This is a genomic window from Arthrobacter sp. ov118 (genome assembly GCF_900116495.1).
In the GTDB taxonomy this organism is placed as follows: Bacteria; Actinomycetota; Actinomycetes; order Actinomycetales; family Micrococcaceae; genus Arthrobacter.
The window spans coordinates 285,422-1,178,667 of the sequence record NZ_FPAY01000001.1; the positions used below are offsets into that span (position 1 = coordinate 285,422).

Below are 893,246 nucleotides of genomic sequence, written 5' to 3' on the forward strand. Positions count from 1 at the left end.
CAGCGAAACGGGGAACGGGGCCCGCCTAGGGTGGGACAGCCGGGTCCCTGCGTGGCGACGAAGTCGACACGAAAGGGCCTGCCCCAACCTCCGCCCCAATCTTCAGTGGTCGAAGAACACCAGGCTGGAGTTGATGAGTTCGGCGATCACTTCGGCGTCGTAGGCCCGGCGGAGGGACTCCCGGAAGGATTCCTTCGACAGGGAGCGTGCCAGCGTCGCGAGCACTTCAAGGTGGTCCGAAAAGGAACTCGCCGGGGTGGCGATGAGCAGAATCACAGTGGCAGGGCCGTCGGCGGCGCCAAAGTCCAGCGCCTTTCCGTACTTGGTGATGCCGACCGCGATGGAGGTCTGGGAGACCAGTTCGCTGCGGGCGTGCGGCAGCCCCACCCCGCCGGGCAAGCCGGTGGCGAGCTGGTGTTCCCGGGCGTTGACCTGCTTGAGGAAGCCCTCCAGGTCGGAAATCCGCCCAGCTTCGTACATGCGCTCCGCGAGCTGGGACGTGGCGTCGAGCTTGCCGGTGGCGTCCATTTCGAGGATCACCATCTCGGGTGTGGTGAGCTCGGCGTCGTACCGGTCCAGTGGTTCCGCCAAGAGTAGTCCCTTCGAAGTGGCGTCAGTGCCCGCCGGCCGGCAGTCCTGACCCCCATTGTGGTCCGCACCGCCGGCCGGCTGGGTCTCAGCGCAAAGGGACGATGTCCTCCACGCCCATCCGCGCGGCGTCGGCGGATTCGTCGTCCGGCTGCTGCTGGCTCAGGCGCTCGGCGTCGACCCGGGCCAGATAGTGCTTGACTTCGCTCTCGCGCTGCGCATCACTCCAGCCGAGAACGTCTCCGATTAGTTTAGCGACTACCGGAGCGGCGGACACACCCCGGTCCCACGCCTCGATCGAAATCCGGGTGCGGCGGGTCAGGACGTCCTGAACGTGGCGGGCGCCTTCATGCGTGGCCGCGTAGACGGCCTCGGCGCCGAGGTAGTCGTCCGCGCCTGGCAGCGGCTCGGCAAGTTCCGGGTTGCCGGCGATGGGGGCCAGCACTTCGGGAACCATGGCGCCGTACCGGTTGAGCAGGTGTTCGATCCGGGCCACGTGGACGCCGGCCTCCTCCGCCATCCGGTTCCGCTGGTTCCACGCGGCTTTGAAACCGCTGGCCCCCAGGAGCGGGATGGACTCCGTGCAGCTGGGCGGGACGCGTTCGTCCATGCTGCGCGTTGCCTCATCGACGGCGTCCTTGGCCATGACCCGGTAGGTGGTCCATTTCCCGCCGGCCACCACCACGAGTCCCGGCACGGGGTGGGCCACCACGTGTTCCCGCGAGAGCTTGGCGGTGGAGTCGCTTTCCCCGGCCAGGAGCGGACGCAGGCCGGCATAGACGCCCTCGACGTCCTCGCGGGTGAGCGGTCGTTTGAGGACCGTGTTCACGTGCTCCAGCAGGTAGTCGATGTCCTTGCTGGAGGCCGCCGGGTGGGCCTTGTCGAGGTGCCAGTCCGTGTCGGTGGTCCCGATGATCCAGTGCCGGCCCCAGGGGATCACAAACAGCACGGATTTCTCAGTCCGCAGGATCAGCCCCACCGTGGACTGGATCCGGTCGCGGGGCACCACGAGGTGGATGCCCTTAGAGGCGCGCACCTTCAGCTGACCGCGGTCCGTCACCATGGCCTGGGTCTCGTCGGTCCAGACGCCCGTGGCGTTGATGACCTGCTTGGCCCGGATCTTGAAGCTCGAGCCGTCCTCGTGGTTGACCACTTTGGCGCCGACCACACGCTCGCCTTCGCGCACGAAGTCAACGACCGACATCTGGCTGACGGCGTGGGCGCCGTAATGTGCAGCGGTCCGCACGAGGTTGGCCACGTACTTCGCGTCGTCCACCTGGCCGTCGTAGTACCTGATGGATCCCACGAAGGCGTCGTTCTTCAGGCTCGGCGCGGCCCGCAGGGTGCCGCGGCGGCTCAGGTGCTTGTGGAAGGGCACGCCGCGGCTGTGCCCGCCGGTAATGGACATGACGTCATACAGCGCGATGCCGGCGCCGACATAGGGCCGCTCCACCACATGTTTGGTGAGCGGGTAGAGGAACGGCACAGGCCGGGCCAGGTGCGGGGCGAGGACGGAGAGGATGAGCCCGCGCTCGTGCAGCGCCTCCTTGACCAGGGCGAAGTCGAGCATTTCGAGGTAGCGCAGGCCGCCGTGGATGAGCTTGGAGGACCGTGAGGAGGTGCCGGCTGCCCAGTCGTTGGCCTCGACGATGCCGACGCTCAGCCCGCGCGTGACGGCGTCCAGGGCGGCGCCGGCGCCGACGATTCCTCCGCCCACGATCAGGATGTCGAGTTCCCTGCCCGGGTCCGCGGTGCCCTTGAGGAAGGCGATGGACGCTTCACGCTCCGCGGGGCCCAGGGCACCTCCGGCCGCGGAAGAACTGCCGGGAAAACTGTTCATGTTACGCCTCCATCCGGATCGTACCTCGTAGGGCACCAGACTACTTCCAAGTCTTCCCGATGGGCAGGGCCATTCCACCGCCGGCGGAGCGCACAGTTTTTCCGCTTAGTGCTCAGTTTCCGGCGTAAGGCGAGACGACGACGTCGACGCGCTGGAATTCCTTCAGGTCCGAGTAGCCGGTGGTTGCCATCGAACGGCGCAGCGCCCCGATCAGGTTGGAGGTGCCGTTGGTGTGGTGGCCCGGCCCGAACAGAACCTCTTCCAGCGGACCCACGGTTCCGACGTTGACCCTGTCGCCGCGGGGCAGTTCGAGGTGGTGGGCTTCCTGGCCCCAGTGCCAGCCCCGGCCGGGCGCTTCCTCGGACCGGGCCAAGGCACTGCCCAGCATGACGGCGTCGGCGCCCATGGCGATGGACTTGACGATGTCACCGGAACTGCCCATGCCGCCGTCGGCGATGACATGCACGTAGCGTCCGCCGGATTCATCCATGTAATCCCGGCGGGCGGCCGCGACGTCGGAGATGGCGGAGGCCATCGGCGAATGGATGCCGAGGGCGCGGCGGGTGGTGGTGGTGGCTCCCCCGCCGAAACCGACCAGGACGCCGGCGGCGCCGGTGCGCATCAGGTGCAGGGCCGGCGTGTAGCCGGCGGCCCCGCCGACGATCACGGGGACGTCGAGTTCGTAGATGAACTGCTTGAGGTTCAGCGGCTCGTGGTCTTTGGAGACATGCTCAGCCGAGACGGTGGTTCCGCGGATGACGAAGATGTCGACGCCGGCGGCCACCACGGTCTTGTAGTGTTCCTGCGTGCGCTGCGGGGTCAGCGAGCCGGCCACGGTGACTCCGGCGGCGCGGATCTCGGCGAGACGGGTCGTGATCAGCTCGGGCTGGATCGGCGCCTGGTAAAGCTCCTGCATCCGCCGGGTGACGGCGGGGCTGTTGGTCTCGTCCGCGAGGCCGGCGATTTCGTCCAGCACTGACTGCGGGTTCTCGTACCTGGTCCACAGGCCTTCGAGGTCGAGCACGCCGAGTCCGCCGAGGCGGCCCAGGGCGATGACGGTTTCCGGCGACATGGCCGAGTCCATGGGCGCAGCGATGACCGGCATGTCGAACTTGTAGGCATCGATCTGCCAGGAGACGGAGACGTCCTTGGGGTCACGGGTGCGTCGGTTGGGGATGATCGCAATGTCATCCAGGGAGTAGGCACGGCGCCCACGCTTGCCTCGGCCAATCTCAATCTCGTAAGTCACTGCTCTAGGTTATCCCAGCACGCGGTTTTACCCGCGACGCGTCACGGCGGACAGCGCAACGGCCCGTGCAGACGCAAGGCGACGTAAGGTGGCCGCATGGGCATGCGGTGGATCTTCGACGGCCACATCGCCGGCATCGGCACGGCGTCGGGCCTGCGTGCCGTGGTGGGGCTGTGGCAGGAGTCCCCGTTCGGGCCATTCGCCGATGTCATGGTGGAACTGCCCTCGGGGCGGCGCATCCTGCTGGCTCCGACGGCCGAGGTGGAGGGCTTCATTGCCGCGGTCTACAACTTTGATGAGACGCACGTCGTGGCCGTTGCCGCCCGCGACGCCGGCGGAGCGCTGACGGTGGAGGCCGGGAACCTGCGGCTCCGGGCTGCCCTCGGTGCCCGGACGGCACTCGGCGCGGCAGCGCGCCTCATCCCCCGGCCCCTGGCGGTGCACCCGACGTGGCTCCGCGCCGTGAGCCCGGTCGCGGGCCTCCTCAGCCCGGGGATCCGCACCGCCGGCACCGCCGGGGGCGGACGGCGGGAATACTACGGCGTCACTGATCTCCACCGCATCGATGCCGCCACGGTCAGCTGGGACGGGGTCGACGCCGGTCCGCTGGCAGCGGTCCGGCCCGCCGTCGGGTTCGGCTTCAGCAGCGTCCCGCCACAACCCGGAATCGTTCGCGTTCGCACCACCGTGGAAGGCGATCCCGTCACTCCCCGCTGATCTCCTCCGCCTCCGGAACGCTCAGCTGGGATTCGAACATCCGGAAATAGCGGCCCCGCAGCGCCACCAGTTCCCGGTGGGTGCCTTGTTCCACGATCCGGCCGTCCTCCAGCATGTAGACGACGTCGGCCTTTTCGATCGTGGCAAGGCGGTGGCTGATGGCGATGATGGTGCTGCTGCGGTCGGCGAAAAGCCGCGTGAAGATCCGGTGCTCGGCCAGCGCGTCGATGGCCGACGTCGGCTCGTCCATCACCATGAACGACGCGCTGCGGTAGAAGTTCCGTGCCATCGCCAGCCGCTGCCACTGCCCGCCGGAGAGGCCCGATCCCTTCCGGCCCCGTGGGTCTTCCATCCAGTTGCTGACGTGGTTGTCCAGGCCGTTGGGCAGTTTGTTGATGAATTCGAGGGCCTCGGCGTCCGCCGCGGCCCGCCGGATCCGCCCGTCGTCGCGGGCTGAGTCGACGTCGCCGAAAAAGATGTTCTCCGCCGCCGTGGCGAACTCATATTTGAGGAATTCCTGGCTGAGGACGGCCAGGTGCCGGTGCCAGCTGGTCACGTCGACGGCGGCGAGGTCGACGCCGTCGAGCATCACCTGCCCCGAGTCGGGCCGGTAAAGGCCGGCCAGGATGCGGATGAGGGTGGACTTTCCGGCGCCGTTCTCCCCCACGATCGCGATGTGCTGGCCCTGCCGGATGGTCAGGGAGATGCCGCGAATGACCTCCAGGTCGCTGCCGGTGTAGGTAAAGCGGATGTCCCGCAGTTCCACGGTCTTCGGCGCCTGCAATAGGGGCGGGGCGTGGCCGGCGTTCACGGGCAGTGCCATGAACAGCTCGTAGTCCTTGAGGTTGGCCAGGTCCTCGTCGATCGAGCTGAGCGAGGACACGAGGCTGTTGGCCGTGGACAGCGCCCGGCTGACGATCTGCTGGACGTAGAGGAACTGCCCCACCGGCTGCGCCCTGGCGATGATCTGGCCGACAACCCAGATCAGGGACACTACTTCGGCGCCGTACTGCAAGGCATCGGCCGCGAGTTGTTTGGGGATGTAGCGTTTCTGGAAGTCCAGCCGGCGCTTTTCGTCGGCGTCCCGGAGCCGGGAGCGCAGCCCCATCAGGTACCCGACGATCCCGTAGAGCCGCATCTCGGCAATATGCTGCGGGCGCAGGAGGTTGGTTTCGATCATCCTCCGCTGCCGCCGCGAATCGACCTGCGTATTCCAGTGCGCGATTTGTTCGCGCGAGAGCTTGAACTGCAGGTAGACGCTGGGGACGATCGCGACCAGGACGATCGCGGCGATCCACCAGCTGACCAGCAGCAGCGCGCCGATGGCCAGGATCACGGACACGAGCTGGGTGAAGATCGCCGCGATCCGGTCCAGGACCCGGGAGTAGGAATCGGAGAAGCGCTTGGCGCGGTCGTAGAGGTCAACCGTCTCCTTGTCGTCGTAGCGCCAGAAGTCCAGGCTCAGGAAGCGCTCGTACATCAGATCGCCGACGATCGCGCCGACCCGGAAGCTCATGAGCTGCTGGATGTAGCGGTCCACGCTGCTGAACGATCCCCAAAAGAGCCCGAGCACCGCGGTGATGATGACGTAGACGATGGCCTGTCTGCCCGCCTCGGCGTTGCCGGCGTAGGCGGCGGCAAGCGCCGTGGTGGTCAGGGCGGCAAAGTAGGTGGTGACGAGCGGCAGCAGTGCCGAGATCAGCGAGCCAAGGACCTTCATGATGACGGCCGCGGGTGAGGCCCGGAAGCTTACGCGCAGCACCTGCGCCACGGCGCGGGCGTAGGGCTTCAGCGCGAGCTTGCGTTTCGGCTCGCGCGCGGGCACAAGTTCAGACATGACTCCAGCCTAGTTGCGGGGCCCGGAACCGGTGTGAGGGGGCGCCGCGAACCGTGGGGCGCCCTGTTGGGGAGAAAACGGTGAGGCAGAAACGCATGAGCCCGCCGAACTGGCGTTCGGCGGGCTCATGCGTTTTGGCGGAAGAATGCTAGCGCGAACCGTAGTTCGGCGCTTCCACCGTCATCTGGATGTCGTGCGGGTGGGACTCCTTGAGTCCCGCCGCGGTGATGCGCACGAACTTGCCGCGGGCCTTCAGCTCGGCGACGGTCGGGGCGCCGGTGTAGAACATGGTCTGGCGGAGGCCGCCGACCAGCTGGTACGCCACAGAGGACAACGGGCCGCGGTAGGCGACGCGGCCTTCGATGCCTTCCGGGATGAGCTTGTCATCGCCGGAGACGTCGGCCTGGAAATAGCGGTCCTTGGAGTAAGAGGTGTTCTTGCCGCGGGTCTGCATGGCCCCGAGGGAGCCCATGCCGCGGTAGCTCTTGAACTGCTTGCCGTTGACGAAGATCAGCTCGCCCGGCGATTCGTCGCAGCCGGCCAGAAGGGAACCGAGCATCACGGTGTCGGCACCCGCCACGAGCGCCTTGCCGATGTCGCCCGAGTACTGCAGGCCGCCGTCGGCGATCAGCGGGACGCCGGCCGGGATGGCCGCCTTCGCCGACTCGTAGATGGCGGTGATCTGCGGGACGCCGACGCCGGCGACGACGCGGGTGGTGCAGATGGAGCCGGGACCGACGCCGACCTTGATGCCGTCCGCGCCGGCGTCGATCAGCGCCTGGGCACCTTCGCGGGTGGCGGCCTGGCCGCCGATGATGTCAACGTGCGCCGCGGCAGGCTCGGCCTTGAGCCGGCTGATCATTTCCAGCACGCCCTGGGAGTGCCCGTTCGCGGTGTCCACGAAGAGTGCGTCCACGCCGGCGTCGATGAGCGTCATGGCGCGCTCCCAGCCGTCGCCGAAGAAGCCGATGGCCGCGCCGACGCGCAGGCGGCCTTCTTCGTCCTTGGTGGCGAGCGGATACTGCTCGGCCTTGGTGAAGTCCTTGGTGGTGATCAGGCCCTTGAGCCGGCCCTGCTCGTCAACAAGCGGGAGCTTCTCGATCTTGTTCGTGGCCAGCTTGTGCGAGGCTTCCTCGCGGCTGATGCCGACGTGTCCGGTAACGAGCGGCATCTTGGTCATGACGTCGCTGACCAGCCGGAGCGGGAAGTCCGATTCCGGCACGAAGCGGGTGTCGCGGTTGGTGACGATGCCCAGCAGCCTGTTGCCCTCGTCCACGACCGGCAGCCCGGAGACGCGGTAGCGTGCGCAGATGCCGTCCAGTTCGGCCAGCGTGGCCTGGGGGCCGATGGTCAGGGGGTTGGTGATCATGCCGGATTCGCTGCGCTTGACCCGGTCCACCTGGTCGGCCTGGTCCTCGATGGAGAGATTGCGGTGCACGACGCCGAGGCCGCCCTGGCGCGCCATGGCAATCGCCATCCGGGACTCCGTGACGGTGTCCATGGCCGCGGACAGCAGCGGGGTCTGGACCGTGATGCGCTTGGAAATCCGGGAGGACGTGTCCGCTTCCGAGGGAATCACGTTGGTGTGGCCGGGCAGGAGCAGGACGTCGTCGTACGTCAGGCCGATGAAGCCAAAGGGATTGTGTTCGGGCTGGGTCATGAGTGCGCCTCTTACCTTGGGTTACGGGGTTCACGGGTAGGGGTTGCAGCTGATGACCAGCCCGTCATTACGGGTCTGGCCTGTGCAGAAGGTGGTGCAGACGTGTTGAATAAATAGTAGAACCTCGGCGGCGATAGCCATATTCCGGGGAGGCAACCTGCGCGCGAATGTGAGCCATCCCATGCGCGCGACGGGACCCCGGCCTATCTCCAGCCGGTGGTGGCGAGCAGCCGCTTTTCGAACATGGGGACCATCGTCTGCACGTACGTCTTGGTCAGGTGGTTGTCGTCCTTGTAGACGTACACGTTGCCGACCACGGCCGGGCAGGTTCCGCCGGCGCAGATGAAATCGCTCATGTCCATGAGGTGGAGCCCGGGCACCTTGCCGCGGTAGGCGTCCAGCGGAGAGGATCCCGCGAGCGACTCCTGTTTCGGCACGTTGCACTCGGCTGCGCCGGCCCCGTTCTTCTGGACGCACTCCGGCATGTTGATGTTGAAGCGCGGGTTGTCCCGGATGCCCACCACGTCCATGCCGGCGTCGGTGAAGGGTCTAATGCCCTCCAGGTACTGCGGCACCTCGGTCTCATACGGGGCATCCTTGTGGGTCAGGGACGCGACCGTGAAGACGGCGTCGGGCCGGTGGTCCAGGACGTACCGGGAGCTGGCCGCGTTGAACGCGTTGCAGTCCGCGTCCCGCTCCGGGGACTGCCCGCCGAAGCGGCAGTTGCCCTTCAGGAGCGTGACAACTTCCCAGCCATGGCTCTTCGCGATGGGGCCGAGCGCCGCCATGTACTGCTGGGCGTGCGAGTCGCCGAGCACCACGATCCGCTTGGTGACTTTCTCCGGCTTGTTGTTCTGCAGGCAGCCCTGCAGCAGCGGGTCGGCGGGGACATTCTCGTCCGTGCACAGCCCGTCAATATCGGCCCACTCGTTCTTCATCGCCGCCGGCGCGGGGATGATTTTGGCCTCAGGGGTGGGTTTTCCCGCGTTTTCCGGCGCCAGGGCGGCCGCACCGGGGGTCAGTTCCTTCGGCTGGGACGCAGCCGCCGCCTCCTCGGCGGTGAGCTGGCCCTGCCAGAGGGTGACGGGACCGGCTAGCACGGCACCGCAGGTGGCAATCACGACGGCGGTGCGCCAGGCGCGGCGTTTGGGCCAGTGCCACCCGCGCAACGGCATCTCCACGTAGCGTGTGGTGAGCACCGCCAAAGCGACGGACGCGGCGACGATGCACAGGCCCTGGACAAGGTTCGGCGCCGTGATGCCCGCCCCGGCGAGGGCCAGGACCAGCAGGGGCCAGTGCCAGAGGTAGAGCGCATACGAGTTGTCCCCCAGCGCCACCAGGGGTTTCCAGGTCAGGAGGCGGTCGACGCCGAACCGGCTGCCGCTTTGCCCGGCGCTGATGATAGCGGCGGCGGCCAGCGTGGGCCACAGCGCAATGAAGCCGGGGAATGACCGGTCCACGGTCAGCAGGAGCCCGCAGGAGAGCATGGCCGCCAGCCCGGCCCAGCCCAGCACGACCCGCGCCAACTTGCCGGGCTTCACGTAGGGCAGGGCGAGGGCCAGGAGCGAGCCGAGGGCGAATTCCCAGAGCCGGGCCCCGGTATCGAAGTAGGCGTGGGCCTGGTTGGTGGCGGTCTGCCCGATCGAGTAGGTGAGCGACACGGCGAAGATGGCGCCGAAGGCCACGGTCAGCAGCGGCCGGCAGCGGAACAGCGCGCGGTCCTCGCCGGTCCAGCGGCGGAGCAGCCGGGAAAGAAGCGCGGTGCCGGCAAAGACAAGCGGCCAGAGCACGAACACCTGGCCCTGGATCGACAGCGACCAGAAGTGCTGCAGCGGGCTCGCGCCGGCATGATCCTGGGCGTAGTAGTCCACTGCGTTGTCCGCCAGGAGCCAGTTCTGCCGGTACAGCAGCGACGCCCAGGCCTGGTCGAGGATGTCCGGCCACCGGCTTTGCGGCAGGATCGCCCAGGTGCCGGCGAGGACGCCGAGTACCACCACGACGACGGCGGGCAGCAGGCGCTTGAGCAGGTGCAGCCAGTGGCTCAGCAACCGCAGCGGCGTGCCGCTTTCGATCTTCCGCGTGAAGCTGAGCGTCATCAGGAAAGCCGAAATGAGAAGGAAGACGTCCACGCCGCCGGAGACCCGCCCCAGCCACACATGGTAGGTGACCACCATCAGCACGGCGAAGGCCCGCAGGCCTTGAACTTCGGGGCGGTAGTTGGCCTTTCGGTTCGCCGGTGAACCTGCGTCCGCACTAGGCAAAGTGGCTGCGGTTCGCTCGTTCGACACAAAAACCCTTCCGGACAGCTTGCAAAAACATCAATGTTATCGAAACGTAATTTCCTTGACCAATCGACGCTACCCCGGGCCGGGCAGCCGCGCGCGTCGCCCACGGCGCCGCCTCGGGCCACCGGCCGGCGGCTCGGAGGCTAGGCTGATAGGAGTCTGAGGAGGCCGCGAAGTGATCGTTCAGCTGCGCATTTGTATCCCGGGTGATTTGTCCGGTGTTGTGGTCGAAAACTGTGCCGGCCAGGTCGGCGTCGCGGAAGTGACCCTGGACAAGGGCGCATCCGTCATGCCGCCCGGGGACGTTGTTCAGGTCCTGCTCGCCCGCGAATCCGTGGAAGGACTCGTGGAGAAGCTCCACGCCCTCGATGTCCAGAAGCGCGGATCAATAGCAGTCATCACGCCGGACCTGGTGCTCTCGGACCGGGCCGACCGGGCAGAGGCCGAGGCCCCCGGGGAGGGCGCGGACGCCGTGATCTGGGACGAGGTGTTACGGCAGAGCGGCGAAGATTCCCGCCTGACCTGGAGCTACCTGACGTTCCTGGTCCTGGCCACCCAGTTGGCGGCCATCGGTATTGTCACGGACTCCACGATCGCCATCGTCGGCGCCATGGCCGTCGGCCCCGAGTTCGGGCCGCTGGCCGCACTGGCCGTGGCCCTCGTCCAGCGCCAGCGTCGGCTCGGACGCGACGCAGCGCTGGCCCTCGGCGTCGGCTTTCCCGTCGCGATGCTGGCAGCTGCCCTTGGCGCCTGGCTGTCCGTACCCCTCGGGCTGTTTCCCCCGGACGTGCTGGACCGCGGTTCGGCGGTCGAGTTCATCTACCATCCGGGCCCCTACTCGCTGATCGTCGCCGTTCTGGCCGGAACGGCCGGGATGTTGTCGGTCATCAGCCGGCGCTCGGCCGCACTGATCGGCGTGTTCATCTCCGTCACCACGGTGCCGGCAGCGGGGTTTGTGGCCGTGGCGCTGGTCCTGGGCGAATATCAAAAAGCCGCAGGCTCGGCCCTGCAGCTGTTCCTGAACCTGGTGGGAATCGTCGTGGCCGCCGTCGGGGTGCTGTTGTTCTACCGGCTGGTGACCAAGCGGCTGCCGTCGGATGCCGCGCGTCGGCTGCGGCGCAAAGCAGCTCGCATCCAGGGCTGACGGGTGCCGCCGGGGTTCCTCGCCCGGGCCGTCCGGCGTCGGCCGGGAGAGCCGGGCCGTCCGGCGGCTTGCCGGGAGAATCTGGGCAGAAATAAGGGCGGCCCGGCAAGTTGCCGGGCCGCCCACACGGGCCGACCTTAGTGCTGGTGGCCTGCGTGCTCGTCTTCGTCGGCCGGCTTCTCGACCACGAGGGTTTCCGTGGTGAGGACCAGCGCAGCGATGGAGGCCGCGTTGCGCAGGGCAGCACGCGTCACCTTGACGGGATCGATCACGCCGGCGGCGATCAGGTCTTCGTAGTCGCCGGACTTGGCGTTGAAGCCTTGGTTGACGGCGGACTCGGCGACCTTGGAAACCACCACGTAGCCGTCGAAACCGGCGTTCTGGGCGATCCAGCGCAGCGGCTGGGTCAGGGCCCGGCGTACGATGCCGACGGCGGCAGCCGCGTCACCTTCGAGCGCCTGGACAGCCGCGTCCTCGTCCAGCGCCTTCAGCGCGTGAATGAGGGCCGAGCCGCCGCCGGCGACGATGCCTTCTTCAAGGGCAGCGCGGGTCGAGGACACGGCGTCCTCGATGCGGTGCTTCTTTTCCTTCAGCTCAACCTCGGTGGCAGCACCGACCTTGATGACGCCGATGCCGCCGGCCAGTTTGGCCAGGCGTTCCTGCAGCTTTTCCTTGTCCCAGTCGGAGTCCGTGCGGGTCAGCTCGGCGCGCAGCTGGGCAACGCGGGCGGCGACGTCCTCGGCCGAACCGGCGCCGTCGACGATCGTGGTGTTGTCCTTGGTGACCGTGATGCGGCGCGCGGTGCCGAGCACCTCAAGTCCGACGGTGTCCAGGCTCAGGCCCAGCTCCGGGGAGACAACCTGTGCGCCCGTGAGGGTAGCGATGTCCTGGAGCATGGCCTTGCGGCGGTCGCCGAAGCCCGGTGCCTTGACGGCCACGACGTTCAGCGTGCCGCGGATGCGGTTGACGATCAGCGTGGACAGGGCCTCGCCCTCGACGTCCTCGGCAATGATGAAGAGCGGCTTGGAGCTCTGCAGCGCCTTTTCCAGCAGCGGCAGGAATTCCTGAACGGAGGAGATCTTGCCCTGGTTGATCAGGATCAGGGCGTCCTCGAGGACAGCTTCCTGGCGTTCTGCATCGGTGACGAAGTACGGGGACAGGTAGCCCTTGTCGAACTGCATGCCCTCGGTGAGGACCAGTTCGGTCTGGGTGGTGGAGGATTCCTCGATGGTGATCACACCATCCTTGCCGACCTTGCCGAAGGCCTCGGCCAGGAGCTCGCCGACCTCGTCGCTCTGCGCGGAGATGGCGGCCACGTTGGCAACCTGGGTACCTTCGACCGGGCGTGCGTTCTCCAGCAGGCGGGCAGCGACGGCCTCGACCGAAACCTCGATGCCGCGCTTGATCTCGCCCGGCGCGGCGCCTGCCGCAACGTTGCGCAGGCCTTCCTTGACCAGGGCCTGGGCCAGGACGGTGGCGGTGGTGGTGCCGTCACCGGCAACATCGTTGGTCTTGGTGGCGACCTCCTTGGCAAGCTGCGCGCCAAGGTTCTCGTACGGGTCGTCCAGTTCGACTTCACGGGCGATGGTCACGCCGTCGTTGGTGATCGTGGGGGCGCCCCACTTCTTGTCCAGCACGACGTTGCGGCCGCGCGGGCCCAGCGTCACTTTGACCGTGTTGGCGAGCTTATCGATGCCGGCTTCGAGCGACCGGCGGGCAGCGTCGTTAAACGCAAGCTGCTTTGCCATGGTTTTGTCCTTTCAAGACAGAACCCCGCGCAACTGATCCGTTCATGGCGAAGGATCGGCTGCGCGGGGTCCAAGAGAGTTACTTTACGACGATCGCCAGAACGTCGCGGGCGGAGAGCACCAGGTACTCGGCGCCGCCGGTCTTGACTTCGGTTCCACCGTACTTGGAGTAGATAACGACGTCGCCAACGGCAACGTCAACGGGAACGCGGTTGCCGTTGTCATCGAAGCGGCCGGGGCCGATTGCAACAACTTCGCCTTCCTGCGGCTTCTCCTGCGCGGAGTCCGGGATAACCAGGCCGGAAGCCGTGGTCTGCTCGGCTTCGAGCGGGCGGACAACAATACGATCCTCAAGAGGCTTAATAGAGACCGACACTCGGACCTCTCCTTTTCGTCAGCAAATTCGTGGACTATGAAGCGGTGATGCCATGGCGTACAGACCGTCGTCGCGGTGCCGGCAGCATGCCTGGCGGAAGGTGCTTCATGTGTTAGCACCCTCCTAGGGAGAGTGCTAACGATGACTCTATGTAACCGGTTAGCACTCGGTCAAGGCGAGTGCCAGAAATTCATTCCAGGTGAACAGGCCCGGGCCCAAAACCGGGGGGACATGTCCAGTCCTGACAGCGGGCATCGGACATATGAGTGCCATGCCCTTTCCTGACCGCGACCGCTGGACATGTCCCGTGGAGCGAGCGCACATGTCCAGGCTTGGCGGGAACCGCTGGACATGTTCCGTGGAGCGGGAGCACATGTCCAGGCCCGGCGCGCAGCACGGGACATGTTCCGACTTCACCGCGGGAATTCGACATACCCAACCCGTCTGCAGGCTTCGCACGGACGCAAAGGGACATGTCCGGGATTGGCTTGGAAGACTTGACATGTTCCGTCTTCACCCTGGGCGTCCGACATATCCGAACCGGTTCCAGGCGTGGCACGGACCCGAAGGGACATGTCCAGTCCTGACCGCGGGCATTGGACAAATCCGAATCGGCTCCAGGCTTGGCACGGACACAAAGGGACATGTCCAGTCCTGACCGCGGGCGATGGACATATGAGTGTTATGTCCAGGCGTGGCGCTGTGCCCCGGACATGCCCCGTGGAGCGCGCGCACATGTCCGGTCTTGACGCTCACCTCTGGACACGCCCACGGTTGGCGCGGACCACTGGACATGTCCCGTGGTGCGTGGGCACATGTCCACTCTTGACGCGCATCTCGGGACATGTCCGGTGGGGCATGATGGCACGCCCAGGCTTGGCGCGGACCAGTGGACATGTCCGGTGGGGCGGAGCGTGCGGCTACTCGCCGGTGAGGTCTTCGAAGTCCACGTCCTCGCCGCCCTCGTCCCGGCGCCCGTCCTCGTCGTTCCGGTGCCGGTACAGCAGCCATCCGCCGGCGGCGGCCAGCAGGACGCCAAGGATCAGGAAGATGAGCCCGCCGAGCCGGGCGGTGGTGTAGGTCTCGCGGATGGACCGCGCCTCGTCGGTGGCGTCCTGGACGCTCTTGCCGCCGACGGAATACACGGTGGCATTGAACGAGTCCAGGAAGAAAATGATAACCAGCAGCGCGATGCTCACAACGGCGATCACGGCCCCTGCGATCAGCGCCGGCCGGGCGTAGCGGGCCAACCCCTGCGGGCTGCGGCGCTCCTGCCCGGCGTCCTCCCGGCCGGAGTCCTCTCGCCCGGCGTCGTTCTCTGACGTGCTGTCGCCTGTACCGCTGTCATCCATGCCGTCAAGCCTAGCCTCCGTGCACCGGTCAGCCCGCCCCCGGCCCTGAACTACGCTGGATGGCATGACTGACGCACCGCAGGAACACATCGCCCCGATCCTCACCCCCGAGGGCTGGGAGCTGCTGGCGTCGCTGGGCCCTTACCGCGAGGACGACGCCTTCCGCCTCACCGCGGAGCTGCGCAAGGCCGGCCACTCCCCCGAACTGGTTTCGGCGGTGCTCACCCAGTCCCGGCTGCGGACCAAGGCCGAGGCCAAGTTCGGCGAGTTCGCCCGGCAGATGATTTTCACTCAAGCCGGCCTGGAGCAGGCCACCCGGCTCACCGTGGCGGCCCGGCACGCGCAGCGGTTCGTGGAGGCAGGGGTCGGCCATGTCGCGGATCTTGGCTGCGGGCTGGGCGCGGATGCGATGGCCCTGGCGTCCATGGACCTGGTGGTCACGGCCGTGGAAATGGATGAGACCACGGCCGCCTGCGCCACGATGAACCTGATCCCGTTCCGCAACGCCAGCGTGGTCCATTCAGATGCCACGTCGGTGTCGCTCGAGGGTGTCGACGGCGTCTGGCTCGACCCGGCCCGGCGCACCACCTCGACGTCGGGAACCAAGCGGATCTGGGATCCGGAGGACTTCTCCCCGCCGCTGTCCTTCGTGGAGTCGCTGGCCGGCTCGGGGCGCGCCGTCGGCGTGAAGATGGGGCCGGGCATGCCGCACGATTCCGTGCCGGCCGGCTGCGAGGCGCAGTGGGTGTCCGTGGCCGGGGACGTGACCGAGGTGGCCCTGTGGTTCAACGCGGTGCGGCGGCCCGGGGTGCGGCGCGCGGCCCTCGTACTCGGAGCCCTTGGGGCGGCCGAGCTCACCAGCGGCGAGGACTTCGACGGCGGCCCGGCGGCACCCCTGGGACCGGTGGAGGGGTACCTGTACGAGCCAGACGGAGCAGTCATCCGCGCCGGGCTGGTGGCCGACGTGGCCCTCCAGCTCGGCGGGCACCTCGTGGACGAGCACATTGCCTACATCTGCGCGCCGGAGTTGCACAACACCCCCTTCGCCAAGGCCTACAAGGTCCTGGAGGTGATGCCGTTCAACGTCAAAGCGCTCAAGTCCTGGGTCAAGGACCAAGGAATCGGCGTGCTGGACATCAAGAAGCGCGGCATGGCCGTCACCCCGGAAGAGCTGCGCAAGCAGCTCCTGCCCGGCGGGAAGCCGGCCGGCGCGAAGGGCAAGAGCAAGAAATCAGCCACCCTGGTCCTCACCAGGATCGGCGAGGACCGGGTGGCCGTCTCGGTGGAACCCGTCGAGCTCCAGTGACGCGGGGACCCTCCTACTGCGCCCGCATGAACTCCTCGGCGGCCCGGACCTGGCCGTCGGTCGGCCGGATCCCCGTGTAGAGCACGAACTGTTCGAGGGCCTGGATGGTGGCCACCTCGGCGCCGGTGATCACGTTCTTGCCGGCCGCGCGGGCGGCCCTGATCAGCGGCGTCTCGGCCGGGAGGGCGACGACGTCGAACACCACCTTGGCGGCGTCGATGGCTTCCTGGGGGAAGGACAGCGCCTCGGCCTCCGGGCCGCCGGCCATGCCGACCGGCGTGACATTGATGATCATGTCGGCGGCGGGATTCGCAGAACCCAGTTCGGCGCTCCACGCGAACCCGTACAGATCGGCGAGGCCGCGGCCCGTGGCCTCGTTGCGGGCAACGACGGTCACGTCCTCGAAGCCGGCATCCCGCAGGGCGGCCACCGTCGCCTTCGCCATGCCGCCGGAGCCCAGGACCAGCACCGAGTAGTCGGTCGGGACGGCGTTGCGTTGCAGGAGCTGCTCGATCGCGGTGTAGTCGGTGTTGTAGGCGGTGAGCCGGCCGCCGTCGTTGACGATGGTGTTCACCGAATCGATGGCCTTCGCCGACGGGTCCATCACGTCCACCAGCGCGATCACGTCCTCCTTGTAGGGCATGGACACCGCGCAGCCGCGGATGCCGAGGCCGCGCACTCCGGCAATCGCCTGCGCGAGGTCGGTGGGGGCAAAGGCCTTGTAGATCCAGTTCAGGCCCAGCTGTTCGTACAGGTGGTTGTGGAAGCGGGTCCCGTTGTTGCTCGGCCGGGCCGAGAGCGAGATGCACAGGGTCATGTCTTTGTTCAGTATGGGCACAGGTCCATTAAACGCGAGGAGCACTCAGGCGCCCCGCAGCTCCGCCCAGTCCGTCCGGGATTGCGCGGCCATGACTCGGACCCGGGAGGTGCGGCGTGTGAAAACACTCACGCCTCAGCGGTAACTTTGGCACCGTTCGGCAGCTACCCCTGCACTAGACTTGGACCACCGTTGCCCTGCCAGCCGCCGGCCGGCGCCCCGGTGTGAGATGGCACCTGTCACCGCCGGCGGCAGGTCCAGAAGCACGCCCGGCGTGTGAACCAGCGCATCTGGCACCCACGACGGCCACGGACAGCAGAACAGTGAAGGGACCACATGAAGATCGAGTTCGCTTCATCCAGGCAGTCGACTCTTGGCGTGGAATGGGAACTGGCGCTCGTCGACGCCGAGACCGGCGAACTGGCCTCCGTGGCGAACGAGGTGCTCCGCGGAGTCGCCGCCCGGCACCCCGAACTCAATGAGGATGACGAGCATCCGCACATCAAGCAGGAACTGCTCCTGAACACCGTGGAACTCGTGACCGGCATCTGCACCACTGTGGCGGAGGCGAAGGCGGACCTGAGCAGTTCGCTCGCGGCGGTCCGCGACGTCACCGATCCCATGGGCGTGGAGGTTTTTTGCGCCGGGAGCCACCCCTTCAGCCCGCCCCAGCTGCAGCCGGTCACGGACAAGGAGCGCTACGCCAAGCTCATTGACCGGACCCAGTGGTGGGGCCGGCAGATGGTTATCTACGGCGTCCACGTTCACGTCGGACTCGACAACCGGGACAAGGTCCTTCCGGTGCTGGATGGCCTGGTCAATTACTTCCCGCACTTCCAGGCGCTGTCCGCGTCCAGCCCGTTCTGGGGCGGCGAAGACACCGGCTACGCCTCGCAGCGCGCCCTCATGTTCCAGCAGCTGCCCACCGCCGGCCTGCCGTTCCAGTTCGCCAACTGGGAGGACTACGAGTCCTACGTGCAGGACATGTTCACCACGGGCGTGATCGACACGCTCTCCGAGATCCGGTGGGACATCCGTCCCGTTCCGGCCCTCGGCACCATCGAGATGCGCATCTGCGATGGCCTGGCGACCCTCGAGGAAGTCGGAGCCATCGCCGCCCTGACCCAGTGCCTGGTCGACGAATTTTCCACCACCCTGGACAACGGCGGCACCATTGCGACCATGCCGCCCTGGCACGTCCAGGAAAACAAGTGGCGTGCGGCCCGGTACGGCCTGGACGCGATCATCATTCTCGACGCCGAAGGCAATGAGCAGCTCGTCACCGAGCACCTGCGCGAGACGCTGAAGCGGCTGGAACCCGTCGCGGCGAAGCTGGGCTGCAGCGCCGAGCTTGCCGACGTCGAGAAGATCATCCAGCGCGGCGCCGGCTGCCAGCGGCAGCGCCGGGTTGCCGCCGAGCACGGCGGGGACCTGCGCGCCGTCGTCCTGGACCTCGTCAAGCAGATGCGGCAGGGGCCGGAAGCTTAGTTCCGGAGCAGCACCCGAGCTCCGGGGCGCCAGGCCGGTTGGGCGCGTCGCCTCAGGCGGACACGGTGGTGACCGGCATCGAGGAATCGGGGGCGAACCCGATCCCGCTGGGCTCCACCCCGGCCATCACCAGTTGCGCCCCGAGGGCCGCCACCATGGCGCCGTTGTCAGTGCACAGCGACAGCGGCGGCACCGTCAGCCGGATCCCCGCGGCCGTGCAGCGCTGTTCGGTGAGCTGGCGCAGCCGCGAGTTCGCCGCGACGCCGCCGCCCAGGAGAACCTCCGTGATGCCGTTTTCGCGGCAGGCCAGCACCGCCTTGGCCGTGATCACATCCACCACGGCCTCCTGGAAGGCTGCGGCGATGTCGGCGACGGGAACGTCCTCGCCGCGGGCCTCGAACTGTTCCACGCAGCGGGCGACGGCGGTCTTGAGCCCGCTGAAGGACCAGTCATAGCGGTGCGGCCCGGGTTCCTCGGCCGTGCCCATGTACTTCGGCTGGGTCAGGCCGCGCGGGAAGCGGATGGCTTTGGCGTTGCCGGTGCGGGCGAGCTTGTCGATGGCCGGGCCGCCCGGATAGCCCAGGCCCAGGAGCCTGGCCACCTTGTCATACGCCTCACCGGCGGCGTCGTCGATCGTGGAGCCCAGCAGCTCGACGTCGTCGGTGATGCTGCGGATCCGCAAGATCTCGGTGTGACCGCCGGACACCAGGAGCGCGCCCATGTTCTCCGGCAGCGTTTCCGCTCCGGTCCCGGGGGGCGTCGCGCCGGACGGCGCCGCCGTGCCGGTGCCCGGCTGGAGGAGCCCGACGCCGACATGGGCGACCAGGTGGTTGATCGCGTAGAGCGGTTTGCCGGTGGCGACGGCGAGCGCCTTGGCCGCGCAGACCCCCACCATGAGGGCTCCGGCCAGGCCCGGGCCGGAGGTGACGGCGATCGCGTCAATGTCCGCGAGCGAAACGTCGGCCTCCGCGAGCGCCTCGTGCAGGGTAGGGACGAAGGCGTCCAGGTGCGCGCGGGAGGCGATCTCGGGAATGACCCCGCCGAAGCGGACGTGTTCGTCCATGGAGGAGGACACGGTGTCCGTCAGCAGGGCGGTGCCGCGGACAATGCCGACGCCGGTCTCGTCGCAGGAGGACTCGATGCCGAGCACGAGCGGCTGGGTGCGGTTCATGGTCGGCCTGCTTCCTTGGGCTGGGGGCTGAGCGGCTCGCGGGGCAGCTGGAGCCGCATGATCAGGGCGTCGACGCCGTCGCGGTAGTAGCGGGGCCGGATGTGGATCTGTTCGAAGCCGAAGCGCCGGTAGAGCTGCTGCGCCCGGGGGTTGTCCGCCCTGACTTCCAGCAGCACGTCCTGGGCGCCGCGGCGCCGGCTTTCCAGGATCAGCTCGGTCAGCAGGGCCGAACCGATGCCCTTGCCTTCCTGTTCGGGCACAACGGCGATGGTCTGGACATCCGAGATCGGCTCGATGCACATCAGGCCGGCATAACCGACGACGCCGCCGTGCAGCTCCGCCACAAGGTAGCGGCGGGTATCGGTCTGCGCGAGCTCGTCATGGAACATCTGCAGCGGCCACGCATCCACCGGGAACAGCCGGCGTTCCAACTCGTGGACGGCCGGGATGTCCGCGGCGTCCATGTCCCGCAGGGTGACGCCGCCGGGGAGCCGGTGCGGCGTGGCGTGCCCGGCGCTCACAGGGCACGCTTCCGGGGTCCGGGCACCTGGGCGTCCGACTCGCGCAGGTACAGCGGCGTGGAGTCCAGCAGCTGCTCCCCCGCCTCCAGCCGGGCGAGGGCGAACTGGCCCAGCGAGAGCGCCTCGGGCTGCCGGGTGCTGAATTCGGCGACGGCCTTGACGACGTCGGAGTACATCCCGGCTCCGGCGCCGTAGACGGGCAGCTCCGGCAGGTCCGCGGCGAATCCCACGTGCGGGCCGTCGGCCAGGTGCGGCAGCTGCGCATCGGAGAAGGTATACCGGGCCCAGTACACCTCCTTGCGGCGCGCGTCCGTGGCCACAATGAACTCCGCGGCCGAGTCGGTGGATTCGGCCACTTCCAGGGCGATCGCGTCCAGGCTCATGACGCCGTAAAGCGGCTTGTTCCAGACGAAGGCGAGGGTGCGGGCGGTCACGATCCCGGAGCGCAGTCCCGTGAACGGTCCGGGACCGACGCCGGTGACAATTGCGTCGACGTCGTGCCCGCTGACGCCGGCGTCGGCCAGCAGGGCGTCGATCCCCGGGGCCAGGACCTCCGCGTGCGTGCGCGTGTCCTCGGTGGCGAAGCTGGCCAGCACGGATTCCGGGGTTTCATCGGAGACCAGCGCAGCACTGGCGACGGCGGAGGTGTCGATGGCGAGAATCAGCATCAGGAGTTCCGTTCCGGGGTCTGGGGTGTGGTCGCCGATGTAGTCGCCGGATGGGGCTGGCTTCCGGGGCGCGGTTCACTTCCGGGCCGGGGTCCGCTTCCGGGAATGCGGCCGGCGCCCAGGGCGGCGGGCGGCTCGGCCCAGCGCGGGCCGAAGCCGCGGACCACCACGGTGCGCGGTTCGTCGTCGTCGTCCGTGTCGAAATCCAGCACGCTGGAGTGGGCAGCGGGATCGACGGCGTGGCCGGTGGCGGGCACGCCGTCGGCGCCTCCCCGGCTGCGGTGGAGTTCCACCTCCAGCCGGCTCTCGCTCAGGTGTTCAACCCGGCCGCGGCCCCACTCGACCACCGTCACCGCGCTGTCCATGGTGTTTTCAAGATCGATGTCATCGATTTCGGCGGCCGACTCCAGCCGGTAGGCGTCCACGTGCACCAGGTCCGGCCCACCTGGGCGGGGTCCGTCCGCCAGGTTGGGGTGGATGCGCACCAGGACGAACGTCGGAGAAATGATGCCGGGCCGGACGCCCATCCCCTCGCCCAGCCCCTGCGTGAAGGTGGTCTTCCCGGCGCCCAGTTCGCCGGTAAGGACCAGCAGGTCGCCGGGCTCCACGACGGCGCCCAGCGCGGCCGCGAGCTCGTGCGTCTGGGCAGCGGTCAAGACCTCGATGCTCCGTTCCCACACGGGCCCGTTCCCAGGCACCTTCTCGGGCCCGTTCACGGGCGCTCTTCGCCGGTGTCGGGTTCTTCGTTGAGGTAGCGGCGCGGCACCCGCGGGCTGATCCGGGTGACGATCTCGTAGTTGTTGGTGCGGGCGGCCCGAGCCCAGTCGTCGGCCGTGGGTCCGCCGTCGGCGCCGTCGCCGAACAGCACCGCCTCGGCCCCGAGGATGCTCCGCCCTCCGGCCGCCACGTTGCGGGGACCGAGGTCGATGACCATCTGGTCCATCGCTATGCGCCCTACCACCGGATAGTTCACGCCCTCGACGCGGACCGGGCCGCCGGTGGCGATGCGCGGCACGCCGTCGGCATAGCCCAGCGGGATGAGCCCGAGGGTGCTGACCCCCTCCGTGTGGTAGTTCAGCCCGTAGGAAACACCCTGGCCGGCGGGCACGTCCTTGCAGTGCGAAACCACTGTGCGGACGGTCATGGCCGGGCGCAGCCCGAGCTCGGACGGGCTTTGCCCTTCGAAGGGCGACAGCCCGTAAAGGCCCAGCCCCACGCGGACCAGGTCAAAATGCGTATCCGGCCGGGAGAGGGTGGCCGGGGTGTTGGCCAGGTGCCGGACTTCCGGGTCCACTCCGGCGTCCTGGGCGACGGCGAGGATCTGGCGGAACACGGCAAGCTGCTCGTCGGTTTCGGGGCGTTCGGGCTCGTCGGCGACCGCGAGGTGGGAGAAGATCCCCACCACCCGCAGCAGTCCCTGGTCCTGGTATTCCATGGCTTCACCCACCAGGCTGTCCCAGGCGTCAAGGGGGGCGCCGTTGCGGCCGAGCCCGGTGTCGACTTTCAGGTGGATGCGGGCGGGCCGTTCCTGCTCGCGGGCGGCGGCAACGATCCGGTCCAGTTCCCACCCCGAGCAGCCGATGTCGATTCCGGCGGCCACAGCGGCGGCGAAGTTGCTGTCCGGAGTGTGTAGCCAGGCCAGCAGCGGCGCCTCGATCCCGGCCGCGCGCAGGGTCAGGGCCTCAGAAATGTGGGCGACGCCCAGCCAGCTGGCTCCCGCGCCGAGGGCCGCCCGGGCCACCTGGATTGCACCGTGCCCGTAGGCATCGGCCTTGACCACGGCCATGATTTTGGCGGGTGAGGCCACCGCCGCGAGATGGCGGACGTTGTGCCGGATGGCGTCGAGGTCGATCACTGCCGAGCGCTCCTCCGCGCGGACCGGCGCTGCCGACGAACCGGGAGGAAAATCGCCTGTTGATACTTGGTAAGTCACCTAACGATTCTAGGCGCGGCGCCGCGGGCCGAATAATCCGCCTGCCCGCCCCGCCACTGGACATGCCCTCCCTCCCCGCGGGACATGCTCATTCCTCGCGGCCAGGACCGCCCACAACGGGTACCTGCCCACTCCTTAACCCAGGGGGAGGACATGTCCAGTGGTACCCGCGAATGTGGCCCGGTCTGATCCAGTACCCGCGGTGGGACATGCTCATTCCTCGCGGCTAGGCACGCCCACAACGGGTACCTGCCCACTCCGTAGCCCAAGGGGAGGACATGTCCAGTGGTCCAGGAAACCCGGTAGGCCCTTCCGGGACTCAGCTATGCGTCGGAGAGGTGCGCGATGGTCGCCGACGCCCGCCGCTGCGCACCGGGGGGAACATCGCGCACGATCTCGGCCAGGAAACCGTAGCGGCGCAGCCACTGGCTGCCCTGGCGTTCCTTCCGGGCGTTGGCCCGCTGCCACCAATCGGCGAGGTCACCCCAGCCGGGCGCCGCGAGCGAGCCGCCAACCTCCTGCACGGCCAGGGCGGCGCACAGGTTGGCGAAGCGGAGCCGGTCTCCGAGCGGCCAGCCGGCCAGGCAGCCCACGATGAACGCGGCTCCGAAGCAGTCACCGGCCCCGGTGGGATCGTAGGCCCGGACAGGCAGGGACGGGACCCACTCCTCCTCCCCCGTTTCAGAATCCACGGCCATGGACCCCTGCGGGCCGAGCGTGACCACCGCCACGGGAACTTTGTCCGCGAGGGAGTACAGGGCGGACCAGGGATCGTCGCGGCCCGTGAAGGCCATGGCTTCGCGCTGGTTGGGCATGAACGCGTGGAAGTGCTGCAGGTTGTCCAGCCGGGCGGGGGCCCACACGCCGGTGGGGTCCCAGCCGACGTCGCCGAAGAGCCGGACGCCGTTCTTGTGCGCCTCGAGGGCCCAGGGTTCCAGTTCCTCCCCCAGTTCCGCCACGGCTGCGAGCGCCGGGGGCGGACAGCCGACCAGTTCGGTGGTGGACACCGGCGCCGGGTGGCCGTGCGTCACCATGGAGCGGTCTTTCTCGACGCTCAAGGACACGGTGACGGGCGAGTGCCAGCCCGGCACCCGCCGGGACAGGGAAAGGTCCACGTGCTCCTGGCCGGCCAGGATCTTCCAGTTGTAGTCACCGTAGCCGTCGTCGCCGAACACGGCGGCCAACCCTGTCCGCAGTCCGAGCCGGGACGCGGCAATGGCCTGGTTGGCGACACCGCCCGGGCAGCTGCCCATCCCATCGCTCCAGATTTCCGTTCCGGGCTGGGGTGCGTGCGGCAACCCGGTAAAGATGATGTCCTGGAAGACGGTGCCGGTCAGGAAGAGGTCGAGCCCGCCCGCCGCCGTGCTGCGGACGGCAGACAGCGGGTCAAACCGCCGCGTCGGGATCGGGTCCATATATGGCAGGTTACGCTGTACCGCTGTCGAGGGAAACCGTGGGGAGAAGCGCAAGGCCGGTGCGCCGTCCCCGTGGAACCGCTTCAGACGCAACGGCCGGATCTGCGGAGAATAGACTGTCCGGATGCGGCTCACAATCGTCGGCGGGGGCGGGTTCCGGGTCCCGCTGATCTACCGGGCGCTCGCCGCCGGCCCCTTCGCGGGACTGGTGCGGGAGCTGGTGCTGTACGACGTCGACGCCGGCCGGCTGGCTGCCATCGAGGCAGTCCTGGCGTCCCTGGCCCTGCAGGATCCGCCGGGCCCGGGCCCCCGGGTCCGGGCCGTGTCCGCCCTTTCCGAGGCCCTCGAGGGTGCGGACATGGTTTTCGCCGCCATCCGGCCCGGGGGGACCGCGGGACGGATTGCCGACGAACGGATCGCCCTGGACCTGGGGCTTCTGGGGCAGGAAACCACCGGGGCCGGCGGCATCTCCTACGCTCTGCGGTCCATTCCGCCGATGCTGGCTCTAGCCGCGGACATGCGCAGCCGTTGCCCCGGAGCCTGGCTGCTGAACTTCACCAACCCGGCCGGCATAGTCACCGAGGCCCTGGTCCCCGTACTCGGGCAGCGGGTGATCGGGATCTGCGATTCCGCCGGCGGGCTGGTGCACCGTGCCGCGCGGGCCGCCGGCGCCGCGCTGCCGGAAGGGAGGCTCGACGGCGTCGGCTACTACGGCCTGAACCACCTGGGCTGGCTGTACCGCCTGCAGTCCGAGGGCCGGGACGCGCTGCCGGAACTGCTGGCGGACCCGGCGGCGCTCGCAGAATTCGAGGAGGGCCGGTTGTTCCCGCCCGCGCTGCTCGCCGGGCTTGGCTGCCTGCCGAATGAGTACCTCTTTTACTACTACGAGACCGAACGCGCGCTTGCCGGCATGCGCGGCGCGGGCCTGACCCGGGGTGAGTCCATCGCACGGCAGCAGGCCGAACTGTATCCCCGGCTGGCGGCCGCCGGGCCGCAGGCCTTTGCGCTGTGGGAGGCCGCCCGCCGGTCCCGCGAGGAGGGCTATCTCGCGGAGGCGCGCGGCGCGGGCGAACATCGGGACGAGACCGACCTCGCCGGCGGCGGTTATGAACGGGTGGCTCTGGCGGCCATGCGGGCCCTGTCCGGCGGCGGCCCGGCCGACCTGATCCTCAATACGGTCAACACCCTCCCCGGTCCGGACGGGAACGCCGACGGGAACACCACTGGGTCCCCGGCGCCGGCGATCCCGGGGCTGCCGGCGGACGCCGTCGTCGAGATTCCCTGCCGGGTGACGACCGACGGCGCCGTGCCGCTCCCGCAGGATCCCCCGGGACCGGCGCAACTGGGTCTGATGCGCCGCGTCAAGGACGTCGAGCGGCTCGTCGTCGAGGCGGTTACCACCGGGTCCCGGGACGCCGCCCTGGCCGCGTTCGCCAGGCATCCGCTCGTGGATTCGGAGGTCCTGGCCGGCAAACTGCTCGCCGGATACGAGGCCGCGTTCCCGGGGCTGGGTCACCTGTGGCGCGGCCGGCCGTAGCGGCCGCGCTCCGGGATCGCCCGGCACGCGGGGCCCCGTGCGAAACAGACTGAGGAACGGCCTGTGAACCGGCCGCCACTTCAGGAGTAGTGTTTTATCGAAGCGCAGTCTGCAGAGGAAAGGGGAACCGTGTCGCTGATCCGTCGCGTCGCCTTCCTTTCCCTGCACACCTCACCCATGGAGCAGCCCGGCTCCGGGGACGCCGGCGGAATGAACGTCTACGTCCGGGCGCTGGCGGCGGCCCTCGCCGAGACGGGCGTGGAAGTCGAGATCTTCACGAGGTCCACCTCGGCCTCGCAGCCCGCCGTCGAACACCCCTCCCCTGGGGTGTGCGTCCACAACGTCCTCGCCGGTCCGCCGCGGAAGCTGCCCAAAGAGGAGCTCCCGGAGCTGTTGCACAGCATGGTTGCCGAGATCGACCGGATCCGGCACCTCCAGCCGCACGGCCGGTACGACGTCATCCATTCGCACTACTGGGTGTCCGGGGTGGCCGGGCTGGAACTCGCCGAACTCTGGCGGCTGCCCCTCGTGCACACCATGCACACCATGGCCAAGGTCAAAAACCAGCTCCTCGAATCCGGCGAACAGCCCGAACCGCGGCGGCGTGAGGACGGCGAGCACCGCATTGTCGACGGCGCCGCCCGGCTCATCGCCAATACCGGCACCGAAGCGGCGGAGCTGGCCTCGCACTACAACGCCGACGTCGACCGCATCGACGTCGCACCGCCGGGCGTGGACCTGGCAATCTTCACGCCGTCGTTCAGGAACCGCGCACGGGCCGGGCACGGCATCGCCCCGGGCAAGTTCCATCTGCTGTTCGCGGGCCGGATCCAGCGGCTCAAGGGCCCGCAGATCCTGATCAAGGCCGCGGCGCTCCTGCGGTCCCGGCGCCCCGACATCGACCTGCAACTGACCATCCTGGGTGCGGTCAGCGGGGCAAAGGACTTCAACCTCAAGGCGCTGATCAGAGCCGCCGGAATGGACGACGTCGTCACCCACCACCCGCCGGTCGACGCCGCGGAGCTGGCCGGCTGGTACCGTTCGGCCGACGTCGTAGTGATGCCCTCCTACAGCGAGTCTTTCGGCCTGGTGGCTCTGGAGGCCCAGGCCTGCGGGACGCCCGTGCTCGCCACGAAAGTCGGCGGGCTGTCCCGGGCCGTCAGGGACGGGTTCACGGGCATGCTGGTCGAGGGGCACAAGGCCGGCGACTGGGCTGACGCCCTCGAAGCACTGTTCGACGACCCCCAGACACGCACCGACATGGGGCGCGCCGCCGCGCGCCACGCCCAGGATTTCGGCTGGCAGCGCACCGCCGCAATCACGCTGGAGAGCTATCACACCGCCGTGAGCCAGTATTTTGGCAACCTGACCCTCCCGGTGGCCCACGCACCCTGAACCCCCCTCCCGGCGCCGGACCGGCACACGGGACAGGCATACGCGACCGGCAACACCCACGACGCCCCGAGCCAAAGGACAACGATGTCTGAGACCACCACCCCCGGGAACAACGTACCCAGCGACCTGGAGATTGCCCGGCAGGCAGTCATCAAGCCGATCGAGGAGATCGCGGCGGCGGCCGGCATCAATTCCGACGCGCTGGAGCTCTACGGACCCTACAAGGCAAAGATCGATCCGGCGAAGCTTACCGCCGCCGCGGACGCCGCCGCTGGAGTCCCGGGCCGCCCGGGACGAACCCCCGGCAGAGTGGTCCTGGTCTCGGCGATGTCCCCTACCCCGGCGGGCGAGGGCAAGTCCACCTTAACGGTCGGGCTCGCCGATTCGCTGGCCCGTGCCGGGCACAGAGTGATGGTCGCGCTGCGCGAACCCTCGCTCGGGCCCATCCTCGGCATGAAGGGCGGCGCCACCGGCGGCGGCTACTCCCAGGTGCTGCCGATGGACCAGATCAACCTGCACTTCACCGGGGACTTCCACGCCATCACCTCGGCGAACAACGCCCTCATGGCGCTCGTTGACAACCACATCTTCCAGGGAAACGAGCTCAACATCGATCCCCGCCGGATGACGTTCAAGCGGGTCCTGGACATGAACGACCGGTCACTGCGCGAGGTCGTCATCGGACTCGGCGGTCCGGCCCAGGGCATTCCGCGGCAGGACGGCTTCGACATCACCGTGGCTTCGGAGATCATGGCGGTCTTCTGCCTCGCCACGGACCTCGACGACTTGCGCGAGCGGCTGGGGCGGATCACGTTCGGGTACACGTACGACCGCCGGCCCGTCACCGTGGCCGATCTCGGCGTTCAGGGCGCCCTGACCCTGCTGCTCAAAGAAGCGATCAAGCCCAACCTCGTGCAGACCATCGCCGGCACCCCGGCTCTGGTCCACGGCGGGCCCTTCGCCAATATCGCGCACGGCTGCAACTCCCTCATCGCTACCCAGACGGCCCGCAGCATCGCGGACATCGTCGTCACCGAGGCGGGCTTCGGGGCGGACCTCGGTGCCGAGAAGTACATGGACATCAAAGCCCGGATGGCCGACGTCGCCCCCTCCGCTGTCGTGATCGTGGCCACCGTGCGGGCGCTCAAGATGCATGGCGGCGTCGTGAAGGACCGGCTCAAGGAACCCGATGTGGAGGCCCTTGCCGCCGGCGTCGCGAATCTTCAGCGCCATATCCGGAACGTCGAGAAGTTCGGCATCACCCCGGTCGTCGCCATCAACAAATTCGCCACCGACACCGCCGAGGAGCTGGACTGGCTGCTGCAGTGGTGCGCGGCCGAGAACGTCCAGGCCGCGGTGGCCGACGTCTGGGGCCGCGGCGGCGGCGGTGACGGCGGTGATGAGCTCGCGGCGAAAGTTGCTGCCGCGATGGACACCCCGCGAAGCTTCCGGCACCTGTACCCGCTGGACATGTCCGTCGAGGACAAGATCCGGACCATCGTGCAGGAAGTCTACGGCGCCGACGGCGTGGACTTCTCCGTGCCCGCGCTCAAACGGCTCGCGGAGATCGAGAAGAACGGCTGGTCCGGGATGCCCGTGTGCATGGCGAAGACCCAGTACTCCTTTAGCGACGATGCCTCCCTGCTCGGCGCGCCCAAAGGCTTCATCATCCATGTCCGGGACCTCATTCCCAAGACCGGCGCCGGGTTCATCGTGGCCCTGACCGGCGCGGTCATGACCATGCCTGGCCTGCCCAAGGTCCCGGCAGCGATGCGCATGGACGTCGACGCAGCCGGCAACCCCGTCGGCCTCACTTAACCCGGTTGCGCTATCACTTGTGGCTGCCATTTCCCCCGAATATCGGCGAATGGCGACCACAAGTGATAGCGCATCGGAGGCTTGTGGATAACGGGAGCGGGGATCCGTCGATCGGATCAGAATGGTCGGCATGCACCCACCAGCGGCCCTGCCAGCCCACCTCGCCTCAGCCCCGTTCACCGTCTACGAGGCGCGGGCTGCCCGCCTGGGCCGGTCGCGGCTCCGTGCGTCCGATCTCGCGGCGGCCGGCCGGTTGCTCTATCTGCCCACCAGCTGGGAGTTCGAACTTCGTAGCCTGCCCGTGCCCTGTCAGCCGCGACGCCGGGCGCGTGGATTTCGCACCTCACGGCCGCGGCGTTGCTGGGGCTCTAGCTTCCGTCATGGTTTCGTGGCTGCCGGGAACTGCATGTGAGCAAACCCAATACTCTGCCACCGGTCCGGCGTGCGGGTGTGGTGGGGCATACCGTCCTCGCGTTCGACGACGAACTCATGATCTGGGACGGAATCCGGATTTCAACGTCTGCCAGAACCTGGTTGGACCTTGCCCGCATCCTGCCGCTGGAGGACCTGGTGGCAGTGGGCGACCAATTGGTGCGACAACCCCGCCATGAGCTGGAGGGCCGCCAGCATCAGCTCCAGGAGCTGTTCCGTGGGCAACGCTTCCCCACCTCACGGTAATGCTCACACGGCACCCGAAACTCAAAGGAATCGTGAAAGCGCGTCAGGCCCTGGAACTCATACGGCCCGGCTCCGATTCCGCACCCGAAACGTTTCTGCGACTGGCACTGACTGCTGCCGGGTTGCCGGAACCCGAGTTGCAGGTCCGGGTTGTGCCGGGCGACCCCCACTCCCCCGCTGCGGACCTGGGCTACCGGAAACAAAGGGTGGCAATCCAGTATGACGGCGGGCACCACCTGACGCGTGAACAGCAGTCCCGGGACAACCGCCGCGACGAGTCCTTCAATGCCGCCGGGTGGCGCTATTTCAAGTTCAACGCCGACGACCTTGCAGGAGACTTCCGGGGCGCGGTTCAAAGAGTGCGGGCCGCCCTTCGCACCCTTTAACCCCCGGTTGCCCTATCACTTGTGGCGCTCAAACCAGAGGTTTGGGGACCATAAGTAATAGGGCAACCGGGGGGGAAGGGGGGCCGGGAGGGTTAGCGCTCCAGGTCGCCGCGGATGAAGGCCTCGACCTTTTCACGGGCGAGGTCGTCGTTGAACTGCTCCGGCGGGGACTTCATGAAGTAGCTCGACGCCGACACCAGCGGGCCGCCGATGCCGCGGTCCAGGCCGATCTTGGCGGCGCGGATGGCGTCGATGATCACGCCCGCGGAGTTGGGCGAGTCCCAGACTTCGAGCTTGTATTCCAGCGACACGGGGGCGTCACCGAAGTTGCGGCCCTCGAGGCGCACGAAGGCCCATTTGCGGTCATCGAGCCACTGGACGTAGTCCGACGGGCCGATGTGGACGTCCTTGGCGGCGAGCTCGGCCTCGACGTTGGAGGTGACGGCCTGGGTCTTGGAGATCTTCTTGGACTCGAGGCGGTCGCGCTCCAGCATGTTCTTGAAGTCCATGTTGCCGCCGACGTTCAGCTGGTACGTACGGTCCAGGGTGACACCGCGGTCCTCGAACAGCTTGGCCATCACGCGGTGCGTGATGGTGGCGCCAATCTGGCTCTTGATGTCATCGCCCACGATCGGCACGCCGGCCGCGGTGAACTTGTCAGCCCACTCCTTGGTGCCGGCAATGAAGACGGGCAGGGCGTTGACGAACGCCACGCCGGCGTCGATCGCGCACTGGGCGTAGAACTCGGCAGCTTCCTGGGAGCCGACCGGCAGGTAGCAGACCATGACGTCAACCTTGGCGTCCTTGAGGGCCTGGACTACGTCGACCGGCTCCGCCGGGGACTGCTCGATGGTCTCGAGGTAGTACTTGCCGAGGCCGTCCAGGGTGTGGCCGCGCTGGACGGTCACACCGGTCGGGGGGACGTCGGCGATCTTGATGGTGTTGTTTTCGCTGGCCAGGATGGCAGCGGAGAGGTCCTGGCCTACTTTCTTGCCGTCGACGTCGAACGCGGCGACGAACTCGACGTCGCCGACGTGGTACTGGCCGAACTCCACGTGCATCAGGCCCGGAATCGTGGCCTGGGGGTCGGCATCCTTGTAGTACTGGACGCCCTGGACCAGCGAAGCGGCGCAGTTACCTACGCCGACGATTGCAACACGAATCGGATGTGAAGACACGGAACTCCTTTTGAGCAGGGTGACCGGCGCGGCCGCACTCTGGTGTACTGCATCAGTTGTGCGGGCGGCTGGCGGACACGGCGCCGTAAGGCGCCCTTAGTAGTCTAGCTAACAGCGCCGGGGCCGCGGTTGTTCCCTGCGGCCCCGGCTCTTATGTGTCAGGCGAGGGGGCGGGCTACTTCTGGGCCCACAGGTTGATGTCGGATTCGACGGCGAACTCATCGATCGCGCCGATCTCGTCGGCCGTGAACTCCAGATTGTTGATCGCGGACAGCGTGTCCTCCAGCTGCCGGACGCTGGACGCCCCGACCAGCGCGGACGTCACGGACGAGCCCTTGCCCTGCTCGCGCAGGATCCAGGCGATCGCCAGCTGCGCCAGCGTCTGCCCGCGGCCCTCGGCGATCCGCTGCAGCCCGCGGACGCGGGCCAGGTTCTCATCGCTGATCATGCCTTCGTCCAGGGACTTGCCCTGCGCGGCCCGCGAGTCGGCCGGGATGCCCTTCAGGTAACGGTCGGTGAGCATGCCCTGCGCCAGCGGCGAGAACGCGATGGACCCGGCGCCCACCTGTTCCAGCGCCTCGTAGAGGTTCGGGCTGCCGTTCTCGGTCCAGCGGTTCAGCATGGAGTAACTGGGCTGGTGGATCAGCAGCGGGGTGCCGAGGTCCTGGAGGATCCGCGCCGCTTCGAGGGTCTGTTCCGCGGTGTAGGACGAAATGCCGGCGTAGAGCGCCTTGCCGGAACGCACGGCCTGGTCCAGGGCGCCCATGGTCTCCTCCAGCGGCGTCTCGGGGTCCGGCCGGTGGCTGTAGAAGATATCCACGTACTCCAGCCCCATCCGGCCCAGCGACTGGTCCAGGCTGGCCAGCAGGTACTTCCGGGAGCCGAAGTTGCCGTAGGGGCCCGGCCACATGTCGTAGCCGGCCTTGCTGGAGATGATCAGTTCGTCCCGGTACGGTGCGAAGTCGTCCTTGAGGTGGCGGCCGAAGTTGGTTTCGGCGCTGCCATAGGGCGGTCCGTAGTTGTTGGCGAGGTCGAAGTGGGTGACGCCCAGATCGAAGGCGCGGCGCAGGATGGCGCGCTGGACCTCGAACGGCTTGTCATCGCCGAAGTTGTGCCACAGGCCCAGGGAAATGGCCGGGAGTTTCAGCCCGCTGCGCCCCACGCGGCGGTAGGGCATCGCGTCATAGCGGGTCTCGGCTGCCGTATACGTCATGCGTTCTATCCTTCTTGAGTTCCTGGGAACCCTCGGGTCCCGGGGAATCCCTTAGTTCGTGAGAATCGCGGCGCTGTGGCCGGGGAGGATTAGCTGGCCGGCGGACCCGCCGGACTCAAGCCGAACGCCGTCGTCGGTGGCCAGGGCGAGGGAACCCCCGCGGACGGCCACCTGCCTCGCCTCGGCGGAGAAGTTCAACGCCACTTCGGTGCGGCCACGGCGCAGCACCAGCCAGCCCTCGTCCTCGCTGACGACGGCGCCCGTGTCCTCGAAACCGGGCTCTGTCAGGTCCGGCGTCTTGCGGCGCAGCGCGATCAGCGCCCGGTACAGATCCAGGAGACGGGCGTGCTCCCCCTCCGCGGCCTCGGCCCAGTTGAGTTTGGACCGGCTGAAGGTCTCGGGGTCCTGCGGATCGGGCACGACGGCGGGGTCCCAGCCCATGCGCTCGAACTCCTTGATCCGGCCTTCTGCCGTGGCCTTGCCTAGTTCCGGCTCCGGGTGGGAGGTGAAGAACTGCCACGGGGTGCTGGCCCCGTATTCCTCGCCCATGAACAGCATGGGCGTGAACGGCGAGGTCAGGGTGGCGACGGCGGCCAGGGCGAGCTGGCCGTAGCCCAGGGTCTGCGAGAGCCTGTCCCCGGTGGCCCGGTTGCCGATCTGGTCGTGGTTCTGGCTGCACACCACCAGCGCGGCGGGGTGCACCCGGGCCGGGTCGATGGGCCGGCCATGGTGGCGGCCCCGGAAGCTGGAGTAGCTGCCGTCGTGGAAGAATCCGCCTTCCAGGACCTTGGCCAGCGCCCCGAGCGAGTCAAAGTCGGCGTAGTAGCCGGTGGCCTCGCCGCTGACGTTGACGTGGACGGCGTGGTGGAAGTCATCGCTCCACTGCCCGGCCAGCCCGTAGCCGTTAACGTCCCGCGGGTAGAGCAGGCGCGGGTTGTTCAGGTCCGACTCCGCGATCAGCGTGGCCGGGCGCCCGGTCTCCGCGGAAATTTCATCCGCGAGGGCGCCGAAGTCCTCCAGCAGGTGCACGGCGCGCTCGTCCTTGAAGGCATGCACGGCGTCCAGCCGCAGGCCGTCCACATGGTAATCCCGCAGCCACATCGCGGCGTTGTCCAGGATGTAGCGGCGGACCTCGTCGGAGTCCGGCCCGTCCAGGTTGACGGAGTCGCCCCACGTGTTGCCCTCCCCCGACTTCAGGTAGGGCCCGAACCGCGGCAGATAGTTTCCGCTGGGGCCCAGGTGGTTGTAGACCACGTCCTGGATGACGCCAAGGCCGGCGGCGTGGGCGGCATCCACGAAGCGCTGGTACGCGGCGGGACCGCCGTAGCCTTCGTGCACTGTGTACCAGAGCACGCCGTCGTAGCCCCAGTTGTGGGTGCCGTTGAACCCGTTGACCGGCAACAGCTCCACGAAATCGACGCCAAGCTCCGCCAGGTACTGCAGTTTCCCGGTCGCGGCGTCCAGCGTTCCCTCGGGGGTGAAGGTACCCACGTGGAGTTCATAGATGACCGCGCCCTTGAGCTCGCGCCCGCCCCACTGTCCGTCCGCCCACTGGTGGCTCCCGGCGTCGAACGTGCGGGAGAGCGCGTGCACGCCCTCGGGCTGGCGGCGGGAACGCGGGTCCGGCAGCGGCGTGGAGTCCCCGTCCACCAGGTAGCCGTAGTCCACGTCGCCGGAGGCCGGTGCCCCGGCCGCGGTCCACCAGCCCTCCCGCTCGGCGCCGGCGCGCGCCATCGGATAGTGCACCCCGTCAGCGAGGAGCGTGACCGCCCCTGCTTTCGGTGCCCAGAGATCAAAACGTTCGCTTCCGTGTGCAGGCGAAGTCATGGCATTCTTCCGTTCCCCAAGTCGGTTTTGTCAGGTTTGCTCGGTTTTGTCAGGTGTGCTCAGGCCGTCGGCACCAGCAGGGCCACCGGGTAGGCGGCCAGTATGTCTGCCACCTTCACGGTGCCCGGGCCGAAGGCGTTGCCGGTCAGTTCATCCACCACGGCGCCGCCGAGGCGGACCACGGTGTCCTGCCAACCGCCGCGCTGTTCGAGCCCGCGGGGCAGCCGGGTGGCCAGCGTCAGCGCGCCGGGAGCGCCTGAGTCCGGTGCGCCGCGGTCAAACGCGAGCAGGTGCGCCGCCGCCGGGCCCGTGGCCACAACCGGAGCGTAACCGGTGAACAGCTCGGGCCGGTCCCGCCGCAGGCGCAGGGCGCGCGAGGTGACGAGGAGTTTGGCCGAGTCGTCCAGGAACAACGCCGGACGCTCGCCGGCGTCGAGCGCGGCAAGGGCGCGTTGGCGCGCACCGAAGTCGAACGGCCGCCGGTTGTCCGGATCCGTCAGTGACCGGTCCCAGAATTCCGTGCCCTGGTACACGTCAGGCACCCCCGGCATGGTGAGCTGGACCAGCTTGGCCGACAGGGCGTTGGAGGCGCCGTACGGCTCAAGCAACGACACGAGGTCTTCGAGTTCCGCGCGGACGGCGGGATCATCGAACGCAGCGTCGACGGCGGCGGCCAGCTTCTGCTCGAAATCCCGGTCGGGGTCGATCCAGTTCGTCGAGTTGCCGGCTTCCCGTGCGGCCTTTTGGGCGTAGGACTGCAGTCGGTCGCGGTCCGCCGGCCAGACCCCGGCGAGCGCCTGCCACAGGAGGTTGGCCAGGGGGCCGTCGGGCAGAGGCGCCAGCTTCTGCAGCCGCCGCAGGGAGGCCTGCCACTCCGGCGCCAGCTCCGCGAGGACCGAGATCCGGGCGCGGGTGTCTTCGCTGCGCTTCGTGTCGTGGGTGCTCAGCGTCGTCATGGACAACGGGATCTCGGCCTGGCGCCGCGCCATCCGGGCGTGGAACTCTTCGGGCGCTATGGCGAATTCCGTGGGCTCGGCGCCCACTTCGGTCAGCGTACCCAGCCGGGTGTAGCGGAAGAACGCCGTGTCCTCGACGCCCTTGGCCATGACCATGCCGGAGGTCTGCTGGAACCGGCGTCCCAGCTCCGCCTCGGGCTCGAGCCCGGCGTCAAGCAGCAGCGGCAGCAGCAGCCGGATGGCGCGGTCCAGTTCCGGCCGGCGGCCCGCCGCGAGTTCGCAGGCTTCCTTAAGGACATCCGCCCCGTCCGGCAGGTAGCTGCGGTACACCGGAAAGGCCGCGATGATCTCGGACAGCGCATCCGCCGCCTCGTCTTGGGCTAACCCGGCATCGGCGGGCACCAGCCGCGCCAGCCGGAGCACTTCCGAATGCAGGATCCCGTCGGTAATGCGGCGCTTGGTGCCCCGGATCATCTCTTCGTAGTCCGCGGCCTGCCCGTCGCGCAGTTCAGTGTCGAGGGCATCGAGGACCGCCTGGCCGCCGGCGTCCACAAACACCCGGTCCACGTCCGCGAGGGCGTCGTAGCCGGTGGTCCCGTCGCAGTCGAAACCGGACGGAAGCTGCTCCCCCGGCTCCAGGATCTTCTCAATCAGCACATAGCTGCCGCCCGTGGCCTCCAGCAGCCGGCGCAGGTAGCCTGCCGGATCGGCGAGCCCGTCCGGGTGGTCGATCCGCAGGCCGTCGGCAAGGCCCTCGCGGAACCAGCGGAGAACCTCCGCGTGGGCTTCATCAAAGACCTCGGGAAGCTCTACCCGGATTCCGGCCAGACTGTTGACGGCGAAGAACCGGCGGTAGTTCAGCTCATTGTCGGCCCGTCGCCAGCCGACCAGCTCGTAATGCTGCCGGTCGTGGACCTCGCGCGGGTCATCGCCCGTGGAGTCACCTACGGTGTACGTCCCCTCGGCGAGGGGAAAGCGGTGGTCGTAGTAGCGCAGCTCGCCGTCGCGGATCTCCAGGGAGTCCACGTCCGAGTCGTCGCCCAGCACAGGAATCCGGACGCGGCCGCCGCCAAAGTCCCAGTCGACGTCGAACGCCTGGGCATAACGCGACTGCCGCCCCTCCTTCAGGAGCGACCACCACCACGGGTTCTGCGCCGGAGTTGCGACGCCGACGTGGTTGGGCACGATGTCAATGAGAACGCCCATGCCCGCGGCCCGCGCGGCCTGGGATGCTGCCAGCAGCCCTTCCGCGCCGCCCCTTTCGGGGTCGACGGCGGACGGGTCGGTGACGTCGTAGCCGTGGTCCGAGCCCCGCTCCGCCGTCAGGATCGGCGAGAGGTAGATCCAGTCCACGCCCAGCGATTTCAGGTAGGGCACGATCTCCGCGGCGTCCTGCAGCGTGAAGCCGGAGCGGATCTGCAGACGGTAGGTCGAGACAGGCGTCCTCATGATGCCGGTCCCTTCTTGGTCCGGGGCTTCTTGGCAGGGGCGGCCTTTGCGTCCTTGGCCTTCGAATCCTTGGCCGCCGAGTCCTTGGCGGAGCCGTCCTTCGCCGGGGCGGCCTTCGCAGGCTTCTCCTCGGCCGGGGTCTGCGCGGTAGCCTCGGGTTCGCCGGCCGGCTTCTCCGCTTCCGGCTCAGCCGGTTTCTCGGCTTCCGCCTCCGCCGGCTTCTCGGCTTCGGCCTCCGCGGGCTTCTCCGCGGCAGCCTCCTGCGCAGCCTCAGCCTCGGAGACCTCTGCCATGGCAGCCAAGGACGCGGCGGCGGAGTAGTCCACCTCCACCTCCGGGCCCGAGTAGGCGCGCAGGACCACCATCGATTTAGCCGCCAGCGTCAGGACGTGTCCTGCCTTGAGCGGTTCGGTGGTCTCGCCGGTGGCGGCGGTGTCCACTAGGAGGTCCCAGAAGGGTGAGTACTCCTCGGCCGGGAGCAGGAACTCCACGTCGCCGTCATGGGCGTTGAAGGCCAGCAGGAAGCTGTCGTCGGTGATGCGGCGCCCGCGTGAATCCTGTTCCTGGATGCCGTGGCCGTTGTAGAACACGCCGATGGTCCGGCCGAAGCCGCTGTCCCAGTCCTCGGGCAGCATTTCCTTGCCGTCGGTGTTCAGCCAGACGATGTCCGGCAGTTTCTCGCCTTCGCCGCGGCGCACCGGCCGGCCGTCGAAGAAGCGGCTGCGCCGGAAGGTGGGGTGGTCGCGGCGGATCTTGTTGACCATGGACGTGAACTCCACCAGGGGCTGGTCCATGGTTTCCCAGTGCACCCAGCTGAGCTCGGAATCCTGGCAGTAGGTGTTGTTGTTTCCCTGCTGGGTCCGGCCCAGTTCGTCGCCGTGCAGGATCATCGGGACGCCCTGCGATAGCAGCAGGGTGGCGATGAAGTTGCGCTGCTGGCGGGCGCGCAGGGCGAGCACCTTGTCATCGTCCGTGTCGCCTTCGGCCCCACAGTTCCAGGACCGGTTGTGGGACTCGCCGTCGTTGTTGCCTTCGCCGTTGGCGTCGTTGTGCTTCTCGTTGTAGGACACGAGGTCCCGCATCGTGAAGCCGTCATGGGCGGTCACGAAGTTGATGGAGGCCACCGGGCGCCGGGCAGAGCTCTCGTAGAGGTCGGCGGACCCGGTCAGCCGCGAGGCGAACTCGCCCAGCGTGGACGGTTCCCCGCGCCAGAAGTCACGGACGGTGTCCCGGTATTTGCCGTTCCACTCCGTCCACTGCGGCGGGAAGTTGCCCACCTGGTAGCCGCCGGGACCGACGTCCCACGGCTCGGCGATCAGCTTGACCTGCGAGACGATCGGGTCCTGCTGGATGAGTTCGAAGAAGGTGGACAGCTTGTCCACATCGTAGAACTCCCGGGCCAGGGTGGAGGCGAGGTCGAAGCGGAACCCGTCCACGTGCATTTCCGTGACCCAGTACCGCAGGGAGTCCATGAGCAGTTGCAGGGAATGCGGGTGGCGGACGTTAAGCGAGTTTCCGGTGCCCGTGTAGTCCATGTAGTGCTTCTGGTCGCCGTCGACCAGGCGGTAGTACGCCGCGTTGTCGATGCCTTTGAAGGACAGGGTGGGTCCGAGGTGGTTGCCTTCGGCGGTGTGGTTGTACACCACGTCCAGGATCACTTCGATGCCGGCCTTGTGCAGGTCGCGCACCATGGCCTTGAATTCCTGGACCTGGTGTCCGACGTCGCCGGTGGAACTGTAGGTGTTCTGCGGGGCGAAGAAGCCGATGGTGTTGTAGCCCCAGTAGTTGTTCAGGCCCTTCTCCACGAGTGTGCCGTCATTGACGAACTGGTGGACGGGCATGAGCTCGATCGCCGTGACGCCGAGCTTCTGGAGGTGCTCGATGACCGCCGGGTGCGCGACTCCGGCGTAGGTGCCACGCTGCTCCTCCGGGACTTCGGGGTGCAGTTCGGTCAGGCCCTTGACGTGGGCTTCATAGATGACGGACTCGTGGTACGGGACGCGCAGCTGGCGGTCGTTGTCCCAGTCGAAGAACGGGTTGATGACCACGCCGTGCATGGCGTGGGGGGCCGAATCGGCGTCGTTCCGGGACAGCGGGTCGCCGAAGTTGTAGGAGAACAGCGCCGGGTCCCAGTCGATCTGCCCCTGGATAGCCTTGGCGTAGGGGTCCAGCAAAAGCTTGTTGGGGTTAAAGCGGTTCCCGCTGTCCGGATCGTAGGGGCCGTGGACGCGGTAGCCGTACTTTTGACCGGGCTGGATATGCGGCAGGTAGCAGTGCCATACGTACCCGTCCACCTCGGTGAGTTCGATCCGGGTTTCCGTCAGGTCATCGGCCAGGAGGCACAGTTCCACACGCTCCGCGCGTTCGCTGAACAGGGCAAAGTTGGTGCCGGTGCCGTCAAAAGTGGCTCCCAGCGGGTAAGCCGTTCCGGGCCAGACTTCCATTTGTTCTCCTCTTGGATGGCGGATGATCTCTAGACAGACTACTTGTAAGTAGGGTTAGCATTTGTCGCGAAACACTGGACGCGGTATTTGTTACACGTTTCGCAGCACCTCCCGGGCGGCTTCGGCGATGCCGCTTGCCGTGACCGGCCCGCCGCCTGAGGCCAGGACGCCGGCCCGGCCGTGCACGCTGGCCGCCATCGCGGCAATGGCCGCCCATCGTTCGTCGGGATCGATGCCCCGCTCCCCGAAGCGCCCGACGTCGGCACCCAGTTGCGCAAGCAGTGCACCAATGATTCCGGCCAAGACGTCGCCGCTGCCTGCCGTTGCGATCCAGGCCGTGCCGTCGGCCTGGCTGTAGAAATCCTGGAAGGGGGAAGCAACCAGGGTGGTTGCTCCCTTGAGCAGCACGGTGGCTTCTGTCAGGCTCGCGGCCTGCCGTGCGGCGCTGAGCGTGGATGCTTCTACCGCGGCCCGGTCCAAGTCAACGCCGAGGCGTTGCAGCAAGGCCGCCAGTTCGCCGGCGTGCGGCGTCAGGATGACTTGCGGGGCCAGCACATCAGGCAGGGCCGGCAGGGCGCCGGCGTCGGCGACCGTCGGCAGGCCCGAGTCTGCGGCGTCGCGGGCACGCTGGAGCTGGACCTCGTCGGAGTCATCCAGCCCCGGGCCCACGAGCCAGGCCTGGACGTGCGCATCGGCCACGGTCCCTGCACCGCACACAACCTCGGGGCACGCCTGGCGGACGAGGTCGGCGACATCCGGCGGCCCAAGGTAACGCACCATCCCGACGCCGGCCGCCAGGGCGCCCTTGCACGCCAGCACGGCCGCGCCGGGATAGGCAGCGGAGCCCGCGACCACCCCCAGCACGCCCCTGGTGTACTTGTGCGCCCGCCGCTGCGGGCGCGGGAGCAGGGCGGAAAGATCCCCGGCCTCCAACCGACGCAAGGCCGGCCAGGGGAGCGCTTCCTCGATCCCGATGGGAATGACACGGATGCTGCCTGCGAAGTCCGCGCCGGGGTCCGCGAGCAGTCCGGCCTTGGCGGCACCGAAGGTCACGGTCAGATCAGCGGCCAGGACAGGGGCATGGGCCTCCCCGGTGTCCGCGTCGACGCCGCTCGGGACGTCGCAGGCCACTACGAAGGCGGGCCGGGAGCGGTTCATGCCCACACGGTTCTGGGCCTCACGGTTCTGGTTTTCACGGTTCAGGTTTTCACGGTTCAGGGCCTCCACCAGCGCGGCGGCGTGCCCCCGCAGCCCGCCCTCGGCCCCGGTCCCAAGGACCGCGTCGATCACGACGTCGGAACTGGCGGCCAGCGCGGCGAGTTCGGCCACGTTGTCCCCGGCTAGGACCACCGCGTGTCCGCCGGCCTTCCGGAACGCAGCGAGCCCGGCCTCATGAGCGGCGCCGGCGGTGAGCACCGCCGTCGTCCGCATGCCGCGGCCGGCCAGCAGTGCGGCGGCGAAAAGCCCGTCGCCGCCGTTGTTGCCCTTGCCCACCAGCACCGCCACGCTGGAGCCGTACAGCCGCTGCCCGCGGCCGCGCAGGCCGCTGACGACGGCGTTGGCTAGGCCGTAGGCTGCCCGCTGCATAAGAACAGCGCCCGCACCGGAGCCCCGGACGTCGTCGAGATAAGGCTTCTCGGCCTCTCGAACCTGGGTTCCGGTGTAGGCGCTGATCATGGTTTCACTCCATTCGCGGTGCAGTCGCTGGGAAGTGCCTGGGGCGCAGGCCGGGGCTGTCCGGCCCGCCGGCGATCAACTTTCGGCGATAACCGTCGCTGTGGCGATCCCGCCGTCGTGGCTCATCGACAAGTGCCAGCGCTTGACGCCCTTGGACTCCGCAACGGCCAGCACGGTGCCCTTGACCTGGACTGTGGGGCCGTTCTGGTCCAGCCCGATCCAGCAGTCCTGCCAGTTCATGCCGGCCGGCGCGCCCAGCACCTTCGCCACAGCCTCCTTGGCCGCGAACCGGGCGGCGAGGGAGCGCGTGTTCAATTCCCGCTCGGCAGGCACGAACAGCCTGTCGCGCAGGCCAGGGGTACGCTCGAGCTGGCGCCCGAACCGGTCAATGTCTACGACGTCTACGCCAATGCCTACGATCATGGCGTTACTCTACGGTCACGCTCTTGGCCAGGTTGCGTGGCTGGTCCACGTCGTAACCCTTGGCCGAGGCGAGAGCGAGGGCGAAGATCTGCAGCGGAACCGTGGCGAGCAGCGGGGCCAGGAGCGTGGGGGTCTCCGGGATGTAGAAGACGTGCTCGGCGTAGGCCTTGACGGCCTCGTCCCCTTCTTCCGCGATGACGATCGTCTTGGCACCCCGGGCGCGGACCTCCTGGATGTTGGAGACCACCTTGGCGTGCAGCGAGTCGCGGCCGCGCGGGGACGGGACCACGACGAAGACCGGCTGGCCTTCCTCGATCAGGGCGATCGGGCCGTGCTTGAGTTCTCCGGCGGCAAAGCCCTCGGCGTGGATGTAGGCGAGCTCCTTGAGCTTCAGGGCGCCCTCCATCGCCACCGGGAAACCGACGTGGCGGCCTAGGAACAGCACGGACTTGGCGTCGGCCATGGACTGGCCAAGTTCCTTGATCTGGGCCTCGTTGTCGAGGATGCGCTGGATCTTGGCGGGGATCTTGCCCAAGTCGGCCAGAATGTCCTTGATCTCGCCCTGGAACTTGTTGCCGCGCAGCTGTGCCAAATAAAGGCCCAGCAGGTACGCGGCCGTGATCTGGGCGAGGAACGCCTTGGTGGAGGCCACGGCGATCTCCGGTCCGGCGTGGGTGTAGAGCACCGCGTCCGATTCCCGCGGGATGGTGGATCCGTTGGTGTTGCAGATCGAGACGGTCTTGGCGCCTTGTTCCTTGGCGTAACGGACTGCCATGAGGGTGTCCATGGTCTCGCCGGACTGGGAGATGGAGACGATCAGGGTGTTCTCGTCAACGATTGGATCCCGGTAGCGGAATTCGTGCGAGAGCTCCACCTCGGTGGGGATCCGGCACCAGTTCTCGATGGCGTACTTTGCCACCTGGCCGGCGTACGCTGAGGTGCCGCAGGCCAGGACGATGATCTTGTCCACGGTCTTGAGCAGTTGCGGATCGATGCGGAGTTCATCGAGGGTCAGTTTGCCGTGGATGTCGGAGCGGCCCAGCAGGGTCTGGAGCACGGCGTCGGGCTGGTCGTGGATTTCCTTTTCCATGAAGGAGGGGAAGCCGCCCTTTTCGGCGGAGGCCGGGTCCCAGTTGACTTCGTATTCCTTGCCCTGGGCGGGGGCGCCGTAGAAGTCCGTGATGTCGACGGCATCGGCGGTGATCGTGACGATCTGGTCCTGGCCCAGTTCCACCGCGCGCCGGGTGTAGTCGATGAAGCCGGAGACGTCGGAGCCGAGGAAGTTCTCTCCCTCGCCAAGGCCCACGACGAGTGGGGAGTTCCGGCGGGCTGCGACCACCACGTCTGGCTGGTCGGCGTGGACGGCGAGCAAGGTGAAGGCGCCTTCGAGCCGCTGGCAGGCGAGCTGCATGGCCCGGGTCAGGCCGCCCTTGGCTGCGTCACCGCCGAGCTGGTTGCGGTAAATGTCGCCGAGCAGTGCGGCCGCCACTTCGGTGTCCGTCTCGGACTGGAAAGTGACGCCCTTGGCCAGGAGTTCCTGCTTGAGCTCGGCGAAGTTCTCGATGATGCCGTTGTGGATCAGGGCCAGCTTGCCGCCGTCGGCCAGGTGCGGATGCGCGTTCTGGTCCGTCGGGCCGCCGTGGGTTGCCCAGCGCGTGTGGCCGATGCCCGTGAGCGACTCCGGCAGCGGTCGCGCCTCCAGCTCGGAGATGAGGTTGTTCAGCTTGCCGGACTTCTTCCGGGAAGAAATAGTGCCGTCAGCGACCACCGCAATGCCCGCGGAGTCGTAGCCGCGGTATTCCAGGCGCCGCAATCCTTCGAGGACAACGTCCAAGGCGTTGTGTCCAGCATTTACCCGGCCATCTGAGTGGCCCACATATCCAACGATTCCACACATGGACTCAAGCCTAGCGGGTTTCCCGGAGGCAGGACGTGGGACAGGGCCGTTTCGCGCGTCCGGGTGGGTGGCTGGTGCCGGCACGCCTCGGGGCTGCGGAGCGTCCATCGCGGCTCCCACCGGCCCGTCCATTTCGCTCTCGGCGCCGTGAAGGGCAGAATCTCAGGTGTGACTTTGCAACGCAACGAAGCGACCGGGGAAGGTGTATCCCCGTTCGTGGAGCTGGACCGGCAGACCTGGTCCCGGCTCGCTGCCCAGATGGAGCAGCCCCTCAACGAGGAGGACGTGTTCCGCCTGCGTGGCCTCGGCGACCCCCTCGACATCAAGGAAGTGCGGGAAGTCTATCTGCCCCTGTCCCGCCTCCTGCACCTCTACGTGGAGGCGGCCGGTCAGCTGCACGCGGCCACCACCACCTTCCTCGGCGAGACTACGCAGCGCACGCCGTTTGTGATCGGTGTGGCGGGTTCGGTGGCCGTGGGCAAGTCCACCATCGCCCGCGTGCTGCGGGAAATGCTCCGGCGTTGGCCGGGCACCCCCAACGTGGAGCTCATCACCACTGATGGATTTCTCTATCCGCTGGCGGAGCTCAAGCGCCGGCAGTTGCTGGAGCGCAAGGGTTTTCCGGAGTCCTACGACCGGCGCGCCCTGCTGCGCTTCGTGAGCGAGATCAAGGGCGGCGCCGAGGAAGTCCGTGCCCCGTGGTATTCCCACGTCACCTACGACATCGTCCCGGGCAAGGAAGTAGTGGTGCGCCGGCCGGACGTGCTGATTGTTGAGGGACTGAATGTCCTGGCCCCGGCGCGGCCGCGGCACGATGGCCGGCAGGGCCTCGCCCTCAGCGATTTCTTCGACTTCTCCATTTACGTTGACGCCAAGACGTCCTATATCGAGGAGTGGTACGTGGACCGCTTCCGCAAATTGCGTAGCACAGCCTTCGCCCAACCCGAATCCTACTTCCACCGCTACGCCACGCTCTCCGATGCCGAGGCCGAGCAGACAGCCCGTGAGATCTGGAAGCGCATCAACGAGCCCAACCTCGAGGAAAACGTCCTTCCTACCCGGGGCCGGGCACAGCTGGTTCTCACCAAGGAAGCCGACCATTCCATCCGGCGGATGTTGCTGAGGAAGGTCTAGCACGCATGTGCCACAACGGTTCGGACGAGACCTCTGGATGGCAGCCAGCCGGCCAGGCGGGCGGCTGCGAAACGAGCCGCCGGGCTTTCGGGCGTTTCCTCGTGGCGGGCGCTGGCCTCGCGGCCCTGAGCGCCTGCACCCCCGACCAGCCTGCCGCGCCCTCGGGCGCGCCAGGGCCCACACCGGGCCCCGGCAGTTCCACGCCGACGGCCGCGGCTTCAGCGTCAGAGTCCGCAGCCGGGACGCCGCCCGCACCGCAACAGAGAAGTCCGTCGTCGGCGCCCCCGACGCCCGCGGCTCCCCCCGCCGCTGCGGCGTCCGCAACACCGCCATCAGCCGCGGCACCGGGACGGCAGCATTCACTCTCGGACCCCACCAGCCCCTGGGTGGTGGTCAACAAGCACCGGCCGCTCTCCCCCGCCACCTTCGTGCCGCCGGACCTGGTCCGGCCGGGCGTCCGGCTGGTCACCTCCGGGGAGGCGGCGCTGCTGAACAGCACGACGGCGGCCGCGGCGGAACGGATGTTCGCTGCCGCGGCCGCGGCCGGCGTCATCATCACCCTGGCCAGCGGCTACCGCTCGTTCGCGACCCAAAAAGTCACCTACAGCGGCTGGGTGAGGGCGCAGGGGCAGGCAGCGGCGGACACTGCCTCCGCCCGGCCGGGTTATTCCGAGCATCAGACGGGCTGGGCGTTCGATATCGGCGACGGCAGCGGAGCGGACGCTTTCCAGCCCAATTTCCGCTCCCGGCCGGCGGCCTTATGGGCAGCGGCGCAGGCCCACCGTTTCGGCTTCGTCGTGCGATATCCCTGGACGTTCCACGAAATCACCGGCTATTTTTACGAACCTTGGCACCTGCGTTATATCGGCATCGAGGCGGCAACGGACATGTTGTCCCGCGGCATCGCCACCCTGGAGCAGTACTTCGGCCTGGAAGCCGCGCCGGGCTACCGGTAGGCTGCCGGAACCTCCCCGGGTGCTAGTCGGCGACGAGCGCCAGGGCCAGTTCGGTCCGGACCACCTGGGCCAGGCGCTCCGCGACGTCCTGGGCGGTGTCTTGATCTCCGGCTTCAACCATCACGCGCACCACGGGCTCAGTGCCAGAGGGCCGCAGCAGGACCCGTCCGGTGTCGCCGAGCTCGGCTTCGGCGCGGGCAACGGCTTCGGCTACGGCCGCGTCGTCCTTAACTCGGGCGCGGTCCACGCCCTTGACGTTGATGAGGACCTGGGGAAGCTTCGTCATGACCGTTGCGAGGTCCTTGAGCGAGCGGCCGGTGAGGGCCACCTGGGCTGCCAGCTGCAAACCGGTGAGCACACCGTCGCCGGTGGTCGCGTGGTCGGCAAAAATGACATGTCCGGACTGCTCTCCGCCCAGGCTGAACCCGCCGTCGCGCATCTCCTCGAGTACGTAGCGGTCCCCCACGCCGGTTTCGCGCAGGCTGATCCCGGCCTCGCGCAGGGCGATCTTCAGGCCGAGGTTGCTCATCACGGTGGCCACGAGAACATCATCTTTGAGCTTCCCGGAGGCTTTGAGTGCGAGGGCGAGGATCGCCATGATCTGGTCGCCGTCCACCTCGTTCCCTTCGTGGTCCACGGCGAGGCAACGATCGGCGTCGCCGTCGTGGGCGATGCCAAGGTGCGCCCCGTGCTCGACGACGGCGCGTTTGAGCGGGCCAAGGTGTGTGGAGCCGATGCCGTCGTTGATGTTGAGGCCGTCCGGCTCGGCGCCGATGACGACCACATCCGCGCCAGCGTCCGCGAACACCTGGGGAGAACAGCCGCTGGCCGCGCCGTGGGCGCAGTCGAGGACCACCTTCAGGCCGTCCAGGCGGTGCGGGAGCGTCCCGAGCAGGTGCACGATGTAGCGGTCCTCGGCGTCGGAGAAGCGCTGGATGCGGCCCACCTCGCCGCCGACGGGCCGGACAGGCTCCTGGCCGAGCTGGGATTCGATGGCGTCCTCGACGTCGTCGGCGAGCTTCTGGCCACCCCGCGCGAAGAACTTGATGCCGTTGTCAGGCGCCGGGTTGTGCGAGGCGGAGATCATGACGCCGAAGTCGGCGTCCAGGTCCGCCACGAGGTAGGCGGCCGCCGGGGTTGGGAGCACGCCCGCGTCATAGACGTCGATGCCGGAACTCGAGAGGCCGGCCTCCACAGCGGCCGCGAGGAACTCGCCACTGGCCCGCGGGTCTCGTGCCACCACGGCGCGCGGCCGGTTCCCGGTTGCGTTTCGGTCATGGCCAAGTACGACGGCGGCGGCCTGAGCCAGCTGCAATGCGAGCTCGGCGGTCAGCAAACCGTTCGCCAAGCCCCGGACTCCGTCGGTTCCAAATAATCTAGACATCGGGTCAAGTTTAGTCGATGGCAGGGGTAAGTCCGATTTAAGCGGCGAAAGCCCGTCCCGCCGAGTGGCGGAACGGGCTTTCGTGGAGCGCTTTGCAGCGACCGGAAGCGGGATTGGCGCTTCCGGGAAGGCGCTTTTTTAGCGCTTGGAGTACTGCTGGGCCTTGCGGGCCTTCTTGAGACCGGCCTTCTTACGCTCGATGACGCGAGCGTCGCGGCGCAGGTATCCGGCCTTCTTCAGGGTGGCGCGGTTGTTCTCGGCGTCGATCTCGTTCAGCGAACGGGCGATGCCGAGGCGCAGGGCACCGGCCTGACCGGAGATGCCGCCACCGTGGATGCGGGCGATGACGTCGTAAGCGCCGTCAAGATCGAGGATCTTGAAGGGCTCGTTGACGTCCTGCTGGTGCAGCTTGTTCGGGAAGTAGTTCGCCAGCTCGCGGCCGTTGATGGTCCACTTGCCGGAGCCCGGTACAACGCGAACGCGTGCAACGGCTTCCTTGCGACGGCCAACTGCAGCGCCGGCGACGGTCAGTGCCGGGCGTTCCTTCTTCGGCGCAGCTGCTTCTGCAGCACCGCTTTCCGAGGTGTAGCTGGTCAGGTTTTCCTCAGCCTCGACGGCTTCGGTGGTCAGTTCTTCGTTCTGAGCCACGATTCTCCTTGATAAAAAGTTGGTTGGTGGCCAGGACTACTGGGCGACCTGGGTGATTTCGAAAGTCTTGGGCTGCTGGGCGGCGTGGGGGTGCTCGGCACCGCGGTACACCTTCAGCTTGCCCAGCTGCTGTGCAGCGAGGGAGTTCTTCGGGAGCATGCCCTTGATGGCCTTCTCCACGGCGCGGACCGGGTTGGATTCCAGCAGCTCCGCGTAGTTGACGGAGGTCAGGCCGCCCGGGTAACCGGAGTGGCGGTATGCGCGCTTCTGCTCCAGCTTGGCGCCGGTGAGGGCAACCTTTTCAGCGTTGATGATGATGACGAAGTCGCCCATGTCCATGTGGGACGCAAAGGTGGCCTTGTGCTTGCCGCGCAGCAGGATTGCGGTCTGGCTGGCAAGACGACCAAGGACAACGTCGGTGGCGTCAATGACGTGCCACTGGCGGTTGATATCGCCGGGCTTCGGGGTGTACGTACGCACGGTGTTTGCCTCGTTCTTGTTCTGGCGTTCTTGTTTTAGGCGTCACGCTAAAGGTGCACCTACTATCTATGCGTTACCGGAACAGAGGTGAGGGCTCTATGTAACCAGTCATCCTGAGGTCTCGAATGTGCACGTTGAGTAGTTATCCTGCAACCGGATTCTCAAGCGGGCACGCACCATCGAGTAGGACACGCACAACGACTACCAAGAATAGCCGATGACGTGTCACCGGGTCAAAATGGGGTGCCCGGAGGCGTACAGTCCGGATGCGTACTGTAGGGCTTGCCGCCCACCGCCGTCCCATCGCATTCTGGAGGAACCGTGTCCGATCCCGCCGCCGCCGGCCCCGTGTCGCTGCTGTTTGTCCTGGAAATCGGCGCCGCCGGAACGGCCCTGGGATTGCTGGCCGACCTCCTTGTCCGGCGCACACTCCCCCACCTTGGCAGCCCACTGACAGTACGCATGCGAAGTACGACGGCGGCGGCCACGTTCGCGCTGTCCGCCCTACTTGCTTGGCGCTTCGGACCCTCCCCCGAGCTTCCCGCCTACGTATTGCTGGCTGTTGCCGGCGTCCAGCTGGCGCGAATCGACCTGATCCACCACTTACTGCCGAACCGGATGGTACTCCCGCTGCTGGGGACGGGGCTGGTGTTCCTGGGAGCCGCCGCGGGAGCCACCGGGGAGGCAGGAAGCCTGTTGCGCGGACTCGGCGGCGCCTTCATTTTGTTCGTTCTATACCTCTTTTTAGCTCTGACCAGCCGAAACGGCCTCGGAATGGGTGACGTGAAGCTCGCCGCACCGCTTGGCCTGTACTTGGGCTACCTAGGCTGGGCCCACCTGTTCTACGGCGGGGCCCTGGGCTTCGTCCTGGGCGGCGTCGCCGCCGCGGTCACGGCGCTCAAAAACCGCGAAAACAAGCCAAAAGAAGTGGCTTACGGGCCCTCGATGCTCGCGGCCGGCCTGGCCGTCATTTTGCTGCTGCCCTAAGCACAGCTCAAACTCGCGGCGCATCCGACTCCCGGGCCGCGCCTACAGGCAGCGGCGCCCGCTAAGCGCAGTGTGGGCGCAGGGAACCCACAGGAAACGTGCAGTTTGGGAAGCCTTAGCACAGGATGCGTCAAATCCTAATCCCCGGCGTGTCGGCGCTTGCTACGTTTCCCTAAGTGCTGGTGCAGGGCCAGCCCCGAACTCGCTCAGGAGTCCCCCATGCGTTCCTTTCTCTCCGCTTTCGCAACCCGCCTTCGCCGCGACCAGCACGGCGCCACCGCCGTTGAATACGGCATTATGGTCGCCCTCATCGCCGTCGTGATCATCGTGGCCGTGACGACTCTCGGCGGCACCTTGAACGACATGTTCACCCAGGTGCAATGCCAGCTGGCCGGCGGCACGGCAGAGGCTTGCGCTCCCTAGCGGGCTCGTTCGAATCGGGCTCTGACTGTGTGGTGGCGGCCTCGAACCGCCACCACACAGTCGTCTCAAGCAACCAGCGCGGGAAGGCGGTCCCCATGTCCAAGACATCCGAACGGGGCGCCGTCGCGGTGGAATTCGCGCTCCTGGCTCCAGTCTTGGTCATGCTGCTGCTGGGCATTATGGAATTCGGGCGCGCGTACAACGCCCAGATCACGCTCTCTAGCGCCGCTCGCGACGGTGTACGGGTGATGGCCATCGCTAACAGTCCCGTTGCAGCTCGGACGGCGGCGAGAAATGCTGCCGCCACACTCAATCCAGCTGTGACCAACGCGAACATCACGATCACCCCCGCCACCTGCGCTGCTGGAGCCCAAGTGACCTTCACAATCACCTATTCGCTCTCCACTATGACCGGCATCGCCGGCCCGTTCGCGATGGAAGGCCGAGGAGTCATGCTGTGCGGAGGCTAGGCACGAGTACCGCGGACGGCGAGCGCGGGGCCGTCAGCGTCCTGGTCGCCATCCTCATGGTGGCGCTGCTCGGTTTCGCAGCCCTAGCGGTCGATGCGGGCATGCTCTACGCGGAACGGTCCCAGCTACGCAACGGGGCGGACGCCGCCGCGCTGGCCATCGCCCAGAAGTGCGCCAAGAACATCAACGATGCCGACTGCTCCACCACGTCCACCCTCGCCCGCACCCTCGCCAACGGCAACGCCGGTGACGGCGCGAGCAACGTCGCGGACCTTGTACTGGATAAAGCGGCTGGAACAGTGCAAGTCACAACCGGGGCCCAGGAAGCCGGCGAAGCCCCCAACCGCGTTTCGCTCTTCTTCGCCCGTGCCCTCGGGATCAACGACGCCACCGTCACCGCCGGCGCCACCGTCCAGTGGGGCCGCCCGGTGGCAGGGCCGACGGCGTTCCCCATCGCCTTCTCCATCTGTCAGGTGAAGTTTCACGTCGACGGCGGCTTGCAACTACTGGTGAGCCACGGCAGCAAGACCGAGGCAAGCTGCAATTACGGGCCGTCCGGAGCCGTCGTTCCGGGCGGCTTCGGCTGGCTCAATCGCCCCTCCGGTACCTGTGCAGGAATCGTCAACGCCACGGGTTGGGCCCCCAGCGATCCTGGCAACAGCTACCCCGGCGTGTGCGATGACCAGTTGCGCGCCTGGGCCGCAGACATCACGGCCGGAAAGGACGTGACGGTCCTGCTCCCGATCTTCGATCAGGTGGCCGGTACCGGCTCCAGTACCACCTACAAACTCATGTCCTTTGCGGCCTTCCGGGTCAAAGGATGGAGCTTCAACGGCAACAAGTTCCCCATCACGTTTAACAACAAGCCTCCCGCCGTCGACGCCGCCTTGACTTGCGACGGCAGCTGCACCGGCGTCATCGGCAGCTTCATCCGGTATGTGTCTCTGGACAGCGCCTACACCCTAGGGACGCCGGAGGACTTCGGCGCCGGCATCATCAGGCTCACCCAGTAGCACCGAACTTCGCCACACCGTCCATCCACCAGTTCAGGAGCAGTTTTTGAAGTCACGCTTATTGGCCGGCATTGCAGCCCTGGTGCTGGCCGTCGTCGGCGCAGTCCTGGTGGTCAGCTATGCCCAGGGCGCCGACAGCCGCGCAGTACAGGGTCTGGCCCCTGTCACGGTCCTGGTGGTGAACAAGGCCGTGCCGGCAGGCACTTCGGTGGCCGCGCTGAAGGCCTTCGTCGCCCCTGAGGAGCTGCCCGGCACGGCGGTGGCCAAGTCCGCGCTCCCCAACCTGGACGGGCTGGCCGGCAAGGTCACCGCCGTCGACCTGCTGCCCGGCGAACAGCTCGTGGCTGAACGTCTAGTAGAGCCGGAAGAGCTGAAGACCAGCGGTGCGGTGGATGTCCCCAAGGGTCTGCAAGAGGTTTCCTTCCAGCTCGAACCGCAACGGGTGGTGGGCGGCCGGATCGCAGCCGGTGACCACGTGGGCATCTTCATCAATCTGGATAGCGGCGGGCTCGAGGCCAAGCCAGAGAAACCGACCACGCAACTGACCATCCACAAGGTCCTTGTGACCTCCGTGCAGCGGGCGCCTTCGCCCGAGGCATCAGCGCAGCCCTCCCCCGGCGCCACGGCCCCCGCGGAGGACACTTCGCTTCCAACCGGGTCGTTATTGCTAACTGTCGCCGTCAACGACGTGAATGCCGCAAAGGTTGTCTACGCGGCGGAATTCGCCAAGATCTGGCTGAGCAAGGAGCCGCTCGACGCTACTGACAGCGGACGGCCCGGCATCATGACCAACCCGGAGGTCTACAAGTGAGCCGCTTTGTCCTGATCACGCCGAACACCGACTTCGATGCCCGCGTCCGGCAGGCGCTGGCCGGAGGTCTCCCGGGAGGCCTGCAGACCTTCGCCTTCGTTGATCCCGCGAACCCCGCAGAGCTCTTCACAAACTTGAACCAGGAACGCCCCGAGGTTCTGATCCTCGGCCCTGATGTGCCGGTGGAGGATGCCCTACGCTTGGCCACGGTCTTCGACGTTCAGCTTCCCGAGCTGAGCGTCGTCCTGGTGGGAGAGGCGGACCCGGCCTTCGTTCTGCTCGCCATGCGGGCCGGCATCCGGGACATCCTCAGCCCGGCGGCCGAGCCGGCGGAAATCCGCGTGCTGCTGGAACGGGCCTGCCAGTCCTACGCGAGCCGCACCCGCACCGCCGCCGTCAAGAGCCCGAACGCCCCAAAGGGCCTGGTGATCGGCGTCTTCTCGCCCAAGGGCGGCGTCGGCAAAACCACCATTGCCACCAACATCGCCGTTGGGTTGGGAAAGGTCGCACCCATGGGCGTGGTCATCGTGGACCTTGACCTTCAGTTCGGCGACGTGGCGTCCGGGCTGTATCTCAACCCCGAACACACCGTGACCGACGCCGTGTCCTCCTCGGCCAGCCAGGATTCCCTGGTGCTCAAGGCATTCCTGACCGTGCACCCCAGCAACATCTATGCCCTCTGCGCCCCGAAGACGCCCGTAGAGGCGGATGACATCACGCCGCAGCACGTCACCCGCCTGCTCGAACAACTGGCCGAACAGTTCCAGTACGTCGTCGTCGACACCGCCCCCGGGCTCCCGGAGATCGGCCTGGCCGCCCTCGAGCAGTGCACGGATGCCGTCTGGGTGACCGCCATGGACGTGCCCAGCATCCGGGGTCTCCGTTCCGGCCTCGAGATCCTGCGGCGCCTGGACCTGTTGCCCGAAACCCGCCACGTTGTGCTGAACATGGCGGATTCCAAATCCGGCCTGAGCGTTCAGGACGTCGAATCCACCATCGGCGCCCCGGTGGACGTCAGCATCCCGAGGTCCAAGGCCGTGGCGTTCTCGACCAACCGCGGCGTCCCAGTGCTCCAGGACGGGCGGAAGGACCCGGCGGTCAAAGGCTTGCGGCAGCTTGTGGCCCGGTTCGACCCGGCCTGGCGCGCCACCGCGCAGAAGAAGCTGCACCGGCGGGTGGTGGTCTGATGAAGCTCTCCGAACGCCTTTCCGCGGCCGAGTCCGCGTCCATCCCGCCTGCTCCGGCGGTTTCGGGGTCCCAGCACGGACCGGCGACGACGGCGGCACCGGCCGCCGCCGTCGTGCCCTCCCCCAGCACCACTCCGGGCACTCCGACGGGCAGTCTCCCCGGTGGTCCCGGCGGGCACCCGGAGCCCGTCCGCGGCAGGGGCCAGCAGCCCGTGGACGCGTTTGCAGCCCTGAAGCAAAGGGCCGCCACCGCACTCTTCGAACGCATGGGCACCCGTTTCAATGATTCCGCCACCAAGGAAGAAGACCTTCGCACTTGGGCGCGGGAAGAGCTGATCCGCATCATCGACGCCGAACAGGTCCCGCTGTCCGCGGAGGAGCGCTCCCGGCTGGTCCGGGATGTGGCCGACGATGTGCTCGGCTACGGCCCGTTGCAGCGGCTCCTGGATGATCCCGACGTCACCGAAATCATGGTCAACCGGATGGACCAGATCTACGTCGAACGGAAAGGAAAACTGACCCTCACAGAGTCGCGTTTCAGCTCCGAAGACCACCTGCGCAAGGTCATTGAGCGCATTGTCTCCAAAGTGGGCCGGCGCATCGACGAGTCCTCGCCGCTCGTGGATGCCCGGCTTGAGGACGGTTCCCGGGTCAACGCGGTCATCCCGCCCCTCGCCGTCGGCGGGTCTTCGCTGACCATCCGGAAGTTCAGCAAGGTTCCGCTGACTGTACGGAACCTCATCGACTTCGGCACGCTGACGCCGGACATGGCCGAGCTCCTCAACGCGTGTGTCCGTGCCAAGCTCAATATCATCGTGTCCGGCGGCACCGGCACGGGAAAAACGACGCTCCTGAACGTCCTGTCCTCCTTCCTCCCGCACGACGAGCGCATCGTAACCATCGAGGACGCCGTCGAGCTCCAGATCCAGCAGCAGCACGTGGTCAGGCTGGAAAGCCGGCCCCCCAATACGGAGGGGAAGGGCGAGGTCACCATCCGCGAGTTGCTGCGGAACTCGCTGCGCATGCGGCCGGACCGGATTGTGGTGGGCGAGGTCCGTGGCGGTGAATCGCTGGACATGCTGCAGGCCATGAACACCGGCCACGACGGTTCGCTCTCGACCGTGCACTCGAACTCGCCGCGCGACGCCGTCGCACGGCTGGAGACCCTGGTACTGATGGCCGGGATGGACCTGCCGCTGCGCGCCATTCGGGAGCAGATCGCCTCCGCCGTGAACCTGATTGTCCAGATCTCGCGGTTGCGTGACGGTACCCGGCGGATCACCCACGTTACGGAAGTCCAGGGCATGGAGGGGGACATCGTCACGCTCCAGGACGCGTTCGTCTTCGATTACTCCGCGGGCGTGGACGCCCACGGCCGCTTCCTGGGGCGGCCGGTTCCCACCGGTATCCGCCCGCGCTTCATCGACCGGTTCGAGGACCTGGGCATCCATGTTTCCCCCAGTGTGTTCGCGGCCCCGCTGACGCCGGCCGGAAGGGTGTCATGACCCTGCTGCCCATCGGAGTGGGCCTGCTGTTCACTTCAGTGCTGCTGCTCGGCTTCGTCCTCCTGGCCGCGGGCGGAACCAGCGTGCCGCTGGACCGGCGGCGGCCGGTCCAGGATCAGCCCGATTCCCACCTGAGCCGGTTCGCCGGGTCCGCGGTCCACCTGTTCGACGGGTTCTTTGCTCGGCATAGAATCCGGCTCTTCAACCGGGAGGCACTCGACGACGCCGGCCTCCGGCTCAGTCAGGCGGACTTCTTCGTGCTCGTGCTGGCCGGCGCGTTTGTCGGAGCATTGGCCGGCCTCGTCGTCGCCGGACCGCTACTGGCAATCTTCCTGGTCCTCCTGGCTCCCTTTGTGGGCCATCTGGTGCTTGGCATCCTCGCCGGCAAACGCCGGAACGCGTTCGACCAGCAGCTGAGCGACACCTTGCAGCTGCTGGCCGGCGGCCTCCGGGCCGGGCACAGCATTCTCCGGGCGATTGACGCCGCGGCCACGGAGTCCCAAAGCCCCACCTCAGAAGAGATGCGCCGTGTGGTCACCGAGACGAGTCTGGGCCGGGACCTGCTGGCCTCGCTCAACGACACGTCCGAACGGATGCGGAACGAGGACTTTGTCTGGATCGCGCAGGCGATCCAGATCAACCGGGAGGTGGGCGGAAACCTGGCCGAGGTCCTGGACCAGGTCAATGAGACCATCCGCGAGCGCAGTGAAATCAAGGGTCACATCAAGTCCCTCGCGGCGGAGGGCAAGTTCTCCGCCTACATCCTCATGGCCATGCCGGTCGGGATCGTGGCCATGCTGATGCTGGTCAACCCCGGCTACATGAACGTCATGTTCACGCACCCGCTGGGCTGGGGAATGATGGCGGCATCCGTCATCCTGATGACGATCGGTGGTCTGTGGATGCGCAAGATCATCGACCTGAAGTTCTGAGGGCCCCATGGATCCCCGGGTACTACTCGCCAGCTTGCTGGTCTCGCTGCCGCTTGGATACCTCGCCTGGTCACTGCTCTCCGTCGACCGGAAATCGCTGCGCGCCACCCGCGAGATCCTCGCCATCGGCGCCGGCAGCGCCGAAGTCGCGGACCGCCGGCAGCGCAACCTGCTGGAAGCCCTCGCCTACCGGCTGACGCCGCCCGGCTATGTCCGCAAACTCGACAGGCTCCTTTCCCTCGCCGGCCGCCCTTCGTCGCTGCCGCTCGGTCGTGTCTTGGCGGCCAAGCCGGTCCTGGGCCTGGTGGGAGCTTTGCTGGGCTTGTTCCTCAGCACCAGCTCGCCGACACCGATTCTCAAGCTCGTGGGCATCTTTGTGCTCCTGCTGGGGTACTTCATCCCTGACCTCCTGCTCTACAGCAGGGGCCAGGAACGCCAGAAGACCATGCAGCTGGAATTGGCCAACACGCTGGACCAGATGCTGATTTCGGTCGAGGCAGGCCTGGGCTTTGAAGGGGCCATGGCCCGGGCCGGCGAGAACGGCAAGGGCCCCCTGGCGGAGGAACTCGTCCGCACCCTGCAGGACATGCAGGTAGGCCGCAGCCGGCGCGAGTCCTACCAGGCGCTGGCCGAGCGGACAAACATCCCGGAACTGCGCAGCTTCGTCCAGGCGGTGGTCCAGGCGGACACGTACGGAATCGCCATCAGCCGGGTGCTTCGAATCCAGGCCAAAGTGATGCGGGTCAAGCGCAGGCAGCGGGCCGAGGAGAAGGCCATGAAGCTGCCTGTCACCATTCTTTTTCCGCTGCTTTTCTTCATCTTTCCGGTGTTGTTCATCGCTATTCTGGGTCCGGCCGTCATCAACGCGATCGACACGTTCAGCGGCCGGTAGCGCCTGCCGGGCCCACCCCGGGGATAGCCGCAAGGTTTGCGCAAGATAGGCCGGAGTCACCGGGATCGGCCGTGTGAGCAAGTAGCGTGGGTTTCATGCCTTCTCCCAGCGCTTACCCCGACGACGGAAGTGCGGGCCTCGTCCTCGCCCCCGATGCCGCTTCCAGCGTGCCGGCAGGCCTCCCGCCCATCCCGGACATAGCAGCAGCCCCCGGCCTCGCCGAGGCTCTGACGCTCGCGGCCGTCCAAACAACACACCCGAGCGACGCGGGCGCGTTGGAGGACCCCTCCCCGCTCATGGACCCCGCCCCGGCCGTGGACCCCGCCCCGCTCGTGGACCCGGCCGCGCTCCAGGACCTCGGCGACCAACTGGAGAACCCGGCCTTGGCCAAGGGTTTCGCCCGGGACTACGCCAAGATGTGGGACCAGCGTTACGCTGCCCTGGCTTCGGCGCTTGAACGCCGCGATCTCCCCGGGTCGCTGGACGCCGTGCTGAGCCTGAAGACGTCCTCGGCGATGGTAGGCGGTCTCCGGCTGGCCAGGCTCGCCGGCGAGCTTGAAGGCGTCCTCAGGGCGGGCGACATGGACCGTGCGCTCTCGTTGCTGCTCGACGTGGCCCAGCGCGGTGTGGAGACCGTGGATGAACTGCAGTTCAGCTATGTCCTCTGGGATAGCTAGGCGCAGAACGCCGGCCGGCCCGGCCGCTACCGCTGCGGAGTCAGCCGGTAGCCCACTCCCCTGACAGTCTGCAACCAGCGGGGCTGCAGCGGATCCTCTCCAAGTTTCCGCCGGAGGTTACCGATGTGCACCTCAACGGCGCGTTCATCGGATTCGCTGATGTAGGCGTCCGTCCGGTAGTAGTCGCCCCGCACCACCCGCACGAGGTCGGTTTTGGACCGCACCGCGCCGGCTCCCTTGACGAGGGCATGCAGAAGATCGAACTCGCTGCGGGTCAGGCCGACGGCCGCGCCGTCGACGCCCACGGTGCGCGTCTCCGGGTTCAGCTCAAGCCCGTTGTGGCGCAGCACGGGGCTCTGGGACGCCGGAGGTGCAGCCGGGGCGCTGGGTTCCGCCCCGGCTGCCGGCACCGTCTGGGCGTCCTGCCGGGGCCGGCGCATCATCGCGGTGACGCGGGCGCGCAATTCCCGCGGCCGGAACGGCTTAGCCAGGAAGTCATCAGCTCCGGTGTGAAACGCGGTCAGGGTGTCGAGTTCGTCGGTGCGAGCCGTCAACATGACCACGTACGCGTCGCTGAACTGCCGGATCCGCCGCAGCACCTCGAAGCCGTCGATATCGGGAAGGCCCACATCCAAGGTGACGACGCTGGCCTCCTGCTGGCGGACGACGTCGACCCCTTCGCGGCCACCGGACGCGGAATGCACCTCGAAACCCGCCTGGCTCAGCACAGCTTCGACAAGGTTTCGGACATCTTCGTCGTCCTCAACTACGACGGCGACTCCCAGATCAGTCATGGCCCCCCTCACATCTGCACACTTCACTGCCGGCCGCGGGTGCGGCAGCAGATCAATAGTTCGTCGGCCCCCACCGGCATTGCCAGAATACCCACGTCAGAGGCCAAAACAATGACAATGCAGTAACAGAAGGCGCAAATCTCGGTTTTAAGTCAAGTTCTATGACACAAGGTGTAAAACTGTAGCAAGGGGAAAGGGGCGCCGCGTCTTTGAGTAGACAGCAGCTGGTCCGGCGTGCGGACCGATTCGCTAAGGCCTTGGGGCCGCGCACGCGGGTCCTCATGTGCCAACTGCCGTTCGCACTCCTGATGACGGCCGTGGTGGCGGCCTCCCCTGCAGCGTGGCCGGGAATGCTCGCAAGCGGGCAATGCCACTATGCCATCGGGCTGCATGCCCTGCTCCTCGCGGCCTGCGTCCTCGTGCCCTGGCGGCGGTTCGGGCCCTCGGCCCCGCTCCTCATCCCGGTGCTGGATTTTGCGCTGGTCGGCCTGGCTCTGGACAGCGGCGTGGCCGGACTGCCGGACCTCGGCGTGCTCTCGGTCCTGCCAGTCGTGTGGATCTCGGCGTCCCGCCTCTCCGCCGTCGCGTGCCTGTCACTGAGCTTTTTCGGCCCGTTGCTGGCAGGGCTGCTGCCGTGGTTTCTCATGAACCGAGCGGAACGGCCCCTGACAGGTCTCGCCGAGGCCCTGCTCCTGTCGCTCATGATGCTTGCCGTCTCAATGGCGATGCGATTGGCGCGGTTCCGCCTACGGCACGAGCAAGGGCGGATCCAGTCCAAGGAATCAGAGCTGCAGGTCCTGCTCGCCGCCAGCCGGGAGCGTGAACGGCTCCTACACACCATTCTGGACACGGTCGACGTCGGGATCGTCGCAGTTGACGCCGCTGGCCGCCGCCTGCTGACCAACAGCTGGCAATCGGCGTTGGAGGACACCGCAACCGCCGTCCGCCGCCCCGGCAGGCCGGAGGACGAAGCGGAACCGGTGCTGACCGGGCAGGACAGAGCCACCCCGCTGCCCGCCGAGCGCAGTCCCATCCGGCGGGCGCTGAGCGGGGAAGCGTTTGCCGACTACCTGGTCTGCTTCGGCGAGGCGGCGGAGGGCAGGGTCGTGTCCACCGGGGCCCGGCCGCTGAAGGACGAGGCCGGCGAGTTCCGCGGCGCGGTGGTGGTCTTCAACGAGGTCACCGACCTTGTCGATGCACTCGCGGCCAAGGACGACGTCGTCTCCACCGTTTCGCACGAATTCCGCACTCCGCTGACCTCGATCATTGGAAATCTCGATCTGGTACTCAGCGACAACGAGGGCCTTGCCTGTCCCGCGGTCCGCCGCGTCGAAGTCGCGCAGCGCAACGCGGAGCGTCTTTTGGCTTTGGTTTCTGACCTGCTCATGTCCGCCAGCTCCGCGGTCCACGTGCACCCGCGCCGCACGGATCTAGCCGGGCTCGTGGAGGCCAGCCTCGGATCCGCGCAGGCGCACGCCCAAGCGTCCAGCATCTCGCTGGCCATGGACGTCCCCGGCCCGCTGTGGGCGCACGTGGATCCACTGCGGATCGGGCAGGCGCTGGACAACCTCGTCTCCAATGCGATCAAGTACTCACCGGCCGGCGGCTCGGTCCGGGTGTCCGCCACCAGCGGAGACGGCCGGGTACGGCTTCACGTTGAGGACACCGGCATGGGCATGACCGCTGCCGATGCCCTCCGGGTCTTTACGCGCTTCTTCCGCTCTCAGGCCGTCCGCGAAGGTTCGATACCGGGCGCCGGCCTGGGGTTATCCATCACCAAGGCCATCGTGGAACGGCACGGCGGGTCGATTTCCTGCCGCACACAGCCCGGGCAAGGCAGCATCTTCACCCTGGAACTCCCCGCCGACGGCCCCCCGGAGGCGTTCTAGCGTCACGGGGGGACGGTGGCAGCGGGGTTTCCCCACGTTTGGAGGCCCCGGCCAGCGGGTTGCGCCGAACCGCCGCCGTCTAGCGGTGTGGTGGCGTTGAAGGTGGGGAAAATCCGCGGCCTTACGCGCGCAGGGCCCTCGTCAGCTCGGCCCGGGCCAGCAGGCCCGCGTCAGAAGGGTAGGCCACTTCCTCAAGCACCAGCGGATGCGGGGCGGCCAGTACCGAGCGGGCATCGCGCTGGCGTTCAAGCAGGCGCTCGTAGAGCCACCCCGGAGCTTCCACGCCTTCCCCCACATATACCGCCGAGCCAATCAGGGAGCGGACCATGTTGTGGCAGAACGCGTCCGCCTGCACGGTGGCGACAATGACGCCGTCCGTGCCGCGGGCGAACTCGAAGCGCTGCAGCTCCCGGATGGTCGTGGCGCCCTCACGGGGTTTGCAGTAGGAGCGGAAGTCCTGGAGACCGAGCAGCTGCGCGGCCCCTGCGTTCAGGAGCCCGACGTCCAGCGGGGCCTTGTGCCAGAGGGTCGAGGAACGCCCCAGCGGGTCCCACAGGGCGGGGCCGTCCGCGATGCGGTAGGAATAGCGGCGCCAGAGGGCGGAAAACCGGGCATCGAAGCCAACGGGCGCCACGGTGGCCCGGTGCACCTCGATCGCCCCGCTGAGGTCTCCCAGTCCGCGGCTCAGGGCACCGCGCAGGCGGCGAAGCAGGGCGACGGCGGGATCAAGTTCAGCGCCCCGGTTCAGCCCGCGCCACTCGGCTTCGGTGAGGTCCAGGTGGACCACCTGTCCCCGGGCATGCACGCCGGCGTCGGTCCGGCCGGCCACGGTGACCCGCACGGGGCGGCGAATCAGCAGTTCTAGGGCCTCCTCCAGGACGCCCTGGACCGTGCGCAGCCCCGGCTGCACCGCCCACCCGCTGAAGGGGCCGCCGTCGTACGCCAAATCCAGCCGGATACGCAAAAACCCGCCGCCCCCCAAAACGGGGGCAGCGGGTTTGAGCTCGTTCATAGACTTAAGTCTATAAGAAGGTTTTAGCGAATTACTTCGCGTCCTTCTCGGACTCAGCAGCAGCTTCCTCAGCGGCCGGAGCCTCTTCGGCAGCTTCAGCTTCGGCGGCCGGAGCGGTCTCGGCAGCCTCAGCGGCGGGAGCCTCTTCGGTCTCGGCAACCTCGGTCTCAGCAACCGGAGCAGCTTCGGCCTTCTCGGCGTCCGACTTGTCAGCATCGCGCTTGGCAGCGGACGTAGCCTCGGCTACGACGGCCTGCTTGGCGGAAACCGGCTCGAGGACCAGTTCGATGACAGCCATGGGAGCGTTGTCGCCCTTGCGGTTGCCGATCTTGGTGATGCGGGTGTAGCCGCCATCGCGGTTCTCCACTGCCTGTGCAATGTCGGTGAACAGCTCGTGGACGACGCCCTTGTTGCTGATCAGGCCGAGTACACGACGGCGGGACGCGAGGTCGCCGCGCTTGGCGAAAGTCACCAGGCGCTCAGCGTACGGCTTCAGGCGCTTGGCCTTGGTCACCGTGGTGGTGATCCGCTTGTGCTCGAACAGTGCTGCGGACAGGTTCGCGAGCATCAGGCGCTCGTGAGCCGCTCCGCCGCCGAGGCGCGGACCCTTAGCGGGGGTAGGCATAATAGTTTCTCCTCATATGGAAGCCGTTGGGCTGCGCACACCAGGTGCATCCAGCCGGCTGGCCAAGATCTGTTGGTTAGAGCTCGTCGTCGCTGAACGCGGCGTCGTCCTCTTCGATGGCTGCGGCGCGTGCTGCGAGATCGAAACCGGGAGGGGAGTCCTTCAGGGACAGGCCCAGTTCGACCAGCTTGGCCTTGACCTCGTCGATGGACTTCGCACCGAAGTTACGGATGTCCATCAGGTCAGCCTCGGAACGGGCAACGAGTTCACCCACGGTGTGGATGCCCTCACGCTTGAGGCAGTTGTAGGAACGGACCGTCAGGTCCAGATCCTCGATCGGCAGGGCCATGTCGGCTGCCAGGGCAGCGTCCGTCGGCGACGGGCCGATCTCAATACCTTCAGCTGCGGTGTTCAGCTCGCGGGCCAGACCGAACAGTTCCACCAGGGTGGTACCGGCCGAAGCAACGGCGTCGCGCGGGGCGATCGCCTGCTTGGTCTCGACGTCGACAATGAGCTTGTCGAAGTCGGTGCGCTGCTCAACACGGGTAGCTTCCACGCGGAAAGTAACCTTCAGAACCGGCGAGTAGATGGAGTCGACCGGGATGCGGCCGATCTCGGAGTCGCCGGACTTGTTCTGAGCTGCCGAAACGTAGCCGCGACCGCGCTCGATGGTCAGTTCGAGTTCGAACTTGCCCTTCGAGTTCAGCGTGGCAATGTGCAGATCCGGGTTGTGGAATTCGACGCCGGCCGGCGGAGCGATGTCCGCGGCGGTGACGATTCCCGGGCCCTGCTTGCGCAGGTACGCAACAACCGGCTCGTCGTGCTCGGAGGAAACCGACAGGTTCTTGATGTTCAGGATGATCTCAGTGACATCTTCCTTGACACCCGGAACCGTGGTGAACTCGTGCAGCACGCCGTCGATCCGGATGCTCGTGACAGAGGCACCGGGGATCGAGGAGAGCAGGGTACGGCGGAGGGAGTTTCCGAGGGTGTAACCAAAGCCCGGCTCCAGCGGTTCGATGATGAACCTGGAGCGGTTTTCGGAGACGACCTCTTCGGAGAGGGTGGGGCGCTGTGCAATGAGCACTTAGGTTTCCTTTCGGCGAGCATCCGCTATATGACGCAACACAGGTGGTGGAAAGATCGGTCTGAGGACTTAACGCGGCCGGGCTTGCCCGGACCGGTGAGGGTCCGGGCAAGCTCCTGGGCGTGGAAAGCCTTAGACGCGGCGGCGCTTCGGGGGACGGCAGCCGTTGTGGGCGCTGGGGGTGACGTCCTGGATGGAGCCAACCTCGAGGCCAGCGGCCTGCAGCGAACGGATGGCGGTTTCGCGACCGGAACCCGGTCCCTTGACGAACACGTCAACCTTGCGCATGCCGTGCTCCTGTGCACGCTTTGCGGCGGCTTCAGCGGCCATCTGGGCAGCGAACGGGGTGGACTTACGCGAGCCCTTGAAGCCAACCTCACCGGAGGAAGCCCAGGAGATGACAGCACCGGTCGGGTCCGTGATGGACACGATGGTGTTGTTAAAGGTGCTCTTGATGTGCGCCTGGCCCAGCGCGATATTCTTCTTGTCCTTCTTACGCGGCTTGCGAACCGCGCCACGAGTCTTCGGGGGCATTTTTTCTCCTACAGAAAGTTATTGGGTGAAAGCGAACGCTTGATCCCACACTTGCCGGGTTCCTGGAAATCGCATCTGCGATTTCAAGGAGGCAAATGGGTTTAGCGGGCCTTCTTCTTGCCGGCGACGGTACGCTTCGGGCCCTTGCGGGTACGGGCGTTGGTCTTTGTACGCTGTCCGCGCACGGGCAGGCCCTTGCGGTGACGCAGGCCTTCGTAGCTGCCGATCTCAACCTTGCGGCGGATGTCAGCGGCTACCTCGCGGCGAAGGTCACCCTCAACCTTGTAGTTGCCTTCAATGTAGTCACGCAGCTGGACAAGCTCAGCGTCGCTCAGGTCCTTGACCCGGACGTCTGCGCTGATGCCGGTGGCAGCCAGGGTTTCGTGTGCACGGGTCTTGCCCACGCCGTAGATGTAAGTAAGCGCAATTTCCAGCCGCTTTTCGCGGGGAATGTCTACGCCAGCGAGACGAGCCATAGTGGCAGTGCTCCTTGTATAAACCGGAGGTCGTAGGCAGTACACCCGCACGTTCCGTGCGGCCCCAGCCTCCGACCGGGGGTTAGCTGTCCGGGCCCATACGTCCCAATTCAGCTTGTGCTGCCTTTTCTATTTACTTGCGTGGGTTAGCAACCCAGGGTCTTCCCGGAAGGGAAATTAGCCCTGGCGCTGCTTGTGGCGCGGGTTCTCGCAGATCACCATGACCCGGCCATTACGGCGGATCACTTTGCACTTTTCGCAGATCTGCTTGACGCTCGGCTTGACCTTCATGGCGTTCCTTTGCGTGTTGCAGTTGGTCGGCTGACCGGCCTTGGCTGTTGCTCTGGCCGCCCAGTGTTTACTTGTAGCGGTAGACGATACGACCACGTGTCAGGTCGTACGGGCTCAGCTCCACCACTACGCGGTCCTCGGGGAGGATTCTGATGTAGTGCTGGCGCATCTTTCCAGAGATGTGTGCCAGAACGATGTGCTTGTTGGTGAGCTCAACGCGAAACATCGCGTTGGGCAGCGCCTCGGTCACAACGCCCTCGATCTCAATGACCCCGTCCTTCTTGGCCATACCCTCCGCTAACTGTTGTTGCCGCAGCCTCCCGGATTGCACCGGTCATGACCGCGGACGTTTTTGATTGATTGGTTGGTGCCTCCCGGCCACAAAAGGGCACAACGGGGCAGACAACCAACAGACAACACTACGGCATTACACCCCGATTGTTAAATCCGCAGTTAAAACCAGCCATCGTAGCGCACTCAGCGTCCGTACGCACCTAGCATCCCGGCCGGCGTGGTCACTTCCTCCGCGCGAGCGATCCCGTCGAGGATGGCCAGCCGGACGACGTCGGCGACGGCGCTCTGCAGGGTGATGAGGCTGATTTGCCGGGCCACTGGGGTGCTGCGGTCAAGTTCGACGGCGCCCGTAGCCAGCGCGAAGACGGTGTCGCCGTCGGCCAGGGTGTGGCTCGGATTAAGGGCCCGGGCCAGGCCGGCATGGGCAGCCGAGGCCGTCCGCTTGCACTCCGCCTTGTCCAGCAGGGCGTTCGTGGCGACGACGACGAGCGTGGTGTTCAGCGGTGGGGCCCCGGCTGGCGGCCCCGACTCGGGGACCTGCGCGGCTTTCGCCGCGCTGGGGGCCGGGGCGGCTTTCGCCGCGCTGGGGGCCGGGGCGGCTTTCGCCGCAACGGGCGAAAGCCTCTGCGTGCTCGCTCCCTCGTCGCTTAGACGCACGCTGCCGGCTTCCTCCCGCTCCGGCGATGTGCCCCACGGCAGTCCCAGCGCGTTGACTACTGCAATGGCACCCACCACCACCGGCCCGTCTTTTGAGATGTTTTCTAAAGTGAGGGAGGCTGTGCCCACTCCCCCTTTGTATGTGCCTCGGCCGATTGCTGCTCCGGTGCCGGCGCCGACGTTGCCGCGTTCGACGTCGTGCCCTTCTGCTTGTGCGGCGGCGGCGGCCGTTGCCGCGTAGCCCATCGCCTCGCCGGGGCGGGCGGAGAAGTCCCCGCCCCGGCCCAGGTCAAAGATCGCGGCGGCGGGCACGATCGGAACAAGGCCGCCGGTGACGGCGAAGCCGCGGCCGTTCTCCTCGCACCAACGCTGCGCGCCGTGGGCGGCCGCGAGGCCATAGGCGCTCCCGCCCGTCAGAACCACAGCATCCACGGTCGAGGTCAATGTGGTGGGATCCAGGGCGTCGGTCTCATGCGTTCCCGGGCCGCCGCCGCGAACGTCCACCGAGCCCACCGTCCCGGGCGGCGGGAGGACCACCGTCACCCCGCTCAGCCAGCCGTCGCCGGACTTCTGGACATGACCTACCCGGATCCCGGCGACGTCGGTGATCGCTCCCGTTGCTCCCATGGCTCCATTGTGCGCCCCGCCGTCCCTGCTGCCGGTCAGTTGGGTGTAGGTGGGCGGAACGAGTCAGGGAATGGGCACGGGCACGACCCCGAGCGGCTCGAGTTTCGCCGCTCCCCCGTCCGGCGCGGAAAGGACCCAGATCCCCTTCTCGTGCACGGCCACGGAGTGTTCCCACTGGCAGGAGCGCTTGCCGTCGGTGGTGACAACCGTCCAGTCGTCCTCGAGGACAGCGGTGTCGATGCTGCCGCGGACCAGCATGGGCTCGATCGCGAGGCACAGGCCCGGGCGGATCTTTGGCCCGCGATGGCTGGTGCGGTAATTGAGCACGTCCGGGGCCATGTGCATCTCGGAGCCGATCCCGTGGCCGACATAGTCCTCCAGGATGCCCAGCGGCTTGCCGGGCACCGAGGAAACGTAGTCATCCACGGCATTGCCGACATCGCCCACGAACTTGCCGGTGGCCAGGGCCGCAATGCCCCGCCACATCGCTTCCTCAGTGACCTGGGACAGGCGCACGTCCTCGGGATCCGGCGTGCCCACAATGACTGTCCTCGCGGAATCGGAGTGCCACCCGTCCACGATCGCGCCGCCGTCGATCGAGATGATGTCGCCGTCCGCCAGGACCCGGCCGCCGGGGATGCCGTGCACCACCTCCTCGTTCACCGAGGTGCAGATGGTGGCCGGGAAGCCGTGGTAGCCGAGGAAGTTGGACTTGGCGCCGGCGTCCTGGAGCACCGCCGCGAACACCTCATCCAGCCGGGCCGTGGTGACGCCGGGAGCAGCGGCGGCAACTGCCGCATCCAGTGCCCGGCTCAGGACCAGACCGGCCTCGTGCATGGTGCGCATCTGGGCGTTGGTCTTGTATTCAATGCGGGGCTGGCCGAATGCCATCGATACCTCAGTGCTTCGTCTCGCGGCCGGGGCGTGTTTCGTCCCGGGCCTTCACTACGGGTGTTTTGTCCAAGTGTTCTGCTTCTATTCTCCCGCACCGCCGCGGCCGTCCTGAACGGGGCCGCGGGCCGCGGGCCGCGGGCCAGGGCAACCAATGGCCTAGGCAGCCGCCGGCGCATACAGCGAAAGGCGCGTCCCGTACACGATGGTACGGAACGCGCCTTTCGGGGAGCACCGGTGCGGATCAGGCAGCCTGGGCCGACTTGATCGCTTCCATGACGCGCTCTGTGACTTCGTCGATGCCGCCGATGCCATCGACCTGGGTCAGGATGCCGCGCTCAGCATACTTCGCCACGACGGGCTCGGTCTGCTCGTGGTACAGGTCCAGCCGGTGACGGATAACGCCTTCGTTGTCGTCGCTGCGGCCGGTCTCCTTGGCGCGCCCCAGGAGGCGTTTGACCAGTTCTTCATCGTCCGCGGTCAGCTGCAGGACGACGCCGAGCTTCTGATCCGCGTCGGCGAGGATCGAGTCGAGGTACTCCACCTGCGCGGTGGTGCGGGGGTACCCGTCGAGCAGGAAGCCGTCCTCGACGTCGTTCTCGCCGAGCCGGTCGCGCACCATCTTGTTGGTGACGCTGTCCGGAACGAAGTCGCCGGCGTCCATGTACTTCTTGGCCTCGACGCCCAGCGGCGTCTCACCCTTGACGTTGGCACGGAAGATGTCCCCCGTGGAGATCGCAACGACGCCGAGGCGTTCGGAAATGCGCTCCGCCTGGGTTCCCTTGCCGGAGCCGGGAGGCCCGATAATCAACATTCTCGTCATCGCAAAAGCCCTTCGTAGTGACGTTGCTGTAGTTGCGCATCAATCTGCTTCACGGTCTCCAGACCGACGCCCACCATGATCAGGATGGAGGTGCCGCCGAACGGGAAGTTCTGGTTAGCGTTGATCAGAACCAGTGCAACCAGCGGGATCAGTGCCACGAAGCCAAGGTAGAAGGCGCCGGGCAGGGTGATCCGGGATAGGACGTACTGAAGATAGTCCGCCGTCGGCTTGCCGGCGCGGATGCCCGGAATGAAGCCTCCGTACTTCTTCATGTTGTCCGAGACCTCTTCCGGGTTGAATGTAATCGCAACATAGAAGTAGGTGAAAAACACAATCATGGCGAAATACAGCGCCATGTAGATCGGGTGGTCGCCCTTGGTCAGGTTGTTGTTGATCCACTCAACCCAGGGGGCCATCTGCTCGCCGGCCTTGGGCTGGTTGAACTGTGCGATCAGTCCCGGCAGGTACAGCATGGACGAGGCGAAGATGACGGGCACTACGCCGGCCATGTTCACCTTGATGGGGATGTAGGTGCTGGTGCCGCCGACAGTGCGGCGCCCAATCATGCGCTTGGCGTACTGCACCGGGATCCGGCGCTGGGACTGCTCCACGAAGACCACGAGGGCCACGGTGAGCAGGCCGATGATCAGGACCAGGAAGAACGTGCCGGGGCCCTGGGCCTTCCAGATCGCGCCGAGCGAGCCCGGGAAGCCTGCCGCGATGGACGTGAAGATGAGCAGGGACATGCCGTTGCCGACGCCCTTCTCGGTCACGAGCTCGCCCATCCACATGATCAGGCCCGTGCCGGCCGTCAAGGTGATGATGATCAGGACCGTGGTGACAATCGAGTCGTCCGGGATGATGGGCAGCTGGCAGTTCGGCAGCAGCTGGCCTGACCGTGCCAGCGACACCAGCGTCGTGGCGTTGAGCAGGCCGAGAGCGATCGTGAGGTAGCGGGTGTACTGGGTCAGCTTCGACTGACCGGACGCCCCCTCCTCATACAGCTGCTGGAAGCGGGGAATGACCACCCGGAGCAGCTGGACGATGATGCTCGCCGTGATGTAGGGCATGATGCCGAGGGCAAAAATGGAGACCTGCAGCAATGCACCGCCGCTGAACAGGTTGACGAGCTGGTAGATCCCGCCCGAGGTCTGACCGTTCTGCAAGCACTGCTGGACATTCTGGTAGCTCACACCGGGCGAGGGGATGAAGGCACCCAAGCGGAAGATTGTGATGATTCCCAGCGTGAACAACAACTTGCGCCGCAGATCAGGCGTGCGAAAGGCCCGGCCAAATGCGCTAAGCAAGCGTCCTCCTGAGTAATAAGTAAAGTCGTGTGAGACAGGTCAAATAAACCCAACAACCGAGTCTAACGGTTGGATGCGCCCGGCGAACAATCGGTGAGGCCGGGAAATGGAAAAAACTCCCGGTACCGGGGGCCTGAGCCCCCGGTACCGGGAGTCGCAACAACGGGCAACTGCCCCGCCGCCTCGTCAGAGGGCGGTGGTGCTTCCGCCTGCTGCGGCAATCTTTTCAGCGGCGCTGGCCGAGAATGCGTGGACGGTGACGTCAACCTTGACGGTGATGTCGCCGGTGCCCAGCACCTTGACGGGCTGGTTCTTGCGAACGGCACCCTTTTCGACCAGGTTCTCCACGGTGACTGCGCCACCTTCCGGGAACAGCTCGTTGAGCTTGTCCAGGTTTACCACCTGGTACTCAACCCGGAACGGGTTCTTGAAGCCGCGCAGCTTCGGCAGGCGCATGTGCAGCGGCAGCTGGCCGCCGGCAAAGCCAGCCTTGATCTGGTAGCGGGCCTTCGTACCCTTGGTACCGCGACCGGCGGTCTTACCCTTGGATGCTTCACCACGACCAACACGGGTCTTGGCGGTCTTGGCACCCGGGGCGGGACGCAGGTGGTGAACCTTCAGTGCGTTCTGCTTCTCAGCGGCGCCCTGTGCCTTTTCGGCGGTGTTCTTCTCTGCCATTTACTTCGCCTCCTCTACCTTTACCAGGTGCGGAACCGTGTTGAGCATTCCGACGGTCACGGCGTCGGCAGTGCGGACAACGGTGTGTCCGATCCGCTTCAGGCCGAGGGACCGCAGGGTGTCGCGCTGGTTCTGCTTGCCGCCAATGGCGGACTTGATCTGAGTGATCTCCAACTGAGCGTCGGAGGGAATCAGGTTCTTAGCCATGACTCAGACACCTGCCTTCTGGTTCAAGAGAGCCTTCACCAGTGCCGGCGGAGCGATCTCGTCGAGGGGCAGGCCGCGGCGTGCTGCCACTGCTGCCGGCTCTTCGAGGCGCTTGAGCGCATCAACGGTCGCGTGAACGATGTTGATGGCGTTCGAGGAACCGAGCGACTTGGAGAGGATGTCGTGGATGCCCACGCACTCCAGTACTGCACGGACCGGGCCGCCGGCGATAACACCGGTACCGGCGGAAGCCGGACGCAGCATTACGACGCCTGCAGCGGCTTCACCCTGAACACGGTGCGGGATGGTGCTGCCGACGCGGGGAACGCGGAAGAAGGACTTCTTGGCCTCTTCAACGCCCTTCGCAATAGCGGCAGGAACTTCCTTAGCCTTGCCGTAGCCGACGCCGACCATGCCGTTTCCGTCACCGACGACGACGAGGGCGGTGAAGCTGAAGCGACGACCACCCTTGACGACCTTGGAAACGCGGTTGATGGTTACGACGCGCTCTACGAACTGGCTCTTTTCGGCTTCGCGGCCGCCGTCACGGCCACCACGGCCGCCACGGTCGCCACGGCCCTGGCCGCGGTCGCCGCGCTCACCACGACGAGCGCCACCACGGCGGTCATCGGTGGTCGCAGGCGCAGCGGTCTCAGTTGCCGGAGCAGCTACAGCTTCAGTCACCTGAATGTCCTTTTCGTTATTTTCGGTCACAGTGCCAGCCCACCTTCACGTGCGCCGTCGGCGACGGCGGCGATCCGGCCGTGGTACTTGTTACCACCGCGGTCGAAGACGACTGCTTCGATACCGGCAGCCTTGGCACGCTCGGCGACCAGTTCGCCCACGCGCTTGGCCTTGGCGGTCTTGTCACCGTCGAATGCACGAAGGTCGGCTTCCAAAGTGGAGGCGCTTGCCACGGTCAGGCCCTTGGTGTCATCGACAACCTGGACGAATACGTGACGTGCGGAGCGGTTGACGACCAGACGAGGGCGTACAGCCGTACCGGAGATGCGCTTGCGGATACGAAGCTGGCGGCGGCTGCGCTGGGCAGACTTGCTCTTGTTCGTACGCTTCTTGTTAATTGCGATCGCCATGGTTACTTACCAGCCTTTCCGACCTTGCGGCGGATGACTTCGCCTGCGTAACGGATGCCCTTGCCCTTGTAGGGGTCCGGCTTCCGCAGCTTGCGAATGTTGGCAGCAACCTCGCCGACCTGCTGCTTGGAGATGCCTGAAACAGAGAGCTTGGTCGGGGTCTCAACTGCAAAGGTGATGCCGTTCGGTGCCGAGACGTTGACCGGGTGGCTGTAGCCCAGAGCGAACTCCAGGTCCGCACCCTTGGCCTGAACGCGGTAACCGGTACCGACAATCTCAAGCTTCTTCTCGTAGCCTGCCGTGACGCCCTCGATCATGTTGGCGATCAGGGTGCGGGTCAGGCCGTGCAGCGAACGTGAGGCGCGCTCGTCGTTCGGGCGGGCGACAGTCAGGGTGCCATCTTCCAGGGAAACCTCGATCGGGCTGGCCACAGTGTGGCTCAGCTCGCCTTTGGAACCCTTGACGCTGACGACAGAGCCGTCAACCTTGACCTCAACGCCGGCAGGAACGGTGATGGGGAGACGTCCAATACGTGACATTATTCTCTTCCTTTCCCGTTACCAGACGTAAGCGAGGACTTCGCCGCCCACGCCCTTCTTGCCGGCCTGCTTGTCAGTCAAGAGGCCGGAAGAGGTGGACAGGATTGCGACACCCAGGCCACCGAGCACGTGCGGCAGGTTGGTGGACTTTGCGTAAACGCGCAGTCCCGGCTTGGAAATACGACGAACGCCAGCGATGGAACGCTCGCGGTTCGGACCGAACTTGAGCTCGATGGTCAGCTTCTTGCCGACCTCCGCGTCCTCTTCCTTCCAGGAGGCGATGAAGCCTTCAGCCTTCAGGATGTCGGCAACGCGTGCCTTGAGCTTGCTGTACGGCATGCTCACGGTGTCGTGGTATGCCGAGTTAGCGTTGCGCAGACGCGTAAGCATATCTGCGACAGGATCTGTCATAGTCATTTGGGCTCTTGCCCTTCCTCATAACGGTTTCCGCCACAGCGCAGGTGAACGTTGTTCAGGGAACATCGTTCGGTAACGGCGCGGCCGGACCTTTTATGTAGCTAGATTAGTCTTCGGTCTTGAACGGGAAGCCAAGCGCCTTGAGCAGCGCGCGGCCTTCGTCGTCAGTCTTGGCAGTGGTCACGACAGTGATGTCCATGCCGCGTACGCGGTCGATGGAATCCTGATCGATTTCGTGGAACATAACCTGCTCGGTCAGACCGAAGGTGTAGTTGCCGTTGCCGTCGAACTGCTTGCCGCTGAGGCCGCGGAAGTCGCGGATACGGGGCAGTGCCAGCGTGACCAGACGGTCCAGGAATTCCCACATGCGGTCGCCGCGCAGAGTCGCGTGCGCACCGATCGGCATGCCTTCGCGCAGCTTGAACTGTGCGATCGACTTGCGGGCCTTGGTTACCTGCGGCTTCTGGCCGGTGATCAGGGTCAGATCGCGGACAGCGCCGTCGATCAGCTTGGAGTCCTTGGCGGCATCTCCAACACCCATGTTCACAACGACCTTGACCAGGCGGGGAACCTGGTTGACGTTCTGGTACTTGAATTCCTCAGTCAGCGTGTTCTTGATGGAATCGGCGTACTTGGTCTTCAGACGAGGAACGATCTTGCTTGCCGGAGTCTCGAGAGTCTCAGTCATTAGATGTCCTTCCCGGAGCTCTTGGCCACGCGGACGCGCACTTCACGCTTCACGCCATCGCGCTCAACGGTCTCGGTGCGGAACCCGACGCGGGTGGGCTTCTTCGTGGACGGGTCAACCAGAGCCACGTTGGAGATGTGGATTGAAGCCTCTACGACCTCGATGCCACCGGTCTTGGTGCCGCGCTGCGACTGACCGACCTTGGTGTGCTTGGTGACGCGGTTGATGCCTTCGACCAGCACGCGGTTGGTCTCGGGGAACACGCGCAGAACCTTGCCCTGCTTGCCACGGTCGCCGCCGCGCTCAGCCTTGGCGCCAGTGATGACCTGAACCAGGTCACCCTTCTTGATCTTAGCCATGGACTAGAGCACCTCCGGAGCCAGAGAAACGATCTTCATGAACTTCTTGTCGCGAAGTTCACGACCAACCGGTCCGAAGATACGGGTACCGCGGGGGTCCCCGTCGTTCTTCAGGATGACGGCTGCGTTCTCGTCAAACTTGATGTAGGAACCATCCGCACGGCGGCGTTCCTTCTTGGTACGGACGATGACAGCCTTGACGACGTCGCCCTTCTTTACGTTGCCGCCCGGAATTGCATCCTTGACGGTAGCGACGATCACGTCGCCAATGCCTGCGTAGCGACGGCCAGATCCACCGAGAACGCGAATGGTAAGGATTTCCTTAGCACCCGTGTTGTCGGCGACCTTGAGTCGCGACTCCTGCTGAATCACTATTTACTCCTTGCGTCGCGCTGGTTCTCAGACCGAAAATCTTCCTACGGAATGAGCCTTGCGGAACGGTTGATCGGGGTGTCTCTTGACCTGCCTGGATTTTGCCAGACCAGGCCTAAACTCCCGTGCCAGCAACATTTGCTTCCCAGGCGGATCCCGACGGATCGGGGCGCAAGGGGGCACTATGCCGTGGCACGATTGTTTACGAGGTTGGTGATGGCGCGCGAAAGGCGCCATACAAACTCAAAATCTTAGCACGTTTTGGGCCTGAGCCAGAATCGGCCATTACCACAGTCCGGGTCCCCCATGGCAAACGGACGACGGCGTCACGCAGGACAGTCTTTCGGCCTGCCAGCCGCCCCACTTCCCCGGAAAGCCGGCGGGCCGCCGTCGTACGCCGCCCGAAAGCCTGCTCCCCGTGACGCCGCCAGCGCGGCGACAGCACCGCAAACGAGGAAACCCCCGCTCCCAAGGGGGTGCGGGGGTTTCCAGGGCAGCAGGGCTGCAGGTGTTACTTGGCCTTTTCGAGGATCTCGACCAGACGCCACCGCTTGGTAGCGGACAGCGGGCGGGTCTCGGCGAGGAGCACGAGGTCGCCGATGCCGGCGCTGTTCTCTTCGTCGTGAGCCTTGATCTTGGCGTTGCGGCGGATGACCTTGCCGTAGAGGGCGTGCTTCACGCGGTCTTCGACCTGGACAACGATGGTCTTTTCCATCTTGTCCGAGACGACGTAGCCGCGCTTCGTCTTACGGTAACCGCGCTCGTCAGCCTGGGCTGCGCCGGAAACAGTTTCCGTCACGTTCTCGTCCTTTTCACTCACTTGGCATCCTCCTCGGCTTCAACCGCTTCGGCCTTTTCGGCCTTCTTGGTTGCAGCCTTCTTGGACTTCTTTTCTTCCTTGGCTTCCACAACCGGTGCGGCAACCTCGGCACGAATGCCCAGCTCGCGCTCACGGAGAACGGTGTAGATGCGGGCGATGTCCTTCTTTACCGCGCGCAGACGACCGTGGTTCTCCAGCTGACCGGTGGCGGACTGGAAACGCAGGTTGAACAGCTCTTCCTTGGCCTTGCGGAGTTCTTCAACGAGACGCTCGTTGTCGAAACCGTCCAGCTGTGCGGATGCAAGTTCCTTGGATCCTACTGCCATTTCTACTCACCACCTTCGCGACGCACGATGCGTGCCTTCAACGGCAGCTTGTGGATTGCCAGGCGCAGGGCCTCGCGAGCTACCTCTTCATTGACACCGGAGAGTTCGAAGAGAACCCGGCCCGGCTTGACGTTGGAGACCCACCATTCCGGAGAACCCTTACCGGAACCCATGCGGGTTTCGGCAGGCTTCTTGGTCAGCGGACGGTCCGGGTAGATGTTGATCCAGACCTTACCGCCACGCTTGATGTGGCGGGTCATCGCGATACGGGCAGATTCGATCTGACGGTTCGTGACGTAGGCCGGGCTCAGCGCCTGGATGCCCCACTCACCGAAGGAGACCTGGGTGCCGCCCGTAGCAGCGCCGGAACGACCCGGGTGGTGCTGCTTACGGTGCTTGACTCGACGTGGGATAAGCATTTAAGCCTGTCCTCCTTCTGCTGCCTGTGCCGGTGCGGCGGAGGCTGCCTCAGCTGCCGGAGCTTCAGCGGCAGCGGGAGCTGCCTCAGCTGCGGGGCGGTCGGTACGACGACGGCGGTCGCCGCGGTCAGCGCCACCCGGGCGGCCCGGGCGGTCGCCGGCACGGCCGCGGGACGGAGCAGCAGCTGCCTGCTGAGCCAGTTCCTTGGCGGTGACGTCGCCCTTGTAGATCCAGACCTTCACGCCGATGCGGCCGAAGGTGGTCTTGGCCTCGTAGAAGCCGTAGTCGATGTTCGCACGCAGGGTGTGCAGGGGCACACGGCCTTCGCGGTAGAACTCCGAGCGGGACATTTCAGCGCCGCCCAGTCGACCCGAGCAAGCGATACGGATGCCCTTGGCACCGGCACGCTGTGCGGACTGCATGGCCTTCTTCATCGCACGGCGGAAAGCCACGCGGGAAGTCAGCTGCTCTGCAACACCCTGGGCAACAAGCTGGGCTTCCATCTCGGGGTTCTTGACCTCGAGGATGTTCAGCTGGACCTGCTTGCCGGTGAGCTTTTCGAGCTCGCCGCGGATGCGGTCTGCCTCGGCGCCGCGGCGGCCGATAACGATGCCCGGACGTGCCGTGTGGATATCCACGCGGACACGGTCGCGAGTGCGCTCGATCTCGACCTTGGCGATGCCGGCGCGCTCCATGCCCGTGGACATAAGCTGGCGGATGCGGATGTCTTCGCGAACGAAGTCCTTGTACCGCTGGCCGGACTTGGTGCTGTCAGCAAACCAGTGCGATACGTGATCGGTGGTGATGCCGAGTCGGAACCCGTGCGGGTTTACTTTCTGTCCCACTTAGCGAGCCTCCTCTTTCTCCGGGGTAGCGACTACCACGGTGATGTGGCTCGTGCGCTTCTTGATCTGAAATGCACGACCCTGGGCGCGCGGCTGGAACCGCTTCATGGTCGGGCCTTCATCAACAAACGCTTCGCTGATGATGAGGTCACCTTCGTCAAACGCCACGCCGTCGCGGTCCGCGAGGACCCGGGCGTTGGAGATTGCCGACTGAACTACCTTGAATACCGGCTCCGAAGCTGCCTGGGGGGCAAACTTCAGAATTGCCAGAGCCTCATTCGCTTGCTTACCACGAACAAGGTTGACGACGCGCCGGGCCTTCATAGGCGTTACGCGGATGTGACGCGCAATTGCCTTGGCTTCCATTGCTTTCCTTCTCTCGTCTTTGACGTAAGTGCAGGCGCCTAGCGGCGCTTGCCCTTACGGTCGTCCTTGACATGGCCGCGGAATGTCCGCGTAGGAGCGAATTCGCCGAGCTTGTGCCCGACCATCGACTCAGTGACAAACACGGGGATGTGCTTGCGTCCGTCGTGGACGGCGATCGTGTGGCCGAGCATGTCGGGGACGATCATCGAACGGCGGGACCAGGTCTTGATGACGTTCTTGGTGCCCTTTTCGTTTTCCCTGGCTACCTTCACAAAGAGGTGCTGGTCAACGAAAGGACCTTTTTTCAGGCTGCGTGGCATGTGTCCAGGCTCCTATCGCTTGTTCTTGCCAGTACGACGGCGACGCACAATAAGGTTGTCGCTCTCTTTGTTGGGGCGGCGGGTACGGCCTTCAGGCTTACCGTTGGGGTTGACCGGGTGACGACCACCGGAGGTCTTACCTTCACCACCACCGTGCGGGTGGTCAACCGGGTTCATGGCGACACCACGGACGGTCGGGCGGACGCCCTTCCACCGCATACGGCCGGCCTTGCCCCAGTTGATGTTCGACTGCTCAGCGTTGCCGACCTCGCCGACGGTTGCCCGGCAGCGCACGTCAACGTTGCGAATTTCGCCGGAGGGCAGACGCAGCTGGGCGAAACGGCCTTCCTTGGCGACGAGCTGAACGGAAGCGCCAGCGGAACGGGCCATCTTGGCGCCGCCACCCGGACGCAGTTCAACTGCGTGGATAACGGTACCGACGGGGATGTTGCGCAGCGGCAGGTTGTTGCCGGGCTTGATGTCAGCGTCGGCGCCGGCCTCTACGAAGTCGCCCTGGGACAGCTTGTTCGGGGCGATGATGTAACGCTTGGTGCCATCAACGTAGTGCAGCAGTGCGATGCGAGCCGTACGGTTCGGGTCGTACTCGATTTCGGCAACGCGGGCGTTGACGCCGTCCTTGTCGTGGCGACGGAAGTCGATCAGACGGTACTGGCGCTTGTGGCCACCACCCTTGTGACGGGTCGTGATCTTACCGGTGTTGTTACGGCCACCCTTTTTCGGGAGGGGACGTACCAACGACTTTTCCGGCGTCGACCGCGTGATTTCAGTGAAGTCCGCTACGCTCGAGCCACGACGGCCCGGGGTAGTCGGCTTGTATTTACGGATTCCCATAATTTATTTCCTCGTTAAAGTGGTCTCCGCTTAGGAAAGCGGACCGCCGAAGATGTCGATAGTGCCTTCTTTGAGGCTCACAATGGCACGCTTGGTGCTCTTGCGGGTACCCCAGCCGAATTTGGTGCGCTTGCGCTTACCGGCACGGTTGATGGTGTTGATCGATTCGACCTTGACGGAGAAGATTTTCTCCACGGCCAGCTTGATCTCGGTCTTGTTCGAGCGGGGGTCCACCAGGAAGGTGTACTTGCCCTCGTCGATCAGGCCGTAGCTCTTTTCCGAAACGACGGGTGCAAGCACGACGTCGCGCGGGTCTTTGATGGTGGCTGCACTCACTTGGCATCCTCCTCGTTCTTTGCAACCTTGTCAGCAACGAATGCTTCGTAGGCAGCCTTGGTGAAGACTACGTCGTCGGAAACGAGAACGTCGTAGGTGTTCAGCTGGTCTGCGTACAGAACGTGAACTTCCTCGAGGTTGCGCACGGACAGTGCAGCAACATCGTTGGCGCGCTCAATGACAACGAGCAGGTTCTTGCGCTCGGAAACTCCGCGCAGGGTTGCCAGTGCTTCCTTGGAGGACGGCTTGGAGCCGGCAACCAGTTCAGCAACGACGTGGACGCGGCCGTTGCGGGCGCGGTCCGAGAGTGCGCCGCGCAGTGCAGCAGCAATCATCTTCTTGGGGGTGCGCTGGCTGTAGTCACGCGGCGTGGGGCCGTGGACAACGCCACCACCGGTCATGTGAGGAGCACGGATGGAACCCTGACGGGCGCGGCCGGTGCCCTTCTGCTTGAACGGCTTGCGGCCTGCACCGGAAACCTCGGCGCGGGTCTTGGTCTTGTGGGTACCCTGGCGAGCAGCAGCGAGCTGGGCAACGACAACCTGGTGCAGCAGCGGCACGTTGGTCTGTACGTCGAAGATCTCTGCAGGCAGGTCAACCTTGACAGTGCTAGTCATTGAACTAGGCTCCCTTCACGGCGGTGCGTACGAGTACGACCTGGCCGCGGGCACCGGGAACGGCGCCCTTGATCAGGAGCAGCGACTTCTCGACGTCAACCGCGTGGACCGTGAGGTTCAGCGTGGTGTGACGAACGGCGCCCATGCGGCCGGCCATTTTCATGCCCTTGAAGACGCGGCTCGGGGTGGATGCTCCACCGATAGAACCGGGCTTACGGTGGTTCTTGTGGGCACCGTGGGAAGCTCCAACGCCGTGGAAGCCGTGACGCTTCATAACACCGGCGAAGCCCTTACCCTTGGTGGTGCCAACGACGTCGATCTTCTGGCCGGCTTCGAAGAGCTCTACGGAGAGCTCCTGGCCCAGCTCGTAAGAGTCAGCATCTGCAGTGCGCAGTTCTACGACGTGGCGGCGAGGCGTGACGCCTGCCTTTTCAAAGTGACCAGCCAGCGGCTTGGTGACCTTGCGGGGATCGATCTGGCCGTAGCCGATCTGAACGGCGACATAGCCATCAGTTTCTGCATTGCGCAGCTGCGTGATGACGTTTGAGTCAGCCTGGACCACAGTGACGGGGATGAGCTTGTTGTTCTCGTCCCAGACCTGGGTCATGCCGAGCTTCGTGCCCAGCAGGCCCTTTACGTTACGGGTTGCGGTCATAGTCTCTCAGCACCTCCCTACAGCTTGATTTCGATGTTCACGTCGGCCGGCAGGTCGAGACGCATGAGCGAGTCAACAGCCTTGGGCGTGGGGTCGATGATGTCGATCAGACGCTTGTGCGTGCGCATTTCGAAGTGCTCGCGGCTGTCCTTGTACTTGTGCGGAGAGCGGATAACGCAGTACACGTTCTTCTCCGTCGGCAGCGGCACGGGGCCAACTACCGTTGCGCCTGCGCGCGTGACCGTCTCAACGATCTTCCGTGCTGAAACGTCAATGACCTCGTGGTCGTATGACTTCAGCCGGATGCGGATTTTTTGTCCCGCCATGTCGCCTGACTCTCTTTCAGTCTGTGCTTCCCCTGTTTGGGGCTGCCCTGTTTACTTACGCGTTGTATGGCTGCCGAAGCATTTGAAGTCGTAACTACCACCCGCCGCACAAGCTGAATCCGGGAAATCCCGGGTTCCTCAACCTGCCGACGTAACCGACCCCCGCGGTCGGGCGTGTCGCACAATTTCGCACGTGCGCGCCCGCAATTCCGGAGGGAGTGGGTTATGTTTGGTCTCTCACCTGGACCCTGGCACCCGGCATTATCCGGATCGGGACGCGAAAGAGCGCTTGAACAACTCATCTAGTATGCCGGAATTTACGGGCAGAAGCGAATCAGCCCTTGAAGCGGCCGGTTTGGCATTGTCCTGCGCCGCCCGCGAATGGATGATAGGGCCATGACTGTGCAGGATGCTGTAGCAGTTCAGGCCCTCGCCGCACGCCTGAGCCCCGGATTCACCCTGGGAGTTGCCTCCGCGGCCTTCCAGATCGAGGGTAGCCTCGCGGCCGGCGGCCGCGGGCCGTCCGGGTGGGACGCGTTTGCGGAGAAGCCGGGGAACATCCTGCACGGGCACTCCCCCGCCGTCGCCTGCGACCACTACAACCGCGCGGCCGAAGACGTCGGGCTCATGCGCGAGCTCGGGATTGACTCCTACCGGTTCTCGATCTCCTGGCCCCGGATCCAGCCGGAGGGCACCGGCCGCTTCAATGCGGCGGGCCTGGACTTCTACGACCGCCTGATCGACCGGCTGCTGGCCGCCGGCATCTCCCCCATGGCCACCTTGTACCACTGGGACACCCCGCTCCCCCTTGAGCACCGGGGCGGCTGGATGAGCCGCTCGACGGCGGAACGGTTCGCCGAGTACTGCGCAACCGCCGCCAGGCGGTTCGGCGACCGCGTGGCGCAGTGGGTGACGCTGAACGAACCCGCTTCAGTCACCCTCAACGGCTACGCCCTGGGGGTCCATGCACCCGGGCGCGGGCTGCTCTTCGACGCCCTGCCCTCGGTGCACCATCAGCTCCTGGGCCACGGCCTGGCCGTGCAGGCCCTGCGGGCGGCAGGCGTCCGCGGCGCCGTCGGCGTCACGAACCTCCATGCCCCCGTCCGGCCGGCATCAGGGTCGCTGGCCGATCGGCTGCTAGCCGGGATGTTCGATCTCGTCCTGAACCGCCTCTATGCGGACCCGATCCTCTTGGGCCGTTTTCCCCGGCCCCCGCTGATCGCCAGGCCGTGGTTCCGTTCCCTGGGCCGCATCACCGATGCGGACCTGGCCACCATTCACCAACCGCTGGATTTCTACGGCCTGAACTACTACTACCCCGTCAAGGTGGCCGCCGGGCGCCGCGTCGACAGTCCCACCGGTAAAACGGAGGCGATGCTAAAAGTGCCGTTCCATTTCGCCGCGTTCCCGGAATACGAGCTCACGGGGTTCGGCTGGCCGGTCGCTCCGGACCACCTGGGAATCCTGCTCCGCGAACTGAAGGACCGCTACGGCGAGTCGCTGCCGCCGCTGTACATCACCGAGAGCGGGGCGAGCTTCCCCGAACCGGACCACGTCACCGGCCCCATCCCCGATGCCGGGCGGATCAGCTACCTCGCCGCCCACCTCGGCCAGGCAGTGGAGGCCACCTCCCCCGGGGGCATAGCGCACGACGTCGATCTGCTCGGCTACTACGTCTGGACCCTGATGGACAACTTTGAATGGGCAGCCGGGTACTCCCAGCGCTTCGGCCTGGTCCACGTGGACTTCACGACGCTGCAGCGCACCCCGAAGGATTCGTACTACTGGTACCAGGCGCTGGCGAGGGCACGGAAGCGGCGGCGGACGTGATGTGCCCGGCCGCTTCCGGCTGGAAACCGCAGAAGGTTACTGGTCGCGAGCCGCGGGCAGCTACTGGTCGCGGTTCAGCCGATTGATGCGCTTGGCGCGCTCGATCTCCTGGCGGAAGTTTTTCTTCACCCAAAAGAAAACGACCACTGCGGCGACGACGAGCAGCAGAAAAATGAACCAGCCCATGGTGAGCTCCTTTCCCCTCTCTGCAAAGGTAGCAGGAACTTAAACGAAAGGGCCCCGCTGCAGGTGCAGCGGGGCCCTTCCTTAGTTTTCCGTGGCCGTCAAGCAGCCAGGATAACCGTGATCAGCAAGTACTACTTGATGATGTTGGTGACGCGTCCCGAACCAACAGTGCGGCCGCCTTCGCGGATAGCGAAGCCGAGGCCCTCTTCCATTGCGATCGGCTGGATGAGCGCAACGGTCATCTCAGTGTTGTCGCCCGGCATAACCATTTCCGTGCCTTCCGGCAGGGTGATAACGCCGGTAACGTCCGTGGTGCGGAAGTAGAACTGCGGGCGGTAGTTGGAGTAGAACGGGTTGTGACGTCCGCCTTCGTCCTTGGAGAGGATGTAGACGTTAGCCTCGAAGTCGGTGTGCGGGGTGATGGAACCCGGCTTGACGACAACCTGGCCACGCTCGACATCGTCGCGCTTCAGACCGCGGAGCAGGAGGCCACAGTTCTCGCCGGCCCATGCTTCGTCGAGCTGCTTGTGGAACATCTCGATACCGGTAACCGTGGTCTTCTGGACCGGGCGGATGCCGACGATCTCGACCTCGGAGTTGATGGCGAGGGTTCCACGCTCGGCGCGGCCCGTAACAACGGTGCCACGGCCGGTGATCGTGAAGACGTCTTCGATCGGCATCAGGAACGGCTTGTCGCGGTCACGTACGGGGTCCGGAACGGACTCGTCCACAGCTGCCATCAGGTCCTCAACGGACTTGACCCAAACCGGGTCGCCTTCCAGAGCCTTCAGGCCCGAAACGCGGACAACCGGAGCTTCGTCGCCGTCGAAGCCCTGCGAGCTGAGCAGCTCACGAACTTCCATTTCGACGAGGTCGAGGAGTTCCTCGTCGTCGACCATGTCAGCCTTGTTCAGCGCGACCAGCAGGTAGGGAACACCAACCTGGCGGGCGAGCAGAACGTGCTCACGGGTCTGGGCCATCGGGCCGTCAGTGGCGGCAACCACGAGGATTGCACCGTCCATCTGGGCTGCGCCGGTGATCATGTTCTTGATGTAGTCAGCGTGACCCGGAGCGTCTACGTGTGCGTAGTGGCGCTTCTCGGTCTGGTACTCAACGTGGGAGATGTTGATGGTAATGCCGCGCTGACGCTCTTCGGGAGCAGAGTCGATCGACGCGAAGTCACGCTTCTCGTTGAGAGTCGGGTACTTGTCGTACAGCACCTTGGAAATGGCGGCCGTCAGCGTCGTCTTACCGTGGTCAACGTGACCAATGGTACCGATGTTAACGTGCGGCTTAGTCCGCTCGAACTTTGCCTTTGCCACAGGTTCCTCCTAGAACGTTTTCAAATGACTTACCCTTCGACCGCGCTTGTCGCGGCAGAAACTCCAGTAAGTCTACTTGGGGGGCTTTGGATTGGTGAAATTGCAGATTCAGGTACTAATGCTAGTGCCTAGAGCCTGTTCGTGCAGGCGGCCGAACTCCGGCCTTGCCGGACTACAGCTGACCGGAGTCCGGCCACTTGCACCAGATGAGTCTCCGCTGGCGGAAACGCATCCAAGTTTTTGCTGCTGCGATGTGCCCTAGGGACTACTCGCCGCGGCTCTTCTGGATGATCTCGTCGGCAACTGCCTTCGGGACCTCGGCGTAGCTGTTGAACGTCATGGAGTACACAGCGCGGCCCTGGGTCTTCGAGCGCAGGTCACCGATGTAGCCGAACATGCCGGACAGCGGAACGTGCGCACGAATAACCTTGACGCCCTGGGCATCCTCCATGGACTGCATCTGGCCACGGCGGGAGTTGAGGTCACCGATAACTTCACCCATGTATTCCTCAGGGGTGCGGACCTCGACATCCATCAGCGGTTCGAGCAGGACAGGGTTCGCCTTGCGTGCGGCTTCCTTGAAAGCCATACGGCCGGCGATCTTGAACGCCATTTCCGAAGAGTCCACATCGTGGTAGGCGCCGTCAATCAGCGTCGCCTTGATGCCGACAACCGGGTAACCGGCCAGGACGCCGTCGTTCAGCGCATCCTGGATACCGGCGTCAACGGACGGGATGTACTCGCGCGGAACGCGGCCACCGGTGACCTTGTTCTCGAACTCGTACAGCTCGCCTTCGGCGGTGTCCAGCGGCTCGATCGCGATCTGGATCTTTGCGAACTGCCCCGATCCACCGGTCTGCTTCTTGTGCGTGTAGTCGTGACGCTCTACAGTCCGCTTGATGGTTTCGCGGTAAGCAACCTGCGGCTTGCCAACGTTAGCCTCGACCTTGAATTCGCGGCGCATGCGGTCCACCAGGATGTCCAGGTGGAGCTCGCCCATGCCGGCGATGATGGTCTGGCCGGTGTCTTCGTTGAGGGAGACCTGGAAGGTCGGGTCCTCAGCGGAGAGCTTCTGGATGGCCGTGGAGAGCTTCTCCTGGTCACCCTTGGTGTTCGGCTCGATGGCAACAGAGATCACGGGCTCCGGGAAGCTCATGGACTCCAGCACGATCTGGTTGCTGGAATCGCACAGGGTGTCACCGGTGGTGGTGTCCTTGAGGCCGATCGCTGCGTAAATGTGCCCCGCGGTAGCGCCCTCGACGGGCATTTCCTTGTTGGCGTGCATCTGGAACAGCTTGCCGATGCGCTCCTTCTTGCCCTTGGTGGAGTTGACCACCTGCGCGCCTGCTTCCACGTGACCGGAGTACACGCGGATGAAGGTGAGCTGGCCGAAGAAGGGGTGTGCAGCGATCTTGAAGGCCAGTGCGGAGAACGGCTCTTCGGAAGAAGGCTTGCGGGTCAGTTCCTTCTCTTCGTCGCGCGGATCGTGACCGATCATCGGCGGGACGTCGAGCGGGTTCGGCAGGTAGTCAACCACTGCGTCGAGCATCGGCTGGACACCGCGGTTCTTGAATGCGGAACCACAGAAGACCGGGTAGAGCTCGGAGTTGATCGTCATCTTGCGGATGCCGGCCTTGAGCTCATCGATGGTGATCTCTTCGCCCTCGAGGTACTTCTCCATGAGTTCCTCGGAGGACTCGGCAACAGTCTCGACGAGAGTTGCGCGGTACTCTTCGGCCTTCGCCTGGAGGTCAGCCGGGATCTCGCGGATCTCGTACTTGGCACCCATGGTGACGTCACCCTTGGCGTCGCCGGGCCAGACCAGCGAACGCATGTAGAGGAGGTCGACGACGCCGATGAAGTCGTTCTCGGCGCCGATCGGCAGCTGCATGACGAGCGGCTTGGCACCGAGACGGCCGACGATGGTGTCGACGGTGAAGTAGAAGTCAGCGCCGAGCTTGTCCATCTTGTTGACGAAGCAGATGCGCGGAACGTTGTACTTATCGGCCTGGCGCCAGACAGTCTCGGACTGCGGCTCCACACCTTCCTTGCCATCGAACACGGCGACTGCGCCGTCGAGGACGCGCAGGGAGCGCTCAACCTCGACCGTGAAGTCAACGTGGCCGGGGGTGTCGATGATGTTGATCTGGTTGTTTTCCCAGAAGCAGGTCACGGCGGCAGACGTGATGGTGATGCCGCGTTCCTTTTCCTGTTCCATCCAGTCAGTCGTCGAAGCGCCGTCGTGCGTTTCGCCGATCTTGTGGTTCACACCCGTGTAGAACAGGATGCGCTCGGTAGTGGTGGTCTTGCCGGCATCGATGTGGGCCATGATGCCGATGTTGCGGACCTTGCTAAGGTCGGTAAGCACGTCCTGTGCCACGGTGTCTCCCTTTCGGATGGACTGCACGTTCGCCGCCGGCTCGGTTGAGCCGGCGGCGTCCGGGAAGTATTACCAGCGGTAGTGTGCGAAGGCCTTGTTGGACTCGGCCATCTTGTGGGTGTCTTCGCGACGCTTCACAGCGGCACCGAGACCGTTGGAGGCATCCAGAATCTCGTTCTGGAGGCGCTCGGTCATCGTCTTTTCGCGGCGGGCCTTGGAGTAGCCGACCAGCCAGCGCAGGGCGAGGGCAGTGGAGCGGCCGGGCTTGACCTCAACCGGAACCTGGTAGGTGGCGCCACCAACGCGGCGGGAGCGAACCTCAAGCGAGGGCTTGACGTTGTCCATGGCCTTCTTGAGGGCTGCAACGGGGTCGCCGCCGGACTTGGCGCGAGCACCTTCGAGGGCACCGTAGACGATGCGCTCTGCGGTGGACTTCTTGCCGTCAACCAGCACCTTGTTGATGAGCTGCGTGACCAGCGGGGAGCCGTAAACGGGATCTAGAACGAGCGGCCGCTTGGGGGCCGGACCCTTGCGAGGCATATTACTTCTTCTCCATCTTTGCGCCGTAGCGGCTGCGGGCCTGCTTACGGTTCTTGACACCCTGGGTATCGAGGGCGCCACGGACGATCTTGTAGCGGACACCCGGAAGGTCCTTCACGCGGCCGCCGCGGACGAGCACAATGGAGTGCTCCTGCAGGTTGTGGCCTACACCGGGGATGTAAGCGGTGACTTCAATGCCACCGTTGAGGCGCACACGTGCAACCTTACGCAGAGCCGAGTTCGGCTTCTTCGGGGTGGTCGTGTAAACGCGGGTGCAAACACCGCGGCGCATCGGGCTGCCGTTAAGCGCGGGGGCCTTGGTCTTTTTGACCTTCGGCGTGCGGCCCTTGCGGACCAGCTGGTTAATCGTAGGCACTCTCGTGTTCTCCGTTTTATCCGGAGCGGCCGTTGGCGGCCGCTCTCTTGTCGCTGCGCCTCGCCGCCCGAGCTTTGAAGTTCTCTCCAGAGCAGCTGAGGCGAAGCCTTAATAGTCGGACCGCACGCCGGGACTCCAGGACTTTCGACCCGAACTGTCCCTAGGCATGCGAAAATGTGGCATACGTTGCACAAGAACCCTGCAAACCGGAAACGTCGTCCTGGCCCAGCCCTGCAGCTACAAGCTGTCTGACTGAAACCGGCGCACTCATCCACTGCCACAATAACAATTAGTCTCCAGTCTACCACGGGCCGCTCCCAGCCCTTAATCGGCGGGGTTTCCGGTTGCTACGGCCCGGCCCTTAAACACCAACGCGGGGTCACTTCGGGCCCAATCCATGGTGCGGATTGGGCCGTAGGTGACCCCGCGTTGCTGTTAGCCGTTAGCGGAAGTCGCTGCCGAGATCGTAGTCATCCAGCGGGATGGCGTGGAACTCGGGAGCCCCGTCGCCACCCAGGGTGTCGTAGGAGAAGTCACTGAATGCGCTGGGGCCAGTAAAGAGGTTGGCCTTTGCTTCTTCAGTGGGCTCCACGGTGACCTCGGTGTAGCGCGGCAGACCGGTGCCGGCCGGGATGAGCTTACCGATGATGACGTTTTCCTTGAGGCCGAGCAGCGGGTCGCTCTTTCCTTCCATGGCCGCCTGCGTCAGGACGCGGGTGGTCTCCTGGAAGGAAGCTGCGGACAGCCAGGACTCGGTCGCCAGGGACGCCTTGGTGATACCCATGAGCTCGGGACGGCCTGAGGCCGGCGCCTTGCCCTCGGACACAACGCGGCGGTTGGCATCTTCGAAGCGGCTGCGTTCGGCAAGCTCGCCGGGCAGCAGATCCGAATCACCGGACTCGATGACCGTGACGCGGCGCAGCATCTGGCGGACGATAACCTCGACGTGCTTGTCGTGGATACCAATGCCCTGGCTGCGGTACACGCCCTGGACCTCGTCCACCAGGAACTTCTGCGCGGCACGGGGACCCATGATGCGCAGCACCTGCTTGGGATCGACCGGGCCGTTGATGAGCTTCTGGCCGACGCTGACGTGGTCGCCGTCTTCGATGAGCAGACGTGAACGGCGCAGCACCGGGTAGGCGATCTCTTCGGATCCGTCGTCCGGGGTGATCACCAGGCGCATCTGCCGCTCGGTCTCCTCGATGGCGATGCGGCCGGCTGCTTCAGCAATCGGTGCAACGCCCTTCGGAGTACGGGCTTCGAAGAGCTCCTGGATACGGGGCAGACCCTGGGTGATGTCGTCGCCGCCGCCGGCGGAAACTGCACCACCGGTGTGGAACGTACGCATGGTCAGCTGGGTACCGGGCTCACCGATGGACTGTGCGGCGATGATGCCCACTGCCTCACCTATGTCGACGGTCTTGCCCGTGGCCAGCGAACGGCCGTAGCACAGGGCGCAGGTGCCGACGCTGGACTCACAGGTCAGCACGGAGCGGACCTTGACCTCGGTGATGCCGGCTGCGAACAGCTCGGCAATGACGACGTCGCCGCAGTCAGTGCCGCCGGCTGCCAGGACCTTGCCCGTGGCGTCGACGACGTCCACGGCCAGGGTGCGGGCGTACGCGCTGTTCTCGACGTTTTCGTCCAGGACCAGCTCGCCGTTGGCGTCTGCGACGGCGATTGCGGTCATCAGGCCGCGCTCGGTGCCGCAGTCCTCTTCGCGGACAATGACGTCCTGCGAAACGTCCACCAGACGACGGGTCAGGTAACCCGAGTTGGCGGTACGCAGGGCGGTGTCGGCCAGACCCTTACGGGCACCGTGGGTGGCGATGAAGTATTCCAGCACCGACAGGCCCTCACGGTAGGAGGACTTGATCGGACGCGGGATGATTTCGCCCTTCGGGTTGGCCACCAGGCCACGGATACCCGCGATCTGACGGACTTGCATCCAGTTACCACGTGCACCGGAGGACACCATGCGGTTGATGGTGTTCATCGGCGAGAGGCTGTCGCGCATCGCTTGGGCGATTTCGTTGGTTGCCTTGTTCCAGATCTCGATCAGTTCCTGGCGACGCTCGTCGTCGTCGATCAGGCCCTTGTCGTACTGGCCCTGGATCTTGGCGGCCATGGTCTCGTAACCGGCGAGGAGCTCCGGCTTGGACTTGGGCACCTCGATGTCGGAGATGGCAACGGTGACCCCTGATCGGGTTGCCCAGTAGAAACCGGCATCCTTCAGGTTGTCCAGCGTTGCCGCGGTGACAACCTTCGGGTAGCGCTCGGCGAGATCGTTGACGATCCGGGACAGCTCGCCCTTGTCGGCAACATCCTCCACCCACGGGTAGTCCGCGGGCAGCGTCTGGTTGAAGATGACCTGGCCGAGCGAGGTTTCGACCAGTGCGGTCTGACCGGGCTCCCAGTCCTCCGGTGCTTCCCAGCCGGCGTAGGGCACGAAGCCCTCGAGGCGGATCTTCACCTTGGAGTTCAGGTGCAGCTCGTGCAGGTCGTAGGCCATGATGGCTTCCGCAACCGAGGAGAAGATCCGGCCTTCGCCAGCTGAACCGACACGCTTGGTGGTCAGGTGGTAGAGGCCGATGATCATATCCTGCGACGGCAGGGTCACCGGGCGGCCGTCGGACGGCTTCAGGATGTTGTTCGAGGACAGCATCAGGATGCGGGCCTCGGCCTGGGCCTCGGGGCTCAGCGGCAGGTGGACTGCCATCTGGTCGCCGTCGAAGTCGGCGTTGAAGGCGCCACAAACCAGCGGGTGAAGCTGGATTGCCTTGCCTTCGACGAGCTGCGGCTCGAACGCCTGGATGCCGAGACGGTGCAGGGTAGGTGCACGGTTCAGCAGCACGGGGTGCTCGGTGATGATCTCTTCGAGGACGTCCCAGACCTGCGGGCGGTAACGCTCGACCATGCGCTTGGCCGACTTGATGTTCTGTGCGTGGTTGAGGTCAACCAGGCGCTTCATCACGAACGGCTTGAAGAGCTCCAGGGCCATCTGCTTGGGCAGACCACATTGGTGCAGCTTCAGCTGCGGGCCGACAACGATGACCGAACGGCCGGAGTAGTCGACGCGCTTGCCGAGGAGGTTCTGGCGGAAACGACCCTGCTTGCCCTTGAGCATGTCGCTCAGGGACTTCAGCGGACGGTTGCCCGGTCCGGTGACCGGGCGGCCGCGGCGGCCGTTGTCGAAGAGGCTGTCAACAGCTTCCTGAAGCATGCGCTTCTCGTTGTTGACGATGATCTCCGGGGCACCGAGGTCAAGCAGGCGCTTGAGGCGGTTGTTGCGGTTGATCACGCGGCGGTAGAGGTCGTTGAGGTCGGAGGTCGCGAAGCGGCCACCGTCCAGCTGGACCATCGGGCGCAGTTCCGGCGGGATCACCGGGACGGCGTCCAGCACCATGCCGAGCGGGCTGTTGTTGGTGGTCAGGAAGGCGTTGACCACCTTGAGCCGCTTCAGGGCGCGGGTCTTGCGCTGGCCCTTGCCGTTGGCGATGATGTCGCGCAGCATGTCCGACTCGGCCTGCATGTCGAAGCTCTCAAGACGCTTCTTGATGGCTTCGGCACCCATGGAGCCCTCGAAGTACATGCCGTAGCGGTCGCGCAGTTCGCGGTACAGGCCTTCGTCACCTTCGAGGTCTGCGACCTTGAGGTTCTTAAAGCGGTCCCAGACCTGCTCGAGGCGCTCGATTTCGGCGTCGGCACGCTTGCGCACGTTCGCCATCTGGCGGTCGGCGGAGTCACGGGCCTTCTTCTTGTCGGCAGCCTTGGCGCCTTCGCCTTCGAGGCGGGCGAGCTCGTTCTCGAGGTCGCGGGCGATCGTGGCGATGTCGGAGTCGCGGTTGTCGATCAGCTGCTTCTTCTCGATGTCGTGCTCAACCTGGAGGTTGGGCAGTTCTTCGTGGCGGCTGTCGGCGTCGACGCTCGTGATCATGTAGGCGGCGAAGTAGATGACCTTCTCGAGGTCCTTCGGTGCCAGGTCCAGGAGGTAGCCCAGACGGGAGGGCACACCCTTGAAGTACCAGATGTGCGTGACCGGGGCGGCGAGCTCGATGTGGCCCATGCGCTCACGACGCACCTTGGCGCGGGTGACCTCAACGCCACACCGCTCACAGATGATGCCCTTGAAGCGCACGCGCTTGTACTTGCCGCAGTAGCATTCCCAGTCGCGGGACGGGCCGAAGATCTTCTCGCAGAAGAGTCCGTCCTTCTCGGGCTTGAGCGTGCGGTAGTTGATGGTTTCCGGCTTCTTAACCTCGCCGTACGACCAGCCGCGGATGTCTTCCGCGGTGGCGAGGCCGATCTGCATGAGGCCGAAGGAGGATTCGCTGGACATATGGTCCCTGTTCTCTCTTGTTCTCTAAATTCTGAAGTCTTGGTTACGGGAAGAGGGAGGATCCGACGGCGGACGGGGTGCCGCCCGCCGTCGGGCCCTGCTAAACCTCTTCTACGGAACTGGGCTCTGCACGAGACAGATCGATGCCCAGTTCTTCCGCAGCCGTGAAGACTGCGTCATCAGAGTCACGCATTTCAATTGTGGTTCCGTCCGTGGAAAGCACTTCCACGTTCAGGCACAGCGACTGCATTTCCTTGATCAAGACCTTGAAGGACTCAGGAACGCCCGGCTCCGGGATGTTCTCGCCCTTGACGATGGCTTCGTAGACCTTCACGCGACCGTGAATGTCATCCGACTTGATCGTGAGGAGTTCCTGGAGCGTGTAGGCGGCGCCGTAAGCTTCGAGCGCCCACACTTCCATTTCACCGAAGCGCTGGCCACCGAACTGTGCCTTACCACCCAGCGGCTGCTGCGTGATCATGGAGTACGGGCCGGTGGAGCGTGCGTGGATCTTGTCGTCCACCAGGTGGTGGAGCTTCAGGATGTACATGTAGCCGACCGAGATCGGATCCGGGAACGGCTCGCCGGAGCGGCCGTCGAACAGACGGGTCTTGCCCGAGGAGTTGATCAGGCGGTCGCCGTCGCGGGTGACGTTCGTGGAATCGAGCAGGCCCGTGATTTCCTCTTCACGCGCACCGTCGAAGACCGGCGTTGCGACAGTGGTCTGGCCACTCTCGCGCGGCAGGTTCGGCAGCTGCTTGACCCATTCGGGCTCGCCTTCGATCTTCCAGCCGGTCTTGGCAACCCAGCCGAGGTGCGTTTCCAGCACCTGGCCGACGTTCATACGGCCCGGAACACCCAGCGGGTTCAGGACGATATCAACGGGGGTGCCGTCGGCAAGGAAGGGCATGTCCTCGATGGGGAGGATCTTGGAGATAACACCCTTGTTGCCGTGACGGCCGGCGAGCTTGTCGCCGTCGGTGATCTTGCGCTTGGCAGCAACGTACACGCGCACCAGCTGGTTCACGCCCGGGGGCAGCTCGTCGTCGTTGTCGCGGTCGAAGACGCGGACACCGATCACGGTGCCGGACTCGCCGTGCGGAACCTTCAGGGAGGTGTCGCGCACTTCGCGGGACTTCTCACCAAAGATGGCGCGGAGCAGGCGCTCTTCCGGGGTCAGCTCGGTCTCGCCCTTGGGGGTGACCTTACCGACCAGGATGTCGCCGGCCTCAACCTCGGCACCAATGTGGATGATGCCGCGCTCGTCCAGGCCTGCCAGGACTTCCTCAGACACGTTGGGGATGTCACGGGTGATTTCCTCGGCACCAAGCTTGGTGTCGCGGGCATCGATCTCGTGCTCCTCGATGTGGATGGAGGACAGGACGTCCTCGGCCACGATGCGCTGGGACAGGATGATGGCATCCTCGAAGTTGTGGCCTTCCCATGACATGAATGCCACGAGCAGGTTCTTACCGAGGGCGAGCTCGCCCTGGTCCGTTGCCGGGCCGTCAGCGATGATGCCGCCGACTTCCAAGCGCTGGCCTTCGTTCACCAGGACACGGTGGTTGTAGCAGTTGCCCTGGTTGGAGCGGGCGAACTTGTTGATGCGGTAGTTGGTTTCCGTGCCGTCGTCGTTGAGCATAATGACCAGCTCAGCCGAGACCTCGGTGACCACACCGGCCTTCTTCGCGATGACAACGTCACCGGCGTCGACGGCGGCGGCGCGTTCCATGCCGGTACCGACGAACGGTGCCTCGGAACGGACCAGCGGCACGGCCTGGCGCTGCATGTTGGCACCCATGAGTGCACGGTTGGCATCGTCATGCTCGAGGAACGGGATCAGGGCGGTAGCCACGGACACCATCTGGCGCGGGGAGACGTCCATGAACTCGACGTCGGCGGCGGGAACCAGCACGGGCTCGCCTCCACCACCGCGGGCACGGACCAGGACGGTCTCTTCGGCGAAACGCTTGTTCTCGTCGAGGGGGGCGTTGGCCTGGGCGATCAGGACCTCGGCCTCGTCGTCGGCCGTGAGGTACTTGACCTCATCGGAAACGACGCCTTCGGCGACCGTACGGTACGGGGTCTCGATGAAGCCGAACGGGTTGATGCGTCCGTAGGAAGCCAGCGAACCGATCAGACCAATGTTCGGGCCTTCAGGAGTTTCGATGGGGCACATGCGTCCGTAGTGGGACGGGTGCACGTCACGGACTTCCATGCCTGCACGGTCACGGGACAGACCGCCCGGGCCCAGCGCGGACAAGCGGCGCTTGTGAGTCAGGCCGGAGAGCGGGTTGTTCTGGTCCATGAACTGGGACAGCTGGGAAGTTCCGAAGAACTCCTTGATGGCTGCCACCACGGGACGGATGTTGATCAGGGTCTGCGGCGTGATGGCCTCGACGTCCTGGGTCGTCATGCGTTCGCGGACAACGCGCTCCATGCGGGACAGGCCGGTGCGGACCTGGTTCTCGATGAGCTCGCCGACAGCGCGGATGCGGCGGTTGCCGAAGTGGTCGATGTCATCGATCTCGACGCGCAGCTCGTGGTCCTGGCCGTCGCGCTTGCCCATGAGGGTCTTCTCGCCGGCGTGCAGCGCAACCAGGAACTTGATCATGGCCACGATGTCTTCAACATGCAGGACCGAAGCTTCCTTGTCGCCAAGGGAGCGGTCGATGCCGAGCTTGCGGTTGATCTTGTAACGGCCGACCTTGGCCAGATCGTAGCGCTTGGAGTTGAAGTACAGGTTGTCCAGCAGGGACTGGGCAGCCTCAACCGTGGGCGGCTCGCCCGGGCGCAGCTTCCGGTAGATGTCCAGCAACGCGTCTTCGCGGGTTTCGGTGGCGTCCTTCTCCAGCGTGGCACGCATGGAGTCGTACTGGCCGAATTCCTCGAGGATCTGGCCTTCGGTCCAGCCGAGGGCCTTCAGCAGTACGGTAACGGACTGCTTGCGCTTGCGGTCAAGACGGACGCCGACCTGGTCGCGCTTATCGATTTCAAGTTCGAACCAGGCGCCGCGGGAGGGGATGATCTTCGCGGTGAAGATGTCCTTGTCACTGGTCTTGTCCGCGGTGCGCTCGAAGTAGGCGCCCGGGGAGCGGACCAGCTGGGAGACAACGACACGCTCGGTACCGTTGACGACGAAGGTGCCCTTCTCGGTCATCAGCGGGAAGTCACCCATGAACACGGTCTGCTGCTTGATTTCGCCCGTGTTGTTGTTCATGAATTCGGCCTTGACGTACAGCGGAGCCGAGTACGTTGCGTCCCGGTCCTTGCACTCGGCCATGGTGTACTTGGGGTCAGCGAACTCCGGCTCGGAGAAGCTCAGGGACATGGTGCCCTGGAAGTCTTCGATCGGGGAGATCTCTTCGAAGATGTCAGACAGACCCGAGGTGGTGGCGACGCTGAGGTCGCCTTCTTCGACGGCCTTCGCCACGCGCGCCTGCCAGCGTTCGTTTCCGACCAGCCAGTCAAAGCTGTCAGTTTGCAGGGCGAGCAGATTCGGAACATCAAGGGGTTCGTGAATCTTTGCGAATGAGAGCCGGCGGGTTGCACCGTCGGTGCTGTCGGCATTGATAGCGGTAGCGTTGTTTACATTAGAGGTGCTCGAGGCGACCAAGAGGGATCCTTCCACAGACCTTCAGGCGTTGTCAGATCTCCCCCGTTATGTACGCTGCGGAATGACTCCGCAGTGCTACCAGTCCGGTTCCGCTATATGACCCGGGACCCGCACCGCCCATGCTGGTGCACGTTATAGACGGCACATTGATGGAACAGCTGTCAGGCTAAGCCCACCGCTATATGAAGGCTGAAGGTAAACAGGGAAGACGCAAATATCTACGATACGGCAAAGCAACCTACTTGTCTACCCCACTTCCGGCGGGATTGCAAGCACAAAGTTTTGGCCGGCGGTCCCCAGGCTCGACGGCGGGACCGCCGGCCGGATCGGGCGGCCGGGTTGCCGGAGGTGCTGCCGTAGTGCTGGACGAGCGCCGTGGCAACGCCGGGCGCCCCCGGCCACCATCGAATGGATAGGTGATCGGGCTCACGATAACGTATGTAATAAGTCGTTCGTAGATCGGAAGAGAAGACCATGAGCAATCCTGCAGACAACAACGATGTTGTAATCCTCGCCGCCGCCCGCACTCCCCAGGGACGCCTGAACGGACAGCTGGCGACCTTCACCGCCGTCGAACTTGGGACCCATGCCATCCGGGCGGCCCTAGCCGCCAGCGGCGTCAAAGCGGAGCAGGTGGACACTGTGATCATGGGCCAGGTCCTGCAGGCCGGAGCCGGCCAGAACCCGGCGCGCCAGAGCGCCGTCGGTGCCGGCATCGGCTGGAACGTTCCCACGGTCACCATCAACAAGGTCTGCCTCTCGGGCCTGACCGCGGTGATCGACGCCGCCCGGATGATCCGCAGCGGGGACGCCACCGTGGTGGTGGCCGGCGGCCAGGAGTCCATGACCCGGGCCCCGCACCTGCTGCCGGGTTCCCGCCAGGGCTGGGCCTACGGCACGGTCCAGGCGCTCGACGCTGCCGCGCACGACGGTCTGACCGACGCCTTCGATGGGCAGTCCATGGGGCTGTCGACGGAGAGCAAGAACCTGGTCCTCGGCATCGACCGGGCTGCCCAGGATGAAGTGGCGGCCGCGTCGCACCAGCGGGCCGCCCGGGCCGCGAAGGACGGCGTCTTTGACGGCGAGATCGTCGCGCTGAGCGTCCAGCAGCGCAAGGGCGACCCAATCGCCGTCACGTCCGACGAGGGCGTCCGGCCGGACACCACTGTTGAATCGCTGGCCGGGCTGCGCGCGGCGTTCGCCACGGACGGAACCATCACCGCTGGCAACTCCTCTCCCCTGTCCGACGGCGCTGCCGCCCTGGTGCTCAGCAGCCGGAAGTTCGCCGAGGATCACGGCCTCGACTACCTCGCGGTGGTCGGCAAGCCCGGCCAGGTCGCCGGGCCGGACAATTCGCTGCACTCCCAGCCGTCCAATGCCATCAAGAGCGCCCTGGACAAGGCCGGCTGGTCCGCCGCCGACCTCGATTTCATTGAGATCAACGAGGCCTTCGGCTCCGTGGCGGTGCAGTCCCTGAAGGACCTCGACTACCCGCTCGAACAGTGCAACATCCACGGCGGCGCCATCGCCCTGGGCCACCCGATCGGCGCTTCCGGCGCCCGGCTGGCCCTGCACGCGGCCCACGAACTCAAGCGCCGGGGCGCCGGCAAGGCGGCCGTGTCCCTGTGCGGCGGAGGCGGCCAGGGCGAGGCGCTGCTGCTGTACCGCGACTAAACCGTCAGCGGCGCCAGAGCAGGGAACCGGCGCAGGAGGAGCCAGGGAGAGGTTTTGACCGGAATGGCAGAGCAGAGGACAACAGGCGGCGGCCGCGAGCGGTTCTTGGCCGACGCCGCGGCCCGCGGCCTGGAAGTCGAGATCGTGGAACGCCTTGGGGCCCGCAGCCTTGAGGAAGCGGCCGGGATCCTCGGGATCCGCCCCTCGGACATCGTGAAATCGCTCGTGGTCAAGCACAAGGACGGCAGCTTCCTGTTCGCCCTGGTCCCGGGCGACCGGCAGATCTCCTGGCCCAAGCTGCGGGCGCTGCTGGGCGTCAACAAGCTCTCACTCCCCGCGGCGGACACCGCGTTCGAGGCCACGGGGTACGAGCGCGGGACGATCACGCCGCTGGGCAGCAGCCGCCCCTGGCCGGTGTACGCCGACCTGACCATCACGGGCCGGCGGATCTCCATGGGTGCCGGGGAACACGGCTACAGCGCGTTCGTGGACGCCGACGCCCTGACGGCGGCGCTGGGCGCCGTCGTCGCTGATATCACCGAACCCAACTAACCCAACTAACCCACGCGTACTAACAGCAACGCGGGGTCACCTACGGCCCAATCCGACGCCTGGATTGGGCCGTAAGTGACCCCGCGTTGCTGTTAGCCGCGGGGCTGCTCGTCGCATCGCTGTGGGCCAGACGCAGGAAACCCCGCCCACCTGAGGTGGACGGGGTTTCCTGTAAGCAGTGCGGACCGCGAAGGATCCGGACGGCAAAAGTTACTTGAGGGTAACGGTGGCGCCAGCTTCTTCGAGCTGAGCCTTTGCCTTCTCGGCAGCTTCCTTGGTGGCGCCTTCGAGAACAGCCTTGGGTGCGCTGTCAACCAGGTCCTTGGCTTCCTTGAGGCCCAGGGAGGTGATGGCGCGAACTTCCTTGATCACTGCGATCTTCTTGTCGCCAGCAGCTTCGAGGATGACGTCGAAGTCGGTCTTCTCTTCGGCTTCCTCAGCGGCAGCGCCACCGGCGGGGCCGGCGACTGCAACAGCAGCAGCGGTAACTTCGAAGGTCTCTTCGAAGAGCTTGACGAACTCGGAGAGCTCGATGATGGTCAGTTCCTTGAAAGCTTCAATGAGCTCTTCGTTGCTGAGCTTCGCCATGGTGTGGCGTCCTTCCTATAGTGGTGCCCGGCGGCCTTGGGGCTCGCTGTCGCACCGGAGTCTTTTGGAGAAGAGGTTTAGTTCTCTTCGGGGGCTGCGGCTTCGGCCGGTGCTTCGGCCTCGGCTGCTGCATCTGCTGCGGGAGCTTCTTCAGCGGCGGGTGCTTCGGCAGCTGCCGGTGCACCGTTCTCTTCTTCAAGCTTGAGGCGCAGTGCGTCGATGATGCGTACAGCAGCGGCAGCGGGAGCCTTGAGGACCCCTGCAACCTTGGCGAGCTGCAGCTCACGGGACTCGAGTGCTGCCAGGGCAGCAACTTCGCTGGCGTTCAGTGCCTTGCCCTCGAAGTAACCGGTCTTGATGACCAGCTGCTTGTTGGTCTTGGCAAAATCCGTCAGGCTCTTGGCAGCGGCAACTGCGTCACCCTTGATGAACGCGATTGCAGTGGGGCCGGCAAGCTGACCGTCGAATGCTTCGACACCAGCTTCCTTGGCTGCAATGGCGGTCAGGGTGTTCTTGACGACCGAGAACTTGGTTTCCTGGCCGAGAGAAACACGCAGCTGCTTGAGCTGTGCAACGGTGAGCCCGCGGTATTCGGTCAGGACAGCGGCGGTCGATTCCTTGAAATCGTTAGTGATCTCAGCTACTGCTGAAACCTTGCTAGGCGTTGCCATAACCCTCCTTCCGGGGATAGTGCCGGTGTGTCCGGGTCCCCGCTCAAGAGAGCTAAAACTAAAAACGCCCCGCGCAGATGCACGGGGCTTGTCTCGACGCAGTCCATGACCGCGGAGCTTTGCTTCGTTCACCTGCGCCGGCCGCCCTATGTTCAGGGTCCTTCGTCCGGAAAGCCACTGCGTTCTCCCGGCGCGGCTGCAGAGGTGAGCTTTGCTTGGGAGAGTGGATTTCCAACAACCGACGGTCTTTGGTAGTTCAAGCTTACGGGACACGCGCGTGTGGTCCAAATCGGGGCCGGGCACCCGCTCTCTCCTGACAGAGCCCTCAGTTGACAGAGCCCTCAACTGACAGACGGGCCGAAGTCGGGCAGTTCTTTCTGCCAGAGCCCTGTCACGCCGGCCGTGGTGAAGCCGAGCTGCTGGTTGACCTTCAGGAGGTAACGGTTCTCCGGGGCGTTCCAGGTGTACAGGACGCGCGCGTCCGGGAACTGTTCGCTGAGCCGTTCCATGTTGGCGACCTTGATCAGCAGGCCGAGCTTGTTGCCGCGGTGTTCCTGCAGTACCACGGTGTCGTCCTGGAACACGACGTCGGGGCGCAGCGCCAGGACGCTGATGGTGGTCAGGCCCACCAGCGTTCCGCTGGCGATGTGTTCGACGGCGGTTACCACCGTCCGGCGCCCTTGCGCGATGGCGACCTCTTCCGCTTCCCGGAGGATGCCGCCGTCGAACACCATCTCCTTGGCGTCTGGCCCCGGCACTTCATCCTCGCCGGCCTGGTTCTCGAGGGCGGCAACGGCCTCGAGCCACTGGTCGGGACAGCGGTCCGTCCAGTGGTGCAGCCGGTAGCGGCCGGCGTTGGCTTCCTCGGCTTCAGTCTCCAGTTCGGCGACAAGTTTGCTGTCCAGCGGCAGCGAGCAGGAACTGAACTGTTCAATGTGCTGGAGGGTGTAGCCGGTGTGGCGGGCGAATTCCACCTCGCGGCTTCCCAGGGGGACGAACCCGACGCCGCTGCCGGGCACGAGCTGCTCGGCATCGGGATCCGTCAGCGTCGATCCCGGGTGGTTGGTGTCGATCAGGATCGTGTGGCGGCCTTCGTCCCGGGCGAGATGCTCCGCGGCCTCGAGCAGCTGCCGCCCCACTCCCTGGCGCCGGAATTCCGGAAGGATATCGAGGGTGAACTCCGCGAGGTCGAGGTTGTCCACGAGCGGCAGGGCGATGTCCGCCGTCCCGACGATCTGGCCGTCGACCTTGGCCACGAGGATCACTTGGCGTTCGTAGGGGTCCGCCATCTCCAGCAGCTTCTCCAGCGGCGCGTACGCGAGGTCATCGGTGCCCCAAGTCTGCATCCGGACCCTGCGTCCCACCTCGACTGCGGCGAGAAAGTCAGCGGCATCGGGTCCATCGAGGGAATCGGGGATCCACAGCTGCTCAATCCGTACATCGCTTGCCATAGAGGGCACCACCCCAGCCGTTCTGCCGCCCACCACCGGTTCGGCCCGGCACGAACCGGGCCTTCAACCGCCAGCATATGCCGGTTTGGTCCCCTATTCCATTGGTACCCCTCCATTAGTGATCCTCCGTGGTGGCGCCGGGCAGTTTCCGCGGCCGGTGCCCGGTCGCTGCGGGCATCAGTCCGGGGCGTGCCCATCAGTGGCGGCCGTAGTCCGTTGCCATTCCCCGTCGTAGCCGGCGGGTTTGAACCCCAGCGCAACGTTGATGCCGAGCATATGGTCGTTTTCGGCGGCGTTGAAGGTGATGACACGCCGCACGGCGGGGTGGCCGTTCCGCAGCCGGCGCAGATTGAGGATCTTGATCAGCATGCCCAGCCGGTGGCCCCGGTGGCCGGCCGCGACAAGGGTGTCGTCCTGGTCTGCCAGCCAGGGTTTGTCGGCCGCAACCTGGAGGACAGTGTAGGCGGCCAGCTCGCCCGTGGACCGGTGCCGGGCCGCGGCCACGAGGGAGGACTGGCCCGCCTGCCGCCACGTGTCCTCGACGTGGCGTACGCGCGCGACGTCCCAGATTTCCGGCTCGTAGCTCAGCGCACCGGTGGGGGCGTCCGTGCTCATGCGGGACATCAGCACGGCGAGCTGGGCGACGTGTTCATCCGGGCAGGCATCGGTCCAGTGCAGGAGTTCGTAGTCCCCTGCGCGGGTAAGGGCGTCCCGCTCCAAGGCGTCAAGGTCCGCGGCGGGCGGGATCTCCAGGGAGCTGAAGCGCTCCACCTGCTCCAGGCGGTATCCGGCCTGCTCGGCGAACCTGGCGCCGCGGGCACCGGCAGGAAGCGCCCCGGTCCCGGTCGCGGGTTTGATGAGGTTAGGGCCGTCGACGTCGAAATCGGCCGGGTGCTCCGTGAAGGTCTGCAGAATCGTCCGGCCCTCGGCCGCGGCCAGTGCTTCGGCGTGCTCCAGCAGTGTCCGGCCGATCCCCCGCCCGGCGAAGGAATCGAGGACGTTGACTTGCAGGAGGGCGCTGCTGAGGTTGTCCTGCAGTTCGCAGCGGATCCATGAGCTGCCCGCCATGCGCCCGTCGACCCGGACGAAGTGGAGGCGCACCCGGCTGTAGGGGTTGTCCCGCCAGTGCTGCAGGCGTGCCGCCGGGGACGATGATCGGTCCAGGTTTCCCCAGGTCTGCAGGACGAGCTCGTCCGCGAGTTCCATGAATTCAAGGAACTCCGCTGCGTTGGCAGCAACATCACCGGCCTCCAGGCCCGCAGGCAAGGTCAGCTGTTCCACGAGGTACGACGGCCTAGTCACCGGGACAGCCTAACCGGCAAGCCGGGAGGCGCCAAGGGTGGTGCGGACGGCGTTCATCCAACACTCATTCCGGCGCAGCCGCATTCGCCGCATGCGGCGAAAGGCCGCCCCGCGGTAGCGGGACGGCCTTTCGCTTGGTACGGCAGACGCCGTCGGTCCTTTGAGGCTTAAGCCTCGGTCAGGACCTTGGTGACGTTCGGGTCAACTGAGATGCCGGGGCCGAACGTGGTGGCCACGGTGGCCTTCTGGATGTAGCGGCCCTTGGCAGCGGACGGCTTGAGGCGCAGGACCTCTTCCAGTGCCGCGGCGTAGTTCTCGGCCAGCTTGAGGGCGTCGAAGGAAACCTTGCCGATGATGAAGTGCAGGTTCGAGTGCTTGTCGACGCGGAAGTCGATCTTGCCACCCTTGATGTCGTTGACGGCCTTGGCGACGTCAGCGGTCACGGTGCCGGTCTTCGGGTTCGGCATCAGGTTACGCGGACCCAGGACCTTACCGAGGCGGCCAACCTTGCCCATGAGGTCAGGGGTGGCTACGGCGGCGTCGAAGTCGGTCCAGCCGCCGGCGATCTTTTCGATCAGGTCATCGGAACCAACGAAGTCGGCGCCGGCTGCGATTGCTGCCTCGGCCTTGTCGCCCGTTGCGAAAACGAGGACGCGGGCGACCTTACCGGTGCCGTGCGGCAGGTTGACGGTGCCGCGGACCATCTGGTCGGCCTTACGCGGGTCGACGCCGAGGCGGAAAGCTACCTCAACGGTGGCATCGAACTTGGACGGGTTGGTGTCCTTGGCGAGCGTCACTGCCTCGAACGGCGCGTAGAACTTCTCCGCGTCGATCTTGGCGGCGGCTGCCTCATATGCTTTGCTGCGCTTTGCCATGCTGCTTATTTCTCCTTGTGCAGTTGTGGTCTGCGGACCGCGCTGGGCCCTGCCACAGGCGGGATTCCGGCTGGTCTATCCATTCCGGGTTCCCGCTTTTCAATGTTTAGGTGGTGCCGGTTGCCCGGCGGGGAAGGCAATTAGCCTTCGACGGTGATACCCATGGAGCGGGCGGTGCCGGCGATGATCTTCGCTGCGCCTTCGAGGCTGGTGGCGTTGAGGTCTTCCATCTTGGTGGAGGCGATCTCGTTGACCTGGGCCTGGGTCAGCTTGGCAACCTTGACGGTGTGCGGGGTAGCCGAACCCTTGGCGACGCCTGCAGCCTTCTTGATGAGCTCTGCAGCCGGCGGGGTCTTGGTGATGAACGTGAACGAACGGTCCTCGTAGACCGTGATTTCCACGGGGATAACGTTGCCGCGCTGGGCTTCCGTTGCAGCGTTGTACGCCTTGCAGAATTCCATGATGTTGACACCGTGCTGGCCAAGCGCAGGACCGATCGGCGGGGCCGGGTTAGCGGCACCTGCCTGGATCTGCAGCTTGATGAGGCCGGTGACCTTCTTCTTGGGAGCCAATGTAGGTCCTTCTCTCAAATACGTCCTGGGACACAGGAGCGTGCCTCAGGTTGGTGGCCACCATGGCAAGGCGGCCGGCCGCTCCGCGGCTGCTAAGCGGGCAGCCCGGGGCGAATTCTAGGGGATCAGCTAGATCTTGCTGACCTGGTTGAACGCCAGGGTGACCGGAGTCTCACGCTCGAAGATGGAAACCAGCACCACAAGGGTCTGGGAATCGATCTTGATCTCGGAGATCGTGGCGGGGAGGGTCTCGAACGGGCCTTCCTTGACGATGACGGATTCGCCAACCTCGAAGTCGACGTCCACCTGGGCGGCCGCGTGCTTGACGGGCTTGCCCTTCTCGGCCTGCTCTTCCTCGAAGACCGGGGCGAGCATGGAGAAGACCTCATCGAGGCGCAGCGGGACCGGGTTGTGGGCGTTGCCCACGAAGCCGGTGACGCCGGGAGTGTGGCGGACGGCGCCCCAGGAAGCGTCCGTCAGGTCCATGCGGACCAGGACGTAACCGGGGATGCGGACACGGTTGATGACCTTGCGCTGAGCGTTCTTGATCTCAACGACTTCCTCCATCGGAACCTGAATTTCGAAGATGTAATCTTCCATGTCCAGGGTCTGGATGCGGGTCTCAAGGTTGGCCTTGACGCGGTTCTCGTAGCCGGCGTAGGAGTGGATGACGTACCAGTCACCCTCCTGGCGGCGCAGCTTGCCTTTGAACTCCTCGGCGGGGTCGACGTCGGCCTTGGCGGCCGCCGCTGCCAGCACGTCGGTGTCCCCTTCAGCGTCGGCGCCTTCTTCAGCGTCGACGTCGTCGGTTTCTGTAGTCTCTGCGTCTTCGTCCGCGGCTACGGCCTCGTCAGTGACGTCGGATTCGGGCGCAGCAGACACGGCCTCGGACTCTTCGACGACTTCCGCCGCCGCGTCCTGGCTTTTATCCAGCTCAGTCTCAGTTACCTCGAGCTCCTGCTCAGACACTTGGTCTCCTGCTTCCTCATTGCCTAACATGCCTATTTAAATGGCTCAATTCCGCACACCCCGCGGAATTTCCGGTTTCCCGGGGCCTCCACGCGGTCTGCGGACCGGTCGCCTTAGCTGTTCGTGGGGCCGCTGCCGCCGAAGACCCAGCTGACCGCGGTCCCGAAGGCCAGGTCCAGCAGGGTGACGATCACCATCATGATGGTCACGAACACCAGCACCACGAGCGTGTAGTTGATCAGTTCTTTGCGGGTCGGTGCGACGACCTTCTTCAGTTCGCCAATGACCTGGCGGATGAAGATCGCGATGCGAGCGAAGAAGCCGGGCTTGGCGGCGTTCTTGGCGGGGCGGCCTTTGGAGCTGCTGGCAGCTGTTTCGGTCACCTGGTCCTCACTCATCCTCGCAATGATCGGATACCCGGCTCTGAACTGAACCATGGTTGCTGCGCTTGCTCCGGTTGATCCGGAACAGCATGCGCAGGGCAGACAGGACTCGAACCTGCAACCTGCGGTTTTGGAGACCGCTGCGCTACCAATTGCGCCACTACCCTTCGGGACGAAAATCCGCTCCGGCCGATACGTTCCGCAGGCTTCCCTGAGGCGCAGACCATCATCGTGTTTTCAACACCGGAGAACCAGTCTACGCAACAACTGCGCCTACGTCGAACCGGCCCTCATACGGACCCCTGCACGCCTCCGAAAAACCAACCAACAACCGTCAGTCACATTTCCGTTTTGGCGCCGCGGGGGATCCGGTGAACAGCATAGAGTAGATTCCGTCGAATCCCACATCCAGCCTTCCAGCTGCAAGCGAAGAACGGACCCGCCCATGTCTGCTGCCCGCATCTCCCAGCGCATTTCCGCTATTGCCGAATCCGCCACTCTGGCTGTCGATGCCAAGGCGAAGGCGCTGAAGGCAGCTGGCCGTCCGGTCATTGGCTTTGGCGCCGGAGAGCCCGATTTCCCGACCCCCGGCTACATCGTGCAGGCCGCGATCGAGGCCGCGAGCCAGCCGAAGTACCACCGCTACTCCCCCGCCGGCGGCCTGCCGGAGCTGAAGCAGGCCATCGCGGAGAAGACGTTCCGCGATTCCGGGTACAAGGCCGAGGCCTCCCAGGTGCTGGTAACCAATGGCGGCAAGCAGGCCGTTTACAACACGTTCGCCACCCTCTTGGATCCGGGCGACGAGGTCATTGTTCCCACGCCGTTCTGGACCACCTACCCGGAGGCCATCCGGCTGGCCGGCGGCGTGCCCGTGGAGGTCTTCGCGGGCCCGGAACAGGAATACCTCGTCACGGTGGACCAGCTGGAAGCCGCCGTCACCGACCGCACCAAAATCCTCCTCTTCGTCTCCCCCTCCAACCCCACCGGCGCCGTGTACTCGCCGGAGCAGGTCACGGCGATCGGCCAGTGGGCGGCCGCCAAGGGCCTTTGGGTTGTCACGGACGAGATCTACGAACACCTGACCTACGACGGCGTGCCGTTCACCTCGATCGCCACTGCGGTTCCCGAACTGGGCGACAAGGTGGTCATCCTTAACGGCGTGGCTAAGACCTACGCCATGACCGGCTGGCGCGTGGGCTGGATGATCGGGCCGGCGGACGTCATCAAGGCCGCCACCAATCTGCAGTCCCACGCGACGTCGAACGTGTCCAACATTCCCCAGGTCGCCGCCCTCGCCGCAGTGTCCGGGCCGCTGACCGCCGTGGATGAAATGAAGGTGGCCTTTGACCGCCGCCGCAAGGCGATCGTGGCGGGCCTGAACGCCATTGAGGGCGTTGAATGCCCGACGCCGAAGGGCGCCTTCTATGTGTATGCCGACGTCCGCGCGCTGCTGGGCAAGGAGTTCCCGTCCGCGAACGGTCCGGTCCGCCCGGCCACGTCGGCTGAACTCGCGACGCTGATCCTCGACGAGGTCGAGGTGGCAGTGGTTCCGGGCGAGGCCTTCGGCCCGTCCGGCTACCTGCGCCTGTCCTACGCCCTGGGTGATGATGACCTGGCCACCGGCGTCAACCGCCTGCAGGACTTCCTCGGCAAGGCGAAGTAGCCCGCCCCAAACCGCCGATGCGCTATCACTTTGGGTCCTCATCACCGCACCATGAGGACCAAAAGTGATAGCGCATCCTTGGGTTAAAGGAGGCGGCGCTCGGCGGCCCACCGGGTGAGCTCGTGGCGGCTGGAGAGCTGGAGCTTACGCAGCACCGCCGAAACGTGGGTTTCCACTGTCTTGATCGAGATGAACAGTTCCTTGGCCACTTCCTTGTAGCTGTAGCCACGGGCAATCAGGCGCATCACTTCGAGCTCCCGCGCCGAGAGCTTGTCCAGCTCGTCGTCCGCGATGTCGGCGGGGGCCGTGCCGAAGGCGTCCAGGACAAAGCCGGCCAGCCGGGGTGAGAAAACGGCGTCGCCACCTGCGACGCGGCGGACGGCGGCACTGATCTCCTCCCCGGAAATCGTCTTGGTGACATAGCCGCGGGCACCGGCCCTGATCACGGACACCACATCTTCCGCCGCGTCGGAGACGCTCAGAGCCAGGAACCGTGTGGCGCCCAGCAGCGGCGCCGAGCCCGCCAGCACCTCTCTGCCGCCACCGCCGCGTCCGCCGGGAAGGTGGACGTCCAGGAGCACGACGTCGGGGCGCTGGGCTGCGATGACGGCAATGGCCTCTTCCACGGTGCCGGCCTCACCCGCGACGACGATGTCCGGATCAAGATCCGCCTTCAGCCCGGAGCGGAAGATGGCGTGGTCGTCCACGATCACCACCCGGGTCGGGCGAGGGTTCCCGGCTGTGGGCGTTCCGGCACGGGTTTCCGGGGCTGGGCTGGTCACGGTTTGGCCTCTCCGTTGGTGTGGTTGGCGACGGCGGGTGCGGCGGTGACGGGCAGCCTGAGCCGCACCTCGGTGCCGTCCGGGCTGCTGATGATGGCGGCGGTGCCGCCGTGGCGGTTCATCCGCCCGATGATCGACTCCCGCACGCCAAGCCGGTCAGGAGGAACCGAATCCGGGTCGAAGCCCGGGCCCCGGTCCTTGATGAAAACTTCCGCGGCGTCGTCGACGACTTCCAGGTAGACGGACACGGTGCCGCCGCCGTGGCGGGCGGCGTTCAGCATGGCTTCGCGGGCTGCCTGGACGAGGGCATCGTGGCGTTGGGTCATGACGCAGTCGCCCACGCTGACCACTTCGACCGCCTGCCCCAGAGCATCTTCGACTTCCGCCGCCGCGGCCTTGACGCTTTCGGACAGCTTGCCGGATTCCTTGTCCGCATCCTGGTACAGCCAGGCCCGCAGTTCGCGTTCCTGGGCCCGGGCCAGCCGGATAACGTCGTGCTCATTGCCGGCCCGGCGCTGAATCAGGGCGAGGGTCTGGAGCACGGAGTCGTGCAGGTGCGCGGCGATCTCGGCGCGCTCGGTGGCGCGGACACGTCCCGCGCGCTCGGTTTCCAGGTCCCGCCAGAACTTCAGCCCCCAGGGCAGCAGTACCAAGGCCACGCCGCCGAGTACGGCCACAGAGGCCAGCAGGGCCAGCCAGGTCTGTTCCCAGGATCCCGAGCCGGACACCATCACCAGCACACCAGCCACCACCAGCGCGAGTCCGGCCGCTAGTCGCGCCCAGCCGCCAGCCTGGTCCGCCTTGGTTTTGTCGACGAGCCCGGCCCGGCGCGTCTCGTCCAGTTGCATCCAGGCGATCGCGGCGCCGCCCAGGATGGCGGCTACCGGGATCAGGGTGCCCAGTGGCACGTCAACTCCGAGGAGCCGGGCAATCAGAATTCCGGCCGCCAGCAATAGCCCCGCGCCCAGCAGAATCTCTTTGCCGAAAGGCATGCCCGGGGCCTTGGACCACCATGACCCCTGTGACACTGCCCCCTGTGACTCTGCCCCCTGCGGCCCGGGCCCCGGCGGTCGAGTTTCCCGCGGTCCAGTTTCCTGCGGTCCCGGCACGTCCGGTCCGCTCCAGCGGCCGCCGGACGAGCCGGAGCCTATGGGGGCGGCGGGGGCGCTGACTGCCGGAGCGATGGGCGACGCCGGACGGCGGGCGTTGCGCCTGGCGTTTTCGTCCGCGGTGGGGACCATGATCCAGAGCCAGCCGTAAAAGGCCACCCCGGCCCCGCCGGCGAGCGCGGCCACCACCATGCCGATCCTGACCATGTGCACGGGCCAGCCCAGATGGTTCGCCAGGCCGGCGCAAACGCCGGCGATGACGCGGTCGCCGCTGCGGACCAGCGGCGGGCGGGCAGGCGCGGTTGTCATGCCTCAATCCAAGCACGGATCGGGGTTCCCCGGACGCGTTTAGCGGCTGAACCGGGGACCACTCAGGGACGGTTCAGGGTATCCCCCAGTAGAGCCGAACACCGGGAACGGGAAGGATCGAAGTATGAACCCGCACAGCCCGCACCCCGATGAAAACCGGTCATCCGCAGACCGGCAACGCACGGATCCCACAGATCCAGACCTTCCGGACACAGGCCAGCCCGGCCCCTCCCAGCCCAACGCTGGCTCTTCCGATGCAACTCAGCCCGCCGGCTCCCCAGCTGGCGGAGCAGCGTCGCCGGAGCCGCCCCGGCTCTACCAGCCCGGCGACCCGAGCGCGCCCTACGCCCCGCCGAACTATGGCCAGGGCCCCTACCAGGACGAACCAGCGCAAGGCATGCCAGGTCCGCACGAACACGTGCACCAGGCAGCCCCGCCGCAGAACTTCTTCGACTGGATCCGCCGCCAAGGTATCAACCGCGGCCGTGACCGGTGGATTGGGGGCGTGGCCAGCGGCATAGCCCACCGGCTCGGCGTCGATCCCCTGATTATCCGCGGCATCCTGATCGTCCTGACGATCTTCGCCGGAATTGGCGTCCTCGCCTACGGCCTCGCCTGGGCCCTGCTGCCGGAACCCGACGGCCGGATCCACGTCCAGGAGGCTGCCAGAGGCCGGTGGACTGCCGGCATGACCGGCGCCCTCATCACCACGGTCCTCGGCTTGCCGAGCCTCGGCACCGGCGTCTGGGGCTGGGACCGCTTCGGCCTGGGCGCATTCATCTGGACCGTCTTCTGGGTGGGCGGCGCGATTGCCCTGGTCTACTACTTGACTCAACGCAACAAGGCCGGGAATGGAGCCGCTCCCATGTCACCGCGTTACGAATTCGGCAGCCCGGCCGGGACCGCGCCATTTGCGGGCACTGCCTCCGCCGACGCTCAGCAGTCCACCGGGCAGCGCTCCCCCTCGGGCGTCGGTCCGGCGTGGGGCTCACCGTCCGGTGCAACTCCGCCCGACGGTCCCCACGACGGTCACGGTGACTACAATCCGAGCGATTACCGTTCCGGTGACTACGGTCCTGGTGGCTACGGTGCTGGTGGCTATGGTCCTGGTGGCTACGGCGCTGGGGCCACTCCTCCCCCGCCGGCAGCGCCGCGCAACCCTGGCCCCGGCACTCCGGCCGTCGCCGTCACCGTTGGCTCCGCCCTCCTCGTTGGCGGCGGCATCAAGGCCCTGGACGCTGCCAACGTCATCGATCTCGGCGATTCCGGCAACGCCCTGGTCTGGGCCGTCGGCGCAGCCATCGTGGGCCTCGGCATCCTGCTTTCAGGGCTGCGGGGCCGGACCTCGGGAATCCTCGGCTTCTTCGCCGTGGTGGCCCTGCTGGTCAGCGCAGTCTTCAGCGTGGTCCCGCACGGTGACCGGTTCCGTTTCCAGGACGCGGACTGGACGCCGGCCAGCATTGAGCAGGCCAGCGGCGGCTTCGAGATCACCGGCGGCGCCGGAACGGTGGACCTGACCAAGCTGGCGCTGAAGCCGCCGTTGGGCTCCGACGTCGTCGTTCCGATCGACGCGACGGCCAGCAACCTCACCGTCATCATCCCCGCCACTGTCCCCGTACAGGTCCAGGCGGACATGACCATGGGCAACCTCCACGACGGCAACCAGGACCGAGGCGGTATTACGAAGCAGCAAAGCGACTACAACACCTCGAAGCCGGGCGCCCGGCTGGTCCTGCAGATCTCCGGCACCGTCAGCAACGTGACCATCCAGGAAGGCAACTGACATGAGCAGCTATGACGACTCCCGGCTGGCCGCCGGCGAGGACCCGGAAAGGGCGGGTTCCCCCGCCCGGGTGGGCACAGTGGTCTGGGGCCTGATCGTAGTGGCACTGGCCGCGCTGATCATCATCTCCCAGCTCGGCATCGTGGCCCTCAACGGCACCTACGTGCTGATCGGCCTGATGATCGGAGCGGGGGCCGCCCTGATAGTGGGCGGCCTGCTCTCGGCGCGCAGGCGTGACAACAAATCAACTACAGGGAAGTCTTGAACCATGGAAAAATTCTTCAACACCGTCCGGGGCCTGGGCCTGAAACGTGGTCCCCAGCGCTGGGTGGGTGGCGTCTGCGGCGGAATTGCCGACAAACTGAACGTTGATGTGGCCTACGTCCGGATCGCCTACCTGCTGCTGAGCCTGCTGCCCGGCCCGGCCTTCGTCTTCTACGTCGTGGCGTGGCTGCTCCTTCCGGACCAGCGCAACCAGATTGCCCTGCAGACCTTGCTCGCGGGGCGTTCCGCCAGGCCCTAGCCGGCCGGCGCCAACGGCGCAAAAAGCAGCGCAAAAACAGCGCAACTACAGCGCTGAGAAGGTGCCCCTGCCGTCGCGGCGGGGGCACCTTCCTGTAACCGTTTGTGTCCTTCCCCACACCCGCCACTAGACTCTACGGTGAGCTCAGCGTGGCGCTCTGCCTGTAAACCTTCAAAACCAGGATTTGAGCCAAGACATGAAAATTGGAATCCTCACCAGCGGCGGAGACTGCCCCGGACTGAACGCCGTCATCCGTGGCGCCGTCCTCAAGGGCATCGCCGTCCATGGCCAGCAGTTCGTGGGATTCCGGGATGGCTGGCGCGGCGTTGTGGAGGGTGACATCGTCGAGATCCCCCGCACCATGGTCCGCGGCATCGCCAAGCAGGGCGGCACCATCCTCGGCACGTCCCGCACCAACCCGTTCGAGAACGGCGGCGGCCCCGAAGTCATCAAAGAGAACATGGACCGGCTCGGGATCGACGCCATCATCGCCATCGGCGGCGAAGGCACCCTGGCCGCCGCGAAGCGCCTCACCGACGCCGGCCTCAAGATCGTGGGCGTGCCCAAGACGGTCGACAACGATCTCGACGCCACCGATTACACCTTCGGCTTCGACACGGCCGTGGAAATCGCCACGGAGGCGATCGACCGGCTGCGCACCACCGGAGAGTCCCACCACCGCTGCATGATCGCCGAGGTCATGGGCCGGCACGTGGGCTGGATTGCCCTGCACGCCGGCATGGCCTCCGGCGCCCACGCCATCCTGATCCCGGAGCAGAAGGCGTCCATGGACCAGATCGCCGAGTGGGTTGTCTCGGCCCGCGACCGCGGCCGCGCCCCGCTTGTTGTGGTGGCCGAAGGATTCGTGCCCGAAGGCCAGGAATCTCCGCACTCGGAGCGGGGCCTCGACACGTTCGGCCGGCCGCGCCTCGGCGGCATCGCCGAGATGCTGGCGCCCGAGCTCGAAGCCCGCACCGGGATCGAGACCCGGGCCACGGTCCTTGGCCACATCCAGCGCGGGGGCGTCCCCACAGCGTTCGACCGCGTCCTGGCCACCCGCTTGGGCATGGCGGCCATCGATTCGGTGGTGGATAACCGCTGGGGCACCATGGTTTCGCTGCACGGCACGGACATCGTGCACGTCGGTTTCGACGCCGCGCTGGGCAACCTCAAGTCAGTGCCTGAGAGCCGCTACGAAGAGGCCGCTGTCCTCTTCGGCTAAACGGCCGGTGGGTGCACGCCACGTGCGGCCGTGGCCCGGGCGGCGATGGGTAGGGTTGATGCATGACTCTTGAGCCCGGTTCCGCCGAAATCGTCCAGCTCGCCTGGGCGCGCCGCTTGGGGTTCGACGACGGCGCCTTCGCGGCCGCCGCGGGGGAACGCCTCACCCGGGCCGACGAGTCCGCCCGGGCGGTGCAATTCATCCGCCTGTTCGGCAACTCCGCCCTCGTAGGCCCGCAGTGGGCGCTCGATGCCGCCGCCGGCTACGCCGATGAGGAGCTCGCCCAGCACGTGACGCTGCTGACCATCACCCGCGGCCACGGCGGCCACGGGTTGGGCGCGGCCGCGCTCTTCTTCGCCGACGACCTCCCCCTGCAGCAGCCTTCCGAAGAGCTGACCGTCTCGCACGGCAACCCGGAGGCGATCGAACTGGAGACATTCTGCCCGCCCGACGACATCAATGAGGTGGGCCTCGCGGACCTCGAACACCGCTTCACGGTCATGCACCTGGACGACGGGCGCCGGACCCCCGTGGCCTGCGGCGCCTACACCGAGTGGGAAGGGCTCCTGGCCCACTTGGGGGTGCTGGTGGCACCGGACTGGCGGCGCCGCGGCCTGGGGAAACTGGCCGCCTCGATAGCCGCCCACGAGGCCCTGGCTGCCGGGCTGACCCTGCAGTGGCGCTCCGAGGTCAGCAACAAGGGCTCGCTCGCGTTGGCCCGGAGCCTGGGCTTCTCCGCTGGCGGCATCCAGACCAGCGTGCTCCTGGGCTGATCGGAAGCCCGGCCGGGGTCAGCGGCCCGGCCGGGCCAGGACGCAGGCTTGGCCAGCGACGCCCGCCGGGTCAGCGGTGATCTGCGCTGGCCTGCTGTGCCTCAGCCTGCTTTGCCTCAGCCTGCTTCGCGTCCGCAGTTCCCCCGGCAGCCGCCCCTTCAGGCGCACCCCAGCCCTGGACCGCCTTGGGCTTGGCGAAGAAGAGAGCCACCGCCGCGCCGAGCAGGATAACTGCCGCCGGCAGCAGGATGGACTGGCCCATCGCCGTCGAGAATCCCTCATGCAGCGCCTCGGGCAAGGCACCGCCGAAGCCCATCGGGCTGACCTCCCCGCCCGCTCCCGGACGGGCGGGAAGCTCGGCAGCCAGCCGCGCCTGGATGAGGACGGCGATGGCGGCACTGCCGAGCACTGCGCCGATCTGGCGGGTCGTGTTGTAGACACCCGAGCCCGCCCCCGCTTGCCTGGGCGGCAGGTTGCGGGTCGCGGTGGAGCTCAACGGCGCCCAAATGCCGGCATTGGCGAAGCCCAGCACGGCGCTCGGAAGCAGGAACAGCCAGATGGGCGTGTCCGGGTGCATGAGCAGCGAGTTCCAGAACAGCGCCACGGACATGAGGACCAGGCCGGTCGCGGCGATGAATTTCGGGTTGACCCTGTCGATGATGCGGCCGACGACGGGGGCTAGGCCGCCCGAGATCAGGGCCATCGGCACCATCATGAGCGCCGACTGGGTGGGGGTCAGACCGCGGACGATCTGGTAGTAGAAGATCAGCGGCAGGCCGAATGCCGTGACGGTGAAGCCCACGGTGGTGATTGCGATGTTGGCGAGCGAGAAGTTCCGGTCCTCGAAAAGGGACAGGGGCAGCAGCGGCTCACCCTTGTTGAACCGTTGCCACAGGACGAAGACCACCAGCACGGCGATGCCGCTGATGATCAGGCCCCAGACTGTGATGGGTCCGGCGATGGTGCCCCAGTCATACGTCTCGCCCTCCTGGATGCCGAAGACCAGGAGGAAGAGTCCGAGGGCGCTGAGCAGCACCCCGGGGATATCGAACTTGTGCGGGTGGGTGCTCAATGTCGGGACGTAGCGCACGGCAAGGATGAAGCCGGCAATGCCGACGGGAATGTTAATGAAGAAGATCCATTCCCAGCCGAGGCCGTCCACGAGGACGCCACCAAGGATCGGGCCGACCAGGGTGGCGACGCCGGCCGTGGCACCCCAGATGCCCATGGCCGCTCCGCGGCGGTCCGGCGCGAAGATCCGGGTGATGACGGCCATGGTCTGCGGTGTCATCATGGCCGCACCAAGCCCCTGGACCACGCGGGCTGCGATGAGGGTCTGAACATCCCCGGAGAGGCCGCACCACAGCGAGGCCAGGGTGAACACGACCAGTCCGGACAGGTAGAGCCTCTTCGGCCCGAAGCGGTCGCCGAGCCGGCCGGTGATCAACAGCGGCACGGCGTAAGCGAGCAGGTAGGCACTGGTGACCCAGATGACCGAGTTGATGTCAGTGTTGAGGCCCTCCATGATGCTCGGGTTGGCCACCGAGACGATGGTGGTGTCGATCAGGATCATGAAGAAGCCGATCACCAGGGACCAGAGTGCCGGCCATGGCCGGGCTACGTTTTCCACGGGGTTCCTTAAGGTCTGGATGCTGGGTGGTCTGTGTTGCTGGGTGGTCGAAGTTGGTAGGCGGCCGGGTTATGGCCGGGACCGGGCAAAGGCCGTCACCACGGCAGGTCCCCGGAGCGGAACTGGTCCTGCAAGCCACGGATCCAGGCGATTTCGGCCTGCAGCATGCTCTGCTGGTACTGGAGGTCGATCCAGTACTTGTGCTCCACGCCCTTCTTCCGGAGCAGTTGCTCGCCGGAGCCCAGATCGTCGAGCTGCTCCTGCAGCGCTTGGATACGTCGGTCTACGAGTTCGACGACGACGCTGGCGGGCAGGTTGTAAGCCTCGGAGATGGCGAGCGGGAAGGACGGGTACTCGTTGACCGGGACGGCGAGCATTTCCTGCAGCCAATTCGTGAACGCTTCACGGCCGGCGGCTGAGATCTCGTAGGTGGTGCGCTCCGGGCGGTTGCCTCCCCGGTCCGTTCCCGTCGCCGCAACGAGGCCCTGGTCTTCGAGCCGACCGACGGCGTGATAGAGCGTTCCGGGCCGGACTTTGACCAGCCGGTCCTCGTGCCGGGAAACCAGGAGCTGGTACATCTCGTAGGGATGCATCGGCTCTTCCACGAGCAGGGAGAGGGCGGCGACGCCCAGCGGTGTCAATGCGGTTGCCCGGGCCATTGTCCGTGTCCTCCTCGGGTGCGGCGTCGTCTTGGGTCGGAGTTGTCCCGGCCGGGTCATCCTGGGTCGAGGGGCGACCGGTCTCGACGGCGATGCTGCGCGCGACTACTCCGCACCGATTATTCCACGCGGAGTATTTGGCGGCAACCTTGCCCTGCACCTGGCGGCCCCGGCCCCGGGTGCCGGGCTTCGTCAGCCGAGCAGGGCCAGGATGTCCGTCCGGGCAAACATCTGCGCGGCGGCCCGCGCGGACGGAGTGCCGGCGTCGGGGTCGGCCCCGGCGTCCAAGAGTTCGCGGACCACGTCCGTGTAGCCCTTAAAGACGGCCCCGGCCAGCGGCGTCTGGCCACGGTCATTAGGCATGTTGGCGTCCCCGCCGTGGTCCAGAATAAGCCGGACCGTGCCGGCATGGCCGTGGTAGGCCGCCAGCATGACGAGCGAGTCGCCGGCGGAAGTGGTCAGCGTGGCCGGCGCACCGGCGGCCAGATAGCTGCCCAGCAGCTCGGAGTTGCCTTCACGGGCCGCGTCCAGGAGTGCGTGGGCCAACGCCAGCGTGGCGTCGTCCGGCGCGGCGCCGGAGTTGCCGGGCGCGCCGCCCGAGTTGTCTGGCACTTCCCCCTCCAGCGGGGACCCGGCGCTCATCGGGGACCCCGCAGGAAACCGGTCTGGCGGCCCACCACTTGGCCGGCGTCGGGGGCCACGATGAGTTCCTGGGCCGCGGCGTAGACCTCGGCGCCGTCGACGACGGTCAGCTCCTCAGCCGGGCCGACCGAGCGCTTGATGACGGCCAGAGCCACCGGGCCCATCTCGTAGTGCTGCGCCACCGAGGTCACAGCACCCACTTTGCGGTCGCCGACGCGCACTTCGCTGCCGACGGCCGGCAGGGTGTGCTGCGACCCGTCGAGCTGGAGGAACACGAGCCGCCGCGGCGGATGTCCCAAATTATGGACGCGGGCAATCGTCTCTTGGCCCTTGTAGCAGCCCTTGGCCAGATGCACGGCGGTGCGCAGGAGGTCTAGCTCGTGCGGGATGGTCTTGTCGTCGGTTTCCGCGCCCCACCGGGGCCGCCAGGCGGCGACGCGCAGCGCCTCGGCCGCCATGGAGCCGGCGAGGGCCCGCTCCCCCACCGTGGCGGCCAGCTCGGCCGCGGGCACGAGGTACTCGAACCAGGGCCGTTCCAGTCCGGGGTGGGCGTCCTCGCCCACCACCGCGTAGGAGTAGCCGCCCGCAGCTACGTGCGGCCACGGGTCCTCCCAGACCAGCAGCTGCGCCCACTCCGGAATCCGGCGCGTGGATCCCAGTACTGCCCAGTCGGCGGAAACGTCGGCGACCTCGACCCGGAGCATGAACTTCATCCTGGTCAGCCACTCGGCAAGGGGCGGCGCCTCGGCCCCTTCGACGATCAGCCAGGTGGTCCCGCCGTCGTCCACGACGCGGGCATCGAATTCAATCCGGCCCTGGACGCTCAGCAGCAGCAGTTCGGTGGACTGGCCGGGGGCCAGACCGGTGAGCTGCTGGGACGAGAGGGTGTTGAGCCAGCTGAGCCGGTCCGGCCCGCTGACGGTCACAACGCCGCGGCTGGAGAGATCGACGACGGCGGCGCCGGCGGCCAGGGCGCGCTGCTCCCGCAGCGGTTCGCCGTAGTGGGCGGCGACGCCGGCGTCGGCACCGGCGGCCTCAACGGCGGCAGCGCGCGACAACAGCGGGCTCTTGATAGTCATATTGAGACCAACGTCCTTAACTCTGTGCGTATTCCGGTCCGAGGTTCGAAACAGCCGGCCCGGCCCTGCCGGTGCAAACTGCCGGGCTGTCCTAGCGGTATTCGGGGTTTTCAAAGTCGAAGCGGGTGCCTGATTTCCAGGCCTCGGGGAGGTTCCCGTAGGCCGGAATGCCGCCGGCGTCCTTGAGCATCCGTGCCAGGTGCAGCATGTTCCAGGTCATGAAAGTGGTGTTGCGGTTGGTGAAATCACTCTCCGGGCCACCGGACCCCTCGTCCAGGTAGCTTGGTCCGGGCCCCACGGGTCCGATCCACCCGGCGTCGGCCTGGGGCGGGACCGTGAAGCCGATGTGCTGAAGGCTGTACAGGACATTCATGGAGCAGTGCTTGATGCCGTCCTCGTTGCCCGTGATGAGGCAGCCGCCCACTTTTGGATAGAACGCCCACTGGCCTTTGGCGTTCAGCTGCCCCGAGTGGGCGTAGAGGCGCTCAATGAGCTTTTTGGTCTGCGAGGAGTTGTCCCCGAGCCAGATGGGCCCGGCGACGACGACGATGTCCGCTTCCTCAACGGCCGGGTAGATTTCCGGCCATTCGTCGGTGGCCCAGCCGTGTTCGCGCATATCGGGGTAGACCCCGCTGGCGACGTCGTGGTCCACGGTACGGATCACTCGGGTGGCGACGCCCTGCTTTTCCATGATCCGGCGGCTCACGTCAATCAGGCCCTGGGTATTGGACAACTCCGGGGACCTCTTGAGGGTGCCGTTGAAGTACACGGCCTTGAGGTCGGCGTAACCGGTATCACCGGTGCCATTCCCTGCGGCTGTGTCGTTCCCTGTCTCGTTGCCTGCGGCTGCATGGTTCACGTCGTTTCTCCCTGGTCGGTGCGGACAACGGAAAAATCAGTGAGACCGTGCGCCTTAGCGTACTTTGGCGAGGATCGCCGAGGCGTGGGCTTCCAGGCCGCCGCCGGACGACGAGGTTTTGCCCGTGGCCACATCCCAGCGCCACAGCAGGTTTCCTTCCACGAGACCGAAGATCCGGGTGGCCGCCGTGTACTCCTTGGAGTGGCTCCCGCGCATCACCATGTCGGTGCTGAGCTGGATCTGGGGTCCCTTGATCTGGCCGTAGTAGAGCTCGGAGATGCCGCCAGGATGGGCGATGGAGACCGAGATGTCGAAGCCGCCGTCGCTGTTGCGCAGGGTCTCGACCTCGTCGGCGCTCTTGAGCACCGGGACGATGTCCGCCGGGATCAGGCCGGGGCCGCCGTCCTCCTCACGCTGCTTGCGCTCCAGCGCCCAGAAGCCGGTCTCGACCGTCAGGGGACGCAGCTTGGTGCCCTCGTCATCGGTCAGCCAGCTCTCGGCACGGTACTGCAGGTACGGCAGGCCGTTGTGCGTAAACGACACGTGCTGCAGGAAGTGCTCCGAGTCCTCATCCCCGGCTCCCAGCCGGCCGCGGCCCTCCCACTCACCAATGAGCCAGGACAGCGGAACGATTTCGGGGGTCAGATCAGTAGGAATTTCAATCGGCACAGCAACTACCTCTGGAAACTACGGGGTCTGGAAAGTACGCGGTTACTTCTGGCCTCTGAAGAGGCGGTAGACGACAAAGCCAGCAAACCACGCCATGGACAGGCTGGCCACGCCGAGCAGGACAAGGAAGAAGATCTCATATGCAAGTACGGACATGATGCCATCCTAACGCCTAGTAGATGAGTAATTTGTCTATGAAGTAAGCCAGGGAACCGACCGCCGACACCGGGCCCAGCCCCATGCCCACGGCCGCCAAAACGGTCAGGCCTTCGCCGCTGAGGATCACGAGACGGCGGAAACTCACCAGCACCGCGCCCACGACGGCGCCGGCGAGGGCCGCGGGCAACACGGCGATATCGGAGAACACCAGGCCCGCCAGCGGTCCGGCGAGCGCGGCACTGACGATGCCCAGCGGCGCGACGATCCGGTCAGGCCAGCGGATCAGCCCTGCCAGCAGGGCGATCGCAGCGCTGACGGCTGCCACGAGGAGCATCTCGCGGACTCCGTTGAAGCGCGAACTCGCAATCCAGCCGGCGCCCAGGCAGGACAGCAGGACGCCCGCGCACGAGCCGAGGGTGGATTCGAGGCGCTGGGCCTGGCCCGTGCCCCGGATGAGCTGCATGACGAAGATTGCCATGACGCCCACCGCCAGGAACGACGGCGTCCAGTCCAGGAAGGCGGGAGCGGGAAGATAGGTTGCGGCCACCGCCGAGCCCACGCCCGGCAGGCCAATCAGTGCTGCCAGAGTCTTCTTGGCAGGGATGCCAAGGAAATAGGGCCAGCCGATGCCGATGCCGGCGGCCGTGAGGGCAGCAACTGCCAGGAGGACCTCGGGCGAGGAGTAGGCGCCGGCGACGATGGCTGCGAGACCGGCCAGGCCGACGATCCCGACGCTCCACGGCTTCACTGTTGCCTCACCGCCGGCAGACCCGCCATGGTCATACCTTCGCTCACTGCGGACCCCAATTCGACTCGGCTAAATTTCGACGGGCCGCGGCCCTGACCATTCAATCCTGCCCTATGTGAACCGTATGTGTCGCAAAAGGACTGGCCGGACGTGACGGGACCATGGCCGGAAAGGGGCCTTTAGGTATACTCGAGGTCAGCACCACCGACGCCCAACGATGCGCGGACACCCCTTGGAGGAACAATGTCGCACATCCTGCTTTTGACCAACAGCACCGGAACATCCGTGGACGTCCTGCCTGCTCTTGAACTGCTGAACCACCGGGTGCACATCCTGCCGGCCGAGCCCACTGCCTTGCTCGAGACCGATCCCTGCGACATTGTGCTGCTGGACGCCCGCAAGGACCTGGTCGGCGCACGTTCCCTTACCCAGCTGCTCAAGGCCACCGGCCTCAGCGCCCCGTTGATGCTCATCCTTACCGAGGGCGGCATGGCAGCAGTCTCCTCGGCATGGTCCGTGGACGACATCCTCCTGGAATCCGCGGGACCGGCGGAGGTCGAGGCCCGGATCCGCCTCGGCGTTGCGCGCGCAGTTCCCGATCAAGAGGAAGCTCCGAGCGAAATCCGCGCCGCCGGCGTCGTGATCGACGAGGCCAGCTACACGGCACGGGTGAACGGCGCGGCGCTCAACCTGACCTTCAAGGAATTCGAACTGCTGAAATACCTGGCCCAGCACCCGGGCCGGGTTTTCACCCGCCAGCAGCTGCTCACCGAGGTCTGGGGCTACGACTACTACGGCGGCACCCGCACGGTGGATGTCCACGTCCGGCGGCTCCGGGCCAAGCTGGGCGCCGACCACGAGAACCTGATCAGCACCGTCCGCAACGTCGGCTACCGCCTGACCCTGGTCCGGCAGCCCGAGGACGAACTCAGCGAAGCCTGAGCGGGACGGCAAAGGCCCCGGGCACCGAAACACCGAAGGCCCCGGGCTCTGATTCCAGAGTCCGGGGCCTTCGTGGTGAGTGGAGGACATACGGGTCGAACGTATCGAGGCCACCCCAGCGGTGGATCCCCCTCGCATCCGGCGCAACGCCGGACGAGATAACGACTATACGCCCCGGCCTGAATTGAACCAAATCGGCCGCTGATAGCCTTGGGCCATGAGTCCTGCGCACCCGGAAAACTGGCCCGTACTTGCCCTCAAGGGAACCGTGGAGGGCGGGCTGCTGCGGGACATCGCTGCCCTCGTCGTCGCGGCCGAGGAGTCCGACGGCAATCCGCCGCTGTCCGAACAGACCCTCGTCACGCTTCGCGCCGCCGACTCCGGCGACCATTCGGTCCTGGCCCTTGCCTTGTACGCCCCGGACGAGGCCTCGGATCCGGCGACGGCACAGGACCTGGCCGGCGTCGCCGTCGTCATTGACGAACCCGACGGAACCGGGATCCTGGAGATCGCCGTCCACCCCAGCTACCGCAACCAGGGTGTGGGCGACCGTCTGGTGGGGGAACTGAAAAGCATCCGCGGCTTCGCGGGGCTGAACGCCTGGTCCCACGGCAACCACGAGGCCGCGGCCGACCTCGCGGCCCGTTACGGCTACGGCGCGGTGCGCGAACTGTGGAAAATGCGGCTCATGACGGCGACGGCAGCGCTGCCGGAGGTCAAACTCCCTGAGGGCGTACGAGTCCGGGCCTTCGTGCCCGGCCGGGACGAGGACGCCTGGCTGGCCGCCAACAAGGCCGCCTTCGCCCACCACCCGGAGCAGGGCAACCTGACCCGCGCCGACCTGGACGCCCGGATGGCCGAGCCCTGGTTTGATCCTGCAGGCTTCCTGCTGGCCGTCGACGCCGAGGACCGGATTCTCGGCTTCCACTGGACCAAGGTGCACCCCCGGCGCGGCGACCACCCGATGATGGGCGAGGTCTACGTGGTGGGCGTGACCCCCGAGGCCCAGGGCTCCGGGCTGGGCAAGGCCCTCACCGTCGCCGGCATCAGGCATCTGCAGGGCCTGGGGCTCCACGCCGTAATGCTTTACGTCGACGCCGACAACGTCCCCGCGCTCGCGCTGTACCGCCGCCTCGGCTTCACCCGCTGGGACGTCGATGTCATGTACGCCCCGCTCCCCCGCGACTGATTCCAGGCTGCGGTCCGGCCCGCGGACGGGCGTTGGCCCCGGCGACGGACCCGGCCCGTCCGGGCCGAAATCTCGGGTCATCGGCCCGTATTGCTTGTAAGGTTGAAGCTACATCGCGCCAGCATAGAGGAGACACCATGCCACGGGACACTGCCCGGACATCCACGTCTGAACCCGCTACGTCGGATAAGGGGGCGCGCCCGGTGCGTGCCCGCTTTGGTTCCTCCGAAGTGCCGGCCTCACGCGCCACGCAGGACCGGATCGACATTCCGGAGTTCGCGCCGAACCTGGAGCCGGAAGGCGACATCAGCCCGGACCGGTTCCTGGACCGCGAACTGAGCTGGCTGGCCTTCAACGCGCGGGTTCTGGAACTGGCCGAGGACCCCAGCCTGTACCTGCTGGAGCGGGTCAGCTTCCTGTCCATCTTCGCCTCCAACCTGGACGAGTTCTTCATGGTCCGGGTGGCCGGGCTGAAGCGGCGGATCGCCACGGGCCTCGCGGTCCCCTCCCCCGCCGGGCTGAGCCCCGTGCAGGTGCTGGAGCAGATCGGCGAGGAAGCCCACCGGCTCCAGGAACGCCATGCACGCGTCTACGCCGAGCAGATCCGCCCGGCCCTGGCCTACGAGCACATCCACCTCATGCACTGGGAGGAGCTCGATTCGCAGGCCAAGGACCAGCTCAGCGCCATGTTCGCGGAGAAGGTCTTCCCCATCCTGACCCCGCTGGCCGTGGACCCGGCCCACCCCTTTCCGTACATTTCGGGGCTCTCCCTGAACCTGGCCGTGGTGGTCCGCAACCCAGTCAGCGACAAGGAACTCTTCGCCCGCGTCAAGGTCCCCGACCAGCTGCCGCGCCTGATCTCGATTGACGGTGCCCGCGCCGGCTCCGTGCCCGGGCGCGTGGCACGGTTCATCGCCCTCGAAGAGGTCATTGCCGTACACCTGGACCAGCTGTTCGCCGGCATGGAGGTCCTGGAGCACCACACCTTCCGCGTGACCCGCAACGAGGACGTCGAGGTCGAAGAGGACGACGCCGAGAACCTGCTGCAGGCCCTGGAGAAGGAGCTCCTGCGCCGCCGGTTCGGCCCTCCCGTCCGGCTCGAGGTCACCAACGACATCAACCCGAACATCCGGGCCCTGCTGATCCGCGAGCTCGGCGTCGAGGAATCCGAGGTCTACTCCGTCCCGGCACCGCTGGACCTGCGCGGGCTGTCCGTGATTTCCGGGATTGACCGGGCGGACCTGCACTACCCCAAGCACGTCCCGCACACCTCCCGGCACCTCAACGAATCCGAGACGTCCAAGGCGGCCAACGTCTTTGCCGCCATGCGGCGCCGGGACATCCTCCTGCACCACCCCTATGACTCCTTCTCCACATCCGTCCAGGCGTTCCTGGAACAGGCGGCCGCGGACCCGAAAGTCCAGGCCATCAAGCAGACGCTGTACCGCACGTCCGGTGACTCTCCGATTGTCGATGCGCTGATCGACGCCGCCGAAGCCGGCAAGCAGGTCCTGGCCCTCGTGGAGATCAAGGCCCGCTTCGATGAGCAGGCCAACATCTCCTGGGCCCGGAAACTGGAACAGGCCGGCGTCCATGTGGTGTACGGCATCGTCGGTTTGAAGACCCACTGCAAGCTTTCCCTGGTGGTCCGCCAGGAAGTGGACGGCCTGCGCCGCTACTGCCACATCGGCACCGGAAACTACCACCCCCGCACGGCCCGCTACTACGAGGACCTCGGCCTGCTCACAGCCAACGAGCAGGTGGGCGAAGACCTCTCAAAGCTGTTCAACCAGCTTTCCGGCTACGCGCCGAAGTCCACGTTCAAGCGGCTGCTCGTCGCACCGCGCTCGGTCCGGTCCGGCCTGATTGACAGGATCGAAACCGAGATCAGGAACGCCAGGGCCGGCATCCCCGGCCGAGTCCAGATCAAGGTCAATTCGATGGTGGACGAGACCATCATCGATGCCTTGTACCGCGCGTCCCAGGCCGGGGTGCAGGTGGACGTCATTGTCCGCGGCATCTGCTCCCTGCGGCCCGGCGTTCCCGGCCTGAGCGATAACATCACGGTCCGCTCCGTGCTGGGCCGCTTCCTGGAGCACTCGCGCGTCTTCGCCTTCGCCAATGCCGGCGACCCGGTGGTCTACATCGGCTCGGCCGACATGATGCACCGCAACCTGGACCGCCGGGTGGAGGCCCTCGTGCAGCTCACCGGCGGCGCGGACACGAGCTATGTCCTGGACCTGCTCGACCGCTACATGGATCCCGAAACCGCCAGCTGGCACCTGGACAACCAGGGCGTCTGGACCCGGCACCACCTCGCAGAAGGGGACGGTCGTAGCCTCGACGACGTCCAGTCCTGGCTGCTGGCCTCCCGTTCGCGTCAACGTTCGACGAGCCTGCGGTAGGGTCCGTGAGTGTGAGCAGTGATTCTCTGGTCGCGGACCAGACCGACCATCCCGGCGAAGAGATTGCCGTCACGGCGGCTGGCGCCATCCCCTGGCGCCTCAACTCGGCAAACGAGGACGAGCTGGAGGTCCTGCTGATTCACCGTCCGCGGTATGACGACTGGTCCTGGCCGAAGGGCAAAATCGACTCCGGCGAGACCATCCCGGAATGCGCCGTGCGCGAGGTGGAGGAAGAGATCGGGCTCGTCGCTCCGCTCGGGATTCCGCTGCCGCCCATCCACTACCACGTGGCCGCCGGGCTGAAGGTGGTCCACTACTGGGCGGTCGACGCCGACGGCGCCGCGCTGCTGCCGGACGGCAGGGAAGTGGACAGCGTCATGTGGTGCACGCCGGAGAAGGCCGCCCGCCTGCTGAGCAACCCCGGCGACGTCGAGCCGCTGCAGCACCTCGCGGACGCCCACGCCCGCGGGGAACTGGAAACGTGGCCCCTGCTGGTCCTCCGCCATGCCAAGGCCAAGCCCCGCTCCTCCTGGACCAAGGCCGAAGGGGACCGCCCGCTCGCGGCCACCGGGGTTCGGCAGGCGCAGGCCGTGGGCCGGCTCCTGAGGGCCTGGAAGCCTGTCCGGATCGTTACAAGCCCGTGGCTGCGGTGCGTGGCCACCATCGCGCCCTACGCCAAGGCGGCCGAGGTCAAGGTGAAGCTCAACGAGTCCCTCACCGAGCACCGGCATAACCGCAGCCCGCACAAGACGGCCGCCGCCGTCGAGGGCCTGTTCGACAAGCAGCGGGCCGTGGCCCTGTGCACGCACCGCCCGGCGCTGCCGACCGTCCTGAAGCAACTGGCAAAACACATGAGCGGCCGGCTCCGGGACGAACTGCCCGACTCGGACCCGTTCCTGGCCCCTGGCGAAATGATCGTGTGCCACGTGGCGCGCGGCGGCAAGAAGAAAGTGGTGGCCGTGGAGCGGTTCAGGCCGTTCGACGACTGAGGCCTATGTTGCCCGCGTCAGCTACACGAAGAGGCGGCCCGGGCAGTTCTCAGTAGACTGGAACCGTGAGCATTCCTACGCCCTATGAAGACCTGCTGCGTGACGTCCTCGAGCACGGCACGCATAAATCGGACCGGACCGGCACCGGCACGCTGAGCGTATTTGGCCGCCAACTGCGCTTTGACCTGAGCAAGAACTTTCCGCTCATCACCACCAAACGGGTCCACTTTAAGTCCGTGGCCGTGGAGCTGCTGTGGTTCCTGCGCGGCGACACCAACGTCAAATGGATGCAGGACCAGGGCGTGACGATCTGGAACGAGTGGGCCGACGCCGACGGCGAACTCGGTCCCGTGTACGGGGTCCAATGGCGCTCCTGGCCCACGCCCGACGGCGGCCACATCGACCAGATCGCCGAACTCGTGGAGAACCTCAAGTCCAACCCGGACTCCCGCCGGCACATCGTCTCGGCGTGGAACGTGTCCGAACTCAAGGACATGGCCCTGCCCCCTTGCCACGCGTTTTTCCAGTTCTACGTGGCGGACGGCAAGCTCTCGTGCCAGCTGTACCAGCGCTCCGCGGACACGTTCCTGGGCGTGCCGTTCAACATCGCCTCCTACGCGCTGCTGACCTGCATGCTGGCCCAGCAGACCGGCCTGGAACCGGGCGAATTCGTCTGGACCGGCGGGGATGTCCACATCTATGACAACCACATGGACCAGGTCCTCAAGCAGCTCGCCCGCGAGCCCTATGACTACCCCCAGCTGAAAATCACCCGCAAACCGGACTCCATCTTCGACTACACCCTCGAGGACTTCGAAGTGGTCGGATACCAGCACCACCCGACGATTAAGGCCCCGATAGCCGTATGAGCAACGACAGCACCCCGGGCCCGCAGCCCGGCGACTTCACTGAGCAACTCCGAGCGTCCACTACCGGTCTGGGGCTCGTCTGGGCCCAGACCACGGACGGCGTGATCGGCAAGGACGGCGACATGCCGTGGCACCTTCCCGAGGACATGGCGCACTTCACCCGGCTGACCAGCGGGCATCCGGTGATCATGGGCCGCAAGACCTGGCTTTCCTTCCCGGACAAGTACCGTCCGCTGCCGGGCCGCACCAACATTGTGGTCACCCGGCAGGAAGGCTGGGGTCAGACCGCCGAGGCGGAGGGCGCCCTGGCGGTGAAGTCGCTCGACGACGCGCTGCTGGAGTCCCAGTTCGCTCCCGGCCACGAGACGGTGTGGGTGCTGGGCGGCGGGGAAATCTTTGCCCAGACCGTGGACGTCGCCGACGTCGCGGTGGTGACGTTCATCGATTCCGCGACCGAAGGCGACACCTACGCGCCCGAACTCACCTACGAATGGAAGCTGGCGGCCAGTGAGCCGGCCACCGGCTGGCTCACGTCCGCCAGCGGAACGCGGTACCGGTTCACACTGTGGCGCCGGACGGAGACCAAATAATGCTGAGGAAACCCGAGACACTATTTGTCCTGGGCTACATGCTCCTGCCCCTGCTCGCGCTGCTCTCGGCCATCGTGGGGTTGACCATGATCCTGGGCGGCAACAAGATCCTCGGCGCGATTGTGCTGGTGGTCGTGACACAGGTCTTCACCTTCGGGGCAGTCTTCGCGCTGCGCCGGCGCAAAGCGGCGCTGCTCGAGGAGCCGCGCGCCGAGTAGCGGCCAGCCGCGCCCGCGAACAGCGCGCGTCGCGAAACAGCAGGCGTGACGTAATCGACTGCGCCCTGACGCAGGTGTTGTCTAAACTGGGCCCATGACTACAGCAGCTACCCCGTCCGTCGGCCTGGTCGGTTGGCGCGGCATGGTCGGTTCCGTCCTGATGCAGCGCATGCAGGATGAGGGCGACTTCGCCAACATCAACCCGGTCTTCTTCTCCACCTCGAACGTGGGCGGCGCTGCCCCGGCCATTGCCGGTGCCGCCGCCGGCGCCGCCGGCAAGCTCGAGGACGCCTTTGACCTCGAAACGCTGGCGAAGCTGCCCATTATTGTCACCGCCCAGGGCGGCGACTACACCAAGCAGGTGCACGGCGAGCTGCGCAGCCGCGGCTGGGACGGCCTCTGGATCGATGCCGCCTCCACCCTGCGCATGAATGATGACTCCATCATCGTGCTGGACCCCATCAACCGGGACGTCATCGACGCCGGCCTTTCCGGCGGGGTGAAGGACTACATCGGCGGCAACTGCACCGTCTCCTGCATGCTGATGGGCCTGGGCGGATTGTTCAAGAACAACCTGGTCGAGTGGGGCACATCCATGACCTACCAGGCCGCATCCGGCGGCGGGGCACGCCACATGCGTGAACTGCTGAACCAGTTCGGCACGCTCAACGCCGAAGTCAGCAGCGAACTGAGCGACCCGGCGTCGGCCATCCTGGAGATTGACCGGAAGGTCCTGGCGCACCAGCGCACCGAAATCGACGCGACGCAGTTCGGCGTCCCGCTGGCCGGTTCGCTGATCCCCTGGATCGATGCGGACCTCGGCAACGGCCAGTCCAAAGAGGAATGGAAGGCCGGGGTAGAGACGAACAAGATCCTTGGCACCTCCTCCGAGGACCGCGTCATCATGGACGGGCTGTGCGTCCGGATCGGCGCGATGCGCTCGCACTCCCAGGCCCTCACGCTGAAGCTGCGCGAGGACCTCTCCGTGGGCGAGATCGAGAAGCTCCTGGACACGGACAACGAGTGGGCCCGCGTGGTGCCCAACACCAAGGAAGCCTCGATGGCGGAGCTCACCCCGGTGGCGGCGTCCGGCACCCTGGACATCCCGGTGGGCCGGATCCGCAAGCTGGAGATGGGCCCGCAGTACATCAGCGCGTTCACCGTCGGCGACCAGCTGCTGTGGGGCGCTGCCGAGCCGCTGCGGCGCATGCTCCGCATCGCCACCGGGAACCTCTAGGGAAGCAACCGCCTCTTCAGGCACCAAGGAATCTGCGGTACTTCGCGGCCTGCAACTCAAAGGACTTTTGAGCGGCAGGCCGCAGCCCGTTAAAGGCATCGAACGGTTCCGGCGCGACGCCGACGCCGCTGCGGGCGCCACGGCCGCCCGGCGCTCCCGCCCAGGTGCCGATCACGCCGCCGCCGGCCACTATGGTCTTCTTGAACACGCCGTTGCCGCCGGGGACCACCTTGCCGGCGTGCACCGGAGGCAGCACGAGGGACCGGTCCGCGTAGCCCAGCAGGAATTCATCGAACCCCGGCAGCGCCAGCACCGTGCGCTGTCCCGGGACGCCGTCGTCGAGCAGCGCCGCAGTTTCGGGAGATAGCCAGTAGCTTGTCCCCGCGAACTCCAGCCGCACCAGCCGGTCCTGCACCTGGGCCAGGGCCGCGCGGACCTCCGTGAGGGGAATGCCTGACCACCAGGCAAAATCGCGTTCCGTGGCGGGGCCGTGGCTGCGCAGGTAGCGCAGCAGCCACTCGGCGATGCCGTCAGCGCGGGCCAGGGTCCGCGAGGCGGTGATCCAGTCGCCGAAGGCCACCACCAGCTGCTGGTTGCCTGCCAGCGGGCCCTGCACCAGCAGGCCCCGCTGGCACAGGATTCCCAGCAGATGAATGCCGCGCTGGCCTGCCGTGGACTGTCCCGCCCGCTCGAATGCTTCGAACAGCTCCGCCCGACTGGCTCCTCCCCCGGAAACCAGCCGCAGCGCCGCCCCCGCCGCGGCGTCCGCGTCCGCGTCAGTGATGCCCAGCTCCCGGTGACGCCCGGCCATGCCCCGGATCAGCCGGTCAGAGGTAATGGCCAGCATCCATTTCAAGTCCTCGGGAGCGAGCACGTGCAAGGTGCCGCGCATCGGCCAGGAACGGACTATTTCGCCGCGGTCGAGGGCGCCGCGGACGTCGTCGATGCGGGAACCGGGCACACGCTGGCCCACGGCCCAGAGAACGGCCTGCAGGTCCTGGGCCTGCATCGCCGTCATCCAGCGCACGGCTTCCGGGACCGTCCGAAACCCCGGTCCGAGCAGGCCCTGCGCGGTGAGCCGCAGCCTGCCGATGACTCCGGGGCTGAGCCGGGCGCCCCTCACTTCTGCCATGGACTAATGGTAGGGCGCCGGCTGCCAGCTGCCGGGCTGTTGCCCGGCAGTTCCCAGCCGCCGTCCAGCGGGCCTCTTTACCCTTGATGCATGACTATGAGTGAGGTGTGGCCGCTGCTGCGGCCCCTGTGCCGGAAGCTGGCCCTGCTGGGCTGGGCCTCCAGCGCCGCCGGCATGGCTGCCGGGCTCGCCGTCGCCATTGCCAGCGGAACCCGGCTTTCGCCCATGATGAGTACGCTGCAGCTGGTGGCCGGAATGTCCATGGCCGTGTCCGTGGGAAGTTTCGTCATGGCGGCCGCCCTGCAGCCCCGCGCCCGGGTCCCGGAAGGCGTCAGCGCCGGTGGCCTGGCGCCGCGGGGCCAGGAGTTCCCGCTGGACTCTGCCGCCGAATTTCCGGCCACCGTCCAGGCTTTCCTGCTCGGCGCGCTGGCCTTGCTCGCCGGCGCCGTGGCGTTCGCGTGCGCCGGGCTGGTGCTGCAGAGCGGGCCCAGCGTGCAGTCCGTGGCGTTCTGCCAGGTCTTCCTGCTCGGCGCCACAGCCTCCGGTTTCACGTTCATGATCTTCAGCAAAGTGGTCCCCCGCCGGGTGGACCGGTAGGCGCGGCTTCCGGCTAACGGGCGTCGCGCTCGGAGCGGCCGGCCTTCGCGCTAGGAGAGCGCGACGCCGATCAGCAGCGGCTCCGGGTGCAGTTCGATCCCGAAACGCTCGACGACGCCGTGCCGCACCTCGCGGGCAACGGCCAGCATGTCCGCCGTGCTCGCCCCGCCCCGGTTGGTGATGGCGAGCGTGTGCTTGGTGGAAAGTGATGCCCGGCCGCCCGAGACACTGTCCGGTTCCAGGCCGAAGCCCTTGGCGAACCCGGCCTGGTCGATCAGCCACGCCGCGGAGAGCTTGGTCAGCCCGTCCGCGCCGCCGGGATAGCGCGGGGCCTCCGTCGGCAGCAGGGCCGCGACGTCTTCGGGCACGATTGGGTTCGTGAAGAAGGAGCCCGTGGAGTACGTGTCGCGGTCCGCCGCGTCCCAGACCATGCCCTTGGACGCCCGGAGCCGCAGCACTTCGCGGCGGACGTCGTTGGCGTAGGCCCGCTTGCCCTGTTCGACGCCGAGCGCCCGGGCGAGCTCGGCGTAGCGGATCGGGGCGCTCATTCGGCCGAGCGGGAGCTGGAATTCCACGGTGAGCACCACATAGCGCGGCGAGCCGTTGACGGTGGACCGCTTCAGGACGGAGTCCCGGTAGCCGAACTTGAGTTCGGAGTTCGTGAAGGTCTTCACCGCGTTGCGTTCCCGGTCCCAGGTGCGCACGGCGGCGATTGTCTGCGAGACGTCCGCCCCGTAGGCTCCGACGTTCTGCACCGGGGTGGCACCCGTGGCGCCGGGGATCCCGGAGAGCGCCTCGACGCCGGACCAGGCATGCTTCACGGCGTGGTCAACGAACGCGTCCCAGTTGTGCCCGGCCTGCACCACCACGGCCACGCCGCCGCAGGAGTCCTCGGCATTGACCGTAAAGCCCTCCGATGCGATCTTCAGCACCGTGCCGGGGAAACCGTCGTCGGACACCAGCAGGTTGGAACCGCCGCCGATGATCAGAAGGGGCTGGCCGGCAGCATCCGCCGTGCGCACGGCGTCGATGATTTCGGCCTCGCTCCGGGCCTCGAGGTAGCTGCCGGCGGGGCCGCCGACAGCGGAGGTGGTCAGGGCGGAGAGCAGAATCTGGGTCACCTGACCAGCCTAGCCGGGATCAGGCCCTCACCTGATACCGGCCCCCACGGACCGAGCAGCCGCGGGGAGTTTGCGCGCCACCGGGGAGAGCAGGAAGCTGGCGACGAGCATCACCATGACGGCGAGCAGCGAGTGCAGGATGCCCACGTGTTCCGCCAGCAGGCCCAGCAGCGGCGGACCGCAGAGGAACGCCCCGTAGCCGATCGTGGACACCACGGACACCCGGGCAGCGGCCCTGACGGGATCGTCGGCTGCGGCGGACATGCCCACCGGGAAACCCAGCGAGGCGCCAAGTCCCCAGATGGCCAGGGCGACGTAGGCCAGCCACGGAACCGGGGCGAAGACGAACAATCCGAGGCCCAGGACCGCCAGTGCCGCGCACCAGCGCATCACCGGGACGCGGCCGAAACGGTCCAGGACCACGGTGCCAGCGAAACGGCCAACGGTCATGAACGTGACGAACAGGCCGTAGCCGGCCGCTCCGGCGGCGTCCGTCTGTCCGTGGCCGTCCGCCAACGCCAGGGCCACCCAGTCACCGGCCGCCCCTTCGGCGAGAGCAAGCCCGAGCACCAGCACGCCCAGAAGCAGGGTCCGCCGGTCACGCCAGGCCAGCGCAATCTGGCGTTTGCTGTCCAGCGGCTGCTCAGGGACCGCGTCCGTCTGCCGGACGATCGGGATGGGCCCGGTGGAGGGGTCCTCGAAGGTGTCCGTCCCGGAGGCCGTGAAAGGGCGTTCCCCCTGGACCGGGGTGATGTCGGCACGGAACCAGGCGGCGGCCGTCGCCACCGAACCGGCCACCACGAGTCCGCTGGCCGCCAAGTGCCAAAAGACCGGGACCCCGGCACCGGCGGCCCAGGCACCCAGCCCGGCTCCTGCCACGGTGCCCAGGCTGAAGGAACCGTGCAGCCGGGGCATGATGTGCCGCCGGACGGCACGTTCCACCGCGGCGCCTTCGACATTAGACGCGGTGTTCCAGCTCGCGGTGCCCAGCCCGATGACGGCCAGTCCTGCGGCGACCGCCACCGGGCTGGCCAGCACGGACGTGCCGAAGCCTGCCAGCAGGAGTCCGAGCCCGACCATGATGCTGCCGATCTGGATGGTGCGCTTGGAGCCGAGCCGAAGCACGATCAGGCCCGAGGCGGACACCGACAGGAAGGACCCCGCCGTCATGCAGAGCAGGAGCAGCCCGACCGTGCCGGGCGTCAGGTCCAGGCCGTCACGGATGGCCGGCAGCCGGGACACCCACGTGGAGAACGCGATTCCGCTGGCCCCGTAGGCCACCACCACCGAGTTCCGCCAGCGTGTGATCTCGGCGGCGGGGGCGAAGACAGCGTTGGTCACTGCGGTTCGTTGAATTGCTGCGCCACGGGCTAGGCCAGCCTAACGAGGGCCTGGGCCTTGACGAGGACTTTTTGCCCGGCAGCGGCGACCGTGAGGTCGATGCGGGCGGTGCCGGCGTCGGCGTCGAGCGCCCCGACGGCGCCGCGGACCTCGATCACGGCACCGGCGTCGGGCGTGCCTGTGGTGTCGGCGACGGGGACCGGCTTGGTGAAGCGGGTCTGGAAGTCGACGACGGCGGCCGGGTCGCCCGCCCAGTCGGTCACGAGCTGGACGGCGGCGCCCATGGTGAACATGCCGTGGGCGATTACGCCCGGCAGGCCCACGCCTGAGGCGAAGGCTTCGTTCCAGTGGATCGGGTTGAAGTCGCCGGAGGCGCCGGCGTACTTGACGAGGTCGGCGCGCGTGACGGCGATGCTGCGGCTGCCGATGTCCTGGCCGACCGTGAGTTCTGCGATGTTGATGCTCATGACTACTGTCCCTCTCCGCGGACCAGGATGGACGAGGTGGTGGTGGCGACGGGCTCGCGGGCGCCGGCGGCATCAGTGGCATCGCCGGGGGCAAGCGCGAAGATTTCGGAGCGGGTGGTGATCATGGCCCCGCCGCCCATGGCGCGGACGCCGTCGACGTGCAGTTCAGCGACCAGCCGGTCCCCGGCGACGATGGGGCGGTGGTGGCTGAACCGCTGGTCGGCGTGGACCACGCGGGAGAAGTCGATGCCGGATGCCGGATCCTCGATCAGCTGCGCGTCGGCGCGCTGGGCCACGATGATGGCGAAGGTCGGCGGCGCGACTAGGTCGCGGTGTCCCAGGGCGCGGGCGGCGGTGACGTCAAAGTGTGCGGGGTGGGTGGCCTGGACCGCGCGCGCGAACTCGCGGATCTTCTCGCGGCCGACGTCATACACCTCTGCGGCAGGGTAGCTGCGCCCCTGCAGATCCGGATTGATAGTCATGGTTCCACCCTATCGCCACGTCCGGGGCCGCCCGGCTTCGTGACAGGTTGGCGCGGGGCCCGCGCAGGCATGACGGGACGGGTATTGACGCCAGCGATATGATGAAAACATCAATCCATCAATCCGTGAAGCAGCCCTGTCCGGCCGGACAGCGCCGCGAATGGATGCGAGAAAGTGTCCTCCTCCTGCCATGATCTCCGCCGCGCAGACCCCCCTGTACGAAATCAAAGCCAATCTGTTCAAGGCCCTGGCCCACCCGGCCCGGATCCGTATCCTCGAGCTCCTGGCGGCAGCACCGGATACGGCAGCGCCGGTCAGTTACCTGCTCGCCGAGACGGGCCTGGAGCCCTCGCATCTATCCCAGCATCTGGGGACGCTGCGCCGGCACGGTGTGGTGACGTCGGTCCGGACCGCGAATGTGGTGACTTACCGGCTGGCCCATCCCAAGATCAAGGAGCTGCTCGCGATCGCCCGGGTCTTCCTGCTGGACACCCTGGCCGGTTCCAGCGAACAGCTCCGGATAGCGCAGGAGCTGCCGGCCGGCCACCTCCACCGTGCAGGCGGCGTCGACAGCACGGCCCACCTTGACAACACGGCGCCGTGAGCGCGGATCCGGCATCCAGTCCGGCCGGGATACCTGACACGCTCCGCAGACGCCTAGCCCGGTTTGTGCCGTCCCGCCGCGACTACGAGCTCTTGAGGTCTGCCTGGAAGACGGACCTGTTCGCGGGCATGACGGTGGGCATTGTGGCGCTCCCCCTGGCACTGGCCTTCGGGGTGAGTTCCGGCGTCGGGGCGGAGGCCGGACTCATCACCGCGGTGGTGGCAGGGCTTGTCGCCGCCGTCATGGGCGGATCCAACGTCCAGGTCTCCGGCCCGACCGGCGCCATGGTGGTGGTCCTGGCCCCGGTGGTCGCCGCCCACGGCGTCGGCAGCATTGCCCTGGTCTCTGTACTGGCCGGACTGCTCGTCATGATCCTGGGAGCCAGCGGGCTGGGCCGGGCCGTCGCGTTCATCCCGTGGCCGGTCGTGGAGGGTTTCACGCTGGGCATCGCCTCCATCATTTTCCTCCAGCAGGTTCCGCTGGCCACGGGCACCGAGGGAACGCCGGGCCACAACACCCTCCTGGCCGCCGTCGAAAGCGCGTCACAGGCAACCATGCCCACTGTGCTGCAGACACTCGCCGTGGTGGCGGGTGTCGCGGCCGTGATGTACCTGCTGCCCAAGCTCAACAAGTCCCTGCCTGCAAGCCTGATTGCGGTGTTGCTCACCACCGCGGCGTCGGAGATGCTGGCGCTGGACATACCTCGGATCGGCGCGCTTCCACATTCCCTGCCCGCGCCTTCGATGCCTTCGGTCGATCCGGCCGCGCTGGGCGGTCTGCTGATGCCTGCCGTGTCCATCGCGACGCTCGCCGCCATCGAATCCCTGCTCTCGGCCCGGGTGGCCGCCGGCATGGTCGGCCCTGACGGCCGTCCGTCCGGCGCATACAGCCCGGACCGGGAGCTCACCGGCCAGGGACTGGCCTCGATCGCTGCCGGATTCTTCGGCGGCATGCCCGCCACCGGCGCGATCGCCCGAACCGCCGTGAACGTCCGTTCCGGGGCCAAGACCCGGCTCTCCGCGGTGGTGCACGCCCTGGTGCTGCTGGCCACCATCTACCTGGCGGCGGGGCTCGTCGGCAGGATCCCGCTGGCGGCGCTGGCCGGCATCCTCATGGTCACGGCGGCCCGCATGGTCTCGCGGCACACCGTGACGGCGATCCTGCGCTCTACCCGGGCCGACGCCGCGGTGTTCGTGATCACAGCCTTCATTACCGTCGCCTTCGATCTCATTGTGGCCATCCAGATCGGACTCGCCGCGGCAGCCGTGTTCACGCTGCGGACGTTCGCTTCCCTGAGCGGGGTACGGCGCGAAGACATCCCGGGGCCGCCGGTTCCGGGTGACGAGCACATCGCAATCTTCCGGCTGGACGGGGCCATGTTCTTCGGCGCCGCGGAGCGGGTCCTGCAGGAGATCAGCCAGGTCAGGGACATTCAGGTGGCCGTTATCCGGCTGTCCCAGTTGCGGATGCTGGACGCCACCGGCGCCCACATGCTCGTTGAGGTGGTCTCCGCGCTGGAGCTGCGAGGGGTCACGGTCCTGCTGAAGGGGGTCCAGCCGCAGCATCTGGAGCTCGTGACCAATGTGGGGGTCATCCGGTCATTGCGGCATCACAAGCACCTGTTCACATCCCTCCCGGACGCCGTGGAGCATGCCCGGAGCCACGTGGTGCGGAACGCGGCCGCTAGCGCTTGAGGTTTTTCCGGATCGCCTGGCCGCGGACCACAAGCCCGGCAATGTGCAGGATCAGGCCCAGCCCGATCACTGCCAGTGAGGCGAGGGCCAAGGCCTGATTGCCCGTGCTGTTGCCCACCACGCTGAGGATGATGCCTAGGGCGATCAGGCCCATGGCGCCGAAGACGAGCATCTTGTAGGCGGTTGACGCGGTGGCCCAGAATTCATTCAGCACCGTGCCAGTCTACCGGGGCGGGCGGACAACGCCGCGAGCCGCTAAATTCCTGGCGACACTCAAATCTCCTGGCGACGCCGGTATACGGGCGCGTCCGGTAATTTGCGCGTCACGGGGCATTTCCAGCGTCAGAACAGGGATTCCTGCACGGCCGGGACGTCCGAGCCGTGGTCACCGAGTTCGATCACCCGTGCCTTGAGCTGCCCCAGGTTCACCACGAATTCCAGTCCGCTGCCATCCAGCGCCGCGAGCGCAATGCTGCCGCTCAGCGAGTCGATCCGGAACCCGTGCGCTCCGGCCCCCAGGTCGTGCGGATAGGCATGCCGGGCGGCCGGGGCGCAGGCCTTCGCCGAGAGCTCCGGCCGGACCCACCGCTCATCCACCACCGCGAAACCCTCCCCGCCGGCACCGGCGAGCACGCTCCGGGCCTCCCCCGCCAGCCGTCCGTTCACGGCGTCGAGGTCGACGGCGGCTGCCGGGGCGACGAGTGCAGCGGCTTTGGCGGCGGCGCGGACCTGCTGCGGCAGCCCGGCGTCGCGCGTGATCATGTCCTCAAGGAGGCGGACCACGCGGCCGTCCTCGGCACGGGCAATGTACCGGGCGACGACGGCGCCCTGCTCGGCGAGCCGGTTCCATTTGCGCGGGTGGGACGCGGTGCCGACCTTGCTGGCCCCGTTGGCGAACGTGGCGACGTAGAGCCAGTGCGGCTGCATCAGGTACGCGCGAAGGCCAGGCGGGACCCGGCCGCCGCGGTGGAAGTCGTGGATCAGCCGGGAGTCATCCAGCACGAAGCACCGCTCGCACTGGCTGCCCTTGGCGGCGGCAGCCCGGTCGGGGCACAGGACGTGGTCCCTGTCCGCGGGTCCGTGCACCAAATGGCGCCCAAGGCAGTGTTTCCCCGCGGCGGCGAGCCGGAAACCAAGGCGGGTGCCGGCGTCGAGCGTCAGTGCGGTGACGGCGCCGTCAGGGTCCTGCAGGCGCATCGCCGGAGGCCTGCCGCGGGACGCTGCGGAGGGCCCGGGTCCCGGACCATCCCAAAAGACCCCGTGAACCAGATAGCGCGTATCGGTCACGGGGTCTCCTGACGTGGGGGCGGCGGTGGCGCGGCGGCTACAGGGCCGGCTGCACCCCGAAGGCTACCGCGAGCTTCATGATCTTCTCGGCCCGGCCCAAACGGGGCAGGTCCGAGCCGTCGCGGATCACGCGGCCGTTGGCTTCGAAGTCGGCCATGAAGTCCGTGGCCCAGGCGACGTCGGACGGGGTGGGGCTGATGACTTCGTTGATGACCGGGGTCTGGTCGATCGCCAGGCAGAGTTTGCCGGTCATGCCCATCATCACGGTGATGCCGGTCTGTTCGCGCAGGATCGGGTGGCTGGTTCCCACGGTGGGGCCGTCGATGGGGCCCGGCAGGTTGCCGACGCGGCTGGCCACCACGAGCTTGGCGCGCGGGTAGGCCATGGCCTCGGCGGTGGCGGCCATGCCGGTGTCGCGGCGGAAGTCACCGGAGCCGAAGGCCAAGCGGAAAGCGCCCTGGGCCTTGGCGATGTTGTTGGCTTCCTCGATGCCGACGGCGGACTCCACGAGGGGGATGACCGGCGTCTTGCCGTCCATCCGGTGGAAGCTCTCCGTGACCTGGTCGGCGGATTCGGTCTTGGCCAGCATGACGCCGAGCAGTCCGGGGGTGCCGCGCAGCCCGGCGAGGTCGTCGGCCCAGAAGGGGCTGGTGGCGTCGTTGATCCGGACCCAGGCCTGGCCGCCGGAGGTCAGCCAGTTCACGACGTTGTCGCGGGCCGCGTCCTTCTGCGAGGGGTCTACGGCGTCCTCGATGTCCAGGATGATTGAGTCCGCGCGCGATACAGCAGAGACGTCAAAAAGCTCGGGCTTCATTGCATTGACCAAAAGCCACGAACGGGCGATTTCGGCGGGGATGTTACGTTCGGGCCGGACAGTCTCGACGGCGGCGGAGATAGAGGTCATACCTCTACCGTATCCGCCCGGAGCGCCCAAACGCTAAGCAGCAGCCGTCTGCCCGGCGAACAATACGGGGAACAATACGACCAAAATCCGGCAAGGGGCCCGCCCCGTCCCAACTGCGTCGCAGTCAGGGACGTTCTGAGCGCTCAGAACGGCCCCTGCTGCGACCCAGTTGGGTCTGGGGGGTCAGGGAATGTTACTGCCCCGAGCGGTGACCCAGAGCCTGTACCACTGGGCGCGGGTCATCTCGGCCGCCACCCGGGCCGCCCCGGCGCAGGCCCGGATCCGGTCCGGGTTCGCCGAACCGATCACGGGCGCAATCCGGGCCGGGTGCCGCATCAGCCATCCGAGGAGGACGGCCTCGACGGTGGTTCCCCTCGCCGCCGCCATCTCGGCCACGAGCACTGCCGTGGCGGCCTCGGCCGGCGTCGGGCTTTCCGGCGGGGCTCCGCTGTAGTGGCCCCGGGCCAGCGCCCCGTACGCCTGCAGGGTGATCCCGTGCTGGCCGCAGAACTCCACGGTGCCGTGCGGGAAGCTGTGGTCCAGCCCCTCCGCATGGTTGACCAGCACGGTGCTTTCCAGCCAGGCCCGTTTCAGCAGGCTCATTTCCAGCTGGTTGGCAACCACCGGGGTTTCCAGGTGGTCCTGCAGCGCCTCGATCTGCGGGCCGGACATGTTGGACACACCAACCTGCCGCACTTTGCCTTCCCGCATCAGCTGCCCGACGGCGGACGCCACCTCCGCGGGGTCCGCCAAGGGGTCGGGGCGGTGCAGCAGGAGGACATCGACGTAGTCGGTCTTCAGCCGCTTCAGGCTGCCGTTGACCCGTTCGAAGATGCCGTCGCGGCTCAGGTCGTAGTGCGTCTGGAGTCCCTGCTCGCCCAGCCGGATGCCGCACTTGGTCTGCAGCCGGATCTTCTCCCGCAGCCCCGGCGTGGAGGCAAGGACTTCGCCGAAGACGGCTTCGGACTTGCCGCTGCGGTAAATGTCCGCGTGGTCGAACAGGGTGATGCCCGCGTCCAGGGCAGCCTCGAGAGCGGCGGCCGCCTCGTCCACATGCACGGACGAGTATGGCTCCGCGGACCAGCTTCCGCCCAGGCCCATGCAGCCATAGATCAGCTCCTGGCCGGAGCTTGCCACCGGGGTGCCGGAGCGATCCTGCGCTGTGGGGCTCAACGCAGCCAGACGGTCGTGTTCGCCGGCAGCAGTCCGCCGTCCAGCGGGCCGCTGCTGACCAGCACCTCGCCGGCGGGCAGCTCAACCGGGGCGTCACCGAAGTTGGTGACCGTCTGCCAGTTGCCGGGGCGGGTGAACTGCAGGACGTCGGCCCTGCCGGATTCCTGCCATTGAAGTTCCTCGGAGGTCTGCAGTTCGCGGCGGAGCTTCAGGGCCTTGCGGTACAACTCCAGGGTGGAGCCTTCCACGCCGTCCTGGGCTGCCACGGCGTAGCGGCCGAACCAGTCCGGCTGCGGCAGGTGTGCGCCGCCGTCGCCGAAGCCAAACGAGGAGCCCTCCGGGGCCCAGGGCAGCGGGACGCGGCAGCCGTCGCGGCCGATCTCCACGCCCTTGTTCCGGAAAAAGGTGGGGTCCTGGCGCTCGGCGTCGGGGATCTCGGTGACTTCCTGCAGGCCCAGTTCCTCGCCCTGGTACAGGTAGGCCGAGCCCGGCAGGGCCAGCATCAGCAAGGTGGCCGCGCGTGCGCGACGCAGGCCGAGTTCGACGTCGAGCTCCTCGGCGGGGGCGCCGGCCAGCAGCCAGCCCTTGCCGTCCTGGCCCTGGGCGTGCTTGCCGCCGCCCCTGGGCAGCCCGTAGCGGGTGGCGTGGCGGACGACGTCGTGGTTGGAGAAGACCCACGTGGAGGACGCACCGGATTCGGTCGCCTCGGCGAGGTTCCGGGTGATGATTTCGCGGAACTCGGCGGCGTCGAAGTCGGCCTGCAGGAGGTCGAAGTTGAAGGCCTGGCCCAGGCCCTCCGGGCTGGCGTAACGGGCGCGGCGGGTGGCGTGCACCCAGGCCTCGGCGACGGCGGTGCGCGGCGGGTTGTACTCGTTGAACACCTCACGCCATTCGGCGTAGACCTCGTGGACTTCATCACGGTCCCAGAACGGGTGCGACCCGTCCGTGAAGCCGTCCGTTCCCGTGTTGGCGGCGCTCAGCTCCACCTTGGAGATGAGGGGTTCGGTGAGGTCCTTGGTCAGGGCGTGCGCCACGTCCACCCGGAAGCCGTCCACGCCGCGGTCGGACCAGAAGCGGAGGGTCTTCAGGAAGTCGTCGCGGATCTCGCGGTTGGCCCAGTTCAGGTCCGGCTGCTCTTTGGCGAAGATGTGCATGTACCACTGGCCCGGCGTGCCGTCGGGCTCGGTGATGCGCTCCCAGGCGGGGCCGCCGAACACGGATTCCCAGTCCGACGGCGGGATCTCGCCGTTCTCGCCCTGGCCGTCGCGGAAGATGTAGCGGTCTCGGGCGGCGGACCCGCGCGGGGAGGCCAATGCTTCCCGGAACCATTCGTGCCGGTTGGAGGAGTGGTTGGGGACGATGTCCGCGATGAGCTTGATGCCCGCGGCGTGCAGCGCGGCGGACATTTCGTCGAAGTCTTCCAGGGTGCCGAGCTTGGGGTCGACGTCGCGGTAGTCATCGACGTCGTAGCCGCCGTCGGCCAGCGCCGAGGGGTAGAACGGGGAGAGCCAGACGGCGTCAATGCCGAGCTGTTTCAGGTACGGGACCTTGGCGGTGATGCCCTTGATGTCGCCCAGGCCGTCTCCGTTGGAGTCGGAAAAGCTCCGCGGGTAGATCTGGTATACCGAGGCTTGGCGCCACCAGTTGGGGTCGGCAGCGAGGTCGGAACCGGACAGGGTTGCCAGCGTGGCGGTGTTGGACAAGGGGATGATCCTTCGGGGCTGGGAGAGGGCTTCTGGTAATTTAGATACAAGCTAAATCTATTGCCTGAACAATTATGTGTCCGTGGACAGAAGAGGTCAAGAAGTGATGCCGCACGCAGCCGCCGCCACCCCGCAGCTGCTGCGCCGCGTCAACGCCCACGCCGTGCTGCGCCATCTCCGGGGCGCCGAGGCCGCGACCGGGACAGAGCTGATGGCGCTGACCGGGCTGACCCGGGCCTCGGTGATCGCCGTCTGCGAGGACCTCATCGGCCGGGGCTGGATCGTGGAGCTGGAGCAGCCCCATGCCAACCCCGACCCCGCCAACCCTGACAAGGCCCGGAAGGGCCGCCCGGCGCGCCGGTTCGCCTTCAACCCGGAGGCCGGCTTCGTGCTGGGCCTCGACATTGGCGCAGCAACCACCACCGCCGCCGTGGCGGACCTCCGCGGCACCGTCATCGGCCGCTCCAGTGAGGGCTTCCGCGCAGCGGACATTCCCGCGCGGGAGCGGATCGCCGTCGTCGATCTCGCCTGCCGCCAGGCTCTGGAGTCGGCAGGGACAGACCCGGGCAGCATCCTAGCCGTGGGCGCCGGGATCGCTGCGCCGGTGGACCGGGACGGCAACGTTCTGGTGACCCAGCGGTTCTGGAGCCTGTTCGACGTCGGGCTCCGCTCCGCGCTGAAGGACCTGCACGGCTGGACGGTGCTCCTGGAAAACGACGCCAACCTGGCCGCCCTCGGTGAGCGCTGGCGCGGGTCCGGCGCGGGTGTGGACGATCTGGTGGTGCTCCTCGCCGGCGAACGCCTCGGCGCCGGGGTCATGGAATCCGGGCGGCTGCTGCACGGCCGCGGCGGGGCGGCCGGCGAAATGGGCTACCTGGACATGGTGGAGGGCGTCGGCTCCAGCGACGGCATCGCTGCCCTGGCGAGGCAATGGTCCGCGGCAGACGGCGGACCGTCGGCCGGCGGTGCCGCCAGCGCCCCCCGCGTGTTCGCGGACGCGGCGCACGGAGATGCGGCGGCGCTGGCGATCCTGGGCCGGATTTCGGAGCGCATGGCGCGCGTCATCGCCTCGATTGCGAGCTTGATCAACCCCGAGCAGGTGGTGATCGGCGGCGCCGTCGCCGAGTCCGCCGGCGTCCTCCTGCCGGAGATCGCGGCACTGCTCCCCCGCTTCACCGCGACGCCGCCGCGGGTGACGGCCTCCCCGCTTGGCGATGCGATCGTGACGGTCGGCGCGGTCCGGCATGCCCTGGACTACGTCGAGGCGAACGCGCTGGAACTCGAACTGACCCGTTGAGGGCTTGTCCTGCGCTGCCAGCCGTTTCTCAAGATTCGGCAACGATTGGATACGCAAGCCCAAAGTTTGGCGCAAGTTTCCCGTTATTGCGGCCTGCCATCCGTAGACTGACCTCACTCTTTGGTCTCTTGCGGCCGTCCAGCTGACTCGTCGGCTGGACGGCCGTCTCATGAAAGATAAACGTGAACTCTTTACGGATGAAGACTGCGCTGTTTGCCGCGCTTGTCCTTGGCTTGGCGACGGTCCCGGCTACCGGCACGGTGCCGGCCCACGCTGAGCAGTCGCCGACGCCCGTCTCGACGGATACCGCAACGGCTTCGGCAGCCCCGGCAACTCCGACCGCAACGCCTACGCCGGCTCCGACGGCTGCCACTGCTGCCCCGGCTCCCAGTGCTGCACCGGCTCCCAGCTCGGTGACGGTCCAGCCGACGCCAAGCCCCTCCGCCACTGCCAAGGACAGCCCGTCGCTCACGACGGTTGAATCGCTCCCGGTGGAAGGTTCCGACGAGCCCTTCATTGCGCACACGTTCGAAAACCCGCCTCCGGTGGGCAAAAAGGGCGCACCGGCCGGCGCCTCCGCGACGGCACGGACCACGGAGTCCTATTCGCTGACCCGCTCCGGCGATATCAAAGTACGCCTGGTCCTGGTCCAGCTGGCCGACAGGAAGGCAACCATCCCGCAAGCCGCCGCACAGGCTGCCATCACCACGAGCAGTAACTACTGGAAGACCATGTCCAACGGCCGGTTGTCGATGACCGTGACAAAGGTGGAGAGCCGCGACAGCAAGGCCACCTCAACGCAGCGCTACCCGGACATGATGAACACCATTGCCGGGGAACTCGGGTGGACGCCCAGCCCCAATACCGCCCTCGTGGTCTTCGTCTCCACGCCCACGCTCTCCGACGGCGCGTATGGCGCCGGCTGGAGTTATCAGGGCACCAGCGGGCGGGTCATCATGCCGCTCCCGGCGACCTTAACCAACAGCGTCCTGACGCACGAATTCGGGCACGTGCTGGGCCTCATGCACGCAAACAGCCTTCAGTGTGGAAGCGGCGCCCAGGACGTCGCCACGAACTCGGACGGGACGTTCGCCGATTCCAGTTGCTACATCCGTGAATACGGCGACAGCCTGGACCTGATGGGCATCTCCCAGCGCAGCCAGCCCGCCATCAGCTCAACGCTTTGGGCCTACGGGGGGTTTGGCCGCGGCGACGAAATCGTTGACGCGGGAAGCCTCAACGGCGCGAAGAAATTCACCCTCAAGGCATGGGCCGGTACCGAGGCAAACCGGGCTGTAAAGTTTACGGATCCCCTCAGCGGCGAAGTCTATTTCCTTGAGCTGCGGCTGCCTGTCAGTTATGACACCACCGAGGCTGTGGATCTGAATAGCGGCGTCAAAATTGTCCAGCAGTTGGGGGCCGGCTCGCTGGTGCTGCTGCCGGATTCCAAACCGTTCTCCGGTTACTACAATCCCCGCCAGACATGGCAAGCGGGAGAAACCTTTACCACCCACGCTGGCACCCGGGTACGTATTGACGGGACCACCTCCAGCTCCGCAAGCGTTACGGTCGAGTCGATACTCGCAATAGCCGGCAAAGCGATCGACTCTGTCGCTCTAGCCACACCCGCGCTGGGAAGCCCGGCATCCTCCGTCGCGTGCGGGCTAAGGTCCGGCGGGTGCTACAGAAGTTTCCAGGGCGGTTCTGTGCACTGGACACCAGGCACCGGCGCAGTCGCCACGGTCGGGGCGATCCGCGCCTCCTGGGCCGCTTTGGGCTACGAAAACGGCAAACTTGGCTACCCCACCGGCAAGGAAACTTGCGGGCTGGTCGGGGGCGGCTGCTACCAGACGTTCCAGGGCGGCACGATCCACTGGTCGTCCGGCACCGGCGCTTTCGCCACCCTCGGCGCGATCCGCACGGCCTGGGGCAGCGTGGGCTACGAGAACGGCAAGCTCCGATACCCCTTGGCCAACGAGGTCTGCGGGCTGCTTAACGGCGGCTGCTACCAGACATTCCAAGGCGGCACCATCCACTGGTCGCCCGCCAGCGGCGCGTTTGCAACCTGGGGTGCCATCCGCGCCACGTGGGCGAGCCTGGGCTACGAAAAGGGAAGGCTCGGCTACCCCACGGGTAAGGAAACTTGCGGGCTGGTGAATGGCGGCTGCTACCAGACGTTCCAAGGCGGCACCATCCACTGGTCATCCGCCACCGGCGCGGTCGCCACGTGGGGCGGCATCCGCGCCACGTGGGCAAGCGTGGGCTACGAAAAAGGCAAACTCGGCTACCCCACCGCCAAGGAAACCTGCGGACTGGTCAACGGCGGCTGCTCCCAGACGTTCCAAGGCGGCACCATCCACTGGTCACCCGCCACCGGCGCCTTCGCCACCTGGGGCGGCATCCGCGGCACGTGGGGAAGCCTGAGTGCCGAAAAGGGCAAACTCGGCTACCCGACCGGCAAGGAAACCTGCGGCCTAATCAACGGCGGCTGCTACCAGACATTCCAAGGCGGCACCATCCACTGGTCGCCCGCTACCCGCGCCTACGCCACCTGGGGCGGCATCCGCGCCACATGGGCAAGCCTGAGCTTCGAAAAGGGCAAACTCGGCTACCCGACCGGCAAGGAAACCTGCGGCCTAATCAACGGCGGCTGCTACCAGAAGTTCCAGGGCGGCACCATCCACTGGTCATCCGCTACCGGCGCTTACGCCACCTGGGGTCCCATTCGCACAACCTGGGGCAGCCTTGGGTACGAAAGGGGACGGCTTGGCTATCCGACCTCAGCGGAGAACTGTGACCCGGTCAACGGGGCATGCAGCCAGCGATTCCAAAACGGCACGATCATGTGGTCTGCGGCGCAGGGCAGCGTGGTACTCCCCTGATGTAGTACTCCCCTGATGTGTGGTTCGCGCCTGTCGCGGGCGTGGGAGGCGGTCCCGGGCTGGGTTGTCCGGGGCCGCTTCCGTTTTAGTGGGCGGTCGGGCATTGGTTTTGCAACGGGTCATCACTCCGGCATGATCATCGTGCGCAGGTCCAGCTGGCGCAGCACACGGTCGGCCACCTCCGGGTCCATGCCCGGCTCGTTCCGGGCGGCCACGACTTCCCGGCGGGCGGCGTCGAGGGCAATGGTCTGGACGGCGATGGCCAGTTCGCGGCCCCGTTGGCGTTTCTCCCCCGCGCTTTCATTCTTCAGGCTGCCATCCAGCAGCTCGGCGTGCAGCCGGGTCATTTTTTCCTTCACCAGCGCCACCTTCTCCGCCGGCAACTCCCGCATGAGCTCGTGGTCTTTGAGTGCCGCGATCGCAGCCTGCTGCGCCCGGCGGGCCAGCACCCGCGCGGCGTCGCGCTCTTCCGAGCCGTCCTCGGAAGCCTTGAGGACCCGCATGAGCCACGGCAGCGTCAGTCCGGGCAGCACCAGGGTGGCCAGCAGGACCGCGCAGGCGATCACCAGCAACTGGCTCCGGGCCGGGAACGGCGTGCCGTCCGCAATCGTCAGCGGAAGGGCCAGCGCCAGCGCCAAGGTGGCCAGGCCCCGCATCCCGCACCAGGTCAGGATCAGCACGTCCTTTGCGGACGTCGGGCGCAGGACGTCCCGTCTGGCGCGCGACAGGCCGGACATCATGGCCAGCCAGGCGAACCGGGCAGCGAACACGAGCACGCAGACCACTGCGGCGCTCCCGACCATGCCAAACACGGCGTTGCCTTCGTCATGGATGACCTGCCGTACTTCCAGCCCCACGAGCCCGAACGCCAGCCCGGTGATCAGCAGTTCCACGACGTCCCAGAACGCCGTCCGGGTGACTCGCTCAGCGGCGTCCTGCGGCCGGGAGTGGCGCTGGATTTCCAGGGCCGTAACGACGACGGCGATCACGCCGGAGGCGTGCACTTCCTCGGCCAGAATGTAGGCGGCGAAGGGCACCACAAGCGTGACGGCGCTGCGGGCCACCATGGAGGCCACCAGACGGGTGATCAGACTCGTAAACCAGCCCATGCCGATCCCCACCAGCACCGCAAGCGCGGCTCCGAGGACGAACTGGGGGACGACGTCGGAGGCGATCTTGGTGCCAGCCACGGCGGCCGCCACGGCCGCCTGGAAGATGACGATGGCGGCGGCGTCGTTGAAGAGTCCCTCGCTCTGCAGAACATTGATGAGGCGCCGCGGCATGTGCACCCGGCTGGCGATCGAGTCCACGGCCACGGGATCCGGCGGGGCCACCATGGCGCCAAGGGCGATCGCAGCTGGAATGCCGATGCCCGGGATCATGAGCCACGCCGCCCCGGCCACCACTGCGGTGGAAACCACCACCAGCGCGACTGCCAGCATGAGCAGGGTGCGCCAGCGGACCCTGAAGACGGCCCATGAGCTGCGCTGGGCCGTTGCGAAAAGCAGCGGCGGAAGGAAGATGGGCAGGATCAGCTCCGGCGGGATCTGCACCTCCGGAAAGCCCGGGATGAACGTCAGGCCCACCGCCAGCAGCAGCATCAGCACGGGGTAGGGCAGCCTGAGCCGGTCCCCCAGGCCCACCGCTGCCACAGTGGCCAGCAGCAGCCCGACGATCAGTGCCAACTGGTCCATGTGCCTGCTCCCCCCGGATGCGGGCCGCGGGCACCCCTTGTGGATGCACGGACGGCCCCTACTACCCTATCGGGAGGAGCGCGGTCGCTATTCCCCGGACCCCAGGGCTGCGGCGAGCGGCAGGGTGCCGTCCCGGAACTCGATGGTGCGCCCGATCGTGGCGGGCAGTCCCAGGACCGCTGCCGCCACCAGCGCGACGTTGGCGCGGGCGGTTTCGGTGCCGCCCGACGTGTCGGCAGGGTCGACGTCGATCATCCCGTTCCCGGGCCCCGACGTCAGCGTGCCCGGTCCCAGAACGGTCCAGTCAAGGCCCGAGCCGCGCAGGTAGGCGTCCGCGGCGGCTTTGGCCTCGGCGTAGGCGAAGAAGCCGTTGTCAGCGGGAACGCCGTGCTGCGGCCCGGCACCGAAGTAGGAGACCATGATGTACCTTCGGACCCCGGCCTCGGCTGCGGCGTCCATGGAGCGGATCGCCGCGTCCCGGTCCACGGCGTAGGTCCGCTCGGGGTTCCCGCCGCCGGCGCCGGCTGACCACACGACGGCGTCGTGGTTCCGGAGCGCATCGGCGATCTGCGCCGTCGACGCGTTCTCCACATCCAGGACCGACGGCGTGGCGCCGGTGGCGGCGACGTCGGCCGCGTGGTCCGGGTTGCGGATCAGGGACGTGACTTCCTGCCCGTCCGCCGCGAGGATTCTGGACAGTTCCAAAGCCACTTTGCCGTGGCCGCCGATGATTGCGATACGCGTCATGGACCCATTCTGTCCCAAGGAACGAAAAACTGCTGCCCACACCGTTGCGCTATCACTTTTGGTCGTTTCGGAGCGTCCATGAGCGCCAAAAGTGATAGCGCAACGGCGTCACCGTCCGCCGGCCACCAGCCCGCGGCGCCTCGCGGGGCCCTTGCCATCCCCCCGGCCGTTCGGGATGATGCCTAGGCGCGGTGCTTTAGCGCCTAAGCCGAAAGGAACGCCGATGCTGGAGGCATTTGGCTGGGGTCTGCTTGCCGGGTCCTCGTACTTCCTGGGCGGACTGCTCGCCCTGCGGTGGCGCGTCGGCAACAGCGTCCTGCTCGGCATCCTGACCGGGATCGGTGCCGGCGCCCTGCTCTCGGCCGTCGCCTACAAGCTCGTCGCCGAGGCCGGCCGGCTGGCCGGCGGAAGCGGTTATGTCGGGGTGGGACTGATCGGCGGGGCCGTGGCGACGGCGTGGGTGGTGACGGGCGCCGTGCGCGGCCGGCGGCTGTCCGCACCTCCTGTCCACGAGCCCAAGTTCCTCGTGATCGGGCTGTCCGTGGTCGCCGAAGCGGTTGTTATCACCGGGGCGCTACTCAGTGGCTACGGCATCAGTGCCGCGGTGCTTGCCGCTGTCTTCCTCTGCGGCGTGCCCGAGGCCATGGCCGACACCGGACCGCTGCGCAAGTCGGGCATGACCACCCGCCACGTCATGTCCGCCTGGCTGGCCATGACGTTCTTGTGCGCCGCGTCGGTGGCCGTCTTCATGGTGCTGCTGCGGGCAGCCCCGCCCGAGGTGGTGGCCTTCGCGCTGGCCTTCGCCGGCGGCGGCATCCTGACGAACGTAACGGTCCGCATGGTGCCGGAGGGGCTCCGGGACGCCGGCGCCGCCACCGGCATCGCGATCGCCGTCGGCTTCGGCCTCTCGTTCGCCCTTGTGGAGATCCTCGGCGGGCACTGAGGCCGCGGCCGCCGTTGCGGGCTGCCATGCGGGGGCTCGTTGTCGCGGCGGAAGTCAACGCCGGCAATTATCCAACAGAACAGAAAACCCCCGGAATCTTGCGGGTTCCGGGGGTCTATCTGTAGCGGTGGGGAGGCTCGATCTCCCGACCTCACGATTATGAGTCGTGCGCTGCTTCCTTATCAAGGCGGGAGTTTTAGGGACAAAAACATCTATAAACCATCTATCCGTCGAGAACTGGGGTTCACGCGGGTACCCCTTCCGAGCTCAACGAAACGAGGTTCAGCAGTCCTTCCACCGCCTGCGCCGATGATTGGAGGTCGTCGTCGTAGACGTGTGCGTAAACGTCCATGGTTGTCACGGCCGATTTGTGCCCTGCGATCTGCTGGACCACTTTTGGGTTGGACCCCCCACTGATGGTCAGGCTAACGGCCGTTCTGCGGAGGTCGTGAAACACGATGTTCGGAAAACCTGAGTCTTCTACTCGGCACCGGTCAATCGCAGGATGAAGGATGCGCCGGGCAAAGTTCGACGACCGCAGCTCCTTGCCGTTGGGCGATGTAAACACTGCTTCGCCAGGCCCCAACCCCTCAATGTGAAGCGCAAGCGACTCGGCCACAGATTCGGGGATCGCTACCGTGCGCGGTCGACGGCCTTTGGTCGTTTCTCGAAGCTGCAGACGACCGTCCACCGGAACCAGAGTGCTCCGCACTACGACCCGAGGCCTGTCATCCAGTGTCAGCGACGATACACGCAGTCCGGCGATCTCCGACCACCGGAGTCCAGTTGTACCTGCGAACAGTATCAATAGCCTGTACGCCTCGTGCGACTGCCCGTTGTACCGGCCACCTCGCGCACACTCTTCCGCCAGGTTTTTCAACTGGCTCGCAGTCAGCGGCGAGGGTTCCCTCGTAGGTTCGGGCTTGGGTATGTTATTGACGGTTGGGTTCCGCGCCACGTTGGCAGCCAGGTACCCCCGATCGACACCATGCTGGAGCATCCGACCCAGCTGACCGTACGAACGGCGGCGAGCGTCGTTGGACTTGAACGATTCCAACCAGCCGTTGACCACCGCCAGCGTAATGTCAGCAAGACGGCGGTGCTCGAAATGTGGCTGGATGTGATTCCGATAAATCCTACGGTAGCCGGCGACAGTCACGGGCGACGCTGGACGCGAACCGTCAGCGCCCGATGTTTCAATGCGCGTGATCCACTCCTCATAGAGGTCGTGAAACTGCATCCTGCCGCCACTGCGGGTATCGATCAAAGTACCCCCCGCCTTGGCGGCCTGCACACTTAGAAAATGCTCTTTAGCTGCGCGGTGGGTCGGGAAGCGCTTGAACACGCGCTTCTTATCTATGTAGTAGTCGACCTGATACTTTCCGTTTTCAAGCTTTTTGATCGCCACGCGAGACGTATCCTTCCCTAGTTGTTGGGGCTGTCGGCCGGCGGTGGATTATCCGACGCCCTGGCAGCCCCATCCGACAAGCGGGCCCTCACGTCCCGTTCGAGGTCCTTGAAGTCTGGTGAGATGTGCGCGTGCCGCCCACGGCCCACTAGGATTCCCTTAGCCCGCGCCCTTTGCAGTCTGGCCGACCAGGTTGGGGCCTTGACACCGGTCCACTCGTTCAGCCGCCGGATGGGTTCAGCCGACGGCCCCGTCACGAGCTCGACGTAGGCGCACGCTACGTGCATGTACTCCGCGTCAGTTTCGATGCGGATCGGAATCGGCAGGAACCTTTCCTGCACCAGACGGACGGATAGCTGTTCGTATGGCGCTCGGAGATGCTGCCGGGCGTGGGCCATCGGAATTGACCGAAGGAGTGGCTTAGTTACACCGTTGTACATCTCCGGCTTGATGTCAGGCCCACCTAACAGGAATTCGCTGAGGGGCTCCTCCGGGCTAATTTCCACCCGGTCTGGCGCCTTGAAGTAGTTCGGCGGGCTTACGGTCCATCCGATTTTCAGCCCGAGCCCGTGCATCCGGTATTCGATCTCAACAGCCGGCAGGCCACGCACCGTCACCTCTCTGGGGCCGGAGTGGAACTCAACGCCGCCGGGAAGATTTGGCTCTTCAGATTCAGTCATGGCATGACCATAGCATAATCCCCATGCCACCATGACTATGCCCGGCACAATTGACATGGCATGCCAACCCGATTACGTTTTCTTCAGCAGCATAATCAAGGTGCCACGCCAACTGGATCAATCGAAGCAGGAGAGCACATGTCCATCACCCTCACCCGCCCCGCCTCGCGCATGACAATCGCCGAGGTGCGTCAGCTAACGGGAAGCATTTACTTAGATCGGAAAGAGACTGCCGTGTACATGGGCGTCAGCGAGAAGTTTCTCGCCACACACTTACGAGACGGGCCCAAGCGGATGCGCGTAGGAAGCAAAGTCCTGTACCGGTTGTCCGATGTCGAAAGCTACATGCGCCAGATGGAGGTCCGATAATGAATCCCTACCGCATCCAATGGATAACTCGAATCCGAGCTGACGGCTACCTGAGTGCCGATGCGAAATCCTTGGCGGAAATTTTGGTCGCTGCAGGGGTCTTTGGCCGAGTCGCTTTGACTAACTGGCGGAAGCTGAATCTTGCCCTGGGGAAGTCGGCCGGCGACACGAAGGTGCTTGATCACATCAAGGAGCTGCAGGCCGCGGGATACCTCGGCCGCTACCAAGGCAACAAGTACAACCAGAGCCGAGGGTGGAGTCTGTACCTCCCCGAAGAGGAATCGAACCTGCTGGAATTCATGGACCAGGCCGCATGACTGCCACAACTGATCTCGACCAAGGGCAATTCCGGGCGTATACCTTGGCTGAGTCATTGACCATGGCGAAACCGACATGGCTGGTTGAGGGGCTGATCTCGGCGTCCATCACCTTGGTGAGCGGAAAGCCGAAGTCAGGCAAGAGTGCGCTCCTTACCGCACTTATTGCCTCTGTCCTTAGCGGCAGCCGGTTCCTCGGCCGGGAGGTGAGCCACGTTGGGCGCGTCATTGTCGCGGGCACCGACGCAGGCGCATTGGATGAGTATCGCGACAGACTCCTGGCGGCCGGGGTGACCGCAGATCTTGCTGGGGAACGCTACCGGTTTGTGCCAGCGGTGCGTCTCGATCATCAATTCTGCAGTGAACTGAGCGAAAAGCTGCGCCCCGGGGCCGGCGATTTGGTGGTCTTTGACCATCTGTCCGACATGACAGGGGACTTTAACTCGCAGGCTGACGTGTCCAATGCCTTCGCGGCCATCCGCGCCGCGTCCGGAGAAGCCGCAGTTGTCGTACTCGCACACTCAAGCACTGCCACTGGACCAAACGGGTTTTCGTCCAAGAAACCGCTCGGCTCCACGGTGATTGCTGCCAAGGCCCGGTGGCTGGTTCATGTTGAGAGACGAGGTGACGACCGTTGCGTTGTGACGACGAGCGGCAATGGGGCGGCGGGCGAGACCCTGAGGCTTGATGTCGGAAACCACGTCAGTGACTTCTCGATAACAGACGTGTTGTCCTCGGAAGCGAAGTCAAGAAAACGACGGGAAGGTAGCAAGAAGACGCTCGATGCTCGGGCCGAGCAGGCCTCGTGGTATGAGGAAAACTGCCGAGGTCTTTCGAACGCTGCAGCCGCCCGCAGGCTGGCTGAAAAGTTTGGGGGCAAACAGGGGACGTGGGAAAACCATCTTTCTCGTCAAGGGTGGCTCCGGCTACTACTCGAGTCACGGTCTCACAGTCTCACGACCTCACCCCCTATTACGTGAATGCTGACGCATCCACTCAACCCCACTAGTTCGTATCGAACTCTCTCCTAGGCGGAAGGGTTCTGTAGCTTCAGCGGAAGAACCCCGGCCTCCGCCCTCAGGGCTGCGGCCAAACCCGCGGAGGCCCCAGCCGCAGCGGGTCTCCGCTGGAGCTTCGACCCACCAGTGGGCCATTTGCTTACGGCAGCATTGGCAATTTTGCTCACCGGCACGCAACAGGGACACGAGAGCCCAGGCAATTACAACCAGCCCCTGGTTCCCATCGAACCCGCACCAAAGGAAGCATCATGTTCAAACTCCAACCCACAGCCAGCTACAACGATGTCGTCATCCCGTCGTCGGTCAGTCCAATCCAGATGGAGCCCGTAGGGCTCCTCCGGCCAGTCAGGCCACTGGCCGGCTATGGTCCGCAGAGGCGGAAGAGCGAAGAAAACCCGAAACGATTTGGCAGGCCCGTACCTGGGACGCAACAAAACGCCACTACACCTCCCTTGGCCTATGCAGGATCTGTGCGTCCCAAGCTGCATGGGGCCACCAGCTAGGATTCACCACGGTGGTTCCGCCCTGCCGATATTGTTTGCCTGTGGTACTTACTTTTCCCGTCAACGAGCCGGGCGAGTGGCGCTCGAACTCTCCTCGTCGCGGGGCTCCCCTCTCGGCCGAGTTGACAGCTCTTCGGCGCTAAACGCGGGGCACGTCCGTTAGGGATGGCGTTGATCGAAACACTTGGATAGGGGCTCGACCAACGGGAGAACCAATCTCGTTTAGGGCCCGCTCGATCCGCGGAACAGGCGCTCTAAAGGGATCTGAAGCCAATCCGCTGACAACGCCAACCGGCAACAGGGCGCACACCGCCAACGGACCCAAAGTATCAGCAGAATTAACTGCACATGCCGCTTAGCGGTGACCATACGGGGCACCAAACAGAGGCGCGGCGTCCATCCACTCGTTCTCACGGGTGCGGTCGTTCACCACGCGGGGCACCCCTGTGGCAAGGGGTGCCCCTATCGGATAGCCGCTCAAGGAATCGGGGATGGACCCGGATCGCGTGCAGCCAACTCTCCGTGATCCACCTCGGGTCATGCGGCGGCGGATTTCGTGAGGGTGTTCAGGACCATCGGCCAAAGCACCGTCGGAAAACGTCGCCGCCCTAGAAGACTACCTTCACGTTGCGAGGAGGAAGCTCCTACGTTTCTTGCCTTCCTTTCGCGCCTCGCGGCGCGCCAGTCTTCGACGGTGCTGTCGCGCTTCGACTGGTTGCAGGAGCCGCAGGCCGGGGTCACGTTGCTGAGGCAATGGGGACCTCCCTTCGAGAGCGGGATGACATGATCCATTTGCATGTCGTAGGTCCGATCTTCACAGTAGGTACAGCGGAAATCCGCGGCCACGAGCACCGCGAACCAGTCTGCGGCGGTGAACTGTTCGTAGCCAGGATTATTGACTTTCCTTGCCCGGCGGTCCCCTTCACGTTTGTTTTTGTTGATCCTGGCACGCACAGGCTCAGTCATCTGGAGATCAATCATCCACGCCTTTACCTGATGCTCGGGTGTGCAAGCCTTCTGATTGGAGCGGCCGCGGGATATGTCGATCCCGCAGCCCTCAAGTACGCAGAAGCGGGGGCCCGCCGACTTGGCGCGCTTGTCCGCGCGAAGGTTGCTGAGATAGTGCTTATTGCACATGCCGGCCCTGAACTGGCCTGAAGGATCCTCGTCGTAGGTGACGCCGCAATCCTCGAAGCTGCAGACCGGAGGATCAACGGTTCCATAGTTCTTCATCCACTCGCGGTGCTTGCGGCACACGCCATCGTAAAGACGTTTTGCGTGGCCGCAACCGTGTACGTCGCATTGTCCTTGTAGGCCAAGCAATGTCCAGAGCTCAGAAAGCCCTGTCCCTACGAGCTTCCCGCTGGTGGGCCACTGTTCGGGGCCGATAGAGGTGGGTGCCGTCAGAGAATCTGTGTCATCCACGAGGGTCGAGTACCACCCGTGGGGCGGAAGATCCCATGAATCCACTGCTTGGGGCCAGTGCGCTGGCCCGGCCCCGGAGGCTCGCTCGCCCATCTTCCGTACCTCGACTTCTCAGGTAGTCATCTGCATGTATCACTAGTAGAGCAGACAGACTTACAATTTTGGTTGGCATTGATTCATGCCCACTCGCCCGCGCCAGTCCTCCGAAGAGCAGACGCTCCGATGGGCTGCTCGCAGGGAGAGCGTGGGGGCGCGCATTAGAGAAATCCGCTTGGCACAGGACTTGTCGCAGGAAGCGCTGGCTCTAGAGTCAGGACTCAGCCGCAACATGATCATCGGGATTGAGTGGGGCCGAAAGAGCGTCGCCTATGAACGGCTATGGGACATCGCGGCAGTCTTGGATGTGCCGATCTCATCACTTTTAGCGGCGCCAGGATCCAAGCCCGTCACAACACCGTATCGAGGCGGCAGCCGGTCAATGGAGCCTAGACCGTAGGCGTGCTGACCTTGGCTTCGGCTTGCCCCCGGAAGGCTTACGACGTTTCTGAGCGGAACGATTTGAACGGCATACAGAGTTTGAAAAATGTCGCCGCCGCCACGGGACCATAGACAGAGGTGGACCCCCGGGCTATCTTGAGCAAATGAGTTGGCCGGGACGTCCTTGGAATTCCATTAGTGACTGTCCAGTTGGCCCGATGATCGGAGCCATTTTCTCAGCGCTGGCCCTATCGCTAGCGATGGTTCTCGTCGGTTGCTCAGCCGGCCCTGGAAGTGTTACCGACCCTGCCACGAGATCAGCAGCGGGACCCACGACTTCCCTCTCAAGCCCTGCTCCGGCACCGAGCCCAACCGAAACGCCCACGTCATCACCCGGATCAGCCGTAGCGCAGGCCTCCCCTCCTGAACGGTTAACCCCAAAAGTTAGTCTCAAGACTTACGCTCACAATCAGGTGTCGTTCAGTTATCCCGCCGATTGGACCGTTGTGCGGGAATCGAGTACTAGTGTCCTGGTCCTCGATGAGCACCAGCAAAGGATCGCATCATTCAATGCCGATATTCCACGTGGCGCCAGCCCTTGCGGCGGAGTGGAGCCTGCTCGAATAATAACTCTAGAGGTAATTCCACTCGATCTACCAGTTTCACCCAGCATTAAGGGCACGGCATACGTGCAGACCCAGTTTGCTTTCACTCTAATTGAAGGCAAAGAGCTTTGGGCAACAATGGCCATAACCGGGTTTCAAAGAAGTGCCGATGGAACCGGTTGTTACATTACAAATGAAGTCCGGGGACCTGAAGATTCCACAGGCGACTACTCATTCGGCGACTGCGTGGTCTTAACTATGGACGGTGCTCGCATGGGTAGAACGGGCGCAGTTGCAACTACGCTTCCAGACTTTCAAAGCGTCGACGAAGCTAGGGAATTTATGAAAACGCCCTTCTATTCAAACTTTAAAAATATGCTCATTTCATTGAGGATTGCAACTCGATAGAACGTAGTTATCATGAATTTATTGCCTTAAACGGCAGCTAATAGGGGCAAGTTCCGAGGCCAACCTTTGTGGAGTCAAATCCCGCAGGCCATAAAGTTGTGGAATCGAAGCACACCTTATCGAACTTGGCGCTTCCCGCGCCTGTCGAGCCTCGAAAAGACGCAGAGCGCAAGTCTGCCCCGTCAAAGTCAGCGCCCGCGATATTTGCTCCGGAAAGATCAGCGCCAATAAAGTTACTTCTACTTAAGTTTGCATTGGTCACATCCGCCCTGCGGAGAATTGCTCCAGTTAGATTTGCACCCGGCAGGTTGGCGTCGATTAGCTTAGAGCCGGTGAGATTAGCGTTCGATAGATTTGCATTAGGAAGATTTGCGCCGGAGAGATCCGCTTCCTTCAGGAGAGTTTTGGACAGGTTCGCTTCAGTCAGGTCGGCGTTCATCATCTTTGAATTGCCTGCATCGGCATTCGGCATGCTGACATGACTCATGAAAGCATCCTCAAGATCTGTGAATACGAGAGTCGACGATGAAAGATCTGCATTTTGAAATTTTGCATTCTTGAGGAATGCATATGACATATCGACCCCGGTTAAAGAGGCTTCTCCAAAATCCGCCCCTTCGAGCTGCAGGCCTGGAAGTTTCTGGTCGGTGAGATCGATGCTGACAAATGAACGGGGTACTAGAAGAGGGGAAGCATGATCACGTACAAATCTCAGATTTTCGCGGCGGTCGGCCAAAGTTGCCGCTACAGCGGCCGCTGCCCTCTCCCTTTCGGCACGGGCGTCATCAACCCAGGCTTGGGATGCAAAGAGCGCTCCAGCAAGCAGACCAGCTACCACAATGTCGCGGAGCCACCACGGAGGGTCGCCCTTCGAGCCCGTTTGGGTAACTTGTCCAGCATGCCGATTTTGTATGCCACGCGAGCGAATCCTACTCGCTCGCCATTTCTGGCTCAGACGATGCACCAATCGCACGTGGCCAGCTTTGCCAGCAGTGGGTGGCCGGCCCACCGAGGCGTCGACCTCCACTGGGCGCCTATGTTTAGGCGAATGCACCATGGGGGAAGCATAGCTGAGCCGGCAGGGGCCATCCCGAATACTGGCGTCCCCAAATGGGCTAGGAAGAAAGCTTCCAGACCCGTTCGCAATAAAGGGCGCTAACCACCACCGGGGATCGGCGTCCCCTCTCGGGAGTCCCTCCCCCGCCCCCTCCTTGGACTACAGCATTGGTTACTTCAGTGGCACTTGGAAGGTCGCTCACCGGTAAAGCGGCCCATCATCGACGGCTACCGGCACACGCTGGCAGGCCTGTCGTCAGCCACGGTTGCGGCCAAATTGGCCGCGCTCTCCAGCTTCTACCGTTACGCGGTATCCGCTGACGTGATCGCGGGCGGTAATCCGGTGGAGTTGGTGAAGCGTCCCAAGGTGGATGCTGACCACTCCAGCACTGAGGGCATGACGAAAGATCAGGCGCGGGCTCTGCTGGCGGCGGCACGGGCTGACGGCCCGCGCTCCCATGCTCTCGTGTCCCTCCTGCTGTTCACCGGGATCCGGCTCAGTGAAGCGCTGAGTGCCAGCACGGCGGACTACGGCCACGACACCGGACACCGGACGCTGAGCATCCGGCGCAAGGGTGGCAAGGATGGCAAGGTGGCCGTGCCGGCCCCGGCTGTGGAAGCGCTGAACACCTACCTCGGAACCACCGGCCGTGAGCTGGTGGCCGGCGCGGCAGGTGCTGTCCTGCCGCTGTTCACCACGGCTACCGGGAAACGGTGGGCGGCGTCGGAGGCATTCCGCACCGTGCAGCGGCTGGCCAAGCGTGCCGGGATGGAGGGCAGGATCAGTCCGCATTCACTCCGTCACACGTTCGCCACGATTGCACTGGATGCAGGGACTACCCTGCATGACCTCCAGGACAGCATGGGTCACGCTGATCCCCGCACCACTCGGCGTTATGATCGGGCGCGGAGCACTCTGGCAAAGGCAGCTGGCTACGACGTGGCGCGGGCCTTGGCCTGACTTCCTTGGGGCGAATGTGGGCGGTGGGAGGTTTCTAAAGCAAATCTAGCGAGGACATCACTCTCGCCCACATAGTTAGGTGCGCGCAGGACTCTTCCGCTCGTCGTACAACCTTCTGAGGTGCGGAGAGTCTTTGAAGGGCCAGCCTGAAATCGCTGGCGTCTCGCTCGAGTTCCTCGATTACCTGAGGGGTCGGCATGTCGAGCCATTTCTCGATCTCGGCTGCCCGTACGCGGACGGAATGCTGCATCAGACCGTGGTAGTCCATGTCACTCGGGGAGAGTCCGGAGCATTCCACGCACTCGCAATCTATAAGCTCAGGAAACTCACGCCAAATAATTTCAGCTATGTCTACGCCTATGTACCTGTGGAGTTTGGGTACGTAGTATCGGGCGGGCGGAGCACCCGACGTGGGCAGTTCGACCCAATCTCTATATTCACCAAAGCCGATGCCATGAGAAGAGCCGGAAAGGCCATGCCGAGAAAACAATACTGAAAGGAACCCGCCGTACAGCGCGAATACACGCTGGTTCCGAGATGCGCATTCCCGCAGTGCAGCACCGTAAGAAACTAGCTCAGATTCGCTACTTACCCTGAATTCATCGAGGCCGCTTATCCAGGCTACGAGTTCGCCGTCGCTATGCTTAGAGGCCAGGCGGCCCCACGTCCTGGCGGAACTGGCGGCGATAACCCGGCGAAGCTTAGACGCAACGCCTTTAGCATGGGCATATTCTACGGAGGCAGTCCATAGGCGGTCGGAAACGTCGGCCCAACCGTCGCCTTCGCTGTCAACCATTGTGTAAGGCGGCAGAACGAACGCGGGGTCCTGTCGGTCCTGAGGGAGGACAGGCTCTTTAAGTCGGGCCGCGTACTTCTCAAATGTCTTGACTTGAACATTCTCGAAGCCCACGTTGAAGTCGATCCAATGTGAGGCAACATTCTTAATCAGTCCATCGTGGAAGTCACGAGGACTTGGGGCAAAACTACGATTTATGAGTTCAGGAGCCCCGAGTACGTCTGCCAGCATGACATGGGACTTCTTCGGCGTACCGAGCCGGTTTTGAAAAAGCGGAAACCGAGGATCAATGACGTATGGATCGTTCGATCGAGCGGAAAGACTGAGAACAAATCCTCGCGTCCCTTCTGCTTGAAACGCGGCGATAGTCCCAGGAACAATAAGCCCGTCAAAGTAATCCGACAGTTCCCGAACGGTCTGTTGGTCAGTGGAACCGTAGCTCAAGTAATGCTGAAACCGACTAAACATGAATGTCCCCACTCTCCATGAGCTTTTGCCGCGCACGTTGGCGAGAATGTCCCCCGCAAACCGCTGATCCTGGGCGCAACAATACCGCTGGTTTCGACTCGCCTACGACGATGACGCCAACACCAAAGCGCTGCGCTTGCTCTAAGTTCGCTTGTCTTGGGTGGTGTCCAATCACAATCCACGATTTGTCGAACGTCTGTCGGTTGTAGACGGCTTGCTCGAGCACTCGTCCGAAGCCGCCCAATTTCAGCTCGAAAGCGGACATAACGCCAGATTTAGTCATCGTCACGAGGTCCACGCGTCGTCCGTTGACAGGCACCTCGCGCATCACAACAGAGTCCGAGCGAACCCACCGGTTGCGCTGCAGCCACTCTACGAGCGGTGGCATCATGCGAGACTCCCCGCTCGTATCGAAAGCCTTGTCGTCGTCAAGGAAAAGCATCATCTCAGCACCACGCCCGCGTCGGCAGCGACTGGTTTCGATTTTTCGATAGCGCCATCAACACGAGCAACAAGGGTTGCGTAGGTTCCCCCGAAAATTAATGAGCCAAGGACTAGCCCGCCAGTGACTTTCAAAAGCAACTGCCACAACCAAGCCTCGGCAAAGAAGAACTGATAGGTGGCTGTCGTAGCACCTAAGGCAATCGTGGCGGACAAAACAAAGTACTTCAATATGCTACAAACCCTTAGTAGCCACCAGAATTCACGTTTAACCTGATGACGTTCTCGAAGAAGTCTAATGCTAACCTTGGCCGGCTTTATCACAGTTGACGGGTCGGCGATCACATCCAAAGGATCGAAATCTACGCCAGTATCGGGCAGAAGGCCATCAATGTGAGACTTGAGTCGCTCAAGAGACGAAAAGGCCTTACCGGTCAATGACTCGTGCGCAATGTCTATGTCAGACCACAACCGTGTGACGGTTTTCCCTCGAAGGTGGATAAGTCCGACCGACAAACCGCAACCCGCAATGAATAACGCAACTCCTATGCCGGTGGTCAGGTCCAGATTTGGCTTGTCCGCTTGTTCGACAACATTTTCGAGCGCCCGCATTATCCGCCGGGACCAAGCACTTGATCTCGAATGAGGGACTTAGTCGTGTACTGTTCGTATCGCGAATACACGTAGCGGATAAGTTGCCGAAGCGGCAGATAAGCAAATCTCTTTTTGAATTCAGAGAGTTCCTTCAGAGATTCTGGCGTGAGCTCTTGCTTCAAAGCCTCGAAGTAACGCCAACCGCGTTCTGTTAGGTGGAAGTCACGCGTGGTGTAGGGGTTGCCGCCAGAACCAGTGCCACCATTGCTGCCGATTAGTTCGCGCTGTTCCCACGAGTCTGACGCATCGGTGGTGAGGGAAGAAGAATCCTCGATCAGTTCTGCAGCTGCAAGAGTGTCGACGGCCTGATAGATCTTCTGTGAGAAGGGGCCAAAATTGTAGGCCTCGAAGTCGGCCTTCTGTTCAAGCCATTTGTGACTCGAGGTTTCACGCTCCAGGAGGAAGATCATTTTTTCGAGCCGTGTGATCCCCTTGATCTCTCCGGCTGGCATCTCTCCTGATGCCGGACTCCCAAGCAAGAGGACGATGGCATCATCGATCTCTATGGGGTTTCCCATGACTATCCCTCCTGGCGCCTACGTAACCGTGAGACTGGCATCTACCCCTGACTTTGGGTTGACTGCGGCTTTCCTGGCAACCCTCACGTTAGCCCTAGCCTAGCGTGTCTCTTTGGGTCTTAGGCGCGTATGCCGGACCACTCGGCGTGGCCCCGGCGAGGGGCTAGCCGTCCGCAGGAAGGCTCGTGAGTTCGAAAGCTAGCCTCGACACGTAGGTGACGAAAAAGTGACGAACATGTCGGGAAAGCATCGAAATAACCGGGAAAGCTTAGGAAGGCCGGCTTGTCAAGGACTAAGCAGAGAACCCCCGGAAATCGTTATTTCCGGGCGTTCTTCTCGAGCTTCCTGCCAGAATCGAACTGGCGACCTTCTCATTACGAGTGAGACGCAGTCAAGTGCAACTTTGCCTGGACCGACCCCCATCCGGTCACGATGAGCGAGGGCGCAGAACATCGTCCTCTCAACGCTTCTAGTCCAATACAGAACGTAGGATTCGAGCAGGCGTGGGCGGGGTCACCATGGGCACCATCGGATACGTCAGGGTGAGCACGGCAGGGCCGTCCGCCGAGCTTCAAACAAGGGCGCTGCGGGAAGCCGGCTGTGACCGGATCTTTACAGACCACGGCGTGAGTGGGACGCGCGGGCCAGTCGGCCCGAGCTCGACAAGATGTTGGACCACCTGCGTAAAAGTGACGAGCTAGTGATCTGGAAGCTAGACCGCGGACGAAAGGCGGGGCGACGGCAGGTTACCCCTGATGATGAAAATGTGGCGAAGGCCAAGGCTTACTTACCAGGCCAAAGGCAACAGCGTGGCAGAGATCCAAAAGCTTGTCGGGGTTTCACGCGCAACCGTGTACCGCTACCTGAGCATAGAGGGGGACGTGACGGCCTGACTAGCCGATGTTGACTTTTCTATGCCGTCGCCTTCATGGCAACTGAACTGACATTGGGCGTCCTGTCGCGGATATCCGTTTCGTCTTTGAGAGGAATTGCGCCGGAAGGATCGAAGTCACCCGACACAGTCACACTCAAGCCGTAAAAACGGACCGGGGAGTCGGGCACTGCAGTCAGCGTCGAAAGATCGAGTTCGCCCTTATGGGGCCAGAGCTGGACAAGTGTCCCTTCCTGCACCCCTGGTAGGTCTGCTGACCAACCAGGATGGAAGCTGATGATCAGCCCCATTTTTTCGAACTCAACGGCAGCTACGTAGCTTGGGAAGGTGCCGTTATCTGCATGAACCTCAGGAATGGGAAATGAAACGTCCCCTATTCCTTCGGCGGAGCGATCGACTTTGTACGCGTAGACGCATAGCCCGTTTGGTGCGGGCAATGCGTGAGTCATCCAGTGGTAGAGGTTCTTATGCTGTCGCGGCCAAGCGATCACACCAACTCCGGTCGATTCACCCATAACTTTGAGTTCAGTCGCTTCAGGATGAACTAGTAGCAGCAACGTCTTTAGCCACCACTCTCCTAGCACCGCTGCTTCGCCTGATGTGAAGTGACGTAGGCTGGCAACACTGTCATAGCCAATGCCGGCCATAGCCTGCTCGAATCTTGTGTTCAGTTTGCCATTACAATCGGCGCAACAAGGCACACAAGTCTCATAAAACTTCTCCAAGCCTACCGTTTTACCAGACGGCCACTTCATGACCACGCCATTTTTTTCTACAGTGTAGACGTCGACCGCATCGGAGTTCTTGGGAATGGTTCGGTCGATGAACCACAAGGGCAACACGTGCTCGCCCTTGTTGCCCGAAACACCATTCTCGCAGAGCACACAATCTCGACCACTCAGGCTCACACAGTTTCCTTACTGTAATGTTCTTGGCCCAATACCGCTACTTGCGAGGGCCCTAGGATTGCACTTCTTGTCTACTCTCGGGCGTCGCATTTGCCCGCCCTGTTCGCAACGGTTACAAGAGGATGGCACCGTCTCGGCCTTTAGGGGACGTGGCCAGCAGGGGCACTCTCAGTTACCCTCAATCCTTCGGTCGTTGCGCGTTTTCATCCGGTGTCGCCAATCCGAGTGTTGCCCGTTGCCGATGGAACTCGACCCAGGAGTCACTCAAAGCCTGGTCTTCCAGCAGTTCACCCAAGGAGCGCTCCGCCTGCCTCGTCAGAACTGCTGCATAGCCGCCGTGAACAGCCACGAATTCATCGACAAGTCTGCCCCATCTCGGCGAATCATGAACTACATCAATCGGTTGTGTACGGTCCAAAACCTCGCCGGTAAGGCAGGAAGTCAACGGCTCGCCGGAAGACAACCGGTCCGGCGAGAAATTGGTCGGTACGGTGTCGTATGGCGTTTCGAAGCGCCCGCTCTACGCGTCGTCTGTCCTGTCGATCATTGCTAGGGTCGGCAATCCATTCAATGACTCCTCCATAACCAAAATCAACGAGCTCGCGGTTGCCTTCTTGCTTGATCCATATGCCTAGATTGCCCGACCTGGCGCCCAACACGCTGTTGCTTGCTACTTCGAAGTGCCGGATGCCCTTGCCCACCTTCGTCGCACTGTTTCGGTGCTCTGAGACAAGCGCTCTAAGGAACGCTTCATCGTCTGGGTCGGAAACTCGTTCCCCCGGAGAATACTTATCCCGAATCCTCTTACACTCAGCCTTGGCTTTGCTCACGGACGGGAAGCTGTACTTGCTGAAGTTAACCGGTCGAGATGGCACGCTGCTCCTCTGACTAATCCTGTGATGTTACCCGAGGGCGAGTGTAGCGCTTCCTTACAACCTCAGGACATCTGCGAAGATGTGAAGTACGAAATCTGGGCGACAACGATGCATAAAGCAGCAGGGGAAATTCGCTATGAGCAACATAGACAACTTGGGCAGGTACGGGGAATTCAGCCGAGACGCGGATAAGTACATCAAGCAGCTTCAATCCGATGCCGTGGATGACGCCGCTCTTAAACAGCATGCCGAAGGCCTTGTCGTTGGTGTAGCGCTTGTGGCCGTGGCCGTGGGCTGTGTTAAGTTCAGCAATTACGTCGTGACCCAGTACAAGTCCAGGTCTGAGGAACGCAAAGTGAGCACAGCGACGGCAAAGGAAAAGTTGAAGGCTGCTTTCAAGAAGATGCAGAACTCAGATGATCCTGACGATGCTGTTGATGAACCCGGTGAAACCGGTGGACAGACGCCTGAGAGTGGCGCCGAGAACTAAAGGTAAAGCCTCGCGTGACAGGGGCATTTCACTTAGCTGGCCTTTCGGTTACCGAACGGGATTCGCCCGTACTTATCCATGAAGGCCAGAATCATGGCCGTTTCCAATCTATCTTCGGTTTTGTCAGGCACGACTTTCCACGCCACTCGTAGGTCACGTGCATCCGCCAATTGCCAGATGCGTTCGCCGCCGCTGTGGCTGTGTGTCTGGCCTCGGTGTCCGGCCTTCTCGTATTCGCTGATGCGACCCCACAAGCCATCAAGCCTCTTGCGCTGGCTGGCCTTACCGATGTAGACCACCGAGGCCCCCGGAACCCACTTGGCAGCCAACTCGGCAACCGGCACGTTTGCCTTCTTGGCTTTGTGCGTGCCGCCGAAGCCTCTGGTCAGGAACGACGGAGGGTCCGTGCTCGGACGAACAACTACATAGACGCCCGGTGACATAGGTATCCCGCCGTCGCCCTGTGAATATTGCTGACGGATGCTGCCGAATGGAACGAATCCATCAAAACCGGCTCCCATCAGCTCCGCCACAGCGAAGTGTCTCAGCTTGGCCAATCTCGCCTCTCCCCCGGTGCCTTTCCTTATTCCAAGATCTCGAGTTCCGGTAGCGCTGCCACGATCCTATTCGTCTCCACCGACACCGTGACAATCCGTTCGATCAGGTCCAGGATGTAGCGGGGGTCGCCGACTTCGCGGCAGTAGTCGTTGGGATCGTTGGTGATCTGGGAGTCCTTGTGGGTGGTGACCTGGTAGCGGTCGATGATCCATTCCAAGGCGGATTTGCCGTTGACCTGGTAGTCGAAGGCCTCGTCCGGGATGCCGGCCAGCGTGATCCGCGAGTTATAAGTAATCCGCGAGTGGTCCTTGCGGGCGCCGAAGGACAACTTGTTCACCCGGTAGAACTCGAAAAGGTCGCCGATAGGTTCGCCCTGCACGATTTCGTCGAGTGCGTATGGCTCGACGGTTTCGTAGTTCAGGTGAAGGTCCGACAGGGCACGTCCGGCTTTGCTGAAGCCCCAGAAGTCTTTGACCTTGGGGATTCGCGGCAGCATCTTCATCAGGTCCGCCCTGTACTGCTCCTTATACGCGGGGCTGTGAAGCAGGCCGTAGACGTAGTAGAAAATGTCTTCTTTGCTGATAGCCGGGTCTTCGTAGAAGCTGCGGTAAGCAGTCAGCGTCGCGTCAGTGATGTTGTCCTTGCGGACATAACCATCGACGACGTCGGAATCGGCCGCAGCGAACAGGTCACCTTGGGCTTCAGCTGAGGCGGGTTCGTAGGTATAGAGGCTGAAGACTTGGTTGCCGCCGTTTGGAGTCAGCGCTGGAACGGTGTCGTTCATCAGGACAGAGAATGTCGCAGCAGAGCCGCCCTGAGGCATGACGATGGCAAGGTTGGGGTGGGAGGCTGTGGGGAACAGCTTGGGCAGCTGGCTCTGGTCGTTGTTCAACTCCTTCGCGAAGTAGATCACCTGGCGCGTGAACGGGCGGTACGCCGAACCCCTCAGTGCTGCAGGCGCGAATTCTAGCGATCGTTTCCGTCGAAGTTCCGTACGAAGCGAACGATCCCAGCTGATTACCAGTGGGTCTTGGTCCACGAACCCGAGCACTCCGGCATCATCTAGGTTGAGCCCGGACTCCTTGTAGCGCGTGACCTCCGAGTTGTATGTGTTCAGCATGCGGCGCACGTTGGCCTCGCCGGCGCTACGGCTGAAGTTGTAGCACCAGGCATCGCGGTTAGTCTTCAATCCCGAGGAGTAGTTTTCGAAGATCCCGGGCGTGCTGGGTTTGCCTTTGGTGGTCTTGTCACCAATGGGCTGGAAGGCGTCGTAGCGCTCGTCGCGGTGGTTGACCCAGTCACCGTGTTCGTTGGGGGTGATAGCTTCCCAGTCGGTGCCTTCGAGGGACTGCTCCATGCTGAGGATGTCGAGCTTCTGTTCGCGGGTGAGGTAATCGCCGATGTCCCGGTACTGGATGTCCGCCGGGCCGGTCTTCGCCGACTTCTTTATCAAAATACAGATAGCCACCTGGGTACGAGAGCCACTGCCGAAGACTTTGCCACCTTCCTTGCGGGATTGCTCACCCGAGGTGCGCTGGTTACCCCGAAGGTTGTAGACAAAGATCCTGCTGAACTCGATGGCGAAGGTTTTGCGGATGCCGTCGGCGGTGTTGCCGTCGATGAAGCTGCCGTTGGAAACGAAGGCGATGACGCCGTCGTTCGTGATGCGATTGGAAGCCCAGCGGATGCCGCGAATGTATGAATCGTAAAGGCTGTTCTTGTTCGTTCCGGTGGAAAGCTTGGCGTAACTCTCGGCGATGGATGCGTCCAGGACCGGATATGCCTGGTTCTGGTTGTTGTCATTCGCGCTCGACTGGCCGGCAGAATACGGCGGGTTCATCACGATGACGCGGATGTCTTGGTTTTTCTGCCGGATGACCCTGGCATGGTTTTCGGGGAAGATTCCCGTGGCCTCCAGTTGGCCATCGCTTTCATTCAGCTGAAAAGTATCCGTCAGGGCGATCCCGTCGAACGGCACGTACCCCGCCTCAGCGCCCGCAGCCGCTGCGACCTCTGAATAGACCGTCTCGACGTTGATGGCGGCGATGTAGTAGCTGAGCAGCACGATCTCGTTCGCAAACATCTCCTGCGTGTACTTGCGGTGCAGGTCCCCAGGTTTGATCAGCCCGATCTGCAGCAGCCTGGTCAGGAAGGTCCCAGTGCCCACAAACGGTTCGAGGATGGAGACGCCCTCGTCGGACAGAGACTTGCCGAACTCCAGGCGCAGCGCCGCGTCAGCAGAACGCAGGATGTAGTCGACAACCGGCACTGGGGTGAACACGATGCCAAGTCGATCTGCCACGCGGGGGAAGGCGTTGCGGAAGAAGTTGTCGTAGAGCTCCACGATGATGGCCTGCTTGGCCGCCGCATTGTCGATCTTGGACACTCGCGCCCGGACTGACTCGTAGAACTTTTCCAGGCCTTTGCTTTCCTTCTCAAACACGGCGTTTGAGCCGAGTTTGTCGAGAATGTTCTGCATCGCCCGCGAGACCGGGTTGTGCTCTGTGAAGTTCGAGTCGGCAAACATGGCGTCAAAGACCGGCTTGGTGACCAGGTGCTGGGCGAGCATCTCCACTGCCTGGGCGTCGTCGATCTCCGGGTTCAGGTTCTCCCGCAGGCCGGCGACGAATCCGTCGAAGGCTATCCGGTGGCTCGGATCAGCGTCTTCGAGCAGGTCGTTGATGAGATCGATGTGCTTCTTGGCGATGGAGGCAATGTCTTTGGACCAGTCCTCCCAGTACATGCGGTTGCCGCACTTGTCGACGATCTTCGCGTAGACGGAGTCCTTCCACTCCTCCACCGGGAACGTCAGGGTTTCCTGCGTTCCCGGGCCCACGGGTCCTGGCCCGGGCTCCACGTCCGGATCCGGGGAAGGGGATGGGTCGATAACCGGGTCTTTCTTCTTCGGCGCCAAGTCGATCCTGTCGACGATGATGGACTCGGGCGCCTTGTTGTTCAGCTCGATCTGGTTGATGGACGAGTCCATGCGCTCGTCATGGGCGCGGAGGGCCTGCAGCACCTGCCAAACCACCTTGTAGCGATTGTTGTCCCTCAGTGCCTCTGAGGTCGACATGCCCTCCGGGATGGCGATCGGCAGGATGATGTAGCCGAATTTCTTGACCTCGCCGGTCTCGGCGTCCACGTGGTTGCGCATAACCCTGCCAACGGCCTGGATCACATCGACCATGGAGTTGCGCGGGTTCATGAACAGCACCGCATCCAGCGACGGGACGTCAACACCCTCGGTGAGGCAGCGGGCGTTGGTCAGGATCCGGCACGTCGGCTGCTCCTTCTTCGGCCACGACCCGTTGGCGTTGCGCGGCGCGGTCCGGTCGTCGACCAGGATGACGTCAGCATCCTCCTTCAACCAGTCCAGCCGCTCCCCGCGACGGACGGCATTGAAGCCGCCGTCGATGTGCTTGACCTCTACCCGCAGGTCATCAGTCGGATCGTCGTTGGTCAGGTCAGTGAGGTGCAGGCGGGTGAGGTCTTGGAACTCTGCCTCGATAACCTGTGAGGCCTTGATGGAGCGGTTGAACGCCACTGCCCGGCGCATGGGCTGCCAGTCCTGGCCGAAGCCGTCCTGGAACTCGCCGGCGCGCCTTTTGGCCAATCCGTTCCAGACACCCACGAGCTTGGCAATGTCGTCAATGTTCAGTTCGCTGTTGCTGTCGGCCAACTGGTCCTGGAACGTGGTCCGCACCTGCGTCTCGTCCACGCCCAGCACTAGCACTTTGTAGTCGGTCAGCAGCTTCTGCTCGACGGCCTCACCAAATCCGATCCGGTAGAACACCGGCCCGTAAATGGACTGATCGTCCATGGAGCAGAGGACCGCGTCCTTCTCCCGGGCGGCGTCCTTCGTGTTGTCGTTGAAGATCCGCGGCGTCGCGGTCATGTAGACGCGCTTGGTGCCGGAAATCCAGTGGTTGTCGTGGATCTTCACGAAGTGCGACTCACCGTCACCGGCCAGCGTGGCGCCGGTGGTGCGGTGTGCCTCATCGCAAATGATCAGGTCGAAGTCGGGCAGCCCGGCCTGCTGGGCGGCACGCACGGCGTCAATGGACTGATAGGTCGAGAACACCACCGTCATGCCCTCATCCAAGGTGCGCGAGTTCATGGCCTCAATGAGCCGAGCACCGTCTGTCGTGGCGGGAATCTGCAAGTCGTGGAGCGCGACGTCGGTCAAGTCGGTGTCCTTAACGCGGCCGACCTTATTGTCCGAGCACACCGCGTATGCGTGCATGGGCTGCTCGGTCTCGTCTGACCATTCCTTCAACGACTGGGACATCAGCGCCAAGGACGGCACCATGAACAGGATCCGGGCGTGGCCCAAGTCTTCGGCGATCCGCTCGGCCAGCTTCAAGGACGTGAAGGTCTTTCCGGTGCCGCAGGCCATGATCAGCTTGCCGCGGTCATTGGCCTCGAAACCTTTCAGCGCCGCCTGGACCGCCTTGTGCTGGTGTGGGCGCAGCTGCTTCTTGTCGAACAACTTCGGCGTTGTGGGCGCCATCAGATCGTAGGTCGACCAGTCAATGTTTGAGTGCCGGAAGTCGCTCAAACCGATCCGCTGCACAGGCACGTGCCTGTTTTCGAGCATCTCCAACGCGTTGGTTGACCAGTCACCCTCGGTGGTGTCCACGACGACCGCGTTCGTGAAGGGCTTCTTCGAAGATGCTGACAGGAACGAGTCAATGTCGTGCTTCTGGATCCTGTAGCCAGGCGCGTAAAACTTCACTTGGATGGCAGTCAGTCCACCGTCGGTACGGGCGGCAACCAAGTCGATGCCATTGTCCTTGTTGGTGAAGTTCTCCGGACGGTCCGGCCAGTCGCGCCACAGCCACACGTCTGTGTACTGAGGTGCGTGAACACCGTCGTTCTCCAGATACTGCTCGACCAGCTGTTCGAGGTAGCTGCCTTTCATCCGTTCCGAATCCGCAAGATCGCGGTACGAATCAAGAAGCTGATCAAAAGTAGTCGACACAAAGGCCCCCAGAGACGAGAAAGCATAGGAAGCCGGCCCACGCCGGCGCTTCTGATCATATTGGTATTTGAAGGCTGGACCATGCAGCGATGACGGAGCCCGATCGCCCGGCGTCCGACTTACGGGCCAGTACGACGAGTTTCGCTTCGGTAAGTAAAGGGCGTCCGTTCGCGCCCGCTGACTGTCCATGCGACTCTCGCTCTTCCCCAGCCAGCGCTTGCAATGAGTGCGAGGGCTAGTCGCAGCCGATGGCACTGCCCCACGGCTGCGCAGAGCGCCTGAACAGCCCGCGAGGCTCAACAACCCCGGCGCGTCCAAAGAGGCGCTCAGATCGGACCCTGCGGTAGTCGGTGCAGATCTGTTCACTACTGAGCGGCGACAGTTCATAACATCCAAAAAACATCCACCACCTAGAGAAAGGGGTGGATTTCAGGAGATTCTGAAGGAAGCGCCCGAATCCCCACTTCTACTTGCACACAGAAAAACCCCCGGAATCTCCAAGGATTCCGGGGGTCTTGCCTGTAGCGGTGGGGAGGCTCGATCTCCCGACCTCACGATTATGAGTCGTGCGCTCTAACCAACTGAGCTACACCGCCATAAATGAGGAAAACCTGCGCTCAGCCGGTCAAAAACCGCCTTGACACAGGCCCTCATTCAGAGCCCCCCACCGGAATCGATCCGGTGACCTCGTTCTTACCAAGAACGCGCTCTACCACTGAGCTAGGGGGGCAACGAGTAAATACTCTACCGGAAGATTCGCCCACCAACAAATCGGCACCCGCACGACGGCGGAGCCGCCGAAAGCGGCGGAAATCCGGGCTTTCGGGCCGCCTGGGAAGCCCGAATCGGGCGCCGCGGGGGGCCGTTTGCACGGGGTGTGACGAAGCGAACACAGCGCCGGACCGCTTGAATTCTTAAACAAGAACGGGCCGGCTCAGATGCCGGCCCGTTCTCAGATGGAGTTATCAGATGGAGCTAGTGGTTACCACTTGTTGCGGGGCTTGAAGCCGCCTTCGTGGCGGGGCTTGCGGGTGTCGGCGCCGAAGCTCCGCTCGGAACGCTCGCTGTAGGAGCGGCCGCCGCGGTCCGCGGAAGACCGCTCGCCGTCGTTCTTGCGGAATTCGCGCTTGAAGCCGCCGTTGCCCTTGAAGTTGCCGCTGCCGCCCGAGTAGCCGCCGCGGTCCCCACGGTCCCCACCGCGGGTTCCCTGGTAGGCGCCGCGGTCACCGGAAGGCTTGCGGCCGTTGTCCAGCTCGAGGTGGATCAGCTCGCCGCCGATCCGGGTGCGGGACAAGGCCTTCAGCTGATCGGGGCTCAGGTCGGCCGGGAGCTCCACGAGGGAGTGGTCCGAGCGGATGTCGATGCCGCCGATCTGGGCCGAGGAGATGCCGCCTTCGTTGGCAATGGCGCCGACGATGGAACCCGGCATGACGCGCTGGCGGCGTCCGACGGCGATCCGGTAGGTGGCGTTGCCCTCGGTCAGGGTGCGGGTCGGGCCGCGGGAGCCGAAGCCGTCCTTGGAGCGCTCGCGCTTCTGGAATTCCGGAGCTGCCGGGAGTTCCTTGACCAGCAGCGGCTGTCCGCCCTGGGCCATCACGGCCAGGGCGGCGGCGATCTCAGCGGCGGGCACGTTGTGCTCTTCCTCGTAGGAGGCGATGAGGTCGCGGAAGGCCGCAACGTCCTCGGATTCGAGCGTCTCGGTAATCTTCTCGGCGAACTTGCCGAGGCGCAGGGTGTTGACGGTTTCGGCGGTGGGCAGGTGCATCTGCTCCACCGGCTGGCGGGTGGCCTTCTCGATGGAACGGAGCAGATACTTCTCGCGCGGCGTCATGAACAGGATCGCGTCGCCGGAACGGCCCGCGCGGCCGGTGCGGCCGATGCGGTGCACATAGGACTCGGTGTCGTGCGGGATGTCGTAGTTGACCACGTGGCTGATGCGTTCCACGTCGAGGCCGCGGGCTGCGACGTCGGTGGCCACCAGGATGTCGATGCGGCCTTCCTTCAGCGCATCAACGGTCCGTTCACGCTGCTGCTGCGGGATGTCACCGTTAATGGCTGCTGCCTGGAAACCGCGGGCGCGGAGCTTGTCGGCGAGGTCCTCGGTGGCCATCTTGGTGCGCACGAAGGCGATGACGCCGTCGAACTCTTCCACCTCGAGGATGCGGGTCATCGCGTCGAGCTTGTGCGGGCCCATGACCTGCAGGTAGCGCTGGCGGGTGTTGGCGCCGGTCGTGGTCTTGGACTTGACCTGGACCTCGGCGGGGTTGTTCAGGTACTGCTTGGACATCCGGCGGATCTGGCTCGGCATGGTGGCCGAGAACAGAGCAACCTGGCGACTCTCAGGGGTCTGCTGGAAGATCTGCTCAACGTCTTCGGCGAAGCCCATGCGGAGCATTTCGTCGGCCTCATCCAGCACGAGGTACTGGAGTTCGGAAAGGTCCAGGGACCCCTTGGCAATGTGGTCGATGACGCGGCCGGGGGTACCGACAACAACCTGGGCGCCGCGGCGCAGGCCGGCCAGCTGGGGCCCGTAGGCGGAGCCGCCATAAACTGGGAGGACGGTGAAGTCATCAATGTGCTTGGCGTAGGAGGTGAAGGCCTCGGCAACCTGGAGCGCGAGCTCGCGGGTGGGGGCCAGCACCAGGGCCTGCGTCTTGCGGGACGGGCCGTTGAGGTCGTGGAGCTCGGCCAGGCGGGACAGCGCCGGTACTGCGAATGCTGCAGTCTTACCGGTGCCGGTCTGGGCCAGGCCCACGACGTCGCGGCCTTCGAGCAGCAGCGGGATGGTTGCTGCCTGGATCGGGGACGGCTTCTCGTAGCCGACGTCCTGCAGGGCGGCCAGGACGCGGCCGTCGATGCCGAGGTCGACGAACTTGACGCCCTCATCCTCGGCGTCCTCAGCCTTGGACTCCTCGTTCTTGGACTGGGCAGGCTTCGTGTCAGCCTTGGGGTCGGTGCCAGCGGCCTCGGCGGCAGCCGGGGCCTCGGTGATGGCAGGAGCCTCGGTGAATTCCGGGGCGGAGCCGGCTGCGGGGGCAGCCGCTTCAGAAGTCTCGACGACGGCGGCGGTCTCGGTCGTTTCGGAGCTGTTCTGGTTTTCGGGCATAGGGGATTTCTTCCTCATCCATAGGGGCCAAGCGGCACAACCCGAGGTGAGCGGAGCCGCAGTACGCGTGACACGAGCTGCCGGGCGTACGTTGACCGGCGGGTCACATAGAAGTCCGGCGCTTTCGCAATCCCATGGCAGGACTTCCCGCTGCATCTCTTGGCTGCTATCCCAGCAGTCTGTACAGCGTTTTCTTTTGCCGGCTCTCCCTATGAAAATGCCCGCAACACAATTTGCGGGCCCCAACACTTGCCAGTCCTGCCTCAAGAATTGGGCAGGAATAAGGGATTTCCGGAGTGGGGGATAGTTCAATCATAGGCCATGGATCAGCACGGCGGTAACTGAGGGCCCGACGTCGGCCGGTGAGCTTGCGCACACCGGTGTCCGGAACCTAGACGCCGAGCCGGCGCTGCAGCTTCTCGAAGCGCTCGTGATACTCGGGCTGGAGGCGGATCTCGCCGTCGGCGTCGGCGTCGCGCAGGGCCTCCATGTCCTCCAACGTGGGGTCGCTGAACCACTTGGCGATGGTCACGCCGTGGGCGGGGACAAAAATCCTGTGGATGTGGTTCCCGGCCTCAATGCTTCCCGTCCGGACCACACGGAGGTATGTGCCCACCTTCCCGGCCTCGGTGAACCTCTGGACCCAGTGCGGCTCCCCCATCCGCCGCTGGAACGTGGCGCACGGGACGCGCGGAGACGTGACTTCAACCTCGACGTCCAGTCCGAGCTTCCAGCGTTCGCCGATCACGGCCTCGGAGGCGTCGATCCCGGTGATCCGCAGGTTTTCACCGAAGATGCCCGGCGGCAGCTCCCGGCCGAGCTCGGCAGTCCAGTAATCGGCGTCATCCTGCGAGTACGCGTAGAGGGCCTGGTGCTCGCCGCCGTGGTGGATCCTGCTGGCCTGGATGTCGCCGTGCAACCCCAGTTTATGGACCCGCACCGGACCGTCCACGGCGCGCTTGTCGATCGCGGTGACGCCGACGCTGCCGGGATCCGCGAGCAGCTGGTGGACCCGGCAGACTGCAAGCACAGATGCGGTTTTCATGGCTCCAGTCTAGGCCTGCGGCCCGCCGGGGCGGGAAAGCAAAGCCCCGGCCCATTCCCGGCCATAATTGCTGCCTGCAGCCGGTAGTCCGGTTAGGCTGGCATCAAATTTCAGAACCGCCTTGGCAGGCAGCGGCCGCTGCGCGGATTGCACGGCGGGTCATCGGGCGGAATCAGGGGGGAGCGCATGGATCAGCACGGGCACGAGGGCAAGGAACAGCCCACTAGGGGCGGCGAGCCGAAGCCTCCGCCGTGGCAGGTGCCCAAACCTGAGCTCCGGCCCGAGCTGCAGAACCTTCCCGGTCAACCCGCCCGCGCCGGGGACGGCGAACCCGGCGAACCCGGGGATAGCGCGCCGGGCGCCATTTTTGACCCGTTCGAACGCGAACGGGAGCGAGAGTTGGCCGCTGCGGCCGTGCGGAAGAAGCGCTCGCAACGCCGCACCGTCGTCGTCGGGCTGGGCGTCACGGCGCTCCTGGCCGGCACCATCACGGCCATGGTGGCCAGCAGCAACGAGGAACCCGACTACGCCCAGGTGTGCTTCAACGACGACACCGGCGAGCGCGTCGAGGACACCCGGTGCGATAACAGCAGCACGGACGGGCGCAGCTCCGGCATCTACGCCTGGTACTTCTATTCCCGTGGCGCCAGCGTGCCCGGCGTGGGCCAGAACCGCTCCGGTTACCCCAGCTACACCAGAACCGTCCCCACCGGCGCCCGGACGTCCACGGGGTACAGCGCCAAGGGCGGCACCGTCAGCAGGGGCGGCTTCGGCGGTAGCTCCAAGGGCGGAAGCATAGGAGGCTAGGGATGAAACGACTGCAATCCGAGCCGAGGCCGGACTGGAAAGCGCGGATCGAAGAGCAGGGACTGGTCTTCTCCACCACCACCCTGCCGGACGGGACGAATATCGAGTACTGGCACGAGGCCGCGTATTACGAATTCACGATGGCCGAGGTGGAAACCCTCGAACAAAACGCCGAGGACATGCACCGCATGTGCCTCGAGGCCGCCAGGTTCCTCGCGACCGGCGCGATGGGCACCATCGGGATCGGGCCGCAGGCACTCGAACTGGCGGCCCAATCACTGCAGGCCGGTGACGTGGACGTGTACGGCCGCTTTGACTTCGTCTACGACGGCCAGGGCGGCCCGGCCAAGATGCTCGAGTACAACGCCGACACGCCCACCGGACTCATCGAGGCCGCCGTCGCCCAGTGGTTCTGGCTGCAGGACGTGTTTCCGGACAAGGACCAGTGGAACGGCATCCATGAGGCGCTCATCCGGCAGTGGAAGAAGCTGCAGTACCGCACCGGCATGAGCACCCTCCACGTCGCCCACTCCGAGGCGGAGCAGTCCGGCGAGGATTGGATGACGGCGGCCTACATGCGCGATGTCGCCAGCCAGGCCGGCTGGACCACCATCGGCATCAACATGTCGGACATCGGCTGGGACCCCAACCTCAACCGTTTCGTGGACCTGGACAACTTTCTGATCAGCACCATGTTCAAGCTCTACCCGTGGGAAGTGATGATGAAGGAGCCGTTCGGGCAGCGGCTGCTCCAGCGCGCCCACAATCCGCGCTGGGTCGAGCCTGCCTGGAAGATGCTCCTGTCCAACAAGGCCCTGCTCGCGGCACTGTGGCACCTCTACCCGGACCACCCCAACCTCCTGCCCGCTTACCTGGACGGGCCGGGCCCGCTTGCGGACTGGGTGGCCAAGCCGCTGCACGGGCGGGAAGGGGACAACATCAGGATCCACGCGCCCGGCATCGAGCTTGAACAGCCCGGCGACTACGGCCGGGAAGGCTGGTGCTACCAGCAGTTCCAGGCCCTGCCCGACTTCGACGGCAACCGCCCGGTGCTCGGACTGTGGGTGGTCGACGGCGAATCGGTCGGTTGCGGCATCCGCGAATCCGACGGCCCCGTTACCGACTACTTCTGCCGGTTTGTCCCCAACACGATCGACGCTCCGGCTCCCGAATTCACCACCTCACGTCAGTCCGACTCCGGCAAGGCAGGTATCGCCCTATGAGCGCCCAAACCACGACGGCGGCCGGCAGCCCGGCACCCACTCCGGCCAAGGGGCTGCGGGCCGGAATCCTGGACCTCGGTGATTCCGTCATGCTGGGGCTGGCCTCCACCGCGCCGGTCTACTCCCTCGCGGCGACCCTGGGCCTGATCGTGGCCGTCAACGGCACCTACACTCCCCTGATCCTTGTCCTGGGCTTCGTGCCCGTGCTCTTCATCGCCTACGCCTTCCGCGAATTGAACAGCGCCCTGCCGGACTGCGGGACCACGTTTATCTGGGCCCGCAACGCCTTCGGCCCGTGGGCCGGCTGGCTGGGCGGCTGGGGCGTCGCCCTGGCCGGCGTCGTGGTCCTTGCCAACCTGGCGCAGGTGGCCGGGCAGTACCTGTGGCTGCTGGTCGGGGACGGTTCCCTGGCCCACAACAGTCTGGTCGTCACCGCCACCGGGGTGCTGTTCATCGCCCTGATGACGTTCGTGAACTACCGCGGCATCCGGCTCGGGGAGCACGTCCAGCGCGTCCTGACCTACGTGCAGTACGTCTCGCTCGGCATCTTCGCGGTGGCCCTCGTGTTCCGGATCGCCGGTGGTGTACCCGGCGGGGCCGCGGGCCAGGCCTTCGACGCCGAATGGTTCAACCCCGCCGGCGCGTTCGCCGATCCGGGCGCCGCCGTGCACGGAGCCCTGCTTGCCCTGTTCATCTACTGGGGCTGGGACACCTGCCTTGCGGTGAACGAGGAGACGGAGAACCCGGCCACCACCCCCGGCCGTGGTGCGGTCATTTCGGCGTTCGTGCTGGTGGCCATCTACGTCTCGATGGCCCTGCTGGTGATGATGTACGCCTCGGTGGGCACGGAAGGAATCGGCCTCGGAAACGAGGCGAACCAAGGCGATGTCTTCCTCGCCATGAAGGATACGGTGCTGGGCCCCTGGGGCTGGCTGATCGTCGTCGCGGTGCTGGCCTCCGTGCTGTCCTCGACCCAGACCACCATTCTCCCCACTGCCCGCGGCACCCTGTCTATGGCCGTGCACGGGGCCATCCCGCCGAAGTTCGGCACAGTCCACCCGCGCAACCAGACGCCTGGTTTCTCCACCCAGATCATGGGGGCAGCCGCCATCGGCTACTACGTGCTGATGAGCGTTTTCAGCGAAAACCTGCTGGCGGACTCCATCAGCTCGATCAGCCTTTTCATCGCCTTCTACTACGCCCTGACCGGCTTCGCCTGCGTCTGGTACTTCCGCGCCACCCTTCGCAGTTCGGCCCGCAACTTGTGGTTCCGCGGGATCCTGCCCCTGCTCGGGGCCCTCCTGCTGACCGCGGCCTTCGTCGTCTCGGCGGTGCAGATGTGGGATCCGGGCTACGGCGACACGCAGATCTTCGGCGTCGGCGGCGCGTTCGCCAGCGGGGTGGTGCTGCTGGCGCTGGGCGCGGTGCTGGCCGTCGTCTGCCGGTTCGCGCCGTCAACCCGGGGGTACTTCCTGCAGCAGCCCGCCCCGGCGCACCCCGGCGGAAGCGGCCCGGCGCACCAGAGCCCTGCGCAGCAGCCCGGCCCGGCGCACCCCGGCGGAAGCGGCCATAGGATGCTCCCATGAGCAACGCCGCCGCAGCTTCCGATGTTTCCGATGTCCTCGCAATCGATTCGCTCCTGAGCGCCGGCGAACTGGCCGTGCGCGAGCGGGTTCGCGACTTCACCGACCAGCGGATACGTCCGGGGATCGCTGGCTGGTTCGAGGACGCCGAGTTCCCGCTCGAGCTTGCCCCGGAACTGGGTGAACTCGGCGTGCTGGGCATGCATCTGGAGGGCTACGGCTGCCCCGGCCGGTCCGCCGTCGAATACGGCCTCGCCGCCATGGAGCTCGAGGCCGGGGATTCCGGCATCCGCACGTTTGTCTCCGTGCAGGGCTCCCTCGCCATGACGGCCATCCACAAGTGGGGCTCCGAAGACCAGAAGCAGGAGTGGCTCCCCCGGATGGCCGCCGGCGAGCTGATCGGGGCTTTTGCCCTGACCGAACCCACCGCCGGCTCGGACCCTGCCTCGATGCAGACCTTCGCCCGCCGGGACGGCTCCGGCGAGGACGCCGGCTGGATCCTGGACGGCGCCAAACGCTGGATCGGGCTCGCGTCGGTGGCCGGGGTCCTGGTGGTGTGGGCCAGAACCGACGACGGCGTGCGCGGTTTCCTTGTCCCCGCCGGCACCCCGGGCGTCACCGCGACGCCGATCGGGCAGAAGCTCTCGATGCGCGCCTCCATCCAGTGCGACATCACCTTCGACAGCGTGCGCCTCGGCCCGGAGGCGCTGCTGCCGGCGGCTCAGGGACTGCGGGGCCCCTTCACCTGCCTCAACGAGGCCCGGTACGGCATCGCGTGGGGCGCGATGGGCGCTGCCCGGGATTCCTACGAGGCCGCCCTCGCCTATGCCCAGGAGCGGTTGCAGTTCGGCAAGCCGCTGGCCGGATACCAGCTGACCCAGGAAAAACTGGTGAACATGCTCCTGGAAATCCAGAAGGGTACCCTGCTGGCCTTGCACCTGGGCCGGCTCAAGGACGCCGGTACGCTGCGCCCGGAGCAGATCTCGCTCGGCAAGCTGAATAACGTGCGGGAGGCGCTCGCCATTGCCCGGGAGGCCCGCACGATCCTTGGCGGCAACGGCATCACCTTGGACTATTCCCCGCTGCGGCACGCCGCCAACCTCGAATCCGTCCGCACCTACGAGGGCACCGACGAGGTTCACACCCTAGTCCTGGGCCAGCACATCACGGGACTCCCCGCCTTCCGCTAGCTCTGCCCCGAGATGGCACTTCACGGCAGTGCCGTGAAGACATAGCCGTGAAATGCCATCTCGGCGGGGTACCGGGTAGAAGTTCCGCGGGCTTAGGCGGAGAAGCCGCCGTCGGCCTTGACCAGCTGTCCGGACACCCAGCGGCCCTCGGGCGAAAGCAGGAACGCCGCCGTTCCGGCCACGTCGGCCGGAGTGCCCAGCCGCCCGCCGGGCTGCCGCCTGCCCAGCTCGCTCCGGAGCGTGTCGTCCATCCAGCCCGTGTCGACCGGCCCCGGGTTAAGGACGTTGGCGCTGATGCCCAGCGGGCCGAGCTCCCGCGCCGCCGCGATCACGATCCGGTCCAGCGCGCCCTTCGATGCTCCGTAGGGCACGTTGTAGGCGGTATGGTCACTGGTCAGGGCCACGATGGCCCCGCCGTCGGGACCAGCCTGCCGGGCAAAGGCGGCAATCAGCTGCCAGCTGGCGCGGGTGTTGACCGCGAAGTGCCGGTCGAAGCTCTCCAGGGTGGTGTCCAGGATGCCGGAGTCCACGGATTCGGCATGGCTGAGGACCAGAGCTTGCAGGGTTCCGGCTTCGGCCGCGGCAGCGGCCATCAGCCGGTCCACGGCGTGCGGATCTTCGAAATCTGCCGGCAGTGCCACGACGGCGGCACCGATCGCCTGCAGCTCGGCGGTGAGGCGTTCGACGTCGTCCGGCTGGACGCCCCACGGCATCCGGGCATCGTAGTCCTGCCAGGAGGTCAGTACGAGGTCCCAGCCGTCGGCGGCGAGGCGGCGCGCGATGCCGGCGCCGATTCCGGCGAGCCGGCCGACTCCGGTGACGAGGGCGGTCTTGCGGGGCGAGGAGGAGCTCATGCCGACCAGCCTAGTCTCGGGCGGCAGCGGCTCCGGTGAGCTTTCGGCACGTGCTGTGACGGCATTCGTGCCGTGCGTCTTTCGTACACTGAGCTTCATGACATCCCGTATCAGCGAACTGGTCCTCAACTGCGCCGACCCCGAACGGCTCGCACGGTTCTGGAGTGCGGTCCTGGGCTACGTCGAGCTCGACCGGGAGGATGGGGCGATCGAGATCGGCCCGCCCGACGCCGGGTTCGGCGGCCTCCAGCCCACCATCATCCTGAGCCCCAGCAGCGACCCGCGGACCGGAAAGCTCCCCCTGCATATCGACGTCAACCCCGTCGACCGGGACCAGGATGCCGAGCTGGAACGGTTGCTCGCCCTCGGCGCCCGTCCCGCCGACGTGGGGCAGACCGGCGACGAGCAATGGCACGTCCTGGCCGACCCTGAGGGCAACGAGTTCTGCCTCCTGCGCAAGCGGCTTGAGCCCTAATCAGGGCGCAGCTGAGGAGGCAAGCTCAAGTTCCGGCGCCACGGAGTTGCGCCGCAGGGCGATGAGCCAGCACGCCAGGAGCGCCACGGCGCAGAAGACCCCGGCGCTGGAGGCCGATATCCAGAGGCCGGGCGTCTGGATATCGAGGTTTTCCGCGCCCAGGGCTTTGCCGATGGTCTTCGGCGAGAACAGGAACACCAGGAGTGAAATGCCCAGCGCCCCGCCCATCGTCCAGCGCATCCGGGCGTAGCGGCGCGGAGTTTCCCGCAGGGTCCAGGCGAAGGCCGGAAAAACCGCGGCGACCCAGACCCAGTGGTGGGACCACGACACGGGGCTGACCAGCAGCATGGTGAGCGCCGTCGCCGACACCGCGACGACCCGGGCACCCTGATCGCTGGCGGCCTTGATGACGCTTGCCCCCAGGGCCACCACCATCAGGCTCAGCACCAGCCACGGCACTGTGACGGAGGCTTCCGGGACGCCGAAGTGCAGCAGCGCACCCTTGAGGGACAGGTTGTCCACATAGCCCGCTCCGCCCAGACGGGACGTGTCCGGCAGCATCTCGAACCAAAACTGCACGGACTCGACGGGACGCAGCAGCCAGCCGAGTACCACCGTGGCGGTGAAGCCGGCGGCCATGTTGAGCAGTCCACGCCAGTCCTTGCGGACCAGGTAGTACAGGCCGAACGCCAGGGGCGTGAGTTTGATGCCTGCGGCGACGCCCACCAGGAAGCCGCTGCCCGGGAAGCCGCGGGTCCAGCGCCGGTTGCGGGCCAGCAGATCCGCGGCCATGAGGCCCATGAGTAGGACATTGATCTGGCCGAACATCAGGGTCTCCCGCCACGGGCCGAGATTCAGCACCGCCAGGACCAGCACCGCGGCGGCCCAGCAGTTGCCCGGGGACCGGAAGGTGGCGCGCCAATCGCCTTTGGCGTTCCAGTAGCGGACCGTGCGGACGGCGGCCAGGACCGCCACGATCGCGCCCGTGGCGTTGAACAAGGCCAGGGCGGTCGCTTGGGGCAGCCGGGCCAGCTGGCTGAACAGCACGGCGGCGAAGGGCGGATAGGTGAACTTCAGCGCCGGTCCGCCGGCCCAGTCCACATTTCCCGCGTACAGGCCCGACGGCGCCGCCCCGGCGTCATTGAGGATTTTCCCGGCGTACCAGTAGACGCTGAAGTCCAGGCCCTCTTTGCCCCAGACGCCCAGCGACATCCAGATGAAGTAGCCGACGGCAACGACCACCGCACCGGCGGAGAGCCAGGCTAGCGTTCCCACGGCCGACTTCGGCATGGGCAACTCCGGAACGGGCAACTTCGGAACGCGCCGTTGCGGCACGGGGGCGGTCCCGGCGGTGGTCGGCTGCGCGTGGCTGTCTTCGGAATCGAGCACTGACATGTTTTCCCCGATCGGGCTGCTGGTGTAGACGCTGGCCGCTGGTCGGTTTCGTCCGGGCGGCGAAACGCGCCCTCGCTGTCGGTCAGTCTACAGAACAGCTAAGCCGGAACCGGGACCGTGTCCGTTTCCCGGGCGTGCTTGCGGATGGTTGCGCTGATGACGGCGGCGATCGTGCACATGGCAGCGGCTGCAAACCAGGCGTAGGTGTACTGTCCGGTGGCGTCACGGATGGCGCCGGCAGCCAGGGCGGCGGCCGCCGCACCGAGCTGGTGGGCCGCGAACACCCAGCCGAACACAACGCTGCCGTCGGCGCCGAACACCTGGCGGCAGATGGCGGCGGTCGGCGGCACCGTGGCAACCCAGTCCAGGCCGTAGATGACCACGAACACGATCATGCTGGGCTGAACCGTGGCGCTGAGCAGCAGCGGCAGGACCAGCAGCCCGATCCCGCGGAACTGGTAGTACACGGCCAGCAGGATCCGGGGGTTGAAGCGGTCCGTGAGCCAGCCGGAAGCGATGGTGCCGGCGATGTCGAAGATGCCGACGACGGCGAGCAGGCCTGCCGCGGTGGTCTCCGGCATGCCGTGGTCATGGGCGGAGGGGATGAAGTGGGTGCCGATCAGCCCGTTGGTGGTTGCGCCGCAGATCGCGAACCCGGCCACGAGGGCCCAGAAGGTACGGACCTTGCTGGCGCGTTTGAGCACCTGCAGGGCCCGGACGGCCGCGTTGCGGCGCGGCTCCGCCGAGGCCCGATCCGCCGAGGCCGGTTCCGCGGAGACCGGCTCCGTCGGCGCCGGGTCAGCGGGCCCGGCGACGGCGGCCGGCGTGGCCCCGTACGGCAGCACGCCGACGTCGGCCGGGGAGTTCTTCAGGAACATCAGCACGAGCGGCACCACGGCGAACGCGCCGGCGGCGATGAGGAGCGAGGCCTGCCGCCACCCCGAGTCCTGGGCCAGGACCGCAATGAAGGGCAGGAACACGAGCTGCCCGGCGGCACTGCCGGCGGTGAGGATGCCGATCACCAGGCCGCGGCTCTTGGCGAACCAGGTGTTGGCGATGGTGGCGGCGAAGACCAGGGCCATGGACCCGGTGCCGAGCCCGATCAGCAGCCCCCAGGTCAGCAGGATCTGCCAGGACTGGGTGACGAAGACCGTCAGGGCGCTGCCGGCGCCGATCAGCACGAGGGCCACGGCCGTGACGGCGCGGATGCCGAAGCGTTCCATCAGGGCTGCCGCGAACGGTGCCGTGAGCCCGAAGAGCACGAGGTTGATGCTGACCGCGGCAGAGAGCACGGTGGTGGACCAGCCGAACTCGTCCTGCAGCGGCACCATCAGCACGCCCGGCGCTGCCCGGAACCCGGCGGCGCCGACGAGCGCGAGGAAAGCCACGGCGGCGACAGTCCACGCCGGGTGGATGCGGCGGCGGACCGGTGCGGGGGTCTGCGTGGTTTCGGGGGCGCTCATGCGGCGGTTCCGTTCTGGACAGGGGTCCCGGTGCCGGCCGAGGCCAGGGGCACGGGGTCCGCGGTGCGGGTGAGGCTGTGCCAGCTCGTGTTGGCGGCCGTCAGCGGTTCCCCGCAGGCCGAACACGTATCCGCCGAGGAAGTCCTCTCCCCGCAGCCGCTGTGGATGACGAACATGTGAGCCTGCCCGGAAGGAGCCGGGAGGTGCTTTTCGGCCCAGATGACGACGGCGTTGAGCACCGGGAGCGCGTCTTCGCCCTTGGGGGTGAGGACGTATTCCTGCCGGGTGCGGCCGCCGTCGTCGTAGGGCCGCCGGGTGAGGAGGCCGGCCTCCACGAGCCCGGCGAGCCGCCGGGTGAGGACGGAATCGGCCGCCCCGAGGCGGGCCTTCATGGCCTCGAAGCGGCCGTTGCCGAAGAACACTTCCCGCAGGACCAGCATGCTCCAGGGATCGCCGAGGATGTCGAGGCCGCGGGCCATGCTGCAGGTCCGCTGGGACCAGTCGGATCGAAGTGCCATGCGGCCACCCTAGCTGACTCTCTTAGAGAAAGCTAGGGTGGCCGATTCTGCCGCTAGACGGCGTCTAGCTGCCGGCGTCCAGGGCGGAAAGCGCGGCCTCGAGGTCCGCGATGAGATCCTCGACGTCCTCGATGCCGCACGAGAGCCGGACCAGGTTGACCGGCACGGCCAGTTCGGTGCCCTTGACGGACGCATGCGTCATTTCCGAGGGGTAGTTCATGAGCGATTCGATCCCGCCCAGGGACTCGGCGAGCGTGAACACGGAGGTCGACTCGGCCACCTTGCGCGCCGCGGCCTCGCCGCCCTTGAACTGTACGGAGATCATGCCGCCGAACTTCTTCATCTGCTTTTTGGCCAGCTCATGGCCGGGGTGGGAGGGCAGGCCCGGGTACAGAACGGCCTCCACTTCGGGCCGCTCCAGCAACCACTCGGCCACGGCCTGGGCGTTGTCACTGTGCCGGTCCATGCGCACCCCGAGGGTTTTCAGCCCGCGGGTGGTCAGGAACGCGTCCATCGGCCCGGACACGGCACCGACGGCGAACTGCACAAAGCCGATCTTCTCGGCCAGCTCGGGATCGTTGACCACAATCGCACCGCCCACGACGTCGGAATGCCCGCCGATGTATTTCGTGGTGGAGTGCACCACGACGTCCGCGCCGAAGGCCAGCGGGGTTTGCAAATACGGGGAGGCGAAGGTGTTGTCCACGACAAGGAGGGCGCCGGCGTCGTGTGCCACCTTGGCGAGGGCCTCGATGTCGGTGATCTTCATCATCGGGTTGGACGGGGTCTCCACCCACACGAGGCGGGTCTTCCCGCCGGCTGCGGCGCTGGACGCGCCTCCGGCCGCGACGGCCTTGGCGACGGCGTCGACGTCGGACATGTCCACCGGGGTGTTCCCGATGCCCCACTCCCCCAGGACGCGGCTGATGAGCCGGTACGTTCCGCCGTAGGCGTCATTGCCCAGCACGATGTGGTCGCCGGGCCGGGTGAGGGCGCGGATCATCGAGTCCTCGGCGGCCAGGCCGGAGCCGAAGGAGAACGCCGCGGCCCCGCCCTCCAAGGCGGCGAGCTGCTCCTGCAGCGAGTCACGCGTGGGGTTGGTGCCCCGGCCGTACTCGTACCCGGCACGCAGGCCGCCGATGCCGTCCTGGGCGTAGGTTGAGGAGAAGTGCACGGGCGGCACCACGGCGCCGGTGCGCGGCTCGAAGGCCTGGCCGGCGTGCACGGCGCGGGTGTTAAAGCCGGCGTTCTTCGCGGATGAGCTTTCTGGCTGGGTCATGGGGCTCCTTGAACTGGTCAGTTGCTGAGGTAGGCGAGGAGGTCGTGGCGGGTCAGGATCCCCACCGGGGCACCGACGAACGTCACCATGAGGGTGTCGGCGTCGGAGAGGAGTTCGCGGGCGGTCGAGATCGATTCGAGCGAGCCGATCACGGGCAGCCGGGCCTCCATATGTTCGGAGATCTTGTCCGAGAGCTTGGCCTCGCCCCGGAAGAGCTTGGCCGTGAGCGTGCGCTCGTCCACAGCGCCCAGCACCTCGCCCATGACGACGGGCGGCTCCTGGGACAGGACGGGGATGTGTGAGACGCCGAACTCGTTCATGATGTTGATGACATCGCGGACGGACTCGTTCGGGTGGATGTGGACCAGGTCCGGGAGTTCACCGGTCTTGGCCTTGAGGACCTCGCCCACGGATGCCTCGTCGCCGCTGGCCAGGAAGCCGTAGGAGCGCATCCACTGGTCGTTGAAGATTTTCGCCAGGTAGCCGCGGCCGGAATCCGGCAGGATGACCACCACGACGGCGTCCGCCGGGAGATCCTGGGCGACCTGCAGCGCGGCCACGACGGCCATGCCCGAGGAGCCGCCTACCAGCAGGCCCTCTTCGCGGGCCAGCCGGCGTGTCATCGCGAAGGAATCGGCGTCGCTAACGGCAATGACGTCGTTCGGGACCGACTTGTCGTAGTTCGCAGGCCACATGTCCTCCCCGACGCCCTCGACGAAGTAGGGCCGGCCCGTGCCGCCGGAGTACACAGAGCCGGCGGGATCGGCACCGATGATCTTCACGACGCCGCCCTCGGCCTCGGGCCGTCCGGCGGAGACCTCTTTGAGGTACCGGCCGGTGCCGGTGATGGTGCCGCCGGTACCGGCGCCGATCACGCAGTGCGTGATCCGGCCGTCGGTGTCGTGCCAGATCTCGGGACCGGTGGTTTCGTAGTGGCTCGCCGGGGCGGCCGGGTTGGAGAACTGGTCCGGCTTGAACGCTCCGGGGATTTCGGTCACGAGCCGGTCGGAGACGCCGTAGTAGCTTTGCGGGCTGTCCGGCGGGACGGCGGTGGGCGTGACCACCACTTCGGCGCCATAGGCCTCGAGCACGGCGCGCTTGTCTTCGCCGACCTTGTCCGGCACGACGAAGATGCAGCGGTAGCCCTTCTGCTGGGCCACCAGCGCCAGGCCGACGCCGGTGTTGCCCGACGTCGGCTCCACGATGGTGCCGCCGGGCTGCAGTTTGCCCGTCCGTTCGGCCTCGTCGATCATCTTGGCCGCGATGCGGTCCTTGATCGAACCGCCGGGGTTCAGGTATTCCAGTTTCACCAGGACGGTGGCTGCGATGCCATCGGTCACGTGGTTGAGTTTGACGAGCGGCGTGCGGCCGATGAGGTCCAGAACGGACTGGGCGTACTTCATAGGTACAAAGCTACCGTCTCCGGCGGGCATGCTGCTGGCAGGTGCGCGGCGCCTCACGCGCCGTGCCTTCAGGCGCCGATGTCGTTCGCCGGGTTCGCCGCGGCCGCGCCGCCCTCCGGCGCCGCGTTTTGCCACAGCCCCACGATATTGCCCTCGGTGTCGCGGAAGTAGGCGGCCCAGCCCATGGTGCCCACCTCCTGCCGGGGACTGACTGTGGCGCCGCCAAGGGACTCGATTTTCTCCAGCGCCGCATCGATGTCGTCAACGTCGATGGTGATGACGGGGGAAGTGACAGTGCCTTCCCGGCGGAACATGCCGCCGTTGATCGCTCCCGGTTCCGAGGGCATGCCCGATTCGTCCGTCTGCGTGGTGGTGATCGTGGTGTAGCTCAGCTCCGGCACCGGATTGACCTTCCAGCCGAACGCCGAACTGTAGAACTTCCCCGCGCGGACCTCGTCGTCGGCGGGGATTTCGAAGTGCACAACTCCTCGGGCCATGACGCTCACCTGACATTTCCGGGGTGTGGGACCAATGTGGGACCAAGGGCCGGGGCGCGGGCGGTCCACGCCTCAACCGGATTGTAGCCCCGCCGCGGGCTGCGGGTTAAGGGCCGTCCTGCCCGGTCTTTTCGGCCCGACGCGGCCGCTGTCACGGGGGCGTGGGAACATGTTCGGGTGACCATCGCAGACGTCCCCGCCGGCCTTGCCGCCGCGGCGGACGCCTCCCTGCGGTGGCATCCCGGCGGCCCCTTCGATCTTCTCCAGACCATCGGACCGCTGCTGCGGGGCCAAGGGGACCCGGCAATCCGGACGGCCCCGGACGCCGTGTGGCTGGCGTTCACGACGCCGGCCGGTCCCGCGACGCTGCGCCTGGCAACTACGGGGCCGAGGGCGGATCCGGCGGTTGACGCGCAGGCCTGGGGGCCCGGGGCTGCCGACGCCGCAGGCTCTGTCCCGCGCCTGCTGGGCCGCGACGATGACTGGACAGCCTTCGACGAACCCGCCTTCCACGCCACGCTCCCCCGGATGGTCATCGAAGCCCGGCGACGGAACGTGGCGGTGCGGCTGCCCGCAACCGGCCGGATGATCGACTCGCTCGTGCCGACAATCCTGGAGCAGAAGGTCACCGTGATTGAGGCCCGCCGCGGCTACCGGTACCTGATGTACCGCTTCGGGACGGCTGCGCCGGGCGCCGGGTCGGTGGCTCCGGCCAACCTCCTGCTCCAGCCCACCCCGGCCCAATGGCTCCGCATCCCGTCCTGGGAATGGCACAAGGCCGGAGTGGGACCCCAGCGCTCGGCGACCGTCATGCGCGCGCTGCGCTCCGCCGTCGGCCTCGAACGGCTCGCCGTCCTGCCCGCCGCGGAAGCCGGGGCGAAGCTGCAGACCATCCCGGGGATCGGCGTGTGGACAGCCGCCGAGGTGGTGCAGCGCACGCACGGCTGCCCGGACTCGATCGCGGTGGGCGACTACCACCTTGCGGCCTACGTCGGCGCGGCCCTGACCGGCCGCCGCACGGACGACGCCGGCATGCTCAGGCTGCTGGCCCCGTGGGCGGGTCACCGGCAGCGGGTGGTCCGGATGCTGGGTCTCAGCGGCTTCCGCAAGCCCACCTTCGGCCCGCGGATGACCATCCAGGACCACCGCGGCCACTGAGCCCCGCCAACACACTGCAACGCGGGGTCACCTACGGCCCATTGGAGGCCCACTATTGGGCGCGATGTGACCCCGCGTTGGAACGGCGGGCCAGGAAACGCGGGTCAGGGAACGCGACGAAGAATCGACTTCATGCGGGCGATCAAACCTTCGAAGCGCTCGGCAAGGTCATCGGCGTTGACCTTGAAATAAGCCCACCCGGCACCGCGGAAGGCTTCGTCGCGACGGTTGTCCCGGGACTGTTGTTCCCGCGTGAGGTGATGGGCGCCGTCGTACTGAACAGCGAGCCGAAAGCGCCGGTATCCCAGGTCGGCGGCGGGGGAGCAGTCATCATGCGGATCGAGCCTCAGCTGCAGCTCCGGTTCGGGCAGGCGCGCGTCTATCAGCGCGAGTCGCAAGAATGTTTCCGGGAACGAATCCGCTCCCACGCGCATCTCGTCCAGGGCCAGCCGCGCCTTCTCCACACCTTTCATGTTGGGGTGCTGACGGATGAGCAGCCGCAGGCCCTCCTTGTAGGCGTAGGGCTCGGACCTGTTTTCAAGTCCCGGGCGCGGGATGCGGATCAGCTGGTCGCCCATGGCGATGAGGTAGTTCAGCGGCAGCACGGCGGCCAGATCCAGCCAGGTCCGCGGGGGCGCGGTCACAGGGATGCCGCCGATGTCGGTCAGCTCGCCGGGGATCAGGCGCACGCGGTGGCCGGTGACGCCTGAGCGTCGCACCCGGGGCAGTTCATGCGGCTTGCTGAGATGGATGGTGAGGCACTGGCCCATCCATGGCGGCAGGCCAAGCGGTGTCAGGACGGCGGCGGTTTCGTGGGACACCCAGGCTCCCGGGGTCGCGGCCGCCAGGACCCGGGCCCGTTCGATGACCTCAAGCGGCCGGCCTGCCGGCAGATAGATGAGCCGGCCGCCGTCGGACAGGTTCTTGGCCCGCAGCCGCTTCGGCGGGACAGCGAGCGCTCGGGACTCGTAGACGGTGAACGGCGCCCGGCCAAGTCCTTCCGGGAGTGGCGTGCTGCGGACCATGGGCACCATTGTGACCCCGCGCCTCGGACCGTGCAGGAGTTATCCACAGGAGCCCGGAGTTCCTGCAACGCGGGGTCACTTACGGCCCATTCAGGGGGAATTATTGGGCGCTAAATGACCCCGCGTTGCTGTTCGTGGCCACGCTAGAGCCCGAGTCGGGCCGCTGCCTCCCGGCGCATGTCGACCTTGCGGATCTTGCCGGAGACGGTCATCGGGAAACTCTCCCGGACGTCCACGTACCGCGGAATCTTGTAGTGCGCCAGCTTGCCGCGGCAGAACTCCGCCAGGCTCGCCGCATCCAGCGGCCCGGCCCCGGGTTTCAGAATGATGCAGGCCATCAGTTCCTCGCCATACTTTGCGTCCGGGACGCCGATCACCTGCACGTCCTGGATATCGGGGTGGGTGTAGAGGAACTCCTCGATTTCGCGCGGGTAGACGTTCTCGCCGCCGCGGATCACCATGTCCTTGATCCGGCCCTCGATCACCAGATATCCCTCCTCGTCCATGCGGGCGAGGTCCCCGGTGTGCATCCATCCGTCGGCGTCGATCGCCTCGGCGGTTTTGTCCGGCTGGTCCCAGTACCCGCGCATGACGGCGTAGCCGCGGGTGCACAGTTCGCCGATCGCGCCGCGCTCCAGCACCTCCCCCGTGGCCGGGTCCACCACCCTGCTCTCCAGGTTCGGCATGGTCCGGCCCACGGTCACGGTCCGCTGGGCCATGGTGTCCACGCTGCGCGTCATCGTGGAGACCGGCGAGGTCTCCGTCATGCCGTAGCAAATGGCGACGTCGGACATGTTCATTTCGGTGATGACCCTGTTCATCACCTCGATCGGGCACAGTGATCCGGCCATGACGCCCGTGCGCAGTGTGGAGAGGTCGTAGGAGGCAAAGTCGGGCAGGGCGAGCTCGGCGATGAACATGGTTGGCACCCCGTACAGCGAGGTTCCGCCAAAGTCCTGCACCGCCTCCAGCGCCGCGGCGGGCGTGAACGCCCGGCCCGGGAGGATCGTGGCGGCGCCGTGGCTGAGCGCCGCCAGGTTCCCGATCACCATGCCGAAGCAGTGATAGAAGGGCACCGGGATCACCACCCGGTCGTGTTCCGTGTAGTCCAGCAGCTCCCCGATCGAGTAGCCATTGTTGAGGATGTTGTGGTGCGTCAGCGTGGCGCCCTTCGGGAAGCCCGTGGTGCCGGAGGTGTACTGCAGGTTGATCGGATCATGCGCATCCAGCTCCGCCATGCGCGCCTGCAGGGCAGAATGTCCGACGTCGTCAGCCCGCTTGAGCAGCTCGGCGTACGTGCGCTCCGCCTTACTTTGCGGCTCTCCGGCGGTCAGCCCGTCCGCCCCGGCGTCCGGGAGGAAGACCAGCTCGCGCAGCTCCGGGCAGGACGCCAGGGCCTGCCGGCCCATCGCGGTGTAGTCGCTGTTGCGGTCCGACGGCGCGGTGACCAGCATGCGCATGCCGTTCTGCTTGACCACGAACTCAAGCTCGTGGCTGCGGTAGGCGGGGTTGACGTTGACCAGGATGGCCCCGGCCTTCGCGGTGGCGTACTGCAGGATGGTCCATTCGGCGCAGTTGGGGCTCCAGATGCCGATCCGCTCGCCCTTCGCGACGCCCAAGGCGAGGAGCGCACGCGCCAGGCGGTCAACGTCGTCGTTCAACTTGGAGTAGCTCCACCGCCGGGCCTCTTCGCCGGGCACCGCCGCCGCCTCGATCAGGGCATCGTGGTACGGGAACCGCGCCGCGATCCGTTCGAAGTTCGCGCCGATGGTGTCCTCGAGCAGCGGAACGTCAGTGTCCCCGGCTGTGTAAGCAAGCATGATGTGACGCTACCAACTGGCCGGAGGCAAAAGAAGGGCAAAGCTTGGAAGCCCTATGAAATTTTCCGGTCATCTTCCGACGCCGGCGCGGGCGCCCGGTAGGGTAATTGGCATGAGCGCACCCATTGACCTGCTGGCCACCTTCATCCCCAACGACGGCGAATTCTTCCGCGTGAAGCTCGCCCTGGAGATCGCGATAGACGAGGTGGTCAACGAGCCCGGTTGCATCCGCTACGAACTCACGGAAGCCACCGCGGACAAGCTGGTGCTGACCGAACGGTGGGCAAGCCAGGAGGATCTGGATAAGCACTCCAAGGGCACCGCCCTCCAGGATCTGAACGAATCGCTCAGCGCACTGCTGGCCGAGCCGGTCAAGGTCGAAAAGCCCTAGGCACCCGCGTCTCAGCAACGGCGCAACAAACGCGGGGTCACTCCGCGCCCATCCTTGGAGGATCCATGGGCGCGGAGTGACCCCGCGTTGCCTTTAAGCCGTGGGGGTTCAGGCGCCCGGGATCTGGGTGCCGTCCTGCTTGCCCGCCGCTGCGGCGGCCTCGGCCTGGGAGCGGGCCACGTGGGCGTGGACTTCGTCCATGTCCAGTGCCTTGACGGCGTCGACCACCTGCTCCAGCTGCTGGGCGTTCAGGGCGCCGGGCTGCGAGAACACGAGGACCTTTTCGCGGAAGGCCATGAGCGTGGGGATGGACGTGATGCCAGCCTCCGCAGCGAGCTGTTGCTCGGCTTCGGTGTCCACCTTGGAGAAGACAACGTCCGGGTGTTTCTCTGAGACTGCTGAGTACGTGGGGCCGAACTGCTTGCACGGGCCGCACCATTCGGCCCAGAAATCGACAAGGACGATGTCATTATCCTCGACGGTCGATGCGAACTGTTCACCTGTGATGTCTACGGTAGCCATGAGTCAACGGTACGGGTCCAGTCGTGGAATGTCTCCGGCATTTCGCTGTTGGCACATCCGGGCAGGCGGGCCGATTCCTCAGGTCCAGGCGTGCGGCGCCGGACGCCGGGCACCGGGCAGGGCGTTGGATTCACGCCATTCATGGATCCACCCGGGCAGTTCCAGATCCGCCGGCGGGGCGCCGAATTCGCGGAGGATTTCCGCCTGACTGACGGGCTGGCCCTTGCTGAGGAGCCGGGTGGCGATGTGGGCGCGGGCGTAGACCTCGCCGTCCACCACCATCCTCTGTTCGAAGTAGATGGCTTTTGAATCCAGGCCGATGATCCTGGATTCAATGGTGTACCGCTGCCAGAGTTGCAGCGAACGGCGGAAGGCGATGGTCTCCCCCGCCGCCACCGGGGTCCAGCCCCGGCGGCGCATCTTTTTCCACGCTCCGCTGCGGGCCATGAGGTCGAAGCGGCCAAGGTCCATGAGCGAGAAGTACATGCCGTTGTTCACGTGCATGGCGATGTCGATATCCGTGGGGCAGGACCCGCAGCGGAAGCGAGGAGCTGTCCCAGATACTCAGGGGAGGCCGGCGGGAGGACGTGAACAGCAGCAGGAGGGTCCGGAGCAGAAGGTGCATGCGATCATGTTACCCGCGAGTAACAACGGTGCCAAGGGATATTGACCGCCCGGTGGGTGAGGAACATAATCGGAATCGGTACTAGCTTCTGACACGACTGCGCCGACCACGAGGCCGACGGCAGAGCATTCAAACGGAAAGCGGTCGTCCTTATGAGTACTGCCCATCATCATCCTGTCGCTTCGACTGGCTGGACCGGTTGGGTCCGCTTCGCCGGAGTCATTCTGATCATCAACGGCGTCTTCACCGGCCTCCAGGGTCTCGTGGCGCTCACCGGTCCCGATACGTACTACTTGTCGGCGCCGGGCACGCTGTTCCTCTTCGATGCGAAGGGGTGGGGCTGGTGGAATTTGGCGATCGGGGCCGCGTTGATCCTCACCGGTGTCGCGCTCTTCTCCGGTGCAACGTGGGCTCGGGTCGTTGGTGTCATCGTGGCTGGCGTCAGCGCGGTGGTGCAACTGATGCTCATCCCCGAACAGCCGTGGTGGTCCTTCATTATCATCGCCATGAACGTGCTGATTATCTACGCGATCATCGCCCACGGCGAGGAACTAAGGGCGGAACAAACGCCTCCGGCAAGCACCCCTTAGGACGCCGGTACAGCATCCGCCAGTACAGGATTCTTTCGTCAGTACAGGATCCGTTGAAACAACACGTGGTCCTGCCATGATCCCGCGATCTTGAGGTAGGCCGCGGCCCGGCCGATTTCCTCGAACCTGGTCCGCTTCAGGATCCGCTGTGACGCGGCGTTCTGTGGCAGGGTGGCAGCCTGAAGCCGGTGCAGCCCCAACTCTGTCCGGGCGGCCTCGACGGCGAACTCGACGGCGGCCGAGCCGATCCCCCGCCCGGTCATCTCCTTGTCCACCCAGTAGCCGAGGTGGCCGCTGAGGAACGGGCCTCGGACAATCCCGCTGAGGTTCATCACACCGACCACCCGGGCTCCTTCGACGAGGACCCAGGGCACGTCCGACCCCGCGACGAATAACCCGAGCTTGGATTCGATGCTGGCTGCCTGTCCGTCGACGGTGAAGAATTCATCCGACCGCGTAGGCTCCCAGGGCGCCAGGTGCTCACGGTTCCGCAGATAGGCATCGGCGAGGCGGCCGGCGTCGGACCGGCGCAGCACCCGCATCCGCACAGTACCGGTCAAAGGGACACTGTTCTCGGTCATCCGCAGAATTCTAAAGGATCATCCGGAACGGCGCAGATGTCCTGCTGCCAGGCCGGCAGCGCCGCAATGAACGCGTCCACCCGGGCGTCTCGCCGCGTCAGGTTCTCAGGAGCTGACGTCATCATCGTCCTCGTTCGGATCCGCGCCGAGGAGGGTGACACTGGTCACCCCGGGCACTTCCATGAGGGACGGGACAAGTTCGCGCAGCGGGACAGAACCATGGAAACGGATGTTCATGAGAACGATCGGTTTGTCTTCATCGCCCGATTTCTTGGTGCTGAGGATTGATGAGCTGAAACCCATGCTCGTGGCGAGCTCCAGCACCTGCCGCAGCACACCTTGGTTGTCGGCATAGCCCAGATGCAGGACCCGGTTGGTGTCCGGCGTGGGTATCTTCCGGACCGCGGGAGACACCACATACAAGGTGATCAGGTGGAAGGCAGTCAACGACACTGCAAGGGAAAGCATTCCTGCCCCGCACGCCATGCCGACGGCGGCAGACACCCAGATGCTGGCGGCCGTTGTGAGCCCCCGGACAACGTTCCGCCCCTTAAAGATCACCCCCGCGCCGAGGAACCCGATGCCGCTGACAATCTGGGCCGCGATGCGGGTCGGGTCCAGTGTGCTGCCTGGTTCCTGAACGTAGGAGAAGCCGTACGCAGAGATCAGGGTGAAGGTGCACGATCCCAAGCCAACCAGAACATGGGTGCGGTATCCCGCGCTTTTTTGCCGGACCTGCCGCTCGACGCCGATCAGGGAACACAGGAAGAATGTCGCCAGCAAAAGCAAGACTTCCACCAGTGTGGTCCCGGTGAACAGTCCATATGCGTCGCGCATCCCGCCCTCCGACTCGGCCCGAGTGGCGTCGGCTAACTCTGAAGTGCCCCAACCCCGCGGTGCGCCAACGGCCCTCGAGGTTGATACTACCGCCGCACTATGACGGGGAGTAGGGGCGGTCCTGCTCCGCTCAGGAGGCTTTCCCCTGCACCGGATCGGTGCTTGGATGGAGGCGGCAGTCGTCCGGAGGAGGAAACCATGGAGGATCTCTATGACCTTCAACGCTTTGTCGATGCCCAGGACGGGGGCGGAACCTATGCTCAGGCTCTGGCAGAACTCCGGCAGGGCTCCAAGCGCAGCCACTGGATGTGGTTCGTCTTTCCGCAATTGGCAGGATTAGGGCGGAGCGCGACCTCGCGGAAGTACGCCATCGCCACCCTTGCTGAGGCGGCCGCCTACCTGCGGCATCCGGTCCTCGGCCCGCGCCTGCTGGATTGCACCGCCGCCGTGGCCGCCGTCGAAGGCCAGAGTTCCGAGGACATCTTCGGCGGCATCGACTCGCGGAAGCTGCATTCGTGCATGACGTTGTTCCACCGGGCGGCTCCGCATGAGCCCCTGTTCCAGCGCGTGCTGGAGCAGTACTTCGGCGGATTGCCCGATCAAGTTACCGAGCAACTCCTCGAGCCGGGATCGTAAAAACGGTCCTAAGCACGGTCCTGTGCACTGTTGCCGGGCCCCGTCTGGCCCGTTTCCGGCCTATCCGGTGGCGGCTGTCAGCGCAGTAATCAGGCGTTCCATCCGGGCGACGCCGGCGAACCGGCCGGCGTTGTCCGTCACCAGCAGGGGCTCGAAGCGGCTGGCGGCCGGCCGCGTCATGGACCGCGCCAGGGCGTCCCGGATGGGCGTATCGAGATTGACGCGCATCCCGGCGGTGACCACGCCCAGCGCGGCGTCTTCGGCGTTGAGCACCGCGATCGGCCGCAGGTAGTCCCCCATCAGCACCACCGACTGCAGCGCCGGGTTCTCGGCGAACACGGCGGCGGCGGTTTCGGTGCTCATAGCGGTTGTCGCCGGTTCCAGGACGTCCCTGACGGTCGTGTTGTGTGCCACGGGGGCTTTCGCCGCGAGCCGGTGGGCCACGTCCACGTCGATGCCCGCCCACGGCGCAGCGGGTCGGCCCAGGCAGTAGCCCTGAACCAGGGGGACGCCGAGCGACACGAGCGCATCAAGCTCCTCGACGCGCTCAACACCCTCCGCCAGGATCCAGGCATCGACCCGGCTGGCGAACGCGCCGAGCATGCCGATCAAGGCCCGCTTCGCTTCGTCACGGTCGACATCCTGGATGAGTTCGCGGTCAATCTTGATCAGCGCGGGCCGCAGCGACAACAGGTGCCGCAATCCCGCGTAGCCGGCCCCGGCGTCGTCGACGGCGATCAGGGCGCCGGCGGCGCGCAGCTGGTTCAGGTCCGGCTCCAGGTCCACGTAGGAGTCGATGGGCGTCTGCTCGGTCAGTTCGATGACCAACCCGGCCAGGTTCCCTTCGTTGCGCCAGACGCTCCGGATACTTTCGGTGGGCAGCAGTTCCGGCGAGACGTTGAGCGTCAGGAAGCAGTTGGGCGGAAGTGTGCCGCGTGCGGCCAGCGCGGTCCGGATGGCAGCGGACTCCAGCTCTTCTGCCTTGCCATGCCGCCGCGCGGCGGCGAACCACGCCTCGGGGTTCTTTTCGGCGAAGCCGGGGAACCGTGCCAGCGCTTCGTAACCGACCACGGTGCCACGCGCCGTATCGACGATCGGCTGATACGCCGCGGCCAGTCCTTCACCGCGGCAGGCGGCCGCCAAGAGCTCGTTCCAGTCGGGTGCGGCAACTTCGCCGGCGCCGGGAGGGCGACCGTCTGCCGCAGGACTCAACTAACCGGCACGATGGCTTTGTGCACTGCCTGGACGACATCGGCCGGCAGTTCGACCAGGCCGTGCGTTTCGGCGGCATGGGTTGCTACGTTAACCAGAATCTCGTCGTCGGTGCTGCACACCCAACGGGCCTCGCAACCGGGGACTACATCACCACAGGCGAACGATTTCACTATGCTCCTCAGAACTGACACAAACCGGGATTGACACGAACTGCTCCACCCTACTCCCGCGTAACCCAAAACGTGGCCCAAAACACGCTGCGAGATTCTGGGGCCGAAATTCTTCACTGGGACCGACTAGGACCCACCAGGTCCGACCTGGATTATGACCGGTTGGACTCGGACCCGCTGGACTAGGAACCGCTGGACTAGGACCCGCTAGTCGGGGCCGCTTTGGCCGCAGCTTCAATGCGGCGCCGGTGCGCGGCCCATCCTTCGGCCGTGCGGTCCGAAAGATTCGGATCCCCGGGGCGCATGCCGGCGTTCCCGTCGATGAGTTCGCGCAGAATATCCGCGTGGCCGAGGTGGTGTGCCGTCTCCACGCACATGTGCACGAGGATTTGGTGCAGGGTCACATGCCTGCGCTCCTCCGGCCACCAGGGCACCTCGCCCGGTGCGTCGAGGGCGAGCGCTTCGATGGTGGCGTCGGTGTGGGCGGCCGAAAAGTGGTGCAGTTCCACGATCTGCTCCCGCGTCTCGCCGGGGGCCGCCCACATGTCGGCGTCCGGCTCTGCGTCGTCGGCGAGCCACGGCAGCTCCAGCTCGGACGGGCGGCCGAAGACTTCCCCGAAATACCCCAGTTCCACGCTGGCCACGTGCTTGACCAGGCCCAGCAGGTTCGTTCCGGTCGGCGTGAGGGGCCTCCGCGCGTCGTACTCGCTGACGCCGTCGAGCTTCCCCAACAGGCCCTCCCGCCGGGTGCGCAGGTAGTGGTGCAAGATCGCCTTGTCGTCCATGACGGGCACTATACCCAAACAAAGGAAATGCCTCCGGAACCTATCGGTTCCGGAGGCTTTCCAAGGGTGGCAGATGAGGGATTCGAACCCCCGTAGGCGTTGCCAGCTGATTTACAGTCAGCCCCCTTTGGCCGCTCGGGTAATCTGCCGAACTTCAAAAGAAGATCACTCGCGGTTTCCAGTTTCGGACGGCCTGTTTCCAGTCCGTTCCGCTTCCAGCACCCGCGGGCAAGACAACTTTACAGAACTTCTGCCGAAGAATCGAATCGGCGCTCTGGCGGGCCAAAATGCCCCGAAAGTCAGGCGTCTCCGAGAAGGCGCCCCGCCAGTCTGGCCTCGAACCGCGCTGCCTGCTCCGGAGTGACCTGGTTGAGCTGGACGGCGCGGGCCAGATCGGCGTGGACTCCGTCCATGCGGGCCGACGCATCGGCGGCCGGGCTCAGAATAATGGAGGCCGCGAGCGCGGCGGCGGCAATGGAAGTCGCCCTCACAGCCAGGCTGCCGGCAGCGGCGGCGGTAGTGCGGGTGACGTAGCGGACGGCCTTGCGGTGCATGTTCCTGCCTTTCAGCATTGGTTCCAACTTTTGCAACCTTTCCCGGCCCGGCTTCGTTCCCGCCGTGATTGAGCTATGAGCGGACTGTGAAACCGGAGCGCGCCGGCCGGCCTCCAGATCCGGGGCATCCGTACTAGGCTGGAACGCAGACATCCCGGCCTCACCTTAGGCACCCGGCAACCATCAGGAGGACAGTCATGGCAGGCGAATCCACGTTCGACGTCGTCAGCAAGGTAGACAAGCAGGAAGTCGCCAACGCGCTGAACCAGGCGCAGAAGGAAATCGCCCAGCGCTACGACTTCAAGGGGGTCGGCGCCGAGGTTGATTTCAGCGGCGAGAAGATCCTCATGAAGGCCAACTCCGAAGAGCGGGTGCTGGCAGTGCTCGATGTCCTGCAGTCAAAGCTCATCCGCCGCGGCATCTCGCTGAAGTCCCTCGACACCGGCGAGCCTTTCGCTTCCGGCAAGGAGTTCCGGCTCGAGGCCTCCATCAAGGAAGGCATTGCCCAGGATCTCGCTAAGAAGATCAACAAGCTGATCCGGGACGAGGCCCCCAAGTCAGTAAAGTCGCAGATCCAGGGCGATGAGCTGCGGGTGACGTCCAAGTCCCGCGACGATCTCCAGGAGACCATGGCGCTGCTGAAGAACTTCGAGGAAGCCGACCTGCAGTTCGTCAACTTCCGCAGCTAATCACGGTTCCACCGCATGATTACAGGGGCCTTGCTTCCCCAGTCCGCACAGAGTCCGCAGAATCCCCGAGGACCGCAGCGATCAGCCTTGATCCTGCGGTCCTCGTCTTGTCTTCGGCAGTGGGCCAGAGGTGGGAGTACGTGTTCAAGGTGATCGACGGCGCGGCATGGCCTAGAGCCCGCTGCACGGTAACGACGTCGCACCCATCAGCGATAAGACCGGAGGCGTAGAAGTGCCGGAGATCGTGAAGGGTGAACTCGCCTATGCCGGAGGCCTCGCGGACCTGCCGCCAGCGGTCTGCCGCTGAGTTGCGGTTGAAAATAGGTTCCGCCCAACCCAAACAGCCATCTCTCATCACCGAAGACGCCGACTGTTTGCACATGCAGGGCTAAGACCTGGATCAGTTCATCAGCCACGTAGACCACCCGCTCTGAGCCATGCTTGGGCGGGACTACCTCAGCGTTAGCTTTGGTGCTTCCTTGGATTTGCCGAGAGACGCTGATGGTCCTGCGCAGGAAGTCCACGTCCGCCAACTGCAAACCCGCCGCCTCGCCCAGCCGCAGCCCCGCGAACGCGCAGACGGAGACGAAAGGGGCAAACCAGTCCGGAGCTGCCTCCAGCGTAGCTACGGACCGGGATCCGCCGGCCCCGCTCAAATCCTCGGCGCAGCCATGACCTATAACATCGAGTAGCCTTCCGAACTCGGCATGTACAGAATGGACTCACGGATCCAATCCCTCGCCGAATCGGACGGCTGACGTACGGGCCATACCGCCGCTCGACAGAGAAAGCCCCCGCGGCACAAATAATCAGCCGCGGGGGCATCCGTTAGGAACGTGGGGCCTGCACGATTCGATTACTCCGAATCGCCCTTGGCCTGACGTTCGCGAATGTTCTTCGCGATCTCGTCAATCTTTTCTTTCACGATCTTCCCGGCTTCCGAGAGGCTCTTTTCCGCGCTGGCCAGCGGATCTGCCTGCAAATAGACGTTCTGACCAATGGGCAGATCATACTCATCCTTCAAATGGGTGCCGCCGGCGACCCCAAGGAGAGCTAGATATACCTGCGCCTCAGTTTTTGCAATGCCGGCGATCGTACCGAAAACGACGGTGAATTCATTGGACTGAAAGCTGACCGTCTGGCCGACATGCCGCCGATCAAGCTCACCGGCCGGCACGGCCTTCTCTGACTGACTTCCGATGTAGTTCATAGACTTCTCCAGTTCGTCGAGGACACGTACCAGAGCAGTCTATAAGCGGCTCCGCGGCATTACCGGCGCCACCCAACACGACCCGATCAGTTGAGTCGGAAGGACAGCATGGCGACCTCGTTGAGCGAGCCCCGTTCGAGGAGTTGGAGCCCGGCTATGAGTTCATGCGGACCCCCGTGTGCGGCTGTAACTGCCATCAGGGTGGTTGGAATCGAGGCCACGACAGAGACGCCCAGCGAGGATGATCCGAACCGTAAACTTCCGCAGCTGACCGGAGTCGACAGCCGGTTCCGGCGTCGCGTCGTGGGTTCCCTGCAGGCGGTGCGTCTACTGCAGAGGCCTGCCGGCCATCCGCTCCAGCCGGCCGATCCGTTCGGCCATCGGCGGGTGGGTGGAGAACATCTTGGCCACGCCTCCGCCGCGGAACGGGTTGGCGATCATCATGTGGGAGGCGTTGACCAGCCGCTGGTCCTGCGGCAGTGGCGCCGCTTGCACGCCCTGTTCGATCTTGCGCAGGGCGGAGGCGAGTGCCAGCGGATCTCCGGTGAGCGCGGAGCCGTCTTCGTCGGCGTCGTACTCCCGCGTCCGCGAGATGGCCATCTGGATCAGGGACGCGGCGAAAGGGGCCAGCAGCGCCATCGCGATCGCGGCGAACGGGTTCGCGTTGCGGCGGTCCCCGCCACCGAACAGCAGCATCATCTGGGCCACCGAGGTAATGACGCCGGCGACGGCGGCGGCCACCGACGCCGTCAGGATGTCCCGGTTGTAGACGTGCATCAGTTCATGGCCCAGGACGCCGCGGAGCTCGCGGGCGTCCAGCAGCCTCAGGATGCCCTCGGTGCAGCAGACCGCCGCGGTCTGCGGATTCCGGCCGGTGGCGAAGGCGTTCGGCGCCATGGTGGGCGAGATGTAGATCCGCGGCATCGGCTGGTTGGCCCTGCCGGACAGTTCCCGGACGATCTGGTACAGCTGAGGCGCCTCGGCCTCCGTGACGGGAAAGGCCTGCATGGACCGGATGGCGAGCTTGTCGCTGTTCCAGTACCCGTAGGCGGTGGTGCCCACGCCGATCAGTGCCATGATCCAGATCGGCGCGGCGCTGCGGGTCCCGGCTGCGATGAAGGCCCCCATGCCAAGCAGCACCGCCCAGAGCACTCCGAAAAGGGCCGCAGTCTTCAATCCGTTGTGATGCTGGTGCACGGGTCCTCCTGATGCCTAACTTCAACTACCAAGAAAAACGAACCGCTACGGTACCGGGTTCCGCGCATCGTACTGCAGGAACCCCGACTGCTCCCGGGCTCCCGGCTGCAGGCGGCCGCCCGACTGCAGGTGGGCCACGGTCCAGGCCACGGCAACGCACAGCACGCCGCCGAGCACCAGGACCCAGCCCTCGTTCAAAAGTTTAGTCGCGCCGCCTGCAAGCATGTCCCCGATCCGGGGTCCCCCGGCCACCACCACGACGAATACCCCCTGCAGCCGTCCGCGCAGGTGGTCCGGTGTGGAGGCCTGCAGGATGGTGGTCCGGAAGACGGCGCTCACGGAATCCGCGATTCCAGCCAGCGCGCAGCACACGGCGGCGGGCAGCAGCCACACCGTCACGCCCCCGCTGCCGGATTGGCCTGCGAAGACGACCATCAGGCCGAAGGCTGCAATCGAGGCGCCCCAGCCCATCACCGACCAAACGACGGCGGCGCCCTGCCGGCAAACACCGCCCAGCGGCCCCGAAAACAGCCCGGCCAGGAACGCCCCCACGGCCGTGGAGGCCAGCAGGATGCCGACCGTCGCCTCGCCGCCGCCGATCATCAGCGCACCGATGGCAGGCAGCAGCGCCCGGGGCTGGGCGAAGATCATTGCCACAAGGTCGATCACGAACGTCATCCGGAGGTTGGGCCGGGTGCCAAGGAACCGGAAGCCCTCCAGCACCGATCGCAGTCCGGCCGGCCTGGCGTGTTCGCCGGGCGGCATGGACGGCAGTTTCAGGAGCGCCCAGAATGCAAAGGCGAAACTGACGACGTCGATTGTGTATGTCCAGCCGAAGCCGATCCAGGCCACGAGCACGCCGGCCAGCAGCGGGCCGGCGGTCATGGTCAGTCCGAAGCTCATCATGTTCAGGGCGTTGGCGGCCGGCAGCAGTTCCTTGCGCACCAGGACCGGGATGATGGCGCTGCGGGCCGGCTGGTTGATGGCCTGCGCGCCGCTCTGCACCGCCACCAGCGCATACAGCAACCACACGTTGCCCAGTTGCAGCCAGGCCTGCAGGGCGAGCGCGGCTGTGGTCAGCCAGAGGACGGACGAGGCCAGGAGGGCTACTGTGCGGCGGTCGTGCGCGTCGGCGATGGAGCCGCCCAGGAGGCCGCCGAATACGAGCGGCACGAGGGCAAAGATGCTCAGCAGGCCGACGTAGAGGCTGTCCTGGGTGAGCCGGTACACCTCCAGGCTGACCGCCACCAGGGTCAGCTGGCTGCCGAGTGCGGAGACGGCGGACCCGAGCCACAGGCGACGGAAGGCCGGACTTTCGCGCAGCGGCGTGACGTCCGCCAAAAATTTCCCCACCGTGCAACTCTAGCGGCGGGCAAAGCTAGCGGAGCGCAACGCTAGCGGCGCGCACCTACAGCGGCGGAGCGCGGGGACCCGTGACACGGACGGACTAATTAGCCTCACCTTATTGTGAGACAGTCAAAATAAGTGCTTGAATGAGACCATGACGGATTCCTCGGGCACCCACGACGCATGGGCGGCCGCCCTGCGTGCCCACGGTCGCCGGGTGACCAAACAGCGCCTGGCGGTGCTGGCCGCCGTCGAACATCACCCGCATTCGCCGGCGGAGGCGATCCTTGCCGCCGCCCGGCAGGAATTGCCGGAGCTGACCGCCCAGTCCGTCTACGTGGTCCTGGGTGACCTCACCGATCTGCACATGCTGCGCCGCTTCGAGCCACCGCACTCCCCCGCGCTCTATGAGACCCGGGTGGGAGACAACCACCACCATGCCGTGTGCATCAGTTGCGGCCGCGTGGAGGACGTCGAATGCGCCGTGGGCCACGCGCCCTGCCTCACCCCGCACTGGGACGCCAACGCGAAGCCAATGACCATCCAGATCGCGGACGTGCTGTACCAGGGCATCTGCCAGGACTGCCAGCGCGCCCAACAACTTCCTTCCGAACAAAACTAAGAAACCCAACCAAAGGAGAAAGATGACTGAGAGCATCTCTGCGCCCGCCGTGTCCACCACACAATCCGGCGCGCCCGTCACTTCCGACGCCCACTCGAAGTCCGTCGGCGCCGACGGAGCCATCATCCTCACCGACCACTACCTGGTCGAGAAGCTTGCCCAGTTCAACCGCGAGCGGGTTCCGGAGCGTGTTGTGCACGCCAAAGGCGGCGGCGCTTTCGGCACCTTCAAGGCCTCCGAGGACGTCTCGAAGTACACCAAAGCCGCGTTCCTGCAGCCCGGTGTCGAGACGGACATGCTCATCCGCTTCTCCTCCGTCGCCGGCGAGAACGGCTCGCCCGACACCTGGCGTGACCCGCGCGGCTTCGCAGTGAAGTTCTACACCACCGAGGGCAACTACGACCTCGTGGGCAACAACACCCCCGTCTTCTTCATCCGCGACGGCATCAAGTTCCCGGACTTCATCCACTCGCAGAAGCGCCTCCCGGGCAGCCACCTGCGCGACGCCGACATGCAGTGGGACTTCTGGACCCTCTCCCCCGAGTCCGCCCACCAGGTCACCTGGCTCATGGGCGACCGCGGCCTGCCCGCGTCCTGGCGTGAAATGCAGGGTTACGGCTCGCACACCTACCAGTGGATCAACGCCGAGGGCGAGCGCTTCTGGGTCAAGTACCACTTCAAGTCCAACCAGGGCGTCAAGAACATCACCGGCGACGAGGCCGAGGCCCTGGCCGGCTCGGACGCGGACTTCTACATCCGCGACCTGCAGGAAAACATTGCCGCCGGCAACTTCCCCTCCTGGGACCTGCACGTCCAGGTCATGCCGTACGAGGACGCCAAGACCTACCGCTTCAACCCGTTCGACCTGACCAAGGTCTGGCCGCACGCGGATTACCCGCTGATCAAGGTCGGCACCATGGAACTGAACAAGAACCCGGAGAACTACTTCGCGCAGATCGAGCAGGCCACCTTCGCGCCGTCGAACTTCGTGCCCGGCATCGCCGCGTCGCCGGACAAGATGCTGCAGGCCCGCATCTTCTCCTACGCCGACGCGCACCGCTACCGCGTGGGCACCAACCACGCCCAGATCCCGGTGAACCAGCCGAAGAACCAGGTGAACAACTACAGCCAGGACGGCGCCGGGCGTTACCACTTCAACGCCCCCTCTGTTCCGGTTTACGCGCCGAACTCCGTCGGCGGCCCGGCCGCCGTGGAGCCGCAGAACCCGGCCGGCGGCTGGGAGAACGACGGCGCGCTCACGCACTCCGCGCACTCCCTGCACGCCGAGGACAGCGACTTCGGCCAGGCCGGCACCCTCTACCGCGAGGTCTACAACGAGGGCGAGAAGGCCCGTCTGCTGGAGACCGTCACGGGCGCCGTCAGCGGCGTGAAGAGCCCGGGCATCAAGGAACGCGCCATCCAGTACTGGACCAACGTCGACGCCGAGTTCGGCGCCAAGCTCCGCGCCAACCTGGGCGCAGGGCAGACCGAGTCCGACGCCGAAGCAGCAACGAAGTACTAATTGCTTCAGCCGGTCACGAGACCGGCTAATCGCTTCAACCGGTGAAAAGGAACCCCGCCGCGGCAAAGCCCGCGGCGGGGTTCCTTGCGTCTGCGCCCTTCACCAGGCGTTGTGGTGACGGAAATGACGGGCGGGCGTCCGTCTCCGTCTAGGATCAAACGTGTGAAGCAGGCGTAATAGCGCAGAGCCTAACCGCTGGTCACGGCGACAAAACGGGAGCACCACTGATGGCGGCAAAAGATGAACTAGGGACCGACAGGGATCCGGACGCGCAGGGCGGGGGCGTGCAGTCCGTGGACCGGGCCCTGCAGATCATGGAAATCCTCGCCCGGGACGGGCACGCGGGCGTGAGCGAGATCGCCGAGGAAATGGGCGTGCACAAATCCACCGTCTCCCGGCTGCTCGGCTCCCTGGTCTCCCGGGAGATCGTGCGGCAAAACAGCGACCGCGGAAAATACCAGCTCGGCTTCGGCATCCTGCGCCTGGCCAGTTCCATCCCGGGCCGGCTGAGCCTGGTCCACGAGGCCCGCCCCGTCCTGGAACGCCTCGCGGACGAATACAAGGAAACCGTCAACCTCGCCGTTCTGCGTTCGAACTATGCGGTGAACGTAGACCAGGCCATGGGTCCGTCCACCCTGGCCACCTACGACTGGGTCGGCAGCCTCACGCCCCTGCACGCCACCTCCAGCGGCAAGGTGCTGCTCGCAGCACTCCCGGCCGAGGAACGCGCCGGAATCCTCAAAGCGGTCGGCCTTCCGGCCCGCACCCCGCGCACCATCACGGACCGCGACGCCCTGGAAACCCAGCTCCTCGACGTCTCCCGCGACGGCTACGCCGTGGTCCACGAGGAATTCGAAATCGGGCTCACCGCCATCGCCGTGCCCGTCTACAACCACCTCGGAACCGTCATCGGCGCCGTCAGCATCTCCGGCCCCGCCTTCCGCTTCGACCCGGAAAACACCCCCGGCCTCATCGAATCCCTCCGCGACGCCGGCCTGGGCATCAGCGCCAAAATGGGCTACACGCGCCGATAACCCCGGGCGGGCCGTAACTCCTTTTGGGGAAAATGCTGCCCTCTATCGTCCCCTCCCCGCCGCCGGTGCGCTAGGCCATGATCGGTTGTGCCCACCCGAAAGGGTAGGGGTGGGCGCTTCCTCCACCCTTGGGCGCCGGGCGAGTCATGTTCTTGACAATATGTGTGACGTCGCGCACTCTGTTGCATAAACCGAAACGCGTTGTTTAATGCGGAACACGAAGGATCCAGGTGTTCCGCGCCTCCTGACGAAAAAGGTGCTTCGCGCACACGCCCTGTCCGCTGGGGGCTCACTCCCCGGCGGTGTCGGCCCACACGCGCACCGTGCTTGGTTCCTGCCCCGCGGGGGTAGCCCTAGCTCGCCGTGCCTGAAGCCCCCAAGCATTCAGTAAGGAACCCTTTATGCCAACCAAAGGTGACGTCGCTCCCGATCAGGGCAGCAAAGGCAGACAATCGCCCCGCCGGCTCACGATGTCCGATATTAACGTCGTGGACCGGAAAATGCTCAAGAAGGCCCTTGGCGGCACGATCGTGGGCAACACCATGGAGTGGTACGACGTCGGTGTGTTCGGCTATTTGATCACCACCATGGGCCCCGTCTTCCTCCCGGAAGCGGACAGGACCGTCCAAACCCTGTTCCTACTCGGTACCTTCGCGGCAACCTTCGTCGCGCGCCCCATCGGCGGCATCGTGTTCGGCAGGCTGGGTGACAAGGTCGGGCGGCAGAAAGTGCTCGCGGCGACCCTCATGCTGATGGCGGCCAGCACCTTCGCCGTCGGCCTCCTGCCCGGCTACGCACAGATAGGCGCTTGGGCGGCCGCGCTGCTTGTACTCCTCAAGCTCGTGCAGGGCTTCTCCACTGGCGGCGAGTACGCCGGTGCCACCACGTTCGTGTGCGAGTATGCCCCGGACAAGCGGCGCGGCTTCTTCGCCAGCTTCCTGGACATGGGCTCCTACATCGGGTTTGCCCTGGGTGCCGCCCTGGTGTCCGTCCTGCAGGTCACCCTCGGCCAGGCCGCCATGGAGGAATGGGGCTGGCGGCTGCCGTTTCTGGTCGCCGGACCGCTGGGCCTGGTCGCCATTTACTTCCGGAACAAGATCGAGGAATCGCCCCAGTTCCAGGCAACCCTGGACGCGCAGGAGTCGGCCGCTGTCAAGGCGGCCGCAGCTGAAAAGGCTGCAGCCAAGGGATCGATGGGCATCATCAAGACTTACTGGCGCCCGATCGTGCTGGCCATGATCCTCGCCTGCGCGGCCAACACCGTTGGCTATGTCCTGACGTCCTACATGCCGACATACCTCACCGAATCCAAAGGCTACGATCCCATCCACGGCACGCTGCTGACCCTTCCGGTACTCGTGGTGATGTCCCTGTGCATCCCGCTCACGGGGAAGCTTTCGGACCGCATCGGCCGCCGGCCGGTGCTATGGATCGGCGCCGGGAGCACCGTTCTGTTCGCCATGCCTGCCTTTGTCCTGATTGGAATCGGTGACACCTGGTCCACCTTGGCAGGCCTTGCCCTGGTGGCCTTCCCCGTGACGTTCTATGTGGCCAACCTCGCCTCAGCACTGCCGGCGCTGTTCCCGACTTCGAGCCGCTACAGCAGCATGGGCATCGCCTACAACTTTTCCGTGGCGATCTTCGGCGGTACAACGCCCTTCCTCATCCAGGGCCTCATCAACGTCAGCGGCAACGACATGGCCCCGGCCTATTACCTCATGGCGACCTCGATCATCGGCGCGGCCGCCATCTATTTCCTCCGCGAATCCGCCCGCCGCCCGCTGCCAGGTTCCATGCCGAGTGTGGACACCGTGGCCGAGGCGCAGGAGCTGATCGCCTCCCAGTACGTGAACCCGCCCATCCGTTTGGATGACCTGCCCCGTGAGAAGTCGGGCGCGTCCTCAGCGGCGTGATCCCGGCAGGCCCCCGACCATCTTTGCAGCGGCGCCCATTTCGCACACTTCCGACTTCAGCCTCAACCAACCCAGGAATGGACAAATGATCGGTTCAGAAACTCTCAATGACTACCTCGGCAGGCTTGCATCACGGCAGCCCACCCCCGGCGGCGGCGCGGCCGCCGCTCTCCACGCGGCCCAGGGCGCGGCCCTGGTGGCGATGGTGGCACGCTTCAGCACCGGCGGCAAATATGAGCAGCACGCAGAGACAACGTCCAGGATCATCGGCGCCGCCGACGGCCTCATCGGCGAGACACTAGGGCTGGCCGACGCCGACGAAGCTGCCTTTCAGGCTGTCATCGCCTCTTACAAGTTGTCAGCGGCAAACGACACCGAGCGTGCGGCGCGGGCCGCGGCCATCAACGACGCACTTGCCCAGGCTGCCCAACCGCCGGCCCGGCTGATCCAGCTGTCAGGCGCCATCGTGGATCTTGCAGCCGAACTTCTGGACATTGCGAACCCAAATGTCATCAGCGACATTGCCGCAGCAGCAGACGCGGCCAGGGCCGCGGCGACCACAGCCCGCGTCAACATCGACATCAACGTCACCGCCATCAAGGACGCCCAGGCGCGCGCTGCCCTGGCCGAACAAACTGACGGCCTCGAAGAAAAAGTCGTGCTGGCGGCAGACTCGCTCGCACGCCAGGTACGGGAAAGGATCCTCCGATGACTGCATCCCTGCTCTCCGGCAAGCCCCTGGCCAAACTGATTCAGCAGCAGGTCCAAACCGAAACCAAGGCCCTGGCCGAAGAGGGCTCTTGCCCAACCCTCGCCGTTGTGGTTGCGACGGAGGACAGCTCGACGCACTGGTACGTGCGCTCCATCGAGCGCGCTTCTGAAAACGCCGGCATCAACTGCAGGATCATCGACGTCGGCCACGCCGCGACCGAACAGGTGCTCATTGCCGAGCTGGAGGACCTCAGTTCGCAGCCCTCCGTCCATGGAATCATCCTGCAGACCCCCTTACCCCCCGGAGTCAGAAGCCAGGAACTGGTCAAGCACATCTCTCCGGAGAAGGACATCGACGGGGCAAATCCGATGAGCCTGGGACTTCTCGCCGTGGGACAACGCGCGTTCGCCCCCGCCACGGCGCGCGCCGTCGTGGAGCTGCTGGACCATTTTGAAATCCCGCTAGCGGGCCGCAATGTCGTGGTGGTGGGCCGTTCCACCGTGGTCGGCAAGCCATTGTCCCTGTTGCTGCTGCAAAAGGACGCCACCACCACCGTCTGCCACTCGAAGTCCGGCCCTCTCCGGAAATATACCAGGGCCGCCGACGTCGTTGTTGTTGCGGCGGGCCGCGCCGGGCTGCTCACCGGGACGGATGTTTCGGAACATGCAGTCGTCATCGATGTGGGAACAAACGTCCTTTCCGACGGCTCCCTCGCCGGGGATGTCGATCAAGCCAGCGTCCACGCAGTAGCTGCCGCATTGACACCCGTTCCCGGCGGTGTCGGTTCAGTCACCACTGCCCTCCTTCTGCTCCACACCGCCGAAGCGGCCCGGGAACAGTTGCGGGCCGCCCGGATGCCGGTAGTCACACGGTGACGGAGGTGAAAAGCGGTATACAACCACCTGGGTGCCTTGATCGGAGCCATCAGCATTTCCGGCCCGGCCTTCCGTTTCGATCCGGAAAAGACCCCGGGACTGATCGAAGCCCTCAAAGACACGGGGCTGCAGGCTAGCGCCGGGATGGGCTACACCGGCTGTTAAGGCATCAGCGTCCATGGGGAGGCTAAGGAAGCTGCCGGACGCCAGGACGCACGCCGCACGCCGGCAGCGCTCAGAGGTCCTCTCCGAGCCGGTTGGTGAGGATCCGGTTGGCGTTGACCTGCAGGATGCCCAGCGATTCTTGGATCAGGGGTGAGGCGATGCTGCCCCTGCGCACCGCGGCGACAATGCGGCGCGTGGGTTTCGCCTTGCCGGTGATGCGTAGCCGAACCACGTTTTCGGCGCCATTCAAAGGCGCCAGCCGCGGCAGCAGGCCGACGCCCAGCCCCGCACCCACGAACGCGATGTGGGTTTCCCATTCAACGGCTTCATGGGCAATCCGCGGTGTCACTCCGACTGCCGTGAACGCCGCGGTGAAGAGGGTGTGGTAGGTGGAACCGGCGGCCGCCGTGATCCAGGGTTCCGATGCCAACTCTTCAAGCGTCGCTGTTTGCCGTGATGCCAGCGGATGGTCACCGGGAATGATCACGTCCAGTGGATCGTCGAGCAGGACTCTCTGCTCGAAGCGCGGATCGTCCTCACCATAAGTGTCGGACTGCATGGCGACGATAACTGCCAGGTCGATTCGTTCGGCAATCAACAGGTCGAAGCAGCGGGCGGGATCAGCCTCAAGAACCTGCACCTCCAGCAGGGGGTGTGTCGAGCGCAGGGTGGCGGCCAGCGGTGCGAGCAACTGGGCGGCTGCAGAGGAGAATCCGCCGAGACCAAAGTGGGACTGCACCTGGTCGCCGGCCTCCATGGCTGCGGCGCGCAGGCTCTCCCACTGGGCAATGAGCGGATCCGTGCCCGCCACGAGAAAGCGTCCCGTGGCGGTAAGCCGCAGGCCCCGGCCGTCTTTCGTCAGCAGCTGCATTCCGAGCACGCGCTGGAGCTCCCGCAGTTGCGCGGAGACGGCAGAGGGAGAATAACCCGTGAGCTCCGCGGTGGCGCCTATGGTGCCGCACCGGGCGAATACGCGGAGTGTGATGAGCCTCGCATCAATCATGCACCTATTCTGCACGGTTATCTTCAAAAGTTTGCGCTTTTGTTGCAGCTAATGCGTCCCTAATCTCATCAGTACAAGCTCTTCGATCACGTCGCTAGCACCCATGCATCAGCACCCATGCACCCGTGGTCATCACGCAACACCCACTACCCAGGCCTCCCGGGAGGAAACCCATGACTGCTTCAGTGAACGTGCCCCTCAATTCACGCGGAAAACTCGCTGGATCATTGCCTGCCGAGCAGCTGGCAGAAATTACCGCGTTGTTTGAGTTCCGGCGCACCGGCTACTCCCTCGATGCCCCCTTCTACACCGACCCGACGATATTCAAGATCGACATGGAAGCCATTTTCGGCCAGCACTGGATCTTTGCCGCCAGCACCGCCGAACTTCCGGAGCCGGGCGACTACGTCACCGTCGACTACGGGCCCTACTCCCTGATTGTGCTGCGCAACGACGACGGCGGCGTGAACGTCCTGCACAACGTATGCCGCCACCGCGGCGCCCGCGTTCTCACCGAAGCCGCCGGGTCAACCGGGAACCTGGTTTGCGGCTACCACTCCTGGACCTACTCCCCGGAGGGCAACCTGATCCATGCCTCCGCGCCGGGGGAAACGAAGTTCGACAAGAGCTGCTTCGGCCTCAAGCGCGCCCACGGCCGCGAGGTCGCCGGACTTATCTTCGTCTGCATTGCGGATGAACCGCCGGTGGACTTCGACGAAACCGCAAAGATCTTTGAGCCCTACCTCGCGCCCCACGATCTCTCGAAGACAAAAATCGCCTACCAGCAGAACATCATCGAAGAGGGCAACTGGAAGCTCGTCATGGAGAACAACCGTGAGTGCTACCACTGCGACGGCCACCCTGAGCTCGCCTGCTCCCTCTTTCCCACCTGGGGCCTGACGGAGGGCCTGATCCCGCCCCATCTTGAGGAAGTGTGGAACCGGAACAAGGAGGCCCAGTCCTCGCTCGAGGAGCGGTGCCGCCGCTATGGCCTTCCCTATGAGGTCGTCGAGCAGCTTGACACGCGCATCGCGGGAATCCGCATCTCTCGGGAATCACTCGACGGAGACGGTGAATCGTTCTCGCCCGACGGGCACAGGCTCTCCAAGAAGCTGCTCGGCGACTTGCCCGACTTCCGCCTTGGCCGCTGCTCGATGCACCTGCAGCCCAACAGCTGGTTCCACTTCCTCGGCGACCACGTCATCACGTTCGGCGTCTTCCCCATCAACGAACACCAGAGCCTCGTACGCACCACCTGGCTGGTGGCTGACGACGCCGTGGAAGGCGTCGACTACGACCTGGAGAAACTCACCTACACCTGGAAGCAGACGAACCTGCAGGACAAGGCGTTCGTGGAGCTGTGCCAGCAGGGCGCCGGCAGTCCCGCCTACGAGCCCGGTCCCTACATGAAGAGCGAATACCAGGTCGAGGCATTCATCAACTGGTACGTGCAGCGCGTCCAGGAGCACTTGGCATGATTGAACTCCTCACTGAAACGGCCACCCAGGAACCACAGCGGATTCGCGGTCTTGAAATGCCGTGGAACAGGGTGATGGGCAGCAACGAGGGACCCGCCCGGGCAGCCCGCGCATTGGGGCCCTGGCATCCGCAGGAGTTCATGGCCGAATGCGTCGAGACCGTTCCCGAGGCCGGCGCGATGATGACCTTCGTGTTCCGCCGCTGCGACGGTGCGCCCCTGGCGTTCCGTGCGGGCCAGTACGTGAACGTCGCATTTCCCGTCAATGGCGAGGACCAGGAGCCGGTGGACCGCAGCTACTCGCTGTCCAGTTCGCCTACCGAGCCGTGGACCTTCAGTATTACCGTCAAGTGCGACTCCACGGGGCTGGTCTCGCCATGGGCGCACGCGAACGTCAAACCCGGCACCGTTCTTGAGATGCTGGGACCGGTGGGAGCATTCCACCTGCCCGATGCCGACCGCCGGGCCCGGTACCTCTTGCTTGCCGCCGGCGCAGGCATCACTCCCATCATGTCCATGGTGCGGACCATCCACGCCCTGCCCGGACACGCCGATGTTGTGGTGCTCTATCACGGCTCGGATGCTGGAGGCTTTGCCTTCCACCGGGAACTGGCCTATATCGCCTCCGTGGACTCACGCATCAAGGTCTACTACTCCCTGGGCGACCGCGGTGTACCGGAGGGGTGGGAAGGACTCAGCGGAAGGCTGACGGCGGCCATGCTCGAGGAGGTGGCCCCGGACGCCAACGGCCGCCACGTGTACGCATGTGGTCCTGAGGGTTACCTGAACACCGCCACCGAGCTCCTCAAGAAGGTCGGTGTGGACGACACATCCATCTACATGGAGTTCTTCTCCGGAGACCGCCAGACCCTCCTTGAATACCAGGCGGAGGTGGCTCTCGCGGCCGACTTCGCGGAAGAGATCGCCGAGGAGATCGCCGAATCCGCCGAGGACTACTTTGAAAGCCAGCCCGCTGCGTTCGGCCTCTACGAGCCTGGTTACGACGCCGACGGAACCCTGCAGGCCGCGGGGCTGCCGCTGGAAATCGTCGACCCGAAGGCGCCCGGCTCCGACGCCTCCGCCGAGACCGCGGGCGGGGAGCCGGAAGCCGGTTCACCTGATGCCTCGAGCTTCGACACCGTGGGTACAGGCAGCCTCACCATGTCCTTCACGCGTACCGGCATCAATGTGCGGATCGACCCCAGCGAGCGCATCCTCGAGGTGGCCCAGCGTGCAGGCGTCAGGATTGGCGCGAACTGCAAGGAAGGCATGTGCGGCTCCTGTAAGGTCGTCAAGCTTTCAGGGGAGATCGAGATGAACCACCAGGGCGGGATCCGGGCACGGGAAATCTCTGCAGGCAAGTTCCTGCCCTGCTGCTCCATCGCGCAGACGGACCTGGTGATCGATGCCTAACCCCTGTTCGGGCCCACTGTCAAGGCGCAGCCGAAACCCCTGAAATAGGGCTAAAAAATTCGGAAAAACATTGACAGGTCACTGTGATTCGCGCCACGCTGTTGCTTATTACGAGACGTGTTGATCTTTGCGGAACAACCGGCTCGATCAAAAGCGAAGCCCACTCTGGTTACCGATTGCCAGGAAGCTCAACCTTCCGCCCGGCCGGGGGACGCCGGGGTACAACGCCAGCCCATGAATTCAACCCAAAGGACTTGACATGGCTTTGAACAGCGACATCCGCCCGGATGCCCAACCCCCCCTGGAGCTGGAGGAGCACACACTCGTTCCTGCGCCGCAGAACCTTCCTCCCTCCCACGACTCACACGACGCGGAGGACACCCAGCAGATCCTCCAGGAACTCCGACAGAGCAAGACTGAACGCGCGGTGACGGAACGTCGCAACCGCACGCTTGTGCTGGACAAGTGGACCTTCGGCATCACCGGCGTCATCGCCCTGGCCTTCGTCGCGTGGGGCTTCCTCGGCCGGGACAGCCTGGCCGCGGTCTCCACGGATGTCCTTGGCTGGGTCATGGAATACACTGGCTGGCTCTTCATGGTTCTGGCCTCGCTCTTCGTCGTCTTCGTCCTGTGGCTTGCACTCGGCAAGTTTGGAAACATACCGCTGGGCAAAGACGGGGAGAAGCCTGAGTTCCGGACCATTTCCTGGGTAGCCATGATGTTTGCGGCCGGCATGGGCATCGGGCTCATGTTCTATGGCGTGGCAGAACCGCTGTACCACTACGTCTCGCCGCCGCCCGGGACAGTAGACGGACGGACCCCGGCGGCCATCCAGACCGCCATGGCCACTTCCATCTTCCACTGGACCCTGCACCCCTGGGCCATGTACGCCGTGGTTGGCATTGCCATGGCCTACGGCACTTACCGTCTCGGCCGCAGGCAACTCATATCGGCCGCGTTCACCTCGCTCTTTGGCATCAGGATGGTCGAGGGGCCGGTCGGCAAGTTCATCAATATCCTGGCCATTTTCGCCACCTTGTTCGGCACGGCCGCGTCCCTTGGCCTCGGTGCTCTCCAGATCGGCAGCGGCCTCACCTCCAACGGCTGGGTCGGAGAGATCGGCACGCCCGTGCTTGTGGTGATCGTCGCCATCCTCACCTCCTGCTTTGTGGCCTCTGCAGTTTCCGGCATCAGCCGCGGCATCCAGTGGCTGTCCAACATCAACATGGTCCTGGCCGTCCTCCTCGCCGTCATCGTCTTCGTGGCCGGGCCCACGCTGTTCATCCTTAACCTGATTCCCGCCGCCGTGGGTGACTACGCGCGGGACCTGGCGACAATGTCCTCGCGGACGGAAGCCGTGGGTGACGAGGCATTGCGTACATGGTTGTCGGGCTGGACCATCTTTTACTGGGCCTGGTGGGTGTCCTGGACGCCGTTTGTTGGCATGTTCATCGCCCGTATCAGCCGCGGACGCACCATCCGCCAGTTCGTCACCGGCGTTCTGCTGGTTCCCAGCATTGTCAGCGTGATCTGGTTCGGAATCTTTGGCGGTACCGCTTTCGGCATCCAGCAGCAGGCCGACAAGACGGACAACCCTGCCGATGGGCTCGTCTCCCTGGTCGACGGCGCCCCGTCCATCGACTTTGATGGCGCCCTCTTCGACCTGGTCAAGAATCTCGGCCTGCCGGCCGGGGCCACGGCTGCGGTCATCATCCTGGCCATGGTCCTGGTGGCAATCTTCTTCATCACCGGCGCCGATTCGGCCTCCATCGTCATGGCCTCCCTGAGCTCCAACGGTTCCAACGAACCTCGCCGCGGCCTGGTCATCTTCTGGGGCGTGCTGACCGGCGCAGTTGCAGCAGTCATGCTGATGGCCGGTGGAGATGAGCCGTCCGAAGCGCTGTCCGGGCTGCAGCGCATCACCATCGTTGCTGCCCTGCCCTTTGTGCTGGTCATGCTGCTTCTATGCCTCGCCTTGGCCCGCGACCTGCGACGGGATCCGCTGGCCCTGCGGCGCAGGCTCGCCACAAGCGTCGTCGAGCGGGCCATCCGGACCGGCGTGGACCAGCACGGCGGCGTCCATTTCGACCTTGTGACCAAACATGAATGCGGCCAGCGCTGTTCGGACGACGGCCCCTGCGCCGCTTCGCCCGCTGATACCCAAGTCCCCGCAAAGAACCAGGAGTAGACCATGACCACAGTCCTCGAGGGCCGCCCCACCGGTAACGCGACGGCGGAAGCCGGCGCGGTCCCCAGCGTCCGCAGTACTGGCACCGCACAGTACGTCCTCACCCTTGCGTGCCCGGAGCGCCCCGGAATCGTCCGGGCCATCACCGCATTCCTCGCTGATCGCGGCTTCGACATCGTTGAACACCAGCAGTTCGATGATCACATGAGCGGCAAGCTCTACCTGCGCACGGCCTTCACTCCGGGAGACAAGGAAGTTTCCGCGGAAGGCCTCAGTGCGGAGTTCGCAGCCATTGCCGATGAATTCGACATGGATTTCCGCATCCACGACGGCCGCCCGCAGCGGCTGCTGGTCATGGTGTCGAAGTTCGGCCACTGCCTGAACGATCTCATCTTCCGCTGGCGGGCCGGCAGTCTGGGTGCGGAGATCGCCGTCGTGGTTTCCAACCACGAGGACCTCCGGGCCATGGCCGAGGCGGCCGGCCTCCCGTTCATCCACGTGCCGGTGACGGCCGGCACCAAGCCGGAAGCCGAGGCCCGCCTGCTCGAGCTGGTGGCCGAATACCAGGCCGACCTCGTGGTGCTGGCGCGCTACATGCAGGTGCTGTCCAATGACCTGTGCAGGGAACTTCGCGGCCGGGCCATCAACATCCATCACTCGTTCCTGCCCGGCTTCAAGGGTGCCAAGCCGTACCACCAGGCCTACGACCGCGGAGTAAAGCTGGTCGGCGCCACCGCCCACTATGTCACCGCGGACCTCGACGAGGGACCCATCATCGAGCAGGAGGTCTTCCGGGTGGACCACGCCCTGGACCCGGACGCGCTGGTGACAGTGGGCAGGGACGCGGAGACCCAGGCGCTCTCCCGCGCGGTGAAGTGGCACTGCCAGCACCGCGTCCTGCTCAACAAGACCCGCACCGTCGTATTTCGTTAAATTCCCGCTAGCGCGAACCAGGAGAACCACACACCATGAGCGCATCACCACGCGTCGTCATCATCGGAGCCGGCATCGTCGGCACCAACCTCGCGGATGAACTGTCCAGCAGGGGCTGGAACAACGTCACCGTCGTCGAGCAGGGCCCGCTGGAATTGGCCGGCGGCTCCACCTCGCACGCCCCCGGCCTGGTGTTCCAGAACAATCCGTCCAAGACCATGACGGAATTCGCCACGTACACGGTCAACAAGCTGCTCTCCCTGAGCCAGGACGGCCAGTCCTGCTTCAACCAGGTGGGCGGCCTGGAACTGGCAACCACTGCCGAGCGCCTCGCCGACCTCAAGCGCAAGATGGGCGTGATGAGCTCCTGGGGCGTCGAAAGCCGGATCGTCGACGCCGACGAATGCGAAAAGATCTACCCGCTGCTCAACACTGGCAAGCTCACCGGCGGCCGCGAGGTCCTGGGCGGCCTGCTCATCCCCACCGACGGGCTGGCCCTGGCTGCCCGTGCCGTGCAGTTGCTGATCGAGCGCTCCCGCGAGCGCGGCGTGACCTTCCGCGGCTCCACCACCGTCACCGGCATCTCCCAGTGGGGCGGTCAGGTCACCGGCGTCGAGACCTCCTCCGGCGTGATTCCCGCCGACATCGTGGTCTCGTGCGCAGGCTTCTGGGGCCGTGAGCTCGGGAAGATGATTGGCCTCGAGGTTCCGCTGCTGCCGCTGGCCCACCAGTACGTCAAGTCCACTCCCCTGCCCGAACTCAAGGGCGTGAACGAACTTCCCGACGGCGCCGAGAAGCCTATCCTCCGATACCAGGACAAGGACCTGTACTACCGCGAATGGGGCGAGCGCATCGGCATCGGCAGCTACGCCCACCGCCCGATGCCGGTGGACATGTCCGCCCTGCCGAAGGTGGCCGCTGAGGAGATGTCCGACCACCGCATGCCTTCGCGCCTGGACTTCACCCTGGAAGACTTCGTGCCCGCGTGGGAAGACAGCCAGGACCTGCTGCCGGCACTGCGCAGCGCCGCGATCGAGGACGGCTTCAACGGCATCTTCTCCTTCACGCCCGACGGCGGCCCCCTGATCGGCGAAGCCCCTGACCTCTCCGGCTTCTTCGTTGCCGAGGCCGTGTGGGTGACGCACTCCGCAGGTGTGGCCAAGGCCGTGGCGGAGCTGCTCATCGAGGGCCGTTCCCGCACCGACCTGCATGGCACCGAGCTCACCCGCTTCGAGAAGGTGCAGACGTCCGACGACTACGTCAGCGAGACCTCGCAGCAGAACTTCGTGGAGATCTACGACGTCCTGCACCCTCTGCAGCCCAAGGAGTCCCCGCGGGACCTGCGCGTCAGCCCGTTCAACGTCAGGCAGAAGGAACTCGGCGCCTTCTTCCTCGAGTCCGCCGCCTGGGAGCGCCCGCACTGGTTCGAGGCCAACCGCGCGCTGCTGGACGAACTGCCCGCCGAATGGCAGGCGCCGGAACGCGAGCCCTGGGCGGCCATGTTCTCCTCCCCCATCTCCGCGGCCGAAGCGTGGAAGACGCGTACCGCCGTCGCGCTTTACGACATGACGCCGCTGAAGCGGCTGGCCGTCAACGGACCCGGCGCCCAGGCGCTGCTGCACCGGCTGAGCACCGGCAACATCGCCAAGAAGCCCGGCGCCGTCACCTACTGCCTGCTGCTGGAGCACGACGGCGGCATCCGCAGTGACGTGACCGTCGCCCGGCTCGGGGAGGAGGACTTCCAGCTCGGTGTGAACAGCAACGTGGACTTCGACTACCTGCGCGTTGAGGCCCGGAAGCAGTCGGCCGCCGATCCCGCGCAGTGGGTGCACGTCGCCGACATCACGGGCAGCACCTGCTGCATCGGCCTGTGGGGACCGCTGGCCCGCGAAGTCATCGGCAAGGTCAGCGCTGACGATCTCACCAACGACGGCCTGAAGTACTTCCGCACCAAGGAAATTTCGGTGGGCGGCATCCCCGTCACGGCCATGCGGCTGTCCTACGTGGGTGAACTCGGCTGGGAGCTGTACACCACCGCCGAATACGGACTCAAGCTCTGGGACCTGCTCTTCGAGGCGGGCCAGGAGCACGGCATCATCGCCGCCGGCCGCGGTGCCTTCAACAGCCTGCGCCTGGAGAAGGGCTACCGCCTCTGGGGCACGGACATGACCACCGAGCACCACCCGTACCAGTCCGGCCTCGGCTTCTCGGTGGCCAAGGACAAGGAAGGCTACGTCGGGGCGGGCGCTCTGGTGGCCCGCAAGGAACAGCCCGCCGAGAAGGTACTGCGCTGCCTGACGGTCGACGACGGCACGTCCATCGTGCTGGGCAAGGAACCGGTGTACGTGGGCGGCGAGGCGTCCGGCTACGTCACCAGCGCGGCGTACGGCTATTCGATCCGCAAGCCGATCGCCTACGCCTGGCTGCCCGCAGCCGTTTCCGAGGGCGACGCCGTGGAGATCGAGTACTTCGGCCGCCGGGTGGCCGCCACGGTCACTGCGGAGCCCCTGTTCGACCCGGGCATGGAGCGCCTCCGCGGCTGACCGTCCAGCCACCCGTGACAGAACGGCCCCGCTTCCGAAAGTGAACTGCTCCCCGGAAGTTGGACTGAGAAATTCAGTTCCGACTCCCGGGGAGCAGTTTTATGTGTGCAAGCAGGTCGTTATCGGAGAATCAGCGCGAGACCGCTGTAGCGTGGTTTGAGAAGGGCCTTGCTGACACGGCGACTGCCAGGTTGCTGGGCGTGTCTCGCTGGCCGATCAGAAAACTGTATCGGCGGTGGAGGATTCATGGTCAAGGAGCGCTGGTGACTAAGCCGACGAAACAGTCGTACTCGTTCGACTTCAAGCTCGCGTTGGTGATGCGGTTCATATCGGGCGAGGCCGCGTCAGATCTCGCTGCCGAGGCTGGGTTGTCTTCTCCGGATCTGGTGAAAACGTGGGCTCGCGTGTATCGCCGCGATGGTGCTGACGCGTTGCGCCCGAAGACCAAAGGCAGGCCTCGGAAGCCGGACAGCCCACCTCCTACGGAAACATCAGAGTTAGAGCGGTTGCGGCGGGAGAACGAGCGCTTGCGGGCGGAAGTTGCCTACCTGGGAAAATTGCGGGCCTTGAGGGCTCAAAAACAACGGTGAAGGTCCAGGCCCTCATCGCCCTCAAGGCTGACTTCCCGCTTCCGGTTCTTCTGCAGGTCTCAGGTCTTGCCCGGTCAACGTTTTTCTATCACCAGGCCCGCCTTCAGGCCCCTGACCCGCAAGAGGAACTCAAGTCCTCCATCACGGACATCTTCAAGAAGAACCATGGCCGGTACGGGCACCGCCGCGTGCACAGGGAACTGTTCAACCAGGGCTGGACAATCGCGAAGAAGACCGTGCTGAAGCTGATGCGGGGACTCGGGCTGCTCTGCAAGGTCCGGCGGAGGAAACGCTACAACTCCTACAAAGGCGAGCAAGGCACGACTGCACCGAACCTGCTGAACCGGGAGTTCGACGCCGCTGCCCCGAACCAGAAGTGGGTCACTGACGTGACAGAGTTCAGCGTCGGAGACCGCAAGCTCTACCTCTCCCCGGTCATGGACCTCTTCGACCGGCAGATCATCTCCCACACCATCGGCACATCCCCGAACCTGGCTCTGACCAACACTTCGTTGCGTGAAGCCCTGACCTGTCTGGAGCCCGGTCAGCAGCCGCTCGTGCATTCGGACCAAGGCTTCCAATACCGCCACGGCTCGTGGCGGAGCCTCCTCGAGGGCGCCGGCGCAGTCCAGTCAATGTCCCGCAAGGGCAACTGCTACGACAACGCTGTGATGGAGAATTTCTTTGGCCACCTCAAGGAAGAGCTCTTCCACCACGTCAGGTTCCTCAGCACCGATGCACTCGAAGCAGCGCTGCACGAGTACATCCGTTGGTACAACAACGAAAGGATCTCGACAAAGCTCGAGGGCCTGAGCCCGGTGCAATACCGAACTCAGGCCCTCGCGGCCTAGGCTTTATCTAAACCAGTCCAACTTCCGGGGACCAATTCAAAGGAAGCGGGGCCGTTCTGTTGGGAACGCCTTTAGCGCGCAGCGGCCGCCTCGGGAGTCGCTGCCTCGCCGGCCGCGGCGGACGCTGCCCCGGCGGCGTGCGGCTCGAAGCGGACGAACATGGCCTTGAAGCCGGGCGTGTTGGATACCCGGGCCACGTTTTCCTTGTGGACCAGGGCGTTGGCCTCGGGGAAATACGCCGCGGCGCAGCCCTTGGCCGTCGGGTAGGCCACCAGCCGGAACTTCTCGGCCCGCCGGTCCGCGCCCTGGAAGGTGCTGACCACATCGACCAGATCCCGGTCCTGGTAGCCCTGCTCAGCCAGGTCCTCCGGGTGCACCAGAATGACCCGGCGGCCGTCGGAGATCCCGCGGTACCGGTCATCGAGGCCGTAGAACGTGGTGTTGTACTGGTCGTGGCTGCGCATGGTCTGCAGGACCAGGTGCCCGGCCGGCGGCGTCAGGTACTCGAGGGGGCTGACCGTGAACCGGCCGCGTCCGATGTCCGTCGCAAACGACCGCGTGTCCCGGGGCGGATTGGGCAGCACAAAACCGTTCTTCGTCCGGACCCTGGCGTTGAAGTCCTCGAACCCCGGAAGGACCCGGGCGATGTGGTCCCGGACGACGTCGTAGTCCTCGGCCATGGCCTTCCAGTCCACCGGATGGCCGGGGCCGAACGTGGCTTCGGCCATCCTGGCCACGATGACCGGCTCGGCAAGGAGGTGCTCAGACACCGGCTGCAGCCTGCCCTGGGTCGAGTGGACCACGGACATCGAGTCCTCCACGGACAGGAACTGGGCGCCCTTCGGGTGCTTGTCGTCCTTGTCCGTGCGGCCCAGCGTGGGAAGGATCAGCGAGGTGCGGCCGTGCACCACGTGGGACCGGTTGGGCTTGGTGGAGATGTGCACGGTCAGTCCGATCCGCTGCATCCCGGCTTCGAGGGTCTCCGTGTCCGAGCACGCCAGTGAGAAGTTGCCGCCCATGGACACAAAGACGTCCACCTCGTCGCGCTCGAACGCCTCCATGGATTCGACGGCGTCGTGGCCGTGGTGCCGGGGCGAGGCGATGCCGAACTCGTTGTCCAGCGCCGCCAGCAGCCATTCCTTGGGCTTTTCCCAGATGCCCATGGTCCGGTCGCCCTGGACGTTGGAGTGTCCGCGCACCGGGCAGGCGCCAGCGCCGGGCTTGCCGAAGTTGCCCTGCAGCAGCAGGACGTTGACCATTTCCTTGATGGTGTCCACGGAGTGCGGCTGCTGGGTGACGCCCAGCGCCCAGCAGAAGATGCTGGCCTTGGACGCCAGCAGCATCGCGGCGACGTCCTCGATCTGCTGCCGGGCCAGGCCGGTGGCGCGCTCCGTCTCTTCCCAGTCCAGTTCCCGGCGGGCCTCCCGGTAGGCGGCGAAGCCGTCGGTCTGCGCCTCGATGAAGGCATGGTCGACGACGGTCCCCGGGTTTTGCTCCTCGGCCGCCAGCAGCAGGTGGCCGAGCGCCTGGAACAGGGCCAGGTCGCCGCCCACCTTGATCTGGAGGTACTCGTCGGCCAGCGGCGTGCCGCCGCCCACCACGCCGGAGACTGTTTGCGGGTCGCGGAAGTTGAACAGGCCGGCCTCGGGCAGCGGATTCACCGCCACCACCTTGCCGCCCTTGTCCTTGCACTCCTTCAAAGCGGACAGCATCCGGGGATGGTTGGTGCCGGGGTTCTGCCCCACGACGAAGATCAGTTCTGCGTCGTGGATGTCGTCCAGTGACACCGTGCCCTTGCCGATGCCGATGGTCGGGTTCAACGCGGAACCGGAGGACTCGTGGCACATGTTGGAACAGTCCGGCAGGTTGTTGGTGCCTACGGACCGGGCGAAGAGCTGGTACATGAACGCGGTCTCATTGGCCGTGCGGCCCGAGGTGTAGAAAACGCAGCGGTCGGGCGTGCTCGCCCGGATGTGCTCGCCGATGAGGTCGAAGGCGTCCGCCCAGGAGATCGGCGAGTAGTGTGTCTCCCCCTCCCGGATCACCACCGGTTCGCTGAGCCTGCCCTGGTTGCCCAGCCAGTACTCAGTCTTTTCCGACAGCTCCGCGATGGAATGCTTCGCCCAGAATTCCGCCCCGACCGTCCGAAGGGTGTTCTCCTCGGCCACAGCCTTGGCGCCGTTCTCACAGAACTCGGCGGTCTTGCGTTTCTTGTCCGACTCCGGCCAGGCGCAGCCGGGGCAGTCGAAGCCGCCGCGCTGGTTCAGCCTGAGCAGCGAATGCGCCGTACGGGTGACGCCTGCCTGCGCCACGGCGCGTTCCAGCGCCACCATCACGGCCTTGACGCCGGCGGCTTCGGTCTTCGGCTTGTGGACCGCCAGTTCGTCCTCGTTGATGTCCGCGACAGGGGCGGGCTGTTTCCCGAACTTCATTGTTCCAACTTTCCTAACCGCTAATATCCAGCTTGTTCGATCGCCAAGTATGGCGCGCGCCAGGCTTTCCTGGCGCGCCTTACTTGATGGTTGTTACTTAGGAACCCCGGCTACTGGGACACCTTGGCCAGCGTTTCGCGTTCGGCGGCGATGGTGGTGTTGTCGCCGTGCCCGGTGCGGACCACGGTTTCCGCGGGAAGCGTGAGGAGGCGTTCGCGGATGGAGGTCAGGATGGTCGGGTAGTCACTGTAGGACCGGCCGGTGGCTCCGGGACCGCCGTTGAACAAGGTGTCCCCGGTGAACACGGTTCCCTCCTGCTCGAGGTGGAAGCAGGTGGAGCCGGGTGAGTGGCCGGGGGTGTGGATCGCCCGGAGCGTGGCGCCGCCGACCCGGAACTCGTCCCCGTCGGCGATGTCGGCATCCGGTGTGGCATCCGGGTAGACCTGTTCCCAGAGGATCTGGTCCTCGAGGTTCAGGTGGATCGGGGCGCCGACGGCGTGGGCGACCTCGCGGGCGGCGCCGATGTGGTCGTTGTGCGCGTGGGTGAGCAGAATGGCCAGGACCTTCCTGCCCCGCACGCCGCTGATGATCGCGGCCGCGTCGTGCGGGGAGTCGATGATCACGCATTCCTCGTCATTGCCCACGATCCAGACGTTGTTGTCCACGTCCCAGGTGCCGCCGTCGAGGGAAAACGTGCCCGAGGTGACGAGGTTCTCGATGGTGACGCTCATGCCGGCGTCGCCGCGGACTCGATTTCAACGACGGAGCTGATTTCGACAACTGAACGGAGGACCTTGCCCTCGTGCATCTTCTCGAAGGCCTCCTCGACCTGGTCAATGGAGATGCGTTCGGAGACAAACGCGTCCAGGTCCAGGTTGCCCTGCTTGTAGTGCTGGACCAGCATCGGGAAGTCACGGGAGGGCAGGCAGTCGCCGTACCAGGAGGACTTCAGCGAACCGCCCCGGCCAAATACGTCCAGCAGCGGCAGCTCAAGCTGCATCTCCGGCGTCGGCACACCCACCAGGACCACGCGGCCGGCCAGATCGCGGGCGTAGAAGGCCTGCTTGTACGTCTCGGGCCGGCCGACGGCCTCGATGACGACGTCGGCCCCGTTGCCGCCGGTCAGTTCCCGGATGGCCTCGACCGGGTCGGCGGTGCGGGAGTTCACGCCGTGGGTGGCGCCGAGGGACCTGGCCATCTCGATCTTGTTGTCATCGATGTCCACTGCGATGATCGTCGTGGCGCCGGCGAGCTTGGCCCCGGCGATCGCCGCGATGCCCACCCCGCCGCAGCCGATCACGGCCACCGACTCGCCGCGCTTGACACCGCCGGTGTTGATCGCGGCCCCGATGCCCGCCATCACACCGCAGCCCAGAAGCCCGACGGCGGCCGGGTCGGCGTCCTCGTCGACCTTGGTGCACTGACCGGCAGCGACCAACGTCTTCTCCGCGAACGCGCCGATGCCCAGCGCCGGTGACAGCTCGGTGCCGTCCTCCAGAGTCATTTTCTGGGTGGCGTTGGCGGTGTTGAAGCAGTACTGCGGCTGGCCCTTGGCACACGCCCGGCACTGCCCGCAGACCGCACGCCAGTTCAGGATGACCCGGTCGCCCGGGGCTACCTCCGTAACACCCTCACCCACGGACGAAACCACGCCGGTCGCCTCATGGCCCAGCAGGTAAGGGAACTCATCACCGATGCCGCCCAGCTTGTAATGCAGATCGGTATGACACACCCCGCACGTCAGGATGTCCACCAAAGCTTCCCCTGGCCCCGGATCGGGCACCAGGATCGTCTCCAACGACACCGGAGCGTTCTTCTCCCTGACCACCACTGCCTTGACTTTATGAACCATCAGCTGGTGTTCCTTTCCTGAGCCCGCAGGCTCGTTGGTGACGGCACCTCGGCCAATCTAGCCGACTGGTCGGAGTTCAGAGTCCGCATACGCACATCGGCCCCTCCCGTTCGGGCATGAGGCGTGGACACGGTGGGACATTACTTCCAGCGCAAGTCACTTCAATTGCGTATTACACAACGAGATGCACACAGTGCGTACGAGCAATATGGCAGTCATCACATTTCGTGTCAAGGAATATGAAGTTCCCGGCCTAGCCTGAGGGACCCGACGGGTCGCCCGCGGCGCGGCGTCTTGCCGTTATCCACATGGCCCCACGCGCCCTCGCCACTGTGTATCACTGATACGTAGGATTTGGGCATGACCGCATTTGCAGGCATTCCGGACGACGCCTTCCGGTTCTACTCCGACCTTGAACAGAACAACAACCGGGACTGGTGGCTGGAGCACAAACCCGTCTACGAGGCCGCGGTGAAGGAGCCGCTGACCGGGCTGCTGGCCGAGCTGGAGCCACGGTTCGGCCCGGCCAAGATCTTCCGGCCCAACCGAGACGTCCGTTTCTCGCCGGACAAGTCGCCCTACAAAACCGCGCAGGGGGCCTTCGCGGCGCTGGACGAAGGGGTTGGCTTCTATCTCCAGATCAGCGCCGACGGCCTCCTCATCGGCGGCGGTTGCCACACCCACACTCCCGCCCAGCTGACACGCCTTCGCAGCGCCGTGGACAACCCTGCCAGCGGCGAGGCCCTGCAGAAGATCGTGCGCGAGGTTGAAGCGGCAGGGTTCGCGGTGGAGGGCGAACGACTGAAGTCCGTCCCGCGGGGCTTCGACAAGGACCATCCCAGGGCGGAGCTTCTCAAGTACAAATCCCTCACGGCCGGAGCCAACGTCGGCCGGCCCGGGTGGCTTGCCGGACCCGGAGCGGTAGAGGAGGTGGCAAAGCGCTGGGAGGAATTGCGCCCCCTTGTGGAGTGGGTGGGGCGCTACGCCGCTCCCTGACAGGCAGGTCCCTGACATACATCTTCTCTGATATTCCGCTCAGATGTGCTGGCCGTCCGTGGCGAGCCGCCGGTCGAGGTTGTTGAAGAAGACCAGCATCATCAGCTCAAAGGCCTGGCTGGCTTGCTCGGGCTGGTTATTGACGACGAAGTCGAACTGCAGCCCGTAGAACGCGGCGGTAAAGAGCCGGGCGTCGGTATCGGCAAAGTCCGGCCGGATCCCCTGGAGAACGAGCCAGTCGCGGGACTTCTCATGCAGCATCCTGAAGTGCTCCTGAGCCGTGCCGCGCGGCACCGCCGCCACCACGTCCTGGGCCGTTGCCTCGAATTCCAGCCGGGCCAGGTGCCGGTTGCGCTGCGCCATGGTCCACTGCCAGGACTGGAGGAGGAAGGCGCGCCAGGCGTCCCGATCGATGTCCCTCACGTCAGTGGCCCGGATGCTGTCCAGCCGGGACTCGATGCCGCGGATGATCTCGTTGATCAGCTGTTCGCGGTGGCCAAAGTGGTACACCAGGACGTAGCTGCTGACCCCGAGCCCGTCGGCGAGGCTCCGAAAGGTCAGCTCCGCCAGCGACTTGTCCATGAGGTACTCGAGGATCGCAGACAACAACTCAGATTTGCGTTCAGGTCGTGCTGGGCGGGCCATGTCCCCATCTTAGGGAGCCGGCTGCCCCTTGTGTCGTCCGCTTCCAGGAGGGCCAAACGCCGAAATCGCCGGAACCGTACGAGTTCGCCGGAAGTTTCCGGCGAAGTCGCGCGTTTCCGGCGATTTCGGTAATGCAGGACCGGGCTAGGAGCGGGTGAGCGCGTCCGCGTCAGATTCTGCGTCGGGTGCCGGGGCGGCATTCGACCCAGCGCCGACGGCATTGCTTTGGGCCGGAGCAGGCGCGCCGTTGACCGATGCCTTGGCCGCGGCGAACTTCTCGTTCAGCCGTGAGTGGCGCTGGCCGTAGGCGAAGTAGATCGCGATACCGATTACCAGCCAGATGGCGAAGAAGATCCAGGTTTCAACGGCCAGGTTGGTCATGAGGTAGAGGCACAGGACGGCCGAGACGATCGGGAGCACCTTGCCGAACGGGACGCGGAAGCTCGGCTTCAGGTCCGGGCGCTTCTTGCGCAAGACCAGGATGCCCAGGCTCACCATCACGAACGCGGAGAGCGTGCCGATGTTGATCATTTCTTCCAGCAGGTCCACGTTGGTCAGCCCGGCGACGAGGGCCACGCCGGCGCCGCAGATGATCTGGAGGCGGGCCGGCGTCGCACGTGTGGCGCTGGTCTTGGACAAGGAGCGAGGCAGTAGCCCGTCTCGGCTCATGGCCAGCACAACGCGCGAGAGGCCCATGAGGAGCACCATGATGACGGTGGTGAGGCCCACGAGGGAGCCGAAGGCGATGACCTTGGCGGCGTCGGTGTTGCCGACGGCCTCGAAGGCGGTGGTGAGGGTCGGGCTCTTGGCCTCGGCCAGCTTTGTGTACGACACCATGCCCGTCAGCGCCAGGGACACCAGGATGTAGAGCAAAGTGACGATGGCCAGGCCGCCGAAGATGCCGCGGGGCAGCGTCTTCTGCGGGTTCTTGACCTCCTCGGCGGAGGTGGCGACGACGTCGAAGCCGATAAAGGCGAAGAAGACCAGGGCGGCGCCGGCGAAGATGCCGAGCGTTCCGTACTGGGCCGGGGCCGCGCCGGTGAGGAAGCCGAAGAAGGACTGCTTGAGGACGTCGGCGGCACCGGTGCCACCGGTCGGCTGGGACGCCGGCACGAACGGTGCGTAGTTCTCGAACTTCACATAGGTGAAACCAACGACGATCACGAAGAGCACGACGGCGATCTTGATGAGCGTGAAGATGTTGCCGACCCGGGCGGAGAGCTTGGTCCCGAGGACCAGCAGCACGGTGAAGATCGCGACGATCAGGAAGGCGCCCCAGTAGAGGTCGACCCCACCTAGGGAAATCGACGGCGGGATGTCCACGCCCATGAGCGCGAAGACCTTACTGAGGTAGATGCCCCAGTACTTGGCGATGACAGCGCCAGCCGTGAAGAGTTCCAGGATCAGGTTCCAGCCGATGATCCAGGCGAGGATCTCTCCCATGGTCGCGTAGGTGAAGACGTAGGCGGAACCGGCCACCGGGATGGCCGTGGCAAATTCGGCGTAGCACATGATGGCGAGCGCGCACGTGACGGCCGCGATCGCAAAGGAGATGGTCACGGCGGGGCCGGCGAAGTTCGCTGCAGCCTTGGCGCCGACCGAGAAGATGCCAGCGCCGACGGCAACCGCGACGCCCATAATCATGAGGTCCCACGTGCTGAGCGAGCGCTTCAACTTGCGTCCGGGTTCATCGGCGTCGGACATGGACTGCTCGATGGATTTGGTCCGGAAAAGGTTCATAGGAAAGTCCGCAATCTCGATAACTGGGTTTGGAAACAGACCTATCCATAGTAGTGTCCATCCACTGGACGGCCTGATTTGTCCCACATTGTGAGATGGCGAGTTGGCCAGGGGCTGCTGCGGACGAGGCCCAGGACAGGCCTTGACCTGCCTGAGCCGCGTCTTGAGGTCCGTCAGACGGGCCAGTCCATCAGCGTCGAGCGGATCAGGAAGCGCTTGCCTTCCGGCGCTTCCACCGAGAAACCGCTTCCCCGGCCCGGGACGACGTCCACGGTCAGGTGGGTGTGGCTCCAGTAATTGAACTGCTCCCGCGACATCCAAAATTCCAGCGGCTGCGGTTGCAGCCCGTCAGAGATGTCGAACAGGCCCAGCAGGACGTCGGAATCGCCGGTCAGGAATTCCCCGGCGGGGTAGCACATCGGCGCGGACCCGTCACAGCAGCCGCCGGACTGGTGAAACATCAGGGGCCCGTGCTGCGTCCACAGCTTGCGGAGCAGCCCGGCGGCTTCAAGGGTGAGCGCCACGCGGGAGAAGTCCTCGCCTTCGCGGGTGACGGCGGCGTCGAGCCTGGTGTGGGGCATCAGTGTTTCCTCGGTTCGGCTGCGGGCAGGAACGGCGGGTGGTGCGGGCGGGGCGGATCACCAGAATCCGGCGGATCACTAGAATCCGGCGGATCACTTCAGTCCGCCCCGCCCGGTCAATCCGGCTTAGAAGAAGCCGAGCTTGTTCTCGTTGTAGCTGACCAGAAGGTTCTTGGTCTGCTGGTAGTGGTCCAGCATCATCGCGTGGTTCTCGCGCCCGATGCCGGAGGACTTGTACCCGCCAAACGCGGCCCCTGCCGGGTAGGCGTGGTAGTTGTTGACCCACACCCGCCCGGCCTGGATCTCGCGGCCGGCCCGGTAGGCAACATTTCCGTTGCGGGACCAGACGCCGGCGCCGAGGCCGTACAGGGTGTCGTTGGCGATCCCCATGGCGTCGTTGTAGTCGCTAAAGCGCGTCACGGACACCACGGGCCCGAAGATCTCCTCCTGGAAGATCCGCATCTTGTTGTGGCCTTCGAAGATGGTGGGCTGCACGTAGTAGCCGCCGGCCAGATCCCCGGCGAGCTCGGCGCGGGCGCCGCCGGTCAGGGCCTTGGCGCCTTCCTGCTTTCCGATATCGATGTAGGACAGGATCTTCTCCAGCTGGTCATTGGAGGCCTGGGCGCCGAGCTGCGTCTCGGTGTCCAGCGGGTTGCCCTGGATGATCTTCTGGGTGCGGGCCAGCGCATCGGCCATGAAGGAGTCGTAGATGCCTTCCTGCACCAGGGCGCGGGAGGGGCAGGTGCAGACCTCGCCCTGGTTGAAGGCGAAGAGCGCGAAGCCTTCAAGGGCCTTGTCGTAGAAGGCGTCGTTGTTCTCGGCGACGTCGTTGAAGAAGATGTTCGGGCTCTTGCCGCCGAGTTCCAGGGTGACCGGGATGAGGTTCTGGCTCGCGTACTGGCTGATCAGGCGGCCGGTGGTGGTTTCGCCGGTGAAGGCGATCTTGCGGATCCGGGAGCTGGAGGCCAGCGGCTTGCCGGCCTCTACGCCGAAGCCGTTGACGACGTTGACAACGCCGGCCGGCAGGAGGTCGCTGATCAGTTCCATCAGGACCAGGATCGAGGACGGCGTCTGCTCGGCCGGCTTCAGCACAACGGCGTTGCCGGCGGCGAGGGCGGGGGCGAGCTTCCATACGGCCATGAGGATCGGGAAATTCCACGGAATGATCTGGCCCACGACGCCGAGGGGCTCGTGGTAGTGGTAGGCGGTGGTGTCGTCGTCGAGCTGGGAAAGCCGGCCCTCCTGGGCACGGACGGCGGAGGCAAAGTAGCGGAAGTGGTCGGCGGCGAGCGGAATGTCGGCGTTGAGGGTTTCGCGGATCGGTTTGCCGTTGTCCCAGGTTTCGGCGACGGCAAGCATCTCCGTGTTTGCCTCGATCCGGTCTGCGATCTTGTTCAGGATCGCGGCACGCTCGGCCACGGAGGTCTTGCCCCAGGACGGCGCAGCCTTGTGCGCGGCGTCCAGCGCCAACTCGATGTCCTCGGCCGTGCCGCGGGCGACCTCGCAGAATGCCTTGCCGGTCACCGGGGTGATGTTCTCGAAGTACTGGCCCTTGACCGGGGCCACCCATTCCCCGCCGATCCAGTTTTCATAGCGGTCCTGGAAGGTAACCTTCGAGCCCTCGGTGCCGGGCTGGGCGTAAACAGTCATTGCTAGCTCCTTTGCTGTGCAAGTTCGGGGGCAGCAAGGCGCTTCCGGCCCCCGTTGCACCCAGCGTAGGGAGACAAGGGTTGCAGTCAGGTTGCAACCGTGTGAGCCCTGTCACTGGCAGGCGGCGACACCAAGGCTTAGAGGCCCAGTTCGCGGTCCAGCCGTTCCAGATCGGCGACGACGGCGGTCCGCTTGGGCGAGCGGGGCGGCAGCAGCTTGAGGGCGGCTCTCCGGATCTCGACGTCGTCCCTTGCCTCGGGCAGCTCGGCGTACTTCAGCAGCGATTCCGCGCTGCCGTCGGTCAGCAGTGCTTCGCGCATGAGCGCGGAGACCCTGGCCCGCAGTTCCACAATGCCGGGGGCTTCGGAGCGCGGCAGCACGGCGCCGCGGTAGATTTCAAGCGCTATCCGGTGCGCGCCGCGCTGCAGGCAGTTCAGCACCTGGCCGGCGTCCGGAACAACGTCCAGCGGCAGCCGGTAGGGGCGTGATTCCGGGACGGCGCCGGGACTGAGCTCCAGGAGGACCTTGCGCAGTCGCACCATCTCCGCACGCAAAGTCATGGTCGAGGCGTCCTTGGCGTAGAGGAGGGCGCCCAGCTCGCCGGCGTTCAGCCCTCCGGGGTGGGTGCTGAGCAGGGCCAGAATCTCGCTGTGCCGGGCGGACAAGGCCACGGTGCGGCCGTCGATGCTCAGCAGTGCCTGGTCGCGGCCGAGCAGCTGGAGGCTGTTGCGGTACAGGCTATTCGGCCCCGCCGGTTTCGGTGCGGCCGGGCTCCGCCGCCGGGACGGCGGGGCGTGACGCGCGGCGGCCAATTGCAGCCGTTCCACCCGCAGATGCGCCTGGGCAGCGGCCACCGTGGCTTCAACCAGCGATAACGTGTGGGGGGCGACCGCCGATTCCGTGCCGGTGATGTCCACCACACCCAGCAGGGCGCCGGAATCCGGATCATGGAACGGCACGGCCGTGCAGCTCCACGGATGCACCGACCGCTTGTAGTGTTCCGCGCCGGAGATCTGGATGCCGCGGCCAAGGGCCAGCGCGGTGCCCGGGGCGCTGGTGCCGACTTTCGCTTCGGACCAGTCGGCACCGGGGACGAACATCATGCCTTCGGCCCGGCGCTGCAGGCCGGCGTCGCCTTCCACCCAGAGCAGCCTACCGACCTCGTCCCCCACTGCCACCAGCATCCCGCTGTCGTGGCTGGGCAGGACCAGGAGCTTGTGGATCACTGGCATGATGGCGGCCAGCGGATGCTGGCGGCGGTACTCCTCGAGTTCTTCGCGGTCCATGGCCAGCGGGGCCTCGGGGTGGTCCGGGTTGGCCTGCAGTTCCACCGACCGCTGCCACGATTCCTGGACCAGCCTGCTGAGCCCGGACAGGCGCAGGCTTGCGGGGAAATCAGGTCCGCGCGAGTCCAGTGCCTCGTGCCCGGCGCTGGCATGCCGCTGGCGCAGCGCTGCGGTGACCCCGCCTGATGGCGGTAACAGTGCTGCCGGACGGACCAGATTCGTCATTGAACTCCCACCGGACGGGCTCGACGGCGCGCCGGAGGCCGCCTCGTCCGGCCCAGTGTAGTGCCGCGTGGGACGTTTGGAAACGCGGCGCAGCCAGGGGGTTTGTCATCGCGGCAACTTCCCATCGCGACTTCGTCATGCCGACCTTCACTAAGTTGGCTCGACGAGCAGCTTCCTGATCTCGGCGAGCTTGGCTTCGGACTCCTCGAGGCGCAGGCGGAGTCCTTCGACCGTCGCGGGACTGGCGTCGACCGCCGGCACGGGAGCCTTGGGCGACAGGAAGAAGTTGGCCAGGTAACCGGTGAACGTGCCGAAGATACCGACGCCGACGACGATTATGCCTGCCCCGATGATGCGGCCCGCATCGGTGACCGGATACTGGTCACCGTATCCAACTGTCGAGATAGTGACGATCGTGTACCAGATTGCGTCCGAGGCACTCGTGATGTTGGCCCCTCGGGCGCCCTGCTCGACGCGGAGCATCGTGAGGCTTCCGAATTCCAGGACGAAAATGCCCATGACCAGCAGTACGTACAGCGAACTGCCAGCCCGGTCTTTGATCAGCGCGCGGCCGACCGTGCGGATGCCGACCTCGCGGAGCAGGCGGTATACGCGGATCAGCCGGAAAACGCGCAGGATCTTGAATTGCGCCAAAGGCACGCTGGCCAGCAGGTCGGCCCAGCCGAAGTGCTTGAAGAAATAGGCGGCCGCCGATGGCGCGGTGAAGATCCGGTAGAGGAAGTCGGCAACAAAGATCACGCTGAAAACGGCGTTCATCACCGTAAGCACGGTGTCGAGGGACTGCTCCTGCACCACATACAAGAGCACGAGATTGACGATCGACAGGATCGAAAGGATACCGATGAAGATCTCGTATCCGATGCTCTTCAGTTCACTGCGTTCCTTGATCATGAAAGGATTCTGGCACGTAAGCAGCTGCGAAGCCGATGCTTTTCGCCCGGCAGACAAGCCCTAGCCGCGGGAAATCTCGATCATGTCCTCACGCGGCACAACCTTGATCCGCTCCCGCGCGATCCCGTTGGCGGACTCCGCTGCGGACCACTCCGCACCGAGGGCGAGCTCGTGCGCGTCGAGCTTGATCCACCCTTCCCACGTCGTGTACTCGATGCCCCGCTCCTGGAGCAGGTCGATGATGGCCTGCGGGTCGGGGTTCTGCGCCGGCGGCAGCGTCAGCCGGTCCTCCAGCAGGCAGCCGATGGTCTCCAGAGCGTCGCCCTTGGTGTGGCCGATCAGCCCGACCGGGCCGCGCTTGATCCAGCCCGTGGCGTAGATCCCGGGGACAGGGTTTCCCTCAGCGTCGAGCACGCGGCCGCCCTCGTTGGGGACAATGCCGCGGCGGGCATCGTATTCGAGTTCGTCCAGCGGCGACCCGTGGTAGCCGATCGCCCTGTAGACCGCCTGGACCGGGTAGTCGATGAACTCCCCGGTGCCTTTGACGTTCCCGGTGCCGTCCAGCCGCATGCGTTCGAACTTGATGCCGGCGACTTTGCCGGGATTCTCGGCGTCGTCATGGATCTCGACGGGGCTGTGCAGGAAGTGCAGGTGCAGCCGGCGCGAGGACGGCTCGTCGGCCTCGGCATGCTCCTCGACCAGCCAGTTCGTCAGCGTGTTGACCATGGTCCGGGTCTGGTTGTTGCTGCGGATGGCCTCGTCCGAGGCCTCGTCGAACTCGAAATCCTCCGGATACAGGACGATGTCCACGTCCTTGGCGTGGCTGAGTTCGCGCAGCTCCAGCGGCGTGAACTTCACCTGGGCCGGCCCGCGGCGGCCGAACACGTGGACGTCCGTGACCGGAGAGTCCTTCAGGGCGCGGTAGACGTTGTCGGGGATTTCCGTGACCAGGAGTTCGTCTGCGTGCTTGACGAGCATGCGGGCGACGTCCAGGGCCACGTTGCCGTTGCCGATCACGGCGATATCCTTGGCCTCCAACGGCCAGTCCCGCGCCACGTCCGGGTGCCCGTCGTACCAGGAGACGAAATCGGCGCCGCCGAAGGACCCCTCGAGCCCGATCCCGGGGATGTCCAGGTCCGCGTCCTTGATGGCCCCGGTGGAGAAGATGACGGCGTCGTAGAAGGCCCGGAAGTCGTGCAGGGTCAGGTCGCGGCCGTAAGTGACGTTGCCCAGGAAGCGGATGTCCCCGCGGTCTAGGACCTTGTGCAGTGCGTTGACGATCCCCTTGATCCGCGGATGGTCAGGAGCCACGCCATAGCGGATCAGGCCGTACGGGGCCGGGTAGGCCTCGAAGAGATCGATACTGACCTCGACGTCGCCTTCTTTGACTTCATTGGACTTCGTCAGGATGTCTGCAGCGTAGACGCCGGCCGGCCCCGCGCCGACAATCGCAACACGGAGGGGACGAGGGAATGTGGATTCGGCCGAGTTGGACACCGGGAGCCCTTCTGAGTCTTAGGACAGCGCCAGTAGATACAGCGCACAGGCACCTATTCTAATGTCGCTGGGCCGTGTGGGTCCCGTTGGCAGGAATAGGGTCCGTGCAAGTGGTGTTATTGCTCTTGTGCCTAAACCCGAAGGATCCTTCTCCCCAGCTCCGCCGGCCGCCTTGCGCGCCTCACCCTCTGCAGCGCTGTCGCCAGCGGGACCAAAACGGGTGCCGCCCGCGGGACCGGCACCGGTAGACAAGGAAACGACGGCGGGGATCCTGTTCGGGATCGGCGCCTACGGGCTGTGGGGCCTGCTGCCCCTCTACTTCTTCGTGCTCCATCCGGCGGGGGCGGTGGAAATCGTCGCCAACCGGGTGGTCTTCTCCCTGGTGTTCTGCGTCCTGCTGATTACCGTCACGCGGTCCTGGCGGGTGCTGGCGGCAGCGTTCCGGAACCGCACGGTGATCGGCCCGCTGTCCATCGCCGCGGCGCTGATCGCGGTGAACTGGTTGACCTACACCTACGGCGTCACCACCGGCCAGGCCGTCGAGGCCTCCCTGGGCTACTTCATCAACCCGCTGGTCTCCGTGCTGCTGGGGGTCTTTGTCCTGAAGGAAAAACTGCGTCCGCTGCAGTGGGCCGCCGTCGGCATTGGTTTCATTGCGGTGGGCGTCCTCACCGTCTCCTACGGCAAACTCCCCTGGATCGCCCTAACGCTGGCGGTGAGCTTCGGCCTGTACGGTTTCGTCAAGAAGCGCGTCGGCCCGCGCGCGGACGCGCTCACCAGCCTGACCGTGGAGACGGTGGTCCTGGCGCCGCTGGCCGGGGCAACCATGATCTTCCTCGCGGTCAGCGGGGCGGCCACGCTGACCACCAACGGCGCCGGACACTTCTGGCTGCTGGCGGCGTCGGGCGTCATCACCGCCGTGCCGCTGCTGTTCTTCGGGGCCTCCGCGCGCCGGCTGCCGATGACCACCATCGGACTGCTGCAGTACTTCGCACCCGTCCTGCAGTTCATTGTGGCGCTCGTGGTGTTCAAGGAAACCATGACGCCGGACCGCTGGATCGGTTTCGGCGTCGTCTGGCTGGCCCTGCTGGTGCTGACCGTGGACATGCTGTGGACCGCCCGGAGAAACTCCGTGACCCGGAAGCTGGCCCGCGCCGGAGTCCATTAGGGTCATTGCGCTAGTGTCATTATGAACGGACACGGCGGGGCGGAATTGAGGGTTTTGGTGTCAGAAAAGGATCTTGGAAGTTCCAACGGGCAGGACATCTCTTCCCTGGGCTTCGACAGCGATGGCATCCTGCGCCTCGAGTGGACCCGGGGCGTCGTCATTGATGCCCCCAGCGCCCAGCTGGCCATGGACCGCGTCAACGAGATGTGCGGCGGCCGGCCCACGCCACTGCTGATCGACATGGCCACGACGGAGTCCGTCAGCCGGGCCGCCAGGGCCGTGTTCGCCAAGCGCTGCGACGCCTCTGCAATCGCGCTCCTCGGGTCGTCCGCCGTCGACCGGGTGCTCGCCAACTTCTTCCTGGGCGTCAATGCGGCACCGGTTCCGACGCGCTTTTTCACCGACGACGAAGAGGCGGTCCGCTGGCTAGCCTCACAGGGCCATGACGGCGCCTGATGATGAACGCCGCCTCGAGGAACTCGTAGACGGCATCGTTGTACTGTCCTCCGGCGATCTGTCCAACCGCCTGCAGGTCTCGCCGGCACGCGACGGCATTGACGCCGTCACGACCGGCATCAACCTGCTCGCCGACGAACTCCAGAGCATGTATGAAGAGCTGGAAGTCCGCGTCGCCCAGCGGACTGCGCTGCTGGAAGCGGCCAAGGCGGAACTCCGGCGCGTGATCAACACCGACGAACTGACCGGGCTGGCCAGCCGCTCACTCCTGCAGGAAAAAGTCGCTGAAGCCGTCGCCGGCGCCCATGGGGGCCGGCAGCCCGCGCTCATACTGCTGGACCTCGATTCATTCCAGCTCATCAATGACAGCCTGGGCCACGCTGCCGGGGACACGGTCCTGCGGGAAGCGGCCCTGCGACTCAGCGCGGCCGGGCCCGGCCACCTGATTGCACGCCTTAGCGGCGACGAGTTCGCTGTCCTCGTTGTGGACCAGGAACCGGATGCGGTGCTGGAGACCGCGGCCCGGCTCGGCGAATCGCTGAAGGACAGGATCGATGCCGGCGGCATCGCGGTCGCCCTCACCGCGGGAACCGGAGTCCGGCTGGGCGAACCCGGGCTGCGTGGCGAGGAGCTCATCCGCGACGCCGACATCGCGATGCACGAGGCCAAAAAGCGCGGCCGGGACACCCTTCGGGTGTTTTCCGGGGCCATGCACGAGGCGGCCAAACAGCGCGTCCACCTGGTGGCCGAGCTCAGGACGGCGCTGGCTGCGAACGAGCTCGAGCTGGAGTACCAGCCCATCATCGATCTGCGCACCGGTAAGATTGCCGGCGCTGAGGCCCTGATCCGCTGGCAGCACCCGGACTTGGGTCTGCTGGCGCCGGCCACGTTCCTCGACGCTGCCGACGAAGCCGGGCTCACCGGCGAAATCGGCCACTGGGTGCTCCGGAACGCCATCGCGCAAACCGGCCGCTGGAAGGCCAATCCCGGGATTCCGGCGGACTTCCGCACGCATATCAATCTTTCACCGGCAGATCTGCACCACGTCGATCTCGCGCCGTTTATCGAAAGCCTGCTGGTCGGGCACGGCGTCGAACCCAGTCATATCTCGATCGAAATCACCGAAACCGCGATCATGCGCGGCGGACCGGAAGTCGCGGCCACCATGCAGTCGCTCAATGACCTCGGTGTCCGGATCGAGATTGACGACTTCGGCACGGGCTATTCGTCCATCAGCTATCTGCGTGCACTGCCCGCAGCGCAGGCGAAGATCGACAAGTCCCTGCTGGACGGGCTGACCACGGACCGGCAGCAGGAGGAGTTCGTGGCGGCCATCCTGCAGTTGATCCATTCGGCCGGACTGGGCGCCGTCGCAGAGGGCATCGAGGACCGCGAGCAAGCGGACAGGCTGCGGCAGCTCGACTGCGAGTTCGGCCAAGGGTACTTCTTCAGCCGGCCGCTGTCCGTTGCCGACATGACGGAACTGCTGGCGGGCAGGGACGCCGCATGAACGGACCCGTTCGGGCTGGGGACACAGTCCGGCTCGTGGCCCGGGTTGCGGCACTGTCGCTGCACCGGCCCCGGCGCCCGGACCGGCGGTGGGACGACTTCTGGCGCGGGGTGTCGCAGGGATCCCTCGCGGAACCGATTATCTGGGACGCCGCCGGTGCCGGGCACGACGAGACCCGGAGTCACCTGCGGGCCATGGCGGACCTGATGGACACCAGCCTTCCCATGGTCGATCTCGGCTGCGGGAACGGCGCCATCTCCCGGCAGCTCACCGGCCTCTTCCCCTCGGTGCTGGGCGTCGACGTCTCCCCCGAGGCCGTGGCCTCAGCGCGATCCGCCCACGCGCGTGTTCCGGGCCTCAGCTTCCGGAGCCTGGATGCCACGCGACCGGCCGCCGCCGCCGGGCTCGCACACGAAATCGGCGACGCCAACGTTTTTGTCCGCGGCGTTTTCCATGTGCTCAGCCGCCGGCGGCAGGCAAGCCTCGCGGGCTCGGTCGAGGCGCTGCTCGGCGCCCGAGGACGGATCTATCTGGTGGAGACGAACGTCCCGGGCGGTGCGCTGAGCTATCTTCGAAGCCTGGGCGCCACAGGCGACCGGATTCCAGGACCGCTCCGCCAGGCCATTTCCGCCCTGCCGAAACCCGGCCACTTCGGCGCCCGGCAACGCTCGCGCGTCTTCCCCGCCAGCCGCTGGACCCTCGTTGCCGAGGGTTCCACCTTCCTCGCAACGGTGCCGATGGAACCCGGCGGACCGCCCGGCAACGTGCCGGCGTACTGGGCGGTCCTGGGCCGCAGGCCGCCGGGAGGGTCCGCCCGGCCCTAAACCTCCGGGAAGCTATCCACCCGCTGGTAGTCGCGCGGGATCACCACCATCGGAACCGGGAGAGCCCGCAGCACCTTGTTGGCGGTACTTCCGATGAAAAGCTTGTACTTCTCCGCCAGGCGAGAGGACCCCACGATCATGACTTCGTCGTCGTCCCACTCCAGGCCCTCGATCGCTTCCTCTATCGTGCGGCCGTGGGCGACTTCGACGGTGACCTGATGGCCCTCGGGCAGACGATGCGCGGCGGCGGTAAGGACGGTGTTGGCGTGGATGTGCGCGGCATTGACGTTCTCGCCGCTCTCGCCCTCGACGTCGAGCTCCACCAGGGAGACGAGCCGAAGCGGCACACCGCGGCGCTCCGCGGATTCGATCGCGACGTCGATGGCCGCCTCTGCTCCGACGCGCTGCCCCACGGCGAGGGTCAGGCGCCTGATGGCTTCGGTCCGGCGGTAGCCGCGCGGCGCCAGTGCCACCGGCACCGTGGCCGCGTGCAGGAGTGCGTTGGCCACGCTGCCCAAGGAGTGTCGCTTGAACAGGCCGTTGCTCGCGGCGCCGACCACGATCAGGCCGGCCCGGTATTCCTGGGCGGCGTCGATCAGCCCGGCAGCGAGTGAGTCGGCCTGGCGGACGTGAAAGTCCGCCTCCAGACCTTCCGGGACCAATGCCAGGCCCTCGCGTTCAGCCGCAAGGACCCGCTGCTCTGATGCGCTCCCCCCGGGGGTGCGCCGGTCCGCTACATAGACAAGGTCGAGATGCGCTCCCTGCGCCCGGGCCATGGCAGAAGCCAGCGCTACGGCGTCCGCGCCGCATTCTGTGGGCGTATAACCGACTACGTATCGCATGTATGAACCCCTTATGGGTTTGTAGCAGCGGCCAGTGTCGCCCGGGGGTACCGGGCGACGTCGGCCGGTCTGCGTTCCTGCAGTGGATAGGAACGACTCTAGTCCAGCCGACCCCCAAAAGGGGGTGACTTATGTCCCTGAGCAGGGCAATCTTCCACTCCAACGCCCAGCGGGCCAGCCAACTCCCCCGCAGCGGCCGGCGATGCTGAGCTCGACGCGACCCCCTCGCAGTAGGGAGAGGGTCGCGTGGCTTCCTTCAGCGGCTCGGGGCCTAGGCGTTCGCCTTGATGGCCGCGGCCAGGACCTCGAGGCCGTCCAGCAGCAGTTCGTCGCTGATCACCAGCGGCGGCAGCAGGCGGATGACGTTGCCGTAGGTGCCGCAGGTGAGGATGATGACGCCCTCCTTGAGGCAGGCCGCCGCGACAGCCTTCGTCAGCTCCGGGTTCGGCTCCTTGGAACCGGCCTGGACGAGTTCGATAGCCAGCATGGCGCCGCGGCCGCGGACGTCACCGATCACAGACTGCTCAGTTGCGAGTTCGCGCAGCTTGCCCAGCGCAATATCCTCGATGTGGCGGGCACGGGCGTTGAGGTCGTACTGCTCCATTGAGCCGATCGATGCCAGGGCGGCGGCGCACGCCACCGGATTGCCGCCGTAGGTGCCGCCGAGGCCGCCCGGGTGGACGGCGTCGAGCAGGTCGGCGCGGCCGGTGATCGCTGAGAGCGGCATGCCGCCGGCGATGCCCTTGGCCATGGTGAGGATGTCCGGCACAACACCTTCGTGGTTCACCGCGAACCATTCGCCCGTGCGGCAGAAGCCGGACTGGACCTCATCGGCGATGAAGACGATGCCCTTTTCCTTGGCCCAGGCCGCCAACGCCGGCAGGAAGCCCTCGGCCGGGACAATGAAGCCGCCTTCACCCTGGATGGGTTCGATGATGATCGCGGCAACCTGCTCCCCGCCGATCTGCTTCTCGATCATGGTGATGGCCCGCTTAGCGGCCTCGGCACCGGTGATCTCCGGGTTTTCCTCGCGGAACGGGTAGCTCATGGGCATGCGGTAGACCTCGGGCGCGAAGGGGCCAAAGTTGGTCTTGTACGGCATGGCCTTGGCGGTCAGCGCCATGGTCAGGTTGGTGCGGCCGTGGTAGGCGTGGTCGAAGGCGACCACGGCGTCCCGGCCGGTGGCGAGGCGGGCCACCTTGACGGCGTTTTCGACGGCTTCGGCGCCGGAGTTGAAGAGCACGGTGCGCTTCTCGTGGTCGCCCGGGGTGAGCCGGTTCAGCTGCTCGGCGACGGCGACGTAGCCTTCGTAGGGCGTGACCATGAAGCAGGTGTGGGTGAAGTGCTCCACGGCTTCCTTCACGGCGCCGACGACGGCGGGGTCAGAGGCGCCGACGCTCGTCACGGCGATGCCGGAGCCGAGGTCGATGAAGGAGTTGCCGTCGACGTCGTGGATGATGCCGCCGTCGGCGTCGGCGACGAAGACCGGAACGCTGGATGCGACGCCGGCGGCGACAACGGCCTTGCGGCGCTCGGTCAGGGCAACGGACTTGGGGCCGGGGAAGTCGGCCTGGACGCGGCGCTTCTGCTCGAGCCGGTAGGTGATGTCATGCGCGGTGGTGGTCATGGGAAGGCCTTTCTAAGCGTGCGGTTGCGGGGCGCGAGCTATGCGTCGGGTGGAGTGGCGCCGCTGAGTCATGCGGTTGCGTTATGCGTCTGCGTTATGCGTCGAGCGCACTCATGACGTGCTTGATGCGGGTGTAGTCCTCGACGCCGTACATGGACAAGTCCTTGCCGTAGCCGGACTGCTTGAAGCCTCCGTGCGGCATTTCGGCGGTGAGCAGGATGTGGGTGTTGATCCAGACGGCGCCGAAGTCGAGGTCCCGGCTCAGGCGCATCGCCGTGCCGTGGTTCGAGGTCCAGACGCTGGAAGCCAAGGCGTAGTCGACGTCGTTGGCCAGTTCCACGGCCTCGTCCTCGGTGCTGAACTTCTGCACCGTGATGACCGGGCCGAAGGTTTCCTTCTGGACGATGTCGTCGCTCTGCTTGGCGCCGGTGACGATGGTGGGCTCGAAGAAGAAGCCCTTCTCCCCCGCGCGGTGCCCGCCCGTCTCGATCTTGCAGTTTGCCGGCAGGTGCTCCACGACGGAGGTCACCGCGTTGAAGTGGTTGATGTTGTTCAGCGGGCCGAAGTAGTTGTCTTCGTCGTTCTGCGAGCCGGTGTGCAGGGTCTTGGTGTGCTCGACCATCGCGGCGACGACGTCGTCGTGCACCGAATCCTGGACCAGGACGCGGGTGATCGCCGTGCAGTCCTGCCCGGCGTTGAAGAAGGCGAACTCGGCGATCGCCGCGGCGCTCTTCTTGATGTCGGCGTCGGCGAACACAATGGCAGGGGCCTTGCCGCCGAGTTCCAGGTGGGCGCGCTTGAGCCCCTTGGCTGCGCCGGAGGCGACGGCAATGCCGGCGCGGACGGACCCGGTGATGGAGACCAGGCCCGGGACCTTGTGCTCCACCATCATGGCGCCGGTCTCGCCGGTGCCGAGGACAACGTTCAGGACGCCGGCCGGGAAGATCTCGCCAGCAAGCCGGGCCAGCACCAGGGTGGATTCGGGGGTGGTGTCCGAGGGCTTGAGGACAACGGTGTTGCCCGCGGCCAGGGCCGGCCCGATCTTCCAGATGGCCATGAGGAACGGGTAGTTCCACGGGGCCACCTGGGCCACGACGCCGATCGGTTCGCGCCGGACGTAGGAAGTGTGCCCTTCGAAGTACTCGCCAGCGGACTTGCCTTCGAGGACGCGGGCGGCACCGGCGAAGAAACGCAGCTGGTCGGCGCCGGCGGCCACTTCCTCGGCGGCGATCAGGGAGCGGACCTGGCCGGTGTTGCGGTGCTGGGCCTCCACGAGCTCGTCGCTGTTGGCCTCAACCGCATCGGCGAGCTTGAGCAGCATCAGCTGTCGCTGACCCGGCGTGGCGTGCTTCCAGGTCTTAAAGGCGTTCTGGGCAGCGGTCATGGCGGCGTCGACGTCGGCCTGCACCGAGATCGGCGACTGGGCCACGACTTCGCCGTTCGTCGGGTTCACAATGGGCAGCAACCCGGTGCCGGCGGGGGTGACGAACTCGCCGTTGATGAAGTTCTGCAAGGTTTGAACCACGGTGTACAACCTCTTTCCTACTGCCAATGACTGCCAACGACGGATGTGTGACTGGTCACGAGCCTATGCCAGGCGCCCGGGCCAGGGAATAGGCACCTGCACACCGGGCCCGCAATACTTTAGTGCGCTTGACCAGCACGCGGTTATCCTGACTTCATGGCCATTTCACTCGCCGCCCTGCTGGGGGTTCCGTCACTAAAACTCGCCAAGGCCGGCCTCGCCGAAACCACCTGGCACGAGGACATCCTTTGGGTAGCCGTCACCGAACAGGAGGATCCACAGCGGTTCCTCAACGGCGGGGAGCTGATCCTGACCACGGGGATGCGGCTCAGGAGCGCCGCGGAGCAGCGCCGCTTCGTCCGCCAGGTCCAGCGGGCCGGCGCGGTGGGGATCGGTTTCGGCGTCGGCCTGAGCCACGACGCCGTGCCGCAGGCCCTCATCGCAGAGGCCAACCGCTGGGGACTGCCGGTGGTGGAGGTGCCCTACGAGACGCCCTTCATCGCCATCGGAAAGCTGGTGGCCGACGCCCAGTCCGCGGACCACTTCGTCAAGCTGGAACGGCTCATCGCCGGGCACCAGATCCTGGCCCGCGCCCTGCTGACCGGCGGCGGCCTCGCCGAACTCCTGAAACACCTGGGTTCGATGCTGCGCACCGAGATTGTCCTGACCCAGTTCACCGCCCAGCTGTACAACAGCGTTCCCGGCCATCCGGCGCCCACGGCCGAGGGCTGGGCGTCCTACCCGATCCCCACGGGCCGCCGCGATGCCTGCACGCTGTGGGTGAAGCAGCCCTTCGAGGACTCGGGCATTGTGGGCTACGCCCAGAACCTGATCAGCGTCGAGCTCAACAACATGGTCAAGCAGCGGCAGGCCCAGCGGGCGCTGGCCGGACAGGTCCTCGACGACGTCATCCACGGGACGCTGGAGACTTCCGAAGCGACGCGCCGCCTGGCCGGCGTCGGCATCAACAGCACCCGCAAGAACGTGGTCCTGCTCGCCGAATCGGCGGCCCACCACAAACAGCTCGGGAGTTCCTCCCTGCCCCAGCCGCTTGAGGCGGCGGTGAGCGCCGTCGTCGGGAAAGACCTCGTGGTGGTCATGCCCGACGACGGCAGCGGCGCCAGCGCCCTCGCCCGCAGTCTCAGCGGCCATCTCGCCGAGGCCGGGATCCATGCCACGATCGGCATCGGGGGGGCCTACACCAAGCCGAACGGCCTGCGCTGGAGCTATTTCGAGGCCCGCGACGCGGTCACCCACGGCCTGCCGGTCAACGAACCCGAACGTCTGAGCCTGACGTCGCTGCTGCTGGCCAGCGAAGACGTTCCGCTCTCGGACATGGCCAACGAATCGTTGAACCCCCTGCGGACCTTTGACGCGACGCATGGGGCCGAACTTATGGCCACGCTGGAAAGCTACCTCAACAACAACGGCTCAGTGGCGGCCGTGGCCGAGGAACTGACTCTCCACCGCAACACCGTCCGTTACCGGTTGGCGCAAATCACGGAACTCACCGGCTACGACCCCGCCCAGACAGCCGACCGGGTGCAGCTCTGGCTCGCCCTGGCGGTGCAGCGGCTCAGCGCCCGCCATCCGAACTGACCGCCGCCCCAAGCAACGCGGGGTCAGATAACGCCCATTCCGGACCCGTTATTGGGCGTCATCTGACCCCGCGTTGCTTTAAGGGCGCGGACATCATGACGAGACGTTCGCCACTAAAGAGTGGGCCCCAGACATCAAACGTCTAACCTTTAGGTATGGCAAGCAGCACGGCGGTTTCCGCCCTCCCCCAGACAGCACCGCCCGGCGCCGCGCGGCCACGCGCCGTGTTCGTCGCCGGCGTCCTGGCCCTCGTGCTGATCGGCCTCAACCTGCGCGCCGGCATCACCGGCGCGGCCGCGCTCTTCCACGACCTGCAGGCAGTCCTGGGCTACGGCCCGCTGATCGCAGCCGTGCTCCCCTCGATCCCCACCCTGTGTTTCGCGGTGGCCGGCGCAGCCACGTCCTGGCTCACCCGGCAGCTGGGCCTGGAAAAAGCCATCCTGCTCTCCCTCGTGATGCTGGCCGCAGGGCTGCTGCTGCGGGGCGTTCCGTCCACCGGAATGCTGCTCGCCGGGACCGTGGCGGGGATGTCCGGGCTGGCCGTCTGCAACGTGGCGATGCCTGCCTTCATCCGGGTCCACTTCGCGGACCGCACGTCGCTCATGACAGCTCTCTACACGGTAACCATGACCACCGGCGCCACCGTCACGGCCGTGCTGATCGTGCCGGTGGCGCAGGCCCTGGGCTCGCCCTCTGCGGGCGTAGGGTCAATCGGCATCCTGGCGCTGTCCGCCTGTCTCGGCTTCCTCCCGATTGTGCTGCATGCCCACCGCAATGCAGCCGCCGGCAAGGCTGCCCGGGTGTCCCCGTGGCCGCTGCTGCGGACCCGGACCGGCGCCCTGATCACCCTCGGCTTCACGGTGCAGGCGCTCCTGGCCTATGCCATCCTCAGCTGGTTTCCCTACATGCTGGTCACGATGGGACTCACCGCCTCCGGAAGCGGGTTGATGTTCGGACTGATGCAGCTCGTCTCCGTCCCGGCCGGCATGGTGCTCGTGGCCATCGGCTCACGTCCGCGGATGCTGCGGACCTCGTTTTACCTGGCCACCGTGACCATGGCGCTTGGCGTCCTGGCGATGCTGGTCCTGCCGGTGGACTGGGCCCCGCTGACCGCGGTGCTGCTGGGCTTCGGGCTCGGCATCTTCCCCCTGGTCATGGTGATGATCAGTCGCAGCGGCCGCACCACGGCCGAGACCACCGCGTTGTCCACTGTGGCCCAGTCCGCCGGGTACCTGCTGGCGACCCTCGGGCCGTTCGGCATGGGTCTGCTGCACAGCGCCACCAACTCCTGGACGCTGCCGTTGGCCCTCCTGTTGGCAGTGGCCGCAGCGCAGATCGCCGTGGGCCACCTGCTGACGGCCCGGCCCGCAGAAGGGAGCCGGCGATGACCCTCACCGCATCGCACCGACCGCCGCTGGCGGAGGAAATCACCGCCAAGCTGCGGGCGATGATCCACTCGGGCGAGTGGGCGCTGCAGCAGCGCATTCCGGCTGAACCGGAGCTCATGGCCGCGTTCGGCGTCTCGCGCGGCACCTTGCGCGAAGCCGTCAAGGCCCTTGCCCACAGCGGCATGCTCGAGGTCCGCCGCGGGGACGGTACCTACGTGCGCGCCACCAGCGAGATCGCCGGGGCCACGCAGCGGATGTATGCGGACCATTCCCAGGAGCACATCCTCGAGGTCCGCGTCGGGCTGGACACCCAGGCCGCCCGGCTCGCCGCCCGACACGCCAGCGCCGACGACGTCGCCGCCATGCGCGGGCTGCTCACCGAACGCCGCGCCGCGTGGCTGGCCGAAGACTACGCCGCCTGGGCCCGGGCCGACTGGGACTTCCACGTAATGGTGGCGCAGGCCTCCACCAACCCGCTGCTGCATGAGCTGTATGTCAGCTTCGGCGCCGTCTTCCATAACGACCTGCTTCGGCAGCAGCGGCGGGGCGGCTTCAACGGCCTCCCCCATGAGGGCCACGACGAACTCGTCGATGCCATTGCCGCCCGGAATGAGGCAGCCGCCGTCGAGAGCGTCACCCGGAACCTGAATTCCTGCGCCGAGTGGCTGCAGGAGTAACTTCTCAGGGTTTTCCCAAGGTGGCGGGAAGATGCTCAGTCCCAGCCGTCCCCTTGCGCCCAGCAGCAGGGCCACGGCAAGTCAGAGGCCCCCGGGCCGGAACCAACGTTCCGGTCCGGGGGCCTTTGCGGTGCTCCCTACGCCATTTCCGGGCCTGGGCTGGCTCCTCAATAGGGACTTAGTGCTGTAGACCCGGCCCTGGCGGGGGTCAATACTGACAGTTGCAGGACGCGAGCGTGCACGCGTTGGCGGGACGTGCCGTTCCGCCCCTGCGGACAAACCTGTCCGGACGAACGCGTGCGGACGAAAGTGCCGGACTCGCCGGATCTCGCAGTGCGGCGTCGGATTCGCCCTAGCAAGGACTTGGCGTGGAGGTCGATGGTGGGCAAGAAGAAGAAAAAGAAGAACACCGGCGACGCGGCGGGGCCGGACGGCCGTGCCGGAACAAAGATGGGCCGCAAAGAGTACGAGGCGCAGATGTCCGACCTGCAAGGCGAACTGGTCGCCCTGCAGGAGTGGGTCAAGTCCACCGGCGCCAAGGTCTGCGTCGTCTTCGAGGGACGCGACACGGCGGGCAAGGGTGGCACGATCAAGCGCATCGTTGAGCGGGTGAGTCCCCGGGTGTTCCGGGTGGTGGCGCTTCCCACCCCGACGGAGCGGGAGAAGTCCCAGATGTACCTCCAGCGGTATATGTCCCACTTTCCGGCCGCTGGCGAGGTGGTTATCTTCGACCGCAGCTGGTACAACCGTGCGGGCGTCGAGCGCGTGATGGGCTTCTGCACACCGGAGCAAACCCAGAAGTTCCTCGACCTGGCACCGCAGGTTGAGAAGGCGATGGTTGACTCCGGCATCATCCTGCTTAAATACTGGCTCGAGGTCAGCCCGGACGAGCAGACCCGGCGACTCAAGAGCCGCATGGACGATCCGCGCAAGACGTGGAAGCTCTCGCCGATGGATCTGTTGTCCTACAGCCGGTGGTACGACTATTCGCGGGCCAGGGACGCCATGTTCGAGGCAACGGACACCGCGTGGGCACCCTGGTACGTGGTGAATAACGACGTCAAGAAGCGTGGCCGGCTCAACATCATCAGCCACCTGCTCAGCCAGGTGCCCTACGAGTCGTTCCCGGGCCTCGACGTCGAACTACCCAAGCGCCAGAAGGCCGGCGACTACCACGAGCCGGCCCTGGCGGTACGGCGCATTCCGACCCCGTTCTGAGCTCCGCGCCCGCCATCAGGAGGAAGCCATGAATGACAAGACCGGAGTAGCACCAGCAGGGGTGGCCCCGGCCGAGGCGGACGCAGCCTGGTACGCGTTCTCCCCTTCGGACGTCGCAGGGCGGCTGGCCGTTGATCCGACCCGCGGGCTGACCACCGCCGAGGCGCAACAGAGGCTGCAGGAGCACGGCCCCAACGCACTGGCCGAGGCCAAGCCGGAACCGGTGTGGGTACGGTTTTTCAAGCACTACCGCGACTACATGCAAATTGTCCTCGTGGGCGCCGCGCTGGTCAGCCTGCTGATCGAGGAGTATGGCACCGCCATAGGGCTCGCGGTGCTGACGCTGTTCAACGCGTGGTTGGGCTATCACCAGGAGGGCAAGGCTCAAGCGGCCGCAGCCTCGCTGGGGGCGATGATGAAGTCGATGGCCAAGGTGCGCCGCGACGGTGACGTTGTGGAACTTGCCGCGGACGAGATCGTGCCCGGGGACATTGTGGTGGTGGACGCCGGCGACCGTGTCCCGGCCGACGGCCGGATCATCATCGCGGCTACCCTTCAGATCGAGGAGGGCGCCCTGACCGGCGAGAGCGTCGCGGTCGAGAAGGACACCGTGCCCATCAGGCGCCACGACGTCGGCATCGGAGACCGCCTGAACATGGCGTTCATGAACACCAACGTCACCCGGGGCCACGGCGAGATCCTGGTCACCACCACCGGCATGGGCTCGGAGGTCGGCCACATCGCCAACATGCTGTCCGGCCAGAAGGTGGAGAAGTCCCCGCTGACCAAGCAGGTGGACCGGCTCACGATTTTCATCATCCTCGCGGCACTGTTCGCCTTCATTGCCATTGTTGTGATGGGCCTGGCCCAGGGCGAGTCCTTCACGGTGCTTTTCGGAATCGGTGTGGCGCTGGCGGTCGGCTCGATCCCGGATGCGCTGCCCGCCGTGGTCACTACGATCCTTTCCGTCGGTTCGGTCAACATGGCCAAGAAGAACGCCATTATGAAGGTCCTGCCCGCCGTCGAAACGCTGGGCTCCACGTCGGCGATCAACTCGGACAAGACGGGCACCCTGACCCTGAACCAAATGACGGTGCGAGAGATCACCACGGTGCAACACCACTACACAGTGGGCGGTGAGGGCTACAGCTTCGAGGGCCAGGTCCAACGGACCACCGGCGACGCCGAGCGGGACCTGGACTACGTGATGTTCTCCTGCGCATTGTGCAACGACTCCGACATCCAGGACGGCGAGGTCGTCGGGGACCCCACGGAGGCCGCGCTGTACGTGCTCGCGCAGAAGGGCGGCGTGGACGTCAGGGAGTTCCGCCGGAACAACCCGCGCGTGGCGTCGGTACCCTTCGACTCCGACTACAAATTCATGGCCACATTCCACCTGATGCCCGGCGCCGACGGCAAACCCGTGGTCCGCGCCTACGTGAAGGGGGCGCCCGATGTCCTCCTCGGCAGGTCATCGTTCGCCCGGATGCCCGGCGGCAGGGCCGAACCGCTCACCGAGGAGATGCGCGCGAAAGTGCTCGCCGAGAACGAGCGCATCGCGGGTCAGGGCAGGCGGGTCCTGGCACTGGCGCAGCGCGAGTTCGATCCGGCGAGGTTCGATCCGTCGGGCGACCTCATGGGGCTCATGCTGGATCTGGAACTTTCGGCACTGATCGGCGAGGTCGACCCGCCGCGCGCCGAGGCGGTGGCCGCGATCGCCAAGGCCAAGCACGCCGGCATCCGGGTCCGGATGATCACCGGTGACCACGCCGTCACCGCGGCCGCGATCGCCGAGGAACTGGGCATCAGGGGCCGCGCGGTGACCGGGGCCGAGTTCGCGGCCATGAGCGATGCCGAGGCCGAGAGCGAGGTGGACGGAATCGGCGTGATCGCCCGGGTGGCCCCCGAGCATAAGGTCAGGCTGGTCCAGGTGCTCAAACGCAAGGGCAACGTCGTCGCCATGACTGGTGACGGCGTGAACGACGCGCCAGCGATCGCGGCGGCAGACATCGGGATCGCGATGGGCATCACGGGCACCGACGTTGCCAAGGGCGCAGCCAAGATGATCCTGGCCGACGACAACTTTGCCACCATCGTGGCCGCCGTTGAAGAGGGCCGGCTGGTGTATGACAACCTGCAGAAGTTCATTCGGATCCAGGTCGCCAACCTGTTCATGTTCATTCTGGCGTTCATCGGGTCATCGGCGTTCGCGATCGCCGGCACGGCCCTTCTCAGCCCGGCCCAGGTGCTCTGGATCCACATGGCGATCGTCGCGCCCATCGGCGCGGTGATGGGGCTGGACCTCGCGACGCCCGGCATCATGGACCGCAAGCCGCGGCCCTTCAACCAGCCGATCATTGTCCGGTCAATGATGGTGCGCCTGTTCATCGTCGGGCTTTTCATGGCGGCGGCGACGCTGATCCTCGTGCAGATCGGCAAGACCACCTTCGGTTCACTCGAGATCGGCCAGACCATGGCCGTCGTGGGTCTGGGGCTGATGAACATCTTTGTCGCGCTCAACCTCCGGTACCCCACGGAGAGCGCCTTCGGGCCGGCCACCTTGTCCAATCCCAAACTGCTCTGGGCGTTCGCCTGGGCCGTCCTTGGCTCGATGCTCATCAGCCAGATGCGGGTGCTGCAGGAGGTGTTCGGCACCCAGCCGCTCACCGGACAGCAGTGGCTGATCTGCCTTGTGCCTGGCGTGGTGCTGCTGCTCCTCGGCGAGCTCTTCAAGATCGTCCTGCGGGCCAGGCGGCAAAGCGGGAGAACCAAAGTCGTGGCCCCGGCCGTTCCCGCGTGAGGCAGCGAAACCCCGGCCGGCTGCAGCCGGCCGGGGTTTCGCTGCCTCCTGCTCCTCGCGGCTTACTCGGTCCGGTTACTTGGTCCGGGCGGGACGGGTGCGGACCAGGGCCGTGACGCCGGCGGCAAGACCCAGCAGTCCGGCCACCAGCCCGATCCAGCCAGCCGCGGAGCCGGCATCACCGGAGTCCGAAGTGCTTTCCGCGGCGGCCGGCGACGCCGGTGCTGCCGCCGCGGCGTGGCCGGTCTCTGCGGCTGTGGTCACGAACGAGGGTGCCGGGTGTCCGGGTTCGGCCTGGCCTTCAGCCGTTTTCTCATCCCATTTCACCACTGTCCCGTCGGTGTACGTCTGGGCCACGGGCAGGACCACGGTGGTCCCGGCATCCGGAAGGACGCCGACGGAGAGAGCGAACGCCTGGTACTCGTTCTGGCCGATCTGGTGTGCCTCGTCGGCCGTCCAGACGACAGAACTGGGCGCCTTGGTGACAGTGGCGCCAGAGACGGTGACGGGCTTGGGCAGATCAGTCGTGGTGACGACGGCTTTCCAGCCCTCGACCGGCTTCACCGACACTGAGGTGAGCGGGGTGTCCGTGGGCAGGGCGACTTCGAGCTTGCTGGTCTTGGCCGTGGGGGATTCGTTGGGCACGTTGAAGGTCAGGTGGGTGTAGCCGCCGGCGGTGGTGTCGTCCGGATCGACGTGGACGTGGGCCGAGGCGGCTGCGGCGCCGACGGCGAGCAGGCCGGCGGTCATCGTGGCGGCTGCGGCAGTCTTGAGGGTACGGCGCAGGGAGGTCTTCATGGCAGGGTGCCTTTCACAAACGGGGCGGGAAACGGCCGGCGCAGTGTCCGGCCTGGAAGCAGGCTGCCGCCCCCACTCCCTGTCCACAGCGTGAACGGCGGGATGGTCTTAGGCGGCGGGAAGGCACTCCGGAGGTCCGCGCCGGGCGGGGAGGCGCCGGCCGGCACGTCCCAGCGGGACGGTTCTGGAGGCCATGCAGGGCCAGGTGGGAGCGGGCACGATCGCGACGGGCTCCGGCGTGCAGATCAGCGGCCAGAACCATGAGGCTATGGCTGCCAGCGCCCGCTCTCCGCGGGCCAGCAACAGGGCAGTGCCGAGGGTTGCCGCCGCATGCGCAGCGAACATGGCGGCGTCCATGCCCGCGGCAGTAGCGGGCATGACGGCGTCGAACACATCCGGCGACAGCGCGGCGGCCGCATGACCGGAATGGACATGCGCCGCGGGTTCCGGGACCGCCACAGGCCGCCCGGCTGAGAGCGCACCGAATGACCAGTGAAGCCAGGCCTGCCCGGCGGTGAGCAGCCCGGTCAGGACAGGAAAGGACAGCCGGAACCGGGTCAGGAACGCCGTCGGGACCATGGCCACGGCACACAGCGCCGTCAGGATCACCGGATGCGGGAGCTGCCCGCCGCCGGCCAAGTGCCCACCCGCGGCCAGCGCCAGAATGACGGATCCGATGAGGCAGGTGCGGAACAGCCGGAAGGAGGCACGCGTCATGCTGGGCGGTCCTTTCCGGGTTCTTGGCTCAAGGTTGGAATCCGCTTAACATCCTACCGATCGGCCGACACGCACCACTCCCCCGACCGGGCATGATGCGACTCGGATGACCACCCCTGAGTAAACTCGGCAACATGGAATTTTCGGCGGCGGAGAACGAGCCCCCGTTTCTGCGGGAAACCGGCCTCGCAGCAGACAGTGGCGGGAAGCCTGCCGGGGAGGCAGCCGTTGACACCGCCGAGGCGGTGTCGAACAACCGCGTGCTCGACGCCGTCGCCCGTGCCGGTTTCGCCGTCATGGCGCTGCTGCATGTGGTGATCGGGGCCATCGCCGTCGCCCTGGTTCTGGGCGCTCCGGGCCAGGCCGACGCCACCGGCGCCATCGAACAGCTCGCCGCCAATCCTTGGGGTCCGGCTGTGATGTGGGCAGCGTTTGTCGGCTGCGCGGGACTCTCCATCTGGCAGCTGTGTGAAGCGACGCTGCGGGCACGCCGGCTCCCCCGCGGCCAACGGCTCGGCAAGCTTATTTCCTCCGGTTTCCTCGGCATCGCGTACGGCAGCATCGGACTCAGCTTTGCCGGCTTCGCGCTCGGCCGGCCCGGCGATTCCGGCGACTCCACACGGGACTTCAGCACCGCCGTCGTGCACAGCCCCTTCGGCGTACCGCTCCTGATCGGTCTTGGCCTGACGATCATCGGCATCGGCATCTACTTCATCGTCAAGGGCTTCGGCAAGAAGTTCAAAGAGGAGCTGCACCATTTCGAGGGGACCAGGCGCGGACGGCTGGTCAGCGCGCTCGGTGTCACCGGCCACGCGGCCAAAGGAGCGGCACTGATCCTCACCGGACTGCTGTTTGTCATCGCCGCGGCCACCAACAACCCGGGCTCCTCCACCGGGCTGGACGGGAGCCTCAAGGCCCTGAGGGACCATCCCTTCGGCCCGTACCTGCTCCTGGCGATCGGCGCAGGCTTCATCGCCTACGGCGTGTTCGCGCTGGTCAGGGCCCGCTTTGGCCGGATGTAGCGCCCCGTAGCTGGACGCTGAGGTTGCGGCCCGACGGCCGCGCGCGTTTTAAGCCCCCAGGGGGACAACGTCCTCGCCCTGGTAGAGCAGGGCCCGGATTTCGGATTCGGCCGAGTCCCGGCGTTTGGGGTCGATGGTCTCCCCGGCGGCGAAATGGTCCAGCAGCCGGGGATCGACGTAGCTCTTGCGGGCGATCGACGGCGTGTTTCCCAAAACCGCGGCGGCATCGACCATGGCGCGGCTCACCGCCCGCTTGCGCTTTGCGGTCTTGGCCTGCGGCCCGCTCTGCGCGAGGCTGACGGCAGCCGCTACGGTTCCCCGCAGGGTGCGGAAGTCCTTGGCCGTGAAATCCTCCCCCGTGCGCTCTTTGACGTACTCGTTGATGTCAGCGCTGGACACCGGGTGCCAGCGGCCCTTGGCTTTGTAGGCCAGCAGCCGGGCGTTGCCGCCGCGCCGCTTGAGCTGGCGCACGACGGCGGCGAGGTCGGCGTCCTCGATCCGTGATTCCCAGGTCTTGCCGCTCTTGGCGGGGAAACTCAGCCGGATCTCGTCCTTGCGCACGCGGACGTGGGCGCACAGCAGGGTGGCGAGGCCGTGGCTGCCGTTCTCGTTCGTGTAGCGCTCGGAACCCACCCGGAGCGAACCGCTGTCCAGCATCCGGAAGGCGGCCGCCAGCACCCGCTCCCGGCTGAGCCCCTCGGAACGCAGGTCCATGGTCACGAGGCGGCGGGCAGTAGGGAGGGTTTCGGCAAGCTGGAGGGCCCGGTCGAACTTGAGCCGGTCCTTCTTCTCGCGCCAGCCCGGATGGTAAATGTACTGGCGGCGGCCCACCGCGTCCAGTCCCGTCGCCTGGATGTGCCCGTTGTCGTACGGGGCAATCCAGACGTCGGTCCAGGCCGGCGGAATGCCGATTTGTTCGAGCCGGTCCCGCACCGGGCCGGGCGGCAGCGTGGACCCGTCCAGGTCCTTGTAGCTAAAGCCGGTGCCGGCGCGAACCCGGCGGTAGCCGCGGCCGGATGCGTTGCTGCGACGGAGCCTCATGACGCTAAGCCTACTGACTACCGCCGGTTTCCGCCCATACACAGCAACGCGGGGTCACTTCGCGCCCCTAAATCCTTGTGGATTGGGCGTGAAGTGACCCCGCGTTGTTTGGTGTTGGGGTTAGAGCTGGGCGGCGACTCCGCCGCGGGAAATGGCCACCATCTCCTCGCGCGGGACCACCTTGACGCGTTCGCGGGCCACCTCAACCCCGTGTGAGGTGCCGGCCGCCGTCGCCGTCTCGCCCAGGGCACGCTCGTGCGCGTCGAGGGCCAGCCAGCCCTCCCAGGTGGTGAACTCCACTCCGCGGCTCTCCAGGAGTTCGACGACGGCCTCCGGGGCCGGCGCCGCGGCCAGCGGCAGGGTCTCGCGGTCCTCGAGCACGTAGGTCACGGTTTCGAGGGCGTCGCCCTTGGTGTGGCCGATCAGGCCCACGGGTCCGCGTTTGATCCAGCCGGTCGCGTAGAGCCCGGGGACGTGGGTGCCGGAGGCATCCAGGACGCGGCCGCCGTCGTTTTGCACAACGCCCTTGCTGTGGTCGAACTCGACGTCGGGCAGGGCGGAGCCGAAGTAGCCGATGGCGCGGTACACGGCCTGGACCGGGTAGTCGACAAACTCGCCGGTCCCCCGGGCGTTGCCGGTGCCGTCCAGTTCGGTGCGCTCAAACTTGATCCCGGCGACGCGGCCGGGGGTCTCGGCGTCGTCGTACACCTCCACGGGGCTGTGCAGGAAGTGCAGGTGCAGCCGGCGGGATGCTGTGAGTTCGGAGAGGTCCTCGGGCTGTTCGGCGATCCAGTTGGTGAGCGTGCCCACCATGGTCTTGGTCTGGTTGTTGCTCTGGATCTGCCGGTCGGATTCGGCGTCGAACTCGAAGTCTTCCGGGTAGAGGATGATGTCGACGTCCTTGGAGTGCGAGAGTTCGCGCAGCTCCAGCGGGGTGAACTTGACCTGGGCCGGTCCGCGGCGGCCGAAGACGTGCACGTCGGTGACCGGAGAGGACTTCAGCCCGGCGTAGACGTTGTCCGGGATTTCCGAGACCAGGAGGTCATCGGCGTGCTTGGAGAGCATGCGGGCCACGTCGAGGGCCACGTTGCCGTTGCCGATCACGGCGATTTCCTTGGCCTCCAGCGGCCAGTCACGCGGTACGTCCGGGTGGCCGTCGTACCAGGAGACGAAGTCAGCGCCGCCGTACGAGCCCTCGAGTTCGATGCCCGGGATGTTCAGGTCCGCGTCCTTGATGGCGCCGGTGGCGAAGATGACGGCGTCGTAGTGGGTGCGCAGGTCCTCGATGGAGAGGTCCGTGCCGTAGTCAACGTTGCCGAAGAACCGGATGTCGCCGCGGTCCAGGACCTTGTGCAGGGCGTTGACGATGCCCTTGATGCGGGGGTGGTCGGGGGCCACGCCGTAGCGGATCAGGCCGTAGGGTGCCGGGTAGCGGTCAAAGAGGTCGATGCTGACGGTGAGTTCACCGCTCTTGACGGCCTCGCTCTTGGTCAGGATGTCCGCGGCGTAGACGCCGGCGGGGCCGGAACCGACGACGGCGACGCGCAACGGGCGGGCAGCGGTTCCTACGGTGGTGCTAGTTGACACGGCTGTGTTCCTTTTTCTTCTGCATCCGTTGCTCCATAAACGCGGTTTTGGGGCTCTTGATAAGGGCCGTTATGGAGCAATCGACGGGTGTTAGGGGGTCAGTACGCGGGTCTTGGCAGTGCGGGGTTTGTTCGGGGCGGTGGTGCTGTAGTCCGCGGTCTTGAAGTGCGACGGCGCGAACGGGCTGACGCGGACCACGTCGCCGATCACGATCACGGCAGGGTTCGCGACGCCGACGGCCTCCGCCTGGTCCGCGATGGTCCCCAGCGTCCCGATGGTTACCCGCTGGTCGGGCAGGTATCCATTCTCTACGATGCCAACCGGCGTGCCCGCTGGCAAACCGGCCTGCGCCAGGGAGGCCGCGGAATCACGGAGCTGGCCCACGCCCATGAGCAGGATCACGGTGTGGTCGGCGCGGGCCGGGACCTCGGAGAGCTCTTCGTGGCCGGTGACCACGCTGAAGCCCTTGGCCAGCCCGCGGTGCGTGACGGGGATGCCGGCCGCGGCCGGGACGGAGGTCGCGGAGGTCACGCCGGGGACCACTTCAACGTCCACGCCGTTGTGACGGCAGAACTCGGCTTCCTCACCGCCGCGGCCCAGGACATACGGGTCACCGCCCTTGAGTCTGACCACGCGGTGGCCCTGACGGGCTTCGTCGACCAGGATCCGGTTGATCTCGGCCTGCGGGACCGGGTGGTGGCCGGGGGTCTTGCCGACCTCGACGACACGGACGTCGGGGGCGAGTTCGCCCAGCAGCTCGCGCGGGCCGAGGCGGTCTGCGACCACGACGTCGGCCTGGCCCAGGAGCCGGCGGCCGCGGACCGTGATGAGCCCGGTGTCGCCGGGCCCGCCGCCGACAAGGGCCACACTGCCGGTGGAAGCCCGGCGCCGGCGCAGCGGGAGGTCTCCGGCGTCCAGGGCGGTGGCGACGGCGTCGCGCAGGGCCATGGCCCGGCGCGGGTCTCCCCCGGCGTTGACAGCGATCTTGACGTCATCGACGACGGCGACGGCGGGCGTCCAGGCTGCGGAGGCTTCGTGGTCGGAGGCGTTGACGCACCAGATGCGTTGCGCCTCGGCGTCGGCGGAGACGCGCGCGTCCACGGCGGGATCGCCGGTGGCGGTCTGGACGAACCAGACGCCGTCGACGTCGGACGGACCGTACCGGCGGGGCTCCCAGCTCAGGAGACCGGCGCCGGCAAGTTCAGCCATTGCAGGTGAGGCATCGGGGGCCACGACGGTGACGCGGGCGCCGGCGTCGAGCAGTCCCTTGGCGCGCCGCGCGGCCACGGGGCCGCCGCCGACCACCAGCACGGGACGGCCGAGGAGGCGCAGCGCCGTGGGGTAAATGTCCTGAATTGCCATGCATCGACGATAGGGCGGCGTCACATTGCGGAACAACGGTACGGAAACACCAGTTCACGCAAGGTAACGCCGCGTCACATAGTTGGGGGCACCGTGCTTACTTCACCGCAATGAGTTCGACCAGTTTGATGTCGGGGTCCTTGGCCAGCAGGGCGGGGCCGTGTTCGCCGAGGGCGGCCGGGATGGCACCGCTGAGGTGGGCCTGCCGGTCCTCCTCGGTGTCAAAGCTGTCGAAAATGCCGAAGGTGTTCTCGCTGACCCGGAAGGCGTACCAGGTCCGGGTCCCCGGCTCGTTGAGCACGATCTCCCGGCCCCCATTGAGGAAGTCCCAGACGTCCTGTTCCTTTCCCGCTTTCGCTTCGACCAGGGCCAGCACGCCAAATTTTGCCGCCACAGCGACCTCCTTGTAATCAGTCGTGGAATCGCGCTTGGAATGGGCCGCAATCCGGCCTCTAGGCGCGAGTGTAGGCCTGTGCCTGAGCCCGGGCAAGGGCCCCGCAACCAAAGCAACGCGGGGTCACTTACGGCCCAAAAACCCGAAGGAATTGGGCGGTAAGTGACCCCGCGTTGCGGTAGATGCGGCGGGTCGGGGGGTGTCGGCTGAGCGGGTTGCCGGGCCTAGCGGGTGCTGCCGGCGAGGAGGCCGCGACGGCGGAGCAACCGCTTTTCGACCGGGGCGAAGACGAGCAGTTCGATCAGGATGCCGACGGCGAGGATCAGCAGGATGGCGCACATGACGATGGTCATGTCGGACAGGACCCGGCCCTGGTCCAGCAGGGAACCGAGGCCAAAGCCGATGGTGCCGCCCACGGCAATGATTTCCGCGGCCATGAGCGACCGCCAGGAGAAAGCCCACCCCTGCTTCAGGCCGCCGAGGTAGCCGGGCAGCGCGGCCGGCAGGATGATTTGCAGGGCGAGCTGGAGCCGGGAGGCGCCCAGGACCTTCCCGACGCTGCGGTACTGCGGCGGGATCTGGTCCACGCCGGAGATCAGCCCGTTGATGATCGAGGGAATGGCACCCATGAACACCACGAAATACACCGTGGCATCAGTGATCCCGAACCACAGAATGGCCGCCGGCACCCACGCCACGGACGGCAGCACCTGCAGCCCGGAAATCAGCGGGCCGAAGGCCCGCCGAAGCGGTGCCACCTGGGCCAGCAGCAGGCCCACGGGGGTGGCGATCACCACGCTGATGAGGAAGCCGACAACTCCGCGCTGCAGCGAGGTCCAGACGGCCTCCTGCAGCTTGCCCTCGCCCCACAGGATGCCGATCTGGCCGAGGACGTCCAGCGGTCCGGGCACGACGTCCCGGCGCTTGAAGCCGAGGGAGACGTAGAGCTGCCACGCAACCAGCAGCACGGCCAGGGCCGCGACCGGCAAGAGGATCCGGCTCCAGTCGATGCCGGCCTTACGCCCGGCATCGGACTGGAGGGAATCGAGCCCGGACTCCAGCTCGCGCAGGTCTTCCTTGCCGCTGGAGGAACGGGTCAGGGCCGCGTGCACTTTGCGGGTCTCGGCCGGGGCTTCCACCACGGGGAGTTGGTTACTTGGCATGGCGGCGGATCTCCTCGCGTAGCCGGGCCGTGATGACGCCGGTGAGCTCGCCGGCCAGGCCGGCGTCGGTGCGGTGTTCTTCGGTGACGTGCCATTCCTGCACCACCCGCCCAGGCCGGGAGGAGAGCAGCAGCACCCGCTGGCCAAGCCGGACGGCCTCGCGGACATTGTGCGTGACAAAGACGATGGTGCGGCCGGTTTCCTTCCAGATGCGTTCGAGCTCGTCGTGGAGCAGGTCGCGCGTGATCGCGTCCAGCGCCGCGAAGGGCTCGTCCATCAGCAGCAGCTGCCGGTCCTGGGCAAGCGAACGGGCCAGGGATACCCGCTGGCGCATCCCGCCGGACAGTTCGTGGGGCCGCTTGTCCCCCGCGCCACCCAGGTGCACCAGCTCCAGCAACTCCGCCGCCTTGACGCGGCGGTCGGCTTTCCCGACGCCGCGCAGTTTCAGGGCCAGTTCGATGTTTTCCCGGGCGGTCAGCCAGGGAAAGAGGGCAGCGTCCTGGAACATGAAGGCAGCACCGTCGCTGGGCACTTCGAGAGCGCCCGACGTCGGGGCCTCCAGCCCCGCCATGATGTTCAGAAGCGTGGACTTGCCGCAGCCGGAGGCACCGAGGAGGGCAACGAACTCGCCCTGCCCGATGGTGGCGTTGACGTCGTCCAGCACCGGGGCGCCGTCGCCGAAGCGCTTGCCCAGGTTTTCCAGTACGACTGGCATGGTCAGGTCCTTACTGTTGTGGCGGAACTGTTGTGACGGATGGCTGGAGGCCCGGAAGCTAGTCCTTGCCAAGCCCTTCGGCGGAGATCTTCGTGTCGGACACACTCTCGCCCAGGACGCTGTTGAGCGCCGTGAGGTCGAAGATGCCGTTGATGTCGGCCTGCTTGGTGGTGCCGGCGTCGACGCCGTCCTGGAGCAGCTTCTTGTACGTCCCGGCGAGCGGGTCGACGGTGAAGTTGATGTTCTTCAGGGAGCGGGCGATCACGTCGGCCGGCAGGGCCTTGCCGGCGGCTGCCTTGAGTGCGTCGTTGAGGACCGTGGCCTTCTCCGCGGCGGGCGCCGCCTTGAGCCAGTCCACGGATTCAACATGGCCCTTCAAGAGTGCCTTGACCGTCTCCGGGTGCTCGGCCGCGAACTTCTTGTTGACGATCAGGACGGTGGTGACGAACTCGCCCTTCTCCCAGAGGTCTTTTTCGTCAACCAGGACCTTCGCTCCGGCCTGCAGGACCAGGCGGGAGGCCCAGGGCTCCGGCAGCCAGGCGCCGTCGAGCTTGCCGTCCTGGAACAGCTTGAGCGTCTGCGCATTTTCGGTGGGGTTGATGGCCACGTCGCCGCTGCCGTCGGTCGAGGTCTTGAAGCCCTGCTTGCCCAGCCATGCGCGCAGGGCCACGTCCTGGGTGCCGCCAAGCTGCGGGGACGCGAGCGTCTTGCCCTTGAGGTCCGCGGCGGAGTTGATGCCGGGCTTGACCACCAGCTGAGCGCCGCCGGCCGCTGCGCCGGCGATGATGTTGATCGACTGGCCGTTGCTCTTGACGTAGGAGTTGATGGCCGGGTTGGGCCCGATGTAGGTGGCGTCGATGGCGCCTGCGTTGAGGGCCTCCACCGCGGCCGGGCCGGCGTTGAAGACCTGCGTGCTGAGCTTGGTCTGGCCCAGTTCCTTGGCGATGAGGCCCTTGCTGACGCCGACCAGGGCCGGCGCGTGCGTGATGTTGCCGAAGTAGCCGAGCTTGAGCTCGGCGGCGGGGCCCGTATTCGCGGCCGCCGGGGCGGGCTCCGGACCGCGGGACAGCGTGGAGGCCACGGCTGCGCCGGCGCCGATCAGGAGCACAAGCCCCGCGATCAGGACGATTTCGAGCGTGCGCTTGCGCTTGGGTTTGGAGTTCTGGCCGGCGACGATCCGCGTGGTGCCGGGCTGCGGCCCGGGCTGCGAACCGGGCTCGGGGTTTTCGGGGGTGCGTGACATGGGGGAAGTCCTGTTCTGGGGGTGAGTTCGGAAGGGCCGGGCGGTATGGTCAGCGCCGGCGACATCGCCCGTGGAGGTTCCTGCGGGGGCGGCTAAAGAACCGTTCCGTTGTCTTCATTCGTTCACCATAGGGAGTGTCATAAACCCGGTTCAACGGTCCGGAAACCGGGGGTCACGCGGGTTCATGCAGCGTCACATTCGTGAAACACGGGGCAAGGCCCTTCCCACCCACACAGGGTTCCGGCAGCCATTGCTGACCAGGCAAGGGACTGCCATTCTTGCTGGACCGGCACCACCGGCCATACCGGCACCACCGGTATGAAGGAAAGGACGAGACGATGCCGCTTTATCTGTCGAAGTTCAGTTACACACCGGAGACCTGGGCCAGGCTGATCAACAGCCCCGAGGACCGCAGAAAGGCCGCGCAGGCGTACATCGAGTCGGCCGGCGGGAAGCTGCACGGCTTCTGGTACGCGTTCGGCTCCCACGACGGCTTCAACTTGTGGGAGGCCCCGGACAACGTGTCCATGGCCGCGGTTGCGCTGGCGATCAGCGGAGGCGGCGCGCTGAGCTCCTTCGAAACGACAGTGCTCCTGACCGTCGAGGAGACAATGGAGGCCCTGCGGCAGGCCGAGCAGATCAAGTACCGGCCTCCCGGCGCTTAATGGTCACGGCACCTAATGGCCACCGCGCTTAGTGGTTGACGGCGCAGCCAACCTGCAGGAAGCCCCCGTCCGGTGGGTTGCGGACCGGGGCTTCCTGCGTCAATCAAAGAACGGCGGATCAGACCGGCAAACTAGATCGAGTAGCGCTCGTCCTCGTGGTCACCGGGGTGGTCCTTGACCAGGCCGGCGGCCAGGGTGTTGCCGTCCAGCGGGTCGATCACGAGGAACGCCCCGGTGCGGCGGTGGTGGAGGTAGTTCTCCAGCGGCAGCGGGGCCGAGAGCCGCAGCTGCGCGTGCCCGATGTCGTTCAGCTCCAGCGTGGTGGTCGGCTCCAGGCCGAAGCTGGCGAGGTCCAGCTTGCCCGTCACATTACGGACCAGGGCCTGGACCGTGCGGGTGCCGTGCTTGACCAGCACCTTGGCGCCTTCCCGGAGCGGTTTCGGGGACAGCCAGCAGAGAGCGGCATAGAGGTCCGCGCTGCTTTCGCGCACGGTGCCGGCCGCCGCGATCGTGTCGCCGCGGGCGACGTCGAACTCATCGGCCAGGCGCAGCGCCACGGACTGCGGGGCGGCCGCCTCGGCGAGCTCGCGGCCGGCGAAGTCGATTCCCGTGACTGTGGTGGTGCGCGGGGCCTGGCCCGGTGTCAGGACGCTGACCTGGTCACCGAGCTTCACGGAGCCTTCGGTGATCTGGCCGGCATAGGCGCGGTAGTCCCGGTACGCCTCGGGATCGAGGCCGCCGGCGACGGCGTCGGGAGCCAGGGCGCCCTGCGGCCGGATGACCAGCTGGACCGGGAAGCGGAAGCTTTCCAGGTGGCTTTCGAGTTCGTCGGCGGCCGGCAGGGTCTCGAGGACTTCCAGCAGGGCCGGGCCCTCGTACCACGGGGTCCGCGCCGAGCGGTCCACGACGTTGTCGCCGTCGAGTGCGGAAACGGGGATGACGAAAAGATCGGCCACCCCGCCTGTATTTGATTCTTCACGACCCAATCCGAGTTCGCGGCCGACCTGCTGGACGTCCGCCTCGATCCCGCGGAACACGTCCTCGCTGAAGTCCACGAGGTCGATCTTGTTGACGGCCACGATCACGTGCGCCACCCGCAGCAGCTGCAGCACGGACAGGTGCCGGCGGGTCTGCTCCAGGACACCCTTGCGGGCGTCGATGAGCACGACGACGGCGTCCGCGGTGGACGCGCCGGTCACCGTGTTCTTGGTGTACTGCACGTGCCCGGGGCAGTCCGCGAGGATGAAGCTGCGCCGGTCCGTGGCGAAGTAGCGGTAGGCGACGTCGATCGTGATGCCCTGCTCGCGTTCGGCGCGCAGGCCGTCGGTCAGCAGGGCCAGGTCAATCGCTCGCGTGCCGGTGGCCCCTTCCCCGCCGAAGCCGCGGTCGGCGGAGGTCCGGGCGACGGCGTCGAGCTGGTCGGCGAGGATCGCCTTCGAGTCGTGCAGCAGCCGGCCCACGAGGGTGGATTTGCCGTCGTCGACGGAGCCGGCCGTCGCGAAGCGGAACAGGGTCGAAGACAGAAAGCGTGAAGCGAGCGGGGCTTCGTCCAGGAGCGCCGCGGCGCGGGCGGTGTCAATGTCGGTAGTCATTAGAAGTAGCCGTCCTTCTTGCGGTCTTCCATGGCGGCCTCGGAGATGCGGTCATCGGCCCGGGTGGCGCCACGTTCGGTGATGGTGGAGGCGGCAACTTCGATCACGACGTCGCGCACGGTGGCGGCGGCGGATTCCACGGCGCCGGTGCAGGACATGTCCCCCACGGTCCGGTAGCGGACCGTCTTGGTGAGAACTTCCTCGTGTTCGCGCGGCTGGGAGACCTCGCCGACCGCGCGCCACATGCCGTCGCGGGCGAAGACCTCGCGGTCGTGGGCGTAGTACAGGCCCGGCAGCTCGATGTTTTCGCGCTCGATGTAGCGCCAGACGTCCAGCTCGGTCCAGTTGCTGATCGGGAAGGCCCGGACGTGCTGGCCCACGGTGTGCCGGCCGTTGTACAGGTTCCACAGCTCGGGGCGCTGGTTGCGGGGGTCCCATTGGCCGAATTCGTCGCGCAGGCTCAGGATCCGCTCCTTGGCCCGGGCCTTGTCCTCGTCCCGGCGGCCGCCGCCGAAGACGGCGTCGAACTTGTTGCGCTGGATCGCGTCCAGCAGCGGGACCGTCTGCAACGGGTTGCGGGTGCCGTCGGCACGTTCGGCCAGCTCACCGGAATCGATGAATTCCTGGACGGAGCCGACGACGAGCTTGAGGCCCAGCCGCTCCACCGTGCGGTCACGGAAGTCGATGACCTCGGGGAAGTTGTGGCCGGTGTCGACGTGCAGCACCGGGAAGGGCACCTTTCCCGGCCAGAAGGCCTTGGTGGCCAGGTGGAGCATGACCACGGAGTCCTTGCCGCCGGAGAACAGCAGTGCCGGCTTCTCGAACTCGGCAACGACCTCGCGGATGATGTGGATGGCCTCGGACTCGAGGGTGTCCAGGGAGGACAGGCGGGCGGTGGAGGTCGGCGTCTTTGTCGCGTCGGTTTCCAGCACAGACAGCTCCAGGTCCTCGTGGGTGATTTGAGTGCTCATACGTGTAGTCCGCATTCTGTCTTGTCGGTTCCTGCCCAGCGGCCGGCGCGGGGATCGTCGCCGGGCGCCACCTTGCGGGTGCAGGGCTGGCAGCCAATGGACGGGTAGCCCTGGGATAGCAGCGGGTTGACGGGAAGGAGGTTGTCATCGGAGTACTGCACCAGCTGGTCGAAGCTCCAGGCCGCCACGGGGTTCACCTTGACCAGTCCGTTGGCCTCGTCCCAGGTGATGAGCGGGGTGTTGGTGCGGGTGGGCGCCTCGTCGCGGCGGACTCCGGTGAACCAGAGCTCGTAGCCGGCGAGGGTACGCCGCAGGGGCGCCACTTTGCGCAGGGCGCAGCACTGGGCGGCGTCGCGGGCGAAGAGGTCCTTGCCCAGGAGCCGGTCCTGCTGCTCGACGGTGTTCTCCGGCAGGACGTCCACGACGTTGACGCGCAGGTTGGCCGCGACCTCGTCGCGGGTCGCATAGGTTTCCGGGAAGTGGTAGCCGGTCTCCAGGAAGAGAACGTCGACGCCGGGAAGCTGGTCCGCGACGAGCGCCGGCAGGACGGCGTCGGCCATGGAGCAGGCGACGGCGACGGCGGGCAGCTCGAAATTGCGGGCCACCCAGGCGATCACATCGCGGGCCGGGGCGTCCCAGCCGAGCTCGGCGGCACCGGACTCGGCCAAGGCCTTGAGCTCATCGTGCGAGCGGAGCACCGCAGGCGGCTGAACGTCGGTCACTGGAGTGCCTCCTCATCCGCTGCGTGGGCCCATTCGGCGAAGGTCTGGCCTTCGACGCGTTCCGCCACGAACTTGCGCACCACGCGTTCGACGTAGTCCGGCAGGTCCGCCACGTACACCTTCAGACCGCGGACGGTGCGTCCCAGGCCGGCCTCTTCACGGTCCGAGGAAGCCAGCCCGCCGCCAAGGTGGACCTGGAAGCCGGGGGTCGGGTCGCCGTCGGGCGTCGGGAGCATCATGCCCTTGAGGCCGATGTCCGCCGTCTGGATCCGGGCGCAGGAATTGGGGCAGCCGTTGATGTGCAGGGACAGCGCCTGGGGCAGCTGCTTGCTCGCGGCGAGGTCGGCCAGACGGCGCTCCAATTCGGCAACGGCTGTGGCCGCGGTGACCTTGGTTTCGACAATCGCGAGCTTGCAGAACTCGATGCCGGTGCAGGCAATGGTGCCGCGGCGGAACACGGAGGGCCGGGCGGACAGGCCCAGGGCATCGAGCTCGGCTACGAGCGGCTCCACCTGGTCCTTGGCCACGTCGAGGACCACGATCTTCTGGTGCGGGGTGGTGCGCAGGCGCCGGGAGCCGCGGGTCTCCAGGGTGTCCGCGAGCTTGACGAGTTGGCTGCCGGAGAGGCGGCCGGCCAGCGGGGTGGCGCCGATGAAGAACTTGCCGTCCTTTTGTTCATGGATGCCGACGTGGTCGCCGGGCGTGGACGGCTTGGGCGCCGCGGGGCCGTCGGAAAGCTTGAAGCCGAGGTATTCGTCCTCGAGGATCTGGCGGAACTTCTCCGGGCCCCAGTCGGCCAGCAGGAACTTCAGGCGCGCCTTGGTGCGCATGCGGCGGTAGCCGTAGTCGCGGAAGATGCTGGTTACGCCGAGCCAGACCTCCGCGGCTTCCTCGGGCTTGACGAACGCGCCGAGCCGCTTGGCCAGCATAGGGTTGGTGGAGAGTGCCCCGCCCACCCAGAGGTCGTAGCCGGCGCCGAGTTCGGGGTGGACCATGCCCACCAGGCCGAAGTCGTTGATCTCGTGGACCACGTCCTGGCTGGGGTGCCCGGTGATGGCGGTCTTGTATTTCCGGGGCAGGTTGGCCAGCTCCGGGTCACCGATGAAGCGCTCCGAGAGTTCCTGGATCAGCGGCGTGGGGTCGATGATCTCGTCCTTGGCGATGCCCGCAACCGGGGACCCGAGGATCACGCGCGGGACGTCGCCGCAGGCTTCGGTGGTGGACAGCCCCACGGCCTCAAGCCGGCGCCAGATTTCCGGCACGTCTTCGACCCGGATCCAGTGCAGCTGGATGTTCTGGCGGTCGGTGAGGTCGGCGGAGTCGCGGGCGAAGTCCACGGAGATCTGGCCGATGACGCGCAGTTGCTCGGTGGTGAGGGCGCCGCCATCGATCCGGACGCGGAGCATGAAGTACTTGTCTTCGAGTTCGTGCGGCTCCAGCGTGGCCGTCTTGCCGCCGTCGATCCCGGGTTTGCGCTGGGTATACAGGCCCCACCAGCGGAAGCGGCCGTGCAGGTCCGTGCCGTCGATGGAGTCGAAGCCGTGCTTGGCGTAGACGGACTCGATACGCTCGCGGACATTGAGGCCGTTGTCTTCCTGTTTCCAGGTCTCGTTGGCGTTCAGCGGCGCAGTGCCGTCCACTTTCCACTGCCCGTGCGGCTTTGCGGCCGGACGTGAGGTGGGGCGCTTGGCACGGCCGGCGGCAGCCGCGTCCGTGGACGCTCCGGCTAGAGCTGTATCAGTCATGCATCGACTGTAGGGCGGGCCGTAATGCCGTCACAAAGGGTCAGAAACGGGAGGTCACCTAGGGAAATATTTCGTCACGAACCGCCGTAAAACCTTGAACAAGCCCCGCCGCTGTGCATCGGACGGGACGCTACGGCCCGGGCCGGGAGGCCGCCGCGAGGGCCGCATCGTAGCGTTCCAGCGCAATCTCGGCGAGCACCGGCGACGGCAGCAAGGGCTCCGTCACGAGGTCCGCACCGGCCTTGCCGAGCTGGTCGTGGAAGAAGCCGTGGGCCAGCAGGTAGGAGGCAATGACCACGCGGCCGCCGAGGTCCACTGCCCCGGCCGACTCCCCGGCACCGGCCCCACCGGCCGCCTCTTCGCGAAGCATGGCTACGGCCTCCGGGACCGAGGGTTTGGCGGAAGCGCCGTAGGCGGCCACGATCCGGTTGGACCGCAGCGCCCGCAGCTGGTCGGCGAGTTCCTCGACGTTCCGCGACGCATTGGGGTCGGAGGACCCGGCAGCGGCGAGGATGACGGCGTCGTTGTCGCTCACGCCGGCCTCGCGCAGGCGCTGGTCCAGCAGGGCGGCGAGCCGGGGGTCCGGACCCAGCGGCGCGGCGGCACGGGTGTCCGGCCGGCTCTTCACGGCCCGGGCGATGTCCACCTTCACGTGGTAGCCGACGCTGAGCAGCAGCGGCACCACGACGGCGGACTCCCCCGCCGGAAGCCCGGCCACGACGGCCGGCAGCTCCGGTTCCTGCACGTCGACATAGGCCTCGCGGACGTCCAGCCCGGGCCGGAGCGCGGCGATGCCGTCCCGAAGTGCATTGACCTCCGCGGCGCCGAGGGGGCTGGACGTGCCATGGGCGCAGGCGATCAGGATGGGGCTATTCATAGCGGCTAGCGTAACCTTGGAGCCGCCCTATCCGCCCTCTTGCTATCGACCGGGACGCTCCATGACCTTCTCCTTCAGCTTTGTCCTGGTCTGGCTCGAACTCGCCGGAGTCTTCTTCTTCGCGGTCTCCGGATCGCTGCTCGCGGCTCGGAAACAGTTCGACCTCATCGGCTCGCTGCTCCTGGCCTCGGTGGTGAGCCTGGGCGGCGGCGTCATCCGCGACATCATCCTGAACACCGGGCCGCCCGCCGCCTTCACCAACCCCGCCTATCTGGCCCCTCCCGTCCTTGCCGTGGTGCTGGTTTACTTCCTCTTCTCCAGCGTCCAGCGCTTCACCTCGCTGCTGGTGCTCTTCGACGCCGGCGGCCTGGCCTTGTTCTGCATCACCGGAACGCTGAAGGCCCTGTCCGCGGGGATGAATCCGGTGGCTGCCGTGCTGCTGGGAGTTACGACGGCGGTGGGCGGCGGCCTGCTCCGGGACATCACCGCCAATGAGGTGCCGCAGCTTTTCGACCCGCGCGATCTGTACGCCGTTCCGGCGTTCGCCGGGGCGACTGCGACCGTGGTCCTGTCCCTTACGGGGGCCTTCACCGGCGTCTCGGCCTGCGTCGTCGCCGCCGTCGTCTTCGCCCTCCGGATCACCGCCTGGCGGCTGCACTGGCACTTTCCCCTGGCGGTGCGCGGCTGGCACCGGCTGGGCCTGGACGCGGCGGAAAGCGACAGCTGAACTTTGACTAGGATAAGACCATGACTGACATGTTCCTCGAGAAATTCCGCGCGCTTGTCCCGAAGTATCTCGAAGACGAATGGCAGGAAGAGGATGGCCTCGCGGCCGATGAACTCGACGCCGCACTGGCCGAGCACCAGTTCCAGATCCCGCTGGTCCTGCGCGAGTTTTACCTCGCGATCGGCGGCTGCGAGGACCTCATGGAGGCCTACCACTACTTCTGGGACCCCGAAGAGCTCGAAGTCGATGACGAGGGTTTCCTGATGTTCCTCGAGGACGAGGAAGAACAGTTCACCTGGGGATTCCGCGTGGGCGATCTCAGCGTCCCAGATCCGATCGTGTACCGCCGCAATAACGCCCGCGCCCAGTGGAAGAGCGAGGAAGGGACCTTCTCCGAGTTCGTCTTCGACATGTTCGAGTGGGCCTTCAACGACGAGGACGAAGACTAGGCCGGCTGCCGCTCCGCCCCCGGCTTCGCGCTTCCCGCTTCCCGCCGGGTCTCCCCATGTTTGGCCGCCTTCAACTGGTGTCGGGGACGAACCGCCGGCATTCCGCGGCGTGGGAAGTTCATACCCGGGGAAACTCAGCGGATGACGCGACCGCGGAGCACCTGCCACACCTCATCGACGATCTTCTGGGGGTTGTAGACCACGTCCGCATACCCGTAACGGAGCACCGCGTAGCCCCCTAGGGTGCTGGCATTGTTCCGGCCTCGGTCCTTCTTGACCTAGGCACGCTCAAAATGGGTGCTTCCGTCGATCTCCACGATCAGGAATCCTTCCAGCAGGAAGTCCACCAGGCCGATCCCGGGCAGGTCCACCTGCGTCTCGGTGTAGATTCCGTGGTTCCGGAACAGCAACCGGGCAACGACCTCTATTGCCGAGTCCGCCGTACCGTCGATCAACTCCAAGATTCCACGGGCGGCCCCGTTTCGGTTTCCGGGCAGCCGCTGCCTGAGGTAGGGCAGTGTGGTGCGGCCCTGGAGCAAGGCGCTTTCCACCATGACGGCGGCCTCCACAGGTGGCCGGCACCGCAGCGCATGCAGCAGCGTGTCTGTCAATCCGGCCACCGGCCGCGGGAACTCCGGCGGCACTACGCTACCGCGGTGAATGACCGCACCGGCCCCTGCGCCATGCCTGCAAAGAAGATGCAGCCGCTCGGGGGCATGGAGCTGCCAGATCCCATGGTGCGGTGCCGCAGAGGCGCAGCTCAACAGGCCGTTGGCCAGAACCGCGGCAACCAGATCAGGCCGCAGCGCCCGGCAGGGCCACGATGCCGTGGCGTAGCCGCGCCATTTCCCCTGCAGCAACAGCGTTCCTGATGCTCCGCTCAGAGAAGCCTGCCCGCAATAGCGTCCCGGTCCGGGCCACGGAACCGGCGTATGTCAGATAGCTCGTGAGGTCCATGGACCCAGCACAGTCCCGAACTGACCTCACCGACAGCCGTCTGGGCCCCTATGTGGAAACGCAGGCGCTGGGTCTCCCCAGGTTTGGGACTCCCCTGCGGCGTGCCCCAACGGTTTCCGGCGTCGGCGGCTCGAAACCTGGGGAGACTCCGCCCTGGGCGGTAGCGGGTACCTCCCGCGGCGCCCATCAAACCTGCGACAACTAATTTACAAAAAGTGCTGGACAGCATGACAAAACTGTCATAGTCTCTTTCTTGGGTTCACCAAATGCCTCCGGTGGATCTGATGCGAACGGAGAAATGGCCCCGGTTCGGCACAACGGAAGACTCGAACGTTGTGAGGAACCGGGGCCATGCCGTTTAAGCAGCCGGAGCCAGCAGGCGGGGATGCCCACCAGCCGGAGCCAGCAGGCGGGGATGCCCACCAGCGGGAGCCTGCAGGATGCCGGCTAACGGAAGCCGGGGAAGCCTAGCTGCTGCGGTCCACCACCGCGTGCGCGAAGCTGGTCAGCGAGGCCTTGACGACGCCCTCGGGCAGGGGCGCCAGGGCGGCAATTGCCTCGTCGGCCCAGGTGCGTGCCACCACCCACGATTGTGCGGTGACGGGGTGTTCCCGAAGCCCGGCCACGGCAGCCGCCAGGGCCTCATCGGAGCTGAGGTCGCCGTCGATCAGCGTCAGGAGTTCGACGGCGGACTGGTCACCGTCGCGCGCGGCCTTGCGCAGCAGCAGCACGGGCAGGGTGGGGACGCCTTCGCGCAGGTCGGTGCCCGGGGACTTGCCGGACTTGACCTTGATCCCGGTGACGTCGATGACGTCGTCGGCGAGCTGGAAGGCAACCCCCACCTTTTCGCCGTACTCCACCAGCAGGGCCTCGTAGGCCTCGTCGGCACCGGAGAAGATGGCGCCGAACTGCCCGGAGGCCGCCACGAGCGAGCCCGTCTTGTCCGCGATGACGGAGAGGTAGTGCGCCAGCGGGTCCTCGTCCGGACGCGGCCCCACGGTCTCGTGCAGCTGGCCGAGGCAAAGGCGTTCGAAGGTCCGCGCCTGGATGCCCAGGGCCCGGGACCCGAGCTCCGAGACCAGGATGGAGGCGCGCGCAAAGATGAGGTCGCCGGTCAGGACGGCGACGGAGTTGCCCCACACCTCGTGTGCCGTGGGTGCGCCGCGGCGGAACGGTGCAGAGTCCATGACGTCGTCATGGTAGAGCGTGGCGAGGTGCGTCAGTTCAACGACGACGGCGGCCTGCACCACGGCGGGCAGGGAGGCGTCACCGAGGTGGGCGCACAGCAGCGTCAATAGGGGCCGGATCCGCTTGCCGCCGGCTTCCACGAGGTGACGCGACGTTGCGTCAGCCAGCGGATCGGAATTGGCAATGGCTTCGCGCAGCTTCTTCTCGACCCGGGCCAGGTTGGTGGTGATCGCGGGGCCGAGTTCGGGGTCCCCCGCAATGGCTGCGAAGCCTGTCGGCAACTGGAGTCCGGTGGCGATCGCCGTGGTGTTAAGGTCGGGTTCAGAGCTCGGCAGGCCGTGTCCGGCGTGCTCCCAGCTTTGGTCTGCAGAGTTGGTCACGGGTTAACCCTAACTTTTGTTGCGGAAACCGCGGAGTTGGTGCCGGTGTGCGGAGCGCTGTCCGTGGCCGGGTTGGTCTGGTTGGACGTTGCGGGCACCAGGGATTCCAGGACCCGGATGGCCCTGTCCTCGAACCCCTTGGCGGCCGGATCGGTGAGATTGGCCAGCATCCGGACCACGAACCGCATGAGCACCGGGATGGGCATGCCGGTGCGGAGGGCAAGTTTCATTACGGCGGGTTTGCCGATCAGGGCGGCGAATGCCCGGCCCAAGGTGAAGTGTGAGCCCCACTGCTGCTGCACGTAGCCGGCATACCGCGCGAGGTGCGCGTCGGCGGCCCTGGCAGCCTCCGTCCCGGAACCCCAGCCGGCCGAGGCGGACCGGGCGGCGGCGTCGGCAATGAATTCGGCCGCGAAGCGGGCGGACTCCATGGCATAGGAGATGCCCTCGCCGTTGAACGGGGACACCATTCCGCCGGCGTCGCCGAGCAGGAGCAGGCCCGGAGAGTAGTGCGGCGTGCGGTTGAAGCCCATGGGCAGTGCGGCGCCGCGGATTTCCCCCACCTGGTTTTCCGGGGTGAAGCCCCATTCGGCGGGCATGCCGGCGGTCCACTCGCGCAGCACCTGCTTGTAGTCCAGCTTGCCGAAGTCCTTCGAGGAGTTCAGGATGCCCACGCCCACGTTGGAGGTGCCGTCGCCGACGCCGAACACCCAGCCGTAGCCGGGGAGAAGACTGCCGTCACGGCCCAGGGAACCGGCCCGGGCCCCGCGCCAAGCTTGCGAGGTGGGGGAAGCCGGCGAACGAAGCTCGAGCCAGCCTTCCATCCAGTCGTCGTCATGCCGCGGCGAGGTGAAGTAAGTTCGCACGGCCACGCCGAGCGGGCGGTCGTCGCGTTTTCGGATGCCCAGCGAGACGGCGGTGCGGGTCGAGTTGCCGTCCGCGGCGAGGACGACGTCGGCAGTGAAGTCGCGCGTTTCGCCCGTCTTCCGCCCGGCGTCGTCGAGCAATGCGGCGCGGACGCCCGTGACGCGGCCGTCCTCGGCACGCAGGGCTTCGCTGACGCTGTGGCGCTCCAGCACGACGGCGCCCGCCGACTCGGCGTGCCGGGCCAGCTGTTCGTCAAAGCCGAGGCGGGTCCGGATCAGCCCGTACTGCGGGAAGTCGGAGACCTCCGGCCAGGGCAGTTCGATCGTGCGGCCGCCGGCGATCAGGCGCAGGCCCCTGTTCCGCCGCCACCCCTCGGTTTCGGGATGCGGCAGACCGAGCTTTTGGATCTCGCGGACCGCGCGCGGCGTCAGGCCGTCGCCGCAGACCTTCTCGCGCGGAAAGCTGGTCTTCTCCAGCACAGTGACGTCAATGCCGGCCTTGGCAAGGTAGTAGGCGGCGGTGGATCCGGCCGGGCCCGCCCCGACAATCAGTACATTCACAACAGGTATCGGCTAACGCCCGGGCCGGGCGATGTTGCGGCGCAGTTTGGCCACGGGCCCGGTGTGCGCGCCCGCGGCAGGGTCAGCGGCGGCGCCGGAGAGCGGCTTTTGGGCGCGGTGCACGGCGACGATGCCGCCGCTGAGGTTGCGGTAGGTGACGGATTCCCAGCCGGCTTCCTGCAGCCACGCGGCCAGGTGGTCCTGATCCGGCCACGCACGGATGGATTCGGCAAGGTAGACGTAGGCGTCCGGGTTGGAGGAGACCTTGACGGCGATGGCCGGCAGGGCCCGCATGAGGTACTCGGTGTACATGGTGCGCCACAGCGGCACCACGGGCTGGGAGAATTCCGCGATGACCAGCCGGCCGCCGGGCTTGGTGACCCGCAGCATCTCAGCCAGGGCCTTCTTGGGCTCGTTGACATTGCGCAGGCCGAAGGAGATGGTGCTGGCATCGAAGGTGTCGTCGGCGAACGGCAGGCGGGTGGCGTCCCCGGCGATGAAATCAATGTCCGGGCGGCGGCGCTTGCCGACCTTGAGCATGCCAAGGGAGAAATCACAGGCGATGACGTTGATCCCGGCGTCCGCGTAGGGCTCGCTGGACGTGCCGGTGCCGGCGGCGAGGTCCAGCACGCGCTGGCCGGTCGTCACCCCCACGGCGTCGACAACAACCCGGCGCCAGCGGCGGGTCTGCCCCATCGACAGGACATCGTTGACGACGTCGTATTTGGGCGCCACGTCGTCAAACATCGTGGCTACTTCGTCCGGACGCTTATCCAAGGATGCTCGGTTCACCATGCAATTGTCTCAAATGATCGGCGCCCCCACGAACCACGCCCTGAGCAGGGAGTCGGAGCGCCGGTTGTCACCGCCCAGCCCTGAAACCCGGCGGTGAAACGCAGTAGTAGTGTTGTGCCATCATGACGAGCACGTTCCGCACCTTGACAGTCCCCCTCGATGCCGAAACTTTCCCCGGGGGGCTGCCGTCGTTTCTGGTCCGGGACGATGTCCTCTGCTGGACGCGACGCGAGGCCGGGCTGGTGGGCTTCGGTGAGATTGCCCGGTTCACGGCCACGGGCCCCGAAAGGTTTCTGGAAGCAGACATCTGGTGGCGCCACCTGGTCCTGGAAGCGGACATCGAGGATGCCGTGGACTGCCCCGGCACCGGCCCGGTTGCCTTCGGCTCCTTCGCGTTCTCCAAAGTATCCGACCATGAGTCCCGTCTGCTGGTCCCGGAAATCGTCGTGGGGCTCCGTGACGGCCAGGCGTGGCTGACCCAGCTGACGTTCGACGACGGCGAGCTCACCGAGGCCGGCGCCCGCGCCGCGCTGGACCGCTGGCTTAGCAGCGTCAGCGTCGACGGTGGCAGTGCGATCGGCGGCAGTGCCATCAGCGCCGACGCCGATGCCGACGTCGTGGACCCTCCGGCGCCGGGAGCCGCGCAGGCGGGCGCCGCCGTCGTCCGTCCGCTGCCGCTGGCGGCCGGGGCAACGCTGCACACCGGCTCACTCAGCGAGGAAGACTGGATGGCCGCCGTCGCCGCCGGGGTCGACGAGATCCGGACCGGAGCGCTGGAGAAACTGGTGCTGGCGCGGGACATCGTGGCCACCGTGCCCACCGGCGTGAATGCGGCGCAGGTGCTGCGGGAGCTGTCCGCGCGGTACCGCGAATGCTGGACGTACGGCGTGGACGGTCTGGTGGGAGCAACACCGGAGATGCTGATCCAGGTGGAGGGCCGCACCGCCCAGGCCCGCGTCCTGGCCGGCACCCTCGACCGCCGCGACGCCGACGGCATGGCCGGGTCTCCGCTGGAATTCGCCGAACGCGTGCTGGCCGGTTCCGAGAAGCAGCGGCATGAACACGACATCGCCATCCAGTCCCTGACCACGCAGCTGGCCCCGTTTTCCGAGGCCATGAACGCGCACAGCGAGCCGTTCATCCTGGAGTTGCCTAATGTGTGGCACCTGGCCTCGGATGTGAAGGCCGAGCTGGCCGAAGTCGAGGGCCACGTTCCCACGTGCCTGGCCCTGATCAATGCGCTGCACCCGACCGCCGCCGTCTGCGGCACTCCCACCTCCGTGGCGGGCGCCTTGATCCGCAAGCTTGAGCATTTGGACCGCGGCCCGTACGCCGGGCCGGTCGGCTGGCTCGACGCGGCCGGCAACGGCGAGTGGGGCATCGCGCTGCGGGGCGCTGTCATCGAATCCCCGCAGACGGTCCGGCTTTACGCGGGCTGCGGCGTGGTGGATGGCTCTGTGCCAGAGACCGAACTCGCCGAGACGTGGGCGAAGTTCCGTCCCATGCTGGAGGCACTCGGCATCAGCAGCTAGCCTGCTGCCGGGAGCGAGCTTGGCGGCCCGCCGCCGAGAGCGACCCCGGCACGGATCCGGCATCACAGACAGCCGGCGCGCTGGCGGCATTGCAATCGGGTCTGATTTAGTTATCCAATAGTGAAACTTAGTTTTCTGTGACGTACATCTCCTGTTCGGCGCTACACTATAACCGGCCTCGTTACCATCCCTCCGGCAACAAAAGGTAAGAAAATGCAGATCTCCCGTTCGCTCCTGAGCCACCCCGCGCTGAAGACCGCCACGGTCCTCGCCGTGAGCGCATTGGCTTTGTCAGCCTGCACGAACGCCTCCGAGACCGGCACCACCGGCGCGGCTTCCGCGTCCGGCAGTGCCGCGGCCAGCTTTGACCCCAGCAGCGTCCAGAAGGACGATGCGCTGGCGGCCATGGTGCCCGAGGCGGTCAAGTCCAAGGGCACTCTCACCGTAGGCTCGGACACCTCCTACGCGCCCGCAGAATTCCTCGCCACCGACGGCCAGACCCCCGTGGGCTACGACGTCGACATCGCCAAGGCGATCGGCGCCGCCCTGGGCCTGAAGGTCCAGGTCCAGACGTCCGAATTCACCGGCATCCTTCCGGCCCTGGGCCCGAAGTACGACCTCGGCATCTCTTCCTTTACCATCAACCCGGAGCGGCTCGCGGCAGTGAACATGGTGAGCTACTACCAGGCAGGTACCGGCTGGGCCGTGCAGAAGGGCAACCCGAAAAAGGTCTCCCTGGATGACCTCTGCGGCAAGTCCGTCGGTGTGCAGACCGGCACCATCCAGGAGGATCCGGACGTCGCGGACCGCAACAAGAAGTGCACCGCCGAGGGCAAGCAGCCCATCAACGTTGTGACGCTCAAGACCCAGACGGATATCACCACCCGCCTGGTCAACGGCAGCATCGATGCGATGGCAGCCGACTCCCCCATCATCGGCTACGCGCTGACCCAGACCGGTGGCCAGCTCGAAAAGCTCGGCGACGTCTACGACGCAGCGCCCCAGGGCATCGCCGTCGCCAAGTCCGACAAGGCCCTGGCGGACGTTATCCAGAAAACCGTCACCAAGCTGATGGAAGACGGCTCTTACAAGAAGATCCTGGACGGCTGGGGCGCCTCTGACGGTGCCGTCACCAAGTCCGAGGTCAACCCGGCGGTAACGTCTTGAGCCTTCCCACAACCGGTCACGCAACGGGTGGACAGATGGACAGCCGTCAGGGCAGTCACGCCGCGCCGGTACTGAACAAAGCGGTTCCGGTCCGTCACCCGGGCCGCTGGATCAGCGCCGTGGTCATTCTCGGCGCTTTGGCTCTCTTCCTGCAGAGCCTGGTCACGAACCCCAACTTCCGCTGGGACGTCGTCGGCGCCTACATCCTGGACACCAAGGTGGTCCAGGGCGTTGCCTGGACCCTGGTCCTGACGGTTGCCTCCATGGTGCTGGCGATCATCCTGGCCATCCTCCTGGCCTTCATGCGCCAGTCGGAGAACCCTGTGTTCCGGTGGTCCAGCTGGGTCTGGGTCTGGTTCTTCCGCGGGACCCCGGTCTACACCCAGCTGATTTTCTGGGGCCTGATCGCTGTCCTTTACCCCAAAATCAGTGCCGGCGTACCGTTCGGTCCGGAGCTGTTTAGCGTCGACACCAGCACTGTGGTCACCGCCACGGTGGCGGCGATCCTGGGGCTTGGCCTCAATGAGTCTGCGTACCTGGCGGAAATCTTCCGGGCGGGCCTCAGTTCCGTGGACCGCGGCCAGATGGAAGCCGCCGAGGCCCTGGGCATGGGCAAGACCAAGATCATGTGGCGGATCATCCTGCCGCAGGCGATGCGTGTGATCGTGCCGCCCACCGGGAACGAAACGATCGGCATGCTGAAGACCACGTCGCTGGTCCTCGCCGTGCCGTTCACCCTGGACCTGACCTTTGCGACCAACGCCCTGGCGAACCGGACGTACCTGCCGGTGCCCCTGCTGATCGTGGCGGCGATCTGGTACCTCGTTATCACGAGCCTGCTGATGGTGGGCCAGCACTTCATCGAGGCGTACTACGGCAAGGGCGTGGACAACCGGGCTCCCGCAATTAACCCCGCGGCCGCCAAGGCTGCTGCGGCCGGCGCTCCGAGCGCCGACGCCGAGCCGGCCCTCAAAATGGAATTCCCCGGGGAGGACTCAAAATGACCGTCACCACTGAAAAACCGCTGGTGCAGATCGAGGGCCTTCACAAGTACTACGGCGACCACCACGTGCTGCGCGGGATCGACCTGGCGGTCAACCAAGGCGAGGTGTCGGTGGTGATCGGGCCGTCCGGTTCGGGCAAGTCCACCATGCTCCGCTGCGTGAACCTGCTGGAGACCATCAGCGCGGGACGCATTTCCGTGGGCGGCGAGCTGATCGGCTACCGCGAGGTCAAGGGCAGGCTCCACGACCTGAAGGCCAAGGAAATCGCCGCCCAGCGGCGCGAGATCGGCATGGTGTTCCAGCGCTTCAACCTGTTCCCGCACAAGACGGCGCTGCAGAACATCATGGAAGCCCCGGTCCAGGTCAAGGGCCAGTCGAAGGCAGCGGCCCGGAAGCGCGCCCTGGAGCTGCTGGACCGGGTGGGGCTGGGCGACCGGGCCGGGCACTACCCGTCCCAGCTGTCCGGCGGCCAGCAGCAGCGTGTTGCGATTGCACGGGCCCTGGCCATGGACCCGGAGCTCATGCTGTTCGACGAGCCCACGTCCGCACTCGATCCTGAACTCGTGGGCGATGTCCTTAACGTGATGAAGGACCTCGCCAAGTCCGGCATGACGATGATCGTGGTGACCCACGAGATCGGCTTCGCCAGGGAGGTCGGTGACCGCCTGACGTTTATGGACGGCGGCGTCGTTGTGGAGTCGGGCGACCCCCGGGAGGTCCTGGCCAACCCCCAGCACCCCCGCACCAAGGAGTTCCTGAGCCGGGTGCTGTAATTCCGGCATTTCGCGCCGATTTCGGACAGCCGCTACGTGGATCCACGTAGCGGCTGTCCGTTTTCGTAGCGGCTGTCCGAAGGGGTAGCGGAAACGGACCGCTAGGCCTGCGGGAGGCCTTCCACGGCGGTGGCGACTGCGGCGCGGATGGCCCGGTGCAGTTCCCCGAGCCGGTGCCGGTCTGTGCGCACTTCGATGATGCTGCGGCCTTCCACCGGGGCGGACAGCGCGTCGGTGAGTTCCGCGGTCGTCCCGACGCGGCGGTGAGCGATGCCGTAGGCCGCGGCCAGCGCGGCGAGGTCCACTTGCTGCGGGGTGGCGAAGAGGCGTTCGACGGCGTTGCCGTAGCGCCCGGACGCGGCCACTGCGCCGTGCTCCAGGAGCCCGAAGATGGCACCGCCCGCGTCGTTGAGCACCACGATCCGCAGCAGCGGTTCGGCCTCCCCGGCCCCGAGCAGGAGTCCGCCGGCATCATGCAGGAACGTGACGTCCCCCATGAGCACGGTGGTTTCCTGCCGGCCCCCGAGCGCGATGCCCGTGGCGGTGGACGTGGTGCCATCGATCCCGGCGAGGCCGCGGTTCGCAAACATGGTCGCCTGCGGTTCCGCCGGCGGCGCCCCCGCGAGGTCGACGTCGCGGATCCCGTTCGAGGAACCCAGGACCAGCTGCCCGCGGCTGTGCTTCCAGACCTCGGCGCCGGCGGACGGTCCGGTCGCGCCGGAGGTCCCGGCGAGGACCAGGTCGACGGCGTGTTGCGCGGCGGCCCCGGCCAGCAGCCAGGCATCGAGCCACGCGGCGGGCCCGCGGCCGGCGAAGTCGGCCAGATCCGCGAGGGTTTCCAGCGGCAGTTCGGTCCGGCGCCCGGGTTCGTACCAGGCGACCGGCACGGGCTGGTACAGGGCCGAGGGCACATCGGCCCTGGCCAGCAGCTCGGTGACCGGGCGGGACAGGGTCGGCCGGCCGAACAGGACCACACGTTCGATCGGCTGGGCCGCGTCCGGGCCGAAGTGCTCCAGCAACAGCCGGTAGGGTCCTACGGCGTTGGGGCCGAATCTGGCATTGGAGGAGGGCTCGGCCAGCAGCGGCAGGCCGTGCGCGCGGGCGAACGCCTCGGCGACCGGGCCGGCGTCGTGTCCGGCCAGCACCACGGTGCGCCGCTCCGGCAGGGCCGCTGGCGCCGCCGGAAAGTCCAGCGCCAAGGGGTTCCGCGCCACCCGGTACACGCTGCGCCCCGCGGCGGCGGGCAGGCTGTCTGCCGCGGCCGGGACCAGCGGGTCACGGAAGGCCAGGTTGAGCTGGACCGGCCCGGGCGGCGTGTCCACGAAAGCTCCGGTGGCTGCGCTGAGGGCCGTTTCCACGGCGCGCCGCGGATCGCTGCCGGCCGGCACGTCGACGGCGAAGCGGACGTGCTCGCCGAACAGGTCCAGCTGCACGGTGGTCTGGTTGGCCCCGGTCCCCCGCAGTTCCTCCGGCCGGTCCGCGGAAAACACCACCAGCGGCACGGCGGCGTGGTTGGCCTCCATCACGGCCGGCATGAGGTTGCCGACGGCGGTGCCGGACGTGGTGAGGACGGCGGCCGGGGCTCCGGTGGACAGGGCCAGGCCGAGGGCCGTGAAGCCGGCAGAGCGCTCGTCGGTCCGGACCAGCAGCTCCACGCGTCCGGCGGCGTCGGCCTCGGCCAGGGCGTAGACCATGGGCGCCGAGCGCGAGCCCGGGGACACGACGACGTGGCGCACGTCGGCGTCGAGCAGGGTATCGACGGCGATCCGCGCCGCCTCAACCGCGGCCAGGCCCCCCGAGGCGGACGACGCGGCAACCGGTTCGGCCGGGCTCACATGTTCTCCGGCGTCTCGATGCCCAGCAGGTCCAGCCCGAGTGACAGGCGGCGCAGCACGAGCGCGCACAGGGCCAGCCGCGAGTTCCGGACGGATTCCTCTGCTTTGAGCACCGGGCACTGGTCGTAGAAGGTCGTGAACAGCTGTGCGAGCTCGAAAAGGTAGCCGCAGAGCCGGTGCGGCTCGAGCGTGTCCCGCACCTTGTTCAGCGTCGTGGCGAATTCCAGCAGGTGCAGCGCCAGGGCGCGTTCCGCGGGTTCGACCACGGCGATCGCCTTGGCCGGCCCGTCGGCCCCACTTTCCGTGGCGCCGCCGCTGGTGAACCGTTCCAGCACGCCTGCTTTGCGCAGGATGGAGCGGATCCTCGCGGCGGCGTACTGCACGTAGGGCCCGGTGTTGCCGCTGAGGGCGAGCATGCGGTCGAAGTCAAAGACGTACTCGGTGTCGTGGCCGGTGGAAAGGTCGGCATACTTGACGGCGCCGATGCCCACCTGGCGGGCGGTCACGGCGCGTTCCTCGTCGCCGAGTTCGGGACGGCTCGCATCAATGACGGCGCGGGCGCGTTCCACAGCTTCTTCGAGCAGGGCCATGAGCTTCACCGGGGCGCCCGAACGGGACTTGAGGATCTTCCCGTCCTCGCCCAGCACGTTGCCGATCTGCACGTGCACGGCCTCGACCGTGTCCGGCAGCCAGCCGGCGTCGCGGGCGGTGGCCATGACCATCCGCAGGTGGACGTTCTGCGGGGCGCCCACGACGTAGAGGATCCGGTCGGCCTGCAGGTCGCGGACCCGGTAGCGGATGGTGGCCAGGTCGGTGGTGCCGTAGCCGTAGCCGCCGTCGGACTTGCGGATGATGAGCGGCAGTGGCTGCCCGTCGCGGCCGGTGAAACCTTCGGGGAAGGTGCACAGGGCGCCGTCGCTGGTCCGGGCGAGGCCGCGTTCCTCGAGTTCCTGGCACAGTTGTGCCAGATGCGCGTCGTAGGAGCTTTCGCCGGCGATGTGGTCGTCGGTGAGGCTGATGCCCAGCGTGGAGTAGATGGCGTTGAAGTACCGCTTGGACTGGGCAACGAGCCGCTGCCAGACGGCGAAGGTCTCCTGGTCACCGCCCTGCAGGGCCACGACGCGGAGCCGGGCACGGGTGGCGAAGCCGTCCACGTCGGTGGCGGAGGCATCGAACTTGGCCCGGGCGGCCTGGTAGAACGCGCTGGGGTCCTCCACAAGGAGTGCCGCCTCCGGGGAGTCCTCGCCGATCTCGAGCCAGTGCTCGATCAGCATGCCGAAGGGGGTACCCCAGTCGCCGATGTGGTTTTGCCGGATCACGGAGTCGCCGAGGGCTTCGAGCACCTTGACGAGGCTGTCGCCCACCACGGTGGTGCGCAGGTGGCCCACGTGCATTTCCTTGGCGACGTTCGGGGAGGAATAGTCGACGACGACGCGCTGCGGTGTTGCGGCGGCCGGGACGGCAGTGGCGGGGGACGCCGCTTCAGCCGATTCCGAGTTGAGCAGTTCCTCGATCCAGGTGCCGTCGTAGCTCAGGTTGATGAAGCCCGGCCCGGAAATTTCCACGCCGGTGCAGATACCGTCCAGGTCCAGGGCGCCCACGATCTTTGCGGCGGCGTCCCGCGGCGGCAGGCCGGCCTTCTTGGCCAGGGCCATAGCGGCGTTGATCTGGATGTCGGCGAACTGGGAGGGCCTGACCACCGGGTCCGCCTGCCGGAACTCGTCGCCGAACGCGGTGGCAATTGCAGCCTGGACTCTGGGGACAACCAATTCGGCCGGATTATTCACAGTCCCAAATTATCAGTTCGCACCTTCCCCGCCCCAAGAAGCAACGCGGGGTCAGATCGCGCCCATCCGAGGGTCCGGATTGGGCTCAATCTGACCCCGCGTTGCTGGGAGCTTAGGCGTCGGTGCGGAACACCTGGACCACGGACGGGCGCGGGGCGCGGACCTGGCCCGGCCGCGGCGTGGCGCCCGCGGCAACATAGTCCGGGAAGTACGAGTGCTGCTCGGCGAACGTGCCTTCCTCGCCCGGGTGCTGCACGGCAACAAAAACGGTCCGTTCGTCGTCGTGGATGACAGGGCCGCAGGTCTCGGCGTCGCGCGGGACGGCGAGGAACTGCTCCACCTTGCCGCGTTCCGCACCGTCCAGGGTCACTTTGAAGAGCCCGTCGGCGTAGCCGACGGTGGAGGGTGCGCCGTCGGTGGAGATCCAGAGGTTGCCGACGGAGTCGAAGGCGACGTTGTCGGGGCAGGAGATCGGGGAGACCTGGTCTGCCGGGAAGCCCGCGAAGTAGGTCGCCGTGTTCTTCGCCGGATCGCCGCAGACCATCAGCAGATTCCAGCCGAAAGTGGTGGATGCCTGGTCCCCGGTCTCGGTGATTTCCACGATGTGGCCGTCGCGGTTGAGGTTGCGCGGGTTGACCTCCGTGGCGGCCTCCTTGCCCACCTTGCCGCGGTCCGTGTTGTTGGTGCACACGACGTATACCTTGCCCGTGTGCAGGCTGGGCTGGACGTCCTCGCACCGGTCCATCTTGGTCGGGCCGACCTTGTCTGCGGCGAGGCGGGTGTAGACCAGCACTTCGTCCACGGACATCCCGGCCACCTTCGACTGGCCGCCCACGACGAGCGGCAGCCATTCCCCGCTGCCGTCAAAGGCGCCATCGGCCGGGAGCTTGCCCGAGCCGTCGATCTCGGCCGGCGCGGCGTTGCCGGTGAACCTGGCGACGTAGAGGTCGCCCGCCGACAGGAGGGTCAGGTTGTGCTGGCGGTCGCCTTCCCGGTACGTGTCCCTGGAGACGAACTTGTACAGGTAGTCGAAGCGCTCGTCGTCGCCCATGTAGGCCACCACGTGGCCGGACTCGGCGACGATCACGTTGGCGCCCTCGTGCTTGAAGCGGCCCATCGCCGAGTGCTTGCGGGGGGTGGACGAGGGGTCGAACGGGTCGACTTCCACGATCCAGCCGAAGCGGTTGGCCTCGTTCGCGTACCCGGTGTTGCGGGTGTCGAAGCGCGGGTCATCCAGTTCCCACTGCCGCGCCGTCGGCTTGTTGGTCAGGCCGTAGCGCCTGTCGGCGTCGGAGGTCCCGGGCGCGGCGAAGTAGCCGTTGAAGTTTTCCTCGCCCGAGAGGATGGTGCCCCAGGGGGTGGTGCCGCCGGAGCAGTTGCCCAAGGTGCCCTTGATGGCGCGGCCGGACGGATCGGCGATGGTCTTCAGGAGCGCGGATCCTGCGGCGGGACCGTCGAGTTGGTACGTGGTGTCGGTCAGGTAGCGGCGGTTCAGGCCGGCGCCCTTGACGTAGCTCCACGGCTTGTTTTTGTTTTTCCGTTCCAGTTCGACGACGGTGAGTCCGTGCGCGGCACGGCCGATGGCGCGGGTTTCGGCGGGGTCGAAGCCGGCTGGCACCATGATGAGCTCGTTAGTGTACTCGTGGTTCGTGAAGAGCACGGCCCGGCGGTCCTTGGCGCCTTCGATCGGCAGAATGTCTGTGTAGTCGTTGTTGTAACCGAACTGGCGGGCCTGCGCTGCCGCGCTCTGGTGCTCGATGTCGAAGGCCGGCGAGTCGTTGAACAGCGGGTCGCCCCAGCGGATGACCGGCTGCCAGGTGAACCCGGCGGGGACTGTCAGCTTGTCCACGGCGGCGTCCACCGGTGCGATGGCGGTGAACTGCAGTTTCGAAGCGCCAAAGCCGTTCCTGGCGGCGGCGGCGAGGCCGGGACCGCCGTCGGCAACGGCCGTTCCGGTGGACGTCACGGCGTTGCCGAGCACGACGGCGAGCGCGCCGGCGGCGCCGAAACCCAGGGCGGCGCGGCGGGACATTGTGGCGGAGGCGATGTCACGGAAGTAGCTGTTGGTGCTGGTGTTGCAGACCTCGCCCGAGCAGGCGTTGTCGCACTTCAGGGCACACGTGACGGGGCTGCGCTTGCCCTTCGTGTGGCCGAGCATGGGGAGCAGGGAAAACTTGCGTTCGGAGGATACCGACATGGAGAGACCTTCCATGGGAGTGAGATGCTGTCGCGCTCACCCTTCCAGCCGCCGGCTACCGAGAGACGTCTCCTAGATGAAGAGCCGGTGAACGCTTCCCCCTGCTCGGGAATCCCTCCGTCGCCCCGTAAAAGCCCTGTTCAGCCCGCATAAGGGCCGTTATGGAGCAGACGACCCGGCCAGCACGGCGTGTACGCGCCGCAGCCGGTCCAGCCACCAGTGCCGGCGCTCCGGGGATGCCGCGTGTTCGGCCAGGAGTTCTGGTGCCGGGCGGACGTCTCGGAGGGCGATGGCGCCGTCGTCGGGAACCAGGGAATCCTGCGTGACGTCGGCGGCGAGCAGCGACACAGTGCCGAGCCCGCAGGCGTACGGTAGCTCGGGCAGGGCGGCGGCGAGGGCCAGCCCGGCCCGGATCCCCACCGAGGTGTCCAGCGCTGAACTCACGACGGCGGGAAGGCCCGCCTGCGCCACGATGTTCAGGGCGCGCCGCACTCCCCCCAGCGGTGCGGTCTTGACGACGATCAGGTCTGCGGCGCCGGCGCGTGCCACTTTGAGGGGATCATCCTCCTTGCGCACGCTTTCGTCCGCGGCGATCAGCACGGGGACGCCCGAGGCCCGCAGCTGCCGCCGGACTTCGGCCAGGCCCGCGATGTCCGGCGCGGGCTGTTCGGCGTATTCGAGTCCGACGGCGGCGAGCCGGGTCAGTGCCGTGACGGCCTCCGCGACGTCCCAGCCGCCGTTCGCGTCCACCCGGATGGCGGCGTCCGGGAGCACCTCCCGGACGGCGGCCACCCGGGCGGCGTCGTCGTTCAGGCTCTGGCCGCGCTCGGCCACCTTGACCTTGACCGCGTCCACTCGGCCGAAACGGGCCAGGACTTCCGGGACCCGGTCTGCGGGAACGGCAGGCACCGTGGCGTTGACCGGAATGCTGTCCCGCAACGGCGCCGGGAACCCGGACCAGCCGGCCTCGACGGCTGCGGCCAGCCAGCGGGACGCCTCGGCGTCCTCATACTCCGGGAAGGGTCCGAATTCGCCCCAGCCCAGAGGTCCGCGGAGCAGCAGGGCCTCACGCTGCAGGATGCCCCGGAACTTCACCCTCATCGGCAGGCTCACAACATGGGCACCGGCGAGGAGCTCGTCGAGGCCGGGCAGGGCCGCGGCAGGAGGTGTGACCGGGTCCAGTGGGTGCGCGGGGTTACGTGGGTCCAGGGGAAGTGCGGGCATGATGCCACTGTACTGGGAGGCCTCCTGGGAGGCAGTGGCAAGCGTGGAGGGTACTCGCCCTTTCCGGGCTCTACAGTCCTGGCAGCGCGCCGCGTCCATCAGGTGGCGTGCAGGGTTCTGTGCGACCCTTGATGCCATGACTTTTCGGCAGGAACGCACCCCACGGGACCCGTCTGCCCAAGTCCACGAGACTCGGGTCCTCACTACGCCGGTCCCCGAGACTCAGGTTCTCAAAAGGCAGGCCCCCAGCGCACGGGCCAGCGCGGCGCCGGTGCCGCGCGTGGAGTGGTCCCCGGGCAAGGGCACGGCGGCGCTGTTCGCGCTGGCCACGGTCGTGTGCGTCGCCGCGCTCGCCGCCACGTACGTCTTCTTCGTGCGCACCACCACAGGCCAGTTCATTGACGAGTCGGCCCTGGTGGAAGCGGTGGAGCTCAGCGGCACCGCGGGCAAAGCTGCCACCAAGTTGTTGGACTGGCTGCCGGTGCTTTCCGTGGTGATCGCGTCGGTGGTGGTCATCTTCGTCACCATCCTGAGGCGCCGGTGGGCCGCGGCGGGAATCGCGGTGGCGGCCTGCGTGGGCGCCAACCTGGCCACGCAAATCCTGAAGGACCTGCTCCCGGTCCGGCCGTACCGCGGTGTCGAGACTCTCGAGCTGAACTCGCTGCCCTCGGGCCACACCACCATGGCGGCCTCGGCCGCGGCCGCCGTCTTCCTCATGGTTTCGCCGCGCTGGCGGCCGCTGGCCGGTTTTCTGGGCGGCAGCTTCGCCGTTGCCACGGGGGTATCCACCCTGATCAACCAGTGGCACCGGCCAGCCGATGTGGTGGCAGCCTTTCTGGTGGTAGGGGCCTTCATGCTGCCGGCCGGCTGGCTGATCATCCGCAGAGGCAGTCGCTGGAACGTCTGGGCGGGCTACAACGAGCACTGGGCCTCAGCCAGGGTGTGGCTGGTGCTTCCAGTGATGATCGGCCTCGCCGCGGCCGCCGTTGCCGGCTACGCGTTGCTGAGCATCTCCGGCGGCACGGGCCTGGAAGGCAGCAGCACGCACTATTTCTGGGCCGGTACCGCGCTGATCGTCATCGCAGGCTACCTCGCCATGGTCGGCGGCCTGTGGCTGTTCGGGTATGCGGCGCACGACAGGGACGCATAGCAGCAGCGCGGAGGGGCCGTCCACGCAACGGACCCAGCGCACCGTCCGGGAGCACTTTGACACGGACACGCTAGCCTGTCTGGTCAGTAGTTCCGGCGGTGTTTGAGGCGCGGAATGGTCACGGCGAACACGGCGGCTGCGGCGAAACCAATCACACCGGTCGCCGCCACGCCGGCGCCCAGGAACGCGACGGCGGTGACGGCCGAGAGCAGGACCGGCCCACCGGTAGCACCGGCATCGGCCATGAAGCGCCAGATGCCGAGGAACTGGCCGCGGCCGTTGTCCGGCGAGAAGTCAGCGCCGAGCGTCATGTTCAGGCCGGAGCTGATCCCGTTGCCGAAGCCGACCAGGAGCGCCGCCAGCATGAGCGAGACGAAGCCCGTGCTGAGCGGGATCAGCATCATGGCTGTCCCCATGATGAGGGTGGACGGCACAGCCACCCACAGCCGGCCCTTGCGGTCCATCAGTTTTCCCGCCGGGTAGAACACGAGCATGTCAATGGCGCCGGAGATGCCGTAAATGAGGGCGGCCTGGGTGGCGTCCATGCCCAGGTGATCGGCCCACAGCGGGATGACCGCCTGGCGTGAGGCCCGCAGCGCGCTCAGCAGCAGGACCCCCGCGCCGACGGTCAGGAAGACGCCGGCGTGGGAAACCGCGACGCTGCGCAGGGTGGGCTGTTTCGGCGAAACGCCGTCGGGCGGGGCCGGCACCTCAAGATCCGGGATGCTGAGGGATACGGCCGCCGCCGCGGCCATGGCCACGACGCCGACCCAGTAGGCCCCGGTGATGCCGGCAAGCTGCATCACCGCGGCACCGACGAACGGACCGATGAAAATGCCGATCCTGGTGACGCCGCCGAGGGTGGACAGGGCCCGCGCCCGCAGCACGACCGGGACAGCTTCGGTCAGGTATTTCTGCCGGGCCAGGCTGAAAACGCTGGCGGCCATGCCGACGACGACCATCGCCGCCGCCAGCACCCAGATCCCGCCGGGGAAGAGGGGTGCTAGGGCCGCGCCGGCGAGGGCGACGGCGCTCGCGGCCGCAGCCCCCACGATCGCCCAGCGTTCGCCGAATTTTAGGGTGATTATCGACGCCGGCAGGTTGAAGAACCAGGATCCGAGTCCGATCAGCGTGACTATCAGGGCGGCACCGGCCACGGAGGCGCCGAGGTCACGGGCCGACAATGCGACCACGGGCAGGATCGCCCCTTCGCCAAGGCTGAACATGAGGGCCGGTCCGAACGCAGGAACGGCGATGCTGCGGAGGCTGAAGGGGGCGAGGCTTGTTGTGGTCATCCCCTTCATCCTAGGGCCGGCCGGCACTCTGCCCGGAACTGCTACGCGTGCCATCCCCCCCCCGGGGTTACGCGTCGAAGTGGGTGCGGACTTCCTCGTTCGTGAGGTGCAGGAGCACGTCCGCGGCGACGTCCCGCAACTTTTGGTTCCGGTTGCTGGAGACCTTGGTCAGGATGGCCATGGCCTCGTCCTGCGAACACCGGTTTTGCGCCATGATTATGCCGCAGGCCAAATTGATCGACGTGCGGTGCTCCATCGCGGCCTGCAGATCCTCGGCCCGTGATTGCATGGTTCCCATCCGGACGGCGAGGCGAAGGGCCCGGCCGGCCAGGTCAGCGAATCCGGCGGCCTCCGCGATGGCCTCCTCGGTGAACACCCCCGTGTCCGCGGCGAAGAAGTTCAGGGCGGCCGCGGCGTCCTGGCCGATTTCCAGCGGAACCCCCAGCGTGCTGCGGCAGCCGTGGTCCGCGAGTTGCCGCTGGTATTCGGGCCAGCGGGGATCCGCGTCCACGTCCGCCAGGACGACCATTGCTTTGGTCCGCAGCGCCAGGATGCAGGGACCGTCACCAACGCCCTGCTCGATTCGGTCAAGGGTGACCGCGCGGGGGCTGCTGCCCGCAACCGTCATGGTTCGCTTCCGCCGCTGCAGGGTTACCCCGCATTCGATGGCCGCCCCGGTGCTGCGGTTCAGCGTCCACGCCGAAAACTCCGCAAGACGCCCTAGGAAGTCCTCGACGTTGTCTGTCGCCATGAGCAGATCCTGAAGCTGCAAGGCGGCATCGTCCGCGGCATAGTTGTTGACCATGCCTAAATCTAAGGCGGAGTCCCGCGACCGGACAACCCGGACCACCGGCGTTACGCGTTCGGCGCATTCCAGGGCGACGGGCCTTTCGGGAGCGGCGGCATCTTTGACCTAGACGTAGCCGTCCACGATCGCGGCGGCAATTTCCCGGTAGGCGCGCCGCGTTTCGGGCCGGAGCACATCCAGGGTCACAAGGTCGCCGTCGGCCACGCCGCGGTCATGCGGGACCGCGATCAGCTGGCGGCAGATGCCGGACAGGTGTTCCTCGATGGCGTCCTTGTCCACCCGGCTGGAGACCTCATCCTTGTCCGTGATGACCACGATGGCGTTGCTGGCGAGGTCGGCGTAGCCGTGGCTGGCCAGCCAGTGCAGCGTGCTGCGGGCCCGCTTGGCGCCGCTGACGGCGTAGCCTGCCGCGATGATCAGGTTGTCCGCCGACTGCAGGATGCCGCTCATCGCGTTATGCGTGACCCCGGTGCCGCAGTCAATGAGCGCCACCGAGTAGTAGCCGGAGATGAGCTTGCGGATCCTCAGGTACTCCGCGGCCGTCAGGGAGTCTGAAACCTCGGGATCCTGTTCGCCGGCGATGAGGTGCAGTCTGCCGGCATGGTGCATGTACCGGGCCAGGGCAGTGAGGGAATCGATGGATTCGATGTTTTTGAGCAGGTCCGTGATGGTGCGCGGGCTCTGCTGCTGGTAAATCCCCTCGCCGAGGGCACGCTCCACGAGGTCCCCGGAGTCGGGGTTCGCGTCAATCGCGCACGGCGGATCGCCGCGGAATTCGGCCAGGGTGAGGCCGACGCCGACGGTGGTGGAAGTCTTGCCGATCCCTCCCTTGAGGCTCAGGACGGCCGTGTTGTAGCTGCCCTGGAGCTGACGGGAGATCCGCCGTGCCAGCTCGTCTTCTTCGCGCTGCCGGGCGCTCGGGCCAAGGTTCAGGCTGCCGCCGGTCAGGTTGTAAAGGGCGCCGCGGAATCCGCCGATGGGGCGCGGTTTCTGCTCGCGGACGAAGAGCCCAGGGGAACTGATGAAGTCGGGCACGGGCGCCTCGGCGAGAGCCGCCGACCGGCTGGCCGAACGCGTGGAACGGCTCGGCTGTGCAGGCACGGCGGGCGCAGCCCCGGGGGCCGGCGGCGTTCCGACCGGATCCTTGGACGGCTTGGCAGGCTGCGGGCGCGCGGGGGCGTCGGCTGCGGCGGCGGCCTCCGCCCAGGAACTGCTGGGGGCGGTTGGGCGCTGCTCGGCCTGGTCGCTGGAAATGATCGGCATGGTTCCTGTCCAGGCGTCGGAGTCGTCGCCGCGGCGGCGGTCTCGCCGTCGCGGGAGCTGGGCCTGCTCTGCGGCTGCTTGAGCGTCGGCAAGGGCGTCGGCGGTCTTGTTCTCGACCGGTTCTGGCATGTTCGTTCCCCCCGGGGATCACAGCGCAGACCGCTGCAGTGCTCGATTGACATCGTTCAAGGAACAAGTCTAGGGGCAATGATGAGCACCCTTACCATCGGATGCCCAATCCCGCCCCTAGTGGTTCGCCCGCGTTTCCTGCAGGCGTTTGATGAACCAGCGCGACTGCTCGGGCCCGTATGGCAGGATCGGGATCGCCTTGGTTGCGTCATCCGGAGTTTCCCGGGTGGCCTGGGTTGCCTGCCGCACCGCAGTGGTCATGGTGTCCGCCATGGTCTTGACGAACTCGTCCGAGCACGGCTCGCCGTGGCCTGGGATCAGGAATTCGTAGCGGTGCCGCAACGCGGACAGGTGCCGGAGGGCGTCCGCCCAGTCTTCCGGGAAGGAGTCCTCGAAGGAAGGGTGCGAACCCTGTTCCACGAGGTCACCGGCGAAGAGGGTGCTCGCCGTGCCAACAAGGAGATCGCCGTCGGTGTGGCCGTTGCCCAGATAGAACAAGGTGACGGTCTGCCCGCCCAGGTCCACGAGGACCGGCTGGTCCTTCACGATCGCGTTCGGAACCACGAGTTCGACGTCGGAGCCCTGCCCCGCGGCCATCTCAGGCTCATCCGAGGCCACGAGCCGGCGCTGCTCATCGCCGTTCTCCTCAATCTCCGCCGCACAGTTCTCGTGCGCCCAAAATTCCGTAACGCCGTCGGCGGCAAAGACGGCATTGCCGAAGAAGTGGTCGTAGTGGGCATGCGTATTGACGACGACGAGCGGCAGCGCGGTCTTTTCGCGCACCGCGTCCAGGATCTCTCGGCCCTGCCGGGGGCCGCCGCCGGTGTCGATCACCATGGCGCGCTCAGTGCCGACCACCAGGCCCGTGTTGAGCCAAGAACCTTGAGTTGTCAATACGTAGTTGTCCGGACCGACCTCGAGCCAACGTGACATTAAATCTCCGTAATTCCGACGCTTTTCTTGTTCCTTGGTGCGATGTTCAGGCCTCGATTCTATCCACGTCCTGCGGGCGATGCCCGGAGGCGGCGCCGCTGAAAGCCATCGCCGTGCGTCCCCGGACCGTGTAGCGTGTGGGCTACCTTAATTGATCCGCCATGTGCTCCACCGAACGATCGAAAGGTGGCTCCCGTTGGACTCCGGCTCATCTCTGGAGCGGCTGGTGTACTTCAGCGATGCCGTCTTCGCCATCGCCCTGACCCTCTTGGCATTGGACTTGAAGCTGCCCGAGGGTATTCCGGCGGCGGACTTGGATGACGCCCTGCTGGAGGCTTGGCCGCAACTGTTTGCGTATGCGCTCTCATTCCTCATCGTCTCCAGGACGTGGATGTCCCACAGGGCTGACTTCGCAAGGATCCAGCATTTCAGCGTGAACCTGGCCAGGCTGAATCTGGCTCTCCTGTTCTTCATCGCCATGCTTCCCGCGCCCACGTCCATCCTCAGCGACTACGGTGACGACCCCACGCCCTGGCCAAGCGTGCTGTACGCCACCAATATCGCAGCGGTTTACCTCACGATGGCGGCCATCTGGAGCTACGCCGACCGGGCCGGGCTGATGGAGCCGGAGATGGTTCCGCAGGTCCACCGGCCCGTACTCAACGCCCGGATGGTCGGCGCCGCAATCTTCCTGCTCTCGATTCCGGCGGCGTTCGCGCTCAACTCCTATACCCCGCTGCTGTGGCTGCTGCTCCTGCCGGCGCCATGGGTGACGCACCGGGTTTCAGCACTCCGCCACGCGCCGAAAGGGACCGCACAGGGCTGACTGTGCGGTCCCTCCGCGCGGCCCTCCAGCCGGACTCACAGGTCCGCGAGCGCCGTTCCCGGGTTCTCGATCGCGTCGGCGACGTAGCGCAGGAAACCGCCTGCTGTGCCGCCGTCGCATACGCGGTGATCAAAGGTCAGCGTCAGCTCGGTGACCTTGCGGACGGCGAGTTCACCGTTGACCACCCAGGGCTTGTCGATGATCCGTCCGACGCCGAGGATTCCCACCTCTGGGTGGTTGATGATCGCGGCGGAGCCGTCGACACCAAACACGCCGTAGTTGTTCAGTGTGAACGTGCCGCTGCCCAGTTCCGCCGGCGTCGCCTTGCCTTCGCGGACGACGGCGGTGAGGCGCCGGATCTCGGCGTCCAGTTCGCGGGCGCTGAGCTTGTCCGCGTTGCGCACGGACGGAACCATCAGTCCGCGCTCGGTCTGCGCCGCGAACCCGAGGTTGACGCCGTCGAACTCGACGATCTCCTGGGATGCCCCGCCGGTGGTGTCTTCGGTGGTCACGATCCGGGTATTAAGCGCGGGGTACTTCTTCAGCCCGGCGGTCACGAACCGCGCGATGAACGCCAGCAGTCCCGGCGTGTGGTGCGGGTCCTGTTTCTTCAGCGCGGCCCGCATCTCCACGAGGGCCGTGGCGTCCACGTCCACCCACACCGTGGCTTCCGGGATCTCGGACCGGCTGCGCGTCATGTTCGCCGCGACGGCCTTGCGCACGCCGCGGACGGCGGTCCGCCCGGCAATGCCCAGCCCGGTGCGCGCATCGGTGCCGGACGCCGAGGCCGGCGCGGCCGGCTCCACCGCCGGGCGCTCTACCACCGGTGACGGCTTGATGACGGCTTCGACATCGCGCCGCATGATGAGCCCGCTGGCCCCCGACCCTTGGAGTTCCCCCAAATCAACCCCATGATCGCGAGCCATCCGGCGAACCAGCGGAGAAATAACCGCCCCCAGCTTCCCGGGAACCCGGGTCCGCAGCAGCACCAGGTCATCGGCAGCCTTCTCGGCAGCAGACACCCCGCTGACAGACTCAGCCATCGCGGCCCGCTTAGGAGCCCGGGTCCGCCGGGCAACCCCATGCCCGCCCGGAGTCCCATAACCGATCAGGACATTCCCAGACCCAGCCTTCTCCTCCTCACGGTAAACCTCAGCGGCAACAGCGGCCGGCGAGTCAACAGCGGTCCCGGCCGGCGCGGATGATGCCGCCCCGGGAGTGGCATCGGGCCTGACGGAGCCGGCAGCATCGTCCGCAGGACGAATGCTGTCCGGCGAAGGGGCGGGGGCGGCATCATCTGCGGCGGCCCCACCAGCGGAAACACCAGCGGAGACGGCGGTCCCAAGAGGAGTCACCGAGATCAGCGGCTTGCCGACGTCGAGCGTCTGGCCAGGCTCGCCATGCAGCACGGCCACGGTGCCGGCGTACGGGGAGGGCACCTCCACCATGGACTTAGCCGTCTCCACCTCGGCAATCGGCTGGTCCACGCGGATCTCGTCCCCCACCGCCACGAGCCAGCTGACGAGTTCGGCCTCGGTCAGTCCCTCACCGAGGTCCGGCAGGAGGAATACTTTAGGTTCGCTCATGGTCAGTCTTCCCACTGGAGATCGTCAACGGCGTCGAGGATGCGGTCCACGCCGGGCAGGTAGTAGTGCTCAAGCTTCGGCGCCGGGTACGGCACGTCGAAGCCCGTGACGCGGCGGATTGGCGCGGCGAGATGGTGGAAACAACGTTCCTGGACCCGCGCCACGATTTCCGAGGCCACGGAGGCGAAGCCGTGGGCCTCCGCGATGACCACGGCACGGCCGGTCTTGCGCACCGAGGCGCAGACCGTCTCGTCGTCGAACGGCACGATCGAGCGGACGTCGATCACCTCCAGCGAGCGGCCTTCCTCCGCGGCGGCGGCAGCGGCGGCGAGCGCGGTCGGGATGGAGGGCCCGTAGGCGATCAGGGTGGCGTCGGTGCCGGGGCGGGCGACGGCGGCGCGGCCTTCGGAGGACGTGCCCCGCTCGGTGTTGGCGGCGTGCTCGGCGCGCAGCGCTGCCAGGTCCACCTGGTCCTTGGACCAGTACAGCTTCTTGGGCTCCATGAACATGACGGGGTCGTCGGAGTCGATGGCTTCGCGGAGCATCCGGTAGCCGTCGGCGACCGTGGCCGGGGTGAACACCTTCAGGCCCGCGGTGTGCGCGTAGTAGGCCTCGGAGGAGTCGCAGTGGTGCTCCACTCCCCCGATGCCGCCGGCGTACGGGACCCGGATGACCATGGGCAGCTTCACGGCGCCCTTGGTGCGGTTGTGCATCTTCGCGACGTGGCTGACGATTTGTTCGAAGGCCGGGTAGGCGAACGCGTCGAACTGCATCTCGATGACCGGGCGCATCCCGTTCATCGCCATGCCCACGGCCATGCCCACGATCCCGGATTCGGCCAGCGGGGTGTCGAAGCAGCGGGTCTGCCCGAACGTCTCGGTGAGCCCGTCGGTGATGCGGAAGACGCCGCCGAGCATGCCGACGTCCTCGCCGAAGACCAGGACCGACGGGTCCGCGTGCATGGCGTCGGCCATGGCGGTGTTCAGGGCCTTGGCCAGGGTGATGGTCTGCGGGCCGGTCATGTCTGTGTTTTGCGCTGCCGCGCCTGCAGCCTTGGCGGCTGCGCGGGCCGTGGCGGCGCTGACGTTGTTGTTCGCTTCGGAGGACGTGGTGACGGTGGGGCTCATTTCCCGGCCTCCGTTGCGGTGGATGCGGCGTCGCGGGCCAGTTCGTCGGCGAGCATGGCGGACTGCTCCTTCAGTTGCTGGGTGGGCGTCGAGAAGACGTGGTTGAACAGATCCTGCGGGTCCACCGGGACGTCTTCGCCGAGGCCGTCGCGCAGTTGCGTGGCTACGGCCTCGGCCTTCCCGGCGATCCGGTCGGCGGCGTCGTCGTCGAGCAGGCCGCGGCCGGTCAGGTAGGTCTGCGTCCGGCTCAGCGGGTCCTTGGCGACCCATTGGGCGACTTCGCTGTCCTGCCGGTAGCGGGTGGCGTCATCGGCGTTGGTGTGCGCCTGCATCCGGTAGGTGTGGGCCTCCACCAGGAGCGGGCCGGAGCCTTCGCGTGCGAGCTTGACGGCGCGGCCGAGCACGGCGAGCAGCGCGACGACGTCGTTGCCGTCCACGCGTTCACCGGCCATACCGTAACCCACGGCCTTGTGCGCCAGCGAGGGGGCGACCGACTGGTGCGCGAGCGGCACGGAAATGGCGTACTGGTTGTTTTGGACGAAGAAGACCACCGGCAGGTGGAAGACGGCAGCGAAATTGAGGGCTTCATGGAAGTCGCCCTCACTCGTGGCACCGTCGCCGCACATGGCCAGGACCACGGTGTCCTCGCCGCGCAGCTTGGCGGCATGGGCCACGCCGACGCCGTGCAGCAGTTGGGTGGTCAGCGGGGTGCACTGGATGCCGACCTTGTGTTCGGTGGGGTCATAGCCGCCGTGCCAGTCGCCGCGGAACAGCGTCATGGTCTGGACGGGGTCCACACCGCGGGCCATCACGGCCACGGAGTCGCGGTAGGTCGGGAACAGCCAGTCGCCCTCGGCGAGGCACAGCGCCGCGGCGACCTGGCAGGCTTCCTGTCCATGGCTCGAGGGATACACGGCCATCCGGCCCTGGCGGACCAGCGCGGAGTTCTGGTCATTGACGCGGCGTCCGACGACGAGCTGCTCGTAGGCGGCCAGCAGTTCAGCATCGCTGGGGAGGCCGTATTCGTGCCCGGGCTGCGTGCCCTGCTCAGTGTGGGGGTTCAGCGTCCCGTCGGGGCCGACCATCTGGATCGGGTGGCGGGCAGGGAGCATGTAGTCCTCGGCCGTGATGCCGAACTTGCGCACGGCCTCGCTGGCTGGATCTTGCGACCCGGCCTGTTGCCCGGCCGGCTGCGACGCCGTCTCTTTGGCCGCAGGCTCCTGGGCGTCCTTGGTCGCAGGCTCTTGGGCGGTGTGGTCCGCGGAGATCGTCATTGGTCCGTCCTTCTGTTGCCACTAATCTTTCCCAGTATGCCGCCAGCCCATGTTTCGTATCCACCTTTGCCGCGAATCGTGGAGAAGTCCCAAAATTTGCCCTAGTCTGGAAGACAAATCGTAAGTGTGAGCTGGATTACGGGCAGAGGTTGTGGACGAAATGGCAGAGCTTGAGGCGGACCAGGCCGCGGTGCCACTGGACGATGTGGACCGGAACATCATTGCGGAGCTCACCCGGGACGGCAGGATGTCCGTGACGCAGGTGGCGGAGAACGTCCACATTTCGCGTGCCCACGCCTACACCCGGATAGCCCGGCTCACCGGCGAAGGCGTCCTGACCAAGTTCACCGCGCTGGTGGATCCGATCAAGGCCGGCCTGAAGTCCTCCGCCTACGTCACGCTGAAAGTGCGGCAGCATTCGTGGCGGGAGCTGCGCGAACTCCTGCGCGCCATTCCCGAGGTCCACCACATCGCCCTGGTGGGCGGGGACTTCGATGTCATCCTGCTGGTGCGCGCCGTGGACAATATCGACCTTCGCCGGGTGATCTTCGATCAGCTGCAATCCATGCCGGGCGTCCTGGACACCCAGACGTTCCTGGTATTTGAAGACGTCGATACGCGCTAGTTGACGAACTCTTTCATCCAAGCCCGGAGCTCTTCACCGAACTCCACCCGGTCAGCGGCGATCGAAAGGACCGCCTTGAGGTAGCTCAGTTTGTCCCCGGTGTCATACCGGCGGCCCTTGAAGACCACCCCAAACACGCCGCCGCCTTCGCAGTCGGATACGGCGAGGGTCTGCAGCGCATCGGTGAGCTGGATTTCGCCGCCGCGACCGGGCGGGGTGTCCTCCAGGACGTCGAAGATCTCCGGATGCAGGACGTACCGACCGATCACCGCCAGATTGGACGGGGCATCGGCGACGTCGGGTTTCTCCACGAGGCGGTTGATCCGTACGTGGTCTTGGCCAGGCACTGCCGAAATGTCGACACATCCATAGGCGCTGATTTCCGCCGGGTCCACCTCGATCAGCGCGACGACGGAGCCTCCCGTCCTGGCCTGGACCTCGATCATGGCGGTCAGCAGTTCGTCCCGCTCATCGATCAGGTCATCGCCCAGCAGGACGGCGAACGGCTCGTCGCCCACATGCTGGCGGGCGCACAGGACAGCGTGGCCCAGCCCCTTGGGGTCGCCCTGACGCACGTAGTGCAGCGGGCCCAAGCTGGAAGCGTGGCGGACGGCTTCCAGCCGGTCAATGTCGCCTTTAAGTTCGAGAGTCCTCTCCAGCGAGGGCTCCCGGTCGAAGTGGTCCTCCAGGGCACGTTTCTGGCGTCCCGTCACCATCAGCAGATCGGTCAGCCCGGCCCGGACGGCCTCTTCCACCACATATTGGATGGCCGGCTGATCAACCACCGGAAGCATCTCCTTGGGCATGGCCTTCGTCGCCGGCAGGAAGCGCGTTCCCAGTCCTGCGGCGGGTATGACAGCCTTAGTTACAGTTTTCCCCAGAGTCATAACCGAACTTTACAAGCGGCTTCCGGAAATGAGAATGCCTCGGAGTAAAGACAGGTAGTGCTTCAACCCGCGGTCCCCCACCATCTGCAGGCGCTTCCTGTCAGCCCTTGAAAACCGGGCTGCGCTTCTCCTGGAAGGCGCGGAAACCCTCGGCATAGTCCTCGCTCTTGCACAGCCGCGCCTGCTCCGCGTTCTCTTCTTCCATGGCCGCCCACAACCCCAACCGCTGGTCCCGGATGTGCGCCACGAGCTCCTTGCTGGCCCTGAACGCCCCCGTGGCGCCGGTGGCCACCGTGGCCACGATCGACCGGGTGGCCTCGAGCAGGTCCGCGGCGGGCATGGCCCGGCTGAACAGGCCCTGCGCCACGGCATCGGCGCCGCTCATGAGCTCGGCCGTATAGATCAGGTCCAAGGTCCGGTGCATGCCGAGGCGTTCGGTGAAATACCAATGCCCGCCGGAATCGAGAGTGGCGCCGAGCTTCGCGAACGGTGAGCCGAACTTGGCGTTCTCCGCCACGTACACCACGTCCGTGGCCAGCAGCAGGCCGAGCCCGACGCCGAGGCAGGCGCCCTGGGCAGCGGCGAAGGTGGGAGCGGGGAAGGCGCTCATTTTCTTCAGCAGGGGCTGGACGAGACCGCCCAGGTAGGCCTGCGCGTCGTCGCTTTCGGGGGTCACGCCCGCGATGTCGCGGCCGGCGCAGAAGGCGCGCCCCTCGCCGCGCAGCAGCAGGGCCCGCACGTCGCCGCGTTCGGCGGCGTCAGCGGCGTCGTCGTACGCCCGCGAAAGATCCGCCAGAGCCTTCTCGTCGAGGGAGTTCAGCTTGTGCGCTGCGTCGAGCACTATCTCGGCGACGCCGCCGGCGATGGAGAGGGAAATCATGGGGCTCCTTGGTTGGGAAAGGCCTAGACGTCGAAGTCGACCGTGACTTCCGGGGTGGTGGGGTGGGACTGGCAGGTCAGGACATAGCCCTTGTCGAGCTCGTCCTGCTCCAGGGCGTAGTTCTCGTCCATGGTGACCTTGCCGGTGACCACCTTGGCCCGGCACGTGCCGCACACGCCGCCGGCGCAGGCGAACGGCACGTCGGGCCGGACCCGGAGGGCGGCGTTGAGGATGGATTCCCGGGCGTGGGTGGGGCTCGCCACTTCGCCCTGCAGACCGTCCAGTTTGAACGTGATCTTGTAAGTGTCCTGCGACTCGTCGGCGATCACGGGCCGGCCGATGTTGCCCTCGGGACGGTCCGGCTTACCGGAGGTGAACAGTTCGAACCGGACGTGCTCCGGGGCGACGCCGCGCGCGGCAAGGGTGTCCCGGCACAGCTGGACGAGTTCGAACGGGCCGCAGAGGAACCATTCGTCGACGTCGTCAGCGTGGATGGCGGTACCCAGCAGCGCCTGGAGCTTTTCGGCGTCGATCCTGCCGCTGAGCAGCGGCGCGATCCGCTGTTCGCGGGAGAGCACGTGGTGCAGCGCCAGCCGGGACGGGTACTTGTCCTTCAGGTCCGCGAGCTCCTCGAGGAACATCACGTCCATGGCGGCCTTGTTGGCGTAAATGAGGTCAAAGCGGGTCTCCGGGTGGGCCGCCAGCAAGGTGCGCGCGATCGCGATCACGGGGGTGATGCCGGAGCCGGCGGCGATCGCGACGAAGGAACCGGGCTCGCCCGCCAGCTGTTCCGGATCATTCATGGAGGTCATCAGGTTCTGCTCCACGGCCTTGCCGTCGCGGCCGTGCTTGGAGACGAAGGCGCCCATGGGGCTCATGACGTCCAGGACGTCACCCGCTTTGAGTTCGGCGTTGGCCCAGGTGGAGAACTGGCCGCCGAGATCTTTCTTGATGGCCACGCGGATTTCGCTGCTGCCGTCCTCGAAGCTGCGGGGTTCGGCGCAGATGGAGTAGCTGCGGCGGATCTCGTGCGGCTGGCCGTCGGCGTCGGGCAGGGTGGTGCGCAGGGCGACGTACTGGCCCGGCAGGTAGTCGAACTGGCCGGCGAGCGCGGCCGGGACCCCGAACGTCACCTCGATGGCGTCGTCCGTGAGCCGGCGGACCTCATCCACGGTCAGGGGGTGGAAGGAGGCCCGACGGCGGCCGGTGGCGGCAGCCGACTCCGCGGCGGTCTGGCGGACAACAGTCATGGAGGCACCTGTTCCTTACAAAACTTTGAAGTAGTCGAACGGTTCCTTGCAGTCCTGGCACACGTAGAGGGCCTTGCAGGACGTGGAACCGAAGCGGGTCAGTTCTTTGGTGTTCAGCGATGAACACTGGGGGCACTTGACGGCGAGCGAGAGCCGGACGGGACCGGCGTGCCGGACTGCTTTTCCATCAACAGCTGTACGGCCCGACGGCGGGGCGATGCCGTACTGCTCCAGCTTGGCCTTGCCGTCCTCGCTCATCCAGTCGGTGGTCCAGGCCGGGGAGAGGACTAGTTCGACCCTCACGCTCGGGTACCCCGCGCGGTTGAAAGCCGCGGTGAGGTCATCCCGGATGGCGTCCATGGCGGGGCACCCCGAGTACGTCGGGGTGATGGTGACCTGGACGGCGGGAACCATCCCTCCGTCGTCAGTGCTTGGTTCCTTCGAAACCTGGACATCGCGCAGGATGCCGAGGTCCGCAATGGTGAGGACCGGGATTTCGGGATCGCACACCGTGGCAGCCACCGCCCAGGCTTTCTCATGGGCGGTGTTGCCTTTGGCGGCGTTGCGGCGCTCGGCGGTTTCCGGATCGGAGACAAACATTTCCATGGTGCCTACCAACTGGCCCCGGGGTGCTCGCGGGCGAGCACCTGCATCTCGGCGAGGATGTAGCCGAGGTGTTCTGAATGTTTGCCTTCCCGGCCGCCGCCGCGGGCGGCGGGCACCTGCGGAACGTCCAGTTCCGCCTCGGCCAGCACCTCACCGGTGAGCCGGTCGAAGTCCTCGCGCAGGCTCGACGGCAGCGGCGCGGCCCCGGCTGCGCTCAGGCGGCCGGTGAGCTCGTCGTCGCGAAAGAGCTCATCCACGTACGGCCAGATGACCTTGAACGCGCGGATCATCCGCTGGCGCGACTCGTCCGTGCCGAGGGCCAGGCGCAGGACCCACTGGGTGCTGTGGTCCCGGTGGTAGTCCACTTCCTTGACCGCCTTGGCGGCGATGCCGGCCAGGGTGGCGTCGGTCGAGGCGGCCAGCCGGCGGTAAAGCTCAAACTGGTAGTAGCTGACCACGAACTGCCGGGCGATGGTGACGGCGAAGTCCCCGTTGGGCTGTTCGAAGAGCTCCACCGAGCGGAACTCCTGCTCGCCGCGGAAGTAGGCGAGATCGTCTTCGCTGCGCCCGTCCAGTCCGCCAGCGTAGCTGAGGAAGGACCGGGCATGGCCTAGCTGGTCCAGGGCGATGTTGCCCAGGGCGACGTCCTCTTCAAGCTCAGGGGCCCGCGAAATCCAGTGCCCCAGCCGCTGGGCCAAGATCAGGGCGTCGTCGCCGAGCCGCAGGGCGAGCTCCGCAACATCTTCGTCCGGCTTCGCGGTGCCGCGGCTGACGGCCAGCGCAATGTCTTCGGGGCGAAGGGCGTTGCCCGGGGTGATCCGGGTGGCGCTCGCGGTGCCGTCGCCGCTGGCCCCTGCGCCGGACACGCCGACGGAGATGTCGCCGTGGCCGCCGTGCGGGTCTGCCTGCACGTCTGCGCTGGCCGGGGCTGCCGTTTCGGGAGTGCTCACAGGTGCTTCACTCCCTCGCTCTTGGTGTAATACGTGGCGTGGCGGTAGTCCTTGCCCTGGGGCGACTCGAAGAACGAGCCCTTGGCGTCGGGGTCGCTGGAGGCGATGGCGTCCGCGGGAACCACCCAGATGGACACGCCCTCGTTGCGGCGGGTGTACAGGTCCCGGGCGTTGCGCAGCGCCATGGCTGCGTCCGGGGCGTGCAGGGATCCGGCGTGGACGTGGGAGAGGCCGCGGCTGGAACGGACGAACACTTCCCAGATCGGCCAGACGTTGCGGCCCGCAGCTCCGGCCTGGGCTTCGGCTGCTGCCGCCGCGGGGGTGGCAGGTCCAGCGGGGACCTTCGCCGCCTCGTTTGCTATTTCGGCGGCGGAACTGGCCGGAGCTTCGGGGTTGCCGTGTGGGCTCATGCTGCGTATTCCTTCTGCTTGGCTGACTGTTTTGCTAGCTGCTTCCCCGCATACGCGGCGGCTGCTTCGCGGACCCAGGCGCCGTCGTCGTGCGCCTGCCTGCGCCGTTCCAGCCGCTGGGCGTTGCAGGGGCCGCGGCCGGCGAGGACTTCGTGGAATTCGTCCCAGTCCAGCGGCCCGTGCTCCCATTTCTTGGTTTCCTCGTTGAAGCGGATGTCCTTGTCCGGCAGGGTCAGTCCGAGCACCTTGACCTGCTCCATCATCATGCCGACAAAGCGGTTGCGGAGCTCGTCGTTGCTGAAACGTTTGATGTTCCAAGCCATGGACTGCTTGGAGTTGGGCGAATCGTCATCCGGCGGACCGAACATCATCAGGGCCGGGGCGTACCAGCGGTTCACGGCGTCCTGTGCCATCTGCTTCTGTTCGGCCGTGCCGTTGGAGAGTTCCAGGAGGATCTCGAAGCCCTGGCGCTGGTGGAAGGACTCTTCCTTGCAGACTCGCACCATGGCACGGCCGTAGGGGCCGAAGGAGGCCCGGCACAGCGGCACCTGGTTGGCGATCGCGGCGCCGTCGACCATCCAGCCGATGGCGCCCATGTCGGCCCAGGTCCGGGCGGGGTAATTGAAGATGGACGAGTACTTGGCCTTGCCGTCCATCAGGTCCTGCATCATCGCATCCCGCGGCTGGCCGAGGGTCTCTGCGGCGGAGTACAGGTAAAGCCCGTGGCCGGCCTCGTCCTGAACCTTGGCCATCAGGATCGCCTTGCGCTTCAGGCTGGGGGCGCGCGAGATCCAGTTGGCTTCGGGCTGCATGCCGATGATCTCCGAGTGTGCGTGCTGTGAGATCTGGCGCAGGAGGGTCTTGCGGTATGCCGGGGGCATCCAGTCGCGCGGCTCGATCCGGGAGTCTTCCGCCATGACCTTGTCAAAGTATGCCTGGCCTTCAGCATCACGCCGGGCCACATCTTCTGGGCTCTGTTCGTGCCGTGCCGGCGATGGCTCGGCGGGCACTGACTGCAGGGTCTGCGATGCCATGGTTGCTCCTATGCATTTCCGATAAATAATTACCGACCGTTCGTTCAGGATATGCGGGCGGCGGGAGATGCGTCAAGCACCGGACCCACTCCCGCGGCAGCGGCGGCCTCCTGAACACGCCGCCCTGATCACGCCGCGCGCGGCGCTCCGTGTAAAATATGAGGCCGCGCCCCCTCCCAGTCCCCCGCCCTGGCCCCGGCCTTGGTCCCGAGCGGGCCGCTCAGCCCACCCGGCCCGGCCCGTTGCGGATTCTGGCCGTTTGAACCGGATGAATATGCCGGTCGATTCGAAGGAACACATGACTCATCCGATCGACAGCGAAGACATCACCGCCGAAACGCGTTCCCGTGGGCGCCGGCCCGGAAAGAAACGCCGGGGCCGCGGGGTCCTGATCGCCGTCGCCGTGGTGGTGGCGCTTGTCGCGGTGGTGGCAGGCGGCTACCTATTCAACCTCGCCCACACGTTCGACTCCGCCAGCAGCAAGATCGATCAGGCCTTCCCGGAGGAGTCCACCCGCCCGCAGAAAACGGGCACCGCCATCAACATTCTCGTGATGGGCAGCGACAGCCGCGGCGCCACCGAGTCTGACTCCGCGGCCGGGGTGGCCACGGACCAGCGTGCAGACGCGCTGATGCTCATGCATATCCCGGCGGACCGCAAGAACATCTACACCATGTCCATCATGCGCGACCTCTGGGTGGACATCCCGGGGCACGGCGAGTCGAAGATCAACGCGGCCCTGGCCCTGGGCGGCACGCCCCTGATGGTGCAGACCATTGAATCGATCTTCCAGCAGCGCATCGACCACGTGGCGATGATCGACTTCGAGGGATTCAAGGGCCTTACCGATGCGCTGGGCGGCGTAACCGTGAACATCAAGGTGCCGTTCAGCTCCACCGCGCTGCCGGGCCAGTCGTTCGCCCCCGGCCAGCACACCTTCAATGGAACCCAAGCCCTGGCCTTCGTCCGCGAACGGCACGCCTACGCGGACGGCGACTACCAGCGGGTCCGCAACCAGCAGGAGTTCCTGCGGGCCATCATCAAGAAGTCGATCGCGGGCCAAACGCTGAGCAACCCGATCACCATCAACAACATGGTGGGCGCAGTCTCGCCGTTCGTCACCGTCGACAAGTCCCTGGATTCCGGGGCTGTGGCGGGCCTGGCGCTTGAGCTCAAGGACATCCGGGCGCAGAACACCGTCATGTTCACACTGCCCACCGGTGGGATCGGAACGTCCTCGGACGGCCAGTCGATCGTGCTGACCGACCCGAACGCCATCGCGCACATTTCCGATGCGATGACCTCGGACACCCTGGACCAGTACGTCGCGGCGAACAAGTTCGAGAACGGGAACTGATGCCCGCCAGCTGAGCCCCCGGAGAGGCCGTTGGACCCATAGTCGGCGGAGGGCAGCGGTGGTAACGTCCGGTCATGGAGAACGCTCCGGAGCCAGCAGCCGCGGCTTCCGCGGCGTCGCCGTCCACTCCCCCGGCCGCCCAGGGCGGCCGCCGCCACCGTCGGACAATCCTGGTTCTGGCGGTATTGCTCGCACTCGCCGTCGGTGTCGCAGCCTACGTTCTCACCCGCCCCGGCCCCGGAGTCCCCGGGACGGGCGGAGTTGCGATACCGGCTGCCGCGTCCCCGGCACCGGCCAAACCCGCACCGTCGAACCCGCCGAGCCCAACCCCCAAGCCACCCGCCGCCGTCAACATCCTGCTCGTGGGGAGTGACAGCCGGGTGAATGCGCGGGCGGCGGCGGCCACCGGCACCGCCTCGGACCAGCGCGGGGACGCCCTGGTGTTCATCCACCTCCCGGCGGACCGGCAGAGCGCCTACGGCATCTCGATCATGCGCGACCTGTGGGTGGACATCCCCGGCCACGGCAAGGCGAAAATCAACATGGCGCTCGCACTGGGCGGACTGCCCCTGATGACGCAGACTGTCCAGGCCCTGCTCGGCCAGCACATCGACCACGCGGTCATGCTGGACTTCCAGGGGTTCGCGGCTCTGACAGACGCGCTCGGCGGTGTCGACGTCGACATCAAGCAGCCGTTCACCGGCACCGTGGATGACAAGGTGCATTTTGCGGCGGGCGTGCACCGGCTCAACGGAGTGCAGGCCCTGGCCTTTGTCCGCGAGCGCCATGCGTTCACTGACGGCGACTACCAGCGCGTCCGGAACCAGCAGACGTTCCTGAAAGCCGTGATGGCCAAAATGGCCACCGAAGGCAAGCTGGCAGACCCCGCCACCGTCCGGAATCTCATCAGGACCGTGCTGCCGCATGTCACACTGGATGGCAGCTTCACTCCGGCGGCCCTGGCGGACCTCACCTTCAGCCTGCGCAGCACGGCCCCCGGGCGGGGCATGTTCTTCACACTCCCGACCGCCGGTACCGGTTTCAGTGCCGACGGCCAGTCGATCGTGTTGCCCGACAAGTCCGGAATCGCGGCCGTGGCGGCCGCTTTGGCCGCGGGACGCCTCCCGCAATATGCGGCCGCCCACCGCCTCGGTAACTGAGGTCCGGCGGAACTGACGTTCGACGGCACTAACTGAAGGGTGCGCTGTCCGCGCCCTTGCCCTGACCCCTCTGCGGCCCAGGCCCTACGCGGCGAGGCCCAAGGCCTTGGCGCGGGTGCTGATCGGGGTGTCCCTGGCCGGAGCCAGGACGCTGATCTTGCATTCGGACTGGAGCGGATCGATGGCTTGCGGCAGGTGGTGGGAGGCGGAGCACTCCTGCAGCTGCTCCAAAGCCGCCGGCTCTACCCAGGCGTTGCTGACGTCCACCACCAGGCGGAGTCCTTCCTTCAAATGATTGGCTCGCTTTACAACCACATACAGTGCCTGGAGGCTCTTGGCCGTCACATGGCCCTGCGCTGCTACTTCTGCCTGACCACAATCTAGGTCTAACCGGACTAGGACTCGGAGTTTGTCGTTCAAAAGCTTCCCCTGTTCGTGCATTTACTCTGGCCGCGACGCTGCGACCGAGTACTCACTGGCCGCGACGCTGCGACCGGAGATCAGCCTAGGCAGAGAATGTGATGCAGGCAACATTTTGCTTCATATCCGAAAAAGCGGGCGTTATGTTCGGTTTTATCGGGCCGGAACTGTTGATTGCCGGGTCCGGGTTACTGTAATGGCGCTTCGTCGGCGTGGCAGCCAGCATGACTGCGCTCGCCCGGTAGCGAACGCGCCGCGCCGGCGCCGTCTGGCTTTATATATTGGGTCCATGACCCAGACTCCCGTGCAGCCCACCCCGCAGCCTCCCGTCGCCCGGAAGGTTCCCTCCGTGCGCACCCACCACGGCGACATGTTCGAGGACAACTACGAGTGGCTGCGGGACAAGGAATCCGCGGAGGTGGTGGACCTCCTCAAGGCCGAAAACGCCTACCAGGAAGCAATGACGGCGCACCAGAGGCCGCTGCGCGAGGCTATCTTCCAGGAAATTAAGGGCCGCACCCAAGAGACAGACCTCTCCGTCCCCAACCGCAAGGACGGCTGGTGGTACTACACCCGCTCGGTGCAGGGCAAGGAGTACGGCATCCACTGCCGCGTGCGCGGCCAGAACACCGGGGACCGCGTTGCGGACTGGACTCCCCCGGCCGTCGAGGCCGGCGTCGTGATCCCCGGCGAGGAAGTCCTCCTCGACGGCAACCTCGAGGCGGAAGGCAAGCCGTTCTTCGCCGTCGGCGGCGCCGCCACAACCATCGACGGCACCCTCTATGCCTACGCGGTGGACAACGCCGGCGACGAGCGCTTCACGCTGCACATCAAGGATCTGCGCACCGGCGAGTTGCTGCCGGACGTGATCGAGAACGTCTTCTACGGCATCTCCTTTTCCCCCGACGGCAGCCGGATCTTCTACACCGTGGTGGACGAGTCCTGGCGGCCGTACCAGGTGAAGTCGCACGTGCTCGGCACTCCCGTCAGCGCGGACGAGGTCATCTACCAGGAGGACGACGTCGCCATGTGGCTCGGCTTCGAACTCTCGGCCGACCGCCGGCACCTGGTGCTGAGCATCAGCTGTTCCGAGTTCAGCGAAACCCGTCTGCTGCGCTTTTATGACCTGGACGCCGGACTGCGCACCGTGATCTCCCGCGACGAGCGCATCCTGTACGAGGCCGAGCCGTTCCTGCTGGCGGACGCCTCCGGCCGGTACCAGGAGCGGATCCTGCTGACCCACAACAAAGACGCCGTCAATTCCATGGTGTCGCTCGTCGACCCGGACGAACTCGCGAAGCCGCTGGCCGAGCAGCACTGGAGCACCGTCATCGCCCATTCGGACCAGGTCCGGGTCAACGGCGCCGGCGTGACGTCGACGCACGCCGTGGTCTCGGTCCGCAAGGACACCATTGAACGGGTGCATGTCCTGGCCCTGGCCGGGCTAGGCACCGCGGACCAGGGCGCCGCGGTGGAGCCGGCCTTCGACGAGGAGCTGTACACGGCCGGCGTCGCGGGTTCCGACTACGAGGCGCCCGTGATCCGGATGGGCTATACCTCATACTTCACCCCGTCCCGGGTCTACGACTTCGTGCTGCCCACCCCGGAGCTGCCTGCCGGCGAACTCCTGCTGCGCAAGGAGAGCCCGGTGCTGGGAGGCTACTCGCCGTCGGACTACGTCGCCACCCGCGAGTGGGCCACCGCCGCGGACGGGACGAAGATTCCGCTCTCGGTGCTCCGCCACGCGTCGGTCCGGCAGGATTCGACGGCGGCCGGCCTCGTCTACGGCTACGGCTCCTATGAGCTGAGCATGGATCCAGGCTTCGGGATCCCCCGGTTGTCCCTGCTGGACCGGGGCGTGGTGTTCGTGATCGCGCACATCCGCGGCGGCGGCGAGCTGGGCCGGCCCTGGTACGACGACGGCAAGAAGCTGCGCAAGAAGAACACATTCACCGATTTCATCGCCGCCACGGACTGGCTCGCCGGGTCCGGCTGGGTGGACCCGGACCGCATCGCCGCGATGGGCGGTTCCGCGGGCGGCCTGCTGATGGGCGCCGTCGCCAACCTGGCTCCGGAAAAGTACGCCGCGATTGTTGCGGCGGTGCCGTTTGTGGACGCGCTGACCACCATCCTGGACCCCGAACTGCCGCTGTCGGCGCTGGAGTGGGAGGAATGGGGCAACCCGATCACGGACCCGGACGTGTACGCGTACATGAAGTCGTATACGCCGTACGAGAACGTCCGCGCCGTGGCGTACCCGAAGATCGCCGCAGTCACGAGTTTCAACGACACCCGGGTGCTCTACGTGGAACCGGCCAAATGGGTGCAGCGGCTCCGCGAAGTGAACACCGGCAGCGAGCCGATCGTGATGAAGATCGAGATGGAAGGCGGCCACGGGGGCGCCTCGGGCCGGTACGTGCAGTGGCGCGAACGGGCCTGGGACTACGCGTTCGCCGCGGATGCCTTGGGCGCCACGGAGCTGCTGCCGGGGGCCGGGCTGAAGTAAAAGCACCTCCTACCCCCTACCCCCGGCCCGCCATATACAAAAAATTGGTCACCATGCTTACTATTTACTGGCATGTGGCACTCCGAACGTGGAACCTGTCCGCTGGGGGCGGGGCGTCGGAGGGTCCGGACCGGGCACATTGTGCCGGAGATGGAGTTTGTTATGAGCGCTGAGCAGGAACTGACCCCGTTGACCGATGATGAGCTGATGGCGCAGGGCGGAACGGCCCTTCCCGCGAAGGAAGTCGCCTCCGTCCTGGACCTGAATGCGGACCTGAATCTCGGCATCAGTGCCGCGGCGCCGATCGACCTCGGCGTAGCAGCCAATGCCAACGTCGGCGCACCGATTGATGCGGCCGCGTCCGCGAACGTCCTGTCCCTCGGTTCGGAATCCCAGGCGCTCGCGGACCAGGGCACCATCATCAACCAGGGCATCACGGGCGATGCCACGGCTGATTCCACGCAGGACAGCACCCTCGACCAGGCCGCCGGGACCACCGGCTCCGATGGAACCGCCGACGCCGGGGCAGCCACTGCCGGGGACGCCCCCGCCGCATCCACCGCCGGAGCCGCCCTTCCGGGCGACCCCTCGGGCGCTCTGCCGGACGGGACCGTGCCGGACCTGGGCGGCGCCCTGCCGGCGGACGTTCCCACGGCTGCCGGCGCTGCAGGTGCACTCAATGGCAATCTGCTCAACGTCGACGTGAACCTGGACGCCAACGCCGGCATCGCGGCACCGATCAACGGTGCCGTGGCTGCCAACGCCAACGTCGCCGCCCCGATCGACGCGGCCGTCGGTGCCAACATCGGCTCCGTCGACAGCAACGCGTTCGCCGTCGCCCAGCAGGATGCCATCATCAACCAGGACATCCACGGCGACGCCACGGCCTCGGCTGACCAGCAGTCCGACCTGAAGCAGTAGCACCTAGATGAGCACTATGCAGGGAGGGCCGTCCGGGCAGGACGGCCCTCCGGTCCCGTCTGCCACTGGCACCGGAACTGCCGCCGCGCCCGCCGAAGCGGGCGGCGGACTCTCTGCCGGGCAGGGCGCCGGAGCCGCCGGCCCGGCGTCGTCGGTGGCTACCGGCCAGGCGCCGGTCCCGGTGCGGGCCTCCGGCGTCCAGCTGCTCGGCGGGACGAAAGGTTCGGGCTATAAGGAAGCGCCCTCCCTGGTGCGCCGCGCCGACGGCCAGACCATCCAGCTGACCCGCCTGCTGTATCTGGTGCTCGAGGCCATCGATGGCCGCCGGGACCTGGACGAGATCGCCGAGCACGCGAGCAACAAGTTCGGCCGGCTGGTCAGTGCTGACAACGTGCAGACGCTGATCGACTCCCAGCTTCTCCCCCTCGGACTCCTGCGGCTGGCGGACGGTTCCGAACCCGAGGTCAGGAAATCGAACCCGTTGCTGGGCATGCGCTTCCGGTACTCCGTGACGGACCCGGACCGCACCCGGAAGCTCACGGCACCGTTCGCCGTGCTATTCAACCCGTTCATCGTGGTGGCCGTGACCGCGGCTTTCCTCGCCACGTGCTGGTGGGTGCTGATGGTCAAGGGGCTGGCCTCGGCCACGCATGATGCGTTTGCCAACCCCGGCCTGGTGCTCCTGATCCTGGTGGTGACAGTGTTCTCGGCTGGCTTCCATGAGTTCGGCCATGCCGCCGCTGCCCGCCGGGGCGGCGCCATGCCCGGGGCCATGGGAATGGGCTTGTACCTGATGTGGCCGGCCTTCTACACGGACGTGACCGATTCCTACCGATTGGGGCGGGGCGGCCGCCTCCGCACGGACCTTGGCGGGCTGTATTTCAACGCGATCGTGGCCGTCGGGATCATGGGCCTCTGGTGGGCCACCGGGTTCGATGCGCTGCTGCTGGTGGTGGTGACCCAGATTCTGCAGATGGTGCGGCAGCTGATGCCGATGGTCCGCTTCGACGGCTACCACATCCTCGCCGACGCCACCGGGGTCCCGGACCTGTTCCAGCGCATCAAACCCACGCTGCTTGCCCTTGTTCCGTGGCGCAGAACAGATCCCCAAGCCGGGCTCCTCAAGCCCTGGGCGCGGGCCGTCGTCACCATTTGGGTGCTGGTCACCGTTCCCTTGCTCCTTTTCAGCATGGTCACGATGGTGCTGACCCTGCCGCGCATCCTGGGCACCGCCTGGGACAACGGCTGGGAACAGCACGCCATGCTCTCCCACAGCCTCTCGACAGGCAACGTTGCCGACGCAGCCGTCCGGGTCATCGCGATCGCCTGCATTGCCCTGCCTGTTCTGGGTATCTTCTACATCCTGCTGCGGTTAGTCCGACAGTTCGCCACAGGCCTGTGGCAAAAGACCCGCGGGACGGCCTGGCAGCGCGCCACCGCGGTCGCCGCCATCGCGGCGGTCGTGGCCGGCCTCGCGTGGGCGTGGTGGCCCGGCGCTGACACCTACCGTCCCGTCCAGCCCTACGAGCGCGGGACCCTGGCCGATGCCACCGCTGCCGTGTTCCCGGCCGCGGCCGCGGGCCGGCTCGCAGAGGGCCAGTCAGGACGGACCGTTGCCCTGTGGCCGGCAGGCACCCGCAAGCCGACCCGGGACGAACCCCAGCTGAGCATGGTCCTGGCGCCACGGCAGACGGCCCCGGGCACAGCGGTAAGCACCGGCACCGCCGGCACCACTGCGGCGCCGTCGTGGGTGTTCCCCTTTGACAAGCCGGCCCCGCCCGAGGATGACGGCAACCAGTCCCTCGCGGTCAACACCACTGACGGGTCGGTGGTCTACGACGTCGCCTTCGCCCTGGTCTGGGCTGACGACGGCGGCACCGTGGACACCAGGAACGAGGCCTACGCGTTCGCCAACTGCCAGGACTGCGCTGCTGTGGCCGTGGGCTTCCAGGTGGTCCTGATCGTGGGCCAGGCCGATGTGATCGTCCCGGAGAACCTTTCCGCCTCGGCCAACTACAACTGTGTCCGGTGCCTCACCTACGCCCTGGCCAGCCAGCTCGTCCTCACCCTGGACGGGCCCCTGAGCGCAGAGGGCATGTCCAGGCTCGACGCGTTGTGGCAGGAGATTGCCGCCTACGGCCGCGACCTGCGCAACGTCCCGCTCTCAGAGATTCAGGGCCGGCTGAGTGCCTACAAGGAACAGCTCATGGAGATTATCAAGGCCGATCCCAGCGCCACCCCGGCCGGGCCCTCCGACACACCGGCGACCCCGGGCGCAACCACGCAGCCCACATCGGGGAGCACTGCGGCACCATCCCCCGGCGTCCCGGAACAGGGCCCGCCGACCGGTGGAACATCGACGTCGGTCCCTGCTCCGGCTGACACGGCGGCTGAACCGGCCCAGACGGCGCAACCTGCGCCGTCCGGAGGCACGGGCGCAGAAACGGCGACTGCGCCGGCTCCCGCGCCCGGAACGGCGTCGGCCGCCCCGACCGCTGCTGCGCCTCCCGCTCCCTAGGCGCGGCCGGCGGCGGCGACGCTCCATCCCAGTTGCCGGCTGCCGGACCGACTCCGGCCCAGTGGATCCGCGGGGTTCATAGGGTCCGGGGCAGCCCGGGCAGAAGCAACTGGGCGGGAGCGTCGCCCAGGACTTCAAGCCGCCGAGTGTTTCGCGGGTCTAGCGGGCCTTCCACTCTTCCGCGAGGAGGGCGTACACCACTTCCGTGGCCCACTGTCCCTTGTAATGCCACTTGTCCACCTGGCGCGATTCCAGACGCATGCCGAGGCGTTCACAGAGCGCCGCCGAGGCAGTATTCAGGGCATCGAGCTTGGCGTCGATGCGGTGGAAGTGCAGGTCCTCAAACCCGAGCTTGAGCAGTGCTCCGGCGGCCTCGGACGCAATCCCCCGGCCGCGGGCCGCCGGGGCCAGGCTCCAGCCGATCTCGGCCTGCCCGCGGCCCGGCAGCCATTTGAGCACCACCTCACCGAGCAGGCCCGGCGAATCCGCGGCCTCAATGGCCAGCGCCACCCAGTCGCCTTCCTTCTCGAAGACGAAGTTGGCGTACCTGCCCAGGGACTCCATGGACTTGGTGTAGCTCTTCGCCTCCCCCGGCAGGAAACGCGCGGTCTCGGGCAGCGAGTGGTAGGCGTGGAAGGCGTCTAGGTCGGAGGCCTCGAAGCGGCGCAGGACCAGGCGCTCGGTGCGGAGGGGCAGCGGAGGCAGCGGTTTGGGCTCGGTCATGCCCCCAACGCTACCCCGCCAAACTAGCTCGCAGCTGCGGCCGTTCTGGGCCCCTAAAGGGTCAGTTAACGAGCAACCGTCGCGTGGGCGACGACGGCGGCCGTCGCCTCGGCGATCGCGCGCTCCTCGTCGGTGGGGACCACGAGCACCGGCAGGGCCGAGGCAGCAGTGGAGATCACGCGCGGGTCCTTGGAGCGCTCACGGTTCAGGCCGGCGTCGAGCTCGACGCCGAGCGCCCCCAGCCGTTCCGCCACGAGAGTGCGGAACTGGTGCGAGTTCTCGCCGATACCGGCCGTGAACACGAGCGCCTTCGCGCCGCCGACGGCCACGTGGTACCCGCCGATGTACTTCGCGAGCCGGTAGGACGCGACGGCCAGGCCCATGGCCGCCCTGGCATCGCCGGCTTCCGCGGCCTCCACCACCGAGCGCATGTCGTTGTTTCCGGCCAGGCCCTTGAGCCCGGACTGCCGGTTCAGCATGGAATCGATGTCTTCCGGGGACCAGCCGGCGCGGCCGAGGAAGACCAGGATTGACGGGTCGAGGTCCCCGGAGCGGGTGCCCATGACGAGTCCCTCAAGCGGCGTGAATCCCATCGAGGTGTCGATGGACTGGCCGCCGCGGATGGCCGTGACGGAGGCGCCGTTGCCCAGGTGGGCGATGACGGCGTCGAACTCCTCCACCGGAACATCCAGCAGCGCCGCCGACCGGTGCGCGACGTACTCATGCGAGGTCCCGTGGAACCCGTAGCGGCGGATCCCGTGGTTCGTGTAGAGCTCGTCGGGCACCGCGTAGCGCCAGGCGTGCTCGGGCAGGGTGCGGTGGAAGGCGGTGTCGAACACGGCGACCTGCGGTAGTTCGGGCCACTTCTTCGAGATCGCCCGGATGCCCAGGACATTGGCGGGGTTGTGCAGCGGAGCGAGCGGGTTCAGCCGTTCGATGGCCCGGGTGATCTCGTTGTTGACCAGCACCGGCTCGGCGAAGCGCTCCCCGCCGTGCACCACGCGGTGTCCGACGGCGTCCAGCGCCCGGTCCCCGAGCGCCTTGTGGATGTCCGCGTCCACAAGTTCGAGCGCCTCCGCGTGGTCCCGCGGGCCCTCGATCTGGCCGTCGCCCTCGCCGCCGGTACCCATCCCGATCTTCTCGACCAGCCCTTCGGCCAACACGCTGCCGGCCTCGACGTCCCGGACCTGGTATTTGAGCGAGGACGAGCCTGAGTTGATGACGAGCACGAGCACGGGGGCCTCCTAAGCCTTGGCTTCGACGGTCTGATCGGTTGCGGGCTGGGTCTGAGCCGGCTGGCTCCCGGCCGACTGGGCCTGGATGGCGGTGATGGCCACAGTGTTCACGATGTCCTCCACCGTGCAGCCGCGGGAGAGGTCGTTGACGGGCTTGCGCAGACCCTGCAGGACGGGCCCGACGGCGACGGCCCCGGAGGACTGCTGCACCGCCTTGTAGGTGTTGTTGCCCGTGTTCAGGTCAGGGAAGATAAACACGGTCGCCTGGCCGGCGACGGACGAGCCGGGCATCTTGGACTCCGCGATGGCGGCGTCCACGGCGGCGTCGTACTGGATAGGCCCTTCCACCGCCAGGTCCGGGCGGCGGGATTTGACCAGCTCGGTGGCCTGCCGCACCTCGTCCACGGCCTCGCCCGCGCCGGAACCGCCGGTGGAGTAGGAGAGCATGGCCACGCGCGGGTCCACGCCGAACTGGGCTGCCGTGCCCGCCGAGGCCAGGGCTATGTCCGCCAGCTGTTCCACGTTCGGGTCCGGGTTCACCGCGCAGTCCCCGTAGACCAGCACGCGGTCCGGCATGAGCATCAGGAACACGGAAGAGACCAGCTTGACGCCCTCGCGCGTCTTCACAAACTCCAGCGCCGGCCGGATGGTGTGCGCGGTGGTGTGCGCGGCGCCGGACACCATCCCGTCCACCACGCCCAGCTGCACCATCATGGTGCCGAAGTAGCTGCCGTCCAGCATGACCTCCATCGCCCGGGCCAGGTCCACGCCCCGGTGCGCGCGCAGTTCGGCGTACTTCTGCGCGAACTGCGGCCGCAGCTCCGACGTGACCGGATCGATGATGGTGATGCCGTTGAGGTCGATGCCTTGGGTGGAGGCCAGCTCCCTGACTTCGGATTCGTTGCCCAGCACCGTAAGGTCGCAGACGTCCCGGCGGTGCAGGATCTCCGCGGCGCGCAGGATCCGGACGTCCGTCCCTTCGGGGAGCACGATGTGCCGGCGCTGGGCGCGGGCCCGTTCGATGAGCTCGTGCAGGAACCGCAAGGGAGTCATCCGCTCCAGCCGCGGCAGGTGCAGGCGTTCCACGAGCTCGGTTTCGTCCACGCGCCTGGCCCACAGCCCCAAGGCTGAGGCCACCTTGCGGCGGTGGCCGGACCAGATTTCGCTGCGGACCTCGGCGACCTGCTTGGCCGTGGTGTAGGTGTCATCCGAACCGGCAAAGACGGGGAACGGCGCCTGTGCCAGCAGCGAGTAGATGTTCGGTTCCGGGGCCAGGCCGCCGGTGAGGATCAGCGCCGAGGGCACCGGGGATTCGGGCGAGAAGGAGGACGCCAGGCACGCCACCATCACGTCCGCACGGTCACCCGGGACGATCACCAGCGCGCCGTCGTCGAGCACGTGCAGGAAGTTGGCCACGTTCATGGCCGCCACCTTGACGGAGTGGACGTCACGTTCCATGTCCGGGCGGCCGGCCACCTGGCGGATGCCCAGGGCGGTGGCCACCTCACCGGTGGTGGGCCTGGCAATGTCCTCCAGCTCCGGGAAGATGTATACGGGCCGGCCCGAGGCGCCGGGCTTCAGGGCCGCCGCAATAGCATCCACGTCCTGCGGGTCTGCGCGGTTCACCATGATGGCGAGCAGGCTGCAGCGCTCCGCGGCGAGTTCCTTCCTGGCGACCTCGACGGCGTCCGCCGCCTCGGCTACCGTGCGGCCTTTCGCCCCCACCACTGCGACCACGGGGGCGGCCAGGTTGTTGGCCAGACGGGCATTGAGGTCGAACTCGACGGCGGCGTCCTGGCCCGTGAGGTCGGTCCCCTCCACAATCACCACATCGCAGTGCCTGGACATCTCGTGGAAGATCTCCACGCAGCGGGCATCGATTTCCGCCCGGTTCCCCTCCGCCAGGAGGCCGCGGACCTCGGCGAACGTCAAGCCGCCGCGGCAGCGGTCGTCGTCGAGGTCGAACCGCGACTTCATGAGGGCAACCATCGGATCGGCCGCGGCATCGGGGCCGTGGACGACGGGCTTGAAGAACCCGATCCGGTCCGCGTGCCGGTGGAGCGTGTCCGCCAGGCCCAGGGCTATGAGGGACTTGCCGGAGCCCGGGGTGGTCGCGCTGACGTAGATTCCTTTGGCCATGTGTCCCAGCATACTTACACCCCTTGACAGCGGGCACCGAAATGGGATTACCTAATGAACATTCGGTAAATAAAGCTGGAGGCAACGACGCATGGCTGAACTGACGATTTCCGGCGACACCCACCCCATCCTGAAAGACGACTATGCCTCCGAATGGATGGGCATCCAGGTGCTGTCAGTGGGCGACGGGCACGCCACGGTCCGGATGACGCTCCGGCAGGAAATGCTCAACGGCTTCGGCATGGCGCACGGCGGCATGGTGTTCGCCTTCGGGGACACGGCCTTCGCCCTCGCCTGCAACCCGGCCGAGCCGGACGCCGACACCATCACGGTTGCCGCCGGCGTCGACATCAACTTCCTCAAGCCGGCCTTCCGCGGCCAGATCCTCACCGCTGTGGCCACGCGCCGCGCCAGCACGGGGCGCAGCGGCCTGTACGACATCCAGATCTACGCCGCCGATCCCGGCACCGCCTCATCCCCGGCGCCGACCCCCTCAACGACAGCGGCGTCCCACACCGGCGCGGCTTCTCAACCCGCCGGCGCGGCCACCGCCGCTGATCCCGCGGTGGATCCAGCATTCCTTCCGGGCGAACTCATCGCCGAGTTCCGCGGCCGCAGCCGCACCATCTCCAAGAAATAGAAGCAGGGAACCACAGATGACCCAAGAAACTGTCGCCGCCGCCACCGACGCCGTCCTGGACCGCGAGGAGACCATTTCCCGCGACGAACTCGAGGCGCTCCAGCTCAGCCGCCTGCAGCATACGGTGGCCTACGCCTACGACCGCGTTCCCCTGTACAAGCGCAAGTTCGACGAGGCCGGCGTGCACCCGACGGACCTGCGTGAGCTCTCCGACCTCGGCAAGTTCCCCTTCACCACGAAGGATGACCTGCGCCTCGAATACCCCTTCGGCATGTTCGCCGTGCCGCAGCACGAGGTCGCCCGGATCCACGCCAGCTCGGGCACCACGGGCCGCGCCACCGTGGTGGGCTACACGAAGAAGGACCTCGCCGACTGGGCCAAGCTCGTGGCCCGTTCGCTGCGGGCCTCCGGCGTCCGGCCGGGCATGAAGGTGCACAACGCCTACGGCTACGGCCTGTTCACGGGCGGCATGGGCGCGCACGCCGGCGCCGAGGCGCTCGGCTGCACGGTCATCCCCATCTCCGGGGGCCAGACCGAGCGCCAGATCACGCTGATCCAGGATTTCAAGCCCGACGCCATCCTGGCCACCCCGACGTACCTGCTCACCATCGCCGACGCCATGATGAAGCAGGGCATCGACCCGGCCTCAACGTCCCTGAAGTACGCGGTCCTGGGCGCCGAGCCGTGGACCGAGGAAATGCGGCACGAGCTCGAGACCACCATGAACATCAAGGCCTGCGACATCTACGGCCTCTCCGAGGTCATGGGCCCGGGCGTGGCCGGCGAAGCCGTGGAAACGCAGGACGGCAGCCACATCTGGGAGGACCATTTCCGGCCCGAGATCATCGACGCCTTCGACCCCACGGTGGTGCTGGGCGACGGCCAGCCCGGCGAGCTGGTCTTCACGTCCCTCACCAAGGAAGCCCTCCCGATCATCCGGTACCGGACCAAGGACCTCAGCCGGCTTCTGCCAGGCACCGCGCGTCCGGCGCACCGGCGGATGGGCCGCATCACAGGGCGCAGCGACGACATGATCATCCTGCGCGGCGTGAACCTGTTCCCTTCGCAGATCGAGGAAATCGCCCTCCGCATCCCCGAACTGAGCCCGCACTTCCAGCTGGAACTCACCCGGCCCGAGGGCCAGCGCATGGACCAGCTCACCGTCCGGATTGAACGCCGCGACGCCGTCACAACCGAGGGCAGCGCAGCCGCCGCCAAGATCCTGCAGCAGCAGATCAAGATCCACGTCGGCTCATCCTGCAGCGTCGACGTCGTCGAGCCCGGTTCGCTGGAGCGTTCGAACGGCAAGCTGCGCCGGATCTACGACATGCGTCCCAAGGGCTGAGTCTGCCCGCTTGTTCAGCCCCCAGGCCGGCCCGGGCGGCGTGTCCTCTTCGGGGCCACGCTGGCCGGGCTGACCGACCGTTCATGAGAAACTAGCGAGTATGTCCAGCACAGCAACCAGCACCAAGCGGGGCCGGCCCGGCTATGACCAGCAGTCGGTCCTGCTGATCGCCGTCGACGTCTTCAACCGCCACGGCTACGACGCCACCTCCATGGGCATCCTCGCGGAGAACCTGGGCATTTCGAAGTCTGCGATCTACCACCACGTGCCGTCCAAGGGCGATTTGCTCAAGCTCGCGCTGGACCACGCGCTCGGCGGCCTTGAGGCCATCCTGGAGCGGCCCGAGGCGCAGACCGGCTCGGCCGACGCGCGGCTGGAGTTTGTGGTCCGCGAGACCATCTCGGTCCTCGTGGAACGGCTGCCGTTCGTCACGCTGCTGCTCAGGCTGCGCGGCAACACCGACATCGAACGCAATGCCCTGGAGCGCCGGCGCACGTTCGACCACAAGGTCGCCGCCCTCATTTCGGACGCCCGCGACGAAGGCTCGCTGCGCCAGGACATCGATCCCCGCACCGTGACCCGCCTGCTGTTCGGCACCATCAACTCGATCGTTGAGTGGTACAAGCCCGGCGGCTCGCTGTCCCCGGAGAAGCTGGCCGACGACGTCATCACCATGGCGTTCCACGGCCTCCACGTTCCGGACTAGCCCTCGCGGTTCCCGGTGTGCGCACCGCCGGAACACGTTGACGCCCGGCGGCCCCGCGGCCACTCTTGGAGCATGGCCACAAGACTCTCCCAGGTGCTCTTCGGAGCGTTCCCGCAGCTGCGCTTCGAACCGACGGCCAAGCGTGTCCGTGCAGCCCTCGCAGGCCACCCCGTGGTGGACACGCAGAATGCCTACTTGATCTGGGAGCCGCGCCGGATCACGCCGGTCTTCGCCGTGCCAGTAAACGAGCTGCGCGCCAAGCTTGTGGCGCCGTCACTGCCCGCCCCGGCTGTCGAGGAATACGCCGCCACCATCCGCCGGGACATCCAGCCGGGATTCGACCCGAGGACAAGTTTCCACAAGCACACGGCACCCGGCGAGGAACTCGACGTCGTGACTCCAGGGGCAGCGGCGCCGCGGGCGGCCTTCCGGCCCGATGATCCGGACCTGGCCGGCTATGTCGTGCTGGAATTCGACAGTTTCGAGTGGCTCGAGGACGACGAGAAAATCATCGGCCACCCCCGGGACCCGTTTCACCGGGTGGACATCCGTGCGTCCTCGGTCCCGGTGGAAGTCGCCGTCGACGGCGTCACGCTGGCCGCCAGCGAGAGCACCCAGCTGCTCTACGAAACGATGCTCCCGGTGCGGTATTACCTTCCGCCCGCCGATGTGCGGCTGGAACTCCTGGAGGAAAGCCCGAAACGCACGGTCTGCCCCTACAAGGGCAGGGCCAGCTACTACACCTACCCCGGTTCCGAGCGTGGCCGGAACGTTGCGTGGACCTACTACGACTCTTTCCGCGACGCCGCCCAGATCCACGGTCTGGTGTGCTTCTTCAACGAACGGGTGGACCTGACGGTGGGCGGCGTGCTCCAGCCCCGGCCTGTGACCCCCTGGTCCAGGGCGGCCGGCTAGGCAGCACGAAGGCAGGCAACGGATTGTAGGGAGCGAGGGCCAGCAACAGAAAGGGCGCCCCGCTGAGCCGGAGCGCCGTGCATCTGCGGTACCTCAGAGCTGGTAGTCAGCAGCCGTGGTGATGTTCTCGTGCACGCAAAGAACGTTGTGCTCCGAGTCCATGAACCAGGCGCACTTCTCGGAATCCGTCGTGCAAATGTGGTTCTCGGTCTTCAGATCGGGGAGATCGTAGTCCTGGAACGCGACGCCCTTGGCTTCCATCTCCCGGACCGTGCGTTCGATCTCGCTGACTTCGAAACTCAGGGCGGTGTGCTCTGAATGCATCCCATCCTTTACAGGCATCAGCTGCAGCATCGGGCCGCCCTCTGAGCCGAACATTTCGCTTCCGTCGTCTGCCACGCCACGGTGCGGGAGCCCCAAAGTGTCCGCGTAGAAATGCCGGGCACGTTCTGCATCATCCACTGGCAGGACTGTTGTGGCTTTGTTGAGTACTAGGGTCATTTCGCCACCTCCTACGATCAAGATTTTACGCCGGAGCTGGATGGAAAGAGCCTGCCGTTTGCGCCCCCCGGAACCGGTCACGACTGCCCCTCCCGGGTTGCCCCTCCCTGGTTGCCCCTCCCTGGTTGCCCCTCCCGGGTTGCGCTATCACTTGTGGCGGTCATTTCGACCATTTGGCAGCCACAAGTGATAGCGCAACGGGCGAGGGAGGGGCGGGAGGGGTTATTTCTCCACGAGGGTCAGGACGTCGTACGTGGCCACGATTTCGTCGTTCTGGTTGGTCAGGACGGCGTCCCAGGCCACCTCGCCGTATTCATCGGTCTCGCGCGGGGTGATCTTTTTGGCCGTCAGCGTGACCCGGATCGAGTCGCCAGCGGCCACGGGGGTGATGAACCGCAGGTTCTCCAGGCCGTAGTTGGCCAGGACGGGGCCCGGCGCGGGCTCCACGAACAGGCCGGCAGCCCAGCTGAGCAGGAGGTAGCCGTGCGCCACGATGCCGGGGAAGAACGGGTTGGCCGCTGCGGCCTCCTGGTTGGTGTGCGCGTAGAAGGTGTCGCCGGTGGAGTTCGCGAACTTGGTGATTTCCTCCAGCGAGACCTCACGCAGCTCCGAGCGGATGGCGTCGCCAATGTGCAGAGTGGCCAGGGATTTCCGGAACGGATGCTGGCCCTCGGTCTCGAGCGTGAAGTTGCGGTCCGCGCCGGTGTGCCAAACGCCCGTGACGGCGGTCAGCATGTTGGGCGAGCCCTGGATGGCGGTGCGCTGCATGTGATGCATCACCGAGCGGATGCCGCCGAGCTCTTCGCCGCCGCCGGCGCGTCCGGGACCGCCGTGGACCAGGTGCGGAACCGGGGAACCGTGGCCGGTGGAGCTGCGGGCATCCTCACGGTTGAGCATGAGCACGCGGCCATGGTGGGCAGCGATGCCGGTGACCAATTGCTGCGCGACGGCGGGGTCGTTGGTGCAGACCGATGCGACGAGCGAGCCGCCGCCGCGGGCGGCGAGCCGGACGGCGTCGGCCAGGTCCGTGTAGCCGATCACCGATGACACCGGGCCGAAGGCCTCAAGTGAGTGGACTTCCTCGGCCTCCGGATCGGCCCAGCTCAGCAGGACCGGGGACATGAAGGCGCCGCCGTCGACGACGCCGATGCTTCCGTCGGCGCTGGTGACCTTCGGCGAATCGAGCGTGCCGTACGCAAGCTCACCGCCGGCGTCGAGCATGGACTGGACCGCGGCGCGCACGTCGGCGAGCTGCTCGAGGGAGGCCAGGGCGCCCATGGTGACGCCCTCCGCGCGGGGGTCACCGAGCACGACGCGTTCGCGGATGCGCTCCCCCACTGCGGTCACGACGTCGGCAACAAGTTCCTGCGGGACGATCGCGCGGCGGATCGAGGTGCATTTTTGTCCGGCCTTGGCCGTCATCTCGGTGACGAGTGACTTAATGAAGGCGTCGAATTCCGGAGTGCCCTTGACGGCGTCCGGGCCCAGGATCGCCGCATTGAGCGAGTCGGTCTCGGAGGTGAAGCGGATGCCGCCCTGAACCACGTTGGGGTGGGACTTGAGCGTGTTGGCGGTTGAGGCCGAGCCCGTGAACGCCACGAGGTCGCGGTAGTCGAGATGATCCAGCAGGGTGCGGGCGGAGCCGGAAACGAGCTGCAGCGAGCCGGTGGGCAGGATGCCGGATTCGTCGATCGCCTTCACCACTGCCGCGGCCACATAGCCTGTCGGGGTGGCGGGCTTGACGATGGTGGGAACGCCGGCGAGAAAGGCCGGGGCGAATTTCTCGAGCATGCCCCAGACCGGGAAGTTGAAGGCGTTGATCTGCACGGCGACGCCCGGGATGCGGGTAAAGATGTGCTCGCCGGCGAATGAGCCGTCCCGGGACAGCACCTCCATGGGCCCGTCCACCACCACCTGGGCGTTGGGCAGTTCCCGGCGCCCCTTGGACCCGAAGGTGAAGAGCACGCCGATCCCGCCGTCGATGTCGATCATGGAATCGATCTTGGTGGCGCCGGTCTGCGCCGAGACCTCATAAAACTCCTCGCGCCGGCCGTTGAGGTACTGCGCCAGCTCCTTGAGTTTAAGGGCCCGCTGGTGGAAGGTCAGCGTGCCAAGTTCCGCCTGGCCGGTGGTGCGGCCGTAGTCCACGACGGCGGCAAGGTCCAGTCCCTCGGTGCTCACCTTGGCCAGGAGTTCGCCGGTGCTGGCATCCAGGACCGGCGCCGCGCCGGCGTCGGCGTCGGGAGTCCACCAGGAGCCCCGGACGAAGCTGGGAACGATCTCTACGGTGTCGAGGGTTGGTGCGGCTGTGGTGGTCATCGTTGACGGGTCCTTCCAACGGGGGCAAGATCAACGGAGCCGGAACATTACTGACCGTCCGTTCGGTAATATCATCTAGAGTACATGAAGGAGGCCGGCCGCACACTAGCCGCGGTCCGCCGACAACAAAGGAGACGTTATGACGCCCGAGGCCGGCAGCACCGAGTTGTGGAAGATCACCCTCGGCGAGCTCGACGAGAAGATGGGCGTGAAGATTGTCGAGGAGTCCGTGGACCGGGTGGTGGCGACCATGCCGGTGGCGGGCAACCGGCAGTCGTTCGGGCTCCTGCACGGCGGCGCCTCGCTGGCCGTGGGCGAGGCGGTGGGCTCCTGGGCGGCCGTGATCCATGCCAGCACGCTGGGCAAGACGGCCGTGGGCGTTGACGTTTCGGCCACGCACCACAGGTCGGCGCGGGAAGGGACCATCACCATCACGGCAACGCCGATCCATCTGGGCGGCACCCTGACCACCCACGAGGTGCTGATCACCAACGACGCCGGCCAGCGGCTTTGCACACTGCGGATCACCAACCTGCTGCTGGACCGCAAGGCGTAACGGGCCGCAAGGCGTGACGTGGCGGGCCCCGGGATCGCCGGTCTCGAGGACAAAGCGGAGCGCGGGTAGGGCCAATAGACCCAATTAACCGGCGGGCGCCGACGGTAGATTGGAAGCGCCGTCGAGTCGCCCACCACCGCCCGCACCATCCTGTCGCCGGAAGGGAACCACCATGCTCTCGGACACCTCTCTGCCCGTCATCAAGGCCACGCTGCCCGTGGTGGGTGAGCACATCGAGGAAATCGCGAAGCGCTTCTACAAACACATGTTCGAGGCGCGGCCGGACCTGCTGGACGGACTCTTCAACCGGGGCAACCAGGCCGACGGCCGCCAGCAGCAGGCCCTGGCGGGATCCATCGCTGCGTTCGCCGGGATGCTGGTGGACAAACCCGACCAGTTGCCGGACCATCTCCTTTCGCGGGTGGCCCACAAACACGTCTCGCTGGGCTTGGCGCCGGACCAGTACCAGGTTGTCCACGACCACTTGATGTGGGCCATTGTGGACGTGCTCGGGGACGCGGTCACGCCCGACGTCGCCGCCGCTTGGGACGAGGTCTACTGGCTGATGGCAAACCTGCTCATCAACAAGGAGCGTGGGCTCTACAACGCCGTGCACCTGGCTCCCGAAACGATCTGGCGGACATGGCGGGTGGCCCAGCGGATCCAGGAGACGGCCGACGTGGTGACGTTCGTTGTTGAACGGACCGACGAACGCGAGGTCAAGCCGTCCCTGCCCGGGCAGTACGTGACCATCAAGATGCGCATGCCCGACGGCGTGCAGCAACCGCGGCAGTACAGCCTGACCAGGGCCGATGACGGACTGCACCGGGAGTTCGCGGTGAAGCGGGTGCACGGGGGGCAGACCCCGGACGGGGAAATGTCCAACCTGCTCCACGACCATATCCGATTGGGCGACGAGGTGGTGCTGTCAGCACCGTTCGGCGACGTGGTCCTCGAGTACACTGACCGGCCCCTGGTCCTGGCCAGCGCGGGCATCGGCATCACGCCGATGGCCGGCATGCTGTCCCACCTGGTGAAATCCGGCTCCCAACGACGCGTGATGCTCCTGCATGCCGACGACAGCCCGGACTCGTTCCCCCTCCGGGCGCAGGTCAGCGAAGACCTCGCGAAACTTGCGGACGGGTCACTGCACCCTTGGTTCCTCAATGCCGACGAGGGCGCAGAGCCGTCCGCATACTCGGGGTTCATGGATGTCAGGGTGCTTGACTACCCCGAGGACGCCGAATACTACCTCTGTGGACCGCTGCCCTTCCTGAAATCAGTCCGGAGCGCCCTCGTGGCTAGCGGCGTACCGGCGAAGGACATCCAGTACGAGGTGTTCGGCCCCGACCTATGGCTGGCGGACTTCGCGTAGGCGCGGGTTCGAAACCATCAAGGTCGCGGAAACCTGCGGGGTCGCCGGGACGTTACGGCGACCCCGCAGCGTTCCGGCGACCCCTGGTCTGTAGCCCACCGCCGCTAGCTGGCTTTCCGGCGCCGGCTGAAGGCCACGCAGGCCGCGCCCAGCAGAAGGGCGCCGGCTCCCAGACCTGCGGCGGACAACAGCCCGCCGGCTCCCGTGCTGGCCAACTGCCCCCCACTGCCCGGAGCCGCCCCGCCCACCTTGACGGAGGTGTCCGACGGCGGGACGGGAGCCGGCGCCGGGCTTGAGGGCTCGTTAGGCGCCGCCCCCGGCCCGCTGGTGGTCGGCTGATTGGCGGCCGGCTGGTTGGCGGCCGGCTGGTTGGCCGTGGGCTGGCTCGGCTCTGTCGGCTCGCTGGGGGCGGGGGTCTTTTCCGGATCACCGGCGGAAGCGGGCGCGGCGTCGATCGTGAAGGCTAGGGCGGTCGGAAGCGAAACGACGTCATCGACGGCCTGGGTCACCGTCAGCCTGTGCGCGCCGACGGCCAGTCCGTCGGGGAATGGGACGCTCCACTGGCCGCCGGAACCAGCCGTGGCGGATCCAATAACTATCCCGTCCACCGAGATGGTCACCGTGGCACCGCCAGCGGCGCTGCCCGAAATCCTCGCGGGCAGGGCGTCCTGACGGAAGTGTATGCCCTCACGGGTGCCTGACACTGCCGGGGCCGGCGGAATGACCGTATAGCGGCCGGTGACCGAAGGGCTGTCCGCCTGCCCCGGGGCGGTCAGTACGGCCGTGACCGAGACGACTCCGAAGGCAGGCTGATCGGCCACCCCGATGCTCCAGCGGCCGTCCGCAGCGACCACTCCGGACCCGGTGAGGTCGCCGGAGAGCCGCACGGTCCGCCCTGGCTCGCCGGTGCCCGCAATCGTTTCGATGGCTGTCAGCGCTGGGCCCTCCAGCGGAGCCGTGATGACAGGAACCGCGAGGCGGGATAGCTCCACGGACATGGCGGTTGCGCCGGAGCGGCTGAATCCGTTCACGGTTTCCGCGGAGAACCTGAACGGCCCTGCCGTCGGCGGTGCGGGGAACGACCAGTTTCCCGATGCGTCGACGGGCACTTCCACCTGGCCGGACTTCTGGCCTTGGACGCTGATGCGGACCTTGGAGTTCGGTGCCACCACGGAAGCCGGCCCGGCGGCCACATGGCCGGTGATGGGCTCACCGGCGCTGACGGTGCCGTTGGCGGGCGAAGTGAGTTCCGGCTTGTTCAGGAACAGCCGCAGTTGGATGCCACCGGGGATCCGGGCGGCCGCGTCCTCGAGAGTCGTCGCGATGGCCCGGGTCTGCACGCCGCCGTCGCTTTCCGCTCCGGTGTGCGTGCCCACGGCGAAGTTTCCGCTGATCCACGGGCCGCCGGAGTCGCCGGGACGGGACTTGACGGTGGTGGAATCAAAGCCGTTCATCGCGCGGAGGTCGTTGTCGTAGTTCGGCGGCAGGGAATTGGGTCCGGGGATGACCCACTTTCCTACTGAGTCCACGGTGCCGCAGGACCAGCCGAGGCTCCGTCCCGAGCGGCATACCGGCTGGCCCGGGAAGGGGGCCACTGTTCCGACGATCTTCACGGACGTAGGCCCCGGATCGGAGGGGTTGTCCCACCTGGTGACGGCGGGCTGGAGGTCCAGGCCGCTCCTGATGCCTTGGAGGACGGCGATGTCCGTGCCGACGTTGGATCCGTCCGCCGCGAGCGTGGAGTTGTCCGGGCCGCCGAACTGGCTGAACCCAAAGGCCCCCAGGGAACCGGTGGCCGCACCCGAACCCGCGCCGCCGGCCGCCGGCGCGCCCGCAGGATTTTCAATCTCGGTGTGCTTCGCGGCGCCGTCGGCGGCGCAGTGTCCGGCCGTCAGCACCAGCGGCTCGCCGGCGGGGCCGAAGGCTCCGAACCCGGCCGAGCAGACGGTCCGGCCGTCAATGATGTACCCCTCGCCGCCAAAGAAGTCCTCTTCCGTGGTGATCCGCGATCCTTGTTCCAGGGCTACGTTGGCGTAGCGGGCCACGAAGTCAGCCGGGGACATCTTCAGCTTGGCGCCCGGCGTTCCCCCCGGCGCAGCGTCCGGACCCGCACCAGAGGGATCAGAGCCAGCACCGGAGACGGGATCGGATTCAGCCGCACTGGATTGGGCGGTGGTGGTGCCGCCCGTACGGATGATGAAGTGGCCGTTGGCGTAGGTTACCGCCTGCAGTCCGGTGGCGCCGACGTCGCGTACATAGGCCTCGAACAGCTGTTGGGTGCTGGAGGCCACGAGCTCCGCGGCCGAGGGTGCCGCGCCCGCGGGGGCCGTGGCTGCAGGGGTGGCTGCGGCCGGGGCGGCAAGCACGAAGGCGGCGGTGCCGGCTTTCAGCCCGGCCTGGTTCTTTTCGTCCGCCGCCTTCTTTTCGTCTATGCGGTTCAGTTCGTCCACGCGTGCCTGCAGTCCGGCACCACTGCCTTCAACGACGATCGTGCCGCCGTCCAACCGGACCCCCACGTAGCCGGGAAGCCCGCGCAGGGAGGGCACGGCGTCGGCAGCCTGCCTGGCCAGGGCACCGGCGGCGTCGAATTCCGCCATGGTCATGCCGAGGTCCCGCCGCACGGCCTCGGCCAGGCCGTCGCCGCTGAGCGTTGCGCCGGGAACTGGGGAGGCCGCTAGGAAGTCGGCCGATGACTGCGAAGGGACCTGCGACGGCGGCTCGGCCGGCGGCGAAGGGACAGTGGACGAGCCGGCCGGCGCACCTGTTCCGGATTCGGCGAACGCCGGCACGGCGGAAAAGGAAGCGGCGAGCGCGAGGGCGAGGGCCGCGGCGGTCCGCACCACCGGCTGGAACTTCGGAGTCTGCACTCCGCTACCCTATCTGCCCACCTTGGCCAGGATCGCCTCCAGCTCCCGGCCCGTGAGCCCGTGGCGGCGCAAAAACTCCGCGGTGTTCAGGGACCGGACGAATTGCAGCAGGCTGGCGCCACGCTCTTCCAGCAGCGGGGACAGGACGTCGTCGGGCAGATAGCGCTCATGAGGGTGCGGGACTGCCGCGCGGCGGTGATGTTCGTTGATGCCCTGCATGGCGCGCTGGTAGCCTTGCACGATTGCCTCGTCGCTGTGCCCGGCGAGGTCCTGGATCATGGCGGCTATCATGCCGCTGCGGTCGCGCCCGGCGGAGCAGTGGATGACCACGCCGCCCTGGGCGGCAGCCAGGGCCTTGAAGACGCCGGCCAGCAGCTCAGGGAACAGTCTGGCGTTGTCGGCATAGGCGGCCGGATGGTTCAGATACGGCACGCACAGCTTGCGGAACTCGGTGTTGGCGGGGTTTTCGGTGGAGGCCAGCACGACGTCGAAGCCAGCCAGCGCGGCCGGCCTCACCGGAGGATCGGTCTCCCGGCGCCGGATCTCGGGTTCGTTGCGGAGATCGACGACGGTGCGGATGCCGGCGTCATGGGCCTGCCGCCAGCCGGCCTCCGTCAGCCATTCCCGGCGTCCCATCCGGTACACGTCGCCGGCGACGTGCCAGGCATTGACTGCGCCGTCCCACGCCACCGCTCCGGGCGCCGGCTTCCGTCTTCCCTTTGGCGCGGCCTCGCCTCCGGGCGTTGCGGGAATGATCACCCTGAAAGCTAAGCACAAGCACCGGCGCTGATCCACGACGGGACTATGGAGGATATGCCCAACGGACCATTGGCATGGTGGGTGCTTCAGCATAGGGTGGCGGTGAACCCGGTAGCCGCCGGGCTCTTTTCGGCTCGCCGGCCGTCGGACTGACACCCCTTCGCGGCAAGTCTTCCAGGCACAGGCGCCGGAATTTGGGTGCCACGGAGGGGCAACACCATGGGAACTCTGACAGTTCGACGCCGGCGAACGTCTCTGGCGGCCGGCCTCGCCACCCTGGCACTGGCGGTAGGTTTGGCGGCAGTGCCGGCGCAGGCCGTGGACAAGACCAAGTACGTCGCGCTGGGGGATTCCTATGCCGCCGGACAGGGCGCGGGGCCATACCTGGATGATTGCTACCGCAGCGAGAACACCTATTCCGAACTGGCCGAGGACACGAGGTCCATCAAACTGGTGGCCAACGCAGCGTGCAGCGGGAAAACGACCCACGACGTCGTGAAAACCCAGCTGAAGCGGCTGAACAAGTCCACTGAGCTCGTCACCATCACTGCTGGCGGCAACAACCTCCGGGTTGGGGCAATCTTCACGGACTGCAGCGCTGCCATGGTGGATCCCTCCGTCGGTCCGCAGTGCAATGCCGCCATCGCCTTCGCGGCGGGCGAGATCGTCAGCAAAAGACTGGCCAGTGACGTGATCACCATGATCCAGAGCGTCAAGTCTGCGGCGCCCCGCGCCAGGATTGTAGTGACCGGCTATCCCTACCTCTACGATCCGGTCGCCCCCGGTCGCACCGATCCGATGTCCCTGTTCATCTACAAAGCCTCGCTTCTGGCTGACGGCCTGAACGCGTCCATCGCCTCTGCTGCCTGGGCCACCGGAGCGGAATACGTCGACGTCAGGGCCGCATTCGCCGGCCACGGCATCAACTCAGCAGCCCCGTGGATCAATCTCGACCTTTCGGCCCTGAGCAGTCCGGATAACTTCCACCCGAACGCCAAGGGCTACGAGGCGTACTTCGCTTCCCTTAGCGAGGCCAAAGCTTACTCGGCTCCCTAAGGCCGATTCGCCAGCCGGGCCTCGAGGCCGTTGCGGACCATGGGCCATTCGTGTTCGAGGATGGAAAACACCACGGTGTCCCTGAGGATCCCGTCGGCCGTGCGGGCGTGGCTGCGCAGCACCCCGTCCTGCTTGGCGCCCAGCCGGGCGATCGCGTCACGGGACTGGTGGTTGAGCCAGTGCGTGCGGAATTCGACGGCGGGGCAGCCGAGGGTCTCGAACGCGTGCCGCAGCAGCAGGAGCTTGGAGTCGGGGTTGGTGCCGCTGCCGTGCGCGGAGGCGGCGTTCCAGGTGGAGCCGATCTCCACCCGGGGCGTGGCGGCGTCGATATTCATGTACGTCGTCATCCCGATCACTGCCCCGGGACCGCCGGTGGCCGGGTCGATCAAACGGGTGGTGAACGCAAGCATGGACCCGCGCTCCTGCAGTGCCAGTCGCCGGTCAATCTCGGCCGCCATCTGATCCGGAGCGGGCACTGAGGTGTACCAGAGCTTCCAGAGTTCGCCGTCGCGCACGGCCTCCACGAGGCCGTCGTGATGGGCACGGCTCAGCGGCTCGAGGATGACAAACTTGCCCCTGAGGGTCACCGGAACGATGCCGGTTTCGATGGAAGTCACCGCACCATCCTAGAGGCCGGCCCCGGACGGCCCGGTGGAGAGATCCCAGGCGGTCCGGTCGGGCGGTCCGGTCAGTCGGTCCAGTCAGTCGGTCCAGTCGAAGAAGCCCTTGCCGGACTTGCGGCCCAGCTCACCGCGGGCCACCTTGTCGCGGAGGATCTGCGGCGGGGCGAAGCGCTCGCCGAGGGTGGACTGCAGGTATTCCGCGATGCCGAGGCGCACGTCCAGGCCCACGATGTCGGTGGTCCGCAGCGGGCCGGTAGGGTGCTTATAGCCCAGGACCATGGCGTTGTCGATGTCTTCGGCGGTGGCCACGCCCTCCTCCACCATGCGCATTGCTTCGAGGGCGATCGCGACGCCAAGCCGGGAGGAGGCAAAGCCGGGAGCGTCGTTGACCACGACGGCGGTCTTGCCGAGGGATTCGACCCAGCCGCGGGCCGCCCGGGCCAGGGTTTCGGAAGTCTGCTCGCCGAGGACCACCTCGATCAGCGTCGACGCGGGCACGGGATTGAAAAAGTGCAGGCCCAGGAAGTTCTGCGGCCGCTTCAGCTCACGGGCCAGGCCGTTGACCGACAGCGACGACGTGTTGGAGGCAAGGCAGGCGTCCTCGCCAAGCCGTTCCTCGATGCCGCGCAGGGCCGTCACCTTCAGGTCCCAGTCTTCCGGCACAGCCTCGACCACCAGCTGCCGGCCGGCAAAGTCGTCGTAGTCCACGGTGACGGCAAGCCGGGAGACCATTTCGTCAAGGTTGCCGTCCACAGCGCCGCGCTCAATGCTCTTGGCGGCGGCGGATTCGACCCGCTCGCGGGCGGCCTCGGCCGAAGCCTCGTCGCGCTCCACGACCAGGACGTCGGCTCCTTTGATCAGGAAGGCGTGGGCAATGCCGGCCCCCATGCGTCCGCCGCCGAGGACCCCCACGAACCGGGGAAGATCACTGCCGGGAAGATGACTGCCGGGAAGCTCTGTCGGGAGTTCGGAGTTGCTCATGTCTACTTCTTCCCGGATTCTTGGACGGACTTCTTGTCGGTGTTCTTGGCGGTTTTCTTGTCCAAGAAGGCCTGCATGCGGTCGAACTTGGCCTGGGACTCGAACAGAATCCCCTGCGCCAGCTGGTCGATGAGCGGATGTGCCTCCGCCGGGGCATGGAACACGGATTTGGTGATCCGCAGGGCGAGCGGGTCCTGGGCCGCGATCCGGTCGGCGAGCCGGTGCGCGGCATCCATGAGCTCGGACGGATCGTGGATTTCGGTGATGAGGTTGACCGCGAGGGCCCGGTCAGCGCGCAGCACGGCGCCGGCCAGGAGTATTTCCTTGGCGACGGGCTCCCCCACGAGTTCCTTGAGGCGCCAACTGGCCCCGGCCGCGGCGAGGATGCCGAGGCCGGTTTCGGGGTTGCCGATCCGGACGGACGGGGTGCCGATGCGGAAGTCGGCGGCGTAAGCGAGTTCGGCGCCGCCGCCCAGGCAGAAACCGTCCAGCGCAGCGATGACGGGCAGGGGCAGCTTGGCGATTCTGACGAAGATGGTGGAGTTGATGCCTTGGAGGGCGTCGTCGCGGCGGCGTTCGCGCAGCTGGGCGATGTCCGCGCCGGAGGCGAAGACGCCGTCGGTGCCGGCGATGATCAGGACCTTGGGGTGCTGTTCGAGGTGGGCGCACACGGCGTGGAGTTCGTCGACCATCTGCTGGTCGATCGCGTTGCGGACTTCGGGCCGGTTGAGCAGCACCACCATCCGGTCCTCACGTTCCTCGACGAGGAGCGTGGCGAACCCGGCGGTCTCGAGGGCCGGTTCCGGCGCCCCCACTACACTCGCTCCAGCAGCATGGCGGTGCCCTGGCCGACGCCGATGCACATGGTCGCGAGGCCGATCCTGGCGTCTTCGCGTTCCATCCGGCCCAGCAGGGTGATGGCGATCCGCGATCCTGACGAGCCGAGCGGATGGCCCAGGGAGATCGCACCGCCGTCGCGGTTGACAATCTCGGGGTCCAGGCCGAGGCGCCGCATGCTGGCCAGGGACTGGGTCGCGAACGCTTCGTTGAGTTCGACGGCGCCCAGGTCACCTACGCTCAGGCCGCTGCGCTTGAGGACCTTCTGCGTGGCCGGGACCGGGCCGATGCCCATGATTTCGGGCTCGCAGCCGGCCGAGGCGCCGTCGATGATGCGGGCGCGCGGGGTGAGTCCAAGCTTCTGGATCGCGGCCTCGGAGGCGACGATGATGGCGGAGGCGCCGTCGTTGAGGGTGGAGGAGTTGCCCGCGGTCACAACAGAGCCGCCCGCGACGACGGGGCGTAGCCCGGCGAGCACGTCCATGGTGGTGCCGGCGCGGGGGCCTTCGTCGGTGTCCACCAGGGTCTCGCCCTTGCGGGAGGTGACGGTCACGGGGACGATCTCGTCGGCGAAGCGGCCGGCGTCGATGGCGGCCAGGGCACGTTCATGGGAGCGGACGGCGAAGGCGTCCGCGTCCTCGCGGGAGATCCCGTCAACCCTCCCCACCTCTTCGGCCGTCTCCGGCATGGAGTAGGTCATCTTGCCGTCGCGGGACAGCTCGCCCTTTTTGAAGAGCGGGTTGGCGAACCGCCAGCCGATGGAGGTGTCGAAGATTTCACCCGGCTTGGCGAAGGCCGTCCGCGGTTTCTCCTGGACCCAGGGCGCCCGGCTCATTGATTCGACGCCGCCGGCGACGACGATGTCGGCAGCGCCGGACTTGATCATCTGGCTGGCCATGATGATGGCGCTGAGCCCGGAGGCACACAGCCGGTTCACCGTGATGCCGGGGATGTGGAGCGGGAGCCCCGCGAGGAGGGTGGCCATGCGCGCGACGTTGCGGTTCTCCTCGCCGGCACCGTTGGCGTTGCCGAGGATCACCTCGTCAATGCTGTCCGGATCGACGCCGGCCCTGGCCACGGCCTCGCGGACCACCAGTGCCGCCAGGTCATCGGGGCGGACGGCAGAGAGTGCGCCGCCGTAGCGGCCGACCGGGGTGCGGGCACCGCCAACAAGAAAAGCCTCGACCATGAGAACACCCTTCAACAAGAAAGCGGGGCCGGCAGCGAAATAATTTACCGACCGTTCGTTCTATAAAGATTACACGGCGATGCAGAAGGGTCAACCGGCCGCCGCCGGGTTACGCGACGACGACGCCCAGATGCGCCGCGAGCAGCGGGGCAAGCAGGCTGAGCTGGTAGTCGTCGATCACGAGGCCTGCCAGGCTGCCCAGGCCGCTGATCGTGCGGAAGTCGGTGCTCCGGAGATCGAAGTCCTTGAGCCGGGCGCCGCTGAAGTCCAGGGTGCCGATGGTGCAGTTCTTGAGTGCGACCCGGGTGGCGATGCAGGAGCCCAGGTCCAGCTCGTTGATGATGCAGTCGCTGATCTGCACGTCGGTGAGCTTGGATCCGCGCAGGTTCACGTAGTCCAGCTTGCCGCCGTCGATCCGCACGGACTGCCAGCCGCTTTCATAGAGTTCCGCCGATCCCCAGCGGGGGTTGCCGATCTCCACGTCCCGCAGGCTGGACCGGGCGGCGGTCAGCACCGGGGCGTAGACCTCCGCCAGGAGGCAGTCACGGAACGTGGCGCCGCGCAGTTGGGTTTCATTGAAGGACACGCCAGCGAATTCGCACTCGGCGAAGACCGTGCCGGCAAGGTCCAGTCCGTCTCCCGACGCGCGGCTGTACCGCACGCCGTCGTACCGAACACCCCGCCGGAAATCCGGCGCCAGATCATCCCGCAGCTCCCCCGGCCGGACCGGCGCGAGGCGCGGGGCGGTGACTCTCGCCTTGCCCGTGGGGGTAGGCCGGACCATTAGAGCTGCCCGGCTTCCCGAATCGAGTCCGCCGGAGCATGGATGTACTGCGTGAGAGTGGTCCTTTGGTCCATGGCTTCGAGCCTAGCCCGTGGATCGGACAAGTTTCATCTGCACGTTTCACCAGAGGCCCGGAGCCCCGGAACACTGCGGAAGACACGCCAGGTGATTTGCCCCTTGAATTAGTAAGCATGCTTTGTGTTATGGTGTTTGGACGTTGAATTTCGACCGGAAACGAAAGGTGGAACACACCATGGGTATCGGAGACAAGATTCAGAACGAAGCAGAGAACCTGGGCGGCAAGGCCAAGGAAGCTGCTGGTAACGCCACGGACAACGACCGGCTTCGGGCCGAGGGCCAGAAGGACCAGGTTGTGGCCGATGCCAAGAAGGTCGGCGAAGACGTCAAGGACACCTTCAAAAAAGACTAGCCATTCGCTGGCAGGCGGCGTCGGACTTTCCTTGGGGGATGTCTGGCGCCGCTTTTTGCTGCCCGGATTAGTGCAGTTTTGGTCCCGTTCTTGTGCCGAGTCCTGCCTGCAAGAAGAATGGCCCCAACAGCCGACCAAGGGGACCGCATGGCACGGACAGGTGCAGACCACGGCAGGGCCGCCGACCGGGAGCCGAGCCAGGATTTCAGCAACGTGGACCTGAGCCAGGCCAGCGCCGCAGCCGGCGGTTCGCCGGTGTTGCGCGGTTATCTGGCAACGCCGGAGGGCGAGGGGCCTTTTCCGGCGGTCCTGATGATCCACGAAGCTTTCGGCCTCGATGGCATCACCGTCCGCCATGCGGATCGGCTAGCGGCGGCCGGATACCTGACGCTGGCCGTTGACCTGTTCAGCGACGGCGGGGCCCGCAGGTGCCTCGTCTCCACCATGCGCTCGCTCTCCGCCGGAGAAGGCCGAGCATTCACAGACCTGGCCACGGCGCGGGCCTGGCTGCTGGACTCCGGCCGGACCACGGGCAGGATCGGTGTGATCGGTTTTTGCATGGGCGGCAGCTTCGCCCTGCTGCTGGCCAATGACGACTTCGATGCTTCGGCGGTGAACTACGGCAGGCTCCCGAAGGATCCCGATGCAGCCTTGGCCGGCGCCTGCCCGATCGTGGCAAATTTCGGCGGCAAGGACCGCACTCTGCCGGGAGCAGCGGCCAAGCTCACCTCAGTGCTCGACCGCCTCCACGTGGAGCACGACATCAAGGAGTTCGAGTCCGCCGGGCACGCGTTCCTCAACGACTCGGAGGTGGGTCCCAGGGCGCTGCGCCCGCTCTTCCGCGTCATGGGCATCAGACCGGATCCGGAGTCGGCCCCGGAGGCCTGGCGGCGGATTGAGGACCACTTCGCCAAGCACCTGTTGCGCCCGAGCACCTGAACATCCACGCACCTGAACCGAAGTAACTCGCAGCAGGAGCCGCTCTGAGCCTCCAGCACAGCCCCTGCCGCGACTTACTTGGGTGAGCGAGCGCCTGACGTGAAAGCATACGGAGCATGGTCCAGAAGATTGCGTACCAGGGTGAGCCCGGCGCCAACTCCAATATTGCGTGCATGCAAATGTTCCCCGACCTGGAGAGCGTTCCCTGCGCCAGCTTCGAGGACGCCTTTGAACTGGTGTCCGGTGGCGCTGCCGACCTCGCCATGATCCCCATCGAGAACTCCATTGCCGGCAGGGTGGCCGACATCCATGTGCTGCTGCCCCAGTCCGGGCTGCAGATTGTGGGCGAGTACTTTCTGCCCATCCACTTCGACCTGCTGGGCATCCCGGGCAGCACCATCGAGGCGGCCACCGAGGTCCACAGCCACCTCCACGCCCTGGGTCAGTGCCGGCGGCTGATCCGCTCCGCCGGCCTGCGCCCCGTGATCGCCGGCGACACCGCCGGGTCCGCCCGCGAGGTGCGCGACTGGAACGATCCCACCAAACTCTCCCTCGCTCCCCCGCTCGCGGCCCAGCTCTACGGTCTGGACGTGCTCGCCTCCGCCGTCGAGGATGATCCCTCCAACACCACACGCTTCGTGGTCCTTGCGCGGGAAAAGCCGCTGCCGGCCCGGGACGTCCTGTCCGGACCGGCAGTGACCAGCTTTGTGTTCCGGGTCCGGAACGTCCCCTCCGCCCTCTATAAGGCGCTGGGAGGCTTTGCCACGAACGGGGTGAACATGACGCGGCTGGAAAGCTACATGGTGGGCAATGAGTTTGCCGCCACCATGTTCATGGCCGACGTCGAGGGCCACCCCGAGGACCTGCCGCTCAGCCTGGCGCTGGAGGAGCTGGAGTTTTTCACCACGGAGGTGCGGATCCTCGGCGTCTACCCTGCGGCGGAATACAGGTCCGCGCAGACGGCCGGCCGCTGACCGTCTGACCGGGGCTAGACCTTGCGAGACGCGCTGCTACTTCGCGCTGTTCTGGAACTCGCGGACGCGCGTACCTGACCGCAGGAGCGGCGCGAAGAACGCGGCGAGCTCCGCCGTCGCCGTCAGGGGCAGCACGTTCGCCACGTACTGGTCCGGACGCACCACCACGACGGCGCCGCCGCGATCGATCCCGCGCAGCTCGAAGATGTCCGCCTTGGGATCGGTGCCGTAGACCTTTTCAAGGTAGGTGAGCTTGAACGGCCCCACCTCGGGCTTGAACACCGCAGGAACGGCACCGATGTCGATGCCGGTGTGGTCCTGCTGGTAGATCACCTTCACGTCGAACCATGCGTCACGGTCGGTCCCCTCAGGGGTGGCGGCGAGCGGCGAGTCCTGCGCGGTGGCCAGCCACGCGGCAAGATCCGTGGTTGGCGAGGGCGCTCCCGGCGCTGCCGCGTCCGCGAAGACGTAGATGCGCCAGCGGCCGTCCGCCGTGGCCTGGTGGCCGAGCTGGAGCGGATTGGTGTCGCAGACCCGCCGTACCGGCGCGGACTTGAAGCGCTTGCCGACCGGGAAACCGGAAGCCAGGTTCTGGTGCGTCGCCTCGGCGACGATCAACGACGGCGAGTACTCGGTCATGAATCCCGCGGGGAACTCGGCGGTGCGCACGTAGAAATCCTCGAGCTCGGAGGGGTTCTCAAACTCTTCGGGCTTCTTCGCCATGAGCGTTGACCACTCCTTGTCGAAGTCGATGAGGTTCTTCGCGACCACCTGGCGCTCGGCGGAGTAGGTGGAGAGCAGGCTCTCCGGACTGCGGCCCTCCAGCACGTGGCCGAGCTTCCAGCCGAGGTTGAAGCCGTCCTGCATGGAGACGTTCATCCCCTGGCCGGCCTTGGCGCTATGCGTGTGGCAAGCGTCGCCGGTAATGAAGACGCGCGGCGTGCGCGTGCCCAGCTCCTCCGGGAGGACGTCGTCAAACCTGTCGGTGAGGCGGTGGCCCACCTCGTACACGCTGTGCCAGGCCACGTTGCGCACATCAAGCGTGTAGGGGTGGAGGATCGCGTTGGCCTTGGCGATGATCTGCTCGATGGACGTGCTGCGCACCGCGCCCTTGTCGTCGGGGTTGACCTCGCCGAGGTCGACGTACATGCGGAAGAGATGCCCGCCCTCGCGCGGGATCAGCAGGATGCTGCCGCCGTCGTGGGACTGGATGGCGCACTTGAGGCGGATGTCGGGGAAGTCCGTGGAGGCGAGCACGTCCATTACGCCCCACGCGTGGTTGGCCTGGTCGCCGGCCATGGTGCAGCCGATCGAGGCACGGACCTTGCTGCGCGCGCCGTCCGCGCCCACGACGTACTTGGCCCGGACGATACGCTCCTGGCCTTCGTCGGGGCCGGCGGTGTGCGCCAGAGTGACAGTGACCGGGTACGCGCCTTCCCCGGTGACCTCGAGGCCGCGGAATTCAAAGCCGTAGTCTGGCGTCATTCGCGCGGGCGAGTTCGCCATGAACTCGCCGAAGTAGTCCAGGACGCGCGCCTGGTTCACGATGAGGTGCGGGAACTCGCTGATCCCCATTTCGTCGTCGACGGCGCGGGCCGCGCGGACGATGCGGGAGGCATCCGCCGGGTCCGGCTTCCAGAAGGCCATCTCGGTGATGTGGTACGCCTCGGCGGTGATCCGCTCGGCGAAGCCGAAGGCCTGAAAGGTCTCGACGCTGCGGGCCTGGATGCCGTCGGCCTGACCGATGGCCAGCCGGCCGGCGCGGCGCTCCACGATCCGCGTGGTGATGCCGGGGAACTGGGACAGCTGGGCCGCGGTGAGCATGCCCGCGGGCCCGGTGCCGACAATGAGCACATCGACCTCGTCGGGCAGCTGGGCGGGGCGATTGACGCCGACGCCGGCCGCCGGCTGGACTCGCGGGTCACCGGATACGTAACCGTGATGGTGGAACTGCACGGGCTTTCCTCACTTCGTTGTGTGGCGGTCTGGCGCCGACGGTGTTCGATAACAGCTGGTGTTCGATAATAGAATTATGCGTTCTATTATTGAATTGCTGCTTCGATCCAAAACTGTACGCCAGGCGTGACCCGGGTTACAAGTGCCTTCGAAAAACCCGGAAAAGCAGGGGTTGACGATCCGCGGCCCACGGGTCATAGTTTTCGTATACGATTTCGTACTCGATGAGGAGTAACTCTTGGAACTGGTCACCGACCGCACCCTGGCCGCGGCCCGCAAGGTCATCGCGGTACACATCAACTACCCCAGCCGCGCCGCCCAGCGGGGCCGCACACCGGCACAGCCGTCCTACTTCCTGAAGCCGTCGTCCTCCCTTGCCCTGAGCGGTTCCACCGTGGAACGCCCGGCCGGCTGCGAACTCCTCGGCTACGAGGGCGAGATCGCCCTGATCATCGGCAAGCCCGCCCGCCGCGTGAGCCTCGAGGACGCCTGGAGCCACGTCGAGTGGGTCACCGCCAGCAACGACCTCGGCGTCTACGACCTCCGCTACGCGGACAAGGGCTCGAACCTCAGGTCAAAGGGCGGCGACGGCTTCACCCCGGTGGGCCCGGGACTGATCGCCGCGGACAGCGTCGACCCGGAAAAGCTGGCCATCCGCACCTGGCACAACGGCGAACTGGTCCAGGACGACACCACCGGCGACCTCCTCTTCCCCTTCGTCCGGCTCGTGGCGGACCTGTCCCAGCTGCTCACCCTCGAAGAAGGCGACATCATCCTGACCGGCACCCCTGCCGGTGCCTCCGTCGCAAACCCGGGCGACGTCGTCGAGGTGGAAGTCAGCGCCGGTTCGTTCAGCACCGGCCGGCTCGCCACCACGGTGACGGAAGGCACCACGCCGTTCGCCGACTTTGGCGCTTTGCCCCAGACCGACGACCTGCAGCTGGAGGAAGCCTACGGCTCCCGCGAAGCTGCCGGGCTTGCGGCCCAGGCACCAGCGGCGCCGGCTGCTGTCCTGACCGCGGAGCTGAAGGCCAAGCTCGAAAGCGTCTGCACGGCCACGCTGTCCTCCCAGCTGCGCAAGCGGGGCCTGAACAACGTTAGCATCGACGGCCTCACCTCCACCCGGCCGGAAAAGCGGATCGTGGGCCTGGCCCGGACGCTGCGCTACGTGCCCAACCGCGAGGACCTGTTCAAGACCCACGGCGGCGGCTTCAACGCGCAGAAGCAGGCGATCGACTCCGTCAACGAGGGCGAGATCCTGGTGATGGAAGCGCGGGGAGAAAAGGGCACCGGCACCATCGGCGACATCCTGGCCCTGCGCGCCCAGGTCCGCGGCGCCGCGGCCATCATCACCGACGGCGGCGTCCGCGACTTCTCCGCCGTCGCGGCGATGGACATGCCCACCTACTACTCGAATCCGCATCCCGCCGTGCTCGGCCGCCGGCACATCCCCTGGGACACGGACATCACCATCGCCTGCGGCGGCGCCACCGTGCAGCCCGGGGACATCATCGTGGCCGACTCCGACGGCATCCTGGTCATCCCGCCGGCGCTCGCCGAAGAACTGGCCGAGGATTCCATCGCCCAGGAACGCGAGGAAACCTTCATCGCCGAAATGGTGCAGCAGGGCCACAGCGTGGACGGCCTCTACCCGCTGGGCGCCGCCTGGCGGACCCGGTACGAGGAATGGGCCGCCGCACGGGAATCAGGGCAGTCCGATGAGTGAGACCGCCGCCCCGCCCGCCAGCAAATCCGAGCAGGCCTATGCGGCCGTCAAGGCCCGGATCGTGGACGGAACCTACTCCCCCGGCTACCGGCTGGTGCTGGCCAAAATCGCGGAGGACCTGGGCGTCAGCGTGGTTCCGGTCCGCGAAGCCATCCGCCGGCTCGAGGCCGAAGGCCTGGTCCAGTTCGAGCGGAACGTCGGCGCCACCGTTTCCGGCATCGACCCCACCGAATACCTCTACACGATGCAGACCCTGAGCATTGTCGAGGGCGCCGCCACGGCCCTCTCCGCGCCGCTGATCGGGGCGGCGGACATCGCCCGGGCGCGCGCCGTGAACGAAGAAATGCGCGAATGCCTGCAGCACTTCGATCCCGTCCGCTTCACCCGGCTCAACCAAGACTTCCACAGCGTCCTGTTCGAGCACTGCCCCAACCCGCACATCCTGGACCTCGTCCACCGGGGCTGGAACCGGCTCGCTTCCCTCCGGTCCTCCACGTTCCGCTTCGTCCCCGGCCGGGCGCACGATTCCGTCGACGAACACGAAGCCCTGCTCCGGCTCATCGAAACCGGCGCCGCCGCCGAGGAAATCGAAAAGGCCGCCCGCCTGCACCGCAGCGCCACCCTGGACGCCTACCTCGCCCAGGCCCCGAAAAGCAACGCGGGGTCACTTAGCGCCCAATAGGGCACCCCCATTGGGCCGTAAGTGACCCCGCGATGGACTAACAGTAAGGAAAAAACAATGACGTTCACTGCCGCAGAAACCAAATCCCACTACGTTCCGCAGGACCTTCCCACCCACATCCAGCACTACATCAACGGCGAGTTTGTTGACTCGGCATCCGGGGCGACCTTCGATGTCCTGGACCCCGTGTCCAACACCAACTACGCCACCGCCGCGGCCGGCCAGAAGGAAGACATCGACCGCGCCGTCGCCGCCGCCCGCGAAGCGTTCGTCAACGGCCCGTGGCCGAAGATGAAGCCCCGCGAGCGCGCCCGCGTCCTGAACAAGATCGCCGACGCCGTCGAGGCCCAGGAGGCGCGGCTCGCCGAACTCGAGACTTTCGACACCGGCCTGCCGATCACCCAGGCCAAGGGCCAGGCGCTGCGGGCGGCGGAGAATTTCCGCTTCTTCGCGGACCTGATCGTGGCCCAGTTCGACGACGCCATGAAGGTCCCCGGCGCGCAGATCAACTACGTGAACCGCAAGCCGATCGGCGTTGCAGGCCTGATTACGCCGTGGAACACCCCGTTCATGCTCGAGTCCTGGAAGCTCGCCCCGGCCCTGGCCACGGGCAACACCGTGGTCCTCAAGCCGGCCGAGTTCACCCCGCTGTCCGCCTCTCTGTGGGCCACCATCTTCAAGGACGCCGGTCTGCCCGACGGCGTGTTCAACCTGGTCAACGGCCTCGGCGAGGAAGCCGGCGACGCGCTCGTCAAGCATCCGGACGTGCCGCTGATCTCCTTCACCGGCGAGACCACCACGGGCCAGACGATCTTCCGCAATGCCGCGGCCAACCTTAAGGGCCTGTCCATGGAACTCGGCGGCAAGTCACCGTGCGTCGTGTTCGCCGACGCCGACCTGGACGCCGCGATCGACTCCGCCCTGTTCGGCGTCTTCTCGCTCAACGGCGAACGCTGCACCGCCGGCTCCCGGATCCTGGTGGAGCGCGCCATCTACGAGGAATTCTGCGACAAGTACGCCGCCCGCGCCAAGAACATCGTGGTCGGGGACCCGCACGACCCCAAGACCCAGGTGGGCGCGCTGGTCCACCCGGAGCACTATGAAAAGGTGGCTTCCTACGTGGAGATCGGCAAGTCCGAAGGCCGGCTGCTGGCCGGCGGCGGCCGCCCGGACCACCTCCCGGAAGGCAACTACATCGCACCCACGGTGTTCGCCGACGTCGCCCCCGACGCGCGGATCTTCCAGGAGGAGATCTTCGGGCCCGTCGTCGCCATCACCCCGTTTGAGAACGACGACGAGGCGCTGGCTTTGGCGAACAACACCAAGTACGGCCTCGCGGCCTACATCTGGACCCAGAACCTGACCCGCGCCCACAACTTCTCGCAGAACGTCGAGGCCGGCATGGTGTGGCTCAACAGCCACAACGTCCGCGACCTCCGCACCCCGTTCGGCGGGGTCAAGGCCTCCGGCCTCGGCCACGAGGGCGGCTACCGTTCCATCGATTTCTACACCGACCAGCAGGCCGTCCACATCACGCTCGGCTCCGTCCACACCCCCAAATTCGGCGCCTAGGCGGCGCAGTAACCCGATGCGCTATCACTTAATGTCCTTCTGAGGCCCTGAAGGCAACCAGAACTGATAACGCAACCGGGGATTGGCCGGCCGCCGTCGAACTTTCCACGACCCCTTTCAAAGAAGAGAGAACACCATGACCAACTTCGTCCCCACCCCCACCGTTCCGGCACCGGACATCGTCCGCTGCGCCTACATGGAAATCGTCGTCACCGACCTCGCCAAGTCCCGCGAGTTCTACGTCGACCTCCTGGGCCTGCACGTCACCGAGGAAGACGAGAACGCCATCTACCTGCGCTCCCTCGAGGAGTTCATCCACCACAACCTGGTGCTCCGCAAGGGCCCGATCGCCGCCGTTGCGGCCTTCGCGTACCGGGTGAAATCCCCCGCCGAAGTGGACGCCGCCGAGGCCTACTACAAGGAACTGGGCTGCCGCACCGAGCGCCGGAAAGAAGGCTTCACCAAGGGCATCGGCGACTCCGTGCGCGTCGAGGACCCGCTGGGCTTCCCCTACGAATTCTTCTACGAGACCGAGCACGTAGAGCGCCTCACCCAGCGCTACGACCTCTACTCCGCCGGTGAACTGGTGCGCCTGGACCACTTCAACCAGGTCACCCCGGACGTTCCCCGCGGCCGGAAGTACCTGGAGGACCTCGGCTTCCGCGTCTCCGAAGACATCCAGGATTCCGACGGCGTCACGTACGCCGCGTGGATGCACCGCAAGCAGACCGTGCACGACACCGCCCTCACCGGCGGCAACGGCCCGCGCATGCACCACGTCGCGTTCGCCACGCACGAGAAGCACAACATCATCCAGATCTGCGACAAGATGGGCGCCCTGCGCATCAGCGACCGGATCGAACGGGGCCCGGGCCGGCACGGGGTCTCCAATGCCTTCTACCTCTACATCCTGGACCCGGACAGCCACCGCATCGAGATCTACACCCAGGACTACTACACCGGCGACCCGGATAACCCGACCATCACCTGGGACGTGCACGACAACCAGCGCCGCGACTGGTGGGGCAACCCCGTGGTCCCGTCCTGGTACACCGAGGCCTCCCTGGTCCTGGACCTCGACGGCAACCCGCAGCCCGTCATCGAACGCACCGACGCCTCCGAAATGGCCGTGACCGTGGGCGCCGACGGGTTCTCCTACACGCGCAAAGACGATTCCGCCGCAGGCACCGACGCGGTGGGCTTCAAGCTCGGGGCGCAGGTCTAACCCGATGCTGGACGCGAAGACAATCGAAGCCATCGCCGACGAACTGGTGGAAGCTGGCCGGAACCGCAAGCCGGTGCCGCGCCTGACGGCCCGCTACCCGGAGATGACCGTGGCGGACTCCTACGCCGTGCAGCAGCTGTGGCGGCGGCGGAACGAGGAAGCCGGACGGACCCTGGTGGGCCGCAAGATCGGGCTCACCTCCAAGGCCATGCAGGCCGCCACGGGCATCACCGAACCGGACTACGGGGCGATCTTCGATGACATGGTGCTGGAAACCGGCTGCTCCGTGCCGTGGGACCGCTACACCCACCCCCGGGTGGAGGTAGAGCTGGCGTTCGTCCTCAAAGACGGGCTCAAAGGCCCCGGCTGCACCATCTTCGACGTCCTCAACGCCACCGACTACGTGGTGCCGGCCCTCGAGATCCTGGACTCCAGGATTGAGATGGAGGGCCGGACCATCGTGGACACCATCGCCGACAACGCCGCCATGGGCGCCATGGTGGTCGGCGGCCGGCCGGTGAAGCCCGACGCCGTCGACCTCCGCTGGGTCTCGGCGATCCTCTACAAGAACCAGACCGTCGAGGAAACCGGTGTGGCGGCCGGCGTCCTGGACCACCCGGCCAACGGCGTGCACTGGCTGGCCAACAAGATCGCCGCGCACGGCGACGCCATGAAAGCCGGGGACATCATCCTGGCCGGCTCCTTCACCCGGCCCCTCTGGGTCTACAAGGGCGACACCGTGCACGCCGACTACGGACCGCTGGGGAGCATCACATGCCGCTTCGAGTAGAAGACACCTTCCGGGACGCCCTGCGCAATGAATCGGGCGCAGCCGGCCGGCCGCTGGCGGGCATGTGGGTCTGCTCCGGCAGCCCGCTGATCGCCGAACTTTGTGCCGGGTCCGGCCTGGACTGGCTCCTGGTGGACGCCGAGCACAGCCCCAACGGCCTCGAATCCATCCTGGCCCAGCTCCAGGCCGTCCACGGCTACCCGGTCCACACCCTGGTCCGGCCGCCGGTGAACGACACCGTGGTGATCAAGCAGTACCTTGACCTGGGCGTGCAGAACCTGCTGGTCCCCATGGTCAACTCCGTGGCCGAGGCGGAGGCCGCTGTGGCGGCCACCCGCTACCCGCCCCAGGGTGTCCGCGGCGTGGGTTCGGCGCTGGCCCGGGCCGCCCGCTGGAACCGCGTCCCCGACTACCTGGCCCGCGCCGCGGAGACCGTCAGCGTCACCGTCCAGATCGAATCTTCGGCCGCCGTTGAGGCTGTGGAGGACATCCTGAAGGTTGACGGCGTCGACGCCATCTTCCTGGGCCCCTCCGACCTCGCCGCCTCGATGGGGCTGCTGGGACAGCAGGAACACCCCGAGGTGCGCGCCGCCGTCGAACACTGCCTCGCCGCCGCGAAAACGGCCGGCAAACCTGCCGGCGTCAACGCCTTCAACCCGGCAACGGCCCGCTCGTACCTGGCCGCCGGTGCCGCGTTTGTGCTGGTGGGCGCCGACGTCGCACTGCTGGCCCGCGGCTCCGAGGCACTCGCCGCGCAATATATCCGGACTGCCGACGGCGGCAGCCCTGCCAGCTACTGAAGATTCGCGGCGTTAAACGCCGGCGGCGGCAACCACCTGCTCGAGTGATTGCCGCCGTCGTCGCGCTGCAGCACGGTGCGGTGCGTGCCGGGACCGGCGGGACCTAGCTGTAGAGCTCGCTCTTGGGCGCGTTGTTCTTGACCTTCTGCCAGCCCAGCCACAGCACGAGGGCGAAGAACGGGATGGTCGCCAGGGTCCACAGGCCCAGGTGGAAGACCTCGCCGGTCTTGCTGGTCATGGTGTCGAAACCGATCAGCACGGTGATGGCCAGCAGCGCGAGAAGTCCGGCCCAGCTGGTCCAGGGCGAGCCCGGCATGGGCAGGCTGGAGACGCGGCCCTTCTGGTGGCGCAGCGCGATCTGGCTGGCGAAGATGGCACCCCAGGTGAAGATCACGCCGATCGAGGCGGTGTTCAGCGCGAGGTCGAAGGCGTGCGATCCGCCCAGCCAGATGTTCAGCATGATGCCCACGAGGTAGAAAGCGGCGATCGCGAGGATGGCGGCGTACGGCACGTGGCGCTTGGACATTTTGGTGAGCCACTGCGGGGCATGTCCGTTGTTGGCCATGGTGCGGAAGACACGGCCGATCGAGTACAGGCCCGAGTTGCAGGAGGACAGCGCCGCGGTGATGACGATCATGTTCATGACATCGCCCACCCAGCCGAGGCCCATCTGGCCGAATACGGTGACGAACGGGGAGACGCCGGCCTTGTACTGGTCCGAGGGCAGCAGCATGGCCAGCAGCAGCACGGAACCGACGTAAAAGACCACGATGCGCAGTACGACGGCGCGGATGGCCTTGGGCACTTCGCGCTTGGCGTTTTCCATTTCACCGGCGGTGATGCCGACGAGCTCGATGCCGTTGTACGCGAAGATCACCGCGTTGAGCACCAGGACCATCACGAGCGCGCCCTTGGGGAACATCCCGCCGTCGTCGGCAAAGAGGTTGGCCACCGAGGCATGGCCGCCGCCCACGTTGGCGTTGGTGACCACCATGAAGGTGCCCACGGCCAGGAAGATCAGGATGGCGCCGACCTTGAGGCAGGAGGCCCAGAATTCAAACTCGCCGAAGGCCTTGACGCTGAGCAGATTCACGGCCACCAGCAGCGCCAATGCTGCAATCGCGGATGCTTCCACCGGCACGTTGGGGAAGAAGAACTGGAAGTAGAGGCCGATTGCGATCAGTTCCGCAATGCCGGTCATGCCCCAGTTGATGAAGTACATCCAGCCGGAGAGGTACGCGCCCTTTTTGCCGAACATTTCGCCGGCGTAGCTGACGAAGGAGCCCGAGGTCTGGCGGTACATGATGAGTTCGCCCAGTGCCCGCATCAGCAGGTAGGCGATGACGCCGGCAATGGCGTAGGAGAAGATCAGTGCCGGTCCGGTGGAGGCCAGGCGTCCGCCGGCCCCCATGAACAGGCCGACGCCGATTGCGCCGCCCATCGAGATCATCGTGACGTGGCGGCCGCTCAGGGTCTTCTTGTAGCCCTCGGCGCTGAGGGTCGAGTCGACGGCGGGTTGCGCCGGCGCGCTCTTGAGTTCTGTGGGGGTAATTGATGGCACAGCTGATTCCTTGTAGGTCGAGGTATGGCCGGGACAAGACCGTGGATTCAAATACACAAAATTCGGGTCTAAGCCTCTTGCGGAGACTAAGACGTGTACCGAAGCTCACAAGTGTCGAAGCTCGCGCGGCTCATCTATCGTACTAGCATTCAGGAGCCCGGCGTGACCCGGGCAACACCCGGGGCCGCCCCCGAACCGCCACAACACATGTCCTTTTGCGCAAAAGCGCAGGTCAGACGGCTATTGCCATTACCCTGAGCACACCGGCGGGATTTTCCGTCCGGTGTGCCTGCAACATCACTGCAGGCCATGGCAGGAACGCCGTGAGTCAGGGGGGACCATGAAACAGAGAGCGCTGCTGCCTGCAGTGTTGCTTGTCGTACTAGCGGGGTGTTCGAGCGGCGGGTCCGGTCCGGCCGGTCCCAGCGAAAGCCGTACCGCAGCAACGCCGGCACCATCAACATCACAGACAGCAGGGTCGCCGGCGCCGGCTACCTCCGAGCCTGGCGATGTTTCCACTTCGCTCAACGCGCCCGACGCGTTGCGGCAGCACGTCTGCACCGCAACAGCCGACGGGTCCTGGTCCTTCAAGGGCACCCTCGTCAACAACACGGATAAGAACAGAGTGTTCACCGTGGCCATCGCGGTCACAGCCGGCCCCACGGTGGCAGGGCACGCCCTCATCACCCAAGCAGTTCCAGCCGGCCGCTCGGCCGACATTGCCGCGCCGAACTTCGCCAAGACCAAGGACGGCGGCGGGACCTGCACGCCAGTCGTCTCCGTAGAGGACGCCCCATGAAAAAGAAGATACTTCTCATCACGGCCGTGATCCTCGGGCTTACTGCAGGGCCACCGGCAGTCGGGCCGGCCTTCGCTGAGGATGCACCGATTGCCCCGCCGGCAACCAGCCTGGCGGCCACACCGACCGAAACGCCGACGCCGACCGAAACGCCGGCGCCGACCGGCTCGGCATCGGCGCCGACCGGCGCCGCATCGGCTCCCGCCGGTCCGGTTCCAGAAAGAACCGCAACTCCCACTGCGACGGCGAAAGCCACCGCGGAGCAGGCAGTGCCCCTTGTCGAACCGACGCAGTCCCCGACGAAAGAGCCGACGCCTCCGCCCGCCGTCGTCCGCGGAGCCATCGAGACGAAGTGGACCGCGCTGAAGGGTGCCGCCGGGGCCCTCGGCGCGCCGACCGCCGGCGAGGTCTGCTCAGTTGGCGTGTGCAGCCAGACGTTCGACGGCGGATCCATTTTCTGGACCAAGGCAACGGGCGCGCACCCGGTCCTGCGGACCGAGGGACACACCGGTCCCCGCTGGCACGCCAAGGGCGGCCTGGCAATTTTCGGCTATCCCGTCACGGATGAGACCGCGGTGTCTGGCGGGACTATCCAGAAGTTCTCCAGCGGCCGCATCCTGGCATGGACAGGCACGCGGTTGCTGGAATTCTCGGCCATTAGCGGCATCGGGAGCCGATGGGTCGCCGCCGGCGGCGAGGCAGTCCTGGGCCTCCCCGTCACCCCCGAGACCTGCGGGCTGAAGGCATCCGGGTGCTTCCAACAGTTCGGCAAAGGCTACATCTACTGGGCGCCGGGAATCGGCGGCCATGTCGTCTGGGGTGGCATTCTGGGCCGCTGGACGGCCGGCGGGGCACAGAACAGTTCGCTGGGCTACCCGCTCACCGAGGAAAGCTGCGGGACCGCCGGCGGCTGTGTGCAGCACTTCCAAGGTGGCAGCATCTTCTATTCGCCCACCACCGGCGCGCACGTGACCCGCGGCGGTATCGGCGACCGGTATTACGCCGCCGGATCGTCGCGAAGCATGCTGGGATACCCGGTCTCAAGTGAGGCCTGCGGGCAACCCGCCCGTGGCTGCGTGCAACGTTTCCAAGGCGGAAGTATTTACTGGTCGCCCACCACGGGGGCATGGATTTCCGGCCGGGGAATCGACAGCAAGTTCGTCTCAGTGGGTGGCCTTGGCGGCTCGCTGGGGTATCCCATCGCGAGCGAGCGTTGTGTTGGCGCCGCCTGTGCGCAGTCCTACCAGCGCGGGGATATCACGTGGTCCAAGACCGCCGGGACGCGAGTATATGGGATGTCTGAATGCCATAAGCTCAACAACGGCCAGGCCAAGTACCCCACGTACGGAGCGAACCGTGTCCTCCTCACGTGGACACCGGATTATGGAATGTCCCATGCGACCAACCTGTACTGCATGAACGTCGCCGGGGCTTACGTGCCGGACTGGCGGACTGACGGCTACGTCGGTGCATCAGGGTTCAAGCGGCCGGGCGTGCCGTCCGGCCCCACCCGGAACCTGTTCTCCCCCACTGGCTCGTTTTCCGTAACGGAAGCCTTCGGCCTGGGCAACCCGGGAACCAAGCTCGCCTACCGCACGCTGAACCCCCGTTCGCGGTGGGGCGGCAACCCCTGGACGCCCACTTACAACAAGTACCACGAGTCTTCCTCCTGGGTCGGCTGGGACGAGAACATGTGGTGGTTCGCGTCCGGGGGCCACTACCGCCAGGGCGTGGTCATCAACTACAACCGGCCCAACATCGTCCAGGACGCGGGCTTCGCCATCTTCCTGCACATGAACAAGGTGCCGACAGCCGGTTGCATCTCGCTCGATGACTGGGCAGTGGTTGACTACATCCGCAAGTCCACCCCGGGCGATCGGATCATCATGGGGACCTACGGGGCACTTTTCCGTTAGCTCTGCACTATTCCGTTAGATCTGCACTGTTCCGTTAGATCTAGAGCGCCACAACCTCAAAGCTAACGCCCGGGCCCTCGGCCCGGGCGTTAGCCATTTCCGCGGGCTCGCGGTGAGAGCGGGCGGCACCACACTTGGGCCCCGCAAAGCCCCGCGCACCGTTCCACTACGCCAAAGCGCCGTCCCGCATGGCGTATCGGAGCCAGTTTCCGGCGCCGGCCCCGCTCCCGGTTTCGCTTCGCTTGGCGCACGCGCTGAACCACTCCCCCAGCGCACGGTCGTGGCTGACCATGACCAGTGTCCCTTCGAAGCCGGAAAGGGCCGCTTCAAGCTGTTCCACCAGTACGGGCGCCAGATGGTTGGTGGGCTCATCCACCAGCATTGTCCCGTAGCCGCCCAGCAGGAGCCGGGCCAGCGCCAGCCTGCGCTGTTGCCCCGCGGAAAGGCTGCCCACCGGTACGTGGAATTCGCTGGTCCGGAACAGCCCCAGGCGCAGCAGCGCCTCGGCGTGCTCATCGATGTTGCCGCCCAGACCCGAGGCGAAAGCGGGCAAGAGCCGCCGGGCCGGGCGCTGCGGGAGTTCCAGCTCCTGCTGCAGGTAGCCGACCCGGCCGTGCCTCGCCACGGTGCCCTTGGCCGGTTCCAGCGTGCCCGCGAGGACGGAGAGCAACGTGGACTTGCCTGCACCGTTGGGGCCTGTGATGAGGATTTTCTGGCCCGCTTCGACCCGGAAGTCCGTGGGTTCGAGGCGGCCGGGCACAGCCACTCCTTTCGCTTCAAGGACGGGGCCGTCCGCAACGTCTGCCCGCAGATCCGTCGCCAGTTTCAGGGGCACCGGGGGACGGTCAATGGGGTTTGCCTCGAGCCGGCGCAGACGCTCCTGGGCATTGCGGACCTTGCTGGTGGCCGCTTTTTGCCACGTGCCGGCCTTGAAGTCGAACCCCATTTTGTCGCCGTCGCGTTGGCGGGCGTAGCCCATCTTCCCCGCAACCGTGTCCGCCTGGAGCTGTTCGGCAGCCATCGCGTCCAGCCACCCGTGGTACTGCTGCGCCCAGCGCTGGCGTTCGGCAGCCTTCTCCCGCAAGTAGCCTTCGTAGCCGTTGCCATACCGGTTGACCGTCCGGCGTTCGGCATCCACCTCAATCACGGTTGAGGCCACTTTGCGCAACAGCATCCGGTCGTGGGAGACCACCACCACGGTTCCGCGGTGCGACGCCAGCCGCGCCTCCAGCCAGGCCGTGCCGGACGCATCAAGGTGGTTGGTGGGTTCGTCCAGGAGCAGGATGTCCGCGGGATCAGCGAGCACGCAGGCCAGTGCCACGCGTTCCTGTTCGCCGCCGGAGAGCGAGCCCAGAGTCCGCATCCGGTCCAGCCCGCCCAGCCCAAGCCTGTCCAGCGCCGCCTCCACCCGGGATTCCGCGGCGTAGCCTTCCCTGAGCTGGTACTGCGTCTGCAGGTTTCCGTAGCGCTCCAGTTCGTCCGCTTCCGCGCCGGCAAGGCCGGCCTCCAGACGGTCCAGCTCCGCCTCCAGCGCGCGGAGCGATTCCAGGGCGGCGTCGATCGCGTTGCTGACGGTGAACTGATCCGGCAGGCCGTGGGTCTGGGCCAGGTAGCCCACGCGGCCGTGGCTGACGGCGGTGCCCTCGTCCGGGGCTTCCAGCCCGGCCAGGATCCGGAGCAGCGTGGATTTGCCCGCCCCGTTTTCGCCGACGATCGCCACATGTTCACCGGCTGTGATGGCAATGTCGACGCCGATAAAGAGTTGGCGGTCCCCGTAGCCGTGGGATACGCCCGAAAGGCGGAGATGTTCGCTCAAGGAGTCCTCGCAAGTAGTTGCCCAGCCTGCCCGGCGGCGGCCTGCGTCCTCAGTATGGCACCGTCAACCAACCGCGGCGCCCTGCCGCCGTCGGCCGGGCTCGGGCGGCGTGACGGCGTCGCCATGCCGCGGCGCTAGGCTGGGGTCATGGGCACAGCTCTCCGCACACCACCCGCGCCGCAGCCGGAGCTGTACCGGTTCTCGCGGCTCGATTTCATCACTGCAGGCCTCTACGTGACCGTGGCCGGGTTCTTCGCCGTGGCCGGCGAACTTTTGGCGCCGCTGCTGCTGCAGGTCTCGCCCAATCCCGCCGTGGCGTCCTATGCCGTGAACCTGGTTTTCTACGCGACCATCGGCTTCCTGGCCGTGGCCGCGGCGCGGCGCGTAGCCGGGCGTGACCTGCGCGTCCTTGCGACGAGGCCGTGGTTCACCGCGCTCATGGTGCCGCTGGCGGTGGTGGCGATGCTCATCCTCACCGCGGTTTTGGTGGCCGTCAGCGGGCCCGTGCAGACCTCCGCCAACCAGGCCGGGCTTCAGGCACTGATGCAGCAGGTCCCGGTCTGGCTCATGGTGCCCCTGCTGGTGATCGTGGGCCCGTTCGTCGAGGAATACATTTTCCGTCACTTGCTGATCGGGAAACTGAGCCGCAGGCTCAACCTGTGGTTCTGCTGCATCGTGTCCGTGCTGCTCTTCGCGGCCCTGCACATCGTAGGCCAGGAGCAAATGACCCTGCAGGTGCTGATGCCGTACCTCGCCATGGGGGCCGTCCTGGTGTTCGTGTACGTCTGGACGGGGAAAAACGTGATGTTCTCCTACTTCGTTCACGCCTCCAAGAATCTCCTGGCCGTCGCCTTCATCTACGCGATTCCGCCGGAAGTCCTCGAACAGCTCCAGCAGGTCCAGGGCTAACCGACGCAACGCGGAGTCACCTAGCGCCCATTCCGAGGCACCGCATGGGCGCTAAGTGACCCCGCGTTGCTTAGAGAGGGCCGGAGATCTGAGGGCTGGGACCTACCGTTGCGGGCCCCGGCGTCGTAGGTTCTTCCCATGACACTGAACATCCAGATCACCGTGGACTGCAGCAAACCGCACGAGCTCGCCGAGTGGTGGGCCGAAACGCTGGACTGGGCCGTGGAGCCGCAGGACGAGAACTTCATCCGCTCCATGATCGAGCAGGGCTACGCCACAGAGGCGGACACGCAAGTCCACCGGGGCAAGCTCGTCTGGCGCGCCGGAGCAGCCATCCGCCCGCCGGACGAAATCGACACCAAGAACCCTCCGCGCCGGCTGCTGTTCCAGACCGTCGCCGACGAAAAGACCACCAAGAACCGTGTCCACTGGGACGTGAGACTGGACGGGCGGGACAAGGATGAGGTCCGCGCGGCCCTGGAAGCACGCGGCGCAACGTTCCTCTGGACGGCCAGCCAGGGGCCGCTCGAATGGCACACCATGGCGGACCCGGAGGGCAACGAGTTCTGCATCAGCTGAGCGGATTACTAGACTCGGAGTGTGAGCAACGAAATCCCCGCCCAGGTATCCGACGTTTTCGACCCGCGGCGCTGGCGCACCGTCACCGGTTTTGACGACTTCCAGGACATGACCTACCACCGGCAGGTGGAGCGGTCCGAGGACGGCTCTGTGGTCCGGGACCTGCCCACCGTGCGCATCGCGTTCAACCGGCCCGAGGTCCGCAACGCCTTCCGCCCCGGCACCGTAGACGAGCTCTACCGCGCCATGGACCACGCCCGGATGACACCGGACGTGGCCACGGTGCTGCTCACGGGAAACGGCCCCTCGCCCAAGGACGGGGGCCATTCGTTTTGCTCCGGCGGGGACCAGCGGATCAGGGGCAGGGACGGGTACCGGTACGTAGTACAGAACACAGCCGACGGCGAGACCCAGGAAACCATCGATCCCGCCCGCGCCGGCCGGCTGCACATCCTGGAAGTCCAGCGGCTCATGCGCACCATGCCCAAGGTGGTGATCGCCGTCGTTAACGGCTGGGCGGCCGGCGGCGGGCACTCCCTGCACGTGGTCTCGGACCTCACCATCGCCTCCCGCCAGCACGGCAAGTTCAAGCAGACCGACGCCACCGTGGGAAGTTTCGACGCCGGCTACGGCTCGGCACTGCTGGCCCGCCAGATCGGCCAGAAATCCGCCCGGGAAATCTTCTTCCTGGCCCGCGAATATTCCGCCGAGGACATGGTCCGGATCGGCGCCGTCAACGAGGCCGTGGACCACGAACGCCTCGAGGAGGTCGCCCTGGAGTACGCCGCCGACATTGCCCGGCAGTCCCCGCAGGCCATCCGCATGCTCAAGTTCGCCTTCAACCTGGCCGATGACGGCCTGGCGGGCCAGCAGGTCTTCGCCGGCGAAGCGACCCGTATGGCATACATGACCGACGAGGCCGTGGAGGGCAAGGAAGCCTTCCTCGAAAAGCGGGACCCCGACTGGTCCAGATTCCCGTACTACTTCTAAGGCGCGCTGTGACAGCCATGAACATCGAGCCGGCCCTCAATGCGCTGGCTGCGGCCCTCCACGGCGAGGGACCCGCCGTCGAACTCTCCGCGGGGCCGGACGGCTCCCCCGCGCTGGCGTTTCCGCCAACGCCGGGCATCGAGGACGCCGCCGTCGTGGTCCGCACGTCAGGGTCCACCGGCGCGCCGAAAGCCACCGTCCTCACCGTCGACGCCCTGGCGGCCTCATCCATGGCGACCGCGTTCGCGCTGAAGGGCGAAGGCCAATGGCTGCTGGCCCTTCCCGTGCAGTACGTGGCCGGTGTCCAGGTGCTGGTGCGCTCGCTCTTTGCCGGCACCCGCCCGTGGGTCATGGACCTGACCGGCGGTTTCACCCCTGAGGCGTTCACGGCCGCGGCGCAGGAGCTCACGGACAAGGTCCGCTTCACCTCGCTGGTGCCCACGCAGCTGCAGCGGCTGCTGGACTCGCCCTCGGCAGAGACGCTGGCCGTGCTGCGGCGCTTCAATGCCGTCCTGCTCGGCGGCGGCCCCGCGTCCCCTGCACTGCTCGGTGCGGCCCGGGACGCCGGCGTGAAAGTGGTGACCACCTACGGTTCCGCCGAGACCTGCGGGGGCTGCGTGTATGACGGCTTCCCGCTCGAGGACGTCCTGGTCCGCGTCGCGGAGGACGGCCGCATCCTGCTGGGCGGGGCCACCGTCGCCGCCGGGTACCTGGAGGCCCCCGGACTTTCGGCAGAGACGTTCGTCGAAGCGGACGGCGTACGCTGGTACCGGACCAACGACCTCGGCGAACTGGATGCCGAGGGCCGGCTCACAGTGCTCGGCCGGGCGGACGACGTCGTCATCACCGGGGGCCTCAAGGTCTCGGCCGGGCACGTCCAGGCGGAGCTGGAAAAGCTCGACGGCGTCCGCGCGGCTTTTGTCGCCGGAGTGCCCTCCGCCGAATGGGGCCACGCCCTGGCCGCCTACGTCGCGGTGGATGACAGTTCCCCGGAAGGGCTGGCGGCGTTCGCCGATCGACGGGGCGAGACCTGGGGACCGGCACTGGGTGCGCTGGCCCCGAAAACGGTCCTGCCCGCCGCGGAACTGCTCATGCTGCCCAACGGCAAACCGGACCGCCTGGGCATGACGGTCCTGCTGGATGCGCTGCATCAGGGAAAATAGACAAGCCGCTTCCGGCCTTTTGGCCGCGCATTTAGCCAACCAACGAGCACACAACGAACCAACGAGGTACTGACCGTGGCCACAGCCGCACAATGGATCCAAGGCGCCCGACTGCGCACCCTGCCCGCCGCGATTGCGCCGGTGCTGATCGGCAGCGCGGCCGCATACGAGATGGATTCGTTCATCCTGCTGAACGCCGTGCTGGCCGCGCTGGTTGCCCTGCTCCTGCAGATCGGTGTCAACTACGCCAACGACTACTCCGACGGCATCCGCGGCACTGACGAGGACCGGGTGGGCCCGCTCCGGCTCGTGGGCTCGGGCGCGGCCAAGCCGGAGCACGTGAAACGGGCCGCATTCGGGGCTTTCGGGCTGGCGATGATGTTCGGGCTGATCCTGGTGATCATTACGCAGGCCTGGTGGCTGATTCTGGTCGGCATCGGCTGCGTGCTGGCCGCCTGGGGCTACACGGGCGGTAAGAACCCGTACGGCTACCTTGGTCTGGGCGACGTCTTCGTGTTTGTCTTCTTCGGGCTCGTGGCAACGCTGGGCACCACGTACACGCAGGCGGGCCAGCTCAGCCTTGCCGCGATCATCGGAGCGATCGGCACGGGTCTGATCGCGTGCGCCCTGCTGATGGCCAACAACGTCCGCGACATCCCGACCGACCGGAGGGCCGGGAAGAAAACCCTGGCAGTGCGGCTCGGCGACAAGCATGCCCGCGAAAGCTATGTGCTGATGCTCGCCGTCGCGATCCTGCTGGTGATCGTGCTGGCCCCGGTGCGGCCGTGGATGCTGATCGTGCTGCTGCTGGTCCCCGCCAGCCTCATGCCGTCCTGGTTGATGATCGCCGGGCGGCGGCGCAAGAGCCTCATCCCGGTCCTCAAGCAGACCGGGCTCATCAACCTCGGCTTCGCCGCACTGTTTTCCCTGGGCCTCGTCCTGAGCCACGGCTTCTAAAGCCCGGGCTTTAAGGGACGGCGTCCCAGGGCGAGGTTGTTGGGCGCACCGGCTCCTAGGAGTCTTTGGGGCGGGTGTCCGTGTGGACTGCGATGTCCGGGTGCTGGTCCACCAGACGGTCTTCGGCGTCGGCGTCGGCCACCTCGCCGGCGCTGCGCAGCGGCTTGGCCTTGCCGGAGAACCGGTGGTGCAGGGTTGCGGTGGCCGCGTCGCGCTGCCTCTGGAAGAACAGGAAACTGATGGCGAAGGACATCATCCCGGCGCACAGGGCGGCCAGGAGCACCCCCAGGTGCAGGTAGAGGAAAAGCGCGAACAAGGGCGCAAACAACGCCAGCCGAATCAGGGAGTATTTGAGAAAAGCCACACTCCAAGTTTAGCCGCCAGGCCGCTCGCCCTGTTCCGGCCGCAAATGCGTTCCGGGCACGGTGACCGGCGCGGTCGGGCCGCCTGACGGCTAGACTGAAGATATGCTCCGCATAGTGGTCCCGATCGTCATCCTGGTCGTCTTCGTCTACGGGCTGGTCGACCTCATACGGACGGATGCACGGCTGACCCGGGGCATCTCCAAGACCGCCTGGGTGTTCGTGCAGGTCCTGCTGCCCTTGGTTGGCGCCGTCCTGTGGTTCCTGATCGGGCGCCCCCGCGCCACGGACGCCGCCCCTGTGGCCTACAGCCACCCCGTCGCGCCCGACGATGACCCCGATTTCCTGCGCAACCTTGAAATCCGCCACCGCAACCAGGCCGAGACGGACAGGCTCAAGAAGCTCAAGGGCGAACTCGAGGCCAAGGAGCGCAAGCCCGACGCCGGCAGCGCGGAACCCGGCGGCCCGGAGGACGCCGGCGACGCCCGCGAACCCGGCGACGCCGGAACCCCAGGCACCGACGAGGTCAAATAGCGGCGCACTCCAAACACCAACGCGGGGTCACTTAGCGCCCATTCCGACGGCCGGAATGGGCGCTAAGTGACCCCACGTTGCTTTAAGTGTGGAGGCTACAGCCCCGAGTAGGAGTGCAGGCCGTTGAAGAACTGGTTCACGATCGTGAAGTTGAAGACCACGCACAGGTAACCCACGATCGACAGCCAGGCGGCGCGGGTTCCGGTCCAGCCGCGGGTGGCGCGGGCGTGCAGGTAGCCGGCGTAGACCACCCAGATCACAAACGTCCAGACTTCCTTCGTGTCCCAGCCCCAGAACCGGCCCCACGCCTTCTCCGCCCAGATGGCGCCGAACATGAGGGTGAACGTCCAGCCGACGAACGCGATCGCGTTGATGCGGTAGGACAGGTTCTCCAGACTCAGGGCGTTGGGGACAAGGCGCATGAACCCGAGCTTGTCCGCCCCGCCGGCGGCGATGGTCTTTTGCCGGTGCGACTGCACGAGCTGCAGCGCTGACATGGCGAACGTCAGCGTGAACAGTGCCGAGGACATCACGGCGATGGACACGTGGATGATCAGCCAGTAGCTCTGCAGGGCCGGCACGAGGTGGCCCACGGGCGTCCAGAAGGCGATGGAGGCCGCCACGAGCATGATGATGGCCAGGCCGATCACGAACGTGCCCAGGAAGCGCAGGTCGCGGCGGATCAGCACGAGCAGGAAGACGGCCACGGCCACGAACGCACCGGTGGTCAGGAATTCATACATGTTGCCCCACGGCACCCGGCCGGCGCCGAGCGCACGGGTGATCACGCCGGCGGCATGGATTGCCGCGCCGAGGACGGTCAGCGCGACGGCTACCCGGGCCGGGGCACGCCGCTCCCCGCCGTAGCGCATGCTGCCGTCCGCGGTCTGGCCCGCCCCTGCCGAGGCGCCGCCGGAGACGGCCGACGTCGGACGCTCGGCGCGGCCCACGGGGCCGCTGAGGTGCGCGTCGGCGCGGTCAACGCCGCGTGCGGAGGCCCCGGCGCCGACCCCTACGGGGGTGCGCACGGGTTCGGTCGCCTGCCCGGAGAGCTCCGCGGCCTTCAGGTCCACCGCGCGCAGCATCTTGCTGCTCTTGGCCAGGTCCCAGGCGAAGGCGATGAACGCCACCGTGTACGTGCCGGCGGCCAGCAGCATGAAGAGCTCGCTGTACTGGCCCATGGTTTCGTTGATGGGGAACATTACTGATCCTTCTTTGACTCGGGAGAGCCTGCTGTGGACTGGATGAAGTCGGCTTCGTGATCTTCCGGGGAGGCCTGCTGATCGCCGGCAGCGTCGGTATCCGCCCGGTCATTATCCCCTGTTCCGCTGGGAGCCGACTGGGAGGGGGAAGCCGACTGGGAGGCAGTGGGCGCCGATTCAGCGGCGTCGGCGGGGTCCAGGTGCCATTCGCTGGCGAGCAGTTTCCGGATGGCTGCGGCTTCCCCTGCCAGGCGGTGGTCTTCGCCGCGGGCCAGGAGGCCGTACTCCACCATGGTGCGGCCGTCCGCGTGTGTGCCCGTGCGGACCCACAGGCGGCGGCGGTTCACGTAGAGCGAGGTGACCAGTCCGGCGACGGCCGTGAGCGCGAAGACCAGGGCGTAGAGCTGGCCTGGGTTGTGGTGGATGTCCACGCCGACATAGCGCTTCACGCCGTCGAAGCTGATGGAGCCCTTGCCGTTCGGCAGCTTGTACGTGCTCCCGGGCGCCAGGGTGATGCCCTTGGTGGCCAGGTTCCGGGCGTTGAGGGGCGTCAGGTTCTTGACGTCGAGTTCGAAGACGTTCTGCGGGGCGCCCGCGTCCAGGCCAAGGTCGCCGTAGTAGGAGTTCAGGCTCAGCTGGGGGTTGATGAGCGCCGGGTCCCCGCTGAAAGACACGCCCTTGTCGGTGACAAAGGCCGTCGGCAGGAAAAACCCGGCGAACGCCAGCTGTTCCGGCTTGGCGTCCGGGACCTTGATGACCACCGAGGAGTAGTAGTTTTCGCCCTGGAGCTTGGCGACCACGGGACCCTGCATGGCGATGTTCCCGGCGGCGTCGCGGACGGTGACCACGGGGGCGTAGCCGTTGCCCGTGAGGTACACACTGGTGCCGCCGAGGCTGAGCGGGTCGTTGACCTTGAGCACTTCCTTCTTGGCCGGCGCGTCCGGGTTTTCCTTTGTGGTCACCTGGGCCGTGAAGTCGATGGGCTGTCCGAACTTTCCCTTGGATTCGCGGTCGAAGGTGATGTCGAACTTATCCAGCTGGACGGAGTACGGCTGCAGCTGGCTGCTCTGGAAGTTGGTGCCGGGCGTGAACTGGTCGTACCCGACGAGGGTGTTGACGAAGGTGTCACCCTCCACCAAGATCCGCTGCCCGCTGTAGCCGAAGAGGCCGCCGATCGCCACGGAGATCAACACCCCGATCAAGGCGGTGTGGAAGACGAGGTTGCCGACTTCCTTCAGCAAGCCGCGCTCGGCCCCCAGGGAGGGCCGGGCGCCGTCGCGGTCCCTGATGTCGACGCGGTAGCCGCGCTTTTTCAGCAGCCCCGCGGCACTGGAGATGGCGGCCGACGCCGGGATCCCGGCGTCGGCCGGAATCACCAGGGTGCCGTATTCCGGCAGCCGGGACAGCCGTGCGGGGGTGCGCGGGGGCTGGGAGCGCATTGCTTTGTAGTGCGCGATGGCGCGCGGGACCACGCAGCCGATCAGCGAGATGAACAGCAGGAGGTAGATCGCGGAAAACCACGCCGAGGAATAGACGTCGTAAAGCTGCAGCGAATCGAGGAGCTTGCCGTAATCCGGGTGGTCCTTGATGTACTGGGTGACAATCGCCGGGTTGGCGGGGCGCTGCGGAAACAGCGAGCCGGGCACGGCGGCAACGGCCAGCAGCAGGAGCAGGAAGAGTGCGGTACGCATGCTGGTCAGCTGCGTCCACGCCCACCGGAGCATGCCCCAGGGACCGAGCGTGGGCAGGACGGCCTCGGACTTCGGGGACTTTTTCTTCAATACGTTCACGCGCTCGCTCATCAGATCGGCAATTTCACATCGGTTTGGAACCAGTACTGCAACTCGGACACCCAGGTGCCCCACACGCCGCTGGCCATCAGGATGCCGAGCAGGACCAGGATGCCGCCGCCGGTGCGCTGGATGGCGAGCCGGTGCTTGCGGAAGAAGGACATCACGCCGATGCCGCGGCGCACGGCCAGGGCGATCAGCAGGAACGGAATGCCCAGCCCCAGGCTATAGACGAAGGCCAGGAACGCGCCCTTGGCCGCGGAGGAGCCGCCGGAGAGGCTGAGCAGCTGGACGGCCGAATAGGTCGGACCGATGCACGGGGCCCAGCCCAGCCCGAAGGTGACGCCCAGCAAGGGTGCGCCCCACAGACCGGCCGGTGGCTTGGCATGGATCTTGGCGTCGCGCTGGAGCCAGCCGAAGCCGCCCATGAACACGACGCCCATGATGATCACGAGGACGCCGAGCAACTGGGTGATCCATCTGTTCTGCGAGCCGGTGATCAGGCTGCCCAGCTGGCCGAACGCCCCGCCGAGCAGCACGAAAATCACGGAGAAGCCGAGGACGAAGAGCCCGATGCCGGCCAGCATGCGTCCGCGCCTTTGCTTCTGCAGGTCGACGCCGGTCAGCCCGGTGACGTAGCCGAGGTATCCGGGCACGAGCGGCAGCACGCAGGGCGAAAGGAAGGAGACGAGGCCGGCCAGGAGAGCGACAGGAATGGCAAGCAGCAGCGATCCGTTCAGGATGGCTTCGGCGAAGGGGCTGTTCACGGCGTGGACCGCGCTACTCGGCCACGGCGGCGGCGATGAGGGACTTGAGCGTGCCCTGCTGGATTTCGCCGAGGACGCGGGACGCGACGCGGCCCTGCTTGTCCAGCACCAGGGTGGTGGGCACGGCGCCGGGCGGCACGAGGCCGGAGACGGCCAGCAGCACGGCGCCGTCCTTGTCGTTAAAGCTCGGATACGTCAGGTTGAAGGTCTTGTCGAACGCGTCGGCCGTGGGCTTCTCGTCGCGCAGGTTAACGCCGAAGAACTGCACGCCCTGGCTCTTGAACTCCCGGTTCAGGGCCTCGAGCGAGGGCGCCTCCACCCGGCAGGGGGCGCAGGCGGCGAACCAGAAGTTCAGCACCGTGACCTTGCCGGGGAAGTCCGCCGACGTAACGGCGGTGCCGTCGAACAGCGTCCCCTTAAGCTGCACGGGACTCTTGCGGTCGGCGACGGCGAACTCGGTTACGGATCCGTCGCCGGCGACGTAGTTCTTGTTGTCCCCTGCCTTGGCTTGTTTAGCGAGGGCATCGTCCTGGGCGCAGCCGGACAAGCCGAACACTGCGGCCAGGGCGGCGCCGCCGGCAGTCAGCGCGCTGCGGCGGGACAGCGGAGTCCCCGCCCGGCGGTTCTGTGCCATCCTCAGGCTCCCGGGGTGCTGGCGGCACCGGGCAGCAGGGCGGCGGCGGGCTCACTGTAGTCGACGCGCACGAGTCCGCCGTCGTCGAACACGAGGGACGTAACGGAGGTCAGCGTGCACTCGCGCTTGCGCGGGTCATGCCACAAGGGGCGGCCTTCGGCGCTGAGCCGGGTGGCCCAAATGGGCAGCTGGTGGCTGACGAGGATTGCTTCGGCCCCGTCGCCGCCCAGCTCAACCGCTTGGCGGCGGGCGTCCTGGACCGCAGCGATGACCCGCGCTGCCTGCTCCTTGTACGGCTCACCCCAGGACGGTCGGAACGGGTTGTACAGCCGGGCCCAGTGCCTGGGCCTGAGCAGCTCGGCCTTGGTGACATGGACGCCCTCAAAGTAATTTTCGGCTTCGATGATGCGCGCATCCGTGGCGATCTCAAGGCCCAGGGCGTCGGCGATGGGCTGGGCCGTCTCCTGCGCCCGGGTCAGCGGGGAGGCGCCGAGGTGAACGATCCGCGCCCCTTGCAGGGCACGTTCGCTGAAGTGTTCCGCCAGCGTGCGGGCCATTTCCCGGCCGAGTTCGGAGAGGTGGAATTCGGGCAGCCTGCCGTACAGGACACCCTCGGGGTTGTGGACCTCGCCGTGGCGGAGCAAATGAACAGTGGCTTGGGGCATGTCTACCAGTTTCTCAAAGATGCCGGTCGATCTGAAATCTTCTACGAAAGGTAGAACTCGGAAGTTTTGAAAGATGTTCCCGGGAGTTGGAATAAAAGATGCAAACGCATGTTTATACTGGATGAAGCAGTTAGTTGAGATTTCAACCAATGAGGCTTCAACTGACGATCAGACAAACAGCCTGACCACCGACTCAAGGAGAATCACCATGGCACTTCCCGCAAACGTCACCACCGGCACCTGGACCCTGGACCCCTCGCACAGCGAAATCGGCTTCACCGTCCGCCACGCAGGCATCAGCAAGGTCCGCGGCCAGTTCACCGATGCCGCAGCCACCCTGGACCTCGCCGAGAACGTCACCGACTCCAAGGTCAATGCCTCGATCAAGACCGCGAGCTTCGACTCCGGCGACGCCAACCGCGACGGCCACGTCCGCGGCGAGGACTTCTTCGATGTCGAGACCTTCCCGGAGATCTCCTTCGTCTCCAGCACCATCGTCCCCAAGGGCGACGCCTACGAACTCCAGGGCGACCTGACCATCAAGGGCATCACCCGCCCGGTGGCCCTCGAAACCGAATTCAACGGCGTGGCCGTCGATCCCTTCGGCAACACCCGCGCCGGCCTCAGCGCCGAAACCACCATCAGCCGCAAGGACTTCGGCCTGACCTGGAACGCAGTCCTCGAAGCCGGCGGCGTGCTCGTCAGCGACAAGGTGGCCATCAACCTGGAACTGGCCTTCATCGCTCCCGCAGCCTAGCCAGCACTGCGGCATAGTCAGCACCATTGAGGCAATCCGGCCGACTCCGGGCAGCCCGTTCCAGCGCCCCGCTTCATCTTCACGATGAGGCGGGGCGCTGTTGTACCCGCCCGTATCTCCCCTCCGGTTTCCCTCATCAGTTTCCGCCGCCGCGGTACGTGCCGACGGTCGCCGGAAGCGGTCCAGGATTCCCTAGATAACGGGGAAACTGCGGTCTACAGTGAGAGCCATGAGCAACCCAGGTGATGTCCCGCCGCAGCCAGGTGCCCAACCGCCGCCTTCGGACGGCGTCCCGGGCGCCGGCCCGCAGCACCCCCCGGTCAACCCGGCGCCGCCTCCCGGATATCACGCGCCACCGCCGGGGTATCAGGAGCCGCCCCCCGGATACCAGGCTCCCCCACCGGGCTACCAGGCGCCTCCGCCCGGATACCAGGCTCCCCCACCGGGCTACCAGGCGCCTCCGCCCGGATACCAGCCACCACCACCGGGCTACCCGGGGCAGCATGCCGCCAGTGGAAACCGCTTTTCAATGCCCACCGACCGCCCGAGAAGCTTCGGCGAAGCACTGCCCGCCGGCGGCCTTTCCGGCATGTTCAACGTCTCTACCATGCCCACCGAGCTGAAGATTTCGTACTGGATCTGGCTCATCGGCGGCTTCCTGGGCCTCCTCGGCGGAATCATCGGCCTGTTCGGGTCCTTTGTCCTCATCGCGTTCGCGCCGCCCCTCGGGCTCCTGGTGCTGGTGCTGGTGCTGGTGGCCCTCGCGCTGGCCACCGCCCAAATTATTCTGGCCATGAAGATGAAGGAAGGCCGGGAATGGGCGCGGCTGGCCCTGACGATTGTTGCCGGCATCTCCCTGCTGCTGACAATCATCAGTTCCAGCGTTGCTGAGGGCAGGACCGGCGGAAATCTACCGGGCTTCATCATCAGTCTGGTGGCAACCGTGCTCATGTGGCTGCCGAACCCGCAGGCCTGGTTCGTCGCCCACCGGGGCCGGGTCTAGGTCTCCCTCTTCACCGCCAGTCAGCCTGATGTTGGCGGCGCCCGGGCGGTCCGTTCCAGTGGCCGCAAGAGGTTTGCGAATACCTCTCCGGAATGATCCGCACGGCGGCCGGCCCGCGGTACGGTGGAGCTAAACCATGCTGGGGGCAGGGCAGGATCGCTGGTCCCGGCGGCCGATTCAGTGATTTACACGCAAAGGACCGCTTCATGAGCAACCCTCCAGCCCAGCCTTCACCTCCCAACGGCTCCGAGCCGGACGGGGAATCCACTCCGGGCTACGGCCAGAACGCCCCGCAGTACGGGCAGAACGCGCCCCAGTATGGCCAAAACGCTCCGCAGTACGGGCAGCAGACGCCCCCGGCCTACGGACAGCAGGGCCCGAACGTTCCGCAGTACGGCCAGCAGGGTCCGAACGCCCCGCAGTACGGGCAGCAGACGCCCCCGGCCTATGGGCAAAACGCGCCCCAGTATGGCCAGAACGCGCCCCAGTACGGCCAGCAGGGTCCGAACGCTCCGCAGTACGGCCAGTCCCCCTACGCGCAGTACCCGTCCGGGCAGCCGCAGGCCCCGGGCCCGGTTCCCCAACTGGTCAATACGTCATTCTGGCTGATCATCGCTGCGGGCGCCCTGTGGGTGATTTCCATGCTGGTGTCCCTGGGAACCCTGGACACTCCCGAGGTCCGTGACTTGTTCGAAAAGCAGATGGCTGCAAGCGGCACGTCGGTGGACTTCGAGTCCATCAAGGGATTCCTGATCGGCACCATCGTAGTCTTCGCCGTGATCAGCGCCGGGCTGTACGCACTCGTCGCGTTCAACGTCCGCAAGGGCAAAAACTGGGCCCGCATCCTCGGCACGGTTTTTGCCGCCCTGTCGATCTTCAACATCGTCCCGCTGAGCCTTGCCACGCTCGCAGCGCTGGTCGGCATCGCGGCCATTGTGTTGCTGTACCTGCCCACCACCTCGCCCTATTTCCAGAAGCGGCAGTCCTTTGCCAACCCCTTCGGGCAGCCCGGAGCGCCGTTCGGAAAGTAGGCACCGTTCGGGAAGCAGCTGGCACGAATAGTGCCACCGGGCGCGGGGACCGGAGGACCTGGCTGAAACTTAGTCGGTGTCTTCCGGGTCCTGCGCCCTTTGTGCATGGTAGGCCAGGATCTGCAGTTCCGTTGCCATGTCGACCTTGCGGAGGTTGACCCCCGGGGGGACTTGCAGCATCACCGGAGCGAAGCTGAGGATACTCCGGACGCCGGCGGCGACCACTCGGTCGCAGACATCCTGGGCAACCGCGGCGGGCAGTGCCAGGACCACCATGTTGGCACCCGTGCGATGCAATACCGGCTCAAGATCGGCGGCGTCGCTGACCCGGAGCCAGCCGACCTCGCTGCCCACCACCATCTGGTCGGCGTCGAAAATTGCCACGATGTCAAAGCCCCGCGACTCGAACCCGCCGTACCGTGCCAGCGCCTTGCCCAGGTTGCCCGCACCGACGATCGCGACCTTCCAGTCATGTGTCAGCCCGAGTGCCGCGGCGATGTTCCGGTTCAGGTACTGGACCTCATACCCCACCCCGCGGGTTCCGTAGGACCCGACATATGAAAGGTCTTTGCGCAGCGTCGAGGAGCTGACCCCGGAGGCCTCAGCCAGCGACTCGGACGAGACCCGGTCCACCCCGTCAGCCAGCAGCGTGGTCAGGGCGCGCAGATAAATGGTCAGCCGGGCCACGGCGGCGGGTGGAATCTGCTTGGCGGCAGTCCCGGCTCCCCCGGGAACAGCCCCGGGAGATGAATCCAGCGAAGTCACTATCTGCTCCATTGAGTCGCGTTGTGCTTCCCACTCTAGAGCCCCCGCGCATCACGCAACAAAGCTGGCTCAGGACGGCCGGCCGAGCACCCGCTGCAGGGTCCTCGTCAGGCGGGCCTCGTCGATCTTCCAGAAATCCCGCTGGATACCGTTCACCAGCACCACCGGGATCTCCTCGGCGAAGCGTTCGCGCAGCCCGGCGTCATCGTCCACGGACTTCTCCGTCCACGCAATGCCGAGCCCGGCGGTGACGCGGCCGACGGCGGCGCGCGCCTCCGCGCACAGGTGACAGTCGGCTTTGGTGATCAGAACGACCTCGGGAAGGGGCGCGGGTGTGGCCATACCTTCACCGTAGCCCGGCGGCCGTCCCGACGTCGACGCGGCACCGACGCGGCAATGGTCCGGGAAGTGCGGGGAATGTCCAGGCGCGCCATGGCGCAGACCTGCCGCCGGGTCGCGCACCTGGCGGGTGGTCCGGGGCCGGTCATTGACTAGACTCGTGGCATGCCCGAGGAGAAATACGTCGCTGTGGCCAGCGAGCCTGCTGCACCGACGCAGCACGGCGAGGCCGCTTTCTTCGACGTCGACAACACCCTCATGAAGGGCGCAAGCCTTTTCCATGTGGCGCGTAAGCTGCACCAGCGCGGTGCGTTCACCCTGGCGCAGGCTGCCGGTTTCGCCTGGAAGCAGCTCATGTTCATACTGCGCGGGGAAAACATCGACGATGTCCATGCCGTCCGCGACTCCGCGCTGAAGCTGGCCGCCGGCATCACGGCCAAGGACATCGAGGCCCTGGGCGAAGAGGTCTATGACGAGATGATCGAGTCGCGGATCTGGCCGGGAGCCAAGGCGCTGGCCGAGCAGCACCTCCGAGTAGGGCGCAAAGTATGGCTCGTTACGGCGACGCCGGTCGAAGTGGCTACCGTCATTGCCAGCCGACTGGGCCTGACCGGGGCGCTGGGCACTGTGGGCGAGATCCTGGACGGCTCGTACACGGGACAGCTCGTGGGGGAAATCCTCCACGGCCCCGCCAAGGCCGTGGCCGTCCGGCGGATCGCCGAGGACGAGGGCCTGGACCTTGGCCGCTGCTGGGCCTACAGCGATTCCCACAACGACATCCCGCTGCTGAGCATGGTGGGCCACCCCGTTGCCATCAATCCCGATTCCAAGCTGCGCCGCTATGCCCGCGAGCACAACTGGCCGGTCTACGATTTCCGCGCCGGCCGGCGCGCCGCCACCTTGGGGTTCAAGGCCGCCACGGTCGGCGGGGCCATTTACGGCCTGTGGCGGGGCTTCTCCCGTTTCCGCGGCCCCGGCCGCTAAGCTCCCCGGGACGCCGCCAACTAAACCGCTACGGTTTCGGACGCGCGCGGCGTGGATCCGGGCCGCCCCAGTCCAATTCCGCCGCCCCAGTCCGGTTCCGCCGCCCCAGTCCGGTTCCGCCGCCCCTGTCCGGTTCCGCCGCCCCAGTCCGGTTCCGCCGCCCCAGTCCGGTTCCGCTGCAGAATCGCATGGCCGGAAGGGGCAAGAAAATGCCCGCCGCCTGGAAGGGCAACGGGCATTTCATGCAGAGCGAAGTATTGCTACTTCTTATTGCGGCGCTGGTGGCGCGTCTTGCGAAGCAGCTTGCGGTGCTTCTTCTTGGCCATACGCTTGCGACGCTTCTTAATAACTGAACCCACGAAAGTTCCTTACCGGCTAGATGCAGTACCTGCCTGTTGGGAAGGGTCCGCGGGCTAAGCAGCAGACTAAACAACTGACAGGTTCTTACAATGACGTAAAACGTTCCTTAACAGGGTACCGCCTCTCCGGGGCACCCACGACCGCGGGCCGCCTGCGCGGCCCGCAGCACGCGGTTCACACCCGAATAGGTGCCGCTGCTGGTCAGCCAGTCCCGGCGTGGCCGTCGGTGCGGTCGACGACCGCACCCTTGAGGTACTGTTCGACGGCGTTTTCCGGGACGCGGTAGGAGCGGCCGAACCGGACAGCCGGCATCTCCCCCGAATGCACGAGTCGGTACACGGTCATCTTGGACACCCGCATGAGTTCCGCGACTTCGGCCACGGTCAAAAAACGGGCCTTGGAGAAGTTGGCCTCCGTAGACATTTCCCTATTCCTTTGCTCAAGCTCACGGCAGCCCCATCTGATGACATGGCGGTGTGCCGATGCTGAGCCATGCAACAACCATGTGTTAGCAACTCTAGTTGCTCGTGGTGCCAATGTGAAAGGCTTCCGCAGGAATACCCACGCACTTTCCGCAGGAATGCGGAAAGTCTCGCCAACACCGGCACCGCCCGGCTCCAATTCGGGCCCGGGCTTCTCCAACCGGCGGGGGCCAGTCCTCAGGCGCGGGTCCGGCGCGTCCGGGCCGACGCCGCCAGCTGGCCGAGCACCGACGCTGTCACGTCCCAGTCCATGCAGGCATCGGTGACGCTCTGGCCGTAGACCAGCTCGTCCCGTGCAACTCCGTCCGCGCCCGGGGTGTTGACGTCCAGGTTCTGCGCTCCTCCCACCAGGAAGCTCTCGAGCATGACGCCGGCGATCGCCCCGGCCGCAGCTCCGGCGTCTTCCAGCTGGGAGCCGATTTCCAGCGCGACCTCGGCCTGGCGGTGGTGGTTCTTGCCGCTGTTGGCGTGGCTGGCATCGACGATCAGCCGGGGGTTCAACTGCCTCGCTGCGAGGTTGGCGGAGGCGGCTTCAACGTCGGCGGCGGAGTAATTCGGTCCCTTGCGTCCGCCGCGGAGGATGATGTGGGTGTCTGGGTTGCCCGCGGTGGCCACCAGGGCTGCCCGGCCGGCGTCGTCGATTCCGAGGAACGCCTGGGCGGACGCGGCTGCGCTGCACGCGTCGAGTGCCACCTGGAGGTCGCCGTCGGTCCCGTTCTTGAAGCCGATAGGCATCGAGAGCCCGGACGCCAGCTGCCGGTGGATCTGGCTCTCCGTGGTGCGGGCACCGATCGCGCCCCAGGCGACGAGGTCCGCGACGTACTGCGGGCTGATTGGCTCGAGGAATTCGGTGGCGGTGGGCAGGCCGAGCGCCGTGACCTGGCGAAGGAATGCCCGGGCCGCGCGCAGGCCTGCGGGGATGTCGTGGCTGCCGTCCAGCCGCGGGTCGTTGATCAACCCCTTCCAGCCGACGGTGGTGCGCGGCTTCTCGAAGTAGGTGCGCATGACAATCAGCAGGTCTTCGCGGTGTTTCTCGGCCTGGCTCACCAGCCGCCGGGCGTACTCGAGGCCGGCCCTGGGGTCGTGGATGGAGCAGGGACCCACGATCACGAGGAGCCGGTCGTCGACGCCGTCCATGATGGCGCGGACCTCGTCCCGGCCGCGCCCCACGACCTCGGCCATGCGGGCTTCCAGCGGCATTTCCGCCATCAGTTCCTGCGGGGTGGGCAGCGGCGTGAACTCGCTGACGCGCAGGTTCGAGGTGGGGTGCTGGGTGTCGGCGGCTGCTTCGATGCTCATGTTCGGGTCCTGTTCCGGATGCGGAGCGGGCCCTGATCAGAACCCGCCGGAGAAATGGCGAAGGGCAGAGAATGATCTCTGCCCTGTTGGCTCTGAAGGAAAATTGGATGCGTGTCAGTTAGACGCGGGCCCCTCCAGAGCCAACGAAAAATACGCATACCAACGGTTAGTCATAGCCACGACCATAGCCCCGGGCCGCGCCGGGGGGCAAACATCCGGCGTAACATTTCACCGGCACCCGGCCGAAGCTCTGTGCCGCAGCCCCGGGCGATTAGCGGCAGCAACGCCTCCCCTGTCCCGTTCTACCCCCGGTTGACCGTCCGGCGCCCCGCTTGCCGGGGCTCCAAACATGACCGCTAGAGTGTTCTGGAGCACACGCCGATCCTGCAGAACCGGAGGCACCAATGACGCAGACCGTCCCGCCAGGCAACCCCGAGGCACCAACCACTCCCGCGGACACAGCCCCGGCCCCTGGAACCTTGGCATCCGGGCAGGACACCCGCTCGGGCGCCCACGGACTCCCTGCCGCACTGAAGCGCCGCGTGCCCAAGTACGCCGACCTCGCGCCACTCATGCAATTCAAGAAGCCGGAGTTCAGCCGGGCCGCCAAGCTCCGGCGTGCCAGCACCATTTGGGACCTCCGTGACATGGCCAAGCGCCGCACGCCCCAGGCACCCTTCGACTACACCGACGGAGCGGCCGAGGCCGAAATCACCCTCCGCCGCGCCCGCCAGGCCTTCCTGGACATCGAGTTCCGTCCCGGGATCCTGCGTGATGTCTCCAGCATCGACCTCAGCACCGACATTCTCGGCAAGCCGTCCCGGCTGCCGGTGGGCATTGCGCCCACGGGATTCACACGGATGATGCAATCCGAAGGCGAATACGCCGGATCCCAGGCCGCAGAGGCCGCCGGCATTCCGTACACCCTCTCCACCATGGGGACGGCGTCCATCGAGGACGTGGCCGCGGCGGCGCCGGCCGGCCGCAACTGGTTCCAGCTCTACCTCTGGACCGACCGGGACCGGTCGCTGGAACTGATCCAACGAGCCGCTCAAGCGGGCAACGACACCCTCATGGTCACGGTGGACACCGCCGTCGCCGGCGCGCGACTCCGTGATGTCCGCAACGGCATGACCATCCCGCCCGCCCTGACCCTCAAGACCGTCGTGGATGCGTCGTACCGGCCCGCCTGGTGGTTCAACTTCCTGACCCACGAGCCGCTGACCTTCGCGTCACTGTCCCGGTACACGGGCACGGTGGCGGACCTCATCAACTCCATGTTTGACCCCACCCTGACTTTCGAGGACCTCGACTGGCTGCGTGAGACCTGGGAGGGCAAGCTCGTGGTCAAGGGCATCCAGACGGTCGAGGACGCCCGCAAGGTGGTGGACCACGGCGCGGACGGGATCGTGCTGTCCAACCACGGCGGACGCCAGCTCGACCGCGCCCCCATTCCCTTCCACCTGCTCCCCGAGGTCTCCGCGGCGCTCAAGGCCGAGGGCAGCGGCGCGGCGGTCATCCTGGACACCGGCATCATGAGCGGCGCCGATATCATCGCCGCCCTCGCCCTGGGCGCCGACTTCACGCTGATCGGCCGCGCCTACCTGTACGGTCTCATGGCAGGCGGCCGGGCAGGCGTCGACCGCGCCCTCCAGATCCTGGAGAAAGACATGCAGCGCACCATGGCGCTGCTGGGTGTCGACCGGGTCGCGGACCTCACCCCGGAGCATGTGCGGCTCCTGCAGGGCTAGCCCGTCCGCGCCCAAGTAACTCTCACACCCCACGAACTCGCAGCAGGGCCCTTTCCGGGCGCCCGGAACGGGCCCTGCTGCGAGTAAGTTGGGTTATTTCCTGCGGCCGAACTTCGGCAAATTGGCGAGGAGGTCCGCGGCCTTGGTGGCAGCGCGGCCCACCGTCCGCCCGATCTGCTGGGGCATCTTGTCCTCGCCCGCCGTTCCCACCGGGATAACGACGGCGGGACTCAGGGGGCTGCCGGCGGGGCGCGCCGCCAGCGCCGCGGCCGGCTGTGCTGCGGCGGGCTGGGTGGCCGCCTGTGCTGCGGCGGCTTGGGCCGTGGCGGTCTGTGCCGTGGCAGTTTGTGCTGTGGCAGCTTGCGGGGCGGGTTGCGGGATGGCCGCCGCGGCCAGCCCGTCCAAAACAGTGGCGGGGCCGGCTTCCGCATGGGAGGCCGGTGCGGCGTTGGCTGCCGCCCCTGGGACGCCGTCGAAGGACTGCAGCCAACTGGCGATGCCGGCGAGGGGTTTGGGATTGAGCGCGTAGTAGCGCTTTTGGCCCTGGGCGCGCATGCTTACCAGGTCCGCTTCCCGGAGGACTTTCAGATGTTTGGAAATGGTGGGCTGGCTTGCCTCAAGCTCCTGGACCAGTTCCCCCACAGCCTTGTCGCCCTTGCGGAGGGCCACCAGAATGTCGCGCCTGGTTGCCTCAGCAATGACGGCAAATACGTCGTCTGTCACCATGCCCTCCACACTAGCGACATATACGCCAGATGGCATCCACAAATTGCCGGGCCGGTCCGCGGCCTCCCGGCTGGACCCGGACTAGTCGAACCAGGGATCCAGCCCGTGCAGAGGAAACACCTCTTTACGGGTGGCCATGATGGCCCGGTCCACGGCGTCGTTGGGATCGAAACCCACCTCCCAGGACCGCCACCAGAGGTCGACGTCGTCACTCATCGCTTCGGGGGGCTCCACGCCGTACTTGGCCCCGTACTTGTCCCGGACGTAGCGGCGCCAGTCCTCGGGGACCGGGGTGCGCAGGGGCACGGGACGGCCGGCGGCGATGGCGATGAGGTGGCTCCAGGACCGCGGCACCACGCTGACTACGTTGTAGCCACCGCCGCCGGTGGAGACCCACCGGTTGTCGCAGTAACGCGCGGCGAGATTGCCGATGGCGGCGGCGGCCTCTCGCTGGCCGTCCACGCTGACGTTCAGATGGCTCAGCGGGTCATGACGGTGCGAGTCGCACCCGTGCTGGCTGACGATCACTTCCGGTTCATACGCGCCAATGAGTTGCGGCACGACGGCGTGGAAGGCCCGGAGCCAGCCGGCGTCGGCGGTGCCTGCCGGCAGCGCGACGTTCACGGCGCTGCCCTGGGCTTCGGGGCCGCCGATCTCATTGGCAAATCCGGTGCCCGGGAAGAGCGTCAGCCCGGACTCATGCAGCGAAATGGTCAGGACCCGCGGATCGTCCCAGAAGATGCTTTGGGTGCCGTCGCCGTGGTGCGCATCGATGTCCACATAGGCGACGCGCCGGATGCCGCCGTCGAGCAGCCGCTGGATGGCGAGGGCGGCGTCGTTGTAAACACAAAAACCGCTCGCGCGGTCCCGCGAGGCGTGGTGCAGCCCGCCGCCGAAGTTCACGGCCCGCACGGCGCTGCCGTCCAGAATGGCAGCGGCCGCCAGCAGGGAGCCGCCGGCCAGCCGGGCGCTCGCCTCGTGCATCCCGGCGAAGGCCGGGTCGTCCTCGGTTCCGAGGCCCCTGGCTTCATCAGGGGTGTCCGGATTCTCGCTCACGCGCCGCACGGCGGCAACAAACTCCGCACTGTGGACCGCGCACAGCTCCTCATCACTGGCGACGTCCGGCGCTGCCACGGTGACGTGGTCCAGATCCAGCAGACCCAGGCTTCCCGCCAGCCTGACCGTCAGGTCCATGCGCTCGGGCGCCATCGGGTGGCCGGGACCAAAGTTGTACGCGGTCATGGCAGGAGACCACACCACCGTCGTCGGCAGCGCGGTCTGAGTGAGTCCCGGCAGGAATGTCATCAATGACAGGCTACCCGAGCACCCCGGCGGCTTCCTCCGGGCGCAGGAGTGCTGGCGGCCATGACGCGGCGTTTAGTGGTTTACTACTGAGGGAAGCAGTTTCAACCGAGGAAAAACATGACGCAAAGCCAGTCGCGGTCCACGAGCCCGGCCAACTGGCAGCCAGGCCTGCGGGAGCGGGACGGCCTGTGGATCTTCACACGCCTGCGCGACTTCATTGACGGCATCGCCAACAGCTCGCCGGCACGCCTGGCGCTCACGGCCTTCGCCGTCGTGATCCTTGTCTTCACCGCTTTGTTGTCCTTGCCCGTGGCCTCCGCAACGGGACAGCCCACACCCCTGGACGAGGCCCTCTTCACGGCGGTGTCCGCCGTCTGCGTCACGGGTCTGACCGTGGTCTCCACGGCCGTGCACTGGTCCTTCTTCGGCCAGCTGGTGATTCTGGTGGGTATTTTCGTGGGCGGCCTGGGCACTCTGACGCTCGCGTCGCTGCTGGCTCTCATGGTCAGTAAGAGGCTCGGCGTCCGCGGCAAGCTGATCGCCCAGGAGGCCATGAACGCCGGCCGGCTCGGCGAAGTCGGTACGCTGCTGCGGATCGTGATCGTAACCTCCGTGGTGATCGAGAGTGTCTTGGCGTTGGTTCTCATCCCCCGTTTCCTGGTCCTCGGCGAAAGTTTCCCGCAGGCCGTGTGGCACGGAGTCTTCTACTCAATTTCGTCCTTTAACAACGCCGGATTCACGCCGCATTCGGACGGCATCGTCCCGTACGAGACCGATCTGTGGATCCTCGTCCCGCTCATGCTAGGTGTGTTCCTGGGCAGTCTGGGCTTCCCCGTGGTCATGGTGCTGCAGCAGAACGGGCTGCGGTGGAAGAAATGGAACCTGCACACCAAGCTCACCATCCAGGTGTCTTTCATTCTCCTGGCCGCCGGGACCGTGCTCTGGGGGTTCCTGGAGTGGGACAACCTGCGGACCATCGGGGGCATGGACCTCGGGGATAAGATCACGCACTCGCTGTTTGCCTCCGTCATGCTGCGTTCTGGCGGCTTCAACTTGGTCGATCAGAACTACATGGAATCCTCCACCATGCTGCTCTCCGATGCCCTCATGTTCGCCGGCGGCGGCTCGGCATCCACGGCCGGCGGCATCAAGGTCACCACCATCGCCGTGATGTTCCTGGCGATCACCGCCGAGGCCCGCGGCGACGCCGACGTGAAGATCTACGGCCGGACCATCCCGGAGGGCACCATGCGCGTGGCCATTTCGGTGATCGTCGCGGGCGCGACGCTCGTCTCGGTCTCGGCCCTCCTGCTCCTGAACATCAGCGGCGCCTCCCTGGACCGGGTCCTGTTTGAAACCATTTCCGCCTTCGCCACGGTGGGCCTGAGCACCAATCTCAGTGCCGAACTGCCGCCGTCGGGGGTTTACGTCCTCGCCGCGCTCATGTTTGCCGGGCGCGTCGGGACAGTCACCCTTGCGGCCGGACTGGCCCTGCGCCAGCGCAGCCAGCTGTACCACTACCCGGAAGAGAGACCGATCATTGGCTAGTTCCTCAGGCGCCGTCAACCGCCCCGCCCACAACGCCCCGGTGCTGGTGATCGGGCTGGGCCGTTTTGGCGCATCCACCGCAGAGCAGCTGGTCAAGCAGGGCCGGGAGGTGCTCGCCATTGAGCGCGACCGCACCCTGGTCCAGAAGTGGGCGAGCGTCCTGACGCACGTCGTGGAAGCGGATGCCACCAACATCGACGCGCTCCGCCAGCTCGGCGCCCAGGAATTTAGTTCCGCCGTCGTGGGTGTGGGGACCTCGATCGAATCCTCGGTGCTGATCACCGTGAACCTCGTGGACCTCGGCATCGAACACCTCTGGGTCAAGGCCATCACCCCTTCGCATGGCAAAATCCTGACCCGGATTGGCGCGAACCACGTCATCTACCCGGAGGCTGATGCCGGCGTCCGCGCGGCGCACCTGGTCTCCGGCCGCATGCTGGACTTTATCGAGTTCGACGACGACTTCGCGATCGTCAAGATGTATCCGCCGCGCGAAACCGTGGGCTTCACCCTTGATGAGTCCAAGGTCCGGTCCAAGTACGGCGTCACGATTGTTGGCGTGAAGTCTCCGGGCGAAGACTTCACCTACGCGCGGCCGGAAACCAAGGTCTCCTCCAGGGACATGCTCATTGTTTCGGGCCACGTCGACCTGCTGGAACGGTTCGCCGCACGCCCCTAGCCGCAAACGTGGCCACCCCGACGCCGCGGGCAGCCGGCGCCGGCTGCCCGAGCTGGTTTAGGCGAGCTGCCCGGTGATTTCCGCGGCGCGGGCGGCGGCCGCCCGGGCGCCGTCCGCGATGATGGCCGGCATGCCCCGCTCGTCGAACGTGGCGATGGCCCTTTCCGTGGTGCCGTTCGGGCTGGTGACCGCCTTGCGCAGCGCACCGGGCTCCGCGCCCGGCTCGGCCAGCATGAAGCCCGCACCCGCGACGGTTTCCCGGGCCAGCAGCAGCGACAGCTCAGGGTCCAGGCCCAGCTCCACCCCGGCCGCCGCCATGGCCTCAGCCAGGTAGAAGGCGTAGGCCGGGCCCGAGCCGCTGATCGCCGAAAGGGCGTCCACCTGCTCTTCGGGTATCTCCACCACCGTTCCGGCGGCCGCGAGGATGTCCTTCGCGCGCTGGAGCTGCTCCGGGGAGCAGTTCGTCCCGGCCGAGACGGAGACGACGCCGCGGCCCAGTTTGGCGGGCGTGTTGGGCATGGTCCGGATGACGGGCTGGCCGGCCGGCAGTGCTGCCTCCAGCTGCTGCAGGGACACGGCGGCGGCAACGCTGATGACGATCGTGTGCGGGGAGAGGGAGCCGCTGATTTCCCGTGCCAGATCCGCGATGCCGACCGGCTTGACGCCGAGGATCACGACGCCGGAGCCCGTGGCGGCCTCCTTGTTGTTCTCTGGTTCTTCTTCGCCGGCGATGGCGGTGATCCCGTGGTAGCGTTCCGCGAGTTCTGCGGCGCGCTCGGCCCGGCGCACGGTAGCGACAATGTCGGCCGGGTCGACGCCGCCATCAATCAGCCCGCCCATGATTGCCTCGTTCATTGACCCACAGCCCAGGAATGCGATTCGGTTGCTCATGTCCCCATCATTGCAGTCCGGTGCGATTCCCAGCCAGCTCACACCTTCGCCGCAGTCATTGCACAACTTCGGGCCCTAACGTAGTAAGTACCTCATTGAGGGTGCGAGTGATGCAGCAGGCATGCGGATGCCTGCGCGGCGCCGGTGGTTTGTAGCGGGTTTGTCCATTTTCCTGCAGCAGGCCGCCGGCGCCTTTGCCGTTTAACCCCCTGCGGTTCAACCCCTTGTCGCGACGGACTTACCGCGCCGCGTTTTAGCGGCCTTCCCCGGACCTCCGCAGACGGCCGTCGGGCTTGCCAGCGAACTCACAGCCAATTCCCGCTGTCCGCCCATCTACGGACACTAACTTAGGAGGTGCCTCTACAGGTGCGAGTGATGATAGCCGGCTCCGCCGGAGCCGGCTATGCGCCGGGCGTTTGCAGCAGAGTTCCCCCAAGTTCTGCTCCAGGCGTCCGGCGTAATTCGTTTAAGGGACCCAGGCAGCCGCAGGCCTGACATGGGTCAACTGGGGCTATTTGGACTGACGCCAACTCCAGCACCCACCTGAATCATCGTCTGCGCGTCAGCGCGGGCCGCACATCAGTAACCTCGCCCTCTGCAGGCAGTGCCGTGTCGATGGAATTCCCTGACGAGATCTGCCGCTTGACCTGCTCAAGCTCTTCCTTGAGCAGGTCAACAGTGGCGCGGTATTTTTCGAAGTCCGCCGTTCGGCGCCTGGCCACGGCGTAACTGATGCCGGCGGCGAGAAGGGCAAGCGGGAACGACACCAGCAGGGCCCAGCCGGACGCGGCAAGGAAGTCCAGCGCCACGGGAAGTGCCTGCTTGAAGGCCAGGAACTCGTTCACCCCGCCGACCACTGCGTTCAGCGCGGAGTCTAGGGGGCCCAGAAACTGCCCCACGACAGGTGTCCCGGAAAACGACGGAGCGGTCAGCGGCGGCTCTCCCCCTGCAGACCAGCGCGAGTCACCGAAATGGTTCAGGACGTAAATCCCGGCACCCGCGTTGAGGGCCGCGAAGAGCAGGACGGAACCAAGCGCCGTCCAATAAATCCTGCGCGGACGCCAGAGTCCCGCCACCAGCGCGAAGACTGTGGCCGCGACCCAAGAAAAGATGCTGAGCTGGTCGCGGCTCATGCCGCCGAGTAAATCCAAGGAATTCCCGCCTTTACAGTTGGAGTCAATGCTTGTTCCGGTCCCAGGCGAGCCTATCCCGCGGGCCAGAAATGCTTGACACATTTAGGAAGCAGAGTTGCAGGCAGCAGGCGGGTCTTGTCGCTCACCGGCTCCGGCCCTGCAGCGCCCGGTGCTCCGCAGCCTCCCTTCCAGGAACCGGCGTTCGGCTTCCGTCCCGGCCAACCCGAGCGCCCGCCTGTAGGCGTCGGCAGCCTCGGGAAGGCGGCCGAGGCGAACCAGGAAGTCCGCACGGATCGCGTGGAAGAGGTAGTAGTTGTCCAGCGCAAGGTCCTCTGTGGCTGCCAAGGCGGCAACGGGGCCGCGCACTTCAGCCAGCGCGACGGCGCGGTTGAGCGCCACCACCGGCCCGGGCGCTACGGCCAGAAGCTGGTCATATAACTGCACGATCTGCGCCCAGTCAGTGTCCCCGGCGGTCGCAGCGTCGCTGTGGACAGCATTGATCGCTGCCTGGATCTGGTACGGACCCGGACGGTTACGCCGCAGGCATTGCCGCACCAGCTCCTGGCCCTCGGCGGCCAGGGCGCCGTCCCAGCGTCCGCGGTCCTGGACCGCCAGCAGCACGAGGCCGCCGTCGGGGGCGAAGCGCGCGCCCCGGCGGGACTCGATGAGCAGCAACAGCGCCAGCAGCCCCGTGGCCTCCGGCTCGTCGGGCATCAGGGATGCCAACAGCCTGCCAAGCCGGATGGCTTCCACGCAGAGTTCCGCACGTGCCGGGCTGTCCGCGGCGCCAGGGGTGGCGCCAGGGTTGTAGCCTTCATTGAAGATGAGGTAAACGACCGCCAGTACCGCTTGCAGCCGTTCAGGCAGTTCGGCGCCCTGCGGGACACGGTACGGGATCTTGGCATCGCGGATCTTTGCCTTGGCGCGGACCAGCCGCTGCGCCATGGTTGGCTCGGGCACCAGAAAGGCCCGGGCGATCTCCGCCGTCGTCAATCCGCCCAGAAGCCGCAGCGTGAGCGCCACCTGGGCGGATCTGGCGAGGGCGGGATGGCAGCAGGTGAAAATCAGCCGCAGTGTGTCGTCTTCCACCTCGTCCCTGCCTGCCTGTTCCGCCAGGACCTGCTCTTCCGCAGCCGGCGCCGGTGCGCCGCCGGACCGCGCCGCCGCGAGCAAGGCCGCCTGCGCCTGTTTGTCCTCGCGCGCCGTCTCCCGCCGCAGCCGGTCAATCGCCCGGCGCCGCGCCGTTGTGATAATCCAGCCGGCCGGGCTGGGCGGGACTCCTGCCGAGGGCCAGTGCTGGACAGCCGCCGCAAACGCGTCCTGCACGGCGTCCTCGGCAATGTCGATGTTCCCGAAGGTGCGGGTCAGGACGGCCACGGCGCGGCCGTATTCGTGCCGGAACACCCGGGCAATTTCCGCCTCGCCCGCACTTGCATCTGCACTCGGATTGCTCACTTCGCCCCGCCGCGGCTAGTGCTGGAAGGGACGCACTTCAACGGGAAGGGTGGTGGCGCCGGCGAGCTTGCGCGCCCAGCCGATGGCCTCGTCCAGATCCTCGGCTTCGATGACGGTGAAGCCCCCAAGGTGCTCTTTGCCTTCGGTGAACGGACCGTCCGTGATGAGGATTTCACCCTCATTCGGGCGCAGGACTGTGGCGGACTCTGCGGGGTGGAGTCCCGCGGCGAACACCCAGGCCCCGGCCTCCCGCATCTCACGGTTCAGGGCAGCCAGGTCACGCATGATGGGCTCGAGGAACTCAGGGTCCGGAGCGGGGCCGTCGGGCTGGTAAATGCTGAGCAGGTACTGCGACATCTCGGTGCCTCCTTGTTGGCTCGGCCGGCGGAGTGCCGGCCTCTCAGCTAATACACGAACAGGATCCGTGCGGATCGACACCGGATCGACGCTGCGGATCGGCACTCCTGGGACCGGGCGGCGGGGCCGGGACGGGCCGGCTCAGGAGTCCAGCTGCCCGGCAGGTTCGCGCGCCACATGCGGTGCCGGCTGCAGCGGCCCCTCAAAGACCAGCTGGTCCAGCCGGCGCAGAATGAGTCCCTCGCGGAGCGCCCACGGACAGATTTCCATGGTGGTGAACCCGAATAATTCCAGGGCCGCTTCCGCGACCAGGGCGCCGGCGAGGACCTGGCGTGCGCGGGCCTCGGAGACACCGGGCAGGTGGAGCCTGTCCTCCACCTCCATGGCCGAGATGCGCTGCGTCCAGAGCCCCAGGTCCAGGGACAGCAGTTCCCGCTTGACGTAGGGCCCGGCGGCGCTGGGCGCGGCCCCGGCGATCCTGGCGAGGGACCGGAAGGTCTTGGATGTGCCCGCCACGAGGTTGGGCCGACCCAGCTTTTCGAATTTGCGGACGGCGGGTTTGAGTGTGGAGCGGATGTAGCGGCGCAGCTCCTTGATGCTCTTGGCCGAGGGCGGGTCCTCGGGGAGCCAGTCACGCGTGAGCCGGCTGGCACCAAGCGGCACGGACATCGCCAGTTCGGGCAGTTCATCCTGTCCGAGGGCCATTTCGAACGAGCCGCCGCCGATGTCCAGGTTCAGGATGGGCCCGGCGCCCCAGCCGTACCAGCGCCGGACCGCAAAGAACGTCATGGACGCCTCTTCGCTGCCGGTGAGCTCACGGAGGGTGATGGTGGTTTCGTGCTTGACGCGGGCCAGGACCTCGGGGCCGTTGGTGGCCTCGCGGATGGCCGAGGTGCAGAACGCGAGGAGGTCGTCGGCTTTATGTTTGGCCGCGAATTCCCACGCTTCGAGGACGAATTCGACGAGTTCGTGCTGTCCGGCGTCGTTGATGTTGCCGTCGTCATCGAGGAACTGCACCAGCGACAGCGGCCGTTTGTGCGAGGCGAACGGCACCGGCCGGGCGCCGGGATGGGCGTCCACCAGCAGGAGGTGGACGGTGTTGGACCCGATGTCGAGGACGCCTAGACGCATGCTGCCATTATTGCCGGGCGGAAGCGGCTGGTCGAACTGTTCGCGTCGTTACTGTTCCCGGCCCTACTCTTCCCCGTCCGCGGGCTCGTCGGAGGGCTTGAAGTCGCGGCGGATGTTGGCCACGCCCTCGGGGTCGATTTCAAAGCCGAAGGCGGCCCCGGGGTTGATCACCATGCCGAGCTCGTCGCCGAGGTTGCCCAGGATCGCGGCGCCCTGTGTGCCCAGAACGTTGGGGGCGGCGTCGAGATACTGCCCGGGGACGCGGCTCGGGTGCGAGAAAACGGCCAGGACGGGCTTGCCCGACGAGTTCGCGAGGACCAGCGGCTCCACCTGGGAGTCGGGGCCTTCGAGGGCGTCGGAGCTGAGCACGTAGACCTCGTTGTTGAGGAAGGCCAGGATCACGTCCACCGGGTTGGCGTCCGGCTGCTCCCCCCGGGCAAGCTGCTCTTCGAGCTCGTTCAGCGGCTGGTTGTCCAGGTGTGCGGGCTGTTCAGTCATGTTCCTACTCGATCACGTCCGCGGCCGCTCCGCAATTCGCATTTCCGCTCCCGTCCGGCGGCCCCTACTTCTTGGCGGCGGCCTTCCGGGCCGGGGCCTTGCGCGTGGCCGTCCGCTTGACCGGGCCCTTGGCCCGCTTTTCGGCCAGAAGTTCGACGGCGCGGTCCCGGGTCAGCTCCTCGATCGCTGTGCTGCGCGGCACGGTGATGTTGGTGACGCCGTCGGTGATGTACGGGCCGAAGCGGCCTTCCTTCACCACAATGTTCTTCTCCGAGACCGGGTCCGGGCCGAACTCCGCCAGCGGCGGCACGGCGGCACGGGCGCCGCGCTGTTTGGGCTGCGAGTAGATCTCCAGCGCCTCCTCGAGCGTGATCGTGAAGATCTCCTCTTCGGAGCCGATCGAGCGGGAGTCCGTACCCTTTTTCAGGTACGGGCCGAACCGGCCGTTTTGCACAGTGATCGGGTTGCCCTCGGCGTCCTGGCCGAGCACGCGGGGCAGGCTCATGAGTTGCAGCGCCTCGTCCAGGGTGACCGTTTCCACGCTCATGGAGGCGAAGAGCGACCCCGTGCGCGGCTTGGCCTTCACGGGCTTCTTCGGCGGCTTCGGTTTGCCGTTCTTGTAGTACTCCACGGGCTGGCTGGCCAGCTGTTCCTCGGTCATCTCCGGGATGATCTCGGTGACGTAGGCGCCGTAGCGGCCGTTCTTGGCCACGATCGTGTGGCCCGTGTGCGGGTCCGTGCCGAGGACACGTTCTTCCGGGGCGGCGGTCTCCATGAGTTCAACGGCTTTGGCCGCGGTGAGCTCATCCGGTGCAAGGTCCTCGGGGACGTTGGCGCGGGCGGCCTCGACGACTTCCCCGGTTTTGGGATCGACCGTGGGCACGGAGCTTTCCAGGTACGGGCCGAACTTGCCCACCCGCAGCGTGATCCCGTCCGTGATCGGCACGGAGTTGATTTCCCGGGCATCGATCTCACCAAGGTTGTTCACGATGCTCAGCAGGCCGGGGTCGGCGTCTTCGCCGAAATAGAAGTGCTTGAGCCAGGCCGGCCCGGCGGCCTCGCCGTTGGCGATCTTGTCCAGGTCCGCTTCCATGTCGGCCGTGAACTCGTAGTCGACGTAGTCCCGGAAATGCTGTTCGAGGAGCCGGACCACGGAGAACGCAATCCAGCTCGGGACCAGCGCGGAGCCCTGCTTCCGGACGTAGCCACGGTCCTGGATCGTGGAGATGGTGGAGGCGTAGGTCGACGGGCGGCCGATGCCCTTCTTTTCCAGCTCTGCCGTCAGGGAGGCTTCCGTGTAGCGCGGCGGCGGCGAGGTCTCGTGTCCGACGGCGACGATGTCCGAGGCGGTCAGCGAGTCGTCCTTGGCCACGTTGGGCAGGCGGCGGGCCTCGTCGGTGTCGTCATCGCCGCGGCTTTCGTCCTTGCCCTCTTCATACGCGGCCAGGAAGCCCGGGAAGGTGATGACAGTTCCGGAGGCCGAGAACTCGGCATCGCGGCCGGCGGCGGCGCCACCCACGGTCACGGCGCCCAGGCGGATGGTGGCGGTGGAGCCCTTGGCGTCAGCCATCTGCGAGGCGACGGTACGCTTCCAGATCAGCTCGTAGAGCCGGAATTCGTCACCGGAGAGCTGCTTGGCGACCTGCGCCGGGGTGCGGAAGGAGTCGCCGGCGGGACGGATGGCCTCGTGGGCTTCCTGGGCATTGGCGGCCTTGCTGCTGTAGACCCTCGGGGACTGGGGAACGTATTCCGTGCCGTACAGTTCGGAGGCCTGGCGCCGGGCCGCGGTAACGGCCTCGTCGCTCAGTGCGGACGAGTCCGTACGCATATAAGTGATGTAGCCGTTTTCGTAGAGCCGCTGGGCCACCTGCATGGTGCTCTTGGAGGAGAAGCGCAGTTTGCGGCCGGCCTCCTGCTGCAGCGTGGAGGTGGTGAACGGCGCCGCCGGACGGCGGGTGTACGGCTTGGTGTCGACCGAGCGGACACGGAAGTCCGCGGTCTGCAGGCCGGCTGCCAGGGCGGCGGCCAGTTCCTCGTTGAGGTGGACGACGTTGCGGGCGGTGAGTTCGCCGTCGTCGTTGAAGTCGCGGCCGCTGGCCACCTTCGCGCCGTCCACAGCGGCGAGCTTGGCTTTGAAGGAGCCGGACTCGGCACCGAACTGGCCGGTCAGGTCCCAGTAGGAGGCTGCCTTGAACGCCATGCGCTCACGCTCCCGGTCCACCACCATGCGGGTCACCACGGACTGCACACGGCCCGCCGACAGTCCGCGGGCCACCTTGCGCCAGAGCACCGGGGAGATTTCGTAGCCATACAACCGGTCCAGGACGCGCCGGGTCTCCTGCGCGTCCACCAGGTCCTGGTCAACATCGCGCAGGTTGTCCATGGCGCGGTGGATGGCTTCCTTGGTGATTTCGCCGAAGGTCATCCGGTAGACCGGCACCTTGGGCTTAAGGACTTCCAGCAGGTGCCACGCGATGGCCTCGCCCTCGCGGTCCCCATCGGTTGCGAGATAGAGCGCGTCGGCGTCTTTGAGCTGTGCCTTGAGCTCGCCGACCTTTTTCTTCTTGTCCGCAGACACCACGTAGTACGGCTTGAAGTCGTTTTCAATGTCGACGGCGAACTTGCCCAGCGGGGTCTTCTTCAGTTCCGCGGGCAGCTCGGAGGGCTGGGGGAGGTCGCGGATGTGACCGATGGAGGCCTCAACGATGAAGCCCTCGCCCAGGTACTTGGCGATGGTCTTGCTCTTGGCAGGAGACTCCACAATCACGAGTTTCTTGCCGGTCTTGGCCTTGCTTGGCACGGTGCTCCTACAGAAAAAGGTGGCTCGGGCAGATGCGCCCATACCCGCCTAGTTCACCATATTTTGCCGAATCGCGCGCATCCGGCCGGAAATAGTCGCCCTCCGGAAGGGAATTCCCGCCGGAAAAGTGCAGCTTGTCCGGGGCACTTGGAGCGGCTGCCGGACATCGGCTCGGTTCCGCGCCGGAAGCGTGCTCAGGCCTTTGCCGGGGCCTTGGTGGAGGTCCCGGCGGGGGCCTTTGCCGGGGCCTTGGTGGAGGCCGCTGTGGGGGCCTTTTCGGAGGGCGCACCCCGGTCGTCCGGAATCATCGACCACATGGTGGCCATGCGCTCAGCGCCCTCGGGCACGTGGTCCGGGTCCTGAAGTTCGTAGTCCCGCAGGAGGTCGAAAACGCGCCGCGTCAGTTCGGCCCGCTGCTCCGGGGTCAAGTACAACAGGTTGCTGGCCAGCACCACGGAGGAGGGGCCTTCGGCGGTGTCGCCGGCCTCGCGCCGTTCATTGCGGGCCTTAGCGTACGCCAGGGCCCGGCGGCGGTAGGCGTCGAGTTCGAGGTCCAGAACGGCAATCTCAGGGCCGGCCACTCCCCCGAGCGAGTGGATGGTGAAGTCCGTGCCGGCGGCCTTCCAACGTCGTTCCCGGGCGTCGCCGGCGGTGGCAGCGGGAACTACGATGCCCCACTTCTGTAGGGCCCGCAGGTGGTAGCTCATGGCGCTGGGCGTCAGGCCGGTCTGAGCGGCAAGCTCGGTGGCTGTCCGGCTCGCTTGGGTGGAATACAGTTCAGAAATGACCTCCAGCCGGGCAGCGTGGGCCAGTGCCCGGATCGCCTTCGGGTCGGTGATCTCCACTTGCTTCTCCGGACGGTGCCGGCGCTTGGCGGTCGGGGCTGCGGGCTCCGCCGTCGGGGTTTCTGCGTTCACTCCTCCAGTGTATCCATCCGCCAAACTATGAAAGAAATGCTTGACATCTATTCCCGGGCGGGGCTAGCTTGCCATTTATGAAACAGACACTTCATAACATGCCGGCCCCGGCAGTGCTGCGGCCCCTCTGGCGCAACCGCGACTTCCTAGTTGCCGGCACCGCCCGGTTCGTTGCGACGGCGGGGACGGGCGCCGTCGTCGTCAGCGTGATGCTGCACCTGCGGAACGCGGCAGCCGCCGGCGGGACCCCCGTCGCCGGTCCCTGGCTCGTGGCCGGCTACCTGCTGTGCTCGGCGCTGCCGCTGGTGGTGCTGGCCCCGTGGGCCGGCCGGCTCGCCGACACACGGGATTCCCGCACCCTGGCGACGGCGACCTCCGCGGTCAGCGCCGCCGCGGTCGCCGTCATGGGCCTGGGCATGGAGTATCTGGACAATCACCTGCCCGTGCTGTTCGCCATGACCTTCCTGCTCGACGCGGCCCAGGCTGTGGCCGGTCCGACCTGGCAGGCCCTGTTGCCCCGCATCGTCGGCGAGGAGCGCACGCCGCGGGCGATGGGGACCATGCAGGCGACCATCATGATTGCGGGCATGGTCGGGCCCGCCGCGGGCGGCCTGCTCAGCGGCTGGGGCGGAGCCGGTCTGGTGTTTGCCGTGGCGAGCGGCTGCTACCTCGCCCTGGGGCTGGGTGCCCTGCTGATCCGGACCCGCCGCGGCACGGCAGTCGAGCGGGCCGGCCAGGTGAAACCCGCGCTGCTCGACGGGCTGCGCCTGATCCGCCGGGACAGCCTGGTCTGGGCCTTGGTGCTCGGCGCGATGTTCTTCATCATTGTTGGCGAGGCCACAAATGTTCTTGAGGTGTTCCTGGCCCGCGACGACCTTGGCGCCACCGAAATGCAGTACGGGCTGCTGACCGCAGCGTTCGGCCTCGGCATGGCGGCGGGGGCGTCGATGGCCGGCAGCATCAAGGCGCAGGCGGTGCGGTTGCGCGTGCTGCTGTGCTCCATGATCGTGGCCTCGGTGATGCTGATCATCATGGGGACCGTCCCCACCGTGGAGCTGCTCTTCGTGGCCTACACGGTGATGGGAACGGCCTGCGGCGTCCTGAACGCCTGCTTCGGGGCGATCGCGATCCTGCGGATTCCGGAAAGTGGACGGGGCCAGGCCATGGCCATCGTCGGCGGGCTGACGCGCGCCGTGTCCATTGGCGCGCTGGCTCTGGGCGGCCTCTTGGGCGCACTCCTGCCGGTGCGCGCCAGCTTTTGGCTCACCGGGGCAGCCAGCGTGCTGGTAGCCCTGGCCCTTGCGGCCTACGTTCTGCCCCGCTTCGGCCGGGAGGACACCGGCGCCGGCGCTGCGGCGGCCCTCGGCTCAGGCGGGCAGCAGGAAGCCGTCGCGGACCAGGTTCCCCACTTCGGCCAGCAGGCCGGCGCGGAACTGGGCGCCGTCAAACCCCTCGTAGCCGCCCAGCAGGGCCTCGAGGGCGCCGATGATCTGCCCGACGGACAGGTCGCCGTCGCACGCTGAAACGAAGCCCGCCAGCTCGGTGCTGAGCAGGTTGGTACGGCGTAGACCGGCGCCCTGCCGCAGCAGGATGACGCCGGGGTGCTCGGCGCCCGGGCGCTGGTGGCGCTCTTCCGTGACGTCCTCCGCGACCAGCAAGTGGGCGGCGGCCAGATCATGGGCGGCCAGCCAATCGGCCCGTTCGACGGCGGCGCCCAGGTGCGGTCCGACCGGCTGCTCGATGGGGTACGTGATCTCCTCGAAACGGGAAAGCACCTGCCCCGCACCCTCGGCCGGCCGGCGCAGCCAGATCATGCCGAAACCGATCCCGGCCACGTCGCGCGCCGCGAAGTCATCGAGGTAGGCCGCGTACGAGTCCTGGTAGAGCTTGCGGTCGCGGTTCTCGGAGGCGTCCTGCAGCCAGGTCTCGGCATACTGCTCCGGCCCCACCTGCTCGCGCTGGATGAACCAGACGTCGGCGGCCGGGCGGGCCCAGCTTCGGGGCCGTTCGTCCCAGCCGGCGCCCGCAGTGATCTCCCAGTTGCCGAGAAGCTGGGCCGTTCCCTCCGGAGCTAGGACGGAGGGAAGGTCGCGGACCAGCGACGCGACGATGTCGTCCCCCGGCAGACCGCCGTCGCGGTAGGTGAACTGGTCCGTGGCGGTCTCGCCGGGGCTGCGGGGAGTGATGACGAACGGCGGGTTGGACACCACCAGCTCGAATTTCTCTCCCGCGACGGGCTCCAGCAAGGATCCGAGCCTCAGGCTCACCCGGGCGTCAAGGTCGGCCGGGTCCACGTGCAGCTCGGCGGCGTTGAGCAGCAGGTTGAAGCGGGTGAAGGCCAGTGCTCGTTCGGAGATGTCCGTAGCGGTCACGTGCTCGGCATGGTGCAGCAGGTGGAAGGTCTGGATGCCGCAGCCCGTGCCGAGGTCGAGGGCCTTGGCCACGTGCCGGCGGGCGGTGACCTGGACCAGGGTGGTGGAGGCCTGCCCGATCCCCAGGACGTGGTCGTGGCGGAGGACGCCGGCGCGCTGGTGGGCCGCGAGGTCGCTGGCCACCCAGAGGTCGGCCCCGCCGCCCGCAACCCCGTCGTCTCCCTGGGTGGCGTCCCAGCCATACGGCCTCAGATCCACCTTCGCCTGGACCAGGTCCGCGTCCGACGGCTCCACGAGCCCGAGTTCCATGAGTCCTTCCGTGCCGATACCGGGCAGGGCGGCGTCGAGTGTCTCCGCGCGCTGCGGCTCGGCCAGGAGCCACAGACGCACGACGGCGGCGAGCGCCGCCGTCGCCGGCTCACCCGCGGCACGGCGGGTGACGATCAGCGCCGGGATGAGCTGGTCCCGGCTGAGGGCCTCATGTGCCGCTTCGCCGAGCAGCTCCGCAACGCCGTCCACGGTGTAGCCAACCGCCCGCAGGGCGCCGGCCAGTGCCCCGAGGAGCCCGGGCAGGTCAGTCCGCGGGGCCTCCGGAGTGTTGCCGGCCGTGAACGGCGCCTTGATTGAGGGGGCCTGCGTGGCGGGGCTTTGCGCTGAGGAAGTCACCGGACAAGTTTAGTCCGGGGCCAGCGTAGGCCCGCGTCAGCGCGGCTCCGGTTAGAGCTGATCCTCCGCATAGATCCGCAGTGCGTCCCGGACGAAGGCTGCGCCCTCGGCGCCGCCGTAATTGGCGGCGAACCGGGGATCAGCCAGATACATCTCACCGAGGCCGGTCACGTACGCCTTGATGTCCGGCGCGCTGTCCGCGCCGGCGTCGGTGCCGGTGGCTGTGCTGATGTCTGTGCTGGTGTCTGCGACGGGTGCCGCCGGGGTCCCGGGGATGGCCCTCAACCATTCGACGTGGCGACGGGCCAGCTCCTGCGCCTGCGCACTGCCGGCCGGGACTCCGGACTGTGCCGCCGCCGTCCAGTCTGCGCCAAGCTGCCGGGACCGCTCCGCCCGGGCAGCCTTCTCCTCGTTCCCCATGCCGCGCCACCAGGCGTCCCCGGCCGCATAGGCGTCCTTGCCCCACCGCTGCTGGACTTCCTCCCGGTATTTGGTGTGGTCAAAGCCGTCGAACATTTTCTCCGCCATGATATTTCCTCCCTCTTGCAATGCCTTAATGGTGTGCCGGACCGCAGTGATCTGCCTGCCCAGCCTGTCCCGTTCCTGCTGCAGCCATTCCAGATGCAGGCCCAGGGCTTCCCCTGCATCCGCCTCGTTGCCCAGCACGTCCGCGATCGCCGGCAGCCCAAGCCCCAAGTCGCGCAGGAGCAGGATCCGTTGCAGACGCACCAGCGCATCCTGGCCGTAGTACCGGTAGCCGTTGTTGCCGGTACGGCTGGGCTTGAGCAGGCCGATGTCGTCGTAGTGGCGCAAGGTCCGGCTCGTGGTGCCGGCCAAGGTGGCAATCTGTTGCACGGACCAGTCCATCGCTCCGCCTTCCGTCCCGTCCGGCCACCGGCTGTGGCGCTCCTCCCGGCGCCGGGCTGCCGGTGCCGCTACTCTGTGCCGCTAGTCTGTGCCGCCGACCGACCGCTGCCGGCCCGTGGCTTTGACTCTAAACTCTGACGTTGCGTCAACGTCAAGGGTGCGGGGAAAAGGCCGGCCGGGACCGCCGGGCGGGAGGTGGCCTAAGCAAAACGGTAGGTTGGAGACATGGTTTTCCCCTCCTCCCCTACCCCGGCCCCGCGCCAAGGCAAGGCCCCACGGCTCCGGCTGATTCTTACGGGGGCGGCGGCCGCCGTCGTCGGTCTAACCGCGGCGTCATGTTCCCCGGCCCCTTCAGTTGAGAACGCCGATGTCCCGGCGTGGAAGGCTACCGCCCTGCCCACTGCCACCGGGATTGTGCTGGAGGACGCGGGCAAGATCCTCAACCGGGACGCGATCGTCCGGGCCGCTCCCACCGTGCCCGCCGGCACCTACACCCTGACCATGAGCTGCGACGGCGGCGGAAAGGCTTTCTTCACCGTCAGCCAGGGCGCCAAACAGCTGGCCGAAGCAGGTGCCGCTTGCAACGGCAGCCGCGAAACCGCCCACATCAAAGTACCCGCCACGGGCGAGGTCAAGGTCAGCACTTCCAGCGTGGATGCGCCGCTTCTCTACGCGTACCATCTCGCTGCTGCCGGGTAGGCCCCCTTACCGTCCCGGACCCTGCGTCCGGATCGTCGGGCAGGACCGCGGCAACCGCGGACTTTCGGATCGTCGGGCAGGACTGCGGCAGCCGCGGACCTTGCAGCCTCTGGCGCAGGACACCTGACGGCCTTAATCTCAGGGTATGACACCAGCGCCGGCGAGCCCGATGCCGCGACGACGCACTCCGGCTGCCGCCGCGGTGCTTGCAGTTGCGCTGATCCTCGGGACTGCCCTCTCCGGCTGCGAGTACGAATACGGCGCTGACCACTGGGACGATGAGTCGCCCACCGTTGCCGCCTCGCCCACCGGGGGCGCCCTGCCGCAGGATCCCCATTTGAACGAGCCGGTATCGGGTGAAGAACTGGACGACTGGGCCGACGATGTGCTGCCCGACGACGAAGGGCACGTGCTGCACAAAAGCTTCGGCTCCGTAAATGCCGGTGAGACCCACGCCGACTCGACCACCCAGCTGCCTGTCGGCACCTATTCCCTGACGCTGGCGTGCAGGAGCCGGGGGCGGGTGTCCTTCACCGTCCGTGACGCAAAAGAGCCGCTGGTAGACCTGAGCCTGCGCTGCGGGACATCACGGGTCAGCGTTGTCCAGCTATCCGCGCCCACTGTGCTGTCCATCCAGGTCGGCGGACGCGCCGGGGCCAACTTCGCCTATCAAGTGAACCGGATCTGACGGCGCGCCCCGGTCAGGCGGCGCAGCCGTCCGGGCACCGCAGGGTTTCCGGGCTGGCGGCGCACCCGGCGCAATAGAGCGTGAGCGTCCGGCAGCTCGGATTGGAGCAGTTTTCGAACTTGCTCGTAGGGGCGGAGCAGCGGACGCATTCGCCAATCGTCTTGGCGTCCTCGCTGAACTCCAGATGCATCCGCTTGTCGAACACGTAGAGGGAACCTTCCCACAAACCCTGGTCCTTGAAGGTCTCCCCATAGCGGACAATGCCGCCGTCGAGCTGGTAGACCTCTTTGAACCCGCGGTTCACCATGAGGCTCGACAACACCTCGCAACGGATGCCCCCGGTGCAATAGGTGACAACAGGCTTGTCCTTGAGGGCATCGTATTTGCCCGAGTCAAGCTCCTTGATGAAGTCATGGGTGGTGGCGACATCGGGGACCACGGCGTCCTTGAACTTGCCGATCTGGGCCTCGAAGCCGTTGCGTCCGTCGAAGAACACGACGTCGTCGCCTTCCTCTTTCTTGGCAGCAATGAGCGCGTGGAGTTCCTCGGGTTTCAGGTGCGTGCCGCCGCCGACTACCCCGCCGGCGTCGACCTTGAGTTCGCCCGGCGCGCCGAAGGATACGATCTCGTCCCGCACCTTGACGCTGAGCCGCGGGAAGTCTGCCGCACCGCCGTCGGACCATTTCACGTCAATGCTGTGGAAGCCTTTGTACTCTCGCGTGGTCTTGACGTATTGCTTCACGGCGTTGAGTTCGCCGCCCACCGTGGCGTTGATGCCGTCCTTGGAGATGATGATGCGGCCGGTCAGGCCGAGCTTTTCGCACAGCGCGCGCTGCCAGAGCCGGACGGCGTCCGGGTCAGCGAGGGGGGTAAATCCGTAAAAGAGCACAATCCTGTTCAAAGCCACACTTTTAAGGGTACCGGCTGGGCAGAGGGGCGCAGAGACAGTCACAATTGGATAAGCAAGCGCTCTTCCCGGGGCCGCCCCCTGTTGCTGGCGGCACGGCTGGAATACGCTCATCACATGAGTCTTGACGCCATGGTTGAAGACACCACGCACCTGCTCGACATCTGGGTTGCCGGATGGGCTGGCTGTCGCGGATATGAGACGCGCAAAGTCGGACGGTTCCCCGCGGCCCTTCGCGCGGACACCACCGGCGAATGGGAATATTTCGCCTACGACCCGTCCGAGCCGGAGTTCGCCGAGCTGGCAGCACAGACGGCCGAAGTGCCAGCCAGGGTCCTCACGGTCCTCACCAACGACGTGGCCCGCTACACGTTTTTGGGCCAGCAGAACGGCCTCCACGCCACGTCGGCTTCCCAGACCATGATGATCGTGGACATGGAGACCCAGGATTCGGAAGACCCCTGGCTCTCCGACGACGACCTCAGGCTGGAGACGTCCCGGACCGATGGCGTCCACCACGCTGTGGTCCGCGCAGGTGAAGAGACCGCCGCGAGCGGGCGGGTGTTTGTCGTGGGGCGTACCGCGATCTTTGACAACATCGTGACGTCGCCGACCTACCAGCGGCGCGGGCTGGGCAGCTTCATCATGAAGGCCCTGGCGGCGCAGGCCTTCGAACACGACGTCGACTCCGGACTGCTGCTCGCCTCGTTGGACGGTCAAAAGCTCTATTCGCACCTCGGCTGGCGCACGGTCTGCCACGTGCTGATGCTCTCGACGTCGGACGAGGGAGCGGATCTGTCCGTCGGCTGAGACTCAACTGCTCAACGGGCAGCCTGCGCTCTGGCGTCCTGGTGCCGCCGTTTTCACGTCCGTGCGGCCCCGCCGCAAGAGGGCCGGCAACAGCGGGCTTCCGTGCCTCTAGTTGCGGCCGACCGCGCGATTTGAGGCCGGATGAAAGAATGTATGGGTGAACCCGCATGAGTCCCTGATTCCGCTGCTGGGCCGAGGCCCGGACCCGGAACAGCTGCGTCATGTGCGAATAATCCCCGCGCGCCGGGCCGTAAATTCGCCGTGGCCAGAGTGGGTCCACCCCGATCTCGTGAACGCATACGGTTCCCTGGGCATCCACGAGCCCTACCGTCACCAGGTCCAGGCCGCCGAACTGGCCCACACCGGAAAGCACGTGGTCGTTGCCACCGGCACGGCCTCCGGCAAGTCCTTGGCGTATCAGCTGCCCTCCCTGGACGCGATCCACCGTTCCGAGCTTAGGGTCCTGGCCCATCCGGGCAAGATCCACGACGACGGCGCCGTGACGCTCTACCTGTCGCCCACCAAGGCCCTGGCCGCCGACCAGCTGGCAGCGATCCGCGCCCTGAAGCTGCCCACCGTCCGCGCCGAAACTTACGACGGCGACACCGATCCGGCTTCCCGGCGCTGGATCCGCGACCACGCGAACTTCATCCTCGCCAATCCCGACATGCTGCACTTCGGGATTCTCCCCAACCACGCCTGGTGGGCCAAATTCTTCAGGCGCCTGCGCTATGTGATTGTGGACGAGGCCCACAGCTACCGCGGCGTGTTCGGATCCCACGTGGCAAACCTCATGCGCCGGCTGCGCCGCATCTGTGCCTACTACAGCCCCGGCGGTTCGCATCCCGGCCCCGTGTTCATCGCGGCGTCCGCCACATCCTCCGAACCCGGGACGTCCTTCGGCAGGCTCATCGGCGCACCGGTCCGTGCTGTCACCGAAGACAGTTCCCCCCACGGATCCACCACCGTGGCTTTCTGGGAGCCGGCCCTGACCGAAGTCCGCGGCGAAAACGGTGCCAAGGAGCGCCGCACCGCCGTTGCGGAGACCGCGGATCTGCTGGCCAACCTGGTGTCCTCCCAGACCCGGACCATTGCCTTCATCAAATCCCGACGCGGGGCCGAGACCATTTCCTCGATCACCAAGCGGCTCCTCGACGAGGTGGACCCCAGCCTGCCCCAACGAGTGGCCGCCTACCGCTCAGGCTATCTGCCCGAAGAGCGCCGGGCGCTGGAAAAGTCGCTGCGCTCCGGTGAGCTGCTGGGCGTCTCCAGCACATCCGCTCTGGAACTGGGCATCGACATTTCCGGTCTCGACGCCGTGCTGGTCGCCGGCTGGCCAGGCACCCGCGCGTCGATGTTCCAGCAAATCGGCCGTGCTGGCAGGGCCGGCCAAGACGCGATTGCGGCCTTCGTGGCCAGCGACGACCCGCTGGACACATATCTGGTGAACCACCCCGAGGCGATTTTCGACGTCTCGGTGGAAGCCACCGTCTTCGATCCCTCTAATCCCTATGTCCTGGGCCCGCATCTCTGCGCCGCCGCCGCGGAACTTCCCCTGGGGTTCTCCGAACTGGGGCTCTTCGGAGCCACGTCCGAAAAGCTGCTGGACCGGCTGGTCGCGCAGGGCTACCTTCGCAAACGACCGGCCGGATGGTTTTGGACCCACCCGCAGAGCGCCGCCGGAATGGTCAACCTGCGGGCCGACGGCGGGGGCCCGGTGAGCATCGTCGATGCCGACACGGGCTCCCTGCTCGGCACGATGGATTCACCGCAGACCCATTACCAGGCCCACACAGGCGCCGTGTATGTCCACCAGGGTGACAGCTATGTCGTGGAGGACCTCAATGAGGGCGACCACTGTGTGATGGTCCGCCGGGCGAACCCCGACTACTACACGACCGCCCGCGACATAACCCAGATCGAGGTCCTGGAAACGGAGCGCACCACCGAGTGGGGCGGCGTGGCCGTGCATTTCGGTGATGTGAAAGTGACAACCCAGGTGGTCTCCTTTCAACGCAAGGCACTGATTTCTAATGAGATCCTCGGCGAGGAACCCTTGGAACTGGGCGCCAGGGACCTGTTTACCAAGGCAGTCTGGTTTGTCGTGGACAACCGCTCTCTGACGGGCGCGGGACTGATCGAGGCGCAGTTCCCCGGCGCCCTGCACGCTGCCGAACATGCGGCCATCGGTCTCCTGCCGCTGGTGGCGTCCAGCGACCGCTGGGATATCGGCGGGGTGTCGACGGCCATTCACGCCGACACCGGAGTGCCCACCATCTTCGTCTACGACGGCCATCCCGGCGGGGCCGGCTTCGCCGAACGCGGCTACGAGAAGGCCCGGGTGTGGCTGACCGCCACGCGGAACGCCATCAAGGCCTGCGAGTGCGAATCCGGCTGCCCGTCCTGTGTCCAGTCACCCAAGTGCGGCAACAAAAACAACCCGCTCGACAAGGACGCTGCCGTCACACTGATCGACGTACTGCTCAAGGACGCCACCGAATTCATGAACACAGACAACCCCGACACCGCGGCCGGGGCCGGGACCTTGGGAGGAAACCCCGCCGAACCGCTCCGCACCTAGAGGCACCCTAACGCTGCAGGTGGCAGGGCCATGGCTCGCCAGGGGCGGCGGCGTGTGTTGTGGTCAGCCAGGGGGCGGGACAGCGTTCGGGCCCGGGGGGACAGCGGGCGGGACGGCGGCCGGGCCCGGGCGCGGGTCAGCGGCCGGACCCCGGGGGACAGCGGCCGGGCCCGACGGCGGCCCCGCTCTGGCCAGCCCCCTGGCTACCCCAAGGAGCGGTCCGGCGTTGAGCTCGACGCGGACCTGGACTGACGCGTCAGGAGCCTGGGAACAGCCGCGGACCGCCGCGTTGTTCTTCAGCGCAACGGCGCGGGCCACGGCGCATGGGTCGCCGGGCGTGATTCCCCGGGCGGCGTCCGCGGCAGCAAGCGCCGCGAGGTCTGCAGCCGCCGCCGCCCGGGACGCCGCGACGGCTGACTGGGCCAGCAGCAGCAACAAAGCCGCGCCCATAATGACGACCAATGCCACTCCCAGGGCCAGGACCGTCCCGGCTCCCCGCTCCTGAGACCGGCACCCCCGGTCACGGCGGCGATGCCGGTGCCGCGGCCCGGTTTCCCGCCCATCGGCCAGCGGCGTCATGCGCGCTGCCCCGGGAAGCGGGAGACCTCATCCGGCGCGGACGGACGCACCGCGCCGGATGCTTCAGCACGGGTCCAGGCACTGGCGCTAAGAGTCCAGGGAATGAGCGACCCGACAGGCCCGGGGACGCGGCCGGACACGGTGACACCCAGCCATTCGCCGTCAAGGGCGACGGTCGACCCCGCCGTTTCGCCGGCGAGCCGGCGAACTATCGCTCCTACCTCGCCGGCCGGGGCTCCCCTAGCCAATGCACGTGCACCGCCCCGGGCGGCTTCCTCGATGCGGATTTGGGTGACGCCGGCGGCCGACCCTGCGAGCAGTAGCGCGAGCAAAAGGACGACGGAGGGCAAAGCCACGGCAAACTCCGCAGTCACCGCACCCCGGCAAGCCGGGGTGGGCGAGGCTCCCCGCCCACCGCGGTTCGCCTTGGCATGCTTCAGCCCGTTCATGGCAATGCGAGCGCCGTCCGAATGAGATTCAGGAGGAATCCGCGGACTTCATCGCTGCGCATGATGAACACGAGGACGCCCGCGAACCCCACGGCGGCGAGAGTTGCGATGGCATATTCCGCGGTGGCCATTCCCGCCTGTGCCGAGCGCGGCCTTGTGCGTCCGCGCCGCTGCACAGGGCTAACCGAGCTGGCGCCAGGATAGATCTCGCTCACTTCTGCGACGCCTCCTTCCCCGGAGACTTCGCGCTTCACACCGGGGGTTTCCTGATTCATTGACATCTGGTTTTCCTTCCACGGGATGCCGGCAGGATCGCCGGCTAATCCGACTCTCCCGGCCCGGGCCCTGGGCGGTAAGTCCCGACGTCCGCCAAGTGGAAAACTTGCTCGCGGTCAGCTCAGCGCACTGGGTTGTGGAGGAGAAGTCACGGGCCCTCCGCCGGACGGCCCGTCGACGGCCCGCAGCCAGCCCGGAGCATCAGCCCGGGAGCAGCCCCAGGAGCACCGGCACGACGCCCAGGCAGACGAACGCAGGCAGGGAGCACAGGCCCAGCGGCACGACGAGCTGCACTCCGAGGGCCGCCGCCCGCTGCTCGGCGGCTCTGTTCCGTTCACGGCGGAGCCGGGCCGCTTGGGCGTGGAGGAGCGCCGCGGACGGGGCGCCGGTGAGCGCGGCGAAGGTGAGGGCGTCGCGCAGGGCGAGGACCTGGGACGCCTGGGCACCGGAGCTGCGCCACGCCGTCTCCCAATCCGCGCCGATCGCGAGTGCTGAGGCAACCGGCCGAAGCTGCCGTCCAAGTTCCGGCGGCACCAGGTCAGCCATGAGTTCCAAGGACCGGCCCAACCCGGCCCCGGCGTCGAGCATGGCTCCGATCAGCTCCAGCATCATGGCGGTGTCGCACAGACCAGCGAACCCGGGGTGTCCGCGCCGGCCGGCGGCTGGGGCTGCCCGCCGCGCGGTCTCGTCTGCGGCGGACAGGAATTGACGGCGGAGCCTCCCACGGACGTGACCGCGGCGCGCGAGGACCACGACTGCTGCGCCGGCAAGGCTCGTCGCCACCACGGCTCCGGCCAGTTCCGGTCTCACGGCGGCCGGGGAGTCACGGATGTATCCCCGCCGCCGCCCGGACGAGCCTGGAGGACCACACCCGGCCGGCCGCGGTGAGCACTACCCCTGCGGCCAGCGCCAAGACACCCCACGGCTTTCCCAGGAGCGTCGCCACCGGGTCCACGCCCAGCACGAGGCCGAGGCCCAGACCCGACAGCGGCAGCCAGGTCAACAAACGGACGGATGCGCGCGGCCCCGCCAAGGCTGTCTGCCGGGCAGCCTCGGCGTCGTCCTCTGCCTCAAGGTGCGCGGCGAAGCGCGCCAGGACGTCGGCCAGCGGGCAACCGCTGGCCTCCGCGGTGTCGAAGCACGCGGCAAGCTCGCCCCATACCCGCCCGTCACGGCCGGAACGGGCGCTTGCGGGCGCATGTGGGGCGGCGGCGCCGGGCCGGTGCCCGGTTGTCCCCCCGGTCAGGGCGTGGCGGATCGCCGCGGCCACCGAAGACCCGCGCAGGGCGGCCGCACGTGCGGCCGCCAGAATCGGCAAGGACTCCGCTCCGAGAACGGGCCCGGCCAGCCTGTGGGTCCCGTCACGGCCCGTTATGCGGGCATCCCCGTGGACCGCGTCCTGCGCGGCCTCCCCGCCGTAGAGCACCCACAGCTCGTCCCAGAGACGGGCAGGTGCCCGCCCTCCCTTCAAGAGCGCGGCCAATTGCTGGACCACGACGGTCATGGGGACCGTCCCCGGCCCGGCGGATCGTCCACCGAGCCAACGGCCCAGACCTGAGATGACCCTCCAGGCACGGTTTTCCGGGACGGCGCCGCGGCCAGTCTCGCGAGGGCGGGACCGCAGGTGCCCATGGCGTGCAGGACCCGGCATTCCCGCGCCGGGCAAAACCCTCCGGATGCGACGGTCTGCGGCGCCTCTGGAGGGAATGGCCAGCCAGATGGCCAGGGCCAGAGCCATGATCAGGACGGCGGTCATCGCGCTGCCCAGAACTCCGGGGGCTCGCTTCCGGGAACCGGCGGACGCGCACTGGACCGGTCCGCCCCAGACCCGAGGGTGGTTCCGTCCGCCGTTCCGGGAGCCAGCCCGAGCCGGGCCGCCAGCTGGGGCCACGCCGGTCCGAATCCGACCCGGTCCTTGAGTACTTCCAGCGCGACGGTGACACCCAGTCCCGACTCCCCCGCCTCCATGATTCCGATGCTCGCCACCTGGCGGCCGGTGGCGGTCCGCTCCACATGGACCACGGCCTCCACCGCGCTGGACACCTGCAGGCGGACGGCGTCCTGGCTCATGCCGGCGAGCGCTCCGAGCGCTGCTAGCCGGGCCGGCACGGCCGCCGCCGCATTCGCATGAATGGTCCCGCCGCCTCCCGTGTGCCCGGTATTCATGGCTTGGAGCAACTCCCGGACCTCAGGGCCGCGGCATTCGCCCACGACCAGCCGGTCCGGCCGCATCCTGAGGGCCTGACGAACCAGTTCACCGAGGTCCACGGCGCCGCCGCCTTCCAGGTTCCCGTGCCGGGATTCCAGTGACACGACGTGCGGGTGGACCGGATTCAGTTCAGCGGCGTCCTCAATCAGGACGAGCCTCTCTCCCGGGTGGCATAACCCCAGCAAGGTCGCCAGCAGCGTGGTCTTCCCCGATCCGGTGGCACCGCTGATGAGGAAGCTCAATCGGCGCCCCACCATGCGTTCGAGCACTGGCTGGACCAGGCCGCCGGCGCTCCCGGCACCAAACATCCCATCGCGCCGCAGCTCGGACATGGAGAACACCGTGGCCCGGCGGATCCGCACGCTCAAGAGGGTCCCGGCCGTGGAAATCGGCGGGAGGACCGCGTGCACCCGGTAGCCGCCGTCGAGCCTGACGTCCACACACGGCGAACCGTCGTCCAGGCGCCGGCCCCCGGCCGCCACCAGTCTCGCCGCGAGGGCGCGGACCTGCGGCTCCCCGGCAAAGACCACCGGCGCCCGTTCCAGACCGTTGCCGCGGTCCAGCCACACGGTGTCCGGCCCGTTGACGAAGATGTCCGTCACCGCGGGATCCCGGGTGAGCGGTTGCAGGGGACCCAGTCCGTTCAGTTCGGCGGAGATGCTCTCCGCTGCGGCCAGGGCACCGCCCGTGCCAAGCAGCCGACCGCTTGCCTGAACGGCCGCCGCCACGCGTGCCGGGGTGACGGGAGCGGAATCGGCCAGGACGGACTCGCGTACGGATTCCAGCAACGTCTGGTCGACGAATCCCGGCATCCGGCGGCGGCCCGAAGCGCGCCGGGCGGACCGTTCCGGTTCCGCGGGCTCGCCGGGCGCATGGGCACTCACCAGTCGTCGCCCCCGTCCAGGTCAAGGAACACCTCGGCGAAACGCCGGGCAGCGCGCTGCCGGCCGGCTTCCAGAAGACGGCCGAGTTCGGTTGCCGCGGGCAGACCCTTGATTTCCGGCATGATTGCGTACAGGGGAAGCCCCACGGACTCCGCGATCAGAGGCCCATCCAGGGCGGCACCGGGACTGGCCCGGACCACCAGGACGGTTTCCACCGGCGGGAGCTCCTGCAGCAGCCGGGCCGCGGCGACGGCCGCCCGCAGCCTGGCCGGCACAACGACGACGATCCGGTCGCATTCCCAGGCGAAAGACCGCAAGGCCTCCCGTCCCCGGCCGATGTCCACCACGGCCAGCTCGCAGCCTCGCCGGGCGGCATCGAGGACGCCCGCCACGGTGGTCGCGTCCACGCCCCCGGCCGGTTCCCTCGTGCCCGGCCAGGATAGGAACGAGAATCCGCCGGCCGTCGGCAGGGCATCGTCGAGCTGTGCCGGGTCGATGCTGCCGCTCACGCCGGCCAGATCCGGCCAGCGGAGCCCGGGGACATCCTCGGCGGCCAACGCCAGTTCCAGACCGCCACCGCCCGCGTCGCCGTCGATCAGGAGCACCCGGGCGCCGAGGCCGGCAGCAGCCTGGGCGATCCAGATGGCGGCCGTCGTGGCTCCGGCACCACCGCAGCCGCCGGTGACCCCCAGAACGAGCCCGCCAGGCTCCGGCGCCCGCGACCGGTTCAGGTATTCCGCCAGCCACGCGGCGGCGTCTGGCAGTACCGCGACGCGTTCGGCCCCGATGGACGCGGCCAGGTGCCACAGCCCGTCCCCGTCGCCCTGGAGGCCGACCAACACAGCCGGCGCCCTCCTGCGCAGTGGCAGCTCGCGGATGTCGCTGCCAACCAGCACGGCGGCGGCGTCGTCCCAGAACGGTGCTGCGTCGGTAACGTCCCGCACTGTCCGCAGTTGGCCCCCGGCTGCGGCGACGATCCGTTCGACCTCGTTGCGCAGCGTCTCGCCACCGGTGACGAGCAGGGTTTCCGCGGAGTCCCCGGGAATCCATGGGCCCGGATCCCGAGGTGACGAAGTCCGCGGGGACGAATCCCGCCGGGACGAATTCCGCGGAGACAAATTCCGCGCGGACAAATTCCCGGGACCGGTGTGCTGATGCCTGTTCATGCTGCCACTGTGCCTGTCCCGCCCGAGCCAACGGAACCGTCGTCGTCGGCTATGTGGACAAGCCGGACGGGTTCGCCAGCCCGCCGGAGCTAAACAGGCACGGAGCACGCGCCGGGCAGGGCAGAATTGAGCCTATGTACCTGCTGCTCGCCGCCCACGCCGACGGCGCGGCCCTCCAGGAACTCACGACGGACGGCGCTCCGGCTCCGTCCAATCCGGAACCCCGGGTGGTCAGCAGCGGCGAACTCGCCGTCGTCGTCCGCGGCCTCGAGGAACGCCGCCCGCGCTGGATCTGGCACCGCACCCAGGACTGGTATCCCCCGCTGCTGCGCGCCGGGGTGGAGCTCGAGCGCTGCTACGACCTCAGCCTGTGCGCTTCGATCCTGGCGCACTCCGAGTTCACCGCCCACACCGGCTATGCCCAGGCGGCCGAGAAGCTAACGCAGGACGACGAACTGCCCCAGCCGCCACGGGCCCTGCAGCCCCCTGCCCCGCCGCCCGAGCAGGGTGCGCTCTTCGACGCCCCCGACCCCGGCCCGCGTTCCGGCCAGTCACTGGAGGAACTTCGCACCGAGTACGCCGCCCAGCAGGAGGCGCTTCGCCAGGCGGGCACGGCCCCCGCTGCCGACGACCGCCGGCGCCAACGGCTCCAGCTGCTGCTTGCGGCCGAATCGGCGGCAGCCATGATCGCCGCCGAAATGCAGCATGCCGGCGTCCCGTGGCGTAAGGAACTGCACGAACGGATTCTCGCGGAGCAGCTGGGCCCCCGGCCGGCTCCGGGCCAGCGGCCGGCCAAACTCGAAGCGCTTACAGCGGAGCTGAGGCTGCTGCTGCAGTCGCCGTCGCTGAACCCGGACTCCCCGCAGGAACTGATGCGTGCCCTGCACCGCAACGGCATCGAGGTGAGGTCCACCCGGCAGTGGGAGTTGAAGGAATCAAACCACCCCGCGATCGTGCCGTTGCTGGCCTACAAGAAACTGGCCCGTCTGCACGCGGCCAACGGGTGGGCGTGGCTTGACACGTGGGTGGAGAACGGCAGGTTCCGGCCCGAGTACGTGGTGGGTGGTGTGGTGTCAGGTCGGTGGGCTTCGCGCGGCGGCGGGGCACTGCAAATCCCCCGTCAGGTCCGCGGCGCCGTCCACGCCGATCCCGGCCACAAACTTGTGGTCGCCGACGCGTCGCAATTGGAACCGCGGGTGCTCGTGGCCCTCGCGCAGGACTCCAAGATGGCCGAGGCCGCCCGGGACAAGGACCTCTACGCCGGTATCGCCGCGCAGGGCTTCGGCGGCGACCGGGCAAAAGCAAAGGTGGCACTCCTCGGCGCAATCTACGGGGCCACCACGGGCGAGTCCGGGCGGCTGATGCCCCAGCTCGCCCGGACGTATCCGCGCGCGGTCGGCTTCGTCGAGCAGGCCGCCCGCGACGGCGAGGCCGGGCTGACCGTCACCTCTCGCCTTGGCCGCAGCAGCCCGCCGCCGTCGGACCGCTGGCTCCGCAGCCAGCACTCCACCACCGCCGAAGAACAGCGCCGGGCCGACTCGATCGCCCGTTCGCGGGGCCGCTTCACCCGGAACTTCGTGGTGCAGGGCTCGGCCGCCGACTGGGCGGCCTGCTGGCTCGCGGAACTGCGACGGCGGTTGCGCGCCATGCGGGCGCACGGCAGGGACGCCGGTGAACCGGTGTTCTTCCTGCACGACGAAGTGATGGTCCACTGCCCTGAACACGCCGTCGCGGACTGTATCCGGGCAATCGAGGACTCCGCAAATGCTGCGAAGGAACTCCTGTTTGGCCGCATTCCGGTGGAATTTCCGGTGAGCGTGGCTGTAGTGGACTCGTACGACGCCGCCAAGTGAGCGGCCTCGGTCACCGGCTGTAACGTACCCGTCGGTAGCGTTGTGTGGGCTCCATCACCCGGCTAGGCTCGAAAAAGTCCGGCACATTGCCATTGTTTCCGCCGGGCATTGCAACGACGCAAGGAATTGGGGAGGCACCCGTTTGTCAGGCACGTTTGAGATCGCCCAAGCTGGAGATAAAGCTTACTTTTTCAGGCTGACAGCGCCGGATGGAACGGTAGTCGCCGTTTCCCCGCTGTTCAGCACCATCAAAGGCGCAGCAGCGGGCATCACCGCAGTGCGCGAGAACGCCGCGACCGGCCTGGTAGTGGATAGTTCCGCAGCCTACTAGCTCGTGGCCGTCAGGCCCGGCCGCAGAGTCGCCGGCCTGACGGCCAGCGGCGCCGGGACCAGCTAGCGGATCGGCCGGCAGGTCGCCGCCGGCCGGTCCCCGCACTAAACCTCACACGTCAACACCGTACAGCCGGGTGCGGTCCCACGAAACGGCCCAGCCGAGCTGTTCGAAAAGTTGGTTCAAAATCATCCCGGTGAACCCCCACACCACCACACCGTTGACTGTGAACGCGGGGCTTTGGAACGTGTGGCCCGCCCGGCTGACCGTCGCCATCACCCGGTTGTCCGGGTCCAGCAGGTCCCGGACCGGCACCCGGAAGACTTGCGCGGATTCGCCGTAATCCACCACCCGGACCGGCGACTGGGCGGCCCACCAGGCCAGGACCGGGGTGACCAGGAAATTTCCCCGGGGCAAGGCCAGCTCAGGCATGGTCCCGAGAACGTCCACGCCCGCAGGGTTCAGTCCGGTCTCCTCCTCGGCCTCGCGAAGGGCCGCGGCGATGGCCGACTCCCCCGGGTCGATGCCGCCGCCGGGAAAGGCCACTTGGCCGGGATGGTCGTCCAGGGTTTGGGCCCGCTGCAGCAGCAGGACGTCCAGATCGGCGGGCGCCAGCAACTTGTCGGACGCCGCGGGGACGTTGTCCAGCGCGCCAAAGAGCATCAGCACGGCGGCCTTGCGGACCCGCTCGCCGGGCTCGACGGCGAGTTCCCGCCAGCGCGGGTCCGGAGCCGGCGCGGTGCCCGCCTGCACCGCGGCAACGAGGTCGACGAGGTCCTGGCGTGCGGTCACTGCGGCTTCCTCTGCGATTCCATCCGGATCTCGGCGGCACGGTGCGTCTCGGCCAGCAACCGGGCGAGCAGCGCCTCCTGCCCCGGCGCGAGTTCGTACTTCAGCAATTTCGCGGCCTTCTCCGGGTCGGTCTCGCCGGCGCCGTAACTGGGGCACCAGTTCGCGACGGCACAGGCACCGCACGCCGGCTTCCGTGCATGGCAGACGCGGCGGCCGTGGAAGACGACGCGGTGCGAGAGCATGGTCCAGTCCTTCGGCTCGAACAGCTCGGCGACGTCGGACTCGATCCGGACCGGATCATCCGATGCCGTCCAGCCAAGGCGCCGGGCCAACCGGCCGAAGTGGGTGTCAACGGTGATGCCCGGGATGCCGAAGGCATTGCCCAGCACCACGTTGGCAGTTTTCCGCCCGACCCCGGGCAGCGTCACCAGGTCCTCCAGTCGTCCCGGCACCTCGCCGTCGTACTCGTCCACGAGCCGGTTGCACAGCGCCAGGAGGTTTCTGGACTTGGCGCGAAAGAAACCTGTGGGCTTGATGATGGTTTCCAGGTCCGCCGGTTCGGCCTCGGCCATCCGCCGCGCGTCGGGATAGCGCGAGAACAGCAGGGGCGTGATCTGGTTGACCAGCACGTCGGTGGTCTGTGCGGACAGGACGGTCGCCACCACGAGCTCGAACGGGTTGCGGAAATCGAGTTCCGCGTGGGCATAGGGGTACTGCTCCGCGAGAGCCCGGTTGATCCGGCGGGCGCGGCGCTTGAGCCCCAGCAGAGACTCCCCTGAGGCCCGGGGGGCACCGCGCCTGGTGCTGCCGGTGTCCGAGGTCACGGGTGGACTAACCGCGTTCGATGTTGCGGAGGTCCCGCAGCACGCCGAGCCGCCCGTCCGTGTGCTGGACCAGGAACTCACCGCCGCGGTCCTCGAGGGCAAGGACCCAGCCGCCCGGTTCAATGACGAACGCCGGTGCGCCGGTCCGTTCGTCGACGGCGGTGCGGGGCTGGGCGACGGCGAACCAGAAGGCCTCGTGCACGGGGTGGACATCGTCCTCCGCGGCCCTGCTGGCGGGGTCGACAGTGGCGCCGATGGGCTCTTCCGGCTGAATTTGCTCCTGCGGCCGGACCTGGGGGTTGACCGTGGTGGGGGCACTGCCGGCTTGGGTCTGTTCCGCTGCCGGAACGCGGGCCGCCTGCGTCTGTTCCGCGGCCGGGGCCTGTTCCGCGGCCGGGGCCTGTTGGGCGGCCGGGGCGGCCGCCGCAGCGGCGGCACCAGCAGCGACGCCGGCGGCCTGGGTGTGTGCGGCGGACGGGCTGGCGGCGGACGGGCTGGCGGCGGATGGGCTGGCGGCGGATGCGGCCGGGGCCGGGCTTGCAGCCGCCGTCGACGCGGACTGGCCAGTTGAGGCGGCGCTGGCCGTGCCGGCACTCGGGACCACGCCGGAGACCTGAGTTTCCGGCGCAGCCACGACGGTGGCCGGCGCGATCGCCGTCGCACCCGCCGATGACCCGGTCGACGCCACCGCCGGTGAAGTTGCTGCTGATGCTGCGGCTGGTGCCGCCGTCTGCCCGCCGGTGGCGGGGTTGGTGGCCTGGCCTGCAACCGGCCCGGAGGCCGCCGCCGCGGATTTGCCGGCCGCGGTCGACTTCGCCGCCTTGGGTTCCTTCGCCGGCTTGGCGGCACGGGGCTTTTGCACCGGGACAGCGGCTTCACGCGCCGCGACGTGGGCCGGGGTTTCCTCGCGGCCCAGGAAGTCACCGGCGAAGAACGGGATCCAGCGGGCCAGCACTGTGGCTGCGAAAAGGCCCAAGGCACCCAGGAGGGCGATGAGCATGCTCGGCTCGAAGGCACCGGCCACGGCGAGGAAGAAGAAGGCGAGGGTGAACGATGCTACGACGGAGGCGAACTGGTCGATCGACAGGGATCCGATCCGGATCCTCGTTGCCGGGCTGAGGCGCCGGGCCAGGAACAAGGCGGTGACAATGAGCGGTAGCACGATTCCCAGGCCCAGGAAGAACAGGCTGCCCAGGTTCCACAGGTTGTAGCCGAAGCCGAACATCGGGATCAGGGAGGCGATGAACAAGAGCAGCGTGGAGCCAAAGACGGTGAGATCCCGGCTGGTGAAGGGACCCAGGACAGCTTCATTCTTCGCGGTTTTCTTGTCCACGGTGAAGCGCGGCGCATCCCCGAAGCCGGCGGGCCCGGGCTGTGCCGTTGCGCCCTGGCTCTGGGCGGGCGCCCGGAGCTGGCCGTTGTCTTTCTCATTCATTCCGTATCTCCTTAGCATGGCGGCACTCTGGACAGCGCCCCCTAACGGCAGACGAGCACAGGACCGCCAAGGGTCTGCTCGCCTCCATCGGATGTCACAACTTCATCTCAGCCTAGCCAAGTGAATGGCCGATCACTAGCTGACAAGCCGTGGCCGGCCAGAGCAGAATTCTCAGGTATTTCATGGTTCCGGGGGCCCGGGCAGGAGCCTGCTCGGGGACGGTGAAGCGGCGGTGAAGCGGCGGCGCGGCCGTCGTGCAGCGGGCGGTGCGGCCGTCGTGCAGCGGGCGGTGTTGGCGGGCGACCCCCGCGGGCGAAGAAGCCCCCCGGCGCTCAAGAGGCACCGGTCACGGCGCTGTTTGTGCCGCTCGCGGCGCTGTTTGTGACGGGGCGCACGTTTAGTCGCACCCACGTATTAGTGTTTATCGAGGAACAGCTCTTGCGGTGCCGCCGTGATCTGCCGCCGCCCGACGCCGCGACTGCGGCCCGGTGCGGAGACGACACGAACGTCCGCGCAGCACGGATCGATGAATGATGAGGTTCACCATGTCCCAGCAGACACCCGGCCCCACCGCCACGCAGTCATCCCACGGCGACGCCTTCGAAAACCTGTCCCATGAGAACCGCCGCTTCGCGCCGTCGGAGGAGTTCGCGGCGAATGCCGTGGTCACTGGCGGTGATTACAAAGAGGCCGACGCCGACCGTCCCGCCTTCTGGGCAAAGCAGGCCCGCGAAATGCTGAGCTGGAGCAAGGACTTCACCCAGGCGCTGGACTGGTCCAACCCGCCGTTCGCCAAGTGGTTTGTCGGCGGCGAGGTCAATGCCGCATACAACGCCCTGGACCGCCACGTCGCGGCCGGCAACGGGGACCGGGTGGCCATCTACTTCGAGGGCGAGCCCGGCGACACCCGCACCTACACTTACGCCCAGCTGACCGAGGAAGTGAAGAAGGCCGCCAACGCCTTCGAATCCCTCGGCGTGGCCAAGGGTGACCGCGTCGCGGTCTACCTGCCCATGATTCCCGAGGCCGTCATCACCCTGCTGGCCTGCGCCCGGATCGGCGCCGTGCACTCGGTGGTCTTCGGCGGCTTCTCCGCCGACGCCCTGCGGTCCCGGATCGATGACGCCGAGGCCAAGCTGGTGGTCACCGCGGACGGCACTTACCGCAGGGGCAAGCCCAGCGCCCTGAAGTCCGCGGTCGACGAGGCGCTGTCCGCGCGGGGCGACGGCGACGGCGACGGGCACACGGTCCAGAACGTCGTCGTGGTCAAGCGCAACGGCCAGGACGTGGACTGGCACGAGGGCCGGGACCACTGGTGGGCGGACACCGTCGGCGCCGCGTCGGCCGAGCACACCGCCGTCGGGCACGACTCCGAACACCCGCTGTTCATCCTTTACACCTCCGGCACCACGGGAAAGCCCAAGGGGATCCTGCACACCACCGGCGGCTACCTCACCCAGACCGCCTACACGCACAAAGCCGTCTTCGACCTGCACCCGGAAACGGATGTCTACTGGTGCACGGCCGACATCGGATGGGTCACCGGACACTCCTACGTCGCCTACGCCCCTCTCATCAACGGCGCCACCCAGGTCATGTACGAAGGCACCCCGGACTCCCCGCACCAGGGACGCTGGTGGGAGATCGTGGAGAAATACAAGGTGTCCATCCTCTACACCGCCCCGACGGCCATCCGCACCTTCATGAAGTGGGGCAAGGACATCCCCGCCAAGTACGACCTCTCCTCGATCCGGGTCCTGGGCTCGGTGGGTGAGCCGATTAACCCGGAAGCCTGGATGTGGTACCGCGACGTCATCGGCGCCAACGCCGGCAAGAACGGCGAGAAAAAGGATAACCCCGCCCCGATTGTGGACACGTGGTGGCAGACCGAGACCGGGGCGCAGATGATCGCGCCGCTGCCCGGCGTCACGGCCACCAAGCCCGGCTCCGCCCAGGTGCCCCTGCCCGGCATCGCCGTGGACGTCGTGGACGAGCTCGGCGAGTCCGTGCCGAACGGACACGGCGGCTTCCTGGTGATCCGCGAGCCGTGGCCGGCCATGCTCCGCGGGATCTGGGGCGACCCGGAACGGTTCAAGGAGACGTACTGGTCCCGCTTCGAGACCATGTACTTCGCCGGCGACGGCGCCAAGAAGGATGAGGACGGCGATGTCTGGCTGCTGGGCCGCGTCGATGACGTCATGAACGTCTCCGGCCACCGCCTCTCCACCACGGAAATCGAGTCAGCCCTCGTTTCCCACCCGGCGGTCGCCGAAGCCGCCGTCGTGGGCGCCGCGGACGAGACCACCGGCCAGGCCGTCGTGGCCTTCGTGATCCTGCGTGGCGACGCCGTGGACTCCGGCGACGCGATCGTCCAGGAGCTGCGCAACCATGTCGGCAAGGAGATCGGCCCCATCGCCAAGCCCAAAACCATCCTGGTGGTCCCTGAATTGCCCAAGACCCGGTCGGGCAAGATCATGCGGCGCCTCCTCAAGGACGTCGCGGAAGGCCGCGACCCCGGGGACGCCACCACCCTGGCGGACAACACCGTCATGTCGCAGATCGCACGCTCCCTTAAAAAATAGCCAGCGGAAATAGCCGGCCGAAGTAGCCGCATCGTTCGGCATAGTTCGGGCCACCGGTCGCAGGGGCCAACGGCGGCGCCGCCCCACCGGTGGGCGCGGCGCCGCCGTCGTGGGGCCTGCCTGTCAGCGTTGCCCGGGCGGGCACAATCGGCAGTAACGAACGGCGCGTGCGGGCCCGCAGCGCGATAGATTTGCAGACATGACTGAAGCCACCCCCGCCACCGCTGCCGGCCGCGGCACCCTCCTGGTTCTCAACGGACCCAATCTGAACCTGCTCGGCACCCGCGAGCCCGAGAAGTACGGGACGGCCACCCTGGCCGACGTCGAACAACTCGCCAAGGACGCCGGCGCGGCGCACGGGCTGGACGTCGAATGCTTCCAGTCCAACCATGAGGGAGCCCTCGTGGACGCCATCCACGCTGCGCGCGGGAAAGCCGTGGGGATCGTGCTCAACGCCGGCGCCTACACCCACACGTCCGTGGCCATCCGGGATGCCATTTCCGCCGTCGCCCTGCCGACGGTCGAGGTGCACATCACGAATGTCCACGCCCGCGAGCCCTTCAGGCATCATTCCTACCTGTCGGACATCAGCGAGGCCGTGATCGCGGGCGCCGGGATTCTGGGCTACCGCTTCGCGGTGGAATACCTCGCCGGGCTGCAGGCGGACAAGGACTGAGCATGTCCCCCGCTGGACCCGCGGCGTCCGGGGAATCCGCCACCGCGCAGTGGTACCGGCACTTTGGCACAGTCGATGCGCCGGCTTCCTCCCCGTGCTACGCCGAGTGGGCCGTGGGCATCGCCGGTGACGCCGAACTGATCCGGCGGATCGATCTGTGGCCGCACAACAAACGCCAGCCGCTGCTGATCCTCGCCGCGGCCCGGTTCCTCGGCGCGCAGATCAGCCCGTTCCGTGACTTCCGACGCTTTCTGGATGACCACTGGGCCAAGGTCTCGGAAATCGTGCTTTCGCGGGCCACCCAGACCAACGAGGCCGGCCGCTGCGCCACACTGTTGCCGTCCCTCGCCCAGATCGCGGCCGCCGAGGGCAGGCCGCTGGCCCTCATCGAGGTCGGCGCCTCCGCCGGACTGGCGCTGTACCCCGACTGCTACGGGTACGAGTTCGTCGCCGCCCTGCCCGATGCGGGGAACGCCGACAAAGGGCGCGGCGGGGGCGCTGGCGGCGGGTGGGACGCCCGTGGGGGCGCCGCCGCGGACGCCCCGGGCGCCCGGACGACGCGGCTGGATCCCCACGGCGCCCCGCCCGGCACGTTCCCGGTACTGCGCTGCGTCACGTCGGGCCCGGTGCCGCTGCCGGCGGAGCTTCCCCGGGTGGTGTGGCGGGCCGGGATCGACCTGAACCCCCTGGACGTGCGCAACCCGGACGACGTTGCCTGGCTGGAAGCCCTCGTGTGGCCCGAGCAGGAGTTCCGTCGGGAGCGGCTGCGCCAGGCGATCGCGATCGCGCGGGAACGGCCGCCGCTGCTGGTGACCGGCGACCTCAACGAACAGCTCATTGCCCTCGCCGATCAGGCACCGGCCGACGCCGCCCTGGTGGTCTTCCATAGCGCCGTGATGGCTTACCTCGATGCCGGCGGCCGCTCCCGGTTCCGCCGCACCATGGCGGACCTCGCGGCGGAGCGGGGCTGCCACTGGCTCTCGAACGAAGGCCACACGGTGCTCGCCCAGGCCGACGGGTCGACTGTGGTCCCGGAAATGGACGACGCACGGCTCCGCGGCCGGTTCCTGCTGCTGCACGACGGTGAGCCGGCGGCCATCACCGGCCCGCACGGCCAGAGCCTGGAGTGGCTCTAGCCTGCCTGCGGGTGCCCGGCTATTTCTTGACGCATTGTCCTGACGAGACCGCGCTCCCCAGGCCCGGGGCCTGGGTGGCGACCGGGCCCAGATCGGCCATGGTAATGGCGAAGCCGAGCGAGGATTCGGCGGTGGCTTTGGCGAAGACAACGCCTGCCACCTGTCCGTCCATGGTCAGGAGCGGGCCTCCGGAGTTGCCAGGCTGCACGTCGCCGGCCAACCGGTACACGTCTTCGGGTGCCGCGTTGTTGCCGTAGATGTCAGGCACCAGCACCGTGGTGATGTCCTGGACGGTGGCCGGCTTGGACTGGAACGGGCCGCCATGCGGATAGCCGGCGAAGGCCGCGGCGCTGCCGGAAGGGAGGTTGGCGGCGAGCGGCAAGGGGTCCGAGCGCAGGCCATCCACCGCCACGACGGCGAGGTCGTGCCGGGGATCAAAGTACACGACACTTCCGGGCAGGGCCCGCCCGCCCGGCGACTCCACCACCGGCTCGTCGACTCCGGCGACCACATGGGCGTTGGTCACGACGCGCCCGGGGGCAACCACAAAACCCGTTCCGGTCTGGTTCTGCCCGCACTGGTAGGCGGTTCCGGCAATCTTGAGTACCGACGCGGACGCTTTGTTCAGCGCCGGGGTGTCCGTACTGGTGTCCGGCACGGCGACGGGCTGGCCCTGGCCGAAGCCGTCGAACAGGGTGGGTATGCCGTCGCCGATAACGGCGGACCGCAACTGGGCCATCGATGCCTTGACGGGTGTGGGGGTCACGCCGTCGATGAACCGGATGACTCTGGACTCGGCGATCTGCTGGGACACAAACGGCACACCCAGCGCACCGATGCTGAAGGCCAGCATCGACATCACGAGTGCCGACACCACCACGTTCACGCCTCCGCCCACGAGGCGGTCGGCCGCCCGCAGGGGGCTGAACGGCATCACGCTGCGGATGCGCCGCCCGATCATGGTGCCCAGCCCGTTCCCCACGATCATCAGCACGACGGCGACGGCAATGATCGCCGTCAGACGCCAGCCGCTGTCTTCCACGAGCCCGCTGACGATGGGAACGGACACGAAGGCGGCGACGGCGCCTGCCGCGAATCCCGCGATGCCTCCGAGCGTCACCAGGAAGCCGCTGCGAAGTCCATGGATCAGGTAGGACAAGAGGGCCACAACCAACACCAAGTCCAAAATGGTCAGGCCAAACACCGGGGCTCCTAACAGACAGTTCAGCAACGATTCTAGCGGTGTAAGCTGAACGTTTGCCGACCGGCCGCAAGTCTGCACGGCCTGCCGGGACCGGCGGGGACTTCCCGGGCCGTGCGCTTTCAAGCCCTTCGGGCGTTTCAGTGCCAACTACGTCACAGAAGCGCCAAAATTCTGAAAGAATGGCTGAAGCGCCCCAGCCGACACAGCTAGTCAGGAGATTTCATGGATATCGAGGTATTGCGCCGCGCACCCCTTTTCGCCACGCTCGACGACGAGGCGTTCCGTCTGCTGACGGACGAGCTCACCGAGGTGGACCTTTCACGCGGTGCCTCGGTATTCCGGGAAGGCGACCAGGGCGACCAGCTCTATTTCATCGTCTCCGGCAAAGTGAAGCTCGGCCGCACCTCGCCGGACGGGCGCGAATCGCTGCTGGCCATCCTCGGCCCGGGCGAACTGTTCGGTGAAATGGCCCTCTTCGACCCGAGCCCGCGGACGGCCACGGCGACCGCCGTTTCCGAGACGCGTCTGGCAGGCCTGAAGAACGAGAGCCTCAACGCGCTCCTGCGCACCCGTCCCGAGGTTTCAGCGCAGCTGCTGCAGGCCCTGGCACGCCGCCTGCGCCGCACCAACGACTCCCTCTCCGACCTCGTCTTCTCCGACGTGCCGGGCCGTGTGGCCAAGGCCCTGCTGGATCTGGCCGACCGCTTCGGCCGCCCCGCGACCGACGGCGTACTGGTCGCACACGAACTCACCCAGGAGGAGCTCGCCCAGCTGGTTGGCGCTTCCCGCGAAACGGTCAACAAGGCCCTCGCAGAATTCGTGCAGCGCGGCTGGCTGCGCCTGGAAGCCCGCGCCGTCGTCATCCTGGACATGCAGCGCCTGCGCCAGCGCTCCCGCTAGAAAACTCCAGCAACATCAGAAGGCCGGCCCCGGACACGGGACCGGCCTTCTGCCGTTTGCCACGCCAAGGGACATGTCCAGTCCCGGCGGCGTGGACTGGACATAACGGCATCATGTCCAAAGTTCAGGAGCCAACGGAGGACATGTCCCCGACCGGGAAGCGGCAAAGGATGACATGCTCTTTCTTCGGGCTGCGGCGGGACATGCCCCGCAGTCCGGCCCAGCACCGGACCTGTCCTTTCCCGGCTCCAACACGGCCAGGACATGTCCCCTCCCGGCGCAGCACCGAACCTGTCCATTCTCAGGTCCAACACGGCCAGGACATGTCCATTCCCGGCAGTGCCGACCGGACATAACGGCATCATGTCCACCGGTCAGGGCCAGCACAGGACATGTCCCGGACCGGGAAGCGGCAAAGGATGACATGCTCTTTCTTCGGGCTACGGCGGGACATGCCCATGTGGTCCGGCCCAGCACCGGACATGTCCATTTGCGGCTCCAACACGGCCGGACATGTCCCCTCCCGGCGGCGTGCAATGGGCATAAAGCCAATATGTCCACCGGCCAGAGCCAGCAGAGGACATGTCCCCGGAGGGAGGGGAGGGCCTAGCGCTCCCGCTGCGGGTCGCCCGCGACCGTCTTGGCGGCCTCGACTTCGAGCATGAGCCGGCCGTTTTCCTCGACGAGCTTGGGCTGGTACACGTGGGCCTTGCGCTTGTAGCTGAGGTAGGCGATGCAGCCGTTGGCCTTGGCCATCTTCTCGAGCATGATCTCCGAGCCGGGCACCAGGAGCTCGCCCAGGGTCCGGCCCACGGTGTTCTCCTGGCCCACCTCGTCACCCAGCACGGTGCTGTCCCGCTCGCTCACCACCTTGCGGACGCACACCCAGCGGCCCCACACGCCCTTACTGGCCAGCAGCGAGGGCTGCTGGTTCATGGGCAGGGTGGCGGCGAAATAGCGGGTGTTGAACCGGCGGTGGGCAAAATCGGGGCTGAGCCAGTTGACCAGCGGTTTGAGCAGGTCGGTGCGCACGGAAAGCCCGCGCTTGGCCAGCACCTCGGTGAGGGACTTTTCCTGGTCGGCCACTGCTTCGCGGGCGCGCATCCACTCGGAACTGGAGGTCGACTCCACCGTCGTGGACAGGTCCGGGCCCGCCAGCAGGATGCCGGTCTCCTCAAACAGCTCGCGGATGGCGCCGACAACGTGCCGGCGCGCCAGCCCGACGTCGTCCGTCCCCATTTGTTCGGCCCAGTACTGCGGCGAAGGGCCCAGCCAGCCGACGGCGTCGTCGTCGGAGGCTTCCAGCGATCCGCCGGGAAAAGCGAGGACACCCAGCGGGGAGGCCCCCGTCCGGTACCCGAGCCAGGTCTCCAGGCCCGTGGGCGAGTCCCGCAGGAGAATTACCGAGGAGGCGAAGCGCGGCGCGCGGGGCGTGCGTTCACCGTGTTCAAGCCAGCTGCGTGCTGCTCCTTCGAGATCGGGGGGCAGAACGAACAGGCGGCGTGCTAACTGAGGCAACGAAGTGACCGGCCTTCTAGGCGAATTCGGCGATCAGTTCGACTTCAACGGGAGAGTCGAGCGGCAGGACGGATACTCCGACGGCGGAGCGTGCGTGCTGGCCGGCGTCGCCGAGGACCTGGCCCAGCAGCTCCGAGGCGCCGTTGATGACGCCAGGCTGGCCGGTGAAAGAGGGATCGGAGGAAACGAACCCGACCACCTTGACGATGCGCGTGATGCGGTCGAGGTCCCCGATCACGCTCTTGACGGCGGCCAGGGCGTTCACGGCGCAGACGGCGGCGTACGCCTTCGCGGCTTCCGGGGACACCGTGGACTCGTCTGAGGCGCCTTCCGCACCCGTGGACACCTTGCCGGTGGCCTCGAGCTTGCCGCTGATGAAGGGCAGCTGCCCGGAGGTGTAGACGTGGTTGCCGGAAATGACTGCCGGCACGTAGGCCGCCACGGGGGCAGCGACCTCCGGGAGCGTCAGGCCCAGCTCCGCGAGGCGCTGTTCGACGGCGGACGACGCGCCCGCGCCGCCGGTGTTGTTCGCTGCGCCGGTGGTCTTGCCGGTGGTCGTGCCGGCGGTGTCGACGGAGCCGTTTTCCGGGCTCGCCGGCGCGGACGGTACTGCTTCTGAGGGTGTGCTCATGGCTACTGCTTCTCCCGCTTCAGGTAGGCAACCAGGCCGTTTCCGTCGGGGCCCGGAACAACCTGGACAAGCTCCCATCCGTCCTCGCCCCACTGGTCCAGGATCTGCTTTGTGGCATGGATGATGAGCGGAATCGTGGCGTACTCCCATTTGGTCATGACCTAAAGCCTAATCGTTGCCGGTAAAGTGGAAAACATGGCGACTGGTAAGAACCCTTTATTCGACACGGCCACCACCCTCGGAAAGATCCTTCTTTTCCTGGGCGTGAGCGCCATTTGTGGCGTCCTGGTGGCGGGACTTCTGGTCCCTGCGGCGGCCGTATCGGGCAGCACGGCAAGCGGTTCCATCCAGTTTTTTGACACCCTGCCCGCGGAGCTGAAGGTCGACCCGCCGAGCCAGTCGACCACCATTCTGGCGTCGGACGGCAGCGTCATCGCCAACCTTTACGCGGAAAACCGCACCCGCGTCTCGCTGGACCAGATGTCCCCGTACATCAAGGACGCGGTCATCGCCATCGAGGACAGCCGGTTCTACGAGCACGGCGGCGTGGACACCACCGGCATCCTGCGCGCCCTCGTCAGCACCGCCCGCGGCAACAAGCAGGGCGCATCGACGATTACGCAGCAGTACGTCAACAACGTCATCAACTCCTCGCTGGAGGCTGAAGGCAAGGGCGACGAGGTCCTGCTCAACGGCGTCAACAAGGGCGTCGGGGACAAGCTCCGTGAGATGAAGCTGGCCATCGCGCTGGAGAAGAAGTTCAGTAAGGAGCAGATCCTCGAGGGCTACCTGAACATCGTCTTCTTCAACCGGGACGCCTACGGCATCGAAGCCGCGTCCAAGTTCTTCTTCAGCACCACGGCCAAGGACCTGACCCTGCCGCAGGCGGCGCTGCTGGCCGGCGTCGTGAACAGCCCGTCCTACTATGACCCCATCACCAACCCGGAGAACGCCAAGGTCCGCCGCGACCTCGTCCTCAAGGCGATGCTGACCCAGGGCAAGATCAAGCAGGCCGACTACGACGCCGCCGTCGCGACGCCGGTGAAAACCAAGGTCACCCAGCCCCGGCAGGGCTGCCCGTACTCGCAGACGGCGCCGTACTTCTGCGACTACGTGCTGCACCTGCTGCTGAACAACCCGGCCTACGGCGCCGACGCCGCCGAGCGCGAGCGCAAGATTTTCCGCGGCGGCCTGACCATCAAGACCACCCTGGATCCGAAGGCCCAGGCCGTGGCCCAGGCCCAGGTTGACGCGTCAGCCGGTGCGAACCCGGACAAGTGGGGCGCCGCGCTGGTGTCCGTGCAGCCGGGCACCGGCAAAATTATCTCTATGGCCCAAAACACCGTCTGGTTCCCCGCGGACGGCAAGTTCGACCAGACCCAGAACTTCAATGTGGACGTCCAAGACGCCAAGGGCAATGACCTCAACGGCCTGGGCGGCTTCCAGCCCGGCTCCACGATGAAGCCTTTCACCTTTGCGGAGTGGCTCAATGAGGGCAACTCCATGAGCACGCTGCTCAACGGCGCCGTGCGCCGCTACTCCCCGGGCTTCCCGTGGAAGAACACCTGCCCGGAACCGACGACCGACTCGTACGACAGCACCGTGGCCGGCAGCCACGACCTGCAGAACGCCGACGAGGAGCACTACAAGTACATGTCGGTCCTTGACGGCCTGGCGAACTCCATCAACACCATCACGTTCGCCACCGCGGCGCGGGTGGACCTCTGCGGGATCCAGAAGATCGTGGACGCCGTCGGCATCCACGGCGGCCTGCCGGGCAAGGACAACCCGAACCCCCAGGTGGTCATGACACGGCTGTCCAACCTCATTGGAGCCACCCAGACGGCGCCGCTGACCATGGCCAGCGCGTTCGCCACCTTCGCCAACAACGGCAAATACTGCGAACCGATCGCCATTGCTTCAGTGACGGACACGACCGGCGCCAAGCTTCCGGCCCAGACAACGAACTGCCGGGATGCGGTCACGCCCGAGGTCGCACACGGCGTCGCGTACGCCATGCAGGAGGTGCTCAACCGCGGCTCGGGCTCGTTGATCAGGCCCCGGATTTCGACCCGGACCGCCTTCCCCATCGCGGCCAAAACCGGAACTAACGACAACAACAGCTCCACCTGGGTGGCCGGCTACACCAGTGGCCTGGCGACGGCCACGTGGTTTGGTGATCCCCTGGGCGACCAGCAGCGGGCCGGGCAGAATGTCACGATCAACGGCAACTTCTACAAGGGCATTGACGGCTACATGATCGCCGGTCCGCAGTTCTCGAACTACATGGCCCAGGTGGCGCCGGCCTACGGCACCGATACGTTTCCGGAGCCTCCGTCGAGCATGCTGAACGCACCCGCGCCGGTTGCGCCGCCGCGCGCGTACACCCCGACGACCCGGAGCACCTCGCCCGCATCCGACCGGAACACGGAACCGAGCTCCGAACCGTCACCGGCTCCATCGCCGTCCAAGTCCAGCAAGAAGTAACCGATGACCTGGAGGCATGACCTGGCAAGCCGCGTCCGAAGCATCGGACGCGGCTTTGCCGTGACCGCCGCGGTCGGATCGGCGGCAGGAGCGGCCGCCACCGCCTACGGGCTGTGGGAGAAGAACCAGTTCGTGCTCAGGGAAGAGACCCTTCCCGTCCTGCCGGCCGGGTACGGCCCGTTCCGGGTGCTTCATCTCTCCGACATCCACTTCGTGCCGGGCCAGCGGCGGAAGGCAGAGTGGCTGTCGTCCCTGGCTGATCTGAGGCCGGACCTCGTGGTGAACACGGGCGACAACCTCAGCCATGCCAACGGCGTGGCACCGCTCGTGGCGGCCCTGCGGCCCCTGTTCGAATTCCCGGGCGTGTTCGTTCCCGGATCCAACGACTACTTCGGCCCGCGCCTGAAGAACCCCGCCTCGTATTTGCGCGGGCCCTCCGGCCTGCGCGAGGATGCGCAAGTACTTGATTGGCCGCGGCTGCGGTCCGAGTTCGGCATGTCCGGCTGGGTGGACCTGACCAACCGCTGCCAGTCACTGGCGCTCAAGGGCATGCGCTTCGACTTCTCCGGCGTCGACGATCCCCACCTGCGCCTCGAACGCTACGCCGGCTGGCCGCGCGGCACCAGGGGCCGCGACGCCGATCCCCACCTGCGCATCGGGGTGGCGCACGCGCCCTACCAGCGCGTCCTCGACCACTTCACCGAGGACGGGGCGCACCTCGTCCTGGCCGGCCACACCCACGGCGGGCAGATCTGCATTCCGGGATACGGGGCACTTGTCACCAACTGCGACCTTCCCAGCTGGCGGGCCCGGGGCCTGAACATGTGGGAAAGCAACGGGCGCACGACGGCGGTGAACGTCTCCGGCGGCATCGGCACCTCCCGCTTCGCCCCGGTCCGCATCGCCTGCCGGCCCGAAGCGGTGCTGCTCACGCTGACCGCCCCCGCCTAGACCTGCCGGGGCCTCTCGCCGGCCCGAGGGATGGACATGTCCCGCCGCGGTTGAGCAAGGACACGCAAGGACCGGACATGTCCTCCGGCGGCGCTCCTGCCCCGCGGGACATGCCCTCCCTTGGCCGTGACCGATGGACATACAGGCACCATGTCCACCGCACCCAGCAAACACCGGACACGTCCCGCGGGTAGAGAGCAACGGATGGACATGTCCTTCGGCAGATCATGGGACGTCATAGAGCTGGTGAATCCGGTCACCTCATGGCCTAGGGTAGTTGCTACAGGAAACTACCCTCAACGGTGCTATCGATGCACGGCGTCTTAAGAAGCAGGCATGGCCAAGCAGAGCTCATTCTTCTCCTCCATCAGCCGTCTCTATCCGCACGTCAGGCCGATCCTGCCCCGGCTGGTCATGGGCCTGCTCTGCGCGCTGCTGGCAAGCGTGATGGCCCTGGCCATCCCCCAGGTGCTGCGCGTGCTAGTCAACGAATCCCTGGCCCCGGGCGGCAGCCCGGACGCCGTCTGGGGCGCCTCGCTCGTGGTGTTGGGCCTGGGCATAGCCGAGGCCGGGCTCGTGGCCCTCCGCCGACAGTTCGTCATCAACCCCGCCACCACTGTGGAGACCCGGATGCGCGTCTCCCTTTACGGGCACCTGCAGGACCTCACGGTGTCCTTCCATGACCGCTGGGGCTCCGGGCAGCTGCTCTCCCGGGCCATGACTGACCTGAACTTCCTGCGCCGCTGGATGGCCTTCGGCGCCATCATGCTGGTGGTCACCACCCTCACGGTGGTGATCGGCGTGGCGGTGATGTTCTCGATGAGCTGGCAGCTGGCGCTGATTTTCCTGGCCGCCGCCGTGCCGATCATGGTCTACGGGTTCCGCTTCCGCACCCGGTTCAGCAAGGTGGCCCGCCGCAGCCAGGACCAGGCCGGCGACCTCGCCACCACGGTCGAGGAGTCCGTCCATGGCATCCGCGTCCTCAAGGCCTTCGGCCGCAGCCGCGAGGCGCTGGAGAACTTCAATGAACAGGCCGAGGAACTGCGGCAGACGGAGATTGCCAAGGCCAAGCACCTGGCCACCTTCAGCCTGGTGGTCACGCTCCTGCCCGAGCTCGCCCTCGGCGCCGGACTCGTCGTCGGCATCCTGCTGGTCTCCTCCGGCCAGCTCTCCATCGGGTCCCTCGTGGCTTTCTTCGCCACCGCCGCGGTGGTGGCCGCGCCGGTCGAGTTCTGCGGCATGCTGCTGGCCATGGCCCTCACGGCGAAGTCGGCGGTGGACCGGCACTTCGAAGTGATGGACGCGGAAAACACGATCACCGGCCCGGACCGGCCGCGCCGGCCCGCCGAACTCAAGGGTGCCCTGAGCTTCCGCAATGCCACATTCGCATTCGAGGACGCCCCGGACAAACCGATCCTCAAAGACATCACCCTGGACATCCGGCCGGGCGAAACCATGGCCCTGATCGGCATCACCGGCAGCGGCAAGAGCGCCCTGCTCCAGCTCGTCCCGCGCCTCTACGACGTCACCGGCGGTTCCATTCTGATCGACGGCGTGGACGTGCGCGAGTTCGACGTCGAGGACCTGCGCACCCTGGTCGCGGTGGCGTTCGAAGACACCACCTTGTTCTCCAGCTCCGTCCGGGACAACGTCCTGCTCGGCACGGCCGGGCAGGACAAAGACCGCGACGCGGCCCTGGAGGAGGCGCTCGACGTCGCCCAGGCCCACTTCGCCTATTCCCTGCCGGACGGGGTTGACACGCTGATCGGCGAGGAGGGCCTCAGCCTCTCCGGCGGCCAGCGCCAGCGCATCGCGCTGGCCCGTGCCATCGCCGCGAAACCGGCCGTGCTGGTCCTGGACGACCCGCTCTCGGCCCTGGACGTGAACACCGAGGAGCTCGTCGAAGGCAGGCTCCGCCACGTCCTCGCGGACACCACCACACTGATCGTGGCCCACCGCCCCTCCACCGTCGCCCTTGCCGACCGCGTGGCCCTGCTCGAGGAGGGCCGGATCACCGCCGTCGGCACCCACGCGGAGCTGCTCGCCAAGAACAGCCACTACCGCTACGTGATCGCCAGCCTGGACCCGGAACCGCGGGACCTGGATTCAGAACTGTCCGCCCTCGAGGACCACTCCGAGGAGATCTCCCGATGAGCAGCGCAACCTTCGGCACCGCGAACGAGGACAACGCGCACCTCAGCAGGAACGAGAGCAAAGCCGTCCGGCGCCGCTCCCTGGCCCTCCTGGGTTCCCTGATCCGTCCCGTGCGGGCTCGTTTCTGGCTCACCATCGGCGCCGTCGTCCTGTCCCAGGCAGCCCGTGCGGCCGGGCCTGCCCTGATAGCGTTCGGGATCGACCGCGCCCTTCCGGCCCTACAAGGCGGCGACAGCCTGCCGCTGGTCTTTGCCGGGATCGCCTACCTTGCCGCGGCCGCCGCCGCAGCCGGACTGACCGCCCTGTACGTTGCGTCGACGGCCCGGCTCAGCCAGGCGATGCTGCTGGACCTGCGCGTCCGGGTCTTCCGGCACACGCAGCGGCTGAGCCTGGAATTCCACGAAAAATACACCTCCGGCCGCATCATCGCCCGTCAGACCTCGGACCTGGATGCCCTGCGCGAACTCCTGGATTCAGGCGTCAGCTCGCTGGCCTCGGGCATGCTGTTCATGGCGTTTACGGCCATCACCATATTCGCCCTGGACTGGCGCAGCGGCCTGCTGGTTTTGGCCGCCGGTGTGCCGATGTACTTCCTGGCCCGCTGGTACCAGAAGCACTCACAGATCGCCTTCCGCGAATCCCGGGTGGTCTCGGCCCGGCTGATCGTGCACTTCGTGGAGACCATGACCGGGATCCGGGCCGTGAAGACCTTCCGCAAGGAACGCCAGAATGCCGAGCGCTTCGCCGAAGTCTCCGAGGACTACCGGCGCGCCACCGTCCGCTCCATCAACCTCAACGGCATCTTCCAGCCCGGGCTTGTCCTGGTCGGCAACGTGTGCGTCGCCGTCGTACTGCTCACGGGCGGCTTCCGCGTCCTTGGCGGCGAGCTTGCCGTCGGTGTGCTCCTGGCCCTGATCCTGTCCACCAAGCGCTTCTTCCAGCCGGTGGACCAGATGGCCATGTTCTACAACTCGTTCCAAAGCGCCCAGGCCGCCCTGGAGAAGGTCTCGGGTCTGCTCGAGGAGATCCCCACCGTCCGCCCGCCCAAGGCGCCCGTGCCCTTGCAGGACGCCAGGGGCAGCATCGACTTCGACGGCGTCGAGTTCCGTTACGGGGACGGCCCCGTCATCATCCCGCGGCTGGACCTGCACATCCCGGCCGGCCAGACCGTCGCGCTCGTCGGGCAGACGGGGGCCGGCAAATCGACCCTCGCGAAGCTGATCGCCCGCTTCTACGACGTCTCGGCCGGGTCTGTGACGCTCGACGGCGTGGACCTGCGCCTGCTGGGCACCGACGATCTGCGCCGGAACGTGGTGATGGTCACCCAGGAGGCGTTCCTGTTCAGCGGGTCCGTGGCGGACAACATTGCCCTCGGCCGCCCCGAAGCCTCCCGCGCGGAGATTGAGGACGCTGCCCGGGCCGTCGGGGCGCACGCTTTCATCAGCGAACTTCCGGACGGCTACGACACGGACGTCAACAAGCGCGGCGGCCGGGTGTCCGCAGGACAGCGCCAGCTGATTAGCTTCGCCCGGGCGTTCCTGGCCCGCCCGGCCGTCCTGATCCTGGACGAGGCAACGTCTTCACTGGACATCCCGTCAGAGCGCATGGTCCAGCAGGGCCTTGCGGGGCTTTTGCGGGGCAGCCGGGGGGCCAGCGCTGACGGAACCTCCGGCGCGGGGCGGACCGCGCTCATCATCGCTCACCGGCTCTCGACCGTGGAAACGGCCGACCGGGTCCTGGTGGTGCATGACGGGCGCGTCGTCGAAGACGGCACCCCGCAGCAGCTGATCGGCGACGGCGGCGCCTTCGCCCGGCTCCATGGCGCTTGGAAAGACTCGCTGGTCTGATCTGCTGGGCCGGCCCGCTCCCGGGAACCCGCACGACGGCGCCCGGCGCCCCCGCAGGAACGGAACCCGTGCCACCGTGAGACCGGGACCCGTGCCATCGTAGGACCACCGCCGTTGGACCGGCACCGCCGCCGCCAATGCCCGCCGCCGCCCCGGCCGACTCCGGGCACCGATTTCACATCGCGGCCCGGATCGGATACTCTTGTGAAGTTGCTTTTGAAGCAGCGGATCGGGATGTGGCGCAGCTTGGTAGCGCGCGTCGTTCGGGACGACGAGGTCGCAGGTTCAAATCCTGTCATCCCGACCACATAAAAAGAGGGCCTTCCACGCGGGGGGTCCTCTTTTTTTGCTTGCGTAGGCCTGTTAACGCGCCCCGGGGACTGCGAGCTTCGCGGGCGCAAAACTGCCCCGGGAGGAGACCTCCCGGGGCAGTGAAGGCAGGCGCAGGGCCGGCTGTTGCATCGGGGCTGTTACATGGGATCGGGCCAGTTGCCGACGTTCGTGGACTGCATCATGGGGTCGGGCCAGTTGCCCACCGCCTGGGGCGCCCGCATCGGATCGGGCCAGTTACCGACGGCGGCAACGTTCGAGACATCGGTCAGTGAGGCGGCGGACAGTACGGCCGGGGCCGCGGCGGTGAATGCCAGGGCACCCGCCAAGGCGGCGCCTGCTGCAATCTTCTTCAACATAGAGTTCCTCAATTTGCGTTGGGGTCCTTAACCAAGTCAGCACTACCCTTGTTGACACACATTGTAAAATGGTTTCTACAGAGACTGTCAAGCATTTAGTATAAAGAATGTCCGGAATTAGGAGGTATCCGTGGGGAACGGATTTGGGGAGAAGCTCCGTGCGGAACGGCTCGAACGGGGCCTGACGCAAGCGGAGCTGGGCCGCGACCTCTACTCCCCCAGCTACATTTCTCTACTGGAAACTGGACGCCGCGAGCCGACTGCCGATGTCATCGAAGAGCTCGCCCACCGGCTCGAACTGGCCCCCAAAGCGCTCGAGGCCTGGAGCCAGCCGGTGTCCGTCAGCGACGCCGAATATGTGCTCGCCGGACTGTATGCCCGGCAGGCCTGGGACCTGCGGGACTACCCCGTGGCTGCCACGCACGCCGCCGCCGCCGCCAAGATCGCCCTGGAGGCCAAGAACACCAGCGCATGGTGGAACATGACCTACATGCAGGCCGAATGCCTGATCAAGCAGGGCCTCTGGCAGGAGTGCAAGGACGTCGTGCAGAATCTCCTGGAGCACCCCATGGCCGCGGAATCGGCCGGACTGGGCGTCCGCGCCGAGCAGATGCTCGCCGCGGCCTCGCAGGGGCAGGGCCAGCTGACTGCCGCCGTCGAGCATGCCCAGGAAGCCGTGCGCCTGTGTGCCTCGCTGCCCAAGGGCTCCACGATGATGATCGGCGCCTACCGGGCGCTCATCGGCGCCCTGGCCGAGAGCGGCCGGCTGGATGAGGCCTGGGAGTACTGCCAGGCGATGAACGAACAGATGGACGACCATTCAATGTCCCAGCTCGCCGGCGAGGTGGCCTGGGTGATCGGCAACGTGGCCTTCATGCGCCACGACTACGCCGAGGGAATCAAGTACCACGAGCGGGCAGGCCGTCTGCTGTCCCCGGCGAACGACATCGACCTTTGGGCCCGGTTCAACAAGGCCTCCGCCGCGGTTCGCCTGTCCTCGGGAATTGTCGAGCCCGAAACCCTGTCCTCGATCGAACGCGCCGAACTGGCCCTGTCGATCGTGGGTGGCAACAAGACGGACCAGCTGGAAGTGGCTTTCATCCGGGCCCGCTGGCTTTATCTCACCGGCGACATCGTGGCCGCCGTCCAGAAGCTGCGCGAAATCCATGCAGAGCGCGAGTCGCTGGCCCGCCACACGGCGGGAGAAGTCTCACTGCTGCTCGGGAAGGCCCTCAAAGCCGCCGGTGAGTCCGCCGAGGCGCTGGTCTACCTCGAGGAAGCCCAGAAGGAGTTCAGCGCGGCGGGAGCCTCGGACCGGGTCCAGCAGGCCCTGGACGCCGTGCTGGAGATCCGTCTGGCCCAGCGGCGGGCCGAGGCCTCTTCCGCTGAAGCCTAGCCTGGCCGCAGCGCAGCCCTGCCGCCGGACCCGAGTAAGGGCCCGGCGGGATGGCGCGTGACCAGCTACGCGAACGCCCGGCCGGTGAGCTTTTCGTAGGCCTCCACGTAGCGGCTGCGCGTGCGCGCCACGACGTCGGCCGGGAGCGCCGGCGGCGGCGTGTCGGCGGCCCTGTCCCAGCCGGACGCGGCCGAGGTCAGCCAGTCGCGCACATACTGCTTGTCGTAGGACGGCTGCGCCTGCCCGGGACGGTACGTGGCCGCATCCCAGAAGCGTGAGGAATCCGGGGTCAGCACCTCGTCGCCCAGGGTGATCACGCCGGTCGCCGCGTCGACGCCGAACTCCACCTTGGTGTCGGCCAGGATGATGCCGCGGTCGCGCGCGATTGCCTCCGCCTTGGTGTAGATATCCAGGGTCAGCGCGCGCAGCCTGGCCGCGGTGTCCTCGCCCACCAGGCCAACGACGGCGTCGTAGGTGATGTTCTCGTCATGCTCGCCCACTTCTGCCTTCGCCGACGGCGTGAAGATCGCTTCCGCCAGCCGCGACCCGTCGACCAGGCCGGCGGGCAGCGGGATGCTGCACACGGTGCCGGACTCCCGGTATTCCAGCAGCCCGGAGCCGGTGAGGTAGCCGCGGGCGATGCATTCAACCGGGAACATGTCCAGTTTTTTGCAGATCATCGCCCGGCCTTCGACGGCGGCGGGAACACCGCCGTCGACCGTGGACGCGAGGACGTGGTGCGCGACGCCGAGCTGTTCGAACCACCACAGGCTCAGCTGTGTCAGAATGCGGCCCTTGTCCGGGATCTCGCTGGCCAGCACGTGGTCGTAGGCGCTGATGCGGTCACTGGCCACCACCAGGACGCAGTCCTGGCCGAAGCGTTCCGGGATGACAGCGTCCGCGGGGACGTAAAGGTCGCGGACCTTGCCGGAGTAGACGTGCTGCCAGCCCGGCAGGTCCAGCGTGGCGGTGTCGAGTCCGCCCTTGGGGTTGCTGGCGGGGGTGGCGGTGCCAGGCGCCGGGGTACTGGGCGTCGGGGCTGCGGAATCCGTCACGGTCATGCCTTCGCTTTCGACCCGGCCGGCGCGCCCGGCGCCGCCACCTTGATCTGTCCGCGGGCCGCCTTGCGGCCGATGTCCGTGCGGAACTGGCTGCCGTCGAGCTGCACCAGTTCCACACCGTCGTACGCCCGCTCCCGAGCCTCCACGAGGTCGGTGCCCAGCGCCACAACTGCCAGGACCCGACCGCCGGCCGAGACCACGTGGCCGTCGCCGTCGAGCTTCGTGCCGGCGTGGATGACGTGGACGCCGTCCAGCGCGTCCACCTTCTTCAGGCCGCGGATCCGGTCGCCCGTCCGCGGGGCGCCGGGGTAGTTTTCCGCCGCCACCACGACGGCCACGGCGCTGTCCTTGGACCAGCGCAGCGGCTGCACCTTATCCAGTTCGCCCTTCGCGGCGGCCATGAGCAGCCCGCCGAGAGGCGTCTGGAGCCGGGCGAGGACGGCCTGGGTTTCGGGGTCGCCGAACCGGACGTTGAATTCAATGACCCGCGTGCCGCGGGACGTCAGGGCCAGGCCGACGAAGAGGACGCCGACGAACGGCGTGCCGCGGTGCGCCATCTGGTTCACGGTGGGCTGGGCGACGCGGTCGAGCACTTCCTGCACGAGACCCTCGGGGGCCCAGTCCAGGGGCGTGTAGGCACCCATGCCGCCGGTGTTGGGGCCTTCGTCGTTGTCGAAAATGCGCTTGAAATCCTGCGCCGGGGACAGCGCCACGGTGTTGCGGCCGTCGCAGACGACGAACACGGAGACCTCGGGTCCGTCCAGGAACTCCTCAATCACCACCGTGCCGCCGGCGTCGAAGCAGCTCTGCGCGTGGGCCAGGGCCTCGTCGCGGTCGTTGGTCACCACGACGCCCTTGCCGGCGGCGAGGCCATCGTCCTTGACGACGTAGGGGGCGCCGAAAACGTCCAGGGCGTCGGCGGCTTCCTCGGCGTTGGCGGCCACGCGTGCCATCGCGGTGGGCACGCCGGCCTCGGCCATGACTTCCTTGGCGAAGGCCTTGGACGCTTCCAGCTGGGCTGCGTCCTTGCTTGGCCCGAAGACCGGGATGCCCGCGGCACGGACGGCGTCGGAGACACCTGCAGCCAGCGGCGCCTCGGGCCCGACCACCACCAGGTCCACACTGAGCTTGGCGGCGAGCGCGGCGACGGCGTCGGTATCGTTCGCGTCGATTGCGTGCGTGGGGACGAGCTTGCTGATGCCGGCGTTGCCAGGGGCCGCGTGGACCTCGGAAACGTTGGGGTCTGCAAGCAAGGACCGGACAATGGCGTGTTCGCGGCCGCCGGGGCCGATGACAAGTACCTTCACAGTCTCCAAGGGTACGTTGTGCACCCCGCAGGCTCCTAAGCTGTGTCGGCCGCCTGACATGCCCAGTTGGCGGGACATGTCCACCCGCAGACCTCGGCCACTGGGCATGATGCCCATATGTCCACTCCCGAATGCCAGGGCTGGACATGTCCGCCCGCAGACCATCGAATGGCTCCTCGTGCCACGCCAAGAGCGGCCGTTCTCCCGCACATGACGAGCCCCAGCTTCGGCCACTGGGCATGATGCTCATATGTCCACTCCCAAATGCCAGGGCTGGACATGTCCCTTGGACCCCGGAGCATGTCCAGGCCTCCAGCCTGCATGGAGCGTCCATCCGCCGGCCGGCTGCCGCAGGACATGTCCATTCGGGCCAGGGCCCAGCTGCCAGCCAGCTACGAGACGGCCCTCAGGCCACGGGGCTGTCCAGCATCTGCCCGGCATGCCAGCCGTCAGGCCGCTGCACGCCCATGAATCGCCCCGGACATGCCCTATCCCGGCCTCGGCCACTGGACATGATGCCCATATGTCCACTCGCGAATGCCAGGGCTGGACATGTCCCTTGCACCCCAGGGACTTGCCCGCTCCCGACGGCGGGGATTGGACATGTCCTTTCGGTCCAGGAGCATGCCCACTCGGGAAGGCCAGGGCTGGACATGTCCCCTGGGCGCAGGAACATGTCCGCTCGCGGTTGCCGGGGCTGGACATGTCCCCCTGCATGTCCCGGTGCCGGACAATCCGCGGTGCGTGCCGCTACGAATGGCCTGCATGAACAAGCCCAGTATGAAGCCCAGCAAGCGGTCCGGCGGCGGCACCGCCCTGGCCGCGGTGGCCGGTGTGGCCGCGGCCGCCGTCGTCCTGTCCGTCGCGGAACTGATCGGCGCGTTCTTCACCAACCGGGCAACGCCCCTGGTTGCGCTGGGCTCGACGTTCATCGACTTCACGCCGCCGTGGATGAAGGATTTTGCCATTGCCACGTTCGGCACCAACGACAAGGCGGCGCTCTTCGTCGGGATGGCCGTCACGATTCTGCTCCTCGCGTGCGTGCTCGGCATCGTGGCGTACCGGAAGTGGGCGCTCGGTGTGGCCGGGGTGGTGCTGATGGGCGCCGTCATCGTGGCCAGCGTGGTGACGCGGGCCAGCGTCAAGCCCGTCGATGCCATTCCCTCCCTCATCGGCACCGCGGCGGGCCTGGTGGTGTTGCGGCTTCTGATCTCCCGGCTGTGGCGAAGGCGGGAATGGCCGGACCAGCCGGCCGACGTCGCCGCGAAGGAGCCTGACCGCCCCGCGACCACCCGCCGCTCGTTTTTCGCCGCCGCCGGCATCACCGCGGCCGCCTCGGCCGCTGCCGCCACCGGCGGGCGTCTTCTGAGCGCTGCCCGCAGCAACGTGGCCGCGGCCCGCGAATCACTGCAGCTGCCCGCCCCCGCGAGGTCCGCCCGCGCGGTCCCGGCCGGTGTCCAGTCCAAGGCCCCGGGCGTCACGCCGTGGCTGACCCCGAACGAAGACTTCTACCGGATCGATACCGCCCTGAGCGTGCCGGAAATCAACGCCCAGGACTGGGAACTGCGCATCCACGGCCTCGTGGAACAGGAAGTCCGGCTCACCTTCCAAGACCTCCTCGACGCCCCGCTCATCGAATCCCATGTCTCCCTGACCTGTGTGTCCAACCCGGTCGGCGGCAACCTCGCCGGCAACGCCAGGTGGCTGGGCATGCCCCTCCGCGACGCCCTGAAGCTGGCCCGCCCCACGGCTGGTGCCGACATGGTGCTGTCCACCTCGGTAGACGGCTTCAGCGCCTCCACCCCGCTGGAGGTCCTCCAGGACGACCGCGATGCGATGCTGGCGATCGGCATGAACGGCGAGGCCCTGCCGCTGGAGCATGGCTACCCGGTGCGGATGGTGGTTCCCGGGCTGTACGGCTTCGTCTCCGCCACCAAATGGGTGGTGGATCTCGAGGTGACCCGGTTTGCCGACAGCAAGGCGTACTGGACCCAGCGCGGCTGGTCCGAACACGGTCCCATCAAGACCATGGCACGGGTGGAGGTGCCTAAATCGTTCGCCAAAGTGCCCGCCGGGAAGGTCGCCATCGGCGGCACCGCCTGGGCTCAGACCCGCGGCATCACCAAGGTCGAGGTCCAGATCGACGGCGGCCCCTGGACCGAGGCGGTCCTCTCCGATGAGGCCTCCGTCATCACGTGGCGGCAGTGGTCCCTCGACTGGGACGCCACGCCCGGGCCGCATTACATCAAGGCCCGAGCCACGGACGGCAGGGGCGAGCTCCAGACCGAGAAGCGGGCGGATCCGGTGCCGGACGGCGCCTCGGGCTGGCAGTCGGTCATGGTGACCGTGGAATAACCGGGGTATCAGCACCCGGCACCATAGACTTGCTGCATGGCTTTAAACCCGCACGCAACCTTCACAGCCGACTCCGCCGTCGAACTGGCCGTCATCGAACGCAGCGGCTTCGTGGAGTCCCGCCACATCGGCTCGGCCGTTGTGTTGGCCGCGGACGGAACCGTGGTGGTTGAACTCGGCGATGTCACCGCCCCCATCTTTGCCCGGTCCACACTCAAGCCTTTCCAGGCGCTCGCCTCGATGCAGTCCGGTGTTCCCCTCCGGGGCGCCCAGGTGGCCATCGCCTGCGGCAGCCACGTCGGATCCCTTGACCACATGGATGTGGTGGAGGGCATGCTGAAGGCGGCCGGGGCCAAGGAAGATCAGCTGCAGTGTCCGGCGGACTGGCCCCAGGATGAGACCGCCCGGAACTGGCTCGTCCAGACCGAACGCGGCAGGTCCAAACTGGCCTTCAACTGCTCCGGAAAGCACGCCGCGTTCCTCTGGGCGTGCACGGAGAACGGCTGGGACAAGAACAGCTACCTGGAACCCAACCACCCGCTGCAGCAGCGCATCCGCTCCGTGATCGAGGAGTATTGCGGCGAACACATCACCCACCTCGGCATCGACGGCTGCGGCGCTCCGGTTGCCGCCGTGTCCCTGATCGGCCTGGCCCGCGCCTATTCGAAGCTGGCCAAGGCACCCGGGGACAAGAACTCCAACGCGCGCGCCGCCACGATCACGACGTCCATGCTGGACTACCCGTGGGCCGTCCAGGGCCGCGGGCAGGCCAACACGATCGTCATGGACGAACTCGGCATCCTGGCCAAGATCGGCGCCGAGGGCGTGCTGGTGATGGCCACCCGCCAGGGCGTCTCCGTTGCCATCAAGATGCTCGACGGCAACATCCGTGCCACCACCCTGGTGGGGCTGACCCTCCTCGCCGCCTCAGGCGCCGTCGAAATCCCTGAAGTGTCCAGCGTGCTGGACAAGGTGGTGGACCCCGTCCTGGGCGGCGGCCGTCCCGTCGGCAAGATCCGGCTCGGCCGCGCCGTCGCGGCCCTGCTGGACTAGGGCCTCAACGTGGCCGTCTCGCGCCGCCGAATCGCTGTGGACGAGGGCCGCGCGGCTCTCGCCGCATGGCAGGACGCCAACCCGGCAGGACCGGGCTCTTCGACACCGGGCACCGGGGGAACCGGCGCCGTTGCGCGCAACACGATTGCGACGGCGGTGCGCTATTCTCTGGAGGAAGTCACCGCCAGGGCGCCGGGGAACTCGGTGGAGGTCCGCGTCCCGCCGTTCGGCGTCACGCAGTGCGTGGAGGGCCCGCGGCACACGCGCGGGACTCCCCCCAACGTCATCGAGTGCGACGCCGCCACCTGGCTGGCGATGGTCAGCGGACAGCTGAGCTGGGCAGACGCCGTCGCGGCCGGCAAAGTTGCCGCCTCGGGACTCCGCGCGGACCTGTCGGGCCTCCTGCCCCTCTAGCGCCCCTCCCCCTTTAGCGGCCGTGTCCTTTAAGGCTCCTGCCCCCTCCAGCTGGCCGTGCGCCTCAGCCGCGCCCGATGAACGGCATGCCGGCAGCCGTGACCACGAGGGATCCCACACTGGCCGACGCCGGCATCCCTGCCATGAGCAGCACGGCCCGGGCGGCGTCCTGCACCGGAAATGTCGGCTCGGCTTTCCGGCTCCCGTCGGCCTGGACCGCTCCGGAGCCGACGCCGATCTCGTCCATGAGATCCGTGGCCGCATTGCCGATGTCGATTTGTCCGCACGTGATGCCGAACCCGCGCCCGTCGAGTTCAATGCTTTTGGTCAGCCCGGTGATCGCGTGCTTGGTCACCGTGTAGGCGACGGTCCGCGGCCGGGGTGAATGGGCCGCGATGGAGCCGTTGTTGATGATCCGTCCGCCCTGGGGCGACTGCGCCTTCATGGCCCGGACGGCCGCCGCGGCGCAGAGGACGGATCCTGTGAGGTTCACCGCCACCGTCGCATCCCAGTCCGCCACCGAGATTTCGTCCACCGACGCCGCGGGGCCGAACACGCCGGCGTTGTTGAACAGCACATCCACCCGTTCCCACTGCTCCAGCGCCGCGGCGAAGAGCCGCTCGACGTCGGCCGGGACGGTGACGTCGCACGGAACGGCGAGCGCCTGCCGGTGGCCGGCCGCGGTCTCGCGCAGTGGCTCTTCCCGCCGGCCCGCCAGTACAACGCGGTAACCCTCTGCCAGCATGAGCCGGGCCACCGCCCGGCCGATGCCGGACCCGGCCCCGGTAATGACCGCGACCCTTCCCGGGGTGTGATGCTGGCTCATGTGTCCTCCTCGACGGTTGCTCGGCTGCCCGGCCAGCGTACCGCCGGGGCGGCCTGTGGCGGCAGTGTGTCGCGCCGGGGGTGGCGCGACAGGCGTTTCTGGTCCTATCGACCCTAGGGCTGGCAGCCGCGGGGTCAGTACATTAAGGCATGGCAACCTCCTCCACCGGAGATGTCCTCCTTGCCTATCTTGAACAACAGCTCGGCGAGTTGCTCCGGCACGGCCCCGGCGCCCGGGCAGGACAGCCCGAACCCATCCACCAGATGCGCGTCGCTGCCCGGCGGCTCCGGTCCCTGCTGGCCACGGGACGGACCCTGTTTGCCGAGGGCGCCTCTGAGGACATCCGCAGCGAGCTCCAGTGGATCTCCGGGGTGCTGGGCGCGGCCAGGGATCCGACGGTGGTACAAGACCGGCTCAGGGCGTTGCTCGCCGACGAGCTCCCGGAGCTGGTCGGCGGTCCGGCGGCGGACCGGATCAACGAGGCCCTGGATGCCTCGGCCGCAGCCGGGTTGAAGGGCCTGGTCGCGGCACTCGACGGCGAACGGTACGCCCTCCTGCTCGGCCGCCTTTCGGAATTTGTCACCGCCGCCCCGCGGACCGCCAAGGCAGCCCGCGGACCCCGCGAGACCGTCCGGAAGCTCGTGGCCAAGGATGAAGCCCGGCTGAGGCGCACGGTGAACGGGCTGGCCCCCCGTGCGGAAGGAACAGCCGGCCCTGCACCCGGCTCCGGCACGGGGGGCGGGCCTGGCTGCAGGGACGCGGGCCTGCACGAGGTCCGGAAGGCGGCCAAACGACTGCGCTATGCCGCCGAATTCGCCGTGGCCGTGACCGAGAACGGGGATGCGAAGCGGCTCTCCCGATTGGCGGCGGCGGCGCGCAGCATTCAAACCGCGCTGGGCCTGCATCAGGACACCGTGATGGCCAGGGCCCTGCTGGCCGAGCTCGGCACCCGATCGCCGTCCACCGGCGAGAGCGGGTTCAGCTACGGCCGGCTGCATGCCAGGGAGGAGAGCCTGGCGGCCGCCGCGGACGCGGAGTTCCTCAGCAGCTGGCGAAAGTTTCCCGGTAACCCGTAGCAGGAGCCGACCGCCCCGCCGCCAGCCACCGGGGCCCCGCTTCAGCCACCGCAGCTACAGGCGGGCGTTGAGTTTCCCGATGGCACTGTTCCCCAGATTCTCAAGCAGCGCCCGCGGACTTGCGTAGATCTCCACAGCGCCGGCATCCCGCAGTTCGGCTTCGCTGGTGCCGCCGCAGGTCAATCCGATGGTCGGAATTTGCAGCTTCCCGGCAGCGTAGATGTCCCAGACGGCGTCACCCACATAGACCGAGTCCGAGGCCTGCACGCCCAGGGCTTCCAGGGCCGCGACGAGGATATCGGGGGCGGGCTTGCTCTCCTTCGCGTCGCTGGAACTCGTGGCCGCGTCGATAAAGGCGTCCGCACCGATCGTGGACCGCAGGGCCTCAAGGTCGCGCTCCCTGGCCGACGAAGCCAGCGCGACCGCGAGACCGCTTTCGTGGCACTGCGCGAGGAGGTCTTTGGCGCCGTCCAAAGGACGCAGGGCGGGCCAGAAGGTGGAGAAAACTGCCGCGTGGGAGGTCATGATCGTGCTGTCCTCCGAGGCATCCCGGTCGGAGGGAAGCAGCCTGTCAAGGATCCTGTCCCCGCCCATCCCCACCGACCGGTGGATGCTGGCCATCGGCACGTCGTAGCCCGCCTGCCGGAAGGCCTGCCACCAGGCCAGGGTGTGGAGATAGGAGGAGTCGACCAAAGTTCCGTCGACGTCGAACAGCACCGCGGCTCTGCGGCCGCCGCCTGTCCTCGGGTCAGTGGTGTGCATGCGTCCGCCTTCCCGCAGCCTGCAGCCCGCCGCCCGGTCCCCCGCCGTTCAGCGAGGTACTGATCAGTGACGTACTGTTCACTGAGGTACTGGTCCGTGACGTACCGCTCAGTGACGTACCGCTCAGCGTGGTGCTGCGTTTCGCCCCCTCCGCAGTCCGTCGGGCGCTCCGGGTCGGGGTGCCGATCACCGCCGGCGGGCCATCCGTGCTGCGGTCCCGGATCAAGCCCGTCCCGGCAATCTCGCGGGCCTGCGCCACACCGGCGGCAGCGGCCTGCTTGGTGGGGAACGTGACGGAGACAGCCATCAGGCTTCCTGCTCCGTCCACCATCCGGATGCGGTACCCGCCGTCGGGCGCATTCACGAGCTCGAAATATCCGGCCATCACACACTCCTTAATATCCATCCCCACACTGGGACAACATTAGTAAGTATACTTACTGGCACATCCGGGCTTTACCGTCACCCCATCGTGCAGCCTGCGGGCCTGCCGCGCACCTAGCCCTGGAGCAGGCTAGCCCTGGATCACGGAGAGGACATTTCCGGCCGGGTCCTTGAACCAGGCGATCCGGGGACCCTCGCCCACCATGATCCCCCTGGCATCGGTCGGCAGCTCCGGATCGTCGTAGATCTTGGTTTTCACGCCGAGCCCGTTGAGTTCATCCACGGCCTGCTCGATATCCTCCACCACGAAGTTCAGCACTGTGAACGACGCCGGTTCATGGTTGTCCTTTGGATAGATCATCACCCTGGGTCCCGCCGGCAGCCGGACGTTGAGGACGCCCATCGCATTTTCCTCCGCCGCCAACCCGAGGGTGTCCCCGTAGAACTGCTTGGCCTTGGCCAGGTCATCAACACTGAAGCTCGAAAACGTGTCCTTCGTCGTGAACATGGCGCTCTCCTTTGAGGTCGTTGCCGGGTTGATACGCCAAAGGGTGCCACAAGCAGGCGGCGCTGGCTACTGAGCGGCGCAACAGATCCCGCGGCCGGATTAAGCCGCCAAAATCAGCCGCCGGAGCGCATCGGGGCATCGCTGCGGCGGACGCCGTCGTCGTGGAGTTCCAGCGCGCTCATTACGAGGGCGAAATGGCTGAAGGCCTGCGGAGTGTTGCCCAGCTGCCGGCCCGCATCGACGGCCCACTCCTCGCTGAGGAGCCCGACGTCGTTGCTCAGCGCCAGCAGGCGCTCGAACAGCTCCCGGGCCTCGTGCCGGCGGCCGGCCCCGATCAGTGCCTGAACCAGCCAGAAGGAGCACGCCAGGAAGACCCCCTCCTCGCCGGGAAGCCCGTCGTCGCTCTCGGCCGGAAGATAGCGGAGGAGGAAACCGTCGCGGGTCAGTTCCCGCTGGACGGCGTCGATGGTTCCGATGATGCGCGGATCATCCGGTGGCAGGAACCCCACCCGCGGCAGCAGCAGCAGGCTCGCGTCCAGCTCGGGCCGGCCGTAAGACTGCACGAACGTGTTGCGTTCGGCGTCGAACCCGTTGGCCATGACCTCGGCGTGGATGGTGTCGCGCATCTCCTCCCAACGGTCCGCCGGGCCAGTCAGACCGAAGTCGCGGACCCCTTTGACCATGCGGTCGGCCGCCACCCAGGCCATCACCTTGGAGTGGGTGAAGTGGCGCTGCGGTCCGCGTATTTCCCACAATCCGTTGTCAGGAAGGCGCCAGGCCGTCTCGAGGTGTTCCATCACCGCCACCTGCACGTCCCAGGCGTCGTCGGTGTGCATCAGGATGGAGTTCCGGGTCAGGGAGAGACAATCGAGCACCTCCCCCCAGACATCGAGCTGAAGCTGCCCGGCCGCCCCGTTCCCGATCCGCACCGGGACGGAATTTTCATAGCCCTTAAGCCAGGGCAGCTCCAGTTCCGGCAGCCGGCGTTCGCCGTGGAGTCCGTACATGATCTGCAGATCCGCAGGATCTCCGGCGACGGCGCGGAGCAGCCAGTCGCGCCACGCAGCGGCCTCCTCCGTGTAGCCGGCGGCCAACAGGGCCTGCAGGGTTAGGGTGGCGTCGCGAAGCCAGCAGAAACGGTAATCCCAGTTCCGCGTGCCGCCGATCTCCTCCGGCAGGGACGTCGTCACGGCCGCCACGATTCCCCCGGTGGGGGCAAAGGTCAACGCCTTCAGGGTGATCAGCGAGCGCTGCACCGCGGCGCGGTGCGGCCCGGTGATCGTGCACTTCGCGGACCAGTCCTGCCAGAACTCCTGCGTGGACGCCAGGACGGCTTCCGGGTCCACCGAGCGCGGCCGGGCCAGGTGGCTAGGGCTCCAGGTCAGCACGAAGGGCACGCGTTCCCCGGCCGTGATCGTGAAGTCGCTGATGGTGTGCATCCGTTCGCCGCGCAGGGGCGCCGGAGTGACCAGGTAGGCGGAGTCGGGACCGGCGACCGCGTGGATCCCGTGCTCGTCGTGGCGGACCCAGGGGACTATGTGGCCGTAGTCGAACCGCAGCGCCAGTTCGCCGCGCATCCGCACCTTGCCGTGCACACCGACGACGATCCGCACGATGTCCGCCACTTCGTCGCGCGGTGGCATGAAGTCGATGATCCTGACTTTGCCCTCGGGAGTCTCCCATTCGGTTTCCAGGACCAGGGTGCCTTTGCGGTAGCGGCGCCGCGTGCATTCGCCGCCGGCTTCCGGCGCCAGCAGCCAGCGGCCGGCCGCCGGGGTGTCCAGGAGGGCGCTGAAGCAGGCCGGCGAGTCGAAGCGTGGCAGGCACAGCCAGTCGATGGAGCCTTCAGTGCTGATCAGGGCCGCCGTGTGCAGGTCCCCCACCATTGCGTAATCCTCGATGCGTGCCATGAGACCTAGACTGCCACACGCCTATGCCCGGGACTAGGATCCAAGGAGGCCGGAAACCGACCCCGGCAGCCCGCGCCTGGGACCGGAGCGGAGGCCATGCCGGGGCGTGAGAATTCGGGGCGCCCCCGGATCAACCGGGCGCAGGGACGGAGGTTGGTACACGGTGACACTGCAGATCGGGACGTCCGGCTGGAGCTACGACCACTGGGAACACGTGCTCTACCCGTCGGGACTGCCGGCGCGGGACCGGCTGGCACACTACGCGGCGCGCTTTACGACGGTGGAACTGAACGCCAGCTTCTACCGCTGGCCGCGGGACGTCTCCTTCGCCAGCTGGCGCCGCCGCTTGCCGGAAGGTTTCCTCCTGTCAGTAAAGGCTCCGCGCGGCCTCACGCACGGCAAGAAGCTCTACTCCCCCGAAGTGTGGGTGGAGCGGATCATCCGCTGCTGGCACGAACTCGGCGACAAGCGGGCGGTGCTGCTGGTCCAGCTGCCGCCGAATTTCGCGCGTGACGACGCCCGGCTGGATTATTTCCTCGCCGCCCTGCCGGAATGGATCCGGGTCAGCGTCGAGTTCCGCCACCCGAGCTGGGACCATCCTGAGGTGTATGCCCTCCTGGAACGCCACGGGGCCGCGTATTGCGTGATGAGCGGCGCCGGACTCCCCTGCATCCTCCGCGCCACTGCACCGTTCGTTTACGTCCGGATGCACGGACCGGACCACCAGCACCTCTACGGCGGTTCATATTCGGACGACGATCTGCGGTGGTGGGCGGGCCGGATCTGTGAATGGCAGGCGGCCGGACGGGACGTCTTTGTGTATTTCAACAACGACGGCGAAGGCAACGCCGTCCGTAACGCCCTCACGCTGCGGGGGCTGCTGGGCGTCTGAACCGGCCGTTCCTCCCGACGCAGTCCGTTCGAACAGCTGGCAGCTGTGGGAGAGTGGAGGCATGGAATTGGCGCCGCAGGACTCACAACAGCAGCGACTGGTCACCGGGACCAAGGTCTTCCGGGCCGCCCACTGGGTTTCGGACACCTTTAACGGGCTGCGGCTGAAGACGGCCAGGCGCTGGCACTTCGCTCCGCAGACCATCGCCTACCAGGGCTACGGCTCCACAAGCTGGGTGCGCGTGCTCGGGAGGGTAGTGCTCACCAGCAAGCCGACCCCCGGCAGCGCGGCGGAGCGGGCGGCGAGGAACGGCACCCAGAACGTCCGGGGCTGGCGGGCGTTCACGAGCGTGCCGATCCAGTACACGGAAGTCGAGGTTGAAATCGGCGGCGTCACTGCCCGGGTGCATGCGGACCGCGGCGGTCTCGTGGACACGGTGGTCCAGGTGTCACTGACCCCCGGCTGGCATATGGCGGTACTGCGGGCTGAAGGAACAGAACCGGTCGAAGCCAGGATTTTCGTCATCTCCCCGGACACTCGGCTCGGTATCGTCTCGGACATTGACGACACCATCATGGTCACGGCCCTCCCCCGGCCGTTCCTGGCACTGTGGAACACGTTCGTCCTGAACGAACGCGCCCGGATGGCGACGCCCGGCATGGCCGTGCTGATGGACCGGCTCAAGGTGGAGTACCCGGAAGCGCCGGTGATCTACTTGTCCACCGGGCCGTGGAACGCGGCGCCCACCCTCGCCCGCTTCATCGCCCGGAACCTTTACCCCTCGGGCGCGCTGCTGCTCACGGACTGGGGCCTGACCCACGACCGCTGGTTCCGCAGCGGCCAGGAGCACAAACGGCGGAACCTGGACCTGCTCGCCCAGGAATTCCCGAACATGCGCTGGCTGCTGTTCGGCGACAACGGCCAGCACGACGAGGAGATTTACTCCGGCTTCGCGCAGGAGCACCCCGACCGGGTGGCCGCGATCGGCATCCGGCAACTCTCAGTCAGCGAGGCCGTCCTCGCCGGCGGCCATTCCGACACCGGAGACCACTCGGAGTCGTCCGTCCCGTGGATCTACGCCCCCGACGGCGCCGGACTCGTCAAAGGCCTGCAGGACCTAAGCCTGCTCTAGCGGCCTGCCGCGCGTTTGATTGTCTGGGAAGCCAGCTAATTGCCCGGGGTCAGCCCGCGGGGATCGGCGGTACGACGGCGGCGCTTACCGTTGGTTGTTCGACGTCGGCGGTCACAGGTTGCCGACCGGCGTCGGCGGCCTCGTGGCCGACGTCGGCGCCCGCCGTGTTCCGGGCGGCGAGCACTTCCTGCAGCCAGTAGTAGGAGGCCTTCGGCGTGCGCACCCGGGTATCGAAATCGACGTGCACCAGGCCGAAGGGCTGCTTGTAGCCTGCGGACCACTCGAAGTTGTCCATGAAGGACCACACGTAGTAGCCGCGCAGGTCCACGGCCTCGGCGGCACCGCCGGCGCGGGTCGCTTCGAGGGCGGTGCGGATGTGGTCTGCCAGGTAGCGCAGGCGGCGTTCATCCGGAACGATCCGCCGGCCGGTCGCGGCATCCCGGACCACGATGTCCTCAAAGCTGGCCCCGCCCTCGGTGATGTAGACCGGCGGCAGGTCCGGGTAGCGCTCGGCCATCTCGGCCAGGGCCACCGACAGGTATTCCGGCTTGATCGGCCAGCCGTAGGCGGTGGTCTCGGTATCGGGAAATGACGCGACGTGGAAGGCCCCGGGGGCCCCGCTGAGGTCCTCCCCCATGGCCTCTGCCATGCCCGGCGGCATGGCGCCGTCGCCGGGCCCCGCTCCGACGCGGGTGGGCATGTAGTAGTTCATGCCGTAAAAATCCAGGGGCTGGGAGATCAGGTCCATGTCTTCGCTGGACGGGTTAAAGGACGAGGAAAAGAACGTGGCCGCCCGAATGACGTCGGGGTACTGGCCCAGAAGCACGGGATCCGCGTAGAGCCTGTTCTGTGCCACGTCCATGATTCCGGCGCTGACCTTGTCCAGCGGGTTCACGGTGGCCGGGACCATCGGCGAGTAAACATTGGTCATGCCGATCTCGCCGCGCACTTTGGCCGCGCGCATTGCCTGGAGCGCCAGGCCGTGGCCCAGCAGTTGGTGGTGCACGCTGGGCAGCGCCTTGAGCATGAGCGCTTCGCCGGGCGCATGCATGCCCAGGGCGTAGCCGTTGGTGGTGACGGTGGCGGGCTCGTTGATGGTCACCCAGCGGGTAACGCGGTCTCCGAATGCGGCCGCAGCGATGGCGGCGAACTCCCCCAGCCGGTAGGCCGTATCCCGGTTCATCCAGCCGCCGGCCTCCTCCAGCGGCAACGGCGTGTCCCAGTGATAGAGGGTGGCCATCGGCGATATGCCGTTGGCGAGCAACAGGTCGATCAGCCGGTCATAGAAATCCAGTCCGGCCGGGTTCACGGGGCCCGTGCCGCCGGGCTGAATGCGGGGCCAGGACAGCGAGAACCGGTACGAATCGATCCCCAGCTCCTTCATCAGGGCCACGTCCTCGGGCATCCGGTGGTAGTGGTCACAGGAGATGGCAGGGCTATGGTCCTCCACGATCGTCCCCGGCTTCGCGGCGAAGGCGTCCCATCCCGAGGGGCCGCGGCCATCTTCGTCGAGCGCACCCTCGATCTGGAACGCCGCCGTCGCCACCCCCAAGGTGAAGCCGGGCGGTAGAAGGGCAGCCAATTCCTGGGCGGAAGCGTTCATCAAGGACCTCTGTCTAGTTTCGCTGGTGGTTGACTGATCTTAGGCCTCCCCCGGAACAGGCGCCACGACCCCCAGGCCTGGCCACAACCGTGCCGCCGGCATCGCTGCCCTTGGCGCCCATTTCTTGATCGGCACGGGCAGCTGGCTTAGAAACCCGAAGCTTCGGGCCCGAAGAGGAAGTCCTTGCCATGGGCCACTGCCTTTTTGAAAGCGTCGTTCCGTAGTGCCACGAGCTGTTCAGCCCCGCTGGCCGACGGTTCCAGATACTCCGTGAAGCCCGGACGCAGTATCCAGATGTCTCCGGCCGGCGGCAGGTAGAAGATGCCGAAGGAGCGGTGCTCGCTGTCATCGTCGGTCCAGATGGGAACCACCGCCAGCGCGGCGCCTGTGTCGATGTTGATCCACTGCGCACGGGGAACCGGCGCCTCCTGCGCCTCCGGGTCCAGGAACGGTGCCGTACCTTCGCCCCAGCGTTCCTCAAACCGTTCATGGAAGGCCGGCATCAGGTGTGAATCATAGCGGCGCCATGCACTCATGGCCCATCTCCTTCATCTTGATCTGTCGGGCGGCTGATTTTCAGGACACTGTCTCTCGGGTCAGTGCTCTCACGGGCGCCTCTCCCACCGCACGGGAGAGACCCGAAGCAGTGGACCGCGGTGCCTGATGATGCGCACGGGGATTTCCTGGGGACCTTGCGGCGCTGGTGGCGCCTTGCCCATAGCTGCCTGTTCCGCACGGTCATAGTCAGCCCTGGTTCGCGGATTCCTAAGCACAGCAAACGCGGCCAAAAGACCGCGGGCATCCTCACTGCCGGAGCCGCCGGACGGGCCGACGTCGGGATGCCGTTGCCGTATTTGTGCACGGAAGGCGCGGCTGATTTCCTGCTGGCTCGCGCCGGGCAAGATGTGCAGCGCGGCGTAGTACCCGCGGGAGTCGGGATGCGGTGGCGGAAGGTGCTGGGCTGCGGGGCCGGTCGACGTCGCGGCCCCCGGATTGAGTTGGCCAGGATTGGGCTGGTCCGGGTTGAGTTCCATGGTCCACCTCCGTGCTGCCCGGGAAATCCATCGGCGAGCCGGACAGAACGGCCGGCCGGCCGGGGCCGCACCGGGCAGGGCTGCCCTGCACCGGCGTGGGCCCCGGCCCCGCGTCCCTGCGGCTACTTGGCGATCTCGTGCATCTTCTCTTGCGGACGGGTGATTTCGATCTTCCGCGGCTTGGCCTGCTCGGCAACGGGGATGCGGATCGTCAGGACGCCGTCTGCATAGTTCGCCTTGACGTGCTCGGTATCCAGCGTGTCGCCGAGGATCAGCTGGCGGCTGAAGACGCCGCGCGGGCGCTCTGACACTGTCAGCTCGACATTGGGTTGCGTCGTGTCCCGGCGTTCCGCCCGGACGGTGAGAACGTTGCGCTCGATGTCGAGTCCGATTGAGTCGACTTCGACGCCGGGCAGATCGAACGCGACGACGAATTCGCCGTCTTCCTGCCACGCGTCCATGGGCATCGCCGCGGGCCGCGCCGTGGTCCCGAACACCTGCTGGGCGAGCCGGTCAAAGTCACGGAACGGGTCCGTACGCATCAACATCATTTCCCACTCCTTCACTGTGAGTTTGCCTACTTTTTCTCTCCGATCCACCGCGCTCTTTCTATGGTGGTGGATATAGATTTTTTATAGCACTGGTGACACACTGATGCAAGGGCATTATTCAACTCGGTTGGAGGGAAGACATGGCAAACCGCGAGGCGGGCGCGGCCGTGTACGCGATCTCCGTCGTGGCCGAGCTGGTGGGCACCGGGCAGCAGAACATCCGGCTGTACGAGCGGCGCGGACTACTCACCCCGGAGCGCACCGCGGGCGGCACGCGGCAGTACAGCGAGGGCGACCTCGAGGTGCTGCGCCGGATCGGCAAGCTCCTCGACGAGGGCCTGAACCTGGCCGGCGTCGCTAAAGTGCTGGAGCTCGAGGCGGCGAACGCGAGGCTGGCGGCAGAACTCCGGAGGCTCCGCTCGCGCTGAAACGGCGAATTCGCCGGAAACTGTCGAGGTCGCCGTTCAGCAACAGCGATTTCGACGGTTTCCGGCGAATTCGGCGGTGGGGCGGGCGGCGGCCGCTACTCCCGGGACTTCTCCGCCGTCGAGAGCGTCCCGGTGACCTGCTCGCCCGGAATCCTGGCGGTGCGCCACGTGTCCACTGCGATAGTGGCGCCGAGCACCACAAGCGAGATCGCCAAAGCGCTGAGGGCATCCGTCATCCAGTGGTAGCCAAGATAGAGCCGGCTGACCCCGGCGAAGAAGATGCCAATCCCAGCCACGATGAAGGCGACGACGGCGGCCCCCGGGTTCTTCCGGCGCGAAAAGACCAGGTACGTGGTGACCAGCAGGAAGTCGCACGCCCCCAGGACGTGACCCGACGGGAAGGAGAACGTGGTGTCTGCCCCGAACAGCATCAGGTTTATGGGAGGCCGGTGGCGCTCCACAATGTGGCCGATCAGCTGCGCCAGGATCACGCCGGTCAGCATGGCGGCGGCAAGGAGCATCGGACGCCAGGCGTGTTTGGCGGCGATGCCCCAGGCCACTGTCACGATCAGGACGATTATGGGTAGGCCGATGGGTCCGAAGACGATCGCGAGGATGATCATGATTGTGGTGGTGGGTTCCCCGCGCAGGGTCAGGAGCCAGGTCCGTACGGGCTCGTCAGCCGAGGAGAGGCCGTCGTGCTGCACTACACTCGCCAGAATCACGCAGAACATCACGACCCCAACGACCACCAGCGCCACGGCGATGCGGTAGAGATTCCTGCGGGCGTCCGCGCTCATGAACCGTTCTTCCACCACGAACTTCTCGTGGAACACTCGCCACCGGCCCTGCGACTTCCCCGTTTGCTCCTGTGCCATGATCCCGTTTCCGCCTCTACAGTTCTGGACATCCTCTGCTGAAGATTATCCCGCTTTGGCCGCTCCGGGGCCCTTGGGGTGCCCGGCGACCACAGTGAAGCATAGAGCCGCAGGTCAGTGCGGTGAGCGGCGTTGCGGCGCAGTTTCCGGACTGAAAGCGCTTCCGGTGGTGATTTGACGCCCCTATAAATATGACGTTAGTGTCGCTTCGACTATTGGGGCCGACAACAAGTACTCCAAGAAAGATCGTGCAATGACAACAACCATCGAGACCATCGAGATCCAAGTCGACAGCCGACGCGTGCTGGACGAGCGGCTAGAAGAGGCCGTGCGCGGACTCCAGGAGGTCGCCATGGTCGCCGGAACCCACGGCATCCTGCTCACCCGGCACAAGCCCGGGCACTACACGGCAGCATTGTCCGACCAGGTTCCTTTCGGCATGACCCGGGAACTCGTCCACTAACAGGATGAGGCGCCCACGGGATCCTGAGGATCCGGGGTACACAAGACCAGGTCCCGGGTGGCTGAGCATAGACTCGCCGCCCGGGACCTTTTTTGCACCACAACGCGGGGTCATTTAGCGCCCAATGAGGGCCGCGAAGGGACGCCACGTGACCCCGCCTTGCTTGGTTAGCGGGAAGTCCCTAGCTCACCCGTTGGGCCCGGTCACCCGTCATGGCCGGATCAGCAGTCATGGCCGGGTCCCCCGTCATGGCCGGGTCACCCATCATGGCCGGGTCACCAGTCATGGACGGTGCCGTCGACGAGGCGGTTGTAGGGCAGGTAGGCCTGCTGGTAGGGGAACGCGGCGGCGGCTTCCTCGTTGAACTCGACGCCGATGCCGGGCTTGTCGCCCGGGTGCAGGTACCCGTCGGTGAACGTCATGGACTGCTCGAAGACCTCGTTGGTCTTGTCCGAGTGCTGCATGTATTCCTGGATGCCGTAGTTGTGGATCGCCAGGCCCACGTGCAGCTGCGCGGCGAACCCGACCGGGGAGATGTCGGTGGGGCCGTGGAAGCCGGACTTGATCTGGTACTGCGCGGCGAAGTCCATCACCTTCTTCAGCGGGCTGATCCCGCCGAAGTGCGTGGACGCGGCCCGGACGTAGTCGATCAGCTGTTCCTTGATGATGGTCTGGAAGTCGTACACGGTGTTAAAGATCTCGCCGATGGCCAGCGGCGTGGTGGTGTGCGAACGGACCAGCCGCAGCGCCTCCTGGTTCTCGGCCGGGGTGCAGTCCTCGAGCCAGAACAGGTCGTAGGGCTCCAGCGCCTTGCCCAGCTTCGCGGCCTGGATCGGGGTCATCCGGTGGTGCCCGTCGTGCAGCAGCGGCAGTTCCGGGCCGAACTCGTTCCGGACCGCCTCGAACACGGTGGGCAGGTGGCGCAGGTAGGCGCGGGTGTCCCAGTCCTCCTCCTGCGGGAACGCCCCGCGCCCGGCGGGCTCGTAGTCGTACCGCTCCCCGGAGGCCTGGGCCTGTGCGGCGACGCCGTACACGGCCTTGATCCCGGGGACCGCGGTCTGGATCCGGATCGACTTGTAGCCCAGCTCCAGGTGCTCCCGGACCGAATCGAACAGCGACGGGAGGTCCGCGCCGGACGCGTGCCCGTACGCGCGCAGCCCGTTCCGGGACGCCCCGCCGAGCAGCTGGTAGACCGGCATCCCGGCCAGCTTGCCCTTGATGTCCCACAGCGCCATGTCCACCGCGGCGATCGCGGCCATCGTCACCGGCCCGCGCCGCCAGTACGAGGACCGGTACAGGAACTGCCAGGTGTCCTCGATCCGGTGCGGATCCTTGCCGATCAGCAGCTGCGCGACGTGCTCCTTCAGGTACGCGGCCACGGCCAGCTCGCGGCCGTTCAGCGTCGCGTCGCCGATCCCGGTCACGCCGTCCTCCGTGGTGATCCGCAAGGTCACGAAGTTCCGGGAGGGGCTGGTCACGAAGACTTCAGCGGCAATGATTTTCACAACAGGTCCTTCTCTGGGTTGTCGGGGGCTTTCCACGGCGGGATTAAGCACGGGGGGATCTCAACAGGGGGATTGAAGACGGCCGGGCAGGGTGTATGGACGGGGTGTGTGCGGGGCTATGCGCGCTGCTCAGCGCTGGGTGGTTCCGCTCGACGTGGTGCCGAGGAGTGCCAGCTCCGCACGGCCGGGCAGGCCCTCCCAGTCCCCCGCGGTGCTGACGGCGAAGGCTCCCGCCAGGGCGCCGCGCTGCAGGCGGCCGGCGACGTCTTCGCCGTCGAGCAGTGCCGAAAGGTAGCCGGCGGTGAAGGCGTCCCCGGCGCCCACGGTATCGATGCTGGTCACCGGCACGGCGGGTTGATCCCAGCGGCCGCGAGCGGTGTGGGCGGCGGCGCCGGCAGCTCCGCGCTTGACCACAACTTCACGGACCCCTCGGCCAAGGAGCTCCGCCGCCATGGCCTCCTCGCTGTCGGCGAGGCCAGCCGCAGTGGCGCCGGCCTCCGCCGCCTTTGTGCCGGCGGCCCGGACGGGGTCGGATGCCACGAGATCGAGCTCGTCGTCCGAGGCGATCACGATGCTGGCGTGCCGGGCCAGCGGCGCCAGCACGGCACGTGCTTGTTCACGGGACCAGAGCTTGCCGCGGTAGTTGACGTCCAGGGAGACTTCCATTCCTTCTGCGGCGGCCCGCTCTGCCGCATACTCCACGGCCTTTTGGGCGTCCGGGCTGAGGGCGGCAGTGATTCCGGTCAGGTGCAGGATCCGGGCCCCGGCCGTCAAGGCGCGGTCCAGGTCCTCCCGGTTGAGGGTGGACCCGGCGGATCCGGCGCGGTAGTAGAAGGCCCGGGTGACGTCGGCCGTGCGTTGCTCGAGGAACATCACTCCGGTGTTCCGGGCGGCGTCAATCCGGTGCCGCAGCCCGATCCCCTCGGCGCGCAGCTGCCGCAGGATGAACTCGCCATGTGGATCGGCGCCGACCACCCCGGCCCAGGTAACGCTGTGCCCGAGCCGGGCGACCCCCACCGCCACGTTCGATTCGGCCCCGGCCACGTGCATGCCCAGACTGCCTCCGGCCGACAGCGGACCTGCGGACCGCAAAGAGACCATGGACTCTCCGAGGGTCAGAAGGTCAACGGCCCGGGGGGCCGAAGCGGGACTGGCGGCGGCCGTCACAGCGATATCTCCGCGCCGGCCCTCCGGCCGAACTCGGCGGCCAGGCCGACGAAGCCGCGGGCCCGCTCGCGCATCGCGGCGAGGTCGCCGCCGGAGCCCGCGTCGCCGAACAGCGGCCCGCCGAGCCCGACGGCAATGGCACCGGCTTCCCAGTAGCCCGTTGCCTCCCCGAGCCCGACGCCGCCGACGGCGATGAACGGGATCCCGGGGAAGGGATCACGCAGTGCCTTGAGGTAACCCGGTCCGCCGGCCGAGGCGGGGAACAACTTGACGGCGGTGGCGCCGCGGTTCATGGCTTCGTGGGCCTCGCTGGGCGTGAATGCCCCGGCGAGCACGGGGATGCCCCTCCGGGCCGATTCGGCGATCGACTCCGCCAGCGATGGTGTCACGATGAATTGGCCGCCGGCCTCGGCGACGTCGTCGACATCCTGTACGGTCAGGACCGTCCCCGCGCCCACGAAGCAGCCGGCGGGGGCCCCTGCGCGGACCTCACGGATCGCCTCGAGGGCATCCGGGGTGGTCAGCGCGATTTCGACGAAGCGGAAGCCCTCCGCCATCGCCGCAAGCCCCGCCTTGGCGGCGGCTGCGCCGTCTGTGCCTCGCACGATTGCCACCAGCCGGGTCTCACAGATCCCGGCCAGCAGGAGTTCGGGGGTCAGGGTGTCTGCCATGTCAGGGTTCTCCTTGGTCGAGACGATCTGGTCCGGGTTCATGTTGCGGGCGCTCACCACTCGGCGAAGGCGCCGTCGGGGTGCCGCCAGACCGGACCCCGCCAGGCATGCCCGCGCTTATCCGCAGCGCGGACCGCGGCCTCATCGATCTCAATGCCGAGGCCTGGTCCGGTGAGCCTTTCGATGTGCCCGTTCACGAACTTCAGTGGGGACTTGTCCACCACATAGTCCAGGACTTCTGCACCCTGGTTGTAGTGGATCCCGATGCTCTGCTCCTGGATCAGGAAGTTCGGTGTCGCGAAGCCCACCTGGAGGCAGGCGGCCAGGGCCAGCGGGCCCAGGGGGCAGTGCGGGGCGAGCTGGACCTCGTAGATTTCGGCCAGTGAGGCGATCTTGCGGACCTCGGTGATCCCGCCGGCGTGGGAGAGGTCCGGCTGGGCCACGGCGATGCCTGCCTGAAGGGCGGGCAGGAATTCCTGGCGGCTGTAGAGCCGCTCCCCGGTGGAGACCGGCGTCGTCGTGGACGAGGTCAGTTCCCGCAACAGATGGGTGTTCTCCGGCACCACCGGTTCTTCCAGGAAGAAGGGCCGGAACGGTTCCAGCAGCGGCGCAACACGCCGGGCGTTGGCGAGGCTGAACCGGCCGTGGAAGTCGACGGCGACGTCGCGGTGGTCCCCGAGGACCTCGCGGGCGGCAGCCACCCGGCGGACGACGCCGTCGAGCTCCGCCACGGAGGCGACCGGACTCATCCGGCCGCTGGCGTTCATCTTGACGGCGGTCAGCCCGACTTCCAGCTGGGCGCTGATCTGGTCGGCCACCTCGTTGGGCTCGTCCCCGCCCACCCAGCCGTACATGCGGATCCGGTCCCGGACATGGCCGCCCAGGAGCTGGTGGACCGGGGTGTTGAAGTGCTTGCCGGCGATGTCCCACAGGGCCTGGTCCAGCCCGGAGACGGCGCTGGCGAGGATCGGCCCGCCACGGTAGAACGAACCCTTGGTCATGACCTGCCAGTGGTCCTCGATCCGGAGCGCGTCTTGGCCGATCAGCAGCTCGGAGAGCTGCTCGACGGCGGTGCGGACCGTTTCGCTGCGGCCTTCGCAGCTCGCCTCGCCCCAGCCGATGATCCCGCTGTCCGTCTCGATCCGGACGAAGAGCCAGCGCGGCGCGACGAGGAAGGTTTCAATCCTGCTGATGAGTGTCATGTGCTGCCTAGCCCTTGGTGGCACCGGCAGTGAGGCCGGAGACGATGTACTTTTGCGTGAAGAGCGCAATGATCATGATCGGGATGGTGACCACCGTTGCGGCCGCCATGAGCCCGCCCCAGTCGATGCTCGCGTAGGAGACGAAGTCGAAGATGGCGACCGGCAGTGTCTTGGTCTTGGAGCCGGATAGGACCAGGGCGAACATGAAGTTGTTCCACGAGAAGATAAAGGACAGGATGCCGGCCGTGGCGATGCCGGAGACCGCCAACGGCAGCGTGATACGGCGGAAGGCGCCGATCGGGGTGAGCCCGTCCACCTGGGCCGATTCCTCCAGCTCCAGGGGCAGTGAGTCAAAATAGCTCATCATGATGTAGACGATCAGCGGCAGTGAGACGAACATGTGGCTGAGGATCAGCACCTCGAAGCCGCCCACCATCTTCAGGTTGGAGAAGACGTAGTACCAGGGCACCAGCAGCGAGACGCCCGGGATAACGCGGGCCATCAGGACCACGAGGGCGGAGCGGTGCATCGTGAAGCGGCTCATCGCGTACGCCGCAGGGACGCCGAGGACCAGCGAGAGGACCGTGGAAACGAACGCCACCCAGAAGCTGTTGAAGATGAAGACGAAGTAGTTGTTGCGCTGGAGCACGTTGGCGTAGTTCTCGCCCGTGGGAGTGAAGAGGAACGACTTGCCGGTGTCATAGATATCCACGTTGGTCTTGAAAGAGGCGAGCAGCATCCAGAACAGCGGGGCGATCAGGAACAGCACCACGGCCACCAGTGCGGCGACGCGGAAGACCTTGTAGGCGCGGGTGCCGAGGGGTTTCCGCCGGCGCCTGGCCTGCTGGGGCTCGGCGGCGGAGGTGCGGGTTTCGGTGTTTCCAGTGTCTTCGGTCAGGACGGTCATTTGCTTACCGCTTTCTTGCGCATGGTCAGCAGCCACATGGTGCCGATGATGATCATGAAGAACAGGATCAGCACCGCGGAGGACAGCCCGTACTGGTTGTAGTCAAAGCTCAGGCCGTAGGCGTAGACGTTGAGCGTCTCCACCTCGTGGAACGAGCCGCCGCCCTTGCCCTTCGTGGCGTAGAGGATGTCGAAGGTCTTCAGGGCGTCGATGCCCCGGAGCAGGATGGCGACGATCACGGTCGGCATCATGAGCGGAAGCGTGATGAAGAAGAAGCGCTGGAAGGCGTTGGCGCCGTCCATGCGGGCTGCCTCATCGGGTTCTTCGGACAGGGAGGTCAGGCCGGCGAGCAGGATCAGCACCACCATGGGGGTCCACTGCCAGACGTCCATGAAGATCGTGGTGCCCAGCGCCGTGTCCTGGCCCGAGAGCCACGGTTGCGGCGGGATGCCGACCATACCGAGGAGCTGGTTGATGAAGCCGATGTTGGGATCGAAGATGAGCCGCCACATCATGCCGACGGCCACCGGGGTGGCAACGAGCGGCAGCAGGATGGCCACGCGGACCCACTTTTCGCCGCGGAACGGGCGCCACAAGAGCAGGGCGATGCCCATGCCGAGTACCACTTCACAGGCCAGCGCGACGCCGGTGAAGGACAGCGTGCGCCCGACGGCAGGCCAGAAGCGCTCGACGTCGGAGAGGACCGTGAGGTAGTTCTGCACGCCGACGAACTCGGAGGCGGCGCGGACGGAGCCCTGCGAGTCGGTCAGGCTCAGGTACACGGTCCAGGCCAGCGGAAAAACGATCAGAACACCGACGAAAATCATGGCAGGGGCCGCGAAGAGCCATTTGCGGTGCCGGTTGGCCCAGGCGGAGAAGCCCGGACGCGCACCGGGAGTGCGGCCTGCGCGTCGCGAGTGCGCGCTGCGGGGAGGGGTCAGTACAGACATGGTTCACCTAAGGAGTTGGGGGTGAAGAGGTAAGGCTGCGGCACCGGGACGGCCGCGCTGCGGCCGTCCCGGTGCGGGATTGCTACTTCTTTTCGCCGTCCAGGAACGTCTGGAAGGCGCTGTTGGCCGTGTCAGCCGCGGCCGAAGCATCGCCGCCGGTGATGCTGGCAACGATCGGGCCGCCGACGATCTCGCGGGCCTTGCCCACCGTGATGACCTCAGGACGGTCGTGGCCCACGCCGGCCTTGGCACTGGCCGCGATGGCCGCCGCCAGGTCCTTCGGGTAGGTGGAGGTTCCGGCCGGGTCGGCCCAGACCGAGGCGCGCGGACCGGGGACGCCGGCCTTCTGCGCTTCCAGGGTGCGTTCCTTGCTGGTGGCCCACTGGATAAACTTCCAGGCGTTGTCCTGGTTGCTGGAGGCCTGGTTAACGGCCAGACCCCACGACGGGATGTTGTACGGCTTGGACCCCGCCGGGCCGGCCGGCAGCTCGGCGAAGCCGACAGTGTCAGCGACCTTGGACTTGGCCGGGTCGGTGGCGTTCTTGTAGAGCGAGTCGGCCTCGGTGTAGAAGGCGGCCTTGCCCTGGGTGAAGATGGCCATCGCCTCGGGCCAGCTCATGTCGGTGCTGACATTCTTGGGGCCGTAGTTCTTGATCAGGCCGCCGTAAAACGCGTAGGCCTTCTTCGCGGCGTCGCTGTTGACCGCGGACTTGCCGCTGGCATCGGTGAAGTCGCCGCCGAAGCTGTACAGGAAGCTGGAGAACTGGGTTACCGCAGCGGACTTGCCGGTCCGTGCCACGAAGCCGGCGGTATCCGGGTTGGAAGCGGCAATCTTCTTAGCGGCGGCCTCGAGCTCTTCCATGGTCTTGGGAACCTGGACGCCCACGGCCTGCAGCAGGTCCTTGCGGTAGTAAAGGACTTCGCGTTCGGTGATGATCGGGACGCCGACGACCTTTCCGTCAACCGTGGTGGCCTTGACGGGGCCTTCCTGGTAGTCCTTCCAGTCCCAGTTCGCGTCCTGGGAAACCTTGGACGTCAGATCGGCGAGGTAGCCGTTCTTGGCGAAGGCTTTGCCCTCCTGGAGCGGGCGGTACATCATGACATCGATTTCGTCGCTGCCCGCGTTGAGCTTGACGTTGTACTGGTCCGAGAGCTGGTCCTCGCCGAGCTGGGTGAGCTCGACCTTGAGGCCGCTGGCCTTCTCGAATTCCGGGATTGCCGCCTTGATTCCCTCGGTCCACACATGGTTGGCGAGGGTGACGCGAACGGTTCCGCCCGCCTTGGCGTCGCTGCCGCCTCCACCGCAGGCGGTAAGCCCCAGCGACAGGGCCGCGGCAACCGCCGCATACTTCACAATTGAACGCCGCTTCATTACGACTCCCTTGCTATTTCGGGCCAGAGACACTGTCCGGCCAACTGCACATGCATCTTTACATCTGCTCAGGAAGCGATCATAAGGAAATAAAACATACTTAAACAAGCCCTGCGGACGCATCGGTATGATTTATTCATGAAACCCCCGAAGCCGGAGTCATCAGCGGACCTGCATTCCGTGTTGGTCGAGAACTTGGGGCTCGCTATCGCCGAAGGGAACCTGGCGCCGCACTCGATCCTTCGGCTGGACGAGCTGGAGGCTCAGCACAGCGTGTCCCGCTCGGTGGTGCGGGAGGCCACGCGGGTGCTCTCCTCCAAGGGGATGCTGGAGTCGCGGCGCCGGCTGGGGACCGTGGTCCAGCCGGAGGACTCGTGGAACCTCTACGACCCCCAGGTGATCCGCTGGCGGCTCGCATCCTCCAGGCGGCTGGAGCAGCTGCGGGCGCTAAATGAACTCCGCGGCGCAATCGAGCCCCAGGCCGCCCGGCTCGCCGCGGAGCGCGCGTCCTGGGACGCCGGCAGCGACCTCGTCGCCCTGGCGGCCCGGCTGTGGGCCGCCGGCCAGCGCGGGGACCGGGACGAGTTCCTCAGACTGGATATCGAGTTCCATGCCGCGGTCCTCGACGCTTCCGGAAACGCCATGTTTTCCCAGTTGAACAACCTGGTCAGCGAGGTGCTGATCGGGCGCACTCAGCACGGTCTCACGCCGCATTTGCCCCACCACGAGGCCCTGCAGCTGCATGTGAATGTGGCCAGCGCCATTCAGCGCGGCGAGGCGGATGCGGCGCACGCGGCCATGAGCAGGATCGTGGAGCAGTCGACGGAGGAAATGGGCGACATCTGGTCCAGCAACCACGTGGACGGCCCGACGCCCAAGACGGAAGGCGGAGTCACTTAGCGCCCAATGAGGGCCCTCGAAGGGGCGCTAAGTGACCCCGCGTTGCTTGGGTCAGCGGCCGCCCTCGAGCTTGCGGCTGCGCTGCTCCTGGGCCATCGGCCCGTACGGATAGACGCCGAGGCGGGGCTGGCTGACCTCGGTCAGCCAGTCGGTCTCCTCCGCGGTGAGCCGGAGGTCCGCTGCCGCGAGGTTGTCGGCGAGCTGTTCGACGGTCCGGGCGCCGAGGATCACCGAGGTGACCGCCGGCCGGTCCGCCAGCCAGGCCAGCGCCACCTGGGACGGGCTCACGCCGTGCCGCCCGGCCGTTGCCTCCACCTCATCGATCACGTCCCAGGTGCGCGGGTCGGCATTCCGGGCTTCCCACGCCTCCATCCCGCGTTTGGGATTTTCGCCCAGACGGGTGGCGCCGGCGGGCGCCTGGTCGCGCTTATACTTGCCCGAGAGCCAGCCGCCGCCCAGCGGCGACCACGGCAGCAAGCCGATGCCGGCGTCGAGCGAGGCGGGCACGATCTCGGACTCGATCTCGCGGACCAGCAGGCTGTACTGCGGCTGCAGCGTCACCGGCGCACTCCAGCCGTGGGCCTTGGCCACATGGACCGCCTTGGTCAGCTGCCAGCCCAGGAAGTTGGAGAAGCCGTAGTAGGCGATTTTGCCGCTGGTCACGGCGTCGTGCAGGAACCTCAGGGTCTCCTCCAAGGGAGTGATCGGATCCCACGCGTGCAACTGGTAGAGGTCGATCTGTTCCACGCCCAGCCGGCGCAGCGATTCATCCAGTGCCCGCACCAGGTGGCGCCGGGAGGTGCCGACGTCGTTGGGGGCCTGGCCCATCGGAAAGCGGCCCTTGGTGGCCACGACGGCCCTGTCCCGGAGCTCCGACCGGTCGGCAAGCCACCTGCCGATGATCTCCTCCGATACCCCGGTGCTGTAGACGTCCGCGGTGTCAATGAAGTTGCCGCCCGCCGCGAAGTAGTCATCCAGAATCGCGCGGGACTGCTCCTCGGTGGCCTCGGCGCCAAAAGTCATGGTGCCCAGCGCGTAGTTGGAGACGACGGCGCCGCTGCTGCCCAGGGTGCGGTATTGCATGGAACTCCTCAGTGGTGGTTGTGGCTGCTTCAGTCTTCGGTGGGGGTGGTCCGGTTCGAGTGGTAGTTGCGCCAACTGTGCTCGGGCGCGTAGCCGAGGAGGCGTTTGGCTTTGTCAATCGAGAGCATAGTCTCATGCTCGCCAAGCTCCTTGACCACTTTGACGCCGGGGAAGACCTCGGCTGCCAAGTCTGCGCTGGAACGGCTCATCACGGTGTCCGCGTTGGCGATGACGAACGCCTCGAAGCCGGGTTGGCCGTGCTCCAGTGCGCGGGCCACGGCTTGGGCGCCATCGCGCCCGTCGATGTAGCCCCACAGGTTCCACTTGCGCAGCCTCGGGTCGTGGTCGAAGGAGGGAAACTCCTCATAGTCCTCCGGGTCCATCACGTTGGAGAACCGCAGGCCCGTGATGCTGAGTTCCGGGTCCCATCGGGTCAGCTGGATGGCCATCTGCTCCTCGAGGTGTTTGACCAGGGAGTAGGTGCTCTCCGGCCGCGCCGGGTATTCCTCGTCTACGGGGATGTAGGGAGGATCGACGTCGAACGGCAGCCCCAGCACGGTCTCGCTGGAGGCATAGACAATTTTCTTGATCCCGGCCCGACGTGCGGCCTGGAACACGTTGTAGGTGGCCTGCATGTTGTTCTCGAACGTGGCGGCATCGGGGGCAAGCCCCGGGGCAGGAATCGCGGCCAGATGGACGACAGCGTCAAAGCCCGCGTGGCGGTCCTCGAGGCCCAGAAAGATATCCAGGACCTGGCCGTAGTTACGCAGGTCCACTTCCGCGAACCCGGGGCCGCGCGCACCCACCCGGTCCAGGTTGGTCACCTCGTGGCCGTCCTCCCGCAACCGCCGGACGACGCTCCGCCCCAGCTTTCCGCTTCCTCCGGTAACAGCAACTCTCATCAGGAACTCCTCGGGTGGCATGTGTGCTGGTCGTCAATGTCGGGCGCCGGATCGGACGGACAGGCCCGGCAGTGACCGTTCCACCCTAAGGCGAGCCGGGCACGGTGCCCAGCCCCGCGGCCGCCGCCGTGCCGCCCGCATGACCTTCGACCCTAGGCAGTCCCGGGGCCGGTGGGCAGTCTGGGGTCATGGACGGTGATCAGCGCTCCCACGTCATGGGCTCGGTGAGCGCGGCGTGCGCCGGCCACGCCGACTGCCCGGTGCTCGTGGTCGGCCAGGACGCAGCCGGCCGCCGGGACAGCCGGACCACGGGATGACCGACGCCGGGTCCGCGCCGTCACCGCGTCCGGCCACGCGGGCTGTCGCAGCGCTCGCTGCGGCGGCGGCCGGCGCCGCTTACGTCCTGGCCGTCCGGCCGCGGCTGCTGCGCTGGGGAGCCACCACCCAGGAGGCCGCCGGCCCGCTCCCCGGGGACGAGATCGTACCCGCCCCGCGCATGCAAAGCACCCGCGCCGTCACCATTAAGGCCCCGGTGTCTGGCGTGTGGCCGTGGCTTGTCCAGTTGGGTGCCGGGCGTGGTGGCATGTACTCCTACGACTGGCTTGAGAACGCCGTGGGCCTGGGCATCCACAGCACTGACAGGATCCTTCCGGCACTGCAGCAGCTCAAGGTCGGCGACATCGTCCCGCTCTCCCCCGACGGCGGACTGGAGGTCAGGGCCCTCGAGTCGGGGTCCTTGCTGGCTCTGGGCGGTACCCTCGATTTGCGCACGGGACGGATGTCGCCGGCGGGGGCGCCTCCGGCAGGGCCCAGACTGGACGTCGGTTGGACGTTCGTGTTGCGGCCGGCAGGCCCCCGCGCCACCAGGCTCGTGTCCCGAACCCGGTACGACTATTCGCCGGTGGCCGCCGGGATGGCCTTCCGTGCACTGCTGGAACCGGTGCAGTTCCTGATGGAGCGGCGCATGCTCCTGGGCATCCGGTCCCGGGCCCAAAACCAATGGCGGCCGCAGGGGCGCCGGAGCTAGGCATCCGGAGCTAGGCATCCGCCGCCCGGAGGGCAGGCAGGCCCTTACTGCTTTCGCTGCTCTGGCTGTTCCGGCTGTTCCGGCGCCAGCAGGTAATCGACAAACCAGTCCCTGGCAAGGATGGCCGCCGCGGCCAGGGTCCCAGGTTCTTCAAACAAGTGCGTCGCACCCTGCACGACGGCGAGCTGGTTGGGGCAGCGCATCATGGCCTTCGCCCTGCGGTTGAGCTCCAGGACCTCCCGGTCCAGGCTTCCCACAATCAGAAGCGTGGGCGCAGTGACGGCGGACAACCGCGGTCCCGCCAGATCGGGGCGGCCGCCGCGCGACACCACAGCGGCGGTCCGCGCCGACGGCTCGGACGCCGCCCACAGCGCGGCCCCGGCGCCCGTGCTCGCACCAAAGTAACCCACGGCGGAGGACGCCATTTCCGTCCGCGTGCCCAGCCAGTCCGTGGCCGAGGAGAGCCTGCGCGCCAGGAGCTCGATGTCAAAGACGTTGGCGCGGTTTCGTTCCTCCGCGGGCGTCAGCAGGTCCAGCAGCAGCGTACCGAGACCCGCCTGCTGCAGGACCCCGGCCACGTAACGGTTCCGGGGGCTGTGGCGGCTGCTGCCGCTGCCGTGGGCGAACAGCACCACGGCCCGGGCCGGCACCGGCAGATGGAGTTGGGCCTGGAGCCGCACGCCGCGGGACGGGATGTCCACTTCCTCGTCAACGTCAGCGGCGGTTACCGCGCGGGCCGCGGACGAGGTCGGGGACGGTGGCAAAACTGTCTGCACGCGTTTGGCTGCAAGATCGAGCAGGCGCACCACCTCGTCGTCGTCAGTCGGCGAGAAGTCCCGGTAGTGGTAACCGACGGCGGTGAACTGGCGCGGTGTCGCCAGGCAGACCACTTCATCGGGTTCGCTCAGGTCGGCAAGGGTCTCCGCCGGGGCAACCGGAACAGCCAGGATCACCCGCGCCGCGCCCTGTTTGCGGGCGATGCGGCAGGCCACCCGGGCAGTGGAGCCGGTGGCGATCCCGTCGTCGACGATCACCGCAATGCGTCCCGTCAGATCGAGCCGGGTGCGGCCCTTCCGGAACAGGACCACCCGGTTTTCCAGCACGGAACGCTCGTACTCTGCCACGGCCAGCAGCTCTTCACCGCTGACGCGCGAATGGGCCAGGACCTGCTCGTCCAAGACCTTGACGCCGCCTTCCCCGACCGCCCCCATGGCGAGCTCGGGCTGGTACGGAAGCCCGAGCTTGCGCACCACAATCACGTCCAAGGGAGCGTCCAGTGCTGCAGCGACTTCAAAGGCCACGGGGACACCGCCGCGCGGGAGGCCCAGGACCACTATGTCCTGCCCCCGCAGTTCCGCGAGGCGCCTGCCGAGCTGCCTTCCGGCGTCGACCCTGTCCTTAAAAATGCTCATGGGTTATGGCTTTCCAGTCGAAAAGTCGGCCATCGGACCATCAGTCCTGCGCACGTGAGACTCGTGCGTTCCCAGAGGCTCCGCGAGCCCGAAAGGACCTGGTGGGCCGCTCCCTTCTACTATCCGCCCGGTGCCTGCGACCTGTGAGGGACTTTGTGCCTGATTATGCTGCAGCGCGCCGGGCTGGCAGGTTAAGTACCCCGCGGAAGCCCCCGGAGCGGATGTTGTATATACTCTCTCGGTACGGTTTTGCAGCAAGCCGTTGGATTGTTCTTCGATCCGGCTGGCCGCTGCCGTACCGCCAATTTCCGCGGGTGGGAGCACCGCCGGGTCGTCTTGACCTGAGCGAAACGGCACAACAGATCAGTGGGTAACGAGTCACCGGCATATTCGATAAACCAGCACCTGCAGGAAGTGGTGCTCAGCAGTTCCGACGTCGAGGAGTTCCTCGGCGAGCTCGCCCGGGTGTCGGCGCGAAGCCTGTCCGAGCCTGGCGACGAGATCCTGTGCGGCATCACGCTCCTGCGGCAGAGGAAGGCAGCAACCGTCGCCAGCAGCAGCCCCGCGGCACAGGCCATGGACGAACTCCAGTACTCGTTCGGCGACGGGCCCTGCATGACGGCCTCGCGGGAGCAGGAATGGGTCTACGTTGAAGACCTTGAAAGCGACGGCCGCTGGCCGCAATACGCCGCAGCGGTCCGCGGGCACGGCTTCCGGTCCATCCTGGCGCTGCCGTTCCTGCTGGGAACCGACACACCGGAAAGCGACGCGCGCGCCGCGTTGAACCTGTATTCGCACAGGCCGGGCCGGTTCGATGACCGTGCCACAGAGCTGGCGCGGGACTTCGTCCACCAGACGTCCATGGCCCTGCGGCTGGCGGTCCATTTCGCGCAGAGCAGTGAGACGGCCGCCCACCTTAAGGCCACCCTGGAAACACGGACCGGGATCGACGTTGCCGTGGGCATCATCATGGCGCAGAACCGCTGCAGCCAGGACGAGGCGTTCGAGCTTTTGAAGTCGGCATCCAGCGCCCGGAACATCAAGCTCCACGTCGTCGCGGCAGGGATCGTCGAATCGCTCGGTCAGGGACCCGCCCGGACCCACTTCGACGATTAACTACGGCGCCTAGATTCCGGGCCTACCTTGACCCCGTCCCGCACCGCCGGGGGGCTCAGCCGGGCGGTCCTACGCGACCTCGGGGCCGACATTCACCAGCCAGTCCACGCCGAACTTGTCCTTGCACATGCCGAAGATGTCGCCCCAGGGCGCCCTCTCCAGCGGCATGGCGACGGTGCCGCCGTCGGCGAGCTTTTCGAAGTAGCCGCGGAGCTCAGCTTCATCGGACCCGCTCAGGGAGACGGAGAAGTTATTGCCGGGGGTGAAGTCCATGCTGTTGGGTGTATCCGCGCCCATGAGCACCATGCCGCCGTCGGTCCTGAGCTGGGCATGCATGATCTTGTCCTGCTCCGCAGGGTCTTCACTGGCGTGGTACTCGGCGAAAGTGCTCATGTTCAGCTCCCCGCCGAACACGGAGTGGTAGAACGTCATGGCGTCCTTGGCATTGTCGCGGAAGCCGAGGTAGGGATTGAGCGTAGTCATGCGGGACTCCTTGTTGCTGGCGTCGGCCGGAACGGCAGCGACGGCGGTGCACGTTGACACGGCATATCCTGCCCCAAAACAGACTGGGTGGGTAGGCTGCCCGCCGAAAACGCGGCGACGGCGGCCGGCGGCGGTGTGCACCGCCGCCGGCCGCCGCCATGCGGACGCGAACGCCGTTAGGGCGTCTGGCCCGCGTGCTCGCCCTCGGCGATCTCCTCAATGACCTTGGCGTTAAAGGCCGGGAGGTCGTCCGGGTTACGGCTCGTCACCAGGCCCTGGTCCACTACGCATTCCTCGTCGGTCCAGTTCGCGCCGGCGTTCGTGAGGTCCGTCCGGAGCGTGTGGTACGAGGTAAGGTTTCTGCCGCGGACCACGTCGGTATCGATGAGCATCCACGGGCCGTGACAGATCGAGGCGACCGGCTTGTGCTGCTCGAAGAACGCCCGAGTGAACGCCTGGGCGTCCTTGTCCACCCGCAGGTGGTCGGCGTTGACAACGCCGCCCGGGATTACCAGGGCATGGAAGTCGCCGGCGTCGGCCTGCGCCACGGGGAGGTCGACGGCGAACGTCTCACCTTTCTCGGTGCCGTTGTAGCCCTGGACCTTGCCGCTCGCCGGCGAAACGAGCGTCGGTTCGCCGCCCGCTTCCTTCACGGCGTTCCACGGGCTGGTCAATTCCACTTGCTCCACGCCGTCGGTCAACAGGAATGCGACCTTCTTGCCTGCAATTGATTGCTCTGCCATGCGTCCTCCTTGCGTCGAAGGCGCAGACCCGCGGAGCGTTCAGCGCATCGCGGGGCCGCGCGCAGACTGGAATGCCTAACAAGTACCACTCTAGGAATCCACAAAATAATAAGCAAGCTGATAATAGTTGCGCTGTGGGTGCGGACGCCTGTGCCGGACCGGGCCGGCACAGGACTGGCCGCATACCGGCCCCTGGCTGGAAGAATAGGGGGATGGAAGTCGCTCTGGGGTTGCTGGCGCTCGTCGCGGTGGTGTGTGCCGTCAGCGCACTGGGCCACAAGATCAATGTCTCCGTTCCCCTGCTGCTGGTGCTGGCCGGCGTCGTGTGTTCCTTCCTCCCGTTCGTCCCCACGATCGAATTGAACCCTGAAGTCGTCCTGGTTGGCCTGCTGCCGCCGCTGCTCTACGCAGCGGCCCTGCAGACTTCGCTGTTCGATTTCCGTTCCAATCGGCGCGCCATAGGCCTGCTTTCGGTGGGCTACGTCATTTTCGGCACCGTTGGCATCGGCTTTGTGGTCTTCTGGCTATTTCCCGAGATCCCACTGCCAGCGGCGATGGCCTTGGGCGCCGTCGTCGCCCCGCCGGACGCCGTCGCGGCAACCGCCATTGCACGAAAAGTGGGCATGCCGCGCAGGATTGTCACCATCCTGGAGGGTGAATCCCTCGTCAATGACGCAACGGCGCTGGTCTGCCTGCGGGCCGCTATCGCCGCCATCGCCGGAACGGTCTCCGCCGCGGCCATCGCGGGCGGTTTCCTCCTCGCGGCCGGCGGAGGCCTGGTTGTGGGCATTGCCGCGGCGTTCGTGCTCACGGCATTGCGCAAACGGATCCGCAACGTGGCCATCAACACTTCAACCTCCCTGATCGCGCCGCTCGTGGCCTACCTCCCCGCGGAAGCAATCCACGCCTCCGGTGTCCTGGCGGTGGTAGTCACCGGCCTCATCATGGGCACCAAGGCACCGTCGATGCCCAACGGTGCGGCGCGGCTGAGCCAGCGCAGCAACTGGCACACAGTCCAGTTCCTGCTGGAGAATTCCGTCTTCCTCCTGATCGGGCTGCAGGTCCGGACCATCATCGAAGGCGTCCAGGACGACTCGCTGGCGCCGGAACGGATCTGGCTCGGCTGCGCCGTGGTGCTCCTGGCCGTGCTGGTCCTGCGGCCGGTCTGGGTCTTCCCCGCAACCTACCTGCCCCGGCTCATCCCTGCCATCCGGCGCAAGGATCCCGCGCCGCCCTGGCAATATGCCGCCATCGTCTCCTGGGCGGGCATGCGCGGCGTGGTGACACTCGCCGCGGTGCTGGTCCTTCCGGCCGGGCTGGAGCACCGGTCCGTCCTCATCCTGATGGCTCTGGTGGTGGTGGGCGGCACCCTGGCACTGCAGGGCTTCACGCTCCCGGCCCTGGTCCGGCTGCTGCGCCTCAGGGGACCGGACTCGCGTGAAGACGCACTGAATCAGGCTTCGCTGATGCAACTGGCCACGGCGGCTGGTGTGCAGCGGCTCCAGGAACTGCGCTCTGATTCCGACCCGCCGGAAGTCGTGGCCATGCTGAAGCGGCGCACGCAGGAGCGCGGACTGGCAGCGTGGGAGCGGCTGGGCCGTCCGTCGGCGGAGGCCGCCACGCCCAGCCAGCGCTACGCCCAGCTGCGGCTGGCGATGCTGGATGCCGAGCGCGCCAAGGTCCTCGAGCTTCGGCGCGGCGGCGAGTACGCGCACGAAGTCCTGGTGGAGGTCCTGGACCGTTTGGACGTCGAGGAGTCCATGCTGGACACCTCACTGGAGGAACCGGACGCTGCCGGTAGCGGCGGCGGCGAGGGGATCGCCCGACCCGGCGGGGTTTGCCCCCATCTCGAGTCCGCCCCGGATCCGGCGGTTCCGCCTGATCCCTTCTGCGCGGCGTGCGAGCGGGACGGGACGACGCCGGTGCACCTGCGGATGTGCGTGGAGTGCGGCAACGTGGCCTGCTGCGATTCCTCGCCGGGAACCCATGCCTACAAGCACTTCCAGGCCAGCGGCCACCCGGTGATGCGCAGCGCCGAGCCGGACGAGGACTGGCGCTGGTGCTACGCGGACGAGCTCCTTGGCTAAAGGGGCTCCTCGGCCGGCCGCGGCACGCTACTGTTCACGGGCCTTTCCTCTCCGTAGGCTGGAAAGGGGCTTGGTACCGCGAGGGACCTGGACCCAGCCGCCGTCGGACGAGAAGAGGACACCGTGGACAACCAAGACATCCTGGAGCGCATCAAGGCACTGGTGGAGGAAGAACACGGCCTCCGCGAAGGCTCACCCCGGCCAGGCGGTGCCGGGACCGGCGGCCCGGACGTCCTCCGGCTGCAGCAGCTCGAGGAGCAGCTTGATCAGTGCTGGGACCTGCTCCGCCAGCGGCGCGCCAAGAAGGACTACGGTGAGAACCCCGACGAGGCCGAAGTGCGGCCGGTCGGAGAGGTCGAAGGCTACCAAAGCTAGCCTTCGCCCTGACGTGGTGCCACGACCTAAGCGGATGATTTGAGCGGAGGACCTGAGGGGCAGGACGCCCATGAAGATCGCGATGCTGGGCGACGTCATGCTGGGCCGGCTGGTGAACAGCCACCTGGCCACGGCCCACCCCGCCTATCCGTGGGGTGACACCCTGGAGCTCCTCGGGCAGGCGGACGTGCGCTTCGCGAACCTCGAGTGCGTCCTGGCCTCGGGCGGAGAGCCGGAGCCCGGCAAGATCTTCCATTTCCGCTCGGACCTGAAGAACGTGGCCAGCCTCCTCGCCGCCGGGGTCGACGTCGTCTCCCTCGCCAATAATCACGTCCTGGATTACGGCACAGCGGCGTTCCGGGAGATGCTCCCGGCGCTTGACGGCCATGGCATCCTGCACGCCGGGGCCGGCCCTGACCTGAACGCGGCGCGCCGCCCAATGGTGCGGCGGGTGGGTGCCGCCGCCGTCGGCTTCATTGCGTTCACGGACAACCAGCCCGACTGGGAGGCGGCCGACACGGTTCCCGGGGTCCATTACGTTCCCGTGGAGGGTGGCGATCGGCGTAGGGCGGCGCTCCTGGACCTCGTCCGCCGGACCAAGGCACGCGTCCAGTTCCTCATCGTGTCGGCCCATTGGGGAGGCAACTGGGGCTCCGAGGCCCCGGCCCGCCACCAGGACCTCGCGCGGGATCTCATCGAGGCCGGAGCCGACGTCGTGTTCGGCCACTCCCCGCACATCTTCCGCGGAGTGGGGATCCACCGGAACCGTCCGGTCATCTACAGTGCCGGGGACTTCGTTGATGACTACGCGGTGGACCCCGTCGAACGCAATGACCAGTCGTTCCTTTTCATGCTCGACGTCGAAGACGGCGAGCCGCGCACGCTGCGGCTGTATCCCACCGTCATCGCCGACTTTCAGGCCCGCCTGGCCCAACGGCCGGCGTTCGAGATTGCCGCCCGCATGCAGCGGCTGAGCAGGCAATTGGGCACGCCAAGTGACTGGAATGCGTCCAGCCGGTGCTTGGACATCCCCCTCCACCGGCCCCGCACTCCACTGTGACGCTTCAGTGGCGCTGCAGTGACGTCGCGGCTAAAATCAGGCCTCCGGCGCCTCTAGCTGACGGTTCCCAGGCGGCGTATTCTGAGCAAAAATCCTGAGATTTTGATAGCTGGACGGCAATGGCAGCGAAGAAGCGCTTGGAATCCCGAATGGCCGCAAACCTGGGCAGCCTGATCGGATTCGTGGTGTTGAGCGCACTGTGCGGCCTCCTGGCCGCCGCGCTTGTGGTTCCCGGGGTAGCCGCCGCCGGCGTTTCCGTCAGCAGGTCGATTACCTTCTTCAACAACCTTCCGTCCGACTTTTCGGTTGAGCCGCCGTCGCTGTCCACACGAGTAATGACCGCGGACGGCCGGCAAATCGCCACGTTTTACACCGAGAACCGAGCCAAGGTGCGGCTCGATCAGATGTCCCCGTTCATCAAGGACGCGATTGTTTCAATCGAGGACAACCGTTTCTACGAGCACGCCGGCGTGGATCTCCGCGGGATTATGCGGGCATTGACGCACAACCTGACCCAGAGCGACGGCCGGCAGGGTGCCTCGACGCTGACCCAGCAGTACGTCGCCAACGTTCTCAATGAGGAGAAGATGTCGCAGGATGGCGATCTGGTGCCCTTCACCGCGGAGAAGAACTTCGGTGACAAGCTGCGGGAGATGAAACTCGCCATTGAGCTGGAGAAGCGCTACACCAAGGACCAGATCCTCGAAGGCTATCTCAACATCGTGTTCTTCAACCGGGACGCCTATGGCATTGAAGCCGCTGCCCGGCACTTCTTCAGCACCTCCGCCAAGAACCTGACGCTGCCGCAGGCGGCGCTGCTCGCCGGGCTGGTCAACGGTCCCAGCATCTACGATCCCGTCCTGCAGCCGGAGAACGCGGTCGCGCGGCGCAACCAGGTGCTGGACAGCATGCTCCAGGAGGGCAAGATCACCCCCGCACAGCACGACGCCGCGGCAGCCACTGGCCTGAATCTGTCCATCAGCCCGGGAAAGCAGGGTTGCGCGGCCGCGGACATGGCCCCGTACTTTTGCGACTACATCTCCCATCTGATCCTTAACAACCCCGCGTACGGCGCGGACGCCGCCAGCCGGGAGAGGAAGCTGTACCGCGGCGGCCTGACCATCACCACCACCCTGGACAGCCGGCTGCAGGTTGTCGCCCAGGCCCAAGTGGACGCTACCGCCGGGGCCAACCCGGACAAGTGGGGCGCGTCCCTGGTGTCCATCCAGCCGGGCACCGGCAGGATTCTGGCCATGGCGCAAAATACCGTGTTCGTTCCCCAGAAAGGAAAATTCAACACCCAGTTGAACTTCAACGTCGACGCCAAGGACGCCGGCGGCCACGACCTGAACGGCGCCGGCGGATTCCAGCCGGGATCGACGATGAAGCCCTTCACGTTCGCCGAGTGGCTCAATGAGGGCAAACCCTTGAACGCGGACGTGGACGCGTCCCGGCGGACGTATCCGCTGGGATTCCCGTGGAAATCCAGCTGCGGCAAAGTGCTCGGCGCCTACAGCACGCAGCAGAAGAACGCCGGACTAGGCGCCGCGGATGACCTCCAGAACAACGACGCCGGCTACTACCGCCGCATGCCCGTCAACTACGGACTGTACAACTCCATTAACACGGCAACCTTCGCCGAAGCCGCCCAGCTGGACTTTTGCGGAATCCAAAAAGTGGTCAATGCCGTGGGACTTCACAGCGGCCTGGACAATGCTCCGGTGAACATGCACCAGCTCGGCAATCTGCTCGGTGCCATCGGGGTTGCCCCGCTGGTCCTAGCCAACGGCTTCGCCACCTTCGCCAACGACGGCACCTACTGCGAACCCATCGCCATCCTGGGCGTGACGGATCCGACCGGGAAGAAGCTTCCGGCGCAGGCCAAAGACTGCCGCGGCGCCATCAAGCCCGAAGTCGCCCGGGGGGTGAACGCCGTGCTGCAGGACGTGCTGAAACGCGGGTCGGGCGTATACATCAATCCCAAGGTCCAAAGCCGTTTCCCCGTTGCCGCCAAGACAGGGACTTCAAACACCAACGGCTCCACCTGGGTTGTCGGCTACACGACCGGAATCGCGACGGCTTCCTACTTCGGTGACACGCTCGAAGGCCAGAAGCGCTCCGGCCAGAACGTCACCATCAACGGCAAGTTCTATAAGGCCGTTGATGGTTACATGCTGGCCGGACCGCAGTGGGCGAAGTACATGATGCAAGCGGCGGGACACTATCCGGCTGCTCGCTTCGCCCCGCCCCCGAAGACCATGAGCAAGGAGTCAGGCCGGTCCCGGCCACCCTCCCGCTGACACCTGTACCCGAAGGACGCCCTGGCGGAGACACCCCGGAAACCCGGTATTGGGGTCAGCTCTGGCGCCTCACCGTCCGCCCGCACGGGCTTTTCCGCGCCCGGCCCGCCGTTGCACAGGTGGCGGCGCGGTCAACGCGCATTCTTGCGGCGCGGCCCGCCTGCCCAAGAGATCCCGTTTACATTCTCGAAACATGCCGGTCATCCGATCTTCACGCGCGGTGGCTTCCTGTAACGTGCCCGCAACTTTTCTCAGCATCGCCGGAAACATGGCACCGCGAGGATTAAATCCGGATCGGGGGGCCGGCGGCGACGTGTCCCGGTACGGAAAACTGACGAGAAGGGACGCCGGTGGAACTGACTGCTGGAAGCGTCTGGATGATAGTGTCGGCGGCGCTCGTTCTGCTGATGACCCCGGCATTGGGCCTCTTTTATGGCGGCATGACCCGGGCCAAAGCCTCGCTGAACATGATGATGATGAGCTTCATCTCCATCGGCCTAGTCGGCGTCGTGTGGGTCCTCTGGGGCTACTCGATGAGCACCGGCCAGGGCGTGCTGGGCGTGTTTGGCAACCCGTTCACCAACTTCGGACTCAGCAACCTGATCGGCTCGCCGGACCTCATTAAGGCCGGTTACAGCGCTACCTTCGCCATCCTCACTGTGGCCCTGATCAGCGGCGCCATCGCGGACCGGGCGAAATTCACCTCCTGGGCGGTCTTCGTCCCCGCCTGGATCACCCTCGTCTACTGCCCGCTTGCCTTCATGGTCTGGGGCGGCGGCCTCATGAGTGCCGGCGGTGCCGTCAGCTCCATCTTCGGCCAGGTCATCGACTTCGCCGGGGGCACCGTGGTGGAAATCGCGTCCGGAACCGCGGCACTGGTGCTGGTCCTGATCCTGGGCAACCGGCATGGCTTCGGCAAGGACCCCGGCCATCGTCCGCACAATATCCCTTTCATCATGCTCGGCGCGGGCATCCTCTGGTTCGGCTGGTTCGGTTTCAACGCCGGGGCCGCCACCACGGTGGAGCAGGCCGGCCTGATCTGGGTGAACACCCTGGCGGCTCCTGCCGCGGCTATCATCAGCTGGCTGGTCATGGAAAAGGTCCGCCACGGCCACCCCACCTCCCTGGGTGCCGCGTCCGGCGCCGTCGCCGGCCTCGTGGCGATCACGCCGTCGTGCGCCAACATCAGCCCTCTCGCCGCCCTGAGCCTGGGCCTGGTGGCCGGCGCCGCCTGCGCTGTGTTCGTGGACCTGAAGGTCAAGTTCGGCTTCGACGACTCGCTCGACGTCGTCGGCGTCCACCTCGGCGCCGGCCTGATCGGCACCCTAGCGCTTGGCTTCATTGCCCTCCCGGTGGACGGTGCCGGCGGCGGCCTGTTCTACGGCGGCGGGCTCCACCAGCTGATCGCGCAGACCGTGGCGGTGCTCATCACGGTGGCGGTGTCCGGCCTCGGCACGGCGGTGCTCGGGCTCACCATCCACAAGACACTCGGGTTCCGCGTCAGCCATGAAGACGAACTCGCCGGAGTCGACCTGTCCCAGCACGCCGAGACCGCTTATGCCTTTGCCGAACTCGGTCTGAGCCGGTTCAACCCGTTCGGCCACCAGGTCCGCGTTGCGCACGCCGCACACGAAGCGACGGCTGTCCGCGCTGCTGCCGGTGCAGCGGAGGACGCGCCCGTTCCCGCACCCGACAGGCAAGACAGCCTCGTCTGACGCAGCCGCCGCGGCCGAATGCAACGGCGGCAAGTTTCTCCAAAGGTCTCGTGTGTTAGGTGGCCGGAGGCCTAAGATGTTGGGCGGGGGGCACTCGAATTAGCGAAGTCGCTTAATGGGAGGCCACGATGTTCAGCCAAGCCAGCCGCAAGGCATCAAAACCGCAGCTAACATCGGTGGCGCCGGTCCCGCGCAGCCACCGCCGAAGCGGCCTCCCCAGACCTGACATGCTCCGGTTCCGGCCCGCCCTGGCTGCACTTGGGGCCTTTGCGCTGATCGTCGGCGGCGGCCTGGTAACGGCCGCTCCCTCCGCCGCGGCCGTCGCGGCGCAAAACTACATTGTGGTGCTCAAGGACGCGGTCGTGGACCCCGCAGCGGCAGCGGCCGCGCAGCAGCACGCCTACGGATTCACGGCGTCGAAGGTCTACCGCAACGCCGTGAACGGCTACTCAGCCACCCTGACGGCAGCCCAGGCGCAACGCCTAAAGGCCGACCCCAACGTCGACTTCGTCACCGCGGGCCGAACCTTCCAGCAACCGCGGGATCTTGGCGCCGCGGCCAGCCAGCAGACGCCGTTGTGGCGGGCACGGATCGCCGGAACGAGCTCGAACGTCCGCAAGGCCCTCGACAAAGGGCCGGAGCGGATCAATGTGAACGTCGCAGTGATCGACAGCGGCATCGACGCCACCCATCCGGACCTGAACGTCAAGGGCGGCGTTGACTGCCAGTCCGGCTCGCCCGTGGACGTCACGCCCGTTGACGTTTTAGGGCACGGGACCTTTGTGGCCGGCGTGATCGGCGCCCGCAACAACGGCTTGGGTGTTGTGGGCACCGCCCCGGGGACGCCGCTATGGTCCGTCCGCGTGGTTGACGACGCCGGCCTCATCTCCGAGAAAAGTCTGATCTGCGCGATCGACTGGGTCACCTCGACAAACAAGGACGACGACGACGACAATGACATCGCCGTGGCCAACATCAGCATCGCCGGCGGCGGCACCGATACACCTAATTGCGGCAAGGGCACAGACGCGATGCACTACGCCATCTGCCGCTCGGTCCGGGCCGGCGTCACCTACGCTGTCGCGGCCGGCAACGCTGGCGAGGACTTCGCCAACACCGTGCCCGCCACTTACGACCAGGTGCTGACCGCCACCGCAATGGGCGACTTTGACGGAAAGGCCGGCGGACTGGCGGCCCCTGACTGCGGTACTCAGGACTTCTCGAAGTATGGCCAAAAGGATGACGAGCCGGCGTTCTTCTCCAACTTCGCCACCACGCACGACGACAAAGCGCACACCGTGTCCGGCCCCGGAGTGTGCATGGTTTCCACCGTGCCTGGCGGCTACGGCGTCAACCATGGCACCAGCTTCGCCAGCCCGGCCGTGGCAGGATCCGTGGCCTTGTGCATCAGCCAGGAAGCCTGCACGGGTTCGGCGAAGGACATCATGGAGGAGTACCTGCACCTGACGTCCGGGTACTCAAAGCGGCACCACAACTACGGTTTCGCCGGCGATCCCATCCATCCGATCGCGTTGCGGTACTACGGCTACCTGACTGAGACGGTGAGCTTCTGACCGTCCGACCGTGAAGCCGGCTCTCCCCCGGCGACGGTTTCCAGCTGGCGCCGGCTGAGCTCATCTTCGAGCCAACCGGCGCCGGTGCGCGTATCATGACGGCCATGACCAAGGCAGCGGTTGAGGTCACGGGACCCGCCGAGGCGGTGCCGTACTCGGCACTGGATACGGTGTTCTTGGTGGTGGGCGGCGTTTCGGCCGTGTGGCTGACCTCGCTGCTGCTGCAGCTGAGCTTTCAATGGGGCTGGGCCCAGGTCTGGTTCCTCTTCATCTTCTGGGGCCTGCTCGCCTATCTGGTACTCCCCCGGCTGCACCGGATCCTGACCCGGCTTTATGTTCCGAACTACTTCATCGGCCGGGCCCGCACCAGCGACGGGTTGTTGGGCGACCCGGTCAATGTGGCCCTGTTGGGTTCTGAGCCGCAGATTCACGGCGTCATGCAGTCCGCAGAATGGACGCTGGCTGATGACGTGACGCTGGCAAGCAGCCGGCGAATCATTTCCTCCACTCTCCTGCGCCGCAGCTACCTCCAGGCTCCGGTGAGTCCCTTGTTCCTGTTCGGCCGCCAGCAGGACTTTGCCTACCAGCAGGAAGTCGACGGCACCCCGGGCAAGCGGCACCACGTCCGCTTCTGGCGCTGCCCGCCCGGCTGGCTGCTCCCCGGCGGAGTGGCCGTCGACTGGCTAGCCGCCGGCACATATGACCGCAGCGTCGGGCTGTCCCTGTTTACGCTGCAGATCACGCACAAAATCGACGAGCACACTGACGCCGAACGGGACCACGTCGTCGGAGCCATCGTCCAGGCCGACCCCTCGGCCGAGCTCCGCGTGATCCAAGACTTTTCGACCGGATATCACTCGCGCAACGGCGGCGGCGACACCATCATCACCGATGGTGACCTCCCGATCGTCGATCTCAGGAAGACTGCCGCGCCGTCGGCCCAAGCCGCCGGGCTGCCGAGCAACAGCCGGAACAAGCGTCCGGCGGCCACGGTGGTCGGGGCTCTCTTCGTCGGGGCACGCGGCGTGGCGGCTGCCCTGCTGGCCCTGTCCATGTCGCTCTTTCCGGAGGAGCATATGAGCTCGCTGCTGCCACCCGGAACCGGTCCTTTCCTAACGGACGCCCAGCGCGACTTGGGCCTCACCGTCGCCACGGTGGCGGTTGTGGTGTTTGCCCTCGTCGAGGTCCTGCTGTCCTGGTTCGTCTTCCTCGGACGGAACTGGGCCCGGACAGTGGCCATGTCACTCAGTACGGTGGCCATCGGCATGCAGGCGTTCGATGTCTTGAACGGCGGTCCGGACATCAGCCTGCGGTCCAATCTTCCCGGCCTGGCCCTGGACATCCTGCTGATTCTGGCGCTCTCCAGCAAACGGGCCCGCGACTACGCGCTGCGCCCCCACAAGGAAGCCAAGCGGGATTCCGGCCGACCCGGGGGCCGGTCACAGTACTGAACTGCACGGCCCGGGACAGACCTTGACAGCCGCGAAGGAACGGGCGCTAGATAAAAAGGGCGCTAGGCAAAATGGGCGGGATAAGAGGTAGCCGGCGGCGGGCTGTTCACTGCACGATCCAGCACAATTTTTCTGCACGACTTTTTGGCACGACTTTCTTGGCAGACTTTCTTGGCAGAGGAGCGGACATGAGCAACGACTCACATTCGACGGAGCGCACCCACAGCGAAACCCCGGCCGAAGGTGATCCAACCGCTGCACCCTTTGACGACCGGGCCCACTCCCAAGACCCCGCAGAAGGTCCGGACACCGACGAGGAACCAGCCAAATAGGCGAGTTCGCCGGAAACCTGCCCACTCGCCGGAAACTTCCGGCGAGTTGGCAGGTTTCCGGCGATTTCGGCCGCGCGGGGGCCTTTAGCCGCGTCCCCCGTCGCCGGGCGCGTCCTTCCCGGACCAGGCGCTGACCAGCAGCCACACCGACCACACGAGGATGAGGACAATTCCCGCCAGCGTGGGAATGGTGTTCGCCGTGGAGAAGCCTTCAGCCCCGACGATCCAGCCCTGCGCGACGTAGGCCAGCCCGGACAGCGCCATCAGGTAGCCGATCGGCCGGGAGACCCGGCCCGCCCCGACAACCACGGCACCGGTCAGGAGCAGGGCCGCGCCCAGCACGAAGCTCTGGTAGCTGCGCATCCCCCATTCAAGCCACCGGATGCCCTCGGCGGTCGCAAACCGGGCGGTTTTCTCCGGTTCCGTGGCCACGACCCACGCGTCCACGGCGTGCTTGAGGGCAACGCCGTCGACGGCCTGAAGCGCGGCGTAGAGTGCCAGCGCGGTGACCGCCGCCGCCGCGCCCAACCGGGCCGTCCAGGCCAGGGCTCCCTCCGGTGCTTTCAGGACCACCAGCAGGACCAGCAGTCCGGCGATCAGCAGCGCCATGCCGGCGAACTGGGCCAGGTGGACCGCCGTCCAGATGCCGCTGCCGGCGTACTCCAGGAACGTCGCCGGGTGGTCGTTCGCGTTGGCCGTATCGGCGTGGAACAGCCCGGCGACGAGGGAAACGACGAAACCGGCAAACGCCAACGTGGCGGCGAGGCGCAACCCCGACCGGACCGGCGTCCGGCGCGCCGGTTCCGCTGCCGCCACCTGCGGCGGGCCTTGACTGTCTGCTCCGAATTTCTTCATGGGCATCCCCTGCTTAGGTGGAGCGGCTAGTAGTCGATGCGCCTGGCGGACGGCGCCTAGCTCGAGCCCTTCCAGAGCCGCCGCCACCAGGACCGCTGTGGTCCCGGCTCCGGCGGGGCGGCGGCACTCGCGGCGGCAGCCCGGCGTCCCCGCCAGCGCTCCAGTTCGACGTCGACGTCGCGCGTCTTGGTGATCACGGGCGGCCCGCCCTGAAGCTGCCGCCGGGCATCGATGACCCTGGCGTTGAAGTCCTCCACGATCTCACGGACCTGCTTTTCGCCGAACTGGGCATCCAGCCGGGCGTCGAGTTCGGCGTCCTCGGTGCGGAGCAGGATCGCCTTCGGGCCGAGGCCCGAGATGTTCTCCCGCTGGATCAGGCCCTTGACCCACCAGTCCGGGTCATACGCCTCCCCCAAGCCAGGGATGGGCTTGCCGGCGTATTTGAGGTTGTCGAATTTGCCCTGTGCCATGGCGTCGCGGATCAAGTACTCGGCTTTGGCGGCGTCGTCGATCTTGGCGCGCTTTTGCCGCACCTCGTCCTCGGCCGCGTTGAGCTCTTCGTTCTCCTGGGCGGTGCTGCCGGAGGTGCGCACGGCGCGGAGTTCGGCGGCGCGCTCCACCCTGCGCTGGAACGCGCTGCTGGAACCGCCTGCGTTGCGGGCCTCGCCTGTCCCGTTGTTCATCTGGCTCCCCCCTCCTCGTCTGCCGGAATCACGGATCTGTCTTCCAGTATGGGGAACCGCTTTTCGGCAGGAAAGCCCCTCCCGGTCCTTGTGAGGTGGCAGAGACATGACGCTAATACCGTCTTAACCTCGCGTTAACCCCGGCGTGCAACACTGGAGGGACCAGACGAACCTCTTTCACCTTGCCATTCCCAGACCAGCAAACCTCCGAGGAGTCGCAGCCGTGAACAACCAAGAGCACAGTGCAACCCGAACCCCGCAGCCCTACAGCAACGAAGAAGCGCCGCCGGACATGAGCAGCACGCACGTCCGCGAGGATGTGGCGAAGGCGGGCCGTTGCGCCAACGTCCATCTTGCTACCGGGCGGACGTGCACCTTGCCCAAGCGTCACCCGGGCTCGTGCAACTTCGTCGGCCCCGAGGACGCGGAGAGCGTCGCAGTCAAGTAGGAATTAGATAACCGATGACCAGCCGCACTCCGGCTGGTCGATAGGCTCCGACCGCGGCTTGATCAGGCGTGCCCGCGCGCCCTCTCCCTGCTCATGAACGGCGCAGGACACCGGGCCCGTCCCGCAGTTTTGTGTGAGCATTCCATCAGTCCCGGATGCAAGGCCTCCCCCCGTTGTTAGGCTCTTTTTCACGTTGTGCAAAAGATCTAGCTGAGGGAGATCACGTGCAAAGCGACGACCTGCGCGTGCGCGCCACAGAAGTGGTGCGCACCGGAGAACCGGCAGCCGGAGAAGCAGTAACTGCCGTAACCATGCCCACAGGAACTTTGCCGGCACCGCTCGGCGCCACGGCTCTGACCCGTGCCGGCATCGCCGGCTGGGCCGCCAGACTCGGCGCTCCCGGCCCGGAGGCCCCCCGGTCGCGGCGGCTGGCCCATGCGGGCGGTGTCGCGGCCATCACAGCGCTCGTCCTGTATCTGGTGTGGCGTGTCATGTTCACCATGCCGTCCGGGGAATGGAACCTGACCGTGGCCTGGATCCTCGTGACCTTCGAGGCCCTCCCGCTCGCAGGGCTCATCCTGAAGGCCGTGTCCGTCTGGAACATCGACAGCTACCCGCCCGCGCCCGTCACCGAGGCACCCAACGGCATGCGGGTGGCGGTCCTGATCCCCACGTACAACGAGCCCATCGAAGTCCTGACACCCACCGTCGCGGCGGCGTGCGGACTCGCCCCGGATCATGAAACGTGGGTCCTCGACGACGGCGACCGGCCCTGGGTCGAGGAAATGTGCGCCGCGTACGGGGCCCGGTACGTCCGGCGCGACGTTCACGACCACGCCAAGGCCGGCAACATGAACCATGCCCTTGCCCTGATGGCCGCGGAAAAGGCCGCAGGCGGCCCGGGCATCGACATTATTGCCGTGCTGGACTGCGACCACGTGCCACTACCAACGTTCCTGACCGCTACTCTCGGCTGGTTCGAGGACCCCGACGTCGCGCTGATCCAGTGCCCGCAGTCCTTCTACAACGGCGGCGCGTTCGACGACGACGGCATCACCGGCGAGCAGGGCACCTTCTTCAACGTTCTGATGGCCTCGCGCAACGTTCCCGGCGCCGGCCCGTTCTGGTGCGGGTCGACGTCGTTGTTGCGGGTGAGCGCCCTGCAGGAGGTGGGCGGCGTGGCGACGGAGACCATCACCGAGGACATGCACACCACGCTCAAGCTCATCCGGCGCGGCTGGCGGACGGTCTACCACCACCAGAGCCTCGCCGTCGGGCTGGCACCGGCGACGCCGGACCAGTACCTGCTGCAGCGCCGGCGCTGGGGCATGGGTGCGATGCAGATCCTCGTCCACGAGAAGCTGTGGGCGGCGAAGGGCTGGCTGTCCTGGCGGAACTACCACGAGTACCTCAACGGCACGTTGTGGTGGCTGGAGGGCATCGCCACGCTCGTGGCCTTCCTGATTCCGGTGGTGATCATGCTCTCCGGGGCGCAAACGTCCACTGCCGGGCCGATCCTGTTCACCGGCGTCTTCCTGGTAATGTTCAGCGTCCGGCTCTGGGGTTCGAAACAGCTCATGCGCAACGAGATCCATTGGCCTACGGCCTTCGCCCTGCGCATCTTCCGCGTCCCGGTGGGCCTGGCGTGCCTGTGGTGGCTCGTGACCCGGAACGTCCTGGAGTTTCAGGTCACGCCGAAGGGCGCCGCCGACAACCGGCTCCGCGGCCGGACTCCGCGCATCCTGATCGTGATGGTTGTCCTGATCAGCGGCGTCATCCTGTACGCGGCGGCCGGGCTGGCCGGGCTGGTGCCCTGGCGCACTTCCCCCGGGTCCACGGTTTCTTCGGGAGTGTGGCTGGTCCTGGCCGCCGTGGTCCTGGTCCTGGGCACGCGGCGGATCCGGGCCGCCGAATTCGCCACGTCCCGCCGCAACGCGTACCGCATCGAAGTGGCCGCTCCGGTGGAGAGCGACGGCGTCCGCGGCGAACTGCTGGACATCTCCGTCGGCGGCGCCGCCGTGCGGTTCCCGCACGGTACGCTGCCGCCGTCGGGCCTGGTCGCGCTTCGGCTCCCGGAAACAGCGCCGGTCCAGCTGCAGGTGATCAGGACCATCGAGCAGCCGGACGGGACCCAGATCGCGTCCCTGCGGGCGGCTGACGACGACTGGGCGGTCTACCGGGCCCTCTCGTTGTGGATCTTCCACACGCCCGCAGGGGCGTTGCCCGGTTTCCCCGCCGGCGTGCCGGCGGCGGCGTCGCTGCGCGGCCGCTGACGGGGTCACCGGCTAACCCCGGATGCTGAGGTAGATGCCTGTATGGTCCAGGTCTCCGAGTCCCGCCGAGATCATCGCCTGGAACGCCGTCAGCAGGCTCCCGGCCACGGGCAACGTCAGGCCTGCCTCCGCTGCGACCTCGGAGATGAAGCCGAGGTCCTTCAGCTGGTTCTTGGCGGAACCGCCGCCCTCGAAGTCGGCATCGATCCAGCGCTGGCCCTTTTGCCGGAGCACCTCCGAGTTCGCGAGCCCGCCCGCAAGGATGGACTGCACCAGTTCAAGATCCAGCCCGGAGGCTTCGGCCAGGGCCATGGCCTCCGACAGGGCGGTCACGGTTGCGGCAACGACGATCTGGTTGCAGGCCTTGACGGTCGAACCCGCGCCGGTGTCACCGAACCAGGCGACCGTGGAACTGTACAGCCGGAAGAGCGGCGTGAGCTGATCCACGACGTCGCGGGGTCCGCCGACCATCGTGCTGAGCCTGCCCTCTTCGGCGCCGATTGTCCCGCCGCTGAGCGGCGCGTCGATCACGGTGATGCCGTGCGTCTGCAGGCAGTCGGCCGCGAAGGCCGCCACCGCCACGGGCGACACCGTGCCGTGGATGACCAGCACGGGGCTGACGATCCCGGCGGCCTTCCACCCGGCCAGGAGTCCGCCTGTCCCGTGCAGCAGCCGTTCCACGTCGGGAAGGTCCGGCAGCACGGTCAGAACCACCTCGCTGGCTGCGTCCGCCGGGGACGCAGCCACCCTGCCCCCACCAATTGCGTGGGCCTTCGCCGCCGTGCGGTTCCACAGGACCAGCGGCACCTCCGCGGCGAGAATGTTTCGGGCGATTGGAGCGCCCATGGGCCCCGTTCCCAGCAAGGCCACTGACGTGGGCAGTCCAGTGGATTCAACGTCCATTGTTTGGCGTCTCCTGGCTTAGAAGGGAATCAGTCCGGCGAGGGCCGGGAGGAAGGTGCTGAACCAGGGAACCGCGGCCAGCACGAGGAGCCCGATGAACACGGCGATCAGGTACGGCCAGAAGTGTTTGAGGCTGTTTTCCACCGTTTCGCGGGCCGTGGCGCAGGCGACATAGAAGCCGACGCCGGCCGGCGGGGCGAACGAACCGATTCCCATGGCGATGATGAGCACCATGGCGTACTGCACGGGATTGACGCCGAAGTCGGTGGCGATCGGCAGCAGCAGCGGGGCAAAGATGAGGACAGCCGGCAGCCCCTCCAGCAACTGGCCCATGATGATGAGCAGGACGATCGTGAAGAACATGAACAGCACGGGGGAATCCCCGAGTCCGGACATCAGGTCGTGGATCTGCTGCGAGACGCCGGCGAGGGCGAGGGTCTGGGCCAGCGGCGAGGCCGCGGCGATGATGAAGAGCACCATGCCCGCCGTCGTCGTCGTTTCCCGCAGGGTGTCCCCGAGCAGGCGCTTGCTGCCACGGCGGTACGCTGCGGCCAGGATGAACGCGTAAGCGACGGCGACCGAGGAGACTTCCGTCGGCGTTGCGAAGCCGCTCATGATGCCTACCACCATGCCCACGGGCAGGAGCAGGGTGGGCATGGCGAAGAACGTGGCCGAACCGCGGGTACGCCAGCTCGCCTTGGGGCTGGCGACGCCGCCCTGCTTGCGGGCCCGGAAGAAGACGAGCGCCATGACCACCAGCGCAAGGAACGCCGCGGGAACGAATCCGGCCAGGAAGAGCGTGGTGGTGGAAATCGTCGTGATGGAGCCGAGGATCAGCAGCACGATGCTCGGCGGGATGGTTTCGCCCATGATGGCCGATGCCGACAAGACCGCCACCACCTCGCCGCGCGGGTATTTGCGCTCCTCGAGCATGCCGCGCATGGTGGTGCCGACGGCCGCGACGTCAGCGACCTTGGACCCGGAGATGCCGGAGAAGATGTACATGGTGACGACGACAACCTGCAGCAGGCCGCCGCGCAGGTGGCCGATCAGGGCGTCGACGAGCTTGGCCAGGGGCAGGGTCAGGCCGGCGGAGTTCATGACCGTGCCGGCGAGGATGAAGAACGGGATGGCCAGGAGCACGAACCCCTTGGCGCCCGAGGCCATACCGATCGGGATGGCACTGACGTCGGAAATGCCGCCGAGGTACAGGTAGATTCCCGAAGCCAAGGCCAGGACAAAGGCGATGGGGAGGCCGAGGAAAAGCAGCAGGAACAGCACCGCGAGCACCACGCCCAGGAGGACGTTCGGCGACGCGTAGTAGAACAGGGGCGGTGCCAGCACGACGACGGCGACCATCGCCGCGGCGATGCCGGCGGCGGCCAGGACCGGCCGGCGGTCCTGCCGCCGGAGCTTGACGAGGGCGAACCACGCGATGAGCACCATGCCGATAGAGAAGGGCATCGAAACCCAGAAGACGGGCAGCTGCAGGATCGGGGTCTTTTCTTCGATCTGCTGGGCCAGGGTGGGCACGAAGAGGGCGAACGCACCTGCGCTCATGACGAAGACGAGCCAGTCGACCAAGGCGGCCAGGTACGGCTTCCAGGTTGCGGGCAGGCGCATGATGAGGGCCTGCACCGACATGTGGGCACCCTTGGGGTATGCGATCGCTCCGCCGATGAAGGCAATGATCAGGAGTGCAATTTCGGACACTTCCTGGGTCCAGAGCACTGAATCACCGGTGACGACCCGTACCGCGATGTTCAGCAGGATGACGACGAGTTCGGCGAGGATCGCCGCGCCCACGGTCCATTCAAGGGCCTTGTCGAGCCACGCGGCGCCGCTCCAGCCCGGCGGGACGTGACCGTGGTGCAGGATCTCTTCCGCGTCGGACGGAATGACCTCCTCGAGTTCCTCGGGAGCGAGGGTGCGTTTCATGTTCTTCCAGACTGTCGACGTTGAGAGCGGGATGTTGGTGGGAGGGCCGGGGCCCCGCTGGCACCCCGGCCCCGGTGGGATTACTTGGAGGCGGTGAAAGCAACGGCCTCGTCGAAGAATTCCTTGCCGATCAGCTCGGAGAACTGCGGGTAAAGGCTCTTGGAGGTGGCCTTGAACTCTTCAAGGCCGGCGGCGCTGAGCTCGTTGACCTTCATGCCCTTGGCTGTGAGTTCGTCCAGCTGCTTCTTGGACTGCTCTTCGTCGTAGGCGGTCTTGAACGTCGCCGTTTCGGTCGAGGCGTCGGTGAGGGCCTTCTTCTGGGCGTCCGACAGACCGCCCCACTTCTTCGATGACAGGGCGAGGACCCAGGCGTCGTTGATGTGGTTGGTCAGCGACACGTACTTCTGCACCTCGGAGAACTTATTGGTCCACGGCACCTCGATCGGGTTTTCCTGGCCGTTGATCGTTCCCGTCTGCAGCCCCGTGAAGACCTCGGAGAAGGCCATGGTGGTGGGGCTTGCACCCAGCTTCCCGAAGAAGTCGGTCCAGAGTGGATTGCCGGGAACCCGGATCTTCAGTCCCTTCAGGTCCGCCGGCTTCTCGATGGGACGCACCGAGTTGGTGATCTCGCGGCCGGTCCGGGTAAGGAAGGACAATGCCACCGTATCCTTGGCTGCGAGCTTGTCCTTCAACACCTGGCCCGGCTTCCCCGCCAGGAACGCCGCTTCCTCGGTGGTGTCCTTGAAGAGGTAGGGAATGCTGATGCCGTTCATTTCCGGCACCACGGAGGCGTAAACGGAAGTCGAGAGGATGAGGGCGTCGAGTGAGCCGCCCTGCAGGCGCGTGACGGCGGCGTTCTGGTCGCCGCTAAAGCTCGTGCCGTTCGGAACCACCGTGACGATGACCGATCCGTTGGACGTCTTCTTGACCTCGTCGGCGAAGTGCTGGGCGGAAACGCCGACTGACGAGGTGAGCGGATCCGGGATGGACAGCTGGATTTTTGCCGGTGCGCCGCCGGACGCGCCGGGCACTCCGGAGGCGCAGCCGGCCAGGAGCGAGGCGGCCAGGGTGCAGGCCAGCATTCCGGTGAGGGCGCGGGTCTTGGATTTCATGTGATGCCTTTCTTCATTGGAAGGAGTCTGGTTCCGGAGGCGTGAAGTTCATTGCCGCGCCCGGGTAAGTGTGCGAAGAGCGTCAGGCAGTGAGAGCGGATTCCGCGACGAGCGCTTCGGTTTCGCGTCGGAGCTCAAGGGCCTGGGACAGGGAGTCATCAATGATGACATCGTCCCAGCCAACAATGTCGCCCTTGGCTACATCGTTACGCAGTTCCACGTGGTGGGCGAGCGCCACCGGTAGGGCGCCGGTTGCGACGGAGTGCCTGGCCGAAACCAGCTTGCCCCAGACCGTGTACCCGCCCTCGCCGTCGAGGAATTCACCGGCTTTGAGGTCCTTCTTCGCGGTCGCGACGACGTCACCAAAGAACCCGACGGGCGAACCCGTGGAGATCCCCCGAAGTACCGCGTTGGCGATGGACATGTTCAGCTCCAAGCCCACGTAGTGGTACGGGCGGTACAGGGCTGCATACTGGCCGCTGGGGTCCGGGTGCCACGGGTACTCATTGAAGCAGCCGGAAACGTAGTCGTTCGTGGCCTTGACGACGACGAACACGCCTTCCTGGGTGTTGTGAGGGATCCAGGTGCCGTCGCGGTTGACGCTGGACATGACGTCGACGCTGCCTTCGTGGGCGAGGGCTCCCCCGACGTCGGCCGGGCGGCAGATCGTGGCGATTTCTTCGACGTCGCCGGGGGTGAAGCTCAGCCCGTTGTCAGAGGGCACCAGTCCCGCGCCGTTTGCGACGGCGGCCATCTCGATGGAAGCCTTGGTGCCGTCACGGAACGAGGTGTGCATGTTGGGGTTCAGCTGGCCGGAGTCGGTGAGCTCCTTGGAGAATTCCCAGTTCTCCCAAACGTTGTCCGGGTTCATCTCGTGGTAGTGCTCAAGGTACTTGGCACCCTTGCCGGCACAGACGACGTCGAAGCCGCTGGTGCGGGCCCAGTCGACGAGTTCCATGATGAGGGCCGGCTGGTCGCCGTAGGCCATCGAGTAGACCACACCGGCGGCTTCCGCACGCCTGGCCAGGGCGGGCCCTGCCAAGGCGTCGGCTTCGACGGTGACCATGATGATGTGCTTCTTAGTTTCAATGGCACGCAGAGCGTGCTTCACACCGACGATGGGGTTGCCGGTGGCTTCTACGATGACGTCGATGTCGACATCAAAGAGCTCGTCCGCGTTGGCCACGATTGTCGTGGAGCGGTCCCGGAGGGCGGTGGCGATGTCCGGCGCGATCTGGTTTTTGGGCCAGCCGACGAGATCGAAGGCGCCTTCTGCGCGCTTGACGTTGATGTCCGCGATGGCCACGACATGGATGCCCGGGATGTTGTTGGCCTGGGCCAGGTACATGGTGCCGTAACGGCCGGCTCCGATGAGGCCAACGCGGATGGGGCGGCCTTCCTGTTCACGGTCGCTGAGGAGTTTGTGAAGGTTCACTGGAGTCTCTCTGATAGGTGTGCGATACGAAGAGACGCCCGCCCGCTGCAGCGGATGGCACAACTTCTTTGTCGCGGTGCGGCTGAAAAATTACCCGGAGTGGAACCGGTTCCACTTTTGTACCACCCGGTGCTAAGCTGTGTCAACGACTCCGACACATGGTCTTCCGCCCGCTCACGGCGGCTAGCACGGAGGCGCTGTGTCCCACTAGTGCTAGTGATTTCCTCAAGGAGGAGCGGTGAAGAAGGCCCCAACCATTCGCGATGTCGCGGCGGCTGCGGGAGTCTCGGTCTCCGTGGTCTCCCGAGTCCTGAATCCGGACTCCGGGCCCGTCGCATCGGCGAAACGGCAGGAAGTCCTCAGGGTCATTGATGAGCTGGGCTACCGTCCACGGGCGGCGGCCCGCGAGCTCAGCGCAGGCCATGCACTGACCATCGGACTGGTGGTCACGGACCTCTCCAACCCGTTCTTCGCACGCCTGGCTGACCGCATCGTGTGGGAGGCACGGAGCCACGGGGTCCAGGTGGTCCTGATGACCACCCAGGAGGACCCGCACCTGGAAGCCGAATCGCTGGATACGCTGCTGGACCGGTCCGTCAGCGGGGTCATCGCCACCCCCACGGGCGGGAACATTGAGAAGTGGGCGCGCCTGCAGGACCTCGGCGTGAACGTGGTGTTTGTTGACCGCACCATCGAGGAACTCGGCGATGCCGACGTCGTCAGCATTGAAAACTTCGATTCCGCCCGGCGCTCCACGGAGTACCTGATCGGTTTGGGCCACACCCGGGTGGCCCTGGTTACCGGACCGCGGAGCACGTCCACGGGCCGAGCCAGGATCAGCGGCTACACCGCGGCACACCAGAGCGAGTCCCTGCCGATTGACCACCAACTGATCCGCGATGTGCCTTTCCGCGGGGACGCCGGCGGCGACGCCGTCGGCTCCCTGCTCGCACTGCCGCAGCCACCGACGGCCCTGATCGTGGCCAACACTGCCCAAGTGCAGAGTTCGGTCCGACGGCTGGTCCAGAAGGGTGTCAGGATTCCGGACGACCTCTCCGTGATCGTCTTCGATGACAATCCGTGGACAGAGCTCATGTCACCGCCGCTTAGCGTGATCCGCCAGCCGCTGGACATGCTCGCCGTCCATGCGCTGGAACTGGTGCTCGGGCGGATGCAGGGCAAGTTTCCCGAAGGCCCGCGACTCATCGAGGTCAAGGCCGACTTCCTGCCCCGCAACAGCTGCGCCCCGCTCGCTCTTGCCCACACCACTACCCACTAAGGAAAAACCATGCCCGTCGTCGTCACCGCCATGTTCACCCCCAAAGAGGGATCCTTCGACGAGGTCGTCGCGGCCCTCTCCCCGGCCATTGCCGAGGTCCACGAGGAACCGGGCTGCCTCCTCTACGCCATCCACGAGACCCCCGAGGGGCAGATCCTCATGATCGAGAAGTGGGAGTCCGCAGAACTGCTCGACGCCCATGGCGCAGGCGAACCGGTCAAGCGGCTCAACGCCTCCCTGGAGGGGCTGCTCCAGCGCCCGGTCGAAGTGGCGCGCCACGAGCCGATCCTCGCCGGGACCCCGGACCAGGGCGCCCTCTAGCCACGTTCCACACGACGACGACGGCGGCGGCCTCCCGCCGTCGTCGTCGCGTTCTGCTTAAAGTGACACAATTTTCTGCGGGGCGCTTCACGCAATTTTCGAGGCGCTTCGCGAGCGGTCAGGAACCTTCCTCGGGCCTGCCCGCGTCCTCGGCCTCACTGCCTTGAACATCCTCTTCCGGCTCGAAACTGGATTTTCCAGGAGTCGACGTCGCCCAGACGCCGTCCTTCGATTTAGGTATCGTGCTGCCGCTTCCCGGTGTGCCGCGCTCGGGGTCCTGCCCTGCCGGATCCGCTTGGTCCTTGCCCATGGCCGTACCTTTCCTCCGTCCGATGGCAGTCAGTGTACGCCCGCAGCCCGCATCGCGCCCGCGCGTCATTTACACTGTCCGGCGACGGGGCTACATTGGTGGTCCCGGTCCATGGAGTCACCGGCCGGCGAGAACCATCCCACACATTCAGCACACAGCGACGAGGCTGCGCGGCGGGTGCAGCCGGCAAGGATGAGACCATGAGCCCCACACCAAAGCAGCCGATCACCGATGACAGCATCAAGGTACGCCAGCTCAGCCACTACCAGTTCAGCTGGATTGCCGGAGACGCAGGCAACCCTGGAACGTGGACGCTGCAACTCGTTCTGGACGAAGGCGCGTGGGAGGAAGTCCTCACTATCGACGCCGACGACGCGGACAACCTGCAGGATCTCCTGTCCACCGCGGACACCGTCTTCTACGACGTCAGCCGGCAAACCCTGATGTTCGGGACTACCCCCGTCGGCCACGCCTGACCGGCTCCGGCACCGCAGCCTCGCCGGAGATCTGGCACCCCCCTAGCCCAAACCCGGCACAGCCGATATAGTAAGCATGCTGACGAATTGAGCTTTCGTCGCAACCGGTCCTACTTTTGAAGGAGAAGTTGTGAGTACAAAGGTGGAAAAGCGCGTTCTCGTTAATGTTCCCGTGAGCGTGGCCTACAACCAATGGACGCAGTTTGAGGATTTTCCCCGGTTCATGGGAGGCGTGAAGAGCGTGACCCAGCTCAGCGATAATCGGCTGGAGTGGGTCGCCGAAATTGCCGGCGTGCGCCGGCGCTGGGAAGCGAAGATTTTGGAGCAGGTCCCGGACCGCAAGGTGTCCTGGGCGGCCACCGAGGGCGCAACCAATGCGGGCTCGGTGGAGTTTGAGGATCTCGGCGGCGGCCAAACGTCCGTGCTGCTGGTCCTCGAGTACGAACCTGAAGGCATCGTGGAGACCATCGGCGACAAACTCAACGTGGTGGAGAAACAGGCCGAGGGTGACCTCGAGCGGTTCAAGGCTTTCATCGAGGACGAGGGTTACGCGACCGGAGCCTGGCGCGGGACCGTGAGCGAGGGCGCTCCAACGGGAACCCCCGGCGTGGAGGACGCCGCTGCTTCCCGTGGTGACAAGGGCAAGGCCGGGGTATCCGGTAAAGTCGCCGCCGGCGTCGGCCTAGCTGCCGCCGCGGCAGTCGGAGGAGCCGCAGCCGCTGCAAGCAAGGGCAAGAGCGAGGACACGGCAACCACCGACCTGCCGGGACCCACCACCGGAACGCCGGTGCCGGTCCAGCCGGTGACCACAGAGCCGATGGTCCCCAGGGGTTCCGAACCCTTCGACCAGACCAACGGCCTGGTCGACACCGAGGGCGACACCGACGGCCTGGCCGCCAACGACACCCGGAGCGCGGCCGAGCGGGAGGCTGACGAAGCCCGCGGTGAGGGCGGACTGCCGCCTATCCCGCCGACGGCGCCGGGCGTCCACTAGGACCAGGCACCGACCTGAGCCGGACAGCCCGAGGGCACCCGGCCGGCAGCAAGGAGCCCCTGACTTTACGTCGGGGGCTTCCTTGCTGCGCGCCCCGCGTGTGCCACTTCGGCCGCAGCCACCTCGGCCGGGGTTTACGTCGGCTGCGGTTTACGTCGGCTGAGGTTTACGTCGGCTGAGGTTCCGTGTTCGACGCGCCGGGCGCGGCGTTGGCCAGATCAGCCCGGGCCCGCTGCCGGCGGCTGGCCAGCAGGAACGGCACCGCGGCCAGCTCAATCACGCCGCTGATCGCGAGCGAGGCGGCGTAGCCGTAAAGGTCGGCTGCCCGGCCGAGCAGGGGCTGCACCACCACGCCGCCACTGGACCCCATGAGCGAGTCGAAGCTGAGCACGGTTGCCCGCTGCTTGGAGGCGATCATGTCATTCAGGTAAGCCTGCCGCACCGGCATAGCCGCCGAGTAGACCAGCGCCCAGAGCGCCAGCAGCACCAGCGCCACCCAGAACCCCCGCGTAATCCCGAGCAGCACCAGGATGGATGCGCTCAGCATGCTGCAGGCGATCATCACGGTGGTGCGTTTGCGGACTAGGCCGCGGACGTGCGGTGCCAGCCAGCCGCCCAACACCTGCGCTCCGGCGACGATCGCCGCCGCGAGGCCTGCCACAGAATAGGCGCGGGGGTCGCCGAAGAGCTCGAGCAGGTACGGCTGCAGGGCATAAAACACGTAGATCGCGACGCCGGCGCTGAACGGCGCGGCCAGCATCACGTAACGGACCGGCGGGTTCTTCAGGCCGTTCTCAATCGACGCCGATAGTACGGCGCGGGTTGCCCGGAGGGGGTGGGCCGAGCGTTCGGGGGTGAAGCCTACGTCGTGCATAAGCCCAAAGGCCACGATGAACATGGCCACCAACACACCCACCCGCAGCAAGAACGGCACGCCGAGGTTGGTCGCCTGGGCGATCACGCCGCCGGCCACCGAGCCGGCCAGCATCGCGACGCCGGACACCATCTGCCCGCGCCCGAGCACCGACTCGAGCCCGCCCTCATACCCCGAGAAGGTCAATGCGTCGACCAGCCAGGCCTCCACCGCACCGGAAAAGAAGGTGAAGCCGAGGCCGAGCAGCACGGACACAACAGCCCAGGACCAGAACGGGGCGGAAAGCTGCCAGAGCAGGTAGTAGAGATAGGTCGCCCCGGCCAGTGTCACGGTGCCCAGCAGGAACGAAACCCGGCGCCCCCAACCGTCGGCAACCACTCCGGTGGGCACCTCGAACAGCACCATGCCGGCGGTAAAGAAGGCGTTCGCGGCAAAGGCCTCGAGGTTGCTCAGGCCCGCATCCAACAGGAAGAGCGTGTTGATGCCCCAGATGAACGAGGCCGCAAGGGTATTGCCCAGCGTCAACGTCAGATAGATGCGCTGAATCTTCCGGGCGGCGGCGTTCATCGGTTCGCCGTCCCCGCCGGAGCGAAGGGGCCGCACGAGTCCATTCTCGCCCCGTCGGTGCGCGTGTGCCAGAGCAGGCCTCTGCCCCTGGTTGCCCTATCAGTCCTGGTCGTCATCCGGCCCTGATAACCGCCATTAGTGATAGCGCAACGGGTGATTGGCTGCGGCGGCTACTCCCCGGTTTCTCCGTCCAGGGCTTCGCGCAGGAGATCGGCATGACCGTTGTGCCGGGCGTACTCCTCGATCATGTGGCACAGGATCCAGCGCAGGCTCGGTGCAGTGCCATCGGGCCAGGCACCCCGGGCCAGCTGGTCCAGGCCGCCGCTGGCCAGGGCCTCCGCGACCCGGCCCCGGGACCGGTCGACGGCGTCTTCCCACAGGGTGCGCAGCTGTTCAGGGGTGTCGTGGGCGGCGGAATGCCACTCCCACTCCGGATCGGCCTTCCAGTCCACCGCGTCGAACGGCGGCTCGCGGTGCAGGCCGTGCAGGGCCCGGGAGAACCATTCGCTCTCCACATAGGCCAGATGCTTGAGCAGTCCGCCCAGTGTCATGGTTGACGCCGCGGCAGTGGCCGCGAGGGCTGCCGCATCCAGTCCGGCACACTTCCACGCCAGGGTAGAGCGCTGGTAGTCCAGGAAGCCCAAGAGGGTTGCGGTTTCGTCGGCAGCGATGGGCGGCTCCGTGCGTCCCTGATCGTCCACAGTTGTCATGCGCGTGAGTCTACCCACGCGGCTGCTGGTCGGAGTAGACCCCGCTGCCCCTCCGCCGACGTCGCCGGAAACCTGCCGAGGCCGCCGGAAACTTCCGGCGAATGGGCACGTTTCCGGCGATTTCGACGACCGCGCGCGGGACGGGCCGCGCTCACGCCGCCGACGCCGCGCGGGCCGCTGCGGTTCGCCCGGCCGGATGGATCCGTTCGGTCAACACCGCGCGCCGGTGGATGACGAATTCGGCCACCGCCACGTTGATCACCCAGGCTGAGCCCAGGAGGATCGCCCGGGTCAGCTCGTCGGGCGGCCCCACCAACAGCATCCAGGGCAGGCTCACCAGCGCCTGCGTTCCCGCTGCCACGCCGATCGCGTAGCCGCGGGTCATCCATGCGCTGTGTCGCACGAAGTCCCGCCGCACGATCGTGACGACGCCCAGGATCAGGCTCGCCAGCATCGCCGAACCGAAGACCATCCGCAGGACGAACAGCACCGGCCCGTCACCGGCAGGGAGCGGGTAGAAGGCCGCCATCCACAAACCGGACAGTGCGGCGAGCAGGCCGGCGGGCACCAGGACACGTCCGGCAATGCGGTGCCAGCCGCGCCGGCCGCGCAGGGAGGGCACGAACTGGAACGCCCCGAGCAGGCAGTAGATGGTGACGCTGACAATGTGCGTCACCACGGGGACAGGCGAGGCGAAGAACCGTGCGTTCTGCGGCGTGACGGCGGCGCCGCCGGTCAGTTCGGTCATCCGCGCCGCGCCCGCAATCACCGGGATGAGGCTGAGGAGGATCAAGCCTGCGGGCACGGGCCACTGGGCCCGGCGACGGCGGCGCGGTGCGGAAACGGTGCTGGTGGCTGTTGTCACGGCATGGTCCTCGTCTGATCTCCGGAAATGCCCGGGATGCCTGGTGTACGGCGTACACCGTTGTCCCTAAGCTAGGTGTACGGCGTACACTTGTCAATAGGTAGATGCTAGGGAAGGGCGGCCGGATGACCCAGCAGGCGCAGCGCGCGCGCAGGACTCCCCTGAGCCGGGACCGCGTGCTGGATGCCGCCGTCGCACTCGCCGATGAGGTGGGCATCGAGGCGCTCAGCATGCGCCGGCTGGCACATGAGCTCGGTGTTGTGCCGATGGCGCTCTACAAGCACGTCGCCAACAAGGAAGAACTCCTCGACGGCATGGTAGACGCCCTGGTCAGCGAAATCGCTCCCCCTGTCAGCGGCGCCGGCTGGAAAGATGCCGTACGGCTTAGGGTGCTTTCGGCACGTAGGGCCCTACTGCGGCACCCGTGGGCCCGGCAGGTACTGGAAACACGAACCAACAAGACGCCGGCGGTCCTTGGATACATGGATTCCTTCATCGGGATGTTCCTGGCGGGAGGGTTTTCCGTCGACCTGACGCACCATGTCATGCACGCCCTCGGCAGCCGCATGTGGGGGTTCACCCAGGAACTTTTCGACGACCCCGCCGGCGGGTCGCCGGCGCCCCAGCCGGTCCCGCCTCCGGAGGCCCAGGCGGTCATGTTCAAGGAGATGGCGGAGCGGTACCCGAACATTCTGCAGGTGGCCATGGCCTCGGCCCACGACGATGATTCGGTGGTCGGACAGGGCTGCGACGACCAGTTCGAGTTCGAATTCGCCTTGGACCTGCTGCTGGACGGCTTCGAGGGGCTTCATACGGGAAACTGGAGCTCCCGGAACGGCCGGCACCAGGCGAAACGGTGAAGAGTGCGCTACTCCTCGAGAAACCGCAGCAGGTAGGGAAGCGCATGACGCATCGCCCGCATATCCCCGGCGCTCGAGGCCAGTTCGCCGAGGTAATCGCCGTGGCCGCCCGGCACAATCAGAAGGCGCGCGCCGGGGATGGCCCGGAACATCCGTACTGAGTGTTCGGGACTCACCACATCGCTGTCCGCGCTCAACACCAGCGTGGGGGTGTCGATCCTCCCGAGGTCCTCGTCCGACCAGCCGGGGAAGCCCAGAATCCGCTGGCGATCAAGCTCGAACAGCCGCTCAAGGTGCCCCGGATCCGGGTTGAGCCGGCGGTCGGCGGCCTTGTAAGCGTCTGGCATGTCCTCAAGGGTGGCCTTCGCCATGCCTTCCCAGAATTCCTCGGTGACGGCGTCACGGGCGAAGAAGGTCGAGGCGGCGATGAGGTGCCGGACGGCGGCCGGGTACTGCATGGCCAGGGCGAGGGCGGTGTGGCCGCCCGCACTAAACCCAAGGACATCGACGGACGCCACATTCAGTTCTTCCAGCACGGCCATGACGTCCTGTGCCGAGCTTTCGGCGGTGAGCGGACGGCTGGTTGCTGCGGTGCGCCCGTGGCCCTCCTCGTCGACGGCGATCACCTGGCGGCTTTCGGCCAACAGGAGCGGGATGAGTCCGGCGAAGTTCGTCTCGATGGTCGACCCACCGCCCGGGATCAGCAGCAGCGGCGCCTGGTCGGCCAGCGCGTGGCCGTGGACCTCGTAGTACATCCGAAGGTCGCCGTTCGATGCGTAGCCGTGGGTGAACGTCACACGGCATCTTAACGCCGGCACGGGCCGGGCGGCTAGGGTCTTCCGGACACTGTGAATGCGAGCGGACGACGGCGGGAGCCTCCCGCCGTCGTCCGCGTGTCTTGCAATTCAGGTGTTTTGCAATCAGGTGCCGTGCAGCTCAGGCGCTGACGGATTCGGCGAGGATCGCGTCGACCTGGCCAAGCGCCCCGTTCATGCCCTCTTCCATGCCCATGGCGATGATCTTTTCCATCTGCTCTTCAGCCTCGAAGGTGGACAGGACAGTCATCCGGGTGCGGTCGCCGATCGGCTCCAAGGTCACCAGGCCGTGAATGGTGCCCATGTCGGCCACGGGTTCGCCATTGTCGTCCGCGAAGCCGTCGTCGAACTCCAACCGGCGCGGAGCGTCAATAGCGACGAAACGCCACCAGCCGCGGGCCTTCTCCCCCTCCGGGCCGGTCATGAAGTAGCTGGCCTCGCCGCCGGGGACAAACTCGTGCTTCTCGAAGGTGGCCGGCCAGGTGGGCGGGCCCCACCAGCGTTCGAGCTGGCGGGGGTCTTCCCAGATCTGCCAGACGCGCTCCACGCCGGCATCGAACTCGGCAACCACGGTGAGGCTCAGCGCCTCAAGGTCCTTGACTGAACTAACAACCGTCATGACAAATCCTTCCTATCCTTCGACTTTCCGGTTTCCGTCTTGCTGGTTTTCGTGTGTCCGGCCCGGTCCCGCGGGGGCCGTTTCGGCGAGCAGGTCAGCGATCCGGTCGGCACGCTGCCGCCAAATGATCTCGTACTCATCGAGCAGCCGGCGGGCTTTCTGCAGCCCGTCGTGGTTGGCCCGCACAATCTGCTCCCTTCCCCGCTTCTCCTTTGCCACAAGGGAAGCGCGTTCCAGGACCGCCACATGCTTTTGGACGGCCGCGAAACTCATGGTGTAGAGGGCGGCGAGACCGGAGACCGAGTACTCCCCCACCGTCACCCGCCGCACGATGTCCCGGCGGGTCGTATCGGCGAACGCCTGAAACAGGCGGTCGATCTCTTCGTCACGGAGCTGCGTTCCAAGCTGATCTACAACCATTTGGTTGTAGAATAGTCCGGCGATTCGATGGTGTCAACGGGTGTTTGAGGACCGTGCCCGCCGAGGTCGCCGGAATCTCGCAAGGTCGCCGGAAGGTTACGGCGAGCCCGCAGGTGTCCGGCGACTTCGCGCGCCGCAGAGGATAGTTTTAGGGGATGACGGCAAGCTACAGGTACGACGTCGAGATCCTCCATCTGCTCATCTCCCCGGCGCACGCGTACTTCGGCCGCGCCCGCGATGGTGCAGCCGACGTGCCCACCACCGACGCGGACCGGGTTGAGCTGGTTGCCGGGAAGGGCATTGTCGGCGACCGGTTCTTCGGCAAGGCCGCGCACATGGACGCCGCCGTCACCCTCCTATCGATCGAGGCCCTCGAAGCGATGGCCGCCGAGTTGGGAGTCGCGCCTTTTGACCCGCTCCTGACCCGGCGCAACATTGTCATCAGGGGCGCGCACCTGGCCCCGCTCCTCGGCCAGGAATTTGGGCTGGAATCGGGAGGGGAACGGGCGCGGCTCCGGGCCGGGCGGCCGGCCCACCCCTGCGCCTGGATGGACCGGATGCTCGCCCCTGGAGCGCATACCGCCATGCGCGGGCGGGGAGGCGTGCGCTGCCAGCCGCTTTCGGACGGCATTTTGAGCCGTGGGCCGGCAGTGCTGGTCAGCCCGGTCCCGCTGGATCCCGGCCAGGCCGGCAACCCTAGCCACCTGCGGCCGTCGCGATTGCCCTAGGAGGCGCCGGAAGCGCGCTATGCCCGCTCGGCGATCGCCTTCACGCTCTTCACGAGACTGTCCCACATGCCCTTCGAGTGTTCGGCTTCGTCAGCGCTTGCGTTGTTGTCCTGCGAGAGCATCAGTTGCGTGGCCCCGGACTGGTCCTCGAGCGTCCAGGTGAGCGTGTGGTAGTTCTCGGGCGCATCCTCCTGGCCGCTGAGCGGGCTGAAGTGCGTGACAACGAGCCGCCGTCCGGGTTCAAACTCAAGGACGCTGCCCCTGTCCTCGTACTGCTTGCCGTCCCAAACACCCCGCCACAAGATCGGGCTGCCGACCGTCCAGTCCGTCGCGACATCTGTCCCGAACATGAACTCCTTGATGGCACCGGGGTCGGTCAGCACGGACCATACGCGGCTTGGCGGCGCCTCGATGGTGATGGTGGACGTCGCCACGTATTTTCCGGCCATAGCTCTCCCCTGCCCTCCGCGGTCTCTGTGCGGGTGCTCTTCGACTCACTCAGCTCAGGCTGCATCCGGCACCGACACTACTCCGCCGACCGGACGCCCGTAAGCCCCGACGCCCGGCAGCCCCATCCGTGTGGGGAAGCACTGCCTAGGCCGGGTAGATGTTGATGGCGGTCGCCTTGATAACGAAGTACACGGTCATCCCCGGGGCGAGGCCGAGATCGGCTGATGCCGCCGGGGTGATGTCCGCGGAGAGGCCCCCGGCGTGGACACGGATCTGGTCCCCGTGCGGTTCGAGATCCGTGATGGTCACCTGGAAGGAATTGCGCGGACTGCCGTGCTCTTCGGTGAGGAACACAGACACTGCCGACGGCGGAAAGACCGCGACGCCGTCCTGCCCGGGGCCGAGGGTGTCCTCATGATGGCCGGCGACGACCATCCCATCGGCGGTGGTGATGCCGGCGTCAGCGACGGTGCCGGCGACAAGGTTCAGGCCCGCCAGGCCCGCCGCGAACCGGCTGCGCGGCCTTTCGAGGACGTCGCGGGTGGGTCCTGCTTCGCTGATCCGGCCGTCCTCGAGGACGATCACCCGGTCCGCGAGCATGAGGGCGTCCAGAATGTCGTGCGTGATGATGATGGCCCTGCGGCCAGCGAGGACGCGTTTGAGGAGCCGGCGAAGCAACGGGGCCGCGTGGATGTCGAGGGCGGCCATCGGTTCGTCGAGCAGCAGCAGGTCGGGGTCGGCGGCGAGGGCCCGGGCGACGGCCACGCGCTGCGCCTGGCCGCCGGAGAGCTGTCCCGGACGGCGCGAGGCAAGGTCACCGGCGTCGACCTCGGTCAGCCAGTGCATTGCCGTTTCCCGGGCGGCGGTGCTGGACGCGCCCGCACTGCGGGGTCCGAACGCGACGTTGTCCACGGCACTGAGGTGCGGAAAGAGGAGCGCCTCCTGGGCCAGGAGTGCCGTGCCCCTGGTGTGCGGGGCACTCCAGAGGCTCTTGTCGGCGGCCAGATCGAACAGGACCTTGTCTCCGAGTTGTGCCGTGCCCGTGTCGGGGCGCAGCAGCCCGGCGATGATGGCGAAAAGCGTCGATTTGCCGGCGCCGTTGGGGCCGAGAATGGCGACTGTCTCGACCGGCCCGAGGCTGAGGGAGACGTCGAATCCGCGGGCTGCAAGGGTCGCGTCCAGGTGAAAGGTCACTGCGCTGCCCTTTCCGGCGCGGCGCTGCCGGGGCGCCGGTAAGAGAGCCCGACGACGGCCACCGCCACGGCGACCAGCAGAAGGGAGAGCGCGACGGCGGCGTCGGCGTCGGTTTCGCGTTGCAGGTAAATCTCGAGCGGGAGGGTGCGGGTCACGCCTTGCAGGCTGCCGGCGAAGGTCAGGGTGGCGCCGAATTCGCCCAGGCTGCGTGCGAAGGACAGGACGGCGCCGGAAGCCAGGCCGGGCAGGACCAGCGGGATGGTCACGCGGCGCAGCACGGTGCCCGGCCGTGCCCCGAGCGTGGCGGCCACCGCCTCGTATTTATTGCCGGCAGTGCGCAGGGCGCCCTCAAGGCTGACGACCAGGAACGGCAGGGCGACGAAGGTCTGGGCGAGGACGACGGCGGCGGTGGAGAAAGCGATCTGGATTCCGGCCAGTTCGAGGCTCCGGCCCAGCAGGCCCTGCCGTCCGAAGGTGTAGAGCAGGGCGATGCCGCCCACCACGGGAGGCAGGACCAGGGGCAGCAGGACAAAGGCCCGCAGCAGCCGCTGGCCGGGGAACGGGCTCCGGGCAAGAACCAGGGCCAGCGGCACGCCGAGGAGGATGCAGAGTGCGGTGCTGGCTGCCGAGGTGCGCAGGCTCAGTCCGAGGGCCGTGAGTGAGGGGTCGGAGGTGATCAGCGGAATGAACTCCGGCCAGTTGACCTTGGCCACCATGGCCACCAGCGGCAGCAGGACGAAGAGCGCTCCTGCCGCCGCGATGGCGTAAATCCAGGCCGGGATGCCGGTGTAGCCGGTGCCGCTGCGTCGGTTCATGCCGTCCTTACGGGGTGCCGAAGCCGGCGTCGTTCAGGACTTTCTTGCCCTCGCTGTCGGTGACGGCGGCGATGAAGGCTTGGGCCAGATCCTTGTTCTTGCTCGTGCCCACGGTGGCGATCGGGTAGGTGTTCACGGCTTTGTCCGACTCGGCGAAGGGGATGCCTTTTACCCTGTCGCCGGCGGTCTTGACGTCGGTGACGTAGACGAGCCCGGCGTCGGCTTCGCCCGAGGTGACCTTGCCCAAGACATCGGTGACGGAGGACTCCTCGCTGACCGGCGCCAAGGTGGTGCCTGTGGCTTTTTCGACGGTGTCGGTCGCGGCGCCGCAGGGAACCTGCGGTGCGCAGACCACCACCTTCACGCCCGGCTTGGCGAGGTCGGCAAAGGAGTGGATCGACGCCGGGTTGGTCGGCAGGACAGCGATCTCCAGGACGTTCGTGGCGAAGTTGCGGGGGGTCCCGTCAACCAGTTTCGCATCGGCGAGCTTGGCCATGTTCTTGGTGTCGGCGGAGGCGAAGACGTCGGCCGGGGCGCCCTGGGTGATCTGGGTGACCAGGTCCGAGGACCCGGCGAAGTTCAGCGTGATCTTGGTTCCGGGGTTATTGGCCTCGAAGTCGCCGGCGAGCTCGGTGAAGGTTGCCTTCAGCGATGCCGCGGCGAAAACTGTGATGTTGCCGGTCGGTTTGGCGGTCCCGTCGGCACCGGCAGCGGAGCTTTCTGCGGTGGAGCTAGCCGAGGCGCCGGATGAGCCGGCGGCGCAAGCGGCCACGCCGACAATCAGTGCGCCGGCAGCCAGCAGAGCGGCGACGTGCCTGCGGCCGACGGTCATATGACGGCCTTTCCCTGCGGTGTTTCGATGATGACCGTGGTGGCTTTGACCACTGCGGTGGCGACGGATCCGAGCTCCAAGCCCAGCTCGCGGACCGCCTCGCTGCTCATGAGGGACACCACCCGGAAGGGCCCGCACTGCAGCTCCACCTGCGCCATGACTTTGTCCGCGGTGATGTCCGTGACAAGACCGACGAACCGGTTGCGGGCCGAACGGCCTACCCGGGTGGGGTCCTCGGGCAGCTGGGCTTGGTCCCGGGCGAGGCGGGCGAGCTCCAGCCCGTCCACGGCAAGCCGCCCGGAGTCATCCTTGACCGGGGTCAGCATCCCGTTCTCGGTCCAGCGCCGGACGGTGTCATCGCTGACCCCGAGGAAGCGCGCTGCTTCTGATACGCGAATTTTCGGCATAAGCCCATGATCCACTATTTGCGGAAAATATGAGGAGTTGAATCCGCAAATCCGGAACTAAGCCCTCCGCCGCACCGCCCGGACTTTCGCCGAGCCGCGGTTTACGCGAGCACCTTGTCGAGTTTCGTGAACGAGGTGCCCCAGCCCTCGCGGGTCATCTCCACCCATTCGGTGCTGTCGAACGGGCCTTGAGTCAGGTGCAGCCGGGTCCGGCCGCCCAGGTCCTCAAACTCAAGCCGCATTTCGAGCTGGAGGGTGACACCGGCGTCGGGCTCCGCCCTCTGGGCGGCCACCAGCAGCGACGGCGGGTCGTAAACGGAAATCACCGCATCGACCGGCGACTCCTTGGCCACGCCGTCCTCCTCGTAAACCATGACCAGCTGCCAAGCGCCGCCGACGCGGGGCTCGACGACGATCCGGTCCCGCGGCGAGTCCACTCCCACCGGGCCAAACCAGGCGGCGAGCTGGTCAGGATCGGTGAAGGCCTTGAAGACCAGTTCGCGGGGAGCATCGAAGTCCCTGGTCATGGTGAGGGTGTGGGACTTACGGGTGTTCTGCTCTGCGTTCATTGCCTGGCTCCTGATTCTTGGGAAATTGCTGGATCTTTCGCAGATGCGCATCGAGACGGCTGAAGCTGGCGTCCCAGAAGCGCCGGTACTCTTCCATGTATTCGGCAACCTCGCGCAGCGGCGCGGCTTCGAGCTTCGAGGAGCGCCACTGCGCATTCCGGCTCCGGGTGATCAGCCCTGCGGCTTCCAGGACCTTGAGGTGGCGCGAAACCGCCGGGAGGCTGATGTCGAACGGCTCGGCCAGCTGGTTCACGGTGGCTTCGCCCTCCGCCAGCCGGGTCAGGATAGCCCTGCGGGTGGGGTCGGCAAGCGCCGAGAAGATCAGGCTGAGCCGGTCGGTGGCCATCGGGATGTTCACTCCATTTAACGCACTTGCTAATTAACTAATACGTTAAATATGGACCTGCGAAGGTTTTGCGTCAAGAGGTATCCAGACAAAGCCGGGAGCAGGCAGGAGCCGGTGAGGACCGGTCCTGCCTGCTCCCCCAGCTGCGCTGGATCTGACCCTAAGCGAAACGTCCCGGCCGGAAGGTGGCCAGCATCGGGTGCTTCTGGCCAGTCATGATCTCGCCCGCGAGAAGTTCGCCGGCGATGAGGCCGAGGGTGGCCCCCGAGTGGGTGAACGCGACGAAGCAGCCAGGCACCTGGTCGAGTTCACCGAGGACGGGCTCGCCGTCGCCCGGGATGGGCTTGTAGCCGATTTTCCAGGAGGCGGGCTTGAGTTCGGGGTTGCCGGCGAGGAGCTTGGAAGCCTCATCGGCGAGTTCCTGGACCACCTCATCGGGGATGCTGAAGGAGCCGTCGGCGTGTTCCGTGATGTCTTCTTCGTACCAGTCGTGGTCCAGGGCAAAGGTGCTCCCGGGGTTGGGCCGGACGGCGGCGCGGGGCGTGTTCATGACGGCCTTCACCTTGTGGTCCACAGGCTTGGTCAGCACGAGCATGGAGACCGGGGAGCCGTTGGGGATTTCGACGCCGAGGGGCGCGACGACGGCCGGCGTTGCGGCACCGCACGCCACGAGCACGGCGTCCGCCTCATAGGTCCCGCCCGCGGTGGTCTCGACGCCGGTGGTCCGGCCGGCGTCGACCGTGACGGATACTTTGCCGGCGTTGAGGACCAGTTCGCCGCCCCGGGCGTGGAATTCCTCCATCAGGAAGTCCACGAGGTCGGGCAGGCTGACCCAGCCCTCGCCGGGGTTGAAGATGGCGTTGTCCGGAACGGCGCTTGCATCGATGCCCGGGGTGGCGGACGAAATCTGTTCGGGTGCCAGGAGTTTGGAGTCATAGCCAATGGATTTCTCGTAGGCGTGGCGAGCTTCTGTGACGGCCCGCTGCCCGGCGGCGTTCCACATGAGGCCGCCGCCGAACTGCAGCCAGTCCCGGCCCGGGTCGGCGGCGAAGAGGGTGCGGTAGCGGTCCACGCCGGCGACGCGCAGCTGGTGGTACGGGGTGGAGCGTTCGCCGGCGGAGTTCAGCCACGACAGCGAACGGCCGCTGGCTTCGCTGGCGAGGCCACGTTCGGTCAGAAGGATCACGGAGGCGCCTTCGCGGAGCAGGTGGACGGCGGTGGAGACGCCGATGATGCCGCCGCCGATGATGGCGACGCGTTTGGCTGGAGCAGTGGAGGACATGGTTCTCCCTTTCTAAGTGTTCGCGGCTGTGTTTGGTGCTGGCTCGTCTGGCAGCCGGCCGGTTAGGCGAGGGCGTGGATTCTTTCGATGATTTTCAGGACTTCGAGAGGCTCGGCGGGGTTGACGGGCAAGGGCCCGTGGCCATGGAGGGCGGCGGCCAGTTCGGTGTAGAACCGTGGATAGGCTCCCCGGGCGGCAGGAACGGGGGTGGCGGATTCGCCGACCCCCAGGACCCCCCAAGAGTCCTGGGCGTCGATACCGTAGGCCGGATCCGTCGGCGTCATGCCGGCGGCGAGCGCGGGTTCCTGGCTGTCCAGACCCCACTTGGTGTAGCCGGCCCGGGAGCCCAGGACGTGGAAGCGTGGGCCTGCCTGGGCGGCCATCCCGTTCATCCACAGCCTGGAGCGGACCCCGGAGTCATGGAGCAGGGACACGAAGGCCTCGGTGTCGGCGCCGTCCGGGTCGGGGCCGTGGTTGGCGGTCTCCCCGTAACTTTCCGCTGCCGGGCCAAAGAGCTGGATGGCCTGGTCGATCAGGTGGGCGCCGAGGTCGTGGAGGATGCCGCCGCCTTCGGCCAGGGTGGCTGAGTCCCGCCAGTTCCCGAAGCCTTCAGGCCGCCACCATTCAAAGCGGGATTCGAAGGTCCGGACCTCCCCGAGCGCCCCTTCCGCCAGGAGTTCCTTGAGCGTCAGGAAGTCAGCGTCCCACCGGCGGTTCTGAAAGACCGTGAGCTGCACGCCGGCGTCGGAAGCCCTGGTGATGAGTTCTTCACCGTGCGCCGCCGTGGTGACGAACGGCTTGTCGACCACCACATGAAGGCCGTGCGCTACGGCCGTTGCGGCGAGGTCGAAGTGGGTCAGCGGCGGGGTGCCGAGGATGACGAGGTCCAGGTCCCCGGCGAGGGCGAACAAGGCCTCCGGCGTCGGAACGATCCGGGCGTGCGGGTAGAGCCTTGCCGCCTCCGCGGCGCGCTCCGGGTCGGCCGTGACAATAACGTCGAGGGAATATGCGGGATCGGCCGCGATCAGTGGTGCGTGGAAGACCTTGCCCGAGATCCCGAAGCCGACGATGGCGGTGCGGATGGGTGCCGCTGCGTCCTGGCCCATCAGAGCACTTCCGAGAGGAAACGCTGGAGGCGTTTGCTTTGGGGGTTGTCGAAGAGGTCAGCGGGCGTGCCGGCCTCGACCACCTCGCCTTCATCCATAAAGACAACCTGGTCGGCGACCTTGCGGGCAAAGCCCATCTCGTGGGTGACCACCACCATGGTCATGCCGCGCTTGGCAAGGCCCGCCATGAGGTTCAGCACGCCCTTGACCAGCTCCGGGTCCAGGGCGCTGGTGGCCTCGTCAAAGAGCATGACCTCCGGTTCCATGGCCAGGGCGCGGGCGATGGCGACGCGCTGCTGCTGTCCGCCGGAGAGGTCGCGGGGGCGGTGGTCCGCGCGTTCGGCGAGGCCCACCTCGGCGAGGCGGCGACGGGCGCGTTCCCTGGCTTCGGCCTTGGGCATCCCCTTGACGCTCCACAGGGCCAGGGCGACGTTCTCGAGGGCGGTATGGTCCGGGAAGAGGTTGAAGTGCTGGAAGACCATGCCGATGCGGGCCCGCAGGATGTCCGGCTTGACCGCCAGGGCGCTCTCACCGGCCAGGAGCACGTCACCGCTCTTTGGTTCGTGCAGACGGTTGACGCCGCGCAGTAGCGTGGACTTGCCCGAACCGGAGGGCCCGATGATGCAGGTGGTGGTGCCAGGGGCGACGGTCAGGCTGACGTTGCGGAGCACCTCGATGTCCCCGTAGGCCATGGTGAGGTTCTGCAGCTCCAGGCTCGAGCCGTGGAACGTCTCGATGTCCGGGGCGGTGCTGGTGCTGGCGCTGTTGCTTGCGAGGCTCATGTGTTGCTCCCGGTGATCAGCGGCGATGCCGCGTCGAGTTCTGTGACTTCCTTCAGCCCGCTGGTCGGCGCGCTGGGCCGACGGCGGCCCGTGCGGAAGCGGTTGTCGAAGTAGTTGACCAGGTGGGTCAGGGGCACCGTGATGACCAGGTAGAAGATGCCGGCCATGACCAGCGGTGAGAGGTTGCCTGACAGGACGGCGGCGTCCTGGCCGACGCGGAACAGTTCCCGTTCGGTGACCAGCAGGCCCAGGAAGTAGACCAGCGAGGAGTCCTTGACGATGGCGATGAACTGGTTCACCAGGGCCGGCAGAACCCGGCGGATGCCCTGCGGGACCACCACGAGGGCCATGGATTTGGCGTAGCTCATGCCCAGGGCACGGCATGCCTCGCCTTGGCCCTTGTCGACGCTCTGGATGCCGGCGCGGAAGATTTCGCCGATGTAGGCGCTGGCGATCAAGCTCAGCGCGATGATTCCGAGCGGGTACGGGGAGGGGCCGAAGATCGACTGGCTAAAGCGGGCGAAGCCCTGGCCGATCAGCAGGATGGTCAGGATGGCCGGAAGGCCGCGGAAGAGGTCGGTGTAGATCCGGGCCGGAACCCGCAGCCATTTGGAGGGCGAGATGCCCATGACTGCGATGATCATGCCCAGGGCGACGCCGATGATGGTGGCGGCGATGGAGATGATGAGGGTGTTCAGGAGCCCGACGCCAAGGAGTTGGGGCAGAACTTCGGCCATAGCTTTGAAATCGAAAAATGTACGGATGATGGTGCTGAACCAGTCCATGGTTGCTCTCAGACGTAGGTAGCTTGTGGATCCCGGGCGGACCGCCGATGGTGGTCCGCCCGGTCAGGTGGCAGCCGGGCTAGATGCCGGACGTGCGTGCTTTGCGGTGCGTAGCGGGACGTTTACTTGCTGGCAGACGGGCTGGGGGCCGGGCTTGCCGTCTGCTCCGCCTTGGGCAGGTACTGTTCCGGCATCGGGGAACCCGGGAACCACTTCTGGTACAGCTTCTTCCAGGTGCCGTCCTCCATTGCGGCGGCCAGGCCCTTGTTCAGGGCATCCTTGAAGGCGGTCTTGCCCTTCGCGACGGCGAAGCCGGCAGGAGCGTCAAAGGATGGGATGTCGGCGGCGCTGACCAGCCCGTACTGCGTCTCGTAGGACTTGGCGGCCTCGTAGTCCAGGAAGTGGGCGTCCACGGCACCGCTGTTGACCGCCGAGATCGCGGTGTTGTTGTCCGGGAAGCGGACCAGGTTCGCCGAGGTGAAGTTCTTGACCGCGTAGGCTTCCTGCAGGGTCCCCTGGACCACGCCTAGCCGCTTGCCGGACAAGCCGTTTGTATCCTTGATGCCCGAGTCCTTGGTGGTGATGACCGTCAGGTAGCCGGCCAGGTAACCGTCGGAGAAGTCAACCGTTTCCTTGCGCTTGTCCGTGATGCCGATGGCGGCCACGCCGACGTCGAACTGGCCGTTGGAGACGGCGGCGAGCAGTCCGGAGAAGTCCTGGCCGGTGAAGACCACATTGTCCACCCCGGCGCGGTGGGCCACGTCCTTGAACAGTTCGACGTCAAAACCGGTGAAGTTACCCTGCGCGTCGGTGAATGTATAGGGCTTCGAGTCGCCCAGGCTCGCCACCCGGATGGTGCCCGGCTGGATCAGGCCATACGGGTTCTCTGCGGTCGATGTCGCCGCAGGAGACGAACCGCCACAGCCCGACAGTGCCAGGAGTGTTGCGACAGCGGCCGCAACGATCGCCCCGGGGCGAAAAATCGATCGTTTAGTCACTTCATTGTTCCAATCGTGGAAGTTAGGCGGCCTTCGGCCCTGTGTTCTGAATCCCTTGCTGAGTCCGGTCTCAACGCTTACGATTGAGACCGGACTCACATCGGGGTTGCTAAAAAATGTAACCCACACCACAACGGCCGTCAAGGCCCTTTCGAAAGGCCGCACATGAGCAGTAACGGTTCGAGGCGGCGGGACATCACAGTTGCGGATGTCGCGAAGGCCGCCCAGGTGTCCAAAGCCCAGGCTGCCCGCGCGCTGGGAAATTACGGTGCCGTCAGCGAGGAAGTCCGGGAGCGAGTTCTAGCGGCGGCAGAGGAACTGTCCTACCGCCCGAACGAGCTCGCCCGCAGCATGAACACGGGCAAATCACACACCATCGGGGTGGTGGTCGGTGACATTGAAAACCCCCACTTCGGCCTGGCCACCAGGGGCATCACCGACACGGCCAAGAAGAGCGGCTTCAACGTCATCCTGGTCAACACCGACGAGGACACGGCAGCCGAAGTGGACGCCGTTCGGGTGCTGCTGGACAAGCGGGTGGACGGCCTGATCGTGGCACCGGCGTCCTCGGTGGAAACACAACATTTGCAACGCGTCCATGAATCCGGCCGCCCCCTGGTGCTCCTGGACCGAAACGCCGGGCAGATGGAGGCGGAGACTATGGCCGTGAGCATGGCCGCCATTTCCCACGAGTCCACCCGGTATCTTCTCCAGTCCGGACACCGCCGGATCGCCTTTATCTCAACACTCAGGACGGAATCTCCCTACCGCGCCGGAATGCTGCTCGATTCGTCTCAAATCGCAGAACGCCTCGACGGCATGCAGCAGGCCTTCCAGGAGCAGGAGCATTCCTTTCCCGAGGACCTCGTACGGTTGAACGCCGGCGACGCCGAATCCATCCGCCGCATTACCCGCGATGTGCTCCTCATGCCGGACCCTGCCACCGCCATCGTCGCTTCCGACGGGCTCATCGCCCTCAGCATCGTGGAGGCGATCCAAGAACTGGGGCTCGCCATTCCGGCGGATGTCTCGTTCCTCATGTACGACGACTTCGCCTGGACGCGCCTGACCACCCCGCCGCTGACAGTTATTGCACAGCCCGTCTACAACATGGGCGTGGCGGCAGCGAAGGCACTGATCCGCCAAATCGACGGCCTGCCGCCCTTGACCCCCGCCCCCAAGTTCACGGCGACACTGGTCCGCCGGGGATCGGTCGGGACGCTGCGGACGGCAGAGACCCGCAGCTAGCACCCGCCGGACGGGCCGCGGCGGCCCGTCCGGCTGGATCCGGGCCTGGACCGGTCCGGCCGCCGTTTACTTGCTCGTGGTCGGAGCCGGCGCGGCGGCCTGCTCGGCTTTGGGCAGGTACTGTTCCGGCATCGGGGATCCCGGGAACCACTTCTGGTAGAGCTTCTTCCAGGTGCCGTCTTCCATTGCGGCGGCGAGGCCCTTGTCCATTGCTTCCTTCAGGGCGGTCTTGCCCTTCGCCACGGCGAAGCCTGCTGGGGCGTCGAAGGACGGGATGTCCGCGGCGCTGACCAGGCCATGCTGCTTCTCGTAGGTCTTGGCGCTTTCATAGTCGAGGAAGTGGGCGTCCACGGAGCCGCTGTTGACGGCGGAGATGGCGGAATTGTTGTCCGGGAAGCGCACCAGGTTGGCGGACGTGAAGTTCTTCGCGGCATAGGCTTCCTGCAGCGTTCCCTGGACCACGCCCAGGCGCTTGCCGGCAAGGCCGTTGGCGTCCTTAATGCCTGAGGTCTTGCTGGTGATCACCGTCAGGTAGCCGGCCAGGTACCCATTGGAGAAGTCGACCGTCTCCTTGCGCTTGTCCGTAATACCGATCGCGGCCACGCCGGCGTCGAACTGGCCGTTGGCCACGGCGGGAAGAATCGCCGAGAAGTCCTGGCCGGTGAAGACCACATTATCCACGCCGGCCCGGTGGGCCACATCCTCGAACAGTTCCACGTCGAAGCCGGTGAAGCTACCCTGGCCATCCGCGAAGGTGTACGGCTTGAGGTCGCCAACACTCGCGACCCGCATGGTCCCCGGTTCGATCAGCCCGTACGGATTTTTCTCCGATGAGGACGAAGGAGCTCCGCCGCAGGCAGCTACAAGAGTGGCGACCAGCGCCGCTGAGGCCACGGCCATACCGAGGCGGACTTTTCCTGAATGACGTTTGCGCATCGTGTTCCTATCCTAAAAAGTGCCTACGCCTGACAGTCCGCTGCTGATCGCGGAACTGAGAGCGTTATCAGATAGACGTAAGCTACCGGCGCGGCGCGGCGCACGTCAAGAGTTACGCGGATCACTATTGTCCGGCCGCTGAAGCGCGGATATTCGCGGGTTTCCGCAAGGTGGGCCTGTCTGTGGTTCCGCTGCCAAAAAACCAGGAGTCGACAACCTGCGAACGTTCTCATACTCTGTTCTCGGGACCTACTTGGGAGGCACTGATGATTTCGATCGTGACAGCCAGGGACAACGTCGTTGACTGCTACTTGGATGAAGGGCAAGTTTTCGCCGGGGGCAATGCCCTAAACGTCGCGGTGTTCGCACGGCGAGCCGGGGCAAGAACGGCCTACGCCGGCACCGTGGGAACTGACGACGCCGGCGCCCTTATCCTGAGCAGCCTGGCTCGGGAGGGCGTGTCGACGGATTATGTGCAGGTCCGGCCCGGTAGCACCGCGTATTGCGTGATCGGCCATAACAACGGGGACAGGGTGTTTCAGGACGTCGGCCTCGGCGTCTCACGGGCTTGCTTCGAGGGCGGTCTCCTTTCACCGGCCTCCGGTTTTGATGCCGTCCACCTCAGCGAGTCCAGTTCTCTTGAGGAGTTGGCGGCCGACCTCTCCGCTGTATCGCGGCTGTCCTTCGACTTTTCAACGAACAGAGATGCCGGCCTGCTCCGCATGGTTGCACCGCACTGCTTCCTCGCTTCCTTCTCAGGAGGAGACCTCCCTGCCGCCGATGGAATCGAACGGGCCCGGCAGGCCACCGCTCTGGGTGCAACCTGGGCGCTGGTGACGCGTGGAGCAGCAGGCGCTGTGCTGCTGGGAACCGACCGGAGCTACCAGGTTGCAGCGGCCGAAACGACCCTCGTGGACACGCTGGGCGCCGGCGACACATTCATTGGGACCCTTCTGGTCGGGCTCCTGGAGGGGAGAACCCCGCCTGAAGCCATGACCACGGCCGCCGAAGCTTCGGCTTTGACCTGCCGCAGGCTCGGGGCCTTCGGAAACGGCGGACCCCTCACGGCCATGCCCGGCCGGCACAGCACCACGCCGCGGCGGCGCTGAACGCTCCAAACCACCACAAACCACCAAATTTCGGAAAACCCGAAAGCCAAACAACAGGAGAAATATCTTGACCGACGGAACGTATCTCGGACCCGGCCCGGTAGCCCAGATCCCGGAGGACGTGGTGTCCTCACAGGAACACGCACTTCAGCTCTGGCCGCAGATCGATAACCACATAGCAGGACTTGACCATCCCATCCATGAGGTCTTCCTGGTCGGCGCCGGAGGGTCATTTCTGGCCATGGTTCCCGCCCAATACGTCCTGGACCTCCACTCCAACGTTCCGCTGCACACCTACAACTCGGACGAGTTCTACTACCGCTCCCCCCCAAGGGTCGGGAAGCATTCCCTAGTGGTGGTGCTCTCGGGCACCGGCAACACCCCCGAAACCATCCGGGCAGGTCAGTGGGCCCAAGAGCGCGGAGCCGCCGTCGTTGCCGTGACGTTGAAGGCGGACGGACCGCTCGCCCAGAGCCTTTCGACTTCGTTCGTCGCCACAACCGGCCAGGGCAGCCAGATTGTCCTGCAGCTGGTTGCACTGGCGGTCCTGAAACGGCAGGGCCTCGACGTGTCCCTGATGAGCAGCGCGCTTTCCGCCACCCCCAAGGCTCTGTACGAGGCGCTGGAAAGCTTTGAACCGCAGGCGGCGGCCATCGCCTCGGCCATGAAAGACGTCCCCGTCACCAACGTCCTCGCGTCCGGTCCCCTGCAGGGAGCCGCGGAAACGTTTACCATGTGCTACTTGCAGGAAATGCAGTGGATGCACGCGGCAACCATCAACGCTGATGAATTCTTTCAAGGACCGTTCGAAGTCATCGACAAGACCACCAAATCGATCGTGTTCCTCGGAGAGGACAACACCCGCCCCATGGGTGAAAGGGTCCGCACGTTCCTCGACACGTACAGCGGCGAAACCTTCTACATCGACGGAAGGCAGTTTGGACTGCCAGGCGTGGCGGAGTCGGAACGCAGCTACGTGCTGCCTCTTGTCTTCCACGCCCTCGTTGCACGCCTTGCAGCGCACTACGCGGCGGTGAGGGGTTACGCCCTGGAAGGGCGCCGTTACATGTGGCAGGTAAGCTACTGAGCTGGGCTTCCGGGCCGCGGCACCGCGGCCCGGAACAAGACCAGCCACGGAAAGACTCCCATGCAGCCAACCCCTAAGATCACCATCACGCAGGTCGCAGCTGAAGCCGGTGTCAGCACGGCTACGGCAGGCCGGGTCCTCGGCGGTTACGGCTACGCAAGCGGCGACGTCGCCGCCAAGGTCCAGGCAGCAGCCCGGAAACTGGGCTACAAACCGAACACGCTGGCCCGCAGTCTGGTGACCGGCCGCAGCCAAACCATCGGCGTCGTCGCCGCTGACATCGACAACGCCTTCTACGCCAGGGTCCTGCGCGGAATCGGCGACGTGGCAAGGTCACAGGGATTCGGCGTCATCCTGACCAACAGTGATGAGAACCTTGAACGCGAACAGGAAGCCGTCCAACTCCTGCTCGAAAAGCGCGTCGACGGCCTCATACTCGCCCCCTGCGAGGTTCAGGGGTCCGCCCATCTCCACAGTCTCATAGCCGGCGGATGCCCCATGGTCCAGATCGACCGGGCAGCCTACGACCTGGCAGCGGACTCAGTGACGGTAGACAACCGCGGGGCCGCCCGGGAGGCAGTCGATCACCTACTGAAGGCAGGACACCGACGCATCGGCATCATCGCCGAGCTCGAACGGCTCGAAACCGGCAGCCTTGAGAAGTTTGTGCGCCAAGGCGCCTACGACCCGATGAAGGGTGAAACCCTTTATCCGAGCTGGCAGCGGTTGCTCGGATACCTCGACGCGCACCGGCACGCCGGCATCCAAGTTGACCTACACCTGATCCGCCGCGCCGGCGCATACTCCTCAGAGGCAGCACGCCAGGAGACCGTCCAGCTGCTCCAAGGCCCCGACCGGCCGACCGCCGTTTTCGCCGCTGACGGAACCATGGCACACGGAGTCATGCAGGCCCTCGCGGACCTCCACGTCCAAGTCCCCCAGCAACTTTCCATCGTGTGCTTTGACGACCTCGACTGGATGCAATTCATGCAGCCAGCCATCACGTCCGTTCACCAGCCTGTGCACCGCATCGGATCAATGGCTGCCGAGCTACTCCTGGCAAGGATCGCCGGCGACGCCTCCGTACCAAAGCACAATGTCCTGGAAGCAAGGCTAAACATCCGCGACTCCGTCGGGCCTCCAGCCTGAGATTCGGCAGCAGCTAGTTCCTTCCACCGACCAGACGACCCCACCCCTGTGATGAGACTCACGCGCCATTTTCGACATCTGGCTTGAGCCTCGCGCGCGGCGTTGTGCACTATGGAAAGGCAAGGCCGGGAACCCGTTTCCCGGCTGACGCAGCCCGACGTTCCCGCCGACGCTACATGCTCGCAACGAAGGTCAGGCACCCATCCTGGTGGACGCAATGAGGCCAAACCGGTGAGCTCGCAGAGCTGCCCAAGGTCGCAGGCGTTCCTGGTTTGGACCCACGACGGCTCCGCATCGGTGCGGCAGCCGGACACCCGGATCACGAATGGAAGCACTGAACAATGACGTTTGAATCTGCCACCTCTGAAACCCACAAGCTCTGGGACCGTGCCACCATGCACCACGAGCTGGACGCGCTGGTCCACGACCTCTCCGAGCGCCACAACACCGCCAAGAGCAACATCGCGGTCCACGCCAGCGGTCCGAACACCTTCACGTTCAGCCTGAACCACGGAGCCTGAAGCCTATATTCCGGCAGTAGCAACGCAAACGACGACGGCGGGAGCCACCTCCCGCCGTCGTCGTTTGTATAGGCCCCACCTTCGAAAACCCATCAAACTTCTTTGATCCACCAATCCTGATTGATAGAATTGTTGCGTGAGCTACACCACATCCCCGGAGGTTCGGGCGAGTGCGCCGGGTTTCCTGCGTCTCGCTGGACACCCGGTACGGTGGCAGTTGCTGGGTGAGCTGGCGCGCAGCGACCGGCAGGTGCGTGAGCTAGCGGCACTAGTGGGTCAGCGGCAGAGCCTGACGTCCTATCATCTCGCCCAACTGCGGGACGGCGGGCTGGTGACCATGCGGCGCAGCTCGGCTGACGGACGTGACACATACTGCAGCCTCAACCTGGCGGTGTATCGCGAACGGCTTGCCGAATCCGGCGCCGCGCTTCACGCCGGGCTGCGGCTAGTCCCGGCCGAGCCGGCACCGCCGACCGGCACTCTTGGCGAACCGCCCCGTCAAGCACCCGCACGGTCACCCGTTCGGGTGCTGTTCCTCTGCACGGGCAACAGCGCCCGGTCCCAGATGGCCGAAGCGATCCTGGGGCGCCTCGGCGGCTCGCGGGTAGAAGCCGCCAGTGCCGGCAGTCGCCCCAAAGACCTGCACCCCAACGCCGTACGAGTGATGCGTGAGCGTGGCATGGACATCAGCAACGCCCGTTCAAAGCATCTGAGCGAGTTCGCCGATCAGCGGTTCGACTATGTGATCAGCCTTTGCGACCGCGTACGGGAGGTGTGCCCGGACTTCCCTGGTGCACCCACGATGGTGCATTGGAGCATCGCTGACCCGGCAGTTGAAGCAGCGGATCAGGACAGTTACCAGCCCTTTGTCCGCACAGCAGATGAACTGAACACGCGGATCCAGTTCCTGCTTTACGCCATCGAGCACGCCCAAACGATTTCGGGAAGGAGCTAGACATGCCTAACGATCTTACGGAGATGGTCAGCGTCCGATACATGGTGGACGACGTCGACGCGGCGATCGACTTTTACACAAGACACCTCGGATTCACCCTCAGAATGAGCGCCGCGCCGGCATTCGCCGACGTCGCCCGCGGCCAGCTGAGGCTCCTCCTGAGCGGGCCAAAAAGCTCGGCAGGCCGGCCAATGCCGGACGGCACCGTACCCGCACCGGGAGGATGGAACCGGATCCACCTCATCGTGAGCGATATCGCCGCCGACGTGCAACGACTGCGCGATGAAGGCCTCACGTTCCGAAACGACATTGTCACCGGTCCCGGCGGACAACAGATCCTGCTGGAAGATCCGTCCGGCAACGTAGTCGAGTTATTCCAACCCGCCGGCCAATAGCGCGCGGTTTAACACAAAAAGGACGACGGCGCCTGGCTATGTTGCGGCTTCTGCCTCCGCCATTTTGATCATGCGGAGTTCGTCCGCCACGGCGCGGGACGGCCAATGATTCTTCGCCAGTTCCCTTACCAGGCTTTGATCGGCCGCCGGGAAGAACTTCTCGAGCAGCCCTGCCACATGGAGCAGGGCGATCAGGGCTTTGGTCCGCGGATCGGAGATTCCGGAATCGAACGGCGCTGAGTCCGGCTCCGCGGCATCGGAGGGTGGACGACTGAGTGCGGCTTGGATCTTTTGCAGGAGCGCGGTTTCCGGGACGTAATCCTTTTCCGGGTACCGCGTGGTTTTGAACAGGCCAAGGTGTCTCTCCCCGACGTGATCGACGATGCCCAGCGAAGCCATGCCCTCATAGATGCGGTGCACCTCGGCGCGGCTCTCCAGCATCGAAACCCACCGCTTGGGCGTGTGAGGCCGTGATTTTCCCCGGATGAGGTCCAGCTGGTGCTGGAAGTCCGACTGCGGGGCGGTCCCGGTGGCCCTCACGTACTTCCCCTGCAGTCCGATGGCACCCAGCAGGTTCAGCTCGGCCAGGATGGCCCCGGCCACAGCGGGCCTGAGCACGGACTGCGCCACAACAGGCTCGCCGTCCTCGTCGTTCGTCGCCAGAAGGAGCAGAGCCTGCGGAAGGTTCAGCGCCTCGGCCTTCGGTGTTTCAGCATCCATAGGATCATGGTCGCGCAGCCGGCCGGTCACCACAACGGCAATTCGAACAGGCCCGGAAACTACCTGTCCTGTTGAGGAGACCGAGAATTTACGCCTCCGAAATGCAACCCCTACCCGCAAAGAAAATTGCAGAGTATATTTGTTGCAATCACCCTTGCAGAGTGATCCAGGTAACAGAAGGGTCTGCGCTTGAATACCAACGACGTCGATCTAGGCGCCCCCGCGGCGGGCGCCAACGGCGCCGGGAACGTCTCCCATGCGTGGCTCGGGGACGCGCTTCCGGACGTTCCGCTGTCCAAGGCCCAGTCCCGGGTTGTCGATGTGATCGGCCGCAATCCGCAACTGTCCTCGTACGCCGACATCGCCGAGATTGCCCAGCGCGCCGACGTCAACAACTCCACGGTTGTCCGTGCAGCCCAGCATCTGGGTTACCGCGGCTGGCCCGACCTCCAGCGGGAATTGCGCTCCCGGTACCTCGTCATGATCTCCACCGAGGACACCCTGACCGAGCACGGCGAACACCGCAGCCCCCTACACGACGCGCTCAACCACGACATCGAGAATCTGCGCCTGACCCTGGACTCCAACACAGCCGATGACGCCGAGGCGGCGATCGCAGCCATGGCGGCCGCCAAGTCCATCACCGTCCTCGGACTCGGCTCCTTCGCCGGCCCCGCCAGCGTGATGGCCCACCTGGGCTCCACCATGGGATACCCCATCACCCTGGAGAACCGCGGCGGCGTCCACCTCGCTTCCAGCACCAACACCCTCGGCCACGGAGACGTCCTGGTGGTCATCAACATGTGGCGCTCCGTCCGGCAGATCATTGTCGCCGCCGAGGCCGCCAAGCAGGCAGGCGCCACGGTGATCGCCATCAGCGACATGCGCCGCGGCCGCCTTGCCGCCGCAGCCGACCACCTCCTGGTGGTGGCCTCGGAAGGAATCTCCTTCTTCCAGTCCGTCACGGCAGCCAACTCCCTGGTCTACGGGCTGCTCGCTGGGATGGAGGCGGCACACCCCGAACGCAGCCGCGCCGCGATCCGCCGCACCCAACAGCTGTGGAAAGACCTGGACATCTACCTCGACTGACCCCAGCACCCCATCCCCCACCCGCATACCTTTCCAGGAGCAGCTTCATGAATACCAGCACCAACCGCCGCATAGCCGTCGTAGGCCTCGGCGCCATGGGCGGAGCGATGGCAGCCACCCTTCACCGGGCCGGCTGGGATGTCACCGGTTTCGACCCCTCCGAAGCAGCCCGGGCCGCCGCCGCCGACACGGGAATTGCCACCACTGCCGCCCTCGGCGATCTCGCCGGAACTCCTTACGCTGTCCTCTCCCTGCCCGATGCCAGCATTGTCGAGACCACGGTGCCGCAGCTCCTGGCGGAACCGGGCACCGTCGCGATCATTGACACCACCACCTCCGAACCGGCAACGAGCAAGCAGATGGCCGACCTCGCCGAAGCGCAAGGCGCCGCCTTCGTGGACGCGCCGGTCTCCGGCGGCCGCGACGGGGCGGCATCGGGATCCCTGAGTGCCTTCGTCGGCGCAACCGCCGTGGCGCTTTCCGCGGCGGAGCCGGTTCTGCTCGCGCTCACCGGCGGCAAGTACAGCCACATCGGCGGCCCCGGCAGCGGCAACGTGGTCAAGCTCCTCAACAACGTCCTTGCCGCGGCCAACCTGGTCTCCGTGGGCGAGGCACTGGGCGTCGCGCAGGCCTACGGCATTGATCCGGCCAAGGCCGCCGCCAGCATCAGCGAAGCCTCCGGAGGAAGCTTTGTCTCCGCGAACATGTACCCCAACTGGGTGCTCACCGGCACCCACGATTCCGGGTTTTCGCTCGGCCTCATGGCCCGGGATGCCGCCCTCGCCGTGGACGTCGCCGTGCAAATCGGCGAAAGCCCAACCCTGCTGGCAGCTGTTGCGGGCCGGTGGCAGGACGCCTTGGCCCTCCTTGGGCCGCGTGCGGACTTTACCGAAATCGCCCGGACCGTCGCGCCCGCCATCACGCCCGCCGGGGCACCCAGGACGAACGGTCCCGTAGACGGCACCACCGCCGTCGCCTAAGCCCCCAGCCGCAAAGGAACGCCACATTGAGCATCACCACAGCACCAACTTCGTCCTCAGCCGCCACCGCCCGGGCAATCCTGGACGCGGCCTTCCCGGCCGGCCTCGGCGCCTTCCTCGACGGCAAGACGGTTGCCGGCAGCGGAGTGGGCATCACGCTCACTGCCGCAGCCACCGGCGAACCGTTTGCCAGCTACGCCGACCCCGGCGCCGAGGGCGCCAACGCCATCCTGGAAAGCTCCACGGCGGGCGCGGCCGCCTGGGGCGGAATGAATGGATTCGAACGGGCAGCAATCCTGCGCAACGTCAGCCGCGTCGTGGAAGCACACGCGGAGGAACTGGCCATCCTCGAATCCGCCACCACCGGAAAGCCCATCCGCGACGCCCGCGTCGAAGCCGCGAAAGTGGCCGAAATGTTCGGCTACTACGCGGGCTGGGCGGACAAGCTCACGGGGCAGACCATTCCCGTTCCCGGCCAGTGGCACACATACACCGAGCGCGTCCCGTGGGGCGTCGTGGTCGCCATCACCCCCTGGAACGCGCCGCTGTTCACGGCCGGCTGGAACTCCGCCGCACCGCTGGCGGCCGGCAATGCCGTGATCATCAAGCCCAGCGAATTCACCCCGGCCTCGTCCGTCCGGCTGGCGCAGCTGGCCCACGAAGCGGGACTGCCGGCCGGCGTGTTCAACGTGGCGGTAGGACTGGGCCAGACCGTAGGCTCCGCGCTCACCAGCGACCGGCGCGTCGGCAAAGTCAGCTTCATCGGCTCCGTCCCCACCGGACGCCGGGTGGCCGTCGCCGCCGCGCAGGCCGGGATTCCCGCCCTGCTGGAACTCGGCGGCAAGAGCGCCAACATCGTCTTCGCCGACGCCGACCTGGACCGTGCTGCCGACGGTGCGGTCTCGGCGATCTTCTCCGGCGCGGGGCAGTCCTGCGTCGCCGGGTCCCGGCTCCTGGTGGAGCGCAGCGTGCACGCACAGTTTGTGGAGCTGGTCGCCGACAAGGCCGCGCGGCTACGGGTCGGCGACCCACTGAGCGCAGACACCGAGGTGGGCCCGATCATCACCGCCCAGCAGTTCGCCACCGTCATCTCCCTCATCGAGGCAGGACTGAACGACGGCGGACGCCGGGTCACCGGAGCGACGCTTCCGGAGGCACTCGCCGGGTCCCCGCTGGCCGGCGGCCACTGGGTCATGCCGACCCTGCTCGACGGGGTGACGCCCTCGAACCGCCTCGAAACCACCGAGGTTTTCGGTCCCGTGGTGGGCGCGGATGCGTTCGACACGGAGGCGGAGGCCATCGCCCGTGCCAACAACACCAACTTCGGCCTGGCCGGGGCCGTGTGGACCTCCGACGTCTCCCGCGCGCTCCACATTGCCCGCGAGGTGAAGGCCGGCACCTTCTGGATCAACTCCTACAAGACCATCCACGTGGCTGTTCCGTTCGGCGGCTTCGGCGATTCCGGCCACGGCCGTTCCTCCGGTCCCGGCGTCCTGGACGAGTACACCCAGACGAAGGCCATCTGGGTGCCCACGCGCGCGGCCGGGTCCCCCTTCCCGTCCTTGTCCTACTAAGCGTCCTACTAGAGCAGGCAGATACTCATGGAACTGACAGAAACCACCGCCGCGATGGCAACCCTCCGCGCTGCCCTTGCCGACGGCGTCGAAGACTGGAAGCCACAGGTCCTGGCCATGGCGCAGGCAATTCACGCCAACAAGGAGGTTTCCTTCGAGGAGGTCCGCTCGGCCGAAGCGGCCGCGGCACTGCTGGCCGACGGCGGCTTCGAGGTTTTAGGCGGCACCGGCGGCCTCCCCACGGCGTTCACCGCGAGCGCCGGCAGCGGCGACCTCACGGTCGCATTGTGCGTGGAATACGATGCGCTCCCCAACATCGGGCACGCCTGCGGGCACAATCTGATCGCGGGCGCCTCTGTGGCCGCCGCCCTTGCCCTGCAGCCCTTCGTGGACCAGCTGGGCATCACGCTGAAGGCGATCGGAACGCCGGCCGAGGAGCACGGCGGCGGCAAGGCCCTTTTGCTGGAACGCGGAGCGTTCGACGGCGTCGGCCTGGCCCTGATGGTCCATCCCGTCCAAGACGGCGTCACGTACAATCCGGCCGGCACCAGCGCCCAGGCCGTGGGCCGGTTCAAGGCGACGTTTATCGGAAAGGCAGCCCACGCGGCGGCGGCTCCGCATCAAGGCGTGAACGCCGCGGACGCCGCCGTGCTGAGCCAGGTCGCCGTCGGGCTGCTGCGCCAGCACATCCCCGGCGACCACCGCATCGCCCTGTACATCGCCGAAGCCGGACACGTCACCAACATCATTCCTGAACGGGCGGTGGTCCAGTTTGAGTGCCGGGCGTTCACTCTGCCCGAATACGAGGCGCTGCTTGCGCGCGTCCGCCGCTGCTTCGAAGGAGCAGCCCTGGCCACCGGAACAACGTTGACCATCGAGACAACAGAACCCCTCTACGAACCCCTGCTCCAGGACGACGCCCTGGCGGCGCATTGGACCGAGGCCATGGCTTCGTTCGGCAAAGACACCTCGCCGTCGGCCGGACTCAGCGGAGGCTCGACCGACATGGGCAACATTTCCCAGGTCATCCCCTCCCTGCATCCGTGGCTGAGCATTCCGGGCGCGGACGTGCCGATCCACTCCCACGCGTTCGCAGCCCTTGCCGACTCCCCCGCGGCGTACGGGGTGATGTTCGAGGCCGCCACCGCACTGGCCTGGACCGTTGCCGCCGCGGCCTCCACCCGAACCGAAAGAGCGCGCTTCACCAAAGCGGCCTACCGCCGTCGTACTTTCACCCAGGAAGGCACCTCATGAGTACCAGCACCCATACCCCCCGGATAGACAAAGCTGGTGCCCGGCTGACGCTTCCGGTCGCAGCTTTGGCCTTTGTGATTGCCGTCGCCGTCCAGTTCATCGGCCAGGCCAAGATTGACCTCGGAATCGGCACGATCGTCATCTTTCCCATGGTCTGGGGCCTTATTCTGGGGCTCTTGGTCTCCATCCAGAAGTTCAAACCGCTGGGCCTGGATCTGCAACGGATCGCGGCGGCTCTGGTCGGTGTGGCCGTCCTGCTCCTGGTGGCCAGGCTGGCGTTCAACATCGGCCCCAGCCTCCCCAGCCTGATCAAGGCCGGGCCCGCGCTGCTTCTGCAGGAAGTGGGCCACCTGCTGGGCACCATCGCACTGGCCCTCCCCCTGGCCGTCCTGCTCCGGATGGGAAAGGCAACGGTGGGGGCCACGTTCTCCCTGGACCGGGAGCCGTCCTTCGCCATGGTCTCAGAAAAGTACGGCCCCGATTCGGACCAGTACCGGGGCGTGCTGGCCATGTACGTTTTCGGAACCCTCTTCGGGGCAGTGTTCATCACGCTGCTCACCTCACTCGTGGCCAACTGGAAGATCTTTGACCCCCTGGCCCTGGCGATGGGCGCCGGCGTGGGGTCCGGCTCTATGATGGCGGCGTCCTCAGCCAGCATCATCGCGGCCTACCCCGGGGACCAGGAAGCCATCCTGGGCATGGCGGCCGTGTCCAACCTGATCACCACCATCCTGGGCGTTTACGTCGGCATCTACCTCGCTCTGCCGCTGGCCGACCGCTTTTACCGGATCCTCACCCGCAAGCAGACCCGCGAGGCTGTAGCCGTCGGAGCCGGGGCCACCGCGGAGCACGGCCGGGCCGCCACCGACCCGGAAACCCCGCGGGAAATTGAGCGGGAAGAGGCCCAGGCAGAAGAAAACCGGCGTTTCCGTGAACGGGTCGCCGAATCCTCGGCAGTGATCAAGCTCCCGCTGTGGCTGTCCCTGTCCGTCCTGACGGTCCTCGGCATCGGCACAGCCTCGGTGGCTGCCAAGGGATTCAGCCTGTCGATCGTGGCCGGGTACGGAATCATGCTCGCCCTGGTCCTGGTCAGCATCGCGCTGGCGAAGCTCACGAAGAAGATTTCGGCGATCGTCTACATCACGACCATCGGCGCCTACATCTCCAGTCCCTGGTTCTTTGGCGCCGAGGCACTCACGGGCATCATCAAGTCCGTGGACTTCCTGTCAATAGCCACCGTCATGCTGACGCTCGCGGGCCTGTCGCTGGGCAAGGACATTCCGCTGCTGAAGAACATCGGCTGGAAGATCATTCCCGTGGGCCTGCTCGCTATCACCGCATCCTTCCTGCTCTCCACCGTGATCGCGGAGTTCGCGTTGGGGTTCTGGCACTAACATGCACCATCGCCCCTGCCGCGGCAGTGGGGACGGACGACGGCGGGACTTTCCCGCCGTCGTCCGCTTGCGTTGGGGCACATTACAGAGCCGTGTTCGGGCCCGATCGCGCAGGCTGTGACCGCGCTGCCCCATCACGGCGGGCCTACGTCACACGCTGGCTCATTGTCCGCGCGCCGGGCGTGCGCTTTCAACCCCCTGCCGGCGGCCGAGGACCGCCCCGAGGGCGATCATGCCAAGGCCGAGGACCAGATGCAGCCAGTTGTCTGCGTTGTTTACCGGGACGAAGTTGGCCGACGAGTCGTGGTCGATGAAGAGGCCGTAGAGCCACAGCACGAGGTAGATCACGCCTCCCACGATCAGGTAGTTACGCGCCTGGCCAGGGGTCCGAGCGAGTAACAGACCGGCGACACCGAAGAGCAGATGGACGATATTGTGCAAGATGGAGACTTGGAAGACTCCCAGCAACAGCGCTTCTGAACCATGGCCGGCCATACCGAGCGCCCCGTAATTGGCTGTGATGCCCGGGATGAACCCGAGAACACCGACCACCAGGAAGACTGCTCCGACCGCTTGCGCTGCCTTTTGGACAGCGGCCCTATTTGCCGCTGAACGGCCTGTCGTCGTCATGATAAGTTCCATTTCCGTGAGCGGGCAGCCAAGGAGGTCTCAAGCGATGCCCGAAAATGTCCTTGGCAGAGCCGGCGTTTGCCCGGCCTGACCACATACTAAGCCTGCTTACTAGTTATTTCTAGGGCCTCAGCACCCCGGATTTCCTCGCCTCTGCCCGACGTCGCCGGCAGGGACCGCGAATCCTTAGCCTGCCGCGGTTTCCTGGTGGCTGTATGCTGCGGCCGCCAGGTGGTGACCAGGGCCAAGGCGAGCAGCAGTTCGGCGATGTCTCCGCCGTAGTACATCAGGTCGGCCGCGCCACGGAGCTCGGCAGCGGGTACGGGCACGTGGACGAAAACGCCCGCGTAGAGTAGCTGGGCGAGCAGCGCATGCCCGGCGATGGCGACGCCGAGGATCACCAACCGCGCCGGAACCGAGGGGCGGTGCGGGGCAGGGTCCGGGCCGGCGATGGAGCAGGCGAACAAGTAACCGGCAGCAAAGAAGTGCAGGTGCACTAGGTGATGGAGTGCCTCGTTCTCAATGGCCATGGTGTAGAGCGGTGTGAAATACAGCAGGCCGAGTCCCCCGAGGCTCAGTAGTAACGCGGTCACCGGGTGCGAGAGCACCAGTGATGGGCCCGAGTGCAGCACCCGGCCGATGATCCGGCCGTGGCGCCGCGGCAGGGAACGAAGCGCGAGGGTCACCGGCGCGCCGAGCACCAGGCCAAGAGGGGCATACATGCCAATCAGCAGGTGCTGGTACATGTGGCCCCGGAAGTCTCCGGGCGGCAGCGGGGAGAGCCCCGGCATCAGGGCAAGGACCAGCAGCCCGGCCCCGGTGAGAAAGCTTGCGGTGCGCCAGTTGCTCCATCCGCGGGGTTTCCTTCTTTGCCGGGCTGCGGGCACGAGGTAGCAGAGGGCGAGGATCACCAGGCCGGCGGCGGGCAGGATGGTTTCCGGCCCAATGCCGGTTTGGAGGGCCATTTCGTGGACGGGTTTCACCGCAGTTCCGCAGAGCCGGAGGGGATCTGGGTTTCCACTGGTCGGCCGGAGCGCTGCAGGGCCCAGCCGCCAAGGATAAGAAGGGCCCCGAAAACCAGGAATGAGATGTCGGCCAGGGTTTGGTTCGGCCCGCTGATGACGTGGTGGATGCCCAGGATGTGGTGGTCGATGATGCCTTCGACGACGTTGAACAGTCCCCATCCGGCCAAAATCCAGCCCCACAGCACCCGCGAGGCCCAGACCCGACCGCGGGAGTGGGTAACCCGGGAGTATAGGATCCCGAGCCCGGCCAGCACGGCCAGCCAGGTGACCAGATGGAAGAGCCCGTCCCAGAGGGTGTTGACCTGCAGTCCGTGGACGGTGGTGGGTGAGTAGTCGCCGATATTGATGTTTGCCGTGGCCGCACTGGTGAGCATGTGGTGCCACTGCAGGATCTGATGCAGCAGGATCCCGTCGGCGAACCCTCCCAGTCCGATGCCCAGCAGGATCCCGGGCAGAGCTATCCCCTGCGGATTCCCGGTGCGGGCCCCGCCCTCCGCCCTGGTCCTGTTCATCATGCCTGCTTTCTCAGTTGGCCCGGGGTAGCCTCAGAACGCCGGGCCGCCGGGTTCCGTGAGCGGGTGCTCGCGTTCGAGCTGGGCGACCTTAGGATCGTTTTCGTCGGCGCCGTAGTCCGAGCGGCGGGTGATGTCCTTTCCATCGGAGAACTTCAGCGCGCGGAAGAGCAGGGACAGGCCGGCGGCAACGACGAGGTTTATCGCAAAGGCCACCACAGCGATGTAGACCTGTCCGTCGGTGCCGGGAATCGGTGCGATCGAGCCGCCAAAGTTGGCCTTGGTGACGGGGTTGACCACGTTGTAGGCGGCGATGGTGCCGTAGACGATGCCGGCCAGCCAGCCGCCGAACAGGGCCCACCGGTGGAACCAGCGGGTGTAGAGCCCCGCCACGATCGCCGGGAAGGTCTGCAGGATCCAGATGCCGCCGAGCAGCTGCATGTTGATAGCTGCCGACTGGTCCATGCCGATGACGAAGACCAGCGCACCGAACTTCACCACCAGGGAAGCGATCTTGGAGACTTTGGCTTCCTGCCGTGGTGTGGCGTCCGGCCGCATCAGATCGCGGTAGATGTTGCGCGTGAACAGGTTCGCCGCGGCGATGGACATGATCGCGGCCGGGACCAGGGCACCGATGGCGATGGCGGCCAGGGCGATGCCGGCAAACCAGGACGGGAAGTTGTCGAGGAACAGCTGGGGCACCACCAGCTGCGGGTTGACGGTGCCGTTCAGGTCGATGGGCTTCGTGCCGGCAAAGATGGCCACGTAGCCCAGGAGCGCCAGGAACCCCAGCATCAGCGAGTACAGCGGCAGTACCGCCGCATTCTTGCGGATCGTGTTCCTGCTCTTGGTGGCAAGGACGCCGGTGATCGAGTGCGGGTACATGAACAGGGCCAACGCCGAGCCCAGGGCCAGGGTCCAATAGGCGGAGTAACTGGCGGCGCCAGGAATGAAGACTCCAACGGGTTTGCCGGTGGCCGGGTTGGTCGCACCGAGTTTCGTCTCGGCGGAATCGAAAATGGTGCCCCAGCCCCCGAACTTGATGGGCAGGTAGATGACCGCGACGAGCACTGCCAGGTAGATCAGCAGATCCTTCACCACGGCGATCAGGGCAGGAGCCCGCAGGCCGGACGTGTACGTATAGGCGGCCAAAACGACGAAGGCGATAATCAGCGGCAGGTCCGTCAACAGCACGTTTTCCGCGCTGCCCAGGCCCAGCACCGTAAGCACGGCCCTGATGCCAACCAGCTGCAGCGCAATGTAGGGCATGGTCGCGACGATGCCGGTGACGGCGACGGCGAGGGTAAGCGCCCTGCTGCCGTAGCGGCCGCCCACGAAATCCGCGGGCGTGACGAATCCATGCCGGTGCGAGACGGACCACAGCCGGCTCATCAGGAGGAACACGATCGGGTACAGCACGATCGTGTATGGCACCGCGAAGAAACCGCTCACCGCCCCGGTGGCCCACATCGCGGCCGGAACGGCGACGAAGGTGTAGGCCGTATAGAGGTCGCCGCCGAGCAGGAACCAGGTCACCCAGGTTCCGAATCCGCGGCCCCCGAGGCCCCACTCGTCCAGGCTGTGCAGGCCTGTGGCCTCTCCCCGGCGCCACCGCGCTGCCACGAACCCCAGGACTGCCACCAGGACGAAGAGAAGGATCACAATGGCGAGGGCAACGCCATTGATGGGCCGGTCCGGAGCGGCCAACGGCACTGCCGCCGCGCTCATCGCTCCTCCCCGGCATCGGTCGTGTCCCGCACGGCTCGGCGGCGGCGGCGATCCTCCTTGCTGACCAGCCAGTAGGAAATCGCCACCAGGGCCGACGTCAGCGGAATCCACGTCATCTGGTACCAGTAGAAGAAGGGCATCCCGGCCAGGCTCGGTTCGGCGACCGAATAGGCGGGTACGAACAACGGAACGACGACGGCGATGGTCAGCAGGATGCCGGTGATGACGTAAGGACCGGGTCTCGCTGGCCCGCGCGTTGGCATATCGTGCGTTGGCATATCAGGACTGGACATCTCAGGACTGGACATCGACGCCTCCTCATCGAGACGGCCCCGGTGCGGGAACGCTTCCCGGGACATGCCGGCGGCCTGTGGACCGCGTGTCGCAGCGGTCCTAACCAACAGGATAGACACTGGATTTAGTGTCCAACAGGGCAAACGCTGCCCGCTTCACAACCACATGCAGTTGCGGCCAGGCAGCCGCCGCCCGGAGAATGGAGCCATGACCGCTGTGACCCTGTTGGCCTTCGCCGGGCTGTGCCTGCTGCTCTCCATCACCCCCGGCCCGGATACCTTCCTGGTGCTGCGGATCTCGCTGCAGAGTGCCGCGGCCGGGCTGGCCGCCGCGCTCGGCTCGGCGCTGGCGTCCATGGTCTGGGCCGCGCTGGTGGGCGTGGGGCTCGCCGCCATCCTGGAGGACTCCGCGGAAGTGTTCCGCTGGCTAAAGATCGCCGGCGGGCTGTACCTGCTGTACTTGGGAATCTCCTCGCTGATCCGGGCACGCCGCACCAAAACCTCGGCAGCGGCCGGACAGTTTCCCCGCCGAAGCTACAGCCGGAAGGCGGGGTTCGGCGCCGGCGCGCTCTCCACACTGCTCAACCCCAAGGTCGGCCTGTTCTACCTCGCCGTCGTGCCCCAGTTCATTCCACATGGCGGCAACACACTGGACACCGCCATGGTGCTGGGCGTGATCGAAAGCGTCATCGGCTTCCTTTACTTGGCGGCCGTCTCCATTGCCGCGGCAAAGGCCATGGCCTGGCTCCAGCGTCCCCGCGTCAGCAGCTGGCTCGAACGCGGCAGCAGCGGCATCATCGCCGCACTCGGCCTCGGCGTCCTGGCTTCGGGCACCAACGCCTGACCAGCGGCTCGGGCACCGGCAAGTTTCTGTCGGGAAGCTTGAGGGCGCGCATTTGTATTCCCGTACCACCTGAACTGGCGGAATTTAGTTTGTCGGGCTTGATGAGTCCCTTGAATTGTGAAGTGGACCCTGCCCGCCAGCATCGCCATGATCGGCGCCAGTAAGAACCTCAACAACGGCGAGCTGGCCGGTGGTGTCAGGAATACCAGGGAATTGTACGTGCGGGGCATCAACAGTCGGCGCAGGCGGCTGGCTCACTGAACGCATGCGAAGAAGCGCAATGGCGGAAATGAGGAACCACGCGATATTTGTGGCCACTGATGGCCATGCTTGGTGGAATGCGCCATTGACGATAAAGGCACAAGCGCCGAGGAGGTTTGCCGTCTGGAAACCCCTGCCGGCCTTTAACCAATTCATGGAGACAGCAAGATACGCACTGAGTATCGCAGCGGCACCCGCCCAGCCAGCAATTTCCCACAGCAGTTCCATGGCGTTCCTTCAGGTGTTGCCCGCCCGTCAGCGTCAGGCGGTAGGTGCTGATGTCGCTGGGCTCCTGGGGTTCGGCTCAAGCTTGGCAGCCGAGCGCAGCTGCATAAATTGTACGCGTGTACGTGCCGTCGGAGGTCAGCCGCAGAGCTCACAAAGAGGACCTCCGGTATCGGTAGGGTCTGAATCCCGTTTCGATACCGGAGGTCCCGGTGATCATGCCCCGGAGCGTCGGCGCGGGGGCATTCCTATCGAAGTACCACAGTGCGGTTTCCCTGCAGGATGACCCTGCCCTCACAGTGCCAGCGGACGGCGTTGGAGAGCGCCTTGCATTCGGTATCGCGTCCGGCAGCCACCAGGTCTTCGGGGCCGTAGGTGTGGTCCACTTCCACCACCTGCTGGGCGATGATCGGTCCCTCGTCCAGCTCCGCGTTGACGTAGTGGGCCGTGGCGCCGACGGTCTTGACGCCGCGGGCGTAGGCCTGGTGGTACGGCTTGGCGCCCTTGAAGCTGGGCAGGAAGGAGTGGTGGATGTTGATGGCCCGGCCGTCCAGCTTGCGGGTCAACTCGTCGCTGAGCACCTGCATGTAGCGTGCCAGCACCACGAGCTCCACGTCGAGTTCGTCCACGAGCTCCAGGAGCCTGGCTTCGGCCGCCGGCTTGGTTTCCGGTGTCACCGGGATGTGATGGAACGGGATGCCGTGCCATTCCACCAGTGTCTGGTGGTCCGTGTGGTTGGACACCACGGCAACCACGTCCATGGGCAGTTCGCCGATCCGGGCCCGGAACAGCAGGTCGTTGAGGCAGTGGCCGAACTTGGACACCATGATCAGCACCTTGCGCTTGGCCCCGTTGGGTTCCAGCTGCCACCGCATGCCGAACTTGTCAGCGACCGGCGCGAAGGCCGCCCGCAGCGAGTCGGCCGTGGTCTCGTCGCCTTCGGAGGCGAAGTGCACGCGCATGAAGAAGTGCCCTTCGGAGCGTTCACCGAACTGCTTGTTGTCGATGATGTCGCAGCCGTGCTCGAACAGGAAGCTGGAGACGGCGTACACGATCCCGGGCGATTCGGGGCAGTCCAGGGTCAGGACATGTTCCACGGTGGTGGCCTGCTTTGGGTCAGGAAGATAGGTCTGGGTGGTGGTCATGGCTCAGCACTCGATCACATTCACGGCGAGGCCGCCTCGGGACGTTTCCTTGTACTTGGTTTTCATGTCAGCTCCTGTGTCACGCATGGTTTTGATGGCCTTGTCGAGGGAGACCTTGTGGCTGCCGTCCCCGTGGAGGGCCAGCCTGGCCGCGTTGATAGCCTTCACGCTGGCTATGGCGTTGCGCTCGATACAGGGGATCTGCACGAGTCCGCCCACGGGATCGCAAGTGAGCCCGAGGTTGTGTTCGATGCCCACTTCAGCGGCGTTCTCCACCTGGCCCGGCGTTCCGCCGAGGACCTCGCAAAGCCCTGCGGCGGCCATCGAGCAGGCCGAACCCACCTCGCCCTGGCACCCCACTTCCGCACCCGAGATGGAGGCGTTCGTCTTGAACAGAATTCCGACGGCGGCCGCCGCCAGGAGGAAGCGGACCACGCCGTCGTCGTCGGCTCCCGGCACGAACTTGACGTAATAGTGCAGGACCGCCGGCACGATGCCGGCCGCTCCGTTGGTGGGCGCGGTGACGATGCGCCCGCCGGCGGCGTTCTCTTCGTTGACGGCCAGGGCGAACAGGTTCACCCATTCCATCGCCAGCAGTGGGTCGGCGGGCACCTGGACGAGGGAGGGCGTGCCTGCCGCGGCTTCGGCAGTGGCGGCCGAAGCCGTCAGCGTCCGGAACAGTGCCGGGGCGCGGCGCGTCACGTTCAGCCCGCCGGGCAAGATGCCCTCCGCGGTGCAGCCGTTCTGCACGCATTCGCGCATCACGGACCAGAGATCCAGGAGTTTCGCGCGGAGCTCGGCCTCGGTGCGCCACGTCAGTTCGTTGGCCAGCATGACGTCGGAGATGGACATGTCCTCCCGGCGGCAGATCTCCAGCAGTTCATCGGCGGTGCTGAAGGGGTAGGGCAGCACGGTGTCATCCGCCACCACCCTGTCCGCGCCCTCCGCGTCGCCGTCCACCACGAAGCCGCCTCCGATGGAGTAGTAGCTCCGCTCCCGCAGCACTGCCCCGGTGTGGTCCAGTGCGCGGAAGGTCATGCCGTTGGGGTGGGCGGGAAGGGATTTGCGGCGGTGCAGCAGCACGTCCTCGTCCCAGTTGAAATCAACCCGGTGGGTCCCGCCGATGTGCAGCTCGGCATCCAGCGCCGCGGCCGCCACCTGGTCGTCGGCGGTGAAGGTGTTCACCGTTTCCGGTTCAAGGCCCTGCAGTCCGAGGACCACCGCCTTGTCGGACCCGTGGCCCCGGCCGGTGGCGCCGAGGGAACCGAAGAGCTCTGACTGCACCCGGACGGTGGAGCTGAGCTGCCCGTCGCCCTTTAGTCCGTCGGCGAACAGCTTAGCCGCCCGCATCGGGCCCACGGTGTGCGAGGACGAGGGCCCGATGCCTACGGAAAACAGGTCCAGGACGCTGAGCGCCATTAGGGGACCTCGGCTGAGGCGTACTCCCGCATGGCGTCCAGGAGCCACCGGCCCAGGAAGTCGGCAAAGGACGCCCTCGGGAGGACCCGGAAGCTTTCCTCGCCGGTCTTCCAAAGAATGGCCGGGATGTTGCCGATCATCGTGGAGAAGGCCGTTCCGGCTTTGAACTCGCGCGGGTGCAGATCCAGCGAGCAGCCTTTTTCCAGCACCGCCCGGGCCCGCGGGCCGGTGAGCTCGAAGGTGGTGCGGTTGGCGGACAGGTCCACCACCTGGCCTTCGCCATCTGCCAGGGCGGACTGCAGGGCCTGGATCAGGGCGCCGCCCAGGGACTCGTGCGCTTCCGCGGGGGCCACGACGAGGAACTCGGCGGGACCCAGCCACAGGACGGAGGTCTCACCGCTGCCGCGGATCTCACCGGATGCCGCCGGAAGCCCTCCGGTAACGGACGCGAGCCGGTCCGCCGTTTCGGTGCCGGCGGCCGCCCGGACGCCCAGCAGGGTGAGGTAGGGCAGCTCGGCGAGTTCCACGGTGCCCGCCAGGGAGCCCGCTGCGAAGGCTTCCAACAGGTGCGACGCCGGGCTGGTGCGCACGGCGAGGTCCTTTTCTGCGTGGTTCCTTGCGGAGGTGTGGGATGTTGCTGTTTCAGCCATCTTTGCGGGTCCCTTCGGGGTCAAAAAGCACGGTTTCTGCGACAACAACGTCCACCAGCTGGTCGCCGGCGGCTGCCACCAGGGTTTCGCCGATGCGGTTGCGGCCGTTCTTGATCAGGGCCAGGCCGAACGACCTGCCCAGCGCTGCGCTGTGGTAGCTGGAGGTGACGAAGCCTTCCATCGGCACCGGTCCGTAGGCCGGGTTGGCGGAGCGGCCCTTTTCCACGAGCTGGGTTCCCTCGGGGAGCCGCAGCGTGCCGTCCACGGGAAGGACGCTGACCAGGTGCTTGCGGTCCTCGCGCTGCCCGTCCACACGGGAGTAGGAGCGCTTGCCGATGAAGTCCTTGACCTTTGAGACAACCCATTCCATCCCGGCGTCCTGTGGGGTGACGGTTCCGTCCGTGTCCTGCCCGACGATGGGGTAGCCCTTTTCGGCGCGCAGCACGTGCATGGTTTCGGTGCCGTAGGGGGTGATGTTGAATTCAGCCCCGGCCGCTGCCACGGCTTCCCAGGTGTTCAGGCCGTACCAGGTCGGGATGTTGATTTCGTAGGCGAGTTCGCCGGAGAAGGAGATCCTGCAGATGCGGGCCCGCACTCCGGAGGCGAGGGTGGTTTCGCGGAAGGTCATGAACGGGAACGCTTCGGCCTCCAGCCCGCCGTCGGCGGCCAGTTCCGGGGCCACCTTGGCGATCACCGCGCGGGATTTGGGCCCGACGACGGCAATGGTGGACCACTGTTCGGTCACCGACGTGCAGTGCACGTCCAGTTCCGGCCATTCGGTCTGCAGCCATTCCTCCAGCCAGTCCAGGACCTTGGCGGCACCGCCGGTGGTGGTGGTCATGAAGTACCGGTCCTCGTCCAGGCGCAGGGTCACGCCGTCGTCGAAGATCATGCCGTCCGCCATGCACATCACGCCGTACCGGGCAGAACCGGGCGCCAGCTTCTTGAACGCGTTGGTGTAGATGCGGTTGAGGAACTCCCCCGCGTCCTTGCCCCGGATCTCGATCTTGCCCAGGGTGGTGGCGTCCATGAAGCCGACGGATTCCCGGACGGCGGCGCATTCGCGGAGCACCGCTGCGTCCATGTCCTCGCCGTTCTGCGGGTAGTACCAGGGCCGCTTCCACTGCCCCACGTCCTCGAACAGTGCCCCCTGCGCCACGTGCCACGGCTGGATCGACGTGACGCGGGCGGGGTCGAACAGTTCGCCGCGCTGGCGTCCGGCCAGGGCCGCAAAGGCCACGGGGGTGAACGGCGCCCGGTAGGTGGTGGTGCCGATGTCGCCGATGCCCCGGGACGCCTCCCCCGCCTGCCGGAGGGCGGCGGCGATGACGCCGATCGCGTTGACGCCGGAGGTCTTGCCCTGGTCGTTGGCGGTGCTGATGGAGGTGTAGCGCTTGATGTGCTCCACGGACCGCATCCCGGCCCCGGTGGAGCGCAGCACGTCGGCGACGGACTGGTCCCGCTGGAAGTCTACAAAGTGGTGGTGCCAGTCATCGGGCGTGCCGCTCTGGCCGGGAACCAGCCACAGCTGGCGGGTGGGGCCGGATGCTTTCGGCTCGCCGATTACGGAGGGGACGACGTCGGAGGTGAAGCCGGCCGCGATGGCCGCGGTGGCGCCTGCAGAGATGCCTTCGGCGAGGCAGTCCTCGAGTTCGAAGCTGCCGCGGCCGGAGCCGATGATCTGTTGGTCGCGGACCACGGTGCTCGGCACGAAGGCCGCCAGGTCCTCGTCCCAGCGCAGCTTTCCCTGCCGCTGCGAGTGCAGGTGCACCAGCGGGCTCCAGCCGCCGGCGACCGCCAGCAGGTCGCAGGCGATCTCTTCGACGCCGGAGGTGAGTTCGCCGTCGTTGTTGATGCTGCGGACGGTCACGCCGTCGAGGCGGCCTGCGCTCTCGGAAGCGGAGGACGTGTTGGCCACGGCGCTGCCGATCAGCACGCGGGTGCCGGCTTCGACGGCGGCGGCAGCCACCGGGGTGAGGCCCGGACGGGCGTCGACGACGGCCGCGACCTTGATGCCGGCGGCCCGGAGGTCGGAGGCCAGGGCGTAGGCGGAGTCGTTGGTGGTGCTGATGACCACGCGCTGCCCGGGGGCGACGGCGTAGCGGTTGAGGTAGGTGCGGACGGCCGAGGCGAGCATAATGCCGGGGCGGTCGTTGTTTTCGAACACCAGGGGCCGTTCGTGGGCGCCGGGAGCGAGGACCACCTGCTTGGCACGCACGTGCCAGATCCGCTGGCGGGACACTCCGGAGGCTGCCGGGCCGGGCAGGTGGTCGGTGCGGTTCTGCACGGCAATGACGTAGTTGGAGTCGTAGGCGCTGAAGGCCGTGGTGCGGTTCAGGACGGTGCATTCGGCCCCGGAGACGAGTTCGCTCTCAACGTCCGCCACCCACTCCAGGGCCGGCTTGCCCTCGATGGTCTCGGCCAGGCCGGGAGCGGTGGAACCGGACAGGAGCGTCCCGCCCAGTTCGGGCTGGTCGTCCATCAGGATCACGCGGGCACCGGTGCGCACGGCTTCGCGGGCTGCGGCCAGGCCGGCGGGGCCGCCGCCGATCACCAGGACGTCCGTGTGGACATATTTCTTGTCGTACTCGGCGCGGTCGTCCTCCGGGTCCAGCCGGCCCAGGCCGTTCAGCAGGTCGGCGGCCAGGCCGTCCACCAGGGTGACGGTGGTGGCCGGGAGCATGGATTCGGCCACGTGGCCCGGGAACCGAGGTTCGATCCGGACCAGCGCGTTGGGTTCCTCCACGCCGGCGGCCAGGATGCCGCGGGGCCGGTCCTCGTACAGCGAGTTGCCGGCGGCGACCCGGCCGTGGGCGATCAGGGCGGAGGCGAGGGTGTCGCCGGGGTGGCCGGTGAATTCCTCGCCGTCCACGCTGAAGCGCCAGGTGATGCTACGGTCGATGCGTCCGCCGGTGCTGAGGCGGTGCTGCTGGGTGGTCATTGAACGGCGCCTTCCGGTGATGCAGAGGTGGTGGTGGCGGAATCGGGGCGCGGTGCGCCTGTGGGGTAAACGGCCTGGATGTCATAGCTGACGGTGTCCCGGAGCATGTTGAACCACTGCCGGCAGCCGGTGCTGTGCACCCACCGTTCGGCGAAGGCGCCCTTAGGGTTGTCCCGGTAGAACAGGAGTTCGGCCCATTCACGGTCGTTCAGCGCGGCGGGGTCTTTGGGGTAAGGCACGTGGGCCTGGCCGCCGTAGTGGAATTCGGTTTCGTCCCGCGGGCCGCAGTTGGGGCACGGTATGAGGAGCATCTGCGTCTTCTTTCTGGTGGACGGCGGCTAGTGGGCCACGGCGGCGGCGCCGTGTTCGTCGATCAGGGCGCCGGTTTCGAAGCGTTCCAGCGCGAACGGCTTGTTCAGCTTGTGCGGGGCGCCGGTGGCGATGGTGTGGGCAAACGTCAGGCCGGCGGCGGGAGTGCCCTTGAACCCGCCGGTACCCCAGCCGCAGTTGACGAACATGTTCTCCACCGGGGTGGTGCCCACGATCGGGGAGGCGTCCAGCGTGGTGTCGACGATCCCGCCCCAGGTCCGGAGCACGTGCGCCCGGGCGAAAATGGGGAAGAGTTCGACGGCGGCGGCCATCTGCTGCTCGATGACGTGGAAGGATCCGCGCTGGCCGTAGCCGTTGTAGGAGTCAACGCCGGCGCCCATGACCAGTTCGCCCTTGTGGGCCTGGGAGACGTAGACGTGGACGTGGTTGGACATGACGACGGTCGGGTGGACCGGCTCGTGCAGTTCGGAGACCAGCGCCTGCAGGGGGTGGGACTGGATGGGGAGGCGGAAGCCCGCCATTTCGGCCAGGACCGAGCTGTGGCCGGCGGCGCACAGGCCCACCTTTTCGGTGTTGATGGTGCCCCGGTTGGTCTTGACGCCCACCACGCGGTTGCCGTCTTTGAGGAAGCCGGTGACTTCACAGTTCTGGATGATGTCGACGCCCAACTCATCGCACTTGCGGGCGAAGGCCCAGGCAACGTGGTCGTGCTTGGCGATGCCTGCCCTTGGCTGGTACGTGGCGCCCATGACGGGGTAGCGGATGTTGTCGCTGATGTTCAGGATGGGGCACAGTTCCTTGACCTGCTCCGGGTCCAGCCATTCCGCGTCGACGCCGTTGAGCTTGTTGGCGCCCACCCGCCGCATGCTTTCGCGCACATCGCCGAGGGTGTGGGCCAGGTTCATGACGCCGCGCTGGCTGAAGAGGAAATCGTATTCGAGCTCCTCCGGCAGGATTTCCCACAGTTTGAGGGAGTGCTCGTAGATCGCCGCGCTCTCGTCCCAGAGGTAGTTGGAGCGGATGATCGTGGTGTTCCGGGCCATGTTGCCGCCGGCCAGCCAGCCCTTTTCCAGGACGGCGATGTTGGTCATGCCGTGGTTCTTCGCCAGGAAGTACGCGGTGGCCAGGCCGTGTCCGCCGCCGCCGACAATGACGGCGTCATAGGAGGACTTGGGTTCCGGGTTCCGCCAGAGGAAGTCCGGGTGTTCCGGAAGTTGCTGGGTGCTCACTGGGCGGCTCCAATCAGGTCTGCCTCGGCGCCGGCCAGTGCGGCGTCGGCGGTCAGGTGCGGGTAAAGGGGGAATTGTTCGGCAAGGGCGGTGACCCGGGCGCGGAGTTCGACGGCGGTATCCATATCGAGGGTGCCGGTGCCGTTTGTGCCGGTTCCCGCGGCGGCGATCAGCGCCGTCGCGATGATGTCCGCGACTTCGGTGAAGGCAGCGGCGCCGAAGCCGCGGGTGGCCAGCGCCGGCGTGCCGATCCGGAGTCCGGAGGAGACCATCGGCGGGCGCGGGTCGAACGGAACGGCGTTGCGGTTCACCGTGATGCCGATCCGGTGCAGGGCATCCTCGGCCTGCTGGCCGTCCAGTTCGGAGTTCCGCAGGTCCACCAGGACCAGGTGGACATCGGTGCCGCCGTTGACTACCGAAATTCCGGCGGCCTCGACGTCGGGCTGGAGGAAGCGTTCGGCCAGCAGCTTCGCGCCCTGCAGGACCCGCTCCTGGCGTTCCTTGAACTCCGGGGATCCGGCCAGCTTGAAGGCCACGGCCTTGGCGGCGATGACGTGCTCCAGCGGTCCGCCCTGCTGGCCCGGGAAGACGGCGCTGTTGATCTTCTTGGCGTACTCCTCCTTGGCGAGGATCACGCCGCCGCGGGGTCCGCCGAGGGTCTTGTGCGTGGTGGTGGTGACGACGTCCGCGTAGGGGACCGGGTTAGGGTGGAGCCCGGCGGCGACGAGGCCGGCGAAGTGCGCCATGTCCACCATCAGGTAGGCGCCCACGAGGTCGGCGATGCGGCGGAATTCGGCGAAGTCCAATTGGCGGGAGTAGGCGGACCAGCCGGCCACGATGAGCTTGGGGCGGTGTTCCAGGGCCAGGGCTTCCACCTCGGCCATATCCACCCGGAGGTCGGATTCCCGCACGTGGTACGGAACCACGTTGTAGAGCTTGCCTGAAAAATTGATCTTCATACCGTGGGTCAGGTGCCCGCCGTGTGCCAGGGAAAGCCCCATGATGGTGTCACCCGGCTGTAGCAGCGCGAACATCGCTGCCGCGTTGGCCTGGGCGCCGGAGTGCGGCTGCACGTTGGCGAATTCGGCGCCGAACAGGGCCTTCACCCGGTCAATGGCCAACTGCTCGATGACGTCAACGTGCTCGCAGCCGCCGTAGTAGCGCTTGCCCGGGTAGCCTTCGGCGTATTTGTTGGTCAGAACCGAGCCTTGCGCCTCCATCACCGCTGCCGGAGCGAAGTTCTCCGAGGCGATCATTTCGAGCGTGGACTGCTGGCGCTCCAGTTCCTGCGCCACGGCAGCAGCAACATCGGCATCCACGCTGGCAAGAGAGGCATTGAGTGCGTCCGGCATATTTCTCCTTAGGTGCTTTCCAGTGCTGACCAACAACTGACCATCAACTGATCTCTAACTGATATATTAGAACTCACGTAATAGTATGTTCTAGATCACTTGGCAGTCAATAGGAGAGTGAAAGCCTCAATGAGCCTGACGCTAGCGAACCAACTGGCAGGCGGCGGGGAACTTTCGCTCGCCGAACAGGCCTACCAGCACCTCCGGGACCGGCTGATCATGCTGGAAATCCGGCCAGGAGAGGCCATCAACGACGGCAAGCTCGCCGCCGAACTCGGCATCGGCCGCACACCGGTGCGCGAAGCCCTGAAGCGTCTGGAAAGCGACCACCTGGTGGTCTCGTACCCGCGCCGGGGAACATTTGCCACCGTCGTGGACATCACCGCGCTGGCGGATGTTTCTGAAATCCGGGAGTCCCTGGAGCCCCTCGCGGCCAGGCGCGCCGCGAAGCTCGCCACGCCTGCGATGCGTGCTGAGCTGCGGAGCACGGCCGCCGCCATTGCCGGCATCGACCCCGCAGGAAACCCCTATGACCTCATGCGGTACGACATCAAAGTCCACCGCCTCATCTACCGGGCAGCGGCGAATCCGCACCTCGAGGACGTCCTGATCCGCTACGACAACCTGGCCACCCGGATCTGGTGCATGGTGCTGGAGAAGGTTCCCTCCGTCGTCGAACACATCGCCGAGCACGTGAACCTGCTGGAGACCATCGCCGACGGGGATTCGGACCGCGCCGGCACGCTGGCTCTTGAACACGTGACCAGCTTCGAGCAGGCCATCCGCAGCGTCCTCTGATCATGACGATTGCAAAGTCTGTGCTGCTGTTTGCCCTGGCCGCCGCCGCCGAGATCGGCGGCGCCTGGCTGGTGTGGCAGGCCGTTCGGGAGGACCGCGGCTGGTGGTGGGCGGGCTCGGCATCATTGCCCTGGGGCTGTGCGGTTTCGTTGCAACCCTGCAGCCCGACGCGCACTTCGGAAGGATCCTGGCCGCTTATGGCGGCGTTTTCGTCGCGGGGTCCCTGGCGTGGGGGATGGTCTTCGACGGGTTCCGGCCCGACCGCTGGGACGTCATCGGATCGCTGGTCTGTGTGGCGGGGTGGCCGTGATCATGTTCGCTCCCCGCGGGCCCGCGGCCTAAGACGCAGTCGGCGAAGTTGCTAGCCAGTACCCTGCGCGGCCCGCGGGTAGGCGCCCATCAGTGCTGCCGACACCACCCAGATCAGGCCTATCGCCCCCACGGTGACCGCGCCGCCGAATCCTGTGGCTGAAGCGGCCAGCGCTGCACCCCCTGCAGAGGCGCTGGCACGGAAGCCTGCGCTCACAGTGAAGATCTGCGACTTCAGGTGTACCGGGCTGTGCCAGTTGCGCAGGTAGAGCATCGCAGCCGCAGTGGGAGCCGTGAAGATGCCGGAGAGACCTATGGTGATGACGGTCCACGTGGTCCCAAGATCGAACGCTGCCGCGATGGTCAGCAGTCCTGTCGCGAGGAAACCGGCCATCATGGCGGATTGCGGGCGGCGACGCGTGGGCCGGACCGTCTCATAGAGGGCGCCCAGCAGACTGCCGACGGCAAAGGACGTCACCACGGCGGCGCCGTCGCTCGGTGATCCGATCCTCTCGATGGAGAGCGCAACCGCGGCGATCGCCAGACCGCCTTGGCCAAGCTGGGTCAGGGTGGAGGAAGCGGTGACCACCGCCAATGGCCGGTGACTGAAGATTCTGTGCAACCCTGATTTGATGGCCTGCCACGGCGATCCTCCCGCCCCTGCGTGGGGACGAAGTCCGACGGCGGGAACGGCTACGGCGCCCAAGGCGGCCGCCGCCGCCAAGACCCAGAGCGCGGTCCCGGCCGGCAGGAACACCGAGATGACGGCCACGAGTGCCGGGCCGGCGACGGCTGAGACGTTGTAGCAGAGGGCGTCGTAGGCGAAGGCCCGGCGCCCATCAGGAATCGCACCGGCCACAAAGCTGGACAGCCCGCCCATGTAAAAGGGAGCCACCGCCCCGGCCGCGGCCAGAACGGCGACCGCGACCGGCACCGGTATCTGGCCGAGGAAGGCGGTCACGGCAAAGGCTACGGCCGTAATTATCCCGGCCGCGGCCACCAGCAGGGCGGGCCGGCGCGCACGGTCCAGCGCTGCCCCCACCAGAGGGGCGGCGAGGACACTCGGGCCGAGCGATGCCGCAACCAGAAGGCCCCCGACGGCCACATCGCCCAGCCGCTCCACTGTCAAAAGGGGAAGCGCCACAGCCGCGCCGGCGCTTGCCATTCTTGGCGGCAATGACGCGGCAAGATAACGGAGGACGGTCATCTTTTTCTACTATTCCTTCCGGCCTTTAAAGCATTTGCCTCATGTACGGCCGTCGCGCTGCCTAGTTCTTCGCCGGATGTGACGTCATGTACTCACGCAGGCCGGGGATCGCGAAATCCACGAGTCCGTATCCGGCGGGCTCAATGAGGCCGGCGTCGATCAGGCGCGTGCGGTAGTTACCGACGGCATTCGGCCGCATTCCGGTACGTCTGCCGATGTCCGTGGTGGAGGACGCCCCGGGGTCTTCTGACATCGCCTGGAGGAAATCCCTGTCTCTTCCCGACGCTGTTGAAAGCGCTGCTTCGATGACTACCCGTTCGTTTCGGCGGCGGGCTGCCGCCACCGCCCGGGCGGTGGCGGCAGAATCCAGCCCTTGCGGAGCGCTTTCTGCTTCCTGCCACAGGAAGTAGCCGACCAGCTGGATCAGGAACGGGTAGCCCCCGGTGGCCTCGGCGGCGGCCTTGGCCAGTTCCGCGGTTAAGGTCATGCCGGCGCCAGCAAAGGTTTCAGTGAAGGAGCGCTCCACCTCGGTGATTGAGGCGGCATGCAAATCGATGCGGTCGGCACGCCGAAGAAAGGTGGCCACGCCCTCGTTGAGCAGGTCTGAGACCGCCGCGGGCAACCCGGCGAAGATGAGGCCGACGGGTAGGCCCTCGCGGATAAAGTGCTGGACGTCGGCCGCGAGCTGAGACAGCTCTGCCCGGTCTGCTGCGTGGATTTCATCCACGGTGATGATCAGCCCTGTCCCCCGCTGTGCCAGCAGGCGGAGCAGGGCGACGCCGCGCGCCCGCCAGTCAACCTGCTCTTCTGGCGCGAGTTGGGTTGTGACGGAAAAACCGGCCACCGACACGGCCGTCACCCGGCGGCCCGTCGGGCCGTCCCCCAGATCGTTCGTGATCCTGCGCATCGACTCGCCGATGCGGCCCACAAATCCCCCGGTTGCTGTCTCGGAAACCACCGCCCAGCCGTTGTTCAGTGCCAGGTCCTCGGCGGCGCCGAGCATGACGGTCTTGCCGATGCCCCTGGCTCCGGTGAAAATGGTGAGAAGCCCCGGCGCCCCCGAGCCGATGCGCAGACCATAGGCGAACTCGTCGAGCACTCCCCCGCGGCCGACCAGGTCCGGAGGCGTCGCTCCCGCGGTCGGTCGAAAAGGGTTCTCCACGGCCGCTCCTGTGAATGTCTATGAATCTTGTGAATCTTGTGTATCCAGCCTAGCGGAGAACCCAGACGTTTTGGATAACTCTGCGAGCGCGAGGTCCGACAGCTAAGTGTGTCTAGCCGCCGTCGATCGTCAGTTCCATGCATGGAATCCGTGCTTTTCTTCTCTGTGGTGCGCAAACGTGTCTGTCACCAGGTGGAGGCCACGGTGCGCGTGAAAATCCAGCCGTCATCATGGCGCTCGAACCGGCTGCGCAGCTGCAACCGCCAGGTGCCATGGCTGCCCCAGATTGTCGCGTCGGTGAGCGTGCGGGCGGTGAGAACCGGCACGCTGCCGTCGTGTCCGACCGCTACCTCGACGGTGTCCATGGAGTGGTACTGCATGCGGTCGGTCTCGATGTCGCGAAGCCAGTCAGCTTTCGGCTGGATGTAGCCGGTCATATGGGTCAGCGTGTAGCCGTCGGCGAGGATGCCCTCGAGTTCTGCTGCGTCTTTAAGCACCATCGCCTCAGACATCCGGGCATGGAGCGCTTTGACAGCCGCGGTGGTCGCGTCTCGGTCTTCCGGGACCCGTGCCCCTGTACTCGACAAAGCGATTCTCCTTATCTGGGGGTTGCTGCCGCGACCGTAGCGAGGTCGCGGCGGAAGGTTTCGGGTTCATTGTCGAACGGGAGGTCGACGTCGTCTTCGGCGGCATCGAGGGATCCGCTTAAGTCTGGTGCGAGTGAAGCGAAGACCGTGGTGAGGTCGTCCTGCTCGGTGCCACGATCGGCGATAAGTTCGAAGGTTTTGTGGTTGGCGGCGTCGATGTGAAGGCTGTCGATGAGTACGCGCGCTATTTGGTCTCGGGCGATGACGCCGTCGGCGGGTGAGCCGGACTGTCGTCTGTCGCCCTGAAGCATGACGACCTTGCGCTGGTCGGGTTGGTTGTAGTCGAACCAGCCTGGGCGCACGATCGTGTACGGGTCGCCGCTGGCGCGCACCAGCCGCTCGCTGCGGAGCTTCCACTGGGCGTAGGCGACCCCGGGCCGGGTAGTGCCGATAGCGGTCATGAGTGCGATGTGCACCCGGCGGCCGCGCAGCACACGGAGGACGTTCGCGACACCGGCGTAGTCGTTATCCCGCACGTCGCGTTCGCTTGTAGTGGTTCCGTGGGTGAACACGATCGCGTCCACCCCGTCGATGGCCGGGCCGAGCGTCTCGGGACGGGTCAGGTCACCGGCGACGAGGGCTACACCGTCCGGCAGCATCCGTGCCGCGCGGGCAAGATCCCTCACGAGCGCCCGTACGGCATAACCCTGCCGCAGCGCCTCCACCACCGCGAGGCGTCCGGTGCTGCCGGTTGCGCCGACGACGAGTACGGTGCCGGGTTTCTTGAGGTTCTGTGCCATGGTGCTTTCCTTCCGTCGGTTTGCTCTCGGGCGGAGTCCGGAAGAGGCCGAGCCCGATAGCGGGGATGACCCCGTTGTTACGTGTGATTCTGTCGTTACGGGCGGACGAGCACTTTGAGTGCCTTGCGTTCGGCCATGGCCCGGTAGCCGGCCGGGACGTCGTCCATGCCGATGGTGCGGTCGAAGACTTTGCCGGGGTCGATGGTTCCGTCGAGCACGAGCGGCAGCAGCTCCTCGATATACGCGCGTGCCGGTGCGACCCCGCCCGTGAGCGTGATGTTGCGCATGAACTCGGGGAAGCCGAGCGGCACCTCAGAGAACTGGGGAGCTCCGACGCGGCTGACGACGCCGCCGTCACGGACCACACCGATCGCCATCTCGATCGCCGCCCTCAGGCCCACGGCCTCAAGCACGACGTGAGTTCCGTCGCCGTTCGTGAGCTCCCTGACTTTGGCGATGCCCTCGGCTCCGCGCTCGGCGACAACGTCAGTGGCACCGAATTCACGGCCCAAGTCCGTCCGGGCCTCGTGGCGGCCCATGAGGATGATGCGCGAGGCGCCCATGAGCTTGGCGGAGATGACTGCGGAGAGGCCGACTGCGCCGTCGCCGATCACGGTGACCGTCTGGCCGGGCTGGATGTTGGCCTTCTTGGCTGCGTGGTATCCGGTCGACATGACATCGGAAAGGCTCAACAGCGACGGGATGAGCTTCTCATCGAAGCCGGCGGGAACAACGACGAGAGTACCTGACGCCTGCGGCACGCGGGCGAATTCGCCTTGGCCGCCGTCGTCATGGCCGCCCCAGTGTCCGCCGTGGCGGCAGGAGGTCTGCAGGCCTTCCTTGCAGAAGTCGCAGGTGCCGTCGGACGCGACGAACGGAGCAATGACAAAGTCACCCACGGCCAGGCCGGTCACCTCGGAACCGAGTCCTTCGACGATGCCGACGAACTCGTGGCCCATGCGGGAGCCTTCAGTCGTCTCGGGCTTGGAGGCGTAGGGCCAAAGGTCGCTGCCACAGATGCAACCGGCGACGATGCGCACGATCGCGTCAGTCGGCTCCTGGATTGTGGGGTTGGGAACGGTTTCGACACGCACGTCGCCGGCGCCGTACATCAGTGTTGCTCGCATGCTGGAGGTCCTTACTAAGTTGTCGGTCAGTGTCGGCTACCAGTCCATCGACGGACTGTTGGTCAGTTCTTCTCCCTGACGGGAATCTCGGCGGTGTCCCGCTGGGTCGCCGCCCAGCTCGCAAGCACTTTCAGCGCGTCCTCGGACGGTGTGCCGGGCTCGGCGGTATACACGTTGACGCGCAGTCCCGGGTCGCCCGGCAGCTCCAGCGCTTCGAAGCTCAGGTCCAGGTCTCCGACGATCGGATGGTGGAGGCGTTTGCGGCCGGTGCGGTGGTGCTTTACGTCGTGCCGGGCCCAGCGGGTGCGGAATTCCTCGCTTCGGGTTGAGAGCTCACCGACCAGGTCCGTGAGGTCCTTGTCGTACGGGTTTTGCCCGGCAGTGGAGCGCAGGACCGCGACGACGTCGTCCGCGGCGCGTTCCCAATCGGCGAAGAATTCCCGCGCTTTCGGGTTCAGGAAGGTGAAGCGTGCGCTGTTTGGCGGGGTGGTTGCTTCTGCCATCATGTCCAGATAAAGGGCACGGCCCAGTTCGTTGGCGGCCAGGACATCCCCGCGGTCGTTGCGCACCCAGGCCGGGGCGGCCGTGATCGCGTCGATGACGCGCTGCACACTCGGCCGCACCGTCTGCGGGCTGCGTTTGCGCCGCACGCGAGGGGACACAGTGGCGGCACGGGCGAGGTCGAAGAGGTGGGCCGTTTCGGCGTCGTCAAGCTGCAGCGCTCGCCCGAGCGCCTCAAGGACGCTGTCCGAGGCGCCGGAAAGATTCCCCCGTTCGAGGCGTATGTAGTAGTCGATGCTCATCCCGGCGAGCATGGCCACTTCCTCCCGGCGCAGCCCAGTGACGCGCCGGTTGCCGCCGTACGCGGGCAGCCCGGCCTCCTCGGGCGTAATTCTTGCGCGGCGGGAGGTCAGGAACTTCCGAACGTCGTCGCTGTGTGTCATGGCGTCAACGCTACGCGGCGGCTGATGGCCGAGGGAGGGTCTGGCGTTACCCGGAACGTCCGTGACTCCCGGGCCCTAAGGAATCACGGTTGCATTGAAAGCATGAAACCTGCACCGACAACTGCTGCCCGCCCGGCGGCCATCCTTGCGATCATCCTCGTCAGCTACTTCATGATTCTGCTGGATAACTCGGTGATCTTCACCGCGCTGCCCAGCCTCCAGGCCGATCTGCAGTTGACCGCCGGGGAGCTCTCATGGATTCAGGACGCATACACACTTGTCTTTGGTGGCCTGCTCCTCCTAGGCGCCCGTGCAGGCGATCTGCTGGGCCGGCGACGTGTCTTCGTCTTCGGGCTGGTGATGTTTTCGCTTGCGTCGCTGCTGATCGGCCTGGCACCGGAGGGGTGGTGGGCCATTGCGGGCCGGGCGATACAGGGCGTCGGGGCCGCGATCGTTGCACCGGCCTCACTGTCCTTGCTTACGGCGAGCTTCCCGGAAGGGCGTGAGCGCACCCGGGCCGTGGCCTTGTACGGTGCGACAGCAGGGATTGGTGCCAGCCTCGGGCTGGTCATCGGCGGTGCGTTGGCCCACTGGATTTCCTGGCGCGCCGGCTTCTTCGTCAACGTGCCCATCGGCGCAGCGATGATTGCGCTCGCTCCGCGGTTCCTCCCGGAGACAGGCCGGGCCCGCGGCCGCTTCGACATGCTCGGCGCGCTCAGCGCGACCCTCGGCGTCGGTGCGCTCGTCTTCGGCATCATCAACACCGCCGACGCCGGCTGGACCGCGCCGGTCACCGTCGCGGCCGTGAGCGCCGGCGTCGTGCTCTTGATCATGTTTGTGCTGATCGAACGGAGGGCGGCCCAGCCCATCATGCCGCTGCGGCTGTTTGCCAGCCGCCGCCGCACCGGCGCCTACGTCGCACGCTTCCTGTATCTCGGCGCGATGATCGGATTCTTCTTCTTCACCACCCAGTACCTGCAGGAAGTGCTCGGCTTCGACCCCCTGCAGGCCGGTGTCGGGTTCCTGCCGATGACCGCGGTCAACTTCGCCGTCGCCATGGGCATCCCGCGGCTAGCACGCCGGCTGCCGGGCTCAATTCCGCTCCTGGCCGGGATCCTGCTCACCCTCGCCGGGATGTTCTGGCTCAGCCGGGCCGGCGTCGACTCCGGCTACTGGACGGGGCTCGCGCTGCCGATGGTCCTCATCGGTGCGGGCCAGGGCCTGGCCTTCGCGCCGCTGACCTCGTTCGGCATCGTCGGTGCCCCGTCCTCTGACGCGGGGGCAGCCTCGGGCCTGGTGAACACCTTCCATCAGATCGGCACCTGCCTGGGACTCGGCGTCGCGGTCGCCGCCGCGGCCACTGTTCCCGCCGGGGGTCCTGCCGCCGCGCACCTGTCCGCGCAGGTCAGCGTCGCGCTCACCACGGGCAGCATCCTACTGCTCCTTGCCCTGGCCGTCGCCGCGGTCCTCATCCTGCCCGCAGACCTCGCGGCACGGCGAACCAGGACACCACGGACGGCCCTGCCCGCACGCGAGGCCGAACCCGCCCGCTGAAACTGCCGGGTATCCGGGTCCTCCCTCTGTTCCCCTTCGACCCAGTTCAACAACACAAAGCAAAGGAAAGTTCGAGATGAAAACACGCAAGCTCGGCGACGGCCTCCAGACATCGGCCATTGGCCTTGGCTGCATGGGCCTGAGCTTCGGCCTCGGCCCCGCTACCGACCGGACGGAAGCAATTGCCGTGATCCGGTCCGCCGCCGAACGCGGCGTCACCCTGTTCGACACCGCTGAAGGATACGGCCCCTACGTCAACGAAGAACTCGTCGGCGAGGCGCTGCAGCCCATCCGCGACGACGTCCTGGTGGCCACGAAGTTCGGGTTCGACATCAACGGCAACGGCGAAACAGTCGGCCTCAACAGCCGGCCCGGGCACATCCGCGAAGTCGTCGACGCCTCACTGCGCCGGCTGCGAACCGACCACATCGACGTGCTGTACCAGCACAGAGTCGACCCCAACGTCCCGATGGAGGACGTCGCCGGCGCCGTCAAGGAACTCATTGCGGAAGGTAAAGTGCGTCACTTCGGACTGTCGGAAGCGAGCGAAACAAGCATCCGCCGGGCCCACGCCGTCCAGCCGGTCGCCGTCATCCAGGACCACTACTCGCTGTGGATGCGGGAGCCTGAAACCAAGAAGTTCGGGGTCTGCGAGGAGCTCGGGATCGGACTGGTCGCCTGGGGTCCGCTCGGACAGGGATTCCTCACCGGGGGCATCACCCGGGACATGAGGTTCGACAACCCGGATGACCTCCGTGCCGACTTCCCGCGCTTTACCCCGGAGGCGCTGGAGGCGAACTTCGCCCTCGTCGACTTCCTCAAGCGTTTCGGCGCCGAGAAGGATGCTTCCCCGGCGCAGATCGCACTCGCCTGGCTGCTGGCCCAGAAGCCGTGGGTCGTACCGATCCCCGGCGGGACCCGGATCGCGCACCTGGAGGATAACCTTCCGGCGGCCGACCTCGAACTCACCGCAGACGACCTCCGGCGAATCGACGAAGCCTTTGCCGCCCTCGATCTGGTCGGTGCACCGCTCTCGGCCGGCCTCGACGCCGCGATCGACCGCGACCAGTAAGCCCGGCTGCGTCAGCAAAGCACGCCCTGCCAAGGGGGCAGTGCCCCTCGCGGGGCCTGCCCCTTGGCCGCTGAACCTCTGAACCGCCCAGCCGCTCCGAAAGGGGTACTGACGTGCCCTCCCACAATCCCAGCCATATGAATACCGTGAAAGGCATGGTCATGGAACTTACTCTCAACAACGGTGTCACGATGCCCGCCCTCGGGCTCGGTGTCTTCCAAAGCCCGCCGGAGCAGACGACGGCGGCGGTCGAGGCCGCGCTGGCGGCCGGCTACCGGCACATCGACACCGCCGCCGCGTACGGCAACGAGCGGGAGGTCGGCGAAGGTGTGCGGAGGTCCGGTCTGGACCGTTCGGACGTTTTCATCGAAACCAAGGTGTGGGTCAGCGACTACGGCTATGACGAAACCCAGCACGCTTGGGAGAAGGCGGCAGGCAAGCTCGGCGTCGACTACCTCGACCTGCTCATCCTGCACCAGCCGGCACCCGACCGTTTCGAGCAGACCATCGCCGCGTACAAGGCGCTGGAGACCCTGCTCGCCGACGGGCGTGTGCGGGCGATCGGCGTCAGTAACTTCATGCCGCACCACCTGGAGCAGCTGCTCGCCGCGACCGACGTCGTCCCGGCCGTGAACCAGATCGAGCTGCACCCCTTCTTCACCCAGCCGGCCGTCCAGGCTGCCAACGCCGAGAACGGCATCCTCACCCAGGCATGGTCGCCAATCGGCGGCATCACCTTCTATCCCGGCTGGGGCGAGGACCGCAGGAACGTGATGGAAGACCCCACCATCGCCGCCATCGCGCAGGCCTACGGCAAGAGCCCCGCCCAGGTCATGCTCCGCTGGCACCTGCAGCAGGGCCGCTCGGCCATCCCGAAATCGACGAACCCGGCACGCATCGCCGAGAACTTCGACGTCTTCGACTTCGCACTCAGTGCCGACGAACTCGCCGGCATTGACGCGCTCGACACCGGCGTGCGCAACGGCCCGGACCCGGACGAGGCCCGCCTGGAGCGCTTCTCGATGGTCATCCCCGAAGCCTAAGACTCAAGAGGAGGAACCAGCATGGAATACCGCTCCCTCGGCCGCACCGGCGTAACAGTCAGTCCCCTGTGCCTCGGCGCGATGATGTTCGGCCCCTGGGGCAACGACGACCGCGAGGACGCCACCCGCATCATCCACCGCGCCCTCGACGCCGGCATCAACTTCGTCGACACCGCCGACGTCTACTCGGGCGGCGTGTCCGAGGAGATCGTCGGGATGGCGCTGGAGGGCCGCCGCGACGACGTGTTCCTCGCCACGAAGTTCTTCATGCCCATGAATGAGGACGACCCGAACCAGCGCGGCGGATCCCGCCGCTGGATCATGCGCGAGGTCGAGAACTCCCTGCGCCGCTTGAACACCGACTACATCGACCTCTACCAGGTCCACCGGCCCAGCCCCGACACCGACGTGGAGGAGACCCTCGGCGCCCTCACCGACCTCGTCCGCCAGGGGAAGGTGCGGTACATCGGTTCCTCGTCGTACTCCGGATCGCAGATCGTCGAAGCCCAGTGGGCATCCCGGGACCGCCACTTGGAGCGGTTCGTCACCGAGCAGCCGCCGTACTCGATCCTGGTCCGCGGGATCGAGGAAGACGTCCTCCCGGCGGTGCAACGCCACGGGATGGGCACCCTCACCTACAGCCCGCTCGGCGGCGGCTGGCTCTCCGGGCGCTGGCGGAAAGACGCAGCGTCCGCTCCGGCCTCAAGCGCCCGCCCGAGCGCCCGGTTCGACATGACCAGCCCGGCCAACCAACGCAAGCTCGACATCGTGGAGGAACTCGCGCAGCTCGCCGAACAGGCAGGACTGAGCCTCATCGAGCTGGCGATCGCCTTCGTGATCAACCATCCCGGCGTCACGGCGGCGATCGTGGGACCCCGCACAATAGAGCAGCTGGAGACCTATCTGCCGGCGGCCGACATCACCTTATCCACCGATGTCCTGGACCGCATCGACCAGCTCGTCGCGCCCGGCGTGACGGTAAACCCCGACGACAACAGCTACGGCGCCCACGAACTCACGCCCCACGCACGACGGCGGCCGCGGCCCTGACCTGGGCGGTGCAGGACCGCAGCCCGTACGGCCCGTCAGCGAAGGCTAGTCTCCTCTCGCCTTCCTGGTCGCGGCGTCATTGGCCTTCTGGAGCGCTTCTACGAGTTCGTCCTTGTCCATCTTGGAGCGGCCCCTGATGTTCATTTCCTGCGCGCGCTTATAGAGATGAGCCTTCGACGCTTTGGCATCTACGCCTCCCGCAGTGGGTTGGGATGAATCACGGCCCTCCGCCGCACGCTCATCAGAAGGCCCCCGTTCCTCCTTCGGCTCCCAGTGATCGCCCACCTTTTCATAGCTGTGTTTCAGCGACGCGTAGGCTGTACGGGCGGCCCGGCTTTCATCGTCGGCGTAGGACTCGAGAGCCGAATCGTAGGTCTTAGCGAAGGTGTCCTGGGCTTTTTGCTCCGAGCGCTGCAGAGTCGATGGAAGCTCGTCCCGGCGGGCATGGCCGCCCTTGCCAGTCTTAGGCACGGCACCCATCCTCCCTCGTTTGCAGGCTGGTCATTTCAGAACCAGTTTAGTCGCGGATACAAAGTTCGGGACGCATCCGGTGGAGAATGCCTTCATGACCAACGACGATCTTCGGCCTGTCTACTTCCTTTCGGACAGCACCGGCATCACCGCAGAAACCCTCGGCAACACCTTGCTGACCCAGTTTCCCGCGAATAAGTTTGACCGCATCACAGTCCCCTTCGTCACCACAGCCGAACAGGCCAGAACCGTGGTCGGCACTATCGACAAGCTCGCCGCCACGGGCCTGCAGCCGATCGTCTTTTCCACTGCGGTCAGCAGCGACATCCGCCAGGTCCTGGCGACGTGCAAGGGAATCATCGTGGACCTCATCGGGACGCATGTGGGACAGCTGGAGCAAGCCCTCGGCTCCCAGGCCAGCGGCGAACCCGGCAGGGCCCATGGCTTGGGCAACGCGGAGCGGTATCAATCCCGGATGGCCGCCGTCGAATACGCCATGGAGCACGACGACGGCCAGAGCCTGCGTGCGCTCGAAAAGGCCCAGGTCATCCTGGTGGCGCCGTCTCGCTGCGGCAAAACGCCCACCACCATGTACCTGGCACTGCAACACGGCATCTTCGCCGCGAACTTTCCGCTGGTCGACGAAGACTTCGGACGGGAAGGGCTCCCCAAGCCCCTGAGACCCTTCGTTTCGAAGTGTTTCGGCCTCTCCTCCAACCCCCTGCGCCTGAGCCAGATCCGCACCGAGCGGCGCCGCGGCTCATCCTATGCCTCGCTGCGGCAGTGCGGGTTCGAGCTCCGCAGCGCCGAGCAGTTGTACGTCTCCCATAGGATTCCGTACCTGAATTCGGCCACCGTCTCGGTGGAAGAAATGGCGGCCACCATCCTGCAGCGGATGAACCTCAAACATTAGGGAAAAGTTTCACAAAGCCGGTGTGGCGCACGTCATATGGAAACAGCACCGCAGACCTGTCACTGTGGACGGGACCCGCGCCCTGCAACCGGCCATCGCCGCGAACGGGGCGGCGCAATTGCATGCCATCATCTGCAAAGGAGCAGCAAGTATGACGACAGACATCCTGTGGTTCTCAGAACTCGGACTCAAGGACCTGGACCGGGTGGGCGGAAAGAATGCCTCCCTCGGCGAAATGGTGCAGAATCTGACCTCCGCCGGGGTCCAGGTCCCGGACGGCTTCGCCACCACCGCGGATGCCTACCGCAACTTCCTGGCAGATTCCGGCCTGGACCAGAAGATCGCGGACCGGCTGGCCGGCCTGGACACTGATGATGTGACGGCCCTGGCCTCGGCCGGGCAGGAGATCCGGGCACTGGTGCGCGAGACGCCCTTCCTGCCGGCCTTTGAAGCGCAGATCCGGGACGCCTACCAGCAATTGGTGGACAAGCACGGTGGCTCTGAGGACCTGTCCTGGGCGGTCCGTTCCAGCGCTACGGCGGAAGACCTTCCCGATGCATCGTTTGCCGGGCAGCAGGAGACATTCCTGAACGTCCGCGGAATTGAGAACATCCTGCTCGCCATCAAGGATGTGTTCGCGTCCCTCTACAACGACCGGGCGATCGCCTACCGCGTGCACCACAAATTCGAACACGCCGAGGTGGCACTCTCGGCCGGCATTCAGCGCATGGTGCGCTCCGACGTCGGGGCCTCCGGCGTCATGTTCACCATGGACACGGAGTCCGGGTTCCAGGACGCCGTGTTCGTCACGTCCTCCTACGGCCTCGGCGAGGCCGTCGTGCAAGGCGCGGTCAACCCGGATGAATTCTACGTCTACAAGCCCGCGCTGCAGGCCGGCCGTCCCGCCATCCTCAAGCGCGGACTGGGCGAGAAGGCACTCCAGATGACCTACACGGCCAGCCGCGAGATCGGCCGCACCATCGACTTCGTCCCGGTTGAGGCCTCGTTGCGGAACCGCTTCAGCCTCAGCGACGAGGACGTCGAACAGCTTGCCCGGCATGCTGTCGCCATCGAGAACCACTACGGCCGCCCGATGGATATCGAATGGGGCAAGGACGGGATCGACGGCGGCCTGTACATCCTGCAGGCGCGCCCGGAGACCGTGCAGTCCCGCCGTGCCTCTGGGAGCCTGAGCCGTTTCCGTCTGAACGGGACGGCCCCGGTGCTGGTCGAGGGCCGTGCCATCGGGCAGCGCATCGGCGCCGGCAGAGTCCGCATCCTCACCGCGATCGACCAGATGGCCGGGTTCAAGACCGGCGATGTCCTCGTCGCCGACATGACCGACCCGGACTGGGAACCGATCATGAAGCGTGCCTCCGCCATCGTGACCAACCGCGGCGGACGGACCTGCCACGCGGCGATCATTGCCCGGGAACTGGGGATCCCCGCCGTCGTCGGCACCGGCGACGCCACGGAGGCGCTCTCCGACGGCCTCGAAGTGACAGTCTCCTGCGCCGACGGCGAGACCGGCCTGATCTACGAAGGGCTCCTGGATTTCAGCATCGAGGAAACCGAGGTCACCCAGCTGCCTGAGGCCCCGGTCAAGGTCATGATGAATGTCGGCACCCCGGAGCAGGCGTTCACCTTCGCGCAGCTGCCCAACCACGGCGTGGGCCTGGCCCGGCTCGAATTCATCATCAACCGCCAGATCGGCATCCACCCCAAGGCACTGCTGAACCTGGACGATCAGCCGGCGGACGTCGCCGCGGAAATCCGGGAGCGGATCGCCGCGTACGACAGCCCGCGCGACTACTACATCAAGCGCCTAGCGGAAGGCGTGTCCACCATCGCGGCGGCCTACGCGCCCGAGCCGGTGATTGTGCGCATGTCCGACTTCAAGTCCAACGAGTACGCCAACCTGATTGGCGGACCGGCCTACGAGCCGCACGAAGAAAACCCGATGATCGGCTTCCGCGGCGCCTCACGGTATCTGGAGCCGTCCTTCCGGGACTGCTTCGACCTCGAGTGCGAGGCCCTGTCCTTCGTCCGCAACGAGATGGGGCTGACCAACGTCAAGCTGATGATCCCGTTCGTGCGAACCCTGGACGAGGCCCGCGGCGTCATCGACCTGTTGGCGGAGAACGGCCTCACCCGCGGCGAGAACGGCCTCGAGGTGATCATGATGTGCGAGATTCCGTCCAACGCCCTGCTCGCCGACGAGTTCCTGGACTACTTCGACGGCTTCTCCATCGGCTCCAATGACATGACCCAGCTGACCCTGGGCCTGGACCGGGATTCCGCGATCGTGTCGGGCAGCTTCGATGAACGCGACCCCGCCGTCAAGAAGCTCCTGAGCATGGCCATCAAGGCGTGCAAGGCGCGTGGCAAGTATGTGGGCATCTGCGGCCAGGGTCCCAGCGACCACACGGACTTCGCCGAGTGGCTGGTCGAAGAAGGCATCGATTCCGTCTCCTTGAACCCCGACACCGTGGTGGACACCTGGCTCCGGCTCGCCGGCACGACCGTCGACGCAGGGGTCGGCGCCGCGGCGAACTGACCAAGTGGAGGATCGCCATCGGCGGTCCTCCACTTTTACAACCTTGCGCTTTACTTGGGCGGGATTTCCTGGATCACCCAGCGGTTGCCGTCCGGGTCACTGAAGTACGCGAAGGCAAAGCCGCCGAGGTCCTGGACCTCGCTGACGGGCGCGCCTCGCCGGAGCAGCTCGCCCCGCACGGCAGCCATGTCCGGGACGACCAGCTGGAGGCCTTCCAGGCTGCCGGGGACCATGCTGGTCATCCCGGTTCCGATGACAATGGAGGCTGATGAACCAGGCGGGGTGAGCTGGACCACCCGCATGCCGGGGATGTGCTCGACGTCGTGATCCAGCACGAAGCCGAGGTTGTCAGTGTAGAAGGCCTTGGCCCGGTCCACGTCGGAGACTGGTATTTGGACGACCTCGAGGCGGAGTTCCATGCCGCTACCCTACGGCACAAACTGGGCACCGGTCCTCAGCCGTGAGGAGTATGTTGTGGGCATGGGAAAAGCTTCATCGGATCGGCGCGATGTAGTCACGGATCGGCTCCTGGGTGCTGCGGAGTTCACTCACGCTCATTGGTTTTTCGGCAACCTCTATGAGGCCCTGGTCAGGATCCCGGATCGGGTTGCGGCCTCGGAGGCGAGCGCCGAGCTGCCCCGCTCACCCTTCGGAGCCGGCAGTCCCGGCCGGTACTACGCGCCCGTTGCCCCGCTCAATGTCCCGCTCGCGTGCGCAGCACTCGTGGCAGGCTGGAACCGTCCGGGCAGCCGGCCCTGGCTGATAGTCGCGGCCGCCAGCTCTGCCGTCGGCGGAGCGGCCACCGCCTACCTGCTGCGGTCCGTCAACCCCAAACTGTTCTTCAGCCCGCAACCACTAAGTGCGGCACGCCGAAAGCCGTTGTTGACCAAGTGGTACCGTGTCCACGCGATCAGGCTGGCCGCCAGCGCGATTGCACTGGCCGCCGTCGACCGCGCCCGGATCGGACACCTCGCTGACCAGCAACGCGGGGTCAGATAACGCCCAAAAATCGGGGTTGATTGGGCCGGAAGTGACCCCGCGTTGCACTGGTCAGTTCTTGCTCGTCCCTCGGTCACCCCAGCAGGCTGCTGGAAGCAAAACCCCATGGCCGGATGGCCGATTGGTTCTTTTGTCGGCCCGTACAGCTACACTGAAAACATCGAACATATATTCGAATAAAGGTGTGTTGTGGGCGTTATTATCGGTCCCCGCGTGATAGATGCGGGCAGCTCGTTGTTGTCGGTGCTGATCTCTCCGGTCCCCGTCGCGGCCGGGTATCCGTCCCCGGCGCAGGACTACTTTGACGGGCGGATCGACCTCAACGAGCACCTGATCAAGGACATCACGTCGACCTACGTCGTGAGGGTGTCCGGGGAATCGATGGAAGGCGCGGGGATCAGCGACGGTGACGAGCTGATCGTGAACCGGGCACTGGAACCCAAGGACGGATCCGTGGTTGTCGCGGTCCTGGACGGCGAGCTGACCATCAAGCGGCTGCGCATCACGGGAGCCGGCGTCGTGCTGCAGGCCGACAACCCGGCGTACCCGGACATCCGGGTCCCGTCACTGTCGGACCTGGTCATCTGGGGCGTCGCGACCCGCTGTCTGCACCATGTCTGAGGAAAGCAATGTCTGAGGAAAGCAATGTCTGAGGACCGCCATGTCTAAGCCCGCCCTGATGCGGCACATGCCGCAGATCGCGCACGTGGATGTGAACTGCTTCTATGCCTCGGCCGAGCGGGCCTTCAACCCGTCCCTGGAGGGCCGGCCCGTCGTCGTCCTGTCCAACAACGACGGCTGCGCCGTTACCCGCTCTCCGGAAGCCAAAGCCCTCGGCATCCCGATGGGCGAGCCGTGGTTCAAACTCGCCCCGCGGGCCAAGGAGTGGGGCCTCGTGGCCCGCTCCAGCAACTACGAGCTCTACGGGGACATCAGCGCCCGCGTGATGGAGTTGCTGGGCCGCTACTCGGCCTGGCTGGAGGTGTACAGCATCGACGAGGCCTTCCTCGGCGTCAAAGGCACCCCGGAGGAGCTGCTGGCCCTGGGCCGGACCATCAAGACCACGGTCCGGCGGAACGTCGGGGTTCCGGTCTGTGTAGGCATCGCCGGGACCAAGACCCTGGCGAAGCTGGCCAACAAGTGGGCCAAAAACAATCCGGCCTTCGGCGGGGTCTGCCACTGGGACTCCGTGCCCGCCACAGACAGGGAGGCCCTGATGCGCCGCCTGCCGGTGATCGAGATCTGGGGCGTCGCGACCCGGCTGACCAAACGGCTCAACGTTCTGGGCATCCGGTCCATCCTCGACCTGCAGGGGGCAGATCCAGTCATGATCCGGGACCGCTTCTCCGTGGTGATGATGCGCACAGTCCTGGAACTGCAGGGCACCGCGTGCATCCCTATGGAAGAAGAACGCATCGGCCGGGACCAGCTCATATTCTCCCGGTCCTTCGCCACCCCCATCACCACCGCGGCAGGGATGCAGCAGGTCCTGTCCGTCTACGGCCAGCAGGCCTCGGCGCGGCTGGCCAAACACGGCCTCCAGGCCAAGGTCCTCACCGCGTTTGCCGCCACGTCCCACTACAACCCGAAAGACACCTCCTACCCCTCGGTGTGTGTGGCGCTGCCCATGCCCACCGCGGATCCTGTCCTGCTGACCAGGGCCGCGCACGCCCTCCTCCCCCATATCCACGAAGGCATCAGGTACGCCAAGGCCGGCATCATGGTCACCGACCTCCGGCCTACAAGCAACCAGGCACCCCTCGCCACGTTCGAAAACCAGCACGAGGAGCGCCGTATCGGCACCCTCCTGGAGGACGTCACCCGCCGCTACGGACGCGGTTCCATCGGCCTGGGCCACGCCGGCATAAAAACCGGCCTGGACTGGACCATGAAACGCGACATGCTCTCCCCCCGCTACACCACGCACTGGGACGAACTCCCCCTCGTCAAAGCCGCCTAACCAACCAGCACCACCGCATCACGAAAGTACAGGCACACATGACCACCACTGCCGAAGCCCCCGCACAGACCCACCACCTCCAGGTCCGGACCGACCCGGCAGGAAAGCCCCTCGCCATCCGGCACGACGGACAGATCTGGCTTGTCGACCCCAGTACAGAGGCCCAGCACTGGTTCGGCGGGGACGTCTCGCCGGACAGTGGACGGACGGCACCTGCGGGGAGCGGCGACCCGGTCAGCATCGAATACTGGAGGATACAGGTCCGCCTCGGAGCCTCGGACTCCGCGCTACAGACGTTCGAGCTGCGCCGGGACCCGCGGGCCGAACAGTGGATGCTGGAGTCGATCACCAGCAGTTAGCGCCACCCTTGCGCGGCATGGTTTTCCCGGAACCGGACCGCCTCCGAACCTGGCTGGGCTAATTTCTGCCGGCGCCACCGGGTCAGCGAGCGCCGAACGCGTGCCGGGTATCCTTGCATGATGGGTCCCCTTCGGTATTCCATCAACGTCACGTTGGACGGGTGCTGCGATCACCGTGCAGGGGTCGCGGACGAAGATTTGCATCGTCACGCGGTCGAGAACCTCGAGCGGGCCGATGCTCTGATCTTCGGCCGGATAACCTACGAAATGATGCAGGCGGCGTGGCGGCCGCCGATGCGGACGGGTGAGAGGCCTGACTGGATGGAACCCTTCGCCCGGACCATCGACGCGGCAAAGAAGTACGTCGTGTCGAGCACCTTGGACCGGGTCGATTGGAACGCGGAACTCGTGCGCGGGGACCTGGGGAAGGCCGTTCAGCAGCTCAAGCGGGAGTCGGGTAAGGGACTGCTGGTGGGAGGGTTGCAGCTGCCCCTTGCATTGGCGGAGCTGGGTTTGATCGATGAGTACGAGTTCGTGGTGCAGCCCAGGCTGGTGGGCCACGGGCCAACGCTGTTCGCGGGGCTATCGAAACTTATTGACCTGAAGCTCGTGAGCCGTCTGGAGTTCGAGTCGGGGGCGGTGGCGATGCGGTATGAGCCGAGAAAGTAGCCATCGGTGCGGCGCATCGGTCCAGTCAGTCGCGAAGCGGCGACCCGACCACGTTGAACCGAAACCCACCGAACGTGCCGGACAGTAGCGGGCGTGCCACCGTGATGGATGCCTGGACCTCCGGCAACGCGAGGGAAGACCTATGGGCCTCCTCGCTCGCCCACAGCTCCACTACAAAGACGGTGTCCGGGTCGTCGTCGTTCACTCCAACCTCGTAGGCGAGGCAGCCGATCTGCCGGAGCGTCTCGCTGCGTTCAGTCAGGTGGCGCACCAACTCGTCGCGCTTACCGGAGACCGCGCCGAGCGTTCCCACATTCGCAAAGGTCATAGCCGTCTATACCCCTTGATAACGTCTGGTGTCAGTCCAGGCAGAGGCAGAACGGATGCCCGGCCGGGTCGAGGAACACCCGGAATGACGTTCCCGGCTGGTGTTCGTGCTTGGTCGCACCGAGCTCGAGCACCGCAGCCTCGGCGGCGTCGAGGTCGTCCACCACGACATCGAGGTGCATCTGCTGCGGTACGTCTTGGCCAGGCCATTGCGGCGGCGTATAGGACTCGACTTTCTGGAAGCTCAGCGAATCGCCGTGCTCGGCGCGGACGGAACACCAGTCGTCGTCTAGCTCGATCTTCCAATCGAGCAGGGTGCCGTAGAACTCGGCCAGGGTCTTGGGGTCAGGACAGTCGAGTACGACGACCGGGAAGCGTGCGATAGCCATGGCCAACACTCTAAGACCGTTCCCCGCGAATCGCACCCGGTTCGTTGGACAAAGTTGGCGAACGCTAGGACTCCCTGCTCACCCGGCGGTTCCGTCCCTGGTAGAGGCGGCGGTAGCTGGAGGGCGTGGTGTTTAGTTCGCGCATGAAGTGGAGCCGGAAATTTGCTGACGTTCCCAAGCCCGTCCTGGCCGCGACTGCCTGCACGGTCAGATCGGTTGTCTCCAGCAGCCGGCACGCCTCGGCAATGCGCTGGCTGGTCAGCCAACGCAGGGGCGTCGTTCCCGCCTCTGCCAGGAATTTGCGCGCGAAGCTGCTCGGCGCCCACCCGGCATGGACGGCCATGTCGACGATGGTCAGCGGCTCCGCCAGGCGCTGCCTGGCCCAGGCGCACGTTTCGGCGAAGTGCGTCAGCGGCGCGGCGACGGGGCGTTCAATGAACTGTGCCTGCCCGCCCTCACGGTGAGGAGCCACGACCATCCGCCGGGCAATACGGTTCGCTGCCTCGGTGCCGTAATCCCTGCGGACCAGGTGCAGGCACAGGTCGATTCCGGCCGCGACGCCGGCGCTGGTGCTGACGCCGCCCTCGTCTATGTACAGCACCCCGGCGTCGACGGCGATCGCAGGGTGCAGGGTTTGCAGACGCTGGGCGCTCCGCCAGTGTGTTGTGGCGCGCTTGCCGTCGAGGAGGCCGGCGGCGGCCAGAGCGAAAGCCCCGGTGCAGACGGACACCACCCGGGCTCCGTTTCCCGCCGCCTCACGAAGCGCTTCGCAGACGCTGGCCGGCGGGTCGGTGAGCGGACTGAACCCGGGCACAACGATGGTGTCCGCTGACCTGAGGGCGTCAAGCCCCGCCGCGGCGTGAATGGCGTACCCGGACGTCGTCGGGACCAGACCGGGCTCGGCTGCGCACACTTGGAAGGTATACAGCTGCCGCTCGTCCTCGTGGCCGAATACCTGCGCGGGAATGGCGAGGTCAAAGGCGACGACGTCCGGCAGAGCCAAGGCAACGACACGGTGCATGAGGCCACTGTACCCACGCTGCGCCTGACGAGATCACTGCCTGCAGAATCCTTTTCATAGTGGTCGTTTTTGCCACTCCCCGCTGCTGCTGCGTCCTGACAGTCTTAGCTCCATGATCAGCTTTCGACCTTCACCGCCTGCTTCTTTCCGGCCAGCCACGCGCCGCGGGGCCAAGGGTCTGGCCCGGCTGATGCACGCCGTGTTGGCTGCTGCCCTCGCCGGCGCCACATTCGTCGGAGTTCTGGGTGCCGGGGCCGCCGCAGTGGGGCGTGACAGCGGCCTGGAGCGCAGGCTGGCCGTTGCCGAGGGCACACGGGGCAACGCCCCCGGGCCGGCCGCCGGCACCGGAACCATCCGGGTCGCATTCGTGCTGGGCGGCAGCGGGACCGAAGCAGCTGACGTGCTTGCACCCTATGACGTCTTCGCCAGGTCCCCGAAGTTCACTGTCACAACCGTCGCGGCCGACCGCTCACCCGTTCGACTCGCGGGAGCTCCCGCCGTGGTTCCGGCGACGACGTTCGCTGACATCGATGACGGCAGGGCGCCGGCACCGGACCTGCTGGTGGTGCCAGCCGTGGAGGATCCAAAAGGCGCCAGCGAGGCAGCCACGCGGTCCTGGATTGCCCGCCAATCGACCCGCGGCATCCGCATCCTCGGGGTCTGCGCCGGCTCCATGCTGCTCGCGGAGGCCGGCGTTCTCGACGGGCACCGCGCCACGTCCCACTGGTCGCGCATCAGCTCATTGCGCCAGAGCCGGCCCGCCGTGCAGTGGGTCACCGGCCAGCGTTTCGTCCAGGACGGACGCATCATGACGACGGCGGGCGTCACCTCCGGGATCCCTGGTGCCCTGCAGCTGGTGCACGATCTCGCCGGGGAATCCGAGGCTGCACGGGTGGGCGCAGAGGTCGGATACCCGGGCTGGTCAATGTCCACGGGCACGGCGATCGCCGACCAGGCTTTCAACGTCGGCGACGCTCCCGTTGCCCTGAACGCGGCCCTCCCCTGGTTGCGGCCGACGGTAGGGATCGGGCTGACGGACGGCATCAGCGAGCTCGACGCCGTCGCCGCGTTCGAGGTGTACACCGTCTCAGGCGCTGCCCGTACGGTCGCCCTCGCCGCGGCCCCCACTGTCACCACCAAGCACGGCCTGGTCCTGCTCACGACGCCCTTCGCATCAAAAGGGCTGCATTTGGACCGGCTGATCCTTCCGGGGGCCGCTGCCCACGACACCCGCCTCCTGTCCTGGGCCGGGAGCCGGCAGCTTGCCACCACTGTGCTGCCCCAACCGAGAGGCCCGCGGGGTGCCTTCGACGCCGCCCTCGAAGAGCTGTCCCGCCGGACCGGGAACACCACAGCCATGACGACCGCGAAATTTATCGACTATCCCACGGCCCAGTTGCACCTGGACGGAACCAGCACCGACACCCGCTCCACGTGGCTGTTTGTCATGACAGTCGTCCTCGCTGCGGGCGCCGGCGCGCTGCCCACCGTTCTCCGGCGCGCCGCCGTCGTTCGTTCAGCCCGAAAGGCACGCACAACAGAGCCGGCACATACTGCAGGAAAGGACCGGTCATGACCGCCACCGCATCAGCCCCGGCCAAAGCACCCCACCGCCCGTTTCGCAGGTTGGGTGTGGCGGCGGCCGTCGTGGCAGGCCTCCTCCTCACCTCCGTGGCCGCGAACCTCGCCTTGGAACAGGCGGAGCGGTCCGCGGCCGTTCCCTACGGGCAAAGGGTGCAGACCAGCCCCGGCGCCCTTAACGTGGTCAGAACACCGGGCAACGGCAGGGCCAGGCAGTCCATCGTGCTGCTCAGCGGCCTGGGAACGCCGGCGCCGGCTCTGGACTTTGCCCCGCTGATCCGGGAGCTCGCAAACTACGACGTCGTCGTCGTCGAAGGGTTCGGCTACGGGTACAGCGACCAGCCCCCGGTCGAGCGCACTGTCGAGAACATCACCGCCGAATTGCATGAGGCGCTGGCGAAACTGGACGTGCCCAGGCCCTATGTTCTAGCTGGCCATTCCATCGCGGGTTTCTACACGCTCGCCTTTGCCAACCGGTACCGGAACGACGTCTCGGCCGTCATCGGCATCGACCCCACCGTGCCCACCACCCAAACGATTCACGCAGACCAGACCACCGTGCCCGCCGACGGCATCAACTGGCAACGTCTGATCGCTACGAGTGGGCTGCTCCGCTGGGCCACCATGCTCGTGCCCAGCCTGGTGGAACCGGACGGCACCGCCTACACACCTCGTGAACGGGACCAGATGCGCCGCATGACCAACTGGAATTTCGGCAACCCTTCCGTTCTCGACGAAACCAACCGGATCGCGGACAACGCCCGCAAGGTGCAAACCCTGCGCTACCCGGAAGATCTGCCCGTGCTCACCTTCCTCGCCTCGGCGAAGGAGAGCCCTCCGGACCCGGCACGTCACGAGACCCTGCTGCACAACGTCCGCCACCACGAGATATTGACGCTCCCCGGCGGGCACTACTTGCACTGGACCCATGCCCCCGCCATGGCCACCAAAATCAAAGCCTTCCTGAACACGAATACACCCTGAAAGCACCGAACAGGCCCGCCGGCCCTCGCGAAGTCCAGGCACTGGAAGGCAGCCGGTGATAAAGCTGCCGAGGAGCTGCCCTTGCAATGGCGAGCTGGGGTGACTGCCGGCCTTAGTGGGGTGAAAGGCTTAATTGCTTGGCGTGGAAGTCAAAGTGGAGAGTGGGGTAGGCGTAAACGTCGGCGAGTGTCATGGACTGCGTGAAGAACGGGTCCCAGCGCGTCGGGAAGGCCATAGTGAGTGCCAGTGACGTTTCAGATTCACGCTGGAGGTGCCGGGCTAGTGTGGCGGTGACGCGTTCGAGTTTTCGCAGCATGCGGTTGCGGTCGAAGACTCGTGAGGCAGCCCGAGACCCCCAGTAATTAACTACGTCAAAGGGCAGTGTGCAGGAGTTCAGCAGCCCGGCAAAACCCTTCCCGACAGAGGGCGGCAGGCGGCCGAAGGTTCGCACCAGTGGCAGCAGGGCCAGGACGACCATGTACCCGAAAACCATGTGGAAGAGGAGTTCCTCGTTGGTCCAGCGGGTTCCTGTGCTGCGCCGTCGCAGCTCCTCATCGCTCGTCTGGGCGAGCGTGCCGGCAAGGGTTGAGCAAGCGCGTTTGTATCCCCTGCTGACCTCTTCACGGCTGGCGTCCATCACGTTTAACCCCAGCTGGAGTTCATGTCCGGGCGGATTCGGCTGCGCGGCCGTGCCGCAGCCCTGTCGGCAGGCCGAGGCTGATGGGCGCGCATTCCGGTATGTCGCAGGAGGACTCCGCAGTCTCGTCACCCGATCCGGGTATAGCGGTGGAGCAGACCCCCGTTTCGGGCAGTTGGAGTTCGACGGCGTGAGCGGCAGCGGTGTCTCCGGCCAAGGCGGCGGCAATGGAGCGGACCTGCTCGTACCCTGTGGCCAACAGGAAGGTCGGGGCGCGTCCGTAGGATTTCATTCCGGCCAGGTAGAAGTCCTTCTCGGGCTGGGCCAAGACTTTCACTCCATGGGGCGGGACTGTCCCGCAACTGTGAAAGTCCGGGTCAATGAGTGGTCCGAGGGCACGGGGCGCATCGACCGCCGGATCCAGGTCCAGCCTGAGCTCGCTGAGGATGCCCAAATCGGGGCGGAATCCCGTCGCAGAAATGACCCTGTCGACGTTCAAGGCGCGGCCATCCTGCGCGTGCAAGCGAAGGGAAGAGCCGCCCGTAAGTTCAACGTGCTCGGTGCGGAAGCTTGTCAGGAGCTGAACGCTTCCAGTCTCGACGGCGGTGCGCAGCCTGGTGCCGAGCTGTCCGCGGGCAGGGAACTTGTCGGCGTCCCCGCCGCCGTAGGCCCGGTCCGGGCTGGCCGCGCGGATGGCCCAAAGGACTTCGGTTTCCGGCCTGGTACGCGCAAGGCGGGCGAGGTCGAGGACCATGTTCGCGGCTGAGTGGCCGGAGCCGATGACCAGGGTGCGGCAGCCGGCGAATCCGTCCCGCTCGACGTCAGGCAGCGGGCCCGTGACTAGCCCGGCAGCACGGGCCAGCGCTTCGCCCGCGACGGGAAGCCCGGAGGAGCCCAGTGGGGCCGGTGTGGACCAGGTGCCGGAGGCGTCGATGACGGCCCGGGCCAGGACCTCGACGACGTCGCCCTGCGGGTCCTGGATGCGGAGCACGAAGGGGGCGTTTTCCCGCCCGAGGCTGCGGCCCTTGTCCATGCCCTCCCGGGTCACGGCGGTGACCCGGGAGCGGGTGCGGATCCGGTCCTTGAGTTCGGGTGTCGCGGCCAGCGGTTCGAGGTATTCCGCCACGATCTGGTTCCCATAGGGCAGAGCGGTTGGGCGGGGCGCCTCCCAGCCGTTGCGTTCAAGCAGCCGCACGGCGGCGGCGTCGAGGTTGTACTGCCAGGTGGAGAACAACCGGATGTGGCCCCATTCCCGGATGGCAGCGCCCACGGTTGGACCTGCCTCCAGGACGAGCGGCTCGAGTCCGCGTTCCAGAAGGTGCGCGGCTGCCGCCAGGCCAACCGGGCCTGCGCCGATCACGGCAACGGGCAGGGAATCCAATCCGGTCATCAGTTCCTCATTTCATGCGTCGTTCGGCTTTCGTGTGCCGCGGTGTCGGCCTGCCCGTTCTGTGGCGGGCAGGCCGGATATGGTCGGGCGGGTCAGCAGCAGTCCTGTCCGTCGTCGCAGCAGTCGTCGTCGCAGCAGCCGGTGCTCATCAAGTCACCCCCTCCCAGCCTTGTGGTGGGGTTCGTTACGTCGCTGCGGGGATCAGAGAGGCGATCAGGGCCTCCACGCGGCTTTTGATTTCATCCCGGATGGGCCGGACGGAGTCGACGCCCTTCCCGGCAGGGTCTTCCAGGACCCAGTCCTCGTAGCGCTTGCCCGGAAAGTACGGGCATTCGTCGCCGCAGCCCATGGTGATCACGACGTCGGAGTCCTTGACCGCCGCGGTGGTGAGGACCTTCGGAATCTCGGCCGACATGTCGATGCCCACTTCGGCCATGGCTTCCACGGCGGCGGGATTAACCTTCACGGCCGGCTGGGATCCGGCGGAACGGACCTCGACGGCGCCCCGGGACAGGGTGGTGAGGAAGGCTGCGGCCATCTGGGAGCGGCCGGCGTTGTGGACGCAGACGAACAGGACGGAGGGCTTCTCGCTCATGAGAGAACCTTTCGATCAGTCAGGACAGCGGCGGAATCAGCGGCCGTCGGATACAGGAAACGGACGAGGAAGTACCCGGCGGCACCGCCGAGGAGCTGGGCCAGAATGAAGGCGGGTGCGGAGGACGGGGCGATGCCGGCGAAAGTGTCGGTGATGGTCCGGGCTATCGTCACGGCGGGATTGGCGAAGCTCGTGGAGCTGGTGAACCAGTACGCGGCGGTGATGTAGCCGCCGACGGCGACGGCCACCCGGTCGGCCCGGCCCGAACGGACCGCGCCGAAGACGACCAGCAGCAGCCCGACGGTAGCGACGACCTCCCCCAGCCAGATCCCAGCACCTGCGCGTTCTTGGGAGGAAGCGGCCACCGGGGCGAGGCCGAACATCAGGTTCGCCAGGACACTGCCGGTAAGTCCGCCGAGGACCTGCGCGACGACCAGCCCCAGAACGGTCCTGGTGTCGACCAGCCCCAAGGCCCTCTCCACGAGCGTGACCACGGGATTGAACGATGCCGAGATCGGCTGCAGCGCCGCGATCAGCGCCACCAGCGCGGCACCTGTGGCGATGCTGTTCTGCAGAAGCTGCAGGCCGACGTCGCTCGGGGAAAGGCGCGAGGCCATCACGCCGGAACCCACCACCGCCATCACCAGGAATGCGCTGCCGGCGAACTCCGCCGTTGCCTTGCGGGCCAGTACGCTCATCAGGCCTGTCCGCCGATCAGTGACGCCAGATCTTCCAGGGCCTCGGCCCGGACCCGGTAATAGACCCACACACCCCGCTTCTCACGGTCCAAAAGCCCCGCCTCATGCAGGATTTTCAAATGGTGGCTGATGGTCGGCTGGGACAACTGGAAGGCGTCGTTAAGATCGCAGACGCAGGCCTCCCCACCCTCATGGGACGCCACCAGGGACACCAACCTCAGGCGCACCGGATCCGCTAACGCCTTCAGCAGCGGCACGATCCCTTCGGCCGCGGCCTCGGACAGAGGCTCCCGCGACAGCGGCGCGCAGCAGGTAACGGCCTGGGCCGAGTGAAACTCCAAATTCATAGACACACGTAAATATTTACATCCATCTATGTTTAAGGCAAGGACGGCGTGCTCACGCTTCCGGCGCGTGACCCCAGCCAGGCGCAGGCGGCCACTACGATGGCCGCGGTGCCCGTCTGAAGCGTGGGCGTGATGACCGGACCCCGGTCGGCGGCACCGTCACTTGCCCCCATTTCCGTGCCTCCTCTGTCTTTATTCCCTTTGTTCCTGCGCGGCATGGATTGCGGCCAAGGCGGTGGTGATTTCCGTTTCGGCCGCCGCCTTGTCGATACCTAGGCCGGCGAGCACCCCGGCACCGGCTTCAAGCTCCAGCAGCGCAAGCAGGATGTGCTCGGTTCCGATGTAGTTGTGGCCCAGCCGCAAGGCCTGCCGGAAGGTCAGTTCCAGTGCCTTCCTCGCCTGCGCATCGTACGGGATGAGTTCTGGCACCTGGTCAGCCGCGGGCGGCAGGGACGCGGTGGCGGCCTGCCGCACGGCCTCCGGGGAAATTCCCTGCGCGCTCATGGCCCGCGCCCCCAGGCCGTGCGGCTCGGCCAGCAGCCCGAGCAACAGGTGTGCGGGGCCGATCTCATCATTGCCCGCGGCACGGGCTTCGTTCTGGGCAGCAACCACCACGTTCCTGGCCCGCGGCGTGAACCTGCTGAACCCCTGGCGGGGATCCAGATCCAGCGGTTCAGCGGAGCCCTTTGGCACGAAGCGTTTCTGGGCCGCCTGCTTGCTGACCCCCATGCTCCTGCCGATCTCCGACCAGGAAGCACCGGAGCGCCGGGCCTGGTCCACGAAATGACCGATCAGGTGGTCGGCCACGTCACCCAGATGATCCGCGGCAATCACCGCGTCTGTGAGCTGTTCGAGGGCATCGGGATGCACCTTCTTTATGGCCTCGATGAGGTCGTCGAGACGGACCGGATTCGTCATCCGAAGAGGATCGCTCATGCGTCAACCTTAAGTTGCCAAGAGGCGCCCGTCAACCCTTGATTGACGCTCGACGCAGAGCCGTGTGCCGGGCGCCAAAAGCATCCCGCGACACCTCAAGCCACATGAACCTGCGTTGCAGTTCATGGCGCTGGGTTGCCTGTCAAGCGCCCTGCATGGCGCCATATGTAGCGCCGTTTCCTCCTGTTGAGCGTCCGTTGCGCAGTGCTGGCCAAGACCGTGAAAGCCGTGTTTAGGTGATTCAACGGTCAAGGCCGGGCCGCAGCAAAACATGGACTCACCACGAACAGGAGGACCCGATGCCGCAGACATCCCACAGCACGCAAGGCACCCACACCTCAGGTTCGCTCTGTTGCCGCCGGCACCGAATGTGCACGCCGAAGGAGCACGCCGCGCGGCGTGGCCGGCGTTGATTTCCCCGCCGACCACCAAGCACCACCGCTAGCCCCCTGCTGTTCCGCCACCGCCAAGCGCCACCGCGAGACCGCTAAACCCGCCGACTACTGACAGCCACCCCCTCAGCCAGGCGGCTGCAATATCCCCCTTGCCCCGTGCCCGGGCGCTCTCCCGGGCCGGCTCCGCTGTGCCCGCCTGTCCCGAATCTCGCGCTTCACCTTCCTGAAAGGCCGCAATGTTCTTCACGTCTTCCACCCCTGCCCCACCAACGGAGGGATCCTCCACTTTGGCCGGTCGCGCTGGCACCCGCACAATCACCCAGCGCGCAGTCACCCGACGCCGGACCCTGGGCACCCTCCTGGCCCTGCCCGCACTGGCCGTGCTGACCGCCTGCGGCGGGACTGCCACCGCCGGCAGCCAGCAAGTCAGCCAGGCCGCACTGGCACCGCTCGCCACCACTGTCCCCGCCGGGATCACCATCAAAGTGGGCGACCCCAGCATCCGCGTGGCCCTCGAACTGTCGGGCCTGATCAAGGAGCTGGACGGCATCAACGTGGAGTTCGCCAACATCTCCGGCGGCCCGCAGACCACCGAGGCCTTCCGCGCCAAGGCGCTGGACGTCGGCTCCGTGGCAGACATCCCGCCGATCCACGCCACCTGGACCGGCCTGAACGTGCGGATCATCGCCACCGCCTACCGGCAGGACGCGGTAAACCACCCGCTGTACGAACTCGGCGTCGCCCCCGGCTCCGGCATCAACTCCCTGGCGGACCTGCGCGGCAAGAAGGTGGCCTACAGCCCCGGCCAGGCCCAGGGCGCCCTGGTCCTGCGCATCCTGGCAAAAGCCGGACTCAAGCAGGAGGACGTAAAGCTGGTGGAACTGCCCAGCACCGGCGACACCTATTCCACGGCACTGTCCAGCAAGCAGGTGGACGCCGCACCGCTGGGCGGCGTCCAGATCAAGCGTTACCTCGCCAAATACAAGAACGACGGCGCGGCCACCCTGCGCCATGGGCTACGGGACGATCCGAGCCTCCTGTACTCCCCAACCGAGGTCCTCGCCGATCCTGCCCGAGCCGCCGCCCTGGCGAAGTACGTCGGGGTGTGGGGCAAGGCGCAGCGCTGGATCGAAGACCACCCGAAGGAATGGCTGGAGGGCTACTACATTAAGGACCAGGGCCTGTCCCGCGAGGACGGGCAGTACCTGATCGACGCCGCCGGCAAGAGGGACCTGCCCACATCCTGGGCGGAGGGCATCGCCCGCCACCAGCAGACCATCGACCTGCTGTCCCGGGAACAGAAAAAGCCCCAGCTTAAGGCTGCGGACCTCTACGACACCCGGTACGAGGCCATCGCCGGCTCCGCCTTCGCCGCGGCCGCCAAGGGAGGCGCCGCGTGAGCGCCGCCACCGTACTGGAACGTCCCGCCGTCGCACCCCACCAGCACCCGGACCTCGCGGACCGGGAGGACGTCCGGCCCGCCGGAAGGAGGCTGGGACCGGGACCACGACGGCGGCTCGCCTGGCTGCTGGGCCCCTCGGCTTTGCTGCTGCTCTGGACCGTTTCTTCGGGTACCGGGCTCCTGGACCCCCGGGTCCTCTCCGAACCCTGGACCGTGGTGGTCACTGCCGGTGAACTGATCGCCGACGGCCGGCTGCAGGAAAACCTCGCCGTCTCGGCCCAGAGGGCCCTGCTCGGCCTGATCTTCGGAACCGTCGTCGGCGCCGTGCTGGCGCTTGTCGCCGGGCTGAGCCGGGTCGGGGAAGCGCTGATCGACGGACCAGTGCAGATCAAACGCGCCATTCCCGGCCTCGCCCTGATCCCGCTCCTCATCCTGTGGTTCGGCATCGACGAGACCATGAAGGTCCTCACCATCACCTTGGGCGTCTTCGTCCCCGTCTACCTGCAGACCTATGCGGGGCTGCGCGGCATCGACCTGCGCTACGTCGAACTGGCCCAGACCGTGCGCCTCAGCCGGGCAAGCTTCATCCGCCGGGTGGTTCTGCCGGGCGCCCTTCCCGGATTCTTCCTCGGCCTTCGCTTCGCGGTCACCGGCGCGTGGGTGTCCCTGGTGGTCGTGGAGCAGATCAACGCCACCAGCGGGATCGGCTACATGATGGAGCTCGCCCGCACCTATGGCCAAACCAACATCATCGTCCTCGGACTGGCCGTCTACGGCATTCTCGGCCTCCTCTCCGACGGCACCGTCCGCCTCATCGAACGAAAGGCCCTCTCATGGCAGCGAACACTGGCGGGCTGACCGCCGTCGCCCCTTCCGCCGTCGAACGTCCCTCCGCCGCCCGGCTCGCCGTGGCAGCCAACACAGGCGCCCGTCCCGCCCTGGCGGCGAACGCGGCCGTGTCCGTGCGCGGCCTGATCCGCGGCTTTGGGCCCAAAGGCGTGCTGAACGGCGTGGACCTGGACATCGCCCCCGGCGAATTCGTGGCCCTCCTCGGCCCCAGCGGCTGCGGCAAAAGCACCCTGCTGCGTGCCCTCGCCGGCCTGGACCGCGACGTGCGCGGCAGCGGCGTCATTCGCGTCCCGGACCGCGTTTCGGTGGTGTTCCAGGATTCACGGCTGCTGCCCTGGGACACGGTGCTGGGCAACGTCACCCTGGGCCTTCGGGAGCACGCCGAGACCCGGGCATGCAGGGCCCTCGCCGAGGTGGGGCTCGCCGGCCGCGAAAAATCGTGGCCGCACCAGCTGTCCGGCGGCGAGCAGCAGCGCGTGGCGCTGGCCCGGTCGCTGGTCCGTGAACCGCAGCTGCTGCTGGCGGACGAACCGTTCGGCGCCCTCGACGCCCTGACCCGGATCAGGATGCACGGGCTGCTCCGGGACCTGGTGACCGCGCACCGCCCGGCGGTCCTGCTGGTCACCCACGACGTGGACGAGGCCATCGCCCTGGCCGACCGGATCGTGGTCCTTGACCACGGCCGCACCGCCACTGTCCGACCCGTGGCACCGCAGGTCGGTTCCGCTGCCGATGCCGCCGGCCACGAAGCGCTGCGCCGCGACCTCCTCACCGCCCTCGGCGTCCACACCAGCGTCGGCACCGCCATCGAATCCGCCGCCGGAGCAGCCGAAGCGGCCGCCCGCCCAGCCGCCGCGGGCGCCCGCTGACCCGAAACGCCCCACCCTGACCAGCAAGGAGCACTCCATGACTTCCCACAACCCGGCCCCGCAGCGGCGCCAACTCCACCTCAACGCCTTCCTGATGAGCACCGGGCACCACGAGTCGTCCTGGCGGCTGCCCGAGAGCGACCCGCAGGCCAACACCGACGTGGAACACTACAAGCAGCTGGCCCGCACCGCCGAGCGCGGCAAGCTGGACTCCATCTTCTTCGCCGACTCCCCCGTCCTGTTCGGCGAGGTGGGCCGCCGCCCCGCCGGCAAGCTGGAACCCACCGTGCTGCTGACGGCTATCGCCGGCACCACCGACCGCATCGGACTGATCGCCACCGCCTCCACCACCTACAACGAGCCGTTCAACCTGGCCCGCCGCTTCGCCTCGGTGGACTGGGTCAGCGGCGGCCGTGCGGGCTGGAACGTGGTCACCACCGCCGGCCCGGACGCTGCCCGGAACTTCGGGGTGGACGACCAGCCGACGCACGCCGTCCGGTACGAGCGTGCCGCGGAATTCCTCGAGGTGGCACGGAAGCTCTGGGACAGCTGGGAGGACGATGCCGTCGTCGCCGACAAAGCTGAAGGCATCTGGGCTGACGGCGGGAAGATCCGCGTCATCGACCACGAGGGCAAACACTTCAGGGTCCGCGGCCCGCTCAACGTCCAGCGCCCACCCCAGGGGCACCCGCTGATCGTCCAGGCCGGTTCGTCCGAGGACGGCAAGGACCTCGCGGCACGGTACGCGGACGCCGTCTTCACGGCCCACCAGACCCTCGCGGACGCGCAGGACTTCTACCGGGATCTGAAGGCCCGCACGGCCGCCGCCGGCCGCGACCCGGAAACCCTCAAGATCCTTCCCGGGATCGTGCCCGTCATCGGCGCCAGCGAGGAGGAGGCGCTGGAGCTCGAACGCGAGCTGGACCGGCTGATCAAGCCGGAGTACGCCCGGATCCAGCTGGCCAAGACCCTGCGCGTCAACCCGCAGGACCTGCCCCTGGACCGCCAGCTGCCGGACGACCTGCCCAGCGAGGACCAGATCGAGGGCGCCAAGAGCCGCTACACCCTGATCGTGCAGCTGGCCTGCCGGGAGCAGCTCACGGTCCGGCAGCTGATCGGACGCCTGGGCGGCGGACGCGGGCACCGTACCTTCACCGGAACCCCGGTGCAGGTCGCGGACGCCATCCAGGAATGGTTCGACGGCGGCGCGGCGGACGGTTTCAACATCATGCCGCCCGTGCTGCCCTCGGGACTGGACGCGTTCGTGGACCAGGTGGTGCCCGTCCTCCAGGAACGCGGCCTGTTCCGCACCGAGTACACGGCCCGGACGCTGCGCGGGCACTACGGTCTGGAGCGCCCTGCCAACCGCTACGCCGGCGCCGCACCAGAGCTGGCCTCTATCGGGGCGGCGCTGTAATGGCCCGGCAGCTGAAACTCAACCTGTTCATCTACCCCGGCGGCCACCACGAGGCCGCCTGGCGGCACCCGAAGTCCCAGCCCGAGCGGCTCCTGGACATCCGGTTCTACCAGGAACTGGCCCAGCGCGCGGAGCAGGCAAAGCTGGACGCCGTGTTCTACGCCGATGGCCCGGCGCTGGAAAGCAACGTCCAGTACGCCACCCGGTTCCGGATCGAGCCGTTCACCTGGCTGTCCGCGATCGCCGTCGCAACTGAACGGATCGGCCTGATCGGCACGGCCAGCACCACGTACCTGGAGCCGTACAACGCGGCCCGGCTGTTCGCCTCGCTGGACCACCTCAGCGGCGGCCGCGCGGGCTGGAACATCGTCACCACCGGCGCCGAACGCGCCGCGCAGAACTTTGGCCTGGACCAGCACCCCCCGCACGCGGAGCGGTATGCCCGTGCCGATGAATTCGTGCGCGTGGTGGGCAAGCTCTGGGACAGCTGGGAGGACGCGGCGGTGGTGGCCGACGCCGGCACGGGAGTTTTCGCCGACACCTCACGGATTCATCCCATTGAGCATGAGGGCGAATACTTCCGCGTCGCGGGGCCGCTGAACACGCCGCGGTCCCCGCAGGGACGGCCGGTGCATGTGCAGGCGGGGTCCTCCGCCGACGGGAAGGCTTTCGCGGCGCAGCATGCGGAGGCGGTGTTCACGGCGCACCAGACCCTGGACAGTGCCCAGGCGTTTTATGCCGACATCAAGGCTCAGGCGTCGGCGCTGGACCGCGATCCGGATCAGCTCCTGGTGCTGCCGGGCATCAGCCCGTACCTCGGTTCCACCGAGGCCGAGGCCCGGGCGCTCAAGCAGGAATTCGACGAGCTGACTCAGCCGGAGTACGGGCTGGGCATCCTGCGCAAGCTGCTCGGCGTCGACCTTGAGGGGGTGTTGCTGGACGAGACCTTCCCGGCGGAACTCCTCGCCGCGGCGGGGCGGGAGGGCAGCCGCAGCCAGCTGCTTCTGGACGTCATCCGCCGCGAAAACCTGACCGTACGCCAGGTGCTGCACCGCTTCGCCGGGGCCCGCGGCCACTACGTCTTCGCGGGAACCCCGGTGCAGATGGCAGACGAGATCCAGCGCTGGTTCGAAGGCGGCGCCGCTGACGGGTTCAACATCATGCCCCCTTGGCTGCCCGGGGGTTTTGAGGCCTTCGCCGACGAGGTGGTTCCCATTCTGCAGTCCCGCGGTCTCTTCCGCACCGAGTACACCGGCCGGACCCTGCGCGAGCACTTCGGCCTCGACCGTCCTGAAAGCCAGTACCGTCCCGCCAGCCGGCACAGCCAGCAACTACTAGGAGCACACGCATGACCGAGTACCGCCCCCTGGGGTCCACCGCCTCAAGGTCAGCCCGCTGACGCTGGTTCCGCACCAACCACCGGGGCCTCGCCGCCGCCCGCGGCCTGTTCAGGCACCCAGTAGACGGCGTTCGTGGGCGAATGCCACCAACTGGAGACGGGTGCGGAGTTCCAGTTTGTCCAGGACGTTGCGCAGATGAGTTTTGATCGTGGCTTCAGAAACAAACAGACTCTCAGCCATTTCACCATTGCTGAGACCTTTGGCCGCGAGTAGGAAGACGTCCCGCTCCCTCACGGACAGCACGGCAAGTACGGACAAGTCCGGACCGGTAGCAGGAACGCTTCGGGCAGCATGCTCGAAGAGAGAGTGAATGGATCCTGGGGCGATGACGGCGTAGCCGGAGTGGACGGTCCGGATCGCGGCCAGCAGGAATTCCGGTTCCGCGCTCTTGAGCAGATACCCGCTCGCCCCGGCTTGCACGGCCTGGACGACGGCCTGGTCCCTGTTGAACGTGGTCAGCGCGATGATCTTTGGCTTGTCGGCGCCTGCAGCCGCGGCGTGCTGCACGATCCGCCGGGTGGCTTCGACGCCATCCATGATCGGCATCCGCAAGTCCATCAGCATGACGTCCGGGCGCCGTTCGGTTGCCAGGGTCACCGCGCCTTCCCCGTCACCGGCCTCCCCCGAGAGTTCCAAGTCCCCCTGGCTCTCTATCAGCATGCGGATACCCGCCCGGAACAAGGGTTGGTCGTCCACCAGGGCCACGGTGATGCGCGCCCCGGCATCAGCCACGGCCGTGGGCTTCCTGCGCGACCCCTGCCGGCCCGGAAATGCCTGGTCCGGCCAGCGCCGGCCGGACTGCCCCGCCGGCGATTTCATCGAAAGCATCCCCTGCGTCCGCGCCGGCTGGATCGTCCGCCGCTCTCGCTTCCCGGGTTCCGTAGGGGATGAAGACCGTCACCCGGAAGTGCTCGCCGTCCGGTCCGGCCGTCAGCCAGCCGCCGGCCAGATGCGCGCGTTCGCGCATGCCGGGAAGTCCCCTCCCGACCCGCGGCCCGGCCGGATCCGCAGCGTCTTCTGGGACGGCTGGTTCGACGGCCGAGGCCACGTGCAGTGTCAGGCCCGGCCCGCTCCAGTCAAAGTGGAGCCGCACATCCGTGCCGCGCCCGCCATGTTTGAGGGCATTGGTCAGGCACTCCTGAACGATCCGGAAGACTGCTAACTCCTGTCCCGTGGAGAGCTTCACGGGCGTCCCGGATTCGGTCGGGTGGATCTTCAAACTGCCGCGCTGCATGCCTTCGATTAGTGCCGGGATGTCGCTCAGCCGCGGCTGGGGCGTCACCATGCCGTCGTCGCGGACTCCCTCGATCACGCGTTGGGCGTCCACCAGGGCGCTGCGGGCGGATCGAGCAATGGTGTCCAGCGCGCTAAGGACGGCCCTGGGCTGGTCCTTGCTCAGGTAGCGGGTTCCGTCGGCCTGTGCGGCGATGACCGCGAGGGAATGGGCGAGGACGTCGTGCAGATCCCGGGCGATACGTGTCCGTTCCTGCTCCACGATCAGGTCGACCTCGGCTTCCTTCAGGCTGCTCTGCGCCAGCTCACGCGCACGGAACAGGCTGCCCCGTTCCTGGTACAGGGCCAGCAGAAGACCGACGGCGGCGCAGGCCCCGGCGATTAGCAGGAGGAGCGCGAACAGCTGCCAGCCATAGTCCTGCAGCATCCACCGGTCGCCGGCGTACGCAGGGGGGTACCATCCGACACCGTCGCCATATCTCCACGAGAGCATCAGGAACGCCATGACGGCGGCGGCGGCCACGTTCGCGCCGGCAGCGATGTACCGCAGCCGCTGCGGGGCTGTCCACAATATGAAGCCCAGAGCGATAAAGGAGCCCAGGTAGATGGCCCAGTGGTTGGAAGCCATCGGCGGCAGGGTATGGCTTAACTGTCCGGCAAGGAGAGCAACCGTGCACCCAAGGGAGACCAGGGGTTTCCAGGAGGCAGTGGCAATCGCCAATGTCATCAGCACCAGCGCCCAGTTCCCTGACCAGGTCAGCCAGGATCCTCCCATTCTGCCGGCCTCGGCCACACACCACAGGGAGAAGAAGATGACGGCCGCCGCGGGGGCGCCCCAACGCCGCGCAAAATTCGTAACTGGTTCCATGCCAGTCACCATATCCACGGCAATCACACCGTTCTCGCCATATTGCTGAGATCTCAACCTAAAAGCCAGCTGATTCATTCTTTGAGCCAGCTTTTGGGCAGTTTCCCGGACCCGAACCTCTGGATCAGCCTCGCGGATTGGCCTGCGCCGCGGCGGGGACCTGTTTGATGTTCCTTGCGGCGGGCATGCCGATCACGGCGACGACGGTGAGCGCGGCGACGACCGTGACGGCCAGGAACACGGAAGCGGAGGCCGCGACGACCGTGTGGGGGTCGGTCTCGCCGTGCGGGGTTCCGGCGTAGACGGCGTTCGCTATCGCCCCGAAAACGGCGACGCCGATGGAGCTGCCGATTGACCGCGCGAAGAGGTTGGTGCCGGTGACCACGCCGCGTTCGTTCCATTCGACGCTGGTTTGGGCGGCGATGAGCGTGGGGGTCGCGACGAGCCCGAGTCCGAGCCCGACGATGAAGCAACTGCCGGCGGTCAACAGGACGTTGGGGGTGGTGGCGGTGAAGGCAAGGACTGCTGTGCCGATGACGGTGATCGTGATGCCGATCAGGGCGGTGTTCCGGAATCCGATCCGAAGGTACAGGCGGCCCGATTGGGACGCGCTGATCGGCCAGCCGATGGTCAGTGCCGCCAGCGCGAGTCCGGCCAGGATCGGGGAGGTGGAAAGGGCTCCTTCGAGGAACGTGGGAACGTAGGAAGTGAGGCCAAGCATGACCGCTCCCACGCCGAAAGAGATCAGGGCCGTCGTCGCCAGCAGCCGCCGGGACACGACCCACGGCGGCAGGACCGGCTCCGCCGCCCTGCGCTCGCCGAGGATGAACGCGGCGAACAAGACGGCGCCGCCGGCGAACACCGCGATGCTGATGGCGGAGTTCCAAGCCCAGGCCTGGCCGCCTTCAAGGGCGCCGAGAATGAGCAGGGTCAGCGCGGCGGTGAGCAGTCCGGCCCCCAAATAATCGACCCGGTGCTTCACACGCTCGACATTTTCGTGGAACGACCGGACCAGCATCCACCCTGCCACCAGGCACAGCGGGATGTTCACCAGGAAGATGCCACGCCAGATCCCGAGTGCGGCAAACACTCCGCCGAGCGTCGGGCCCACCACCGAAGAAACGGCCCACACGCTCGCCAGGTAGCCCTGCACTTTGGCCCGCTCCGCCAGCGTGTAGATATCGCCCGCGATGGTGATGGCCATCGGCTGGACCGCCCCCGCCCCCAGCCCCTGCACCACGCGGAAGGCGATGAGGACCGGCATGCTCCAGGCCACCCCACACAGGATCGAGCCGAGCAGGAACAACCCGATTCCGATCAGCATGATCGGCTTGCGGCCGATGGTGTCGGAGAGCTTCGCGTAGACAGGGACTGACACGGCCTGCGCCAGCAGGTAGGCGGAGAAAAGCCACGGGAACGACGTGAACCCGCCGATGTCATGCACGATCGAAGGCACCGCTGTGGCCACAATCGTCGCATCGATCGCCACCAGCCCGGTGGAGAGCATCAGGGCAATGAGGACAGGTCCGCGTTGGGAGCGGAAACCTACCCCCTCGGCATGCGTTGTCGTCACGTACATCCACTCCCCTCGGCGCCCGAAGCGCGTTGCATGAACCCGTTCCCACTGGGCAGTTCCGAACGCATAACTGCGTCATTCACCGAATTAGTCCCGGACGTCCGCCGCTGGCGGCCCGGGCCTTGTGGCGCCGGTATTCGCGCCACGTCAGCCACACGATGAAGATATCGAACGCAGTCAGCAGTGCCAGACCCCAGGAGAAGGAGACCAAGATCTTATAGACCTGGTAGATGATGAAGACCAGAAGAAAGGCGATCATCCAAGGATAGGCCCACAGCCTGTCCTGCAGGACCGCCCACACCAGGACAACTTTGACCAGTCCGTGGAGTAGCAGATAGACGGCTCCGAACAACGATGCTGAGGCAGAGAGGTTGCTGGTTGACCGCACCAGGGCGTGGGCAACCAGGTCGTGGGGATCCTCGGAGAGTTCGTGCTGGGTCAGAACCCGGGCCATGGCACCGATCTGCTGCGGAGACACCAGGAGCAGCAGAACTCCGCCCACCAGTTCCAATACGCCGTCCAGGCCCTTGAAGATCAGAATGACCCGGAACGTCCGGTCCAAGAGTGCCCACTCTCCAGCGCTCGATCGCCTGCCGAAACTGCGAGGCCGTGCTGGAAGACTACGCCGGGCTCGTCCACCTGGCCATGTGCCTGGCAAGGCCCGGCTCTTGCCACGGACCGTGGCACGGTGCAAAGCTTTCGTCCACTGGCCACGCGGACACCGCGGAGAACCAGCGACCTGTTCCTGAACGGCCCGTGCCGGGTGCTGAGACCTAGGAGTTGCAATGAAGCTAGATTCTGTCGTCAAAGCCGTCGAGCAGTTCGATTTACTCGACGGTGTGGCGTCTTCCCTCGCGAAGGCCGTGGGCAAGGCGGTCAGCCCGCGGCCGGTCCGGAATCTTCTGAGCGGTACTTACATCGGGCACCCGCTGCATCCGGTGCTCACCGATCTGCCCATCGGCGCCTGGAGCATGGCCGCTCTTCTGGATCTGGCCGGTGGCCGGGCTTCCGAACCCGCGGCCGACGCCCTTGTCGTCGTCGGCATCGCCACAGCTGTTCCAACAGCTGCAGCCGGCCTCAACGACTGGTCGGACACAACGGGGAAGTCGAGGCGGACCGGAGTGATCCACGCTTTGGCCAACAGTACTGCCCTTTGCTTCTACGTTTCATCCGCCATTGCCCGCAGGAACGGCCACCGCGGGCTTGGAAAAACGCTCGGCCTGGCCGGCTTCGGCTTGATGTCCGTTGGCGGTTTCCTGGGCGGGCACCTGACCTATGCCGACGCGGTGAATGTGAACAAGACGGCGGACCGCACCGGGCCCTCCAAATGGACGGCGGTGCTCGATGAGGACGGGATGTCCGACGGCGATCGCCGCACCGTGGAGGTCGGCGGCGTCTCGCTCCTGCTGCACCGCTCCGAGGGAACGATCCACGCACTCGATGCCGTGTGCAGCCACATGGGCGGACCCTTGGAGGAGGGAAAGATCGAGAACGGCTGCGTCATTTGCCCGTGGCACGGCAGCACCTTCAGACTCGCCGACGGCACGATCGTCCGCGGACCGGCCACCCGCCCCCAGCCCGCCTACGAAACGCGGATAAACGACGGCCGGATCGAAGTCCGCCGGGCCGGCTGAGACAGCCGGTCCGGCCGTCCCCGACGGGCGCCGCGGCCTGGACACATGCGTGAGGTTCCAGGCCGTCGACCCTTGCTGGGCGTGTCCCTATTGACGGGCCGCACGCCAGGTGGGTGTGCTTACAGCATCTGCCGATGAGTTCCAGCCCGTCCCGGGTCTTCCGGCACATCCACCATCCGCGCGAACTTTGGGGGCACGTTTGAAGCTCTTGCTTACGTCAGGCGGCGTGACGAACCCGAGCATCCACTCGGCGCTCGTGCAGCTTCTCGACAAGCCGATCGCCGAGTGCTACGCCCTGGTCGTCCCGACAGCGCAGTGGGGTCACCCGATGTGCGGACCGGCATCGGTGCGGGGCCTCCTGGCCGCCGAGCCCGACTTCCGGCACTTCTCCGGCCTGGGCTGGGCGTCGCTCGGCGTCCTCGAACTCACCGCGCTGCCCACCATCGGCGCGGAGCGATGGGTCCCCTGGCTTCGGGAGGCCGACGTGCTCCTGGTCGACGGCGGCGACGCCACGTACCTGTGCCACTGGATGCGGGAGTCCGGGCTGGCCGACCTGCTGCCGTCACTGCCCGACACAGTGTGGGTGGGAGTGAGTGCCGGAAGCATGGTGATGACGCCCCGGATCGGGGAGTACTTCGTCGAGTGGCCATCCGCGCCGGACGATCGCACCCTGGGGGTGGTGGACTTTTCGATCTTCCCGCACTTGGACACTTTCCCGACCAACACCCTGGCCCACGCAGAGCGGTGGGCCGCCGACATCGGCGTCCCGGCCTACGCCATCGACGAACAGACAGCTATCAAGGTCGTCGACGGCTCCATCGAGGTGGTTTCCGAAGGACAATGGACGAAGTTCGGGTGATACCGCCCAGCATTCGTGACGTCGCGTCGTTGGACGTACCTGAACGTGACACTCACAGCGAACCGGCTCGACGCTAAGTTCGTCCCGGCCAAGGGCTACAGCTACACCGACGCGTTCAGCCCGGCTGCCTCCCGGGCCAGTTCAGTAATCCTATTCCAGTCCCCGCTTTTGACGGCCGCCGCGGGGGTCAGCCAGCTGCCGCCGACGCAGGACACGTTGGGGAGCTTGAGGTAGTCCGGCGCGGTGGCCAGACTGATGCCGCCCGTGGGGCAAAACTGCACGTGCGGGATGGGCGCACCGATGGCCGCCAGATAGTTGGGGCCGCCGGCGGGGCCCGCGGGGAAGAACTTCATGGTGTCCAGGCCGCTTTCCAGGACGGTCATGACCTCGCCCACGGTGGCCACGCCGGGAAGTACCGGGACGTCGAATGTGAGCATCTGCGTGAGCAGGGCCGGGGTGACCCCGGGGCTGACCAGGAATTGGGCACCCGCGGAGACGGCGTCGGCGGCCTGTCCGGGCGTAAGGATGGTGCCGGCACCAACCAGGATGTCCGGCACCTCGTCGGCGATCAGCTTCAATGACGTGAGTGCTGATTCGGTCCGCAGCGTGAGTTCGATGATTTTCACGCCGCCGGCGGCCAAGGCCCGGGCGAGCGGAACCGCGTCCTGGGGGTCGTCGATGGTGACCACCGGGATGACCGGGGAAATGCTCAGGACTTTTGAGGCGTCAGCCATGGTTGATCTCGTTTCCCAGGCCATCGGGCCCGTCGGTTTCCAAGGTGCGGTACCAGTGCAGCACCAGTTCGGTGAACGCCGCGTGCTGCGCCAAGTCCTGGCCAAAGATGGGATGGAAGCCCAGCAGGGCGGGGACCACGGTGGCCGCCGTGCGGGTGGCGGGCAGGACGGCGTGAAGCTGCGTAGCCAGCGGATCGTTCAGGTCTGCCACCGGGGAGGTGGCCACATGGTGCATCCAGGCGGCGACTGCCAGGGCGGCCCACCGGGGCTCGCGCCCGGCGTCGAGCGTGCCGCGGATGGTGGGGAGCAGGCGCAGCCCGAGCTTCTGAGAGCCGTCGCTTCCCACCTTGGCGGTGGTGTGGCCCAGGGCAGGGTTCGCGAAACGGCTGAGCACTTGGGAGCAGTACTGTTCACCGTCCAGCTCCGGCGGCAGGGTGATGGTGGGCAGCGCTTCCTCAACCATCATGCGCCGGCAAGCGGTGAGGAAAGCGGTCTGGCCCACGGCGTCGCTGATGGTCTCCTTGCCCGCGGCGAGGCCGAGGTAGGCCAGCATGGAGTGGCTGGCGTTGAGCAGGCGCAGCTTGGCGGCCTCCCAGGCGGCGACGTCGGAGCTGAACAGGGCGCCGGCGTCCTCCCAGCGCGGGCGTCCGGCGGCGAAGTTGTCCTCGATGACCCATTGCTTGAACGGCTCGGCCACCACCGCCGCTTCATCGCGAAGGCCCAGTTCACGCTCGACGTCGTCCAAGTCGGCCGGCGTCGTGGCGGGCACCATCCGGTCCACCATGGTGCTGGGGAACGTGACGTTCTGCTCCAGCCAGGCCAGCAGCGGTCCGCTTTCGGCTGTAGGCAGGGCGGCGGCGAACGCACGGACCATGGTGCCGGTCAGCTCGCCGTTGCCCGGCAGGTTGTCGCACGACACGACCGTGACGGGCCCGGCCCCGGTGCGCGCACGCTGCTGAAGGCCACGGATAATCTGGCCGACGGCGGTGTGCGGGGCCCTGCCGGCAAGGTCGGCCTGCACCTCAGCGTCGGCCAGGTTGAGGCTGCCGGTGCTCGGATCGAACCGGTACCCCTTTTCGGTGATGGTGAGCGTGACAATCCGTGTTGATGCCGCGGCGATCCGGTCCGCCACTTCTTGCGGCTTGTCCCGGCCGGAGAGGGCCTCGACGATGCTCGAGACGACGCGCAGCGGGGCAGCACCGGCGCCCCGCTCTGCCACGGTGAACAGCCCGTCCTGGGGCGAGAGCTGCCGGGCCACGGTGTCTGAACGCTGCGTGACGCCAACGATTCCCCAGTCGAAGTCGCCGGAGGCAAGCATGGCTTCTTCGGTGAACACCGCGGTGTGGGCGCGGGCGAAAGCGCCCAGGCCCAGGTGGACGATTCCGGGCTGCAGCTTGTCCCGCTGGATTGCGGTTTGGTGGCCGCTGGCGGCCAGCGTTGAAGGGGTCAGGCGTGTGATGACACGGCTCCTTCCACGGAGGCGCCGGCGGTCGCGGCGTGGGCACGGGTCTGCTCGAACGTGGGGATGAAACCCGTTCCGCCCTTGCCGCCCACCACCAGTGAGGATGCCGCGGCGCCGTAGCGGGCCGCTGCCGGAAGGCTGTCGCCCAAAACGAGACGGGCGGTCAGGGTGCCGACGAAGGCGTCGCCTGCGCCGGTCTGGTCCACCACGGAGGGGGCCGGGATTGCCGGGACCCACAGTGAGTTCTGGTCCCAGTCGAGCTGGATCCCCTCGGCGCCGCAGGTGACGGCCACGTTCTCCGTGCCATGGGCCCGCAGCTTGGCGGCCGCTTCCTGCGGCGAGGAAGTGCCCAGGAGCACGCTGGTTTCGCCGGGAAACGACGGCGTCACCAGGAACGCTTGGGACGCGAGTTCGGTGAGCGCCGCCGTCGCGTCTTCCGGTGTGGTGAGCCGTGGCCGGAAGTTGGGGTCGAACACGAAGCGCTGCGCGAGGGAGGCGGCTTTCACGACGGCGGCGCGGGACGTCGTCGAAATGGCGCAGGCGATGCCGCCGGCGATCACGGCCCCGGCCGCCTCGAAAACGGCCGGCTCGACGTCGTCCGGGCCGACTGTCGATCCGACGCTGCCGCTGCGGGCGTAGGAGAACTCGCGCTGCCCGGCCGGGTCGCAGTGCACCAGATAGACGCCCTGCTGCCCGGAACGGAACGTCAGCAGGTCGGTGGAGATGCCCAGTTCGGCGATCCTGGCGGCGATGGCCTGGCCCAGGTCGTCGTCCGTCAGGACGGAGAGCAGCCCCACCCTGGCGCCGGCGGCAGCTGCCGCTGCCGCCACGTTGAGCGCGTCGCCGGAGATGCCCAGCTGCGCTGGAACCCCGTGGCCGAAAGGCAGGTCGGTGGCGACTTCGACGAGGATCTCCCCCATTACGACGACGTCGAAGGGCTTCTGCTCTTGCATCGCATTCTCTTGGGCCGCGGCGTTCACCAGTCGTGCACCGATCCGTCGAGCCGCCGGTTGACGGGCAGGTACTTCGGGTCGAACGGGTATGCGGCGGCAGCTTCTTCGTTGAATTCAACGCCGATGCCGGGAGCGTCGCCGGGGTGCATGTAGCCGTCGTTGAAGGTGTAGGAGGTCTTGAACACCTCGCCCGCCGGATCCCGGTGCCCCATGTATTCCTGGATGCCGAAGTTCGGGATGCTCATGTCCACGTGCAGAGCGGCGGCGAAGGAAACCGGCGAGAGGTCGCCCGCGCCGTGGGAGCCGGAGCGCACGCCGTAGAGGTCCGCGAGAGAGAAGATGCGGCGCAGGTGGGTGATGCCGCCGGCGTGCGAGACGGAGGTGCGGATGTAGTCGATCAGCCGCTCGGTGATGAGCTGCTGGCAGTCCCAGATCGAGTTGAACACCTCGCCCACCGCAATGGGGGTGGTGGTGTGCTGGCGGATCAGCCGGAACGCAGACTGGTCCTCGGCCGGCGTGGGGTCCTCGATCCAGAACGGCCGGTACGTTTCCAGCGACGCGCCCAGCCGTCCGGCCTCGATCGGGGTCAGCCGGTGGTGCACGTCGTGCAGGACATGGACGCCGTAGCCGAACTGCTCCCGCACATGGGCCATCATCTTCGGTGCGAAGTCCAGGTAGGCGGTGGTCTCCCACGTGTCTTCCTGCGGGACGTTGCCGCTGGCCGGCTCGTAGAGCTTCCCGTCCACGGGGGCGATGCCGTAGGTCTTGTCCAGCCCCGGAACGGCCGCCTGGGCACGGATCGCCTTGTAGCCGAGGTCCAGGTGATGCTGGAAGTCCTCACTCAGGTCCTCCAGGGTGGAACCGCTGGCGTGGCCGTAGACCATGACGCCCTCGCGCGCCGCTCCACCGAGGAGTTCGTAGACGGGCATGCCGGCGGCCTTGCCCTTGATGTCCCAGAGCGCGACGTCGATGGCCGCGATCGCCGTCATGGTCACCGGTCCGCGGCGCCAGTAGGCACCCTTGTAGAAGTACTGCCAGGCGTCCTCGATGCGGCGGGCGTCGCGGCCGATCAGCAGAGGGCACAGGTGGTCGGCCAGGTAGGAGGCTACTGCCAGCTCGCGCCCGTTAAGGGTGGCGTCGCCGACGCCGGTGATGCCGTCCGCGGTTTCAATTACGAGCGTGACGTAGTTCCGTCCGGGTGACGAAACCACTACCCGTGCGTCGGTGATCTTCACTGGTGGTCCTTTTACTTCAGGGTGAGGTGGGAATTATTCGAGTAGTCGGGTCAGGAGAGGCGGAGCATGACCTTGCTGCTTCCGGAGGCCGGGTCTACCGCGACGCGCATGGCCTCTTCGGCGTCGTCGATGCCGAACTTATGCGTGATGACCGGGGAGACATCGAGCCCTTCGGCCATCGCCCGGAGGGCGTCCGTGATCTCATCCACGAACCGGTACGAGCCGATCCAGGTGATCTCCCGGGTGACCAGGTCACCCAAGGCGGCCGGGGCCGGGGCGCCAGGCAGGTTGCCCACCTGGACAAGAGTTCCGCCGCGGGCAGTGGCTTTCAGAACGCCGCCCAGGACGGCCGGGATCCCGGTGGCCTCAAACACCAGTTCCATGTCCTCCGGCAGTGCCCCGCCGTTTCCGACGTTCAGGACCTCGTCGGCACCCATGGCCTTGGCAATCCGCAGCGAGTCGTCGTTGATGTCCGCGGCGATGACGGTCCTGGCACCGGCATGCTTCGCCGCAGCGATCACGAGCGAGCCGATCGGTCCGGCTCCGTTGACCAGAATGTCGCGGCCGGCGAGCGAACCCGCCCGGCCCACGGCGTGGAGAGCGACGGCGAGAGGTTCCGCGAGCGCCCCGCGGAGGGTGTCCACCCCGTCCGGCAGCGGACGGATCTGGGATGCCTTGGCAAGCTTCCGCTCGCTGAATCCGCCGTCGGTGTGCGGGTCGAACGCCGCCGAACCGAAGTAGCGGATCCGGGGATAGAGGTTCGTCCTGCCGTGGAGGCGTTCCGGCATGATGCCGTCCCCCACCAGTTCGGCGGGATGCACCGTGACGGGCTGGCCGACCTCGAGGTTTTCGACGCCATCGCCCAGCTGGGCGATCCGGCCGGCCACCTCGTGGCCGAGGACCAGCGGCGACTTCAGCGCCGCCGTCCCCGAGGCTCCGTGGCGCCAGTACGAAAGGTCGGATCCGCAGATGCCGCCCCATTCGACGTCGAGCACTACCTCGCCAGGTCCGGCGACAGGCTCAGGCCGCTCGTCCACGCGCAGATCGTTGGCTCCGTGGACAACGACGGCTTTCATACTGCGTCTTCCAGGCGGACCAGGTCGCGGCCGCGGACCTCGGGCCCGACGGCGGCGGAGATCAGGGTGATCAGGGAGTAGCCGATGAGCATCGCTGCGAGCGGCCACCAGTGTCCGGTGACGGCGGTGAGCGTCGCGGCGAGCAGCGGGCCGATGGCGGTGGCGAGAATGCCGCCGATTTCCTTGGCGAGGGCCAGTTGCGTGAAGCGGGTGCGGGCTCCGAAGAACTCGGCCATGGTGACGCTTTCCATGGAGAACAGGCTCAGGACGCCGAGGTTCAGGCCGATGACCATGGCGATGGTGATCACTGCCGGGTTGCCGCTGGTGATCATCAGCATCATCGGGATGGCGTACACAGCCGTCAGGGCGCTGAGCGTCAGATACAGCGGCCGGCGGCCGAACCGGTCACCCAGCAAGCCAACGAGCGGGATGGTGACGAAGCCAACGAGCGAGCCATACAAGATCGCATTGGTGCCCACGCCCTTATCGGTGAGCAGGACGGTGGCGAGGTAACCGACCAGGAAGGTCTGCACCAGACCTGAGTTGCCGGCCTGGCCGAAGCGCAGGCCCAGGGCGATCAGGAAGGACTTGCCTTTGCGCTGGTGCAGGGCGGCTTCGATGGTGCTGGTTCCGGCCAGTTCGGGAGCCGCTGCCGCCGAGCGCTTGGCGACCTCGTCCTTGGACAGGGCCACGCCGTCAACGACGTCGGCGCGCTGCTCGAACACGGGGCTTTCCTTGAGGGAGCGACGGATCCAGAGGGCGAAGAGCATGATCACGAAGCTGGCCAGGAACGGAATGCGCCAGCCCCAGCTCAACAGCTGTTCCTGGGACAGTGAGCTCACTAGGATGACCCACAACGCCGACGCGGCGAGGGTGCCAGAGTTGGTGCCCAGGCAGACCAGTGAGGAGATGAGGCCGCGGCGGCGTGCCGAGGCAAATTCGGCAAGCATCACGGTGGCACCGGCGATTTCGGCGCCGGCGCCGAAGCCCTGGACGAGGCGGAGCGCCACCAGCAGGATGGGGGCCCAGATGCCCACCATGGCGTAGGTGGGAAGAACGCCGATCAGGGTGGTGGAGGCCCCCATCAGGGCGATGGTGATGTACAGAACCTTCTTGCGGCCGATCCGGTCCCCCATGCGGCCGAAGTAGATGGCGCCGAAGAGGCGGGCCACATAGCCCACGCCGTACGTGGCCATGGCGGCGATAAGACCGATCACGGGGCTGACGTCCGGGAAGAAGATCTTGTTGAAGACAATGGCCGCGGCCAGGGAGTAGAGCTGGAAGTCCATGAATTCCATGGCGGTGCCCAGCCAGCCGGAGACGGCCACCTTGGCGAGGTCGCGGGTGTTCCGGGACTCCACCTGGGTGGTGGGCGGCGCAATGCTTTCGGTCATCAGTTGCTCCTTTGCAGGCGATGCTTTCGAACGGGAAGGGTAGAGCATTGGGATAACGGCGGGTAGCTGGCAGCTGGGGGCTGGTTTCCTGCGCTTGTTGGCTGATGCAGGGCCAGCGGCCATAAAGTGACCGGCAGCACTTCAATTTCTACTACCATACAAGCACTACCATTCTAGTGTGTCAACAACGCTAGAATGAGATATGCCCACGGACAAAAGAAGCGCAGCCCCCCGGCTCTCGGTGCGGGATCAGACGCTCGAGACGCTTCGCCGCCGCATCATCTCACTGCAGCTGCCCCCGGGCGAGCCGCTCTCCGAGAACGAGCTGGCGCAGGAACTCGGCGTCAGCCGGACCCCGGTCCGCGAAAGCCTCATCCTGCTCCGCGAGGAAGGGCTGGTCCAGGTCTTTCCGCAGATAGGGTCATTCGTCTCCCTGGTGGATCTGGGGCGTGTCTCGGAGGCCCAGTTCGTCCGGGAAGCCATTGAATGCGCTTCGCTGCGGGACCTTGCCGTTGACGGTGCGGGCATTGCGGGCCTGCGGGACATTCTGCGGGCACAGGCTGACGCCGAGTCAAGCGGTGATGTGGAGGAATTCTTCCGGCTGGACGAAGACTTCCACCGTGAACTTCTGCGGCTGGCCGGCCACGAATCTGCCTGGGCTGCCGTCAACTCCGCCAAGGCCCACCTGGACCGGGCCCGCCGGATGAGCCTGCTGGAGACCAGGCCGGTGTCCACCCTGATCGAGCAGCACACCGCCGTAGTCGATGCGTTGGAGGCCCGGGATCTCGCGGAGGCGGACAGCTCCCTGCGGCTCCACCTGCGCGGCGTCTTCGATGACGTCAAGCGGATCCAGGCGTCCTCGCCCGACCTTTTTTCGGACGGCACCGCACGCAGGCCGGTCCGGCGGAACGTCGCACGGCTGGCCTAGTCGCACGCCTAGGGATGATGTCCGAAACGGCCGGGCGGAGTCTGACCTGCCGGAGGGCCTAGGCCCGACTACCGCTGCCCGTTACCCTGATCAAAGCATCTGCACTGCGATCAAGGAGTGAATATGTCAGGAAGCAATCCGGACCCGGAAGACGACAAGATCACTGGCCTGGAGCCGGGTGGCGGAGTGCCGCCGGGCGAGACCCCTCCGGGCGAAGCCTCGACGGCCGGGCCGCAGGGTCATGAGGAGCAGGGCCCGAAGAAAGGCACCCAGATCCTTTGGATGGCTGGCATCGCACTAGTAGTCCTGCTGTCGCTGCTGTACTTCATCGGTTACATCGTGGGAATCCTCGATTAGGCGTGGCTGAGACCGAAGACTCTTGACTCACTCCCCCTCCCGGGGGCACCCTGCAGGGGTCCAGCAAAGTTCCACCGACGAAGGACACCGCCATGCCCTCGGCACACCAGGAAAACTTCGGCGCCGACCTCTCCATGGTCGCTGAACTCGCTGCGCAGCTCCGGGTGGACTCCATCCGGTCCAGCACGTCCGCCGGATCCGGGCACCCGACGTCGAGCATGTCTGCCGCGGATCTTCTGGCCGTCCTCATCAGCCGTCATCTGCGCTATGACTGGGACAAGCCGGACCTGGACGCCAACGACCACCTGATCTTCTCGAAAGGCCATGCCTCTCCCCTGCTGTACTCCGTCTTCAAGGCCGTCGGCGTCGTCTCTGATGACGAGCTCATGACCGGTTACCGCCGCTTCGGCCAGCGCCTGCAAGGCCATCCGACGCCGGCACTGCCCTGGGTAGATTTCGCTACGGGTTCGCTGGGGCAGGGACTTCCCGACGGCGTAGGCGTCGCCCTCGCCGGGAAATACCTTGACCGGCTCCCCTACCGGGTGTGGGTGCTGTGTGGCGACAGCGAAATGGCGGAAGGCTCCATTTGGGAAGCCTTGGACAAGGCCTCCCATTACGGCCTCACAAACTTAATCACCGTCGTCGACGTAAACCGGCTGGGACAGCGGGGCCCAACCGAACTCGGCTGGGACATGGAGTCATACGCTCGGCGGGTCCAAGCCTTCGGCGCCCAGGCCGTAATCATCGATGGCCACGATCTCAGCACGATTGACGAGGCCTTCTCCACCGCGGCGGGAGCACCCGAAGGCAAGCCCGTGGTCATCCTCGCCAAGACCATCAAGGCCAAAGGCTTCGCCGAGATCGAAGACAGCCCGGACTGGCATGGAAAACCCCTCCCGCCCGACATGGCCGAGAAGGCTATTGCAGAACTCGGCGGTCAAAGAATGCTGACCTTGCGGGGCCCTCTTCCAGAAGAGGGGTCAAAAGCAGGCATCGACGCTCCCGGCACAACCCTTCCAAGCTATAAAACGGGCGAAAAGGTCGCCACGCGCAAAGCCTACGGCGACGCTTTGGCAGCACTCGGGGCGAACGATCCCACCGTTGTTGCCTTGGACGGCGAGGTCAGCAATTCGACCCATTCCGACGAATTCGCGAAAGCATTCCCCGACCGGTTCTTCGAAATGTACATCGCCGAGCAGCAGCTCATCGCCGCCGCAACAGGACTCAGCACCAGGGGATATAAAGCCTTCGCCTCCACCTTTGCGGCATTTCTCACCCGCGCCTACGACTTCATCCGCATGGGTTCCATCTCCGGCGCCGATCTTCGTCTCTGCGGCTCTCACTCCGGCGTCGAGATTGGCGCCGATGGTCCATCCCAGATGGCGCTGGAGGACCTGGCGATGTTCCGGGCCGTGCATGGTTCGACTGTCCTCTACCCTGCCGACGCCACCAGCACAGCTGCCCTTGTGCAAGGCATGGCGGAAACCTCCGGCATCAGCTATCTCCGAACCACCCGCGGCGCCTATCCCGTTCTGTACGGCGCTGCCGAGCAGTTCCCGGTCGGCGGCTCCAAGCTCCTGAGGTCCTCCGACAACGACGACGTCACCCTCATCGGGGCGGGGATCACCCTTCATGAAGCGCTCAAGGCGGCAGACATCCTCCGTTCTGGAGGAATCCAGGCGCGGGTCATCGACTGCTACTCCATCAAGCCAATCGACGTAGAAACGCTGCTCACCGCCGCCGGCGAGACACAGGGCCGCGTCATCATCGCCGAAGACCACCACCCGGAGGGCGGCCTGGGATCAGCGGTCAAGGATGCATTGCTGATGGCACCACCGAGTGATTTGTCCATTGCGCACCTGGCCGTCCGTGGCATGCCCGGTTCCGGAACCGGGCAGGAGCTCCTCGCCTGGGCAGGCATCGACGCCGAACATATCGCCGAGGCGGCCCGGCGCCTGGTTGAGGCAGGGACCCTCATAGGCACTGATGGCTTTGCTCTTCCTGGCCAATTGTCCTAGGACAACCGGATTCCAAGCTGTCAGCCCGCGGCCTTACCCTCGCGGGCCACCTCCTCCAGAATCTTGGCCGTCGGCGATGCCGACATCAACTGCCCTATCACCTCCGGTCTATCCCACACCTGGCTGCGCAGCCGTTCTAGAAAGGCGGTCGCCGCGTCCTTGGTGTCGAAATCAAGGTGCACGGCCACACTGTTCTGGTCGTCAGTATCCTGGAACACCCGGACAGACCGGGCGCCCGAGGCGGCGCGGCCTGCCGGATCGGTGTCGAAGACTTTCTTCCATTCCCCATAGTCCCGCACGGGATAGCTGATCTGCAGGGTGAACATCGTTGTTCCCTTCCCTCGTGGTGTGTGCAGGACCACCATAGGCCGTCCGGCGTCATCCCGGTAGGGCTCTATCGTGGCCGCGGTTGGCCGGCGGGATCGCCTTCGCCGCGGCACTTCTAGGCGAACGAGCTGAACCGTAGTTTGTGGAGCGTGTCCGGTATACCGGACAAAAACTGGCGCGCACGGCCTTTCCTGTGATCTGCGTCATGCTCTGATGGAAGCGGCCCCACGGGGAGACACTTTTTAGTTCCGATAGAAGGAATACGCAATGCAGGCGAAAACAGCATCGGGGACGGGCGGGCCGCGCGTGGAGCGCCGCTCCATTGACTTCATTCCCGAACGGGAACGGCACGGTTCCCCCTTCCACCAGTTCACGCTTTGGTTTGGTGCGAACATGCAGATCACCGCGATCGTGGACGGCGCATTGGCGGTGCTCTTCGGCGCCGACGCGCTCTGGGCCATCCTGGGCCTGTTCATCGGCAACTTGCTAGGTGGTGCAGTAATGGCACTGCACGCCGCCCAGGGGCCGCGCCTGGGTCTTCCGCAAATGATCTCCAGCAGGGCTCAGTTCGGCATCCTCGGAGCCGTTATTCCGCTGATCTTGGTGATCATCATGTATCTCGGCTTCGCCGCCACGGGCACCGTTCTCGCCGGCCAGGCCGTCGATCAGATCCTGCACACCGGAACGCCCGCCGTGGGGATGGTCATCTTCGGTGCACTGACGGTGCTCGTCGCAACCCTGGGTTACAAGTACATCCACCTCCTGGGCCGCATTTCGACCATCGTGGGCGTTGTGGGCTTCACTTACCTGGGCATCCGGCTCTTCGCGAGCTACGACATCGGCGCGGTACTCGGCGACGCTCAGTTCGAGTTCCCCACGTTCCTGCTGGCCATCTCGCTGGGCGCCGGCTGGCAGCTGACCTTCGGACCGTACGTTGCGGACTACTCCCGTTACCTGCCGGCGAAGACCAGCATGGCGAGCACTTTCCGCTCCTCCTATCTGGGAACGGTCCTCGGCTCACAGTGGTCAATGACTCTTGGTGCCCTGTTCGCTGCGCTCGCACTGCCCAAGGGAGCACGGTTCCTGGACGGCCAGGTCGCCTTCCTCGGCAACCTCAGCGGCGGCGGTCTGATCGCCGTCGTCATCTATCTCGTCATTGTGGTCGGTAAACTGACCGTCAACACCCTGAACGCCTACGGCGGCTACATGACCATGCTGACGTCCATCACCGCCTTCACCCGGAAATCCACTGTGGCGACCTGGACCAGGTTCGCCTACGTGGTCGGCTTCATCGGGGTGTCGGTTGTCATCGCAGTGCTGGCCTCGCCCGACTTCATCTCCAACTTCAAGAACTTCGTGCTGCTGCTGCTGATGGTGTTCATCCCGTGGAGCTCCATCAATCTTGTCGACTACTACCTCATCTCCAAGGAAAAGGTCGATATCCCTGCCCTCTACGATCTGGACGGGCGCTACGGACGCTGGAATGTCACTGCACTTGCCACCTACGCACTCGGCATTGTGGTCCAGATTCCGTTCCTCGCCCAGACGCTCTACACCGGGCCGATGACCGAGCTGCTCGGCGGCGCGGACATTTCCTGGCTGGTCGGGCTTGTCCTGACTGCTCTGGTCTACTACCCGCTGGCCAAACGGACCTCCAATCCCCCGGCGCAGATGATCTACCCCCGGGACGAGGAAGCAGCGCAGACGCCGGTGCGGCCGGAGACCGAGGTCGTCTTCTGAAACTTCAGCCTCTCGTAGGGCACTTCTAACAAGCCCGGAGACGGTCCAGCCGCAGAAGCCGTGCACCTGGACGGTCTCCGCTCGCGAGGGCCTCAATTCACGACACGGGCTCAGTCAGGCAAGAAGGGCCCCACTTTCGTAGACTCAGTGGAGACTCGGCATGTCTCCCCTATGGAGACGAGCCCGCCACAGGAAGAGCCATCGATGAAGATTATCGTCCTTGTCAAGGAGGTCCCCGACACGTACGGGGACCGAAAACTGAACCTCGAAACAGGCCTTGCCGATCGAGAAGCCAGCGAGGCAGTCCTTGATGAGATCGGTGAGCGGGCCTTGGAGCTGGCACTGAAGTACGCTCACGCTAACGAGGGCACTGAGGTCGCAATCCTCTCCCTCGCTCCCGCGGGCGCAACGGCGACGATACGCAAGGGGCTTGCGATGGGCGCGGGAAGCGCGATCCATGTCTCTGACGAAGCGCTCCTGGGTGCGGATCTTGGACTGACCGCTGAAACCCTCGCCGCAGCGATCCGTCGCGTTGAGTTTGACCTGGTGATCACCGGCAATGTCTCCACCGATGGATCCGGCGGCATGATTCCCGCGATGCTTGCAGAATTGCTTGACGTGCCGCATGCTACCGGCCTCAGCGCCGTAGAGATCAGCGACGGCGCGGTGTCTGGCACCAGGGGCGTTGAATCCGGCGTGCAGAAGGTAACAGCGAACCTGCCCGCGGTGATCTCCATTACCGAGGCGCTTCCCGGGCCGCGCTTCCCAAACTTCAAGGGAATCATGGCCGCGAAGAAGAAACCCCTTGAGGTCCTTACCCTCGCGGACCTCGGGGTCACGGCAGACAACCCGGACGCGGCGCGTTCGATCATGCTGACCGTTGCGGAGAAGCCGCCGCGCGCGGCGGGCGTAAAGATCATTGACGAGGGCGACGCCGGCGAGAAGCTCGCTGAGTTCCTTATAGAAAACCGACTGGCGTAAGGAGTAACGACATGACTGAATTCGCTCGTGACGCAATCCTCGTCGTCGTGGAGACCCTGGCTTCCGGTGAGCTCGAGAAAGCGGCACCCGGGCTTGTCGGCGCTGCTGCTGCGGTTGGCACGCCAATTGCTTTGGTGCTTGCCTCACCCGGCGCCGGGAGCGCCGCCGCCGCGGAGGCCGCGCTCCTTGGTGCCGCGCACGTACTGATCGCCGAGACCCCGGATCCTTCCGCGCTCGGAGTGCCGAGCGTTGACGCGCTTGCCGCCGCTGCGGAGCAGGTGCAGCCAGACGCGGTCCTGATTTCGCATTCTGTGGATGGGCGCGACGTTGCGGGCCGTTACGCTGCCCGTTCGCGTGCAGCGATTTGTGCCGATGCAATCGGTGTGTCACGCGATGACGAGGGCGTCGTGGCACACCACTCCGTTTACGGCGGTGCTTACAATGTGACGTCAACAGCCACGTTTGGGCCACCGGTAATTACGATTCGCCAGGGCTCCATCGACGCGCGTGCCACGGCTCGGCCGCAGGTGTCGGAGACCTTGGCAGTGACGCGCTCCCAGAAGCCCGCCGCGCGGATCGACTCGTTCGAGGAGGCTGTTGCCGCTAACTCGCGGCCGGAGCTGCGTGGTGCCGCGAAGGTTGTCGCGGGTGGTCGCGGGCTTGGGTCGGAGGAACAGTTCGCCCTCGTCGGACAGCTCGCCGATACACTCGGGGCTGCCGTTGGCGCTTCGCGTGCGGCCGTGGATGCCGGCTTCATCCCGCCGTCGCATCAGGTCGGCCAGACCGGCGTTTCTGTGTCTTCACAGTTATATATCGCGCTGGGCATTTCCGGCGCGATTCAGCACCGGGCTGGCATGCAGACCGCCAAGACCATCGTGGCCATCAACAAGGATTCAGACGCGCCGATCTTCGAGATCGCCGACTTTGGTGTGGTCGGAGACGTCTTCAAGGTTGTACCCCAGCTGATTAGCGCACTTGAGGCCCGGAAGAAGTAGTGATGGCAGCTCAGTCTCGGTCTATCCGGCGGGGCCTGCCGCGCGTCGAAGGTGGTGACCCCTGGCCTCCAGCAGGCCTGGCGCCCGCACGCATTGTCACGGCAGGAACGGCAGCCCCGTCGGTGTCCGTTTCCGGAGCTGGATCAGTCACCGCCGCGCCAGCGGACGCCGTGCCCTCCGCCCCCGCTGCTGCCCAGGAAACGGCACAGGGCGGCACGGCGTTGTCCGCTCCTGCCCCTGCAGTGAGGACGGCCGCCGCGGCCGCTCGGCAGCTTCGCCGCGGCCTGCCGCGTGTGCCGGGCGGCGAGCCTTGGCCGCCAAAGGGCGAGGCTCCGGTATCAGTGGCGGCCCTGTCCCGGTCTCCTGCCGCACCCGCCGCGCCAGCGCTGGCCGCAGATGCTGCTTCTCAAGAAGCGCCGGCAGCGACGTCGCCCGCAGCTGCTCCGGCCACCGCACACGCCGCACCCGCCACGCTGACGACGGGAGCCACCTCCCTTCGACGCGGGCTTCCCCGTGTCCCCGGTGGTGAACCGTGGCCGCCGGCTGGGCTTGCTCCGGTGGCCGCTGCTGCTCCGGTCGTGCAGGCAGCGCCCGAACGCATTGTCCAGGCCCATGCCCCGTCCACCAGCGTGGTGGAGTCCGTTGCGGAGGCGGAGCCGTCGGCGACCGCGAGTGCACTCACGGTCACAGCTGCCCCAACATCGGCGGCGCCGTCCGTCCCCGCTGAAAAGCCCGTGACCCCAAAGGCCGAGGCAAGGCTCTACGGTTCGCGCACCCGGGGCCAGTGGATCAAACTCATCGTGCTCCTCGCGGCCGGCGCCGTGGCAGCCGCCGCGATTCTCGTGCTCGCCGCACGCGGTGTGACCACGCTGCCGGGCGTGCCGGAGTTCCTCGCGAGGTACCCGGGCGCTTATGACCTGCCCGATGCAACTGAGCCCGGCTTCCCGTGGTGGGCGCAGTGGACGCACTTTTTGAACATCTTCCTGATGGTGCTCATCATTCGCTCCGGCTACCAGGTGCGCACAGAGCAGAAGCCGCCGGCGTTCTGGACGCCGAAGCGCGGTGGCAAGAAGATCAGCATCAACCTGTGGCTGCACCAGTCGCTCGACATTTTGTGGCTGGTCAACGGCCTCATCTTTGTGGTGCTGCTGTTTGCCTCCGGCCGCTGGATGCGAATCGTCCCGACCAGCTGGGAGGCGTTCCCGAACGCGCTCTCCGCGCTCCTGCAGTACATGACACTCGACTGGCCCGTTGAGACAGGCTGGGTGAACTACAACAGCCTGCAGCAGCTCATGTACTTCCTCGTGGTGTTCATCGCTGCCCCGCTCGCGGCGATCACGGGTGTGCGCATGAGCGAGTTTTGGCCGAAGGACGCGAAGAGGCTGAACAAGATCTACCCGGTGGAGGTTGCGCGCGCGATTCACTTCCCGACGATGCTGTTCTTCGTGCTGTTCATTCTCATCCACGTGTTCTTGGTGTTCGCGACCGGTGCGCTGCGCAACCTGAACCACATGTTCGGCGGCACTGACGCGGTGAACTGGGTTGGGTTCTGGCTCTTCGCGGCCGCAATCGCCATCACCGCGGCCGGGTGGTACGCCGCCCGCCCGCTCATACTCGCGCCGATCGCGAAGCTGTTCGGTCAGGTGAGCACCCGCTAGGCTTCACCGCCTACACAGGGAGGATCACGGGGAGCAGATGAACTCGTAGAGCTGTCCGGCAATCTGGTAACGTTATCTATTCGTAACATTCCCCTGATTGAAATGCGTGTGTATATGCCTGTAGATTCCGCTGCCGACGACAAGCCGAAACAGTTCCTCGGATTAAGTGGCACCCAGACTATAGGTTCGGCTTTGGCCGCGGTGACCTCTGCCTTGGTGGGGTCCTTTCTGGGCGTTGCCGGGACGCTTATCGGCGCCGCACTCGGCTCTGTCGTTGCCACGGTGGGCGCCGCTCTCTATGCCCGAACACTCAGTTCGGCCGCCACTGTGGCAATGAAGAAAATCCCCCAGCGAGGCAGGGGCGGCCTGCCCGCTGACGACGGACAGGTGCTGGCCGCCAGCGCCCCGGCCGAGAGCGAACCTCGAGCCAAACGGGTCAGGAGGCAGTTCACCCGCAAGACCTGGATCAGGGTCGGGGCGGTCAGTGCTGCCGCATTCGTTATCGCGATGGTCGGTGTCACGGCGGTCGAATTCGGAACCAATCAACCCATCTCCAGCCTTGTCTCGTCGACGTCGGGCATCGACGGCGGTGCGGCCGAGCACACCACCACGCTGGGCAAAGCACTGAGCGGCAGTCCGACTGCCTCTGTCAAGACAGACGAAGCGGCAAAGAACCTCGAGCAACCGCCTGGGCAAACCCCGGAAGGCGCTCACACAGAAGGTGGTCTGACTACGGACAATAGCCCCAGTAGCGGGGACAGCGGCCCGGCCGGAACTGAAGCGCCGGGAGCCGACCAATCAACCGCCACCACGCCGGCGGACATCGCCCCCGAAACCGAACAGAGCCCGGAGCCTGTCCCCGAAACGGCACAGACCTCGGAGCCGGAGACCTCCTCGGATCCGGGATCGACCGAGCAGCCCGCACCGTGATGGCGAAGATGAGTTACCGAACGCCGAACCGACGGTATCCAACGACGGCGTCACATGCCACCCGAGCATGTGACGCCGTCGGGCGCCGGACCTAGCGAGCCGTGGCGTCCACGCTGGTGTTGGCCACCGCGTTGGTGTTGGCAACGGAGTGCGGGACCGCCACCAGGGCAACCACGGCGAGAGCGCCGGCTGCTGCGAAGATGTAGAACCCCCACGGGTAAGCGATACCGGCTGCGACCAGCCCGCCTGTCACGGCAGGTCCTGCAATTGCGCCCACGCGCCCGACACCGGCAGCGAATCCGAGTGCCGTTGCGCGCAGGCGGGCCGGGAACAACTGGCTGACCCAGGCGTAAACGAGTACTTGGGAACTGAAGACAAACACTCCCGTGACAAAGACGAGGGCGTTTAGCAGGACCGCGTTGTCAACCTTGACGCTCAAGAGGGCGAGGCAAACCGCCGAAAGACCAAACCAAAGCAACACGATGGGTTTGGTCCCGTGCCTGTCCGCCAAGACGCCAGCGACAATGAGGCCGGCAACGGCGCCAAGATTCAAGACCAGGAGCAGCGAGAGCCCTGCACTGACGGGATATCCGGCCGAAGCCATAAGCTGCGGAAGCCAGGTATTCAAACCGTATACCAGCAGCAGCCCCATGAATGACGCCGCAGCGATCGCCGTGGCGACCAGAGGGTAGGGCTTCTTGACCAGATCCCGGAAACCGGTCTGTTCCTCCGCCCTGGCAGTCCTGGCAGCCGGCAAGGTCTCCGGCAGTTTGAACCACAGGAACGGCAGGAGGACTAAACCTGAAACGCCTCCCACCAGGAACATGATGCGCCAGTCTGGAATGACTATCAATGCAAGGAAGGCCGTCGCCACCGCCCCCGCATGGTACCCGGTCATCGTGCGGGTGGTTGACTTGCCGGCTGAACCTGCCGGGGCATAGTCGTTCATGTAGGCAAGGGCGGCCGGCAGGCAAGCCCCAAGCCCGACCCCGGCCAAGAGCCGGAAAGCACCAAAGACGGCCACGTTAGGAGCCCACATCACCGCGAGGGTGAAAATCGAGAACCAGAGAACGCATGCAACCAGCAGGTTCCGGCGACCGAGACGGTCTGAGAGCGGGGCAATAAAGAGCGCCCCCAAACCGACTCCTACAAGCGAGATTGTTGCGACGAATGTAGCGCCTACTGCGTCAAAGCCAAGTTCACCCGTCTTGATCAGAGTGGGAATGACGGTGCCTAGCACCACGAGGTCAAAGCCGTCCAGGACCATTGCCAGCCAGCAAAGCCACACAGGCCATCGTGACGGGAGGGCGGAGGGAGAAGTTGTCATGGAATCCTCATTGATTAGGGAAAAAATGGAAGCGGCAGCCGCTTGAGAGTCCTGTCACAGGCAGACGTGACCTACGGCATGCTTTACCGCCAACCAGAGTACATTGACGTTCATTGGACGTACAAATGTTCGTTATACGAACAATTTAGGCGCTGCTCATTGGTTGTCGGCTGTGGCGAAGCTGCGGCGTCCGTTTGCGGTCGCGGTAGGCCTGGGATTTCGGGTCCTAGCGAAGTCGGCAGATGGCGATGAGATAAATGATCCTGTGGCCTGTCGATTCCCTCCCCGCTGGAGGCGCATGCGGGGGACTTGCCGGAGGAGACCGGGATCGGCGCCACCCGGCAGAGGGGGCTGACCGGGCCGACCTGGGGTAGCGCGAGGGTGTTTGGCGCTACGGCGAAGACCAGCTGGGTCAGGTGCTTATCCAACGCGTTGATCTGAGCGGACAGGTCAAAGACGCGGCGGCCGAGCGCGCGAAGTGCGTATTTCACGGCTTGCTCGGGTTCATGAATACGACTCAAGCCCGGGGGCAGATTGCGGGCTTGTGCTGCTTTGCCCTGCAGTGTTTTGGCGTCCAGCTTGGTTCTGCGGTCACCGGGTGCGGTGAGTAGGACGTATCGCAGCAAATACAGGCCACTACGACGCCCGGCAAAAGTCTTAGCGTCGGATATTCCACTTTTTTACAAGAGTCCCTGGATAGTGCTTGCCGGAGCATACGTCCGCTCCGGCAAGCACTATCCGTGAAAGTTAGTTTTCGAGATCGTCGGGGTCGAACTCGCTCAGCGGAGACCCGCCGAAGTTCGACTCGTCGTCGCTGCCGTCCGCTTCCTCACCTGTTGGCACTTCCCCGAAGTCCACGTCGGCAGCTGCCTCATCGATGGTCGGCACGTCCGTCGTTCCGTACGTTTCATCGCGCAGGCTCTGTTCACTAAGGAAGTCCTCTTCCTCTCCGGAAACGGCCTCCTCTTGCAGCAACGGATCCTCCTGCCACCGGTCCGGGTTGTTTTCAGCGGCCCCGGGATAGCTATCCGGCTCTCCCGAAACAGGGTCGAGCTCCAAGGATGAAGCTGCGCCTGGGGTCTCGTCCAGCAGGATGTCGTCGTCCTGGACAACCTCAAGTTCTTCGTCCGGAAAATTCTCTTCGCTCATGGTCACGCCTTTCTGATGATCAGCTCTGCCAACTCACCAAGCATATGGATGAAAACCACAGCCCGCACACCTCGCAGGAATACAGCATGCCGGTCCCCAGCTTGTTAGCAATGTCAACGTGGCCGGGACAGAAGTAGGGCGCACGATTGCGGACGTTATTTGATTGCCAAGGCGACCATCTGGCCCCTCCGTAGGCATAGGCTAATAAAGAACGTCCCAACCACGCCGGGGAGCTCGTCATGGACACTGAAACCGCCGATGTCATCGACCATGATGTCACCACCATCACCTGCGTATGCGGCAACACTGTCGGCCAAAACGGATTGATTCAGTGCAACTCACAAGGCATTCCCGTTCACAGCGGAGGGAACACCCCTATCCCCGCCGGGCTGGCCAAATGGCCGGAGGATGAGGACCTCCACACCCTATGTCCGTCATGCGGCCGCGTGTATCGTGACACGATCATCGAAGAGACAGGGACCGCACCCGTTGCTTTCCGGGTCGACGTCACCGCTGGCCGAATTGCAGAGGCAATCCGAGTCCATTGGGGTCTCAACACCTAGGGCCGGCCCTCATATGCCTGGTTCTTCTTCCTCCGCCAGCCTGATCATGCGCAGTTCGTCCTCCACCGCGTGGGAAGGCCAATAGTCCTTTGCCAGCTCGCTTGCCCGAATTTTGTCTGCCGCCGGCACGAGCTTGCTGAGCAGCCCGGCAGCCTGAAGCAGGGCGATCAGCGCTGTGGTCCTGCCATCAGGCGTCCCGGCATCGGTCCCCGTCGAATCAGGCGTCCCGGCATCGGATGGGGCTGCGCTGAGGGCGGCTTGGATCTTTTTCAGGAGCGCCGCCGCCGGAGCGTGGTCCTTCTCCGGGTACCGCACGGTCCGGAACAGACCCAGGTGTCTTTCGCCGACATGTTCCACGATGCCCAGTGCCGCCAACCCCTCATAGACACGCTGCACCTCGGCGCGGCCCTCCAGCATGGAGACCCACCGCTTGGGAGTGTGGGGCCGAGATTTGCCACGGATGAGCTCGAGCTCGTGCTGGAAATCCGTCTGCGGGGCGGTTCCGGTAGCCCTGACGCGCTTGCCCTGCAGCCCGATTGCACCGATCAGGTCCAGCTCGGCCAATATTGCCCCTGCCAAAGTGGTCCTGAGTGCGTACATCGGCACCTCGGGTGTGCCGTCTTGGTCGTTCGTTGCGAGAAGGAGGAAGGCCTGGGGAAGGTTCAGCTCCGCCACCATCGGCATTTCAGCGTTCATACGAACATGGTGTCGCGGTTGAGCAGTCGCCACAATGAGGTTCTACAAGCGTCCATGTCCGCGTCTACGTGGCCCTGCCGCTGGCGAACCGCTTCCAAAAGCTTGTGGCCCGAGTGAGCGGACGACGGCGGGACCTCCCGCCGTCGTCCGCTCACATCGTGGTTTTTAGGCCCAGCGGAGGACGAGCGGATCATGCCGTTTCGCCAGTTCGACGAGTTGCGAACGCGTGTCGGGGTGGAGTTCCCCTATCGGCGCCCTAGTCTTGTCGCTGCCGATGATGTTGCCCTCCTTCATCAGCACTTTTGTCGCCCGGAGCCCGCACTGGCGGTTTTCGAAGTGGATGAACGGGAGCAGTTCTTCCCACTGTCGGACTGCTTTGTCTCGTTCGCCGGAGTGGAAATCCCTGACAATCTGGCCTAGCTCATCCGGAACCATGCAGCTGCTCATCGTCCCTTGGGCTCCGGCCTCCAGGTCGGGGATGAGGGTGATCGCTTCCTCGCCGTCGAAAGGGCCGGGCAGGTCATTACCCGTTGCCGCTATAAGAGCACGCAGCTTGTCCGCTGCCTGTGCTGTTTCTATCTTGGCGTACTTGATCTGGGGTATCTCCCGGGCCAGGCGTGCCAGCAGCGGTACGGATAGCGCCGTGGGGCTCATCGGTGCATCCTGAATCATGATGTCGATTTCCACGCCATCCGACACGCGCCGAAAGTATTCCAGAACCGCCTCGTCGTCGACCTTCATGGTGGCACCGAAGAAGGGCGGCATGAGCATGACCAGCGAGGCGCCCAATTCTTGGGCACGGAGGCTTCGGTCACGGGCGATACGGGAACTGAAATGGCTGGTCGTGACGCATACCGGGAGTCTGCCGGCGGCCTGTTCCAGGGTCGCCGTCAGGACGAGCTCGCGCTCTTCGTCCGTCAGGGAAAACTGTTCGGAGTAGTTGGCGAGAATGCAGACGGCGTCGGAGCCGCCGTCCACCAGGTAGTCCACCACCCGGCGCTGGCCTTCGAGGTCCAGTTCCTCCTCGTCAGTGAATATGGTGGGCGCTACTGGCATTACGCCCTTGATGACGCTCATAGTGTGGTGTTTTCCTTGCTCTTAAGTGTCATGTCAGGACTTGGCCAGCGCGGGCGCCAGCTCCGTCTCGTAGTCTTCGGCGTCAACGTCGCGGCCGTGCGGATCCCATTTGTTGACGAGGATGACCACGATGGCAATTGCCGGGACGACGGCGAGGACGAGCAGCGCCCGGGTGCCCCACGCCGCGGTGGCGAGCGGCCAGAATACGAGTCCGGCAACGGCTCCGAGGCGGATACCGATCTGCGTGAAGCCGGTTCCGGCGCCACGCAACGACGTCGGGTAGGACATCGTGGCCATCGTCATGCCTTGGGCGCCGGGTCCGGCAGCGTGGCAGAAGATGAGCAGGCCAATGACGATCGCACCGACCCAGGACCAGATTCCCTCGACGTTGCTCAGGTTGCCGGCGATGACCATGCAAAGGAAGGTGCCGCAGAATCCGTACAGCGACAGTTTGCGGGGTCCGATCTTGCCGGACAGCTTGGCTCCCAGGAAGCCACCGGTCACACCGAAGCAAAGGTTGAGGATGAGGGACGAAATGATGTTCGTCATGACGTTCTGGGTGTGCAGCATGGCCAGCACAATCTGCCCGACGAAGAAGCCCACGGCGTAGTACTCCATGGCCTGGCCCGCGTTGATGACACCGGCGAGGACCGTGCGCGCGCGGTACTTCCTGCTGACGAGCTTGCCCCACGCCTCGGTCAGCGTCATTTTGAACTGATTGCGCTCGGCGCGGGGGTCCACGGCGTCCGGAGCAACTTCGGCGTCCACGCCGTAGGTTTTCTTGAGGATCTTTGCGGCCTCGTGGAGGCCGAGGTTCTGCGCGGCCCAGGAGGGCGATTCCGCCATGTACTTCTGGCGGAAAATCATGATCAGGATGGCTGGTACGGCGCCGAAGCCGACGACGATCCGCCACATGTGGTTTTCGCCCCAGTTCATGGACTGGAACAGGAAGTACACGGGGATCAGCAACGCAAAGGTCGAGGCGACAGCCACGTACCACATGGGCTGCCACAGGGAGACCGTGCCGCCCTTCTTCTTGTTCGACGCGTATTCCGCGAGGAAGCTGAAGGCCACCGGGAAGTCGACCCCGATGCCCACGCCCATGATGAAGCGGGCGATGATGAGGGTCCAGACGTCCGGGGCCAGGGCGCAGGCGATGGCGGCCACGACGAAGAACACCATGTCAGCCATGAAGACCTTGAACCGGCCGAGCCTGTCAACAAAGTATCCGCCGACGACGGATCCGAGCAGCGCACCCACCATGATCGATGCGGAGACGACGGCGAGCATGCCGGGGGTCAGCTGGAAGTCCTTGGCGATGTAGGGCATGCCGAACGCGAGGGACGTGAAGTCGTAAGCGTCCAGGAAGATGCCGCCCAGCGCGATCAGGGTGATGGCGAAGGACTTACCTGTGCGCAGTTGACCGCTGTTGATCAGTGCTGTCACATCTTGGGCGGAGCGCAGGATGACTTTTTTACCCGCCTGTACGGGAGAAACCGGACCGTCTGTCATTGACGTATTCCTTTCGTGGACACACTGCTTTGTGTGTTCTAAATTTCGAACGTTGATCGAAGTGACGGCTAAACCGCAGCCCGGGTCATAGTGACTGGGATCACCTGGAAGTCTAAGGATGTTGACCGAAGTCCGTCAAGGAGCCGGAAAAGCGCCGGAAAAACTAGGGCAACTTAACCAAGGACCTCAGCCCTGTTGCCACTTGCGCGGTTCCAGCTTTAGGACGCTAAACTAAATTTCGAACAACGAAGGAGTTGCACCGAATGGACGATCGTCAAATACCCAAATGGTCTGAACTGCGCGAGCTACTGCAGTTCCGCAAGCTGGAACTGGACCCGGTCGAGCGCAGGCTCGCCCAGGCCTTCACGATTGCTGACCTCCGCGACGGTGCCAGAAAAACCACGCCGCGCGCCGTTTTCAACTACACGGACGGAGCGGCCGAAGAGGAGATCACGATCGCCCGCTGCCGCCAGGCTTTCCGGGATATCGAGTTCGTGCCCTCGGTTCTTCGCGACGTATCGAGCCCTGATCCGACAACCGAGATTTTCGCCCGACAGTTGGCCTTCCCGCTGGTACTCGCGCCGACGGGTTACACCCGCATGATGCACAATGACGGCGAGAAGGCCGTGGCCAGGGTGGCTGCCCGGTACAACGTGCCGTACACCCTGTCCACCGTGGGGACCACAACCGTGGAGGACCTTGCAGAAGCCGCACCCGACGGGAACAACTGGTTTCAGCTCTATGTGGCAAAAGACCGGGCGAAAACAGTTGAACTTATCGATCGGGTCATCACAAGCGGCTACAAGGTGCTCATGGTGACCGTTGACACCCAAGTCGGCGGCTCACGGGTGCGGGAACTCCGCGATGGACTCACCATTCCGCCGGCACTTTCCGTCAAAACCTTTGCCGACATGGCTACCCACCCCAGCTGGTGGTTCGACAAGCTGACCACCCCGCCGATCGAGTTTGCATCGCTCCGCGGCTTTTCTGGCAACTCTGCGGAAGTCGCGGATCAGATCTTCGACCCGGGACTCACCTTTGAGGACATCGCGTGGCTTCGCACAGTGTGGCCCCACAAACTCCTGGTCAAAGGCATCCAGAGCGTGGCCGACGCCGAGCGTGTCGTGGAGCTCGGCTGCGACGGCGTCGTGCTCTCCAACCACGGGGGCCGTCAGCTGGACCGCTCACCGACGGTACTGCGGATTCTTCCCGTCGTCCGCGAGCGCCTCGGCTCCGATCCTGTCGTGCTGATCGACAGCGGCGTGATGTCCGGAAGCGACATCCTGGCGGCCGTCGGCCTGGGCGCCGACGCGGCAATGGTCGGCCGGGCGTACCTGTACGGCCTGATGGCCGGAGGCGAACGAGGAGTGTCCCGCGCCCTGGAGATCCTTCGCGGCCAGTACGTCAGGTCCATGCAGTTGCTGGGTGTAAAGACGACCGCTGGCGTGACCCGGGAACATGTCTCGTTTGTGGACTAACGCCGGTGCCGCGCACCGGCGTCGCGGTCCCGGCCCATCCAGGTCAAGGGTAACCAAGCTCCGCGCTGAGCTGTTCCGCGCCCTCCGAGGCAAAAGCGGCCCACTCTGCGGGGGAACGCTGGTTCCAGCGCATATCGGGGACCGAGATGCTGAGTGCGGCCACCACCGCTCCGGTGTGGTCCCGGATGGGAGCGGCAACACACGAGACGTCCGGGTTGGACTCGCCCGCTTCGAAGGCCACGCCGCTGGCACGGATCTGGTCGAGCTGGTTCGCCAGCACATGCGGTTCCGTAATGCTGCGGGGAGTGAGCTTGGCCAGCCCCTTCCGCAAGAGTCGGCTGCGTTCGGCCTCCGGCAGATGCGCCAGGAGTGCTTTGCCCACGGCGGTGCAACTGGCCGGAACCCGCCCGCCCATCCGGGAAACCATCCGGACGGACTGGGTGCTGTCGACTTTGCAGACGTAGACGACGTCGGGTCCTTCAAGAATTCCGACATGCACTGTTTCGTCGCACTGCCGGGCGACCGACTCCGCAACGCGCAGGCCAACGGAATGCAGGTCAAGCCGCTCGGCGAAGGCGTTGCCCAGCCGGAACACGCTGAGCCCCAGGTGGTAGGTGGCGGTTGTGTCGTCCCGTCGGAGGTACCTGCGCTCGGCCAGCGTAGTGAGGAGCTCGTGGACCGTGGTCCGCGGAAGGCCTGTCCGCTGGACGACTTCCGGAGCCGTCAACCCATGGCGGGCATCCAGAAAAAGTTCCAGAACATCGAGACTCCGAAGGACAGCGGGAGTCAGACGTGCCACAGCAAAACCCTCTTTCTAGGCTCGGGATCTTCCAGGGCCGAGAATCCATTCTACAACTCAAGTTCGAAATTTCGCACAATGAACGAAAGCCGCCGTTCAACCGTTCATGCAGCAGCGTGGCGCCCGGCGCAGAGCAGTCAACCTACGGGCCACAGGCCCCCGGAAGGAACAGAGCCATGATCACAACACCCGAGCAGGCCAACGACCAGATCGTCGCCGCTCACAATGCCTATAAGCAGGCCAAGGAGATCTCTCCGCGGCAGCGCGCGGACTGGTTGGCGGAAATTGCCTCGGCCTTGGAGGCCAACGCCGACGAGCTGGTCGCCTTGGGTCAACAGGAAACGCATCTTGACGAGGGCCGGCTCCGCTTCGAGCTACGGCGGTCCGTTTTCCAGCTTCGGTTGTTTATGGATGAAATTGTCCACGGGGAACACCTGGACGCGACCATCGACCACGCCGATCCGTCCTGGGGCATGGGCCCGAGGCCCGATATCCGGCGCTTCTCCGTACCGCTCGGCGTCGTGGGCGTTTTTGGTGCCTCCAACTTCCCTTTTGCCTTCAGTGTGATGGGCGGGGACAGCGCTTCGGCGCTTGCGGCCGGATGTGCAGTGGTGCACAAGATCCATGAGGGGCACCTGCAGTTGGCTGTCCGGACCGGGGCGGTCGTTGAGGAAGCCCTCAAGAAGGCCGGGGCGCCGGCCGGGCTTTTCTCGACCGTCGTGGGCCGCCAGGCGGCGGAAGCGCTGGTTGACCATCCGCTGGTGAAGGCCATCGGATTTACAGGCTCAACAGCTGGCGGCCGTGCGCTTTTCGACCGGGCCTCCCGGCGTCCCACTCCCATTCCCTTCTACGGCGAACTGGGCAGCATCAATCCGGTCTTTGTCACCCAGGCGGCGTGGAGCGCAAGGCGTGAGCAGATCCTGACGGGCTACGTGGCATCGTTCACCATGGGCATGGGCCAGTTCTGCACCAAGCCCGGCCTGCTGTTTGCCCCGATCGAGGACGCCGACGACATCGCGGAAGTCCTCCACCGGGAGCTCAGCAGCAAGCAGGTCAGCCCCCTGCTCAGCCCGAAGCTGCGGGAGGGGTTCGACAAGGCGCTGAACGCCGTGCGCTCGACGCCGGGCGTTGACGTGCTGGTCGCCGGGGATGACTCTGAGGCGCCCCGGCCCACTGTGCTTGTGACCTCTGCGGAGGAAGTCCGGCAACGGCCCGATATTTTGGAGCAGGAGATGTTCGGCCCCGCGACACTGGTCATCCGCTACGCCCCCGGCACTGATCTGGCGGAGCTTGCCGCCTTGTTGGACGGGCAGCTGACGGCCACCGTCCAGGCGGAACCCGAAGAGGACGTCAAGGCGTTGCTTGCTGTGCTGCGGGAACGGTCCGGGCGCTTGCTCTGGAACGCCTGGCCCACCGGGGTGACGGTGTCGTACGCGCAGCACCACGGCGGCCCCTACCCCGCGACCACGGCCACCACAACATCGGTCGGCACGGCAGCGATCAGCCGGTTCATGCGTCCCGTCGCGTACGACTCCTTCCCGCCCTCGCAGTTGCCCGAACCGTTGCGGGACGACAACCCCTGGTGGATCCGCCGGCGGGTTGACGGCGTCTGGGAGTCCGCGGCTGCAGGGGAGGCAAGCAAATGAGCCACGCATTGGCGCAGCAGATCCTTCCCGTTGACGCGGAGGCTGCGATCCTCATCGGCCGGGTGTGGGACCCGGCCACTCAGGGCCCGCGGGTGGTTCATGTCCGGGGTGAAGAAGTTTTCGATCTGACGCCCGAAGTCCGTACCGTCGCTGAACTCATGGAACATGAGAACCCTGCGGACACTGTGCTCCGCGAAATGGGCACTCCGCGCTGGAAACTGGCCGAAGTCATCGAGGCGTCGGTCCAGCAGGACCGCACCAGGCCCCATTGGCTGGCCCCGATCGATCTTCAGGTGATCAAGGCCTGCGGAGTGACGTTTGTTGAGAGCATGATCGAAAGGGTCATCGAAGAGCGGTGCGGCGGTGATTTCAACCGGGCCGCAGAAGTCCGCAAAACTGTCGCCGACGTCCTCGGCGGCAGCTTGAGCTCCCTCCGACCCGGATCCCAGCAGGCACAGGAGGCCAAGAAAGTACTGACGGCCCAGGGGATGTGGTCACAGTACCTGGAAGTCGGGCTCGGCCCGGACCCTGAGGTGTTCACAAAAGCCCCGGTCCTCTCCTCCGTTGGGTACGGAACCGGCATAGGCATTCCCAGCTTTTCCTCCTGGAACAATCCGGAGCCAGAGCTGGTGCTTATCCTCGACTCCGCCGGCCGGGCCAGGGGCGCAACCCTGGGGAACGACGTGAACCTCCGGGACGTGGAGGGGCGCAGCGCCCTGCTGCTCGGCATGGCCAAGGACAACAATGCCTCCTGCGCCATCGGCCCTCTGATCCGGCTCTTCCACGACGGCTTCACGCTGGACTCGCTCCGGACGGAAGAGATCACGCTCACGGTGGAAGGAGAGGACGGTTACCGGCTGGAAGGCAGGAACAGTCTTGCCCGCATCAGCCGCCCCTTCGAGGAACTGATCCACGCGGCGCATGGCAGGCACCATCAGTACCCCGACGGGTTCGCGCTCTTCACAGGAACACTGTTCGCCCCCACCCAGGACCGCGATACTGAAGGCCTGGGATTCACTCACAAGGACGGTGACCTTGTCACGATCAGCAGCCCCCTGCTCGGTTCGCTCATCAACCGGACACAGAAGACCGAGGATATGGAGCCATGGACCTTCGGGATCACGGCCCTGTTCACCTACCTCGCCAGCCTGAATCCCGAGATCGCGCCACTACAGCTGAACTAGAAGCGGCGTGCTGAAAGGCAACATCCTGCCGACGCGGACGCGGTACGCACGTTGCGTCCGCTGACTGAACCGACCAGAGAGAAGATAACTGTGCCTTCCATCATTTCCATCCAAACCCAGGACGTGCGCTTCCCCACGTCCCTCGAGCTCGATGGCTCTGACGCCGTCAACGTTGACCCGGACTACTCAGCCGCGTACGTCGTCATCCGCACTGATGCGGGCGACGAGGGCCACGGCTTCATCTTCAGCTGCGGCCGCGGCAACGAGATCCTCACTCATGCGATCGACGCCTACGCCAAGCTCCTGCTCGGCCGCGATATCAACGAACTCATCTATGACCTCGGCGGGGCATCCAAGCGCCTCATCCATGATTCTCAGTTGCGCTGGTTGGGCCCGGAAAAGGGTGTGACCCAGATGGCCTGCGGTGCGCTCGTCAGTGCACTCTGGGACATTCGCGCCCGGCGCGAAAACAAGCCCCTATGGCTCCTGCTCAGTGAGATGCCCGCCGAGGAAATCGTCGACGTCGTTGACTTCACCCACATCCGGGATGCCTTGAGCCCGGAGCAGGCACTCGACATCCTGCGCGCCGGCGAGGACGGCAAGGCCGCCCGCATCGCGGCCCTCAAAGCGGACGGGTTTCCGGCGTACACGACATCGCCCGGCTGGCTAGGCTACAGCGACGAGAAGCTGGTCCGGCTGAGTAAGGAAGCGGTCGCCGACGGGTTCTCCATGATCAAGCTCAAGGTGGGCGGTGACATCATGGATGACCGCCGCCGGCTGGCCTTGGCACGGCAGGCAGTCGGCAATCTTCCCATCGCTATCGACGCCAACCAGCGCTGGGAAGTCTCCGAAGCCATCGAATGGGTCAACCAGCTCGCCGAGTTCAACCCTTACTGGATCGAGGAGCCCACCAGCACCGATGACATCCTGGGTCACGCCGCGATCCGCACGGGCGTTGCCCCTGTGCGCGTCGCCACCGGGGAGGCCGTCGCGAGCCGCATTGTCTTCAAGCAGCTGCTGCAGGCCGGCGCCATTGACGTGCTCCAGCTGGACTCCACCCGCGTGGGCGGCGTGAACGAAAACATTGCCAACCTCCTGCTCGCCGCCCGCTTCAACGTGCCGGTCTGCCCGCACGCCGGCGGGGTGGGACTGTGCGAGCTCGTTCAGCACTTCTCCTTCTTCGACTACGCGGCCGTCAGCGGCAGCCAGGACGGGCGCATGATCGAATACGTGGACCACCTCCACGAGCACTTCATCGAGCCGGTCCGCATCGTCAACGGCCGCTACGCCGCACCGCAGCTGCCGGGCACGGGTGCCGAAATGCTGAGCGCTTCCCGCTCGCGGTGGGAATTTCCCGGCGGTGCCGGCTGGCTAGATGTCGGTGACCGCGCCGCCGTCACGGGCGCATCCGTGCCTGCAACAGGAACGGTCCGATGACAACTTAATAAATAATCTCAAGTCGTGTGTCGACGTCGCCTACACGGCGATCGACGGGGGCGCTTCAGGACGGCCGCCCCTCTGAAGGACCGCCCGCCCTCTTCAAATCTGTTCGCCTCCAGAAGGAATCTGACCGATGAAGTTTGCCCAGACTGGCGCCCCAGGCGCCGAACAACCCGTCGTTATCCACAAGGAGCGGCACTATTCACTCCGCGGCCTCACCTCGTCCATTGATGGAACCTTTCTTTCCGACGGCGGACCCGCCGCCGCCGCGGCGGCCCTTGAAGCAGGGACGCTCCCGAAAATCAGCTCCCAAGATGTGCGCTACGGCGCTCCCATAGCAAGGCCGTCCGCTGTTATTTGTGTAGGCCTGAACTACGCTGCCCACGCCGCAGAGTCGGGCGCCGAACCTCCGGAACACCCAGTCATCTTTCTGAAGACGCCCAATACCGTCGGAGGGCCGGATGATTCGGTGAGTATCCCCCGCAGATCGACCAGGACCGACTGGGAAGTGGAGCTCGGGGTCGTCATCGGAAAACGCGCCTCATACCTGGAGTCGAAGGAAACCGCCCGCGATCACATTGGCGGCTTTGTGGTGGTCGATGACCTCTCCGAGCGCGACTTCCAATTGAACTTCTCCGGCGGCCAGTGGTCCAAGGGGAAAAGCTCACCCGGGTTCTGCCCCACGGGCCCCTTTCTGATCACACCGGATGAGGTCGACGCCGGCAACCTGCGACTTCGCAGCTGGGTGAACGGCGAACCGCGCCAAGACTCATCCACAGCGGACATGATCTTCGATGTGGAAACCATCGTATGGAATCTGAGCCAGTACATGGTGCTCGAGCCCGGCGATCTCATCTGCACCGGAACGCCCGAAGGGGTCGCACTGTCCGGGCGCTTCCCCTACCTGAAAGCCGGCGACGTTGTGGAAATCGAGATCGAGGGACTGGGCCGCCAGCGCCATGAATTCATAGCCTGAATAGGGAGGTCCTCCGCCTACACCACGCCGGCGATGGCCTAAGTCTCAAGGAGCGCACCTCAACCTCAGTTGCCGGGGTCAATGCGGTTGCTGGCCCGCAGGTAGTTTTGCCTGATGACGGGGTGGAAGTCCGGGGCGGGTGCGGCGTCCACCGCGACCGGCCAATCCGGGCGGCTGCCGTGGTGGGCCCACGCCGCCTGAACAGCGGCACCACTGGCCACGTACTCGCCCGGGCTGGGGACTATTACCGGCAGATCGAAGACTTGGGCCGCGATGGCCTGGACCGCCGGGTTCTGCACGGCACCACCGATCAGGAGGAGGCGTGTTGCGGCGCCGCCTTGCGCCCGCAGGGCTTCCAGGCCGCCGGACAGGCCGCACAGCATCCCTTCGATGGCTGCCCGGGCAAGGTTGCTCCGGGTGCTGGAGGCAATGCTGAGCCCGTGGAAGCTGGCTTTGGCGTGGGGCAGGTTGGGCGTGCGCTCACCTTCGAAATACGGCACCAGCACGACGCCCCCGGCGCCGGGTTCGGCGCCCAGGGCAAGACGGGAGAGTTCATCGAAGTCCACACCCAGGATGCCGGCGACGGAGCTGAGCACCCGTGCGGCATTGAGCGTGACGGCGATGGGCAGGTACTCGCCGCTGGCGTCAGCGAATCCCGCCACCGTTCCGCTGGGATCGGCGACGGCACGGGACGCCACCGCGAACACCGTGCCGCTGGTGCCCACGGACACCACCACGTCACCGGGCTGCGCCCCCAGTCCCAGGGCGGCGGCCGCATTGTCTCCGGCGCCGGCGCCGAGCAGGATCCCGCTTCCGGATTCGGCCGGCCCAGTTCCAGCAAGGCCAGGCAGTTCGGCCGGGGAACCGAAGCAGTCCGGGTGGATTCCTCCGGCGGCGTCGCCGGGGCCCAGAACGCGCGGCAGAATCACGCTTCCGGAGTCTCCCGGGCGGCCATTCCCGGTAGCTTCCCGGGCGTCCTTGCCGAAGGCCAGCTTGAACAGTCCGAGATCGTACTCCCCGGCCGAGGGGCTCCAATAGCCCGTTCCGCTGGCGTCCGACCGGTCCGTCGTGAGCTGTTCCAGGTCCGGACCCAGCGGGCTGGAGGCTGCCGGGCCGTAACCGCGGAGCCGCCAGGTCAGCCAGTCATGGGGCAGCGCGACGGCCGCCACCCGATCCGCCAGCTCCGGCTCGTGGTCCCGGACCCAGCGGACCTTCGTGATGGTGAAAGAGGCCACCGGGACCAGGCCGGTCCTTCGGACAAAGTCCTCCGCGCCCACTTCGTCGGTCAGTGCGGCGGCAGCCCCCGCCGATCGGGTGTCATTCCACAGCAGCGCCGGCCGCACCACGTTCCCGGCGTGATCGAGCAGCACCATGCCGTGCTGCTGGCCCGCCACCGAGAGCGCGCTGACGTCCGCCAGCCCGCCGGCGTCGTCGAACGCTTCGGACAAAGCCCGCCACCAGTGGTCGGGGTGGACTTCCGTACCATCCGGGTGGGCGGCGCGGCCCTCGCGGACCAGCGTGCCGTTACCCGCGTCCAGGACCACCACCTTGCAGCTTTGGGTGGAGGAGTCGACGCCGGCGACGAGTGTCATGGGAGCAGCCGTCACGGGATCAGCGGGCGCCGAGCAGGTGCTCGATGAAGAGCTGCTGCAGCTTCACGAAGCCGAAGCCCTTGCCGCCGAAGTAGGCGTCGGCGTTGAAGTCCTCGTAGGAGGAGCGGTCGGCGCGGAGCTGCTCGTAGCCTTCGCCCGGGTTGAGCGTGGGTTCGTTGATTTCCGCGACGCGCGAGGCCTGCAGCGCCGCCTGGACCTCGGGGTCGGCGCGGAAGGCCTTGGCGCGTTCCTTGAGCAGCAGATAGGTCTGCATGTTGGCGGCGGCGGAGTCCCACACGCCATTGATGTCCTCGGTGCGGCTGGGCTTGTAATCGAAGTGGCGCGGGCCGTCGTAGGCCGGGCCACCGTCGGGGCCGCCGTTTTCGAGCAGGTCCACCAGGGAGAACGCGTTCTGCAGGTCGCCGTGGCCGAACACCAGGTCCTGGTCGAACTTGATGCTGCGCTGGCCGTTGAGGTCGATATGGAAGAGCTTGCCCTGGTAGAGCGCCTGGGCGATCCCGTGGGTGAAGTTCAGTCCGGCCATCTGCTCGTGCCCGGTTTCGGGGTTGATGCCCACCAGTTCGGGGCGCTCGAGCGTTTCGATGAACGCCAGGGCGTGGCCCAGGGTGGGAAGGAGAATGTCACCGCGCGGTTCATTCGGCTTGGGCTCGATGGCGAACCGGATGTTGTAGCCCTTGTCCGTGACGTAGTCGCCCAGCAGGTTCACGGCTTCGCGGTAGCGTTCCAGGGCGCCGCGGATGTCCTTCGCGGCGTCGTATTCGCTGCCTTCGCGGCCGCCCCACATCACGAAGGTTTCGGCACCGAGCTCGGCGGCGAGGTCGATGTTGTCCAGGACCTTGCGCAGGGCGAAGCGCCGGACGCCGCGGTCGTTGCTGGTGAAGCCGCCGTCCTTGAAGACGGGGTGGCTGAACAGGTTGGTGGTGACCATCGGGACGATCATTCCGGTGGACTTCAGCGCGCCGGTCAACCGGCCGATTTCGCGCTGGCGGTCAGCGGCCGAGCAGCCGAAGGGAAAGAGGTCGTTGTCGTGGAAGGTGATGCCGTAGGCGCCGAGGTCGCTGAGCCGGTTGACGGCCTCGACCGTGTCCAGCGGCGGGCGGGTGGCGGAGCCGAATTGGTCCTGGGCCTCCCAGCCGACCGTCCAGAGACCGAAGGAAAACTTGTCGTCACGGGTGGGCTGAATCGTCATTGAATCTCCGAAGGTAGGTGCGGCTGCTGCTGTGCGGCGGCGGTGAGGTTAGGCACAATTGTTCTAGACACAAACATATTGCGAATTTCGGTGGTGTCAACCCCGCAAGTGCGGAAATGGCGCCTCAGGACGCTAGCGCCCTAGAGGAGCGGATGTTAAGTTGTGCATAACAGCAATCTGGGTGGCAGATCAAGCAATCAGGCCCCTGAGGAAGGATTCAACCGGATGGGAAATTCCACAACTGCTTTCCTGGACTGCACGGCGGCCGGCCGCTGATATTGTCACGATGATGCCTCCACGTACTCTTGCTTCTGCGGCGAGGGAGCCGGATCCGTCTCGCCGCAACAATTTGTCCCTGCTGACCTCCCTAGTCCATCACCACGGCGTCCTCAGCCGTGCCCAACTGACCCGGCACACGGGACTGAACCGTTCCACCGTCGGGACGTTGATCGGACAGCTCGTTGCCTTGGGCCTGGTCTATGAATCGGCGCCCGCCGGTGAGGGGCAGGTCGGCAGGCCCAGTCCGAACGTCCATCCGAGCCCGTCGGTCGCGGCGTTGGCGGTCAACCCGGAGATCGACGCCGTCACAATCGGCCTGGTCAGTCTCGGGGGCAAGGTGCAAAAGAAAATCCGCTTCGACACCGAACGGATACCGAGCGCCCGGGAAGCGGTGAATATCGCAGCGGCTGTTATCGCCGGGATGCGTTCCGAGTTGGATGCGTCCTACCGAATCACGGGCATTGGCATGGCCGTGCCCGGCCTGGTCAACCGCGACGACGGCGTGGTCCGGCACGCTCCGCATCTGGGCTGGCGGAACGAGCCAGTCGCCCGGATGCTGAGCGAAGCCGCCGGCTATCCGTGCCAGGCCGCGAATGACGCCTCCCTTGGCGCCGAAGCTGAGCTGCTTTTCGGCGCAGGCGCCGGGCAGGGGAACCTGATCTACCTCAACGGCGGCGCCAGCGGCATCGGCGGCGGAATCATCTCCGACGGGCAACTGCTCAGGGGTGCCTCCGGCTACGCCGGGGAGCTTGGCCACACCTTTGTCCGCTCCGGAGGAAAGACGTGCCACTGCGGCGCCACCGGCTGCCTGGAAACCGAAGTCTCCCAGTCCCGCCTCCTCGAGCTGGCCGGCCTGACCCGCGGCGACACCGCTGACCTCGAAAAAGCGCTGGCAACCAGCAGCAGTGCGGAAGTGAACGACGAAGTGGCACGCCAGCTCATGTTCCTGGACATCGCCCTGCGCAATGCCGTGAACATCTTCAACCCCGAGGCAATCGTCCTGGACGGCTTCCTGGGAACCCTGTACGCGCTCGCCCCGGAGTCGCTGGACCGAGTGCTGCTGTCCCAGGCAATGGACGGCCCCGCCGGCCAGGTCAAGATATACCGTGCAGCGCTCGGTTCGGACCTGATGATGATCGGGGCCGCCGAGCTGGCCTTCACCCCGTTCCTGGCCGACCCCGCAGGCCTCGGCACCACCACCCGCACTGCGCCCGCGGCGGGCTAGGCACCCGGCACAGGTTCAGAAGCCGGAGCCAGCGGGTACGGCATTGGGCGGCGACCGGCCACGAAGGCCAGCTATCCGCCATACAAATAGGTGGCATCAGAAACCACCCCTTCACCGAATACCTTTTCTGCCTCAGTCTGGTTACTAGACCTGCAGCGACCCTCTCAAAGCAATCAGTACCCAGAAGGAATTCAACGTGGAAACTCCCCTCTCCCATCTTGCCCACCTCGAAATCACCACCCCGGACATCGAAGCCTCGGCACGGTTCTACGAGGAAAAGTTCGGCATGCGCATCATCGACCGGGTGGATGGCAACGTTTACCTGCGCTGCTGGGGCGACTACTACCGCTACAGCCTGGTCATCACCGAAGGGCCGGAAGCGTCCCTGGGCCGGATGGCCTGGCGCACCAACTCCCAGGCCGCCCTGGAAGCCGCCGCCCAGCGCATCGAAGCAACCGGAGTCCAGGGCACCTGGACGCCCGGCGGCCACGGCTACGGCAAGGCCTACGAATTCACCGGCCCCTACGGCCACCACATGCGCCTCTTCTATGACGTGGAGAAGTTCGTGGCCGAGCCCGGCTTCGAGTCCACCTACCCGGACCGTCCGGAACGCCGCAGCAGCCACGCCGCTGCACCCCGTTTCCTGGACCACGTCACCGTGGCCTCCTCCGATGTCCGCGGCTTCGCCAAGTGGTACAACGAAGCCCTGGGCTTCCGCGTCATGGCATTCGTGGACCTGGACGAAGCACCCATCACCGTCTTCTCCGTCCTCACCACCAACGAAAAGTCCCACGACCTCGGCGTGGTCCTGGACACCTCCAGCCGCGCCGGCCGCGTGAACCACATCGCCTTCTCGGTGGACGCCACCGAGGACCTGCTGCGCACCGCGGACGTCATGATGGAGAATGGCACCCCGATGGAATACGGCCCCTCCATCCACGGCGTGGGCGAGCAGAACTTCCTGTACTTCCGCGATCCTTCCGGCCTGCGCGTCGAGCTCAACTCCGGCGGCTACCGCAACTACGTCCCGGACTGGGAAGCCGACACCTGGAAGCCGTCCGAAGGCTCGAACAACTTCTACAAGAACGGCGCCATGCCGCACTCCATGACCGAATCCTTCCCTCCCGCCGAAGGCTTCACCGCCACGGAAGAAGGCGCCTCCCCGGAAATGAAGGAAGCGCTCCTGAACCCCTACGCCAAGCAGGGACGGGGCTGAAGCCGCCATGCCGGAACCTACCTACTCCCTCATCCGGTTCCAGGAACCCGGTGACAGCAAGGCCCGCGCGGGCCTGCTGGTCGGAGACCGCGTCCTGCCATTGGACGGGGACATCAACTCCCTGATCGAACACTGGGATACCACCGAGGGGCAGTTGGACACCCTGGCTGCCTCGGCAGGCGAGGACACCGGCCTGGCGCTCGCCGACGTCGAGGTCCTTGCCCCGGTGGAGCCTGTCCAGGTCCTGCAGACCGGCGCGAACTACCGCAAGCACGTGATCGACCTCGCAGCAGCACACCGCGAACCCGGCCAGGACGAAGCCGAAGTCCGGGATCGGACCGCAGCGATGATGGACAAGCGTGCAGGCCAGGGTACACCGTACTTCTTCATCGGGCTCCCGACGGCGATCGCCTCCGCCACGGACGACCTCACCCTGCCCTCCTACAGCAAGTCCCACGACTGGGAGCTGGAACTGGCCGCGGTGATCGGCAGGACGGCGTTCCGGGTCACCCCCGAGGAAGCCTTGGACTACGTCTTCGGCTACACCATGGTCAACGACATCACCACCCGTGAATACGTGTTCCGCAAGGACATGCCGGCGATCGGTTCGGACTGGTACCGCGCCAAGAACGCCCCCGGCTTCCTGCCCACCGGTCCCCTGCTGGTGCCCGCCAAGTTCTTCGGCGACCCGCAGGACGTCCAGGTGACGCTGAAGCTCAACGGCAAGGCCATGCAGGACGAGTCCACCTCAGACATGATCTTCGGTGTCGCCAAGCTGGTCAGCGAGGCCTCCCAGATCATGCCGCTGCGCCCCGGCGACCTGGTCCTGACCGGAAGCCCCGCCGGCAACGGCCAGCACTGGGGACGGCTGCTCCAGGACGGCGACGTCATGGAAGGCACCATCACGGGCCTCGGCACCCAGCTGATCCGCTGCACAGACGAAGTTCAACCCGAAGGAAGCCAGCCGTGACCACCCAGGACACTGCACCAATCACCACCGGCACCGGGGAATCAGCCAGCAGCGATTCTCCGGTGATCCGGCGTGAGGACCCGCTCGGCAGTATCCGGGCCATGGCCGAAGCCCACAACAACTGGGGCCGCTGGGGCCAGGACGACGTACTTGGGACCCTGAACTTCATCGACGCCGCCAAGCGCATCGAAGCTGCGGCCTTGGTCAAGACGGGCGAGGCGTTCTCGCTGTCCCAGCCGTTCGACACCAACGGACCGCAGAAGGGCTGGCGGCGACGCACCAACCCTGTCCACACCATGACCGACACCGGCGTGGATGCCGAACGGGGCAACCAGGGCTTCCCGCACGGCTTCGGCGGCGCGGACGACGTCATTGCCATGCCGCTGCAGTGCTCCACGCAGTGGGACGGGCTGGGCCACATCTTCGACCAGGGCAAGGCCTGGAACGGCCGCGCTGCCGGGGACGTGGTCACCTCCGAAGGCGACCTGGTGACCGGCATCGAGACTGCTGCGGCCAAGATCGTCACCCGCGGCGTCCTGCTGGACGTCGGCCGCGCCATCGGCCCCGAGCTGGGTAGGACCGACGGCGAGCTTCCGGACGGCTTCGCCATCACCCCCGAGCACCTCCAACGGACCATCGAACTGCAGGGCCCCAGCTCCAACGTGGGCCGCGGCGACATCGTCGTGATCCGCACCGGACAGCACGCCAGGGTTCGCCGCGAGGGCTGGGGCGACTACGCCGGCGGCTCAGCCCCGGGGCTGTCCTTCAGCACCGCACCGTGGCTGCACAGCAGCGAAATTGCCGGGATCGCCACCGACACCTGGGGCTTCGAAGTCCGGCCCAACGAGTTCGACGGCGCCTTCCAGCCCCTCCACCAGATCGCCATCCCCAACCTGGGGCTGTTCCTCGGCGAAATGTGGGACCCGGACGGCCTGGCGGAAGCCTGCGCAGCAGACGGCAGGTACGACTTCCTGCTCACCGCCGCGCCGCTTCCCATCACCGGCGCCGTCGGATCGCCCGTCAACCCGATCGCCGTCCGGTAACTTGCAAGTCAACAGCAACGAAAACCACCAGCAGTAACGCCGTCAATACAAAGGAGTCAGCGATGGCAGCAGTACAGAACGTCGGAATCGTCGGGGCGGGAGCCGCGGGACTGACCGCAGCCATCCTGCTGGCCGACGCCGGAATCCAGGTGGAAATCCTGGAGAAGGCGGACGCCCCGCAGACTCTCGGATCGGGGATCACTTTGCAGGGGAACGCCCTGCGGATTTTCCGCCAGCTCGGCGTCTGGGAGCAGATCGAGGCGAAGGGCTACCCGTTCAGCACCCTCGGCCTGCGCGCCCCGAATCCCGATGGCACCGTCATTGCCGTCCTCGAGGACATCCGGACCGGCGGCGAGGACCTGCCGGCCACCCTGGGCATGTACCGCCCCGACCTCACGGCCATCCTCCGCGAGCGTGCCGAGCAGGCCGGTGCCCGGATCAGTTACGGAAAGTCGGTCACCGGGATAACGGACGACGGCGGGTCCGTCACCGTGAGCACCGCCGACGGCGGCACCGCCACCTACGACCTCCTGATCGGTGCCGACGGCCTGCACTCCGCCGTCCGCAAGGCAATCGGCTTCGACGTCGAACCCCAGCCCACCGGTATGGGCATCTGGCGTGCCTTCGTGGAGCGGCCCGAGGAGGTGGTCCGCACGGACCTGACCTACGGCGGCCCCTGCTTTATCGCCGGCTACTGCCCCACCGGGCCCGACACCATCTACGCCTACCTGGTGGAGAAGGCGCAGGAACGCAGGCACGAGGACGGCCCCCGCATCATGGCCGAACTTGCCGCAGCGTACGGCGGCCCGTGGAACGAGATCCGCTCGAACCTGGACCAGAGTGCCCGCATCAACTACACGTGGTTCACCACGCACCTCGTGGACGGCCCGTGGAACCGCGGCCGCACCGTGATCATCGGCGACGCCGCCCACAGCTGCCCGCCCACGGTGGCCCAGGGTGCGGCTATGGCCCTGGAGGACGCGGCCGTGCTGGCTGAACTGCTGATCAATGCTGACGACGTCACCGAGACCCTGTGGAAGGAGTTCACCGACCGCCGGCTGGACCGGGCAAAGGCAGTGGTGAACGCCTCCGTCCAGCTCGGCCAGTGGATGCTCGACGGCGTCCGCGACGCCGATGTGCCGGGCCTGATGCACTCGCTTTCCACGATGCTGAAGGAGCCCGCATGAGCACCCACCGTTCAGAACAATCCCCCACCGTGGACGTCCACGCCCACGTCCTGCTTCCGGCCCTGCAGCAATTGGTGGCCGAAGCTGATCCCGAGGGGTTCGGCGCCCAACAGGCCCTGGAAGTCCGGCGCAACGGACCGGAATCCATGGCCGCTTCGGGCAAGATGATCAAGGAGCGCTGGCCGCAGCTGACGGACCTGGACCGCCGTCTGGCGGACATGGACGCCCAAGGTGTGGACGTCCAGCTGGTCTCGCCGTCGCCGTCGCACTTCTACTACTTCGCGGGTGTTGACCTGGCACTGCAGGTGGCCCGGTCCGCCAACCAGGCCGTGCGGGAGTTCGTTGACCGCGCCCCGGAACGGCTCAACGGCCTGGGCCTGGTCCCGCTGCAGCACCCCGCCCTGATGGTGGAAGCCCTGGAGCACGCTGTGTTGGACTGCGGCCTGCTCGGCGTGGAAATCGGCTCGTTCGCCGCCACTCCCGCCGACCCGGAGCGCAGCACCGTTGAGCTCTCCGACCCCAGGCTGGAACAATTCTGGAGCCGGGCCGAGGAACTGGGTGCCCTGGTGTTCCTGCACCCGTTCGGCTGCTCGCTGGATGAACGGCTGGACAGGTTCTACCTCGCCAACACCGTCTCGCAGCCCGCGGAAAACGCCGTGGCCCTGTCGCACCTGATCTTCAGCGGCGTCCTGGACCGGCACCCGGACCTGTTGGTCCTCGCCGCCCACGGCGGCGGCTACCTTCCCACCAGCCTTGGCCGCTCCGACCACGCCTGGAAGGTCCGGCCGGAGGCCCACGGCTGCGCCCAGCCGCCGTCGTCGTATTTGAAGAAGCTGTACTTCGATTCGCTGGTCCACAACCCGGCTGAACTGCGGGCCCTCGTGGCCGCCGCGGGCCCGGAGCAGGTCCTGCTGGGCTCGGACTACCCGTTCGACATGGGCTCCGACCACCCCGCGGCCGAGATGATCGAGGCGCGGCTTCCGGCGGAGGACGAAGCCAGGGTGCTGGCCGGCAACGCCGCTGCTCTGGGCATCACCCCCGCTTCCGTCCCCGCCGCCCGCCGCACAGCCTAAGGAAGTTTTTATGGTCAAGATTGCACGCTGGAACCACGACGGCGGGACGCAGTCCGGCTTCGTCGACGGCGGAACCTGCTACGCCCTCCCCGCAGGCCAGACCGTCCAGACGCTCTTGGACGCCGGACTCGAAGAAACGCTGGATGTTGCCCGGCAGACCATCGGTTCGGGCGCTGCTGTTCCGCTGGCGGACGTGCAGCTGCTCGCCCCACTGGTCCCCGCCAGCATCCGGGACTTTGTGGCCTTCGAGGAACACGTTGAAGGGGTGCGGAAGAGCATCGACGGCGTGGCCGGCGTGGTGCCCGAATGGTACGAGGCACCCACCTTTTACTTCACGAACCCGCACACGGTCACCGGTACGGGCGAAGTGATCGGGATCCCGGCGGGCTGTGACGACCTGGACTTTGAGACGGAGGTGGCCGCCGTCGTCGGACGCGTCCCCGGAAGCGACGGCCGGAACCTGACCGCCGCGGAGGCGCACGCGCACATATTCGGTTACACGGTGCTCAACGACTGGTCGGCGCGGGACCTGCAGCGCCGGGAGATGAAAGTCAGTCTGGGGCCGTGCAAGGGCAAGGACTTCGCCAACACGCTGGGTCCCTGGATTGTCACCGCTGACGAATTCGAGGACCTGCACGACGCCGAGGGATTCCTGCCGATCTCCATGGCCGTGGAAGTCAACGACGAAGCCATCGGGCAGGACCTGCTCTCCAACATGGGCTGGCCCTTCGCCGAACTCGTCGCCTATGCCTCGCAGGACTCAGTGGTGCGGCCCGGCGATGTGCTGGGCTCCGGCACGTGCGGCAGCGGCTGCCTCGCGGAGCTCTGGGGACGGAATGGCGCGAAGACTCCCCCGCCGCTGAAAACGGGCGACGTGGTCCGCATGACGGTGGAAGGCATCGGGACTATCGAGAATCCGGTGGGTGCCCGGCGCGAGGCCGCGACCCGGGTCCCCGCCCGGCCCCGTCCGCGCAACCGGGTTGCCGCCGCGGTTCCGTCCGGGACTTAGGGTGGTCTCCCTTCAGCTCGAGGGCCGGACTGTGGTGGTCACCGGCGCTGGCCAGGGCCAGGGCGCTGCCGAAGCGCGCATGCTGGTGGAGTGCGGGGCGCGGGTCATCGCCACAGACCTCGCGGCGGACATGCCGGCTGAGCTGGCCGTCGTGTCATCGTCTTCGGCCGGTGCGCTGGTGTACCGGCAACTGGACGTCGCTGATCCCTCCGGCTGGTCCGAACTCGCTTCCTGGATCGAGTCCCGTGGCTGGCGGGTGGACGGGCTGGTCAACAATGCAGGCATCACCCAGCGGAGCCGGTTGCTGGATGCCTCCGTGGCTGACCTGCACAAGGTCTACGAGGTGAATGTCGCCGGAAGCCTGCTGGGGATCCAGGCGCTCTCACCCCTGCTGGGCAGTGCCGCATCCATCGTCAATGTCGGTTCCGTCGCAGGCCTGACCGCGCACTATCCGGTGGCCTACACCGCCAGCAAGTGGGCGCTGCGCGGGCTCTCGCAGGTGGCTGCCCTGGAGCTCGGCCCGCGCGGGATCCGCGTGAATACTGTCCACCCGGGCTTCATCGAAACCCCCATGACGGCCAGCGCCAAGCCCGAATTCAGGCAAGCCACGTTGGCCGAGACCCCGCTGGGCCGGACAGGACGCGTGGAGGAGGTGGCCGGCGTCGTACTCTTCCTGCTCAGCCCGCTCTCGTCGTTTGTGACCGGCGCTGAGATCCCGGTGGACGGCGGCCAGTCAGGCCACGGCGGAGCAAAGTCTGTCTCCGACGCCATGCGCTGATTGGTGCACGACTCCAGCTAGCCCGGCAGCACCGCCGACCAGCCGCCGTCGACCATCAGGTTGGCGCCCGTCACGTAGGACGCTTCGTCGGAGGCAAGGAATAGCGCGCACCGGGCCACTTCTTGCGGCGTGCCGATCCGGCCCAGCGGGATGCTGCCGGCGATGGACCGCATGGGGTGGTCGGCGGCCAGGAGGTTGCCTTCGGTGGCGGCGGTGCGGATCATTCCGGGGCTGACAGTATTAACGCGCAGTCCGTGCGGGGCCCCTTCGGCCGCGAGTTGCCTGGTCATGGCCACCACGGCTCCCTTCGTGGCAGTGTGGGCCAGCCGGCCGTTGGTCATGGAACCGGTGACTCCTGCCGTGGATCCCACCAGCACGATGGCCGCGTTCTGCACCCGGATCAGTTGTGGCCAGAAGTATTTGACCGGCAGGAACACCACATCCATCTCGTGTTCAACATTCCACTTCCAGTCGGCAAACGTGAGCTGCTCCACCGGGGCGAAGCGGGTGACCGCCGCGTTGGCATAGAGGATGTGGACCTGGCCGTGGTTGGCCGCTACGTCCTGGGCCCATGCCGCCACAGCGGTCTCATCCGTGAGGTCAACGCGGCTGCTGCTCATCCGGCCCCCGGCTGCGGTGACCTTCTCGACGGTGGCCGCGGCGCCGTCGTCGTCCATGTCGCAGCCGACCACTGATGCCCCTGCCTCAGCGAAGGCGATCGCCGCCGCCCTGCCTTGGCCGCTGGCCGTTCCGGTGATGACGGCGGTTTTGCCGGCGAGGCGCTGGCTGGAGACAGGCATGGGGGATCCTTTTCGAAAGTGCGTTTCCTCGACTTTCGCAGGGATGGTCCGGATGGGGAATGGCGCTTTGGCTCTAGGTGGTATCCGCCGCATGGATAGTTACGGGGTGGGCGGTGACGGGGAAAATTTCGTGCAGCCGCGAACAGGCCCGCTGGACCACGGAACGCAGCCAGACGCTGGCAGGGTCCTCCGCCTGGGACGGGTGCCAGTACATCGCTTCCACGAGGGACGCTTCAGCGCCTTCGGAGAACGCTAGCACAACGATGTCCGCGCCGCGCTGGGCCCGCGCTGCCAGCATCCCGGGGACGAGCGCCACGAGGTCTGTCCCTTCCACCAGGAGCGGCAGGGACAGGAACCCGGCCACCACGGCCGCCACGCGGCGCTGAATACCCCGCGACTCGAACAGCTTGTCCGCCGGGGTGCTGATGCCCTCGCCGAAATAGCCGACGGCGTGGGGAACAGTGGCCAGGTCCTGCACAGTGAGCCGGGGTTGCTGGAGCAGGGGATTTCCGGCGTCAGCCACAGCAACGAAGCTGTCCCGGAACAGCTGCTTGCTGGCTCCCTGCATCTGGTACCCCTTGGGGCCGACGAGCAGGTCGATTTTTGAGTAGTCAGCCATCTGGCCCTGGATCCCGGAGCCGGCGGTGGGGACGAAGTCCACGGACACGCCGGGGGCCTCCTCGCGCAGGATCCCCCGCAGCGGCCCCACGATCAGCGCCGCAGCGTAATCCGAGGCGGCGATAATGAACTCCCGCTCGCTCGTGGCGGCGTCGAAGCCGGACCGCACGCGCGTGGCCCGCTGGATGTGAAGCATGGCTTCATCCACCAGCGGGACCAGCGACTGCGCAAAGGGCGTGAGGTCATAGGTGCGGCCGTTCCGTACCAGGAGTTCGTCGTCGAAATGGCGCCGGAGCCTGGCCATGGCGGCGCTGGTGGCCGGCTGGCTGAGCTGCAGCCTTTCAGCTGCCCGGGAAACGTTCCGCAGTTCCAGCAGGACCTGCAGCTGGGGCAGCAGGTTGAGGTCCAGATTCTTCATACCCACAGGTTATCCGTGTCCCGCGTTCGGCCCTTCCAATGGCTGGCGGCTAGTGGCTGACCGGCACCATCCGCGGTCCGCGGACCAGGACGGCGAGCAGTGCCACCGCGCATGCGATTCCCAAGGCACCGAGGGCAAAACCGAGACTGCCCAGTGCCGCCGCAGCCGCTCCCACGACAATTGGGGTCAGGAACTGGCCTATGAACAGCGTCCCGGTCCAGATGCCTGTGCCGCGTCCGCGCTGCTGGAATTCAAGGCCATTCACGGCCCACGTCAGCAGTGTCGGCAGCAGTACGCCGGTTCCTGCACTGGCAATGACCGCCCCCGCAATCGCCAGCGGCACACTGCCCGCCACGGCGACGAGGGAGAGCCCGACGGCGGCCAGCCCGAAGGCGAGGGCCAGCAGGTTTTTCGTGCCCAGCTTCGCCAGAAAGCGGAAGGAGATGGCGCCCGCTGCTGTGGCGAGGGACGCGATGGCTGCGGCGAGACCTATGAGTGCAGCGTCCGCGACGCCCAGACCGGTGATGACGTACGGCAGATGCACGATGAGGGCGTAGAACACTATTCCGCCGAACAGCGTCACTGCGGCCGGGGCGCCGATTTGCCGCCACGGCACCGGGGTGCGGACCGCCGTCGTGCGCTGGGATTTTGCCGGTTCCCACAGTTTGAAGACCATGGGGACAACGATCACGGCACTGGCCGCGTAGAGCCAGAACGGCGTCCGCCAACTGATGCTGCCCAACGCACCGCCGAGGGCAAAGAATGCGGTGGCTGCGAGCGCGCTCACCATGGTTTGAAGGCCCAGATACTTGTTCCGCTGTTCGCCCTTGTAATAGTCCGTGAGGAGGGTGGTGCAGCAGGTCATGATCGCGGCTTCGGCGATGCCCACGCCGACGCGGGACAAAGCGATGGTTTCGAGGCTGTCCAGCCAGAGCGGTGCCGTCCCGAAGGCGGCGTAGGCCAGCATGGCGAAGACCAGGAGCTGCTTCCGGCCCACCCGGTCGGCAACGTAGCCGGCCAGCGGTGAGAAAAGCGCCACGAACAGGGCCGGCAGCGTCAGGGTGAGCGGCACCAGGATGGCCACCCCGGGCGTGGCTGCAAACGCCTGGCTCAGGGTGGGAAGGATGGGTGCCAGAAGCACAGCGCCCAGCACCGGCATACAGCTGCCGGCGACAAGGAGGGCAGCCTGGAGCCGCCCGGCCGTCCGCGTCGCCGCGGGGCCGGGCTCCCCTTTCCCGGTCTGAGTATTCGCAAGTTGAATATTCTCCATTGAATCTTCCTTAGCCTCTTGATGGTCACGGAGGAAACGGTGCCGCTGCGGCACCGAAAGTGACTTCCCCACTGTGACAACCCGCGGGGTATCGGGGAATCAGGCATTTGGAATAGGTGGTATCCACGGGACGGATGACTGGACGCTACTGCTCCTCAGTGCCCGGCCGCCGGGCAGAAGACCCTGGCAGAAGACCCTGGGCAGCTCAGAATCCAAGCTCTTGCGCAACCTTCCGGGCGCCACGCACGGCGATGGCAACACTCATCAGCGTGGGATTCATGGCCGTCGCCGTCGGAATGAGCGCATTGCCGCCCACCACCAGGTTCTCGTAACCCCACACGCGTGACCACGGATCCGCCACCGAACTGCCGTCGTCGGTTTCGCCCATGCGCATGGTGCCCTGGTAGTGCAGGCTCGAGCCGTTCGGCATGAGGCGGGGCTCGGCCACGAAGGCGCCAAGTGCCTTGCCGGCACGCCGCAGCCGCTCGGTGGCCTCTGCAATTTCCGCATTTTCCCGCTCAGTGAGCGCGTATTCGATGCTCATGTTCGGGAATCCGCGGTAATCCGGTTCGTTGTCGTCGAAAGTGACGGCATCCTCGTAGCGGGGGTGCTTGCGCATGCCGTAGCCCATGTTGACGTAGCCCCAGCGGTTCTCGGAGTACGGGGTTCCCGGCTCCATCGGGAACGGCGTGGTCTCGGTGTACATGACCTGGACGGAGAAGGGGTGCTCCGGCTCTGAGAACGGGATGCGGTTCACTGCCGCGACGGGGTCTGCCGGGTTCAGTGCGCGCCGGGCCAGTTCGGCATTAAGGTCCTCTTCGGTGGCGTACCGTCCCATCCTTTCGGCGTCCAGCGCCACCGTGGAGATGACCACGGGATGCTCAGTCAGGTAGTGACCCAGCGCCTTCGGCCGCACGCCGGATGCCCAGAGGAGCTGCGGGGAGCGGAAGGCATCCCCGGCCACCACAACGATGTCCGCTGCCACGAATGACTTCTCCCCGGTGCGGAGGTCCTCGACGGTGACACCGGTGACCCGGTGTCCGTCCAGTTCCACGCGGCGGACCAGGGTGAGGTCACGGAGTTCGAACTGCTTCGAGAGCGTGCTGTCCTTGTCGACCAGCGGTCCGAGGACGACGTCGGCCCCGGCCCAGCGCACGGACCCGTCGGGTTGCGGGTCCCCGGCGACCGGAAGGGTGCTCACGCCGTAGCCGTCCGGCAGCTCCGCGCCGAACTCTTCATCGAGGAGGGTCCGAATGGCCTCACCAACGGCGGAGTCGGCGAAGGCTGCGCTGTGGACATGCAGCAGCTGCTTCGCGTCCTCAATCAGCCCGTCCCATTCGTCGTCCGCGATGAAGGGGATCTTTTCGCTGAAGGCGGGCGACGGCGTCGCGCAGGTCCAGTGCGCACCCTGGCCACCCACGTTGGTGGCCGCAGCCGCGGCCGGGAAGGATGACGCGTGGGCGGAACCTGCGCCGCCGAAGTCCAGGAGGTGGGTGCCCTGGCGGGCGGTGAACATGCCCTCGGTGACGGTCCCGGCCGGGATGCCGAGTGACTCCCGGTAGGCGCCGGCCTGCGGCCCCTGCGACATTTCGCGCGCACGTGCCTTCTCGGTCGGGTCGGGAATATTGCGGACGCTTTCGCCGGGAACCTCGCTAAGCTGCGGTCCGGCTTCGAACATCACCACCCGGGCGTTCGGGACCTGCTCGAGGAGCACCCGCGCATAGGTGGAGCCGATGGGCCCGCTGCCGACGATGGCGATAGTTGGGTTGGACATGATGTCTCCTTTGAAATCAGGCCGAAAGGGATTCGGAAGTTGTTTGGGGAGCGGGAACGGGTTCGTCAGAGAGGCGCCCGTGCGGAAGCAGAACCGCCGCCACGATGCCCACGGCGTACGTGGCCGCCAAGGCAATAAAGATGGGGGTGAAGACTGAGCCGTAGATCTGAGCCACGCTGGCCTGGACTGCCGGCGCGGCCCCGTGGACCAGTTGCGGGGTCAGGGTGGAAGCGTCCAGGCCTGCCGGCAAAAGGGCCGCCACGCCGTAGCCGATCACCCCGCCGATAATCGCCGTCGCCACTGTTGACCCCACCTGCCGCACCAGGTTGATGGTCGCGGTGATGGTGCCGGTCTGGCTGGCCGGAGCAGCTCCCTGGACCACTGCGACGATCAGGCTCATGAACGCGCCGGTGCCCATCCCAACAGCAGCCATAACGATCATGGGAACCCACAGCGGAAGCCCGGCAGGCAGCACCGCCATCACAAAGAGCCCGGCGGCCCCCAACGATGTTCCGAGGATGGGGAAGATCCGGTACCGCCCCGTCCGGCTGGCCAGCCATCCGGTGAGCAGGTTGCTGGTCAGCATGCCGAACACGGTTGCGATGGGCACGAGCCCGGACACGGTGGCGGTGGTCCGGTACGCCATCTGGAAGTACGTGGGCAAATAGGCGGTGATGGAGAAGAGGCCGACGCCGATAATCGCCGAGAGTGCGGTGCCTGCCGCGATGGTCCGGTTGGCGAAGAAATGCAGCGGGACGAGGGGTTCGGGTGCGCGGCGCTCAACAAAGTAGAAGGCAACAAAGCCCAGAACGCTGACCGCGAGCGCGGCAGCGGTGGCAGGGCCCGCGCTCCGTTCGGCGGCCCAGGTGACGGCGAGGACAAGGGCCACCAGTGCAGCGGTAAAAACAGCCGCCCCGGCAACGTCGAAGTGGCGGGGCATGGGGCCTGGCTCCAGGTGGGGAACGGCAACCAGGGCAAGGGCCAGGGCTGCAGCGCCCACCGGGATGTTGATCCAGAAAACCCACTGCCAGCCCCAGTAATCGGTGATGGCGCCGCCGAGAACGGGGCCAACCAGGACGGCGATGGGGAAAGCTGCGCCAATGATGGCCATGTAGCGCGGACGTTCCCGCTGCGAGGTGACCCTGGCAATGATGGTCTGCGACATCAGCTGCAGGCCCGCGGAGCTCATCCCCTGCAGGACGCGCGCGGCGATAAGCCATGCCATGTCCTGGGAGAAGCCGCAGGCCAGGGAGGCGGCCAGGAACACCACCAGCGAACCGAGGAAGATCCGGCGGGCGCCCAGGACATCACCTAGTTTGCCGAGCACCGGCAGCAGCACTGTGCTCGCGAGGGTGTATCCCACAACAACCCAGCTCATGAGCTTCAGCGCGCCCAGCTCACCCGCTACCGTGGCCAGGGATGTGGACACCACGGTGTGGTCCAGGGCGCCGAGGAAGGAAACCGTGAGCAGGGAGATAACAAGGAGACGGAGTCTCAAAGGTGAAAGTGGCATAGTGATCTACCCGAACGATCGGGCCGTCGACGCGACGTGTTGTGCCTCCGGCGCACCATCACGACGGAGAACGGGTTCGGAAGGAACCCCGGCGCCGTTACTCATACTACCCCACTTTAGTTGGAAAACAACAAAAGAAAGCGTGGATTAGACGTCCGTGGCGGCCAGCCCCTTTGCGGCAAGCAAGGCGCGCGTGAGGGACATGTCCTCGAGCAGCTCATCCAGTTCCGTTCCGGGCCGGCCCGAAGAACGTGCCTCGATGGCCCGGCGCAGCGCCAGGCGGGCTGATGATTCATAGCGCTCCGGAGCCCTGAGTGTCCCGTGCTCAGTTGATGTCTCCAGCCGCGTCAGCCCGGCCGGCTGGTCCACGGTGACTTCGGTTCGCACCTCGCCGAGGGCCAGCACCTGAAGCAGTCCGTCGGCGTGGTGGCCCGCTGCCGCCGTCGCCCCTAGGGTGACCGGTATTGCCCCGCCCGCGGATCCCCCTGAATCCAGCAGAGCAATCCTTGCTTGCGCGGTGGCACTGCACACCTGGACCGTCAACGGGCCCTGGACCAGGGACCGCGCCCAGCCAAAGCCGTCGCGGATGACCGCCGCAAGGCCTGCCGCGGGGGCAGCACACTCGACGGTGACGATCCGGGCCGGCCTGCCTCGTCTGGCCCGGACCGCGTCGGCAACAACATCGGGGCGCAGGCGCGGGCGCTCAACGATGACTGGGATGTCGCCGGGCCATGGGCAGGCTCCGATTCCTTTCTGCGGGAGCACAGCAGGGTCCGCAAGCACCACTGCCGCCGCTCCCCCGGCCCGGGCGGCCAGCATGCCCTGCCACCAATCGCCGGATCCGGGCACCACAGCCACCGCCCCACTGACGTCTCCGGTGAGTGCAGCACTGACGGGAAGCTCGGCGACAGCCGCGATATAGGAAGGTAACGCGGTGAAGACGCCGTGCCCTAGATTTGCTGCACTCATGGCGACACCCCTTCAAGAACCTTTGCTGCGGCAGCATCGGCCAGGTCGATGGCAAAGTGCGAGTCAGCCAGCAGTTCGTCGTACTCCACAGGGGCCCCGCCTTCAAGGAGTGAGGCAAGCAGGCGCCACTGCGCCACATAGCCGTCTTCCGGATCCCGCCGGTACTCCGTCCACTGCCCGTCCATGCTGCGCACTCGGGTGACCGCGCTTCCGGCGTGGACAAAGGCGGGCGGGAAATTCACCTCGATGCGGTCGTGGGAGGTGGCGATACTCATCCTCCAGAGGGCATCCGGCCCTTCCGGAAGCATGGTCAGCGCCAACTGGACCAGGATTCCGCCGGCCCGATACCCCACAAGGTAGCCCATCGGCGGAGCGACCCGCGCGTAGACAACCTCATCGACGCCTGGCGCGATGTCCCTCAAGGCCGGAAGATCATGGATCGCAAGACCGGTCAGCAACTGCCGCAGGACTCCGGCGGCAACTGCAGGAGTGCCGAGGTCCGGGCGTCCCCGCCGGGCGGCCTGGAAAGGGCCGCCCTCGGCGACCAGCCGGTGGTACCTGTCATTGGGCGGGAGCGCCAGCGTCACGGAGATCGCCTGCACCCGGCCGGCGAGGGCCACAAGATGATGCTTCGCCCGCCCCCACGCGGCATCAAACAGGTGGTTCGTCCCCACCAGAAGAACCGTTCCTGCAACCCGGCAGGCAGAGATGACTTCGTCGGCTTCCTCCCTGCTGGTGGCCAACGGCTTCTCGCAAAAGATGGCAGGCTTCCCCGCGGCTACAGCCGCCAGGATTTGGCGGGCATGTTCAGCGGGCGGGCTACATATGGCCACCACCTGGACAGCCGGGTCGGCCAGCAGGTCCGTCTCCCCCACCGACCACCGGGCATCAAGCCTTGCGGCCAGGCCCCCGGCGCGCCCGCTTCCCCCATCGGCAATGTGCACCACCCTGAACAGCTCCGCCAGCCGGCCCAGCACCGGCAGATGCAGGGCCGCGACGCCCGGCCCGGCTCCAAGAACTCCTACCTTCCAAGGCATCGTCGCCCCTCCCCCTTTTGTCCTTATTATTCATAAGTACGGAAATATCTGGCTATAGTCGCGTTCAACCCCACCTTAGTCCCCTCCCGTGTGTGAGAATTGTGATCATGACGACAGAGTCCACACTCCGCTTTGGAGCACAAACGGATGAAGTGACGAGCCTGCTGAGGATCGTCAACCTGGTGCGAACAGGCGAGGCAACAACGCGCCCTGAAATCGGCAAGGTCACCGGGCTGGGCAGGGGCGTTGTCAGCCAGCGTGTGGATCAGGCCATTCAGATCGGCTTCCTCGGGGATGGAGAATTCGGCGCCTCCTCCGGGGGCCGCGCACCCCGGACCCTGCGCTTTCGCGCGGAGCAGGGACGGATCGTTATATGTGCCCTCGGAGCCGCTCATATAAGGGTTGGCGTAACTGCCCTCGACGGCGACATCCTGGAACACACGCACCGCACCTGGGATATCGCCAAGGGCCCGGAGAAGACCATTGACGCAGTGATGGCCCTCGTTGACGACGTGCTGAAAAAGGATCACCAAGTGCCCATCTGGGGTGTGGTGGTAGGCCTCCCCGGCCCGGTCGACTTCGCCACGGGACAACCCGTGGCACCTCCGATCATGCCCGGATGGAATGGCTTCGATGTCCGCACGCCCTTCGAGGACCGCTTCAACGCACCGGTGTGGGTGGATAACGACGTCAACCTGCTTGCCCTGGGTGAGCGCGCCCGCCGCCGCGAATCCCTTGCGAACCTCATCTATTGCAAGATCGGTTCGGGAATCGGCGCCGGCCTGCTGTCCCAGGGCAGGATCCACCGCGGTGCCAACGGCGCCGCCGGCGACATCGGCCACGTCCGGGTTTCCGACTCCGATGCCCAGTGCCGCTGCGGCAAGATCGGCTGTCTCGAAGCGGTGGCCAGCGGCTGGGCCCTGGTCAGGGACGCTGAACAGGCTGTCACGGAAGGCGCCAACAGCTCCCTGGCTCCGCTAGTGAAAAAGGGGACCCTGACCCTCGAGGAGATCACCCTCGCAGCCCAGGCGGGGGACGCGCTGGCCATCACGTTGATTCAAAAGTCGGCCCGGGTAGCTGGCGAGACCATTTCAGCCCTGGTGAATATGTTCAACCCTGGAATCATCGTCATCGGCGGGGCCATGGGATCGGCCGGCGAGGTGTTCCTGGCCGAAGTGCGCCAGCGGGTCTATGAACTGTCCCTGCCGCTCGCCACCCGCGACCTCACCATCACCTTGTCCGTAAATGATGAGCGCGAACCCCTGCGCGGAGGAGCTGAGCTGGCGCGCGAGCAGCTGTTCGATGTCACTTTCCCGCGCTGGTTTGCTGACGGCCGGCCCTCACCGGAACGGTCCGCTGTTCCCGCTTAGAGCCACCGTGCGGCCTGGGCACACTCGCTAGGCCACATCGCGGGAGACGCTGGGCACCGGTGCCCTGTCCAACTCCAGCCGGGCCTCCAGATGGAACGGCAGCACCAGCGGCGAACCGGGACGCGCCTGAAGGTAGGGCACCAGCAGCTGGAAGTCGACGGCGACGGCGTGCGCCCCGCGGGAAAGCTCGCGCCGGCCGGCCACCACCAGCCTGTCCTGCACGAACCACCACCCGGACTCCGCCTGCAACGCATCCGCCCGCACGCGCCGGGCCCCCAGCGCCACTGCCAACTCCCCTGGTGCCACCGGAACGCCGTCGACCTCAACTGCTAACTCGGCCACGCTGGAAAGCGGCATCGAGCGGATCCATGGCAGGCCGAGCCGGAGTTCAAAGCCTCCCGGCGTGGCCGTCAGCGCATCTGCACGCAAACCCGTTTGCAACATCGCTTCCATCCTTTATCCTAAAACTGACATAAGTTTGTCATTAAGAAGCATAAATGGGAAGGCAAGCTATGGCCCCCGTAATTCCAAACAACTGGACCCTCTGCGCCAGCTCCTTCAACTGGACTCCGGAGATCACGGCAGCCCGGCGGACGACCCCGGACATCGTGACTGGCATCGCGGATTCCGTGACGAAGACAATAGAGCTCGAACCTGGACTGCTGTGGCGGTCCTTCCCCGCTCCCCAGGACGCCGAGGTAGATGAACTGCGGGATTCGCTGGCGGCAAGAGGGGGATGCGTCAGCATCGTTGGCGCCAGCCTCGACGACTTCACGTCGCCAACCGACCGCCGCTCGTTGCAGGAGCGCCTGGACTTCCTGGTCCCCCAACTCGGCGCCGCCCGCCGGGTGGGTGCCCGCGGGATCCGGTTGCCGATCGGACAGGCGGGCCCGGAACTGCTCACGCTGCTGCAGCCGTTGCTGCATGAGTACGATCTGGTGCTGTACGAAGAAATCCAAGGGCAGCAGACTCCCAACAACCCTTCGGTGGCACCGGCCCTGGATGCGATCGCCGGGCTGGCTGATGACCACGTGCGGGTACTCGTTGACATCAGCATGCTCATGCCGGTCCTTCCCGTCACCTACCTTGATGAGCTGCGGCAGGGCGGCGTTCCTTCCGACCTTCTGGCGCGCCTGGAGAATGACTGGCGTGATCCCGCCACCGTCGATGCCGTCACCGCCCTGCTCCGCGCAGGGAAGGTTCCGCTTCGCATCCACACGCTCTTTATGAACCTGCTCATCCGCTTCGGCCGCAGCGACGCCGCCGACCTGCAGGGCATCCTCCCCCTGGTGGGCGCCTTCCACCTGAAATTCTGGGACCTGGACGACGACGGCGGGCGGGTCACGCAGCCGCTGCGGAACCTTGGCAGCCTGCTGGGCAGGACCGGCTTCACGGGCACGCTGACCAGCGAGTGGGGCGGCCACGAATGGCTGCAGGACGACCCAACGGAGATGACGCGGAGGCACCTGGCCCTGGCGGGGACAGCCCTGGCCGAGGCAGCATCGGCGGAGTCGGCACCCGCGGCCCGGGCTGCGCTCTGACCGGATACAAAAAAGCTCACCGGATACAAAAAGCTGACCGGATACAAAAAGCTCACGGCACAGCAAAGGCCGGCCCCGCGGGGCCGGCCTTTCCTGTCTGCGAATTACTTCGTGCTGAAAGCAGCGTCGAAAGCCGCTGCCGAGGGCTCATAGCTGGAAAGCCTTCGCACAAACGCCAGCGCCTCGGGGGCACCGTCCAGCCGGTCCATGCCGGCATCCTCCCACTCCACGGACAGCGGCCCGCGGTAGTCGATGGCGTTCAGCATCCGGAACGCGTCCTCCCACGGCACGTCGCCGTGGCCGGTGGAGATGAAGTCCCAGCCGCGGCGCGGATCAGCCCAGGGCAGGTGGGAGGAGAGCCGGCCGTTGCGGCCGTTGCCCAGCCGCTTCTTGGTGTCCTTGCAGTGCACGTGGTAGATCCGGTCCTTGAAGTCCCACAGGAACCCCACCGGGTCGATGTCCTGCCACACCATGTGGCTCGGGTCCCAGTTCAGCCCGAACGCCTCACGGTGCCCGATCGCCTCCAGGGCTCGCTGAGTCGTCCAGTAGTCGTAGGCGATCTCTGACGGGTGCACCTCATGGGCAAACCGGACGCCCACCTCGTCAAAGACATCGAGGATGGGGTTCCACCGGTCGGCAAAGTCCTGGTAGCCGGCGTCGACCATCTTCTCGGAGGCAGGCGGGAACATCGCCACGTACTTCCAGATGGACGATCCCGTAAAGCCGGTCACCGTTTTCACGCCCAGCTTTGCGGCGAGCCGCGCGGTGTTCTTCAGTTCCTCGGCCGCGCGACGGCGGACCCCTTCAGGATCGCCGTCGCCCCACACGACGTCCGGCAGGATGCCGCGGTGCCGTTCATCGATGGGGTCGTCACAGACAGCCTGGCCCTTGAGGTGGTTGGAGATGGTCCACACTTTGAGGCCGTGCCGTTTAAGAATGTCCAGCTTGCCCTGCACATAGGCGTCGTCGTCCCAGCGCCAGGGATCCAGGTGGTCACCCCAGCAGGCGATCTCCAGCCCGTCGTAGCCCCACTCGCCGGCGAGCCGGGCCACCTCCTCGAACGGCAGGTCGGCCCACTGGCCGGTGAACAAGGTAATTGGTCGTGCCACGTACTTCCCCTCCTCAACTGGCCGGCACGGGGACGCCGGAAGCGACGCGTGTCCAGGCGGAATCATTTTCGGAACTGCGCTCGACGGCGTCGAGCACCCGCTGCACCCTCAGCCCGTCAGCGAACGACGGATGCGGGACGGCGCCGCCCACAATGCCCTCCACGAGGTCCTTGACCTGGTGGGAGAACCCGTGCTCGTAACCGAGCATGTGGCCCGCGGGCCACCACGCCGAAACATAGGGATGTTCCGCTTCCGTGACCAGGATTTTCCTGAAGCCCTGGCGGTCCGCCGGTGCCGTACGGTCGTAGAACTGGACGCTGTTGAGGTCCTCCAAGTCGAAGGCCAGGGCGCCCTTGTCCCCGGAAACCTCGATCTGCAGCGCGTTCTTCCGGCCGGTGGCAAAGCGTGAGGCCTCGAACGACGCCAGCGCCCCGGATTCGAAGCGGCCCGTGAAGATCGCGATATCGTCCACGGTCACCTGGCCGTAGCCGGTACCGGCAGCGCCCGAGAGCCCGGTGCCGGAAGGTCCAGTGCCTGAAGTGGAGCCCTTCAAAAGAGGCCGCTCCTTCACGATGGTGTCGATGACGCCGGACACCTTCGCCAGGTTCAGGCCGGTGACGAACTGGGCCAGGTCGATGGCGTGGGCGCCGATGTCCCCCAGCGCCCCGGAACCGGCGTGTTCCTTCTGCAGGCGCCATGCCAGCGGCATCTCCGGGTCCACGAGCCAGTCCTGCCGGTAGGAGGCGCGCACGTGGTTGATCGTGCCCACGGCGCCTTCGGCGATGAGGTTGCGGAGGAACGTGACGGCCGGAACACGGCGGTAGGTGAAGCCCACCATGGCTTGGATGCCCCGGGCAGCGGCCCGTTCGGCAGCCTCGGCCATCGCTTCGGCTTCCGCCACCGTATTGGCCAGCGGTTTCTCGCACAGCACGTGCTTCCCGGCCTCAAGTGCCGCGATCGCAATTTCGGCGTGGGAGTCGCCTGGAGTGACGATGTCGACGACGTCGATATCGTCCCGGGCGATCACCTCCCGCCAGTCTGTGGCTGACTCGGCCCAGTCCCACTTGTCCGCAGCGGCAGCCACCGCCTCAGCGTTGCGGCCCACAACAACCGCCATTTCCGGCTCGGCAGGCAGGTCGAATACCCGCGGCGCCGTCCGCCAGCCCTGGGAGTGGGCAGCACCCATGAAGCCATAGCCGATCATGGCTACGCGCAAGGCTTTCATGCGAGCACCACCTTGCGCTCAACCGCCACCCGGTTGCCGACGTAGCGCATGGGCGCGATCTGCATGTAGAGCAGGCGCAGGGTGAGGATGACTTCGACGTCGATCTCCTCGCCGGCGTCGGGGACGCGGTCCAGCGGGATGATCACGTCTGGCTTGTCAGCGACGAACCACAGGGTTTCCCATTGCTCCGGTAGTTCAGCTATGGAGTAGGACTTTCCCTGCAGTTCGAAGCGGAGGGACTCTTTGGGAATCTCCACGCCGTTGACGGTCGCAACGACGTCGTCAACGGCGGACAGCCAGAGGCTGCGGTACCAGGGCAGCTGCACCGACACGGCAATGCCCTCGGGGTGCCTGCGGACGTCGGTGTCCTGGAACAGGGAATTGTGAGTTGCCATGGCTTTCCTTACTTAACAGTCTCGACCAGGGTCGCGTGGGATTCGGGTGCATTGGGATCAACAGCCTCTTCGATGGCCTGCCGCATCAGCGTGTGCTGCTTCTTGACGAGGTCGATCGGATCGGATTCGCCCAGGTCTGCGAACGCGTGACCCTCCCACTCGCTGGACAGGTAGCCTTGGTAGCCGCCCTTGACGAACTGGCGCACAATGCGGGGAATGTCCATCGCGGGTTCGTTGCCGTGTTCGTCGATGTCGTAGAACTTTGCGTGGACATGGAAGATCTGCGGCATGATGTCCAGCCACTCCTCCGGCGGAACCAGTCCATGCATGTTGAAGGCCAGCCGGGTGAACGGGCCCAGGCGGGCAGGATCGAAGTTGTTGGCACTCAGGTAGTCCTCGAACTCCTGGTTGCGCTCATGCATCGGTGACGGTTTGCGCCAGACCTCCTGCATGACGGCGAAGTGCTCCTCGGGCAGCCCCATTTGCGTCAACGTGCGGAAGAGGGTCGGGGACAGGCTGTGCATCGTGGAGCTGAAGTCTGCGGTGAAGCCGAGCCGGTCGCTTCCCAGTTCCTCGTACATCTCGCGGATCTGCAGGATCTTGGGATCGTTCGGGCCCTGCGGCGCGTGAATTTCGTAGCCGAGCTTCTGGTCGTACTTCTCGGCCAGGGGCAGCAGCCGGCGGAGCAATTCCTTGCCCGCGGAGCGGATCACCACGCGGTGGAAACCAAGCTTGTTAGCCGTGCGCAGCTGCGCGGCGAAGAAGTCGTACTCCTCGTCGGGTGTCATGTCCCGGTCCTTGCGGCGGCCCATGTCCAGGTTGGTGCCCACTGCGCTGGGGGTCAGGCCGTAGCGGTCCATGCTGTCGCGCCACAGGCGGACAAAGTCGTCGTCGACGTCGGGGTAGGTGCGCAGCATCTGGGCGATGTTGAACTCCACCCCCGGGCCGAGGCCTTCATCTGCAACAGCCTTGATCAGCGTCTCAGGGGTGTAGAGTCCGGCGGCGAACTCGGAGGTGAGCGAATAGAGGGTAATACCAAGCTCGATGCCCGAGCCTGCGATGCCTTCTGACATATCTTCTGTTTCCTTCGTTGTCAGCCGCGGACGGGCTGGGCGAGATGGCTGTTAAGGACGCGGCGGGCCTCTGTTGCGTCAGTGATCATGGCCGAACCGGCATTGGCCGCGGCAGAACGCTGGACGGCCTGCTCGCCGCGGATGATGTCGAACGGGTCCTGCCAGTTGTTCCAGTGCCAGCCTTCGTATTCGCTGGAGATAGCGCCGGAGTAGCCGTTCTCAACCAGTTGCCGGACAAGGCTCCGGACCGGCACCGAGGGCTCTTCGCCGGTCTCGTCGATGCCGAAGAACTTGCCGTGCACGTGGCGGACCCAGGGCATGATCTCCAGCCAGGTTTCCAGCGGTGCAGGACCGAAGAGCCCCGTTCCGTTGATGGCGAAGTCAATGCCAAGATCGGGCCGGCCGTTGCGGGCCGCCAGGCCGATGAAGGCACCGAAGCGCTCACCGTGGACCTTTTGCGTATTTGGCGGTCCTTCGGCGTAGAAACCGTTCCACAGGTCAACCACCTGTCCGAGCAGTTCCTCCGAAGCTCCACGCCGGCGGTAGGCCTCCAGCAGGGAGGGCGCAAAGCCGGTAACGGTGGCACCCCAGTCGGCGGTGAAGCCGAGCAAGGGGGAATTGAGTTTCTCGTAGCGGTCGCGCAGGGCCAGGACACGTTCGTGGGCGCCGTGCTGGTCAGCATGGACTTCGAGGGCCAGGGTGACGCCATACTTCTCGGCCACGGGCAGCAGGCTTTCCATGGCGTCGGGAGTCAGCGAGATCTGCACGCGGGCGATCGGGAAGCCGAGCCTGGCGGCTACTTCGATCTGCTTGCGCATGTATTCGACCAGCTCGTCGTGGTTCATGAGCCGGTCGCGGCGGATGCCGGTATCAACGTTGACTGCGAGGGAGGTGGGGACCAGGTCAACCTCGGCGACAAGATCACGGAACTGGCCAACGAAGTTGTCATCGATCCGGTCCGGGAAGCCGCGCAGGCTGGAGAATCCGATGACTTCCAGCCCCGGGCCAAAGCCTTCGTCCGCCACCTTGCGGATGAGGCCATCGAGGTCATACTGCCGGCCGTGGAAGGCCCGGGTGAAGCTGTAAAGGGTGACGCCCTGGATCGGCGTGCCGAGGCTGGTCATCGCTGTGCCACCTTCATGGTCTTGGTGTCGTGTTCTTCAATGTGCAGCACGCCGTGGTCGGTGATGATGTACGGGATGTAGAGCTTGAGGTCTACCCGGACCGCGTGCTCTGCCTGCTGGTCCGCGAGGGGAAGGTCTCCGGACAGGACGGCGGAGTCCAGGGGGAACCACCATTCGCCGGTCTCGTCCACGAGTTCGTCAAAGCTGAACGTACGGTTGTTCATGGTCCAGCGCAGTGAGTCCTGGGGGGCGCTGACACCGTCCACAGTCAATGCAGCTCCAGCGATGCAGGAACCCGGAAGGGCCCGGTACCAGGGGATGCGGACTTCGACGGCGGTACGGCCGTCCTGGGTGCTAAGTGTTCCCTGCTCGATTATGCGGTCGGCGATCATCGAGACCTCCTTGTCTGCGGCATGCCTTGCCGGTGATTGAACGAAATAGCGGCATCACGCCACTTCTTCATTATTTAGCCAGTCTATTGTCTGATTTAGACGTAAGTAAAGCGCTGGTGAGTTCTTCTGTGATTTTCCGGGCCCCGCGCACGGCGAGGGCAACGGCCGTCAGCGTCGGGTTGCATGCCGTGGCGGTGGGAATGACGCCGTTGCCGGCCACGAAGAGGCCGGGGACCTGCCACACCTGGCTGTCGGGCGAACACACGCTCTCGCCGTCGTCCGCTGCACCCATCCTGGTTGTGCCCTGGTAGTGAAGCGATGCACCGGGCGGCATAACGAACGGACGCTCGTCGAGTGGTTCGCCTACAGCCTTGCCCAGGCGGACGATTTCCTGCTTGGCGCGGTCCAGTACCTCATGGTCCCGCCCTGTGAGGCGGTAGTGGATGCGCATGGCGGGCATCCCGTAGGAGTCGCGGGTGCCGTCGTCGAATGCCACCCGGTCCTCTCGCTGCAGGTCCTTGGCGCAGAACAGGCCAAGTCCCACGATGGAGCCCGGGACAACGGGGTCATCATTGGCCAGGGGAACCGGGGACGCATCCAGCTGCATGATCTGGCCGTGGAAGGGCGCCTCGTCCGTGTAGGGAACCCAGGCAACTCCGCTCTGCTCGCTGAGAGCGCCGTGTGCGGCTGCCCGGCCCTGCGGAGCTGTGACATCGCGCAGCCTGCTCGCGAACACCACCTGTGCCTGGTCGTTGAGGTAGCGGCCCAAGGCGTCGGGCCGGATCCCGGAAGCCCACAGCAGCTGCGGCGTGCGCAGGGCATCCGCGCCCACCACAACGTAACGGGCGCTCACCTGGTGGGTTTCGCCGCTGCGGCGGTCCTGGACTTCGATGCCGGCAGCAATGCCGTCCTCCACCAGCACGCGCGTCACCAGCGACTCATCATAAAGTTCGAACTGCGGGTTTTCCCGGGTCACCTCCCCCATAACGACGTCGGAACCTGACCAGACCAGGCCGCCGTCCTCCCGCCGGTGCACAGCAAGGGGCATGGGCTGGACGCGGTAGGCCTGCTTTGGGCCTTTGTCCACCACCGCCGCGAGGCGCTCCCGGACGAGGTCAGAGAAGGGGGCGCCGTCGAAGGCGCGGGTGGTCACCCCCAGCAGTCGCTCGGCGTCGTCAAGAAGCTCTTCAATGTCCGGCAGGAACGCAATACGCTCCTGGCCGCCCGGGCGCGGACAGGCAGCGGTCCAGTGGGCGGCCATGCCGCCGACGTTGCTGGACATGGCCGCAACGGGCATCCCGTCCTCGCCGGGGAAAGCGTAGCCGTCCTGCAGCAGGTAGGTTCCGGGCCTGGCCCTGCGCTCCCCGCTTTTGACGGCGCCGGGTGAGCTCACCGTTTCGGCACCTGCGCCGGGACCTTCCGATGCCCGCTGCGCGAGGCTGCGGCGTTCGGGATCCGCAATGTTTTTGACGTGCGCCCCGGGTGGATTGCTGACCGTGGGGCCTACCTCGAACATGGCGATGGTGGCGCCAGGGGCTTCCTCACTGAGGATCCGCGCGTACGCCGATGCCGTGGGGCCGCTGCCGACGATGGCGACGTCGACGCGGGCCGGGTACAGGTTGCTGCTCACCGTCCCGCCACCAGTTCCTGGATGCGCCGGACGGATTTTGCCGAGTCGATGGTCGGGTAGTACTCGAGCCCGATGGGGCCGGCGTAGCCGCTGTTCTGCAGGTCGGTGAGCCGGGCGTGCCAGTCGATGGAACCGGAACCGGGCTCCCCGCGCCCCGGGGCATCGGCGATCTGCATGTACTTAATGAGGTCGCCGGCATTGGTGAGCTCGGCCGCCACATCCTCGCCCTCAACGGTGGAGTGGTAGAGGTCGTAGAGGACACCGAAGTTGGGCGAGTTGACGCCCTTGGCGATGTAGACGGCTTCCGAGGTCCGGTCCAGCAGGGCACCGGGGTGGTCAACCCTGACGTTGACCGGTTCGAGGACCAGGGTGATGCCGGAACCCTCGATGTGCGCTGTGCCCTTGGTAAAGATCTCGATCAGCTCGTCCAGCTGGTCCTGCCGCTTGCGGCCGCCGAAGCCCGTGCCGCTGCCCACCACCATCCGGGGGCAGCCGAGCTGCTGGGCCACTTCGACGCCCGCATCCAGTCCGGTGTAGAAAGCATCGTGGTTGCGGGGCGGGATCATGAACTGCATGCGCGGTTCCGCCAATTGGGCGGTGAGCTGGACGCCGGTTTCCTCGAGGGCTTCCTTGAGCGCCGGGATGTCCTTGCCGGTGGGACCCCACATTTCGACGGCGTCGAAGCCGGCGGCGGCAGCGGCACGGACGCGGTCGGCGGCGCTGGCGCCTGCTTCTGAGAACAAGAGGTCGATGTTGGGCGCAAGCTGGTACATGCGTGTCTCCTGGGTAGTTGAGAGTGTTGAGTTAAAACTTGGGGTGGCGGCAGGCAGGTCCGCCGGTTCTTGGATGTGCGGGACCGGCACGCGGCGTTCAAAACGCCGCGCGCTGGTCAACCGGTGCGGGTCAGCCCTTCAGGCCGCCGGAGAATCCCTGGATGAAGCGCTTCTGCGCGAACAGGAACAGGGCAAGGATGGGGATCATGGACACGATGACAATGGCGAAGATCGAGTTCCACTGCGAGACCAGGGAGCCGATGTAGTAGTACATGGCCACGGGCAGCGTCTGGTTGGCGGAGCCGCCCAGGAAGATCAGCGACGTGAAGAAGTCGTTCCACACGATGAGCCCGGCGAAGATGGTGACCGTTCCCGTGGCTGGGGCCATCATGGGGAACACCACCTTGGAGAAAATCTGGGATTTGCTGGCGCCGTCGATGGTGGCCGCTTCTTCGTAGTCCGTGCCGAGGCCGCGGAAGAAGTTTGCGTAGAGGAAGATCGACAACGGCAGGAGCATGCCCGTGTAGAGGATGATCAGGCCCCACGCCGATCCGGTGAGCCCCATGGAGCGTGCACCCATGTAGAGGGGCACAGCCCCGAGCTGGCCGGGGAGGATGATGGCGATCAGGAAGAGGTAGTACGCGCCCTTGCTCCAGCGGCGGGTGCTGCGGGTGATGACGTATCCGGTGATGGAACCGAGTGCGATGAGCCCCACGATGCTGCCCGCGGTGATGATGGCGCTGTTGACCAGGCCCATCACCACGTTGGAGTTGCCGGTGGCCGTGAGGACGTCGACAAAGTTGCTGAAGTCGGGGCTTGTTGGCGGAGCCAGGGCCGAGGTGGTGAACAACTCGGTGTCCGGCTTCAGGGCAGTTGTCACCAGGAAGTAGAACGGCGTGAGGAACAGCAGGGCGAGCGCCCACAGGCCGACTTCGCGGAGCAGGGTGAGTTTGGTGTAGCGGAACATGGCTTAGTCCTCAGGGTTCGAACGCGTCAGCCGCTGCTGGAGAACGGCGAAGATCAGGATGATGGCGGCGAGCACCAGGGCCAGGGCGGCACCGCCCCCGAAGTTCCCGAGCGCAAAGGCCTGCTTGTAAACCTGTGTGGCCAGCGTTTCCGTCGCTCCGGCCGGCCCGCCGCCGGTGAGGGCCATGATGGGATCGAAGACGCGCAGCCCCTGGACGATTCCCAGCGTGGTGGCGATGGCGACGGCGGGGCGGATGGCGGGCAGGGTAACGTTGCGGAACCGCTGCCACAGGTTGGCGCCGTCAATGGCGGCCGCCTCTTCCACTTCCACGGGGACGCCGGCCAGGCCGGCCATAAAAATCACCATGGCGAAGCCGGTGGAAGACCAGACCAGCACCACCAGGACGGTCCAGATGGCCCACTGCGGGTCTGCCAGCCACGGCTTGGCTTGGTCGCCGGCGCCTATTGCCGCAAGGAAGGCATTGAGCGGACCGTCGAAGTCGAAGATGTATTTCCAGATGTAGGCCGTGGCTAGCGGGCTGAGCACCACCGGCATGAAGAAGAGGGTCCGGAGGATGTAGCGCGTCTTGAGGACGCGGTTCAGGCCCAGCGCAATGACTAACCCGGCGATGTTGCCCAGGAGAACCGAGCCAAAGGCCAGAAAGAGGGTGTTGGAGAGGGCTCCGAGTTTCGTGGGGTCCTTGAAGATGGCCTCAAAGTTTGCCAAGCCCGTGATTTTGAAGGAGCCGATGCCCGTCCAGTTGGTAAAGGCGAAGAATCCGCCGATACCGGTTGCCACGTAGTGGATGGCAAACACCAGGGCGATCCCGGGCAGTGCCCACCACCAGTGCCCGAACTGCATGGGCCCCCGCCGGGGACGGGTGTTCTCACCCGCCCCCGGCGTTCGCTTGCCTCGCCGGGGTGCTTCAGCTGCTTCGCTTTTCGGTTGCATCGTCGCAGTCATTGGTAATCCTTGCTTGTCCCTTTGAGTCGTCGGAGCTTGGAGATGTGAAACTGTTACTGTCCCCAGGCTGCGTCCATGGCCTGCAGTACCTGGTCAGGGCTCTTCTGGCCGGTGATGATGCCCTGGACACCCGTGGCCAGCGCGTCGTAGACGGCGGAATTCGGCCACTGGATGTTGGGCAGCGGGCCGTACTTGCCGTCCTTGATCAGGGCGCCGACGTTCTTATAGGCGCCGCCGTCGAAATCGTACGTGTCGAGTCCGCTGACCGGCAGGGCGCCGTCGATTTCCGCGAAGGCCTTGGTCTGCTCAGGCTGGGCGGCCCAGTCGAGGAAGGCCTTGGCAGCGTCCTTGTTCTTGGAGGCCGCGTTGATGGAGAAGGCATAGTTTGCGCTGGCGAAGAGGTAGCTCTTGCCTGAGCCCTGTTCCGCCGGGAGCGGCCGTACGGCGAATTGGGAGCCCCCAGCGGCGGACTGCAGTTGCTTCCAGCTTGGGGCCGGGATGAAGCCGCTCACGGACGTTCCGCTGGCAAGCCCCTTGGTGATGGCGTCGAAACCGCCGCCGGCAGCACCTTTCTGGAAGCAGCCCGCGTCCTTCAAGGTATTGACTGCTTCGAGGGCTGACTTCCAACCGTCCGAGCCGGCGAAGGTGGTCTCCTTGGCGGCGCGCTTATCGTTCCATTTCGGGTCTTCCGCGTAGACGCGTGAGGCTGCCAGGGACATCGCCATCAGCCCTGTGTTGGGAGGGGCTGCTCCGGCGAGAGCGAAGAGGGATTTACCGGAGGACTCCAGAGCCTTGCACTGCTGCTGGAGGGAGGAGAAGTCGGCAGGGAAGCCACCGGCTGCAGCTGCAGCGGTCTCATTACTCACCAAGGCAGAGATCGTGATTTCCGTGGCCTGGCCGTACACTTTGCCGTCGGATCCAAAGGTGCTGGTGCTTCCTTCTGGAACCAGCTTCTTGGCGGCATCGTCCAGCGGCTCGAGGAAGCCGGCCTGGGCGAGCGGCAGGATGCTGCGGCCGGTGCCGGAACCGGGTGAGGTAACCACGACGTCTGAGGCGTTACCGGCCTGGAGCTGTGTGCGCAGGGTTTGGTCGTAGGAGTCGTTCGGCTGAGGATTGAAGGTGATTTTCACGTTCGGGTGTGACTTCATGTAATTTTCTGCCAACACCTGGAAGGGGCTCTCCATGGTGTTGGATGTCGCGAAGGACAACGAAAATTCCTGGGAACCACCCGAAGAGGAGCTGCTGCCGGTGGAGGCCGAGCAACCGGTGAGGATGAGTGCTGCGACGGTGGGGACGGCGAGGGCGCCGACCTTCAGGCCCGAATAGCGACGGTGCTGTGTCATGTCCAGCCTTTCTGACTTCATTGTCCAAAATCCGGGTGTCGTGACCCCGGTCACTCACAAGTATGCAGGAGATGTGCCGAAAAGACACATAAGTCTTTGCTATGACGGACATAAGTCCAACGGGGGTCCGCGGAAGGCCTATTCAGGTGTCTGATGACTTCGGCTAAGTTATCGATACCGCTGATAAACTCACTTGAACCGGTTCCACTCCCAAAGGATCCCTGCGCCGTGACGAAACATGTCCTGCTTTCCCGGCTCGACCTCAACCTGCTGATCTCGCTGGATGCCCTTATTACCGAGCGAAGCGTTACTAGGGCGGCTGAGCGGCTCCACCTAAGCCAGCCGGCGCTGAGCGCCTCGCTCGCCCGGCTCCGATCCCACTTTGGGGACCCGATTCTGGCCCGCCGCGGTAATGCTTACGAGCTCACCCCCTTCGCCCTCCGGCTCGCGGAGCACACCACCACCGCGTTGGAGGCGGCGCGCCGCGTCTTCGAAAGCCAGGCCAGCTGGGAGCCCACCGAATCCGAGCGCGAGTTCTCCATCTACGGCTCGGATTACGGCTTCACCACCATTGGCCGGGTTGCTTCCGAGCTTGCAGCCGAGCGCGCCCCGGGGGTCCGGTTCCGGTTTATGCTTCACAATCCGATGGTGGTGGAGGATGCAGCCAACCGCCTTCGATCGGTGGACGGCATGGTGATTCCCCATGGATTCCTCACCGGGCTCCCCTACCTGGACCTGTGGAGGGACGGGTGGGTGGCCGTGGTCTCCACGTCCAATGAAGCCGTCGGCGAGCAAATCACCATGGAGAACATCGCTGAACTTCCCTGGGTGATGACGTATCAGACCCGCTCAGCCTCAACGTCGGCAGAACGGCAGATCCAGCAACTGGGCATTGAGCCACGCGTGGACGTGGTTGTGGAAAGTTTCCAGTCCCTGCCGCACTTTGTGGTGGGAACCAACCGGATCGCGCTCATCCAGGCGGCGCTGGCGCCGTTCGCCCTGCGCGTGGGCGGGGTTCGGATCCTGCCGCTGCCCTTCGATGCCACGCCGCTGGTTAATGCGTTGTGGTGGCACCCCGTGCACAACCGCGACTCCGAGCATGAGTGGATGCGGGGCCTCTTCAAAGAGGCTGCTGACATCGTGGCAGCCGCCGCAACCAAGGAAGCCCCTTAAACGCCTCGATGCCCGCCCCTTTACGGACGGGCATCGAGTTCTATGGGACTTCGGTTTTGCGGGTCAGGCTGGTGCCAGCGCCGTCCGCATGCTCTTGCGGATGAGGTCGTGCTGCTTACGCACCAACAGCAGCGGATCCACCTCACCGAGCTCGGCGAAGGCATGGCCTTCCCACTCGCTGGACCAGTAGCCGCGGTAGCCGCCTTCGACGAAGACGCGGACGAGTTCTGGATAATCGATCGCCGGCTCGTTGCCCTGGTCGTCGATATCGTAGAACTTCGCATGGACGTGCATGATTTGCGGCATGATGTCAGCCCACTCCTTCGGGCTGACATGGCCGTGCATATTAAAGGCCAGGTGCGCGAAGGACCCAAGCCGGGCAGGATCGAAGTCGCGTCCCCGCAGGTACGCAATGAACTCCTCCTGCCGCACCCGCATCGGGGCCTCAGTAGCCCAGATAGCCTGCAGCCTTTCGACAGCTTTATCGTCCAGCCCGGCACGGCGAACCGCGCGCAGGAGCGTGGGAGACATGCTGTGCATGGTTGAGGAGAAGTCAGCCACGAAGCCCAACAGCGGTGAGTCAAGCTCGGCGTAGACGTCGCGGACCTTCATGATCTCGGGCGAGTTGGGCCCCAGCGGCGCATGGATCTCGTAGGCAAGTTTGAGTTCGAGGTCCTCGGCGAGCGGCAGCAGCCGGCGAAGCAGCTCCGGCTTCGCGCTCTGGATGCGGACCAGCGGGAAACCGAGCTTCTTGGCGCCGTGGAAGAGTGTCTGCGTGAACTCATACTCCTCATCCGGGGTCATGTCGCGGTCACGGCGGCGTCCCATGTCCAAGTTGGCGCCGAAGGAGCTGGCGGTGAAGCCGTGCTTGTCGAAGGCCTCCTGCCACGAGCGCACGAAGTCGTCAGTCACGTTGGGATAGGTCGGCAGGACCTGCGATGCCACAATCTCGATCCCGGGGCCGATGCCGAGCTCGGCCACGCGGTTCAGCAGGCCGTCGAAGTCGTACCAGCCGGCCCGGAATTCGGCACTTGCCGAGTACAGGGTGAGTCCCAGCGAGAACGGATCGTCCCCCGCCTTCGGCGGGGGCGGCGTGACCGCCGTCGTCAGTTCCGGTGCCGCCGAGGCCCTGTCCGTGACGGTCAGCTCCAGTGCCTGGTCCACGAAGTTGGGGACGTACATGCCGGGGCCGCCGTCCTGGCCGGGGGCAATCTGCATGTACGGCAGGCGCAGCTCACCGATGAGCCGGATGGTGTGCTGCTCGCCCAAGGCAACTGGGCTCTCCGTTTTGGCGATGAGCAAGGGATGTTCCTGGAGGCACCAGAGCGTTTCGCTTTGAGCGGGCAGGTCCGGGAGCGCATAGCGGACACCGCCCAGTTCCAGGGACAAGTTCTCGGCGGGGATGTCCTGGCCGTCGACGGTGAGCCGCAGGCTGGAGACCGAGGAGAGCCACAGGCTCCGGTACCACGGCAGGGTCAGGGCCAGGGCGAGGCCGTCGGGGTGGGTGCGGAGGCTTGCATCGTCAAGAAGTCCGTTTGGCATGGTTGTTCTCTTTACTGGGAAGTGGGATGGGTCAGGTCAGTTCGCCGGTGATGCGGCGGATCAGGGCGTGTTGGCGCCGCACTTGCTCAATGGCGCGCCATGGCGTGCGTTCGCCTTCGTATTCGCTGGAGAGATAGCCGGTGTAGCCGGAGTTCTTGAGGGCCTTGAGGACGGGCAGCCAGGGAATCTGCTGGTCTTCCAGCTGCTCGTTGATGTCGTGGAACTTCGCCTGGACGAACACCACGTACTGGGCGATTTCGGCGAAGTCGGCCGGGTCGACGCCGATGCCGTCAAGGAAGGCGGGCCGGGTCTCGCGGGTCTCACCTTCGCGCAGCGGGATGGGCCGGTCCTGGAAGATTCCGGTGTCGATGAGCAGGCCGAAGTTCTTGGTTCCGGTCCGTTCGATGAGTCCGATGTAGTCCTCGACGACGGGGTGCTTGATGGGCGTCGGCGAATGGATTTCGGGGCAGATGATGATCCCCAGCTCGTGCGCCAGGTCAAGGGAGCGTTCCACGGACTCGGTCCAGATGGGGTCCGGGACCAGGTCGCTGGACACGACGCCGATCTTGGGGCGCACGAAGCCGAAACCCAGTTGGTTGGCAAGCCGCAGGTCCCGCTGCAGGGCCGCCGCACCCTCCGCGACGGTCATGGTGCGGCCCGGGTGAAGCCGGGTGTCGATCCAGGAACCGTAGTTCGTCGGCTCCAGCGAATACTTCTCCAGCAGGCCGAACCAGTTATCGATCCAGGCCGGGGACGGTTCCGGATAGTTGGGGACGTGGCCCTCGCCGAGGATCTCGACGCCGGTGGCGCCCACGTCAGCGACGGCGGCCAGCGCCGTCTCAAGGCCCAACACCGTGCCGTAATCGCCCATGAAGCTGTAGAGGGAAACGCCGTAGCGGAAGGTACCTTCGCCGCCTTCCGGCGCGAGCGTGACTTTGCGGCTGGTCCGGTGAGTGGTGGGCTGGTGCTCGACCGGTATGTAGGACATGCGCAGCCGCAGCTCGATGGAGAGCTCGTGGACGCCCTGCGGGAGGCCGCCCTTGAGGGGAACGGTGACCACTGCCGCTTCCTCAAGGGGCCAGCGCACGCCATCACTTTCCCAGAGCTGCTGCAGGGTGTAGGTCCGCCCGCCGAACGTCCACAGCGGAACGTCAGGTCCGACGTCGACCATGTCGCCAACGCGAACGGCGATGCCATCGATGAGGGACGCGGCCATGCCCCGGTAGGAAGGCATCCGGACCCGGAACTGAAAGCCGGTTACACGTCCGCCATCCGTTACGTTGCGGAAGCCGACGGACTGGATGAGGTCTCTTTCGAGAAGCATCATTGCTCACTCTCTCTAGGTGCGGATTCCAGAGTAGCAACCATTTAGGCGGTTTTGTACATAAGTTGGTAGATAACCTGCAGAACAAACCGGGCGGCAGCCGGCGGGCCCCCAGGCTCTTTCCGGGAGGGGCCCGGCGGCAGTGGGCCGCCGTCCGGCGACCTAGTCCGACGACCGGTGAAGGACAAAGATGCCGCCGTACGCGGGCTGGTCCGGCCTCTGCCGATCACTGTCCATGTATTCGCTCAGCACAGCGTAGACGCGTGTGATGAGGTCCTTGGCGTCCGCCTCGGAGAGGTGAAGTACGAAGCGCGAGAGGCTGGCCAGCGCATCCGGGCCTGCTTCCGCCAGCTCTTCCCGGAACGCCTCGAGCGGGGCCAGCGGACCGGCCGGACCGGCTTCACGCAGAGCGGTGTCCAGGTTCCAGGACCGGCCGGTAGAACGGTACGGCTTCTCCAGCGCGCCACGCGCTCCCGTGCGGACGTCGGCGGCTTCGAGGAATCCGGTCGCGAGCAATTGCCGCACGTGATAGAGCATGGTCCCCGGGTCCTGGCCCAGCCGATCGGCGAGCTGCTTGTTCGTCAGTTCGTGGAGTCCGCACAGGCGCAGGATCCTCAAGCGCAGCGGATGGGCCAGCGCCCTGATTTCGCGGGCGTTTGCGGCGGGCTTCCTGTCGTCCGGGGCCGACTCTTCTGCGTCCGTCATGCGACCATCCTACGAACTGATGTACTGGATTCGACCCCCTTGAATTTTCTCAATCAATAGGTAACTGTTCTCCTATGACTGGTCACGCTACACAGGTGGAAGAACAGGCACGTGTGCCGCTCGGTTCCTCCTACTGGAAGCTGTGGACCTCATCCGGGCTGTCCAACCTCGCGGACGGCGTCTTCAAAATCGCGCTGCCGCTGCTGGCCATCCAGTTCACGCAGTCCCCCACCCTGGTGGCTGGGCTGACCGTCACAGCAACGCTGCCCTGGCTTCTCCTCGCCCTGACCGCCGGAGCGTTGGCCGACCGGCTGGACCGGCGCAAGCTCATGTTGTGGGCCAACCTCGGCCGGGCGCTCCTGCCCGCCGTGCTGGTCGGACTCATCCTGATGGACTTCGGCTCCATTTGGGCTCTCTACGTTGTCGCATTGATGGTCGGTGTGGCTGAAACGCTCTACGACACTTCGGCGCAGTCGATCATGCCCCAGGTAGTGCACCGGGACCAACTGTCGCGCGCCAACGGCCGGCTCTACGCCGTCGAACTCACCAGCAACCAGTTCGTGGGCCCCCCGCTGGGCGGGCTGCTGGTGGCCCTCGGCGTCGTTGCGGGCTTTGGCGTGCCGGCGGCACTGTGGCTCGCCGCCGTCGGTGTCCTGCTCCTGGTCCCGGGGACTTTCCGCGCAGAGCGGGAGCAGAAGTCGACACTGCGGTCCGACATTGGTGAGGGTTTGCGGTTCCTCTGGAACCAGAAGATCCTCCGCACGCTCGCGGTGATGACCGGAGTTTTCAACTTCGCATCCAGTGCGGCATTCGCGGTCCTGGTGCTGTTTGCCGTGGGCCCGGCCTCAGAAATGAAACTGTCCGAGGTGGGGTTCGGCCTGCTCCTGACGGCATCCGCTCTCGGCTCCTTGGTTGGCTCGTTCATCTCCGAACGGGTAGAGGCCAGGCTGGGCCGGTCGAACTCGCTGACGCTCACGGTCTTCGGGTGTGCGCTATTCATAGGTGCGCCCGCCCTGACCAGCAACCCCTATGTTCTTGGCCCGATCCTCTTTATGGGCGGCATTCTGATCGTGCTCTGGAACGTCATCACCGTGTCCTTGCGCCAACGCATTACGCCCAACGGATTGCTGGGCAGACTCAACAGCGCCTACCGCCTGCTGGCTTGGGGCACCATGCCGCTCGGGGCAGCAGCGGGCGGCCTGCTGGCCCAATGGCTGGGCCTGCAGGCCATGTTCGGCATCATGGGGATGCTGACCCTGGCGCTACTCGGGATGATGCCCATCCTCACGGACAAGGCAATCGCCGAGGCCGACGCCGCATTTTAGGTTCCGCGTTCCTTTTCATCAAGAGGACGAAACCAGGTACTTCAATTCGCAACACGGGCGGTCCCTTCCGCTTTGCCGGCACTGACCTGCGGCACTCGGTGGTACGCCGGCCGTTCGCGTCAGGTGGCTCCGCGTTGCCGGGCCAGCTCGACTGCTGTCGCGATGCTGCCGTTGTAGGGCATGCCGTGTCCCGGCAGGGCGATTTCGGCGCCCGTGACGGCGAGCATGCCGAGGGACTCCAGGGCAGTGTGGGTGTTGGCCGTCGCCGCGGCTGACACAATCTGGGGGCCGCGGGCTCCCGTGTAGGGGTCCAGGGTAACTAGGGCGTCTCCCGTGATCACCGTGCCGCGGTCGCCGAAGTGCAGGGCACAGTGTCCATCTGTGTGGCCGGGGGTGTGCAGCGGCTCGGGGTGCCCGGGGAAGGCCCGGGCGGATTCGGTGTCGAGCGTGCGCAGATCGCTAACGCCGGTGACGTTCAGCGCCCCGGCCAGACTCATTCGGGTCAGGATCGGGATGCAGCGCGGGTACCTGACCGGGTAGAGCAGGCGGTTTTTTTCGTGCTTGTACCTGTAGGGATGGGCGGCAATGTAGGCATCCCCGGGGTGGATGAACACCGGCACGTCCAGGTCGTGCTGCAGCCTGGCGGCGAACCCGAGATGGTCGAAGTGCCCGTGGGTCAGGACCAGGGCGGAGATATCGCGGGGCGAGCGGCCGAGTTCCCGCAGTGCCGCCACCACCAGTTTCCACATGGCCGGAAGACCCGCATCCACCAACAGGACGTTCGCCCCATCCTGGACGATGTAGCAGTTGACTGCGGCATGTTCGATGAGGTGGATCTGGTCGGCGACATTGGGACGGAACATGCAAATCTCCTCCTAGGAATCATTCGGCCGTGTTTGCCTAACTGCACCTTGTCCCTAATCGCTACCCGTGGCAACGGGGGCAACGACTCTCCCCTAAGTTTTCGCGAAACATCGCCCAAGGATGTCAGCGGCCACCCTTCCCGGACCTTTTGCCATGAGGCAAATATCCTGCTACGCGGAAGTTTTTTATGAGTCGACACGGGCTCTCACGTTGAGTTATCTGCGCTGCTACTTTGGGTAGCAGCGCCTGCTGCACCGGCCGCCGAAGGCCGGCCTGAGCTAAGGAGAATGGATCCCGTGACACAGGTACCCAGCCACGATGAACTCCCTTTGCCCGATTACGACCATCTTCCCGCCGCGACGTTGCCTTCGCGGATTTCAGGGCTGAATGAAGCTGACCTGGAGCAGGTGCTGGCCTACGAGCGTGCCCACGCAAATCGGCTTCCCATCGTCCAGATTCTTGAGCAGCGGCTGACGGCCCTGCAGAACGGGGCCGAGCCGAGCGGGACCGCCCTCCCCAGCACGCCGGAAGTGACCCAGTCGCAGCAGGCGCCAACGGTAACACCAGCGACGTCGGGGCCGCCTATAAATCCGCCATCCCAGGGCGATCCCACCAACCCGGCGCAACCGCGGTAAGGACTCAACCGGACAGCATATATAGCTGTTGTAGATACTGCACTCTAAGTGCACTATGATGCACTTATGGATGTGGCTACAACGAGCTTGGCGCTGGCAATCGGCGCCCGGGTTAAGCAGGAGCGGCAGTCGCGGGGCTGGACGCTTGATCAGCTGGCGGAGGCTGCAGGGGTAAGCCGCAGGATGATCGTCAACGTGGAGCAGGGTGCCGCGAATCCCAGTGTGGGAACCCTGCTGAGGATCAGCGACGCGCTCGGTGTGGGGCTTCCGGCGTTGGTCGAGCCACCTCGGCAGAAGCCGGTGAAGGTCACCCGCAGTGGTGAGGGGGCTGCGTTGTGGAGCGGTGAATCCGGGGGGCGCGGCGTGTTGGTGGCCGGCACCGAGCCGCCGGACGTGGTTGAACTGTGGGACTGGACGCTGGGTCCCGGTGACCGTCACGCGAGCGAGGCCCACACATCGGGCACCAAAGAACTCCTGCAGGTCCAGCAGGGCACGGTCATGGTGGAGGCCGCAGGCCGATCGTTCACCCTCCAAGCAGGGGACGCGTTGACGTTCCCGGGCGACGTGGCACACTCCTACTCCAATCCGGGCACGGAGCCGGCGAGGTTCTCCCTGGCCGTCTTCGAACCGGGCGTAGGGACAGGACACCGGCCGGAGGCCTCCGGTGCCTGAGTCGGGCATGCTTCACGAATTTCTCGACGGCGGCCGGGTTGACGCCGCCGTGTTCGCGCTCCGGCCCGACTACCGGGCCTTGCTACTGGCCGTGGACGGACTCGTCCCGGGCCCAAGCGAGCAGACCAGTGAGGAGCTGCTCCGTGCGGCGGAGACCGCAGCCGAGGATCTGATCGACCGGCTGACCGGGCTCGGTCCCGACGTCCGGGTCGCCCGCCGCCTTATAGCCGCCACCACAATCATCGATGAAGGACATTGACATGCTCATCCACACCCGGCTACGCGCGTTCGGTGACCGGCAGACCCGAAAGGGCCAGCCGTGAGCAAACGTGTCCTGAACAATGTTCCCGTGCCGCCGTGGGGGCTGGCCGTGGCAGCCATGCTATCCGTCCAGCTGAGCTCGGCCCTGTCAGTAGATCTGATTGCAACGGTGGGTCCGGCCGGAACCGCCTGGCTCAGACTCAGTATGGGGGCACTTATCTTCCTGGCCATCGCGCGGCCCCCATTGCGCACGCTACGCCGCCACGACGTCCCCGTGCTCCTGGGGTTGGGCGTTGCCACCGGACTGATGACCATCGCTTTCCTCGCCTCCATCGAACGTATCCCTCTCGGCACAGCCGTCGCGATCGAGTTCCTCGGTCCGCTGACCGTCGCCGCGGTACGCAGCCACAGCGGGCGGGCGCTCATCTGGCCAGCACTGGCGCTGCTCGGAATCGTCCTGCTGACCGAACCCTGGGCTGGAGAGATCAACCTCGCCGGTATCGGCTTCGCAGGGCTCGCGGCCATCGGGTGGGCCGCCTACATCGTGCTCACCCAACGGATCGGTGACCACTTCACGGGCATCGGCGCACTTTCACTCACCGTTCCCGTCGCCGCTGCCACGGCAGCGGTCGTCGGCATCCCGCAGTCCGCCGGACACCTCAACCTCGGTATCCTCGCCGCCGCCTTCGGACTGGCCGTCCTGATGCCGGTGCTGCCGTTCGCGCTCGAGATGCTCGCCTTGCGCCGGATGACGCCTACCGCATTCGGTACCCTAATGGCCCTCGAACCGGCCATGGGCGTTCTCCTCGGGCTGCTCGTGCTGCACCAGCAACCCTCAATCACCCAATTCGGCGGCATCACGCTCGTCGTCCTCGCCGGCGCCGCCGCGCAACGCGGTGGCCGACGGCAACCGCGCTCCCACCAACACACCAGCACCGACCCCGACCTCATCGGCCAGGGGCTGAAGTAGGCGAGAGTCCTTCAGCTAGGCTGGCCCGCCGGACTGTCCCTGCGCGAGGATCTCCTTCCTATCGATGCCCCCCGCAGCCCGGCCCCTCCGGGCAGCGGCAGGCACCTCAGACTTTGCTTCCCTGTGATTCGAACAAAGGAGTTATACCCATGTTTACCGGCTTGAGTGCCTTCCCCCTGACCCCTCTGGCACATGATGCTATCGACGAGCATGCCTTCGTTCGCCTGATCGAACGGCTCTCGGAGGCCGAGGTTGACTCCATCACCGCGCTCGGATCCACCGGCTCCTACGCGTACCTGAGCAGCGAGGAACGAAGCCGCGTCGCCCGTCTTGCCGTTGGGCACGCCGGCGGGAGACCCGTGTTCGTTGGTGTCGGTGCGTTGCGGACCTCGGAGGTCCTCGCGAACGCTGAAAAGGCAGAACAGGCAGGGGCTTCCGGGCTCCTGCTGGCTCCGATGACCTATCAGCCCCTCACCGAAGATGATGTGTTCGAACTCTTCCGGACCGTCACCGCGAACTCGTCGCTGCCCGTCATCGTCTATGACAACCCGGGCACCACCCACTTCACCTTCACGACCGAACTCTACGGACGCATCGCGGAACTGCCCGGAATCGCTTCCATCAAAATCCCCGGTGTACCGTCCGATCCGGAACAAGCACAGGCGCGGGTGCAGGAAATCCGGGCGGCCGTCCCTGCTCATGTCACTATCGGCGTTTCCGGCGATGCCAGGGCCGCCGCCGGACTGGCCGCCGGGTGCGATGCCTGGTACTCGGTCATCGGCGGCATCTTGCCCGCCCTGGCGATGCGGATCACCCGGGCCGCCCAGGAAGGGCGGATCTCCGACGCGTCCGCCGAGTCCGAACGGCTTGCACCGTTGTGGCAGTCGTTTGCCGAGTCTGGCGGGAGTATCCGGGTTGTTGCGGCAATAGCGGAACAGTTGGGACTGGCATCACCATCGTGCCTGCCTCTTCCCATCCAAGGATTGACCGAGAAGCAGCGTGCCCATGTTGGCAGGATTGTCGATGAGCTCGGGCTCAACCCGTAGCGCCGGCCTCGGCGTTCCCTGCAGGGAGGACCGCCGGGCCGGGGCGCTGGCCCGCTACGTCTTCGCCGCGACCCTGGTTCGCAGCGCAGACGGGGGCGCAGTGGTCGCCATTGTGCTGCTCGCCCACGCCTGCGGGATGCCGGGCTGGCTGGCCGGGCTCCTCGGAGCATCAATCACCGCACCCCACCTGCTCGGCCCGTTCATCGCACGACGCCTCGACACAGCACGTGACGGACGAAGGGTCATCGCGTGCTCCGCCGTCCTCCACGGCGTGCTGCTCGGTGCTGCCGCCCTGCTCCTGCCCGTCGCCTGGGCGGTCTGGCCAGCCATGCTGCTCTTTGCCTCGGGCATCTTCGGGCCGATGCTCACCGGTGGGATCAGCAGCCGCCTGCCCTCTATCGCCGGCCCCGGGCAGCGCAGCCAACGCAGAGCACAAAGCTGGGACGTCGCAATCTACGGGCTCAGCGGCACCCTCGGCCCGGCAGCAGTGGCATGGATCGCGGCAGCATCCGACGCACTCACCGCGACACTGGTTCTGGCCGGAGCCGCCGTCGTTGGTGCGGGAGCCGTCCTCGCACTGCCCAGGCAAGAGCCACTCGACGAGGCAGTCGACGTACCATCACCGGGACGAACACTGAGCATCATCTGGGAACGCGGTCCGCTTCGCCGTACACTCGGGCTCACCGTGACCGTCGCATTCTCGGTCGCCGCGTTACCGATCTATGCCGTTGCCACAGCTCCTGCGTTCGGCGGGACCGCAGCCGCCGGAACACTGGTCGCAGCCTACGGGATAGGGAATCTTCTCGGATCGGCAGGGCTGATGGTCCGGCCCCTTCGCCGCGACGCAGACCCACTCATGAGCTCCCTCGCAGCACTCGTCGCGGCAACGCTGATACTGGTGATGCTTACCCCGACACTCCTCACATCCCTCATGGCCTTCGGCCTGGCAGGGATCGCGAACGCAATGTTCTTCGCGGCAACACTCGCCGCGCGAAGTGAATACGCACCCGTCGAAGCGCGCGGCCAAATCTTCATCTGGGTAGGCGCACTAAAGATCGCCGCAGGATCAGCCGGAACAGCTGCCGCGGGCGCAACCATCGCACAAACCGCCTGGGCACCGCTCCTGCTGGCCACAGCCCTCACAGCAATTGCCGCGGGCGCAAGCATCATCGAGCGATCCCGCCCACGCTCGTCCAGGCGCTAGCCCGCCTGATTTCAACAAACACCCTTCCCCCGGCCAGCAGCACCGCGGCGAGTGCACCAGAAGCACGGCAAAAGCGCCGCGGGCTTAAGTGGCCGATGGGGAGGGCTTCTCTGGGTTCCTCCCGCCGACGTAGAATCGTGCTGGACAAGGAGCGCCGGCCGGCGCAGCGCCACGGCGAATCCAAGGAGGATCCCTATGGGCCATGCAACGACCAGCCCTGAGGCTGCCGCCGCCGCACAGACCCTGTTCCGGGTCGCCCTCGGAGGCGTGCTCATCGCTCACGGATCCCAGAAACTCTTCGGGTGGTTCGGCGGAGGAGGAATCGAAGGCACCAGCAAGGGCATGCACGCTATGGGCTTTCGCCCAGCAAAACCCAGTGCCATCCTCGCAGGCGTGGGTGAAGCAGGAGCCGGAGTTGCCCTGGCTCTGGGACTGGCCACTCCGGCCGCGGGCGCCGCCGCTGCCACCACGATGGGCGTCGCGGCTAGCGTCCATGCCCCTAACGGCTTCTTCGCCACAGAGGGCGGCCTTGAGTACCCCGCAGTGCTGGGCCTGGCGGCAGCATCGTTCAGTATCGGAGGGCCCGGACCCTTCTCCCTTGACTCGCTCACCGGTCATATCCTGGACCGGCCCTGGATGCGGGCGGCTGCCTTAGCCGTGATACCGGCAGCCATCGGGATCCAGATCTACCGCCGGCGTACAGCCCTGGCCAACGACACGGTGGCGCCGGATTCCGGAACCCCGGTGGAAGAAGGCTCAGCCCATCCCGACACGCCTTAGGCACCCATGCAGTGGCCAACCACGCCACTGATTCAGCAGTGTCCTAGGGGGAATCTGCCGCGCGGGGTCAGCGCCAGCCGAGCTGCGGCGCCACATACTTCAGGATCGACTCGATGACGTGGGCGTTGTAGTCGACACCGAGCTGGTTCGGGACCGTGAGCAGTAGGGTGTCTGCCGTGGCGATCGCCTCGTCCTCGGCCAGCTTCGCGGCCAGCTCGTCCGGCGCACCCGCGTAGGAACGGCCAAAGATCGCGCGCGTTTTCTCGTCGATGTTGCCCACCTGGTCAGAGCTGTAGCGGTCGCGGCCGAGGTATTGCCAGTCACGCTCGTCCGTCAGTGCGAAGATGCTGCGGCTGACCGAGACGCGCGGCTCCCGCTCGTGCCCCGCCTCCTTCCAGGCCTGCCGGTAGAGCTCGATCTGCTCGGCCTGCTGGACGTGGAAGGGCTTGCCGCTCTCGTCATCCTTGAGCGTGGAGCTCTGCAGGTTCATGCCGAGCTTCGCCGCCCAGATGGCCGTGGCGTTCGAGCCGGAACCCCACCAGATGCGCTCGCGCAGGCCCTCCGAGTGCGGCTCCACGCGCAACAGGCCCGGAGGGTTCGGGAACATCGGGCGGGGGCTCGGCGCCGCGAAGCCCTCGCCAGTGAGCACCTCGAGCAGACGCTCGGTGTGCCTGCGGCCCATGTCGGCCTCCGACTCGCCCTCGGCGGGGGCGAAGCCGAAGTGACGCCACCCGTCGATGACCTGCTCGGGTGAACCCCTACTGATGCCCAGCTGCAGCCGGCCGCCCGAGATCAGGTCGGCCGCACCGGCGTCCTCCGCCATGTAGAGCGGGTTCTCGTAGTGCATGTCGGGGTTGGTGCACTGGGTTTCACTGGACAACTGTAGCGGCCCCACCTACGTGCTCTGGAGCTTGGCCGACCGGCTGCTCGTGCGCCGAACCGCCCTGTACACAACCGGAAACCCACGCCCCTTGAAAACGCTCCCTGATGGCCTACGAGCACTGAACCGAATAGGACTTAACTATCCAGAGGAGATTCAGATTGATGCAGCCGAGCAAAGGGCGATTTTGATATCTTTGCGGCGAGGGTGGCGGTGGGGCGCGCGATGGCGTTGCGAACCTGCTCGGTCGGGCAAGGAAAGCCGTTAAGGTCATCTATTAGGGACGCCTCGAATGGGATCGCCTTCTGGAGTAGGTCACGGACCCTCTGAACGCTCGAATTGGCACCTTGGAGCATGGAGAAATCGCTCGACTCGTCAACCAGAGAGAGGTTCGCCAGATTGAATTGGTAAACGCAGATGAGAGCGTAAAGGTAATTATCGACTAGTCGATATTCCAAGGTGTCCTCGGGATGCGTTGACCACTGCCGATGGTAGTTGCGGAGTTTCTCCTCGGCGGGAGCCCAACTATGGAACGCCGCCGCGCAGATGTGGAAGGGCAACCGACCGTTCGGCCCGATTTGGCGCGAGTCCAGGAGGCTAAGCGAACTATCGTTCGTGATCCGGTATCTATCAAGTTCCGAAGGGATTGCCGGATTAGCTATTTCAGGGGGCGCGTCCGCAACGGCACTTCGCAAGCGTGAGTTGAAGTCCGTGCCCCAGGGAATCACTATTGTTCGCCAAGATCGGTCCTGGACAAGAAAGCTCGACGTGGTCATGACGTTAGCTTACGGGTTCGGCTCAATTCCGGTAGTTCGTGGTCCGGAGAATGGAAGCGGCGTTGTTGACGCGAGGATATCCAGGACTGATTTTAGTAACGCTTTGCCCACTTGCCGCGGACTGCGCCGCCCAGAGAAGGCACGCCTCCGGTACACCCTTCGACCGATTCATGCGTCGAATCGATCACCAATAGCGCTGCATTTGATACACCTTGGAAATACCGATCCGCTTAGTAACGTAGCGTAACTTCAGCACGAGCGCCCCGCCACCTTGGGAGGTGGCGGGGCGCTCGTGCTTTTTACTTGGACGGCGCGGCGCCGAGGCCAATGCCGCTCGGACCCGATATCGGTCTGGTTCTTACGCCCTCGCCGCCTGATCAGGCCCCGGCCTGCGCTTCCAAGTCAATGAGCTGCCGACGAGGTCCGGCTCCACCGATAAGCCGGCGCACCTCGTCCCTGGTGGCGCGGGCTTGGGCCACTGCCCTAGCGCATGTCGATCACGCCGGTACCGATCTCGATGCGGCTTGTCCGTGCCCCGATCGCAGCGAGCAGCGGGAACGGGGAGGCGTATTGCTGCGCGAAGTGGTGCACGCGGAAGTAGGCGCCGTTCGCCCCCAGCTCCTCGGCCGCGACCGCGACCGCGAGGTCGATCGCCTGCAACAGCGCGTCCGACGCGCTGCGCGTGCCGGACTCCGGGTGGTCGGTCCAATGGCCGAAGGACAGGAATCCGATGTTTTTCACACCACAAACCAACATGGTGGCGGGGGTTCTTATTCCAGCGGGGCCTCAGCCTCGCACCCATCGCGGCCCGGGCCGCCCCCGCTAGGGCCGGAGATGCGGCCCGCCCGCCGCCTCCCTTAAAAGAACGACTCCATCGCGGCCTTGATCGCGCACGCGCCGACCCTGCCCATCGATTCCGGGAGCCCGCGGGTGAACAAGAAAGTCACACCCAAAGCAACATTTCTTGCCTGTTGCCTTGCAGGCATCACAGGTTGCATACTAAGCAAAGTAATTTGGATCACTTAAGAGAACCCGCCGGTCCAGCCGACGATCGTCGTTCGGCCGGCAAGGCATTCCAGACTGGAAGTGGAGAACTTTGAGCCTGCAATTAACACCGGAAGAAGTCACTTCTGCGGCGGAGCGGATCGTAGCGGCCTATTCCGCCATGGATGAGGGCGCATATTTCGCCGCTTTTGATCCACAGGCCACCTTCATCTTCCATGGGTCCCCTGAACGGCTCACCTGCCGGGAAGACTACGAAGGGCAGTGGCGCATCTGGGTGTCCGAAGGATGGAAGGTGATCGGCTGCCACAGCAGCGACCCCTCCATCCAAATCTATGGCCCAACCGCGGTTTTTTCCCACAGCGTGACAACCACCACCGAAGAGCAGGGTCAGCAGGCAACCACCAAGGAACGGGAAACGATCGTGTTCACCCGGGCCGGCTCCGACGGGATCCTAGCCGTGCACGAGCACCTCTCACTCAATACTTTCTGACCACGGAGTCAAGCAATGACGACAGAAGCATCCGACCGGCCCAAGGCACGGCCTGGCGCACCCTTGATCGAGATCCGATCGATCGACTGGGTTCCCGACAACGAACGGCACGGCAAGCTATGGCACCAGACGCCGCTGTGGTTTCTGGGCAACTTCCAATACTTCTCCATCCCCATCGGTTTCATCGGTCCCTCGATGGGCCTCTCCATGGGGTGGACGGTCGTCGCGAGCATCCTTGGCATCGCGGTCGGAACGGTGTTTATGGCCTTCCACGCCTCCCAAGGACCCACCATGGGCCTTCCGCAAATGATCCAGTCGCGGGCCCAGTTCGGTTATAGGGGCGTGGTGATTCCCTTGTTTGCCACTTTGTTCACCTATGTGGCTTTCAACGTCGTTGACACGGTGCTCCTCAGCGAGGGCTTAAACAGCGCCTTCGGCTGGAACCCTGCCATCATCGCCGTCGTCGCGGCCCTCGGTGCGGCAGCGCTGGCGATCTTCGGCCACGACTGGGTCCACAAGGCCTTCCGCGTGCTGCTCTACGTCTCCCTGCCGCTCATGCTGATCCTGACCATCGGAGTCATCACCGGCAACGCCGGCGGAGCCGAAAGCACCACTGTGTATGGCTTCAACTGGGGTGCGTTCATGGCGCAGTTTGCCGCGGCGGCGGCATACAACATCACGTACGCACCTTACGTTTCCGACTATTCCCGCTACCTGCCGGCCAAGACGAGAAGCCGGTCCGTCATCGCCGCTGTCTTCTTCGGGGCATCCTCCTCTGCGATCTGGCTGATCATCCTCGGCGCCTGGCTGGCGATCCGGCTCGGTGCCACCGACGGCCTCGCCGGGCTCCAGCTGGCCGGGAACACCGTTTTCATCCACCTCGGCGACGCCACCGCGCTGCTTTCGGCCCTTGCCCTGGCCGCCACCATGGGGATGAACGCCTACGGCGGGATGCTCACCGTGCTGACCACAATCGATTCCATCCGTCCCATCAAACCGACCCGCAAAGCCCGGATCATCACCATTCTCATCCTGACGGCGGTGTGGTACCTCATCGCCAGCACGATCACCTCCGGCGCCGTCGCCACAGTCTTTTCCGCCCTGACCTTGATGCTGTACGTTCTGGTGCCGTGGACGGCGACGAACCTGGTCGACTACTTCCTGGTCCGCAAGGGCCACTACGCCATCACCGACCTGTTCACCCCCAAAGGCATCTACGGAGTCTGGGCCTGGCGTGGCCTGCTCGCCTTCGCCATCGGCCTCCTCGCCGAAATCCCCTTCATGGTGCTGCCCCAGATCGGTCCCTGGAGTTACACCGGGCCAATCGCCGGTGCCCTTGGCGGGGTCGACATCGCCTGGCTCGTCGGACTTCTAGTCACCTCGGTGGTCTACTTCCTGTTCAGCCGGTCGCTGGACCTGACCGACGAGCGCGCCGCCGTGGCCCGCAGCGAGCAACAACTCGGCCACGGAGCGGCAGCAGCGACGATCGGGCACTAGTAACGGCAACAGCACACTCCTGACAGACACGAAGGAAGTCTTGGAACCATGACAACCACCTCTGCGCCCGTTACGTCGGACGCTGTCATCTTCCGAAGCAACGCCGGACTGGGCGTCGAGCCCATCCACGTAGCACCGCCCGGGCGCGGCCAGATCAGGGTCGACGTCCGGGCCACCGGCGTCTGCCACTCCGACCTGCACATCGTCAACGGCGACTGGCCCGCCAACAAGCCACTTGTCCTGGGCCACGAAGCTGCCGGAGTGGTCACGGACACCGGACCGGAAGTGGACGGGCTGGCCGTGGGCGACCATGTCGTGCTGTCCTGGTTCGCCCCATGCGGGCGCTGCCTCAACTGCGCGGCCGGGCGGGCCTGGCTGTGTACCGGGACCAAGGCGTTGGAGAACACCCTGCCCGACGGGTCGACCGCCTATACCGACGCCGAAGGGCACGGGCTCTGGCCGTATCTGGGGCTGGGGACCTTCACCAAGAGCGTCATCGTCCCGGAAACCGCAGCGATTGCCGTCCCCCAAGAGCTGCCCTTCGAGGTCGGAGCACTCCTGGGCTGCTCCGTCACCACAGGGGTGGGGGCCGTGGTGAATACGGCCAGGGTGCCCCTCGGATCCTCAGCTGTCGTCATCGGCTGCGGCGGCGTCGGGTTGTCCATCATCATGGGCCTGAAGCTCATTGGCGCCAACCCCATCATCGCCGTCGACCTCTCCGCCGATAAGCTCGCCAAAGCGGCCAGCCTCGGTGCCACCTCCACGCTCCGCGGCGACCAGGTTGATGTGACCTCCTACCTGCAAGAACACTTCGGAGGGGTCGACTTCGCCTTCGAGGCCATCGGCCGTGTGTCCACCATTGAGAGCATGCCGTCCATGCTGGCTGCCGGGGGCACCGCAGTTCTGGTCGGCATGACCGCCGCCGGATCCCGCGCATCCATCGACCCGTTCGATCTGGCAGACCAGGGCAAAAGCATTCTGGGCTGTAACTACGGCTCCAGCGTTGCCAAAATCGACATCCCCAAACTCGCCAACCTCTACCTCGCCGGCCGGCTGCCGTTGGATGGGCTCATCGGCCGGATCCGGCCCCTCGACGAGGCCGCAGCGGCCCTGGAAGATCTGCGCCAAGGCAAGGGTCTGCGCTCAATTCTCATCCCGTCCTGATGACGAAGCGAATTCTCTCCCGGATCACCGCACGATCTCGTATGGGTGGCAACCGCGAACGATGCAGCATCTCCTGACTCGGGCCTGATCAGAACCGAGGAACCGTAAACCTCAAGCGGACGACGGCGGGACTTCCCGCGGCGTCCGCATGCATTTTGGTGAGGTGCTTTACAGCGCGGACCAGCCGCCGTCGGAGGCGAGGATGGCGCCGTTGATGTTGGTGCCGTCGTCGCTGAGCAGGAAGGTGATGGAGGCGGCGAGCTGCGCGGCGGTGGCGGGGGTGGGGACGGCGGCCTGCATCAGCGGGCCGAGGCGTTCGGCGGCGAGCTGGGACCCCCAGGTGGCCACGATGTTGATGATCTCCCGTTGATCTGACTCCCTCCATACCCTTGAAATGACGACCAAAATAGCCCATCATTTCGCCTCATGGTGGAACCACCTACCGATCAGCACGCAAAGCGAGGAAAACGGTGAAGCAGTGTCCTATCTCCGGCGACGGCGTCGCGGCCTGCCAACGCAGTTTAGATCCGTGCGATTCCCCCGGGACTCTTACGATCAACCAGTTACTACTTGAGAGCCGCATCGGGCTCCAGCGTGTTCACGCTTCGGAGCTTGAGCGGGAGATGGCAGCGGGCGCCCTTGTTGTCGACACACGCCCGGTCGATCAGCGAGACCGCGACGGTGATCTTCCGGGAGCCGTCGTCATTGACCGAAACGTTCTCGAGTGGCGGCTCGATCCTTCCAGCCCCCACCGGCTCCCGATCGCTGACGACCCCGCTCGGCAGATCGTGGTCGTCTGCAATGAGGGCTACAGCTCCAGCCTCGCTGCACACACCCTGCAACGGCTGGGGCTGACCCGTGCGACCGACCTTATCGGCGGTTTCCAAGCCTGGGCAGCACTGCGCAAGCCGTCCGACTAAATAACCTGCCTGCGCTAGCGTCATCAATGATACGAAATCCAGGATGACACCATCGACCTGCGTGTTACCGAGGGCTAGTGAACGCCGTCCGGAGCAGGTCCTCTTGCCTCTACATTTGGTCCTTCGATGATGTTCACAGGGATTGCTTCTGGCTCTAGGCTTGGACAACGAGCGAACCGAAGGAGACCCATGTCTACCCCCAGTGATGAGCAGAACACCGGCGGCGGGGAAATCATCATCCCCGAGGAAGACGCACTACCCACGCCGACCCGCACCGGCCACGGGAAAATGCCCGAGGACATCGATGACGACGTCTATGAGAAGGCCGCAGAGCAGGAACGTGTTGCCTCGGGTCTTACCGACTACGCCCCGAGCGACATTCCGCCGGCCACTGACCCGCTTCCGCCGGAAGCCTCCGAGGCAGCTGATCTCGCCCAGCGCGGACTACTGGAAGACTCAGAAGATACGGAATAGGTTCCTACCGGCCCCTTCACCGCGGCCCTTGGCGTAGCACGCGTGATCTGGAAGGGTGGAGGAATGACCTTCTACATCGAATACAGCGTCCCCACGGAAGGACAAGAGGGAGCGGAGATCCCTGTCAGTGACCAGGAATCCGGGTACACGGTTCCATTAACCGAAACAGATGCTCCTGTAGTTCGGGTAAACCAGCTTCCGGCCAGAAGTTCCGTGACCGGAGCGGACCTGGACGGAGCCAAGACCGCTGCCGAATTGGTCCTCAGTCACAGCAAGGCCAAAGAGGCCAAGTTGTTCGAAGACGAAGAGGGCCGTCTGGAGTCCGGCAGTGGCAAGCTCACCTCTGTCTTCAACGAGGGCGAAGGATGGACGGATGTCTGACCGGGCGGCTTCCTAGCGCTTGGGCATTGAAATGATCCGGTTGAAAACCCCAGGCAGCGCTCCGCCGCGGGCCCCGTGGGGCGGCAAAAGCCCTGGCAGTGTCTGTCAGACACCCCCCACTTGTTCGACGGTCGCGGACCAGCTGTCGAGCAGGCGCAGGGCGTCCTCGGCGGCTGAGCCGGGTACGGCACTGTAGACGAGGTCTGGCTCGACCCGATCACGCTGCCCCACGAACCCGACCAGACGATGATCGCCGCGAACGTCCGGTTCGCCCCCGCGCCTTACAACGGCCGCTAACCAGCCCGAACCGCGGTATCCGCACCCCGCGCCAGAAGTCGGCCACGAAGCAAGTGGCGGCGTGACCCTGGTCATTGCTTCCACAGAACAGCAGCAAGCTAGAAGATCTGCCTGTGCACGCCGGCCGCGTCACCCCAGAACACGTTGCCCGCGGAGGTGACGGACACCCCGAGAGCGTCGGATCCGATGACGCTCGAAAAGTTCCCGCTGGGGAGGACGAAATGGAGGAAACAGGACGATGAACCGCACTGGCTCCACGCCTGCGCACCGCCCGCGGTAAACCCGTTGCTCGATATCGAGGTGGGCGGAAGGCCGGCGCTGGACGGGAGCGTGGTGATGGTGGAACCAACCTTCAGCTTGACTGCCCCGCCCTGCTCGCCCCAATAAACGCCGTTCGACACCACATGCAGCGCCGTCACCCGGCTCGCCGCCGTGACGATGGTTCGCAACGAGGGAGTGGTGATGGCTGTGCCGGCGGTCGGTACGAACCGGATGTCATTCACCGATGCATAGATCAGGTTTGCGCCCTGCAAAGCCACACCGGCGGTCGGCGTGTTTGGCTGGCTCGGGTCCAGCACGGTGATGGCACCACCGCCGATCGGCATCTTACGCACCGAGGAGACATCCTGCCAGTAGAGGTTGACCCCGTCGGTAACGAGGTTGCGGTGGTTGTTGAAGACGTCGATGTTCGTCAGCGTGGCCAGAACCGTCGCGGCTCCTCCGGCCAGGGGGATGCGCTCGATCGTGACGGTGGCGCCCCCATGTGTCGCGAAGAAATAGCCGAAGAAGGCGCCGCCCACCTGTGCGAACACGATGTCGCCGAACCTCGCGCCCAGCTCGGCGTGAAGCAGGATCTCCTGCCCGGGGACCGCGCTCTGAGCCATCCTCCACACGGTGCCGAAATTAGCGTCGTGGGAGGTGAAGTAGAGGTTGCCGGTCGACAGGATGAGCCCGTCAGGCTGCCGGTACGAGACCAGTCCAGTGGTCAACGCCGCGGTCGTCGGACCACTTTCAGTCCCTTCATGGCTAACTGCGCCAACCTCCTGGGAAGAATTGGTGTGATCAGGGTTCGTCATGCTGTCCTCCTTGCAGTGTTGACGGAATTGCCGAACGCCTGATGACGCCCACTCCTCCGGCCGCTGCCGGCTTCCGGAATGCTGCGCTGACCGGACCCGTAGCCGGGGGCAAACATGCCGACGTCCGCCGCCGGCCAGCAGACCGAAGATTCTTGAATCAGCATGGCCTGCAAGCGTTACAACGGCGTTATCAACGGTGTGCATGCCCGGTCCCGCGGTGCCTGTGCCACGGACCGACTCCTCTTCAACTTCCGGGCCATCGTCGCGGAATTCGAGGCCGACCTGATCCGCACGGACCCGGGAGGGCATGGCGGTCGCCAAGGCAAAGTGCCCGCTTCCGTGGGAAGCACGGTTCACCATTTTCGCGCCTGCTCCGCGGACAAGGGTTGTGTCGCCGACCTCCAGCAACCGGTGACCCGGGGCAAGGCCAACATCGCCCGCGAACGCCCTCCGCCCCTTGTTGCCCCATGGATCGCCTGCTCGCGGATCCCTCAACGGAGCAGCGCCGTTAGACCTCCGCCACCGGAGCGCGAACTGCGCCGCATACAGCGCCACGTACGCCTCGCCGGCGGCCTGGGGCCTGGGGCCCGTTCATCACGGCCGAGTTTTTGGTCAGGCCGACGACGGCGTGCTTGGACGCGGTGTAGGCGGCGCCGGCGGCGCACCCGCGACACCTTCCGGGCACTCCCCTGCCGCGAAACCTCCATACAAATGCTGAGCTCCCCGATTCGCGTCGCTGAGCGGCCCCCGAGATGCCGCCGGCGTCGCTGCTGCCGGCTTGAAAGCAGACACGGCCCTCGATTCCACTGAGGCCCTCTTGACGCCCTCCCCTCCCCATGAAACGATGGTGAGCAGTTGTGATACCGGTATCAATAAGTATCGGTTCCGGCTCTCCCACCGACGAAAGGACCGCTCGTGCTTGGCTTCAAAGAAGAGGAATTCCTCGCCCAGACCCGCAGCGCACTGGCGCTGCAGGGACAGATTGAACAGTTCGTCGGCTCCGTCCAGGAACGGGGCTTCGAGAATCTCTTCCTGATCGGGGCCGGTGGCACCTATGCGGCCATGCTCCCCTACGAGCACTTCATCCGCTCGCGCTCCACGCTGCCCGTCCGCGCGGCCATCGGCAAGGAACTCATGCTGACGGCGGACCCTGCTTTCGGACCCGGTACCGTCGCCGTTTTCGCTTCCGTTTCCGGAACGACGGAGGACATCATCGAGGCCATTGACTTCGCCAAGGCCAAAGGCGCCTACACGGTAGGCTTCACGGGATTCGCGGACAGCCCCTTTGCCAAGGCACTGGACACCGTCATGGTCACCGAACCCAAGACCTGGCCGTTCGATATCCCCCTGCTGCTCTTGAGCACCCGTCTGCTCGCCGCGCGCGGCGAGTTTGACGGCTATGAAGAGCTTGCGGCGGAGTTGCAGACCATCCCCGAAACCCTCGTTGACGTGGCCCGCCAGGCCGAGCCGGCCGCGGAGGCTTTTGCCGAACGGAACAAGGACGTCGACTACCATTTCCTCGTCGGCGCCGGGAACCTCTGGGGCTTCACTTACCTTTACTCCATGTGCATCCTCGAAGAGATGCAATGGCTCCGGACGACGCGCGTCCACGGTGCCGAATTTTTCCACGGCTCCCTGGAACTCATCGAGGAAGATACGAGCCTCATGCTTTTCCTCGGCGAGGACGAAAGCCGGCCGCTCATGGAACGCGTGGTCAAGTTTGCTGAGAACTACAACAAGAACACCACCCTGTTCGACACCAAGGATTACGAACTGGCCGGGATCAGCCCCCGGTTCCGTGGCCTGGTGGCACCCCTGGTCATGGACACCGTGGTTGACCGGATCAGCAAGCACCTCGAGAGGGTCCGAAACCACCCGCTGGACCTGCGCCGCTACTACCGCGTCGTTGAATACTGACAGAGACCCTTTGCCGCACCCCGGCTCCGGGGCATGGCCACCAGCACTGCGGGCCCGGACGCGCCGGGCCCGCAGCGTCGAGACAGGAAGAGCATGAAAGTAATCGGCTTCGGGGACAATATTGTGGACCGCTTTCTGGACCGCAAAATGATCTACCCCGGTGGCAACTGCGTCAACTTTGCAGTCATGGCGCGCCGCCGCGGCGTCGAATCCGCCTACCTTGGCGTCTTCGGTTCCGATCCGCTGGGTGACTTTGTCCGTGCCGCCTTACAGGACGAGGGGGTAGACGTCAGCCGCTGTGTTATCCGTGAAGGCCCCAACGGCGTCACCGAAATCAAGGTCGTTGACGGCGACCGGATATTTCTGGGCTGGAACGAGGGAGGCGTCACCATGAGTCAGCCATTCGTGCTGGAGCGGGAACACCTCGACTATCTGGCGACGGCAGACCTGGTGCACTCAAGCGTCTATTCCGCGTCCGAACCGCAGCTTCCGGCGGTCCGGACGGTCGGCACCCTGGTCAGCTTTGACTACTCCTCCGAACCGGAACGGCGTACCGACGACTATTTGCAGCGAACGGCGCCGTTCGTCGACCTTGCCCTGCTCTCCCTCGGGGGTCAGCCCCTGGATGCTGCCGAAAGGGACCTGCGGCGGGTAGTTGCAGCAGGCGCCTCCTTGGCCGTCGGGACGAGGGGGGCGGCCGGGGCCTTGCTGTTCGACGGCAACAACTTCCTTTCCCAAGGGGCCGCCGCCGTAGACGCACGGCGGTTCGCCGACACGATGGGATGCGGTGATGCCTTCTTGGCCGGGCTCGTCGTGAGCCTTCTCAACGCCGGCTGGACGCGGCACTTCCGGCCATCCAGCGGCAATCTGCGGGAGGCGCTGGCCTTCGCAGCCGTCACTGCCGCAGAGCAGTGCTATGTGGAGGGCGCCTTCGGATACGGAATCCCGGTCGCTGCACCAACTAGGATCTGATGCAGGAATAAACCAATGAGCCGGAACCGCAGCCGCGGATTCCATGAAACGAAGGGACCCGGATGTCGTCGGACCATCAGCACCATGCGGCTGCTCCGACCATCACAGAAGTTGCCGCTGCTGCCGGAGTCGGCAGGGCCACGGTCGCCCGCACCCTGGGAAACTACGGCTCAGTCAGTGATGCCACCCGCGCCAAGGTGATGCGCGCCGCGGAGCGGTTGGGCTACCAACCCAACACCTTGGCGCGGAGCATGACGACGGGCATCACCAAGACCCTCGGAATCGTCCTGGCGGACGTCGCCAACCCGTTCTTCTCCGGCGTCCTCAAAGGCATTTCGGACACAGCCAAGCTGGCCGGCTACGATGCCATCATCCTGAGCACCGACGAGAAACTGGAGCTGGAGCGGGACGCCATCGGGGTCCTGCTGGCCAAACAGGTTGACGGCCTGGTGGTGGCTTCGGCCGCGGGTCGGGGCGACGACGTCTCGCACCTTGCCAACGCCATGGAGCGTGGGATTCCGGTAGTACTGATCGACCGCCTGGTGGACAGCCTGGACACCGATTCGGTGGTGATCGACAACCGTGAAGCGGCCCGATCCGCCGTCGGTTCCCTGATCCGGAACGGCCACCGGAGAATCGCCTTTGCCTGGGGACCGGTGACCCTCAGCCCGGCAACGGACCTGGAGCAGATGCACCGCATCCTCGATGAGGCCCTCTGGAGCGACGGGGAACGCCTGCGCGGCTACCTCGATGCCCTGGACGAAGCCGGGATACCTTTCGACACCGCCCTGGTGACCCACGTCCTGAAAAACGAAGGACAAGCTACCCGGGCTGTCAGCGGCATGCTGGCACTCGCGGATCCGCCCACCGCGATCTTCACCACCGAGACGGAGGCCACCGTGGGCGCCCTTCATGCGTTGCGGGCTCGAAACCTGCGGCTGCTGAAGGATATCTCGCTCATTGGCTTCGACGACAGCCCGTGGGCTGCCGTCATGGAACCCCCGCTGACCATGATCCAGCAGCCCATGCGGGAGCTGGGAACGGTCGCTGCCCGCCAACTCATCGCCCGCATCGACGGCGATACCTCTGCCCCGTCGAAGCATGTCCTGCCCTCTACCCTGATCGCACGCTCATCGGACGGGCCAGTGCCGGGCATACGCGGCAAATAGAAATTCCCTGGTAATTCCTGTTTGAACCCTTCCCCATCACACCAAACCATGATTCACTGTGGTACCGGTATCACTAATCTCAACATCTTCGGCAGCGGAGGCTGGCGGCCTATCCAACGGAGGATCGGCGCGCCACTCCAAATCGTGAAGCCTCGGCTCATCGGCCCCTGAGCGAAAGTAGAAAATGATGCGCAAAAGCACCCAATTGATGACGGCAATATTGGCAGGGGCCGCCCTGGCGCTTGCCGGTTGCGCGGACGGCGGGAGCCAGACCGCCGCTCCCCTCGACCTCGCCAAGGCCCCGGAGTATTCGGGCACCCTGAGCATCCTGACCAAGTTTGGCGGCGATCCCCTCGAGCCGTACTTCGAGGATCTGGCCGCCGGGTACAAGAAGCTTCACCCGGACGTGTCCTTCGAGCTCATTCAGGAGACAGACCAGAGCATCAAGGACAAAACCAAGACTCTCACCGCGTCACAGGCCCTGCCGGACATCTACTTCACCTGGGCGGGCAACTGGGCCAACAACTTCATCGACGGCGGGCTTGCTGCCGATCTCACCCCCGCCATAGCACCCGGCACCGAGTGGGGGAACAACTTCGGGGAATCGGCACTCAAGGCCTTCGAAAAAGACGGTAAATACTTTGCCGTCCCGCTGTACAACAACGGCAAATTCATGGGTTACAACCAAAGGATCTTCAAAGAACTGGGCCTCACGCCGCCGACGACCTTCGAGGAACTCATGTCCTCCTGCTCCGTCCTCAAGGCCGCCGGCTACGAGCCCATCGCGTTTGGAAACAAGGACGGCTGGCCGGCACTGCATTACCTTCAGCAACTGTTCGCCTACGAAGTGCCGGCCCAGGTGTTGGAGGCCGACTTCAACCCGGGAACGGCGAAATTGGAGGACGCGGGCTACCTCAAAGCGATGAAGCAATTCACCGCCCTGGTCAACGCCTGCACCGGCAGCGGCAAGGATTCCAACGGTGTCCTGTACACCACCGCTCAGCAGGCCCTGGCCCAAGGCAAGGCCGGAATGTACTACCAGGAGATCCTCGAGTTCGACACCACGTCATCGGACAAATCCCCGTTGAGGAAGGACGGTCTCGGAATATTCAAACTCCCCGCCGCCTCGGACGCGAAGGGCGACACCAAAGCCATTGAAGGTTCTCCCGAGGGCTACATCATCAATGCCAAGTCCAGGAACGCCGCCCTCGCTGCAGACTTCATGAAGTTCGCCACCAGCACCCTCAATGCCGCGAAGCTCTCGGCCCCGCCGTACGGCCAGCCCAGCGCAGTCAAGGGCGCCGTCTCAGAACAGAACTCCACAAGCCCCGTGATCGAGGGCATCAACCAGGTGAACGAGGCGTCGAACGCCATCATCTGGCTGGACTCGGTGACGGTTCCCGAGGTCGCAGACGCCTGGCTGGCCGGCGGAGAAGCCCTGATCGCCGGAACACAAAGCCCCGAACAGGTTCTCGCCTCGGTCCGTTCCGCCTCCAGCGCAGCCAGATAGCGGGCAACGCCATGACGATTTCCAATACCGCACGGAGACCGGCAGTCCCGCACTCGGTGCCTAAGTCCGCCGGCCGCCCGGCGCAAGAACCCACGAAAAAGGCGTCGTCGCGTCGTTGGCGCAACCTTGTCTGGGTGCTTCCCGCCGCCTCGCTGTTGTGCATCTTCGCCTACCTGCCTCTCATGCAGAACCTCGGTTTCAGCATGCTCAAGTGGGACATCTACAGCGGACGGCAGACCTTTGTGGGTGCAGACAACTACATCAAGATGTTCAATGACCCCATTTTTTGGAGGTCACTGCTCAACAACACCCTGTACGCCGGAATCTCAATCGTGTTCCAGGTGTTCGGAGCCCTCATCCTCGCCGCGATGGTCGAAGGGCTGCGCAGCGAACGGTGGCGCGGGATCCTGCGTGCCATCTACTTCGTCCCTTCCGCGATATCGCTCACCGTCGCGGGCCTTCTGTTCTACTTCATCTACGAGCCGCGAATGGGCATCCTGAATGCGGCACTCGAGTTCGTGGGCCTGGGCAACATCACCCAGGCGTGGCTGGGCCAGGAAAACACCGCGATCTTCGGCATAGTCGCCATGAGCCAGTGGCAGGGTTTTGGCTACTGCACATTGCTGTTTGCCGTCGCTTTGCAGCGGATCCCCAGCGAACTGTACGAGGCAGCCTCGATCGACGGCGTCGGCCCTTTTCGGCGGTTCTTTTCCATTTCCCTGCCGCTGGTAAGGGAAATGAGCAGCCTCATGATGATCGTCACGGTGTCAGGGGCATTCCAAGTGTTCAACGAAGTCATGGTGATGACGACCGGCGGTCCGAACAATTCCAGCCAGGTCCTGGGTACCTGGCTCTACCGAAGCGGTTTTGTCCGCAACGATTTCGGCTACGCAGCCGCCATTGCCACCGCCGTTTTCATCATCACACTGGTGCTCGCAGTGCTTCAGCTCCGGTTATCCAAGCACAGGAGAGTCCAGTGGTAACGCGCACGTCCGTACTCGTCGTTGTTGGCCGGGTGTTCGTCCGGGCCTTCCTGTTGGCCCTCGCCGTAGTCGTCATCTATCCGTTGCTGTGGATGCTGCTGAACGGGGTGAAGTCCAACGCGGAACTGTTCGCCAACCCGTTCGCATTCCCGGTCGCCTGGCGCTGGGAAAACTACGCCACCGCCTGGAACCGCGGAGTGGGGGACTATCTCACGACGAGCGTTCTAGTCACCGTAACGTCCACTGTCGCCACGGTGTTCATCAGCGCCTGGGCGGCCTACGGATTAACGAAGGTCAACATCCCCTTCAGCCGCACCGTGCTGATCCTTATCCTGGGCGGACTGATGCTTGCGCCCACCGTGGCCCTCATTCCGCTGGTGAAGATGTTCCAGACGATGGGCCTCTACAACAGCTTTTGGGCGCTCCTGATCCTTTACACCGCGTTCCGTGTTCCTTTTACAACTTTCCTGATCCGGGCCTACATGATGGACCTGCCCGCTGAAGTGGATGAAGCAGCCGCGGTGGACGGAGCCTCGAAATCGCGGGCCTTCTGGCAGATCATCCTGCCGATGTGCCGCCCGATCATTGTTTCCACGGTTCTGCTGAATATTCTCTTCACCTGGAACGAATACCTTTTCGCGATGATCTTCACAAGTGGCGGTGCCCTGCAGACCCTGCCCGTAGGGCTCACCAATCTCATGTCCAAACACGGCACGGATTATCCCGTGGTCTTCGCGGGCATGGCGATCGCTGCGCTTCCGGTCATTGTGATCTTCTTTGCCGGCCAGCGGTACTTCATCCGCGGTCTGGCCGACGGTGTCGGGAAGTAACCGTGCCCAGCACCAGCCCCTGTCCGAATAACGTACCTGGCCTGCCGCTAACAGAGCACGTGTAACCCTTCGGACGATGAGGCGCTCCTCCTGTCGCACCATGGATCGTCTAAATTGCGGAACCCGTCCGTAGGTTTCCGCCCGGCGGACGACGGCGGGGCCTCCCGCCGTCGTCCGCTTGCGTTTGGTCCGATCCCCTACAGTGCCGACCAGCCGCCGTCGGAGGCGAGGATGGCGCCGTTGACGTTGGTGCCGTCGTCGCTGAGCAGGAAGGTGATGGAGCGGCGAGCTGCGCCGCGGTGGCGGGTGTGGGGACGGTGGCCTGCATCAGCGGGCCGAGGCGTTCGGCCGCGAGCTGTGGGATCCCCGGGTGGCCACGATGTTGGCGATGATGGGGCCGGGGGCCACGGCGTCGAAGCGCAGGCCCTTCGGCCCGTACATCACGGCCGAGTTTTTGGTCAGGCCGACGACGGCGTGCTTGGAGTCTAAATCGCATCTCCCGTTGATCTGACTCCCTCCCTACCCTTGAAATGACGACCAAAATAGCCCATCATTTCGCCTCATGGTGGAACCACCTACCGATCAGCAGGCAAAGCGAGGAAAACGGTGAAGCAGTGTCCCATCTCCGGCGACGGCGTCGCGGCCTGCCAAGGCAGTTTAGATCCGTGCGATTCCCCCGGGACTCTTACGATCAACCAGTTACTACTTGAGAGCCGCATCGGGCTCCAGCGTGTTCACGCTTCGGAGCTTGAGCGGGAGATGGCAGCGGGCGCCCTTGTTGTCGACACACGCCCGGTCGATCAGCGAGACCGCGACGGTGATCTTCCGGGAGCCGTCGTCATTGACCGAAACGTTCTCGAGTGGCGGCTCGATCCTTCCAGCCCCCACCGGCTCCCGGTCGCTGACGACCCCGCTCGGCAGATCGTGGTCGTCTGCAATGAGGGCTACAGCTCCAGCCTCGCTGCACACACCCTGCAACGGCTGGGGCTGACCCGCGCGACCGACCTTATCGGCGGTTTCCAAGCCTGGGCAGCACTGCAAAAGCCGTCCGACTAAATAACCTGCCTGCGCTAGCGTCATCAATGATACGAAATCCACGATGACACCATCGACCTGCGTGTTACCGAGGGCTCGGATACACGAAGATTGGCGTTGCAGGTGCGCTTCAGCGCGCACGCGGGCATCAACGCCGACGAGAAGTAGGTTCCCTCGCCCCGCCGCGGTGGACGTCACCCCACCAGCGAATCCACTGGTGACACCGACCGATTAGATCCCAGGCTGCACTCACCCCACGGCGAGCCCCGCGGTGACTCTCAGGTCAGGTCGGCTCGGGGCCTGGGCGACGTTGCGTCCGGCGATGCGTCCGGAAACCATGGCCCAGCCGATGTGCAGCCCGTGGTTGAGCAGTTGGAGGCCGCCCTGTCCGGTTGACCCGGCGGCCCACAAGCCGGGAATGGCTTCGCCTTCGGCCGTGGTCACCCGGAGTTCGGTATCGACGGCCAGTCCGCCATCGGCCAGGGTGATGTAGGCGTTCATCGGGCCGAGTGCGTAGAACGGCCCCTCGGTTACGCCCTGTCCAAGGTGCTGGCGGTCGAAGTCGCCGTCCTTGCCGGCCGCGACTTTTGCATTCCATTCCTCAACGCTCGCCGTCAGCATCGCGGGATCGAGGCCGGTGCTCGCGGCCAGTTCCTCGATGGTGCCGGCCCGGTGGTAGACGTCCGGACGGTACCGTTTGTAGTCGTCAACGTAGGCGTAGGCCACGCCGGGGAACGTGGAGACCGGGTTGGGCCAGGCCGAGAACTTCGTGGCCACCCGTTCGTCGAAGATCATGTAGGCGGTGTTTTTGCCATCGGCAGCGGTGGCCCGCGCCATGGCCTTGTCCGAGTCCTCGTTGGCGATGCGCTTGCCGCCGTGGCCCACCAGGATTGCCCCGGCACGGTACATGGTGTTGTTGGGGCCAACCCAGCTGGTCAATGCGCCGCGGATGACGTAGGCCAGGATTTTCCGCGGCAGTCGCTCGACCACCAGGCGCATGGCCTTGGAAATGAGGGGATGGGACGGCAGCATCTTGATCGGGTCCACCCGGATGGAGGGGGCAAAGCGAAGCCCCTCATACAGGCGGTCCATCTGGATCATGACCCCGCCGGCCTCGGTTCCCAGCTTGAAACCGTCGCCGGTGTTGTTGGGGTTGACCGCCGGGATCTTGGCCGCAGCCTCCCCCACGTACTTGGCCTTCATTTCAGTGGACGCCGAGTAGTCACCGGTGGCCAGGATGACGCCCCGGCGGCCGAAGTACTCCCTGCCGTTGGCCCGCGCGCCGATGATCTCGCCCTCGGCATTTCGCAGCAGCTCCTCCACGCGCATGGAGGTGTGGATGACGACGCCGCGCTTCCTGCACTCGCGCAGCAGCGCCTCGGCATAGGCTCCGGAGTTCGGCAGGACGTTGTGCATGCGCGGCTTCTCATAGGGCGGTTCGGGGGTGGGGCCGAGGAACTGCACGCCGATGCTGCCGAGCCACTCCACCGTGGGGCCCGCGTTCTCGGCGAGGATCCGGCGCAGTTCCTTGTTTTCGCGCTGCTCGAACTCGCCGTTGGCCACCTTCATGTCCTCGACGAACAGCTCGATGCTGTCATTGACCCCGGCGCGGTACTGGTAGGCCGTGTTGGCGGCGGTGAAGGAGCCCACGGACATCGCCGTGCTGCCGCCCACGTTCGGGCACTTTTCCAGCACAATTACCGTGGCACCGCTGGTGGCCGCCGAGATCGCGGCACTCATGCCGGACCCTCCGCCGCCGATCACCAGGACGTCTGCTGTTGAACTCACCGCTGTTGAACTCACTGTGCATTCCTTTCACTACCGGGCTGGTAGGCGACGACGACGCCGCTTTCGTTCCGTACGAATGCGGCCGCCCGATCGGCCGCCGAGGTCCCGGCCCAGCGGCCGGTGATGTATCCGGGGGCCAGGCCGCCGGCGTAGCCGTAGTTAGACAGCCCGCCAATATCGGCGCCCGCGGCGAACAGCCCGGGCACCGCCACGCCGTCGTCGTCCAGAGCCTCGCCGCGCGCATTGGTGCGGATCCCGCCGAAGGTGAAGGTGATGGACGGCTGGACCATGAGCGCGTAGAAGGGGCCATCTTGCGGCGCCCGCGCGGAGGCGGAGACCGGGACGCCATCGGCGGTGCCGCCGCCGTGGCCCGCAAGTTCCGCGTAGCGGTCCAGGGTGTGCGCGAGCTGACCGCGGTCCACGCCCCAGCCAGCGACCATGTCCACCAATTCCGGCAGGGTCTTCGCGACGGCGTGCTGCCCGCCGGCTTCGATCGCTATGCCGAGGCGGTCGATGCTGCCCAGGCCCGGGAACGGTTCCTCAAGCACCTCCGTGCTCCGCACGAACTCGTCGAAGATGAGGATTCCGCGCGCTTGCGGCTGGAAGGTGACGGCCTGGTTGAGCAGTTCGTCACCGTCGGTCTCGTCCGCAAAGCGTCTGCCCTGCAGGTTCACCAGCACCGTTGAGCCTGAGTAGTACTGCGAATAGGGCAAGTAATGTGCGGTCTCGAAATTGCGGACCGGATACGGCAGCAGGTGCCCGTAGAAGGTACTCATCGCCGTCGTCCCCCCGCTTCCTGCCTCGCGCGCGAGGCGCAGCCCGTCGCCGACGCTGCCGGGGTTGGAGCGCAGCACCAGACGGTCCGCGTTGGGGCCGATGGACCGCGTCAGTTCGGCGCGATCGCCCTGGAACCCGCCGCTGGCCAGCACGACGGCGCCGGCCTCGTAGCGGACGCGGCGGCCGTCCGCGGTGCGCACCAGGACCCCGGTAACGGTGCCGCCGTTCCGCGTGAGTTCCGTGACGACGGCTCCCGCTGTGGTCTCTCCCCCGGCCGCGAGCACCTGGTCGCGGCACCAGGCCAGGATGCCGTGGATGTCGGTGGAGTAGCCGATGCCGAAGGTCATGACGTCCCGCTTCGGCTCCTCGGCAACCCAAACGCCGGCGGCCCGCAGCTCCGCGAGCGCTTCCGCATAGTCGCCCACCAGGCGGCTGCCGAGCTCCACGTTTCCCAGCGGAATCCGCCTCCGGTAGGCGTCCACGCTGGGCGCCGTCCAGAACATGCCCGCCGACAACGCGGCCGAACCGCCGAACGCCGCCTGCTTCTCTAGGAGCGCCACCTTGGCTCCCCGTCGGGCGGCGGTCATGGCCGCGGCCGAACCGCTGACGCCGGATCCGACCACCACCACGTCCACCCGACGGAACTCGTCGACTCCATGCAGCCCGCCCAGGCCATGGTGCGGTGCCGGAACACTGTCCTGCTGCTTGGTGGCCGTGCTCATTGCGCCACGCTCGGTGCCAGCTTGGCGGCGGCGTGCTCGGCGGCGATGCGGCCGAAGACGGCGCCTTTGCCCAGCGAGGTGCCGGTCATATAGGCGGCGCCGTGGAATCCGCCGGTGAGCTCGCCGATCGCGTACAGGCCGCGGATCACTTCGCCGTCGACGTCCACCACCTCCGCGTGGGGATTGATGGTCAGGCCACAGTAGGTGGTGGTCATCAGGGCCTTGGCCGGGTAGGCGTAGAACGGTCGCTGGTCCAGCGGCAGGAGTTCGCCGACGCCGTTGCACAGGTTAGTGCGGCCCACTTCGTCGCTATCGCGGCCGGCCAATGAGGCGTTGTAGCGGGTCACGGTCGCCGCCAGGGCGTCGGCGTCGATGCCGGCGGCCTCGGCCAGTTCCGCCAGGCTGTCCGCCTTGAAGAGGTGGCCGAGGTCCTCGATCATGCCGATGTCGTTCAGCGGGATGCCGGGGTGCGATTTCGCCCGGACCTTGGCATCGAAAATCTCGAATCCCAGTCCTTCGGGCTGCTTGAGGACCTCGCGGCCCAAGGTCTTGTAGGACTTGGACTCGTCCACGAAGCGCCGGCCTTCCTTGTTCACGATGATCGCGCCCATGTAATACGCGGTGAGCAGTTCGTGGAAATCCTCGCCGGTTTCCGGGTGGGAGCCGTAGGTGGCGGTGATATAGGACATGTCCGCCACGCCTGCGCCCAGTTTCCAGGCCATTTTCAGACCATCACCGGTGTTGCCCACCCCGCCGTACGGGATGGCCGCGAGCTGTTCCGGGGCAAAGGTCCGCAGCAGCTCGGTGCTGCGGCTGAAGCCGCCGGTCGCCAGGATCACGCCGGCCCGTGCGTTGAACAGGGATTCGGCGCCGCCGGACTCGACGACGACGCCGGTCACCGCGGCGTCGGTGCTGCGCACGAGCCGGACCGCGCGGTGTCCCAGCAGGGTTTCGCCGCCGTTTTCGGTGAAGGTCCGGTGCAGATTGGCGAGCAGTTCCGTGATGACAGTGTTGTGGCTGCGTGGCGCGGACTGTCCGGAGCTAATTTCCAGGGCCCGGAAGTGCGCGCCGTGGTCCTTGAGCCAGTGGTAGGTCTCGACCTGGCGTTCCAGGTACGTGTCCAGCAGTGCACGGTCGTTGACGCCGCCGCCGGTGGAGAGCATGTCCTGCAGGAACAGTTCTGCGGAGTCCTCCACTCCTTCGGCCGCCTGTTCTTCAGTTCCGGAGAAAGCGAAGAATCCGCCGCTCATGGCCGAGGAGCCGCCGAGTTTGCCGGTCTTTTCCAGGAGCGCCACCTTGAGGCCGGCTTGTGCCGCGCTGGTGGCCGCCGACTGTCCCGCGATGCCGGATCCGAGGACCACTACATCGTAGTCGTATTGGGGGATGGTCATGGTGCTGTCCCTTTCAGGGGTTTCTGTCATTGGTTCTACCGCGTCACCAGGGGGCGGCGGGGCGTTTTAGCAGGTGAGGAAGCCGCCGTTGACGTCCAGGCTGATGCCGGTGATGTAGGTGGACTGGTTGCCGGTCAGGAAGGCCACGGCGTCGGCGATCTCCTCCGGCGTCGCGAAGCGCTTCATGGGGACCTGGCCGAGGAGCCTGGCGTCCTGGGGTACGTCGCCCATCATGGGTGTCTGCACGAATCCCGGCGCCACGCCGTTGACCCGGATTTTGAGGTCGGCCAGTTCGTGGGCAAGGCTGGCCGTCAGGTTCTGCAGCGCCGCCTTCGATGCCCCGTAGACCACGGAACTGGGCAGGAACGGGCCGAAGCCCGCGTCCGGGCCTCCGCCCGTTCCGGTCTTGGCCGTGATGGACAGCAGGTTTACGATGCTGGCGGAACCGTCCGTGGGCATGTGCCCATAGACCTCGCGGACCAGGAAGAACGGCGCCGCGACGTTAACCGCCATGACGGTGTTCCACTCCTCGTCGCTGAGCTCGAAGAAGCGGATCTTGTCACCGTTGCGCTTGGGTGAAATGCCGACCGCGTTGACCACCACCCCTACCGGGCCGGTCTCGGCCGCGACGGCGGCCAGCTCCTTGTTGGTGTCTCCGTCGGCCAGGTTGCCGGCAAAGCCGCGGTGTTCGGCCCAGCCCACGTCAGGGAGCGCTGCCGCCGTCCGGTCCGCAGCCTCCTTGTCTAGGTCGGCGACGACGACGGCATAACCTTCCGCGGCGAGGCGGCGGCTGATCGCCTGGCCAATGCCGCCGGCACCGCCGGTCACGATCGCCGTCTGCAGCAGTACCGGCCGCTTGAGCGTTCCCGCATCGAGTGTGGCTGTGGGATTACTGGTCATGGCCGGGCTCCTGGTTCCGGCTGAACGCCGTGTGGGGGTCGGTGATGGCGACGGGCAGGGTGCGGATCGGCGAGAAGGACGTCGGGTACATGATCCGGTTCTCCATCGTCATGATCATCGGCCGGATGATGGCCAGACATTCCTGCCACTGGTCGCTCTTGGCGAGCTCGGCGCGGCGGGTCCGGCGGTCCTCAAGGTCCTCGTAGGCCCAGAAGTGGTTGAGCTCGTTTTGCCGCCCGAATTCGGTGACGAAGTAGCCCAGGAAGCCGCCCAGGATTGGTTTCTGCGCGGGCAGGCCGATGCTTTCGTAGGCTTCGAGGTACTCGTTGAGCCGGGCGCCGGTGTGCAGGACGTAGGTGCGCTGTTCGACAATCACGGGGTCACGGTGCCTCTCCGGCGGCGGAGCCGACCAGCCCCGAGGCGGGCGCCGTCGTCGTCGTTTCCTCAGCGGGAACGTAGCGACCGAAGCGGTGCTGGCCGCCCTCGAGGGTCTTCCCGTCGTTCATCAGCACTAGGTTGATCAGCGCGGCGGCGATGATCACGATCCAGGCAACGGTGATGGAGACGGTACTACCGCCGCTGATGCTCATCAGCCAGGAGGCGAGGAACGGTGCGGGAGCGGCGAAGATCAGGTTGGATCCGGTGAGGGCGAGTGCTGATCCCGTGTACCGCATGTGGGTGGGGAACGCTTCGGCGAAGAGTGCGCCCTGGCCGGCGTTTCCGAACTGCGCGGTCACCAGGGAGAACGCCACCATGCCGAGCGTCAGCGGGAAGCTGCCCAGGTTCACCACCGGGAAGAACAGGACTGCGGCGAGCAAGGTGCCTGCCGATCCGATCGCCAGGATCCGACGGCGGCCGTAGACGTCCGCGAGCCGGCCGCCCCACCAGATGGCGATCACGGAGAGGAAGTTGGAGATCATGATGATCGTGAACGTCTGGCTCTGCGAGAAGCCGTGGGTGGTGAGGTAGCTGATGCCGAACACGGAGACGATATAGAAGGTCACGACGATCGGGGCGTAGGCGAGGATGAGCCGCAGGATGGTGACGCCGTGGGTCTTGATCACGGTGGCCGGGTTGGTCGATTCCTGGGCGATCTCCTGCATGCCTTCCTTGAACACCGGCGTCTCTTCAACCTTGAGCCGGATGTAGATGCCCACGGCCACCAGGAAGATGCTGAGCAGGAACGGCACCCGCCAGCCCCAGGAGAGGAATGCTTCCGGGCTCAGCACGCCGGAAAGGACGGCCAGCATCAGGTTGGCTGCCACCTGGCTGATGGGCGAACCCATCGCCATCAGCGCGCCGTAGAAGGAACGGCGGTCCGCGGGTGCGTGTTCCATGGTCATCAACTGGGCCCCCGTGGCCTCGCCACCCAGCGCGATGCCCTGGATGAAGCGCATGAGAACCAGCAGGGCCGGGGCGGCGATGCCGATCGCCGACTGCGGCGGAAGCAGGCCGATGACCATGGACGCGACGCCCATCATGATGAAGGTGGTGAGCAGGATCCTGCGGCGTCCCAGGCGGTCCCCCAGATGGCCGAACACGATTCCGCCGAGCGGGCGGGCCACGAAGCCGACGCCGAAGGTTGCGAAGGATGCCAGCAGCGCGATCGCGGGATTCATGTCGTTGAAGAACAGCTTGGGGAAGACGGTTGCGGCCATGGCGCCGTAGACGGCGAAGTCGAACCATTCAAGGGCGGACCCGAAGGTGCCGCTGAGGACGGCGCGCTTGGCCTGCGGGGAGGCGGGCGTTGCGGGCTTGAGCGAGCGTTTTACGGCTCGTGACGGCTGGGACAGACTCATCAAGACTCCTTTGTCGGGTGAGCAGTGCGGCGCCGGTGGCGCCTTTTGTTTGGGGGGCGTTCAGTTGGGGAGTTCCGCGGGCGTTCAGCTCGGGGAGTGAACGACGCGCGGTCCCCGGCTTTCGCGGGGTTCGATGCGTAGGTTGTGATGTGAGGCTAGCTACCCCTATGCGCGAGACGCAATGGCTGTTAGCCTAAATTGCGTGATACGCAAAGATGAAGCACCGCGGGTTGAATCCGCCCACCGGGCGCTGGTGTTGCTCAAGCACATGGCGGTGCAGGGTTCAATCAGCGTGACCGAGGCTTCCAGCATCCTCGAGGTCAACCCATCGACGGCCCAGCGTCTGCTGGTGACACTGGTGGGAGACGGCTTCGCCGAGCAGGCCGCCCAGCGGCGGTATGTCCCGGGCCCCGAGTACCGGCGGGCGGCCAGTGGCAACGCCCCGCCGGCGCTGCGCGTGCGCGTGCGCCCATACCTGGAGCGGCTCTTCGCCCGGGTGGGCGAGACCAGCCACCTTGCAACGCTGATCGGCACGGACATCCACCACCTGGACGGCATCGAGGCAACCACCCACGCTCTGCGCTTTGGCCTCCGCACCGGCGTGGTTTTGCCGGCCCATGTGACCTCGGCCGGCAAGGCGATCCTGGCGGACCTGCCCCGGGAGGACATCGAAAGGCGCTACCGCGTCCTCGACGACTCGGCGGCCGCGGTCAACGCCGGCATCGATTTCCCCAAGCTGTACCGGGACGTGGACCAGACGCGCCGGCAGCAGATCGGGATGAACTTCGAAGAGAGCGAGGAGGGCGTGGCGGCCATGGCCGTATCCCTGGGCCTAGTAGATGGCCAACACGCGGCTTTGAGCATCGCCATGCCAATCGGCCGCTTCGCCCGCCAGGACGCCAAACGCCTGTCCGCCCAATTGCTCGAAACGGCCGCTGAATTCAAGAAGCAGGAGTTGGAGGGCGTGGGCCTGGGTTAGACGGGCTGCCGGCTTGCCTCCAGGGCATCCTGCACTTCACCGAAGTCGAGCCTTCCTTCCGCCGTCCGGCCGAGACTGCCCCGACTCCCTTGAACATGTCGATCGGCACATGCCGGGCGGCCAACGCCCGGATGCCGGACCCTACCCGAAGAGTACGCAGAGCAAGCGGACGACGGCGGGACCTCCCGCCGTCGTCCGCTTGCGTTTGGCGCAGTGCTTACAGTGCGGACCAGCCGCCGTCGGAGGCGAGGATGGCGCCGTTGATGTTGGTGCCGTCGTCGCTGAGCAGGAACGTGATGGAAGCGGCGAGCTGCGCTGCGGTGGCGGGCGTGGGGACGGTGGCCTGCATCAGCGGGCCGAGGCGTTCGGCCGCGAGCTGGGATCCCCAGATAGCCACGATATTGGTGATGGTGGGGCCGGGGGCCACGGCGTTGAAGCGCAGGCCCCTGGGCCCGTACATCACGGCCGAGTTCTTGGTCAGGCCGACGACGGCGTGCTTGGACGCGGTGTAGGCGGCGCCGGCGGCGGACCCGCGCAGCCCTGCCTCGGAGGCGACGTTGACCACGGAGCCGGTGCCGGTGTCCAGCATCAGCGGCACCACGGCACGGGTCAGGCGCATGAGGGCGGTGACGTTGATCCGGAAGACGCGGTCCCAGAGCTCGTCGTCCACCTCGTGGATCGGGGCGAAGTTGTCCATGATGCCGGCCACGTTCGCCAGTGCGTCCACCCCTCCGCCGGCCGCAGCGACGACGGCGGCGACGGTCTCCTCGGTGGAGATGTCGCCGGCCACGGGGACCAGGTCCAGCCCGGCGTTCTCCGCCACGAGGTCATCGAGGCGTTCCTTGCTGATGTCGGCGGCGATGACCCGGCCGCCTTCCCTGGCGATGCGCAGGGCGGTGGCCTGGCCGATGCCGGAGGCGGCGCCGGTGACGATGACGGTCTTGCCGGCGAACCGGCCGTTGGTGGCGGCTTCCTGCCATGAAGCTCCGTTGCCCATGATGTCCTCCCAGACGTTGCTGACGGTGATGCCGTCCACCTTATGACACTCCGTGTCATTATGTAAGGGTGAATACTGGTGGGATGCCTTCGGATGCCCTACAGCCCGCCGTTCCGCGCCCCGCCGGGCGCCCGGTGACGATTGATCCCGACGCCGTGGCCGCCATCGCATTGCGGCTGTTCGCCGAGCGCGGCTACGAGCAGACCTCCATGGAGGACATCGCACGGGCGGCGGGCATCGGGCGCAAGAGCCTGTACCGCTACTTCTCCAGCAAGGCCGAGCTCGTCTGGGGCGGCATGGAGCCGGTGGTCGAGGCCTCCGGCCGGGTGCTGGATGCAGCCCGCTTTGGCGCTCCCGACGGCGACGTCCTGGCGGGGCTGCGCGAGGCGACGGTCGCCGGGGTTGCGGTTCTGCCGGACCTCGCGGTCACGCGCGGCCGGCTAAGGCTGATCGCAGAACACCCCGAGCTGGCCAGCCGGAGCTACGAGTCCCTGGCACCGCAGCGCGAGCGGACGCGGGCCTATCTGGTGTCGGCCGGCGTCCGCGAGCACGTTGCCGGGTATCTGTGCGCCGCGTTGATCGGCGCGACGTTCGAGGCCTGGCTGCAGTGGGCCGCCGGGACGGACCCGGATCCGGTGCCGTATCTGGTGGCGGCCGTTGGGGTGCTGCGGGTGTCTGCCTCCTAGCGTACGGAAAATCAAGGCGCCGCGTCGACCAGGCAAGCATCCAAGAAAGTAGGAAACAGCCGATATTGGACCTTATGTTAATTTGTCGTTATGTTAGAACAAACGCTGTCTAAGCCAGATTTACCAGACGCCTTTCCTTGTCCATACGAACTTGACACCAGGAACCGCCCCGTTACTCGGCATTGCATGTCCGGTTAGAGAGCGTCTGCAGCCAGGAGTAAGTCCTCGATAACTCCATCACGGGCGCCGGCACGTACCCGGAGGGTAGCGCGGTAGCTGGGCCGATAATCATCGCCGGTTGTGGGCTCGGAATCATCCCATTCATAGAGCACGCATCGGAGAGTGTTCGTCAGGCGTCCGATCAGGGCCGCAAGGGGGAACGGGCAGCGCAGAAGGAGGTGGATTTCGGCGTTTCCATTCTTGTTCGAGAGCTCCCTGACGTGAGCGGTGACTTCTGCTGCAATACGGCCGGCAGTTGCCGGATCTAGAAGTTCACCGTTGGTACTCGTGAGATGGATCCACGACTTTAGGGTTCCATCGTGGTCTTCAATGAATTTCTCGAACGCTGCGTTGCTTCTTTGGTTCAAGAGATCGACATACGCTGCAACGGCTGGCCGTCCGGGTTTGCTTGCCGATGCATTCGAGGCTGAATCGCTGATATTCACGAGCGGGGTGGTGCTGAATTGGGCTTCGCCATCACTGGCCCAAATATTCCCCTGCTGATCGAAGACTTCCATATGGCCGATGCGGGACGAAGGCAGCGCTGCACCGATGGCGAAAGCAACCGATAGATGGCCGCCACCCTGAACTTGTACACGGCGGGCGCCGGTTCGGGTGACGCCGTCTGGGAGGAAGGCGATCGTGTCTTTCAGGTCAATTAGACCTTCCCGGCTGGGAAGACGCTCATGATCAGATGGCCGGACGCGGATATCCAACTGGCTTCCTGTGCGGTCATACACCTGGGCCGCATTGCGGGTCTGGAGTGACAGGCTGAAAGTTCCGTCGTTCAAGGCAACGATTTCCCGGTGGTTGGCCAGGCGGTGCCACAGCATCTTTTGAACCACAGTCCGTAGCCCGTCGCGCTGCGTGGGGTGCTGGTCGACACCGCTCAAGGTCTCTTCGGCCATGCCGAGCAATCGCTCGGGTGCCGAGTAGTCGATTTTCCCGGGTTCTCGTTCCACGGCATTGGCAATGCCCAAGGCGAAGCTCGGATGTGCTTTATGTGAGTCGAACAGCAGCGGCGCTTCGACGCGTTTGACGACCTTGCTCTTTGCTACGTCGAGTGTTGTGACCAGCACACCTCCGGAGATACCGTCTCCGATTGCTTGCCGTAGGCGTTCTTCCGTGTCCCCAGGAGGGAGGTCATCTTTATCCCGCCAAACGGGTATCCCCCCAGCCCGCAATAGCCAAGCCAGTTGCGCGCAGATTTCCGTTCCATCTGATTGCCGGTATGAAATGAATATGGGGTCTGCCGGGTCATGAGTGGCAATGATGTCGGTCAAGTTATTTCCTATCGTTCGGCTATGGACTTGCGCGGGTGGCCCACGTGATCATCAGCGACGGCCACTGGTACGGGAAGGGCAGTTTCCTGGTCAACAACCCAAGCAGCTGCAGTGATTTCTCCCGTTGGAGTAAGCACGACGATGATGGTCAGGAATCGTTTGAAGCTCAGCTCGGGATCATGCAGGTGCCGGGCGTAGGCTTCCAGGTCATAGTTGCTCGGGGTGAGATCGCCTGATGGGTGCGTGTGCCATTCACCAATCCATTGGCTTTGGTCCTCTTTCCATGCCAGCTCGGCAAGCTGTTGGGCATGGTTCAAGTCGCGAAGGAAGCGGTTGGATTCAAGACGGGCTTTCGGGCCCGGGCCACCAGCGTGACGGATGACAACCTCCTGACCATCGTCCGTGCCGAGCAGAATACCTCCGGTTTCCAACCCGTCGCGGGAACGGATGGCCTCCTCCCCGATCAGGGCCAGCGCCTCTATGAGGATCCAAATGTTGGGCTGTTGAACCGAGTTGCTCAAGCCGCACCACAGGATGGGCAGTTCTCCCTAGGCTCCGGGATGGACGCCCAGCTGATCCCAGCCGCGGCTTTGGCGTCAAACGGCGGAAAAAGGTCGCCGCCAGGCCTTAGACCGATTACAGCGTGTTCGCCAGGGAGGGCCTGCGTGTGGTCTCCATACAGAGACTCAAGCAACGTTGCCACGGCCGCTTTGGCTGCAAGCGTGCCCATAAGGCGCAAATCGGGAGGCACAGCGGTCATGGGCTGGTGCACCCGACCCGTGCCATAGTCCAGTTCTTGATCGGCTTCAGCGTCCATGGCACCAGAGGCATCGAGGTGCGCTCTGAAGCACAGAAGACATCCAAACCGGGGCGTAGGACGAAGTCGCAGTAGTTCGCCGATGGACCCATTGTCGAGGACGCATGCCAGGATGGCCGGCTGCCCAGCCTGGCGGGCGAGGTGGCTGACTACCCGGCGGGGAGCTATCCCATCGGCAGCACAAATCACCAGATTTACATCCTCCATCAATGGGCGCACCAAGTGAGCTTGGCTGACGACGTCAATGGGAAGTGCTTCTACGTTTTGCAACGGCCATTGGGACTTCAGATGGTCTCTTAGGGCGTGAACTTTGCGTCTACCGACGCTTTCGGGCCCCAGGGTGTGTCGGAGCATGTTGTGCCACAGGAATCGATCAGGATCGATGAGGAGGACACGGCCTACCCCGTAGCCTGCTAGGGCCTCCGCGGTTGCGCTGCCAATGCTGCCGCACCCAACGACCATGACGGAGGTGGCCGCCAGCTGCTCAATCGGCCATTGACCGGCAAGCTGCAGTAGACCCACAACCTTTGGCTCAACTTCTATGCGAATGGGACTGACACCGCCCCGTTCCACGTTCCACCCGGCGAATTCGTGAACCCCTGCCTGGACGGCCTCGGGGGAAAGATCCGGATCGTGGGTGATCAGCAGGCCGGAATGTTTGCCAGGATCGGAAACGCCCGGAACCATGTCCCGAAACGCGTCGTAGTCCAGTGTCCGGCTGGTCCGACTGATGACGTACCGGTGGAGAACGTTGATTTCGCTCTGCGGTTTCCTCATCCACTGTCCGGTGCAGCGTTCACCATCCCACTTCAGCGCTCGATACTCCGACGGGATATCCACCGGAAGTGTTGTCCCTGCGGAAGAAGTAATTGCGTTAATGACGTACATGCCCTCGGCAGGAACAAAGCGCATCCGAATCCGACCGGACGTGCCCTTTGCGTTGGCGATCTTGGCTGCTGCGTCCTGTGTGAGGACTATGAATGGGTCAGTTGGTGACAATGGAGCCTCCGATTCCCGGAGATTCCGGAACCTCGTGGCCGCCGCGCATGCATTCGGCCACAAGGTGATCGAAGGACGGGTCCGTCACGATTCCCCGCACTGACATTTCTTGGATCGCGCCGCGTTTCATCAAGGCATATTCGATGTGCCAGCCTGCGGCTTTGGCAAGCAGTTCAGTGATGCTGGCTTCGGGATGCCAACCACCGTCGCTTTGGAGCAGGCATAGCGAGCCGCCCGGCGCCACATGCCATGCCGCTTGTGTCTCTTCGTGGGGCGTCGGTTCAACACTGACGGGGAATATGGTCGGTGGGACCATGGGGTGCGCAGCGGAGTACATGACCGCGACCGTTAGCCCGTTGGTTCCGACCAGCTCCTTCAAGCCCTCCGGCGCGGGCCTGTCGAACGGCCATAGTGGCAGCTCCCCGATCCACCCGCCGTGAATATGCTCCCCACCGCCCGATGGATCCGGTTCCTGGTATAGCAAATGGGGTGCGAACTCGGAAACTTCCTTGCGGTCGCGTTGCAGCCTCGCGGGTTCGGCGTCTTGCCAAAAGATCGAGTCCACGGATTGAGGCTTGGTCATCCTTGCGGGGTGTCCTTCACTGTCCGGGGCAGGGCGAGAGCAACGGCTGGAAGCGGGTTTCCGGTAGCAGGAGGCTTGGCGAAGTCGTCTCCGAAGACTTCGCCCCAGTATTGAATGGCGGCGGCGGTGTTGTTGTTGTTTTGTGCCTGGAACGCGCGGATTGCTGCATCCCGTGCTGCACGCAGGGAGTCAGCAAGGCCCTCGTAGTCAAGATCCGACTGGATAGGACCGCAGATCCCAGCCGGGTCAACGACTTCGTTGCCGCCCTCAATGGCGTATAGGGCACTGACGAAGAACTGCTTGATGGCAACTGGTCGGATGTGGTTTGTAGGAAGGAAGTGAAGGGCTAGTACCTCCATGACCAGTGATTTGATCTTGATGTCCTGCTCGGATGCCCACCATTTGAGCATCCGGACAGTGCCGGCGTAGCTGCTCCACTCTGCGTGCTTGTCCGCTACGGCTTTGATGAGATATTCCGGGTCGCAGGGAACCCAGTCTTTTGAAGCTGCTTCCGGGATGAGCAGCATGCCATTACGACGGAGAGCTGGCATCGCGTCGACAGTGAATGCGTTTGGGTCATCGGGGTCGTCCAGGAAGCATTTGACTGCGTGGTTACGCCACTTGGCGAGGCGTACCGCCTTGTCGAAGGTTCCGTTGGTGGCGCCGAGGAGAGAGTTGACGCGGCTCCGAGTGTGATGGAGGGCGTCTTCGGCCGAGGAACCTGGCCCGCCCCAGTCTGGATGCTTTGCGCCGTCGTAGACAATTACTACATCCACGTCGTGGATTGGGTCCTTGTGAGTGCCTCGTGCCAGCGAACCTGACGAGATGACTTCGTCCACGTCGCTTTCCAGGATGAAAGCGTCCTTGAACAAGTCCCGCCGTGAGCGGGCCTCCTTTACTTGCTGGACGTCAGCGTTGACGATGCCCTGAAATTCGTTGAAGGCGTCCGTTACGCTCACTTTAGTCCCCGTTTCGTTCGTAACACTACATGTAGTGCCAATTGAAGAGATTGCTACTAGATATAGTATTACATGAGTGTCCTTTAATCGGGCTAATTAACCCAAAATCTTCATGGGAGTTGATGAATTGTGCCCAAGTTTGCGTTTAGGCTGATCGCCTAGTCGCGCCCGGACGTTCCAGGTATCGGTTCGTGAATTTGCACGGCAAGCATGACAGCCGCCTGTGACATCAAAGGAGGGTGGCGGTCTATGTTGGGCCTATTGGCTCCGACGGCAGGACCACCGGCTCGGACCTGACCCTGTCGAGCTCGATGCCGAAACCCAGATTCACCGCAACGCCTAGCCCTGAGAAAACTCCTCGTCCGGGGCAAAACGGGAGTCCACGCAGCTACTTCCACTCCCAGGCCTAAAACGCCGATAACCGGCGTTATGTAAAGCTGAAGTGATCGTGCTCGGCAAGGGCGGGCACCTTGGTCTGGCAAACTGACCTGATGAACTTGAATCCGGATACCTGGGGAACTGTTGCTGACTGGGTTGGCGGCACCGGGACAACGCTTGCTTTCCTTGCCACAGCGGCCGTCTTTTACCGGGACTCGAAAGTGCGCAGGGAAGCTCAGGCACGCAAGATCGCCTATTACTTCAGTGAGGTAGATCGAGCGCCTGAAGACGTTCGAGGCAAATACACGAAGTGGTGGATTCATGAGGTCCACAATCTAAGTGATGAGCCGATCTACAGGGTTCAGCACCATGAGATTCATGGTGATATTCGCTGGCCGGTGCAGGTCCGCTTCCGCGAAGTATTGCTTCCCGGTCAGAGCTTCACGATGCAAGAGGGATATTATCCTTCCAAAAGCCGCCGCGAGGTTCATTTCTTCGACAACTCTGGTAGGCCGTGGATTCGGACGCTCAGGGGGGACCTGAAGGAGTTACGCCGACTCAAGGAGTGGTGGCGCGAAGTCAAACCGCTTAGGCCAGGTATTCGGGCCAACATGCGGATAGAACATGAGCTCCTCGAGCAGGATTACCTGAAGTTTCTGCAGGAGCACCCAGAGGATCGGCGAGAGCAGTAGAGGAGCGTTGAGATTAGGCCTCAGCCGGATAAGTGCAGCTCCCGCTTGAAGCTGAAAGGGGTTCCCGCCCGACGGGTCCCCCGCCTAGGACCTCTCGCGGCATCCCTGCGGGCCCTCTGAAACCAGTTGCACGAGCGCTGACAGCGAATATCATGAAAGCTCGAGCAGGGAAGGGGTGGAAGAGGCCTTGGCAGCACCTGTTGGGAAACTCAAGTATGAATTTTTCCCGTTTCACTCTGTGTAGCAATAAACCTCCGTAGCTCTCGCGGAGTTCCATAGGGCTCCGGCATTCTTGAGATGCCGTAACGTACGGATTGCACTTTGCCGCCAAAGTTTTGTTGACGCTGGAGTCAGAGCTCCCCCCTGACGGAATGGCTCTCGATGACCGCAACCAACGATGCGGAATCCGGCGTAAGGGACCTCATTGCAACATCCAACAACCTGCGCCCCCGGATTCCATAGATTTTCGAAATTACGCCCTGAAGCTCACTCTGAAAGTCACTCCCCTCCACGTAGTGCAATGTATCGCTGTTGTCCGCACCACGAGATGAAACCCTGCGATCACTAGCACGAGAGCGACTAAAGTGAGCCTTCACGTCCGGACTTACAAATTCCGTCGTAACTATGACGGATTGTTCAGCGCTTAAAAGTCCCATTTTAGCGCCGAACGAATAAGCATTCCCAACGCTGAATTCCTTGTCCTTCAGTTCGAAGATAGTAAGCTCTCCCCCAACCAGTGCGATGCAATCAATTTCGTCCGCACCGATAACGCATTCCAGGAGGATATCTTCTCGTGGTACGCCCAGGGTGATCAACTCCTCGCGTACGAGGACGCTTAGCCATCTACTCTTATCCAAGAGAATAACAGCAAGGTCGGTCAGGATGAGTAAATCCTCGGGTATTTCCTCATTGATTGGCTTACCGCAAGCACATCTAAGGCCTTCTTGGGCCAATTTGTCTAGCGAAGTTCTGTCGATTACGCGCACGATTTGAGATTGTGTGCCACTGCAGACAACCACAACTTCCTTGGTTACCACTCCCTCGGATAGCAGTTGATTCATCAAATCTTTCCGCCGATCATCCTCACTGACATACTTGCTCAGTTCTTTCCCAAGAAGCCCCCCTCTCGAGCTCTTGATGTTGATCGCGAGCTTCCTTACGTCAGGATCTGAAAGAGCCCGCGATACAGTGATTGCTTCATCCGATTGCGGAAGATCCTCACTCACGGCCTCCGCCTTCAGCTCCTTAAAGCGATCATTTGTGTAGCGGAAAGTTGAGATGCTTGACCCTAGGGCGGTCTCAAATTTTCCGGCGACGGCGTCAAGCAGGCCGGCGGCGTCTTGATCCGCTATTGTCGCCAGGGTGAAACTGAGCATCCCTTCACTCGGGTCATTCGAATTGTCGGTTCGTTCCAGAGCGACAGACAATCTACGAACGTCCGGAGATTCCGTTGCGGTGACGATCAAGTAGCCACTCTCGATCACAAAGACTTCTGCAAAAGCCGCTGCACCGAGGCCAAACAGCGAGGTCTCAGCAGTTGATGCACCCCATTTCAGGGACGCTGTAGGAACATGCAATTTTTGGGCTACAAGCGATTGGACCGGACTTAACAAAGGGTCCAGCTCCTCACGGAGATTACTCAGCACTTCTTCGAACTTGGCCTTGTCATTCGAGGGAAAGCGGCCCCGGCGCATCATTAGCATCATAGATCCATTATGTCGGACATTATTCCCCAGCCTCTCCATATCGTAGGCCATGGACTACCCGCTGCCACTCGCGGAAGATCTCGAGCAGCCTTTATGGGTGGCGGAAGTAAGAGCACGCCACCCCGTACCTTTGCATCCTTGTAGCCGCTTCTACCCCCGCACGGCCGATAGCCGTGCATATGTCGTAAAGAGCTGATCCCGACTGCAGTGGAGTACCACTCTGCAGGGCGGGAGAGTGCTGATAGCGGATATTATGTAAACCTTCACGCGATGGGACGCCCGTGCCGTCGCACCACGGATCGTCTACTCGCGGGTTCCGTCTAGCGGCCAAGTTGAGCGCCCCTAAACCTCCGCCACAGGCGCCGCGAACTGCGCCGCGTATAGCGCCGCATAAGCACCGTCGGCCGCCAACAAGGAAGTGTGCGTCCCCTGCTCCACGATCTGGCCGGCCTCCATCACCAGGATGAGGTCGGCGTCGCGGATGGTGGAGAGCCGGTGGGCAATGACAAACGAAGTCCGGTCCGAGCGCAGGGCGCTCATCGCCTTCTGCACCAGCACCTCGGTGCGGGTGTCCACCGAACTCGTCGCCTCGTCCAGGATCAGCACCGACGGCCGGGCCAGGAACGCCCTCGCAATCGTCAGCAGCTGCTTCTCACCGGCCGAGACGTTGGAGCCCTCGTCCTCCAGCACCGTGTCGTAGCCCTCCGGCAGGGACCGGACAAAGCGGTCCACGTACGTCGCCCGCGCGGCCTCCAGGATCTCGTCCTCCGACGCGGCAGGCCGGCCGTAGGCGATGTTGTCCCGGATGGTGCCGCCGAACAGCCACGTATCCTGCAGCACCATGCCCATCCGCGAGCGCAGCTCGTTGCGGGTCATCGCGGTGACGTCCACGCCGTCGAGCGTGATCCGCCCGGCATCGAGCTCGTAGAAGCGCATCATCAAGTTCACCAGGGTGGTCTTGCCCGCGCCGGTGTGCCCCACAATGGCGACGGTCTGGCCGGGCTCGGCCACGAGATTGAGCGAAGTGATCAGCGGCTTGTCCGGGGAGTAGGAGAAAGAGACGTCCTCGAACACCAGCCGCCCCCGGCCCCCGTCGGGCGCCACCGAAGGAGAAGGATCCGCGGTCTGCTCGTCCGTGTCCAGCAGCTCAAACACCCGTTCCGCAGACGCCACGCCGGACTGCAGCAGGTTCGCCATGGAGCCCAGCTGGGCCAGCGGCTGGGTGAACTGCCGGGAGTACTGGATGAACGCCTGCACATCTCCCAGCTGCATCGCCCCGGAGGCCACCTGCAGGCCGCCCACCACGGCGATCCCCACGTAGACCAGGTTCCCGATGAACGTCATGGCCGGCATGATCAGCCCGGAAATGAACTGCGCGCCGAAGCTGGCCTGGTACAGCTCCACGTTCTTCTGCCAGAACCGTTCCTCCACCTCGCGCTGCCGGCCGAACACCTTCACCAGCGCGTGCCCGGTGTAGGTCTCCTCGATCTGCCCGTTCAGTTCGCCGGTGTGCTTCCACTGCGCCACGAACAGCTTCTGCGAGCGCTTGGCGATCACCGCCGTCGTCACCAGCGTCAGCGGAATGGTCACCAGCGCGATGACCGCCAGCGTGGGCGAGAGCAGGATCATCATCACGAGCACCCCGGCCACAGTCAGCACCGACGTGACGGCCTGGCTGATGGACTGCTGCAGGCTCTGGGAGATGTTGTCGACGTCGTTGGTCACCCGGCTGAGCACCTCACCGCGCTGCACGGAATCGAAGTAGCGCAACGGCAGCCGGTTGATTTTCGCCTCGATCCGCTGGCGCAGCCGGAACATCGTGCGCTGCACGACGCCGTTGAGCAGGTACGCCTGCATCCAGGCGAACGCCGAGGCCAGCACATACAGCGCCAGCGCCCACAGCAGCACGGAGGCCAGCGCTGCGAAGTCGATCCCGGTGCCCGGCGTCAGCGTCATGGCGCTGAGCATGTCCGCCTTCTGGTTCTCACCGGCGGCGCGCAGCTGGGCGATCAGCTGGTCCTGGCTCACCCCGGCGGGCAGCTGCTTGGACACGACGCCGGCGAAGATCAGGTTGGTGCCCTCCCCCAGCAGCCGGGGCCCGATCACCGAGAACGTCACGCTCACGACGGCGAGCATCAGGACCAGCGTCAGCCACAGCCGTTCGGGCCGCAGCTCCCCCAGCAGCCGCCGGGCGGACGGGCCGAAGTTCATCGCCTTCTCCGCCGGGATGTTCATCCCGGCAAACGGGCCGCCGCGGCCGGGTCCGCCCGCGGGGCGGGGAATCCGCAGCGGGGCCTGCGCGCTGCCCTGCGCGGGGGGCGCCCCGGCGGGAGCGGAGGGAGCGGGAGTAGCGGCGGGGGCCGGGGTCGGCGCCTTGTCGGTGCGGCTCATGCTGCCTCCTCCGCCGCGAGCTGGGAGTTCACAATCTCCTGGTACGTCTCGGAAGTCTCCAGCAGGTCCTCGTGCGTGCCGTGCGCGACGATGCTGCCGCGGTCCAGCACCAGGATCTGGTCCGCGTCCACGATGCTGGAGACCCGCTGGGCGATGATCACCAGGGTGGCCCCGGACGTGTGCCGTTTGAGCGCCTGGCGCAGCCGGGCGTCCGTGGCGGTGTCCAGCGAGGAGAAGGAGTCGTCAAAGATGTAGAGCTCGGGCCGCTTCACCAGCGCCCGGGCGATCGCGAGCCGCTGCCGCTGCCCGCCGGAGACGTTGGTGCCGCCCTGCGAGATCGGCGCATCCAGCCCGCCCTCCATCTCCTGCACAAAGTCGTGCGCCTGCGCAATGCTGAGGGCCTGCCAGAGCTCGGCCTCGGTGGCGTCCGGTTTGCCGTAGAGCAGGTTGCTGCGCACCGTGCCGGAGAACAGGTAGGGCTTTTGCGGGACCAGGCCGATGTGCCCCCACAGCAGGTCCGGGTGCAGCTCGCGCACGTCCACACCGTCGATCCGCACCGCACCGGACGTCGCATCAAAGAGCCGCGGCATCAGGTTCACCAGGGTGGTCTTGCCCGCACCGGTGCTGCCGATGATCGCCGTCGTCTGCCCTGCCCGGGCGGTGAAGCTCACGTGCGAGAGCACCGGCTGCTCGGCCCCCGGGTAGGCGAATCCGACGTCGTCCATCTCCAGCTCGCCCCGGGCTGCCCGGCCGGCCGCGCGCGAAACCGGGTGCAGCGGCGGCCGGACACTGGATTCAGTCCCCAGCACCTGGCCGATCCGGTCCGCCGAAACCGCCGCGCGCGGGATCATGATCGCCATGAAGGTGGCCATCATGACGGACATCAGGATCTGCATAAGGTAGCTCAGGAACGCGATCATGGTGCCCACCTGCATGGAGCCGTCCTCGATCCGGAACGCGCCGAACCAGATCACGGCCGTGCTGGAGACGTTCAGCACCAGCATCACCGTGGGAAACGCCAGCGCCATCAGCCGGCCTGCCCGCAGCGCGGTGTCCGTGACATCCGCATTGGCACGGATGAAGCGGGCGGTCTCCACGTCCTCCCGGACGAAGGCCCGCACCACCCGGATGCCCGTGAGCTGTTCGCGCAGCACCCGATTGACGGTGTCGATCCGGGTCTGCATGAGCCGGAACAGCGGCACCATCCGGCTGACGATTATCCCGACCCCGGCCAGCAGCACGGGCACGCTGACCGCAATCAGCCAGGACAGCTGCAGGTCCTGCCGGGTGGCCATGACCACCCCGCCGATGCAGAGCATGGGGGCGGTGACCATCAGCGTGGCGGACATCAGGACCAGCTGCTGGACCTGCTGGACGTCGTTGGTGGAGCGGGTGATGAGGCTGGGCGGGCCGAACCGGGTGACCTCCTGCTCGGAAAACTCAGCCACCCTGCCGAAAATCGCACCCCGGACGTCCCGGCCCAGGCCCATCGCGGCTTTCGCGCCGAAGTATACGGCGGCGATGGTGCAGGCGATCTGCAGCAGCGTGACCATCAGCATCACCCCGCCGATGCGCAGGATGTAGTCCGTGTCCCCGCGCGCCACGCCCTGGTCGATGATGTCCGCGTTGAGGGTGGGCAGATACAGCGAGGAAATGGAGGCTGCCAGCTGGAAGACGACGACGGCGAGCAGCAGCCGCCGCTGCGGCCGCAGGTATTCGACGAGCAGTTTCCAGAGCATCCGGTCTCCACTTCACAGTGTTGGCTCACGGCGTTGGTTCACGGTGTTCGCAGTGATTCGAACGTCAGTTTAGACCCGCATCCCGGGAGTGGACTGGGTTCCTCTCACGGCGAATCGGCGCGTCGGATCGGGTGCGCGTCGCGGAGACGGTTTGCTTGCCGGGCAGTTTGCTTGCCGGGTGGTTTGCTTGCCGGGCAGTCCGGCCGGGTGTAGCTTGAGGCGGATGCTGAGCATTGGCTCGATCGTGATCCGCGTGGAGAACCTGGAACGCCAGATGAGTTTCTGGCAGGCTGCCCTGAGCTATGAGCCGCGGTACGCGCCCGACGGCGACTTTGTGATCCTCCAGCCGCCGGGCGGTGCCGGGACGTGCGTCTCGTTGGACCGCGTCCCCGCGCCCGTCCAAATCCCGCCGCGGATTCATCTGGACCTTTATACGGAGCAGCAGGAAGCGGAAGTTCAACGACTCCTGGCCTTGGGCGCCACCCGGGTTGAGTGGAGCAAACGGCCGGCGGACGCGGACTACGTGATCCTGGCCGACCCGGAGGGCAACCGGTTCTGCGTGGTGGACACGGCCGCGCCGGGCACTTCCTCCGATCAAAGCACATAGGCTCTCCGCCTGGCCGCTCTGCGGAGCGACCAGACGGAGAGGCGACACTGTCTGCGTTTTGGGCCCAGTGCAGTGGGGCCAAAACAGTGGGATTAGTGCAGTGGGGCGGCGCGCGTTGCGAATAGGCGATGATCCCGGTGATCATCATTCGCCGCCCCACTGCGGTCTTGTGCCGGCGGACTATATGTGTCCGGGCCGTCTTCCTTGGCGTCTCAACCGTCGTAGCTAGGCGGTCATGCCGCGGCGGGACCGGCTACATGATGCCGGTGGGTACCAGCAGTATCCAGGCGAGAGCCGGGGCCACCAGGACCACGCCTCCGGCGTACATCATGAGCTGCTTGTAGACGCGCTGCCGGTCGTTCTCGCGGGCGTTGGCGACCACCAGCGCGCCGTCGGTGGAGAAGGGGGAGACGTCCACGACCGTGGCGGCGATGGCCAGTGCGGCCACGGTTCCGGAGGCGCTGAGCGAACTGCTGGCCAGGAGCGGCCCGGCCAGGGGGATGAACGCGGTCAGCAAGGCGGTGGAGGAGGCGAAGGCCGAGCCGACACCGATGACGTAGCAGAGGACCAGTGCGACCAGCAGCGGTGCGCCGAGTGCCAGGGCTTGCTCGGCGAGGGTGTCGATGACGCCTACGTGCTGGAGCAGGGAGACGTAGGTGATCATGCCGGCCACGAGCAGGACCGTGGACCAGGAGACACCGCCGATGAATGTTTGGTGTTCCTTAATGTTGACCAGGGCCAGCAGGAGGCCGGCGGAGAGGGCGACGAAGCCGATCGGCATGTGGAAGCCCAGGGTGCACACCAGCATCACCGCGATCAGTGCCAGGGTGAGGATCTGCTGGCCGTGAGGGCGGCTGGTCCGGGCGGTGTCGACGTCGGCGTGCTGGCCGCCTTCGCCGTCGCGCAGCTTGCCCAGGAGCGCGAACAGGACGATGGTGAGCGCGGAGAGGATGAGATTGATGGCGAAGCTGGCGATAAAGAGCGCGCCCTGGGAGACGGGAAATCCGTTCTTGAGGGAGATGTCGTGTACCAGCACGCCGGCCACGGACAGCGGGGAAAAACCGCCGGCGTGGGCGCCGTTGATGATGAACGCGCCCATCAGCACGGGATGGATCCGGGACTCGTAGGCGAACCCGATGGCCGCCGGTGCCAGCAACGCGACCGCGGCCGGCGAGAAGGTGCCAAGGGACGTGAGAGCAGCGGCGATCAGAAAGAACACCCAGGGCAGCAGCATCGTCTTGCCCCTGACGAGGCGCACGCAGCTCTGGACAATGATGTCGATGGTGCCGTTCCTCTGGGCCATGCTGAAGAAGTACGTGACTCCGATGATCGTCAAGACGATGCTCGCCGGGAATTCCTCAAGGATCTGCTTGTCCGTCATTCCAAGCATGAAGTAGCCGACGCCGAAGGATGCGACCAGCCCCATGACGCCGATGTTCAGCGGCCATTTCGTGGCAACGACGAACATTACGACGAGGACGACGAGCGGGATGATCTGGACGGCGGTCATGGAGTGCTCCGGTTCCGCGGTGGCTGAAGGGTTGAAGATGTCACCCCCCAGCACGAGGGCAATCATAGCCAGGATCGCGAAACCGGCGGCCACCGCCACCAGTAGGATACGGCGGCGCCGGGATGGACGCGGGGCGCCGCTGCCCCGGGTCTCGGCCGCAGCGACGGTGGTGCGGTGCTCTGTCTGGGTCATGATGATCTCCTCAGCGAGTGGCTCCCGCGAGGGAAGCAGCGACGGCGCTGCCGGGGACCTCGGGGAGATGGATGATGGTTGTGGCAATGGTGCGGGCCGTGCGGTCGACGCCAACGAGGACCGTCCCGTCGTGCTCCTCGCTCCACGTCTCGATCACCCCCGCGGGGGTGCGGAGCCGCAGCGTGCTCCCTAGGGTGTCGCCCGTGATGGTGTGCATCACGGTGCCGGCGGTGCGGGCGGCCAGGGTCAGGGCGATGCTGCCGGTGATGGCCAGGGCGGGGTGGGGCTTTCCCATGGAGAGCATCATGACGTTGGCGTCGGCGCCGGGGTCGGTCAGGGCAGGCGCGGCGACGATGGCGAGCTTCGGGATGGCCCGGGCCGCTTCGGTTGCCGTGGGGACCAGCCCCATCCGCACCGCTGCCTGCCTCCGGATCTGCTCCAGGGTATCCAGCTGCAACTCCACCCCGGCGCGCCAGCTGTCGTACCTGGCCGGGTCTAGGCCCAGCTCCTCGGCGCAGACCATCACTACGGGCGCTCCGGCGTCGACCATCGACACGGTCCAACGGGTTCCGCCCGCGGTGATCGTGTCAGTGGCCGCACCGGTGGGCAGCAGCGCACCTGTGGTCTTGCCGGCCGGGTCCTGGAAGCCGAGGCCCACCCCGTAGCCGGGAAAGGGCACGCCGGGCATCTGGGCCTCCGGCACCGATGCCAGGGCGCCGGCCGGGGTGGGCACCCGCTGGACGATGATTTGGTTGGTGTTCGTGTTGCGGGTGACGATCCGGGTGACGTCTCCGGTGGGGATCACCCACCCCTTCTCGATGGCGTAAAGTCCCACCACAGCGGAACCGTTCCCGCAATTGCTGCCCCAGTCCACCGCGGCCTCTTCGATGCCCACCTGGGCGAAGGTGTATTCAACGTCGACGTCGTCACTGACGGGCCGGTGCAGGATCACGGCCTTGCTGGTTGTTGAGGTCGCCCCGCCGACGCCGTCGATCTGGCGGGGGTCCGGGCTGCCGAACAGCCGCGGCAGCAGCACATCGAGGCTGGTGCCGCCTTCCTGAAGATGCTCCGCATCGAACACCCAGCATTTACTGGTGCCTCCGCGCATCCATCGGGCTTCGATCTCCATGGTGTTTCCCGCTTCTCCTCGTGCCTCAGATTTGAATGAGGACCTAAAACGAGATTGAGCCAGATCACATATTTAGACAATGTTGGATTTTCGAAGGGGGATGTAGAATTACTTAATTCATTTAGGGAAGACCGGTTATTTTCCGTCTATCCGACCTCCCTTGACCGGATCAGTCCCCTATCTCCTGAGCGGATACCACGTCCTGACAGAGAATGAACCAATTGCGGGAGAGGGTGAAGCGTTGCTTAAAGACGAAGACCAGGAATTGTTCGATATAAGGCGGCTCGCGCTACTGCTGGAAGTGGTGGAGCAGGGCTCCATCACCGCCGCGGCCGAGCTGATGATGTACACGCCCTCGGCCGTCTCCCAGCAGCTGCGCAAGCTCGAACAAGAAGTGGGGCAGCCCCTCCTCACCCGCCGCTCCCGCGGGGTAGTGCCCACCGAGGCCGGACAGGTGCTGGCCGGCCACGCCCGCAAGATTGTCTGGCAGATGCAGGCAGCCCGGTCCGACCTCGGCCAGATTGCCGGCCTCAAACGCGGTTCCCTGACCGTGGGCACCTTCCCAACGCTGGCAGGATCGTTCCTGCCCATCGTCATCCGGACCTTTAAGAAGCGCTATCCGGCCATCAATCTTTCTTTGCGCAGCGCCCGCTTCGATGAACTCGTGGCAGATCTGCAGTCCGGGGTCACCGGGCTCTGCCTGCTCTGGGACTACCCCTGGAATCCCTTCCGGGACGATTCCATCCGCGTAACAGAGGTCTTCCGGGAGAGCACTGTGATCCTGGTGGCCCGCAGCCACCCACTCGCCGACCGGGAGCAGGTACGCATGGAGGACCTGCGCAACGAGTCCTGGATTGTGCGCGCCGAGGCCCACCCCGTGGTGGAAGTTTTGCAGCGTTCCGCCCACGACACCGGATTCGAACCGGAGATTGCCTTCCTGGCCAACGATTACCAGGAGGCCCAGGCCATGGTCAGCGTGGGGATGGGCGTGGCCATGGTGCCCAAGACCGCGGTGGCACTTCAGCATCCCGACGTGAAGGTGCTGAGCTTGGGTTCCGCCGCCCCGCTGCGGCGTATTCTGTTGGCGCAGCGCGAGGACAAGGTCTACGCCCCGGCCGAGGTGGCCTTCCACTCCACCCTGCTGGAAATCGCCCGCGAACGAGCCGGCGACTATCTCTAGGCCACAAGGCCATAACGGCATGGGGCGGAAGGCAGTCGGTTCTGTCAAGTGCAGGCGCCCCGGCCACGCCGCCCTCGGCTAAACCTCCCTATCGACCGGCGTGCATGCCTTCTTGTCTTCCGCTGAGGGTGGAGAAATCACCCACAGCAACCTCACCTCGGAATCACTGTTGTTCACGATCCGGTGGGGTACCGATGAGAGGTGTTCCATGGAATCGTCCTCGTTGAGCTCGTAAACCTCGGTGCCGACCTCGAGCGTTGCAATCCCGCTCTGGACAAGACAGAACTCCTGCGAGTCACCGTGAACCACCTGCGTGGGGGACGACGCGCCGCCTGGCTGCAGCACCATTACATAGATTTCAAAGTTCGATGTGGCCCGGCGAGTGAGAAGGTACTCGTAATGCAAGGGACTGTTGATGACTTTGCGTCGTTCGGCGGCGCGCAGGGGCACGTGCAGCGATGAATCGTCACTCATCAACTGACTCACAGTCATGCCGAGGCTGGCCGCGATACTCACGAGCGTGTCGATGCGCGGATTCACCACGCCACGTTCGATCTGGCTGATCGAACTCGCACTGAAGTTGCACATGGCTGCCAGCTTGCGGACAGACAGCCCTCTGCTCGCACGGGCTTGTTGCACCCTGATCCCGACATCCGTGGCGGGTCCCTGAACCGTTGCCCGCGGTGCATCGGAGGGCTTGCTTCCATTGGACATCAAAGGCCTGCTTTCGCGACCACCTTGCGAAGAGGCGATCCGCGCCGAGTGAAGCGGGCAGGGTCGAATGCCCTGTTCGCGTGTGTATTCCCATTCTCTACGATGCCGGCCACCATTACCCCGGTGGCCGCCCCAAGGGTTAGACCAATCATGTTGTGGCCGGTAGCTGCGATGATCCGTTCGCTGCCAGGCAATGCTCCAATGAGCGGCAACCCGTCCGGTGTCATCGGTCTTGGGGCAACCCATTCGTCGGTCACTCCATTTTCCCAGTCGACCCCACGGAGGAAGGGTGAAGCGCCGCGCTTCATGATGTCGAGGCGCGATCGGTTCAGGGTGTCGTAGGACCCATCGAACTCGACGGTCCCGACGATCCGCAATTTGTCCCCGATCGGGGTTCCAGCCACATGGGAGCGCCCAAATTGGAGGTTGTGCACCGGAAGTACCGGCGGACGGACCGAAAAACTGTAGCCTTTCCCGGGAACCACCATGCCGTTGAACCCGAGTCGGCGCAACAGATCGTTGGACCAGGCGCCAGCGGCCAGAATGGCCGTTTCCGCCTCGAAAACGCCGTACGGTGTGGTGACAGCCACCCCATGCGGACGCTCCTCAACAGAGAAGACAGTGTGGTCGGGGACGAAATTAACCCCGCGCTCCGACAACGAATCGATCATTTTGTCCACTAGCGCTGACGGATCCAGCCACCGGTCTCCATGTTGGCGGAAGCCGAACTTCGCAGCTGTTCCCAAAGCCGGCTCGATGGCCAGAAGGTCACTTTGACCGAGGATTTCTCCAGGGACCGATGTCAGGCCGCGTTTGGCCGTTTCCACCGAAGCCTCGTGGGCGGCCTGTGCAGAGTGGTGTGTTTCGAAGACGGACAGGTAGCCATGGCTATCCAGCGGGACGCCGACTCCTTCTTCCTCCAAAGCATCAAACAGTTGGTGGGTGTGGCTGTTCATCCCATCAATCGAATCCAGGGACTTCTGGAATCGGGCCTGGGTCGAATTGCGGGCGAAGCGCATCAAATAGGAAGCGATGGCCGGCAAATGTGACGGCGGGATATAGAGCGGGCTGGCGGGATCGACCCAGGATGCCACTCCTTCACGGAGCGTCCCGGGCGACGCCATTGGCTGGCTTCGGGAGGGGCATACCCAGCCGCCATTGCCGCGGGCGGCACCGCTGCCGATGGCTGAACGGTCAAGGACGGTAACGCGGTGGCCGTCCTTGACCAAGTAGTGAGCGCAGAAAAGCCCGATCAAGCCCCCGCCGATGATGATGATGTCTTTGTTGTTTTTCATAGGTGCCTCGCCAGGAAGTTTCGTGTGCGCTCGTGCGTCGGGTGGTCGATGACCTGGGATGGGGGTCCTTCTTCTACGATCACCCCGTCCGCCATGAAGATCACCCGGTCGGCCACGTCGCGGGCAAAGCCGATCTCGTGGGTGACCACGATCATGGTCATTCCGTTCGCCGCCAGTTCCTTGATGACGTTGAGGACTTCGCCGACAAGTTCCGGGTCCAGCGCCGAAGTGGGCTCGTCGAAGAGCATGACCTTGGGCTTCATGGCCAGCGCGCGCGCGATCGCCACGCGCTGTTGCTGCCCTCCGGAAAGTTGCTTCGGGTACGCATCTTCCTTGTCTTGCAGGCCTACGAGCTTGAGGAGGCGCCTCGCGTCCGCCTTCGCTTCCCGGGCTGGAACCCCGCGGGCCTTGATGGGAGCAAGGGTGATGTTGTCCAGGACCTTCATATTCGGATACAGGTTGAACTGTTGGAAGACCATGCCGGTTTCCATGCGTTGCTTGGCTAATGGCTTGGCTTGAAGTTCCCGCAGCCTGCCGTCGGGAAGTTGCTCGTAGCCGATGAATTGGCCGTCGACGTCGACCCTTCCCGCGTCAATCGTCTCAAGCCCGTTGAGGCAGCGGAGAAAGGTGCTCTTGCCTGAACCGGATGGGCCCAGGATGCAGACGACTTCGCCTTCGTGCACCGTCATGTTCACGCCCCGCAGAACAAGGTTTCCGCCGAAGCGCTTGCAGACCTGCTGTGCGTCGACGATGACCGTCTTTTCGGGCGTTCCGGCCGCGGACTCCGTAGCCGCCGTTGTGGGGAGGTTAGAAGAACTCATTTGGTCAGCGTCCAATCGATCGGGCTGATCTTCCGGTCAAGCCGCAGCGTCTGCCTCCAGAACGCCAGCACATCCGACGTGCGGCGGGTACGATCGCCCGCCGCGAGCCGATCTTCAATGACCGATTGGATTGCAGTGGCCAAAGTCGTGGCCACCAGGTACCAAATGGACGCAACGATGAGGAGCTCGATTGTGAGGAAGTTCTGTGAATAGATGTGCTGGGCCGAGGTCAACAGCTCTTGGGTCGCGATGACGCTGACCAGTGACGTGGTCTTGAGCATCCCGATGAATTGGTTGCCCGTCGGCGGGACGATCGCACGGAGCGCCTGGGGCAGAACCACATAGCGCATGGTCTGTGCCCGGGTCAGTCCCGAAGCCGCGGTCGCTTCGGATTGCCCTTCGTCCACAGAGCCAATACCCGCCCGAACAATCTCCGCCATGTAGGCAGCCTCGTTCAGCCCCAGGCCGAGTACAGCTGCAATAAACGGGGTGATGAGCTGATTGGTCGGGGTGGCCCCGATGTTAGGGAACACCAGCGATAGGTTGAACCAGAAGATGATTTGAACGAGCACCGGCGTTCCGCGGAAGAAGAGCACATAACACCAGCTGATCGACTGCAGTACCGGGTTCCGGGACAGCTTCATGATGGCCAGCAGTACGCCGCCGATGATGCCGACCACCATGCAGACTACGGTCAGCACCAGGGTGAGCCCGAGCCCAGCGAGGATCTGGCCGTTGGCCACGTAATTCCAGACTTCGCTCCACTGGATGTTGGGCGAAGCCGCGAACTCGTAGATCAGGTAGGCCGAGAAACCGAGTGCCAGAGCTCCCACCGCCCAGCGGCTCGGCCGCCGGGCGGGAAGGGCATTGATCAGTGGCGGGGGCGTCATTACTTGGCGCCGCCTGCGTTCACGGTTGCCTGCGCAATGGCGTAGTCCTGCACACCGTACTTCTCAAGGATCTCCTTGTACTTTCCGTCCTTAATCATGGCGTTGAGCTGTTCGGAAATTGCATCGCGCAGTGGGGTATTGGCCTTGCTGAGGCCAACCCCGTAAATGGCAACAGGACCCACGGTGCCGAGCGCGACCTTGTACGCCTTGCCGCCCTCTGTGGTTTTCGCTTGGTAGACGGCGCTTGGACCGTCCAGGATCTGCCCATCGCTCCGTCCGGAGCTCAGTGCGACCAGGCCCGCTGCACCGTTGGGGAACTCGTTGATCTTTACAGCAGGCTTGCCGGCAGCCTCACAGTCGGTCGAGAAGCGTTGCGCGATGGTGATGGCCACCGAGCCGGACGTGCCACCTATTGACTTGCCGCAAAGGGCCAACGGATCTGCGACGCCACTGTCGCTTGCCTTGACGACGACGGCTGAGCGGACTGAGAGGTAGTCGACGAAATCGAGCTGTTTCTGGCGGTCTTTGAAATCGCCGATGGATGCTGCCACGATATCGTAGCGGTTTGCTTTTGCCGCCGGAATGAGCCCGTCCCAAGCCGTGGACTGGATATCGAGTTTCAAGTGCAGCCGCTTGGCGACTTCGGTCATGAGATCGATATCCACCCCGGTAGGCGTCTTACCGTCCGCCTCGTAGTATTCCATGGGCGCGTCCGGAAGCGAGGTCCCCAACGTGAGGACACCTTCCTGGATGGTCATTTTGCTGGCTGCGCTGTTGGGGCTGGCGGCGGTGCTCGCTGAGGAACACGACGTTAGCGCCAGGACGGCGGCGCAGGCGGCGGCTGAGATCGCACCGGCGGATCGGAATGACGGCTTCAACTGGCAACTCCCTTGTTGGTTGAGTGAACAAGATCACATTACGTGATGTGTATTTCTCTGTACAGAGTGTGCAGAGAAATAGTTGCCCTGTCTTTTTCTTTAGCGGTCTTCGCCGATATCTCACTACTCCAAGGCCAAGGTGGCCACAGACTCCACACCCTCAACCGTTCAGCACCACGTTCGCCGGCGGCTCGCCTGCCAGCATGAGCTCGATCTGGCGCTGGAGCAGCCGGCCCATCCGGGGACGCATCGCAGAACTCGCCCCGCCCACGTGCGGGCTGATGAGAACGCCAGGGGTCCGCCACAGCGGGTGGTCCTGCGGCAGGGGTTCGGGGTCGGTGACGTCCAGCGCGGCGCGGATTCGGCCGGAGGCGGTGTGCCGGACCAGGGCGTCCGTGTCTGCCACCGGGCCGCGGGCTATGTTCACCAGCAGGGCGCCATCCGGCATGGCCGCGAGGAAAGCGTCGTCCACCAGGTGCCGGGTGGAGTCGTTCAGGGGAACGCCGACCACCACGATTTCGTGCTCCGGCAGCAGCGCAGGCAGCTCCGCAATGCCGTGGACATGTCCCCGCTCGTCTGTCCGCTCCTTGCTCGCCACCCGGGTCACGCTAACCTCGAACGGAAGAAGCCGGTCCTCGATCGCCTTGCCCACTCCGCCGTAGCCGACAATCAGCACGCGGCGGTCGGCGAGGCTGGCGGTGGGTCGTGTCTCCCACCGGCCCTCCTGCTGGTTCTGGATGATGCGCGGGAACTCGCGCTGGCTGGCCAGGATCAGGGCCAGGGTGAGCTCCGCCGTCGAGGTCTCGTGGACACCCGCCGCGTTGGCGAAAACCCGGCCCGCCGGCAGGCAGTCCGCCACGCCGTCGTACCCGATCGACTGGCTCTGCACCAGCGCCGTCTCCACCCCTTCCAGGCCCCGCAGGACCTGCGGGCCCTGCATGTAGGGCGGCACCACGATGTCGATGTGCGGCTGCGGCGGCGCACCAGCGAAGTCCCATTCAAGGATGGTGACGTCCGGATGCGGCTGAAGGTGTTCACGCAAGGACGCGTCCGGCAGGCTGACAGTGATTTTTCGGGTCATGAATGCCAGCGTAGTAGAGGCACGGGGCGTGCCGGAGCCGGTTCCGGCACCTGGACAGGGGAACTGGACAGGGGAACCGGAGAGGGGAACCGGAGAGGGGAACGGAGGGGAATCCGGCCGACTTCCGCGGCGCCCCGCGCGGTCCGTGGACTTCGCCACCGGCCGCACCTAACGTCGGAGTCACCACCCATTCGTAACGTCGGAAGGCCCACGCACATGACGAAACCGGGCACCCGGCCGGCCGCGCCGCACAACCGCAGGAATCTGGTGCTCGTCTGGGCCGCCCTCGCACTGGTGCTGGCCGCCGTCGTAGTCTTCGGCGTCCTCCGCAGCGCGTCGTCGCCGGAACGGGCCTTCATGGACGTGAGCCTCAGGCAGAGCCAACCGCAGTCCGCCCCGGCCGCAGCCAGCCAGCCGGTCGCCCCCGCCGTCGACCTCCCCGCCGAGGTCCAGCGGATCATCGGCGAACACCCCGATCACAGGATCGGAGTCACTGTACTGAACACCCGCGACGGACGGCTGCAGAGCTACGGCGACGTGACCCCGTACACGGCCGCGAGCACGGCCAAGGTCCTGACCGCCGCCGCCTATTACCACCTCGTGGAAACCGGTGAGAAGTCGCTGGAGGCACCGCTGGGCGCGTTCGATGCCGCGTTCCAGCTCAAGGCCATGATCAACACCAGCAGCGATGACTCGTGGCTGCTGCTGATGCACGACATCGGCTATCCGCGCCTGACCGACTACGCCGCTACCCTCGGCATCACCTACGATCCCAAGCAAAACCTTCTGGCCCCGCCGGACATGGCCCGGCTCCTCGAGCAGCTTTCCACCGGCAAGCTGCTGGACTCCGGGCACACTGCGGAGCTGCTGGGCTACATGCAGCACACCAATGACGAAGACCTCATCCCGGCGGCACTCTCCCCGGACATCACCGTCCATCACAAGTACGGCGTGGTGGAAGGTTACGTCCACGACGCCGCGCTGCTCAGTTCCGGGGACCGCTCCTACGCGGTGGTCATCTACACTTGGGGCCCGAACGACGCGGACAGCGCGAACCGTCTGGAACTCATCCACGAGCTGACCCGTCAGGTCACGGGGGCCCTGTTCGGGCAGCCGTAGCGGGCGGCGGTCGCGGGCTGTGAACAGCCTGAAAATCAACCGTTCAAAGGTGGCGCACGTTCCCTGACAGGGGCAGGATAGGAATCGGGATACCGCCCGCCGATTTTCGCGGGCCCACACCACGGGGTCCGCAGCTGCCGGGGAATTGGGGCCGATCGGGGCTGCTGGAGCCTCGGCGTCCCACCCGGCTCATGTACCGGAGATGCCCCACCGCTGGGCTTTCCAGGGAGTTACCTTGATCCGCATCCTCATCGCAGAAGACGAAGAACGCATTTCCCGCTTCATCGAAAAGGGTTTGCGCGCCGCCGGCTTCGCCCCCACCGTGGTCGCCGACGGCGTCGCCGCCGTGGACTACGCCTCCAGCGGCGAATTCGATCTCCTGCTCCTCGACGTCGGACTCCCCCGCCTTGACGGCTTCGCCGTGCTGGCCGCCCTGCGCCACGGCCAGGTGGGCATCCCTGTCATCTTCCTCACCGCTCGCGCCTCCTCCACGGACACCGTCGCGGCGCTGGAAGGCGGTGCCGACGACTACATCGTCAAGCCGTTCCGTTTCGAGGAACTCGTGGCCCGCATCCGGGCCCGGGTCCGCAAAGGGGACACCGGCGATGTGCTCGCCGGCAGCGTCATGCGCTATGGTCCCCTGGAGCTGAACCTGCTCACCCGCACCGTCAGTGTGGACGGCCGGATGGTGGAGCTTTCCGCCCGCGAATTCGCCCTGGTGGAAATGTTCCTGCTGCATCCCGGGCAGGTCCTGAGCCGCCAGCAGCTGCTCAGCCACGTCTGGGGCTACGACTTCGACGGCACGTCCAACGTGGTGGACGTGTACGTGCGCCAATTGCGGTTAAAGATCGGCGCGGACCGCATCCTCACCACGCGCGGCGCGGGCTACCGCCTCGGCTAGGCGGCACGCCGGCCGGCGTCACCAAGACATAGAGCCCGCAAAACACGGTCCCGCAAAGTAAACAGCCCTCCGCCGGAAAGGAGACATGGTGCCCACTTCGGATGAACGACCCGGCGGGGAAGGCCAGTCGGCTCCGGCTGGAGCCTCCGCAACGGCGGGGATTCAGGATGCGACCGGCTGGGGTGCGAAAATCCACTCGGTGCGTTTCCGGGTGGTGGCCGCCATGCTGGTGATGATGCTCGCCGGGCTCGTCACCGCGGGGCTGGTCACCTTCGGGGTCCAGTTCCAGGAGTCCGATGCCAGGGTTGACCAGGCGATCCTGGACAAGGCCAAAGCGGTGGTCAAGCTCGTGCAGACCACCAAGAGGACATCCGGGGACTCCGCCAACAAGACCGCCAGCAGTGCCCTCCACGAGGCGGCGGAAGACATCGAGCCCCGCAACAACGAGGTCATAGCCGGAATTGTTGACGGGCGCGTGGCATGGACCGTCGAAGGCAACCGGCACAGGACGCTCCTGAACGACGGAATGCTCGCCGACGCCGCCGGGCTGCGGAATCCGGCCGGCGCGGCTTTCGCCGAGCTCGACGCCGACGGCAGCCCGCTGCGAACCGTCGTGGTGCCAATGAAGGGCGCCACCGTCGCCAACGGGACATTCCTCCTGGTCGGCAGGGACGCGGGCGATCAGCGCGAGCACAACATCAGCTCCGTGCGGACGTATTCCCTGGTGGCTCTCGGCACGCTCTTGGCCGCCGCGGTGATTGGCGGCATTGTTGCCGGGCGGCTGCTCAATCCGCTCCGCCGGCTGCGCGAGGCTTCCAGTGCGGTTAGCCAGGAGGACCTCACACAGCGCGTGAAGGTGCGCAAGGGCGAGGACGACGTCACCCTGCTCGCCAAGACCTTCAACACCATGCTCGAACGGCTGGATGAGGGCGCCCAACAGCAACAGCAGTTCCTCGACGACGCCGGCCATGAGCTGAGGACTCCACTGACCATCCTCCGCGGGCACCTCGAACTGGAGACGGTCGATGACCCGGAGGATGTCATTGCCACGCGGGAGGTGCTGCTGGACGAGGTGGACCGGATGCAGCGCCTTGTGGACGACCTCCTGTTGCTGGCCAACTCCGGCGACCCCGGCTTCATCCGGCGCGAGCCCGTCCGGATTCCAGAGCTTTTGGACCAGGTGATGGAGAAAGTGCACGTCCTGGCCGATCGCCACTGGAAGATCGATGAAAAAGCCGACTTCGTGGTGGATGCCGACCCGCAGCGTCTCACCCAGGCCCTGGTCCAGCTCGCCGCGAACGCGGTCAAGTACACCGAGCCGTCCTCCACGATCGCGCTGGGTTCCAGGATCGAAGGTCCGACGGCGGCCGACGGCACCCCGCTGCCGGCGTCGGACACGCTCCTGCTGTGGGTGCGCGACGACGGCATCGGCATCGCGGCCGAGGACCAGCAACGCATTTTCGAACGGTTCGGCCGGGCGCACCCCGGCCGTGGCGAGGAGGGTTCAGGACTGGGCCTGGCAATCGTCGCGGCCATCGCCCAGGCGCACGGCGGCATGGCCACCGTGGACTCGGCCTACGGCCACGGCGCCACCTTCCTGATCCGGATCCCCCTGCAGTCCGCCGGCGTCCGCGTCTGACCCCCCCGTCTGGTCTTCACCTGGCTTCGAGGGGCTGAGCCGCGTCTGAACGTTTGCTGTGTCTTGGATGAGAAATCCTTAATCTTCCCCTCATCCCATCCTCACTCTTGGGGAGCAGGCTGATTAATATCATCAGTCAGCGCCGGCACCGGAAACAATGCGATCGCATCTGTCTCCGGACCACCGGGGGTGCCGGGGAGGATTTGCTGTGGAGCCAATGCGGATCGTGCTGTATTCCCATGATTCAGTAGGGCTGGGACATGTGCGCCGGAACTTGGCGCTGGCCCATGCCCTGAGCAACCAGCTGCCGGGGCTTGTGGACCGCCCCGTCACCGGGCTCCTCATCACGGGCACAGCCCTGGCTCCTGCGTTCCGGCTGCCCGAGGGATGGGACTGGGTGCTGCTCCCCGGCGTGGCGAAGAGCGCCGATGGTTATCTGCCCCGCAATTTGACGTTGTCCATGCGGGAGTTCGTGTCTCTTCGGGCTCGGCTGCTGCAGGCCACGCTGGCCGGCTTCCGCCCTCATCTGGTGATCGTGGACCGCCACGCCACGGGCGTGCACGGCGAACTCGAAACGGCCTTGCGGCGAGCCCGCTCCGCCGGGCCTGTTCGGGTGGTGCTCGGCCTCCGCGAGGTCCTGGATTCCCCTGCCGCGGCCCTTACCGAATGGGCGCGGGTGGGTGGCCCCCGGGTGGTCAAGTCCCTGTTCGATGCCATATGGGTGTACGGCGATCCCGCCGTCTACGATCCCGTGGCCGCCGGTGAAATACCGTTCGCACTCCGCAAGCTCATCCGCTACACGGGCTACCTCGCCGAGGGCCGGCTCTCGGCCTCCGGGACCAGCTGCATGCCCGGCCCCTACTGCCTGACCACTGTCGGCGGTGGCTCGGACGGCTATGCCCTGGCGAGCGTCGCCGTCGCCGCGCGGATCCCGGACGGGCTGGGGCATCTGGTGGTCGCCGGACCGCAGATGCCCGCCGGGCAGCTCGAGGACCTCCGGCGTCGGGCCCGACCGGGCGTCAAGGTAGTGGCCGCGGTGGACGACATCGTGTTCCACCTCCGGCACGCCGGCGCCGTTGTCTCCATGGGCGGCTACAACACGGTGTGCGAGATCTTGGGCACCCATATCCCCGCGCTGATTGTGCCCCGCACGCAGTCGCGGGCCGAGCAGCGGATCCGGGCAGCCTCCCTGGCGGAGGCGGGGTACCTGGAGCAGCACGACGTCGGCACGCTGACGCCGGAGTTCCTGGCGGACTGGCTGGCCTCGCGTTTCGGCACCACTGTGGACCGCCGTCGCGCAGTGCTGGACGGGCTGGTCCGCGTTCCGCAACTGGCCGCCGAGCTGCTGCAGCCGCTGGTCAATGCCGACCGGTCCGGTGCCGATCAGTCCGGCACTCGGTCCGGCACTCGTCGTGAGCGCGCGGCAACAGCACGGACCAAAGAAGGTGCCAGCCGTGTCGCCGTCTGAACCGGGGACCGCTTACGTCCTGAAGATGTACCCGCGTTTCTCCGAGACGTTCATTGTCTCGGAGATCCTTGCCCGCGAGGCGGCGGGCGACCGGATCGAGATTTTCTCCCTCCTGCCGACGGACGACGCCCGGTTCCACCCCGAGCTCGCCCGGGTCCAGGCACCGGTGACCTACATTGACCGCCCCATCAAGACGGTGGCCCTGTGGGAGTCACTCCGGTTGGCCGAGGAGGCGGGGCTCACGGCCGCCCTTGGCCTGAATTTCGCCGAACTCGCCGCCGCCACGGCGGACGAAGCCGTCCAGGCCATCAACCTGGCCACCGCCTTGCAGGGCCGCAGCATCCGGCACATGCACGTCCACTTCGCCTCGGGCGCCACGACGGTCGCCCGGCTGGCGTCCTTCATCACCGGCATCCCCTTCTCGTTTACGGCCCACGCGGTGGATATCTTCCATGAATCTGTCCAAGACGATGATCTGCGGCTCAAGCTCGAGCAGGCCCACCACGCCGTGACCATCAGCCAGTACAACATGCGCTACCTGCGCCGCCGCTTCCCGGGCTCGACGTCCCGGCTCCACCTGGTGCGCAACGGCCTGGAGCTGGAGCGCTTCCCTTACCGGGAGCCCCACCCGCTCGGACCTACCCTGCGGATCGCGGCCATCGGTCGCCTGGTGGAAAAGAAAGGCTTCCAGCATCTGCTGCCCGCGGCCGCCGAACTGCTGGATCAGGGGGTCAAACTGGACCTCCGAATCGCCGGGACCGGGATCATGGCCGAGGAGCTGGAGGCCAGCATCGATCAGCTAAGGATCGGCGGGTACGTCCGCCTCCTCGGTCCCCAGACCCAGGACCAGGTCCACGAACTGCTCCAATCCGCCGATGTTTTTGTGGCGCCCTGCGTGGTGGGCGCCGACGGCAACGCGGACGGCATGCCCACGGTCCTGCTTGAGGCCATGGCCACCGGCGTCCCCTGCGTCAGCACGTCCGTCACCGGGATCCCCGAGGTGGTCCGGAACGGCTCCACCGGGGTCCTGGTCCGGCCCGGCAACTCGCACGCCCTCGCGCGTGGTATCCGCACGCTCGGCTCCGCCGCCACAGACCGGCTTGCCGTATCCCGCAAGGCCCGCGCCGTGATTGAGGAGGACTACGACGTCCACCGCCAGGCCGAACTCCTGAGATCCCTCTCCCGTTCGGAAAGGAGAGTCGCATGACACGCGTGGCCTACCTTTGCGCCGACCCCGGCGTGCCCGTTTTCGGTACCAAAGGCTCCTCGGTGCACGTCCAGGAAATCGTCCGGGCGTGGCGCGAGACCGGCGCCGTCGTCACGGTCTACTGCACCAAGCTCGGCACCGACCGGCCCAGCGATCTTGCCGATCTCGACGTCGTCGAAGTCAATCCGGAATCCGTCCCCGGCCCCGCGCGGGAACGGGCGGTCCAGGACGCCGCGCTGGGCCTGGCAGACGAGGTCCTGCGCAACGGCTGCGGGCTGTTCTACGAGCGCTATTCGCTGTTCAGCCCGGCCCTGTCCGTGGTGGCCCGGATCCTGGACGTGCCGTCGGTGCTCGAGGTAAATGCTCCGCTCATCGAAGAGCAACAGCGGTACCGCCAGTTGCTGGATGTGAAGAAGGCTGAGACGGTGTTCCGCCGCAACGCCGCCACGGCCGACGTCGTGGCCTGCGTCTCCGATCCCGTGGTGCGCTGGGTGCGGGCGCGGGTGCCGACGGCCAGGACCGTGCTGGCACAGAACGGCGTGAACGTCGACCGGATCCCGGGCCGCCGTCCCGGCCGCCGGAATCCGGACCACCTCACGGTCGGGTTTGTCGGAACCTTAAAGCCCTGGCACGGTGTCCCCGCCCTGCTGCACGGTGTGGCCCTCGCCAACCAGCAGACCGCTGACCCGAGCCTGCGCTGGCAAGTCCAGGTGGTGGGTGACGGCCCCGGCCGGAGGGACCTCGAACGCCTCGCCGAGTCCCTCGGCGTGCCAACGGTGTTCACAGGTGCCGTTGCGCCGGCCGCCGTGCCCGGCCTCCTGGCAGAATTCGACGCCGCCGCCGCCCCCTATCCCCCCGACGCACCCGGCCAGGACGATTACTTCTCGCCGCTGAAGGTCTTTGAGTACATGGCGGCCGCGCTGCCCGTGATCGCGAGCGCCGTGGGCCAGATCCCGTCCATCATCCAGGACGGGCGCACGGGGATCCTCGTCCCGCCCGGGGAGCCGGCCGCACTCGCGAATGCCCTCATCCGGCTCGGCGAAGACCCGAACCTGCGGGAGAGGCTCGGGCTGGAGGCCCGCAGCGACGCCGTGCAGCGATTCAGCTGGAGCGGTGTGCTGTCTCGGATCACCGAGGCGCTACCGCCTGCACGCAGGCTGGCACGGCAATGACCACCACTGCCAGGCATTCGCGCCCCCGTAGCTGGCGAACACTGTGGGGAAGGATCAGCACCACTGCACCGGCCGAACCCACCCCGATGCGACGGACCTTGCGGTGCATCCGCCCGCATCTGCGCGGGCACAGGCTGCTCATCACCTGGGGATTCATTGCCATGGCCGTGGAAATCCTCTTCCGGCTTCTTGAACCGTGGCCGGTGAAGATCGTCCTCGACTCCGTCTCACACTCACTCGGCGCCAATCTGCGCAAGTCCCCGTTCAGCGTGGAGGCAAGCGCCGAGGTGCTGCTTCTCTGCGCCGGCGCGGTGATTGTCATCAGCCTGGTCCGGGCCGTGGCAAGCTACCTGTCCTCGATCTCGTTTGCCCTCGTGGGTACCCGCGTTTCCTCCGAATTGCGCGCCCGGACCTTCCGCCACCTCCAGAGCCTGTCGATGCGCCACCACAGCCGCGCCTCCACCGGCGACACGGTCCAACGGCTCGTCGGGGACGTATCCCGGCTGCAGGACGTGGCAGTCACAGCAGGGCTCCCTCTCATCGGCAATATCGTGTCGCTGGTCGCAATGATGATCATCATGCTCTGGCTCGATCCTTTTATCGCCCTGGTGACATTCCTGTCCATCGGGATATTCATTGTGTTGTCCCGTAAGAGCTCGGGATCGATTACCACCGCGGCCCGCAAATCACGCAAGGGCGAAAGCGCCCTTGCCACCACAGCCGCACAGACCCTGGGAGCAATGCGCGAAGTCCAGGCGTACGGACTCGAAGACACCCTCAGCTCGGGCTTCGGCAAGAGCAACCAGGCAGCCCTTGGCTCCGGGGTGGCCACGCTGCGGCTGTCCGCCAGCCTGCAACGGAAAACCGACGTCCTGACCGGAATCGCGACGGGGGTTGTCTTGGCTGCCGGTGGATGGAGGGTGATGCAACATGCGATGACCCCCGGAGATCTGACCGTTTTCCTGTTTTACCTGAAAACCGGGATGAGGCCGCTCAAGGACGTTGCCAGGTACACCAGCCGTATCGCCCGCGCGACGGCCTCCGGGGAACGGGTGGCGGACCTGCTCGAGGCCCAGAGTGATGTTCCCGAGTCACCGCACGCCGTCGCGCTTAAGAGCCCGCACCCGGACATCGTGTTCGACAACGTCTGGGCCGGCCACTTCGACGGGGCTTCGGTGCTCAAGGGGATCACCCTGACCATACCGGCGGCCCAGCACTGCGCCGTGCTGGGGCCCTCCGGTGCCGGGAAGTCCACGCTGGCAAGCATGATCCTTCGGATGGTGGACCCCTGGGAGGGGAGTGTCAGTCTCGGAGGGGAGGACGTGCGGGGCCTGACCATCGCTTCCGTGCGTGCCCACGTCTCAATCCTGCTCCAGGACTCCGTGCTGTTCGGAACATCGGTCCGGGAAAACATCAGGTTCGGCCGCCTCGATGCCACCGATGAGGAGATTGAAGCCGTGGCGGCCCTTGCCCAGGCCGACGGTTTCATCCGGGCATTGCCCCAGGGCTACGAAACCGTCCTCGGCGAGGCGGCCAACGATCTTTCCGGGGGCCAGCGTCAACGGCTGGCCGTCGCCCGCGCCATGCTCCGGAAGGCCCCGATCGTGATCCTGGACGAGGCGACGGCCGGGCTTGATCCGGCATCCCGCGATTCGGTCCTCAGCGCCCTGGAAACACTCACCGAGGGCCGGACATCCATCACGATTACCCACGATGTCAACTCGGCCCAATCGTGCGACCGGGTGATCTGGCTTGAAGACGGCGAAATCCTCGAAGATGGGGTGCCGCAGTCATTGCTGGCCGACCCGGGCTCCCGCTTTGCCAACTGGGTCCATCGGCAGCAGAGCGGGGAACCGGGCGAACTGTTCAAGGTGCCGACATGAGCACCGCCCCGCAGGCGCGCCGAGCCTTGGAGCTGATCGCATGAAGTGGCGCCCGCCGGTCCCGCGGTCCGCCGTCGACTCTTCCGGCCAAAGTTGGCATATCCACCGGGCGTGGCCTGACAGAACGGTCGGCGACTACGTCCTGGAGGTCGTGGCGCCGGGGCAGGCCGGCGTCCGGGGAGGCGTGCTACGTGGCGGAGCGTTCGAGCTGTTGTCCGAGGACGATCCGGGGCTACCGTCCCTGCGGGCCGAGGCCCGGCGCGGGGAACTGGTGTCCTACCGGCCGCACATGCGCGCCGTCGTCCGGACCGATGCTGGCTACATCAAGGTCTTCCCGCCCGGCGGGGCAATCGTGCCCGCGGAACGCTGCGCGCAGACCGAGCTCCTCCTGGCCCCCGGGACCTTCACCGCACCCAGGGTCCTGCGGAACTCTCCGGACGTTATCGTCTTTAGCGCCGTTCCCGGCCGGCCCCTGGGAGATTTGGGCGACGAAACCGCGGGTCTCAGCGACGAAGGCTTCGACCGACTGTGGGAGAGATGGCAGCACGCCTGGACCGCCCAAGTGGGTAGCTCCACCGGGCACGCAGCCCTGGCCGCGTTGCCCGTCCGCTCCCCGGAAGTGGAGGTCGCCGATCTGCAGCGCTGGGTGAACCGCTGGCTGCGGCACCACAAGGACATCCCGGAAGCCGCACCCCAAGGCGCCGCCCTGAGTGCCCGGGCCGACGAGGTGACCCGGAACCTGCTTCGGACGGCACCGGATCCGCTGGTCTGGGCGCACGGGGACCTCCACGACAAGCAAATTCTCGCCGTCGGCGGTCCCTCGCCGCTGGCCTTGCTGGATTTCGACGACACCGCCCAGGCCGAGGCCGCCCTGGATCTGGCCAACCTGGACGTTCATTTGGAGCTGCGTGCCCGCGTACACAGCATTTCGCTGGACCGGTATCTGGCGGCCCACACGCGGATCCTGGCCGCCGCGGAAGAGCTGCATGTCAGCCCGGCCCGGTTCCATGCTTATTCCGACGGCTCCTGGCTGCGGCTGGCCTGTTCCCCGTTGCGCCAGCGCTCGGCCATGGCCCTGGCTGTGCTCGGCGAACGTGCCGCGCACATTCCGTTCGTGTCCGGCTCTGAGTCCGGCTTCGTGTCCGGCTTCGCAAGCGAGGCTACGGAACCCGGGGGCCGCTGACATGGGCCGAATCCGGCAACACTCGGGGCGGGGGTAGCGGCGCACCGCGCAACTGTTGAGGCGCTACCCCCGCGCCCGGCCGCCGTCGTACTGGAAAACCTGCAACGCAGTGTGGATCTTTGGCTGAGGAAATAGCTCAGCCCAGAGCAGTGCCTGCCAGCGCTCCGGCCCGGGACGGTCCGGGAACACCCTGCCGCCAGTGGTCGTTACGTCCCTACGTGGGACCTGATCCGGGACGCACGCACCGGCTTCACCCCGAACTGATCCGCCCGTACCGAGAGGAACGCTTCATGGCTTACATCAAGGTTGGAACTGAGAACAGCACGGACGTCGAGCTCTACTACGAGGATCACGGGTCCGGTCAGCCGGTAGTCCTGATCCACGGCTACCCGCTGGACGGATCCTCCTGGGAGAAGCAGACCACGGCACTTCTGTCCGCCGGCTACCGGGTGATCACGTACGACCGCCGCGGCTTCGGACAGTCCAGCAAGCCCACCGACGGCTACGACTACGAGACGTTCACGGCGGACCTGAACGCCATCCTGACCTCACTGAACCTCAACGACGCCGTCTTGGTGGGCTTCTCAATGGGCACCGGCGAGGTGGGCCGGTACCTCGCAACCTACGGTTCGGCCCGGGTGGCGAAAGCTGTGTTCCTCGCCTCGGTCCAGCCCTACGTCCTGCAGGCCGATGACAATCCAGGCGGCGTCCCGCAGTCGGTGTTCGACGGGCTGACAGAGGCCGTGACCGGGGACCGGTACGCCTTCTTCACGGAATTCTTCAAGAATTTCTACAACAGCGAGACCTTCCTTGGCACCCCTCGGCTTAGCGAGGGATACATGCGCGCCAGCTGGAACATCGCCACCGCGGGCGGGGCCACGGCGTCGGCGGCAGCGCAGCTCACCTGGCTCACGGACTTCCGCACCGACATCCCCAAGATCGATGTCCCGTCCCTGATTGTGCACGGCACGGCGGACAACATCCTGCCGATCGACGTCACAGGACGCCAGTTTGCTAAGGCGCTGCCGAGCGCCGAGTACGTGGAGCTCGACGGCGCCCCGCACGGCCTGCTGTGGACGCACGCCGCCGAAGTCAACGAGGTTCTGCTGCGGTTCCTTTCCCAGTAAAGGACCTGCCCGGTTCCGGATTCCCGCGCCGCTTCCGGATTTCCCCGCCGGTTCCGGATTCCCGCCCGCTTCCGATTCCCGCCCCGCTTCCGGATTCGCGGCGGCTTCCGATTCCCGCGCCGGTTCCGGATTTCCGCGCCGGTTTCGGACGGATGCGCCCCGGATCCACGGTGCGCATGTCCGATTCCGCCGCGGTTTTCCATCTGCGTAGCGGATCTCCGCCCTTCCCGGACACCCGTTGACACGCCCCACCCCGTACGGTTCAATTTTTTGCATATGCTGAAATAACAGTTCCACGATACGAATAACCGGTTCGTATAGCCCTACACCGTGGATGCCAGCATTGACTCAGAGGATCTGGCACATGTTGTTGGAAGACTTTAACGCGGCAGGACGCGCGGAGGCCGCGGCTGCCCTGCGCCCCTGCCTGGACATCGAACGGTGGATTGCGGAGATCGTCGACTCCCGGCCCTTTGGCAACCGCGGAAGCCTCCGGGAAGCGGCTGTCCGCGCGGCGGATCCCTTCACTGGCGAGGAGGTGGAGGCCGCTCTGGCCCATCATCCCCGCATCGGCGAACGCGCCGCAGGAAACAGCACGGAGGCCCGGCTCTCCCAGTCGGAGCAGGCAACCCTTGGCGCTTCGGACCCTGCCGTCGCGGCAGCCATCGCCGAGGGAAACCGCGCCTACGAGGAGAAGTTCGGCCAGGTGTTCCTCATCCGCGCAGCCGGCCGCAGCCGGGAGGAGATCCTGGCCGCCCTCAACGCCAGGCTCGCCCACACTTCCGAAGAGGAACAACCAATCATCGGCCAGCAGCTGCGCGAAATCGCGGTACTCCGACTCGAAGGACTAATCGGCCCATGAGCACTTCCCACGTCACCACCCATGTCCTGGACACCGGCTCCGGCAAGCCCGCCGCCGGCGTCGCCGTCACCCTGGAAATGCTCGACGGCGACCGCTGGGTCAGGATCGCGACCGGCGCCACGGATGATGACGGGCGCATCAAGTCGCTGGGCCCGGACAAGCTGGCTTCCGGCACGTACCGGCTGGGCTTCGACACCGGAGCCTATTACGGGGCAACCAAGACCGAAACCTTTTTCCCTGAAGTCACGCTCACGTTCGCGGTAGACGATTCCCAGGCCCACTACCACGTGCCGCTCCTGCTGAGCCCGTTCGCGTACTCCACCTACCGCGGCAGCTAAGGCGGCGACTCGAAACCGGAGCGTTAGGGTGGGCACATGAGCGAGGGCGGACCACCACGCACGACGGCGGTGCTGCTTGCCGCCGGCGCCGGGACGCGGCTGGGACTCGGGCCCAAGGCGCTGCTCCCGTTCCGCGGCCGCACCCTGGTCGAAGTGCTCGCCGACGTGCTGCTCGCGGGCGGCTGCCGGGAAGTTGTGACGGTGCTTGGCGCGGAAGCGGAACGGGTCCGCGCCGCCACCGACCTCAGCCGGCACCGGGTCATCGAAAATCCGCACTGGGCCTCCGGGATGGGCAGTTCGTTCCGGGCCGGTGTTGCTGCGGCGGACCCGGAGGACCACGTGCTGATCGCGCTTGTGGACCAGCCCGGGCTGACACCGGAGGCCGTTGCCCGGCTGCTGGCATCGCACCGGCCGGGCCGGGTGACGGCGGCTGCCTACCGCGGCGCAGAGGGGAAGCTGCAGCGCGGACATCCGTTGCTGCTGGACTCCAGCCTCCGCGCCGCGGCAGCAGCCACGGCAACGGGCGACGCCGGAGCGCGGGTGTTCCTGCAGGCCCGCCCGGAGCTGGTTGACCTGGTGGACTGCAGCGACCTCTCCGGAGGCGAAGACCTCGACACCCCGGACCAACTCCACCTCCTCGACTAAAAGCAACGCGGGGTCACTTACGGCCCAATAAACTCCAATTATTGGGCGCTACGTGACCCCGCGTTGCTTTAGGAGGAACGGACCAGCAACTCCTGCAGGCCACGCTTGAAGCCGGACCGGCCGCCGTGGGCGGGATGCCTGATCTTCGGCGCGTCCAGGCCGCTCCGCTGCAGGCTGCGGTGCGCCACGTTGCCCACCGCCACCACGGATTCGATGGGAAACAGCTCTGTCAGCGCCTGCCAAAACGGAGTTCCGAGAGCTGCTTCGGCGGATGTCGGGGTGCGGTTGGACATCGGCCGTCCCGGCACATGGGTATGCCACGGGCAGGCGCTCCACAGCAGGGGGAGGAATTCCAGCTCGGCCAGCACTTCCCACATCACCGTGGCTGTCGGCTCGGACGCGACCCCCGCAGCCTCAGCCGGCAACACATACCCCTTCCCCGGCCCGAAAAGTCCGAACTCGTTGGCCGGGCCTTCGAAAATGGTGCGGTTGGTGAACGGAACCCCGGTGATCCTCATGCCCCTGAACCCGGGGGCTTCACCTACCAGGAGCACTTGCGGGGAGCGGTCCAGCATTTCCTGCAGATAGATTTCCAGGTTCCGCCGGCGCTGCGCGTTCCCCGGGACGGCATGGCTGAAGAAGTTGTTGCACTTGGGCCCGGTTTCCACCGAAGCGAGCCGGTCTATGAAGGCATGGATGGAGGATGAAGTCACGCGACGCCCGTTTCCTTGGCAGCTCATACGGCAACCAGAATATCCGGGCCGCCCCGCCCCTTAGCATTGGGGCATGACGGACATGACGGACATGACCATCTTTACGATCGGGCACTCCACTCATCCCATAGACGAATTCATCGGCATCCTGAAGGCCCATGGCATCAAGAAGCTGATCGATGTGCGCACGGTCCCGAAGTCGCGGCACAACCCGCAGTTCAACGGGGATGCGCTGGCGGCGAGCCTGCGTGCCAGCGGGATCACCTACCGGCGGATGGAATCCCTCGGCGGCCTGCGGCATGCCGGAAAGGACAGCCCCAACGGTGCCTGGCGGAACGCGTCGTTCCGGGGGTATGCGGACTATATGCAGACCGAGGAATTCTCAGCCGCCATCGGCCAGCTGATGGAACGTGGACGGACCAACAATTCCGCGATCATGTGCGCGGAAGCCGTCCCGTGGCGCTGTCACCGCTCGCTGATCGGCGACGCGCTCCTGGCCCGGAACGTCGAGGTGCTGGACATCATGACGGAAAAGTCCGCCAGACTCCATACCCAGACCTCCTTCGCCCGCGTTGAGGGAGAACGGGTCTGGTATCCGGAAGACTAGGCGGCCGCGGCCAGCATCAGGGCTGCTACCAGCGGGGGTGGATCGACTCGCGGAAGTAGCGGTCGTAGATTTCCCGCACGCCGACGTCGAACGTTGCGTCAATGCCGCTGACGGCCGCCGCGGCGGCGTTGGAGCGCGCCTGGTCCGCGTTCCGCGCGCCGGGTATCACCGTGCTGACCCCGTCCTGCGCCGCGATCCAGGCGATGGCCGCCTGGGCGGTGCTGACGCCGTCGGGCACCAGCTCCTCGAATTCGGCCACCGCTTTGAGGCCCTGGCCGAAGTCGACGCCGGAGAACGTCTCCCCGACGTCGAACGCTGATCCGGTGCGGTTGAAGTTCCGGTGGTCGTTCTCTGCGAAGGACGTGTCCTTCGTGTACTTGCCGGAGAGCAGCCCGGAGGCGAGCGGAACGCGGGCAATGATGCCCACCCCGGCAGCCTCTGCCGCCGGCAGCACCTCGTCCAGGGGCTTGAGCCGGAAGGCGTTGAGGATGATCTGCACGGTGGCCGTTCCCTCGTGCCGCATGGCTTCGAGGGCTTCGTCGGTCCGTTCCACGCTGACGCCGTAGTGGCGGATGGCCTCCTCGGCCACGAGTGTATCCAGCGCGTCGTAGACTTCGGCGTTGCTGTACACGGCGGAGGGCGGGCAGTGCAGCTGGACCAGATCCAGCTGGTCCACACCCAGGTTCCGCCGGGAGCGGTCCGTCCATTCGCGGAAGTTGGCGAGGCTGTAGTTCTCCGGCCGCTGCTCCGCCCGGCGGCCCATCTTGGTGGCCACCGTAATGTCCAGGCCGGGGTTGTCCGCCAGGAACGCCCCGATGGCCTGCTCGCTGCGGCCGTCGCCATAAACGTCCGCGGTGTCGAAGAACGTGACACCCGCTTCCACGGAGGCCGCCAGAATGGCCTGCGCCTGCGCGGGGTCCACGTTGCCCCAGTCCGCGCCGAGCTGCCACGTCCCCAAGCCCACGATGGAGACGTTCCGTCCGGTCTTGCCCAACATCCGCTTTTCCATCATCCGACTATAAGACCTTCCAACCGCAACGCGGGGTCAGATACGGCCCAATAAGCCCCAATTATTGGGCGCTAGGTGACCCCGCGTTGCTTTAGGCCCAGGTAGATCCTGTCCCGGGTGATGGGCAGCCGGGAGAACCTCACTCCGGTGGCGTTCCGGATGGCATTGGCGAGCGCGGGCGCCACCGGGTTGAACGGGCTTTCGCTCATGGATTTTGCCCCGAGCGGGCCGAGTTTGTCACTGGTGTCGGCGAAGTACACCTCGCTGCGCGGCACGTCCGCGAAGGTGGGGATGTGGTACTGCCGCAGGATGTCCGTGGTGACCCGGCCGGCGTCGTCCACCCTGACCTCCTCGTACAGCGCGGCGCCCAGGGCCTGCGCGATGCCGCCTTCGATCTGGCCGCGGCACTGGCGCGGGTTGACCACGACGCCGGCGTCGGCCGCCTGGACGCTTTGCAGGATCCGCAACTCCCCGGTGCCGGTGTTGACGGCCACGCGGAACCCCTGGACATTGAACGCGACCGAACGCGGTGTGCCGCCCCAATGCCCCTCGGCGGCGAGTTCGACGCCGGCCTGCCGGGCGGCGTCGTACAGTTCCGCCAGCGGCACCCGGGTTCCCTCGCAGATGACCGCGTCATCCTCCAGCACGCAGGCGGAGGCCTGGGTTTGGCCGATGCCGGCGGCGAAGGCGCGGATCCGGACGGCCAGGTCGGTGGCGGCGGCCAGGGTCGCTTTGCCGGCCACCACCGTGCCGGAAGATCCGAACGCGCCGGAATCGTGGACCACAAGGTCAGTGTCCGATTGCCGGACCGTGATCCGGCCCGCCGTGGTGGACAGCGCGGTGGCCGCGAGCTGGGCGTGGACGGTGGTGGTGCCGTTGCCGAATTCGGCCGTCCCGACGTCGGCGGCGTACGTCCCGTCCGGCAGGAGCCGGAGCCAGGAGTGGGCGAAGTGGCCGCGTGGCGGGACGGTGTCGATCATGGACAGGGCCGTGCCCTCACCGATGACCCATCCCGGGCCCAGGCTGTCGAGGCCGGCCGCGCGGCCGCGTTCCAGGCCGCGGGCCAGTGCATCTTCCACCAGCCTGGTGCACTGGTCCAGGCCGTAGCTGCCGTAGTGGACGTCCTCCTGGGGCTCGTCCCGGGTGGACAGCATGCTGTCGCCCTCGCGGACCATGTTGCGCCGGCGGAACTCCAAGGGGTCCATGCCGATGCCGGCCGCGAGCTCGTCGAGGCCGGATTCGATGGCGAAGATCATCTGGCTCAGGCCGTAGCCGCGGAAGGCACCGGACGGCACGGTGTTGGTGTACACGGCGTGGGCGTCCACCTTCTTGTTCTCGCACCGGTACACCCCCAGCGACTCGCCACAGCCGTGGAACATGACCCCGGGCGCATGGTTGCCATAGGCGCCGGTGTTGGTGAGCACCTCCAGCTGGAGTGCGGTCAGCCGGCCGTCGCGGCTGGCGCCGGCCTTGAGATGGATGGTGAACGGGTGCCGTGTGGTGGCGGCAGTGAACTGTTCGGTCCGGGTGAATTCAAGCTGCACGGGGCGGTTGAGCTTCAGGGCGGCCAGCGCCACGACATCCTCGGTCAGCACCTCCTGCTTGCCGCCAAACCCGCCGCCTACGCGGCCGGCGACCACATGGATCTGCTCTTCCGGCAGGCCGAAGACCCGGCCCAGGGTGCGCCGCACCAGGAACGGGACCTGGCTGGACGTGCGGATCTGCAGCCGCCCGTCAGTGTCGAAGGAGGCGATGGACCCATGGGTTTCCAGCGCGGCGTGCTGCACGCGTTGGGTCCGGTAGGTGTGCTCGTGGATGAAGTCCGCCGCGGCGAAGCCGGCCGCCACATCGCCGAGTTCGGAATGCAGTTCCGCCACGACGTTCCGCTCCGGCCGGCTGATGCGGGCTGTGGCGGCGTCCTTGTCCCCGTGGAGGGCAGGGGCGCCGGGCAGCATGGCGTTCTCCGGGGTGAAGACGGCGTCCAGCAGTTCGTAGTCGACTCGCAACGCCCGCACGCCGGCTTCCGCCGCGGCCACGGTATCGGCGACGACGGCGGCGACCCGCTGGCCGGTGAACCGCACGACGTCGTCAAACACCCGGGTGTCATCCGGGTCGTCGGTGTGGAGTTCGTGCTGCGCCGTGGAGAACAGCTGCGCCGGGGAGTCCTCGTGGGTGAAGACCGCCTCGACGCCGAGAACCGCCAGCGCGGCTGCCGCGTCGATCGAGCGGATCCGGGCGTGGGCGTGCGGGGAGCGCAGGAGCTTCATGTGCAGCAGCCCGGGGAGTTCGTCGGCCGGGACGTCCAGGGTGTAGCGGACCCGGCCCGTGACGACGGCGAGGCTGGCAGGTGCCGGGACGTCGTCGCCGAGCTGGCCGGGGCGCGGACCGGGCTGGCCAACGCCCGCGATCCCGGATTCCGCCCCCGCGGGGTCCGGGTGTCCTTCCTGGCCGCAAACGGCGTCCGCGATCGCCGTGTACCCCGTGCACCGGCACAGGTTGCCCTTGAGGTTGCGGGGCAGGTTTGCCCGCTGCTCATCATCGAAGGTCGCGGCCGTCATTACCATCCCTGCGGTGCAGAACCCGCATTGGAAACCCTGCCGGTCCAGGAACTGTTGCTGCATCGGGTGAAGCGCGGCGCCTCCGGCGGTGCCGGCCAGCCCCTCCACGGTGGTGACTTCCCGGCCCTCGGCGCGGACGGCGGGATAGATGCAGCTGTGCACCGGCACGCCGTCGACGTGCACCGTGCACGCGCCGCAGTCGCCGGCGTCGCAGCCCTTCTTCACGCCAAGGTTCCCCTGCTCGCGCAAGTACGTCCGCAGGCACTGGCCTGGACGCGGTGCGGCCTGCGCCGGGACGCCGTTGATCTCCATTGCGCCGTTAATCTCGATTGCGCCGTTAATCTCGATTGGCATTCAGGCCCTTTCCGTCGGGGATTCGGCGTACGGGGCCGGCGGCCAGGCACCCGGCGGCCAGAAGTCGCCGGACACTGGTGCCGGGCCTGAGCCTGCCGGGGCCGTGAGTTCGGCCCGGATTTCCTGGGCCAGCCGGTACGTCATGTCCTTGCGCCAGGCGGGCAGGCCGTGGACGTCGTCGTGGTAAAGCTGATCGGGGATGGCCGCGTCCAGTGCCTGAGCGAGGGCGTCGGCGGGCGCCTCCGGGGAGGTCAACAGGTGCAGCTGCACGGGGCGCTTGGTGGCGGCGGTGATGGTCAGGACCAGGCGGGCGTCGGCGTCGAGCCTTCCGATCAGTAGCACCGCGGACCTGCCCAGGTGGCTCAGCGACAACCTGCGGAAGGCCACCCGGGAGGAGAGCGCCGACGCCGGCAGGCTCACGCTGCGCAGGAGCTCACCGGGAACGAGGCAGTTGGTCCCGTCCCCCGTGACGAGATCCAGCACAGGAAGCGTGCGGCTGGCACCGCCGGGTCCCAGTATGGTGGCCGTGCCGTCGAGCGCGGCGCAGAGCGAGATCATGGGGCCGGCCGGCAGGGAGGTGCACAGGTTCCCGCCCACCGTGGACATGTTCCAGACTTTGAAGGAGGCCACGAAGGAGTCGCAGCAGGGGCGGATGAGGTCCAGCCCGGGCCAGTCGCCCGCCCGGTCCCGGGCGGCCTCCGAGTCCGGGAACGCGTACAGCTGCGCGACGGTGCAGGTAGCCGCGAGTTCGATGCCCGCGGCTGAGACCGCTAGGGGTGTCCAGTCCGTGGAGCCGAGGTCCAGAAGACGCCGGAGCGGTTCCTTTCCAAACGCGGCGCCTCCATAAGAGAAAAGCACGGTGCCCCCGGCGAGCCAGGCGTCGCCGTCGCGCCACTCGGCCGGGTCAGCGGTGCGGACCACCTCTTCAACGGTGTTCAGGTCCAAGGGGCCTCCTGACGTACCGGCGCGCCGGCATAGTGGTGGATGGGGCCAGTGGCATCCTTCAGGGACACGCTGCCCTGCGCCAGCCCGGCGGTCTTGCTCCGGGTGGCCACCAGCTCCGCAATGATGGACACCGCAACCTCTTCCGGGGTGACGGCGCCGAGATCCAGCCCGATGGGCGAGTGCAGCCGGGCCAGGTCCTCGTCAGCAACGCCGGCGCGGCGCAGTGCCTCGAGCCGCCCACGATGACTGCTCCGTGACCCCATGGCACCGACGTAGGCCACGTCCAGGCTAAGCGCGGACTGCAGCAGCGGCACATCAAACTTCGGATCATGCGTGAGCAGGCAGATAGCCGTTCTGCTGTCGAGGCGGCCGGCCTGCGCCTCCTCCGCCAGATACCGGTGCGGCCAGGCCGCCACTACCTCGTCCGCGGCGCTGAACCTGTCCTGCCGCGCAAACGCCGGGCGGGCATCGCACAAAGTCACGCGGAAGCCCAGCAGTTTCGCGGCCGGAACGAGTGCCGCACCAAAGTCGTTGGCGCCGAAGACCAGCAGGCGCGCCGCGGGCAGCCGGCTCTCGACCAGCAGGGTTACGGGCTCCGGCAGGCAGTCTTCGCGGGCGAGCCGGACCAGTCCGGTGCGGCCCTGCCTCAGCAGCGGCTCCACCTGGGCTGCCGCCGCCAGCATCAGCGTGCCCGCATCGGCGGGACCGCCGTGGGCCAGGAGCACGGCCAATTCAGCCGACCGCAGTACCTGGAAGGTCGCCGGGTCAGGAACCACGACGGCGCCGCTCCCCCCGGCATCCACCCTGCGGATCAGCGCCGCCCCGCGGCCCGGATGTCCGGTCAGGCCGTGCAGGCTGTCCAGCCGCAGCCGGTTGGGCTCCGGCCCCAGGGGCTCGATGTGGATTTCCAGGCCGCCGCCGCAGGTCAATCCGGCGGCAAACGCGTCCTCGGCGCTGTAGCCGAAGAACTCCCGCCGCGTGCCGCCGTCGCGCATTGCCTCCAGTGCCACCTCCACGACTGTGCCTTCCACGCAACCGCCGGACAGGCTGCCCAGCACCTCGCCGGTCTCGGCGACCAACATGGACGTGCCCACGGGTCTGGGCACCGATCCGTCAGCGCCGACCACGGTGGCCACCGCGCAGCGCTGCCCGGAGGCGGCCGGCCGCCAGGTGCCGAGGAGCGGGAGCAGATCCAACATGGCCGCTGTTCCCGGAGCTAGTACTTGGTCCGGGACTCGAGCGAGTTCCAGGCGTTGAAAGGATCCAGGACGGCGAGGGCTTCGGGCCCGGTCAGCTCCAGCCTGCCCACCGGCATGAGCGCCTCGCGCTGGTCATTTTCGAAGTATCCGTAGAAAACGGCGTCATCGAACCCTGCGGAGGCGGCGTCATGCCGGTCCGCGGCGAACACCACGCGCGCCACCCGTGCCCACAGCGCGGACGCCAGGCACATGGGGCACGGCTCGCAGCTGGCGTAGAGCGTGGCGCCGCTGAGATCGAAGGTGCCCAGTTCGCTGCACGCCCGCCGGATGGCCGTGACCTCGGCGTGCGCGGTGGGATCGTTGGTGGCGGTGACGCGGTTGACGCCGTCGAACGCTTGCCCGTCCGCAGTGACCAGCACTGCGCCGAACGGGCCTCCGCCATTCGAGACGTTGGCCGTGGCCAGCTCAATGGACCGCGCCAGGTACTTCTTGGCTGTGTCGGTTGTAGGCATACTGCGACTCCCTTGCTGCGGAAGCCGGTTCACCGTGACGGGAACGCCAGGGCGGATGCAACGATGACCAGACTTCAGCATGTGCCTTGAAGGTGCGCCTGGTGGACAGCCTCCCCGGGGTCGGGCTGCCCGCCGCTGGCAAGATCGACAGTAGCACCGGGACGTCCGGCCGGCGCTTGAATTTCGGTGGAAGCCTGGTTTCGTTGTGTGAAATCTCTGTGTCCGGGTCTTCACGCTCTGGTGCCCCAACCGCTTGCCCGCCGCCGAACGGGCGGCAGGGCGCGGAACCGGCGGTGAAGTGTCCGCGGCTGCCGCTACGGCCACGAACCCTTTTTTCAAAAAGTGATGTACACCACCGGCGGGGCAGGCTACGCTTAAGCCCAATTCGTGGCGCAGGTCACGTAACCTGGGAGCAGCAGGCAGGGTCGTAATGAGCTGACATCAACTGATGTCGGCTCTTTTTTGTGGGCCGACGGAACAAGAAATGCGCGGGAAACCAGCGCTTAATTTCTATGTGGGACTTTGGTGCCACATACCTGAAGTTGGGAACCAGAGCATGAGCAACAAGATCGTCCTCGGCCACAACCAGTACGGCAAAGCGGAAGTCCGGGTCGTCAAGATCACCAGGGACACCGACCGCCATGAGATTGAAGATCTGAACGTCACCTCGCAGCTGCGCGGGGACTTTGCAGCCGCCCACCTCGACGGCGACAACAGCCATGTGGTGGCCACGGACACCCAGAAGAACACCATCTACGCCTTGGCCCGGGAGGGCATCGGCTCCCCCGAGGCCTTCCTGCTGCGACTCGGCAAGCACTTCACCTCGAGCTTCGACTGGGTCAGCGGCGGCCGCTGGGCGGCCGAGGCCTACAAATGGGACCGGATCCAGGCCCACGGCGCCGGGCATGACCACTCCTTTGTCCGCAACGGCCAGGAAGTCCGCACCGCCGTCCTGGTCCGCGACGGCGGCACCGAGCACCTCATCGCCGGGCTCAAGGACCTCACGGTGCTGAAGTCGACCCAGTCCGGCTTCAGCGGCTTCCCGCGGGACAAGTACACCACCCTCCCGGAAACCGACGAGCGCATCCTCGCCACCGACGTATCCGCCCGCTGGCGCTTCAAGACCGGCACCGATTTCGGCACGCTCGACTTCAACAAAAGCTACGACGACGTCAAGAGCCTGTTGCTGGAAGGCTTCAGCGAAAACTACTCCCACGCCCTGCAGCAGACCCTTTTCGACATGGGCGCCAAGGTCCTGGAAGCCCACACTGAAATCGACGAGATCAAGTTCTCCATGCCCAACAAGCACCACTTCCTCGTTGACCTCTCGCCGTTTGGCCTCGACAACCCCAACGAGGTCTTCTTCGCCGCCGACCGCCCCTACGGCCTGATCGAGGCCACCGTCCAGCGCGACGACGCCGCTCCCGCTGAAATCGCTTGGAACGGGATCGCCGGTTTCTGCTAGGACTCCCGCCTCACCGGGCCTCATGAAGCCTCTCGAATTGTTAGCCAGACACCGTTAGCCGGACACCGTCGTCCGCCATGAACCCAGAAGGTCTGCTATGAAAACGAACAAGTTACCGGCCACCGCGGCTGCGGGCGCCAGCATCCAGCCCTCGGGCCGCCCCGAGGACCACCGCCTCTCCATCGGAAGCAGCTTCGCGTACGGCTTCCAGCATGTCCTGACCATGTACGGCGGCATCATCGCCGTGCCCCTGATCGTCGGCCAGGCCGCCGGCCTGGCTCCTGCCGACATCGGCATCCTTATTGCCGCGGCCCTCTTCATGGGCGGCCTCGCCACCCTGCTCCAGACTCTCGGCCTGCCGTTCTTTGGCTCGCAGCTCCCCCTGGTCCAGGGCGTCTCCTTCGCCAGCGTTGCCACCATGGTGGCCATCGTCACCGGCGGAGGCGGGCTTCCGGCCGTCTTCGGCGCCGTTATTGCCTCTGCCGCCATCGGGTTGCTGATCGCCCCGGTGTTCTCCAAGATCGTCCGGTTCTTCCCGCCGGTGGTCACGGGCACCGTCATCACTACCATCGGACTCACGCTCATGCCGGTGGCAGCCAACTGGGCGATGGGCGGCAACAAGTCCTCCCCCAATTACGGCAGCGTGGCGAACATTGGACTGGCGGCCGTCACCCTGGCCCTTGTCCTGTTGCTGAGCAAGGTGGGCAGTGCCACCATTTCCCGCCTGTCAATCCTGCTGGCCATGGTGGCCGGAACGGGGATCGCCGTCGTGACCGGTATGGCGGACTTTTCGAAGGTCGGCGACGGCCCGATCGTCGCCTTCCCCGCACCGTTCCACCTCGGTGCCCCCACCTTCGAGGCCGCCGCCATCATCTCCATGGTGATCGTGGTTCTGGTGATCCTGACCGAGACCATGGCCGACATCCTGGCCGTCGGCGAGATCGTGGGCACCCGGGTCGACTCGAAGCGGATCGCCGCGGGCCTGCGGGCCGATATGGTTTCCAGCATGGCCGCGCCGGTGTTCGGCTCCTTCACGCAGAGCGCCTTCGCCCAGAACGTCGGCCTGGTGGCCGTCACCAAAATCACGAGCCGCTATGTGGTGGCAGCCGGCGGTGTGATCCTGGTGCTGCTGGGCCTGTTGCCGGTGCTCGGCCGCGTGGTCGCTGCGGTTCCCACCGCCGTCCTGGGCGGCGCGGGAATCGTGCTCTTCGGCACCGTGGCCGCGAGCGGCATTCGCACCCTGGCCAAGGTGGAGTACCGGAACAACATGAACCTGATCATCGTCGCTGCCTCCCTCGGTTTCGGCATGATCCCAATTGCCGCCCCCACGTTCTACGACAAGTTCCCCAGCTGGTTCGGAACGATTTTCCACTCCGGCATCAGCTCCGCGGCCGTGATGGCCATCTTGCTGAACCTGCTCTTCAATCACCTGAAGAAGGGCAACTCGGAGAACCAGTCGGTCTTTGTGGCCGGAACGGGCAGGGTCATCCGCGAGGAAGACCTGCGGTGCCTGGCCGAGGGAGACCGCTACGAGAACGGCAAACTCATCGACTGCGACGGCAAGGAAGTGCCGGTGGAAGCGACGAGGGCCGCGGCGGACGAACACCACGAAGCGACGAGGGTCGCGACGGATGAACACTAGGAACTGACGAACACGAGGAACCGAGCATTGCCTCCGGTCACAGACGCTGTTGGGGCCCACCGCCGTGGGCCTCAACAGCCATGCATAAACGCCGTCCCAAGAGTGGCGGCCGGACGTCTCCGGAGCCAGGCAGCTGGGCCGCTTCCGGACTCACGCTCAGACTCTCTTCAGTTCCTCCGAGATCACCTGGGCCGCCTCCCGCAGCAGGGGCACGGCCTTGTCCGCGAAGGCCTGGTCCACCCGGGAGACGGGCCCGGAGACGGAGATGGCGGCCGGCGTCGGGGCATCGGGGATGGCCATCGCGAAGCAGCGCACACCCACCTCCTGCTCTTCCTCGTCAACGGAGTAGCCGCGCTGGCGGATGAGCCTCAGGTCTTCCAGCAGCGTATCGACGTCGCCGATGCTCTTCGGCGTGGGCGTCGGCATCCCCTGGCGTGCCACGATTCCGCGGACCTCGTCATCGCCGAGCTGGGCCAGGATCGCCTTGCCCATGCCGGTGGCGTGCATGTAGCCGCGCTTGCCCACCTCGGTGAACATGCGCATCGAGTGCAGCGATGGCACCTGGGCGACGTAGATGACCATGTCGGAGTCCAGGACGCCCATGTTGGCCGTTTCGCCCAGCCGGTCCACAAGCGATTTGAGCTGGGGCCTGGCCAGCGAGCCGAGCTGCTTGTTGGCCGCCTCGCCCAGGCGGATCAGCCGGGGCCCCAGCGCATAGCGCCGGTTGGGGAGCTGCCGGATGTACCCCAGGGACACGAGAGTGCGCAGGAGCCGGTGAATGGTGGGAAGGGGCAGGTCAGTGGCGTTGGACAGCTCGCTGAGGGTGACTTCCCCGCCTGCGTCGGTAATCAGTTCCAGAAGTTCAAAGACGCGCTCAACGGACTGCACGCCTCCCGAGGGCTTTTCAGCCATAGCCATTCTCTCCTGCGCAGGTCGGCATCGACATTTCTTATCCACATCGTGAAAGTGCAGATGGAAATCCAAGATACAGCACTCCATCGGGCATTACGGGAGCCGTCAAGGGTTGTTTTTCCATCAGACAGATAATAATATCCATAATACGAGAATATTTTTGGAAGTGAAAGAAGCCCCCACGGGCCATACGAGGAGGACTCAATGGCGAACCCCAGCCCCGGAAATTCGATCACCCTGCGCGTGGAGGCCCCATCCAGCGTCACCGCTACCGCCGAGTTGGCTGCAGCAGTCGGCGCCGCCGGAGCTGCCATCACCGCACTGGACGTTACGGAGTCCCATCACGCAACCCTCGTCGTCGACGTCACCTGTAACACCACGGACGACGAGCACGCCGTGCGCGTCAAGGACGCCCTGAACGCGCTCGACGGCGTCACGGTGCAGCACGTCTCGGACCGCACGTTCCTGATGCATCTGGGCGGCAAACTCGAGGTGGTGCCGAAGGTGGCGCTGCGCAACCGCGACGACCTCTCCCGCGCGTACACTCCCGGCGTCGCCCGCGTCTGCCTGGCCATCGCCGAAGATCCCTCCGCCGCCAGGAACCTGACCATCAAGCGCAACACGATCGCCGTCGTCACAGATGGCTCCGCAGTCCTGGGCCTGGGCAACATCGGCCCGGCCGCCGCACTGCCGGTCATGGAAGGCAAGGCCGCACTCTTTAAGCAGTTCGCCAACGTGGACGCCTGGCCGGTCTGCCTGGACACCCAGGACACCGAGGAGATCATCAAGATCGTCAAGGCCATCGCGCCTGTCTACGGCGGCGTGAACCTGGAAGACATCGCGGCCCCTCGCTGCTTCGAGATCGAGAACCGGCTCCGCGCGGAACTCGACATCCCGGTCTTCCACGACGACCAGCACGGCACCGCGATCGTCACGCTGGCCGCCCTGGTCAACGCCCTGCGCGTCGTGGACAAGCAACTCTCCGAGGTCATGATCGTGGTCTCCGGCGTCGGTGCCGCAGGTTCTGCCATCATCCAGCTGCTCAAGGCGCAGGGGGCACGCAACATCATTGCCGCGGGCCGTTCCGGAGCGATCCACTTCGATGAACAGTACGACGACGAGCACCGCACCTGGATCGCCGAGAACACCAATGAACGGGGCTTCTCCGGCACCCTGCACGAGGCACTCGCCGGCGCGGACGTCTTCATCGGCGTCAGCGCCCCGCACGTGATCGGCGAAGAACAGGTTGCATCGATGGCGGACAAGGCCATTGTGTTTGCCATGGCCAATCCCACTCCGGAAATCGACCCCGTGATCGCGGCCCGGCACGCCGCCGTCGTCGCGACCGGCCGCAGCGACTTCCCCAACCAGATCAACAACGTGCTGGCCTTCCCTGGCTTCTTCCGCGGGCTCCTGGACGCCGGCGTGTCCGACATAACGCCGGCGATGCTGGTGGCCGCCGCCGACGCCATCGCGAACCGGGTGGCCGACGATGAACTGAACGCCAGCTACATCATCCCCAGCGTGTTCGACCCCGAAGTTGCCGGCGACGTCGCCGCCGCGGTGGCCGCCGCGGCGCGGAACAGCGCCGCCCCAGCCCACTCGCGAGTCCACGCGCGCGCCCACGCGTGACCGGCAACCTTACTCAAGCCCAGGAAGGACCAGAAATGGCTCTCACCGTCACCGATCCACAGCCCGTCGAGCGGGCCGGGGAAATACTGACCCCGGAAGCGCTCGCCTTCGTCGAAGAACTGCACCTCCGCTTTGCCGGGACCCGGGCCGAGCTGCTCAAGGCACGCGCCCTCAAGCGCGAGCACGTTGCCCGGACCGGCCGCCTGGACTTCCTGCCGGAGACCAAAGAGATCCGCGACGCCGACTGGAGCGTGGCGCCGGCGCCCGCGGCCCTGCAGGACCGCCGGGTCGAGATGACCGGGCCGGCCGCCCCGGCCAAGATGGCCATCAACGCGCTGAACTCCGGCGCGAAGGTGTGGCTCGCCGACCTCGAGGACGCCAGCACTCCCACCTGGTCCAACGTGGTCGAATCGATCCTCAACCTCCGCGACGCCGCAGACGGAACCTTGAAGTACACCTCGCCCGAAGGCAAGGAATACGCGCTGCGCACCGACGCTCCGCTCGCCGTCGTGGTGGCCCGGCCCCGCGGCTGGCACATGGGCGAACGGCACCTGCTGATCGGCGGGGAACACACCATCGGCGCCCTGGTGGACTTCGGCCTGCATTTCTTCCACACCGCCCGGCGGCTCCTAGCCAACGGTCAGGGACCCTACTACTACCTGCCCAAAATGGAGAGCCACCTCGAGGCACGGCTGTGGAACGAGATCTTCGTCTTCGCCCAGGACTACATCGGCATCCCGCAGGGCACCATCCGAGCCACCGTCCTGATCGAGACCATCCCGGCAGCCTTCGAGATGGACGAGATCCTCTACGAACTCCGCGACCACGCCTCAGGCCTGAACGCCGGCCGCTGGGACTACCTGTTCAGCATCATCAAGTACTTCCGCGACGCCGGTGAAAGCTTCGTCCTGCCCGACCGTGCTTCGGTCGCCATGACGGCGCCGTTCATGCGCGCCTACACCGAGCTCCTGGTCAAGACCTGCCACCGCCGCGGCGCCTTTGCCATGGGCGGGATGGCAGCGGTGATCCCCAACCGGCGCGAACCGGAGGTGACCGCCCAGGCCTTCGAGAAAGTGCGGGCGGACAAGACGCGCGAGGCCGGCGACGGCTTCGACGGCTCCTGGGTGGCGCACCCGGACCTGGTGCCGGTCTGCCAGGAGGTGTTCGACTCCGTCCTGGGCGAGCGGCCCAACCAGCTGGACAAGCAGCGGCCCGAGGTCACCGTCACCGCCGACCAGCTGCTGGACATCCGTTCCGCCCAGGGCCAGGTGACTGAGGCAGGCCTGCGGCTGAACCTCTACGTGGCCGTGGCCTACACCGCGGTCTGGATCTCCGGCAACGGCGCGGTGGCCATCCACAACCTGATGGAGGACGCTGCAACGGCGGAAATCTCGCGATCCCAAGTCTGGCAGCAGATCCGCAACAGTGTGGTGCTTGCCGACACCGGCCGGACGGTCACCCGCGAGCTCGTCTCGGCGATCCTCGCCGAGGAAACCGAGGAACTGCGCGGCGAGGTGGGCGAGGAAGCGTTCGCCCGGCACTACCAGCCCGCCAGCCGCCTGATCGGTGACATCTGCCTGTCCGAGGACTACACGGATTTCCTCACCACCCCGGCGTACGAGCTGGTGGGCTAAGGCATGGCAGCCGCCTCCACCGGCGCCGGGCCACAGGCACCGAGCCTGAGACAGGGCCAGCCAAGGAGCCAGAGCCCGGGGACGCCGGCCCTTTCCGGGGCCGACCTCGCCCGGATCGATGCGCAGCTGGCCGACAGCGACCGGCTGCTGGAGCGCAACTACCCGGGCGATGACGGCTCCCGCCAGCCGGTGCACACGGTCTACGTTCCGGCCGACCGTTTCACCCCGGAGTTCGCTGCGGACTGGGGCGCCGAGGCCCTGGCGGCGGCGGACGCCCGCGGCGGGATCGAGAGCCTGTGCGCGCTGCAGGGCCAGGGCACCGAACTGGCCGCCGCGGTCGCGCCTCGGGTCCGGGCCAAGCTGGCACGCGAGCCCATCGAGGACCTCCGCCTGGACTTTGAGGACGGGTTCGGGGACCGGGGCGACGACGCCGAGGACGCCGCCGCTGTTGCCGCGGCGTCCGCCGTGGCCGCCGCCGTCGCCGCCGGCACCGCGCCGCCGTTCATTGGCATCCGCTTCAAGTGCTTCGAAGCCGCCACCCGCGCCAGGGGCCTGCGGACCCTGGACCTGTTCGTGTCGCAGCTGGCCGCGGCCAGTGACCTCCCGGACGGCCTCATCCTCACCCTGCCCAAGGTCACCACCGTGGCGCAGGTAGAGGCCATGGACTTCGCCGTGTCCCGCCTCGAGGAAGTCCACTCCCTGCCCGCGGGCAGGCTCCGCTTCGAGGTCCAGGTAGAGACCCCGCAGCTCATCCTGGGTCCGGACGGCACCTCGCCCGTGGCGCGCCTGCCGCACGCGGTGCCGGGCCGGATCAGCGGGCTGCATTACGGGACCTACGATTACTCGGCGTCGCTGCAGATTTCCGCCGAATACCAGTCTATGGAGCATCCCGTGGCGGACTTCGCGAAGGAAGTCATGCAGCTGGCTGCGGCGGGCACCGGCATCCGGCTCTCCGACGGCTCCACCAACATCCTCCCGGTGGGCGACAACGTGGAACAGGCCTGGCAGCTCCACGGCCGGCTGGTCCGCCGTTCCCTGGAACGCGGCTACTACCAGGGCTGGGACCTGCATCCGGCCCAGCTGCCCAGCCGGTTCGCCGCGACCTATGCCTTCTACCGGCAAGGGCTCCCCGCCGCCGCGTCCCGGCTCCGCAACTACGTGGAACAGACCGGCGGCAGCGTTCTGGACGAACCAGCCACGGCCCGCGCCCTGGCAGCCTTCGTGCTGCGCGGCGTCCAATGCGGTGCCGTCGGTGCCGACGAAGTCCTGGCGCTGGCCGGCGTCGGGCTCCCCCAACTCACCGCACTGGCCCATCCGCGGCTGGCCGCCTCCCCCACCCCTGAGCAAGCCTCCTGAACACAAAGGAACGCACGCATGAGCAACTACTTCTACCCCGAGGGCGGGCTTCCGCCGCAGACCCAGATCCTCTCGGACCGCGCCGTGGTCAAGGAGGCCTACACGGTCATCCCCAAGGGCGTGCTGCGGGACATCGTCACGAGCAACCTGCCGGGCTGGACCAACACCCGCTCCTGGATCCTCGCACGGCCCATCGCCGGTTTTGCCACGACCTTCTCGCAGCTGATCGTCGAGGTGGGCCCGGGCGGCGGCTCGGCAAAACCCGAGCCGGAGGCCGGCGTCGAAGGCGTCATTTTCCTGACCAAGGGCGCGCTGGCGCTGACCCTCGACGGGGAAATCCACCAGCTCGGAGAGGGCGGTTACGCCTACCTCGCCGCGGGGGCCCAGTGGTCCGTGGCGAACGAGTCCGGGGAGATCGCCAGTTTCCAGTGGATCCGGAAGGCATATGAGCCCCTCGAGGGCTACACGGCGAAATCCTTCGTGACCCGCGACCAGGACGTCGAACCGCGGCCGATGCCGGGCACCGACGGGGCCTGGGCCACCACCCGCTTCGTGGATCCGGACGACCTCTCCCACGACATGCACGTCAACATCGTCACCTTCAAGCCGGGGGCCTCCATACCCTTTGCTGAAACCCACGTCATGGAGCACGGCCTCTTCGTGCTCGAAGGCAAGGCGGTGTACCGGCTCAATGACGACTGGGTGGAGGTGGAGGCCGGCGACTTCATGTGGCTGCGCGCCTTCTGCCCCCAGGCCTGCTACGCCGGCGGCCCGGGCAACTTCCGCTACCTGCTGTACAAGGACGTCAACCGTCAGATCCGCCTGACCTGAGTCAGAACGGCGGTTCTTAGGCGGCCGTGGATGAGGCCCCGTCGGGGAAAGGGTCCACAGGTAGTGGTGGGCCAGGGCTGTCGGGGCCGTCCGCCCAGTCCGGGGATTCCCAGTCCGGGGGCTCCCAGTCCTGTTGTTCGCTGGGGTAGTACCGTCCCGAGGGCGAGATCCAGCCGGGTGGTTTGTCCCGGGTCGCCTCAACCGGATTCCAGCGTGTGGCGTGTTTGAGCCGGTGGTGCTTGGGGCACGGCTGGCCAAGGTTGGTGATGCCGGTGCCGCCTCCGTCGGACCAGGCCAGGAGGTGGTCCGCCTCGTTGTCCAGGGAGTGGTTGTTGCAGCCGGGGAAAGGACAGCGTCCGTCCCTCAGCCGCAGCCATTGGCGCATCGCTTTGGGAATCCTGTAGCTGGTCCGCCCGATCTCCAAGGGCGCGCCGCTACGCGGATCAGTCAATACCCGCAGGAAGGACGACGCACCGTCGCCGACAAGCCGGCGGGCCACGCTCGCCGGGACGGGCCCGTACCCGTCCAGCACAGCCGGTTCCTCACCGGCGCCCAGGAGCGATAGCACTGGAACGGTGACCAGCACCTGCGCCGTCGGCGACGGGGTTCCTTCCGCCACACCGCGCAGCAACCAGTCAGCGGTGATATCCGCGCGCAGCTGCGTCAGGGTCCGGCATTCGTCGGGGCCCTGCAGGGCCCGTGCCGCTTCAGTGGCCCGGGACCAGATACCACCCGCCGCCTCCGCGGGCAGATAAGAGGAGAGCCAGGCCATCCCGTCCCGGTCCGGGACGTACTCCAGCCGACGGTCCAAGGCACTCCGGGGGCGTCGTGCCTCGAGGCTGACCGGGTGGTGCCGTTCCCGCCAACTGCGCGCCTTCGCCCGCAATCGGGACGGCACAAGCTCGCCGGCAGGGCAGCCGCGCGCGGCCTGCGGAGCGTCCGGATCCAGGAAATGGCTCTCCAGGGCTGCGGCGGCCGCAGGCTCCAGTCCGGACGTTTCGTCGCACATCACCCGCGCGTGCTGCCAGGACACCGTGCCTGCCTGCAACGCGGCCAGGGTCCGCCGCAGCACCGTAGTCAGGGCGGCGGATGCAGCCAGGAGCGCCCGCGCCGTTCCTTCACTCACTGTCAGGGCGCAGGCAACCTCAGCTCTCACGGCCATCTCCTGGGCGGTGCGCTCCTGCGGGGACACGGCCGGTGCCGCCATGGCTTCGGCAGCGCCGGCGTATCCGGCGCTGAAGTGGACTTTCAAAGCGGCAAGCCGGGCCTCCATCTTGCCAACCTCAGCGATGCCGTCCAGGCAAGCCTCCGCCCGGCCCCACAGCGGGTCAGCACCCGCCGTGGCTGCTGCGTTCCCGGCATGTCGGCCGGCAAGAGCAGCCAACGCAGACAGGGAGGTCTGCATGGCCTCCACCGTCTCGACAACTGCCCTGTCATCCATACCCACAGTCTGCTGAGGGGGTGTGACAATAACGCGCGGTGCTGAGCCACGTGAAACTTAGTAGACGGTTCCCTCAAGCAGTTCCGCGAGCCGAGCCGCCGCGCGACGCAACTCGGGGATGCCCGCCTTCAGACCGTCCTCCGTGGCCGCTTCCACCGGACTGGTCAGGGCGATGGACTCACTCGGCAGTCCGGACCTGTTGATGGCGATCGCGACCGAAAGCACTCCAGTGGCGCGTTCGTCGGCCGAGTAGGCGTAGTCCGTTCCGGGTTCGGGAAGACGGGCCTTGAGCTCGGCCAGGCTGAAGGTTGGCGGTTCGTGTCCGGCCGCCACCGCGGCCTGCGCCACTTCCTGCAGATGGCTGTCCGGGGCCCCCGCAAGCAGGATCTTGCCGGCAGCGCCGACCGTAAGCGGAAGCCGCTTGCCCAGAGGCATGTCGTACCGGAGCGGGGCGTCGCCGTCGACGCGTGCCACCAGGATGCGCTCGAAACCGAGGCGGGTGTACAGAGAGGCGGTCATTCCCGTCTGCGCGGCGACCTGTTGCAGCACCGGACGGGACGAGGTCACCAGGGGATCGTTCTCCAGGTAGCTCCGCGCTGCGGGAAGCACGGCTGGCCCAATCCGGTATGTCTTGTCGATCTGGCTGACCATGCCGAAGTCCTGCAGGACCCGCAGGATCCGCAGAGTCGTCGGCAAACTCATGCCACAGGTCCTCGCCAGATCGCTCAACCGCTGGGGCCGGTCGGCCCGCTGCAGCTCGGCAAAAACCTCCATCGCCCGCGAGAGCGAGCGCATGTTCGAAGGCTTGGCGCCGTCTTCCGCTGCAGCGCCGGACTGAGTGCTAGTGACCGTCATTCTTTCATTCTATGTAACTTCCACCCACCGCGGCCGCGCTTGACAGTGCCTGTGGGCCGTGTCACTATTTCTTCTGACGTAAGAGACTTTCATTCTATGAAAGCATTTGGAAGGTAATTTTGATGACAACGGAGTCGACCTTGACCCAAGCCCCGGTCCGGGGAAGGCCAGCGCGCAGCGTTCTGGCCGGCATCGGCGCCTTCGGTGCCTTGGGCGTCTATGTACTCATTAGCTCTGTGGAACTCGGCCTTTGGACCTCCCTTGGTCCGGGACCCGGACTGTTCCCTTTCGCCATGGGCGCGGTGCTCGCCGCGATGTCCGTGCTGTGGCTGCTGCAGGAGCTCAAGAAGCCGAGCGCCGCGGCGGAAAGCGCCGACGGCGGCCTGGTGGTCGCCGTCGTCGTCAGCCTTCTGGTGCTGGCCGCGGTGCTGGACCTGCTCGGCTTCCAGCTAAGTATGTTCCTCTTCCTGATCTACCACCTGAGAATCCGGGGTAAGCGGACCTGGATCTCATCGCTGATCATCGCCTTGGCCGGAAGCGTCGGCGCGTTCTATGCCTTCAACTACGGACTGAACGTGGCCCTCCCCGTCTCAGCCATTCCCGCGCTGAACCTGATCGGACTTTAGTCATGGACACCCTCAATGAACTGCTGAACGGCTTCGCGGCCGCCCTGACCTGGCAAAACCTGCTATTCGCGTTCCTCGGCTGCCTGCTGGGCACCATCATCGGCGTGCTCCCGGGAGTCGGCCCCGTGGCCGGCGTCGCCCTGCTCATCCCCCTCACGCTGAACCTGGACCCGGCCGGCTCCATCATCATGCTGTGCGCGATTTTCTACGGCACGCAGTATGGCGGCACCATCACAAGCGTCCTCCTGAACACGCCGGGCGAGGCGTCGTCGGCGATCACCACTATCGACGGCTATGCGATGACCAAGCTCGGCCGCGCCGGCTCGGCGCTGACCATCGCCGCGGTGGGATCCTTTGTCGGCGGAACCATCGCCACCATCGGCCTTGTCGCCGCCGCCAAACCGCTGGGCGAACTTGGCCTTCTCGTCGGCCCGCCGGAGTTTTTCGCACTCATGGTCGTCGGGATCTCACTGCTGGTGGCGCTGGCCGGAAAATCCATGGTCAAAGCCCTCATCTCCGGCGCCTTGGGCCTGCTGATCTCCATGGTCGGCATCGATCCGGTCGCCGGCGCACCCCGCTTCACCTTCGGCATGGACCGGCTCCTGGACGGCGTCAGCTTCGTAGCCGTGATCGTCGGTGTCTTCGGGCTCTCGGAGATCCTGTCCCATCGCAAAGGCGCGGACGCACCGCTGGTTCACGCGCCCGGCTTCCGTTCCCTCCTGCCCACCGGCAAGGAATGGCGGCGCAGCGCCCCTGCCATGGCCCGCGGCACGGGAGTCGGCTTCGGACTCGGCCTGGTTCCGGGGATGACCGGATCCGTATCGTCCCTGCTGTCCTACGTGGCCGAAAAGAAGTTTTCCCGCCACCGCCACGAACTCGGCAAGGGTGCCGTTGAAGGCGTAGCCGGACCGGAAACAGCGAACAACGCGCACGCCAACGCCGCGTTGATCCCCCTGTTCACCCTCGGAATCCCGGCCTCCCCCACCATCGCCGTGCTCATGGGGGCCTTCCTCCAGCAGGGCCTCACGCCCGGTCCCAGCCTCTTCACTGAACACTCCGACATTGCCTGGGCCATCATCGCCAGCCTGTTCATTGGCAACGTCCTGCTGCTTCTGCTCAACGTGCCCCTGGTCGGTCTCTGGACCTCCATCCTGCGGGTCCCGGCGCCGATCCTGACGGCACTGATCCTGCTCTTCATGGTCATCGGCGCCTACACGATCAACTTCAGCGTCTTTGATGTCTTTGTCATGATCGGTTTCGGCCTGCTGGGCCTGGCCCTCAGGCACTTGGAGATCCCGCTGGCCCCCATGGTCCTCACCCTCGTGCTCGGCCCACTGATGGAACGCTCTCTGCGCGAATCCCTCGAAATCTCCCAGGGAGACTTCAGCGTTTTTATCAACCGTCCCATCTCCGCCGTGCTCATCGCACTGGGACTGCTGATCATCTGCAGCCCGCTGCTGAAGCTCCGCAAGCCCAAGGCCCTCACCGAAGACCCGGAAGCCTAAGCCCCCCGACCCCATCAAACCGTGCCCTCCACGGGCACGGACCACTTCAAAGGAGAAGAACTTGTCACGCAAGAAGATAACCACAGCCATCGCTGCAGCTGCCCTGATCGCCCTCACCGGTTGCGGCGCCAACGCCAGCGCCAACAGTGCAGCCTCCGGGGACGACTTCCCCAAGAAGGGCAAGTCCATTGACCTCATCGTTGCCTTTTCTTCCGGCGGCGCCGTGGACACGGCCGCCCGCCTCGTCCAGCCCGTCTTGGAGAAGGAACTCGGCACCAACGTCGAGGTCATCAACAAGCCAGGCGCCGGGGGCCAGATCGGCTACACCCAACTGACCAGCGCCAAGCCGGATGGCTACACCATCGGCGCAACCGGCTCCCCGTCCGTCGTCGTGTCCCCGCTGGACCCGGCCCGAGGCGCCAAGTACACCCGAGCCAGTTTCCAGCCGCTGGGCCGGCAGGTCATTGACCCTGCAGTCATCGCCGTCCAGCCGGACAGCCCCTACAAGACCCTGAAGGAACTGCTTGACGCGGCCAAGGCCCAGCCGAAGTCACTCACCGCCAGCACCACCGGGCTGCAGACCGGGGAACACTTCGCCCTGGCCCAGATCCAGGAAACCACCGGCGCCGAATTCGCACCTGTGCACTTTTCCGAAGGAGCGTCGCAGGCCACCACGGCCTTCCTCGGCAAGCACGTCAACGTCCTCGTGGCCAACGTCAGTGACGTGACCGACCTGACCAAGCAGAACAAGGCGCGCGTCCTTGGCATCATGACCACGGAGCGGTCACCGTCGCTGCCGGACGTGCCCACTTTCAAGGAATCCGGGTACGACGTCGAAGCCGGCACCGTCCGCGGCTACTCGGCACCCGCCGGCCTGCCGGATGCCGTCGCCAAGAAGCTTGAGGCTGCCCTGCAGAAAGCCATCGAAGACCCGGAAGTGGTCAAGAAGATGAACGCGCTCGGCCTGCAGACCAGCTACCTCTCCGGCAAGGACTACGAGACGTTCTGGGCCGGACAGGAGGAGGACTTCAAGAAGGTCCTGCCCCTGGTTCAGAAAAAGTGATTAGTCCAGAAAAAGTGACTGGTCCATAAAAAGTGACCACCCAGACGAAAAACTGACCCGGAACGCAGCCTGACCCGCCCCGTTCCGCCCCGACACCACTAGGGAAAACACCGCCATGACAACCCCCGCCGCCCTTCAGGACGCTGCCACGTCCTTCACCCGCCCGGATCCTGAGCTGATCGACAGGCTGGCCAAGCTGCCCGCTGCCAACATCGGCGATGCCGTGGACCGGCTCGGAGTCGCCGACTCCGCGATCCAAGCGATCTGGCCCGGCGCGAAAATCGCCGGACCCGCCTTTACGGTCTGGACCCGCGCAGGCGACAACCAGGGCATCCACCGCGCCCTGGAGCTCGCTCAGCCCGGGGACGTGATCGTCGTCTCCGGCGGCGGTGACGAGTCCCGCGCCCTCCTGGGCGAGCTGATCGGCGAGCGCGCCATCAACCTCGGCATCGCCGGATTCGCCCTTGACGGTGCGGCACGCGATGCCGAGGCCCTCGGTGAAATCGGCATGCCGGTCTTCGCCCGGGCCATCACGCCCGCCGGCCCCTATAAGAACGGGCCCCACCGGCTCGGCGGTCCCGTGGCCTTCGGCGGCGTACCCGTCCTGCCCGGCGACATCATCATCGGCGACTCCGACGGCGTCGTGGTCATCCCCCGGGAGCAGGCGGCGGCCGTGGCGGAAGCGGCGGAAGCCGTGTTCGCCGACGAAACCAACCGCCGCGCGTCGATCATCGCCGCCCGCGGCCAGTAAGCGCCTCGGCCACTAAGCCAGCAAGAAGGAAAGAAAGCTCATGACAAACTGCACCATCATCGGCCTGGGCGAAGCAGGAGCAGCCTACGCCGAAGCACTGGCGGCCGCCGGCCACCGGGTCACGGGGTTTGACCCGGTGGCCCCCGCCACCCCGCCGGGAACAATCCGGGCAGCGACCGCCGCTGAAGCCTGCCAGGACGCCGAAATCGTCCTGGTGCTCACCGGCGCGGCCGCTGCCCGCAGCGTCGCGAAGGACTGCCTGCCGGCGCTCCCGGCAGGCAGCACCTACGCGGATTTCACCTCGTCCTCCCCCGCGGTCATGCAGGAACTCGGCCGGCATCCCGGCCAGGCGCTCTTCGCCGACGTCGCGATCCTCGGGCCCGTCGCCGCGCTCGGCGTCAAGACTCCCCTCATGGTCAGCGGCCCGGGATCGGCTGCCGTCGCGGAGCTGTTGACGCCGCTGGGGGCCGAGGTTGAGATTGCCGACGGCGGCCCGGGGGCGGCCATGTCCCACAAGCTGCTGCGCAGCGTCCTGATGAAAGGCCTCGCCTCGGTGGTGGTCGAAGCCGTCACCGCCGGCCGGGCTGCAGGGCTCGAGGAATGGATCCGGGAGCAAATCGCCCGCCAGCTCGCCGGCGACGGCCAGGCCGTCATCGACAGGCTCCTCACCGGAACGTCCAAGCACGCCGTCCGACGGTCCCGGGAAATGCAGGACACGGCAAACTACCTTGCCGAGCTCGGCGTCCCCGCAGAAATGACGACCGCCTCAGCTGCAGCGCTGACACGCATCGCAACAGCACCGGCCCCCGAGGCTGCCCTGCGCTGAACGCGCATAAGGCAGAATCGATGAATAGGGAATCAACGATGAACCCTGAAGCACACCAAAACCCCGAAGGAGCAGCCCGATGATCGGCATCTGGGCCCTGGGAGCCTATCTGGCCGTCATCCTGCTGTGGACCACCGTCATCAAACGCAGCGTCGGCGAAGCGATGCTCCTCGGATTCCTCGCTGTCCTTCCCTTCACCGGGACCGCCGCCGGCCAGACCGGCTGGAACGCCCTCTACGCGGCCGTAACCGATGAGATCGTCTATGCCACGATGGCGTTCGTCTTCATGGGTTATCTGCTGGAGCGGACCGGGGTGCTGGACCGGCTCATCGAACTGTTGAACTCCCTGATCGGTGGGATGAAGGGTGGTCCTGCCTGGGTCTCCACCATCGCATCGGCCGGGTTGGGCGGCGTGGTCCACAACCAGGCGGCGATCGCTGCCACCGTGGGTTCGGTGACCATCCCGTGGATGGAAAAGTCCCGTCTCGATAAGCCGTCCGCGGCAACGCTCGTGGCAGGCAATGCGGGAATGGGCATTACGTTCCCGTTCAGCGCGTCCATGTTCGTCCTGGTCGGATCCGCCACCGTCGGGCCGCTGCTTCAGGTCAACGATCTTGTCATTCCGCTCCTGGTCGGCGGGCTCTGGTGCTTCCTGCACCGCATGATCGTCACCTATGTGCTGATCCGCCAGTCCGACATGGCACCCGTCGATGCGGCCGACCGAACACCCGTCCGGCGGGCGTTCGCCCAGGGCTGGGCCACCCTGCTCCTGTTCATCGTTGTGGCCATCCCGCTGATCATTACCTCCGGGGCCATCGCCGACTTCCTGTCCGGCTGGACGGGCTCCGACGTGACCAAGTCCATCAGCATCATCGTCTGGATCCCTGTGGTCCTCATCATCACCGGCCTCATCCTGGGCCGGCGCCGGCTGCCGCGCGGCAGGAAGGCCTGCTGGGACTTCCTGCAGCAGTCCGCACCGCGTTTCGGCGTCGTCGGTGTCACGGTGGTCTTCGCCTTCGCCGGCGCCAACGCCCTGGCCGCCACCGGACTGCCCAAGCAAATGACGGCACTGCTGAACCAGTTCAACCTGCCGCTGTGGCTGCTGGCCATCCTGATCGGGCTGATTGTCATCGCGGTGGCCGCGCCCCTCTCCGCGACGGCGACGATGGCCGCCGTCGGAACCGTAGGTGTTGCCACCCTAGTCGCCGCCGGTGTGCCGGCCACCACCGCGGCGGTCGCCGTACTGGTGTTCTCCTCCTGCGAGGCGGCCGTCCCGCCCGGCGGCGCACCGTTGTACGTCGCCTGCGGGATCGCGGATGTGGACCCGATCAAGACTTTCGCCCGCCTGTTCGCACTCTACGCCCTGCCGCTGCTGGCCATCGGGGTGCTGATCGCCGTCGGCGTTCTCCCCGTCTAAGGAACAGAAATAATGCAGAAGTTTCGACACATCATCAACGCTGTCTTCGTCGTCAGCCTGGCGGCGCTCCTCCTCGCGGGAATCGTCTTCGTTGCGGGACAGGCGCTGGCCCTGCTCACCGGGCAGGGCGGCTGGCTGGCAATCCTCAACGACGCCGTCAAGGGTCCGGCGTGCATCGCCGCCTCCGTCTGCGCCATCGCCGGGTTCCTGCTCAGCTACAGTGCGGAAGAAAAGAAGGCAGAAAAAAAGCTACGGAACCAGCCGCAGCAGGAAGCACGGCTGCCATGACGGCCCCCGACTCCAGCACCGACGCCGGGGACACGACCTACCCCTCCCACCAGGATCTGCTGGAACGCGCCGGCCGACTCGCCGGCACCTCGTGGGGCCTGTTTCCCGACGCCGAGCGCGGCACCCCGTCCTTCATCCAGCCCCGGACAGTCAAGGAGGCCGCCAGTTGCATCAGAACCGGAACCGTCTTCGGCCTGGACTATCCTGCCGACGCTTTCGACCCCGGCATGTCCCTGAAACGGCGGGCACCCCGGCACACCATCTACTCGGCACACCCCGCCCACCGGGATGACTACCTCGACGGGTACTACCTTCAGGGATCCACCCAGATCGACGGCCTCCGGCACCGCCGGGCCGACGACATCGGCTTCTACAACGGCACCCCGGACGAGGAGATACGCGAAGGAACAGCCGCCCTCGGAATCCAGGCCTGGGCTGAACAACCCATCGCCGGCCGGGGCGTGCTGGTGGACATCGACGGCTACTGCAGAGACCTGGGCACACCCATCGACCACGCCGGCGGACAGCCCCTCGGCCTCGGGCTCATCCAGGCCGCCGCCCGCGCGCAATCCCTCACCTTCCAGCCGGGCGACATCCTGATGCTGCACACAGGCTGGTGCGAATGGTTCCTTGCTCTCCCGCCCGAGGACAAGAACACCCTCCGTGACAGCCGCCGGGCCACCGGCATCGAACAATCAGCAGAGTTCGTCGCCTGGGCCTGGGACAGCCAGCTCGCCGTCCTCGCCGCGGACAACTTTGCCGTCGAATGCCTCCCGCCGGTTCCGGCCAGCCCCTACCGCGTCACGGCACCGAACGACCACGGCATGATGCACCAGCAGTTCCTCGCCAAGCTCGGCCTGCCCCTGGGCGAACTCTGGAACCTCGGCCCGCTCAGCCGGCACATGAAGGCCGCCGGCAGCTGGGACGCACTTGTCACCATCAAACCGCTGAACATCACGGGGGCAACCGGGTCACCGGCGAACGCCACGGCCATAACCTAGCTCGGGATCACGGTGGGAACCACCCGCCGAACTCAGCCTTCCAGGACTTGCAGGATCCCGAACTCGCCCACCGAGAACATCCGCGGATTGTCGTCGGAATTGCTCAGCATGGCCGTGGACAGGACCAGAGCCCAGCCACGGGCCCTCGTCCAGGTGTCCCGGTCAACTGAGGAGCCAAAGGCGTCGAGAAAGCGTTGGCGGGCGCCGGCGTCGAACATCAACCATCCCACGGCGAGATCCACCGCCGGGTCCCCTGCCCCGACATCGCCGAAATCGATCACGCCGGCCAGTGAACCGTCGGTCTCCAGCAGAATGTTGCCCGGGTGCAGGTCGCCGTGGAGCATCATCGCCGGGCCCTTCCATGCTCCGGCGGCACGGGCCCGCACCCACAGGGCTCCCAGCTCCGCTGCCCGGGGGTAGCGTTCCCTGTCCTCAAGCCTTTCCCGTACGGCCGCATCGCGGTCCCCCAGCGGCACACCGCGGAAAGGATTCACCGGGACTCCTGCGTCGGCGGGCACGTGGAGGGACAGAAGAAAGGCGGCAAGGCCTTCGGCGGCCGGCCCGCGGTCCGCTGGCCCGACGTCGGCTGCCGGGGCACCGGGAACCCACCGCACGATGCTCCACGGCCAGGGAAACTCCGGCGACGGCCGGCCGGCGTGGACGGGGACCGGCACCGGGACCGGCGACCGCTCGGCGACGCCGGGAAGGTACCGCTGCTCATGCAGGATCAGCGGTACGGCCTCGGCACGGCGGGGCAGCCGGACGGCCAGATCATCCCCAAGCCGGAAGGTCCCGTTGTCCCAGCCATTGGCAACCCGCACCAGCGCGCGGCCGGCGAGGTCGGGCCGTTGGTCCCGGAGGAGGGAACGGACGACGGCGGCGCTTACCTCCACGGTGGCTGGTGGCATTCCTGCCAATCGGGCTCCGCCTTCCTTCTCGATTACACATGCTGCATCCACGGTTACATCGACGGTGCGAGTCTGACTGTACGCCCGCGGCGCGCACGGGCCGCGACGGCGGCGAGCCACATCAACGCGACGATGGGCATCGAGAGCGCCCGATGCTGTCGGCGAGAGGGTTGACTGCCGCCCAGCCCGCCCCTAGACTTTTCATAAAGCAAGATATTGTTTCCACAATACGAAATATTTGATTGAAAATGCGGTTCTGTAAGTGGAAATGCCGGTTCAACTGCCGACTCAAAGTGCCCGCAGAAGTGACTTCCACTGCAGCCCCGGGAAACAATGTCGAGAAGCCGTCCGCCAGGACCCGCCGGAGCCGCTCCGGCGCACAGCCCAAAGGAATCACAATGACGTACTCCGTGAACTGCTCCATCCTCCTGACGGAGCTTCCCCTGCTGGACCGCCCGGCCGCGGCGAAGGCTGCCGGTTTTGACGCCGTCGAGTTCTGGTGGCCGTTTGAATCCTCCGTCCCCGCCGACGCAGAGATCAACCGCTTTGAGAACGCCATCACCGACGCCGGCGTGCAGCTCACGGGCCTGAACTTCAATGCCGGCGACATGCCTGGCGGAGACCGGGGCCTCGTGTCCTGGATGGGCCGCGGCTCCGAATTCCAGGACAACGTCGACGTCGTCGCCGGGATCGGCGGGCGCCTCGGCTGTACCGCCTTCAACGCCCTCTACGGCAACCGCCAGGAGGGGCACTCCCCGGAGGCGCAGGACGAACTGGCCGTCACCAACCTGGCGGCCGCAGCGGCCGCCGTCGCCCGGATCGGCGGGACGGTGCTGCTGGAGCCGGTCAGCGGCGCACCCCGCTACCCTCTGCTGACCGCGGCGGCCGCGCTCGGCGTCATCGCCCGGGTCAAGGACCAAACCGGCGCTGACAACCTCAGGCTCCTCGCCGACTTCTACCACCTGTCAGTCAACGGCGAGGACGTCGGCGCCGTCATCGAACACCACGCCAAGGACTTCGGCCACATCCAGATCGCCGACAGCCCGGGCCGCGGCGCCCCCGGAACCGGGAACCTGCCGCTCGGCGAATGGATCACCCGCAGCCGCGAACTCGGCTATGCGGGCTACATCGGCCTCGAATACAAGGAACCCGCCGAGACCGCCTTCACCTGGGCAATCCGCCAGGACGTCGCCGGTTAATCCCCACCCGCTCCCTGGCGGCGTGGGCCACCGGCCGCCACACCAGACTTTCAGTAAGGAAGAACAGATGAGCAACGTTGCAGTGATCGGACTCGGCATCATGGGCCTGCCCATGGCCATCAACCTCGTCAAGGCCGGCCACACGGTCACCGGCTTCAACCGCAGCCAGGACAAGGTGGACAAGTTGGCTTCGGAAGGCGGCCGGGGTGCCGCCAGCATCGGTGAGGCCGTCAAGGATGCCGACGTCGTCATCACCATGGTGCCGGATTCCCCCGACGTCGAAGCCGTCGTCACCGGCCCCGACGGCGTCTTCGCCAACTCCCGCAAGGGCACCTTGTGGATCGACGCGTCCAGCATCCGCCCCGACGTCGCCAAACGCCTGGCCGACGAGGCCCGGGCCGCCGGGATCCGTCCCCTCGACGCACCGGTTTCCGGCGGCGAACAGGGCGCCATCGACGCCGCCCTCTCCATCATGGTCGGCGGCGAGGCAGCCGACTTCGAGGCAGCCCGGGACGTCCTGGACGCCGTCGGCAGGACCATTGTCCACGTCGGTCCCTCCGGTTCCGGCCAGACGGTGAAGGCGGCGAACCAGCTGATCGTGGCCGTCAACATCGAGGTCCTTGGCGAGGCGATCGCATTCCTCGAGGCCTACGGCGTGGACACCGACGCCGCACTCAAGGTCCTCGGCGGCGGCCTGGCCGGATCCAAGGTGCTGGACCAGAAGGGCCAGAAGATGCTGGACCGCAACTTCGACCCCGGCTTCCGCCTGGCCCTGCACCACAAGGACCTCGGCATCGTCACGGCCGCCGCCCGGGAGGCCAACGTGGCCGTCCCCCTCGGCGCCGTCGTCGCGCAGCTCGTCGCCGCCACCGTCAACCAGGGCGACGGCGGACTGGACCACTCCGGGCTCTTCAAGCAGGTCCTCCAGCTCAGCGGCCGCAACTAGCCGCACCGCCGGCCACCTCCCCGGCCGGCCACCTCCGCCTCACTGCCACTTCCCGGCCCCGCCGCGGGGCACATTTGACACGAAATGTCGGCCCGCCGTCGGCGTTTCCCGTCCCCCAGGCCGTCAATATACCTCCGACGGCATAGGGCTTCCTTCAGCACACCCAAAATTGGCCCGCAGGGGCAATCCCCGCAGGGACATTTCAGACTTTCAAGGAGCACACCATGACCAAGATGCGCACCGTAGACGTTGCCGTCGCCATTCTGGAAAAGGAGGGTGCCACCGAGGCGTTCGGCCTCCCCGGCGCGGCGATCAACCCGTTCTATTCGGCCATGCGGGCCCACGGCGGCATCCGCCACACCCTGGCCCGCCACGTCGAGGGCGCCAGCCACATGGCTGACGGGTACTCCCGGTCCGGCGATGGCAAGATCGGCATCTGCATCGGCACCTCGGGTCCCGCGGGCACCGACATGATCACCGGGCTGTATGCGGCCTGGGCCGACTCCATCCCGATGCTCTGCATCACCGGCCAGGCGCCGGTGGCGAAGCTCCACAAGGAAGATTTCCAGGCCGTGGACATCGAATCCATCGCCAAGCCCGTCACCAAGATGGCCATGACCGTCCTGGAACCCGGCCAGGTCCCCGGCGCCTTCCAGAAGGCCTTCCAGCTGATGCGCTCCGGCCGGCCGGGCCCGGTCCTGCTGGACCTGCCCATCGACGTGCAGCTGGCCGAAATCGAGTTCGACATCGACGCCTATGAGCCGCTCCCCGTGGAGAAGCCGCGGGCCAGCCGCAAGCAGCTCGAAAAAGCACTGGGCCTGCTCACCGCGGCCCGCCGCCCGCTGATCGTCGCCGGCGGCGGGGTCATCAACGCCGGAGCGTCCGGACAGCTGGTGGAACTGGCCGAACTGCTGGGCGTTCCGGTGATCCCCACCCTGATGGGCTGGGGTGCGATCCCGGATGACCACGAGCTCATGGCCGGCATGGTGGGCCTGCAGACCAGCCACCGCTACGGCAACGAGACCTTCCTGCACAGCGACTTCGTGATCGGGATTGGCAACCGCTGGGCCAACCGCCACACCGGCGGCCTGGAGACCTATACGGCCGGCCGCAAGTTCGTCCACATCGACATCGAGCCCACCCAGATTGGCCGCGTATTCTCCCCGGACCTGGGCATCGCGTCCGACGCCGGAGCCGCCCTCGCCGGGCTGGTCGGCCTCGCCCTGGAGCGCAAGGCCGCCGGCACCCTGCCGGACTACAGCACCTGGGTTGCCGAGTGCGCTAACCGCAAGGCCACCCTCCACCGCAAGACGCACTTCGAGAACATCCCGATCAAACCGCAGCGCGTCTACGAGGAGATGAACCGGTCCTTCGGCCCCGAAACCACCTACGTCTCCACGATCGGCCTGTCCCAGATCGCCGGCGCCCAGATGCTGCATGTCTTTGGTCCGCGCAAGTGGATCAACGCGGGCCAGGCCGGACCGCTTGGCTGGACCGCGCCGGCCGCCCTGGGCGTGGTGCGCGGCAAGCCGGACGAGACCGTGGTGGCGCTCTCCGGCGACTACGATTTCCAGTTCATGATCGAGGAGCTGGCCGTGGGCGCACAGTTCAACCTGCCGTACATCCACGTGGTGGTCAACAACTCCTACCTCGGGCTGATTCGCCAGTCCCAGCGCGGCTTTTCCATGGAACAGAACGTGTCCCTGGCTTTCGAGAACATCAACTCACCCGCCGTGGACGGAAGCCTGGCCAGCGGCTACGGTGTGGACCACGTCAAGGTTGCCGAGGGACTGGGCTGCAAGGCCGTCCGCGTCGAGGACCCCAACGAGCTCGGCGCCGGCCTCGACCAGGCCAAAGCCCTAGCCAGCGAGTTCAGGGTCCCCGTCGTGGTGGAAGTCATCCTGGAGAAGGTCACGAACATCGCCATGGGCACGGAGATTAACGCGATCAACGAGTACGAGCCCCTGGCCGAGTCCGCCGAGGACGCCCCGACCGCCATCCTGGCCCTGCAGGCCTGAGATGCGGGTAGTCATTGCGCCGGACAAGTTCAAAGGCTCGCTCACGGCACCGGGCGTTGCCCGGCACCTTGAAGCGGGGCTCCACGCGGCGGCCCGCGGCGGCGGACAGATCAGTAACCTTGAGGTGCTCCGGATACCAGTTGCCGACGGCGGCGAGGGCACCCTCGATGCCGCCGTCGGCTCCGGCTTCACCCGCCGCAGCGCCCTCGTCAACGGACCCACTGGTGTGCCGGTCCGCGCGGAATACGCCGTCCGCGGACATGTTGCCGTGATCGAGATGGCCGCCGCCTCCGGGCTCGCCGTCCTGCCCGGCGGCAGCGCCGGCGGCAGCGTTGGGGGCGCCGCCGGCAGTGTTGGGGGCGCCGCCGGCGCACCGGATTCGGCGAGCGCCAGAGGCGCGAGCAGCCTGGGCACCGGCCAGCTGATCCGAGCCGCACTCGACGCCGGGTGCCGGCAAATCATCCTCGGCGTCGGCGGCAGCGCCAATACCGACGGCGGCGCCGGCGTCCTGCAAGGTCTGGGCGCGAGGCTGCTCGACGCCGACGGCCGTGAGCTGCCGCTTGGCGGGGCGGTCCTCGCCCGGCTGGCCTGGATCGACTTCTCCGGGTTCGACCCCCGCCTGGAGGGGGCCCGCTTCGTCCTCGCCAGCGACGTCGATAACCCGTTGCTCGGCCCGTCCGGTGCCGCCCGCATCTTCGGCCCGCAAAAGGGCGCCACCCCCGCCGACGTGCAGCTCCTCGACGAGGCTCTGGCCCACTTCGTGCAGGTCCTGGCCGCCGAGATCGGTCCCCGGGCTCTGCGGGCCGCCGATGCTCCGGGCGCAGGGGCAGCCGGCGGCGTCGGCTACGCCGCCATCGCGGCACTGGCCGCGACCCGCCGGCCGGGCATCGACGTCGTCCTTGAATTTAGCAGGCTGGCCGCGCAACTGGCCGGCGCGGACCTGGTGATCACCGGCGAAGGCAGCCTCGACGAACAAAGCCTGCTCGGCAAGACGCCCATGGGCGTCGCGCGGGCGGCGGAGCGGGCAGGGGTTCCGGTGGTGGCCGTCTGCGGCCGCACCACGCTGACGCCCGAACAGCAGAAGATTTCCGGATTTCGGCGGGTCTACCCGTTGACCTCGCTGGAGGCCAGAGTAGAAATGTGCATAACCGAAGCAGGTCCCCTGCTTGAACAATTGGGTCAGCAAATCGGCGCGGAACTGCCGGACCTGGTTCCGGGCACCGTCCAAATATGCACCGTCCAAACGGGCACCGTCGAAACAGGCACCGTCCAAACGGGCACCGCGCCAGCGGAAAGTGTCCCCACAAAGGAGTCCCTGAATGTCTGAAGACAGCTTTGACCTCGTCATCCGGGGCAAGCGCATTCTCACGAGCGCCGGCATCGCGGCCCGTGAAGTCGGTGTGCGCGGCGGCGTGATCGTCGCCATCGAGCCGCTCGGCATAGGACTTTCCGGTGCCGAGGTCATTGATCTCGCCGACGACGAAACGCTTCTCCCGGGGCTGGTGGACACGCACGTGCACGTCAACGAGCCCGGCCGCACCGAGTGGGAGGGCTTCGCGTCGGCCACCCGGGCGGCCGCGGCCGGCGGAGTAACCACCATCATTGACATGCCGCTGAACTCCATCCCGCCCACCACCACCGTGGAAGGGCTCAAGCTCAAGCGCGAGGTGGCCGAGGACCAGGCGTTCGTGGACGTCGGGTTCTGGGGCGGCGCCGTGCCCGGGAACAAGGCGGAGCTGCGCGGCCTGCACGACGAGGGGGTATTCGGTTTCAAGTGTTTCCTGCTGCACTCCGGTGTGGACGAGTTCCCGCACCTGGAAGCGGACGAGATGGAAGAGGACATGGCCGAGCTCAAGTCCTTTGACTCCCTCATGATCGTCCACGCCGAGGACGCCCACGCGATCGACCACGCACCCCACCCCGGCGGCGACCACTACGCCACCTTCCTGGCCTCCCGCCCCCGCGGCGCCGAGAACAAGGCCATCGCCGAGGTGATCGAACGCGCCCGCTGGACCGGCGCGCGTGCGCACATCCTGCACCTGTCGTCGTCGGACGCGTTGCCCATGATCGCCAGCGCCAAGCGCGACGGCGTCCACCTCACCGTGGAGACCTGCCCGCATTACCTCACCCTGACGGCAGAGGAAATCCCCGACGGCGCCACCGCCTACAAGTGCTGCCCGCCGATCCGCGAGGCCGCCAACCGCGAACTGCTCTGGGCCGGCCTACTGGACGGCACCATCGACTGCATCGTCTCGGACCACTCCCCGTCCACCCTTGACCTGAAAGACCTGGAAAACGGGGACTTCGCTGTGGCCTGGGGCGGCGTCTCCTCGCTGCAGCTGGGCCTGTCGCTGATCTGGACTGAGGCCCGGCACCGCGGAATCCCGCTGGAGCAGGTGGTGTCCTGGATGGCCGAGAAACCGGCCGCCCTGGCACGCCTGGCCAACAAGGGCCGGCTCGCGCCCGGGTACGACGCCGACTTTGCGGTCTTCGCGCCGGACGAGGCCTACGTCGTGGATGTCTCCAAGCTCAAGCACAAGAACCCCGTCACCCCCTATGACGGCAAGGCGCTGTCCGGCGTCGTCCGGCAGACCTACCTCCGCGGCACCATGGTCGACGGCCGGACGCCGACCGGCAAGCTGATCCGCCGCGGCGGCGTATGAGCCAGGCGGTCACGGCCGGGCCGGGATCCACCGTTCACGGAAGACCCAGCGCGGGCCTTGCACGGACTTAACACGACCTAGCTAAAACAAGGCGTCAGTCACCGTTTTCGTGATCTGGTGGATTACCTCGGTGCGTTCGGGATCATCGCTGAGGCCTTGGCCCTTGGTATAGATCACCAGGGCATAGGCCCTGTCACCTTGGGCGAGGATGCCGACGTCGTGCAGTTCAGGGCCCAGCAGCCCGTACTTATGAAAGACCGTGATCCCTTCCGGCACAGCGGCGGGAATGAGCGTCTCGTAGTTGGTGTCCTGCATGTAGGACAGCAGCTGGGCGGTGTCCTCGGCGTTCAGGAGTGTTCCGGAGTAGACCCCGGCCAGGACGGTGGCCATCTCGGCGGGGGTCAGCGTGTTGGTTTCCGGGTCGTAGTCCACGCCGATCGATGCCGCGTACTGGGTCAGTTCCGCGTGGCCCACCGCGTTCATGATCAGCGACCACGAGTCGTTGTCGCTTTGCTGGATCATTTCGCGGAGTTGGAACCCGGACGTGTAAGCCCCCATCGGGTCATCGAGGGTGGCGGCGCCGGTTTCCACCAGGTGGTAGTAGGCTGCGGCGGCCAGGACTTTGGCGGTGCTGGCCGCTACGAATGCATCCCGGACCCCATACTCGTGGACATCGTTCGCGGAGCCGGCGCCGGAGGACACGTCCATCAGTGCCACACCGATCTGGTACTGGCTGTTGGCCTCGAGAACGGCGTTGATTTTCGAGTCCAGCGCCTCGTCGATGCCCGCAACCGGTGCGGTCGCCGGGGCCGACGCATTGGGGCCGGCTGACGCCGAGGCGCTGCCGCCCGCCCCGGGAACGCCTGCGATGAAACCGGTGGCCGCCATCGTCGTTCGTGCCTCCGCGGTCGAGAAAAAGCCGGCCGCCAGCGCGACGGCGAGCGCTGCGGCGCAGGCGGTCCCAACCAGGAGGCGCGGCCGCCCGGCCAGCCAACCGGGCCTGCTGCCCTCAGTTCCGCTGCCTGCGGTGCGCCGGGATCCGGCTGCTCGTTGCGGTGGCGTGTGCTGTTCCATAGTGGTTCCACTTTAGCCACGGCAGCTATGTCTGAGCTTTGAAAAGGCTGTCAGCGCGGGACGGCCGGCACTGTGTGGACGCGTAACCGCCTTCGTCGCCATCGAGGACATGCGGGCCGCCGACCGTCTGGCCAGCGGCTTTATCGTGAACGGCGGGCGTTCCCCAAGCCGAACCGGGATGGCCTCCTTGAGGGCCCCCGGCGGCGGAATACAGTCTGTGACGCCGGTGTTGTGCACCACAGACCCGTTCCCCTCTGCCTGAAGGATCACCCCATGAAAGCCAATCACACCGTCAAGCTCCAGCCCGGCACGCCGGCCCCGGAATTCACCCTGCCCGACGCTGCAGGCAAGCCCGTGTCCCTGGCCGACTACCGCGGCAAGAACGTCATTGTCTACTTCTACCCGCAGGCCGCGACCCCGGGCTGCACCACCGAGGCCTGCGACTTCCGCGACAACCTGTCGTCCCTGCAGGGTTCAGGCTACGAAGTCTTGGGCATCTCCCCCGACGCCCCCGAGGCCCTGGCCCACTTCACCGGCGACTTCGCCCTGACCTTCCCGCTCCTGGCCGACGAGGACCACGCGGTTGCCCTCGCCTACGGCGCCTGGGGCGAGAAGCTGGTCCAGGGCGAGATCACTGAGGGCATCGTCCGCTCCACTGTGGTGCTGGACCCCGAGGGCAAGGTGAAGCTGGCGCAGTACCAGGTCAAGGCCCAAGGCCACGTCGCCGCACTGAAGGAAGAGCTCGGCGTCTAGTTCCCCGGGCGCGGCTTCGGTCCGTTGTCGGGTTGTCGGAGCGCGGCTCCCGTTGCCCGCGGACGGTTGCCGGACCCCGGCTACGGTTGCCGGTCCGCGGCTCCCGTTGTCCGCGTTTCCGGTTTTCGCTGCCGTTTAGGACCACAGCGACGGATTCGGATGCATGCGGCGCGGATCCGCGCCGCGCTTGTCTGATAGCCAAGCGCCCGTCCGGAAACGGCGCGGAATAGTTCTCCACATCCGCCCCGCCGACGGTTGTCCGGGCCAAACGTTTCGGACCACGATCGGGGCATGGACCTACCGCCACTGATTCTGAGCAGCGATCTCGCCCGACTCGGCCACGACGCGCGGGGCCTTGCGCGCCAGGCCATCTCCGGGCAGCTCCGGCGCATCAGGCAGGGCGTGTACGTTCGGAGGCAGGAGTGGGAAGCTCTTTGGCGGGGGGCAGGTATCCGGTCCTCATCAGGGCGGCGGCCTCCACGCTGAGGAGCCGCACTGTGTTCTGCCGCCAATCCTCGGCCGCGCTGTGGGACATGCCGCTGCTGGGCCACCACCATGTAGTGCACGCCTGTACTTCCGACGACGGCGGCGGACGCTCGCGTGCCGGCGTCCGCCGCCATTTCGTCGAATTGGACTCGGCGCGGATCGAGGAACGTCAGGGGCCCCTGGTCACGGACCCCGTCCGGACAGCCTTGGACTTGGCAGCTTTCGAGTCGTTCGAGCAGGGCGTCACGGTGTTCGACCACGTGCTCCGGCCGCAGGCTGACAACCTTGCACCGCTCAGACTTGCACCGCCCAGCCGTGCACCGCTCAGCCTTGCACCGCTCAGCCGCGAGGAACTCGACGCCGGCATCGATGGCAACTACACAAAAGCCGCGGCCCGGCGCATCCGGACCGCCCTGGCCTTCGCCAATCCGTCGTCCGGCTCCCCGGGCGAATCGGTGAGCCGCGCCCTGATGCACCGGCTCGGCTTTCGGGCTCCCCTCCTTCAGGTCGAAATCCGCGACGCCCGCGGGCTGGTGGCCTTCACAGACTTTGAGTGGCCAGACGAGCTGCTTTGCGGAGAATTCGACGGCCTCGTGAAGTACCGCAAGCCGGAGTATCTGCAGGGCCGGACGCCAGCTGAAGCCCTGATCGACGAAAAACGCCGGGAGGACCGGATCAGAGCCACGGGCCGACGCGTGATCCGTTGGACCTGGTCGGAGCTGTCCAGTCCGGAAACATTTGGCGCATTCCTGGCGGCGGCTGGCGTTCCCCGGCAACCGCTCCGGTCCTGCCGGCGCTGACCCCGCGGCGCGTCCGGTAAAGCGCTACGCCCCCGGGAAACCGCTACGTTTTAGGCGAATCGCTACGCTTCCGGGAAACCGCCACGGAATCGGACATCCGCTATGCGGATCCCCGGCGCGCCCGTCCCTTAGCGGCGCCGCCGTCCGAAACCGCCGCGAAACCAGGCAGCCGTCCCCTTCCCCGGCACGAGAACCCCGCAGCCACTCGCTGATCCCGTTACGCCCCCGGGAAACCGCTACGGAATCGGACATCCGCCCAGCGGATCCCCGGTGCGCCCGTCTCATAGCGGCGCCGATGTCCGAACCCGGCGCGGCCGTCCGAATCCGGCGCCGCCGTCCGAAACCGCCGCGGCTGCGGTATCTGCGGGATAACCGCCCGGCAGCCTACGGCTTCGTTCCGGCCACCACCGTGGCTGTGGACCTCAGCCGGATCGCGCCGTCGTGCTCGTAGCGGCTCAGCAGCTGGAAGACGTCCGACCGGATCAGGGCACGCGATTCCTCATCGGCTTTGGCAAGGCCCATCGCCATGGTGGTCGCCATGTCCGTCATGGACTCCCAGTAGCTCTCGGGGGATTCGTGCACCAAGTCGGTGTTGACCTTGTACTCCGCCACGTCGGAGAGCCCGGCGTCCTTGAACATGCGGGTCATGAAGCCGGTGGGTGCACAGCGGAACAGTCCCGGAACCCCTCCGGGCGGAAAGGGCAACTCATGGTGCCGGGCGATCGTGCCGAGGATCAGGCTGGCCCACGGGTTCTCGGCGGCCCGGCCCCAAACGACCGCACCAACCCGACCGCCGGACTTGGCGGTCCGGACCATCTCACCCATGGCCGCAGACATCACCGGAAAGTACATGAAACCGAAGCGGCAGTACACGGCGTCGAAGGTGTTATCACCGAAGGGCATCGCGGCGGCATCGCAAACCTCAAAGTCCACATTTGTCAGGCCACGGGCCGCTGTCTTCTCCCGGGCCACGCGCAGCATCCCGGCCGAGATGTCGGCAAGGACCACCCGACCGTCCGGCACCTGCTCAGCAGCGCTAAGTCCGGGTTCCCCGGAGCCTGCCGCGACATCCAGCACCCAGGCGTCGGGACGCAGCCGCAGTTCCCGGAGCAGGGCCGCACCGAAGGGGGCGTGCCAGCCGCGCAGTTCAGCGTCCCATTTCTTCCAGCCCGCCGAGAACTCGTCCCAGATCAAACGTTGCTCTTCTCGAATGCGGCCGGCCGAGGCTAACATGGCGGTTCCTTAGCTCGTCTGCACCTAGCCCTCCCCCACACCTAGTTTGCCCCGGGAACCAGTCCCCGGCAATGAGTCCAAGGGCAGTAGGCTTAACGGCATGTCTCCCCACGAAACACCCGGCTCCGCAGGCACCGACCCCCAGCGGGAACCAGCCCCCGGCACCGCCCCGGAGCGGCGCGAGGTCACCGTCCGCCGGGCACCGAAGTATGTGCCTTTCCTGATCCTGGGCGGGCTCGTGGGCGTGGGCGTCGCCGCCGTCATCGCCTACACCCTCCCCGGCGACGCCAGCTACGACAGCAGCTCAGTCTTCGGCTTCTTCATGGTTCTTTGCGCGGCCGGCGGCGTCATCCTCGGTGCCGTCGCGGCCCTGGTGCTGGATCGGCTGAGTGTCCGCCGGGCGGAACGCGCCGTCGTCGAGTCCGTGGGGGACTCCGCGCCTGACACGCCGGAAGCCGACGGCGGGAATCGCGCCTGAGCTGGCCGGCAGGTCATAATCCGGCCGCCGGAAAAGTCTTAGCGCACATCGTGAGATAATCGACCAGTGGCACGCGGCGATGGAAAACTTTCTCATGATCTTCTCCCAGGCGAAAAAGGCCCCCAGGACGCATGCGGCGTCTTCGGGGTTTGGGCACCCGGTGAAGAAGTAGCAAAACTTACCTATTACGGGCTGTATGCACTGCAGCACCGCGGTCAGGAGTCGGCTGGCATTGCAACCAGCGACGGCAAGCGGATCAACGTCTACAAGGACATGGGCCTCGTATCCCAGGTCTTCGACGAGGCGACGCTGAACACCCTGACCGGGCACCTGGCCGTCGGCCACTGCCGCTATTCCACTACGGGTGCGAGCCACTGGGCCAATGCCCAGCCCACCCTGGGCGCGACGGCCACGGGCACCGTGGCGCTGGCCCACAACGGCAACCTGACGAACACGGCCGAACTCAAGGCCATGATTACCGACCGCACCGGCGGAAACCTCAGCGGCGAAATGAAGCAGGGCAACACCTCGGACACCGCCCTGGTCACGGCGCTCCTGGAGGGCGAAGCGGGCAAGTCCCTCGAGCAGACCGCCATGGAACTCCTGCCCAAGATCAAGGGCGGCTTCTGCTTCGTCTTCATGGATGAGGGCACCCTCTACGCGGCCCGCGACACCTACGGCATCCGCCCACTGTGCCTCGGCCGGCTGGAGCGCGGCTGGGTGGTCGCCTCCGAACAGTCCGCCCTGGCCACGGTCGGCGCGAGCTTCATCCGCGAAATCGAACCCGGCGAATTCATCGCGATCGACGAGGACGGCGTCCGAGCCCAGCGCTTCGCCGAGGCGACACCCGCAGGCTGCGTCTTCGAGTACGTTTACCTCGCCCGCCCGGACGCCGCCATCGCCGGCCGTTCAGTCTACGAATCCCGCGTGGAGATGGGCCGCCAGCTGGCCCGCGAGAACACCCAGGAAGCGGACATCGTCATTCCGGTCCCGGAATCCGGCACGCCCGCCGCCGTCGGCTACGCCGAGGAATCCGGCATCCCGTTCGCGCACGGCTTCGTCAAAAACGCCTACGTGGGCCGCACCTTCATCCAGCCCTCGCAGACCCTGCGCCAGCTCGGCATCCGGCTGAAGCTCAACGCCTTGGAATCCGTGATCCGCGGCAAGCGCGTAGTGGTGGTGGACGACTCAATCGTCCGCGGCAACACCCAGCGTGCCATCGTCCGGATGCTCCGGGAGGCCGGGGCCGCCTCCGTGCACGTCAAGATTTCCTCGCCACCGGTGCAGTGGCCGTGTTTTTACGGCATCGACTTCGCCTCCCGCGCGGAACTGATCGCGAACGGCGCCACGATTGACGAGATCTCCCAGGCGATCGGTGCCGACTCACTGGCCTATATCTCCGAGGACGGCATGATCGCCGCCACCCGCCAGCCGCGCGAACGCCTCTGCACCGCCTGCTTCACCGGCAAATACCCGATCGAGCTGCCCGGCTCCGACAAGCTCGGCAAGAACTTGCTCGAGCGCACGGACCTCGGCGGTCTTCCGGCCTCCGGCGCGGCTGTGCCCGGCGCGGCTCCGGCCGCTGCGGCACCGTCCGACGCCGACCCCGGCACCGCGATCCCCGCCGGCGAGGATCCGGCCGAGAAAGCCGGCGCCACGGGCTGCGATCCGGGGCCGGACTCGGAATTCGAAGAACTGCTCACCGATGCCGACCGCGTCACCACAGCCGACAAGAAAGAGCCAGTATGACTTCCGCCTCCCCGGCCGCTGACATGAACGCCGCCCAGAACTCCGGCATCACCTACGCCTCCGCCGGCGTCGACGTCGAGGCGGGAGACCGCGCCGTCGAGCTCATGAAGGATGCCGTCAAGGCAACCCACAACGCCTCGGTGATCGGCGGCGTCGGCGGATTCGCCGGCCTCTACGACGTCTCCAAGCTGCTGACCTACAAGCGGCCCCTCCTGGCCACATCCACCGACGGCGTCGGCACCAAGGTGGCCATCGCCCAGGCTATGGACATCCACGACACCATCGGCTACGACCTCGTCGGCATGGTGGTGGACGACATCGTGGTGGTGGGCGCCGAGCCGCTCTACATGACCGACTACATCGCCTGCGGCAAGGTGGTGCCCGAGCGCATCGCCGACATCGTCCGCGGCATCGCGGCCGCCTGCTCGGTCGCCGGCACTGCCTTGGTGGGCGGCGAAACTGCCGAGCACCCCGGCCTGCTGGGCGAGCACGAGTACGACGTCGCCGGTGCCGCCACCGGCGTTGTCGAGGCCTCCGAACTGCTCGGCCCGGACCGTGTCCGCGCCGGCGACGTCGTGATCGGCATGGCCTCGTCCGGTCTGCACTCCAACGGCTACTCCCTGGTCCGCCGCGTCATCAACCACGCAGGCTGGGCCCTGGACCGCCAGGTCTCCGAACTGGGCCGCACGCTGGGCGAGGAACTCCTCGAACCGACCCGCGTCTACGCCGCGGACTGCCTGGACCTCGCCCGCACCTTCCCGGTCAACGCCGGTCCCGGCGGCAAGGCCGTCCACGGCTTCAGCCACGTCACCGGCGGCGGGCTCGCCGCCAACCTCGCCCGGGTCCTCCCGCAGGGCCTGCTGGCCACCGTTGACCGTGCCACGTGGGAACTGCCGGCCATCTTCAAGCTGGTCTCCGAGCTCGGCAACGTCCCCCTCGCCGACCTCGAGCGCACCCTGAATTTGGGCGTGGGCATGGTCGCCATTGTGTCCCCGGAAGCCGCCGACGCCGCGGTCAACCGGCTCAACGACTGCGGCCTGCCGTCCTGGATCATGGGCACCGTCGAGGAGAACTCGGATTCGATCGTGAAGACGGGCCCCGATTACGTCCAGGGCGCCAAGGGCGTCGACGGCGGCGCTGTCCGCCTGGTCAACGATTACGCCTAAACGGACCGAGGTCTCCCGCGAGCGCCGAGCTTGCGAGGCGAGGGGCCGGTGGGGCCCACGCGATCTGTTTTTAGACCTCCAGCAGGTTGAAAACGCCGCCCTGCGGGTCCTGGAGGGTGGCGATGCTGCCGGCTTCCTCGCCCTCCTCCGGTTCAATCAGCACGACGCCGCCCGCAGCTACTGCGGCCTGCACCGCCTCCGCGACGTCGGACACACCGAAATACACCTGCCACCCGGGCTGGAGGGTGTCCTGCGCATCGCCGGGCACGCGTGCGATCCCGGCCACTTCCGTACCGTCCACCATGAGCGTGGTGTAGGTGCCGCCGTCGTCTTGGGGGTATTCGGTCACCTCGTGGCCGAAGATCTGCTGGAAGAACCCGACGGCCGCCTGCGGGTCCGGGGTCAGCAGTTCGGCCCAAGTCAAGGCGCCCGTCTCCTGGCTCCGGGCGGCACCGAAATGGCTGCCCGCCTGCCAGGCGCCGGTGGTTCCGCCGCCGGGCGGGGCGAAAAAGACCATGACGCCGGTGTCACCGATCTCCTCGGGGCCGAATTCCAGCTGGCCGGAGGAATGGGCCAGTTCGGCAGCCAGGTCCCGGGCGTCGTCGACCGCGAAATACACGTTCCACCGGCCCGGTTCTCCCGCGGATTCCTGCTGGGTGTTTTGCGGGGCGAGCACCGTCACCAACGCGTCACCGAGGAAGGCTTGCGCGTAACTGCGTCCGTCCGGGGTGGGCAGGTCTTCATACCGCCAGCCGAAAACCGCCGCGTAGAAGGCCTTGGCCGCCTCCACGTCCCTGGTCTGCAGGTCCGTCCAGCAGAGCTCACCCTCGGCGAATCCCGTGCGTATGGTCATGGCAGTCCTTCCGGTGCAATGGGGTCGTGTCCGGGAGAATCCGGCACGATCAACCTAGTCCGCGGCACCGTGAGTGACAACCGCGGTGCCTACTACGCAGTGCCAACCGCGCGGTGACCGGGCAGTGCCAACCGCGGGGTGCCTACTACGCAGTGCCAACCGCGCAGTGCCAAGCGTCTTGTGCCAACCACGCCGCGCCTACCGCGTTGCACAAGAAAGGCCGCCGGACACGCCTGAGACAGGTGTGGCCGACGGCCTGAAATTCATGAACTGGCACCGCAGTGCCGGAAGGATCCCATCGGGCATTTCCACCACTGGATGATGCCCCCGCGGGACAAGGCTGCCGGGACGAAGCGCCGACTAACCTATACGACGGGAATCTACCTCGTCGTCGTCGTCCAAATCGTCCGCGTACTTATCCACGTACGCCGAATAATCCGGTTCGACCGGGTCATCCGCGAAGTGGTTCGTGGCACGACTTCCCGGACCCGTGAGCTCGCGCTGAAGGGCCGAATAGTCAGTGTTCGGGGAGTAGTACTTAATGTCCCGAGCCTGCTTGGTAGCTTTTGCCTTTTGACGGCCGCGCCCCATGGCGTGACCCCCTTTTGTACTTGGACCGGAGGTGGTCACCTTTGGCGATCGGTGAGGCCCCGGAATGTTTGGTCAATTTGTCGTACACCTAGATTACATGCTTTCGGCGTCGACTGCTTGCCGCCCCGCTCCCCTGTGGACAGTGTGGCGCCTCCGCCAGCTGCGGTCGCGGGCCCGGGCGTATGCGCCACGCCGTACATCTTCGATAGAGTTTCGTGATGTGCGCCCAGAAAAGGGCCACGACGCCGGGCCTCCAGCCCGGGCAAGAGACGCACGGAAGTGGTGAATTTCTCATTGAGCGAAGAGAATCCAAGGCCCGCCGGGGCAATCCCGCCGCCGCCTTCGAGACCGCCGACGTCCGCCCTGCCCGTTATCGAAATCGATGCGGAACAGCGTGCAAAATATTCGACGCTCCCCCCGGACGGACCCGCCGAGCCTTCCGGGGCGGCCGGGGTGCCTGACGCGCCTCCAGCGGGGAAACCCGCTGCCAGGGCCCCTGGGGCCGCCTTCGCCGGCGCCATCACCGCGCTCTCGGACCGGGTCCGTCCCCTGGCCCGTCGGGTCCGTCCCCTGGCCCGTCGGGTCCGTCCCCTGGCCCGTCGGGTCCGCCGCCACGGGCCCAAGCGGCTCGGCGCGGCCGCGGCTGTGCTCGCTGTCCTCGGGCTTCTGGTCTGGTGGGCTGTGGCATCATTCGCCGGCGGCGCCCAGACCTCCGCGGACAACAGCCCGGCCGCCGCAGCGGCGCCGGCTTCGGCCCCGGCCAGCCGCGGGACCTTGCCGCTGGAAGGCGTCACCCCCATGGATTTCCAGCTGCGGGACTGCTTCAAGGACTTTGATCCCGATGCGCAGCAGTCCACCGTTGTCGACTGCGCCACCGCCCACTCGGCGCAGCTGGTCGCCGTGGAGAAGTACGCGGCCGGGGACTCCTACCCCGGCCGGGAAGCGCTCAAGCAAAAGGCGCGTGATGTCTGCAGGGCGGCGCCCCTGACGGACAAGACCGGTGACGCGCTGAGCTACAAGCTGGCCTACCCCAGCTCCAGCAGCTGGAACAAGGGCGACCGCCGGGTCGACTGCTACGTCGTGACAGATGCAGGAAACGTGCTCACGAAATCCCTGCTCCCTTAACCCTGCCCCGTCATACAGCACTGGCAGCCGGGACGATCCCGGCTGCCAGTGGCGCTTAAGTTACTCTTCCGGCCGCGCGCGGCGGCTCCCGACGGCTTTCCAGCCCACGGGGCCCCCGCCCCCTACTCCTTGCGCCGGACCGAGAGCCCGCCGCCGGTGGACAGGCCGGCGGGCGCGCCGGCGGACGCGCCGTCGTCGGGCCAGTCCGCGGTTTCCCGCCCGCCCATGGTGAGTTCCATCAGATCAGGCGCGGTGTCCACCACAACCGTGTCACCATCCGAGATCTCGCCGGCCAGGATGGCCTTGGCCAGCCGGTCGCCGATCTCGCGTTGCACCAGTCGGCGCAGCGGCCGGGCGCCGTACGCGGGGTCGAAGCCGGTGACCGCAAGCCAGGCGCGGGCGCCGTCGGTAACTTCCAAATTCAGCCTGCGGCCCTTGAGACGCTCGCCCAACTCCTTGACCTGGAGTTCCACGATCTGGGAAAGCTCCTCCACGTTCAGCGGGTCGAACAGCACCACCTCGTCCAGCCGGTTCAGGAACTCCGGCTTGAAGGACGCGTGCACGGTGGCCATGACGGCATTCCGCTTGGCCTCGGCGTCGAGGTTGGGGTCCACAAGGAACTGGCTGCCGAGGTTCGAGGTGAGCACCAGGATCACGTTGCGGAAGTCGACGGTGCGGCCCTGGCCGTCGGTGAGCCGGCCGTCGTCGAGTACCTGCAGGAGGATGTCGAAGACCTCCGGGTGGGCCTTTTCCACCTCGTCGAGCAGCAGCACCGAGTACGGGCGCCGCCGGACGGCCTCGGTCAGCTGGCCGCCTTCCTCGTAGCCGACGTACCCGGGAGGGGCGCCGACGAGCCGGGCCACGGAGTGCTTCTCCGAGTATTCGGACATGTCGATCCGCACCATCGCGCGCTCGTCGTCGAAGAGGAAATCGGCGAGGGACTTGGCGAGCTCGGTCTTGCCCACACCGGTGGGGCCGAGGAAGAGGAAGGAGCCGGTGGGCCGATTGGGATCGCTGATTCCCGCACGGGCGCGGCGCACGGCGTCGGAGACTACGGCGACGGCCTTCTTCTGGCCGATCAGCCGTTCGCCCAGGACGTGTTCCATGTTCAGCAGCTTCTGGCTCTCGCCCTGCAGCATGCGCCCGGCCGGGATGCCGGTCCAGGCCGAAATCACCTCGGCGATGTCATCGGCGGTGACTTCGTCGGCGACCATCTGCGCGGACTTGTCGGGCACAGCGGCTTCGGCCGCGGCTGCGGCGTTCAGCTCCCGTTCCAGGGCAGGGATCTCACCGTAGAGGACCCTCGATGCCGTCTCGAGGTCCCCCTCGCGCTGGGCCTTGTCGGCGGCGGAGCGGAGCTCGTCGAGCTTTGCCCGCAGGTCCCCCACGCGGTTCAGGCCAGCCTTCTCGGCCTCCCAGCGGGCATTGAGGGCCGCGAGCTCTTCCTTCTTGTCCGCCATGTCCGCGCGCAGGGCCGCCAGGCGCTCCACGGAGGCGGGATCGGTCTCGCCGGCCAGGGCCAGTTCTTCCATGGTCAGCCGGTCCACCTGGCGGCGCAGCTGATCGATCTCCTCCGGGGCGGAATCGATTTCCATGCGCAGCCGTGATGCGGCCTCGTCCACGAGGTCGATCGCCTTGTCCGGCAGCTGCCGCCCGGAGATGTACCGGTTCGAGAGCGTAGCGGCCGCGACGAGGGCGGAGTCGGCGATGGAGACCTTGTGGTGGGCCTCGTAGCGCTCCTTGAGCCCGCGCAGGATGCCGATGGTGTCCTCAACGCTCGGCTCGCCCACAAAAACCTGCTGGAACCGGCGCTCCAGAGCGGGGTCCTTTTCGATGTTCTCGCGGTACTCATCCAGCGTGGTGGCACCGATCAGCCGCAGCTCACCGCGGGCCAGCATGGGCTTGAGCATGTTGCCGGCATCCATGGAGCTGTCGCCGGAGGCGCCGGCGCCCACCACCGTGTGGAGTTCGTCGATGAACGTGACGATCTGCCCCTCGGACCCCTTGATTTCCTCCAGGACCGCCTTTAGCCGTTCCTCAAATTCGCCGCGGTACTTGGCTCCGGCCACCATGGAGGCCAGGTCGAGCGCGATCAGGGTTTTGCCGCGCAGGCTTTCGGGCACGTCGCCTTCCACGATCCGCTGGGCGAGACCTTCGACGACGGCGGTCTTGCCGACGCCGGGCTCGCCGATGATCACCGGGTTGTTCTTGGTGCGGCGGCTCAGCACCTGGATGATGCGGCGGATCTCGGCGTCGCGGCCGATCACCGGGTCAAGCTTGCCCGAGCGGGCAATTGCGGTGAGGTCCGTGCCGTACTTTTCCAGCGCCTGGAAGGAGTTTTCGGGGTCGGCGTTGTCCACTTTGCGGTCGCCGCGGACGCCGGGCAGGGCGGCCAGCAGCGCCTCGTGCGAGGCGCCGGCCTCGCGCAGGAGCTTCCCGACGCCGTCGCTCCCGGCCGCCAGGCCCAGCAGCAGGTGTTCTGTGGAGACAAAGCTGTCCCCGAGCCGCTCGGCCTCGTTCTGGGCGTTCTGGATCGCCTGCAGCCCGGTGCGGGACAGCTGCGCCTGCTGCACAGAACTGCCGGAGGTGGAGGGCAGCGCCTTGATGGCTGTGCTGGCCTGGACGCTGACGGTGTCCGGGTCGGCGCCGGTGGCGCGGAGCAGCGCGACGGCGACGCCCTCCCGCTGGTCCATGAGCGCCTTGAGCAGGTGGGCGGGTTCTAGCTGCGGGTTTCCCGCTGTCGAGGCGTTCATGGCTGCCGCAGCGAGAGCTTCCTGGCTCTTGGTGGTGAATTTGGCGTCCAAAGGGGGCTCCTTCCGGAATGGTCCTGGCTTCAAAGTTGAGTCTACATGGCTCAACTTTAGAATGGGGGACGTTGGCTCCATGTTTGCCGACAGCGAAACCCCTGTCTAGGGGCACGGCGTTCCCGCCGCCGGGTGCCGCGCCGGGCCGGTGGACGAGGCAGGGACCCGCGTCGGGGCGCGGGCCGCCGGGTGCTGCGCCGACCCCAACCCCGGACATGCCCCCGCCCGGGTCCGACTCCGGACATGCCCTCACCCGAGCCCGAGGAGTGGACATGCTCCTGTTATGTCCACCCCTGGTGTCAAAAGCTGGACATGTCCCCCCATTCGGTCGCCAAGAATGAACATGCCCCAGGGCAGGGCGCCGAAAAATGAGCATGCCCCGCCGCCTATCTACGAAGAATGAGCATGTCCGCCGCGGAACCCCGGAAACGCGCATATCCAACCGCGCGGAAACCAAAAGAAGATCACGCCCCGGGACCACCGCCGCGTAGCCCGCGTGAAACACTTAACGTTGCTTAACGATCAGGGGGCTCCCTACTGTAACTGAGGTCACAGCAACAGGAACCGACGCGAAGGAGGGCCGGACATGCAGGAACACGCCGCAGGCATCACCGTGAAAGGCCCCGTCCCGCCGGTGTCCGCCGCCGCAGTGGCCAGGGCCGCCGGGGTTTCCTCGGCTGCCGTCTCCTACGTCCTCAACGGCAAGGGCGGCGTCTCGCCGGAAACCCGCCGCCACATTATCCACGTCGCGAACGAGCTCGGCTTCAGGCCCCGTAAGCCCTCGCAGTCAACTGATCCGCAGCGGACCCGGGTCATCGGGCTGATCCTCCCGAACATCATCAATCCGATGTTTCCGCGGTGGGCACAGGGTGTCATCACGGCCGCGGCAGAGTCCGGCTACGAAGTGTTCGTCGCCACCACCCAGGACGATCCGTACGTGCTAGCCCAGGTCACCTCGACGCTCGCGCACCGCAACGTGGATGGCATCATCCTTGCCGCCTCGCTCCGGGACGATGCCACCGCGCTCCGCACCCTCAGGGCGGCCCGGATCCCCTATGTGTGCCTGTCCCGCCGGGCAGACTTCCTCGACTCGGACTTCGTCGGGATCGACGACGACGCGGCCGCCACCACGCTGATGCAGCACATGCTCAGCCACGGCTTCACCGAAATCGCGACGGTAATCGGCCCCCGCTTTTCCACGGCTTCCCTGGCCCGCGAGCAAGCGTTTGTCCGCACCGCCGCCGCGGCGGGCATCACGATTAGTGGCGACCGGAAGATCAGCACCAGGGTCAACAACGAGGGCGGCCGGCTGGCAGCGGAACGTCTGTTCTCCGCCGGAACTCCGCCCCAGGCCGTGGTGTGCGGCAGCGACGAACTTGCCATCGGCGTCATGGAATACGCCCTCTCCCGCGGCCTGCGCATCCCCGACGACGTCGCCGTCGCCGGCTGTGACGGTCTGCCCCACAGCCGCTCCGGGCTGATCAACCTAACCAGCATTGTCCAGCCGCAGCAGGAAATGGCCAACGAGGCGTTCGCCATGCTGCTCAAACGCATCGATTCCCCGTCCGCCACCTACACCTCAAAAGTGTGCCAGCACCGCCTGCATATCGGGCGGACGTGCGGCTGCACGCCGCCGGACATCTGAAGCCGGAGGCACCCTCCCGCCGGCCCGTCCATCTGTGGTCGGCTCTACACGTTCACGAATCCCTACCGACAGAAGCGCCGCGCGCCCGCCGCGGCTGCATAGCCCCCGTTTGCCCAACCGCACACCCGATCTGGCCCGACTTTTCCCCGCCCACCTACCCAAGGACCCCGACCCATGTCAGTTGTATCCGCACCAACGAAGATGCGCACACCGCAGGAAATAAACGGCGTGATCCTCCGCCGCGTCATGCCGCTGCTGATCGGCGCCTACATCATGGCCTTCCTGGACCGCACCAACATCGGCATGGCCAAGGACAGGCTGGAGATCGACCTCGGCATCTCGGCCACCGCCTACGGCATTGGCGCCGGGCTGTTTTTCCTGACCTACGCCCTGTCCGAAATCCCGTCCAACCTGATCATGCACAAGGTGGGCGCCCGCTTCTGGATCATGCGGATCATGATTACCTGGGGCATCATTTCCGCCGGCATGGCCTTCGTCCAGGGCGAATGGTCTTTCTACATCATGCGGATGCTGCTCGGCGTCGCCGAGGCGGGACTCTTCCCGGGCGTCATGTACTTCCTTACGCAGTGGTTCGTGGTGCAGGACCGCGCCAAGGCCAACGGAATGTTCCTGCTCGGCGTCTCCATCGCGAACATTGTCGGCGCCCCGCTGGGCGGCCTGCTCCTGACCCTGGACGGGCTTGGCGGCCTGCACGGCTGGCAGTGGATGTTCCTCGTCGAAGGCCTCCCGGCGTGCTTGCTCGCTTACGTCGTATGGAAGAAGCTCCCGGACCGCCCCAGCCAGGCAAGCTTCCTCACGGCCGAGGAAGCCGCCGATCTCGAGGCCCGAATCGCCGCCGAGGAAACCGCCGGCGCCGAGGCCTCGGGCAACCACCGGCTGCGCGATGTCCTGAAGGACAAGCAGATCCTCCTCGTCGTCGGCGTCTACTTCACGCATCAGATCGCCGTCTACGCGCTGTCGTATTTCCTGCCCTCCATCATTGGCACTTACGGCAAGCTCAACCCGCTGCAGATCGGCCTACTGACAGCCATCCCCTGGATCTTCTCCGCCGCCGGGGCCCTCCTGGTCCCGCGCTTCGCCACCGACGGCCGCCGTTCCCGGGTGCTGGTGACCGGCACCATGTCCGGCATCGTCGCCGGCTTCGCCCTCGGTGCCGTCGGCGGTCCGCTGCTCGGCATGATCGGCTTCTGCCTGGCTGCCTTCAATTTCTTCGCCCTGCAGCCGATCCTCTTCACCTACCCCGCCACCCGCCTCAGCGGCGCCGCCCTCGCCGGCGGCATCGCATTCGTCAACACCATCGGCCTCTGCGGCGGCTTCCTTGGGCCCTATGTCATGGGGTTCATGCAGGACGCCACCGGCTCCAAGCTTTCCGGCCTGTGGTTCATCGTGGGCATGTGCATCATCGGCGCGCTGCTGTCCCTGCTGCTCAAGCGCGGCGCCGAGAAGCCCGCGGCCGTCCCGGCGGCCCACTGACCCACTACTCTCTCCGCCGGGTCCGGACGCGCCGCGCGTCCGGACCCGGCCAGCAAGCCCTCTCACGCAAGGAATACTCATGGATTTCACCGCCAAGCGCGTTCTGGTTACCGCCGGAGCCAACGGCATCGGCCTGGCCATCGCCAACAAGTTCCAGGAACTCGGCGCCGCCGTCTTCGTCACCGACATTGACCCCGACGCCGTCGACAAGGCCCGCGTCAACGGTCTCTTGGCAGCGGTAAGCGATGTCTCGGACGAGGACCAGGTCCGCGGGCTCATGACCGCCGTCAGGGAGGAGTTGGGCGGCCTGGACGTCTTGGTCAACAACGCCGGGATCGCGGGGCCCACGGGCCCCCTAGAAACCCTGGATGCCGCGGCGTGGAAGGCGACCTTCGACGTCAATATCCATGGCCAGTTCTTCTGCATCAAGCATGCCCTGCCCTTGCTGCGTGAAGGGACCAGCGCCTCGATCGTGAACCTGTCCTCGGCCGCAGGGCGGCTGGGCATGGCTGGCCGCAGCGCCTATTCGGCGTCGAAGTGGGCCGTCGTGGGGCTGACCAAGACGCTCGCGATCGAACTCGGCCCGGACGGCATCCGCGTCAACGCCATCTGCCCCGGCGCCGTCAACGGCCCCCGCATCGACGCCGTCATCGCCGCCAAAGCCCAGATGCTGGACCGGCCGGCGGACGAGGTGTCCGCGCTGTACCACAACCAGTCCTCACTGGGCCGGCTGATCGAGGCCGAGGACATCGCCAACATGGCAGCGTTCGTGGCCAGCGACCTGGCCCGCAACGTCAACGGCCAGGCCCTCGCCGTCGACGGCAACACCGAAAAGCTCTACTGACCTGACCCGCGGATCTGGTCCGTCCACGATCCGCCGCCCCACAATCCGCCCACCAAGGAGACATTCCCATGGCTGCTGCCCGCAAGGTCATCATCACCAGCGCCGTTACCGGCGCCATCCACACCCCGTCCATGTCCCCGCACCTGCCGGTCTCGCCCGAGGAGATTGCCGACGCCGCGATCGGCGCCGCCGAGGCCGGCGCCGCGATTGTGCACATGCACGCCCGCGACCCGAAGGACGGCCGCCCCTCCCAGGACCCGGAGCACTTCGCCCCGATCCTGGACAAGCTCAAGCGGAACACCGACGCCGTCATCAACATCACCACGGGCGGCTCACCGCACATGAGCGTCGAGGAGCGGATGCAGCCGGCGGCGCTGTTCAAGCCCGAGCTCGCCTCGCTGAACATGGGCTCGATGAACTTCGGGCTGTACCCGATGCTGGACCGCTTCACGGAGTTTGGCCACGCCTGGGAGCGCGAAGGGCTCGAAAAGAGCCGCGACCTTGTTTTCAAAAACACCTTCCAGGACATCGAGACCATCCTGGGCATCGGCAGCGAGAACGGCACGCGCTTCGAGTTCGAGTGCTACGACATTTCGCACTTGAACAACCTCGCGCACTTCCACGGCCGCGGACTGGCCAGGGGCCCGCTGTTCGTCCAGTCGGTCTTCGGCCTGCTCGGCGGCATCGGCGCGCACCCCGAGGACCTCATGCACATGCGCCGCACCGCGGACCGGCTGCTGGGCGGGGACTACGAATGGTCCATCCTGGGCGCCGGCAGGAACCAGATGCCGCTCGCCACCATCGGCGCAGCCATGGGCTCGCACGTCCGGGTGGGACTGGAGGATTCCCTGTGGATCGGGCCGGGACAGCTCGCCGCGTCCAACGCCGAACAGGTCACCCGGATCCGCACCATCCTGGAAGCCCTCAACTTTGAGGTCGCCACTCCCGACGAGGCCCGCGAAATGCTGCAGCTCAAGGGCCGGGACAAGGTGGGTTTCTGAGCGAATGAGCATTCTCGTGGCCCCGGACAGCTTCAAGGGCACCTTCACCGCGCCCGAGGTCGCGGCACACATTGCCGCAGGCATCCGCTCTGCCGGCGGCGCCGCCGTCGAACTGCCCGTGGCCGACGGCGGCGAGGGCACCTTCGATGTCTTGGCAGGAGGCCTGGATGCCAGGCCGGTGAAGGTCGGCACTGTGGGTCCGTGGGGTGACGCGGTCGACGCCGCCATCGCCCTGACCGACGACGGCGCGGCGGTCGTCGAGCTAGCCTTCGCCAGCGGACTCAACCTGCCGGCCTCCGGGGACCGGGATCCGGTAGCGGCGAGCACCTACGGGACTGGCGTGCTCATTGCGGAAGCCGTCCGGCTCGGCGCCCGCCGGCTGCTGGTCGCGGCCGGCGGGTCCGCCACGACCGACGGTGGCGCCGGCGCCATTGCGGCGATCGAGGAGCGCGGCGGCCTCGGCGGTGCGGAGCTCGTGATTTTGAGCGACGTCACGACACGTTTTTCCGACGCCGCACGCGTTTTTGCACCGCAAAAGGGCGCAGACCCGGCCGTGGTGGCGGACCTCACCCGGCGGCTCGAACTGCAGGCCGGGAGATTTGCCGCCGATTACGGCCGCGATCCCCGCCTGGTGGATCGGACCGGCGCGGCGGGCGGCTTCTCCGGCGGCATGTGGGCACGTTACGGCGCCAGCTTGGTCTCGGGCGCGGACTACGTGCTGGATTTGTTGGGCTTCGACGCCAAACTTGCCGCAAGCAGCTCGGTTGTGGTCGGCGAGGGCCGGCTCGATTCCCAGACGGGCCAAGGGAAGATCATCGCCGCCATCTTGGCCCGTGCCGGCACCAAACCGGTGTACGCAGTGGTAGGTTCGGTGGAACAGGACCTTGGCGACGGCTCGGATAGTTTTGCCGGCATCATCGTGGCCGGAAATCCAGCAGCCATGCATGCGGCGGGCGTCGAACTGACCCGGGCGAACTGGGCAACTTCCCCTGTCTTTCCCGCCCACGCTGATTCACCCGCTTGACAGTCTTCCGGACCTGCCCTGCCCTGACCCCCGCCAGCGGATGCCCTGCCCTGACCCGCACCAGTGGACGTGTCCCCCGCCACGAGAACCAACCACCGGACATGCTCCGGCCCGAGAACCAGCCACCGGACATGCTCCGGCCCGAGAAGCAACCACCGGACATGCTCCGGCCCGAGAAGCAACCACCGGACATGTGCCTCGCCGCGGGATCTGACTGCGCGGCATGCCCTCCGCTGGTCCGAACCAGTGGACATAATCCACTCGTGGCCATTCCCTGGCCCGAAGACTGGACATGTCCCCGCTGCCAGTTGCTACCGCGGGTACATCTCCGCTCTTGGGCCGCGCAGCTGGACATGTCCCGGAGCAGGATGGGTGACTGGGCGCGGTCGAGGAAGATGTGCTTGCCTAGGAGCGGCGTGGCGCGTCCGGATAGCGACGAGGCTTGCATAAGAGCGGTCTGGCGGGCCCGCGTGGCGAAGCTCAGGCGGTCGATGATCAAGCTGGAAAGGGGCGGTGCGACGGCCGGCTCCCCCAAGGAACCGGCCACCGAACCATCACTCCACCTGCACAGCTTGTCACGCGTTTGACAAAATTGTCACATGGCGCGCCGAGGCGCACCGAGGGGCATCGGTATTGTGGACTCCATGAACGAGACGGCCGCATCGCAGAATCCCGAACACAGGAGTGTTTTCCTCGACAAGGAGCACCCGGCTGCTTGGCGCGCACTCAACGGGCGGGGCCTGAAAGCCAAGGAAATCGCTGCCGACGCGGGCCTGGACGGGACGCTAATCGAGTTGCTCAACGTCCGTATTTCACAGATCAACGGCTGCGCCTACTGCCTTGACGTTCATGTGGGCGACGCGGTCACGAACGGCGAGTCGGCCCAGCGCCTGGCTGTCCTCGCCGCCTGGCGCGACACCACCCTGTTCTCCGAGAAGGAACGCGCAGCCCTCACCCTGGCCGAGGCCATCACCACCATCTCCGACGTGCACGCCCGGGACCATGAAGGCGCCCAGGCCCGGAGGCACCTGACAGCCGAGGAATTCTCCGCGGTCAGCTGGCTCGCTATTACGATGAACGCCTTCAACCGGGTCTCCATCGTCAGCCAACACCCGGTCCGCGCCGCCCACGACTGACCCGCGCATCGGCTAGGCCGCCCGCCGCCAGCCGCGCATCGGCAAGCCGCCCCTCGCCGTCGTGTTGTACCTCCGCCGCCACCAAGGACGATCGGCTGTAGCCTCCGATCGCGCACGGTCGTAGGCTGTGGGGGTGGGGCGGAGCCGTGGTCACCAAGGAGCACTGCAATGAAGTGGGTCAGGCCGGGTCACCCGGAATACGACGAAACCCGAAAACTCTTCAATGCGATGATCGACCGGCACCCGGCCGTCATCGCCCAGTGTGGGGACCCGGCCGGGGTGGCCGAAGCTTTGGCCTACGCGCGGACACATGGCCTTGATGTTGCCGTCCGGGCGGGCGGCCATTCCGTGGCCGGAATGTCCACCAACGAAGGCGGCCTGGTGGTGGACGTCCGCCCCATGAAATCGATCACTGTGGATCGGGACCGGCAGACGGTCACCGTCGGGGCCGGCGTGACGTGGGGCGAGTTTGACCGCGCCACGCAGGAGTACGGTCTGGCGATGACCGGCGGCAGGGCCTCCACCACCGGCGTGGCCGGCTTCACCTTGGGCGGCGGCTCGGGCTGGCTGGAGCGCGCCTACGGATTCGCGTGCGACAACATGCTCGCCGTCAACCTGGTGACCGCGGCCGGCGAGCGCGTCACGGCGAGCGCACAGGAGAATCCAGAACTTTTCTGGGCCCTGCACGGGGGCGGCGGCAACTTCGGCGTAGCCACAGACTTCACCTTCCGACTGCATAAGCTTGGACCCCAGGTCCAGGCCGGCCTCATGCTCTGGCCGGGCGCCGGGGCGGCCGATCTCGCCCGCAGCTACCGTGAGATCATGCTCACCGCGCCCGACGCCGTCGGCACCGCGCTGATCTACCTCACCGCCCCGCCGGAACCGTTTGTTCCCGTCGAGTTGGTGGGCCAGCTCGCCGTCGGGCTCGCGTTCGTGCACGCGGGCGACCCGGCCGACGGAGCCGAACACGCGGCTCCTTTCCGGGCACTCGGTCCGGCCGTGGACCTCGTTGGGGAAATGAACTACGCCGATTTCCAGTGCATGGTCGACGCTCCACCCGACCTGTATAACTACTGGAGCGCCGACTACCACGACGAGCTGACGGATGACGCCGTGGACGTGATTGTCGATTCGGCGAAAAATCTTCCGGGGCCGCATTCCCAACAGCTCCTTGTCCGCTGGGGCGGGGCGGTGGCGGGTCCCGCAGCCGCCGAAACGCCCCTGACCAACCGGGGCGCCGGCTGGGTGAGCCACCCGGTCGGGCTGGAGGAGACGCGCGAGGGCGGCCAGCAGGCAAAAGCATGGGTGAAGCGGTTCCGGGGGGACATCGCCCCGCATGCCACCGGCGGTGTCTGGCTGAACTTCGTCGGCGACGAGGGCCAGGACCGTGTGCGTGCCGCTTTCGGCGAGGAAAACTACTCCCGTCTGGCCCAGGTGAAACGGGAGTTCGATCCCGAGAACGTCTTCCGCGGCAACCAGAACATCCACCCAGCCGTCACGGTGTAGATCCGCGACGGCCCCGGGTGAGGGCGGCCCGCGTATCCCGGGCCGGCCTACTCTGTCGCCGCGTGAATCCGGCAGGACGGCCCGGAGGTCGTCCCGCCGCCGGATTCCGCGATGCTTCCCATCAGGGTCCGGTTTCCGCGACCGGCGCTAGACTGCCTCCATGGCCGTCTACGTTGATCCGCCGCTCTGGCCTGCCCACGGAACCCACTTCTCCCACCTTGTCTCGGACACCTCACTGGAGGAGCTGCACGCCTTCGCCGCGGACGCCGGCATCCCGGGACGTGCGTTCGACGGCGACCACTACGACGTCGCCGAGGACCGGTACCAGGCCCTGGTGGCGGCCGGGGCCATCCCCGTGGAGGGCCGGGTCCTGGTCCGCAAGCTGATCGCCAGCGGGCTGCGGATCCCGGCCCGCCAGCGGGGTAAGGCCCTCCGGGTCCCGCTGCTGAACCGCTGGAACGCGGTGCTGCCGGGCCACGACGCCCTCTTCCTGGATCTGTTGGACCGCTGGGGCGAGGAGCACCGGAAATACCATGACCGGACCCACCTGCTGGCCGTGCTGGAGGCCTTGGACGTGCTGTGCCACCCGGCCGATCCACCCCGGGCCGTGGCGCTGGCGGCCTGGTTCCACGACGCCGTTTACCGCGGCGTCGCCGGCCAGGATGAGGAGGAATCGGCGCAGCTGGCCGAAGTCCGGCTCCGCCAGGCCGGCCTCCCGGCCGACGAGGTGAACGAGGTAGTACGCCTGGTGCTGCTGACGGCGGACCACCGCCCGGAGCCGGGGGACGACGCCGGCGCCCTCCTCAGCGATGCCGACCTCTCCGTCCTAGGCGGGGAACCGGCCGCCTACGCCCGTTATCTGACCGACGTCAGGGAAGATTTTGCCCACATTGGCGACGCCGACTTCGCCGCCGGCCGCGCCGCCGTCGTCCGCCAACTGCTGGAGCTTGATCCGCTCTTCCACACCGACCGCGGCCGCGCACTGTGGCTGGAGGCCGCGCACCGGAACCTGCACCGCGAACTGGCGTGAAATGCGGCCGGGCGCGCCGGGTTGGACACAGGGCAGAACACCCGAGGTTGGCACCCAGCGTTGACGTTCAGGCGGCGACGCTGAGGTGGTTCGCCAGCCGGTCGAACGACTCCCGCCACCCTTCGCCGTGCCGGTCGCGGCTGGCCGCTGAGTCGAACGGGCCCTGGGTGAAGGTCATCTGGGTTCCGCCGTCGACCTCCTCCAACCGGATGGTCACTTCGGTCTCGAAGCCCCGGGTGCCGTCCGGCTTGTCCCAGGCATGGGTGAACACGAACAGGTGCGGCGGCTCGACGTCGGTGCGCACCCCGCTCCACCAGAATTCCTCTCCGGTACCTTCCTGAATCATGCAGGCCCGGTACAGGCCGCCGACCTCAAGGTCCGCATCGATGCTCTCCCGCGGGACGTGGAAGCCTCTCGGGCCCCACCACTGAGGAGCCTGGTCCGGATCCGTCAGCGCGGTCCAGACGACCCCGATCGGGGCCCTGAACTCGCGGACAATAACCAGCATGAGGTCCGAGCCTTCGGACGCCAGTTCGCCCATGATCCTCTCCTCGGTTTTCTAGGACTGACAGCGGAGGTGCCCTTGGGACCCCGCCGGCCGCGCTGCCGCTTCCGGGCTAGCGACCACCGGGATTGTAGGTCGTCACATAGGCCGAATGGCTCGGGACGATCTGTTTTCCCAGCGGCATGAGCGAGACCGGGATCAGCTTCAGATTGGCGACGGCCAGCGGTATGCCGACGATCGTGATGGCCATGGCGAAGGCCGTGAGTACATGCCCGATCGCGATCCAGATGCCTGCCACGACCAGCCAAATGACGTTGCCCAGCAGGACGAACATGCCGTCTCCGCCGGGCTTGTCCACCACCATTCGGCCGAACGGCCACAACGCATAGGAGGCGATGCGGAACGCGGCCAGCCCCCACGGAATGGTGACGATCAGCATGCAGCAGACGACGCCGGCAACGAAGTATCCGAGTGCCAGCAAAAGGCCGCCAAAGACCAGCCAGATGATGTTCAGGAGTGTCTTCATAGGTCCATTGTCGCCTTCGGGAGTGACATTTGGTCTTCTAGGTGTCGGCCTGCTTGACCATGGCGGCCTCAACGCTGATCTTGACCTTGTCGCTGACCAGGACGCCGCCGGCTTCGAGGGCGGCATTCCAGGTCAGACCGAATTCCTTCCGGCTGATGTCGGCCTCGGCGCTGAAGCCGGCCCGGGTGGCGCCGAAGGGGTCCACTGCGACGCCGGTGTACTCCACTTCAAGCTCCACGGGCTTGGTGACGTCCCGGATCGTGAGGTCACCGGTCAGCACGTAGTCCTCCCCCTCGCCGCGGATGCCGGTGGCGCGGAACGTCATCTCCGGGTATTTTTCGACGTCGAAGAAGTCGGCACCGCGGACGTGGCCATCGCGGTTGGCGTCCCCTGAATCGAAGCTGGCGGTCTTGACGGTGGCGTGGAGGCTGGCGTCCGCGAGGGAATTGTGCACCCGGGCCTCGGCGGTGGCTTCGTTGAACCGGCCGCGGACTTTGCTAATGCCCGCATGGCGGACGCTGAACCCAATTTCGCTGTGGGACATGTCCAGCGTCCACACTCCGGGGGTCAAACCTTCGGGCAGAGTCACAACAGTCTCCTTTGAGCGGGGCGGGCCTGTCCCGCCAGGCCGATCGGGGTATTAGCCCCTCCCTGCATGTTAACGAGGAAGCCACGTCCCGGGCTAGGTCCTTCCGGCCTACGACGCCCGGGCATTGGGGATTACGGCGTTCCGATACCTGCTCCGGCGATCCGAGGCTCACGCATTCTCTGGCTATCGCTCCACCGCCCGGTTACTCTGGCCTATAAATGCCGGGCAACCAGCGTAAATGCCGGGCAAACCAGCGAATTTTTCGGCACTGTCTTTCAGAATTATTTCGCACACAGTCCTGTCCAATCTAGTGATGTGGGGAATCGTGGCCGGGTCTCTGGGGAAACGTGGCAAGGCGGGTCTAGTCGCTTGCCTGCTTGGCCTGTGCCTGCTGCTCTCCGGGTGCCAGCCCGAGCCGCCGGAACCCGCCCCGAGCCCCAGTCCGGGCACGCCGTCGTCGAGTTCCGCACCGAGCCCTCGTCCGAGCCCGGGCACACCGTCGGGGTCCGGACCGCCGCCCGGTGAAGCCGTGCACTTCACCGCCCAGGGGGACATCGGCGTCAGCACGGGCGCCAAAAAGGTGCTCGACGTCGTTGCCGGGCTCAATCCGCAACTGAACCTCGCGCTCGGCGACCTTACGTATAAAGCCGGGATTGAACAGCAGTTCTGCGACATGGTCACCTCCCGACTCGGCGCCGACTTTCCGTACCAGCTGGTGACCGGAAACCACGAGAGCGACGGCAGCGAGGGTGACATTGAGAAATTTGTCCAGTGCCTGCCCAACCGGCTGCCCGGTCTTCAAGGCGAGTACGGCGTCCAGTGGCGCGTGGATGTCCCCGAGCAAAACCCTGTGGTCCGCTTCATTCTGGTTTCTCCCGGCATCGATTTCCGGGACGGTGAACCGCTGGACTATTCGAGGGGCAGCGAACGCTGGCGCTGGACTGCGGACGCCATCGACGAGGCCAAATCGCAGAACATCCCGTGGACAGTGGTCGGCATGCACACCCCCTGCCTGAGCGTGGGCAACTACGATTGCCAGGCGGGGCAGGAATTCACGAACATGCTGATCGAAAAGAATGTGGACCTTGTCCTGTCCGGCCACGACCACATTTATCAGCGGACCCACCAACTGGCCCAGGGCGGGGGCTGCGCGGAACTGGTTCCCGCCAGCTTCACGGCCGGATGCCTGGCCGATACCGACGGCTCCATGGCCCAGGGGTCGGGGACGGTTTTCGCCACGGTCGGGGTCGGCGGCGTCGGACTCTACAACGTGAAATCCGATGACCCGGAAATGCACTATTTCGCGAGTACGTCCGGAAAGAACCAAAATCCTGCCCTCGGCACGCTGGATGTCAGGGCCACGGCGGATGAACTGGCCGCCCGCTTCGTTCCGGCAGAGGGCTACACGTTCTCGGATTCCTTCACCCTGCGCCGCAGGTAGGGCACCGCAGCGCCAGCAGCCAGGTCAGGGCCGGCTCACGGCCCTGACCGGCCACAAGGGTCTCAAGCCGGCACCCAGATGCTGATCCAGTCAAGGGAGACATGGCCCTGCGCCGTCGGGGCCGGGCAGCCCGTGAGGCAGGATTCGGTCTGCAGGATCAGGTGCATGGGCACCGTGGGGGCCTTGTTGCTGACCCCCAGGGAACGGCCATCCAGGAAGAACTCGACCCGGCCTGGGGTCCATTCCATCGTGGCCACATGCCACGTTGTTACGAACTGGTCCGAATCCAGCTTCTCGAAGGCGTCCCGGCCGTTCCGGTCGTAATGGACAGCGCCGTAAATGATCTTGGCCAGATCCCCTTCGGGGTAATCAACCTCGCCGTCCCGTGGCCAGACCCCGCTGTCCGGCCACAAGAGCCAGGCTGTCTTGAACCCGGGCAATGCGTCGGCCCGGTATCTGACCGAGTACCGGCCGTAGAGCAGACTGTTGGCCCGCGGCGGGTTGGAGGCCGTGTTGGGGATCTTGGGCATCGGTGCCGCGCCCATCGTGATCCCGTTTTCCGAGTGCAGGTACCAGTCAAGCGTGCCGTTGCGGACGCTGAGAACTTTTGACGGGTAATAGCCGGTCTTTCCATCATTTTTCTGCCCGGCGGTGTCCGGTGTCCCGTCCTTGTAGCCGGCACTCCACCGTGCCCTGTAAAGCGGGCCGGGGAACCCGCCCAGCGGGACGTCACCCGCGGAGAAATCCTCGACAAACACGTGCTTCCAGCCGGGCAGATCACCGGTCATGGTCACGTCGGTGGTCCGGGGCGGAATCAGTGCCGCGACGGCTCCCGCCTGAGGCGCTGGCCGGCGGAGCGGGGCCGGGGCCGGCTGCGTCGCGGCACCGGCCTCCGACGTCGGCGCCCCCGGCCGGGAGCTGGCGGCTTGGGAAGCAGGGGTCGGGGCAGCTGACGGTTCGGCCGGCAACGCCGAAGCGGACGTGAACATCGGCCGCTCCCCTTCGGGGGCGGCATCCGCGCCGCAGCCCGCCAGGACCAGTACCAGGACTGCTGACGGAACAAGAACGAACCGCAAAGAGCGGGGACACCGGCGGCTTATCGGCACGCGCCCCCCGTGAACGGGTGTCCGCATGCGGCCAGTCTCGCACGGCAGCAAACGGCCCATCAACCGTCTTCCGAGGATTTTAGTTGATTCATCAAGTTAATCCAAGGTTAATGCAAGGTGCCCTCACCAGACTTTAACCCTGGGGTAATCAGGAAATTGTCGACAACTGTTCAGCGTGAGCAATGGGTCGAGTTCCCGGTCGGAGGGACCGGGGAGCGCTGCAGTTGTGGCGAGCAGATACGTCATTGAGTGGTGAGGCCAGTGTCCATCCCGAATCTCAAGCCGAACGTGCGCCCCCAAACGACGCCCCCACCGGCAAATCCCTCCGTCAGCGTGGTGATTCCCACCCTGAACGAGGCAATGAACCTGCCGTGGGTACTGCGGCGCATGCCCTCATATGTGGATGAGGTGGTAATCGTCGACGGCCGCTCCCTGGACGCGACAGTCGACGTCGCCCGGGCCTTGCGCCTGGACGTCGTGGTCGTGGCAGAACCTCGGCCCGGCAAAGGAAACGCAGTGCGGGCCGGCTTTGCCGCCGCCTCTGGCGACATCATCGTCATGCTGGACGGCGACGGCAGCATGGACCCGCAGGAGATCGGCTGGCTGGTGACTCCGCTCCAGCACGAATACGACTTCGTCAAAGGCTCACGCTATGTGACTGGTGGCGGCTCTGATGATCTCACCTGGCTCCGCAGCGCGGGAAACAAGATGCTCACCGTGCTCGCCAATGCCGTCCTGCACAGCGACTATTCGGACCTCTGCTACGGCTACATCGCCCTCCGCCGCGAATGCGTTGGGATCCTGGAGCTGGAGTCGGACGGCTTCGAGATCGAAACGGAACTGATCGTACGGGCCTCCAGGGCGGGCCTGCGCATCGCCGAGGTTCCCAGCCACGAATTGTCCCGCATCTCCGGCCTGTCGAACCTGCACACCTTCCGGGACGGCTGGCGGGTTCTGCGCACGCTTGCCCGCGAACGCGTGAGCTGGGAGGCCCCAACGGCCGGGGCCCGTCCCGAGGCCCTACGAAGAGTCAAGTACAAGTACCCCAACGCCGTGTTCCCGCACGTTCCCACCGATCCCAGCAGCGTCCTGGGCGTAAGGGCAGGTGAATAAGATGTCAGAGCACTCCAGCCTGCCGGCGGTGTCGGTGGTTATTTGCTCCTACTCGGAGGACCGGTGGGACATGCTGATGGGCGCCTTGGATTCGGTCCGTACCCAGACCGTTCCGCCCAAGCAGACGATCGTCGTCGTCGACTACAACGTGGACCTGTACAAACGGCTGATCTTCACCGTCCCGGACGCGGTGATTGTTGAGAACGCCGGGCCCAAGGGCCTCTCCGGCGCCCGGAACACCGGAACCGCCGTCGCCAAGGCTGAGATTGTGGCGTTCCTGGACGACGACGCGGAGGCCGCACCTGACTGGCTCGAGCGGCTCGCGGTCCTGTACGACGATCCCGACGTTCTGGCGGTGGGCGGCCTTGTGGAACCGCTGTGGGAAGCCGGGCGGCCTGGTTACTTCGCCAAAGAGCTCGACTGGATTGTGGGCTGCACGTACCGGGGGATGCCTAAGGTCGCCGCCGAGGTCCGCAATGTCATTGGCGCGAATATGTCCTTCCGTGCCGATGTGCTGGACCGTGTCGGCGGCTTCAACACCTCCCTGGGACGCCAGAATGCGGTGCCGCTCGGTTGCGAGGAGACCGAACTCTGCATCCGCGCCGTCATCGGAGCGCCCGGCTCCCGGGTGGTCTATGAGCCAGCTGCCGTGGTGCACCACAACGTTTCGGCCGAGCGGGGCACGTTGCGGTACATGCTTGCCCGCTCCTGGGCCGAAGGAATCTCCAAAGCGCAGGTCAGCCGCGTGGTCGGGCACAAACGGGCATTGGGCCCTGAACGGCGCTACGTCCGGCAGATCCTGCCCCGGGCCGTGTTTGCCGGAGTCCGCGGCTGGCTTGGCGGCGAGGACCGGGCCGGACTCGGCCGGGCGGCAACCATCATCGCTGTGCTCGCGGCCACGGCGACCGGCTATGTGCGCGGCCGCCGCCTGCCCGCCGCGCCCGTGTCGGTGAAGCCGGACCCGGTCTCGCCGGAAGAGCCCTGGAGGGAAGTCCAGTGAATCGGGTCGGCGCCGTCGCCCCCGCGCGCCGCCCGACACAGCCTCTGCACCTTGAACCACCCGACCGCGGATACCCAAACCCAGAAAGCTTGGATGATGAGCCAGTCTGAACGCGACGTGAAACAGCCGATTAGCGCATCTGTCGGAGCCTCCTTCGACGTACATGGGATCGTGGGCATCGAGGTGGAGGCCGGCACGCCCGGTGAACCGCAGCTGCGGGATATGCTCGCCCCTTTCCTGGGGCGTTCCCGCGCGCCACGGCGGATAACCATCGGCGGCAAGATATCGCTGATTTCCAGCCAGTCGCACGCGGAGGATGCCTACCGATTCACGGGGGACTCCCTGTACATCCCGACGGACCGCGTCCAGATTATCGAGACACCGGACGGGTACCGGATCGAAGGCCCCGGTGAGCTCCTGACCTCGGTGATCCCGATGCTGGACCGTTTGTGCGTCCAAGAGGAGACGGCGATGATCCATGCCGCGGTGGTGGACTTCCGCGGCTCCGGCGTTCTCTTGCCGGCCTGGGGCGGAGTCGGAAAAACGAGCACGGTGGCCAAGCTCGTCGCCATGGGCGACGTGCGGTTCATGGCAGACGACTGGGCCTTTATGGGCGCCGGCGGGATGCTCATGGGCTACGCCAAACCGATGTTCATCAAGCCCCACCACCGCGCCATCTACCCGGACATGTTCCATGGCGCGCGCAAACCGCTGGCCCCCGGGTGGCTGACAACTCCCGTGGCGCATCTGGCCACGGCCGTCCATCCGGTCATTGTCCGCTATCCGAAGACGGCCGCCTTCACCCGGCGGTGGTCGCCAGAACACCGCATGGTGCAGCCGGAACAAATCTTCGGGGCGCAGCGGATTTCGTCCGCGGCGCCGGCCCAGCTGGCCATTTTCCTGGAGCGCTTTGACGGTGCCGACGCGCGGCTGGAAGCACGAAGCGCGGAGTGGATGACGTCCCGGATCGTCGGCAACTTCCATTCGGAACTGCCCATGGTCTCGCGGCGGCTCGTCGAGGCCCTCGGCGCCACCAGCCTTGTCCCCCTGGAGGACCACTTCGGCCAAAAATCAGCGGTGGTGCGCCGGGCTCTGGAGGACGTTCCCTGTTGGCTGTTGCGGCTGCCCGCCGCCTGGTCCGCGGACCAGGCCTCTGACTTCATCGCGAACCTGGTCCGCTCAAAACTGGATGAGTGAGGCGAGCCCAAGTGAGCGATCTGAACGTGTCGGTTGTCGTCCCTGCACGCAATGCCGCGGCATGGCTGGGCGAGTGCCTCCAGTCAATCCGCGATCAGCACCCGCACGAAATGATCGTTGTCGACGGCTGTTCGACCGATGACAGCGTTGCCATCGCCCGCGAATGCGGGGCGACCGTCGTCTCCGACGAGGGCCGCGGCCTGCCGGCGGCACGGATGCTCGGCGCCCGAAGTGCCACCGGCGACGTGGTCGCCCTCATCGACGCCGACGTCGTCCTTCCGCCGGAAAGCCTCCGGGGTCTACTGGCGGAATTCGAGTCCGGCGGCTACGACGGCCTGCAGTTCGGGCTGGCCAGCGAAGCCGACGGTCCCGGGTATTGGGGTGCGGCACTGGCTTGGCACCACAACCACAGCCGGGTACGCCGCTGGTTCGGCGTCAGCGCCACACTGATGCGCCGCGACGTGCTCCTCGCCGTCGGGTTCGACGACGACTTCCGTTCCGGGGAAGATGTGGAGCTGAGAATCCGGCTGGAACAGGCAGGGTACCGGCTCGGGGTGTCGGACTCGGTGGTAGTGAGGCACCGGTTCAAGGACACGTTCGACTACGCCCGCGACCAGTGGCTCCAGGACGGGGCCGGATCGGCCAGGACCGTCCGCAAACATCCGGGCCGCGCCGGCTGGATGGCCGCGCTGCCCCTGCTGGCCACCGTGCGGGGGGTGGGCATGTCCCTATTTCGGGCGCCCCGCTTCCTGCCATATTGGGTGGGTTTTTTGCTTTACAACTACCGCGCGATGTTCGGCGAACTCCTGCGGCCGGCCCACAAACCCATGTCGGTCGGCGGCAACGCGGCCTGGCTGGCCGCAGCGAGGATCGCGCCGATGGTGACGGGTTTCCTGTTCTGGGCGCTCGCCGCCCTTGTGCTGCCGCCGGAGCAAATAGGTCTCGGCTCGGCGGTAGTTGCTGCCGCACTCCTGAGCGTGCAGCTGGGGATGTTCGGCGTCGGGCCCGCCACGCTGACGCTTCTTCCCGCCGAAGCCGACGGCGGCCGCCGCCTGATCGCCACGAGCCTGCTTACCGTCGCGACGTTCTCCCTGCTGGGCGCGGGCCTGCTGGTCCTCATCACGGGCTTGCTCGGCACAGGTGTGGGCGAGGCGTGGAACGACCCCGTGGTCACGGTCTTGTTCCTTGCCACGGTGCTCTTGGCTGCCAGCGCCTACCAACTCGATCATGTGGGCGTGGCGCAGGAACGTGCCGACCGCACCCTGGTCAGGAGCCTGGCGCAAAGCCTCGTGCAGCTCGCCTTCCTGGCCGCGGCGTTTGCCGTCGGAAGCCGTGATTTGGCGGTGATTGTGGCCGCCGTCGCGGCCGGGGCGCTGGCCAGCGTCCTCGTGGGCCTGCGCCAGCTCAGCCGGGCCCAGGTATCTCCGGACTGGCGGCATGGCCTCCGCGTCCGGCCGGCCCTGAGCCTCTTAAAGCCTGGGCTTCCCAATCATGCCCTCATGCTCGCCGACCGCGCGCCCGGCTACCTGCTGCCGCTCATCGTTGCCGCCACCCTGGGCCCCTCGTCCACTGCGGCGTGGTACGTGGTGTGGATGATGGCCTCGGCAGTGTTTTTCGTGCCGCAGTCCGCCGGGTTTACGCTGCAAACAGCCCTCGCGGAAACGCGCGCGCGGCCGGGCCTGGTCTCGTCCGCGCTCCGGGCCAGCCTCTTGTTGACTCTTGGCGCCGGGCTGATCCTGATGTTTGCAGGACCCGCGCTGCTGGGCTTCCTCGGACCGCAGTATGCGTCCGCGTGGGTCCTTCTTCCCGTACTCGTTCCGGCACTGCTCCTGAGCTGCGTGACGCAGGTTTACTACGGGCTGTGCCGGGCCCAAGGGCGACTCTTCGAATCCACCGTAGTCGCCGTCCTGGCCGCCATCCTGGTCGTGGCACCCGCCGCGGCCGTGGCCCAGCAATATGGCCTCACCGGGGTCTCCGTGCTCTGGGCCGTTGCCCAGGCCACGGCCTCGTTTATCGCCGCTCGGCGTCTGGTCATCCTGACCCGAGTGAAACCCGCCCCCACCGAAGGCGAGATTCCTTCAGCGGCGCGCCACCAGCCGACCTGAATCGAGAGATCATGACACGCGAAACGGCAACAAGCCTCCCCGTGCACACCGCACACCGCCATGATGCGCGGGTACCGTACGGCCGCGCCAAGCCGCCCACCCACCGCAACCTCGGCCTGACGCCTTCGTGGCACGTTGGCGCGCTCGCCGCCGCAGCCGCGATTGCCCTCGTCCTCGGCGTCTGGAGCATGACGCAAGTAGACCCCCTCCAAATCGGCGGTGCCGGCCTCATCGGCGTCCTTCCGCCGGCCTATTTTGTTGCCCTCGCGCTAAGCCTCGCGGGATTCGTGGCCTCGTTGGCCCTCCGCCGCCTCGTTCCCGCTCTCCTGACCTGGCAGCTTCTGGTAACGATGGTTGTCCTCAATGGTGCTGACCCCGTCATCCATGGCCTCCCCCGGCTTGAAGCGAGCTTCCGTCACCTGGGCATTGCCGACAACATCGCCCAGACAGGCCAGCTGGATCCGACCGTGGACGCGTACTTCAACTGGCCCGGATTCTTCGACCTGTTGGGAATGCTCTCGGGAGCGACGGGAGCCAAGGACCTCATGGGCATCGCGACGTGGGCGCCGGTGGGAATCAACATCCTCCTGCTGGCACCGCTGCTGGCCCTGGCGCGGAGACTGACGGCAAATCCGCGCCACGCCTGGGCGGCTGTCTGGATCTTCTATCTGGCCAGCTGGATTGGGCAGGACTATCTGGCGCCACAGGCCTATTCATTCGTCCTCCTGCTGACCCTAGTTGCCTGCCTACTGAGTGTCTTTGGCGGATGGGCCTGGCCCACGGAGCGCAGCGGGTTCTCCCGCTGGCTTGCCAGGAACGTCAGCAGGCTCGACGGCGCTGTTCCCCGCCAAGGCGTCCTGGAGCCGCCCCGCACGGACGCGGCAGTGCTGGTTGTGGTCTGCGCGCTGATCGTGCTGACCATGACCGTTTCACACCAGCTCAGCCCCTTTGCCTTGATCCCGATCTTGGCGGCGCTGCTCCTGACCGGCCGTCTCCGGTTGCGCTTCCTCCCGGTTCTGGCCGTGATCCTGCCCGTAGCGTGGCTGCTCTTTGCAGCGTCAACCTTCCTGCAGGGGCATTTCGGTCAACTGTTAAGTTCGCTCGGTGACATCGGCGCCAATAGCTTCGGTGCCCTGAACACCAGGGTCTCAGGCAGCGATGCCCATATGTTCGTCGTCTATACGCGCATTGCCGAAGTCGCGCTCGTCTGGATTCTCGCCGCCATCGGCGCGGTCGTGGGCTACCGGCGGAAAACTCCATGGCTCGCGGCCGCGGCCGCAGCATTCGCCCCGCTGCTTCTGATTCCCCTTCAGTCGTACGGCGGGGAACTGCTTCTGCGCCTGTACCTGTTCAGCCTGCCGTTCGCCGTTTGCTTGGTGGTGCTGCCGCTGACGTCGGACAAGGCCGCCGGGCTGAGCCTGCGGCGGTCCCTTGGCCTGCTGCTGATGGGGGCGGTGCTGGCCACGGGAACGGTCGTCTCCCGCTATGGAAATGACGGTATGGAGAGCTTCAACGACGATGAGATCGCTGTCGTCAACCACCTCTATTCGACTGCGCCCGCCGGCGCCATCCTCATCGAGGCTGTCCACAACACTCCGTGGAGATTCCAGCACTATGCGGATTATGACTATCGGACGCTCATTGCTGCCGAGCCCCTTCCCGGCGCCGCGCCAATCAGCTGTGACTCGGCCAACCAGATCGCCCACAGGGCGGGTGCGTACCTCATCATCACCGAAAGCCAGCTGGAGGCAGCCGAACTTCGTGGCTCGACTCCGGCCGGCGACCTACAACGTTTTACCGCCTCGTGCGCTACCAGTCCGGGCTGGACGAAGGTTTTTGAAAACGCAGGCGGCGTGATTTTCCACATCGAAGGAGTCAGTAATGGCAACTGAACGCAGCTATGTAAGCTATGCAACGGCGGCCCTGGCCGTAGCCGCTATACCGCTCTCGTTCGTCGGCCCGGAAGGCCTGCGCCTGGCGGTAGTAGGCCTGTTGATGCTGGCCGGGCCGGGAACAGCTCTGGTCCTGCTCCTCCACTTCAACCCCTCGCGCTCAACTCAGGCCACTGGCGCGCTCCCCCTCAGCATCGCGATTGCAGTCGCCTTCAGCCTCGCGATGTCCACGCTCGTGGCGACGGCGATGATCTATGCGCGGCTCTGGTCGCCTCCGGTCAGCGTCTGCATCCTTTCGATCATGACACTCGGGTTCCTGGCCCTTGACATCAAGAGGCCAAAGCATGTCCTGGTGCGTGCGAAATGATCATCTTCCTGATTGGCCTGGCCACCGTGTCAGCACTGGTGAGCTGCGATGTGTTGCGCGTTTTGCAGCCGGACAAGTCTCTCCCCCGGGCCCTGGTGGGCATCACTGCAGCCCTGCTGGCAGTAGTCGGCATCTCGGCGGTCGTACAGCTGGTACAGCTGGCGCAGCTGGTGTGACGGATTCCAGCACGCTTCGTGCCGCGGCACGAGTCCTCATGAACAAGTCGAACCACGCACGGAAAGTTTCTTCGATGAAAAGACTCAAAGCACTCAGCACGGTGGGGACGCTCGGACTGCTCGTAGCCGGTTCCCTTGTTTTCGGATCTGCCCCGGCGGCTACCGCCGCAACCTGCGCTCCAGCACCAACAAACACCTTTCCTGGTACCACCCTTCTCGCGACAGGCTTTGAGGCCGGAGGCTGGTGCGGCCTCACTCCCACCGTGTCGGGAACCGGCACGGCAACCCTTTCAAGCTCCCAGCACCACGCCGGGAGCAAGTCAGCCAAGCTGCATGTCACCACGGATTCCGGTTCCCTTGCGAACCTGTCTACGACCTTCGCGTCGGGAACCAAGACCTTGTATGCGGACGGCTGGTTCAACATCACCGTGGCCGGCGTCTCCGGCAATGACGTGCCGTACTTCCGCTTTTTCTCCGGTTCCACCCGCATCGCCGACATCTACCGCTACAACAGCAACGGGCAGTTGTGGCTCCGGGTGACCGCCCCGAATGGCACCTTTGTCTACACGAAGCTGATCGCTGGCAGCATCACCCTGAACGCCTGGCACCGTGTGGCCATGCGGGTGACAGCCAACGGCAGCTCATCAACAATCCAGGTATGGTTCGACAACGTGCGGCGGTACAGCAGCACCAGCGTCAGTATGCTGGGCAGCAGCCTGAGCAAGGTTCAGCTCGGGGCCGAGCACAACCGTCAAAAGGGCGACGAATACATCGACGATGTCATCATCAAACGCCCCTAGATATTGACTCGACGAGGGCGTACCCGGGCCGGCGGGAGCAGCGCTTGAGTCCATCCGTCAGGAGAGCGGCAGCAGGGCGCCAGCCCGGGCTGCCGCTCTCGTCCTGCGCGATAGGCGGCATCCGGACAGGCTCAGGCCGCTGACTTGGCGGCCCGGACGAAGTCCCCAATCTTGGCCAGGTCCTTGACGCCGCGCGCCGACTCGACGCCGGAGGAGACGTCTACGCCCCACGCCCGGGCCTCCGCAGCGGCCCGTGCCACATTGGCGGGTTCCAGGCCGCCAGCGAGGAGCCACTTCCTGCCGGCGAGCGCCTTGGCCCGGACGGAGCCGTAGTCCCAGGCTTCACCGGAGCCGGGGACGGCGGCGTCGATCAGGAGCAGCTCCTCACCCCAGGGCTCGAAGGCCTCCGGGTCGGCACCGATGGTGACGGCCCGGATCAGCTTCATCCCGGCGCCGTGCACCGTCCGGACATCATCCGGTGAGCGGTCCCCGTGGAGCTGGACCCAGGCCAGGCCCGCCTCCCGGGTGCGGGCGACGGCGTCGGCGGCCGGTTCGTGCCGGAACACTCCCACCGCGGCCAGCCCCGGCGGGACGTGGAAGAGCAGTCCCCTGGCCTGGTCCGGCGTGACCTCCCGGGGGCTGCGGGTCAGGACAAAGCCGACCGCGTCCGCGCCGGCCTCGGCCGCGGAGCGGACCGACTCCGGGGTGCTGAGACCGCAGACCTTGACGAACATTCGGGCTCCTTCTGGACGTTTCCTCCCTCTGACGTTAGCAAGGCCGGACCGCCGCTGCCGACTTTGCGTCCGCGCCGGCAGCAAACGGCAGCACCTGGAGGGCTGCCGGCAAGCCGATAGGCTGGGGCCATGGAGATCATCCGCTATGCCGAGCTCAAAGCACAACCCTGGCGCAACGGCGGCGGGGTGACCCGCGAACTGGCACGTCATCCCCGGACCCCGTCGGTGCAGAACAGCGCGGATGACACCCAGTGGGACTGGCGGGTCAGCATAGCCGAGGTGACCAAGGCAGGGGCGTTCTCGGCCTTCGCCGGGATGGACCGCGTGCTGACCGTGATCGACGGTGAGTTGCTGCTCCTGAGCGTGGACGGCTCCGAGCACCCGCTCGAGAGGTACCGCCCGTTCCGGTTCTCCGGCGACGCGGACTCGGCCGGAGCACTGCCCACAGGCGACATCCGGGACTTGAATGTCATCACCCGCAACGACTCCTTCAAGGGCTACACCTCCATTGTCGAGCTGTCCAAGAAGCGCGCCCACCCGGTGTTCGAGGGCCAGTTCGGCATCCTGCTGCAGGGCCAGGCGACCGTCAGCCCCGGTACCTCAAGTGTCGAGACCTCAAGTGTCGAACTGAACCGTTATGACGCCGTCGTTGGCGCTGACAGCGCGCCGGAAATCCTGGGCCGCGGCTTCCTGGCGGTCGTCACCATCGATCCTGCGGAGCAGGGTACGTCCTAGCGCCGGCCCGCCTTCACGCGGGCCTGGCTGACGCGGGCCTGGCTGACGCGGGCTTGGCTGACGCGGACCGAGTCGCCTGAGAGCCGTTGCGCGACCCAGATTGGCACGATTGAGACCACGATCAGCACGACGGCCACTACGTTGACCACGGGTGCCTGGTTCGGGCGGAACTCGTGCAGCTTCCAGATGGCTACGCGGCCCGCGCAGGCTTCATCGCCAACAGCGGGCTGCTCGGACCCGAGCACGTTCACCGTCTGGAGCCACGCCCGTCGGGCTCTAACTCCCGGCTTGCTAAAATGGGGCTCCAAGGCCCCTTTCCCGGCGCCTCCGGACGACGGTTCAGTACCCGGCACGCGACAAGACTGGCCACAGGAGCTGTCATGGCGTGGCTGATACTCATTCTTTCCGGGGCGCTCGAGGCTGTCTGGGCCGCCGCCCTGCACCGCGCTGCGCAGGCCACGGGCCGCCGCCGGCTGCTCCCCGGCCTGGTCTTCCTCGTCTCGGTCCTCGCCAGCACCGGCGGCCTCGCCGTCGCCATGCAGTCCATCCCTGCCGGCACCGCGTACGCCGTCTGGGTGGGCGTGGGCGTTGTACTGACCTCCGCCTACGCAATCATCACCAGGGTGGAACGCGCGACGGCGGCACGCATCGCGTTGCTCGGCGGCATAGCCGCGAGCGTGGTCGGCCTGAAGCTGGTGGCGTGATGGTGGCAGCGAACCCCCGCCGGAAACACCACCCGGCGCCGGCCCTCGTCTGGACGATCCTGCTCGCTTCCGCCGTGCTGGAGGCGGTCTGGGCCACGGCCCTGAGCCTGTCCGACGGGTTCACCCGCCCGTTGCCCACGCTCGTATTCGCGGCCGCGGCCACGCTCAGCATGGTGGGCCTTGGCGTGGCCGTGAAGCGCATCCCGCTCGGCACCGCCTACGCCGTCTGGGTGGGAATCGGCGCGGCGCTGACGGTCGGCTGGGCGATGGCCACGGGCGTCGAACCGGCCAGCCCGCTCAAGCTGCTGTTCATCGCCGGGATTGTCGGCTGCGCGGCGGGCCTGAAGCTCCTGCCGGCTGGGGATACTGCCGGTACACCGACGCTCCCGCCCGGTTAGTCCGGGGCCCGAGCCGCGAGCCGCCGGCAACACGCCGTGCCCAGCGCCGGGGCCGGGAAGCAAACGGGCAGGAGGGCAGGAATAGCCGCCCACGCGCCGGGGTTCTTGGCAGGGACGGAACTAGTCCGTAACTTCCCAGCGAATGGAGACCCACATGACGGCAGCACCAGTCCAGCTCGGCGACGGCCTCACGGTCAGCCCCCTCGGATTCGGCGGCATGGCCCTGACGCCGGTCTACGGGGACGTGGACCCGGCCGAGGCCCTGAGGACCCTGCACCACGCTGTCGACGCCGGCGTGACGTTTTTGGACACGGCGGACATCTATGGCGGCGGCAGCAACGAGGAGCTGATCGCGCGGCTGCTCAACGAGCGGCGGGACGAGGTCCAGCTGGCCACCAAGTTCGGCCTGGTGGGGACCCCGTCGGCGGGCTACACGGATATCCGTGGGGACGCGGCGTATGTGAAACAGGCGGTGGACCGCAGCCTGCAGCGGCTCGGCACCGACACCATTGACCTGTACTACCTGCACCGCCGTGACCTCCGCGTTCCGATTGTGGAAACCGTGGAGGCCATGGCGGAGCTGGTGCAGGCCGGCAAGGTGCGGCATCTGGGCCTGTCCGAAGTGACGGCGGAGGAGCTGCGCGAGGCCAGCACCGTCCACCCCATCGCCGCAGTCCAGAGCGAGTGGTCCATCTGGAGCCGGGACGTGGAACGCAACGTTGTTCCTGCCGCGGCCGGCCTGGGCGTCGGATTCGTGCCCTATTCCCCGCTGGGCCGGGGATTCCTCACCGGCACCGTGGACGTCTCGACGCTGGGCAGCAACGACTTCCGCCGCAACATCCCGCGCTTTGCCGAGAATGCCGCAGCGGCCAACCAGGGGGTCGTGGCCGCCGTGGGGGCCGTTGCCGCCGAGCTCACCGCCGCCGGGAACCCCGCGACACCCGCCCAGGTGGCGCTGGCCTGGCTCCTCGTCCAGGGCGCCCGGCTCGGGCTGCCGGTGGTCCCCATCCCCGGTACCCGCAAGGCGGACCGGATCGATGAGAACCTCGGCGCCCTGACCCTCAACCTGACGCCTGCGCAGCTCGGGGCGCTCGACGCCGCCGCGGACGCCGTCGTCGGTTCCCGTTCCGCAGACCCCAACTGGGTCTCGCAGGGCCGGGAATAGCGGGTCCTAGACTGAAGCCCATGGACTCACTTATTCACTCGCTACGTGACATCACCATCCGCAGGATCTCGGTCAGCGAGATGGACAACAACGTGTACCTGCTGACGGCAAAGGCCTCCGGCGCGCAACTGCTCATCGATGCTGCCGATGATCTAGCCGCCATTCAGGCGCTGCTCGCGGACGCCGCCGCGGACACTGACGCGACGCCGAAGCTGGCGCTGATCGCCACCACCCACCAGCACTGGGATCACGTCCGTGCGCTCCCGGGACTGGTGGAGGCAACCGGCGCGAAGACGGCGGCGGGCACGGAGGATGCCCCCGAACTGCCGGTGAAGGTCGACGTGCTGCTGGATCACGGGGACGTCGGGAACTTCGACGGCTTCGACGTGACCGCGGTCCATTTGCGCGGGCATACGCCGGGTTCGGTGGCCCTGGTGTACCAGGACCCGGACGGCCCGGCCCACATCTTTTCCGGCGACTCGCTGTTTCCCGGCGGCGTGGGCAGCACCCAGAAGGATCCGGAACGGTTTGCCCGGCTGATCACCGATGTGAGCGAGCGGCTGTTCGATGTCTACCCGGATGACACCGTGGTCCATCCGGGCCACGGCAAGCCCACCACGCTGGGCGCCGAGCGCCCGCACCTGGACGAGTGGCGCGCCCGGGGCTGGTGAGTTCCGGTTTTTCGCGGCGTTTTCGGACAGCCGCCGCGCTTTCGGACGGCCGCCGCGGGGATCCCCGCAGCGGCCGTCCGTTTGCGTAGCGCCAGCTACTTTGAGTAGCGGAAAACCGGAGCCTTAGCGGCCGCGGCGTTCGTTTGAGGCCGGAGCCGACGCGCGGCGGGGGCCGCTGCGGGCCGGGCGGGCGTCGCCGGAGCGGCCGTTGCCGCCGCCGGCGTAAGAACCGCCCGAGGTGCCGCCGGTGTTGGAGGACCAGACCGGCGCATTTGCTCCGGTCTTGCCGCCGCCGGACTTGGCGCCGGCCGCAGCGCGCTGGCCTGTGGCCGGACGGCCGTTGCGCTGGCCGCCGGTCGAGCCCCCGGTGCGGGGTGCGCCGGTGCGGGGAGCCCCAGAGCGTGCCGCGCCGCTGCGGGGAGCCGAAGCGCCCCTGGCGTCGGCGCGCCCCTCGGCGGCGCGTCCGTCCGACCCACGGCCGGCCGCGGCACGGCCGCCGGCGGCGGGAACATCGTTGTGGTGCGCGTAGGCGGTGGCACGGCCGCGGCCGCGCGCATTCCGGCGCTCGGCGCGCTCGGCGTCAGCCCGGTCCTGGTTCTTCTCCGCGACGCGCTCCGCGGCGTTGCGGGCTGCAGCCTGGCCTTCATAGGCCACCGCCCGGCGCTCGGCGCGCGGTAGATCGGTGCGGGGGGCCTCGGCGGAAACGCGACCGCGTCCGCCGCGTCCGCCGCGGCCGCCGGCCGTGGGTGAGGCCTGGCGGCGGGCACGCTTGCGTTCGGCATTCGCGCCGGTCGAGGTGCCGCCGCCGTGCTGCGCGGCCTTGGCGGCCAGCAGTGCAGCACGGGTGCGCGGATCGATTTTCTCGGCCATTTCGCCGACCAGTTCAGCAACCAGGGGCGAGTTGGCGGTGACGCGCTCGAAGTTGACCTCGACGCCGGCGGCCTTCATCAGCTTCTTGACGTCGGACTGCTGCTCGGGCAGGGTCAGCGTGACCACGGTGCCGTCGGAACCGGCGCGGGCCGTACGGCCTGAGCGGTGCAGGTACGCCTTGTGCTCCGTGGGCGGATCCACGTGGATGACCAGTTCGACGTCGTCGACGTGGACGCCGCGGGCCGCGACGTCGGTGGCGACCAGGACGCGGACGTCGCCGGAGGAGAACTCGGCGAGGTTGCGGTCACGGGCGTTCTGCGAGAGGTTGCCGTGGAGATCGACGGCGGGGATGCCGGCGTCGGTCAGGGTCTTGGCCAGCTTCCGGGCATGGTGCTTGGTGCGCATGAAGAGCACACGGCGGCCGGCACCGGAGGCGAGCTCCACGATCAGCTGCTTCTTGACCGTCTGGTCATTGACCACCAGCACGTGGTGTTCCATGGTGGTCACCGCGGCCTGCGGGTCGTCCACGGAGTGGGTCAGCGGGTTGGACAGGTAGCGCTGGACGATCTTGTCCACGCCGTTGTCCAGGGTGGCGGAGAACAGCAGTCGCTGGCCCTGGGTGGGGGTCATGTCCATGAGCTTCTTGACCACCGGCAGGAAGCCAAGGTCAGCCATGTGGTCGGCCTCGTCCAGGACGGTGATCTCGACTGCTTCGAGGGTCAGGATGCGCTGGCGGATCAGGTCCTCCAGGCGGCCCGGGCAGGCGATGACGATGTCGACGCCGGCGCGCAGCGCCTTTTCCTGACGGGCCTGCGAGATGCCGCCGTAGATGACCGTGGTGGTCAGGCCCGCGGCCTTGGCCAGTGGTTCGATCGTGGCATTGATCTGGGTGGCGAGCTCGCGGGTGGGGGCGAGCACCAGGCCCATGGGGCGGCCGGGCTTGCGGAAGTAGCCGGCCTCGCGCTCAGCGAGTCGGGCCACGAGCGGGATGGCGAAGGCGATGGTCTTGCCGGAGCCGGTGCGGCCGCGGCCCAGGACGTCGCGTCCGGCGAGGGTGTCCGGCAGGGTCTTGACCTGGATGGGGAACGGCTCAACAATTCCCTGCGCGGTGAGGGTGTCGGCGAGGGCCTTGGGCGTGCCGAGGGCAGCAAAAGTAGTCATAAAGTTCAAAGGTCTTTCAGGCGGCATCCATGCGGATATCGGCCCCCGGTGCCGGTTGGCCCAGGGGTTCGCCGAAGAAAAGTCAGGTGGTCAACCGGGCTGCTGCCAAACCTCAGCAGGCAGCCGCCGGGACCAAATGGAACGCGTTCATCGACGCAGGATGTGCCTCTCACATGAAAAAACCCACTTCCCGCGGATGGTTTCCCGAAGGATTCCGGCAGGTCATCCGGTTGAGGGACCGAATCAGTCAGCCAAAGCTGACCGCCCGAACCTGCTCGACCGAATATAAGTGGGCATCACTGCACATCAAGTGTGACCACTCTACCATCTCCCGGGACACAGCCCCGATTCGAGCGCCCCTTCGGCGCCCGCCGGCACGACTCCTAGCCCGAGAGGCTGGGGGCCTGAAACAGCGGCATGTGTGGCGACTGGGACGGCGTGCGGGCGGGCGCGCGGGTCGCCGCCCGGGGCGTGCCCGGCTCCGCTGCCCGCAGGATGACGAGCGCCTCGGCGTCGATCAGGCGCCGCGTTCCGGTCCTGGAATCCAGGATCCAGAACAGATCCATGGCCGCAACCGTCTGGGTTACCGTGCCCCGGTGAAAGAGCTTGCCGTTGTGCCAGGCCTCGACCTGGTCCCCCACGTTCAGTTCACTTGAGCTGCGGATGTGCCGTGTCTCTTCAACGTCCATGATCATTGCCTTCCCCCGTGGTTCAACGCCTTGTGCCTAGCATTCACGGCGCAGGTTTCGGAATGGTTTCCAGAGCGTGATTTCCATGTATCTATGCGCTGGCGCGGTCCGCTTGAGCAACCGGGTCAATGCAGTGCATTTCCTTCGTTGACCGCCGTTGGGTCCCGGGGGACCATGGTGGCGGGGTCAACGAGAGGAGACGGGGGGCACGATGTCGAGAACAGCCGCCGCTGGCTTATTTCGGCTCATCCAGCTGGCGTTGCTGCCCCTGGGGGTGGCCGGATATGTCGCGGCTGTCCCGCGGCTGCTCACCTACAGCCGGCGTACGGGCGCCTCGGCCACGGCCCTTGCCTCCCTCTACACGCGCTACATGCAGCACCGGCTGGAGACCAGGCCTGATGAGCCTGCGGCCCGGCTCATGGCGGTCATGCCGAACGTGTCCATGGCAGCGTTCCGACTGGAAACCGCACCCACACTCGTGGGCAACCTGCTCACCGGCTACGTTCCCAGGGTCTACCGCTATCCGTACCAGGGACCGGCGCCAATGGTCCATCAGTCGACGGCCCGGACCAGCTTCTACGATGCCGCCGTCCGGCGGTACCTCCCCGGCGCCGACCAGTTCGTGGTGCTCGGGGCCGGATTCGACACCCGCGCGTTCAGGTTGCCGCCGGAGTGCAGGGTGCGCTGCTTCGAAGTCGACATGCCCCGGACCCAGGCCTACAAGCTCAGGATGCTTGGGAAAGCAGGCTTGTCGACCGGACTGGCCACCTACGTGCCCGCCGACTTCGAAATCGAGGACTGGATGGCGAAGCTCGTGGCGTCCGGCTTCGACCCCACCCGGCCCGCACTCTTTATCTGGGAAGCTGTGACCATGTATCTGGACCGCGGCTCGGTGGAGGCGACGTTGCGCAGGATCGCCGCAGCCGCCCCCGGCAGCGCCGTGGCCTTTGACTATTTCTCCAAGGAAATCCTCACTTCCCGATCGCCCTACATGCGCTACGCCCGGGCCGCGACCCGGTTTGTCCGCGAACCGCTGACCTTTGGCATCGACAACGCGCCGCCGGCCAGGAAAAGCGCGGCCGACTTTGTAGGGTCCTTCGGGCTGGTCCTCGAGGAGCACAGGAACTTCGGCCGCGAGACCCGACGGCGGACCGCGCCGGCCGGATTCGTCACCGCCGTCGTGACCGCCGCGGTCACGAACCCGGCGGAGCAACGCAACGAGGGGAAACCATGACACAACACAGCCACGACCACGACCATGACCACGCGGCCAGCGATCATGACGCCGGTGAGACCGCGAAGCCCGGCAGCGCAGCCCAAATGTGGGATGAAAAGTACAGCAGCCGCACCAAAATGTGGAGCGGGCAGCCAAACCCGCAGCTCGTCGCGGAGGCGGCGCAGCTGCCTCCCGGCGAGGCTTTGGACCTCGGCTGCGGCGAAGGCGCGGACGCCATATGGCTTGCCGCCCGCGGCTGGGCCGTGACAGCCCTGGACGTCTCCGCCGTCGCGCTTGAACGCGCGGCCGCCCACGCCGCGGAACAGGGCCAGGCCGCCACTATCGAGTGGGTGCAGCAGGACCTTGCCACGTGGGTCCCGGACCGTCAGTTCGACCTGGTCACGGCCCAGTTTCTGCATTCCACCCTGATGCCGTGGCAGCAGGCGCTGCAGCTCGCCGCCGCCGCGGTGCGCACCGGCGGCACCCTGCTGATCGTCGGCCACCACCCTGACGGCCTGCCGCCGTGGGGGGCGCACCATAACCATGAGAAGTTCTTCACGGCCGAGGACCTGGCCGGTGAACTGCGGATCGAAGAGCCCGTCTGGCGCCTTGAGGTGCTCGACAGCCGGCATCGCAGCGTCATCGGCCCCGACGGCGAGGCGGCATCCATCACCGACGCGGTGCTGCGGGCCACACGCCTGTCCGCCGGGTAGCCGGCAGTGAACCACCATTGCGGGCCATCTCCTCCCGGCTCCACTCCAAATCGCCAGTGGCACCAGTGCCAAGTGTGGCTGGACTCTGCCCATACGCCCGGCGAAACCACAGCCGACACCCGCGACACCATCAGGGAAAATATGTGACAAAAGACAGCGGACGACAACTGCGGCTAAGATGTTCGACAGTTGTCGAACATCCCCTCGATCGGGAGGTTCGCGGAAGCGCGGCGTCGGCGGGCCAACCGGACGGCCCGGCCGGCGTCGCTTTTCCTTAGGGCCCGCGCTGGACGCGGGTCCCGAACCCGTTCCCGCCCCGTGCGGGAGCGCCCTGACTGACGGGAGCACGACGGCACCTTGCCGACCGGCAGGCCGAGTTCGTGGCTTGCCCCGGCATCAGCGGCCGTGAAATACCGGCCCTAATCTGGATCTGCCCGCAAAACTGTTATCTCCGTCACACCCTGACGGTTACGCGGACGGCATCGCGGTACCCCCGACCGTTGCGCCCGCCTGTGACAAGGAAGAAGCTCATGCCTGAACGCACCACCGCGGCCACTCCGGCCATTTCAGAAGTCTCCGCCGGCACTGACCCCGGCGCCGGGAACCGCGAACCCCATCTGGCCCGCGCCCTCGGCAACCGTCACATCCAGTTGCTCGCCATCGGCGGGGCCATTGGCACCGGCCTGTTCATGGGCTCCGGCAAGACCATCTCCCTCGCCGGCCCCTCCGTCATCTTCGTCTACATGATCATCGGCTTCATGCTGTTCTTCGTCATGCGGGCCATGGGCGAGATCCTGCTCTCGAACTTGTCCTACAAGTCCTTCAGCGACTTCGCCGGCGACCTGCTGGGCCCCTGGGCCGGATTCTTCACCGGCTGGTCCTACTGGTTCTTCTGGGTCGTCACCGGAGTCGCGGACATCGTCGCCATCGCCGGGTACGTGGACAAGCTCGCTCCCGGAACCCCGCTGTGGATCCCTGCGCTGATTACGCCCGTGGTCCTGGTGCTGCTGAACCTGCCCACCGTGAAGGCCTTCGGTGAAGCGGAGTTCTGGTTCGCCATCATCAAGGTGGTAGCCATCGTTGCCCTGATCATCACGGGCGCGGTAATGATCGCCACACACTTCACGTCGCCTTCCGGCGCGGAAGCAAACCTCGCCAACATGTGGAACGACGGCGGCATGTTCCCGCACGGCATGTTCGGCTTCATCCTCGGCTTCCAGATCGCCATCTTCGCCTTCGCCGGCATCGAACTGGTCGGCACCGCCGCCGCCGAGACCAAGGATCCGGAAAAGAACCTCCCGCGTGCCATCAACTCCATCCCGGTCCGCGTCCTGCTCTTCTACGTCGGCGCCCTGGTGGTCATCATGGCCGTCAACCCGTGGCGCACCATCGATCCGGCCAGCAGCCCGTTCATCGGCATGTTTACCCTTGCCGGGTTGGGGATCGCCGCAGTAGTCATCAACCTCGTGGTGCTGACTTCGGCCGCCTCCAGCGCCAACTCCGGGATCTACTCCACCTCCCGCATGGTGTACGGCCTCGCCCAGGACGGGAACGCACCGAAGGCGTTCGCCAAGCTGAGCGTCCGCAAGGTCCCGCAGAACGCACTGCTGTTCTCCTGCATCTTCCTGCTGGCCGGGCTTGTCCTGCTGTACGCCGGCGACTCCGTGATCGGCGCCTTCACGATCGTCACCTCCGTGGCCTCCGTGCTGACGATGTTTGTGTGGTCCATGATCCTGATCAGCTACATCGCGTTCCGCCGCCGGCGGCCGGCCCTGCACGCGGCCTCGGCCTTCAAGATGCCCGGCTCCGCCTTCATGCCGTACGTGGTGCTCGCGTTCTTCGTCTTCATGCTCGTGGCGCTGGCCCAGGCCGATGACACCCGCCTGGCACTCGTTGTGGCCCCGGTGTGGTTCCTGCTGCTGGGCGCAGCCTGGCACTTCAACCGGCAGACACCGTTGCAGCAGGCGCGGATTGTCGAGTGGAAGGCCATCCGCTCGCAGGAGGAAGTCCGCGCGGGCGTCTGACGCCCTCCCTTCCTGCGACGTTTGCCTGAGGAGCCCCGGCCGGTTTTCCGGCCGGGGCTTCTGCGCGCCAGCGGACTGTCGCCTACCTCCTGCGCGCCTACCCTCCTGCGCGCCTACCCTCCTGCGCGCCTTCGGCCGGTCGCCTACGGCCGGTCGCTTACGTTCGCGCCCGGTGCCGCGGCCGTTCCTAGGGCTGTGTCCGGTCCGCGGCCTGCGGGGCAGCAGCGCCGCGCGGCGCAGAGCCGACGCGCGGTGCCACGGCGACGGCGGCGACGCCGATTGCCGCCGTCAGCGCGAACACCCCCGCAAACGAGGCCGCCGTCGTCGTTGCAGCGGCGAAGACGATCGCCGTGGCTGCAAGGGCCAGCGCGCCGCCCAGGGAGTCGGAGATCGACATGGCCGAACTGTTGAAGCCCTCGGTGTCCTTGGTGGACAGGGCCAGGGTCATGACGCTCAGCCGCGGATACATCAGCCCCATGCCGCCCCCGGCGAAAATCCAGCCCATGATCGCCACCCCCGCCGGCCAGGCCAAGATGGTTGTCGCGAGGACCAAGACGATGGCGCCGAGCACCAGCGCCGAGCCGATCCGCACCGCCCTTGGGTGCTCCAGCCGCGGCCCGAGCCGGCCTTGGATGCCCGATGCCGCAGCCCAGGCGAGGGCGCCGCCGGTCAGCGTCAGGCCGGCGAGCGTCGGGGCGAAGGCGTAGCGTTCCACGAGCAGGTAGGGCAGATAGACCTCGGCGCCGAAAAAGGCGGCGGCCACGAGCCCACGGGTGAGGATGACGCTCGGCAGGCCGCGCCGGGCGGTCAAGGTTCCGCGCGGCGTGAGGGGACGTACGGCCAGGAGCGCGAGACCGACCGCCGCCGCGGCGAACGCGCCGCTGGCCCACGGGACTTCGGCGGCCGGGACCTGGGCGGAGAGATTCAGCCCCAGCACCGCGACGGCGGCCAGCGCGGCCCACGCCAGCCGGGCCGCACCGCCCGCCGACCAGGCGGGGCCGGCGGTTTCTGGTGCCGCGCCTCCCGCGGTCCCACGCGCACGGGGAGCCGGGTCCGCGGCCCCCTCTGGGGAGGTCCCGGGGAATGCGGCGGCTGGTTTGGGCGTTGCGCGCAGTCCGCGAAGCGCCGGGACGGTCATGAGCAGGGCAGGAACCACGAGGCCTACGACGCCGAGGAAGACCCAGTGCCAGCTGGCCAATTGCGCCACCATGCCGGCAGCGAATGGGCCCACGAGCGAGGGAATGACCCACGCGGCGGAAAAAGCGGCGAAGATCTTCGCATGCAGGACCGGCGGGTAGACCCTGGCGATCACGACATACAGGGCCACTGTCAGCGCGCCCCCGCCGAGTCCCTGCACGAGCCGTCCGGACACCAGGACCGGCATGGTCGCGGCAGTTCCGGCGATGAGCAGGCCCAGGACGAACATGGCCACGGCGGCGAGGAGCGGGCCCACGGGACCCCGCCGGTCGGACCAGTTCCCCGCGGCCACCATGCCGATCACCCCGGTGGCGAGCGGCCCGGCAAAGGCGAGCGCGTAGAGGCTTGCGCCGTCCAGCTCCCGGCTGACCAGCGGCATGATGGTGGTCACGGCCAGGGACTCGAAGGCCGCCAGGAACACCAGGGCGCAGGCACCGAGCGTCACCAGCAGGTAGCTGCGGTGAAAGATGCCGGCCGGTTCCGGGACGGATTCCGGGCGGGCAGGCGGGTCGGTCTGGGGCACGGGCGGAGCCTGATCAGTCGTCGTGGTTGAAGCCTAGGGGGAAGCATCCCACAGCAGGCGGCCACTGCGCACCATGGCCAGCCCGGGCTGTTCAGCCGTCCGCCTCGAGCCCCTGGGCCGGAACCACGACGGCGCCACTGGCGCGCGAGTCTGGGTTCAGCATCCAGCCCACGCGCTTCACCGTGCTCAGCATGACGACGCTCTCCACCAGGACTATTCCGGGCACCTTCTGCTGCAGTGCCACTTCGATGCTCATGACGTCCGCGAGGGACTGCAGCCACATGATGATCACGAAGTTGGTGGGCCCCGTGGTGGAGGCGCTGAGCCGGACATTCCGCATGGTTTTCAACTCGGCCGCCGCGGCCTCGTGCTGGCCGGCGGGGACGTTGACGAACCATTGGCAGGTCACCGGAAAGGCCGAAAACTTCTGGGCAACCTCGCACCGGAAGGACAGGATCCCGCTGGCGAGCACCCGGTTGAGCTGCCGCTGGACGGTGGCGGGGTGCCTGCCGAGCCCGCGGGCGATGTCCGCCGCCGTGGCCCGTCCGTCCTTGGCCAGGAATGGCAGCAGCGCCAGATGGCTCTCCGGTAACGCTTCCCGGGCGGCTGCGTGAGCGACCCCCGTGGCCTCCGGCCGGGCCAATGCCTCGACGGCGGCCCGCTGTGCGCGGCTCAGCACGTTCAGCCGCCAGGCACCGCCGCTTGCATGCAGCCTGGTGCACAAAGCGGTCTGATACTTGAGGAGGCCCTCGATTTCCTTCAGCCGCGAAATGACCTTCGTGCTGAAATCGTCCAGGGAGGGCGTGATGACGGTCAGCATGAGGTCCCGGTTGCTGGCCGCCTCCTCCACCGTGACGATCTCCGGCATCTCGGCGAGCCTGGCGGTGACTTCCTCGCGCCGGTTCATTTCACAATCCACGGCGACGAACGCCAGGCACATCTGGTGCGGGTCGCCGATCAGGTGGGCCGTGATCCAGGAAACGCCCGAAGCTTGCAGCCGTTCCCAGCGGGCCGCGAGCGTGGTGGCGTGAACGCCCAGCACCTGGGCCGCATCCGCCCAGCTCAAGCGCGGGGCAACCTGCAGGACGTTGATCAGGGCGAGATCGTCCTCACTGAGTTCCATCACTTCTCCTTCACCGTGCATGAAACCAGCGTCTTGACGGGATAGGTGCATTTTTCCAGACGTTTGCGCGCATGTGAACCATGTCACTTCAGAATAGACGCAGGTCCTTGCCGACCAAACCAGCCACATCGAGAACCCAGCAATTTCGACCAATGAGGAGATTACGTGCCGATCACCGCAGATGCCCGGGAAATGCAGGCGGACCTTGCCCGGTTCCGCCACGAGCTGCACCGCGAACCCGAGATCGGCCTCACGCTGCCCCGCACCCAGGAGAAGGTGCTGAAGGCCCTGGACGGGCTCCCCTACGAGATCACCCTGGGCCGGGACACGACGTCGGTTACGGCGGTTCTTCGGGGCCAGGCACCGGGGAACGGCGCGGACGGCCGTCCGGCCGTGCTCCTGCGCGCGGACATGGACGCCCTGCCGGTGCAGGAGAAGACAGGCGTGGACTACACGTCCAGGATCGACGGCACCATGCACGCCTGCGGCCACGACCTCCACACTTCCATGCTCGCCGGGGCCGCCACGCTCCTGGCCGAACGCCAGCACCGGCTGGCCGGCGACGTCGTCCTGATGTTCCAGCCCGGCGAGGAAGGTTTCGACGGTGCCAGCCACATGATCCGTGAAGGCGTGCTGGAGGCCGCCGGCCGGCGCGTGGACGCCGCCTACGGCATGCACGTGTTCTCCGCCCTCGAACCGCACGGCACGTTCTGCACCAAGCCCGGGGTCATGCTGAGCTCCTCCGACGGCCTGGTGGTCACCGTGCTCGGCGCCGGCGGGCACGGTTCGGCTCCGCATTCGGCCAAGGACCCCGTGACGGCGGCGGCGGAAATGGTCACGGCGCTGCAGGTCATGGTCACCCGCCAGTTCAACATGTTCGATCCCGTCGTCCTCTCCGTCGGTGTCCTCCAGGCCGGCACCAAGCGCAACATCATCCCGGAAACGGCACGCATCGAGGCCACCATCAGGACCTTCTCCGAGGCATCCCGGCAGAAAATGATGGACGCCGTCCCGCGGCTGCTGAAAGGCATCGCCGCGGCGCACGGCCTCGACGTCGACGTCGACTACCAGCAGGAGTATCCGCTCACCATCACGGACGAGGACGAGACGCACACCGCGGAGAATGTCATTGCGGGTCTGTTCGGCGATTCTCGGCTCTCCCGCTGGGCCACCCCCCTGAGCGGCTCGGAAGACTTCTCGAGGGTGCTCGCCGAGGTCCCCGGCACGTTCATCGGGCTCAGCGCTGTCCCCCGGGATGCCGACCACGCCGCCTCGCCGTTCAACCACTCCCCCTACGCCACGTTCGACGACGGCGTGCTGGCTGACGGCGCCGCGCTCTACGCGGAACTCGCCGTTTCAAGGCTCGCCGCGCTTGCGGCAGCGCCCGCTGCCGACGCGGCCACCGCTGTTGCCGCCGCCCCGGCCCTTTCCTAGCCCTATCCTCCCGCCCTGTCCTTCCCGCCCTGCCCTCCCTTGGAGAAGACCATGACAACCACCGCGTCCACACTGCCGGCAACCCGGACCTCTACCCGCAAGACCCTCATCGGCACCGGCATCGGCAACGCCGTGGAATGGTACGACTGGGCCATCTACGCGACGTTCACGCCGTTCATTGCGAGCCAGCTCTTCAGCAAGTCGGACCCTGCGTCCGCGGTGCTGTCCACGCTGGCGATTTTCGCCGTCGGCTTCGTGGCCCGTCCCTTCGGCGGCTTCCTGTTCGGTTGGATCGGTGACCGGATCGGCCGCAAGGCTTCCATGACGCTGGCCGTGGGGCTCGCGTCGCTGGGCAGCCTGCTGATCGGCGTCGCGCCGACCTTCGCCGCCGTGGGCGCCCTGGCCTCCCTGGTTCTGCTCGTGGCCCGCCTGATCCAGGGCCTGGCGCACGGCGGTGAGCTGCCGTCGTCGCAAACGTACCTGTCCGAGATGGCGCCAAAGGAACACCGCGGCTTCTGGGCCACCCTGATCTACACCTCCGGCACTGTGGGCATCCTCTTTGGAACCCTTCTGGGCGCGGTGCTTAACATGGCCCTGAGCACCGAGGCCATGAACGCCTGGGGCTGGCGCATTCCGTTCCTGATCGGCGCGGCCATGGGTCTCTACGCGCTGATCATGCGGTCCCGGCTGCACGAAACGGACGTTTTCGAGGGGGAAGCCGCGGCGCAGAAGCGCGCACCGATCTGGCCGCAGATCGTTCGCCACCGCAAGCAGGCCCTCCAGGTGATCGGCCTGACGGTCGGCCTGACCGTGATCTACTACATCTGGGGTGTCGTCGCCCCCAGCTACGCCACCACGGCCCTGAAGATTGACCGCGGCGAGGCCCTGTGGGCCGGCGTCATCGGCAACATCGTATTCATCGCGGCGCTGCCGTTCTGGGGCAAGCTGTCCGACCGGATCGGCCGCAAGAAGGTCCTGTGGGCCGGTGCGGTCGGCGCAGGCATCATGCACTTTCCGATGACCTGGTTGCTGAAGGACGCTGCCTGGCAGCTCGCCGTCAGCATGTCCGTCATGCTGATCTTCATCGCCGCCAGCGCGGCGATCGTCCCCGCCGTCTACGCCGAGCTGTTCCCCACGAGCATCCGCACCGTGGGCGTGGGCGTGCCTTATTCCATCTGCGTGGCTCTTTTCGGCGGAACCGCGCCCTACCTCCAGCAGTGGCTCGGCACCACCGTTCAGATGCCGCAGCTGTTCAACGTGTACGCCGTGCTTCTCCTCGCCGTCTCCGCGGTCTTCGTCTTCACCATTCCGGAAACCAAGGGCAAGGACCTGGCGCACTAACCAACCGCCTTCCCAACTAGCTAGCAGCAGGGGCCGTTCTGAGCGTTCAGAACGGCCCCTGCTGCAAGTTACTTGGGTGCTCAGCCGACCCCTCGGAGCCGAATCGACCGCGAAGACGCACCGCAAACTCAACTATTCTGGAAGGGATGAGCGAATCCCCAGAATCCCCCGCCACGCCGGCGACCCCGGAATCCCCCGCCACGGAACAGACCCAGCCGCCGCGCCCCGTGACGCCGGGCAGCCAGGCCTCGTTCGGCACGTATGGAGGCCGCCCGGTGAGTTTCGTCCGCCGCGGCACACGCTTGCAGGGCCGCCGCCAGGCGGCCTGGGAGGAGCACGCCGAGCGCTGGGCGGTCGAGGTTCCCCGCCATGTCGCCAACACTTCCGTGCACCCGGACTACGTCTTCGACGCCGAGGCCGAATTCGGCCGGAAGGCTCCGTTGATCGTGGAGATCGGCTCGGGGCTGGGCGATGCGGTGTGCCACGCCGCCGAGGAAAATCCTGACAAGGACTTCCTGGCCGTGGAGGTTTACACCCCGGGCCTGGCCAACACGCTGATCAAGATCAACAGCCGCAAGCTCCGCAACGTCCGGGTGGTGGAGGCGAACGCCCCGGAGGTCCTGGCAACGATGCTCCCCGCCGGCTCCGTCACGGAACTGTGGGTGTTCTTCCCGGATCCGTGGCACAAGTCCCGCCACCACAAGCGCCGCCTCATCCAGCCCGCCTTTGCAGAACTCGCCGCCCGGGCCATCAAGCCCGGCGGCACGTTCCGGATCGCGACCGACTGGTCCAACTACGCCGTCCATGTCCGCGAGGTCATGGCCGGTTCGGCGGAATTCGAGAACTTGCACGAGGGCGAACGTGCCGGCACCGAAAGCCCCCTGACCCAGGTGTGGGAATCCGGCGTCGAGTCCCGCGTGGGCGGAGCGCCCGTCAAGGAGGGCCGGGCGCCGGTCAGCACCGAACACACCGGGCCCAACGAAGGCATCGACGGAACCGGCGGCTGGGCGCCGCGGTTCGAGGGCCGGATTCTGACGAGTTTCGAGAACAAGGCGCACGAGGCCGGACGCCTGATCTTCGACCTCAGCTACCGCCGGCTGTAGGCACCCCCGGGGTTTCGAGGACATCTGTTCCTGAACGGCTCGACGTGACACGATAACGGAACGGAGAACCCTGGGGTAGCACGAAGGAAACGATCATCAAACGGGAAATGAAGGAAGCGGCGGACGCCGCCGAGAACGTCACCAATTCGAAGCCGCTCGAAATGGTGGCGCGGGCCGGGTTTGCCGTGTCAGGGCTCTTGCACTTACTCATCGGGGTGATCGCGATCCGGATCGCCATGGGCGGCAAGGGCCAGGCCGACGTGAGCGGCGCGGTGGAGGAGCTCGCCAAGCAGCCGGCCGGGCCGCTGCTGCTCTGGACCGCGTTTGCCGCCTGCGTGGCGTTGGCCATCTGGCAGGCCAGCGACGCCATTTTCGACTTCGAGCACCTGCCGACCAAGAAAAAGGTCGGCAAGAAGCTAAAGGCAGGTCTGCAGGCCGTGGTGTACTCCGCATTCGCCTTGACCCTGGCCGCGGTAGCCACCGGGGCGGGTGCCGACCAGCGCGAGTCAACAAGCGATTTCACCGTGCGCCTCATGAAGGCGCCGGGCGGCGTGGCGCTGCTGGTGGTCATTGGCGCCGCGATCGCCGTCACGGGGATCGTCTACGGGATCCGCGGCATCAAAAAATCCTTCCTCAAGTACCTGCGCACGCCTTCCCGGCCGCAGGCCCGCACCGCGTTGACCGTCGTCGGCGTCGTGGGGTACGTCGCCAAGGGCTTCGCCCTGCTGCTGGTGGGCCTGCTCATCATCATTGCCACGGTGACGGCACACCCCGAGCAATCCACCGGGCTCGACGGCAGCCTGAAGGCCCTGCGGCAGCAGCCGATGGGCCCGTACCTGCTGGCAGCCGTGGGTGCCGGCCTGATCTGCTATGGCATCTACATGGTGGTGCGGGCCCGGCTCGCGAAGATGTAGCTCGGCGCCGGGGCCACCGCCGTGCCGCCCCCAACAGGCGCTAGCCCTGCGGCACGGCGATGACGGCCACGGTGTGCTGCTCCGCGTTGCGCATCTCAACGCTGGCGATCCTGGCCAGTTGCACCGGCGTCGCCCCGGTGATCCGGACCCTGCCCGAGGGCGTGGCCGACCACGCGCAGGCGCGGTCCTCGCCGCCGTCGCGGTCTTTGACCCACAGGGAGAGGATCCCGTCCGCAGGCAGGCTCCGGCCGTCCACCGCGAGCTCGGTGCCCCAGGTTTTCTTCACGAAGCCCACCGTGACCTGCAGCCCGCTGCTCGCCGCCACGGAATAGCTCGCGTCCGGTTTGGCCGGCTGGAACAGCCACGATCCCGCCAGGATCCCCAGCGCCAGGCACGCGGCTGCCGCGGCGCCCACGGCCGCTGTCCACCGCCGTCGCACTTTCCGCCGCCGGGCGGCCAGCTCGTCAAGAAGCCGGCGTGGGGCGGGGACCGGTTCCGGCGGAAGGAGTTCCCGTTCCCGGACGGCCGCGGCCGCCGCGGTGAGCGCGACGGCGTCGGGCACGGGGACCGCGTCCAGCAGCGCGGGGATGCTGGCGAGTTCGTCGAGTTCCCGGCGGCAGTCCGCGCACACGGTCAGGTGCTGTTCGAAGGCTGCGGCCTCAGCCGGCAGCAGGCCACCGAGCAGATAAGCGCCCAGAAGTTGATGCAGTTCGGTCCCGTTCACCGCTGCACCCCCATTTCGTCAAGGATTGTCCGTAGGGCCCGCACGGCATAAAAAGCCCTTGACTTCACTGTGCCGGCGGGGATTTGCAAATGGACTGATGCCTCCTGGACGGTGTGTCGGCGGTAGTGGAGCGCCACGAGGACCTCGCGGTGCTCGGCGCTGAGCCGGAGCAGCGCTTCCTCCATGAGGACCTTGTTGAGCAGGTCATCGATGCGCCCTGCGGCGTCTGCCGGGTCCGGGACGTCGCGTTCGCCGGCTTCCTGCGGGCGCCGCTGCGCCTTGCGGTAGTTGTCGATCATGACGTTGCGGGCCGTCCGGAACAGGTAGCTGCGCAGGCTGCCCGTAATCTGCGGCGCCTGCTGCCAAACCCGCAGGACTGTCTCCTGGACGACGTCGTCGGCGAGTTGCGGGTCCCCCCGGGAGGCGCTGAGGACGAAGCGCTTCAAGGCCGCCCCGTGGTCGCGGTAGATCGCAGCCACGACGTCTTCGTCCAGCGGCATTTCCCACCTCCCGGGAGTTGTTGTCCTGCCCCTGTATGACGTACAGGCGGACCCAATAGTTCACTGTGCTCCAGGACAGCCCCGACACGAACATGTCCGCTCTGCCATGAACCATTCCGCGCTCCTTGGCGTCGTATCTCGTAGCGCCGGCCTCCGAGTTGGGCTGGCTCGAGTCTAGGAGCAGCACATGAAGAAGCATCTCAGCATTGGCTTGTCCGCGTTCGCTCTGGCCGCCCTCCTGTCCGGCTGCGGCGGCGGAACGACCACGACGCCGACGTCGGCGGCACCGGCCACCTCCGCGCCCGCAGAGACCGCCACGAGCGCGCCGGCCAGTTCCGCGCCGTCGTCCATGTCCGCCGCGGTGCTCTCAGTGGCCGAGTCCAAGGCGGGCCAGATCGTGGTGGCCGACCAGGGACTGAGCGTCTATTTCTTCACCAAGAACACGAAGGATTCCGGGAACAGCGTCTGCACCGGCGCGTGCCTGACGTCGTGGCCCCCTGTCACGTCGACGACGGTGACTCCCACAGTTAACGGCGTCACCGGCAAGGTCGGAACCATTCCCACGGCCGACGGAAAGATGCAGGTGACCATCAACGGGATGCCGATCTACTACTTCTCCAAGGACCAGGCCGCGGGGGACATCAACGGCCAGGGCGTCGGCGGGGTCTGGTACCTCGTGTCACCAACGGGCGAGATGATCAAGTCCACGCCGAGCAGCAGCAGCGGCTACTAGGGCCCAGTTGAACGGCAGGCGATGTTTGAGGGGACGTTCCCGGGTACCGCGAAGTTCAGGAGCCCCGGCAGGCTCGCTAAGATGGATCAGATGACCACCTGCCGAAAGTAGCGCGCACATGCCATCCCATCCGGACGAGAGTGCGGCGCTGGCAATCCAGACCCCCGCGATCAACGACCGCTCCCTCGCGGCCGGGCTCGCCTACGCCATGGGGAGCCGCGTTTCCGGGATCTCCTTCGATGCCGCCACCGGGCTGCTGCTGGGTAAAGTGCGCGGCGGCCCGGACGTGCCCTATTCCACGACGGCGAAGCTGGTCCGGAAGTCGGGCGGCTGGAGCTGCACCGTGGGCGTCTGCAGCTGCCCGGTGCGCAAGGACTGCAAGCACGTCGCGGCCCTGCTCTTCGCGGCCGAGGACAACCCGGCCACCCGGCTCCAGCTGTTGGCCCCCGCCGAGTCCACGCGGTTGTCCCGCCAGAGCGCGCCGCCGGAGCTGGCCGACTGGGAGCAGGCGCTCAGCCCGCTGATCGCCCGCCCCGGCATCACCCCCTCCGCCAACGGCACCCCGCTGGCGCTCCAGTTCGAGGTTGAGGAACCCGCCCCGCACTTTTCCTACACGGGCCGCCGCGATCCGCTCCGCAGCGTCCGCCAGCTCAAGGCACGGCCCGTGATCATGGGGGCCAAGGGCAAGTGGATCCGCGGCGACGTCTCTTGGAGCACGCTGAGCTACCTGAACTACCGGCGCGAATGCAATGAGGCGCATGTGGAGTGGATGCAGGAATTCCTCGCCTCGCACACCGCTGTGGCGAACCGGCAGCACGCCGGCACCGCAATGTGGCTTGGCCTGAACACCTATGCGGGTAAGAACCTGTGGAGCCTGCTGGCCCAGGCCAGGAAGATCGGCGTCGCCCTGGTGCACAGCCAGGGCACGGAACCGGTGCGGCTCGCGGAGGAGCCGGCCGCCGTCGGACTGAACCTGGCACGGTTTGGCACCGGCGGCGACGACGGCGGGCTGGCGCTGGCGCCCACCATCACGGTCGAAGGAGAGGTGGTGGATCCGGCGTCGGTCGGGACCATCGGCCGCCCGGCGCACGGGATCTTCCTGACCTCCGACGGCGAGGCCCTGCCGGGAATCGCCCCGGTCGGCCCCGTCATCACCCTTGCACCGCTGGAAACCGGTCTCAGCGAGGAGTTACTGACCTTCGTCACGGGCGGGACCACGCTGCACATCCCCGCCCGGGACGAAGGCCGCTTCCTGACCGGTTTCTACCCCAAGCTCAAGCAGACCGCCCGGGTGACGGCGTCGGACGAGTCCGTGGAGCTGCCAGCGCTGGCCGTCCCCACCTTGTCCCTGCTGGCCAATTACGGTGCGGACCACCGGGTCCGGCTGCATTGGGAATGGCACTACACGTCCGGGAATCTCGTCACGGCGCAGCCGCTGTGGCGGCATCCGGGCGATCACGGCTACCGGGACGACCTCGCCGAAGCCCGCATCCTTGAGGCGGTCGGCCAGCCCTGGAACGTGGTGCCGGCCCTGGGCGAATCCGCCACCGGCGGCTGGGGAACCCCGCGCCTCGCGGCCACGGCCGAACTGGCCGGACTGGACACGCTGGCCTTCACCGAGGACGTGCTTCCCCGGCTCCGCGAACTCCCCGACGTCTCGGTGGACACCTCCGGTGAGATCGCGGACTACCGCGAAGCCGAAGAAGCGCCCGTGGTGGCGATCTCCACGAAGGCTACGGACAGCCGTGACTGGTTCGACCTCGGCATCGTCATCACCCTGGAGGGCCAGCCCGTTTCCTTCGCCGCGCTGTTTTCCGCCCTCGCGGCCGGCCAGACCCGCATGCTGCTGCCCAGCGGAGCGTACTTCTCGCTGGACCTGCCGGAACTGCACCAGCTCCGGGCGCTGATCGACGAGGCCCGCTCCCTGCAGGACAACCCGGGAGACAAGGACGCGCCGCTGCAGATCAGCCGTTTCCAGGCCGGATTGTGGGACGAGCTCGCACACCTGGGGATCGTCGACGAGCAGGCGTCCGCCTGGCGCGCATCTGTTGGCGGCCTCCTGGAAGGTGACATTCAGGGTCTTCCCCTGCCCGGGACGCTCAACGCCGAGCTGCGCCCGTACCAGCTGGAGGGCTTCAACTGGCTGAGCTTCCTGTACCGTCATGGGCTCGGCGGCGTGCTGGCCGACGACATGGGCCTGGGCAAAACCGTGCAGGCGCTGGCCTTGATGTGCGCGGCGAAGGTCGCGGCAGTCGAGGGGTCTGCCGCTGCAGCGGCTGCCGGCTCCCGGCCAGGCGGGGAGCCCGACGCCGGGTTGGCCCCTTTCCTCGTCGTCGCCCCCACCAGCGTGGTGGGCAACTGGGAGGCCGAGGCGGCCCGGTTCGCCCCTGGCCTGACGGTGCGCGCCATCGGCGAAACCTTCGCCAAGAGCGGCTCGGACCCGGCCGAGGCGATGGCCGGCGCGGACATCATCATCACCTCCTACGCCCTGTTCCGGATCGACTACGAGGCCTACGCCTCCCGGAGCTGGGCGGGCCTGGTCCTGGATGAAGCCCAGTTCGTCAAGAACCACCAGTCCAAGGCCTACCAGTGCGCGCGCAAACTGCCGGCCGCCTTCAAACTCGCCATCACGGGCACCCCGTTGGAGAACAACCTGATGGAGTTCTGGGCGCTGACCTCGATTGTGGCCCCCGGGCTCTTTTCCAGCCCCAAACGGTTCGCCGAGTACTACCAGAAACCGGTGGAGAAGAACGGCGACAAGGCGCAGCTGGACAAGCTCCGGCGCCGTGTCCGGCCGCTCATGATGCGGCGCACCAAGGAGCAGGTCATCAAGGACCTGCCGCCCAAGCAGGAGCAGATCCTGGAAGTGGTGCTGAATCCGCGGCACCAGAAGGTCTACCAGACTCACCTGCAGCGGGAGCGGCAAAAGATCCTGGGCCTGATTGACGACGTCAACAAGAACCGGTTCACCATTTTCCAGTCGCTGACCCTGCTCCGGCAGCTCAGCCTGGATCCCTCACTGATCGATCCCTCGCTCTCGGCGGTACGTTCCAGCAAGCTCGACGTCCTGTTCGAACAGCTCGAGGACCTGGTGGCGGAAGGCCACCGGGCGTTGATCTTCAGCCAGTTCACCGGTTTCCTGGGCAAGGTGCGTGAGCGGCTGGTTCAGGAAGACATCGAGTTCTGCTACCTCGACGGCAGCACACGCAATCGCTCCGACGTCGTCAATGAGTTCAAGAACGGCGCGGCACCGGTGTTCCTCATCAGCCTCAAGGCCGGCGGCTTCGGCCTGAACCTGACCGAAGCCGACTACGTGTTCCTGCTCGACCCGTGGTGGAACCCGGCCTCGGAGGCCCAGGCCGTGGACCGGACCCACAGGATCGGGCAGGCCCGGAATGTCATGGTCTACCGGCTCGTCGCCAAGGACACCATCGAGGAGAAGGTCATGGCGCTCAAGGCAAAGAAATCCCAGCTCTTCGCCGACGTCATGGAAGGCGACGCGCTCACCGGCGGCGCACTGACCGCGGACGACCTCGCGGGGCTGTTCACGGACTGAGGAGGGCGGGACCCTTGCGCTTGTTCCCGCTGCCTGCGTGGCGACGCTCCTCCCCAGTTACTCAGCGCAGTCCCCCGCGCCTACGCCTGGAAACCGCGGGATTCCGCGGAATCCTGCGTGTGCGCAGAGGTGCGGCCGGAAGAAACTGGGCAGGAGCGTCAGCACGCCCTCGGCAGGGGTGCCCGGAGCCGAGCCAGGACCGTCGCGGCGAGCATCGCCGTCGTCACTTCCACCGCAATGATGACCAGCAGCGCTCCGGCACCCGAGGACGCCGCGCCGGCCGATGCGGGAGCCGCCGCGGCAGCGGCAGGGTGGATGTGGCCCGATGCCCCGGTCCCGGCACCAAGCAGCAGGACCGCGTGCACCCCGGTCATCGCCAGCGCCGAGGCCATGACCTGGCGCAGCGGCCGCGCCCGGGGCCGGCGCCAGATGTGCACGGCGCATGGCAGGCACACCGCCACCATGGCGAGCATGAGCACGTTCAGCCACGTCCCATGCTGGTTTCCGGCGACGAGCCAGAGGTGCGCGATACATGATGCCGCCGTCACGGCGGCGCAGGTCCGGGGATGCAGGACGGGGCCGCGTGCGCGGCCCCGTCCCGCCATACCAACCGCCATGACAGTCACCGCGTCCGGTTAGCCGTGGCAGTGGCCGCCGGGCGCCTGCGCGGAGGCCGGCACATCCAGCACAGGGCTGCGGTCAAAGAACCCCTCCGGCCGGAGCTTGAAGCCGACCGTGTCCACCGGCATGATAGGCCAGTCCTCGGGCCGCGGGAAGTGCGTGAGGCCGAAGGTGTGCCAGAGAACGATGTCCTGGCCGTCCAGGTCCCGGTCCTGGGCCACATAAGCCGGCAACCCCGCTCCCCCGGCGTGCTGGTTGACGAAGTCTCCCGTGGGGTACCGCTCGTCTTCGGCGAAGCGGGTCACCCACAGGTCCTTGGTTGCAAACGCGGCCCGGCGGGCAATGGAGGACTCCGGGTCCGCCAGGAGTGTGGGCTGGTTGTGGGCGTGCAGCTTGTAGCCCACCGGCTCCTCCAGGCGGTTGCGGGATTCGGGGTTGGAGATGATCCAGGTCCTGCCGCTGCGGGCATCGGCTTCCCGGACCGCCTCGGATTCCCGGGACAGCACGGTGCGCTTGCGGGAGAAGGCGTTGCCGCGCTCGTTGCCGTCGCCCATCGGCTGCCGGACCACGTCTTCTTCCTCCACCCGGTTGGTGAGGCCATCTATCGCCATGTCCAGGCGGGCGCTGAACAGGTGCTGGTGGTATGGGGCGCCCAGGCCCGGAGCGAGCTGGGAGATGTTGGCGGATCCGCCCTCCGGGTAGGCGGAGGTGAAGACGACGCCGGTGGCCTTGGCTTCGAACTCGATGGTGCCGTCCAAGTAGAGGTACCAGTAGAAGCCGTAGTCGTAGTTGCCGATGGTGGTGAAGAAGGAGATCACCAGGCGGCGGTTGCGGCGGGTGTAGTTGATCCCGGTCCAGAGGTCGCTGTGCTTGGCCAGGATCCCCCAGTCTTCCTCGTGCATGCAGATGCCGTTGCGGATTTCGCGGGGGTTGCCGAAGGCGTCGCTGATCACGGGGCTGAGGTAGGTGATTTCACCGAGGCAGTCGCAGCCGAGTTCCAGCGAGTTGGCGTACTGGCCCACGAGGTATTCGCCGGTGTCGAAGTAGTTCTGCCAGGACCGGATAGGCGACGGATCGCCGTACGGGACCACCATTTCGGCGATGGACGCCCGGTTGATGACGGGCCGCAGGCGGTCGCCGTCCTGAAAGGCCAGGTTGTGCAGCACCACGCCTTCGCGGACGTCGAAGCCGACGTCGAGGCTCCACTTTTCCCACTCAATGTGGTTCCCGCCGCTGACGGTGAAGCTGGGCCCGTCCGGCTGGGTGATGTTGATGGGCTTCTGCGTGGTCCGCAGCGGGCCGGTGAGTTCAGGATCGGTGTAATTGCCGTGCTCGGCGGGCACCGGAAAGACCGCGGTATCGAGGACCTGTGTCACTTCCTTGCTAACCACATCCACATAGGCCACCAGTCCGTCGACGGGGTGCGCCCAGGCACTGTCCTCCGGGAAGTCCTGCACAAAGGCCAGCCCGCGGAGGATCCGGCGGCCCTTCTCCTCCGCGTATTCGAAGACGCCCGCTGACAGCGGGGCGACGCGGACCTTGCCTACGTCCAAGCCCCGGTCGGCCAGGGCCTTGAGCCACCGGTCGTCCGTGGCCAGGAGCTGTTCGACGACTTCGAACTCCTCCTCAAGGACCGGCAGCTCACCGGTGACCGCAGTGTCCAGCTCGACGGCGGAGATCACCGCGCCGCTGGAGACCGAGACGGTCACGTCCGTGGGTCGTCCGCCGGACACATCGTGGAGGAAGACCCGGAACCTGCGGTCCTCGCTTCCCGCCGGCGCGTTCCTGGCCGGGTCCACAAGGCCTAGGTAGGCGATGCGCCTGGTCTCGCCCAGCAGGCCCGCGGTGCGCAGGATGCCTTGGACTGCCGTGATTTCCGCTTCCGTGGCCAGGCTGTACGGAGAAAACGGGGCGCGGGTGTCGGTTTGTGCGGGCATTATTGCTGCCTTCGCTCGGGGACCCTGGCGGGCCGGGAATTTATTTTCTATAGTTGTAGAGAATACGCGTTTGTAAGATGTGTCACAAGAGCCTGAGCAAAAAATTCTGGGGGAGCTGCCTGTGCCAAAGATCGTCGACCACGACCAACGCCGTCTTGAGCTCGTCGACGCCACCTGGCGGATCATCGCCCGGCTCGGCATAGAAAGTGCCACCATGCGGGAAATAGCCCTTGAGGCCGGCTTCGCCAACGGTGCTCTCAAGCCGTACTTCCCGACTAAGGATGACCTGCTGACCTTTGCCTTCGGCCATGTCTTCAACCGGACCAACGAACGCATCGCGGAGGTCACCGGCGGGCTGGCCGGACTCCCGGCCCTGCGGGCCTTTTGCGTCGAGGTCCTGCCCCTTGATGAGGAGCGGATCAACGAGGCCCGGATTGTCATCCCGTTCTGGCAAAAGGCCATCAACGATCCTCACAAGGCCCGCATCCACCGCGAATCGATGCAGCAGTGGCTGGCGGCGATCCGGCGGCACCTGGCTGAGGCGAGGCACGCCGGTGCCGTGACGACCGCCGTCGACGACGCTGCGCTGGCCGGGCAGCTGCTCAACCTCCTCCTTGGCGCGCAGATCGCGGCGGCACTCGCCCCGGAGGGCCAGGTGGAGCTTGGGCTGAAGGAGCAGCTGGAAGGATTCCTGACCCTGGTGGCCGGCTAGGCGAGAGCCTTGGTGGCACCCCTTCCTTACCGGGGCGCTGCATGGAATTGTTGCAGCATGCAGACGGTGTACGAGACTGCCGGCGGTGCCGACTTTTTCCTGCTGCTGGCCAACGCATGGCACGCCAGGGCAACGACGGACGCGGTGGTCAGTCATGCGTTCAGCCACGGGTTCCACCCCGAGCACCAGCGCCGGCTCGCCGCCTATTGGGCGGAGGCGCTAGGTGGGCCGCCGACCTATTCGGCCTCTTACGGCGACGAGACAACAGTGGTGCGAATGCACAGCGGCAACGGGCCGCACGAGGAAATGGACCGCCGGGCGATCGCCTGCTTCGATCAGGCACTAACGGACGTCGGAGTCGCCGACGACAGCCGGCTCCGGAAGGTGTTGCACGACTACTTCGCCTGGACGACCACCGTCACGATGTCCCGGTACAGCCGCTCCGCGCAGGACGTTCCGGAAGGGCTGCCCCTCCAAAAGTGGTCCTGGGACGGGCCTGTCGACGGCCCCTGAGCCTCACGTGCCCTGCGGTCCGCCGATGCCCTCCCGATGCACCTCTCGGCTGCCTCTCTCGACCGCGGCCCTGCTGACCGGTAGTGTTCCCCCATCTGTTCCGGACACTTCTTGGAGGCAACGGTGCTTAAAGGAATCAGCAGGATGACAGGTGCCCTGGCGGGTCTGGTGCTCTCACTCGGCATGATCGCACCGCCGATGACGGCAGTGGCCGCCCAGGGCTACGATCTCGATACCGCCTCGAGCCTTCAGGTGGTGGTCAACAAGCACCGGCAGCTGAGCCCGACCGGGTATGTGCCGGGGCCGCTGGTTGCGGTCCAGGGGGAACGCTTGCGGTTGCAGGCCGCGGATGCCTACAAGCAGTTTGCCAAAGCAGCCAAGGCGGCCGGCGTCAACGTCCTGCCGATCAGCGGCTACCGCTCGTTCAGCCAACAGACCAGCCTCTATGACAGTTACGTGCGCCAGTACGGGCAGGCGACGGCGGACACCCTGGCCGCCAGGCCCGGCTACAGCGAACACCAGACCGGCCTGGCGATGGACATCGGCAATGCCAGCGGAACCTGTGCCCTGCAGGCCTGCTTCGCAAACACCCCCGCGGGGAAGTGGGCGGCAGCACACGGCTGGGAGTACGGATTCGTCATCCGATACCCTGCCGGAGCCGAAGCCACCACCGGCTACACCTACGAGCCGTGGCATCTGCGTTATGTCGGACAAGCCATCGCCCTGGATATGCATCGCACCGGCGTTGCCACCCTTGAGGATTACTTCGGCCTCGAAAAAGCCCCGGATTATCTCCGATGACCAGAAATCTTTTTTCGCCCATTGTCGAAAAAAGATGACATCGGCGTCCCGCGCCGCTACTCTGAAAGCACTGTGTCCCATGCCACAGTGCTTGAATTCGGACAGTGCCCGTAATAGGGCAGTCCCAGAACTACGACGGCGTCAGGATCCTCTATGACCGCAGTTGCAGCCCGCCCATCCCTCAGTCCGGCCGGACAGGAGGTCCGCACCAGCACGGCGGACTCCTTCGACCACTGGAAGCACCTCGTGGCGGAGTCCTTCGTCCCCCTGGCCGCCTCGAGCGCCGATGTGGAGAACTTCCGTGGCCGCATGCGGGCCCGCCGGCTCGACCGCGTGGCGGTCGTCGAGGTCTCCTCAACGAGCCATGAGGTCCACCGCACGCCGGCGCTGATTGCGCAGTCCAACCAGCGCTACTTCAAGCTCAATCTCCAGCTTCAGGGCACCGGGCTCCTCATCCAGGACAACCGCGAAGCCCTCCTGCGCCCGGGTGATCTCGCCATTTACGACACCAGCCGCCCCTACACGCTCGCCTTCGAGGGCGACGCGCGGCTCATGGTGATGATGTTTCCCTGGGATGCACTGTCCCTGCCGCCGGAGTGCATCGCGCAGCTTTCGGCCATGCGGATGTCCGCCGGCGGCGGCCTCGCCGCGATCGTCGGGCCGTTCATCGCCCACCTCGCGGAGAACCTGGACGCGCTCAGCGGCCCCAGCGGATCCCGCCTCGCCACCAATGCCCTGGATCTTGTGTCCACGATGCTGCATTCGGAACTGGACATGTCTCCGGACCGGATGCGCCCGCAGGCCCTCCTGGCGGCATCCGTCCGCGAATATATCGACGCCAACCTGGCCGATCCGCTGCTCTCGCCGGCTTCCATCGCGGCGGCCCATTTCATCTCCACGCGGCACCTGCACAACGTCTTCCATGAATCCGGCACCACCGTCGCGAGCTGGATCCGGACCCAGCGGCTGGAAGGCGCGCGCCGCGAACTGCGCGATCCGCTGCTGGCAACCATGTCGGTGGCGGCCGTGGCCGGGCGCTGGGGCTTTGTGGACGCGGCGCACTTCAGCCGCTCCTTCCGTGATGCCTTCGGCGAATCCCCCACTGACTGGCGGCGCGGCGCCTGAGCGTGCTTGGCTTGATGCCGATTGCGCACCGCGTCGGCGGTGTGCGATCATTCCCGTAATCGTGATCCATCGGCAGGAGGTGAGACCCATGTACGCAGTATCCGCAATGGGTGCTCCCCCGCAGTCCGCGATCGCGCGACTGAAGTAGTCGCAACCGGGAGCGCCCGCCAGGCAATTCGCGAAAGGCGACTCCCATGAACACAACACCTTCTTCAAGCCTGCGCTTCACCTCGACGACGGCCTCCGACCGGCCGAGGCCCGACCAGGATCAGCCACAGGTCGACGCCACAAAGCAGGAACGCGCCGCGGGCGAGCGAGCGTTGGTCCTCGGTGGCGGCGGATCGACAGGCAACGCGTGGCTGATCGGCGTCATCGCCGGCCTGTTCGACGCGGGGCTGGACGTGACCACAGCCGACCTGACCATCGGGACGTCGGCCGGCTCGACGGCCGCGGCCCAGATAGCTGGCGCGACCCCGACGGAGCTCCTTGCCGCCATCCTTGCCGCGGCGCCCCAGCAACGGACCGGTCCGGTCGGATCCGACCGGGAACGCGTTCCGATCAGGCCGGCCGCGGACCACATGGAGAGAACGGGCAAGATCATCGCCGCCGCTGAGGATGCGGCTGACATGCGCCGCCGAATGGGCGCGGCGGCACTCGACATGGATGCGGCGTCGGACGGTTCCGGGCAAACGCGGTGGCGCGCCACCGTCGCCGCGCGGCTGCCCAGCCAGCGCTGGCCGCAGCGAACGGTGCTCGTCACGGCGGTCGATGCCCATACCGGTGAACCGGTCGTGTTCGACCGCCACGGCGGAGTCGACCTGGTGGACGCCGTCGCCGCGAGTTGTGCCAGTGGCTTCGCCTACAGGATCGGGGACAACCGGTACATCGACGGCGGCTACCGACGCAACGAGAATGCCGATCTGGCAGCCGGATACGGGCGGGTGCTGGTGCTGTCGCCATTCGGCGGCAGAACACGGACGCCGTTGGAGTGGGGCATGCAACTTGCAGCACAGGCCGACGAGCTACGTGCACGCGGCAGCAGAGTCGAAACGATCTTTCCGGATAGCGGCTCCGAGCAAATGTTCGGCGCCAATGCGATGGATCTGTCGCTGCGTCCGCCCGCCGCGCGGGCTGGCTACAACCAAGGCAGAGCCCTTGCCGGGCAGCTCACCGAATTCTGGCGCTGACGCTCTGGAAATCAGCCGACTCCCTGGTTGGCCGAGGTTGCCCTCGTCAGCTGGCCGGGTCGTACCCGAACTGCCGGACCTCTTGCGAGCAGCGGCAGGCGACGGCGATTTTCGCGGCCCACTCGAGTGCCGCCTCCCGCGAGGGCAGCTCGAGAATGGTGTAGCCGCCGTTGGGCACCTTGTGGCCTGGGTACGTGCCCTCGGTGACGGTGCCGTCACCGGCCACGAGCACCGGGTCTACGTCCTCATCGATCCCGCCGCCGAAGACGTACACGCCCGCCGCCTTGGCCTCGTCGATAACGGCATGCGAGGCTTCGACCACCGCCTCGAAGTCCTCCTCGGGGAACACCATGGCCTCGCTGGGAAACGAGATAAGGTACTTCGTCATTCGAGGACTCCTCTGCTCCGCCGGCGCCATCCGTCGGATCTTCTCTTGCGGCACCGCTCTGGTGCCCAGCCCGATTATGGCCCCGACGCCCGGCAGGTGGTCAAGGTAGAGCGGGAACTGCAGCGGCGGCGGCCCGACGTTCCACAGCAATCTCCACCAGCACCCCCGCCGCGAACAGGAGGGGAACGGCGACCAGCAGGGCCACGGCGGTTTCGGCGCTGCCGCCGATCAGTGCGGTGAAGTTGCTGACCACGAGGTACAGGACCCAGCCCAGGAGTACGGTGGCCAGGACCGGCGCCACCGCCGTCTGCCAGATCTGGCCTGGCACCCTGTCCCTGCGGAAAAAGGCGACGACGGCCAGCGACGAGAGCATGTACAGCACCAGGAGCGCCGCCACGGCCAGTCCGCTGAACCAGGAAAAGAGGGTCAGGACGGGGTCCATGGACAGCAGGGCGAACGGTGCCACGAGCAGGAAGGCGATCACGGTTTGGACCCGTGCGGCGACGGCGGGGGCGCGGTGCCGGTTGGTCCGGGCCAGGGCGCCGGGCATCGAGCCGCGCAGTGCCAGCGAATGGAGGTAGCGGTTGATGCCGTTGTGGAAGGCGATAATGCCGGCCAGCAGGGACGTTACGAGCAGGATGCCGGTGACCGTGCCGGCCCAGGGCCCGAACAGCTCCACCATCGGTGTCAAAACGAAGGAGGTGGAGTCGCCGGATTCCAGGGCCGCGACCGCGGCATCCGAGACCCGCGAGGGGCCGTAGTAGCTGACCAGCATCCAGGAAATGAAGGAGAAGAACACCGCAATCACCCCGACGGAGAGATACGTGGCGCGGGCCACCGTGCGGTGGGCGTCCTTGGCCTCGGCCGAATAGATGGCCGTGGATTCGAAGCCGAACATGGAGGCTACGGCGAACATGATGGCCACACCCGGGGCGCCGGTGGCGATCGCTTGGGGCGAGAAGGATGCCGCCAGGCTGAGCCCCTCCGGCCCTCCACCGTGCAGCAGCACGGTGAACCCGAACATGAGCAGGATCGCGACTTCGAGGCCCACGAGCAACGCCAGAACCCGAGCCCCAAGTTCGATGTTGAGCGATCCCAACACCTGGACGCCGGCCATGGTGACCGCGGCCAGCAGCCACCACGGCACCACGATCCCCGCGGAGCCGAGGACGCCGGAGAAGGCGGCGCCGTACAGCCCGTACATCGCGGCCTGGACCGTGCTGTAGGCAAGGAGCGCGAGCCATGCTGCTCCAGCTCCGGTTTTGCGTCCGAAGGCGGCGGTTACATAGGCATAGAAGGCGCCGTTGGCCTGAATCTTGCGGCTCATCGCGACGAATCCGACGGCGAAGATCACGATGACGATGCCCACCACCAGATAGGCTCCGGGAGCGCCGGGGCCGTTGCCGAGCGCGGCGGCCAGCGGTGACGCACCGACGATTCCGGTCAGCGGCGCCTGGGCGGACAAGACAAAGAAGAGAATGCCCATGACTCCGACGCTGCCGGCACGCAGTGCGGTGGAGTGCTCCTTGCGGGGACTGGCTTCTGCTGTCTCTGCTGTCCTGGACTCGGAATTTGAAATACTCATCGGATCCTTCTTAACGGTCATGAGCGGGGGGAGGTGTAACCCAGCTTGGCAGGTGACCCCCGTCACCTCCTTGTCGATCAGCGATGGGTTGTTGTTCCTCAGCGCAACGGCAACCAGGACCCTCGCAGTCGTTCGCGGCAGGTCAACTGGAGTTCGCGCAAAGACAAGACCGGGTGTCCGGCGCCGGAGGACACTCGAGATGACAGTTCGGCCGCTCTGAAACCATCCTGCGCCGTACCACCCCATTTCTCAATCAGTCCGTTCCTCAACTACTCGATGTGGAGTGCCCCCATGGAAACTTACGACGCCCTGCTTGCCAGCATTGCTGCAGTCCCCGGCCAGGAGAGCCGGACCATCCTCGACCCGGCCACCGGGATGCCGGTCGGCGAGGCCCCCGTGCACACCGTGGAAGACCTGGAGCACGCGGTCGCCGCCGCCGCAGCCGCGCAGCCGGCGTGGGCCGCGTTGGGCCATGACGCCCGGTCCGCCGCGCTGCTCAAGGCCGCCGACGCCGTCGAACGCTCCGCCGAGGAACTGGCCCGGCTGCTCTCCCGCGAGCAGGGCAAGCCGCTCAACGGCCCCAACGCCCGCTTCGAAGTCGGCGCTTGCGCCGCCTGGCTCCGCGCCACCGCCACCACCGAACTCAAACCCGAAACCGTGGTGGACGACGGCGAAACATACGCCCAGCTGCACTACAAGCCCATCGGCGTCGTCGGCGCGATCGGCCCCTGGAACTGGCCCATGATGATCACCATCTGGCAGATCGCCCCGGCTCTGCGGATGGGCAACACCGCCGTGGTCAAGCCCTCAAAGATGACCCCGCTCTCCGTCCTGGCCCTAATCAAGGTCCTCAACGAGGAACTCCCCGACGGCGTCCTCCACGTGGTCTCCGGGGACCGCGAGGTCGGTGCCCGGCTGGCCGAACACCCCGCCGTCGGCAAGGTTATGTTCACCGGCTCCACCGCCGCCGGCAAGTCGATCATCAGGTCCTCCGCGGACACGGTCAAGCGCCTCACCCTGGAACTCGGTGGCAACGACGCCGGCATCGTCCTGCCCGACGCCGACCCCAAGGCCATCGCCCAGGACCTGTTCTGGGGCGCGTTCATCAACACCGGCCAGACCTGCGCCGCGCTCAAACGCCTCTACGTCCACGACGACATCTACGACGCCGTCTGCGAGGAACTCACCAACGTCGCCAAAGCCATGCCCATGGGCGTGGGGCTGGACGAAAACAATGTCCTGGGCCCGCTGCAAAACAAGGCCCAGTACGACATCGTCGCCCAGCTCGTCGAGGCCGCCCGCGACTCCGGCGCCCGGATCCTGCTCGGCGGCAACCCGGACCCCGGCCAGCCCGGCTACTTCTACCCCACCACCCTCGTGGCCGACATCGACAACAACAACCCCCTGGTCGCCGAGGAACAGTTTGGCCCGGCTCTGCCGATCATCCGCTACAGCACCATCGACGAGGCCATCGGATACGCCAACGCCCTCGATGTGGGACTGGGCGCCTCCGTCTGGTCCCCGGACCTGGCCGCGGCCCGCGAAGTGGCCGCCCGGATCGAGGCGGGCACCGTCTGGATCAACAAGCACGGCGCCGTGGACCCCCGCGTCCCCTTCGGCGGAGCCAAGAAGTCCGGCTACGGCCTCGAATTCGGCGTCGAAGGCCTCAAAGCCCTCGGCGTCCCCCAGATCATCAACGGCTAAGACTGTTTTTATTCGGGGCTGTAAAGCCCGCGGTGGCGGGCACCGGTTCGTGGCGCAGGTAACTGCGCCGGAACCGGCCGCTTCCGGCGGTCAGGGCACGCAGCTCCACCGCGTATTTGAGCAGTTCCTGGTCCGGGACTTCGGCGCTGATCTCGGTGCCGTCAGCCCCGGCGGAGGCCGTTCCGGTCAACCGCGCTCGGCGGGAGGACAAATCGCTCATCACGGCGCCCACGTGGTCCTCCGAGACGCTGATGGTCACCGCCGAGACCGGTTCCAGGAGCTGGATGCGGGTGGCCGCCGCGGCTTCCCGCAGGGCCAGTGCGCCCGCGGCCTGGAAGGCGGCATCCGAGGAATCCACGCTGTGGGTTTTGCCGCCGATCAGCGTGACCTTGATGTCCACCACCGGAAATCCGGCGGCCACGCCTTTCTGCATCTGGGCCCGCACGCCTTTTTCCACCGAGACAATGAACGGCCCGGGGATCACCCCGCCCACCGTCTTGTCGGCGAACTCGAACCCGGCACCGCGGCTGAGGGGCTCGACCTCGATGTCGCAGACGGCGTACTGGCCGTGGCCGCCGGATTGTTTGACGTACCGCCCGTGCCCGGCGGCCGGCGCGGCGAAGGTTTCCCGGAGCGGGGTGACCACGGGGACGGTCTGCAGGTTCACGCCCTGGTCCCGCAGCCTGCCCAAAACGACGTCGGCGTGCGCCTCGCCCATGCACCACAGGATCAGCTGGTGGGTTTCCGAGTTACGCTCCACCCGCAGCGTCGGGTCCCCGGCAGTGACCTTGCCCAGGTTTCTGGCCAGGGCGTCCTCGTCTCCGTGCGTGGCCGCTTCGATGGCAACCGGCATGAGCGGATCCGGCATGTCCCAAGGGGCCACCAGCAGCGGCAGCTCCTTGGCCGAAATCGTGTCGCCGGTTTCGGCGCTGCCCAGTTTTGTCAGGGCGCAGATGTCCCCGGCAACGCAGAACGGCACCGGCCGCAGCCCGGAGCCCAGCGGCGAATATAGGTGCGTGATCCGCTCGTCGCTGTCGTGGTCCTCATGGCCGCGGTCCGCCATTCCGCGGCCACCCACATGGATGGCGGCGTCCTCCCGCACAACGCCGGAAAAGACGCGCACCAGGCAGACGCGCCCAAGGAACGGATCGATCGTCGTGCGTACCACCTCGCCCAGCAGCGGCCCGTCGGGGTCGCAGAGCAGCGGCCCGACGGCGACTCCCGCCAGGTCCGTCGCCGCGGGGACGCCATGCTCCGCGGGTGTGGGAAACGCACGCACCAGGACGTCCAGCAGTTCCGCCAGACCCAGCCCGGACTCCGCTGACGTCGGGAGCACCGGGTGAAAGGTCCCTCGGGCGACGGCCGTCTCCAGATCGGCGATCAGGACCCCGGCATCGATCTCCTCACCGGCGAGGTAGCGGTCCATGAGCGACTCGTCCTCGCTCTCGGCAATGATCCCTTCGATCAGCGCGCCCCGCGCGGACTCCGCTGCGGCGAGTTCGACATCGTCTGCGGCGCGCGTGACAGGCTCCTGTCCTTCCGGCCCCTGCACCGAAACCGTTCCGGCCAGCAGCCCCAGCAGGCCGGTGGCGCCGCCGTCTGCGCTGGCCGGAAGGTAGAGCGGCAGAATGGAGTCGCCGAACGCGAGCCGGCAGCGGGCGACGGCGGCATCGAAATCCGCGCGCGGGTGGTCCAGCCGGCTGATGACCACGGCCCTCGGCATCCCGAGCCGCTGGCATTCGCTCCACAGCGCCGTGGTGGCGGTGTCCACGTCGTCAGTGGCTGACACGACAAACAGCACGGCATCCGCCGCACGCAGCCCCGCACGCAACTCGCCGATGAAATCCGTATAGCCCGGAGTGTCCAGCAGGTTCACCTTGATCTCGCCCACCATCACGGGCACTACCGACAGCGCCACGGAACGCTGCTGGGCAATGGCGGAGGGGTCCGAGTCGCTCACCGTGGTGCCTTCGGCGATCGAACCTTTGCGCGTGATGGCCCCGGTGGCGGCCAGCAGGGCCTCGGTGAGCATCGTTTTTCCGGAACCGGAGTGCCCCACGAGTGCCACGTTGCGGATCTTGTCCGGCTGCTCCGGCGGGGCGGCGCCGTTGGCTTCAGCCCGCCGGAGGTCAGATGTGCCCCGGACCGGACTCCTCGACGGAGTCTTGGCGCCTTTCGACGGCATGGAAACCTCCCGGCATCGGATCCACTCGTGCCCTGCAGGACCTTGTTGTTAAGGATTGGACACCCTGGGACGCCCGGACAGCAAGCGCTTTTTCAGGCCGTGGCAGGAGCGCCGAGGGATCCGAACACCACCCGGCTGCGCAGCCAGCGCCCGAAGGCCTTGCCTTTGCCCTTCCACCAGCTGTCTTCGTCGGCGTCGTGGTGCCACCGGAAGATCACGGCAACCAGGACGAAAACCCCTCCGGCGACGTCCGGCCAGGAACCGGAGGCTGCATCGATGAGCACGCTGAACGCCATTGCCAGGATGGACGGCCACGCAAGGGTCCGGAACACGGTGTTGGCCAGATACCGGCGGTGGGACCGCGGCACAGAAACCGCCCGGACAAAGTCAAAGCAGAGGCACACGACGACGAGGGCTTGGCCCAGGGACATCAGGATGTTTCCAGGCAGGGAGCCGCCAAACGTCGCGACCGCCTGGAGTCCCGGGCTCACAGCGCGCCCGCGGGCGGATCAAACCCTGCTGGTCCGAACTCGGCTGAATCATGCATGCTTGCCCCCCGGCGTCTACGCTCCGCTGGCCCTGTGCCGCCGCCCCGGGAGGAACAGCGGCCGCGACGGACCAGACTTTCTGACACTCCAATTCAACCCGCGCTCCGGGCAGGAAGTCACGGATATCAGGTACCCGACTATCAGATGGCGGACTACCTGCTGGCCGTCCGGGGTACTTACTCCAACACGGCCGGCTACTTGTCCCGTTGCCGCCGCAAGTAATTTACCCGGCGGCAAGTAGTCCCGGCGCAAAAAACGGGTGCAACTACGCGTTGCCTCGTCCGCCCTGCGCCGAAACGATTGGGCCATCGATTCAGCGCGGCAGCCGCAGGATTGGGGGCATGCGGCTTCGGTCTGATGACTCCTGTCCGGGCGCCACCCACACAAGGAGTCTCACAAAATGCGCAAGCTCACCAAGAAGAGCAAGGTCATCGGCGTTGCAGCCTCAGTCGCCCTCGTGGCCGTCGGCGGCGGCACTGCCTACGCGTACTGGACCACCACGGGCAGCGGCGCCGGCACCGCTGCCAACTCCACAGGCGGCGGCACCGTGACTCTGCATGCCAGCTTCGACTCCGGCCTGGCACCGGGCAACTCAGTGCCCGTGACGTACACGGCCGACAACAGCACCAACACCGGAACGGTCGTCGGTGCCCTCACCGCAGGCGTGACCACGAGCGCGGCCGGATGCCTGCCGGCGTGGTTCTCGGTCAGCGCCGACACAACGAACTCCCCCGTCGCGGCGAACAGCACAGGCACCGAGGTGGGGTCGGGAACACTGACGTTCCTCAATGACGACGCCAACCAGGATGCCTGCAAGTCGGCCGTCGTCACGGTCACTGTCGGCAGCGAGTAGAGGGCGTCCCCGGCGGGCCGGACACCCGGCCCGCCGGGCCGGCCTTCGGGCCACTTCGCAACAACGCCTCAGCTACCGCCGACACCCACGATCCGCACCACGGGGCAGGGTCGAAGGAGGATAGGGAATGCAGCATCTAGCGCAGTTCTTCCGGCTCGTCAGGGAGCATGCGGGCCTCACCGGCCGTGTCCTCGTCATTGGCCTGCTGGCCATCTTCCTGCCCGCGGGCACGCTCTACGCCGCCGGGCAGCAGACGGCCCCGCAAAAGCCGGGAATCCTGGTGCAGGTCACGCCGTCCAGCAGGAACGTGGACCAGGGCCACGCGACGAGCTATTCCGCAAGCGTCAGCTCCACGGGCGGGTTTGCCGGCATGGTGTCGCTGGCGGTGGCCGGCCTTCCGGCCGGGGCAGCGCCCAGCTTCTCGCCGTCGACCGTCAAGCTGACGGCCGGAGGCACGGCCCAGCTCAGCATGAGCATATCCACGGCATCCAGCACTGCCGCCGGGGACTACGATCTGACCCTGACGGGCCAGAGCGGCGCGGTCCAGTCGGTTGCCGTTAAAACCCAACTGCGGGTCAAGGCGCCTTTGCGCGTGTTCGGACTCTCCGGCGACGTGTCGGGCCTGCTCGCGCCGGGCACCAGCCGGCCCCTGGACCTCGGATTCAACAACCCGGACAAAGGCATCGACGTCGGGAATGTGACCGTATCGATCACGGGTGTGATCCGCTCGGCGAAGGCGATCGCGGCCAATCTGCCCTGCACGTCACAGGATTATGCCGTGGTGCAGTACAGCGGGCGCTATCCCGTAGCGGTTCCGTCCGGCGGCAGCTCGCTCTCACAACTTGGCGTTCCGTCTGCCCAATGGCCGCGGATCGCAATGCTGGACACTCCCCGCCTCCAGGACGGCTGCAAGGGCGCAGTCCTCCAGTTGGCCTACTCGGGATCAGGGCAGGGAAACTGACATGCAATCCGCACGATCCATGCTGCGCGGCACCAGAGTCGCTGGCACTGCCTCCGCGGCTACGGCCGCGCTCTTGCTGCTCGCCGGCGGCGGCACCGCGTACGCCTATTGGGCCACCACCGGCGCGGGTTCCGGCGCCGCAACCGCCGCCGCGATGCAGGCCGTCACCGTCGACGCGTTGGTGGCAGGCGACGCGAACCGGACCAGCCTGGCTCCAGGAGGCACCGCAGACGTCATCCTCCGAACCAGCAATCCCAACGCGTTCGCCGTTCAGCTCTACTCGGTGTCCTCCAACGGGACGGTCAGCGCCGATACGGCCCATGCCGGATGCACCACCACCGGGGTGTCCTTCACGGCTCCTGCTGCGCCGCTCGCTCCTGCCGTCACGATCCCGGCGCATTCTTCCCTGCTGGTCACATTGCCGGGCGCGGCGAGCATGTCCGCGCAGTCACAATCGGCCTGCCAGGGTGCGACCTTCAAAGTTCCCGTCACCGTGGAGGCCCGACGATGAGCCGTCGCAACACCCGCCAGGCACGCTCACGCTTCCGGAGCCGCGTTGCCGTCATCGTTGCCGGCGCTGCCCTCCTGTCGTGGGCCGGTCCGGGGGCCAACGCCTTCTGGTCGGCGGTCTCGGACGGTGGTTCCGCGTCGGCCGCCGCCGATGCGCTGGCCGCCGGCGCAACGCCGTCGGCCGCAGTGTCCGCGGGAAATGTAACGCTGGCATGGAAGGCCGCCGCCACCCTCGCCGGCCGCCCCGTCAGCGGCTACGCGGTGGCGCGCTACGCCTCCGCGTCGGGCGGCACCAAGATTGCCGCCGGGGGAACCTGCACAGGCACCGTCACCACGGGGCTGGGCTGCACCGACCAAGACGTCCCGACCGGCACGTGGTACTACACTGTCACACCGGTACTTGGGCAGTGGCAAGGATCCGAGAGCGTCCGGAGCGCGGGCGCCGCCGTGGACACCAGCCCGCCGATCGCCCCCACCGTGACGGCCCCCACCTACGTTAACTCCAGCACCGTCACCTCCGTGCCGGTCACTGGCACCACCGAACCCGGGGCCTCCATCGCCCTAACCGTCACGGACGCTGGATCTGCGCCGCCCGCCGCCGCTACGGTGACCGCGGACAGCTCCGGGGTTTGGGCCGCCGCCGTTAACCTGTCATCTCTCGGCGACGGAACGGTCACCTACCGTGCGGTCGCTACGGACACCGCCGGCAACCAAGGCAATCCCGCGACACCGGGCACAACCACCTCCGTCAAGGACGTTGCGGCCCCAACGGTGCAACAGCTGGAGCTGGCTGACGGGACAAGGGACAACGGCAAGATAGAGCCCAAGGACAAGGTCACAGTCACCTTCTCCGAAGCCCTAGACGCTTCAACAATCTGCAGCGGCTGGACTGCCGGTGCCAGCGGCACACTGAACGGGGACAACCAGGTCACCGTCAGCATCAGCTCCGGCAATGTCCTTAGCGTCGCCGTAAACAGCTCTGCCTGCCCGACGTCGAGAATAGGCACCGTGGCGCTGGGGGCCAATTACTACGGCTCGGGAACGCTCACTTACAAGGGCGTGGGTCTGAACGCCTCGGTTGTCAGCTGGGATGCCAGCAAGTCGACGCTCACCATCACGCTGGGGGCCCTGGCCACGGGGAGCCCTGCGAACGGAACGACCAAGGCCGCTGTGCCGTCATACACGCCCGCAACCGGGATGGGGGACGCCGCGGGCAACGCCCTTTCCGTCACGCCGGTACAGGGCAAGAGTTCGTCCTTCTAGCGGCCGGCGCGAGTGCCCGGGTCCCCCAGGGGTCCCGGGCACTCATTCCGTTAAATCAGGTTCAGTCTTAGGGTTCCCGAGACGCCCGAGCACCAGCGGCATGTCCCCAGGCCATGTTCCACGAAACGTGATGGTTGACACAGTCGAAACCGCTATGTCATGGTTATTGCATCAGATGGTCAGACCAACTAACCAGCAGCGGAATATTGAAGCTCGGCAACACTACGAGGAAGTAGCACCATGAATCTCTACTCGCTCATGCAAAAGCGAACTGCGACGGAAGGACCCATCCGCGTCGGCGTGATCGGCGCCGGGAAGTTCGCGTCCATGTTCCTGACGCAGGCGCTCAACACCGAGGGAATCCACGTCGTCGGCGTCGCCGACATCGACGTTCCGAAAGCCCGCGGGGCCCTTCAGCGCACGGGCTGGCCGACCGAACGGTATGCGGCCAAGAACTTCAGCGAAGCGCTCAGCAACGGCACGACCTTCGTCACGGAAAGCTCGGCCGACCTGATCCAGCTTCCCCAGATTGAAGTCATCCTCGAAGTCACCGGCAACCCGATTGTCGGCACCGCCCATGCCGTCCAGAGCATTGACAACGGCAAGCACATCATCATGGTCAACGTCGAGGCAGACTGCATGGTGGGCCCCATCCTCCAGCGCCGCGCGGAAGCCGCCGGCGTGGTCTACTCGATGGCCTACGGCGACCAGCCGGCACTGATCTGCGAAATGGTCGACTGGTGCCGCACCGTCGGATTCGACATCGTCGCCGCCGGCAAGGGCACCAAGTACCTCCCCGAATACAACTACTCCACGCCGGACACCGTGTGGAACTACTACGGCTTCAGCGACGAGCAACTGGCGTCCGGTGACTTCAACCCCAAGATGTTCAACTCATTCCTGGACGGCACCAAGTCGGCCATCGAAATGGCAGCCGTCGCCAACGGCACCGGGCTCACTCCGCAGGACGAGGGGCTCTTCTTCCCGCCGGCCGGCGTGGACGACCTGCCGAACGTGTACCGCGAGAAATCCGTCGGCGGCATCCTCACCCGGCGCGGGACAGTGGAGATCGCCTCCAGCCTGAACCGGGACGGCACCGAGGTCGAACGCGACCTGCGCTGGGGCGTCTACGTCACCTTTGAGGCCAGGACCGACTACGCGGTGCAGTGCTTCGCCGAGTACGGCGTGAAGACCGATTCGACCGGCCGCTACGGCTCGCTGTACCGGCCGTACCACATGATCGGACTCGAGCTGGGTGTCAGCATCGCCTCAGCAGTACTGCGCGGCGAGGCAACCGGCTCGCCCACCGGCTTCCGAGGTGACGTCACGACCACCGCAAAGAAGGACCTCAAGGCGGGCGAAATCCTGGACGGCGAGGGCGGCTACACGGCGTTCGGCAAGCTGGCACCTGCGCGGATCTCGCTGGAGCGCAACGCACTGCCGCTGGGACTCGCGCACGGCATGAAACTCAAGCGCGACGTGCCGAAGGATGGCACCGTCACGTGGGACGACGTCGACGCCGACGAGACGCTGCTGGCAGTCCAGATCCGGCGGCAGCTGGAGCAGGAATTCAGGGCCGAGCTGCTCCAGCACGCATAGGTCAGACCGTCAGGCCGCGACTACGATGGGAGTGCCGCCAGCGGTTGGCCGGCGGCACGGCAATCAACAAGGTGGTCGAAAATGACAGCAGAAGCATGGGAACCCGTCCAACGGGTCCGCACCTACGAACAGGTCATGTCCCAGATCGAGGACAGGATCCTCGACGGCCGGCTCAAGGCAGGCGACAAGCTGCCCAGTGAAAGGGAGCTCGCCGTACTACTGGGCGTTTCCCGGCCGTCACTCCGGGAGTCGCTCAGGGTCCTGGAAGCCTTGGGCATCGTGGACATCCGTCCCGGCGGCGGGGCTGAAGGAGGGGCGGTCCTGGTCGGCGAGCCGGGATCCGCCTTCGTCAACCTGCTCAAGCTGCAGCTCGCTCTGGGCCAATTCGACCAGAACGACGTCCTGGAAACCCGGATCGCCTTGGAGACCTGGTGCTGCGAGGAAGCCGCGGTCCGGGCCAGCGAACAGGACCACCGCGACCTCGAACTGATCCTGGATGAAATGGATGACCCGGACATTTCAACCGCCGAGTTCAACCGCCTGGATGCCGCGTTCCACGTCCGCATCGCGGAATCAACCGGCAACGCACTGTCCTCCCACTTGATGGGGTCGCTCCGGACCGCCATCAACCGCCAGATGATCGAAGCCTATGCGCGGCTGGAGGACTGGAAGAAGACCGCCAAGGTGGTCCGGAGCGAACACCGCGACATTCTCGATGCCATCCGGCGGCGGGACGCGGATGCAGCCAGGCACGCTGTGGGCGACCACATCCGCAGTTTTTACAACATTGGAAACGTCAAGGGCCTGAACCACCCGAATTGACGCCGCAGACGGCGTCACTGGTGCAGGACCGCGGCACCCGGGACCGGGGAAAATACCCCCGTCCCATATCGAAGGAGATATGGACGCTGATGAGTACGCTCACACAAGCACAAAGCCGCCAGGCTGAACACGGTTCACCGGAAAAGCTCAAGGTTGCGATCGGCAGTGCCGTCGGCACAACGATCGAAAACTACGACTTCCTGGCCTACGGCACAGCCGCTGCACTGTATTTCGGCAGCGCGTTTTTCCCCGGCCAGGACCCCCTGGCCGCCACCCTGCTCGCGTTCGCCACCCTGGCCGTGGGATTTGCGATGCGGCCGCTGGGCGGGCTCATCGGCGGCTACCTCGGGGACAAGTACGGCCGCAAACCGGTCCTCGTCGGTGCGCTCCTGGTCATGGGCGGCGCCACCTTCCTGATCGGTGTCCTGCCCACCTACCAGCAGGTGGGCGTCCTGGCTCCGATCCTGCTCGTTGCCATCCGCATCATCCAGGGCCTGGCCTTCGGCGCGGAGTGGGGCGGCGCCATCATGATGACCTTTGAGCACGCACCCTGGCGCCAGCGCGGCCGCTACACCGGCATCCCCCAGGCCGGCGTCCCGCTCGGACTGTTGCTCGCCAACCTTGTCTTCCTTGCCACCACCGGCTGGAACAATGAATGGTCCTGGCGGGTACCGTTCCTGGCCAGCTCCCTCCTTATCATTGCCGGCATCATCATCCGCCTCAAGGTCAGCGAATCGCCCGAGTTCGAGGAGACCAAGGCCAAGGGCGAGCTCGTCAAGAACCCCCTGCTGACCGTGATCAGGGATGACTGGCGCAACATCCTGCGCGTCATCGGCCTGCGTCTTGCCGAATCAGGCGGCTTCTACGTGATCGTCACCTACCTGCTCTCCTACATCACCAGCAACAAGATCGCCGACCGCCAGACCGGCCTGACCGGTCTCGTCCTCGCCGCGGCGCTGGGCGTCGTCACCACCATCCTTTGGGGCCGGTTCACTGACAAGGTCGGCCGCCGCAAGGTGTATATCGCGGGCTCGGCCGGGATCATCCTGTTCGGCGTTCCGTTGTTCCTCCTGGTCAACACGGGCGTCCCCTTCCTGATCGTCCTCGTGTACATCATCGGACTGCCGATCCTCCACGACATGCTTGCAGGGGCCCAGGGCGCCTGGTTCTCCGAGTTGTTCCACGCCAACACCCGGACCTCGGGCGCCTCGATCGGCTACCAGTTCTCTGCCGCCATCTCCGGCTTCATCCCCCTGATCGCCGCAGCCACGGCAGCGGCTTGGGGCTGGGGCGGGGTGTCCATCGTCTACATGGGCTGCGGCGCGATCGGCCTCATCGCCGCCCTGGCCACCCGCGAAACGTGGGGCCGGCGTGAACGCGACGGCGTCGACCAGCTCATCGCCTCGAGTAAATACTCGAGTAAATAAGGGACCAGCAAATACGGACCGCCACATAGGGCCCCAGTCAGGCCCATGGGGCAGCCCCACTGCCTACTCAATAACAGGTGTGCCCGGGACCACGGTCCCGGGCACACCTGTTTGTCTTGGTCGATCCTGCGTCGTCTTAGTCGATTCCGCGCGGCCGCCACACCACCACGGCCTGGGACCTCGCCTGGGGACGCTTCCCGCGGGCCAGGCTGACGACGTCGCCGGCCGTTCCGGCGGCGAAGATCCGCGCATCGGTTGCCTGGCGGCGCCGGCCCAGTTCCTCGGTCAGCTCACTGACCCGGCGCTGCAGGCCGGCCACCTGGTTCTCCAGCTGCAGGATCCGCTTGATGCCTTCCAACGAGACGCCCTCGTGGGAGAGCCGCTGGACTTCGCGGAGCATGTTCACGTCCCGCTGCGAGTAGCGCCGCGACTTGCCCGGCGCGCGGCTGGGCGAGACGATGCCCAGCCGGTCGTACTGGCGCAGCGTCTGCGGGTGCATGTCCGCCAGCTCGGCCGCAACGGAGATGACGAAGATCGGCTGATCGAAGTCAATGGCCATGGCTGGACCCCGTTCCTAGAGCCGGGCCTTGGCTGCCAGGCCGGAGCGGACGTCCTCGCCCATCGTGGCTGCGGCGAACGCCTTCACGGCTTCCTCCGCTTCCTTGTTCAGCCGCCGCGGGACGGCGACGTCGATCGTCACGAGCAGGTCGCCGGTGGCCTTGGCGTGCTTGATCCCCCTGCCCTTGACGCGCAGCGTGCGCCCAGACGGCGTGCCCGCAGGCACCCTGACTTTGACCGTGTCGCCGTCGATCGTCGGAACCTCGATGTCCGCGCCCAGGGCCGCCTCCGGGAAGGAGACCGGCACGTGGATGCGGAGGTTGTCGCCGTCGCGGACGTAGAACTCGTGCGGCTTCACCGAGACGGTGACCATGAGGTCTCCGTTACCCGCCGGAGCGTACTGGCCCTTGCCGCGGACGCGGACCTTCTGCCCGTCCTTGATGCCGGCCGGGATGCGGACGTCGATGACCTCGCCGTCCGGTTCCCGCAGGCCGATCGTAGTGCCGCGGATGGACCCGGCAAACGAGATCGAGGTGGACGCGGTGCGGTCCGCGCCCTTCTGCGGAGCCCGCTGGAAGGACTGGCCCCCACCGAATCCGCCGCCGCCGAAGAGATCCGCGAACTCGGGCGGAATGCCGCCCGCGGTGCTGTAGCCGCCGGAGTGGCGTCCCCCGCCGCCGGTAAAGAGCCCGCCGAAGAGGTCTTCGAAGCCTGCCCCGCCGGCAGCCCCGCCGGTTCCGCCGGGCGCGAAGCGTGCGCCGCCACCCATGGCACGGATGGCGTCATACTGCTGGCGCTCATCGGGATCGGAGAGCACCGAATACGCCTCGGAGATGTCCTTGAACATTTTCTCAGAGCCTGTATTACCCGCGTTCCTGTCCGGGTGGTGCTGCCGGGCAAGCTTCCGGTAAGCCTTCTTAATGTCGGCGTCGGAAGCGTCCTTGGCGACACCAAGGATCTTATAGAAGTCCTTATCCACCCAGTCCTGGCTAGCCAATGGCGTTTCCTCTCTAGTTCTGTGTTGCGTTGGAGCTCCGCTGGATAGGGGGCCGTGCCCGCTTCGCGGTGCCCGCCACGCCGCGGCCCCCTATCCAGCTGCGCTGCGCTCATCTCACCTTAGGCGAGACAACCGCCAGAGCGGAGCGAGACAAGGGGCCCGGGAGTGGCATCGGGCCTATCGAAGCGTGGCGGCTTAGGTCCGCAGGACCAAAGCCGCCACGCGTAGGGGCGGGGCCCCTTGTCTCGCTTCGCGACGGTGACTACGCCGGAACCGCCACGATCACCTGGGCCGCGCGGAGAACGCGGTCGCCGGACTTGTAGCCCGAGCGCAGGACCTGGCTGACGGTGTCGAACTCGACGTCCGTGCCGGGCTGCTGGATCAGGGCCTCGTGGATCGTGGGATCGAACTCCACGCCGGTCTCCTCAATGCGCACCAGTCCGTACGTCTTCAGCGCAGTCTCCAGCTTGGCGGCAATCGCGGCGAACGGGCCGTCCGCGAGGTCGCCATGCTGGCGGGCGGCGTCGACGTCGTCCAGTACCGGCAGCAGGGCGTTCAAGACGCCGATGACGGCCATCTCGCCCGCCACGGCACGGTCGCGCTCGACCCGCTTGCGGTAGTTGACGTACTCGGCCTGCAGCCGGCGAAGGTCATCGCGGAGCTCGTCCGCCTCAGCGGCACCCGCACCCTGCGCCACCGATTCCGCGGCGGGCACCTCAACGCTGTTGAGGATGTCCTCCGCCTGGGACAGGGCGTCCCCGGAATCGGCCTGGTCGGGGTGGCGGGCCTGGCCGGTCTTCGGATCAACCTTGCGGTTGTCGTGGATCACCGGCTTCTGCGCCTCGTTCTCCCGCTGTTCAGCGTCGCGCCGGCTCTCGGAAGAACCGTGCTCTTCTTCGTTACCGTGGTGCGGCATGATTACTTCTTCTCGTCTTCGTCAACGATTTCGGCGTCGACGATGTCCTCGTCGGAGCCCGCTGCCTGCTCGCCCGCGGGGGCACCCTCAGCGCCGGTGGCACCGTCGGGGGATCCGGCGTGGGCGTAGATGGCTTCGCCGAGCTTGGTCTGGGACGTCTGCAGCTTCTCAAACGCGGACTTCACGGCGGCGTCATCCGTGCCTTCCAGCGCGGACTTGAGCGCGTCGACGTCGGCCTTGACCTCGGTCTTGACCTCTTCCGGCAGCTTGTCGGCGTTGTCGGCGATCAGCTTGTCCACGGAGTAGGCCAGCTGTTCGGCGGAGTTGCGGGTGTCGGCGGCCTCGCGGCGTGCCTTGTCCTCGGCGGCGTGCTCTTCGGCGTCGCGGACCATGCGGTCGATGTCTTCCTTCGACAGCGCGGTGCCGCCGGTGATGGTCATGGACTGTTCCTTGCCGGTGCCCTTGTCCTTCGCCGAAACGTGCACGATGCCGTTGGCGTCGATGTCGAAGGTGACCTCAACCTGCGGCACACCGCGGGGGGCCGGCGCGATACCGGTCAGTTCGAACGTGCCCAGCGGCTTGTTGTCGCGGGTGAACTCGCGCTCGCCCTGGAAGACCTGGATGGCCACGGACGGCTGGTTGTCATCCGCCGTGGTGAAGGTCTCGCTCCGCTTGGTGGGGATGGCCGTGTTGCGCTCGATCAGGTGCGTCATGATGCCGCCCTTGGTTTCGATGCCAAGGGAAAGCGGGGTGACGTCGATCAGGAGCACGTCCTTGCGCTCACCCTTGAGGACACCGGCCTGCAGGGCAGCACCGACGGCGACGACCTCGTCCGGGTTTACGCCCTTGTTCGGCTCCTTGCCGCCGGCCAGTTCCTTGACGAGTTCATAGACGGCCGGCATGCGGGTGGAACCGCCGACGAGCACGATGTGGTCTATCTCGGAAAGCTTGATGCCGGCTTCCTTGATGACGTCCTGGAACGGCTTCTTGGTGCGGTCCAGCAGGTCTTTGGTGAGGTCCTGGAACTTGGCGCGGGTCAGCTGCTCGTCCAGGTGGACCGGGCCGTCGGGGGTGACGGACAGGTACTGGAGGGAGACGTTGGTGCTGGAGGAGGAGGAGAGTTCCTTCTTGGCCTGCTCCGAGGCTTCACGCAGACGCTGCAGGGCGATCTTGTCCTTGGAGAGGTCGATGCCCTTGACCTTGAGCTGGTTCAGCAGGTAGTCGACGACACGCTGGTCCCAGTCGTCGCCGCCGAGGTGGTTGTCACCGGCGGTGGCGCGGACCTGGATGGTGGAGAAGTTGTCTTCGTCCTTACCAACCTCCAGGAGGGAGACGTCGAAGGTTCCGCCGCCGAGGTCGAAGACCAGAATGAGCTCGTCTTCCTTGCCCTTGTCCAGGCCGTAGGCCAGTGCAGCCGCGGTGGGCTCGTTGACGATGCGCAGGACGTTCAGGCCGGCGATTTCACCGGCCTCCTTGGTGGCCTGGCGCTGGGCGTCGTTGAAGTAAGCCGGGACGGTGACAACGGCGTCGGTGACCTTTTCGCCCAAGTAGGACTCGGCGTCGTTCTTCAGCTTCATGAGGATACGGGCGGAGATTTCCTGCGCCGTGTACTTTTTGTCGTCAATGGCGACGGTCCAGTCGGTGCCCATGTGGCGCTTGACCGACGCGATGGTGCGGTCAATGTTGTTGACGGCCTGGCGCTTGGCGATTTCGCCGACCAGGACTTCGCCGGCCTTGGAGAAGGCAACAACCGACGGCGTGGTGCGGCCACCCTCGGCGTTGGCAATGACGGTGGGCTCGCCACCTTCGAGAACGGAGACAACGGAGTTGGTGGTTCCGAGGTCAATACCTACTGCACGTGACATGGATTGCTTCCTTACTTTCCTTGGAATCTTGCGGAGATGGCCGCGGACCACAATGGGCCCGACCGTATTGAGCGATCTGGACTCAACTTTACTCAGGCCCGGCTTTAAGTCAATCCAAAGTTGAGCGACATTCACTCAACTTTGGATTGCCCGCGGTCCGCAGCCGTTCATCTCCACCCGAATCTCCCGGATTTCAGCCTTTCCCGCGCTCCCCTTGGCAGCGTTTCGCCCTGCGCGAACCACTGATGGGCGCCTTGGCTGCCGCCTACCCCTCGTCCCGCGCGACGTCTTCGGCGGACTTGTCAGCTGCCGGCCGGCTGCCCCGCTCACCGCTGGCCGTTCCGGCGGCCCCGTAATCACCCTCGGGATACTCCCCCTCAGGCCTGCCGGCCGGCTGACCGCCTGACCGCTCGGCGTCTGCCGTTCCGGCGGCCCCGTAGTCACCCTCGGGATACTCCCCCTCCTCGGCGACGGCTTCGGTCCCGTCGGCGACCGTGTCACCCGACAGCCCGGCATCGCCATAATCACCTTCGGGATAATCGCCTTCCACCTCGCCGACGACATCCGCTCCGGCGACGCCGGCGTCGCCGTAGTCACCCGCCGTATACCCGCCTTCGACTGCCGTGGGCGGGACTTCGCCCGCCGCGCCCGCGGAGCCGTAATCACCTTCGACGTACTGCCCCTCGGCCGCGGGGGCCTCGACCTCGCCCTGGGCCGCGGGCCGCCCGTCGAGATTGTTGGACGCTGCCGGTTCGGACGCTGCTTGTTCGGAAGCCGCCTTTTCGAACAGGGTCCGGTCACGCGGGCCCTCTGCGGCGATGTTCTTTTCAGGCACATTCTCTTCAGACATGATGGACCCTCCTGGACGCATCGGGTGCGCCCGTGCGGGCGCAGGGGCAGTCTATCGAGCGCCAGCGCGGGGCAACAGAGGGCGCCCGTTCAGGCGGCAGCGCCCGGCGCCGGCAGCCCGGCGACGTCGGCGAGCACCGCGAGATGGTGGGCGAAGAGCTCCTCCCGGGCGGTGAAAGTGCCCTCGCCGTACTGGCCGAAGACTTCAAAACTGACGGCACCGAAGAGCGACGTCCAGGCCAGCGCACCGCGGGCCAGGAGCTCATCCGGCATGGCCAAACCGGACTCCGCCCGGATGGCCGCCAGATCCCCGGCCAGACCGGCCGGCACGGCAGGGCTCCCCGGGCCGGGCGCAGCAAGCCGCCCGGCCCGGAAGGCGCCGTCGAGGATGCCGATGAGGGCAAAGATCACCCGGGTCCCGGGACCGGTGGTCCGCTCGGCGGGCGCCTGGTAGCCGGGGACCGGGCTGCCGAAGAGCAGGGCGTAGCGGGCAGGTTCGCGCAAGGCCCAGTCCCGCACCGCGCGGCCTAGGGCCCCGAACTGGCCGCCGAAGTCGCCTTCCGGCACGGCCGCAACGGCGGCATCCACCGCATCGCCAAGCTCGTTGTAGGCCTCTATTAGAAGCAGGGTCAAAAGCTCCTCCCGGCTCTCCACATAGCGGTAGACCGCAGAGGATACGACGCCCAGATCCCTGGCAACGGCGCGCAGGGACAGTGCCGCGGCCCCATGCAACGCCAGATGCTCCCGGCCCAGCCGGATGATGTCGGCCACGGTCCGGGCACGGGCACGTTCCCGCGGGGTGCGGGGACCCGGCGCGGCGGGAGCTGGCCCCCCGGTGGATTGAACGGCTGGCTCAACAGCCGGCTCAACGGCTCGTTCACCCTTGTCCTCTGGCATGTGTCCAGCATTCCACAAACAAGAGCACCGTCAACAAGTGTGAGCACCGCTCTTGACTTATCCCGACCAGGAGCGCATTCTGAATTCAGAGAGCACTGCTCTCGCAACTTCAAAGGAGTTCGGAATGTCCCAGTCAGAAGCTGCCGGGCGCGGATCGGCCCGGCTCTATGTCGTCACAGGCGCGGGCCCCGTGGGTTGGACGGTCGCGGAACAGCTCGCCGCGGCCGGCCACCACGTGCGGGTGTTGACCAGGTCCGGCAGCGGGCCGGCCCACCCTTCAGTGGAGAAATTGTCCGTCGACGTTTCGGACCCCGCCCGCCTCGGCGGGGCCATCGACGGTGCCGCGGCCGTCTTCCACTGCGTCCACGGCTCCCGGTATGAGGCGAAGGCCTGGGAAAAGGAGCTCCCGGGGGCCGAGCAGACCGTCCTCGCCGCGGCGGGCGAGGCGGACGCCGTCGTCGTGTTTCCGGAAAGCCTGTACTCCTACAGCGCACCTGAGCATGTCATGGCGGAGGAAAGTCCGCGGCAGGCGCAGGGCGGCAAGCGTGGCATCCGGACCTCGCTGCTCGCGGCACGCGCGGCCGCGGCCACGCCCACGGTGAGCGTGGTGGCCGGCGATTTCTTCGGGCCGCGGGTCCGCAACGCTCACGCCGGGGAACGCATGGTCCGTCCCGTTCTGGCTGGCCGGTCAATGCTGGTGATCGGGCGGGTGGACCAGCCACATTCCTTCACCTACGTTCCGGACCTTGCGCGCGCGATGATTGCGGCGGCGGACAGGCCGCCGCTGTGGAACCGGGTGTGGCATGCACCCACGGGACCGGCGCTGACCCAGCGGGAGATGGCGGGGGCCTTCGCCACGGCGGCGGGCGTGCGCGCGCCGCGTGTCACCGCCCTACCCGGCTGGGCGCTGAAGGCGATGGGCGGGTTTTCCCCTGGCGTGCGGGAACTGGCGGAGACGCTGTACCAGTTCCAGCGCCCGTTCGTGATGGACTCGGCGGCGAGCCAGGCCGCCCTGGGCCTGGCTCCGACCCCGCTGCACGTTGCGGCCGCCGCCACCGTCTCCTGGTGGCGGGACCAGGAACGGGTGACGGCGGCCTGACTTCCAAACCAGTCGAGGGCGGCGCTGTGTGGATAAATTCGGTGATTGACTGGGGCGATGACTGAGGCAGTGAGTTTTTGGGGAATGAGCATTGCAGACTGGGTTTCATTGGCACCTGCCGCGATTGCGATCTACGCGGTATACAGCGCATGGCGGGCGCAGCCGGCCTGGTTGATGTTCCGAAGGCGCCACGCCGCCATGAAGAGCGTTGGCATCAGCCGGCGCGACTCGAAGACCAGGGTCAAGAACATCATCCAAGGCGCCCCGAACGCCCCGTCCGACGAACTCAACTGGCTTGCGGCAGGCTACCCCGTCAGCGCCGGCGGTGTCGCCCGCGGCCACGACGATCCCATGCCGCTTACATTTGCAGCCACGGCCGCGGAGTTGGTCAGCCTGTCGGAAGCGTATTCCCGCTACGCGGCGGATCTGCGCCGCGGTTCCTTCTTGGGTACGACCTCCGCTCCGGTCGTCGAACGGGAAACCGCCATGGCGGCCAAGACCTCAAGAGTCCTGGCCGAGGCCGCGGCGGGCGGCGGCCACGGGGGAGAACGGCCCAGCCGCCACCTCAGAATCGAATCGCCGCTCCTCGAGCGCGAACTCGACCTTTGGCAGATACCCGACGCCGCTTCGGGCACCCTAGCCTATGACACCTTCGTCAGCTACCGTCGGCACCGGTACAGCCCCGATTTCGACGACGAACGGAGCACCACAGCCGTCCTGCCTGCATCACTGGAAATGCCGGGGCTGGAGACAAAGAATATGGATGCCTCGGACGCGGAGAAACAGTTCCTCCGGAACAAACTCGACTCGCAGCACGCGTTCGACGGCGTCCTCCCCCGCCTCGTAGGCTGGCGAACGGAGCGGGACAACGGCAACGGCCGGCTCAGGCTCCATTTGGCCATGGCCGAGACCACATACGGGGCCGTGCTGCTGGACCACTACCCGGACGCACTCGGAGGCACTGTCCGCAACGTGACCGGCATGAGGGCCAAACTCCTCACTTTGTCCGCAATCGTGGTTTCCTCTGACCGCAAGTTATTGTTCGCTGGCCGGTCGCGGCACGCCGGGTCACATCCGGATAAGTTCGGCCCTGCGGTAAACGGCAACCTCGAACTCCGCCCCCGCAAGGGAATCCTTCCGGACGGCGATGAGTTCGGCCTTCCCGATCCGCGCCGGGCGCTGGCACGGGAAGCTGCAGAAGAGCTCGGCCTGGTGATGGATCCCCACCGAATCCAGATGCTCGGCATGGGGCGGTTCAGTGTCGGGGACAAGGAACGCGGCACGCACGTTCTGCTCGCCCTCGCCCAGCCGGACCTCACGGCCGAGGACATTACCGCCGGAATCCGGGATGCGGATCCGATGGAAGGCCGTTGGGAGCTTGGCAGTGAATTCCTCGCCGCACCGCTGCCGCGGGCCGGGGAGGACGTTGACCCGATCCTGTCCTGGCTCCTGCATGATCCCAGGCTCACGCCCCACGCGGTTCTCACCGGCATCGCTGCCGTGGCCCGGTTCTTCCCCATCACTCCCGAACAGCTACATCGGTTGTCGGCCGCGCCGAGAGACCCAGGTTTTTCACCGGAGTCCTTGCAGCTTGACTACTGAAGGTGGCAGCGCCTGCGAAGCGGCTGCCGCCACTGTCGCCTGGTGGGGGACCAGGAACGGGTGACGGCGGCCGGGTTCGCGGGTTCCGGCTAGCGAATTCCCGCCTCGGCGGATTCCGGTTCCGGCTCGGCTGGCAGCTCCCGGGCCGCGGCATCAGCTCCGGGCCGGCCGAGCTTCCCCGGCCACCAGATCCGCGGGCCAATGTCGTAGGCCAGGGCCGGGACCAACAGGGAACGGACCAGGACGGTGTCCAGCAGCACGCCGAAGGCGACAATGAAGGCCAGTTGCACCAGGAACATGATCGGGATGACGCTCAACGCGGCGAAAGTTGCGGCCAGCACCACACCGGCGGAAGTGATCACGCCGCCCGTGACGCTAATGCCGCGGAGGACGCCGGCCCGGGTGCCGTGCTTGAGGGATTCCTCCCGCACCCTACTCATGAGGAAGATGTTGTAGTCCACGCCCAGGGCCACGAGGAAGACGAAGCCGAAGAGCGGAACGGTGGCGTCTGCCCCCGGGAATCCCAGGATGTGGTTGAACACGACGGCGGAGACTCCCATCGCGGCGCCATAGGACAGCACCACCGAGGCGACCAGCAGGACCGGTGCCAGCACGGAGCGCAGCAGCAGCGTCAGGATCACAAGGATGACCGCGAGCACCACCGGGATGATGGTGACGAGGTCGCGCTGGGCGGTGGTGTTGGTGTCCAACGCCGTCGCGGTCACGCCGCCCACGAGGGCGCCGGCGTCGATCTTCTTGAGTTCCCGGCGGAGGTTTACCACCGAATTCTCGGCCTCCTGCGAATCCGCCGCGTAGTTGAGGGTCGCGCTGATCAGGACCTTCCCGTCCCGGACCGCCGGATCCGTCGGAGTGCCCGGCCCGGCCGGGGCGCCCGGGGCTCCGGTCATGATGGGGACGCCGCCTTCGGCCAACAGATAGGCGTCCCCGACGCCGTCGCTTGCCTTGGTCTTATCCAGCACTTCCGGGGCTTTCGCTTCGTCGGCGACGATCACTGCGGGGCTGCCGGATCCGGCGTCGAAGTGCCGACCCAGGGCGTCCTGACCATCGACGGCGTTGGAGGCGGCGAGGATGACGTCGGTTTGGGCCACGCCGTTGGCTTTGAGTTGGAGGATACCGGCGCCCGCCACGAGGAGCAGCAGGACCGAGGTCATCCAAACCGTTCGGGGCCGGCGCGAAACGAGCGAACCGGTGGCCCGCCACAGTCCCTTCTGGCCCTCGAGCCCGGTCACCAGTTCCGGGTCCCGCTCCGTCGCCGGGAGCAGTTTGGGCCGGAACGGCCAGAACGCTGCCCGGCCCAGCAGCGCCATGAGGGCGGGCAGCAGAGTCAGGGCCGCGAAGAGTGCGCAGAGGATGCCTGCCGCCGCTACCGGCCCGAGCGCCTTGTTGGAGTTGAGGTCGGAAAACAGCAGGCAGAGCAGGGCGATGATCACGGTGGCGCCGGAGGCCAGGATCGGTTCCCACGCAGCCTTCCATGCCGTGAGCGCGGCGGCCGTGCGGTTGACGGTGTGGGTCAGGGCTTCCCGGAACCGGGCCACATACAGCAGCGCGTAATCGGTGGCCGCGCCGATCACCAGGATGGACAGGATGCCTTGGCTTTGGCCGTTCAGCTGGATCCAGCCGGCCTTGGCCATGCCGAACACCAGCAGGATGGCGGCGCAGAGCGCGAAGACGGAGGTGAACAGGACCATGATGGGCAGCAGCAGCGAGCGGTAGACGATCAGCAGAATCAGGAAGACTGCTCCGAGGGCCACGAGCAGGAGGACGCCGTCAATGCCGGCAAAGGCACTGACGAGGTCCGCGGTGAGACCGGCGGGGCCGGTGACGAACGTGCGCATTCCCGCCGGGGCGGACGCCTGGACTTCGTCCCGCAGTTCCTTGACCACAGTTTTCACTTCGCCCGAGGAAGCGACGGGCACCACGAACTGTACGGCTTGGGCGTCTTCTGACGGGATTGGGCCGATGACCGTGCTGCCGACCTGCAGGGCTTCCAGCTTGCCCTTGAGCGCCGCGGCCTCGCCGAGCTGGGCAGGAGTGAAGGCGGCATCGCTCTCGATCACGATGACGGCGGGGATTTCCTTGGAGTCCCGGAACTTGGCCTGCCAGTCCTGAGCCTCGGTGGCTTCGGCCCCGGCCGGCAGGAAGGATGCCTGGTCGTTGGACGAAACCTCACTGAGCCGGCCGAAGGTGGGGCCGCCGACGCCGGCAATGGCCAGCCAGGCCACGACCAGTACAGCGGGAACCAGCCAGCGTAGCCAGAACGGAGTGCGGGGTGTTCGGTTTCTGCCCCGCTTTCGGTTTTCTGCGCCGCTTTCGGACGACCGCGCTGCTGATCCGGGGTGCGGAGGGCCGATTTCGCCGCGGATTTCCGAATGCGAGGGGGGCGTGGAGTTGTTCATGGGTCCTTCCGGGGAGGCGCTGCGGCGGGACAGGTATGCAGCTCCATAGTAGACTATCTCCATCATGGAGATAAGTCTTAGCCGCGCCTGAATGGGGAGAACGGCCGTGGAAGGACAGTCGGCGCCCGGCCGCCGCAGTAAGGTTCGGGCGCAGTCCCGGGCCGCAGTAAGGTCCGGGCTGCAGTAAAATCCGGAGGGCGCCCTCGTTGACGCCGACCGGCGGCACTCAGAGCGCTGCGGCGCCAAGGACGCCTTATCAAGAGACGCCCCGTATGAATGGACGCCATCACTAGGGACAAGGGAGGTCAGCCGTGTCAGCCGAAGTCCCGGGACCCTCCGAAGCGGCTGGTCCGCCGCCGCTCGTCCGGCTCCTGCAGGAATTCACCCTCGAAGCGAACCGCTATGTGGATACCGCCGGCGGCCGCAACGACATGCACCGCACGGATCTCAACGCTCTGGCCGTCATCATGCGGCACACCGCGCGGAACCAGGTCGTCACGCCGGGGCTGCTCAGGAAAGAGCTGAACCTCAGCTCACCGGCCACCACCGCCCTGATCGACCGGCTCCACAGTTCCGGCCACGTGGTCCGCGAGCGTGAGGGCGCGGACCGTCGGCAAGTGCAGCTGCGCATGACCCCCAAGGCCTACCGGGACGGCGGCGCCATGTTCCTTCCACTGGCCCGCCATATGGGCGCGGCGATGGAGAACTTCACGCCGGAGGAACTGGAGATCGTCACCCGCTTCATGAGTTCCATGATCGAGGCCACCGTACTGGCCGGCGAGGAAGCGGCACGCGGCCCCGAACCGGACCAGCACCCCGGCTGATCGGCAAGTTCTGCCGATCAGCCGCAGTGCCTCACGGATGCGCTGCGGCCGGCGGCTGGCCCGCCGGCACCGGCAGCACAGCTGCAGGCATCGCATCAGGCACCGGCTCCGGCGTCGTCTCCGGCGTGGGGATCCCGACAGAACGCCTGCCAAAGCTCATTCCGACGCCGACGGCGGCGGCTGCCAGCACCAGCGGGACCACCAGCGCCCAGCCGCTAAAGAGCAGGACAACCACCATGACAGCGGCCGCCACGATCACGCCATACCAAGCGGCGGTCCGCGGTTGCAGCAGCCGGATGCCGGCGGCGAGGCCAAACGCGGTGACGGCCGTGAAGCACGCAGAGGCGGCCCCAATCTGGAACTGCATGTCGGCGAGTCCGGCAACGGCCGCGGCGAAGGACAGCAGCGTCAGGACCGCCAGCGCTGCCAGGCTTCCGGTCGGAACCTGTCCGCGGCCGCCTCCGCGGGCTAGAGCCTGCGGCAGCACGCCGTCGGACGCCAATGTGGACCCTAGCCGGCTGGCGCCGGCCACGAAGGTGTTGATGGGGCCGAAGGTCAGCACGGCGGCGGCGACGGCGGTGAGTGGGTCCGCCAGTGAGCCCAACCCCGTCTCCAGCAATTCGGCGATCGGCACCGCAGTGCCGGGAAGCTGCGGACCGAGCACGGCTACCGAGGCGGCGACGACGCCGATGTATACCGTGCCCACCACAACCAGTGTGAGCCAGGTGGCCCGCCGCAGGTCGCGACCGGGGTTCTGGAACTCCCCGGCCAGGTGGGACACGGCTTCCCACCCGGCGAAGCAGAAGAACAGCAGGCTCGCGGCGCCGCCCACCGCCCAGTAACCGTGCGGAGCAAAAGGCTGGAAATTCTCCGCCTTCGCATGCGGCGCCGCGAGCGCGACAGCGAGCGCGAGCAGTCCCACCAGCAGCACCATGAGCGCCAGTTGAATGCGGCTGGACATCCTGATGCCGACGGCGTTGCTCGCGAATGCGGCCAGCAGGATCGCTGCCGCCGCGAGGACCGCAGTCTCCCGTCCGCCGCCGAGGGCATGGGCGATGTAGTTGCCGCCGATTACGGCCGTTGCCGGCGCTCCGAACGGGATCGAAAAGTAGAAGAGGTATCCGGCCACGGCCGAGGCGCGACGCCCGAAGGCGCGTTTGACGAAATGGGCGATCCCGCCGGAATCGGGCTGCTGGCGGCTCATCTCGGCGAAGCTGAAGGCGACGGGAGCGCAGAACACCAGCAGGAGTGCCCACGCCAGGAGCGATGCCGGACCGGCTTCCTTGGCCGCGATGGCGGGAAGCACCAGGACTCCCGAGCCCAGGATCGTCCCGACGTAGATGCCGGTGGCCCGGAACAGGCCCAGTCCCTTGCCGCCACCGCCGCTGCCTGCACTGCTGCTGTTGATGTTTTCCACCCCTCTATTCATCCGCAGACCCTCCGGCGCCGGAAGCGGCAAAACTGACGGCGGGCCGCAAAAAACTGCCTGCCGGGGCCGCGGGAGGGTAGCGTTCCATTATGAGTGCGCAGCAGCCTGACGATGTGTACACGCACGGCCACCACGAGTCGGTGGTCCGTGCCCACGCCTCCCGCACGGCGGAAAACTCCGCGGCGTTTGTGATCCCGTATCTCACGCCCGGGGTGTCCGTCCTCGACGTCGGCTGCGGGCCCGGCAGCATCACGTGCGACTTCGCGACGCTGGTGGCGCCCGGTACCGTCACGGGCCTGGACCGCTCCCCCGACGTCGTCGCCCAGGCCACGGCCCTCGCCGCGGAGCGCGGCGTCGGCAACGTCGGCTTCGCCACCGGCAACGTTTACGACCTCGACTTCCCGGATGAGACGTTCGACGTCGTCCACGCCCACCAGGTCCTCCAGCACCTTACGGATCCGGTCGCGGCCCTGCGGGAGATGCGCCGGGTGGCCAAGGCCGGCGGGATCGTTGCCGTGCGCGACGCCGATTTCCACGGCATGAGCTGGTACCCGGCCATTCCTGAGCTCGACGACTGGATGGAGTTGTACCAGCGGATTGCGCGCCGGAACGGTGCCGAACCCGACGCCGGCCGCCGGCTCGTGTCCTGGGCGCAGGCCGCCGGGTTCACAGACGTGGCGCCGTCGAGCAGCAACTGGCTCTACGCCACCGGGCAGCAGCGGCGGTGGCAGGCCCGGGTGTGGGGCGAGCGGGTGCTGCATTCGTCCTTCGCCGACCAGGCCCTCGAGTACGGCTTTGCCGGCGAGGCGGACCTGACCCGGATTTCCGCTGGCTGGCACCGCTGGGGCTCCACCGACGACGGCTGGTTCCTGATCCCCAACGGCGAGGTGATCGCCCGGGCATAGGGCGCCGCCCACGGTCACAGCAGCGGCACAGCCTCCCGAAAGTGCTGCCATAACTCCGCGCCTGAGGCTGGGTACAGGCCGAATCCTCGGCCGGCCCGGGACTCCGGGCCCCAGCAAAGGAGTAACGCAATGGCAAAGATCAATAAAGCCACCGCGGGCATCATGCTCGCGGCGGTTATCAGCGGCGGCGCCGTGGGAGCGGCGGCCATCCCGGCCATGGCCGCCGACACCACGGGCAGCTCGACGGCGGCCACCACGGATGGCTACGGAAACGGCTACGGCACGACCGGCGGCGGCACCGGCGGACGGCACCAGGCCAACGGCAAGACCGAGGAGGCCCTCACCGGCGACACCGCCACCAAGGTGGAGGCAGCCGTCAAGGCAGCCCAGCCGGACGCGACGATCGAAAGAATGGAAACCGACGCCGACGGCGCCGTGTACGAAGCCCACATCACCAAGGCCGACGGCACCCACGCCACCGTCCTGCTTGATGCAAACTTCACCATCACCGAAACCCAGGACCAGGGCCAAGGTGGCGGCCGGGGCCGCGGCGGGCCGAACGACGGCGACGCCGACGACGCCGCTGCGAGCGGCTCCACCTCCAATGGCTAAGCCTTGACCAGAAAGGTCTGGGCTGTTCCGGATGGCGGCACAGCCCTCCGGAACAGCCCTTAGGGGCGTCCCGCCGTCGTCCGCTGCGGTCTTGAACAGTTGCCGTCAGCCATTCCCTCGCCCGGCATCTGCCGATAGGGTGCACTAAAGATTCACCGGAAGGAGAACCCATGCGCAAAGTGACAGCCGGCCTCTTCTGCTCCGTGGACGGGGTGGTGGAGGACCCGTTCCTCTGGCAGTTCGACAGCTTCGACGACGAGCTCGGGGCTGGGATGGGCGAGATGATGGGCCGGATAGACACCGGGCTCCTGGGCCGCGTCGGGTACCAGCAGTGGGCGGAGTACTGGCCCAAGGCCGAAAGCGACGCCGACTTCGCCGGGTTCATCAACCCGCTGCCGAAATTTGTGGCGTCCCGGACCCTGGGTCCGGAGCTGGAGTGGGAGAATTCGCGCCTGATCGAAGGTCCGCTGGAGGACTTCGTGGCGGACTTGAAGAACAGCGACGGCGGCGAGATCGGCATCTTCAGCAGCATCTCGCTGGTCCGCCAACTGCTGTTCGCCGGCCTGCTCGACACCCTGATGCTGATCGTTCATCCGGTGGTCGCGGGAAGCGGCCGGCGGCTGTTCAGCGACGGCGATCCCCTGACCCGGCTGGAGCTGCAGTCATCCCAGCAGACCAGCAAGGGAAACATGATCCTCAGCTACGGCCTCCGCGGCGACTGACCCGCCGCGGGCCCAGCTGAGCCGGCCAGCAGAGCCACCGTCGCGCCTGGACAGCGCGGCCGGCGGCCCCCGGGCCCGTAAACTTGGCGGGTGCAACCCTCACTTTGGCTGGCCCTGGCCGGCGCCGGCGTCCTGATCAGCTTCACCCCCGGCGCTGGCGCCATTAACACCATGAGCAACTCCCTGAACTCGGGATTCCGCCGTTCCATCTGGGGCATCCTGGGCCAGCAGGCCGCGCTGGTGGTGCACATCCTGGTCGTGGCCCTCGGCGTCGGCGTGCTCGTGGCAAGCTCGCCGGTCGCCTTCAACGTAATCCGCTACGCGGGAGCCGCCTACCTGGTCTATCTGGGCGTCCGGCAGTTCCTGCACAAACCGGACCTGGACCAGGAGAAGGCCGCCGCCCTGCGCAACGAGCCCGCGTTCTCGATGTTCCGCCGCGGCTTGTGGGTGAATCTGCTCAACCCCAAAGCCGTGGTCTTCTTCCTGGCCTTCATGCCCCAGTTCATCCGCCCGGAGCAGCCGCTGCTGCCACAGTACGCAGTTCTATCCGCCACCGTAATCGTGATTGACATCCTGGTGATGTGGTTCTTCTTCGCGGCGGCGGCCAGGTCTTTCCAGCGCTTCACCCACGACGCGCACGGCCAAAAGGTCCTGAACCGGACTTTCGGGGGTCTGTTCGTCGGCGTCGGCGTCCTGCTGGCCGCGATCCACTAACGACGCCGGCGCGCCCGGGCCGGGCACAATCCTTCCGACGGACCGCCGGATCGGATCAGCGGGAGGAGCCTACCGAGAGAGCCCGCGCCGTGCCCGCCAGCTCGGGAGCTTCCCGGGCAACTACTTGGCCGACGAAGGCGGTGGCCGCCTCGGCGAGCCCGTCATAGAGGCGAACCATCAGATCTCTGGCCTCGTTCCGCGGCCACGCTTCCGGCAGGAGCTCGGCAGGCAGGTCCGGGTCGCTCCACGGAAACGCCCGCCACGCGTCCATCAGCTCGGTCCTGACCCGGAAGGCTTCCTCCGGGCTGACCGTTCCGGCGTCGAGGCGTTGGGCCCACGGCGTGAATTTTTCGCTGAAGGGCCGGTATTGCTCCTTGAACTCCTGCGGCGACCAGGCCTCCACGAGCCGCTTGCCACGGAGGCTGGATTCCGCGGTGCGGAAAATGACGTAGTCGTCCACACCGTACCCCTGGCAGGTTTTCTCCAGCTCCTCGGAGTGGTCGCGCGGGGAGACCCACAGCGCCCCGAACAGCGGCGCGAATCCGCGCCAACGCAAGCGTGAGCGGAACATCTCCCGGACATCCCGCGACGTCTCCGGAATGGAAAAAGCGATGACGGTCCAGCTGCCGTCCCACTGGCGGGACTGTTCACCGAACACGGAGACCTGCTCCAGGCCGTGGCGCAGCCGGTTCCGCGCGCCCGGGGTAATGCGGTAACGCGAGGTCCGCCCGGCACTGGACTGCTCCAGAACACCCCGGGACGCGAGGCGGCTCAGCGCAGTCGCCGTCGCCGACGCCGTGATCCCCAGGCCAGCAGCCAGGGCCGCGATGAGCCGGGACGGCAGCCATTCCTCGCTATTGAACCAATAGTCCACCACCAGGGTGACCAGCTGGTGCTGGGTGGATGGCCCCTTCAAAGGCCGGGGAAAGTCGATGGCCAGGTCCGGGTCCAGGCCGGGCACGGAGGCGGGTCGCTCGCTCATCACGCCTCCATCATGCCAGCCGCAACCATCCCTGATTTCATTTTGCACTTGGATTGACGGACGCTGCAAGAAGTGCATACCATTGCGTCGGGAGTGACGGAGGCCACAGCCGAGCCCGCCACTCTGCTCAGCATGCGAGCCACAGGTCTTTTACCGCCCCACCCTTTCCCCTGTTTCACTTCCCGCCCACCTAGGAGATCCGCAATGACCGCTGGTCCCATCGATCCGCCGACGCCGTTGACGCCGTCCGCGGAACAGGCCCGCCCCGATTCCCGCGACGGAACCAAGCATGCCCGCCGTGCCGCCGCCGCCAGCTTCATCGGCAGCACCCTGGAGTACTACGACTTCTTTATCTACGGTTCGGCGTCCGCACTGATCTTCAACAAGATCTTCTTCCCCGGCATCGATCCCGCCCTCGGCACCATCCTGTCCATGGCCACCATCGGCATCGGCTACGTCGTCCGGCCCCTCGCGGCCAGCGTCATCGGCCACTACGGGGACCGCATTGGGCGGCGCCAGATGCTCGTGCTGACGCTCGTCGTTATGGGCGTGGCCACCTTCCTCATCGGCTGCCTGCCGCCGGCCGCCGCCATCGGCGCCGCCGCCCCGGTCCTCCTGGTGGTCCTGCGCGCGCTTCAGGGTGCCTCCGCGGCCGGTGAGTCCGTCGGTGCCGTGACCATGACCATGGAACATGCCCCCAGCAATAAACGGGCCTTCTACAGCAGCTGGGTCAACACCGGCGCCGTGGCAGGGATCATGCTGGCTTCCCTGGCCTTCCTCGCAGTGTCTCTCCTCCCGCAGGAAGACCTGCTCAGCTGGGGATGGCGGCTGCCGTTCCTCGCCAGCATTCTGGTGGTCGCCGTCGGCCTCTACATCCGCCTCCGGCTGCCCGAATCCGAGGTCTTCGAAGCCGCGAAAGAGACCGAGACCGACAACGAGCTCCCGCTCAAAGTCGTCCTCCGCGATCACTGGCGCACCATTTTGAAAGTCATCTTCTTCGGGCTCTGGAGCGTGGTGTCCTCGGTCTTCGCGGCCTTCGGCCTGGCCTACGCAACCGGCAAGTTCGGCATTCCGTCGGCCGCCATGCTTGGTGTCACGATTGTCACCGCCGCCCTCGGCATCATCGCCCAGCCCTACGCCGGCATCCTGGCCGACCGGATCGGCCGCAAGCCGGTCTTCATCACCGGCAACATCATCTGTGCCGTGGCCGCCTTCGTCTACTTCTGGTCCATCAGCACCGGGTCCATACCGCTGATCTTTGCCAGCGGCATCCTGTTCATGACCGTCGGATACGGCATGGTGAACCCGCTGGGGCCGGCCATGACGGCCGAAATGTTCCCCACCCGCGTCCGGTACACCGGGGCAGCCACCGCATCCCAGCTCGGCCTCGTCGTGACGGGCTTCGCGCCGGCGATCGCCGCCGCCATCGTCCAGCCCGGACCCACCGGCTGGATTCCGGTGGCAGGCTTCACGGCCGCCTGCTGCCTGGTCTCCGCGGCAGTCACCGCGATCTGGGTCAAGGAAACTTACAACGTATCCACCGAAGCCCTGGGAACCAGGCCTACCGCGGCCAAGGCATCAGCCGGCACTCCCGCCTAGAAACCGGCAGTCAAAACCGACAGCCAGAACGTACAGCCGCCGGGAGGGGCCGGGCACGCCCGGCCCCTCCCGCATATCTTCCCCGCTGCCCCATCCACGTTAGGACCCCCTCCGTGACACCCCGCCCCGTGCTCGTTGACCACGACGTTGAAACCCCGCTGCCGGACGGCACCATCCTCCGCTCCACCGTGTACCGCCCGGCGGACGGGGAACCGTGCCCGGTACTGCTGACCAGGACGCCTTACGGCCGGGACCTGGCGGTCAATTCCGCCTACTTCAATCCCACAACGGTCGCGGCGGCGGGCTACGTGGTGATCCTGCAGGACTGCCGAGGGCGCTTTGGTTCCGACGGGGTCTTCGACCCGTCGGTCAATGAGGCGTCCGACGGCGCCAGCACGGTGGAGTGGGCGGCGCGGTTGCCGTACTCCAACGGCCTGGTTGGCATGTGGGGGCGGTCCTACTTCGCCGAGACCCAGTGGCGGGCGGCCTCGGCCAAGCCGGCCGGGCTGGCGGCGTTGTCCCTGGGCATCTCGGCCGGGGCCAACGCAAACAACGGGTCCCTCTACCGCGGCGGGGCCTTCGAGCTCGGCAGCCGCCTCAGCTGGGGCCACGCCTCCATCTCCGCCAACGAAACCGCCCGGGAATTCCCCGACGATCCCGAACTGCGGGCCAAGGAACTGCAGTCGTGGCTGGACCTTGACCGTTCCTTCTCCGACGCCACGGCCTTCGGAATGCTGCCCCTCGGGGACCTGGCGCCGCGGCTCGGCACCTTCATGAACCGACATGTCCTGCCCTCGGCCGGAGAATCCCCGGGGAGCAGCTTCACGCAGGTCTGGGACGGCGCGTCTGCGTCACCGGTGGACATGCCCACCCTGCACATCGGCGGCTGGTTCGACATCTTCGCCCCGAGCACACTGGCGCAGTACCGGATGCAGCTCGAGCACAACCGCGCCAACCCCACAACCGCGCCCCGGCTCATCATCGGGCCGTGGACCCACACCAATCTCTCCGGCGCCTACCCGGATATCAGCTTCGGCCTCAATGCGGCCGCCGGCGTCATGAACGGCCTCGGTGACCTCTCCGCGCTCCAGACCGCCTGGTTCGATGCCGTCCTCAAGGGCGAGCAGGACCGGCTCGGGCAGGTGCCGCCGGTCCTGCTGTACTTCATGGGCGAAAACCAGTGGCGCGGCTTCGATGAACTCCCAGCCCCCGCCGGCCGCCGTTCGTGGTTCCTGGGCTCTGGCGGATCGCTGGAGGACGCACCCGGAATACCGGGTGCGGAAAGCTACTTCTACGATCCCCTCGATCCCGTGCCGACGGCGGGCGGCGCCACCATGATCCATGGCGCGTTCCCCGCCGGACCGGCAGACCAGCGGTCCGTCGAGGCCCGCGACGACGTCCTGACCTTCACCACGGAGCCGTTCGAGGCGCCGGTGACCATCTTCGGCGATGTCAGCGCCACCTTCTTCGCCGCGTCCTCTGCCGTTGACACCGATTTTGTCGTGCGCCTCTGCCGGGTCACCCCGGACGGCACGTCCCTGGGCCTGGCCGACGGGATCGTCCGTGCCTCCTGGCGCGAGAGCTATGCCCACACCGGGCTGTACGAGCCCGACCACGCCCCCTCCCCCATCGAACCCGGGCAGGCGTACGAATACACCGTGAGTCTCTGGCAGACTGCCTTCACGTTTGCGCCCGGCGAGCGCCTCCGGGTGCAGGTCACCTCCAGCTGCCATCCACGCTGGGACCGTAACCTGAACACCGGCAAGCTCGCGTTTGACTCGGCCGAGGCGCTTGTGGCGCGGCAGTCCGTCCTGTTCGGCCAGGACCACCCGAGCCGGCTGACGGTCGGCATCCTGTGACAGCGGCACTTGCGGTCCCGCCCGGGCTCAGCTTCCTGGCGGAGCTGTCCGTGACGGTCGGCGAGCCGATCGACGTCGGCCCGACCCCGGAGGGGCATCGGCGCCTCATCCCCATCACCGGTGGCACCCTCCGGGGTCCGGCCCTCAACGGACGGGTCCTGCCCGGCGGTGCCGACTGCCAGCTCCTCCGCGGCCCTACCCTTACGGAACTGGACGCCAGATACGTCCTGGAAACCGACGCCGGGCACCGGATCTTCGTCCACAACACAGCCCTGCGGCACGGTTCCTCCCGGGACATCGAACTGCTCAACAGCGGCGCCGCCGTCGATCCTTCGAAGATCTATTTCCGCTGCTGGCCGCGGCTCACCACTGCCGCCCCGGAGCTGGACTGGCTGAATACACGCCTCACCCTCGGGACGGGCGTGCGCGAGCCCGGCCGGGTGGTCATCTGCATCTTCACGGTCCACTGACGGCACGTGCGGTTCAGACGGCTATCCTCGCGATGCAGCAAGGAAGCCGGTCATGGATGTGATGCGCATTCGGCGCGAATACGCCGGTCCAGGAAACACGTGCCCTGCCGGACCATGGGGATGGCCACGTTCAGGCTGCCGGTGCGGGCGTCGAAGTCCCGGTGCTGGTAGCCGTTGCGGGCATTCCTGCGGGCCTCGGAGCAGACACCGTATTCGGCGCCGCAGACGGCGTCGGCTTCAGCGCGCCCATCAGCGAGTTGATGAAGGTGGTCAGGATGGATCACATCAGATCCGGAGATGCCTGCTCGAGCTGTTCTGACAGAAAACGGGCCGGATCAATAACATGGAGTGCGGCCACCGCGTGAGCTCGATACGAACTTTGGTAGGTCGTTTCAAGAAGCACGCGGTGGCCGCCTCACGTCCGGGGGCAACACGTCCGGGAGCCGGGCCGTTACACCACGCTAATGGGCATTACCGATTCCGTCTCGGCGGATTCCAGCGGCGGAGGTGGTGTGGTTGCGGCTGCATGCCCGGCGAGGACACCCGTCTGGTGCCGAAGCTTCAGTCGGTACATCAGGACACCGGTGAGGGTGACGGCAGCGACGAAGAGAACCCCGCCCCACTGCAGGTACCACTCGAACGGTGGTACCGAGTTGTAGATTTCCGGGCGGGGCCAGATCAGGTTCAGTGTCATGGCACCACCCCAGAGGACGGCGAGGATGTTCACCGGCAAGCCCCACCTGCCGAGGGTGAAGCCCGGCTCGGAGCCGCCGTCGACAAGCGGCCATTTCTTCAGGAACCTATTCCGCAGCATGGGAACCGTGACCAGCAGGTAGGACAGGTAGATCAGGACGATGCTGATGCTGGACAGGATGGTGAAAATCGCCGGCTGCATCACGTTGACCAGCAGCGGGATGACGGCCATGACGCCGATCACGATCGCCGCGACGGTGGGGGTCTTGCGGACCGGGTCCACCTTGCTCAACTGACGGCTAAAAGGCAGGTTGTTGTCCCGAGCCATGGCGAACATCATGCGGATGGCGGCGGCGTGAACGGCCAGCGTGCAGACCGCCACGGCCACGACGATGCACACGAGGAAGGCCTTGCCAAAAGGTCCGCCCAGGACGGAGAGGACGATGTGCTGCAGGCCGCCGTCGGCAGCAGAGACCTTAGGGTCGGTGAGGTCCGGTGCGGCCAGGATGCCGAAGAGCAGGATCAGCCCGCCCAGCAGGAAGGATGCGGTGACGGCGCGGATAATTGCTTTGGGGGCAGTGCGTTTGGGGTCCTTCGTTTCCTCGCCGAGGGAGCTCGCGGTGTCGAAGCCGTACATGACGTAGCCGGAGGCCATCGCACCGATGAGGAACACCCCGAAGAAGCCCAGGTCATGGTCTTCGCCGAATCCTGCAGTGTCGAAGAAGACCTCGGGCCCCCGCACCACGTGCCAGCCCAGCGCGAGGATGAGAAGCACCGCCGCGGTCAGCTCGACGAACACGCCGATGCTGTTGATCCTGGTCATGAGCTTTACGCCGAACGCATTGATGAGGGTGGAGATGGTGATCATGATGGTGGCCAGCACCACGCCGTTCATGGCGAAGTCATACGGGCCGGTACCATCGCCGACAAACTGGAAGCCGGACCAGAGCTGCGGCAGGGTGATCTGCAGGGCCAATGCCACGGACCCCAGCGCCATGATGGAGGACAGCAGCAGCAGCCAGCCCGACAGCCAGGCCGACGTCCCGGACGCGAGCCGCTTCGCCCAGTTATAAACCGAGCCGGCCACGGGGTAGCGGCCGGCCAGCTCGGCAAAGCACAGTGCCACCATCAGCTGGCCGACGAAAACGATGGGCCAGGACCAGGCGTACGCCGGGCCGGCCATGGAAAAACCAAAATAGAACAGTTGAAAAACACCGGTGAGGATGGAGATGTAGCTGACGCCTGCGGCGAAGCTGGCGAACTTGCCGATGCTTCGGTCCAGGGTCTGGGCATAGCCGAACTCGTCCATGCCGCTTGAATCAGTACTCTTGCTGGGTTCCAACATACGAACTCCTAAGTCAGAAAAGCACGATGGTGATGCCCCGCGGCCGCCTTTGGACGCGGGCGATATCAGCGGCCCGGCACCGCTCTGCGGGCGCCCGGCCGTTCCCCCAAATGCTGTTGCCTAGCCGGCAGCCTCCACCCCGGCTTCATCGGCAGATGAGCCAAACCAGCCGCTTGGCGCGGGCTGGATGTTCTGCCAGATGTGTTTTGCCTCGCGGTACTCGTCAAGGCCCGCGCGGCCGAGCTCACGGCCGATCCCCGATTTCCCGAAACCACCCCATTCCGCCTGGGGGACGTACGGGTGGTAGTCGTTGATCCACACTGTTCCGTGCCGGAGGGCGGCCGCGACCCGCTGCGCTTTCGACGCGTCCGATGTCCACACCGCGCCGGCCAGCCCGTACTCCGTATCATTCGCGATGGCGATGGCCTCCGCCTCGGTACCGAAGGTCTCGATGGTCAGTACCGGCCCGAACGACTCCTCCCGCAGCACGCTCATGCCGGAGCGGCAGTTGCCGAGCACTGTCGGCGGGTAGAAAAAGCCCTCCGCGAGCTGGCCCTCGTCGGGGATATAGCCGCCACACAACAGCTCGGCGCCCTCCGCGAGACCGGCCTGCACGTAGGCGTGGACTTGGTCCCGATGCTTGGCGGAAATGAGTGGCCCGGTCTCGGCGTCGGGGTCGAACGGCCCGCCCATCCGGATCTTTTTCGCCCGTTCCACGATCTCGGCCACAAAGCGATCTGCAATCGGCTGCTCGACGACGAGCCGCGCCCCTGCCGAGCAGACCTGCCCGGAGTGCAGGAATACGGCAGTCAGGGCGTTGTCGACGGCGGCGTCCCAGTCCGCGTCCGCGAAAACGACGTTCGGGTTCTTCCCGCCGAGTTCGAAGGCGACGCTCTTCACTGTCTCCGCGGCTGCCGCCATGATCGTCTGGCCTGTGGCCAGGCTTCCGGTCAGGGAGACGAGGTCGACGCGCGGGTCGGAGCTGAGCGGGCCGCCCACCTTCGAGCCGGGTCCGGTGACGAGATTGGCGACACCGGCAGGGACGCCTGCCTCTTTGAGGGTTTCCATGAGCAGGATCGAAGTGGACGGTGTGAGCTCGCTGGGCTTTAGCACGAATGAGTTTCCGGCGACGAGTGCCGGCGCCACCTTCCATGCAGCCTGGAGCAGCGGGTAGTTCCACGGTGCAATGAGGGCACAGACCCCGAGCGGTTCGTAGACCACGCGGCTGATCGCGTTCGCCCGCCCGGTATCGATCACCCTGCCGGCATCCAGGCCCGCGATCTTTCCGTAGTACCGGAAACAGGCGGCAATGTCGTCCATGTCGTACTCGGCCTCGACCAGGCGCTTCCCCGTGTCGAGGGCCTCCGCCCGGGCGTAGGTTGCCTTGTCCCGCTCAAGCAGGTCGGCCACGCGAAGCAGCACGGTACCCCGCTCGATATCTGTGAGCCTGCGCCACGGGCCGCTATCGAACGTTGCCCGTGCACTGGCGATCGCCCGCTCGGCATCCTCTACGGTGGACGACGCGACAACTGCCACTTCGCGCCCGTCTGCCGGGCAGCGCACGGATGTGGTGCCGCCGTCGGACGCCTGCTGCCAGGCTCCGCCGATGTAAAGGCCCTTGATGGGATCCCCTGATTTCCCGGCCTGATGGACTTGCTCAGCCGTGGCAGTCATTGTTTCTCCTTCTTGTGTGTGCATCCATCAGTCCTAGCCCCTGGCCGCGGTGGCGGCGTTGCCGTCCCGTTCCAGCGGGCTCACACCGTGCCGGTAGAACTCCGCGTGCTGGGGTGCCAGCGGGGCCTTGCCGACGATGAGGTCGGCAGCCTTTTCGGCCAGCATCATCACGGGGGCGTAGATGTTGCCGTTGGTCACGTAGGGCATGGCGGAGGCGTCCACCACGCGGAGGCCGCTGGTGCCGTGCACGGTCATGTCCAGCGGGTTCACCACCGCCATGGGATCGGAGTCCGGGCCCATCTTCGCCGTGCAGGACGGGTGCAGGGCAGTTTCGGCGTCGCGGGCAACCCAGTCAAGGATCTCGGCGTCGGTCTGCACGGCCCGGCCGGGGGAAAGCTCGCCGCCGTTGAAGGGCAGCATGGCGGACTGGCCGAGGATGTCACGGGCAACGTGGATCGCCTCCACCCATTCGCGGCGGTCCTGATCCGTAGAGAGGTAGTTGAAGACCATGGACGGATGCACCGTGGGATCCGTGGACTTGATCTTGAGCGTGCCGCGGGCGTCGGAGTACATGGGCCCGATGTGCACCTGGTAGCCGTGCTTCGCGTCCGCCTTCTGGCCGTCGTAGCGGACGGCCACCGGGAGGAAGTGGAACATCAGGTTCGGGTACGCGACGTCCTCGTTGGAGCGGACAAAGCCGCCGCCCTCGAAGTGGTTGGTGGCGGCCGGGCCCTTCCGGCCCAGCAGCCACTGGAGCCCGATCAGCGGGTAGCGCCACAGGTCCAGGGCTGGCTGCATGGAGACTGGCTGGGTGCAGGCGTGCTGGATGTAGACCTCAAGGTGGTCCTGGAGGTTCTCGCCGACGCCGGGCAGGTTGACCACGGAGTTGATGCCGAGGGAGTTCAAGTGCGCTGCGTTGCCGACCCCGGAGAGCTGGAGCAGTTGCGGGGTGTTGATGGCGCCGCCCGCCAGGATCACTTCTCCGGCGTTCACCTGGTGGGTCTTGCCGTTGCGGCGGTAGGTGACGCCCGTTGCCACGTTGCCCTTGAAGTTGACCTTGGTCACCAGGGCCCGGGTCAGGACCGTCAGGTTGCTGCGGCCGAAGTTGGGCCGCAGGTAGGCGCGGGACGCCGACAGGCGCTGGCCCTTGTGGACGTTGCGGTCGAAGGCTGCGAAACCCTCCTGGCGGTAGCCGTTGACGTCGTCGGTCAACGGGTAGCCGGCTTCTTGGGCTGCCGCGAAGAACGCCTGGAACAGTGGGTTCGTGGCTGGCCCGCGTTCCAGTACGAGCGGGCCGGAGTGCCCGCGGAGCTCATCGTCCGGATCGGCGGCCAGCGCGTTTTCCATGCGGTTGAAGTACGGCAGGCAGTGGGCGAAGTCCCACGTTTCCATGCCGGAGTCGGCACCCCAGCGCTCGTAGTCGAGGGGGTTTCCGCGCTGGAAGATCATGCCGTTGATGGAGCTGGAGCCCCCCAGGACCTTGCCCCTGGCATGAGCCACGCGGCGGCCGCCCATATGCGGCTCGGGGTCCGACTCGTAGCGCCAGTCGTACAAAGGGTTTCCGCTCGGGAAGGTGAGCGCCGCGGGCATCTGGATGAAGAGGTCCCAGGGGTAGTCGCTGCGTCCTGCCTCTAGGACCAGGACGCTGCTTTGGCCTCCGTCGCTCAAACGGTTGGCAAGCACGGAACCCGCGCTTCCGCCGCCGACGATCACGTAGTCGTAGTTGGTTGTTGTCATGCAAACTCTCCTTTTGCCTGGTGCAGATCTTCCGCCAAGGGCCGGTGATTCTGCTTCAGGAAACTGGCGGTACACCGTGGCGCGCCAGGGAAACCGCAAGACGTCACTTGTGTGGTGTAGGTCATACCGATGAACAGTAAGGTACATTGAACAAGTGTTCAATAGTGCTGCTGGACAACTGTTCAGAAAAGTTTGTTTTGTTACGTGCAAGGGCCGCGGCGGCTCGGTACGCGGCAGGGACTGGCGGCCCTGCGGCGGCTGAGCTTGGAGAGTACTAGCGTCGTTGGATAAGGCAGTTGTGCCTGCACGGAATTCTTGGGCAATTCCCGCTAGGCGGCGAAGGCGATCTCCTCGGTGCGGGCGATGCTCCTCTTGATGGATGCCTCGTCCACCCCGAGGAGAGCGGTCAGCCACATCCCGTTCTGCACGACGACGATGTCAGCCGCCCGCTCCCTGCATTGAGCGCCCGAAAGCTCCGGTTTGGCGTTGCCGATCAGCGCGGCGAGGCCATCGAGGTAGCGATCGAACGCTGCCGCGTTGATCAGCCCAAAGTCTTCATGGGCCTGTGCGAGTGCCCACAGATGGAGACGCAGTGACAGATATCGGGTGGTGAGGAGCTCCGGGCCTGCAACGCGGCGAAGGGCTTTCTGCAGCTGTTCGTCAGGGGGCAGTTCCGGGTCAGGGGCGACCAGCCTGACGTCGTGATCGTCGATGCTGTGCAGCGCCGCACGGATCAAGCTCATCTTGTCCTCGAAGTAGTAGTTCACCAGCCCGAGTGCGACGCCGGCTTCCCGGGCCACCGCGCGCATATTGACACCCGAGATGCCGTGGAGCGACAGCAGGTCCAACGCCGCTTCGAGAATGCGCGCCTGCCTGTCGATCTGTTCGCCCTGTTGGCCCGACTTCGTGGTGTTTGTACTCACTTGGCCAGAGTATGGCCAAAGTCGTGATGGTGCATCCCACACGGTCGGGAACCCGCCATAAGCTGCTTTCTTTTGCGTTCCTCCTTCGGGGGCAGCGACCTGTCAGGCGGTGAACAGCACCAGGGGAAGCTTGCCGGCCGCCCTGGGCGCGGATATCGGCCGGAACGCATTCTGGTAGGAAGTAGGCTTCTCGAACCTGTCCAACTTCAACCGGCACTTCCTTAGCAACGCAGGGGAAACTCCACTGCAGTACCGGCAGCGCGTCCACAGCTGATCACACCGCCATTCCAAGCCGCGAGCCAGCTCTGCGATTCGCAACAAAAGCCGGAGGCCGCGTCGCCGCGGCCTCCGGCCCGTGTGTTAGCTGTCTAGACGTGCCCCGGGGCCGGCTTCCTCAGATCCGCCTTCCGGATCTTGCCACTGGCGGTCCTGGGCATTTCGGCCACGAAGACCACCGATTTGGGGATCTTGTACCGCGCGAGCCTGCCCTCAAGGTGGGCGCGCAGCTGCTCCTCGGTGAGCCGGGCGCCTTCCCGCAGCAGCACCACGGCCCGCGGCACCTCGCCCCACTTCTCGTCCGGCACCCCGATCACCGCGACACTGCCCACGGCGTCGAGTTCGGCGATTGCCTGCTCCACCTCGGCCGGGTAGATGTTCTCCCCGCCCGAAATGATCATGTCCTTGAGCCGGTCGGAGATAAAGACGAACCCTTCAGGATCCTTGTAGCCCATGTCACCGGACTTGAACCAGCCGTCAGCGGTGTAGGAGTCCGCCGAGGCTTCGGGCCGGTTCCAATACTGGTGGATGACATTGGGGCCCTTGATCTGGATCTCGCCCACCGTTCCGGGGGCAGTGGGACCGGCCGCCGGGTCCATGGGATCAGCCACCCGGACGTCGGTGAAGAAGTGCGGCAGCCCGGAGGACCCGGCCTTGTCCCGGGACCGGGCAGCCGGAAGCGTTGTGGCGCCGGGGGCCGTCTCGGTCATGCCGTACCCGTTGGAAAACCGCAGCCCGCGCCGCTCGTACGCTTCCAGGACCCGCAGCGGCACAGCGGACCCGCCGCACGTCAGCTTGTTCAGCGAACTGAGATCGGTGGAGTCCCAGTCCGGATGCTCGCACAGCATCTGGTAGGTGGTGGGCACCCCGCTGATGGTCGTCGCGCGGTGCCGCCCGATCAGCTCCAGCGTCCGGCGGGGATCGAACTTGGCTTCCAGGACCACAGTGCCGCCCTTCAGGAGCGTGGGCAGGACGCCCATGTCCAGGGAGGCGACGTGGAACATTGGCGAGATCATCAGGGCCACATCGGTGGAGGCGAAGTCGAAGTCCACCAGCACGTTGACACAGTTCCACGTGATGTTGCCGTGCGTCAGGAGCGCCCCCTTGGGGTTTCCGGTGGTTCCGGAGGTGTAGAGGATCATTGCGGCGTCGTCAAGGCCCACGGGCTCGTCCGGCGGCAGCACCGCACCGGAGGCGATCACCGCCTCAAACTCCTCCACCGCCGGTCCCCCGTCCGCACCGCCGCTGGCACCGCCGCCCGTATGGCCGCCGGCGGGCACTGTTTTTCCGGGCACTGTCATGTCGGGCGCTGTTGGATCGTCGACGACGATCCGCCCACCCACAGCCGTCCCCGCCGAGCCGCGTTCGGCCAGCTCCGCGAGCGCTGCCGAGTGGACCAGCAGGACAGCGCCGCTGTCCCGAAGCTGGAACTGGATTTCGGGCGGAGCCAGCCGGGTGTTCAGCGGCACGAAGACCGCCCCGGCCAGGCCGGCGGCGAACAGGGTCTCCAGGAAGGAGGGATCGTTTTCGCCAAGGTAGGCCACGCGGTCGCCCTTGGCCACGCCGCGGTCCCGGAGGGCGTTGGCGAGCCGGGTGGAACGGTCCGCGAGCTGGGCGTAGCTGAGTTCCCGTTCCCCGGCGATGACGGCGGTCTTGGTGCCCGACTTCGGGCGGCGCCGTTGCAACCACGAGCCGATGCCAAAATTCTCCACGGCAGATCCTTTCTATTTAGACGGTAATGCCTGCAGGCCGGGTCAGGAACCGACGGTTTGCAGATCGTTGTTCTTAGGCTCGCGCGTGAGCAGGATGAAGACGATCGACACGACGGACATGACGGCCAGGTACAGGACCACGGCGGAGGTGTCCTGTCCGGAATCCTTGAAGATCTGTGCCACGATGCCCGGCGTGAATCCCGCCCCGAGGAGGGTGGCGAGCTGGTAGCCCAGCGAAGCGCCGGTGTAGCGCGAAGTGGTGCCGAACTGCTCGGACACGAAGGCTGCCAGCGGACCGAACAGGGTGGAGTGGATCATGAGGCCGACGGCGAAGGCCACAAAGATTAGCCCGATGTTGTTCGAGGACAGGAGCTGGAACATCGGCGTCAGGTAAATGATGAACAGGACCAGGCCGCCAATCATCACCGGCCGCCGGCCCAGCTTGTCGGAGAGTCTGCCGCCCATGACCACGAAGGCGATGGACACGAAGGAGGCCGCCGCGAAGGCGTAGAGCACGCCCTGCCGATCAGCTCCCTTGGAGACGGCATAGGTTACGGAGAACGTCGCCAGTACCACCTGCAGCGCGAAGCCCGCGGCGCCGGCCAGCATGGTGAAGATGAGGGTTTTGGGGCGGCGCATGACCTGCAGGAGGGGAATCTCGCGGCGCGCTGCCACATTCGTCTGTCCCGCTTGGCGCCGTTCGGTTTGCTGTTGTTCAGCTTTCTCCTGTTCCAGGGCTGCTTTGAAGATGGGGCTTTCGGCGACCTTGAGCCTGACAAACATGCCGACGCCCAGCAGGACGAAGGACAGCAGGAACGGCACGCGCCAGCCCCAGGCAAGAAATTGCTCGTTGGGCAGGGCCGCGAAGGCACCCATGACGAGGGTGCCCAGCACCGCGCCGGTGGGGGCGCCAGCGTTGACGAACGAGGCGGCGAAGCCGCGCTTGCCGGACTCCGAGTGTTCCAGCGCCATGAGGGCGGCGCCGCCCCACTCCCCGCCCACGGCGATGCCCTGGCAGACCCGGAGGATCACCAGCAACACGGCACCCCAGGCCCCGGCCACCGCGGCGCCGGGCACCACCCCGATCAGCGTGGAGGCGATGCCCATGACCAGCATCGAAACGATGAGCATGTTCTTGCGCCCGAGCCTGTCACCGAAGTGGCCGAAGATGATGCCGCCGAGCGGCCGCGCTACATAGCCGGCAGCGAACGTCCCGTAGGCGGCCACGACGCCCACCCACTCGTCCATGCCGGAGAAGAACACCTTGGGAAAGACCACGGCAGCGGCCGTGGCGTAGAGCAGGAAGTCGTAATACTCGATGGTGCTGCCGAGGTAGCTGGAGGCGATGACGGTCCGTGCTTCACGGCGACGCGTGCCCGCGTCCATGGCCTGCAACTGCGAAATCTGGGACATCATTGTTCCTTTTGGGCAGAGGTAAGTGGCAGAGAAAGAGCGGGCTGGGGGCTGCCGACAAAGCGGCCCGGGCCGGTCTCCTTGTAGAAGCGGGCTACTTGTAAAAGCGGGCGAGGAATTCGGCCACGACGGCGGGGCGCTCCTGGCCTTCGATCTCGATGGTGTTGGCCACCTTGATCTGGGCACCGCCCTTGACCTCGGTGACCTCGGCGATGGTGGCGCGCATCCGGATGCGCGAACCCACCTTGACCGGGGAGGTGAAGCGGACCTTGTCCAGGCCGTAGTTGACCTTGGTGGTGACGCCGTCGACGTCGAACAGCTCGCCCCAAAACGGAATGATGAGCGAGAGGGTGAGGAAGCCGTGGGCGATCGGGGCGCCGAAGGGGCCGTCCTTGGCGCGTTCCGGGTCCACGTGGATCCACTGGTCATCGCCCGTGGCGTCGGCGAATTTGTTGATCTGTTCCTGCGTGATTTCGCGGTAGTCGGTGGCGCCGAGGTCGGTGCCGGCGAGGGTGAGCAGTTTGTCGAAGTCGACAACGAGGTTGGGCATTTTGGCTCCTGTTGGTGGTTTTTTGGGTTGTGGAAGAAGTACGACGGTGGGATCAGGATCAGCGGGTAAAGGCGCTTTCCCCGGTGAGTGCGCGTCCGACGATGAGGGCGTTGATTTCGTGGGTTCCTTCGTAGGAGTAGACGGCCTCGGCGTCGGCGTGGAACCGGGCGACGTCCGCCGCGAGCGTAATGCCGTTCCCGCCGACCACCTCCCGGGCCAGGGCCACGGTCTCGCGCATCAGCAGCGACGTCTGCATTTTTGCCAGGGCGGAGTCCTGGTCGCGGTAGATGCCCCTGTCCTGCTGTGCGGTCAGGCGGACCACGAGGGACAGGGAGGACGTGACGTTGCCGAGCATCCGGGCGAGCTTTTCCTGGACCAGCTGGAAGGAGCCCAGCGGGCGGCCGAACTGCTGCCGTTGCGTGACGTAGCGGAGGGCCGCCTCGAAGGCTCCGGCCTGGAGGCCGGTGGCGATCCAGGCGACATCGGAGCGCATGGCCCGCAGCATCGCGGCGACGTCCCGGAATGAGTTCACGTTGTGCAGCCTCCGCGACTCCGGGACGCGGACGCCGTCGAGGGTGATGTGGGCGTTCTGCATCATCCGCAAGGCCGTCTTGCCGTAGATCTTCTCCAGGGTCACACCGGCCGCCTCGCGGTCCACCAGGAAGGCCTTGACCTGGCCGTCGGCCACATCACGGGCAAACACGGCCAGCACGTCGGCCGTGGCGGCGCCGCCGATCCAGCGCTTGGACCCGTCGAGAATCCAGTAGTCGCCGCCGCCGTCGCGGACCCGCCCCGCCGTTGTGGACAGCCCACCGGCGATGTCAGAGCCGGACTCCGGTTCGGTCAGCGAGAAGACGCCCTTGAGCGAGAAATCAATGACTTTCGGCATCCATTCGGCCTGCTGCTCCGCGGAGGCACCGACCCGGATGGCCGTGCGGAACAGCCCGGCCTGGGCCGTGTACCAGGTGGCCAGCGAGGCATCGGTGCGGGCGAGTTCGAAGATCCGGAAGCCCTGGTAGATGCCCCGGGCGGGGCTGCGGTCTGCACCCCGGGCGCTGGTCAGTTCGGCCGGCTCCATCAAGTCCAGGTCAATCAGGGGCCGAGCCAACTGGTCCGGGAACTCGCCGCGCTCCCAGTAGTCGGCCAGGAGCGGGCGGGCCTGTTCGTCGAGGAACTTCCGCAGCCGCGCCAGCACCCGCCGTTCCCCGTCGGTGAGAAGGGATTCGGCGTCGTAGTAGTCGCAGACGCTGTAGAGGCGCTTCCGTGCTGTTTTCTGGGGCGCGGTTTCCACGCTCATCTCAGCCACCCAACCCGAGCAGGCGCACGGCATTGTCCTTGAGGATCTTGGGCCGGACCTCGTCCTTGAGCGGGAGGTCCGCGAAGGCGCCCAGCCACTTCTGCGGGGTGATCAGTGGGAAGTCGGTGCCGAACAGCACCTTGTCCTGCAGCACGGAGTTGGCCATCCGGACCAGGGACTCCGGGAAGTACTTCGGGGACCAGCCGGAGAGGTCGATGAACACGTTGGACTTGTGGGTGGCGATAGAGTTGGCCTCGTCCTGCCAGGGCACCGAGGGGTGGGCCATGATGATCTGCAGTTCCGGAAAGTCCGCCGCGACGGCGTCGAGCAGGAGCGGGTTGGAGTAGGCCAGCTTGATGCCGTACCCGCCCGGGAGACCGGCGCCCATGCCGTTCTGGCCGGTGTGGAAGATGGCCGGCAGTCCCAGTTCCTGGAGGGTTTCCCACAGCGGGTAGAACCGCTCGTTGGACGGGTCGAATCCCTGCAGGCTGGGGTGGAACTTGAACCCACGGGCGCCGAGGTCGATTGCCTGGTGCTTGGCGCCCTGGAGGGCTTCAGCACCGGTGCGGGGGTCGACGCTGCCGAAGGGGATGAGGACATCGTTGTTGCGGGCGGCGCCGGCGATGAGGTCGGGGATGCTGTTGGGTTCGTGTTTGAGCTGGGTCCGGGCGTCCACGGTGAAGACGACGGCGGCCATGTTCAGTCCGCGGTAGATCTCCGCGATGCGGTCCAGGGAGGGGGTCCGGTCCTCGGCCTTGAAGTACTTGGCCGAGGCCTCGGTCAGGGCCGGCGGCAGGGATTCGTGGCCGTGGCCGTCCACCTCGAGGTGCACGTGCATGTCGATCGCATCAAGCTGCGAGGCATCGACGCCGAGTTCGTAGCGGCTGGCGGCCATGGTCAGCGGGCCTCGGCCGGCACTTCGGGCTGTGCTGGTTCGGGCTGTGTCGGCTGCAGTTCCGCCGGCAGCGGCAGGAACTCCTCGCCGACGCCCTGCAGCTTGTCGCCGAAGAGCGCGCCAAAGTTCTCGACGAGATCCTGGTAGCCCCAGCCGCCCGCACGGTACTCGGTGGCGGCCGCCTCGGGATGGGTCCAGAGCTGCAGCCGGTCGCCGCCGGCGCCGATCGCCTGGCCGGTGACGCCGGCAGCGGCGTCGGAGGCGAGGAAGGCGACGAGCCCGGCGACGTCGTCGGCCGTTCCGAAACCGAGGTCGTGGCGGAAGAAGGTGGGCATGGCCTCACCGCGCTCGTCCGCCTCGACGGCCTTCTGGAAGTACGGGACGGTTTTGGTCATGGCCGTCGCGGCGACCGGTATGACGGCGTTGGCGGTGACGCCTGCCTTCTTCATCTCCAGCGCCCAGGTGCGGACCATGCCCACTATTCCGGCCTTGGCGGCGGCGTAGTTGGTCTGGCCGAAGTTGCCGCGCTGGCCGGTCGGGGAGCCAATGGTGATGATGCGGCCGGAGATGCCGTGCTCCTTGAAGTAGCCGAAGGCCTCCCGGACGCAGGTGAAGGTGCCGCGCAGGTGGACGTTAATGACGGCGTCGAAGTCCTCGTCCGTCATCTTCAGCAGGCTCTTGTCCCGCAGGATGCCGGCGTTCGTGACCAGAATGTCCAGCCGGCCGAATTCCTGGACGGCTGCCTGTACTAGTTGCCGGGCGACCTCTGAGCTGCCCACCGGGGCGACGACGGCGGCAGCGCGGCCGCCGTCGGACTCGATGGTCCGGACCGCCTCGCCGGCAACCTCGGCGTCGACGTCATTGATGATGACGGCGGCGCCCTGACGGGCCAGTTCGCGGGCGTAGGCGAGGCCCAGGCCCCGGCCGCTTCCGGTGACGATTGCTACTTTGCCTGACAAGCTCATCGCTGCTCCTTCGCTAGCTGCCTTGTGCATCCTGGCCGGCGGCGTGGGATGCTGTTCTGTATCCATGAAAATATGGATAGTTGAAAAAGTCAACGATTTATTTTTGGGACTATTGGAGTTGGCATGGCGACCGAAGTGGTGGAGCAACTGGATAACGCACCGGCCGAGAAGCTCATGGCGGCGACGATCAGCCAGGACGCGGGCTTCCTGCTGGCCAAACTGCATGCGGCGGGCTCGGTCCTGAACAACCGCGCGCTGGCCGAATTCGAGCTCAAGGAGCGCTCGTACTCGGTCCTTGCCCTGGCCAACAGCGAACTGGAGCCGACGCAGCGCGAGATGGCGGAGTTCCTCAGCCTGGATCCCAGCCAGATCGTCTCCATCATCGATGAACTGGAAAAGCGGGGGCTGGTCATGCGGGCCCCCGGCAAACAGGACCGGCGGGCCAAGATCGTCTCCGCGACGGCGGAGGGGTCCGCCCTGTTCCGGCAGGCAGAGGCAGCAGCACGCGCGGCAGAGACTGCAGCCCTCACCGGCCTCAGCGGCACCGAAATCGCGGCGCTCAAGGGCCTGCTCCGCAAAGCGCTGTGGGGTCCGGCGGCCTGATCGCGGCACGCCCCACGGACTACCCTAGGGACGGGAGGAGCCATGGCCGTTCGGAGCGCAGGCATTTTGCTGTACAGGCTGGGCCACGAAGTTTGGCCGGGGACCGCGTCCGGGCCGGACAGCGCCTCCCCGGTGGAGGTCTGGATCGCCCACATGGGCGGACCGTTCTGGGCCCGCAAGGAGGCGCACGCCTGGTCCATCCCCAAGGGTGAATACGCCCCCGGCGAGGACCCGCTGACGGCTGCGCACCGTGAGTTCGCGGAGGAGATCGGCACTCCGGCGCCGGCCGCCGACTACCACCCGCTCGGCAACTTCCGGCAGCCCTCCGGCAAGGTCATCACGGTCTTCACCGCCGAAGCGGACTTTCAGCCCGAACACGTCGTAAGCAACACTTTCACCCTGGAGTGGCCGAAAGGCTCCGGCACCATCAGCAGCTTCCCGGAGATCGACCGCGCGGAATGGACCACGGAGCCCGACGCCCGGTCCAGGCTCGTGAAGGGCCAGCTGCCCATCCTGGACGCACTGCTCCAGCACCTCCGGAACGGTAGCGGCTGAGGAAGGAGCATGACAAAAAATGGGTGAGTAATTGACAAATTTTGTAACACTTCGAGGGAGCAGCTAGCCAAGAAGGTAGGACATCGTTCATGCTGAGCTATGAACTCAATGTCGAGCCAGTACCGGATCATCGCGGTCTGCACCGGAAACATCTGCCGGTCGCCGATGGCCGAACTCATGCTGGCGGAGGCATTCCGGGCCAAGCGCCTCACCGGCGCCGTGGTGGATTCCGCCGGCACCACAGCTTATGAGGCCGGCCGGCCCATCGATCCCCGGGCCGCACGCAAACTCGCAGCCCACAGCATCGCCTCCGACCGTCACGTGGCGCGCGAATGGCGCCCCGAATGGTTCGGCAGCCGCGAGCTCATCTTGGCGCTCGATGTCGACCACTACGGCTGGCTCCGGCAGGCGGCCCCGGACCGCGCATCGCTCGCCAAGATCCGCATGCTCCGCAGCTTCGACCCCGCCGTCGCGGACAAGGATGCCCTGGAACAGGGCATCGAGGACCCCTGGTACGGCGGCCACACCGACTTCGACACCACCTGGGACCTTATCCAGGCCTCAGTACCGGGAATCATGGAGCACGTGCGCGCCCAGCTTCAGGGGCAGGACGGCCAGCACCACAGCAACAATCAACACAACGCAGGGCAGCGGGTACGCTCTATTTCATGAGCCCCGCACCCGTCATTATCGCCATCGACGGGCGGTCCGGCTCCGGCAAGACCACCCTTGCCATCGAGTTGGCGGCACGGCTCCGCGAGCACCACAAGGTCTCGCTTTTCCACCTTGAGGACATCTACCCGGGCTGGAACGGGCTGGCGGCCGGCATCGAACGCTACGTCACCACCGTGCTCTCGCCCCTGCGGCGCGGGGAGACCGCGGAATGGGTCAGCTGGGACTGGGAGCGGCATTACGACGGCGGGTCCCGCACCACCCGCCCGGCCGAAATCATCCTGGTGGAGGGCGTCGGCGCCGGCGCAGCAGCGGCGCTCCCCCTGCTGGACGCCGTGATCTGGGCGGACTCCTCCGACTCCGACCGCCGGACCCGCGCGCTGGCCCGGGACGGCGACACGTACGAACCCTTCTGGGACCAGTGGGCGGCCCAGGAAGCGGAGTGGCTCGCGGCCGACGACGTCCCCGCCCGCGCCGATGTGCACGTGTCCAACCGAGCGGACGGTGCGGCCCCCGACGACGTCCTGCAAGCCCTTGAGTATCTTCCTGCCATCGCCCCCACCCTGCTGCCCGAACTTGCCGGCCGCGGCGGCCTGGCGCTCCGGGCCGAACGGATCGACGCCCACCCCGAGGCCGCGCGGCTGTTTACGGCGCTCTTCGGCGGCTCCACGAACGCCGTGTGGCTCGACTCCTCGCTGGACCCCGCAGGGCTGGCGCCGGAGGCTGCACAACGCAGCCGCTTCAGCATCCTGGCCGACGACGGCGGCCGCTTCGGCCAGGCGGTCCGGCACAGTTCCGGAGTCACCCGCGTCGACACGGGACAGGCCACGGTCACCACCGATGGCTCGTTCTTCCGCTGGCTCGACTCCGTCTGGGGCCTTCCGGCGTTCCGCGCCCCCGAGGCTTACCCGTGTGAGTTCACGCTGGGCTGGCTCGGATACCTGGGGTACGAGCTCAAGCGCGAAACCGGCGGCACTGACGTCGCGGCCGCCACCCCGGACGCCTGCCTGATCTTCGCCGGCCGCGCTGTGGTCCTGGACCATGCCGAGGGTTCGGCCTGGCTGCTGGCCCTGGACGCGCCCGACGCCGACGGCTGGCTCGCCGCGGCCCGCACCGCTGTGGAGGCCGCGTCAGCCGCATCCGGCGCGGCCGACCAAGCCGGGGCCCCCGCAGTCCAGGCACCCGCGTTCACGGCCAGGGACGCGGAAGCCGGCTACAAGGCAAAGATCGCCGAGGCCCAGCGTGAGATCGCCGAAGGCAACACGTACGAGGTCTGCCTGACCACCGCCCTCACCGCCGCCATTCCCGCCGGCCGGGACGGCCTGGATCCGTGGCAGACGTACCTGGAGCTGCGGCGCCGGAACCCGGCGCCCTTCGCCAGCTATCTGCGGTTCGGCGGGCTCACGGTAGCGAGCACGTCCCCGGAGCGTTTCCTGCAGATCGCGGCCGACGGCGCCATGCGGGCGGAGCCGATCAAGGGCACCCGCCGCCGGGACGAGGACCCGTCCACGGACACGGCCCTGCGCCAGGAGCTGGAGTCCTCGGGCAAGGACCGCGCCGAGAATATCATGATCGTGGATCTGCTGCGCAACGACCTCAGCCACTTCGCCGTACCGGGGTCGGTGTCCGTGAGCCGGCTGTGCGCGATCGAAAGCTACGCCACGGTGCACCAGATGGTGAGCACCATCGACGCGCGGCTTCGGCCCGGCATGCCCCGGGCCGAGGCGGTGGCCGCCTGTTTTCCGGCCGGCTCCATGACCGGCGCACCCAAGGTCAGCACCATGGCCATCCTGGACCGGCTGGAGGCCGCGCCCCGCGGCGTCTACTCCGGCGCGATCGGCTACTTCTCCCTCAACGGGGCCGCCGATCTTGCCGTGGCCATCCGGACCCTGGTGATTTCCGGCCCCGGCGACGGAACGGCCGAACTGAGCCTCGGCGTCGGCGGCGCCGTCACCGCCGACTCGACCCTCCAGGAGGAGTACGAGGAAATCCGGGCCAAGGCGTTCGGCGTGCTTTCGGCGCTCGGCGCCGGATTTCCGGAAGGCTGAGTTTCCGGAAGGCTGAGTTTCCCGAAGGCTGCCGAAGGTCATTCCCGCCGGAGGTCCGGCTACTGGAGCACGGCCGAAAGCCTGGCCACGTTGTCCACGTATTTGTTCGTCATGGGCCGTTCCATCCAGTCATCCAACAAAAGTTCGTGCGAGATGCTGCGGTAGGTGTCCTCCACGGCACGGATCCGCTGGACAATGTCCTCTCCGAGGAGCATCACGGACACCTCGAGGTTCAGCGAGAAGGAGCGCATGTCCATGTTGCTGGAGCCCAGGACGGCAACCTCGTTGTCAATGGTGAAGTGCTTGGCGTGCAGCACGAACGGGGCCTTGTAGAGGTATATCCGCACGCCGGCCTCGAGCAGGGCCTGGTAGTACGACTGCTGGGCGTGGTGGACGAGGAACTGGTCACCCTTTTCCGAGACGAAGAGTTCCACCTCGACGCCCCGCTGCGCCGCCGTTGTCACCGCATAAAGTAGCGAGTCATCAGGAACGAAGTAGGGGCTGCAGAGCGAAATCTTGTGCTGCGCCGAGTAGATAAGGGTGTTGAAGAGCCGCAGGTTGTTCTCGGTGATGAACCCGGGGCCGCTCGGAACCACCTGTGCCGTCACGTTGCCGGGGTGGGGTTCCGGCTGGTGTTCCAGCTGATCCTCAATGGATTCGTCGGTTTCGCTCAACCAGTCGGTCGCGAAGACCACGTTCAGGGTGGTGACAATCGGCCCGCGCAGGCAGGCCATGAGCTCCACCCATTCGCGGCCCACCTTGCGGTGCTTGGGATTGTTGTAGGAGGGCTCGATCAGGTTCTGGGATCCGGTGAAGGCGATTTCGCCGTCGATCACCATGATCTTGCGGTGGTTGCGAAGATCCGGCCGGCGCCACTGGCCGGTCACCGGGCTCAGCGGCAGCATAGGCCGCCAGCGGATCTTGCTGGCGTTCAGCCTCTTCTTCAGGCGGCGGTAGCCCTTGATTCGGAGCGTGCCGAGGTGGTCAAAGAGGACGCGGACCTCGACGCCGCGCTCCGCGGCTTCCTCGAGTGCGGTCAGCAGGTCGTCCGTGACATGGTCCGAGCTCATAATGTAAAACTCGGCGTTGACAAACCATTTGGCGCCGCGGACAGCCTCGGCCATTGCCTTGATGGAGTTGGGGTAGCCGGGCAGCAGCTCAACGCTGTTGCCGTCCACCATCGGCAGCGATCCCAGCGTCTTGTTCAGTTCGGAGGCGGATGCCACCCATTCAGGTCCGTCGTAGCGGCTTTCGACAGTCAGCAGTTCCGACGTCCCCGCCCGGATCCGGTTGTTGACCGCCTCCTGCTGGGCCCGGCGGCGTCGGGAGAGCCGGAAGTTGCCGAACAACAGGAACAAAAGAAGGCCCACGGTGGGCACAATGAAGATGCACAGCAGCCAGGCCATCGCGGTGGTGGGCCGCCGGTTTCCGGGGATGATGCCCAGGACCAGGACCCGGATGGCGAAATCGGCCAGGGTCAGGATCAGAACCGCCCAGGACGGTAAAGTCTCCGCCAGCGGAAATTGCCACAGCACAGGCGAACCCCTCACGCTTTAGGCCCGCGGAAGAGTTCCGGAACGGGCAACGAGCAAATCCTATCCCGGGACCGCCGGGACTAAGCTGGTGCCATGACCTCTCCCGCCCCTGTCCCTGCGCCCGCTACCGTGCTGGTCTTCCTGGACCCGGCGTTCGACGGCGGCCGCGTTGCCGACGCGTCGAAGCCTCAGCTGATGGCCACGGACCTGGGTGCCACCCGCGGCGACGGCGTCTTCGAATCGCTGCTGGCCGTGGGCGGCCGGCCCCGCAAGATCCAGGCGCACCTGACCCGGCTGGCCGGCTCGGCCCGCCTGCTGGAACTGGACATCCCCGCGGAGGATGCCTGGCGCCGCGCGGTGGACACCGCCATCGCCGAGTACCGGCGCCAGACTCCCGCCGCGGCTGTGCCGAGCAGCCCGGCAGAGGACGAGGTCGTGGTGAAGCTGATTGTCACCCGCGGGCCGGAGGGCGCGGCCGCCCCCACCTGCTGGGTACAGGCCTCCGCCCCCGCAGCCGCGGGCCGCCGGCAGCGCGACACGGGAATCGACGTTCTCCTGCTGGACCGCGGCTACGACAGCGAGGTCGGCGAGCGCGCCCCCTGGCTCCTGCTCGGCGCCAAGACCCTCTCCTACGCCGTAAACATGGCAGCGCTGCGCTACGCCCATCAGCACGGCGCAGACGACGTCATCTTCACCTCGGCGGACGGCCGTGTCCTGGAGGGACCGACGTCGACCGTTCTGCTGGCGCATCTGGAAACCGAAGACGACGGCGTCGGCGGCGAACGCACGGTCCGGCGGCTCATCACACCCCAGCTGGACAGCGGCATCCTGCCCGGCACCTCGCAGGGCGCCCTGTTTACCGCCGCGAAGGCCGCCGGCTGGGAGCTGGGCTACGGTCCACTGGAGCCGAAGGACCTGCTGGACGCCGACGCCGTCTGGCTGATCTCGAGCATCCGGCTCCTGGCGCCCGTGAACCACATCGACGGCCAGGAAATCGGCACCCCGGAACTGCGGCGCCAGCTCACGTCCGAACTCAACGCCCTGTTCGCCACGATCGAATAGCAGCGGCGGGACCGGGCTCCACGGAGGCTGGCGCGCTGATTCCCTCCCGGCTTTGCGGCCCTGCACCCCGGTAACGACGGCGATTGCCGGGACACGCCGTCGGGCGGCCCCAAAGGTGGGGAGAATCAGCGACGGCGAGGGACAGCCACGCGCCAAAAACCCACAGCCCGCCTTACCCCAGGGCAGCCGCGGGAACTGCCGGGCACCGGCGGAAGGATGCCGGGTTAAACGACGGGAGCATGAAGGTTGCCAGCACGGCGTCGAGCAGTTCCGGCGCCCACTTGCTGTTCTCCCCCAGCGTCGCGCAGACGCCCAGCACCACGGGGGTGCCGTCGGCGCGGCGGCGGATCTGGACCTGGACCGGGCCCGTAAGGCCTAGCGTCCGGACGGCGGCCAGGCCGAGCTTCCGCACGTCCCCTGCCTCGGCGGCCGGCACCCGGCGGCTGACCTCGTCGCTGCCCACCCGTCCGTACGGCGTTTTTGTCTTCTCAAGGACCACCGCCACCGGCGCCATGGCGTTGCGGGCAGGGGTGCCGAACACCAGGACCACGAAGTCGGCGCCCGGGATGAACTCCTGGACCAGTTGCCCGGCCGGCATGAGCTGCCAATTAACGGAGCCGGTACCGGCCAGCAGGTGGACGGCGCGCGTGCCTTTGAAGACCCGCGGCTTGACGACAACCGGGCCGTTGAGGCCGGCCAGGGATGCCGGCGCGGCGGCGAGGTCGCCCGGAACCCCGAACCGGGGAACGGGAATGCCGGCTGCCTGCAGCGCCCAGGCCGTGAACAGATGGTCGTTGGCGAGGGCCACGGCGGCAGGTTCGCCGACGATGATCCGCACGTCCGGACCGAATCCGGCGCGCGCCGCGGCCAGGACCGGAAGTTCCACGCTGAGCGTGGGGATGATGACGTTGATGGATTCCCGGTCCACCAGGCGGCGCAGGTCCAGGACCATGTCAGGATCGGTCGCCGGCAGGAGCCTGACCGTGGCTTCTGCCGGGTCGTCCGAAGCCTGGCGGGCATCGCCACGCGCGTCAGATCCGAAGTGGGGGACGCCGCGGGCGGCGAGCTGGGCACCGACAGCCTGTCCGGCGGCGCCTGCAATGCCGGTTACCAGTATGCGCGGGCCCACTGTTGCTCCATTCCGTCGTCACTTGCCGGCCGCGGCTGCGGCTCCGGCAGTTCCGAGCGACCTATTTGCAGAAAAATTTGCGGGAGTGACCATCCGATTTACAGACAACTTGCTTCGTGGCGAGCGTCCCACCGGCTGACACGTCGGCCGCTCCCCTTAGTAAAGTGCGCAACCTGCGTTCGAACACGAGTGGCCGGTACCCGAAATGAAGGCCGGTACTACTCGCTGCGGGCGCCGCCCGCCCGGTTACGGAACATGACGACGGCGGCGGTGCGGGCCGGCGTCGTAAGTGTTACGTTTTTGGGGAGTAATGAGAACCGGTGCCAAGCCCTGACTGGCCGGTCGGCAACCCTCCCTTTCGCGGCGGGGTGCCTCAGGTGAATACTCGGCATATCGACCATTCGAGCTGCAAGCGTGAAAGAGGAGATCCGTCGTGCCCGACACATCCACAACCCCAGTACCCGTGACGGCAGCCGCCCCCAGTGCAGCAGCCGCCGCCGAGGAAAAGCTGGCCTACCGGCTGTTCACCGGCGCGGATGACCGCGCCTTCTGCGAGCGCGTGTCGGCCGCCCTGGCCGAGGGGTATGTCCTGCACGGAAGCCCCTCCGCCACCTTCAACGGCAGCACGGTGATCGTGGCGCAGGCACTGGTCCTGCCCGCCGCAATCGCGAGCGCGGATGCCGCCGTGGCAAACGCTGTCGATGAACTCGACGGTGAGGAGTTCGGCGCGGATGAAGCCTTCGAGGGCCACGCATGAGCTACGCCGGCGACCTCACCCCGCAGGAGGCGTGGGCAAAGCTGGGAACGGGAGCCATCCTGGTGGACGTCCGGACCGAGGGCGAATGGGCCCACATCGGCATCCCGGACACCAAAGCCACGGAAAACGATCCGCTCTTCATCCAGTGGAACCTCGCCGGCGGCCTGCCAAACCCGCACTTCGTGGAACAGCTCAGGCAGCAGGCCCCGGAGGACACCGCCGTCGAGCTGGTCTTCCTGTGCCGCTCCGGCGTCCGCTCGGTCGCCGCCGCGACCGCAGCGACCGCCGCCGGCTACACCTCTTACAACGTGCTTGAGGGCTTCGAAGGCGAGACTGACCGCTTTGGAGAGCGCACCGTCAACGGCTGGAAGAACCGCGGCCTGCCCACCAACCTCGGAAAGATTTAAGTGACCTTCAATCCCGACGCCGCAGGCTGGGCTGCCGAAACCCAGGCAGTCCGTGGCGGCCTTGACCGCACAAACTTCCAGGAAACCACCGAGCCGATCTTCCTCAACTCCGGATTCGTGTACGAGTCCGCGGCCGCCGCCGAGCGCGCCTTCACGGGGGAGGAAGAGCGCTTCGTCTACTCCCGCTACGGCAACCCGTCTGTCGCGACCTTCCAGGAGCGGCTCCGGCTGCTCGAGGGCACCGAAGCGTGTTTTGCGACGGCGTCCGGAATGTCCGCCGTCTTCACCGCCCTGGGCGCGCTGCTGGGGGCCGGTGACCGGGTGGTGGCCGCCCGGTCCCTGTTCGGCTCGTGCTTCGTGATCCTCAACGAGATCCTGCCGCGGTGGGGTGTGGAAACGGTCTTCGTTGACGGCCCGGACCTGGACCAGTGGGAGGCTGCGCTGTCCGAGCCGACGACCGCGGTCTTCTTCGAGTCGCCGTCGAACCCGATGCAGGAAATCGTGGACATCGCCGCGGTGAGCGAGCTGGCGCACGCGGCGGGCGCCACCGTGGTGGTGGACAACGTCTTCGCCACCCCGCTCCTGCAGCGGTGCGGAGACCTCGGCGCGGACGTGATCGTCTACTCCGGCACCAAGCACATCGACGGCCAGGGGCGCGTGCTGGGCGGGGCGATCCTGGGCACCCGGGAATTCATCGACGGCCCCGTCAAGCAGCTCATGCGGCACACCGGGCCGGCCCTCTCGGCCTTCAACGCCTGGGTCCTGGCCAAGGGCCTGGAGACCATGGCCCTGCGCGTCAACCACTCCTCCGCCTCAGCCCTCCGGCTGGCTGAATGGCTCGAGGCGCAGCCCGCGGTGAACTGGGTGAAGTACCCGCTGCTCCGGTCCCACCCGCAGTACGACCTCGCGGTGAAGCAGATGAAGGCCGGCGGCACTGTGCTCACGCTGGAGCTTTCGCCCTCCCCCGGCCGCACCGCCAAGGAGGCCGCCTTCGCGCTCCTGGATGCGCTGGGGGTTATCGACATCTCCAACAACCTGGGCGATTCGAAGTCGCTCATCACGCACCCGGCCACCACAACGCACCGCGCCATGGGCCCGGAAGGCCGTGCCGCAATCGGGCTCAGCGACGGCGTGGTGCGCCTTTCGGTGGGCCTGGAGGACGTCGAGGACCTGATCCGCGACCTCGGCCAGGCGCTCAAACAGGTCTAGGGCTGCACTTCTAGGCGAGCACTTGCCCAGGCTGCGCGGTCAGCCCCGGCGCACCGGGCGCAGGGCCGCTTTCCTGCCGGCAGGCTCTCCGGCGGCCGACCCCTGCGTGGTCACTTCGACGGCGCGTTCGACGACGGCGGGCAGCCCGCCGGCATGGAACGGGCCGCGCTGCAGCTGCGAGCCCGTGCCCTCGGCCAGGATCCGGTCGACGCCTTCGCGCACCAGGTCCAGCTCGCCTTGTTCCTCCAGTACGGGGGCGACAAAGTCTACGAGTGCCCTGACCACGTCCGCGGCCGGAGCGGGGGTGAAGGTTCCGAAGTCCAGGAGGTCCCCGCGCAGCCCGCAGTTGCTGGCCTGCCATGAGGCCATCCGGAGCAGCAGCGTGGGCACCGGGGCGGGATCGACGCCGTCGTTCCATTCCCGCGACGCCGATTCCACGAGGGCGCGGACCAGCACGGCGATCAGGGCGGCGTCCTCGGCCCGCAGGCAGACATCGGCGACCCGGACCTCCACGGTGGGATGCAGCCGGGCCAGCCGCGCGTCGAAATAGACCATGCCCTCGTCCATCAGGACACCGCTGTCCACCAGCCGGGTCACCACCCGCCGGTAGACCGGCAGACTGCCGAAGATCATCGTGGGGCCCGACCCCGGCCAGCGGTTCCACGCCTGGGTGCGGTAGCTTTCGAATCCGGTCTCCGCCCCGTTCCAGTACGGGGAATTCGCGCTGAGCGCTATCAGAACGGCCAGCTTGTCGCGGATCCGGTCCATCACGGCGACACCCTCCTCCGGGGATTCCACAAAGGTGTGGACGTGGAGGCCGCAGGTCAGCTGGTTCCGGACGGTGAGACCGAAGCGCTGCTGCATGGTCAGGTAGCGCGGATTCGGCGTCAGGTGCGTGGCGGCGCCTTGCGGTGACGTGGCCAGGGCGGCGACGCGGCCGCCGTGCGCCCGGGCGGCCTGGTCCGCCCTGGCCCGGCCATGCCTGAGCTGCCGGAGCAGCTCCGCGTACTCCAGGCACGGCCGCGTCTGGGTCTCGATCTGTTCGAGCTTGAGCTCGTAGCTGAAGTCCGCGCCTTCGTGGACCGGTTTCTGGCTCGCGCGAACCCGGGCGGCCGGCTGCTTCGGTGGAACCAGGCCAGGCAGCATCAGGTCCGCGAGGGCGAGCAGCATGCCCGACTCGGGGTCAACTATCAGCAGCTCTTCTTCCACACCGAAGGTGCGCATAAACCTATTGTGCGTCACGATCCGCCGAAACGCCCTACGCCAACGCGGGGTCAGATCGCGCCCATGTCACCGCTCTGAATGGGCTCGATCTGACCCCGCGTTGCCTGGGGCGGGTCTGGGATCAGTCTTGGAAATACTCGATCTTCGCGCCGATGGTGTTGAGCCGCTCGGCCAGGTCCTCGTAGCCGCGCTCGATGACGTAGATGTTCCGCAGTTCCGAGACGCCGCGTGCGGCGAGCATGGCCAGCAGCAGGCAGGCGGCCGGGCGGAGGGCCGGCGGGCAGCCCACCTCGGCGGCACGCCACCTGGTGGGCCCGTTGACGTAGATCCGGTGCGGATCGAGCAACTGCACCTGGGCGCCCAGCTTGTTCAGCTCGGTCAGGTAGATGGCACGGTTCTCGTAGACCCAGTCGTGGATCATCGTCTGGCCGGAGGCGTTCGCGGCGATCACGGCGAAGAAGGGCAGGTTGTCAATGTTCAGGCCCGGGAACGGCATGGGATGGATCTTGTCCTCCGGGGCCCGCAGTTCCGAAGGCTTGGTGGTGACATCCACCAGGCGCGTGCGTCCGTTGCGGGCAAAGTATTCGCCTGAGATCTCGAGCTGCTGGCCCATCTGCTCCAGAGTCGCGAGCTCAATTTCCATGAACTCGATCGGGACACGCCGAATGGTGACTTCCGAGTTCGTCACGATGCCGGCGGTGATCAGGCTCATGGCCTCGATGGGGTCCTCGGACGGGAAGTATTCGATGTCGACGTCGATGGACGGGCGTCCGGTGATTTTCAGCGTGGTGGTGCCCACGCCGTCGATCTCCACCCCGAGCATCTGCAGGTAGAAGCAAAGGTCCTGCACCATGTAATTGGGGCTGGCATTGCGGATGATGGTGGTGCCGGGACGGTGCGCGGCGGCCATGATGGCGTTCTCGGTGACGGTGTCACCGCGTTCGCTGAGCACGAAGGAGCGGTCGTCGCTGTCCGACGGCGGGGCCTGGACCGAATAGAACCCGGACTTCGCTTCCACGCTGAGGCCGAACTGGCGCAGCGCCTGCATGTGCGGCTGCACGGTGCGGGTGCCGAGGTCGCAGCCGCCGGCGTAGGGCAGCCGGTAGACGTCGGCCTCGTCCAGCAGCGGTCCCAGGAGCATGATCACGCTGCGGGTCCGACGGGCGGCCTCCACGTCCATGGAGGCGAGGTCCAGGACCGCGGGACGGCGGATCTGCAGGTCGTTCGCGTTGAGCCACGTGCATTCGACGCCGATGCTGGTCAGCACCTCCACGATCCGGTTGACTTCCTCAATCCGGGCCAGCCGGCGCAGGGTGGTGGTGCCGCGGTTGATGAGGCTGGCGCACAGCAGGGCGACGCCGGCGTTCTTGCTGCTGTTGACGTCCACAGCACCGGAGAGTGTGCGGCCGCCTTCGACCCGGAGGTGGGTCATCTGGGGCCGGCCCACGTTGACGATGCTGTGCCCGACGATCGCCTCCAGCCGCTGGATCATCTTCAGGCTCAGGTTCTGCTTGCCCTGTTCCATCCGGGCAATGGCGCTCTGGCTGGTGCCGAGTTCGGCGGCGAGTTGTCCCTGGGTCCAGCCCTTGTCCGCGCGGGCTTGGCGGAGCAGGACGCCTACGTGTTCAGCAGTTGGTTGAGTCATGCCACGAAAATATCATCCATGATCTACATACAACTGCCATTCCGGCCGAAATGGCGTCAATGTCACACAAGCGCCCGATCAAATATCCGCACCATGCGATAACCGACTACTGGTGGTTGAGGAAGACGAGATTCCAGGTCCCCGTGCTGACGGCCGCGGCGACGGCGGCCGCCGCGATGCTTACGCCCACCAGCAGCACCCAGGCGTCCAGGCCGCTGAACGTGGACGGCCTGGCCCAGGTCCGGGCGGCGCCGCCGAAACCGCGGGCCTCCATAGTCACCGCGAGCCGGGAAGCGCTCCGGATCGCTTGCACCAGCAAGCCGAAGCTTTGGCCCAGGGTGGCGCGGACGCGCTGGTACGGGTTGCCGCTCGAGCCCACGCCCCGGGCCCGCCGGGCCATGCCGATGGTCTGCCATTGCTCGGCCATGATCCCGACGAGCCGCATGGCGGCCAAGGTGCCCAGGACGAACCGCTGCGGCAGTTTCGCTTTCTGGGCCAGGGCGTCGGCGAGGTCCGTGGGATCGGTGCAGCTCATCAGCAGCACCGCGGGCAGTGCGATCGCGAGCCCGCGGAGCATGAAGCCTACCCCGAGCTGCAGGGATCCGGCGCTGATGGACCAGATGCCGGCGTCGAACAGGACGGCTCCCGCGTCCGGCGCGAGGATGGCGGTGCTCCAGCCGCCCAGCGCCGCCGCGAGGATCAACGGCCAGCCGCGCTGCCACAGCAACGCCACGGTCAGGCCGGCCAGGGGCAGGAGCAGGAGTTCGCAGGCCAGCGCCACCGACGCTGAGACCCAGTCGATGGACAGCGCCAGCACCAGGGTGATCAGCATGACCGCGGTGAACTTGGCGAGCGGGTTGGCGCGGGTCAGCAGTGCGTGGTTGCCGCGCAGGCTCAGTGCCTCTCTCATGACGCGGCCGCCTCGGGCAGCCCGCGGTCCGTGACCGCTGGTGTTCCGGCGGCTGCATCCCCGGCGCGGAGGCGCAGCTCCGTGCCGCCAAGGACGGCGCTGAATTCGGCGTCGTGCGTCACGGATACGACGGCGGTGCCGGCGTCGAGGAGTTCGGAGAGGAAGGAGGCGAGTTCGGCCCAGGTGTTGGCGTCCTGGCCGAACGTGGGCTCGTCCAAGACCAGCACCTGCGGGTGCGCCGCCAGCACGGTGGCCACCGAGAGGCGCCGTTTCTCGCCGCCGGAGAGCGTGTAGGGGTTGGCCTCCACGAGCTCCGTCAGCCGCAGCCGCTCCAGCAGCTCGTCCACGCGCTCTTCGCCGTAGCCGAGGTGGCGGGGGCCGAACAGGAGCTCGTCGAGGACCCGTCCGGTGACGAACTGGTGCTCGGGTTCCTGGAACACGGTACCGATCCTGGAGATCAGCTGCTGGGCTTTCCACCGGTACGGATCCGCTCCGGTGCCATCGCTTACGCGGCCAATCAGTTCCGCCGCGGCGGACACCGTCCCGGCGACGGGGGGCAGCAGACCTGCCAGCGTCAGCGCAAGGGTCGATTTTCCCGAGCCGTTCTGCCCCGTGATGGTCAGGGCCTCGCCGGCTCGGATCCGGGCTTGGATCCCGGACTGCACGGGACGGGGCGGGATCTTGCGGAAGCGCTCGCGCAACCCGGCCCGGCGCGGCCGCTCACGGGAGACGGCGAGGCCGTCCGCCGCGAGCAGCAGCTGCCCGGCGGCCCCAACGGGCGCAGTCCGGGGCCGGGTCTGCGGAACGTAGCCGGGGACCCAGACTCCGGCGCGAATGAGCATGTCCCGCGCCTCCGCCAGGACCTGGTCCGGCGGCCCGTCGATCAGCACCGCGGATTCCGTGGCGGAGCCGGGCTGCAGCACCACGATCCGGTCCACGAGGTCTTTCCAGACCGCCACCCGGTGCTCCACCACCACCAGGGTGGCCCCGGTCTTGTCCAGGCAACGGCCGACGGCGTCGCGGACCTCCAGGACGCCGTCGGGGTCGAGATTGGCCGTCGGCTCGTCGAGCAGCAGCAGCCCCGGCCGCATCGCCAGGATCCCGGCCAGGGCCAGCCGCTGCTTTTGCCCGCCGGAGAGGGCCGACGTCGGGTGGTCCAGCGGCAGACTGCCCAGCCCGACGTCGTCGAGCGCCTCACGCACGCGCGGCCAGATCTCGGCGGCCGGGACGCAGAGGTTTTCCGCGCCGAAGGCGACGTCGTCGCCGAGGCGGGACAGCACCACCTGGGTTTCCGGGTCCTGCTGGACGAGCCCGGCGCGGCCGCGCTGCGACCGCGGCGGGGCGCCGTCGATCAGCAGGCTTCCGGTCTCGTCAGAGTCTTCGGCGTCGCCGCCCGCTCCCGGGGCACCGGCCGCGCTGTCCCCCAGCACGCCCGCCAGGGCGTGGAGGAGCGTCGATTTGCCGGCGCCGGAGGGACCGAGCAGGAGCACCCGCTCCCCCGGCCGGATGTCCAGGTCCAGGCCGCGGACCGCGGGCCGGGACCTTCCGGCGTGCCGCCAGCCCCAGCCGCGGGCCGAGACGGCGGCGGGCCTAACGCCGGTTATAGATGTCATGAGTCGTCTGCAGATTCCGGGAGAGGGTTCAGTGAAGGGTTCAGGAGAAGACGGGCTCCGTGGCGGCCTTGCGGGAGGCGAAGGAACCCAGCACGCCAGTTTTGGCCAGCCCACGGGTGGCGAGCCAGGACAGTCCGCCGGCAATCACTGCGCCGGAGATGGTGGTGAAGATGATGTAGGCGAGCTTGTCCCCGGCTTCGTAAGCGATGTTCCAGCCCCACGGCAGGAAGGAGTCGTTCAGGCCGCAGAAGAGGCCCGCGCCGGCCCCGGCCAGCAGGGACACCGGCAGGTTGAATTTCTTGTAGAGGAACGCCGCGAAGACCAGTTCCGCGCCGAGGCCCTGCAGGACACCGGAGATCAGCACCGTGGTGCCGTACTGCGAGCCCATGATCAGCTCGCCCGTGGCCGCCACTGATTCGCAGAAGAGCGCCGCTCCGGGTTTGCGGATGATGAGCATGCCCAGCACCGCCGGGATCATCCATCCGCCGGCGTAGAGGCCGGTCAGCGGCGGGTAGAGCGCGTTGACCGGAGTCGAAATCAGGTTGGCGCCTTGGGACCAGGCCCAGAAGATGACGCCGCCGGCCACGGCGATCAAGGCGGCCACCACAATGTCCACCACGCGCCAGCTGTAAGTGCGGGGCGCGGATGAGCGGCTGGGGGAATCATGCTGTGCTGAAATATCTGTCATGTCGTCCTCCTGAGGAACAGGAGGGGAGGATGCTCCGGCCGGTCTCGGCTTTCGCCGCCCTCCGCGCACCCTGAGAACTCGACTCCCTTGCGCCGGTACTAACCGGATCAGGTTCGAGGGTCTGCGGCTGTCCGCACTCTCAGCGCCCACCAGTGGTGTCCCCGGATTTTTCCGGCGACGCCCGACGGCGGCGCTCCCCTGTCGTAATTATTTCGCCCTTGTGGGCTGGCTCAGTTTACACCCGAACGGCCGGGATTTCAGCGGTGCACCGTGTCACAAGCCGGGCCGCAGCCGGACGCCCGCCGGCCGGGAACGCCCCACTTGGTAGAGTCATCGTGCCGGACACCCGGACCCGCCAGAGGCGGCCTCGTTCCCACCGGAAAGCTGGATCATTTTGACACACACACCAGCCGCATCAGGTCCCTCCGGGGACTACGACCCCGATTCGAGCGAGCCGCAGCCACCGGGCTCCCTGGCGGCGCTCATCGGCCGGGTGCTGGCCGAAATCGACGCGCTTCAGTTCGCCTCGTTCAGCAAGGACACCGCCCTGGACCTCGGGCTCCTCCTTGTCGAACTGGGCCGGCAACGCTCGCTGCCCATCGCCATCGACATCACCAAGGGCGAGCAGGTGCTCTTCCACGCGGCACTGGACGGCGCCACACCGGACAACGAGCGCTGGATCAACGCCAAGAAGCGCACCGCCCAGCGGTACGAGGTCCCGTCCCTGCTGGTGGGGCTCCGTGCCCGCGCTGCCGGCGGCCTGATTGAGGACAATGCCTGGTTCGATCAGATGGAATTCGCCGCCCACGGCGGAGCGTTCCCCATCTATGTGCGCGGCACGGGGGCCGTCGCCGTCGTGACCGTCTCCGGGCTGCCCCAAAAGGCGGACCACGAACTGGTCGTGGAGGCCCTCCGGCTCGTCCTTGCCCCGGAAAGCACCACCCCGTAACTGTGGCCGGGACGTCCGGGCACCCGGGCGTCCACGTTCCGCTCCGGCAATGCACTGGTCCCGCCCTCAGGCCAGCTAGGCTAGGGGAAGCCCAGTCCCGCGCCCCCAAGGAGACCGAAGAATGAACTTGCTCATCAAGCTGCTCGGCACCGGCGTCAGCCTCGCGGCCGGCTTCGCCGGCACCAAGCTGGTGGACGCCCTCTGGGAAAAATCTACGGGCAGCAAGCCGCCCAAGGGCGACGACGACGTTCCCACCACGCTGCGCACGGCCCTGACGTTCGCCTTGATCTCGGCCTCTGTCAGCGCCATCATCCAGGTGCTCGCCAACCGCGGCACGCAGCGCGCCATCACCCGCTTCGCCAAGACCCAGGACATCGTCTAGGCGGATCTCCCGTCTTCGTCCGGACCGCGCTTGGCTGCCGCCTGCTGGACGACGGCCTCGAGCTCGTCGGAGCTCAGCAGCTCCGGGTGCAGGTGTTTGGTCCGGTAGCCCGCGCGTCCCACCATGTGAGCCGACACGGGGACAGTGAGCAGCTGGAAGAGCCAGGCCAACACCAGGACGGGCCACACCCACCAAGTGCGCAGCTGCAGGCCCACGGCGGCCAGCAGCAGGAACAAGCCAAGGACCTGGGGCTTGGTGGCGGCGTGCATCCTGCTCATGAGGTCCGGGAACCGCAGCAGCCCGAGCGCGGCGCCGAGGGACATCAGCGCTCCGGTCACCATGAACACCGCGGAAACCGCGTCGATCATTGTGTCAGGATTCACGGGGATTCTCCCTCCGGTCGGCCACGAAGCGGGCCACGGTGACTGAACCGACGAAGCCGATAAGGGACATCGCCACCACCAGCATCAGGTTGTTCAGGTGCCGGTTGACGGCCATGTCGACGCACAAGGCCGCCCCGAAGATCGCCAGCAGCACGTCCGCGGCCAGTACCCGGTCGAGCAGTGAGGGGCCTCGCGCGATCCGGACTATCGCCCCCGCGGCGGCCAGGGAAAGGACGACGGCGGTCACCGCCAGGACTATCTGCATCACGCGGCGACCTCCTGTGTGAGCGCGGAAAGTTCCTCTTTGGTTCCCATGATCCTGATCAGACCGGCTTCGGTGTCCCGGACCTCCTTGCGCAGCTTGGCCGCGTCCTGGACGTTGCGGACGTTGATGGCGTGGATGTACAGCGTGGAGGTGGACCTGTCCACCTCCACCACGAGGGACCCGGGAATCAGCGAGATCACATGCCCGGTGGCCGTCACGAGCAGATCGGAATGGCTCCGCAGCGGCACAGCGACTATTGCGCTGATGACGTTCGGCCCCCGGGCCAGGGCAAGGTAGAGGACCTGGAAGCTCGCCACGGCGACTTTTCCGATGAAGCCCAGGGCGAAGGGGACGGCGCGGAGTACGTTGAAGCGGCCGCCAAGTTCCACCGGGGGCAGATACAAGACGCGCGCCACGAGCACGGCGATCAGGGCACCGAAGAGGAGATTACCCGGGCTGAAGTCCTGCCACAGGGCGCCCCAGACAAACACGAGCCACACCAGCAGCGGCAGCTCCTGCCGCAGGGAGATCCTTTTTCGGCTCATTTCCCGCCTCCCTCCTGCCCCGGCAGCGCCGCGGGCGGCACAGGAGCGTTTTCGCCCAGCACGGCTTGGATGTACGGGGACCTGTCCAGCATCTGCTGCGCGGACTGGTCGGCCACCCTGAAGAACGGCCCGGCGAAAACCGTCAGGGCCACGCCAAAGACCACCAGGCCCAGCGTGGAACCCACCATGGTGCGCGGCAGCAGGGTCACGTTTGTCCTGCCGGCCCGGTCTCCGGTGGCGGAGTCCTCCGGAGCCGCCAGGAGTACGGGATCCGGGTGTTCGGCGTCGCTCGGCTTGCGCCAGAACGCCCTGTTCCAGACCCGGGCGACCGCAAGCAGGGTCAGCAGGCTGGTCAGCACGCCGCCAACCACCAGGGCATAGGCCAGCGGCGTGCCGAGCTCGATACCTGCCTGCAGGAGCCCCAGCTTGCCGAGGAATCCGGAGAAGGGCGGGATGCCGGCCAGGTTCATGGCGGGAATGAAGAACAGCACCGCCAGGACCGGGGACAGCTTGGCCAGCCCTGCCACCCGGTCCATGGACGAACTGCCGCCCCGGCGTTCGATCAGGCCGGTCACCAGGAACAGGCTGGTCTGGATGGTGATGTGGTGCGCCACGTAAAAGACAGCGGCACCCAGGCCGGCCACCGTGGACATCGCCAGGCCGAACACCATGTAGCCGATGTGGCTGACCAGGGTGAAGGACAAGAGACGTTTGATGTCGCTTTGGGCCAGGGCGCCCAGAATCCCCACCACCATGGTCAGCAGTGCCGCGACCATCAGCGGGGCGTTGAGCGCATCCCCCGGGAAGAGCAGCGTCTCCGTGCGGACCATCGCGTAGACGCCCACTTTGGTCAGCAGCCCGGCAAACACGGCGGTGACGGGGGCGGGCGCGGTGGGATACGAGTCGGGGAGCCAAAAGGACAGCGGGAACACGGCGGCCTTGATGCCGAAGGCGACGAGCAGCATGACGTGGAGCAGCGTCCGGGTGCCCTGGTCCAGGTCCCCGAGCTTGATGGCGAGGTCCGCCATGTTGACGGTTCCGGTGGCACCATAGATCATGGCGATCGCGATCAGGAACAGCACCGAGGACACCACGGACACCACCACATACGTCACACCGGCCCGGATGCGCGGGCCGGTCCCGCCGAGGGTGATGAGGACGTAGCTGGCGGTCAGCAGGATCTCGAAGCCGACATAGAGGTTGAAGAGGTCTCCGGAAAGGAACGCATTGGACACCCCGGCCACGAGGATCAGGTAGGTCGGGTGGAAGATCGAGACCGGCGCGTCGCGGTCACCGTCGGCCATGCCCTGTCCCGTGGCGTAGATCAGCACGGCGAGGCTCACGGCCGAGGACACCACGAGCATCAGCGAGGAAAACTGGTCCACCACCATCACGATTCCCCAAGGCGGCAGCCAGCCGCCGATGTTGACCGCGGCCGTCCCGCCCTCCCAGACGGAAGCCAGCAGCCAGCATTCCAGCGTCAGGGTCAGGGTCAGCAGGGCGATGCTGACCGCCCGCTGCGCCCGGGTGTAGCGGATCAACAGGAAGGTCAGGGCGGCGCCCAGAATGGGGAGTACGACGGCGAGCGGGGCAAAGCTGGCGATGTTCACTTTCCGCCTCCTTCCGGTCTGGGGTCAACATTCAGGGAGCCGGGCTGTTCTTCAGCGGCGGCTTTGATCATGGCCAGCGGAAACTCCGAGGTCTCGACCGGAATGACGGCGTCGTCCTCGGCGTCGAAGCTCGGCGTTTCGGCGACGCGGCGGTCCTCGGCGTCGTCCTGGATTTCGTCCTGGCGGGCCAGCACCCACGTCCGGTAGATGATGCCCAGCATGAACGCCGTCACGGCAAAGGAGATCACGATCGAGGTCAGGATCAGGGCTTGCGGCAGGGGGTCGTTGTAGTCCCCGGCCGGGGTGTCCTTGTTGAAGATCGGCGCCAGGCCGGCGTAGCCGCCGGTGGCAAGGAGCAGCAGGTTGGTGGCGTTGGCCAGCAGCATCAGGCCCAGCAGCACCCGGGTGAGGCTGCGTTCGAGGAGCAGGTAGATGCCGCAGGCGTACAGGGCCCCCATAACCGTCAGCAGGGTCAGATTGACGCTCATGCTTTCCCCCCGGCAATGGCTTCCGTGTCAACAGTTTCAGCGGCGGCCCCGCCGTCTTCCCGGTCTTCGGCGGGCCCGGCGGCCTGTTCCTCTTCGAAGTGCTCGTCGATTTCAGCCCCCAGGCTGCGCAGCACGTCCAGGGCCAGCCCGACCACCACGATGTAGACGCCAATATCAAAGATGGTCGAGGTGACGAACTTGATGTCACCGAACACGGGCAACCAAAGCTCCACAATGGCGCTCTGGAACACCTGGCCGCCCAGGAGCAGCGGCGTCATTCCGGTGGCCGCGGCCGTGGCCAGGCCGATTCCCAGCAGGGTGCCGGCGCCTACAGGCGTGGCTTCGTGAAGTTCGAAGCGGCCGCCGGCGAGATAGCGGATGGTCAGCGCGAGGCCGGCCGTCAAACCCCCGGCGAAACCGCCGCCGGGCAGGTTGTGGCCGGCAAGGAGCAGATAGATAGAGAACACGATCAGCGAATGGAAGATCAGTCGGGTGACCACTTCGAAGATGATCGAGCGGCGTTCGGGGGCCAGGGTCCGGCCGGCCACCAGCCACGCGTCCCGCGCGGCGACCGCGAACCGCCGGCTCATGGCCAGGGCGGCGTGGTCCCGGGTGCCGCCCTTGGCTTCGGCCCGGCGGCCGACGGTCCCTTCCGCGACGGTCGCCGAAGTCCGGACCCGGTCGCCGCGGCCCCGGACGAAGATGAGGCTCGCCACGCCGGTGGCGGCCAAGGCCAGGACGGAGATCTCACCAAAGGTGTCCCAGGCCCGGATGTCCACCAGAGTCACGTTGACCACGTTGAGGCCGCCGCCGCCCTCGTAGGCGAGCTGCGGGAACTGCAGGGAGACCGGCGGAGCCACGCGGGCGCCGAGGGCATAGATTGCCACGAAAATCATGGTGACGCCGAACGCCAGGCCTATCACCACCCGGATGACCCGGTACTTGCCTCCGGTGCGGTCCCGCAGTTCCGCCGGAAGGCTGCGCATGGCCAGCACGAACGCCACCAAGATGATGGTTTCGACCAGCATCTGGGTCAGCGCGAGGTCCGGCGCACCCTGCAGCGCGAACACCAGGGCAATCCCGTAGCCCGTGACGGACACCATGAGGACGGCCAGGAACCTCTTGTTGGCGCGGACCGCGGCCAGCGCTCCGATCACGATGCCGGCGCCGGCCACCAGCTGCAGCGGCGAGCCCGGATCGATGACATAGAGGCCGGGCGGCAGTGGCTTGTCGGCCAGGAGCAGCACGGTCAGCGGCAGGACAAACGCCACCGTGAGGATGACGGAGAGATAGAAGAACAGCGAGCCTCGCTGGGTCCGGCCGGTAACCCAGACCGCAGTATCATCGAGGGCGCCGATCGTCTGCTGGTAGGCCCCGTCGGCGTCAACCCAGCCCGGCACACGTGACTGCAGCCTGGCCACGGCGTTGCGCCCGTAAAACATGGCCGCGCCAAAGGCGAACGTTACCGCGGTCAGGCCCAGGGCCAGGGTGAAACCGTGCCACAACGCCAGGTGCCCGGGCGAGGAGGTGCCGGCGTCGGAAGCTGGTCCATCGACAAAAAGCTCCGCGTAGGGCTGGATCCAGCCGTCCACGACAGCGGGCCACAGGCCGTAGAGGATCGTGAGCAGGCTCAGGATCGCCGGTGCGGCAAGGAAGGCGGGTTTGATCGGCTTGAATGCGGTCGGCTCCACGCCGGGCTTCACCGCGAAGGCGCCCCACAGGAACCGGGCGCTGTAGGCGAAGGTCAGGATGGACCCCAGTACCAGGCCGCCGAGCAGCCACGGCCCGGAGCCGGGGCCGGTGGCGGGCCCTTCGCTGTAATCGATGAAGGCCTCGAACACCGATTCTTTGGCCACGAAGCCGGCCAGCGGGGGGATGCCCGCCATCGAGGCCGCGCCGATGGCCGCGACGATGCCCAAGGCCCGTGCCGAACCGTAGACGCCGGAGAGTTCGCGGATATCCCGGGTCCCGGACTGGTGGTCGATGATGCCCACCACCAAGAAGAGCGTGGCCTTGAACAGCCCGTGCGCCAGGAGCAGGGCGAGTCCTGCGAGCGCCGCCTCGGGGGTGCCCAGTCCCACCACCATGGTCAGGAAGCCCAGCTGGCTCACTGTGCCGTAGGCGAGGATGAGTTTGATGTCGGTTTGCCGCAGCGCCCGGTAGCCACCCACGAGCATGGTGGCCAGGCCCAGGCCGAGCACGATCGGCAGCCAGGGCGCGGTGCCGGCGAATCCCGGGGCCAAGCGGGCCACCAGGTAGATCCCGGCCTTCACCATGGCGGCGGCGTGCAGGTAGGCGCTGACGGGCGTGGGAGCGGCCATCGCGCCGGGGAGCCAGAAGTGGAACGGCACCAGGGCCGATTTGGTGATGGCGCCGACCAGGATGAGCACGACGGCGGCGCTCACGGCCCCTGCTGCGGGGCCTGCGACGAGCGCCGGAGCCTGGTCCAGGATGGCACCGATCCGGTAGGTTCCGGCCACCGAACCCAGGATGATGAGCCCCACGAGCATGGCCAGGCCGCCGGCGGTGGTCACCACGAGCGCCTGCAGCGCCGAGCGCCGGGCCGACAGGCGGGTGCGGGCGTAGCCGATCAGCAGGTAGGACAGCACCGTGGTCAGTTCCCAGAAGATGAACATCAGCAGGAGGTCGTCAGCGGTGACCAGCCCGAACATGGCGCCGGCGAAGGCCAGGAGCTGGGCCCCGAACCCACCGAGGTAGTCGTCCTTATTCTTGAAATACCGTGCGCAATAGACCAGCACCAGTGCGCCCACGCCAAGAACCAGCAGGGACATGACCCAGGCCAGGGCATCCATCCGGAACGCGAGTTCGAGCTGGAGGACGGGAATCCAGGGCAGCACTTCGGCGATCGCCCCGGGGCTGGAAGAACCTGCGTCGGAATAGATGGCGCCGTGCTGCAGCAGCAGCCAGACGAAGGAGGCCGCGGGGACCGCGGCCAGGGCGTAGAAGGAATTCCTGCCGAACTTTCGGAACAGTAGCGGGGCCACAGCGGCCACCGCAAAGTGCACGGCAAGAACTGTGATCACTGGTGTCTCCGCAACGTCAAGATTTCGATTATCGGCAAGTTGGAGCAGGCGGGTTATTCGTTAGGTTCGGTGGGGCCAGTTTACCAAGCGTGTACAAATTCTTTCGGGCGGGGCTCCGACTACCATTCAGGCTATGAACACTGCCGCCCCCGAAGCCATGCCAGCGTCGTCCGAGCTGGAATCGGCAAGTCCCGTCTCGCACAAGGGCCGCATCCTCGCCTGGGCCGCCTGGGACTGGGGCTCGGCAGCCTTCAACGCCGTCATGACCACCTTTGTCTTCACCGTCTACCTGACCTCCAAGGCATTCGGCGGCGAGGACCAGGCCTCGGCGGTCCTGGGCACCGCGCTGGCCGTTGCCGGCGCGGCGGTCGCGCTCCTGGCCCCGGTCACCGGACAGCGGTCGGACGCCGGCGGGCGGCGCAGGCTCTGGCTGGGAGTCAACACGGCCGCCGTCGTCCTGTTGACCGGGCTGTGCTTCTTTGTCTTTCCGCGGCCGGACTTCCTGGCCCTCGGCGTCACGCTGATCGCGCTGGCCAACGTTTTCTTCGAATTCGCCGGGGTCAACTACAACGCCATGCTCACCCAGATCTCCACGCCGCGGAACATCGGCAAGGTCAGTGGCTTCGGCTGGGGGATGGGGTATCTCGGAGGCATCGTGGCGCTTCTGATTGTGCTCCAGCTCTTCGTCCAGCCCAGCTTCGGCTGGTTTGGCGCTTCCACCGCAGAGGGCCTGAATATCCGGCTGGTGGCGGTGTTTTCCGCCCTGTGGTTCTTCGTTTTCGCCCTGCCCGTGCTCGTCGCCGTTCCGGAGCTGCCACGCTCCGCGCGGGGCGCCAGCCTTGGCTTCTTCGCTTCCTATGGGCTGCTCGTCCGACGCATCAAAGCGATCTACCGGACCAGCCCGCACACCATTTACTTCCTGCTCGCCAGCGCTATCTTCCGGGACGGGCTGGCCGCCGTGTTCACCTTCGGCGGGGTGATCGCAGCCGGAACCTTCGGGTTCGAGCTCAAGGACGTCATCGTCTTCGCCATTTTCGGAAACATCGTGGCGGCCGCCGGCGCCATGCTCGGCGGTTCCCTGGATGACAGGATCGGGCCCAAGGCCGTCATCGTCGCGTCACTGGTCGGCCTTTTGCTCGCGGGCACCGCCATACTGCTGCTCGGCAGCGGGAACCACCACGTCTTCGGCGTGGACTGGACCGGGAGCAAAACGTTCTGGGTCTTCGGCCTGTTCCTGTGCCTCTTCGTCGGGCCGGCCCAGTCCTCGTCCCGTGCCTACCTCGGCCGGCTCGCGCCGCAGGGCGAATCCGGGGAGCTCTTCGGCCTCTATGCCACCACGGGCCGGGCCGTGAGTTTCCTCGCACCGGCACTTTTCACCCTGTGCATCACCATCGCCACGCCCTACGTGGCCACCGGTCAGGCCCAGCGCTGGGGAATTCTCGGCATCATGTTTGTGCTGCTCGCGGGCCTGCTGGCCCTGCTGCCGGTCAAGGCCCCGGACAATGCCCAGATCGCCGTCGTCCCCGCAGCCTGAGGCGTCCGCAAATCCGGTTCGCGCACTAGGCTGAAGGTATGAACGTGGATGAGACAGACCTCCCCGGCCTCGGCCGGCGCAAGGACTTCATGACCGCCTCCGGCCGCCGGATCGGCGTGGTCGAATACCGTGAAGGTCAGACGGAACTCATCGTCTCGGCCTGGGATGATCCTGACACGTGCCAGGCCTCCATCCCGCTGACCGCGGACGAGGCCGCCACCCTGGGCAACCTCCTGGGCGGCCAGCGCCTCATCATGCAGCTCGCGGAAGCGCACCGGGAAGTCCCCGGCATTGTCACCCGCCAGTTCTCGATCAGTGCCGAATCCCCCTTCCAGAACCAGCCGATGGGCAAGGCCTGCATCCGGACCCGCAGCGGGGTCTCTATCGTGGCCATCATGCGCGAAGGCGAGGTCGTCCCTTCCCCGGGGCCCGACGTCGTACTCCACCCCGGGGACCTCCTCGTTGCGGTGGGAACGCAAGAAGGCCTGGACACGGCGGCCGGCATCCTCCGCAACGGATAACCGGGATGGACCCGCTCGCACTGGCCCTGATCGAGCTGGGGGCTGTCGTCTTCTGCCTCGGTCTGCTGGCCAGGCTGGCTGGGCGGATCGGCATGTCCCCCATCCCGCTCTACCTGCTGGGCGGCCTGTTTTTCGGCGCTGGAGGACTCGTCAAGCTTGAAGGCATGCACGAGTTCGCCCACCTCTCCAGCGAAATCGGCGTCATCCTCCTCCTGCTTATGCTTGGACTGGAATATACGGCCGCCGAGCTCGTCACCGGGCTGCGGCGGTCCTGGCAGGCCGGGGTCCTGGATCTGGTGCTCAATTTTCTGCCCGGTGCAGGACTGGCCGTGATGCTCGGCTGGGGCGTCGTGGGAGCGATGGTGATGGGCGGCGTGACGTACATTTCGTCCTCCGGCATCGCAGCCAAGGTCATCACGGACCTCGGCCGGATCGGCAACCGGGAAACCCCGGTGGTCCTTTCCATCCTGGTTTTCGAGGACCTTGCCATGGCCATCTACCTTCCGGTGCTGACCGCCACCCTGGCCGGCGTCAGCTTCCTGCTCGGCCTGCAGACCGTTGGAATTTCCCTGGCCGTCGTCACCCTCGTCCTGGTGGTGGCCCTCCGGCACGGCCACCACGTGTCCAAAGCCGTGCACAGCGAGAACTCCGAGGTCTTCCTCCTCAATCTGCTCGGGGCGGCGCTGCTCGTCGCCGGGCTGGCCGCCGCCATGCAGGTCTCCGCCGCGGTGGGCGCGTTCATGCTCGGCATCGCGATCTCCGGCGCCACGGCCCACAGTGCCACGCGCGTCCTGGAGCCGCTCCGGGACCTTTTCGCGGCGATCTTCTTTGTGGTTTTTGGCCTCAACACAGATCCGCGGTCCATCCCTCCGGTCCTGGGCTGGGCCCTGTTATTGGCCTTGGTGACCGCAGCCACCAAGATGATCACCGGATTTTGGGCGGCGAAACGGGCCGGGATTGGAGTTCCCGGCCGTTTTCGTGCCGGGGCCGCGCTGATTGCGCGGGGCGAGTTTTCCATTGTCATCGCAGGCCTGGCCGTTGCTTCCGGCGTGGTGCCCTCGAACCTGGCGGCCCTCGCCACGGCCTATGTTCTAATCATGGCGATCGTGGGGCCGCTGGCCGCCCGGTTCGTGGAACCAATCGTCCGGCTGCTGCGCCGCCCGGCGCGGCGCCCGGTTGTCCCGAACACCGGCCCAGCGTAAGGCTGGCCCGGACTCCTGCCCGGGCCGCCTAGATGTCCGTACTGCCTAAATGTCCGTACGGTGGAAATTCAGGTGGCTGCGGCTGGCCGTGGGGCCGCGCTGGCCCTGGTAGCGGTTGCCGTACTGGCCCGAACCGTAGGGGTGCTCCGCGGCGGAGGAAAGCCGGAAGAAGCACAGCTGGCCGATCTTCATGCCGGGCCAAAGCTTGATGGGCAGCGTGGCCATGTTGGACAGCTCAAGGGTGACGTGGCCGGAGAACCCGGGGTCGATGAAACCCGCCGTCGAGTGCGTCAACAGGCCGAGCCGGCCGAGCGAGGACTTGCCCTCGAGGCGGGCCGCGATGTCGTCCGGCAGCGTCACGGTCTCGTACGTGGAGCCCAGGACGAATTCCCCCGGATGCAGGATGAACGGCTCCCCGGACTCCACTTCCACCAGCCGGGTCAGTTCGGGCTGCTCCTCGGCCGGATCAATGTGGGCGTATTTGTGGTTGTCGAACAGCCGGAAGAACTTGTCGATCCTGACGTCCACCGAGGACGGCTGGACCATGACAGGGTCGAACGGTTCGAGGACAATCCGCTGGGAGTCGATTTCGGTTCGAATGTCGCGGTCAGAGATCAGCACAGGTTCAAAAATACCGCACGGGGCCCGGCCCGCCCGCACCGGGACGAAGTGTGGCTGTTCGAAGAAGGCTTCCGACTGGGGTAATGTAAATCTCGTTGTTTCGCACGGGATGAATGACCGGAATGCCGGTCCTCCCACTGCGGCTGTAGCTCAATGGTAGAGCGCTAGCTTCCCAAGCTTGACACGCGGGTTCGATTCCCGTCAGCCGCTCCAATCGCTTCCTCATCCGGGCTCCAGGCCCGGCACTCCCTCCCCGCCCGGCGTTTCCGCACCGCTGCCGGGTTTCCGCTACGAAATAAGACAACCGCTGCGCGGATCCGCGCAGCGGCTGTCCTTAACCGGCGCAGAAGTCGCTAACCAGTGCACAAATTCCGGCTCCGGCGCATCACCTGCGTAGCTCGCGGGGGCCCGCAGGGTAGCCACTCTTGCGGCTGGCCGCGATGATGCCAAGGGCGGCCGCTACCGGGATTGCAGCGGCGAGTGGCACGAGTCCGGCACCCAGCGTGGTGAAGGCAGCCGCGCCGTATGCGGCGCCGACGGCGATGCCCAGTTGGATGGTGACGACGGTCAGGCTGTTGGCGGCGTCCCTGTGCTCGCCGCCGGCTCGGAGGATCGCTGCCTGGTTGTAGATGCCGATGGCTCCGAAGGCCGTCCCCCAGAGGGCCAGCAGCGTGAACGCGCCGGCCCAGGTTCCGCCGAGCACAGGGAGGAGGGCGAAGGCCAGCAGGAACAGTGCAACTGCCGTCAGCAGAGAGAGCCTCGGGCGGGAGTCTGCGGTGATGCCGGCGATCCAGATCCCCACCAGGCTCGCGACGCCGATCACCGACAGGGAAATGCCGGTGGCGTTCGCCGGCAGGCCCGCGCTCAGGAGGAACGGGGCGATATACGTGAAGAGCGCGAAGTGCCCCAGCAGCAGAAGAGGCCAAGCCGTGGCGACTGCGATGACGCCAGGAACAGCGAGGGCCCGGCGCAAGGACGGCGTTGACCCGCGGCCCGCGTCCGCGGCGGCCGGGAGCAGCCACACCGCCACCAGCGCGAGGACCGCCGCGACCCCGGCCAGAACCAGGAAGGATGTACGCCAGGACAGCACGGCGCCCATCATTGTGCCAATCGGCGCACCGACGGCCAGGGCGATGCTGTTTCCGCTGAAGACGATGGCCATGGCCTTGCCGACGGAATGCGCCGGCACGATTCGAGCCACGTACGGCGCCATGCTTGACCAGAGAAGCCCGTGGGCCACACCGCCAAGGAGCCTGGCCGCAATGGCCAAAGGCAGATTGAGGCTGAGGGCCAGCAGCACGTTGCTGAGGGCGAAGGCGAACACCGTGGCGATCAAGAGCGTCTTGCGGGGCACCCGTCCGGCCAGCAGCCGGGAAAGGGGCAGGGCCGTGAACACGATGACGGCCGCGTACACAGCCGTCAGTGACCCTACGGCTGATTCCTGCACTCCCAGTTCACGGCTGATCTCGGGTAACAGCCCGGAGGGCAGCAATTCAGTGGTGACGGCGGTGAAACCGGCCGCGGCCAGGACGAGGAGCCCGGCCATCGGGATCCCGGAGCCGTGAGTTGGCGTGGGAGGTACAGCGCGAGATTCGGCTGGCATCCTTGATGGAGCCTGCCGGATTCCGGAGAGCGGCGCTTCGTGCGGCAATTTTTCTCTTTCTCAGGGTTCGACTTCATGGCAGGCACCTGACCCGCTCCCAGTCACCAACGCGCTATACAGGAGCGGCGTGGGGGTGGGCGCACGTCAGCACAGCACACGTGTTCTGGGAGTGTCCTGCTCGGGCCTATCAACAACCCAACCAGCTTTTCACCCAACGGTGGGAGTCCCTGCTGGAACCCCTTTCGCCAGCGGCGGGCTGTTCACAGCGGACCCACGATTCTGTTCACGGCTTCGCGCACCGTCTCGGCGGACATGGGGATCACGGCAAGCGCCCTGTGGAGGCAAAGCCCTTCGATCAGGGCGTCGAGCATCTCGGCTGTGGCGGGCTCGAAATGCCGCGCCAGGGCGGCACGGCTCCTGGCCATCCGGTTCTCGGTCACCCGGCGCAGGTCCGGGCGGCGCGCGGCCAGGGCGTAAAGCTCGTAGGTCAGCAGGACGTTCCGGCGTTCCCCGAGCATGTCTCCGGTGATGAGCGCCGCCACCGCTGCCCGCGCCGCGTCCGGTCCCTCGGCGCCAGCCAGGGTTGCCTCAAATCCGTCGGCGGTCTCGTCGGCAAGTTTTGTGAAGGCGGCGGCGAGCAGATCGTCGAGGCCCTTGAAGTGGTAAGTCAGCGAACCGAGGGGAACGTCCGCGGCCTGGGCGACCTTCCGGTGGGTGGTGGCTGCCACACCGTGTTCGGCGATGACGTCGAGGGTCACCTCTATGAGCCGCTGCCGGCGGTTGGGATCGTACCGGCGCTCGCTCAAATGCTGCGGATGACGCGGGCGGGATTGCCGACGGCGACGACGTTCGCCGGCACGTCCTTCGTGACCACCGACCCGGCGCCGATCACCGAGTTCTCCCCCACGGTGACCCCGGGCAGGATGATCGCCCCGCCGCCGATCCAGACGTTGTCACCGATGGTGATCGGCTGCGCCGCCTCGAGCTTGTCCCGGCGCAGCCCGGGCTCCACGGGGTGCGTGGGCGTGAGCAGCTGGACGTTGGGGCCGATCTGGACGTCGTCGCCGATGGTGATAGCAGCCACGTCCAGTGCCGTGAAGTTGAAGTTGATGAAGGTTCGGGAGCCGATCCGGAGATACTTGCCGTAGTCGACAAACAGCGGCGGCCGGATCTCCGTGCCCTCGCCGATCGAGCCGAGGAGGTCGGCCAGGATCCTCTTTGCTTCCTCGCGGTCACCGGTCCACGTCCTGCCATAGCGGTCGGCGAGTTCCATGCCGCGGCTGTTGTCGGCGGCGAGCTGCGGATCGTCGGCGATGTAAAGGTCTCCGGCGAGCATCCGTTCCTGCATCGTCCTGCTGTCGCCCGCAAAATACTGCTCCACAAGTTTCCCCTTCACGTAAGCGTTATGTACAAACGTACACTGCAGGGGGTTTGCCTGTATGTAACGTATCGTCAGGGGCCGGGGAGCGCCGTCGTCAGACCTTCCGGGGCAGGGCGTACTCCAGGATGAAGTCGTTCTCCACTGAATCGCCAAGGGTGAATGACTTCGTCCCGACCCTGGTGAAGCCCGACTTCTCGTAGAAGCGGATCGCCTTGGCGTTCTCGCTGTTGACCCCCAGCCAAACGCCTGCCGCTCCCTGGTCCGCGGCCCAGTCCAAAGAGGCCAGCATCAGCGCAGAGGCGGCGCCCCGTCCGTGGTGGTCCGGGTGCACATAGCACTTGCTCAGTTCAACGGAGGGCTGTGCGCTGAGGGCGCGGAGCACATCGGGGTCCGTTGCCTGCCGGTCGACGAGCAGCGTGTACCCGTCAAGCTGGCCGCCTTCCTCAAGCACCAGGATGGCGATTTTGCTGTCGGCGAGGTATTCCGCGAACCGGTCCTCGCTGAGCGTCCGCTTGAGGTGGATACGGATGTCCTCAGGCGACGAGCCCGGCGGGCAAGCGAGCGGGAAGGTCACCGCCGCCAGGTCAGCCAGGGCGGCGGCGTCCCCGGCACCGGCCTTCCGGATCATGGAACCTCCAAGGTCAATAAGGGTGGAATCAGTACAAGGATAGGCCCGCTAGCGGCCCGGGTTCGAAACGATCCGCACCAGCCGGCGCCGGTCCTTCAGGTCCACTTTGAGCATGAGCTGCCCGCGCCGCGCCAGCACGACGGCGACTGTCGCCGCAGCGAGCAGCGGCACGCCCCCGGCAATGAGGACAGCGGTGTGCGGGCCCGCGTGCTCGGCGAGCCAGCCGACCATCGGGCCGCCGATGGCCTGGCCGCCGATCAGCACCATGATGTACAGGCTCATGACGCGGCCACGGATTGCCAGGTTGGCGCTGACCTGCACCAGCTGGTTCGCGGCAGTCAGGAACATGAGGCACCAGAAGCCGGCGAGCACCATGGCCGCCCCGAACCAAGGCATTGACGGGGCCCGGGACGCCAGGCACAGCATGAGACCGTACATCCCCGCACCCAGGACCACGGAGCGGAGCCGGAGCCTTCGCCGCCGGGCCGAGGTGATGGCGCCGGCCAGGGCGCCGAGCGCCACGAGCGTGTTGAGCAGGCCGTAGCCGCCGGCACCGGCGTCGTACACGTGGTCCGCGAACGCGGCGAGCAGCACCGGCAGGCTCATCGCGAACACCGCGACGAACCCGGCCATCAGCCAGGGCCAGTAAATAGTGGGCTTGCTGAGCGCGTAGTCCAGCCCTTCCCTCAGCATGCCCCGGCGCTTTGCGGCCGGAGTGCCGACGTGCAGCTGGTCCTTGCGCAGGCTCAGGAGCATGGCCACGGTGCAGCAGCAGGCCACGGCGTTCGCGGCAAAGGCCCAGCCCGCGCCGACGGCGGTCAGCAGGACCCCGGCAATGGCAGGACCGATCAGACCGCCGAGCTGGAAGATGGTGGAGTTCACACTTATCGCGTTGCGCAGGTAGAGCGGCCCCACGAGTTCATTGACAAAGACCTGACGGGCCGGCTGGTCCAGCACGGTGACGAGGCCCAGGACCAGGGCGATCACGTAGACGTGCGCGACCTGGATCCGCTGGGTGAGGGCCAGCACGGCAAGGGACGCAGCGAGCACCGCGGCCACGGACTGGCACAGCATGAGGATCTTCCGCTTCGCGAAGCGGTCCGCTATCATGCCGGCCCACGGGCCCAGGAACAGGGACGGAAGGAACTGCAGCGCCACGGTGATGCCGACGGCGGTGACGGAACCGGAGAGCTGGAGCACCAGCCAGTCCTGGGCGATCCGCTGCATCCAGAGCGCGACGACGGCGATGAAGTGACCCATCGCGAAGATGCGGAAATTGCGGACCTTGAGCGAAATAAAGGTGTGGCGCCACGGGAGGCGCTCGTTGACGACGGCGATGGGTTGGGTGATGGTGTCCGGCAGGGAAGCTGTGTTCGCCTCTAACGGCGCAGGGGGTGCCACGGCAAAGTCCTCAAGAGAGCGGGTGAGTGGGATGGACTTAACGCTAGGCTGGCCCCACGAGATTATGGAAGGCTATTCCCGGCATAACTAGCATTACGAATCGCAATGCGAGGGCCGGAACGCCCGACCCGGGAGACGCCCATGTTTGAGCCCGCCCAGCTCCGTTCCTTCCTGGCCGTGGCCGAAACGCTGAGTTTCACCAAGGCGGCAGAACGCCTCGGCCTGGCCCAGCCCACCGTCAGCCAGCACGTCCGGAAGCTGGAAGCTGCCGCCAAGCGGGTGCTCATTGCCCGGGACACCCGCGGCGTGCGGCTCACCGACAACGGCGATGCCATGGCCGGTTTCGCCCGGAGCATTGTCGCCGCGCACGATGCCGCAAGCCGGTATTTCTCGGGGTCGGCGATGCGCGGCCGGCTGCGCTTCGGCACGGCCGACGATCTCGCCATCACCGGGCTGCCGCGTATCCTCCGGGAGTTCCGGCAGATTTATCCACAGATCAACCTCGAACTTACGGTGGGCCAAAGCGACCAGCTCTACAAGCGGCTCAACGCGGGCCAGTTGGACCTGGTATTTGTGAAGTGGGTGGCCGGGGCCAAGGACGGGACGGTGGTCCAGCAGGACGTCTTCGCCTGGGTGGGTCTGGAGCAGACAGCGCTGGATCCGGCCGATCCGGTGCCGCTGATTGCGTATCCCTCCCCCAGCCTGAGCAGGAAGCTTGCGATTGACGCCCTTGAGGCCGCCGGCCGGACCTGGCGGATCACCTGCACCACGCGCCAGATCAGCGGCGTGCTGGCCGCCGTCCGGGCCGGCATCGGAGTGGCGGTAATGCCCTCCTCCCTGGTGCCGGAGGATCTGAAAATCATCACCCGCCGCTTCGACCTGCCGCCCGTGGGCGACGTCGACTTCACGCTCATCCGCAACCCCCTGGCCAACGCCGAAGTGATCGATGCCCTGACCCAGGCGATCGTGGGCCGCACCCTGAAGCGCCAGGCCTGACGCGGGTGCCGCTGGCGGCTGTACTTACGGGACGGACTACCCGGCGGGGCGGAGTACTTACTTGACCATTGAACCGTGCAGGTACTTCATCTATCCTGACACTACCCAAGATCGACCCGGACGAGGTCAAGAAGTGGCCTCGACAACGATTCGAAATACGAACGCTATCCGTCGCTGATGCTGTATGGCTGGGTGCCGGACCGTTCGGGATAGGCCGACAATGACGCCAGCCACGAACCACCCCATACTGCCCTCCCCCGCCGCCCACGGCTCACGGGCCGCCCGTCCAGCAAATGCCGCGGTGCACCATGGCGCCGCCCAGCGCTCCAGCACCGTCCAGCGCGCCGGCACCGCCCAGCGCGCCAGCACTGTTCAACACTCCACGGTCCCGTCCTCCAGCACCGCCCCGTCCTCCAGTCTGGGCCGGCGGACCATCCGCCCGGCCACCTTGGCCGAGACCGACTACGTCGCCAATCCGTTCTGCGAACGCTGCGGCACGGACGAGTTCATTTATCTGGAGTCCTTCGTCCCGGCTACCCACCACAGGGACGGCTCCGTCAGCAAGCTCGCTGAGGTGACCTACTTCTGCTCGGGCTGCGATGACTATTCCGCCCACGCGGTCCCGGCTTCCTGGGCGCCGCCGGGCTGGTACTTCGGTTAGGCGGGCCGCCGGTCTAACGCCGGCGCCCGACTAACCCCGCCCACCTAGCGCCGTCCACCCTTTAACGCCGGCGCCGCCGTGCCGCACCCTCTGGTGCTTCACGGCGGCGCCGGCATATTAGCATGCCCGGGTTAGATCAGGGCGTCCGAGAGGTGGTTCGGCGTGCCGAAGCGGTGCGCCGTGATGCTGATGGCCTGCTCGTGGAGGAACGGCAGCAATTCCACGCGCCCGGCCTCGGTGACCGGGTGGACGTAGACCGCCAGGTCCGGGCGGCCGCGCGTGGCCTCGGCCAGCGCCTTGGCGTCCCCGCCGATGAGCCGGATCCGGGCTCCGGACAGCTTGCCGGCCGCGGCGAGGTTGCCGGTGGCAGCCAGCCACGCGGCGTCGTTCTCCACCGTGGCGGAGATGCCGAGCCCGGAAAGGGCGGCGCGGAACTGGGCGGGCAGTTCGACGGCGGACGAGATCGTCAGCGCGGAGCCTGCCAGGACGCCGGCGGCGACGGTGCGGGCGAGACCGGCGAGCGATTCGCCTTCCGCGAGGCGGACCGTGACCGGCAGGGCACGGTAGCGGAAGACGTTGCGTTCGGCGCTGAGGCCCGAGACGTCTTTGGCGGCACCGAACTCCTCGGCCCAGGCCCGGGCGTCGGAGGCTAGGGCGCGCTGCAGCGCTGCGAGTTCTTCGGCCGACAGGAAGCCCTTGGCCGCGTCCTCGATCCGGCGGACACCGGAATGGGCGGCAGCGGCGGCCGGGGTGCCGGCGGCGCTGGGCTTGCTGACCCAGTCGCCGAGGCCCACCAGGTAGTTCGGGCCGCCAGCCTTGGTGCCGGCGCCGACGGCGGATTTCTTCCAGCCGCCGAACGGCTGGCGCTGGACGATTGCACCGGTGATGCCGCGGTTGACGTAGAGGTTGCCGGCCTGGATGGTGTCCAGCCAGAGTCCGAGCTCGTCGGCGTCGAGGGAGTGCAGGCCCGCGGTGAGGCCATATTCGATCTGGTTCTGGATCGCGATGGCCTCTTCAAGGGTCTCCGCCGTCATGACGCCGAGGACGGGGCCGAAGAACTCGGTGAGGTGGAAGTAGGATCCGCGCTTGACGCCGGAGCGCACGCCGGGGCTCCAGAGCTTACCGGTATCGTCCAGCTGACGGGGTTCCACGGCCCAGGTCTCGCCCGCACCGAGGGTGGTGAGGGCGTTGAGGAGCTTGCCGCTGGCGGGCTCGATGATCGGGCCCATCTGGCTCGTCGGGTCCGCCGGGTAGCCGACCTTCAGCGAGGTGACGGCGTCGATCAACTGGTTGTGGAAGCGCTTGGACTTGGCCACGGAGCCGACCAGGATCACCAGCGAGGCGGCGGAGCACTTCTGGCCGGCGTGGCCGAACGCGGAGTAGGCCACGTCCTTGGCTGCAAGGTCCAGGTCCGCGCTCGGGGTCACGATGATGGCGTTCTTGCCGCTGGTTTCGGCCAGGAGCGGCAGGTCCTTGCGGAAGGAGCGGAACAGCTCTGCGGTCTCGTAGCCGCCGGTGAGAATGACGCGGTCCACTGCAGGGTGGGAAATGAGCTGCTGGCCGAGTTCGCGCTCACCGAGCTGGACCATCGTGAGGACGTCGCGCGGGACGCCGGCCTCCCAGAGGGCCTCGATCATGACGGCGCCGCTGCGGCGGGCCTGCTTGGCGGGCTTGATCACGACGGCGGAGCCGGCGGCGAGCGCCGCCAGGGTGGAGCCGGCCGGGATGGCGACCGGGAAGTTCCACGGCGGCGTCACGACGGTGAGCTTGGATGGGACGAAGGTGGCGCCGTCGACGTCGTCGAGCTTGCGGGCCGACTCGGCGTAGTAGTGCGCAAAGTCCACGGCCTCGCTGACCTCGGGATCGCCCTGGTCGATGGTCTTGCCGGTCTCGCTGGCCATGACCTCGAGGAGGTCGGCCCGGCGCGATTCGAGGACGTCGCCGGCGCGGTGCAGGATCTCGGCGCGTTCGGCGCCGGAGAGCGCACCCCAGGCCTTGCCCTTTTCGACGGCGGTATCGATGACCGTGTTCAGGGTCGTCTCGTCGCTGATCGTGGCGGCCTCGACTGAGGCGTTGCCCAGCGTCGAGCCCGGAACGCGGTCCAGGATGGCGCGGCCCCAGTTCCGGTTGGCCGGGAGGGACGGATCGGTGTCCGGCGTGTTCTCGAACGAGTCGTGTGGGAGCGGGGCTGCCGGGAGGGCACGGTCCTGCTGGCGGTTCGGCGGCGGGACCTCGTCGTCGAGCTTGGCGAGGGAGTCGAGGAAGCGCTGCTTCTCACGCTCGAAGAGGGATTCGTTCTCGCTGAGTTCAAAGACCGCGGACATGAAGTTGTCCTGGCTGGCGCCTTCTTCGAGGCGGCGGATCAGATACGCGATCGCGACGTCGAACTCTGCGGGGTGGACCACGGGGGTGTACAGCAGGAGGGAGCCGACGTCCTTTTTGACGGCCTCGGCCTGGCCCTGCGCCATGCCGAGCAGCATCTCGAATTCGATGCCGGATTCCACGCCGCGCTGCTTGGCCAGCAGCCAGGCGAAGGCGATGTCGAAGAGGTTGTGACCGGCCACGCCGATCCGGATGTTGCGGATCCGCTCCGGGTGCAGGGAGTAGTTGATGACGCGCTTGTAGTTGGTGTCCGAGTCCTGCTTGGTGTTCCAAGTGGCGAGCGGCCAGTCGTGCAGGGACGCTTCCACCTGTTCCATCGGGAGGTTGGCGCCCTTGACCACGCGAACCTTGATCGCGGCACCGCCGTCTGCGCGGCGGGCAGCGGCCCAGTCCTGCAGGCGGATCATGGCGGCGAGGGCGTCCGGCAGGTAGGCCTGGAGCACGATGCCGGCCTCGAGGTTCTTGAACTCGGGCTTGTCCAGGATCCGGGTGAAGACCGCGATGGTCATGTCCAGATCCTTGTATTCCTCCATGTCCAGGTTGATGAACTTGGCTTTCTGCCCGGCGGCGGCGTAGGAGGCAGCACGGGTGAAGAGCGGGGTCAGCTTCTCCACGACATGCTCCACGGCCTCATCGAAGGCCCAGGCGGAGTGCGGTGCCACCGTGGAGGAGACCTTAATGGATACGTAGTCGACGTCCGGGCGGGCCAGCAGGGTGTGGGTGCCCTCGAGCCGGCGGGAGGCCTCGTGCTCGCCGAGGACCGCCTCGCCGAGGAGGTTGACGTTGAGCTTGATGCCGTCCTTGCGGATCTTGGCAATGGCCGGGCCCAGCTTGGCGTCGGTGGCATCGACGATCAGGTGTCCGACCATTTCGCGCAGGACGCGGCGGGCCACCGGGATGACCACCTGGGGCAGGACGGGGGCCATGGTGCCACCGAGGCGGACGGCGCTGCGCATGTACCACGGCAGGAACGCCGGCACCTTGGGAGCCAGGGCGGCGAGGTTGCGGCCGGCGACCTGCAGGTCTTCCGGGCGGACGACGCCGTCGACGAACCCGACCGTGAAGTCCAGGCCGTTGGGGTCCTTCAGGACGCCAGCGAGCTGCTGGGCAGAGGCGTCGACGGGAACTTTGGCGGCCTCGGTGAGCCAGCGGCGCACCACTGCGATGGTGTCCTCTGCGAGCGCTGCGGCTTCGAGGACCGGGGAGCCTTCCGAAACGGCGGTGTGACCGGTGGCAGTTCCGGTGGTAGCGCCCGGCTCGGTGGAGATGTTGGTCATGGCTGAAACTCATTCTTTCTCAAGATGTGGACCTCTTAAGAATCAGTATGCGACTGGACTCCCATAAGATAAAGCGATCTTTTCTGAGCGATACCGGTTAGAAAAACCAAATCTTTTCCGCCGACGCCCCTCCCGCCAAAAACCCGTTGCGCTATCACTTTTGGCCCTTAAAACCTGCCAATGGCAGCCAAAAGTGATAGCGCAACGGGGTGGGCGTCAGCTGCGTGGGGTGGTTACGGCAGGGGGCGGTGCATCTCCACGATCTCCTCGTGCCGTGGGCTGTCCGGATTCATCAGCGAGTTCTTGCGGCCGTAGCTGAAGTAGATGATCAGGCCGATCACGAGCCAGATGCCGAACCGCAGCCAAGTCTCCCAGTGCAACTGGAACATCAGGAACAGCGAGGCAAACACACCGAACGCCGGAACCAGCGGCATCAGCGGCAGGCGGAAGGTCCGCGGGGCGTCGGGCTTCTTGTAGCGGAACACGATCACCGACACGCAGACGACGACGAACGCGGCCAGGATGCCGATGTTGGTCAGGTCGGCCACGGCCTTGATCGGGAGGATGCCGGCCAGGACGGCCGACCCGGCGCCGGCGATCCAGGTCACGCGTTGCGGCGTGCCGTGCCGGTCCGTCTTCGAGAACCAGCCAGGGAGCAGGCCGTCGCGGCTCATCGAGAACCAGACGCGGGTGACGCCGAGGAGGAAGGTCAGCATGACCGTGAGGATGGACAGGACGGCGAACACGGAGATGATGGTCGCGATCACCGGCAGCCCGACGCTGTTGAAGGCGGAGGCGAAGCCGGCCTTGGGGTCAATCTCGGCGAAGTTCTGCATGCCGGTCAGCACCAGGGTGGCGGCAACATAGAGCAGCATGGCGATGACCAGCGAGAGGATGATCGCCTTGGGCATATGCTTCTTGCCGTCAGTTGCCTCCTCCGCCGCGGTACTCATGGCGTCGTAGCCGAACACCGCGAAGAACACCGTGGCGGAGCCGGCCACCACCGGACCGAAGCCGCTCGGAAAGAACGGGTTGTAGTTGTTGGTGTTGATGTAGAAAATTCCCAGCCCGATGATGAACAGGATCAGGAACACCTTGATGCCGACGGCAATCAGCTCGAAGCGTCCAAACGTCTTGGTGCCGCGGGAGAGGATCCAGGTCACCAGCAGGCAGACGAGGATCGCCGGCAGGTTGATGATGCCGCCCGTGCCCTCATCCGGCGTCGAGGTCATCCAGGTGGGCATTTGGATTCCGATGCCGGAGAGGAAAGCATCGAAGTAGCCCGAAATGCCGATGGCCACCACGGCCACGATGGCGATGTACTCCAGCAACAGGTCCCAGCCGATAAACCAGCCGATTATCTCGCCTAGCGCTACGTAGCCATAGGTGTAGGCCGAGCCTGCCCGCGGGATCATGCCGGCGAACTCCGCGTAGGACAGCGCCGCGGCGGCAGATGCCAGGCCAGCAATCAGGAACGAGACGAGCACGGCCGGGCCGACTCCGGGCTCGCTCTCGCTGCCGTGGGCCACAAGGCCCGCCAAAGAGAAGATGCCGACGCCGATAATGCCGCCCACCCCGATGGCCGTCAGCTGCCAGAGACCCAGGCTCTTGTGCAGTCCGCTGTGCTTGTTTTCTTCTTCAATGTCGTCGATGGGCTTGCGCCGCATGATCGACTGTGACAAATCCCGTGTAGCCATCAGGGCCTCCTGCTTAGGTGTGATGCCCACCAAACAGCTTTGTGATGGGCCTTACCGTGTCGCAACAGTATGCAAGCCTGATTGCATTAGATAAAGTGAATTTTCTTAACTTATAACCATTAAAATCTTCAAAGGAACGATGATGCTGGACGTCCGGCGTTTGCGACTGTTGCGTGAGCTGAAGATCCGGGGCACCTTAGCCGAGGTGGCCGAGGCGCTCCAGTACAGCCCGTCGTCAGTTTCTCAGCAACTGGCCCTTCTTGAGAAGGAGGCAGGAGTGGAACTGCTACGAAAAACCGGACGCCGGGTCCAGCTGACACCCCAGGCCGAGGTACTCGTGACCCACACGTCTCAGCTCCTCGAGACGCTGGAGCAGGCGGAGGCGGATCTGGCGGCGTCGTTGACCACGGTCACAGGCACCGTGCGGATTGCGGTCTTCCAGTCCGCCGCGCTGGCACTCATGCCGGACACCCTGACCAGGATGTCCGCCAGCTACCCGGAAGTCCGGGTGGAAATGACCCAGCGGGAACCGGAGACAGCCCTTCACGAGACGTGGGCCCGCGACTTCGACCTCGTGATCGCCGAGCAGTACCCGGGCCATGCCGCCCCGCACTACGCCGAACTGGACCGCGTTGCTCTGACCCGCGACGCCATCCGACTCGCCGTCCCACCCCCTTCGCCCGGGCGCGACCCCATCAGGACGCTGGCCGATACCGCGGGGCTGCCCTGGGTGATGGAACCGCGCGGAGCGGCCTCCCGGCACTGGGCCGAGCAGGCCTGCCGGAGCGCCGGCTTCGAGCCCGACGTCCGCTTCGAAACGGCCGATCTGCAGGCCCAGATTCGCTTGATCGAATCCGGCAATGCGGTTGCTCTCATGCCTGACCTCGTGTGGACGGGCCGCGGCACCAGCTCGCAACTCCTGGACCTGCCCGGGGATCCGCACCGGACGGTGTTCACCTCGGCGCGGCGGTCCAGTGCCAAACGGCCGGCCCTTCTGGCAGCCCGAGAGATCCTTGCGGCGACGGCGGCATCCATCGTTCCGGCCACGGCTGCGGGCACGCTCGACGCCGCCCCGGCGGACCGGCCCGCGTAAGGGGCCTAGCCGCCTGGCCGTGTGCAGTGCGCCACAGCGCGGACGCGGGCCCCGCGTTAGACTAGTGGCGTTATGAATCGCACAATGTTCAAATCCAAGATCCACCGCGCGACGGTCACGCACGCGGACCTTCACTACGTCGGCTCCGTCACCGTTGACCTGGATCTGCTGGAGGCAGCGGACATCCTTCCCGGGGAGCTCGTGGCAATTGTCGATGTCACTAACGGCGCGCGGCTCGAGACCTACACGATCGCCGGCGAGCGCGGTTCCGGCGTGATCGGTATCAATGGCGCCGCCGCCCACCTGATGCACGAGAACGACATCGTCATCCTGATCACCTACGCCCAGATGACCATGGACGAGGCGAAGGCGTACAACCCGAAGGTGGTCCATGTGGATCAGGACAACAAGATTGTCCAGATTGGCAACGACCCCGCGGAGGGCATGACCCCCGGGCTCATGCGCCCGCCGCACGCGCTGAACAACGCGGTCCTTAACTAGCGTTCCCCGCCTTGCCGGCGCTCCCGCGCCGGCGCCGCATCGTCGACATACCCGCCGGCCGCCCGGCCCAAGTGACACACGGCATGCCGCTGCCCGGGCGTAATGGGGCGGTCTCCCGAATAAAGCTGATTACTCTGGAACCGTGACCTTTCCCTGCCGCACTCCCGCCCCGCCGGGGGGAGCCGCATGCTAGGGGTACTGGCGGGGTTCTTCGTTGTCTGGGCCATCATCCTGGTCGGCATGTTCGTGGGCCGACGGAACATCCTGGGCGATAATGCGCGTTCCGTCCTCAGCGCCCTGACCTTCTTCGTGGCCAGCCCGGCCCTGCTGTTCGAGACTCTCAGCAAGGCCAACCTGCACGACGTCTTTGCCGCCCCGCTGCTCGTGACCGCAGTCGGAGCGGTGTCGACGGCAGTGCTGTTCTTCGGCATTGTCCGTTTTGCGCTCAAGCGCACCGTTCCGGAATCCCTCATGTCCTCCATGAGCGCATCCCTGGCCAACTCTGCCAACCTCGGCATTCCCATCGCCGTCTTCGTGCTCGGCGACGCCAGTTACGTGGCGCCCCTCCTCATCTTCCAGCTGGCCTTCTTCACCCCGCTGTTCCTCATGTCTTTGGATGCCACCACGAGCTCGCACCGCACCACCCCCCTGCGGTTCGTGCTCATGATCCTGCGGAACCCGATGATTGTGGGCACTGCGCTGGGTCTCACCGTGGCCGCAACCGGCTGGCAGGTGCCTCCGCTGCTTCTGGAGCCCATCCACTTGATCGGCGGGGCGGCCATCCCGGCCATGCTGATCGCGTTCGGTATGAGCCTGAACGGCTCCAGGCCGCTGCAGGCAGCTGCCGGCCGCCGGCTCGACGCCCTGCTGGCGAGTTTCTTCAAGCTCGTCGTCCATCCACTGATGGCGTTCCTGTTTGCCCGCTTTGCCCTCGGCATGGAGGCGCAGGCTTTGTTCGCCGCCGTGGTCACAGCGTCGCTGCCCACCGCGCAAAACGTGTTTGTCGCTGCCAGCCGTTACCGCACCGGCGTAACAGTCGCCAAGGACACGGTGCTGATCACTACGGTAGTAGCGGTGCCGGCCATGATCGGTGTGGCCCTGCTGCTGGCCTGATCCGGTTTCCGGCCACCGGCACGAATCCCGGAGGAGGACCCTTGAGAACCTTGGACACGGTCATCATCGGCGGCGGTGCGATGGGTTCCGCCGCGGCGTGGGCAGTTGCACGGCGCGGCCGGGACGTGACCCTGCTCGAACAGTTCGGGCCCGGCCACCGCATTGGCGCCTCCCACGGCACCACCCGGAACTTCAACCCCGGTTATGCGGATCCGGATTACGTCGCCATGCTGGCCGAGTCCGCACGGCTGTGGAACGAGCTCGAAGCGGACAGCGGCGAGCGCCTGCTGGCCCGCACCGGTGTCGTGAACCACGGCAGCGATCCGCGGCTGCCCGAGGTCCGGAATGCACTGCTTTCCGCCGGGCTCCGGGCGGAGTTCCTTAGCGTCGAGGAAGCCGCCGAGCGCTGGCGGGGCATCCGGTTCGAGACGCGCGTGCTTCACATGCCGGACGGCGGCCAGCTGAACCCGGACGCCGCGCTGCCGGCGATGCAGCGGCTCGCCGCCGGCCTCGGCGCCGAGATCCGCCATCATGTGAAGGTCCTGGAGCTAAGCGTCCTCGACGACGGCGTCCGGCTCACCATTGAGTCCGGCGGCCGGACCGAGGTGCTTACCGCGAGGCAGGCGGTGGTCACGGTCGGCGGCTGGACCACCAAGCTGCTCGGCGGAGTGGCGCCGCTTCCCCGTCTGACGGTTACGCAGGAACAGCCCGCGCATTTTGCCATTGCGGATGACGGCGCCCGGTGGCCGGGTTTCAACCACACGCCTGGCAGCGGGGACGCGTACGCTTACTGGCGTTCGCCCGTTTACGGCATGCAAACGCCAGGCGAGGGAATCAAGGCCGGCTGGCACGGGGTGGGCCCGATCGTTGACCCGGACCGGCGGACGTTCACTCCCGAGCCCGGGCAGCGGGCAGCCCTGCAGCGCTACGCCCGCGACTGGCTGCCCGGGGTCGACGCCGACTCCCTCACCGACATCAGCTGCACCTACACGACCACCCAGGACGAGAACTTCATCCTGGACCGGATCGGCCCGCTGGTCATCGGCGCAGGCTTCTCCGGCCACGGCTTCAAGTTCACCCCCGCCGTGGGCAGGATCCTGGCCGACCTCGCGACCGGCGCCGGCAGGGCGCCGGCGATCTTCTCGGCGTCCCGCTTCCCGACATCCCGGCAGCGTCCCTAGCAACGCGGGGTCACATCGCGCCCATCCCGGCCCGGGCGAGTTCTAGCGGTCGTTGCAACACTCAATGAAAATTGGGAGTTGCAACGACCGTGTCGTCTTTAGCGGAAGCACCACGAACCAGCAGGAAATACACGCAGGAGCAGAAGGACGAGTTCTTCTCGGTTCTGGATCGGTTGGGTAATGTGGCCCGGGCTGCCGAGTCACTGGGCTTTAACCGGTACACGTGCCGGAAATGGGCAAGGCGTGCCGGGTTCCGGGGCAGGCCCGGCGGCCCGGTTCATCCCGGGCTCGGGGAGTATTTCCGGCTGCGCAAGGCCGGCAGCACACGCAGG

The 893,246-nt window shown here is 66.5% G+C and carries 834 protein-coding genes, 6 tRNA genes, 9 pseudogenes and 3 riboswitches; of the genes and pseudogenes, 381 read left to right on the top strand and 468 right to left on the bottom strand.

Annotated elements, in window-relative coordinates; all coding sequences use genetic code 11:
* Positions 1 to 102: 102 nt before the first annotated feature.
* The 3 genes from BM372_RS01285 to BM372_RS01295 all read right to left on the bottom strand — a co-directional run bounded on the left by BM372_RS01285 (position 103) and on the right by BM372_RS01295 (position 3,677).
* Positions 103 to 591 (bottom strand): PTS sugar transporter subunit IIA, encoded by a 489-nt coding sequence (locus BM372_RS01285; RefSeq protein ID WP_090950790.1) that lies wholly within the window; start codon positions 589 to 591, stop codon positions 103 to 105.
* 85 nt (positions 592 to 676) lie between these two features.
* Complete coding sequence (locus BM372_RS01290; protein ID WP_090950792.1) at positions 677 to 2,428, bottom strand: glycerol-3-phosphate dehydrogenase/oxidase; 1,752 nt, start codon at positions 2,426 to 2,428, stop codon at positions 677 to 679.
* 112 nt (positions 2,429 to 2,540) lie between these two features.
* Complete coding sequence (locus BM372_RS01295; protein WP_090950796.1) at positions 2,541 to 3,677, bottom strand: GuaB3 family IMP dehydrogenase-related protein; 1,137 nt, start codon at positions 3,675 to 3,677, stop codon at positions 2,541 to 2,543.
* A gap of 96 nt (positions 3,678 to 3,773) precedes the next feature.
* Here BM372_RS01295 and BM372_RS01300 point away from each other — a divergent pair, with 96 nt between their 5' ends.
* On the top strand, positions 3,774 to 4,394 hold the full coding sequence (locus BM372_RS01300; protein ID WP_090950798.1) for a hypothetical protein: 621 nt from the start codon (positions 3,774 to 3,776) through the stop codon (positions 4,392 to 4,394).
* Here BM372_RS01300 and BM372_RS01305 read toward each other — a convergent pair.
* From BM372_RS01305 to BM372_RS01315, 3 genes are all read right to left on the bottom strand, one after another.
* The gene (locus BM372_RS01305; protein WP_090950801.1) at positions 4,381 to 6,231 is read right to left on the bottom strand and encodes an ABC transporter ATP-binding protein; all 1,851 of its coding nucleotides are present in this window, start codon (positions 6,229 to 6,231) and stop codon (positions 4,381 to 4,383) included. The genes BM372_RS01300 and BM372_RS01305 overlap by 14 nt on opposite strands.
* Positions 6,232 to 6,379: 148 nt before the next feature.
* Entirely contained in the window at positions 6,380 to 7,891 is a 1,512-nt protein-coding gene (gene guaB / locus BM372_RS01310) for an IMP dehydrogenase (RefSeq protein ID WP_090950803.1), read from the bottom strand.
* A gap of 203 nt (positions 7,892 to 8,094) precedes the next feature.
* The gene (locus tag BM372_RS01315) at positions 8,095 to 10,179 is read right to left on the bottom strand and encodes an acyltransferase family protein (protein WP_090950806.1); all 2,085 of its coding nucleotides are present in this window, start codon (positions 10,177 to 10,179) and stop codon (positions 8,095 to 8,097) included.
* A 172-nt stretch (positions 10,180 to 10,351) separates the two neighbouring features.
* Between BM372_RS01315 and BM372_RS01320 the strand changes: the two genes are divergently transcribed.
* On the top strand, positions 10,352 to 11,320 hold the full coding sequence (locus BM372_RS01320) for a DUF389 domain-containing protein (protein WP_177235844.1): 969 nt from the start codon (positions 10,352 to 10,354) through the stop codon (positions 11,318 to 11,320).
* 137 nt (positions 11,321 to 11,457) lie between these two features.
* Here BM372_RS01320 and groL read toward each other — a convergent pair whose 3' ends face one another.
* The 3 genes from groL to BM372_RS01335 all read right to left on the bottom strand — a co-directional run bounded on the left by groL (position 11,458) and on the right by BM372_RS01335 (position 14,796).
* A complete protein-coding gene (gene groL / locus BM372_RS01325; protein ID WP_090950808.1) occupies positions 11,458 to 13,068 on the bottom strand; it encodes a chaperonin GroEL in 1,611 nt (536 codons plus the stop codon).
* Positions 13,069 to 13,147: 79 nt separating this feature from the next.
* A complete protein-coding gene (gene groES / locus BM372_RS01330) occupies positions 13,148 to 13,444 on the bottom strand; it encodes a co-chaperone GroES (protein WP_090950809.1) in 297 nt (98 codons plus the stop codon).
* 920 nt (positions 13,445 to 14,364) lie between these two features.
* The gene (locus BM372_RS01335) at positions 14,365 to 14,796 is read right to left on the bottom strand and encodes a DUF2029 domain-containing protein (RefSeq protein WP_177235845.1); all 432 of its coding nucleotides are present in this window, start codon (positions 14,794 to 14,796) and stop codon (positions 14,365 to 14,367) included.
* A 64-nt stretch (positions 14,797 to 14,860) separates the two neighbouring features.
* Between BM372_RS01335 and BM372_RS01340 the strand changes: the two genes are divergently transcribed.
* Positions 14,861 to 16,102: a class I SAM-dependent methyltransferase gene (locus BM372_RS01340; RefSeq protein ID WP_090950813.1), complete on the top strand. Its 1,242-nt coding sequence runs from the start codon at positions 14,861 to 14,863 to the stop codon at positions 16,100 to 16,102.
* 13 nt (positions 16,103 to 16,115) lie between these two features.
* Here the strand turns inward: BM372_RS01340 and BM372_RS01345 are convergent, their stop codons facing one another.
* Complete coding sequence (locus tag BM372_RS01345; protein WP_256213980.1) at positions 16,116 to 16,940, bottom strand: shikimate 5-dehydrogenase; 825 nt, start codon at positions 16,938 to 16,940, stop codon at positions 16,116 to 16,118.
* Positions 16,941 to 17,255: 315 nt separating this feature from the next.
* Here BM372_RS01345 and BM372_RS01350 point away from each other — a divergent pair, with 315 nt between their 5' ends.
* Positions 17,256 to 18,407, top strand: coding sequence for a glutamate--cysteine ligase (locus BM372_RS01350; RefSeq protein ID WP_090950816.1), 1,152 nt, complete (start codon positions 17,256 to 17,258; stop codon positions 18,405 to 18,407).
* 52 nt (positions 18,408 to 18,459) lie between these two features.
* On the opposite strand, the gene tsaD is transcribed toward BM372_RS01350, so the two are convergent.
* From tsaD to BM372_RS01380, 6 genes are all read right to left on the bottom strand, one after another.
* Positions 18,460 to 19,578 (bottom strand): tRNA (adenosine(37)-N6)-threonylcarbamoyltransferase complex transferase subunit TsaD, encoded by a 1,119-nt coding sequence (gene tsaD / locus BM372_RS01355; RefSeq protein WP_090950819.1) that lies wholly within the window; start codon positions 19,576 to 19,578, stop codon positions 18,460 to 18,462.
* Positions 19,575 to 20,042, bottom strand: coding sequence for a ribosomal protein S18-alanine N-acetyltransferase (rimI, locus tag BM372_RS01360; RefSeq protein WP_090952841.1), 468 nt, complete (start codon positions 20,040 to 20,042; stop codon positions 19,575 to 19,577). Before rimI ends, tsaD begins: the two co-directional genes overlap by 4 nt.
* A 53-nt stretch (positions 20,043 to 20,095) precedes the next feature.
* Positions 20,096 to 20,767, bottom strand: a complete 672-nt coding sequence (gene tsaB / locus BM372_RS01365; RefSeq protein WP_090950821.1) for a tRNA (adenosine(37)-N6)-threonylcarbamoyltransferase complex dimerization subunit type 1 TsaB — start codon at positions 20,765 to 20,767, stop codon at positions 20,096 to 20,098.
* The gene (tsaE, locus tag BM372_RS01370) at positions 20,767 to 21,465 is read right to left on the bottom strand and encodes a tRNA (adenosine(37)-N6)-threonylcarbamoyltransferase complex ATPase subunit type 1 TsaE (protein ID WP_371261700.1); all 699 of its coding nucleotides are present in this window, start codon (positions 21,463 to 21,465) and stop codon (positions 20,767 to 20,769) included. Before tsaE ends, tsaB begins: the two co-directional genes overlap by 1 nt.
* 14 nt (positions 21,466 to 21,479) lie before the next feature.
* On the bottom strand, positions 21,480 to 22,700 hold the full coding sequence (gene alr, locus BM372_RS01375) for an alanine racemase (protein ID WP_090950826.1): 1,221 nt from the start codon (positions 22,698 to 22,700) through the stop codon (positions 21,480 to 21,482).
* Positions 22,701 to 23,023: 323 nt separating this feature from the next.
* Positions 23,024 to 24,115, bottom strand: coding sequence for a carbohydrate kinase family protein (locus BM372_RS01380; RefSeq protein WP_090950829.1), 1,092 nt, complete (start codon positions 24,113 to 24,115; stop codon positions 23,024 to 23,026).
* Positions 24,116 to 24,239: 124 nt separating this feature from the next.
* Between BM372_RS01380 and BM372_RS01385 the strand changes: the two genes are divergently transcribed.
* From BM372_RS01385 to BM372_RS21195, 5 genes are all read left to right on the top strand, one after another.
* Positions 24,240 to 25,652, top strand: a complete 1,413-nt coding sequence (locus tag BM372_RS01385; RefSeq protein ID WP_090950831.1) for a family 4 glycosyl hydrolase — start codon at positions 24,240 to 24,242, stop codon at positions 25,650 to 25,652.
* Positions 25,653 to 25,781: 129 nt separating this feature from the next.
* Positions 25,782 to 27,047 carry a D-inositol-3-phosphate glycosyltransferase gene (mshA, locus tag BM372_RS01390; protein WP_090950833.1) on the top strand — a complete coding sequence of 422 codons (1,266 nt, stop codon included), beginning with the start codon at positions 25,782 to 25,784 and terminating at the stop codon, positions 27,045 to 27,047.
* 84 nt (positions 27,048 to 27,131) lie between these two features.
* Entirely contained in the window at positions 27,132 to 28,865 is a 1,734-nt protein-coding gene (locus tag BM372_RS01395) for a formate--tetrahydrofolate ligase (protein WP_090950835.1), read from the top strand.
* Positions 28,866 to 29,273: 408 nt separating this feature from the next.
* Positions 29,274 to 29,543, top strand: a complete 270-nt coding sequence (locus BM372_RS21190; protein ID WP_371261684.1) for a hypothetical protein — start codon at positions 29,274 to 29,276, stop codon at positions 29,541 to 29,543.
* 32 nt (positions 29,544 to 29,575) lie between these two features.
* A complete protein-coding gene (locus BM372_RS21195) occupies positions 29,576 to 29,929 on the top strand; it encodes an endonuclease domain-containing protein (RefSeq protein WP_371261685.1) in 354 nt (117 codons plus the stop codon).
* Between the two features lie 92 nt (positions 29,930 to 30,021).
* Here BM372_RS21195 and BM372_RS01405 read toward each other — a convergent pair whose 3' ends face one another.
* From BM372_RS01405 to glmS, 8 genes are all read right to left on the bottom strand, one after another.
* On the bottom strand, positions 30,022 to 31,107 hold the full coding sequence (locus BM372_RS01405; RefSeq protein ID WP_090950838.1) for an inositol-3-phosphate synthase: 1,086 nt from the start codon (positions 31,105 to 31,107) through the stop codon (positions 30,022 to 30,024).
* A 175-nt stretch (positions 31,108 to 31,282) separates the two neighbouring features.
* Complete coding sequence (mgrA, locus tag BM372_RS01410) at positions 31,283 to 32,320, bottom strand: L-glyceraldehyde 3-phosphate reductase (RefSeq protein ID WP_090950841.1); 1,038 nt, start codon at positions 32,318 to 32,320, stop codon at positions 31,283 to 31,285.
* 51 nt (positions 32,321 to 32,371) lie between these two features.
* Positions 32,372 to 34,147 carry a malto-oligosyltrehalose trehalohydrolase gene (gene treZ, locus BM372_RS01415; RefSeq protein WP_090950844.1) on the bottom strand — a complete coding sequence of 592 codons (1,776 nt, stop codon included), beginning with the start codon at positions 34,145 to 34,147 and terminating at the stop codon, positions 32,372 to 32,374.
* A 59-nt stretch (positions 34,148 to 34,206) separates the two neighbouring features.
* Complete coding sequence (gene treY / locus BM372_RS01420; RefSeq protein ID WP_090950846.1) at positions 34,207 to 36,552, bottom strand: malto-oligosyltrehalose synthase; 2,346 nt, start codon at positions 36,550 to 36,552, stop codon at positions 34,207 to 34,209.
* Positions 36,549 to 38,996 (bottom strand): glycogen debranching protein GlgX, encoded by a 2,448-nt coding sequence (gene glgX / locus BM372_RS01425; protein WP_090950849.1) that lies wholly within the window; start codon positions 38,994 to 38,996, stop codon positions 36,549 to 36,551. Before glgX ends, treY begins: the two co-directional genes overlap by 4 nt.
* Before the next feature lie 90 nt (positions 38,997 to 39,086).
* Positions 39,087 to 40,673 carry a bifunctional ADP-dependent NAD(P)H-hydrate dehydratase/NAD(P)H-hydrate epimerase gene (locus BM372_RS01430; RefSeq protein ID WP_090950851.1) on the bottom strand — a complete coding sequence of 529 codons (1,587 nt, stop codon included), beginning with the start codon at positions 40,671 to 40,673 and terminating at the stop codon, positions 39,087 to 39,089.
* 75 nt (positions 40,674 to 40,748) lie between these two features.
* Positions 40,749 to 41,096: a holo-ACP synthase gene (locus BM372_RS01435; RefSeq protein WP_090950853.1), complete on the bottom strand. Its 348-nt coding sequence runs from the start codon at positions 41,094 to 41,096 to the stop codon at positions 40,749 to 40,751.
* Between the two features lie 4 nt (positions 41,097 to 41,100).
* A complete protein-coding gene (gene glmS, locus BM372_RS01440; RefSeq protein WP_090950856.1) occupies positions 41,101 to 42,993 on the bottom strand; it encodes a glutamine--fructose-6-phosphate transaminase (isomerizing) in 1,893 nt (630 codons plus the stop codon).
* A gap of 168 nt (positions 42,994 to 43,161) precedes the next feature.
* On the opposite strand from glmS, the gene coaA reads away from it, so the two are divergent.
* Together coaA and BM372_RS20580 are read left to right on the top strand one after the other, a co-directional pair.
* Positions 43,162 to 44,127: a type I pantothenate kinase gene (gene coaA, locus BM372_RS01445; protein WP_090950859.1), complete on the top strand. Its 966-nt coding sequence runs from the start codon at positions 43,162 to 43,164 to the stop codon at positions 44,125 to 44,127.
* A 5-nt stretch (positions 44,128 to 44,132) separates the two neighbouring features.
* Positions 44,133 to 45,083, top strand: coding sequence for a M15 family metallopeptidase (locus tag BM372_RS20580; protein WP_177235847.1), 951 nt, complete (start codon positions 44,133 to 44,135; stop codon positions 45,081 to 45,083).
* 22 nt (positions 45,084 to 45,105) lie between these two features.
* Here BM372_RS20580 and glmM read toward each other — a convergent pair whose 3' ends face one another.
* From glmM to rplM, 3 genes are all read right to left on the bottom strand, one after another.
* Complete coding sequence (gene glmM, locus BM372_RS01455) at positions 45,106 to 46,467, bottom strand: phosphoglucosamine mutase (RefSeq protein ID WP_090950865.1); 1,362 nt, start codon at positions 46,465 to 46,467, stop codon at positions 45,106 to 45,108.
* A gap of 138 nt (positions 46,468 to 46,605) precedes the next feature.
* Positions 46,606 to 47,115 carry a 30S ribosomal protein S9 gene (gene rpsI / locus BM372_RS01460; RefSeq protein WP_090950867.1) on the bottom strand — a complete coding sequence of 170 codons (510 nt, stop codon included), beginning with the start codon at positions 47,113 to 47,115 and terminating at the stop codon, positions 46,606 to 46,608.
* A 36-nt stretch (positions 47,116 to 47,151) separates the two neighbouring features.
* Positions 47,152 to 47,595, bottom strand: coding sequence for a 50S ribosomal protein L13 (gene rplM / locus BM372_RS01465; RefSeq protein ID WP_015937805.1), 444 nt, complete (start codon positions 47,593 to 47,595; stop codon positions 47,152 to 47,154).
* Between the two features lie 321 nt (positions 47,596 to 47,916).
* Here rplM and BM372_RS01470 point away from each other — a divergent pair, with 321 nt between their 5' ends.
* From BM372_RS01470 to BM372_RS01515, 10 genes are all read left to right on the top strand, one after another.
* Positions 47,917 to 48,582, top strand: a complete 666-nt coding sequence (locus BM372_RS01470) for a prepilin peptidase (RefSeq protein WP_256213982.1) — start codon at positions 47,917 to 47,919, stop codon at positions 48,580 to 48,582.
* A gap of 219 nt (positions 48,583 to 48,801) precedes the next feature.
* A complete protein-coding gene (locus BM372_RS01475; protein ID WP_090950872.1) occupies positions 48,802 to 49,005 on the top strand; it encodes a Flp family type IVb pilin in 204 nt (67 codons plus the stop codon).
* A 95-nt stretch (positions 49,006 to 49,100) separates the two neighbouring features.
* The gene (locus BM372_RS01480) at positions 49,101 to 49,475 is read left to right on the top strand and encodes a TadE/TadG family type IV pilus assembly protein (RefSeq protein WP_090950873.1); all 375 of its coding nucleotides are present in this window, start codon (positions 49,101 to 49,103) and stop codon (positions 49,473 to 49,475) included.
* Positions 49,463 to 50,488 carry a pilus assembly protein TadG-related protein gene (locus BM372_RS01485; RefSeq protein ID WP_090950876.1) on the top strand — a complete coding sequence of 342 codons (1,026 nt, stop codon included), beginning with the start codon at positions 49,463 to 49,465 and terminating at the stop codon, positions 50,486 to 50,488. The genes BM372_RS01480 and BM372_RS01485 overlap by 13 nt, the downstream gene beginning before the upstream one ends.
* A gap of 46 nt (positions 50,489 to 50,534) precedes the next feature.
* Positions 50,535 to 51,299, top strand: coding sequence for a Flp pilus assembly protein CpaB (locus BM372_RS01490; protein ID WP_090950878.1), 765 nt, complete (start codon positions 50,535 to 50,537; stop codon positions 51,297 to 51,299).
* Positions 51,296 to 52,486 carry a CpaE/TadZ family protein gene (locus BM372_RS01495; protein ID WP_090950881.1) on the top strand — a complete coding sequence of 397 codons (1,191 nt, stop codon included), beginning with the start codon at positions 51,296 to 51,298 and terminating at the stop codon, positions 52,484 to 52,486. The genes BM372_RS01490 and BM372_RS01495 overlap by 4 nt, the downstream gene beginning before the upstream one ends.
* A complete protein-coding gene (locus BM372_RS01500) occupies positions 52,486 to 53,991 on the top strand; it encodes a TadA family conjugal transfer-associated ATPase (protein ID WP_090950882.1) in 1,506 nt (501 codons plus the stop codon). Before BM372_RS01495 ends, BM372_RS01500 begins: the two co-directional genes overlap by 1 nt.
* Entirely contained in the window at positions 53,988 to 54,923 is a 936-nt protein-coding gene (locus tag BM372_RS01505; RefSeq protein WP_090950885.1) for a type II secretion system F family protein, read from the top strand. Before BM372_RS01500 ends, BM372_RS01505 begins: the two co-directional genes overlap by 4 nt.
* Before the next feature lie 7 nt (positions 54,924 to 54,930).
* A complete protein-coding gene (locus BM372_RS01510) occupies positions 54,931 to 55,815 on the top strand; it encodes a type II secretion system F family protein (protein WP_090950886.1) in 885 nt (294 codons plus the stop codon).
* A gap of 95 nt (positions 55,816 to 55,910) precedes the next feature.
* Positions 55,911 to 56,492 (top strand): Hpt domain-containing protein, encoded by a 582-nt coding sequence (locus tag BM372_RS01515; RefSeq protein WP_143111407.1) that lies wholly within the window; start codon positions 55,911 to 55,913, stop codon positions 56,490 to 56,492.
* A 26-nt stretch (positions 56,493 to 56,518) separates the two neighbouring features.
* Here the strand turns inward: BM372_RS01515 and BM372_RS01520 are convergent, their stop codons facing one another.
* Positions 56,519 to 57,286: a response regulator transcription factor gene (locus BM372_RS01520; RefSeq protein WP_090950890.1), complete on the bottom strand. Its 768-nt coding sequence runs from the start codon at positions 57,284 to 57,286 to the stop codon at positions 56,519 to 56,521.
* A 209-nt stretch (positions 57,287 to 57,495) separates the two neighbouring features.
* Here BM372_RS01520 and BM372_RS01525 point away from each other — a divergent pair, with 209 nt between their 5' ends.
* Positions 57,496 to 59,175 (top strand): sensor histidine kinase, encoded by a 1,680-nt coding sequence (locus BM372_RS01525; RefSeq protein ID WP_371261686.1) that lies wholly within the window; start codon positions 57,496 to 57,498, stop codon positions 59,173 to 59,175.
* A 121-nt stretch (positions 59,176 to 59,296) separates the two neighbouring features.
* On the opposite strand, the gene BM372_RS01530 is transcribed toward BM372_RS01525, so the two are convergent.
* From BM372_RS01530 to rpsJ, 31 genes are all read right to left on the bottom strand, one after another.
* Positions 59,297 to 60,187 (bottom strand): tRNA pseudouridine synthase A, encoded by an 891-nt coding sequence (locus BM372_RS01530; protein WP_177235848.1) that lies wholly within the window; start codon positions 60,185 to 60,187, stop codon positions 59,297 to 59,299.
* Positions 60,188 to 60,218: 31 nt separating this feature from the next.
* Positions 60,219 to 60,812 carry a 50S ribosomal protein L17 gene (gene rplQ, locus BM372_RS01535; RefSeq protein WP_090950893.1) on the bottom strand — a complete coding sequence of 198 codons (594 nt, stop codon included), beginning with the start codon at positions 60,810 to 60,812 and terminating at the stop codon, positions 60,219 to 60,221.
* 76 nt (positions 60,813 to 60,888) lie between these two features.
* Entirely contained in the window at positions 60,889 to 61,899 is a 1,011-nt protein-coding gene (locus BM372_RS01540; RefSeq protein ID WP_090950895.1) for a DNA-directed RNA polymerase subunit alpha, read from the bottom strand.
* A 132-nt stretch (positions 61,900 to 62,031) separates the two neighbouring features.
* Positions 62,032 to 62,433, bottom strand: a complete 402-nt coding sequence (rpsK, locus tag BM372_RS01545; protein ID WP_056737824.1) for a 30S ribosomal protein S11 — start codon at positions 62,431 to 62,433, stop codon at positions 62,032 to 62,034.
* A gap of 101 nt (positions 62,434 to 62,534) precedes the next feature.
* Positions 62,535 to 62,909, bottom strand: coding sequence for a 30S ribosomal protein S13 (rpsM, locus tag BM372_RS01550; RefSeq protein WP_090950898.1), 375 nt, complete (start codon positions 62,907 to 62,909; stop codon positions 62,535 to 62,537).
* Between the two features lie 177 nt (positions 62,910 to 63,086).
* Positions 63,087 to 63,200, bottom strand: a complete 114-nt coding sequence (gene rpmJ, locus BM372_RS01555; protein WP_009358722.1) for a 50S ribosomal protein L36 — start codon at positions 63,198 to 63,200, stop codon at positions 63,087 to 63,089.
* A 67-nt stretch (positions 63,201 to 63,267) separates the two neighbouring features.
* Positions 63,268 to 63,489, bottom strand: a complete 222-nt coding sequence (gene infA / locus BM372_RS01560; RefSeq protein ID WP_009358723.1) for a translation initiation factor IF-1 — start codon at positions 63,487 to 63,489, stop codon at positions 63,268 to 63,270.
* 188 nt (positions 63,490 to 63,677) lie between these two features.
* Positions 63,678 to 64,778, bottom strand: coding sequence for a P1 family peptidase (locus BM372_RS01565; protein WP_090950900.1), 1,101 nt, complete (start codon positions 64,776 to 64,778; stop codon positions 63,678 to 63,680).
* A gap of 63 nt (positions 64,779 to 64,841) precedes the next feature.
* Entirely contained in the window at positions 64,842 to 65,669 is an 828-nt protein-coding gene (gene map / locus BM372_RS01570) for a type I methionyl aminopeptidase (protein ID WP_090950903.1), read from the bottom strand.
* Positions 65,670 to 65,913: 244 nt separating this feature from the next.
* Positions 65,914 to 66,483 carry an adenylate kinase gene (locus tag BM372_RS01575; protein WP_177235893.1) on the bottom strand — a complete coding sequence of 190 codons (570 nt, stop codon included), beginning with the start codon at positions 66,481 to 66,483 and terminating at the stop codon, positions 65,914 to 65,916.
* A 5-nt stretch (positions 66,484 to 66,488) separates the two neighbouring features.
* Complete coding sequence (gene secY, locus BM372_RS01580) at positions 66,489 to 67,799, bottom strand: preprotein translocase subunit SecY (protein WP_090950909.1); 1,311 nt, start codon at positions 67,797 to 67,799, stop codon at positions 66,489 to 66,491.
* A 186-nt stretch (positions 67,800 to 67,985) separates the two neighbouring features.
* Positions 67,986 to 68,477, bottom strand: coding sequence for a 50S ribosomal protein L15 (gene rplO / locus BM372_RS01585; protein WP_090950911.1), 492 nt, complete (start codon positions 68,475 to 68,477; stop codon positions 67,986 to 67,988).
* Positions 68,478 to 68,684 (bottom strand): 50S ribosomal protein L30, encoded by a 207-nt coding sequence (gene rpmD / locus BM372_RS01590; protein ID WP_056626615.1) that lies wholly within the window; start codon positions 68,682 to 68,684, stop codon positions 68,478 to 68,480.
* Positions 68,685 to 68,687: 3 nt separating this feature from the next.
* Complete coding sequence (gene rpsE / locus BM372_RS01595; protein WP_177235849.1) at positions 68,688 to 69,368, bottom strand: 30S ribosomal protein S5; 681 nt, start codon at positions 69,366 to 69,368, stop codon at positions 68,688 to 68,690.
* Positions 69,369 to 69,394: 26 nt separating this feature from the next.
* Positions 69,395 to 69,778, bottom strand: coding sequence for a 50S ribosomal protein L18 (gene rplR, locus BM372_RS01600; RefSeq protein WP_018773674.1), 384 nt, complete (start codon positions 69,776 to 69,778; stop codon positions 69,395 to 69,397).
* A gap of 2 nt (positions 69,779 to 69,780) precedes the next feature.
* Positions 69,781 to 70,317 carry a 50S ribosomal protein L6 gene (rplF, locus tag BM372_RS01605; RefSeq protein ID WP_090950917.1) on the bottom strand — a complete coding sequence of 179 codons (537 nt, stop codon included), beginning with the start codon at positions 70,315 to 70,317 and terminating at the stop codon, positions 69,781 to 69,783.
* Between the two features lie 18 nt (positions 70,318 to 70,335).
* Positions 70,336 to 70,734, bottom strand: coding sequence for a 30S ribosomal protein S8 (gene rpsH / locus BM372_RS01610; protein ID WP_090950922.1), 399 nt, complete (start codon positions 70,732 to 70,734; stop codon positions 70,336 to 70,338).
* A gap of 106 nt (positions 70,735 to 70,840) precedes the next feature.
* Complete coding sequence (gene rplE / locus BM372_RS01615) at positions 70,841 to 71,422, bottom strand: 50S ribosomal protein L5 (RefSeq protein ID WP_018773672.1); 582 nt, start codon at positions 71,420 to 71,422, stop codon at positions 70,841 to 70,843.
* A complete protein-coding gene (rplX, locus tag BM372_RS01620) occupies positions 71,422 to 71,781 on the bottom strand; it encodes a 50S ribosomal protein L24 (RefSeq protein WP_066436866.1) in 360 nt (119 codons plus the stop codon). The genes rplE and rplX overlap by 1 nt, the downstream gene beginning before the upstream one ends.
* 3 nt (positions 71,782 to 71,784) lie before the next feature.
* Positions 71,785 to 72,153 (bottom strand): 50S ribosomal protein L14, encoded by a 369-nt coding sequence (gene rplN / locus BM372_RS01625; protein ID WP_003803789.1) that lies wholly within the window; start codon positions 72,151 to 72,153, stop codon positions 71,785 to 71,787.
* A gap of 511 nt (positions 72,154 to 72,664) precedes the next feature.
* Positions 72,665 to 72,973, bottom strand: a complete 309-nt coding sequence (gene rpsQ, locus BM372_RS01630) for a 30S ribosomal protein S17 (protein WP_090950925.1) — start codon at positions 72,971 to 72,973, stop codon at positions 72,665 to 72,667.
* Complete coding sequence (gene rpmC, locus BM372_RS21165; RefSeq protein WP_090950927.1) at positions 72,970 to 73,299, bottom strand: 50S ribosomal protein L29; 330 nt, start codon at positions 73,297 to 73,299, stop codon at positions 72,970 to 72,972. The genes rpsQ and rpmC overlap by 4 nt, the downstream gene beginning before the upstream one ends.
* Before the next feature lie 2 nt (positions 73,300 to 73,301).
* On the bottom strand, positions 73,302 to 73,718 hold the full coding sequence (gene rplP, locus BM372_RS01640) for a 50S ribosomal protein L16 (RefSeq protein WP_090950930.1): 417 nt from the start codon (positions 73,716 to 73,718) through the stop codon (positions 73,302 to 73,304).
* A complete protein-coding gene (gene rpsC, locus BM372_RS01645) occupies positions 73,719 to 74,564 on the bottom strand; it encodes a 30S ribosomal protein S3 (RefSeq protein WP_090950931.1) in 846 nt (281 codons plus the stop codon).
* Entirely contained in the window at positions 74,565 to 74,930 is a 366-nt protein-coding gene (gene rplV / locus BM372_RS01650) for a 50S ribosomal protein L22 (protein ID WP_003803798.1), read from the bottom strand.
* 38 nt (positions 74,931 to 74,968) lie between these two features.
* Complete coding sequence (rpsS, locus tag BM372_RS01655) at positions 74,969 to 75,250, bottom strand: 30S ribosomal protein S19 (protein ID WP_018773666.1); 282 nt, start codon at positions 75,248 to 75,250, stop codon at positions 74,969 to 74,971.
* A 12-nt stretch (positions 75,251 to 75,262) separates the two neighbouring features.
* On the bottom strand, positions 75,263 to 76,102 hold the full coding sequence (gene rplB, locus BM372_RS01660) for a 50S ribosomal protein L2 (protein ID WP_090950934.1): 840 nt from the start codon (positions 76,100 to 76,102) through the stop codon (positions 75,263 to 75,265).
* Between the two features lie 30 nt (positions 76,103 to 76,132).
* Positions 76,133 to 76,438, bottom strand: coding sequence for a 50S ribosomal protein L23 (rplW, locus tag BM372_RS01665; RefSeq protein WP_090950936.1), 306 nt, complete (start codon positions 76,436 to 76,438; stop codon positions 76,133 to 76,135).
* A complete protein-coding gene (rplD, locus tag BM372_RS01670; RefSeq protein ID WP_090950938.1) occupies positions 76,435 to 77,055 on the bottom strand; it encodes a 50S ribosomal protein L4 in 621 nt (206 codons plus the stop codon). The genes rplW and rplD overlap by 4 nt, the downstream gene beginning before the upstream one ends.
* A gap of 4 nt (positions 77,056 to 77,059) precedes the next feature.
* Entirely contained in the window at positions 77,060 to 77,710 is a 651-nt protein-coding gene (rplC, locus tag BM372_RS01675) for a 50S ribosomal protein L3 (RefSeq protein WP_003803812.1), read from the bottom strand.
* A 17-nt stretch (positions 77,711 to 77,727) separates the two neighbouring features.
* On the bottom strand, positions 77,728 to 78,036 hold the full coding sequence (gene rpsJ, locus BM372_RS01680; protein WP_003803825.1) for a 30S ribosomal protein S10: 309 nt from the start codon (positions 78,034 to 78,036) through the stop codon (positions 77,728 to 77,730).
* Positions 78,037 to 78,432: 396 nt separating this feature from the next.
* Between rpsJ and BM372_RS01685 the strand changes: the two genes are divergently transcribed.
* The gene (locus BM372_RS01685) at positions 78,433 to 79,866 is read left to right on the top strand and encodes a GH1 family beta-glucosidase (RefSeq protein ID WP_090950940.1); all 1,434 of its coding nucleotides are present in this window, start codon (positions 78,433 to 78,435) and stop codon (positions 79,864 to 79,866) included.
* A gap of 60 nt (positions 79,867 to 79,926) precedes the next feature.
* On the opposite strand, the gene BM372_RS20935 is transcribed toward BM372_RS01685, so the two are convergent.
* From BM372_RS20935 to rpoB, 7 genes are all read right to left on the bottom strand, one after another.
* Positions 79,927 to 80,052 carry a hypothetical protein gene (locus BM372_RS20935; RefSeq protein WP_256213983.1) on the bottom strand — a complete coding sequence of 42 codons (126 nt, stop codon included), beginning with the start codon at positions 80,050 to 80,052 and terminating at the stop codon, positions 79,927 to 79,929.
* A gap of 131 nt (positions 80,053 to 80,183) precedes the next feature.
* Positions 80,184 to 81,374: an elongation factor Tu gene (gene tuf, locus BM372_RS01690; RefSeq protein ID WP_090950943.1), complete on the bottom strand. Its 1,191-nt coding sequence runs from the start codon at positions 81,372 to 81,374 to the stop codon at positions 80,184 to 80,186.
* Positions 81,375 to 81,639: 265 nt separating this feature from the next.
* Complete coding sequence (fusA, locus tag BM372_RS01695; protein WP_090950946.1) at positions 81,640 to 83,754, bottom strand: elongation factor G; 2,115 nt, start codon at positions 83,752 to 83,754, stop codon at positions 81,640 to 81,642.
* A 69-nt stretch (positions 83,755 to 83,823) separates the two neighbouring features.
* Positions 83,824 to 84,294 (bottom strand): 30S ribosomal protein S7, encoded by a 471-nt coding sequence (gene rpsG / locus BM372_RS01700; RefSeq protein WP_026531948.1) that lies wholly within the window; start codon positions 84,292 to 84,294, stop codon positions 83,824 to 83,826.
* A gap of 1 nt (position 84,295) precedes the next feature.
* Positions 84,296 to 84,670 (bottom strand): 30S ribosomal protein S12, encoded by a 375-nt coding sequence (gene rpsL / locus BM372_RS01705; protein WP_018773658.1) that lies wholly within the window; start codon positions 84,668 to 84,670, stop codon positions 84,296 to 84,298.
* 442 nt (positions 84,671 to 85,112) lie between these two features.
* Positions 85,113 to 89,012: a DNA-directed RNA polymerase subunit beta' gene (locus tag BM372_RS01710; protein ID WP_090950949.1), complete on the bottom strand. Its 3,900-nt coding sequence runs from the start codon at positions 89,010 to 89,012 to the stop codon at positions 85,113 to 85,115.
* A gap of 100 nt (positions 89,013 to 89,112) precedes the next feature.
* The gene (rpoB, locus tag BM372_RS01715; protein WP_090950955.1) at positions 89,113 to 92,628 is read right to left on the bottom strand and encodes a DNA-directed RNA polymerase subunit beta; all 3,516 of its coding nucleotides are present in this window, start codon (positions 92,626 to 92,628) and stop codon (positions 89,113 to 89,115) included.
* Between the two features lie 474 nt (positions 92,629 to 93,102).
* Between rpoB and BM372_RS01720 the strand changes: the two genes are divergently transcribed.
* Both BM372_RS01720 and BM372_RS01725 read left to right on the top strand, forming a co-directional pair.
* The gene (locus tag BM372_RS01720) at positions 93,103 to 94,302 is read left to right on the top strand and encodes an acetyl-CoA C-acetyltransferase (protein WP_090950957.1); all 1,200 of its coding nucleotides are present in this window, start codon (positions 93,103 to 93,105) and stop codon (positions 94,300 to 94,302) included.
* Positions 94,303 to 94,365: 63 nt separating this feature from the next.
* Positions 94,366 to 94,854, top strand: a complete 489-nt coding sequence (locus BM372_RS01725; protein ID WP_090950960.1) for an aminoacyl-tRNA deacylase — start codon at positions 94,366 to 94,368, stop codon at positions 94,852 to 94,854.
* Between the two features lie 210 nt (positions 94,855 to 95,064).
* Here BM372_RS01725 and rplL read toward each other — a convergent pair whose 3' ends face one another.
* The 9 genes from rplL to BM372_RS01770 all read right to left on the bottom strand — a co-directional run bounded on the left by rplL (position 95,065) and on the right by BM372_RS01770 (position 101,832).
* Positions 95,065 to 95,442 carry a 50S ribosomal protein L7/L12 gene (gene rplL, locus BM372_RS01730; RefSeq protein WP_003803837.1) on the bottom strand — a complete coding sequence of 126 codons (378 nt, stop codon included), beginning with the start codon at positions 95,440 to 95,442 and terminating at the stop codon, positions 95,065 to 95,067.
* Between the two features lie 77 nt (positions 95,443 to 95,519).
* The gene (gene rplJ, locus BM372_RS01735; protein WP_090950962.1) at positions 95,520 to 96,113 is read right to left on the bottom strand and encodes a 50S ribosomal protein L10; all 594 of its coding nucleotides are present in this window, start codon (positions 96,111 to 96,113) and stop codon (positions 95,520 to 95,522) included.
* Positions 96,114 to 96,454: 341 nt separating this feature from the next.
* A complete protein-coding gene (locus BM372_RS01740) occupies positions 96,455 to 97,564 on the bottom strand; it encodes a GNAT family N-acetyltransferase (protein WP_090950965.1) in 1,110 nt (369 codons plus the stop codon).
* A 177-nt stretch (positions 97,565 to 97,741) separates the two neighbouring features.
* On the bottom strand, positions 97,742 to 98,866 hold the full coding sequence (locus BM372_RS01745; RefSeq protein WP_090950968.1) for a GNAT family N-acetyltransferase: 1,125 nt from the start codon (positions 98,864 to 98,866) through the stop codon (positions 97,742 to 97,744).
* A 167-nt stretch (positions 98,867 to 99,033) separates the two neighbouring features.
* A complete protein-coding gene (rplA, locus tag BM372_RS01750) occupies positions 99,034 to 99,741 on the bottom strand; it encodes a 50S ribosomal protein L1 (RefSeq protein WP_090950970.1) in 708 nt (235 codons plus the stop codon).
* Between the two features lie 140 nt (positions 99,742 to 99,881).
* The gene (gene rplK, locus BM372_RS01755; RefSeq protein WP_003803853.1) at positions 99,882 to 100,313 is read right to left on the bottom strand and encodes a 50S ribosomal protein L11; all 432 of its coding nucleotides are present in this window, start codon (positions 100,311 to 100,313) and stop codon (positions 99,882 to 99,884) included.
* Positions 100,314 to 100,442: 129 nt separating this feature from the next.
* Positions 100,443 to 101,282, bottom strand: a complete 840-nt coding sequence (gene nusG / locus BM372_RS01760; RefSeq protein ID WP_090950973.1) for a transcription termination/antitermination protein NusG — start codon at positions 101,280 to 101,282, stop codon at positions 100,443 to 100,445.
* A gap of 113 nt (positions 101,283 to 101,395) precedes the next feature.
* Entirely contained in the window at positions 101,396 to 101,680 is a 285-nt protein-coding gene (gene secE / locus BM372_RS01765; protein WP_090952848.1) for a preprotein translocase subunit SecE, read from the bottom strand.
* Between the two features lie 79 nt (positions 101,681 to 101,759).
* Positions 101,760 to 101,832: transfer RNA gene (locus tag BM372_RS01770), tRNA-Trp, on the bottom strand.
* Positions 101,833 to 102,110: 278 nt separating this feature from the next.
* On the opposite strand from BM372_RS01770, the gene BM372_RS01775 reads away from it, so the two are divergent.
* Complete coding sequence (locus tag BM372_RS01775) at positions 102,111 to 103,328, top strand: pyridoxal phosphate-dependent aminotransferase (RefSeq protein WP_090950975.1); 1,218 nt, start codon at positions 102,111 to 102,113, stop codon at positions 103,326 to 103,328.
* Positions 103,329 to 103,411: 83 nt separating this feature from the next.
* On the opposite strand, the gene BM372_RS01780 is transcribed toward BM372_RS01775, so the two are convergent.
* Both BM372_RS01780 and BM372_RS01785 read right to left on the bottom strand, forming a co-directional pair.
* Positions 103,412 to 104,044, bottom strand: coding sequence for a LuxR C-terminal-related transcriptional regulator (locus BM372_RS01780; protein ID WP_090950978.1), 633 nt, complete (start codon positions 104,042 to 104,044; stop codon positions 103,412 to 103,414).
* 62 nt (positions 104,045 to 104,106) lie between these two features.
* Complete coding sequence (locus BM372_RS01785) at positions 104,107 to 105,528, bottom strand: ATP-binding protein (protein WP_090950980.1); 1,422 nt, start codon at positions 105,526 to 105,528, stop codon at positions 104,107 to 104,109.
* Between the two features lie 124 nt (positions 105,529 to 105,652).
* Between BM372_RS01785 and BM372_RS01790 the strand changes: the two genes are divergently transcribed.
* The 5 genes from BM372_RS01790 (at position 105,653) to BM372_RS01810 (ending at position 109,829) form a co-directional block, all read left to right on the top strand.
* Positions 105,653 to 107,311, top strand: a complete 1,659-nt coding sequence (locus tag BM372_RS01790) for a PspC domain-containing protein (RefSeq protein ID WP_090950983.1) — start codon at positions 105,653 to 105,655, stop codon at positions 107,309 to 107,311.
* A gap of 1 nt (position 107,312) precedes the next feature.
* The gene (locus tag BM372_RS01795; RefSeq protein WP_090950985.1) at positions 107,313 to 107,576 is read left to right on the top strand and encodes a hypothetical protein; all 264 of its coding nucleotides are present in this window, start codon (positions 107,313 to 107,315) and stop codon (positions 107,574 to 107,576) included.
* 3 nt (positions 107,577 to 107,579) lie between these two features.
* A complete protein-coding gene (locus tag BM372_RS01800; protein WP_090950987.1) occupies positions 107,580 to 107,834 on the top strand; it encodes a PspC domain-containing protein in 255 nt (84 codons plus the stop codon).
* Between the two features lie 196 nt (positions 107,835 to 108,030).
* Positions 108,031 to 109,056 carry a 6-phosphofructokinase gene (locus BM372_RS01805; protein WP_090950989.1) on the top strand — a complete coding sequence of 342 codons (1,026 nt, stop codon included), beginning with the start codon at positions 108,031 to 108,033 and terminating at the stop codon, positions 109,054 to 109,056.
* A 62-nt stretch (positions 109,057 to 109,118) separates the two neighbouring features.
* Complete coding sequence (locus tag BM372_RS01810) at positions 109,119 to 109,829, top strand: GNAT family N-acetyltransferase (protein ID WP_090950992.1); 711 nt, start codon at positions 109,119 to 109,121, stop codon at positions 109,827 to 109,829.
* Positions 109,830 to 109,899: 70 nt separating this feature from the next.
* On the opposite strand, the gene BM372_RS01815 is transcribed toward BM372_RS01810, so the two are convergent.
* From BM372_RS01815 to BM372_RS01845, 7 genes are all read right to left on the bottom strand, one after another.
* The gene (locus tag BM372_RS01815) at positions 109,900 to 111,459 is read right to left on the bottom strand and encodes an MFS transporter (RefSeq protein ID WP_090950995.1); all 1,560 of its coding nucleotides are present in this window, start codon (positions 111,457 to 111,459) and stop codon (positions 109,900 to 109,902) included.
* A gap of 95 nt (positions 111,460 to 111,554) precedes the next feature.
* Positions 111,555 to 112,118 (bottom strand): PadR family transcriptional regulator, encoded by a 564-nt coding sequence (locus BM372_RS01820; RefSeq protein ID WP_090950998.1) that lies wholly within the window; start codon positions 112,116 to 112,118, stop codon positions 111,555 to 111,557.
* Between the two features lie 192 nt (positions 112,119 to 112,310).
* Positions 112,311 to 112,730, bottom strand: coding sequence for an ankyrin repeat domain-containing protein (locus BM372_RS01825; protein WP_090951001.1), 420 nt, complete (start codon positions 112,728 to 112,730; stop codon positions 112,311 to 112,313).
* 26 nt (positions 112,731 to 112,756) lie between these two features.
* Entirely contained in the window at positions 112,757 to 113,839 is a 1,083-nt protein-coding gene (locus BM372_RS01830; RefSeq protein WP_090951004.1) for a CAF17-like 4Fe-4S cluster assembly/insertion protein YgfZ, read from the bottom strand.
* Positions 113,840 to 113,930: 91 nt separating this feature from the next.
* Positions 113,931 to 114,608, bottom strand: a complete 678-nt coding sequence (locus tag BM372_RS01835; protein ID WP_090952851.1) for a flavodoxin family protein — start codon at positions 114,606 to 114,608, stop codon at positions 113,931 to 113,933.
* A gap of 144 nt (positions 114,609 to 114,752) precedes the next feature.
* Positions 114,753 to 115,367: a nitrobindin family protein gene (locus BM372_RS01840; protein ID WP_090951007.1), complete on the bottom strand. Its 615-nt coding sequence runs from the start codon at positions 115,365 to 115,367 to the stop codon at positions 114,753 to 114,755.
* 172 nt (positions 115,368 to 115,539) lie between these two features.
* Positions 115,540 to 116,274 carry a permease gene (locus tag BM372_RS01845; protein WP_090951010.1) on the bottom strand — a complete coding sequence of 245 codons (735 nt, stop codon included), beginning with the start codon at positions 116,272 to 116,274 and terminating at the stop codon, positions 115,540 to 115,542.
* 243 nt (positions 116,275 to 116,517) lie between these two features.
* On the opposite strand from BM372_RS01845, the gene BM372_RS01850 reads away from it, so the two are divergent.
* The 8 genes from BM372_RS01850 to asd all read left to right on the top strand — a co-directional run bounded on the left by BM372_RS01850 (position 116,518) and on the right by asd (position 124,713).
* Positions 116,518 to 117,216, top strand: a complete 699-nt coding sequence (locus BM372_RS01850) for a winged helix-turn-helix transcriptional regulator (RefSeq protein WP_090951013.1) — start codon at positions 116,518 to 116,520, stop codon at positions 117,214 to 117,216.
* Between the two features lie 217 nt (positions 117,217 to 117,433).
* A complete protein-coding gene (gene mshD / locus BM372_RS01855) occupies positions 117,434 to 118,405 on the top strand; it encodes a mycothiol synthase (RefSeq protein ID WP_090951016.1) in 972 nt (323 codons plus the stop codon).
* 137 nt (positions 118,406 to 118,542) lie between these two features.
* Positions 118,543 to 120,810 (top strand): RNA degradosome polyphosphate kinase, encoded by a 2,268-nt coding sequence (locus tag BM372_RS01860; RefSeq protein WP_256213984.1) that lies wholly within the window; start codon positions 118,543 to 118,545, stop codon positions 120,808 to 120,810.
* An 11-nt stretch (positions 120,811 to 120,821) separates the two neighbouring features.
* Positions 120,822 to 121,799: an NUDIX hydrolase gene (locus BM372_RS01865; protein WP_090951021.1), complete on the top strand. Its 978-nt coding sequence runs from the start codon at positions 120,822 to 120,824 to the stop codon at positions 121,797 to 121,799.
* Positions 121,800 to 121,864: 65 nt separating this feature from the next.
* Complete coding sequence (locus BM372_RS01870) at positions 121,865 to 122,668, top strand: thymidylate synthase (protein ID WP_090951024.1); 804 nt, start codon at positions 121,865 to 121,867, stop codon at positions 122,666 to 122,668.
* The gene (locus BM372_RS01875; protein ID WP_090951027.1) at positions 122,665 to 123,258 is read left to right on the top strand and encodes a dihydrofolate reductase; all 594 of its coding nucleotides are present in this window, start codon (positions 122,665 to 122,667) and stop codon (positions 123,256 to 123,258) included. Before BM372_RS01870 ends, BM372_RS01875 begins: the two co-directional genes overlap by 4 nt.
* Entirely contained in the window at positions 123,258 to 123,476 is a 219-nt protein-coding gene (locus BM372_RS01880; RefSeq protein WP_090951028.1) for an NF038396 family protein, read from the top strand. The genes BM372_RS01875 and BM372_RS01880 overlap by 1 nt, the downstream gene beginning before the upstream one ends.
* Positions 123,477 to 123,570: 94 nt before the next feature.
* Entirely contained in the window at positions 123,571 to 124,713 is a 1,143-nt protein-coding gene (gene asd / locus BM372_RS01885) for an aspartate-semialdehyde dehydrogenase (protein ID WP_090951031.1), read from the top strand.
* A gap of 16 nt (positions 124,714 to 124,729) precedes the next feature.
* On the opposite strand, the gene BM372_RS01890 is transcribed toward asd, so the two are convergent.
* Positions 124,730 to 125,845, bottom strand: coding sequence for a winged helix DNA-binding domain-containing protein (locus BM372_RS01890; protein ID WP_090951034.1), 1,116 nt, complete (start codon positions 125,843 to 125,845; stop codon positions 124,730 to 124,732).
* Positions 125,846 to 125,935: 90 nt separating this feature from the next.
* Between BM372_RS01890 and BM372_RS01895 the strand changes: the two genes are divergently transcribed.
* Positions 125,936 to 126,442, top strand: coding sequence for a hypothetical protein (locus BM372_RS01895; protein WP_256213985.1), 507 nt, complete (start codon positions 125,936 to 125,938; stop codon positions 126,440 to 126,442).
* A gap of 50 nt (positions 126,443 to 126,492) precedes the next feature.
* Here BM372_RS01895 and BM372_RS01900 read toward each other — a convergent pair whose 3' ends face one another.
* From BM372_RS01900 to BM372_RS01915, 4 genes are read right to left on the bottom strand one after another with little or no spacing between them, the layout of a single operon-like run.
* Positions 126,493 to 127,563: a UDP-N-acetylmuramate dehydrogenase gene (locus tag BM372_RS01900; protein ID WP_090951041.1), complete on the bottom strand. Its 1,071-nt coding sequence runs from the start codon at positions 127,561 to 127,563 to the stop codon at positions 126,493 to 126,495.
* A gap of 27 nt (positions 127,564 to 127,590) precedes the next feature.
* The gene (locus BM372_RS01905; RefSeq protein WP_090951045.1) at positions 127,591 to 128,904 is read right to left on the bottom strand and encodes an MFS transporter; all 1,314 of its coding nucleotides are present in this window, start codon (positions 128,902 to 128,904) and stop codon (positions 127,591 to 127,593) included.
* Between the two features lie 29 nt (positions 128,905 to 128,933).
* The gene (locus BM372_RS01910) at positions 128,934 to 129,371 is read right to left on the bottom strand and encodes a MaoC family dehydratase (RefSeq protein ID WP_090951048.1); all 438 of its coding nucleotides are present in this window, start codon (positions 129,369 to 129,371) and stop codon (positions 128,934 to 128,936) included.
* A gap of 2 nt (positions 129,372 to 129,373) precedes the next feature.
* Positions 129,374 to 129,853, bottom strand: a complete 480-nt coding sequence (locus BM372_RS01915) for an FAS1-like dehydratase domain-containing protein (protein ID WP_090951051.1) — start codon at positions 129,851 to 129,853, stop codon at positions 129,374 to 129,376.
* 190 nt (positions 129,854 to 130,043) lie between these two features.
* On the opposite strand from BM372_RS01915, the gene BM372_RS01920 reads away from it, so the two are divergent.
* Together BM372_RS01920 and BM372_RS01925 are read left to right on the top strand one after the other, a co-directional pair.
* Complete coding sequence (locus BM372_RS01920; RefSeq protein ID WP_090951054.1) at positions 130,044 to 130,457, top strand: ArsR/SmtB family transcription factor; 414 nt, start codon at positions 130,044 to 130,046, stop codon at positions 130,455 to 130,457.
* Positions 130,458 to 130,522: 65 nt separating this feature from the next.
* Positions 130,523 to 132,151, top strand: a complete 1,629-nt coding sequence (locus tag BM372_RS01925) for a SulP family inorganic anion transporter (RefSeq protein WP_256213987.1) — start codon at positions 130,523 to 130,525, stop codon at positions 132,149 to 132,151.
* Here the strand turns inward: BM372_RS01925 and BM372_RS01930 are convergent.
* The 5 genes from BM372_RS01930 to BM372_RS01950 form a co-directional block, all read right to left on the bottom strand.
* Positions 132,141 to 132,365, bottom strand: a complete 225-nt coding sequence (locus tag BM372_RS01930; protein WP_090951057.1) for a DUF3188 domain-containing protein — start codon at positions 132,363 to 132,365, stop codon at positions 132,141 to 132,143. The genes BM372_RS01925 and BM372_RS01930 overlap by 11 nt on opposite strands.
* Before the next feature lie 128 nt (positions 132,366 to 132,493).
* A complete protein-coding gene (locus BM372_RS01935) occupies positions 132,494 to 133,438 on the bottom strand; it encodes a DUF2797 domain-containing protein (RefSeq protein WP_177235850.1) in 945 nt (314 codons plus the stop codon).
* 37 nt (positions 133,439 to 133,475) lie between these two features.
* On the bottom strand, positions 133,476 to 134,342 hold the full coding sequence (locus BM372_RS01940; RefSeq protein ID WP_090951063.1) for an HpcH/HpaI aldolase/citrate lyase family protein: 867 nt from the start codon (positions 134,340 to 134,342) through the stop codon (positions 133,476 to 133,478).
* Between the two features lie 183 nt (positions 134,343 to 134,525).
* Positions 134,526 to 135,515, bottom strand: a complete 990-nt coding sequence (locus tag BM372_RS01945; protein ID WP_256213988.1) for an aldo/keto reductase — start codon at positions 135,513 to 135,515, stop codon at positions 134,526 to 134,528.
* Positions 135,512 to 137,218, bottom strand: coding sequence for a glycoside hydrolase family 13 protein (locus BM372_RS01950; protein ID WP_090951066.1), 1,707 nt, complete (start codon positions 137,216 to 137,218; stop codon positions 135,512 to 135,514). The genes BM372_RS01945 and BM372_RS01950 overlap by 4 nt, the downstream gene beginning before the upstream one ends.
* Before the next feature lie 106 nt (positions 137,219 to 137,324).
* Between BM372_RS01950 and BM372_RS01955 the strand changes: the two genes are divergently transcribed.
* Positions 137,325 to 138,515, top strand: coding sequence for an ROK family transcriptional regulator (locus BM372_RS01955; protein WP_090951070.1), 1,191 nt, complete (start codon positions 137,325 to 137,327; stop codon positions 138,513 to 138,515).
* Positions 138,516 to 138,712: 197 nt separating this feature from the next.
* Complete coding sequence (locus tag BM372_RS01965; protein WP_143111408.1) at positions 138,713 to 141,397, top strand: M43 family zinc metalloprotease; 2,685 nt, start codon at positions 138,713 to 138,715, stop codon at positions 141,395 to 141,397.
* A gap of 122 nt (positions 141,398 to 141,519) precedes the next feature.
* Here the strand turns inward: BM372_RS01965 and BM372_RS01970 are convergent, their stop codons facing one another.
* Both BM372_RS01970 and BM372_RS01975 read right to left on the bottom strand, forming a co-directional pair.
* Entirely contained in the window at positions 141,520 to 143,091 is a 1,572-nt protein-coding gene (locus BM372_RS01970; protein WP_090951077.1) for a Na+/H+ antiporter, read from the bottom strand.
* A gap of 87 nt (positions 143,092 to 143,178) precedes the next feature.
* The gene (locus tag BM372_RS01975) at positions 143,179 to 143,838 is read right to left on the bottom strand and encodes an NAD(P)H-binding protein (RefSeq protein ID WP_090951079.1); all 660 of its coding nucleotides are present in this window, start codon (positions 143,836 to 143,838) and stop codon (positions 143,179 to 143,181) included.
* 223 nt (positions 143,839 to 144,061) lie between these two features.
* Here BM372_RS01975 and BM372_RS01980 point away from each other — a divergent pair, with 223 nt between their 5' ends.
* The gene (locus BM372_RS01980) at positions 144,062 to 144,781 is read left to right on the top strand and encodes a ZIP family metal transporter (RefSeq protein WP_090951082.1); all 720 of its coding nucleotides are present in this window, start codon (positions 144,062 to 144,064) and stop codon (positions 144,779 to 144,781) included.
* Between the two features lie 244 nt (positions 144,782 to 145,025).
* Here BM372_RS01980 and BM372_RS01985 read toward each other — a convergent pair whose 3' ends face one another.
* Positions 145,026 to 146,189 (bottom strand): tyrosine-type recombinase/integrase, encoded by a 1,164-nt coding sequence (locus BM372_RS01985; protein WP_090951085.1) that lies wholly within the window; start codon positions 146,187 to 146,189, stop codon positions 145,026 to 145,028.
* Between the two features lie 17 nt (positions 146,190 to 146,206).
* Positions 146,207 to 146,869, bottom strand: coding sequence for a hypothetical protein (locus BM372_RS01990; protein ID WP_143111409.1), 663 nt, complete (start codon positions 146,867 to 146,869; stop codon positions 146,207 to 146,209).
* A gap of 138 nt (positions 146,870 to 147,007) precedes the next feature.
* On the opposite strand from BM372_RS01990, the gene BM372_RS01995 reads away from it, so the two are divergent.
* From BM372_RS01995 to BM372_RS02005, 3 genes are all read left to right on the top strand, one after another.
* A complete protein-coding gene (locus tag BM372_RS01995) occupies positions 147,008 to 147,238 on the top strand; it encodes a hypothetical protein (RefSeq protein WP_090951090.1) in 231 nt (76 codons plus the stop codon).
* A gap of 116 nt (positions 147,239 to 147,354) precedes the next feature.
* Entirely contained in the window at positions 147,355 to 147,555 is a 201-nt protein-coding gene (locus BM372_RS20325; RefSeq protein WP_143111410.1) for a hypothetical protein, read from the top strand.
* Positions 147,552 to 148,535, top strand: coding sequence for an AAA family ATPase (locus BM372_RS02005; protein WP_090951097.1), 984 nt, complete (start codon positions 147,552 to 147,554; stop codon positions 148,533 to 148,535). The genes BM372_RS20325 and BM372_RS02005 overlap by 4 nt, the downstream gene beginning before the upstream one ends.
* A gap of 1,079 nt (positions 148,536 to 149,614) precedes the next feature.
* On the opposite strand, the gene BM372_RS20330 is transcribed toward BM372_RS02005, so the two are convergent.
* On the bottom strand, positions 149,615 to 150,502 hold the full coding sequence (locus BM372_RS20330) for an HNH endonuclease (protein WP_177235851.1): 888 nt from the start codon (positions 150,500 to 150,502) through the stop codon (positions 149,615 to 149,617).
* A 178-nt stretch (positions 150,503 to 150,680) separates the two neighbouring features.
* Between BM372_RS20330 and BM372_RS21200 the strand changes: the two genes are divergently transcribed.
* Together BM372_RS21200 and BM372_RS20335 are read left to right on the top strand one after the other, a co-directional pair.
* A complete protein-coding gene (locus BM372_RS21200) occupies positions 150,681 to 150,998 on the top strand; it encodes a helix-turn-helix domain-containing protein (protein ID WP_090951101.1) in 318 nt (105 codons plus the stop codon).
* Positions 150,999 to 151,668: 670 nt separating this feature from the next.
* Positions 151,669 to 151,992, top strand: a complete 324-nt coding sequence (locus tag BM372_RS20335; RefSeq protein WP_143111412.1) for a hypothetical protein — start codon at positions 151,669 to 151,671, stop codon at positions 151,990 to 151,992.
* Between the two features lie 37 nt (positions 151,993 to 152,029).
* On the opposite strand, the gene BM372_RS02020 is transcribed toward BM372_RS20335, so the two are convergent.
* The gene (locus BM372_RS02020; protein ID WP_177235852.1) at positions 152,030 to 152,830 is read right to left on the bottom strand and encodes a pentapeptide repeat-containing protein; all 801 of its coding nucleotides are present in this window, start codon (positions 152,828 to 152,830) and stop codon (positions 152,030 to 152,032) included.
* Positions 152,831 to 153,235: 405 nt separating this feature from the next.
* On the opposite strand from BM372_RS02020, the gene BM372_RS02025 reads away from it, so the two are divergent.
* On the top strand, positions 153,236 to 154,009 hold the full coding sequence (locus tag BM372_RS02025) for a tyrosine-type recombinase/integrase (RefSeq protein WP_090951107.1): 774 nt from the start codon (positions 153,236 to 153,238) through the stop codon (positions 154,007 to 154,009).
* Positions 154,010 to 154,043: 34 nt separating this feature from the next.
* Here the strand turns inward: BM372_RS02025 and BM372_RS20340 are convergent, their stop codons facing one another.
* The 4 genes from BM372_RS20340 to BM372_RS02045 form a co-directional block, all read right to left on the bottom strand.
* Positions 154,044 to 155,036, bottom strand: coding sequence for a hypothetical protein (locus BM372_RS20340; RefSeq protein WP_143111413.1), 993 nt, complete (start codon positions 155,034 to 155,036; stop codon positions 154,044 to 154,046).
* A 229-nt stretch (positions 155,037 to 155,265) separates the two neighbouring features.
* A complete protein-coding gene (locus BM372_RS02035) occupies positions 155,266 to 155,718 on the bottom strand; it encodes a hypothetical protein (protein WP_090951113.1) in 453 nt (150 codons plus the stop codon).
* On the bottom strand, positions 155,715 to 156,326 hold the full coding sequence (locus BM372_RS02040) for a hypothetical protein (protein WP_090951116.1): 612 nt from the start codon (positions 156,324 to 156,326) through the stop codon (positions 155,715 to 155,717). The genes BM372_RS02035 and BM372_RS02040 overlap by 4 nt, the downstream gene beginning before the upstream one ends.
* Positions 156,326 to 156,886, bottom strand: a complete 561-nt coding sequence (locus tag BM372_RS02045) for a hypothetical protein (protein ID WP_090951119.1) — start codon at positions 156,884 to 156,886, stop codon at positions 156,326 to 156,328. Before BM372_RS02045 ends, BM372_RS02040 begins: the two co-directional genes overlap by 1 nt.
* A gap of 518 nt (positions 156,887 to 157,404) precedes the next feature.
* Between BM372_RS02045 and BM372_RS20940 the strand changes: the two genes are divergently transcribed.
* The gene (locus BM372_RS20940) at positions 157,405 to 157,587 is read left to right on the top strand and encodes a recombinase family protein (RefSeq protein WP_256213989.1); all 183 of its coding nucleotides are present in this window, start codon (positions 157,405 to 157,407) and stop codon (positions 157,585 to 157,587) included.
* Positions 157,588 to 157,650: 63 nt separating this feature from the next.
* On the top strand, positions 157,651 to 157,779 hold the full coding sequence (locus BM372_RS20945) for a helix-turn-helix domain-containing protein (RefSeq protein WP_256214052.1): 129 nt from the start codon (positions 157,651 to 157,653) through the stop codon (positions 157,777 to 157,779).
* 19 nt (positions 157,780 to 157,798) lie between these two features.
* On the opposite strand, the gene BM372_RS20345 is transcribed toward BM372_RS20945, so the two are convergent.
* Together BM372_RS20345 and BM372_RS21205 are read right to left on the bottom strand one after the other, a co-directional pair.
* Positions 157,799 to 158,686 (bottom strand): hypothetical protein, encoded by an 888-nt coding sequence (locus tag BM372_RS20345; RefSeq protein ID WP_143111414.1) that lies wholly within the window; start codon positions 158,684 to 158,686, stop codon positions 157,799 to 157,801.
* 395 nt (positions 158,687 to 159,081) lie between these two features.
* Positions 159,082 to 159,561, bottom strand: coding sequence for a DUF3223 domain-containing protein (locus BM372_RS21205; protein ID WP_371261687.1), 480 nt, complete (start codon positions 159,559 to 159,561; stop codon positions 159,082 to 159,084).
* A 136-nt stretch (positions 159,562 to 159,697) separates the two neighbouring features.
* On the opposite strand from BM372_RS21205, the gene BM372_RS02060 reads away from it, so the two are divergent.
* Complete coding sequence (locus BM372_RS02060) at positions 159,698 to 160,051, top strand: hypothetical protein (protein WP_090951124.1); 354 nt, start codon at positions 159,698 to 159,700, stop codon at positions 160,049 to 160,051.
* 32 nt (positions 160,052 to 160,083) lie between these two features.
* Here BM372_RS02060 and BM372_RS02065 read toward each other — a convergent pair whose 3' ends face one another.
* The 6 genes from BM372_RS02065 to BM372_RS02090 all read right to left on the bottom strand — a co-directional run bounded on the left by BM372_RS02065 (position 160,084) and on the right by BM372_RS02090 (position 169,741).
* Positions 160,084 to 160,584, bottom strand: a complete 501-nt coding sequence (locus BM372_RS02065) for a hypothetical protein (protein WP_143111415.1) — start codon at positions 160,582 to 160,584, stop codon at positions 160,084 to 160,086.
* 50 nt (positions 160,585 to 160,634) lie between these two features.
* A complete protein-coding gene (locus BM372_RS02070) occupies positions 160,635 to 165,530 on the bottom strand; it encodes a DEAD/DEAH box helicase (protein ID WP_218160835.1) in 4,896 nt (1,631 codons plus the stop codon).
* A 582-nt stretch (positions 165,531 to 166,112) separates the two neighbouring features.
* Positions 166,113 to 166,186, bottom strand: a tRNA-Met gene (locus tag BM372_RS02075).
* A gap of 62 nt (positions 166,187 to 166,248) precedes the next feature.
* Positions 166,249 to 166,320, bottom strand: a tRNA-Thr gene (locus BM372_RS02080).
* 252 nt (positions 166,321 to 166,572) lie between these two features.
* Complete coding sequence (locus BM372_RS02085; RefSeq protein ID WP_090951131.1) at positions 166,573 to 168,696, bottom strand: DEAD/DEAH box helicase; 2,124 nt, start codon at positions 168,694 to 168,696, stop codon at positions 166,573 to 166,575.
* Positions 168,697 to 169,087: 391 nt separating this feature from the next.
* A complete protein-coding gene (locus BM372_RS02090; protein ID WP_090951133.1) occupies positions 169,088 to 169,741 on the bottom strand; it encodes an MOSC domain-containing protein in 654 nt (217 codons plus the stop codon).
* A gap of 186 nt (positions 169,742 to 169,927) precedes the next feature.
* On the opposite strand from BM372_RS02090, the gene BM372_RS02095 reads away from it, so the two are divergent.
* Genes BM372_RS02095 through BM372_RS02110 form a run of 4 tightly spaced genes read left to right on the top strand, consistent with a single transcriptional unit; the run spans position 169,928 to position 174,544 of the window.
* On the top strand, positions 169,928 to 170,548 hold the full coding sequence (locus tag BM372_RS02095) for a Tat pathway signal protein (protein WP_090951139.1): 621 nt from the start codon (positions 169,928 to 169,930) through the stop codon (positions 170,546 to 170,548).
* A 2-nt stretch (positions 170,549 to 170,550) separates the two neighbouring features.
* Complete coding sequence (locus BM372_RS02100; protein WP_090951142.1) at positions 170,551 to 171,771, top strand: glutathionylspermidine synthase family protein; 1,221 nt, start codon at positions 170,551 to 170,553, stop codon at positions 171,769 to 171,771.
* Entirely contained in the window at positions 171,768 to 173,357 is a 1,590-nt protein-coding gene (locus BM372_RS02105) for an APC family permease (protein WP_090951145.1), read from the top strand. Before BM372_RS02100 ends, BM372_RS02105 begins: the two co-directional genes overlap by 4 nt.
* Positions 173,354 to 174,544 carry an acyl-CoA dehydrogenase family protein gene (locus BM372_RS02110; protein ID WP_090951148.1) on the top strand — a complete coding sequence of 397 codons (1,191 nt, stop codon included), beginning with the start codon at positions 173,354 to 173,356 and terminating at the stop codon, positions 174,542 to 174,544. Before BM372_RS02105 ends, BM372_RS02110 begins: the two co-directional genes overlap by 4 nt.
* Positions 174,545 to 174,636: 92 nt before the next feature.
* On the opposite strand, the gene BM372_RS02115 is transcribed toward BM372_RS02110, so the two are convergent.
* On the bottom strand, positions 174,637 to 175,398 hold the full coding sequence (locus BM372_RS02115) for an SDR family oxidoreductase (protein ID WP_090951151.1): 762 nt from the start codon (positions 175,396 to 175,398) through the stop codon (positions 174,637 to 174,639).
* Positions 175,399 to 175,495: 97 nt separating this feature from the next.
* On the opposite strand from BM372_RS02115, the gene BM372_RS02120 reads away from it, so the two are divergent.
* On the top strand, positions 175,496 to 175,873 hold the full coding sequence (locus BM372_RS02120; RefSeq protein ID WP_090952859.1) for a VOC family protein: 378 nt from the start codon (positions 175,496 to 175,498) through the stop codon (positions 175,871 to 175,873).
* On the opposite strand, the gene BM372_RS02125 is transcribed toward BM372_RS02120, so the two are convergent.
* From BM372_RS02125 to BM372_RS02150, 6 genes are all read right to left on the bottom strand, one after another.
* Positions 175,874 to 177,268 (bottom strand): glycosyltransferase 87 family protein, encoded by a 1,395-nt coding sequence (locus tag BM372_RS02125; RefSeq protein WP_256213991.1) that lies wholly within the window; start codon positions 177,266 to 177,268, stop codon positions 175,874 to 175,876.
* 98 nt (positions 177,269 to 177,366) lie between these two features.
* Positions 177,367 to 178,731 (bottom strand): MFS transporter, encoded by a 1,365-nt coding sequence (locus tag BM372_RS02130; protein ID WP_090951154.1) that lies wholly within the window; start codon positions 178,729 to 178,731, stop codon positions 177,367 to 177,369.
* The gene (locus tag BM372_RS02135) at positions 178,728 to 179,249 is read right to left on the bottom strand and encodes a winged helix-turn-helix transcriptional regulator (protein ID WP_090951158.1); all 522 of its coding nucleotides are present in this window, start codon (positions 179,247 to 179,249) and stop codon (positions 178,728 to 178,730) included. The genes BM372_RS02130 and BM372_RS02135 overlap by 4 nt, the downstream gene beginning before the upstream one ends.
* 64 nt (positions 179,250 to 179,313) lie before the next feature.
* A complete protein-coding gene (locus BM372_RS02140; protein WP_090951161.1) occupies positions 179,314 to 180,528 on the bottom strand; it encodes a cystathionine gamma-synthase in 1,215 nt (404 codons plus the stop codon).
* A 17-nt stretch (positions 180,529 to 180,545) separates the two neighbouring features.
* Positions 180,546 to 181,931 carry a cystathionine beta-synthase gene (locus BM372_RS02145; protein WP_090951164.1) on the bottom strand — a complete coding sequence of 462 codons (1,386 nt, stop codon included), beginning with the start codon at positions 181,929 to 181,931 and terminating at the stop codon, positions 180,546 to 180,548.
* Between the two features lie 68 nt (positions 181,932 to 181,999).
* Positions 182,000 to 182,428, bottom strand: coding sequence for a VOC family protein (locus tag BM372_RS02150; RefSeq protein ID WP_090952863.1), 429 nt, complete (start codon positions 182,426 to 182,428; stop codon positions 182,000 to 182,002).
* Positions 182,429 to 182,605: 177 nt separating this feature from the next.
* Here BM372_RS02150 and BM372_RS02155 point away from each other — a divergent pair, with 177 nt between their 5' ends.
* Entirely contained in the window at positions 182,606 to 183,586 is a 981-nt protein-coding gene (locus BM372_RS02155; protein WP_090951167.1) for a DNA-3-methyladenine glycosylase family protein, read from the top strand.
* Between the two features lie 104 nt (positions 183,587 to 183,690).
* On the opposite strand, the gene BM372_RS02160 is transcribed toward BM372_RS02155, so the two are convergent.
* The gene (locus BM372_RS02160; protein ID WP_256213992.1) at positions 183,691 to 184,611 is read right to left on the bottom strand and encodes an endonuclease domain-containing protein; all 921 of its coding nucleotides are present in this window, start codon (positions 184,609 to 184,611) and stop codon (positions 183,691 to 183,693) included.
* Between the two features lie 143 nt (positions 184,612 to 184,754).
* Positions 184,755 to 186,431, bottom strand: a complete 1,677-nt coding sequence (locus tag BM372_RS02165) for an AMP-binding protein (RefSeq protein WP_090951172.1) — start codon at positions 186,429 to 186,431, stop codon at positions 184,755 to 184,757.
* Positions 186,432 to 186,543: 112 nt separating this feature from the next.
* Between BM372_RS02165 and BM372_RS02170 the strand changes: the two genes are divergently transcribed.
* Positions 186,544 to 186,822, top strand: a complete 279-nt coding sequence (locus tag BM372_RS02170) for a putative quinol monooxygenase (protein WP_090951175.1) — start codon at positions 186,544 to 186,546, stop codon at positions 186,820 to 186,822.
* 108 nt (positions 186,823 to 186,930) lie between these two features.
* Here the strand turns inward: BM372_RS02170 and trxA are convergent, their stop codons facing one another.
* Together trxA and BM372_RS02180 are read right to left on the bottom strand one after the other, a co-directional pair.
* On the bottom strand, positions 186,931 to 187,344 hold the full coding sequence (trxA, locus tag BM372_RS02175) for a thioredoxin (protein WP_090951179.1): 414 nt from the start codon (positions 187,342 to 187,344) through the stop codon (positions 186,931 to 186,933).
* A gap of 78 nt (positions 187,345 to 187,422) precedes the next feature.
* Positions 187,423 to 187,969 (bottom strand): annotated as a pseudogene (locus BM372_RS02180) (acyl-CoA thioesterase).
* A 152-nt stretch (positions 187,970 to 188,121) separates the two neighbouring features.
* Here BM372_RS02180 and BM372_RS02185 point away from each other — a divergent pair.
* Positions 188,122 to 188,559 (top strand): DUF7144 family membrane protein, encoded by a 438-nt coding sequence (locus BM372_RS02185; protein WP_177235854.1) that lies wholly within the window; start codon positions 188,122 to 188,124, stop codon positions 188,557 to 188,559.
* A 38-nt stretch (positions 188,560 to 188,597) separates the two neighbouring features.
* Here the strand turns inward: BM372_RS02185 and BM372_RS02190 are convergent, their stop codons facing one another.
* Positions 188,598 to 189,140, bottom strand: a complete 543-nt coding sequence (locus tag BM372_RS02190) for a GNAT family N-acetyltransferase (RefSeq protein ID WP_090951183.1) — start codon at positions 189,138 to 189,140, stop codon at positions 188,598 to 188,600.
* 105 nt (positions 189,141 to 189,245) lie between these two features.
* Positions 189,246 to 189,977 (bottom strand): MgtC/SapB family protein, encoded by a 732-nt coding sequence (locus tag BM372_RS02195; protein ID WP_090951187.1) that lies wholly within the window; start codon positions 189,975 to 189,977, stop codon positions 189,246 to 189,248.
* Positions 189,978 to 190,175: 198 nt separating this feature from the next.
* Here BM372_RS02195 and BM372_RS02200 point away from each other — a divergent pair, with 198 nt between their 5' ends.
* Entirely contained in the window at positions 190,176 to 190,613 is a 438-nt protein-coding gene (locus BM372_RS02200; protein WP_090951190.1) for a DUF1810 domain-containing protein, read from the top strand.
* Between the two features lie 60 nt (positions 190,614 to 190,673).
* Here the strand turns inward: BM372_RS02200 and BM372_RS02205 are convergent, their stop codons facing one another.
* The 5 genes from BM372_RS02205 to BM372_RS02225 form a co-directional block, all read right to left on the bottom strand.
* Complete coding sequence (locus tag BM372_RS02205; protein WP_090951193.1) at positions 190,674 to 191,825, bottom strand: EAL domain-containing protein; 1,152 nt, start codon at positions 191,823 to 191,825, stop codon at positions 190,674 to 190,676.
* Complete coding sequence (locus tag BM372_RS02210; RefSeq protein WP_090951196.1) at positions 191,822 to 191,998, bottom strand: DUF1059 domain-containing protein; 177 nt, start codon at positions 191,996 to 191,998, stop codon at positions 191,822 to 191,824. The genes BM372_RS02205 and BM372_RS02210 overlap by 4 nt, the downstream gene beginning before the upstream one ends.
* A gap of 197 nt (positions 191,999 to 192,195) precedes the next feature.
* Positions 192,196 to 192,783 (bottom strand): DinB family protein, encoded by a 588-nt coding sequence (locus BM372_RS02215; protein WP_090951199.1) that lies wholly within the window; start codon positions 192,781 to 192,783, stop codon positions 192,196 to 192,198.
* 67 nt (positions 192,784 to 192,850) lie between these two features.
* Positions 192,851 to 192,932: transfer RNA gene (locus BM372_RS02220), tRNA-Tyr, on the bottom strand.
* A gap of 150 nt (positions 192,933 to 193,082) precedes the next feature.
* The gene (locus tag BM372_RS02225; protein WP_090952867.1) at positions 193,083 to 193,337 is read right to left on the bottom strand and encodes a hypothetical protein; all 255 of its coding nucleotides are present in this window, start codon (positions 193,335 to 193,337) and stop codon (positions 193,083 to 193,085) included.
* Positions 193,338 to 193,534: 197 nt separating this feature from the next.
* Between BM372_RS02225 and BM372_RS02230 the strand changes: the two genes are divergently transcribed.
* Complete coding sequence (locus BM372_RS02230) at positions 193,535 to 194,026, top strand: YajQ family cyclic di-GMP-binding protein (protein ID WP_090951202.1); 492 nt, start codon at positions 193,535 to 193,537, stop codon at positions 194,024 to 194,026.
* A gap of 19 nt (positions 194,027 to 194,045) precedes the next feature.
* On the opposite strand, the gene BM372_RS21210 is transcribed toward BM372_RS02230, so the two are convergent.
* The 4 genes from BM372_RS21210 to BM372_RS02250 all read right to left on the bottom strand — a co-directional run bounded on the left by BM372_RS21210 (position 194,046) and on the right by BM372_RS02250 (position 197,786).
* A complete protein-coding gene (locus tag BM372_RS21210; RefSeq protein ID WP_371261688.1) occupies positions 194,046 to 194,408 on the bottom strand; it encodes a tyrosine-type recombinase/integrase in 363 nt (120 codons plus the stop codon).
* Between the two features lie 474 nt (positions 194,409 to 194,882).
* Positions 194,883 to 195,236: a hypothetical protein gene (locus BM372_RS02240; protein ID WP_090951204.1), complete on the bottom strand. Its 354-nt coding sequence runs from the start codon at positions 195,234 to 195,236 to the stop codon at positions 194,883 to 194,885.
* A gap of 327 nt (positions 195,237 to 195,563) precedes the next feature.
* The gene (gene htpX, locus BM372_RS02245) at positions 195,564 to 196,433 is read right to left on the bottom strand and encodes a zinc metalloprotease HtpX (RefSeq protein WP_090951207.1); all 870 of its coding nucleotides are present in this window, start codon (positions 196,431 to 196,433) and stop codon (positions 195,564 to 195,566) included.
* 45 nt (positions 196,434 to 196,478) lie between these two features.
* Positions 196,479 to 197,786 carry an MFS transporter gene (locus BM372_RS02250; protein WP_090951210.1) on the bottom strand — a complete coding sequence of 436 codons (1,308 nt, stop codon included), beginning with the start codon at positions 197,784 to 197,786 and terminating at the stop codon, positions 196,479 to 196,481.
* Between the two features lie 148 nt (positions 197,787 to 197,934).
* On the opposite strand from BM372_RS02250, the gene BM372_RS02255 reads away from it, so the two are divergent.
* From BM372_RS02255 to BM372_RS02285, 7 genes and pseudogenes are all read left to right on the top strand, one after another.
* Positions 197,935 to 198,402 (top strand): Fur family transcriptional regulator, encoded by a 468-nt coding sequence (locus tag BM372_RS02255; RefSeq protein ID WP_090951212.1) that lies wholly within the window; start codon positions 197,935 to 197,937, stop codon positions 198,400 to 198,402.
* Positions 198,403 to 198,424: 22 nt separating this feature from the next.
* Positions 198,425 to 199,924 carry a catalase gene (locus BM372_RS02260; protein ID WP_090951218.1) on the top strand — a complete coding sequence of 500 codons (1,500 nt, stop codon included), beginning with the start codon at positions 198,425 to 198,427 and terminating at the stop codon, positions 199,922 to 199,924.
* 227 nt (positions 199,925 to 200,151) lie between these two features.
* Positions 200,152 to 200,958, top strand: coding sequence for an IclR family transcriptional regulator (locus tag BM372_RS02265; RefSeq protein WP_090951221.1), 807 nt, complete (start codon positions 200,152 to 200,154; stop codon positions 200,956 to 200,958).
* Between the two features lie 401 nt (positions 200,959 to 201,359).
* Positions 201,360 to 202,871, top strand: a complete 1,512-nt coding sequence (locus tag BM372_RS02270) for an MFS transporter (RefSeq protein WP_090951224.1) — start codon at positions 201,360 to 201,362, stop codon at positions 202,869 to 202,871.
* 85 nt (positions 202,872 to 202,956) lie between these two features.
* Positions 202,957 to 203,583 carry a cyclodeaminase/cyclohydrolase family protein gene (locus tag BM372_RS02275; protein ID WP_090951226.1) on the top strand — a complete coding sequence of 209 codons (627 nt, stop codon included), beginning with the start codon at positions 202,957 to 202,959 and terminating at the stop codon, positions 203,581 to 203,583.
* A complete protein-coding gene (locus BM372_RS02280; RefSeq protein ID WP_090951229.1) occupies positions 203,580 to 204,458 on the top strand; it encodes a bifunctional 5,10-methylenetetrahydrofolate dehydrogenase/5,10-methenyltetrahydrofolate cyclohydrolase in 879 nt (292 codons plus the stop codon). Before BM372_RS02275 ends, BM372_RS02280 begins: the two co-directional genes overlap by 4 nt.
* A 15-nt stretch (positions 204,459 to 204,473) precedes the next feature.
* A pseudogene (locus BM372_RS02285) lies at positions 204,474 to 204,623 on the top strand (IclR family transcriptional regulator C-terminal domain-containing protein); the annotation flags it as partial.
* A 70-nt stretch (positions 204,624 to 204,693) separates the two neighbouring features.
* Here the strand turns inward: BM372_RS02285 and BM372_RS02290 are convergent.
* On the bottom strand, positions 204,694 to 205,626 hold the full coding sequence (locus tag BM372_RS02290; RefSeq protein ID WP_090951232.1) for a LysR family transcriptional regulator: 933 nt from the start codon (positions 205,624 to 205,626) through the stop codon (positions 204,694 to 204,696).
* A 173-nt stretch (positions 205,627 to 205,799) separates the two neighbouring features.
* Between BM372_RS02290 and BM372_RS02295 the strand changes: the two genes are divergently transcribed.
* The 7 genes from BM372_RS02295 to BM372_RS20825 all read left to right on the top strand — a co-directional run bounded on the left by BM372_RS02295 (position 205,800) and on the right by BM372_RS20825 (position 215,621).
* The gene (locus BM372_RS02295; RefSeq protein ID WP_090951235.1) at positions 205,800 to 207,104 is read left to right on the top strand and encodes an aromatic ring-hydroxylating oxygenase subunit alpha; all 1,305 of its coding nucleotides are present in this window, start codon (positions 205,800 to 205,802) and stop codon (positions 207,102 to 207,104) included.
* Positions 207,101 to 208,516, top strand: coding sequence for a ferredoxin reductase (locus BM372_RS02300; RefSeq protein ID WP_090951237.1), 1,416 nt, complete (start codon positions 207,101 to 207,103; stop codon positions 208,514 to 208,516). Before BM372_RS02295 ends, BM372_RS02300 begins: the two co-directional genes overlap by 4 nt.
* A 259-nt stretch (positions 208,517 to 208,775) precedes the next feature.
* The gene (locus BM372_RS02305) at positions 208,776 to 210,704 is read left to right on the top strand and encodes a BCCT family transporter (protein ID WP_090951239.1); all 1,929 of its coding nucleotides are present in this window, start codon (positions 208,776 to 208,778) and stop codon (positions 210,702 to 210,704) included.
* 3 nt (positions 210,705 to 210,707) lie between these two features.
* Positions 210,708 to 211,637, top strand: coding sequence for a formyltetrahydrofolate deformylase (gene purU, locus BM372_RS02310; RefSeq protein ID WP_090951242.1), 930 nt, complete (start codon positions 210,708 to 210,710; stop codon positions 211,635 to 211,637).
* 35 nt (positions 211,638 to 211,672) lie between these two features.
* Positions 211,673 to 214,180 (top strand): GcvT family protein, encoded by a 2,508-nt coding sequence (locus tag BM372_RS02315; protein ID WP_090951245.1) that lies wholly within the window; start codon positions 211,673 to 211,675, stop codon positions 214,178 to 214,180.
* Positions 214,181 to 214,443: 263 nt separating this feature from the next.
* Entirely contained in the window at positions 214,444 to 214,770 is a 327-nt protein-coding gene (locus BM372_RS20820; protein WP_218160837.1) for a helix-turn-helix domain-containing protein, read from the top strand.
* Positions 214,767 to 215,621, top strand: coding sequence for an IS3 family transposase (locus BM372_RS20825; RefSeq protein ID WP_218160838.1), 855 nt, complete (start codon positions 214,767 to 214,769; stop codon positions 215,619 to 215,621). The genes BM372_RS20820 and BM372_RS20825 overlap by 4 nt, the downstream gene beginning before the upstream one ends.
* Before the next feature lie 71 nt (positions 215,622 to 215,692).
* On the opposite strand, the gene BM372_RS02325 is transcribed toward BM372_RS20825, so the two are convergent.
* The 3 genes from BM372_RS02325 to BM372_RS02335 form a co-directional block, all read right to left on the bottom strand.
* Positions 215,693 to 218,053 carry an FdhF/YdeP family oxidoreductase gene (locus BM372_RS02325; RefSeq protein ID WP_090951247.1) on the bottom strand — a complete coding sequence of 787 codons (2,361 nt, stop codon included), beginning with the start codon at positions 218,051 to 218,053 and terminating at the stop codon, positions 215,693 to 215,695.
* Between the two features lie 110 nt (positions 218,054 to 218,163).
* Positions 218,164 to 218,784 carry an MBL fold metallo-hydrolase gene (locus tag BM372_RS02330; protein ID WP_090951250.1) on the bottom strand — a complete coding sequence of 207 codons (621 nt, stop codon included), beginning with the start codon at positions 218,782 to 218,784 and terminating at the stop codon, positions 218,164 to 218,166.
* On the bottom strand, positions 218,781 to 219,905 hold the full coding sequence (locus BM372_RS02335) for an S-(hydroxymethyl)mycothiol dehydrogenase (RefSeq protein WP_090951253.1): 1,125 nt from the start codon (positions 219,903 to 219,905) through the stop codon (positions 218,781 to 218,783). Before BM372_RS02335 ends, BM372_RS02330 begins: the two co-directional genes overlap by 4 nt.
* A gap of 360 nt (positions 219,906 to 220,265) precedes the next feature.
* Here BM372_RS02335 and BM372_RS02340 point away from each other — a divergent pair, with 360 nt between their 5' ends.
* Entirely contained in the window at positions 220,266 to 220,901 is a 636-nt protein-coding gene (locus BM372_RS02340; RefSeq protein WP_090951257.1) for a DUF2461 domain-containing protein, read from the top strand.
* A gap of 39 nt (positions 220,902 to 220,940) precedes the next feature.
* Here the strand turns inward: BM372_RS02340 and BM372_RS02345 are convergent, their stop codons facing one another.
* The 7 genes from BM372_RS02345 to BM372_RS02375 all read right to left on the bottom strand — a co-directional run bounded on the left by BM372_RS02345 (position 220,941) and on the right by BM372_RS02375 (position 229,437).
* Positions 220,941 to 221,546 (bottom strand): TetR/AcrR family transcriptional regulator, encoded by a 606-nt coding sequence (locus BM372_RS02345; RefSeq protein ID WP_090951260.1) that lies wholly within the window; start codon positions 221,544 to 221,546, stop codon positions 220,941 to 220,943.
* A gap of 144 nt (positions 221,547 to 221,690) precedes the next feature.
* Entirely contained in the window at positions 221,691 to 223,286 is a 1,596-nt protein-coding gene (locus BM372_RS02350; protein WP_090951263.1) for an amino acid permease, read from the bottom strand.
* A 173-nt stretch (positions 223,287 to 223,459) separates the two neighbouring features.
* A complete protein-coding gene (locus BM372_RS02355) occupies positions 223,460 to 223,867 on the bottom strand; it encodes a DUF779 domain-containing protein (protein ID WP_090951264.1) in 408 nt (135 codons plus the stop codon).
* Positions 223,868 to 223,993: 126 nt separating this feature from the next.
* Positions 223,994 to 225,517: an acetaldehyde dehydrogenase ExaC gene (locus tag BM372_RS02360; protein WP_090951267.1), complete on the bottom strand. Its 1,524-nt coding sequence runs from the start codon at positions 225,515 to 225,517 to the stop codon at positions 223,994 to 223,996.
* A 137-nt stretch (positions 225,518 to 225,654) separates the two neighbouring features.
* Positions 225,655 to 227,028 carry a GAF domain-containing protein gene (locus BM372_RS02365; RefSeq protein ID WP_090951270.1) on the bottom strand — a complete coding sequence of 458 codons (1,374 nt, stop codon included), beginning with the start codon at positions 227,026 to 227,028 and terminating at the stop codon, positions 225,655 to 225,657.
* A 150-nt stretch (positions 227,029 to 227,178) separates the two neighbouring features.
* On the bottom strand, positions 227,179 to 227,940 hold the full coding sequence (locus BM372_RS02370) for an ion transporter (protein WP_090951273.1): 762 nt from the start codon (positions 227,938 to 227,940) through the stop codon (positions 227,179 to 227,181).
* Positions 227,941 to 228,000: 60 nt separating this feature from the next.
* Entirely contained in the window at positions 228,001 to 229,437 is a 1,437-nt protein-coding gene (locus BM372_RS02375; RefSeq protein ID WP_090951276.1) for an FAD-dependent oxidoreductase, read from the bottom strand.
* 127 nt (positions 229,438 to 229,564) lie between these two features.
* Here BM372_RS02375 and rarD point away from each other — a divergent pair, with 127 nt between their 5' ends.
* The 4 genes from rarD to BM372_RS02395 are packed head-to-tail and all read left to right on the top strand — an operon-like array spanning position 229,565 to position 233,395.
* Entirely contained in the window at positions 229,565 to 230,605 is a 1,041-nt protein-coding gene (gene rarD / locus BM372_RS02380; RefSeq protein ID WP_256213996.1) for an EamA family transporter RarD, read from the top strand.
* A 57-nt stretch (positions 230,606 to 230,662) separates the two neighbouring features.
* Positions 230,663 to 231,061, top strand: a complete 399-nt coding sequence (locus BM372_RS02385; protein WP_256213997.1) for a DUF7793 family protein — start codon at positions 230,663 to 230,665, stop codon at positions 231,059 to 231,061.
* On the top strand, positions 231,048 to 232,571 hold the full coding sequence (locus BM372_RS02390; protein WP_090951282.1) for a putative bifunctional diguanylate cyclase/phosphodiesterase: 1,524 nt from the start codon (positions 231,048 to 231,050) through the stop codon (positions 232,569 to 232,571). The genes BM372_RS02385 and BM372_RS02390 overlap by 14 nt, the downstream gene beginning before the upstream one ends.
* Positions 232,568 to 233,395, top strand: coding sequence for a class I SAM-dependent methyltransferase (locus BM372_RS02395; protein WP_090951286.1), 828 nt, complete (start codon positions 232,568 to 232,570; stop codon positions 233,393 to 233,395). The genes BM372_RS02390 and BM372_RS02395 overlap by 4 nt, the downstream gene beginning before the upstream one ends.
* Here BM372_RS02395 and BM372_RS02400 read toward each other — a convergent pair.
* The 3 genes from BM372_RS02400 to BM372_RS02410 all read right to left on the bottom strand — a co-directional run bounded on the left by BM372_RS02400 (position 233,392) and on the right by BM372_RS02410 (position 237,389).
* The gene (locus BM372_RS02400) at positions 233,392 to 234,237 is read right to left on the bottom strand and encodes a universal stress protein (RefSeq protein WP_090951289.1); all 846 of its coding nucleotides are present in this window, start codon (positions 234,235 to 234,237) and stop codon (positions 233,392 to 233,394) included. The two genes, BM372_RS02395 and BM372_RS02400, sit on opposite strands and share 4 nt — an antisense overlap.
* A gap of 271 nt (positions 234,238 to 234,508) precedes the next feature.
* On the bottom strand, positions 234,509 to 235,864 hold the full coding sequence (gene gabT / locus BM372_RS02405; protein ID WP_090951292.1) for a 4-aminobutyrate--2-oxoglutarate transaminase: 1,356 nt from the start codon (positions 235,862 to 235,864) through the stop codon (positions 234,509 to 234,511).
* Between the two features lie 94 nt (positions 235,865 to 235,958).
* Positions 235,959 to 237,389 carry a gamma-aminobutyraldehyde dehydrogenase gene (locus BM372_RS02410; protein WP_090952871.1) on the bottom strand — a complete coding sequence of 477 codons (1,431 nt, stop codon included), beginning with the start codon at positions 237,387 to 237,389 and terminating at the stop codon, positions 235,959 to 235,961.
* A 156-nt stretch (positions 237,390 to 237,545) separates the two neighbouring features.
* On the opposite strand from BM372_RS02410, the gene BM372_RS02415 reads away from it, so the two are divergent.
* From BM372_RS02415 to BM372_RS02435, 5 genes are all read left to right on the top strand, one after another.
* Positions 237,546 to 238,988, top strand: a complete 1,443-nt coding sequence (locus tag BM372_RS02415) for a PucR family transcriptional regulator (protein WP_090951294.1) — start codon at positions 237,546 to 237,548, stop codon at positions 238,986 to 238,988.
* A 155-nt stretch (positions 238,989 to 239,143) separates the two neighbouring features.
* Positions 239,144 to 240,376 carry an MFS transporter gene (locus BM372_RS02420; protein ID WP_090951297.1) on the top strand — a complete coding sequence of 411 codons (1,233 nt, stop codon included), beginning with the start codon at positions 239,144 to 239,146 and terminating at the stop codon, positions 240,374 to 240,376.
* On the top strand, positions 240,373 to 241,053 hold the full coding sequence (locus tag BM372_RS02425; protein ID WP_090951300.1) for a FadR/GntR family transcriptional regulator: 681 nt from the start codon (positions 240,373 to 240,375) through the stop codon (positions 241,051 to 241,053). Before BM372_RS02420 ends, BM372_RS02425 begins: the two co-directional genes overlap by 4 nt.
* Positions 241,054 to 241,431: 378 nt before the next feature.
* On the top strand, positions 241,432 to 242,271 hold the full coding sequence (ppk2, locus tag BM372_RS02430; RefSeq protein WP_090951303.1) for a polyphosphate kinase 2: 840 nt from the start codon (positions 241,432 to 241,434) through the stop codon (positions 242,269 to 242,271).
* Positions 242,272 to 242,299: 28 nt separating this feature from the next.
* Complete coding sequence (locus BM372_RS02435) at positions 242,300 to 245,071, top strand: cation-translocating P-type ATPase (protein ID WP_256213998.1); 2,772 nt, start codon at positions 242,300 to 242,302, stop codon at positions 245,069 to 245,071.
* Between the two features lie 75 nt (positions 245,072 to 245,146).
* Here BM372_RS02435 and BM372_RS02440 read toward each other — a convergent pair whose 3' ends face one another.
* The gene (locus BM372_RS02440; RefSeq protein WP_090951305.1) at positions 245,147 to 245,869 is read right to left on the bottom strand and encodes a YcnI family copper-binding membrane protein; all 723 of its coding nucleotides are present in this window, start codon (positions 245,867 to 245,869) and stop codon (positions 245,147 to 245,149) included.
* Between the two features lie 108 nt (positions 245,870 to 245,977).
* Positions 245,978 to 246,586 carry a hypothetical protein gene (locus tag BM372_RS02445; RefSeq protein ID WP_090951309.1) on the bottom strand — a complete coding sequence of 203 codons (609 nt, stop codon included), beginning with the start codon at positions 246,584 to 246,586 and terminating at the stop codon, positions 245,978 to 245,980.
* 134 nt (positions 246,587 to 246,720) lie between these two features.
* On the opposite strand from BM372_RS02445, the gene BM372_RS02450 reads away from it, so the two are divergent.
* A complete protein-coding gene (locus tag BM372_RS02450) occupies positions 246,721 to 247,608 on the top strand; it encodes a DUF1206 domain-containing protein (RefSeq protein ID WP_090951312.1) in 888 nt (295 codons plus the stop codon).
* A 48-nt stretch (positions 247,609 to 247,656) separates the two neighbouring features.
* Here the strand turns inward: BM372_RS02450 and BM372_RS02455 are convergent, their stop codons facing one another.
* The 7 genes from BM372_RS02455 to BM372_RS02485 all read right to left on the bottom strand — a co-directional run bounded on the left by BM372_RS02455 (position 247,657) and on the right by BM372_RS02485 (position 255,113).
* On the bottom strand, positions 247,657 to 248,649 hold the full coding sequence (locus BM372_RS02455; RefSeq protein ID WP_090951315.1) for a DNA topoisomerase IB: 993 nt from the start codon (positions 248,647 to 248,649) through the stop codon (positions 247,657 to 247,659).
* A gap of 120 nt (positions 248,650 to 248,769) precedes the next feature.
* The gene (locus tag BM372_RS02460) at positions 248,770 to 250,236 is read right to left on the bottom strand and encodes an FAD-dependent oxidoreductase (RefSeq protein WP_090951318.1); all 1,467 of its coding nucleotides are present in this window, start codon (positions 250,234 to 250,236) and stop codon (positions 248,770 to 248,772) included.
* Between the two features lie 90 nt (positions 250,237 to 250,326).
* Positions 250,327 to 251,598, bottom strand: a complete 1,272-nt coding sequence (gene cobA / locus BM372_RS02465) for a uroporphyrinogen-III C-methyltransferase (RefSeq protein WP_090951321.1) — start codon at positions 251,596 to 251,598, stop codon at positions 250,327 to 250,329.
* 97 nt (positions 251,599 to 251,695) lie between these two features.
* The gene (locus tag BM372_RS02470) at positions 251,696 to 251,992 is read right to left on the bottom strand and encodes a putative quinol monooxygenase (RefSeq protein ID WP_090951324.1); all 297 of its coding nucleotides are present in this window, start codon (positions 251,990 to 251,992) and stop codon (positions 251,696 to 251,698) included.
* Positions 251,993 to 252,216: 224 nt separating this feature from the next.
* Positions 252,217 to 253,155 carry an ABC transporter permease gene (locus BM372_RS02475; protein ID WP_090951327.1) on the bottom strand — a complete coding sequence of 313 codons (939 nt, stop codon included), beginning with the start codon at positions 253,153 to 253,155 and terminating at the stop codon, positions 252,217 to 252,219.
* Entirely contained in the window at positions 253,145 to 253,870 is a 726-nt protein-coding gene (locus tag BM372_RS02480; protein WP_090951330.1) for an ABC transporter ATP-binding protein, read from the bottom strand. Before BM372_RS02480 ends, BM372_RS02475 begins: the two co-directional genes overlap by 11 nt.
* A 58-nt stretch (positions 253,871 to 253,928) precedes the next feature.
* A complete protein-coding gene (locus tag BM372_RS02485) occupies positions 253,929 to 255,113 on the bottom strand; it encodes an ABC transporter substrate-binding protein (RefSeq protein ID WP_090951333.1) in 1,185 nt (394 codons plus the stop codon).
* Between the two features lie 338 nt (positions 255,114 to 255,451).
* Here BM372_RS02485 and BM372_RS02490 point away from each other — a divergent pair, with 338 nt between their 5' ends.
* Positions 255,452 to 255,778, top strand: coding sequence for a GYD domain-containing protein (locus BM372_RS02490; protein ID WP_090951335.1), 327 nt, complete (start codon positions 255,452 to 255,454; stop codon positions 255,776 to 255,778).
* A 131-nt stretch (positions 255,779 to 255,909) separates the two neighbouring features.
* On the opposite strand, the gene BM372_RS02495 is transcribed toward BM372_RS02490, so the two are convergent.
* The 5 genes from BM372_RS02495 to BM372_RS02515 all read right to left on the bottom strand — a co-directional run bounded on the left by BM372_RS02495 (position 255,910) and on the right by BM372_RS02515 (position 261,685).
* The gene (locus tag BM372_RS02495) at positions 255,910 to 257,370 is read right to left on the bottom strand and encodes a sulfate adenylyltransferase subunit 1 (protein WP_256213999.1); all 1,461 of its coding nucleotides are present in this window, start codon (positions 257,368 to 257,370) and stop codon (positions 255,910 to 255,912) included.
* Positions 257,370 to 258,341: a sulfate adenylyltransferase subunit CysD gene (cysD, locus tag BM372_RS02500; protein ID WP_256214000.1), complete on the bottom strand. Its 972-nt coding sequence runs from the start codon at positions 258,339 to 258,341 to the stop codon at positions 257,370 to 257,372. Before cysD ends, BM372_RS02495 begins: the two co-directional genes overlap by 1 nt.
* Complete coding sequence (locus BM372_RS02505; protein WP_090951338.1) at positions 258,338 to 259,063, bottom strand: phosphoadenylyl-sulfate reductase; 726 nt, start codon at positions 259,061 to 259,063, stop codon at positions 258,338 to 258,340. The genes cysD and BM372_RS02505 overlap by 4 nt, the downstream gene beginning before the upstream one ends.
* Positions 259,060 to 260,808: a nitrite/sulfite reductase gene (locus BM372_RS02510; RefSeq protein WP_090951340.1), complete on the bottom strand. Its 1,749-nt coding sequence runs from the start codon at positions 260,806 to 260,808 to the stop codon at positions 259,060 to 259,062. Before BM372_RS02510 ends, BM372_RS02505 begins: the two co-directional genes overlap by 4 nt.
* Positions 260,809 to 260,938: 130 nt before the next feature.
* Positions 260,939 to 261,685: a sirohydrochlorin chelatase gene (locus BM372_RS02515; protein WP_090951343.1), complete on the bottom strand. Its 747-nt coding sequence runs from the start codon at positions 261,683 to 261,685 to the stop codon at positions 260,939 to 260,941.
* A 61-nt stretch (positions 261,686 to 261,746) separates the two neighbouring features.
* On the opposite strand from BM372_RS02515, the gene BM372_RS02520 reads away from it, so the two are divergent.
* On the top strand, positions 261,747 to 262,412 hold the full coding sequence (locus tag BM372_RS02520) for a trimeric intracellular cation channel family protein (RefSeq protein ID WP_090951346.1): 666 nt from the start codon (positions 261,747 to 261,749) through the stop codon (positions 262,410 to 262,412).
* Between the two features lie 20 nt (positions 262,413 to 262,432).
* Positions 262,433 to 262,861 carry a hypothetical protein gene (locus BM372_RS02525; RefSeq protein ID WP_090951348.1) on the top strand — a complete coding sequence of 143 codons (429 nt, stop codon included), beginning with the start codon at positions 262,433 to 262,435 and terminating at the stop codon, positions 262,859 to 262,861.
* 278 nt (positions 262,862 to 263,139) lie between these two features.
* Here BM372_RS02525 and BM372_RS20350 read toward each other — a convergent pair whose 3' ends face one another.
* The 5 genes from BM372_RS20350 to BM372_RS02545 form a co-directional block, all read right to left on the bottom strand.
* Positions 263,140 to 263,481 (bottom strand): hypothetical protein, encoded by a 342-nt coding sequence (locus tag BM372_RS20350; RefSeq protein ID WP_143111416.1) that lies wholly within the window; start codon positions 263,479 to 263,481, stop codon positions 263,140 to 263,142.
* 175 nt (positions 263,482 to 263,656) lie between these two features.
* Positions 263,657 to 263,818 (bottom strand): type IV toxin-antitoxin system AbiEi family antitoxin domain-containing protein, encoded by a 162-nt coding sequence (locus BM372_RS20355; protein ID WP_143111417.1) that lies wholly within the window; start codon positions 263,816 to 263,818, stop codon positions 263,657 to 263,659.
* A 467-nt stretch (positions 263,819 to 264,285) separates the two neighbouring features.
* Positions 264,286 to 265,386 (bottom strand): polyprenyl synthetase family protein, encoded by a 1,101-nt coding sequence (locus BM372_RS02535; RefSeq protein WP_090951353.1) that lies wholly within the window; start codon positions 265,384 to 265,386, stop codon positions 264,286 to 264,288.
* Positions 265,383 to 266,813, bottom strand: a complete 1,431-nt coding sequence (locus BM372_RS02540; protein ID WP_090951356.1) for a geranylgeranyl reductase family protein — start codon at positions 266,811 to 266,813, stop codon at positions 265,383 to 265,385. The genes BM372_RS02535 and BM372_RS02540 overlap by 4 nt, the downstream gene beginning before the upstream one ends.
* Positions 266,814 to 266,825: 12 nt before the next feature.
* Positions 266,826 to 267,605: a demethylmenaquinone methyltransferase gene (locus tag BM372_RS02545; RefSeq protein ID WP_256214053.1), complete on the bottom strand. Its 780-nt coding sequence runs from the start codon at positions 267,603 to 267,605 to the stop codon at positions 266,826 to 266,828.
* A gap of 125 nt (positions 267,606 to 267,730) precedes the next feature.
* Here BM372_RS02545 and BM372_RS02550 point away from each other — a divergent pair, with 125 nt between their 5' ends.
* From BM372_RS02550 to BM372_RS02565, 4 genes are all read left to right on the top strand, one after another.
* On the top strand, positions 267,731 to 269,140 hold the full coding sequence (locus BM372_RS02550; protein ID WP_090951363.1) for an isochorismate synthase: 1,410 nt from the start codon (positions 267,731 to 267,733) through the stop codon (positions 269,138 to 269,140).
* 213 nt (positions 269,141 to 269,353) lie between these two features.
* A complete protein-coding gene (locus tag BM372_RS02555) occupies positions 269,354 to 270,307 on the top strand; it encodes an ABC transporter substrate-binding protein (protein WP_090951366.1) in 954 nt (317 codons plus the stop codon).
* A 35-nt stretch (positions 270,308 to 270,342) separates the two neighbouring features.
* Complete coding sequence (locus BM372_RS02560) at positions 270,343 to 271,311, top strand: amino acid ABC transporter permease (protein ID WP_090951369.1); 969 nt, start codon at positions 270,343 to 270,345, stop codon at positions 271,309 to 271,311.
* Positions 271,308 to 272,084 carry an amino acid ABC transporter ATP-binding protein gene (locus BM372_RS02565; RefSeq protein ID WP_090951372.1) on the top strand — a complete coding sequence of 259 codons (777 nt, stop codon included), beginning with the start codon at positions 271,308 to 271,310 and terminating at the stop codon, positions 272,082 to 272,084. Before BM372_RS02560 ends, BM372_RS02565 begins: the two co-directional genes overlap by 4 nt.
* Before the next feature lie 101 nt (positions 272,085 to 272,185).
* Here BM372_RS02565 and menD read toward each other — a convergent pair whose 3' ends face one another.
* From menD to BM372_RS02585, 4 genes are all read right to left on the bottom strand, one after another.
* Positions 272,186 to 273,919, bottom strand: coding sequence for a 2-succinyl-5-enolpyruvyl-6-hydroxy-3-cyclohexene-1-carboxylic-acid synthase (gene menD, locus BM372_RS02570; RefSeq protein WP_090951375.1), 1,734 nt, complete (start codon positions 273,917 to 273,919; stop codon positions 272,186 to 272,188).
* Positions 273,916 to 275,706, bottom strand: coding sequence for an arginine--tRNA ligase (gene argS, locus BM372_RS02575; RefSeq protein WP_090951378.1), 1,791 nt, complete (start codon positions 275,704 to 275,706; stop codon positions 273,916 to 273,918). The genes menD and argS overlap by 4 nt, the downstream gene beginning before the upstream one ends.
* A 112-nt stretch (positions 275,707 to 275,818) precedes the next feature.
* On the bottom strand, positions 275,819 to 277,903 hold the full coding sequence (locus BM372_RS02580) for a PhoX family protein (protein ID WP_090951381.1): 2,085 nt from the start codon (positions 277,901 to 277,903) through the stop codon (positions 275,819 to 275,821).
* A gap of 159 nt (positions 277,904 to 278,062) precedes the next feature.
* Positions 278,063 to 279,127 (bottom strand): o-succinylbenzoate synthase, encoded by a 1,065-nt coding sequence (locus BM372_RS02585; protein ID WP_256214002.1) that lies wholly within the window; start codon positions 279,125 to 279,127, stop codon positions 278,063 to 278,065.
* 136 nt (positions 279,128 to 279,263) lie between these two features.
* Between BM372_RS02585 and BM372_RS02590 the strand changes: the two genes are divergently transcribed.
* Positions 279,264 to 280,277 (top strand): phosphatase PAP2 family protein, encoded by a 1,014-nt coding sequence (locus BM372_RS02590; RefSeq protein ID WP_090951384.1) that lies wholly within the window; start codon positions 279,264 to 279,266, stop codon positions 280,275 to 280,277.
* Positions 280,278 to 280,360: 83 nt separating this feature from the next.
* Here the strand turns inward: BM372_RS02590 and BM372_RS02595 are convergent, their stop codons facing one another.
* The 4 genes from BM372_RS02595 to BM372_RS02610 form a co-directional block, all read right to left on the bottom strand.
* Positions 280,361 to 281,572 carry an MFS transporter gene (locus BM372_RS02595; RefSeq protein WP_090951387.1) on the bottom strand — a complete coding sequence of 404 codons (1,212 nt, stop codon included), beginning with the start codon at positions 281,570 to 281,572 and terminating at the stop codon, positions 280,361 to 280,363.
* Between the two features lie 67 nt (positions 281,573 to 281,639).
* Positions 281,640 to 282,377: a GAF and ANTAR domain-containing protein gene (locus BM372_RS02600; RefSeq protein WP_090951391.1), complete on the bottom strand. Its 738-nt coding sequence runs from the start codon at positions 282,375 to 282,377 to the stop codon at positions 281,640 to 281,642.
* 108 nt (positions 282,378 to 282,485) lie between these two features.
* Entirely contained in the window at positions 282,486 to 283,772 is a 1,287-nt protein-coding gene (locus BM372_RS02605) for a MinD/ParA family ATP-binding protein (RefSeq protein WP_090951393.1), read from the bottom strand.
* 117 nt (positions 283,773 to 283,889) lie between these two features.
* Positions 283,890 to 284,705, bottom strand: coding sequence for an MBL fold metallo-hydrolase (locus BM372_RS02610; RefSeq protein WP_090951394.1), 816 nt, complete (start codon positions 284,703 to 284,705; stop codon positions 283,890 to 283,892).
* A 196-nt stretch (positions 284,706 to 284,901) separates the two neighbouring features.
* Here BM372_RS02610 and BM372_RS02615 point away from each other — a divergent pair, with 196 nt between their 5' ends.
* Positions 284,902 to 285,531, top strand: coding sequence for a TMEM175 family protein (locus BM372_RS02615; RefSeq protein ID WP_090952881.1), 630 nt, complete (start codon positions 284,902 to 284,904; stop codon positions 285,529 to 285,531).
* A gap of 35 nt (positions 285,532 to 285,566) precedes the next feature.
* Here BM372_RS02615 and BM372_RS02620 read toward each other — a convergent pair whose 3' ends face one another.
* The 3 genes from BM372_RS02620 to BM372_RS02630 are packed head-to-tail and all read right to left on the bottom strand — an operon-like array spanning position 285,567 to position 289,518.
* Positions 285,567 to 287,117, bottom strand: a complete 1,551-nt coding sequence (locus BM372_RS02620; RefSeq protein ID WP_090951397.1) for a dihydrolipoamide acetyltransferase family protein — start codon at positions 287,115 to 287,117, stop codon at positions 285,567 to 285,569.
* A gap of 2 nt (positions 287,118 to 287,119) precedes the next feature.
* Positions 287,120 to 288,244: an alpha-ketoacid dehydrogenase subunit beta gene (locus tag BM372_RS02625; RefSeq protein ID WP_090951400.1), complete on the bottom strand. Its 1,125-nt coding sequence runs from the start codon at positions 288,242 to 288,244 to the stop codon at positions 287,120 to 287,122.
* A complete protein-coding gene (locus tag BM372_RS02630; RefSeq protein WP_090951406.1) occupies positions 288,241 to 289,518 on the bottom strand; it encodes a thiamine pyrophosphate-dependent dehydrogenase E1 component subunit alpha in 1,278 nt (425 codons plus the stop codon). Before BM372_RS02630 ends, BM372_RS02625 begins: the two co-directional genes overlap by 4 nt.
* 160 nt (positions 289,519 to 289,678) lie before the next feature.
* On the opposite strand from BM372_RS02630, the gene BM372_RS02635 reads away from it, so the two are divergent.
* A complete protein-coding gene (locus BM372_RS02635) occupies positions 289,679 to 290,143 on the top strand; it encodes an Lrp/AsnC family transcriptional regulator (protein WP_090952883.1) in 465 nt (154 codons plus the stop codon).
* Here the strand turns inward: BM372_RS02635 and galU are convergent.
* The 7 genes from galU to paaA all read right to left on the bottom strand — a co-directional run bounded on the left by galU (position 290,140) and on the right by paaA (position 296,160).
* On the bottom strand, positions 290,140 to 291,030 hold the full coding sequence (gene galU / locus BM372_RS02640) for a UTP--glucose-1-phosphate uridylyltransferase GalU (RefSeq protein WP_090951408.1): 891 nt from the start codon (positions 291,028 to 291,030) through the stop codon (positions 290,140 to 290,142). The genes BM372_RS02635 and galU overlap by 4 nt on opposite strands.
* A gap of 100 nt (positions 291,031 to 291,130) precedes the next feature.
* Positions 291,131 to 291,910 (bottom strand): enoyl-CoA hydratase/isomerase family protein, encoded by a 780-nt coding sequence (locus BM372_RS02645; protein ID WP_090951411.1) that lies wholly within the window; start codon positions 291,908 to 291,910, stop codon positions 291,131 to 291,133.
* Between the two features lie 23 nt (positions 291,911 to 291,933).
* Entirely contained in the window at positions 291,934 to 293,160 is a 1,227-nt protein-coding gene (gene paaE / locus BM372_RS02650) for a 1,2-phenylacetyl-CoA epoxidase subunit PaaE (protein WP_090951413.1), read from the bottom strand.
* Positions 293,161 to 293,175: 15 nt separating this feature from the next.
* On the bottom strand, positions 293,176 to 293,760 hold the full coding sequence (paaD, locus tag BM372_RS02655; RefSeq protein ID WP_090951416.1) for a 1,2-phenylacetyl-CoA epoxidase subunit PaaD: 585 nt from the start codon (positions 293,758 to 293,760) through the stop codon (positions 293,176 to 293,178).
* An 11-nt stretch (positions 293,761 to 293,771) separates the two neighbouring features.
* Positions 293,772 to 294,716 (bottom strand): 1,2-phenylacetyl-CoA epoxidase subunit PaaC, encoded by a 945-nt coding sequence (gene paaC, locus BM372_RS02660; protein ID WP_256214003.1) that lies wholly within the window; start codon positions 294,714 to 294,716, stop codon positions 293,772 to 293,774.
* Positions 294,713 to 295,126 (bottom strand): 1,2-phenylacetyl-CoA epoxidase subunit PaaB, encoded by a 414-nt coding sequence (gene paaB, locus BM372_RS02665; RefSeq protein ID WP_090951419.1) that lies wholly within the window; start codon positions 295,124 to 295,126, stop codon positions 294,713 to 294,715. Before paaB ends, paaC begins: the two co-directional genes overlap by 4 nt.
* Positions 295,123 to 296,160 carry a 1,2-phenylacetyl-CoA epoxidase subunit PaaA gene (gene paaA / locus BM372_RS02670; RefSeq protein WP_090951423.1) on the bottom strand — a complete coding sequence of 346 codons (1,038 nt, stop codon included), beginning with the start codon at positions 296,158 to 296,160 and terminating at the stop codon, positions 295,123 to 295,125. Before paaA ends, paaB begins: the two co-directional genes overlap by 4 nt.
* A gap of 298 nt (positions 296,161 to 296,458) precedes the next feature.
* On the opposite strand from paaA, the gene BM372_RS02675 reads away from it, so the two are divergent.
* Together BM372_RS02675 and BM372_RS02680 are read left to right on the top strand one after the other, a co-directional pair.
* Entirely contained in the window at positions 296,459 to 297,517 is a 1,059-nt protein-coding gene (locus BM372_RS02675) for an LCP family protein (protein WP_090952887.1), read from the top strand.
* Between the two features lie 74 nt (positions 297,518 to 297,591).
* Positions 297,592 to 298,677, top strand: coding sequence for an LCP family protein (locus tag BM372_RS02680; RefSeq protein ID WP_256214004.1), 1,086 nt, complete (start codon positions 297,592 to 297,594; stop codon positions 298,675 to 298,677).
* An 84-nt stretch (positions 298,678 to 298,761) separates the two neighbouring features.
* Here BM372_RS02680 and BM372_RS02685 read toward each other — a convergent pair whose 3' ends face one another.
* On the bottom strand, positions 298,762 to 298,992 hold the full coding sequence (locus BM372_RS02685; protein ID WP_371261692.1) for a hypothetical protein: 231 nt from the start codon (positions 298,990 to 298,992) through the stop codon (positions 298,762 to 298,764).
* A 394-nt stretch (positions 298,993 to 299,386) separates the two neighbouring features.
* Here BM372_RS02685 and BM372_RS02690 point away from each other — a divergent pair, with 394 nt between their 5' ends.
* The 3 genes from BM372_RS02690 to BM372_RS02700 all read left to right on the top strand — a co-directional run bounded on the left by BM372_RS02690 (position 299,387) and on the right by BM372_RS02700 (position 305,042).
* Positions 299,387 to 301,603: a S9 family peptidase gene (locus BM372_RS02690; protein ID WP_090951426.1), complete on the top strand. Its 2,217-nt coding sequence runs from the start codon at positions 299,387 to 299,389 to the stop codon at positions 301,601 to 301,603.
* A 162-nt stretch (positions 301,604 to 301,765) separates the two neighbouring features.
* The gene (locus BM372_RS02695) at positions 301,766 to 302,524 is read left to right on the top strand and encodes a peptidoglycan-binding protein (protein WP_090951428.1); all 759 of its coding nucleotides are present in this window, start codon (positions 301,766 to 301,768) and stop codon (positions 302,522 to 302,524) included.
* 7 nt (positions 302,525 to 302,531) lie between these two features.
* Complete coding sequence (locus tag BM372_RS02700) at positions 302,532 to 305,042, top strand: hypothetical protein (RefSeq protein WP_090951431.1); 2,511 nt, start codon at positions 302,532 to 302,534, stop codon at positions 305,040 to 305,042.
* Between the two features lie 159 nt (positions 305,043 to 305,201).
* Here the strand turns inward: BM372_RS02700 and BM372_RS02705 are convergent, their stop codons facing one another.
* The 3 genes from BM372_RS02705 to pta form a co-directional block, all read right to left on the bottom strand.
* On the bottom strand, positions 305,202 to 305,765 hold the full coding sequence (locus tag BM372_RS02705) for a GNAT family N-acetyltransferase (protein ID WP_090951434.1): 564 nt from the start codon (positions 305,763 to 305,765) through the stop codon (positions 305,202 to 305,204).
* Between the two features lie 65 nt (positions 305,766 to 305,830).
* Positions 305,831 to 307,000: an acetate kinase gene (locus BM372_RS02710; RefSeq protein ID WP_090951437.1), complete on the bottom strand. Its 1,170-nt coding sequence runs from the start codon at positions 306,998 to 307,000 to the stop codon at positions 305,831 to 305,833.
* A gap of 9 nt (positions 307,001 to 307,009) precedes the next feature.
* Positions 307,010 to 309,139, bottom strand: coding sequence for a phosphate acetyltransferase (pta, locus tag BM372_RS02715; RefSeq protein ID WP_090952894.1), 2,130 nt, complete (start codon positions 309,137 to 309,139; stop codon positions 307,010 to 307,012).
* 91 nt (positions 309,140 to 309,230) lie between these two features.
* Between pta and BM372_RS02720 the strand changes: the two genes are divergently transcribed.
* The 4 genes from BM372_RS02720 to BM372_RS02735 all read left to right on the top strand — a co-directional run bounded on the left by BM372_RS02720 (position 309,231) and on the right by BM372_RS02735 (position 312,745).
* A complete protein-coding gene (locus BM372_RS02720; RefSeq protein ID WP_090951440.1) occupies positions 309,231 to 309,779 on the top strand; it encodes a hotdog fold thioesterase in 549 nt (182 codons plus the stop codon).
* A gap of 16 nt (positions 309,780 to 309,795) precedes the next feature.
* On the top strand, positions 309,796 to 311,124 hold the full coding sequence (gene paaK / locus BM372_RS02725; RefSeq protein ID WP_090951443.1) for a phenylacetate--CoA ligase PaaK: 1,329 nt from the start codon (positions 309,796 to 309,798) through the stop codon (positions 311,122 to 311,124).
* A gap of 100 nt (positions 311,125 to 311,224) precedes the next feature.
* Entirely contained in the window at positions 311,225 to 311,830 is a 606-nt protein-coding gene (locus tag BM372_RS02730; RefSeq protein WP_090951446.1) for a TetR/AcrR family transcriptional regulator, read from the top strand.
* Between the two features lie 72 nt (positions 311,831 to 311,902).
* Positions 311,903 to 312,745 (top strand): DUF427 domain-containing protein, encoded by an 843-nt coding sequence (locus tag BM372_RS02735; RefSeq protein WP_090951449.1) that lies wholly within the window; start codon positions 311,903 to 311,905, stop codon positions 312,743 to 312,745.
* 93 nt (positions 312,746 to 312,838) lie between these two features.
* Here BM372_RS02735 and BM372_RS02740 read toward each other — a convergent pair whose 3' ends face one another.
* Together BM372_RS02740 and paaZ are read right to left on the bottom strand one after the other, a co-directional pair.
* Positions 312,839 to 313,246 carry a VOC family protein gene (locus tag BM372_RS02740; RefSeq protein ID WP_090951453.1) on the bottom strand — a complete coding sequence of 136 codons (408 nt, stop codon included), beginning with the start codon at positions 313,244 to 313,246 and terminating at the stop codon, positions 312,839 to 312,841.
* Between the two features lie 222 nt (positions 313,247 to 313,468).
* Entirely contained in the window at positions 313,469 to 315,565 is a 2,097-nt protein-coding gene (gene paaZ, locus BM372_RS02745) for a phenylacetic acid degradation bifunctional protein PaaZ (RefSeq protein WP_090951456.1), read from the bottom strand.
* A gap of 139 nt (positions 315,566 to 315,704) precedes the next feature.
* Between paaZ and BM372_RS02750 the strand changes: the two genes are divergently transcribed.
* Positions 315,705 to 316,121, top strand: a complete 417-nt coding sequence (locus BM372_RS02750) for a PaaI family thioesterase (RefSeq protein ID WP_090951459.1) — start codon at positions 315,705 to 315,707, stop codon at positions 316,119 to 316,121.
* 172 nt (positions 316,122 to 316,293) lie between these two features.
* Positions 316,294 to 317,496 (top strand): globin domain-containing protein, encoded by a 1,203-nt coding sequence (locus BM372_RS02755; RefSeq protein ID WP_090951462.1) that lies wholly within the window; start codon positions 316,294 to 316,296, stop codon positions 317,494 to 317,496.
* A 104-nt stretch (positions 317,497 to 317,600) separates the two neighbouring features.
* Here BM372_RS02755 and BM372_RS02760 read toward each other — a convergent pair whose 3' ends face one another.
* Positions 317,601 to 320,363: a S1 family peptidase gene (locus BM372_RS02760; RefSeq protein WP_256214005.1), complete on the bottom strand. Its 2,763-nt coding sequence runs from the start codon at positions 320,361 to 320,363 to the stop codon at positions 317,601 to 317,603.
* Between the two features lie 9 nt (positions 320,364 to 320,372).
* Complete coding sequence (locus tag BM372_RS02765) at positions 320,373 to 321,053, bottom strand: tyrosine-protein phosphatase (RefSeq protein ID WP_090951466.1); 681 nt, start codon at positions 321,051 to 321,053, stop codon at positions 320,373 to 320,375.
* 288 nt (positions 321,054 to 321,341) lie between these two features.
* Here BM372_RS02765 and BM372_RS02770 point away from each other — a divergent pair, with 288 nt between their 5' ends.
* Positions 321,342 to 322,178 (top strand): SGNH/GDSL hydrolase family protein, encoded by an 837-nt coding sequence (locus tag BM372_RS02770; protein ID WP_090951471.1) that lies wholly within the window; start codon positions 321,342 to 321,344, stop codon positions 322,176 to 322,178.
* Here the strand turns inward: BM372_RS02770 and BM372_RS02775 are convergent.
* The 5 genes from BM372_RS02775 to BM372_RS02795 all read right to left on the bottom strand — a co-directional run bounded on the left by BM372_RS02775 (position 322,175) and on the right by BM372_RS02795 (position 326,592).
* Positions 322,175 to 322,795, bottom strand: coding sequence for a GNAT family N-acetyltransferase (locus BM372_RS02775; RefSeq protein WP_090951475.1), 621 nt, complete (start codon positions 322,793 to 322,795; stop codon positions 322,175 to 322,177). The genes BM372_RS02770 and BM372_RS02775 overlap by 4 nt on opposite strands.
* A gap of 84 nt (positions 322,796 to 322,879) precedes the next feature.
* Positions 322,880 to 323,782 (bottom strand): 3-hydroxyacyl-CoA dehydrogenase family protein, encoded by a 903-nt coding sequence (locus BM372_RS02780; protein WP_090951477.1) that lies wholly within the window; start codon positions 323,780 to 323,782, stop codon positions 322,880 to 322,882.
* Positions 323,783 to 323,784: 2 nt separating this feature from the next.
* Positions 323,785 to 324,525, bottom strand: a complete 741-nt coding sequence (locus BM372_RS02785; protein ID WP_090952898.1) for an enoyl-CoA hydratase/isomerase family protein — start codon at positions 324,523 to 324,525, stop codon at positions 323,785 to 323,787.
* A gap of 71 nt (positions 324,526 to 324,596) precedes the next feature.
* Positions 324,597 to 325,808, bottom strand: a complete 1,212-nt coding sequence (locus BM372_RS02790) for a thiolase family protein (protein WP_090951481.1) — start codon at positions 325,806 to 325,808, stop codon at positions 324,597 to 324,599.
* A gap of 109 nt (positions 325,809 to 325,917) precedes the next feature.
* Positions 325,918 to 326,592: a pentapeptide repeat-containing protein gene (locus BM372_RS02795; RefSeq protein ID WP_090951484.1), complete on the bottom strand. Its 675-nt coding sequence runs from the start codon at positions 326,590 to 326,592 to the stop codon at positions 325,918 to 325,920.
* 253 nt (positions 326,593 to 326,845) lie between these two features.
* Here BM372_RS02795 and BM372_RS02800 point away from each other — a divergent pair, with 253 nt between their 5' ends.
* The 3 genes from BM372_RS02800 (at position 326,846) to BM372_RS02810 (ending at position 328,935) form a co-directional block, all read left to right on the top strand.
* Positions 326,846 to 327,022, top strand: a complete 177-nt coding sequence (locus tag BM372_RS02800; protein WP_090951487.1) for a CsbD family protein — start codon at positions 326,846 to 326,848, stop codon at positions 327,020 to 327,022.
* Between the two features lie 147 nt (positions 327,023 to 327,169).
* Positions 327,170 to 327,961: a dienelactone hydrolase family protein gene (locus tag BM372_RS02805; RefSeq protein ID WP_090951490.1), complete on the top strand. Its 792-nt coding sequence runs from the start codon at positions 327,170 to 327,172 to the stop codon at positions 327,959 to 327,961.
* 116 nt (positions 327,962 to 328,077) lie between these two features.
* A complete protein-coding gene (locus BM372_RS02810) occupies positions 328,078 to 328,935 on the top strand; it encodes a prephenate dehydratase (RefSeq protein ID WP_090951493.1) in 858 nt (285 codons plus the stop codon).
* Positions 328,936 to 328,971: 36 nt separating this feature from the next.
* Here the strand turns inward: BM372_RS02810 and BM372_RS02815 are convergent, their stop codons facing one another.
* Positions 328,972 to 330,891: an FAD-binding monooxygenase gene (locus BM372_RS02815; protein ID WP_090951496.1), complete on the bottom strand. Its 1,920-nt coding sequence runs from the start codon at positions 330,889 to 330,891 to the stop codon at positions 328,972 to 328,974.
* A gap of 238 nt (positions 330,892 to 331,129) precedes the next feature.
* Here BM372_RS02815 and BM372_RS02820 point away from each other — a divergent pair, with 238 nt between their 5' ends.
* The 6 genes from BM372_RS02820 (at position 331,130) to BM372_RS02845 (ending at position 337,686) form a co-directional block, all read left to right on the top strand.
* Positions 331,130 to 332,617, top strand: coding sequence for a fumarylacetoacetate hydrolase family protein (locus tag BM372_RS02820; protein WP_090951499.1), 1,488 nt, complete (start codon positions 331,130 to 331,132; stop codon positions 332,615 to 332,617).
* Positions 332,610 to 333,299, top strand: a complete 690-nt coding sequence (locus BM372_RS02825) for a GntR family transcriptional regulator (RefSeq protein ID WP_090951502.1) — start codon at positions 332,610 to 332,612, stop codon at positions 333,297 to 333,299. The genes BM372_RS02820 and BM372_RS02825 overlap by 8 nt, the downstream gene beginning before the upstream one ends.
* 57 nt (positions 333,300 to 333,356) lie before the next feature.
* The gene (hpaE, locus tag BM372_RS02830; RefSeq protein ID WP_090951505.1) at positions 333,357 to 334,871 is read left to right on the top strand and encodes a 5-carboxymethyl-2-hydroxymuconate semialdehyde dehydrogenase; all 1,515 of its coding nucleotides are present in this window, start codon (positions 333,357 to 333,359) and stop codon (positions 334,869 to 334,871) included.
* A 136-nt stretch (positions 334,872 to 335,007) separates the two neighbouring features.
* Positions 335,008 to 336,096, top strand: coding sequence for a 3,4-dihydroxyphenylacetate 2,3-dioxygenase (hpaD, locus tag BM372_RS02835; protein WP_090951508.1), 1,089 nt, complete (start codon positions 335,008 to 335,010; stop codon positions 336,094 to 336,096).
* A 4-nt stretch (positions 336,097 to 336,100) separates the two neighbouring features.
* Positions 336,101 to 336,886 (top strand): 2-oxo-hept-4-ene-1,7-dioate hydratase, encoded by a 786-nt coding sequence (gene hpaH / locus BM372_RS02840; protein ID WP_090951511.1) that lies wholly within the window; start codon positions 336,101 to 336,103, stop codon positions 336,884 to 336,886.
* Positions 336,871 to 337,686, top strand: a complete 816-nt coding sequence (locus BM372_RS02845) for an HpcH/HpaI aldolase family protein (protein WP_177235856.1) — start codon at positions 336,871 to 336,873, stop codon at positions 337,684 to 337,686. The genes hpaH and BM372_RS02845 overlap by 16 nt, the downstream gene beginning before the upstream one ends.
* A gap of 103 nt (positions 337,687 to 337,789) precedes the next feature.
* Here BM372_RS02845 and BM372_RS02850 read toward each other — a convergent pair whose 3' ends face one another.
* Positions 337,790 to 339,247 (bottom strand): amino acid permease, encoded by a 1,458-nt coding sequence (locus tag BM372_RS02850; RefSeq protein ID WP_090951513.1) that lies wholly within the window; start codon positions 339,245 to 339,247, stop codon positions 337,790 to 337,792.
* Between the two features lie 340 nt (positions 339,248 to 339,587).
* Here BM372_RS02850 and BM372_RS20360 point away from each other — a divergent pair, with 340 nt between their 5' ends.
* Positions 339,588 to 340,046: a hypothetical protein gene (locus BM372_RS20360; protein WP_143111418.1), complete on the top strand. Its 459-nt coding sequence runs from the start codon at positions 339,588 to 339,590 to the stop codon at positions 340,044 to 340,046.
* A complete protein-coding gene (locus tag BM372_RS02860) occupies positions 340,043 to 341,962 on the top strand; it encodes a hypothetical protein (protein ID WP_090951519.1) in 1,920 nt (639 codons plus the stop codon). Before BM372_RS20360 ends, BM372_RS02860 begins: the two co-directional genes overlap by 4 nt.
* Positions 341,963 to 342,128: 166 nt before the next feature.
* Here the strand turns inward: BM372_RS02860 and BM372_RS02865 are convergent, their stop codons facing one another.
* Positions 342,129 to 343,778: an ABC-F family ATP-binding cassette domain-containing protein gene (locus tag BM372_RS02865; protein ID WP_090951522.1), complete on the bottom strand. Its 1,650-nt coding sequence runs from the start codon at positions 343,776 to 343,778 to the stop codon at positions 342,129 to 342,131.
* Positions 343,779 to 343,925: 147 nt separating this feature from the next.
* On the opposite strand from BM372_RS02865, the gene BM372_RS02870 reads away from it, so the two are divergent.
* The 5 genes from BM372_RS02870 to BM372_RS02890 all read left to right on the top strand — a co-directional run bounded on the left by BM372_RS02870 (position 343,926) and on the right by BM372_RS02890 (position 348,376).
* The gene (locus BM372_RS02870) at positions 343,926 to 344,687 is read left to right on the top strand and encodes a CPBP family intramembrane glutamic endopeptidase (RefSeq protein ID WP_090951525.1); all 762 of its coding nucleotides are present in this window, start codon (positions 343,926 to 343,928) and stop codon (positions 344,685 to 344,687) included.
* Positions 344,688 to 344,825: 138 nt separating this feature from the next.
* Positions 344,826 to 345,266, top strand: coding sequence for a VOC family protein (locus tag BM372_RS02875; RefSeq protein ID WP_090951528.1), 441 nt, complete (start codon positions 344,826 to 344,828; stop codon positions 345,264 to 345,266).
* A 21-nt stretch (positions 345,267 to 345,287) separates the two neighbouring features.
* Positions 345,288 to 346,256 (top strand): 1,4-dihydroxy-2-naphthoyl-CoA synthase, encoded by a 969-nt coding sequence (locus BM372_RS02880; protein WP_090951532.1) that lies wholly within the window; start codon positions 345,288 to 345,290, stop codon positions 346,254 to 346,256.
* Positions 346,257 to 346,273: 17 nt separating this feature from the next.
* Entirely contained in the window at positions 346,274 to 347,419 is a 1,146-nt protein-coding gene (locus BM372_RS02885; RefSeq protein WP_090951535.1) for an AMP-binding protein, read from the top strand.
* Between the two features lie 75 nt (positions 347,420 to 347,494).
* Positions 347,495 to 348,376, top strand: coding sequence for a 1,4-dihydroxy-2-naphthoate polyprenyltransferase (locus BM372_RS02890; RefSeq protein WP_090951538.1), 882 nt, complete (start codon positions 347,495 to 347,497; stop codon positions 348,374 to 348,376).
* Positions 348,377 to 348,431: 55 nt separating this feature from the next.
* On the opposite strand, the gene BM372_RS02895 is transcribed toward BM372_RS02890, so the two are convergent.
* Positions 348,432 to 348,740 carry a DUF4229 domain-containing protein gene (locus BM372_RS02895; RefSeq protein ID WP_090951541.1) on the bottom strand — a complete coding sequence of 103 codons (309 nt, stop codon included), beginning with the start codon at positions 348,738 to 348,740 and terminating at the stop codon, positions 348,432 to 348,434.
* A gap of 103 nt (positions 348,741 to 348,843) precedes the next feature.
* Between BM372_RS02895 and BM372_RS02900 the strand changes: the two genes are divergently transcribed.
* Positions 348,844 to 349,272 (top strand): PLD nuclease N-terminal domain-containing protein, encoded by a 429-nt coding sequence (locus BM372_RS02900; protein WP_090951545.1) that lies wholly within the window; start codon positions 348,844 to 348,846, stop codon positions 349,270 to 349,272.
* A 95-nt stretch (positions 349,273 to 349,367) separates the two neighbouring features.
* On the opposite strand, the gene ccsB is transcribed toward BM372_RS02900, so the two are convergent.
* The 5 genes from ccsB to BM372_RS02925 are packed head-to-tail and all read right to left on the bottom strand — an operon-like array spanning position 349,368 to position 354,330.
* Complete coding sequence (ccsB, locus tag BM372_RS02905) at positions 349,368 to 350,474, bottom strand: c-type cytochrome biogenesis protein CcsB (RefSeq protein WP_090951548.1); 1,107 nt, start codon at positions 350,472 to 350,474, stop codon at positions 349,368 to 349,370.
* Positions 350,474 to 352,276, bottom strand: a complete 1,803-nt coding sequence (locus BM372_RS02910; protein WP_090951551.1) for a cytochrome c biogenesis protein ResB — start codon at positions 352,274 to 352,276, stop codon at positions 350,474 to 350,476. Before BM372_RS02910 ends, ccsB begins: the two co-directional genes overlap by 1 nt.
* Positions 352,276 to 353,031 (bottom strand): cytochrome c biogenesis CcdA family protein, encoded by a 756-nt coding sequence (locus tag BM372_RS02915; RefSeq protein WP_090951554.1) that lies wholly within the window; start codon positions 353,029 to 353,031, stop codon positions 352,276 to 352,278. The genes BM372_RS02910 and BM372_RS02915 overlap by 1 nt, the downstream gene beginning before the upstream one ends.
* Before the next feature lie 13 nt (positions 353,032 to 353,044).
* Positions 353,045 to 353,665 carry a TlpA family protein disulfide reductase gene (locus BM372_RS02920; protein WP_177235857.1) on the bottom strand — a complete coding sequence of 207 codons (621 nt, stop codon included), beginning with the start codon at positions 353,663 to 353,665 and terminating at the stop codon, positions 353,045 to 353,047.
* A gap of 2 nt (positions 353,666 to 353,667) precedes the next feature.
* Entirely contained in the window at positions 353,668 to 354,330 is a 663-nt protein-coding gene (locus BM372_RS02925) for a histidine phosphatase family protein (protein WP_090951557.1), read from the bottom strand.
* 208 nt (positions 354,331 to 354,538) lie between these two features.
* On the opposite strand from BM372_RS02925, the gene BM372_RS02930 reads away from it, so the two are divergent.
* From BM372_RS02930 to BM372_RS02940, 3 genes are all read left to right on the top strand, one after another.
* Complete coding sequence (locus BM372_RS02930) at positions 354,539 to 355,087, top strand: YceI family protein (RefSeq protein WP_090951560.1); 549 nt, start codon at positions 354,539 to 354,541, stop codon at positions 355,085 to 355,087.
* Between the two features lie 529 nt (positions 355,088 to 355,616).
* Entirely contained in the window at positions 355,617 to 356,090 is a 474-nt protein-coding gene (locus BM372_RS20585) for a hypothetical protein (protein ID WP_177235858.1), read from the top strand.
* A gap of 206 nt (positions 356,091 to 356,296) precedes the next feature.
* On the top strand, positions 356,297 to 357,121 hold the full coding sequence (locus BM372_RS02940; protein ID WP_090951566.1) for a Yip1 family protein: 825 nt from the start codon (positions 356,297 to 356,299) through the stop codon (positions 357,119 to 357,121).
* A 69-nt stretch (positions 357,122 to 357,190) separates the two neighbouring features.
* On the opposite strand, the gene BM372_RS02945 is transcribed toward BM372_RS02940, so the two are convergent.
* Positions 357,191 to 357,886 carry a redox-sensing transcriptional repressor Rex gene (locus tag BM372_RS02945; protein WP_090951569.1) on the bottom strand — a complete coding sequence of 232 codons (696 nt, stop codon included), beginning with the start codon at positions 357,884 to 357,886 and terminating at the stop codon, positions 357,191 to 357,193.
* A gap of 69 nt (positions 357,887 to 357,955) precedes the next feature.
* Positions 357,956 to 358,228: a glutaredoxin family protein gene (locus tag BM372_RS02950; RefSeq protein WP_090951572.1), complete on the bottom strand. Its 273-nt coding sequence runs from the start codon at positions 358,226 to 358,228 to the stop codon at positions 357,956 to 357,958.
* 162 nt (positions 358,229 to 358,390) lie between these two features.
* On the opposite strand from BM372_RS02950, the gene BM372_RS02955 reads away from it, so the two are divergent.
* Entirely contained in the window at positions 358,391 to 359,209 is an 819-nt protein-coding gene (locus BM372_RS02955; RefSeq protein WP_090951574.1) for an HAD family hydrolase, read from the top strand.
* A 260-nt stretch (positions 359,210 to 359,469) separates the two neighbouring features.
* Here the strand turns inward: BM372_RS02955 and BM372_RS02960 are convergent, their stop codons facing one another.
* The 3 genes from BM372_RS02960 to BM372_RS02970 form a co-directional block, all read right to left on the bottom strand.
* Positions 359,470 to 359,568 carry a 30S ribosomal protein bS22 gene (locus BM372_RS02960; RefSeq protein ID WP_003792170.1) on the bottom strand — a complete coding sequence of 33 codons (99 nt, stop codon included), beginning with the start codon at positions 359,566 to 359,568 and terminating at the stop codon, positions 359,470 to 359,472.
* Between the two features lie 202 nt (positions 359,569 to 359,770).
* Complete coding sequence (locus BM372_RS02965) at positions 359,771 to 359,992, bottom strand: helix-turn-helix domain-containing protein (RefSeq protein WP_090951577.1); 222 nt, start codon at positions 359,990 to 359,992, stop codon at positions 359,771 to 359,773.
* A 236-nt stretch (positions 359,993 to 360,228) separates the two neighbouring features.
* Entirely contained in the window at positions 360,229 to 361,350 is a 1,122-nt protein-coding gene (locus BM372_RS02970) for a 3-deoxy-7-phosphoheptulonate synthase (protein WP_090951580.1), read from the bottom strand.
* Between the two features lie 404 nt (positions 361,351 to 361,754).
* On the opposite strand from BM372_RS02970, the gene BM372_RS02975 reads away from it, so the two are divergent.
* On the top strand, positions 361,755 to 363,101 hold the full coding sequence (locus BM372_RS02975) for an alpha-hydroxy acid oxidase (RefSeq protein ID WP_090951583.1): 1,347 nt from the start codon (positions 361,755 to 361,757) through the stop codon (positions 363,099 to 363,101).
* Between the two features lie 93 nt (positions 363,102 to 363,194).
* On the opposite strand, the gene BM372_RS02980 is transcribed toward BM372_RS02975, so the two are convergent.
* Entirely contained in the window at positions 363,195 to 363,827 is a 633-nt protein-coding gene (locus tag BM372_RS02980) for an ArsR/SmtB family transcription factor (protein WP_090951586.1), read from the bottom strand.
* Positions 363,828 to 363,908: 81 nt separating this feature from the next.
* Entirely contained in the window at positions 363,909 to 365,132 is a 1,224-nt protein-coding gene (locus tag BM372_RS02985) for an acetoin utilization protein AcuC (protein WP_090951589.1), read from the bottom strand.
* A 117-nt stretch (positions 365,133 to 365,249) separates the two neighbouring features.
* On the opposite strand from BM372_RS02985, the gene BM372_RS02990 reads away from it, so the two are divergent.
* Both BM372_RS02990 and BM372_RS02995 read left to right on the top strand, forming a co-directional pair.
* Positions 365,250 to 366,680 (top strand): TrkH family potassium uptake protein, encoded by a 1,431-nt coding sequence (locus BM372_RS02990; RefSeq protein WP_090951591.1) that lies wholly within the window; start codon positions 365,250 to 365,252, stop codon positions 366,678 to 366,680.
* Between the two features lie 40 nt (positions 366,681 to 366,720).
* A complete protein-coding gene (locus tag BM372_RS02995) occupies positions 366,721 to 367,359 on the top strand; it encodes a potassium channel family protein (protein ID WP_026266712.1) in 639 nt (212 codons plus the stop codon).
* A gap of 57 nt (positions 367,360 to 367,416) precedes the next feature.
* Here the strand turns inward: BM372_RS02995 and proC are convergent, their stop codons facing one another.
* The 8 genes from proC to BM372_RS03035 all read right to left on the bottom strand — a co-directional run bounded on the left by proC (position 367,417) and on the right by BM372_RS03035 (position 376,541).
* Positions 367,417 to 368,250 carry a pyrroline-5-carboxylate reductase gene (gene proC / locus BM372_RS03000; protein ID WP_090951594.1) on the bottom strand — a complete coding sequence of 278 codons (834 nt, stop codon included), beginning with the start codon at positions 368,248 to 368,250 and terminating at the stop codon, positions 367,417 to 367,419.
* A gap of 548 nt (positions 368,251 to 368,798) precedes the next feature.
* Positions 368,799 to 369,383 (bottom strand): hypothetical protein, encoded by a 585-nt coding sequence (locus BM372_RS03005; RefSeq protein ID WP_177235859.1) that lies wholly within the window; start codon positions 369,381 to 369,383, stop codon positions 368,799 to 368,801.
* Positions 369,384 to 369,485: 102 nt separating this feature from the next.
* Positions 369,486 to 370,838: an RNA polymerase sigma factor gene (locus BM372_RS03010; RefSeq protein ID WP_090951597.1), complete on the bottom strand. Its 1,353-nt coding sequence runs from the start codon at positions 370,836 to 370,838 to the stop codon at positions 369,486 to 369,488.
* A gap of 15 nt (positions 370,839 to 370,853) precedes the next feature.
* Positions 370,854 to 371,195, bottom strand: coding sequence for a YciI family protein (locus BM372_RS03015; protein WP_090951600.1), 342 nt, complete (start codon positions 371,193 to 371,195; stop codon positions 370,854 to 370,856).
* 141 nt (positions 371,196 to 371,336) lie between these two features.
* The gene (locus tag BM372_RS03020) at positions 371,337 to 372,326 is read right to left on the bottom strand and encodes a Ppx/GppA phosphatase family protein (protein ID WP_090951603.1); all 990 of its coding nucleotides are present in this window, start codon (positions 372,324 to 372,326) and stop codon (positions 371,337 to 371,339) included.
* A 63-nt stretch (positions 372,327 to 372,389) separates the two neighbouring features.
* On the bottom strand, positions 372,390 to 372,824 hold the full coding sequence (locus BM372_RS03025) for an SseB family protein (protein ID WP_090951605.1): 435 nt from the start codon (positions 372,822 to 372,824) through the stop codon (positions 372,390 to 372,392).
* 64 nt (positions 372,825 to 372,888) lie between these two features.
* Complete coding sequence (gene topA, locus BM372_RS03030) at positions 372,889 to 375,624, bottom strand: type I DNA topoisomerase (protein WP_090951609.1); 2,736 nt, start codon at positions 375,622 to 375,624, stop codon at positions 372,889 to 372,891.
* A gap of 194 nt (positions 375,625 to 375,818) precedes the next feature.
* Positions 375,819 to 376,541 carry an ArsR/SmtB family transcription factor gene (locus tag BM372_RS03035; RefSeq protein WP_256214006.1) on the bottom strand — a complete coding sequence of 241 codons (723 nt, stop codon included), beginning with the start codon at positions 376,539 to 376,541 and terminating at the stop codon, positions 375,819 to 375,821.
* Between the two features lie 98 nt (positions 376,542 to 376,639).
* Here BM372_RS03035 and BM372_RS03040 point away from each other — a divergent pair.
* Positions 376,640 to 377,851 (top strand): annotated as a pseudogene (locus BM372_RS03040) (MFS transporter); the annotation flags it as partial.
* A 57-nt stretch (positions 377,852 to 377,908) separates the two neighbouring features.
* Here the strand turns inward: BM372_RS03040 and BM372_RS20950 are convergent.
* Together BM372_RS20950 and BM372_RS03050 are read right to left on the bottom strand one after the other, a co-directional pair.
* The gene (locus BM372_RS20950) at positions 377,909 to 379,579 is read right to left on the bottom strand and encodes a DUF7059 domain-containing protein (RefSeq protein WP_090951613.1); all 1,671 of its coding nucleotides are present in this window, start codon (positions 379,577 to 379,579) and stop codon (positions 377,909 to 377,911) included.
* Positions 379,580 to 379,630: 51 nt separating this feature from the next.
* Positions 379,631 to 380,446, bottom strand: a complete 816-nt coding sequence (locus BM372_RS03050) for a MerR family transcriptional regulator (RefSeq protein WP_090951615.1) — start codon at positions 380,444 to 380,446, stop codon at positions 379,631 to 379,633.
* A 225-nt stretch (positions 380,447 to 380,671) separates the two neighbouring features.
* On the opposite strand from BM372_RS03050, the gene BM372_RS03055 reads away from it, so the two are divergent.
* Positions 380,672 to 381,145, top strand: coding sequence for a hypothetical protein (locus BM372_RS03055; RefSeq protein ID WP_090951618.1), 474 nt, complete (start codon positions 380,672 to 380,674; stop codon positions 381,143 to 381,145).
* Between the two features lie 145 nt (positions 381,146 to 381,290).
* Positions 381,291 to 381,833 carry a hypothetical protein gene (locus BM372_RS03060; RefSeq protein WP_256214007.1) on the top strand — a complete coding sequence of 181 codons (543 nt, stop codon included), beginning with the start codon at positions 381,291 to 381,293 and terminating at the stop codon, positions 381,831 to 381,833.
* A 13-nt stretch (positions 381,834 to 381,846) separates the two neighbouring features.
* Here the strand turns inward: BM372_RS03060 and BM372_RS03065 are convergent, their stop codons facing one another.
* Complete coding sequence (locus BM372_RS03065; protein WP_090951624.1) at positions 381,847 to 382,740, bottom strand: oxygen-dependent tRNA uridine(34) hydroxylase TrhO; 894 nt, start codon at positions 382,738 to 382,740, stop codon at positions 381,847 to 381,849.
* 117 nt (positions 382,741 to 382,857) lie between these two features.
* Here BM372_RS03065 and BM372_RS03070 point away from each other — a divergent pair, with 117 nt between their 5' ends.
* On the top strand, positions 382,858 to 383,550 hold the full coding sequence (locus BM372_RS03070) for a GNAT family N-acetyltransferase (RefSeq protein ID WP_090951627.1): 693 nt from the start codon (positions 382,858 to 382,860) through the stop codon (positions 383,548 to 383,550).
* A gap of 157 nt (positions 383,551 to 383,707) precedes the next feature.
* The gene (locus BM372_RS03075) at positions 383,708 to 386,131 is read left to right on the top strand and encodes a DEAD/DEAH box helicase (protein WP_256214008.1); all 2,424 of its coding nucleotides are present in this window, start codon (positions 383,708 to 383,710) and stop codon (positions 386,129 to 386,131) included.
* Between the two features lie 63 nt (positions 386,132 to 386,194).
* On the opposite strand, the gene BM372_RS03080 is transcribed toward BM372_RS03075, so the two are convergent.
* The 7 genes from BM372_RS03080 to ssd form a co-directional block, all read right to left on the bottom strand.
* A complete protein-coding gene (locus BM372_RS03080; RefSeq protein WP_371261693.1) occupies positions 386,195 to 386,593 on the bottom strand; it encodes an Rv3654c family TadE-like protein in 399 nt (132 codons plus the stop codon).
* 113 nt (positions 386,594 to 386,706) lie between these two features.
* Entirely contained in the window at positions 386,707 to 387,159 is a 453-nt protein-coding gene (locus BM372_RS03085) for a TadE family type IV pilus minor pilin (RefSeq protein WP_143111419.1), read from the bottom strand.
* A complete protein-coding gene (locus tag BM372_RS03090; RefSeq protein ID WP_090951633.1) occupies positions 387,156 to 387,440 on the bottom strand; it encodes a DUF4244 domain-containing protein in 285 nt (94 codons plus the stop codon). The genes BM372_RS03085 and BM372_RS03090 overlap by 4 nt, the downstream gene beginning before the upstream one ends.
* Before the next feature lie 196 nt (positions 387,441 to 387,636).
* Positions 387,637 to 388,245 (bottom strand): type II secretion system F family protein, encoded by a 609-nt coding sequence (locus BM372_RS03095; RefSeq protein WP_090951638.1) that lies wholly within the window; start codon positions 388,243 to 388,245, stop codon positions 387,637 to 387,639.
* A gap of 13 nt (positions 388,246 to 388,258) precedes the next feature.
* Complete coding sequence (locus tag BM372_RS03100) at positions 388,259 to 389,191, bottom strand: type II secretion system F family protein (RefSeq protein ID WP_177235860.1); 933 nt, start codon at positions 389,189 to 389,191, stop codon at positions 388,259 to 388,261.
* Complete coding sequence (locus tag BM372_RS03105; RefSeq protein ID WP_371261694.1) at positions 389,188 to 390,528, bottom strand: TadA family conjugal transfer-associated ATPase; 1,341 nt, start codon at positions 390,526 to 390,528, stop codon at positions 389,188 to 389,190. The genes BM372_RS03100 and BM372_RS03105 overlap by 4 nt, the downstream gene beginning before the upstream one ends.
* Entirely contained in the window at positions 390,525 to 391,694 is a 1,170-nt protein-coding gene (gene ssd / locus BM372_RS03110) for a septum site-determining protein Ssd (RefSeq protein ID WP_090951643.1), read from the bottom strand. The genes BM372_RS03105 and ssd overlap by 4 nt, the downstream gene beginning before the upstream one ends.
* Positions 391,695 to 391,828: 134 nt before the next feature.
* Between ssd and BM372_RS03115 the strand changes: the two genes are divergently transcribed.
* Positions 391,829 to 393,547: a bifunctional 3'-5' exonuclease/DNA polymerase gene (locus tag BM372_RS03115; protein WP_090951646.1), complete on the top strand. Its 1,719-nt coding sequence runs from the start codon at positions 391,829 to 391,831 to the stop codon at positions 393,545 to 393,547.
* Positions 393,548 to 393,689: 142 nt separating this feature from the next.
* Complete coding sequence (locus BM372_RS03120; protein ID WP_090951649.1) at positions 393,690 to 393,878, top strand: YegP family protein; 189 nt, start codon at positions 393,690 to 393,692, stop codon at positions 393,876 to 393,878.
* Positions 393,879 to 393,989: 111 nt separating this feature from the next.
* On the opposite strand, the gene BM372_RS03125 is transcribed toward BM372_RS03120, so the two are convergent.
* Genes BM372_RS03125 through BM372_RS03135 form a run of 3 tightly spaced genes read right to left on the bottom strand, consistent with a single transcriptional unit; the run spans position 393,990 to position 396,929 of the window.
* On the bottom strand, positions 393,990 to 394,670 hold the full coding sequence (locus BM372_RS03125; protein ID WP_090951653.1) for an NUDIX hydrolase: 681 nt from the start codon (positions 394,668 to 394,670) through the stop codon (positions 393,990 to 393,992).
* Positions 394,667 to 395,494 (bottom strand): endonuclease III, encoded by an 828-nt coding sequence (gene nth / locus BM372_RS03130; RefSeq protein WP_090951656.1) that lies wholly within the window; start codon positions 395,492 to 395,494, stop codon positions 394,667 to 394,669. Before nth ends, BM372_RS03125 begins: the two co-directional genes overlap by 4 nt.
* A 7-nt stretch (positions 395,495 to 395,501) precedes the next feature.
* Positions 395,502 to 396,929: a hypothetical protein gene (locus tag BM372_RS03135; RefSeq protein ID WP_090951659.1), complete on the bottom strand. Its 1,428-nt coding sequence runs from the start codon at positions 396,927 to 396,929 to the stop codon at positions 395,502 to 395,504.
* Positions 396,930 to 397,474: 545 nt separating this feature from the next.
* On the opposite strand from BM372_RS03135, the gene acs reads away from it, so the two are divergent.
* The 3 genes from acs to BM372_RS03150 all read left to right on the top strand — a co-directional run bounded on the left by acs (position 397,475) and on the right by BM372_RS03150 (position 401,323).
* Positions 397,475 to 399,511, top strand: coding sequence for an acetate--CoA ligase (gene acs / locus BM372_RS03140; RefSeq protein ID WP_090952911.1), 2,037 nt, complete (start codon positions 397,475 to 397,477; stop codon positions 399,509 to 399,511).
* Between the two features lie 199 nt (positions 399,512 to 399,710).
* Positions 399,711 to 400,187, top strand: a complete 477-nt coding sequence (gene aroQ, locus BM372_RS03145; protein ID WP_090951662.1) for a type II 3-dehydroquinate dehydratase — start codon at positions 399,711 to 399,713, stop codon at positions 400,185 to 400,187.
* 2 nt (positions 400,188 to 400,189) lie between these two features.
* Positions 400,190 to 401,323, top strand: a complete 1,134-nt coding sequence (locus BM372_RS03150) for a DUF2332 domain-containing protein (protein WP_090951664.1) — start codon at positions 400,190 to 400,192, stop codon at positions 401,321 to 401,323.
* 19 nt (positions 401,324 to 401,342) lie between these two features.
* Here BM372_RS03150 and BM372_RS03155 read toward each other — a convergent pair whose 3' ends face one another.
* On the bottom strand, positions 401,343 to 402,527 hold the full coding sequence (locus BM372_RS03155) for a MarP family serine protease (protein ID WP_090951667.1): 1,185 nt from the start codon (positions 402,525 to 402,527) through the stop codon (positions 401,343 to 401,345).
* Positions 402,528 to 402,749: 222 nt separating this feature from the next.
* On the opposite strand from BM372_RS03155, the gene BM372_RS03160 reads away from it, so the two are divergent.
* The gene (locus BM372_RS03160; RefSeq protein WP_011693220.1) at positions 402,750 to 403,427 is read left to right on the top strand and encodes a Crp/Fnr family transcriptional regulator; all 678 of its coding nucleotides are present in this window, start codon (positions 402,750 to 402,752) and stop codon (positions 403,425 to 403,427) included.
* Positions 403,428 to 404,033: 606 nt separating this feature from the next.
* On the opposite strand, the gene BM372_RS03165 is transcribed toward BM372_RS03160, so the two are convergent.
* From BM372_RS03165 to BM372_RS03175, 3 genes are read right to left on the bottom strand one after another with little or no spacing between them, the layout of a single operon-like run.
* Entirely contained in the window at positions 404,034 to 404,945 is a 912-nt protein-coding gene (locus BM372_RS03165; protein WP_090951670.1) for an NUDIX hydrolase, read from the bottom strand.
* Between the two features lie 16 nt (positions 404,946 to 404,961).
* Positions 404,962 to 405,576, bottom strand: coding sequence for a RidA family protein (locus BM372_RS03170; RefSeq protein WP_090951672.1), 615 nt, complete (start codon positions 405,574 to 405,576; stop codon positions 404,962 to 404,964).
* Between the two features lie 2 nt (positions 405,577 to 405,578).
* The gene (locus tag BM372_RS03175; RefSeq protein WP_009359196.1) at positions 405,579 to 405,734 is read right to left on the bottom strand and encodes a Sp36 family protein; all 156 of its coding nucleotides are present in this window, start codon (positions 405,732 to 405,734) and stop codon (positions 405,579 to 405,581) included.
* Positions 405,735 to 405,771: 37 nt separating this feature from the next.
* Here BM372_RS03175 and BM372_RS03180 point away from each other — a divergent pair, with 37 nt between their 5' ends.
* From BM372_RS03180 to BM372_RS03200, 5 genes are all read left to right on the top strand, one after another.
* Positions 405,772 to 408,063 (top strand): transglycosylase domain-containing protein, encoded by a 2,292-nt coding sequence (locus tag BM372_RS03180; protein WP_090951675.1) that lies wholly within the window; start codon positions 405,772 to 405,774, stop codon positions 408,061 to 408,063.
* A gap of 3 nt (positions 408,064 to 408,066) precedes the next feature.
* Complete coding sequence (locus BM372_RS03185) at positions 408,067 to 409,014, top strand: metallophosphoesterase (RefSeq protein ID WP_090951678.1); 948 nt, start codon at positions 408,067 to 408,069, stop codon at positions 409,012 to 409,014.
* A 336-nt stretch (positions 409,015 to 409,350) separates the two neighbouring features.
* Positions 409,351 to 411,168, top strand: a complete 1,818-nt coding sequence (locus BM372_RS03190; protein WP_090951681.1) for an ABC transporter ATP-binding protein — start codon at positions 409,351 to 409,353, stop codon at positions 411,166 to 411,168.
* Positions 411,165 to 413,015, top strand: coding sequence for an ABC transporter ATP-binding protein (locus BM372_RS03195; RefSeq protein WP_090951683.1), 1,851 nt, complete (start codon positions 411,165 to 411,167; stop codon positions 413,013 to 413,015). The genes BM372_RS03190 and BM372_RS03195 overlap by 4 nt, the downstream gene beginning before the upstream one ends.
* 230 nt (positions 413,016 to 413,245) lie before the next feature.
* A tRNA-Pro gene (locus BM372_RS03200) sits at positions 413,246 to 413,322 on the top strand.
* Positions 413,323 to 413,485: 163 nt separating this feature from the next.
* Here the strand turns inward: BM372_RS03200 and BM372_RS03205 are convergent.
* Positions 413,486 to 413,704, bottom strand: a complete 219-nt coding sequence (locus BM372_RS03205; protein WP_090951686.1) for a hypothetical protein — start codon at positions 413,702 to 413,704, stop codon at positions 413,486 to 413,488.
* A gap of 130 nt (positions 413,705 to 413,834) precedes the next feature.
* Here BM372_RS03205 and BM372_RS03210 point away from each other — a divergent pair, with 130 nt between their 5' ends.
* The gene (locus BM372_RS03210) at positions 413,835 to 415,100 is read left to right on the top strand and encodes a helix-turn-helix domain-containing protein (RefSeq protein ID WP_090951689.1); all 1,266 of its coding nucleotides are present in this window, start codon (positions 413,835 to 413,837) and stop codon (positions 415,098 to 415,100) included.
* Positions 415,101 to 415,165: 65 nt separating this feature from the next.
* On the opposite strand, the gene BM372_RS03215 is transcribed toward BM372_RS03210, so the two are convergent.
* Both BM372_RS03215 and purD read right to left on the bottom strand, forming a co-directional pair.
* Positions 415,166 to 416,161, bottom strand: a complete 996-nt coding sequence (locus tag BM372_RS03215; RefSeq protein WP_090951692.1) for a phosphoribosylaminoimidazolesuccinocarboxamide synthase — start codon at positions 416,159 to 416,161, stop codon at positions 415,166 to 415,168.
* Positions 416,158 to 417,468 (bottom strand): phosphoribosylamine--glycine ligase, encoded by a 1,311-nt coding sequence (gene purD / locus BM372_RS03220; RefSeq protein ID WP_090951695.1) that lies wholly within the window; start codon positions 417,466 to 417,468, stop codon positions 416,158 to 416,160. The genes BM372_RS03215 and purD overlap by 4 nt, the downstream gene beginning before the upstream one ends.
* Before the next feature lie 765 nt (positions 417,469 to 418,233).
* Here purD and BM372_RS03225 point away from each other — a divergent pair.
* Genes BM372_RS03225 through BM372_RS03235 form a run of 3 tightly spaced genes read left to right on the top strand, consistent with a single transcriptional unit; the run spans position 418,234 to position 421,290 of the window.
* Complete coding sequence (locus BM372_RS03225) at positions 418,234 to 419,823, top strand: molybdopterin-dependent oxidoreductase (RefSeq protein ID WP_090951698.1); 1,590 nt, start codon at positions 418,234 to 418,236, stop codon at positions 419,821 to 419,823.
* Between the two features lie 36 nt (positions 419,824 to 419,859).
* Complete coding sequence (locus tag BM372_RS03230; RefSeq protein WP_090951701.1) at positions 419,860 to 420,876, top strand: asparaginase; 1,017 nt, start codon at positions 419,860 to 419,862, stop codon at positions 420,874 to 420,876.
* A gap of 9 nt (positions 420,877 to 420,885) precedes the next feature.
* Entirely contained in the window at positions 420,886 to 421,290 is a 405-nt protein-coding gene (locus BM372_RS03235; protein WP_090951704.1) for a sterol carrier family protein, read from the top strand.
* Between the two features lie 64 nt (positions 421,291 to 421,354).
* On the opposite strand, the gene BM372_RS03240 is transcribed toward BM372_RS03235, so the two are convergent.
* Positions 421,355 to 422,116 carry an SDR family oxidoreductase gene (locus BM372_RS03240; protein WP_090951707.1) on the bottom strand — a complete coding sequence of 254 codons (762 nt, stop codon included), beginning with the start codon at positions 422,114 to 422,116 and terminating at the stop codon, positions 421,355 to 421,357.
* Between the two features lie 149 nt (positions 422,117 to 422,265).
* Here BM372_RS03240 and BM372_RS03245 point away from each other — a divergent pair, with 149 nt between their 5' ends.
* Positions 422,266 to 423,192, top strand: coding sequence for a CHAD domain-containing protein (locus tag BM372_RS03245; RefSeq protein WP_090951710.1), 927 nt, complete (start codon positions 422,266 to 422,268; stop codon positions 423,190 to 423,192).
* Positions 423,193 to 423,246: 54 nt separating this feature from the next.
* Here BM372_RS03245 and BM372_RS03250 read toward each other — a convergent pair whose 3' ends face one another.
* From BM372_RS03250 to BM372_RS03265, 4 genes are all read right to left on the bottom strand, one after another.
* Positions 423,247 to 423,954, bottom strand: a complete 708-nt coding sequence (locus tag BM372_RS03250) for an HAD family hydrolase (RefSeq protein ID WP_090951714.1) — start codon at positions 423,952 to 423,954, stop codon at positions 423,247 to 423,249.
* Complete coding sequence (locus tag BM372_RS20955; RefSeq protein WP_256214009.1) at positions 423,941 to 424,339, bottom strand: DUF1508 domain-containing protein; 399 nt, start codon at positions 424,337 to 424,339, stop codon at positions 423,941 to 423,943. Before BM372_RS20955 ends, BM372_RS03250 begins: the two co-directional genes overlap by 14 nt.
* A 129-nt stretch (positions 424,340 to 424,468) precedes the next feature.
* On the bottom strand, positions 424,469 to 424,846 hold the full coding sequence (locus tag BM372_RS03260; protein WP_090951717.1) for a VOC family protein: 378 nt from the start codon (positions 424,844 to 424,846) through the stop codon (positions 424,469 to 424,471).
* A 113-nt stretch (positions 424,847 to 424,959) separates the two neighbouring features.
* Positions 424,960 to 426,756, bottom strand: coding sequence for a glycoside hydrolase family 15 protein (locus BM372_RS03265; protein ID WP_090951720.1), 1,797 nt, complete (start codon positions 426,754 to 426,756; stop codon positions 424,960 to 424,962).
* A gap of 163 nt (positions 426,757 to 426,919) precedes the next feature.
* Between BM372_RS03265 and BM372_RS03270 the strand changes: the two genes are divergently transcribed.
* Positions 426,920 to 427,648: a DUF72 domain-containing protein gene (locus BM372_RS03270; protein WP_090951723.1), complete on the top strand. Its 729-nt coding sequence runs from the start codon at positions 426,920 to 426,922 to the stop codon at positions 427,646 to 427,648.
* Positions 427,649 to 427,709: 61 nt separating this feature from the next.
* Positions 427,710 to 428,780: an App1 family protein gene (locus BM372_RS03275; protein ID WP_090951726.1), complete on the top strand. Its 1,071-nt coding sequence runs from the start codon at positions 427,710 to 427,712 to the stop codon at positions 428,778 to 428,780.
* A 49-nt stretch (positions 428,781 to 428,829) separates the two neighbouring features.
* On the opposite strand, the gene BM372_RS03280 is transcribed toward BM372_RS03275, so the two are convergent.
* The 4 genes from BM372_RS03280 to BM372_RS03295 form a co-directional block, all read right to left on the bottom strand.
* Entirely contained in the window at positions 428,830 to 430,383 is a 1,554-nt protein-coding gene (locus tag BM372_RS03280; protein WP_090951729.1) for a GH1 family beta-glucosidase, read from the bottom strand.
* Positions 430,384 to 430,529: 146 nt separating this feature from the next.
* Positions 430,530 to 430,919, bottom strand: coding sequence for a hypothetical protein (locus BM372_RS03285; protein WP_090951731.1), 390 nt, complete (start codon positions 430,917 to 430,919; stop codon positions 430,530 to 430,532).
* Between the two features lie 69 nt (positions 430,920 to 430,988).
* Complete coding sequence (locus BM372_RS03290) at positions 430,989 to 431,417, bottom strand: DnaJ domain-containing protein (RefSeq protein WP_090951734.1); 429 nt, start codon at positions 431,415 to 431,417, stop codon at positions 430,989 to 430,991.
* 122 nt (positions 431,418 to 431,539) lie between these two features.
* Positions 431,540 to 431,968: an Hsp20/alpha crystallin family protein gene (locus tag BM372_RS03295; protein WP_305728170.1), complete on the bottom strand. Its 429-nt coding sequence runs from the start codon at positions 431,966 to 431,968 to the stop codon at positions 431,540 to 431,542.
* 140 nt (positions 431,969 to 432,108) lie between these two features.
* Here BM372_RS03295 and BM372_RS03300 point away from each other — a divergent pair, with 140 nt between their 5' ends.
* Positions 432,109 to 432,396 carry a MerR family transcriptional regulator gene (locus BM372_RS03300; protein ID WP_090951737.1) on the top strand — a complete coding sequence of 96 codons (288 nt, stop codon included), beginning with the start codon at positions 432,109 to 432,111 and terminating at the stop codon, positions 432,394 to 432,396.
* A 95-nt stretch (positions 432,397 to 432,491) separates the two neighbouring features.
* Here the strand turns inward: BM372_RS03300 and BM372_RS03305 are convergent, their stop codons facing one another.
* Positions 432,492 to 433,274, bottom strand: coding sequence for a phosphatase PAP2 family protein (locus tag BM372_RS03305; RefSeq protein WP_090951740.1), 783 nt, complete (start codon positions 433,272 to 433,274; stop codon positions 432,492 to 432,494).
* 253 nt (positions 433,275 to 433,527) lie between these two features.
* Here BM372_RS03305 and BM372_RS03310 point away from each other — a divergent pair, with 253 nt between their 5' ends.
* Entirely contained in the window at positions 433,528 to 433,737 is a 210-nt protein-coding gene (locus BM372_RS03310; RefSeq protein ID WP_090951742.1) for a hypothetical protein, read from the top strand.
* Between the two features lie 275 nt (positions 433,738 to 434,012).
* Here the strand turns inward: BM372_RS03310 and manD (BM372_RS03315) are convergent, their stop codons facing one another.
* The 7 genes from manD (BM372_RS03315) to BM372_RS03345 form a co-directional block, all read right to left on the bottom strand.
* Positions 434,013 to 435,242: a D-mannonate dehydratase ManD gene (gene manD / locus BM372_RS03315; RefSeq protein WP_090951747.1), complete on the bottom strand. Its 1,230-nt coding sequence runs from the start codon at positions 435,240 to 435,242 to the stop codon at positions 434,013 to 434,015.
* Between the two features lie 129 nt (positions 435,243 to 435,371).
* On the bottom strand, positions 435,372 to 436,343 hold the full coding sequence (locus tag BM372_RS03320; RefSeq protein ID WP_090952915.1) for a sugar kinase: 972 nt from the start codon (positions 436,341 to 436,343) through the stop codon (positions 435,372 to 435,374).
* A gap of 62 nt (positions 436,344 to 436,405) precedes the next feature.
* Entirely contained in the window at positions 436,406 to 437,137 is a 732-nt protein-coding gene (locus BM372_RS03325; RefSeq protein WP_256214010.1) for a bifunctional 4-hydroxy-2-oxoglutarate aldolase/2-dehydro-3-deoxy-phosphogluconate aldolase, read from the bottom strand.
* The gene (gene dgoD / locus BM372_RS03330; RefSeq protein WP_090951750.1) at positions 437,134 to 438,282 is read right to left on the bottom strand and encodes a galactonate dehydratase; all 1,149 of its coding nucleotides are present in this window, start codon (positions 438,280 to 438,282) and stop codon (positions 437,134 to 437,136) included. The genes BM372_RS03325 and dgoD overlap by 4 nt, the downstream gene beginning before the upstream one ends.
* Positions 438,283 to 438,289: 7 nt before the next feature.
* Positions 438,290 to 439,189, bottom strand: a complete 900-nt coding sequence (locus BM372_RS03335) for a carbohydrate ABC transporter permease (protein WP_090951753.1) — start codon at positions 439,187 to 439,189, stop codon at positions 438,290 to 438,292.
* Positions 439,186 to 440,139, bottom strand: coding sequence for a carbohydrate ABC transporter permease (locus BM372_RS03340; RefSeq protein WP_090951758.1), 954 nt, complete (start codon positions 440,137 to 440,139; stop codon positions 439,186 to 439,188). The genes BM372_RS03335 and BM372_RS03340 overlap by 4 nt, the downstream gene beginning before the upstream one ends.
* Before the next feature lie 82 nt (positions 440,140 to 440,221).
* Complete coding sequence (locus BM372_RS03345) at positions 440,222 to 441,511, bottom strand: ABC transporter substrate-binding protein (RefSeq protein ID WP_090951762.1); 1,290 nt, start codon at positions 441,509 to 441,511, stop codon at positions 440,222 to 440,224.
* A gap of 138 nt (positions 441,512 to 441,649) precedes the next feature.
* Here BM372_RS03345 and BM372_RS03350 point away from each other — a divergent pair, with 138 nt between their 5' ends.
* Positions 441,650 to 442,411, top strand: a complete 762-nt coding sequence (locus BM372_RS03350; RefSeq protein ID WP_177235861.1) for a FadR/GntR family transcriptional regulator — start codon at positions 441,650 to 441,652, stop codon at positions 442,409 to 442,411.
* A gap of 51 nt (positions 442,412 to 442,462) precedes the next feature.
* Here the strand turns inward: BM372_RS03350 and BM372_RS03355 are convergent, their stop codons facing one another.
* Entirely contained in the window at positions 442,463 to 443,494 is a 1,032-nt protein-coding gene (locus BM372_RS03355) for an aldo/keto reductase (protein WP_090951765.1), read from the bottom strand.
* A 29-nt stretch (positions 443,495 to 443,523) separates the two neighbouring features.
* Entirely contained in the window at positions 443,524 to 444,396 is an 873-nt protein-coding gene (locus BM372_RS03360) for an NAD-dependent epimerase/dehydratase family protein (RefSeq protein ID WP_090951769.1), read from the bottom strand.
* A 188-nt stretch (positions 444,397 to 444,584) separates the two neighbouring features.
* Between BM372_RS03360 and BM372_RS20365 the strand changes: the two genes are divergently transcribed.
* The gene (locus BM372_RS20365) at positions 444,585 to 444,713 is read left to right on the top strand and encodes a universal stress protein (RefSeq protein WP_143111420.1); all 129 of its coding nucleotides are present in this window, start codon (positions 444,585 to 444,587) and stop codon (positions 444,711 to 444,713) included.
* Entirely contained in the window at positions 444,710 to 445,423 is a 714-nt protein-coding gene (locus BM372_RS03365; protein WP_090951772.1) for a hypothetical protein, read from the top strand. Before BM372_RS20365 ends, BM372_RS03365 begins: the two co-directional genes overlap by 4 nt.
* A 44-nt stretch (positions 445,424 to 445,467) precedes the next feature.
* Here the strand turns inward: BM372_RS03365 and BM372_RS03370 are convergent, their stop codons facing one another.
* On the bottom strand, positions 445,468 to 446,835 hold the full coding sequence (locus tag BM372_RS03370; protein WP_090951775.1) for a phosphoribosyltransferase: 1,368 nt from the start codon (positions 446,833 to 446,835) through the stop codon (positions 445,468 to 445,470).
* 366 nt (positions 446,836 to 447,201) lie between these two features.
* Here BM372_RS03370 and BM372_RS03375 point away from each other — a divergent pair, with 366 nt between their 5' ends.
* A complete protein-coding gene (locus BM372_RS03375) occupies positions 447,202 to 447,951 on the top strand; it encodes a GAF and ANTAR domain-containing protein (RefSeq protein WP_090951778.1) in 750 nt (249 codons plus the stop codon).
* A gap of 69 nt (positions 447,952 to 448,020) precedes the next feature.
* Here BM372_RS03375 and BM372_RS03380 read toward each other — a convergent pair whose 3' ends face one another.
* Entirely contained in the window at positions 448,021 to 448,434 is a 414-nt protein-coding gene (locus BM372_RS03380) for a VOC family protein (RefSeq protein WP_090952922.1), read from the bottom strand.
* A 176-nt stretch (positions 448,435 to 448,610) separates the two neighbouring features.
* On the bottom strand, positions 448,611 to 449,177 hold the full coding sequence (locus tag BM372_RS03385; protein ID WP_090951779.1) for a type 1 glutamine amidotransferase domain-containing protein: 567 nt from the start codon (positions 449,175 to 449,177) through the stop codon (positions 448,611 to 448,613).
* Between the two features lie 212 nt (positions 449,178 to 449,389).
* Between BM372_RS03385 and BM372_RS03390 the strand changes: the two genes are divergently transcribed.
* The 8 genes from BM372_RS03390 (at position 449,390) to BM372_RS20590 (ending at position 460,071) form a co-directional block, all read left to right on the top strand.
* Positions 449,390 to 451,264, top strand: coding sequence for a Na+/H+ antiporter (locus tag BM372_RS03390; RefSeq protein ID WP_090951782.1), 1,875 nt, complete (start codon positions 449,390 to 449,392; stop codon positions 451,262 to 451,264).
* 123 nt (positions 451,265 to 451,387) lie between these two features.
* Positions 451,388 to 451,639 carry a DUF2630 family protein gene (locus tag BM372_RS03395; RefSeq protein WP_090951785.1) on the top strand — a complete coding sequence of 84 codons (252 nt, stop codon included), beginning with the start codon at positions 451,388 to 451,390 and terminating at the stop codon, positions 451,637 to 451,639.
* Positions 451,640 to 451,709: 70 nt separating this feature from the next.
* Positions 451,710 to 452,699: a CapA family protein gene (locus tag BM372_RS03400; RefSeq protein ID WP_090951787.1), complete on the top strand. Its 990-nt coding sequence runs from the start codon at positions 451,710 to 451,712 to the stop codon at positions 452,697 to 452,699.
* Between the two features lie 119 nt (positions 452,700 to 452,818).
* Positions 452,819 to 454,999, top strand: coding sequence for a transglycosylase domain-containing protein (locus tag BM372_RS03405; RefSeq protein ID WP_090951790.1), 2,181 nt, complete (start codon positions 452,819 to 452,821; stop codon positions 454,997 to 454,999).
* A gap of 377 nt (positions 455,000 to 455,376) precedes the next feature.
* On the top strand, positions 455,377 to 456,714 hold the full coding sequence (locus BM372_RS03410) for an ammonium transporter (RefSeq protein ID WP_371261701.1): 1,338 nt from the start codon (positions 455,377 to 455,379) through the stop codon (positions 456,712 to 456,714).
* Between the two features lie 227 nt (positions 456,715 to 456,941).
* Positions 456,942 to 458,288 carry a S8 family peptidase gene (locus BM372_RS03415; RefSeq protein ID WP_256214011.1) on the top strand — a complete coding sequence of 449 codons (1,347 nt, stop codon included), beginning with the start codon at positions 456,942 to 456,944 and terminating at the stop codon, positions 458,286 to 458,288.
* 104 nt (positions 458,289 to 458,392) lie between these two features.
* Positions 458,393 to 459,739 carry an LssY C-terminal domain-containing protein gene (locus BM372_RS03420; RefSeq protein WP_256214012.1) on the top strand — a complete coding sequence of 449 codons (1,347 nt, stop codon included), beginning with the start codon at positions 458,393 to 458,395 and terminating at the stop codon, positions 459,737 to 459,739.
* A 188-nt stretch (positions 459,740 to 459,927) separates the two neighbouring features.
* A complete protein-coding gene (locus BM372_RS20590; RefSeq protein ID WP_177235862.1) occupies positions 459,928 to 460,071 on the top strand; it encodes a hypothetical protein in 144 nt (47 codons plus the stop codon).
* A gap of 84 nt (positions 460,072 to 460,155) precedes the next feature.
* On the opposite strand, the gene BM372_RS03425 is transcribed toward BM372_RS20590, so the two are convergent.
* Entirely contained in the window at positions 460,156 to 460,926 is a 771-nt protein-coding gene (locus BM372_RS03425; protein ID WP_090951797.1) for a DUF4386 family protein, read from the bottom strand.
* Positions 460,927 to 460,982: 56 nt separating this feature from the next.
* Positions 460,983 to 461,609 carry a DnaJ family domain-containing protein gene (locus BM372_RS03430; protein ID WP_090951800.1) on the bottom strand — a complete coding sequence of 209 codons (627 nt, stop codon included), beginning with the start codon at positions 461,607 to 461,609 and terminating at the stop codon, positions 460,983 to 460,985.
* Between the two features lie 223 nt (positions 461,610 to 461,832).
* On the opposite strand from BM372_RS03430, the gene BM372_RS03435 reads away from it, so the two are divergent.
* Both BM372_RS03435 and BM372_RS03440 read left to right on the top strand, forming a co-directional pair.
* Entirely contained in the window at positions 461,833 to 462,057 is a 225-nt protein-coding gene (locus tag BM372_RS03435) for a hypothetical protein (protein ID WP_090951802.1), read from the top strand.
* 224 nt (positions 462,058 to 462,281) lie between these two features.
* Positions 462,282 to 464,330 carry a glycosyltransferase family 2 protein gene (locus BM372_RS03440; protein WP_177235863.1) on the top strand — a complete coding sequence of 683 codons (2,049 nt, stop codon included), beginning with the start codon at positions 462,282 to 462,284 and terminating at the stop codon, positions 464,328 to 464,330.
* A 12-nt stretch (positions 464,331 to 464,342) separates the two neighbouring features.
* Here the strand turns inward: BM372_RS03440 and BM372_RS03445 are convergent, their stop codons facing one another.
* From BM372_RS03445 to BM372_RS03460, 4 genes are all read right to left on the bottom strand, one after another.
* Entirely contained in the window at positions 464,343 to 465,233 is an 891-nt protein-coding gene (locus tag BM372_RS03445) for an NAD(P)-dependent oxidoreductase (RefSeq protein WP_090951811.1), read from the bottom strand.
* 18 nt (positions 465,234 to 465,251) lie between these two features.
* Positions 465,252 to 467,171: a TRAP transporter large permease gene (locus BM372_RS03450; RefSeq protein ID WP_090951814.1), complete on the bottom strand. Its 1,920-nt coding sequence runs from the start codon at positions 467,169 to 467,171 to the stop codon at positions 465,252 to 465,254.
* Positions 467,172 to 467,251: 80 nt separating this feature from the next.
* Complete coding sequence (locus BM372_RS03455; protein ID WP_090951817.1) at positions 467,252 to 468,283, bottom strand: DctP family TRAP transporter solute-binding subunit; 1,032 nt, start codon at positions 468,281 to 468,283, stop codon at positions 467,252 to 467,254.
* 82 nt (positions 468,284 to 468,365) lie between these two features.
* A complete protein-coding gene (locus tag BM372_RS03460; protein ID WP_090951821.1) occupies positions 468,366 to 469,718 on the bottom strand; it encodes an NAD(P)H-dependent oxidoreductase in 1,353 nt (450 codons plus the stop codon).
* Between the two features lie 238 nt (positions 469,719 to 469,956).
* Between BM372_RS03460 and BM372_RS03465 the strand changes: the two genes are divergently transcribed.
* Together BM372_RS03465 and BM372_RS03470 are read left to right on the top strand one after the other, a co-directional pair.
* Entirely contained in the window at positions 469,957 to 470,997 is a 1,041-nt protein-coding gene (locus tag BM372_RS03465) for a LacI family DNA-binding transcriptional regulator (RefSeq protein WP_090951824.1), read from the top strand.
* A 9-nt stretch (positions 470,998 to 471,006) separates the two neighbouring features.
* Positions 471,007 to 471,318 (top strand): putative quinol monooxygenase, encoded by a 312-nt coding sequence (locus tag BM372_RS03470; protein WP_090951827.1) that lies wholly within the window; start codon positions 471,007 to 471,009, stop codon positions 471,316 to 471,318.
* A 118-nt stretch (positions 471,319 to 471,436) separates the two neighbouring features.
* Here the strand turns inward: BM372_RS03470 and BM372_RS03475 are convergent, their stop codons facing one another.
* A complete protein-coding gene (locus BM372_RS03475; protein WP_090951832.1) occupies positions 471,437 to 471,628 on the bottom strand; it encodes a hypothetical protein in 192 nt (63 codons plus the stop codon).
* A gap of 200 nt (positions 471,629 to 471,828) precedes the next feature.
* Between BM372_RS03475 and BM372_RS03480 the strand changes: the two genes are divergently transcribed.
* Both BM372_RS03480 and BM372_RS03485 read left to right on the top strand, forming a co-directional pair.
* The gene (locus BM372_RS03480) at positions 471,829 to 472,104 is read left to right on the top strand and encodes a hypothetical protein (RefSeq protein WP_090951836.1); all 276 of its coding nucleotides are present in this window, start codon (positions 471,829 to 471,831) and stop codon (positions 472,102 to 472,104) included.
* Positions 472,105 to 472,234: 130 nt separating this feature from the next.
* Positions 472,235 to 473,098 (top strand): SRPBCC family protein, encoded by an 864-nt coding sequence (locus BM372_RS03485; protein ID WP_090951839.1) that lies wholly within the window; start codon positions 472,235 to 472,237, stop codon positions 473,096 to 473,098.
* 166 nt (positions 473,099 to 473,264) lie between these two features.
* Here the strand turns inward: BM372_RS03485 and BM372_RS03490 are convergent, their stop codons facing one another.
* The 3 genes from BM372_RS03490 to BM372_RS03500 all read right to left on the bottom strand — a co-directional run bounded on the left by BM372_RS03490 (position 473,265) and on the right by BM372_RS03500 (position 476,114).
* Positions 473,265 to 474,539 carry an MFS transporter gene (locus BM372_RS03490; RefSeq protein ID WP_177235898.1) on the bottom strand — a complete coding sequence of 425 codons (1,275 nt, stop codon included), beginning with the start codon at positions 474,537 to 474,539 and terminating at the stop codon, positions 473,265 to 473,267.
* Between the two features lie 170 nt (positions 474,540 to 474,709).
* Positions 474,710 to 475,249: a DinB family protein gene (locus BM372_RS03495; protein ID WP_090951846.1), complete on the bottom strand. Its 540-nt coding sequence runs from the start codon at positions 475,247 to 475,249 to the stop codon at positions 474,710 to 474,712.
* A gap of 151 nt (positions 475,250 to 475,400) precedes the next feature.
* Positions 475,401 to 476,114 carry a DUF2306 domain-containing protein gene (locus BM372_RS03500; protein WP_256214013.1) on the bottom strand — a complete coding sequence of 238 codons (714 nt, stop codon included), beginning with the start codon at positions 476,112 to 476,114 and terminating at the stop codon, positions 475,401 to 475,403.
* Positions 476,115 to 476,239: 125 nt separating this feature from the next.
* Between BM372_RS03500 and BM372_RS03505 the strand changes: the two genes are divergently transcribed.
* Positions 476,240 to 476,974 carry a TetR/AcrR family transcriptional regulator gene (locus BM372_RS03505; RefSeq protein WP_090951850.1) on the top strand — a complete coding sequence of 245 codons (735 nt, stop codon included), beginning with the start codon at positions 476,240 to 476,242 and terminating at the stop codon, positions 476,972 to 476,974.
* A gap of 8 nt (positions 476,975 to 476,982) precedes the next feature.
* Here the strand turns inward: BM372_RS03505 and BM372_RS03510 are convergent, their stop codons facing one another.
* The 3 genes from BM372_RS03510 to BM372_RS03520 form a co-directional block, all read right to left on the bottom strand.
* A complete protein-coding gene (locus tag BM372_RS03510; RefSeq protein ID WP_256214014.1) occupies positions 476,983 to 477,771 on the bottom strand; it encodes an alpha/beta fold hydrolase in 789 nt (262 codons plus the stop codon).
* Positions 477,772 to 477,910: 139 nt separating this feature from the next.
* Positions 477,911 to 478,408: an SRPBCC family protein gene (locus BM372_RS03515; RefSeq protein ID WP_090951852.1), complete on the bottom strand. Its 498-nt coding sequence runs from the start codon at positions 478,406 to 478,408 to the stop codon at positions 477,911 to 477,913.
* A 12-nt stretch (positions 478,409 to 478,420) separates the two neighbouring features.
* Positions 478,421 to 478,828 (bottom strand): ArsR/SmtB family transcription factor, encoded by a 408-nt coding sequence (locus BM372_RS03520; RefSeq protein WP_090951855.1) that lies wholly within the window; start codon positions 478,826 to 478,828, stop codon positions 478,421 to 478,423.
* Between the two features lie 155 nt (positions 478,829 to 478,983).
* Between BM372_RS03520 and BM372_RS03525 the strand changes: the two genes are divergently transcribed.
* Positions 478,984 to 479,556: an MOSC domain-containing protein gene (locus BM372_RS03525; RefSeq protein WP_090951858.1), complete on the top strand. Its 573-nt coding sequence runs from the start codon at positions 478,984 to 478,986 to the stop codon at positions 479,554 to 479,556.
* A gap of 17 nt (positions 479,557 to 479,573) precedes the next feature.
* Here the strand turns inward: BM372_RS03525 and BM372_RS03530 are convergent, their stop codons facing one another.
* The 12 genes from BM372_RS03530 to BM372_RS03585 form a co-directional block, all read right to left on the bottom strand.
* Positions 479,574 to 480,005: an SRPBCC domain-containing protein gene (locus BM372_RS03530; protein ID WP_090951861.1), complete on the bottom strand. Its 432-nt coding sequence runs from the start codon at positions 480,003 to 480,005 to the stop codon at positions 479,574 to 479,576.
* Positions 480,006 to 480,150: 145 nt separating this feature from the next.
* Positions 480,151 to 481,200 carry a sulfate/molybdate ABC transporter ATP-binding protein gene (locus tag BM372_RS03535; RefSeq protein WP_090951864.1) on the bottom strand — a complete coding sequence of 350 codons (1,050 nt, stop codon included), beginning with the start codon at positions 481,198 to 481,200 and terminating at the stop codon, positions 480,151 to 480,153.
* The gene (locus tag BM372_RS03540) at positions 481,197 to 482,015 is read right to left on the bottom strand and encodes an ABC transporter permease (RefSeq protein ID WP_090951868.1); all 819 of its coding nucleotides are present in this window, start codon (positions 482,013 to 482,015) and stop codon (positions 481,197 to 481,199) included. Before BM372_RS03540 ends, BM372_RS03535 begins: the two co-directional genes overlap by 4 nt.
* A gap of 7 nt (positions 482,016 to 482,022) precedes the next feature.
* The gene (modA, locus tag BM372_RS03545) at positions 482,023 to 482,847 is read right to left on the bottom strand and encodes a molybdate ABC transporter substrate-binding protein (RefSeq protein WP_090951871.1); all 825 of its coding nucleotides are present in this window, start codon (positions 482,845 to 482,847) and stop codon (positions 482,023 to 482,025) included.
* Positions 482,844 to 483,254, bottom strand: a complete 411-nt coding sequence (locus tag BM372_RS03550) for a TOBE domain-containing protein (RefSeq protein WP_090951873.1) — start codon at positions 483,252 to 483,254, stop codon at positions 482,844 to 482,846. The genes modA and BM372_RS03550 overlap by 4 nt, the downstream gene beginning before the upstream one ends.
* A 101-nt stretch (positions 483,255 to 483,355) precedes the next feature.
* On the bottom strand, positions 483,356 to 483,823 hold the full coding sequence (locus BM372_RS03555; RefSeq protein WP_090951877.1) for an SRPBCC family protein: 468 nt from the start codon (positions 483,821 to 483,823) through the stop codon (positions 483,356 to 483,358).
* Positions 483,798 to 484,169: an ArsR/SmtB family transcription factor gene (locus BM372_RS03560; RefSeq protein WP_090951880.1), complete on the bottom strand. Its 372-nt coding sequence runs from the start codon at positions 484,167 to 484,169 to the stop codon at positions 483,798 to 483,800. Before BM372_RS03560 ends, BM372_RS03555 begins: the two co-directional genes overlap by 26 nt.
* A gap of 160 nt (positions 484,170 to 484,329) precedes the next feature.
* Complete coding sequence (locus BM372_RS03565) at positions 484,330 to 485,451, bottom strand: NAD(P)/FAD-dependent oxidoreductase (RefSeq protein ID WP_090951883.1); 1,122 nt, start codon at positions 485,449 to 485,451, stop codon at positions 484,330 to 484,332.
* Between the two features lie 62 nt (positions 485,452 to 485,513).
* Positions 485,514 to 486,557 (bottom strand): Gfo/Idh/MocA family protein, encoded by a 1,044-nt coding sequence (locus BM372_RS03570; RefSeq protein ID WP_090951886.1) that lies wholly within the window; start codon positions 486,555 to 486,557, stop codon positions 485,514 to 485,516.
* Positions 486,557 to 487,339 (bottom strand): amino acid ABC transporter ATP-binding protein, encoded by a 783-nt coding sequence (locus BM372_RS03575; protein ID WP_090951889.1) that lies wholly within the window; start codon positions 487,337 to 487,339, stop codon positions 486,557 to 486,559. The genes BM372_RS03570 and BM372_RS03575 overlap by 1 nt, the downstream gene beginning before the upstream one ends.
* The gene (locus BM372_RS03580) at positions 487,336 to 488,124 is read right to left on the bottom strand and encodes an amino acid ABC transporter permease (protein ID WP_090951892.1); all 789 of its coding nucleotides are present in this window, start codon (positions 488,122 to 488,124) and stop codon (positions 487,336 to 487,338) included. Before BM372_RS03580 ends, BM372_RS03575 begins: the two co-directional genes overlap by 4 nt.
* Before the next feature lie 122 nt (positions 488,125 to 488,246).
* On the bottom strand, positions 488,247 to 489,122 hold the full coding sequence (locus BM372_RS03585; protein ID WP_090951894.1) for an ABC transporter substrate-binding protein: 876 nt from the start codon (positions 489,120 to 489,122) through the stop codon (positions 488,247 to 488,249).
* A gap of 165 nt (positions 489,123 to 489,287) precedes the next feature.
* On the opposite strand from BM372_RS03585, the gene BM372_RS03590 reads away from it, so the two are divergent.
* A complete protein-coding gene (locus BM372_RS03590; protein WP_090951897.1) occupies positions 489,288 to 490,370 on the top strand; it encodes a LacI family DNA-binding transcriptional regulator in 1,083 nt (360 codons plus the stop codon).
* 66 nt (positions 490,371 to 490,436) lie between these two features.
* Here BM372_RS03590 and BM372_RS03595 read toward each other — a convergent pair whose 3' ends face one another.
* Complete coding sequence (locus BM372_RS03595) at positions 490,437 to 491,306, bottom strand: ABC transporter substrate-binding protein (protein ID WP_090951900.1); 870 nt, start codon at positions 491,304 to 491,306, stop codon at positions 490,437 to 490,439.
* A gap of 266 nt (positions 491,307 to 491,572) precedes the next feature.
* Between BM372_RS03595 and BM372_RS03600 the strand changes: the two genes are divergently transcribed.
* The 6 genes from BM372_RS03600 to BM372_RS03625 all read left to right on the top strand — a co-directional run bounded on the left by BM372_RS03600 (position 491,573) and on the right by BM372_RS03625 (position 496,522).
* Entirely contained in the window at positions 491,573 to 492,415 is an 843-nt protein-coding gene (locus BM372_RS03600) for a PfkB family carbohydrate kinase (RefSeq protein ID WP_090951903.1), read from the top strand.
* A 67-nt stretch (positions 492,416 to 492,482) separates the two neighbouring features.
* Entirely contained in the window at positions 492,483 to 493,502 is a 1,020-nt protein-coding gene (locus tag BM372_RS03605; RefSeq protein WP_090951907.1) for an SIS domain-containing protein, read from the top strand.
* 60 nt (positions 493,503 to 493,562) lie between these two features.
* Positions 493,563 to 494,651 carry a LacI family DNA-binding transcriptional regulator gene (locus BM372_RS03610; protein WP_090951909.1) on the top strand — a complete coding sequence of 363 codons (1,089 nt, stop codon included), beginning with the start codon at positions 493,563 to 493,565 and terminating at the stop codon, positions 494,649 to 494,651.
* 341 nt (positions 494,652 to 494,992) lie between these two features.
* Positions 494,993 to 495,172 (top strand): hypothetical protein, encoded by a 180-nt coding sequence (locus BM372_RS03615; protein WP_090951913.1) that lies wholly within the window; start codon positions 494,993 to 494,995, stop codon positions 495,170 to 495,172.
* A gap of 136 nt (positions 495,173 to 495,308) precedes the next feature.
* Positions 495,309 to 496,127 carry an arsenate reductase/protein-tyrosine-phosphatase family protein gene (locus BM372_RS03620; protein ID WP_090951917.1) on the top strand — a complete coding sequence of 273 codons (819 nt, stop codon included), beginning with the start codon at positions 495,309 to 495,311 and terminating at the stop codon, positions 496,125 to 496,127.
* A 2-nt stretch (positions 496,128 to 496,129) separates the two neighbouring features.
* Positions 496,130 to 496,522 carry a VOC family protein gene (locus BM372_RS03625; protein WP_090951922.1) on the top strand — a complete coding sequence of 131 codons (393 nt, stop codon included), beginning with the start codon at positions 496,130 to 496,132 and terminating at the stop codon, positions 496,520 to 496,522.
* 36 nt (positions 496,523 to 496,558) lie between these two features.
* Here BM372_RS03625 and BM372_RS03630 read toward each other — a convergent pair whose 3' ends face one another.
* The gene (locus BM372_RS03630; protein ID WP_090952932.1) at positions 496,559 to 497,242 is read right to left on the bottom strand and encodes a GOLPH3/VPS74 family protein; all 684 of its coding nucleotides are present in this window, start codon (positions 497,240 to 497,242) and stop codon (positions 496,559 to 496,561) included.
* 189 nt (positions 497,243 to 497,431) lie between these two features.
* Between BM372_RS03630 and BM372_RS03635 the strand changes: the two genes are divergently transcribed.
* From BM372_RS03635 to BM372_RS03655, 5 genes are read left to right on the top strand one after another with little or no spacing between them, the layout of a single operon-like run.
* A complete protein-coding gene (locus BM372_RS03635; RefSeq protein ID WP_090951925.1) occupies positions 497,432 to 498,331 on the top strand; it encodes a MurR/RpiR family transcriptional regulator in 900 nt (299 codons plus the stop codon).
* Between the two features lie 47 nt (positions 498,332 to 498,378).
* Positions 498,379 to 499,311 (top strand): NAD(P)-dependent oxidoreductase, encoded by a 933-nt coding sequence (locus BM372_RS03640; protein ID WP_090951928.1) that lies wholly within the window; start codon positions 498,379 to 498,381, stop codon positions 499,309 to 499,311.
* Between the two features lie 26 nt (positions 499,312 to 499,337).
* Positions 499,338 to 500,885: an aldehyde dehydrogenase family protein gene (locus BM372_RS03645; protein ID WP_090951932.1), complete on the top strand. Its 1,548-nt coding sequence runs from the start codon at positions 499,338 to 499,340 to the stop codon at positions 500,883 to 500,885.
* Between the two features lie 27 nt (positions 500,886 to 500,912).
* A complete protein-coding gene (locus BM372_RS03650; protein ID WP_090951935.1) occupies positions 500,913 to 502,139 on the top strand; it encodes an amidohydrolase in 1,227 nt (408 codons plus the stop codon).
* A complete protein-coding gene (locus tag BM372_RS03655) occupies positions 502,136 to 503,533 on the top strand; it encodes a DUF3100 domain-containing protein (protein ID WP_090951938.1) in 1,398 nt (465 codons plus the stop codon). The genes BM372_RS03650 and BM372_RS03655 overlap by 4 nt, the downstream gene beginning before the upstream one ends.
* 162 nt (positions 503,534 to 503,695) lie before the next feature.
* Here the strand turns inward: BM372_RS03655 and BM372_RS03660 are convergent, their stop codons facing one another.
* From BM372_RS03660 to BM372_RS03680, 5 genes are all read right to left on the bottom strand, one after another.
* Positions 503,696 to 504,163, bottom strand: a complete 468-nt coding sequence (locus BM372_RS03660; protein ID WP_090951941.1) for a DUF4383 domain-containing protein — start codon at positions 504,161 to 504,163, stop codon at positions 503,696 to 503,698.
* A 98-nt stretch (positions 504,164 to 504,261) separates the two neighbouring features.
* Positions 504,262 to 505,128 (bottom strand): cytochrome c oxidase assembly protein, encoded by an 867-nt coding sequence (locus BM372_RS03665; protein WP_090952934.1) that lies wholly within the window; start codon positions 505,126 to 505,128, stop codon positions 504,262 to 504,264.
* A gap of 14 nt (positions 505,129 to 505,142) precedes the next feature.
* Positions 505,143 to 505,703, bottom strand: coding sequence for a DUF2243 domain-containing protein (locus BM372_RS03670; protein WP_218160839.1), 561 nt, complete (start codon positions 505,701 to 505,703; stop codon positions 505,143 to 505,145).
* A gap of 30 nt (positions 505,704 to 505,733) precedes the next feature.
* On the bottom strand, positions 505,734 to 507,428 hold the full coding sequence (gene mctP, locus BM372_RS03675) for a monocarboxylate uptake permease MctP (protein WP_090951944.1): 1,695 nt from the start codon (positions 507,426 to 507,428) through the stop codon (positions 505,734 to 505,736).
* A complete protein-coding gene (locus tag BM372_RS03680) occupies positions 507,425 to 507,706 on the bottom strand; it encodes a DUF3311 domain-containing protein (protein WP_218160840.1) in 282 nt (93 codons plus the stop codon). The genes mctP and BM372_RS03680 overlap by 4 nt, the downstream gene beginning before the upstream one ends.
* A gap of 223 nt (positions 507,707 to 507,929) precedes the next feature.
* On the opposite strand from BM372_RS03680, the gene BM372_RS03685 reads away from it, so the two are divergent.
* Complete coding sequence (locus tag BM372_RS03685) at positions 507,930 to 508,565, top strand: LysE family translocator (protein WP_090951948.1); 636 nt, start codon at positions 507,930 to 507,932, stop codon at positions 508,563 to 508,565.
* Between the two features lie 84 nt (positions 508,566 to 508,649).
* On the opposite strand, the gene BM372_RS03690 is transcribed toward BM372_RS03685, so the two are convergent.
* The 8 genes from BM372_RS03690 to glyA form a co-directional block, all read right to left on the bottom strand.
* Positions 508,650 to 509,054 (bottom strand): CBU_0592 family membrane protein, encoded by a 405-nt coding sequence (locus BM372_RS03690; RefSeq protein ID WP_090951952.1) that lies wholly within the window; start codon positions 509,052 to 509,054, stop codon positions 508,650 to 508,652.
* 245 nt (positions 509,055 to 509,299) lie between these two features.
* Complete coding sequence (gene purU, locus BM372_RS03695) at positions 509,300 to 510,196, bottom strand: formyltetrahydrofolate deformylase (RefSeq protein ID WP_090951955.1); 897 nt, start codon at positions 510,194 to 510,196, stop codon at positions 509,300 to 509,302.
* A 3-nt stretch (positions 510,197 to 510,199) separates the two neighbouring features.
* Positions 510,200 to 511,615: an L-serine ammonia-lyase gene (locus BM372_RS03700; protein ID WP_090951958.1), complete on the bottom strand. Its 1,416-nt coding sequence runs from the start codon at positions 511,613 to 511,615 to the stop codon at positions 510,200 to 510,202.
* Positions 511,615 to 512,265: a sarcosine oxidase subunit gamma gene (locus tag BM372_RS03705; RefSeq protein WP_090951962.1), complete on the bottom strand. Its 651-nt coding sequence runs from the start codon at positions 512,263 to 512,265 to the stop codon at positions 511,615 to 511,617. Before BM372_RS03705 ends, BM372_RS03700 begins: the two co-directional genes overlap by 1 nt.
* Entirely contained in the window at positions 512,258 to 515,206 is a 2,949-nt protein-coding gene (locus BM372_RS03710; RefSeq protein WP_090951966.1) for a sarcosine oxidase subunit alpha family protein, read from the bottom strand. Before BM372_RS03710 ends, BM372_RS03705 begins: the two co-directional genes overlap by 8 nt.
* On the bottom strand, positions 515,203 to 515,517 hold the full coding sequence (locus BM372_RS03715) for a sarcosine oxidase subunit delta (protein WP_090951969.1): 315 nt from the start codon (positions 515,515 to 515,517) through the stop codon (positions 515,203 to 515,205). The genes BM372_RS03710 and BM372_RS03715 overlap by 4 nt, the downstream gene beginning before the upstream one ends.
* A gap of 27 nt (positions 515,518 to 515,544) precedes the next feature.
* Positions 515,545 to 516,765: a sarcosine oxidase subunit beta family protein gene (locus tag BM372_RS03720; RefSeq protein WP_090951972.1), complete on the bottom strand. Its 1,221-nt coding sequence runs from the start codon at positions 516,763 to 516,765 to the stop codon at positions 515,545 to 515,547.
* The gene (gene glyA, locus BM372_RS03725) at positions 516,762 to 518,117 is read right to left on the bottom strand and encodes a serine hydroxymethyltransferase (protein WP_090951975.1); all 1,356 of its coding nucleotides are present in this window, start codon (positions 518,115 to 518,117) and stop codon (positions 516,762 to 516,764) included. The genes BM372_RS03720 and glyA overlap by 4 nt, the downstream gene beginning before the upstream one ends.
* A gap of 129 nt (positions 518,118 to 518,246) precedes the next feature.
* Here glyA and BM372_RS03730 point away from each other — a divergent pair, with 129 nt between their 5' ends.
* Both BM372_RS03730 and BM372_RS03735 read left to right on the top strand, forming a co-directional pair.
* Positions 518,247 to 518,915: a GntR family transcriptional regulator gene (locus tag BM372_RS03730; RefSeq protein ID WP_090951978.1), complete on the top strand. Its 669-nt coding sequence runs from the start codon at positions 518,247 to 518,249 to the stop codon at positions 518,913 to 518,915.
* A 2-nt stretch (positions 518,916 to 518,917) separates the two neighbouring features.
* Positions 518,918 to 519,257, top strand: a pseudogene (locus BM372_RS03735) (YnfA family protein).
* Positions 519,258 to 519,276: 19 nt separating this feature from the next.
* On the opposite strand, the gene BM372_RS03740 reads toward BM372_RS03735, so the two are convergent.
* The 6 genes from BM372_RS03740 to BM372_RS03765 form a co-directional block, all read right to left on the bottom strand.
* Positions 519,277 to 520,431, bottom strand: a complete 1,155-nt coding sequence (locus BM372_RS03740; protein ID WP_090951982.1) for an MFS transporter — start codon at positions 520,429 to 520,431, stop codon at positions 519,277 to 519,279.
* Positions 520,432 to 520,492: 61 nt separating this feature from the next.
* On the bottom strand, positions 520,493 to 521,593 hold the full coding sequence (locus tag BM372_RS03745; protein ID WP_090951986.1) for an ATP-binding protein: 1,101 nt from the start codon (positions 521,591 to 521,593) through the stop codon (positions 520,493 to 520,495).
* A gap of 185 nt (positions 521,594 to 521,778) precedes the next feature.
* Positions 521,779 to 522,180: a nuclear transport factor 2 family protein gene (locus BM372_RS03750; RefSeq protein WP_090951989.1), complete on the bottom strand. Its 402-nt coding sequence runs from the start codon at positions 522,178 to 522,180 to the stop codon at positions 521,779 to 521,781.
* An 11-nt stretch (positions 522,181 to 522,191) separates the two neighbouring features.
* Positions 522,192 to 522,980 carry an SDR family oxidoreductase gene (locus BM372_RS03755; RefSeq protein WP_090951993.1) on the bottom strand — a complete coding sequence of 263 codons (789 nt, stop codon included), beginning with the start codon at positions 522,978 to 522,980 and terminating at the stop codon, positions 522,192 to 522,194.
* Between the two features lie 95 nt (positions 522,981 to 523,075).
* The gene (locus BM372_RS03760; protein WP_090951996.1) at positions 523,076 to 524,107 is read right to left on the bottom strand and encodes a zinc-binding dehydrogenase; all 1,032 of its coding nucleotides are present in this window, start codon (positions 524,105 to 524,107) and stop codon (positions 523,076 to 523,078) included.
* 62 nt (positions 524,108 to 524,169) lie between these two features.
* Positions 524,170 to 525,051: a helix-turn-helix transcriptional regulator gene (locus tag BM372_RS03765; RefSeq protein ID WP_090951999.1), complete on the bottom strand. Its 882-nt coding sequence runs from the start codon at positions 525,049 to 525,051 to the stop codon at positions 524,170 to 524,172.
* 102 nt (positions 525,052 to 525,153) lie between these two features.
* Between BM372_RS03765 and BM372_RS03770 the strand changes: the two genes are divergently transcribed.
* The 4 genes from BM372_RS03770 to BM372_RS03785 all read left to right on the top strand — a co-directional run bounded on the left by BM372_RS03770 (position 525,154) and on the right by BM372_RS03785 (position 529,770).
* Positions 525,154 to 526,605: an MFS transporter gene (locus BM372_RS03770; protein ID WP_090952002.1), complete on the top strand. Its 1,452-nt coding sequence runs from the start codon at positions 525,154 to 525,156 to the stop codon at positions 526,603 to 526,605.
* Between the two features lie 76 nt (positions 526,606 to 526,681).
* Positions 526,682 to 527,677: an aldo/keto reductase gene (locus tag BM372_RS03775; protein ID WP_090952006.1), complete on the top strand. Its 996-nt coding sequence runs from the start codon at positions 526,682 to 526,684 to the stop codon at positions 527,675 to 527,677.
* A gap of 161 nt (positions 527,678 to 527,838) precedes the next feature.
* The gene (locus BM372_RS03780; protein WP_090952941.1) at positions 527,839 to 528,720 is read left to right on the top strand and encodes an aldo/keto reductase; all 882 of its coding nucleotides are present in this window, start codon (positions 527,839 to 527,841) and stop codon (positions 528,718 to 528,720) included.
* A 21-nt stretch (positions 528,721 to 528,741) separates the two neighbouring features.
* Entirely contained in the window at positions 528,742 to 529,770 is a 1,029-nt protein-coding gene (locus BM372_RS03785) for an aldo/keto reductase (protein ID WP_090952012.1), read from the top strand.
* 45 nt (positions 529,771 to 529,815) lie between these two features.
* On the opposite strand, the gene BM372_RS03790 is transcribed toward BM372_RS03785, so the two are convergent.
* Positions 529,816 to 530,250, bottom strand: a complete 435-nt coding sequence (locus BM372_RS03790; RefSeq protein WP_090952015.1) for a ChaB family protein — start codon at positions 530,248 to 530,250, stop codon at positions 529,816 to 529,818.
* An 85-nt stretch (positions 530,251 to 530,335) separates the two neighbouring features.
* Here BM372_RS03790 and BM372_RS03795 point away from each other — a divergent pair, with 85 nt between their 5' ends.
* Together BM372_RS03795 and ppsA are read left to right on the top strand one after the other, a co-directional pair.
* Positions 530,336 to 531,154 carry a pyruvate, water dikinase regulatory protein gene (locus BM372_RS03795; protein WP_090952019.1) on the top strand — a complete coding sequence of 273 codons (819 nt, stop codon included), beginning with the start codon at positions 530,336 to 530,338 and terminating at the stop codon, positions 531,152 to 531,154.
* Between the two features lie 151 nt (positions 531,155 to 531,305).
* Positions 531,306 to 533,711, top strand: coding sequence for a phosphoenolpyruvate synthase (ppsA, locus tag BM372_RS03800; RefSeq protein WP_090952024.1), 2,406 nt, complete (start codon positions 531,306 to 531,308; stop codon positions 533,709 to 533,711).
* 50 nt (positions 533,712 to 533,761) lie between these two features.
* Here ppsA and BM372_RS03805 read toward each other — a convergent pair whose 3' ends face one another.
* Positions 533,762 to 534,130, bottom strand: a complete 369-nt coding sequence (locus tag BM372_RS03805) for a VOC family protein (RefSeq protein WP_090952028.1) — start codon at positions 534,128 to 534,130, stop codon at positions 533,762 to 533,764.
* 61 nt (positions 534,131 to 534,191) lie between these two features.
* Here BM372_RS03805 and BM372_RS03810 point away from each other — a divergent pair, with 61 nt between their 5' ends.
* The 5 genes from BM372_RS03810 (at position 534,192) to BM372_RS03830 (ending at position 537,698) form a co-directional block, all read left to right on the top strand.
* Positions 534,192 to 534,710 (top strand): DUF1772 domain-containing protein, encoded by a 519-nt coding sequence (locus tag BM372_RS03810; RefSeq protein ID WP_143111421.1) that lies wholly within the window; start codon positions 534,192 to 534,194, stop codon positions 534,708 to 534,710.
* A gap of 189 nt (positions 534,711 to 534,899) precedes the next feature.
* The gene (locus BM372_RS03815) at positions 534,900 to 535,331 is read left to right on the top strand and encodes a LexA family protein (RefSeq protein WP_090952034.1); all 432 of its coding nucleotides are present in this window, start codon (positions 534,900 to 534,902) and stop codon (positions 535,329 to 535,331) included.
* A gap of 40 nt (positions 535,332 to 535,371) precedes the next feature.
* Positions 535,372 to 536,670: a Y-family DNA polymerase gene (locus BM372_RS03820; protein WP_177235864.1), complete on the top strand. Its 1,299-nt coding sequence runs from the start codon at positions 535,372 to 535,374 to the stop codon at positions 536,668 to 536,670.
* A 38-nt stretch (positions 536,671 to 536,708) separates the two neighbouring features.
* Positions 536,709 to 537,029: a hypothetical protein gene (locus tag BM372_RS03825; RefSeq protein ID WP_090952037.1), complete on the top strand. Its 321-nt coding sequence runs from the start codon at positions 536,709 to 536,711 to the stop codon at positions 537,027 to 537,029.
* A 120-nt stretch (positions 537,030 to 537,149) separates the two neighbouring features.
* The gene (locus tag BM372_RS03830; RefSeq protein ID WP_090952945.1) at positions 537,150 to 537,698 is read left to right on the top strand and encodes a dihydrofolate reductase family protein; all 549 of its coding nucleotides are present in this window, start codon (positions 537,150 to 537,152) and stop codon (positions 537,696 to 537,698) included.
* Positions 537,699 to 537,723: 25 nt separating this feature from the next.
* Here the strand turns inward: BM372_RS03830 and BM372_RS03835 are convergent, their stop codons facing one another.
* From BM372_RS03835 to BM372_RS03845, 3 genes are all read right to left on the bottom strand, one after another.
* A complete protein-coding gene (locus tag BM372_RS03835) occupies positions 537,724 to 538,026 on the bottom strand; it encodes a putative quinol monooxygenase (protein ID WP_090952040.1) in 303 nt (100 codons plus the stop codon).
* 31 nt (positions 538,027 to 538,057) lie between these two features.
* A complete protein-coding gene (locus BM372_RS03840; RefSeq protein WP_090952947.1) occupies positions 538,058 to 538,414 on the bottom strand; it encodes a VOC family protein in 357 nt (118 codons plus the stop codon).
* A 64-nt stretch (positions 538,415 to 538,478) separates the two neighbouring features.
* Complete coding sequence (locus BM372_RS03845; RefSeq protein WP_090952043.1) at positions 538,479 to 539,435, bottom strand: helix-turn-helix domain-containing protein; 957 nt, start codon at positions 539,433 to 539,435, stop codon at positions 538,479 to 538,481.
* Between the two features lie 112 nt (positions 539,436 to 539,547).
* On the opposite strand from BM372_RS03845, the gene BM372_RS03850 reads away from it, so the two are divergent.
* Positions 539,548 to 541,011 (top strand): DJ-1/PfpI family protein, encoded by a 1,464-nt coding sequence (locus tag BM372_RS03850; protein ID WP_090952045.1) that lies wholly within the window; start codon positions 539,548 to 539,550, stop codon positions 541,009 to 541,011.
* Complete coding sequence (locus BM372_RS03855; protein WP_090952048.1) at positions 541,008 to 542,000, top strand: alpha/beta fold hydrolase; 993 nt, start codon at positions 541,008 to 541,010, stop codon at positions 541,998 to 542,000. The genes BM372_RS03850 and BM372_RS03855 overlap by 4 nt, the downstream gene beginning before the upstream one ends.
* 112 nt (positions 542,001 to 542,112) lie before the next feature.
* On the opposite strand, the gene BM372_RS03860 is transcribed toward BM372_RS03855, so the two are convergent.
* The 6 genes from BM372_RS03860 to BM372_RS03885 form a co-directional block, all read right to left on the bottom strand.
* The gene (locus BM372_RS03860; protein ID WP_090952050.1) at positions 542,113 to 542,637 is read right to left on the bottom strand and encodes a DinB family protein; all 525 of its coding nucleotides are present in this window, start codon (positions 542,635 to 542,637) and stop codon (positions 542,113 to 542,115) included.
* 22 nt (positions 542,638 to 542,659) lie between these two features.
* Positions 542,660 to 544,027: an FAD-dependent oxidoreductase gene (locus BM372_RS03865; RefSeq protein WP_090952053.1), complete on the bottom strand. Its 1,368-nt coding sequence runs from the start codon at positions 544,025 to 544,027 to the stop codon at positions 542,660 to 542,662.
* 184 nt (positions 544,028 to 544,211) lie between these two features.
* Positions 544,212 to 544,622, bottom strand: a complete 411-nt coding sequence (locus BM372_RS03870; RefSeq protein WP_090952056.1) for an arsenate reductase ArsC — start codon at positions 544,620 to 544,622, stop codon at positions 544,212 to 544,214.
* On the bottom strand, positions 544,619 to 545,320 hold the full coding sequence (locus BM372_RS03875) for an aquaporin (protein WP_090952059.1): 702 nt from the start codon (positions 545,318 to 545,320) through the stop codon (positions 544,619 to 544,621). The genes BM372_RS03870 and BM372_RS03875 overlap by 4 nt, the downstream gene beginning before the upstream one ends.
* Positions 545,320 to 545,667, bottom strand: a complete 348-nt coding sequence (locus tag BM372_RS03880) for an ArsR/SmtB family transcription factor (RefSeq protein ID WP_090952060.1) — start codon at positions 545,665 to 545,667, stop codon at positions 545,320 to 545,322. Before BM372_RS03880 ends, BM372_RS03875 begins: the two co-directional genes overlap by 1 nt.
* A gap of 192 nt (positions 545,668 to 545,859) precedes the next feature.
* Positions 545,860 to 546,603: a Clp protease N-terminal domain-containing protein gene (locus tag BM372_RS03885; RefSeq protein ID WP_177235866.1), complete on the bottom strand. Its 744-nt coding sequence runs from the start codon at positions 546,601 to 546,603 to the stop codon at positions 545,860 to 545,862.
* Between the two features lie 682 nt (positions 546,604 to 547,285).
* On the opposite strand from BM372_RS03885, the gene BM372_RS03890 reads away from it, so the two are divergent.
* Genes BM372_RS03890 through BM372_RS03910 form a run of 5 tightly spaced genes read left to right on the top strand, consistent with a single transcriptional unit; the run spans position 547,286 to position 552,887 of the window.
* Entirely contained in the window at positions 547,286 to 548,398 is a 1,113-nt protein-coding gene (locus BM372_RS03890) for an ABC transporter substrate-binding protein (RefSeq protein WP_256214016.1), read from the top strand.
* Positions 548,395 to 549,258, top strand: a complete 864-nt coding sequence (locus BM372_RS03895) for an ABC transporter permease (protein WP_143111422.1) — start codon at positions 548,395 to 548,397, stop codon at positions 549,256 to 549,258. Before BM372_RS03890 ends, BM372_RS03895 begins: the two co-directional genes overlap by 4 nt.
* The gene (locus tag BM372_RS03900) at positions 549,234 to 550,118 is read left to right on the top strand and encodes an ABC transporter ATP-binding protein (protein WP_090952069.1); all 885 of its coding nucleotides are present in this window, start codon (positions 549,234 to 549,236) and stop codon (positions 550,116 to 550,118) included. Before BM372_RS03895 ends, BM372_RS03900 begins: the two co-directional genes overlap by 25 nt.
* Positions 550,119 to 550,155: 37 nt before the next feature.
* On the top strand, positions 550,156 to 551,535 hold the full coding sequence (locus tag BM372_RS03905; protein WP_090952072.1) for an LLM class flavin-dependent oxidoreductase: 1,380 nt from the start codon (positions 550,156 to 550,158) through the stop codon (positions 551,533 to 551,535).
* On the top strand, positions 551,535 to 552,887 hold the full coding sequence (locus BM372_RS03910; RefSeq protein WP_090952075.1) for an LLM class flavin-dependent oxidoreductase: 1,353 nt from the start codon (positions 551,535 to 551,537) through the stop codon (positions 552,885 to 552,887). The genes BM372_RS03905 and BM372_RS03910 overlap by 1 nt, the downstream gene beginning before the upstream one ends.
* Positions 552,888 to 552,983: 96 nt before the next feature.
* Here BM372_RS03910 and BM372_RS03915 read toward each other — a convergent pair whose 3' ends face one another.
* The 4 genes from BM372_RS03915 to BM372_RS20600 all read right to left on the bottom strand — a co-directional run bounded on the left by BM372_RS03915 (position 552,984) and on the right by BM372_RS20600 (position 557,174).
* Positions 552,984 to 553,667, bottom strand: coding sequence for a response regulator (locus BM372_RS03915; RefSeq protein WP_256214017.1), 684 nt, complete (start codon positions 553,665 to 553,667; stop codon positions 552,984 to 552,986).
* Positions 553,660 to 555,036, bottom strand: a complete 1,377-nt coding sequence (locus BM372_RS03920; RefSeq protein WP_090952081.1) for a sensor histidine kinase — start codon at positions 555,034 to 555,036, stop codon at positions 553,660 to 553,662. Before BM372_RS03920 ends, BM372_RS03915 begins: the two co-directional genes overlap by 8 nt.
* A 124-nt stretch (positions 555,037 to 555,160) precedes the next feature.
* Positions 555,161 to 556,615, bottom strand: a complete 1,455-nt coding sequence (locus BM372_RS03925) for an MFS transporter (RefSeq protein WP_256214018.1) — start codon at positions 556,613 to 556,615, stop codon at positions 555,161 to 555,163.
* A gap of 76 nt (positions 556,616 to 556,691) precedes the next feature.
* Positions 556,692 to 557,174 (bottom strand): DUF2127 domain-containing protein, encoded by a 483-nt coding sequence (locus tag BM372_RS20600; protein WP_177235867.1) that lies wholly within the window; start codon positions 557,172 to 557,174, stop codon positions 556,692 to 556,694.
* A gap of 223 nt (positions 557,175 to 557,397) precedes the next feature.
* On the opposite strand from BM372_RS20600, the gene BM372_RS03935 reads away from it, so the two are divergent.
* Positions 557,398 to 558,246 carry a Rieske (2Fe-2S) protein gene (locus BM372_RS03935; protein WP_090952087.1) on the top strand — a complete coding sequence of 283 codons (849 nt, stop codon included), beginning with the start codon at positions 557,398 to 557,400 and terminating at the stop codon, positions 558,244 to 558,246.
* Positions 558,247 to 558,445: 199 nt separating this feature from the next.
* Positions 558,446 to 559,105, top strand: coding sequence for a Type 1 glutamine amidotransferase-like domain-containing protein (locus tag BM372_RS03940; RefSeq protein ID WP_090952090.1), 660 nt, complete (start codon positions 558,446 to 558,448; stop codon positions 559,103 to 559,105).
* Between the two features lie 101 nt (positions 559,106 to 559,206).
* Here BM372_RS03940 and eda read toward each other — a convergent pair whose 3' ends face one another.
* The 6 genes from eda to BM372_RS03970 are packed head-to-tail and all read right to left on the bottom strand — an operon-like array spanning position 559,207 to position 565,959.
* A complete protein-coding gene (eda, locus tag BM372_RS03945; protein WP_090952092.1) occupies positions 559,207 to 559,839 on the bottom strand; it encodes a bifunctional 4-hydroxy-2-oxoglutarate aldolase/2-dehydro-3-deoxy-phosphogluconate aldolase in 633 nt (210 codons plus the stop codon).
* Positions 559,832 to 561,298 carry a mannitol dehydrogenase family protein gene (locus BM372_RS03950; protein ID WP_090952956.1) on the bottom strand — a complete coding sequence of 489 codons (1,467 nt, stop codon included), beginning with the start codon at positions 561,296 to 561,298 and terminating at the stop codon, positions 559,832 to 559,834. Before BM372_RS03950 ends, eda begins: the two co-directional genes overlap by 8 nt.
* Positions 561,286 to 562,254: a sugar kinase gene (locus BM372_RS03955; RefSeq protein ID WP_090952954.1), complete on the bottom strand. Its 969-nt coding sequence runs from the start codon at positions 562,252 to 562,254 to the stop codon at positions 561,286 to 561,288. The genes BM372_RS03950 and BM372_RS03955 overlap by 13 nt, the downstream gene beginning before the upstream one ends.
* Positions 562,255 to 562,277: 23 nt before the next feature.
* A complete protein-coding gene (gene manD, locus BM372_RS03960) occupies positions 562,278 to 563,489 on the bottom strand; it encodes a D-mannonate dehydratase ManD (protein ID WP_090952095.1) in 1,212 nt (403 codons plus the stop codon).
* A gap of 50 nt (positions 563,490 to 563,539) precedes the next feature.
* Positions 563,540 to 564,565, bottom strand: coding sequence for an L-idonate 5-dehydrogenase (locus tag BM372_RS03965; protein ID WP_090952098.1), 1,026 nt, complete (start codon positions 564,563 to 564,565; stop codon positions 563,540 to 563,542).
* Positions 564,562 to 565,959, bottom strand: coding sequence for an MFS transporter (locus BM372_RS03970; protein ID WP_090952102.1), 1,398 nt, complete (start codon positions 565,957 to 565,959; stop codon positions 564,562 to 564,564). The genes BM372_RS03965 and BM372_RS03970 overlap by 4 nt, the downstream gene beginning before the upstream one ends.
* Positions 565,960 to 566,161: 202 nt before the next feature.
* Here BM372_RS03970 and BM372_RS03975 point away from each other — a divergent pair, with 202 nt between their 5' ends.
* The 3 genes from BM372_RS03975 to BM372_RS03985 all read left to right on the top strand — a co-directional run bounded on the left by BM372_RS03975 (position 566,162) and on the right by BM372_RS03985 (position 569,262).
* Positions 566,162 to 566,887: a GntR family transcriptional regulator gene (locus BM372_RS03975; protein ID WP_090952105.1), complete on the top strand. Its 726-nt coding sequence runs from the start codon at positions 566,162 to 566,164 to the stop codon at positions 566,885 to 566,887.
* Positions 566,888 to 567,010: 123 nt separating this feature from the next.
* Positions 567,011 to 567,244: a DUF6480 family protein gene (locus BM372_RS03980; RefSeq protein ID WP_090952108.1), complete on the top strand. Its 234-nt coding sequence runs from the start codon at positions 567,011 to 567,013 to the stop codon at positions 567,242 to 567,244.
* Positions 567,245 to 567,336: 92 nt separating this feature from the next.
* Positions 567,337 to 569,262, top strand: a complete 1,926-nt coding sequence (locus tag BM372_RS03985) for a transketolase (protein ID WP_090952113.1) — start codon at positions 567,337 to 567,339, stop codon at positions 569,260 to 569,262.
* Positions 569,263 to 569,282: 20 nt separating this feature from the next.
* Here BM372_RS03985 and BM372_RS03990 read toward each other — a convergent pair whose 3' ends face one another.
* A complete protein-coding gene (locus BM372_RS03990; protein ID WP_090952117.1) occupies positions 569,283 to 569,588 on the bottom strand; it encodes a hypothetical protein in 306 nt (101 codons plus the stop codon).
* A 268-nt stretch (positions 569,589 to 569,856) separates the two neighbouring features.
* On the opposite strand from BM372_RS03990, the gene BM372_RS03995 reads away from it, so the two are divergent.
* From BM372_RS03995 to BM372_RS04015, 5 genes are all read left to right on the top strand, one after another.
* A complete protein-coding gene (locus tag BM372_RS03995) occupies positions 569,857 to 571,329 on the top strand; it encodes a purine-cytosine permease family protein (RefSeq protein WP_090952120.1) in 1,473 nt (490 codons plus the stop codon).
* Between the two features lie 204 nt (positions 571,330 to 571,533).
* A complete protein-coding gene (locus BM372_RS04000; RefSeq protein ID WP_090952125.1) occupies positions 571,534 to 572,310 on the top strand; it encodes an electron transfer flavoprotein subunit beta/FixA family protein in 777 nt (258 codons plus the stop codon).
* Between the two features lie 11 nt (positions 572,311 to 572,321).
* Positions 572,322 to 573,305 carry an electron transfer flavoprotein subunit alpha/FixB family protein gene (locus BM372_RS04005; RefSeq protein WP_090952128.1) on the top strand — a complete coding sequence of 328 codons (984 nt, stop codon included), beginning with the start codon at positions 572,322 to 572,324 and terminating at the stop codon, positions 573,303 to 573,305.
* A 734-nt stretch (positions 573,306 to 574,039) separates the two neighbouring features.
* Entirely contained in the window at positions 574,040 to 574,963 is a 924-nt protein-coding gene (locus BM372_RS21215) for a cytochrome b/b6 domain-containing protein (RefSeq protein ID WP_371261695.1), read from the top strand.
* 114 nt (positions 574,964 to 575,077) lie between these two features.
* Positions 575,078 to 575,893 (top strand): hypothetical protein, encoded by an 816-nt coding sequence (locus BM372_RS04015; protein WP_143111423.1) that lies wholly within the window; start codon positions 575,078 to 575,080, stop codon positions 575,891 to 575,893.
* Positions 575,894 to 575,984: 91 nt separating this feature from the next.
* Here BM372_RS04015 and BM372_RS04020 read toward each other — a convergent pair whose 3' ends face one another.
* Both BM372_RS04020 and BM372_RS04030 read right to left on the bottom strand, forming a co-directional pair.
* Positions 575,985 to 577,220, bottom strand: coding sequence for an MFS transporter (locus tag BM372_RS04020; RefSeq protein WP_090952137.1), 1,236 nt, complete (start codon positions 577,218 to 577,220; stop codon positions 575,985 to 575,987).
* Positions 577,221 to 577,967: 747 nt separating this feature from the next.
* Positions 577,968 to 578,369, bottom strand: a complete 402-nt coding sequence (locus BM372_RS04030) for a hypothetical protein (protein WP_090952141.1) — start codon at positions 578,367 to 578,369, stop codon at positions 577,968 to 577,970.
* 239 nt (positions 578,370 to 578,608) lie between these two features.
* On the opposite strand from BM372_RS04030, the gene BM372_RS04035 reads away from it, so the two are divergent.
* Entirely contained in the window at positions 578,609 to 578,932 is a 324-nt protein-coding gene (locus BM372_RS04035; RefSeq protein ID WP_090952146.1) for a hypothetical protein, read from the top strand.
* 9 nt (positions 578,933 to 578,941) lie between these two features.
* Here the strand turns inward: BM372_RS04035 and BM372_RS04040 are convergent, their stop codons facing one another.
* The 3 genes from BM372_RS04040 to BM372_RS04050 all read right to left on the bottom strand — a co-directional run bounded on the left by BM372_RS04040 (position 578,942) and on the right by BM372_RS04050 (position 582,217).
* Positions 578,942 to 579,628, bottom strand: a complete 687-nt coding sequence (locus BM372_RS04040) for a GOLPH3/VPS74 family protein (protein WP_090952148.1) — start codon at positions 579,626 to 579,628, stop codon at positions 578,942 to 578,944.
* Positions 579,629 to 579,793: 165 nt separating this feature from the next.
* Positions 579,794 to 580,705, bottom strand: coding sequence for a dihydrodipicolinate synthase family protein (locus BM372_RS04045; RefSeq protein ID WP_090952151.1), 912 nt, complete (start codon positions 580,703 to 580,705; stop codon positions 579,794 to 579,796).
* Positions 580,706 to 580,738: 33 nt separating this feature from the next.
* Positions 580,739 to 582,217, bottom strand: a complete 1,479-nt coding sequence (locus tag BM372_RS04050) for an MFS transporter (protein ID WP_090952154.1) — start codon at positions 582,215 to 582,217, stop codon at positions 580,739 to 580,741.
* A 263-nt stretch (positions 582,218 to 582,480) separates the two neighbouring features.
* Between BM372_RS04050 and BM372_RS04055 the strand changes: the two genes are divergently transcribed.
* Positions 582,481 to 583,695 (top strand): alpha-hydroxy acid oxidase, encoded by a 1,215-nt coding sequence (locus BM372_RS04055; RefSeq protein WP_090952160.1) that lies wholly within the window; start codon positions 582,481 to 582,483, stop codon positions 583,693 to 583,695.
* Between the two features lie 43 nt (positions 583,696 to 583,738).
* Here the strand turns inward: BM372_RS04055 and BM372_RS04060 are convergent, their stop codons facing one another.
* Positions 583,739 to 584,494: an IclR family transcriptional regulator gene (locus BM372_RS04060; RefSeq protein ID WP_090952163.1), complete on the bottom strand. Its 756-nt coding sequence runs from the start codon at positions 584,492 to 584,494 to the stop codon at positions 583,739 to 583,741.
* Between the two features lie 176 nt (positions 584,495 to 584,670).
* On the opposite strand from BM372_RS04060, the gene BM372_RS04065 reads away from it, so the two are divergent.
* The 4 genes from BM372_RS04065 to BM372_RS04080 all read left to right on the top strand — a co-directional run bounded on the left by BM372_RS04065 (position 584,671) and on the right by BM372_RS04080 (position 589,740).
* Positions 584,671 to 586,140, top strand: coding sequence for an aldehyde dehydrogenase (NADP(+)) (locus tag BM372_RS04065; protein WP_090952166.1), 1,470 nt, complete (start codon positions 584,671 to 584,673; stop codon positions 586,138 to 586,140).
* Positions 586,137 to 587,324, top strand: coding sequence for a fumarylacetoacetate hydrolase family protein (locus BM372_RS04070; protein WP_090952169.1), 1,188 nt, complete (start codon positions 586,137 to 586,139; stop codon positions 587,322 to 587,324). The genes BM372_RS04065 and BM372_RS04070 overlap by 4 nt, the downstream gene beginning before the upstream one ends.
* A gap of 90 nt (positions 587,325 to 587,414) precedes the next feature.
* A complete protein-coding gene (locus BM372_RS04075) occupies positions 587,415 to 588,761 on the top strand; it encodes an enolase C-terminal domain-like protein (RefSeq protein ID WP_090952172.1) in 1,347 nt (448 codons plus the stop codon).
* Positions 588,762 to 588,897: 136 nt separating this feature from the next.
* Entirely contained in the window at positions 588,898 to 589,740 is an 843-nt protein-coding gene (locus tag BM372_RS04080; protein ID WP_090952176.1) for a fumarylacetoacetate hydrolase family protein, read from the top strand.
* A 65-nt stretch (positions 589,741 to 589,805) separates the two neighbouring features.
* Here BM372_RS04080 and BM372_RS04085 read toward each other — a convergent pair whose 3' ends face one another.
* Both BM372_RS04085 and xylA read right to left on the bottom strand, forming a co-directional pair.
* Positions 589,806 to 591,332, bottom strand: a complete 1,527-nt coding sequence (locus BM372_RS04085) for a xylulokinase (RefSeq protein ID WP_090952179.1) — start codon at positions 591,330 to 591,332, stop codon at positions 589,806 to 589,808.
* A gap of 19 nt (positions 591,333 to 591,351) precedes the next feature.
* A complete protein-coding gene (gene xylA, locus BM372_RS04090; RefSeq protein ID WP_090952182.1) occupies positions 591,352 to 592,542 on the bottom strand; it encodes a xylose isomerase in 1,191 nt (396 codons plus the stop codon).
* A gap of 289 nt (positions 592,543 to 592,831) precedes the next feature.
* Between xylA and BM372_RS04095 the strand changes: the two genes are divergently transcribed.
* From BM372_RS04095 to BM372_RS04130, 8 genes are all read left to right on the top strand, one after another.
* The gene (locus tag BM372_RS04095) at positions 592,832 to 594,046 is read left to right on the top strand and encodes an ROK family transcriptional regulator (protein WP_090952958.1); all 1,215 of its coding nucleotides are present in this window, start codon (positions 592,832 to 592,834) and stop codon (positions 594,044 to 594,046) included.
* A gap of 196 nt (positions 594,047 to 594,242) precedes the next feature.
* The gene (locus tag BM372_RS04100) at positions 594,243 to 595,262 is read left to right on the top strand and encodes a VOC family protein (protein ID WP_090952185.1); all 1,020 of its coding nucleotides are present in this window, start codon (positions 594,243 to 594,245) and stop codon (positions 595,260 to 595,262) included.
* 7 nt (positions 595,263 to 595,269) lie between these two features.
* On the top strand, positions 595,270 to 596,232 hold the full coding sequence (locus BM372_RS04105; protein WP_090952189.1) for a fumarylacetoacetate hydrolase family protein: 963 nt from the start codon (positions 595,270 to 595,272) through the stop codon (positions 596,230 to 596,232).
* A complete protein-coding gene (locus BM372_RS04110; protein WP_090952192.1) occupies positions 596,229 to 597,275 on the top strand; it encodes a cyclase family protein in 1,047 nt (348 codons plus the stop codon). Before BM372_RS04105 ends, BM372_RS04110 begins: the two co-directional genes overlap by 4 nt.
* A gap of 62 nt (positions 597,276 to 597,337) precedes the next feature.
* Entirely contained in the window at positions 597,338 to 598,462 is a 1,125-nt protein-coding gene (locus BM372_RS04115) for an FAD-dependent oxidoreductase (RefSeq protein WP_090952195.1), read from the top strand.
* Positions 598,459 to 599,535: an amidohydrolase family protein gene (locus BM372_RS04120; protein WP_090952198.1), complete on the top strand. Its 1,077-nt coding sequence runs from the start codon at positions 598,459 to 598,461 to the stop codon at positions 599,533 to 599,535. Before BM372_RS04115 ends, BM372_RS04120 begins: the two co-directional genes overlap by 4 nt.
* Before the next feature lie 10 nt (positions 599,536 to 599,545).
* Positions 599,546 to 600,544 (top strand): fumarylacetoacetate hydrolase family protein, encoded by a 999-nt coding sequence (locus tag BM372_RS04125; protein WP_090952201.1) that lies wholly within the window; start codon positions 599,546 to 599,548, stop codon positions 600,542 to 600,544.
* A 1-nt stretch (position 600,545) separates the two neighbouring features.
* Positions 600,546 to 601,322, top strand: a complete 777-nt coding sequence (locus BM372_RS04130) for an SDR family NAD(P)-dependent oxidoreductase (RefSeq protein ID WP_090952204.1) — start codon at positions 600,546 to 600,548, stop codon at positions 601,320 to 601,322.
* 17 nt (positions 601,323 to 601,339) lie between these two features.
* Here the strand turns inward: BM372_RS04130 and BM372_RS04135 are convergent, their stop codons facing one another.
* The 7 genes from BM372_RS04135 to BM372_RS04165 all read right to left on the bottom strand — a co-directional run bounded on the left by BM372_RS04135 (position 601,340) and on the right by BM372_RS04165 (position 609,721).
* Positions 601,340 to 602,122 carry an SDR family NAD(P)-dependent oxidoreductase gene (locus BM372_RS04135; protein WP_090952207.1) on the bottom strand — a complete coding sequence of 261 codons (783 nt, stop codon included), beginning with the start codon at positions 602,120 to 602,122 and terminating at the stop codon, positions 601,340 to 601,342.
* A gap of 73 nt (positions 602,123 to 602,195) precedes the next feature.
* Positions 602,196 to 603,158, bottom strand: coding sequence for a LysR family transcriptional regulator (locus tag BM372_RS04140; protein WP_090952210.1), 963 nt, complete (start codon positions 603,156 to 603,158; stop codon positions 602,196 to 602,198).
* 49 nt (positions 603,159 to 603,207) lie between these two features.
* Positions 603,208 to 604,428 (bottom strand): MFS transporter, encoded by a 1,221-nt coding sequence (locus tag BM372_RS04145; RefSeq protein ID WP_090952213.1) that lies wholly within the window; start codon positions 604,426 to 604,428, stop codon positions 603,208 to 603,210.
* A 205-nt stretch (positions 604,429 to 604,633) separates the two neighbouring features.
* A complete protein-coding gene (locus BM372_RS04150; RefSeq protein ID WP_090952216.1) occupies positions 604,634 to 606,202 on the bottom strand; it encodes a GMC oxidoreductase in 1,569 nt (522 codons plus the stop codon).
* 16 nt (positions 606,203 to 606,218) lie between these two features.
* Complete coding sequence (locus BM372_RS04155; protein ID WP_256214019.1) at positions 606,219 to 607,700, bottom strand: MFS transporter; 1,482 nt, start codon at positions 607,698 to 607,700, stop codon at positions 606,219 to 606,221.
* 162 nt (positions 607,701 to 607,862) lie between these two features.
* Positions 607,863 to 608,684 carry a hypothetical protein gene (locus BM372_RS04160; protein ID WP_090952223.1) on the bottom strand — a complete coding sequence of 274 codons (822 nt, stop codon included), beginning with the start codon at positions 608,682 to 608,684 and terminating at the stop codon, positions 607,863 to 607,865.
* The gene (locus tag BM372_RS04165; RefSeq protein ID WP_090952226.1) at positions 608,681 to 609,721 is read right to left on the bottom strand and encodes a Gfo/Idh/MocA family protein; all 1,041 of its coding nucleotides are present in this window, start codon (positions 609,719 to 609,721) and stop codon (positions 608,681 to 608,683) included. Before BM372_RS04165 ends, BM372_RS04160 begins: the two co-directional genes overlap by 4 nt.
* 107 nt (positions 609,722 to 609,828) lie before the next feature.
* Here BM372_RS04165 and BM372_RS04170 point away from each other — a divergent pair, with 107 nt between their 5' ends.
* The gene (locus BM372_RS04170) at positions 609,829 to 611,091 is read left to right on the top strand and encodes an ROK family protein (RefSeq protein ID WP_090952230.1); all 1,263 of its coding nucleotides are present in this window, start codon (positions 609,829 to 609,831) and stop codon (positions 611,089 to 611,091) included.
* Positions 611,092 to 611,118: 27 nt separating this feature from the next.
* Here BM372_RS04170 and BM372_RS04175 read toward each other — a convergent pair whose 3' ends face one another.
* Positions 611,119 to 611,535 carry a C-glycoside deglycosidase beta subunit domain-containing protein gene (locus BM372_RS04175; protein ID WP_090952960.1) on the bottom strand — a complete coding sequence of 139 codons (417 nt, stop codon included), beginning with the start codon at positions 611,533 to 611,535 and terminating at the stop codon, positions 611,119 to 611,121.
* A gap of 53 nt (positions 611,536 to 611,588) precedes the next feature.
* Between BM372_RS04175 and BM372_RS04180 the strand changes: the two genes are divergently transcribed.
* Positions 611,589 to 612,632 carry an apurinic/apyrimidinic endonuclease family protein gene (locus tag BM372_RS04180; protein ID WP_256214020.1) on the top strand — a complete coding sequence of 348 codons (1,044 nt, stop codon included), beginning with the start codon at positions 611,589 to 611,591 and terminating at the stop codon, positions 612,630 to 612,632.
* Between the two features lie 104 nt (positions 612,633 to 612,736).
* Here BM372_RS04180 and BM372_RS04185 read toward each other — a convergent pair whose 3' ends face one another.
* The 11 genes from BM372_RS04185 to BM372_RS04235 form a co-directional block, all read right to left on the bottom strand.
* Positions 612,737 to 613,741: a sugar phosphate isomerase/epimerase family protein gene (locus tag BM372_RS04185; protein WP_090952236.1), complete on the bottom strand. Its 1,005-nt coding sequence runs from the start codon at positions 613,739 to 613,741 to the stop codon at positions 612,737 to 612,739.
* Positions 613,742 to 613,754: 13 nt separating this feature from the next.
* Positions 613,755 to 614,966: a Gfo/Idh/MocA family protein gene (locus BM372_RS04190; RefSeq protein ID WP_177235869.1), complete on the bottom strand. Its 1,212-nt coding sequence runs from the start codon at positions 614,964 to 614,966 to the stop codon at positions 613,755 to 613,757.
* Entirely contained in the window at positions 614,963 to 615,361 is a 399-nt protein-coding gene (locus BM372_RS04195) for a C-glycoside deglycosidase beta subunit domain-containing protein (protein WP_090952243.1), read from the bottom strand. Before BM372_RS04195 ends, BM372_RS04190 begins: the two co-directional genes overlap by 4 nt.
* An 8-nt stretch (positions 615,362 to 615,369) precedes the next feature.
* Positions 615,370 to 616,434 (bottom strand): sugar phosphate isomerase/epimerase family protein, encoded by a 1,065-nt coding sequence (locus BM372_RS04200; protein WP_090952246.1) that lies wholly within the window; start codon positions 616,432 to 616,434, stop codon positions 615,370 to 615,372.
* 20 nt (positions 616,435 to 616,454) lie between these two features.
* Positions 616,455 to 617,558 carry a sugar phosphate isomerase/epimerase family protein gene (locus BM372_RS04205; RefSeq protein ID WP_090952249.1) on the bottom strand — a complete coding sequence of 368 codons (1,104 nt, stop codon included), beginning with the start codon at positions 617,556 to 617,558 and terminating at the stop codon, positions 616,455 to 616,457.
* A complete protein-coding gene (locus tag BM372_RS04210; protein WP_090952252.1) occupies positions 617,555 to 617,950 on the bottom strand; it encodes a C-glycoside deglycosidase beta subunit domain-containing protein in 396 nt (131 codons plus the stop codon). The genes BM372_RS04205 and BM372_RS04210 overlap by 4 nt, the downstream gene beginning before the upstream one ends.
* Before the next feature lie 70 nt (positions 617,951 to 618,020).
* Positions 618,021 to 619,580, bottom strand: a complete 1,560-nt coding sequence (locus BM372_RS04215; protein ID WP_090952255.1) for a GMC oxidoreductase — start codon at positions 619,578 to 619,580, stop codon at positions 618,021 to 618,023.
* Positions 619,577 to 620,353 carry a TIM barrel protein gene (locus BM372_RS04220; protein WP_090952257.1) on the bottom strand — a complete coding sequence of 259 codons (777 nt, stop codon included), beginning with the start codon at positions 620,351 to 620,353 and terminating at the stop codon, positions 619,577 to 619,579. Before BM372_RS04220 ends, BM372_RS04215 begins: the two co-directional genes overlap by 4 nt.
* Before the next feature lie 130 nt (positions 620,354 to 620,483).
* Positions 620,484 to 621,320, bottom strand: a complete 837-nt coding sequence (locus tag BM372_RS04225) for a carbohydrate ABC transporter permease (RefSeq protein WP_090952260.1) — start codon at positions 621,318 to 621,320, stop codon at positions 620,484 to 620,486.
* Positions 621,321 to 621,323: 3 nt separating this feature from the next.
* Positions 621,324 to 622,283, bottom strand: a complete 960-nt coding sequence (locus BM372_RS04230) for a carbohydrate ABC transporter permease (protein WP_090952263.1) — start codon at positions 622,281 to 622,283, stop codon at positions 621,324 to 621,326.
* 53 nt (positions 622,284 to 622,336) lie between these two features.
* A complete protein-coding gene (locus BM372_RS04235) occupies positions 622,337 to 623,626 on the bottom strand; it encodes an ABC transporter substrate-binding protein (protein WP_090952962.1) in 1,290 nt (429 codons plus the stop codon).
* A 228-nt stretch (positions 623,627 to 623,854) separates the two neighbouring features.
* Between BM372_RS04235 and BM372_RS04240 the strand changes: the two genes are divergently transcribed.
* Complete coding sequence (locus BM372_RS04240) at positions 623,855 to 624,799, top strand: LysR family transcriptional regulator (protein WP_090952266.1); 945 nt, start codon at positions 623,855 to 623,857, stop codon at positions 624,797 to 624,799.
* A 63-nt stretch (positions 624,800 to 624,862) separates the two neighbouring features.
* Here the strand turns inward: BM372_RS04240 and BM372_RS04245 are convergent, their stop codons facing one another.
* From BM372_RS04245 to BM372_RS04255, 3 genes are all read right to left on the bottom strand, one after another.
* On the bottom strand, positions 624,863 to 626,341 hold the full coding sequence (locus BM372_RS04245) for a C-glycoside deglycosidase beta subunit domain-containing protein (RefSeq protein WP_090952268.1): 1,479 nt from the start codon (positions 626,339 to 626,341) through the stop codon (positions 624,863 to 624,865).
* Positions 626,342 to 626,372: 31 nt separating this feature from the next.
* Positions 626,373 to 627,665: a C-glycoside deglycosidase beta subunit domain-containing protein gene (locus BM372_RS04250; protein ID WP_090952964.1), complete on the bottom strand. Its 1,293-nt coding sequence runs from the start codon at positions 627,663 to 627,665 to the stop codon at positions 626,373 to 626,375.
* Positions 627,666 to 627,827: 162 nt separating this feature from the next.
* Entirely contained in the window at positions 627,828 to 628,370 is a 543-nt protein-coding gene (locus tag BM372_RS04255; protein WP_090952270.1) for an ArsR/SmtB family transcription factor, read from the bottom strand.
* 95 nt (positions 628,371 to 628,465) lie between these two features.
* Here BM372_RS04255 and BM372_RS04260 point away from each other — a divergent pair, with 95 nt between their 5' ends.
* Entirely contained in the window at positions 628,466 to 629,695 is a 1,230-nt protein-coding gene (locus BM372_RS04260; protein WP_256214022.1) for an MFS transporter, read from the top strand.
* 119 nt (positions 629,696 to 629,814) lie between these two features.
* On the opposite strand, the gene BM372_RS04265 is transcribed toward BM372_RS04260, so the two are convergent.
* Positions 629,815 to 630,558 carry an MBL fold metallo-hydrolase gene (locus tag BM372_RS04265; RefSeq protein ID WP_090952276.1) on the bottom strand — a complete coding sequence of 248 codons (744 nt, stop codon included), beginning with the start codon at positions 630,556 to 630,558 and terminating at the stop codon, positions 629,815 to 629,817.
* Between the two features lie 288 nt (positions 630,559 to 630,846).
* Here BM372_RS04265 and BM372_RS04270 point away from each other — a divergent pair, with 288 nt between their 5' ends.
* The 7 genes from BM372_RS04270 (at position 630,847) to BM372_RS04300 (ending at position 636,127) form a co-directional block, all read left to right on the top strand.
* Positions 630,847 to 631,194, top strand: a complete 348-nt coding sequence (locus tag BM372_RS04270) for a DUF8129 domain-containing protein (protein ID WP_256214023.1) — start codon at positions 630,847 to 630,849, stop codon at positions 631,192 to 631,194.
* A gap of 66 nt (positions 631,195 to 631,260) precedes the next feature.
* Positions 631,261 to 631,866 (top strand): helix-turn-helix domain-containing protein, encoded by a 606-nt coding sequence (locus tag BM372_RS04275; RefSeq protein WP_090952279.1) that lies wholly within the window; start codon positions 631,261 to 631,263, stop codon positions 631,864 to 631,866.
* A 7-nt stretch (positions 631,867 to 631,873) separates the two neighbouring features.
* Positions 631,874 to 632,125 (top strand): hypothetical protein, encoded by a 252-nt coding sequence (locus BM372_RS04280; RefSeq protein WP_143111424.1) that lies wholly within the window; start codon positions 631,874 to 631,876, stop codon positions 632,123 to 632,125.
* A gap of 120 nt (positions 632,126 to 632,245) precedes the next feature.
* Positions 632,246 to 633,097: an EamA family transporter gene (locus BM372_RS04285; protein ID WP_090952968.1), complete on the top strand. Its 852-nt coding sequence runs from the start codon at positions 632,246 to 632,248 to the stop codon at positions 633,095 to 633,097.
* Positions 633,098 to 633,246: 149 nt separating this feature from the next.
* Positions 633,247 to 634,143: a dihydrodipicolinate synthase family protein gene (locus tag BM372_RS04290; protein ID WP_090952285.1), complete on the top strand. Its 897-nt coding sequence runs from the start codon at positions 633,247 to 633,249 to the stop codon at positions 634,141 to 634,143.
* Positions 634,121 to 635,347, top strand: a complete 1,227-nt coding sequence (locus BM372_RS04295) for an MFS transporter (RefSeq protein WP_090952288.1) — start codon at positions 634,121 to 634,123, stop codon at positions 635,345 to 635,347. Before BM372_RS04290 ends, BM372_RS04295 begins: the two co-directional genes overlap by 23 nt.
* 195 nt (positions 635,348 to 635,542) lie before the next feature.
* Complete coding sequence (locus tag BM372_RS04300) at positions 635,543 to 636,127, top strand: DoxX family protein (protein ID WP_090952291.1); 585 nt, start codon at positions 635,543 to 635,545, stop codon at positions 636,125 to 636,127.
* A 67-nt stretch (positions 636,128 to 636,194) separates the two neighbouring features.
* Here the strand turns inward: BM372_RS04300 and BM372_RS04305 are convergent, their stop codons facing one another.
* The gene (locus BM372_RS04305; protein ID WP_256214058.1) at positions 636,195 to 636,974 is read right to left on the bottom strand and encodes an LLM class flavin-dependent oxidoreductase; all 780 of its coding nucleotides are present in this window, start codon (positions 636,972 to 636,974) and stop codon (positions 636,195 to 636,197) included.
* 1,295 nt (positions 636,975 to 638,269) lie between these two features.
* A pseudogene (locus tag BM372_RS04315) lies at positions 638,270 to 638,524 on the bottom strand (LLM class flavin-dependent oxidoreductase); the annotation flags it as partial.
* Positions 638,525 to 638,879: 355 nt separating this feature from the next.
* On the opposite strand from BM372_RS04315, the gene BM372_RS04320 reads away from it, so the two are divergent.
* Genes BM372_RS04320 through BM372_RS04330 form a run of 3 tightly spaced genes read left to right on the top strand, consistent with a single transcriptional unit; the run spans position 638,880 to position 641,939 of the window.
* Positions 638,880 to 639,278, top strand: coding sequence for a nuclear transport factor 2 family protein (locus tag BM372_RS04320; protein WP_090952296.1), 399 nt, complete (start codon positions 638,880 to 638,882; stop codon positions 639,276 to 639,278).
* A 15-nt stretch (positions 639,279 to 639,293) separates the two neighbouring features.
* The gene (locus BM372_RS04325) at positions 639,294 to 640,775 is read left to right on the top strand and encodes a purine-cytosine permease family protein (protein WP_090952299.1); all 1,482 of its coding nucleotides are present in this window, start codon (positions 639,294 to 639,296) and stop codon (positions 640,773 to 640,775) included.
* A 48-nt stretch (positions 640,776 to 640,823) separates the two neighbouring features.
* The gene (locus tag BM372_RS04330; protein WP_090952302.1) at positions 640,824 to 641,939 is read left to right on the top strand and encodes an alcohol dehydrogenase catalytic domain-containing protein; all 1,116 of its coding nucleotides are present in this window, start codon (positions 640,824 to 640,826) and stop codon (positions 641,937 to 641,939) included.
* Positions 641,940 to 642,107: 168 nt separating this feature from the next.
* Here BM372_RS04330 and BM372_RS04335 read toward each other — a convergent pair whose 3' ends face one another.
* Entirely contained in the window at positions 642,108 to 642,287 is a 180-nt protein-coding gene (locus BM372_RS04335) for a hypothetical protein (protein ID WP_371261696.1), read from the bottom strand.
* 122 nt (positions 642,288 to 642,409) lie between these two features.
* Here BM372_RS04335 and BM372_RS04340 point away from each other — a divergent pair, with 122 nt between their 5' ends.
* The 3 genes from BM372_RS04340 to BM372_RS04350 all read left to right on the top strand — a co-directional run bounded on the left by BM372_RS04340 (position 642,410) and on the right by BM372_RS04350 (position 643,714).
* Positions 642,410 to 642,859, top strand: a complete 450-nt coding sequence (locus tag BM372_RS04340) for a rhodanese-like domain-containing protein (RefSeq protein ID WP_090952306.1) — start codon at positions 642,410 to 642,412, stop codon at positions 642,857 to 642,859.
* 189 nt (positions 642,860 to 643,048) lie between these two features.
* Positions 643,049 to 643,333 (top strand): hypothetical protein, encoded by a 285-nt coding sequence (locus BM372_RS04345; protein ID WP_090952310.1) that lies wholly within the window; start codon positions 643,049 to 643,051, stop codon positions 643,331 to 643,333.
* Between the two features lie 63 nt (positions 643,334 to 643,396).
* The gene (locus BM372_RS04350) at positions 643,397 to 643,714 is read left to right on the top strand and encodes a hypothetical protein (RefSeq protein ID WP_090952313.1); all 318 of its coding nucleotides are present in this window, start codon (positions 643,397 to 643,399) and stop codon (positions 643,712 to 643,714) included.
* A gap of 105 nt (positions 643,715 to 643,819) precedes the next feature.
* Here the strand turns inward: BM372_RS04350 and BM372_RS20960 are convergent, their stop codons facing one another.
* The 3 genes and pseudogenes from BM372_RS20960 to BM372_RS20965 all read right to left on the bottom strand — a co-directional run.
* Positions 643,820 to 643,945: a hypothetical protein gene (locus BM372_RS20960; RefSeq protein WP_256214024.1), complete on the bottom strand. Its 126-nt coding sequence runs from the start codon at positions 643,943 to 643,945 to the stop codon at positions 643,820 to 643,822.
* 164 nt (positions 643,946 to 644,109) lie between these two features.
* The gene (locus BM372_RS04355; RefSeq protein WP_143111425.1) at positions 644,110 to 645,087 is read right to left on the bottom strand and encodes a hypothetical protein; all 978 of its coding nucleotides are present in this window, start codon (positions 645,085 to 645,087) and stop codon (positions 644,110 to 644,112) included.
* A gap of 583 nt (positions 645,088 to 645,670) precedes the next feature.
* Positions 645,671 to 645,757: pseudogene (locus BM372_RS20965) on the bottom strand (short-chain dehydrogenase); the annotation flags it as partial.
* Positions 645,758 to 646,002: 245 nt separating this feature from the next.
* Here BM372_RS20965 and BM372_RS04360 point away from each other — a divergent pair.
* The 6 genes from BM372_RS04360 (at position 646,003) to BM372_RS04385 (ending at position 652,468) form a co-directional block, all read left to right on the top strand.
* Positions 646,003 to 647,004 (top strand): SIS domain-containing protein, encoded by a 1,002-nt coding sequence (locus tag BM372_RS04360; RefSeq protein ID WP_090952318.1) that lies wholly within the window; start codon positions 646,003 to 646,005, stop codon positions 647,002 to 647,004.
* Positions 647,005 to 647,097: 93 nt separating this feature from the next.
* Positions 647,098 to 647,976: a PfkB family carbohydrate kinase gene (locus tag BM372_RS04365; RefSeq protein ID WP_090952320.1), complete on the top strand. Its 879-nt coding sequence runs from the start codon at positions 647,098 to 647,100 to the stop codon at positions 647,974 to 647,976.
* A gap of 62 nt (positions 647,977 to 648,038) precedes the next feature.
* The gene (locus tag BM372_RS04370) at positions 648,039 to 649,145 is read left to right on the top strand and encodes a LacI family DNA-binding transcriptional regulator (protein WP_090952323.1); all 1,107 of its coding nucleotides are present in this window, start codon (positions 648,039 to 648,041) and stop codon (positions 649,143 to 649,145) included.
* Between the two features lie 208 nt (positions 649,146 to 649,353).
* A complete protein-coding gene (locus BM372_RS04375) occupies positions 649,354 to 650,655 on the top strand; it encodes an ABC transporter substrate-binding protein (RefSeq protein WP_256214025.1) in 1,302 nt (433 codons plus the stop codon).
* A gap of 11 nt (positions 650,656 to 650,666) precedes the next feature.
* Entirely contained in the window at positions 650,667 to 651,638 is a 972-nt protein-coding gene (locus BM372_RS04380) for a carbohydrate ABC transporter permease (RefSeq protein ID WP_090952329.1), read from the top strand.
* The gene (locus BM372_RS04385) at positions 651,632 to 652,468 is read left to right on the top strand and encodes a carbohydrate ABC transporter permease (protein ID WP_090952331.1); all 837 of its coding nucleotides are present in this window, start codon (positions 651,632 to 651,634) and stop codon (positions 652,466 to 652,468) included. The genes BM372_RS04380 and BM372_RS04385 overlap by 7 nt, the downstream gene beginning before the upstream one ends.
* Before the next feature lie 197 nt (positions 652,469 to 652,665).
* Here BM372_RS04385 and BM372_RS04390 read toward each other — a convergent pair.
* A pseudogene (locus tag BM372_RS04390) lies at positions 652,666 to 652,951 on the bottom strand (SDR family oxidoreductase); the annotation flags it as partial.
* 276 nt (positions 652,952 to 653,227) lie between these two features.
* Between BM372_RS04390 and BM372_RS04395 the strand changes: the two are divergent.
* Positions 653,228 to 653,524, top strand: a complete 297-nt coding sequence (locus BM372_RS04395; RefSeq protein WP_371261702.1) for a rhodanese-like domain-containing protein — start codon at positions 653,228 to 653,230, stop codon at positions 653,522 to 653,524.
* Positions 653,525 to 653,752: 228 nt separating this feature from the next.
* Here the strand turns inward: BM372_RS04395 and BM372_RS04400 are convergent, their stop codons facing one another.
* The 6 genes from BM372_RS04400 to BM372_RS04425 all read right to left on the bottom strand — a co-directional run bounded on the left by BM372_RS04400 (position 653,753) and on the right by BM372_RS04425 (position 660,880).
* The gene (locus BM372_RS04400) at positions 653,753 to 655,306 is read right to left on the bottom strand and encodes an FAD-dependent oxidoreductase (protein WP_090952337.1); all 1,554 of its coding nucleotides are present in this window, start codon (positions 655,304 to 655,306) and stop codon (positions 653,753 to 653,755) included.
* Positions 655,303 to 656,790, bottom strand: a complete 1,488-nt coding sequence (locus BM372_RS04405; RefSeq protein ID WP_090952340.1) for an FAD-dependent oxidoreductase — start codon at positions 656,788 to 656,790, stop codon at positions 655,303 to 655,305. The genes BM372_RS04400 and BM372_RS04405 overlap by 4 nt, the downstream gene beginning before the upstream one ends.
* Positions 656,787 to 658,181 (bottom strand): FAD-dependent oxidoreductase, encoded by a 1,395-nt coding sequence (locus tag BM372_RS04410; RefSeq protein ID WP_218160841.1) that lies wholly within the window; start codon positions 658,179 to 658,181, stop codon positions 656,787 to 656,789. The genes BM372_RS04405 and BM372_RS04410 overlap by 4 nt, the downstream gene beginning before the upstream one ends.
* Before the next feature lie 66 nt (positions 658,182 to 658,247).
* Positions 658,248 to 659,081, bottom strand: coding sequence for an SDR family NAD(P)-dependent oxidoreductase (locus BM372_RS04415; RefSeq protein WP_090952344.1), 834 nt, complete (start codon positions 659,079 to 659,081; stop codon positions 658,248 to 658,250).
* Positions 659,071 to 659,457 carry an NIPSNAP family protein gene (locus tag BM372_RS04420; RefSeq protein ID WP_177235870.1) on the bottom strand — a complete coding sequence of 129 codons (387 nt, stop codon included), beginning with the start codon at positions 659,455 to 659,457 and terminating at the stop codon, positions 659,071 to 659,073. Before BM372_RS04420 ends, BM372_RS04415 begins: the two co-directional genes overlap by 11 nt.
* A 4-nt stretch (positions 659,458 to 659,461) precedes the next feature.
* Entirely contained in the window at positions 659,462 to 660,880 is a 1,419-nt protein-coding gene (locus BM372_RS04425; protein ID WP_090952349.1) for an MFS transporter, read from the bottom strand.
* A 202-nt stretch (positions 660,881 to 661,082) separates the two neighbouring features.
* On the opposite strand from BM372_RS04425, the gene BM372_RS04430 reads away from it, so the two are divergent.
* Positions 661,083 to 661,859 (top strand): IclR family transcriptional regulator, encoded by a 777-nt coding sequence (locus BM372_RS04430; protein ID WP_177235871.1) that lies wholly within the window; start codon positions 661,083 to 661,085, stop codon positions 661,857 to 661,859.
* Positions 661,860 to 662,076: 217 nt separating this feature from the next.
* On the opposite strand, the gene BM372_RS04435 is transcribed toward BM372_RS04430, so the two are convergent.
* On the bottom strand, positions 662,077 to 662,856 hold the full coding sequence (locus BM372_RS04435; RefSeq protein ID WP_090952972.1) for an SDR family NAD(P)-dependent oxidoreductase: 780 nt from the start codon (positions 662,854 to 662,856) through the stop codon (positions 662,077 to 662,079).
* Between the two features lie 83 nt (positions 662,857 to 662,939).
* On the opposite strand from BM372_RS04435, the gene BM372_RS04440 reads away from it, so the two are divergent.
* On the top strand, positions 662,940 to 663,542 hold the full coding sequence (locus BM372_RS04440; RefSeq protein WP_090952356.1) for a TetR family transcriptional regulator: 603 nt from the start codon (positions 662,940 to 662,942) through the stop codon (positions 663,540 to 663,542).
* Between the two features lie 194 nt (positions 663,543 to 663,736).
* On the opposite strand, the gene BM372_RS04445 is transcribed toward BM372_RS04440, so the two are convergent.
* From BM372_RS04445 to BM372_RS04465, 5 genes are read right to left on the bottom strand one after another with little or no spacing between them, the layout of a single operon-like run.
* A complete protein-coding gene (locus BM372_RS04445; RefSeq protein WP_090952363.1) occupies positions 663,737 to 665,044 on the bottom strand; it encodes an SAVED domain-containing protein in 1,308 nt (435 codons plus the stop codon).
* Between the two features lie 8 nt (positions 665,045 to 665,052).
* Positions 665,053 to 665,565 carry a Mov34/MPN/PAD-1 family protein gene (locus BM372_RS04450; protein WP_256214026.1) on the bottom strand — a complete coding sequence of 171 codons (513 nt, stop codon included), beginning with the start codon at positions 665,563 to 665,565 and terminating at the stop codon, positions 665,053 to 665,055.
* Positions 665,562 to 666,860: a HesA/MoeB/ThiF family protein gene (locus BM372_RS04455; protein WP_090952368.1), complete on the bottom strand. Its 1,299-nt coding sequence runs from the start codon at positions 666,858 to 666,860 to the stop codon at positions 665,562 to 665,564. The genes BM372_RS04450 and BM372_RS04455 overlap by 4 nt, the downstream gene beginning before the upstream one ends.
* Positions 666,847 to 667,443 (bottom strand): hypothetical protein, encoded by a 597-nt coding sequence (locus BM372_RS04460; protein WP_090952371.1) that lies wholly within the window; start codon positions 667,441 to 667,443, stop codon positions 666,847 to 666,849. The genes BM372_RS04455 and BM372_RS04460 overlap by 14 nt, the downstream gene beginning before the upstream one ends.
* Complete coding sequence (locus BM372_RS04465) at positions 667,440 to 668,402, bottom strand: nucleotidyltransferase (RefSeq protein WP_090952376.1); 963 nt, start codon at positions 668,400 to 668,402, stop codon at positions 667,440 to 667,442. The genes BM372_RS04460 and BM372_RS04465 overlap by 4 nt, the downstream gene beginning before the upstream one ends.
* A gap of 491 nt (positions 668,403 to 668,893) precedes the next feature.
* On the opposite strand from BM372_RS04465, the gene BM372_RS04470 reads away from it, so the two are divergent.
* Positions 668,894 to 669,472: a hypothetical protein gene (locus BM372_RS04470; RefSeq protein ID WP_090952379.1), complete on the top strand. Its 579-nt coding sequence runs from the start codon at positions 668,894 to 668,896 to the stop codon at positions 669,470 to 669,472.
* A 350-nt stretch (positions 669,473 to 669,822) separates the two neighbouring features.
* Here BM372_RS04470 and BM372_RS04475 read toward each other — a convergent pair whose 3' ends face one another.
* From BM372_RS04475 to BM372_RS04485, 3 genes are all read right to left on the bottom strand, one after another.
* Positions 669,823 to 671,178: a hypothetical protein gene (locus tag BM372_RS04475; RefSeq protein ID WP_090952382.1), complete on the bottom strand. Its 1,356-nt coding sequence runs from the start codon at positions 671,176 to 671,178 to the stop codon at positions 669,823 to 669,825.
* A gap of 342 nt (positions 671,179 to 671,520) precedes the next feature.
* Positions 671,521 to 673,569, bottom strand: a complete 2,049-nt coding sequence (locus BM372_RS04480; RefSeq protein WP_090952385.1) for an ABC transporter ATP-binding protein — start codon at positions 673,567 to 673,569, stop codon at positions 671,521 to 671,523.
* Entirely contained in the window at positions 673,566 to 675,308 is a 1,743-nt protein-coding gene (locus BM372_RS04485; RefSeq protein WP_090952388.1) for an ABC transporter ATP-binding protein, read from the bottom strand. Before BM372_RS04485 ends, BM372_RS04480 begins: the two co-directional genes overlap by 4 nt.
* Before the next feature lie 223 nt (positions 675,309 to 675,531).
* Between BM372_RS04485 and BM372_RS04490 the strand changes: the two genes are divergently transcribed.
* Positions 675,532 to 675,915 (top strand): VOC family protein, encoded by a 384-nt coding sequence (locus tag BM372_RS04490; RefSeq protein WP_090952391.1) that lies wholly within the window; start codon positions 675,532 to 675,534, stop codon positions 675,913 to 675,915.
* 253 nt (positions 675,916 to 676,168) lie between these two features.
* Here the strand turns inward: BM372_RS04490 and BM372_RS04495 are convergent, their stop codons facing one another.
* Positions 676,169 to 677,617: an SLC13 family permease gene (locus tag BM372_RS04495; RefSeq protein ID WP_090952394.1), complete on the bottom strand. Its 1,449-nt coding sequence runs from the start codon at positions 677,615 to 677,617 to the stop codon at positions 676,169 to 676,171.
* Positions 677,618 to 677,627: 10 nt separating this feature from the next.
* Positions 677,628 to 678,746: a PrpF domain-containing protein gene (locus tag BM372_RS04500; protein WP_090952397.1), complete on the bottom strand. Its 1,119-nt coding sequence runs from the start codon at positions 678,744 to 678,746 to the stop codon at positions 677,628 to 677,630.
* A gap of 241 nt (positions 678,747 to 678,987) precedes the next feature.
* On the opposite strand from BM372_RS04500, the gene BM372_RS04505 reads away from it, so the two are divergent.
* Positions 678,988 to 679,926, top strand: a complete 939-nt coding sequence (locus BM372_RS04505) for a LysR family transcriptional regulator (protein WP_090952399.1) — start codon at positions 678,988 to 678,990, stop codon at positions 679,924 to 679,926.
* Positions 679,927 to 680,004: 78 nt separating this feature from the next.
* Here the strand turns inward: BM372_RS04505 and BM372_RS04510 are convergent, their stop codons facing one another.
* Genes BM372_RS04510 through BM372_RS04530 form a run of 5 tightly spaced genes read right to left on the bottom strand, consistent with a single transcriptional unit; the run spans position 680,005 to position 684,404 of the window.
* On the bottom strand, positions 680,005 to 680,640 hold the full coding sequence (locus tag BM372_RS04510; RefSeq protein WP_090952402.1) for a helix-turn-helix domain-containing protein: 636 nt from the start codon (positions 680,638 to 680,640) through the stop codon (positions 680,005 to 680,007).
* A complete protein-coding gene (locus BM372_RS04515; RefSeq protein WP_090952404.1) occupies positions 680,640 to 681,935 on the bottom strand; it encodes an NAD(P)/FAD-dependent oxidoreductase in 1,296 nt (431 codons plus the stop codon). Before BM372_RS04515 ends, BM372_RS04510 begins: the two co-directional genes overlap by 1 nt.
* A complete protein-coding gene (locus BM372_RS04520) occupies positions 681,932 to 682,756 on the bottom strand; it encodes an amino acid ABC transporter ATP-binding protein (protein WP_090952407.1) in 825 nt (274 codons plus the stop codon). Before BM372_RS04520 ends, BM372_RS04515 begins: the two co-directional genes overlap by 4 nt.
* A complete protein-coding gene (locus BM372_RS04525) occupies positions 682,753 to 683,646 on the bottom strand; it encodes an amino acid ABC transporter permease (protein WP_090952409.1) in 894 nt (297 codons plus the stop codon). The genes BM372_RS04520 and BM372_RS04525 overlap by 4 nt, the downstream gene beginning before the upstream one ends.
* Positions 683,646 to 684,404: an ABC transporter substrate-binding protein gene (locus BM372_RS04530; protein ID WP_090952412.1), complete on the bottom strand. Its 759-nt coding sequence runs from the start codon at positions 684,402 to 684,404 to the stop codon at positions 683,646 to 683,648. The genes BM372_RS04525 and BM372_RS04530 overlap by 1 nt, the downstream gene beginning before the upstream one ends.
* Here BM372_RS04530 and BM372_RS20605 point away from each other — a divergent pair.
* Positions 684,397 to 684,570, top strand: a complete 174-nt coding sequence (locus BM372_RS20605; RefSeq protein ID WP_177235872.1) for a hypothetical protein — start codon at positions 684,397 to 684,399, stop codon at positions 684,568 to 684,570. The genes BM372_RS04530 and BM372_RS20605 overlap by 8 nt on opposite strands.
* 114 nt (positions 684,571 to 684,684) lie before the next feature.
* On the opposite strand, the gene BM372_RS04535 is transcribed toward BM372_RS20605, so the two are convergent.
* Positions 684,685 to 685,605: a 2-hydroxyacid dehydrogenase gene (locus tag BM372_RS04535; protein ID WP_090952415.1), complete on the bottom strand. Its 921-nt coding sequence runs from the start codon at positions 685,603 to 685,605 to the stop codon at positions 684,685 to 684,687.
* A gap of 216 nt (positions 685,606 to 685,821) precedes the next feature.
* Between BM372_RS04535 and BM372_RS04540 the strand changes: the two genes are divergently transcribed.
* From BM372_RS04540 to nboR, 12 genes are all read left to right on the top strand, one after another.
* On the top strand, positions 685,822 to 686,724 hold the full coding sequence (locus BM372_RS04540) for a serine hydrolase (protein ID WP_090952418.1): 903 nt from the start codon (positions 685,822 to 685,824) through the stop codon (positions 686,722 to 686,724).
* 235 nt (positions 686,725 to 686,959) lie between these two features.
* Positions 686,960 to 687,625 carry a response regulator transcription factor gene (locus tag BM372_RS04545; RefSeq protein ID WP_090952976.1) on the top strand — a complete coding sequence of 222 codons (666 nt, stop codon included), beginning with the start codon at positions 686,960 to 686,962 and terminating at the stop codon, positions 687,623 to 687,625.
* A gap of 85 nt (positions 687,626 to 687,710) precedes the next feature.
* Entirely contained in the window at positions 687,711 to 689,264 is a 1,554-nt protein-coding gene (locus BM372_RS04550) for a sensor histidine kinase (RefSeq protein WP_090952421.1), read from the top strand.
* A gap of 217 nt (positions 689,265 to 689,481) precedes the next feature.
* The gene (locus BM372_RS04555; protein WP_143111432.1) at positions 689,482 to 690,732 is read left to right on the top strand and encodes a glycosyltransferase family protein; all 1,251 of its coding nucleotides are present in this window, start codon (positions 689,482 to 689,484) and stop codon (positions 690,730 to 690,732) included.
* Entirely contained in the window at positions 690,719 to 691,939 is a 1,221-nt protein-coding gene (locus BM372_RS04560; RefSeq protein WP_090952423.1) for a glycosyltransferase, read from the top strand. The genes BM372_RS04555 and BM372_RS04560 overlap by 14 nt, the downstream gene beginning before the upstream one ends.
* Complete coding sequence (locus tag BM372_RS04565; protein WP_090952426.1) at positions 691,936 to 693,111, top strand: glycosyltransferase family 4 protein; 1,176 nt, start codon at positions 691,936 to 691,938, stop codon at positions 693,109 to 693,111. Before BM372_RS04560 ends, BM372_RS04565 begins: the two co-directional genes overlap by 4 nt.
* Positions 693,108 to 694,994 (top strand): ABC transporter ATP-binding protein, encoded by a 1,887-nt coding sequence (locus BM372_RS04570; protein WP_256214027.1) that lies wholly within the window; start codon positions 693,108 to 693,110, stop codon positions 694,992 to 694,994. Before BM372_RS04565 ends, BM372_RS04570 begins: the two co-directional genes overlap by 4 nt.
* A 40-nt stretch (positions 694,995 to 695,034) precedes the next feature.
* A complete protein-coding gene (locus tag BM372_RS04575) occupies positions 695,035 to 696,177 on the top strand; it encodes a phosphotransferase (protein WP_177235873.1) in 1,143 nt (380 codons plus the stop codon).
* A 290-nt stretch (positions 696,178 to 696,467) separates the two neighbouring features.
* Complete coding sequence (locus tag BM372_RS04580) at positions 696,468 to 697,304, top strand: alpha/beta fold hydrolase (protein ID WP_090952429.1); 837 nt, start codon at positions 696,468 to 696,470, stop codon at positions 697,302 to 697,304.
* Positions 697,305 to 697,668: 364 nt separating this feature from the next.
* The gene (gene uraD / locus BM372_RS04585; RefSeq protein ID WP_090952432.1) at positions 697,669 to 698,166 is read left to right on the top strand and encodes a 2-oxo-4-hydroxy-4-carboxy-5-ureidoimidazoline decarboxylase; all 498 of its coding nucleotides are present in this window, start codon (positions 697,669 to 697,671) and stop codon (positions 698,164 to 698,166) included.
* Positions 698,163 to 698,504 carry a hydroxyisourate hydrolase gene (gene uraH / locus BM372_RS04590; RefSeq protein WP_090952436.1) on the top strand — a complete coding sequence of 114 codons (342 nt, stop codon included), beginning with the start codon at positions 698,163 to 698,165 and terminating at the stop codon, positions 698,502 to 698,504. Before uraD ends, uraH begins: the two co-directional genes overlap by 4 nt.
* A 36-nt stretch (positions 698,505 to 698,540) precedes the next feature.
* A complete protein-coding gene (nboR, locus tag BM372_RS04595; protein WP_090952439.1) occupies positions 698,541 to 699,149 on the top strand; it encodes a nicotine blue oxidoreductase in 609 nt (202 codons plus the stop codon).
* A gap of 68 nt (positions 699,150 to 699,217) precedes the next feature.
* Here the strand turns inward: nboR and BM372_RS04600 are convergent, their stop codons facing one another.
* Positions 699,218 to 699,862, bottom strand: coding sequence for a uracil-DNA glycosylase (locus tag BM372_RS04600; protein ID WP_090952442.1), 645 nt, complete (start codon positions 699,860 to 699,862; stop codon positions 699,218 to 699,220).
* 73 nt (positions 699,863 to 699,935) lie between these two features.
* Here BM372_RS04600 and BM372_RS04605 point away from each other — a divergent pair, with 73 nt between their 5' ends.
* On the top strand, positions 699,936 to 700,469 hold the full coding sequence (locus BM372_RS04605) for a DUF488 domain-containing protein (protein WP_256214028.1): 534 nt from the start codon (positions 699,936 to 699,938) through the stop codon (positions 700,467 to 700,469).
* Positions 700,470 to 700,494: 25 nt separating this feature from the next.
* Here BM372_RS04605 and BM372_RS04610 read toward each other — a convergent pair whose 3' ends face one another.
* The 5 genes from BM372_RS04610 to BM372_RS04630 all read right to left on the bottom strand — a co-directional run bounded on the left by BM372_RS04610 (position 700,495) and on the right by BM372_RS04630 (position 707,046).
* Entirely contained in the window at positions 700,495 to 701,478 is a 984-nt protein-coding gene (locus BM372_RS04610; protein ID WP_090952982.1) for an aldo/keto reductase, read from the bottom strand.
* A 71-nt stretch (positions 701,479 to 701,549) separates the two neighbouring features.
* On the bottom strand, positions 701,550 to 704,390 hold the full coding sequence (locus tag BM372_RS04615) for a molybdopterin-dependent oxidoreductase (RefSeq protein ID WP_090952444.1): 2,841 nt from the start codon (positions 704,388 to 704,390) through the stop codon (positions 701,550 to 701,552).
* The gene (locus BM372_RS04620) at positions 704,391 to 705,335 is read right to left on the bottom strand and encodes an FAD binding domain-containing protein (protein WP_090952447.1); all 945 of its coding nucleotides are present in this window, start codon (positions 705,333 to 705,335) and stop codon (positions 704,391 to 704,393) included.
* The gene (locus tag BM372_RS04625; protein ID WP_090952450.1) at positions 705,326 to 706,534 is read right to left on the bottom strand and encodes an XdhC family protein; all 1,209 of its coding nucleotides are present in this window, start codon (positions 706,532 to 706,534) and stop codon (positions 705,326 to 705,328) included. The genes BM372_RS04620 and BM372_RS04625 overlap by 10 nt, the downstream gene beginning before the upstream one ends.
* 17 nt (positions 706,535 to 706,551) lie before the next feature.
* Positions 706,552 to 707,046 (bottom strand): nucleoside deaminase, encoded by a 495-nt coding sequence (locus BM372_RS04630; protein WP_090952453.1) that lies wholly within the window; start codon positions 707,044 to 707,046, stop codon positions 706,552 to 706,554.
* Positions 707,047 to 707,602: 556 nt separating this feature from the next.
* Between BM372_RS04630 and pucL the strand changes: the two genes are divergently transcribed.
* Both pucL and BM372_RS04640 read left to right on the top strand, forming a co-directional pair.
* Complete coding sequence (pucL, locus tag BM372_RS04635) at positions 707,603 to 708,511, top strand: factor-independent urate hydroxylase (RefSeq protein ID WP_090952456.1); 909 nt, start codon at positions 707,603 to 707,605, stop codon at positions 708,509 to 708,511.
* A gap of 97 nt (positions 708,512 to 708,608) precedes the next feature.
* Positions 708,609 to 710,153, top strand: a complete 1,545-nt coding sequence (locus tag BM372_RS04640; RefSeq protein WP_090952459.1) for a nucleobase:cation symporter-2 family protein — start codon at positions 708,609 to 708,611, stop codon at positions 710,151 to 710,153.
* Between the two features lie 156 nt (positions 710,154 to 710,309).
* On the opposite strand, the gene BM372_RS04645 is transcribed toward BM372_RS04640, so the two are convergent.
* Entirely contained in the window at positions 710,310 to 711,065 is a 756-nt protein-coding gene (locus BM372_RS04645) for an IclR family transcriptional regulator (protein ID WP_090952462.1), read from the bottom strand.
* A 204-nt stretch (positions 711,066 to 711,269) separates the two neighbouring features.
* Between BM372_RS04645 and BM372_RS04650 the strand changes: the two genes are divergently transcribed.
* From BM372_RS04650 to BM372_RS04665, 4 genes are read left to right on the top strand one after another with little or no spacing between them, the layout of a single operon-like run.
* On the top strand, positions 711,270 to 712,697 hold the full coding sequence (locus BM372_RS04650; protein WP_090952465.1) for an NAD-dependent malic enzyme: 1,428 nt from the start codon (positions 711,270 to 711,272) through the stop codon (positions 712,695 to 712,697).
* A gap of 35 nt (positions 712,698 to 712,732) precedes the next feature.
* Entirely contained in the window at positions 712,733 to 714,331 is a 1,599-nt protein-coding gene (gene aceB / locus BM372_RS04655) for a malate synthase A (protein WP_090952468.1), read from the top strand.
* A gap of 3 nt (positions 714,332 to 714,334) precedes the next feature.
* On the top strand, positions 714,335 to 715,687 hold the full coding sequence (locus BM372_RS04660; RefSeq protein ID WP_256214029.1) for a DUF6986 family protein: 1,353 nt from the start codon (positions 714,335 to 714,337) through the stop codon (positions 715,685 to 715,687).
* 18 nt (positions 715,688 to 715,705) lie between these two features.
* Positions 715,706 to 716,518, top strand: coding sequence for a bifunctional allantoicase/(S)-ureidoglycine aminohydrolase (locus BM372_RS04665; protein ID WP_090952470.1), 813 nt, complete (start codon positions 715,706 to 715,708; stop codon positions 716,516 to 716,518).
* 16 nt (positions 716,519 to 716,534) lie between these two features.
* Here the strand turns inward: BM372_RS04665 and BM372_RS04670 are convergent, their stop codons facing one another.
* Entirely contained in the window at positions 716,535 to 717,959 is a 1,425-nt protein-coding gene (locus tag BM372_RS04670; RefSeq protein WP_256214030.1) for an HNH endonuclease signature motif containing protein, read from the bottom strand.
* A 57-nt stretch (positions 717,960 to 718,016) separates the two neighbouring features.
* Positions 718,017 to 718,814, bottom strand: a complete 798-nt coding sequence (locus tag BM372_RS04675; RefSeq protein ID WP_090952472.1) for an IclR family transcriptional regulator — start codon at positions 718,812 to 718,814, stop codon at positions 718,017 to 718,019.
* A 122-nt stretch (positions 718,815 to 718,936) separates the two neighbouring features.
* Here BM372_RS04675 and BM372_RS04680 point away from each other — a divergent pair, with 122 nt between their 5' ends.
* The 8 genes from BM372_RS04680 (at position 718,937) to BM372_RS04715 (ending at position 726,291) form a co-directional block, all read left to right on the top strand.
* Complete coding sequence (locus BM372_RS04680; RefSeq protein ID WP_090952475.1) at positions 718,937 to 719,440, top strand: tripartite tricarboxylate transporter TctB family protein; 504 nt, start codon at positions 718,937 to 718,939, stop codon at positions 719,438 to 719,440.
* 2 nt (positions 719,441 to 719,442) lie between these two features.
* Positions 719,443 to 720,945: a tripartite tricarboxylate transporter permease gene (locus BM372_RS04685; RefSeq protein WP_090952479.1), complete on the top strand. Its 1,503-nt coding sequence runs from the start codon at positions 719,443 to 719,445 to the stop codon at positions 720,943 to 720,945.
* Between the two features lie 61 nt (positions 720,946 to 721,006).
* Positions 721,007 to 722,008: a tripartite tricarboxylate transporter substrate binding protein gene (locus BM372_RS04690; RefSeq protein WP_090952482.1), complete on the top strand. Its 1,002-nt coding sequence runs from the start codon at positions 721,007 to 721,009 to the stop codon at positions 722,006 to 722,008.
* A gap of 115 nt (positions 722,009 to 722,123) precedes the next feature.
* Positions 722,124 to 722,759, top strand: a complete 636-nt coding sequence (locus tag BM372_RS04695; RefSeq protein WP_090952485.1) for an RraA family protein — start codon at positions 722,124 to 722,126, stop codon at positions 722,757 to 722,759.
* A gap of 40 nt (positions 722,760 to 722,799) precedes the next feature.
* Positions 722,800 to 723,585: an NAD(P)-dependent oxidoreductase gene (locus BM372_RS04700; RefSeq protein ID WP_090952488.1), complete on the top strand. Its 786-nt coding sequence runs from the start codon at positions 722,800 to 722,802 to the stop codon at positions 723,583 to 723,585.
* A gap of 79 nt (positions 723,586 to 723,664) precedes the next feature.
* Positions 723,665 to 725,002: a TRAP transporter large permease subunit gene (locus BM372_RS04705; RefSeq protein WP_090952491.1), complete on the top strand. Its 1,338-nt coding sequence runs from the start codon at positions 723,665 to 723,667 to the stop codon at positions 725,000 to 725,002.
* A 12-nt stretch (positions 725,003 to 725,014) separates the two neighbouring features.
* On the top strand, positions 725,015 to 725,290 hold the full coding sequence (locus BM372_RS04710; RefSeq protein ID WP_090952494.1) for a hypothetical protein: 276 nt from the start codon (positions 725,015 to 725,017) through the stop codon (positions 725,288 to 725,290).
* Complete coding sequence (locus tag BM372_RS04715; protein ID WP_090952497.1) at positions 725,287 to 726,291, top strand: cyclase family protein; 1,005 nt, start codon at positions 725,287 to 725,289, stop codon at positions 726,289 to 726,291. The genes BM372_RS04710 and BM372_RS04715 overlap by 4 nt, the downstream gene beginning before the upstream one ends.
* Before the next feature lie 32 nt (positions 726,292 to 726,323).
* Here BM372_RS04715 and BM372_RS04720 read toward each other — a convergent pair whose 3' ends face one another.
* Positions 726,324 to 727,208, bottom strand: coding sequence for an aminoglycoside phosphotransferase family protein (locus tag BM372_RS04720; RefSeq protein WP_177235874.1), 885 nt, complete (start codon positions 727,206 to 727,208; stop codon positions 726,324 to 726,326).
* Positions 727,209 to 727,597: 389 nt separating this feature from the next.
* On the opposite strand from BM372_RS04720, the gene BM372_RS04725 reads away from it, so the two are divergent.
* From BM372_RS04725 to allB, 5 genes are all read left to right on the top strand, one after another.
* Positions 727,598 to 728,398: a hydroxypyruvate isomerase family protein gene (locus BM372_RS04725; protein ID WP_090952502.1), complete on the top strand. Its 801-nt coding sequence runs from the start codon at positions 727,598 to 727,600 to the stop codon at positions 728,396 to 728,398.
* On the top strand, positions 728,316 to 729,344 hold the full coding sequence (locus BM372_RS04730) for a 2-hydroxy-3-oxopropionate reductase (protein WP_371261697.1): 1,029 nt from the start codon (positions 728,316 to 728,318) through the stop codon (positions 729,342 to 729,344). The genes BM372_RS04725 and BM372_RS04730 overlap by 83 nt, the downstream gene beginning before the upstream one ends.
* Before the next feature lie 224 nt (positions 729,345 to 729,568).
* On the top strand, positions 729,569 to 731,362 hold the full coding sequence (gcl, locus tag BM372_RS04735) for a glyoxylate carboligase (RefSeq protein ID WP_090952508.1): 1,794 nt from the start codon (positions 729,569 to 729,571) through the stop codon (positions 731,360 to 731,362).
* A 1-nt stretch (position 731,363) separates the two neighbouring features.
* Positions 731,364 to 732,689, top strand: a complete 1,326-nt coding sequence (locus BM372_RS04740; RefSeq protein WP_090952512.1) for a glycerate kinase — start codon at positions 731,364 to 731,366, stop codon at positions 732,687 to 732,689.
* Positions 732,682 to 734,025 carry an allantoinase AllB gene (allB, locus tag BM372_RS04745; RefSeq protein ID WP_090952515.1) on the top strand — a complete coding sequence of 448 codons (1,344 nt, stop codon included), beginning with the start codon at positions 732,682 to 732,684 and terminating at the stop codon, positions 734,023 to 734,025. The genes BM372_RS04740 and allB overlap by 8 nt, the downstream gene beginning before the upstream one ends.
* An 81-nt stretch (positions 734,026 to 734,106) precedes the next feature.
* Here allB and BM372_RS04750 read toward each other — a convergent pair whose 3' ends face one another.
* Complete coding sequence (locus BM372_RS04750) at positions 734,107 to 735,099, bottom strand: serine hydrolase (protein ID WP_256214032.1); 993 nt, start codon at positions 735,097 to 735,099, stop codon at positions 734,107 to 734,109.
* A 273-nt stretch (positions 735,100 to 735,372) separates the two neighbouring features.
* Here BM372_RS04750 and bcp point away from each other — a divergent pair, with 273 nt between their 5' ends.
* The gene (gene bcp, locus BM372_RS04755; RefSeq protein WP_090952520.1) at positions 735,373 to 735,852 is read left to right on the top strand and encodes a thioredoxin-dependent thiol peroxidase; all 480 of its coding nucleotides are present in this window, start codon (positions 735,373 to 735,375) and stop codon (positions 735,850 to 735,852) included.
* 655 nt (positions 735,853 to 736,507) lie between these two features.
* On the opposite strand, the gene BM372_RS21220 is transcribed toward bcp, so the two are convergent.
* The gene (locus tag BM372_RS21220; protein ID WP_090952522.1) at positions 736,508 to 736,705 is read right to left on the bottom strand and encodes a pentapeptide repeat-containing protein; all 198 of its coding nucleotides are present in this window, start codon (positions 736,703 to 736,705) and stop codon (positions 736,508 to 736,510) included.
* 88 nt (positions 736,706 to 736,793) lie between these two features.
* Here BM372_RS21220 and BM372_RS21225 point away from each other — a divergent pair, with 88 nt between their 5' ends.
* Complete coding sequence (locus BM372_RS21225; protein WP_143111426.1) at positions 736,794 to 737,138, top strand: hypothetical protein; 345 nt, start codon at positions 736,794 to 736,796, stop codon at positions 737,136 to 737,138.
* A 384-nt stretch (positions 737,139 to 737,522) separates the two neighbouring features.
* On the opposite strand, the gene BM372_RS04770 is transcribed toward BM372_RS21225, so the two are convergent.
* Positions 737,523 to 738,371: a class I SAM-dependent methyltransferase gene (locus BM372_RS04770; protein ID WP_090952528.1), complete on the bottom strand. Its 849-nt coding sequence runs from the start codon at positions 738,369 to 738,371 to the stop codon at positions 737,523 to 737,525.
* A gap of 100 nt (positions 738,372 to 738,471) precedes the next feature.
* Between BM372_RS04770 and BM372_RS04775 the strand changes: the two genes are divergently transcribed.
* From BM372_RS04775 to purM, 3 genes are all read left to right on the top strand, one after another.
* On the top strand, positions 738,472 to 738,849 hold the full coding sequence (locus tag BM372_RS04775) for a hypothetical protein (protein WP_090952531.1): 378 nt from the start codon (positions 738,472 to 738,474) through the stop codon (positions 738,847 to 738,849).
* A gap of 66 nt (positions 738,850 to 738,915) precedes the next feature.
* Entirely contained in the window at positions 738,916 to 740,598 is a 1,683-nt protein-coding gene (purF, locus tag BM372_RS04780; protein ID WP_090952534.1) for an amidophosphoribosyltransferase, read from the top strand.
* Positions 740,595 to 741,764 (top strand): phosphoribosylformylglycinamidine cyclo-ligase, encoded by a 1,170-nt coding sequence (gene purM / locus BM372_RS04785; RefSeq protein WP_090952537.1) that lies wholly within the window; start codon positions 740,595 to 740,597, stop codon positions 741,762 to 741,764. The genes purF and purM overlap by 4 nt, the downstream gene beginning before the upstream one ends.
* 70 nt (positions 741,765 to 741,834) lie before the next feature.
* Here purM and BM372_RS04790 read toward each other — a convergent pair whose 3' ends face one another.
* A complete protein-coding gene (locus BM372_RS04790; protein WP_090952540.1) occupies positions 741,835 to 742,617 on the bottom strand; it encodes a VOC family protein in 783 nt (260 codons plus the stop codon).
* Between the two features lie 360 nt (positions 742,618 to 742,977).
* The gene (locus BM372_RS04795) at positions 742,978 to 743,208 is read right to left on the bottom strand and encodes a DUF3073 domain-containing protein (RefSeq protein WP_090952544.1); all 231 of its coding nucleotides are present in this window, start codon (positions 743,206 to 743,208) and stop codon (positions 742,978 to 742,980) included.
* A gap of 453 nt (positions 743,209 to 743,661) precedes the next feature.
* Here BM372_RS04795 and BM372_RS04800 point away from each other — a divergent pair, with 453 nt between their 5' ends.
* The gene (locus BM372_RS04800) at positions 743,662 to 744,333 is read left to right on the top strand and encodes a septum formation family protein (RefSeq protein WP_177235875.1); all 672 of its coding nucleotides are present in this window, start codon (positions 743,662 to 743,664) and stop codon (positions 744,331 to 744,333) included.
* A gap of 122 nt (positions 744,334 to 744,455) precedes the next feature.
* Here BM372_RS04800 and clpB read toward each other — a convergent pair whose 3' ends face one another.
* On the bottom strand, positions 744,456 to 747,137 hold the full coding sequence (gene clpB / locus BM372_RS04805; protein WP_090952550.1) for an ATP-dependent chaperone ClpB: 2,682 nt from the start codon (positions 747,135 to 747,137) through the stop codon (positions 744,456 to 744,458).
* Between the two features lie 586 nt (positions 747,138 to 747,723).
* Here clpB and BM372_RS04810 point away from each other — a divergent pair.
* The 8 genes from BM372_RS04810 to BM372_RS04845 all read left to right on the top strand — a co-directional run bounded on the left by BM372_RS04810 (position 747,724) and on the right by BM372_RS04845 (position 756,817).
* A complete protein-coding gene (locus tag BM372_RS04810) occupies positions 747,724 to 748,782 on the top strand; it encodes a LacI family DNA-binding transcriptional regulator (protein WP_090952553.1) in 1,059 nt (352 codons plus the stop codon).
* A gap of 174 nt (positions 748,783 to 748,956) precedes the next feature.
* A complete protein-coding gene (locus BM372_RS04815; RefSeq protein ID WP_256214034.1) occupies positions 748,957 to 750,276 on the top strand; it encodes an MFS transporter in 1,320 nt (439 codons plus the stop codon).
* A 79-nt stretch (positions 750,277 to 750,355) separates the two neighbouring features.
* Positions 750,356 to 751,120, top strand: coding sequence for an SDR family oxidoreductase (locus BM372_RS04820; protein ID WP_090952556.1), 765 nt, complete (start codon positions 750,356 to 750,358; stop codon positions 751,118 to 751,120).
* Between the two features lie 68 nt (positions 751,121 to 751,188).
* Positions 751,189 to 752,121, top strand: a complete 933-nt coding sequence (locus BM372_RS04825) for a 3,5-dioxohexanoate:acetyl-CoA acetone transferase (RefSeq protein WP_090952558.1) — start codon at positions 751,189 to 751,191, stop codon at positions 752,119 to 752,121.
* 4 nt (positions 752,122 to 752,125) lie between these two features.
* Positions 752,126 to 753,145 carry a glycerate kinase gene (locus BM372_RS04830; protein WP_090952561.1) on the top strand — a complete coding sequence of 340 codons (1,020 nt, stop codon included), beginning with the start codon at positions 752,126 to 752,128 and terminating at the stop codon, positions 753,143 to 753,145.
* A 644-nt stretch (positions 753,146 to 753,789) separates the two neighbouring features.
* On the top strand, positions 753,790 to 754,281 hold the full coding sequence (locus BM372_RS04835) for a carboxymuconolactone decarboxylase family protein (protein ID WP_090952564.1): 492 nt from the start codon (positions 753,790 to 753,792) through the stop codon (positions 754,279 to 754,281).
* Between the two features lie 168 nt (positions 754,282 to 754,449).
* Positions 754,450 to 755,787: an FAD-binding oxidoreductase gene (locus tag BM372_RS04840; RefSeq protein WP_090952566.1), complete on the top strand. Its 1,338-nt coding sequence runs from the start codon at positions 754,450 to 754,452 to the stop codon at positions 755,785 to 755,787.
* Between the two features lie 160 nt (positions 755,788 to 755,947).
* Entirely contained in the window at positions 755,948 to 756,817 is an 870-nt protein-coding gene (locus tag BM372_RS04845; RefSeq protein WP_090952568.1) for a DUF4031 domain-containing protein, read from the top strand.
* 67 nt (positions 756,818 to 756,884) lie between these two features.
* Here the strand turns inward: BM372_RS04845 and BM372_RS04850 are convergent, their stop codons facing one another.
* The 3 genes from BM372_RS04850 to BM372_RS04860 form a co-directional block, all read right to left on the bottom strand.
* Complete coding sequence (locus BM372_RS04850; RefSeq protein WP_090952571.1) at positions 756,885 to 757,358, bottom strand: SRPBCC family protein; 474 nt, start codon at positions 757,356 to 757,358, stop codon at positions 756,885 to 756,887.
* A 76-nt stretch (positions 757,359 to 757,434) separates the two neighbouring features.
* Positions 757,435 to 757,848, bottom strand: coding sequence for a YccF domain-containing protein (locus tag BM372_RS04855; RefSeq protein ID WP_090952573.1), 414 nt, complete (start codon positions 757,846 to 757,848; stop codon positions 757,435 to 757,437).
* Between the two features lie 37 nt (positions 757,849 to 757,885).
* Entirely contained in the window at positions 757,886 to 758,437 is a 552-nt protein-coding gene (locus BM372_RS04860) for a YceI family protein (RefSeq protein ID WP_090952575.1), read from the bottom strand.
* Between the two features lie 402 nt (positions 758,438 to 758,839).
* Here BM372_RS04860 and BM372_RS20975 point away from each other — a divergent pair, with 402 nt between their 5' ends.
* On the top strand, positions 758,840 to 758,962 hold the full coding sequence (locus BM372_RS20975; protein WP_256214036.1) for a hypothetical protein: 123 nt from the start codon (positions 758,840 to 758,842) through the stop codon (positions 758,960 to 758,962).
* 4 nt (positions 758,963 to 758,966) lie between these two features.
* Positions 758,967 to 759,878, top strand: a complete 912-nt coding sequence (locus BM372_RS04865) for a metallophosphoesterase (RefSeq protein WP_090952577.1) — start codon at positions 758,967 to 758,969, stop codon at positions 759,876 to 759,878.
* A 62-nt stretch (positions 759,879 to 759,940) separates the two neighbouring features.
* On the opposite strand, the gene BM372_RS04870 is transcribed toward BM372_RS04865, so the two are convergent.
* The gene (locus BM372_RS04870) at positions 759,941 to 760,867 is read right to left on the bottom strand and encodes a glycoside hydrolase family 16 protein (protein ID WP_090952993.1); all 927 of its coding nucleotides are present in this window, start codon (positions 760,865 to 760,867) and stop codon (positions 759,941 to 759,943) included.
* A 378-nt stretch (positions 760,868 to 761,245) separates the two neighbouring features.
* Between BM372_RS04870 and BM372_RS04875 the strand changes: the two genes are divergently transcribed.
* The 8 genes from BM372_RS04875 (at position 761,246) to BM372_RS04910 (ending at position 769,634) form a co-directional block, all read left to right on the top strand.
* Positions 761,246 to 762,097, top strand: a complete 852-nt coding sequence (locus tag BM372_RS04875; protein ID WP_256214037.1) for a glycosyltransferase family 2 protein — start codon at positions 761,246 to 761,248, stop codon at positions 762,095 to 762,097.
* A gap of 1 nt (position 762,098) precedes the next feature.
* Positions 762,099 to 763,097: a glycosyltransferase family 2 protein gene (locus tag BM372_RS04880; RefSeq protein ID WP_177235876.1), complete on the top strand. Its 999-nt coding sequence runs from the start codon at positions 762,099 to 762,101 to the stop codon at positions 763,095 to 763,097.
* 93 nt (positions 763,098 to 763,190) lie between these two features.
* On the top strand, positions 763,191 to 764,294 hold the full coding sequence (locus tag BM372_RS04885; protein WP_256214038.1) for a hypothetical protein: 1,104 nt from the start codon (positions 763,191 to 763,193) through the stop codon (positions 764,292 to 764,294).
* Positions 764,295 to 764,305: 11 nt separating this feature from the next.
* On the top strand, positions 764,306 to 766,399 hold the full coding sequence (locus BM372_RS04890) for a glycosyltransferase (protein WP_090952579.1): 2,094 nt from the start codon (positions 764,306 to 764,308) through the stop codon (positions 766,397 to 766,399).
* A gap of 11 nt (positions 766,400 to 766,410) precedes the next feature.
* A complete protein-coding gene (locus BM372_RS04895; protein WP_256214039.1) occupies positions 766,411 to 768,291 on the top strand; it encodes a hypothetical protein in 1,881 nt (626 codons plus the stop codon).
* On the top strand, positions 768,281 to 768,658 hold the full coding sequence (locus BM372_RS04900) for a hypothetical protein (RefSeq protein ID WP_090952581.1): 378 nt from the start codon (positions 768,281 to 768,283) through the stop codon (positions 768,656 to 768,658). Before BM372_RS04895 ends, BM372_RS04900 begins: the two co-directional genes overlap by 11 nt.
* Positions 768,655 to 768,834 (top strand): hypothetical protein, encoded by a 180-nt coding sequence (locus tag BM372_RS04905; protein ID WP_090952583.1) that lies wholly within the window; start codon positions 768,655 to 768,657, stop codon positions 768,832 to 768,834. The genes BM372_RS04900 and BM372_RS04905 overlap by 4 nt, the downstream gene beginning before the upstream one ends.
* A gap of 74 nt (positions 768,835 to 768,908) precedes the next feature.
* A complete protein-coding gene (locus BM372_RS04910; protein ID WP_177235877.1) occupies positions 768,909 to 769,634 on the top strand; it encodes a hypothetical protein in 726 nt (241 codons plus the stop codon).
* Positions 769,635 to 769,765: 131 nt separating this feature from the next.
* Here BM372_RS04910 and BM372_RS04915 read toward each other — a convergent pair whose 3' ends face one another.
* Positions 769,766 to 770,368, bottom strand: coding sequence for a phosphoribosylanthranilate isomerase (locus tag BM372_RS04915; RefSeq protein WP_090952585.1), 603 nt, complete (start codon positions 770,366 to 770,368; stop codon positions 769,766 to 769,768).
* A gap of 129 nt (positions 770,369 to 770,497) precedes the next feature.
* On the opposite strand from BM372_RS04915, the gene BM372_RS04920 reads away from it, so the two are divergent.
* Entirely contained in the window at positions 770,498 to 771,103 is a 606-nt protein-coding gene (locus tag BM372_RS04920) for a HutD/Ves family protein (RefSeq protein ID WP_090952587.1), read from the top strand.
* Here BM372_RS04920 and BM372_RS04925 read toward each other — a convergent pair.
* Positions 771,100 to 771,354 (bottom strand): hypothetical protein, encoded by a 255-nt coding sequence (locus tag BM372_RS04925; RefSeq protein WP_090952589.1) that lies wholly within the window; start codon positions 771,352 to 771,354, stop codon positions 771,100 to 771,102. The two genes, BM372_RS04920 and BM372_RS04925, sit on opposite strands and share 4 nt — an antisense overlap.
* A 53-nt stretch (positions 771,355 to 771,407) precedes the next feature.
* Positions 771,408 to 771,474, top strand: a riboswitch (guanidine-III (ykkC-III) riboswitch).
* A gap of 9 nt (positions 771,475 to 771,483) precedes the next feature.
* Between BM372_RS04925 and BM372_RS04930 the strand changes: the two genes are divergently transcribed.
* The 4 genes from BM372_RS04930 to BM372_RS04945 all read left to right on the top strand — a co-directional run bounded on the left by BM372_RS04930 (position 771,484) and on the right by BM372_RS04945 (position 774,041).
* Complete coding sequence (locus BM372_RS04930) at positions 771,484 to 771,807, top strand: DMT family transporter (protein WP_090952591.1); 324 nt, start codon at positions 771,484 to 771,486, stop codon at positions 771,805 to 771,807.
* Positions 771,807 to 772,205: a DMT family transporter gene (locus BM372_RS04935; RefSeq protein WP_090952593.1), complete on the top strand. Its 399-nt coding sequence runs from the start codon at positions 771,807 to 771,809 to the stop codon at positions 772,203 to 772,205. Before BM372_RS04930 ends, BM372_RS04935 begins: the two co-directional genes overlap by 1 nt.
* 154 nt (positions 772,206 to 772,359) lie before the next feature.
* Positions 772,360 to 773,370: an aldo/keto reductase gene (locus BM372_RS04940; RefSeq protein WP_090952595.1), complete on the top strand. Its 1,011-nt coding sequence runs from the start codon at positions 772,360 to 772,362 to the stop codon at positions 773,368 to 773,370.
* A gap of 20 nt (positions 773,371 to 773,390) precedes the next feature.
* Entirely contained in the window at positions 773,391 to 774,041 is a 651-nt protein-coding gene (locus BM372_RS04945; RefSeq protein ID WP_090952597.1) for an MBL fold metallo-hydrolase, read from the top strand.
* A 123-nt stretch (positions 774,042 to 774,164) separates the two neighbouring features.
* On the opposite strand, the gene BM372_RS04950 is transcribed toward BM372_RS04945, so the two are convergent.
* A complete protein-coding gene (locus BM372_RS04950; protein ID WP_090952600.1) occupies positions 774,165 to 776,072 on the bottom strand; it encodes a DEAD/DEAH box helicase in 1,908 nt (635 codons plus the stop codon).
* A 383-nt stretch (positions 776,073 to 776,455) separates the two neighbouring features.
* Positions 776,456 to 776,761, bottom strand: a complete 306-nt coding sequence (locus BM372_RS04955; protein ID WP_256214040.1) for a hypothetical protein — start codon at positions 776,759 to 776,761, stop codon at positions 776,456 to 776,458.
* Positions 776,762 to 776,972: 211 nt separating this feature from the next.
* On the opposite strand from BM372_RS04955, the gene BM372_RS04960 reads away from it, so the two are divergent.
* The 3 genes from BM372_RS04960 to cycA all read left to right on the top strand — a co-directional run bounded on the left by BM372_RS04960 (position 776,973) and on the right by cycA (position 780,714).
* The gene (locus tag BM372_RS04960; RefSeq protein ID WP_090952604.1) at positions 776,973 to 777,995 is read left to right on the top strand and encodes a class I SAM-dependent methyltransferase; all 1,023 of its coding nucleotides are present in this window, start codon (positions 776,973 to 776,975) and stop codon (positions 777,993 to 777,995) included.
* Positions 777,992 to 778,690: an SAM-dependent methyltransferase gene (locus BM372_RS04965; protein WP_090952606.1), complete on the top strand. Its 699-nt coding sequence runs from the start codon at positions 777,992 to 777,994 to the stop codon at positions 778,688 to 778,690. Before BM372_RS04960 ends, BM372_RS04965 begins: the two co-directional genes overlap by 4 nt.
* 530 nt (positions 778,691 to 779,220) lie before the next feature.
* Positions 779,221 to 780,714 carry a D-serine/D-alanine/glycine transporter gene (cycA, locus tag BM372_RS04970; RefSeq protein WP_090952608.1) on the top strand — a complete coding sequence of 498 codons (1,494 nt, stop codon included), beginning with the start codon at positions 779,221 to 779,223 and terminating at the stop codon, positions 780,712 to 780,714.
* Between the two features lie 187 nt (positions 780,715 to 780,901).
* Here cycA and BM372_RS04975 read toward each other — a convergent pair whose 3' ends face one another.
* Positions 780,902 to 782,434 (bottom strand): MFS transporter, encoded by a 1,533-nt coding sequence (locus BM372_RS04975; protein WP_090952610.1) that lies wholly within the window; start codon positions 782,432 to 782,434, stop codon positions 780,902 to 780,904.
* 91 nt (positions 782,435 to 782,525) lie between these two features.
* Positions 782,526 to 783,557: an Lrp/AsnC family transcriptional regulator gene (locus BM372_RS04980; protein WP_177235878.1), complete on the bottom strand. Its 1,032-nt coding sequence runs from the start codon at positions 783,555 to 783,557 to the stop codon at positions 782,526 to 782,528.
* A gap of 165 nt (positions 783,558 to 783,722) precedes the next feature.
* On the opposite strand from BM372_RS04980, the gene BM372_RS04985 reads away from it, so the two are divergent.
* The 4 genes from BM372_RS04985 to BM372_RS05000 all read left to right on the top strand — a co-directional run bounded on the left by BM372_RS04985 (position 783,723) and on the right by BM372_RS05000 (position 788,349).
* Positions 783,723 to 784,991 carry a M20 metallopeptidase family protein gene (locus tag BM372_RS04985; protein WP_090952614.1) on the top strand — a complete coding sequence of 423 codons (1,269 nt, stop codon included), beginning with the start codon at positions 783,723 to 783,725 and terminating at the stop codon, positions 784,989 to 784,991.
* 51 nt (positions 784,992 to 785,042) lie between these two features.
* Complete coding sequence (locus tag BM372_RS04990; protein WP_090952616.1) at positions 785,043 to 786,332, top strand: MFS transporter; 1,290 nt, start codon at positions 785,043 to 785,045, stop codon at positions 786,330 to 786,332.
* A 146-nt stretch (positions 786,333 to 786,478) separates the two neighbouring features.
* Positions 786,479 to 787,435, top strand: coding sequence for a tRNA (guanosine(46)-N7)-methyltransferase TrmB (gene trmB / locus BM372_RS04995; protein WP_256214041.1), 957 nt, complete (start codon positions 786,479 to 786,481; stop codon positions 787,433 to 787,435).
* Positions 787,436 to 787,542: 107 nt separating this feature from the next.
* Positions 787,543 to 788,349, top strand: coding sequence for a DUF1206 domain-containing protein (locus BM372_RS05000; protein WP_090952618.1), 807 nt, complete (start codon positions 787,543 to 787,545; stop codon positions 788,347 to 788,349).
* A 40-nt stretch (positions 788,350 to 788,389) separates the two neighbouring features.
* Here BM372_RS05000 and BM372_RS05005 read toward each other — a convergent pair whose 3' ends face one another.
* Both BM372_RS05005 and BM372_RS05010 read right to left on the bottom strand, forming a co-directional pair.
* Positions 788,390 to 789,073, bottom strand: a complete 684-nt coding sequence (locus BM372_RS05005) for an anti-sigma factor family protein (RefSeq protein WP_090952620.1) — start codon at positions 789,071 to 789,073, stop codon at positions 788,390 to 788,392.
* Positions 789,070 to 789,573, bottom strand: a complete 504-nt coding sequence (locus BM372_RS05010) for a sigma-70 family RNA polymerase sigma factor (RefSeq protein WP_090952622.1) — start codon at positions 789,571 to 789,573, stop codon at positions 789,070 to 789,072. Before BM372_RS05010 ends, BM372_RS05005 begins: the two co-directional genes overlap by 4 nt.
* Before the next feature lie 187 nt (positions 789,574 to 789,760).
* Here BM372_RS05010 and BM372_RS05015 point away from each other — a divergent pair, with 187 nt between their 5' ends.
* Complete coding sequence (locus BM372_RS05015; RefSeq protein WP_090952624.1) at positions 789,761 to 790,306, top strand: COG4315 family predicted lipoprotein; 546 nt, start codon at positions 789,761 to 789,763, stop codon at positions 790,304 to 790,306.
* Positions 790,307 to 790,424: 118 nt separating this feature from the next.
* The gene (locus BM372_RS05020) at positions 790,425 to 793,862 is read left to right on the top strand and encodes a DEAD/DEAH box helicase (protein WP_090952626.1); all 3,438 of its coding nucleotides are present in this window, start codon (positions 790,425 to 790,427) and stop codon (positions 793,860 to 793,862) included.
* A gap of 158 nt (positions 793,863 to 794,020) precedes the next feature.
* Here the strand turns inward: BM372_RS05020 and BM372_RS05025 are convergent, their stop codons facing one another.
* Together BM372_RS05025 and BM372_RS05030 are read right to left on the bottom strand one after the other, a co-directional pair.
* Positions 794,021 to 794,479: a hypothetical protein gene (locus tag BM372_RS05025; protein ID WP_177235904.1), complete on the bottom strand. Its 459-nt coding sequence runs from the start codon at positions 794,477 to 794,479 to the stop codon at positions 794,021 to 794,023.
* Between the two features lie 18 nt (positions 794,480 to 794,497).
* Positions 794,498 to 796,420, bottom strand: a complete 1,923-nt coding sequence (locus BM372_RS05030) for a primary-amine oxidase (protein ID WP_090952630.1) — start codon at positions 796,418 to 796,420, stop codon at positions 794,498 to 794,500.
* A gap of 121 nt (positions 796,421 to 796,541) precedes the next feature.
* Between BM372_RS05030 and BM372_RS05035 the strand changes: the two genes are divergently transcribed.
* The 5 genes from BM372_RS05035 to BM372_RS05055 all read left to right on the top strand — a co-directional run bounded on the left by BM372_RS05035 (position 796,542) and on the right by BM372_RS05055 (position 800,758).
* The gene (locus BM372_RS05035; protein WP_090952632.1) at positions 796,542 to 797,132 is read left to right on the top strand and encodes a TetR/AcrR family transcriptional regulator; all 591 of its coding nucleotides are present in this window, start codon (positions 796,542 to 796,544) and stop codon (positions 797,130 to 797,132) included.
* Between the two features lie 57 nt (positions 797,133 to 797,189).
* Positions 797,190 to 797,645: a group II truncated hemoglobin gene (locus BM372_RS05040; RefSeq protein WP_090952634.1), complete on the top strand. Its 456-nt coding sequence runs from the start codon at positions 797,190 to 797,192 to the stop codon at positions 797,643 to 797,645.
* A gap of 144 nt (positions 797,646 to 797,789) precedes the next feature.
* Complete coding sequence (locus BM372_RS05045; protein ID WP_090952637.1) at positions 797,790 to 798,446, top strand: M15 family metallopeptidase; 657 nt, start codon at positions 797,790 to 797,792, stop codon at positions 798,444 to 798,446.
* A 153-nt stretch (positions 798,447 to 798,599) separates the two neighbouring features.
* Positions 798,600 to 799,571 (top strand): AraC-like ligand-binding domain-containing protein, encoded by a 972-nt coding sequence (locus tag BM372_RS05050; protein WP_090952639.1) that lies wholly within the window; start codon positions 798,600 to 798,602, stop codon positions 799,569 to 799,571.
* A 194-nt stretch (positions 799,572 to 799,765) separates the two neighbouring features.
* The gene (locus tag BM372_RS05055; protein ID WP_090952641.1) at positions 799,766 to 800,758 is read left to right on the top strand and encodes a patatin-like phospholipase family protein; all 993 of its coding nucleotides are present in this window, start codon (positions 799,766 to 799,768) and stop codon (positions 800,756 to 800,758) included.
* 46 nt (positions 800,759 to 800,804) lie between these two features.
* Here the strand turns inward: BM372_RS05055 and BM372_RS05060 are convergent, their stop codons facing one another.
* Together BM372_RS05060 and BM372_RS05065 are read right to left on the bottom strand one after the other, a co-directional pair.
* Positions 800,805 to 801,146 carry a YciI family protein gene (locus tag BM372_RS05060; RefSeq protein ID WP_090952642.1) on the bottom strand — a complete coding sequence of 114 codons (342 nt, stop codon included), beginning with the start codon at positions 801,144 to 801,146 and terminating at the stop codon, positions 800,805 to 800,807.
* Between the two features lie 133 nt (positions 801,147 to 801,279).
* A pseudogene (locus BM372_RS05065) lies at positions 801,280 to 802,977 on the bottom strand (APC family permease); the annotation flags it as partial.
* Positions 802,978 to 803,022: 45 nt separating this feature from the next.
* Here BM372_RS05065 and BM372_RS05070 point away from each other — a divergent pair.
* Positions 803,023 to 804,435 carry an aldehyde dehydrogenase family protein gene (locus tag BM372_RS05070; RefSeq protein WP_090952645.1) on the top strand — a complete coding sequence of 471 codons (1,413 nt, stop codon included), beginning with the start codon at positions 803,023 to 803,025 and terminating at the stop codon, positions 804,433 to 804,435.
* Here BM372_RS05070 and BM372_RS05075 read toward each other — a convergent pair.
* The gene (locus BM372_RS05075; RefSeq protein WP_090952647.1) at positions 804,425 to 806,620 is read right to left on the bottom strand and encodes an elongation factor G-like protein EF-G2; all 2,196 of its coding nucleotides are present in this window, start codon (positions 806,618 to 806,620) and stop codon (positions 804,425 to 804,427) included. The two genes, BM372_RS05070 and BM372_RS05075, sit on opposite strands and share 11 nt — an antisense overlap.
* A 92-nt stretch (positions 806,621 to 806,712) precedes the next feature.
* Positions 806,713 to 807,111 carry a hypothetical protein gene (locus tag BM372_RS05080; protein WP_177235879.1) on the bottom strand — a complete coding sequence of 133 codons (399 nt, stop codon included), beginning with the start codon at positions 807,109 to 807,111 and terminating at the stop codon, positions 806,713 to 806,715.
* 457 nt (positions 807,112 to 807,568) lie between these two features.
* Between BM372_RS05080 and BM372_RS05085 the strand changes: the two genes are divergently transcribed.
* The 7 genes from BM372_RS05085 to BM372_RS05115 all read left to right on the top strand — a co-directional run bounded on the left by BM372_RS05085 (position 807,569) and on the right by BM372_RS05115 (position 814,603).
* A complete protein-coding gene (locus BM372_RS05085; protein ID WP_090952651.1) occupies positions 807,569 to 808,021 on the top strand; it encodes a hypothetical protein in 453 nt (150 codons plus the stop codon).
* Between the two features lie 127 nt (positions 808,022 to 808,148).
* Positions 808,149 to 808,982, top strand: a complete 834-nt coding sequence (locus BM372_RS05090) for a COG1470 family protein (RefSeq protein WP_090952653.1) — start codon at positions 808,149 to 808,151, stop codon at positions 808,980 to 808,982.
* A gap of 1 nt (position 808,983) precedes the next feature.
* Positions 808,984 to 809,493: a hypothetical protein gene (locus BM372_RS05095; protein WP_256214042.1), complete on the top strand. Its 510-nt coding sequence runs from the start codon at positions 808,984 to 808,986 to the stop codon at positions 809,491 to 809,493.
* Positions 809,490 to 810,755, top strand: a complete 1,266-nt coding sequence (locus BM372_RS20610; RefSeq protein WP_090952655.1) for a hypothetical protein — start codon at positions 809,490 to 809,492, stop codon at positions 810,753 to 810,755. The genes BM372_RS05095 and BM372_RS20610 overlap by 4 nt, the downstream gene beginning before the upstream one ends.
* A 240-nt stretch (positions 810,756 to 810,995) precedes the next feature.
* Complete coding sequence (locus BM372_RS05105; protein ID WP_090952657.1) at positions 810,996 to 812,354, top strand: NAD(P)H-dependent oxidoreductase; 1,359 nt, start codon at positions 810,996 to 810,998, stop codon at positions 812,352 to 812,354.
* A gap of 81 nt (positions 812,355 to 812,435) precedes the next feature.
* Positions 812,436 to 813,176 carry a FadR/GntR family transcriptional regulator gene (locus BM372_RS05110; protein ID WP_090952659.1) on the top strand — a complete coding sequence of 247 codons (741 nt, stop codon included), beginning with the start codon at positions 812,436 to 812,438 and terminating at the stop codon, positions 813,174 to 813,176.
* A gap of 89 nt (positions 813,177 to 813,265) precedes the next feature.
* Positions 813,266 to 814,603 carry an MFS transporter gene (locus tag BM372_RS05115; RefSeq protein WP_090952661.1) on the top strand — a complete coding sequence of 446 codons (1,338 nt, stop codon included), beginning with the start codon at positions 813,266 to 813,268 and terminating at the stop codon, positions 814,601 to 814,603.
* Between the two features lie 136 nt (positions 814,604 to 814,739).
* On the opposite strand, the gene BM372_RS05120 is transcribed toward BM372_RS05115, so the two are convergent.
* The 6 genes from BM372_RS05120 to BM372_RS05145 all read right to left on the bottom strand — a co-directional run bounded on the left by BM372_RS05120 (position 814,740) and on the right by BM372_RS05145 (position 820,685).
* A complete protein-coding gene (locus BM372_RS05120; RefSeq protein WP_090952664.1) occupies positions 814,740 to 815,162 on the bottom strand; it encodes a heat shock protein transcriptional repressor HspR in 423 nt (140 codons plus the stop codon).
* Positions 815,163 to 815,177: 15 nt separating this feature from the next.
* Positions 815,178 to 816,158, bottom strand: a complete 981-nt coding sequence (locus BM372_RS05125) for a DnaJ C-terminal domain-containing protein (protein ID WP_177235880.1) — start codon at positions 816,156 to 816,158, stop codon at positions 815,178 to 815,180.
* A 262-nt stretch (positions 816,159 to 816,420) separates the two neighbouring features.
* A complete protein-coding gene (locus tag BM372_RS05130; RefSeq protein ID WP_177235881.1) occupies positions 816,421 to 817,074 on the bottom strand; it encodes a nucleotide exchange factor GrpE in 654 nt (217 codons plus the stop codon).
* 2 nt (positions 817,075 to 817,076) lie between these two features.
* The gene (dnaK, locus tag BM372_RS05135) at positions 817,077 to 818,939 is read right to left on the bottom strand and encodes a molecular chaperone DnaK (RefSeq protein ID WP_090952666.1); all 1,863 of its coding nucleotides are present in this window, start codon (positions 818,937 to 818,939) and stop codon (positions 817,077 to 817,079) included.
* Positions 818,940 to 819,204: 265 nt separating this feature from the next.
* A complete protein-coding gene (locus BM372_RS20615; RefSeq protein WP_177235882.1) occupies positions 819,205 to 819,789 on the bottom strand; it encodes a hypothetical protein in 585 nt (194 codons plus the stop codon).
* A gap of 89 nt (positions 819,790 to 819,878) precedes the next feature.
* The gene (locus BM372_RS05145) at positions 819,879 to 820,685 is read right to left on the bottom strand and encodes a TetR/AcrR family transcriptional regulator (protein WP_090952668.1); all 807 of its coding nucleotides are present in this window, start codon (positions 820,683 to 820,685) and stop codon (positions 819,879 to 819,881) included.
* Between the two features lie 124 nt (positions 820,686 to 820,809).
* Between BM372_RS05145 and BM372_RS05150 the strand changes: the two genes are divergently transcribed.
* Together BM372_RS05150 and BM372_RS05155 are read left to right on the top strand one after the other, a co-directional pair.
* The gene (locus BM372_RS05150; RefSeq protein ID WP_090952670.1) at positions 820,810 to 821,784 is read left to right on the top strand and encodes an NAD-dependent epimerase/dehydratase family protein; all 975 of its coding nucleotides are present in this window, start codon (positions 820,810 to 820,812) and stop codon (positions 821,782 to 821,784) included.
* Positions 821,785 to 821,868: 84 nt separating this feature from the next.
* The gene (locus BM372_RS05155; RefSeq protein WP_143111429.1) at positions 821,869 to 823,386 is read left to right on the top strand and encodes an NUDIX hydrolase; all 1,518 of its coding nucleotides are present in this window, start codon (positions 821,869 to 821,871) and stop codon (positions 823,384 to 823,386) included.
* Between the two features lie 89 nt (positions 823,387 to 823,475).
* On the opposite strand, the gene BM372_RS05160 is transcribed toward BM372_RS05155, so the two are convergent.
* The gene (locus tag BM372_RS05160; RefSeq protein ID WP_256214043.1) at positions 823,476 to 825,869 is read right to left on the bottom strand and encodes an MMPL family transporter; all 2,394 of its coding nucleotides are present in this window, start codon (positions 825,867 to 825,869) and stop codon (positions 823,476 to 823,478) included.
* Positions 825,870 to 826,114: 245 nt separating this feature from the next.
* On the opposite strand from BM372_RS05160, the gene BM372_RS05165 reads away from it, so the two are divergent.
* Positions 826,115 to 826,627: a MarR family winged helix-turn-helix transcriptional regulator gene (locus tag BM372_RS05165; protein WP_090952674.1), complete on the top strand. Its 513-nt coding sequence runs from the start codon at positions 826,115 to 826,117 to the stop codon at positions 826,625 to 826,627.
* 31 nt (positions 826,628 to 826,658) lie between these two features.
* Here BM372_RS05165 and BM372_RS05170 read toward each other — a convergent pair whose 3' ends face one another.
* Complete coding sequence (locus tag BM372_RS05170; RefSeq protein ID WP_256214044.1) at positions 826,659 to 828,044, bottom strand: APC family permease; 1,386 nt, start codon at positions 828,042 to 828,044, stop codon at positions 826,659 to 826,661.
* A 101-nt stretch (positions 828,045 to 828,145) separates the two neighbouring features.
* On the opposite strand from BM372_RS05170, the gene BM372_RS05175 reads away from it, so the two are divergent.
* The 4 genes from BM372_RS05175 (at position 828,146) to BM372_RS05190 (ending at position 831,009) form a co-directional block, all read left to right on the top strand.
* Positions 828,146 to 828,961 (top strand): methyltransferase domain-containing protein, encoded by an 816-nt coding sequence (locus tag BM372_RS05175; protein WP_090952676.1) that lies wholly within the window; start codon positions 828,146 to 828,148, stop codon positions 828,959 to 828,961.
* Positions 828,962 to 829,090: 129 nt separating this feature from the next.
* Positions 829,091 to 829,573 carry a hypothetical protein gene (locus BM372_RS05180; RefSeq protein WP_256214045.1) on the top strand — a complete coding sequence of 161 codons (483 nt, stop codon included), beginning with the start codon at positions 829,091 to 829,093 and terminating at the stop codon, positions 829,571 to 829,573.
* A 170-nt stretch (positions 829,574 to 829,743) separates the two neighbouring features.
* Complete coding sequence (locus BM372_RS05185; RefSeq protein ID WP_090952678.1) at positions 829,744 to 830,295, top strand: dihydrofolate reductase family protein; 552 nt, start codon at positions 829,744 to 829,746, stop codon at positions 830,293 to 830,295.
* 90 nt (positions 830,296 to 830,385) lie between these two features.
* Positions 830,386 to 831,009 carry a LysE family transporter gene (locus BM372_RS05190; RefSeq protein WP_090952680.1) on the top strand — a complete coding sequence of 208 codons (624 nt, stop codon included), beginning with the start codon at positions 830,386 to 830,388 and terminating at the stop codon, positions 831,007 to 831,009.
* A gap of 55 nt (positions 831,010 to 831,064) precedes the next feature.
* On the opposite strand, the gene BM372_RS05195 is transcribed toward BM372_RS05190, so the two are convergent.
* The gene (locus BM372_RS05195; protein ID WP_090952682.1) at positions 831,065 to 831,991 is read right to left on the bottom strand and encodes a PaaX family transcriptional regulator; all 927 of its coding nucleotides are present in this window, start codon (positions 831,989 to 831,991) and stop codon (positions 831,065 to 831,067) included.
* A 204-nt stretch (positions 831,992 to 832,195) separates the two neighbouring features.
* Here BM372_RS05195 and BM372_RS05200 point away from each other — a divergent pair, with 204 nt between their 5' ends.
* From BM372_RS05200 to BM372_RS05210, 3 genes are all read left to right on the top strand, one after another.
* The gene (locus BM372_RS05200; protein ID WP_090952684.1) at positions 832,196 to 833,590 is read left to right on the top strand and encodes an MFS transporter; all 1,395 of its coding nucleotides are present in this window, start codon (positions 832,196 to 832,198) and stop codon (positions 833,588 to 833,590) included.
* Positions 833,591 to 833,703: 113 nt separating this feature from the next.
* Entirely contained in the window at positions 833,704 to 835,449 is a 1,746-nt protein-coding gene (locus tag BM372_RS05205; protein WP_090952686.1) for a CocE/NonD family hydrolase, read from the top strand.
* Positions 835,446 to 835,919 (top strand): DUF3237 domain-containing protein, encoded by a 474-nt coding sequence (locus BM372_RS05210; RefSeq protein WP_090952688.1) that lies wholly within the window; start codon positions 835,446 to 835,448, stop codon positions 835,917 to 835,919. Before BM372_RS05205 ends, BM372_RS05210 begins: the two co-directional genes overlap by 4 nt.
* Before the next feature lie 50 nt (positions 835,920 to 835,969).
* On the opposite strand, the gene BM372_RS05215 is transcribed toward BM372_RS05210, so the two are convergent.
* The 11 genes from BM372_RS05215 to BM372_RS05265 form a co-directional block, all read right to left on the bottom strand.
* The gene (locus tag BM372_RS05215; protein ID WP_177235883.1) at positions 835,970 to 836,203 is read right to left on the bottom strand and encodes a transposase; all 234 of its coding nucleotides are present in this window, start codon (positions 836,201 to 836,203) and stop codon (positions 835,970 to 835,972) included.
* Between the two features lie 167 nt (positions 836,204 to 836,370).
* On the bottom strand, positions 836,371 to 837,957 hold the full coding sequence (locus BM372_RS05220; RefSeq protein ID WP_090952691.1) for an APC family permease: 1,587 nt from the start codon (positions 837,955 to 837,957) through the stop codon (positions 836,371 to 836,373).
* A gap of 120 nt (positions 837,958 to 838,077) precedes the next feature.
* Entirely contained in the window at positions 838,078 to 839,631 is a 1,554-nt protein-coding gene (locus tag BM372_RS05225; protein ID WP_218160842.1) for an aldehyde dehydrogenase family protein, read from the bottom strand.
* A gap of 33 nt (positions 839,632 to 839,664) precedes the next feature.
* Positions 839,665 to 841,368 carry a choline dehydrogenase gene (gene betA / locus BM372_RS05230; protein ID WP_090952692.1) on the bottom strand — a complete coding sequence of 568 codons (1,704 nt, stop codon included), beginning with the start codon at positions 841,366 to 841,368 and terminating at the stop codon, positions 839,665 to 839,667.
* A 329-nt stretch (positions 841,369 to 841,697) separates the two neighbouring features.
* Entirely contained in the window at positions 841,698 to 842,291 is a 594-nt protein-coding gene (locus tag BM372_RS05235; RefSeq protein ID WP_090952693.1) for a TetR/AcrR family transcriptional regulator, read from the bottom strand.
* 368 nt (positions 842,292 to 842,659) lie between these two features.
* The gene (locus tag BM372_RS05240) at positions 842,660 to 844,279 is read right to left on the bottom strand and encodes an acyl-CoA synthetase (RefSeq protein ID WP_090952695.1); all 1,620 of its coding nucleotides are present in this window, start codon (positions 844,277 to 844,279) and stop codon (positions 842,660 to 842,662) included.
* Positions 844,280 to 844,321: 42 nt separating this feature from the next.
* The gene (locus tag BM372_RS05245; RefSeq protein ID WP_090952697.1) at positions 844,322 to 845,692 is read right to left on the bottom strand and encodes an MFS transporter; all 1,371 of its coding nucleotides are present in this window, start codon (positions 845,690 to 845,692) and stop codon (positions 844,322 to 844,324) included.
* Between the two features lie 94 nt (positions 845,693 to 845,786).
* Complete coding sequence (locus tag BM372_RS05250; RefSeq protein ID WP_090952699.1) at positions 845,787 to 846,242, bottom strand: MaoC family dehydratase; 456 nt, start codon at positions 846,240 to 846,242, stop codon at positions 845,787 to 845,789.
* 58 nt (positions 846,243 to 846,300) lie between these two features.
* A complete protein-coding gene (locus BM372_RS05255) occupies positions 846,301 to 847,539 on the bottom strand; it encodes an acyl-CoA dehydrogenase family protein (protein WP_090952701.1) in 1,239 nt (412 codons plus the stop codon).
* A gap of 1 nt (position 847,540) precedes the next feature.
* Positions 847,541 to 848,434 carry an amidohydrolase family protein gene (locus tag BM372_RS05260; RefSeq protein ID WP_090952703.1) on the bottom strand — a complete coding sequence of 298 codons (894 nt, stop codon included), beginning with the start codon at positions 848,432 to 848,434 and terminating at the stop codon, positions 847,541 to 847,543.
* A 2-nt stretch (positions 848,435 to 848,436) separates the two neighbouring features.
* Positions 848,437 to 849,399: an SDR family oxidoreductase gene (locus BM372_RS05265; protein ID WP_090952705.1), complete on the bottom strand. Its 963-nt coding sequence runs from the start codon at positions 849,397 to 849,399 to the stop codon at positions 848,437 to 848,439.
* A 123-nt stretch (positions 849,400 to 849,522) separates the two neighbouring features.
* Between BM372_RS05265 and BM372_RS05270 the strand changes: the two genes are divergently transcribed.
* The 4 genes from BM372_RS05270 to pabB all read left to right on the top strand — a co-directional run bounded on the left by BM372_RS05270 (position 849,523) and on the right by pabB (position 853,277).
* The gene (locus BM372_RS05270; RefSeq protein WP_090952707.1) at positions 849,523 to 850,002 is read left to right on the top strand and encodes a MarR family winged helix-turn-helix transcriptional regulator; all 480 of its coding nucleotides are present in this window, start codon (positions 849,523 to 849,525) and stop codon (positions 850,000 to 850,002) included.
* 42 nt (positions 850,003 to 850,044) lie between these two features.
* Positions 850,045 to 850,557 (top strand): NUDIX hydrolase, encoded by a 513-nt coding sequence (locus BM372_RS05275; protein ID WP_090952709.1) that lies wholly within the window; start codon positions 850,045 to 850,047, stop codon positions 850,555 to 850,557.
* Positions 850,558 to 850,656: 99 nt separating this feature from the next.
* On the top strand, positions 850,657 to 851,229 hold the full coding sequence (locus BM372_RS05280; RefSeq protein ID WP_090952711.1) for a low molecular weight protein-tyrosine-phosphatase: 573 nt from the start codon (positions 850,657 to 850,659) through the stop codon (positions 851,227 to 851,229).
* Positions 851,226 to 853,277, top strand: coding sequence for an aminodeoxychorismate synthase component I (pabB, locus tag BM372_RS05285; protein ID WP_090952713.1), 2,052 nt, complete (start codon positions 851,226 to 851,228; stop codon positions 853,275 to 853,277). Before BM372_RS05280 ends, pabB begins: the two co-directional genes overlap by 4 nt.
* 59 nt (positions 853,278 to 853,336) lie before the next feature.
* On the opposite strand, the gene cls is transcribed toward pabB, so the two are convergent.
* A complete protein-coding gene (gene cls, locus BM372_RS05290; protein WP_371261698.1) occupies positions 853,337 to 854,812 on the bottom strand; it encodes a cardiolipin synthase in 1,476 nt (491 codons plus the stop codon).
* Positions 854,813 to 854,905: 93 nt separating this feature from the next.
* Between cls and BM372_RS05295 the strand changes: the two genes are divergently transcribed.
* Entirely contained in the window at positions 854,906 to 855,874 is a 969-nt protein-coding gene (locus BM372_RS05295; RefSeq protein ID WP_090952715.1) for an aminodeoxychorismate lyase, read from the top strand.
* 172 nt (positions 855,875 to 856,046) lie between these two features.
* Here BM372_RS05295 and BM372_RS05300 read toward each other — a convergent pair whose 3' ends face one another.
* Positions 856,047 to 857,003, bottom strand: a complete 957-nt coding sequence (locus tag BM372_RS05300) for an ATP-grasp domain-containing protein (protein ID WP_090952717.1) — start codon at positions 857,001 to 857,003, stop codon at positions 856,047 to 856,049.
* Positions 857,004 to 857,309: 306 nt separating this feature from the next.
* A riboswitch (SAM riboswitch) is annotated at positions 857,310 to 857,424 on the top strand.
* 42 nt (positions 857,425 to 857,466) lie between these two features.
* Here BM372_RS05300 and BM372_RS05305 point away from each other — a divergent pair.
* The 3 genes from BM372_RS05305 to BM372_RS05315 are packed head-to-tail and all read left to right on the top strand — an operon-like array spanning position 857,467 to position 859,376.
* Positions 857,467 to 857,760, top strand: coding sequence for a DUF1737 domain-containing protein (locus BM372_RS05305; protein ID WP_090953019.1), 294 nt, complete (start codon positions 857,467 to 857,469; stop codon positions 857,758 to 857,760).
* On the top strand, positions 857,757 to 858,167 hold the full coding sequence (locus BM372_RS05310; protein ID WP_090952718.1) for a rhodanese-like domain-containing protein: 411 nt from the start codon (positions 857,757 to 857,759) through the stop codon (positions 858,165 to 858,167). The genes BM372_RS05305 and BM372_RS05310 overlap by 4 nt, the downstream gene beginning before the upstream one ends.
* Entirely contained in the window at positions 858,168 to 859,376 is a 1,209-nt protein-coding gene (locus BM372_RS05315; protein WP_090952720.1) for an O-succinylhomoserine sulfhydrylase, read from the top strand.
* 39 nt (positions 859,377 to 859,415) lie between these two features.
* Here BM372_RS05315 and BM372_RS05320 read toward each other — a convergent pair whose 3' ends face one another.
* The 5 genes from BM372_RS05320 to BM372_RS05340 form a co-directional block, all read right to left on the bottom strand.
* Positions 859,416 to 860,600 (bottom strand): glutamate--cysteine ligase, encoded by a 1,185-nt coding sequence (locus tag BM372_RS05320; protein ID WP_090952722.1) that lies wholly within the window; start codon positions 860,598 to 860,600, stop codon positions 859,416 to 859,418.
* A gap of 121 nt (positions 860,601 to 860,721) precedes the next feature.
* Entirely contained in the window at positions 860,722 to 862,245 is a 1,524-nt protein-coding gene (locus tag BM372_RS05325; protein WP_090952724.1) for a UDP-N-acetylglucosamine 1-carboxyvinyltransferase, read from the bottom strand.
* 106 nt (positions 862,246 to 862,351) lie between these two features.
* Positions 862,352 to 863,155 (bottom strand): energy-coupling factor transporter transmembrane component T family protein, encoded by an 804-nt coding sequence (locus BM372_RS05330; RefSeq protein ID WP_090952726.1) that lies wholly within the window; start codon positions 863,153 to 863,155, stop codon positions 862,352 to 862,354.
* Positions 863,152 to 864,768, bottom strand: coding sequence for an ABC transporter ATP-binding protein (locus BM372_RS05335; protein ID WP_090952728.1), 1,617 nt, complete (start codon positions 864,766 to 864,768; stop codon positions 863,152 to 863,154). Before BM372_RS05335 ends, BM372_RS05330 begins: the two co-directional genes overlap by 4 nt.
* Positions 864,769 to 864,808: 40 nt before the next feature.
* Positions 864,809 to 865,456 (bottom strand): ECF transporter S component, encoded by a 648-nt coding sequence (locus BM372_RS05340; protein ID WP_090952730.1) that lies wholly within the window; start codon positions 865,454 to 865,456, stop codon positions 864,809 to 864,811.
* A 66-nt stretch (positions 865,457 to 865,522) separates the two neighbouring features.
* Positions 865,523 to 865,666: riboswitch (TPP riboswitch) on the bottom strand.
* A 184-nt stretch (positions 865,667 to 865,850) separates the two neighbouring features.
* On the opposite strand from BM372_RS05340, the gene BM372_RS05345 reads away from it, so the two are divergent.
* Together BM372_RS05345 and BM372_RS05350 are read left to right on the top strand one after the other, a co-directional pair.
* A complete protein-coding gene (locus BM372_RS05345) occupies positions 865,851 to 866,405 on the top strand; it encodes a heme-degrading domain-containing protein (RefSeq protein ID WP_090952732.1) in 555 nt (184 codons plus the stop codon).
* Between the two features lie 121 nt (positions 866,406 to 866,526).
* Positions 866,527 to 866,787: a DUF4235 domain-containing protein gene (locus BM372_RS05350; RefSeq protein ID WP_090952734.1), complete on the top strand. Its 261-nt coding sequence runs from the start codon at positions 866,527 to 866,529 to the stop codon at positions 866,785 to 866,787.
* On the opposite strand, the gene mnhG is transcribed toward BM372_RS05350, so the two are convergent.
* The 6 genes from mnhG to BM372_RS05380 are packed head-to-tail and all read right to left on the bottom strand — an operon-like array spanning position 866,784 to position 873,122.
* Positions 866,784 to 867,155 (bottom strand): monovalent cation/H(+) antiporter subunit G, encoded by a 372-nt coding sequence (gene mnhG, locus BM372_RS05355; protein WP_090952736.1) that lies wholly within the window; start codon positions 867,153 to 867,155, stop codon positions 866,784 to 866,786. The two genes, BM372_RS05350 and mnhG, sit on opposite strands and share 4 nt — an antisense overlap.
* 4 nt (positions 867,156 to 867,159) lie before the next feature.
* Positions 867,160 to 867,438, bottom strand: coding sequence for an MrpF/PhaF family protein (locus tag BM372_RS05360; protein WP_090952738.1), 279 nt, complete (start codon positions 867,436 to 867,438; stop codon positions 867,160 to 867,162).
* The gene (locus tag BM372_RS05365; RefSeq protein WP_090952740.1) at positions 867,435 to 867,980 is read right to left on the bottom strand and encodes a Na+/H+ antiporter subunit E; all 546 of its coding nucleotides are present in this window, start codon (positions 867,978 to 867,980) and stop codon (positions 867,435 to 867,437) included. The genes BM372_RS05360 and BM372_RS05365 overlap by 4 nt, the downstream gene beginning before the upstream one ends.
* Positions 867,977 to 869,590, bottom strand: coding sequence for a Na+/H+ antiporter subunit D (locus tag BM372_RS05370; RefSeq protein WP_090952742.1), 1,614 nt, complete (start codon positions 869,588 to 869,590; stop codon positions 867,977 to 867,979). The genes BM372_RS05365 and BM372_RS05370 overlap by 4 nt, the downstream gene beginning before the upstream one ends.
* Positions 869,587 to 870,078 (bottom strand): Na(+)/H(+) antiporter subunit C, encoded by a 492-nt coding sequence (locus tag BM372_RS05375; protein ID WP_090952745.1) that lies wholly within the window; start codon positions 870,076 to 870,078, stop codon positions 869,587 to 869,589. The genes BM372_RS05370 and BM372_RS05375 overlap by 4 nt, the downstream gene beginning before the upstream one ends.
* Complete coding sequence (locus tag BM372_RS05380; protein WP_090952747.1) at positions 870,075 to 873,122, bottom strand: Na+/H+ antiporter subunit A; 3,048 nt, start codon at positions 873,120 to 873,122, stop codon at positions 870,075 to 870,077. Before BM372_RS05380 ends, BM372_RS05375 begins: the two co-directional genes overlap by 4 nt.
* Before the next feature lie 133 nt (positions 873,123 to 873,255).
* On the opposite strand from BM372_RS05380, the gene BM372_RS05385 reads away from it, so the two are divergent.
* Genes BM372_RS05385 through BM372_RS05395 form a run of 3 tightly spaced genes read left to right on the top strand, consistent with a single transcriptional unit; the run spans position 873,256 to position 876,379 of the window.
* A complete protein-coding gene (locus BM372_RS05385) occupies positions 873,256 to 874,656 on the top strand; it encodes an MFS transporter (RefSeq protein WP_090952749.1) in 1,401 nt (466 codons plus the stop codon).
* Positions 874,657 to 874,694: 38 nt separating this feature from the next.
* Complete coding sequence (locus BM372_RS05390) at positions 874,695 to 875,177, top strand: cation:proton antiporter regulatory subunit (protein WP_090952751.1); 483 nt, start codon at positions 874,695 to 874,697, stop codon at positions 875,175 to 875,177.
* Between the two features lie 5 nt (positions 875,178 to 875,182).
* Entirely contained in the window at positions 875,183 to 876,379 is a 1,197-nt protein-coding gene (locus BM372_RS05395) for a cation:proton antiporter (RefSeq protein ID WP_090952753.1), read from the top strand.
* Positions 876,380 to 876,424: 45 nt separating this feature from the next.
* Here the strand turns inward: BM372_RS05395 and dcd are convergent, their stop codons facing one another.
* Positions 876,425 to 877,000, bottom strand: a complete 576-nt coding sequence (dcd, locus tag BM372_RS05400; protein WP_090952755.1) for a dCTP deaminase — start codon at positions 876,998 to 877,000, stop codon at positions 876,425 to 876,427.
* A gap of 139 nt (positions 877,001 to 877,139) precedes the next feature.
* Between dcd and BM372_RS05405 the strand changes: the two genes are divergently transcribed.
* Positions 877,140 to 877,213 (top strand) — tRNA-Gly (locus BM372_RS05405).
* A 172-nt stretch (positions 877,214 to 877,385) separates the two neighbouring features.
* Here BM372_RS05405 and BM372_RS05410 read toward each other — a convergent pair.
* The 5 genes from BM372_RS05410 to BM372_RS05430 form a co-directional block, all read right to left on the bottom strand.
* Positions 877,386 to 878,603, bottom strand: coding sequence for an MFS transporter (locus BM372_RS05410; protein WP_090952757.1), 1,218 nt, complete (start codon positions 878,601 to 878,603; stop codon positions 877,386 to 877,388).
* A gap of 260 nt (positions 878,604 to 878,863) precedes the next feature.
* Positions 878,864 to 879,409, bottom strand: a complete 546-nt coding sequence (locus BM372_RS05415; protein WP_090952759.1) for a TetR/AcrR family transcriptional regulator — start codon at positions 879,407 to 879,409, stop codon at positions 878,864 to 878,866.
* Positions 879,406 to 879,951: a sugar O-acetyltransferase gene (locus BM372_RS05420; RefSeq protein WP_090952761.1), complete on the bottom strand. Its 546-nt coding sequence runs from the start codon at positions 879,949 to 879,951 to the stop codon at positions 879,406 to 879,408. The genes BM372_RS05415 and BM372_RS05420 overlap by 4 nt, the downstream gene beginning before the upstream one ends.
* A 127-nt stretch (positions 879,952 to 880,078) precedes the next feature.
* Positions 880,079 to 880,612 carry a GNAT family N-acetyltransferase gene (locus tag BM372_RS05425; RefSeq protein WP_090952763.1) on the bottom strand — a complete coding sequence of 178 codons (534 nt, stop codon included), beginning with the start codon at positions 880,610 to 880,612 and terminating at the stop codon, positions 880,079 to 880,081.
* 48 nt (positions 880,613 to 880,660) lie between these two features.
* Complete coding sequence (locus tag BM372_RS05430; RefSeq protein WP_090952765.1) at positions 880,661 to 882,013, bottom strand: MFS transporter; 1,353 nt, start codon at positions 882,011 to 882,013, stop codon at positions 880,661 to 880,663.
* Between the two features lie 141 nt (positions 882,014 to 882,154).
* Here BM372_RS05430 and BM372_RS05435 point away from each other — a divergent pair, with 141 nt between their 5' ends.
* Both BM372_RS05435 and BM372_RS20620 read left to right on the top strand, forming a co-directional pair.
* Positions 882,155 to 883,009: a LysR substrate-binding domain-containing protein gene (locus BM372_RS05435; RefSeq protein WP_090952767.1), complete on the top strand. Its 855-nt coding sequence runs from the start codon at positions 882,155 to 882,157 to the stop codon at positions 883,007 to 883,009.
* 220 nt (positions 883,010 to 883,229) lie between these two features.
* Positions 883,230 to 883,670: a hypothetical protein gene (locus BM372_RS20620; protein ID WP_177235885.1), complete on the top strand. Its 441-nt coding sequence runs from the start codon at positions 883,230 to 883,232 to the stop codon at positions 883,668 to 883,670.
* 131 nt (positions 883,671 to 883,801) lie between these two features.
* Here the strand turns inward: BM372_RS20620 and BM372_RS05445 are convergent, their stop codons facing one another.
* Both BM372_RS05445 and BM372_RS05450 read right to left on the bottom strand, forming a co-directional pair.
* Positions 883,802 to 887,329: a bifunctional proline dehydrogenase/L-glutamate gamma-semialdehyde dehydrogenase gene (locus BM372_RS05445; protein WP_090952769.1), complete on the bottom strand. Its 3,528-nt coding sequence runs from the start codon at positions 887,327 to 887,329 to the stop codon at positions 883,802 to 883,804.
* Positions 887,330 to 887,562: 233 nt separating this feature from the next.
* Positions 887,563 to 889,026 carry an amino acid permease gene (locus BM372_RS05450; RefSeq protein ID WP_090952771.1) on the bottom strand — a complete coding sequence of 488 codons (1,464 nt, stop codon included), beginning with the start codon at positions 889,024 to 889,026 and terminating at the stop codon, positions 887,563 to 887,565.
* Positions 889,027 to 889,168: 142 nt separating this feature from the next.
* Here BM372_RS05450 and BM372_RS05455 point away from each other — a divergent pair, with 142 nt between their 5' ends.
* From BM372_RS05455 to BM372_RS20830, 5 genes and pseudogenes are all read left to right on the top strand, one after another.
* Entirely contained in the window at positions 889,169 to 890,119 is a 951-nt protein-coding gene (locus BM372_RS05455) for a LysR family transcriptional regulator (protein ID WP_090953022.1), read from the top strand.
* Positions 890,120 to 890,191: 72 nt separating this feature from the next.
* Positions 890,192 to 890,620 carry an aspartate 1-decarboxylase gene (panD, locus tag BM372_RS05460; RefSeq protein ID WP_177235886.1) on the top strand — a complete coding sequence of 143 codons (429 nt, stop codon included), beginning with the start codon at positions 890,192 to 890,194 and terminating at the stop codon, positions 890,618 to 890,620.
* A gap of 186 nt (positions 890,621 to 890,806) precedes the next feature.
* Positions 890,807 to 891,733 carry an AEC family transporter gene (locus BM372_RS05465; RefSeq protein ID WP_090952775.1) on the top strand — a complete coding sequence of 309 codons (927 nt, stop codon included), beginning with the start codon at positions 890,807 to 890,809 and terminating at the stop codon, positions 891,731 to 891,733.
* A 41-nt stretch (positions 891,734 to 891,774) separates the two neighbouring features.
* Entirely contained in the window at positions 891,775 to 892,914 is a 1,140-nt protein-coding gene (locus BM372_RS05470; RefSeq protein WP_090952777.1) for an FAD-dependent oxidoreductase, read from the top strand.
* An 89-nt stretch (positions 892,915 to 893,003) separates the two neighbouring features.
* Positions 893,004 to 893,246 (top strand): annotated as a pseudogene (locus BM372_RS20830) (hypothetical protein); the annotation flags it as partial.

Bases quoted from the DNA above. Each gene is read 5' to 3' on its own strand.
- BM372_RS01290 (WP_090950792.1), bottom strand. From the start codon at position 2,428: ATGAACAGTTTTCCCGGCAGTTCTTCCGCGGCCGGAGGTGCCCTGGGC.
- BM372_RS01300 (WP_090950798.1), top strand. From the start codon at position 3,774: ATGGGCATGCGGTGGATCTTCGACGGCCACATCGCCGGCATCGGCACG.
- BM372_RS01305 (WP_090950801.1), bottom strand. From the start codon at position 6,231: ATGTCTGAACTTGTGCCCGCGCGCGAGCCGAAACGCAAGCTCGCGCTG.
- guaB (WP_090950803.1), bottom strand. From the start codon at position 7,891: ATGACCCAGCCCGAACACAATCCCTTTGGCTTCATCGGCCTGACGTAC.
- groL (WP_090950808.1), bottom strand. From the start codon at position 13,068: ATGGCAAAGCAGCTTGCGTTTAACGACGCTGCCCGCCGGTCGCTCGAA.
- BM372_RS01335 (WP_177235845.1), bottom strand. From the start codon at position 14,796: ATGGATGACAGCGGTACAGGCGACAGCACGTCAGAGAACGACGCCGGG.
- BM372_RS01340 (WP_090950813.1), top strand. From the start codon at position 14,861: ATGACTGACGCACCGCAGGAACACATCGCCCCGATCCTCACCCCCGAG.
- BM372_RS01350 (WP_090950816.1), top strand. From the start codon at position 17,256: ATGAAGATCGAGTTCGCTTCATCCAGGCAGTCGACTCTTGGCGTGGAA.
- tsaD (WP_090950819.1), bottom strand. From the start codon at position 19,578: ATGAACCGCACCCAGCCGCTCGTGCTCGGCATCGAGTCCTCCTGCGAC.
- rimI (WP_090952841.1), bottom strand. From the start codon at position 20,042: ATGGACGCCGCGGACATCCCGGCCGTCCACGAGTTGGAACGCCGGCTG.
- tsaB (WP_090950821.1), bottom strand. From the start codon at position 20,767: ATGCTGATTCTCGCCATCGACACCTCCGCCGTCGCCAGTGCTGCGCTG.
- BM372_RS01380 (WP_090950829.1), bottom strand. From the start codon at position 24,115: ATGGACCCGATCCCGACGCGGCGGTTTGACCCGCTGTCTGCCGTCCGC.
- BM372_RS01385 (WP_090950831.1), top strand. From the start codon at position 24,240: ATGCGGCTCACAATCGTCGGCGGGGGCGGGTTCCGGGTCCCGCTGATC.
- BM372_RS01395 (WP_090950835.1), top strand. From the start codon at position 27,132: ATGTCTGAGACCACCACCCCCGGGAACAACGTACCCAGCGACCTGGAG.
- mgrA (WP_090950841.1), bottom strand. From the start codon at position 32,320: ATGACGTATACGGCAGCCGAGACCCGCTATGACGCGATGCCCTACCGC.
- treZ (WP_090950844.1), bottom strand. From the start codon at position 34,147: ATGACTTCGCCTGCACACGGAAGCGAACGTTTTGATCTCTGGGCACCG.
- treY (WP_090950846.1), bottom strand. From the start codon at position 36,552: ATGAGGACGCCTGTCTCGACCTACCGTCTGCAGATCCGCTCCGGCTTC.
- glgX (WP_090950849.1), bottom strand. From the start codon at position 38,996: ATGGAAGTCTGGCCCGGAACGGCTTACCCGCTGGGAGCCACTTTTGAC.
- BM372_RS01430 (WP_090950851.1), bottom strand. From the start codon at position 40,673: ATGATCAGCGCCTACACCGGAACCCAGGTTCGAGAGGCCGAGAAGCCT.
- BM372_RS01435 (WP_090950853.1), bottom strand. From the start codon at position 41,096: ATGATCGTAGGCATTGGCGTAGACGTCGTAGACATTGACCGGTTCGGG.
- glmS (WP_090950856.1), bottom strand. From the start codon at position 42,993: ATGTGTGGAATCGTTGGATATGTGGGCCACTCAGATGGCCGGGTAAAT.
- BM372_RS20580 (WP_177235847.1), top strand. From the start codon at position 44,133: ATGTGCCACAACGGTTCGGACGAGACCTCTGGATGGCAGCCAGCCGGC.
- glmM (WP_090950865.1), bottom strand. From the start codon at position 46,467: ATGTCTAGATTATTTGGAACCGACGGAGTCCGGGGCTTGGCGAACGGT.
- BM372_RS01475 (WP_090950872.1), top strand. From the start codon at position 48,802: ATGCGTTCCTTTCTCTCCGCTTTCGCAACCCGCCTTCGCCGCGACCAG.
- BM372_RS01480 (WP_090950873.1), top strand. From the start codon at position 49,101: ATGTCCAAGACATCCGAACGGGGCGCCGTCGCGGTGGAATTCGCGCTC.
- BM372_RS01500 (WP_090950882.1), top strand. From the start codon at position 52,486: ATGAAGCTCTCCGAACGCCTTTCCGCGGCCGAGTCCGCGTCCATCCCG.
- BM372_RS01505 (WP_090950885.1), top strand. From the start codon at position 53,988: ATGACCCTGCTGCCCATCGGAGTGGGCCTGCTGTTCACTTCAGTGCTG.
- BM372_RS01510 (WP_090950886.1), top strand. From the start codon at position 54,931: ATGGATCCCCGGGTACTACTCGCCAGCTTGCTGGTCTCGCTGCCGCTT.
- BM372_RS01515 (WP_143111407.1), top strand. From the start codon at position 55,911: ATGCCTTCTCCCAGCGCTTACCCCGACGACGGAAGTGCGGGCCTCGTC.
- BM372_RS01520 (WP_090950890.1), bottom strand. From the start codon at position 57,286: ATGACTGATCTGGGAGTCGCCGTCGTAGTTGAGGACGACGAAGATGTC.
- BM372_RS01530 (WP_177235848.1), bottom strand. From the start codon at position 60,187: ATGAACGAGCTCAAACCCGCTGCCCCCGTTTTGGGGGGCGGCGGGTTT.
- rplQ (WP_090950893.1), bottom strand. From the start codon at position 60,812: ATGCCTACCCCCGCTAAGGGTCCGCGCCTCGGCGGCGGAGCGGCTCAC.
- rpsK (WP_056737824.1), bottom strand. From the start codon at position 62,433: ATGCCCCCGAAGACTCGTGGCGCGGTTCGCAAGCCGCGTAAGAAGGAC.
- rpsM (WP_090950898.1), bottom strand. From the start codon at position 62,909: ATGGCTCGTCTCGCTGGCGTAGACATTCCCCGCGAAAAGCGGCTGGAA.
- rpmJ (WP_009358722.1), bottom strand. From the start codon at position 63,200: ATGAAGGTCAAGCCGAGCGTCAAGCAGATCTGCGAAAAGTGCAAAGTG.
- infA (WP_009358723.1), bottom strand. From the start codon at position 63,489: ATGGCCAAGAAGGACGGGGTCATTGAGATCGAGGGCGTTGTGACCGAG.
- BM372_RS01565 (WP_090950900.1), bottom strand. From the start codon at position 64,778: ATGGGAGCAACGGGAGCGATCACCGACGTCGCCGGGATCCGGGTAGGT.
- map (WP_090950903.1), bottom strand. From the start codon at position 65,669: ATGGCATTCGGCCAGCCCCGCATTGAATACAAGACCAACGCCCAGATG.
- BM372_RS01575 (WP_177235893.1), bottom strand. From the start codon at position 66,483: ATGTTGATTATCGGGCCTCCCGGCTCCGGCAAGGGAACCCAGGCGGAG.
- rplO (WP_090950911.1), bottom strand. From the start codon at position 68,477: ATGGCAGAGAAGAACACCGCCGAAAAGGCACAGGGCGCCGCTGAGAAG.
- rpmD (WP_056626615.1), bottom strand. From the start codon at position 68,684: ATGGCTAAGAACCTGATTCCCTCCGACGCTCAGTTGGAGATCACTCAG.
- rplR (WP_018773674.1), bottom strand. From the start codon at position 69,778: ATGGCGATCGCAATTAACAAGAAGCGTACGAACAAGAGCAAGTCTGCC.
- rplF (WP_090950917.1), bottom strand. From the start codon at position 70,317: ATGTCACGTATTGGACGTCTCCCCATCACCGTTCCTGCCGGCGTTGAG.
- rpsH (WP_090950922.1), bottom strand. From the start codon at position 70,734: ATGACTATGACAGATCCTGTCGCAGATATGCTTACGCGTCTGCGCAAC.
- rplE (WP_018773672.1), bottom strand. From the start codon at position 71,422: ATGACTGAGACTCTCGAGACTCCGGCAAGCAAGATCGTTCCTCGTCTG.
- rplX (WP_066436866.1), bottom strand. From the start codon at position 71,781: ATGGCTAAGATCAAGAAGGGTGACCTGGTTCAGGTCATCACTGGCGCC.
- rpmC (WP_090950927.1), bottom strand. From the start codon at position 73,299: ATGGCAGTAGGATCCAAGGAACTTGCATCCGCACAGCTGGACGGTTTC.
- rplP (WP_090950930.1), bottom strand. From the start codon at position 73,718: ATGCTTATCCCACGTCGAGTCAAGCACCGTAAGCAGCACCACCCGGGT.
- rplV (WP_003803798.1), bottom strand. From the start codon at position 74,930: ATGGAAGCCAAGGCAATTGCGCGTCACATCCGCGTAACGCCTATGAAG.
- rpsS (WP_018773666.1), bottom strand. From the start codon at position 75,250: ATGCCACGCAGCCTGAAAAAAGGTCCTTTCGTTGACCAGCACCTCTTT.
- rplB (WP_090950934.1), bottom strand. From the start codon at position 76,102: ATGGGAATCCGTAAATACAAGCCGACTACCCCGGGCCGTCGTGGCTCG.
- rplD (WP_090950938.1), bottom strand. From the start codon at position 77,055: ATGACTAGCACTGTCAAGGTTGACCTGCCTGCAGAGATCTTCGACGTA.
- rplC (WP_003803812.1), bottom strand. From the start codon at position 77,710: ATGACCGCAACCCGTAACGTAAAGGGCCTGCTGGGCACGAAGCTCGGC.
- rpsJ (WP_003803825.1), bottom strand. From the start codon at position 78,036: ATGGCGGGACAAAAAATCCGCATCCGGCTGAAGTCATACGACCACGAG.
- BM372_RS01685 (WP_090950940.1), top strand. From the start codon at position 78,433: ATGACTGTGCAGGATGCTGTAGCAGTTCAGGCCCTCGCCGCACGCCTG.
- BM372_RS20935 (WP_256213983.1), bottom strand. From the start codon at position 80,052: ATGGGCTGGTTCATTTTTCTGCTGCTCGTCGTCGCCGCAGTGGTCGTT.
- rpsG (WP_026531948.1), bottom strand. From the start codon at position 84,294: ATGCCTCGCAAGGGTCCGGCCCCCAAGCGGCCGCTCGTTCTAGATCCC.
- BM372_RS01710 (WP_090950949.1), bottom strand. From the start codon at position 89,012: ATGTCCAGCGAATCCTCCTTCGGCCTCATGCAGATCGGCCTCGCCACC.
- BM372_RS01720 (WP_090950957.1), top strand. From the start codon at position 93,103: ATGAGCAATCCTGCAGACAACAACGATGTTGTAATCCTCGCCGCCGCC.
- BM372_RS01725 (WP_090950960.1), top strand. From the start codon at position 94,366: ATGGCAGAGCAGAGGACAACAGGCGGCGGCCGCGAGCGGTTCTTGGCC.
- rplL (WP_003803837.1), bottom strand. From the start codon at position 95,442: ATGGCGAAGCTCAGCAACGAAGAGCTCATTGAAGCTTTCAAGGAACTG.
- rplJ (WP_090950962.1), bottom strand. From the start codon at position 96,113: ATGGCAACGCCTAGCAAGGTTTCAGCAGTAGCTGAGATCACTAACGAT.
- BM372_RS01740 (WP_090950965.1), bottom strand. From the start codon at position 97,564: ATGGCAAGCGATGTACGGATTGAGCAGCTGTGGATCCCCGATTCCCTC.
- rplA (WP_090950970.1), bottom strand. From the start codon at position 99,741: ATGGCAAAGCGCAGCAAAGCATATGAGGCAGCCGCCGCCAAGATCGAC.
- secE (WP_090952848.1), bottom strand. From the start codon at position 101,680: ATGAGTGAGGACCAGGTGACCGAAACAGCTGCCAGCAGCTCCAAAGGC.
- BM372_RS01775 (WP_090950975.1), top strand. From the start codon at position 102,111: ATGTCTGCTGCCCGCATCTCCCAGCGCATTTCCGCTATTGCCGAATCC.
- BM372_RS01785 (WP_090950980.1), bottom strand. From the start codon at position 105,528: ATGACAACCGCGCCTGCCCGCCCGCCGCTGGTCCGCAGCGGCGACCGC.
- BM372_RS01790 (WP_090950983.1), top strand. From the start codon at position 105,653: ATGAACCCGCACAGCCCGCACCCCGATGAAAACCGGTCATCCGCAGAC.
- BM372_RS01795 (WP_090950985.1), top strand. From the start codon at position 107,313: ATGAGCAGCTATGACGACTCCCGGCTGGCCGCCGGCGAGGACCCGGAA.
- BM372_RS01800 (WP_090950987.1), top strand. From the start codon at position 107,580: ATGGAAAAATTCTTCAACACCGTCCGGGGCCTGGGCCTGAAACGTGGT.
- BM372_RS01805 (WP_090950989.1), top strand. From the start codon at position 108,031: ATGAAAATTGGAATCCTCACCAGCGGCGGAGACTGCCCCGGACTGAAC.
- BM372_RS01810 (WP_090950992.1), top strand. From the start codon at position 109,119: ATGACTCTTGAGCCCGGTTCCGCCGAAATCGTCCAGCTCGCCTGGGCG.
- BM372_RS01820 (WP_090950998.1), bottom strand. From the start codon at position 112,118: ATGGCCCGGGCAACCGCATTGACACCGCTGGGCGTCGCCGCCCTCTCC.
- BM372_RS01830 (WP_090951004.1), bottom strand. From the start codon at position 113,839: ATGACTATCAAGAGCCCGCTGTTGTCGCGCGCTGCCGCCGTTGAGGCC.
- BM372_RS01850 (WP_090951013.1), top strand. From the start codon at position 116,518: ATGTCGCACATCCTGCTTTTGACCAACAGCACCGGAACATCCGTGGAC.
- mshD (WP_090951016.1), top strand. From the start codon at position 117,434: ATGAGTCCTGCGCACCCGGAAAACTGGCCCGTACTTGCCCTCAAGGGA.
- BM372_RS01860 (WP_256213984.1), top strand. From the start codon at position 118,543: ATGCCACGGGACACTGCCCGGACATCCACGTCTGAACCCGCTACGTCG.
- BM372_RS01875 (WP_090951027.1), top strand. From the start codon at position 122,665: ATGAGCAACGACAGCACCCCGGGCCCGCAGCCCGGCGACTTCACTGAG.
- BM372_RS01880 (WP_090951028.1), top strand. From the start codon at position 123,258: ATGCTGAGGAAACCCGAGACACTATTTGTCCTGGGCTACATGCTCCTG.
- asd (WP_090951031.1), top strand. From the start codon at position 123,571: ATGACTACAGCAGCTACCCCGTCCGTCGGCCTGGTCGGTTGGCGCGGC.
- BM372_RS01890 (WP_090951034.1), bottom strand. From the start codon at position 125,845: ATGGCAGAAGTGAGGGGCGCCCGGCTCAGCCCCGGAGTCATCGGCAGG.
- BM372_RS01895 (WP_256213985.1), top strand. From the start codon at position 125,936: ATGACTATGAGTGAGGTGTGGCCGCTGCTGCGGCCCCTGTGCCGGAAG.
- BM372_RS01910 (WP_090951048.1), bottom strand. From the start codon at position 129,371: ATGAGCATCAACATCGCAGAACTCACGGTCGGCCAGGACATCGGCAGC.
- BM372_RS01915 (WP_090951051.1), bottom strand. From the start codon at position 129,853: ATGACTATCAATCCGGATCTGCAGGGGCGCAGCTACCCTGCCGCAGAG.
- BM372_RS01920 (WP_090951054.1), top strand. From the start codon at position 130,044: ATGATCTCCGCCGCGCAGACCCCCCTGTACGAAATCAAAGCCAATCTG.
- BM372_RS01940 (WP_090951063.1), bottom strand. From the start codon at position 134,342: ATGACCTCTATCTCCGCCGCCGTCGAGACTGTCCGGCCCGAACGTAAC.
- BM372_RS01955 (WP_090951070.1), top strand. From the start codon at position 137,325: ATGCCGCACGCAGCCGCCGCCACCCCGCAGCTGCTGCGCCGCGTCAAC.
- BM372_RS01965 (WP_143111408.1), top strand. From the start codon at position 138,713: ATGAAGACTGCGCTGTTTGCCGCGCTTGTCCTTGGCTTGGCGACGGTC.
- BM372_RS01970 (WP_090951077.1), bottom strand. From the start codon at position 143,091: ATGGACCAGTTGGCACTGATCGTCGGGCTGCTGCTGGCCACTGTGGCA.
- BM372_RS01975 (WP_090951079.1), bottom strand. From the start codon at position 143,838: ATGACGCGTATCGCAATCATCGGCGGCCACGGCAAAGTGGCTTTGGAA.
- BM372_RS01980 (WP_090951082.1), top strand. From the start codon at position 144,062: ATGCTGGAGGCATTTGGCTGGGGTCTGCTTGCCGGGTCCTCGTACTTC.
- BM372_RS01990 (WP_143111409.1), bottom strand. From the start codon at position 146,869: ATGACTGAATCTGAAGAGCCAAATCTTCCCGGCGGCGTTGAGTTCCAC.
- BM372_RS01995 (WP_090951090.1), top strand. From the start codon at position 147,008: ATGTCCATCACCCTCACCCGCCCCGCCTCGCGCATGACAATCGCCGAG.
- BM372_RS02005 (WP_090951097.1), top strand. From the start codon at position 147,552: ATGACTGCCACAACTGATCTCGACCAAGGGCAATTCCGGGCGTATACC.
- BM372_RS21200 (WP_090951101.1), top strand. From the start codon at position 150,681: ATGCCCACTCGCCCGCGCCAGTCCTCCGAAGAGCAGACGCTCCGATGG.
- BM372_RS20340 (WP_143111413.1), bottom strand. From the start codon at position 155,036: ATGCTGGCAGACGTACTCGGGGCTCCTGAACTCATAAATCGTAGTTTT.
- BM372_RS02035 (WP_090951113.1), bottom strand. From the start codon at position 155,718: ATGATGCTTTTCCTTGACGACGACAAGGCTTTCGATACGAGCGGGGAG.
- BM372_RS02040 (WP_090951116.1), bottom strand. From the start codon at position 156,326: ATGCGGGCGCTCGAAAATGTTGTCGAACAAGCGGACAAGCCAAATCTG.
- BM372_RS02045 (WP_090951119.1), bottom strand. From the start codon at position 156,886: ATGGGAAACCCCATAGAGATCGATGATGCCATCGTCCTCTTGCTTGGG.
- BM372_RS20940 (WP_256213989.1), top strand. From the start codon at position 157,405: ATGGGCACCATCGGATACGTCAGGGTGAGCACGGCAGGGCCGTCCGCC.
- BM372_RS20945 (WP_256214052.1), top strand. From the start codon at position 157,651: ATGTGGCGAAGGCCAAGGCTTACTTACCAGGCCAAAGGCAACAGCGTG.
- BM372_RS02060 (WP_090951124.1), top strand. From the start codon at position 159,698: ATGAGCAACATAGACAACTTGGGCAGGTACGGGGAATTCAGCCGAGAC.
- BM372_RS02070 (WP_218160835.1), bottom strand. From the start codon at position 165,530: ATGAAAGGCAGCTACCTCGAACAGCTGGTCGAGCAGTATCTGGAGAAC.
- BM372_RS02085 (WP_090951131.1), bottom strand. From the start codon at position 168,696: ATGCCCGAAAACCAGAACAGCTCCGAAACGACCGAGACCGCCGCCGTC.
- BM372_RS02090 (WP_090951133.1), bottom strand. From the start codon at position 169,741: ATGAAAACCGCATCTGTGCTTGCAGTCTGCCGGGTCCACCAGCTGCTC.
- BM372_RS02095 (WP_090951139.1), top strand. From the start codon at position 169,928: ATGGATCAGCACGGGCACGAGGGCAAGGAACAGCCCACTAGGGGCGGC.
- BM372_RS02100 (WP_090951142.1), top strand. From the start codon at position 170,551: ATGAAACGACTGCAATCCGAGCCGAGGCCGGACTGGAAAGCGCGGATC.
- BM372_RS02105 (WP_090951145.1), top strand. From the start codon at position 171,768: ATGAGCGCCCAAACCACGACGGCGGCCGGCAGCCCGGCACCCACTCCG.
- BM372_RS02110 (WP_090951148.1), top strand. From the start codon at position 173,354: ATGAGCAACGCCGCCGCAGCTTCCGATGTTTCCGATGTCCTCGCAATC.
- BM372_RS02115 (WP_090951151.1), bottom strand. From the start codon at position 175,398: ATGAGCTCCTCCTCGCCCCGCAAGACCGCCCTCGTCACCGGAGTCGGC.
- BM372_RS02120 (WP_090952859.1), top strand. From the start codon at position 175,496: ATGACATCCCGTATCAGCGAACTGGTCCTCAACTGCGCCGACCCCGAA.
- BM372_RS02125 (WP_256213991.1), bottom strand. From the start codon at position 177,268: ATGTCAGTGCTCGATTCCGAAGACAGCCACGCGCAGCCGACCACCGCC.
- BM372_RS02130 (WP_090951154.1), bottom strand. From the start codon at position 178,731: ATGAGCGCCCCCGAAACCACGCAGACCCCCGCACCGGTCCGCCGCCGC.
- BM372_RS02135 (WP_090951158.1), bottom strand. From the start codon at position 179,249: ATGGCACTTCGATCCGACTGGTCCCAGCGGACCTGCAGCATGGCCCGC.
- BM372_RS02140 (WP_090951161.1), bottom strand. From the start codon at position 180,528: ATGACCCAGCCAGAAAGCTCATCCGCGAAGAACGCCGGCTTTAACACC.
- BM372_RS02145 (WP_090951164.1), bottom strand. From the start codon at position 181,931: ATGAAGTACGCCCAGTCCGTTCTGGACCTCATCGGCCGCACGCCGCTC.
- BM372_RS02150 (WP_090952863.1), bottom strand. From the start codon at position 182,428: ATGGCCCGAGGAGTTGTGCACTTCGAAATCCCCGCCGACGACGAGGTC.
- BM372_RS02160 (WP_256213992.1), bottom strand. From the start codon at position 184,611: ATGGTCCGCAGCACGCCACTCCCGGAAGGACTTGGCCGGGCGCCGTTC.
- BM372_RS02165 (WP_090951172.1), bottom strand. From the start codon at position 186,431: ATGCTTGCTTACACAGCCGGGGACACTGACGTTCCGCTGCTCGAGGAC.
- BM372_RS02170 (WP_090951175.1), top strand. From the start codon at position 186,544: ATGAGCGCACCCATTGACCTGCTGGCCACCTTCATCCCCAACGACGGC.
- trxA (WP_090951179.1), bottom strand. From the start codon at position 187,344: ATGGCTACCGTAGACATCACAGGTGAACAGTTCGCATCGACCGTCGAG.
- BM372_RS02185 (WP_177235854.1), top strand. From the start codon at position 188,122: ATGAGTACTGCCCATCATCATCCTGTCGCTTCGACTGGCTGGACCGGT.
- BM372_RS02190 (WP_090951183.1), bottom strand. From the start codon at position 189,140: ATGACCGAGAACAGTGTCCCTTTGACCGGTACTGTGCGGATGCGGGTG.
- BM372_RS02195 (WP_090951187.1), bottom strand. From the start codon at position 189,977: ATGCGCGACGCATATGGACTGTTCACCGGGACCACACTGGTGGAAGTC.
- BM372_RS02200 (WP_090951190.1), top strand. From the start codon at position 190,176: ATGGAGGATCTCTATGACCTTCAACGCTTTGTCGATGCCCAGGACGGG.
- BM372_RS02215 (WP_090951199.1), bottom strand. From the start codon at position 192,783: ATGGACGACAAGGCGATCTTGCACCACTACCTGCGCACCCGGCGGGAG.
- BM372_RS02225 (WP_090952867.1), bottom strand. From the start codon at position 193,337: ATGCACCGCAAGGCCGTCCGCTACGTCACCCGCACTACCGCCGCCGCT.
- BM372_RS02230 (WP_090951202.1), top strand. From the start codon at position 193,535: ATGGCAGGCGAATCCACGTTCGACGTCGTCAGCAAGGTAGACAAGCAG.
- BM372_RS21210 (WP_371261688.1), bottom strand. From the start codon at position 194,408: ATGTGCAAACAGTCGGCGTCTTCGGTGATGAGAGATGGCTGTTTGGGT.
- BM372_RS02240 (WP_090951204.1), bottom strand. From the start codon at position 195,236: ATGAACTACATCGGAAGTCAGTCAGAGAAGGCCGTGCCGGCCGGTGAG.
- BM372_RS02255 (WP_090951212.1), top strand. From the start codon at position 197,935: ATGACGGATTCCTCGGGCACCCACGACGCATGGGCGGCCGCCCTGCGT.
- BM372_RS02260 (WP_090951218.1), top strand. From the start codon at position 198,425: ATGACTGAGAGCATCTCTGCGCCCGCCGTGTCCACCACACAATCCGGC.
- BM372_RS02265 (WP_090951221.1), top strand. From the start codon at position 200,152: ATGGCGGCAAAAGATGAACTAGGGACCGACAGGGATCCGGACGCGCAG.
- BM372_RS02270 (WP_090951224.1), top strand. From the start codon at position 201,360: ATGCCAACCAAAGGTGACGTCGCTCCCGATCAGGGCAGCAAAGGCAGA.
- BM372_RS02275 (WP_090951226.1), top strand. From the start codon at position 202,957: ATGATCGGTTCAGAAACTCTCAATGACTACCTCGGCAGGCTTGCATCA.
- BM372_RS02280 (WP_090951229.1), top strand. From the start codon at position 203,580: ATGACTGCATCCCTGCTCTCCGGCAAGCCCCTGGCCAAACTGATTCAG.
- BM372_RS02290 (WP_090951232.1), bottom strand. From the start codon at position 205,626: ATGATTGATGCGAGGCTCATCACACTCCGCGTATTCGCCCGGTGCGGC.
- BM372_RS02295 (WP_090951235.1), top strand. From the start codon at position 205,800: ATGACTGCTTCAGTGAACGTGCCCCTCAATTCACGCGGAAAACTCGCT.
- BM372_RS02300 (WP_090951237.1), top strand. From the start codon at position 207,101: ATGATTGAACTCCTCACTGAAACGGCCACCCAGGAACCACAGCGGATT.
- BM372_RS02305 (WP_090951239.1), top strand. From the start codon at position 208,776: ATGGCTTTGAACAGCGACATCCGCCCGGATGCCCAACCCCCCCTGGAG.
- purU (WP_090951242.1), top strand. From the start codon at position 210,708: ATGACCACAGTCCTCGAGGGCCGCCCCACCGGTAACGCGACGGCGGAA.
- BM372_RS02315 (WP_090951245.1), top strand. From the start codon at position 211,673: ATGAGCGCATCACCACGCGTCGTCATCATCGGAGCCGGCATCGTCGGC.
- BM372_RS02325 (WP_090951247.1), bottom strand. From the start codon at position 218,053: ATGAAGTTCGGGAAACAGCCCGCCCCTGTCGCGGACATCAACGAGGAC.
- BM372_RS02330 (WP_090951250.1), bottom strand. From the start codon at position 218,784: ATGAGCGTCACCATCGAGAACCTCGTCACCTCGGGCACGTTTTCCCTC.
- BM372_RS02335 (WP_090951253.1), bottom strand. From the start codon at position 219,905: ATGGTTCATAAAGTCAAGGCAGTGGTGGTCAGGGAGAAGAACGCTCCG.
- BM372_RS02340 (WP_090951257.1), top strand. From the start codon at position 220,266: ATGACCGCATTTGCAGGCATTCCGGACGACGCCTTCCGGTTCTACTCC.
- BM372_RS02345 (WP_090951260.1), bottom strand. From the start codon at position 221,546: ATGGCCCGCCCAGCACGACCTGAACGCAAATCTGAGTTGTTGTCTGCG.
- BM372_RS02350 (WP_090951263.1), bottom strand. From the start codon at position 223,286: ATGAACCTTTTCCGGACCAAATCCATCGAGCAGTCCATGTCCGACGCC.
- BM372_RS02355 (WP_090951264.1), bottom strand. From the start codon at position 223,867: ATGCCCCACACCAGGCTCGACGCCGCCGTCACCCGCGAAGGCGAGGAC.
- BM372_RS02360 (WP_090951267.1), bottom strand. From the start codon at position 225,517: ATGACTGTTTACGCCCAGCCCGGCACCGAGGGCTCGAAGGTTACCTTC.
- BM372_RS02365 (WP_090951270.1), bottom strand. From the start codon at position 227,028: ATGACGAATCTGGTCCGTCCGGCAGCACTGTTACCGCCATCAGGCGGG.
- BM372_RS02370 (WP_090951273.1), bottom strand. From the start codon at position 227,940: ATGATCAAGGAACGCAGTGAACTGAAGAGCATCGGATACGAGATCTTC.
- BM372_RS02390 (WP_090951282.1), top strand. From the start codon at position 231,048: ATGACGGCGCCTGATGATGAACGCCGCCTCGAGGAACTCGTAGACGGC.
- BM372_RS02395 (WP_090951286.1), top strand. From the start codon at position 232,568: ATGAACGGACCCGTTCGGGCTGGGGACACAGTCCGGCTCGTGGCCCGG.
- BM372_RS02400 (WP_090951289.1), bottom strand. From the start codon at position 234,237: ATGCGATACGTAGTCGGTTATACGCCCACAGAATGCGGCGCGGACGCC.
- gabT (WP_090951292.1), bottom strand. From the start codon at position 235,864: ATGACCACCACCGCGCATGACATCACCTACCGGCTCGAGCAGAAGCGC.
- BM372_RS02415 (WP_090951294.1), top strand. From the start codon at position 237,546: ATGGCCATTTCACTCGCCGCCCTGCTGGGGGTTCCGTCACTAAAACTC.
- BM372_RS02420 (WP_090951297.1), top strand. From the start codon at position 239,144: ATGGCAAGCAGCACGGCGGTTTCCGCCCTCCCCCAGACAGCACCGCCC.
- BM372_RS02425 (WP_090951300.1), top strand. From the start codon at position 240,373: ATGACCCTCACCGCATCGCACCGACCGCCGCTGGCGGAGGAAATCACC.
- ppk2 (WP_090951303.1), top strand. From the start codon at position 241,432: ATGGTGGGCAAGAAGAAGAAAAAGAAGAACACCGGCGACGCGGCGGGG.
- BM372_RS02435 (WP_256213998.1), top strand. From the start codon at position 242,300: ATGAATGACAAGACCGGAGTAGCACCAGCAGGGGTGGCCCCGGCCGAG.
- BM372_RS02440 (WP_090951305.1), bottom strand. From the start codon at position 245,869: ATGAAGACCTCCCTGCGCCGTACCCTCAAGACTGCCGCAGCCGCCACG.
- BM372_RS02445 (WP_090951309.1), bottom strand. From the start codon at position 246,586: ATGACGCGTGCCTCCTTCCGGCTGTTCCGCACCTGCCTCATCGGATCC.
- BM372_RS02450 (WP_090951312.1), top strand. From the start codon at position 246,721: ATGGAATTTTCGGCGGCGGAGAACGAGCCCCCGTTTCTGCGGGAAACC.
- BM372_RS02455 (WP_090951315.1), bottom strand. From the start codon at position 248,649: ATGAGGCTCCGTCGCAGCAACGCATCCGGCCGCGGCTACCGCCGGGTT.
- cobA (WP_090951321.1), bottom strand. From the start codon at position 251,598: ATGGCAATTCAGGACATTTACCCCACGGCGCTGCGCCTCCTCGGCCGT.
- BM372_RS02475 (WP_090951327.1), bottom strand. From the start codon at position 253,155: ATGCCAAGTAACCAACTCCCCGTGGTGGAAGCCCCGGCCGAGACCCGC.
- BM372_RS02480 (WP_090951330.1), bottom strand. From the start codon at position 253,870: ATGCCAGTCGTACTGGAAAACCTGGGCAAGCGCTTCGGCGACGGCGCC.
- BM372_RS02485 (WP_090951333.1), bottom strand. From the start codon at position 255,113: ATGTCACGCACCCCCGAAAACCCCGAGCCCGGTTCGCAGCCCGGGCCG.
- BM372_RS02490 (WP_090951335.1), top strand. From the start codon at position 255,452: ATGCCGCTTTATCTGTCGAAGTTCAGTTACACACCGGAGACCTGGGCC.
- BM372_RS02495 (WP_256213999.1), bottom strand. From the start codon at position 257,370: ATGACTACCGACATTGACACCGCCCGCGCCGCGGCGCTCCTGGACGAA.
- cysD (WP_256214000.1), bottom strand. From the start codon at position 258,341: ATGAGCACTCAAATCACCCACGAGGACCTGGAGCTGTCTGTGCTGGAA.
- BM372_RS02510 (WP_090951340.1), bottom strand. From the start codon at position 260,808: ATGACTGATACAGCTCTAGCCGGAGCGTCCACGGACGCGGCTGCCGCC.
- BM372_RS02515 (WP_090951343.1), bottom strand. From the start codon at position 261,685: ATGAATAGCCCCATCCTGATCGCCTGCGCCCATGGCACGTCCAGCCCC.
- BM372_RS02520 (WP_090951346.1), top strand. From the start codon at position 261,747: ATGACCTTCTCCTTCAGCTTTGTCCTGGTCTGGCTCGAACTCGCCGGA.
- BM372_RS02525 (WP_090951348.1), top strand. From the start codon at position 262,433: ATGACTGACATGTTCCTCGAGAAATTCCGCGCGCTTGTCCCGAAGTAT.
- BM372_RS20355 (WP_143111417.1), bottom strand. From the start codon at position 263,818: ATGGACCTCACGAGCTATCTGACATACGCCGGTTCCGTGGCCCGGACC.
- BM372_RS02550 (WP_090951363.1), top strand. From the start codon at position 267,731: ATGACGAGCACGTTCCGCACCTTGACAGTCCCCCTCGATGCCGAAACT.
- BM372_RS02555 (WP_090951366.1), top strand. From the start codon at position 269,354: ATGCAGATCTCCCGTTCGCTCCTGAGCCACCCCGCGCTGAAGACCGCC.
- BM372_RS02560 (WP_090951369.1), top strand. From the start codon at position 270,343: ATGGACAGCCGTCAGGGCAGTCACGCCGCGCCGGTACTGAACAAAGCG.
- BM372_RS02565 (WP_090951372.1), top strand. From the start codon at position 271,308: ATGACCGTCACCACTGAAAAACCGCTGGTGCAGATCGAGGGCCTTCAC.
- BM372_RS02580 (WP_090951381.1), bottom strand. From the start codon at position 277,903: ATGTCGGTATCCTCCGAACGCAAGTTTTCCCTGCTCCCCATGCTCGGC.
- BM372_RS02585 (WP_256214002.1), bottom strand. From the start codon at position 279,127: ATGCCCGCACTTCCCCTGGACCCACGTAACCCCGCGCACCCACTGGAC.
- BM372_RS02590 (WP_090951384.1), top strand. From the start codon at position 279,264: ATGACTTTTCGGCAGGAACGCACCCCACGGGACCCGTCTGCCCAAGTC.
- BM372_RS02595 (WP_090951387.1), bottom strand. From the start codon at position 281,572: ATGACCACAACAAGCCTCGCCCCCTTCAGCCTCCGCAGCATCGCCGTT.
- BM372_RS02600 (WP_090951391.1), bottom strand. From the start codon at position 282,377: ATGGTCAACAACTATGCCGCGGACGATGCCGCCTTGCAGCTTCAGGAT.
- BM372_RS02605 (WP_090951393.1), bottom strand. From the start codon at position 283,772: ATGCCAGAACCGGTCGAGAACAAGACCGCCGACGCCCTTGCCGACGCT.
- BM372_RS02610 (WP_090951394.1), bottom strand. From the start codon at position 284,705: ATGTCACGTTGGCTCGAGGTCGGTCCGGACAACTACGTATTGACAACT.
- BM372_RS02620 (WP_090951397.1), bottom strand. From the start codon at position 287,117: ATGAGCGAACCTAAAGTATTCCTCCTGCCGGACCTCGGTGAGGGACTG.
- BM372_RS02625 (WP_090951400.1), bottom strand. From the start codon at position 288,244: ATGAGCCCCACCGTCACCACGTCCTCCGAAGCGAACAACAACGTCAGC.
- BM372_RS02630 (WP_090951406.1), bottom strand. From the start codon at position 289,518: ATGACGATCTCCGCGGACCACACCGCCCAAGAGCCTGCGACCAAGGAC.
- BM372_RS02635 (WP_090952883.1), top strand. From the start codon at position 289,679: ATGGCAGAGCTTGAGGCGGACCAGGCCGCGGTGCCACTGGACGATGTG.
- galU (WP_090951408.1), bottom strand. From the start codon at position 291,030: ATGACTCTGGGGAAAACTGTAACTAAGGCTGTCATACCCGCCGCAGGA.
- BM372_RS02645 (WP_090951411.1), bottom strand. From the start codon at position 291,910: ATGATTTCCCTCTCCATCGCCGGCGGCGTCGCCGAGATAGTGCTCGAC.
- paaE (WP_090951413.1), bottom strand. From the start codon at position 293,160: ATGACTGTTGTCCGCCAGACCGCCGCGGAGTCGGCTGCCGCCACCGGC.
- paaD (WP_090951416.1), bottom strand. From the start codon at position 293,760: ATGTTTGTCTCCGATCCGGAAACCGCCGAGCGCCGCAACGCCGCCAAA.
- paaB (WP_090951419.1), bottom strand. From the start codon at position 295,126: ATGAGCCCACACGGCAACCCCGAAGCTCCGGCCAGTTCCGCCGCCGAA.
- paaA (WP_090951423.1), bottom strand. From the start codon at position 296,160: ATGGCATCGCAGACCCTGCAGTCAGTGCCCGCCGAGCCATCGCCGGCA.
- BM372_RS02675 (WP_090952887.1), top strand. From the start codon at position 296,459: ATGACTCATCCGATCGACAGCGAAGACATCACCGCCGAAACGCGTTCC.
- BM372_RS02680 (WP_256214004.1), top strand. From the start codon at position 297,592: ATGGAGAACGCTCCGGAGCCAGCAGCCGCGGCTTCCGCGGCGTCGCCG.
- BM372_RS02690 (WP_090951426.1), top strand. From the start codon at position 299,387: ATGACCCAGACTCCCGTGCAGCCCACCCCGCAGCCTCCCGTCGCCCGG.
- BM372_RS02695 (WP_090951428.1), top strand. From the start codon at position 301,766: ATGAGCGCTGAGCAGGAACTGACCCCGTTGACCGATGATGAGCTGATG.
- BM372_RS02700 (WP_090951431.1), top strand. From the start codon at position 302,532: ATGAGCACTATGCAGGGAGGGCCGTCCGGGCAGGACGGCCCTCCGGTC.
- BM372_RS02705 (WP_090951434.1), bottom strand. From the start codon at position 305,765: ATGACCGAGCCCAAACCGCTGCCTCCGCTGCCCCTCCGCACCGAGCGC.
- pta (WP_090952894.1), bottom strand. From the start codon at position 309,139: ATGGCCAAAGGAATCTACGTCAGCGCGACCACCCCGGGCTCCGGCAAG.
- BM372_RS02720 (WP_090951440.1), top strand. From the start codon at position 309,231: ATGGCTGAACTGACGATTTCCGGCGACACCCACCCCATCCTGAAAGAC.
- paaK (WP_090951443.1), top strand. From the start codon at position 309,796: ATGACCCAAGAAACTGTCGCCGCCGCCACCGACGCCGTCCTGGACCGC.
- BM372_RS02730 (WP_090951446.1), top strand. From the start codon at position 311,225: ATGTCCAGCACAGCAACCAGCACCAAGCGGGGCCGGCCCGGCTATGAC.
- BM372_RS02735 (WP_090951449.1), top strand. From the start codon at position 311,903: ATGGCCACAAGACTCTCCCAGGTGCTCTTCGGAGCGTTCCCGCAGCTG.
- BM372_RS02740 (WP_090951453.1), bottom strand. From the start codon at position 313,246: ATGACCCTAGTACTCAACAAAGCCACAACAGTCCTGCCAGTGGATGAT.
- paaZ (WP_090951456.1), bottom strand. From the start codon at position 315,565: ATGACCACCACAGCCGCACCAACCCTCGACACCGTAGAGATCGTTCCC.
- BM372_RS02750 (WP_090951459.1), top strand. From the start codon at position 315,705: ATGACGCCCGAGGCCGGCAGCACCGAGTTGTGGAAGATCACCCTCGGC.
- BM372_RS02755 (WP_090951462.1), top strand. From the start codon at position 316,294: ATGCTCTCGGACACCTCTCTGCCCGTCATCAAGGCCACGCTGCCCGTG.
- BM372_RS02770 (WP_090951471.1), top strand. From the start codon at position 321,342: ATGGGAACTCTGACAGTTCGACGCCGGCGAACGTCTCTGGCGGCCGGC.
- BM372_RS02780 (WP_090951477.1), bottom strand. From the start codon at position 323,782: ATGAGCAACTCCGAACTCCCGACAGAGCTTCCCGGCAGTCATCTTCCC.
- BM372_RS02785 (WP_090952898.1), bottom strand. From the start codon at position 324,525: ATGGTGGTGCTGCTCAACCGGCCCGAAGTCCGCAACGCGATCGACCAG.
- BM372_RS02790 (WP_090951481.1), bottom strand. From the start codon at position 325,808: ATGGTCGAGGCTTTTCTTGTTGGCGGTGCCCGCACCCCGGTCGGCCGC.
- BM372_RS02795 (WP_090951484.1), bottom strand. From the start codon at position 326,592: ATGGTCCGGCCTACCCCCACGGGCAAGGCGAGAGTCACCGCCCCGCGC.
- BM372_RS02800 (WP_090951487.1), top strand. From the start codon at position 326,846: ATGGGTATCGGAGACAAGATTCAGAACGAAGCAGAGAACCTGGGCGGC.
- BM372_RS02805 (WP_090951490.1), top strand. From the start codon at position 327,170: ATGGCACGGACAGGTGCAGACCACGGCAGGGCCGCCGACCGGGAGCCG.
- BM372_RS02810 (WP_090951493.1), top strand. From the start codon at position 328,078: ATGGTCCAGAAGATTGCGTACCAGGGTGAGCCCGGCGCCAACTCCAAT.
- BM372_RS02825 (WP_090951502.1), top strand. From the start codon at position 332,610: ATGAGTGAGACCGCCGCCCCGCCCGCCAGCAAATCCGAGCAGGCCTAT.
- hpaE (WP_090951505.1), top strand. From the start codon at position 333,357: ATGACGTTCACTGCCGCAGAAACCAAATCCCACTACGTTCCGCAGGAC.
- hpaD (WP_090951508.1), top strand. From the start codon at position 335,008: ATGACCAACTTCGTCCCCACCCCCACCGTTCCGGCACCGGACATCGTC.
- hpaH (WP_090951511.1), top strand. From the start codon at position 336,101: ATGCTGGACGCGAAGACAATCGAAGCCATCGCCGACGAACTGGTGGAA.
- BM372_RS02845 (WP_177235856.1), top strand. From the start codon at position 336,871: ATGCCGCTTCGAGTAGAAGACACCTTCCGGGACGCCCTGCGCAATGAA.
- BM372_RS20360 (WP_143111418.1), top strand. From the start codon at position 339,588: ATGAAACAGAGAGCGCTGCTGCCTGCAGTGTTGCTTGTCGTACTAGCG.
- BM372_RS02860 (WP_090951519.1), top strand. From the start codon at position 340,043: ATGAAAAAGAAGATACTTCTCATCACGGCCGTGATCCTCGGGCTTACT.
- BM372_RS02870 (WP_090951525.1), top strand. From the start codon at position 343,926: ATGGGCACAGCTCTCCGCACACCACCCGCGCCGCAGCCGGAGCTGTAC.
- BM372_RS02875 (WP_090951528.1), top strand. From the start codon at position 344,826: ATGACACTGAACATCCAGATCACCGTGGACTGCAGCAAACCGCACGAG.
- BM372_RS02885 (WP_090951535.1), top strand. From the start codon at position 346,274: ATGAACATCGAGCCGGCCCTCAATGCGCTGGCTGCGGCCCTCCACGGC.
- BM372_RS02900 (WP_090951545.1), top strand. From the start codon at position 348,844: ATGCTCCGCATAGTGGTCCCGATCGTCATCCTGGTCGTCTTCGTCTAC.
- ccsB (WP_090951548.1), bottom strand. From the start codon at position 350,474: ATGTTCCCCATCAACGAAACCATGGGCCAGTACAGCGAGCTCTTCATG.
- BM372_RS02910 (WP_090951551.1), bottom strand. From the start codon at position 352,276: ATGAGCGAGCGCGTGAACGTATTGAAGAAAAAGTCCCCGAAGTCCGAG.
- BM372_RS02920 (WP_177235857.1), bottom strand. From the start codon at position 353,665: ATGGCACAGAACCGCCGGGCGGGGACTCCGCTGTCCCGCCGCAGCGCG.
- BM372_RS02925 (WP_090951557.1), bottom strand. From the start codon at position 354,330: ATGCCCCAAGCCACTGTTCATTTGCTCCGCCACGGCGAGGTCCACAAC.
- BM372_RS02930 (WP_090951560.1), top strand. From the start codon at position 354,539: ATGGCACTTCCCGCAAACGTCACCACCGGCACCTGGACCCTGGACCCC.
- BM372_RS20585 (WP_177235858.1), top strand. From the start codon at position 355,617: ATGCCCACCGACCGCCCGAGAAGCTTCGGCGAAGCACTGCCCGCCGGC.
- BM372_RS02940 (WP_090951566.1), top strand. From the start codon at position 356,297: ATGAGCAACCCTCCAGCCCAGCCTTCACCTCCCAACGGCTCCGAGCCG.
- BM372_RS02950 (WP_090951572.1), bottom strand. From the start codon at position 358,228: ATGGCCACACCCGCGCCCCTTCCCGAGGTCGTTCTGATCACCAAAGCC.
- BM372_RS02955 (WP_090951574.1), top strand. From the start codon at position 358,391: ATGCCCGAGGAGAAATACGTCGCTGTGGCCAGCGAGCCTGCTGCACCG.
- BM372_RS02965 (WP_090951577.1), bottom strand. From the start codon at position 359,992: ATGTCTACGGAGGCCAACTTCTCCAAGGCCCGTTTTTTGACCGTGGCC.
- BM372_RS02970 (WP_090951580.1), bottom strand. From the start codon at position 361,350: ATGAGCATCGAAGCAGCCGCCGACACCCAGCACCCCACCTCGAACCTG.
- BM372_RS02975 (WP_090951583.1), top strand. From the start codon at position 361,755: ATGACGCAGACCGTCCCGCCAGGCAACCCCGAGGCACCAACCACTCCC.
- BM372_RS02980 (WP_090951586.1), bottom strand. From the start codon at position 363,827: ATGGTGACAGACGACGTATTTGCCGTCATTGCTGAGGCAACCAGGCGC.
- BM372_RS02985 (WP_090951589.1), bottom strand. From the start codon at position 365,132: ATGACATTCCTGCCGGGACTCACTCAGACCGCGCTGCCGACGACGGTG.
- BM372_RS02990 (WP_090951591.1), top strand. From the start codon at position 365,250: ATGACGCAAAGCCAGTCGCGGTCCACGAGCCCGGCCAACTGGCAGCCA.
- proC (WP_090951594.1), bottom strand. From the start codon at position 368,250: ATGAGCAACCGAATCGCATTCCTGGGCTGTGGGTCAATGAACGAGGCA.
- BM372_RS03005 (WP_177235859.1), bottom strand. From the start codon at position 369,383: ATGAGCCGCGACCAGCTCAGCATCTTTTCTTGGGTCGCGGCCACAGTC.
- BM372_RS03015 (WP_090951600.1), bottom strand. From the start codon at position 371,195: ATGTCGCAGTACCTGCTCAGCATTTACCAGCCCGACGGCCCCGCTCCG.
- BM372_RS03020 (WP_090951603.1), bottom strand. From the start codon at position 372,326: ATGCGTCTAGGCGTCCTCGACATCGGGTCCAACACCGTCCACCTCCTG.
- BM372_RS03025 (WP_090951605.1), bottom strand. From the start codon at position 372,824: ATGACTGAACAGCCCGCACACCTGGACAACCAGCCGCTGAACGAGCTC.
- BM372_RS03050 (WP_090951615.1), bottom strand. From the start codon at position 380,446: ATGGACTGGTCCGTGCAACAGATTGCCACCTTGGCCGGCACCACGAGC.
- BM372_RS03055 (WP_090951618.1), top strand. From the start codon at position 380,672: ATGGTTTTCCCCTCCTCCCCTACCCCGGCCCCGCGCCAAGGCAAGGCC.
- BM372_RS03060 (WP_256214007.1), top strand. From the start codon at position 381,291: ATGACACCAGCGCCGGCGAGCCCGATGCCGCGACGACGCACTCCGGCT.
- BM372_RS03070 (WP_090951627.1), top strand. From the start codon at position 382,858: ATGAGTCTTGACGCCATGGTTGAAGACACCACGCACCTGCTCGACATC.
- BM372_RS03085 (WP_143111419.1), bottom strand. From the start codon at position 387,159: ATGAACGGGCTGAAGCATGCCAAGGCGAACCGCGGTGGGCGGGGAGCC.
- BM372_RS03090 (WP_090951633.1), bottom strand. From the start codon at position 387,440: ATGTCAATGAATCAGGAAACCCCCGGTGTGAAGCGCGAAGTCTCCGGG.
- BM372_RS03100 (WP_177235860.1), bottom strand. From the start codon at position 389,191: ATGACCGCCGTCCTGATCATGGCTCTGGCCCTGGCCATCTGGCTGGCC.
- ssd (WP_090951643.1), bottom strand. From the start codon at position 391,694: ATGAACAGGCATCAGCACACCGGTCCCGGGAATTTGTCCGCGCGGAAT.
- BM372_RS03115 (WP_090951646.1), top strand. From the start codon at position 391,829: ATGTACCTGCTGCTCGCCGCCCACGCCGACGGCGCGGCCCTCCAGGAA.
- BM372_RS03135 (WP_090951659.1), bottom strand. From the start codon at position 396,929: ATGAATGAGAAAGACAACGGCCAGCTCCGGGCGCCCGCCCAGAGCCAG.
- acs (WP_090952911.1), top strand. From the start codon at position 397,475: ATGTCCCAGCAGACACCCGGCCCCACCGCCACGCAGTCATCCCACGGC.
- aroQ (WP_090951662.1), top strand. From the start codon at position 399,711: ATGACTGAAGCCACCCCCGCCACCGCTGCCGGCCGCGGCACCCTCCTG.
- BM372_RS03150 (WP_090951664.1), top strand. From the start codon at position 400,190: ATGTCCCCCGCTGGACCCGCGGCGTCCGGGGAATCCGCCACCGCGCAG.
- BM372_RS03160 (WP_011693220.1), top strand. From the start codon at position 402,750: ATGGATATCGAGGTATTGCGCCGCGCACCCCTTTTCGCCACGCTCGAC.
- BM372_RS03170 (WP_090951672.1), bottom strand. From the start codon at position 405,576: ATGAGCACACCCTCAGAAGCAGTACCGTCCGCGCCGGCGAGCCCGGAA.
- BM372_RS03175 (WP_009359196.1), bottom strand. From the start codon at position 405,734: ATGACCAAATGGGAGTACGCCACGATTCCGCTCATCATCCATGCCACA.
- BM372_RS03180 (WP_090951675.1), top strand. From the start codon at position 405,772: ATGGCGACTGGTAAGAACCCTTTATTCGACACGGCCACCACCCTCGGA.
- BM372_RS03185 (WP_090951678.1), top strand. From the start codon at position 408,067: ATGACCTGGAGGCATGACCTGGCAAGCCGCGTCCGAAGCATCGGACGC.
- BM372_RS03190 (WP_090951681.1), top strand. From the start codon at position 409,351: ATGGCCAAGCAGAGCTCATTCTTCTCCTCCATCAGCCGTCTCTATCCG.
- BM372_RS03195 (WP_090951683.1), top strand. From the start codon at position 411,165: ATGAGCAGCGCAACCTTCGGCACCGCGAACGAGGACAACGCGCACCTC.
- BM372_RS03205 (WP_090951686.1), bottom strand. From the start codon at position 413,704: ATGTTGAAGAAGATTGCAGCAGGCGCCGCCTTGGCGGGTGCCCTGGCA.
- BM372_RS03215 (WP_090951692.1), bottom strand. From the start codon at position 416,161: ATGACCGTGACGGATTCCGCAGCCCCGACGCCCAGTACCCCGGCGCCT.
- BM372_RS03225 (WP_090951698.1), top strand. From the start codon at position 418,234: ATGAACAAGCCCAGTATGAAGCCCAGCAAGCGGTCCGGCGGCGGCACC.
- BM372_RS03230 (WP_090951701.1), top strand. From the start codon at position 419,860: ATGGCTTTAAACCCGCACGCAACCTTCACAGCCGACTCCGCCGTCGAA.
- BM372_RS03240 (WP_090951707.1), bottom strand. From the start codon at position 422,116: ATGAGCCAGCATCACACCCCGGGAAGGGTCGCGGTCATTACCGGGGCC.
- BM372_RS03245 (WP_090951710.1), top strand. From the start codon at position 422,266: ATGGCAACCTCCTCCACCGGAGATGTCCTCCTTGCCTATCTTGAACAA.
- BM372_RS03250 (WP_090951714.1), bottom strand. From the start codon at position 423,954: ATGCACACCACTGACCCGAGGACAGGCGGCGGCCGCAGAGCCGCGGTG.
- BM372_RS20955 (WP_256214009.1), bottom strand. From the start codon at position 424,339: ATGGCCGGATATTTCGAGCTCGTGAATGCGCCCGACGGCGGGTACCGC.
- BM372_RS03260 (WP_090951717.1), bottom strand. From the start codon at position 424,846: ATGTTCACGACGAAGGACACGTTTTCGAGCTTCAGTGTTGATGACCTG.
- BM372_RS03265 (WP_090951720.1), bottom strand. From the start codon at position 426,756: ATGGCACGCATCGAGGATTACGCAATGGTGGGGGACCTGCACACGGCG.
- BM372_RS03275 (WP_090951726.1), top strand. From the start codon at position 427,710: ATGGAATTGGCGCCGCAGGACTCACAACAGCAGCGACTGGTCACCGGG.
- BM372_RS03280 (WP_090951729.1), bottom strand. From the start codon at position 430,383: ATGAACGCTTCCGCCCAGGAATTGGCTGCCCTTCTACCGCCCGGCTTC.
- BM372_RS03285 (WP_090951731.1), bottom strand. From the start codon at position 430,919: ATGAGTGCATGGCGCCGCTATGATTCACACCTGATGCCGGCCTTCCAT.
- BM372_RS03290 (WP_090951734.1), bottom strand. From the start codon at position 431,417: ATGGAACTCAACCCGGACCAGCCCAATCCTGGCCAACTCAATCCGGGG.
- BM372_RS03295 (WP_305728170.1), bottom strand. From the start codon at position 431,968: ATGATGTTGATGCGTACGGACCCGTTCCGTGACTTTGACCGGCTCGCC.
- BM372_RS03300 (WP_090951737.1), top strand. From the start codon at position 432,109: ATGGCAAACCGCGAGGCGGGCGCGGCCGTGTACGCGATCTCCGTCGTG.
- BM372_RS03305 (WP_090951740.1), bottom strand. From the start codon at position 433,274: ATGGCACAGGAGCAAACGGGGAAGTCGCAGGGCCGGTGGCGAGTGTTC.
- BM372_RS03310 (WP_090951742.1), top strand. From the start codon at position 433,528: ATGACAACAACCATCGAGACCATCGAGATCCAAGTCGACAGCCGACGC.
- BM372_RS03320 (WP_090952915.1), bottom strand. From the start codon at position 436,343: ATGGTCTCTTTGCGGTCCGCAGGTCCGCTGTCGGCCGGAGGCAGTCTG.
- dgoD (WP_090951750.1), bottom strand. From the start codon at position 438,282: ATGACACTCATCAGCAGGATTGAAACCTTCCTCGTCGCGCCGCGCTGG.
- BM372_RS03335 (WP_090951753.1), bottom strand. From the start codon at position 439,189: ATGACCGTCCTGACCGAAGACACTGGAAACACCGAAACCCGCACCTCC.
- BM372_RS03340 (WP_090951758.1), bottom strand. From the start codon at position 440,139: ATGTCTGTACTGACCCCTCCCCGCAGCGCGCACTCGCGACGCGCAGGC.
- BM372_RS03345 (WP_090951762.1), bottom strand. From the start codon at position 441,511: ATGAAGCGGCGTTCAATTGTGAAGTATGCGGCGGTTGCCGCGGCCCTG.
- BM372_RS03350 (WP_177235861.1), top strand. From the start codon at position 441,650: ATGAAACCCCCGAAGCCGGAGTCATCAGCGGACCTGCATTCCGTGTTG.
- BM372_RS03355 (WP_090951765.1), bottom strand. From the start codon at position 443,494: ATGCAATACCGCACCCTGGGCAGCAGCGGCGCCGTCGTCTCCAACTAC.
- BM372_RS03360 (WP_090951769.1), bottom strand. From the start codon at position 444,396: ATGAGAGTTGCTGTTACCGGAGGAAGCGGAAAGCTGGGGCGGAGCGTC.
- BM372_RS20365 (WP_143111420.1), top strand. From the start codon at position 444,585: ATGGACGGTGATCAGCGCTCCCACGTCATGGGCTCGGTGAGCGCGGCG.
- BM372_RS03365 (WP_090951772.1), top strand. From the start codon at position 444,710: ATGACCGACGCCGGGTCCGCGCCGTCACCGCGTCCGGCCACGCGGGCT.
- BM372_RS03370 (WP_090951775.1), bottom strand. From the start codon at position 446,835: ATGAGCATTTTTAAGGACAGGGTCGACGCCGGAAGGCAGCTCGGCAGG.
- BM372_RS03380 (WP_090952922.1), bottom strand. From the start codon at position 448,434: ATGACTACGCTCAATCCCTACCTCGGCTTCCGCGACAATGCCAAGGAC.
- BM372_RS03385 (WP_090951779.1), bottom strand. From the start codon at position 449,177: ATGGCAGAGCAATCAATTGCAGGCAAGAAGGTCGCATTCCTGTTGACC.
- BM372_RS03390 (WP_090951782.1), top strand. From the start codon at position 449,390: ATGGAAGTCGCTCTGGGGTTGCTGGCGCTCGTCGCGGTGGTGTGTGCC.
- BM372_RS03400 (WP_090951787.1), top strand. From the start codon at position 451,710: ATGAAGATCGCGATGCTGGGCGACGTCATGCTGGGCCGGCTGGTGAAC.
- BM372_RS03405 (WP_090951790.1), top strand. From the start codon at position 452,819: ATGGCAGCGAAGAAGCGCTTGGAATCCCGAATGGCCGCAAACCTGGGC.
- BM372_RS03410 (WP_371261701.1), top strand. From the start codon at position 455,377: ATGATAGTGTCGGCGGCGCTCGTTCTGCTGATGACCCCGGCATTGGGC.
- BM372_RS03415 (WP_256214011.1), top strand. From the start codon at position 456,942: ATGCTCCGGTTCCGGCCCGCCCTGGCTGCACTTGGGGCCTTTGCGCTG.
- BM372_RS03420 (WP_256214012.1), top strand. From the start codon at position 458,393: ATGACCAAGGCAGCGGTTGAGGTCACGGGACCCGCCGAGGCGGTGCCG.
- BM372_RS20590 (WP_177235862.1), top strand. From the start codon at position 459,928: ATGAGCAACGACTCACATTCGACGGAGCGCACCCACAGCGAAACCCCG.
- BM372_RS03425 (WP_090951797.1), bottom strand. From the start codon at position 460,926: ATGAAGAAATTCGGAGCAGACAGTCAAGGCCCGCCGCAGGTGGCGGCA.
- BM372_RS03430 (WP_090951800.1), bottom strand. From the start codon at position 461,609: ATGAACAACGGGACAGGCGAGGCCCGCAACGCAGGCGGTTCCAGCAGC.
- BM372_RS03445 (WP_090951811.1), bottom strand. From the start codon at position 465,233: ATGGACGTTGAATCCACTGGACTGCCCACGTCAGTGGCCTTGCTGGGA.
- BM372_RS03450 (WP_090951814.1), bottom strand. From the start codon at position 467,171: ATGAAACGCACCCTCGCTCCCGAGGAACTCGAGGAGGTCATTCCGTCC.
- BM372_RS03455 (WP_090951817.1), bottom strand. From the start codon at position 468,283: ATGAAATCCAAGACCCGCGCCCTCACCGGAATGCTGGCCTGCACCCTG.
- BM372_RS03470 (WP_090951827.1), top strand. From the start codon at position 471,007: ATGCCCGTCGTCGTCACCGCCATGTTCACCCCCAAAGAGGGATCCTTC.
- BM372_RS03475 (WP_090951832.1), bottom strand. From the start codon at position 471,628: ATGGGCAAGGACCAAGCGGATCCGGCAGGGCAGGACCCCGAGCGCGGC.
- BM372_RS03480 (WP_090951836.1), top strand. From the start codon at position 471,829: ATGAGCCCCACACCAAAGCAGCCGATCACCGATGACAGCATCAAGGTA.
- BM372_RS03490 (WP_177235898.1), bottom strand. From the start codon at position 474,539: ATGAACGCCGCCGCCCGGAAGATTCAGCGCATCTATCTGACGTTGACG.
- BM372_RS03495 (WP_090951846.1), bottom strand. From the start codon at position 475,249: ATGACAACTGTGGACGATCAGGGACGCACGGAGCCGCCCATCGCTGCC.
- BM372_RS03505 (WP_090951850.1), top strand. From the start codon at position 476,240: ATGACCCAGCAGGCGCAGCGCGCGCGCAGGACTCCCCTGAGCCGGGAC.
- BM372_RS03515 (WP_090951852.1), bottom strand. From the start codon at position 478,408: ATGACGGTTGTTAGTTCAGTCAAGGACCTTGAGGCGCTGAGCCTCACC.
- BM372_RS03520 (WP_090951855.1), bottom strand. From the start codon at position 478,828: ATGGTTGTAGATCAGCTTGGAACGCAGCTCCGTGACGAAGAGATCGAC.
- BM372_RS03525 (WP_090951858.1), top strand. From the start codon at position 478,984: ATGACGGCAAGCTACAGGTACGACGTCGAGATCCTCCATCTGCTCATC.
- BM372_RS03530 (WP_090951861.1), bottom strand. From the start codon at position 480,005: ATGGCCGGAAAATACGTGGCGACGTCCACCATCACCATCGAGGCGCCG.
- BM372_RS03540 (WP_090951868.1), bottom strand. From the start codon at position 482,015: ATGAACCGACGCAGCGGCACCGGCTACACCGGCATCCCGGCCTGGATT.
- modA (WP_090951871.1), bottom strand. From the start codon at position 482,847: ATGACCGTCGGCCGCAGGCACGTCGCCGCTCTGCTGGCTGCCGGCGCA.
- BM372_RS03550 (WP_090951873.1), bottom strand. From the start codon at position 483,254: ATGCCGAAAATTCGCGTATCAGAAGCAGCGCGCTTCCTCGGGGTCAGC.
- BM372_RS03555 (WP_090951877.1), bottom strand. From the start codon at position 483,823: ATGAACGCAGAGCAGAACACCCGTAAGTCCCACACCCTCACCATGACC.
- BM372_RS03560 (WP_090951880.1), bottom strand. From the start codon at position 484,169: ATGGCCACCGACCGGCTCAGCCTGATCTTCTCGGCGCTTGCCGACCCC.
- BM372_RS03565 (WP_090951883.1), bottom strand. From the start codon at position 485,451: ATGTCCTCCACTGCTCCAGCCAAACGCGTCGCCATCATCGGCGGCGGC.
- BM372_RS03570 (WP_090951886.1), bottom strand. From the start codon at position 486,557: ATGGGCCAGGACGCAGCGGCACCCATCCGCACCGCCATCGTCGGCTTC.
- BM372_RS03575 (WP_090951889.1), bottom strand. From the start codon at position 487,339: ATGAGCCTCGCAAGCAACAGCGCCAGCACCAGCACCGCCCCGGACATC.
- BM372_RS03580 (WP_090951892.1), bottom strand. From the start codon at position 488,124: ATGGACTGGTTCAGCACCATCATCCGTACATTTTTCGATTTCAAAGCT.
- BM372_RS03590 (WP_090951897.1), top strand. From the start codon at position 489,288: ATGAGCAGTAACGGTTCGAGGCGGCGGGACATCACAGTTGCGGATGTC.
- BM372_RS03595 (WP_090951900.1), bottom strand. From the start codon at position 491,306: ATGCGCAAACGTCATTCAGGAAAAGTCCGCCTCGGTATGGCCGTGGCC.
- BM372_RS03600 (WP_090951903.1), top strand. From the start codon at position 491,573: ATGATTTCGATCGTGACAGCCAGGGACAACGTCGTTGACTGCTACTTG.
- BM372_RS03610 (WP_090951909.1), top strand. From the start codon at position 493,563: ATGCAGCCAACCCCTAAGATCACCATCACGCAGGTCGCAGCTGAAGCC.
- BM372_RS03615 (WP_090951913.1), top strand. From the start codon at position 494,993: ATGACGTTTGAATCTGCCACCTCTGAAACCCACAAGCTCTGGGACCGT.
- BM372_RS03625 (WP_090951922.1), top strand. From the start codon at position 496,130: ATGCCTAACGATCTTACGGAGATGGTCAGCGTCCGATACATGGTGGAC.
- BM372_RS03630 (WP_090952932.1), bottom strand. From the start codon at position 497,242: ATGGATGCTGAAACACCGAAGGCCGAGGCGCTGAACCTTCCGCAGGCT.
- BM372_RS03640 (WP_090951928.1), top strand. From the start codon at position 498,379: ATGAATACCAGCACCAACCGCCGCATAGCCGTCGTAGGCCTCGGCGCC.
- BM372_RS03650 (WP_090951935.1), top strand. From the start codon at position 500,913: ATGGAACTGACAGAAACCACCGCCGCGATGGCAACCCTCCGCGCTGCC.
- BM372_RS03655 (WP_090951938.1), top strand. From the start codon at position 502,136: ATGAGTACCAGCACCCATACCCCCCGGATAGACAAAGCTGGTGCCCGG.
- BM372_RS03660 (WP_090951941.1), bottom strand. From the start codon at position 504,163: ATGACGACGACAGGCCGTTCAGCGGCAAATAGGGCCGCTGTCCAAAAG.
- BM372_RS03665 (WP_090952934.1), bottom strand. From the start codon at position 505,128: ATGGCCCTCCAAACCGGCATTGGGCCGGAAACCATCCTGCCCGCCGCC.
- BM372_RS03670 (WP_218160839.1), bottom strand. From the start codon at position 505,703: ATGATGAACAGGACCAGGGCGGAGGGCGGGGCCCGCACCGGGAATCCG.
- mctP (WP_090951944.1), bottom strand. From the start codon at position 507,428: ATGAGCGCGGCGGCAGTGCCGTTGGCCGCTCCGGACCGGCCCATCAAT.
- BM372_RS03680 (WP_218160840.1), bottom strand. From the start codon at position 507,706: ATGCCAACGCACGATATGCCAACGCGCGGGCCAGCGAGACCCGGTCCT.
- BM372_RS03685 (WP_090951948.1), top strand. From the start codon at position 507,930: ATGACCGCTGTGACCCTGTTGGCCTTCGCCGGGCTGTGCCTGCTGCTC.
- BM372_RS03690 (WP_090951952.1), bottom strand. From the start codon at position 509,054: ATGGAACTGCTGTGGGAAATTGCTGGCTGGGCGGGTGCCGCTGCGATA.
- purU (WP_090951955.1), bottom strand. From the start codon at position 510,196: ATGACCACCACCCAGACCTATCTTCCTGACCCAAAGCAGGCCACCACC.
- BM372_RS03700 (WP_090951958.1), bottom strand. From the start codon at position 511,615: ATGGCGCTCAGCGTCCTGGACCTGTTTTCCGTAGGCATCGGGCCCTCG.
- BM372_RS03705 (WP_090951962.1), bottom strand. From the start codon at position 512,265: ATGGCTGAAACAGCAACATCCCACACCTCCGCAAGGAACCACGCAGAA.
- BM372_RS03710 (WP_090951966.1), bottom strand. From the start codon at position 515,206: ATGACCACCCAGCAGCACCGCCTCAGCACCGGCGGACGCATCGACCGT.
- BM372_RS03715 (WP_090951969.1), bottom strand. From the start codon at position 515,517: ATGCTCCTCATACCGTGCCCCAACTGCGGCCCGCGGGACGAAACCGAA.
- glyA (WP_090951975.1), bottom strand. From the start codon at position 518,117: ATGCCGGACGCACTCAATGCCTCTCTTGCCAGCGTGGATGCCGATGTT.
- BM372_RS03730 (WP_090951978.1), top strand. From the start codon at position 518,247: ATGAGCCTGACGCTAGCGAACCAACTGGCAGGCGGCGGGGAACTTTCG.
- BM372_RS03740 (WP_090951982.1), bottom strand. From the start codon at position 520,431: ATGACCGTCCTCCGTTATCTTGCCGCGTCATTGCCGCCAAGAATGGCA.
- BM372_RS03755 (WP_090951993.1), bottom strand. From the start codon at position 522,980: ATGGCACAGAACCTCAAGAAACCCGGCACCGTACTCGTCGTCGGCGCA.
- BM372_RS03760 (WP_090951996.1), bottom strand. From the start codon at position 524,107: ATGCGAGCAACACTGATGTACGGCGCCGGCGACGTGCGTGTCGAAACC.
- BM372_RS03765 (WP_090951999.1), bottom strand. From the start codon at position 525,051: ATGACACACAGCGACGACGTTCGGAAGTTCCTGACCTCCCGCCGCGCA.
- BM372_RS03770 (WP_090952002.1), top strand. From the start codon at position 525,154: ATGAAACCTGCACCGACAACTGCTGCCCGCCCGGCGGCCATCCTTGCG.
- BM372_RS03775 (WP_090952006.1), top strand. From the start codon at position 526,682: ATGAAAACACGCAAGCTCGGCGACGGCCTCCAGACATCGGCCATTGGC.
- BM372_RS03780 (WP_090952941.1), top strand. From the start codon at position 527,839: ATGGAACTTACTCTCAACAACGGTGTCACGATGCCCGCCCTCGGGCTC.
- BM372_RS03785 (WP_090952012.1), top strand. From the start codon at position 528,742: ATGGAATACCGCTCCCTCGGCCGCACCGGCGTAACAGTCAGTCCCCTG.
- BM372_RS03790 (WP_090952015.1), bottom strand. From the start codon at position 530,250: ATGGGTGCCGTGCCTAAGACTGGCAAGGGCGGCCATGCCCGCCGGGAC.
- BM372_RS03795 (WP_090952019.1), top strand. From the start codon at position 530,336: ATGACCAACGACGATCTTCGGCCTGTCTACTTCCTTTCGGACAGCACC.
- ppsA (WP_090952024.1), top strand. From the start codon at position 531,306: ATGACGACAGACATCCTGTGGTTCTCAGAACTCGGACTCAAGGACCTG.
- BM372_RS03805 (WP_090952028.1), bottom strand. From the start codon at position 534,130: ATGGAACTCCGCCTCGAGGTCGTCCAAATACCAGTCTCCGACGTGGAC.
- BM372_RS03810 (WP_143111421.1), top strand. From the start codon at position 534,192: ATGGGAAAAGCTTCATCGGATCGGCGCGATGTAGTCACGGATCGGCTC.
- BM372_RS03820 (WP_177235864.1), top strand. From the start codon at position 535,372: ATGTCTAAGCCCGCCCTGATGCGGCACATGCCGCAGATCGCGCACGTG.
- BM372_RS03825 (WP_090952037.1), top strand. From the start codon at position 536,709: ATGACCACCACTGCCGAAGCCCCCGCACAGACCCACCACCTCCAGGTC.
- BM372_RS03830 (WP_090952945.1), top strand. From the start codon at position 537,150: ATGGGTCCCCTTCGGTATTCCATCAACGTCACGTTGGACGGGTGCTGC.
- BM372_RS03835 (WP_090952040.1), bottom strand. From the start codon at position 538,026: ATGACCTTTGCGAATGTGGGAACGCTCGGCGCGGTCTCCGGTAAGCGC.
- BM372_RS03840 (WP_090952947.1), bottom strand. From the start codon at position 538,414: ATGGCTATCGCACGCTTCCCGGTCGTCGTACTCGACTGTCCTGACCCC.
- BM372_RS03845 (WP_090952043.1), bottom strand. From the start codon at position 539,435: ATGCACCGTGTCGTTGCCTTGGCTCTGCCGGACGTCGTCGCCTTTGAC.
- BM372_RS03850 (WP_090952045.1), top strand. From the start codon at position 539,548: ATGATCAGCTTTCGACCTTCACCGCCTGCTTCTTTCCGGCCAGCCACG.
- BM372_RS03855 (WP_090952048.1), top strand. From the start codon at position 541,008: ATGACCGCCACCGCATCAGCCCCGGCCAAAGCACCCCACCGCCCGTTT.
- BM372_RS03860 (WP_090952050.1), bottom strand. From the start codon at position 542,637: ATGGACGCCAGCCGTGAAGAGGTCAGCAGGGGATACAAACGCGCTTGC.
- BM372_RS03865 (WP_090952053.1), bottom strand. From the start codon at position 544,027: ATGACCGGATTGGATTCCCTGCCCGTTGCCGTGATCGGCGCAGGCCCG.
- BM372_RS03870 (WP_090952056.1), bottom strand. From the start codon at position 544,622: ATGAGCGAGAAGCCCTCCGTCCTGTTCGTCTGCGTCCACAACGCCGGC.
- BM372_RS03875 (WP_090952059.1), bottom strand. From the start codon at position 545,320: ATGAGCGTACTGGCCCGCAAGGCAACGGCGGAGTTCGCCGGCAGCGCA.
- BM372_RS03880 (WP_090952060.1), bottom strand. From the start codon at position 545,667: ATGAATTTGGAGTTTCACTCGGCCCAGGCCGTTACCTGCTGCGCGCCG.
- BM372_RS03885 (WP_177235866.1), bottom strand. From the start codon at position 546,603: ATGAGCGATCCTCTTCGGATGACGAATCCGGTCCGTCTCGACGACCTC.
- BM372_RS03900 (WP_090952069.1), top strand. From the start codon at position 549,234: ATGGCAGCGAACACTGGCGGGCTGACCGCCGTCGCCCCTTCCGCCGTC.
- BM372_RS03905 (WP_090952072.1), top strand. From the start codon at position 550,156: ATGACTTCCCACAACCCGGCCCCGCAGCGGCGCCAACTCCACCTCAAC.
- BM372_RS03910 (WP_090952075.1), top strand. From the start codon at position 551,535: ATGGCCCGGCAGCTGAAACTCAACCTGTTCATCTACCCCGGCGGCCAC.
- BM372_RS03920 (WP_090952081.1), bottom strand. From the start codon at position 555,036: ATGGAACCAGTTACGAATTTTGCGCGGCGTTGGGGCGCCCCCGCGGCG.
- BM372_RS03925 (WP_256214018.1), bottom strand. From the start codon at position 556,615: ATGTACGTGACGACAACGCATGCCGAGGGGGTAGGTTTCCGCTCCCAA.
- BM372_RS03935 (WP_090952087.1), top strand. From the start codon at position 557,398: ATGAAGCTAGATTCTGTCGTCAAAGCCGTCGAGCAGTTCGATTTACTC.
- eda (WP_090952092.1), bottom strand. From the start codon at position 559,839: ATGGCTGACGCCTCAAAAGTCCTGAGCATTTCCCCGGTCATCCCGGTG.
- BM372_RS03955 (WP_090952954.1), bottom strand. From the start codon at position 562,254: ATGCAAGAGCAGAAGCCCTTCGACGTCGTCGTAATGGGGGAGATCCTC.
- BM372_RS03965 (WP_090952098.1), bottom strand. From the start codon at position 564,565: ATGAAAGCCGTCGTTGTCCACGGAGCCAACGATCTGCGCGTGGACGAG.
- BM372_RS03970 (WP_090952102.1), bottom strand. From the start codon at position 565,959: ATGACCGAAAGCATTGCGCCGCCCACCACCCAGGTGGAGTCCCGGAAC.
- BM372_RS03975 (WP_090952105.1), top strand. From the start codon at position 566,162: ATGCCCACGGACAAAAGAAGCGCAGCCCCCCGGCTCTCGGTGCGGGAT.
- BM372_RS03980 (WP_090952108.1), top strand. From the start codon at position 567,011: ATGTCAGGAAGCAATCCGGACCCGGAAGACGACAAGATCACTGGCCTG.
- BM372_RS03985 (WP_090952113.1), top strand. From the start codon at position 567,337: ATGCCCTCGGCACACCAGGAAAACTTCGGCGCCGACCTCTCCATGGTC.
- BM372_RS03990 (WP_090952117.1), bottom strand. From the start codon at position 569,588: ATGTTCACCCTGCAGATCAGCTATCCCGTGCGGGACTATGGGGAATGG.
- BM372_RS03995 (WP_090952120.1), top strand. From the start codon at position 569,857: ATGCAGGCGAAAACAGCATCGGGGACGGGCGGGCCGCGCGTGGAGCGC.
- BM372_RS04000 (WP_090952125.1), top strand. From the start codon at position 571,534: ATGAAGATTATCGTCCTTGTCAAGGAGGTCCCCGACACGTACGGGGAC.
- BM372_RS04005 (WP_090952128.1), top strand. From the start codon at position 572,322: ATGACTGAATTCGCTCGTGACGCAATCCTCGTCGTCGTGGAGACCCTG.
- BM372_RS04015 (WP_143111423.1), top strand. From the start codon at position 575,078: ATGCCTGTAGATTCCGCTGCCGACGACAAGCCGAAACAGTTCCTCGGA.
- BM372_RS04020 (WP_090952137.1), bottom strand. From the start codon at position 577,220: ATGACAACTTCTCCCTCCGCCCTCCCGTCACGATGGCCTGTGTGGCTT.
- BM372_RS04030 (WP_090952141.1), bottom strand. From the start codon at position 578,369: ATGAGCGAAGAGAATTTTCCGGACGAAGAACTTGAGGTTGTCCAGGAC.
- BM372_RS04035 (WP_090952146.1), top strand. From the start codon at position 578,609: ATGGACACTGAAACCGCCGATGTCATCGACCATGATGTCACCACCATC.
- BM372_RS04040 (WP_090952148.1), bottom strand. From the start codon at position 579,628: ATGAACGCTGAAATGCCGATGGTGGCGGAGCTGAACCTTCCCCAGGCC.
- BM372_RS04045 (WP_090952151.1), bottom strand. From the start codon at position 580,705: ATGAGCGTCATCAAGGGCGTAATGCCAGTAGCGCCCACCATATTCACT.
- BM372_RS04050 (WP_090952154.1), bottom strand. From the start codon at position 582,217: ATGACAGACGGTCCGGTTTCTCCCGTACAGGCGGGTAAAAAAGTCATC.
- BM372_RS04055 (WP_090952160.1), top strand. From the start codon at position 582,481: ATGGACGATCGTCAAATACCCAAATGGTCTGAACTGCGCGAGCTACTG.
- BM372_RS04065 (WP_090952166.1), top strand. From the start codon at position 584,671: ATGATCACAACACCCGAGCAGGCCAACGACCAGATCGTCGCCGCTCAC.
- BM372_RS04070 (WP_090952169.1), top strand. From the start codon at position 586,137: ATGAGCCACGCATTGGCGCAGCAGATCCTTCCCGTTGACGCGGAGGCT.
- BM372_RS04080 (WP_090952176.1), top strand. From the start codon at position 588,898: ATGAAGTTTGCCCAGACTGGCGCCCCAGGCGCCGAACAACCCGTCGTT.
- BM372_RS04085 (WP_090952179.1), bottom strand. From the start codon at position 591,332: ATGACACTCGTCGCCGGCGTCGACTCCTCCACCCAAAGCTGCAAGGTG.
- xylA (WP_090952182.1), bottom strand. From the start codon at position 592,542: ATGACGATTCAGCCCACCCGTGACGACAAGTTTTCCTTCGGTCTCTGG.
- BM372_RS04095 (WP_090952958.1), top strand. From the start codon at position 592,832: ATGCCTCCACGTACTCTTGCTTCTGCGGCGAGGGAGCCGGATCCGTCT.
- BM372_RS04105 (WP_090952189.1), top strand. From the start codon at position 595,270: ATGCCGGAACCTACCTACTCCCTCATCCGGTTCCAGGAACCCGGTGAC.
- BM372_RS04115 (WP_090952195.1), top strand. From the start codon at position 597,338: ATGGCAGCAGTACAGAACGTCGGAATCGTCGGGGCGGGAGCCGCGGGA.
- BM372_RS04120 (WP_090952198.1), top strand. From the start codon at position 598,459: ATGAGCACCCACCGTTCAGAACAATCCCCCACCGTGGACGTCCACGCC.
- BM372_RS04125 (WP_090952201.1), top strand. From the start codon at position 599,546: ATGGTCAAGATTGCACGCTGGAACCACGACGGCGGGACGCAGTCCGGC.
- BM372_RS04135 (WP_090952207.1), bottom strand. From the start codon at position 602,122: ATGCCTGTCTCCAGCCAGCGCCTCGCCGGCAAAACCGCCGTCATCACC.
- BM372_RS04140 (WP_090952210.1), bottom strand. From the start codon at position 603,158: ATGAAGAATCTGGACCTCAACCTGCTGCCCCAGCTGCAGGTCCTGCTG.
- BM372_RS04145 (WP_090952213.1), bottom strand. From the start codon at position 604,428: ATGGAGAATATTCAACTTGCGAATACTCAGACCGGGAAAGGGGAGCCC.
- BM372_RS04150 (WP_090952216.1), bottom strand. From the start codon at position 606,202: ATGTCCAACCCAACTATCGCCATCGTCGGCAGCGGGCCCATCGGCTCC.
- BM372_RS04160 (WP_090952223.1), bottom strand. From the start codon at position 608,684: ATGAGTGCAGCAAATCTAGGGCACGGCGTCTTCACCGCGTTACCTTCC.
- BM372_RS04165 (WP_090952226.1), bottom strand. From the start codon at position 609,721: ATGCCTTGGAAGGTAGGAGTTCTTGGAGCCGGGCCGGGCGTCGCGGCC.
- BM372_RS04170 (WP_090952230.1), top strand. From the start codon at position 609,829: ATGACGACAGAGTCCACACTCCGCTTTGGAGCACAAACGGATGAAGTG.
- BM372_RS04175 (WP_090952960.1), bottom strand. From the start codon at position 611,535: ATGTTGCAAACGGGTTTGCGTGCAGATGCGCTGACGGCCACGCCGGGA.
- BM372_RS04180 (WP_256214020.1), top strand. From the start codon at position 611,589: ATGGGAAGGCAAGCTATGGCCCCCGTAATTCCAAACAACTGGACCCTC.
- BM372_RS04190 (WP_177235869.1), bottom strand. From the start codon at position 614,966: ATGAAAGCCTTGCGCGTAGCCATGATCGGCTATGGCTTCATGGGTGCT.
- BM372_RS04195 (WP_090952243.1), bottom strand. From the start codon at position 615,361: ATGGCAACTCACAATTCCCTGTTCCAGGACACCGACGTCCGCAGGCAC.
- BM372_RS04200 (WP_090952246.1), bottom strand. From the start codon at position 616,434: ATGTCAGAAGGCATCGCAGGCTCGGGCATCGAGCTTGGTATTACCCTC.
- BM372_RS04205 (WP_090952249.1), bottom strand. From the start codon at position 617,558: ATGACCAGCCTCGGCACGCCGATCCAGGGCGTCACCCTTTACAGCTTC.
- BM372_RS04210 (WP_090952252.1), bottom strand. From the start codon at position 617,950: ATGATCGCCGACCGCATAATCGAGCAGGGAACACTTAGCACCCAGGAC.
- BM372_RS04220 (WP_090952257.1), bottom strand. From the start codon at position 620,353: ATGTACCAGCTTGCGCCCAACATCGACCTCTTGTTCTCAGAAGCAGGC.
- BM372_RS04225 (WP_090952260.1), bottom strand. From the start codon at position 621,320: ATGTTCCGCTACACCAAACTCACCCTGCTCCGCGAAGTCGGCCTGTGG.
- BM372_RS04230 (WP_090952263.1), bottom strand. From the start codon at position 622,283: ATGACTGCGACGATGCAACCGAAAAGCGAAGCAGCTGAAGCACCCCGG.
- BM372_RS04235 (WP_090952962.1), bottom strand. From the start codon at position 623,626: ATGACACAGCACCGTCGCTATTCGGGCCTGAAGGTCGGCGCCCTCGCC.
- BM372_RS04245 (WP_090952268.1), bottom strand. From the start codon at position 626,341: ATGCCAAACGGACTTCTTGACGATGCAAGCCTCCGCACCCACCCCGAC.
- BM372_RS04250 (WP_090952964.1), bottom strand. From the start codon at position 627,665: ATGCTTCTCGAAAGAGACCTCATCCAGTCCGTCGGCTTCCGCAACGTA.
- BM372_RS04255 (WP_090952270.1), bottom strand. From the start codon at position 628,370: ATGACGGACGCAGAAGAGTCGGCCCCGGACGACAGGAAGCCCGCCGCA.
- BM372_RS04265 (WP_090952276.1), bottom strand. From the start codon at position 630,558: ATGTTCCGTCCCAATGTCGCCGACCAGATCCACCTCATCGAACATGCC.
- BM372_RS04270 (WP_256214023.1), top strand. From the start codon at position 630,847: ATGGATCCCGTGACACAGGTACCCAGCCACGATGAACTCCCTTTGCCC.
- BM372_RS04275 (WP_090952279.1), top strand. From the start codon at position 631,261: ATGGATGTGGCTACAACGAGCTTGGCGCTGGCAATCGGCGCCCGGGTT.
- BM372_RS04280 (WP_143111424.1), top strand. From the start codon at position 631,874: ATGCTTCACGAATTTCTCGACGGCGGCCGGGTTGACGCCGCCGTGTTC.
- BM372_RS04285 (WP_090952968.1), top strand. From the start codon at position 632,246: ATGCTATCCGTCCAGCTGAGCTCGGCCCTGTCAGTAGATCTGATTGCA.
- BM372_RS04290 (WP_090952285.1), top strand. From the start codon at position 633,247: ATGTTTACCGGCTTGAGTGCCTTCCCCCTGACCCCTCTGGCACATGAT.
- BM372_RS04295 (WP_090952288.1), top strand. From the start codon at position 634,121: ATGAGCTCGGGCTCAACCCGTAGCGCCGGCCTCGGCGTTCCCTGCAGG.
- BM372_RS04300 (WP_090952291.1), top strand. From the start codon at position 635,543: ATGGGCCATGCAACGACCAGCCCTGAGGCTGCCGCCGCCGCACAGACC.
- BM372_RS04305 (WP_256214058.1), bottom strand. From the start codon at position 636,974: ATGCACTACGAGAACCCGCTCTACATGGCGGAGGACGCCGGTGCGGCC.
- BM372_RS04325 (WP_090952299.1), top strand. From the start codon at position 639,294: ATGACGACAGAAGCATCCGACCGGCCCAAGGCACGGCCTGGCGCACCC.
- BM372_RS04330 (WP_090952302.1), top strand. From the start codon at position 640,824: ATGACAACCACCTCTGCGCCCGTTACGTCGGACGCTGTCATCTTCCGA.
- BM372_RS04345 (WP_090952310.1), top strand. From the start codon at position 643,049: ATGTCTACCCCCAGTGATGAGCAGAACACCGGCGGCGGGGAAATCATC.
- BM372_RS04350 (WP_090952313.1), top strand. From the start codon at position 643,397: ATGACCTTCTACATCGAATACAGCGTCCCCACGGAAGGACAAGAGGGA.
- BM372_RS04355 (WP_143111425.1), bottom strand. From the start codon at position 645,087: ATGACGAACCCTGATCACACCAATTCTTCCCAGGAGGTTGGCGCAGTT.
- BM372_RS04365 (WP_090952320.1), top strand. From the start codon at position 647,098: ATGAAAGTAATCGGCTTCGGGGACAATATTGTGGACCGCTTTCTGGAC.
- BM372_RS04370 (WP_090952323.1), top strand. From the start codon at position 648,039: ATGTCGTCGGACCATCAGCACCATGCGGCTGCTCCGACCATCACAGAA.
- BM372_RS04375 (WP_256214025.1), top strand. From the start codon at position 649,354: ATGACGGCAATATTGGCAGGGGCCGCCCTGGCGCTTGCCGGTTGCGCG.
- BM372_RS04380 (WP_090952329.1), top strand. From the start codon at position 650,667: ATGACGATTTCCAATACCGCACGGAGACCGGCAGTCCCGCACTCGGTG.
- BM372_RS04395 (WP_371261702.1), top strand. From the start codon at position 653,228: ATGGCAGCGGGCGCCCTTGTTGTCGACACACGCCCGGTCGATCAGCGA.
- BM372_RS04405 (WP_090952340.1), bottom strand. From the start codon at position 656,790: ATGAGCACGGCCACCAAGCAGCAGGACAGTGTTCCGGCACCGCACCAT.
- BM372_RS04410 (WP_218160841.1), bottom strand. From the start codon at position 658,181: ATGACCATCCCCCAATACGACTACGATGTAGTGGTCCTCGGATCCGGC.
- BM372_RS04415 (WP_090952344.1), bottom strand. From the start codon at position 659,081: ATGACCAGTAATCCCACAGCCACACTCGATGCGGGAACGCTCAAGCGG.
- BM372_RS04425 (WP_090952349.1), bottom strand. From the start codon at position 660,880: ATGAGTCTGTCCCAGCCGTCACGAGCCGTAAAACGCTCGCTCAAGCCC.
- BM372_RS04435 (WP_090952972.1), bottom strand. From the start codon at position 662,856: ATGGGCAACGGAGCTTCATGGCAGGAAGCCGCCACCAACGGCCGGTTC.
- BM372_RS04440 (WP_090952356.1), top strand. From the start codon at position 662,940: ATGCCTTCGGATGCCCTACAGCCCGCCGTTCCGCGCCCCGCCGGGCGC.
- BM372_RS04460 (WP_090952371.1), bottom strand. From the start codon at position 667,443: ATGACCAAGCCTCAATCCGTGGACTCGATCTTTTGGCAAGACGCCGAA.
- BM372_RS04470 (WP_090952379.1), top strand. From the start codon at position 668,894: ATGAACTTGAATCCGGATACCTGGGGAACTGTTGCTGACTGGGTTGGC.
- BM372_RS04475 (WP_090952382.1), bottom strand. From the start codon at position 671,178: ATGATGCTAATGATGCGCCGGGGCCGCTTTCCCTCGAATGACAAGGCC.
- BM372_RS04480 (WP_090952385.1), bottom strand. From the start codon at position 673,569: ATGAGCCGCACCGACAAGGCGCCGACCCCGGCCCCCGCCGCTACTCCC.
- BM372_RS04485 (WP_090952388.1), bottom strand. From the start codon at position 675,308: ATGCTCTGGAAACTGCTCGTCGAATACCTGCGGCCGCAGCGGCGGCTG.
- BM372_RS04490 (WP_090952391.1), top strand. From the start codon at position 675,532: ATGCTGAGCATTGGCTCGATCGTGATCCGCGTGGAGAACCTGGAACGC.
- BM372_RS04495 (WP_090952394.1), bottom strand. From the start codon at position 677,617: ATGACCCAGACAGAGCACCGCACCACCGTCGCTGCGGCCGAGACCCGG.
- BM372_RS04500 (WP_090952397.1), bottom strand. From the start codon at position 678,746: ATGGAGATCGAAGCCCGATGGATGCGCGGAGGCACCAGTAAATGCTGG.
- BM372_RS04510 (WP_090952402.1), bottom strand. From the start codon at position 680,640: ATGTCCAATGGAAGCAAGCCCTCCGATGCACCGCGGGCAACGGTTCAG.
- BM372_RS04515 (WP_090952404.1), bottom strand. From the start codon at position 681,935: ATGAAAAACAACAAAGACATCATCATCATCGGCGGGGGCTTGATCGGG.
- BM372_RS04520 (WP_090952407.1), bottom strand. From the start codon at position 682,756: ATGAGTTCTTCTAACCTCCCCACAACGGCGGCTACGGAGTCCGCGGCC.
- BM372_RS04525 (WP_090952409.1), bottom strand. From the start codon at position 683,646: ATGACGCCCCCGCCACTGATCAATGCCCTTCCCGCCCGGCGGCCGAGC.
- BM372_RS20605 (WP_177235872.1), top strand. From the start codon at position 684,397: ATGGTCATTTTGCTGGCTGCGCTGTTGGGGCTGGCGGCGGTGCTCGCT.
- BM372_RS04530 (WP_090952412.1), bottom strand. From the start codon at position 684,404: ATGACCATCCAGGAAGGTGTCCTCACGTTGGGGACCTCGCTTCCGGAC.
- BM372_RS04535 (WP_090952415.1), bottom strand. From the start codon at position 685,605: ATGACCCGAAAAATCACTGTCAGCCTGCCGGACGCGTCCTTGCGTGAA.
- BM372_RS04540 (WP_090952418.1), top strand. From the start codon at position 685,822: ATGACGAAACCGGGCACCCGGCCGGCCGCGCCGCACAACCGCAGGAAT.
- BM372_RS04550 (WP_090952421.1), top strand. From the start codon at position 687,711: ATGGTGCCCACTTCGGATGAACGACCCGGCGGGGAAGGCCAGTCGGCT.
- BM372_RS04555 (WP_143111432.1), top strand. From the start codon at position 689,482: ATGCGGATCGTGCTGTATTCCCATGATTCAGTAGGGCTGGGACATGTG.
- BM372_RS04565 (WP_090952426.1), top strand. From the start codon at position 691,936: ATGACACGCGTGGCCTACCTTTGCGCCGACCCCGGCGTGCCCGTTTTC.
- BM372_RS04570 (WP_256214027.1), top strand. From the start codon at position 693,108: ATGACCACCACTGCCAGGCATTCGCGCCCCCGTAGCTGGCGAACACTG.
- BM372_RS04575 (WP_177235873.1), top strand. From the start codon at position 695,035: ATGAAGTGGCGCCCGCCGGTCCCGCGGTCCGCCGTCGACTCTTCCGGC.
- BM372_RS04580 (WP_090952429.1), top strand. From the start codon at position 696,468: ATGGCTTACATCAAGGTTGGAACTGAGAACAGCACGGACGTCGAGCTC.
- uraD (WP_090952432.1), top strand. From the start codon at position 697,669: ATGTTGTTGGAAGACTTTAACGCGGCAGGACGCGCGGAGGCCGCGGCT.
- uraH (WP_090952436.1), top strand. From the start codon at position 698,163: ATGAGCACTTCCCACGTCACCACCCATGTCCTGGACACCGGCTCCGGC.
- nboR (WP_090952439.1), top strand. From the start codon at position 698,541: ATGAGCGAGGGCGGACCACCACGCACGACGGCGGTGCTGCTTGCCGCC.
- BM372_RS04605 (WP_256214028.1), top strand. From the start codon at position 699,936: ATGACGGACATGACGGACATGACCATCTTTACGATCGGGCACTCCACT.
- BM372_RS04610 (WP_090952982.1), bottom strand. From the start codon at position 701,478: ATGGAAAAGCGGATGTTGGGCAAGACCGGACGGAACGTCTCCATCGTG.
- BM372_RS04615 (WP_090952444.1), bottom strand. From the start codon at position 704,390: ATGCCAATCGAGATTAACGGCGCAATCGAGATTAACGGCGCAATGGAG.
- BM372_RS04625 (WP_090952450.1), bottom strand. From the start codon at position 706,534: ATGTTGGATCTGCTCCCGCTCCTCGGCACCTGGCGGCCGGCCGCCTCC.
- BM372_RS04630 (WP_090952453.1), bottom strand. From the start codon at position 707,046: ATGCCTACAACCGACACAGCCAAGAAGTACCTGGCGCGGTCCATTGAG.
- pucL (WP_090952456.1), top strand. From the start codon at position 707,603: ATGAGCAACAAGATCGTCCTCGGCCACAACCAGTACGGCAAAGCGGAA.
- BM372_RS04640 (WP_090952459.1), top strand. From the start codon at position 708,609: ATGAAAACGAACAAGTTACCGGCCACCGCGGCTGCGGGCGCCAGCATC.
- BM372_RS04645 (WP_090952462.1), bottom strand. From the start codon at position 711,065: ATGGCTGAAAAGCCCTCGGGAGGCGTGCAGTCCGTTGAGCGCGTCTTT.
- BM372_RS04650 (WP_090952465.1), top strand. From the start codon at position 711,270: ATGGCGAACCCCAGCCCCGGAAATTCGATCACCCTGCGCGTGGAGGCC.
- aceB (WP_090952468.1), top strand. From the start codon at position 712,733: ATGGCTCTCACCGTCACCGATCCACAGCCCGTCGAGCGGGCCGGGGAA.
- BM372_RS04660 (WP_256214029.1), top strand. From the start codon at position 714,335: ATGGCAGCCGCCTCCACCGGCGCCGGGCCACAGGCACCGAGCCTGAGA.
- BM372_RS04665 (WP_090952470.1), top strand. From the start codon at position 715,706: ATGAGCAACTACTTCTACCCCGAGGGCGGGCTTCCGCCGCAGACCCAG.
- BM372_RS04670 (WP_256214030.1), bottom strand. From the start codon at position 717,959: ATGGATGACAGGGCAGTTGTCGAGACGGTGGAGGCCATGCAGACCTCC.
- BM372_RS04675 (WP_090952472.1), bottom strand. From the start codon at position 718,814: ATGACGGTCACTAGCACTCAGTCCGGCGCTGCAGCGGAAGACGGCGCC.
- BM372_RS04680 (WP_090952475.1), top strand. From the start codon at position 718,937: ATGACAACGGAGTCGACCTTGACCCAAGCCCCGGTCCGGGGAAGGCCA.
- BM372_RS04685 (WP_090952479.1), top strand. From the start codon at position 719,443: ATGGACACCCTCAATGAACTGCTGAACGGCTTCGCGGCCGCCCTGACC.
- BM372_RS04695 (WP_090952485.1), top strand. From the start codon at position 722,124: ATGACAACCCCCGCCGCCCTTCAGGACGCTGCCACGTCCTTCACCCGC.
- BM372_RS04700 (WP_090952488.1), top strand. From the start codon at position 722,800: ATGACAAACTGCACCATCATCGGCCTGGGCGAAGCAGGAGCAGCCTAC.
- BM372_RS04705 (WP_090952491.1), top strand. From the start codon at position 723,665: ATGATCGGCATCTGGGCCCTGGGAGCCTATCTGGCCGTCATCCTGCTG.
- BM372_RS04710 (WP_090952494.1), top strand. From the start codon at position 725,015: ATGCAGAAGTTTCGACACATCATCAACGCTGTCTTCGTCGTCAGCCTG.
- BM372_RS04715 (WP_090952497.1), top strand. From the start codon at position 725,287: ATGACGGCCCCCGACTCCAGCACCGACGCCGGGGACACGACCTACCCC.
- BM372_RS04725 (WP_090952502.1), top strand. From the start codon at position 727,598: ATGACGTACTCCGTGAACTGCTCCATCCTCCTGACGGAGCTTCCCCTG.
- BM372_RS04730 (WP_371261697.1), top strand. From the start codon at position 728,316: ATGCGGGCTACATCGGCCTCGAATACAAGGAACCCGCCGAGACCGCCT.
- gcl (WP_090952508.1), top strand. From the start codon at position 729,569: ATGACCAAGATGCGCACCGTAGACGTTGCCGTCGCCATTCTGGAAAAG.
- BM372_RS04740 (WP_090952512.1), top strand. From the start codon at position 731,364: ATGCGGGTAGTCATTGCGCCGGACAAGTTCAAAGGCTCGCTCACGGCA.
- allB (WP_090952515.1), top strand. From the start codon at position 732,682: ATGTCTGAAGACAGCTTTGACCTCGTCATCCGGGGCAAGCGCATTCTC.
- BM372_RS04750 (WP_256214032.1), bottom strand. From the start codon at position 735,099: ATGGAACAGCACACGCCACCGCAACGAGCAGCCGGATCCCGGCGCACC.
- bcp (WP_090952520.1), top strand. From the start codon at position 735,373: ATGAAAGCCAATCACACCGTCAAGCTCCAGCCCGGCACGCCGGCCCCG.
- BM372_RS21220 (WP_090952522.1), bottom strand. From the start codon at position 736,705: ATGCCGGCGTCGAGTTCCTCGCGGCTGAGCGGTGCAAGGCTGAGCGGT.
- BM372_RS04770 (WP_090952528.1), bottom strand. From the start codon at position 738,371: ATGTTAGCCTCGGCCGGCCGCATTCGAGAAGAGCAACGTTTGATCTGG.
- BM372_RS04775 (WP_090952531.1), top strand. From the start codon at position 738,472: ATGTCTCCCCACGAAACACCCGGCTCCGCAGGCACCGACCCCCAGCGG.
- purM (WP_090952537.1), top strand. From the start codon at position 740,595: ATGACTTCCGCCTCCCCGGCCGCTGACATGAACGCCGCCCAGAACTCC.
- BM372_RS04790 (WP_090952540.1), bottom strand. From the start codon at position 742,617: ATGACCATACGCACGGGATTCGCCGAGGGTGAGCTCTGCTGGACGGAC.
- BM372_RS04795 (WP_090952544.1), bottom strand. From the start codon at position 743,208: ATGGGGCGCGGCCGTCAAAAGGCAAAAGCTACCAAGCAGGCTCGGGAC.
- BM372_RS04810 (WP_090952553.1), top strand. From the start codon at position 747,724: ATGCAGGAACACGCCGCAGGCATCACCGTGAAAGGCCCCGTCCCGCCG.
- BM372_RS04815 (WP_256214034.1), top strand. From the start codon at position 748,957: ATGTCAGTTGTATCCGCACCAACGAAGATGCGCACACCGCAGGAAATA.
- BM372_RS04820 (WP_090952556.1), top strand. From the start codon at position 750,356: ATGGATTTCACCGCCAAGCGCGTTCTGGTTACCGCCGGAGCCAACGGC.
- BM372_RS04825 (WP_090952558.1), top strand. From the start codon at position 751,189: ATGGCTGCTGCCCGCAAGGTCATCATCACCAGCGCCGTTACCGGCGCC.
- BM372_RS04830 (WP_090952561.1), top strand. From the start codon at position 752,126: ATGAGCATTCTCGTGGCCCCGGACAGCTTCAAGGGCACCTTCACCGCG.
- BM372_RS04835 (WP_090952564.1), top strand. From the start codon at position 753,790: ATGAACGAGACGGCCGCATCGCAGAATCCCGAACACAGGAGTGTTTTC.
- BM372_RS04840 (WP_090952566.1), top strand. From the start codon at position 754,450: ATGAAGTGGGTCAGGCCGGGTCACCCGGAATACGACGAAACCCGAAAA.
- BM372_RS04845 (WP_090952568.1), top strand. From the start codon at position 755,948: ATGGCCGTCTACGTTGATCCGCCGCTCTGGCCTGCCCACGGAACCCAC.
- BM372_RS04850 (WP_090952571.1), bottom strand. From the start codon at position 757,358: ATGGGCGAACTGGCGTCCGAAGGCTCGGACCTCATGCTGGTTATTGTC.
- BM372_RS04855 (WP_090952573.1), bottom strand. From the start codon at position 757,848: ATGAAGACACTCCTGAACATCATCTGGCTGGTCTTTGGCGGCCTTTTG.
- BM372_RS04870 (WP_090952993.1), bottom strand. From the start codon at position 760,867: ATGTTCACGTCCGCTTCGGCGTTGCCGGCCGAACCGTCAGCTGCCCCG.
- BM372_RS04880 (WP_177235876.1), top strand. From the start codon at position 762,099: ATGTCAGAGCACTCCAGCCTGCCGGCGGTGTCGGTGGTTATTTGCTCC.
- BM372_RS04885 (WP_256214038.1), top strand. From the start codon at position 763,191: ATGATGAGCCAGTCTGAACGCGACGTGAAACAGCCGATTAGCGCATCT.
- BM372_RS04895 (WP_256214039.1), top strand. From the start codon at position 766,411: ATGACACGCGAAACGGCAACAAGCCTCCCCGTGCACACCGCACACCGC.
- BM372_RS04900 (WP_090952581.1), top strand. From the start codon at position 768,281: ATGGCAACTGAACGCAGCTATGTAAGCTATGCAACGGCGGCCCTGGCC.
- BM372_RS04905 (WP_090952583.1), top strand. From the start codon at position 768,655: ATGATCATCTTCCTGATTGGCCTGGCCACCGTGTCAGCACTGGTGAGC.
- BM372_RS04910 (WP_177235877.1), top strand. From the start codon at position 768,909: ATGAAAAGACTCAAAGCACTCAGCACGGTGGGGACGCTCGGACTGCTC.
- BM372_RS04915 (WP_090952585.1), bottom strand. From the start codon at position 770,368: ATGTTCGTCAAGGTCTGCGGTCTCAGCACCCCGGAGTCGGTCCGCTCC.
- BM372_RS04920 (WP_090952587.1), top strand. From the start codon at position 770,498: ATGGAGATCATCCGCTATGCCGAGCTCAAAGCACAACCCTGGCGCAAC.
- BM372_RS04930 (WP_090952591.1), top strand. From the start codon at position 771,484: ATGGCGTGGCTGATACTCATTCTTTCCGGGGCGCTCGAGGCTGTCTGG.
- BM372_RS04935 (WP_090952593.1), top strand. From the start codon at position 771,807: ATGGTGGCAGCGAACCCCCGCCGGAAACACCACCCGGCGCCGGCCCTC.
- BM372_RS04940 (WP_090952595.1), top strand. From the start codon at position 772,360: ATGACGGCAGCACCAGTCCAGCTCGGCGACGGCCTCACGGTCAGCCCC.
- BM372_RS04945 (WP_090952597.1), top strand. From the start codon at position 773,391: ATGGACTCACTTATTCACTCGCTACGTGACATCACCATCCGCAGGATC.
- BM372_RS04950 (WP_090952600.1), bottom strand. From the start codon at position 776,072: ATGACTACTTTTGCTGCCCTCGGCACGCCCAAGGCCCTCGCCGACACC.
- BM372_RS04955 (WP_256214040.1), bottom strand. From the start codon at position 776,761: ATGGACGTTGAAGAGACACGGCACATCCGCAGCTCAAGTGAACTGAAC.
- BM372_RS04960 (WP_090952604.1), top strand. From the start codon at position 776,973: ATGTCGAGAACAGCCGCCGCTGGCTTATTTCGGCTCATCCAGCTGGCG.
- BM372_RS04965 (WP_090952606.1), top strand. From the start codon at position 777,992: ATGACACAACACAGCCACGACCACGACCATGACCACGCGGCCAGCGAT.
- cycA (WP_090952608.1), top strand. From the start codon at position 779,221: ATGCCTGAACGCACCACCGCGGCCACTCCGGCCATTTCAGAAGTCTCC.
- BM372_RS04980 (WP_177235878.1), bottom strand. From the start codon at position 783,557: ATGGAACTCAGTGAGGACGATCTCGCCCTGATCAACGTCCTGCAGGTT.
- BM372_RS04990 (WP_090952616.1), top strand. From the start codon at position 785,043: ATGACAACCACCGCGTCCACACTGCCGGCAACCCGGACCTCTACCCGC.
- trmB (WP_256214041.1), top strand. From the start codon at position 786,479: ATGAGCGAATCCCCAGAATCCCCCGCCACGCCGGCGACCCCGGAATCC.
- BM372_RS05000 (WP_090952618.1), top strand. From the start codon at position 787,543: ATGAAGGAAGCGGCGGACGCCGCCGAGAACGTCACCAATTCGAAGCCG.
- BM372_RS05010 (WP_090952622.1), bottom strand. From the start codon at position 789,573: ATGCCGCTGGACGAAGACGTCGTGGCTGCGATCTACCGCGACCACGGG.
- BM372_RS05015 (WP_090952624.1), top strand. From the start codon at position 789,761: ATGAAGAAGCATCTCAGCATTGGCTTGTCCGCGTTCGCTCTGGCCGCC.
- BM372_RS05020 (WP_090952626.1), top strand. From the start codon at position 790,425: ATGCCATCCCATCCGGACGAGAGTGCGGCGCTGGCAATCCAGACCCCC.
- BM372_RS05025 (WP_177235904.1), bottom strand. From the start codon at position 794,479: ATGGCGGTTGGTATGGCGGGACGGGGCCGCGCACGCGGCCCCGTCCTG.
- BM372_RS05030 (WP_090952630.1), bottom strand. From the start codon at position 796,420: ATGCCCGCACAAACCGACACCCGCGCCCCGTTTTCTCCGTACAGCCTG.
- BM372_RS05040 (WP_090952634.1), top strand. From the start codon at position 797,190: ATGCAGACGGTGTACGAGACTGCCGGCGGTGCCGACTTTTTCCTGCTG.
- BM372_RS05045 (WP_090952637.1), top strand. From the start codon at position 797,790: ATGACAGGTGCCCTGGCGGGTCTGGTGCTCTCACTCGGCATGATCGCA.
- BM372_RS05050 (WP_090952639.1), top strand. From the start codon at position 798,600: ATGACCGCAGTTGCAGCCCGCCCATCCCTCAGTCCGGCCGGACAGGAG.
- BM372_RS05055 (WP_090952641.1), top strand. From the start codon at position 799,766: ATGAACACAACACCTTCTTCAAGCCTGCGCTTCACCTCGACGACGGCC.
- BM372_RS05060 (WP_090952642.1), bottom strand. From the start codon at position 801,146: ATGACGAAGTACCTTATCTCGTTTCCCAGCGAGGCCATGGTGTTCCCC.
- BM372_RS05070 (WP_090952645.1), top strand. From the start codon at position 803,023: ATGGAAACTTACGACGCCCTGCTTGCCAGCATTGCTGCAGTCCCCGGC.
- BM372_RS05075 (WP_090952647.1), bottom strand. From the start codon at position 806,620: ATGCCGTCGAAAGGCGCCAAGACTCCGTCGAGGAGTCCGGTCCGGGGC.
- BM372_RS05085 (WP_090952651.1), top strand. From the start codon at position 807,569: ATGCGCAAGCTCACCAAGAAGAGCAAGGTCATCGGCGTTGCAGCCTCA.
- BM372_RS05090 (WP_090952653.1), top strand. From the start codon at position 808,149: ATGCAGCATCTAGCGCAGTTCTTCCGGCTCGTCAGGGAGCATGCGGGC.
- BM372_RS05095 (WP_256214042.1), top strand. From the start codon at position 808,984: ATGCAATCCGCACGATCCATGCTGCGCGGCACCAGAGTCGCTGGCACT.
- BM372_RS20610 (WP_090952655.1), top strand. From the start codon at position 809,490: ATGAGCCGTCGCAACACCCGCCAGGCACGCTCACGCTTCCGGAGCCGC.
- BM372_RS05105 (WP_090952657.1), top strand. From the start codon at position 810,996: ATGAATCTCTACTCGCTCATGCAAAAGCGAACTGCGACGGAAGGACCC.
- BM372_RS05110 (WP_090952659.1), top strand. From the start codon at position 812,436: ATGACAGCAGAAGCATGGGAACCCGTCCAACGGGTCCGCACCTACGAA.
- BM372_RS05115 (WP_090952661.1), top strand. From the start codon at position 813,266: ATGAGTACGCTCACACAAGCACAAAGCCGCCAGGCTGAACACGGTTCA.
- BM372_RS05120 (WP_090952664.1), bottom strand. From the start codon at position 815,162: ATGGCCATTGACTTCGATCAGCCGATCTTCGTCATCTCCGTTGCGGCC.
- BM372_RS05130 (WP_177235881.1), bottom strand. From the start codon at position 817,074: ATGCCGCACCACGGTAACGAAGAAGAGCACGGTTCTTCCGAGAGCCGG.
- dnaK (WP_090952666.1), bottom strand. From the start codon at position 818,939: ATGTCACGTGCAGTAGGTATTGACCTCGGAACCACCAACTCCGTTGTC.
- BM372_RS20615 (WP_177235882.1), bottom strand. From the start codon at position 819,789: ATGTCTGAAGAGAATGTGCCTGAAAAGAACATCGCCGCAGAGGGCCCG.
- BM372_RS05145 (WP_090952668.1), bottom strand. From the start codon at position 820,685: ATGCCAGAGGACAAGGGTGAACGAGCCGTTGAGCCGGCTGTTGAGCCA.
- BM372_RS05150 (WP_090952670.1), top strand. From the start codon at position 820,810: ATGTCCCAGTCAGAAGCTGCCGGGCGCGGATCGGCCCGGCTCTATGTC.
- BM372_RS05155 (WP_143111429.1), top strand. From the start codon at position 821,869: ATGAGCATTGCAGACTGGGTTTCATTGGCACCTGCCGCGATTGCGATC.
- BM372_RS05160 (WP_256214043.1), bottom strand. From the start codon at position 825,869: ATGATGGAGATAGTCTACTATGGAGCTGCATACCTGTCCCGCCGCAGC.
- BM372_RS05175 (WP_090952676.1), top strand. From the start codon at position 828,146: ATGAGTGCGCAGCAGCCTGACGATGTGTACACGCACGGCCACCACGAG.
- BM372_RS05180 (WP_256214045.1), top strand. From the start codon at position 829,091: ATGGCAAAGATCAATAAAGCCACCGCGGGCATCATGCTCGCGGCGGTT.
- BM372_RS05185 (WP_090952678.1), top strand. From the start codon at position 829,744: ATGCGCAAAGTGACAGCCGGCCTCTTCTGCTCCGTGGACGGGGTGGTG.
- BM372_RS05195 (WP_090952682.1), bottom strand. From the start codon at position 831,991: ATGAGCGAGCGACCCGCCTCCGTGCCCGGCCTGGACCCGGACCTGGCC.
- BM372_RS05200 (WP_090952684.1), top strand. From the start codon at position 832,196: ATGACCGCTGGTCCCATCGATCCGCCGACGCCGTTGACGCCGTCCGCG.
- BM372_RS05220 (WP_090952691.1), bottom strand. From the start codon at position 837,957: ATGTTGGAACCCAGCAAGAGTACTGATTCAAGCGGCATGGACGAGTTC.
- BM372_RS05225 (WP_218160842.1), bottom strand. From the start codon at position 839,631: ATGACTGCCACGGCTGAGCAAGTCCATCAGGCCGGGAAATCAGGGGAT.
- betA (WP_090952692.1), bottom strand. From the start codon at position 841,368: ATGACAACAACCAACTACGACTACGTGATCGTCGGCGGCGGAAGCGCG.
- BM372_RS05245 (WP_090952697.1), bottom strand. From the start codon at position 845,692: ATGTCCCAGATTTCGCAGTTGCAGGCCATGGACGCGGGCACGCGTCGC.
- BM372_RS05250 (WP_090952699.1), bottom strand. From the start codon at position 846,242: ATGCCCAACCTCGTTGTCGACTTCGACAAACTGCTCACCCTCGCCGGC.
- BM372_RS05255 (WP_090952701.1), bottom strand. From the start codon at position 847,539: ATGAGCGTGGAAACCGCGCCCCAGAAAACAGCACGGAAGCGCCTCTAC.
- BM372_RS05260 (WP_090952703.1), bottom strand. From the start codon at position 848,434: ATGGCCGCCAGCCGCTACGAACTCGGCGTCGATGCCTCGCAGCTTGAT.
- BM372_RS05265 (WP_090952705.1), bottom strand. From the start codon at position 849,399: ATGAGCTTGTCAGGCAAAGTAGCAATCGTCACCGGAAGCGGCCGGGGC.
- BM372_RS05270 (WP_090952707.1), top strand. From the start codon at position 849,523: ATGGCGACCGAAGTGGTGGAGCAACTGGATAACGCACCGGCCGAGAAG.
- BM372_RS05275 (WP_090952709.1), top strand. From the start codon at position 850,045: ATGGCCGTTCGGAGCGCAGGCATTTTGCTGTACAGGCTGGGCCACGAA.
- BM372_RS05280 (WP_090952711.1), top strand. From the start codon at position 850,657: ATGAACTCAATGTCGAGCCAGTACCGGATCATCGCGGTCTGCACCGGA.
- pabB (WP_090952713.1), top strand. From the start codon at position 851,226: ATGAGCCCCGCACCCGTCATTATCGCCATCGACGGGCGGTCCGGCTCC.
- BM372_RS05295 (WP_090952715.1), top strand. From the start codon at position 854,906: ATGACCTCTCCCGCCCCTGTCCCTGCGCCCGCTACCGTGCTGGTCTTC.
- BM372_RS05310 (WP_090952718.1), top strand. From the start codon at position 857,757: ATGAGCTACGCCGGCGACCTCACCCCGCAGGAGGCGTGGGCAAAGCTG.
- BM372_RS05320 (WP_090952722.1), bottom strand. From the start codon at position 860,600: ATGCGCACCTTCGGTGTGGAAGAAGAGCTGCTGATAGTTGACCCCGAG.
- BM372_RS05325 (WP_090952724.1), bottom strand. From the start codon at position 862,245: ATGACTCAACCAACTGCTGAACACGTAGGCGTCCTGCTCCGCCAAGCC.
- BM372_RS05330 (WP_090952726.1), bottom strand. From the start codon at position 863,155: ATGAGAGAGGCACTGAGCCTGCGCGGCAACCACGCACTGCTGACCCGC.
- BM372_RS05335 (WP_090952728.1), bottom strand. From the start codon at position 864,768: ATGACATCTATAACCGGCGTTAGGCCCGCCGCCGTCTCGGCCCGCGGC.
- BM372_RS05340 (WP_090952730.1), bottom strand. From the start codon at position 865,456: ATGACAGATATTTCAGCACAGCATGATTCCCCCAGCCGCTCATCCGCG.
- BM372_RS05350 (WP_090952734.1), top strand. From the start codon at position 866,527: ATGAACTTGCTCATCAAGCTGCTCGGCACCGGCGTCAGCCTCGCGGCC.
- mnhG (WP_090952736.1), bottom strand. From the start codon at position 867,155: ATGATCGACGCGGTTTCCGCGGTGTTCATGGTGACCGGAGCGCTGATG.
- BM372_RS05365 (WP_090952740.1), bottom strand. From the start codon at position 867,980: ATGAGCCGAAAAAGGATCTCCCTGCGGCAGGAGCTGCCGCTGCTGGTG.
- BM372_RS05375 (WP_090952745.1), bottom strand. From the start codon at position 870,078: ATGAGCGTCAATCTGACCCTGCTGACGGTTATGGGGGCCCTGTACGCC.
- BM372_RS05385 (WP_090952749.1), top strand. From the start codon at position 873,256: ATGAACACTGCCGCCCCCGAAGCCATGCCAGCGTCGTCCGAGCTGGAA.
- BM372_RS05390 (WP_090952751.1), top strand. From the start codon at position 874,695: ATGAACGTGGATGAGACAGACCTCCCCGGCCTCGGCCGGCGCAAGGAC.
- BM372_RS05395 (WP_090952753.1), top strand. From the start codon at position 875,183: ATGGACCCGCTCGCACTGGCCCTGATCGAGCTGGGGGCTGTCGTCTTC.
- BM372_RS05410 (WP_090952757.1), bottom strand. From the start codon at position 878,603: ATGCCAGCCGAATCTCGCGCTGTACCTCCCACGCCAACTCACGGCTCC.
- BM372_RS05420 (WP_090952761.1), bottom strand. From the start codon at position 879,951: ATGCAGGAACGGATGCTCGCCGGAGACCTTTACATCGCCGACGATCCG.
- BM372_RS05425 (WP_090952763.1), bottom strand. From the start codon at position 880,612: ATGATCCGGAAGGCCGGTGCCGGGGACGCCGCCGCCCTGGCTGACCTG.
- BM372_RS05435 (WP_090952767.1), top strand. From the start codon at position 882,155: ATGTTTGAGCCCGCCCAGCTCCGTTCCTTCCTGGCCGTGGCCGAAACG.
- BM372_RS20620 (WP_177235885.1), top strand. From the start codon at position 883,230: ATGACGCCAGCCACGAACCACCCCATACTGCCCTCCCCCGCCGCCCAC.
- BM372_RS05445 (WP_090952769.1), bottom strand. From the start codon at position 887,329: ATGACCAACATCTCCACCGAGCCGGGCGCTACCACCGGAACTGCCACC.
- BM372_RS05450 (WP_090952771.1), bottom strand. From the start codon at position 889,026: ATGGCTACACGGGATTTGTCACAGTCGATCATGCGGCGCAAGCCCATC.
- BM372_RS05455 (WP_090953022.1), top strand. From the start codon at position 889,169: ATGCTGGACGTCCGGCGTTTGCGACTGTTGCGTGAGCTGAAGATCCGG.
- panD (WP_177235886.1), top strand. From the start codon at position 890,192: ATGAATCGCACAATGTTCAAATCCAAGATCCACCGCGCGACGGTCACG.
- BM372_RS05465 (WP_090952775.1), top strand. From the start codon at position 890,807: ATGCTAGGGGTACTGGCGGGGTTCTTCGTTGTCTGGGCCATCATCCTG.